Source organism: Micromonospora tarapacensis, from assembly GCF_019697375.1.
Lineage (GTDB): Bacteria > Actinomycetota > Actinomycetes > Mycobacteriales > Micromonosporaceae > Micromonospora > Micromonospora tarapacensis.
Window position 1 is genome coordinate 2,377,096 of sequence record NZ_JAHCDI010000004.1, and the last position, 922,746, is coordinate 3,299,841.

Consider the following 922,746-nt stretch of genomic DNA (forward strand, 5'->3'; position numbering starts at 1 on the left):
CAATTCAACCGCCGACCCGGAGCCAAGCCGACAATAGCAACGCCGCGCCTCCTCAGCACCGCACGACCACCGTATCGAGCCCCGACTCCGCCTGGCTAGACGTGTCGGATACCCGAAACATCCCTCCTGCCGGCGTGGCCGACCCGCGTACTGCCGCCCGTGCAGCGGTCTTCGACTGGATCGAGGGCGGGTACAACACCCTCCGCCGCGATTCCACCCTGGACTACATGAGTCCGGTCAAGTACGAAGCGACCGCCTATTCCCGCAGGCCAACCAGCAAGGTAGCGTGATCAACTTATCGACCCTGTCCGTACAAAGCGGGCCAACCCCCACACCCAGATCCTTCGCAACCCGGGTGACCGTACGTCACCCCGTCGGCGCCTGCGTCATAACCCCACCTGGCTGAACGTGACGGCCACGCTGTGCCCGGTCTACGCTGGTGACGCAAGGCGGGCGGAGGTCGGTGAATGTGTCGAGTGAGGCACGGCGTCTACCTAACGACCTGCTCCGTTCTGCACGCCTGAGCCGGCTCTCGTCCTCCGGATCGGGCCGCTGTATGTCCCGCCAGGAGCTCGCCGATCTCGCCAACACCTACTTGTTCGAGCAGTCCGCCCAAGGCGAGTCGGCCGGCTGAACGCGGTTCCGGTTCGGTGTCGCCCGTACCGGTGCGGCGGGCCTTGCCGTGCATCGATACGATCTACGTCGGCAAGTTGGAGCGAGGCGTCATACGGTGGCCGACTCCCATGGTGAGGACGGCCTTCCGCACTGTGCTGAGCGCAGCTACGGACGCTGAGCTGGGCTTTTACATCGTACGTGGCAACGCACGCTCGCAGGGCTTCGGCGTTGACCGGATCGATGCAGATAACACGGGCCATGTTAGTCAGGCGCCGGTTCTGATGGGCGACGTCGCCGTACCACGCCGGCTCGGCGAGGGCGAGATCACGGAGGAGACTGATACTGATGGCGTGGACCGTCGGGAACTGCTGCGCCTGCTGACGACGGCGGGCGCCTTCGTCGGTGCTCCGCTCAACGCCGGCCCGGTGGATTGGGAGCGGATCGCCGCCGCAGCGGATCGCTCACGGGCCGCTTGACGCCGAGATGCTGAGCCAGTACCGGACGGCTGAACGCCTCGCTGTGGCGGACATTCGGATCGTCTGAGTACAAGGCGACAGCCTCGCCGCTCGTGCACCGGTAGCTCGCGCTCATCACCGAGGCGTTGCGGCGCTCGCAAGGCCCGGACGTTCGTCGGCAGGTGTGCGCCGTCGCTGCCGACCTTCTCCAACTCGCCGGTGAGCTTGCCTTCGATGCTGACCGGTACGACGAGGGGGCCCAGTGCTACTCGCTGGCGGCTACGGCGAGCAGGGAGGCCAACGCATTCGACCTGTGGGCTGGCGCGATGACCCGCTACGCCTATGTCAGCCTGTATGACGGCGCGTTTTCAGCAGCAGAACCGATGCTCGACGCCGCAGCTCGGCTTGCGATCAATGGTGACACCTCGTTGTCTACCCGTCACTGGGTGCAGTCCGTTCGGGTGGCTTCGTGCGTGTGAACGGGGCCCAGATGTGCGCGACTTTGGGGCCCGGGTCGAGTGGTTTTCCTTGATCAATGTCGCTGACCTTGGGGCCCACTTCTGCGGTGGCTCAGGCATCGTCGGATGGGGCTTAGAAGGGTGGGTCGGCGTCCGGGCGGGTGAGAACGGCGGTGTCGGGGAGCGGCATTGCTGGGATGTCGTGGCTGGTGGGGTGGGTCCAGCCTCCGATCGGCCGGCGGATCGCGTGCGCGGTGTGGGCGGTGACGCCGGCGAGTCCGGGGATCTCGATGTCGCTGATCACGAAGGTGGTGCCGTTGTTGTCCTGCTTGACCACCAGGTAGGGATGCGATTCGGGCGGTGCGAGGACCGCGCCGACGGAGGGCAGGTGGCGCATCTCGCCGTCCCATTGGACGTGGTCAGCGACGTCGGCGAGGGCGAGCACGGCCTGCAAGGCCCAGTGGGTGCGCGCGACGGGGTCGGCGGTGATCCAGTCGGGTAGCGGGGTGAGCGCGTCGAAGTCGTCGACGGGTTCGGTGAGGGCGTAGACGACCATGACACCAGCTGGCGGGTGGTTCATTGGCCGGTGTTAGCAAGCTGGTTGCGGGTCTTGGCGAGCCGGTAGGAGTCGGTGCCGGTCTCGATGATGTTGCCGCCGAAGGTGAGCCGGTCGACGATCGCGGCGCAGAGCCGCGGGTCGGTGAACGTCTTCGTCCAGGCTGAGAAGGCTTCGTTGGAAGCTATGGCGACGGAGGCTTTCTCCTCGCGTTCGGTGAGAACTTGAAAGAGCAGCTCAGCGCCCCGCTTGTCCAGTTCCATATAGCCAAGTTCGTCGATGCAAAGCAGATCGACGCGGCCGTAGCGGGCGATCGTCTTCACGAGCATCTTGTCGTCGGCGGCTTCGACGAGCTCGTTGACGAGTTTGGTCGCAAGCACGTAGCGGACCCGGAAGCCGGCCATGGCGGCTTCGCTGCCCAGCGCGATGAGCAGGTGGCTCTTGCCGGTGCCGGAGTCCCCGATCAGGCAGAGCGGCAGGCCTTTGCGGACCCAGTCGCAGCTGGCGAGGGTGTGGACGACGGCGGGGTCGACGTTGGAGTTGGCGTCGAAGTCGAACGCGCGCAGGCTCTTGTCCCGCGGGAATGCGGCGGCCTTGATCCGCCGTTCGGACCGGCGCCGGGCTCGGTCGTCGCATTCAGCCATGAGCAGCTCGGCGAGGAACCCGCGGTAGGTCATCTGGTCGCGGGCGGCGGCCTCGGCGAGGTCGGGGAACTGGCCGCGGATGGTGGGCAGGCGCAGCAGCCGGCAGGCGGAGTCGATCGCCGCGTCGGCGGCCTGTTCGGTGAGTCCTCGATGACGGGTCATGGCTTGTTCCCTTCTGCGGTGCGACGGTGGCGGAGCAGCTGGTCATAGGCGGCGACCGACGGCGCCGGCCGGGTGTCGGCCGGTAGTTGGGCGAGGCGGCGCTCGGTCAACGACACGACGTTGCTGGCGGGCCGGGCCGGTTCGTCGAGGGTGCGCGGGTGGTCCTCGGTCTCGGCGAACTTGCGGGCCTGCAACGCGACCGCGTCCGCGGTCAACGCGCCGGCGCGCAGTGCGGCGGCCAGGCCGGCGACGACGTGTTCGTGCGGCATGTGCCGGTGCAGCAGCAGGACCTCGATCAGGGCGCGGGTGCCGGCGGCGTCGCCGTGAGTCTTGCGGACGGCTTCCCACCAGGCGTCGTGGACCGGGGTGAACTTGCCGGCGGCGCGCGCCTGCTCGAGAGCGGTAGAGCCGGGCAGCGCACCGGGTTTGCGTAGCAGGGCCTCCAGGTAGTGGTCCAGGTCTAAGCGGGTGCCGCTCTTGGCCATCAGCCGTTCGTGCCGGGCCACTTCGGTGCGGCCGTCGTAGATGACCAGGTGGGAGGCATGCAGGTGGACCCGGACCTGCCGGCCGACCAGCCGTGCTGGCACGGAGTAGCGGTTGGTCCGGACGGTGATCTGGCTGTAGCGGTCAACGCGGGGTCCCAGCCAGATGCCGGTCTCGAACAACTCGTCCGGCAGCGGCACCAGCAGCGGCTGCTCGATGGCGAACAGCTCCCCGACGGTGTGGGCTCGGCTCCCAATGCGCCGGGCGTCGTCGGCGGCGTCCCACGCGTCGACCATGGCGTTGAGCTGCTCGAACGACTCGACTTCGGGGACGGGGACGAGGTGGTTGCGGCGGAACCAACCGATTTGCCCCTCGACACCGCCCTTCTCGTGAGCGCCCTGCAAGCCTGGCTGGCAGTAGAAAGGATCGACGGCGAAGTGAGAACGGAACGCGGTCCATCGAGCGGTTTCGACGCGTTGCCGGGTGAACCCGAGGACTTGGGCGACCGCCGCCTTCAGGTTGTCGTAGCGGATCTTGCCGGTGGGGACACCGCCGAGCGTGGTGAAGGCGTGGACGTGGCCTTCCAGGAATGCTTCCGACCCACCTGACGCAAAAATCTTGTGGACGGCCTTGCCGGAGAAGGAAAGCCGGAACGCGAACAGCATGCAGGTCACCAGTTCGCCGCGCAGGTTGATGGCGACCTCACCGAAGTCGACCTCGGCCTCCGCGCCGGGCCGGTGGGTCTGTGGGAAGAACACGTTGACCGGTCCCCGGCCGGCCTCGACGCGGATCTTCGGCTTGCGGTCTGCGACGTAGGCGCGGACCACCGCGTAGGACACGTCGTGCATGTCGTGTTCGGCGATCAGCCGGTCGTAGATCCGCTTCACGGTGTGCCGCTGCTTGCGGGGTGCGTCCAGGTCCGCGCGCAGGATGTCGTCGATGACCGGCTTGAACGCGTCCAGCTTCGAGGCCCGCGGCGTCATCGGTTTGCGCGGTGCCGGCCACGCCGAGCTCAGCGCCGAGCGGACCGTGCGGCGGCTGACCTGATACTTGCGGGCCAGGCCGCGCACGGACAGGCCGGCGCGGGAGTCCCGTCGGATCGCCGCGAACAGGTCGACCTTCGACATCGGCGGCATAGGCGGGCTCCCGTCCAGACCCGCCGATGCTCCCACCGCGCCAAGTGGGCCCGGAAGTCGCGAACATCGAAACCACCCGATCGGGTGGGGCCCGAACTGGCGAACAAGATGCAGGTGAGGAGCGTGGTATCGGATCCGATGTCGACCAGCGCGACGCTGATGCCAGCTCAGCTGATGGCGGCGACCGCAGCGCGCAGCGCACCAGGAAGGTGAATACCGGCGTCCTCGCTCACCTTGTGGGTAGCGCAAACAGCCAGCGCAGTGCGTCCGGGAGAAGGACGCCGGCGTGGTTGGGGTTGTGGCCTCCGTCGCCGAGTACGAGCCGGAAGTCATAGCCGGCTTCGGCCAAGGCGGCTGCGACGTGCAGGTTGCTGGCGAGCCAGTTTCGTTCGGGCTCGTTCCAGTGCAGGTCTCGGTGGCCGGCCTGCATGAAGATCCGCAACGGCTTCCGAGCGACGCTGGGGATCAACTCCGGGTAGGGGTTTCCGGTGGGCATCCGCAGATGCCCCACCGGTCGGGGTTGTCAGTGATCGAGTAGCGCTGCGCGACCTGCGGGATGATCTCGGTCAACAGGAAGGTGACCAGGCGATCGTCGAAGGCGTCGTACTCGATGTTGCGGTTCTTCGGATTCTGCGCGTCCGCGAGGATGCCGGGGTCGACGAACAGGCCAATGGTGACCGGGATATCACCGCTGTGGATCAGATTGTCCAACACGATCGCGCCGCGAACCTCGCCCTCTGGATCGAGGTACCACTGTCCGTCCAGGAAAACGATCAGCGACGCGGGCTGTGACCGGTCGTACTGAGCCGGCACGTGAACCCAGAACTTCCGCGACGTACCCGGGTAAACGGCGCTGTCGTCCCAGCCGAACTCGACCGTCTGACCCATCGGCGCCTCAGCCCGCCGACGCGAGTCAGGCCCATGGGCGTAGCGAACGTCAGTCTGGTCAACGAAGAGCGGGCGGAACGGCACCTCAACGGTCACCCCGGGCACGCTATGTGCCGATCCTCGACCCGGCAACCAGATTCGCCTCAGCCGAGCCAGCCCCCTCCAGGGCGGGTCCACAACTCACGAACACAGAAATCGGCTACCGAGAGGTGGGCTCGATAGACCCCGACAAGTGGGACCCGAACTGGCCCACAGAACCATTCGGGCGCAGGCACTGGCCGGTCTGGGTCGGTTCGATGAGTGCGAACGGGCACTGGATGCCGCCGAGGAGGTACACCAACTGCGCGGCGAGGTGCACAACGGCGGGTGGCTGAGGTTCGACGGCACGCGCATGGCGGAGGAACGGGGCACCTGCTACGTGACCCTGCGCCGCCCGGACCGCGCGCAACTCGCCCTCCAGGAGGCGCTTGGCGCGCGTCTGTCGATCCGTCGCCGTGGTGCCGTTCTCACGGATCTAGCGGTCGTGGGAGCGCAGCGTAGGGACGTGCACCAGATCGTGTTGTATGGCGCTGCCGCGCTGGATGCCGAACGCCAGAGCCGATCAGGCATGCTGAAGCGGAAGCTACGCGGCTTGCAGCGCCAGATGGCGCCGTTCACCGATGACCGGCATGTTGGGCACCTCAACGACCAGATCACGGCAGCCATCGGCGCTTAGGTGGCGAGACAGGGAGCATGACAGTGGAAGTAGAGCCGGGCCGGGTCTTTCGGGAGGCATGGATCGCTGGAGTCCGGGCGCACTACCCTGGCACTCCGAAACCGGGCTACGTCGCGCCGTGGGAGGAGACCCCGGATTGGGAACGGGCCAGCGCAGCCGCCGTGTACGAGCAGGTATTCGCGTTCCTGAAGGCGACGGACGGTGCCGCTGCCAAGCTCACCCGGGACCAGAAGGGTCGGTTCGTCGCACTGTGCTGGACAGGCCAGATTTTCAGGCAGTTCCCCGATCCCAAGCCGTCCTACGTGGCTGACTGGCCAGACCTGCCCGCGTGGCAGCAGGAAACCGACGCCGACATCTTCGAGCGGATCGAACGCGACACCTGATCCTCGCCGTCGCCCTGCCTCGGCGATGGAACGGGGGCGGACTTTCATTCCGATCGCGGTCGAGTCGATGAGGATCGACCATCCGGTTAGCCGACGCTACGTTGCGGATACGGACTCCGTGGCGTCCGCGAGTTCCGGTGGGCGGTGGACGACGTCCCGGAGGTACGACAGCTTTGAATAGTAGCTCGCATCCGCTGTGATTCGGTGCTCGCTCAGGAGTTTGCTGCACCAGGCGGCGAGGGACTCCAACTCGTCAAGAATCAGCCTGATCGGACTGGGTGGGCGGACCAGCCAGCTCACCGGGTCGCCGATGACACCCGCATCGATCGGTACGACCGCCAGCTCCACCAGTCGCGGCGGCTGCTGGCCGTTGCCCTCCACATCGGCGGCCACGAGCCGCGCGCTCGTCCACGGTGCATCGTCATCCATGCCCGCACCAGCCAGTGAGGGTCTCGAACTCGTCTAGGTCAGCCTTTCGTCGGATGGAAGGATGCTGCGGGTGAGTACGGCTTCGATCTCGCATTGGAAGAGGGCCTCATCGGGCGCGGTGTGCAGGGAGCAGGGCTGTGTGCGGTTTGCGTTGTGGGCAGGTGCGCCCTTCTGCGTGTCGGTACTGGTGGCGCCGCTTCGACGGCATGGTCGTCGTTGCCTGTTGCCTAGGTCGGTATCACCGAGGATTTGGCCGGCTGGGTCGGGAGACGGCGCCTGTGATCTCGGGGTGGGTGATGGGATGCCGGGTGAGTGTTCAGGCCGAGTCGGACTCCGGTGCTGGCTAGGTCTGGCCTAGGCCCTGGCCAGGCGCTCCCGACAACAGCAGGTGCGTGAAGTGGAACCAGCCTCGGACCGCGTGGGCGCGCGTTGCGGGCTGGGAAGGGGCTTGATCACACGCCTGCATGTGGTGCTCTTGCGCCGGCGCGGCCGGCCACGGCGTCGCGGAGGTAGGACAGCTTGGAGTAGTGCGAGCGCGTCGTGGGCAGGTTGTGGTCATCGAGGATGGTCCCCACCCAGATCGCCACGCGCTCTATCTCGGAAAGGACTTCTGCCTCGTCGGGTGGGCGGGTGGTGCGGCTGTTGCAGTACTCGACTTCGCACTGGGACATGGCTTGTGTTGGCTGCTCGGTGAGGTGGCAGCGGTCGAAGAACACGCCGTAGTAGTGGCCGGTGGACAGCGACTCCACGTTGACGTCGTAACGGATGCGGCGGAAGGTGGGCAGCCGGCGTGCCTGCAATCGCAGGACGTCGTGGACGTAGTCGTCGAGGCTGCCGTCGATGGGTGGTAGGTCGGTGAGTTGTTCGCGGCGGGCGAAGCTGTCGGTGGTGAACCATTTGCGTTTCATTCGCCACCCGGGCGTGGTGATGGATGGGATGAATGAGACGTAGCCGCGTTCGGTGGCTGGTTCGTCGATGTCGAATAGGTGGTTGAGGTAGTCCCAGGTTTGCAGTTCGTCGTGGTACTTGAGCGTGAAGCCGGGCAGGTGGCCGGCGTGCACGCGATGGTGGGTATCGGCGGCGAGCGTCCAGATTGGGGCGTGGTCGGGCAGGGTGTACTTGTGTTCCAGTTCCTGGCCGGGGAATGCCTTGCGGAAGTAGCACTGGTAGCTGTTGAGCGTTGGGGCGAGCCCGGCGTGTGTCTGGAACGCGGCTCGTAGCCAGTCAAGGTTGTCGAGGCCGTCGGCCGGCGCCGGGACGGTCGCGGTGCGCAGGAAGCACACGTCGTCGGCGGTGATCTCGACCCTGCTGTAGAGGTGCAGGGCCTGTCCGGCGTGGATGGCATAGAGCAGCGGCGTTGCCGGCTGAATCGGCCCGTCCGCAGTGATCTGGCGTGTCAGGGCCGCCAGTGGGAACCCCGGCAGCAGCGATTCGAACAGCGCGTCTCCGGTGGCTACTTGCTGTGCCCGTCGAGAGCCGTCCACGGTGCGAGCCATCAGATCCACCACGCCGAGGTCGGCCCAGCGAACGATGATGGTGTTCGGCGGGTCCACCGCCCTCACGTCCGAAAGTCGCCCTATGGTGACCACGTCTTGGTCGAGCAGCGTCGGCCGTTCGGTAAGCAGGTCGGCGCGTGCCAGCACCAGGTACGTGGCGGCGTCACGGTCAGCCATGCCGATCACCAGATTCACCTCGGCGGATGGGGGCCGTGAACGGCTTCGGCCCGGTGAACTGGGCTGGCCCGCCGAGCGCTGGGATGCGGCAGGGGCGGCGGTTGCCGGTGTAGGGTCGGCGGTCGAATAGACCGGCCGCGTACGTGTGGAGTCGCGTGGTATCGAGTTCGTGTTTGATGGGGTGGGATCGGCGTTGAGCGGGTACGGCAAGGTCAGCTCGGCGGCGTTGGCGATTGTGCCGGGTCCGGATGGGTCGGTGACGTTTCTGCGGCAGGAACGTGGTCCGTACGCCGGGCATTGGCTGCTGCCTGGTGGCCGGATCGAGTTCGGTGAGAGCGTGGTCGACACCGCCCGGAGGGAGACTCTGGAGGAGTCCGGCTGCGAGGTCGGGAAGCTGACCTTGACCGGGGTGTATGAGCTGCGTGGCGCGTGGGCCGACGGCGGCTACCACATCATCATGTTCGCGTTCCTGTCCGACACACCGGCGGTGGTCCCGGCGGGGTTCGAAGGCGATCACGTCGGTGACGTCGTGCAGGTCGCCCCGCATCGGTTGCGACCGCATCCGACCGTGATGCGCATCCTCAACGATGCCGGTGTGGCCAGCTTTGCCGACGACGAAATCGAGGCGTGGCTGGCCCGCGACGGGATCACGATGGTGTCGTTGCGCACCGGCTCGCCGGTCGGGGTGTAGGCCGGTCACGAGCCCGGCTCCGATGCCTTTGCAGGTGCCGGATCCCAGGTGACTCCGGCCCCGAGGAGCCCGTCCTCGGTGACGGTGCACCGGGCCTGGCGGTGTCGCCCGTAGCGGCCGGTGAGCGCGTCGACCAGGCGGGCGGCGAGCCGCTCGCAACTTTGAGGCCCGAAGTCCAACGGGGTGTCCGCGTCGACCGGCGTGTCCGCGAAGCTCGCCAGGACGCCGGTCATCCATCGGGTTGCCGCGTTGATCTCGATTTCACGGTCGTGGGTGAAGACCTGAATCTGGGCGGTGACGACGAACAGGTGCCGGTGCGACGCACGGAGGTACTGCTCGGGATGTTCGGCGTTCGGCCAGTGGTGTAGGCCCTCCACCTGGGTGACGAGGTGGACGTAGCTGCTCATGCCCATTGTCGGCTCCTGCGAGCTGCGTCGGTGTCGGCGGGCAGGCCGAGGCCGGCGGCGCGGCGCAGCAGTGCGATGTGCTGATGGGCGGTGTCGAGTTGGCTGGCGGACAGCCGGCCGCCGGTGAGGTCGGGTTTGCCGGGTGCTTCCCGGGCGGCGCGGCCTGTGGTCTCGTCCACGGCAACGCCGGTGGCGGGGTACCAGTAGGCGAACGACGAGTCGTTGCTCGTGATCAGGTCGTGGCTGCGGCGGCGGTGTTCGGCCAGTTCCCAGGGCAGTGACCGGTCGCCGCCGAGCAGATGCAGCGGGACCGGCTCGTCGCGGCGGTGCAGGATGTCAGCGCAGTCGAGGCGGGCTTCGGCGACCGGGGCGGCGAAGCAGCGCGGCACCGACAGCTTGCTCAAGCCGATCAGGCCGACGCCCAGGTCGGTGAGCCTCTGGTAGCAGTCGAGCCATTCCGCCCGAGTGGTGCCCTGGGGGACGGCCATGAACTGGTACGGGTGATCAGCCGCGTCGGTGAGGAACTGGCGGGTGGTTGCGACAGTGGCCGGGCCGTCGTAGAGGACGTCGGTGCAGACCACCACGGCGGCGTTGATTCGGGCTGCGGCGTCGAGGACGGCCGCGGCGGGCATCCCCGCGCCGGTGGTGGCCTCCAGTTCGTAGGCGCTGTTGTCGAGCAGGATCCTCACCCCGGCGGCGGACCGGTCGCGGTAGTGGGCGGCGTAGTCGGGGTTGGCGAGTACGAGGTGGGTCAGCGCCATGTCGATCGACCCGTGGGCGGACAGGTCCGCCAGGTGCGCCGTGCTGCTGATGACCGCGAGATCGATCATGGCTGCTCCGATCCTGGAGGTGTGGTGGCGGCGTGCTGGCAGTGCTCGGCGAGGAAGCAGGCACCGCAGTTGGGTGCCGACGCGGTGCAGGTGCTGCGACCGACGAGCAGGAACAGGAAGTGGGCCGGGGCAAGGTCTGGTCCGTAGCGCAGCAGCGTGACGATGAGCTGGTCTCGGACAGTCTTGGTGTTACGGCCCGCGTGGCTGGCCAGGCCGAGGCGGTCGACCACGCGGAACAGGTGGGTGTCCACCGGCAGTGTGGTGCGGGTCGCGGCGGCGAACACGAGCACACACGCTGCGGTTTTGTGGGCGACGCCGGGCAGGGATTCCAAATAGACCAGCGCCTGCGGGCCGGGTTGACGAACGATGCGGTCGAACGCGTCGACGCCTATGGTGGCCACGATCTTCGCTGTTTCGGCCAGCCGCGATGCCTTGTACGGGCCGGCGGAGCGGATGAGAGCGGCGAGTTGGTCAACGCTGAGCGCGGCGAGCCGTTGCGGGGTGGCGCCGCCGGACGCTGCGGCCAGCGCGGGGTAGACCTGTCGGACGATCTCGCCGGTGCGGTTCTGCGACAGGATGGTCAACACGAGCGCTTCGAACGGGGCGGCGGTCATGACGATGACGCCGCGGTAGCGGTCGCGGATGGCTTTGAGGGTGGGATGCGTGTCGAGCGTCAGGTCGCCGACCATGGTGCCGAACGCGTCGGTGAGCCTCGTCCGGACGAGTGCCGCAGTGTCCGGCGGGGTGTCGAAGAAGAACCGGAGCGCGTGGTCGGCTTCGGTGACCTCCACCGGGATCGGGTCGCCGTCGAGGTGGTAGGTGCGCCTCCACCGGCCGTCGCCGACCGGCTGCCAGGCGAGTGCGGGGATCTGGATGTCCATGGTGGCGGCCAGGTCTGGCTGGTGCGCGAAGCGCAGGGTCATGCTGGGGCGCACGTGTTCACCTCGTTGCAACGGTGCGGGTCGCGGCGGCGCGGCCGGCGATGATGCCGGACAGCGCGGCGGCGGACAGGCTGGCGGTGTAGCCGGCCGCGTTTCCGACAACGAACAGGTCGGCGATGTCGTTGCTGGCCCAGGTGTCCGGGTCGATCGGTACCCGGTAGTTGTAGTACTTGATCTCCGGGGCATAGATCGTGGTGTCGCAGCCGAGGACCGGGGGCAGGATCTGTCCGAGGGCGCGTAGGTAGCTGGCGAACGCGGAGTACAGCGGTGGCGGAAGGACGTCGTTGAGCCGGCCGGGGCGGGTCTTGGGATTGCTGGGGTGCACGTCCTGCGCTGGTGCGGTGGTCAGGTCGGGTAGGAACTGCGACAGTGGTTGGGTGATTGGGTAGCCGCCGGCGGCGGCGTTGATCGCGGTGGCGAGGGTGCGCACGTATGCGCAGGGGTCGTCGGTGAACGTGGTGTCGATGGTGGCCAGGATGGCGAGGTTGGATTGGCCGCTGCCGCGGTCGAGGAAGCTGTGGCCGTTGACGCCGCGGATGCCGAGGCTGCGGTGGTATTCGTTGACGACGTAGCCGTTGCCGTTGACGCAGAAGCTGCGTAGCGCGATCCCGGCCGGGCTGGTGTGGCGGACTTTGAAGTCGTAGAACTGACCGATGAACGGCTCCAGCGCGGCGGCGGTGGTCTCCACCCTGATGCCGATGTCGGCGGGCCCGGTTGCCAGTTGCACCCCGGCAGCGGTCAGTTGTTCCTCCAGCCATGGGGTGCCCATCATTCCGCTGGCCACGATGACCGCGCCGGCCTCGATCCGCTGCGGTACGCGGCTGCGACGGTCGACCATGGTGGCGCCACGGGCGCGACCGTGGTGGATGGTCAGGGCGGTGGCCTGTACGCCGGTCAGCATGGTGATGCCGAGTTCGCGGAGGTGGGCGCTGTAGCGCTGTCCGAACAGCCGCACCCCGTCGGAGCCGATGTGCAGCAGCGGGTAGGACTCGAACGTCAGCCCGGCGTCGTCGTGGCCGTCCATGGCGGTCAAGGTCTTGGTGGGCGGGTAGTCCACCCCGTCAGGCACGAAGCGGCGCACCGTGGCGTCGACGATCCGCAGCAGCCGTTCCTGTTCGGGGGTGAACAGGGCCGCGCCGTGGGTACCACGGGTCGGCGAGAGGGTGATCTTCCCGTCGGAGAACGAGCCGGCGCCGCCTTCGCCTTCCAGTACGTCGCAGGTGCGGCAGTCACAGCCTGACCCGTCCGGACAGATCCGGGCGGTCATCGGCTGGCCCTTCTCCACGATCACGACATCGGTGACACCGGCCTGGTGGAGTTGGTCGGCGGCGAACAGGCCGGCTGGGCCGGATCCGATGATGAGCACGTCGCACCGGGAAGGGATGGCGGTAGCGGTCATGGTTGCGGTTTCCTTTCGGACGCGACGGCGGTGATGGCGTCGAGGGCCTCGAACAACACCTGCGGGGCTGGTTGGCTGGCGTCGATGTGGATCAGACGGGCGTGCTCGACGTCAACGAGCTGGTCGATCGCGGCGGTGTAGGCGGCGGGTAGCCGGGCGGTCAGGTCCGGGTGTTCCCACCGACCCTGCGGCGGTTCGCCGCGACCGGCGGCGACGGCCGGGGTGACGGCCAGGTACAGGTACAGGTCGGGGCGGCGGATGCCGCCGTTGAGGCTGCGGTAGGCGGCAGGTTCGATCCCGTCGGCGTGGTGGTAGGCCAGCCCGGACAGGTAGTAGCGGTCGGAGACGACCAGGTCGTGGGTGGCCAAATCGTGGGCGAGGGTTGGCTGCTGCTGATGGCGGTCGGCGGCGGACAGCAACGCCGCCGCGTACGCCGGCAGCGTCAGGTCCGCGCTGACCTGGCGGAAGAACACCCCGACCGGCCCGGTGCTGGGCTCGGCGCGGGCCGCCACCCGCCACCCCCGGCCGGCGAGTGCGGTCCGCAACGCCGCTACCAGGGTGGTCTTGCCGCTGCGGTCGATGCCCTCCACGGCCACGAACCCGGACTCCGGCACAGTCCTGGCTCTGAGATCAGGCATGGGTCGCCTCCTCGGGTAGTCGCTGCTGCCCGGCGAGCGCCGCCGCGCGGTGGCGGATCTCAGCGGGGTCGGCGAGGGCCAGCCGTCGTACCCCGAAGTCCTCCACGGTGATCGACGCGGTGGCGGCGCCCAGGCGCACTGCGGTGGGCAGGTCGATACCGGCCATCCGGGCGGCGGCCACCGCACCTGCGAAGCTCTCTCCGGCACCAGTCGGATCGACCGTGCGGGTCGCGAACGCCGGTATCGGGGTGGTCGCACCGTCACCGATGAGGTAGCCGCCGTGGTGGGCGTCGGTCACGCAGGTGGCCCGGTCGCCAGTGATCCGGCATGCGAGTCGCAGCGCCGCCGCGATGTCGCTGGTGTCGGTGAGCAGGCGCAGCTCGGCAACATCGCAGACGAACAGGTCGACCAGCCGCCACAGCGCTGCGGCGGTCTCGGGTTCGGCGAGGATCCGGTTGCGGAACGTCGTCGCCGACAGTAGGACCTGCCCGGCGTGCCCGGCCCGTAGTGCGGTGGCGAGGTTGAGCTGCACCTCGGGCGGACCGGTCGGACACAGGTGGACCGCCTGCGGCGACGGATGGTCGGACAGCAGGTGCGGGCCGACCGCGTCCTCGGCCTCAGCGCCGTCGAGGCGGTAGTGCGCCGTCCAGTCCCGGTCATAGGCGATGTCGAACCGCAGCCCTGGTCCGGCAACCGCCAGCAGCCCGCCGTGCTCGACCCGTGGAGTGATAATGCCGGCGGCGTCGGCGGCCACCCCGTGCCCGACCACTCCGGCCAGCGCCACCCGGCAAGCCACGCCGACGGCAGCGGCGCCCAGCGCGGCGTACAGACCGGCGCCACCGAGGACCTCGGTCGGTGGCCGATGTGCAGTGCTGATCCGGTCGGTGGACACACTGCCCACCACCAGCAAAACCCTGTCCTGCACGGGCGCTGCAACTGACGCCGGTCCGGCGGTCGCCTGGCCCGGGCCAGCGTTCAGGTCAGCGGCCACGGACGTCACCCCACAGCAGGACATGCAGTCGGCTGGTGAGGTGCCAGCCGTGGGCCAGCACCGGGTCGGCGACCTCGCGCATCACGGTGATGATCCGGTCCGGTGTGGTGCCTTCTGGCATGACCCACACTGGGTCGAGCCGGTACTCGTCGCACAGCCGGGCGATCTCGGCCAGATCGGCGCGGTCGGTGACGACGAACTTGAACGCCGCCCTGCCGCAGCCGGCTAGGACCCGCAACGCCTGCGGGTTGATGCGACGTGCCGCGTCTTCCGGGGCGGCGAAACTGTCCAGCTTCGGAGAGACGTTGAACGCGGCGACCGCCTCGACCAGGGCCGGACGAGGTTCCACCGTGCCATTGGTTTCCACCTCCACCCGCCGCCGCGCGGCGGTCAGCTCCTGTACGACGGGCAGCAGACGATTCTGTTGAAGAAGCGGTTCACCGCCGGTGAACACCACGAGGTCAGTGGGGTGTCGCAGAACCCATGCGACGAGTTGGTCGCCGGGCACCGGCCGGGACTCGGCCCGCAGGTCGAAGCGGGTGCGGTCCCAGGTGTAGGGGGTGTCGCAGGTCGGGCAGGACAGGTTGCACCGCGACAGCCGTACGAATATCGCCTGCTGCCCGCAGCTCGGCCCTTCGCCCTGGAAGGTCGGTCCGAACGTCTCGGCGACCAGCAGTGGCCGGGTGGCGGTACGGGCCGTCATGGCGCGCGCCGTTCACCAACAGGATGCGGCGCCCGCGACGCGTGCGCGGTGGCCAGCGGTTCGAGCACCATGTCGGCCAGGGCTGCGGCGACCTGGTCGACGGACAGCGTGGTGACGTCCAGCGTCAGCCAACCCGCAGCGTCGCCGAACTCATCCAGCACACCGGCCAGCCGCTGCTGATAGGCGACGAAACCCGCCGAGGTGAGCTCCACCGGCCCTTCGTGGTTGCCAGCCTCGCTCGCGGTGATGACCGGCTTGCGGGCCGCCGCCACAACCGGGTCGATGTCCAGCCGGATAACCAGATCGGGGCGCAACACGTCGGCGAAAATGGACCGGGCACGGTCGAAGTCGACGGTGGGACGCAGGGCGAGCTTGGCGAGGAACTTGTGCGTCCAGGTGTCGGTCAGCACGAGCGTGCCGGCGTCCAGCAGCGGCTCCACGACGCAGCGGCCCACCGCCAGGTACCAGGCGGCCTGAAGGTGAACCCAGTGCAGGTCACCCAGCTCCAGATACGGGTCGCCAGGTGGGTGGTCCCAGATCAACGCCCGCAGCCTGGCCAGGTGGCCTTCCACGTAGGCAGACGAGAAGTTGGCGGCGGTCCGGTCGACCGTCACCGCCGATACTCCGCGTTCGCGTAGCCGTCGTCCGAGCGCGGCGGCGGCGGTGGTCTTCCCGGCGCCGTCGATGCCTTCCAGACACACCAGCCAGCCCCGGCCCGTGGAGGCTGCGGTGCTCACGCCGCCTCCAACACGTACTCGGCCGCGCTGGTGGGTGTCTCCGACACCCGCACCGCGACGAGGCGGCCAGCCACCTGGGCCTGAAGATTTCCCAGGAACCAGTCGGCCACATGTCGGGCCAGGTTTTCGCTGGTGGGTGGCACGTCCAGCACCTCGTTGAGGTCGCGGTGGTCCAACGTGTCGTCGATGTAGCGGCCCAGTGGGGCCAGCTCACCGAAGTCGGTCACGAACCCCGGCCCGGTCAGCGCCGCCGCGGCGAGCACCACCTCAACGGCCCAGGTGTGCCCGTGCACCCGGGCGCACTTGTGCCCGTCCGGCAACCCGTCGAGATGATGGGCAGCATCGAACGTCCACCGCTTACTGATCCGATACATCGCGTGTCTCCTGACCCTGGCAGTCGTGTGCTCCGGCGACAGCGGCGCCCAGGTGCATCACCCACTCCTGACGCAGCAGCGGATCGTCGACAAGGGCGCCGCGTGTCGCGCTGGTGACCGTCACCGCTCCGCGTGCGCGAGCCCCCCGCAGGCTCATACACAAGTGCTCGGCCTGTACCCGAACGCCGGCAGCCCTCGGCTGTAACGTGTCGACGAGCCAGTCCGCGACGTGCCCCGTCAACTGCTCCTGAACTTGCAGCCGGCGGGCGTACAGGTGCACCGCCCACGCCAGCTTCGACAGGCCGATGATCTGCCCAGCCGGCTGGTAACCGACGTCGACCGTGCCGATGAACGGCAGCCCGTGATGGGCGCACAGGCTCGCGAAGGCGATGCCCCGGACCACCACCAGGCCCTCGTAGCTGTCGCTGCGGAACATGGTGGGGACGAATCGTGGGGGCGTCAGCAGTTCGGCAAACGCGGATGCCATTCGGCGGGGAGTGTCCCGGCAGTGCGGAGAGTCCAGCGGCACGCCCAACGCGGTCAGGAACGCCGTCGCGGCGCGCTCGGCGACGACGAGGTCGGGCGGATCCTGCACGTGCACAGCGGCGCCGTTCTCAGCTATTTCTACATCAGTCGACATTCGCCCTCCCATTCGGGTCGCGGCCGTGCCCCGTGCACACCGCGCGGATGGTTACTCCGACGTTCGGATCCCCGATCTCCTGTGCGAACAGGCCAATGTCGGCGGTCGACATGGCCGTAACGGTGGGGCCGGCGAGGATCGTTCTGCGTTGAGGGGTGAGTGTGAACACGCGGGTCCTTCCTCGTATGGGGTCGCGATTGATCGAGCTATGTCGGGCGCTGGGCGTCGCCTGCTATCCGCCGAAGCTCGTTCCTGGTTCCTGCGCGGGTATCGCTGTGCGGCCCTTCCTCCTCGATCACCGATAGCAGCGCCGTGACCGGCGCTTGGATTCGGTTGCGGCAGAAGGTGGTCTCGGTGGCTTCGAATGCGCCGTGCTCGAACCATCGCTTGGAGGCGGTGCATCCGCCTCCGCAGTACTCCCAGAACGAGCAGCGCCTCCTGCAATTGGCGAGCCCGGCGGCGAACCGTCGAACGTAGTCCACCTGCCTGATCTGCTCCATGATCGTAGGCAGCGGCGTGGCCAAGACGTTTCCCACGACGAAGTTACCGTGTTCGGGCGCGGGTGCGCCGGCGAGTTCGGGTCCCGTGACAACCACGTCGCCGTTGAAGGCAACGGTGGGCATGGCCTCCAGCGTGAGGGCCGGCTCCTGGTGCTTGAGGAAGCGTGCGAGGTCCGCGATCTCGCGGACCCGCAAACCGGGATTGGCGCGCAGGTACGCGATCACCTCCCTCCAGAATGTCACCGCTTGCTCGAAGGTGATCGTTGGCCGGCCCCGGTCGAGGTTCGCGTTGTCGCGCTCCTCGAAGATGAAGCCGACGGCGGCGGTCCCCAGTTCGCTCAGGAATCCGAGTACCTCTGACGCGCGGTCGACGGTCGCCGCGCTGACCACGGTGAGGACGGTGACCGGGATCTCATGAGTCTTCAGCAATGTGATGCCTCGCATCGCCCGGTCGAAGGTGTCGCGTCCCTCCCAGTCGCGGCGTGCCGAGTTCATGTTCCCTGGGCCATCGATCGAGACGCCGACCGCTATGCCGTATTCGGCGAACAGGTCGCACCACCGGTCGTTGATCAGGGTGGCGTTCGTCTGCACGGCGTGTGCGATCACACCCGACGCGCGCAGCGCCTCGAACGGTGCCAGGAGCCGTTTGAAGTGGTCGCGGCCGGTCGCGAGCGGCTCGCCTGCGTGCCACGCAACGGTAACCGGCTGCGCGCCTTGTGCCGCGATGCCGTCCGCGATCGCTTCAGCGACCTCGACCGACATTCGATCGCGCCGGTCTCGCCCCGGCAGATAGCAGTACGCACAGTCGATATTGCAGCGTGTGGTCGGCTGCGCCAGTAGGAGACCGAAACTATTCGATAGGGAGTCGAGAAGCCTCTGATCGCCCAGATCTATTCCCGGTGCGCTGTGGCGGACCGCGATGCCGCCGGCCCCGGCGGAGGGCAGCGCTGAACCCACCGTGCTGTCACGCGTAGGCGTATCCTCCATGACAGATCTCATTCCCCTCGTTGCACCTGGCCAGTCCATGCACGCATCCATTACGGGTTCAGAATGCTCTAGGTCGTAAACGTCCAGGCGCCGACCTTTCCCCATTGGACAAAAGGTGCATTCTTGCCCCACTGTGTGAAGCTGGGGTCGTTGCCCTCTGCCCTATTGGGACTTAGTGCCAGTTGCCGTTCGAGGAGTTCCGCAACCGTCGCATCGGGTTCCGGGTCGTGGCCGACCGCTATTGTCGTGGGGGTCATGTCGTTGTCTTTCCTTTCATCGATGGCGGAATTGTTTCTATACGGTGTGGCGTCGTTCCAGGCTGCTGGTCAGGTAGAGCACGGGGGTCGTGAAGGTGATGCCGGCCTGGTCGGTGGCCTGGTCCAGGGCGTGGTGCCAGGCGGTGGTGTACCGGGTGGCGGTGTCAGCGCCGAGATGTCCGGTGATCAGGTCGATCGGGCTGTGAGCGCCGGGGTGGGGTCGGCGGTGTAGGTAGGCGTCGACCTGGGTGTGGCTGGTGAGCCGGTCGATGATGGTGGTCTCGTGCACGGTGGGTGCGGTGAAACCGGCGTGGAGGGCGGCGGTGGTCAGCGGCGCGACGTCGAAGGCCATCATGGGTCCGGCGGCGGGGCTGCTGTGGCGGCGGAGCCCGTCGATTGCTTCGTTTTCGTTGGCGGTGAGGCCGTCGAGGTGGGCGTTGTGGTGACGGCGGGCGTTGATGGGCTCGAACGCGGAGAGTATTCCTGCTGGTCGCAGGACGCGGGCTATCTCGCCGAGCGCGGTGGGGAGGTCGGGCAGGTAGATCAGGACGCTGCGGGTGACGACGCGGTCGATGGTCGCGGTGGCGATGGGGAGGTGGGAGGCGTCGCCGACGACTGGCCGGATCTGTGTCGCCTGATCGGTTCTGATCTGCGCTAACGCGGTTGCGGAGAGGTCGAGTGCGATGATCGATCCGGTGGGGGCGACTGCCCGCGCGGCGGTGTGGGTGAGCAGGCCGGTGCCGGCACCGAGGTCGAGGACGTGGTGGCCGGGGTGCAGCCGGGCCGCGTCCAGGACCCGATCGCGGATGTCGGCGAGGAGTCCGGTGAGCGCGGCGCGGTCTGCGTTGTCGCGACCGGCGTCTCGGTCTCGGGTCAACCATTGCCCTGCCTGCTCGGCGGGTCGTGCTTGCTTGGCCTGCTCACCCACGAGAGTTCTCCGTTACGCCGTGACGGCCGTGAGTTGGAAACGCGGCGCGACCGCGTTGTTCAGCGATGGGAGAAGTTCGGCGAGTCGGGCGTCCTTCTCGGCGTGGTAGATCTGGTCGATGGTGGCGATCTGCTCGTCGCCGAGGAGTTCGTGTCCCCGCGCGCCGTAGGTGAAGAACAGGATTTCCTCGGCGTGGAACAGCTCGGCGTGGCGGTCGAGAAGGTCCTTGCGGTCGATGAGCGTCTGGGTGTCCAGCCGTCCCCGCTTGTGTTCGAGCTGTTCGGTGACCTGGGCGAACTGCACCCGGATGGCGATCAGCTCGGCCTGGTACTCGGCGTTGAGGTCGATCAGTCGGGTGATCTGCTCGGGGGTGAGTCCGATCTCGGTGTGGTGAGACAGCATCCTGGTGAACAGGACCTTCGCCGCGATGCTCTCGCAGGTGATGTCGATGAGGTATCCCGGTCGCGGGAACAGGTTGTGGTTAATGCCGCACATGTCGATGTTCCTCCAAAGCGTCTCGCTGAATCTGGGTGTTGTTGGGCTACTTCCGGTCGTTCGGCCGTGCGGCGGGGCCCGTGCGTCACCGGTGGTCCGCTGTCGGTGGTGTGTCGGCGGGGCTGCGGTCTTTGCCGGCACGGGGCCGATGGTGTGCCCGGCGCCGCTGTGGCGCGGCCCGGCGTTGATGGCCTCGGCTGTGGCGACTGTGGCCAGTTCGTGGTCGGGCAGTCCGCGAGGCAGGTCGGGGCGGCCGGTTGGGTAGATGACGCTGCGGGTGGTGTCGGCGCTGTCCATGACGGCTGCGAGGAGGTCGTCGAGGCGCCGGTGGACGTCGCTGCTGGTGCAGACGGCGACCGGTCGATCGCCGTGCTTGTGGTGGGAGTAGGCGTGGGTGACCGGAACGGCTTCGGGCGTCGGCGCGGTGGCGGTCATCAGGTGTGCCCTGAGGTGAGGTGCGGCCTGCGGGGTGTGGGGGTGAGGACTTCGTTGGTGAGGGTGGCGTAGTGGGCGGGTGCGGTGCCGGGGTGGTGGAGGGCGTGTCGGGCGAGCCGGACGCCGAGGGCGACGGCGAGGCGGAGTTGGGTGGGGTCGCGGGCGAGGACGGTGAGGAGCCCTGCGGCGAAGGCGGCGCCTGCGCCGGCCTCGCCCGCGGTGCTGGCGGGTAGCCGGACCTGGGAGCGGGTCTCGGTGAGCAGGGAGCCGTCGCGGTGTCGATAGATCCGGGTGCTGCTGGGGTTCCTGACGATGATCGCGGCCCCGTTGCCGGTCCGGCGCAGGAGGCGGGTGGCGATGGTGGCGTCGGTGGCGTCGGTGGCGCCGCCGAGCGCGCGTAGTTGGGGTCGGGTGAGTAGGAGGTGGGAGGCGAGGTCGCGGATCCCGACGACGGCGCGGTCGGTGCGGGTGCTCCATTCGGGTCCGGGGTCGACGCTGATCAGCAGGCCGGGGTTGCGGTGCCGGGCGGTCCGGAGGATGGCCAGGAGGTGTTGGGTTGATCGGGTGTCGAGGATCGGGGTGATGTGGACCAGTCGGGCGGCGGCGAGGTAGGCGGTCAGTGCCTCGTGGTGGCGGGTGAGGTGGTCACCGAGGTACTGGTTCGCGCCGGGGACGGCGAAGCGGGTCGTGGTCGCGTCGTGGTCGATGGTGACGCGCAGTCCGCAGGGTTGCCTGTTGGGGTCGGTGAACAGGAATTGGTGATCGATGCCGAGTGCGGTGAGTTGCTGCAGGTGAGTGGGTGGTGCGAACGTCCGCCCGGCGACTCCCACGTATCCGATCCGCAGTCCCCGCCGGCAGCAGGCGGCGGCGATTGCGGTGTTGAACGCTGCCCCGCCGAGTTTCGGGTGGTCAGTTCCCCGGTTGGCCATGTCCTTGACGGCGGTGTGGAGGGTGGCGAGGTCGATCCGGCCGGCGTTCACCGCGGTGATGAGCCGTGTGAGCTGGTCGGTGGGCGAGGCGGTTCCGTCGCCTCCCGGCGGTCTGATCATGTAGTCGGTCGTCAGCGATCCGATGGCGACGAGGTGCGGGGTGGTCTGGTCGTCGGTCGTCGCAGCCGCCCCGGGCGCGGGGGTGTCGGGTCGGGTCATGGTGGTCACCGGCCGGCGTGCGTGCGGGGGTCGAGGTCGGGGGTGCGGGTACGGGCGAGGTAGAGGACGTAGTCGGCGACGGTGGGTTCGGTGATGCCGAGTTGGCCGGGGTCGCGCAGCAGGGTCAGTTCGGAAGCGAGTAGGTCGCCGGTGCGCGGGTCGAGGATGATCAGGTCGCGGGTGGTGTTGTCGGGGCTGGTGGCGCTGACCGCTATGCCGGGGCGGCCGGCGCGGTCGGTGACGGTGCCGTGGTGGAGCAGGCCGTCGGTGTCGCGTAGGACGGCGATGGCGGCGGCGCGTACGGCCAGGTTGGGGGTGTGCCAGCCGTTGATGTCGGCGAGGGCCCGCAGGGCTGCCGGGGGGCCGATGGCGGTGATTGGGTGGATGTCGTTGATCTGTCCGGCGAGGAGGGCCGGGTCGGTGGCCAGTGGCCCGGTGACGGCGGCGGGGAGTCCACCGGCGGGGTGGGTTTGGTCGTGGGTCGGGTCGCCGGTGGCGGGGTGTCGGGTGCTGATGATGCGGCCGGAGCCGTCATCGGCGCGCCAACGCTGTTCGTCGTGCAGGATGGTGACGGTGCGCGTCCGGCCGCGGGTGCTGGCTGTATCGGCGGCCCATTGTCGGATGCGGATGTGGGCGTAGGAGCCGGTGGTGGCGTCGCAGCCGCTCGCGACGATGCTGGCGACCAGCGCGTGCAGCGGTTCGCGGGCGGGTGTTGATGCCGGCAGGGGCGTCGGCGGGGAGGCGGGTTCGCGGGCGAGGTCGCGCAGGTCCGCCGCAGACGTCGCCGCCGGTAGCCGGCACGGCTCGACCGGCGCGGCAGCCGGCTGGGTCGATGGGGCGGCGCTCGGCCGTGGTGCCGGCTGGGCTGCCAGGTGGGGAACCGCGACGACAGCGAGCACACCCACCGCGACGGCGAGGGTGACGACCGCCGTCGCGGTTCTGTAGCGGCGACGCGTGGGGTGCTGGTTGAAGGGGGTCACGATCGATACTCCCTGGTCATGTGGTGGGCAACGCCAGGACCATTGGTCCCGCTCGCCGGTGGGAATGGCGTGCGTCGGTGCGACGGTGGCGGTCGGCCCGTACCGGGCCTGGGCTCGTCAGGAGCACGGAAGGCCGAGCAGTTGAAGGGTCTCCGGCGCGGGAACGCTCTGGTTCACGCGCTGCGCCCAGGCGTGCTGGCTGCACGGGTGGGGTGTGAGGTGGGCGTAGGCGGTGCGGCATTGGGTGCACATGCCCTGCTCGTCGACGGTGTGCAGGGCCAGGATGGCGGCGGCCGACGCCGCGAGGCTGACGACCGACTCGGCGGCCGGTGTGGGCGGCGGGGTGTCGGGTCTGACGGCGAGGGTGGACACAGGCATTTCGTTCCTCTCGTGACGCGGTCGCGGGGTCTACTCGGGTGTCGTTGCGAGGTGGGTGAGAGCCCCGAGGAGGAGGAAAATGACCAGCGCGGTGGCGGCGATCCGGCTGATGCGGTAGCGGATGATCAGCCAGGTGGTTCGGCTGCTGGCGGCGAAGACGAGCGCGAGGACAAGCACGATGACGCCGATGGCGGCGCCGGGGGCGGTCATGATTGGCTCCGGTGGTAGCCGGGGATGGTGAGCTGGGCCTGGCCCCAGTGCGGCTGCGACAGCCTCGGCTGCTCGTGAACAAGGAGCCCGGCCGCGGCGTGGAAGCCCAGGAGCTGCGCAAGGCCGGCTCGGGTGGTGTGGACCTGCAGGATCAGGCGGTGCAGGGTGACGGCGTCCAGAGTGACCGCCGGTCTCGCTGGCAGGCCCGGCTGCGCGAGCGGGTACGCCGGTGGTGGGGGTGCGTGTTCGGTGAGCCAGCGGCCGAGGGCGGCGCGGCGACCGTTCGGGAAGTGGATCAAGGTTTGGGTGCGCCAGACGGCGAGGTAGGTGGCGTGGTCGGCGGTGTCGAGGGGGTGTTCGGGTGCGTCCGCCGGTAGGGCGGTGGCGATCTCGATGGTGTTGATGGGCCGGCGGGTATCGGCTGCCGGCGCGGAGATGACATTGCAGATCCAGCCGCCGTGGTAGGGGTGCAGGGGGGTGACGGTCCAGCCGCGGTGCAGGTAGAGCCGCTTCCCGCCGGCCTCCTCCGGCGGTCGCAGCCGGGGCTGTGACCGCAGGTAGTGCAACGCGGAGACCAGGGATGGATCCGGTCGGGGCACCGTCTGTGGGTTGGTCATGGTGAGGTCCTTGTCCGGCTCAGGCGGGTACGCGGAACACGGGCTTTGGGAGAGGGCGCCGCCGGTGACGCGGGCGGGCGGGCGGCGGTCAGGTCGGTGATGAACTCGTCGATCTGGTCCTGGGTGACGCCGGGCATGCAGACGATGTGGGCGGTGTGCCCGTCGCTGGCCAGGACCCACTTCGCCAACACCTGCGCTGGGGGTTGGTCGAGGGTGACGGTGAACGCGTGCGGGTTGAGCCCTGCCGGCCAGCCGATCCGCTGCAGTTCGCGGTAGGTATGGGTGGCCAGGTCGCGGGCGGCCTGTGCGCGGTGGCGGAGTCCGTCAACGCCGAGGGTGGTCAGCGACCACCACAGCAGCAGGGGGGTGTGGCCGGAGCGGGATCCGGTGATGGTCGTGTCGGCGCTGCCTGTGTAGGCGATTCGGCCACCGGCGGGAGTGCGGGGCGGTTCGGCGTAGACGAGGACCCCGCATGGCATCAGCGTGCTCAAATACTTGTGGCCGCTGATGACCATGCTGGTGGCGCCGGCGGTGAAGTCGAACCCGGGTCGGGTCTCAGCGGGAAGCAATGCCAGCGGGATCCCGGACAGGGCGGCGTCGACGTGGATACGGCGGCGGGTCACGGCCAGGTCGTCGCAGGCGGCGGCGATAGCCGCGACGTCATCGACGGCTTCGCGCATCGTGGTGCCCGCCGTGGCGACGATCATCGCCGGGCGGTGCCGGCGGCGGGCGATCTCCCCCGCCAGGTCGGCCACGTCGATCCGTCCGGTGTCGTCGGTACGGACCATCACCAGCGGCAGCTTCAAAAGGCGGCTGCTCTTGGCGACCGAGTAGTGCGCGGCGGCGGAGGTGTAGACGACCAGGTCTGAGTAGCGCTGCCACGCCTCATCCAGAGCGTGCAGTGTCCCCTCCGACGAGCCGCCGGTGACATACCCCCACGCCTGAGCTGGTGCGCGGAGCATGTCGGCGACAATGGCGACGACTTGCTGCTCGATGTGCTTGGTGTGGGCGCGGCCGTGACCGAGGTCCCACGGATCGCCGACGTTGTTGAGCAGCAGACCGGTCATGATGTCGGCCAGGGCGGGGAAGGTGACATCCCGCGCGCCGGGGAACCCGATGTCGTAGCGGCGGCTCTCCCGCGCTCTGGCGAGCAGGTCCGCTACGACGGTCTCGGGTTCGACGCGGCCATCGACGGCCGGTGCTATCACGGCTGCCTCCGCCGTGATCGTGGATCATGCCCCCGCCCGGCGGCGGGCCGGGTGACCTGGCCGGAGCGGGCGAGGTCGGACTGCCACAGATTGTGGTTGAGTTCCGCCATCCACCGCAGCACATTCGTGTGTTCCGGGTCGGTGGCGAGTTGATCGATACCGACGACGTTGTATGTGTACGGGGCGTCGATCATTGACGAGCTCAGCGCGTGCGTGGAGTGCACCGTCATGGTGTTGAACTCGGACAGGCCGCGCCGGTCGAGGGTGATCGTGGTCGTGTCGGTCATCACGATGCGGACCAGTCCCGGCACATCGCTGTACCCGTCGACCCTTTCCCGGGTCTGCTCCCAGGAGCCGGTGTGGGTGTCCAGGCTCGACACGGCCAGCCCGACGTACCAGGCGTCGGCGGCCATCTGCGGGTCCACCCGGTCGGCCAGATCCCGACGCGGGTCGAACGGTGTGCCACCACGCTGCGTGACCACCTCGTTCAACCGGAACAACAACCGCGGCAGATCCGCCGCCTCGGGCCCGGCCAACCACAACCGGGTGGCCGCGTGCACGGCCAGCCAACCCGGCCGGTCGGGCTGGGCGTAGAGGAACGCGAGCGCGTGGGCGGCGAGCGGGTCGTGGTAGCGACGTTCCCAGGCGTGCATCGCGTGCTGCACGTTCATTCTCCGCAGCCGCCCGATGGCCTGTATCCGCAGACTCGTGTCCCGTTTGAGGTCCTGCAGCCTGGCCTCATGATCATCCGCCGGACTCCGCGTCCCGGTTTCGTGCCGGGCGAACCCTGCCGTTTCCGCCGTCACGCCCTCACACCTCCAGCTCGGCCAGGCGCTGGTCCCGCACGGTCAGGGCGTTCGGAGTGCCGTGGCCGAGTTGCTGGTAGACGTCAGGATCGGCGTGGCGTAGCCACTCGCCCCGGGCCAGCCCGACCAGCCCGGCGCCCGCGACCAATGCCGGTATCAGCCAGGGCAGCGGCGAGCCCGGCGCGGTGCCCAGCAGTGATGCCAGGTTGCCGGCCATGAACACGAGGACCAGGAAGCCCACCACGGCCCCGACGGCGGGGAACACTTGCCGAACCCACATCGACTCGTTGGCGCCCCGCCCGGCGGCGAAGAATCCCAGCGCGGCCACCGACGCCACCGTCAACAGCAACATGATCGATACGGCGCCGATCGTCGAGCACCACACGAACAGGGTCATCGGATCGGCGCCGGCTGCCACGAAGGCTGTCACCACCACGGCTGCGGTCACGGACTGGACCGTCGAGCCGCCCAGCGGCGCCCCGCCGTGCGCGCCGCCGCTGACCGCCGCCATCGCCACCGGCAGGACCCGCTCCCGCGCCAGCGCGAACACATACCGGGCCGCAGCCGAGTGGAACGCCACCATCGCCGCCACGACACTGGTCACCAGCAACAGGGTCGCCAACGTGCCCACACCCGCGCCGAACACCCGCTCCAGCACCGCGAACGGCGACTGCGTCGGGTCCGCCGCCGCGAGCACCACCGAGCCCGGACCGACCGCCGTCGCGTACGCCCACGCCGAAAGGCAATAGAACAGCCCGAGGAACAGAATCCCCCCGAACGTCGCCCTGGCGACCGCCCGTGGTGTGCGGGACTCCTCCGCGAACGCCGGTGGTGTCTCCGCACCGGCGAACGCGGCCATCCCGAAAGCGAGGGCACCGGACACCCCGGCCGTCATCAGACCCGACGGCGCCAACGACTCCAGACTCACCCCACCGGCGGCCGGATTCGAGAACGCGGCGATGTCGAACAACACGATCGTGGCCAACTCCACCGCCAACAGGGCACCGAGCACCCTCGCGTTCGCGGCACCGCGAAGTCGGCCCAACACCGCCACGACCAGCCACACCAGCGCCGCCCACGCCCACCACACCCCGCCGGCCAGCCCCGCCAACGTGGCGCCGATCAGGCCGTACAACGAAATCTGGATCGCGTTGTAACCCAGCAGCGCCACTGCCGCGCCGGCCACCCCGAGTCTCGGGCTCAGCCCTCGCGCGAGCTGGGCGTAGAACGGGGCACTATGCGGAACGTGCCGGGCCATCGCCACATAACCCACCGCCAGCAACCCCAACGCCACCATGATCACCAGGAAGGACAACGGCACACCGACCACACCCGTCAGGGCGTACGTCGACACGATCCCCCCGACCAACACCGTCAGCGGGGAACTCGCGCCCACGCCGAACACCCACAGAGCGCCACCACCGAGCGTGCGCCGCGCCAACGTCACCTGACTCACGCCGCCTTCACCCCCGCCGCTGGGAGCTGCGCGCGAGGACAGTCAGGAGCCTTGCAGTCGCGGCGGTGCCGGCCGTGCACCGTGAAGTCATTCGCGCTGATGCACACCACCGACAGCTCGGGTCGCATCGGGCCGGGACGCCAGAACACCTGATCCCTTTCCAACTGGCCGTGTGCGTCCGCTTCGGTTTCACGAGCCCGGATGAACTCGTGTGTGCCGTCTGGCCAGTCTCGCCGCACCGCCCATCGGACCGTCGAGCTAGCCACGGAACGGGCACCTACGCCGTTGATTGGCGGGTTGGCGCGGCGGCGTCTGCCGAACCAACCGACTCCCATCTTGAGACCGTCCACGACGGCATTCCTCCCCAGAACTGTTTGGACGTCGCCGAGTAGCCGGCTTCATGGCGGTGGCGCTCTTGGCGTCGGCTTGTCGCGACCTCAGCGATGCGGCGCCAGTAGGCCGGGTCGTGTGCAATGGGTGCGACTACGCCGCCGCGCCCTGGTGGCGACGAGGGCGGACGCGATCTATTCGCGGGCGACGAACCTCACGTCGGCCACCGTTCCGCCAACCTCGATCCGCGAATAGAGCCGTGTGAGCACTTCGATCGGGTCGGCGGACCAGCGGCCAGCCAACGTCGGAGCTGCAAGGGCCGCCTCTGCGCGCACCCGGCGCTCGATGGCGTCGGCGTCGATGGGCCGTAGTCGGCAGCCGCACACGCTCAGGTACTCACGTGTGGAATCGGGTGATCCCCATTGGCAGAAGCGCTCGCCGCATGCGCAGAACAACCACCCGAGCAACGGATACGACGCCGTCGATGAGACTGGAAATACCAGATCGCTTTGCACCGTGGTTTCCTCCAACACCGCCAATGAGGCAAGGAGGTGCCGGGCTGGCCTGACCCCTTCCCAACGGTGCGGTTGGTCGCGCAGAGAGCTGCGCGACCAACCGCACGGCCGGGTCCGGCCACGACACTCGGGGGAAGGCCGTGACCGGACGCCTCGGTGGGCATGGATATGCGAGGACAGCCGGCGGCCGGCAGGGCCGAGGTACTGCTCGCGTCGCGACAAGAGAACGCGCCGATCGCGCACATCGGCGTCGGCCGGGTCGAGACCGGCCGCTGCGACGGGGGTTGTCGCACAAGGCAGCACAACGCCCACGGTCCACCTGCTACGACGTATGGTCGTCGCTGTGGTTGGCCCGATGGCGGTCATTGCGCCTCCTCAGCAACAGTCGGATCATGCTCGCCAGCCGTGCACTTCATGCCGGCTGATCTTCGATGCCGTGACCCATCGATGGGTCGCATGTCGTGTGTTCACGATCACTGACAGTCCGCTGCCTTGGAACCCCGAGTTACCAGGAGACTTACCAGGAGACTTAGCAGGAGACGTGCCTCTGACCTGCTGATTCTCGACATCGATCAGTGGTGGGCGGACTCCAACGGTTCAAAGTCGGGGTTAGGCTCTGGCCGCACCGGACAGCCGCCGATGGTCGGACAGTCGCGGTGCCTTTGCGTCTGTCTGCACCGGAGGGCCGTTCATGATCAGTCCGTATGTGCGACGCCGCCGGCTCGCAGCCGAGCTACTCAGGTTGCGGGAGGAACACGGCTACTCCACCCAACGGCTCGCCAAGGAGATCAACGTCCCACGCCAGCGCATCAGTCAACTCCAGAACGGGCACCTGCGGCCCGACTTGGACGAGATCATGCGCATCCTCAAGCTTTTCAACGTCGGCGAACGTCGCTGGCAGCAGATCATGACCATCGCCCGTGAAGCCCAGGAGCGTGGCTGGTGGGAAAAGTTCCGCGACGAGATGGGACCTCGCCAAGCGTTGTACGCCGACCTCGAAGCCGGCGCACGGTCCATCGTCGAGTACCAGATGACGCTATTGCCGGGCCTGCTCCAAATCCCCCGGTTCACCGAGGTTCGGGCGCGGGCCGACCGGGGCGCATACCCAGAGGACTTCGACCCAGCCCGCGCGCTGGAGGCAAGAGCGATACGACAGCGTGTACTCGAACGTGCCGGCGGGCCCAGCTACGAGGTGATCATTGACGAGTTGGCAGTCCGGCGCTTCGCCGCGCCGCCGGACGTTGTCCGTGCCCAGATGGACCACCTCGTGCACGTCGGCCGTAGCCGCAAGAGGATCACCATCCGCGTGCTGCCACTGATGGCGGCCATCGCCGGTCATGTCGTGCCCCGGTCGGCCTTCTTCACCTATCGTTATCCGGACCCCGGCGACCCGATCGTCGTGGCCGTCGACACCGTCACGTCCGACCTCGTACTTACCGAACCGGCCGAGATCACCTACTACCTTGACCTCTACCAGCGACTACAGCAGGCGACGCTCAGTCCCGCCGACAGCCTCGACCTCCTAGCCGCCGTGGCTGAAGACCTGCCCAACTACTCAGGGAGCCGACAATGAACCCGAGCAAATTCACCAACTGGCGCAAATCCCGCCGCAGCGGCGGCGGCGACAACTGCGTCGAGGTAGCCGTCGCCGCCGACGGCCCCGTAGGCGTCCGCGACTCCAAGAACCCCACCGGCCCGATCCTCGAGTTCAGCCCACCCGAGTGGCAGGCGTTCACGAGAGGCGTCCGCGACGGCGAGTTCGACGCATAGCCGGCGTACGGCGGCCACGAGGCGCCGCCCTGGTGGACGGCGCTGGTGCCGCTCGGCACACCGCCGTCCACCACCCGGAGTAGCTGCTAGAAGACAGGTATCCACGCTGTCATGCTGAGCGCACCGGACCCGTCCAGACGTACAGCCGCCCGCACGAGAATGATCACCGCACGGCGGCGGAGGTGCGAGGGGAAGGAGCACTGAGATGCCGCGACCACACGTGGCCGCAGCGCGGCGTCGAATTCGTGTCCTCTCGCGACGGTCCGATGCGCGTCGGGAGGTTGACTAAGGTGGGCGATCGCCGCAAGCCACCGCCGAACACGCTGCTGTCCCGAGCGCGACAACGGCTGCCTTCGCCAGCCGGTTCGGGACGAAAGATGTCCCGGCAGGAGCTTGCCGAATCTGTCAACGCCTACTTGTGGGACACGTATAAGACGAAGGAGGCGCTCGACGAAACGGACATCGGCAAACTGGAACGAGGCGAGAACCGCTGGCCACGCGAACGCCGACGTGAAGCCTTCCGCGTCGTCCTGCACGTAAGTTCGGACGCTGAACTTGGGTTCTATATCAACCGCAACGCCCAAACAGCAGAGCTCGATCAACCCTGGACACTGCCATCGCCCGACAGCAGCAGCCCAGGAACTCTGCAACAGATCAGCCAAGCGCAGCCCGACCCTTCGGCGGCTCTGTCGCTGCTGACCGGTGCAGGACTCGCGCTACATGGGATTGAATCGGCGCAGACAGAGGACCACACGCTCGCGGCGCCGGCTGGTCGCTTCTTCGATGGGCAATCCGTCGACACACGCGTCTACCCCGCTGTCGATGACGGCCGCGTCCTCACGGCAGTGCCCGCCGACTTCGCTAACAGCCAGTTTCTTCGCAGACCCCGCCGTGGGCTGGTCGTGGGGGTTGTCGAAGGTGACGAGCGGCCTCGCGGTTTCGGGCTCGACAGCCGGCAGGCGCGGCGGCGGCTGATCAAGGCTGGCCCAGCGGCACGGCTGCTCATACCTCCCGCCTATATCTTGGACGATGTAACGGCCGGAGTTCTATGGGCCGTGGTCAACTTGGACGAACCGCTGCTTCACGACGACGGTCTCCTGTTCGACCTCCAGCAGCAGTTGGCGCAGTACGAGGCACTTCCACATTCGTCGGCCGGGCGCGATCTCGCGTCGGATCTCACGAGGGTGTCACAGATGTGGTTGGGCAGCGACTTCTGTGCTCAACACATCCTTCGTCACCTTGCCGACCTTTCCAGCCCTCCCGAATTTTGGACCCGGGAACAGCGTGGCGAAGAGGCGAGCACATGGCTGCTGTTCCGGCATAAGTACGACTATCTACAGGCCGTCACTGACCGCTTCTCCGGTGGAGCACTGAGCCGCGCGTTTTGTATTCCGCCCGAGACAGTCGTCGCGTCACCATGCGCCGAGCGCATCCTCCTCATCCTCGCCGCAGCCCTGATGGAATCGTTTTCGATCCGCGTCGATGTATGCGCCGACCCGGAGTACGCGGCCGTCGAGGGCTTCGTGCTGGACCGTGGACGGCAAGCCATTGTGGCGAACTGGGTGGGTGCCGACGGAATCTGGCAGGTTGGTGTCACCACCACCCGCCCGGCGATATACGACTACGGCGAGACTGCGGCCTACACGAGCGCACATTCTGTCGTGCCAGGGCGTTCACCCGGGCAGCGTCTACGGGCAATGGCCGACTACCTGGAGCTGGACTGGCCATGGCTGGTCCAGCGTTGTGCCCAGTTGGGACAACACGGCTGCGCAGGACTCGCCGGGCCTCGCAGCCGACTACTCTCCGTCGCTGGATTGGATCGGGCATGCCGGTACCTCAGCGAGGTCGGGGCGGCGACAGACTAGGCTCGCGACACGCATCCGTCTCGTCGAGGTAAAGGACGCCACCCGTGCCCGTTGCTACACCCGGGGAGCGCCGGGTCTTGTTGATCAGCCTCGGCGGCACGATCGCGATGACTCCAAACGCAGGCGGCGGCGTCGCCCCGGCACTGTCCGCTGACGAACTTCTGGCCGCCGTCCCCGGCCCCGCGGATCTCGATGTCGTTGTGCAGACCACAGACTTTCGGCGACTTCCCGGCGCCTCACTGGGCTTTGATGATCTAGTCGCGGTGATGACGTTGATCCGGGAACAGCTCGCCGCCGATATCGACGGTGCCGTGGTAGTTCAGGGAACCGACACGATCGAGGAGACCTCCTACCTGCTCGACCTCTACCACGACGGGCCGCAGCCGGTCGTGGTCACCGGAGCGATGCGCAATCCGACGCTGGCTGGACCTGACGGGCCGGCGAACCTGCTCGCGGCGGTCCAGACCGCCGCGAGTCCAGCCGCACGCAATCTCGGCTGCCTGGTCGTCCTCGCCGATGAGATTCATGCGGCACGGCACGTCCGTAAGACCCACTCCACGGCGGGCTCCACATTCCAATCCCCTAACGGAGGCCCGTTCGGCTACCTCGTCGAGGGTCAGCCCCGGTTCGTCAATCGCACTACTCACAGAACCACAGTGCCCGCGCCAGCCGCCGGTCGCCACCCCCGCATCGCGCTACTCACCGTCAGTCTCGGCGACGACGGCGTGCTTCTAGACGGTATCGCGGGCCGCGTCGACGGAGCTGTCATCGGCGGCTTCGGCGTGGGCCACGTTCCACGCCAGCTCGTACCGGCGCTCAGCGATCTAGCGGACAAGATCCCAGTCATCCTCGCCAGCCGCACCGGCGCCGGCTCTGTTCTCACCAGCACTTACGGCTTTCCTGGTTCAGAACGCGACCTCCTCAGCCGGGGGCTGATCTCGGCCGGTTTCCTCGATCCGCTCAAAGCTCGCATCCTCCTGCGGAGCCTGCTGGCGGCTGACGCCGACCGCAAAACGATCAGTGCGGCATTCGCCATCGCCGGCGACTACGCCGACCCCGAGGACTGGCCGTGGGCGGAGAGCCTGAACGCAAAGACTGAAGGGGTAGCCCGTGCGTAGCCAAGAGGTGGTCCTCAGCCGCACGTTCGCCGTGGCGTTCGACCATGGCGAGGACTTCTTCGTGGCCCTGGAGGAGTTCTGCCGCACCAACGGGGTCCGCCAAGGTTTCGTGCCCGTCTTCATCGCTGGTTTCGCCGAGGTCGAGATTGTAGGCACCTGCGGCAAACTAGAAGACCCCCAGGCTCCGGTCTGGTCCGCCGTGCACCTGACCAACGTCGAGGCGCTCGGCGGCGGCACGATCGCCTACGACGAAACCGAGAACCGGATACAGCCACACATCCACGTCTCCGTCGGGCTCAAGGAACACAGCGCTACCGGCCACACAAGCCATCTGCTGTCGGCGAAGGTCCAGTTCCTCACGGAAATGCTGATCGTCGAGGCGTCTGCGCCGGCAATGAGCCGCGAGCGGAATCCGGCGCTCTACGACGTCCCCCTGCTCCGGTTCGACACCACGATCGGATGACACCGTCGCCTAGCCATGCGAACCTACATCGTCCGTGACCACGCAGCAGATCCGGCGGAGGTGCGCTCTCCGAGCGAGCTTGTACCTGTCGGCTTCCGCGTCCAGACGATGACCACGCAGCCGGGGGCGATCCGCGTCATCACCCAGCGAACCATTCCTGCGGTCGGAGGCGTGAACAGGTGAGTAGCCGCCGCATCAAGCCAGCACCGAACACCTTGCTGTCTCAGGCACGGCGGCGGGCGCCTTCCCCATCAGCCTCCCCTGTTCAGAGGGGGATTTGACTGATCGAGGTCAGTGAAAGAAAGGTGCACCTGACCTGCAAGGATGTGGGTGTCGAGTCCATGTCCACAGCAGAATCGGGTGCACCTTCCTGGTGAGTAAGGGTAGTGGGTGGGATCAGCGGCTGGTCGTCGGCTCGGGCGGGAAAGGGCTGGTCGGTCATGCGGGTGCGGTCCTGCTGCGGAAATGCGCTGATCGGACCGGTCTGACCAGCGGATTGAACAAGGTGCTGCCGCGCGGCAAGGGCCCTGGATGGTGGGATCGCGGCACGGTCCTGGTGTCGCTCGCGGTCGCGATCGTGCTCGGCGCCACGAGCATGTCCGACATCGCGCTGCTCGCCCATCAGGGCCTGGTCTTCGGTGATCCCCGTCGGAGTCGACCGTCCGGCGAGCGTTGGCCGGCCTCGACGAGACCGCGTTGAAGCGGATCGGCAATGCGCGGGCGAAGGTCCGCGCCCACGTGTGGGCGCTGCTCGCCCGCCGCCCGCAGGGATTCCCGTGGCTGACCGTCGCGGGCAAACTCCTGACCGGGTGGGTGGTCATCGATCTGGATGCCACGCTGATCACCGCCCACAGCGACAAGCAGGGCGCGGCGGCCACCTTCAAGAAAGGCTATGGCTTCCACCCGCTCGGCGCGTGGTGTGCCAACACCGCGGAATGCCTGGCCATGCTGCTGCGGCCCGGCAACGCCGGATCGAACACGGTTGCTGATCACATCCGGGTCCTCGGCGACGCGATCACGCAACTCCCGGTCGCCTACCGGCGCAAGCTGCTGATCCGCGTCGACGGTGCCGGCGCCACCCACGAGCTCCTGGAACATCTTCAGCAGATGAACCGGGCGTGGCGCAGCGTGAAGTTCACCGTCGGCTGGACGATCACCACCGCCGACGAGACCGCGATCAACCAGATCCCCGCCGACGCCTGGAGCGACAGCCTGCACCAGGACGGCACCGCCACCAGCGACGCGCACGTCGCGGAACTGACCGGCCTCAACCCGCGCCTGCACGCCTGGACCGGCACACTACGGCTGCTCGTACGCCGGGTGAAACCCTCGGCCCGGCACGCCAAGAACCTCACCGACCTGGAGAAACGCACCGGCTGGCGCTACCAGATCGTGGCCACCAACATCACCCGTATCGCCGGCGTGCCCGGCTCGCACCAGCCGCAATGGCTCGACGCCCTACACCGTTCTCACGCCGGCGTGGAAGATCACGTCCGCGGCGCAAAGGCGATGGGCCTGCGCAACCTGCCCTCGAAAACGTGGACGGTCAACCGCGGCTGGGTCCTGACCGCCAACCTCGCCGCCGACCTGGCCTCCTGGACCAGACTGCTCGGCCTGCACGACCAGCCGGATCTCGCCGACGCCGAACCCGACACCCTGCGCTACCGGCTGCTGCACCTGCCCGGCAAAATCGCCGTCCACGCCCGCCGCCGTGTCCTGTCGATCCCCGAGACCTGGCCCTGGGCCGACGCGTTCACCCTCTGCTGGCAACGCCTCACCCAGCTACCACTGACCACCTGACCCCGACTCCCGCACCTACCAGCAGAAAGGCTGCCCTCCGAGGGCCGGAGACCTCGCGCTTCCACAGCGACACGTGGCAGTCCCACCCCCACTCGGGCCGGACAAAACGGTCAGCCGAAACGGTCAGGCAGGGGAGCAAAACCCTCTGACGGATCGAGGTCAGGCTCTGGACGGTCGATGTCTCGACAGGAACTTGCCGAAGCCGTCAACGCATACCTGTGGGACACATACAAGGCCAGGGAGCGGCTCGACGAAAAGGACATCGGCAAACTTGAGCGGGGCGAGAACCGGTGGCCCCGCGAGTGCCGACGTGAGGCGTTCCGCGCTGTCCTGCGAGTCGATGAGGACCGACAGCTCGGGTTCTACGTGGTCCGCGGTACCAGCGGCGCGAGGTCGGCCAGAAGCGAGGCTCGACCGATCCCTGCGGTGGCCGTGGGTGGGGCTTCTTCGACCCGTTCACCGAATCGAGCCTTCGATGTCGGGCTGGTCCGCCTGACGGGAGCCGCCTGGTTTGGCATGCTGCCCGAGGATCTAGTCGAGCTACCCGGTCCGTGGACGACCGACATGGACACACCTACCAAGATCGAAGCTGCTCATGTGGAGGCCCTACGGCGCAGCATCGCCCTGTTCGAGCACTGGGACCACCAGTACGGCGGCGGACTGGCTCGGGCCGCGATGAGCGGCCAACTTCAGTGGGCATGCAGAGCTGCCCGCACTTCGGTCATGACGGAGACGACGAGGCAGGCTTGGCAGTCAGTCGCGGCCCGGCTCGGTGACCTCGCGGGCTGGGCGTGTTTCGACGCCGGAGAGAGACCTGAACTCGTACAGCACTACTTTCTGACCGCGATCCAACTCGCCGGGGAAGCCAACGACGTCCAGCAGCGCACCCACACAGCCACATCGATGAACCGCCACCTGACCTACCTTGGCCGAACCTCTGAAGCCCTCGACATTGTCGGCTTGGCCCGCCTGGGTTGGCGGGAGCTGCCGCATCTCGGTCGGGCCGTCATCGGCATTGCGGAGGCCCGTACCCACGGCAAGATCGGCGATAGGCAAGCCTGCGAGCAAGCTGTCCAACTATGTGATCACCACTTCGCGAACAGTTCCCCGGACGGAGTGGTTGACCCGACGTGGGGCTACTACGCCGACGCTGCCCAGATCCTCGGTGACGCCGGACATGCACTCTTCGACCTGGCTATGACCTCCGGCGACGAGGACCAGGCCGAAGCGACGATCAACAGGCTGGAAGCGGCGTATGTGAGCCACTCGCCGGAGTCTGTCCGGTCGAAGGCCCTGACCATGATCCGGATCGCGTGTCTGAAGGCACGCCACCGGGATCTCGGGGAAGCGCTGGACGCTGCCGATCTCGGCATAGCCGATGCTCGCGAGGTCCACTCACGTCGCATCGCAGACGATCTTCGTCTGCTGGACAGGGTTCTGGCGTCCGTCCCCACTACCCGGGGCAATCGCGACCGGCTCGCGAAGGTTCGCGCCAGTATCGTCACGCCTGTCAGTAGAGGCTAGAAGCCGGTCCATCCGGCTGGAGCTGTACCGTCCCGCAGCGTCGCGAGACGGTGTCGAAGCTGCGTCTCCCGCTCGAAAGAGTTCTCGGCCGACTGCGCGAGCCACGTCGTCATCCTCACCATGCGAATCCCCCGCAGCACCGGCCACGCGGCGCTGGTGCGCACGTCATAGCCGTAAGCGTCGACGAAATTGGCGTACTCGCTCGCCGAGAACCACCCGCACTCGTGGTAGAGCGCAGTCAGGGTCAAATCCCATTCTGGTGGCCCGATCGCCACGGTCTCCAAGTCCACAAACGCGGCCCGCCCGTCGCGTGTCTGGAGCAGGTTGTCCATGTGCGCGTCGCCGTGGATCACTGCCTCCCCCAGATCGAAGTTGGCCCGGCGCCATTGCTCAGCCAACCGGTCGCGCAGCTCAGTGAGGAAGACGCTGTCGGCGTCGTCCAACATCGTCGCGGCGGCCACGCGTTTCTCGAACCGAGCAAATGGGTCTAGCCGGGTCAGGAGGGAAGTCGGCGGCGTGGGGATGGCGTGAAGCCGCCGTAGGCAGCCGGCGAGGGTGACCAGATCCGCCGATCCGCCATTGGCGAGGAACTCCCAGAACGAAACTACGAAACCGCCAACGAGCACCGGCGCAGGAACCAAGGGCAGCACGACCGGCACATCATGGGAGAACAGCCACTTGGCCACGACCAGTTCGTGACGAACATGATCAAACTGGCTCTCATCCGGGATAACTCTGGCAAGCGCCCCGGCGGCGGGCAGCACCACCACGCCGTTTTCGCCCACCCGAAGTGCGCGAGCACCGTCGGCCACGAGACCAGCGCGAGCGGCAGCCTGCGCTGCTGCGCTGACGGCTTCATCCATCCGCACGCGATCATCCTGCCATCAGGAGATCGAACCCCCGCCGAGGAGGGCCTGGCCCGCGACGCCGCCGGAGCCGTCGACAAGCCGCGTGACGGCCTTCGGGCTGCTGGAGTAACCCGGGCAAGATATGGACCTATTACGCAAAAAAGGTCCGTCTGCGTGGCACAGGCCGGTGTGTAGGAGGGGTAACCGCCTACACACCGGCCCGGCGTGACTAGTCGTCGTTCGTCGGTGGCTGTTCGTGTTCGTCCGCCGCTCTGCGTACGCGCGTGCTGCCGAGGATCCGTACGGTGGTGCTGGCCCTGATCGGTGCGCCCTCCGGCCCCTTGAGGAACGGATCGATGTCCAACTTCTTGCGCAGGCTACGTCCAGGGCCGTACGCCTGGTTGCGCTCATGCGCGCCGACCCAGTACCGATGATCAGGTTTGGCCCTACCGGTCGAGGTGCGGACCTTCGTGGTCTCGGCTGATCGGGATTGCGCGCTCGGGGCTTTGATCCGGATGAGCCGAACCTCGGGCGGTTTCCGGCGAGCGCGTGCGTACGCCTTGCGGATGGACGAATCAACTGGGGTGGGCTCGCCCTGTGTGAGCTGCTGGGCGATGATCAGCCAGGTGGCGACGAGCCCAGCGAGGGGATCATCGCCGTTGACCACAGCCTCGCGTGAGAGGTGGGCGGCGTGGACGGGAACGAGCCAGCCGACCTCGCGCCGGACCGTCTCCATGGCGGTAGGTGGCAGGTCGAGACCCAAACTGCGGTAGCAGACCACGTGCCACCCGGTCGGTTGCGGAGTCCAGGAAGCGGCGGCAATGCGGTGGCGTCGGTCGATCGGGTTCGACCACGTGAGCAAGCCGCTACCCGCAGGTACGATCCGATCGGTGACGGCGGTGTTCGGCAGGTCGGCCAGCACCTCGGCGACCAGCGACGTGAACTCCGAGTCGATCCAGTAGAGGCGGGCTTGGTCGAGCCCGCCAGCCAGGAGCCCGCGCGTTTCGGTGTTGTCCAGCGGTGTGGGCAACTCTACGGGTCCGCGGAACAGCCCGGCGAGGCGATCCCGGACTTTCGGCAGGGTCGCCGCCTTCAGGTTCGTCGGTTCCCACTCACCGACGGTGAGTAGGACTCTGCCGGGCTCCCGGGTGCGGACGATGGTCCGGTGGATGCCGGCGAGGATCTGCGCTTCGAGGTCGGTCGGGCGCCACCCCATCGCGGCGCTGCTGCGCCGGGTGAGCGTGACGTCATCGTCCTGTTCGATGAGCTGGGCGCAGCGAGCGCAGGCATTCCATCGGGTGCTGTAGGTCTGCGTGACCGGGAAGTTGCCGCCGACGGACACCGCCTCGATTTCTGGCGTGCGGTACGTCCACAACGGCTCGTCGGTGCTGCACATGTGACACCGGCGGTAGAGGTCATCGTGCTGGTACGCCGGTATCGGTTGCGGGTCGTGGCTGTCCTTGCGCGGCGTGACGGGGTGCTCGAAGGTGATGAGGCCGTCGTGGTCGATGGCGTTGAGTGCGTAGCCGCAGACCGCGCACGCCATGTCGCGCTCGATCATGCGGTCACCTCGCCGCCGAGCTGCCCGCCGCTGGCAGGGTGCTCGTCGCGTCGGCGTGGGCCGTGGCGTCCGGCGTTGCGGGGCATGCGCATCTCGGGCCGGTAGGTGCGGTGCGTGCCTCGTTGTTGTTTGGCGTGGTACAGGGCGATGTCGGCGTGGTGAAGCATCGTGTCGAACGTGCCGAAGGTGCCGTCGTAGACGGCGATACCGGCGCTGGCCTGCGGGTGCACGGTGACCTCGCCGTCGTCGGTGGACAGTGTGGCCGGCTGGGCGAGCTGGTCGAGGATCGCCGCGACCGGCTTGGCGTGGTCGTCACCCGGGTCGGCGGGTAGCAGCAGGAGGAACTCGTCACCGGCGAGGCGGGCCGCGGTCGCGCCGGCCGCCTTCGCGGCGTGGGCGAGGCGTTCGGCGATGGTGCGCAGCAGGTCATCGCCGACGTCGTGGCCGTAGGTGTCGTTGGTGCGCTTGAACCGGTCCAGGTCGATCAGTGCGACGACGGTGGGCCGGCCGAGCGTCTCGCGGACCAGGAAGACCTTCGCGGCCGACGACCGGTTGGGCAGGCCGGTCAGCCGGTCATGACCAGCGATGTAGTTGGCGACGCGGAGCAGGCCGTCCAGCGTGTCGATCTGTTCGCGCAGGCCGGTGACCTCGGCGCGCAGGTTGCGGAGTCTGGGTCGGGTGCTGAGCCGGCCCGCGATGAAAGCGAGCGCCGCGCTGGCGGCGAGGGCAGCGAGAATGGACACTGGAGTCCTCTCTTCAACGAGAGAACCCGGGACGCCGACGTTTCGTAGGCGGTGGCGTCCCGGGTCCAACAATGACGAAGGCCCGCCGGTTGGCGGGCCGCTTTTTGCGTTTGTGCCGCGCCGGTGGGCGGCGCGCATGGCGTTCGGTTGTGCCGCGAGCCGCGCTACGTCGGCGGGTGGCGCAGCGGCTCGGGTCCGGTCTCGACCAGCCGTCCGTCGGCGTAGTCGAATCGGGTGGCCGACATCCACGCGGCAGGTAGGAACATCAGGGCCGGCGGTTCGCCGATGAGCGCCACGTCGTACGCCCAGGTGACGGCGAGGATGACCGGCTGGGCCTTCTCCATGTCGGCGAACCCGGGCGCGGCGGTCAACTCGGTCAGCCCGCGCCGTTGGTGCCGCTCCAGGCCCAGGTACGGGCACAGGTCCAGAGCTGCCCGAGCACACTCGACATGTCCCGGCGGATCGGTGAACATCCGTTGGTGGAACCCGCCCGGCCCGCCGACGAACGCGACGAGGAACTCCTGGCGTTGACCGCACAGCCCGCACAGCCGGTCGCGGACGCACTCCAGGACCCGGCCGCCGTTGATGAGCGCGAAGTTGACGCTGCCGTCGTCGTGCTCATTGACGTACGGGATGGGCAGCCCTCGGCGTGGGTCGACGGGCCGGGCCGCGAGCCGCGCCGGGATGTCCGGGCGCTGCGGGCGGGTCACGGGGTGTCTCCCGGCTGCGGGTCGACGAGCCGCCACCCGCTGTTCTCGCACGCCCACATCTGCCCGTGCACGGTGACCGTGTCCCCGACGGACAAGCTGCGCAGCGGACCGGTCGCCTGTTCGGCGAGGGCGAGCTGGATGGCCCTGGCCGGTCCGGTGGGCGCCTCGCCGGGGTGGTTCGACGCGACGAACGCCGCCTCCGCCCACTGCTCGGCGTCGTAGGGCGACCCGTCGCCTTCCAGCATGATGGTGACGAGCTGCTGCCGCGCCCCGTGCCGGTAGCCGTCGGAGAAGCTGACGTAGTCGGCGTCGCGGTCGGACTCGGTGAACCCCAGTGTGACGATCACCGGGCCACCTCGCCGGCTGGTGGAGTGCACCTATTCGGACGTGCTGTATTCATCGGAATGCCAGCGGCGTTCAATTCGCGGGCTGCCGCCAGGGCGTCAGCCTTCGTGCGTGTCGTGTGAACAGCGATGTCGCGGTCGGCCGTGTCGACAACCGTCCAGCGCGCGTAGTCACGGGTGGAGCCGTGTGGGCCCCGCACCTGGTATCTGGCCATTGCCCCTCCATGAGATAGGTATCCGTATCGGTCAGTCAGTTGGGGATCATGAACCACGGCCATAGGTAGAGGCCGAGGGCGTAGCGTCCGGCGGGGTCGGGGTGGACCCGGTCGACTTCGACCTCGCGGGTGGTGCGGCCGTCGTCGACCTCCCAGCAGATGACGGCGACGTCGTCGTGGAGCCGGATGAGCGGGTGTTCGCCGGGCATGTCGCCGATCCGCGCGCAGGCCAGGGCGTCGGCGATCTGTTCGACGGTGGCGCGGTCGAAGGTGGGCAGGACCCCGTCGAAGACGGTGTAGCCGTCCGCGATCAGGGCCGGCAACTCCATGTCCATCACTTCGCGGCAGGTGACCGTGGCCGGTGTCCAGGTCGCGTCCGCCGGTGTGATGTCGTCGCGGTGGTTGACGACCTGGTAGCCGTCGATGGTGTGCAGGGCGCTCGGGTCGAGGACGAACCAGTGACCACCGGCCCGTGCGCCACGGCGGAGAAGCTTGATGAGCGGCGTGCGGTCGGGGTCGCGGTAGCGGCGGTTCAGCCGCAGGAAACCGGACGCGCCGTCGAGTTGGCCGGGCGTGCCGAGTGTCCCGGTCTGACTGTGCCGCCAGGTGCGGGCCGGCACCCGGTGGGGTCTGCCGTCCTGCGCGTACCAGATGGGTACGCCGTTGGAGCCGAGCCAGTCGTTGTCGGGCTCGGATTCCCAGATCAGGGCCGGTTGGGTGGCCGAGCCGGCGAGGGCCTGCGCGCGGGTGATCCTGCGCTCAGGTGCGGCGAGCGCGTGCTCTGCCAGTGGTAGTACGTCGTCCAGGTGCCACCACAGACGGGTGGGACGTGTCATGCCGGAACTCCTTCAGTGGATCGTCGGGTTGTGCGGGGTTTGCCGGTTCTGCCGGCTTTCCGGGTGCGCGATCGGGCGCACGCGGAGGATCTGGTCGGGCAGCAGCAGTGCCGCTGGAAGGTGAGCGTGTGGGTCGGTGATGACCGTGTAGTCGCGTGCCCAGACGGCGTTCCACGGCTCGGCGGCCTGGCCGGCGCGGCGGCCGGCGGGGTCGCCGAGGACGATGCCGGTGCCGGCGAACACCTCGGCGTGGCCGCCGGCCCGGTAGTGGTCCATGCGACCGGCCAGCATCGGGCAGGCGGTGATCGAGTAGTGGAAGCATTCGGGGTGCATCGCGGCCTCGGGGGCGATGCTGCGGTCGAGGTCGCGGTCGCGCATGGCGAACACGAACCGGGTCTGAAGGCGCTGTCCGCAGATTTGGCACCAGCGGCGGTGTAGGGCTTGCGCGGCGCGGTCGGCGTCGACCGTGCCGAACCGGTAGCGGCCGTCCGGAGTGTGGGCGGTGATCCACGGCACGACCAGCCCGGCGATCAGCGGCCGGTGTCCCAACCTGAGCGGGATCGGTGGAACGCCGGATTGGGTCATGGCTGGACCCGTTCCCACACGAGGCTTCCGGCGCCGACGGCGTAGAGGCCGTCGTCGTCGGGTTCGTGCCGGGTCGGCCGGACCGCCGAGTGCTCGCCGCGTGACACGGTGAGTACGGCGCCGGTGAAGGTGAGCGTGATGCGTTGCCCGCGCTGGCCGGCGAGGTCGTCGCTGATGCGTTCGGCGGTCTTGCGGGTGAACCTCGGCGCCACGTCCGGCCGCTTCGTGTCGGCCAAGGCCGGGTACACCTTCGGGCCGATGTCGCGATCGTGGACACAGACCGGTGTCCAGTTGGTGTTGACTCCGGTGGGCAGGCTGGCGAAGCCGACCTTGTGCGCGTCGGCGGCGAACGCGGTGATGGCCTGCCAGGCGAGGTTGCGGGCGGCGGCCAGCAACCGCACCGACGTGTCGATCATTCCTTGGCCGTTGCTGGTGAGCTGCGCGGCGAGGGCGATGTTGGTGAGGTCCAGGGCGGTGGTGAAGCCGGCCGCGTGGGCGGCGGCCAGCATTCCGGTGGTGGAGACGTACATGTCGAAGTCGTATCGGTCGGTGTGCAGGGTGAGGCCGTACCAGTCCTGCACCCATCGTTCGATGGTGGTTGTCACGGTTGGTTGTTCCTTCCGGTCGTGTGTGGGGGATGTGCCGGTAGCCCGCCACCCGGATGGGTGGCGGGCCGGGTTCGGGATAGGGGTGCGTCAGGTGGTGGGGGTCAGCCGCGTTCGGCGCGGCGGCGTTGGTCGGCGGCGTACGCGTCGGCGGCGGCGGCCAGATCCGCGTGGGTGCGCCGCAGCGTGGACCACACCTCATCCAGCAGCCGGTAGGTCTTCGGGTTCGCCGGGGTCGGGCAGCGCTCGTCCATGTCTCGGCCGTGGGTGAACGGGCCGGCGTCCAGCCGCCATCTGCCGTGCAGCCATTCGGTTGGCACCTGCTCGCCGGTGGAGAGTGTGCGGGTGGCCGGGCGGTGGCAGTTCGGGTGGGGGCAGTCGTCCGGGATGGCCGGGACGCCGCAGGGCCGGTACGTCTGGTACCAGTGCGCGTCCGTTGTGGGCGAGCGCCGCCGGGGGCGCCCGGATGCGAGGCCGACGTCGATGGTGCCGCCGTCGGTCCACAGCGCCACCGGCTGCCGGCACCAGACGCAGCGCATGCCGTTCCACACGAACCGCACCTGCGTGATGGCGGCGGTGTGGCCGGTGATGGTCAGCACGGGCTCCGGGGCGGTGGCCACCCACGGGTTCAGGCCGCCGATCAGCCGTGGGTCGTCGGCGGTCACTGCGGCTCCCGGTCGTCGTCTCCGTTGTCGCCGGCCGCCTGCCGGGCGAGGTCGAGCAGCCGCTCCAGGCGCTTGCCGTAGTCCATGACGCGGGTGAGTTCGGCCCCGGCGAGGCGGGCGATGCCCCGGTACCCGCTCGGGGTCGGCTCGATGTTGACGAATCCGGGCGACGGCGGCACGTCCCGCTGTGGTTGCGCGGCGCTAGCGGTCGCCGTGTCGATGGCGTCCCACCAGCGTCGTTCCAGGTTGGTCAGACAGTGGCGGAGAAACTCGACGTCGTCGACGGTGAACCCGGCCATGATCCGGTCGTCGTGCGCGAGCCCGCGCACCGTGAGGTGCCAGGTGAGGTCGGCCAGCCGTTGCCCGAACTCCGCGATCAGGCTGGCCACCGGTTCAGCGGCAGCCAGTTCCTCGATCGTGGTGGGCAGGTGGTTGACGTCGACCTCGGCGCGGACGCCGAGGTCGACGGTGTGGCCGTGGATCTCACCGACGATCGTGATGGCCACGTAGTCGGGTCGCCCGAGGGCGGCGGCGAAGGCCAGCGCGGTCGCGGTCGTCTGTCGGGGAGCGACGTGCAGGTTGACCGACAGCGGGAACCTCGTCGTGGCGCCGGGCATGGGCACAACGCCAAGGTGTGTGGTGTGTTCCATAGGTTTCGTCCTCCAAGGACACGAAGGCCCGCCCGAGATCGGGCGGGCCGGGCGGTTTGATAGGGGTGGGTCAGTCGCGGTGGGTCAGTCGCGGTCGGGGTCGAGCCGGTGGTCGATGTACTCCCCGAGGTACACGGTGGTGAGCGGGACGCCTGCGATGTCCGGCACCTGCTCGGTCAGGACGCTGAGTTGGAGCCGTACGGCGTGTTCGGCCAGTCGGGGCGAGTGGGTGGCGCGTAGGCAGACCAGGTAGGTCTCGTGCCAGGTGACCCGGTAGCCGCCTGCGTCGGCCGCGGCGATGTCCGGGTCGCGGAATGTGGAGCTGACGGTGAGGGGCAGCCCGTATTGCGGGCAGGTGGCCGAGGCGTCGCGTCGGAGCCGGTAGGCGGCGAGCCGGGCGGTGGCCGGGGTGTCGGCGGTCACGGTGACCGGGATGGCGGTGGTGATCTCGTACAGGTGTGCGTGTGGCAGCCCCGGCAGGCCGAGGTCGCGTAGCAGGTCGTCGACCAGGCCGTACGGTGCGTGCCTGCCGGGCTGGTCGTCGATGTCCCCGGCGAGGAGCACCTCGATCAGCTCCGCCCGGATCTGCCGGACCAGGTACTGCCACGAATCGACCGCGAGCCGCCGCGCGGTGCGCGCCTCGATGATGCTGATGGGGCCGTAGCCCGGCGGCGGGGTGTACGGCTGGTGCGGGGCGTCGGTGTCCACGTTCAAGTCGACCGGCGTGTCCGGGTCGGGTTCGACGTGTACCCCTGTCGCGCTATCGAGGTCGGCCTTGGCGCCAGGCAGTTCGGCGAGCGCGGCGAGCAGCGTGTCGACCGCCTCCGTCCGGGCCAGGTAGCCGGCCTCGGCGCGCACGGTGGCGATGACCGCCGGCTGACCCCAGACGTCGTAGCTACGGTTGCCGGATTCGTCGCGTCCGCCGGTGGCGAGCGCCTGCGGCGGCTGTTGGAACGTGACGGCCGTGGCCGGGCCGAGCGCCTGGCGCACGGCCTGGTGCAGGTCGTCGCGGAACGCGGCGACCGCCCGGTCCAGGCTGGTGGAGGTGACCCGGCGGCGGAGGTTCACGGTGAGCTGCACGGTCCACATCTGCGGCAGCGGCGGTAGGTCGGCAGCTTTCAGGACGCGGCAGGCGACGTCGAGGCCGAACAGCCGGGCGCGTACGAGCGGGATCAGGCGGCGGCGCAGCTCGACGCCGAGGGCGTGGGTCACGTGCCGCCAGGCGGTGGCCTCGTCGCGCACGACGTCGGCCGCGGGGGGACTGGTGTGGGAGGTCATCTGTGGGTCTCCTGGTCTCCTGGTCTCCTGGTGGGAGGCGATGGGTGTGCGGACAGCGGGGCGAGCCGTGACGGCTCGCCCCGCTGTGTGGGCTCATAAGGTGTTGCGCCCCGGGTCAGTCGGCCTTGATCCGGAGGAGCTTGTCGGCGAGCCATTCCCGGGCGTTGGGTAGGGCGATGACGTAGGACGCGTTGATCCGGGCGGCGTGGCTGAAGGTTCGCGGGCCGGCGAAGTCGAGGGCGGCCACGACGACGAAGCCGCCGCAGTAGATCGGTTTGCGGACGCGGCCGACGAGGTCCGCGCCGAGGATGACGATCGGGCGGCGGCGGGTGTTGCGGCGGCCGTCCGGGATGGACGCGGTGAACTCGAATTCGCATCCGGCGTGCTGTTCCACCCGGTGCAGCTCCTGGCGGATCCAGTGGCTGGAGGTGATGACGACGGTAGCCTTCCACGCAGGTTTGGCAGCCATCGTCATGCCCGAGGTTCGATGTCGGACGGCGACTCGGAGCCGATGTCGGCGAGTGCCCGTTCGACATCCGCCGGGCTGATTCCCGCCTGCACCCCGTGCAGGATCAGACCGGCGAGTTCGCGCGACGGGTCGATGTGCAGGGCACGCTCGGTGGCCAGGGTGGCGATCATGCCGTCGCCGAGTTGCCACGCGGTGAGCGCGAGCAGGGTGGCCGGCGCCGGTACGAGGGGGTCCGGGGCTCGGCGGGTGACCTCGTTCCAGAACGCGAGGTGCCGTTCGTCCGGTTCGGCGTGGCCGGCGGCGAGGTCCCACACCGAAGGCCGGGCCAGTAGGACGAGGAGCCAGGCCACCTCGTCGTCGCCAAGCGCCGTGCCGGTGGCGTGCCGGATCAGGGCATCGGCGATGGCCGCGGCTGCGGCCTCGTCCACGGCGGCGTCATCGTGGATCAGCGGTTGCAGGCGAGCCGTCGCCCGGGTGACGGACTGCCGCATCGCTTCGCCGCAGGCGGTATCGGCCGGGCCGAGCAGCGCCGCCTTGGCCGCCCGGTTCGGCAGGGCCACCATGCCCGCGAACGTCGCCTCGGCCGCGACCGACGACGACATGGGATCAAAGGGCGTGCCGCCGGGTGAACAACCCGCGTGGTCGCAGTCCAGGTGGAAGACGCGGCTGTCGGTCACCCGCAACCGCTGTCGCACGGACAGCCCGCCGGTCGTTAACAGGTCGGCGACCGTGCGCAGCGCCGGGTCGACGTGACCGGCGGCGCCGTACCCGACGAGGACGACCTTGGCGTTCGGGTGGACTCGCCGCGTGACGTCGGCGAGGTGGCCACCCAGGTCGAGCAGGACGTCGCCACAGATGTCCGGGCCGGGCAGGTCCGTGCGGGCGGCGAACACGACGCGGTTGTCCGCGAAGGCGAGCACGACGATGCTGCCGTCGTCGGGCCGGAACCCGATCAGGTAGGGCACGACGGCGACGAGGTCGACGTCGGTGCGGATCCGCAGCTTGGGTACGGGAGAGGACATGAGGGATCTCCTTTTGAAAAGGGGGGATTTGAGAAAGGTGAGTGCCGGGCGGTCGACGGGCCGGGGCTGTGCTGCCGGGCGGGCCAGGCACCGCTGTGGTGGGCTTGGCGGTGGTGGGCTCGCCGGTGGCGGGCGCAGACGGTCGAACCTCTGCGCCCGCTACCGGTGTCGAGCGCGATCGGTCAGGCGGCCAGCACCAGGTCGAAGGCCCGCTTCTTGGTGGCGGTCACCGTGCCGTCGGCGAGGACCTTGTTGGCGCGGTGGTAGTCGCTGCGGGCGGGCTGCTTGTGGTCCAGCCACTCGGTGATGGCCTGGTAGCCGGCCCACGCGGTGCCGCGGATGTTGGCCTGGGTGGAGGCTTCCTCGAACAGGTAGCGCAGGTCCCGCTCGCGGCCCAGCTTGCGCAGGAACGCCGCTTCCTTGTCGTCCTCGTCCAGCGGCCACAGCTCGTCGGAGATGCGCTGGAGCTGGTCCCATTCGAGCTGCTTTTCGATCATCTTCTCGGCTTCGGCCTGGAACTGGTCCAGGTACACCGGCACCAGCTTCAGCGCGTCGCGGACCTCGGTCAGCTTGCCCTCGATGTCGCCGGAGTGGCTGAACGCGTACTCGCCGACGTTGTCCGCGAACGCCGCCGCCTGGGTGTTGGCGCACACGATGCGGACCGGGGTGACCAGCACCCGGGCCAGCCGGGAACCGTCGTGCGAGGTGCACATGGCCAGATACAGGTCCATGGCGTCGATGCCGGCCACCATCATCGAGTCGGGCAGCTTCATCGTCACGAACACTTCCCGGCCGCCGCGCAGGCTGCCGGCGGTCTCGAAGTGGGCGCCGGTCGCATCGACGATGAAGTTCAACAGCCCGGCGGCCTGCTCGTTCTGCACGACCTGATAGGACTTGCCGACCATGCCGAGCACCTCCCGCCGGCCGGTCTTGGGGTGGATGCGGGTGGTGGCCCACCGGTTCGGCACGGCCGCGCCGGACGGCACGGTCTGCAGGGCTTCCTTGCGGACGTCCCAGCCGCCGAGGTAGGCGACGTCCATCACCTGCTGGGCGGTGAGACAGTCGGTGGTGACGGTGCCGAGCCGGTGCCAGGCGTCGGTCCTGGCGGTGAAGAAGGCCGCGGATCCGTCGGTGAACTGTTCGATCTCGTGCGCCACGGCGGCGCTCCCTTCGGTAGTGGGGGAAACAGAGACAGGCGCCACCCGGGTCGGGTGGCGCCTGCGTGGTGCCAAGGGGTGATGGGTTGCCCGGCCGCCAGCGGCGGCCGATGGTCGTGGATTTCAGTCGGTGTCCGGGTCCAGTCGCTGGTCGATGCCGTAGCCCTCGACGGCGCAGGTGAGGACCGTGTGGTGCTCGACCCCGGCCAGTGCCCGGTCCAGTTCGCCCCGGATCAGGGCTTCGCCGGCCGTGGCGGCTGCGGCGCGGTCGGGTTGGTCGCGCAGCCACACGTCGTAGACGTGCCGCCAGGTGACCCGCCACGAGCCGTCGACCTCGCCGAGGTCGGCGGTGCCCCAGCCCTGCGCCGTCCATGGCCGCCGCCGCTCGTGCGGTCCGCCGGTGGACTCCATCAGGTCGCGCACGCGGCCGTACGCCTCGTAGGCGGTGGCCGCGCGAACCCGCACCGTCATGTCCGCGGTGACCGTGACGGAGTAGGCCCGCGGCAGCCGGTCGAACCCGAGGTCGAGCAGGAACCGCTCGACCCGCTCGGCGGTCTCCTCGTACTCCCCGCCGATCTCCTCGGTGGCCAGGGCGTGGACCGCCCGGTGGCGGATCTTGCGCCGCAGGTCGGCGAGCGCCCCGGTGGCCGCGTCGCGAGCTTCGATCGCGGCGGCGAGGTCGTCGCTGGCACCGGGCAGGCGGACGGTCGCCGGTTGCGCGTCGGTGCCGGCGGTGTGGATCAGGTCGTCGGGTCCGTCGTAGACGTGCCAGGTCAGCCCGGTCAGCGTGACGTCCGCGTCGGCCAGCTCGGGCAGCCGGGCGTTCACCATGGTTTGCGCGTCGGTGATCGCGGCGGCCTGCGAGGCGGCGGTGACCGAAGTCCGGAGGCGGACCTGGACCGTGATCCGGTACGGGTGCACCTCGGGGTAGTCGTCCTCACCGGGGATGAGGGCCACCTCGACCACCCGCGTGGGCCAGACGGTCACCTCGGGCAGCAGCCGGTACAACTCGTCCGGCACATGGTGCCACGCCTCCTCGCGGGCCTCGTCTTCGTCGGTGTGCATCCGCGTGTACGACATCTGCCCGTCGGCGGACATCGTCAACTCTCCGGGCGGCGGCTCCAGCCCCCAGCCGGTGAGGGCGTCCGCGCAGCCGTCCCGGCAGATCTCTCCCGCCTCCCACGCGGCGATGAGCGCGCGGCGGGCCTCGGCGGCGAGCAGGTCGCGCTGTTCGACAGCGGCGATCGTCTCGGCGCGCAGGTCCCTGATCCGCGTCTGCGCGTCGCCGGTGCCGGCGGTCATCGCCGCACGGCCGAACGGCTGGTACGGCCGGTGGCGAGGTGGGCTTCCTTGACCAGCCCGGCGGACTCCTCCAGCCGGCAACTGGCGGTGGCCAACGCGGTGGTCAGCTCGGCGCGGTCGGTTCGCGGCAGGGCGGACAGGTCGGCTCCGGTGCCGGTGTCGACCTGGTGAGCCAGTCGGCCGCTGAGCTGCGCCAGATAGGCGAGCAGCAGGTTCACGCCGTTGAGCAGCCGGGCGAGCTGGTCGCCGTCGGCCACCGTGTGCCGGCCGTGTGGGACGGCGTCGGACAGGTGCTCGGCCATGCGCAGCATGACCTCGACCGCCGTCGCGCAGTGTGCTGGGCTGACACCGGCCTCGGCGCCGAACAATGCGTCCAGCGTGAGCATCAGGTCAGGTGCCTGCGGCAGGCGCGGGGCGTCGGTCAGGCCGGTGAAGAAGTCGGCGTGGGTGATCAGGTACCAGGCGTTCTTGAGCATGCTGCTCTCCTTCGTTGGGCACGACGAGGAGGGCGGCCACCGGTGGTGGCCGCCCTCGCGGAAACAGGGATGTGACGGGTCGCCACGCGCGCCGGTCAGGCGTGCGAGGTCAACACCGTGTGGGCAACGTGTGCTGGGGCTGTCAGCCCGAACGTCGGACGACCGACCCCGAAGGGTGGGCTGATGCCGGCGTACGGCAGGGCTGTCAGGTCAGCGAAGGGGTGGTGCGAAAAGGGTGTGCGCCGAGGCTAACTCGACGACCTGTCAGCCCAGGCCAGCCGTCCCGTGAGCGGCGCTGACCGGACCTGTCAGCGCCGCGTATGTGACCTGACAGCCCAGGTCAGCGAGGGTGTGGGTAGGCTTCATCCGGCGGCGCCGGCCCGGGTTCGGTGGTGAACCGGAGCAGACCCGCGCCGCTTGCGGAGCACATACACATCCTCATGCGCGACGAGTGCGACGGGGATGCCGTCGGCCCGCGCCTTGCGTACGGCCATGAGCCCGAACATGTTGGCCCGGTGGACGAGTTGTCCGTCGCGGACGGCGGCGAGCATGGCGACGCACCGCTCCACCGGTTCGAGCCCCACGGACAGCGCCGCGGTGAACAGCTCGCCCGGCAGGTCGATCAGGTCGTCGGGAGTGCGCCGGACCGGGCGGCCGGTGAACACGAAGGTGCCGCCGGGGCGGAGCATCTCGACGCAGCCGGCCACGATCTGCCGCCACCCGTCCAGGAGCCGGTCCCAGCCCGCGTAGGCCAGGTTGCCGGCGCCCCGGTCGCCGTAGAGGTGGTCGCGTTTGTGGACCCGCTCGCCGGGTTTGGTGCGGACCAGCCCGTGCGTTTTCCGTCCGTACGGCGGTGAGGTGACCACGAGGGACACCTTGCCGTGGGAGCTGGCCGGCAGCAGCGCGGCCACGTTCCTGGCATCGCCGCGGGCGACCTGCCCCCACGAGGTGTGCCCGTGCTCGGCGGCCAGGGTGAGGTTCGCCTGGGCCAGGGTGGTGAACGTCGCTTCGATGTCCACGCCGATGCCGTCACGGCCGGACCGTACCGCCTCGACCAGCGTGGTGCCCGACCCGCACATCGGGTCCATGACGAGGTCGCCCGGGGCCGTGTACGCCTTGATGGCGTGCGCGGCCAGGTCGGGCAGCATCTTCGCCGGGTGCCGGGAGGTTTCCTCCACGTACCGGCCGCGCCGTTGGTCGCGGGCCGGTCGTTGGCAGGTCAGCCAGACCGAGGTGACGGGGAGTTGGTCAGCCATCGGCAGACCCCCGCAACGCGTCCTGCGAGCTTGAGAAGACAAGGACGTCGCTGTGCACGGAAAGGTGGGTGCCGCCGTCGCCGAGTTGCCCGCGCTGCCCGGTGAGGTCGTGCGCGGCCACGATGTGTTGGAGGTAGGTCAGCCCGGCCGCGCGGGCGGCGGCGATGAGGACCTGATTGACGGTGAGTTCGGCGGCGCCGAGCACCATCGCGACGCAGCCGCCGGCCATCACCCGTTGGGCGCAGTCGGCCAGGAACGGCACCGGCTCGGTGCGCTCCAGGGGCCAGCCGGCCACGACGAGGGAAGCCCGGCGGATGTCGCCGGACAGATCCTGCGGGGTGTGCCGCGCGTGGCGGCGCCGGGCCGCGCGGGCGGCCCGAGCAAGCTGTTCGCCGCTGGTGAGGTCGAGGACCAGCCGGCGGCCGTGGGTGAAGTTGCGCACGAGGCGGTCGGCGAGGGTGATGGACATGGTGTCGCCTGGGTGCGGGGCGGGCACGTGCCACACGGTGATCGGCACCGGCGGCTCGCCGGCAACGATGTCACCGACGGCATCCGGTGCGGGGATACGAATGGGTTCGGCCATGGGTGTGGTGGCCCCCGGACCAGGTTGGGCGTACTGACACTGCACAGACGCGACCTGTCAGGCGAGACGAACTCCCGGCCGACCGGTCAGGACCTGTCCGGGCGGGACCTGACAGCCTGCGAACCTGACGCGACCTAACCGGATCTGACAGAACCTGACAGCGGCCTGTGGTGACAGGTGCGGGTGTGCCAATGAGGGTCTTCGCCCCACACCCGGTGGGGCTGCTCTCCTTCAGGAGCCGCTATGCCCCGCACCGCCCTGACCGTCGCCGAGGACGCCTTCCGGCTGCTGGTCTGCGAACCAGCACCCCTGGCCTTCGACGGCCGCCCGATCGACGGCCTACCCGACCGGCACATCCCCCTAGACGAACTGCGTACCCTGCTGCGGAGCCGGACGATGAGCCCTGAGACGTCCGACGCCGTCTGGCGTCAACTCGCCCACCAGGCCCGAGACTGGGGGCCGGCGTGGACCGTCGGCGCGGTCGGTGTCGCCCTGCCCGGCCTGACCCACCTCGCCGCTCGTCTGTCGAAGGGCCACGCGAAACTGGCCGACGACATCGACTCCGAACTGCTCGCCGCGTTCCTGCAGACGCTGCGCACCGACGACCTTCAGGCACCGCGGATCTGGCTGCGGCTGTGCTGGGCGGCGTGGCGGGCCGGGCTCAAAGCCCGCCGCCACGACGACCTGCTCGAACTACCACCGGACGTGCCGGTCGGATCCCGCACCCCGTACCGGCCCTACGGCCACCCGGACCTCGTCCTCGGCCGCGCCGTCGCCGCCGGCATCATCACCGACGTACAAGCCGAACTGATCTCCTCCACCCGGCTCGGCGACGTCCTGATCGAGCAGATCGCCGCCGAATGCGGCCAGACCGGCGCGGTCGTGAGGATGAGGCGCAAGCGCGCCGAACGCAAGCTTGTGGCCGCTCTGAAGCAGGGTCAACTTGCCGTGCCCCGCCGGGTCGTGCCGGCCACCGCGTGACCTGCCGCGAAAGGGGTGCTCCGCACCCGGGCTGGTCACCGCCGGTCGTGTCTACTGGCGGTGACCAGCCGATCGACTACGGGCGGCGCGGCGTGGCGAAGCCGAGGTCGGCATCGCTCGCCGCGTGTAGCACGGCCCGCAACGCCTCCCGGTACCGCTGGTTCGGCCACCGGTGCTCCCCGCGCTCCAGCTTCGCGATGTAGGCCGCGTCCATCCGCGCTCCGCCGCCGCTACCCGCCACCAGCGTGTTGACGCTGTCGGCGAGTTCCTGTCTCGACATCGGCTGACCCGTCGCCGACGGCGACGCTTGGCGTAGCCGTGCCTGCCGGACCAGCGCGTTCGGGACTATCCCCGGTTCGGCCATCACCGCTACCGCCCTCCCGTGCAGGCTCGTGAGCGAATCCCACCAGCCGTACCGCACCGATCGAGATTGGCCGCCGGTGCCGCCGTGTCGGCAGCATAGGTGACGGGTGGTACCGGAGCTGTCACCGGTCGGTCCTGCGGGTCGGTGGTCGCCCGGGGCCGTCTTGGTGCGGGATCCGGTGGCGAAACGATCCCGGTCGTCGCCGTTGGTCTGGGGTCATGGTGGGCCGAGAACACTCGCCGCCTGTTCGGCGAAGGCGTCGACTGCCGCGTTCCCGTGGTGTGGCGCCAGCAAGCGTCGGACGACTCGGACACGTTCGACGCCTCGGGCGCTGGTGACCCCGGCGGACAGCGTCAGGCAGCGGGCGGCGATGTCGGCGGCCTCGTCGACGTTGCCGTCATAGACGTGTGCCTCGGCCAGCCAGGACAGGTACAGCGACAGCTCGCGGGCGTGCGCGTCGTCGTAGCTGTCCACTGCGGTGGCCAGCAAGCCGATGGCGTTCGTGGGGCGCTTGAGTTGGGTGAGGCACCGCCCGGCCATCACCGCGATCTCCTCACGGTTGAGCCAGTACACCCAGGCCGGATCCATGCGGGGATCGGTATCGGCGTACGCCTCATCGACCTCGCCCAAGGCGCGGAGGGTGGCCTGCGGGTCGCCGAACCGGGCGTTGGCCCACGCGACCCGCTCCAGCAGCAACGCCCGCGTGGTCGCGGTCGCGGCGGCTTTCGCGCCGTGGTAGGCGCTGGAGGCCAGTAGCACCGCGTCGCGGGGGTCGGCGACGTTGGCCTTCTGGTAGGCCAACGACGAGAGCAGGTTGGCCGCGAGCGGGTTGTCCTGCGCGGCGTGGGCGGCCGAGACGCCGCCGAGGTAGTACCGCTCGGCTTGCCCGTTCAGCCCGGCGTCGCTGGCGACCCAGCCGGCGAGCTGGCACAGCTCGCCGACCGCCGCCAGCAGTAACCTTCCGGTCGCTTCGCTGTACGAGGCGCCGCGCACCATGTCCACCGTGACGCGCAGCTCCCGGCGGACGAGGTCATGCATGTCGCCGCCGCCGAGGAAGTCGTCCATCCGGCGCAGCGCATCGGCGCGTTCGGTGACCATCGCCGCGAGGCGACGCCCGACCCGCCGTCCCGCTCGCATCTCGGCGACCTGCGGCGCATCGATCACCCGCCATTCGTGGGACAGCCGCAGCGCCTCGTCCGGATCGAGATCACGGTCATCGGCCAGGAACTCCGCCAACGCCTCCGCGCTCGCCGCACCCCAGGTGTCGCCGCCGAGCAGTCCGCTTGCGCCGACCGGCCGCGCTGAGGAGTCAACGACGAGCAGCGGGCTACCGCGCATGGTGTAGAACCCGAGGTCCGCGTCGGCCGCCGCACCCAGCACGGCGCGCAACGCTGCCCGGTACCGGCTGTTCGGCCAGCGGTGTTCGCCGCGCTCCAGCTTTCCGATGTAGGTCTCATCGAGGCGAAACTCGCGCCCGGTATCAGCGAACAGCCACGCGTTGACCGCCTCCGCGAGTTCCTGCCGCGACATCGCACGCCCCGACCCGGACGGCGAGGGCGTGCGTAGCCGCGCCGATCGCAGCAGCTCGTTCGGGGTTTCCGGGTGATCCGACACCGCCGCCGCGGCCTCCCTCCCGAGGTTGTCGCGTTCGTCGAGCCCGGCCCGCGACAGGTCGTCTCGCGCACCGAAACCGGTCATCAGTCAGCGTAGTTGACCGCTCACCAGAGGTGCGCGGCGCGGAGCCTAATGGCGTTCGCGGCGGTGCCCGGACCTGTCAACGGCGAACAAGTGGCAACCGGCTCGACCGCCGGCACTGGCGTCTACCTGCGGCGTCAGGTCTGGTCAGGTCGGGTCAGGTGGGCGGCGAGTTCGTACGGGCTGACAACTGAGGTCTGGGCGGTGCATGCCGCTGATGGCGTGCCCGCCTCGGTGGGCAACGACCTCGGGCGGCTGGCCGCGATCCGGTACGGCGTACTGACCCCCAACCCTTCGCAACGACGTAGGGAGGAGCGCCCCCACCGGCCAGCACCCGCGCGAGGTTCCCACCGAGGCGGTCCCACACATCCCTTGTGGAGACCGCCCATGCACGCGTACACCATCGTCTCCGCTGCCGGAGACCTGATCGCCGCAGCACCCGCCCTAGATGTCCTGGCGGCGAAGAGCATCCCCGAGGTCATTGCGGGCCTCGAACTGTGGATCATGGGGATCCTGGCGGCCGTGGCCACCTTGTTCCTCGTCATCGGGGGCCTGCGGTACATGACCGCTGGAGGTGACCCGGCCCAGGCAGAACAGGCCAAGGGAAACTTCAAGGCGGCCCTGGCCGGCTACGCCCTGGCCATCCTCGCACCGGTGATCCTGCAAGTCTTGCAGGGCATCCTCGGCGGCTGAAGCCGCCATGACCGACTGGCTGTACAACGGCCTGATCGAGTGGCTCGCCGAGCGTGTCCAGGGCATGCTCGGCGGGCTGGTCTCGCTCCTGACCGCCACCTTCTTCACCTCACCCGATGTCACGGTCTTCCCACAGGTCCAACTGCTGGCGGGCCGTTCCGTCGTGGTCGTCAACGCCGCTTTCGTGCTGGCGATCATCGTCGCCGGTGCCATCGCGATGACGCATGGCACCTTCCAGATCCGGTACCAGGCCAAAGACCTGCTGCCCCGACTGGTGTTCGGGTTCGTGGCGTCGAACTTCGGCGTCGAGTTGTGCCGGTTGCTGATCGAGACGGCCAACGCGTTGACGGTCGCGATGGTCGGTGAGACCGCGTCCGGTTCGCAGGTCATCGAGTTCGTCACGGCCCGCATCGTCGGCGCCTTGACCAGCCCGTCGTCAGCCGTCCTCGCGGTGGTGATCGGGCTGATCATCGTCGTGCTGTTCTACATGCTGCTCGTCGGCTGGTTCGCCAGGATCGCCACGCTGATCGTGCTCGCCGGGATCGCCCCGGTCGCACTGGCGTGTTACGCCCTGCCGCAAACCCAGGCCGCCGCCGGGCTGTGGTGGCGCTCGCTGCTGGGCTGTCTGGCCACGCCGCTGCTGCAAGCCATCTTCTTCACCACCGGCGTGGATCTGCTGCTCGACCCCGAGCACAACGTGCCGATCCTGCTGGGCCTTCCCGCCGGCGCGAGCACCGACATCTTCAACCTGTTCATCGCCGCCGTCCTGCTCATGGTGACCGTGCGCATCCCGAAACTGGTCGGCCGCTACGTCACCCGAGGCGGCCAGGTGTCCACCGCCGGAGTCGTGCTGCGCGCCGTGGTCATCCAGTCGATCACCCGCCGCATGCGCATCCCCGGACGCCGCTGACATCCCTCTTTCGCAAGGAGTTCTGCTATGGACGACGACATCCCCCGGGCCTCCGTGCCCGCAGACATCGGCGCCCCCGACAAGATCGCTTGGGGGCTGTCATTTCGGCAGCTCGCCATCATCGGCACCGTCGCCGGTGCCGGCTGGCTGCTGTACTCGAACTTCGGTCCGCTGCTGCCCCCGATGGCGTGGGTCATTGCCGCGATCCCGATCGCCGCGGTGACCATCGTCGTCGCGCTCGGCAAACGCGACGGCCTGCCGCTGGATGTGTGGCTACGCCACGGCCTCGCGCTGCGCCGCGTACCGAAGCTGCAAACCCCGGGCCGCACCCGCACCGGACAGCCGCTGGTTGACACGACCGCGCCGCCGATGGTGCCGGCGCCGCTGCGGATCGCCGCCACGACGATCGCCGCCGACGGCACTCTCACGGTGGACGGCGCGGCCCGCTGTGTGATCGCCTGCGGCACCACCAACGTGGCGTTGCGCACCGGGCAGGAACAGGCCGCGCTGCTGTCCGGGTTCGGGCAGTGGCTCAACGCATTGACCGGCCCGGCGCAGATCGTGGTCGCCGCACAGCGGCATGACCTGACCCCGTACGCGCAAGCGGTGCTGGACAACACGGCCCGGCTACCACATGAGGCGCTGCGGCGGGCGGCCGACGACTACGCCGCGTTCCTGCTCGAACTCGACACCACCCGCGATCCGCTGCGCCGCCAGGTGCTCGCCGTCATCGCGCAAGGCCCCACCCGGGAGGCGACCGTCCGCACGTTCGGCGCCCTCGGCGTCAGCGCGGAGCCGCTCGACGGCGGCGCGCTCACTGCCGCCCTCGCGAGTGCGGTCGACCCCTACCAGCCGCCGGTGCCCGGCCCGAGGGCCGTGCCCGGCGTCCCGATCACCACCAGGAGGAACCCATGAGCCTACTCACCCGCAACCGTTCCCGCACCGCCGCGAAGGCGCCGGCCGACCCGGTGCCGGCGCCGGCGGCGTTGGAGATCACCCCGACCCATGTGCGGGTCGGCGACGACTACGCGGCCACCTACGCCGTGTGCGGCTTCCCGGCCGAGGTCGGCCCGGCCTGGCTGGTCCCGTTGCTGTCCTACCCGGGCCGGGTCACCGTCGCCGTGCACACCGAGCCCGTGCCGGCGCCGATCGCCGCGCCGATGCTCACCAAACAACGCGCCCGCCTCGAATCGACGCGGCGGATCGACGCCGAACGCGGCAAGCTGTCCGATCCGACGGTGGAGGCCGCCGCCAGCGACGCCGCCGACCTGGCCGAGCGGGTCGCCCGGGGCGCCTCCAAGCTGCACCACGGCGCCGTCTACGTCACGGTGCACGGCCGCACCCTCGACGAGCTGCACGCCACGGCGGCCGGGGTGCGTTCAGCCGCCGCGTCGATGCTGCTGGACCTGCAACCGGCCACGTTCCGCCACCACCTCGGCTACACCACCACCCTGCCACTGGGGGTTGACAAGCTCGGGATGCGACGCATCTTCGACACCGAAAGCCTGGCCGCGGCGTTCCCGTTCGCCTCCGGCGACCTCGCCGCCCCCGCCCCCGGCCAGCACACCTCCGCCCAGGCGGTGATGTACGGGGTCAACACCACCTCCCACGGCATCGTGATGTGGAACCGGTGGGCGCAGGACAACCACAACAGCGTCGTGCTCGCCCGGTCCGGAGCGGGAAAGTCGTACTTCATCAAGCTGGAAGTGCTGCGCAGCTTGTACCAGGGTGTCGAAGTCGCCGTGATCGACCCGGAGGACGAATACACGCCCCTCGCGGAGCACGTCGGCGGCACCGTCATCCAACTCGGCGCGCCCGGCGTGTGCATCAACCCCCTCGATCTGCCGGTCGACACCGAACTGACCACGCTGCGCGACCAGCAGTTGGCCGTGCACACGACCATCAACGTGATGCTGGGCATGGTTCCGCCGCCCAGCGAAGGCCAAGCCCTAGACCGGGCGATTCCCGCCACCTATGAGGCGGCCGGGATCACCCACGACCCGGCGACGTGGGGAAGGCCGGCGCCGCTGCTGCGGGACCTGGCCGCCACGCTGACCGCCGATGCGGATCCGGCCGCGCAGCAGATGGCGGCCCGGCTCGCCCCATGGGTGTCGGGCACCTTCAAGGATCTGTTCAACGGACCGACCAGCACCCGCCCGGACGGTCACCTGGTGGTGTGGTCGCTGCGGAACCTGCCGGACGAACTGCGCACCATCGGCACGCTGCTCACCCTCAAGCACATCTGGGGCCGCATCGACCAAACAGCGACCAGCGCTCACCAGACGAAGCGGCTAGTGGTCGTCGATGAAGCGTGGCTGCTGATGCGCGACGGCGAGGGCGCGAGGTTCCTGTCCCTCATGGCGAGGGCGGGCCGCAAACGCAACGCGGGCCTGACCGTGGTGACGCAAGACGCGGCCGACGTGCTGAGCACCAACTTCGGACTCACGATCGTGTCCAACGCGGCGACGCAGGTACTGATGCGCCAGTCCACACAGGCCATCGACGTGGTCACCGAGGCGTTCGGCCTGACCGGTGGGGAGGCCCGGCTGCTGCTCTCGGCGGGCAGGGGCGAGGGGCTCTTGGTCGCTGGCCGGTCGAGGGTGCCGTTTCGTTCCCAAGCCTCCGGCAGCGAGCACCGGTTGGCGGTAACGGGGATCGGCGGTGAGCAGCGGTGACGGGCCAGTCGTGGGAGTCCTGGGTGTCGTGGGTGACGGATCGGCCGTGGCTGGCCGCGCTGGCGGCGCTGTGCCTGGTCGCCTATGTGTTCGGCCGCGATCAGCTTCTCGCGTGGCGGCATCGCCGGTTCGTCGAGGGTGCCCGCTGGGTGAGCATCGCCGCGCCGCCGGAGGTCACCCCGGAGTCGGCCGCCGCGTTGTGGTCCACCATGACCGGGGTGCTCACCCCGTCGGTATGGCGGCGCCGCCTGTACGGCACGCCGCACGTCGGGTGGGAGTACACCTGGACCGGCCGCACCCTCACAATCCGACTGTGGGTGCCCGGCACCGTCCCGCCCGGCTCCGTGGAGAGCGCGGTGCGGGCGGCCTGGCCCGCCTGCACCGTGGCGGTCGACGAGACGGCCGGACAGCCGATCCCGGCCGCCGTGGCGGAGCAGGCCGGTGGGGCGTTGTGGCCGCAGGAGACCGAAGGGCTGCCGCTGCGCACCGAACACGAGGCGGACCCGCTGCGGGCGCTGCTGTCGGCCGGTGCCGGCGTCCGCGACCGGGAACACGCGTGCGTGCAGATCCTGGCCCGGCCCGCCTCGGCCCGCCGGGTGCGCCGTGCCCGGCGGGCCGCGTCGAAGCCCGCCGGCACCCCGGCGGCGACGTCGCCAACCGGGCGGTCAACAGCATGGCCAGGCTCGCGATCGAGCCGATCCTCTGGCTCCTCGAAGTCTTCCTCCCCGGGCCAACCCGGCGAAGCGCAACCACGCGCGGAGGATCCCGCCCGGAGGGCGTCCGGGATCCGGTGGCCGACGCCAACCAGCACGCCGTGGTGGACAAGGCCGTGCGCGTGCCGCACTTCGAGATCGCCATCCGCTACGCCGTCGCCGTCGATGACGACCAGAGCGACAACGGCGCCAAGCGCCGCACGGCCGACAAGCGCACCAAGGACCAGCGGCGGCGCGACGACGAGCACCACCAGCAGATGCGGGCACGGCTGCACGGGCTGGCGCACACCTTCGCGTCGGCGGCGGCCACCTACACCCGCCCGAACCGGCTGCGGCGAATGAAGATGGCCCAACCGGTGGCGGTGCTTGCCTCGCGGCGACTGCTGCGCGGGTTCCTCGCCACCGTCGAAGAACTCGCGGTCCTCGCCGCCCTGCCACAGGACCTCGCCGTGCCCGGCCTGGACCGGGCCAGAGCGAGGGCGGTGCCGGCGCCAGCGGCGATCCCGTCCGGCGGGCGTGGAGTGAAGGTGCTCGGCCGCTCCCAGATCGGCGGGCACTCCGTCGGCCTGAACGTGGTCGACGCCCGCCAGCACGTGCACCTGATCGGCAAGACCGGCGTTGGCAAGTCCACCCTGCTGCTCAACATGATCCTGTCCGACGTACACGCCCGCCGGGGAACGGTGGTCATCGACCCACGCGGCGACCTCGTGTTGGACATCCTGGACCGGCTACCGGCCGACTACGCCGACCGGATCGCGATCATCGACCCCGAGCAGGACAACCCGGCGTGTTTCAATCCGCTCGACGACGGCGGAGACGCGCACCTGGCGGTGGACAACCTCGTCGGCGTCTTCTCCAAGATCTTCCAACGGCACTGGGGGCCGCGCATCGATGACACCCTGCGGGTGAGCTGTTTGACGTTGATGCGTCACGCCCATCCCACCCTGTCGCTGGTGCCGCCGCTGCTCAACGACCGAGGCTTCCGGGGCCGGTTCGTCTACGACCTGTCCGACCCCGAAGGGCTGGGCGGGTTCTGGGCCTGGTACGACTCGATGAACGAGGGCCAACGCGCCCAGGTCATCGGCCCCGTCCTCGCGCGCTTGAGGGCGTTCCTGCTGCGCGACTTCGTCAAGAACGTCATCGGCACCGCGCACACTTCGTTCCAGATGTCGAAGATCCTGGACGGCGGGCTGCTGCTGTGCCGGCTCCCCAAGGGTGTCCTCGGTGAGGAGACCGCCCGGATCCTCGGCTCGCTGATCGTCGCCCGCGTCTGGCAGGCCGCCATCGCCCGCGCCGGACAACCCGAGGACAAGCGAAAAGACGCCACCCTATATATTGATGAATGTCAGAATTTTCTGAATTTGCCGGGTTCGGTGGACGACATGCTCGCCGAGGCCCGGGGGTTCCGGTTGGGCCTCGTCTTGGCGCACCAGAATTTGGCGCAGTTGCCGAAGGAGACCGCTGACGCGGTTTCGGCGAACGCCCGGTCGAAGGTCTTCTTCAACGTCGACCCGAACGACGCCCGGGAACTGGCCAAGCACACCCGCCCCGAGCTGGAGGACCACGACCTGTCCCACCTGGACGTGTTCACGGCCTCCGCGCGGTTGCTGGTCGCCAACCGGGAGATGCCGGCGTTCACCTTCACCACCAACCCGCCGGTCGAGGCGGTCGGTGAGGCCCTCGCGATCCGGCAGAGGGTCGCCGCGGCGCACGCCCCGCCCACCGAGGAATCCGCCATGCAGCAGGTCGCCCGCAAGTCGCTTCACCGGCGCACCAACCGACAACAGCCCTGACCCGGAGCCGCACATCCGGCTGCTGGTCTCCGGACATCCCGGCTGGAGGCCCTCGTTTGGGTGCTCGGCGGGGTTCTCGGCTGGTCTCTCGTTCGGGGGCGTTTCGGAAACGAGGCCCCGAACGAGTCCCGATCGGGGCGGCTGTCAGGCCGCCCACCAGCGGACCTGTCAACCGGTCCGCAAGATCCATCCGTCCAGACTCCCGTACCGGGAGTATCTCTCTACCTCTGAGGGGTGACTGCCTATGCCCACATCCGCATCGGCCAACAATCCGCTGGCCCTCTACCACCGCCTGACCCCCCGTGACCGGAACCTGCTCGCCCTGCTGGACGAGCACCTGGTCCTGACCACCGATCAGGTCCACCGCCTGCACTACCGGGCGATGCGCACCTGTCAGATCCGGCTCCGCGAGCTGTACGCGCTGGGGCTGCTGGACCGGTTCCGGTTCGCCCGCCTCTACGGCGGGTCGGAGCCCTGGCACTGGGTCCTCGGGCTGCACGGCGCCCGGTTCATGGCTGGAGCCACCGGCCGTCCGGCACCGACCGTGCGAGCCCACCGCGATCAGGTCCACCGGTTGGCCGCCAGCCCGCGTCTGTCGCACCTACTGGCCACCAACGAGTTCTTCGTTCGGCTGGCGTTCACCGCCCGCATCAACCAGCGGGTCCGGCTGGACCGGTGGTGGTCCGAGCGCACCGCTACCACGAGGTTCATGCGCGTGCGCCCCGACGGGCACGGGCTGTGGACCGCACGCGGGCGCACGGTCGGCTGGTTCCTGGAGACCGACATGGGCACCGAGCCATTGACCCGCGTCACCGCAAAGTTGGAGGCGTATGAACGGCTCGCCGCCTCCGGCGGACCGACCTACCCGGTGCTGTTCTGGCTGCCCAACGCCGACCGGGAGTCGCACCTGCAACAGATGCTGCGGGGGATGCTGCCGGAGGTGCCGGTGGTCACCGCCACTCACGACACCGACCCGGCCGACGCGGTGTGGCTGCCGGTCGACGGGTGGCAGCGGATCTCGCTGGCCGAGCTGCACACGGACCACGGCATGAACACCGCGAGCAACCCGAACTGGGTCGCAGGTCAGCTCGACCTGTCCGGTCAGGCCGACCTCGCGGCCTGACCGGGCAGCACCCCCCGACGGGTCGGACCGGACCTGACGGGACCTGTCAGCCGCCGGCTCGGTTCCTAACACCGCAGGTCACCGCCCCGCCGGAGGTTTCCGGCGGGGCTTGTCCTGTCAGGTGGCGAAGCTACGGTGCGAGCACATCTATTTGTTCCTGCACCGTTCGTCGCCACCCAAGCCCGCTCGCGCCCCGCGCGAACACACCTTCAGCCCACCCTTCTCGGGTCGGCTGGTGTTCGCCTCGGCGTTGTCAACAGCGGTCGCATCTTCGGCGACGGCACTGGTGCGCCTCCACCTGCCCGCAAGACCCTTGCGAAGGGAGCACCCTGCCGTGTCCACCAACACCAGCACCGCTCGTACCGTCATCGTCTGCATGCCCGCCGACAAGCCCATCGACTGGTTCTCCGCCTCGGAGATCCTGGACTGGCACAAGCTGCCGGCTGGCACGCCCCGCACCATGTACCCGGTCCGTCGGCCACGCTTCATCGGCTGGTTCAGCCAGTGGTCGGCTCGCCACCTGGTGCAGGTGACCCGCCGCTTCGGCGCGGTCGTCTGGGCCGCCGGTGGCCGCAAGAGCCGCCTCGACCTGACCGCCGCGGTCACCCGAGCCAACACGGCCGCCGTCTACCGGTGGCGCACCTGGGCTCAGGTGGTCCGTACGACTCCGGCTGCGAAGCCCTGGGGTGATTTCCTCGCCCAGCACAAGGCCAACCCCACCAAGGTCACCTTGGAGGAGGCCCGCCGCCGGTTCGAGGAACAGCCCCGCGTGCTGGCGATGCTGTCCTACAACTCCCACCCGATGTCCAAGGTCGAACTCGACCCGTACGAACTGGACGCCTACCAGGCGGGAGAAGCGACCTACACGGTCGTGCACTGGCAGCAGGCCATCACCGGAGACGCGGTCGTCACCGACGACGGACGGCTCCTGGAGCCCGCCTCATCGTCGTTGGCGGACAAGCTGCGTTTCCTGGCCGAGGCCGGCTCGTATCTGCACAAGCTGCGTCGCAGCCACCAGATCCTCGCCGTCACGGTCGGAGCACAGCCCTAACCATCCGGTCCATCAACTCCTTGTCAGGACAGCCGGTCGCCTCCGCGACCGGCTGTTCGCCGTTCGAGCCCTCCACCGTGCCTTGACCAGGCGTGCGGATGGAGCGGCGATACGCCCCGGCCCATGCCGGGTGGCCCAATTTCGGCCGCCCGTCGGGGCGGCCCGAACACCCCGTGAGGAGACCCCAAACCGTGCCGTATGACCCCGCGCTGACCGCCATCGCGGTCGCCACCAACGACGCGCTAACCGAACACCTATGGCGCTACGACACCGGCGCCACCGACAGCGGCGACCCGATCGCGCACGTCGCGATCGAACTGGCCCGCAAGGCACACGACTTCAACACCACCACCGCACTTCTCGTCCGCGTGCTCGGCCACGTCGGCGAGACCTGCCGTCGGCACGCCAGCACCATCACCGATCTGGCCGGTGTCTACCCGCACTCGCTGGACGTCGACACCTTCCGGATCGTGCAGCAGCTCGAACGCTTCGACGCCCAACGCGAGGCGCTGCTGTCCCTGTACGGGATGTGGCGACGGCACCGGTCCGTCACCCGGGAGGCGCGGGTGCGGCACCTGTGGGTGCAGCCCTACGACCCGAGCAAGGGCATGGCCGCGCTCAGCACCAACGAGACCGGCGTGGCGTGGTTCGTGGTGCCGGACCACATCGCCGCCGAGGTGCACGGGCTGGCCAGCTACGGGGCGATCGTCGGCGAGATCTGGCACGGCAGCGAAGGCTGGCAAGCCACCGCGTACACGCATCCCGAGCACCGGAGCACCTGCCCGCACCTGGTCTACCCGCTGCCGCCGGCCGACGACGAGGCCGCCGCCTGCCGCGCGCTGCTGCGCTGGTGGGCGCTGCGCGACTCCGACCGCTGGCAAGGCCGTACCCCCGCCGAGCTGTCCACCGCCGAACGGGCGGCGCTGACCGCCTGACCCGCACCGGCTGAATTCCCCTTCGAAACGCACCCCGATGTCGACACATCGGTGACCACGGCCGTCGCCCGGCCGATTCGCGCCGCACGAGCGCACCCGGGCATGGCCGCACGGCCATGCCCGGGACTTCCCCGCACCACCGCACGGGAGGCAAACCCTGCCATGGCCCAGCCACTGCACCGGCCCACGGTGACCAACCGCCACCGCCGCGCCACCTTCGACGCCGACCTCGTCGACCGCGCCCGCGCAGGCGACCGCGCCGCGTTCGCGACGCTGTACGAGGTCACCCTGGACGCCGTCACCCGCTACGTCGCGGTACGCCTGCGCGGGCGCGACCGCGACGCCGTCGGCGACCTCGTCCACGACGCATACTGCTTCGCCCTGGCCGAGCCGACCCTCATCGGCGACGACCCGACCGGCTCCATGCTGCGGCTCGCCGCACGGGCCGTGACCCGCCACCGCTGGTCCCACCGGCGCTACCTGCGCGCGGCGCTCACCGTCGGCGAAGACCAGCACAGCGGCCCCACCCCGGACCCGCTCGGACCGGCCGCGCCCACGCTGGCGGAGACGGTGACGCGGATGACGTTCGTGCACGCCCTCGCCCGGCTCACCCCGGACCAGCGCCGAGCGATCCAACTGCGACACATCGACGGCTACCCCCGCGACGCCGCCGCCCGCGCGATGGGCCGAAGCGTCGACGCGGTCCGGCAGCTCGAACGCGCCGCCCTGCGCCGCCTGCAACACCAGTTCACCCCGGCCGCCCGACTGGTGACCGCGCAGGCCGCCGAACGGCTGACCGCGCAGGCCGGCGCCTCCGCCCCATAGCGGGCACCCCATAGACGAGCCCGACCCCCGCCCGGGGGTCGGGCTTTGCCCTATCCGCACCAACCACAGAAGGGAATCGTCCGCATGGACACCCAGAAACTCTCACCCAGCGCGAGGCTCACACTCGACGCACTGAAAGCCGGACCCGGCAACGTGCACGAGCTGAGCGACCGCACCGGCCGCAGCCGCTCGACCACCGACAAGGCCATCAACGACCTGGCCAAGACCGGCCTCATCGTCAAGGTCGACGACGGCGGTGACCCCGCCGACGGCGCCCCGACCCGCTGGCAGCTCGCCGAGGCCCCGGCCGACGCCGAGACCGGCCAGCCGGAACCGGACGGCGGCGACAACGCCACCGAGCCGGCCGCCGATACGCCCGCCACCGACACCACCGACACCACGGACGCCGACGCCACGACGCAGGCCGAAGCAGCCGACCCGACGGCGGACTCCCAGCCCGACACCGACCCGCCGACCACCGGCGACGGCGAGGGCACCGCCCCGGGCGGCGAGGCGACGGCCGACGGCGAGGCCACGCCCGACGGCGGTGGGCAGCCCGACACCGAGGCCAAGCCGGACGGCGAGGCCACCCAGGACGGCGACGAGAAGAAGGCCGAGGCCGAGGCCGAACCGCCGAAGCTGTGCCGCGGCTGCCAGACGCAGATGCCGAAGATCTGCCAGTGCTGCTGGCAGAAGACCCCGGCCTTCTGCGGTAAGTGCCGCAAGGACATGCCGCAGGTCCGACGCGGCGAGCCCGGCGAGCCGGTCATTCTGTCCAACGGCCTGCCGAAGCTGCGCCCCGGCGAGCTGGAGGCCATGGTCGAGAAGGTGATGCGGGAAAAGCCGCTGCCCGCCTTCGCCGGGGTGACCGGTTGGACCGGCGGTCGGGTCGCCATTCACCTGCCCGGCCGCAGCACCGGTGCGATCAACAACGCCATGGAAAAGCTGGAGCGGAACGGGATCGCTGAGCTGATCGGCGACAAGCCCATGCGCTACAAGCTCAAGGACGCTGAGCACCAGCAGCCCGACGGCGAGACCGACAGCAGCCAGGACACCAACCCCGGCACCGACGACCGCGCACCGGCGCAGGACAGCCAGGCCGACGGCGCACAGCCGCCGGCCGACGCCGAGGCGCCGCAGCCCGCCGCAGCCGAATAGCACGTCACCGCACCACGAGTTCACCTGAGGTCGGTGGGCCGCCCCGTGAGGGCGGCCCACCGGCCTTTCTCCGTTTCCGCCGAAAGGAGTGAGCTGCCATGCGAAAACTCATCAGCCTCATCGTCGCGGTCCTCGCCGCGATCATCGCCATCCCGCTGCTCGGCGGCGCCGCGATCTTCGGCGGTGGCGGCACGACCTGCCTTCCCGCCACCACGGGATCGGCCACCACCGCATCGGCCGTACCCGGCCCGATCGCCCCGGGCGGGCCGATCCCGGCCCTCGACGGCTGGGATGGCGAACAACTCTCCCACGTAGCGACGATCCTCACCGTCGGCAACACCAAAACCGTGCCGCCGTGGGGATGGGTGGTGGCCACCGCCACCGCCATGCAGGAGTCCAGCCTGCGGAACCTGGCCGGCGGTGCCGACGACTCGATCGGGCTGTTCCAGCAACGCCCATCGCAGGGGTGGGGCACCCCGGAACAACTCAGGGATCCGGCCTACCAGGCAGGCAAGTTCTTCGACAAACTGCTCACGGTCGAGGGCTGGCAACAGATGCCGCTCACCGAAGCAGCCCAGAAGGTGCAGCGGTCGGCGTACCCGGACGCATATGCGAAGCACACGGCCGAGGCGATCCGCCTGGTCAGCCACGTCGGTGCGGCGTTGGGCCTGTCCACGGTGGGGATCAACCCGTGCAGCGGTGTCTCCGCGCAGGGTTGGACCCAGCCGGTACGCGCGCTGGTCGTCTCCGGCTTCCGCACCAGTTCCCGGCCCGGCCACGACGGGGTCGACCTCGGCGCGACCCGGCACACCACGATCGTCGCCGCCGCCTCCGGAACCGTCGAGCGGGTGCGCTGCAACGCCATCGACAACCGCACCGGCGGCGAATGGGGCTGCGACCGCGACGGGAGCCCCGAATACACGACGGGCTGTGGCATGTACGTGGACCTCGCGCATCCTGGCGGGATCATCACCCGCTACTGCCACATGCAGACCCAGCCGTACGTGAACGTCGGCGACCCGGTGATCGCCGGGCAGCCGATCGGCGAGGTCGGTTCCACCGGCCACTCCAGCGGCCCACACCTGCACTACGAGGTGCACATCAACGGCGACTCCAGCAGCTCAGGCGCGGTTTCGCCGGAGGACTGGATGGCCGCACACGGGGCACCGCTCGGTCAACCCTGAGCTGACCTGACTACTCCCGACCGTGGCCGCGTCGCCGCCCTCGTCCACCGGCACACGTCCATGAGTGCCGGTACGGCGGTCCCTTCGCGGGCCTTGACGTCCGGGGCGGATGGAGCGGGGATAGCCAGTCGCCGCACCACACCGCGCGGCGGGAACCTGTCGCCTGTCAGGGGAGCGATCATGACCGTCACGCCCGGCCCCACCACACTGCCCGCCGTGGCCGACCGCGCCGACACCGTAGCCAGCGACCTACGCCGTCTGGCAACCGGCGATGGCCCACCGTCGGCCAGGGGTCTGGTCGACCTCGCCGCCGAGGTTGCCGCGCTCACCGTGACCCTGCTGGAGGCCGCGCTCCCGTCGGTTGACGACGACGAGCCGGGCACCGGTGAGGCGTTCGAGCGCGCCGCCGAGTTGGGCGACGACGCCCGCCGGCATCTGGTCACGGCCTTCCATCTGCTGGCCGGGGTGCACGGCATCGTCGCCGCCCGTCCGAAGACGACCTGACCGTCCGAGTCAGGTTTCCCGCTCGCCCGGTCGCTGTTCGGTGGCCGCGAGCGGGTTCTCCCTATCCCTGGTGTGCCTCGCCGCCGATGCGTGCGGCGAGGCACCTGTTCGTGAAGGAGAACTACCCATGTTCGTACCACGATCGCGACGCTTCCGGCCGTTGGCCGGCACGGAGTGTGCGTGATGGAGCAGGTAACGACGAACGCGGTTCGGCTGGTCGGGGTCACCGGCCGCCTCGAACTGGTGCACGGCGAACAGGTCAGCGGCCGGCGGGCGGGCATCGTCATCCTCGGTCCGGACGGCCGCAGCATGCCGGAGGCTCGGGACCGGTTGTACGCCGGTATCACCAATTCGCATTGGGATCTGTCCCGCACCCCTGTGAGGGTCAGCCTGCCGCCGTCGCACGAGCCGTCGCCCGGCTCCGGCACGGATCTGGCGTTCGCCGCAGCGGTCCTCACCCTCAACGGCGTGTTCCGCCCGACGGCGCTGGAGGGCGTCGTGCTGGTCGGTGAGCTGGGACTCGACGGCAGCATCCGCCCGGTACGCGGGGTCCTGCCGATGGTGGCCGCCGCCGCCCGCGCAGGCTTCGCCACTGTCGTGGTGCCGGCCGCCAACGCACACGAGGCCAGCCTCGTTCCCGGCGTCCAAATCATCGCGGTCAACTCGTTGCGACAGTTCGTCCGCTGGGCGAGCTTCGGCATTACACCCGAGGTTTCCGTGCCGGGCGCCGGTGCGGCACCGTACGCCGGTGGCGGGCCGATCGTCGACCTCGCCGACCTGCCTCCCGGCATGTCGCGGGCGCGGTGGGCGCTTGAGGTCGCCGCGGCCGGTGGACACCACCTCGGCATGCTGGGGCCGCTCGGGTCTGGCAAGGCGATGCTCGCGGAGCGGTTGCCGTCGCTGCTGCCGGACCTTGGCGACGACGACGCGGTGGAGGTCACCGCGTTGCGGTCGGCGGCGGGACTCCTGCAACCGTCAGACGGGCTGGTACGTCGCCCACCGTGGCAGGCACCGCACCACTCAGCCAGCCTGCCGATGCTGTTCGGTGGTGGTCCACGCGCGTCCCGGCCCGGCGCGGTTAGCCTCGCCCACCGGGGCGTGTTCTTCCTGGACCAGACGCCGGAGTTCGGACACCGGGCGTTGACGTCGCTATGCCAACCGATCGACGACGGTCAGGTCAGGCTCGGAGGCGGCGGCGCCACGGTGACCTATCCCGCGCAGGTCCATCTCGTCCTCGCCGCGCAGTCCTGTCCCTGTGGCCAGTCAACAGGCGGCGGCCCTCGCTGCGGGTGCACGTCGCGAGACCGCGCCCGGTACCTGAGCCGGATGTCTGTGCTGTGGGAGCGCACCGACATCCGGCTGCGGCTCGAAATCCCCGCCTCGCACGACGGTGACGCGGGCGAGTCGTCCGCCGTGGTCGCCGAGCGGGTGACCCGCGCGAGGGAACTGGCCACCGACCGGTGGGCGGCCCTCGGGTACCGGGTCAACGCGCAGGTGCCCGGCGAGGTGCTGCGCACGGGGGTGTGCACGCTGCCCACCTGCGACATCAACCCGCTGCTGGAGTTGCGTCACGTCGGCGCCGTTTCCGATGACGGGTACGACCGCATCCTGCGCGTCGCCTGGACCGTGGCCGACCTACGCAGAGCCGACCGGCCCGAGCTGGGCGACGTCAACGCCGCCATCGAGCTGCACCTCGACCAGCCGCAGCCGCCCGGGGCTCACCGGTAGCTGCCCTGTGATCTGCCCGCCCTCACCCGGGGCGGGCAGATCGCCGAATGGCACCGGCACTCCGGGCCGACGTCACCGACACGAAGCAGAAGGAGTAGCACATGTACGACGCAACGGAGATCAACGCCCGCTGGGGCAACCAGTGGCCGACGGATCTCAGCGATGCCAGCAACCACGACCACGAGCACAGCCCTGTCCTGATGGCGCCGGTGGCGAACCTCCTCGGCAAGCCCTGGTACCTGGAGGAGGGATCGCCCGGCGGCGACTTCGCGATCTGGCTGAGCATCGAACGCGGGGAGCACGTCGGCGGTCGGGTCGGCCTCTGCCCGTTCCCGGCCCTGGACGGGCTGATGCGCTGGACGATCGAGGTCACTGACCCTGCCGGCAATGGGGTGGTCAAAGAACACGAGTTGCTCATCACCGAACAGCCGGACACGGTGGCCGCTCGGGCTCGTCAGTTCCTAACCGACCACGGGATCGAAACACCGACTCAGGTGGCCATGGCCACCGGCTTCGACTACGACGGCTTCCAGTTCAGCGACGCCTTCCCGGTGCCGTCGGCGTACGTAGTGGCCTACGGGATGGCGCTCTTCCGGGGACCGGACGGCTACCTGTGGTTCGTCCCGGACAACGGCAAGACCGGCGGGTACTGGGGAGTCCCGCAGAACATCGCCGAGTTCGACCGGCGCAACTGCGACCCGGACAGGCCGTACAACGGTCCCGACTACCAGGCGGTGATGGCGGAGATCTGCCGCCTGGTCGACGCGGTGACCAACGCCGACAAGGCATATCGGGCGCTGCCGCCTCCCGATGGGAACCCGGCCAGTCCGTGCTGGAGCGGCACGCTCCAGCCACAAACCTCCACGCAGTCTCCGGGCTAATCGGTTCGCGCTCCGCCGTCCGGACGGACGGCCCATCACCGCAGATCTCCGGCGCCGCCCGTTCGGGCGGCGCCGACCTCACCCTTCTCGCGAGAGGACACCGGCCTTCCATGACCAGGCCATACCGCACCATCCCCGTTTGCCTCGCCTGCCGGCAAACACCCGAGCACGCCGGGCTGTGCCCGTCGACCGACGACGAAACCACCTACTACCTCCAACACCCATTGCCGGGCGGGCACCGCGACTGGACCCCCGCCGGGATCCGCTACACCGGCACCCCGGCCCGCCGCCACGCGGTCCGCGCGCTCATGGCCACCACCGTGTGGGCTCGGATGCACGACACACCGGAGCTGCCGATGTCACCCGGGCTGCTGATCAAACACATCCTCGCCGGGCTCGGCAGCACCTCCCGCCGGACCGCCCGAGTCGGCTACACCACCGACTACCTGAACACCCTGGACTGCCCCTGCGACCCGTGGCGCTGCATCCACGACCACCGCAGCCCGACCGGCGGCCCGTCCCCGGACTGGTTCACCGAACACGAGATCGACCCGGACATGCTGGTCAACGTGCCCCTGGTCGCCGTGGAGATCCGCTGGGCGCAGATGTGGCAGACCTACTGGTTCGCCGACGTGGGCGGCGCGGTGAGCCTGGCCATCGACTCCGTCCCGGAGATCAGCCCACCCGGGATCAGCGTGGCCTGCCACCGCCGCTGGTGTGACGTGTGTCCCGGCGACACGAAGCCCGGTCCACGCGACACGGCCCGCAAGCCGTGCCCGTGTTCCTGCCACTCGGGTCCACCGTCGTGACCGAGACACGGGCCATGCCCATCGCGACCGGCGAAACCAGGGAGATCACCACCTGGTTCGCTGACGGCTGGTTCAACTGTCCGTGGTGCGGGGCCGCGAACCCACCCGAGGCGCAACGGTCACAGCACTGTGACAACCCTGCGTGCTGGGCGTCGAAGTACGCCACCGCCGAGAATGTGCGCGCCGGCCAGGACCGCATCGCCCGCGAGGCGGCCGAACGCGAGCAGCGGCACCGAGCCGCCGCCGCGCAGGCCGCCGCCCAGGAGCGCTACCAGCGGCAGCGCGCGGAACTGTGGCAGCAGCGCGTCGCCACCGCCACCGAGCGCGGCGCCTGCCTGACCTGCCTGCGCGCATCCCGGTGGGAGACCGAGCCGCTCTATCGGCGGCACCGGCGCCCGGACTTCCACGCCGCGACCACGTAAGCCGTGGCGGCCGATCCAGGGCGGCTGCCCCATCCCGAACCCGCACACCAGACCGACGAAGATCCGGCAGTAACGAGGAGGCACTCCATGCGAACGATCCGGGTGGACGACGAGGTGTACGAACTCGTCACCCGATACGCCCGACTCTGGAACCAGACCCCCGGCCACACGACCGAAACCCTCGTCCGGTTGCACGACCAGCCGGAGCACACCGTTGTGGCACCGCCCCCGACGGCCATCGAAGCCGACAGCGCCAGCGCGGGCGAGGTGCCTGCGGTGACCGCCAACATCGCGCTGCCCAAGCCGATCGACCCGGACGAGCGGGTGATCCGGTTCGTCCAGGTCGAATGCCGCTGCGGCGAGAAGTCACCGGTTGCTCGCGACCCCATGCAGGACAGGCAATCCAACGAGGCGTACGACTGGCACGCCACCCACTTCGACACCACCGGACACCGCGACTACTACCGGTGGACACTCGAACGCGGCGCCGGTCGCGCCTTCCGATTCTGATTGGCAACGGCAGCCGGGGCACCCTTCTGGGTGCCCCGGCCGCCGACGACGCAGGCGGCCCTTCGGCCGCAGGCCCGGCCCTTTTTCCGTTTCCGGGTCGTGGTCATCGGACGCCTTGCGCCCGTAGGTATGTCCGGCTCGCTGGCCTCACGTGCGGGCAATTAGCGAATCGCCGACAACCTGCAATGATGTCGGCACAATACGTCTGGCTGACGCCTCGGCGTTGGCGTTCGCGGTAGCCTCGACGAAACCGTTCGCCGATATACACCACGGCCGCGACCACGGGGGTGGCGCCATGGCCTACCGAATAAACTACGTCGATTCCTTCCTGTCGCCGCAGCTCATAGCGGTGGCCGAGACGCTCGCGGACGCCGAAGGCGCCGCGCGCTACGTCGGCACGTCCGTGCCGGAGCTGGCGGACCGGCTTCAGGTCGCCGAGGATCCGCTGCTGGGTGTCGCCCTACGGGTCGTGCAGCCGCCGGACAGTCTGGACAGCCCCGGCGGGCTACCGGTGATCTACCTCGGCGGAACGGTCGCGGCGGACATCAACTGGCAGGCCGAGGCCATCGAAGCGCTCGCGACCCACCCGGTGGTCATCGCCAACCCGCGTCGGGAACAGCCCATCGCCACCGACGCCGACGTGGTCGTCCAGATGGCGTGGCGGCACCGCCACCTGTGGCGTTGCGACATCGCCGTGTTCTGGTTCGAGGGATCCGAGGCGGACCCGGCGGGGCTGGTGGAACTCGGCACTCAAATCGCCAACCCGGTCCCGCTGGCCGTTGGGATGACACCGGAGTACCCGCAGGCGCCTGCGGTGCGGGCGCTGGTCGGCCATTCCCTCGCCGAGCAGGTCGTCCAGAACAGCCTCACCGAAACGATCGGCTGTGCTGTTGATCTGATCCGCAAGGAAGCCAAACCAGTGGTCAGTCTGCCCTTCCACAACGGCGACCCGGCCATCAGCGCCTTCGCGCTAAGGGTCATGATCGCTGCCTTGCGGGAGGAAACGCCGGGCCTGACGATGGCGATGAATGAACTGGTCATCGAAGCTACCTGCGCGGCGGACAAGGGACTCGACCCGTGCCTGTTGGCACGCATCCACGCCGGCATCGACCGCTTGCGAGTCGATCAGGGCGACCCGCTCGGTTGGGCCGAACTGCTGGAAGTCTGCAACTCCCTCGACACCTACTGATCGGCCTACCTGCACGTTGTCGGGTGACACGGCCGCCCGGAAACCTCGCGGGCTTCGGAGTGGGATTGCCCGGCGCCAGTGCATGCGGCCTCTCGGCCGCAAGCGCCGGCCCTTTTGGCGTTTCTGCACGGTCCTCGTCGTGTACCCCGTCGGTGGTCGCCCCGCTACGCCCCTTCGGGAGCGTGAGCGGCATCATAGGCAGTGTCCGGACTGATACTGGCACCGGTCGAGGCTCGCCCGTGGCCACCTCGGCCGTGCGGGTACACATGGGTGGGAGAGGTGCTCCTGATGTCTCGGCGTCGAGATCAGTCGCCGAATGCCCTGCTGCGGCAGGCACGTCGTCGGCGTGCCTCACCGTCTGGGTCGGGGCTGCCGATGTCGCGTCAGGAGTTGGCCGACGAGGTCAACAAGTGGCTTGCCGCGAACCGCAAGAACCACCGGACCGTCATCGACGAGACCTACGTCGGCAAACTGGAGCGCGGCGAGCACCGCTGGCCGACCGAGGCGTATCGGTGCGCCTTCCAGGTGGTCCTCGGCGCGGCCAGCCCCGCCGACCTCGGGTTCTACCCTGGTCGGGAACCGGCTGACGACACCCTGGCAGCGGACCAGGCCCCGCAGCCGGAGACGAGCGGCGACCCGGCCGATGTGCTCCCGCCGGTCACGGAGATCGTCGTGCGGGGCGCGGTCACGGTGCCGTTGCACACTCGGATCATGAAACTGATCCCGCCGGTGAGCATGGACGTGCCCCGCCGGATCGGCGGGGCGGACGTGGCCCGGATCGAGGCGACCACGAGCGCGTTTCGCGATTGGGACAACCGGTGGGGCGGCGGCCTGTCCCGCGCGGCGGTCATCGCGCAGCTCCAATGGGTCGCCGCGACCGCGTCCCGGTCGGTGTGCTCCTCCGGGACGGTGAAGAACCGGCTGCTCACCGCGCTGGCGGACCTGGCTGGGGTCGCGGCGTTCCTGTCCTACGACGTGAACCAGCACCCGCAGGCGCGGTCGCTGTGGATGGTCGGCCTCGACGCCGCCAGCGAGGCCAGCAACGTCGACCTGGTGGGCACTACGTTGCGGCAGCTCGCCCACCAGTCCCTGCACCTGGGCCGCCCGGACGAGGCGCTGCGGCTGGTCCGGTTGTCCTACGCCACCACCGTCGACCCCGGCCACCACGTATCCGAGCTGGCCCTCGCCGAGATCGCCGCCTACGAGGGCTGGTCGTTCGCCGCCGCCGGCAGGCTCCAGCCCTGCCACCGCGCCTTGGGCCGGGCGCAGGAGCACTTCGCCAACGCCGACGGTGAGCCGGCGCCGCCCTGGCTTGCCCACCTCGACTCCGCCGAGCTGACCGCGCTGCGCGGCCACTCCTACCACGTGCTCGCGCACCGGGTACCCGAGGTCGTCGACGACGCGGAAACCTTGTTGCGGCAGGCGGTCGCCGGTCGTGACAGCGCCTACGCGCGCAGCCGTACCCTCAACCTGATCGCACTGTCGGGCACGTTCTTTCAACGCGGCGACGACCTGGAGGAAGGCGTGACCGTTGGGGATCAGGCGTTGGGTGGCGCCGGCACGCTCACCTCACCTCGCGCGTTGGACCGGCTCCGCGCCCTGAAAGCACTGACCGTCCCGCACACCGCCGTCGCGGAGGTGGCCCAGTTCCAGCACCGTATCGACACCGTCCTCGCCGATGACTGAACCGCTGCCCGCGCCGCTTGCCGCCGCCGCCCACACCGTGGCCCGCCGGCTCGGCCTCAATACTGATGAGGTTCGACCGCTGCGGGTGCATGACGCGGCCACGCTGCTGCTCCCGGCCGAGCACGTGGTGCTGCGGCTGGTCCCCGAATCCGACGAGGCGGTGGCACGAGCCCGCCGCGCGGTCCAGCTCACCGGGTGGCTGGCGACGCGGGACTTCCCGACGATCCGCCCCGCCGCAGACGAGCCGATCGAGACGGCCGGGTACGTGGTCACCGTCTGGCACGAGGTCCCCGCCCACCCGCACGGCACACCGGTCGCGGTCAACACCGCGCTCGGGCGGCTGCTACGCGAGCTGCACACCCTGCCGGTCCCGCCGGTCGAGCTGCCCACCGCGGACCCCTCGCGCGGCTGCGCGCCGCGCTGCGCCTGGACGCGTCCGGCACCGAACCGGTCTTGAGCCGCGACGACACCGCGTTCTTGCGCGGCCGGGTCGACGAGTTGGCGCAGCGGTACGCCGCGATGCGGTTCCCGCTCGGATCCGGGCTCATCCACAACGACGCCCACCCCGGCAACCTGGTGTCGGACCCGAGCAGCCGACACGGCTACCGGCTGGCCGACTGGGAAGGCGCCTGCCTCGGACCCCGAGAACTGGACGTTGTCCTGGTCGGTGCACCCGGCAGCCGCTTCGGCGACCCCGACCACGAACGGCTCGCCTTCACCGCCGCCTACGGCTACGACATCGCCGACTGGCCCGACTACCAGACCCTGCGCGACATCCGCGACCTGCACTCCCTCGCGGCGTACATCCGCACCAGCACCCACACACCCGCCGCGCTAGCTGAACTTCGCCGTAGAGTCGCCTCGCTGCGCGACGACGACCGCACGATCCAGTGGGTGGCGGTGTGATCTCCGACGCACGGGACGGTCAAAGCTGTTCTTGACTCGTGCGTTGCTTGTGAGCGGTGACGTTCAGAGCGCGTTTGACGGTTGTCGGTCGTGCCGGTCGCTGGTCTGCGGTCGCGTGAGCCGGTTGACCGTTCAGGGCATGGTCGTGCCCGGGGGGTCTGCGCCGCCATTCAGCTCCTCGCCCAATCTACAGCCGCAGAAGCGGCCAAGGGCCTCGGCGCGCAGCTCGCCCGCGAATTCGGCATCAGCGAGCGATCCGGGCTGCGCCTCATCGCCGCTGTCCGCTAAACATGTCCCACCAGAACGCTCCCGCCCTGCGCGAAGGCCGTCGGCCGGTCGTCTCAATCGATCCAGTGGCAGGCTATACCCACGCTGGGCGGCCATCCGTCTATGGCCGCTCGACCGTGGGCACCCGCTTGCCTATTCTGATCCGATGCGACAGTTCCACGTCCTACTGACGCGGTCAGACAACGGATGGACGGTCCGGGCGCCCGATGCCGGACAGGCCACGATCCCGGATCCCAGTTTGGCCGACTTTCAGGCACGGCAGCTCATCCAACACGGGCACAACCTGGACCTGGACACCGTCGATGAGCTGGATATTTTGCTTGTCAACGAAACGGGACAGCCGGTGTACGTGTTCGACCTCGTCTTCACATCGGACCTCACCGACGATGGGGCCGGACCTGCTAACACGCTCGCGTATGAAGCTCTGGAGGCTGACCCACCCGCCGGCTGCCAATTCGACAGACTCGGCCCGTACCCGGCGCTTCGCTGCGTGCGTCCCGGCAGTAGCCGGCTCGACGCGATCAGCACGCTCGCCGCCGAGGTCCGTTACCGTTACGGGATTGAGGCTAGCGACCTCGGCTTCGAGAAACTCTGGGAGTGGGCCGGCAGTCGAGAATGGCGCGAACGAATGATCGCCCACTTACTCCTCATGGCGGCGCACCGGGCACGGCTGACCGGCGTGTCCACCGAGGAGCTGACTCACTTCCTGCGAACCTCCATGGCAGAGCAACCCTCACCAGAAAATTCCGGAGGCGATCAAACGTAACGGCCAGTAGTTTGCCACCCGTCTCGGCTGACCCAGGGGCCAAAACGATCACTGACTCTGCCGAGGGCGATCAACAGCTCTTCCTCTGAGTACGAGCGTTACCAACCGGCCATGGACTCGGACGTGGCCGTGCCGGACCCGGACCCGGACCGGTTATTGCTTGCGTCCGACGGCACAGTATTGGTCGATCTCGTCGGGTAAGCTCACCGGGCCGCTGTCGGGGCGCCAGCGGGTCACCGACACCACGCCGGGCTCGACCAGTTCCAGGCCCTGGAAGAGACGGGCGATCCGTTCGGGACTGCGCAGGTGATACGTCGGGTTGGCGGAGAGGTTCCAGATCCGTACGGCCTCGGTGACCGCTTCGCTGGTGTCGCTGCCGTCGTACATCGCCAGGTAACTGCCCGAGGGCAGGCCGGCCATGATGCTGTCGATGATCGTGCTGGCCTCTTCGTCGTCTTCGATGTGCCCGAGGATGCCCATCAGGATGAGCGCGACCGGCTCGCTGAGATCCAACGTCTGTGCCGCCTCCCGCAGGATCGTCGCCGTGTCACGCAGGTCAGCGTCGACATAGGCGGTGACGCCCTCGGGGCTGCTGGTGAGAAGGGCACGGGCGTGCACGAGCACGAGCGGATCATTGTCGACGTAGACGATGCGCGACTCCGGGGCCGCCGCCTGGGCGACCTGGTGGGTGTTCTCGGCGGTGGGTAGACCGGTGCCGATGTCGAGGAACTGACGGATCCCGGCCTCGTCGGCCAGGTAGCGCACGGCCCGGACCAGGTACGCGCGGGAGAGCCTCGCGTTCTCGGCGAGTTGCGGCATCGACGTGATGATCTGGTCTCCGACCGCGCGGTCGGCGGCGAAGTTGTCCTTGCCACCGAGCAGGTGGTTCCAGATCCGAGCTGTCTGCGGCACGTTGGTGTCGAGCTTGTGCACGTCCGGCTGGTCATCGGTCGGGGTTGGGTTGTCTGTCATGTACGCATCCTCGCGCTCGGATGTGAAGCGACGCCGATTGACCGCGCCAGCATAGACCGCCCGACCACCCCGGTTCTCGGGTGACCTGGCGCACTGCCCCGCCCTCGACGGGGAGGAGAGCTTGGTCGGCCACGACGGCATCCTGCGCGCCTGGCGTGGGCGTCTCGGGCAGTGGTGTGGTAGCGACGTGCCGACCCGTTCCGCTCCATGTGGACAGGCGACTGGGCCATGCGGGCCGGCTCCCTTCCGCCTGCACGATCTGTGGTTACGACGGCACGAACGTTAGCGGACGGTGAGAGGTGGATGGTGGTGTTGGCCTGGTTGAACCATCCGCCGCCATGATCACGTCCGTGACAACCCGCCGCCGATGGTGCGTCGGCGTCGCGCCCAGGAACTCAGCGAATGGCGGCTGCGGTGACGACAACCGCGAACGACGCGGCGATCAGGTAGGTGCCCAGTGGCAGGGGCGCCCTCGGCGCGTTGGTGAGCCGGCGGATGACGATGGTGGCGGCGCCGAGGCTGTGCCCGAGCACCGCGACGGCGATGATCAGCCGCCAGTCGAGCCAGCCGACGCCGAAGCCGATCGGCACGGCCACGGCAACGTCTCCCAGGCCGAGGCCACTCCGGGAGGCGACATGGACGGCAAGGTAGTAGCCGGCCATGCACCCGGCGCCGATGAGTGCGCCCCGCCACGAGCCGGTGAGGCCGAGCGGCGCCAGCAGCACGACGGTGCCGGCGGTGATGGCGGCGGTGAGCCGGTGTGGCAGGCGCAACACCGTGGCGTCGATGAAGGCCAGCACGAGCAGGCCGAGGCTCCACCACGTGTAGGCGGCCAGTTCCCAGCCGCGTACGTCGGATGCGAGCAGCAGGCCGAACGCCGCAACCGTGAGGACTTCGACCAGATACGGTGGGGCGCCGATCCGCGTGTGGCAGGTGCGGCACTGGCCCGCAGGTGTGCACACGGCGGGCCAGATGGCGGCGGCGCAGGCTTCGCAGCGGGTTCGCCATGGCTGGTCTGCGGGTACCGCGTGGTGGGCGATCAGCCAGCGCAGCAGCGGTGTGACGGCGAGGGCGTATCCGAGGTGCCCGAGCCGGCGCGGCGTGCTCGTGGTGGTGGTCACTGCTGTTCCAGGCTGGTGCGGAGCTTGGCGGCCAGTTCGACGGTGGTCTCGGCGGGTTCGGCGTCGAGGTCGGCGAGGGCTTTGGTCAGGGCGCGTAGCAGGGTGCGGATGCCGTCGGCATCGTGCAGGGCGTGGCGGGTGTGCATGGCTTTGCGGTACAGCTCCTCGTTGTAGTGGTCCAGGTCGATGGCCTTGTCGAGGAGGTCAGACGCGGCTTGCGGGTCGGATTCGATCAGGTCGTCGGCGAGCAGGAGGTGGGCTTCGGTGCCCCACTGGCGGGCTTTCTCGCGGTGCGGTTCGACCCATTCGTAGTCGCAGCCGTCGGCGAGGGGGGCGGTGTAGAGGGCGCATGCGTCGCGCAGCAGCTCGGCGCGGGCGGGTGCGGAGGCGATCTGGGCGCGGCTGAGCAGGTCTCGTAGCTGCCACAGGTCGACCCGCACGGTGGTGGGGTCGAGCCGGTACCGGGCGGAGGCGCCGCGTTTGAGCACGTATCCGGCGGTGATGGGTCCGCCGGCGCGGCCGAGGACGTGGCGCAGGTTCGAGGCGTTGGTGTGGACCAGTTGTTTGGCTTGGCGGCGCCGGACGTCGGGCACCAGGTGCTCGGCGATGGTTTCGGTGTCGGCGCCGTCGGGGTGGCAGGCGAGGAAGACGGCCAACTCGGCGGCCCGGCCGCGTAGGTCCCGTCCGGGCAGGACGAGGTCTTCGACGATGGGTGCGCCCAGCACCCGGAGGGAAGCCTTGACGCGCGGCGTGCCGCCCACCGCAGGGGGCGGCGCGTCGAGGCTGTGGTCCGACGGCTCAGCGGCGTCGGCGTCGGCGCTCGTGGTGGGGTCGTGGGTGGTGGGGTCGCTCGTGGCAGGTGGCATCGGGGCTGGGTCGCTGGCTGGTGCCGGTGGCCGCGGTGCGGCGCGTGCCCGAAGGACCGGGTTCGGTGGTTCGCCGGTGTGGGCCTCGCGCAGGGTGGTCAGGATCGCCACGGCCTCGGCGGTGTCGAGCACGGCGACGCGTTCGCCGATCGCCTCCACCGCTGGCCCGTCGACGACGCTGGTGTGCCCGTCGGCGGTGACGGTGATGGTGGAGCCGTGTGGCCATTCGCCGAGCAGCAGCGCGGATACGTCCAGGCCGTTGCCGAGGCCGAAGCTGACCCGGGCGCGCATCCTCGCGCCGGCTAGCGGTGTTTCGCAGATGAGCAGTACCGGCGGCAGCGCTTCCTCGTCGGGGGCGCTTTCGCGTAGGGCGTCCAGGTCGGTGAGGCTATGCTCGTCCAGGACGCGGGCGCGGTGCAGCAGCCGGGAGTCCAGGATCGACAGGGCGTGGTCGATGTCGTCGGCCACATGCAGGCGGGGCCAGGGGCCGAGGGCGGCGGCGTCGGCGCCGATCAGGGTGGTCAGGGTGGTGCCGTCGATGACGACTTCGCCGCGCCGGTCTGGCTCGCGGGGTCCGCCGGAGGCGAGGCTGGAGATGAGTGCGGCGCGGGCGGCGGCGTGCGCGCCGTCACCGACGAGCCCGACCCCGCCGGGCGGCAGCAGGGGAGGGCGGGCACGGCGGCGGCGCGTTCGGCCAGGTCGCTGGGCGTGGGCAGGTCGGGGTTGCGGGTGACCTGGCGGTGCAACTCCGTCACGGGCGGGGGCAGCTCCGGCGAACCGTCGTCTTCGCCCAGCTCTCCGGGGATGAAGCGGCGGCGGCGTTGCAGCCACACCATGGCGGTGGCGGCGACGATCGCGGCGGCCAGGGTCCACGGGACGAAGCTGCCGCCGGGCAGGTGGACCCCGTCCTCGTTGGCGGCCGGACTGTCGCTGCCGTCGTCGTCCGCCGGATTCGCGGTGCTGGTCGGGCTCTGCGTTGTGGTGGGGCCGGTCGTGGTCGATGACGCGGTGGCGGACGGGCTCGGCGTGCCCGGCGCTGTGGACGTCGTGGCTGCTGGCAGGGCACCCGGCGCGGCGGTCGTGGCCGAAGCGGACGGCGTGGCCGACGGGGTTCGACCACGCCGTCCGGGTCCTCGGGTGGCGCCGTGCTGCTGGTTGACGGTGCGGGGGTCGGCTGCTCGGTCGGGCCGGCGTCTGGTTCCGGGTCGGCGGTTGGCGGGGGTGAGGTGGGTGCGGGGTCGCGTCGGCGGGGGGTTTCGCGTCGGCGGGTAGCCGCAGGTCCCAGCCGGGGTAGATGAGGTTGCAGTCGCGCATCGTGCCGCCGACCTTGAAGTGGCGGTGCCAGTTCAGTTCACAGATCTCTGGCCACCGGTTGGCGTCGCCGAGCCACTGCTTCGAGATTTTGGACAGGGTGTCGTGGCGTTCGACGACGTAGCGGTAGCTGTTGGCGCCGACGTGGATGGTGGCGGGGCCTTGCTGCGCCAGCACCGGTGGCGGGTTGGCCGTGACGACCTGGACGGCTGGTGGCCGGGCTTGCGCGGAGGCGGGACCGGCGGCAGCGGCGGCTCCACCGAACAGGGTGCCCAGGGTCAAAGCGGTGATCAGCGACGCTGCCGCCAGCCGCAGCGGGTTGGCGGTGCGACCGGTGGTGGCCGGGTCGGCAGGCCGCGCCAGGCGGCGCGGGCCTCGGCGGTGATGGCGTGCAGGAACGCCGCCCACAGCAGCCACGCGGCGACGGCGAGGGCGTTGAGGATGACGGTGTCGGTGACCGGTGTGGTGATCCATGCGGCGAGTTGGTCGTCGGTCGGGATCCGTGACGGCAGCGGCCAGCCGATGAACGCGACGAGGGCGGCGGGCAGTCCGGCGAGTACGGTCAGCAGCAGTAGCGCGGCCGTGGTGCGGACGGTGAGGCGGCGGAGGGTGCCGAACATCGGTACCGCCTTTCTACGGCTGCACGGCGGTGGCGGTCGCGTGGGCCGCGATCGGGATGGAGGTGATGCCGATCATTTGCAGCAGTTGGGTGTCCCGCGCGGTGCTGACGCTGACGGTGACGGTGTTCCCGGCCACGGTGACGGTGCCGGTCAGCCCGGAGGTGTTCACCCACTGCTGGGCGGTGTCCTGGGCTTTGATCGGGTCGAGGCGAATCACGCCGGTGGCGCGCAGGTAGGCCACGTCGAGTTCGCTGGCCCCGGCGCGGGCCGATGACTGCGCGATCGACACCGCGTCGACCTTCGTGGCGATGGCGAGGCCGGCGTCGAGGACGAGCCCGGCGAACGCCAGCCCGGCGAGGCTGGTGATGACGGTGTAGCCGGACACCGATCCAGCATCCCGGCCCCGGCCAATACCACTTTGTGGATGCTTCATGTGACCGCCCTGTACGTCGCGATCGGTTCGGTGGCCGAGCCGTGCACGGTCTTCGACGCGCCGACCGGCAGGCCGAGGTCGGACATCGGCACCACGCAGGTCACGCTCACGCTGACCTGTCCGCCGCGATAGTGCTGCGCGGTGTTCGTGGCGGCGGTGCAGGTCCACGCGCTGCCGGCGGTGGTTGCCGCGACCGCGCCCTGTGCGGCCGTGACAGCGGCGGTGGGGTGGCGGCGTCGGCCGCCGCGCGGGCCGCCGCTGCGGCTGCCGACTCGACGTCGATGACGGCGGAGGCGGCCCGGCCGCAGAAGATGAGGAACACCGCGACCAGAATCATGAACGGCACGGCGAGCACGACCACCTCGGACGAGACCGATCCCCGGTCCGACACCCTCATGCGTGCGGGCTCGTACGTCATGGCATGCCCGGAACAATCTCGCGCGGGGCGGTCACGCTCACCGTGATGGGCAGCGACAGGCCCGGCACCACGGCGGCGGCCTTGCCGGTCACCGTCACCGTCGAGGTGGTCGCGGTGTTGTTCACTGTCACGCTGCGGTTGGCGAGGATCGACCCGGCCGTCTGGTCGAGGATGGCGTTGGTGTCCTCGACGCCCGCGCCCTCGGTGGAGCCATACGCACGGGCGGTCTGCAGGCCCTGGTTCGCGGCGGCCTGCGCGACGTGGGTGGCGTGTGCCCAGAACGCGAACTGCACGATGAGTAGCAGCAGCAGACCGAGCAGCGGCATCGCCAGGGTCACCTCGACGGTGGCCGAGCCCTGGTCGCCGTGCTTGCCGGTCCTGGCCATGCTTCAGGACACCGGGGCCGGGGCATCGAGATTGATGTCGTTGGCCTTGTCTGTTACCGCTGTGGCGAGGATGGCCAGCACCGCGATGGCCAGCACGACCAGCAGTGAGGCCACCAGGATGGTCTCGGTGGAGTAGCCGTCGTCGCGGTAGCTGCGCACCAGACGGTGCCGCGCGGACCGCATGCCGGTGAACAGGTGAGTCAAGAGCAGGTACGTCATGGTGTGACGCCTCCTTCGAAAATCTGGATCTACAGGGCTTCCAGGACCGTGGCGAACGCCGGATATCCAATGAAGATGAGGAACCCGCCGAGCAGTCCGACGACCGGCAGCACCATGCGTTCGGTGGCGGATGTGGCGGCGGACTCGGCCTCGGCGAGCTGATGGGCGGACAGCGCGGCCGAGCGGGCGGACAGGGTCGCCTTGATGCGGGCGCCTTCGCTGCCTGCCAGCGACAGCGCGGCGGCCAGCTCGGACAGCGTCGACACACCGGTGCTGTCGCCGAGCGCGCCGATGGTCTCCCACGGGCGGCGGCGGGTCAGGTGCGCGGCTTCGACGGCCTGCCGCAGGGCGCGTTGCGCCCAGTCGGCGGGCTCGTCGGTCGCGTCGCGCAGGGCCTGGTCGACCCCGGCGCCGCCGGCCAGGGAGATGACGACCATGTCGAGCATGTTGGCGGTCGCGTCGCGCAGCTCCTTGCGCCGTTTGGCCGCCTCCGAAGCAAGGGCCAGGTCGGGGACGAACAGGCCGAGCACGGCGCCGACCAGGGCAGCCCACAGCGGGGTCTGCCAGCCGATCGTGATCCCACCGAGGTAGAGGATCCCCGCCAGCGCTGGTATGGCGAGGAAGCCGCAGAGCGCCATGGCGGCCTGTTCGGCGAGGTGGCGGGCGGGGTCGCGTCCGCAGATGGCCAGGTCGCCGATGGTCGCCGTGCGGGGCAGCCCGGCTCGGGCCAGCAGCGGGATCGCCGGCCTGCCGAGCCCGGCGATCCAGCCGCCCGGCTCGGGCGGCAGCAGCAGTGGCATCGGGGTGACGGTCGGGGCGGGTGGGTGCAGTGCGGCGAACGCCTGCGCCAGCGTCAGCCGTGCCGGCAGCAGCCAGCCGACCAGCAGCGCGAAGCCGGCTCCGAACCCGGCGCCGAGAATCAGCGGCCCGGTCATGACGGCCTCCTCGGGGTATCGACGCCCACGCGGGACAGCCGGGCGATCCCCACGAACCCGGCGGCGAAGATCAGCCCGACGATGATGAGGACAAACTGCCCGATCAGGTCGTCGTATGGGGCGAGGAACTGGCGGTTGAACAACGTCAGCCCGGCGGCCATGGCCAGGGTGAAGGTGACGATGATGCGGGCGTTCGTGCGGATCCGCGCATGACCGGGGGCGATGCGCAGCCGCAGATTGGCCCGCTCCCGCGCCCGGCGGGCCATCTCCGACAGCAACTCGGCCAACTGCCTCGACTGGCGTTGGCTGGCCTGCAACAGCGCCCGCACGACGAGGCGTCCGGTCGGGTCGTCCATCCGCTCCCGCAACTCGGCGAGGGCCACCGGCAGGCGGGTGCCCAACCGCAGCGCGGCGGCCAGGTCGGCGACCTCGTCGTAGATGGCCGGCGGGGCGAACGGGGCGGTGACGAGGATGGTCTGCTCAAGCCCCGCCGCGGCGGACAGGTTGTCGCGCAGCATCTCCGCCCACGCCGCGACCGCCTCCGTACGGGCGAGGGCTTCCTTCTGGTGCTTGTTCGAGCCCAGCGCGGCAGGCAGGGCGTAGGCGACGATGCCGGCCAGCAGCGCACCGACCGGCCAGCGGGTCCACAACCCGACGGCCGCGCCGATGAGCACCGCGATAGCGGCCCGGGTCAGGATCTCCCGGGTCAGCACCGGGCGGCGCAGCCCGCTGGGCTGCACGACCTGCTTGCGTAGACCGGCGATGACACCGAACACGCTGAGGGCGAACCCGGCGCCGAGCAGCGCGACCACAGCAACCATGAGCGCTACCAGCCGATCCGGTCGATGGTGGCCGGGCGCAACCCGGATGCCTCCAGCCGATCCAGGGTCTCGGCCCGCAGCGGCGTGTTCGGGACTGCCCGCCGGTCCGGTCCGGGACGCCACACCTCATTGGAGGCGACGTCGCGGCCGTCGAACCCGACCACCTCACGGATGCTGGACACGACCCGCTTCTTGTCCGGCGTCCAATCCAGATGCAGCACCAGGTGCACGGACTCGGCGATCAGCATCGCCGAGGCTTCGAACGTCAACCGCTCCGGCGCCTGGACCGCGTACATCATCAACCGGGAGAACGCCTGCCCCGACGACGAGGCGTGCACAGTGGCGAAGGACCCGTCGTTGCCCTGCGACATCGCCTTGAGCAGGTCGATCACCTCGTCGCCGCGCGCCTCACCCACGACCACCCGGTCCGGGCGCATCCGCAGCGCGGTGCGTACCAGCGCCGACATGCTGACCGCGCCGACGCCTTCCAGGTTGGCCCGCCGGGACTGGAACGCCAGCACGTTGGGGTGCACGTCGCGGTCGTACAGCTCCAGCTCGTACGCGTCCTCGATGGTGATCAGCCGCTCCGTTGACGGGATGGCGCGGGCGGCGGCGCGGGCGAAGGTCGTCTTGCCGGTGTTGGTGCCCCCGGCGAAGATCGTGTTGAGCCGGGCACGCATCGCCGCCTGGATCACCTCGGCCATGCCCGCCGAGAGCATGCCGCGGCCCACCAGGTCGTCGAGGTTCGCGTCGATCATGGTGGCTCGGCGGATCGACAGCGACGGCCGCGCCGACACCGACATCACCGCGCACAGCCGCGACCCGTCCCGCAGCCGCAGATCCAGCACCGGGTTGTTGCGGTCGAAGGTGCGCTCCTGACCGGTGCCCTTCTCGTCGTCACCGATCGCCGCCTCCGAGGCGAACGACCGGATCAGCTCGACCAACTCGTCGTCGGACTCGGCGATCGCAGCGACCCGCTCGTAGCTGCCGTCGGTGCGGTGCACGAACACGTCGTCGCAGCCGTTGGCCTCGATGTTCTCGATCTCTTTGTCGCCGAGCAGGCTCTCCAGGCCACCGGCACCGGCGAGGCGGTCCACGATGGCCCGGCTGATGCGGGCCTCGGCCTGCGCGGCCAGCGGCGCCTCACCCCGGCTGACCGCCTGCTGGGCATGGGCGTCAAGCACGTCGGCGGTGTACCGCTCGGCGAGCTGGCGCCGCTGTTCGATCGGTATCGGCCCGCCACCGGCGTGCGCTGCCATCTGCCCGCCGACCAGTCCACGCAGCTCGGCGACCAGTTCAGCCTCTGTGGCCATCACGCCTCACCCCTCACGCCCTCGATTGCTACGGATAACGGCCGGCGTGGGGACGGTGGGCGGCGTGGCCAGACTGCTGGCCAGGGCGCGGACGGCGGCGGGCAGCCCACGACGGGTCCACGCTTTACCCGGCTTGCGGCGACCGGCGACCACATCGGCGGCGCGGGCATCCCACGGCACCTCCGCCGCGACCGGCAGCCCAGTCCGGTCGGCAATCTCGAAGGGCGTGTACCGGCTCCCGTCGACCAGCACGAGCCGGGTCCGCCCGGCGGGCAGGTCCGCATCCGCCACCCGCAGCAGCGACCCCTCGTCGCCTCGCGCGAGCACCAGCACCACATCCGCCTGCTCCACCACGGCGGCACTCGGAGCGCCCGGCTCCAACCGGCCGACATCGACGATCGTGGGCCGCTCCTTCGTCCACAGCCCCAGGCTCGCCTCCATCAACAGCCCGACCGCGACCGTGGCCGGGTGCCGGCCCGCCGGGGCGAGAACCACATCGACGCCGCACGGCAACCGGGTCACATGCGCGTCGAGGGTGACACTGCCGGTCCGACTCTGTGTCGCGAGCGTGGCCACCCCGGGACTGTCGGGCAACCAATGCCAGGCGCCCAGATCACCCCCGGCACAGTCAGCTTCGACGACGTTGGGAAAATCACCGGGCCACACCGCCGCCAGCACCACAGCGAGCGTCGTTACCCCAGTTGAGCCCTTGGCGGACGTGACCGCGATCAGCATGGTCAGTCCTGCGCAACCGCGATCGACAACTCACCGGCGGTGCCGGCCACCCGAACCGCGTCCTGCCGTGACACCAGCAGCGACACCACCCAGGAGCCGGCGCCGTCGGTCGCCGCGACACCGACCACCGTCGCCGTCACCGGCTCCGGTGCAGCCGACCCTGACGGTGCCGGCTGCGGGTCGCCTTCAGCGGCCACCGGAATCACCATCACCCGCACCCCCGGAACCACCCCGGCGGCGAGACGGCCAGCCTTCACCGGAATCGCCACCACCGCCTGCCCCGACGGCGGCCAAGCCGCCGGGCCAAGCTGCGCCTCGGTCAGCAACGACCCCGGTGCCAGAGGCACCACCGCCGTCGCACCGATCACCTGCGACGCCCGGGAGGCCGCCACCAACGCGACGCCCGCATCCGGCACCACCCGCACCACCCGAAGGTCGGCCACGACGATTGTCTGCCCGGCCGCCACCGCACGGGTCACCGAAAGCACCTGAACCCGCGTATCGGCGCGCACGTAAAACAACGCGAACGCCCCCGCACACACCACCATCGACAACAGACTTATGATCAACAGCCAGACCCGTCGCTTCGGGCGAAGAGACGGAGTGACCGGACGTGTACCCGTCGGCTGGGCGCGCGGCGGCGCGACTCCTACGGTCATGGGCTTGCCACCCCCGTGAGTTCGATTCCTTCTCAGGCGTACAGGATCGCGGGAGGCCGGTCCACGGACATCAGCTCGCGTACACCGGAGTACGTCCACCGTGTAAGTACACGCGGGTCAGCGGCAGATCATGAAAAGTCGCCTATGTCCTCGATCAAACGGCCAGGCGTGTTAACGGCCGGACGGGCAGACTCCGAGGCGAGGGCCAGAAGCAGAGAGATATTTACCTTTCCGACATCGCCCGAACGTGGCACTGTCGGGTTTTGGACTTCGCGGTATCACTCGGGGGCAAACCTGTGATAGATGTCGATGTTTACCTAGAGTTGTCCGATCTCTTCCGCTTCCGCTACGACCCGGCCTTGCTCAGCCTCATCGCCGAGCGGCCGTCTCGCTTCCGTGACCTGGTCACCCGGCTGGAGGGCCAGGTCGAGGGTCACGTGGACGACAACGCTGTGGGTCGCAGCCTGAAGCGCCTCACCAACGACAGCCTTGTCCGCAAGGCCAAGATGCGAGACGGCAACAAGCTCGTGCCGGTCTACTCCATCACCGACGAGGGCCGGCTGTCCGTCAGCGTCTACCACGCCGTGATCGATGCCTATCGTCGTATCCAACGGAGCGGCGACGCCGCCTGACGCAACCCGAGACGGTCACTGACCGCGTGTACGTGCACACGTGACAGTAGCGGAGAACCGCCATTCCAAGGTACGAACGACAGCGGAGCCGGAGGGCACATGAACGGCACCATCCGCACCATCACCCTGACCGCCCTGCTCGCCGTCGCAGCATCGCTGACGGCCTGCACCGACCCCGAAGAACCCTCCATCACCCTACCCAGTGCCAGCAGCCCATCATCCACGGCGAGCCCAACAGCCAGCGCCACATCAACAACGACTCCACAACAGCAGATCCTCGATGCGTACCTCGGCATGCAGCGCGCGTTCCTCAAAGCCAGCGAGACCGCAAACCCAGAGGAACCCTCACTCGCCCAATACGCCGCTGGGCGAGCGCTCCAACAACTGACAGCCGGCCTTACCTCGATGCGCGACCAAGGGTTACGCGGCCGGGGAGACGCCGTGTTCGACCCAGAAGTTGAATCAATGGCCCCGGCGAATGCACCCACGAAGGCGCGGGTGCGCGATTGCATGGACACCAGCAAGACCAGTCGATACAAGGCAAACGGCGACCCCTACAACGACACCCCCGGTGGTCTCCGACTCGTCATCGCAGACTTGGAACGCGCTGACGGCGCCTGGAAGGTCACAGGATTGGGGGTGCACGAGGTGGGATCATGCGTGCTCGCAAACTCCTAACCGCTACTTTCGCAACGATCGCGATGGCCCTGGTTCCATCCACGGCCTACGCAGACGGCTACGGCGACGTCAACTGCCAACTCAACCCCGAGAACCCTCAATGCAACATCGTCGTGATCGACCCAGGCGCAGGCGGCGGCACCGGCGGCAGCGACGGCGGAGGGTCGCTGACCTGCAAACTCGGCGGCGAAGTCGTCCCCTGCTACAGCGAGGCATGGGGCTGGCTCGGCAGCGACGGCTGCTACTACGGCAAAGACGGCGGTGGGTTCCTGCCGGACGGCTGGTACATCAAGACCTGCTATGACCCGGCCACCGACGAACTGGCCTTCGGCGGCACCGTCTTTCTGACCAACCCGCCGACAACCCTGGACATCATGGTTCAACGAGCGTTGTCGCAGCTCACCTTCCCCAAACCGGTCATGGCCTCCAACCCCCGGCTGGACAAGCCACAGGTGGTGCACGTGCCCGTGTGGTGGTGGGTCCAGCCGGGCCTCTGGAAGACCCACACAGCCACGGCGTCGCTACCCGGCATCAGCATTACCGCGCGGGCCGAACCGACAAAGATCACCTGGTATGCCGGCGACGGCAGCTCCAAGGTATGCCACGGCCCTGGCACCCCATGGACCGGAGGCGCACCACCGCTGTCCGAATCGGACTGTAGCCACACCTACACGACCACATCACGCGAAGCCCCGGGCGGAAAGTTCACCCTACGCGCTGTCGTCACCTGGCACATCGCCTGGTCCGGTGGCGGCTTCAGTGGAACCGAGCCCCCGGCGACGACCGCTGACCAAGCCACCATCGAAGTAACCGACAACTGGCCCGTCATCACTGGCTGACAGCCATTCTGGCCGCAGGCCGACAATCTCTATCTCGACACAGCTCGCCGAGCGCGCATAGGCGCTCGGCGAGCTGTGTTTGCGCCCACACCTGTTGTGGGCTGCCGAGCCGTCTTCCCCGCCCGCCATGATGGCGAAGCGGTCGAGCCGATCCACCCCGATTCCGACAGAGGAGGTCCCTGACAGCCATGCCTCAAACCGTTTCAGGTCTGCACCATCCACCACGACAGCCAGGAGTCCTATGCCAGAAGTCAGCCCGCGGGTACCCGGCCCGCTCCACAACGTGCCGGGCTCGCGACGGGCCAGCAACCCACCACAGTGGAAAGGCATGGCCACAAGCCACGACGCGAACGCTTCACGCCGTCGCCCGTCTGTAGGCGACCGGTCGGCCACCGACGCGGCCACCCCGCCCGGCACCGACCCCACCCCCGACGCCATCCAGCACCACCCCGGCCATCAGGACGAGCGGGGAGAGCCACCGATGGCCCGCCCCTCCACCGATACCACCCCAGCCCGGCGACGCCGGGCCGCCGGTGACCGGCGGACAACCATCGACGCGCGCACCCAACAGGCGGCCGATGACTCAGGGACGTTGACCGTGATCGTCCAACCTCGGGATTTCAGGCTCCCTAACGTGCTCAGGCACATCGAGGCTGGAAAGATTGTGCTCGTCATTCCGCAACACAACGGCCCGACTAGTTTCGAGTGATGCTGGTTGCATTATCAGAGGGACCGTAGCCGCCGATCCTGCAACAAAAGAGGCTCACCCGGTGAAATGCCGGGTGAGCCTCTGCCGTTCCGCGTGCTAACGCCGGAAACACAAGCCGTTGCCAAGGTCGACAATCCCCATCGCGCCCGCCGGGCCGTTTTGGCCTACCGTCCCGACGGCGATTCCCCACCACCCATCATGCTCCGCGAGAACCATTCCCCAGGACGCCTTGACCGCGCGGACCATTCCGCGCTTGACAGTGTCATCACCGGCATTCCACATCTGCGCCACCGTCTGCCCCGTGGGTGCATAGTCGAACTGGTCGGGAACGATCACGAATCCCTCGATGCGCGCCTTGATCGCCTTACGCTCCGCCACCAACGTGTCCAGCTCGTCATCATCCTCGGTGGCGGAGAGTCGAGCCTGTATCTTGCGAAGCCCGGCGTGCAGCTCGTCCAACTCGTGCGCGTTTCCCGCCACTCGCTGAAACGCGAGAATGTCTGTCGTGTCGCTGGCGAACATACCGGCAACGACGTCGATGACGGGTTGCGCTTCGACCCCCTTGAAATCGCCGCAGGACAGGCGCCGTTTGGCATGACCACCACAGCGGAGCTTCGGCGTGCGTGGCTTCGGTACGCGTGGCTTGCCCGTGCGCGAGTTCTTTGCCGGCGTCAGACCCGCGTTAAGGAACAGCTTCCCCGCGCATTCAGGGCAGTCGAGAATGCCGGAAATCCAGTTGGCCGGGCTGGCGACCGGCCGACCGCCCTTGTTCGCGCGGCTCTCGCCCATGTTCGCGTCCAGAACCTTGTTCGCACGCCACCACAACGCGGAATCGACAACAGGCTCAACCTCGTGCGCCCACGTCTCGGTCTGACCCTCGTGCGTATAGGAACACTCGACAACGCCCGTGTGGTTCGCGGCGAAGCGGATGACGTTCTTGACCGAGTTCGGGTAAAGGTCGTAAGCACGCCCCACGCTGGAAAGGGACTCGGCGCTAGCGACCCGCTCGTAAATGTCCACAACAGCAGCAGGGTCCTGACACCGCGCCTGCTTGGCGTACCGAACACCCTCCGTCGCCCAGAACGCGGGCAACGCCCCATGATGCGCCTTATTGTCACGGATCATCATGATTCCACGATACGTCGTACGCTTGACCGTCTTCGACTTCTCGGCATTCGCGTGCTGCGCAACGAGCGTCACGATACGACCCGCAAAATCGGTCCGCCCGAACTGCGGCTCACTGACGGAGACGATGTCGCCACCAGCGGACCGGATAGCCAGCAGAATCTCAGCCTGAGCGTCCAAATCCTCCCGCCGGTCAAGCCGCGACGACTCAGTGACAATCAAGGTCGAGTAGTCGCCACGCGCAATGTCCGCGATCACCTCACGCAACGCCGGTTCCTGCGTCCCATGGCTCGCCGAATAGCCATGGAGCCTGAACCACTTCACGATCGTAATACCACGCTCAGCAGCATCAACCTCGACCACCTTGATCTGAGACGCCTCGTCCTGACTACCAGTGCTGACCCGTACGAACCCTGCGCCGAGTGCCACGCGTAGCTCCCTTCAGGAAAACCAGCTACGTGTGCATACTACCCGACAACCGTTGACCCGATGGTGCTCGTGCACGCCCGGGCCCTGTTGTCGAGCACGACCTCCGAGGGGGTCACCACCTACGTTCCCGCCGACTACCACGACCCGGAGACGATCCTCGCCGAGGCGGCGGAGACGCTGGACTTCGACCAGCCCGTCGCCGTGATGTTCATGGGCGTGATGGGGTACGAACCCGACCTGGCGGTGGTGCGCTCCATCGTGGCGCGGGTCATGGACGCCACCGCGTCCGGCAGCCACCTGGTGCTCTGGGACGGCACCGACACCAGCCCGGAGGTGGTTTCCGGGGCCGACCGGCTGGCCCAGAGCGGCGGCGTGCCGTACATCCTGCGCAGCCCCGAGCAGCTCGCCAGCTGCTTCGAGGGGTTGACCCTGGTGGAGCCCGGCCTGGTGCCGATCCCGCTGTGGCGTCCGGAGCCCGACGCCGAGGCGATCGACGCGTATGGTGCCGTGGCCCGCAAGCCATGACCGGCCGGCGGTCGTGACGGTGAATCCGCTGAACCAGCTGACGCTCGCCGAGCTTCGGTGCCGCACCAGCGTCAAGTGGCGCACGTACGACTCGGACGTGCTGCCCCTCTGGGTCGCCGAGATGGACGTCTCCCTGGCCGCACCGGTCGCCGGGGCGCTGCGCGACGCGATCGACCGCGGTGACACCGGCTACCCGTGCGGGACGGCGTACGCCGAGGCGCTCGGCGGCTTCGCCGCTCGCCGGTGGGCGTGGCCCGACCTGCGGGTCGACCACACCGCCGTGGTGCCGGACGTCATGCTCGGCATCGTCGAGGTGTTGCGGCTGCTGACCGACCCCGGCGACGCGGTCGTGGTCTGCGCCCCGGTCTACCCGCCCTTCTACGCCTTCGTCGGCCACGACGGCCGGCGGGTGATCGAGGCACCTCTCGCGCCGGACCTGCGGATGGACCTCGCGGCACTCGACGAGGCGTTCCGCCGGGCGCGCGCCGGCCGACGCCGGGCGGTGTTCCTGCTGTGCAACCCACACAACCCGACCGGTGTCGTCCACCGACGCGAGGAACTCGACGCGGTGGCCGACCTCGCCCGACGGCACGGGGTGCGGGTGGTGTCCGACGAGATCCATGCCCCGCTGGTGCTGCCCGGAGCGCACTTCACCCCCTACCTCACGCTGGCCGGCGCCGAGGACGCGTTCGCCGTACTCTCCGCCTCGAAGGCCTGGAACCTCGCCGGCCTCAAGTCGGCGCTGGTCGTCGCGGGCCGACAGGCCGTGGCCGACCTGCGCCGGCTGCCGGAGGAGGTCGGCCACGGGCCGAGTCACCTCGGCGTCATCGCGCACACCGCCGCCTTCCGCGACGGCGGAGGTTGGCTCGACCAGCTGCTCGACGGCCTCGACGCGAACCGTGACCTGCTGGGGACGCTGCTGGCGGAGCACTGCCCGACAATCGGGTACCACCGGCCCGAGGGCACTTACCTCGCCTGGCTGGACTGCACCGCGCTGGGCACCGACAGCGGGCCGGGCACCGGCGAGCCCGGCGTGGTCACCGACGTCGCCGGGCCGGCGAAGCTGTTCCTCGACCGCGCGAGGGTGGCTCTCAGCTCCGGGCACGTCTTCGGCACCGGAGGCACCGGCTTCGTCCGGCTCAACTTCGCCACCTCCCCCGCGATCCTGACCGAGGCGGTCAGCCGGATGGGCCACGCCGTCACCGAGCATGCGACGCCGGCACACTAGTCCCGAACCGGACGGCGAGGCCGCCGGCGAGCAGCGCCAGGCCGGCGACGTGCAGCAACCTCACGACGGTCGCGGCGAGGACGCTGGCACCGGGCAGCAGCGGCACCACGGCCAGCCCCACGACACCGATCACCGCGGTGACGCCCCAGAACAGCCCGGGTCGGCGAGCGAGGTCCGGTGCCGCCGCCGGGCTGCCGCGCCGGCCGAGGCGGGCGGTGAGTACGACGGCAGCCACGGCACCCACGGCCGTACTCGTCAGATCCGAGACGCTCCACCACGCGACATCGGTGACGGCGGACCAGCGGATGCCGAAGAGCGTTCGTAGCCAGTCGTCGGTGTGCGTGAGCCGGTCCCAGCCGAGGTGACTCGCCGCGCCGACGAGCGCCGAACTGACGGTGATCCACCAGCGGTGGGGCCACCGTGCCAGCGAGCCGTGGCGGCGCCAGCCGAACCGGCGGTCGCCGGGTAGGTGGGCCGCGATGCTGTCGGCACCGATCCGGAACGCCGCCGCGTACGCCAACGCCACCGGCAGGCACCACCAGAGCAGCGCGGGCCAGGCATGGGTGTCCGGGAAGCTGCTGCCGACCGGTCCGGACGTCAGGTAGGCGACGTCCGGGGCCACCGCACCGGTGCACAGCGCGACACCGTCGAACCACCGGGGACGCCACATCTTCAGCGCCAGCGCCGGGGCCAGGTGCGAGGGAAAGGTCAGCGGCACGGTGCGGAGCCTAGGCCAGGTGTCGCCGGTCGATCTGCGGCCGGGCGGCGGGGGAGCGTCGGTGTGCACGTTCGGCTGACGCGGGGGCCGGGGGTGGATCCCGGTCGAGGTCCACCCCCGGGCCCTGCTGCTCAGCCGATCGTGCAGGCCGCGCCATTGAGGGTGAACGAGCTTGGCCTGGCGGTGTCGCCGGTGTGGGTGGCCTGGAAGCCGATGCTGACCGACGCGTTCGGGGCGATGGTGGCGTTGTAGGAAAGGTTCCGGGCGGTCACCTGGCCCGACGTCGGCGAGTAGCTGGCGTTCCAGCCGCCGGTGATGTTCTGCCCGCCGGGCAGCGTGAAGACCAGCGACCAGCCGTTGATCGTGGAGTTGCCGGTGTTGGTGATGGTGATGTTCTCGGTCAGGCCGGTGTTCCAGGCGTTGACCGCGGCGGTGACCCGGCACGCGCCGCCGGGCGGCGGAGTGGTCGGGCTCGGCGGCGGGGTGGTCGGGCTCGGCGGCGGGGTGGTCGGTGACGGCGGCGGGGTGGTCGGGCTGGGCGGCGGGGTGGTGCCGCCGAACTGGGTGAAGAAGCGCCACGTCTCCCCCGGCAGCCAGGTCCGGGAGCCGCTGTCACCGGCGGCGCCGTCCTGCGGTGCGGCGATGTGTCCCTCGTCGAACGCCGCCCACACCACCGGGTAGCCGGCCGCGCAGCCGGAGTAGGTGGTGCTGATGTGCCGCAGGCTGCCCTGCGCCGGTTCCGGCGGGTTCTGGGCGGTGCAGCCGTTGTTCCTGACGAACCGGTCGCGCAGAGATCGTCCGTTGGAGATGTTGAGCACGCCGTCCCGGATGCCGTGTGCCCCGAAGTAGGCGACGCGCTGGGTCCCGCCGCTGCACCCGCTCAGTTGTGCACCGCCGTAGACCGCGACGGCCCGGAAGATGTCCGGTCGGGCGCACGCGAGCGCGTAGCTCATGGCGCCGCCGTAGCTGAAGCCGAGGGCGAATCGCTGTGTCGTCTCGACGCAGAGGTCCGCCTCGATCCGCCGGAGCATGTCGTCGACGAAGGTGACGTCCTCCCCGCCGGAGTTGGCCCAGCCGTTGTTGATGCCCTGCGGGGCGACGAAGATCGTGCTGTTGTTCGACAACGGCAGGAGGCCGTAGTAGGCCCAGGCGTCGCGTTGCACGGTCTGGCCGGTGGCGACGTCGGTGGCGGTGCCGCTGAGCCAGTGGAACCCGAACACCAGCCGGTACGGGTGGTTGTTGTCGTAGTTGTCGGGGACCCGCAGGATGAAGCTGCGGTTCTTCCCGTTGCTCTGGATGGTGTGCGTGCCGCTGCGCAGCGTCGGCGCCGTGCCGCAGCCGGCGGTCGCGGCGAGGGCTCCCGCCTGGGCGGTCGGGACGGTGTCGCCGAGCCTGCCGCTCAGCGCGGTGCCGGCGGCGGCCAGCACCATCAGGGTCGCGAGCGCGACGGGTCCGAGAATCGATCTACGCCTGGACATCGTGAACTCCGTTCCGCGTCTTGACGACGCGCGGGTGCGAAGCATCGCTGGTGGCGGATAGGCGGATACGGCCCGCTGCGGCGGCCCGACCGGAGCACCGAGGCCCGGTGGGAGGCCGCGCAGGATGGCGGTCTGGTCGGCGCACCCGGCTCCCGCGGTGAACGCCCCGGCCTGCGCCGGCACGTGACACGTCCCGGACGGGGCCCGCATGCCCGTCAGCCGGCGCTGCTCGTCCGGCCACACCTGGTCCTCGACCCGGTGGGGACGCCGGAGCGTGCCCTTCGCTCCTGCACCGGCAAGGTATCCCGTGAGCGATAACATCGCAAGATGTAGATGTATCGCTCTTGCGGCGAGTCGCCGCGAGATCGGTGAGAACCCGCCTGTAAGGGGTAACTCGGCCGGCGGCCAAGGCCACTGGAACCCTGGGCTTCCACCGGGCCGAGGTACCGTCGGCGGGCATCTGCTGCGCGGCGAGGTGTGGCCCACGCTGGAGGTGATCATCACCGAGGTTGGCGGGAAGCTCGCCAAGACGTTCGACCCGGAGACCGGGCTCGCCCTGCTCAACGGCAGCGGCCGGGGCTGACGACGGACGGCCGGGCCGAGGCACCGGCCCGGCGAGGCTCAGAACTCCTCGTACACCGCCGGATCCTGACCGGCGGTCCGCCCGTCCGGGCGGCCCAGGGCGGTGATGGCCTCGATCTCCGCCTCACTGAGCGCGATGCCGAAGACATCCAGGTTCTCCCGCTGGCGCTCGCTGCCGGCGGCCTTCGGCAGCGGGATCACCTGCCGGGCCACGTGCCAGGCCAAGACGGTCTGCGCCGGGCTGATCCCGTGCTCCCCCGCGATCGCCGTGATCGTCGGGTTCCCCAGCAGGTCGCTGCGGCGGCCCAGCGGGCTCCACGCCTGTACGAGGACACCGAGCGTGCGGTGGTGGTCGAGCGCCTCCCGCTGCGGGAAGTACGGGTGGATCTCGATCTGGTTGACCACCGGGACCACACCGGTCTCGGCCACCAGCCGGTCGATGTGTTCGGGCAGGAAGTTGGAGACGCCGATGTGCCGGACGAGGCCACGCTCGCGCGCCTCGATCAACGCGGTCCACGCCTCGACGTACCGGTCCACCTTCGGATTGGGCCAGTGGATCAGATAGAGGCCGATCCGGTCCAGGCCGGTGCGGTACACGCTCTCCTCGATGGTGGCCAGCGCCTCGGCGTACCGGTGCCGCCGACCGGGCAGCTTCGAGGTCACCACGAGTTCGTCCGGCACGCCGGTGGCGGAACTCGCGGCCCGCCCGACCGCGCCCTCGTTCTCGTAGTTCACCGCCGAGTCGAGCAGGCGGTATCCCGCCCGGATCGCCTGGGCGACCGACGCCACACCGGCCGACCCGGTCAGCTTGTAGGTGCCGAAGCCGATCGCCGGCAACACCGTGCCGTCACCGGCCGTCAGGCTGGGCACACCCATCACCTATCCCCCTTGAAGCTGCTCCGGACCACCACCGCACCCGACCGTACCCGCAGCCCTACCGGACCGCCGCGGGTGCCCGGGCAACCGGTGCAGCGCCGGCCCGCCCACCCGGACGCCGAGATCCGTCCAGGTCCGTTCCCGGTAGGGCGGGCGGGCCCGGCGCCGGCAGCCGCCTCACGACGGTCCGGACGTCCGCATGGCGACCTCGCCGGAGCCACGGTGGGGGCCGAGCCCGCTCTCGTAGCCGACGAGGACGACGACGAACGCGGTGAGCAGGCCGAGCGCGGCCAGGCCGGGCAGGAACCGGCCGGCGGGCAGGAGCGCCAGCGCCGCGGCGGGGGCGAGGAGCTGCACCAGGGTCACCGACCGCACGCTGAAGGCGAGAAACATCGCCCGGCCCGCGAGATACAGGGCGACGCCGCCGAACAACGCGGCCGCCGACGTCCACACCAGACGTACGCCGGCCGCGTCCCGGGGAGCGTCGTGCGCCAGGGTGTCGATCACCTCATGGACCCCCAGCGCCAGGTAGATCGTCCCGGCGATCAACGGGAAGTGCGCGAGGGTGTAGGCGTTGGCGGCGAGCCGGCCCTGCCTCGGGCGGGGCTCTCTCGTCAAGGCCGCGGCCGCGGCCGCCGAGTTCACCACGTACAGCCGGAACAGGCAGGTCGTGATGACCAGCGTCAGCAGCGCGGCCAGCAGGATCGGGCCCCGGATCATCTCGGTGCCGATCCCGGCGCCGACCGAGATCAGGGTCTCGCCGAGCGCGATGATCACCACCAGGCTGTGCCGTTCCGTGAAGTGTTCCGCGCTGCGCAACGGCCACCCGCTCAGCAGGGAGGCGACCAGTCCGCCGGAGAAGTCGACGGCGAGCGCCACCGCCCAGAGCAACAGCTGCACGGAGCCACCGAGCACGGCGCCGAGGACGAGCGGGATCCAGGACAGCCCGGTGGTCAGGGTGTAGATCCGGATCGTGCGGTGCAGTCGTCGATCGTCACCCGCCGCCCGGTGGTAGAGGATCAGATGGACCACCCGCACCACGACGTAGGCCAGCACCAGGATCATCCGCGGTCCCGGGGCGGAACCCCAGACGTCGGGGATGACCAGGGCGACCAGGAAGACGGCCGCCATCGCCACGGTGGTCCCGGCGCGGATCAGGCCGACGTCGGCGCGGGCCTGGTTACCGAGCCAGGAATAGACCACCCAGGAGATCCACAACAGCATGAGTACGACGAACCCCTGCATCAGGGACAGCGGCCCGGGGCTCGCACTCATGTACTCGGTGATCCTGATCAGCGCGAAGACGAACACCAGGTCGAAGAAGATCTCGTACGTCGTCGCCCGGTGTGCCGGCCCGGTGGCCACCACCCGCGCCCGGAAGATCCGCCCCATTGCCCCATCCTCGCCCCGGCACCCGCCGCGATCCTGGCGATTGCCCCCAAGCTAGACGGGAGAGGGAGGTTACGCCCGAAATCCGCCGGTAGAACGCCGTGCCTGCCGAAGGTATCGACCGAGGGTGGCCCGCCCGTCCGGTACGAAGGCCCAGGCCGGGTCCGCGAGACGGGTGACCAGGTCCGCCGTGCTCAGCCACCACCCCGCCGCCACCTCGCTCGGCTGGTGGACCACCGGGCCGCAGCGGTGTTCGTCGTAGCGAGCCTCGTACACGTACGCCAGATAGCTCGCGTGCTCGTCCGCGTACCAGTACCGCAGGCAGGGCCGCAGGTCGCAGTTGCGGACGCCCAGTTCCTCGGAGAGTTCCCGGGCCGCTGCCCCGGACGGATCCTCACCGGCCAGCACGACACCCCCGGCGAAGACGTCGTGCATGCCGGGATAGAGATCCTTCGTGTCGGTGCGCCGGTGGACGTAGAGGTGGTCCCGCTCGTCGCGCAACAGCACCGCGGTCGCGGCGTGCGGCAGGTTGCCGGCCCGGACGGCGCTGCGGGCGGCCACGCCGGTGACCCGTCCCGACAGGTCGCCCTCGGCGTACAGCGCCACGAGTTCGTCCACCCGGCCACCGTAGCCGGCCGGTGCCGTCCCGGCCCGAGCAGCCGGAACGCGATGAGGCCGGGTGACCGTTCCGAAGCCGGCCGCCCGGCGGGCGGTGCCGGCGGGACCGGGGACGCCCCGGCTCCGATCCCGCCGGCCGCGCGGACCGGGCGGTCAGCGGTTGGTCGTCAGGTCGGCGCAGTCGGTCTCGTCGGGCAGCAGCGGTCGGAGGCTGACCGTCCAGCGCTTGCCGTCCGAGGTCCACGGAGTCACCGCGGTGGCGCTCGCCGCGGCGGTCAGCAGTTGCCGCGCCTCGTCACCGGTGGCGGTGACACAGCCCAGCCCGAGGTTCTTGCCGAGTTCGGTGCCGGGCAGCGCCGGCCCCGGCCAGGCCACCTCGGGCTGCTCGCCAAGCTCGCTGTTGGCGACCCAGGGCTCGGCGACGGCCGCGACGGCGGCCGGCACGTACGGCTGCGACTGCGCCTGCGCCTGTGCCCCGGCGAGTGGACCCGACCCGGCGGTCAGCGAATCGGCGAACTGCCGCAACCTGTCCCGGGCCGCCTGCTGGTCGGCGGTCAGCCCGGTCCCTGCTCCGCCGGCCTCGGCGAGGGCGTACACCTCGAACTGTTCGACTCCGTCGTCACCCAGCACGGTGAACCGGGTCGAGGGCGCGTCGGCGACCGGCGGCGTGCCGAGGTCGGCCTCGCCGCCGACACCCGCCGCGCGGGCCGCCTTGATCAGATCCTCCACCTCGGTGGCGCTGATCGTGCCCACTTGAAGGTTGGGCAGGGCCGGACCCGGATAGATCATGGGCACCGGCCCCTGGGTGATCACCCGTCCGTCGCCGTAGACGCTGATGGCGGGAAGCCGGGTGGCCAGCATGGCCGGCGTGACGAACCCGCCGGTGTGGTCCATCCGGAACACCACCGCGTCGGCGGCGTAGGACCGCTCGGGAGAGTCGGAACCTTCCGGGCCGGCGTCGCCGGCCTGCTGGGCACAGGCCGCGGAGGTCAGCAACAGCAGGGGGACGACCGCCAGCCGCCCGCTTCGACGAATCCTCATTCCCATCGGACGTCGGCGGAGGCGAATCGGTTGCGTCCAACCGTCGCGGGTCTGCTCCGGCCCGCCGACGAGGCACGCTCGCCCGGCGCCCTCAGGCCAGGTTGATCGTGAACTCCGCGGTGTGCACCTTCCCGTCGACCTGGAAGTCGAGGAACGCCCGGTAGCGGCCCGTGCTGGGAGCGGTCAGCCAGAACTTGACCGCCCCGTCGACGATTTCCGGCTCCGGGTGGACGTGAACGTAGCCGAGGTCGCCCTCGCGCACCACGACCAGGTGCCCGTACGCGCCCAGGTAGCGCTCGGGGGCGACCGGCCCGGTGGCGCCGGCGCGGCTGATCGTGAAGTCCATCGGCACGGTCACTCCGACCGTGGGCGTGCCCGTCATGGACACCGTGTACGGCCCGGCCGTCGTCCCCGGTTGCGGTGGCGGCAGCCCGGCGGGGTCGTACCCGCCCGGCACGTGGTGGTCGACGCCGAGCACCAGCGGGACCTGCCGGCCCTCGGGCGTGCTGGCGGAAAAGTCGGCGTAGACGCGGTAGCTCCCGGCCCGGGACAGGGTCAGCGGCACGCTCCAGGTGCCGTCGTCCGCCATCGACGGGTGCAGATGCTGGAACCCGCTCAGATCTCGGCCCACCACGATCAGGTGCAACGGCTTCTCGTGGACGACCGCGAAGCGGGTCACCGCCTGCCCGTCCGGCCCGACGATGCGGAACCGGTAGTCCGCCGGTTCGTCGGCCGGCTGGGTCCGGAGCACCGGCCGCAACGTGTAGCCGGCGGCGCTGACCGTGGTTCCGGTGGCCTGCTGGCCCGTGTTGCCGTCTCCGGGATGGGTGTGTGCCCCGGTTCCCGGCGGGTGCTGGTGCCCGTCCGCCGCCGCCGCTCCCTCGGCCGGCGGCTCGCCGGCGGACGCGAAGGCCTGCGGTGCTCCGCTGGCGGGCCGCTGGTCTGCGGCGCCGAGCCGGCCGAGCCCGAACCCGGCCAGCAGCGCCACCACCAACCCGCCGACCAGCAACGCCAGGCGCGTGTTGCCCAGGCGGGGGCCGGGTGTCGGCGCGGGTTCGACGACCGGCGGCTCGGTCCGGACCGGGGTCGTCGTCCGGGCCGTTACCGCCGCCTCGCCCTGCCGGGCGGCCGGGACGGTCACCGGTCGCCGCTTGCCGCTGGAGCCGGGCGAGTCGCGGCGGTTGCCAGTGGCGGCACGCGGGGCGGTCCTCGGTCTGCCCCCGGAGCGGGAGCCGCCACCGGGTCGGCGAGCCGCCGACTGCCGGACCCGCTCGACGCCGGGCCGGCGGCACCGCCAGGCGACCAGGCCGGCGACCGCGGCGATGGCCGCTGCCACACCGGTCCAGGCCAGCGGGCCGGCGCCGGCCGTGTCGGCCGGGGACGGCGCAGCGACCGCCGCCGACGGGACCGGTGACACCGGCGGTGCCGCCGGGGCACCTGACGCCGGCTGCTGCCCGGAAGTCCCGTGCTGCTCGGCGGCGGCCAGCAGGGCCGGCTCCGGCTGACCGGTCGGGGCTGCCAGCCCGGCGGCGCCGCCGTCGCCTTCCCCGTGTAGCGGAAACTCACCGTGCCACGAACCGGGTCGCCGTCCAAGGCCACCGACAGGTAGCTCACCGAGTACTGGCCGGTGGCGGGCAGCTGCGCGAGCGTCACCAGCGCGGGAAAGCCGGTCGTGTACTCGCGCGGCTCGAAGACCCCGTCCACCAGGAAGTACTCCCGTACCGGCTGGTCCAGCGGCTTGGGCGTGCCGTGTGTCCAGCCGTTGTCGACGCGCCCGCCGCCGGGCGCGGTGACGGTGAAGTAGGCGTCGTCGCGGACCTTCTCGGTGAAGTACAGCTCGACCGTCGCCACCGGCTTCTCGACGGTGGCGCCTTCGGCCGGTGTGGACATCGCCAGGGTGCCGTGCGCCGCGGCGGGCGAGGGAGGCCAGAGGAGGGCGACGGCGGCGGTGAGGACCAGCGCGAGCAGACCCGAGGCCAGGCGGCCGGCAGGCCGAGGGGGACGACGCATCCGATCATCCTCGCGACGTTGTGGCTTTATTCAATGGCTCGCCATCTTTTTGTTCAGATGGCAAAAGTTCTGCCTTCCGCGGCCGAAAACCGGAGCGCTGGTCCGGCCACCTCGTCAGCCGCCGGTGACTGGCCGTACACGGTCTCCAGGACGATGCCCACCGGGGCGTCGTGGTCGTTGCGGGCCTGCACCGCCACTACACGGTGCCACCGACACACGGCGCCTGGACGCTGGCCGTGACGGGCGGTTCGGCGCCGGCACCGGCCTCGAAGGCCCAGGTGTCGAGCTCGAAGAGGTCGACACCGTCGGGCCCGGCGTAGGTGAAGTAGACGTCGTGCACGTCGGCGACGCCGTCGAGTTCGGCGGTCGACTCCGTCCAGTCGCCGTTGTCGATGTCACTCACCACCAGGTTCGGTGCCGAGCCGCCGAACTGCGCGGAGCCGCCGTCGATCTTTCTCGTCGCGATGCCCGTGCTCCAGCCGAAGGTCTCCGCCTCGAACACCCGGAACGGGTCGAAGTCGCGGACCTGTGCCACGCCGGCGTAGGTGCCGACCACCTGCTGGATCGTGCCGTCCGGGTTGAAGGCCAGTTCCTCGATGTGCGGGCTGCGGTACCCCTGGGTGTTGTCCCCGGTGATGCGCTTGTTCAGCGTCGGGGCGTGGTGGGTGAAGTAGTACCTGCCCTCGAACTCGAACACCGACTGGTGGTTGTTGCCGCCGGTGCCGGCGCCGAAGAACTGCGACTGGTTCGGGAACAGCACGCCCGCGTAGGTCTCCTTCGGCCACGTCATCGGGTCGTCGGAGACCATGTAGCCGATCTGGCCGCCGCCGGGGTAGCCGGGCAGCGGGGTCTGGTTGCCGCCGAAGTCGTTCCCGCCGAAGTGCGCGGAGTAGGAGAGGTAGTACCGACCCTCGCGCTTGAACACGTGGGCCGCCTCGAAGGCCACCGGGGCGTCCACGACGGCCGCCGTCCCCTCGGTCGACACCATGTCGTCGCCGAGCTCGATCGCCCGGATGTTCTTCGGGTTGTTGAAGCGCTCGGCCGCCGGCCTGCTCGTCGAGGCGGGACCGCCACCGAAGTAGAGGTACGGCTCGCCGTCGTCGTCCACGAACGGCGCGGGGTCGAACTTCCACGCGACCGCCTCGGCACCGGGAGTACGGTCGCCGATCAGCGTGCTGGTGCGCTCGCTGGTCCACGGACCGAGCGGCGACCCACCGGTGATGACGTTGCTCGATCCACCGCCGTTGGCGTAGTAGAGGAAGAACCTCTCCTCGCCGTCCACCACCTTGCGGGCCATGCCGGGCGCCCAGGAGTTGTTGGTGAACGGTGCCACGCCGTTCGGCCCGGCGACCTGGATCTCGCCGTGGTCCGTCCAGTTCACCAGGTCCTCGGAGGAGATCACCGTGATCTGGTTGATGTCGCCGTAGTTGATGCCCGGCGAGATGCCGGTGACCGGGTCGGGCGCGAAGCCCTGGGTGTCATTGGTCAGGTACATGTACACCCGGCCGTCGTGCGCGAAGCCGAAGCCGTCGGCACCGAACTTGTGCCCGATCAACGGGTTGTGCTCGCCGGGCAGCTTGCCGACCACCTCGATCGTCTTCGACGGCGCCGCCGACGGCACGGCACCGACCACCGACACGTCGTCGCGCTTGAAGTCCATCAGGTGCACCTCCGGGTCCTCCGACGGCGTCCGTCGTGGGCGACATCGTGGCGCTGTCGTGGCGCGGCGACCCGCTCGCCACGACGCTTCACCCGGCCCCTGACCGACCGGAGCCGGCGACTGCCGGCGCCGTGGCGGGTCACGGAAAGTCGTCGGGAGTGGTACCCGGCAGCGTCGCCAGCAGTTGCCCGGCCAGCCCTCGTACCGTCGCGTCGTCCTCCTGGCGGGCCAGCCGGACGAGAATCGGTCGGGTCCGCGAGTCGCCACCGTAGTGGCGGGCCAACGCGAGCAGCGCCGTCCGGCGGATCTCCCAGTCCTCGTCGTCCACCAGTCGCATCAGCAGCTCCCGTACCTCCGCCCGGCCGGCCAGGGTGGCCGCGAGCTGCTCCACGGCCCGACGCCGGACCTCCAGGTCCGGATCGTCGCGAACCAGCCCGACCAGCAGCACCCGCACCTCCGGGTCGCCGGCGAAGTGCTCGCCGAGCGCGGCGGCGATCCGGGCCCGGATCGCCGGGTCCTGATCGGCCAACCGGCGCATCAGCCGCAGTGTGACCGCCATGGACGTCGACGTCCGCCCGGTCAGACACCGCACCGCCGCGTCGAAGGCCGCCGGGTCGGTGTCCGACTCGATGCACTCCAACAGCACGTCCGTCACCACGTCGGGACTCCCGTACGCGCAGAGGGTCTGCACGGCGGCCAGCCGGATGCCGGCGTAGCTGTCCCGGCGGGCCCGGCGCGACAGCGTCTCCACCAGTGGGCCGGAGCCGCCGTCTCGGGCCAGCGCCTGCGCCGCCGCGCGCAGCACGTTCGGATCCGGATCGCGGCGGACCTGCTCGGCCAGGCACTCCCCCACCTGCACGTCCAGCGGGTCGGCGAGGCAGGCCAGACTGCGGGTGACCCGCAGCCGGACGATCGGGTCCCGCTCCCGGGATGCCCGGCTGATGAGCAGGTCGCGGGTGGCATGACCGAGCAGCGGTCGGCCGGTGAGCAGGTCGACCGCGGCGAGCCGGACACCGGCGGTCGGGTCCTGGCGGGCGCGCTCCAGCAGCAACTCGCCGGTGCGGTGATCCGGATACGCCTCGGCCAGCGCACGCACCGCGGCCAGCCGGACCGTGGCGTCCCCGTCGACGCGCGCCGCGCGCGCCGCCACCGCCCATCCGGCGTCGTCCATGCGGTACCGGTCGGTCAGCGCGGTCACCGCCGCGGCCCGCACCGAGGCGTCCTCGTCCTGCTCGACCCGGTCCACCAGCCGGTCCAGGCAACGCCCGTGCGAATCGCTCACCAGCGCCAGCCGCTGCACGGCGACCGCACGGACCAGTGCGGAGGTGTCCGAGCCGGCCAGTTTGAGCAGCAGTTCGGTGCCCTCCGCGAGCGGCTGCCCGGGGAGCAGCTCGGTCACCAGGCAGCGCCGTACCTCGTCGTTGGTGTCGCCGGTTATCCGCGAGAGCGCACGGCCACGGGCCGCCTCGGCGTGCTCGGGTAGCGCCAGGAGGCGGCCCAGCGCGCACTGCACCACCCCCGGGTCGCTGTCGGTGGCCAACAGCCGCTGCAGGCCCTCAGGGACACCCGACAGGTCGGCGCAGCGCTCGGCCAGCACCGCCACGGCCGCCCGCCGTACGCCGGTGTCCCGGTCCTCGGTGGCTCGCGTCAACAGCAGCCGGCGGACGTCCTCGGTCAGGTCGGCCCGCGCACCGAGGGACTGCACGGCGAGGGCGCGCACCGCCGGGTCGGGTGAGCCGGAAAGTTCGGGTAGCACGCCGATGAGGTCGGGGCCGGTGCCGTAGTTGGCGACCAGCGCACGTACCGCTGCCTGCCGCACCGCGGTCGAACCCTCCGCCCCCGCTTGGGCGAGCAACAGATCGTGGCAGTATCGGCGGCCGTGGCTGGTGGCGTCCAACCGGCCGGCCGCCTCGCCCAGGCCGGCGACCAGCGCGATCCGCGCCTGCCGCTCGCGGCCCTGCCCCAGTTCCCGGACCAGCAACTCCTCCACCTGCTCCTCGGCGGTGGACAGCACCGCGGCGGCCCGGGTGGCGAACGTGGAGCCGGTGCGCCAGCTGGTGCGTACCCCGCGGCGGCGGTACCAGTGCAGAAAGGCGGCCCGGCCGGGCCACTGCGATCCGAGCGCCCGGATCGAGGAGAACAACTCCTGCTCGGTGACCTCGACGAGGTTCGGGTCGTCGGTGGAGATGCCGTGCTCGATCAGCAGTACGACCTGGCGCAACACCGCCTCACCGGCATTCGTCAGCCCGGCCGGTTGGGGCGCCTCCGCGACGCACTGCGCGGCCAGTACGAGGCTCCACGGCGGGCTGGTCAGGCTCAGCGGCGGCCAGGGTTGGTTGACCTCGGTGGCGAGCAGGACGACCAGATCGTCGGCGGCGTCGGCGGGCAGTGCGCCGGCGACCAGCCGCAGCACCTCCCGCCAGGATGGGTCGGCCCAGTGCTCGCGGAACAGCGCACGCAACTGGTCGAGCCCCCAGGCGTCCGGATCATGCTCGAACCTGTCCACGATCTCCTCGGCGCAGAAGAATTCCAGGAAGGTGCGATGCACGAACCCGAACAGCCGCAGGCCGTACCGTTCCAGGAGAAAACTCCGTTGACGCAATCTGTCGATCATCGAGTAGGCCATGGCATGCGCCCGCTCGTTCTCGAAACCGTAGAACTCCACCAGGTGATCCCGGAAGATGCGCGACAGATCATCCGATTCAATGTAATTTCCGGCCGGGCCGGACTCCCGACACTGCATCCAGAACGCCAGGTGGCGCAGGAGCCGCAGTTTCGCCTGCGGATCCAGCGGCGGCACGTCGCCGTGGCTTTCCCGCAGCTGCTTGGTCACGTCCCATTCGGAGATCAGCACGTCGGTGACGTGCGCATAGAGCCGGCGCCGATTGCGTGGCAACGGGCGATCCCGGCCGACGATCGCCATGAGCATCAGCAGCAACGGGTTTCCGGCGATCTCGTGCATGGCACGGGAACTGCGCACCACGTCGAGGATCTGGCGCCGCTGCCGGTCCGCCTCGGCCGACGGGGTCGGCATCACGTAGCGGTACCAGTTGCCGAGAAACCGTTCGATCCGCTCGTCGTCGAGATCCTCCAGGGTGAAGTGGTCGAAGCCGGCGTTGGCGAAGGTGTGCCGCAGGTAGCCGGCCGCCCGCGAGGTGACCACCGTGCGCACCCCCGGGTACTCGTTGGCGAAGGTGGCGATCTGCGCGGCCATCTCCTCCCGCTGTGCCGGGTCGAACACCTCGTCCAGGCCGTCGAAGAGGAACAACGCCTGGCCGCCCTGGCGCAGGTACGCCTCCAGCACGTCCCGGTCGATCCCGGCGAGCCCCTGCTGGTGCCGGTGCCCGACGTAGTCCAGCAGCCCGTCGCACCGACCGTCACCGCGATGCGCGGCGTAGGAGCGAAGCTCGACCAGGACGGGAAGGTACCGGTCCAGTGCCGCCAGCCGCGGCTCGTCGCAGACCCCGGCCAACGTCAGCGCGAGGTATCGTGCGGTCGCCGACTTGCCGGAGCCGGGGTCGCCGAGCAGCACGATCGCCCGCCTGGCCGGGTCGCAGACCACGTCGAACAGCGCCGACGCCTCCTTGGCCGCGTACTCCTCCCACAGCCGCTCCACCTCGCGCGGGTCCACCACACCGGGCAGCCCGCCGGCGTCACCGTCCGGACTGGAACCCGCCCAGCGCCACCAGGCCAGCGGCATCTCGGGCCGGGCGTCCTCGTGGACCCGCGGTTCGACGAACACGTTGGACAGGCCGACCGTCAGGTACCCGATGGTGGGCCGTGGCGAGACCGCGTCCAACGGTACGGCCTGGTACCTCAGTCGCAGCTGCTTGTGGTACTGGCTGCGTACCGCCTCCGGCAGGTGGGTGCCCGGGTCGGCGGGCTCGCGCGCCGGGGACCGGCCGCTCCGCACGTCGGCCAGCGCCGCCGTGACCTTGGCCGCCAGGTCGTCCACGCTGGAGAAGAAGGCGCACAGGTGGCGCTCCTTCAGCTCCTGCCGCAACGCGACCACCTGCTGCCAGTCGCCGTTGCGGTCGACCATGTCCACCGGCCACGGCGTGTCGTCGGCGAGCAGGAAGATCAGACAGGGCTTACCGGCCGCCAGCGCCTCGCGGTACTCCAGCTCGGTGATGGAGGACTCCTGGCCGGGCGGCCGGTAGCCGTATCGCCAGGCGAAGACCCCCACATAGAGATCGCACCGGCGGACGTCCGCCAGGCAGCGTTCCAGGGGCGGGCGGACGTCGGCGCCGTAGGCCTCCATGGCGACGTCCTCGATCTCCAGGCGCCGCGCCGCGGCGTGCACGGCCGCGCGATATTCGAGCAGGTCCTTTTGGGTGGCCGAAATGTAGACCTTCATGGACGGCAAACTCCAGGGGTGGCTGGCGACCGCATTCTTCAAAATATCAGCCGCCTTCACATCCATCCGCCCTCGTGAACGTCCGATGTCCCGGAGCCGCATTTCTGCCCCCCGCACCCGGTGGGCCTATGATGGCCGCAGGACGACGTCGGGCCCCGTCACCGACCGCAGGCCCGTGCCTGCCGGGCGTCCCGGTGCTGCCGATGCGGAGGAACCATGCTCACGGTGGGCGAGGTGCACACCAGCCTGCTACAGCACAGCACGGCCCTGGCACAGGAACAGAGCTCCGAGGTGCTCAGCCTGGTGGAGGGCGAGGCCGTCCTCACCTCGCGACGCCCGTCGCTCTACGCGGTGTCGCCCGACGTCCGCACCGGGGTGGACTGCTGGCTGCCCAGCGCACGAAAGCGCCAACTGCGCGGAGTGGGCGCGGTGGTCACCCGGGGCGTCATCACGGGCGGCCGGATCGTCCAGGCGTCCTCGATCATCCAGGTCGTCGCCGGGGAGCGGCGCCGACCGTGGTCGCACTACCTGGCCAACTCCGGGATGCTGGAGACCGTCGGCAAGCTCGACGCCGAGGATCTGGCCACGGGTTTCCTCTACGGCAACGCCGCCGACGTACTCAACCTGGACGCGATCACCGGCCGGGTGCTCGACAGCGTGCAGATGTCCGACCTGCTGGACCGCCGCCCGCCGCTGCGCGCGGCGCGCACCCGGCTGCGGTGGACCGCGCAGGTCGACCAGACAGCGGACCACGCCGGCACCGCGGTGGTCGCCGTGGACTCCCCGACGCTGCGCACCGTCCGGCTCACGGTCGGCCCGCAGGACGTGCCGGCCGCGGTCGCCGGCCTCTGTGAGGATCTCGCCCTGCACGACTGGCTGCTCACCATGCTGTCCGCCCTGGTGGAGGCCGCGGTGACCCGGACCGGCTCGACCCAGGAGCACATCGAGCGGCTGCGCCCGGTGCTGGAGCACCTGTTGCACCTCTGGCTGCCCGGTGCACGGGTCGATCCGCGGCTGCGGCCGATCTGGGACCGGCTGGAGCAGGTGCCCGGTTTCAGCCGGCAGTGGCAGTCCTCGGTCAACTGGATCCGGGACCAGATCACCGTGGGCAACATGGCCCTGCTCCGCGACCTGGCCGGCCGGGTGGCGGCCGACCAGCCGTGCCTGCGCTGAGCGTCCTCACTCGCCGATGAACACGTAGCTCAGCCGGTCGACCAGTTCGTCGGGCAACTCCACGCCCTCGCTCCCGGCCCGCTTGGCGACCTGTCGCGCGACCGCCGGCGGCACCGCCACCTGGCCGAGGATGGTTCGCACGGCCAGCTCGACCGGGAGGTACCGGGTGTCCATCAGGGTCACCGTGCGGTACCCACAGAACGGCGCGGCGTCCGGATTCAGCTGGACGATCGCCGGCAACCGGTCCCAGTCGTCGGGCAGCGGCTCGTCGGGCGACAGCCGGTAGGGTTGGGCGACCGTCTGCCCCCGGTGTCGCAGCACCCCGAGCCGCGTCATCTGCCAGACCGAGGCGAGCAACGCGCAGGCCCACACCCGACGCTCCGGCTCGTCGGACCACAACTCGATGTCGACGAAGATGGAGTGCGGGGCGTCGCCGGACTGCAACGGCGGGGACCACGGCACCGGCAGGGTCATCGCCGGCGCGTCGGCATGACCCGGGGAGCGCTTGCCGTTGGACAACCAGCCCGACTCGCTCAGCGGCGGACGGCTCCCGTTGGTGTGCCGGGGCGGCTCCACGACCAACGTGTCGACCACCAGCCGGGCCAGCTCGACATCGTCGTGCCGGGCGAAGCTGGACTCCCGGGCCACGTAGTCCAACACCAGGCCCTGCTCCGTCGCGGCCTGCTGCACCTGCGGGATGATCTCGCGCGGAGTGGCGAACCGGTGGAAGTAGTCGTCCACCAGGAAGCAGGTGCTGATCCGGGGTTGCCGCTGCGGGCGCAACCCTCGACGGGCCAGCGCCGGTATCACCTGGGCCCAGTCCGCGATCCGCTCGAACTTGCGCCGCAGATCCCGGCACCCGTCGCCGAAATCCTCCGCGTACACGTGCCCCAACTCCACCGACAGGTGCGAGTACGCCACGCTCTCCGTTCGACGCACCGCGGCTGCCTCCTGGAACCTGACATCCACGCTCATCACACGGTCTCCCATGCCGTCTCGTCGAATATCTTGTCGGTCAGGTCCACGAAGGCGTCGACCGTCCTGGCGTTGGCGATCTTGGTCTGCACGTCGTGGTCCGAGATCAGCTGCTCGCGCCATTGCAGCATCGGGTCCAGCGGCACCGTGCCGAGCAGCGTGGTGCGCCCGGTGCCCTTCTTCCGGGCCAGCTCCGACAGATCCGCGTCACACTTGCGCAGGAATGCCTGCTGCGCCAGATCGAGGTGGCCGACCTCCGGGCCGCGTGAGTCGATCACCGCCGTCCGGACGAACCGGAGCGACTCCCGCAGCCGGTCCGGTTCGTGGCCGTATTCCTTCCCCATGGCCAGGATCCCACCGGCCTCGAAGGCCAGGTCCGCGGCCGCCGTCACGTGTTGCGGGGTCCACCGGTGGAAGACCAGCCAGCGAACGGTCACCTTACGCAGGGTCGGGGTGGCGGTGGCCGCCAGGGCGATCTGGCTGGCGTAGGAACGACCGGCGCTGAGGTCCACCAGGGTCAGGTCGAACTCCTCCTCCAGCCGGAGGAAGAGTTCCGCACAGCGCCGGCCGATGTCGTTGGTGAAGCCGAATTCGCTGCCGTTGCGCTGCCCGGGCAGCAGCACCAGCGAGCCGGACCGGGTGGGCCGCTGGCGCAGGCTGACCTGCTCCGAGGTGGCCCAGACGTCCAACTGTTCCGGCGACGGAATCTCACCGCGCAGGTATCGGTGCAGACCGCCACCGTTCGGCCCGGCGCCCTCGACGCCGTTGGTCGCCTGCGGGACGTGGAAGGTGATGCCGGCTGTCGGCGAACCGAAGTCGTAGTCCAGATAGCAGGTGGGGCGGCCGGCCAGCGCACTGCGGTAGGCCATGTTCGCCGCGGTCACCGACCGCCCGGTGCCGCCCTTGTGCGAGGTGACGAAGACCAGCATTCAGATCCCCTCGCTGGCCTTCTGCTGGCCGGTGGTGACGTCGTTGAGCAGCAGCAGCAGGGTGCCGGCCAGGGCGGCGGCCGTGCCCGGGCGGTCGTCCACCAGCGACTGTGCCTGGCGCAGGCTGGCGCGGATGCTACGCATGCTGCGCTGCATCGCCTCACCGGCGAACGTGCCGCGCATCAACTCCCGGTCGAAGAGGTACTCGGCTTCGTCGATGAGATCCTGCGCGTACGCGGCGAGTCTGCCGGCCCGGGGGAACGGGCGCTCCCAGAGCAGCTGACCGGCGGTGACCAGCGCGTGCACCACCCGCTCGGTGAGGTACCAGGAGGGCGCCACCGGCGGCGGCGCGAGCCCGGGGAAGGCGCCGCCGGCGTGATCCCACAGTCCTGCGTACCGGCTGTCCGGGATGCGACGGAGCAGCAGGTGCTCCCAGACCTCGTCGGCCAGCTCCAGCAGCTCGCTGCGCCGCCGGGCATTGTTCAGCAGGCCGGCGACGGTGGTGGCCCGCAGCAGCAGGACCGTGGAGAACTCGTTCACGTTCCACGTCATGATCGGCTTCGACGTGGCGTCGTTGAGCGTCACCTGCTTGCCCGGTGCGTGCACGACCAACGCCGACTCGTCGGGCGAGGCCCGCCGGGTGATCCGTGCCCGCTGCGCCAGCTCCACCAGGACGCTGGCGATCCGGCCGAGCTCCTCGTCGCCGCCCCGCCCGCCGGCGATCAGGCCCTTCACCGCCAGCGAGGTGGCCTGGAGGGTGTAGTAGTCGGTCCGGTCGCCGTCGGTGGTCCGCCAGGGAATGTCCTCGATGGGCCAGCGCCGCCGGTTGGCGAAGGTCGCCACCGTGGCCCAGTACGTCCGGGTCAGCTCCCAGCGCAGTTGCAGGGCCCGGGACAGCCGCTGCTGCTCCTCGTTGAGCAGACCGAGCAGGCGGGTGCGCTCGGAGTTCAGGTCGTCGATGGCGTCCATCGCGATGACCGTGAAGTAGAGGTAGGGCGCGTTCTCCGCCGAGCCCACACGCTGCGGGCCGATCGGCTCGGTGGTCGGGACCTCCTCGGCGTCGGCGATCGTCCCCCACGACCACCCGCACTCGAACAGCATCTCGCTGTTGTCCAGGTCCTCCGTCACCCGACCGGAGCCGATGACGACGCTGCGCAGGCTGGCCATCGTGTCCCGCAGCTGCTCGCGTAGTGCGGCCACCACCTCCCGGCGCGGCAGCTCGTCCTGGTTGACCATGTCGCAGAGTCGGACGCCGAACTCGTCGGTCGAGGCGAAGACGGAGGTGCTGAAGCTGCGCAGCAGGCCGACCATGGCCGCGGTGAGCCGCACGCTGGCCATCGTCTCCAGCACGTCGAGCTGGGACAGCAGGTCGCGCCGCTGGGTGGAGCCGCGGTAGATCTTGACGAAACCGATCGTCGCCAGGGTGAGTGTGACGGACACCGCGAACGAGTCGACGATGTCCAGGGAACGCTGCTCCTCGGTGAGATCCGGACCGCCGTCCACCGGGGTGAGATAGGTGCCACCGGCGAAGATCGGTGCACCGGCCTCGTCGGTGTACCGGGTGAAGTAGTCGGACATCAGGCCGACCAGGCGGCGCGGGATCTCGATCGCGCCACCCATGGCGCCGAGCGCCTCGATGACCTCCTCGTCGATGCCGTCCGGGTCGTCCAGCGACAGCATCGGAATCTTGGTCGCCGGGAGCAGCAGGGTCAACAGTTGCTCGGCGTCGCTGATGGAATTCGTCGCGCTCCGGCCGCCCCAGTGCCATTCGCCGTTCTGCCAGCAACTGCGCACCGTGGCCCGCCAGATGTCGAGGATCTCCTGGCGCGGCTGTATCCGCATGGTCCACCGCCGTCTACTGTCGTCGTCGAGCTGCTCAAGTCGTCGAAACGGAACTGCCGGTGTTGCCTGGCACACGATGATCCACGGTGACGTGCGCCCTCATCGTATCCCTGTCGGGGCTTCGCCTGAACGTCCGCGTGGACCTGTGTTGCCGGAGAACCGGGCACCGAGCGACGCGGCACCATTCCTGGTCGTGGCCCGGTGAACGGTTCCGGACAGCGCGTCAGCCCCGGCTGCGGCCGGTGACCAGCAGCATGCCCAGGTAACCGTCGCGCAGCGACGGAGTGGGCCGCACCTCGTGCAGGTCCACGTCGTACGCGCCGGCCGCGATGCTCGTCAACACCTCCGCCCGTTGCAGGGCCACGGCCGGGAACCAGTGCTGGCCGACGCGGTAACCGTGCGAGCCGAGCATGAACGCCGCGGCAAAGGGCGAGCTGGGCCGCAGCGCTCCGAGGAACCGGCCGATGGCGTGCTCGGACTCCGTTCGGTCACCCGAGATCGAGCACGCCACGAAGAACATCGTGCCCGCACCCCAGGCGTGCCTGGGCAGGTCGAAGACGCTGAGTTGCGACACGCGGCCCACCCGCGCCAGGCGATGCCGCGGATCGGCGAGCGTGGCGTAGGCCGGATGCTCGGCACACACCTGCCAGTACGCGTCCCAGCAGGCGTCGTAGCTCTCGATCTGGGTGCGCAGCCAGCCGACATTGGCCGTGGACCATTCGCACAGTTCCATACTTCGCGCGAATGGCAGAAGGGACAAAGCCGGGTAGAGGTTTGCGCCCGACCCCACGTCGACACAGTGCGCGCCGGAAACACTCGCACCACCGAAAAAGTCCCTGATCCGACAGAGAATTTCGCGATCGTCCTCACGCAGCACCGAGTAGTTGTGCTGGACGTATGCCCAGGGGTCGAAGCCGTCCCACTCGACCTCGGAATTGGCCGGCCTCTCGGCATCGACTCGTGACGGCGGGGTCGGTGGCCCGCTACAACCTGAGCCGGCCGCCGGAATCAATGTCATGGAGGTGCCTCCACTGAGGTCGGCAGGTCACTGAACCCTTTTCAACCTGAACCGCGCGGCACTTGCGCACCGTCCGACCCTGCGGTCCGTCGTACCGCGAGGGGAGGTTGAAAAGGGCTCACCATGGTCGTCCTCCGACGCGCTCAGTCCATTGCCCATTATGCATCGGTCGCGATGCCGACTCGCAAGTGGCGAGGTCGGCGTCAACTCCGGTCGGACCGCTGCCGATCACGGCACCCGGCAAGGCACGCGGACGGGTCGGGTGGCGGCGCGACGGTCACCCGCCGGAGCCCTCGGTCGATCCGTCCGGGGTGAGGGCACCCTCCACCTCGCCGGCATCGAGGTGCACGTGCCGATGGCCGTGCCCCGCATCGATGTTGATCTGGTCGAGCTGGGTCGCCGCCACCGACCAGGTGGTGACCGCGAGGGTCGCCTGCCGGGCCGCCAGTGCCAGCTGCTCGGGGCGGTCGGCGGCGGGTCCGGCCAGTGCCAGGGCGACGGAGTCCACCGCGACGGCCGCCTGTTCCACGGCGCTGCGCAGCCCGCCCCGGGCGACGTTGGTGGCGGTCATGCCCGACGGCGGGTCGGCGAACTGGGCGGTCAGCCGGCCCATGATCTGCTGCCACTGGCTGACCTGAGTCGCCTCGGGAGTGCGTCCGGCCTCGGCGTCCTGCTTGACGGCGCGGATGATCGGCGAAAGCTCCTCCCCGGTCCGCTGCGCCATCTCGGTGAGCTCGACGATCTGCTGCGCGTCGCGCTCGACGTCGGCCTGTTGCAGCGCCGCGATGCTCGCCTCGGTCGGGCCCGGCCGTCCCACGGCGTGCCCCACCAGCCCACCGGCCGGGGCCGCCACCAGCACCGCCGCGGCGGCGACCGCGAGCATCCAGGTCTTCGACCGTCCCTTGCCGGCCGACGGGGTCAGCAGGTAGGAGGGCCTGCCGGTTCGACGGGACATGGCACCCCTCACATCGACGGTTGCTTGGCTGGGAGATTAGCCGTTCCGCCACGCGGCGTCGATAGTTCTGCCCGCACGCGGGGAACTTTCCTCGGAAACACACGAAAGATGGGTGGTCGGCCCGGGCGGTGGGCGCCGGCCCTCGGGCCTCACTGCCCGGCGCCGCCCCGCCGGTCTCCGCCCCGGCGGAACGGGTCGCGATCGGCCTCGGTGTCGATGTCGCCGCCGGTGGCGACATCGCCGCAGGGCACGATCCGGAGGTCCGCCGCCCGCTCGTGCAGGTACCTGCGGGCACCCACGTCACCCGAGGCCGAGGCGACGACGCCGTCCCAGTGGACCCGACCGAGCAGCACCGGGTGGCCTCGCTCACCGCCGTAGCCCGCCATGGCCAACGCGTCCGGCGCGGCGAGCGCGACCAGCCGGCGTACCGCCTCGGGGGTGACGCCGGGCATGTCGACCAGCAGCACCACGACGGCGATCGAACGGGTCGCCCGCAGCGCGACGAGGCCGGCCCGCAACGACGAGGCCATGCCGGTGGCCCACTCGGGATTGTCGAGCACCATCACACCACCGAGGTCGACGCGATCCCGGACCGCCCCGGCCTGCGCACCGAGCACCGTCACCACCGGGTGACACCCGCCGGCCCGGGCGGTGACCACCGACCGTTCCACGAGCAGCCGGCCGTCGAGTTCCACCAGCGCCTTGGGACACCCGTACCGCCGGCCCGCGCCGGCCGCGAGCACCAGCCCGGCGACGGTTGTCCGCACCCCGCCCGCCCGCATCGCCGCACGTTAACATCGCCCGCATCCACCAGGACGGACGCTTCGCCGAACCGGCTCGACACCGGCCCGCCGAAGCGGCAGGGGCGGACGGCGGCCCGGCCCGAGAGCGCCCGCCCCGGACGGGGCGGGCGCATTGCCGATCGCCGGGTCGTCAGCCGACCCGGACGAGTTGCCACTGTTGGTTGGCGCCGTTCCAGACGCCCGGCCGACCCGATCACCCCTCGCCAGGTCGGCGCTGCCGGTCACCGACCGACCGTCGGACCACCGTCCTGGGCGAACCGGGCCGGGTCACCGGCGCCGACCCGGACGATCTCCGGCTCACCGTCGGAGAAGTCGACCACCGTGGTCGGTTCGATGCCGCAGTCACCCGCGTCGACCACCGCGTCGACGGCGTGGTCGAGACGCTCCTTGATCTCCCAGCCCTGGGTCATCGCCTCGTCCTCGCCGGGCAGCAGCAGCGTGCTCGACAGCAACGGCTCACCCAGCGCGTCGAGGAGCGCGCGGGTGACCGGATGGGCGGGGATGCGTACGCCGACGGTCTTCTTGCGTGGGTGCAGCAGCCGGCGCGGCACCTCCTTCGTCGCCGGCAGGATGAACGTGTAGCTGCCCGGGGTGGCCGCCTTTACCGCGCGGAACACCGCGTTGTCGAGCTGCACGAACTGGCCGAGCTGGGCGAAGTCACGGCACACCAGCGTGAAGTGGTGCCCGCTGTCGAGGTGGCGGATCTCCCGGATCCGGTCCATGCCGTCCTTGTTGCCCAGCCGGGCACCCAACGCGAAGCAGGAGTCCGTCGGGTAGGCGATCAGCCCGTCCGCGCGGACGATGTCGATCACCTGTCCGATGCTGCGTGGTTGCGGGTTGTCCGGGTGTACGTCGAAGTACCTCGCCATGGGCGGAAGATTACGCCGCACCCGATCCTGTCACCTTGCCGACAGTGCCCACCCATCCGGGAGTTCGACGCCCATCGTTGTCTGTATGGCCGTGCGCGCTGACCGAGGCGGCTACCGGGCCACGCCCCGGTCCCCCGCGACGCCCACCCAGGTCCGGGTCACCGTGCTCACCTTCGCGCTGCTGTCACTGCTGTTCGCCCTGGCGACGGTGCACCGCCTGCTGGCCGAGACGGGCTCGCTCGGCGCCGTCGCCTTCTTCGCCGTCATGGCCGCGGCGTGCGCCCTGGTGGCGGTCAGCCTGGCCGGCCGCCGGCCGTGGGCGCCCTACCCCGCGTACGCGCTGGCAGGTCTGCTGGCCGCCGCCTCGCTCGGTCTTTTCGGCGCGATCACGATCGTCGGCCTGGGCCTGCTGGCGTGGGTGGTCCTGGCCCTCAACGTCCGAGCCTCCCGGGACTGGTTCGGCGGGCGCGGCCGGCTGCGTTGACCTCCCGCCGGCGGACGCGGGCGGCCATCGCCGTACCGGTCGCCAACATCACGCCGGCCAGCAGCAGTGCCGCCGCCCCGCTGACCCGCGTGGTCAGGATCGCGGCGACGAGGGCGCCGGATCCCATCGCGACGAGCGCGCCGATCCGCCTGGGCCACCCCCTCGAGGTGCCGCCGGCGATCCGGCTGTCGGTGCAGAGGCTCACGAGCGTCGACGTCACGACCACCGTGGAGAGGCCCGGGACACCGATCCTCCTGGCCACCGCGGCCTGAGCGCCGAGCACCAGGGCCAGCAGCCCGGTCGTGCCGAGCATCGCCGGCCCGTGCGGTGCTCCGGCGGCCGTCCAGAGCCCGGCCAGGGCCCACGTCAGCGTGGTGCCGCCGGCCAGCACGGTCAGCCCGGAGCGGGACAACCTCGCCAGCCCGGATGCATCCCGGGTCACCCGGCCGGCCAACACCGCGCCGATCGCGAACGCGAGCAGCGCCACCGCGTTGTTGAGCGCCGGGATTCCGGGAACGCCGGCCAGCCCGAAGCCGAAGAGCAGGATGTTCCCGGTCATGTTGCCGGCGAAGACCTGGCCCAGGGCGAGGAAGCTGACCCCGTCGATCGCCCCCGTGCCCACCGTCAGCACCAGCAACGGCACGTCGTACGTCCTGGCCATGGCCCTTCCGAGGCTCGCCCACCGACGGCCGGCTCGCCGAGCGGCGAGCCGGTGGGATCGGGGTGAGCCGGGGCGGTCGTCCTGGCCGGAGTCTAGTGCGGCAGGTCCGGCAACGCGGGCGAATCGCCGGGCCCCGCGTCCGCCAGGGCCTGCCGGCGCGTCACCACCCCGGGCCGGGGCCGCCGGCAGGGCGATCAGCGGGCCGCCTGGAAGGCCCGCCCGACGGCGGTGGCCTGGCTGCCGGTGCGGAACAGGCCGGAGCGGTCCTGGTCGGAGGCGGGCAGACCGAACCAGGCGTAGCGCTGGACGTAGGGCAGGCCGGCGAGCATGGTGGTGGCGGCGGTGAGGAAGGCGGCCTGCTGGGTCTCGGTGGGAAACCGCGGCTCACCCCCGTCGAAGCGGATCAGGGCGAACTCGGTGAGCCAGATGGGCTTGCCGTAACGCCGGTGGACCGCCTGGATGTACTGCTTGAGCTGGTTGACCGCGTTGGTCGTGGTGAAGTCGCCGCCGTACCAGTGCAGCGTGATGAAGTCGACCCGGTGGCCGCGCTCCCGCGCCCCGGTCATGAAGCGGTCCAGCCAGCCGCCGGCGTCGGCACCACCCCAGGCGACGGCCGGGCTGCCCAGCGTGCTGCCCGTGGCCATCAGCCTCGGCCACAGCTCCAGCGCCCGTCCGACCGTCATGTTCGCCTGTTCCGGCAGGTCCGGCTCGTTGAACGCCAGCAGGTACGGCCCCGCCGCCTTCGCCCGGGCCAGCTCGTCGGCCGTCACGTTCTCCTCGGCGCGGATCATCGGCACGAACGTCGCACCGGGCGGGGTGGCGATGCCCGGGTGCCGGGTTCCCCAGGTGTGGTACCAGCCCGCGTTCGAGTTCGCCAACGCCTGGCTGGCGCCGGCGAAGTTCCACACCCCGACGCCCTTTCGGGCCGACGTCGACGCCGGCACCTGCGGCGCCGGCCGGGCGGCCGGCGGCCGGCTCGCCGAGGCGGTGGCCGACGGGGGTGGCGTACTCGGGGCGGGGGCCCGGCCGAAGCTGGGGCCGGCGGGGCGGGGTCGCGGCCGGCGGGGCGGCGAACGACGGCGGCGGCGGATCGTCCGGCCGGGTCACGACCACCGCGGTGACGCCCAGGACGAGGGCGGCGATGCCGGCGGTGACCGGCGCGAGCCTTCCCTCGGTCGGCCCAGCGCCGCCCGGGCGGCATCCGGCGGTGGGCCCGTCCCCGGGAACCGGAGGGCGAGCGTGGCCGGCAACGGCAGCAGCGGGAGGTTGGCCACCAGCCGGTCGATCGGCAGGAGCGGGCCACCCGGCTGCCCGCAGGACGGGCAGTCGCGGACGTGCCGGGCGAGGCGCTTGCGCCACCGGGGCGTCGGCAGCCCGTCCCAGTGGGCGGTCACCACCCGCAGGTCGGGACAGCCGGGATCGGCCCGCAGCGCACGCAGCACGACCCGGGCGCTCTGGATCTGCTCCTTCATCCGGTGCACCCGCACCGCGACGTGCCCGGTGGACAGGCCGAGCGCGCCGGCGACCTCGGACCGGTCCAGGTCGCCGGTCTCCTCCAGCCACCAGAGCGCGAGTAGTTCCTGGTCGCCCCGGTCCAGCCAGCGGGTCGCCTCGGCGACCTCGCGTCGTTGGTCGGTCAGCCCGAGCCGCAGGATGGTCACCGCCGCGAAGTCGGCACCCGGATCGGGAACGTCGTCGACCGCCTCCAGCCCGGCGAGGCGGTCCAGCGCCGCCCGGCGGTGCTGTTCCCAGTCGCGTACCTGCCGGATGGTGATCGCCACCAGCCAGGACCGGAACGCGGCCGGGTCGCGCAGGTCACGCAGGTGCCGGACCACCCGCACCAGGGTCTCCTGGACCACGTCGTCGACGTCGGCGTGGCCGCGCAGCGCCCGTCCCACGATGTTGTAGACCAGCGGCAGGGACCCCCGCACCACCTCGTCGAGCGCCTGCCGATCGCCGTGTCGGGCCGCGCTGACCCGCCCCGCCTCGGGCAGCCCCTGACCGGTTGACGACATGTCCTTGTCCCTCCTGAGCTCGACTACGCGTACGTCCCCCTGAAGGGGGACGGTCGGCGGCAGGTCGGATTACGTAATTCTCTCGACCCGGGCCGGGCGACCGCCGCCCGGGGCGGCGGCCGGAGCGGGTGACGGCGGACTTGACACCGGAGCATTTACACAGCGATTATTGAGTCAATGAACGTTGAGCCTTCTCCCCTGATCCGGCGGGCGCGGCTCCACGCCGCGCTCGGCGACCCGGCGCGGCTGGCGATCGTGGACGCGCTCATCCTGGGTGACGCCTCCCCGGGGGAGATCGCCCGCCGACTCGACCTGCCGACCAACCTGGTCGCCCATCACGTCAAGGTGCTCACCCACGCCGGGCTGGTGGCGAGGGTCCGCTCCGAGGGCGACCGGCGGCGCAGCTACCTCCAGCTGCGACCCGAAGCCCTCGCCACCCTCGTCCCGCCACGACTGGCCGGGGTCCACCGGGTGGTCTTCGTCTGCACCCACAACTCGGCCCGCTCGCAGCTGGCCGCCGCACTGTGGAGACATCGCACCCGCGGCGCCGCCGCCTCCGCCGGCACGAAACCGGCGGCCCGCGTCCATCCCCGGGCGATCGCCGTGGCCCACCACCACCAGCTGGATCTCGACCCCGCCCATCCCGTGAGCGACAAGCCCAGCGTCCTGTTCGTCTGCGTCCACAACGCCGGCCGCTCCCAGATGGCCGCCGGCTGGCTGCGCCACCTCGCCGGCGACACCGTCGAGGTCCGCTCCGCCGGCTCCGCGCCCGCCGAGACGGTCAACCCGGCCGCCGTGGAGGCCATGCGGGAGGTCGGCATCGACATCACCGACCAGAGCCCCAAGCTTCTCGAGTACGCCACCGCCGAGTCCTCCGACGTGATCATCACAATGGGCTGCGGCGACGCCTGCCCCGTCTTCCCGGGCAAGCGCTACGAGGACTGGAAGCTCGCCGACCCGGCCGGCAAGGGCGTCGACGCGGTCCGGCCGATCCGCGACGAGATCCGTACCCGGGTCGAGAAGCTGCTGACCGAGCTGCCCGCTGCGGCCTGACCCGGCGGGGGTCGTGGCACCGGGTGCTACGCGGCCAGTTGCACCGGGAGTGCAGAATTCCACTCCCGGTGCCATTGACGGCGCCACCGTCCGGACCGGAATACTGCTTCCAACCCGGAGATCGGAGAGCAGCGATGGCGGTAGACCCGAGCGACGACGTTCTCGCCGACTTCCTCGCCGACGAACCCGACGGCCCGGTGGTGATGCTCAACCTGCTCCGGTTCGCCGACGGCGGTCGCCCGCGGTACCAGCAGTACGCGAAGGCCTTCGGTGAGACCGTCGCCCCCCGCTACGGGGTGGAGGTCGTCTACGCCGGCGACGGCAGCGCGGCTCTCGTCGCCGAAGCGGGCCAGCAGTGGGACGCCGTCCTGCTGGTGCGGTATCCGACCCGCCACGCGTTCGGCCGGATGCTCGCCGACCCGGAATACCAGCAGATCGCCCACCTCCGGCGGAACGCGTTGAGCGAGGCCGTGCTCCAGCCGACCCGCCCGTGGGGCCGCCACCGGCCCGGGGCCGGCCGTTCGTGACCGGCACCCGGGACGGGTGATCGACGGGTCCGCGGGACGGGAGCGCGAGACAGGGACTTGCCCGAGTGCCGCCATCCTGGTTAGGTATGCCTAACCAAACTTTGGGGAGGGCTCGATGTCGTCGTCGGTTGCCGCCACCGAGGCGTCCGGCAGCCTCGACAGCAGCACGGTCGTCACCGACCAGGTCGACGTCGAGGCACTTGCCGAGGTCTACCGTCGCGTGCACGCGAACGACCTGCACCTGGTCGACCATCAGGTTCCGACGGCGCGGGAGCGTCTTCGGTGGACCGCCGAGGCAGCCGGCTTCGAGGCGGCGCTCGGGTACGTCGACGGCCGTCTGGTCGGAACGGTGATGGGTTGTCCGCTGCCGCCGGAGACCCTGTGGTGGCGTGACCTGACCGCGACGGACGACCCCGACCTCGCAGTCGAGTGGGCGGGGCGCACCTTCGCCGTGTGCGAGGCGTTCGTGCTGCCCGAGTTCCGTCGGCACCGCCTCGGCCTCCGGATGACGACCGACCTGCTGGCCCGCCGCCGCGAGGAGCGGGTCGCGCTCGCGGTCGCCGAGACGAACACCCGGGTGTGGCACGCGCTGCAACGGGTCGGATTCGACCACGTCGGCGACCTCGTCCCGTTTCCGGGCTGGCGCCCGCACCGGATGCTGGTACGGGCGCTGCCGCTGAACACCCGGTGAGCGGCGGGAAGACCAACGACGGCCGGCACCGCGGGCAGCCGCCGCCCAGCGACGACCGGCACCCGTCGTCGCCGATCGACAAGCTCTTCGTCACCCGAACGCAGCCATGGTGGAGGCACACGTGAAACGAAACTGGGAAGCTCTCGTCCTCAAGGCGTTCGGAGGCAGGAACTTCCAGCTGACCGTGCTCGACAGCGAGCCGATCGGCGACCACTACCGGCGACTTCTCGTCGACGGGGGCGATCTCCTGCGGGTCTGCGGCCTCCACCCCACCATGTGGATCCGATTGTGGTTCGACAACGACGGCCGGCCGCACCAGCGGGCGTACACCCTGGTCGATCCGGACCCGGACAGCGGTCGCTTCCACCTCGTGTTCGCGCTGCACGACGGCTGTGCCGCGCGGTGGGCCACGACGGCACGGCCCGGCGACACCATCGAGGCCACCGTGCAGGGCAGTTCCTTCACCCTGCCCGAGCCGGCACCGGCCCGCCTCTACCTGGTCGGAGACGCGGCGTCGCTGCCGGCGGTCAACAGCCTGCTCGACGCCGCCGGGCCGGTGTCGGCGACGATCTGGCTGGAGTACGCCCACGACGGCGAGCGGAGCCTGCCGCTGCGCACCCGCCCGCACGACGACCTGGTGTGGCTGCCGCGCCGCGACGAGGGCCAGCATCTGGTGGACACCGTCACCGCCGCGCTCGGCACCGCGCACGACGACGCGCTGTACTGGGTGGCCTGCGAGGCGGCCAGCACCCGGAGCATCGCCAAGCACCTGCGACGGGGGCTCGGCGTCGGCAAGGAGCAGGTGGCGGCGCTCGCCTACTGGCGCGCCGGGTGACGGTCCACCGCCCAGCCGGCTCGTGATGCTGTATCTGACCGCCCTCAACCCGACCGACGCCGTGCTCGACGGCCTGCTGCCGGCGGCCGACTCGCTCGGCGTGCCGGTCACCGTGCTGACCGACCGGCCCGCCGACTGGCCGCGGGCGGCACCGGTGCGGTCCTGCCCGGTGCGGGACGCGGACGCCGTCGCCGGGGCGGTCCGGGAGGGTCCCGCCGCGGCGGGTCTGCTCTCCAACAGCGACCACCTGCAGGAGGCGACCGCCCTCGCGGCCCGTCGCCTCGGCCTGCCCGGAAAGGATCCGAGGGCGGCGCGGCGCTGCAAGGACAAGGCCGCCACCCGGCGGGCCGTCGCGGACGCCGGCCTCGACCTCGTCCGCGCCCGGACGCTGGAACCGGGTCGGACGCCGGTGTTCGACGCCTTTCCCGCCGTCGTCAAGCCGCGTGACGGTGTCGCCAGCGAGGACGCCTACCTGGTGACCGACAGCGGCGACCTGGCCCGTCGGGTCGCCGAGATCCGTCGGCGACGCCCGGACGTGTCCCTCGTGGTGGAGGAGTACCTGCCCGGCGAGGTCCGGACCCACGACACCCTGGGCGACGCGCAGACGCTGAGCGTGCTCGGCGGTTGGCGCACCACACTCGGCCCACCGCCCACCTTCACCGAGCGGTGCCTGGAGTGGGCACCGGCCCCGCCGGCCGTCTCCGCGGGACTGCACGCCCAACTGGCCGCGCTCGGCGTACGGTTCGGCGCCTGCCACACCGAGTTCGTCGTGCAGGACGGGCGGCCCCGGCTCATCGAGGTCAACGACCGGCTGATCGGCGACCGGATGGATCTGGTCCTGGCCGAACTGCTCGGCGTGCCCCTGTTCGAGTACGTCATCCGGCTGCACCTCGGCGAGTCCGTGGCCGCCCTCGGTCTGCCCGACCCGGCCACGGTCGCCCGGTCGGCCCGGGTCGAGTACGTCTGCGCCGACCGCGGCGGCACCCTCGTCGCCGCTCCCGGCGCCGTCGACGCGCTCCGCGACGGCGTACGGCTCGGCTGCCGCCCGATGCGTCCGGTGGGGACCACCGCCGAGTGGACCGGCACCAACCGGGACTACCTGGCCGTCCTGCACGGCATCGGACCGGAACCGGTCGGCGTACGCGGCGCGCTGGCCGGTTTCCGGGCGGACCTCGACTGGATGATCGCCGAGTGACCGATCCCGTCGAGCGGGAGGTGTTCCGCCGCGTGCTGGACGCCCTGCTACGAGAGGACCATCTCGGCCTGAGCAGTGCCGGCGGTCCCGACGGCCCCGGCTGGTGGCAGGCACCCCACCGCGACGGCCGGCTACGCCTTCCGGTCCGTCCCGACGGCTTCCAGCACGCCGTGCGCCTCGCCCGCCCGGAGTTGCACGTCCATCCGCCCGGCCACCGGCCACGCCGGGTCGGCACGGTGGCGGAACTGCTGGATCTGCTCGGGCCCCGGGACGACGCCGACGCCGAGGAGGGCTGGCGCGCCTTCACCGTCGAATGCCACGGTGATCTGCTGGCCCGCCGGCTGGCCGCCGCGACCCGCTCCCGCACGTACGCCGGGGTCGCCACCGCGCGGGCCGCCGCGCCGACCGGTCCGGCCGCCGCGCTGCTCGACGACGTCCTCGCCGCCCATGGCGGCCACCCCGTCTACCCCACCGACCGGTGCCGCCACGGCCTCGACGGCGGTGACCTGCGCCGGTACGCACCCGAGCACGCCCCCACGTTCGCCCTGCGGTGGCTGCCCGTGCCGGCCCGGACGCTGCGACTGAACGGCTCGCTGCCCGACTGGTGGCCGGCTTCCCGACGCGACGGCGAGGTGCTGCTGCCGGTGCACCCGCTCACCGCCGAACGGGCCGCCCTTCCGGTCCTCGACCACCCGGCCGTCACCGTACGGCCCACGCTGTCGATGCGGACGGTCGCTCTCGACACCGACCCCGCGACGCATCTGAAGCTGCCGCTGCCGACCGCCAGCCTGGGCGCCCGCAACCGCCGCACGCTGGCACCCGACTCGTTGTCGGACGCGGCGGCGATGGCCCGGCTGCTGGACCGCATCGCCGCCGGCGAGCCGCGCTTCGCCGGCCGGATCATGCAGGCCGACGAGAGCACGTTCGGCCACTGTGACGACGAACTGCGGTCGTTCCTGCTGCGCCGCCTGCCGGCCGGACTGGACCAGGCGACGATGGTGCCGGTGGCGGCCCTCGCCGCGACGGATCCCACCGCCGGCACGGTGGCCCAACGGGTCGGCGGCAGCGACCCGTCCCACCTGCTCGGGTCCTATCTGGATCTTCTGCTCGACTGGCACGTGTTCCTCTGGTTACGGTACGGGGTGGCGTTGGAAGCACATCCGCAGAACATCCATCTGGTCGTGCCCGTCGACGGCCCGGTCCAGCTGCTCTACAAGGACAACGACGGGGCGCGCCTCGATCCGCGCCACGCGGGCCGGGTGCGGTTGCGCGACGAACGGATGTGGGTTCGGCACCCTCGGGAGTTGGCCGACATGTTCGTCACGATCACCGTCCACCTGGCCGCGGCGGCTCCCCTGCTCGGCCTCGCGGAGCAGGGGGTCGACGTGCCCTCCCCCGTCGAGGCGCTCCCGCCACGGCTGCGGGCCGCCCGCGACAGGTGGGGCGACCGGCCCGCCGCCCGGCACCTCGTCGACCAGGTCCTCACCGCCGACCGGCTGCCGGTCAAGGCGATGCTCACCGCCGGTACGCTGCTGCCCAAGCATCGGCTCGGCTGCACCGACGTCAACAAGTACTACCGTCACACCGGCCCCAACTACCTGCGGGGCGACTCGTGAGGGGTCGGATGGCCGAGGCCGCCACCCGAGCGGCCGACCAGCCGGTGGAGTGCGCGGCCGACCTGGCCGCCGCGCACCGGCTGCTCTCCTGCTATCTCCGGGAGGTCGCCGCTCCCGACGGGGACACCGGAACCTCCGGCGGAGTCGTCCGGATCCGGCTGCCTCGCCTCGGGCTGACGCTGTCCTGCCGGCTGGCGCGGGTCTCGCCCATTCTGGCGCACCGCTACGACGGCGTCGTCCGGTGCCGGCCGACCTCGGCGCACGCCCCGGGCACCCGCGCGCGGCGGGCGCCGGCGCGGGCACCGGACCACCCGACGCTCCGGTCGACGCCGGGCAGCTCGCCCGGCTGCTCGCCGCCGAGCTGACGGCCCGCACCGGTCTGGCCAACGACGAGTTCGTCGAGCAGGTGCTCGGCAGCCGCGACGCCCTCGCCACACTGCTGCACCACCGTCCGCCGGCCGACCCCACGCCGACCGGCGACCGGGTGCTGGACGGCTACGTCGACTCCGAACAGTCCCTGGTGCACGGTCATCCGCACCATCCCAGCCCGAAGTGGCGCAGCGGCGACCCGGCGAGTTGGCGCCGCTACGCCCCGGAGCTGCGGAGCACCTTCCAGCTGAGTTGGCTCGCCATACCCAGCGAGCTGCTGGCGGGCGACGGGCCGTTCGACGAGCTGATCGCGCCGCTGGAACCGCCGACCGCACCACCCGGGCACCACCCGTTGCCGGTGCACCCGTGGCAGTTGTCCCTCGTGCCGCCGACGGACGACCGGCTGCGCCGGCTCGGTCCGGCCGGCGTGCCGGTGCGCCCCACCGCGAGCGTCCGGACCCTCTACGCGCCGACCGCCGACCTGTTCCTCAAGACCAGCCTGCACGTACGCATCACCAACTGCCTGCGCAAGAACGCCCGCTACGAGTTGACCGGTGCGGTGGCGCTGACCCGGTTCCTGGCCACCGTGCCGCTCCCGGCACACATCGGCCTGCTCGCCGAGCCCGGATACCGCACCGTCGACCTGTCCGGGCCGGACGAGGCGTACGGCACGATCCTGCGTACCGGTGTGCGCGAGCACCTGCGACCCGGCGAGACGGTGGTGCTGGCCGCCGCGCTGGCCGCCGCGCCGCTGGCCGTGCCGGACCCGTTCGACTGGTGGCGGGCCTACGTCGACCTGCTGGTCCCGACGGTCCTGCGATTGTGGCTGCTGCACGGTGTCGTGCACGAGGCGCACCTGCAGAACGTGCTGGTGGTGCTGGATCCGGACGGCCGCCCGGTGCGGCTGCTGCTGCGTGACCTGGAGGGTCTCAAGCTCGACACCGGCCGGCTGTCCGGCTGGCCCGACCGGGTGCCCCGCCAGGTCGCCTACACCTCCGCCCAGGCCGCCCGGCGGGTCACCTACTGCCTGTTCGTCAACCATCTGGCCGGTCTGGCCGGTGCGCTGGCCGACGCTCACCCGGGCAGCGAGGCACGGCTGTGGCGCCGCGTACGCCGAGCCGTCGAAGCGACGTACGCGCAGTTGGGCGAGCCGGCCGAGCTGGCGCCGCTGCTCGACGGGGCACCGCTCGCGGCAAAGGCCAACCTGCTGGTCCGCTGGCGCCGGGCACCCGACCAGCAGGCGCCGTACGTCGCGGTGCCGAACCCGCTGGGCGGTGGCGGGTGACCCGGCCGACGTACGTCTACGACCTCGCCGCCCTGGCCGCCCACGCCGCCGCCGTCCGGGCGGCCCTGCCCGGCCGGGTCGAGCTGCTCTACGCCGTCAAGGCCAATCCGGACCCGGGCATCCTGCGGACCCTCGCCGCCACGGTGGACGGTTTCGAGGCCGCCAGCCGCGGCGAGCTGAACCACCTCGCCACCGTGCTGCCCGGCCGGCGGCCGGCGGCCTTCGCCGGCCCGGGCAAGACCGACGCGGATCTCGACGCGGCGCTGGCCGCCGAGGTGGGCCGGGTACACGTCGAGTCCGCCGCGGAGGTGGGCCGCCTCGCGGCGCTGGCCCGCGCCGCCGGGCGCACCGTCGACGCGCTGTTGCGGGTCAACCTGCCCGTCGCCACGCCGGGCGCGAGCCTGGTGATGGGCGGCCGGGCGAGCCCGTTCGGGATGGACCCGCAGGAGGCGCTCCGGCTCGCCGACGACCCGCCGGCCGGGATCCGGATCCGGGGCGTGCACGCCCACCTGGCCAGCGGGCTCGACGCGGTGGTCGCCGCCTCGGTGGCGCGCGTGTGACGCGGTGGGCGGTGCGGCACCTGCGCGCCGAGGAGGTGAACGTCGGCGGCGGCATGGCCGTCGACTACGCCCACCCGGATCGCCGCTTCGACTGGCCCACCTACGGCCGCCTGCTCGGCGACGTGCTCGCCGAGCATCCGACGGTCCGCCTGCGGATCGAACCCGGCCGGGCGGTGACGGTCTACTGCGGCTCGTACCTCACCGAGGTCGTCGACGTGAAGCGGTCCCACGGCCAGTGGTTCGTCATCGTCGCCGGCGGCACCCACCACCTGCGTACCCCGGCAGCCAAGGGCCATTCCCAGCCGTTCGTGGTGGTGCCCCGGCATGCCGGCGGGCCGCGCACCGACGGCGGCCCGGTCACCGTCGTCGGTCAACTCTGCACGCCCAAGGACGTCCTCGCGCGCACCACCGACGGCCCCGCGATCGCGGTCGGCGACGTGCTGGTGTTCGCGATGGCCGGTGCGTACGCGTGGAACATCAGCCACCGCGACTTCCTCCTGCACGAGCCGCCCGACTTCAGGACCGGAGATCCGCTGGCCCTCGCCGATCGCTGGGGCCGCTGATCTTCCTGACGAGAGGCCAGCGGCGCCGGAACCGCTGTCCGGCCCCACTTGCTTCGGTGACCGCCGTCCCGGACGCTGGGCACGGTGGATCGGCTGGCGGACGGCGGCGCAGGTCGCGGCGTCCGCACTACGGGACACCGCGACCCGCGTCCGTCGCCGCTCAGAAGTCGTCGTCGAACGAGACGCTGCCGCTGACGCCGACCTGGTACGCCGACACCCGCCGCTCGAAGAAGTTGGACAGCTCCTGCACGTCCTGCAACTCCATGAAGGCGAACGGGTTCTTCGAGCCGTACAGCGGTTCGATGTCCAGCTGCGCCAGCCGCCGGTCGGCCACGTGCTGGAGATATTCGCGCATGTCCGTCAGGGACAGACCCGAGACGCCCTGTTCGAGCAGGTCCTCGGCGAACTGCACCTCGCACTCGACGGCCTCGGCCAGCATGTCGCGCACCTGGCCGGCCATCTCGTCGTCGAACAGGTCGGGCTCCTCCCGGCGCACCGTGTCCACCACGTCGAAGGCGAAGGCCATGTGCATCGACTCGTCGCGGAAGACCCAGTTGGTGCCGGAGGCCAGACCGTGCAGCAGCCCCCGGGACCGCAGGAAGTAGACGTAGGCGAAGGCGCCGTAGAAGAACAGCCCCTCGATGCAGGCGGCGAAGCAGATCAGGTTCAGCAGAAACGCCCGCCGGTCCTCGCGGGTCCGCAACTCGCGCAGCTCGAAGATCGAGTCGATCCAGCGGAAGCAGAACTCGGCCTTGCGGCGGATCGACGGGATGTTCTCCACCGCGTCGAACGCCGCGAACCGTTCCTGCTCGTCGGGTACGTAGGTGTCCAGCAGGTTGAGGTAGAACTGGACGTGCACCGCCTCCTCGAACAGCTGCCGGGACAGGTAGAGCCGGCCCTCGGGGCTGTTGACATGCTGGTAGAGGTTCAGCACCAGGTTGTTGGCGACGATGGTGTCACCGGTGGCGAAGAACGCCACCAGCCGGCTGACCAGGTGTCGTTCCGCCGGCGACAACCGGGCCAGGTCGGCCAGGTCGGAGTGCAGGTCGACCTCCTCGACGGTCCAGGTGTTCTTGATCGCGTCGCGGAAGCGGTCGAAGAAGTGGGGATAGCGCATCGGCCGCAGGGTCAGGTCCATGCCCGGGTCGAGCAGCATCTGCTGCGCACGCGGGTCGGTGCTGCTGGTGCGGGTTTCCGGGACGGTGGTCATTGGCAGGCCTCGCAGCTTTCGGGGTTCTCCAGGGAGCAGGCCAGCGCCGCGTCGTCGCCGACCGCGACGATCGGCTTGACCGTCGGGGTGAGGGCGACGGTGGCCTGCTGGATGCGGGTCGCGGGACGCGAGCGCAGGTAGTAGGTGGTCTTCAGCCCGGACTTCCAGGCGTACAGGTACATCGAGGAGAGCTTGCCGATGGTCGGTGCGCTCATGAACAGGTTCAGCGACTGCGACTGGTCGATGAACGGCGCGCGGGCGGCGGCCAGGTCGACCAGGGCCCGCTGCGGCAGTTCCCACGCGGTACGGAACAGCTCCCGCACCTCCGTCGGCAGGTCGGTGATGCCCTGCACCGACCCCTCGGCCCGCTTGATCTGCTCGCGGACCGGCGCCGTCCACAGCCCGCGCGACTTCAGCTCACGCACCAGGTAGGTGTTGATCTGGAGGAACTCCCCGGACATCGTCTCCCGCTTGAACAGGTTGGACACCTGCGGCTCGATGCACTCGTAGCAGCCGGCGATGGAGGCGATCGTGGCGGTCGGGGCAATCGCCACCAGCAGCGAGTTCCGCAGGCCGTGGGCGGCGATCGTCTCGCGCAGCGCGGCCCACCGCTGCACCTGTGTGACCTCGGCACCCCAGAGGTCCGGATGCAGCCTGCCCTGCGCGGCCCGCGTCTGCGGGTACGCCGGATGCGGGCCGGACCGCTCGGCGAGCCCGGCCGAGGTCTCCAGCGCGGTCAGGAAGATCTCCTCCTGCACCCGGGTGGACAGCTCCCGGGCCGGCGCCGAGTCGAACGGAAGGCGCAGGGTGAACAGCGCGTCCTGCAGGCCCATCAGCCCGAGCCCGACCGGGCGCCAGCGCGGGTTCGACGCCGCCGCCTGTTCGGCCGGGTAGTAGTTGATGTCGATCACCCGGTCGAGGAACACCACCGCGGTGCGGACGGTGGCGCGCAGCCGGTCCCAGTCGACACCGGCCGCACTCACGTGCGCAGCCAGGTTGATCGACCCCAGGTTGCACACCGCGGTCTCGGTGTCGCTGTTGACCTCCAGGATCTCGGTGCACAGGTTGGACAGGTGGATCGTGTTGCCGGGCGCGCCGGTCTGGTTGGAGAGCCGGTTGGAGGCGTCCTTGAAGGTCATCCACCCGTTGCCGGTCTGCGCGAGGGTACGCATCATCCGCCCGTACAGCTCCCGGGCCTTGATCGTCCGGACGGCCTTCTTCTCCGCCGCCCGGTACGCCTCGTCGAAGGCGTCGCCGAACAGGTCGGGCAGCTCGGGCGCGTCGGAGGGGTCGATCAGCGACCAGTCGCCGTCCGCCTCGACGCGCCGCATGAACTCGTCCGGGATCCAGTTGGCCAGGTTGAGGTTGTGCGTACGCCGGGACTCCTCGCCGGTGTTGTCGCGCAGCTCCAGGAACTCCTCGATGTCCGGATGCCACGGCTCCAGGTAGACGCAGGCCGCGCCCTTGCGCCGGCCGCCCTGGTTGACCGCCGCCACGCCCGCGTCGAGCGTCCTGAGGAACGGCACGATGCCGTTCGACCTGCCGTTGGTTCCCCTGATCAGCGCACCGCGGCCCCGGACCCGCGCCCAGGAGATGCCGATACCGCCGGAGAACTTCGACAGCTTCGCCACCTGGTGGTAACGCTCGTAGATCGAGTCGAGTTCGTCGCGCGGCGAGTCGACCAGGAAACACGACGACATCTGGGTGTGCCGGGTTCCCGAGTTGAACAGCGTCGGCGAACTCGGCAAATACGCCAGGCTGGACATCAGCCGGTAGAACCCGATCGCCTCGGCCGGCGTCTGCGACAGCCCGCAGGCGACCCGCAACAGCCAGTACTGCGGGGTCTCCACCACCAGCCGGGTCTGCGGATGCCGCAGCAGGTACCGGTCCGCGACGGTGCGCAGGCCGAAGTACTCGAACCGGAGGTCGCCGTCCGGGTCGACCGCGTCGTCCAGCTTGCGCGCGTTACGGGCCACGAACTTCGCGGTGGCGTCTCCGATCAGTCCCAGACCGTGCGCGTAGCGGATCGACTGGCTGAAGCTCGCCACCTGCTGCCCGCGTACCTCCTTGTCCACGTACGCGGCCAGCAGCCGGGCGGCCAGCTTCGAGTACTGCGGTTCCTCGCCGATCAGTTCGGCGGCCGTCTGGATGGAGAGCTTGTCCAGCTCGGCGGTGGTGGCGCCGTCGTACAGGCCGCTGATGGTCTTGGTGGCCACCCGCAGCGGGTCCACCTCGTCGAGGTCGGTCACCCACCGCTCCACCGCCCGGACGATCTTGTTGACGTCCACCGGCTCGGCATCGCCGTTTCGCTTACGGACCTGCATCACGTGCCGGCGCTGCTCCGACACACCTGGGCCGGACGCGGACATCTCTTGTACGACCGTCACGTCTCTCTCCTCACACCATCTGGTGAAGGCCCTCGGACGCACAGGAGGACGCCACCGGATCCACGCCCGACGGCGCGTGCCCGGTTGGTGGCGTCGACCGTCCCGCGCGGCCTGCGGCCGCCGCCCGCGCTCGCGGGCGGCGTGCTGGCAGGTCTTCGGACTCGTGGGCGTGCTCGCGCATTCCTACTGGCCGTCGCTTCCCAGACCTGGCGGGTCCAGTGCTGTGTGACGGCGGTCGTTCCCACTCACCGCTGCGGGGCAGTTCCGGTTTCGCACCGGATTCCCTCTTGCCTCGGCCGCCCTGGATGGACGTCCGAACCAGCTACGAGTGACACCATATATGGGCCACCCGATACTGCAAGACACCAGATGGTGTGTCGGCGTGTCTCTGAGATCACATCGGGCTGCCCGGCCGGCGGGTGACCACAGTGGTCTCCTCGGCGGCGGGCGTCGCGACGGTGATCCAGAAGGTGGTCCTCAGGCAGAGGCCACCGTCGGCGGTGCGGGCACCGTCGAGCGCTCGCGCGGCGCCGGCCGTCGCGGCGTCGAGCCGGTCGGCCGGGACGCGCCCCAGCAGCGCCCGACCGGCGTGCGACCACATCCATTCCGTCCAGTGGTCGACGTCGCGGAACCGGCTCTCGATCCGATGCTTCCCGATCTCGGTCACGGTGAGCCCCGCCGCGGCCATCGTCGCGCCGATCCTCGTCTCGTCGGCGAAGGGGTCATCCGAGGGAGCCGGTCGCGGTTGGTCGGCCGGCAGGTGCGCCGCCAGTGCGGCCATGGCGGCGTCGAACGCCGGGTCCTGGGCCGCGAAGGTGCTGACCGCCAGGCGCCCGGAGGGCCGCAGCAGCCGGGCGTAGGACCGCAGCGCCCGCTGCGGCTCGGACAGCAGAAAGACCACCAGGCCCGCCAGGACGACGTCGAAGCTGCGGGGCGGGAAGCCGGGCTGCTGGGCGTCGTCCACCAGGACGTCGACCTGGGTCAGGCCCGCCCGCGCGGCGTCCTCGGCGGTGAGCGTGACCATGGCGGGGGCGAGGTCGGTGCCCGTGACCTGCCCGGTCGGTCCGGTGGCCTCGGCCGCCGGGAAGAGGACGGCACCCCGGCCGCAGCCGACGTCGAGGACCCGGTCGCCGGGCCGGATGCCGGCCCGCCGGACGAGTTCGGCACCGAGCGGGCCGAAGAAGGAGACCCCGGTGCGGTCGTAGGTCGGAGCCGCCCGCTCGAACACCTCGGCGGTCGAGCCCGGCTGGGTCGCGCTCGTCATCGATGATCCCCTCCTCGTCGTGGTCCGGCCGGAGCGGGTCGCGGTTCGGGTAACAGGTCGGCCGTCCGGCCGCAACCCCCCGGTGGATATGAAAACCCTAACCGAAAGGCCGACCTACCGCTCCCCGAAACGTGGACGGGCCGCCGGGGGCGGGCCGCCCACGTCGCGGACGACGAGCCGGAGGATCCGGCGAGGGGGTCGGTCAGCAGCTGTTCAGCATGGTGCCCAGCGCCGACTTCTCGGCGCTGTTGACGGACATCCCGTAGTACCACTTCACCTGGATCCAGGCCCGCGCGTAGGTGCAGTGGAACGCGGTGCGCGGGGGCTTCCACGCCGCCGGATCCCGGTCACCCTTGGACGAGTTGACGCTGCCGGTGACCGCCCACAGCTCGGGGCCGCCGAGGTCGTTGGCGTAGGTCCGGCGCCGCGAGGTGGACCAGGCCCACGCCCCGGACCGCCACGCCTCGGCGAGCGGCACCACGTGGTCGACTGAGATGTCGGCGGGATTGGTGCGGGTCACGCCGTCGTACGGGCTGTACCAGGACCCGGACGTCGGGTAGCAACTGGAGTTGACGACGACGTTGCTGCCGTCGCGCTTGAGGACCTGCTCGCGGGTGTTGCAGGCCCCGGTGATCGTGATCCAGTGCGGAAAAAGGTCGCGGCTGTAGCTGGACTGGTGGGACTCGGCCGCGACGCTGAGCGAGTTCAGCCGGCTCACCGCCGTGCTGTACGAGGGGATGTTGGGCGGGGTGGCGTGGGCCGGCGGCGGGGCCAGCACCACGGACAGGACGACGGCGGCCACCGTGGCGAGGGCGGCCTTGGGTACGCGAGCCACTTGGCGACTCCTGACTGTCCGCTGCCACGGCGGGTGGGGGATCCCGACTGGGGGCATGGCAGCGACGGCACGATTGTCGCAGCTACGGCGATCGATAGATTCCGTCCCGACGGAAGGCGCCGTGAACGCCGTGTAAAGACCACTACCCCGGGCGTCCGGGGCCCGGCCTGGCGCGCCCGCTCTCGTGCGCCCAGATGGCGATCTCGACCCGGTTACGGGCACCGAGTTTGGCCATCAGGCTGGCGATGTGGGTCTTGACGGTGCTGAGGCTGATGTACAACTCCTCGGCGATCTCGGTGTTGGTGCGTCCGCGCGCGACGGCGACGAGCACGTCCTCCTCCCGGTCCGTCAGCGCGTCGATCGGCTGTCTCGGTGGCGTGGCCGGTCCGGCGTCGGCGAAGGCCCTGAGCAGCCGCGTGGTGATGCTCGGCGCGATGAGCGCGTCCCCCTCGGCGGCGGCCCGCACGGCCTGGGTGAGCAGGGCGGTGCCGGCGTCCTTGAGCAGGAATCCGCGCGCTCCCGCGCGGAGCGCGGCGTAGACGTACTCGTCGAGGTCGAACGTGGTGATGACGACGACGGCGAGCGGGTCCGCGACGGCGGGGCCGGCCAGGTGGCGGGTGGCCTCGATGCCGTCCACGGCGGGCATCCGGATGTCGAACAGGCACACGTCCGGGCGCAGGCGCTTAGCGAGTTCGACGGCGCGCCGGCCGTCGGCGGCCTCACCCACGACCTCGATGTCGGGCTGGGCGTCGAGGATCATCGTCAGGCCGGTACGAACGATCTCCTGGTCGTCGGCGACGACCACGCGGATGGGCATACCGCGATTATGCGGCCGTCGGCGTGCGGGGCAGCGCCACGGCCACCGTCCAGCCCCGGCCGGCGTCGGGACCGGCCTCGCAGGTGCCGCCGAGCAGGCCGGCACGTTCCGTCATGCCGACGATGCCGAATCCGCCGGCCCCGGCGGGGCGGGTCGAGCCGGTGTCGCCGTCGTCGCTGACCCGCAGGCGCACCGACCCGGCGTCGGCGGCGACGCGGACCTCGATCCGGGTCGCGTGCCGGGCGTGCCGCCGGGCATTGGTCACCGACTCCTGGGCGAGCCGGTAGACCGCCGTGCCGACGGTCGCGGGGATGTCGTCGAGGTCGCCGAGCAGTTCCACGTCGACCACGGGGCCGGGCGGCGACCAGCCGGCCAGCCGGGCGATGTCCGGGATGCTCGGGTTGGGTGCCAGGTCCGCCGGTTCGGCCCGGCGCAGGACACGCACCATCGCCCGCATCTCGGCGAGTGCCCGCGCCGCCTCGGCCTCGATCACCCGCAGCGCGTCGACCGCGGCGTCCGGCCGTGCCTGCGCCACGGCGATCCCGGCCTGGGCCCGGATCGCCATCGCCGAGACGTGATGCGCCACGGTGTCGTGCAGGTCGCGGGCGAGCCGCTCGCGTTCCAGCAGCTTGGCCTGGTCGAGCCCGCGAGCCAGCAGCCGCGCCCGGTATCGGAAGGCGGTGGCCAGGGCGAACGCCGCGAACATCACCACGAGCCCGACGAGCGCGTCCGCCAGGCCGAGGTGACCGAAGGCCGCCGACAGACCGATCTTGGCGAGGATGAGCGCCGCACCGGCCGCCGCCTGCTGGCCGGACCCCCAGCGGAACAGCGCGTACGGCAGGATCAACACGTACACCATGGTGACCAGTTCCGGCTCGTGGCCGACGAACAGCGGCGCGACGCCGGTGACGGTGAAGACGATCGCGACCATCAGCAGCGGCCTGGTCCGGCGCCACAACAAGGTGGACACCAGCGCCAGGGTGATGACGGTCGAGTAGACCGGCGCCACGAGGTCGGGCCGCAGCAGCCCCTCGAGTATGGCGAGCGGCACGACGACGCCCACGAGCACCCAGTCCCGCCAGGACCGTACCGGCGGCGAGGGGGCCCGGGGCTCGGCCCACACGGAGTGGAGAAGCTCGCGCACGTACCCGATCGTACGCAGCCCGCAGATCCACCGGACCAGCCCAAAGTACGGCCGGCGCCACCGACCATCGGCCGAGGAGATTCGGGCCCGCGCGGCGATGAGTCCCACCCCGCCCGGCGCGAGGATCGGTGTCTGACAACCGCACAGGGAGAAGGGACGTCCCGGCCGTGAAGCCTTCCACCAGGTCGAACTGGCTCATCCCCACCGGCCTGCTCGTGCTCAGCGCCGTGCCGGTGCTCGCCGGCGGCCTCCGGCTGGCCGAGCTGGCCGGTGGCGCTCAGGCGCTGCCGGACGGCGATCGGATCGCGTCGGCACCCGCACCCGTGGTGCTGCACATCGTCAGCGTCACGGTGTTCAGCGTCCTCGGCGCCTTCCAGTTCGCGCCCGGCTTGCGCCGACGCCGTCGGGGCTGGCACCGGGCCGCGGGACGGCTGCTGGTCCCCTGCGGGCTGCTCACCGCGCTGAGCGGCCTGTGGCTGACGCTGTTCATGCCCCGCGCCGCACTCGACGGCGATGCGCTGGCGGCCGTCCGGGTGGTGGTCAGTGTGGTGATGGCCACGTCGATCGTGCTCGGCTTCGTCGCGGTCCGGCGCCGCGACTTCGCCCGGCACCGCGCCTGGATGATCCGCGGCTACGCGATCGGCATGGGTGCGGGTACGCAGTTCTTCACCCAGGTGGCCTGGATGGCCGCGGTCGGCCCGCTGACCATGTCGAGCAAGACCGGCACCATGGCCGCCGCCTGGCTGATCAACGTGGCGGTCGCGGAGTGGATCATCCGTCGCCGTCCGGCCCGCGCCGGACGCCCGATGCCGGTGGCGGTCGCCCCGGTCGGGTGATCCCCGTGCCGGCGGCGAGCGACGTGGCCGGCCCGGCGCGATCCGGGCCGGCCCCGCCGGCGGTGGTGGTGGTTCAGCTCGGGTAAGCCTCCAACTCCCAGAGCGAGTGGCCCCACGCCGTGCCCCGGGTGGTGCCGTAGATCCGCAGGTAGCGGCCGTTGGCGCCGAGCGCGGTGTGCTCGTCCACCCCACCGTCGGCCCCGGTCACCGTCTTCACGTCGACCCAGCTGGTGCCGTTGGTCGAGGTCTGGATGACGTACGAGCTGCTGTACGCCGCCTCCCAGGTCAGTTTGACCCGGCCGATCGCCGTCGGGCCGCCCAGGTCCACCCGGATCCACTGCGGGTCGGAGAACTCGCTCGACCAGCGGGTGGTGAGGCTGCCGTCCACCGCCTCGGCGCCGGACATGCCGGCCCCCTCGTCACTGGAGGTCAGGGTCGGCTTGTTCAACAGCAGGTTGGTGCCGGGCGGGCCGGTGGGATCGCCGGCGTCGCCGTACACCTCGAACTCGAACAGCGAGTAGCCCCAGGCCGTTCCCCGGGCGGTGCCGGTGAGCCGGACGTAGCGCCCGGAGCCGACCAGACCGGTCAGGTCGTCCACGCCACCGTCACCTCCGGTCACCGTGCGGATCGTGGTGAAGTCGACCCCGTCCGGCGAGGTCTGGATCTGGTACCCGCTGCCGTACGCCGCCTCCCAGGTCAGCTTGACCCGACTGATGTCGTACGTGGCGCCCAGGTCCACGTCGATCCACTGCGGGTCGCCGAACTCGCTGCTCCAGCGGGTGCCCGGTGCGCCGTCGAAGGCGTTGGCGGCGACGAAGGCCCCCTCGACGCTGGACGACCGGGCCGGTTTGCCCTGCGCCAGGTTGGCACCCGGGTCCGGGTCGGGGTCGGGGTCCGGGTCGCCGCCGGGGCCGGTGAGGAGGGTGAACTCGTCGAGGTCGTACATCGCGCCGCCACCGGAGAACACCAGGAACAGGGTGCGGGTGCCGGTCGGGGCGGTGACCCCGCCGGTGACCGTGGCGAACGTGGCGTACCCGCCGGTGGGTACGACCGTGGCCGAGCCGACCAGCGGCCCGGTCGGCGAGTCGACCCGCAGTTCCAGCGTGCCGCCGGCACCGGCCGGGGCACCGACCCGCGCGCTGAACGACTGGACGCCGGTCAGGTTGTACGGGTGGAACGAGATCCAGTCGTTGTTGTCGATGTATCCGATGGCCGCTCCGCCGTGCGCGCTGTCCGGCGTGGTGACCTGGATGCCGGACGAGTCGCCGAAGTGCTCGGCCTGGCGGGTCCGGGGCTGCAGCACCGCCTGGGTGTGCGTGGTCAGCGGTGGCTGGCCGCCGCCGCCGAGGTCGGTGTACTCGGCGTCGATGATGCCGAAGATGTTCGCCGCGGTGTCGTGCTCGCCGTCGGCCGAGGTCTGGATGACCCCCGTGCAGCCCTGCACGCTGCCGAGTTGGTGGCCGTGCGAGTCGTGACCGAGGACGTAGTTCACCGTCACCCGGGCACAGTCGATCGCGCCGTCCTGGGCGTCGCTGACGGTGACGCTGAACGGCACCGCGTCCCCGAAGTTGAAGGTCTGCCCGTTCAGCGGGGTGTTCACGGTGACCACCGGGGCGCCGTTGCCGACCGTGACGACGGTGCTCGCGGTGGCGGTCTTGCCGGTGCTGTCGCGGACGGTCAGCGTCGGGCTGCGGACCCCGTCGGTGGTGTAGGTGTGGCTGGGGTTCGCGGCCGTGGAGTCGGTGGTGCCGTTGTTGTCGAAGTCCCAGGCGTAGGTGATCGGATCACCGTCCGGGTCCAGCGTGCCGGCCGACGAGAACTGCACGGTCAGCGGTGCGACGCCGCTCGTCGGGTTGGCCGAGACCTGTGGCCGGGGTGCCCGGCCCTCACGGGCGTACTCGATCCGGTACAGCGCGGAGTTGGCGTCGCCGTTGAACCACCCGGTGCCGTAGTCGAGCACGTAGAGCGCGCCGTCCGGGCCGAACTCCATGTCCATGACCTGGGTGCCGGACCACGGGAACGGGTTGATCTTGAGTGGCTCACCGGCCGGGTCGAGCTTGACGTTCTTGATCCAGCGGCGGCCGAACTCGCCGGCGAAGTAGGTGCCGTCGAAGTACTCCGGGAACGCCACGTCCGAGGTGCTGTCCGGGTCGTACCGGTACACCGGTCCGCCCATCGGGGACAGCCCGCCGCCGGTGAACTCGGGCGGTGAGCCGGAGCCACCGTACGGCAGCCAGGCCGGGACGGCCGGCGGCAGCTGGGTGATGCCGGTGTTGTTGGGCGAGTCGTTCACCGGCCCGTTGGCGCAGTCGAACTTCGGCCCCGACGGGCCGGACGGGAACGTGTAGTCGTTGTAGGCGTCGTTGCGTGCGGTGCAGTACGGCCAGCCGTAGAAGCCCGGCCGGTCGATCCGGGCGAACTCCACGTTGCCCGCCGGTCCCCGGTTCGGGTCGGCCGTGCCCGCGTCCGGACCGTAGTCACCGAGGTAGACGACGCCGGTGGCCTTGTCCACGCTCATCCGGAACGGGTTGCGGAAGCCCATCGCATAGATCTCCGGGCGGGTCCGGGCCGTCCCCGGTGCGAACATGTTGCCGGCCGGGATGGTGTAGCCACCCGCCGCGCTCGGCCTGATCCGCAGCACCTTGCCGCGCAGGTCGTTGCTGTTGGCCGAGGTGCGCTGGGCGTCGAAGGCCGGGTTGCGACCGGGCCGCTCGTCGATCGGGGTGAACCCGGCCGAGTCGAACGGGTTGCTGTCGTCGCCGGTGGAGAGGTACAGGTTGCCGGCCGCGTCGAAGTCCATGTCACCGCCGACGTGGCAGCACATCCCCCGGCTGGTCGGCACGTCCAGGACCAGTGTCTCACTGGCCAGGTTGAGGGTGTGGTCCGCGTCGACGGTGAACCGGGACAGCCGGTTGACGCCGTCCCAGGGGGCGAAGTCGGCCGGGGTTCCGGTGGCCGGTGCGCCACCACCCGGGGTGTCCAGCGGCGGGGCGTAGAACACGTACACCCAGCGGTTGGTGGCGAAGTTCGGGTCGACCTTGATCCCCTGTAGGCCCTCCTCGTCCCCGGTGTACACCGGCAGACTCGCGGCGATCTTGGTGTTGCCGGCCGCGTCGGTGTACCGGATCACGCCGCTGCGCGAGGTGTGCAGCACACCTCGGTTCGGCAGCACGGTGAGGCTCATCGGCTCACCGGTCTCGGCCGCCCCCCTGGCCAGCTCCACCTGCTGGAAGTTGCTGTCCACGGTGGCACCGCACTCGGCCCCGGTCGCGCCGGCCGCGCCCATGATGCCGCCGAGCAGGTGCTGCCGGAAGTTCGGCTCGGCGTACGACTCGTCGGTGTGGCCGAGGCCGGTGTACCAGGCCCGGCCGCCGGAGTAGTTGTGGCACCAGGAGATCGGGTGGTCGTACCCCATGCTCCCGCCGCTGTAGGTGCTCTCGTCCAGGGTCGCCAGCACGTGCACGCTGCCCCGGGGATTGGTGCGGTAGTTGTACCACTCGTCCAGCCTGGTCCACCGCTGCGGCAGCGTCGCCGTGGACGGGTGCACCTGGTCGGCGACCTTGATGGTGGCGGTCTGGTTGGCCGGATGCGAGGCGAAGTACGCCCCGACGAGGCCGCCGTACCAGGGCCACTCGTACTCGGTGTCGGCGGCGGCGTGCACACCGACGTAACCGCCGCCGCCGGCGATGTAGCGCTCGAACGCGGCCTGCTGGGCGGCGTTGAGGACGTCGCCGGTGGTGGACAGCCAGATCACCGCGGCGAACCGGTCCAGGTTGGCGTCGGTGAACTGTGCCGAGTCCTCGGTGGTCTCGACGGTGAACCCGTTGGCGGCGCCGAGCTGCCCGATGGCGGTGATGCCCGGGCCGATGGAGCCGTGCCGGAATCCGGCGGTCTTGCTGAACACGAGCACGCTGAACGGTGCGGCGCTGGCTGCGGGTGGCAGGGCGGCGATGCCGCCCGCCACGAGGATCGCACTCAGCAGGGCGCCGAGGCACGATCTCAGGGATCTGCGCACGGTGGGGTCCTTCCACTCGGGTGGTGGGGCGTGCGCCGATCACGCCTGGTGGTGTGCGGGAGGTGGTGGTGGTGCCGTCGCGGTCGCGGCTCGCCCGACGCGCCGTCGCCGTCGCGAGCATGAGGCATGTAAGTACATCGTTACGGTTGGATCACCGGCCCGTCAAGCCTTCCGACGCAATCCGAGAGAGCGTTATCTCCGCACGTCAGAGCGACCCTGTAAGGTAAGATCGAATTACCGTTTCCGGTGCCCGCGATCGGCCTGGGCGCCCGGACCACGATGGGCATGCCGCCGCTGACCACCAGCGCCTTCGTCACGCTCTTCGCGGCCACCTCGTTCGCGGCGGTGGGAACCGGCACCGGCACGCTCGGGTTCGACTTCGCCGCCGACGCGTGGATACCCATCCTCGGCGTCACCGTCGTCTCCACCGTGGTGGCGATCGGCGCCTTCTTCGCGGGTATGAGCGTCATCGGTCCCACCCGGGCCTCGATCATGAGCATGGTGGAGCCGGTCGTCAGCATCCTCGCCGCCTGGCTGCTGCTCGGCGAGACGATGACGCCCAGGCAGGCGCTGGGCGGGGCGGTGGTGCTGGCGGGAGCCGTCTGGGGTGTCACCGGCACCGGCCGGGCCACCTCGACCGAGGCACCGGGCGACGGACGCCCGGGATCAACCGGGGCCGGCGGCACGCAGCGAGCAGCAGGCACCGCCCGCGAGGTCGGTCCGGCCCGGCAAGCCCTGCCGGGAGTCGATGCGGATCCCGTCCAGGACCACGCCGGCCGCCTGCTCGATCACGACGGGCGAACGCGGACGTAGTGGATCGCCGGACCCGGACGTGGTCACCGGCAGCGGCACCAGGGTGCAGTCCCGCACCACCACGTCCCGGTACTCCAGCACCCGGATCGAGTGGTCGATCTCGCTGCGGCCCCAGCCCGCAACCCGCACCGCGTACAACGGACCGTTCCAGGACACGCAGGCACCCGACACCCGGATCCGCTCGCCGACCAACTTGGCGCCGTCGGAGTGGAAGCGGTCCGTGTTGTCGCCGGGCAGCAGCCGGAAGCCGATCTCGACATCCGACAGGCAGACCCGCTCCACCTCGACGTCGTGCACCGAGCTGAGGTAGAACCCCTCGAAGGCGTCGGACACCCGCAGATCGGAGATGCCGAGGTGGTGCGGGTGGTACGACGGCCCGGCGATCGAGTCGACGCCCTCGCCGACCGCGCCCCAGTGCACGGCGATCCCGGTGCAGCCACCCACGATCGAGACGTCGGAGATGGCGATGTCCCGGACCGCACCGACCACCGCGATGCAGTTGGCGGCGCGGGCGTCACGGCGCTCGACCTGGACCCGCCGGACCTGGATACCCTCGATCCACTCGGCTTCCGCCGGGTAGAGGTACCGCCCGATGGTGATGGCGGTGCCCAGGTCGCCGCCGTGTTCGCCGGGTGAGGCGGGCGGCGGGAGGAAGCCGACGTCCTCGATCGTCACCCGTGAGCCCAGCACCTGGACGACGGGCTGACCGTCCGTCGCCGACGAGGTCAGCCAGGTCGTGACGGGCCCGTCGCCGTGCTCCGCGCCGGCGAGCGTCCAGCCGGGTCCCAGGACGATCCCCCGGTCGAGCGGAAAGGTGCCGGCCGGCAGGCGCATCGTCCCGCCCGGCCGGGACGCCAGGAGCCGGTCGACCGCCTCCTGGTTGGCCGCCGCGTCGTCGGTGAGCACCAGCTCGGAGGATCGGGAATCAGTCAACGGTCAGCACTCCAACTCGACGACCTGGCAGACAAGCTCGGAGACCCGCCGCCGCATCACGGTGGCCTCGGGGTCGGTCAGCCCGACCAGCACCGGTCCGGTGGTGGTGCGCCCGATCACCACGTCGAGCGTGTCCTGGGCCGGTGCCGTCGCGCTGACCGGGCACTCGGTGCCGTCGACCAGGCTCGCCGCGCGTACGACGAGGTGGTCCGGCTGCGGCGGCCGGGTGAACGGCGACGCCTCGAACAGCGCGTATCCCGCCCCGCGCTGGGCCACCCGGATCGCCTTCAGCACGTTCTGGCCCTGCTGGCGACGCAACCAGGCCTGGCTGGGTTGGCGTACCGCGGCCGGCGGCGCCGACGCGGTCGCGATCCGCAGTCGGCACCGGACCTCGGCGGCGCCGGCGTTGACCACGAGGAACCTGGACCGGGCCTGACCCTGGCCGCGGCCCCGCGCGCCCACCAGTCCCCGGCGCTGACCAGGCCGGCGAGCTGTGCGGCCGGGCCGGCGAGGCGCACCGGAACCTTCGCCTCGTCGCCGTCCTCGATCGCGGCGATCTCGACCCGGTTGATGCGTACGCCGACAGCCGCCAGCGAGCTGAGCGACGATGCCGCCCACTCCGGGAGCGCGGCGTCGGCCAGTTCGACGATCAGCAGGCCGTCCGGGCCCACCTCGTCGGCGCGCAGGTCGAATTCCACCCAGGCGTGGGCCTCCATCATCCGCAGCCGCCCCCGCTGGCGACTGATCACGGCGGCGGCCCGTTCCGTGCCCTGTGCCCTCAGCACCACCAGGCGCGGCAGCTCACGCATGCCGCGCGCCGGTGTGGCGACGCGGGACCAGGCCGCCTGCGAGGCACCGTCGACATGAAGATCGACGCGAACGCGGACCGGCCGACCGCCGGTGCGCAGCTTCAGCACGACCGCACCGGACGCGCCCTGCACCCGCCCCACGATCGCCACGCCCCGCGCCATCTGGTCGGCGACCAGCACTTCGGGTTCGCCGCCCGAGGCGAACACCGCGGGCAGTTCGCGCGACGGCACCGGATCGTCGAACTCGGTGCCGAACCAGGTGCCGATGGCCACTATCGGACCTCCCCGGGCAACTGGAGGTCCGTCCGGGTCAGCACCGGCTCACGGCGGGTCCACATGCGCTCGACGGCCTCGAAGAGCGGATCCGCGTCGCTCTCGATGTGCCGGAACGCCGTCCGCACCGCTCTGAGCAGGTAGTCGGCCGGCCAGACCTCCCAGTGCGGCACCTGCGGGGTGAACAGGTCCGTGGCGCTGCGGTAGAACCACAGCCACAGCCGGGCGCGCTCGACCTGCTCGGCCGAGATGATCTCTTCGCCGTTCAGCATGGCGCTGATCGCGCCGTCGAGGGCCTTCCAGTACGCCTCCGGGTCGTTCACCACGGTCGACAGGCCGCACTCGCTCCACTCGGACCAGCCCGCCTGGAGCACCGGGATCCCGTACGCGGGAAGCTCGTTGCTCACGCTGCCACGGACGGTCACGCCGAAGTCGACGAGGCTCCACAGGCCGTTCTTGCTGAGGTCCTTGCTGGGCTGGAACACCATGTGCCGGTGCCGGGCGTAGCGTCGGGCGACCGAGTCGAAGAAGTCGGTGCTGTCGTAGCGGAACTGGCTCGGATGGTCCTGGAACAACCACTGCACCTCGGTCGAGGTGCTGGCGAACTGCGCCGTCTCCTCGAACCAGTCGGCCAGGGTGGGAAAGGACTGATGATTCGTCCCGGGCGCGTCGGAGACGGCATGGTTGAAGACCGCCACCACCGGCCGCGACGGGTCGAAGCCCAGGCGCGCCGCGTAGTGGGTACGCAACCGGGCCCGTTCCTCGCTGTTGTTGATGTCGACGGAGGCACTGGCACCCCCCCGCCACCAGCTGGGCCGGCCCAGGTTGACCTTCGACCGCCAGGCGACAAGTTCCGCGTTGCGCCGCACCTCGTCGCGCCGCGGCAACACCCGCTGTTCGAAGAACGCGCCGATCTGGTGGGTCAGCTCGCCGCGGAAGGTGTGCTCACCGGTGTCGTTCTCGGGGAACAGCGCGTACGCCTTGAGGCAGCCCGTCTGCTGGGTGTGCACGACGGGTATGCCGGCCCGCCGGGCGGAGTCCACCGCCAGGCCCCAGTGATCGTAGTCGACGTGGCTGGTCACCAGCGCCACCACGGACCCACTGCCCAGCAGTGCGTCGTAGAACGACGAGATGGACCGGCCCAGCGCCTGTCGCCGCGCGTAACGCGGGTCGGCGGCGGGGTCCTCGGGCGCCCGGGGCCGCTTCGTCACCCGGCAGTAGGTGGCGCTGACGAACTCCTCCAGGGTCTCCGCACTGATGGACCGGCCGGGGGCGAGCGTCCGCCCGAACAGCTCCACCGGCACGGCACCCGGCGTGGCGGACCGGGCCGGACCCTCGATCAGGCGATAGAGGTCGATGACCTCGCTGGCGCCGTATGCCTCCGCGACCCGCTCGACCAACTTCACGTCGAACTCGGTCCACAGCGCCTCGTGCCACATCTCCTCGACGCCGGTGACGACCACGAGCTGCGCGGGCACCAGCCGGCGGATCGCGTTGGCGACCGCCAGGTTGCGCATGGCCACCCGGATGTCCTGGTGGAACACCTCGACGATGAGGTAGCGCTGGGACGGCGTGGACCCCAGGTTCTTGCGCCAGTAAACAGAAGCGGAGTCGAGGAATGCCTCGAACTCCTTCTTGTCAGCCCCGAGCCACACCCGAAGAACCGTCCCTCTCCCGTTGGAAGAGCAGTGTCGGGACGCTCACCCTGACGGGAGTCCGCACCGCGCGGCCACCCTGGCGGTGGCCAGCCGGTGAGGACCGTGCCGCCGGCCCCGACCACTGCATGCACATCTGAACGAACATGTCCGAATTCTGGTACCGCCCGCAACACTGGCCGGCGTGTCCAATACACGCCGCCCACACCGCACGAGGATCGCAACGTATCGGCACTGGGCGTAGTCTACGTTGACAGAACATGGACAGCAGGTTGCGACCCGGCACCGGCGGCGGTCGACCGAGGCCGCCGGCGCGGAGGGCGGGCGGCACGCCGGGCAGCGACCCGACACCCGGGTGGGGCCGCGCCGGCGCGGCCCCACCCGGCGCCCGGGGTCAGTTGCGCAGGCTCCACTGCTGGTTGGTGCCGCCGTGGCAGGCCCACAGGTGGATCTTGGTGCCGTTCGTGGTGCCGTAGCCGCTGGCGTCGAGGCACAGCCCGGACTGCACGCCGGTGATGGTGCCGTCGGGGTTGACGTTCCACTGCTGGTTGGTCTGGCCGTTGCAGTCCCAGATGATTGCCAGGGTGCCGTTGGCGGTGCCCTGGCCGGAGGCGTCCAGGCACTTGTTGCCGTACACCATCAGCTGCCGGCCGGTGGTGTGGGTCCACCGTTGGTTGGTGCCACCGTGGCAGTCCCAGAGCTGGGCCTGCGTGCCGTTGGTCGTGCTCGACCCACCGATCTCCAGACAGCGACCCGACTGCCCACCGACGATCTGCACGTTCTGCTGGCCGTTACCGTTCTGCGGTCCCGCCGCGGCCATTACGGCCTGGGCTCCCGAGGGCCAGTTGCCGTTGGTCACCGTGACGTTGCCGGAGACGACGTTGCCGCGGTCGCCGTTGGTCACGTTGGTGCTGCCGTTGGTCGACCAGTTGTTCGTGACGGTGAAGTTGCCCATGTTCTCGGCGAACCAGTAGTTGGCGGTGGCCCAGGTGCCGGTGGACGAGAAAACGTTGTTGCGGGCGGTGTAATAGCGGGAGCCCTCGTCGAAGTAGACGCCGAAGTAGCCGTTGGTCCGCAGGCAGTAGTTGTCGCTGATCAGCCCGCCCGGATTCGCCGAGAGCGTGTAGATGCAGCCGCCGTCGTTCATCTGCTGCATCACGTCGTGCACGTAGTTGCCGATCAACCGGTTGTTGGACGCGGTCGTGGCGGTGGTGTAGCGCGGCTGGTAGTTGTACAGGCCGCGGTCGGCGTAGTGGTTGCTGCCACCGGCGTCGTTGGCGCCCCAGCCGTACCCGATCGACATGCCGGTGTACGGCATGTTGTAGACCTCGTTGTACGAGATCGTGGCGTTGGTGACGTAGGTGGTCAGGACCGAGACGATGCCCCGATGCTCCAGGCCGAGGTCGTGCAGGCGGTTGTTGCTGATGGTGATGTCCCGGTTGACCATCCGCTGGTCACTCGGGTGGTGCGCGTCGGCGCGTACGCCACCGACGATGATGCCGCCGGCGGAGTTGCGGGCGACCTCGGACCGGGTGATCGTGATGTTGCTGGCGCCCAGGCCGACCCCGCTGGCGTGGGCGCTCGGGTCGTTGCCGATCCCCACCGCCGTCTGTCCCAGGTTGACGAACCGGGAGTCGGTGAAGGTGACGTTGCTGGCGGCGGAGACCTGCACGGCGGCGGGTGACTGGAGCCAGTTCGGGCGGGTGGCCTCGAACTGCGGGCAGCCGTTGTGGCAGGAGCTGAAGCTGGGCCAGTTCCAGTTGCCGTGGATGTAGGAACCGGTCTGCTGGTCCGCGTAACCCTGGTTGCTGCTCGGCCCGAGCCAGCTGGTGCCGGTGAAGGTGATCCCGCTGAAGGTCATGTGGTGCGCGGGCGCGTCATAGGTGCCGCCGACGTTGACCAGTGACTGGAGCGTCGGCAGTTCCACCTTGACGTTGTTCATGTTCTGGCCGGCAAGTGGGATGTAGGACAGCGCGCCGCTGCCCGGGTCGAGATACCACTCCCCCGGCGCGTCCAGGAACTCGTACGCGTTGCTCAGGTAGAGCGGACCGGCCCGGTGCGGGCTGGTGAAGGTGTCGTACCCGAAGTTGTTGTTGCTCCAGCCGGGCTGCTGCATCGTGATCAGGTTTCCACTGATGCTCTGCACCGAGACGTACCGGTCCGTGAACGAGTTGACGCTCTCCATCTGGATCCGGTTCTCGTTCGCCAGGTTGTTGAGGTAGCCCAACGCGCTGTTGGTGAACCTCATTCCGGTGCTGTCCGCGGTGAAGTCGGCCCGATTGACCTGGGTACGCGCCCGGGTGGCGATGGCACCGTCGACGTAGAGCTGCCGGGTGTCGGTCCCGGCGCCGACGTTGGCCCGCCAGATGTTGCGCCCGGCGTCGGCGAGCGTCCAGCCGGTGACCGGCCGGGCACCGCTGATCACCGGCTGGGCCGACGGTGCCGCCTGCCACACCACCCGGTAGCCGTTGGTGCCGGAGTCGGCCGAGGTCAGCCGGAGCGGGGTGGTGAGCCGGTACACCCCGTCGGCCAGTTGGACGACGATGTCGCCGGACATCGAGCCGGTACGCGACCGCACCGCGGTCTGCGCGCCGCTCAGTGCGCACGGTTGGGCGGCGGTGCACGCGGTGCCGCTGCCGGAGGGGGACGCGTAGAGGGTGGTGGTGTCGGCGAGGGCGGGTGCGGCCGAGGTGGCCACGGTGGTCGCGGTGGCCACGGCGGTCAACGCCGCCGCCGCGACCGCGGCCAGCAGCCGCCTTCGCGCTGCTGCGGGAGATGACGGTACGGACACGGGACGTCTCCTTACCTTCGGTGTGGTGGGTGTGGCAGCAGTTCATCATACGAATGATGTCTGGGCAAGGATCGATCGAACGGCCCCGAGTCGGCCGGCTCCGCGCCGCGGTCCACACCGGACCTGGTGGCCGGTGTCATCGAAGGAGCCCGCGCAGATATGTCAGGCCGTCCAGGGCGAGCCGGTCCTGCGAGGGAGCCAGCGGGCGCCAGATCGACGCGGCGGCGGCGATCGTCTCGTTCTCGACGGTGAACGACTCGATACACACCGCACCCCGGTAGCCCGTCGTGGCCAGGGCGGCGAGGAACCGGGGCCAGTCGAGGTGGTCCGCGCCGGGCGCACCCCGGTCGGTGCCACTGACCTGGACGTGCTTGATGTACGGGCCGGCGAGGACGAGGGCGGCGTACGGGTCGGCCTCCTCGATGTTCATGTGGTAGGTGTCGATCATGATGCCGACGTTCGGGGGCAGGCCGTCGATCAGCTCGACGACCTGCTCCATGGTGTTGACGACGCTCGTCTCGTATCGATTGAGCGCCTCCACACCGAGGGTCACCCCCCGCTCGCCGGCATGGTGGGCGACCGGCGTGAGCGACCGGCGGAACTCCGCGTAACAGGCGGAGCGCGCCGCCCCCGACATCCGCCAGGTCCGGCCGACGGAGGCGTAGACCGGACCCCCCACGCACGGCGCGCCGACGGCCGCCGCGCTGTCCACACACCCCTTCAGGTACGCCACCGTCGCCTCGACGACGGCCGGCGCGGCGGCCACCAGGTCACGCCCGGGCGGCGTGACCGCGCAGACGCCGGCCGCGGCCAGGCCGTGCGCCGCCAGCAGGTCGCGGGTGCGGTCCGGATCCCAGTCGCCGGGGTTCTCGATCGGCAGTTCGACCGCGTCGAAGCCCATCGCGGCGATCCGCGGCACCAGTTCCGCGAGAGCCCGATCGTCGACCGGTGAGGTCCAGACCCACGGGTTGACACCGATGTCGTACACCGACCCCTACTTCCAGCGTTGCGGGTAACCGGGCAGGTCGGTGCAACCGCACATCGCGTAGTGCAGTGGCGGCATGGTCGGGTCGAGATAGCTGTCCAGGTTCTCCTGGTCGATCGTCGGCTGCGGCAGCTTCCACGGGTCGGACACCTGCTGGCCGTCGAGGATCCGCAGCGCCGCGATGATCGGCGTACGCCACTGGTAGGTCGGGTAGGTGGGCGCGATCGCGGTGAGGTTCTTCTCCTTCCAGAGCTTCAGAAAGTCGAGCTGGTCCTCACCGTTGATCGGCGGCACCGGCTGGCCCGCGTCCTGGAACGCCTCGACCGCCGCGACGGCGACCGCACCGGCGTCCATCCACACGCCGTCGATCGTGCCGTACCGCTGGATGTAGTCGTCGACGATCTTCTTGGTCTTGGCCGGGTCGCCGTCGGTGAACTCGACCCCGACGACATCCACCTTCGCCTTGTCGAACGCCACCTTCGCCGCGGACCACCGGGTCTCCAGCACGTCGACGCCGGGCAGGATCCGCAGGGCGAGCACCTTGCCGCCGGGCTTCATCCGCTGGCTGACGAACTCGGCACCGACGTGACCGAAGCCGTAGCCGCCGATCGGGTTGATGAACGTCACCGGGCACGCCGTGTTGACGCCCCGGTCGAAGACGATGACCGGCAGGCCCGTCGCGCAGGCCGCTTCGACGGCCGGGGTGAGCGTGGCGGTGGTGTTGGGCGAGACGATGAGCGCGTCGCAGCCCCTGCCGAGCAGGTCGTTGATGTCCGCGATCTGCTTCTGGTCCCGGCCTTCGGCGTCGACGTGCACGAACTCCTTGATCTTGCTCTGCTGCGCCTCGACCTCGGCCTGCATGGTCTTGAATCCGACCTGCCGCCACGGGTTGTTCAACGCCGCGTTGGAGAAGCAGATCTTGTACGGCCCGGCCTTCCGGAACGTCGCGGTGTCCACCATCGCCGGTTCGAGCACCTGCTCCCACGGCCGGTCGGCGGGCCCCGTCGGGGTGGCGTCGAGCAGCGCCAGTTCGTTGTCGTAGTCGGCCTGGACGAAGAACTTCGACTGCTCGCCGGTGCCCGAGCCGGCCCCGGCGGAGGCGGTGCCGTCGGGGCCCGCGACCGGATCGTCGGTGGCGCAGCCAGCGAGCGACAACAGAGTCAGGGCGGCCAGCGCCGCCATGGAACGTCGCACTATCTTTCCCCTTGTCTTGACGATTGACGTGTTGCCGAGACCGCCACGGCGAGCAGGATGATCGCGCCCTGGACGGTCGATCTGAGGGCGCCGGAGACGCCGTAGAAGTTCATCAGCGCGAACAGGAGTTCCAGGGTCAGCGCACCGAGCATCGCGCCGACCACCGAACCCCGACCGCCGCCGAGGACGACGCCGCCGAGCACCACCGCCGTGATCGCGCCGAACTCCAGGCCGGCGCCGGCCTGGAACGAGACGCCGCTGTACCCCCCGAGCAGGATCGCCGCCACGGCCGCCGCGAGCCCGCTGAGGATGAAGGCGATGGTCCGGGTACGCCAGACGCGCACCCCGCTCAGCTCGGCGGTACGCGGGTTGTCCCCGACCGCGATCAGGGTCCGCCCGAAGTCGGCGCGCATCAGGACCACGGCCAGCGTCGCGAGGACCAGCAGGACGAGCAGCGCGTACGGTACCCGGCCGAGCACCGGCACGTCCTCGAACGCCCGCCGGCCGAACCGGCGGAAATCCTCGGAGAGGCCGCCCTTGGGTGCGCCGTCGGACCACAGGTAGACCGCACCGACGAGGATCAGGAACATGCCGAGGGTGGTGATGAACGACGGCACCCGCAGCCGCGTCGTGATCAGGCCGTTGACCAGCCCGACCACCGCCCCGAAGGCGAGCAGCAGCAACACCACCGGCCAGGTGCGCGACGGGTCGCTGTCGATGAGCCGGGCGGCGACGACCACCTGCGCGGTGACCAGGGATCCGATCGACAGGTCGAACTCGCCGGAAACGATCACGAAGTACTGACCGGCGGCGAGCAGGATGATCGGGGCCGAACGGCCGAGGAAGGACATCAGCGACGGCGGGGCGAGGAAGTCGGGCTGCCGGAGGGCGACGAGGACCAGCAGCACCGCGAGGATCGCGACGATCGGCAGCAGACCACCGGGACGCAGTCGCGGCAGCCGGGTCGGCAGCGGGCGGCGCGCGCCGATCTGCGTACTCACCCGGCCTCCCTTCGCATGGCCCGGCGGGCGTAGACGGCGACGGCCGCGATGATGATGGCGCCGCGGATCACCTGCTTGAAGAAGGCGTCGACCTCGATCTGGTTGAAGATGGCGTCGATGCTGGCGAGCAGCAGCACGCCGCCGACGGTGCCGATGACGCCGCCACGACCGCCGGCCAGGGCGGTGCCACCGAGGACCACCGCGGCGATCGACTCCAGGTCGTAGAGGCCCTCACTGCCGACCCGCGGGGCGCCCGCACCGAGGCGGCTCGCCAGGTAGATTCCGGCGAGTCCGGCGCACAGCGAACAGAGCACGTGCGCGGCGACCAGGACACGGTCGTTGCGTACGCCGGAGAGCCGGGCGACCTGCGGGTCACCGCCGACGGCGATGAGGTGGTGGCCGAAGCGGGTGCGCGAGAGCAGGAACCAGGCCGCCCCGGTGACGACCACCAGCAACAGGAACGACAGCGGCACGGGCCCGACGCGCTGGTAGCCGAGGGTCTGCACGAGGCTGGGCGCGGTCGTACCGGCCGGGCCGTCGTAGCCGTTGTCCAGGTATCCCTTGAGCAGCAGCCCCACGCCGAGGGTCGCGATGAACGCGTTGATCCGCAGCTTGGTGACGAGCAGTCCGTTGCACAGCCCGACGCCGGCACTGACGGCGAGCACCAGGCCGATCGCCGGCACCAGCGCGGCGTCACTGCCGTTCATCGTCTCGGCCGCGACGAGGGTGCTCAGGCTGACCACATACGCCACCGACAGGTCGAGTGAACCGCCGAGGATGACCAGCGTCTGACCGATGCCGACGAGGCCGAGACCGGCGGCGACGTGCAACAGGCTCACCGTCGTCGGTTGGTTGAGGAGCTGACCGCCGTCGATCATGACGACCAGCCAGCCGATCACCAGCGTGGCGGCCAGGGCGACGAACACACCCGGGATCGCCCGGCCGGCCCGCAGGGTCGGGGCCACGTTCATCCGGCCGCCTCCCGCACGGCACCGACCGCCAGCGCCATCACGTCTTCCTCGGCCGCACCGGCGGGCAGTTCGCCCGCGACCCGGCCGTCGCGCATCACGATGATCCGGTCGCTCATGCCGAGCAGTTCCGGCAGCTCGGACGAGATCAGCAAGACGGTCGCGCCTTCGCGGGCGAGACGGCGCACGAGGTCATGGATGGCCGACTTGGCGCCGACGTCGATGCCGCGGGTGGGCTCGTCGAAGAGCAGGATCCCGGGACGCAGCGCCAACCACCGGGCCAGTACGACCTTCTGCTGGTTGCCGCCGGACAGGAAGCGGATCTCCTGGTCGTCACCGGCGGCGCGCACCTCGACGGCGGTGAGCAGCTCGCGCACCCGCGCCGTCCGGGCGGCGCGACCGGACCGGAGCGCGAAGACGGCCCGACTCGCCAGCAACGCATTGTCCAGCACCGACTGCCGCGCGACGATGCCCTCGCCCTTGCGATCCTCGGTGACGTAGGCGATTCCGGCCCGCACCGCCGCACGGGGGGAACGCAGCCGGATCCGCTCGTCGTCGACCGTGACGGTGCCGGTCGTGAAGGGCGCCACGCCGAAGAGCGCGCGGGCCAGAGCCGATCTTCCGGAACCCTGGAGGCCACCGACCCCGAGCACCTCGCCGGCGCGCAGGTCCAGGTCGACGCCGCGCAGCTTCCGGTTCCCGCCGCCGCGGACGGTGAGCCGGACCGGGCCGAGGTCGTCGGGCACCGCCCGGTCGGGGTAGTAACCGGACAGCTCGCGGCCGACCATCAGCCGCACCACGTCGTCGGCCGTGGTGTCGGCGGTGTGCAGGGTGTCGACCCGCCGGCCGTCCTTGAGCACGGTGATCCGGCTGGACAGGTCGAAGACCTCGGCGAGCCGGTGTGAGACGTACAGCAGGCCGATGCCCTGTTCCTGGAGGCGACGGACCAGGCGGTAGAGCAACTCGACCTCATGGTCGGCCAACGCCGCGGTCGGTTCGTCCATGATGAGCAGCCGCGCGTCGAGGGCGAGCGCCTTGGCGATCTCGACGACCTGTTGCTGGGCGACGCCGAGGCGCCCGACCTGGACGTCGACCGGCAGCGAGGTCTCACCCACCGAGGCGAGCAGCTCCCGGGTGCGGGCGAGCATCGCCCGGCGGTCGACCAGCCCTCGGCGGACCGGTTCGTGTCCGAGGTGGACGTTCTCCGCGACGGTGCGCTCCGGAAGAAGATTGAACTCCTGGTGGATGATGCCGATGCCGGCCCGCTGCGCGTCGCGCGGGCCGCCGAAGGCGCGGGGTTGGCCGGAAAACTCGATGGCGCCCTCGTCCGGGACGTAGCCACCCGAGATGATCTTCATGAGGGTCGACTTCCCCGCGCCGTTCTCGCCGACGACGGCGTGCACCTCGCCCGCGGCGACGTCGAGGTCGACTCCACCCAGGACGCGCACCCCGAGGAAGGACTTCCCGACGCCCCGCAGGGCGAGCAGCGGAGCCGGCCGAGGCTCAGACATCGCAGCTGCCATTACAGATAGTAGCCATGCTCAAGGTCCACTCGTCGCACCGGGAGACCCTGCGACCAGCCGGCCCGCCACCCTTTTGTTTCCAGACCTCGCACTTCGTGTTGTCCTGAACAAACATTCGCTTGACACGACCGAAACATCACACGTATGAAGATAGATGCTTGGAAATGAGTTCGCAATCCTCGACGAGAAGCAACTTCCGGCCCCGTTGCCCGATCGGCAGCAAGGCCGGGTCGAGGGGTGGCCCGGCCTCCCACACCCAAGGAGCGGCCGGCAATGTGAGCGTGAACATCGATCAACTTAAGATCATTTATTTCCTGGCCCCCGTCGACCACGGGACGAGGACACGACCGAGGTGACGCTGTGTGATGTCGCGCGGTGCTGACACGTAGCCGGCCCGCGGTCGCAACCCGTTGCTCCACGCCCGAACTAGGAGACGCCATGCGTCGCAGAACATGGATCATCGCAGTGATCGCGGGCCTGTTACTCTCGCTCGCGCTCGTCCACCCGGCCTCGGCGGCCCCGGCCTTCCGTGCCCTGCTGTTCACCAAGACCACCGGCTACCGGCACGACTCCATCCCGGCCGGGGTCTCGATGTTCCAGCAGCAGGCGGCGGCGAACAACTTCGAGCTGGTGCACAGCGAGGACTCCAGCGTCTTCACCCCGGCCAACCTCGCCACCTTCGACGTCCTCATCATGTTCCAGACCTCGGGCATGGTCTGGACCTCGACGGCCCAGCGGCAGGCGGTGGAGGGATACCTCGCCAGCGGCAAGGGCATCGTCGCCATCCACAACGCCACCGACATGGGCATCGAGGCCGAGTACCCGTGGTGGGACCAGACCGTGAACGCCGGTGCCCACATGCCGGAGCACTCACCCGGTGTGCTGCCCGGCACCGCCATCGTCGCCGACAAGAAGCACCCGTCGACGGCCAGCCTGCCGGACCGCTGGAACCGCAGCGAGGAGTGGTACAACTTCGACAAGAACCCGCGCGGCGAGGTCCACGTCCTGGTCACCGCGGACGAGCGGACGTACAACCCCGGCTCCCGGGCGATGGGCCCGGACCACCCGATCTCCTGGTGCCGCAGCGTCGGCGGAGGTCGCGTCTGGACCACCGCGATGGGGCACGCCGCCGAGTCGTACAGCGAGACCCACTTCCGTGACCACGTCCTGGGCGGTGTCAAGTGGGCGGCCGGCAACGAGCCGGGCGACTGCGGCGGCACCGTCTGGGGCAACTTCGAGAAACGCACCCTCGACAACAACACCGCCGACCCGATGGCACTGGCCGTGCTGCCGGACGGTCGGGTGATGTACGTCCAGCGGGGCGGGCAGGTCAAGATCTTCAAGCCCAGCACGAACAGTACCGTCACCGCCGGAACGCTCAGTGTCTACACCGGTGGTGAGGACGGTCTCACCGGGCTGGCGTTGGACCCGAGCTTCGCCAGCAACGGGCACGTGTACCTGTACCACTCGCCGGCCGGCAGCACGACCGACGTCAACCGGGTGTCCCGCTACACGCTGACCGGCGACACGTTGAACACGTCCAGCGGGGTCACCATCATCGACATCCCGGCGTACCGCGACCGGACCTTCCCCGAACCCGGCCACACCGGCGGGTACATCGACTTCGGTCCGAACGGGAACCTCTACATCGGCACCGGCGACGACACGCCGCCCAACCTCGACCCCAACTGGCAGGGCTACGCCCCGCTGGACTGGCGCTCCGGCAAGGCCAACCTCGACGCGGCCCGGACCGCCGGCAACACCAACGACCTGCGCGGAAAGCTGCTGCGGATCCGGCCCTCGGCCGGCGGCGGCTACACCGTCCCGGCGGGCAACCTCTACCCGCAGGGCACGGCGCAGACCCGAGCGGAAATCTACGCGATGGGCTTCCGCAACCCCTTCCGCTTCTCCATCGACCCGGCCAACGGGTGGGTGTACCTGGCCGACTACGGACCCGACCGGAACCCGCCGACCACCAACCGCGGCCCCGAGGGTCTCGTCGAACTCAACGTGATCAAGACACCCGGCAACTACGGCTGGCCGTTCTGCCACGGCGACAACCAGCCCTACGCCCCGTACAACCCGGACACCGGGGTGGTCGGTGCCAAGTTCAACTGCGCGGCACCGGTCAACAACTCCCCCAACAACACCGGCCTGACCAGCCTGCGGCCGGTCGTCGCGCCCAACCTGTGGTACGGCTACGGCACCTCACCGACCTTCCAGGAGCTCGGCTCCGGCGGCTCGGCGCCGATGGGCGGCCCGGTCTACCGCTACGACCCGGAGAACCCGTCGGCGACGAAGTTCCCGCCGTACTACGACGGCGTCCACTTCTTCTACGAGTGGTCGCGCAACTACGTCAAGGAAGTGCACCTCGACTCCGCCACCGCGGTCACCCGCACCAACCCGTTCCTGCCCACCGCGAGTTTCAACAAGCCGATGGACATGGAGTTCGGCCCGGACGGCTCGCTCTACCTGTTGGAGTGGGGCACCAACTTCGGCGGCGGCAACAGCGACTCCGGCCTCTACCGGATCGACTACGTCCAGGGCGGGCGATCACCGATCGCCAAGGCCACCGGGACACCCACCAGCGGCAACGCGCCACTCAACGTCCAGTTCAGCAGCGCGGGGACGACCGACCCCGACCCCGGCAACACGGTCAGCCACCAGTGGACCTTCGGCGACGGCACCACCTCCACGGCAGCCAACCCGTCGCACGTCTACACCACCAACGGCAACTACACCGCACAGTTGAAGGTCACCGACAACACCGGCAAGAGCGGCTTCGCCAACGTCCAGATCACTGTCGGCAACACCGCGCCGGTGGTCACCATCACCACCCCGTCGCACGGCGGCATGCTCACCTTCGGTGACCGGGTGTCCTACCAGATCAGCGTCTCGGACCCGGGCGGCGCCCCGATCGACTGCGCCAATGTGATCCTCAATCCCGCGCTCGGTCACGACGACCACGCGCACGAGACGACCGACTACGCCGGCTGCTCGGGCACCATCTCCACCGACCTGCTGGGCGGGCATCCCGACGGGGCCAACCTGTTCTACGTGCTCAACGCCCGCTACACCGACGACGGCGGCGCGGGGGGCGCGGCCCCGCTCACCGGCCACGCACAGGTGATCCTCCAGCCCAAGCACAAGCAGGCCGAGTACCACAGCAGCCAGTCCGGCACCCGGATCATCGACCAGGCCGGCGCGGAGAGCGGCAAGCGCATCGGGGACATCTCCAACAACGACTGGGTGGCGTTCACCCCGATGAGCCTGTCGGGCGTCACTAACGTCAGCTACCGGCTGTCGTCGCCGTCCGGTGGCGGCTCGATCGAGCTACGCACCGGCTCACCCACCGGCACCCTGCTGGCCACCACACCGGTACCCAGCACCGGCGGCTGGGACAACTACCAGTCCACGCCGCCGGTGACCGTCGCCGCCAGCACCGGAACCCACACCCTCTACCTGGTGTTCAAGGGCAGTTCGAACAACTGGTTCGACCTCGATTCGCACACCTTCGGCGGCCCCGGCGTCGGCGTTCCCGACACCGCGGGCGTAGCGGGTCGGACCTGGACACTCACCGCGCAGCACAGCGGCAAGCTGATGGACGTCAGCGGTGTCTCCACCGCCGACGGTGCCCAGATCCACCAGTGGGCGGCCACCGGCGGCAACAACCAGAAGTGGCAGGCCGTCGACGCCGGCGGCGGTGCCGTGTACCTCAAGGCCGTGCACAGCGGCAAGTGCGCGGAGGTGATCGGCGGCTCCAGCACGCCGGGAGCCTTCCTCCAGCAGGCCACCTGCAACAACAGCAACCAGCAGAAGTTCACCGCCACGGCGACCGGGACGTCCGGGGTGTACACGGTGCGGAGCGTGCCCAGCGGGCTCTGCGTGGACGTCAACACCGCCGCCACCAGCGACGGCGCCCGGCTGTTGCAGTGGAACTGCCACGGCGGCACCAACCAGCAGTGGCGGTTCAGCCTGGCGTGACCAACCGCGCCTGCCGCGGCAGGCAACGCACGGAAAACCCGATTCGTCGATGTGCGCCGGCGGCGCGGTAAGCCCATCGACAAGTGGCCTCCGGCCGGAGGCCACCGCCAGCCGGGGCGGCGACCGGAAGGCACGCGGCAGTCCCCTCGCTACGGCATCCGGCGCATCGGTGCGCCTGCCCGGCACCAGCGGTCAGGAAGGAACGAATCCAACATGTCCACACCCGACAGTAGGTTTGGCCGGCGGCTCTCGTCGGCCGGCTCCGCGCTGCTCATGGTGGCTGCGGCCGGCGCGATCGCGATCGCCGGCAGCACTCCGCCCGCCGCGGCGGCCATCAGCGCCGCCGACTATCAGCAGGTCACCCTGGCCAAGGGCATCGCCGAGATGGGTGAGCCGATGAGCCTCGCGGTGTTGCCTGACCGCTCCGTGCTGCACACCGCCCGCAACGGCACGCTGCGACGTACCGACGCGGCCGGCAACACCGCCGTGATCGGCACCCTTGCCGTCTACTCGCACGACGAGGACGGCCTCCAGGGCGTCGGGGTCGACCCGAGCTTCGCCAGCAACCGGCACATCTACCTCTACTACGCGCCGCCGCTGAACACCCCCGGCGGGGACGCCCCGGGCACCGGCACCAACTGGTCCGCCTGGCAGGGCGTCAACCGGCTCTCCCGGTTCACCCTCGACTCCGACTGGACGCTCGACCGGGCCAGCGAGGTGACGATCCTGGACGTGGCGGCGGATCGCGGCCAGTGTTGCCACGCCGGTGGGGACATCGACTTCGACGCCGCCGGCAACCTCTACCTGTCCACCGGCGACGACACCAACCCGTTCGAGTCCGCCGGCTACTCGCCGCTGGACGAGCGGACCAACCGCAACCCGGCGTACGACGCGCAGCGCAGCGCCGCCAACACCAACGACCTGCGCGGCAAGATCCTGCGGGTCAAGATCAACGCCAACGGGTCGTACTCGATCCCGGCCGGCAACATGTTCGCCCCCGGCACGGCGAGGACCCGACCCGAGATCTACGCGATGGGCCTGCGCAACCCGTTCCGGATGAGCGTCGACAAGGCCACCGGCGTCGTCTATGTCGGCGACTACGGCCCGGATGCCGGTGTCACCAGCAACCGGGGCCCGAGCGGGCAGGTCGAGTTCAACCGGATCACCGGGCCGGGCTTCTACGGCTGGCCGTACTGCACCGGCACGAACACCAGCAACGAGACCTACGCGGAGTGGGACTTCAACAGCAACTCCGCCGGCGGAAGGTACAACTGCGCGGGCGGCCCGACGAACAACTCGTTCCGCAACACCGGCCTGTCGACCCTTCCGGCGGCAAAGCCGGCCTGGATCAGGTATGCGGGCGACTCCGGCAGCCCGTCCGAGTTCGGCGGCGGCTCCGAGTCGCCGATGGCCGGCCCGGTCTACCGGTACGACCCGAACAACCCCTCCACCACGAAGTTCCCGCAGTCCCTGGACGGGCAGTTCTTCGCCGGGGAGTTCGGCCGGGGCTGGATCAAGCCGATCCAGATCAACGCCGACGGCTCCCGGGGCGCCATCGACAACTTCCCCTGGGTCGGCAAGCAGGTCATGGACATGGCCTTCGGCCCGGACGGCGCGTTGTACGTCCTCGACTACGGCACCGGCTTCTACAACGGCGACGCCAACTCGGCGCTCTACCGCTTCGACTACGTCGGTCCCGCCGGTAACCGCGCGCCGACTGCCGTGGTCAGCGCCGACAAGACCTCCGGTCAGGCCCCGCTCACCGTGAGCTTCTCCTCGGCCGGCTCATCGGACCCGGAGGGTGGGACGCTGAGCTACTCGTGGAACCTCGGCGACGGCACCACCTCGACCGCGGCGAACCCCAGCAAGACGTACGCCGCCAACGGCACGTACCACGTCACGCTCACCGTCCGGGACCCGCAGGGGGCAACCGGCACCGCCAACGTGCAGGTCGGTGTCGGCAACACCGCCCCGACGGTGACCATCACCACCCCGGTCAACGGCACGCTCTTCTCCTATGGCGACACGGTGCCGTACACCATCACGGTGAGCGACCCGGAGGACGCGACGATCGACTGCGCCAGGGTCAAGCTGACCTACGTGCTCGGCCACGACCAGCACGGGCACGCGATCACCTCGAAGAACGGCTGCTCCGGCTCGATCACCATCCCGGTCGACGGTGAGCACGACAACGCGGCGAACATCTTCGGCATCTTCGACGCCGAATACACCGACAACGGCGGGCTGACCACCCACAAGCAGCACACCCTCCAGCCACGGCACCGGCAGGCGGAGCACTACAAGGCCTCCGCCGGCGTCGCGACCTTCGGCAAGGCCACCGCCGAGGGCGGCACCACGGTCGGCAACATCGAGAACGGCGACTGGATCGCGTTCGAACCGTACCGGCTCGACAACGCCAGCTCGTTCACCGCCCGCGTCTCCTCCGCCGGCTCGGGCGGCACCCTCCAGCTGCGGGCGGGCTCGGCCACCGGCACGGTGCTCGGCTCGGCGACCGTGCCGAACACCGGTGGCTGGGAAACCTTCACCAACGTCACCGGCACCATCTCCGGGGCGCCAGCGGGCACCACCACGCTCTACCTGACCTTCGCCGGCGGCACCGGGTTCCTCTACGACGTCGACGCGTTCACCGTCGACATTGGTAGCTCGTCGGTCCGGACCGGGCGGATCGTGGGGCTGGGCGGCAAGTGCCTGGAAGCGGCGGGCGGATCGTCCGCCAACGGCACCCAGATCCAGATCTGGTCCTGCAACGACGGCACCAACCAACAATGGACGGTCACCCCCAACAGCACGATCAACGCACTGAACAAGTGCCTGGACATCAACGCCGGCTCCGCCACCAACGGCACCAAGATCCAACTATGGACCTGCAACGGCGGACCCAACCAGAACTGGTCCACCCAGACCGACGGCTCACTACGCAACCCACAGACCGGCAAGTGCCTGGACGTATCCAACAACAGCTCCACCGACGGCCAGGCAGTCCACCTGTGGAGCTGCCACGGCGGCGCCAACCAGAAATGGACCCTGCCGTAACTTCGTCCCGTTCGATTGGAGAGCGTCATGCGAAGACTCCCCCGATCCACGCTCGGCGCGGCCACCGCCGTCCTCGCCGTCCTCGCCTCGACCATCCCCGCCACCGCGGCCAGTGCCGCCGACGCCCCGTACGACGTGCTGGTCTTCTCCAAGACCGCCGGCTTCCGGCACGACTCCATCGCGGTGGGCACCCAGGCCATCCGTGACCTGGGCGCGGCGAACAGCTTCACCGTCACCGCCACCGAGGACGCCACCGCCTTCACCACCGGCAACCTCGCCCAGTACGAGACGGTGATCTTCCTCAACACCACCGGCGACGTGCTCGACGCCGGCCAGCAGACCGCCTTCGAGTCGTACATCGGCTCCGGCGGTGGCTTCGTCGGTGTGCACTCCGCCGCCGACACCGAGTACGGCTGGTCCTTCTACGGCAACCTGGTCGGAGCGTACTTCCGCTCCCACCCGGCCATCCAGCAGGCCACCGTCCGGGTCGAGAACCGCGCCCACGCGGCCACCGCCCACCTGCCCCAGACCTGGACCCGCACCGACGAGTGGTACGACTACCAGGCCAGCGCCCGACCCGGCGCCCGGGTGCTGGCCAGTCTCGACGAGTCCTCGTACTCGGGCGGCGTGATGGGCGCCGACCACCCGATCGCCTGGTGCAAGACCTACGGCGGCGGACGGTCCTTCTACACCGGCGGCGGGCACACCCAGGCGTCCTACTCCGAACCGGCGTTCCGGGCACACCTGCTCGGCGGCATCCGGTACGCGGCCGGCCGCACCAGGGCCGACTGCCGTCCGGAGACCGGCTACACCACGCTCTACAACGGCTCGACCACCGGCTGGTCCCAGGCCGGGCCGGGCGGCTTCACCAACTCCGACGCCACCCTCACCGCGTTCGGTGGCATGGGCATGCTGTGGTACAGCAACAAGCAGTTCGCGCCCAGCTACTCGCTGAAGCTGGACTGGCAGGTCGTCGGCGACCACAACTCCGGCGTGATCGTCGGTTTCCCGGCGACGAACGACCCCAATGCCGCCCTCGCCACCGGCTACGAGGTGCAGATCGACGCCACCGACGCCGTGGACCGCACCACCGGCTCGATCTACGCCGTCAAGGCCCCCGACACCGCAGCCCGCGACGCCGCGCTCAACCCGCCGGGCGAGTGGAACACCTTCGAACTTCTGGTCGAGGGCGAGCGGCTCCAGGTCTTCCTCAACGGGGTCAGGATCAACGACTTCACCAACACCGACCCCAACCGGCAGCTCGATGGCTACATCGGCATCCAGAACCACGGTACGGGCGACGACGTCCGCTACCGCAACATCCGCATCAAGGAACTGGGGGGCACCCCGCCGCCGAGCGGTGACGTCACGGTGCAGGCGGAGTCGTACACCTCGGGCAGCGGGGTCAGCCGGTTCGCCAAGGCCGCCGCGATCGGCGGACAGGTCGTCGGCAACATCGAGAACGGCGACTGGACCGGCTACCAGGGCGCTGCCCTGACCGGCGTCACCTCGCTGCGGGCCCGGGTCGCCTCGGCCGGCTCCGGCGGCACCCTCCAGGTGCGCACCGGCTCGACCACCGGCCCGGTGCTCGGCCAGGTCGCGGTGCCGGTGACCGGTGGTTGGGAGACGTTCACCAACGTCACCACCAACCTCACCGGGGTCCCCTCCGGGACCCAGAGCCTCTACCTGACCTTCTCCGGTGGTGCCGGCTTCCTCTACGACGTGGACGAGTTCACCCTGGTCAGATCCGGCACGCCACCACCGCCGACCGGGACCGGGCGGATCGTGGGGCTGGGCGGCAAGTGCCTGGAAGCGGCGGGCGGATCGTCCGCCAACGGCACCCAGATCCAGATCTGGTCCTGCAACGACGGCACCAACCAACAATGGACGGTCACCCCCAACAGCACGATCAACGCACTGAACAAGTGCCTGGACATCAACGCCGGCTCCGCCACCAACGGCACCAAGATCCAACTATGGACCTGCAACGGCGGACCCAACCAGAACTGGTCCACCCAGACCGACGGCTCACTACGCAACCCACAGACCGGCAAGTGCCTGGACGTATCCAACAACAGCTCCACCGACGGCCAGGCAGTCCACCTGTGGAGCTGCCACGGCGGCGCCAACCAGAAATGGACCCTGCCGTAACCCGCTAGGCGTGCCCGGGTGGGCTCCTCGCCGTCCTCGACAGGACGGCGAGGAGCCACCCGCCCTACCCGGTCGGTGGTGCCGCGAGCAGCCCGGCCGCCGCCAACGCCGCCCAGAGATCGTCCGGCACGGCAGCCGCCGAGCGCCGTACGGACTCGGTGACCTGGGCCTCGGTGCGCATGCCGACCACCGTCGAGACAACCGCGGGATGCCGTCGTACGAAGGCGAGCGCCGCCTGCGGCAGGGTGACGCCGTACGTCTCGCAGACCGCCGCGATCCGCCGCGCCCGCTCGATCAGCTCCGCCGGGGCCGGCCGGTAGTCGTAGAGCGCGTCGGCCGGCGGGCGGTCCCGGGACAGCAGCCCCGAGTTGTAGACACCCGCGATCACCACGCCCACCCGACGGTTCAGGGCGGCCGGCAGCAGGTCGCCAAGCGCGCCCTGGTCGAGCAGGGTGTACCGCCCGGCGCACATCACCACGTCGACGTCGCTCTCCTCGACGAACCGGGCCAGCATCGCAGACTGGTTCATGCCGGCACCGATCGCGCCCACCACGCCCTGGTCGCGCAGCTCGACCAGGGCGGGCACGGCCTCCCGCACCGCCTGCTCCCAGTGGTCGTCGGGGTCGTGCAGGTAGACCAGGTCGATCCGGTCCAGGCCGGTGCGGTCGAGGCTCGACTCGAGCGAGCGGCGGACGCCGTCGCGGCTGAAGTCCCACACCCGCCGGTGGCTCGCGGCGACGTCGAACCCTTCCGGGTCCCGCCGGTGCGCGTCCTGCGGCGTGGGCACCAGGAGGCGCCCGACCTTCGTCGACACCACGTACTCCGCGCGTGGCCTGGATCGCAGGGCGGCGCCGAGCCTCCGCTCGGACAGCCCGAGCCCGTAGTGCGGCGCCGTGTCGTAGTACCGGATGCCCGCGTCCCACGCCGTGTCGACCGCGGCGGCGAACTCCTCGTCCGTGGTCGCCCGGTACAGGTTGCCGCCCTGCGCGGCACCGAAGCCCAGCGCGGTCAGGTGGATCGCCGGGTCGCCCGGCAGCCCGCCGGCCCTCACGACGCCCCCAGCCGGTAGACCCGCCGCGCCGTGTGGCGCCAGATCGACGCCCGCTCGGCCGCGCCGAGGTGACCCAGCAACTCCGACAGGGCCTCGACCCAGCGTTGGTACGCGGTGGCCAGCAGGCACACCGGCCAGTCCGAGCCGAACATCAGCCGATCCGGTCCGAACGCGTCGAGGGCGTGCGCCACCGCCGGGCGGAGGTCTTGCGGGGTCCAGGGCGACCCGTCGACCTCGGTCACCAGACCGGAGAGCTTCGCCGTGGTGTTGGGCGCCGCGGCGAGCGCCCGCAGGGAGCGTGCCCAGTCACCGGCTGCGGGATCCGCCGGTGCGGGCTTGCCCAGGTGGTCGAGGACGAACCGCACCTCGGGCAGGTCGTGTGCGAGACGCGCGGCCATCGGTAGCTGGTGCCGGCGGACCAGCAGATCGAAGACCAGGCCGGCGGCGCCCACCGCCGCGATCCCCCGGCGCACGTCCGGACGGTCGAGGTACGCCGGGTCGGTCTCGGCCTGGACGAGGTGGCGGATGCCGACCAGCAACTCCCCTCCCGGGCCCGCCCGGAGGCGGTCGACGCGCTCTGCCACGTCGCCGGCCGTCAGGTCCACCCAGCCGACGACCCCGCCGATGAGAGCGTCGTCGGCCGCCAGACCCAGCAGGTCCGCCGTTTCCGCCTCGACGGCGATGGACTGCACCACGACGGTCTGGGTGACGCCCGCGGCCCGGGCCAGCGGCACGAGGTCGGCCGGCTCGAAGTCGTCGTCGATCGCCGCCATCGTGGTCGGATCGATCCAGTGCTGCGGATGCCGGGCCCGCACCCAGAGGTGGTGGTGCGCGTCCACGATCCCGGGCGTCTCCGGCCCGCTCATCGGCCCAGCCAGCCGCCGTCGACGGGCAGCACCACGCCGTTGACGTAGTCCGACGCCGAGGACGACAGGAACACCGTGGCGCCGGCGAGGTCGTCGGCGCGGCCCCAGCGGCCCGCCGGTATCCGCGCGAGGATGGCCTCGTTGCGACCGGGGTCGTCGCGGAGCGCCTGCGTGTTGTCGGTGGCGATGTAGCCCGGCGCGATCGCGTTGACGTTCACGCCGAGCGCCGCCCACTCGTTGGCCAGCGCCTTGGTGAGCCCGGCCACGCCCGACTTCGACGCGGCGTAGCCCGGGACGGTGATGCCACCCTGGAAGCTCAGCAACGACGCGGTGAAGATGATTTTCCCCTGGCCACGGGCGACCATCTCCCGGCCGACCTCCCGGCTCAGCACGAACTGGCTGGTCAGGTTCACCTCCATGACGTGGTCCCACAGCTCGTCGGAGTGGTCGGCGGCCGGGGCACGGGCGATCGTGCCACCGTTGTTGACCAGGATGTCGATCGGACCGAGCGCGTTGAGTTCCCGGGCCAGCCGGTGCACGGCCGCGCGGTCGGCGAGGTCGGCCCGCAGGGCGGTGAACCGGCGGCCGGCGACGCGCACCCGGCGTTCCACCTCGCTTCCGCTCGGTTCGAGCCGGGCGGAGACCCCGACGATGTCGGCGCCGGCTCGGGCGAGCGCCTCGGCCATGGCCAGGCCGATGCCGCGCCGGGCACCGGTCACCACCGCGGTGCGACCGGACAGGTCGAACAGGGTCGTCACCGGCCCTCCTCCCGCCAGTCGATCAGCACCTTCATCACCCCGCCGCCCTCCAGGGCGGTGAACGCGGCGGTCACCGCCTCGACGGGCTCGATCCGGGAGATCAGCTGGCCCGCCGGAACAGCACCGGAGGCGACCAGCCGGATCGCCTCGGTCATGTCGTCACGCTGGTACAACCGCGCGCCGAGCAGTTCCAACTCGCGCCAGAAGAACCGGTGCAGGTCGACCGGCCGGGGCCGAGGGTGGATCGCCACCATGACCAACCGGCCACGGGTGGTCAGGACGTCGACCGCCGTGGCGACGCCAGCGGCGGCACCGGAGACCTCGAAGGCGACGTCGGCACCGGCCCCACCGGTGCGGTCGTTCACCAACGCCACGACATCGGTCGCCGCCGGGTCGACCGCCTCGATGCCGAGCCCGTCCGCGATCGTACGCCGCGATGCGTCCGGTTCGACGAGCACGACCCGCGCGCCACGCCCCTGGGCGACGGCGGCGATGAGCACGCCCACCGGCCCGCCGCCGACCACCACCACCTGGTGCCCGGCGGCCACGTTTCCCCGCCGGACGTCGTGCACGGCGACCGCCGTCGGCTCGACGAGCGCCGCGTGGTCGAGTGGCAGCCCGTCGGGCAGCGGCAGCACCAACTCCTGCGGGACGGTCCACGACGACTGCATCGCGCCGGGCGAGTCGATGCCGAGGAAGTTCATGGCGTGGCAGATGTGGGAATTGCCGCCCCAGCAGGCCGCGCAGCGTCCGCAGGGCCGGGTCGGCATCACGGTGACGGCCTGACCGACGGACCAGCCGGAGGCGTCCGCACCGATGGCGGCGACCCGTCCGGACATCTCGTGTCCGATGATCGCCGAGTCGCCGACCCGGGCGTCCATGTCCCCGTGGTAGATGTGCAGGTCGGTGCCGCAGATCCCGGTGTAGGCCACCGCTATCCGCAGCTCGCCGGGGCCCGGCGGCGCCGGGTCGCGTTCCTCGATACCGAGGTTGCGCGCCCCTCGGTAGACCACTGCCTTCATCGGTCCTCCGTCTCGACGGTCGGTACGCCGGTCGTCCCGGCGGGGCACGGCCGCGGGTGCACCGACGCAGGCGGCGCACCCCCACGACCACTTCTGGGTCGATTCCCGCTGACGCCACCGGTCCCGACCGGGCCTGCCACGCCGGCGACGGGCGAGGTCACCCCGGGATCCTCCGGTGGGAGGTCGGTGGCGGGGAATCAGCGGTGGGAGTTGGGCGACACCTCGCCGCGGGTCTGGATCGGCATGACGGCCGGGGGATCGACGCGAATCGGCCGGACGGTCGGGCTGCCGTCCGCTCCGGCCAACAGCCGTCGTCCGGCCCGCTCCGGTCGGATGTTGGGGCCGTCGGCCGTCCGGGCCTCCGGGCGCCGGCTCGCCGCCCGGATCGCCTCCTCGTCGATCCGCACGCCCAGCCCCGGCGAGTCGCCGAGGACGAAGACGCCGTCCTCGACGTGCAGGTCGATGGCGACGCCGACCGGTGGATGCAGGTCCTGCAACTCGCTGGTCAGGTGGTTCGGCACCGAGGTCGCGGCGTGCAGCAGCCCGACCGGGCTGTTGCCGATCGGGCTGACCGGCAGGTCGTGGGCGTGCGCGAGGGCGGACGCCCGCAGGAAGTGGGTGACCCCCCCGACGGCGGCCATCTGGACGATGTCGACCGCCCCGGCGGCGATCAGTGGACGGTACTGCTCCAGCCCGGTGAGGTTCTCCCCCGTGGCGACCGACGCGCGGATTCCCCGGCCGACGGCGGCCAACCCTTCGGCGTCCCACCGCCGGACGGGCTCCTCGATCCAGATGAGATCGAGCGTGCGTTCGATCTCGCAGACGTGCCGGACGGCCTGCTTGCGGTTCCATGCCTCGTTCACGTCGAGCATCAGTCCCGGTCGCAGTCCGTGCCCGGCCTCGGTCAGCACCTCCCTCACCAGGTAGAGACGATGCCGGTCGCGCTCGATGTCGAGACCACCCTTGATCTTGGCCGCCCGCAGGCCGTGCCGGGCGTACACCTCGTACGCCGAGACGAGTTCGTCGTCGGTCAGCCCGATGTCCAGACCGGAGGCGTAGGCGGTGACCCGCCGGTCACGTCCGCCCAGCAGCCGCCAGAGCGGCTCGCCGGCCGCCTGCGCCTTGATGTCCCACAGCGCGGTGTCGAGCGCGCCGATGGTGCCGAACACCGGGCCCGCGTGGCCCGCCTTGAAGGTGTGCCGGAGCATGCGATCGTAGAGGGTCGTCACGGCACGGGGATCCTCGCCTTCGATGGCCGCGAAGATCCGCTCGATTTCCACGTGCGGCCCGAGACCGACCCCGGTGATTCCTTCGTCGGTCTCGACGATGACGATCGACACCGGGACCACCCCGTCGGCGAAGACGCCGTTGGCGTCGCCGACGGGCCGTCCCCAGTCCTGGACCGTGGTGAGTGTCCGATATCCGGTGATCCGCATTTCAGCCCTTCGTGGAGCCGGCGGCGACGCCGTCGGCGATCTGGCGCTGGAGGAAGAGGTAGACCACCAGGACGGGAATCGCGGCGATCAGGACCCCCGAGGCGAAGGTGGGAATGTCGTTGGAATACTGCCCCCGCAACGAGGTCACCCCGACCATGAGGGTCCGGTGGTCGGCCGAGGGCATCATCACCAGCGACATGAGGACGTCGTTCCAGCAGAACAGGGCGTTGAGGATGCCGACCGACAGCAGCGCCGGGGTGCCCAGGGGCAGCATGATCCGGCGGTAGACGCCGTACACGCTGTTGCCGTCGATCCTGGCCGCGTCGACGATGTCCGGCGGAATGGTCTTGTAGTAGCTCGTCATCAGAAAGACGGTGAAGGGAAGGAACTGCGCCACGTAGACGAGGACGAGGCCGGGATAGGTGTCGATGAGGCCGCCGTCGGCCATGATCCGGGCGAGCGGCACCATGATCACCTGGAACGGCACGAACAGCCCGGCGAGGCAGCCCAGGAACAGCGCCGACGACCCCCGGAAGCGCAGTTGGCTCAGGGCGAAGCCGGCCATCGACCCGAACAGCAGCAACAGGACCACCGAGCAGGTCACCACGAGCACCGAATTGGCGAAGTAGCGGCCCATGCCGACGCTGGTCCACGCCGTGGTGATGTTCTCCCAGCGCAGGTCGCCGGCCAGGGAGAACCGGTCGAGAATGTACTCGCGTCGGGTCTTCATCGCGACGTTGACGGTGAACAGCAGGGGGTAGATCGTCGCCAGCGCGAGGAGCGACATCGGGACGGCGACCACCCACCGGCCCAACGGGATGCGAGACATCAGTCCTCCTTTCCGGCCCGCTTGAGCAGTTTGATCTGCAACAGCCCCACGACGAGCATGATCACGAAGAGGGCCGTCGACGCGGCCGACGCCAGGGCGGGACGGTTCATCTGTCCCTGCTGGATCCAGATGTAGTACTCCGGCAGGTACGTGGATCCCTCCGGGCCACCACTGGTCATGACGAAAAGTAGGCCGAACATGGAGGTCAACATGCCGATCATGGTGGTCACGAAGACGAACTGGATGGTGCGCGAGAGACTGGGGACGATCACGTGCCAGATGACCTGGGGCAGCGACGCGCCGTCGACCCGGGCGGCGTCCAGCAACGCCGAGTCCAGGGTGGCGAACCCGGCGAGGAACACCACCAGGGCCATCCCGAAGGTCGCCCACACGTGCACACCGACCACCATGAACATGGCGACGTCCGGGTCGCCCAGCCAGTCCACCGGAGCGAGGCCGACCGATCCGAGAATGGCGTTGAGCGGGCCGTCGAAGGCGAGCAGCAGGTTGAAGATCGCACCGACGATGACCGGCGACAGCACCGCGGGAAAGAAGTAGACGCTGCGGTAGAAGCGGTGCCCGGGCACCCGCAGGTAGATGAACGTCGCGAGCAACCCGGGAATCGCCACGGCCACCGGAAGCAGCAGGACCAGCAGTCCGACGTTGCCCAGCGCGGTCCGGAACAGCGGGTCCCGGAAAAGCTCCAGGTAGTTGTCGAGGCCGACCACCGTCCCGTTCCGCTCACCGTCTCCGGTCAAGGAGAAGTTGACCCCGAGGAGCAGCGGATAGAGCCGTAGTACCACGATGATCAGGACGGCCGGAGCCACCAGGACGTACGGGGCGAGACGCTCGGTGCCCCGGCCGCGGCGCCGGGAACGGGTGCCGCCACGGTGGGCAGGAGGCATGACGACCGTCCCGTCGGTCCGTCCGAGTTCACCCGGACGGACCGACGGCAACGAGTTTCCGATCGGCACGAGATCAACCCGCCTGGTCGGAGGCGGCCAGCTGCTTCACCACCTCGTCGACGGTGACCGAACCGCTGAGCAGCTGCTGGGAGAGCCGTCCCATCAGGTCCAGGGTCTTGGAGGACAGCGCGACGTGCGGGGCCGGCTTGCCGGTCTCGATCTCGGCGACGAGAGTGGCGACGGCCGGGCCGGCCTGCGACACGTCGATCGTGGTGTCGGCGGCGATCGCGCCCGCCTCGGCGTAGAACGCCGTCAGGGCGTCGGTCGAGGTCAGGGACCGCACCAGGTCGGCGGCCACCTTCGGATCCTTCGTCCATTTGGCGACCCCGTAGCCGATGCCGCCGTCGTAGGGCAGGCTCGGGGTGGTCCCGGCGGTGACGACCGGAGCGTCCATGACACCGAGCTTGTCGGCCGTCAGGAACTCGTTGAAGTCCTTCCAGTGCCCCACATCCGACATCAGCCCGATGATGTGGGCGGCCTTGGCCGACTGGAAGATCGCGAAGGAGTCGTTGAACATCGCGGTCGAGTTGGCGCCGTCGTTGTTGAGACCCGCCTCGCCGGCTTCCTGCCACAGCTGGAAGATCCGCTTGACGTTGGGCGAGTTCCAGTCCCGCTTACCGGCGATCCAGTCGTCGTACTCCTGGGCGGTGAGGACGCCCGACGCCAGGGCGGACAGCCAGAACTGGATGCCGGCGCCCTCCTTGTTACCGAGCGCGAAACACTTGGCGCCGGTGGCCTTGGTGATGGCGGCGCAGTCCGCGACGAACTCGCTCCACGTGGTAGCCGGGCTGGCCGGATCGAGCCCGGCCTGCTCGTAGAGTGCCTTGTTGTAGTAGATGGGGTGCCCCTGCAGCGTCACCGGAGCGGCGTAGATCTTGCCGTCCTTGGCGAAGGCCTCCCAACCGGCAAGCCGCTGCTCGTCCTCGGCGACGTACTCGTCCAGCGGCGCCAGCGCGTCCACCCGGTCGCGGATCTGACCGCCGCCGTTGAACAGGATGACGTCCGGCCCCTTGCCGGACTGGATCGCCGCACCGAGCAGCGTGTAGTACTGGTCGAACGGCTGGGCTACGAACTCGACCGTGACGTCCGGGTGCTTCTTCCCGAAGTCGGCCTTCGCCTTTTCGATGTAGGCTGCGGCGGAAGGCTCACCGGACTTCCAGTCCCACACCACCAGTTTGTCCGCCGAACCACTCGAGGACGACCCCGTCCCGGTGGCACTCCCACAGCCGGCCATGGCCAGTCCCACAACGAGGACGGCCGCCCACATTGCTCGCTGTTTCATCGCTTTCACCTTTGAAAGTGGTGGTGGCCGGTAGACCCGGCCCTGGTGTCATCATTGACGGAAACGTAACTCGTATGACGTGTGACGTCAATAGTCGGCCGTACACTGATCACGGGCGTCGTGCTACCGGCACGGCGAGCCATCCGGAGGGGGACATGACGCCATCGCAGGAGACGACCCTGAATGCTTCGGCGCCCCCGGCGTGGGCACGGCGACCGACGAACCTCGCCAGGGCGGTCACCGCCGAGCTGGTGGAACGCATCGTCCGCGGGGTGCACCCGTCGGGTACGCCGCTACCCCCCGAGCCGATCCTCTGCGAGACCTTCTCCGTGAGTCGGACGGTCGTCCGGGAAGCGGTCAAGATTCTCCAGGAGAAGGGGCTGGTGCAGGTCCGCCAGGGCGCCGGCACCACGGTGACCCCGCCGTCGATGTGGGACATGCTCGACGAACTCGTCCTCGCCGCCACGATCGCCGAGGACGACAGCCTCGCCATCCTCGACGATCTCGTGGTCACCCGGCGCGTGCTGGAGTCGGACATGGCCAACGTCGCCGCCCGCCTGGCCGACCAGGAGACCCTCGACCGGCTGCGCGCCCAGGTCGACCGGATGGACGAGCTCGTCGACGACCACGTCGCCTACCACGAGCACGACCGCGCCTTCCACGACACGATCATGCAGACGTCCGGGAACCGCATCGCCCGCGGTGTCGTGCGGGCGCTGGAGAGCCAGGTCGTCAACACCGCCCGCTACATGGGCCGGACCGAACGCTCCCTGTGCGTGGCGTCCAACCGCGGGCACCGGCGCATCTACGAACTCATCGCCGCGCACGACCCCGACGGCGCCGCCGAGGCGATGTTCACCCACATCACCGAGGCCTGGCTCGTCCGCCGCAGCGGATCCGGCAGGCCGATGCGTCTCCAGCGCTGACGACGAGGCGGGCTCCCGGTCGCAGCGGGTGCCGACCCACCGCCACCGGGAGCTCCGCCGGTCGGCTAGAACTGCGCGAAGAACCGCCAGATCTCACCCTTGGTCCAGGTGGTGATGCCGCTCTCGCCGTACGTCCCGTCCACCGGGCCGGGCATGTGGCCGTTGTCGAACGCGGCCCACTGCACCGGATACCCGGCCCGGCACCCCGAGTAGGCCGTGGTGACGTGGGTCCGGCTGCCCGCGGCCGGCTCGGGCGGGCTCTGTGGGGTGCAGCCGTTGTTCCGCACGAACGTGTCGCGCAGCGACCGTCCCTGCGAGATGTTCAGCACGTTGTCCGAGATGCCGTGCAACCCGAAGTACGCGACGGCCTGCGTGCCGCCGCTGCACCCGCTGATCTGTGCTCCGGCGATCACCGCGACGGCCCGGAAGGCATCCGGCCGCGCGCAGGCCAGCGCGTAGCTCATGCCGCCGCCCCAGCTGAACCCGAGCGCGAAACGCTGGCCCGGGTTGACACACAGGTCGCTCTCGATCCGCCTGATCATGTCATCGACGAAGGTGACGTCCTCGCCGCCGGCGTTCCCCCAGCCGTTGCCGATCCCCTGGGGCGCGACCAGGATCGCGCTGTTGTTCGACTGTTCCTGCTGACCGTAGTAGGACCAGGCGGTCCCGCTCGTGCCACCCGAGGAGATGTCCTGCATGGTGCCGCCCCGCCAGTGGAAGGCGAAGATCAACCGGTAGCGGTTGTTGTTGTTGTAGTTGGCGGGAACCCGCAGGATGAACGAGCGGCTCTTGCCGCTGCTCTGGATCGTGTGCGTGCCACTCGACAGCGTCGGGGCCTTTCCGCACCCGGTGCCCGTCGACGGCGGCGGTGTGGTGCCACCGTCGACGCGGACGAGCTGCCACTGCTGGTTCGCGCCGTTCCAGTCGAAGTACTGCACGATGTTCGCGCCGTCCGCGGTGGAGGCTCCCTGCACCTCCACCACCTTGCCGCTGTGCCGGCTCACCAGCCGGACGTGCCCGCCGTCCGAGTCGGCCAGCCGGAACTGCTGGTTCGTTCCGTTGTGGTCGGACCACTGCACGATCGCGCCGCCGTCGGCGGTCGACCATTCGTGCACGTCGAGGACCTTGCCGGAGTGCCGCGACTTCAGCCGGTAGTAGCCCCCGCCGGAGTCCACGAACTGCCACTGCTGGTTGGCCCCGTCGTGCCGCGTCCACTGGTTGATCCGCGCGCCGTCGTTGGTGGCCGAACCGACGACGTCCAACGCCTTGCCACTCTGCCGGTTCACCAGCACGTACCAGGCGCTGGTGTCCACGGTCGCCGCCGATGCGCCCGTCGCGTTCACCGCGACGAGTGTGCCGGCCGCGACGACGGCCGCCGCCACGACGGCCAACCCTGACCGCCAGCCGCGTCTCCGCGTGCCGGCGGTACGGGCAGCTCCGATGACCTTCATGATCCGCTCCTTCGATCGGGGCGGCGCGCGAACGGGACGGACGCGCGCGCCCTGCCGGTGTGCCGGCGTCCGGTGGTGGCGTCAGCACGTCGAGTTGGTTCACGGGGACGGGCGTGGGTTGCCGGCACACGGCCTCCGCCCTGCCACGGGCACGCCGATCGGAGGCAGGCCCGCGCAGAACTGCGGCGATGCGTCACCAGGCTCCCGGCAGCCACGTGACCCGCGTTGAAAAAGTTATCGTTCACGACGTCATACGTCAAACGACTGACATCGATCCTCCTCGGCTCGACTGGGGGCTCGTACGGTGCAAGTGGGGGTCGGTCGTGGCCGTCCTCGGTATGCCGCGGGCTGGCGCTCGACGATGGCTGGCGCGGCTCGTGTTATCGCTCACAGCGCGCGACCGCCGGCAGGCACGGCGAAGCGCCTCGTCCCGCGCGGCGGGTACGCCAGACGTGGCCGGAGCTGGCCAGCCTCGTTTCCAGGTCCCCGCCGGCCGACCGGCTCACCTCAGCGGCCGGCGCGGCGACGCATCCCTCGGCCAGCGGGGCCCGGTCGAGGTCGCCGGCGGCGATCCGACGGGCGATGGTGCGGCGCACGAGCGCGCCCGTGATCGACGGCAGGTGCCGGGCCAGGAACAGCTCGACCCGGCCGCGTCCGGTGGTGGCCACGTCGCGCGGGGGTCGGCGGGCGGTCGCCGCGCGCAGGATCGCGTCGACCACGCCCTCGGCGGGCTCGAAGCGGGAGACGCCCTGTAGGGACAGACCCGCCGCGGCGGAGGCCTGGTGGATCGGCGACGCGACCATGCTCGGGTAGACCACGCTGACCCCGATGTGGGTGCCCACCTCCAGGCGCAGCGCGTCGGCGTACGCGACCAGGGCACGCTTGCTGACCCCGTACGCGGCGGCCAGCGGGAGCGGGAGCAGGGCCATCCGGCTGGCGACGAAGACGACCCTGCCGTGGCTGCGTTCCAGGGCCGGAACGGCCGCGGCGGTGGTGTGCCAGGCCGCCATCAGGTTGACCTCCAACTGCCGGCGGACCGCGTCACCGGGTGGCAGCTCGGCCGGGGCGGGCCCGCCGACACCGGCGTTGTTGACCAGCAGGTCGAGGCCGCCGAGGGTCTCGATCGCCTGCCCGACCGCGCCGGGCACCGCGGCGCCGTCGGTGAGATCGCAGGCGATGACCGGGGTCCTGCCGACGCCGGGGGCCCGCAGGTCGAGACCGACGACAGCGGCACCGGCCAGCTCAAGCCGCGCGCACAGCAACCGGCCGAAGGTGCCGTCGGCGCCGGTGACGATGACGCGCTTGCCGGCGAGTTCGCTCATCGGGCACCACCGTCGTCGGTGCGGCGCCAGCTCACGCCCCGGCCGCGGCGGGCCCGGGTCGCCCCGTCGGACAGTTCCTTCGCGGCACGCGCCAGGTAGGCGTCGAAGTCGATGCGCATGGCGGGACGGCGCTCGCCCCAACGGGCGCGGGCGGCCCGCAGCTCGGCGGCGACGTCGGCGGCCTGTTCGGCCTTGCTGGGCAGCGCGTACGCCCCGGCCAGGTGCGCGGCGACGAGCCGGGCCTGCGCCTCGACCACGGGCAGCGCCGAGCCGGTGGACTGCATCAGCCCGACGAACATCAGGCCGGGCGCCTGCTGGTGGAACACGTGCCGGTACAGGGGCAGCCGGTCGGCGCCGTCGCCGAGCAGCGCCGGGTCGAGGAACGGCAGGTCGATGTCGTACCCGGTGCACCAGACGACCAGGTCGATCTCGTCGGTGGTGCCGTCGGTGAAGTGCACGCGGTCACCGTCGAAGCGTTCGATGGCGGGTCGTACGCCGATCTCGCCGTGGCTGATCCGCGACAGCAACGAGTCCGACAGGGTGGGGTGGTCCTGGAGGAGACCGTGCCGTGGCGTGGGCAGGCCGTGGCGCTCGGGACGGCCGACGGACAGGCGCAGCACGGTCTCGCTGACGCGTTGGCGCAGCCGCCACGGCAGCCGCGTGGCCAGCGCGCCGTTGAGGGTGTCCGACGGGCGGCCGAGCAGATGTTTGGGCACGATCCACACGCCGCGACGCAGCGACAGCAGGGTGCCCGGCGCGACGTGGGAGGCGTCGACGGCGATGTCCATGGCCGAGTTGCCACCGCCGACGACCAGCACCCGCCGCCCGGCGAGTTGCTCGGGGTCGCGGTAGTCGTGGCTGTGCAACTGGTCGGCGGTCATCTCGCCCGGGTAGGCGGGTGCGGGGAGCCGGGGCCGGCTGTTGTGGCCGTTGGCGACGACGACCGCCTCGACGTGTGCGGTGATCACGCCGCGCGGACCCGCGGCGGTGACGCGCCAGCCCGCGCCGTCACGGGCGACGCGGGTGACGGTGTGCCGCAGGCGTACCGCGTCCAGCAGGCCGAAGCGCTGGGCGTAGTCGTGCAGGTAGCCGGCGATGCGGGCGTGGTCGGGATAGTCCGGCCAGTCGGCGGGCATGGGCAGGTCCGCGAACTCGGTGCGGGTCCGCGAGGTGTTCAGGTGCAGGGTGCGGTACGCCGAGGAGTGCGGCGCGCCGTACACCCACAGCCCGCCGACCTGCGGTGCGGTGTCGAAGCCGACCGCGGGCACCGCCCGGTCGGCCAGCGCCTTGAGCGTGGCCAGCCCGGCCGGGCCGGCACCGATCACGGCGACCCGTGGCTCCATCCGCCCCTCCATGAAATCCAACGTCTGGTGGATATTGCGCCCGACCAGGTCCCACGTCAAGTGCCCGCGCCCGTCGGCGCACCACGGACCCGCGCCCACCGGGCCGGGCCGGCGGGCCGGCGGAGTCGCGGTCACGCCGGGATTCAGGGGAGGGCGTACATCCGGTCGAGCCAGCGGTGGGCGAAGGTGCGGAACTCCCGGCGTCGCCGGGCGCCGTCGGAGCCGGAGAGCAGGCCGACGACGTGGGCGTGCACGGACCAGACCAGGCTGCGTACGGCCAGGTGAGGCTGGGGCTCGCTGAGCACCCCGGCGGCGTCGGCCTCGGTCAGCACCTGCTCGACGGCCCGGTAGAGCGGTGCCGAGTAGCGCTCGTCGAGTTCGGCGTGCCGGTCGGGCTCCAGCCAGCGCCGCAGCCACAGGCCGGTGGTCTCGGGACGGTCCTCCAGGAAGTCGACGAACACGTCGACCAGCTCGTGCAGCGCGGCCATGGCCACCAGCGGCCCACCGGCCAGGCCTTCCCTGGCCGCGACCACGGCCCGGGCCAACGCCTCGCTCTCGGCCGCGAAGACCCGCGCGAAACAGCATTCGTACAGCGCCACCTTCGTGCCCACGTGGTGGTGCACGGTGGCGACGTCCACGGCGCAGGCCGCCGCGATCTCGCGCATGCCGACCGCGTCGAAACCCCGTCGCGCGAACAGCCCCGCCGCGGTCGCCACGATCACGTCGGCGGTGTCGCGCTGCTCGGCACGCCGGGGCCGACCCGGCCCCCGTCGGGGTGTGGTCATGCGTTCCATCGTGCCCTACTATCCAGCGCACGTTGGATAATGCTCCGGGCGGCGTGGCGAGGAGACGGCATGGACGAGTCGGCGCGGCTTCCCCGTGGCGGCATGCTGGCCTTCGCCGGCGGGTCGCTGGGCATGGGCACCTGGGTCACCGTACCCGGCCTGCTGTTGCTCTTCTTCCTCACCGACGTGCTGGCGGTGGCCCCGCTGGTCGCGGGGCTCGTGCTGCTGCTACCGAAGATCGCCGACGTGTTGCTGCACCCGTGGATCGGGCACCTGTCCGACGCCGACCTGGCCCGGCGTGGCCACCGCCGGCTGCTCATGTCGGCCGGCTGCGCCCTGCCACTGGCCTTCGCCGCGCTGTTCCTGGTGCCCGGCGGGCTCACCGGCGGCCCGGCCGCGGCCTGGGTCGCCGTCGCGTTCATCGCGGGCAACCTGCTCTTCGCGGCCTACCAGGTGCCCTACCTGTCCACCCCCGCCGACCTGTCCATCGGCTACCACGAGCGCACCCGGCTGATGGGCTTCCGGATGGTGCTGCTCACCGTCGGCATCCTGCTCAGCGGGGTGCTCGCACCGTTGCTGACCGGCCGGGAGGAACCCACCCGCGGCGGCTACGCCCTGATGGGCGTCGCGCTCGGCGCCTCCATGCTGGTCGCCATGCTGGTCGGCGTCGCGGGCACCCGGCACCTGACCACCGCCGCACCGACCCCGGTCACCAGTTCCGGGCACGGCCCGGCCGGCCTGCGTACCCTGCTCGTCGCGCTGCGCGATCCACAGTTCCGCTGGCTGGTCGGCTCCTACCTGGCCATGTCGACCACCACGCACCTGGTGCTGGCCGCGGTGCCCTACTTCGCCACCTACGAACTCGGCCGCCCCGGCCTGACCACCGTGCTGGTCGCCGCGTTCGTCGCCCCGGCGCTGGTCGCCACCCCCGGATGGGTCGTCGTCGCCCGCCGCATCGGCAAGCAGCCCGGCCTGCTCGTCGCGCAGGGCGCCTTCGTCCTCGGCTCGCTCGTGCTGGCGCTCGGCAACGACGCCGGCCTGCCCGTGCTGGTCGGCGCGGTCGCGCTGCTCGGCGTCGCGTTCGCCGCCATGCAGTTGCTGCCGTTCTCGATGGTCCCGGACGTCATCCGGGCCGGCGGCGCCGACGGCACCACCCGGGCCGGCACCTACACGGGCGTGTGGACCGCGGCCGAGGCCACCGGTGGCGCGCTCGGCCCGTACGTCTACTCCGCCTGCCTGGCCATCGGCGGCTTCCTCGCCAGCACCGCGGACTTCCAGGTCGTGCAGCCGGAGTCCGCGCACACGGCGATCCGGCTCGGGTTCGGCCTGGTCCCCGCGGCGCTGATGACCGTGGCGATGCTGCTGCAACACCGGTACACGCTGGACCGCACGGTGCGTCTGGCCGAGCCCTCCGGGCACCGGCCGTGAGCCGGTCCGGCCGATGACCGGACAGGCCGATCCGAGCGTTGCTCACCTTAGAGAGACCGGCAATAGGACTGGCGGGGCTGCGGCGCGCCCTGGCGCTTCGGCTGGCGGCGTTGTCGTCGTCGGCCATGCAACACCGGCATGGCCTCCTCCTCCGCCTTGCCATCCTCGGCCAGGACCCGCCTCGCCGCCACCGCCCTATTGCCGGTCTCTCTTAATATGAGTTAACTGATATAGATCCCTTTCTATCGTTTCCGGTTAGGTTGGCGGTGGCCCACCTGATCCGGCCGGCGCCCCGACCGAGGCGCCCAGCGGCTGCGGCACCGGCCAGGTCAGCGGGCATCGGCACCCGTGGCACCGTCGCCCAACCCCGAGGGCGGAGCGCCGCGGGAAGCCCCCCGTTCCGACTGCGGCGCACCCCCGATTTCCGCGCCGCCGCCGTTTCCACAGGAGGCAACAGATGAGACGAAGTCTCGCCCTCGCGGCAGCAGCGATCCTGCTGCCCGTCGGTGCCATCGCCGTGGCGGTAACCCCGCCGCCGCGGCCCCACCCCCGCCCCCGCCGCCACCGCGGCGGCCGCATCGCCGGATATGCTCGCCGCGATGCAGCGCGACCTCGGCCTGAACGCCACCCAGGCGCGCACCCGCATCGCCCGCGACGACAAGGGAACCCGGACGGACGCCAGCCTGCGCCGGTCGCTGGGCTCGGCGTACGCCGGCGGCTGGATGACCGCCGACGGCATGGTCGTCGCCGTCACCGGCAAGGCAGCTGCCAGCCGGGTCAAGGCAGCCGGCGCGCGGGCGACGATCGTCGACCGCAGCGGCGCCGAGCTGGACCGGATCAAGGCGACGCTGGACCGCCACGCCGCCAAGGCCCCGGCCGGCGCGGTCCCCGGCTGGTACGTCGACGTCACGACCAACACCGTGGTGGTGCTCGCCTCCGGCGACACCGCCGCCGCCTCGGCGTTCGTCCGCACGAGCCGGGTCGACGCCACCGCGGTCCGGGTGGTCACCACCACCGAGTCTCCCCAGCCGCTCTACGACGTCCGTGGCGGCGACGCCTACTACATGGGCGGCGGGCGCTGCTCGGTCGGCTTCTCGGTGACCGGCGGCTTCGTCACCGCCGGGCACTGCGGCAGCACCGGCACCTCCACCCAGGGCTACAACCAGGTGTCCCAGGGCACCTTCCGCGGCTCGTCGTTCCCCGGCAACGACTACGGCTGGGTCCAGACCAACTCGAACTGGACCCCGCAGCCATGGGTGAACAACTACTCCGGCGGCAACGTCACGGTGGCCGGCTCCACCGAGGCCGCCGTCGGCGCGGCGGTCTGCCGCTCCGGCTCGACCACCGGCTGGCGGTGCGGCACCATCCAGGCCAAGAACCAGACCGTCAACTACTCGCAGGGTTCGGTCAGCGGACTGACCCGCACCAACGCCTGCGCCGAGCCGGGCGACTCGGGCGGCTCGTGGCTCTCCGGCCAGCAGGCGCAGGGCGTGACCTCGGGCGGCTCGGGCAACTGCTCGTTCGGCGGTACCACCTACTTCCAGCCGGTCAACGAGATCCTCTCGGTGTACGGCCTGACGCTGCGCACCAGTGGTGGCGGGGGCGACCCGCCGCCGCCCACCGGTTGCAGCGGCTACGAGTCGACCTACACCGGTAGCATCTCCTCCGGCCAGAGCCGGTTCCAGCCGAACGGCAGCTACTACTACTCGTCCTCGTCGGGCACCCACCGCGGCTGCCTCGACGGGCCGACCGGGGTCGACTTCGACCTCTACCTACAAAAGTGGAGCGGCTCCGGCTGGGTCGACGTGGCCGGCTCGTACAGCCCCGGGCCGGACGAGTCGCTGACCTACAACGGCACGGCGGGTTACTACCGCTTCGAGGTGCACGCGTACAGCGGCTCCGGCAGCTACTCACTGGGCATCACCAACCCCTGATCCCTCGGCACGACGGCGGCGGGGTGCGGATTTCGATCCGCACCCCGCCGCTCACCGCGTCCGCCGCCGTACCCGCCTGGCGCATGGCCACCTTCCGCGCCATGCTCCACGCCCGACTCGGCATCGTCCGTCCCGGCGAACAAGCCCCGAACCGACGCCGACCGTCTCCGCCCCGCATACCACCTCGGGCGGGGGTCGACACCGAGGCCGGTTCCAGGTCAGCCGAGACGATCGGCGTTCGCCGATCATCCGGAATCATGGCCGGTCGCGTCCGGCCCGCCCGGGCCCGCGCGCGGAACCGGTCAACCGTCCAGGACCCGCAGGCGGTTGTTGACGTCGTGCACCTCGGGGGTGCCCCAGGCGACCGTGTGTGCCTGGGCGCTCACCTCGGCCGAACTGGCGACCCCGTCCAGGATCACCACACGGTTCTGCACCTCGATGCAGATGCGTTCGTGACGCAGCAGCGGGTCTCGCTGCATTCGCTCCAGAAGACCGCAGGCCAGCCGCGCGTCGGCGGAGGTGGGACCGATCTGGAACAGGGCGGACGTGTCGTCGGGAAAGAACCAGGGGTGGGTCACGGTGACTCCTCAGCGGGTGCGGGTGCCGACGGCCGTCGAGCGCGACCGCCGATCCTCCTGCGCTACCCGCCGGACGGTCCGACCAACACGACGAAACGATGACGATTCCCGCCCGCCGATGCCACCGGCCGCCGCGGTGGTTGCGCGACGGTCGTCGCGCGTGGGCCTTCGGCTCAGGCGTCAGGCGCGACCGCTTGAGCGTCGCCCCCGGCGGGACAGCGAGTCGAGGATGACCGCGCCGAGGAGCACGGCCGCGGTGATCATGAAACGGACCGAGGAGTCGAGCTGCAACAGGAACATGCCGGAGGTGATCGACCCGAGCACCAGGCTGCCGAGCAGGGCGCCGTAGGTCGAGCCGCGACCGCCGAAGAGGCTGACCCCGCCGATCACCGCGGCGGCGATGGCCACCAGCAGGGTGTCGGCGGCACCGGTCGACTGTCCGGCGGCGTACCCGCGCGATGCGGTCAGGATGCCGCCCAGGGCAGCCAGCATGGAGGTGAGCGCGAAGACCGAGATGCGGATCAGCGCGACGTTGATGCCGGCCCGCCGGGCCGCTTCGACGTTGCCGCCGACGGCGAAGATGCTCCGCCCGTACCGGGTGCGGCGCAGCACCAGATCCATCACCACCACCAGGGCGAGCAGGATGAGCAGCGCCGCCGGTACGCCCTGCCAGGCGTTGAGCACGGCGACGGTGACCGCCACCAGCACGGCCAGGCCGACCACCCGCAGTAACGACCCGGTGAGGCTGCGGGTGGGCAGCCCCGCAGCGGTCCGGCGGCGGCTGTCGACCAGCACCGCCGCCGCGTACGCCAGCACGGCGAGCACGCCGATCAGCCAGCCCGTGCCCCGGCCGAGGTTGACGTGGGTGATCTCGCCGATGAAGCCGGTGTAGGGCAGGTTGATGGTGCCTTCGGGCTTGAGCAGGTAGAGCTGGAGGCCCTGCCAGCCGATGTTGCCGGCGAGTGTCACCACGAAGGCGGGCACCCCGAGCCGGGCGAAGACGGTGCCCTGTACGGCGCCGATCGCCGCGCCGAGCAGCAGCGCCGCGACGATCGCCGCGACGTCCCCCACCCGTGGCGCACGGTCAGCACGGCCAGGGCGGCGGCGGCCACGCCGGCCACCGAGCCGACCGACAGGTCGATCTCACCGAGCAGCAGCACCAGCACCACGCCGACGCTGATGGTGCCGGTGGCGACGATCTGGAGGGTGAGGTTGGAGAGGTTCTGCGGACTGAGGAACCGGTCGTTGAGCGACTGGAAGACCACCCAGATCACGATCAGTCCGATGATGACCGGCCAGGCACCCAACTCGCCGGTGCGCAGCCGGCGCCGGATCGCGGTCAGCGGCGAGCGTCGACCCTCGCCGCCGGGACCGGTCTGGATGCTGTCCCCCGCCGGTGGTTCGGGGCTGGTCGTCGAGGTGCTCAACGGGAGACCCCCTCGGGCTGCTGATCGGCTGTGCCGGCATGGGCCGACCTCGGACGGCTACTCACAGTTGATCTCGCGGTGTCGCCTGGCGCGCCGCGCCACCATCGCCATCGTCCGGCGGCACGTCCCGGGCCCGCCGCCGACTGACGGCGTTGTCGAGCGCCCCGGTGATCGCCTGGACGATCTCCTCCTGGCTGGTCCGGTCCGGGTCGAACGTGCCGGCGGTACGCCCCAGCCGCAGCACCACCACCCGGTCCGCGACCGCCTTGACGTCGGCCAGGTTGTGGCTGATGAGCAGCACCCCGAGGCCGCGCTTGCGGAGTCGTTCGATCAGGTCGAGCACCTCGGCGGTCTGCGCGACACCGAGGGCGGCGGTGGGTTCGTCGAGCAGCACCAGCTTCGGTTCGCCGAGCAGCGAGCGGGCGATGGCCACCGACTGCCGCTGGCCACCGGAGAGCGCCGCCACCGCGACCCGCACCGAGGGGATCTTGACCGACAGGCTGGTGAGCAGTTCGCGGGCGCGCCGCTCCATGCCGATCTCGTCGAGCACGCCGGTCCGGGTCAGCTCCCGACCGAGGTAGAGGTTGGCGACCACGTCGAGGTTGTCGCAGAGCGCCAGGTCCTGGTAGACGGTGGCGATGCCGAGGTTGCTCGCGTCGGCGGGACGGCCGATCTGCACCCGGCGCCCCTGCCAGCGGATCTCGCCGGTGTCCGCGGGGTTGACCCCGGCGATCACCTTGATCAGGGTCGACTTGCCCGCCCCGTTGTCCCCGACCAGCGCCACCACCTCGCCGGAACGGACCTCCAGCGACACGTCGGAGAGCGCCTGGACCGCGCCGAACCGCTTCGAGATGCCCGACATCGCGAGCACCGGAGTGTCGTCAGCCACCGCACCGATCCGCTCAGGAAATGCCGGCCGCTGCGCACGGCTCGGCGAAGGCTCCGGAGCAGATCTGCGCAGGAGTGTAGAACCCGTCCTGGATGACCGTGTCCTCGATGTTGTCGCGGGTGACCGCGACCGGTTCGAGCAGCACCGAGGGGACGTCCGTGGTGCCGTTGCTGCGCTGTTCGGTCGGCCGGCCCGTGTACTGCTGACCGGTGGCCGCGGCGACCGCCATCGCGGCGGCGACCTCCGCCTCCGGCCTGATCGCCTTGTACACCGTCATGTACTGCTCACCGGCGACGATGCGCTGGATGCCGGCGAGTTCGGCGTCCTGACCGGTGACCGGTGGCAGCGGGCTCGGAAAGCCACTGCCCTTCATGGCGGCGATCGCGCCGCCGGCGGTGCCGTCGTTGGCGGCGTACACACCGATGATCCGCTCCCGGCCGAGCGCGGTGATGGCCTGTTCCATCTCCTGCTGGGCCTTGTCCGGCGACCAGTCCGGCGTGTCGTACTCCTGGCCGATGTTGACCTTGCCGTCGAGGACGGAGTGCGCCCCGGCCTTGAAGTCCGCCGCGTTCGGGTCCGTCGGCGACCCATTGATCATGACGATGTCGCCGCGCTTGGGGTCCTGCCCGCCCTGGCTCAGCGCGTCCAGCAACGCCTGGCCCTGCACCTCGCCCACCTTGCGGTTGTCGTACGACACGTAGTAGGAGATCGGCCCCTCGGCCAGCCGGTCGTACGAGACCACCGGGACGTTCTGCGACCGGGCGTTGTTGACGATCGCACCCGCGGCCCTGGCGTCCACCGGATCCAGGATCATCACCTTGACGCCCTGGGTCAGCATCGCCTCGGCCTGGGACTGCTGTTTGGCCGGATCCTGGTCGGCGTTCTGGTAGAGCACCTCACACTTGCCGCAGAGCTGCATGAGCTGCTCCTGAATGAGCGGCCGGTCGAACGCCTCGTACCGGGTGGTCTTCGACTCCGGCAGCAACAGACCGATCTTGAAACCGTTCGCGGTGCTCTCCGTGCCGCCCGGCTGCTGCTGCTCGTCGCCGCCGCCGTCGTCCTGCTGTCCACAGCCGGTCACCACCAGGCAGATCGCCAGCAGAACGCCGACTGCCGTCGCGGTTCCGGGATGCTTGGACATCATTTCGCCACCACCCTTCTGGATCGGGGAGACGGCCGCCGGCACGTCTCGCCGCCCCCCTGCGCGGCCAACCTCCCTGCCAGCTTCACCCAGTTGAAGGGCAAGTGCGGCAAATTCCCGAATTCTGCTCACCACCGCGCGGATGCCCCTGACCGCCGCTCGTCAACGGCCCGCCGGCGTCCCGGCCGCCACCCGCCGGGACCGCCGGGCGGCCTGCCCCCGCAGCCCAGGCTTGGATCCCGCCGGCTGGGGTAGACCCGGCCGATGTCGGCTGGATCAGCGCGGGCACGCGGGCCGGCGATGCCCGGTGACGTGGTGGAACTGCGGGTGCACGGGGTTTCCGCCCCCGGCGTCGGGCAGGTGTTGGACCCGCCGCTCGTGCAGGTCGCGGGAGACCGCAGTGCGGGCTTCTATCGACCTCGGCCCGGCTGCGCGCACACCGGCCGCCCGGACGGGTCGACCCTGGAGGCGTACCGGTGGAGCGACCTGCCCTCCGGCACCGTGATCCGGACCCTGTCGCTGGTGTTCCTGCTGCCGTTCATGCTGATCAACGTGGCGGTCTGGATGCGCCCGGGCAACCCGGCCCCCGACGTCGTGGTCAGATCCCTGTGCCGGGTGCTGGGCCTCACCCTGACCGCGCTGTACGTGCTCGCCGCCGTCGGGGTCGCGCTGGACCTGGTCGCCTGGCAGTGCATGTCGTCCTCCGCGTGTCTGTCCGGTCGTAGCTGGCTGTCCTGGCTGGGCGAACGCCCCGCCGGGCTGCGACTCGCGGTGCTCGCGCTCGTCCCGGCCGCCGCCGTCGGCCTCCTCTGGTGGGCCAGCACCCGCCCGGGGCGCCCCTTCAACGCGTTCCGTCCGCCCGAGAGCACGCAGTCCAGTCACCCACTGAGCACCGTCGGCCAGTGGGACGCCGAGCCGTTGATGGGGCGGTTGCGATCGATCCACATCGCTACCGCGTTCGTGACCCTCGACGGCAGCCTGCTCGCCGCCCGGGCCGCGCAGGGCGCCGCGCCGATCACCGTCGTGCTGGCGGTGGCCACGGGAGCGATCCTGGCCACCGGAGTGACGCTGCTCTGCACTCCCCCGCTGATCGAGCGGGCGCCGGCGAGCCGGCGGCTCGACAGTGCCGCCCGCATGCTGCGGACGGTCGCCATCGGTCTCACCATCGTGGTCTCCGCCCATCTGCTGGCCACCCCCACGCACTGGCACGAACGGGGTGGCCTGCCCGGCTACGGCTCGACCCTCACCGGCCTGTTCGTCGCCCACGCCGGACTGCTGGCCGCCCTGGCAGCCGTGTTGCTGTGGCGCCGGGGCCGACGGCCGGGCAGGTCGCCGCTGCGTGGGCTCGGCTCGCTGGCAACCGCGGCGGCGGGAGCAGCTCTCGCGGTGGCCTTCTCCGCAGGACTCGTCCATCGGGTGGCGGACTTCCTCGACCGCGACGCGGCGACCGCGACCCCCAACCCACCACCGGCGTACACCTGGGCGATCTACGGCTTCTTCCGCGCGATGCTGATCACGCTGGTCGTCGCCGGCCTGGTGACCCTGCTCTCCCGACGCCGCCGCTGCCGCGCGGCGGTCGCGATCGTCGAGCGCGACTTCCCGAACCCGCCGGCGGAGGCCGCACCCCGGCTGCGGCAGGTGCGACAGGCGATCGTCCGGGCCCGGTTCACCGAGTGGCTGCTGCCACTTGCCGTGCTCTACGCCGGCCTTGCCGGACTCGGCGCGGCAACCACCGCGATAGACCTGCTCGGGCTGTATCCCGGCGACGTCATCGAACGGTACGCGCGGGTGCCCGCCGGCCTGGTCGACTTCGGTATCAGCCTGGGCGGCTACCTGATCGCGGCAACCGTCCTGGCCCTGGTCATCGGGGGTGTCTTCGCCTACCGGACGGCCGGATTCCGGCGCCACGTCGGTGTCCTCTGGGACCTGGCCACCTTCTGGCCCCGCGCCGCCCACCCCTTCGCGCCGCCCTGCTACGCCGAACGGGCCGTGCCGGAACTGGCCCGCCGCATCACCTACCTGGTGGGCAGCGGCCACCCGGTCCTGATCGCCGGGTACAGCCAGGGCTCGGTGCTGGTCGCCGCCACCATCCTTCAGCTGCCGCCCCACGTGAGCGGCCGGGTCGCCCTCCTCACCTACAGCTCACCACTGCGCCGGTTGTACGCCCGACTCTTCCCCGCCTACCTCGACGACGACATGCTGCACGAGGTGGGTGACCGGGTCGGCTGGCGCTGGTTGAACCTGTGGCGCGACACCGACCCCATCGGTGGATGGATCTTCTCTGCCCACCGGTCGGACACACCACCGACCGTCACCGGCCCGCCGGCAACGGTGGACCGCCGCCGCCGCGATCCCAGCGGACTGCTCGCCCCGCCCGGCGACAGCGTCCCGCCACCGATCAGGGGACACTGGCCCGGCGAGTCCGACGAGCCGTACACCGAGGCGGTACGGGATCTGGTCGAGCGCCTCGGCAAGCCGGCGGGCCCAGCGGCTCATCCGGCCGGCCCGCCCGCCGGGGTGTGAACCGGATGCCGCGGCAGCGCCGCCGATCGGGGACCATACCCAGGTGAGTTCGTCCCAGCTTCTCGTCGTGCTGGTCCGCGACAGCCCGGTGCCGCTACAGCAGCAACTCTGCGAGCAGATCAGCGGGTCCGTGCGGTCCGGCCGGCTGCGCCCCGGCGACACGGTGCCACCCAGCCGGGAACTGGCGCACCAACTCGGGGTCTCCCGCACCGTGGTGACCCGGGCGTACGAGCTGCTGCGCGCCAACGGGGTACTGACCTCCCGGCGCGGATCCGGCACCCGGGTCAGCGGCCACCTGCCCGCCGAGATCCGTGGGGCCGCGCCGCCCCCACGCGCTCCCTCCGGCCGGAGCCGCCGCTGCCCACCGACGCGGGAAGTCCGCTGTGGCGGCCATGGGAGCCGGCACCGATGCACCGGCCGCACGCGGCGTACGACTTCCGGCACGGCACCCCGGCGTTGACCAGCTTCCCGGTGACCCGGTGGCGGCAGTCGCTGGCGGAGGCGGTGAGCCGCGCCGACGCCGCGACCCTGGGCTACGGGCCCGCCGAGGGCGCGCCGGCCCTGCGCGCCCAGATCAGCGCGCTGCTGCGGCGCAGCCGGGCGTTCGGTGCGGCGCCGGAACACATCGTGGTGACCAGCGGCGCCACCCAGGCGATGGACATCCTGGTCCGGCTGCTCGTCGGTCCGGACGAGGTGGTGGTGATCGAGGATCCCAGCCACACGGTGCTGCGGCAGATCTTCGGCTACTCCCGGGCGGCGGTGGTGCCGGTGCCGGTGGACGAGGAAGGAATCCGGGTCGACGAGATCAACGACCGGATCCGCGCGCACGGCCACCATCCGGCGCGGGTCCGCCTCGTCTACGTCACACCGTCGCATCAGTTCCCGACCGGGTTCATCATGTCCGAGCGGCGACGACGGGCGCTGCTGCGGTGGGCCTGCGCGCACGGCGCCACGGTGCTGGAGGACGACTACCACAACGAGTTCACCTTCGCTCCGGAGCGGCAGTCGGCGCTGGCCGCCGACCCGCAGGACGCGGACGTGGTCTACGTGGGCAGCTTCAGCAAGACCCTCTTTCCGTCGCTGCGCATCGGGTACGCGGTGCTGCCGTCGCACCTGGTCCGGCCGTTCCTCGGGGTCAAGTGGATCACCGACCGGCTCACCCCGACGGTGACCCAGGAGGCGCTGGCCGAGTTCATCGACTCGGGCGCCTACGGCCGGCACATCAGCCGGATGGACCGCCTGTACCGGCAGCGCCGGGCCCGGCTGCTGGAGGCGCTCTACGAACACTTCGGCGCGGGCGTCCGGATCTCCGGCGCGGCGGCCGGGCTGCACGTGCTGGTGACCCTGAGCGGCGTACCCGACACCGACGAGGCGGAGATCGTGCGGGCCGCGGCCGTCCGGGGCCTGCGGATCTACCCCGGCTCGGGTTACTTCACCATCCGGCCACCCGCGGAGCCGACGTTCCTGATCGGATACGCGGCACTGTCCACCGCCCGGATCACCGAGGGAGTCGCGCTGTTGGCCGCCGCGGTGCGGGACGTGGCGGCTCGGTGAACCGGGGCCGCCGGAAACGGGCACGCTGCGCGTACGGGACGGTGCAGTCGAAGACCGCCTTGGCGGTCCGCCCGTCGGCGGACAGGGCCCGGGAATACCCGGTGTGCTGGGTCGGGTCGAGGGGGAAGCCCTCCCGGTCGGGGAGCACGACCAGGTCCAGGTCGGCCTGGAACCGGGTGGCCATCGCCCACCACAGGTCCTGGTCGGACTCGATGTCGACGTCCTCGTCGACGCAGAGCACCAGCTTGGCCATCCGGAACTCCGTCAACACCGCCTCGGCGGCGGCACGCACCGTGGTGTCGTCGTCCGGCCCGCGTTTCGCCGGCCACCGGAGCACCACCATGAGCTGGCCGCCCCCGGCGGTGTGGCAGTGGGCGGCCTCGACCGGCGTGCCCCGCCGGCGCAGCAGATCCAGCACCGCGGCCTCCATGCCGAAGCCGAGCAGCACCGACTGTTCGTGCCCGGGGCCGGAGACGGCCTGCAGGATCGGGCTTTCCCGAGCGGTGATCGCGGTGACCCGGACCAGCGGCAGCGCCGGGTGTGCCCGGCCCTGGTAGCCGAGGAACTCCGGGGTGGCCACGCTGCCGTGCCGACTCTCCGGCGCCGTGTCGGCCAGCAGCTCACCCTCGATGACGTACTCGGCGTGCGCGATGAACTCGGCGTCCACCGTCCGGCACCGCAGCAGCTCGACCGGCTGACCGGCGAGCGCACCGGCCACGGCCAGCTCGTCGAGGCCGGGTGGTGCCAGCGAGGTCGGGCAGCAGGAGGAGAGCAGCACCGCCGGGCCGAGCCCGAGGTGGATCGCCACCGGCAGCGGACCGCCCCGGCGCAGGGCCGCCCGGTACGCGAGTTCGAGGTCGCGCCCGGGAACCATCCAGATGGTGAGTGTGTCCGGTCCCTGGACGCACATCCGGTGCACCGACAGGTTGCGTACCCCGGTCTCCGGGTCGGTGGCGAGCACCGCGCCGAGGGTGAGGTACGCCCCGGCGTCCTCGTCGGTGAGCACCGGCACCGGCAGAGCGGTGAGGTCGGGCGGCAGCGTCTCGCGCGGCCAGCCGGCCGGGTCGGCGGCGGGCACCGGCGGACGGGGCGACCGCACCGCGTCGAGCAGCCGGTGCGGCAGCTCGGCCGGGGTGCAGCCGAGCAGGCCGGCAGCTCGGCGACGGGTGCCGTAGAGCCCCATCAGCACGGCCCGGACGGGGCCGTGGTCCGGGCGTACCCGGTCGAAGAGCACCGCCGGCCCGGGGCCGGTCGGTGGGGCGGCGGGCGCCCCGGCCCAGCGGGCGTAGCGGGCCGCGACGCCGTACCTGGCGGGCAGCTCCTCGGTGACCCGGACCAGTTCGCCGGGCAGTGGGTCGAGGGAGGCGAGCGCGTGTCGCAGGTCGACGGGGGCGCCGCCGGCCATCACTGCTGCCCCGGCGTGGCCGTGGCGCCGCGGTCGGCCAGCATGTGCAGTTGCATCCGGGTCAGCTCGTCGATCAGCGCGCGGTAGGTGGCCACCGCAATCTCGGGGGGCATGCCGTGCCCCACCGCGAGGGCGTGCACCCGGTCCAGCACCTGGCGCACCCGGTCCGGGGACCGCACGGTCGGCTCGTCCGTCTTGTGCACGGTCAGCTCGCGAACCACCCGGGTACGCTCCGCGAGCAACCCGACGATCCGCTGGTCGAGCCCGTCGATGGTGGTCCGCAGTTCCGCGATCCGGGCCGGGCCCTCGGTGCCGCCGCCCGGCGTGCCGTTCCCCTGCTGCTGGCTCATGGTTGGGCGACCTCGTCGACGACGAAGACGACGGTGGGCTCGGCGTTGCTGCCCTGGGACCGGTGCTCCTCGTCGTCGGGAATGACGAAGCCCATGCCGGGTCGGCAGGGCACCGAGCGGTCGCGGAAGTGGATGGTGAACTCGCCCTGGAGGACGTAGCCGGTGTGCCCGCGCAGACACCAGTGGTGCTCGTCGAAGCCGGCGGGCAGTTCGAGCAGCCGCAGTCGCTGCCCCCCGACGTACGCGATCTTGACGCGCCCTTCGGCGCCCGGCTTCTCCCACTTCTCCCACTGCGTCGCGGGGAAGTCGATGCCGACCGGGACGGTGACCTGTTCAGTGGACATTCTCGATATCTCCTCTGCTTTGGGCGGCCCCGCCCGAGCGGGGCCGTGGGACGCGTTCGTTGTGGTCCAGCTGCGGCAGGACGCTGCCGCCGGTGACCCGCTGGTGTCGCTTGAGCAGGTGCACCATGTCGAGCATCCGGTTGACCATCCGTTCCAGCGCGTCCATGCCCTCGGTGTCGGCGAGGCCGGGCTTGCCGGTGGTGTTGCGCAGCAGCACGGGAAAGCCGCTGCCGACCAGGATCATCCGGTTGAGCAGTAGGTTGTTGACGATCTGGTTGTGCACGGAGGAGTCGCTGTACCGGCGGCCGGTGACGATGACGCCGCCGACCTTGTCGGCCAGCGGCCGGTTGAAGCGCAGGTATCCCACCCCCGCCCGTTCGATGAAGACCTGCATGAGATGGGCCAGGCCGAAGCCGTGCACCGGGGCGGCGTAGATCAGCCCGTCCGCGCGGGTCATCTGCTCCACCAGGGCGGGCACGTCGTCGTCGAGTTGGCAGGGCGTGGTCCGGCTGTTGCAGTCGCCGCACGGGCTGCACGGTGAGATCCGGTGATCGCGCAGCCGGATGGTGCGTAGCGCGGCACCGCGCGCGGCGAGCAGGCGGCCGGCGTAGTCGACCGCGAGGTCGGTGTTGCCGCCGGCCCGTTCGGAGCCGTTGATGGCCAGGATGGTGGCTGCTTCGCTGTGCACTCGGTCCCCCGAAGGCTCGCCGGGCAGGAGGCGCGCCGCGCACCTCCCGCCCGAGGTCAGTCCGTCAGCTTTCCGGCGAAGTAGTCGATGTAGGCCTGCATGTCGAAGTGGCCGTGCCCGGACAGCGAGAAGACGATCGCCTTCGACTCGCCGGTCTCCCGGCAGCGGATCGCCTCGTCCACCGCCACCCGGACGGCGTGCGTGGACTCCGGCGCGGGCACGATCCCCTCACTGCGGGCGAACAGCACGCCGGCCTCGAAGCAGGCCGTCTGCGTCACCGCCCGCGCCTCGATCAGGTCGATCTCCCGCAGGGCGCTGACGATCGGCGCCATGCCGTGATAGCGCAACCCCCCGGCGTGGATCGCGGGCGGCCGGAAGTCATGGCCCAGCGTGTGCATCTTGGTCAGCGGGGTCATGCCCGCGCTGTCGCCGAAGTCGTAGTCGTAGGTGCCCTTGGTCAGCGACGGGCAGGAGGACGGTTCCACGGCGATGAACCGGACGGTCGGCCCGCCCTCGAACTGCCGACGCAGCAGCGGCAGGGCCAGACCGGCGAAGTTGGAACCGCCACCGGCCGCCCCGATCACGACATCCGGGTAGTCGTCGGCCATCGCCAACTGGAGCAGCGCCTCCTGACCGATGATCGTCTGGTGCATCAGCACCAGGTTGAGCACCGAGCCGAGGGAGTACCGGGCCGCACCACCACTGTGCAGCGCCGCCTCCACCGCCTCGGAGATGGCCAGCCCGAGGCTTCCGGTGGAGTGCGGGTCGGCGGCGAGCGCCGCCCGGCCGGCCGCCGTGCGCTCGCTGGGGCTCGCGGTCACCGAGGCCCCGAACGTCTCCATCAGCCCGCGCCGGTACGGCTTCTGGTCGTAGCTGACCCGCACCATGAAGACCTCGCAGTCGAGGCCGAAGTACGCGCACGCCATCGACAGCGAGCTGCCCCACTGACCCGCACCGGTCTCGGTCGTCAGCCGGCGTACGCCGTCCTGCTTGCTGTAGTACGCCTGCGGGACGGCCGTGTTCGGCTTGTGACTGCCGGCCGGGCTCACCCCTTCGTACTTGAAGTAGATCCGGGCCGGGGTGCCCAGTTCGCGTTCGAGGCGGTGAGCCCGGATCAACGGGCTGGGCCGCCACTGGCGGTAGATGTCGAGCACCGGGCCGGGAATCTCCACCTCCCGCTCGGTGGAGAACTCCTGCTCGATGAGCCCGGCCGCGAAGAGCGGTGCGAGATCGGCCGGGGTGATCGGCTCGCGGGTGCCCGGGTGGAGCATCGGCGGCAGCCCCTTGGGCAGGTCAGGGACCACGTTGTACCAGGTCGTCGGGATGTCGCTTTCCGGCAGGACAAACTTCGTGACAGTCATCGCCGCTTCCGATTCGAGGGTGGTCAGGGACGGGTGGTGGCCAGTTCGGTGGGCGCGGGCCGGGTCGGGGCGGGCGGCCGTATCCGCAGCACCGCGAACAAGGCGACGCCGACCACCGGGGTCAGCAGCAGCAGGTAGAACACGGGCTGGTGCCCCTGGGCCTGCCAGACGAGGCCGAGGCCCAGCGGCACGACCAGGCGGGCCGCGCTGAGCACGAAGCCGTTGAGGGCCATGAAGCCACTCACCCGGCTCTGCTCGACGTGGTCGGCGATGTAGGTGGGCACCACCACCGAGGCGATGATCTCCCCCAGGGTCCACACCACCGTGGACAGCAGCACGGCCGGCAGCGAGAAGGCGAAGACCAGGATGGCCATCCCGGCGGACCAGAGCAGGCCGGCGACGATGAGCAGGGTCCGGGTCGGGTACGCCTTGATCCGCCGCTCGATCAGGATGCCGGCGGCCACCACGACCAGGCTGTTGATCGTGTAGACCGCCCCGACCACCGCCACCGACGACGCCAGCACGCCGGTCACCGCCAGGGGCAGGGTGTACTCCAGGCCGATCAGTGGCGCCACGAAGCAGAACGAGACCACCACGACCACGGCCACGTCGAGGTCCCGCCGTAGCCCGATCCGGCCGGTCGTGCCGTGGGTGGTCGCCGCCGGGCGGCGGGTGTCCGCCGGCACGCAGAGCCGGATGGTGACCGCCGCGACCACACCGAGCAGGATGTTCCCGGCGAACATCAGGTGGTACGAGTAGGCCGCCGCCAGCCCGCCGAGCAGCGGGCCGACCCCCATGCCGAGGTTGTTGGCGATGTAACTGACCGTGTACGCGAAGGGCCGCTGTTCCGGTTCGGTCAGGTCGGCGATGAGCGTGTTGGCCGCCGGGGCGAACATCCCCATCCCGACCAGCGCGACGAACAGCAGCACCGCGTACGTCCACGGCGGACCGTCGATCACGGCCAGGCCGAGGTAGCCGGCCGCGTTGAGCAGCAGGCTGGACACCAACGCCGCGCGGCGGCCGGCTCGGGCGCAGACGGGAGCGCTGAGCAGGCTGCCGGCCAGCAGCCCGGTGCTGCCCACGGAGATCAGCGCACCGGCCTGACCGACACTCAGCTGCCGGCTCTGCACCAGATAGACCGCGAGCAGGGGAAAGACGAACATCCCGGCCCGGTTGATGAAGGACGCGAGGAGCAGCATCCGCAGCGGGCGCGGCAGTGCCCGGAAGCGACTCAGCCACATGGCGTTTCCTCGACCGGCTCGGTGCGCACCTCGAACATGTCCCGGATGGCCTTGAACCGGGCGCGTACGTCGTCGAAGTCGCGGCCCGCACAGACGTACCAGCCGAGGACGTCGTTGGACGCGGTCGGTGGGGCGAGCACGTCCCCGGCGCTCTTCCACACGTCCGCGTCGAGCACCGAGTCGAACGTCCGCAGTTCGTCCGCGCCGGTGATCGCGGTGATCCGGCCGAACCGCTCGGAGCAGAGATATTCGGTGCCGATCTCCGGCCCGAGTGGAGCGGCCGGGACGTGCCGGGCGTCGAGTTCCAGGCGGCACCACTCACCCGCGAGGTTGATCCCCCGTCCGGCCTCGATGGCGGGAACGATCGAACCGCCACCGGCCCGCGCCGCCGCCTCGCCGAACACCACCGCACCGTCGTCGCGGAGGAAGAACTCCACGTGCGCGACGCCGGTGCGCATCCCGAAGCCGCGCAGCACGGCGGCGTTCGCCGCCAGGATCTGTCGCTCCGCCGAGGTGAGGTCGTGCTTGCGGGATATCGTGCCGCCCGGCTCGGCGCGGAACTCCAGGACCGAGTACGTGTAACGGGAGAGCTGGTCGAAGACCGTGACGCCGTCTCGCAGCAGCGAGTCGACGTGGTATTCGACGCCCCGGACGTACTCCTCGACCCGGTAGTCGTGCCGGCTGTCGGCGACCAGCGGCCAGACCCGCGCCAACTCGTCGGTCGAGTCGACCCGGTGGGTGTCGCCGCAGGCCCACCCGGAGTACGGCTTGACCACCACCGGCCAGCCCACCTCGGTGGCGAACTCCTCGACGGCGCCGCGGGTGTCGGGCCGGCAGGATCTGGCCACCGTCAGACCCAGCTCGGTGGCGCGCCGGTGCATGACGTTCTTGTCGCGGAAGGTCAGCGCCTGCTCCGGATCGAGACCCGGGATGCCGTGGTCCCGCCGGCAGAACGCGGCGGTCAGCACGTCACCCTCGAAGAGCGGGAAGATCCTTTCCACCGGATGCGCGGCGACGATCGCCGTGACGGCGGACCGGACGGCCTCCCGGTCGTCGAGGTCGGCGTGGTAGCAGCTCATGCCGGCTGCCTCGGCGGCCGGCTGCCCGACGGGCAGCAGCACCACGGGGGTCACCCCGAGGTCGGTGGCCGCCGCCACCACGCTGCGGAACTGGGCGGCGTAACGGCCGGCCGCGGGCCGGTAGACGACGAGGATCGCGCGACTCATCGACGGCTCCCCAGGTGGCTGCCGGCGGAGCCGGCCCGGCCTGCGCGCCGGCCGGGGCCGCGGCGGACAGCACCGTGCTCGTCGTGCCGGCGTCGAGCACCGCCGAGGACGCGACGTGCGGCCCGCCGGGCAGGTCGTCCAGCGCGGCACCGAGCAGCGACATCGCGGCCTCGACGTCCGCACGGCCGCCCGGATGGGCTGCCTCCACGGTGAGCAGCAGCCGGTGCCGGCCCAGGTCGGTCCGCACCAGGTGGCCCTGGCGCCAGTTCCAGCGCCGCGAGTGGGCCCGGCCGTCGGCGTCGGCGTAGATCACCTCGCCCGGCTCCGGCAGCTCCGGCGCGTCCGGGGCGCCGAGCGGCAGGTAGGTCTCGGTGCCGTCGGCGGGGCGGACGACGAGGCCGGCGAGGCCGGCGACCGAGCACGAGGCCACCGGCAGCGCCGCGTCCAGCGAGATCGCGTTGCAGAGGTCGACCAGGGAGTTGATCCGGGGCAGCCGGTCCCCCCGGACCACCCGGCGGGCGATCGACTCGGCGGCGCAGGGGAACCGGTTCGGGTTGACCCCGACCGCCTGGTACGCCGCCCGCCACGCGGCGATCTGTGGCACCTGGGCCACCCCGGCCTTGTCCAGGCCGGCCCCGTGCAGCGCGTCCTCCGCCGCGTTCAGCAGCGCCGCCGTGGCCGGATCCGCCGGCACGACCTGCACCGGCGGTACGGCGATCAGGCCGAGGACGTACACCGGCACGGCTGTCAGCACCCGGTCGTCGATGCCGACCTCGATGGTGTCCGCACCGTCTCTAAGCTGGGTCATCGTGATCCTCGTGGAGTTCGGTCATCGGAATCGGGTCGACTTTACGCAGCGGGCCGATCACGGGTTGTAGCCAATTCCGAGGGTTCCGGTCAGACCAATCCGGGCCGGCCTGCCCGCTGCCCACCGCCACCACCATCAGGTCGGCAGCACGGTGGGCACGCCGCGCAGAAAGTTGTCGAACAGCCGAAGTCCGTCCTCGGTCATCACGCTCTCCGGATGGAACTGCACCCCCTCGACGGGCAGGGTGCGGTGGCGCGCCGCCATCACGTAGCCGTCGTCGGTGGATCTCGCGGTGACCTCCAGCGCGGCCGGCACGGGATCGGCGACGATGAGCGAGTGGTAGCGGGTGACGGTCAGCGGTGCCGGCGCTCCGGCGAAGACGCCGCGCCCGTCGTGCTCGGTCACACTGGTCTTGCCGTGCATGAGGTGCCGGGCGACCGAGATGGTGCCGCCGTAGGCCAGGCCGATGGCCTGGTGGCCCAGGCAGACGCCGAGGAGCGGGATCCGGCCGGCGAAGGCGTGCACCAGCTGGACGTGACCGGATTCGGCGGGATGCCCCGGTCCGGGGCCCAGGACCACCGCGTCCGGTCGCAGGGCGGCGAGTTGGTCGCTGGTCCGGCTCCGGGAGCGGACCACCACGGTGTGCGCGCCGAGGGTGCGTAGGTACTGGTCGATGATGTGGGTGAAGCTGTCGTACGCGTCGACGAGCAGGATCCTCACGGCAGCAGCTCCGCACCGGTCAGGGCCCAGTAGGTGGCGCTCATCTTGGCCAGGGTCTCCCGCCACTCGGCGGTGGGCGTGGAGTCGGCGACCACCCCGGCGGATGCCTGCGTGCGGTAGCGGGGGCCGTCCTGCACGACGGTGCGGATGCAGAGCGCGAGGACCGCGAAGCCGCGTACGTCGACCAGGCCGGTGGACCCGGCGTAGACGCCACGGGGCTGGTCCTCCAGGCCATCGATGATCTCCATCGATCGTAGTTTGGGTGCTCCGGTCATGGTGCCGGCCGGGAAGGCCGCGCAGATCGCCGCCCAGACGTCCGTGCCGGCGGCGAGCCGCCCGGAGACGGTGGAGACCAGATGGTGCACGTACGCGAAGGCCTCCGGCTCAAGCATCGTGTCGACACTGAGGGTGCCCGGCACGCAGACCCGGCCGATGTCGTTGCGGCACAGGTCGACGAGCATGACGTGCTCCGCCCGCTCCTTCTCGCTGGCCAACAGGTCCGCCACCTGCTGCCGGTCGGCCGCCGGGTCCGCGGCCCGGGGGCGGTGCCGGCGATCGGGCGCATCGAGATCCGGCCACCGCCGATGCGGAGGAAGAGTTCCGGGCTGGCGCCAATGATGGTGCGACCGGCCCAGGGTGCCAGGTACATGTACGGCGACGGGCTGCGGTGCCGCAACCGCCGGTAGACCTCCAGCGGCGTGAGCTGGCTCTCGACCTCGATCCGGTGGCCGATCTGGATCTGGTAGCTGTCTCCGACCTCGATGTGCCGTAGGCACTGCTTGACCCGGGCGGCGAAGGTCTCCTCGTCCAGGCTGTCCCGGACCAGCGTCGGCGCCGGGGCGGACGGCACCTCGTCGTGGTCTCCACGAAGCCCGGCGACCAGTTCGGCGGCCGGCGGCACCGGCTCGTGCGGCAGGTGCGGGCCGGTGCTGCTGAGTTGGTGGACGGTGCCGGCGCGGAGGTCCCACCAGACGGTGTGCCGGTACAGCGCGAGCGTGCAGCGCGGGATGTCGTCGACCACCCGCTCGACGGTGAGCTCGTCCATGTCGCGGGCGGCTTCGTAGGCGAGGGTGGTGAGGAAGCCGAAGGCGAAGCTGTCGGCGTCCGCGGTGGTTTCCACCGCGAACGCCCGCTGCACGGCCCGCACCGCGGCCCACACCTCGGACGGGCCGGCGAGGGGCCACCGGCGTTGGTCGCCACCACGCTGGAGCGGCTCACCCAGGACGGCGTCGAGCACGGCGGCGAGGGCCTCGCCGAGCGCGCCGCCGGCGGTCAGTTCCAGCCGGTCGGCGATGACTCGCAGCTCGGCGAGGCGTCCCCAGCCCACCGCGGCGGCACGCCGGTCCCGGGCCGGCCCGTCCAGGCTTTCAAACAGATAAATGTCGTCCTGAACGCGATTCTTGGACAAAGCCGTGTAGAGCGCCAAGGGATCGATAGACGGCAGTGTGATAGTTGTCACATCAATCGGAATCGTGCCCGCCCGCGGCGTGCCGCCCTCCGCCAAGGAATGAGAATAGGCAGGACGTTCGCCCAACCCGGCCGACGACGCGACCACCATGAAGCCTCCCCTGAGCAGCTCGATTCGCGCACCCACCGACACCGACCCCAGCGCCCAAAACGGCAGGTCGAGCCCTCCCTCACAACGAATAACCACATCAACCGCGCCGACGCTCGTCGCCGCACAGCGCCCGCCCGCGTCCTCAATGGGCGGGCACGGAAAGATTGCCCGATTCGCTGACGGTCGAGCAGTTGCACGACCGGGAAACACTTTCGCCAGGCGCGGACCACTCTGTCCATACCACTTCGACGATCGCGGAGGGGACCACTTGGCATGGCATCTAAGTCTGTCAATTGATCGCGATTCCCAGGAAACCCTGGCGACGCAGCTCCGCAGCGCTGTACGGCGGCAGATCGAGGAGGGCGCGCTGCGCGCGGGCACCCGGGTACCGTCGAGCCGCCGGCTCGCCGTGGATCTGGGCGTGTCCCGCAGTGTGGTGGTCGAGGCGTACGAGCAGCTCTGCGCCGAGGGTTATCTGATCTCCCGGCGCGGTTCCGGCACCCTGGTCGCCGCGGCGGCCCGTGCCGAGGTCGGCTCCGCGCTCACCCCCGACGACCAGGCGCCCGCCGCCGAGGTCGTGGACCTGCGCACCGGCGGCTCCGACACGTCCGCCTTTCCACGCCAGGACTGGATCCGCTGCGTCAGCTCGGTGGTCGGCTCGGCCGGCCGGCGGGAGCTGGGCTACGGACCTCCGTCCGGACTACCACCGGTCCGGCACACCCTCGTCGGCTACCTCGGCCGGGTACGCGCCGTCCGCACCCGACCCGAGCACCTCATGATCACCTCCGGGTTCGCCCAGGGGCTGGCGATGCTCTGTCGCGTGCTGCGCGACACCGGCCACGACCGGGTGGGCGTGGAGGACCCGGGGCATCCCGGCGAGTGGACGTTCATCGCCGACGCCGGTCTGTGCCCGGTCGGCATCGCAGTGGACGGCGACGGCATCCGCGTCGACGAGCTGGCCGCCAGCGGTGTCCGAGCCGTGCTGACCACACCGGCCAGCCAGTTCCCGACCGGAGCCGTGCTCAGCGCCGAGCGTCGGGAGCAACTCGTCGGATGGGCCCGGACAGTGGACGGGTACATCATCGAGGACGACTTCAACGCCGGGTGCGTGGCACCGGCCCAGCGGATGCCGGCCCTGCAGAGCCTCGCCCCCGACCGCGTCGTCTACGCCAGCAGCGCCAGCAAGGTCCTCGCCCCGGCCCTGCGGCTCGGCTGGGTCGCCACCCCACCCGAGCTGACCGGACCGGTCGAACGGGTCCGCGCCGGCTGGGACATCGGCTGCTCCGGGCTCGAACAGCTCACCTTCGCCCGACTGGTCGACACCGGCGCGTTCGATCGGCATCTGCGCCGGCTGCGCGCCGAGTTCCAGCGGCGCCGGCAGGCCGTGCACCACTTCGTCACCCGGCGCCTGCCCGGCGTCACCGTGTCCGGCCGGGACAGCGGACCACAGACGTACCTGGTGCTCCCGCCGGATTGCGCCGAGGAGGCGCTGGTCCAGGCCGTCCGGCGCCGCTCGGTACTGGTGCGGGGTGGTCGCTTCTACGCCCTGCGGGACGACGACCGGCCGCCGGCGTTGGTGGTCGGCCATGCCGGGGTGCCCGCCGCGGAACTGGGCCGGGGTCTGGCCGCGATCGCGGCCGCCTACCGCGACGTCACCGAGCGCAGTGGCGCCTGACGTCCGCCGGTGGTGCCGGCGTTCGACTGCCGGCCGGACCGCCGCTCGACCCGGTCGGAAACCGCTGTCCCCTCGACCTTGGCCGCCACCTCACGACAGCGAATCGGCCGGTGTCGCCGGCACGGTGGGCGACGTCCGGGCCGGGGTGCCCGGTGGGGCCGACGGGCTGGGGCCCGCCGCCTCGGACGGGTCGGGCGTCGGCGGGTCGGTGGTCGGCTCCGCGGTGTCCGGCGGCGTCGTCGGGGTGGCCGGCGCGGACGGGCTCGACGTCACCGGCGGGCTCGACGTGACCGGCGCGGACGGGCTCGACGTCACCGGCGGGCTCGACGTGACCGGCGCGCTGGACGGTGCCGGCGGGCTCGACGTGGCCGGCGCCGATGTCGCTGGCCCACCCGACGGCGTCGGCGACGGTCCGTCGCCGGTGCGGGAGTCCGGTTGATCCGGCCCGCGGTCGCCCGCGGGGTGCGTTCCGCCGCCGGCGGGTCCGTCCGTCGCCCACGGCTCGGCTCCGTCTCCGCTGCCGCCTCGGCGGTCTCGGAGGGCAGGACGGACGTCCGGACGTGCGTATCGGCACGTTCGCAGGCGACACCGGCGAGGCTGAACCGGCCCGGTGCCTCGTGTCCGCCGGTCTCCACCCGGCCGTGCAGGGTTGCCGTCACGTCCGCTCCCGGCGTCGGTGGCTCGGCGAGACGGAGGGTCACCTGCCGTTCGTCGTGCGCCCAACCGGCACCTCGGACGTCGAGGAGTCGCTGGCTGGCCGGCAGGGTGAAGGTCAGTGCCCGGGCACCGGTCTCCGGGCGCCCGGCGTCCGTCACGCTGATCCGGGCGGTGAACCGACCGTCGGCCGCCTGCTGCGCCTGGTACCGGACCGTGCAGCCGGCCTCGGCCGGCGGCGGGTCGGCCGGGCCCTCGTCGGCGGCGACCAGGCCCGGCAGGACCGCGGCGAGCGCGGCAGCCGCCGCGGCGGGCGCGACGAGCAACAGACCGCGACGCCGGGCGGCGGCCGGACGGGCGGTGGCCTTCGGTGGGGCGACTCGGGCGGGCCGGGTGGGACCCGGGACGGTACGGGTGGGCCCGGTGGCCCGGCTGGTCCCGGACGGCTCGGTCACGGCGGCGGCCACGGTCTCCGCCGCCAGCGCGTCCGCCAGGTCGCCCGCACCGGGGCGCGCAGCCGGATCGGTCGCCAGACACCGCCGGATCAGCTCCGTGTGGGACGCGGGCAGTCCGGTGAGGACGGGCACGGGCACCGGTTCGTGCGGTGCCCGTTCCGGAACCCGACCGGTGAGGCACTCGGCGAGGACGACGCCGAGGGCGAACACGTCACCCGACGGTGCCGCCTCCACCCCGACGGCCTGCTCCGGCGGCAGATAGGCCGGAGTGCCCCAGACCAGCCCGTCCGGGTCCGCCGGGTCGTCGCCCGCCCGGGCCGCGATGCCGAAGTCGACCACCTTGACACCGTTCGGGGTGAGCATGATGTTGCCGGGCTTGACGTCACGATGAACGATGCCGTGCTGGTGCGCGGCGGCGAGGGCTGCGGCGACCTGGTGTCCGATCCGCAGCGTCTCGTCCGGTGGCAGCGGGCCGGCGGCACGGAGCCGAGCGCCCAGCGTCGACCCGGCGACGAACTCCATCACCAGAAACGGGGTCGGTGTGCGGGCCAGCTGCCGCTGCTCGCCGTAGTCGTAGACCCGGGCGACGCCGGGGTGGTCCAGCCGCGCGGCGGCCAGTGCCTCGCGACGGATGCGCTCCCGGGCCGCGAGATCGCCCAGCAGTGGAGCCGACAACAGCTTCACCGCGACGACCCGCTGCAACCGCAGGTCGTAGCCGCGCCAGACGGTCGCCATGCCACCCCGGCCGACCGGTTCGTCGAGCCGGTAACGCCGTCGCAGAATTCGCACGAGCCGACCCTCCCGATCCGGTCACGCCCCCAGGTCGAGGCACCTCGCCGGCGGATCGTGTCGCGCCCGCCGCCCCGGTCACTATCGCGCTACCCCCCGTCCGGGTGAAAAAAACCTGGTCGAGGAGTTGGTAGGGCCCGAGCCCGCGATGTCACGCGACCGTCACACATTCGCGCGGCGGCCGTCATTCCCCAGGGCATGTCTAACCGACAGAGACACCGCGCCGGGCGACGAGGAGGAGGCGATGAGCATGACGAGCCAGCGCGACATCCGGTGGGCGGCGGTCGCCACCGGGCTGGCGGCCGTTCTGGTCGCCACCGGTTGCACCCACGACCCGGCACCCGAACCGCCGCCCCGGCCGGCCAGCACGAGCCCGCCCAGCACGCTCGCCCGGGTCGAGGTCGGCGACCGGCTGACGGTGACCGCGACCGTCGAACGGATCGTCGGCGACGAAGCCCTCGTCGTGCGGGACGTCGACCTGACCGACGGCACCCTTCTCGTGCTGGCCCGGCAGGCCGTCGAGGCGTCCCCACCACAGCTGGTCACCGTCGAGGGCACCGTCGTCCGCTTCTCGTACGGCGACCTCGCGGCCCGCCATCGCCTGACCGACCGGGACGCGTACCACCCGTTCGAGGGGCAGAAGGCGCTCACCGCCAGCCAGGTGACCGTGTGGCGGTGACGGGAGATCATCCTTGTTGCGGGCTACCGCTCCTCGTCGAGCACGTCGGCCAGGCTGCTGCCGTCACCGAGCCGACTGCGGGTGATGACGCTGAGACTGCCATCGGTCTCCAGCACCACTGCCGCCAGACCGGTGAGATCGCCCGCGCCCCGGCTGCGGGCGGCCTGCCGGATCTCGCTCTCCGCGACACGGGTGCGCCGCATGGTCCCGCACCGGAGCCGGCCATCGCGCAGCAGCATCGTCGGCCGGGCCTTGAGCAGTCGCTGTGACGGCGGCCAACGCACGGCCAGCAGGGCCACCACGTACTGCAACGCCACCAGCAGGGCCAGCGCCAGGATCCCTTCCAGCAGCGACACGTCCCGCGACAGCAGGCTCGTCGCCAGGGTCGAGCCCAGCGCCACCGTGACCACGAAGTCGAACGCGTTGAGCTTGGACAGGGTCCGCTTTCCGGACACTCTCAGGATCAGCACCAACACCGGATAGACGAGCACCGCGACGACGAGCAGCCGGAGCAGGTCGGCCGGGTTGTTCAGCAGCATCCCCCGGACGTACCCGGGCACCCGGGCGGTGAACCGGCGTCCCAGTGGCCGATCCTGTTCACCGCCGGGACGCCGGCCGTGGCGTACCGCCCCGCCGCGACGGGCCTGAACCGGAAGCGCACCGCGCGACGGACGGCCTATCCGGCGGCCAGGAGGGGTTCGAGAGTCAGGCCGGGCTGGCGGTCGGCGATGGACCGCATCCGCCAACCGCTGGTGAACAGGGCGAGCCGCACGCCGTCGCGGACGCGGGTGAGCACTTCGGCGTCGGGAACGGCGCGTAGTCGTTCCTCGCCGGCGGGGTCGGTGCGGCGGGCCACCTGGTAGGGCAGGTGCTCCAACCGGGCGGTGACGCCGAACTCGGCCTGGAGGCGGGCGACCGCGACCTCGAACTGCATCGGCCCGACGGCGGCGAGGACGGGGGCCTGTTCGCCGCGACGGTCGGAGCGCAGGACCTGGACGACACCCTCGGCGTCGAGTTGCTCGACGCCCCGGCGGAAGCGCTTGAAGGTGGCGGTGTCTGCCGCGCTGAGCACGGCGAAGTGCTCGGGGACGAAGGACGGCAGCGGCGGGAACGTCACGGCCGGGCCCTCGTGCAGGGTGTCGCCGATACCGAGGGCGGTGGCGTTGACCAGCCCGATCACGTCACCGGGATATGCCTGGTCGATGGTCTCCCGGCTGGCGCCGAACATCTGCTGGGCGTACTTGGTGGCGAAGGGCCGGCCGGTGCCCGCGTGGGTGACGGTCATGCCCCGGGCGAACCGGCCCGAACAGATCCGGACGAAGGCGACCTGGTCACGGTGGGCCTTGTTCATGTTGGCCTGGATCTTGAAGACGAAACCGGCGAAAGGCGCGTCGACGGGTCGCGGTGTGCCGGTGACGTCCGGACGGGGACCCGCCGCGGGGGCATGGGCGGCGAGGACGTCGAGCAGGTGCCGCACGCCGAAGTTGGCGACCGCCGCGCCGAACAGGACGGGTGTGCTGGTGGCGGCGGCGAAGGCGGCCTGGTCGTGGTCGGCGCCGGTGAGGGCGAGCAGGTCGAGTTCCTCGACGGCGCGCTCCCAGTCCTGGCCGTGGCGTCGCGCCGCCTCCCGCGGGTCGAGGTGTTCCTCGATGGCGGCGGTGGCACCACCGGGGGTACGACGGAAGGCGGTCATCTGACCGGTACGACGGTCGACGACGCCGTGGAACTGCCCGGCGATACCCACCGGCCAGGTGACCGGAGTCGGCCGCAGCTTGATCCGTTGTTCGATCTCGTCGAGCAACCCGAGAGGCTCCCGGCCCGGACGGTCCCACTTGTTGATGAAGGTGATCACGGGAATCCGGCGGGCACGGCAGACCTCGAACAGTTTCAGCGTCTGCGGCTCCAGACCCTTCGCGGCGTCGAGGAGCATCACCGCACAGTCCACCGCGGTCAGCACCCGGTAGGTGTCCTCCGAGAAATCGGCGTGACCGGGGGTGTCGAGCAGGTTGACGACCAGGTCCCGGTAGGCGAACTGTAGGACCGCGGACGTGATCGAGATGCCGCGCTGCTGCTCCATGGCCATCCAGTCGGAGACCACACCCTTACGGCCCGCCTTGCCGTGCACCGCACCGGCCTCCCCGATCACCTGCGCGTGCAACGCCAGCGCCTCGGTGATCGTGGACTTCCCGGCATCGGGGTGGGAGATCACCGCGAACGTGCGCCGCCGAGCCGCCTCAGCGGCGACCACGGTCGCAGACTCCACCACCGGCACCCGTCCCACCTCTTTCTCGCTGGATCTTCCAGACTACCGTTGCGAGGGTTGCTCAGCTCGGACGGTGTGCAGGCGGAAGCCACCCTGGCTGCGGGTTTCGGCACCTCGCCGATCTGCATCAGTGCTCCGTCACCCATCGCGTCCGTCCCACCTCCCGAGCGCGCCCGCACTCCGGTGGGCGCGCGGCGGTCACCAGGTAACCGGCAGCGCGATGCGCTACCTGGCGGACACTCGGGCTTGTCTCCCGGATCTCGTCGAGCCGAGACGTGGCCCAGGCGGCGAACCGCCAACGCCGCCGGGCGCCGTCTGGGCCCGTCGCAGGCCGGCGAAGATCCGGGAGACACGCCCTAGCCCGGCCGGCCGCTCGAACTCCGGATCGTGTTCACTGTCACGCCCGTTGCACCGGTACGCCCTGCCGGGCAAAGCACCGCCTGCCGCGTCCCCCCCATGGGAAGATCGGGCCAGCAACTGGCGTCTTCCCGAAAAGACCAACTTTGTTCGGCAATCGTGGAGGTACAAGGTGGCGACCATCCTTATATCCGGCGCCAACAAGGGCCTGGGCTTCGAGACCGCCCGACAACTCGTGGCCGCCGGGCACACGGTGTACGCCGCCGCGCGCGACGCGGCGCGGGGGCGCCGGGCAGCCGACGAACTGGGCGCCCGGTTCATCCTGCTCGACGTCACCGACGATGCCTCGGTGAAGGCCGCGGCCAAGACGGTGGCGGCCGACGGCGGGCTGGACGTCCTGGTCAATAACGCCGGCATTGAACCGCGCCTGGACGACGGCGGCTTCATTCCGGTCTCCGAGGTCACCGCCGACCTGGCCCACCGGGTGTTCGACACCAACGTGTTCGGGCACATCCGGATGTTGCACTCGTTCCTCCCTCTGCTGGAGCGCTCCGCCGCTCCGGTCGTGGTGAACGTCGGCAGCGGCGCATCCCTGATGCGCGACCTGAGTAATCCGGACAACCCGGCGCACTTCTATCCCGACGTCACCTACCCGGCCTCCAAGGCGGCGATGAACATGCTGACCGTCCAGTACGCCAAGGCGTACCCCGGTATGCGAATCAACGCCGTCGACCCCGGCTTCACCGCCACCGACCTCAACTTCCACGCCGGCCACCAGACCGTCGAGGAGGGTGCCGAGATCATCGTGCGGATGGCCCAGATCGGACCGGACGGTCCCACTGGCGGCTTCTACGACGCCCGGGGCGTCATCCCCTGGTGACCGACAAAGGAGTCAGAGTCATGTCCGCTTTTCAGACGCATGAGGGTCGGGTTGCCGTCGTCACCGGCGCTGGTCGGGGCATCGGTCAGGCCATTGCCCGGAGCCTCGGCGAGCGCGGCGCGACGGTCGTCGCGATCGACCTGCGGGACCCGGTAGAGACGGTGAGCCAGCTCACCGACAGCGGCCGGACGGCGATCGCGCTGACCGCCGACGTGTCCGACCCCGAGCAGACCGCCGCGGCCGGCGCCGAGGTCGCCCGCCGGTTCGGGCGGGCCGACATCCTGGTCAACAACGCCGGCATCTTCCCGTTCTGGGACATCGACGAGCTGGACTACGAGAAGTGGCGGCGGGTACTCGCGGTCAACCTCGACTCGCAGTTCCTCATGGTCAAGGCCGTCCTGCCGGAGATGAAGCAGGGCGGTTGGGGCCGGATCGTGAACCTGACCTCGAACTCGATCGTCACCGCCGCCCCCGGCCTGTCGCACTACATGGCCAGCAAGATGGGCAACATCGGGTTCAGCCGGGGTCTCGCCAACGACCTCGCCCCGTTCGGCATCACCGTCAACGCGGTCGGCCCGACCCTGACCATCACCCCGGGCGTGCGGGAGGTCCACCCGCCGGAGGCCCTTGAGGCGGTCGCCCAGGCCCAGGCGATCAAGCGCAACGGCCAGCCGGACGACCTGGTCGGCACCATCGCCTTCCTGACCAGCGACGACGCCGCCTTCGTCACCGGCCAGACGATCATGGCCGACGGCGGATACGCCCGCTGAGCTCCGTCACCTCGGCATCGACGCCGGGTCAGGCCGGTAGCGGTCAGCGACCCCGGGTGAACAGGGCGGCGTAGCGGTCCAGGTACCGGGGCCACCCTTCGTCGTGGGCGACGCCGTCCCGCACGGAAGTCGCCGAACCGCTCGGTGAACACGGTGAAGGCCCGCTCGACCGGCGCCTCGATGACGATCTGCCGCTGGACCACGACGGCCGTTACCTCTGTCATGACTTCCCCTGCTCGGTGTGCCGTCCGTCATCGGTTGTCCGGCGATGTCCCGGTAGCCGCGCAGGGCGCGGTCCCAGAAGGTGTTCACCGACGGCCCGCGGCCGCTCGACCAGGGCGCCCGTGATGATCATCACGAAAAGGCGGACTCTACCCTCACCCGACGGTAGGTTCGGCGCAGGTCGTCGAGGTGCGGCTACGGCCCTTCGCGGTCTTCTCCCGGGCGACGATGCCCGGAAACGGTCCGGAAACGTCCGACCGGTACTGATGTGTACGTAATGCGCCGTATCCCCACGCGGGCACGGCATCACGTGCGCGCCCCGGCGCGCACACCCCGAGCGGAAACGGCTGTATGTCTTCTGTGCTGTCCGCGGTCAACCGGCCGCGCCTGTCCCGCCCGTCCTGGCTGTCGCCGAAGGTGTTCCGCACCGAGGTCCTCGCCGGCCTGGTCGTCGCCCTGGCACTGATCCCCGAGGCGATCAGCTTCTCCATCTTGGCCGGCGTGGATCCCCGGGTCGGGCTGTTCGCCTCGTTCACCATGGCCGTGGTCATCTCGGTCTGCGGCGGCCGACCAGCGATGATCAGCGCCGCGACCGGCGCGATCGCCCTGATCGTCGCGCCGCTGGTCAAGGAGCACGGGCTGGACTACCTGATCGCCGCGGTGATCCTCGGCGGCGTCATCCAGGTGCTGCTGGCCGTGCTCGGGGTGGCGAAGCTGATGCGGTTCATCCCGCGCAGCGTCATGGTCGGCTTCGTCAACGCCCTGGCCATCCTGATCTTCGCCGCCCAGGTGCCGTACCTGCTCGGGGTGCCGTGGCTGGTCTACCCCCTCGTCGCCCTCGCCCTGGCGATCATGGTCGGGCTGCCCCGACTCACCAAGGCCGTCCCGGCCCCACTGGTCGCGATCATCGTGCTCACCGTGATCACCGTGGTCGCCGCCGTGGCGGTGCCCACCGTCGGCGACCAGGGCGAACTGCCCGACAGCCTGCCGACCCTCGGCCTGCCGCAGATCCCCTGGACCGTGGACACCCTGACCCTGATCGGCCCGTACGCCCTCGGAGTGGCGCTGGTCGGGCTGATGGAGTCACTGATGACCGCCAAGCTCGTCGACGACATCACCGACACCCACTCCAACAAGACCCGCGAGTCCTGGGGCCAAGGCGTGGCCAACATCGTCACCGGCTTCTTCGGCGGCATGGGCGGCTGCGCCATGATCGGCCAAACGATGATCAACGTGAAGGCGTCCGGCGCCCGGACCCGCCTGTCGACCTTCCTGTCCGGCGTGTTCCTGCTCATCCTGGTGGTCAGCCTCGGCGACGTGGTCGCCACCATCCCGATGGCCGCCCTCGTCGCCGTGATGATCATCGTCGCCGTCGCCACGTTCGACTGGCACTCCGTCGCCCCCGCCACGCTCAAGCGGATGCCGCTGGGCGAGACCCTGGTCATGCTCACCACCGTCGGCGCGGTACTCGCGACCCACAACCTCGCCATCGGCGTCATCATCGGCGTCCTCACCGCCATGGTGATCTTCGCCCGGCGGGTCGCCCACCTCGTCGAGGTGACCAGCGTGCTGGACCCCGACGGCGGCACCCGCATCTACTCCGTACACGGCGAACTCTTCTTCGCCTCCAGCAACGACCTCGTCTACCAGTTCGACTACACCGGCGACCCACAGCACGTGGTCATCGACATGACCCACGCCCACGTGTGGGACGCCTCGTCGGTCGCCGCGCTGGACGCCGTCACCACCAAGTACGCCGCACGCAGCAAGACCGTCGAGATCATCGAACTGAACCAGCCCAGCGCCGCCATCCACAGCACCCTCGCCGGCACCCTGAGCGGGGGGCACTGATGCCGGGCGCGGTGCGAGGTGCCGCGCCCGGGCACCGCCGCGGCCCGGTCGCCCAGCGGCTCATGCAGATCGGCGAGGCCGCCGACCGCGTCGGGCTCAGCATCCGCACCATCCGCCACTACGAGGACGCCGGGCTGATCGTCCCGTCGGCGCGCAGCGAGGGCGGTTTCCGCCTCTACACCGACGCCGACCTCGACCGGCTCGCCGTGGTCAAGCGGATGAAACCGCTCGGGTTCACCCTCGACGAGATGCGGGACCTGCTCGTCGTCCTCGACGCCCTGCCCACCGCAGGCGAGGACGACCGGCGGGCGCTGCTCGACCGGCTCGGCATGTTCCACAGCGTCGCCACCGCCCGGGTGGACGCGCTCCGCGAACAGTTGGCCACCGCCGAGGGCTTCGCCGACACCCTGCGACACCAGCTCGACCAGCACTCGTCCCGGCGGCGCCCCCGCTGACCCGCTCCGCGCCGGAGGCGTTTTCCGAGATTCGGCCGTCGGTGGCTGCCTATGGTGGACACGACGCGACGGACCCGCATCGGGCGGTCGCCGCCGGGACGATGGGCGAGCAGCATGAAGCGGTTCCTGGAGGCTGTCTGGGACACCAGCAGCGTGGGTGGTCGCCTCGTGACCAGCATCGCGCTGATCGTGCTGGCCGTCGTCTTTGCGGTTCTCGCCGGTCGCCTGGCCACCGTCCGGGTGACGGACACCGGCAACCGCTACTACCTACGCAAGGCGGTGCACTACCTGACCGTCGTGGTGCTGCTGTTCGCGCTGGCCCTGCTGTGGCGGCCGTTCGCCGGCCGGATCGGCGTGGTCGTCGGCCTGCTCGCCGCCGGTCTCGCGCTGGCCCTGCAGGAGGTTCTCGGCGCGTTCGCCGGATGGATCAGCATCCTCAGCGGGCGGCAGTTCCGCGTCGGTGACCGGATACAGATGTGCGGGGTACGCGGCGACGTCCTGGACATCACCCCGCTGCGTACCCGCATCCTGGAGAGCGGCTCGTCCGCCGACCCGGAATCCTGGATCCGCGGCCGGCAGTACACCGGACGGGTGGTGTCCCTGTCGAACCGCTTCGTCTTCACCGCACCGGTCTACAACAGCAGCACCGTGCTGGACCACCTCTGGGAGGAGCTGACCCTGCCCGTCTCCTACGACGCGGACTGGCACCGGGCGGAACGGATCCTCTGCGAGGAGGCGCAGGCCATCTCCTCGACGGTCGAGGCGCGGCGCGCCATCGAGCAGATGCGCGACCGCTACCCGGTCGCCGAGGCGGAGGTCGACCCGCGCGTCTTCGTCCGCGCCACCCCGAACTGGGTCGAGCTGTCGGCCCGGTTCGTGGTGCCGGTGCGCGCCGCCCGTCAGGTCAAGGACCAGGTCACCCGGCGGGTGCTGGACCGCTTCGCCGAGAACGGCATCCGGGTGGCGTCGGTGACCCAGGACATCACCATCTACCCACCGCCGGCATCGGAAGGCGTCGCCGTCCCGGCCGACCGCCCGTGACCACTCACCGGCCGCGCGATTCCCGGGAGCCGGAGGACCGATCAGGACGACGCTCAGCTGGTCGAAGCTGAGGACCGCCGGGCGTACCAGCGGCGCCCCGGCGTTGCGCTGATGCCGTGCACCACCGTGCTCGCCACCACCACCAGGCTTCCGGCCACCCACAGCCGGGGATCCCGGACCCCCGCCTGCTGGCTGTGCGCGAGATAGAACAGCGCCGACACGCCGATCGGCCCGAACCAGCCCAGGAACGCCACACTCCGCCAGGACAGCCCCAGGACGGGCTTCAACGCGAGCACCACCGGCAGGCGACGCAGCACCAGCACCGCGACCACGAACGCCGCCAGCGGCCAGCCGAGAGCACGCCAGTCACGCCACGGCACCTCGACTCCCAGCAGGAAGAACAGCGGCAACACCAGATAGCGGGTCAGCGCGTCGTCGAGCCGCTGCTCCGACGCCCGCGACCGGTCCCCGATCACGGCGTTGTAGGCCAGGCCGGCGACGAACACCGCGAGGATCCCGTCCGTACGCGCCACCCGGGCGACTCCCAGCGCGGCGATGCCGAGCACGAGCGTGAAGATCAGCAGGGAGCTCTCGTCCACGTCCTCTCGCGTATCGGCCGCCACCACGGCCCGGCCGGCGGCGTATCCGACCGCCACGCCGACCACGACCGCCCCCACCACCGCCCACACCGCCGTTGCGAGGTGACCGCCGAAGGATCCGGACGTCGCGGTCGACAACGCGAGCACGACGAAGACGAACGCCAGCCCGTCGTTGGCGCCCGACTCGCCGCTGATCACCTGACGCAGCCGCGCCGGCAGTTGCCGCTCGGCCGGCCCACCCGACACGACGCTGGAGGCCAGCACCGGGTCGGTCGGCGTCACACAGGCCCCCAACAGCACCGCCAGGGCCACCGGCAGGCCGAGCACAAGCCAGGCCAGGCCGGCGCTGACCACCGCCATGCCGGCCATCGCGACGGTGAGGAGCACGCCGACCGGGCGGATCACCGACCGGTAGTCCGACAGTGGGAAACGCAGCGCCACCGCCATCAGCGAGATGGCCAACAGCACCCGGCTCGCCTCCAGCGTCACCACGGACACCTCGTGGCGGGGCAGGTCGACCAGCCCGAGAACCGGACCTGCCAGCACGCCCACCAGCAGCGCGAGCAGGGGCTCGCTGACCGGTACCCGGCGGATGGCGCTGGACCAGAAGGCCAGCAACACCCCCAGCACCCCCACCAGGGCGTAACTGAGGTGCAGCGGATCCATCCCCGGCCGCTACCCCCTCGTCCCCGCTTTCACACCCGTGCGGGCGAAACGCCGGCGGACCGCCCACTGCCGGATGCCGGCAGCACGACCACGCTGGCGACACCGGCAGCGACGGCGTGTGCCGGAGCACCGGCTTCGGTGCGGAACCGCGGTCGGCATCGACGGACCGGGCCGCGCACCGTCTCGGCGTGCGTCACGATGGGCACGTGACGTGGAAGATCTGGGCACCGTGAGCCGACCTCGCTCCCTGTCCAGACGGCTCGCCGAGATACGGGAGAGTTTCTGGCTCGTGCCGGCGACCTTCGCGCTGGGCGCGGTGATGGCAGCGTTCGGCCTGTCGGTGCTGGAGCTGCAACTGGACCTCCCTGTCGAAGGGATCCTGCCCAGCGGCCCCGCCGGGGCCCGCTCGCTGCTGTCATCGATCATCACGGCGATGATCTCCTTCACCGCGTTGGTCTTCTCCATCACGGTGGTGGCCCTGCAACTGGCCAGCAGCCAGTACTCCCCCCGGGTGCTCCGGACCTTCCTGCAGGATCGGATCATCCAGGCAACGCTCGGTACGTTCGTCGCCACCTTCCTGTTCGCCATGGTGGTGCTCGCCGCACTGCCGGCTCAGGACGCGGAAGGGCTCCCGGAGTTGTCGCTCGCGGTGTCCATATCGCTCGTCCTGGCCAGCACCGGCACCTTCATCTACTACCTGCACCACATCACCACCGTGATGCGGGTGTCGCACATCATCGCCGCGATCGGCGCGCAGACCCGGCGGTCGATCACCGGCCTTCCCCCGCCGGACGAGTCGAGGGCGGCGGTGCCCGGTGCGGTCACCCAGACCGTGCCAGCCCCGAAGGCCGGGATGATCAGCAATGTCGATCTCGCCCTGCTCGCTCTGCTGGCACGCGAGTACGACTGCGCCTTCACCCTCGCTCCCGCCCCGGGTGACTTCGTCGTCGAGGGAGCACCGTTGGTGCGCGTTCACCAGATCGCCGGCGGTAGGGCTCGTCGGGTGCCGGTCGAGCGGGTCAACCAGGGTGTGACGATCGGCGTGGAGCGCACCCCTGGGCAGGATGTCGGTTTCGGCTTCCGGCAGCTGGCCGACGTCGCCGAGCGCGCCCTGTCCCCGTCGGTCAACGACGTCACCACCGCGGTGCGGGCCGTGCAGGAGACCCACGACCTCCTCCGCCGGCTCGCGACCCGCCCCGACCCGGTGCACGTCGTCCGCGACGACGACGGCACGCCGCGCGTCCGGTTCAACGGGGTCCGGTACGACGTTCTGCTGGCCGTCGTCGTCGATGACATCCGACTCGTCTCCGCTCAGCAGCCGCGCGTCACGCGGCTGCTGGAGGCGGTGCTGCGCGACCTGGCGACGGTCGCGCTTCCCGCCCACCAGACCGCGATCAGGCGTCGGCTGTCGTCGCCGCCCGGCGACGGTCAGCCGGGGTGCCCACGCCGTAGGCGCCGCGCCGCCGGCTGCTCCACCGCAGGCCCGGGTAGGTCGTCCGCCGGCCACCCTGCGGGGGTGGTGTCGGCCGCCGCCGGCACACGGTGGACTGGCCGCTCTCAGGCCCCGGTGGCGGGCTCGGCGGCGCCCGCCCCGGTACGGCAGCCGGTGGGCGGTCGAGTCGGTCGAGCCGCGCGAGTTGGGCGGTGCCGCCCCGCACCACGGCCGCGGCCAGCGTGGTGGTCGCCGGGTGGATCCCGGAGCGGCTCGCCGCGGCGGCGATCCGGACCGACTGGGTCAGGTGCGCCCGCAGGTGACCGGCGACCAGCCGGTGAAATGTTTCTCCGGCGGCCGAACGCAGCGTGGCCAACTCCTCGTCGGTGACCATCCCCGGCATGTCGTGGCCGTCGTGCGGGTTGGTTGCCGGCGCGCCGGAGTCGCCCAGCAGCCGGCTGGACCGGACCAGGTCGGCGCGGTGGGTGGCCTCGACCCGGGCGGCCAGTCGCCGCCAGGCCGGGTCGGTGGTCCGGGTCGGCACCAGGTCGAGTACCGGCAGCAGCCGTTGCGCCATCGCCACCGTCAACTGGAGCCAGGCGATGTCGGTGGCGTTGAACGGTCCGGCCGTGACCGGGGTGGCGCCGCCATGGTCGGCGGCGCGGTCGGCGGAGCTGCCGTGGCCGGTGGTGGCGCGGTCGGCGGAGGTGGGTCGGCGGCGCGTGGTGGCGCGGCGGAACAGCCGGCGACGAGCAGCACCGCGAGCAGCACCGACGGTGCGACGGTGTCCCGCATCGGGCCTCCTTCGCGTCCCCCGACGGCGGGCCGGCGTGACCGGGCCCGCCGTCGGGTGCGAACGTGTCCGGCTCAGATCGGCCGTCCGTCGTGCCCGCACTTGATGACCGGGCGGATGCAGTCGCGGACCCGCCGCGACAGCTCCTCGACCGGCCAGGCGTTGAAGAAGTCGCCGTGCATCGTGTAGCCCGGCCCGGAGGCCAGCCGGAACTGCGACGGGTCACCGTTGACCGGGTACCGCAGCACCTGTCGCAGCTTCGGCACGTGGACCGGGTGGGTGGCCGGGCAGGCCTGGTTCACCGGGTAGGCCAGGTGGCTCTTGTGGTCCGGCGAGTCCAGGTCCCGGCCGTTCCAGCACTGCGGAAAGTCCAGGTACGACTCCAGCATCGTGCCGGCCGGGCAGTTGACGAAGTTCTTCGACGGCGGCACGTGCCCGGCGTGCAGGCAGGACCAGCGGGCGATGCTCTCGCCCGGCCCGGCGGCCTTCGCGTTGCCGGCGACGAGCCGCAAGCCCAGCGGGAACGGCTGGGTCTGCGCGACCACGTCGGCGCGGACGCCCTCGCCCAGGTAGTAGAACGTGGCGATGGCCGGCTCCACCGGCACGTTGTCGGCGTAAAGGGTCGGCACCCAGTACGACGAGACGTCTACCCGCGGGTTGCAGGTGGTGGGCGAGTTGACCAGGTCGCGGAGCGTGGTGTGGGCGTTGGTCACCGTGCTGCCGAAGAAGCTGTGCATGTGCGAGGCGCCGGGCAGCCCGGGAAGGACGATCGGGTCGTCCGGGAGCCGGTGACTGTACGTGCAGTCGGCGGGGAACTCGGCCACCCGGATGACGTTGATGCCCGGGGCGGCGTCGGCCCGGGCGGTGGTGGACGCGACGTACGTGCCGAGCAGCGCCAGCAGGACGCCGATCGCCGTGGCGAGGCGCAGTCGGCGGTGGACGGCGGAAGAGGGTGCGGCCCTGTCCATCTCGTGACTCCTGTCGGGGACAGGTCAGGGATGTCTCCGGTGCCGCCGCCGATGGCACCGGAGTTCCCTGGCCAGACTGGTGGTGGTCGGTTGGGCCCGATGCGAGAGAGCGCTCTCACATCCCAGCCTCACCCTCGCGTCGACGTTTGTCAATACGTGCGGGTCCTGCGGCCGACCCCGACCCGGTCCCGCGGCACGGAAGCCGCCTTCTCCCTCACCACCCGGCTGACCGGCACGGTCGGGCAGCCACTGCGCTTCCCGACCGTGCAGCGCTGCGCCAACGGCGAGTCGTACGAATGGACCGACCCGCAACCCGGCGACGAACATCCGGCACCCAGCCTGATCGCTACCGGGGCGGTACTCGCCCCGACGGCCACGCGGGCCGCCACCATTCCGGTATCAGGCACCGGCGGGGCCGCCAGCCTCCCGCAGGCGCTCGGCGCCCTCGTCCTGTTCGTCGTCGCCGCGACCGCCGCCGCCGTCCTCGCGACCCACCGCGCCCGACGTCCGGCACCGACTGTCCCGCCCGAGCGCGGCGCGTCCCGACAGCGGTGATCGCCGTCCCGGATCTTCGCCGGGCTGCGCCGCGAATCCGTTCTTCCGCTCAACGCCGAAATCTTGTCCGTACGCCGTTTGTCGGCAGGTAAAGCAAGTCTCACCTAACAAAGGTAAGGCTAATCTTTATTCGCCGTGATGTCGAAACAAGAAACGGCGGCGGGTCCGCCGTGTGGGGCGTCCCGCTGTTAGAGTGTCGTTGGAAAAAGAATGGCAGCAGGCTGGCGGGCGAGGGTTTAACTCCTACCGCCTGCGGCAAATACAGACCGAGGCATGAGCACACCAGCGGAATGCTTCTCCTCGCCCCCTGCCGGCTCCGACGTTATGGAGGCACCATGAAAACGCTGTTGCAGTCGCCCCCGGTGCGTGAATGTGCCGCCACGGCGTGCAGTTTCAACGACAACGGCTGTCACGCACCGGCGATCACCGTGGCTTCGACGGGTGACGCCGCTTCCTGCGCGACGTTCGTGGAATCCTCGGTGCAGGGCGGGATCGCTGAGGTGACCGGCTCGGTGGGCGCGTGCGCACGCTCCGAGTGCGTCTTCAACACCAACCTCGCCTGCACCGCCGAGTCGATCACCGTCGGTCCGGGCGCCACCGCGAGTGACTGCCTCACCTACCAGCCCGCCTGACCACCACCGGGCACCGGGCCGCCGCCGGATGACGACGCGCCGACCACCGGCGGGCACCGGCACCGCCTTGGCAAAGGTAAGGCTTACCTACTATCGTCGTGTCCCTAGGCCGAGCTCACCGTCACTCTTGGCCGAGGGGACTGACATGGCGTTTCACCCAGCCAGGCGGCCAGCGGAGCTGGCAGACGCGGCGCCCGCCACTGACAGCACCGCGAGAGCGGACACGTCAGGGGCGGGCTCGCACGCCGTGCTGACAGATCCGAACGCCGTCACGGTGCGCTCCGCCCTGGCCGCCAGCTCGTCCCTGCGGCTGCGCCTCGACGACGCCAGCGTCGACCTCATCGCCTCGCACACCGTCCTGCCGGACGGCACGGTGATCCTCGCGGTTGATCCGATGACCCGGACCGGCGGGCTTCTGGTCGCCGCACGCGGTCGACCGGATGGGGTACGGCTCGACGTGACCCAACTGGTCCCCGTCGCCGTACGGTCGCGGGTGCGGGCCAAGGTGAGGGTGCTGGGAACCGTGCGCCGGTTCGACCCGGCCAGCCTGGACTCGTGCGACATCGACGCCGTCATGTCCCTGCTCGACCTGCCTCCGGTCGCGCTGTGGGCGGTCGAACCGGTCGCGGTCGGCCTCACCCAGGGCAGCGTCGAGACCACGGTGGGCATCAGCGCCTACCGGGCCGCGCGCCCGGACCCGCTCGCCGCCGACGAGGCGGCACACCTTCAGCACCTCATCCGGCAGCACAGCGACGTACTCCACCGGCTCGCCACGCTGGTCGACGCGGCGTCGACGGCCCGGTCGGCGCGGGTCGTGCCGGTCGCTGTCGACGCCGGCGGCATCGTGCTCCGCGCCGAGGCACCGGACCGGCACCACGACGTCCGGCTGCCGTTCGCCCGTCGAGTCACCACCAGCGCCGGCCTGGCCGAGCAGCTGCGGGCGCTGCTCGCCGAGGCGGCACGGCACCCGTCCGGCCCTCCGCCCCACGGCACGCGCGGCGTGGACCGGCCCTCGGCGGCCACCTGAGATCCAGCCGGTGCCGGGTGTGACTGCCACGGTGGTGGACTTGTGCCGCCGGGGCGGCGAGCGAGTCACCCGGCGGCCCACCTCAGCGTCGTCGCCCCGTAGCCACCACCAAGCCCCGCGCCCGGCAGCGCCGGTGCCGGGCCCGCCCGGCGAATCCACGCCGCGCCGTAGGGTGCGGCCACCGCGACGACCTACCGGACGCTGCGATCCCGTCCCGCCGGACGGGACGGCGCCGGCTCGTCGACGGTGGCCGGCCGGATGCCGGACCCGGCCGGAGACCGGGGCCTCGGGCGTCGCCACCACCAGAGCACGCCGGCCACCGCGAGCAGCGCTACCAGCACAGCCGTGAGGGTGACCGCGCCGGTGCGGGACAGCACCTCGGCCAGCCACCGCTGCACCGTGGTCGCACCGTCCACGACCACGTCCCCGGACGCCGCGCCGCTCAACACCCGGATCTCGTACCACCCGTACCAGGCCACGTAGCCGCCGGCGACCACCAGCAGGACCCCACCGGCCCGCGACAGCAGCGGGGCCGCCCGCCGGACCCGGCGGATCAGGCCGTCCCGTGCCAGCCCGACGGCCACCGCCGCGACCGCCACGGTCAGCCCCATGCCCGCCGCGTACGCCAGGAACAACCCGGCGCCCGCAGCGACGGAGCCGGCCCGGAAACTGGTCACCACGATGGCCAGGAACGGTCCGACCGTGCACGACAGCGACGCCACCGCGTATGCCGCGCCGAAGGCGGCCATCGACGGCAGCGACCGGGTCACCGCCGGCCCCCGACCGACCGCCAGGCCCACCCCGGGCAGCGACCGGCCCGCCAGCAGCCATCCGCCCAGGCCGAGCAGCAGGAGGCCCATGACGATGGTCACCCACGGCAGGTGGCGCTGCACCGCAGCGCCGGCCGGTGCCACCAGCAGCCCGAACACACCGAACACGGCGACGAAACCGGCGGTCATCGCCGCGGTGGTGACCAGTGCACGAAGCACGGCGGCCCCCCGGCCGGCGCTGCCGTCACCGACGACCAGGAAGGACAGGTACGCCGGCAGCAACGCGAATCCGCATGGGTTGACCACCGCGAGCGTCCCGGCGGCCACCGCCAACGCGAAGGGCGTTTCGTTCACCGGTCAGCCCACCAGTCCGGCGTCGCGGACGTTCGCCGAATCGCCATCGCTGCTCCCGATCGTTCCATCCGGAACGGGCGAACCCGGCCGGCTTGGTGGTGCGGCGCCCCAGGGCGGCTGGTCGAGCGCGTCGAGGCTCTCCAGACAGTACGACATCGGCTGCTCCCCGCCGGGCGACGGCGTGGGGTCGAACGGTGCGACGCGCGCCGGGCCGGCGCGGACCGGACGATCGGGGCCCGTCACCGACAGGCCGTTCCCGGCTCGGTGGGCCGCGGCGGCCGGTCCGCGACAGGGCACGATCCGCCGCGCCGGTCAGGAGAAGTGGGTCCTCGGTCGGGCCAGCCGCTGCCCGTCGACGATGAGGTCGACCTTCTCGTTGTAGAAGGCGATCAGCCCGGCGATCGGCAGGAGTTGCCGGGTCGGGAAGCTGTACGACCAGGCCAGGTCGGGATGGATCGTGTCGTCGACTCGTACCGACCAGTAGTCGCTGGTGCGGCCCTTGTACGGGCAGGACGTGGTCGTCCCGGACGGCACCAGGTGCCGCATGTCCACGTCGGTCCGGTTCAGGTAGTAGCGGGTCGGCAGGCCGGTCTCGAAGACCAGTACGGGCGAGGCCGACTCGGCGAGGACGGCCCCGTCGAACTCCACCCGCACGCTGCGGGCGGAGCGCAGTGCGTCCACCCGGGCGTACGGGCTACGAGGGTGCACGAACACCTCCTCGTCCTCCTCGAACCAGCTGTCCATCGCCGCCCAGTCGAGCCGGACGGTGTCCGCCAACCCGGCCAGGGCGTCGTCGCCGTAGAGCCGCGCGCACGATCTGCGGTGGGTCGCGCCCAGCCGCAGTCCGTGCAGCCGGGCAGTTCCCCGCCGGGACGACTCCGTGCGCTGTTCGTCGACCAGGAGGGCGCGGTTCGTGTCGGCGATCGGGATGTAGTACTGGGGGTAGAAGGACCACTCCCACACGTACCGCGCCCGCGTGGTGTCCAGCACCAACTCGCCACCGAGAAAGGCGCGCAGTCGCCGGGGTACCGGCTCGACGTGGTTCACGGGAACGATCGACCGCGGATGATCCGGCACTTTGTCCTCCAATGCCACGGGCCCGGAGCACCGGCTTGACGGCCGAGAGGGGCTACCCCGCGTGCTCCCCCTGCCGCACGCCGCGACATCGTAACGCGGCGTGCGGCCTGATCGGGTGAAGGAGCGGGCATCTGCCAGCGGAGGTACGAGAGATTTCTGCCGGGTGGTTACGCGGGTTCGGGTACGGCTCGGGCGGTTGCCGGCGAGGCTCCTCGACCGGCGGCCCCAGGAAGCAGCAAGCTGGTGCCACCGTGCGGTGCCACCGCTCGGCGGTCACCGCGACCACCGCCCCCTTGACGATGCACGGCAGTTGCCACGCGCGTCCGCACGCCGCCCAGGCAGAGGCGGCGATCTCGAACGACGTTGCCTGGGGGAGCAGGCTCGCGCAGCGTGCCCGCAGTTCGTCGCGTCGCGTCGCGTCCAGCCGTGCTACATAGTCACGGTTCCATGAACCAGAAGGACCGAAGGCATACGGCAACCGCGGCGGGGGCGGTGACGCCGTCTACGGGCTCGGGCTGATCGGCGCCCTGGTGTACTACATCCAGCAGGCAGACGGGTTCTGGGAGGTCGTCCTGGGGATTCTCCAGGCGTTCGTGTGGCCGGTCTTCCTCATCTATCACCTCCTGGAACTCGTGGGAGCCTGGGGCGTGTCTCCCGGATCTTCGCCGGCCTGCGACGGGCCGTTCGCCGGCCGTCCCCGGCTCCCATCCGCCCTCGGCTCAGCGCCCGCTCACCACGATTCGATGAGGGGGGCGTCGTGCTCGCGCCGACGCCACTCCTTGCTGACGCGGCCGAGCCGGTCCGGGGCGGCGATGCCGCGTACGGCCGCGATCTTGTCGTCGCGGACGTCCAGGACGACGACGCCCACGACCCGGTCGTCGAACGCGGCGATCAGGGCGGGTGAGCCGTTGACCACGCCGGCGTACATCGACGGGGAGCCGCCGACCAGGTTCCGCTTCGCCGGGGTCGACTTGAAGGCGCCTCGCAGGGCGGCGGCGATCCGCTCGGGAGCCGACAACCGCAGCACCTTCCCGGCCAGGCCGGCGCCGTCGGAGATCGCGGTCGCGTCCTCGGTGAGCAGGGCCACCAGCCGTTCGGTACGGCCCGAGGAGGCGGCATCGACGAATGCCTCGACGACCCGGCGGGCGGCGGCGCGGTCGAGCTCACTGCCGACACGCCCGACGGCGATCCGGCGCCGGGCCCGGTGGGCGTGCTGCTGGCTCGCGGACTCGGTGATGTCGAGGATCCCGGCGATCTCGGCATGGCTGTAGGCGAACGCCTCGCGCAGGACGTAGACGGCCCGCTCGACCGGCGCGAGGCGTTCCATGAGCAGCAGCACCGCCAGGGTCACCGATTCGCGCTGCTCGACGGTGCCGGCCGGGCCCAGCATCGGGTCGCCGTCGAGCAGCGGTTCGGGCAACCAGTCGCCGACCGCTCGTTCGCGCCGCATCTTCGCGGACCGGAGCCGGTCGAGGGACAGGTTCGTCACCACCTTGGTCAGCCACGCCTCGGGGACCTCGATGCGTTCCCGGTCTGCGGCGTGCCAGCGCAGGAACGCGTCCTGCACCGCGTCCTCGGCTTCGGCGGCCGAACCGAGCAGCCGGTACGCGAGCGAGGCCAACCGGGACCGGTTGGCCTCGAAACGCTCCACGGTGGCGGCGTCCATGACTGCCACGCTAGTCGGCCACCGCCGTCTGAACAGAGCGGTGGGGCACGGTCGCCAGGCGGCGCCTGCGAGCCGGCAGTCCGTAGGTCGGGTTGCTCGTACCCCAGATGACGCCGCTGAGCACGAACGCCTTGAGGATGGCGGCCGGCCGGCCGCGCAGCGACCAGGACCTCGACCGCGCGTCGCCGTCGACCACCTGGAAGATCGCGTCCTTCGCGCCGAGGCTGATGCAGTTGCCGAGGTATGACAACGAGGACTTCGCGATCCTGTGACCGGTGAGATCCCCGATGATCGCGGCCGTCGCCTGCATCCTGGTGAAGCCCGCCGAGGCGCAGGACATCGGCAACGGCCGACCGTTGTCGCCGAGGATGTAGCCGCTGTCACCGGCGGCGTAGACCTCCGGGTGCGAGACGGACCGCATCATCCGGTCGACGGTGATCCGGCCGTCGTCCTCGACGGCGAGTCCGCTGGCGGCGGCGACGGGGTACGCGGCGAAGCCGGCCGCCCAGACGGTCGCGTCGCAGGCGAAGGTGGTGCCGTCGGCGGCGATGGCGCCGGTCCGTTCGACGCGTTCGATGGTGGTGTGCTCGTGGACGGCGACGCCGAGCCGGTCGAAGGCGCGCCACAGGTGACGGCGGGCCTTCGCGCCCAGCCAACCGCCCAGCTCGCCGCTGGTGGCGAGGGTGACCCGCAGCCCGGGCCGGGATTCGGCGATCTCGGTGGCGGCCTCGATCCCGGTGAGGTTGCCACCGACGACCAGGACCGTCCCGTCCTCGCCAAGTTCGTCCAGGCGCTGGCGCAGGCGCACCGCCGCCGGCCGTCCGGCGACGTGGAAGGCGTGCTCGTGCACGCCGGGAACGCCGTGGTCGCCGATGGTGCTGCCGAGCGTGTAGAGGAGGGTGTCGTACCCGATCCGGTCGGTGCTCCCGCCGTCGGTCACGGTGACGGTCCGCTGCCCGGCGTCGACGGCGGTGACGCGCGCCAGGCGTAGCCGGATACCCGTGCCGGCGAACATCTCCGCCAATCCGTGGCGGCGCAGCTCCTGACCGGCGGCGAGCTGGTGCAGGCGCATCCGCTCGGTGAAGTCGGGTCCGGCGTTGACGACGGTGATCTCGAAGTCGTCGGGGTGAAGGTGGCGGGCGAGGTATCCGGCCGCGGCGGCTCCGGCGTATCCGGCCCCGAGGACGGCGATGCGGTGTCGCATGTTCGTGCTCCCGTCTGTTCGCGTGCCCTCTGAACGAGACGGGACGGAGGTTCCTGACAGCGCTCGCCTATGGCGTGAATCACTACGAGGTCGCGCGCAACCGCCGGGTCGAGGCCGGATCGTGGCCCGTGCGGACCCCATGGAGCCGGCCAGGGGCCACGCCTCATATTGTGGTCCGATGGCGTCGGTCAAGCAGTTCCAGGTCACCTTCGACTGCGCGGAACCCGAGCGCGTGGCTCGTTTCTGGTGCGAGGTGTTGGGGTACGTCGTACCGCCGCCGCCGGAGGGGTTCGCCAGCTGGGCCGATTTCGATCGTGCGCTGCCGCCTGAGCGTCAGGGTTCGGCGTTCGCGTGCGTCGATCCCTCAGGTGTGGGCCCGCGACTGTTCTTCCAGCGCGTTTCCGAAGGGAAGATCGTCAAGAATCGACTGCATCTTGACGTGCCGGTCGGCACCGGGCTCGTGGGTGAAGAGCGCCTGGCCGCGCTTGAGGCCGAATGCGCACGACTGGTCGCGCTCGGCGCGGTCCGCGTGCGACTACTGCGTGCCGATGGCGTCAACGAGTCGTGCCTCGTGATGCAGGACGTCGAGGGAAACGAGTTCTGTCTCGACTGAGTGGCCGGGAACGTGGGCACCGTCGCTTCGGTCGCCGCTGTCCGTCAGGCCGGGCGGCGGGCCAGCCAGACCATGCGGGTGGTGCGGATCGTCAGGTCGCCACGGCCGCCGTCCAGGTCGGCGACCAGCCGGCCGAGCGCCGCCGTATCATCCGCGCTGATGCGTCCCTCCAGGCCGTGCCGCATGCGTTCCATCGACAGCTGGGCATAGCGGGTCGCGGCGGCCGGCAATGGCGGCCGCAGCTCGATGCGGAACTGCCGCGCCGCCTCGATTGCGAAGCCCGCCGCGGTGAGCCGCGCACCCCAGTCCTCGTGCATGTGCAGCCCGGCCTCGGCGCGGAGGGCGTCCAGCACGGCATGGCAGCGGTCCTCCAGGGCCGCGCCGGCCGGGTCGGCGAAGAAGTGTGGGAACGAGTCGAGCTCGGTGATCGCGAACAGGCCGCCCGGCCGCAGCGTCGCGAAAGCCTGCCGCACGGCGTCGGCCGGGTCGGCCATGTGGTGCATGGCGGCGGACGCCCACACCACGTCGGCCGGGCCGAGTTCGGGCCAGGGCTGGTCGAGGTCGACGCGGACGGCGCGGACCCGGTCGGCCAGGCCGAGTGCGGCGGCCCGCTCCCGCAGGTGATCGAGCATCGACTCGTCCAGGTCGACCGCGGTGATCTCCGCCGCCGGCAGCTGCCGGGCCAGCGCCGTGGTGCCGGTGCCGGTGCCGGCCCCGAGGTCGACGATGCGCGGCCGGTCCGTCACGAGCGAGCCGACCCAGGTGATGACTTCGCGGTGATACTCGTGCAGGACCTCAGCGTCAAGATCGAGCATCTCGGCCAGGTGCGACGGGGTTCCCCGCGAGTCGGCGCCGTGCGAGTGACCCGGGTGCGAGTCAGCGCCGGGCGAGTCGACCGAGTGCGGGTGAGTGTGCGAGTGAGCCATGCCTTGACGTTAACCCAATCTTGCGTAAATGGCATACCATCTTGCGTATGACGCAAGATGGTGAGCTGGACGCCCTGGTGCGGCAGCGGATCCGCGGGTTGCGCGTGGCCCGCGGCTGGTCCCTCGACGAGTTGGCCGCGCGCAGCCATCTCAGCCCGTCCACCCTGAGCCGGATCGAGACCGGCCACCGGCGAATCGCCCTCGACCAGCTGGCGCCGCTCGCCCGTGCCTTGGGCACCACACTCGACCAGCTGGTCGAGTCGGACTCCGACGCCGACGTGGTGATCCGCCCGCACTGCGACGACGCGCGCGGCATCACCACCTGGCTGCTCACCCGGGAACACGCCGCGCAGGGCATGACGGTCGCCAAGCTGCGAATCACCCGGGCAGTCCCGGCCGACCTGCGGGTGCACCCCGGCCGCGACTGGTTCACCGTGCTTTCCGGCACCGTGGTGCTGCGGCTCGGCGAACGCACGATCCTGGTCGGCGCCGGTGAGGCGGCCGAATTCTCGACCATGGTGCCGCACGCCTTCGGCGCCCGAGGCGGCCCGGCCGAGGTCCTCTGCATCCTCGACCACGACGGCGAGCGCACCCACCTCGGGGCCGAGCTTCCAGACCTAGCGCGTGGCCGGCGGGCCGCGACTGGGCGCGCGTGGTGAGGTCACGATGATGCAGGCTCGCGCGGTCCCGCCCGTTCGCCGGCCCGGGTCGCTCACAGCGGGCCCAGGACCTCCTCGGCTGGCGCATCCAGCGAGAGCGTCTCGAGCACACCGAGCAGCTGACGCTCCTCGTACCGGAAATGGCTCTCCATGATGGCGGCGACGCCCTCCAGGTGACGACCCAACTCGGCGACCGGTGCGGCCCGATCGACCGCGGCCTGCAAGCCGGCGAGCAGGTGCGTGATCATCGAATGGTCCTGGGTGAGGTGGCGAAGCACGGGCTCCAGCTCGGGGTGGACCGCCTTGATCGCCGGGAACAGGGTGTGGTCCTCGCCCCGGTGGTGCCCGTCAAGGGCAGCGCAGAACCCATGGCAGTACAGCAGCAGGTCACGGGTGGCCGCCTCGCCGGACCGGCCTTCGGCAACCGCACCCCGGGTGAGGTCGAGCGCCTCGCGCAGGCGCGCGTGCACCTGGCGAAGCTCACGGCTCCAGGCGATGAGCCTGGTCGTCTCGCGCTCAGTCACGCGAAGACGAAGGATGCGACGTCGACATCGTCGGTCTCCCTCGGTCGGGCGCCTCCATGCCTGGCACGGTCTGCCACCGGCACGCGACGCTAGCCGGAGCGTAGTCCTTCGAGATCAGCTGACGAAAGACCCCACGTACGCTGCGGTGGTGCAGATCGACTTGGTTGCCCTGATCGTCGACGAGTACGACCCTGCGATCGCGTTCTTCACCGACGTGCTCGGCTTCGACCTCGTCGAGGACTCGCCATCGCTGACAAGCGACGGTCGGCCCAAGCGGTGGGTCGTCGTCCGGCCGCCGGGCGCCCAGACCGCAATTCTGCTCGCGCGCGCCGACGGAGAGCACCAACGTGCCGCTATCGGCAACCAGGTGGCCGGCCGAGTCGGGTTCTTCCTCCGCGTCGATGACTTCGGCGCCGCTCATCGGCGGATGGTCGAGGCCGGTGTCGTCTTCGTCCGGGAACCGCGGACCGAGCCCTATGGCCGGGTCGCGGTCTTCCTCGATATCGCCGGAAACCGGTGGGACCTGCTCGGCGCCGCCTGACGTCGCCCGGTTGCCTGCCGAGCGCCCGCGGGTAGGGGAAGACCCAGCAGGGGTGACGGCGATCGAAGGGTACGGGTGATGCACGAGGCGTTGGCCAGTGATCGGGAAAGAGAGAGGGTGGTGCCGGAGCCGCCGACCGGACGCGCCAAACTCGGCTATATCGGGCCCGGCGTGCTCTGGGCGCTGGCCGCCCTGGCCACCGGCGAGCTGCTGTTCACGCCCCGAGTCGGCGCCCAGTACGGGTACGCGTTGATGTGGGCGTTGATCGCGGCCCTGGTGCTCAAGCTCTTCGTGACCCGGGAGATCGGGCGCTACAGCGTGGTCACCGGTCGGCGGTTGCTCAGCGGAATGGCCGAACTGCCCGGCCCGCGGGGATGGGCCCTGTGGATGATCCTGGTGCCGCAGCTGGTGGTCGGCGTCGCGGCCATCGCCGGTATCGCAAGCGCCGCGGGCAGCGCTTTCACCCTGGCCGTACCCGGTCCGATCGAGCTCTGGACGGGGGTGGTCATCGCGGCGGCGGCCAGCCTGGTGCTGCTCGGCCACTACACCGGGGTGGAGTGGGTGTCCCGGATCATCGGGCTCCTGCTGGCGGTCGGCGTCGTGGTGGCCGCCGTACTCGTCGGGCCCAGCCTCGGAGAGGCCGCATCCGGTGTGGTGCCCACGGTGCCGGAGGATCTCGTGGTCGCCGACATCCTGCCCTGGCTGGGCTTCCTGTCCAACGGCGCCGCCGGGCTGATGTGGTACTCGTACTGGGTCGTGGCGAAGGGGGTGGGCGTCGGCGCGCTGGACCATCAGGGCCACCTCGACCCGCGGAGCCTGGATGCCGGCCAGGTGGCCCGGGTGCGCCAGTGGCTGCGGACCATGACGCTCGACTCGACGTTCGCCGTGGTGGGCGTGGGGATCATCACGGTCGCGTTCCTCATCCTCGGTGCGGAACTGCTGCGTCCGGAGGGCATCGTGCCCGCGGAGTCCGATGTCGCCCGCGACCTGACCACACTTTTCAGTGAGGTGTTCGGCAGCGTCGGGTTCTGGCTGATGGTGGTGGGTCTCATCTCGGCCTTCTGGACGGCCACACTGACCAATATCGACGGCTGGAAGCGGCTGTACACCGACGGCATCCGCAAGGCACTGCCGTCCCACCTCGCGCAGGGGCGGTGGGCCAGCCCTGCGGTCATCGGTCGGGTTGCCGTCATCGGCTGGCTCGCGGTCCTGCCGTTCGCGGTGTTCGTCCTCTTCGGCGACCCGGTGGGACTGCTCACCGTGGCGGGGTCCATCGAGGCCGTGCACATCCCGCTGGTCGCGGCGCTGGTCCTCTGGCTCAACCGGCGTACGCTGCCGTCCGCCCTACGGGCGGGCTGGGCGGCCAGCACGCTCGTGGTGATCGCGATCGTGTTCTTCGCCGGCTTCGCGGCGTACTACACGTGGCAGCAGGTGTCCGGCTAGGTCGAGCCCGCAGCCGTGCCGGATACCAGCGGCAATCCGGTACAACTGGACAGGTGCTTATGCGTTTTGATCTTCTTGGTCCGCTGGTGGTCTGCCGCGGAGACCGACCGGTTTCGCTGGGCTCGGCGAAGCAGCGCCTGTTGCTGGCGGCGCTGCTGTTGCGACCGAACGAAGCAGTCGGCGCCGACGAGTTGACTGCGGTGTTGTGGACCGACGATCCACCCCCATCAGCGGCGGCGAACCTGCGCACCTACGTGCGGGGGTTGCGGCGATCGCTGGGTGACGGCGAGTCGTGGGAGGGCATATCCGCCTCGGCTGGCGGCTACCGGCTCCAGGTGGGGCCTGACGAGCGGGATCTGGACCGGTTCGACGCGGCCGCGGCCCGTGGCCGGGACGCTCTCGCCGCCGGAGACGCGGCCCGGGCCGAGGACGAGCTGGCAACCGCCGTCAACATGTGGCGTGGGACGGCCTTGGCCGATCTGCCGCTGGGCCCGCTGCTGGCCCGGCGGGTCGGGCAGTTGGAGGAGCGGCGGATGGCCACCGAGGAGGACTTCGCCGAGGCGATGCTGGCGCGCGGCTCGTCGGCCGAGGTGGTCCAGCGGCTACGTGTCCTCCTCGACCGGCATCCGCTACGGCAACGGGCCTGGGGCCAGCTGATGCTCGGTCTGTACCGGATGGGAGATGTGGCCGGCGCGCTGGACGCGTTCCGGCAGGCGCGGCAGGCGCTGGCCGAGCAGACCGGTCTGGATCCGGCACCACAGCTGACCCAGTTGCACAACGACATCCTGCACCACCGCCCGAGCCTGGCCGGATCGGCGGCCGGTCCGGCCGGCCCGGGCGGGCCGGTACGCGACGCCGCGCTGCCGGACCCGCTCAGTGGACGACCCGAGCAGCTGCCTCTCGCGGTGCCGGAATTCGTGGGCCGCAGCGCCGAGCTCGCCAGCCTCGACGCGTTCCTGGACGACGGGGCGCCGGGCCCGGCGACGGTGGCCATTGCCGCCGTGTCCGGGATGGCCGGGGTAGGCAAGACCACCCTGGCGCTGCACTGGGCACACCGGGTGGCCGGGCGCTTCCCCGACGGTCAGCTCTACGCGAACCTTCGCGGGTACGACGAAACCGACGCGGTTTCCCCGGCCGACGCCCTGCTCGGCTTCCTCGAGGCGCTCGGCGTGCCGCACGCCCGGATTCCGTCCAGCATGGCGGCTCGGACCGGGGTCTATCGCAGCCTGCTGGCCTCCCGTCGGATGCTCGTGGTGCTCGACAACGCGCGCGACTCCGCCCAGGTACGCCCGCTGCTGCCCGGCGCCGGCAACTGCGTGGTCGTGGTCACCAGCCGCGACCGGCTCAGCGGCCTGGTCGCTGCGGAGTGCGCCGCACCCCTGACGCTGGACGTGCTCACCGCTGACGAGTCGATGAGCCTGCTGGCCGGCAGGCTCGGCGCCAACCGACTCGGCGCAGAGCCGGCCGCGGCTGCCGATATCATCGCCGCCACCGGTCGACTTCCACTCGCCCTGTCGATGGTGGCGGCCCGCATCGCCACGCACCCCTCGTTCCCACTCGACGCCTTCGCCACCGAGTTGCACGCGGCCGACGCGAGACTGGACGCCCTGGCAAGCGGGGACGCGCGGCGCGTCTTCTCGTGGTCGTACCTGGCCCTGAGCCGGGACGCGGCACGACTGTTCAGACTGCTGGGGCTGCACCCGGGCCCCGACCTGACCGCCGACACCGCCGCCGCGCTCGCCGGAGTGTCCGTACCGGCCGTCGGACCGCCACTGCGTGAGCTGACCCGGCTGCACCTGTTGACCGAACACGTGCCGGGCCGGTACGCCTTCCATGATCTCCTCCGCGGCTACGCAGCCGAACTCGCGGACTCGTCGGAGCACGCCGACGAACGGCTGTCCAGCCGGCACCGGTTGTACGATCACTATCTACACAACGCCTATCCGGCCGCCTTGTTGCTCCAGCCACAGTGGGCGCCCATTGACCCGTTGCCCCCGCTGCCGATGCACGTGAGCCGACCGGCGACCGATCACGACACCGCGCTCGCCTGGTTCACGGCGGAGCAACACGTGCTGCTGCGCCTGGTTCTCCAGGCCGCCGAGACAGGATTCGAGGCGTACTCCTGGCAGATCGCCTGGACGCTGAACACGTTTCTCGCACCGCGCGGTCTCTGGCAGGAACAACTCGCCACCCAGCAGGTCGCGCTCGCGGCCGCGGAAAAGATCGACGACGTCGCCGGACAGGCCGCGACCAACCGGCTGCTGGCCCGCGCGTTCACCCGACTCGGCCAGCACGACACCGCCGAATACCGGCTGGGACGCGCACTCGAACTCCACGAACGCCTCGGCGATCCGACCGGCCAGGCGCAGACCCTGCACAACTACTGCGAACTCTGCTACCTGGGCGGTCGGCTGGACGAAGCGCTGACGCACGGCCGCGAAGCGCTGCGGCTCTACCGGCTGGCCGGCAACGGCGCCGGGGAAGCACGGACGCTGAACGCGATCGGCTGGTTGCACGCCAGCACGGGCGACTACGCCCAGGCCATCGCCAGCTGCACGGAGGCACTCGCCCAGCAACAACGCAGCGGCGACCGCAACGGTCAGGCGGCGACGCTGGACAGTCTCGGCTTCGCGTACGACCGCCTCGGCGAACACGGACGGGCGCTGAGCTGCTACGAACAGGCGATCCAACTCTTCCGCGACTCCGCGGACCGGTACCACGAGGCCGAAACCCTCATCCGGCTCGGTGAGACGCGAGAGGCGATGGCCGACCTGCCGGGTGCGGCTGCCGCGTGGGAGCGAGCGGCGCAGATCTACGACGAACTGGGCGATCAGGCCGCCGGAGACGCCCGCCGCCGTCTTCAACGCCTGGGCTGATCCTGTGGTCGCCGGAGGCGCCGTAGTGTGACCCCGAGCCGGGGTCACCACCCGAGATCAGCGATGGTGGCAGGGCGGGCATGAGTCATGCCCGCCCTGCGCACCCGGCCAACTGCTACCTCCGCGCCAGGAAGAAACCCCCGGCAATGAGATTCACACCCCGGCTTTGGAGCCGGCTACCGCACATCGCCCGAACTGCTCAGTACGGCGGAAGGTAGTTGGTCTTCGTGATCCCGGCGTGCTTGCTCGAACTCACGATGCGTTCCCCCTTCTTGCAGGAGGCGTTGGACGCGATGCTGCCCACGCCGCGCCAGAAGCCGTAGCGGTAGGTCGCCTTCTTCGTCGTCGTGTTGGTGCAGCGGGCCCAGGCACGGTAATACCCGCTGCCGGACTTGCACACCGCGGCGTTGCTCTGTGACCTGACTATCTGGCTACAGTTGGACGGCAGCGCCTGGGCCGGGGCCGCCGTGACGGTGATCGTGCCCACGGTCGTCGCGGCCGCACTATCAGTCCCTTTACCGGCCCCTTCGAAGGGCCTACTTGATCAACGATCGTCGCGTTGCGCAGCGTAGGAGACTCACCTCAGTCACACAAGTGAAGCCGGCGCAGGTGACGGCGCCCACGCCTCAGGGCGGAGTCCGCGCCGATCCGGCGGGCCACCGCCAGCGGGCCCCCGACCAGCACGCATTCGTCTGTCGCGACCATCGGCACGGAGAACTGCGGGTGATCGGTCCCCCGATTGGATGTTCGACTGGTTCCGGTCATCGGTTGAACGCGGCGCGGCCCGGGTGAGCCCGTCCGTGGCGGCGGCGGTCTCCGGCAGGGCCGCCGGTGGGCGGCACGGAGGCGTCCAGCGCCAGGAGACATCCGCACCGCATCAGGTGGCCGGCTCAGGTCGGCTTGTAGGCGGTGACCAGCTCCCAGGTGCCCGCAAGCACTGCCACGTGTTGGAAGCCGACCTCGGTGAGCAGTCTGGTGTAGAAGTCCACCTCGCGCAGGCGGCTGACGCTGCTGTCGACGCCGATCAGGAAGTAGCTCCAGAAGAACTGCATGGCCAGCCGGTCCGGAGTGCGGAACTCCTCGCAGATCAGCAGCAGTCCGCCCGGCGGCAACGCCGCGTACGCCTGCTCCACCAACTGCCGGGCCACTGCGTTGGGCCAGTCGTGCAGCACCCGGACGAACGAGAGCGCGTCGTACCCCCGCGGCAGCGGCTCGGCGAAGAAGTCGCCCCCGACGAAGCCCAACCGGTCCCGGTGACCACGGGTGGCCCCGGTGGTCGCCACCAGCGGCGCCACCGCCGGCAGGTTGTACACGTCGGCCCGCAGGGCCGGCGCCACGTCGAGGATGTGCGCGGCGAGCGTGCCGTCCCCGCCGCCCACGTCCAGCAGGCGGTGCCGATCCGACCAGAGGCGGCCCGCGTGCCGACGCACCGCCGCTATCGCCGGCCCCAGCCCGAGGGCCATGCTGCGCTCGAACTCGGCGGTCTGGGCGGCCGTCTTCGGTGGCCAGGCGAAATCGTCGTCGATACTGACCTCGCCGCGCAGGCCCTCGGCCAGTCGGCCGTGCAACTGCCGCCAGGGATAGCGATCCCGGTCCCGCTCGATGGCGCCCGGGCCGACGACGGCGTCGACCGCGTCGCGCAGCCCCGGCACGGCCCGGTAGCTGGTCGCGCCGATGTCGTCGGCGGGCTCGTCGCGGATCAGCAGACCGAGGCTCTCGATGCAGTCGAGGAACTTGTACAGCCGCAGCGGGAGCACCCCGAACTGGCTGGCCAGCGCGTCGAGACGGGCGGGTCCGGGCTCCAGCGCGTCGAGCAGTCCCAGGTCGAGCGCCGTTCGCAGCACGTCCATGGCCTTGGGCCCGTTGGCGAGCAGGCTCAGCAACGCCCGAGGCGAGAGGGTCACGCTCACCGGTGCAGCTCCTTCTCCAGCGCGTCCATGAACGACTCGATCTCGTCGAGGGTGTTGTAGACGTGCGGGCCGACCCGCAGGTAGCCGCGCCAGCTACAGATCACGCCGCGGGCGGCCAGCCGCTGCTTGACCCCCTCGCCATCGGGGACGTCCAGGCACACCACCCCGCCGCGGGTCGCGTCGGTGGGGCTGACCACCACGATGCCGGCAGTCCCGGCTCGGTCCAGCAGCCGTTGGGTGAGCGCCAGCGAGTGCCGCCGGATGGCGTCGACACCGACTCCGGCCAGCAGGTCCAGACCGACCTGTGAGACCAGGCTGGTGAGCGGGTACGGGGTGCCGCCGGCGAATCGGCGCACTCCGGCCGCCCACCCGGTGGACGGCCGGAAGGTCAGCGCCCGGTCACCGGCCTGCCAGCCGGTGGCCGCCGGGGTCAGCTGTGGCACCAGATCTGGCCGGACGTAGAGGAACGCGGTGCCGACGCCGCACAGCCACTTGTGGGCCCCGCCGATGACGATGTCGACGCCGAGCGCGGTGACGTCCAGCGGCACCACCCCGACGGTCTGGAAGGCGTCCACCACCACCAACGCGCCGACCTGGTGGGCGCGGGTCACCAGGCGGGCCAGATCGACGGTGGCGCCGGAGGTGAAGCTGGCGTGCGGCACGCACACCAGCAGCGTGCGCTCGTCCAGCCGCGCCTCCAGGGCGTGCTGGTCGAGTTGGGGGCCGCCGGTGCCGACCACGTCGAGCTCGGCGCCATGTCGGCCGTACGCCCGGAAGATGAACGGCACCGTCGGGTATTCCAGATCCGTCACGACCACCCGGTTGCGGGGCGGGCGGTAGTCGAAGCAGGATGCCACGCGGGCGAGGAAGGTGCTCAGGTTCGCGTCGGTGAGCACGCTGCCCGGCGGCGCGCCGAGGAGTGCGGCCACCGAGTCGGCGTACCGGTCGAGGCCGACGTGCCAGTCCTGCCACACGCCGTCGCGCCAGGTGCGCAGCGTCTCCCAGTAGTCGTGCAGCACCCGTTCGGCACCGCTGGGTACCGCGCCGGTGGAGTTGCTGTTCAGGTAGACGCAGGTCTGCAACAGCGGGAACTCGGCGCGTAGTGCGGCATGCGTGCCGGCGTCGAGACACCGGGGACGCTGCTCGGGCGGGCTCACGCGAGGCGCCCTTCGCTGCGGTCGGCCGCAGCCGGTTCGGTGGTCACCGTGGTGAAGACCGGCGCGGTGCTGACCTGCGCCAGGTATGGCGTGCCTTCGGTGTAACCGGTGCCGGAACGTGAACCGAGCATCCGGACGGCCACCCGGTGATGGGCGCGTCGCCACTGTGCCAGGGTGCCGGCGAACGCGGCCATCCGCCGCGCCACGAGGGAGTGGTCCGCACCGGTGAGCCGGCCGTCGGAGACAGCCGACGAGTACGCCTCGTCGACCGTCGGCTGGCCACCGCGTACCCGGGCCCGCACCTCCGGCACCGACCGGTAGGCCACCGAGTCCAGCCGGTCCGCTTCCGGGGTCCGACACAGCGACTCCACCAGTTTGTAGGAGCGGGACTGGATCGCGCTGGCCCCCTCGGTGTACTGCCGGAACGTGCGGAACGACACCGGCTGCATGGTGGCCAGCAAGGAGAAGAGCGGGGCTGCGGCGCGCAGCAGGTCAGCCGCGTACCCGAGCCGGTCGGCCGCAGCGCCGGGCGCGTCCCCGGCCAGTACGGCGACCGTCGAGCGAAGTTCGTCGGCGACCCCGGCGAAGAGGCACTCGTAGCCCTGGAGCACCCGCAGGAACAGGTACTCGTCGTGGGTGACGTAAACCGGCAGCATGCTCCACCGCAGCGGCGGATCCGCCGGGGAGGCGAGGTCACGGGCGACGGCGTGCAGGCCGGCGGCGGCAGTGGCCGGGGTGTCCCCGCCGACCGCCTCGGCCAGGCCGAGGCGGGCCAGCGCGGGAGCGGCGGCTCGGACACCCAGTCGGCAGCGCTTGGCGACCACCGCCGGCCCCGGTCGGTGCTGCGGCAGGAACCCGGTGGTGCGCGCGGCGGCGTCCAGTTCGAAGGCCAGCGTGTCGGCGATCAGGCGGACGAGGAGTCGGTCCCGGTCCCGGCGCCCGGCCGCGGCCTGCGCCGCCGGGGCCGGATCGTCCACTCCGCGGGGCAGTGGGAGCAGACGCAGGGCCAGGTAGCTGCGGTAGTCGTAGCGACCGTCCCACTTGTCGAGTGTGACGTCGAGGAAGTCGGTCAGCAGCCGTGTCGGCGCGTCGTCGCAGGCCGGTGCCCGGCTGGCCACCCTCGCCCGGGCCTCGTCGAGCAGGGCCAGGAAACTCTTTTCGACGAAGTGTTTACCAACCCGATGAAATTCGTGCAGGACCGCCGAGTAGGGAAAGCTGGTCGGTCCGGCCGTGCCGGACACCCAGTGAGCCAGAGCACGCACGTGCCACCCCTCGGAATTGACGAAACGGACCGCAGTCGGAGGTCCCGGCTTCGCTGCCGAGCGCATTTTCAGGCTTTGTCAATGCCGTTTTCTTCGGCGGTGGATTGCGTTCGCGCCTGCCACAGCTCAGGGAAGAATCGGTGTCCGGCGAGTTTGGCCAGCATCGTCGTCGGGCTACCCGACGCGTCGGCCGGAGGGTGCCCCCCGACCCGGAGAGCCACCTGGTAGTGGCGGGTCCGCCACAGCGACACCCGTTCGTCCCACTCCACCATCGCCTCGGCGAGCCGATGCAGCGGATCCGACAGGTCCGCCGGGCACAGGTCCGCCGCCGGGACACCCCGGTCCGCAAGCTGCCTGTCGAACGCGCGGCCGAGTTGCCGGCTGGCCGACTGGACGTGCCGCCAACCCGGCGACTCGGCGCCGGAACCGTTGCCGAAGGCCGGCTGCATCGCTTGGAAGTCCACTGGGGACAGATATCGGAACATCTCGAGCTGATCGGTGATCAGCCGGACCGCGAGCGTCGCCCGGACCAGCAGCGCCTCGGCGGGCGGCAGCTCACCGGCATCCAGCCGGGCGGTCGCCTCGGCCAGTTCCGCCGCCGCCAGCTTCAGCCACAACTCGGCGGACTGATGCACCACCTGGAAGAGCAACTCGTCGCGATGGATCACCTCGCCCGACGATCGTTGCAGACCCAGCAATGTATCCGTCCGCATATAACGCGCGTAGTCCGTGGCGCCGGGACCCGGCAGGACAGGCGAGTGGTTATGTTTCACGGATCGACCCTCCGGTCGGCGCGGGCACACCGGCATCAGCAATGCGTTGGCGGCAATCATCCAACGACAGACAGCAATGCGCTACCCCTTGGTCGCAGTAAGTTTCGAAACTTCCCGTGAGCCCGAGATTGCCATCACCGCACCTGCCCCGGCAGGCCCGCGAAACGGGATCGGGCACTCGCGCCGCTCAGGCGCTGCGCCGACTGGTCGCCCAGTTCCGGGTGGCCCATCGGGCGTCGTGCCCATTCGGCGACGACCCCGGCCATGGCCGGGGTCGTGGTCGTGGTGGCGGTCGGCAGGTCAGATGGTGATCACCACTTTCGCCCGCGCGTGTTCACCTTCGAGGTACCGGATCGCTTGCGGCACCTCGTGGAGCGGATAGGTCCGGTCGATGACCGGGACGAGGCGGCCGGCCTCGGCGTGGGCGCGGAGCGTGTCGAGGTGTTGCCGGCTGGGTGCCGTGGCGAGTGCGACGATGCGGTGCCCGACGACGGGTGCCAGCAGTCGCCCGCGTGCGATGAGCCAGATCGGGCCGACGAGACTGCCGCCGCGGTACACGCCGCCGCCGGAGAGCACCAGCGTCCCGGTTGGGGTCAGCGCCCGCCGGAGCGCGGTGAGTGAGCGGTTGCCGACCAGGTCGAACACGACGTCGTGGCGGCGGGCGTGGTGGGTGAAGTCGTCGCGGGTGTAGTCGACGACGTGGTCGGCGCCGAGGGAGCGGACCAGGTCGACGTTACGGGTGCTGCACACGCCGGTCACGGTCGCGCCGAGCGCCTTCGCCAACTGGACGGCCAGGGTGCCGACGCCGCCGGAGGCCCCGTTGACGAGGACGTGGTGGCCGGGCTCGACCTGCCCGACGTCGCACAGCCCCATGAGCGCGGTGACGCCGGCCAGCGGCAGGGCGGCCGCCTGTTGCGGCGTCAGGTTCGCCGGCTTCGGCGCGACCAGAGTCTCGGGCACGCACACGTACTCGGCGAACGCCCCGTTGGCATCGCCGAGGTCGCCGAAGACGGCGTCGCCCGGGCGTACCTGTCGAACGTGGCTGCCCACAGCCTCGACCCGGCCGGCGAAATCCCGGCCACGGACCCGCGCCCGGGGCCCTGACCGGCCCATCGCCAACCGTGCCAGCCATGGATCGCCACGCATGGCATGCCAGTCGTACGCGTTGAGCGCGGCGGCCTCGACCCGCACGAGCACCTCGTCGGCGGCCGGCACCGGCGCGTCGATCTCCGCGAGCGTGAGTGTTTCCGGCGGGCCGTACCGGTCCTGGACGATCGCCTTCATTTTCCCTCCCCTGGTGTACGCCGTACACCTCCTGGGAAACACCGTAGGTGTACGCCGTACACCTGTCAAGACGGTTATGGTTCTACCGCCGCCGGAAGACGAGGATCGAGATGGCTGAGCAGGCCGAGACGCTGCGCCGCGCGCCGCTGAGCAGGGACCGGATCCTGCACGCCGCCGTCGCGCTCGCCGACGAGGCCGGGATCGACTCCCTCAGCATGCGCAATCTCGCCCAGGATCTGGGCGTCGTGCCGATGGCCCTCTACAAGCACATAGCCAACAAGGACGAACTGCTCGACGGCATGATCGACGTGGTCGTCGGCGAGATCGACCCGCCCGTGCCCGACGCCGACTGGAAGCACGCGGTCCGTCGGCGCATCCTCTCGGCGCGACAGTTGCTGCAACGCCACCCCTGGGCACCGCTCGCGATCGAGTCGCGGAACATGGCGACGCCGGCCGTCCTCGCCTACCTCGACTCGATGATCGGGACGCTGCGGGCCGGCGGATTCTCCGCCGACCTCGCCCACCACGTGATGCACGCGATGGGAAGCCGGATCCTGGGCTTCAGCCAGGAACTGTTCGACGCCTCCCGCCGCGCCGGCCGGTCCGGCACGACCAAACCCACCCCGCCGGCGGCCCTACCACCGGAGATCGCCACCAGGTTCCCGCACCTCGCGGAGATCGCCGAAGCGGCGTCCCACGACGACGCGTCGGTCGTGGGACCGGGTTGCGACGACCAGTTCGAGTTCGAGTTCGCGCTGGACCTGCTGCTGGACGGCATCGAACGGCTGCAACAGCAAGGCTGGACCTCGGCACACCGCCGCTGAGCTCGCGGGCTACCGGTCCGCGCAGACCGTCCCGCTCTTCGGCGACCAGGTCTCGCCGATCTCGTCCAGCGCACGACGATCAACAGACTCACTCGTACGGGACGATGTGTGGCAGCGCGTCGGGTCGGCCCGCCGCCTCCACCATCAGCCGGGCCAGCCCGGCCCGGGTCGCCACCACCGTGATCTTCTCGCCGGGGCGCAGCCGCCGTCCGTCCGCGACGGTCGCTGGCAGCTGACTGCCGGACAGGTTGGTCAGCCGCAGCAGCCATGCCTCGCCCGGCCGGCGCAGGTCGCCGACGGTCATCCGGGCCAGCAGCGAACGCTCCCCGACCGTCGTCTCGGCGACCAGCAGGACCCGGCGGGCGACCGGGATCGCCTCCAGCTCGTGGCCGAGCATCCGCGCCGCGAACGACGGTACGGCGAGGTAGCTGACGCTGCGGGAGATGGTGAGGTCGAAGGCGCGCTGCACCTGGTCGGCGAAGTCGCCGTCGAAGAGCCGCAGCACCACCCGCAGGTCGGCCCGGACGGCCCGACCGACCAGCGCGGTCTCCAGGTTGGTCACGTCGTCCGAGGTGAGTACGACCAACGCCCGGCTGGTCGTGACCGAGGCGGCGAGCAGGGTCTCCCGTCGGCTGGCGTCCCCGATGAGCAGTGGAATCCGCAGGTCCCGGACGGCCGGCACGCCGCGCGCCTCCGCCGACCGGTCGATGGCGATCACGTCGACCCCGAGGGCGTGCAGGCCCTCGACCACGTGACTGCCAACCCCGCCCAACCCGACCACGATGACGTGCCCGCTGGCTCGCCTCGGCAGGGAGCCGTCCGCCACCTCCAGCCGCACCTTGATCACCGCGTCCACCACCGCGCCGGTGAGCAGCGGGATCAGGGCGATGCTGGCGATGGTGAGGGCAACCAGGGTCACCTTCTCCACCGGGGTGGCGCTCGGGTCGACGTCCGCACCGCCCAGGGTGGCGAGGACCGCTTCGAAGAACGCCTGCGACCAGGTGGTCTCCGGCCCGTTCAGGGCGAGTACGGCCGCGGCGGCGAGCAGCAGTCCGAAGAAGATCCCGAGAACCAGGCGGATCCGGCGCCAGACCCGGCCGGCGATCGTCCCGAGCGGATACCGGTGGGTCGCCGGGCGGCGACGCGGCACCTCCGGCCGCCAGGGTGCCACCACGGCCAGAACCAGGTCGGCGGCGTGCTGCCGGGTTGGCAGCACCTCGGGCTCGTCCCGGTCACGGGTGATCGCCAGACCGCAGACCACCTCGTGGTCGCGCACCTCGCCCCGGTCGGCGACGAACATGGTGCCGTCGCGCAGGCCGTGCCGGGGAGTCGCCTGGCCGACGGCGGCAGAGACGAAGGCCGGTGCGGCCAGCGCACCGTCGGAGAGGACCGTGCAGTACGGCAGTTGATCGAGCCCGCGACTCAGGCCGGTGTTGAACATCCGGACCACGATCCGCAGCGTCGGGTGCAGGTCATGGGCCTGCAGGGCGGCCTCGATGTTGGCGACGTCGTTGCGGTCGACCAGGGCCAGCGCGTCGGCCGCGCCCAGCTCGGCCGCCTGGTAGGCGTCGACGTCCGGCCGCTCCGCCACGATGCACCGTACGCCGGGCAGCCGGGCGATCCGTCGACCGTAGCGCGACGTCCGTGACCGCAGGATCACGGTCACCCCGCCCCCGTGCCGGTTGGCCAGTTCGTCGGCGAGCCGGTACGCCAGGCTGTCGTCACCGCAGATGACGAAGCGGCGGCGTCCCTGCGCCTGGACCGGCGACCCGGCCCCCGCGACCTCCACGCCGCCGAGCGTATCGAACCCCGCCACCCTCCAGCGTTGCACACATCACACGGATGCTCCCCCGACCCGTCGCTTGGCCCGACCGTGGTGAGCCAGCTGACGGCGGGCCGTCGCGACACAGACCCGCGCTGATCGTTGGCCGATTGCCGTCAGTCGGCGAAGGCGAGACCGTGCTCGGACAGCGCCGCGGCCAGGATGCCGACCGCCTTCGGCCCGACTCCGTGCAGGGCCAGTAGATCGCGGCGGCTGTGGCTGGCCACGTGCGCGAGCGTCGTGATGCCGGCTTCGAGCAGGGCGCTGTTGGCTGGCCTCCCGATCGGAGGCAGGTCACCGATCTGTGCAGGCACATGGCGAGTACTCACGCGATCACGATAGTCCGGCGTTGGCAGCGATGCAGGTCCAGGCAACGACCGCCGGTAGCTCCTGCATGCCGGTGCTCACCCCGAGTACCGACCCAGAACGTGGAGCGGAACCGGCGGGACCGGCGTGCCCGCCCACTCGGCGATCCGGGCGCGGAAAACGCCGGCCTCCGCGATCTCGGGCAGCGGGTTCGGTGCGTCGTCGGGAAGCTCCAGGCGCGTGGCCGAAGAGACGCGCCACTTTCTCGACCGCATCCACGCCAGCGTTCCCCTGGTCGTCAACGGGATGGTCGGCGCCGTGATCGCACCAGGCGGCCACCCACTGGCGACGATCCGGTTCGAGGTCCGCGCTGGCCTGATCACCCGGATCGAGGTCGTCAAGGCGACGCGGCTGGTCAGTTCACGCTCACCACGACCTTACCCAGGACGCGTCCCGCACCGACGTGGGCCAGTGCCTCGGGCACCTGGTCGAGGGTGAAGGTGCGGTCGATGTGGATGCCGAGGTCACCCGCTACGCAGAGATCCGCCACCGGTTCGAAGTGTGTCGGCCCTTCCCTGACGGCGAGCACGCCCAGCCGGCGGTGCGTGAGCCGACCGGCCACCGAGCCGATCGTCAGTACGCGTAGCAGCGCCGGGACCGACCCGCCGACGCACCGGTACCGGCCACCGGGGGCCAGCGCCCGGCGGTAGGCGAACACCGACCGGTGCGCGACCAGATCGAGGATGAGATCGTACGGGCCGCTGCGGGTGAAGTCCTCGCTGCGGTGGTCGATCACCCTGTCCGCGCCGACCGACCGCATGAAGTCGAGCTTGCCCGCGTTGTCGACGCCGGTCACCTCGGCGCCGAGCCGCTTGGCCAGCTGAATCGCGAACGAGCCCGAACCGCCCCCGGCACCGTTGATCAAGACCTGTTGCCCGGCTCCGGCGCCTTCGGTCCCCTGCCGGGCGATCACGCCCGCCTGCGGAATCGTCGACGCCTCGGCGAAGGTCAGTGCCGAGGGCTTCCGGGCCAGCGCCGATTCGGGGGCGACCGCGTACTCCGCGAAGCCGCCCTTGAGCATGAGGTTGTCGCCGTACACCTCGTCACCGGGCCGCAGCCCGCTGACGGCCGGGCCGACCGCTTCGACCCATCCGGCGATGTCGGAGCCGAGTGTCCGGCGTGCCGGAGAGCGCAACCCACCGATGCGCGAGTACAGCGGCGAGCCGCGCAGGGTCTCCCAATCACTCAGATTGACCGAGGTCGCCGCGATCTTGACGAGCACCTGCCGGGCAGCCGGAGACGGCTTGGGAAGATTCTCGATCCGCAACACGTCCGGAGACCCGTAACGGTCGTACACGACCGCTCTCATCGGCGTACCCCTCACCCTCTGGCGGAAGGAGGCCATTCGCGTTTCCGGGCGCCTCGCGTCTTGGTGTATCACGCCGAGCCAAACGGTCACCGACGAGAAGCACCGCCGACCCTCCCGGCCCGATCGGCGACGGCGCGCGGCGTACCCACGCCTCACCGCGGACGGCGGCCGTGCCCGAGCCGTCAGGGCGGCACGACCGGAAGCGCCCAGCCGTCACCATGGAGCGCGCCCAGCAGGCGCAGGCCGTCCTCGGTGGGGCTCCCGGGTGCCGCGGACAGCACCAGCAACTCCATGCCCGACTCATCCGGCAGTGCGAAGTTCTCCTGGTGCAGTTCCAGCAGTCCGACCAGCGGGTGCCGGTACGCCTTGCGTCCATGGGTGCGGGCACGCACGTCCGCGCGGGCCCAGAGGCGACGGAACCGCTCGCTGCCCATTGCCAGCTCGCCGATGAGCGAGGCCAGGCGCGGGTCGTCGGGGTATTTGCCGACGGCCAGGCGCAGGTGCCCGACCACGTCGAGGGTGCAGGTCTCCCAGTCCGCGTACAGCCCGCGCTCGGCCTCCTCGAGAAAGATGTGCCGGGCGGTGTTCAAGCCCGGCAGCTGGCGACAATAGAGGAGCCCGGCGAGGCGGTTCCCGGCGACCACGTCCAGGCGGTGGTCTATGATCACAGCGGGCGCGTCGGCGATCAGGTCGAGTACGCGCAGCACCTCCGGTCGCGGGCGACCGCTGGGCGACGGGGCGCGGCGGCGGCGCTGCCGGGCGAGCCGGTACAGGTGCCCGCGTTCGGTCTCGTCGAGGTCGAGGACCCGGGCGAGCGCGTCGAGGACCTGTTCGGAGGGCTGGGTGGCGCGGCCCTGCTCCAGGCGTACGTAGTAGTCGACGCTGACCCCGGACAGGTGCGCGACCTCTTCGCGGCGCAACCCTTCGACGCGGCGGCGGCTGTCGGTGGGGATGCCGGCCGAGGAAGGGTCGACCCGCGAGCGCCGGGTACGCAGGAAGCCCGCGAGGTCGTCCATGCCTCCAGTATCGCTCCGGCAAAGCAGGTGAAGGTGGTCCTGCCGTTACCAGGAAGTCCTGTCCAACGGAAGAGGCGTCCCTGAACGACGCGGCCTCGACGACCGAACATCCATGGCGACGCACTTCACCGAAGGGAGCAGCCATGAAGACGCTCATCGTCTACGCCCACCCCGAGCCGCGCTCGCTGAACGGCTCGCTGAAGGATCTCGCCGTGTCCACCCTCGAAACCGCCGGGCACGAGGTGCGGGTGAGCGACCTGTATGCGATGAACTGGAAGGCCGCGGTGGACGCGACGGACTTCGGCGGGTACGCCACGAGCCCGCTGCAGGTGGCGCGGAGTTCGGGCGGGGCGTACGACGCCGGCGCGCTCACCCGCGACGTGGCGGCCGAACAGGAGAAGTTGCTGTGGGCCGACACGGTGGTCTTCCAGTTCCCGATGTGGTGGTACACGATGCCGGCGATCCTCAAAGGCTGGGTGGACCGGGTGTTCTCATACCACTTCGCGTACGGCGTCGGCGTGCACGACGAGACCCACTACGGCGAGCGTTTCGGCGAGGGGACGCTACGGGGACGGCGGGCGATCCTGTCGGTGACCGTCGGAGGCCCGGAGTCCCACTACACCGATCGCGGGATCAACGGCCCGATCGAGGATCTACTGTTCCCGATCCACCACGGGATCCTGTACTACCCGGGCGTGGAGGTGCTGCCGCCGTTCGTGCTGTACGGCGCCGACAAGATCACCGACGATGGCTTCGAGAACGCCGCGAAGGTGTGGCAGGAGCGGCTGCTGTCGTTGGAGACGACCGAGCCGATCGCGTTCCGCCGCCAGAACTTCGGTGACTACGAGATCCCGTCACTGCGGTTGAAGGAGGGCCTGGAAATGCCGGGCCGCAAGGGTTTCGGCCTGCACGTGCGCGGTTAGCCGTCGACGAGGAACAGCATGAGGCGCGCCGGTGGCGGACCGCACGGACGAAGCGGTGGAGGTGGAGAGACGAGCGGTACCCGGCGGCCGGCCGGTTCCCGCCGCCGGCCGCCCGCTGGATGGCAGGGTGTTGTCCATGGACAGGAAGCAGGTCGACGATTGGATCGCTGCCTACGAGCAGGTTTGGCGGACGCCGGGCACGGAGGCGCTGGTCACGATCTTCACCGAGGATGCGGGCTATCAGCAGGGGCCGTACTGGACGCCCGTCGTCGGCCTGCCGGCCATCGCCCGGATGTGGGAACAGCAGCGCAAGGGCCCCGACGAGGTATTCCAGATGACCAGCGAGATCGTCGCGGTCGACGGCGACACCGCGGTGTCGCGCCAGGAGGTCCGCTACGGCGACCCGGTCGACCAGGAGTACCGCGACCTATGGATCATGCGATTCGCTGACGACGGACGTTGTCGGTCGTTCGAGGAGTGGCCGTTCTGGCCGGGACAGCAGCCGGCCAACCCGCCGGACGGGTCGTGACCGGGGAACTCGCCGTGGCTGTCGGCGCGGTGGCTTTCTGCCACCACCCCTGACTCGCTCTGGTGAGCCCGGCAGCGTCCGGATCTGGTCGATGTGCGGATGTGTGCTGGCCCGGGGGTCGCTTGAACCGAGACGTACGATCGTGAGGTGCGATCTGCCGGGCCGGTCCGCGTCGGTGTACCTGCCTGGGACATCGCGGTCCCGGTGCGGCCGGGTCGGCTGGCGGACCTCCTGTGCACAGCGGCAACTGGCGGCGATCCTGGCAGCCCACGCCAGCGCCTCTTCGGGTGAGGCCACGTCGACGACCACGAACCCGCCGATGACCTCCTTGGTCTCCGGGTAAGGGCCGTCGATGACCGTCCCGTCCGTGGCCACGACGCTCGCCCGCTGCCGTTGCAGTCCGGCGCCGAACACCCACACGCCGGCGTTCACGGCCTCCTGGACCACCGCGTGCGAGGCCTTGCCCACGTCGGGCCAATCCTCGTCGGGGATGTGGTCCATCGCGCCGTCGCTGAACGAGATCAATTACCGGGTCATCGCATGGCTCCCTTGTCCCGGCGACCTCCTCCGGCCGCCTGTCACCTGTTCTACGAACGACTCGCCCCGTATTCGACGCTATGCCGAAAGATCGTCCGGACGGGCGCGGAAACCGGTGCGCTACCGGATGAGGCAGAACGGGTGGCCGGCCGGGTCGGTGAAGACCCTGAAGCGTTCGGTGTCGGCGCTGCGGCGGCGGGCGCCCAACTCTACTGCCCGGGCCTCGCCCGCGTCGAGGTCGGCGACGAGGAGGTCGAGATGGGCTTGTTGTGGGTGCGCCGGATCCGGCCACCGGGGCGGGTTGTAGGCGCTGACCTGCTGGAACATCAGGCTCCTACCGCCCCCGGCGATGAGCGCGCCCTCGGGCCCGTCGTAGGTGATCTCCATAGCGGTGAGGTCGGCGTAGAAGCGGGCCAGGGCTGATGCGTCGGGGGCGTCGATGGTCACCGCAAACAGCCTCATCACCGGGCCGACGCCGTCCGCCTGGCAGAGATCGAATGGGTGACCGGCCGGGTCGGCCAGTGTGATCCAGGTAGGGCCGTCGGCCAGCCGGACGGCGCCGAGGGCGACTGCCCGCTCGGCCTGCGCCTGGGGATCGCCGGTCTGCAGGTCCAGGTGGAACTGCTGGGGGTGCTCCTGCCCGGGCCACCGCGGCCCGACATGGTCGGGTGCGCGCTGAAACTCGACCTCCTGACCGTCCGGGGTCCGGACGCCGAAGCGGTCAGGGTCCTGACGGACGACGTCCCAGCCGGTCAACTCGGCATAGAACGAGCCGACCCGGTCGATGTCCGCCGCGTCGAAGATGGCCAGGTCCAGACGAGCTGTCACGGTCATGGCCACATCCTGCCCCAGCCCACCGACACGAACCCCTCCGCCACCTCCAGGACACGGCGAGCGCACAGACATCCCAGGAGCTTGAGCAGCCGCGCCGGGTAGTCGACGGCGTGCGCAGGATGCCATCTTGCAGTGACTCGGCCGCCGGCCGCCCCGGCCGGCAGCCGGATCGGCGGGCATGCCGCGACGTCCCGACCGGCCTACCGCGGTACGGCACGGAACCACGCCTCCCGATCGCCCGGATCGGGTCCGCGCCGGGGCAACGTCGGCGGGTCCTCGCCGGTGACCGGCGCATAGTGGTCGAAGTTGCTGGTCAGAACGGCCTCGCCACCGGTGAGGTCGGGAAGGGCAGCGACGACCCGCGGCACCCGCGCCGACGGCAGGGTGCCGCCCACCTCGAGGTAACCACCGGCGACGGCGGTGTCGTGGACCACCGCTCCCAGCCGGCCGAACAACGCCATCACCGTCTCCACCGCATGCTGTGGAAGATTGACGTCGAACCGCTCGATCGGTTGACACACCCGGGTACCGGCCCGGCGCAACGCCGCCGCGACCACGACCGGGGCGAGATTGCGGAAGTCCCCCGCCACCGTCGAAACGGACTTGTCGAACTTCTGATGCGGCTTGCTCTGTCGCGGCCAGTACCGGGAAGCCGTCATGGTGACCGTGCAGTCGGTGACCGGCCAACCGTGCCGGCCCTGCCGGAGCGCGGCCCGCACACCCTCCTCCGTGGCGGCGACGAATGCCGGCAGCAGCCGGCCGGGCTCGACACCGGGGCGGAACTCGATGCCGTGCCCGACCGGGGCGGCCTCGACACGCAACCCCAACCCAGCGAGGTACGGGTTGCCGCGCTCGTGCGCCCGCTCCTCGGCGGCTCCGGTGCCGACGACCCGTTCGATGCAGGCCGTGAGCGTGCCGGAGAACCGCACCCGGACGCCGTACCGGTCCTCCATGAGGGCGGCAAGCACCTCTTTCTGGACCTCGCCGTGCAGGCGGATCACCGCCTCCGCCTGCTGCTCGTCGAGCCGCAGGTCCACCAGGGGGTCCTCGTCGGCCAGCTCGGCCAGGCCGGCGAACATCGCCAGGCGCTGGTCCGGTTCTACCGGCTCGACGACCGCCTGCCTGGTCGGTGGCGGGAACTGGTAGGCATGCCGCCGCGGCGGGTCTCCGATGTGCTGGCCGATCCGGGCCGACACGCCGCATACCGCAGCAATCTGCCCGGCGGACACCGCAGGGCGCACCTGGACGCCTGCTGGCTCGATGACGGCGATCTGGGTCACCGTCTCGGGGCGAGTTCCGGCAAGTAGCACCCGATCCCGTACGCGCAGCCGCCCGGACCACAAGCGCAGCCAGGTACGCCGGCCGTATCCGTCCCGGTCGACGGCGAAGACCGTGCCCGCCAGTGGACCGTCCCGATCCTCGGCGCGCGGCAGCAGGTCGGCCAGGAGACGGCCCAGCTGCCACACCCCGGCTCCGGTGATCGCCGAGCCGCACGCCACCGGGGTGAGTTCGGCGCGGCGCACCGCTTCCCGGATCGCACGCCGGACGTCGCGGACGCACAACGGCTCGTCGGTCAGCCACCGCGCCGCTACCGCGTCGTCGACCTCTGCCACCGCCTCCACCACCGGTCCGGCGTCGAGGCTCACGGCCCGCACCCGGGCGTCGCACCCGCCCTGGCCGACTACCGTGGAGAGCATGACGGCACGTGCCCCGAGCCGCTGACGTACCTCGGCCATCACCCGGTCGACATCGGCACCGCGGCGATCCACCTTGTTGAGGAAGAACACCGTCGGTACGCCGATGCGGCGCAGCGCCCGCCAGATGGCGACGGTCTGCGGCTGGACGCCCTCCACACCCGACACCACGAGCACGGCGGCATCCAACACGGCCAGCGAACGCTCGACCTCCGCGATGAAATCGGGATGGCCTGGGGTATCCACCAGGTTGATGCTCAGATCACCGATCATGATGGACGTGACCGCCGCCCGGATGGTGATCCCGCGCCGACGCTCCAGCTCCATCGAGTCGGTCCGCGTCGTACCGGCGTCAACACTGCCCAGCTGGGACACGGCGCCGGCCTCGTAGAGCAGGCGTTCGGTCAGGCTGGTCTTTCCGGCATCAACATGGGCGACGATTCCGAGGTTCAACAACGCCAAGGCAGAACTCCACGGTAGGACGGTCAAGGGTCCGGAGCGTGGAAGCTGCTCGCATTGTCACTCCTCGTCGTGGTCGTCGTGGCCGACACCCTCCACTCGGGTGCAGCGGTGCGGCGTCTTGAGGTTTGCACGCCCGCTGCGACCGCCGCCACCGAATTCGGTTCCGAGCGGCACCGCCGCGTTCGCTCCTGCCCGTCAGGCCGTGTCGACGGCGATGAGTTGTGACGCCGTGCGACGCGCGCGTCGCGGCAGATCCGCGCCTTGTTGGTCGTTGGCGGGCAGCCCGTCACTCAGCACCGCAGTTTTCGGTCAAGCGGTCGGCACCCAGAATCTCAACTTCCCGCCGCGTTGGTCCTCCAAGATGCCGCCGTTGGTCTCGATGACCTTGCGGGATGCGACGTTGTCCACGTCGCACATCACCAACGCGGACTCGATGCCCAGCCGGTACGTCACCGGCAACGCCGCATGTAGCATCGCGGTGGCATGGCCCCGACGCCGCGCCGATGGTCGTACGTCGTAGCCAATGTGACCGCCGACCTCGCGCAAGCGAGGGGTCAGGCGATGCCGGATCGCGAGGCGGCCGAGGTAGTCGTCATCCTGGGTCCACCACAGGGTGGTCGACGGCACGTAGCCTTCAGGTCGGGGCGATTCCGCCAGGGCCTGGGACCGCAACCAGTCGACGTACGCGGCAAAGCCCTCGGGTACCGCCCAGCGGCGCCCAAACTCGCGCAGCTCAGCCCCGATCACGGTGTCATCTCCCGAGCTACCGCGCCCCTCGGCGCGAAACTCGGTCATGGCGGCGACGAACGATCGATGCACCCGTACGATGGGCGGGCTCAGCTCGGGCATGGCGACATTGATACCAGGCAGGATGGCTGACCGCCGTCGAACAGGGGATCTACGGAGAAGGGGACGATAAGAGGCGCCGCTCGGCCCGTACTTCGTGGTGGAAGGCAGTTCTCGTGGAGGGCACACCAGTCACTCTCAGCCCGTACGATCCGCACTGGGCTGTGCTGTTCGAGCAGGAGCGGGTCGGCCTCGAAGCGGCTCTGGCGCGATGGCTGGTCGGGCCGGTCGAGCACATCGGCTCCACATCGGTTCCCGGCCTGGCCGCGAAGCCGATCATCGACATGATGGCGCCGGTGAGCAGTCTGGCAGCGGCAGGAGCCGCCATCGCGGTTGTCACGGCTCTCGGCTACCGCAACGGCGTCCACCGTCCGGAGGAAGCACACTACTTCTTCAAGCCGGAGACGGACAACTGGTGGGAGCGCACCTACCAGCTTCACCTCACCGAGCCGACCTCCCTGCTGTGGCGGCGACGGGTTGCCTTCCGCGATGCGCTGCGGCGCCGGGCGGACTACCGGTCCCGGTACGAGCAACTCAAGCGCGATCTCGCGCAAGCGCACGGCGCCGACCTCATGACCTACGCGCGCAACAAGGACGACTTCGTCAACGAGGTTCTCGGCGTACGTGACAAGACGCAAGCTCCGCCCGTCGGCGCTCCCTCCTGAGGCCGTGACGGTCTCCGCCGCCGGAGGGACACGGCCAAGGGGATCCTGACTCGGGCCGCTCGGTGAGCGCGACGGGGCCAACCCTGGATCCGCCCAGCTGGTGGACGTGCACCACCCAGTGCAACAGCACGTGCTCCGATGATTGATCGTGCGGAGAGCGGGGTGTGGGGTGCTGGATGTCGCAGTCCTGGAAGTGCCGCAATGGCAGGGGTCGGGCTCACGTGGCGCGTACCGGTTGCGGCAAGGCGCGTCCGCGCTGGCGCCGGGATCGGCCGGGACGAACAAAAGTCGACTGGGGAGCTGGTCGTCGGGCTCAGTGGTCAGCCGCGCGCCGTACGGCGCGTTCGCGGCGGTCGACTGCTCGGGCGTGAGCGATGGTGAGGAGCCGGTCGATCTCGGGCAGCATGTGCGGGCCGGGCATGACGATGCTGCCGAAGCCGTACCGCGCGTAGCCCGGGTGCGGTACGAGAGTGTCCAGCCGTGCGAAGTCGAACTCGTGCCGGTGGTCCTCGAAGGCCTTGGGTGGGAAGCCGAACAGCCTCTCGAACTCGGTTCGGCCCAGGTCCAGGTTGAGGCGGAAGACGCCGGGACGGTCGAGTTGGGAAGCCTCGTCGAAGCCGGGCACGTCGTGCTCGACGATGGTGGCGAACGGCTGGCGGCGGTCGGGGCCGACGTAGAAGAACCGGTCGCCCCGGGCACTCTCGGGTGATCCGTCCTCCTCGCTCGCCACGATCTGCTCGACACCGGGTAGCGCGAGAATCCGGTCGGCGAGCACCGCCGCGTCGACGCCGGTCGGGATGTGCAGCACCGCGTCGGCGTGTTCGATGGTGGCCCGATCCAGCGGGAAGTAGCGGTAATCGTGCGTTCTCTGCTCGGCCGCTGCTATCTCGGATGCCCGGACGTACCGCGGGAGGATGGTCTCTTGCTGGAGCCTGCCTTCGTAGGTCGACGGGGCAGGCGCCTCGATGCCGAGCGCGGGGCTTGCGCCGAGGCTACCGACGATCACCGCGTACCGGCCCTCCAGCAGCGATGCGATGATCGCGCCGGCGCCGGCCCACGACACGTCTGTTCCGGCCATGGTCATCGTGCTCGATTGGCGCTGAAGGTGCGTGTTGTGCGCGAAGACCAGCGTGGGCCCGCGGTGTGCCTCGGCCGAGCGGATCGCGAGCAGGTTCTCGGCCATCAGCGCGTCTCGGACCCCGGCCAGGCGGGCGAAGCGTTCTTCCCGCGTCAGTGGTGCGGCGGCCGCTGCGTGGTAGCGCAGCACCGCGATGGCGGACGTGGCATGTACGAACGCCGTCTGCCAGCCCTCGGCCAGTCGGGGTGCGTTCAGGTACAGCTCGGTCAGCAGGTCGTCGGCGATCACCCGCAGGCGCTGGGCGTCGGCCGAACGCCCGATCGACCTGCCGGGCTCCCAGATCGCTGCCATGTCGCTCCACCGAGCCTCGTCCCCGATCAGGCCGTCGATCTCCGCTGATCGGTCGAGGCCGAGGAGTTCACAAACCCGAGTGAGGTAGCGCCGGGGACTCGGGGCGCCCTCGATTTCCAGCGGGGCGTCGAAGCCGTGGAACGTCAGGCGTTCGGAGGCCGACCGCCCGGCGTTCCACTCGCGCATCCGCAGCAGCAGGTCGCGGTTGGCCGGGGCGGCGCCGAGCCCGTGGCTGAACCCTTCGGTGAGCGCACGGTCGAGTGTGACGGCGGTGGAGCCTTGAACGAACTCGTTCGCGATCAGTCCCGCCGCCCGGTCGCTCTCCAGCGCGATCGACCGGTAGCCCTGCTCGGCCAGCGACACGAAGGTCCCGTTGCGAACCTGAAGGAAGGCGGACTCACCGTGCGTCGGCTCGCCGAGCGCGAGCAGAGTCGGCGGTACGGCAAACAGGTCGAGAAGTGATGTCATTCCATCAACCGTATCGTTGAACTTCCGGTTGAGACTTGTGAGCGATGGAGCGCGGTGAGAGCCACGAAATCCTCCAACCCAGGGGTACGCCGACCAGTCGACCTCGCCCGCCGGCACGGCCTCTCCGCGCAGGCCGTGCGCAACTACGAACGAGATGGCGTCCTGCCGCGGGCCCAGCGCAGCCCGACCGGCTACCGCCGGTTCACCGAGCTGCACGCCAAGGCGCTGAGCGCCTACCTCGCGCTGATCGCGGGCCACGGCTACCCGGCCAGCGGCGACATCATGCGTGCCGTCAACCGGGGCGACATCGACGCCGCGTTGCGCACCATCGACCACAGCCACATCCTGCTGCAGCGCGACCGAGAAACCCTGGACGCGGTCGAGACGGCGGTCGCCACTCTCACCGGCTCGCAGCGGCAACCGCAGAGCCGGAAAGCCGTGCCGATCAGCGTGCTGGCCCACCGCCTCGGCGTACGACCCGCGACCCTGCGCAAGTGGGAGCGGGCCGGGATCCTGCAGCCGGCGCGCGATCCGGCGACCGGCTACCGCGCCTACTCACCGGACGATGTCCGCGACGCCGAACTCGCTCACCTGCTGCGCCGTGGCGGGTACCGGCTCGACCACATCGCCGGCGTGCTGCGTCGGGTGCGCGAAGCCGGTGGCACCGAACCGCTCGCCGCGTCGCTACGCCAGTGGCGGGAACAACTCACCACCCGCGGCCAAGCCATGCTCACCGGGGCCGCCCGGCTCGCCGAGTACCTCGACGCCGACCTACGGTGAACGCCGCCGTCGGCGCGTCGTCCTGAGCGTGGTCGGTAGCCCGAGAGGGCTACCGACCACGAAGCTGAGCAGGGCATGTCGGACATCAGCAGACAGGCCAGAGCTGCACGATTCCGGTGTCGGGATCGGTCAGTCGTTGCGGGGCTTGGTGAACTCACCGATCAGCACGGGATACTGCTCCCCACCGTGTCCGGCGGCGATCGAGCGGTCGGCCATCGCCTTGATCAGCTTCGGCAGTTCGGCATTGACACCCACCGTCTCGCTCTCCTCGATCAGGTGTGCCATCGCCCGCGCGTCGGTCTCCAGGGCCGACACCTCGGCCGGGAAGGAGCCGCTGTCGATCTGCTCGGCATATCCCGGCAGCCACCCGGCCACAGCGGCAGCGATCTGCTGGGCAAACGGCGCATACGTTGCAGCGTCAACACCGGCCGTCCTCAGCAGGGCGGTGCCCTGAAGCCAGGCGTTCAGGACGCTCCACATCATCGCCAGGCCGGCGACGTCGTACAGGGACGCCAGCCCATGGTCCGCACCCAGGTAGGCGACAGTGCCGAGCGCGCCGAGTGTCGACTCGTGCGCCTCGGAGTCCGACTGCGGCCCGCTGTGCAGAATCATCGCCTCGGCGGTCCCGATCGCCGGCGGGATGGCCATGATGGCGCCGTCCAGGTAATGAGCACCGCGCTGCTCGGCCCAATGAGCGGCTTCCCGGGCCTGGGCCGAACTGCCGGAGGTCAGATTGATCAACATCGTGCCGTCCAGCTCCATATCGCTCGTGCCGAGCAGCTCGTACATGGCCTGGTAGTCGGTGACGCAGACGATCGTCAGGGAGCCCGCCTTGAGCGCGTCGCCAACCGTTGGGGCCAGCCGCGCACCCCCGGCCACCAACTGGTCGGCCTTGGAGGTCGTACGGTTCCAGACGGTTGTGGGATGCCCGGCTTCCAGGAGGGCGCCGGCGAGTGCCTGGCCCATCAGTCCGAGGCCGATGACTGTCACGGGTGTATCGGGGCCGTTGTTCATGGCAGCATCGTCAACGTTGATACCGGTGCGAAGGTCAAGCGGGGTTTGGATGAGGATCGGGGACCTGGGTCGTCGGACGGGCGTCAACGCCCATCAGTTGCGCTACTACGAGGCCCAGGGCCTGCTGGAGGCGGACCGCGGCGCGAACGGCTACCGCGAGTACGACGAGAGTGCCGTGCTGCGGGTGAAGCAGATCCGGCACCTGCTCGGGGCCGGCTTGTCATCCGAGGACATCGCGTACCTGCTGCCCTGTGCGGTCGGAGAGGCCCCGGAACTGGTCGGGTGTCCCGAGTTGCTGGCCGCGATGCGGTCGCGGCTGCGGCGACTGGACGATCAAGTGGACAGGCTCGCTCGATCCCGCGACGCTCTTGCCACCTACATCGCTGCGGCCGAGCGAATGAGCAGCGAGAACTACCCACCCTTCGACGACGCCGACCTGGAGCCCGTCCCCGCCTGAGCAGCCGGGAGGCCAGCTGCGACCCCGGCCGTGCCAAGGAAATGACGGCAACGCCGTCCAGGGCCGCGGTTTCCAGCTACCCGATCCACGTGTTGTCGATGGGTGCGGTCCGTGCGCGCCGTCCAGGTGGTGTGGACGGCGCGCACGGTGCTGGGTTGGTGGTCAGGTCGTGCCGGCGCTGATGTCGGCGACGGTGACGCGGGAGACCTCGTAGGTTCCGGTGAAGGTGGTTCCGGTCTCGGGCGAGTTCACCGTGGAGCTGACGGGTGCTCCGTTGTGGGCGTTGATGGTCAGCACGTGTTGGGTGCCGTCCGTCCGCACTCCGGCGGTGATGGTCAGGGTGGGCTGCCCGCCGGTCGTCGAATCCTCGACGGTGACACCGGGGATTGTGGAGATCAGGCGAAGCACGCCGGCGACGCGGGGCCGATACACCGGCTCCATGACAGTTGCTCGGCAGCGGAAGTGGCGCGATGTCCAGCAGGCCTGGTACCACGCAGCCGCACGCGACAAACCCGGTGTCGCCGGTGCTCATCCCCGCGACAATGGTCGACGTGCAGGAGGTCGAGGTCGTCGTCGCCCACAACGAGCGGGCGACCCTGCGCGTCGGCGACGTGTTCCTGAAGATCGACGCTGATCAGACGCGCACCGACGTCGAGGTCGAGGCGATGGCTATGGCGCCGGTCCCGACTCCGGAGGTCCTCTGGCGGAGGCCGCCCGCGCTCGCGCTCGCCGCCTTGCCCGGCACGGCACTCGGTCACCTCGGCGAGCCGTCTACCGCGTCGTCGGCCGCGTGGGCCGCGGCGGGTGCCGCCGCCCGGACGCTGCACGACGCGCCGCTGCCGCCATGGCCCGGTCGGAGCCTCGACGAGCTCGCATCGAGCCTCGCGGGCGAGTGCGAGTGGCTCGTCGCCAACGACGTCCTTCCCGCTGACGTGGTCGCCCGCAACCGCCGCCTCGCCGAGACTGCGCTCCGGCCGTGGACACCGGTGTTCATTCACGGCGACCTGCAGGTCGACCACGTCTTTGTCGCCGGTGACGAGGTCACCGGCGTCGTCGACTGGTCCGAGGCATCCCAGGGCGACGCGCTCTTCGACCTCGCCACCCTCACACTCGGACACAAGGAGCACCTTGGCGACGTCGTCGCCGGCTACGGCACCGACGTCGACCGCGACCTCATCCACGCTTGGTGGTCGTTGCGATGCTTGACCAACGTCCGCTGGCTCGCCGAGCACGGCTACGGCTCGCCGGACGAGTTCCCCGAGGTCGCCGTGCTGAGATCCCGGCTGTGAGGTTGCCCGAGCCCGACGGCGACCTTCACGCCGAATACTCCGGCAATGAAAATTCGGTCCAGATCGCTGCGGATGCGGCAAGTTGCGAAGAGAACGACTCACTCACATTCGCCGTGACGCCCTCGTGCGCAGTCCACGTGTCCGCTTCTCGGCTACGCCCGGACGCCGACGGTCGGCGCCAGAGGTCATTTTCGGGCGACCAGCGCTCCGCGGCCATGAGCGCGTACTCGCGCCGGAGAGACGGGTGTGTCGCGGCCGGCCATGTCGCGACGGCCGACCGCGGGGAGTCGATCCGCAGCGGCAACAACGCTCGTATTAGAGACCGGCAATAGGGCGGTGGCGGCGAGGCGGGTCCTGGCCGAGGACGACAACGCCGCCAGCCGAAGCGCCAGGGCGCGCCGCAGCCCCGCCAGTCCTATTGCCGGTCTCTCTAAGGCCTGGGTTCCACAGATGTAGGGCGGTCTACGCACGTGAATTATGTGAAGATGCAGGTCGCGGCGTTGCTGGATAGCGGGAAAGCCGAAAACGCCTAGTGACACGATTTTGGGACTCGGTCTTGCTGGGCAGGGGTGTAATCCGTAACCTCTAGCCACGTGTATGTGCGGGTGTCGTCGCGGAAGAACAAGACCGGTCAGGTCGTGCGCTACCTGCAGTTGGCCCACAACGAGTGGGACGCGCAGGCCGGGATGTCACGCACGAAGGTGCTGTACTCGTTCGGTCGGGAAGACGAACTCGACCGCCCCGCGGTGCAGCGGCTGGTCACCGCGTTGAGTCGGCTGCTGGATCCGGCGGCCGCTGCCGCGTTGACCGCCCCGGCGGACATGACGTTGACCGACTCACGCCCGATGGGTGGCGCGTACGTGCTCGACGGCCTGTGGCGCCGGCTCGGTATCGACACCGTGATCCGTGACGCGCTGGCCGGCACCAGGGCCGATCCGGCCCGGATCGAGCGGATCCTGTTCGCGTTGACCGCGAACCGGGCGCTCAAGCCCTCGTCGAAGCTGGCCGCGACCGACTGGATCGCCCACGACGTGCACATCGAAGGCCTGGCCGACGTGGTTGACGAGGCCTGCTACCGGGCGATGGACGCCCTGCTCGGCGTCGAGGACCAGGTGGCCCGGCAGGTCTTCCACCAGGTCGCCGACTTGCTCAACCTCGAGGTGGACCTGCTGTTCTTCGACACCACCAGCACCTACTTCGAGACTGGCGAGGCCGACGCGCCGGTCGCCCGTGGCGAGCACGGCCGGGTGCGGCCGGGCGCCGAGCCGTCCGATGCGGTACGTGACAGCGGGTTTCGCAGCCACGGCAAGAGCAAGGACCACCGCGACGACCTGCCCCAGGTCGTGGTCGGGATGGCCGTCACCCGCACCGGGATCCCGGTGCGGGTGTGGTCATGGCCCGGCAACTACAGCGACTCGGCGCTGATCCGCCAGGTCAAGGACGACATGCGCGACTGGAGCCTGGCGCGCGTCATCTGGGTCGCCGACCGCGGCTTCAGCTCCGCCGCCAACCGCCGCTACCTGCAACGCGGCGGCGGGCACTACATCATCGGCGAGAAACTGCGCTCCGGCTCCGAGGAAGCCACAGCGGCGCTGTCCCGGCAGGGCCGCTACGCCCAGATCACGGCGAACCTCCAGGTCAAGGAGGTCAAGCTCGACGACACCGGCGACCGGTTCGTGATCTGCTTCAACCCCGATGAAGCCGAGCGGGACCAGCACGTCCGTGAGCACCTGGTCGCCCGCCTGACCGACAAGATCGCCGGATCGGACTCGCTGAGCGCCACCAAGCGCGCCGAACTGCGCGGGCAGATCTCCACCTCACCCGGCCTCAACAGGTTCCTGCGTGTCACCCCCGGCGGGCTGCTGCGCATCGACGCCGCAGCAGTCAAGGCCGAGGCCCGCCTCGACGGCAAGTACCTGCTGCGCTGCTCCGACCCGAAACTGTCGGCAGAGGACATCGCGCTGGGCTACAAGCAACTCCTCGAAGTCGAACGCGGCTGGCGCGACATGAAGTCGGTCCTGGACCTGCGCCCGGTCCACCACCGCCTGGAAGAACGCATCCGCGCCCACATCCTGCTCTGCTGGCTCGCCCTGCTGCTGGTCCGCATCGCCGAAACCACCACCAGCCGCACCTGGCCCACCATCCGCGCCGACCTCGACCGGCTGCACACGATCACGTTCACCGGACCCGCCGGCACCTTCCGGCAGACCACCGAGCTCACCAAGCCCCAACGCGACCTGCTCGCCGCGCTCAAGCTCGACCCACCCAAGAAGATCATCGAACTCACCACAACGCCCTGACCAGCACGAACTCGACCGCCTAGTGACACGCCCGCTAGGCGGCTGAAGCCGTGTTTCCACAGCTCAAGCCCAAGATTCGTGGACTAGTCGACCAACACATCTGTGGAACCCAGGTAAGGACCGCACAATCGGCTCGCAGAAGACGATGATCTCTCGTTAGTCTCCTACCGTGACCGCAGATCTACCCACGTTCGAGTTCGCCTTCCCTGGTCCGCTGCGCGACAAGCTGGTCGCTGCGGTGCTCGAGGGGACCAAGACCGCTACGACCGGCCTGCTCCAGGACTACGACATCGACGGCGAACCGCTACCGGTCGTGGGTACCCGCGCGGCGGTTGTCGATTCTGCTGGTCGCCGGGTCGCGGTGGTCGAACTGACCGAGGTACGTGTCAGCCGGCTCGGCGACGTGGACCTCGACCACGCCCGGGATGAGGGCGAGGGGCACGACTCGGTCGCCGCCTGGAGGGCTGGCCACGAGGAGTACTGGCACGGAACAGCCTACCGAGGATGGCTGGGCAATCCGGAGTTCACCGTGGACGACGACACGCCAGCCGTGCTGGAGCGGTTCCGGCTCGTCGCGACGCTGTGACCGCTCCACGACACGAGCAGCCACCACACCGTGGTCGACACCGGAGCGCGACGAAAACTCGCACCTTGTACGGCAGCCGCCATTTGCTAGCTGAGCAGGGCATAGTCGCGGTTGAGCCGTGCACGTTGGTGGAACCAGCGGGCGCGGCCCTGGCGACCCGCACAATGAGGCGTTGGTGATGGTTCTGTTCCAGCTGCGACACAACCTGCCCGAGGACGCCTGCGCCGAGCTGTTCGGTAACGCGACCGCCACCGTGTGGCGCTATCAGAACCAAATCGTCGGTAGAGCCGTTCGACTCAGGAACGACTTGAGCAGCAGCGGGCACCATTCTGAGCACGGCCGAGGTAGCGTCCTACCTGGTCGGGAACGGATTGAAAGCCTCACCAGTCAACGCTGGGGCAACTCTTCTCTCCTTGGCATGGCCTCGGCCGGCCCAGCCGTCCCGGTCGAGCGAGCGCCGGGTTGGGCGAGTGCCGCCACCGGCCGTCGACATTGCACTAAGCGCCCAGCCGGCCACCACTAGCAGCAGAACTATCGCGATGGCGAACGGAAGCCTGCGGTTGATGTCCACCGCGAGCCCGGTCAGCCAAACCAGTATTGTGGTGATCCCCGCGGCACCCACGCCCAGCAGTGAGTTCAACGAGCCGCGCAGATCTGCGTGGCTGTTGTTGAGCATCCAGCCTTGGTGGACGGGGATCAGCGAGGCGATGCCGAGCGTGAAGACCAACACGCCGGCGTACGCGGCCGGCATGCTGCCCAGGCACGCCACGCCGATCCCCAGCGCCGCGATGAGCGTACCGACGAACACGATCAGCGGCGCGCTAAAACGCCGCGCCAGCACGTCGCCCATGGCCCGCGCCGGGGCGTGGACAGCCCAGAGGGTGGCCAACAGCGCGGAGGCCGCGGCGAGGGATGCGCCGTAGCCGTACTGGGCCAGAAAGGTGATCCAGGAGACCACGATGGTTTCCGCCGCCATGATGGTGGCGAACACCGCGGCGCCCGGCAACCACGCACGGAACTGGCCGGCAGTCACGGACGGGGATCCGATCCCTCCGGTCCGCCGGGCAACCGCCCCGTCACCATCACCCCGCAGCAGGAGGCCAGCGACTGCGAGCCCGAGCAGGGCGCCGGCGTAGAGGCCGTAGACGCCGCCGTAGCCGGCCGGCACTTGGACCAGCCCGGCCACCAGCACCGGCGCGACAAAACTGGCGACACCGAATGTGGCCTGCGTCGCCGCGATGTACCGGTAGCGGGCCGGCAACTGGAAGAGGTAGGTCATGATCACCAGGCTGCCGAGGGCGAATGCCGCACCGTGCAGGAATGCCCCCGCCAACACGGCGGGGTAGCCCGGGAGTATGCCGTACACCGCACAGCCGACCATGCCGACGCCGATGGCGGCGAGTATCGCACGAGAGGCGCCCAGCCTGCGCAACAGCGCCGGCCCGGCGAGCATTGCCACAACGAGGCCGATGTCCTTGAGGTTGTGGACGTTGGCAACCTGCGCTCCGGTCAGATGAAAGGCCGCCCGGAACGACGTGGCGAGTGCCGGGACCAGCCCCATACCGAGTGCCAGCAGCCCGAATCCCGCGAGCAGATATGCCAGCACAAGCCTCGGCCGGCGGATGGTCGACGTCTCGTGTGCCGAAGTGGTGCCGGCCGCCGCATCGAGTCCGTCCAGGGTTCCCGATCCAGGTTCATCCTCGGGAAGGGGCAAGATGAACTTCTTCACCGTCATTGTGACACCAGCCCGCCGTGCACGGCCTGGCACTCCAGAGCAGTGGCACGGCGGCCGAAGGTGTCGGGATCCACGGAGTATGCCTCGCGCAGCTGTTCGACTCCGAGGGCGATGTTGCCGTCTCCGGCGACGGTCCGCCCGATCCGGATCAGGTACCGGCACAGCACCTCGCGACCCTGCCGGTGGTCGGTGGCTCCGCGAGAAAGTGCCTCCGCGATTGCCTCCTCCAGCCCGGCGCGCTCGTTGACGCAACGCTGCCGGTTGTAGAACTCCAGATCACCGGATAGTGCCCGGGCGGCGCTTCCCCCCTGCCGGGGCACCCGGTAGCGGACAGGGATCCCGGCTGCGTGATCGATCTTGGCGCCGCTGCCCAGGTATCGGAAGAGCGTCGCCACGTCCTCGCAGAAGCGCACGTCGGGGAACGGATACTTGAGAGCGAGACCGGCGTGAAGGTTCATCGCTGAGGGGATGGCCATGCAGTCTCGCTCGACGGCCTGCTCGATCCATCGTTCCCGGCCGCGGAGTTTGGGGAGTTGCTGCTCGCATTGGATCAGTTTCAGCGCGGGCAGGAGATCATGCACGTCCCACGGCAGATTGTCCTCGTCCACGAAGTCAACATCCGTGTAGACGAAATCGAGTTCGGGATCGGCGGTGAACATCTCCCGGACGGTCCGGACCCGCTCGGGATGGGCCTGGTCATCAGAGTCAAGGAAAGCGATCACGGGCAGACCGTCGCCGTGGGCCACCTGGACACCGAGATTGCGGGCCTGGCCCGGCCCGGCGTTGCGGACGGTTTGGAGTTGGTCAAGCCGACCCGGCAACATCTCTTTGCACTGACGTAAGAACGTGCCGACGGATCGCTCCGGCGAGCAGTCATCGACCAAGTAGACGTGCCACCGGTCGTCGGTCTGTCGCTCGATGCTGCCCAGCGTGCGCTGCAATGCGTTACGGCGCCAAGACTGTCCGTCGTCGAAGTAGGGGATGACGAACGCCACAGCCAGGTCACGGTTGGTCGAAGAGACCATGGGTCACCGCCTCGCGCCGGACGGGTATGAGACCGGGATCCCGGTGGGCCTTGTGTACCCGACCGCCTGGCCATCGATTTCCAGATGTACGAGTTGGTCATCGTGTCGCACCCGGATCTGGGCGAGAGTGTCGATGACGATGTCGGCGCGCAACTCGTTTCGGGCATGCGTGCTGGTGACCGCGATCGTGTGCATGCCCGCCGCCTTGGCGGCCACCAACCCCATGGGTGCGTCCTCGACCACGATGCAGGTCGCTGGGTCGACTCCCAGCCGGCGGGCCGCGAGCAGGTAGGGTTCGGGGTCGGGCTTGCCACATCGGACGTCGTCCGCGCAGACCAACTGTGGTATCCGCACCCCGAGCCGGGCAAGGCGCAGCTCCGCCACCTTCCGGCTGGCCGACGTCACCACCGCCCAGCGAGGTGCCGGCAGGTCGGCCAGCAAATTAAGAACGCCAGGAAGGACAACGCATTCGGTATCGGCCGCCTCCATTTCCTCGTAATGCAATGCCGCACGATGGACCAGCTCCCTGGGAAGAATGTCGGAGACAATCTCTCTGACTGGACGACCGAAGAAGTCAACCTTGTGGAAGCGATCCTGATCGACCCGGTACTCGGTCCGCCAGCGGTCCCAGCATCGGGTAATTGCTGAAGTGGAGTCGACCAGGGTGCCGTCGTTATCGAACAGCACCGCCATGCCCGACATGACGGTTCGAGTTGGTGTCGAAGCCTGCCGAACAGGACCGACGCTCTTCGAGGGACAGATCATCAGCAACCATCTCCTGCCGTGAGGTGGGACGCCAAGCTCGGATAAGCGGGGACGCGTTTCACGACGATTGAGACCTCGGATGGGTTCAACAAGTCACGAGATTCCACGGAATAGCCTGTCGACAGCCCGCGAAGAAGATCCCCACCAGAGCGTTCATTACAGATGGAAGGTTACCGCCACGTGTCCAATGAGCCTTTTCCGCGTAACGGGTCGTGGCATTGGGTGATCAGGTGATGCGGGTGGTCTTGAGTAGGGAGTTTCTGCGTTCACCGATGGCGCGGACGCCGTTGTGGGCCTTGTCGAACCGCTGCTGCACGTGGGCGCAGGTGCCGTTGGGGGGCTTCTTGAACCCGGTTGTGATCGTGTCGGCTTCACCTTCGTAGCCGAGGTCACCGAGTACCTGTCGCTGATTGGTCCAGGTGGTCAACAGGTGCAGGATGCCGTGTTCACGTACGGCGGTCGTGTCGTGCTCCCGGCCCGGCCGTACGGGTGAGGTCCACAGCGGCCACCCGTCCGGAGCAGCACGTTGCCGCCGTGGTTGTCGTGTTTGCCGGACCACCACAGGTCTACTCCCGGCGGCGGCCCGGGTGTGCGGCACCGGTCGGGTTCGATCAGGGTCCCATCGATGTTGACGTGGCCGTAACCGGGCCATCTTCGCCGCCAGCAGCACCGATTCCAGGCCGGGCGCCTGCGCGGCGAGGACCCGGAATGCCCTCGTGCAGGTAGGCGTCCCTGGTATGGAAAAACCTCCCTGGACGCGGGGCAGGATGCATCAACGACATGATCTTCCGGCCTCCTGATCGACTTGGGGCAGCCGAGGACACCATGAGCACGTCTGGCCTGCACCCCGAGCCTGTAGTAACCCCCTACGACGGTCGGTTCCCTCACCGTCTCGACTGTCCTGCCGTCTCGAGAGATGGGGCGAGACCACTACGCGACCAAACGGCCGCCGCTGCGCGGAAGGCTCTCCGGCAGCGGCGGCCGCACGGGTACGAACCAAGCTGCTACCACATGGTTCGACGTGCAGGGCGTCAGGGCCGCGCGATCCGGTAGGACCAGCCCAGCATGATCGCTGCCGCTCGCGGCGCGGCGGTGCTGAGGTGGATCGAGTGGCCGACCCCAGGCACCACGGCGAAGGTTACCCTGGCTCCGTCGCGGTACCAGAACTTCGCCTCGTGGGCGCGCACGCGCGCCGGGCTGGAGCAGTCGACACCGCCCGCGCCGCAGAAGGTGAAGTCATCGCCACCGAGCAGGAGCAGTACCGGCGCCTTGACCTGTCGGGTGATGGCGTCCGCCGGCGTTGCCGGTTGAAGGAACTCGAACGCCTCCGGGCCTTCATGCGTCGCATGGACGTCCTTGTTGGCCTCGTCCATCGCGACGATCTCCGCGTTCGAAGTCGCCGAGCTGTGAAAGGCACCCCGTACGCCCGGGACAGTGGTCTGGTAGCCGTCGAGATCCCGTCCGGCGAACTTCGGATCCTCGCTAGCAGCGTGGTGCGCACTGGCCCCGAAGGCGAAAGCGGCATCGGCCACGGCATGAACGACACCGGTGTGAATATGCCCGTCCACATCATCGTACCGAGCAGCCTCCGCCGCGCTCACCATCGAGCTGAACGAATGACCGACCGTGATGACATGCCTGAATGCGCGACCGCCAACCGCCCCCGCACGAAGGGCGGTGACGACGTCGTGCAACGCAACCGCCTCCCCCGCGATCGACAGTTCAGTAGCAGGCGGGAATGTGCTGTTCCCTGTGCCGATGCGATCGAAGGTGAAGGTGGCGTATCCGGCCAGGGTGGCGGCGACCTCGTAGGAGTAGATACCACCGCGGTAGGGGTTCTCCCAGTAAAGGTGGTTGTAAGTTCCGCCCGGTTGAAGCACCTGGACCGCCTTCGGCTTGGCGCCGGGCCGCTGGCACAGCTTGCCCCATAGCCGGTAGGCTGCGGGGCCTGGGTCGGCCAGCCGTACATTCAGGACGTGTACCGTGCAGACGGGGCGAAGGCCGACAGGCGATTGCGCGCCAGCCTGCACCCCGCCCGCCACGGCCATCAAGACGCCAACCAGGACACAGCTGGCAGCCTTGACCAGCCTCACAGCTCTCCGTGAAGAATTCATCGTACTCCCCTCTCAGACGTTAGCCGTTCCTGCGGGTAGCAATAATTGGCAGCCTTCGGCGCGACGAGGGTTGCGCTTACGGAACCAGCATCACGGTCGCCTAAGGAAGTGCTGCGAACGACACGATCCGCGGGCATGAAAGTCACTGAAATTTTGCCGAGGAGATCTGGTTATCCACGACGGTGTGCTCGAGGTTGATCCTGGAGTCCGGTCCAATTCTCACCCATGCGAAGCCGTCAAACCGAACGTCGGTGTACGCGAGGACAATCCATCCGGTGTTGTTGATGATGGACGTGGTGCGGTCGTTGGCGTTCGTTCCGTTGGTAAACACGCGACGAGAGAAGTCAGGAACTGATCCATAATTGTTGTACATCTCTTGCGGCGCAAAGACGGTGCCAGTGTAGTTGCGCCCGTCGTAGAAGCAGACCTTGTTGTCCGCACAAACGTAGGCGGCGGAGACGGGCTGCGGGGAAACCGTCACGGCACTGATGGTCGTGAGGGCGACCACGAGAGCGGTCAGCGCTTTGTTGCTACCCATACTGAACCCTTTCCGAGCTGCTGTTGATCGACGCCAGCGGATGGACCATCGTGGCTTGTACAGCACAACGCGCACGGCTCGTCCCGGTTCACTAACTGCCTCGGCGAAGCAGCCCAACCAAGTTGATGGGGGGGTGGCTCAGGGCCGTTGCGTTCTCGCTCGGCTAGCCGGTGAGCTGGGATGATGCTGGGTGATTGGCCTGTGTGGAGGCGGTTGAAGCGGGTGAAGCCCTCAAGGTGATCATGGAGTTTCTCTAGGACTGCACGACACCGAGGACTCCACCCGCAGATGTCATCATCCCTGATCTCCGTACTGACTGTGACAACCCCCAGCGGCGAGACGCCACCACCGCCGATCACCGAGGGTGAACGTCGTGGGCTCCTGGACGCTGTCAGCGTGATCCCGGACCCGCGTAACCCGCACGGGGTGCGGTATCCCCTGGCCGCGTTGCTGACCGTCGCGGTCTGCGCGGTCCTGGCCGGCGCCACGTCGTTCGCCGCGATCGCCGACTGGCTGTACGACCTGGACGAGGCGGACCAGCGGCGGCTCGGGTTCACCCGGGCGTGCCGGCCGGCACCACGGTGTGGCGGCTGCTGATCCGCCTGGACGCGACTGTGATCAGCAAGGTTCTGGCCGGCTGGCTGCACACCCGGACGCTGCGCCCCCACCCGCCGCCACCTTCAACTTCGCTGGGCCGGCAAATGTGGCCCGCCGGGCTGTGAGGTAGGTGCTGATCTCGATGACGACGAGGTGAGGGCGCTGCGGCAGCTCGGGCGATGTAGATCCTGCGGATACCGCAGTGAGATCCGGTCGCAGGTGTACTGAACCTCACAGCATCCGTGTCGGGTGTCGCGGTCTTGGTTCCGGCCGCACCTGCGTCGACACCACACCCGTCGACGAGGTTTCCCGCAGTTCCGCAGTCGGCATCACGGCCAGTCAAGCCAGCGAAGCAGCGCGCTGCCCAGCGTCAGGGCTATCTCCTCGCTACTCAGGCCGACCAGCGCCGCTTCGAAGAACCGCAGGTTGTCCGCGTAGGAGCACGGTAGCCGGGTCCAGTCGCTGCCCCAGAACACGCGGTGCGGTCCGAACGCGTCTATGACGCGCTGTAGCGGCTCGTGGACATCGGTGAAGGGATAGGGCTGTCGCGAGTGGCATGGCTGGGCGGATGCCTTGACTGCCACGTTCGGTAGCCGTGCCAGAGCGAGCAAGGAGGGCAACTCGGCGTACGCCTCGGCGCCGTTCTTATCCACCGGGGCGGCGAGGTGGTCGACAGCGATCCGCAGCCCCGGGTAGCGCGCAGCGACCCGGCCGATTTCCCGTACCAGCCCTGGCGGGTAGACCATGACCGGCAGACGGGCGTCGGCTGCCGCCGCCCAGAACCACTCCGTTGCGCCATCGAGAAACGCGCCCCGCAGCGGCTCACGATGCAGGGTCACGCGGAGTCCGAGCATGTTGGGGCTATCGCGCCAGCCCGGCAGGCGCTGCGCATTGTCCGGGTCGGTCAGCGGCACGCGGCCCATCACCGCCAGCCGCTCCGGGTGAGCGCGCGCCGCAGCGAGCGCCACGTCATTGCGGTCGCCCTCCCATGACGGCGGCACCAGGACGGCCCTGTCCACGCCCGCCGCATCAAGTACCGCCACAACCTCCGAGGTATCCGGTGGCCTGGCACGGTGCGCGATGTGGCGCACCTCTGTGGGCCAGGGCCGGGCCTCGGTGTGCGCGCCCCACACGTGCATCTGGGAGTCGACCAGCATCACCGCCCCTCCGGGACAAGCTCGGCGATGATCGCAGTGGTGACGACAGACGCCGACGACGCACGATGCGTACCAACAAGGTCGTAGGTGAGTGGCCGTCCCTTGGCGAGGACGGCGCCAACGGCCGAATGCACATTGACGGCCGCAGCGAGAAGCGCCTCGTCCTCGTGTCGCTTCCCAAGCCACGTCAGCATCTCGGCGGCGGCGAGGATCGTCGCCATGGGGTTAACCCGATCCTTGCCCACGTGCTTGGGCGCCGAGCCGTGAACTGGTTCGAACATGGCATGCCGGTCGCCGAGGTTACAGCTCACGGCCATGCCCATGCCGCCTTGGAGCACGGCTGCCAGCTCAGTAATGATGTCGCCGAACATGTTGGGTGCGACCACAACGTCGTAGTGCTCGGGCTGCCGCACGAGCCACTGCGTGAACGTGTCGACCAGCACAACCTCGCGCTCCACCATGGGGTAATCCGAGCCGACTTCGTGTAGCACGCGCACGAACAACCTGCATCCGTGCAGAATATTGTCCTTGACCACGCAGGTGACCCTCCGTACGCCGTCCGGCCGAGTCCGGTCGGGGCGTACGGCTGCTTCGAATGCACGCCGCACGATGCGTTCGGTGGCGGGTCGGGTGACGATCCGGGTATCGATGGCGACGTCGCTATCGCCACCAGCAAGCATTACTCCGCCGACGCCGGAGTACAGGCAGGGTTCAGGCAAGGTAGCCATACGCCCGTTTTTAGGTGATCCCGAGTAGTTGTAGGGGTCGGTGTGGGTTTCGGCTGTTGCGGCGTAGGGCTTTCGCGATGGTGGTGATGCCGGCCAGGCGGAGCAGGCTGATCGCGGTGTTGCGCAGGGTGGCCATGGCGCGGGGTGCGTTGCCGGTGCGCAGGCGGCTGGCGTCTTCGGCGTAAGTGGTGTCGCGGATATGGTGCAGGATCTCGATGGCCCAGTGTCCGCGCAGAGCGTCGGCCAGGTCTGCCGGGCTGGCCTGGCCGGCGGTCAGGTTGGTGATCGCGTAGACGGTGACGGTGGACCAGCGGCCGGTGGCCAGATTCAGTCGGCGACGTCGGATTCGTAGTGCTTGCACGGCGTGTGGGAAGTCGAGGGCGAGTGCTCCGGTGCAGGTGACTGCTTGCAGGCGGCGGATGTCGTAGCGGCCGTGTCCGCGACTGCTGGTCTCGTCCTGGACCGGGATCTTCGCCCAGAGCAGGGTTTTGAGCTGCCGATACAGACGCGGCGTGGAGTAAGCCGCGCGGCGCGGTGTCCCTTGTGGGGGTCCGTTTCCGCGCGACTCCTCCCCGAACCGGACGTGCGAGCTTTCCCCGCATCACGGCTCTCCAGTGTTGCTACTGCGTGTGCGGCTGTTGATGGATGTCGCCGTGGCAGCGGGCGCAGACGATCAGGGTCTTCCGTCGGCTGTCCCGCATGGCTTGCACCCAGGGTGGTGTGGCCGCAGGGCTGTATCTGTTGAGGTCGGCGAGTCGTGTGACGTGGTGGACGGTGATCCCGTCGTGGGCGTCGCAGAGTTCGCAGATCCCGGCGGTGAGCCGGGCGATGAGTTGGGTTCCCCGCCGGGTCGGCCACGCTCCGTCGATGAGGCGGGCGTGTTTGCGGCGGCGTAGCGGGATCCCGCCGAATCTGGCGGTGAATACCGTTCCGTTCGGGGTGCGCTGGGTCGCTTCGAAGCACCGGCGTTTCCCGTGGGGGGTGACGACGGTGGTTTGGTAGCGGTTTCGCATCACCCACGGTGGTCGGCGATATTTGGCTGCCAGGGTCGACATCATCGACCGTTCCATGACATAACGGAGCTTGTTGAGCCAGCTGATGTTTCCGGCCATCTGATAGTACTGGACATATCCTCGATATTCCGCGCCGTAGGAGGCGACGATGTTGTGGTCGCTGGTGCGGATCAGGTCGTTACGGATCAGGGGCTTGTTCTGTTTCCGCAGGTATTTTCGGCATCTGGCGTTGACGTTTTCCGGTGGGACACCGAGGGCGATGGAGCCGTTGAGTGATCGTTTGCCCTTGGTGTGCCAGGTGTCGGCCTGCCGTGTCCAGATGTCGTAGCCGAGGAACCGTGCCTTGTGGGTGCGGGCGTGGGTGATCAAGGTTTTCTCGGTAGAGAGAGCGAGCTTCAGATCCTTGCGCAGAAACGCGGTTAGCTCGTTCTTGATCTGTTCGGCTTCGGCCTTGGTGCCGGCGAATCCTAGGAGGTGATCGTCGGCGTAGCGGATATAGCGTAGCCGGCGGTAGTCCGGGTCGTGAACGTCGCGAGTGGGAATCGACTGCTGGATCTTGCGGTAGGTTTTGACCTTGTCGCGGTCGCCCTTCCTTTTCCAGTAGCCGACTCTTGACGTCGCGTTGTAGTACGCCCGGTTCGGCCGTCGGACTGTTCCGCGGGTCCAGGCCGGGACCATTTCCTGTTCCACGAATGTATCGAGACGGTCGAGATAGATGTTCGACAGGATCGGCGATATGACGCCGCCTTGTGGCGCACCGGAATGCGTGGCATGCCATTTCCAGTCTTCCAGATATCCCGCCCGCAGCATTCCTCCTACCAGGTTCAAGAACCGATTGTCGTGGATCTGCTCGGCGAGGATCGCGAGCATGACCTCGTGGTCGAGGCTCCCGAAGCAGTCGGCGATGTCGCCCTCGATGAACCAGGTCGTGCCCGTCCATGTCGAGGCGATCTCGTCGAGTGCGGTGTGGCAGCCCCGACCAGTGCGGAACCCGTGCGACCTGGTCGAGAACTGCGGTTCGTAGTACGCCTCCAACAGCAGGCGCACCACCTCACCGACCAGTTTGTCGGTCCAGGCCGGCAGCCCGAGGGGCCGTTGGGCTCCGTTCTTCTTCGGGATGTAAACCCGGCGGACCGGTGTGAACCGGTAGCGTTCGGCGCGAAGCCGACCGATGATGTCCCGGATGGCTTCCAGGCTCATCCCGTCGGGTGTTCTCCCATCGACTCCGGGCGTCATCGCGCCGTCGTTGGCGTAAATCCTCCCGTAGGCGATCAGAAACAACTGCTCGTTGAACAGTTGCCGATACAGCCGTTCCAGGGGCAGTTTTCGTCGTCCCCTGCCACGCAGGACTTTGAGTACCGTGTCAGCGCTCTGCATTACGCATACCTCCACTGTTTCTCACAGTCCGCATCACCTGCACCCCTTCGCCCTGTGAACGGCTTTCCCGTTCTCCTTGGCCGGGCGTTACTCCGGCGACTACTACGAGTGCTCCGACACCGCCAGCCGAACTGGGACGGTGATCCCACGTTCGTCTCTGACACACGAAATAGCGCGGCTGCAGGCGCCCCACTCATCTCCTTGAATACCCTCGCCGGGTATCGCTTCCGCCGCGAAGGTTGGCCAGGGCGAACCAGTACACCCCGACCACGACGGACACCGGTTTCAGATGCCTTTCCGGTCGCAGTAAATTGCTGCCGCTGGAGATTAGGGTTCAAACAATCAAGTCTTCGCCATACCGCACGGGTCTCCCGGCACGCCGTCTCGGGCATCTGAACCCGGCCGCCGATTTCCTGGCATGCTCTTGTCCCCTTCACCTTTCGGATCCAGGTAAGCCATCGGACCCAGCAGACCTCCCTTCGAGTCTGTCCCGCCTGAAACGGGGATGTGTCAGAGCGCCTCGTGGCGCACTGGTTACCCTTGGCCTGCAGTAGCAGATGTGCTCCACGGCCGGTGATCTGCTCGGCGTGGCCGGTCTGGGTGTGCATGGCGTCGGCGACGAACAGGATATCGGTCAGGCTGCCGAGCACGGCCTGCACGGCGTCGAGCAGTGGGGTGAAGGCGGGAATCTCGTTGCTCTTCGTGTCGACGGTGACCTGGGCCAGGACGATGCCGGTGCTGGTGTCCAGCGCCGACAGCAGATGCGTCTGCCGGCCGCCACGCTGGCGTGCGCCACGCAGGGTCTTGCCGTCCACGGCGATCACCGTCCGGTAGCGGCGCGGCCGAGCGGCCACCGGTGGCGTCCGGGTGTGCAGCCAGCCGGCCAGAACCTTGCTGATCACAGTCGCGTCCAGGCGGATCAGCAGCCGCCACACCGTGGTGCCGGCCGGCACGCCCCGGGTGAACCCGAGCCGCCGCTGGTCCGCCTCGTCCAGGTCGTACAGCCAGTCGGCGATCGCGGCGAACGACGTGGCGCCGGCCAGGACCGCGCAGACCGCGACGGTCAGCAACGCGGCCAGGGGATACCGCACCCCGTGCGGGTTGCGCGGGTCCGGGATCACGCTGACAGCGTCCAGGAGCCCACGACGTTCACCCTCGGTGATCGGCGGTGGTGGCGTCTCGCCGCTGGGGGTTGTCACAGTCAGTACGGAGATCAGGGATGATGACATCTGCGGGTGGAGTCCTCGGTGTCGTGCAGTCCTAGAGAAACTCCATGATCACCTTGAGGGCTTCACCCGCTTCAACCGCCTCCACACAGGCCAATCACCCAGCATCATCCCAGCTCACCGGCTAGCCGAGCGAGAACGCAACGGCCCTGCTTGTGAGCGTGTCCACTTCATCTGACAAGCAGCCGGCATCGGCCGGTGACGGGGTCGATCCGGCGCCGAAGCCGTCGCGTCGGGCGTTCAGCCCGGCGTACAAGCTCGCAATGGTCGCCGCGTACGAGAGCGCCCCGAACGGAGAAAAAGGCGCTCTGTTGCGCCGGGAAGGCTTGTATTCGTCGCACATCATCGAATGGACACGGGCTCGTGACGCGGGCCTACTCGGCAGACCAGGCCGGGAGACCGATTCCGGAACGGCGGGAACGGGACGGCCGAAGCGGAAGAACAGTGAACAGCTCGAGCTGGAGAAACTGCGCCGGCAGAATGAAAAGTTGCAGGCGGATCTGAAGAAGACCCGGATGGCGTTGGATATAATGGGAAAAGCGCACGCGCTCTTGGAAGAGCTGTCCGAGAGCGCGGACGATCAGACGCCGCCGAGAAAGTCCTGACCACCACGTTCGAACAATTACGTGCCGCTGAGGTCGCGGTGCAAAGAGCGTGCACGTTGACCGGGATCTCGAGGGCGACCTACTACCGCAAGGCGAAGCCGATCGGGCCGATGCACGGCCCGTGGCTGCCGCGGACCCCGCCACCACAGACGCTCAGCCTGGCCGAGCGGGAACAGGTCCTGGCGGTGCTGAACGCGCCCGGGTATGCGGATCTGGCGATCCCGCAGGTATGGGCACGGGAACTCGACGAGGGCCGGTACTGGTGCTCGATGTCCACGATGTACCGGATCGCGCGGGCGGCGGGGCAGAGCCGGGAACGACGCCGGCAGGCCACTCACCCGCCCCGGGTGCGCCCGGAACTGGTCGCGACCGGCCCGTCGCAGGTGTGGTCCTGGGACATCACCGCGTTGAAAGGGCCCGTCAAAGGCGTCTGGTTCAAATGCTACGTCATCATTGATATCTACTCCCGGTACGTGACCGGCTGGCTCGTCGCGGCCGCCGAGGACGCGATCGTGGCCCGCGATTTCCTGGCCGGCGCGGTCGCCGCCAACGGAATCGAGCCGCACACCATCCACGCCGACCGCGGCGGCGCCATGACCTCGAAACCGGTGTCGGAAATGCTCGTCGACCTCGGTGTCCTGCGCTCGCATTCCCGACCGCGAACGTCAAACGACAACCCGTACTCCGAAGCCCAGTTCAAAACGATGAAGTACATGCCCGACTTCCCCGACCGGTTCGGATCCCTCACCGACGCCCGCACGTTCTGCGACACATTCTTCACCGCCTACAACCACGAGCACCGCCACTCCGGGATCGGCTGGCACACGCCCGCGTCGGTGCACTACGGCACCGCCGACCAGATCCGCCGGCACCGCCAGACCACCCTGAACGCCGCCTACACGCAGCACCCCGACCGGTTCACCCGCCAGCCCCGCGCACCCCAGCTCCCCGAGAAAGCCTGGATCAACCAGCCAACAACCAAGGCACAAACCGTCTCAGTTTGACTTGACAAATTCCGTTCCGCTCGATTGCGGTCAGTCGATCGAGGTGGTGCGATGCCCAGGTCGAGACGGCGTGCAGCCGGGCGATGCCGGAGGGGTCGAGTGCGATGTCAGCCCAGCCGCCGAGTCGCGGATGCTCATGTGGGAGTTCGATCGGCGACGGCGTGGTCGCCTGAGCGAAGGCGACTGCCTGCGCGAGGACGCGCCGGATCTGCCGTGTGGTCCAGGGTTGTCCCGGCGCGACGCCGTCCACATGCTCGAAGACCAGAATCACCCACCGGCCGTCGTCGCGCACGTTCAGCAGCCGAGGCACGGGCAGGGCTACCGGTAGACGCCCGGCCACGCCGGCCTCGGCGCGGTAATGCGACGCCTCAACCGGCCAGAGATGTGCGTCCACCGCCTTGACGAAGACGCGGTGGCCATCCTGCAGGCTAAGCCGAGAGGCGAAGCCAGGCGAGAAGCCGCCGGCACAGTTCTCGGCGCACGCCACGGCACCACCCAGCAGGCCCTCGATACTCCCTCGAACCGCCGCCGGCAACTCGGCCCAGCGGGGTCGCTTCCTACTCACGGACATGGCGTACTCCTGAACTGTGAGCGGAGGATCTCATCGCCGGTCGAGACGAACCGCCGACCCGCGATCGGGTATACACCAACGCGCGATCAGGGCCGGCCACGTCAGGATCCGGGCAACCCCGGCGTCTGCCGAACGCGACGACGATCCGGCGGGTTAGTCCCAGCCGCTCCGCTATGCGAAGCGGCCCTAATCGGGAGGAGGTAGGTCTACTTCCGAGTTATGTAGTTCCCGCGCTGCCCGGCATGAACGCGCTCAGCGTGATGACCAGCCGCCGTCTGAGGCGATGGTTTGTCCGGTGACCCAGTCCGCCTCGTCGCTGAGGAGCCAGGTGACCAGGCGGGCGGTGTCGTCCGGGGTACTCCAGCGTCCGCCGGGATTGGTTGCCGCGATGGCGGCTCGCGTCTCGTCGTCGGCGTAGCCGGTGTCGTTAGGCCCCGGATTGATACAGTTGACGGTGATGCCACGGCCGATGAGGTGAACGGCGAGGCTGCGGGTCACCTCGTGCAACGCCGCCTTGGAGGCGATGTAGGCCAGTTCCTTCGGCATGGCGCCGTGGTACTGACCTGGGGTGAACAGCAGCACCCGCCCACCCCCGGCGAGCGTCGTCGTGCTGAGCGGCGAAGGCTTGGACGAGCAGCAAACTGGCCCGCGTGTTGACCGCGAAGGTCAAGTCCAATTCCGCCGCCGTGAGATCCTCCAGCCCCTGATCAACGCTGCGAGCGTGGTTGACCACCACCGCGTCGACGTGCCCGAAGGCCGCACGGGCGGCGTCGACCAGCGCCGCCGGCGCATCAGGTGCGCTCAGATCCATGGAGACGTGCTCGACTCGACCTCCTAGGCCGTGTTTAAGAAGTGGTGGTGGCTTGGTCAGGTCACAGGTGGCGTGTCGGTGATCGAAAGGTAGGGAGGTCTCCGGTAGATCGTTCATCGACGAAGAAGAACGCCTGCACGGAGACCTCGTGGACACCATACCGGTGGCGGGGCGGCATGACCTGACCGACGAGCAGTGGAACGTCCTGGAGCCGCTGTTGCCGGTAGGAAGCCAGGACGCCCGCCGAGATGGACGAAACGGCAGCTCATTGATGGGATCCGGTGGCGGGTCAGAACCGGGACGCCCTGGCGGGATGTGCCTGCCCGGTACGGCGGGTGGCAAAGTGTGTACGGGTTGTTTCGCCGGTGGCAGCGCGACGGGACCTGGGCGAGGATCCTGGCCGAGTTGCAGGCCCGTGCCGACGCCGTCGGGTTGATCACGTGGGACGTCAGTGTCGATTCCACGATCGCTCGGGCCCACCAGCACGCCGCGGGTGCCCGCCGTGATGGTGACCAGCAGGTCGAGCCGCCGGGCGGGATCCGGACCGAGCCGGCCGGTCATGCGTTGGGGCGTTCCCGGGGCGGGTTGACCACGAAGATCCATCTGGGCTGTGAGCAGGGGCAGAAGCCCTTGTCGGTGGTGCTGACCGCCGGGCAGCGCGGCGACAGTCCGCAGTTCACTACGGTGTTGGACGGTATCCGGGTGCGGCGCCTCGGTGGCGGCCCGGCGAGGACCCGTCCGGATCGGGTCCTGGCCGACAAGGCGTACACGTCGAAGGCGAACCGGGAGTACCTGCGCAGACGAGGAATCAAGGCCACCATCCCGATCAAGGCCGACCAGGCGGCGAACCGTCGTAAGAAGGGCTCCAGAGGCGGCCGGCCCCCGTCGTTCGACCAGCAGTTGTACAAGCAGCGCCACGCGGTCGAGTGCGGCATCAACAGACTCAAACGCCACCGGGCCGTGGCCACCCGCTACGACAAACTCGCCGTCCGGTACGAGGCCACCGTCCAGATCGCCGCGATCAACGAGTGGCTATGACACTTCTTAAACACCCCCTAGGCGTCGCAGTTCAGCAGCGAGCTTCTGCGGTCCCTGCTCACCTGCACCCCACGGCTGTTCGACGTCGTAGGGCACCCAGGAATGCAGCAGGACACCTGCCCCATCCGCAACAAGTCGCCGCGCGATGGCGGCACCGATGCCGATACCACGACTCGCGCCGGTCACGATCACCACGCGGCCAGCCAGAGAGACCATCGCCATTCGCCGATTGTGCTGAAGTCGACTCCTGCACGCACCCGGATAACTCGACATCCGCTCATCGGCAGATCAGTGCGTCAGTCCGTCGTATTTACCGGTGGCCCCGCGCGTCACGACCTTTGGCGAAGCCGCAGCGGGCGGCGCGGCTGCCTTCGATGGGGTGGACGTGCCGCCGGGCCGCGGAGCGTGCGGCAGGGTCGGCGACGAGCATCCGGGGAGGATGGCAGTCGGCCGGGCCGCACAGTGCGTGCCGGGGGTGAGCAGCGGGCGACCCGGCGGGCAGCCGGACCCGATCTCGCCAGCTCTGTGTGACGGGCAGAAGTCAGATGCCCGAACCCGGTACCGCCACGACTCGGCTGCCGTCGTACGACTGCTGCCATCCGAGCCCGACCCACTGGTCACGCCCGCACACCGCCCCGCAGTCACCCGGGACGAAGATCTACTGACTGACCATGGTGGACACCGCTTACCAGCCTCCAGGACGGTTCCCCCGACCATGATCCGGACCAGGCGACCGCAGAAGCACTGCTCAGCATGGGCTGACACGAACCCCTGCCCGATCAGCACGGTGACAACGGAGCACCGAGCCTCTGATCCATGGGTCAGGCGCACCCGGATCAGTCCGGCGATCAGTCCTCGATGACGGGACGGATGGGTGACAGGAACGGATCGAGACGTTCGGTGATCTCACCCCGCGCCATGACGTGCACCCGGAACGCGTTCGGACCGGGAGGGACGGGCATTTCCTCGTCTTTCTCGTAGAGGAGGCCGTAGGACCCTGGCAGCCGTCGGGCGACGAACTGGAGCACCTGGCGCATCCCCACCGCCTCGTCCCGTCGTCGGTTGGCCACCCCATGCAGGCCGAGTAGCCGGAGGGAGTCTCACCCTCCGGCCCTCACAGATCCGTACGTGACAGTCTCCCGTCATACGGCTCTTGTCGTTCTGATCGTCAGAAGGTGTTGACCCATGCCCAGTGGGCGAAAGCTTTCGGGTACTGGCTGGTGATGCGCTGCCAGCCCATCCTGGCCTTCTTAAACGATCGAACCCGCTTGAACTTGTGACGCAGGAACCGCACCAAGTAGGCGTTGATACGTTGCAGGAACGAATACAAGGCGGATCGGTTAAACCGTCCGTAGTATTGCATCCATCCGCGCACGATGGGGTTCATCCATTGTGCGAGGTCGGCAAGGGTCTGGCCTGTTCTGCGGTCCAGCCGCCAACGGCGAACTGTCCCACTGATCTTCTTCAGGGCTGCCTTACTGATTGCCGGCGCGAACGACGTGAACGTCACATGTTGACGTTCATTCCGCGCCCCGCGAGGACGGAACGTGTACCCCAGAAACGTAAACGGGGTGTGCTCATATGTTGCACGCCTGCTTGCATCCTTGCAGTGTCGGGTAGCCCGAGGGAATCTCACCCTCGGGCTCCCACAGAACGGAGCGTGACGGTCTCCCGTCACTCCGCTCTTACCACCCAGCCGGATGGAAACGGTGAGTCCACTCCCAGTGCGCGAAGAGGACGGGGTCACGTTGCGTAACCGCTTTCCACCACGCCTTGAGGCGCTTGAACCCACGCAACCGCCTGTACTTCTTGCGCGCCCACCGCATCAGGTAGGTGTTGATGCGTTTGAGAAGCGGGTCCATTTCGGTCCGGTAGAACCGGCCCCAGTAGGTCATCCAACCTCGCACGATCGGGTTGATCGCCTCCGCGAGGTCGTCCAGAGTGTCGTTTGGTCGCCGGTGCAGCCGCCAGCGGCGGACTTCCCGGCCCTTCTCGGTCAGCTTCTCCCGGCTCATCGCAGGCTGGAACGAGGTGAACCGCACCTGCCTCCGCGTGTTCCGCGCTCGCCGGGGTTGGAAGGTGTAGCCCAAGAACGTAAACGAGACGGCATCGTGCTCGTCCCGCCGGTTGCTGTCCTTGCAATAGACTATTCGGGTCTTGTCCGGGTGCAGTCGCAACCCGATCTCCACCATCCGCTGATCAATTGCGGCCCGCAGCATTTCCGCTTGCTGGCGGGTCGCGCAGTGCACCACCGCATCATCCACATATCTTTCGAACCGGACAGCCGGAAACGTGCGGGCCATCCACAGGTCGAATCCGTAGTGGAGGAAGAGGTTGGCCAGCACGGGCGAAACGGCCGAACCCTGCGGGGTTCCTCTGTCTCGCTCGTGCAGGGAACCGTCGGGATGCTGTATCGGCGCAACGAGCCACCTTTTCACATACAGCACCACCCACGGTTGGTCGGTGTTGGCCTCTACCGCCTTGACCATCAGCGAGTGATCGACACTGTCGAAGAACTTTTGGATGTCCAAATCGACCACCCAATCGTATTCCCAGCAGCGTTTCCGGCACGTGCCTACCGCGTCCAACGCGGAGCGCCGTGGCCGATAGCCGAACGAGTCCCGGTGGAACATCGGTTCCACCCGTTTCTCCAACTCGATGGCAACCACCGTTTGCGCAATCCGATCAGCCACAGTCGGCACGCCCAAAATTCTTACCCCGCCATGCGACTTCGGCATCTCCACCGCCTTCACCGGGGGTGGGAAGTAGCTACCCGAAGACATCCTATTCCAGATCCGGTACAGATTATTCTCCAGATCGGCTTCGAACTCTTCTATCGAGCACCCATCCACACCCGGCGCACCCTGGTTGGCCTTGACTCTCAGGTACGCTTCCCAGACGAGCCGCTTCGAGATGACAAACGGCTTTCCCGGCGACTTCAGCTCGCCCACTCGATCCCTCCCAGAATCTTCTGGTTGCCCGAACGAACTCACCCCGGATGGTCCGGCCCCTTCGCTCCCCCTCCATTACAGAGGGTTCCTCACTACTATGAGCCGGTCCGAATGCCAACCCCGCGACAGTACTCAACGCCTTACGGTTTCTGCCGCTTGGCGCACTCCCTCTCGCCGCCGCTCCCCAGCGGCGGCAGTGTCGGGGCTGGCCTTCCCACGTTCCACGTGAAAGCAGCAAACCGGGCTCGCGTCGCCTACATGCCGGGCACCGCCTGGCCAGTAACCGGGTATCCGCCAGACTCATCCTGGAACCTCGTGCACGCTCCAGTTCTGATGCCATCTAAAACTAATTTCGACACTTCAATAGCGATTCGCTTACGCTCGCCTTCCCGATTCCCACCTGACACCTCTCACGGCGCCTTTTCCTCATCGCTCACCACGCCGGTCTTCAGCCAACGCAGCATGAGGCGGTTTGACACCACCCCCCGAAGGGCGATGCCGAAGGGCCACAATCCTTCATCTTCCACGCAGCAGCACATCGATCGAGGTCTCCTACCTACATCCCAACCTCTCCCTCTGCGCGCGTGGCACACACACGATCTTCGTCTTGTCGGGATGCAACCGCAACCCGACATCCCCCATTCTGGTAGCGATAGCCTGGACCAGACGTTCCGCCTGACCCTGGTTCACGCAATGCACCACGGCATCATCTGCATAGCGCTCGAACGGAACTCCCGGATGCTCCCTGACCATCCACATATCGAACGCATAGTGCATGAACAGGTTCGCCAGCACAGGCGACACCGCAGATCCCTGCGGAGTCCCCCGATCCCGTGTTTGCACAGTGCCGTCGGTCAAGTGCAACGGCGCGACCAGCCACCGTTTGACATAGAGCACCACCCACGGAACATCAGCGTGACTTTCAACCGCCTTGAGCATGAGCACATGGTCGACGCTGTCAAAGAACTTCTGAATGTCCAGATCGATCACCCAGTTGAACTGCCAGCAGCGCTGCCGACATGCGCTCACCGCGTCCAGAGCCGATCGGTTCGGCCGGTACCCGTACGAGTCAGGGTGGAAGATCGGTTCGACCTTCGCCTCCAACCGCCGAGCCACGACTGTCTGCGCGACCCTGTCCGCGACCGTGGGAACACCCAACACCCGGGTGCCTCCACCATGTGCCTTCGCGATCTCCACCGCTTTCACCGGAGGCGGAAAGTACGAACCCGAGGACATCCGATTCCAGACTTTGTACAAATTGTTCTTCAGATCCGACTCGAAATCCTCGATCGTCATCCCGTCCACACCCGGGCCGCCCTTATTGGCCCTCACCTGCCGATAAGCTTCCCACACTTCCTGCTTGGAAATGTCAAACGGCTTACCTTCCGCTGACTTCTGCCTCTCCACATGACTCCTCCCGGGAACGCCGGTTGATCAGACGAAAAGACCACGAACGACCCGACCCCTTCGCTCGACCGCCATTACAGCGGCTTTCAGCACTACTACGAGTCGGTCCGCCAGCACGCCCGACATCGGTACTCGATCTCTCACGGTTTGAGCCGCTTGAGACACTCCCTCTCGCACCCCTCAACTACGGGGTTGCAGTAGCCGGGCGCACCTTCTCCTGTTCCATACGAGAGCCGCAGACCAGGCTCACGTCGCCATCCATGCCGGACACCGCCTGGCCAGAAAATCGGGAACCCGCCAGACTCATCCCGGGAACGCATTGGAAATCCCGGTTTCGATGTCACTTCTTAAATAACGACACCTCAACGACGATCGTCTTCCTGATCCCCACCTGACACATCTCGTGCGCCTTTTCCACATCGCTCACCACGACGGTCTTCAGCCAACGCAGCATGTGGTGGTTTGAAGCCTCCCCCGAGTGGGCGGCTCCGAAGGGCCAAACTTTCATCTCCCACACAGCACCAACTCCAGAGCTTCGCCTACAAATGCAACTCCTTCGCTGTTCAGGACACAACAATGCCGTTCAGATAGGGCTCTTGGGGCAGGCCAGGATGGGTGTGGGTGGTCCGGAGTGGCGGATGATCTTGTCGGTGGGTCGTTTGACGCGGTAGGAGTTGTGTCGGCCGCGTTTGATGGCTCGTTGGCAGGTGCGGTGCCGGCGTTCGGGTAGCGGGTGACGCAGGATCTCGGCGTGGGCGTCGGTGATGGCGGTCTTCAGGCGCTCAGGGGGAAATGGCCGCCTGGTCGGTGACCTGGCGGCGTACGAGACGGAGCCCGCGTATGAAGGACAGCCGGTCGGGGTCGTAGCCGGCTTCGTCGGCGGCGTCGACGAGCAGTGCCCGGATCGCGTAGTGCGCCAGAAGTAGACCCCATATCTGCTGTTCGACCAGGTCAGGGATCTTCGACTGGAGGACCCCACCTCGACCGCGGAGGTCACTTTTGATCTCGTTGAGGGCGGATTCCTCCTCCCAGCGATCATGGTAGGCGGTAGCCAGGTCCATCGCGGATACCTCGTATGGATCGAGGATGGTGGTGATCACGGTGATGAGTTCACCGTCGGGATTGCGGTCGGGCACGGTGTAGTCCACGACCTGCACGAGGCGGGCGGTGTCAGCGGGAACCTGACCTCCGTCGGTCACCGTCTGGGCCAGGTGGCGGCGCCGCTGCGCGGACAGCCCGGGTCGATAGATCAACGCCAGGTAGGAACCGTCGGACAACCACCGCACCAGTTGCACCGATACCGACGCTTTGACGCGCCAGGCGAGGTCCGCGCCGCCAGCGGCGAACCGGTTGAACAACTCGAAGGAGTAGAAGCCGCTGTCGGCCAGCAGCAGCATCCCCGGCTCCGTCACACCGGTCAACTCCCCGGCCTGGGTGCGTTCCCCGATGCTGCACGGGCCCAGGACAGCCCCGACCACGGCCCGGCTGCCGCACTCAATGACCGCAGTGACCTGCACCTTCGGATACGCCGACGCGTTCGCCCCGGAACCCATCCGCCCGAAACGCTCCACATTCGTCGACGTGTCAGCCACATCAAAACTGGTCCCGTCGATGGCCATCAGACGGCGGCCTGCCAGCCAGGAACCCTTGGTGCCCGAGCCCGCCACTGGCACCGCAGCCCGTGCGAACAACTCCTTCACCGGCGCCACACCCAAGCGCTGACGCGCCTGCATGATCGCCGAGGCGGTCGGGACCTGCCAATCATCCGACCAGGAGCCCATCGTGCGCAGGCCACCAACGAGCCGCCGCATCACCTCCTCAGCGGACTCCTGGCCGTACAGACCCATCGCGATCACATACCGGATCACCACGTGCGCCGGAAGCCGACGACTGCGCTTCTCCCGACACCCCGTCCGGTTGATCACTTCCTCGAGCAGATCGCGATGGAACCGGGCCGAGAGCACACCCAGACCAATATGGTCAGTCAACCGCCCCGAGGGCACCGCCTGCGACGTCACGACCAGCAACCGTACCGACCCTCGACATCATCCGTCAGCCCACCACGCCGACCTGCACCGATGCCCTATCTGAACGGCATCCACGCCGGTCGGACACGCACAACCACCCGGAACTGACCACTGGAGAGCCGTGTGTCAGGGAAACCGACCAGCACGGTTCGGGAAGAGGCCGACGGAAAAGGACCCACACCACGGGCACCTCGCCGGCGGCCCACTTCACTCGGCGAGCGGCCTGGAGAAACGGGCTGGTGGCAACACCAATACCGCGCTCCAGGCCGACTCAACCGGCACTCCTCGCTGGGCTTCCTCAGCCCAGCCGCCTACGAAGCCACCCACCACACCAGGCAACCGGTGAACCAGGCCGATTAGATAAGATCAACACATCGACCCTGTCCGTCGAAACGGGTCATGCCCAGTGTCGCCCACCAGCATGTCCACCACCCGCCGGGAGTCGCCGGTGCTGCGCACGTAGTCGTCCAGTACGAGTGGGTTCGACGCGCGCGCCCGCCTCTATCGCTTGCTGGCCGAGCGTGCCGAGCAGGTCGGGATCCGCGTGATGGGCCCGGAGAAACCACGCTTTGGCCTGCGCCGTACGGCCCTCCGCATCGTGCTGTTGGGCCATGTTGACCGCGGCGATGGGCAGTCCGCGCTCGGTGGCCTATTCGCCGACGCCCTGGTATGCGCCGGTGAGGACCGACCCAACGCCCGTCGTGGACGTGGCCAGCCCCGACGGCCGCCATGCGATTTCGGCCCAGGCAGCTACATCTCGGTGTGAGCTGATGCCAGCCACTGCACTTACGCTTTGACGTACTTCTGCGGATTTGTGCCCATCCGTTAGGGATACTAGTCGCCTGCCCGGTAAGTTTGGGTTTGAGCGGATGGGAGAGGGCATGAATCGAGACGACGGAGCCGAGGGCGAGGCTGCCCTCTCCTCACCGACTGGTGCCACCGAGGTTCGGCTGTCGCTGACCGTGAACGGAGGCCGACGCGAGTTGCGGCTCGACAGCCGGGTCACCCTGCTCGACGCGCTGCGCGATGAACTCGGCCTGGTGGGCACCAAGAAGGGGTGCGACCAGGGCGCCTGCGGGGCTTGCACGGTGCTGGTCGACGGCAAGCGGGTGCTCGCCTGCCTGACCCTCGCCGCGCAGTCTGAGGGGCGGGCGGTGACCACGATCGAAGGGCTGTCGGAGGACGGGCACCGGCACCCGTTCCAGGACGCCTTCCTGCGGCACGACGCGTTCCAGTGCGGCTACTGCACCCCGGGTCAGATCATGTCGGCGGTTGCCCTGCTGCGAGAGGGGCGGGCCGGGTCCGATGACGAGATACGGGAGTTCATGAGCGGCAACATTTGCCGCTGCGGCGCGTATCCGAACATCGTCGCCGCGATCCGCGAGGTCGCCGGCCAGGGAGCCGGATGATCATGCGTGCCTTTGAGTACCTACGGCCAGGCGACGTTGATACAGCCGTGACGCTGGTGCGCGCCGACCCCGCCGCCCAGTACCTCGCCGGCGGTACCACCCAAGTCGACCTGATGCTCAAGGACGGCATCCTCGACCCCGAGCGGGTGGTCGACATCACCCGACTGCCGCTGCGCGGCATAACCGCCGACGAGCGGACCCTTCGGGTCGGCGCGCTGACCACGATGGAGGAGCTTGCTGCCGACCCGACCGTGGCCCGGCGCCTCCCGCTGGTCCGCACCGCACTTCTGGCCGGAGCATCCACCCAGTTGCGCAACATGTCGACGATCGGCGGGAATTTGCTGCAGCGCACCCGCTGCCGATACTTCCGTGATCCGACCGTGCCCGACTGCAACAAACGGGCGCCGGGCTCCGGCTGCGCCGCGATCACCGGCGCGGGGGCACGGATGCACGCGATCCTCGGGGCGGGCGAGAACTGCATCGCGTTGCACGCCTCCGACCTCTGCGTACCGTTGGTGGCGCTCGACGCGGTGGTGCGGGTGCGCGGCGGCGACGGCGAGCGGGCGATCCCGCTGACCGAGTTCTACGTCCTCCCCGGCGACCGCCCGGACGTCGAGACGGTGCTGCGCCACGGCGACCTGATCACTGCGGTCGAGGTGCCGCTGCTGCCGGCCGCGGCCCGGTCGGTCTACCTGAAGATACGCGATCGCGCCTCGTATGAGTTCGCCCTCGTCTCGGTCGCTGCCGCCCTCACCATCGAGGACGGGGTCGTCACCGAGGCGCGGATGGGCCTCGGCGGTGTCGGGACGATTCCCTGGCGGGCACGCGCCGCCGAGCAGGTGTTGACCGGCGGCCCGGCGACCGTCGAGACCTACCGGGCAGCGGCGGTGACGGAGCTGCGCGACCCGTTCACGGTTCCCGGCACGGGTTTCAAACCGGAGCTGGCCCGGCGGACCATCGTGCGGGCACTGGAGACCGTTGCGGGAGGTCCGACATGACCATGACCGAACCCACGACCATTGTCGGGGCGGGTATCGACCGCGTCGACGGGCCGCTGAAGGTGAAGGGTGCCGCGCCATACTCCTCCGACGTCAGCTACCCGGGCATGGCGCACCTCGCGCTTGTCCGGAGCACCGTCGCCGCAGGGCGGGTCAGTGAGATCGACACCGCGCTGGCCGAGGCGGTGCCCGGCGTGCTGGCGATCATCACTCATCGCAACGCGGCCCGGCTGGCCGCGGGACCAATGACGTCCCTCGGGCCGACTCCGCCACCGCCCTTTCAGGACGACCGGATTTTGTTCCACGGGCAGTATGTGGCGGCTGTGGTTGCCGAGACCAGCTACCAGGCGGCAGCCGCCGCCCGGGCCGTCATCGTCGGGTACGAATCCGCCGAGGCCGTGGTGCACATCGACGACTCCCGGGGTGAAGTGGCGGTTAACCCGTTCGGCAGTGACGGCGAGCGCGGTGACGTCGCCGCAGCACTCGCATCCGCCGACGTCGTGCACAAGGCGACCTACACGACGGCGGAGAACACCAACAACCCGCTCGGGCTCTTCGCGACGGTCGCGGTCTGGAACGGCGACGAGGTGACGGTGCACGACGCTACGCAGTGGACCTCCAATACACGCACCACCATCGCCCAGATGTTCGGGATTCCCGAATCCACCGTGCGCGTATACGCCGAGTACGTCGGCGGTGCGTTCGGGTCGGGGCTGCGGGTGTGGCCGCACGTGATCCTCGCGGTGCTCGCCGCGCGTACGGTGGGGCGGCCCGTGAAGCTGGTGCTCTCCCGTCCAGAGATGTTCACCGGCGTAGGACACCGCCCGGGCACGGTGCAGACGATCGCGATCGGCGCACGGCGTGACGGCAAGTTGGTCGCGATCGACCACGAGTCTCTGCAGACCGTCGCCATGGAAGACGAGAACATGGAGCCGGTGGCGGCTTCGAGCGCCAACGCGTACGCCTGTGCGTACGTCGCGAACCGGGACCGGCAGCGGCGGCTCAACATCCCCTGTCCGGGATCGATGCGCGCCCCCGCCGAGGCCCAGGCCAATTTCGCGCTGGAGTCGGCGCTCGACGAACTCTCGTACCAGTTGGGCATCGACCCCTTGGACCTGCGGCTACGCAACTATGCCGAGGTCCAGCCGCAGTCTGGGCTCCCGTGGTCGAGCAAGGCACTGCGGGAGTGCTACACACTCGGGGCGGAGCGGTTCGGCTGGTCGCGCCGCGACCCGCGGGTCGGCTCGATGCGTGACGGCCGATGGCTGGTCGGTTACGGGATGGCCGGGGTTAGCTACCTATGGTGGCAGTCGCGCTGCGAGGCCCGGGCCACGATCGGCCGCGACGGGACCGGCTATGTCCGTAGCGCCGCCAACGACATCGGCACCGGCGCCTACACCGTCATGTGGCAGCTCTCCGCGGAACTGCTCGGGTTGCCGCTGGAACACGTCCGGTTCGACCTGGGCGACTCCGACATGCCCTGGGCGCCGCAAGCTGGCGGTTCGGGACTGACCGGCGCGCTGGGCAACGCCGTCTACGCCAGCTGCCGAGAGCTGATCCGGGTGTTCCTCAACACCGTTACGGACGACGCCGCCTCGCCGCTGCGCGGCTGCACGATCGACGACGTCGCGGTCAGCGGCGGGCGGATCCACCGCAAGGCCGACGCGAGAGTGGGCGAGAGCTACACCGCGATACTCGATCGGCACGGGCTGGACGGCCTGACCGCCGACGGCGCAAGCGCACCACCGGATCCCCGGGAAGTCGGGCTGGCACCCGCCGGCGCGTTCGCGGCGAAGTTCGTCGAGGTCCACGTCGACCCCGACCTCGGCCTGCTGCGGATCCCCCGGGTGGTGTCCGTGATCGACGGCGGGCGGATCCTCAACGACAAGCTGGCGCGCAGCCAAATCACGGGCGCCACGGTCGGCGGGATCGGCCAGGCGCTGCTGGAGGAGACCGTCACCGACGGGCGGACTGGACGCATCGCGAACGCCAGTTTCAGCGACTACCTGGTGCCGGTCAACGCGGACATCGGCGAGCTGGACGTCGTCTTCGTCGGCGAACCGGACCGGCTGACACCGGTCGGCACCAAGGGGGTCGGCGAGGTCGGACTACCCGGCGTGGCCGCCGCGATCGCGAATGCCGTGTACCACGCCACCGGCAAGCGAATCCGTTCCCTGCCCGTCACCCTCGATCAACTCCTCCCGGCCGGCGGTGAACCGTCCGAATAGTGGGTGTGACGTCGGGCCGCCGCGGGCCCGGCAAGCGCGGTTCCTGCGACGACGGACGGCGCCGGCAACACCGCCTGACACGGAGGCGGCTGAGGCGTGACGACTCCTGTTTGACGGCGTGCTCCTCCTGCCGCCCGCGCCTGCGGGGGCCGCGGCCATTCAGCCCGCATCGGGGCGCCGCCCGCCCGATGATGTCTTGACCGACGTCTCACGTTTGGGAGAGCGATCAAGAATGGTCGACCAGATACCAGGAACGGTCGTGCTCACCGGAGGGACCAGCGGGATCGGTGCGGCGGCAGCACGGCGCATCGCGAAATCAGCCCGACGCCTGCTTCTGCACGGGCCGGAGCCACACGCGGCGGTGCAGCCGCTGCTCGACGAGCTGCGCAGCGTCGGTCGAGCCGAGGTGATTTACGCGCAGGCCGACTTCGGCAGACTTGACGACGTCGTGGCCCTGGCCAGGACGGTGGCGAACGCCACCGAGCAGGTCAACGTGCTCATCAACAACGCCGGTCGCCCCGGTGCCGAGAGCCGCCGGTGCAGCACAGACAGCTACGAAGCGACGCTGCAGACGAACTACCTGGCGGCCGTCCTACTCACCGAACTACTCCTGCCGCTCATCCCCGCGACGGGCCGGGTGGTGCACGTGTCGTCCGCGACCCATCTCTCTGCCCGCCTCGACCTGGACGATCTGCAATTCCAGCACGGCTACCAGCCGGCCGCCGCGTACGCCCGGTCCAAGCTCGCGCTGGTCGCCCACGCCGTCCGGCAGTCCCGGTACTACCGCCCCGGGATCGTCAGCGTTCACCCGGGAGTCGTCAACACCCGACTGTTGCACGCGATGTTCGCGGTCCGAGGTGAGGATGCGGCCCACGGGGCGGCAAACGTCATCCACGCCGCCCGCGATCCGGGGGTGCCCAGCGGGGTTTACCTGGACGAGGGGCGGGTCGCCGAGCCGGCCGAACAGGTCCGCGTGGTGAGCTTTCAAGACGGCCTCCACCAGCGCACCATGACCCTGCTTACTCCATGGCTCGACGACTCATCGGCTGAATCCCCTGCCTAGCCGCTGCACCGCCTGCGGACCGGCCACGCCGGGCACGATGACGCTGGTCTCGATTCAGTCGTCGATGCGGAGGCGAAAGGATTCACCGTCGCGCAGCACGCGGCCGGCCGTGGGGCCGGCGAAGTGCGTCCCGATCAGCAGCGCCTGGTCGTAGGCCAGGGCCGAGAGGAGTTCCCGGCGGGTACGGACGGCCTGTTCGGCGTCGAGATCGTCGGCGGACGTCCATTCCGGATGGGCTAGCTGGCAGGGATGGTGAATGCTGTCCCCGGTGATGACCGCTCGCTCACCCGCCGAAGCGGTCTCGACGCTGACGTGCCCGGCGGTGTGCCCCGGCGTGGAGATCAGCCGGACCTCGTCGCTGATCGCGTGGTTGCTGCCGACCGTGTCGACGAGGCCCGCGTCGAGCACGGGCCGCACCGAGTCCGCGAAGGCCGCAGCGTAGGCAAGCCGCATGCCACCAGTCGCGGTTTCGGCGTATCGACGCCAGTGGTCGAGATCCCCGGCCACGATCAGATGACGGGAGTTGGTGAACGGCGCCACCCACACGCCGTCCACGAGATGGGTGTTCCAGCCCACATGGTCCATGTGGAGGTGGGTGAACAACACGGTGTCGATGGGCTCGGGCGGGAACCCGGACTCCGTCAATCGGTTCAGCAATGGGGGACGCAGGTTGTTCCATGCCTCGACGGGACGGCCCCGCTTGTGGGAACCCAGGGCGGTGTCCACGACGATGCGGCGCGCCGGAGTCTCGATGACGAACGAGTGGATGCTGGCTTTTAGCCTGCCGTCCTGTGTCGCGAAGTGAGATACCGCCTCGAACCCGCCGCCAGCCGAGGCGTCATAGGTGATGAGTCACCTTGGGTTCTCGGCTTCAATGCAGGGTGATCCTGCCAGCCCAGCAATTGTTTGGTATCGAATCACCCTAGATACCTCGCCCTTGCCGGCACATTCCAGTTTGTTGCAGGGGCCCGAACTCTTGGTTCCACCAGCAAAATCGTAGGGACAATCCGGTCTGCAATGCATAATCTGCCGAGGCTTCGCAGACCGACGCAAGCCTATCTCGCTGCCGCATCGAGCTAGGACTTGAACCCCCACGGTCCGCACTGGTGCGCAATATCCCGTACCTGTGTTCAAACCTCTTTGAACACCTCATCTACCGTCCAGCGTCACTGCGAGTGATAGCCGAGCAGGCGCGGGGGTGGTTACGGTGACCACCTCGTCCGTACCGCCGGTGATTCCCAAGCTGATTCCCGGAGGCGCCGGTGCCGGCCCAGGACCAGTGGGTCGGACCCGACGGCCGCTTCCCGTGCCAGCCTTGGATTCCCCGTCCTCACGAGTGACCGGCACCGTCTACGCGCTGAGCGCGGTGGACAAGAGCGGCCGGATCGCCGATCGCAGCATCGTCCGCACGCTTGGCTGGGCGCCGGGCACTCGGCTGGACATTCGCGCGCAGGCCGGACTCATCGCGGCCCGGCCAACAGCCGATGGCGTTCAGTCCATCGACGATCGCGGTCACCTGCATCTGCCGTTGGCGGTGCGCCGGTGGTGCCACCTCACAGCCGGGGACCGCGTTCTGCTCGCCGCCGATCCTGCCTCCGGCGTACTGGTGGCCCATCCCCTCGCAGCGCTCGACCAGTTGCTGGCCGACGCGCACGCCGCCGTCGCGGGGGGTGAGGCGGCATGAACCAGAACGCCGCAGGCCAGCCAGAGTTGGAGGCCGCCCGGTTGCTGCTGCAGCGGATGGGCATCTCCCCCGCTGACCTGCTGAACGTACGGCCGGCCCATCCACCAGCCCCAACCTTCGCCGAGTACGTGCCGGTCGTCGCCGCCGCGGTTTCGCCCGGGACCCGCCGGGCGTACGGCTCATACTGGAATCGAGTGGTGCAGGCATGGGGTGGCCGGCGTATCGACGAGCCACGCCCCTCTGAGATCGAGCAGTTGCGGGCCCAGGTACAGGCCAATGTGGTGACGCGACGCAACAACCGGGGAGGCCGTTCCGCTGCCGAACACCTGGTGTCCGCGCTGCGCTGCCTGTACCGGCGAGCGGTAGCGGACGGATACCTGGACGCGGCCGACAACCCGGCGTTGAAAGTGGACAAGCCACCCCGGCTACCCAGCACCCGGCGGGCGATCGGCGACGCACGCCTGGCGGCAATCAACGAGGTGGCGGCCAGCACCGGAGACGACCCGGGCCTAGACAGCTTGCTCATTCGGCTGCACACCGAGACTGCCTGCCGCCGCGGCGGGGCGCTGGCGCTGCGTCCAAGGGATCTGGACACCGACCAATGCCTGATCTTCCTGCGGGAAAAGGGCGGCACCTCCCGCTGGCAGCCCGTCTCCCCGACGCTGATGCGGTACCTGCTCGCGCATCACGCTGAGCGGGGTGACGGCGACCGGAACGCTGCGCTGCTGCGCTACCGCGATGGTCGGCCGCTGACCTACCGGCGCTACGACCATTTGTGGGTGAGGATCGGGCAGCATCTGCGGTGGGTGCACACCCAGCAAATCAGCACGCACTGGCTGCGGCACACCACCCTGACTTGGGTCGAGCGCACCTACGGTCATGCCGTGGCCCACGCCTACGCCGGCCACACTGACGGCGGTAGTGGGATCGGCGCGACAGCCACCTACGTACGGGCAAGTCTGCACGAGGTCGCGGCGGCCTTGGCCGGCATCACCGGCGAGGAGCATCCGCTCGCCGCGGAAGCATAGACGGTGATTGCCGTGTGGCCTCCCTCGACCGTGGCGAGGGAGGCCACACGGTGCTTGGTCGGGTTACGCGACACCGTAGGGATGCCCGTTTCGACGCAACCTGTCGCGTGCCCTCGTTTCGGCCCGTCGCACTCTTCGCCGAACGAGCTCGTCACCTAGAGTGACTCGCTGCGCAACAGTCCGCGCACTGTCGGCGGCAGTTCCGGTCGGCGAGCGGCAGTCGCCACCGTCACGCTACGTAACGCCCGACTCGAGGCGGAGCCTCTTTAGATGAGTACGCCTACAAGCTCTGGCTATCCCGCGCTGTCCGGAGGGCGGGCTTGGTCGGGTGAACGCCGCGCGGGCGGGGAGCACGGCCTCGACCAGTCCGACGGGCAGTTCAAGAAGGGACCGTCTCCGCGCGGGCGGGGAGCACAATGCCCGCGTGAGCTGATCCGGACGCATAAGGGAACCATCCCCGCGCGGGCGGGGAGCACGGCTGATCGCTGACGTAAGACGCGGGCCGCCTGGGACCATCCCCGCGCGGGCGGGGAGCACGGCCGGGACCTGCTGCCGGTCGACTACTAACAACTGGCGGGATGTCGGTGACATAGCGGAGTTCGCCTGCGACCACCGGGCGACATGATCCACCACACGAGCCAGCGGGTGGGGCTGGCCGGGCATAACCGACGGTGCGTTGGCCAAGTGCAGATCGGCTTTGATGTACAACGTGTGGGGGCACACCGAATCGCGACCTCGGCAGGCCCCTGGTCATCGCCACCATCAGCCGCTCGTACCTGCCGCCGCTTCGCGGTGGGGCAGCCCGCGTAGACGTCCGGGAACTACGTGCCAGGCAGCTTCTTCCGTCTATTCGCCTGCGGTGACCTGACCGCACAGTTGAGGCGTTCCGGACGGAACATCCGGACGGACGAAGCCAAGGGATCTGGTGATCAAAATGAAGAAGAATGCGCTGTTCGCAAGCACGCTGGCCGCCATGATCGTGATTCTCTTCCCGGCCGCCGCGAATGCCGACGCCCCGACGGACCCCGCCGCTCCCCCTGTCACTGTCGTGGACAGCAGCAACTCGACGGCCTGGGACTGAACGCAGCGATCAAGACTCGCCCTGCCGGCCTTGGCGGTCCGCAGTCGTGGGGATCGACCCGCCGAAGAACGCCAATGGAAGGCAGTTGACCGATGACTGAAGCAGTACCGGTCACCCCCATCGCAGGATTGATCGTCGTCGGACCACGTTCAGAACACCCACAACTGCACGATCTGCTGACCGAGCGCACCGCGCTCTGGCGGCGGGCGCGGATCCCGACCGGTTCGGTGAGCGGCAAGCCTTGGACCGCCGGATCGGTCGAGGCCGCGGTGCGCGACGCCGTCCTATCTGTGGACTGGGCCGACGACAGCACCGCGGCGGTCGTGGACCCGGAGCATCGGGTCACGACACTCCTCGTACTGCCCGGTGAGGGCCGGACCCGCTGGACCGGAATTCGGAGCTTGACGGATCTCGAATCGATGCCGATGGCTACCCACGTGCCAGGTGACGCCCTCGCGATATTGGCACCGTGGGCGGGACTGCTTGCTCCCGAACCGCTCGCGACACACGATTCGACGCGAATCTCAGCGGCTGCGGTGCGGACGTCCGCCCCCGCGCAGCAACACTGGGGGCTGGGCTGGGCGACTCGAACGGACCTGGCGCTGCGGCACGCGGTTCTGGACAGTCTGCGGTCGATGTCGTCGGACGCGGTCCCGACATCTGGCCGCGCGGTGGTCGGCGCCTCGGGCTCGACGGAATGGACGTGGCTCCTCGACGGCTCGCTCAACCTCCTGAACGCGTACAGCCGGGATACCCAGTGGCACTCCCTGCCGGACACCGGCTTCGACGTCATCACCCGCCATGTTCCGCAGTTCAGCGGGCCGCTGCGGCTCGCGGCGGTCGTACGTCGGTCGTCCAGTGCCGTCGTGGCTGCAGCCTGGGGCCGGCAGAGCGAGGAGGCGATCGACTACGCCCTCACTGCGGCCCGGACCCGAGACCTGCTGCTCCCCACTACTTCCCCAGCAGCCGTCCCGAGCCCGCCGGCGACCGCTCCCCTGATCAGCGCCCTGTCCCCGGGCGACGTCCAGCGCCTGCTACACGACATCCACGCCACCGTCTTCGGCACCTCCGGCCAGCGGGTTCTCGGGATCCGGGTCGCCGCCGACGCGCTACTCGGTCCGCAGGACCTGGCCTGGGGGCCGGTCTGGCTCGGCTGAGCCAGTCACCAGTGATGTCAGTGGAGTGACAGCGAGACGTAGGTCGATCGGCTATCGGCACCCGATGGAATGGTCTTAGTCACCACGGCGGGCCGAACCGGAGACGGGCAGCCCAGACATCGCTGAGGAGTAGCAATGAACATCGACGACAAGACCAACCTGGCCGACCTGGCGAACGAGATCCTCGAGCTCGAGTCGGAGACCTTCGAGATCTCGGACTACGCGGACGCGAGCGGCGTCCTGCTGGCCGTGGCCGCCTCGTGCAGCACGAGCTCCACCAGCACCTGCTCCAGCACCACCAGCACCACCTCCTGCTCCGCCTGATCGTCCCCCGATCAGCAGTTTCCTCCCGAACGGCCCGCTTGGACGAAGACGTCCAAGCGGGCCGTTCGGTTTGTCAGACACAGCGGTAACAAGACCGGTGACACGACACAGCGTGGCGCCCCGCCGGAAGGGGACCAGCGGGGCGCCACACGTCGTACGGCAGCTCAGGGGAACGGGTGCGGGACGGTCCGAATGTCCTGGTCGGCCAAGTCGCTTGTGCGCAGGCCGGCCCGCCGCGGCGCGGTGCGCAGCCGAGGCATCTGCAGGGCCCGTTGCCTGGTCCAGCCGAAGTCGATCGGCAGCAGGCCGGGGACGATCGTCGACACCGTGTGCAGGCCCATCCGGCGCTGTTCCGGGGTGGTCTGGTCGACCACGATCACGTCGTATCCGGCCCGTTCCAGCTCGTGCTGGCAGGCACGGAGGTCGAGCAGGAGGTCTCGGGAGTCCGGGTCGCCGGGGGGACGGATGTCCTGGATCGCGCAGTGGCCGGCCGGTTCGAGGTAGTTGCAAGCGTGTTCGGTCATCCGTGGCAGGCCGAACAGTTGGGGGTGGTCGCCCAGGTTGGCGCAGAGGGTGTAGTCGTCCGCCATGGCGTCGAGCTCGCCCCAGCGCTCGTTGACCTGCCGGGACAGGTGGGGAATGTAGGTGAGCACCTCCGATAGCGCACCCTCGACGGCCGTCTCCGGGTTGAGGCTGGCGCCGGCGGCGAAGGAGAGGGCGCCCGCGCCGCCGTCGCGGCGGACCGCGAGGCCGGTGACGACGGGTACGGCCAGGTCGACGCGGCTGTCGAAGGCGTGCACGTCGTACCCGCGGAAGGCCGCTCGGTCCACCATGGCGCGGACGGCGGGGCTGCGGCACGAGTCGAGGTCGATCTCGGTGAGCGCCAGGTTGCCGTACCAGCCGAGCAGGAAAGCGTCGCGTTCGATGAGTTCGAGCAGACCGAAGAGGATCGCCTCCTCCAGGCAGCTGCCGATCGCGCAGCCGTTGGAGGATTCGTAGACGAAGTTGTCGGCGGCCTGCCCGGAGGCGTAGTACGTGAGGCGGGCTGGCACGAGCACGGGCCGGTTGTCACGCAGGGAGTAACCCCACACCCACGGGATCGGTCGGTCCGGGGCGAACGGTTCGACCATCGGGTCGGTCCGGTACGTCTGCGCCGAGTACTCCCCGCAGCTACGCGGGTCGAGCGCGGTGTCCCCGAGGTCGGTGTACGCGGCGACGATCGGGTCGGCCCGGCGTCGCTGGTGGGTGCCGGCGTACCGTTCGAGCCCCTCCAGATACGCGAGGTCCTTGCTGGTGCGGAAGGAGCTGGCCTGCCCACTCCAGCTGAAGTTGACGAGCCCGGCGTACCCGCGGATGAAGACGCTGCCGGTGACCGGGGAGGTGGTGGGCGAGGTGACGTCGAGCCAGGTTCCGGCGCCCAGGCTGCCGCAGACCGGGTTGGCCATCGCCCCGGTGGCCAGCGGGTATGACGTTGTCGAGGTGAGCCGGTAGCTCTCCGGGTCCGGCTTGGGGCGGGACACCAGGTCGAGGGTGGCAAGTTGCGGGGTGGCCTCTTCCAGCGGCGCGCAGTTGGGGCAGAGCGGATCGGTGAGCAGCGGGAAGGTCAGCACGTGCAGCGTCTGGAGGTCGATCCGGGTGACCTGTGGCAAGCTGAGGTCGGCAGTGGCGTGCCAGCCGCCGGCGGCCCGCCGGCCGACGGCCCCGGATCGGCCGAGGACGGCCGCCTGGTACACCGACCAGACGGCGTCCACGACGTAGTCCGGGACGACCGGCCAGGTGCCGGCCGGGATGACGGTCCGGCCGTGTTCGAGGGCCTCTCGTTCCGATCTGGTCCGCAATCGCTGCCACCGCATCGCAAGGCACTGGCCGCAGGCCTGGGCGTCGGAGACGCCACCCCACGGGCCGATGAGTACGGCCTGGGCGCTGAGATGCACGTCCGCGACGCCGCGTACGGGTGCGAGGCGGGTGGCGGGCGCACCGAACACGTCGATCGCGCCGACGGTCTGCACCGCCGGGCCGGGGCCGTTTGAGGCGTCCCCGACGTCACGCCGGAACCGGTCGGTGAGCGCTTGCTGCAGGGTCAGCCGGGCGAACTCCAACGGGATGGGGCGAGTGTCGGCTCGCGTCGTCGTGCTCACGAGTTGTTGCTCCAGCGAAAGGTCCTCACCGCGAGGCAGCCGAAGACGACGGTGAACCCGGCCAGGGCCGCGCTGCTCAGGCCGATGGTCGCGAGGTCGCCGCTGCCGGTGAGGGCGGTCGAGATGCCGTCGTTCATGTAGCGCAGCGGCAGGGCTCGGGAGATGTTCTGCAGCCACGTGGGCATGAGATCGATCGGCAGGAACGAGCCCGACAGGAACGCCATCGGCACCATGATCGAGTTGGCGATGGCGGCGACGGCCTCGGGGGTGTTGGCGCGGGATCCGACGACGACGCCCATGGACAGGAACGCCGTGACACCGAGCAACAGCACGGGCAGGGCGAGCGGCCAACTGCCGGCGAGGCTGAGGCCGAACACCGGCAGCAGGGCCACGCCGACGAACAGCACGGCCTGCACCAGGCCGATCACCAGCGCGCCGGTGTATCGCGAGGCGAGCACCGTGGTCAGCGGTGTGGGCGTCATCCGGATCAGGCGCAGGATGTCGTCGTTGCGCCACTGCATGAGCGTGAACGCGATGCCGAAGAGGGCGGCGTTGCCGACGCCCCAGGAGAGCACGCCGGGTGCGATGTAGTCGATGTAGTTACGCCCGGAGCCCTCCACCTCCTGCCCCGCGAAGATCAGGCCGAAGACCACCAGGAAGAGCAGCGGGAAGGCGAAGGTGAAGAACACTGTGGTCTTGTCGCGTACGGATGCCTTGTAGTTGGCCGTGCCCAGCGCGGCGAATGCGATCATGAGCGCGTCTCCGATCCGGTGAGTTCCAGGTAGACGTCCTCGAGGGTGGCGGTGCGGGTCTGCACCTCGTCGAGGCCGATGAGGTCGCCGACGGCCGCCAGGGTGGCGCCGGCCGTGCTGGTCTCCAGCACCACGGAGCCCCCCTCGACGGTGACCCGGATGACGCCGGGAAGAGCCCCGGCCTGGTCGGTGGAGAGCTGGCCGACCGGCACCATGACGCGGGTGGGTACGTGCGCCGCGCCGACGAGCCGGTGCGGGGTGTCGAGCGCGATGACGGCGCCGGAGACGACGATGGCGACGCGATCGCAGAGCGCCTCGGCCTCGTCGAGGTGGTGGGTGGTGTAGACGATCGTGCGGCCCTGCGCCTTCAGCTCGCGCAGCACCTGCCACAGGTCGCGGCGAGCCTGCGTGTCGAGCGCCGCGGTGGGCTCGTCGAGGAAGACCAGCTCCGGCTCGTGGATGAGGGCGCCGGCGATGGCGAGCCGCTGCCGCTGACCGCCGGAGAGATCCCCGACCCGCTTGTCCGCCTCCCCCCTCAGCCCGACCAGCTTCAGGGCGGGGCCGGCCGCCGTGGCCGGCAGTCCGTACAGGGCTGCCACCGTCGCAAGGTGCTCGCGGGCCGTCAGCCGGGCGAAGAACGCGCTCTTCTGCGTCTGCAACCCGAGGCGGGGCAGCAGTGCCACGTTGCGGGGCCACGGGGGCATCCCGAGCACCTCGATGGTGCCGGCGTCCGCCTGGCGCAGGCCCTCCATGATCTCGATCAGGGTCGTCTTGCCGGCGCCGTTGGGGCCGAGGATGCCGAAGAACTCTCCCCGTCGGATGGTCAGCGAGATGCCGTCGACGGCCTGCACGTCGCCGTAGCGCTTCCGGACGCTGTCCAACACGACGGCCGACTCCGTGCCTGCCTCCACGATGGATTCCTCACTGCTCAGTGTCGACGATTCGAAGGCGTGCGTCGTGGTCATTTCTGGACCTCTCCTCTGCGGCCGTCGGCCGGCTTGCGGGTCCCCGTGAACGACGTGCGAGGCACCACGAAGACCATCCCGATCAGTACGGCCAGTCCGGCCGAGATGGCCCCGGCGACCGGCCCGAAGTGGGCGGTGGCAACACGTTGCGCGACCAACGCGACGATCGTCACGATGCTCACGACCAGAGCCGTCCCGCCCAGGGCGTACGCGCAATAGGCGATCCGGGCGGCCCGGGGGTATCCCGCCAGGCCCGGGCCGCGGCCGACCATGCCGGCCAGCGCCCGGCCGGCGAAGCGCCGGCTGCCACTGGCGTAACGCAGCATGCCCAGCGAGTGGGCGAGCATCTTGTAACCGTCCATCGGTGGCAGCGGCAGCAGGAACAGCGCGGCCTGGGCGAGCCCCAGCAGCAGGAACGCGCCGAGCAGCGCCCGGGCCGGTTCGCCCGCCGGCAGCAACAGCCAGGCCGGCAGCACCGGCAGCAGCAACAGCAGGTTCACCAGAATGCCGGCCGACGCGGTCGTCACCTGCTGCCGGCGGGTTCGCAGGAACAGGTAGTCGTCGACTCGGCAGTACATGACGACCATGGGCAGCTGCCAGCGGATCCCGATCTCGCCAACCGTGCCGCCGAAGTGGTGCGCCACCACGCCGTGCCCAAGCTCGTGCAGGCCCATGGTGACCCACAGCGCGGTGGCGACCGCCATCAGCGCGAACGGGTCGTCGAGCACCCGGGCGGTGTCGGCGACCAGAGCCGGCCCGTGCCACATCACAGCGGCCAGCATCAGCAGAATCGCCGCGCACGCGGGGACGAGGAATCCGCCCCGGAATGTGAACCCGAAGAAGCGGTGCAGGCTGGCCGTGGTGGCCGTGGCGTCACTGACCAGCCGCAGCGAGCCGCCGAGGAGTTTGCGCCGGGCCGCCGGCGGCGGATCGACCGCCGGCGCCGGGCACCCTCGATGAGGCCCCGGGCGGCCAGCAGCCCGAGCAGCTGCTGCCAGGCGGCCGACCCGAGCGAACGACCGAAGGTGCGGCCGTACGCCTCAGCGATCTCCTCACGCGACGTCACCCCGTCGAGCCGAACGAGGACGAAGTGCTCCTTCACCCCGATCTCGAACGTCTTGTCCGCAGCCGGATCCCGCACCAGGTGCACCGACGTAGCGTCACGCAGGTACCGCCCGCTGATCTGGATGTCGGCGCGCACCGCCGGCCCGGCGGCGACGGCGGTGGTCATGCCCGCTCGCCATGCTCGCGCAGCGCCCGGCCCAGCATGTACGACAGGTACGCCTCGTCGGTGATCGTGACGTGCAGCCGGTTGTTGGTCATGTGCATGTACGGCGACAGCAGCAGCGGCAGCGAGGTCTGCGGGTCGGTGGGGATCTCGTCGCGGGTGTCGTCCCAGGAACGGAACACGAGCTGCCCGCGCTCGGTCAGCTCGGCGGCCCGACGGCGCAGCTCAAGGCAGTGTTCGGCCCAGCCGCGCAGCAGCCCGGGTAGGTCTTGGCCCCCGGTGGTCCGCAGCGAATGCCGGATCTCGGCGAAACGCCGGCCGATCTCGGCGCCCGTCGCGGCGTACTGCTGCTGGTATTCGTCGTCGCCCGCGTAGTTGGTGTCCGGGAACGCGCTGCGCCAGAACTTGTGGTAACGGTTCAGATAGTCGACGAGGTCGTCGGTGTCCGGCAGGAAGCACGCCGACATCACCATCATCAGCTGCGCCGACGTGCCGAGCAGCACGGTGCGCAGGTGCAGATTCTTCGTGCGGATGGCGTCGACGACCATCTCGCTCGAGTGCGCGAAGTGCCACTCGGCGAGTTCGATCCCGGCTGCGCCGCCGTACTTGCCGTACTCCGGCTCGTACGCCTCGTAGCTGTAGGTGTTGTTCTCGCGCAGGTTCATCCGGCCGTCGCCACGCAGGTAGCTGGATTTCTCGTCGGCGGAGAACTCCATGTCGAACAGGGAGTTGTAGAAGTCCTCCAGGAACCCGGCGTCGACCTGGTACAGCGCCGGCCGGACCCGCAGGTACTCGGTAATGGCCGCCTCCGCTCGCCGCTTCACCTCGGCGGTGGCGGCCACGGTCACCGGCTTGAGCCGCAGCCGTACGTGCGGACCCTCCAGCCAGTAGTTGATGAAGAAGTGGCCGGCGATCAGCCCGTCGGCCTGGAGCCCGCCGATCAGCGGACGCACGCACTGCACGAGCAGCGGCTGCGGGTTGGCCGCGTAGTAGATGTGGATGGCCTGCCACTCGCCGGCTGCCACGTCCGTCACGGGGTCGATGAGGGTCTGCGTCATGGCTGCCCGTCCTGTCGCGTCGCGGGGGGAAGGATCGAAGGGGAACGGAGGGTCTCGACGGCCAGCTCGGCGACGTGTTCGCCGCGGCTGGACCGCACGTGCAGCGCGTCCTCGTCGGGCAGCATCTCCCGGAACACCACCCGCGCTCCCGGGCTCTGCAGCAGTCCGTCGAGGGCGTACAGGGAGAGGTAACTGGTGAAGTCCACGTACTGCGGCTTGCCGCTGCGCGATCGGCCGTCCCCGGCGGTCTCGGTGACCGTGGCGAACGTGCGGTCCGGCAGGCCGTGCGTCCGCCGCCAGCGCTGCCAGGCCAGGAACCAGTCCTCGTCGGCGACCTGCGGCGACAGCCGAGGCAGGTCCTGGCCGGCGACGGTCCAGGCCCGACGGCTCAACACCAGGTTGCGATGGCGCACCCGTGGCCGGTGCCGCACCCCGTCGCGCGGCTCCGCCTCGGGCACTCCGCCCCACAGGTTCACCGGGGCCAGCGCCGTCGGCGACAGCAGCAGCAGGGTCCGGGGGATCTCCGGAAGCGCCAGCGGCACCAGGTAGCCGAGGTAGACCGGGATGACCTCACGGCCCAGCCGGTGTGACCGCAGCACCAGGCGTTCCTCGGCCACGTCGTGCTCCAGGTAGAGATCGTCGAGGTGGAGTTGGTCCTCGGCCGGCACGGAGCTGGTCTCGCCCGGGCAGACGATCTGGTAGCGGGTCAGCCGACCGTGCAGGTTGAGGTTGGTGACCACCGCGCCACCGGTGATCTCCGCGAGGACCGCGCCGTCCGGTTCGATCTCCCCCGCCTGCCGCAGCAGCTGTTGCGCCAGCCCGTCCGGCTCCAGCTCGTCCGGCGGGGCGTCGAAGCAGTGCGTGAAACGGCTGAACGGGAAGGACAACCCGCCGTACGACTGGTTCAGGACCGCGACCGGGTCATCGGGCCGGTCCGCGAGCTGGACGAAGTGGCTCTGCGGGGCGAACCGGGTGGTCACCGGGGTCAGGTGCGCGGCGACGGCGTCGATCGTCGCCTCGTCGAGCCGCACCTCCCCGCGTCCGCGGCCCCGGCCCAGACCGCGCGCATCCGGACGACCAGCTCGCGGCGGGCGTCGTCGAGGGCCGTGATGCTGGGCAACCGCAGCCAGTTCACCTCCGGGACGTACTCGCCGTCCACGAACGACTTCGGGCGCCCGTTGAACGACAGGTACTGGTCGAAGAAGTCCTCGTGGAAGTCGTGCACCAACTTCAACAGGTCATCGCAGCGCCCGCCGCGGCCGTACCGGGCCAGGAAGTACCCGTTGAACGTGATGCGCTGGGGCAGGGTCACGTCGAAGGCCGGCAGGATCCGTTCCACCGACCGCAGCGAGTCCGCGAGCAGCCCGGACCACGCCTGCCGGTCGAGCACGAGGTCGTCGACGCCGGCTCGGACGTCCTCGAACAGCAGTGTCCGGGGCAGCGTCGCGGCCTCGTCACCGAGGCTGGTCTGCAGCTCGTGCAGACTGGCGCGCAGCCGCCCGAGCAGCTCCCGCCGCTCGGCGTGACCCGCGAGCGCGTACCTGTCGACGTACGAGATCGGCTCGGTCAGCCCGTCGGCCAGCTCGTCCGCCCAGGGGCGTTCGATCGCCCGCAGGGCCTCCTGGAAATCGCGCAGCGGGTCACGGCTGTGTACGTCCGTCAGCAGCAACGGGAACTGCAGCATGCCGAGTTGCAGGAGCGCGGCGAGGTACCTGTCGCACTCGTCGGCGCTCGCCCGCTCGGTGGCCCCGAGCCACTCGGTGAGCTGCCCGAACGACAGGCCCGGGGTGCTCTCCATCATCCGCAGCATGCGTTCGAGAACGCCCGTACGCTGCAGGAAGTAGAGCCGGTCGGAGGCCGCGTCGAAGGTCACCGCGGCGTTGTCGTCGCCCGTAGTGACCCAGCGGCGGACGAACCGCACGCGGTCTTCGTCGTTGCGCCATCCGGTGGCCGCCTGGACCGGCAGGTCGGCGCGACGCTGCGGGTCGGCCAGGACGAGTTCGGCGAGCCGACCCAGCACGACCACGTTCAGCCGGGGATGGCTGGACCAGTCGTCGGCCACGGCCACCCGGTGCCCGGCGTCGGCGGCCTCGGCGAGCTGACCCACCCCGACCGCGGTGAACGTGCTGAACGGGCTCGGCTTGCACGCGGTCCGGTACAGGTAGGACAGCACCGAGCGGGTGATCCGCCGCTCCTTCTTGCCGGGTCGGTCGGCGCGGCCGTCGATGAACGCGTCGAGCTGCGAATCCAGCGACGGCGAGGCGAGCAGCACACCTCGGCGCAGCCGGTCCTCGGCGGCCAGTTGGCGCAGCCGTCCGGTCGTGTCAGACACCTCCGTGCCGACGACTCGCCCACCTTCGGCGCGCAGGTCGTCGAACCTGCGCCGAGCCGCCAGCCAACTGGTGAGTTGCTCGGCGGTGGCGGGGTTCAGCCCGGCCAGCAGGGTGACGGCGGCAGCCGCGTCCTGGGGCAGCCGGTTGTTGAACACCTGTCGGCGCAGCCGCAGCAGCTGCCGGCGGACCAGGTCGTCGTCGTTGTCGTTGACCATGCCGTGGAGCAGGTCGCTGAGGTGGCTCGCCGACTCGGCCAGCGACTCCTCCTCCTGCAGCATCTCCTCGGCCCAGCGGCAGCTGTCCGGGCAGCGGAGGGTGCCGACGGTGGCCAGGGGGAGACCCGCGACCCGGGCCATCAGGCGGCTTTGCAGGGTCCAGCTGGTCTCCGTCGGTCTGCCGGCGAAAACTGCCGGTTGGAGGTCGGGTTCGGTGGTCAGGGTCATCACGGACTCCGTTCGACTCGATTGATCAGGCGATGTCATAGCGAAAGTCCGCAGGACGGGCCCGTTCGTGGCCGAGCAGCATGATCAGCAGGGGCGCCTCGCCGGTAGCGCCGAGGTCGAGCTCCTCGATGAAGGAGATGTTGTCGAAGCCGAGGGCCACGCCGCCGCCGACGTCCAGTGCCGACGCCGCGGTGTAGAAGTTCTGTGCGACGGCGCCGATCGTGGCGTTGACCAGGCGGTAGCCGCGATCCCCGACGGCATCGAGCACCGCTGTCGTACGCACGGTCGGCACGATCACCACGCCGGCCTGCTCCAGGTTGTAGTTGGACAGGAAGTAGTTGCGCTGCAGGAACGGCCCGGGCCGGCCCGCCTTGACCAGGTACAGGGCGTGTCCGTCCGGGTCGTACTCGTACGCCCCCGGGGGCACGCCGTCGACGTGGTTGACGAAGGCGTAGAGCTTCGCCAGTCGGGCTGCTCCGGCCCCGCTCGACGCATCGGTGAACGGCGTGCAAGCGCTCGCGGCCAGCCCGGTGCCGAGCTGCGCGGCGGTCAGTGGCACCTTCGCGTCGAAGCGGCCGAAGCTGCTGCGCCGACGGCGCAGCGCGGTGCGCACCGGAACATCGAGCGCGAGTGGGGGCGGCAGCTCGACCCGCGCGCGGCCCGGCTGCGGCGGATGGGCCGCCGCGGCCACCAGTTGCCCGGGTGCGGGTGCCACGGTCGCACCCTGCACCGTCCCGGCGTGAATCTTGGTCATCGTGTCGAAGGTCAGGACGGTCCGGGACCGCTCCTGGTCGCGGTGGCGCACCGACACCCGCGCCGGCGCGCTGCCGGGCCGTCGCGCCGAGTCCCAGGCCAGCGGTACGACGGCGAAGATGCCCTCTTCCTCGTTCGCCACGCCCAGCAGCTCGGCGATCCGCGGCTCGTCGAACCAGAGCTCCGGCTCCACCACGCGACCCCGGGCACCGGCCCACAGCCGCCAGGTCTGCACGATCGTGCCGATGTCCATGGTGACCGCGTGGAACGAGAAGCTGTTGTACTTGAAGGCGTTCTGCCAGTACTTGACGCCGAGTAGGAGGAACTGGTCGTCGTCCTGGCCCGCGCGGGCGCCGAGCGCCTCGCGGACGACAGGTGTCACGTCGCCGGTGAGCAGGCGCTGCATCGCATGGTGCTTCGTTGAATAGTGGTAGACGCCCGGCGGCATCGGGCCACTCGGCCCGCAGACCCAGTAGACGCTCACCGGGTAGAGGCCACCGCCCGACGCGGTGCCACGGTTCCAGTTCGCCGTGGTGTACGTCGGCAACGCACGCAGGTCGGTGTTGGCCTGGACGCCGAGGCGACGGCCGACCAACCCGTACGAATCGTGCAGCATCGCGCCGAGGAACGGCAGGTCGAAGGGGCGTGCCGCGTCCCGCTGCGCGCCGTCGAGCCCGTCCTGGACGGTGGCGTCCCCGGGTGGGCTCCCGTCGTGCAGGGGGAAGGTCTCGACGCCGGGGAAGTACTTCCCCTTGCGCGGCTGGTCGGGCCAGTTTGGGACGAATTCCTTCGGCTCCATCAGGACACGGCCGCGGTGCATGATGGCGGTCGCGTACTCATATGCGTAACCCATGTCGGTCCTTGTCTGTCGCGTGGTGGCTCGCGCACTCACGGGAACGGATGCGGGACGAGGTGCAGGTCCGCGACCTCGAGGTCGTGATCCCGCAGGCCGGCGGCGGCAGGTGCGGCGCGCATACGCGGCAGGTGCGGCGCGCGCTGCCGGTCCCAGCCGAAGTCGATCGGCAGGAGCCCGGGCGCCAGGACGCTCACCGTGTGCAGGCCCAGGTCCCGCTGCTCGGGCAGCGTCTGGTCGACCACCACCACGTCGAAACCCTGCGCGGCGACGTCGGCCACGCAGCGCCGCAGGTCCACGGCGAGGTCGTCGGAGAGCAATTCGGCGCGGTCGGCGGCCGGGTAGACCTCGGACACGGCCCGGGACTCCCGAGGGGCCACGAAGAACGCCGCGTGCTCGGCCATCTCGGGCAGGCCGTACACGAGCGGGTGGTCGTGCAGCGCCTGGACGTTGGCGAAGTCGGCGACCATCGTCCGATAGCGCGCCTCCTCCCGCTCGGTGCGGCTGCGCAGGTTGACCGAATCGGTGGCGATCTCGCAGAGGGCCGCCGCCATCGCCGTCTCCGGGTCGAGGCTCGCGCCGGCCCCGAAGCAGATGGCGCCCAGGCCGCCGCCGATGCGGGTCGCCACCCCGACGACGACCGGGATGCCGAAGGTGATCCGGGCGTCGAAGAACCGGGCCCGGTATCCGCACATCTCCAGTCGGTCGACCATCCACCGGGTCTCGGTGCGGGCACTCGTCCGTGGGTCGATCTCCGGCAGGGTCTTCCGGCCGTACCAGGAGAGCAGGAACGCGTCGCGCTCGACGACCTCCATCAGGCCGTGGTAGATCGCCTCCTCGGCGCTGCCGCCCGACGCACAGCCGTTCGAACTCTCCTGCACGAACCGGTTCTCCAGCCCCGGCGCGTGGTAGTAGGCCAGGATCTCCGGCACCAGCACCGGCCGGTCGTCGCGCAGCGAGTGACCCCAGACCCACGGGATCGGCCGATCCGGCGCGAACGGTGTCACCCGTGGGTTCGCCGCGTAGAACGCGTCCGAGTAGAGACCGCAGACCCGCGGGTCGACCGCCGCGTCGCCGAGTTCGTCGTACGACGCCGACACCACGGTCCGTTTGGCCTTGGCGCGCATGCCGGCGATCCGTTCGAGCCCTTCCAGGACGCCGATCCGGGCGCTGCGGGCATAGCTCTCGGCGTGCCCACCCCAGTAGGTCTCCCGCAGGTAGCTGCCCGAACGCAGCAGGAATCCGCCGCTGACCGCCGAGGTGGAGGGCGACACCGGGTCGTAGGCGACCAGGGGACCGACCGGCCCGCACAGCGGGTTCGCGAACGCCTCCACCGTGAACGGGTAGTCGTCGACCGACCGCAGCCGAAACGAGTCGGGCGCTGACTTACGGGTGCTCCCGATGGTCGGGCGAGCGGCCTCCGGGGTGTCCGGCACGCTGCGGCCGCAGGACGGGCACTCGGCGTCCGGCACCACCGGGTAGCGGCGTACCGCCAGCACGGTGAGGTCGACCACGTACACCGCGGCGTACGCGTCCCGGGCCGTCGTCGGGCCGGCCGCACGATCGAGATGCGCGTCGACGAGCGCCGCGATGGCGTCGCCGTTGAAGGCCAACCGGAATGGTGACGGCCCGGCCTGCCGGGTCGGGCCGCCCAACTCCAGGGCGTCACGCAGGGAGCGCTGCCGAACCGCCTGCCACCGCCGGGCCAGGCACCGGGGGCACGCCGGGTGTTCGGCGTTGCCCTCGAACGGCCCGACGAGGGCGTACTGGCCGTACAGGTGCACGGTCACCGACGCCGCTTCCGGGCCGTTCGACACGGCCAGTTCATCGCGTACGCCGAGCGGCGCGACCGAGACCGTCAGGTCCCCGCCGAGTCGCCTGCGCAGCCACTTTTCGAGCTCGGCGCAGTCGAGCGCCCAGTGCTCCGGGGAGGCGACGAGGTCAGGCCGCATGGACCGAACCGCCCGTCAACACGATCCGGGCCGTGTGGAGGCCACCGGCGAGCAGGTCCGGCGGGGTGGTGCGGATCAGCAGCACGTCGCCGCCCGCGTTGCGGACCCCGTCGAGCAGGTCGTCCCACGTGACGTCCGGTACGTCGGCCGGGGCGCCGGTCACCGCGAGCACGGCCGGGTCGAAATCGGCGACCAGGTCGTCTCCCGGGTCGACGTCGGCGTCGCGTTCCCGGCCCAGCTGCACCCGGCCGAGCAGGTCTCGCACGGCGGTCATCACGGCGGCGTTCCAGGTCAGCTCACTCCCGGCCGCCCACAGGACGCCCCCGGTCCGCGGGTCGGTGGCGTGGGCGATTGCCACGGGCGAGGTGCCGAACCGTCCGCCGCGCAGGTTCAGCACGGTGACATCCACCCCGGCGTTCGCCGCGGACCGGCGCAGGAAGACGATCTCCGGGTTGTCGATGTCGGAGAGCTGCGCCGGGGCCACCTCGGCGTGGCCACGGAGTGCGTCGATGATCCGGGTGTACGCGACGGCCGACAGCAAGCCCCGCGCGGCGGCTTCGGCTGGGGATGTCCCCGCCCCGGCACCCGCCGAGGTGGCGATGACCGGCCGGTGGGCGTTGTGCTCGCCGAACGGCCGGACCGCGGCGGCCGGCACTCCGATCTCCTCCTTCGTGAGCAGCGACGTCGCCGTCACGACCGGCCCGGTTGCGGGTGCCGTGCCGCTGGACGTGACGATCTCGGCGACCGGCACCGTCCGGTCCGGCGCGGCCTGTTCGGCGGGTAGGGGGACACCGTGGTCCACGTAGCTGACCGCGGCCGTGCGCAGGGCTGCGAGCCGGGCGCCGGCCAGGGTGTGCAGGTCGAACGTCGCCACCTCCCGGGTGCGCCCCGGGCCGGGCGAGAATCGCAGGGTGCTCACCTTCAGCGGGGTCTGGGTCCACTGCTCGTCGCTGAACTCGGCGAAGACGCCGACATGGGGGTGGATCAGCACCTCGCGGTTGGTCAACTCGGCCAGCAGCTCCGACGCCTCGACCTGCGCCTCGACGATCCGGGTCTGCCCGATGGCGAGGTCCGTCGTGACCGGCTCGTCGAGCACCGCGTCGCCGGAGCAGAACCCACAGGCCGGGTGCGGCAGCAGCGGCTCGGTGACCACGTCGAGCGACTCGAGGTCCTGGATGATGACGCTGCCGGCCGTCTCCGCCGGTAGGGCGCCGGTCAGGGTCCGGAACACCTCGTACCCGAGGAGGTTCCCGATCATCGCGGCGAGCGGCCGGCCCATCGCGGCGTCCCGGCGGGCCGTGGCGAGGGAGACGCCCTGCCACAGGTCGGCGGCGGCCGCCGGGTCGCCGTTGGCGGCGAGGCGCAGTGCGGCGCAGAGCCAGCAGCCGGTACTGCCGGCCGTCATGTGCGGGCCGATCACGGCACGCCGGCCGAACGTCCACGCGGTGAGCAGGTGACGCCCGGCCGGCACCCGCTCGCTCAGCAGGTCCAGCGTCTGTCGGGCGCCGGCGGACCCGCCGGTCACGACGACGACGTCGTACGCCGCGAGTTCGTCCCAGGTGTAGCGGGGGCCGGCTGCCGGGACGACCTCGATGTCGACCGGGCAGCCCTCGTCGGTGAGCGCCCGCACCTCGGCCCGCACCTCGGCGAGCCGGTTGTCGGGATGGTCCAGGCTCGGCATGATGCCGATGCCCGCCGACCCGTTGCGCACCAGACTTAGGACGCACCATCGTGCCACCAGGTCGTCGCCCAAGACCGCCACCCGGGCATCGCGGAACGTCATGAACCGGGCATCCGCGCCGTCGGCGTAGTGATCCACGTACGCGATCTGCGGCGCGAACCGCCCGGCGACCGCCACCTGTCCCACGCCGGTGGCCCGGGTTGCCAGCGGCACGTCGCGGGCGAAGCCACGCTCGTACAGCGTCCCGACCAGGTTGGCGACCATGGCCCGCTGCTCCGCGCCGAGCGCCGCGCCGAGGTCCGCCATCTGGTGGTCGCCGGTGAGGTACGGGACGATCAGGGTGGCCAGCCGGTACGCGCTCCGGCCGGTCAACTGGAAGCCGCCGAGGGAGTTGTGGAAGAGGACGCCGTCCGGCGTCTGGGTGTAGAGAACGTCCCGGCGGATGCGTGGCCGGGTCTGGGCGATGTCGTCGAAGGTCGCTGCGGCCATAGCGGAAGCACCTCTGTTTCTTGTGGATGACGGCAGACGCCGTCGGGACGGGGTGGACCGGCAGTCACGCCGCGAGAGCTGTGATCCGTTCGCCGTAGCCATCGACGGCGAAGGCCCGGACCAGTTCGTGCATGGTGTAGGTGCCGGAGCCGCCCTCAAGGGCGCCGGCGTCAGCCAGCAGGTCGAGGATCTGTCCGGTGGCGGCAACGGGCCGGTCGAGGACGCCGGCGAGGTCGGCGAGGGTCATAGATTCCGGGAACGAACATCGGGCGATCCGGACGAGCGCGTCGCTGAGCCGGGGATCGAGCTCGTCGAGCCAGGCCCCGAAGGTCCCGGTGATCGACATCCGCGGGTCGTCGATGAGGGACATCCGGGCAAAGCGGTCGCCCCGCAGCCAGGTGACACAGTCGGCGATCCGGGTTCGCGGGCGAACCTGCAATCGAGCCGCCATGATCCGCAGGGCTAGCGGGAAGTTCCCGCAGAGCGCCGCCAGCTGGTGCGCTGCGCCGGGTTCGGCTGCGGTCCGATCCGGTCCGAGTAGGACCGAGAGGAGTTCGAAAGCCTCGTCGTCGGTGAACGGGTCGAGCCGGTGCACCCGGCCACCGTGCGTCGCCACCAGGCCGGTGAGGCTCATCCGGCTGGTGATGAGCACCGAGTGTCCGCCGTCGAGCGACAACACCCCGCGGATCTGCTCGGCGTCGAGCACGTCGTCCAGGATGAGCAAGGCCGGGTCGGCCGCCCCGGCAACCTGGAGCCGCACCAGCTCGGCGGTCAGCTCCACGGGCGTCCGGGCCGTACCGTCGGGCCGGCGCATTCGGAGCGTGGCGTGGCCTGCCACGGACCTGGCCCGGAGTTGGTCCGCGACGTGTAGCGCCAGCGCGGTCTTGCCGATGCCCGGTGCGCCGGTCAGCACGACCGTGCGCGGGCCCGGCCGATCGTCGCCGAGCCACCCGGTCAGCAGTGCGACATCCGCCGCCCGCCCAGTGAAGTCGCTGGTCGCCATCGGCGGAGGTGGCTCCTCCGTCCTCGCCGCGCCACCGGTGGTGATCGGGGCATCGTTGGCCGCGCCGACGGGCGTCAACTCGTCACCGCGCAGAATCGCGGCCTCCAGCCGTTGCAGCGACGGGCCTGGGTCCAGGCCCAACTCGTCGAGGAGGTACCGCTTGACGTTGCGGTACTCGACCAACGCCTCGGTCTGCCGGCCGGTGCGGTACAGCGCCTCGATGAGCTGCTCCGCGAAGCGCTCGTGCCCCGGATGCGAGCGGGCGGCTCGCCACAGGTCGGGCAGCACCTCCCGGCAGCGGCCGAGCACCAACTTGAGGTCGTGCACCCGTTCGGACGCCCGCAGCCACTCCTCCGTCAGCCGCGGCGCCTCGTCCCGGCACAGCGCGTCGGACGGCACATTGGCCAGCAGCGCGCCGCGCCACAGCCCCAGGCCCTCCGTCAGGAGGTGCAGCTCGGACTCGGGATCCGTCTCGTTCTCGGCCCTGCCCACCAATTGGCGAAACCGCAGCAGGTCGAGCGTCTCGGCGTCCGCGACGATGCGGTAGCCGCCCGGAACTGACTCGATCACGTTGCCGGCGATGCCGTGCTTGGCGAAGAGTCGCCGCAGGCGAAGGACGCAGGTCTGGAGCGCGGCCTTGGCCGACGCCGGCTGTTGCTCGCCCCAGATCGCGCCGAGCAACGAGTTGATCGACACCACCGCGTTGGGGCGAAGCAGCAGGGCCGCCAACAGAGTGGTCGGCTTGGATGGCGGGAGCACGGCGACGTCACGCCCGTTGGTCAGGTTCAGCGTGCCTAGGATTTGAAAACTCATGCGCCGAAATTGGGCTACGCCCACAGTTTCAACATTCGCGAGACTCGTCATTGCGTCGTCCTGCTCAACAGATACACACCGTTTCTCCCCCCACTCGACACCGATGACCATTGCGGGATGATTTCGACCGCGCTCCCCTCTTGCAGGATTAGCGCTTTCGCTCTGCGGTGCTGTAACAAGTTTGTTGAGTTGGCAATAGGAGGGTCAAGGAACAACCGGCGGTAAGAAGCTGCATGGCAGCTTTCCCACGAATGGCAGGGCAGCCTCGTCGAAGGATCGCCGCTGGTAGCGGGCGGTCGGCCGAGCCGCCATCCGCGGTCACCGCCGCAGGTGGGCGAGCGCGGCGAGCGTCATCGCCGAGATGCCGGTCGGCAGGGCCAGCGCCACGTGCGGGGCGAACGCGGGAGAGTGGTTGGCGGGCACCGGGACCGTCGCGGCCGCCGACCATTGGCGAGGGCTGGTGACGCCCAGCAGCCAGTAGACCGTCGGTATGCCCGAATGGCCGTGCACATCGCTGCCCTCGTCGCCGAAGAGCGGGAAATCCTCGGTCGCCATCGCTCGTGGCCAGGACGCGATCCGCGAGGCGCCAAAGGCGGCCTCGTGCGCCGCGCGGACCACGGCGGTCGCCGTGGCATCCGGCAGGTTCACCGGCGAGGAGGAGACCGTACGGATCTCGGGATCGGAGTCCGCTCCGGAGGCCGCGCACTCGGCCCTGACAATCCGGGTGACCGCCGCGACCACCCGGTCCAGGGTGGCGGTGGCGAACGCGCGGATCGTCAACCCGATGACGGCCTCGGCGGGAATGACGTTGCCCGTCTCGCCGGCTCGCAGCGAGCCGACGGTGAGCACGACCGGCTCAGCCGGGTCCACCTCCCGGGACACGACCGTCTGCAGTCGGAGCACGACGGCCGCGGCGATGACCACGGGGTCGATGGTGAGGTGCGGCGTCGCCGCGTGACCGCCCCGACCGAGAATCGTGATCTCCAGGGAGACGCTGCCGGCCATCACCGGGCCGGCGCCGAACGCCAGCATCCCCGCCGGAAAGGGCGCGCTGTGCTGAGCGAGGACGACATCGGGTCGTCCGGTCAGGTCGTACAGGCCCGCCGCCAGCATGGCGCGGGCCCCCTCCAGGGTCTCCTCAGCGGGTTGCCCGACGATGGCGAGCGTCCCACTCCATTGCTCGCGATCGGCGGCCAGCACGGTGGCGGCCCCGGCAAGACAGGCGAGGTGCAGGTCATGCCCGCAGGCATGCATCACCGGCACCTCCCGGCCGGTGGGACCGGCGGCCACCTCCCCGCTCGCGTACGGCAGGCGGGTCTCCTCCTTGACCGGCAGCGCGTCGAGTTCGGCGCGGAGCAGGACTGTCGGGCCGACGCCGTTACGCAGGACGGCCACCACGCCGTGGCCCCCGACCTCGGTGGACACTCGATAGCCGTCACGGCGTAGCCGCTCGGCGAACTTGGCTGCCGTCCGCGCTTCCGCGCCAGACAGCTCGGGATGGGCATGCAGGTCGATGTAGAAGGCGGCGGCCTCCCGTGAGGCGACGCTCGGGCCAGACAGGGGCGCAGAGGCTGATTTCATCCAGAAGTCCTTTCAGTACCGGCGTTTTCCCGGGGAACGTCGCCGAAAGAAGGTGACCACTTCCTGCCCTGTACGGAAAGAATTCCCCAAACGAGTCGTGCCATCGGCGGATGAGCGGAATTGCAGTGGTCGAACGGATCTTGCATCACCGCATGGCGGCTGATATCTTGCGGGTATTTCCATATGTTGAGCTGTCGGGGTGGTGAGGTGACCCGGTGAAGGCTGAGGACCACCGACAGGGAAACCGGCCAGAGGGCACAACCACTGTTGAAGCGGCCAATCTCTACCAGTGGATTCTGCAGCGGGGCCAGGTATCCACTGGAGAGCTGGAGGACGCGACGACCGCCCTTGGGCAGTCCCCGGAGGAGTTGGCCGAGGCCCTGGCCTCGCTGCTGGCCCTGCGGCTGCTGCGGCATGCGCCCGACGAGCCCGACGTGCTGGTGGCGAACAGCCCGGATTCGGCCGTCGCGGAGCTCGTGGCCCCCCTGGAGTTCGAGGTACGTCAGCGCCAGCGCCGGATGGAGGAGCTGGAGGCGACCCTGCTGGCCTTCAACCCGATTTACTTCAACACCCGACAGGTCCGCAATCGGCGTGAAGCCATCGACATCATCGACGAGGTGGGCCGGGTACGCGCCACTCTCGCCGGGATCGCCCGACGGTGCTCGGTCGAGGTCTTCAGCGCCCATCCGGGGGTGCTATCGGACGGCGCCATCGAGGAATCCCTGCCGAAGGACCTCGAGATGCTGGCACGCGGGATTCGTATAAGAACAGTCCACCAACATCCGGTTCGTGTCCATCCGCGCATGCGCCCTTTCCTCAAAGAGCTCGTCGATGCGGGCTGCGACGTGCGCACCCGAGAAGAGATCACCGACCGGATAATCATCTTCGACCGTGAGATTGCGGTCATTCCGAACATGCTCGCGAGCGGTGCGGTCGTCCTACGGGAGCCGTCCGTGGTGGATTACCTGTACCGTTCGCTGGAGCAGGTCTGGGCCTCGGCCCTGCCCTTCGATGACGAGACCACGCCAAACGGCGGCTACGGAGTGGCCGGCGACGACCTCAAACGGGCACTGCTACACCTGCTGGCGGCCGGCCGGAAAGACGAATTCATCGCTCGCAAGTTGAGCATCTCGGTGCGCACCTGCCGCCGGCACATCGCCGAGATCATGCATGACCTGGGTGCGGAGAGCCGGTTCCAGGCCGGGGTGCTCGCACGGCAGCGCGGGCTACTGGACGATCTCACCGAGGCGGGGTGAGAGCGGCCGCGCCAGTCAGTCCCAGCCCGTGGAGTTCCCGCCGCTGAGGATCCGCATCTCACTCCCCCTTCCGATATCTTTGCCGGTTGGCTTACCTGGCATACCCAAATTCTGCGGGGGCCGAGCGACGGCGAACAGCCGCAGGAAGCTGCCTGACATGTTGTTCCGTGTCCGGCTGCCGGCACGCCCCGGCCGTTGCATCCGCGCCGCCCCAGCTCACTCCCCTCCGCAGACGGACGACCTAGCCTCCAGGGCTATTGCGTGAAAGACCGAGGCTAGTACGGCAGCCGCCATTAGCTGTCTGACCAGGGTGGATGCCCGCGGGTGGGGCGGGTGAGATGGGCGCAGCCGCCCTGATGATCATGTGTGTGTGAAGACAACAAGATCGAGGACGGCTGCGGCTGCCAGGATAGCGGCTCGGCGGGTGCAGCGGGTGCGGGCTGATCTGGTGGGGCGTCTGCGGTCGTGTTTCGTGCGGACGCAGACGTGGCAGCAGGCGACGAGGTACGTATCCGCGGTGGCCAGTGACCTGCCGAAACGCAACGGGTGGACGATCGCCGAGTATGTCGGGGACCGCACCCCGGACCGCATGCAGCGGTTGCTGAACCGGGCGGTGTTGGGACGGCGACGAGGCGATGAGCCTGGTGCGCCGGTTCGTGGTCGACGGGCTGGGCACGGCAGCCCGACGGCGGCGGGGACTGGTGGTCGGGGCGTTGGACGAGACCAGTCAGCGCAAGCGGGGCACCGCCACGTGTGGGGTGAAGCGGCAGTACATGGGCTGCGCGGGTCGGGTGGACAACGGCATCAACACGGTGCACCTGTCGTACCTGCGGGAGGGGGTCGGGCATGCGTTGATCGGTGCCCGGCAGTGGATCCCCGCCGAGCAGATCGACGACCCGGACACCGCCCAGGCGATGGGACTACCGGCTGACCTGCAGTTCCGCACCAAGGGACAGCTGGCAATCGACATCTGCACGCAGGCGTACGCCGACGGGGTGCGCTTCGACGTGATCTGCGGCGACGAGGTCTACGGGGGCTGCACCCAGCTACGGGAGTTCTTCGAACAACACCAGCAGGTGTACGTGCTGCGGGTGGCCTGCACCTTCATGATCGACCTGCCCTCGGAGACCCGGTTGACCTGCCAGCAGGCCGTGCAGCAACTGGTGGACGACCGCCAGTGGGAGGTGCGTTCCGCCGGGACAGGGTCGAAGGGGCAGCGCTGGTACGCGTGGACGCAGATCGCCACCGCCAGTTCTCGTCATCTGTTGCTGGTACGCCGGCACCTGCACACCGGTGACCTGGCCTTCCACTACTGCTACCTGGGGCCCGAGGGACAGCGGGCGAGCATGACCAGGCCGATCCGCGCCTCGGGACTACGGTGGCCCGTCGAAGAAGATTTCGAGTTCGGCAAGGACCAGTTCGGCCTCGACCAGTGCCAAGCCCGCCTACACACCGCGATCCGCCGGCACACCGTCCTGGCCATGGCCGCCCTCGCCGTCTGCGCCGTCGCCGCCGCCCAACTCCGCGCCCGCACCGACACCCAGGCCCCACCACCGGTCACCCCCGACCAGGCCCCACCACCCGAGCCCGGCCTGATCCCCCTGACCGTCCCCGAAACCCGACGACTCCTGACCAGACACGAACACCGCCAGACACCGCCCGACCACGCCGACCACTGGAGCACCTGGCGCCGCCGCCACCAAGCCCGCGCACGCTGGTTCCACCAACGCACCCGACTCAACCGCGAATACACCCTGGTCAACTAGCCAATGGCGGCTGCCGTACTACTACCATTAAGTCGCCAAGAGCGACTGATGAACGCCCTGGATCGCCCTGCCGAAGACGGCAAGCGTCGGGGCAGGATCGGGGTGGATTTTCGCTCGGTAAGCCTCTGCCATGTCGCCGCCGGCTTTACCGACCTCGCCCGTTCAGAGTGGAATTGATGCATCGAGGGTGATAAGGGAAAGGTGCGCCCGAGCTGTAAGGATGTGAGTGTCTACGTCATATCCATAGCAGAATCGGGTGCACCTCTCTGGTGAGCAAGGGTAGCGGGTGGGATCAGCGGCTGCAGGTAGCGGCGGGTGGGACGGGTCTGGTTGGGCATACGGGCGCGGTCTTGCTGCGCCGGTGCGGGGATCGGACCGGCCTGACTGGGGCGTTGAACGCGGTGCTGTCGCGGGGTGCGGGGCCGGGGTGGTGGGACCGGGGCACGGTCCTGGTCTGCCTGGCGACCGCGATCGTGATCGGCGCGACGAGCATGTCCGACATCGGGCTACTCGCCCATCAGGCGCTCGTGTTCGCTGATCCGCCGTCGGAAGCGACCGTCCGTCGGGCTCTGGCGGGGCTGGACGAGACCGCCCTGCGTCGGATCGCCAAGGCGAGGGCGAAGGTCCGCGCTCGGGTATGGGACCTGCTGGCCCGCCGGCCGCAAGGGTTTCCGTGGCTGTGCGTGGCCGGCAAGCTGCTGTCCGGGTGGGTGGTCATCGACATGGACGCCACGTTGATCACCGCTCACTCCGACAAGCAGGGCGCGGCGGCCACCTTCAAGAAGGGCTTCGGGTCCATTCGCTGGGGGCGTGGTGTGCCAACACCACGGAGAGCCTGGCCATGCTGCTGCGGCCGGGTAACGCCGGCTCGAACACGGTCACCGACCATATCCGCGTGTTGGGTGAGGCGATCGCCCAGCTGCCGGTGGCATACCGGCGGAAGATCCTCGTGCGGGTCGCCGGGGCCGGCGCCACCCACGACCTCGTGACACACCTCGAGCAGATGAACCGGCTGTGGCGCAGTGTGCGCTTCACCGTCGGCTGGACGATCACCGACGCCGACGAGACCGCGATCGCCGCTCTGCCCGCCGATGCCTGGACCAGCAGCCTGCAGTCCGACGGCACCGCCACCGACACCGCACAGGTCGCCGAGCTGACCGGCCTCAACCCACGCCTCGGCAACTGGCCGGCCGGGTTACGGCTGATCGTCCGACGCACCCGACCCGCCGCCCGGCATGCGACGAACCTCACCGACCTGGAGAAACGCACCGGTTGGCGGTACGCGATAGTCGTGACCAACATCCGCCGTATCCATGGCGTTCCCGGCTCCCACCAGCCGCAACGGCTCGACGTACTGCACCGCTGCCATGCAGGAGTGCAAGACCGGGTACGCACGAACAAGGCCATGGGCCTGCGGAACCTGCCCAGCAAAGCCTGGACCGTCAACCAAGGCTGGGTCCTCACGGCCAACATCGCCGCCGACCTGGCCGCCTGGACCCGGCTACTCGGCCTGCACGACCAACCCGACCTCGCTGACGCCGAACCCGACACCCTGCGCTACCGACTGCTGCACCTACCCGCGAAACTGGCCACCCACGCACGCCGACGCGTCCTGTCCATCCCCGACACCTGGCCCTGGGCCAACGCGTTCCAGCTCTGCTGGCAACGCCTCGGCCTGCTACCCCTGACCACCTGACCCATCCACCCCGGCCCTACCAGCGCAAAGACCACCCGGACCCGGAGAACCGGCGCCCACGCAGCGACACGCGCTGACCTCTACCCCACCACGAGGGACAAAACGGTCAAGCCGAAACGCGCGACCGAGGATCAAAACCCTCTGACGGATCGAGGCCGAGGGCGTGCTGGAATTCGCGAAGGGCTTCGCTATATGGGATCTAGCTCCGGGCCACCACATTCTGCACTCGGCAGGCGGCGCGGTCATCGATCTCGCAGGCGAGCCAATTACTCTTGACTACAATTTGCGGTCATTGTCTGACATTGAGCAAGCGATGAACCGCAGGCAGAAGTTCGTCGCCGCAGGCACCCTTGAGCTAGCGCAGGAGGTGCTGAGCCACCTGGACTTGACTGAATGAAGGCAGAGGCTGCCTGCAGTGCCCGCCACCGAGCGGGGTCGGGAGTTGCTACCGGGCGAACGAGCCGATGGCAGCCAGGTACACCGCGTCACGGAACGCGTGTGGAGGGATCAACTCGTGGTGCATCTGGCCCGGGGTGGTGCGGGAATCGAGGAACGCACCGCCGCAGCGTCCGCAAAACCATGCTGCGCTCCAGATCGCACCGATCGCGGGCATCGCCTTACGCCACTGCCGATCCGTTCGCAGCCGACGAACAAGCATCACCAGGACGACCGTGATCGCGATCAGACCAGGTGACATGCACAGGGCGACGCCGGCAACGACGCCCCACGGCGTCAGCTCGGACGAGTCCGATCCGTCGTGGATCGACCAGACACCCACGGCGATCCATCCGGCGCAGTATCCGGTGAGCACGGTGAGCCAGATCCACCAGGCAGTGCGAGACGGCGGCGCGGGCGGAGGAGAAAGCACCTGCGCCAGGCTCGTCACATGTGACCCATGATGGGCGCTCACCCCGACGGCCGGCCACAGCCCCCACCCGACCACGCCCACGTGGGCGCCGCGGACGCTCGACTGACTGTGCCCTTCCCACACCACGGCAGACACCCGGCGCACCATCACCGTCGTTGTGCACTGAGGGCAGGCGGGCACCGCACCGTTGTGATTCATGTACGACAGGTAGCACCTGGACCAAGCGCAAACAACCCGACCAGGGGCCAAACTCATCCACTGCCTCCCATGCGAGCCGTCAGCAGCACAACGCCCGATGGACCCGATCGATCAACCCCTTCGCTCCCCGGACGTCGCGTGTCAGCCGTACGCCGCCACGCTCTGTGACCGCACGCAGCCGGCTGCCACGCATGCCCTGCGGCATGAGCGTGCACTGGATCATGGCTGCTGCCGTGATGGGAGCCCCTCGTCGGTAGGTCGTTCATGGCTCGGCGAGCGCCCGGGCCACGAACATCGACCGGGCAGGGGCCTGGTGACCAAGCGCCGCGCCGGCCGGGAGGTGCTCTACTGGCACACCCGACGCGGCGCGGCGCTCTGCGCACAGGCCATGCACGGCGACGACCAGCCCGGTCAGGCGGTCGCGCCACCTCGGGTGGTCGACGCCCGGAGGGCGCCCTGGGCCAGCAGCCACGGCAGGTGGGCGGTGCGGGCGCGGGCGGGGCCGCGCAGGGCCACCAGCACTACCCGGTCGCCGACCCGGAACACGGCCCCCTCGCCGATCAGGTATGCTCCGCCGCCGATGCCGGGCAACTCCTGCCCTCGGGCGTTGACCCGCCAGATCCACTGCGCTGCCGTGCCGGCCACCGTCTGGACCGCCAGCACCGGCTGGCCGTCGCCGGCAGCATGGAACTCGACACCGGTCAACGAGGCCGGCAGGGCGACCCGCTCGGGGGCCCGCACCGGCAGGCCCAGCGCCTGCCCGACCTCCTCCGGGGTGAACACCGACTCCGCTGGTGTCGGCGGGCCGTCTGCCGACGCACCTCTACCGACCGGCTCCAGCAGGCTCCGCGAGCGGCCGTGGCCGACCACCGACAGGCTCATCACCCGGCGGCTCCAGGGGCGGCCCCGGATCGTGACGGTGTCGCCGTCGTGGCACCGGCCGGCCCACTCGCTCGGCAGCCCCCAGGCGGTCGTCCGGTCGGCGGTGCCGTCGTCCACCGCCAGGTAGTGCAGCCAGGGCAGAGAAGGCTGGTTCTCGCCCTGGGACCTCTTCCGCCACACCTGCACCCAGAGCACCTCGCCGGTGATGGTGCGCTCGGTGGCCAGGTCGACGAGGCCGCGCACCACCTTCCAGATGCCGGAGAACACCAACAGCAGCGCAATCACCGCGACGATGCTGGTGACCAGGGTGAAGGTCGCCGCGCGTGGGTAGGGCGAGGAGGGTGAGAGGTCGAACGACGGGCCGAAGAACCGCAGCAGAAAGGCACCCACCACGATGCTGATCCCCGAGGCGAACAACAGCTTCGGCAGGGTCATGCCGTAGCGCGTGGCGAAGCGCGGGTAGTGCACCCGCACCCGGCGCCAACTGCCGCCGTACGACGACCAGACCAGCGTCCGGTCGCCCATGCCCAGGTCGAGCACGGCGCTGGTCAGGTGGGTCGCGCCGACTGCGGCGCCGTAGCCGAGGTAGCGGTCCCAGATCGCCACCGAAGCCGGCGGCAGCTCGTGGAATTGCTCGTGCGCGCGCAGCCAGGACTGCACACCGAGCCACCTGGCGGCCACCTCGCGGCCGAGCGGCGTGTCGCGCTCCCCCGGCGACCGGCTGGAGATGGTCGACAGCACGACAAGGGTGAGCACGCCGACGAAGTAGCCGAAGTTGTGCCAACCCTGCCCCATCGAGCGCGCGGCGGCGTAACCGACGAGCACCGCGACGACCATCGCGGCGGCGGTCAGCGCGCTGGTCACCGTCGGCCCGAAGCGTCGCCGGGACAACCCGGCCGCGCGGGCGTCCGCGACGACCTCCGCAATCATTCGCTTATTCCACGTCCTGGCATGCGCCCGGTCTCGGAAGGTCAGCGCGGTCAGCGGCAGCACACCGTCGATCGCGAGGCTGCGGATCCGGCTGAGCACCCGATGCTCGTACGGTCGCAGCGTGCTGTCGTCCGGTCGCGTCGCCGGCAGGTGCACGGTCGTGTGCGTCGGGTCGTCGCCCGGCTGGCGCAGCTCGAAGAAGCCACGGGCGGCGAGGTCGAGCAGCGTCGACTCGACCGCGTCCTCGGTAACCGACCAGCGGTTGACCAGCAGGCTGACCACGGCGGGCCGTTCGTTGCCCAGCTCCATCGTGGCCGGTGCGGGAGCTGGCATGACCGGCCGGGTGGCCAGCCACACCACACCGTGGATGGCGAACCAGCCGAGCACCGCGACCGCGATCACGGCCAAGTCGAAGAGCAGACGTCCGTCCATCACTCGCTCACGTCGTCAGTAGCGCACCTGAACGGTGGCCCGCTCGCCGTCCAGGGCCTGGAAGAAGTCCGTCGTCCGGAACCCGCCGACGCTCGCGATCAGGTTGGTGGGGATGGACTGCACGGTGTTGTTGAACGTATGCACGGCGCTGTTGTAGAACTGCCGCGCGTACGCGATCTTGTCTTCGGTGCGAGTCAGCTCGGCCTGCAAGGCCGCGAAGTTCTGGTTGGCCTTGAGGTCCGGGTACGCCTCGGCCAACGCGAAGAGTCGACCCAGCACCTGGGTGAGCAGGTTCTCGGCCCCCTCCCGATCGACCACGCCCGGCGTGCCGGCGGCCGCGACCGCCCCGCCACGGGCGGCCATCACGGCCTCCAGCGTGCCGCGTTCGTGCCCGGCGTAGCCCTTGACCGTCTCCACCAGGTTGGGGATCAGGTCGTGCCGCCGCTTGAGCTGCACGTCGATCTGCGCCCAGGACGCCCGCACCTGGTTACGCTGCCCGACCAGCCGGTTGTAGGCGCGCAACACCCAACCGACCACGACCACCGTCAACAGGCAGAGCAGCCCACCGCCGAGGCCCAGCAACACGCCCGAGTCCATTTTCGACCCCCAGCCCTGAAACTTTGTCCGGATGATGCGCGTGGGCGTCACCGTACGCAGTCCGGTAAACGGCCGGCACCCCGGCATCGGTGGTGACCAGCCCTCGGCCTGCCCGAGCACCGGGCCGTGCAGACTCTGCCGAGACGAAATCCCTGCTCAGGGTCGCTTCGGGAAGGCGCATGTCGAAGAGTTACGAGGTGCCGCTGCTGGTGCTCACCGAGGTGCCGCCTGCCGCTTCGGGCGATACTGCGGTGCGTATGCCCCCATGCGCTGCAGCACCACTTCCAGTACCAGATGTGGGACATCGAGACCCCGCACGTGCTCGGCGCGCACGGCAGGTCGATGACCGGCCACGACCTCGACCCCGACCAAGCCGCCGACTTCGAACAGGTGAGGCGCACCTTCGCGCTCGCCGCTCGCACCGAGGACGACTGAGCGCCGGTACGGTGAACGCGGTGACCACCGAATCCCAGCCCTGGCATACCGCCAACCTGGTCGCCCTCGACCTGGAAGGCAGCGGCGCCCAGGAACGCGACCAGGAGCAGATCCTTGAGATCGCCGCGGTCCGGCTGCTCAACGGACACCCGGACATGGCCACCGCCTACTCCACCGGCATAGATCCCGGCCGGGCGATCCCCGCCCGGCCGTGGATCTCACCCGGGCTGGCCGGCATCGCCTTGCAGGGCCAGCCCACCCTCGACGACATCCGCCCTGCCTTGCACGCCCGCTTGAACGGTGCCTGGCTCGTCGGCCACAACATCGGCGTCGACTGGCGGCTGCTGCACCGGCACCTGCCCGACCTGACCGTCGCCGGCCTCATCGACACGATGCGTCTTGCGCGAGCCGCCACCATCCCCGGCAAACTCGGCCTCACCGACCTGCTGGCCCATCTCCAGCTGACCGCCGCCGTCACGGCCGCCGCGCCCGGCAGCCAACCTCACCGCGCGCTGTGGGACACCACCGGCACCGCGCTGCTTCTGCCCGCCCTGATCCGCCGCCACTTGCCGACCCATCCGACGCTGCAGCAACTGATCGCCGTCGCCGGGATCCCCACCACACCTCCACAGCCGGCCGCCGCGACGGCAGATCCGCAACCGACCCTGTTCGACTAAAAGGCCCTCGCCGACACCGGGGGCTTGTGCGAAAGGCACCCGATGATCAGCAGTACCGATACCCAGACTTTCGCCATCGGCGATGACGGCGCCTCGGCTACGGCACGATGCAGCTCACCGGCCCTGGCCACTGGAACCTGCCCGCCGACCCGGACACGGCTCGCCGCATCCTGCGCGCCGCCGTCCACGACCACGGCATCAACCACCTCGACACCGCCGACGCCTACGGCCCGCACACCGTCGAAACGCTGATCCGCGAAGCACTGCACCCGTACCCCGACGACCTGCTGATCGCGACCAAAGGCGGGCTGACACGTCCGGGACCGAACATCTGGCGGCCCTGCGGACGCCCGGAGTACCTGACCCAATGTGCCGAACTGAGCCTGCGGCGCCTCGGCGTTGACGTCCTCGACCTGTACTACCTGCACCGCATCGACCCACAGGTGCCGCTCGCCGACCAGCTCGGCGCCCTCGTCGACCTTCAACGAGCCGGGAAGATCCGGCATATCGGCCTGTCGAAAGTCACCGTCGACCAGCTCGAACAAGCCCGCACCATCACTGCCATCTCCGCCGTACAGAACCAACACACACCGACCCGCACCGACCCAGTCCTCGGATACTGCGAACGCAATGGCATGCCCTACGTCGCCTACAAACCGTTCGACGCCGGGGCCGACCTGCCGCGCAAGGAGTCAGGCGCGAGGGTTCATGGACCGGTCGAGATACTCCAAACGTTGCTGGACCGTTCCCCGGCGATGCTGGTCATTCCCGGTACGGCCTCGCTCGAGCACCTCCAAGCCAACTGCACCGCCGACGGTGCCGCGGCCTGAGGATTTGTCCGGAGGGAACCGCGTGGCTGCCACCGAAGCTGGAACCAATCTAACCACCGACAGCGCCGCTGACGGGCTGTTCTGGTTGCTCGTGGACACCGCCCGAACATTGGCAGCCCGCTACCCCCAAGACACGGGTGCCTTTGTCCGACTGGCGAAGCTCACCGAAGAGACCGGGGAGGTCGCCGCGCAAATCAACATCTGGGCCGGAACCGGCCTCAAACGCGAGGAACACGGCGAATTCGACCCCCGCGAACTCGCCGCAGAGCTTTCCGACGTCCTGCGGTCCGCCGTCAGCATCGCCCTCGCCCTCGACATCCTTGACTTGCTCATCGCCGAGATCCGCGGCAGGCACACCGAAATCGCAGCCGCCACCAGCCAGGCCTATGACACCGTCCGCCAGCGAGGTTCAGCTACTGCCGCCGCCCAGCAACCTGCGGACGAGCCCCAGCGGCTGCGAAGTCGCACAGGAAGCCGAGGCGGTAAGAACTTCCCATTCTTGCCAGCTGCGGCGCAGCGGCCCGCCGCGCCATACCGACACGCCCAGATAGCCCATTCGAACTAATGTGCTACCCGATGTGCGGACTTCGTCGGCTGGCCGACACCGCATCGGCTCTGCGGTCCGGTATCCGTATGACGTGACCGCCGACCAGCAACTCTCGCCAGGACCCACGCCCCTCAAGCGGATCGACCGGCAGGAGGAAAACGCGCAGGTGAGCACCACAACGAACAGCCGCAACGGCAGCGGATCCATCCCGTCCCAGAGCTCGCCGAGCGACCCACAGGAGGCGCTCCCGGAGTTCCGCCAGAGCTGGTGGGAGACCGGGCTCCGGGCCCGGGCGAACGCCAGCGAGTTCGGCGTCTTCGCCGAACTGCCGGGCCTGACCCGGCGGGCTGTGCCAGTGGCGTGGCGGGCTGACCGGCTGCGGACATCGCTGCTCGACGAGCAGGACGGCACCGACCGTCTGGAACTGACGTGCCGGATCATGAAGATCGCTGAAGAGGCGGGCGAGGCCACGCAGGCGTGGTTCGGGGTGCTGGGCCAGAATCCGCGCAAGGGGGTCACGCACGCGGTCGATGACGGTGTCGGTGAACTCACCGATGTGGTGTTCACCAGCCTGGTAGCGATCGCCAGCCTGGGTGCCGACCCGCAGGAGGCGGTCGCCGCGGTGGCAGCGAAGGCCGCGACCTACCGGTCGGGACTCGCCACGACGACGGCCGGGTCACCACCGACCGGATCCGGAACCGCCGCATGACAGCCGGACCGGAGACGCCGCCGCACGCCAGCGGCGGGCCGTTGCCGGACACGTTCGCGGCGCTCGTGGCGACGGTGCATGCGCTGACCCGCCGGTTCCCTGACCACAACGGCCCGTTCGAGAGGGTGTCACGGCTGGCTGAGGAGTCCGGTGAGCTCGCCGCGGCGGCGGTCAACCACGCCGAAGCGACAGGCATCAAGATCGCCAAGCATGGCCCGTTCGATCCGGCGCGCCTGGTCAAAGAAGTGATGGACGTGCTGCGGGCGGCGGTCGGGATCGCCGCGCACTACGACGTGGTCGACGAACTGTGTACGGCGATCGCCGACCACTACCTGCGGCATGTTCAGCTTGGCTTGATCGACGTACCGCAGCCGGAGACGGGCGGAGAGCAGCATGATGACCGCTGACCGCCGCCCGGACACCAGGCCCGAACCGATGCCGACGTTGCGCGGCAGTGGCCCGCGGGTGCGGCGGGCGTGGGCGGCGTACGCGATCTCGCAGGCCGGCAGCGGCATCGGCACCGGAGCGTTGCCGCTGGTGGCGATTCTGCTGCTGGACGCCTCGGACTGGCAGATCTCACTGCTGGCCGCGGTCGCGGGGATCGCCGGCGCCGTGGCGGTGGTGCCGCTGGGGCCGTGGGTCGAGTTCCACCGCAAACGCCCGGTCATGGTCGGCGCGGACCTGCTGCGCGGTGTCACCCTGCTCAGCGTCCCGGTCGCCGCCTGGGCCGGCGGGCTGACGTATGGCCAGTTGTGTCTGGTGGCCGCCGCACAGACGATCGGGACGATTCTGTCTTCGGCGGCCAGCACCGCGTTCCTGAAGTCGCTGGTGCCCGGCGACCAGCTGGTGCTGGTCAACGCCAGGTGGGAGAGCACCACGTGGACGGCCACCACGTTCGGGCCTCCGGCGGGCGGGATACTGGTCTCCTGGGTCGGCGCGCCCGCCACGCTCCTGGTCAACGCGGCCAGTTTCCTGCTGTCGGCGGTCACGCTGGGCCGGATCCGGCACCGTGAACCCGCACCCACTGGCCCCGAGCGCGGCCGGCACTCGATGGCGCAAATGACTGCCGGGTGGCGGCACATCGCTGCCCACCCGGTTCTTCTCCGGCTGTTCGGGCACGCACTGGTCTTCGGTGGCTGCATTGTCGCGTCCACGCCGCTGATCGCCGTGCTCATGCTCCGCGATCTCGGGTTCAGCCCGGCGCAGTACGGCCTCGCGCTCGGGGTGCCGTGCGCGGCCGGGGTCCTCGGGTCGGTGCTGGCGCCACGGATAATCCGCCGGGCCGGGTTGATGCCGACGCTGCTGGTCGCCGGGGCGGCCCGCTGCCTGTGGATGGCCGTCGTCCCGTTCGCGCCGGGCACGACCGCCGGACTGGTGCAGATCATCGCCGCGGACACGATGCTGTTGCTGTGCGCCGGGATTTTCAATCCCGCCTTCTCGACCTATCGGATGCGGGCGGTCGCCGACGGCTACCTGGCCCGGGTGACCGCGGCGTGGGCGGTCAGCAGCAAGGTCGCCCAGCCCATCGTCATCGCGGCTGCCGGCGTGGCCGCCGCGGCGGTCGGCGCCCGTCCCGCACTGCTCGGTCTGGCCGGTGTGCTGCTGGCCAGCGTGGTCGTGCTGCCCTGGCGTAGCTGGACCAGGCGAGACCTTCCTGTGGGCCGAGGCCGAGACGTCCCTGTGGGCATCGGGCAAAGCCAGACGACGGGAGTACAGCCGTGAGCAACCCGATGCAGCATGGCCGGTTCGCGCGCCTCGCCGGCACGGCGACACCAACGAACGCCCGGTCAGTCCCGCCGCGGGAAACCGCGACCAACTACTCGGTGATCGTCGACATCCGATGACCGGGGTGACAATGCAGAAAATCGCGATCGTCGGTAACAGCGGCGCCGGCAAGACCGTGCTCGCGCACCGGCTCGGTGCCCTGCTGCACCTGCCGGTGACCCACCTGGACGCGCTGCGTTACGACACCGACTGGAACCTGGTGCCCGAGGCCGAGTTCGCCGACCAGCAACGCGCAGCCGTCACCGCCGACACATGGATCATCGATGGGAACTCTCTGGCCACGCTGTCCATCCGGGCAGCCGCCGCGGACACCGTCATCATGGTGGACCCGCCACCGTGGGTCTGTCTGTGGGGCATCCTGCAACGCCGGTGGCGCTACCGCGGCGGCCAGCACCCCGACGGTGTCTTCGACCGCATCACCGTCGATTCCCTGCGTTATACGGCCACGTACCGGCGCAGCCATGGTCCTCGCACGCTGGCCTGCATCGCTGTAGCCGGTCTCCCAGCTCGCCATCAGCTCGCGACGGCTCTCGTCGACCGCGTACCACGTCATCCGCCGCCCCCTCTTCGAAAGCTCGCCGCAGCCTACCGGTGACGGCGCGGTCACACACGGCCCCGCGTGGGTGACCGCGCCAGCCGACACCCGCCTATACGCGCTCGCCGATACCCAGTCGCGCCTGCGTCTCCTGTGCCCGCTCGGCGGCGGCGCTGGCGCCGTAGTGGCGAGGCATGTCCCCTGAGGTCCATCCGAGCAGCAGCATCAGGTCACCGGAGTCGCCGCCGGCACGCTTCCACTCGTGGGCGAAGCTGTGCCGCCACCGGTGCGCGTGCACGTCCGCCACGCCGGCCGCGGCTCCCAACCGTTTGAGCAGGATCTTGATGCCGTTCGGAGTCAACGCTGCGGTGCCTCGTTCGGCCAGCCACAGGTTCGGCAGGGCGGCGCCCTTGTGCTTGTCCCGGGCCCGCAGATAGCGCGACAGCGCCCGGGCCGTCTTGGGCCCGAACCGCACTCGCCGATCCTTGGCGCCCTTGCCGTGGAAACGCACCGACTCCGTGTTCAGGTCCACGTCGTCGACCAGAAGGTTGCCGACCTCCGACAGGCGTGCGCCGGTGTTGCAGTACACCCGGATCAACGCCTCGTCGCGCAGGTTCGCGAAGCCTTTGCCCTTGCAGGCGTCGAGAAGCTTGCTGGTGTCCTCGTCGCGCATGACCGGGATCAGCTTGCGGGGTGTCTTCGGCTGCCGCACCCGCTGCATCGGCGACCGGTCGATGGCCTCCTCGTCGAGGAGCAGCCACTTGAAGAACTGCTGCAGTCCCTTGTGCTTGTTCACCGCCGTCGACGCGGACCTGGTCTCGATCATCCAACCCTGGAACGCCTCCACATGCGCCCGCGTCACCGCACACGGATCCTCGGCCGCGTCCCCGGCGTCCGGATCCGGCGACTGCTCTGCCAGATAGCGGCCAAGCTGCGCGGCGGCGAGGAGGTAGTTGTAGCGGGTGGTCTCCGGATAGTTCCCGGCCCGCAGGCACCGGTCCCAGTCGCGGAGGAACCCGGCCCAGGTCCGGGAGAGCCCGACGGTGAGTTTCTGAAGATCCAGTAGTGGCATGACAACCTGCCCGAGTCAAGGAGTCCAACAGCGGCGTGCCAGACCAGGCATCCATGCCGAGCAATGAAAAGAGGGCTCCCGCAAGTCTCTGACCTGCGGAAACCCTCTCGCTGTCGGGACGGCCGGATTCGAACCGACGACCCCTTGACCCCCAGTCAAGTGCGCTACCAAGCTGCGCCACGTCCCGATGCCCTCGCGTGATCTCCCGCGCGACAGCCGGTACAGCTTAGCGCAGGAACCCCCGTCCGTCGCACAGGCCCCTGTCCGGCTGGTGACCGCCCACACCACCGGTAAAGCGTCCTAGGAGGGTGGGATCCTGGGGGTGGTGGTCGGGGAGGCGGGCGGTGTGGGTCAGCCGTGTGCCTTGCCCCGGCCGCCGGGGCCGAGCTTCTTGCGGGGGCGTACCGAGATCTCGATCGGGCTGCCCTCGAAGCCGAACTCCTCGCGCAGCTTGCGCTCGACGAAACGCTGGTAGCCGGCGTCCAACGGCCCGGTGGTGAACAGCACGAAGCGCGGCGGGGCCACACCCGCCTGGGTGGCGAACAGGATCCGCGGCGCCCGGCCGCCCCGTACCGGGTGCGGGGTGGCCTGGACCAGGGCGGTGAGCCAGGCGTTGAGCTGTGCGGTGGGGATCCGCGTCTCCCAGCTGGCCAGCGCCCGATGCAGGGCGGCGGCCAGCTTGTCCACCGCCCGCCCGGTCTTCGCCGACAGGTTCAGCCGGATCGCCCACGGGATCCGGCGCAACTCCCGGTCGATCTCCTTGTCCAGGTAGTACCGGCGATCGGCGTCGACCAGGTCCCACTTGTTGAAGGCGATCACCAGTGCCCGGCCGGACTCGGTGACCATGGACAGGATCCGCTGGTCCTGCTCGCTGATCGGCTCGCTGGAGTCGAGCAGCACCACCGCCACCTCGGCCGCCTCGATCGCCGAGGCGGTCCGCAGACTGGCGTAGTACTCGGTGCCGCTGGCCCTGGCGACCCGCTTGCGCAGGCCGGCCGTGTCCACCAGGTGCCAGGTCTCGCCACCGATGTCAACCAGGCTGTCCACCGGGTCGACGGTGGTGCCGGCGACCGCGTCGACGACCGCCCGCTCCTCACCGGAGAAGCGGTTCAGCAGACTGGACTTGCCGACGTTCGGCCGGCCCACCAGGGCTACCCGGCGCGGGCCACGCGGGCGGTTCTCCGCCACCTTCGGCGCCTCGGGCAACGCCGCCAGGATGGCGTCGAGCAGGTCGCCGGAGCCGCGGCCGTGCAGCGCCGACACCGCGTACGGCTCGCCCAGGCCGAGCGACCACAGCGAGGTGGCCTCCAGCTCGACGTTGGTGTTGTCGGCCTTGTTGGCCACCAGGATTACCGGTTTGGCGCTGCGGCGCAGCATCTTCACCGCCGCCTCGTCGACGTCGGTGGCGCCCACCGTCGCGTCGACCACGAACAGCACCACGTCGGCGGTGGCCACAGCCGCCTCGGCCTGGGCGGCGATCGCCGCCGCCCGGTCCTTCGCGTCCGGCTCCCAGCCGCCCGTGTCCACCACGGTGAACGCCCGGCCGGACCACTGTGCGTCGTACGGGATCCGATCCCGGGTCACTCCGGGCACGTCCTCCACGACGGCCTGGCGGCGGCCGATGATCCGGTTGACCAGCGTGGACTTGCCGACGTTGGGACGGCCGACCACGGCCACCACCGGCTGCGGTCCGGTCGGCTCCTCGGTGTCGAGGTCCGGCTCCCGCAACTCCACCCAACCGTCGTCACTCACGCCGCTGACCGCTCGGCCAGCAGTGCGCGCAGCCGTGCCACGACCTCGTCGATGCCCAGCTCGGTGGTGTCCAGCACGACCGCGTCGGGTGCCTGGGCGAGCGGGTCGGCCTTGCGGGTCGAGTCCAGTTGGTCACGCCGGGCCAGGTCGGCGGCGGTGACCGCGACGTCGGAGGCGTTCTCGGCGCTGCGCCGGGCGGCACGCGCCGCCGCCGAGGCGGTGAGGTAGACCTTCAGGTCGGCGTCCGGGGCCACCACGGAACCGATGTCGCGGCCCTCGACGACGATCCGGCCCGCATTGATGATCATGTCCTGCTGGCGGGCCACCAGCAGCGCGCGGACCGCCGGCACGGCGGCCACGGCGGAGACCGCGGCGGTCACCTCGGGCCCACGGATCTCGGCGTCGACGTCCACGCCGTCGGCGGTCACGCCGTACCCGGCGGGGTCGGTGCCGATGCGCAGGTCGACCTCGCCGGCAACCTTGGCCACCGCCTGGGCGTCGGTCAGTTCGACGCCGGAACGCAGCACCGCCCAGGTGATCGCCCGGTACATCGCACCCGTGTCGAGGTACCGGGCGCCCAGGCCGGTGGCGAGCCGCCGGGAGACGGTGGACTTACCCGAACCGGACGGCCCGTCCACAGCGACCACGCAGCGCCCGGCCGGTACGTTTTCCTCCACCGTTGTCCTCCTCAGCCCGTACCTCACGTTCCGCCTCGACGGTGCACGCGAGCGGTTGACCACACGTCCTCAATCATGCCCGGCGGCGCCGCGTACGGCCTGCCGACGTCACCGGGCCGTCAGGAGCCTACCCTCAGCCGTACCCGCGACCGCGCGGTCAGTCACCCACGGCCTTGAACAGGGCGGCGACCTCCGCGTTGGTCAGCCGTCGGGTGCGCCCGGCGCGCAGGTCGCCGAGCCGGATCGGCCCGATGGAGGTACGCACCAGGCGGCTCACCGGGTGGCCGACCTCGGCGAGCAGCCGCCGTACGATGTGTTTGCGGCCTTCGTGCAGGGTCAGCTCGACCTGGGCGGTACGTCCCAGACTGTCCACCACCCGGAACGCGTCGACCGTCACCGGTCCGTCGTCCAGCTCGATCCCGGCCGCCAGCCGCCTGCCGAGGTTGCGCGGGATCGGCCCGGCGACCTCGCACAGGTACGTCTTCGGCACCCCGTACGAGGGGTGCATCAGGCGGTGCGCCAGGGTGCCGTCGTTGGTGAGCAGCAGCAGGCCCTCGCTGTCCGCATCGAGCCGCCCGACGTGGTAGACCCGCTGTTCGACGCGGTTGCCGATGAAGTCGGCCAGGGCGGTGCGCCCCTTCTCGTCGGCCATTGTGGAAACCACTCCGCGCGGCTTGTTCAACGCCAGGTAGACCAGCCGGGTGTCGGCCACCAACCGCTCGCCGTCGACGTGGATGACCGCGGTGGCCGGGTCGACCTTGTCGCCGAGCTGGGCCACCCGCCCGTCGACCGTCACCCGCCGGCGGAAGATCAGGTCTTCGCAGGCACGCCGGGAGCCCACACCGGCGGCGGCAAGCACCTTCTGCAGGCGCTCGGGGCCGGTGTAGACGGGCGCGTCCGGGGACGGGGTGCGGTTATCGCGTGGCATCGGCAAGCTCTTCTACGTCGTCGGGGAGGAACGGGGCCAGCGGTGGCAGGTCGTCGAGGCTGTCGAGGCCGAGCTTCTCCAGGAACATCGTGGTCGTCCGGTACAGGTACGCCCCGCTGTCCGTCTCGGTGCCGCACTCCTCGATCAGGCCCCGGGAGACCAGGGTACGGATCACCCCGTCGCAGTTGACGCCGCGGATGGCCGAGATGCGCGACCGGGTGACCGGCTGCTTGTACGCCACCACGGCCAGGGTCTCCAGCGCGGCCTGGGTCAGCCGGACCGACTGCCCGTCCAGGACGAACCGTTCGACGTAGGTGGCGTATTCCGGCCGGGTGTAGAGACGCCATCCGCCGGCCGCCCGGCGCAGCTCGAATCCGTGGCCGGCGGCGGTGTAGCCGGCGGCGATCTCGTCCAGCATCGGGCCGATCCGTTCGGCGGGCTGCTCGAGCACCTGGGCCAGGATCAGCTCGCTGACGGGTTCGTCCACCACGAGCAGGATCGCCTCCAGCGCGCCACGCAGTTCGGCGTCGTCGAGCACCGGCGGCGGCTCCGGCACCACCCGGGCCCGTGCCGGCGGACGCTTCCGCCCCGCTGCCGCGCCGTCCTGCATCGCCGAACCCGGGTCGCCGGTCGCGGACCCGGCCGTCTCCCCGCCCGCCCCCGCACCGTGCGCCGAGGTTTCGGTGTCGGAGTGCCCCTGGCGGGGCAGCTGCGTACCGGAGTGCCCCCGGCGGGGCAACTGGGTACCAGGATCTGTCACGTCGTCGGGCTCGCGTGGGGCGGGGAGGTCTTCGGGAGCGGGGTCGCGGGGCGGGGTGGTGCGCTGCCAGGGTGGGATCCAGGCGGCGGCCTGGTCGGCCAGGGAATCGGGGCGTTCCTCGTTGCTCATCCGGCTCGCTCCTCCGTCGTTGCCGTCCCGGCCGCGCCGGATGCCGGCTCGGCGCCAGGTGCCGGCTCGGTGTCCGCCGCCGGCCCGGCGGGCGTTCCGGCGTACTCGTCGATCGTCAGAGTCTCGCCGCCGTCGGCGGGGCCGGTCCAGCGGACAGTCAGCTCCTCCAGGGCCTGCTCCTGGACGAAGGCCACCACGCCCTGCCGGTACAGCTCCAGCAGGGCGAGGAACCGGGCGACCACCTCCAGGGTGGCCTCGCAGTCGGCACAGAGCAACGAGAACGTGGCGGTTCCGGCGCGACGCAGCCGCTCGGCGATGACCGCGGCGTGCTCCCGCACGCTGACCCGGACCATGTGCACGTGCGCGATGGAGACCTCGGGCACCGGCTTCGGGCTCATCGCCTTGACGGCCAGCCGGAGCAGCCGCTGCGGGCCGACGCCGAGCACCAGGTCGGGCAGCGCCTCGGCGAAGCGGGCCTCCAGGGTGACGGCGCGGGGGTAGCGGCGTCCGCCGACCTCCTCCAGGACGGCGATGTGCGCCGCCGCCTCCTTGTAGGCCTTGTACTGCAACAGCCGGGCGAAGAGCAGGTCCCGCGCCTCCAGCAGCGCGAGGTCCTCCGGGTCCTCCACCTCGGCGGCGGGCAGCAGCCGGGCCGCCTTCAGGTCGAGCAGGGTCGCGGCGATCAGCAGGAATTCGCTCGCCTCGTCCAGGTCCCAGGCGTCGCCCATCGCCCGGATGTAGGCGATGAACTCGTCGGTGACCCGGTGCAGGGCGACCTCGGTGACGTCGAGCTTGTGCTTGCCGATCAGTTGCAGCAGCAGGTCGAAGGGGCCGGTGAAGTTCGCCAGCCGGACGGTGAACCGGCCGCCGTCCGCCGACGCCACGTCGGCGACGGAAAGTGGCACGCCAGGGTCGGCCGCCAGGGTCGGAGTCTGGGCCGCGGCGGTCGGGTCGATGGGCGGCGCACTCACGCCGACGACCGTAGTCCACGGTCTGGACACCTGGAAATTGCCGGCCTACCGGTCCGCCTGCGCGGCGATCACCTCACGGGCCAGCTGACGGTAGTTGCGGGCGCCCGAGGACGCCGGGTCGAGCGTGGTGATCGGTGAGCCGGCGACGGTGGACTCGGGAAACTTCACCGTCTTGGTGATCACCGTCTGGTAGACCTTGTCGCCGAACGCCTCCACCACCCGCTGGAGCACCTGCCGGCAGTGCGTGGTGCGGCTGTCGTACATGGTGGCGAGGATGCCCTCGAGCTCCAGGTCGAAGTTGAGCCGCTCGCGCACCTTGTCGATGGTGTCCAGCAGCAGGGCCACCCCGCGCAGGCTGAAGAACTCGCACTCCAGCGGGACGAGCACGCCGTGCGAGACGGTCAACGCGTTGATCGCCAGCAGGCCGAGCGACGGCTGGCAGTCGATCAGGATGTAGTCGTACTCCTTGCGGACGCTCTTGAGCACCCGCGCCAGGGCCATCTCGCGGGCGACCTCGTTGACGAGCTGGATCTCGGCCGCGGAGAGGTCGATGTTGGCCGGCAGCAGGTGCAGCCCGGCCACGTCGGTCTTGATGAGCACGTCGTCGGCGGTCACGTCGTCCTGCATCAACAGGTTGTAGACCGACAGGTCCAGGTTGTGGGGGTTCACCCCCAGCCCGACGGAGAGAGCGCCCTGCGGGTCGAAGTCGACAAGCAGGACCTTGCGACCGTACTCGGCGAGCGCGGCACCGAGGTTGATGGTCGTGGTGGTCTTGCCGACGCCGCCCTTCTGGTTGGCCATGGCGATGATGCGGGCCGGGCCGTGCCGGTCGGTGGGCATGGGCTCGGGGATCGGCTTGCGCATCGTGTAGGCGGCCGGGTCCGCCGGGCCGAGGTCCGAGCCGAGGGCGTTCTGCTGTTCGCGGAGCTCGGTCGTCCAGGTCTCGGCACGGTCACCGTTGCCAGCCATGTTCTCGTTGCCCCCTCCCGACGACCATCCGGCGTCGGAGCCGCCCGACGTCCTTCGCAGCGCCGCTGCGCACCCCGGTCCACTCGCCGCGAGGGCCGCGCCGATGCCGACTGTACGCCACCGGCCAGCAGGGGTTCGGCACCCGCTCGGCGTGTCGGCCGACGGCGTCCGGCAGCGTCGGTCGGCCCCGCGCCCGCGGCCGGCGGCACCCGGCCCTCCGCCGCGAGGCCGGCCGGTGGCGGTCAGCCCCGGGCGCGCGGGTGCGCGGTGGCGTAGACCTCCCGCAGCCGTTCGACGGTGACCAGGGTGTAGACCTGCGTGGTGGTGACCGAGGCGTGGCCGAGCAGTTCCTGCACCACCCGCACGTCCGCGCCGCCGTCGAGCAGATGGGTGGCGTACGAGTGGCGCAGCGTGTGCGGCGAGACGGCGTGCGGCCCCTCGACGGTCAGGCCGGCCCGCACGGCGGCGCGGCGCAGGATGGTCCAGGCGCCCTGGCGGGTCAGCGGGCCACCCCGGGCGTTGAGGAAGACCGCCGGGGTGCCCCGACCGGCGGCGGCCAGCCCGGGCCGGGCCCGCACCAGGTATGCGCCCAGCGCCCGCGACGCGTACCCGCCGATCGGCACCAGGCGGGTACGCCCGCCCTTGCCGCGGAGCACCGCCACCGCGTCGTCGAGGTCCACATCGTCCACCGCGGCGCCGACCGCCTCGGAGATGCGGGCCCCGGTGCCGTACAGGAACTCCAGCAGCGCCCGGTCGCGCAGCGCCAACGGCCCGGCGTCGCCGGCCGCGTCCACCGGCCCGGCGGTCTCCAGCAGCCGGATCACGTCGTCGACCGGCAGCGCCCGGGGCAGCCGGCGGGGCGGGACGGGCGGACGGACGTCGCGGCTCGGGTCGGCGCCGGCCAGGCCCTCGCGCACCGCGAACCGGTGCAGGCCGCGCACCGCGCTGGCGGCACGGGCGGCCGACGAGACGGCCAACGGTGGATGCCCGTCGGCGCCGGCGCGCAGCCGGGCGAGGTGACGTTCGATCTCGCCGGCCGAGACGGCGGACAGGTCGGTCACTCCGGCGGCGGTCAGCGAGCCGAGGTAACGGTCCAGGTCCCGGCGGTACGACGCGAGGGTGTTCGCGGCCAGTCCACGTTCGACGGTGAGGTGGTCCAGGTAACCGCGGAGGGCACGACGCAGGGCCGGCGCGGGCGCCTCGCCCGCGTCGGCCCGGTCCGCCTCGGCGGTGCGCCGGTCGCCGGTCAGGCCAGCACCTCGGCCAGCGGCAGGGTGGGCAGGCCGTGCGCGTCGGCGACCGGGCCGTAGACGACCTGCCCGGAGTGGGTGTTCAGGCCCAGCGCCAGCGCCGGGTCGCGGCGCGCGGCCTCGCGCCAGCCGTGGTTGGCCAGCTCCAGCGCGTACGGGAGGGTGACGTTCGTCAGCGCGTAGGTGCTGGTGTTCGGCACCGCGCCGGGCATGTTCGCGACGCAGTAGAAGATCGACTCGTGCACCCGGTAGACGGGATCGGCGTGCGTGGTGGGCCGCGAGTCCTCGAAGCAGCCGCCCTGGTCGATGGCGATGTCGACAAGCACGCTGCCGGACTTCATCCGGGAGACCAGCTCGTTGGAGATCAGCTTCGGCGCCTTCGCGCCCGGCACCAGCACCGCGCCGATGACCAGGTCCGCATCCAGCACGGCCCGTTCGATCTCGTACGCATTGGAGGCCACCGTCTGCAGGTGGCCCCGGTAGATGGCGTCGGCCTGCCGCAACCGGCCGACGTTCTTGTCCAGCAGCAGCACCTCGGACTGCAGGCCCAGGGCGATCGCGGCGGCGTTCATGCCGGAGACGCCGGCGCCGATGACCACGGTCTTGGCCGCGTACACGCCGGAGACGCCACCGGGCAGCACCCCCCGGCCGCCACCGGTGCGCATCAGGTGGAAGGCACCGACCTGCGGGGCGAGCCGTCCGGCCACCTCGGACATCGGCGCGAGCAGCGGCAACGACCGGTCCGGCAGCTCGACGGTCTCGTAGGCGATGCCGGTGACCCCGTGGTCGAGCAGCGCCTGGGTGCAGTCCCGGGACGCGGCCAGGTGCAGGTAGGTGAAGAGGACCTGCCCCTCGCGCATCCGGTGGTGCTCCTCGGCGACCGGTTCCTTGACCTTGAGGACCAGTTCCGCGGCGTCCCACACCTCGTCGGCGGACTCCAGGATCTTGGCGCCGGCCGCGGTGAACTCCTCGTCGGTGATGCTCGACCCGATCCCGGCGCCGGCCTCGACGAAGACCTGGTGGCCGGCGCGGCTGAACTCGTTGACGCCCGCGGGCGTGATCGCCACCCGGTACTCGTGGTTCTTTACCTCGCGTGGGATGCCGACCTTCACGATGCAGACACCTCTCTTCGGGGAGATCCTCCCCGAGTGCGCGGTGCCGTGGCCGGCCCCTTTGCCGCCACGGTCATCCGGTCCCGCCGGCGGCAGTCTAGGCGTGTCCGCAGCTCACCGGAGCCTGCACTGTGACACCCGGTCGCCGTTGCCGTTGACGAAGTGTCAGGTGTGGAACCCCGGCCCGGGTGGACGTCACCTCAGCCGTCAGGACGGTGTTCGACCCTCATCGTCCCACCTGGTGCGCACCGGTGCGGACAGCGACTGAGTCGATCACTATCGTGTCGCCTCATGACCACTCCTCCCATCCAGCCCGGGCATCCCCAGGGCGTTTCTGACAAGAGCAAGGTCGTCGCAGGCGTCCTCGGCATCCTGCTCGGCTTCTTCGGCGCCGGCCGGTTCTACATCGGTGACACCAAGACCGGCGTCCTACAGCTCGTCGTGAGTGTCTGCACCTTCGGCGTCGGCAGCCTCTGGGGCCTCGTCGACGGCATCCTGATCCTGGTCAACGGTGGCGTCGACGCGCAGGGTCGACCGTTGCGCGACTGAATCGACGCGACCACGCGGGGGCCGGGCGGAGAACCGCCCGGCCCCGCGGCGCGTACCGGCGGTCAGCCGGGCAGCGGGTGTCCGCCCGGCGCAGCACCGACCAGCCGGCGTCCCGGGCACGGGCGGCGGCGAGCAGCCCGGCCACGCACGACGCGTTGGTGATCTCACCCGCCAGCACCATGCCGACCGCCTCGTCCAGGTCGATCCGGACGATCTGCAGGTCGGCCTCCTCGTCGTGGCGGTCGTGCCGCTGCGGCGCCGGGACGTCGTCGAGGTCCCGGGCCAGGAAGACCCGGACCAGTTCGTTGGTGAACCCGGGTGAGCTGTGCAGGTCGACCAGGACGTCGAGCCGGCCGGCGGTGAGGTCGACCTCCTCGGCCAACTCGCGGGCCGCCGTCGCCGAGGGATCCTCCCCGGCCACGTCGGTCAGCCCGGCCGGCAGTTCCCACAGCCGCCGGCCGACCGGCTGGCGGTACTGCCGGATCAGCACCACCTGGCCGGCCTCGTCCACCGCGACCACCGCCACCGCGCCGACGTGTCGGACGAGGTCGCGGGCGGCCGTGCCGCCGCCGGGCATGGTCACCTCCTCGGTGACCACGTCGAAGATCCGGCCGCGGTAGCGCACCTCGCGGGAGCGCACCTCGTAGCGGTGCTCCACGGCGCTCACGACGCCGAGGTCGCCTTCGTGGCGATCCCGTTGCGGCTCGCCCGCTCGGCGGTGGTGCTGCTGCCGTCCAGTTCGACCGGAAGCTGGTCGGCCTGCGAGTACCTCACCGCGGCCTGGACGAAGGCGGCGAACAGCGGGTGCGGCCGGGTCGGACGGCTCTTGAGTTCCGGGTGCGCCTGGGTGGCCACGAAGAACGGGTGCAGGTCCCGGTCCAGCTCGACGAACTCGACCAGCCGGCCGTCCGGCGAGGTGCCCGAGATGTGCAGCCCCGCCTTGGTGAGCTGGTCACGGTAGGCGTTGTTCACCTCGTAGCGGTGCCGGTGCCGCTCGCTGACCTGCGTGCTGCCGTAGGCCTGCGCGACGAGCGAGCCCTCGGCGAGGGCCGCCGGGTACGCGCCGAGCCGCATCGTGCCGCCGAGGTCGCCCCGGCCGGCCACGATGTCCTCCTGGTCGGCCATGGTGGCGATGACCGGGTGCACCGCCTCGGCGTCGAACTCCAGCGAGTTGGCGCCGTCCAGGCTGGCCAGGTGCCGGGCCACCTCGATGGTCATGCACTGCAGGCCGAGGCAGAGGCCGAGCAGCGGGATGCCGTTCTCCCGCGCGTACCGGGCGGTGCCGATCTTGCCCTCGATGCCGCGGACACCGAACCCGCCGGGGATGACGATGCCGTCGACACCCGCCAGGGCCGCCGCCGCTCCCGTCGGGGTGACGCAGTCGTCGCTGGGCACCCAGCGCAGCTGCACCCGGGCCCGGTGGCCGAAACCGGCCGCCCGGATCGCCTCGCTGACCGACAGGTACGCGTCGGGCAGGTCGACGTACTTGCCGACGAGGGCGACGGTGATGGTGTGCCGGGGCTGGTGCACCCGCTCCAGCAGGTCGTCCCAGCCGTCCCAGTCCACGTCGCGGAACGAGAGCCCGAGCCGACGCACCACGTACGCGTCGAGTCCCTCCCGGTGCAGCACCTTGGGGATGTCGTAGATGCTGGGCGCGTCCGGCGCGGCGATGACCGCCTCGGCGTCGACGTCGCAGTAGAGGGACAGCTTGTGCTTGAGCTTGTCCGGGATGTCCCGGTCGGAGCGGCAGACGATCGCGTCGGGCTGGATACCTATGCTGCGCAGCTGCGCCACCGAGTGCTGGGTCGGCTTGGTCTTCAGCTCGCCGGAGGGGGCCAGATAGGGCACCAGCGAGACGTGCAGGTAGAAGCAGTTGTCCCGGCCCAGGTCGTGGCGGACCTGGCGGATCGCCTCCAGGAACGGCAGCGACTCGATGTCACCGACCGTGCCGCCGACCTCGGTGATCACCACGTCCGGGATGCGGGCGTCGTCGTCCGGGTCGGCCATCGCCATGATCCGCGACTTGATCTCGTTGGTGATGTGCGGGATCACCTGGACGGTGTCGCCCAGATACTCACCGCGCCGCTCCTTGGCGATCACGTCGGAGTAGATCTGGCCGGTGGTGACGTTCGCCTTGCCGGAGAGCGCCCGGTCCAGGAATCGCTCGTAGTGGCCGACGTCGAGATCCGTCTCGGCGCCGTCCTCGGTGACGAAGACCTCGCCGTGCTGGAACGGGTTCATCGTGCCGGGGTCGACGTTGAGGTACGGGTCGAGCTTCTGCATCGCCACGCGAAGCCCGCGGGCGGTCAGCAGATTGCCGAGGCTGGAGGCGGTCAACCCCTTACCCAGCGAGGAGGCGACGCCCCCGGTGACGAAAATGTGCCTGGTCGTCCGTGCTGATGGGGCCAAGGCCTGCTCCCGTGTCGTCCGTCGCGGTCATGCAGACCGCCGAGCCGATCAGCGAAGTGATCACGCGATCCACGGGATTCCACGCTAACACCTCCCCGGCGGCGCACCAGGGCCGCACCCGGGTACGCGGCACCGGGTCACCCGGTCGCGACCTCGGCCGACGACCGCAGGGCCCGGCCGCGCGCGCGTCCGGGCTCCGATCCGGCGGCGCCGCCGGGTCCCGCGTCGTCGTCCGGCGCCGCGCCACCGGCGCCGACCGGCGTCCCGGCACCGTCCCGCGCCGGTCCGCCGGCACCCGCACCGCCGTCGCCGTCCGCGGTGACCGGGCCCCGTCGGCCGGACGGTCCGCGCCGGGCCGGGTCCGGTCCGCGGAGTGGTCGAGGACCCGCAGCGCGGACAGCGCCGCCATCGGCACCACGACCGCGGCGGCCGCGCCGGCCACGTCCAGCGCCGCGGCACCCAGCACACCGCCGATCCCGGCCGCCACCGCGGTGCCCGCCATCGCCGCCCGGACCGCCGGGTAGATGCCGAACAACCGCAGCAGCCCGCCCCACGGCTGCAGCAGCGCGAACCAGACCAGCAGGGCGCCGACCAAGGCCAGCACGGTCAGCGGGCTGTTGACCAGGGTCTCGTAGCTGGACGCACTGGAGCGCTGCACGGTCAGCCCGGCGGTGCCGTCGCCGAGCGCGGCCAGGAACCGGCCCAGGCTGCCCCGTTCGGCCGGCGAACGACCCAGGTCCACCACCGCGAACCCGACCGTCACCGCCACACCGGCCACGGCCGCCCAGGCGAGCCGGGTCAGGGTCAACCAGCCGCCGGCGCTGATCGCCGCGGCGACGCTCACCCCGGCGGTCAGGGCGATCGCGCCGATCGAGTCGGCACCCAGGTAGGGACTGCCCACCACCACCACGGCGGCGCCACCCACGATCACCATCACGGTCGGCCGCCAGCCGCGGCGCACCCGCTGGGCCAGCCAGCCCGCGCTCAGCAACGCCCCGGCGACGAACACCCCGAGCCCGACGGTGCCGAGCCCGGCGTAGCGGCCCCCCTCCAGCGCGGAGTAGCCGACCACGCCGTTGAGCTGCAACCGGGCGCCGGTGACGACGTCCAGGCCGATGGCCAGCGCGGTCAGCCCCGCCACCGCGCCGAGCGGGCCGAGGGTGGTGTGGTAGCCGGGGGTCAGCCGCACCAGCAGCGTCGTGGCGGCCAGCAGCACCGCGGTCAGCCCGGCGAACGAGGCGGCCGGATGGGCGTAGCGCCACCACGGTGCGGCCTCGGCGAGCAGCGCCGCCGGAACCGCGAGCGCGGCGGCCACGAGCAGCACCTCCACGGTCGCCACCACCCGCCGGGACACCGGCTTCGGCCCGTACGGCCCGGCGTGCCGGCGGGCCCGGCGCAGCAGCGGCAGCACCGCCACGGCGAGCACGACCTGGGCGGCGGCGAGCAGGACGAAGAACCCGCCGCCCACCTCCCGCTGGGCGGCGGCCTCCCGGTCCGCGTCGGCCGGCTCGGCGATCGCGGCGGACAGGTCCGCCGGCCGGCCGCCGACCGACTCGGCGGGCCGGCCGAGGAACGGCCGGTCGGGCATCGGACGGCCCAACGCGGCCAGCGCGGTCGGCGCGAGATCGACCAGTTGGAGGTAGCCCCGGCGGTCGGTGCTGGGCGAGGTCAACCAACCCTCTTCCCAGCCGGGCCCGTCGGCGATCGCCACGTGCAGCCGCGACGGCCGTCCCGTGTCGGCGACGCCGGCGACGATCACCAGGGACTGCGGTGGCCGGCCGGCGAGCACCCGGGCGAGTCGCGCGTCGACGGCGCGGGCGGCCGACGCCCGCACCACCGGATCCTCGCCCTCGACGGTGCCGAGGTCGACGATGCTGAGCACGCACGAGCCGAGCAGCTCGGCCGGATCCTCGGGCAGGTTCGGCTCGTACCGGTCGACCCGGCCGAACGGCCGGGCCGCCGCCACCGCCGCTCCCGGCCCGACCGCCACCGAACAGCGCACCGACTCCGCCAGCGCACCGGGGACCGTGCCCCAGGGCAGCCGGTCCTGGTTGTGCAGGACCACGCTCTCCTGATCCGGCAGGTTCGCACCGATGCCGTCCGGCTGCTCCACCGTCACGTCGACCGGCGGGCACCGCTCGTCGGGGCGGCTGCCGGTCCAGGCGGCGAAGCCGCCGGCGCCGAGGGTCAGCCAGCCGTCCACCGGGCAGGTGGGCCGGTGGGCGGAACGCACCGACAGCGACCCGATCGAGCCGTCGCGGGCCAGCCGCCACAGCGTCGGAGTCCGCTGCGGATCCACGTCGTCCCAGCGCAGGCCGGCCACCCCGACCAGGACGACATAGTCGGCGGACGGTCGCGGCGGCGGCGGCGGCTGCGGGCGGGCCGCCAGCGCGGTGACACCGAGCGCCACGACGACCACGGTGAGCAGGAACGGTGCGATTCGCCGCAACATCACCGGCGTCCCGTCGACGGTGCGTCGGCGCCCGGCGTGGCCGGCCCGGCGTGGCCGGGCGCCAGCTCGGCGTAGAGGGCGACCAGCTGGCCGACCGTCTCCGCCTCGGTCGGCCAGGTCGCCGCCCGCGCCGCGCCCCGCCGGCCCAGCTCGACCCGGCCGGCCGGGTCGTCGAGCAGCACGCGCACCGCGGTGTCGACCGCGTCGACATCGCCCGGCGACACCAGCACCGCGCCGTCACCGACCAGCTCCGGCAGGCCACCCACCGCGGTCGCGACCAGCGGTACGCCGGCGCGCAACGCCTCCTGCGCGAACAGCTGCCGGGCCTCCCAGTCGCTGGTCACCACGGCCAGGTCCGCGCCGGTGAGCAGGTCGGCCACATCGGTACGGTGCCCCAGCAGGGTGACCGGTGCCCGGGCGGCACTGACCCGGGCGGCCAGCGGCAGATAGGCGGGACCACTGCCGGCGATCACCACGACCGGCGGCGGGACGCGCTCCCGCCACCGGGCGGCGGCGTCCACCAGCACGTCGTACCGCTTCTGCGGATGCAAACGGCCCACCGACAGGATCAGCGGCTGGTCGGCGGCGACGGCGAACTCCGCCCGTACGGCGGCGCGACGCCGACGCGGCGCGGGCAGTTCCGGAGCGGCGACCGGGGCCAGCCGGACGTCCGCCGCGCCCAGCGCGCCGGCGCGCTCGACCAGATCGGCGGAGGCGCCCAGGGTCACCCGGGCACCCCGGGCCACGATCCGCTCGGCCAGCCGGGACAGCCCGCCGCGCAACCCGCCGGCGAGCACCGCGTTGTGCCAGGTGACCACGACCGGGGCGGCCGGCCGGGCGAGCACCGCGACCAGCCCGGCGCGCAGCCCGTGCGCATGCACCACGGCGGCCCGCTCCGCGGCGAGCACCCGGCGTAGCGCGGCGACCGCGCGGACGTCGGCCGGGGTGGGGCTGGCCGGGATCTCCACCGGCCGGAACCGCGCGCCGGTGGCGGCGAAGTCGAACTGGTCCTGGGTCGCGGCCGGCCCGCAGACCAGCACCGGCTCGCCCGCGGCGGTCAGCCCTCGGGCCAGCGCTCGGACATGCTGCCCCACGCCGCCGGTGCTCGAGGCGAGCAGCAGCACCACCGTGCCGCGCCGGTGGTCAGCGGCCGCCGGTCCACTCCTCGCGCTCACCGCACCGGCCCTCCGTTCGCGACTGCGGGGCTCGCAAGCTCACTCCTCGCGCTCACCGGGACACTTCCTCCTTCCTACCCCGCGCCCGGGCCTGGCGCAGGCGTCGGCCCAGGCCGGCCAGCAGCGGTCGCAGGTCCTGCCGGTCGACCAACCAGACCACGCCGAGGAACACGACACCGACCAAGACTCCGGACAGCATGCCCTGCACGAGTGCCGTCCACCGCGCCGGGGTGCCGTCCCCGGCGCCCAGCAACCGCAGCAGCGCCACCCCGGCGAGGGCGGCCGTCGTGCCGGCCAGCAGGCCGGCACCGCCGGCCCGTCCGGCACCGGCCAGAGCCGCCCGGCCACCCGCCCGCCCCACGGCGACCAGCAGCAACACGCCGAGCAGCAGCATCCCCACGGAGTTGGCCAGTGCCACGGCGAGCACCCGGTCAGCCACCGGGAGCAGGCCGGAGAGCGGCAGCAGCACCAGCGGAACCGCCAGCCAGCCGGCGGTGATGGCGACGGTGGCCGCCCGGGTCGCGCCACGCGCGTACAGCGCCCGCGACAGCACCGCGAACAGGCCGTAGCCGAGCAGCCCGGGGGCGTAGCCGGCGATCGCCGCGGCGGTGGCGGCGTCGTCGAGCGGGAAGAACCGCCCGATCGGCCCCGCCGCGCCGACCAGCACCGCCGCGCCGAGGCAACTGCACAGCAGCACCGCACGCACGGTTGCGGACAGCACGTCCCGGTAGGTCCGCTCGTCCGCGCCGGCCGTCGCGGCCAGGGTGGGGTAGGCGGCGGTGGCCAGCGGCACCGCCAGCACCGCCCAGGGCAGCAGGTAGAAGGTCTGCGCCAGGTTGAACACCTGGAACGCCTGGGTCGGTCCGCTGGAGAGCCGGTAGAGGATCATCGCCAGCGCCACCTGCTGGGCGGTGACCGTCACCACGCCGGCCACGGCCAGCCCGCGCACCGGGCCCGCGCGTCGCGCGGGAAGGCGTACCCGGCGCGCAGCGGCAGCCGCAAGCGGCGCAACGGGATCAGCAGCGACAGCGACAGCACCACCACGCCGAGGGTGGTGCCGACCGACAGGATCAGCTCCGCGCCCCGGCCGGCCTGCGCCACGCTCGCCCCGGTACCGGCCACGTCGGCGAAGACGAGATAGGCGACGATGACCGTCAGGCTGGACAGCAACGGGGCGATCACCGGCCAGGCGAAACGGCGGTGTGCCTGGAGCACCCCGGTGAGCACGATCCCGATGCCGTAGAGCGGCAGTTGCGGCGCGAACACCCGCAGCATCCGGGTGGCTGCCGCCAGTTCCTCCGGCGACCGGCCGTCGCCGAGCAGCGAGACGACCGGGCCGGCCGCCAGCGCCACCAGCACCGCCAGCGGCACCAGCAGCGTCACGGTCCAGGTGAGCAGGGCGCCGGTGATCGTCGCCACGGTCCGCCGGTCCCCCGCCGCGGCGGCTCCGGCGAGCAGCGGTACGACCAGGCTGGCCAGCGCCCCACCCGCGACGATCTCGAAGATGATGTTGGGGATGGTGTTCGCGAGGACGTACATCGCGCCCAGGTCGCTGTCCTGCACCACCCAGGTGAAGACGGCGGTACGCCCGAACCCGGCCAGCCGGCTGACGACGGTGAGTACGGCGATGAGCGCGGCTGCTCCGGCCACCCGGCCGGCGCCGGCGAGGGGGCCGGTCTGGTCACCTCAGTCGGCGCGCCGGCCCAGCGCGTCGAGTTCACGCAGCCCCGGGGTGTCGGCGATGACAGCCGTGAAACTCACCTTCTCGCTGGCCGCGGTCAGCCCGGCGAGGACGGCGAGCAGCCCGGCCCGACCCGCCGGGCCGGTCCGGGCGGCCAGCGCCACGCCGAGCAGGGCACCCAGCGCGTTCGCGCCGCTGTCGCCGAGCATCACATCCTCGCCGAGATCGGCGGGCAGCAGCCCGACGGCGGCGCCGACCGCGCCGGCGGCGATCCCGCCGTGCCCGCCGACCGTCAGTGGCGCCCCGAGCAGCAGGCCCGACTTCAGCGCCCGCCCGGGGCGCAGGTCGAGCAGGTTGACCAGGTTCGCCGTGCCCGCCACCACCCCCGCGCCGAGCAGCACGTCGACGCCCCGGCCCAGCGCGCCCTGCCGCTGCCGGCGGCGGTGCCCGGCCACCCGAGGGTCGGCGCAGAGCAGGGTCGCGGCGGCCAGGCCGGCCGCGCCCACCCCGGCGATCTTGACCAGGCCGGCGGTGACCCGGCCCTGTCGCAGCGCGGCCAGGTGGCCGGCGAAGCCCTTGGCGGCCTTCTGCTCGGGCCGGGCACCGACCACGTCGTCGTAGAGCCCCACGGCGCCGGCGCCGAGCCCGGCCACCAGGGTCGCTGCCCCGGCCGGCACGCTCGCCGCGCCGGCCGCCGCCGCACCGGAGGCGGCGACTGCGAGCGCCGGGCCGCCGGCCAGGGTGACCGTGCGTCCGCGGAAGTTCGTCCGCTCCAGCGCCGGCCCGGCCGGGGAAATGCGGATCTCACGCAACGCGTACCGGGCGGTGGCCGCCCCGATGCCCGCCACCAGCAGTCGACCGAGCACGCTCAGGTCCCCCCTCCCGCCGGCCGGCGGAGATCGTCGGAATCGGGCACCGGATGCCTCCCGGCTCACTGGGGCAGTCTAGGCACCAGGGAAGCGGCGTTGTCGCCGACACCGTACTGGCCGGCCTTGCGCTCGTTGAGCTGCTGCACCAGTGCCAGCGTGGTGACCAGTTGACCCTGCACCGTGTTGGCGTTGTCGACGGTCGAGATGGTCTGGGTGAGCACGGCGTCGCCCCTGACGAAGGCCACCAGGTTGCCGCCGGCGGAGCCGTTGCCGGCCACCACGATCGCCCCGGTCCGGTCGAACTGCTCGGCGATCTTCACGACCGACTCGTCCTTCTTGGCGGAGTCCTTGTCCACGTACGGCTGCCCGCTGACCACCACGACCGCCTCCGCGGGTGCCGTGACCCGGTCGGAGGTGGTCAGGTAGTTGGCGTTGCCGTACGCGGCCAGCACTGCCCGCCGGTCGGCCTCGGTGACCGGCGCCGAGCCGGCGGGCTGATCCAGCAGCACGGCGGCCAGCAGGGCACTCGAGGTCTCGACACCGTGGCCGTTGCCGGGCAGGCCGGCGGTCGGCGCGTTGGTCGGTCGGGCGGCGGTGACCGCCAGCTCCAGGAGGTTGTTGTTGTTCTCCGGGTTGATGAACTTGTCCTGCAGGTCGATCCGCCCGGTGATGTCGGCGCCCGCCAGCTGAAGCATCTTGAGCACACCTTCGGTGTGGTCGCGGCCGGTGGGCAGGCTGAGCACCAGCACCCGCTTGCCGCTCAGCGTGCCCGGCAGCATGACCTGTGCCATCTCGGCCGCGAAGTCCTCCTCCAGCTCCAGCTCCCGCTCCATGTTCTGGACCGCCTGGCGCATCTGCTGGTTGTCCTTACGCAGCGCGTTGACGTTCTCCTTGAGCGAGTCCGCGACCGGACCGTTGAGGGCCGCTGTGCCGACGACCAGGCCGATCGCCAGGGCGAGGAAGACCGCGGTCAGGGACACCACGTGGTACCGGAAGTTGATCACGCTTGAAGCCTCTTGATCGGTCGGGAGCTAGAAGAGCTGGCCGAGTTGGAACACGAAATTGTCCCACCATTCGGAGACCACGCCCAGGTACGCCTTGCCAACGGTGGAGACGGCCACCGCCGAGGCCATCGCGGCGAGCGCCGAGAGGACCAGCAGCAACAGGGATGAACCCGAGATGCTCTGCCGGTAGAGCCGGCTGACGCCCTTGGCGTCGACCAGCTTGCCGCCGACCTTGAGCCGGGTGAGGAACGTCGACGCCATGCCGCCGCGCCCCTTGTCGAGGAACTCGACGAGCGTGGCGTGGGTGCCCACGGCGACGATCAGCGAGGCACCCTTCTCGTCCGCCAGCAGCATGGCGAGGTCCTCACTTGTCGCGGCGGCGGGGAAGGTCACCGCCGGCACCCCCAGGCCGTTGACCCGGGGCAAGCCCGGTGCCCGCCCGTCGGGGTACGCGTGCACGATCACCTCGGCGCCGCAGCGCAGCACGTCGTCGGTGACCGAGTCCATGTCGCCGATGATCATATCCGGGGTGTAGCCCGCCTCGACCAGGGCGTCCGCGCCACCGTCGACGCCGATCAGCACCGGCTTGAACTCCCGGATGTACGGGCGCAGCACGTCCAGGTCGGCCTTGTAGTCGTAACCCCGGACCACGATCAGACAGTGCCGCCCCTGCACCTCGGTGGCGATCTCGGGCACGCCGACACCATCGAGCAGCAGGTCACGCTCCTGCCGGAGGTAGTCCATCGTGTTGGCGGCGAACGCCTCCAACTGCACCGACAGGCCCTCCCGGGCGTCGGTCATCGCCTTGGCCACGGTCTCCGGGTCCTGCCGGCTGCCGTGCGCCACCGGGTCGTCGCCCAGGAAGACCGTGTTGCCGTCGATCCGCACCGTGTCGCCCTCGCGGATCCGCTCGAAGACCCCCTCACCGAGGTCGTCCACCAGCGGGATGCCCGCCGAGATCAGCACCTCCGGCCCGAGGTTGGGATAGCGGCCGGAGACCGACGGCTTGGCGTTGAGCACGGCACCGACGCCGACCGCGACCAGCGAGTCGGCGGCGACCCGGTCCAGGTCGACGTGGTCGATCACCGCGATCTCGCCGGGGCGGAGCCGGCCGACCAGCCGCTTCGTACGGCGATCAAGGCGTGCGGTGCCGAGGACCTGTCCCGGTTCCGCATTCCGGGCCCGGCGCAACGTGGGTAGACGCATCGTGACCATCCTGGCATGTGGGGCAGCTGAATCTGTCGCGACATGCCTGAGCAGGGCCGCCTACCCAGGGAAGCACACATGGGCGAAGGCCGTCGTGCCTCCGCTCACAATCAGCGGCGTCAGGGCCGCCGTTCCCTGGCCGCCACGGCCAGCAGTTCCTCCGCGTGAGCGATACCCAGATCCGAATCCGGCAAACCCGCCAGCATCCGGGCGAGTTCGCGGGCGCGTTCGGTGTCCTCCACCACCCGCACCCCGCTGGTGGTCACCGCACCGCCGGTGTCCTTCGCCACCACCAGGTGCCGGTCGGCGAAGGCGGCGACCTGGGGCAGGTGCGTCACCACCAGAACCTGGTGACTACGGGCCAGCCGGGCCAGCCGCCGGCCGATCTCCACCGCCGCCTGACCACCGACGCCCGCGTCGACCTCGTCGAAGACCAGCGTCGGCGGCCCACCGGAACCGGCGAAGACCACCTCGATGGCGAGCATCACCCGGGACAGCTCGCCACCGGAGGCACCCCGCTGCAACGGCAGCGACGGCGCACCCGGGTGCGCCAACAGCCGCAGCTCGACCTCGTCGCCGCCGTCCGGCCCGACGCCGACCTCGACGCCGTTGACCGGCAACGTGGGCTCGGCCCGGCCGGCCGGTCGGGGCAGCACCGCGACCTCGATCCGGGCGTGCGGCATCGCCAGGCCGGCCAACTCGACGGTGACCTGCTCGGCGAAGCGCACCGCCGCCTCCTGCCGGGACACCGACACCCGGCCGGCCAGCTCGGCGACCTCGCCGGCCAGCCGGGACGCCTCCCGCTCCAACTCGTCGAGCAGTTCGTCGGAGGTGTCCACGTCGGACAGGCGGGTCCGGGCCCGCTCCGCCCAGGCGATGACGCCGTCGACGTCGTCCGCGTACTTGCGGGTCAGCGCACGCAGGGCGGCCCGACGCTCGTAGAGGGCCTGCAGTCGGGCCGGGTCGGCGTCCAGGCCGGCGAGGTACGTCGACAGCTCCACCGAGACGTCGGCGACCAGGGTGGCCGCCTCCTCCAGCCGGGCGGACAGCTCACCCAGCGCCGGATCGGTGCCGGCCTGCGCCTCCAGTGTCCGCCGGGCCGTGCCGAGCAGCGTCGATGCGTCGGGCGTGTCGTCGGTTGCCTCCAGCCCGCCGGCCACGCACTGGTGGGCCAGCTGCGCCGCGGTACGCAGGCCCTCCGCGTGCTCCAGCCGCTGCGCCTCCGTCTTCAACTCGGCGTCCTCGCCCGGCTGCGGATCGACCCGGGTGATCTCGTCGAGGCCGAGCCGCAGCAGATCCGCCTCCTGGTGGCGTTCCCGCGCGTTGCGCCGCCGGTCCGCCAGGTCGTCGACCATCCGCCGCCACCGGGTGTACGTCTCGCGTGTGGCGTCGAGCAGCTTCTCGTGCTCCGGGCCGGCGAACCGGTCCAGCGCGGCCCGCTGCTCGGCCGGGCGCAGCAGGCGCAGCTGGTCGGACTGGCCGTGCACGGCCACCACCTGCTCACCCACTTCGCCGAGCATCGACACCGGCATGCCGCGCCCGCCCAGGTGCGCCCGGGACCGACCCTCCACGGTGACCGTACGGCTCAGCAGCACGGACCCGTCCTCGTCGGGCTCACCCCCGGCGTCGGTGATCCGGGCGTGCACCGCCTCCGCCACCCGGCCGGCGAGGCGCAGCCGCCCTCGACGACGGCCCGGCCCGGCTCGGCCCGCACCCGCCCGGCGTCGGCGCGGCCACCGAAGAGCAGGCCGAGACCGGTCACCACCATCGTCTTGCCGGCACCGGTCTCGCCGGTGATGACGTTCATGCCGCCGGCCAGCGGCAGCGTCGTGTCCTCGATGACGCCCAGTCCGGTGATGCGCAGCTCCTCCAGCACAGCACCCGACAGTAGACGCGAGGCCCGACACTTGACCAGCCGGCACGGGCCCGCGGTTCGGCGGCGCCGCCGAACCGCGGCGGCGGCGGTCAGCGGCGGTTGCCCCGCCAGCCGTGCACCGGCAGGTCGAACTTTGCCACCAGACGGGCGGTGAACGAACGGTCCCGCAGCCGCACGACCCGCACCGGCAGGGCGCCCCGCCGGACGGTGACCCGGGCCCCCGGCGGCAGGTCGTAGACCCGCCGCCCGTCGCAGCACAGCACCGCGAGCGTGGTGAACGGGTCGACGGTGATCGAGAACGTCGAGGTGGGCGCCGTCACCAGCGGCCGGCTGAACAACGCGTGCGCGCTGATCGGCACCAGCAGCAACGCCTCCACCTCCGGCCAGACCACCGGTCCGCCGCCCGAGAAGGCATACGCCGTGGAGCCGGTCGGCGTGGCACAGACCACCCCGTCACAGCCGTACCTTGACAGGGGGCGACCGTCGACGTCGACGAGCAACTCCAGCATCTGGGCCCGCTCGCCCTTCTCGACGCTGATCTCGTTGAGTGCCCACGACTCGATCGTCGGCCCGCCGTCGAACTCGGCGGTGACATCGAGGGTGAGCCGCTCGTCGACGCTGTAGTGGCGCCCCACCACGTCACGGACCGCGACGTCGAGATCGTCGATCTCCGCCTCGGCGAGGAAGCCGACCTTGCCGAGGTTGATGCCGAGCAGCGGCACCTTCGCCGGCCGGGCCAGCTCCGCGGCGCGCAAGAACGTGCCGTCCCCGCCGAGCGCGAAGACGATCTCGGCGCCCTCGGCCGCCTCGGGCCCCGTCACCGGCACCACACCCGGCAGGTCGAGGTCCTCGGCCTCCTCGGCGACCACCCGGACCTCGAAACCGGCGGCGATCAGGTCGGCGGCGACCGTACGGGCATGCTCGGTGCTCCGCCGACGGCCGGTGTGCGTCACCAGCAGCGCCGTGCGGCTCACCGCGACACCCGCCCGGCCCGGGTCGCCCGGCACCTCGAACCGTGCTGGTTCACTCGCTGACCGTCCGACCGCTCACGCTCGCTCACCCGGCCACCTCCTCCGTCGCCCCGTCCGGCCCGTCGCCGAACATCGCCGGGCCTGGCGGCCCGGCCGCCACCACGGCCCGCACCCGCTCCGGGTCGGCCGGTGACGCGTCCCGGCGTAACCATACGAAGAACTCGACGTTGCCGCTCGGCCCGGGCAGCGGGCTGGCGGCCAGGTCCACCAACCCCAGTCCCAACGTCGCGGCTGCCGCCGCGACATCGAGCACCGCCTCGGCCCGCACGCCCGGATCGCGGACCACCCCGCCGGTGCCGACCCGCTCCCGGCCCACTTCGAACTGCGGCTTGACCATCAGCGCCAGGTCGCCGTCGGCCCGGGTGCAGGCGACCAGCGCGGGCAGCACCAGCCGCAACGAGATGAACGACAGGTCGGCGACGGTCAGACCGACCGGGCCGCCGATCACCTCGGGGGGCAGCGCCCGGACGTTGGTGCGCTCGAAGACACGCACCCGCGGGTCGTTCCGCAGCGACCAGGCCAGCTGGCCGTAGCCGACGTCGACGGCGACCACCTCCACCGCGCCGGCGCGCAGCAGGACGTCGGTGAAGCCACCGGTGGACGCGCCGGCGTCGAGGCAGCGCCGGCCGGTCACGACCAGCCCGGCGGGGACGAACGCGGCAAGCGCGCCGGCCAGTTTGTGCCCGCCCCGGGAGACGTACTCGGAGATGGGATCGGCGCCGGTGACCAGCAGCGGGTCGGCGGGGTCGACCATCGCCGCCGCCTTGCGGGCCGGCACCCCCGCAGCCGGACCCGGCCCGCCTCCACCAGCGCGACCGCCTGCTCCCGGGAGCGGGCCAGGCCGCGGCGGACGAGTTCGGCGTCCAACCGGTTACGACGTGCCATGGGGTGGGCGGCCCTCCTCAGTCCTGGTCGATGGTGGCCAGTGTTTCCCGCAACGTCTGGTACGCGGCCTCGTACTGGGGAATCTGATCGGCCGGAGCGAGAGCCGCGGCATTGACGATCGCCTGCACCGCGGCGTCGACCGCCGGGTGACCGGCGTCGTCGCCCCGTCGGCGGCCCACGGCTGCGGCGGGGTGACCGGACGTGGTCCGGGCCGTGGCGCGCTCACGCCGCCACTCCGCGCCGCCCGGTCGGACCGGCGCCGTGCCCCGCACGCCCATGACGCAGCACCGCGCCGCACCGGCGCCCGCTCACGCGGCACTGTCCGGTCGCGACCCGCGCGCCGGTGCGGCCTTCGCCGGCCGGACGGCCGGGTCGCCGTCGGCGGTACGCGCGACAGTCCCGGGCGTCTTCTTCGCGACCGTCTTCTTGGCCACGGCCTTCTTCGCGACCGCCTTCTTGGCGACCGCCTTCTTCGCGACCGCCTTCTTGGCGACCGCCTTGGTGGCCAGGGCCTTCTTCGCGACCGCCTTGGTGGGCGGGGCGGCAGCCGCGGTCGCCGGGGTGCCGACGGAGGGTGCTTCGGCCGAGGCACCGGCCGGCGTCGCAGCCGGTGCGGCGCGGACACCGGACACGCCGGGCGCTCCACGAAGCTGACGCTCCAGCTCGCGTACCCGGCGGTCGAGTTCGGCGACCTCCTCGGACGTGGCCAGCCCCACCGCGCCGAGCGCCCGCTCGACCTCGAACCGCACCAGCTTGGTCAGCGCCTCGCGGTTCGCCGCGCCGGTCGAGCGCAGCTCCTCGGCGAGCGTCTGGAGCTGTGCGGCGGTCGCTCCGGTCGAGCCCATCGCCCGGCGTACCGCATCCTGCGCCTTCTTCCGGGGCGCCTCCGTCAGGCCCATGGCCAGTTCGAGGTAGGCGCGCCACGCGTCCTGCATGCCTGAGTCCTTTCGCCCGGCGGATCTGCAGGTGTCACGCTACCGGGCCGCCGGGACCACGCCGTGCGGTACCGTGCCCGGGAGACGACGGTGGTGTGGCGAGGAGGCGAGGGTGGCCAGCGTGGACGAGTGTCGGCAGGCGTTGCAGGATCTGGCCGCCCGCCTCGAACGCAACGCGGAGACCGTCCGGGAGCGTGTCGACCTGGACCGCACCCTGGCCTGCCGGATCACCGATCTGGAAACCGCATTCCATGGCCGGATCACCGACGGGCGTCTGGTCGGGCTCACCGACGGCGACGACCCGAAGGCCAAGATCGCCATGAGCACCACCAGTGACGACCTGCTCGCCCTGGTACGCGGTGACCTCGACGTCACCCGCGCGGTGGCCAACCGCCGTGTGTCGATCAAGGCGAACCCGTTCGACCTGATGAAGCTGCGCAAGCTCCTCTGAGTCGACCGGGCCCGGTCAGGACGCCAGGCCGAGGTCCTCCAGAGCCTCCGCGGCCTCGGGGGACGCCGACCGGGGCAGGCCGGCCGGATGCCGCGACCAGGCCGCCGCGCAGAGCGCCGCGAGCGCGTCCAGCGGACGCCCCGAGCCGGACAGCTCCCACCCGTCCGCGCCGGACAGCACGTGCCAGCCGCCGGTGGCCCCATCCGGCGCCGGCACCCGCACCACCTCGGTCGGGTCGAAGAGCCCGGTCAGGTCCCGGGAGACGAACGTCGGTCGGTGCGGCGGCGCGGCGGCGAACAGTTCGGCCACGTCACTGACCCCGGTGAGGACCAGCAGGCTGTCCAGCCCGGCCCGGTTGGCGCCCTCGATGTCGGTGTCCAGCCGGTCACCGACGACCAGCGTCCGGCCCCCGGCGACCCGCCTGGCGGCGGTGGCGAACAACTCCGGCGCCGGCTTGCCGACGATCTCGTCCGGGTCCCGGCCGAGCGCGGTGGCCAGGGCGGCGACCAGCGCGCCGTTGCCCGGCAACGGTCCCCGCCCGCTGGGCAGGGTCCGGTCGGTGTTGGTGGCGATCCACGCCGCGCCGCCGCGTACGGCCACCGCCGCCTCGGCCAGGTCGGCCCAGCCCACCTGCGGGCCGTACCCCTGGATCACCGCGACCGGCGAATCGTCCGCGGTGGTGACCGGGGTCAGACCCACCTCGCTGATCTCGGCCCGAAGTGCCTCGGCACCCACCACGAGCACCGGCGCGCCGGCGGGCAGCCGCTCACTCAACAGTTGGGCGGCAGCGGCGGCGCTGGTGAGCACCTCCTCCGGTCGTGCCTGCACGCCCATCCCGATGAGCAGGTCGGCGACATCGCCGGGCCGCCGCGAGGCGTTGTTCGTCGCGTAGGCCACGGCCCGGCCCTCACCGTGCAGCCGGGCGACCGCCTCGACCGCGCCGGGGATCGGCTGGTCGATGAGGTAGATCACCCCGTCCAGGTCGAAAACGACCAGGGCGTAATCGTCGACCAGCCGCTGCCCGGTGCCGCTCATCGCCGCTGCGCCTCCGGCTCCTCGGACCCGTCGTCCTCCCGGCGATCCCCGGCTTCCGACGACGCGACCACCGGGTCCGATTCCTCGCTTCCGGCCACCTCACCGCCGGCCGGATCGGTACCGCCCGGGTCGTTGACCGTCAGGTCCGCACCCGTCGGGCCGTCGACCGTCGGGGAATTGGCCGCGACGTCGCCGTCGGCGGGGTCCTCCCCGATCGGCTCGACGAACGCTGCGGCCGTCTCCCCGGACAGGTCGACGTCCGGCTGGGCGGGCACGGCGCCGGGAGCGCCGGGATCGGCGGCCAGTTCCTCGGCCACCTCATCGTCGTCGCCCTCGATGACCACACCATCGAGTTCGAGCAGCCGTTCGGCCGCGTCGGTCTCCGCCTCGGTGTCCACCTCGGCCGCGCGGGAGAACCACTCCCGCGCCTCGGCACGCCGTCCGACGGCCAGCAGCGCGTCGGCGTAGGCGTACCGCAGCCGGGCCGTCCACGGCTGTACGGCGTCGTTGGTCAGGTCGGGCACCTGGAGCATCGCCACGGCAGCGTCCCGCTGGCCGAGGTCGCCCCGCGCACCGGCGGCCACGATCAACAGTTCGATCGCCATCGCCGGTTCCAGCTTCTCCTGGTCCGCGCCGCGGAACAGGTCCACGGCGCGTTCCGGCCGGCCCAGCGCCCGCTCGCAGTCGGCAATCACCGCGAGGTGGCTCTGCACCCCGGTCATCCGGTGGTACGTCCGCAGCTCGGCGATCGCCGACTGCCACTCTCCCGCATGGTACGAGGCCAGACCGACCGCCTCCCGGACCGCGGCGATACGCGACGCGAGCCGACGCGCGGCCAGCGCGTGGGCAAGCGCCTCGGCCGGGTCCTCGTCGATCAGTTGCCCGGTCGCGACAAGATGACGCGCAACGGTCTCCGCGACCGGCTTCGCCAGCGACAGCAGCTCGGCACGGACATCCTTGTCCAGGTCGGTCGCGACGATCTCGTCGGGCAGCACGGGAGCCTGCGCATCCCTGTCGTCGGCCCGCTCGGACCGGTCCCGGTCGTCACGCCACGCCGGGCGACGCTCACCACCACGCTCGTCCCGGAAGCCACGATCCCGCCGCTCACCGCCACGCTCGTCGGCCCCGCGACGGAAACCGCCGTCGCGACGCTCACCTGAGCCACCGGTGCCACCCGGCGCGCGGTCCCGGTCCCGGAACCCACCGTCACGACGCTCACCGCCACGGAAACCCGACGCGCCACCATCGTGAGAACCACCGTCACGACGGTCACCGCCACGGAAACCCGAGGAACCACCGTCACGGCCACGGAAGCCCGAACTGCCGCCGTCGCGGGAACCGCCGTCACGACGGTCACCGCCGCGGAAGCCCGAACTGCCGCCGTCGCGGGAACCGCCGTCACGACGGTCACCGCCGCGGAAGCCGCCCTCACGGCGGTCCGCCCCGAAGCCACCCTCACGACGCTCACCACGGAAGCCCGAACTGCCGCCCTCACGGCCACGGAAACCCGAACTCCCACCGTCGCGGGAACCACCCTCGCGACGGTCACCGCCACGGAAACCCGAGGAACCACCGTCACGGCCACGGAAGCCCGAACTGCCGCCGTCGCGGGAACCGCCCTCGCGACGGTCACCGCCACGGAAACCCGAACTGCCGCCGTCGCGGGAACCGCCGTCACGACGGTCACCGCCGCGGAAGCCGCCCTCACGGCGGTCCGCCCCGAAGCCACCCTCACGACGCTCACCACGGAAGCCCGAACTGCCGCCCTCACGGCCACGGAAACCCGAACTCCCACCGTCGCGGGAACCACCCTCGCGACGGTCACCGCCACGGAAACCCGAACTGCCGCCGTCGCGGGAACCACCCTCGCGACGGTCACCGCCACGGAAACCCGAACTGCCGCCGTCGCGGGAACCGCCGTCACGACGGTCACCACCGCGGAAGCCGCCCTCACGGCGGTCCGCCCCGAAGCCACCCTCACGACGCTCACCACGGAAGCCCGAACTGCCGCCCTCACGGAAACCACCCTCGCGACGGTCACCGCCACGGAAACCCGAGGAACCACCGTCACGGCCACGGAAACCCGAACTGCCGCCGTCGCGGGAACCACCGTCACGACGGTCACCACCGCGGAAACCCGAGGAACCACCGTCACGGCCACGGAAACCCGAACTGCCGCCGTCGCGGGAGCCGCCCTCGCGACGGTCACCGCTGCGGAAGCCGCCCTCACGACGGTCCGCCCCGAAGCCACCCTCACGACGGTCAGCACCACGGAAACCCGAGGACCCGCCGTCACGACGGTCACCGCCACGGAAGCCGGCGGTGCCGCCGCCGGATAGCCGGTCATCGTTCCGGAAGCCGCCGGAGCGTTCCCCGCTGTCGCGCCGGAAGCCGCCCGGGCGGTCGTCGCTGTTGCGGCGTTCGCCACGGAAGCCACTGGATCGGTCTCTGTCGCCGTAGCCGCCCTCACGACGGTCACCATCCCGGCGGAAGCCGCCGGACCGGGAACGGTCCCCACCGTCTCCGCCGGCACCGCGTCCACCCTCGCGGGAGCTACGCTCTCCGCCCCGGTCATCGCGGTACGACGGGCGATCGCCACGACGGGAGGCGCCGCCGCGGTCTCCGGGGCGACCCTCGTAGCCCCGGGAACGGTCTCCGCCCTGAGGTCCTGAACTCACTGGTACATCCTTCCTAAGTGCGCACATGGCGCAACGCAGTCGAGGGCCGACCCGATTCCGGGCGGCCCTCGACTGTGACGTGTGTCCGGCGGTGTCCTACTCTCCCACACCCTCCCGGGTGCAGTACCATCGGCGCTGGAGGGCTTAGCTTCCGGGTTCGGAATGTGACCGGGCGTTTCCCCTCCGCCATGACCGCCGTAACCTTATCAACATGTCAAACAACACCACACCAACCAAACTACCGGCGGGTTTGTTTGTTTGTTGTGAGTTACACAGTGGACGCGAGCAGAATCTTCGTGAGCAAGTCCTCGGCCTATTAGTACCGGTCAACTGAACCCGTTACCGGGCTTACATTTCCGGCCTATCAACCCAGTCGTCTAGCTGGGGGCCTTACCCCACCAAAGGTGGGTGGGATACCTCATCTTGAAGCAGGCTTCCCGCTTAGATGCTTTCAGCGGTTATCCCTTCCGAACGTAGCTAACCAGCCGTGCCCCTGGCGGGACAACTGGCACACCAGAGGTTCGTCCGTCCCGGTCCTCTCGTACTAGGGACAGCCCTTCTCAAGTATCCTACGCGCACGGCGGATAGGGACCGAACTGTCTCACGACGTTCTAAACCCAGCTCGCGTACCGCTTTAATGGGCGAACAGCCCAACCCTTGGGACCTGCTACAGCCCCAGGATGCGACGAGCCGACATCGAGGTGCCAAACCATCCCGTCGATATGGACTCTTGGGGAAGATCAGCCTGTTATCCCCGGGGTACCTTTTATCCGTTGAGCGACACCGCTTCCACACGCAAGTGCCGGATCACTAGTCCCGACTTTCGTCCCTGCTCGACCCGTCAGTCTCACAGTCAAGCTCCCTTGTGTACTTGCACTCAACACCTGATTGCCAACCAGGCTGAGGGAACCTTTGGGCGCCTCCGTTACCTTTTAGGAGGCAACCGCCCCAGTTAAACTACCCACCAGACACTGTCCCTGAACCGGATAACGGTCCGAAGTTAGAAACCCGAATCAACCAGAGTGGTATTTCAAGATTGCCTCCACACATACTGGCGTATGCACTTCACCGGCTCCCACCTATCCTACACAAGCTAACTCAGATACCAATGTCAAGCTATAGTAAAGGTCCCGGGGTCTTTCCGTCCTGCCGCGCGTAACGAGCATCTTTACTCGTACTGCAATTTCGCCGGGCCTGTGGTTGAGACAGTGGGGAAGTCGTTACGCCATTCGTGCAGGTCGGAACTTACCCGACAAGGAATTTCGCTACCTTAGGATGGTTATAGTTACCACCGCCGTTTACTGGCGCTTAAGTTCTCCGCTTCGCCCCCGAAAGAACTAACAGGTCCCCTTAACGTTCCAGCACCGGGCAGGCGTCAGTCCATATACATCGAATTACTTCTTCGCATGGACCTGTGTTTTTAGTAAACAGTCGCTTCCCCCTGCTCTCTGCGGCCATACAACGCTCCACCCGCACGGGGCTTCACGTCTCCGGCCCCCCTTCTCCCTAAGTTACGGGGGCAATTTGCCGAGTTCCTTAACCACAGTTCGCCCGATCGCCTCGGTATTCTCTACCTGACCACCTGTGTCGGTTTGGGGTACGGGCCGCTCAGAACTCGCTAGAGGCTTTTCTCGGCAGCATAGGATCACTGACTTCACCTGAATCGGCTCGGCATCACGTCTCAGCCTTCATGCACCACGGATTTGCCTATGATGCGGCCTACACGCTTACCCCGGCACAACCACCGGCCGGGCTCAGCTACCTTCCTGCGTCACCCCATCGCTTGACTACTACCCGCCAGGTTCCCACGCTCCCCACCCTCAACCCGAAGGCCTTGGACAGTTCGGATGGTTAGCACAACGAAGTTCATCACGGGCGCTCCTTCGCGGGTACGGGAATATCAACCCGTTGTCCATCGACTACGCCTCTCGGCCTCGCCTTAGGTCCCGACTCACCCAGGGCGGATTAACCTGGCCCTGGAACCCTTGGTCATCCGGCGGAAGGGTTTCTCACCCTTCTTTCGCTACTCATGCCTGCATTCTCACTCGTGCCGCGTCCACAACTGGGTCACCCCGCTGCTTCACCCCCGGCACGACGCTCCCCTACCCACCCACACACCTGGATGCGCCCCCAAAGAGACACACCAAGTCACATGTGAATGCCACAGCTTCGGCGGTGTGCTTGAGCCCCGCTACATTGTCGGCGCGGAACCACTTGACCAGTGAGCTATTACGCACTCTTTAAAGGATGGCTGCTTCTAAGCCAACCTCCTGGTTGTCTATGCGACCCCACATCCTTTTCCACTTAGCACACGCTTAGGGGCCTTAGCTGGTGATCTGGGCTGTTTCCCTCTCGACTACGAAGCTTATCCCCCGCAGTCTCACTGCCGCGCTCTCACTTACCGGCATTCGGAGTTTGGCTGATTTCGGTAAGCTTGTAGGCCCCCTAGACCATCCAGTGCTCTACCTCCGGCAAGAAACACACGACGCTGCACCTAAATGCATTTCGGGGAGAACCAGCTATCACGGAGTTTGATTGGCCTTTCACCCCTAACCACAGGTCATCCCCCAACTTTTCAACGTTGGTGGGTTCGGCCCTCCACACGGTCTTACCCGCGCTTCAGCCTGCCCATGGCTAGATCACTCCGCTTCGGGTCTAGAACATGCGACTCAAACGCCCTCTTCAGACTCGCTTTCGCTACGGCTCCCCCACACGGGTTAACCTCGCCACATGCCACTAACTCGCAGGCTCATTCTTCAAAAGGCACGCCGTCACCCCGCAAGGCTCCGACGGATTGTAGGCGAACGGTTTCAGGTACTATTTCACTCCCCCTCCCGGGGTACTTTTCACCATTCCCTCACGGTACTCGTCCGCTATCGGTCACCAGGAAGTATTTAGGCTTACCAGGTGGTCCTGGCAGATTCACGGCAGATTTCAGGAGTCCGCCGCTACTCGGGAACACCCACAGAAGACCAGCTGCTTTAACCTACCGGACTATCACCGTCTACGGTCAGCCATTCCAGACCATTCAGCTAACAACTGGCTTTATCACTCCTCACACGAGTGTCAGCCCGTGTCGCAGGGTCCCACAACCCCGACCACGCAACCCCTGACAGGTATCACACGCAACCGGTTTAGCCTCAATCCGCTTTCGCTCGCCACTACTCACGGAATCACTATTTGTTTTCTCTTCCTACGGGTACTGAGATGTTTCACTTCCCCGCGTTCCCTCCACACACCCTATGAGTTCAGGTGCAGGTGACACCACATGACTGATGCCGGGTTACCCCATTCGGACACCCTGGGATCACAGCTCGGTTGACAGCTCCCCCAGGCCTATCGCGGCCTCCCACGTCCTTCATCGGCTCCTGGTGCCAAGGCATCCACCGTTCGCCCTTGACAACTTGACCACAAAGATGCTCGCGTCCACTGTGCAATTCTCAACAAACAACCAACCCACAACCCACCACCCCACACCAGCCCGACAACCGCCGGCGGTATGCGAGACAAGGCCATGCCTGGCAACCACACCAAAACCACAAAAAGGGCCTCAGCATCGGTTCCGAAGAAACCAACCCCACAGGATTGTTCCTTCAGGACCCAACAGGGTGCTCTCCGCCATCCCCAGCCGCACCAAACCCCCCGTTCCACACCAACCCCGAAAGATCAGCAGTACTAGAAGAACCCGGCCGTTGCCGAAGAAAAACTCACCAGTGTCTCCGCCATCCGAGCACCCCGACCCAACATCCGCAGGCCGCGGGCCCCATACCAGCTTTCGCCGGATGGTGCTCCTTAGAAAGGAGGTGATCCAGCCGCACCTTCCGGTACGGCTACCTTGTTACGACTTCGTCCCAATCGCCAGCCCCACCTTCGACGGCTCCCTCCCACAAGGGGTTGGGCCACCGGCTTCGGGTGTTGCCGACTTTCGTGACGTGACGGGCGGTGTGTACAAGGCCCGGGAACGTATTCACCGCAGCGTTGCTGATCTGCGATTACTAGCGACTCCGACTTCACGGGGTCGAGTTGCAGACCCCGATCCGAACTGAGACCGGCTTTTTGGGATTCGCTCCACCTCACGGTATCGCAGCCCATTGTACCGGCCATTGTAGCATGCGTGAAGCCCTGGACATAAGGGGCATGATGACTTGACGTCATCCCCACCTTCCTCCGAGTTGACCCCGGCAGTCTTCGATGAGTCCCCGCCATAACGCGCTGGCAACATCGAACGAGGGTTGCGCTCGTTGCGGGACTTAACCCAACATCTCACGACACGAGCTGACGACAGCCATGCACCACCTGTCACCGGCCCCGAAGGACCCCACATCTCTGCAGGATTTCCGGCGATGTCAAACCCAGGTAAGGTTCTTCGCGTTGCATCGAATTAATCCGCATGCTCCGCCGCTTGTGCGGGCCCCCGTCAATTCCTTTGAGTTTTAGCCTTGCGGCCGTACTCCCCAGGCGGGGCGCTTAATGCGTTAGCTGCGGCACAGAGAACCGGAGAGGCCCCCCACACCTAGCGCCCAACGTTTACAGCGTGGACTACCAGGGTATCTAATCCTGTTCGCTCCCCACGCTTTCGCTCCTCAGCGTCAGTATCGGCCCAGAGACCCGCCTTCGCCACCGGTGTTCCTCCTGATATCTGCGCATTTCACCGCTACACCAGGAATTCCAGTCTCCCCTACCGAACTCTAGCCTGCCCGTATCGACTGCAAGCCCGCAGTTGAGCCACGGGTTTTCACAGTCGACGCGACAAGCCGCCTACGAGCTCTTTACGCCCAATAAATCCGGACAACGCTCGCGCCCTACGTCTTACCGCGGCTGCTGGCACGTAGTTGGCCGGCGCTTCTTCTGCAGGTACCGTCACTCACGCTTCGTCCCTGCTGAAAGAGGTTTACAACCCGAAGGCCGTCATCCCTCACGCGGCGTCGCTGCATCAGGCTTCCGCCCATTGTGCAATATTCCCCACTGCTGCCTCCCGTAGGAGTCTGGGCCGTGTCTCAGTCCCAGTGTGGCCGGTCGCCCTCTCAGGCCGGCTACCCGTCGTCGCCTTGGTAGGCCATCACCCCACCAACAAGCTGATAGGCCGCGAGCCCATCCCAAGCCGAAAAACTTTCCACCACCAACCATGCGGCCAACAGTGAATATTCGGTATTAGCCCCGGTTTCCCGGGGTTATCCCAAAGCCTAGGGCAGGTTGCTCACGTGTTACTCACCCGTTCGCCGCTCGAGTACCCCGAAAGGCCTTTCCGCTCGACTTGCATGTGTTAAGCACGCCGCCAGCGTTCGTCCTGAGCCAGGATCAAACTCTCCAACAAAAACCTGTCGAAACAGCCATCCCAGCAACAAACAAAAACATCTGCTGCCAAAAGAAAACCCGAACCAAACAGACCACAACAGCCCATCCAGCCCAAGCCACAAAACAATTGGCACTGGCATATCAAGCACCCTGTTGAGTTCTCAAAGAACAACCACACACCATCAGAACACCCACCAACAGCAGGCACCCCTCCGGGGCCACACCACACCCACCTCACAGCGGGCACTTTTACCACGTTACCCGATGGTATCTGCCGCGTCAAACCGGCTGCTGCCGCTTTGTCGGGCTTCAATCCATTTCTCCGGGCACCACCAGGCGGACCGACTTTCGTCGTTTGCCTGGTGGTTTCGGCAGGCCGGCCGCTGCGGTTTCCCGCCAGCTCGCCCGGTGCCCTGCCAACGGCCAACCATACCCGGTTGGTTCCGCCTCACCAAATCCGCCTCGCGGCGATCCTGGGGCACCACCCGGTCTCGGTCTCGGTGGGCGTACCCATCCGAGCCGAGAAGGTCGACCTGCGCTCCGGCCTGAGGTCTTTCGACGCTTTCGTCCGTTCCGCGCTGGCAGAGAGAAAGTTACGCGCCCGCCGGATCGATCGTCAAATCCGCCGGGCGCGTCCCGCGTCACATCGTCGACCGGCGGCTATCCGTCCAGCTCCACCCCGGCAAAGGAGCGCTTGCCGCGGCGCAGGACGAGGTAGCGCCCGTGCAGGAGGTCGTCGGGAGCCATCACCGCATCGGCCTCGGTCACCCGGTTGTTGTTGACATAGGCGCCGCCCTCGGCGATCACCCGCCGGGCCTCCTTCATGCTCGGGACCAGGCCGGACTCCTTGAACAGGGCAGCCACCTCGGGGAACTCGCCGAGGCGTACCAGGCCGGCCTCGGTGAGCGCGGCGCGCAGGGTCACCGGGGACAGGTCCTCCAGGGAACCCCGCCCGAACAGCGCCTGGCTGGCGGCGACCACCTGCGCCATCTCGCGCTCGCCGTGCACCAGCGTGGTCAACTCCTCGGCGAGGGCGCGCTGGGCGGCCCGGGAGGCCGGCCTCTCGGCGGTCTCCTTCTCCAGCGCCTCCAGCTCTGCGCGGGAACGGAAGCTGAAGTAGCGCAGGTAGCGACCCACGTCCCGGTCGTCGACGTTGATCCAGAACTGGTAGAAGGCGTACGGGCTGGTCATCTCCGGATCGAGCCAGATCGCGCCGCCCTCGGTCTTGCCGAACTTCGAGCCGTCCGACTTGGTCACCAGCGGCGTGGTGAACGCCTGCACCGGCCCCAGGCCGCGACGCCGGACGTAGTCGACGCCGGCGGTGATGTTGCCCCACTGGTCGGAGCCGCCGAACTGGAGCTGGCAGCCGTACCGGCGGTGCAGCTCGAAGAAGTCGTGGGCCTGCAGCAGCTGGTAGCTGAACTCGGTGAAGCTGATGCCGCTCTCCAGCCGGGCCCGGACCACCTCCCGGGCCAACATCCGGTTGACCGGGAAGTGCTTGCCGACGTCGCGCAGGAACTCGACCACCGACATCTCGGCGGTCCACTCCAGGTTGTTGACCAACCGGGCGGCGGCCTCACCGGTGTACGACACGAAGGGCGCGAGCTGATCACGGATCCGCCGCACCCAACCCGCCACGACCTCCGGCGGATTCAGGGTCCGCTCCGCGCTCTCCTTGGGGTCGCCGATCTGCCCGGTCGCGCCGCCGACCAGCAGCAGCGGCCGATGTCCGGCGAGTTGGAGGCGCCGGGCGGTGGTGACCTGCATCAGATGGCCGACGTGCAGGCTCGGCGCGGTCGGGTCGAAGCCCACGTAGAAGGCGGTGGCTCCGGGACCGTCGAGCAGCGCGCGCAGCTCGTCGGGGTCGGTGGAGTCCTGGATCAGGCCACGCCACCGCAGGTCGTCGGTCAGGGAGTCCCGCCCGGCCGGCGGGAGGTTGCTGTCGGTCACGGTCACCGATTGTCCCCCATGAACCCGATCCAGCCCTACCCGGTTCTGCCACCCCACCCCCGGTTAGGCTGGTCGGCGCCAAGATCGAGGAGGCGACCGTGGAGATGCCGGAGATGTCGGGTGGTTTCTTCGCCCTGCTCGGGCTCAAGTTCGACGAGGCCAGCGGCGACCGGGTGACGATCCGCTGGCCGGTGCGTCCCGAACTGCTCCAGCCGTTCGGCATCCAGCACGGCGGGGTCTACTGCTCGGTGGTGGAGACGGCGGCCAGCGTGGGTGGCGGGCTGTGGCTGGGTGATCGCGGACGGGTGGTGGGCGTGTCCAACCAGACCGACTTCCTGCGCGCGGTCCGCGAGGGTGAACTCACCGCGCTGGGCACGCCGGTGCACCGTGGGCGCAGCCAGCAGCTGTGGCAGGTGGAGATCACCGACGCGGGCTCCCGGCTGATCGCCCGTGGTCAGGTCCGTCTCCAGAACCTCTACCCGGACGCCGCCTGAACCGGCCGGCGGTCAGCCGGCCGACGGACGGTCAGCCGGCCGAGGTCGACTCCGTCAGGCGTCCCCCGGCCTCGTGGTACTCCGTCCCGGTACGCGGGCACACGAACCGGCCGTCGTCCTTGGCGACCAGCGGCTCGCCCGCCCTGCCGACCCAGCCCACCCGTCGGGCGGGAACGCCGACCACGAGCGCGAAGTCCGCAACGTCGCGGGTGACCACGGCACCCGCCGCGACCAGCGCCCAACGGCCGATGGTGACCGGCGCCACGCAGACGGCACGGGCCCCGATCGCCGCGCCCTCGCCGACGACTACGCCCACCGCCGTCCAGTCCTCCGCGCTCTTGAGCCGCCCCTCGGGGGTCACCGAGCGTGGGTACTCGTCGTTGGTGAGCACCGCGGCCGGCCCGACGAAGACGCCGTCGGCCAGTTCCGCCGGTTCGTAGACGAGGGCGTGGTTCTGCAGCTTGACGTTGTCGCCGAGACGGACGCCGGGTCCCACGTACGCGCCGCGGCCGATGACGCAGTTCCGGCCGACCGAGGCGCCCTCGCGGACCTGGGCCAGGTGCCATACCCGGGTGCCGGCGCGAATGGTGGCGCCATCGTCGACATCGGCGGTCACCGCGATCTGCACCGTACCTCCCGGCGGCCCCTGGTCGTCCGTCATCCGTGGCTCCTTCCCCCGTGCGGCGATCCCGTTCGGCTGGAGCAGCGTAGTCGCCGGCCGACAAGGCCGATGTAAGCAAGCCGACGCAGTGCGCGGAATGGGCCACCCGGGGGCGACGGGCAGCCGAATGGCTTCCTCTCCCCGGCGGCATTGTTGGAATTCCGTCACTGCACTGGCGTCGCCGACGGCGGTCTCGATAGCTTCCCGGGCGGACTGTCCTGACCCACCCCTCAGCGAGCGCGACCTGTCCTGCCTAGCGAACGGATGTCCGTGAACTCATCGCACGATGCCGCCGACGAACCGATCGGCGTGGCCGTCGTCGGCGCCGGCTACTGGGGTCCGAATCTCGTCCGTAACTTCCAGGCCTCCGCCGACTTCCGGCTGCGCTGGCTCTGCGACCTCGACGTGGGCCGCGCCGAACGGGTGCTCGGCGGCTATTCGACGGTCCAGGCCACCAACGATCTGGCCGCGGTGCTGGCCGACGAGACGGTGCGGGCGGTCGCCGTCGCCACCCTCGCGGCCAGCCACCTGGAGGTGGCGATGTCGGCGCTGCGGGCCGGCAAGCACGTGCTGGTGGAGAAGCCCCTCGCGGCCAGTTCGACGCAGGGGCGGGCACTGGTCGCCGAGGCGCAGCGCCGGGGTCTGTCGTTGATGTGCGACCACACCTACTGCTACACGCCGGCGGTGCTGCGCATCCGCGACCTGCTGCACGACGGTGAGCTGGGCGAGCTGCAGTACCTCGACTCCGTACGGATCAATCTGGGGCTGGTGCAGCGCGACATCGACGTGATGTGGGACCTGGCCCCGCACGACCTGTCGATCCTCGACTTCGTCCTTCCGCCCGGTGTGGCGCCGGTCGCCGTGGCCGCCCACGGCGCGGACCGCATCGGCGCCGGCCGGGCCTGCGTCGCCTACCTGACGCTGCGGCTGAACACCGGTGCGATCGCGCACATCCATGTCAACTGGCTCTCGCCGGTCAAGATCCGCACCACCATCATCGGCGGTTCCAAGCGGACCCTGGTCTGGGACGATCTCAATCCCAGTCAGCGGCTTTCCATCTTCGACCGCGGGGTGGACGTGGCCTCGACGGAGGAACTCGGCGCCGAACAGCGCCGGGACATGCTGGTGTCGTACCGCTCGGGAGATATGGTCGCGCCGGCGCTGACGGAGCGGGAGGCGCTACGGACCATGGTCGAGGAGTACGCCCGGTCCATCCGCAGCGGCACCCCGGCACTCACCGACGGCCGGTCCGGTCTGCGGGTGATCACGATCCTGGAGGCCGCCTCCCGCAGCTTGTCCGACGGAGGGCGCCTGGTCGACCTGGATGAATGGGCGGCGGCGTGACCGGTCGCGGCGGGGAACTCGGTGTGCTGGAGCCGCAGTGCGGCATGGATTGGAGCGGATCGCTGTCATGAGCGCGGTGGAGATCGCCGGGGCGCGTACCCTGGTCACGGGCGGGGCGGGCACCATCGGCTCCCATGTCGTGGACGAACTGGTGGCCGGCGGCGCGGCCGAGGTTGTCGTCCTCGACAACTTCGTTCGCGGCCGGCGGGAGAATCTGGCCCGCGCCCTGCCGCACGGCACCGTGCGGCTGGTCGAGGGCGACATCCGGGACGTCGGGCTCGTGCATGAGCTCACCCGCGGCAAGGATCTGGTCTTCCACCTCGCGGCCATCCGGATCACGCAGTGCGCCGAGGAGCCCCGGCTCGCCAACGAGGTGCTGGTCGACGGCACGTTCAACGTGCTGGAGGCGGCAGCCGCGGCCGGGGTACGCAAGGTGGTCCTGTCGTCGTCGGCCTCGGTGTACGGCCTCGCCGACGACTTCCCGACCGGCGAGCTGCACCACCCGTACCACAACGACACGTTCTACGGCGCGGCCAAGGCGTTCAACGAGGGCATGCTGCGCAGCTTCCACAGCATGTACGGGCTGGACTACGTCGCCCTGCGCTACTTCAACGTGTACGGCCCCCGGATGGACATCCACGGGCTCTACACGGAGGTCCTGATCCGCTGGATGGAACGGATCGAATCCGGCCGGGCGCCGTTGATCCTCGGCGACGGCCTGCAGACGATGGACTTCGTGCACGTGGCCGACATCGCCCGGGCCAATGTCCTGGCCGCCCGGGCCGGCGTCACCGACGAGGTGTTCAACGTCGCCAGCGGCACCGAGACCAGCCTGCGCGAGCTGGCCCAGGCGCTCAGTGAGGTGATGAAGTCCGAGTTGGCTCCGGAGCACGGGCCGGCCCGGGCGGTCAACGGCGTGACTCGCCGCCTGGCGGACACCAGTGCCGCCGCCCGGAAGCTCGGCTTCCGGGCCGAGATCGGCCTGCACGAGGGGCTGCGGGGCCTGGTCGACTGGTGGCGGGCCGAAAAGTGAGTGAACGCCGGATTCCGGTCATGATCCCGCGGCTCGGCGAGGAAGAGGCGCAGGCCGCCGCCGACGCGGTCCGGTCGGGCTGGGTGGCCCAGGGACCACGGGTGGCCCGCTTCGAGCAGGAGTTCGCCGGCCTGGTCGGCGCCGGTCACGGGGTGGCCGTCAGTTCCTGCACCACCGCACTGCACCTCGCGCTGGTGGTGCTGGACGTCGGGCCGGGCGACGAGGTGGTCGTGCCGTCGTTCTCCTTCATCGCCACCGCCAACGCGGTGCGGTACGTCGGCGCGACTCCGGTCTTCGCCGATGTCGACCTCGACACCGGCAACCTGACGGTGGCGGGCGTCGACGCAGTGCGCACCCCCCGGACCCGGGCGGTCATCGCCGTGCACCAGGGCGGGGTGCCGTTCGACGTCGCCGCGCTGCGCGAGGCCGCCGGCCGGTGGGGGTGGCGTTGGTGGAGGACGCGGCCTGCGCCGCCGGCTCGACGGCCTACGGGCGGCCGGTCGGCGCCGGCGCCACGATCGCCACCTGGTCGTTCCACCCCCGCAAGCTGCTCACCACCGGTGAGGGCGGGATGGTCACCACCGACGACGCGAGGTGGGCCGCCCGGCTGCGCCGGCTGCGGGAGCACGGCATGAACGTCTCCGCGGCCGAGCGGCACGCCAGCGCCCAGCCGGTGCTGGAGTCGTACCTGGAGACCGCCTTCAACTACCGGATGACCGACATCCAGGCGGCGGTCGGGCTGGTGCAGCTCGGCCGGCTGGCGGAGCTGGTGGCCCAGCGGCGGGCCCTGGCGGCGCGCTACCACGACCTGCTCGCCACGATCGAGGGCCTGGCGCCGGTCCGCGACCCGGAGTACGGCCAGACCAACTTCCAGTCGTTCTGGGTGCTGATCACCCCGGAGTACGCGGGCAGCCGCGACGAGGTGCTCGCGGAGTTGGCCGCGGCCGGTGTGTCGGCCCGGCGCGGCATCATGGCCGCCCACCTGGAGCCGGCGTACGCGGACCTGACACCCGGGCCGCTGCCGGTGACCGAGCGGCTGACCCGCGACTCGCTGATCCTGCCTTTGCACCACGCGCTGACCACGGACGACCAGGACCACATCGTCGGCGTGTTGCGCAAGCTGGCCGGCTGATGCGTGACCTGGTCATCGTCGGCGCGGGCGGGTTCGCGCGGGAGACCGCGGCCGTGGTACGGGCGGTCAACGACGTCCGGCCGACGTGGCGGCTGCGCGGCTTCCTCGACGACGACCCGGCGCTGCACGGCACCGAACGGGCCGGCCTGCCGATCCTCGGCGCGATCGATCGGCTGGCCGACCTGTCCGACCCGGCCGTGGTGGTCTGTGTCGGCAATCCGCGTGACTACGCGGCCCGGCAGCGGATCGTGCACCGGCTGGCGCTGCCCGCCGAGCGGTACCCGGCGATCGTCCATCCGGCGGCCCAGGTCGGCACGGGAAGTTCGGTCGGTCCCGGCACGGTGCTGCTGGCCGGTGTGGTGCTGACCGCGGACGTCACGGTGGGGGCGCACGTGGCGGTGATGCCGCAGGTGGTCCTCACCCACGACGACCGGGTCGCCGATCACGTCACCCTCGCCTCCGGGGTCCGGCTCGGCGGCGGCGTGGTGCTGCGTACCGGGGCGTATCTCGGCGCGGCGGCGCTGATCCGCGAGTCCGTGACGGTCGGCGAGTGGTCCCTGGTGGGGATGGGTTCGGTGGTGCTGCGCGACGTCCCTCCGGGCGAGGTCTGGCTGGGAAACCCGGCGCGCCGGCTGCGACCCGCTCGGCCGGGCCAGCTGGCGTCGCACCCCGAGCCGGCCGGGTCGGCCGGGTCGGCAGAATTGATCGTGTCGAGGGTTGTGGGGAACTGACATGCCGAAGATTCCGCTGGTCGATCTCGCCGCCGCGCACCTGGAGGTGGCGGAGGAGGTGGAGGCCGGGTTCAAGCGGATCGTCGCCGAGACCGCGTTCATCGGCGGGGCGGAGGTCGCCGCGTTCGAGCGGGAGTACGCCGCCTTCACCCGCGTACCGCACTGCGTCGGCGTCGCCAACGGCACCGACGCGCTCGAACTCGCCCTGCGCGCCGTCGGGGTCGGGTCCGGCGCCGAGGTGGTCCTGCCGGCGAACACGTTCATCGCCACGGCCGAGGCGGTCGCCCGGGCCGGCGGACGGCCGGTCCTGGTCGACTGCGACCCGGAGTCCTACCTGATCGACGTCGACGCGGCGCTGGCCGCCGTCACCCCGGCGACCCGGGCCGTGGTCCCGGTGCACCTCTACGGGCAGCTCGCCGACGTCGAGCGGCTGCGCGCCGGGTTGGCCGGGCGGGGCGTGGCGGTCGTCGAGGACGCGGCCCAGTGCCAGGGCGCGACCCGGCACGGCCGCCAGGCCGGCGCCGCCGGCATCGCCGCCACCAGCTTCTATCCGGGCAAGAACCTCGGCGCCTACGGCGACGCCGGCGCGGTGGTGACCGCCGACGCCGACCTCGCCACCACGGTACGCACCCTGGGCAGCCACGGCGGCCTGACCAAGTACGCGCACGACGTCGTCGGGATGAACAGCCGGCTCGACGGTCTGCAGGCGGTCGTGCTGCGGGCCAAGCTCGCCCGGCTGGCGGGCTGGAACGCGCGGCGCCGCGCCGCCGCCGCCCGGTACCACGAGTTGCTCGCGTCGCTGGACGTGGTCCGTCCGGTCACGCTCGACGGCAACGAGCACGTGTGGCACGTCTACTGCGTCCGGGTTCCGGGGGACGGCACCCCGGCGCGTCGCGACGCGGTGCTGGCCCGGCTGAACGCGGCGGGAGTGGGCGCGGGTGTCCACTATCCGGTCCCGGTGCACCGCACCGGCGCCTTCGCCGACCTCGGCCACCCGGCCGGCGCGTTCCCGCACGCCGAAAGCGCCGCGACCGAGCTGCTCTCGCTGCCGATCTACCCGCAGATCACCCCCGCGCAGCAGGCCCGCGTCGCCGAGGCGCTGGCCACCGCGCTGTCCGGCTGAGCGCCGAGGCCGGACGGCGATCGTGTACGTGTCAGTGCGGGACCGACCCCACTCGGACGGAACCGGCAACCGGGACGGAGTTCGCCGGGTCTCCACCACGGTGCTCCTGCTGGGCCTCGTCAGCCTGCTGACCGACGTCTCCTCCGAGATGGTGGCGTCGGTCCTGCCGCTCTACCTCACCGCGGTGGTCGGGCTCAGCCCGATCGCGTACGGCTTTCTGGACGGGATCTACCAGGGGGTCAGCGCCTTCGTCCGGCTCGCCGGCGGCTATGCCGGCGACCGGGGCGGACAGCCGAAGTGGGTGGCGGTGCTCGGCTACGGAGCCTCGGCGCTGAGCCGGATCGCGATGCTGCCCGCCGCCGGCTTCGCCGCGATCACCGCGGTGATCACCGCGGACCGGCTCGGCAAGGGGCTGCGCACCGCACCCCGGGACGCGCTGATCGCCGGGTCCTCCGAGCCGAGCATGCTCGGCCGCTCGTTCGGGGTGCACCGGGCGCTCGACACGGTCGGTGCGGCGCTCGGACCGCTGGTCGCCTTCGCCCTGCTGGCCGCCGTGCCGGGCAGCTACGACTCGGTCTTCGTGGTCTCGTTCGCCGTCGCCGTGGTGGGCGTCGCGGTGCTGGTCCTCTTCGTGCCCAACCTGCGCACGGCGGGCCGGGGTGCCCGGGTGGGCCTGCGCCGGGTGGCGGCCGAGATCGGTGGCCGGCGGCTGCGCCGCCCGCTGTTCGCGGCGGGGCTGCTCGGCCTGGTCACCGTCGGCGACGGCTTTCTCTACCTGGCGCTGCAGGACCGTGACGACTTCGCGGCCACCTGGTTCCCGCTGCTGTACGTCGGCACCAGCCTCGCCTACCTCGGGCTGGCCGTGCCGCTGGGCCGGCTCGCCGACCGCTTCGGCCGGGCCCGGGTGCTGGTCGCCGGGCACGGCGCGTTGCTCGTCTGCTACCTGCTGGCGGCGCTGCCGGCCGGTGGCCTCACCCTCACCGTCGCCGTGCTGCTCTGCCTCGGCGTCTACTACGCGGCCACCGACGGGGTGCTGCCAGCGCTGGTCAGCCGCCTGGTCTCGGCCCAGACCCGGGGCAGCGGCATCGCCGCGGCGCAGACCGTGGTGGTGCTCGCCCGGTTCGGCTCCTCGGTGCTGTTCGGCCTGCTGTGGAGCCTGCGGGGGCCGCAGTGGTCGCTGCTGCTGTTCGCGCTGCTGCTCGCCGCCGCGGTGCCGGTGGCCGCCTGGTTGCTGCGCGGCGCCGAGCGGGACGAGGTCGGGGTATGAGCGAGCGGCGGTCAGCGGAGCGAGACGGCGGCCCGAGCCTGCGGGTCCGACTGGCGGTGCTCGGCACCGTCGCGCTGCTGGCGGTCGTCGGGGCGGGCGGCTACGTGTGGCGGGTGCGGCACGCCCAGGTCAGCCTGGAGGCGGCGGCACCGCCGGTGGCCACCGGTGGCGCGCTCGAACCGGTGCGCGGTCAACCGCACCTGGTGTTCCGCAGCACCGCCCTCGGCGCGCAGTACGGCCGCGTCGCCGTGGTGCCGCTGAGCGCGCCCGACGGGCCCCGTACCTTCGCCCCGGTCTCCTGCGAGCGGGTGCACGCCACCACCGACCGGGCGGTCTGCCTCTCCGCCGAACGCGGCATCGTCACGACGTACTCGGCCCGGCTGCTCGACGCCGGCTGGCAGCCGATCCAGGACCTGCCGCTGACCGGGGTACCGAGCCGCACCCGGCTCTCCGCCGACGGCTCACTGGTCGCCACCACCAGCTTCGTCGCCGGCGACTCGTACGCCAACCCGGGCCAGTTCTCCACCCGCACCGTCGTGACCCGTGCCGGTGGCGAGGTGGTGGGTGACATCGAACAGTTCAAGCTGTTCGTCGACGGCCGGTCGGTCACCGCGATCGACCGGAACATGTGGGGGGTCACCTTCGCCGACGGCGACCGCTTCTACGCCACCGCCGCCTCGGGCGGACGGACCTGGCTGGTCGAGGGGAGCCTGGCCCGCCGGACGGTCACCGCGCTGCACGAGGACGCGGAGTGCCCCTCCCTGTCCCCGGACGGCACCCGGGTGGCGGTCAAGAAGCGCGGTGATCTCCCGCCGGGCCGCTGGCGGTTGGCGGTGTACGACCTGAGGGACGGGAGACAGACCCTGCTCAGCGAGACCCGCAGCGTCGACGACCAGGTCGAGTGGCTCGACGACGACACGGTGCTCTACGGGCTGCCGCGAGCCGACGCGGCCTCGGCCACCAGCGACGTCTGGGCGGTGCCGGCCGACGGCGGCGGCCAGCCACGTGTGCTGGTCGCCGACGCCTGGTCGCCCGCGGTCGTGCGCTGAACCGGCCCGGTGCCGGCGATCAGTCCGGCGGCAGGGCCTTGCCGTCGCTCCACACGTTGTCCCGCCAGACGTTCCCCGGCGCGGAGCGGGCCCAGGACGTCGCCGGCCCGTGCCCACCGCACTTGCCGTTCCTGCCGCGCTGGAAGACGTTGCCGGTGACCACGATCCCGCTGACCTGCGTGCCGTACTCCTTGTGTTCGTCGAAGCCGCCGTAGAAGCAGTACGACATCTCCGCGGAGGCGACGAAGAAGTTGTCCTGGATGGTGTAGTTCCTGTTGGGCCCGAAGTCGCCGAAGATGGATGCGTTGGCCGTGCAGCCGCCGCCGGCGGCGTTGTTGGGCCGGTCGCAGGACAGGGTGTTGTGCACCAGCCGGATGTCGCTGCCGCCGTTGGACAGGAAGGCGTTCAGGTGCCAGTCCCCGCCGTCGGGCAGGTGCTGGCTGTGCAGCCAGGAGTCCTGCACGTGGCAGTTGCGGTAGCAGTTGACGCTGGCCTGGCCGCCCCGGATCTCGGAACGCAGCACGGTGACGTTCTCGTAGCCGACGGCGGGTGCCTGCGCCTGCCCGCCGTCGATCTCGGCATCCTCGATACGCACCGAGTAGCCGCCGCCCTCCAACTGGACGCTGCCGTCGACCCGACTGGATCTGATCACCACGTTCTTCGCCTTGATGAGCAGCGAGCAGCGGACGTGCCGCTTGTCGATCACGGTGCCGGCCTTGGTGATCGTGCAGGACCCCGAATACCTGCCGAGCTGCACGCCGGCGGGCACTCCGGTGTTGCCGGCCCCCGGGAAGCCCGTCAGGGCGGTGGCGGTCGACGGTGCGGCGGCCGATCCGGTGGCGCTGGCCGTGGCGCTGGCCGACGGGGTGGGCCGGGTACCCAGTCCGGCGCTGGCGCCGGGGCGGGTGACGACGGCGCCGGCAGCGACGCACTCGGCACCGCCGGGTCGGTTCCACCGTTCGCCGCGGCCGGATCGGCGTCCGGTGCGGTCGCCCGGGACGCCGCGACCGCGCCGCCGACGGCGACCGCGACCAGCACGGTGAGGGCCGCCCCGAGCACCACCGGCGCGCGCCGACGGCGACGCGGGGCGGAATGGGGGCGGACGTGACTCGGTTCCGTTGGTTGCCGCACGTCGTGACGCGGCCGCTACGGGCGGCGGTCGGCGACGAAGGCGGCCAGACTGCCGAGCGTCTCGAAGAGCTCGGCGGTCATCTCACCGTCGTCGACGGTGAAGCCGAACCGCTCCTCCAGCGCCGCGACCAGTTCGAGGACGGCCATCGAGTCCAGTTCCGGCAGGCTGTCCAGCAGCGGCGTCGAGGCGTCCAGCGTGGCCGCCCGGTCCTCGATGCCGAGCACCGAGACCACGACTCCCCGGACCTCGTCGAGGGTTTCCGCGTGCGTGACGTTCACAGGTTCTCCTTGGCTCGGGGGGATCAGACCAGCACCTCGGCCGGAGCCGGGTGACTGAGAAAGGCGGTCGGGCTGGCGGTGAGGCCGTACGCGCCGGCCTGGAACAGGACGATCAGATCGCCGACGTCCGCCCGGGGCAGCGTGACGGCGTCGCCGAGCAGGTCCAGCGGGGTGCAGAGGCAACCGACGACGGTCACCGTCTCGGCCGGCTCGACGTCGATCCGCTCCGCCACCGCGATCGGGTAGTTGCGGCGGATCGCCTGGCCGAAGTTGCCGGAGGCGGCGAGCTGGTGGTGCAGCCCGCCGTCCACGACCAGGTAGGTGCGACCCCGGGAGACCTTGCGGTCGACCACCCGGGTCACGTAGACGCCGCACTCGCCGACGAGGTAGCGGCCGAGTTCGATCACGATTCGGGCCTCGGGCAGGCCCTGCCGGATCGGCCCCTGGACCAGGTCGGCGAGGTTCGCCCCGATGGCGTCGAGGTCCAACGGCTCGTCCCGATCGGTGTACGGGATGCCGAAGCCCCCGCCCAGGTTGAGATAGCGCACCGGCAGCGGGGATTCCTCGGCCAACCGGATCGACAGCTCGACGGTGCGGCGCTGCGCCTCGCAGAGGCTGTCGGCGCGCAGGTTCTGGGAACCGGCGAAGACGTGGAAGCCGAGGAACTCGACGTCGGCGCTCGCCAGTTCCTTCAGCAGCGCGGGCACCCGCTCCGAGTCCACTCCGAACTGTTGCGGGCCGCCACCGAGACGCATGCCCGAGCCCTTGACCGCGAAGTCCGGGTTGATCCGCACCGCGACGCGCGGGCGGAGCCCGAGCAGGCGGCCCAGGACGGCCACCCGGTCGGCCTCGTTCTCGGACTCCATCTCGATGGTGACCCCCGCCGCGATGGCCTGGCGCAACTCCGCGTCGGTCTTGCCCGGCCCGGCGAAGCTGACCCGGTTCGCCGGCATCGGCGTGTCGAGGGCGGTCCGCATCTCCAGGGCGGAGGCGACGTCGAAGGAGTCCACCAGCCGGGCGAGGTGCTGCACCACGGCGGGCATCGGGTTCGCCTTCACCGCGTAGCTGAGCTGCACCTCGCGGGGCAGCACGGCGCGCAGGAGTTCCACCCGCCCGGTGAGCAGCCGCCGGTCGTACGCGAAGAAGGGTGTGCCGCCGACACGGTCGGCGAGCCGGTCGACCGGGACGCCGCCCACGGCGAGGCGGCCGGCGTCGCGGGCGAAGGCCGCGGCGGAATAATTGGTCACGGGGTCAGCTCCTGGCGTAGCTGGTTGCGGTCGAACTTGCCGTTGGGGGATCGGGGCAGCGCGGGTCGCACCGCGATCTCCCGGGGCAGCAGGTACGGCGGCAGCTCCCGCTTCAGGGCGGCGAGCAGCGTGGCCGGATCGAGTTCGGTACCGTCGGACGGGCTCACCACCAGCACCACCCGCTGGCCGAGCGACGGGTCGGGCAGGCCGAGGGCCACCGCGTCACCGACCAGACCGCTGTCGTAGGCGACCTCTTCGATCTCGGTGGGGCTGACCCGGTATCCGGACGTCTTGATCATCTCGTCGGTTCGGCCGACGAAGTAGAGAAACCCCTCCTCGTCGCGGACGACGGTGTCGCCGGACCAGGCCGCCGGCTCCGGCAGCAGCTGACCGGGCCGGCCGGGCGCCGGCCGGAACCGCTGCGCCGTCCGCGCCGGATCGTTCCAGTAGCCGAGCGCCACCAGCGGGCCCCGGTGCACCAGCTCACCCTCCTCCCCCGGCTCGCACAGCGTGCCGTCGGGACGGACCACCAGGATCTCCGCGTTGGGGATCGCCCGGCCGATCGAGTCGGGCCTGCGGTCGACCTCGGCCGGGTCGAGGTAGGTGGAGCGGAACGCCTCGGTCAGGCCGTACATCAGGTACGGCAGGGCCGTGGGGAAGATCGCGCGCAGCTTGTCGAGCGTGGCCCTGGGCATCCGTCCACCGGTGTTGGCGAAGTATCTCAGGCCGCTGGTGGCCTCCGCCGGCCAGCGCTGGGCGGCCAACTGCAACCAGAGGGGAGGTACGCAGGTCAGCCCGGTGACCCGGTGCCGGGCGCAGAGCCGCACCACCTCCGCCGGAAGGAGGTAGTTCATCAGCACCACGTGGGCACCGGCGGTGAAGGCCGTGGTGAGTTGGCTGAACCCGGCGTCGAAGCTGAGCGGCAGCGCGGCCAGGATCACGTCGTCGGCGGAGTTCGCCAGGTAGTCACTGACACTCGACGCACCGGCGATCAGGTTGCGATGCGAGAGCACCACGCCCTTCGGTCTGCCGGTGCTGCCGGAGGTGTAGAGGATGGCCGCCGGGTCGACGTCGACGCCGGCCCGCTCCGGTGGCAGCGGCTCGCCGTCGCGCACCACCGTCCAGGCGGTCACCGTCTGCCGGCCGGTCCCCGGGTCCCCACCGCCGACCAGCACCACGTGCTCGACCGACTTGGCCTGCTCCAGTTCGTCGCGCAGCAGCGCGTACCGCTCCGGGGTGGTCACCAGCACCCGCACCGCGCAGTCGGTCAGGATGTGACCGACCTGCCGGGGGCGCAGCAACGGATTGACCGGCACGAAGACGGCTCCGGCGGCGGCGGCGCCGAAGATCGCCTCGACCGCCTCGATCCGCTTCTCCGTCCAGACCGCCACCCGGTCGCCGCGCGCGACGCCGAGCCGGCGCAGGCCCGTGCCGACCGCGGTCACACCCTGCCAGAGCTGGGCATAGCTGACCGTGTCGCCCTTGTAGGTCAGCGCCGGTGCGTCGCCCTGCCGGGCGGCGGCGTCGGCGACGAGCTCGTGCAGTGAAATAGGCATTTCGGGGGTTCGTCCCTCTCGTCGGGGCATCCGGTCACCAGCTGAGGCAGACCAGCTCGCTGTAGAGGTAGTCGACGTCGTCGGGGTCGAGGCTGTCGCTGCGGAACATCTTCCGCCGGGTGTCGGGCAGCAGCACCGACAGCGGTGGGCGGCCACCGACCACGCGCAGTTCCGCCAGGGTGGCGAGGACCCCGTGCCGCACCAGCAGGTGGCGGAGCAGCATCCGGTGCATCCGGCGGAACACCGCCGGGTTGCTGACGTGCAGGATCGACGCGAACACCGGCAGCCGCTTGCGCCGATCCCGGCGGAAGACCAGGTAGCACCACTCGTCGCCGTCGACGAGCACGACGTGCCGGGCGGCCGGGGCCCGGGCGTGGTCGAGGTAGTACGCCAGCTCGGGCCCGGTCAGGGTCCGCCGGATGACCTCCGGGTCGGCGCTGACCCGGCGGCGGCCGGGCAGCGAGGGCCAGGGCAGGTTCGGCGTCAGCGCGGTGGTGGTTTCCAGGAAGCGGAAACCGAGCCGGGCGTTGATCGGTACCACGTTGCCGCTCGGTGAAAGGTCGGTGAAGTGGTAGCCGGGCTGGGCCAGCAGCGCCCTGAGCAGCTTGAGGCTGTGGAAGCGGAACTCCGGCAGCACGCACCAGGCACCGAGATTGCAGAACCGCGCCGGCTGCCCGGCCACGGTGCGTTCGGAGTAGTAGGCGAGCAGCACTCCGACCACCTGCCCGTCGTCGGTGCGCAGCAGCATGCCGTGGTTCGGGGCATCGACCTGCCACGGCACGTCGGCCGCGCGGACCCACGCCTGCACGGCGACCCGGCCGTTGAGGTGGGCATGGAGGAACTGTCCTGCCGTCCTCAACCGTGCCTCGGTGATGGGCTCAACCCGGACTCCCATTCAGGTCGTCCGGCCCGGAGCAGGATTCCGGTCCACCACCGCAGACTCCCTCGAACGTCCGACATGCACGGCCCCGCCCTGACATGGCTGGCTCCGGCTGGACGGCCGGCTCGACGGGGGCTGCGCAGAAGATACCTCGCGTTCGGGTGACCGGACCGCCGCTGCGCCGGATATCCGTCAGTTGTCGCCCGTAACCGGACCGGCCGGCCGGCCGTTGACCGACGGACGCGGGATCAATCCGTCCCAACCGGGTCATCTTCTCGACCGTCCCGTCCTTGCCCGCAACCCCCCGCCCGGCCCCGCCGGGACGACACACCGGTCCGGACCGCGCCGTCCTCCGCGCGGAGCCCGAGCCGCAAGGAGCCCACCATGAAGCCCAGACGTGGGAATCGCCGCAACCGCAGGCTCACCGTCGTCGGCGCCCTCGCGGTGCTGCTCGCGACGTCCGGGGTTCTCGCGGTCAACACGTCGGCCGCGAGCCGCCCGCAACCGACGGAGGCCCGCTCCCGCGAGGCAATCGGGAACCCCGGGCCGGACGGCCACCGCGGCAGGTACGACTGGTGGCGCCGGCGGCCCCCGGCCGAGCCCGTCCACGTCGGCGCCGACGCCCACCCCGTCACCCCGTCCCACCGCGTCACCGGGCCCCACCGCGCCACCGAGCCCCACCGCGCCACCGAACCCCAGCGCGCCACCGGACGCCAGCCGTGGCTGCGCGTTGCCGGGCTACCCCACCGCCGCCTGCACGGGCGTGCCGGCGGGCTGGACACCCCGGGTGCGGCACCAGGGCGACCTGGTCATCACCCGGTCCGGCACCGTGCTGGAGGATCACCTGGTCACCGGCAGCATCCTGGTGAAGGCGGAGAACGTCGTCATCCGCCGCACGCGGTTGCACGGCACCGTCGACAACTTCGTCGGTGACCGCATCTACGGCCGGCTGCTCATCGAGGACTCCGAGGTGGTGAATCCGCCCGGGCAGCAGTTCTCCACCAACCAGATCTACGCGTTCGGGGTGGCGAACTACACCTGCCGCCGGTGCAAGGTGGTCGACCGGATGGAGGGCTGGCGGGTCGGGGCGAAGGAATTCCCCGGCGCCGGACCGGTGACGATCGAGGACTCGTACGCCCGCCTGGCCGTGCCGCCCGGCATGTGCCGGAGTGTGGATCCGCACGGTGACGGCGTGCAGGGATACCACGGCCCGACCGTGGTGCTGCGGCACAACACCATCGACCAGCGCCTCGACGACTGTCCCACCGCGCCGATCTTCATCCCGGACCAGCACAACGACGGCGGGACGATCCGCGACAATCTGCTGGCCGGCGGTAGTTACGCGCTGCGCGCCAGCGGCGGCTGGTTCCCGGCGATCACCGGCAACAAGATCGTGCACGACTCGTACGCCTTCGGCCCGATCGACATCGACTGCCGGAAGGTCGGCAGCTGGAGCGGGAACGCCACGGTTCGGTACGACTGGACCGCCGGCCGCGTGCTCAGCGAGGTCACACCCCTCGTTCGTTGCGGCTGACCTTCGGCGGGCGTGCGGGCACTCCTCCAGCCGGGCGGCGGCGGCAGCACGACCGGGTGGGCGACCCACCACAGCGGTGGGTGCTGAACGGTCAGCCGTGGCGGTAATCTCCCCGCCATGCCCCGACTGCGAAATCTTCTCGTGGACACGGATCAATCCTGGGGCGGACGGCGACGCGCCCGCCGCGCCCGCTGGCTGGCCGACACGTTCCCCGACCTCGCCGACATGACCGTCATCGATCTCGGCGGCAGGGTCGACACCTGGCAGCACACCCCGGTGCGCCCCGCCCACGTGCACGTCGTCAACCTGGAAGCGGCGCCCGCCGACCTACCCGACTGGGCTGAGGTCGACCACGGCGACGCCTGCCAGCTGCCCGAGCGGATCGCCGCCCGCCGCTACGACCTCGTGTTCAGCAACTCCGTCCTCGAACACGTGGGCGGGCACGAGCGACGCGAAAGGTTCGCCGCGGCGGTGCACCAACTCGCCGACCGGCACTGGATCCAGACCCCGTACCGGCACTTTCCGATCGAGCCGCACTGGATCGCCCCCGGCATGCAGTACCTGCCGGTGTCGGCCCGCGCTCGACTGGCCCGGCGGTGGCCGCTCGCGCACACCCGCCCCACGACGCGGGACGAGGCGGTACGGGAGGTGCTGTGGACGGATCTGGTGGACTACACGCAGATGCGGCTGCTGTTCCCCCGTTCGCGGATTCTGACCGAACGGCTGGCGGGGTTGCCGAAGTCGCTGATCGCCATTGCCGGCGACGCTCAGGGGCCGGGCACTAGCCCACCGTCCTGAGTTCCCGTACCACGTGCCGCTGCCGGTAGCCGAGGACCCCGATGGCGGCGAGCGCGGTGGCCCCGGAGACCGCGAGCACCACCAGGTCGACCGCGCCGGTCCGCGCCACCAGCAGGGCCACCGCGGCGACCGCCGCGGCACCCAGCAGCGGCGCGCCCAGCCGCGCCACCACCGGCCGCGGCGCGATGCCGGTCCGGCGCAGCGAGGCGAGGTAGAGCGGGAGGATGACCAGCAGCGCGACGACGAGCTGCACCGCCGAGGCACTCCACAGCCCGCCGGACACGCAGGCCGCGTAGAGCGCGGGCAGCAGCACGACGAACCACACCGCCTGGACGGTGAGCACCACCTGGGTGTCGGCGATCACCACGAAGTAGTCGTAGAAGAGTTCGAAGAGAATGCGCAGCGCCGCCAGCGGCCCCAACCACAGCAGCACCACCGACGCCGGCTGCCAGACCTCGCCGTAGAGGAGACGGATCAGCGGGCCCGACGTCGCGGCGAGCAGCAGGCACGCGGGGAGGGTGATCGATCCGAGCAGGCCGAGGGCGGAGAGGAACGATCGACGCATCGCCGGCGGGTCGTGGTGCAGCCGGGCCAGCGCGGCCGGCACCACCGCCCGGACCGGCTGGGAGAAGACGGTGACCGGCCACTGGGCGAGTTGCAGCGCCAACACGTAGTAGCCGAGCGCGGTCGGACCGAGGGTCGCGCCCACCACCACCCGGTCGAGGTTGGTGGTGGCGAAGACGACGATGCTGGAGCCGGCGAGCGGCAGGCCGAAGCGGAGCAGGGCGCGGGCCTTGGCCGGGTCGAAGCCGAACCGCAGGCCCTGTGGCGCGAAGGCGAAGAAGAGCACGGCACCGGCGAGCGAGCCGACGAGCTGCCCGACGGCCAGACTCATCGCCCCGTTGCCGGCCAGTGCCAGGCCGATCGAGACCAGCGCACTGGTCCAGTTCGTCACCAGGTCGGCCACCGTCTTGCGGCCCTGACGGAACGCGCGTTGCAGCAGTGCCACCGGCGTCGCCACGAGCCCGCTGACGATGACGCTCAGCCCGAGGATCCGGATGACCGTGGTCGCCTCGGGGTCGCCGAGCGCGCGGGCCAGCACGGGCGCGCCGAGGTAGAGCGCGCCGTAGACGACGGTGCTGGTGAGCACCGAGAGCGTGGCCACAGTCGGGGCGATCTCCCGGGGTTCGCCGGGCCAGCGGACGATCGCCAGGCTCACCCCCAGCTCGTTGAAGCTGAGCACCGCCAGCAGGACCACCAGGGCCACCGCGAAGGTGCCGAAGGCGTCGGGGCCGAGGATCCGGGCCAACGCGATGCCGATCGCCAGGGTGCTGAACCGGCTGATGACGGTGCTCGCCATGCTCCAGCCCAGGGCCCGGGACGCCCTGGTGAAAAGCGTGGGTTCGCCGGCGGGGGCGGGCGGACGTTCCTCGACGCTCACCCGAGCAGCCGCCGGATCCGTTGGCGGGCGGTGTCGGGCAGCAGATCGGCGGCGGCCTTGTGCCCGGCCACCCGCAGCCCTTCCCGCAGCCGGGTGGCCGGCGCGGGCTGGTGCCGCAGCGCCTCGGCGTAGACCTCGTGCAGGGTCTGGGTCGCCGCCTTCAGGCTGAATCGGCTCAGCACGAGTCGTCGTCCCCAGTCGCCACGTTCGGCGCGCAGGCGCCGGTCGTCGACCAGTTCGGCGATCTGCGCCGCGAGCGGGGCCGGGTCCAGGTCGCCGTCGCCGATGCCGTAGAAGCCCCAGCGGAGGAAGTGGTCGACCGTCTCCGGTGCACAGCTCCGGGAGAAGCCCCTGATGCCGAGCACCACCAGCGGACGGCCGAAGGCCATCGCCCGCAACGCCGAACCTCCCATGCCAAGGGCGATGTCCGCGGCGGCGTACGCCTCGCGCGGATCGTCCATCGGGCCGGTCAGCACCACCGCCGGCCGGCCGAGCAGTTGGTTCGCCCGCGCCGCCTCGGCCGCCACGTCGGGTTCCGACGGGCCGCCGCCGGTCACCACGAACCGGAGCCGGTCGTCGTCGAGCAGCGGCAGCGCGCGGATCGTCCGCAGCACGCCCTCCGCCTTCATGTCCGGTTCGAGCCGGGACACCACCCCGATCACGATCTCGTCGGGGGCGATGCCGTGACGCTGGCGGAACGAGTGGCCGTCGACCACCGCCGGATCGTCGACGTCGGTGTTGACCGGAGGCTCTATCAGCGCCGGTCGGGGCCGGAACGCGGCGGTCTCCGCCACCAGTTGCGCGGTGCCGACGACGAGCCCGCCGTAGCGGGGCAGCCAGCGGGGCACCCGCATGCCGTAGACGGTGGTGACCACCGGGGTGCCCAGGCGCAGATGCGGGCCGAAGAAGGCGTCGAGGGCCACCGAGTACTCGTACGCGTGCACGAGGTCGGCCTGGAAATCGTGGACGGCCCGGGTGAGCGCCCGGGACAGCCCGGGCCGGACCGGTAGCGTGGGGCCCAGTCGCTCGGCCCGGTGCCGTACCGCGATCACCGGTAGTCCCGCCTGCCGCGCCAGGACGGCCACCGGCCCGGGCTGGCCCCGGTAGTTGCCGAAGACCGCGACCTCATGGCCCTGGTCCCGGACGCTGACCGCGAGATCCAGGGCGTTGAGCTGACTGCCCCCGAGCTCCAGATGGTGCAGGCCGACGAGCAGTCGCACCTTGTCCCCCACTTCGAGCGGTCCGGCGGGCGGGCCGCCGGCTGGTGGATCGACGCCACGGGCGGGAGCGTCGCGATCCGCGACGCTCCCGCCCGCCGTCGGTCAGTTCGGGGCGAACACCAGGTCGACCCAGTAGTTCGCACTCGACGACGAAGACGGGAATCCGTCTCCGGAACCGTAACGGTAGGTCGCACCGGCGGCCGGCACGGTCAGCTGGCCGACAGTACGGGCGTCGGCCAGCCCGCCGCCGGTCACCGAGTACTGGCCGACCGTGGTGTGGTACGAGACGACGTACTGCAAACCGGCGCTGACCGGCACGACCTCCGGGAAGTACGCGGTCTGCCATCCCGATGTCGTCTCGTCGGTGAAGGTCACCGTGCCCAACCGGCTGCCGCCGGGCGACCAGAGCGACCCGGTGTGGGTGCCGGTGTTGGTCGGCCCCTTGTAGAACCGCACGCCATAGACCTCACCGTTGACGGACGGGGTGAACCGCATCCCCACCTCGACCGCGGCGTTGTCGTCCCAGTTCGCGACCGACGGCTCGTCGGTCGGGGCGAAGACACCGTGGGCGCCGGGTGGTGGCGAACCCGGCTGCCCCTCCGGTGGGATCTCCTCGTCGGTCAGGAAGAGCGGGTCCACCCAGTAGTTCGTCGACTCGTATGACTGGCTGGGGAAGCCGCTGGAGCCGTAGCGGAACACGCCGTTGTTGCCGCCGGGGGCGACCAGCGGCCCGACCGTCTGGGTGCTGGCGAAGTATCCGTTGTCACCCGGGTAGAAGCCGTTGGGTGCGAAGTAGGAGGCCACGTAGCTCGTGCCGGCCTCCACCTCGACCGGGGTGGCGAAGAAGGCGGTCCGCCACCCCACCGTGGTCGTGCTCGGCAGGGTGCTGACGCGCAACGGGGTACCGGCGGCCGACCAGAGCGTCACCGGGTGGCTGCCGGTGTTGCCCGCCCCCTGGTAGAAGCGGACGCCCACCACCCTGCCGTCGACCCGGGGCCGGAACGTCACACCCAACTCGACCGCCTCGGGATCGCTGTGCGCCGCGGTCTCCGGGACGTCCTCGGTGGCGAAGAGGGTGTGCAGGTCACCGTCGATGCTGGTGAAGAACGACCAGGTGGCGTTCCCGGACCGGCCTTCGGTGTCCTCGGCCACGACGGTGGCGGTGTAGCTCGTCGCGGGGTCCAGCGGCGCCGACGGGCTGAAGGTCACCTTCTTCAGGCTGCCGTTGTAGGCGGTGGCCCCGCCGACCGCGGCACCGCCGCTGCTCAGGGTGAAGGAGATGGTGTCGGGGTCGAGTGCCTTGGAGAAGACGGCGGAGGGGTTGGCGTCGACGTCGACGTCGCCGGCGCTGTCGGCCGGAGTGGTGGTGGTGACGGCCGGGGGCAGATCCTCGCTGACCGCGAAGGTCACGTCGACGTAGTAGTTCGCCGCGCCGAACGACTCGTTCGGGAAGCCGCCGGTGGAGCCGTACCGGAACAGGCCGTTGCCGGCGGTGGCGGCCGAGCGAGGCGCGAGGAGCGGGCCGCTGGTCCAGTCGCGGGTGAAGACCCAGTTGTCGGCGGCGTAGTTGCCCGTGGGCGTGAAGTACGACGCGACGTAGGTCTGCCCCTCGGCCACCGGCACGGGATCGGCGAAGGTGAGCGTCTGCCAGCCGGTGGCCGTCTCGTCGGTGAAGGCTCCGTCGGCGAGGAGTTGGCCGGAGTTGGTCCAGAGCCGGCCGCGATGGGTGCCGGTGTTGCCGGTGCCCTTGTAGAACCGCACCCCGGTGACGTAGCCGTCGGTCTGCGGCGTGAGCCGGACGCCCAACTCGACGGCGCCGGTGTCGTCCACCGCGGGTTGCTCGGGCACTCGCTGGCCGAACAGGGTGTTGGGCCCGGTGAGCTGGAACTCCCGGGTCGCCGGGCTGCCGGTGTTCACGCTGTCGTCGATCGCCCGGACCCGTACCACCTGGGTGCTCACGCCTGCGGCGTGGAAGCTGTACGACCAGGCGGTGGTGCCCGTCGCCGGGTGCCAGCTCTCCCCGTCGTCGGTGGAGACCTCAATGGCGGCGACCCGTCCGCCGACGTCGCTGGCGGTGCCGGTGATCGTCACCTCGGCGCCCCGGGCCACGGTCGCCCCGGCGGCGGGTGTGGAGATCGTCGCGGTCGGCGCCGTGGTGTCCGTCGACGCCGTGGCCGCCGCCAGCGTGCTCATCCGGGTGGCCGGCTGCACGCCCATGTCGGCGAAGAGGTTGAGCACCGCCTGCTGCATCCGGCTGTCCGTCGGGGTGGACTGCCCGTCGTGCATTTCGTCCAGACCCCAGGTGTACTGGATGGTGCCGGCACCGAAGACCAACGCGCCACTGGCCGCGCGGTACAGGGTCAGGTGGTGGGTGGTGACGCCCGGTTCGACCTTGTTGCCGAAGTCCTGGAGCAACTGCGGCACCTCGCCGGTGGTGGTGGAGAGCCGGATCAGACCCGGCGGCCGGAAGCCGTTGTCCAGGTCCTCGTCGGACTCGTAGCCCACCGTGTGCGGCGCGAGGGTGGCGGACGTCCCGGCGGCCAGCGAGGTGAGGTCCGTGTTGCGCCAGAGTCGGTACGTGCCCTCCTCGGCCCGCACGGTCAGCGCGAGGTCGCCATCGTTGACCATGAACATGGTGCCCATCAGCTCGTTCTCCGGCCGGCCGCCGTTCGACGGCGGGCTGAACCGCGGGTCCCGCCAGGTGCCGGTCCACTCGTCCGACGGGTCGATCTTCGCGTTGGCCCAGGTCTCCTTGTAGGTGACCAGGGTGCGGTAGGCGGTGTCGGTGCCGTCCTGGCTGGTCTCGTACCGGGTCTTCCAGTAGACCGAGTTGCCGCTGAAGAAGGCGAGATGGGTGCCGGCGTCACGGGCCGCCTCGACGTTCTCCCGCTGGGCGCCGGACCAGTACTCGTCGTGGCCGACGGAGAGGAACACCTTGTGGTTCTGGATCAGCTCACCGCGCCGGTCGCTGTCGACGTTCGTGGTGTAGCTGACGTCGTACCCGTTGCGCTCCAGGAACCGGATCATCGGATACTCGGCGCCGAAGAGGAAGTCCCGCCGCTCGACGCTGTTGCGGGTGGCGAAGGGCCGGTTGTAGCTGACCTTGTACGCGCGGCCGACCGAGCCGCCGCCGGAGTAGAAGTCCGAGCCCCCGTACTTGTTGTAGGCGTGCCAGGTCGCGTCGGAGGTCTGGAAGAAGAGGTCCGAGGTGCTGCTGTCCTGCCGGACGACGAAGGTGATGTGGCTGTCCCCGCCGGTGTCGGTGCGCCGCAGCCGGGCGATGTGGACGCCGGAGACCGCGGTCGACGGCACGGTCCAGGACGCGGAGACGGCCCAGTTGCCGCAGTCGAACAGCGCGGTGACCACGTCGGTGACGCAGTCGGGCTGGTTCTGGGGCAACGACGCCGAGGGGCTGACGTCGGCGACCTTGCGGGCGCCGTCGCCGCCGTACCAGCCAAGCCGGTAGATCTCGACGGTGTACGCCGCGGCGTCAGTCTTGATCTTGAAATCGATCTGCTGGCCCACGTTGACGCTGATGTCGGTCGCGAAGCCCTGGATCGACGGGTCACCGCTTCCGTCGATGTCCCACACCGAGGCGGGGGTTCCCGGCTTGCTGTTCTCACAGACGACCGGATTGACCATCGGATTGCAGGGATCGGCGGAGGCGGCACCGGGTAGCACGAAGGCACCCACCGTGGCCGCCACGACCAGCGCCACCGCCCCTGCCAACCGGCGCCTGTCCACTGTGGACGACAACGACGCGAAACGGTCGGTCCACCGCCCCTGCTCTGCACTCACGACGTTGCCCCCTCGGACGTATCCCCACACCACCTGTACGCAACGCCGTCAGGCTGCTACCGTCGGCACTGATCGATCGACTGACCTCGACGGCGATGACGGCGGCGGCGGCACTGCTGGTGTGAAACAGTTTCGGCGGAGCCTAACGCCACGCGGCCGACCGGCACCCTGCGGCATCGGCCAGTTCTGCCCTACGACCGGTCAGGCTTTTTCACCGGTGGCTCGGCTTGTTCGGTCATGGCCCCAGGCGACCTGGCCGGCGCGCCGTGCTCGACGGGCACCCCGGGCAGCCAGGAGGGTGATCGCGACGTAGCAGACGGCGGCCGGTGCCAACCACGGGGCACGGAACACCACATCGGTCAGCCACGCGCGCCTGTTCGAACGGCGGACCCCGGGCAGCGCGTCGCGCAGGTCGGCATTGCCGGCGCGGACCCGCACCAGGCGCCGGATCAGGTCGTCGGCGCGCAGCGGCGCCGCCACCCGGACTGCCGTCGAGGTCACGACGAGCCGTTCCTGCTCGGTGAAGAGGGAATCGAGGAAGAGATCGTCCGCGGTCTCCGCGGGGAACTGCCCGAATCTCTCCCGCCCCGATCGGGACAGCGCGATCACCCCCCGACCGTACAGACCGCCGACGACGGCGGGCAGCCGGGAGTGAACGGCGTAGTAGGCGCGCACCGCCGGTGAGCGCCCGGACAGTTCCATCCGCCGGGCCGGCACGGCCGCCAGCGCGCCGGAGCGGTCCAGTTCCCGGGCGAGCACGTCGAGAGCGCCCTCGTCGAGGAGCACGTCGGCGTCGAGGTAGACCCGGGGGAAGCCGGTGGCCACGGCGTCACCGGCGTTCAGGGCGGCCGCCTTCCCGGGCTCGGCCAGCTCGACGACGGTGACGCCGCGGCGGCGGGCCACCGCCGCGGTCTCGTCCGAGCAACCGTTCGGTACGACGATCACCTGCGCCGGATCCGCGACGGCGGCACTGCGCAGCACGCGGTCGAGGCAACGGTCGAGGATCGTGGCCTCGTTGTGTGCGGCGATGACGATGCTTGTCAATCGAATCCCCGTACGGTCGAGGTGCGGATGATGCGGGCAGGGTGGGTCAGCCGCCAGACCGCGCCGCTGAGTCCCACGAAGAGGGCCAGGCTGATGGCGAAGGTCGTGTAGTAGAGCGAGTCGAAGGTCCCCCCGACCACCACCGCGACCAGTTGGGCCGAGATCAGGGCCGTGCAGAGGTGGCGGTCCTCCTCCCGGGTCGCGCGACGAAACGCGATCACCGCGAGCGCGATGCTGACCACGTGCACGGCGAGCAGGGCGAACACGCCGATGACGCCGCCGGTCACCAGGGTGTAGAGCCACTGGTTGTCCAGAATGGTGTCGCGCACCGGGTCGGCCAGCAACGTCCGTGGCCCTCGACCCAACCACGGGCGCTGGTCGAAGAAGTGCCCCACCAACTCGTAGTCGTTCGTCCGGCCCTCGATGCTCGGGTCGACCCCCACGTTCAGGAACATCGACTTGAGCGTGCCCAGCACCCCCGGCTTGAGGAGCATGATCGCCATCACCGCGCCGGCGCCCAGGAACAGGAACGTGTACCGCAGCCGCCACGACCAGACGGGCACCATGACGAGCAGGGCGAGCGCGAGCGCCACGATGCCGGTGCGGGAGATGGACATCGGATTGGCCACGGCCGCGAGCATCGCGCACACCGCCGCCAGCCGCCGGTGGCCCCGTCGGGGAGCGAACCGGGCCACGTGGATGCCGAAGGGCACCATCATCGCCATGACCGCGCCGTACTCGATGTAGTGGACCGTGGTGCCGGCCACCCGGAACTGGCCCTCGTCCCCGCGCTGCCCGAAGCCGGCCAGACCGCCCTTGACCTCCAGGCCCGGGATCACCAGATGCGTCGAGATGTCGTACTTGAAGACCGCCTGGATGATGCCGACGATCGCCATGAACCCGGTGCACCAGACGGCCACCTGGAGCACCCGGTTGAGCCGGTCCCAGTTGCGGATCCCGTCGGCGGCGATGAGCGCCACGCCCAGGAATTCGAGCAGTTGCAGTGTCGCGAAGTCCTGCGCGTTCGCCTCCTGGGTGGGCAGGCCACGCAGCAGGCCGGCCAGGTACGACATCAGGTGCGCGACCAGGTAGATGCCGAGCACCCAGCGGATGGGCTGCGGCCCGACGAGCAGCAGCCTCGGATTGAGCCGGACCAGACACCACCATGCGAAGAGCAGCAGCGCCAGCAGCAGCGCCGGGCGACCAGCGTAGGTCAGGTTGGGCACGATCAGGGTGCCCGGCAGCACGTAGAGCAGGACGATGGTGAGGCCGAGCAGTACGGAGACGTCCAACCGGGACCGGGCACGGCGGATGCCGTACGTGCCGTGCGACAGGAGCATCGGCTCGAGGTCGACGGGGTGGTACGCAGTTGCCGTCACTGCCGGTCGGCGCCGCTTCTACGCGGCCAGTTGGCGGAGTGGGAGACCGGCAGCACGACCGTCGCGTCGACGTCGGCCGGTGCCGGTGCCGGTGCCGGTGCCGGTGCCGGGCGACGCTGCTCGGCGTCACCGTGCTGGGTTACGTGTTCACCGGCGGAGTGCTCCCGTCGGACCGGCTGGGTCGCCGCCCCGCCGCCCGCCGGCTGACTCGCGCCCGGTCCCGGCTGCGACCGGGCCTGCCGCGGTGCAGCCGCGGTCGCGGCCGGACCGGAAACCCGGCCCGCCCCGATCACCTGGGTGGCCTCACCCTCGAAGGAGGCGGCCGACGGACGCCTCGCGGGCGGGATCCGGCCTCGCCGGGCGTCGCCGACCCGCCTGCGGCGCCGGCCCGTCGACGGACCCGTCGGCGCAGCAGCGCGTCCGCGGCGACCGTCACCCCCGCGGCGATCAGCAGCCCGCCGCCGAGCGTCACGACCAGCACCCGCATGACCTTCGAATTCTGCACCTCGACCTCGGTGCCGTCGTCGAGCGCAAGGGTGGTGATCAGATCACTCTCCCCCACCTGCAACGAACTCTGCCGTTCGGCGACCGCGTCTGCGATCAGACTGAGCATCCGCTTGGCGGTGGCGGTGGCCTGCTCCGGGGAACTGCCCACCGCCTCGATCTCGAACAGCGGCACCCGATCCATGACGACGGTCACGTTGTCGGAAAGGCCGTCCGCCACCATCTGCTTGAGCACGGCCTGCCGCGTCACGTCGATCATCGCGGCGTTACCCAACGCGATGTAGCCGAGGTCGAACCAGGGATTCTTGATCGGCTTCTGCCGACCGTCCGCTCCGGTGACGACCGGTGGCGGGATCAGCTGGATGTGCGCCCTCGCGCTGTAGTCCGGCTTCACCACCTGGCTCGCCACACCGCCCAGCAGCAGGACCACCAGCATGAGGGGCAGGGAGATATACCAACGCCGGAAGAGCAGCTTGGTCATGTCCCACAGGTCCACTAGATCCCCTTGCTGAATTCCAGGTGAAGACGAGGAGCGTGCCGCAGCACGGAACGCGGGACCAGCCGCGGACTCGATGCTACGGGGCCCAGGCAAGTGTCGCCGCGCCAGCGATGCCTTGGCAAGAAAGAGAGAACACTCGGACGAAACTTAGATCTGGGGCGAGGACCGCAATGCCGACTTATTGACCAGTCAGTCGGCGGGTTGACACACGGCACAGTACCAACGGGGGATGTCCCGGAGCCCCGATTCCACCATCGTGGCGAGGCGACCGCGGTCCTCGCCGCCGGCCCGACGGCGGCACGACCGGTCCTCACCACGGACGGTGACCAGCCGGTCGCCGGAGGGGGCAGCAATGACAGCAGGACAGGCGCGCGCGGGAACCACCAGCCAGCCAGCGCGCCGGCCACACGTCGCCATCGCCGTCGTCAACCTGCCGGCCGAACGGGACCGGCGAGTCATCCGGGAATGCCTCGCGCTGGAAAGCGCGGGCTACCGCGTCACGGTCATCTGCCCGCGCGGCCGGGACGGGCTCCGGCACCTGCCCGGCAGCCAGGACACCACGATCCGCCCGTTCCGCCAGCCCTTCGCCGGCACCGGCGTGCTCTCCTTCGCCGCGGAGTTCGCCTGGGCGTTCCTCTGCGTCGCCTGGCACCTCGCCGTGCTGGTCGTCCGGCAGCGGGTGGTGGCCGCACAGGTCTGCAACCCGCCGGACGTCTTCTGGCCGTTGGCGCTGATGATGCGGGCCACCGGCCGGGGCTGGATCTTCGACCACCACGACCTCAGCCCCGAGTTGTACGCCTGCAAGACCACCGCCCCGCGGCCCGCCGTCACCAGGATCCTCATCTGGTTCGAGCGACTCTCGATGCGGTTCGCCAGCGAGGTGGTCGCCACCAACGAGTCCTACCGGCAGATCGCGCTGACCCGGGGCGGATGCCCTCCCGAGCGGGTGACGATCGTCCGCAACGGGCCGGCCGCCAGCGAGATCACCGCACCGACCACCGCCGGCCCCACCGCCGGGAAGAAGCGGATCGTCTACGTTGGAGTGATCAACGAGCAGGATCACGTGGACCGGGCGGTCCTGGCGGCCGAGCGGCTCGCCGCCCTACGGGGCCGAGACGGCTGGGAGATGGTCATCGCCGGAGACGGCGAGTGTCTGCCCGCCCTACGGGCCATGGTCGACGAGCGGGACCTCGGCGACGTGGTCCGTTTCACCGGCTGGCTCCAGGCTCCGGAGGTCGACGCGCTGCTGCGCGACGCCACCCTCGGCATCCAGCCGGACGTCTTCAGCGACATGACGAATCTGTCCACGATGGCCAAGACGGTGGAGTACATGGCCCGTGGTCTGCCGGTGGTCGCGGTCGACCTGCTGGAGACCCAGCGCACGGCCGGCGCGGCCGGACGGTACGTCGCCACCGGCAGCGGGGACGAGTTCGGCAAGGTGCTGGACGAGTTGCTCGACGACGAGACGCAGCTGGCGGAGATGGCCACGATCGCCCGGGAACGGTTCACCTCGGTGCTGGCCTGGGAGCATCAGGCCGCCGCCTACCTCGGTGTCTGGCGGCGGGTGGCGCCGTCATGATCGGTGCCACCAGGCGTGCCGGGCGAGACTGGCTCGGACGGCTCGGTCACGCCCGCGAACTGCGGCGACGCACCCCCGCCGCTGCGGTACGACGCCGGCCACGCCGGGCCGGGCGTCGTCTACTACCTCAGCCCCGACGACAACAAGCCCAGCGGCGGCATCCGCAACCTCTACCGCCACGTGGACCTGCTCAACGAGTCGGGCACCGCCGCCGCCGTGCTGCACTCCCAGCCGGGCTTCCGCGCCGACTGGTTCGCCAACGCCACCAGGGTGGCCGACGCCGGGGAGGTCACGCTCGGTCCGTCCGATCTCCTGGTGGTGCCCGAGTACTACGGCCCGGCCCTGCACCGGTTGCCCGCGCCCACCCGAAAGCTGATCTTCAACCAGAACGCCTACCAGACCTTCGCCGAGGTGCCGTTCGCCGGCACGGCGGCCGGTGCCCCGTACCAGGACTGCCCGGGCGTCGAGGCGCTGCTCACGGTCTCCCGGGACAACGCCGCGCTGCTTCGCCACACCTTCGCGGACCTGGACGTACGCCTGGCCCGGGTGGTGGTCGACCAGCGGGTCTTCCACCCGCCCGCCCGTCGGGCCGCCCGGCGGATCGGCCACATGCCCCGCCGCCGCGCCGCCGAGCAGGAGCAACTGCTGCACATCCTGCGTGCCCGGGGCGTGCTCAGCGGCTGGGAACTCGTGCCGATCGACGGGCTGACCGAAGCGGAGACCGCCGAGGCGCTGCGCGGCTGCGCGATCTTTCTCAGCTTCAGCGAGCGGGAGGGGTTCGGTCTCCCGCCGGCAGAGGCGATGGCGAGCGGCGCGTACGTGGTCGGGTTCACCGGCCTCGGCGGTCGGGACTTCTTCGATCCCCGGTACTGCGCACCGGTCGCCGAGGGTGACCTGCTCGGCTACGCGGTCGCCGTCGAACAGGCGCTGCGCCGCTACGACGAGAACCCGGCCGCCCTGGTGTCGGCCGGACACGCCGCCGCCGAACGGATCCGTACCGAGTACCATCCGGACGGCCTGCGCGCCGATCTCGCCGACGTCTACCGGACCTACCGCCACCCCGCGGTGCCCGCCTGATCCCGCCGACCCGCACGAGGAGCGCAGCCGCGTGAGTACCGCCCCGGCAACCGGATCCGGCGAGGTCGTCGCCGTCATCGTCGTCACCTACAACAGCGCCGCCGTCGTGCCGGGGCTGCTGGACTCCCTGGGCCCCGGGCTCGCGGGCCTGCGCTGGCACCTCACGGTCGCCGACAACGCCTCGGCGGACGGCACCGCCGGCACCGTCCGCCGGCTCATGCCCTCGGCCCGCGTGGTGGAGACCGGCCGCAACGGCGGCTACGCGGCCGGCATCAACGCGGCCGCGGCAGCCGCGGCCCCCTTCACCTCGGTGCTCATCCTCAACCCGGACGTCCGGCTCGCGCCGGGAAGCGGCCGGCTCCTGCTCGACCTGCAACGCCGGTGCGGCGACGGCATCGCGGTGCCCCTGGTCACCATGGCCGACGGCAGCCCCGAGCACACCCTGCGCCGGGAACCCACCGTGCTCCGCGCGCTCGGTGACGCGCTGCTCGGCGCCGAACGGGCCGGCCGCTTCCCGGTCCTCGGCGAGGTGGTCACCGACCCGGCCCGCTACGAACACGAGTCGACGTCGGACTGGGCCGTCGGCTCCGCCATGCTCGTCGGTGGAGGCTGCTGGTCGGCGTGCGCGCCGTGGGACGAAACGTTCTTCCTCTACTCGGAGGAGACGGATTTCGCGCTGCGGGCACGCGACGCCGGTTTCCCGACCCGGTTGGCCCCCGCCGCCCGGGCCACCCACATCGGTGGTGACTCGCGGGCGGCACCCTGGTTGTGGCGGTTGCTGACCCTCAACAAGGTGCGTCTCTACCGGCGCCGGCACGGCCGGTCGGCCACGGCCGCGTACTGGGCGGCGCTCCTGCTGCGCGAACTCAGCCGGGCCGCGCTCGGCAGTTCGACCAGCCGGGCGGCAGCGGCGGCCCTGCTGCGCCCGGCGACGCTGCGGAGGTGCCGGGCCCGCCGGCCGGGCAGCCGGCCACCATCGGCACCGGGGCTAACGCCAGCGCTTGACCAACCCGACCACGCCGGACCGGGCGCGGCCGAGCATCCCCTGCCCGAAGACGATGTCGCGCAGGCTCTCGGCGGTGTCCTCGGCGCGGACGCTGTAGCGCGGCTGCAGCCAGGCGCCGGGCCGGGCCGGACGCCGGTCGCTGGTGAACACCCGCCGGTAGCCGGCCGCTCTCAACCGGGCCAGGACGGCCCGGTCGTACCGGCCGAGCGGGCAGGCGGCCTGGTCGACCGGCTCCCCGGTGAGTTCGGCGATCCGGTCCCGGGCGGTGTGGAACTCCTCGGTCGCCTGCTCGGCGGTGAGCCGGCGCCACGGGCGGTGCCACATGCCGTGGCTACCCACCGGCATCGCGTGCCGTCGTAGTTCCCGGACGCCGTCGGCGTCCACGCTGCCGGGCTCGCCCAGCCGCCCGGCGATGACGAAGAAGGTTGCGGTCACCTGCCGGTCGAGCAACGCGGGCAGCCCCACCTCGAGGTCCGAGGCGTTGCCGTCGTCGAAGCTGAGGCGGGCCTGCGGCCAGCTCACCACCTCGTCGAGAAGTTCGTGGAACCGGTCGACGCCGACCCAGTAGCGTTCCTCGCCGGGCTCCAACTCCCGGCGGGGCGTACCGATACCGTGGAACAAGATGTTGATCACGCGGTGGTCGGTCATGACTCTCCTGGGCAGGGGACGGCGGGCATCGAAGATCGTTCAACCGGTCGCGGTGACCCGCTCGGCGATGTAGGGACCGATCGCGAGGGCCGAGGTGGCGGCGGGCGACGGCGCGTTGCGGACCGCGACGACCGGGCCGATCCGGTGGATCCGGAAATCGTCGACCATCGTGCCGTCCACGTCGACCGCCTGGGCACGGACGCCGACCGAGGCCCGCTCGACATCCGCCGGAGTCAGCCCCCGGACATAGGTCGCCGCCGAGGCGACGAAGGCCCGTCGGGACAGGCTGCTGTGCAGTTCCCGCATCCCGGCCCGCCAGTGCCGTCGGGCCAGCCGGCGAAAGCCGCGCCAGCGGATCGTCTCCCACAGGTCGCGCAGGTCGACGGTACGCCCGTCGTAGTCCTCCCGGGCCAGCGCCAACACCGCGTTCGGGCCCACCTCGACATCGCCGCCGACCGTCCGGGTCAGATGGACGCCGAGGAACGGGTAGCGCGGGTCCGGGACCGGATAGATCATGCCCCGCACCAGGTGCGTCCGGTCGGCCCGCAGCCGGTGGTACTCCCCCCGGAACGGCACGATGACCGGCCCGACCTCGTCGCCGGCCAGGCGGCTCATCCGGTCGGTCTGCAGGCCGGCGCAGACGACCAGGCGGTCCAGGCGGAGCTCGCTGCCCTGCGCCGAGCGCAGGAGCACGGCCGGTGACCCGCCGGAGCCGCCGGTCCGGATCGCGGTCACCTCGAATCCGAGCCGGATCTCACCGCCGGCCGTGCGGACGTCGGCGGCGAGCGCCCGGGCCACGGCCGGAAAATCGACGATGGCGGTCCTCGGCGAGTGCAGAGCCGCCAGCCCGTGCGCGTGCGGCTCCACGGACGCGATCTCCGGCCCGTCGACCCACCGCAGGTCGGGCACCTGGTTCGCCTGCGCGCGGCGCTCGATCTCGCGTAGCCCGGGGAGTTCCCGCTCGTCGCGGGCGATCAGCAACTTGCCGCACTCGATGTAGGGCAGCTCGCGCTCGCGGCAGTAGGCGGACAGCGCCTCGCGTCCGCGCCGGCACAGCTCCGCCTTCAGCGAGCCGGGCGGGTAGTAGAGGCCGGCGTGGGCGACGCCGCTGTTGTGCCCGGTCTGGTGCCGGGCGACGTCGCCTTCCTTGTCCACCACGATCACGTCGGCGGAGCGGGCCAGTTCCCGGGCGACCGCCAAACCGACGATCCCGGCACCGATCACACCCACACGTTCCGCCACGATCAGTACGCTCCAGAGCTTCGGACCACCGCGCCCACCGTCCGCAGCAGGATAGTCAGGTCCATCGCCAACGACCAGTTCTCCACGTACGACAGATCCAGGCGGATGGACTCCTCCCACGACAGGTCGGACCGGCCGGAGACCTGCCACAGCCCGGTCAGCCCCGGCTTGACCACCAGCCGCCGGCGCATGTCCGGCGGATAGTTGGCGACCTCCCGAGCCAGCGGGGGCCGGGGGCCGACCAGCGACATGTCGCCCTTGACCACGTTGACCAGTTGCGGAAGCTCGTCGAGCGAGAAGCGACGTAGCCGGTGCCCGACCCGGGTGACCCGCGGGTCGTCGCGGATCTTGAACAGCTCACCGTCGTGCTCGTTGCGGTGCCGCAGCTCCGCGAGCCGCTCCTCGGCGTCGGTGTACATGGTGCGGAACTTGTAGATGACGAACAGCCGGCCGTTGCGGCCCACCCGCTCCTGCCGGAAGATCGTCGGACCGCCGGCGCCCGGCTCCAGCCGAACCAGCAGGGCGATCACCACCAGCAGCGGAGTGGCGAGGAGGAGCAGCAGCAGCGCCGACACCCGGTCGAAGACCGCCTTCACGAAGCGCCGACCGCCCTTGAGCCGGGGGTGTTCGACGTGCAGCATCGGCAGCCCGTCCACCGGGCGGATGGTGGTGCGGTCACCGGCGACGTCGACGAGCGTGCTGGCGACGATCAGGTCGACGTCGTCGCGTTCCAACTGCCAGCCCAGCCGGCGCAGGGCCGCCCCGGCGATCTCGGGACAGGAGAGCACGACGACCGTGTCCGCGGCCACCCGGCCGACCGCTGTCGCCACGTCCTCGAACGTACCGAGAACCGGCGGCAGCGACGCCCCGGCGGGCCGCCCGCCGGAGGTGACCTGGTCGTACGGCAGGCAGGCGCCGACCACCCCGAGCCCGTGGTAGCGCTCGCGGCGCAGCCGCCGGGCCATCTCGCCGACGGCGTGCTGGTGGCCGACCAGGATGACCCGGTGCAGCCGGTCGCCCCGGGCCCACGAACGGTGCAGTCGCTGGCGGACGAGGTAGCGCACCGCCACGCCGGCGACGACCATCAGCGGCATCGCGATGATCACGTAACCCCGGGCGAGGGGGAAGTCGAACGCCAGCGCCGCCACCGCCAGCGTGGTGGTGAGGGCGAGACCCGATCGGACCACGCGGGCGTACTCGTCGTTACCTACGAAGAGATAACGCGTCTCGTACGCACGGTTGAGGGTGAGTGCGGCGAGCCAGGCGAACGGCAGCGAAATGGTGAGCCAGAGGTGACCGCGATTGTACGAATCGGTCGCCTGTAGTCCGAATCGGAGGCCGAGGGCCACGGAAGCCGATATCAGGCCGACCGTCAGGTCGAGGGCACACACCGTGCCGACGTATCGCGGCCGCCAGGCTTTCCGTTGCGGCCGGGGAGTGCCCACGGAATGCGCCGTCGCGCCCGTCTCCAAGGCTGTGGTTTCGATTGGTGGGGCGAGCTCCACCGAATTCACCCAACCTCCATCGCTCGTCCATCGGCTTCTCGCCGTACGGTGGATCATCCGGCGCGAGCTGGTGTGGTAGGCACGAACCACTGCGCCTCCAGGAGGTGGTTCACCCAAAGGCGCGGGCGATACGGCCAAGCGTGGTGGTGCTCGGTTCCGGTGCGCGTCGCGAGAACAGTCTCGCCTTTCCTGGCGCAGAGTCAACCTGCCAAAACCGCCTCGAACGCAGCCGGTCCGGTGCCGCGTGGTGATCGCCCGGCTCGCGAATCTCACCCGTTCAGCGGGGACCGGTACGACTTCCGGATCACCTGAAACAGAAACCGGCACGTGCCGGACGACGGCGGCGGCGGCGTTGAGGTGACGCGGGAAACCGCCAGGCAATTCGAATGGGCCGGCGCGGCGAATGCGCGCCGGTCGGGGCGGCGCGACGGCCCACCGCCGCGGCATCACCCGTGCGCCACGCCAGCCGCGCCGGGCCCCGGTGCCCATCCGGCGACCTGACCGCTAGTGCGGTGTTTACTGTAGATGGCGGCTTTGGTGGCGATATTGTCGCGTCGATGACCGAGCCCGTACCGCCGACGTGAAGAAGCTCCTCGCCGCCACGCTCGGCATCCTGTCCGCCGTCGGTGGTTTCGTCGACATCGGCGACCTCGTCGCCGCCAGCCAGGCCGGCGCCCGGTTCGGCATGGCGCACACCTGGGTCCTGCTGCTCGGGGTGGTCGCCATCTGCGCGTACGCCGACATGGCCGGACGGATCGCGGCGGTGACCGGCCGGGCGGTGTTCGACCTGATCCGGGAACGGCTCGGGGCACGGATGGCGCTGATCAACCTGGTCGCGTCGTACCTGGTCACGGTGATCACGCTGGCGGCCGAACTGGGCGGGGTGGCGCTGGCCCTGCGGCTGGCCAGCGGCGTGCCCTACCTGCTCTGGGTGCCCGTCGCCGGTGCGGCGGTCTGGCTGGTGCTGTGGCGGATGCGGTTCCCGCTGATGGAACGGGTCTTCGGGCTGGCCGGGCTGGCCCTGGTGACATTCGCCGTCGCACTGTTCTGGCTACCGACCGACTGGGCGGCGCTCGGTCGCAGCGCGGTCGCGCCGGGGGACGGCGGACAGGGCTGGGGAGCGTACTGGTTCGTCGCGGTGGCGCTGTTCGCCTCCACGGTGAGTCCGTACGAGGTCTTCTTCTTCTCCTCCGGCGGTGTCGAGGAGCGCTGGAGCGGGGCCGACCTGGCCGATGCCCGGTTCAGCGTGCTGGTCGGGTTCCCGATCGGCGGGTTCCTCGCGCTGTCGCTGATCGCCACCGCGGCCGTCGTGCTGCGCCCCGCCGGCCTGTCGGTGGACAGCCTCGACCAGGTCGCGCACCCGGTGGTGCTCGCCTTCGGGGCGGCCGGTCTGGCGGTGGCGGCCCTGGCGTTCTTCGCGGTCACCTTCGGTGCCGCGCTGGAGACCGGCCTGTCCGCCGCATACGCCGCCGCACAGTACTTCGGCTGGCAGTGGGGTAAACGGGTCAGCCCCCGCGAGGCGGCCCGGTTCCACACGGTGCTGCTGGTCAGCGTGCTGCTCGGGGTGCGCCTGCTGCTCACCACGGTCGACCCGGTCGCGCTCACCGAGTACATGCTGATCATCAGCGCGGTGGCGTTGCCGCTGACGTACCTGCCGATCCTGGTCGTCGCCAACGACCGTACCTACCTCGGCGACCGGGTCAACGGCCGGGCGCTCAACCTGCTGGGTGCGGTGTTGCTGCTGATCATCCTGGCTGCCTCGATCGCCGCCGTACCGCTGGCCATCGGCACGAGAATGGGGCAGTGAGGATCCAGATCAGCCGGCAGCTGCTCGACCGCCAACTCGTCGACGTCGACGGACGGTTGGTCGGCAAGGTCGACGACGTCGATTTCGCCCTCGGCCCGGACGGCGTGCCCTACCTGCGGACGCTGCTCAGCGGGCCGGGCGCGCTCGGGCTGCGGGTCGGCGGCCGGCTCGGGCGGATGATGGTGCTGACCGCCGAGCGGTTCGTCACGCACCGGCCGGTGGCGCCGCTGCACATCCCGTACGCGCTGGTCGACCGGGTCGACAGCGCGGTGCGGCTGCGGATCCGGGCCGAGGACCTGGCCGCCTCTCCGGTGGAGGAGTGGCTGCGTCGTAACCTGATCGACCGGATCCCGGGGGCCGACCGTGCGAGCGGGTGAGCTGCTCGGCCGGACCGCGTACGACGAGCGTGGCCGGCGGCTGGGCCGGGTGGTGGACCTGGTGGTGCGGGGCGGACCCGCCGGCCCGCTGCGGCTGACCGACCTGGTGGTCAGCCGGCACTGGTACGGCCGGTTGAGTGGACGACTGATCGGCCCGGAGCGGCACCCGTCAGCCCCGTGGGCGATCCGGGCGACGGCCCGGCTGCTCAACCGCAGCACCGTTCAGGTGCCGCTGCACCGGGTCCGGCTCGACCCGCCGTTGCCGGATCCGCCCGGACACGGTCAGCCGCACGGCCAGTCGCACGGCACCTGAGAGACCGGCGGTGGGCGGTCTCGCGCGGTCAGGACCGGGTGCCGTCCAGCACCGCCGCGGCGTCGCTCGGGGTGGCCGGCGACTCGTCCTGCCGCGCCTGGTGCCCGTCAGGGTGCGCCGGTGCCCCGGCGGCGCGGCGCAGCCGGACGCCGGAGACGGCCCGGTCGTCGGCGAGGGTGACCTCCAGCCACCAACCGTCGACGGTGAGGTGCTCACCGGGCGCGGGAATCCGACCGAGGCCGGTCAACACCAGGCCCGCGACGGTGGTGTAGTCGCCCTCCGGGCGCCCCGGCAGGTCCACCCCGATGCCGGGCAGGTCGTGCAGCGGGAAGGTGCCGGGCACCAGCAGCGCACCGTCGGCCTCGGTCAGCACCCCGCTGACGTCCCGGTCGGTCTCGTCGTAGATCTCCCCGACGATCTCCTCCAGGATGTCCTCCAGGGTGACGATGCCGTCGACGGCACCGCGCTCGTCCACCACCAGGGCCATGTGCTGCCGTTCGGCCTTGAACTGCCGCAACGCGTCGACCACCGGCACCGAGTCGGGCAGCAGCAGCGGCGGGCGGCCGTACTCGTCGACCGGCCGGTCTCCCGGCACACCGACCAGGTCCCGCAGGTGGATGACACCGACCGTCTCGTCCAGGCCGCCGTGCTGCACCACGGGGGCACGGGAGTGCCCGGAGGCGGCCAGCACGAGCCGGGCGGCCTCGGCGGTGGTGCCGCTGTCCAGGCAGAAGACCTGCAGCCGCGGCACCAGCACGGCCCGCAGCTTCCGCTCGGCGATCTCCACGGCGCCGGCGATGATGGTCTGCTGCTCCTTGGTGAAGCCGTGGTGGCCGGCGACGATGTCCCGCAACTCGTCCGGGCTGATCTCGTCCCGTTCGGGCTTCGGGTCCAGGCCGAACAGTCGCACCACCAGGTCGCTGGTGGCACCGAGCACCCAGACCACCGGACGGGTCAGGACGGCGAGCACGTCCAGCGGGCGGGCGACGAGCAGCGCCCACCGCTCCGGGACCTGCATCGCGATCCGCTTCGGCGCCAGCTCGCCGAAGACCAGCGTGACGAAGGTCAGCACCAGCGTGACCAGCACGATGGCCATCGGCTCGGCGGCCCGACCGAGCACGCCGTCCAGCAGCGGCACCAGCGGCCGGGCCAGGGACACCGCGGCAGCCGCCGAGGCGAGGAAGCCGGCCAGGGTGATGCCGATCTGGATGGTGGCCAGGAAACGGTTGGGATCCCGGGCCAGCCGGGCCAGCACCCGGCCCGCCCGACCGGTGCGCTCCAGCCGTTGGACCTGGCTGTCGCGCAGCGACACCAACGCCAGCTCGCTGCCCGCGAAGATCGCGTTGACGACGATCAGGACTCCGACCAGGGCCAGCTGGCTCCAGTAGCTCTGCACGCCTGGTTCTCCCTCGTCGCACCGCGCCCCGTGGCGCCGCCGGCGGAGGTCCCGCCGGCGTAGCGGTGCCTATGCCCACTCGTTCCGGCGGCGAACCATCGCCCGCCCGACGGCGCGGGGGCGGTGCGGCAGGGCTACGGGTGGGGGATCGACGGCGCGGGCAGGTCGAGCACGAACGAGTTCCCCGCCCGCCGGAAGCCGAGCCGGTGGTAGTAGGGGGCGACCATGCCCGGTGGGCTGACCACCTGACGGAACCCGCGGTCGGTGAACAGGCTGCTGCGCCGGTAGACGAACTCGCCGGGGGTGAAGTCACGAAACGGTGGGGTGACGTAGTCGAGGTCGACCTGGGCCACCCCGTCACCGGCATCGCGGACCAGGACCACCCCGACGACCTCGTCGGCGCGGACGACGAGGAAGGCCGCGCGGCCGGTGACCTGCCCCGGGTGGAAGCCGGGATTGAACCGGGCGATGTCGGCGGCGTGCACCCGCAGCGTGTGGGCCAGGAACGCGTCGTCGGCGCCCACCTCGACCACCTGGTAGGTCCGCTCGTCGTGGCGGGTGGTGAGCAGTCGACGCAGGTACCAGACGTTGATCACGGACAGCACCACGTTCAACCCCACCATGGGCCACACCTGCACGGCGGCGTTGTAGCCGATCAGGACGAGGCAGCCGACCAGGTTGACCGCGCGCAGCCGCAGGATGCGTGTCTGCAGCAGCGACCACACCAGGACCGCCGAGCCGGCCCAGCCGACCAGTTCCAGCCAGTTCACCCCGCGAGAGTAGTCGCCGCCCTGGTCAGCGCCGATGCCAGGGCCGACTCAGCCGGGCAGTTCCAGGACGTACTCCTCGACCTCGTGGCCGCGGCCCGGAGCGTACCCCCGGTCGGTGCCCCGCACGACGAAGCCGCAGCGGCGCAGCACGGCCAGCGAGGCGGCGTTGTCGGTCGCCGCCCGCGCGTGGAGCGGCCGGCGCGCAACCTCGCGCAGCAGCGCGGCCAGCGCGCGGGTCGCGTACCCGCGACCCCACCGTGCCCGGTCGATCCAGTAGCTCACCTCGGTGCGGTCGCCGACCGGGAAGGCCAGCACGTGACCGACCACGGTGCCGTCGACGGTCACCGTGCGGGCCAGGTTCTCCGGATCGGTCAGGATGCGCACCCAGTGCGCGGCGAACGCCCGCCGGTCGGTCGGGTCCGCGGCGCCGAAGGCGGCCATCCGGTTGGCCTCGGGGTCGAGTTGGTGGGCGAAGAACTCCACCAGGTCGTCCTCGCCCACCGGGCGCAGCCGCAGGTCGTCGGTCACCGGACGACCATACGCGCCCGGGTTGGGGACCTGCGGCCCGTCCCAGGTCGGCTTTCGGCCCTGCCCCGGGGAGCACCGGCACTGTTACCAACAGGTCAGAGGCATCGACGACGAGGTGGAGGCCGATCATGACCAGTTACGTGTACGACTCCATCGAGGGTCACCGAGGGATGGCCGACCTGCTCGGCGGCAAGGGTGCCAACCTCGCCGAGATGACCCGGCTCGGGTTGCCGGTGCCGCCCGGCTTCAGCGTCAGCACCGACGCCTGCCGTGCGTATCTTGCCGACGGATCGGTGCCGCCGATGCCACCGCGATCGGCCCCGGCGGCGGCGTCGCGGCCGGCGGTCGTCCAACGCTGAGCCGCGACGCCGTGCGTGCGACACGGCGAGCACTTTCGGGGATGTTGCTGCCTCGGAACGGGCTGAGGCAGCAACAACACGGATGTTGCTCGGATCATGACCACCTCGGCCCGGAGCGTCGGTCCCGACGGTCGCGGGGCGGGCGGAGACGGCGCTTGCAAGGGGGCGGCAGGGCCGTTGGTCCCGGGCCGCGCGGGCGGATCGCCGCTGCCGGACGGCATCGGTCGCGGCGAGGCTGGTGGCGGCAGGGCATGCCGCACGGGCGGGCCTGGTGGACAGGGCGGAGCGGACGGTGACCGTCCGCCGGCCGTGGCGCCGCCGGATGGGCCAGGCTGGTAGTGGATCTGAGGAGGAGATGTGATGGCCAGCAAGACCGGTGCCCCCGTCGTGGTGGGCGTGGACGGTTCGGAGATCTCGCTGCACGCCGTCCGGACCGCCGCCCGGGAGGCGGCGTACCGGCACCGCCCGCTGCGGGTCGTGCACGCCTTCATCTGGCCGATGATGAAGGTGCCGCTTGGTCCGGCGCCGGGAGCGCCTACCGAGGGTGGGCTGCGCAACCAGGCCGAACGGTGCGTGGCCGAGGCCGTCACGGAGGCCGGCAAGGTCGCCCCGGAGGTGCCGGTCACCGGCGCGGTGGTCGACGGAGCGGCCACCGTCGTGCTGCTCGCCGAGGCCCGCGACGCCGCGCTGATCGTGCTCGGCAACCGCGGCCTTGGCGGCTTCGCCGGCCTGTTGCTCGGCTCGGTGGCCGTGCAGGTCAGCGCCCACGCCGACAGCCCGGTGCTGGTGGTCCGGGACGAGTCGCGTGCGGACGGGCCGGTCGTGGTCGGCGTCGACGGCTCGGAGTTGTCCCGGGAGGCTGTCGGGTTCGCCTTCGAGGAGGCGGCCTGGCGCGGCAGTGAACTGGTCGCGGTGCACGCCTGGCTCTACCCGACGCCGGTCGGTCCCGGCGACATCCTGCCCCTGGTCTACGACCTGGACGCGTTTCGTGACGAGGAGGAACGCACGCTCGCCGAGGCGGTGGCCGGTTGGTCCGAGCGCTATCCGGAGGTGACGGTGCGGCAGCGGCTGGTCCGCGGCTCCCCCGCGCGGGCGCTGGTGGAGGAGTCCCGCACCGCCCAGCTCCTGGTAGTCGGTGCGCGGGGTCGTGGGGCGCTGGGCGGGCTGCTGCTCGGCTCGGTCGGCCACGCGGTGCTGCACCACGCCCACTCCCCGCTGGCAATCGTCCGGAAGGTGGGTACGGTCACCAGGAGCTGACCGACACTTGGAGGCGTGATGGACCGACCTGTCGTGGTGGGAGTGGACGGATCACCGCCGAGCCTGGTCGCCGCGGAGCACGCGGCCCAGGCGGCGGTGTGGCGGTCCCGCCCGCTGCACCTGGTGCACGGCTACCTGCATCCGCTCGGCTACGGCGTGCCGATCAACCCGTACGAGGTGGGCCTGCCGGCGGCGTCGGAGGACGGCCGGAAGATGCTCGAACAGACCGCCGCCGAGCTGGTCGAACGGTGGCCGGGGCTGACGGTCGAGGTGCGTCAGGTGGCCGGTGGGCCCGGTGCGACGCTGGTCGAGGAGTCCCGCCGGACGGAGCTTGTCGTGGTGGGCAGCCGGGGCCTGGGCGGCTTCGCCGGCCTGCTGCTCGGCTCGGTCGGCACCCAGGTCGCCGCGCACGCCCACTGCCCGGTGCTGGTGGTCCGCCCGCCGGATCGCCCGATCCCGACCGAGGGGCCGGTGCTGGTCGGCGTGGACGGCTCGGAGCCGGCCGAACTCGCCGTCGGCTGCGGCGCCGAGGAGGCCACCCGCCGTGGTGGCACGCTGCTGCTGGTGCACGTCGCCGACGAGCGGGAGGCCGGCGAGGGCGGGGAGGCCGCGGCGCTGCTCGCCACGGCCGGCGCGGCGGCGCGGGGCAGCCATCCCGGGCTGACCGTCGAGGAACGGGTGATCGCCGCGCCAAAGCCCGACCAGGCACTGATCGAGGCGACCGGGGAGGCCGCGCTCGTGGTGGCCGGATCGCGGGGCCGGGGCGGCTTCGCCGGCCTGCTGCTCGGCTCGGTCAGCCAGGCCCTGGTGCAGCATGCCCGCTGCCCGGTGCTCATCGCCCACCCGTACGAGCCGGAGCAGTGAGCGGCGGCGACCCGGCGCCTCCCGCCGTCGGGTGCGCCGGTCGCCGACGGGGTCGGGTCAGGTGTCCGGGCCGCGCCGCAGCAGCTGCTCGAAGCTGGTGGTGAGCGCGAACGGGTCGGCCGGCCCGGTCGACGGCGCGGTGCGGTGGACCTGCTCGGCAAGTTCCCGGCCGGCCCGGCCGATCCGGGCGCGCAGCGCACCGTCCGCGGTGCCGGCGGACCAGTCCTCGGGCGCGGCGAAGACCGCCGTCGGCACCGTCACCGCCCGGAGGTAGGCGAACATCGGCCGGACCGCGTGTTCCAGGGCCAGGGAGTGCCGCGCCGTGCCCCCGGTCGCCCCGATCAGCACCGGCCTACCGCCCAGCGCCTCGGCGTCGACCAGGTCGAAGAAGGACTTGAACAGCCCGTTGTAGGAGGCGTTGAAGACCGGGGTGACGGCGATCAACCCGTCCGCGCCGGTGACCTGCGCCAGCACCTGCCGCAGCGGCTCCGAGGGGAAGCCGGTGAGCAGGTGGTTGACGATGTCGTGGGCGTGCGCGCGCAGCTCGACCGGGCGCAGCTCGACCTGCTCGCCGCGCCCGACCAGCTCGTCGCGGGTGGCGGTGGCGAGCTGGTCGGCGAGCAGCCGGGTCGACGACGGCTGGCTGAGACCGGCCGACACCACCGCGAGAGTACGGGAGGTCATCAGGCGGCCAGGAGGGAGGCGTGGGTCGGCGCCGGCGGCACGTGCGCCGGGCGCAGCGAGTCGAACTCCTTGCGCAGCACCGGCACGACCTCCTCGCCGAGGAGATCGAGCTGCTCCAGGACGGTCTTCAGCGGTAGTCCGGCGTGGTCGAGCAGGAACAGCTGCCGCTGGTAGTCGCCCACGTAGTCGCGGAAGCCGAGCGTACGGTCGATGACCTGCTGCGGGCTGCCCACGGTCAGCGGGGTCTGCGCGGTGAACTCCTCCAGCGACGGGCCGTGCCCGTAGACCGGCGCGTTGTCGAAGTACGGCCGGAACTCGCGCACCGCGTCCTGGGAGTTGCGCCGCATGAACACCTGACCGCCGAGTCCGACGATGGCCTGGTCGGCGGCGCCGTGGCCGTAGTGCTCGAAGCGCTGCCGGTACAGGCCGACCATCCGCCGGGTGTGCTCGGCGGGCCAGAAGATGTGGTTGGCGAAGAAACCGTCGCCGTAGTACGCGGCCTGCTCGGCGATCTCCGGGCTGCGGATCGAGCCGTGCCAGACGAACGGGGGCACGCCGTCGAGCGGGCGTGGGGTCGAGGTGAACGACTGCAGCGGGGTGCGGAACTTGCCCTGCCAGTCGACCACGTCCTCGCGCCAGAGCCGGCGCAGCAGGTCGTAGTTCTCGATCGCCAGGGGAATGCCGTTGCGGATGTCCTGACCGAACCAGGGGTAGACCGGCCCGGTGTTGCCGCGCCCCATCATCAGGTCGACCCGGCCGTCGGCCAGGTGCTGCAACATCGCGTAGTCCTCGGCGATCTTCACCGGGTCGTTGGTGGTGATCAGCGTGGTCGCGGTGGACAGCAGCAGCCGTTCGGTGCGGGCGGCGATGTAGCCCAGCATGGTGGTGGGCGACGAGGGCACGAACGGCGGGTTGTGGTGCTCGCCGGTGGCGAAGACGTCGAGGCCGACCTCCTCGGCCTTGAGCGCGATGGCCACCATCGCCTTGATCCGCTCGGCCTCGGTCGGCTCGCGACCGTTGGTCGGGTCGACCGTGACGTCGCCGACGGTGAAGACTCCGAACTGCATCACAGCTCCTCGTGTCGTCCGACCGGGGCGGGATGGCCCCGACGCCACCGACAACATATTTGACGAGTCAACCATTCCGCGAGCCCGCCTCCCGCCAGTGTCCCCCGTCACGCCCTTCCCATCCCCGGACGAGCAATCGGCCGGTCGCTCACGCTCGTCGCGGGGCGGCACTCAGGTCCGTCGTCGTGGCGCGTGCCGGCGGTACGGGCTGACGGTCGGGTCGCCGGTGATCCAGAAGCGCCACGGGACGTCGTGGGCGGCGGCCACGCCGACGCGCGGGCCGGCGGAAACGGCCGACGGCGCGACCGGGCGGGTCGGCGGCGTCAGCAGCAGCGGGCCGGTCCCGTCGAGCATCGAGGTGGCGTTCGCCGTCGCGTCGATGTCCAGGGCCACCACCAGCCGGGCCGGCCCACGGGCGAGATCGCGGTCGGGTACCTCACCGCGTCGCCTGCTGGCCAGGTCCAGGCCGTCGACCACCTCGCCGGCGCGCAGCAGGACCGCCGCCGCCTCCCCTTCGCCACCGCAGACGACGTTGAGGCACCAGTGCATCCCGAAGACGAAGTACGTGTACGCGTGGCCGGCCGGCCCGAACATGATCTTCGTCCGGGGCGTGGGCCCGCGATGGGCGTGCGATGCGGGATCCACACCGGTCCCCGCGTACGCCTCGACCTCGGTCAGCCTGATCCGGACCCCGTTGGCCGTCACCTCCCACCCGAGCAGGTTCCGCGCGGTCTGCGCGACATCGGCGGCGGGGGCGGTCAGCCAGGGGTGGTCCACCCGTCCAGGTAACCCGGCCCGGAGCCCGACCGGCAACCCGCTGATCCGATCGACCTCGGTCGGCGGCGGCCGAGGTCGATCGGATGGTGATGGGGGTCGGATCTCAGCAGTTGCGGATAGACCAGACCGCGTCCCAGTTTCGGACGAACGCGCCCGTGCTGGTGCTGGACCTCAGAACGTTGCCGTTCTGGGCATAGAAGGTGAAGCGGACACCACCGGTCTGCGCGTTGTAATAGCCGCCATCGCCGAGCCAGTTGGACAGATAGTACCTGTTGCAGTAGTAGAGATCGAAAACCTTCCACCTCGAAATCGTCGGATCCCATACGGCGGCGCACAGGTTTCCGCTGGGACACGTCGCCTTCTCGTTCTTCGTGAAATGCCGTACCCGCGAGGCCGCGGGCGAGATCGACGGGGAGGCAGCGGCCGCGGCGACCGCCGCCTCGGCACCACGAGGTGCGGTCGGCAAGCTCCAGACACGGTCTCCGTCTCGCGAGCCGATCTGCTGGGCGGAGGCCGGGGCCACCAGGACGAGCACGCTGCCGAGGAGCGCGGCGCTGATCGCGGCGAGCCCACGGGCGAGACTCCTGGTCAGAAAACGCGTTTTGATCTCGTGCGATGATCGCATAAGCACATGGCCTTCCCTTCAGGGCAATCAATTCCCGGTCTACCGCCAACCGGCCGTTGTCGCTAATGAACAAGTCCCACCCATACGCGTCCTGTTGCGGATGGATAGTGACTGTTCAGCCGCGACATCACATCACCGAGGGTAAGTCCGCCGCCACGCGCGGATCAGGGCCAGATCGATGCCGGTCGTGCTGGGCCAGTAACCGCCAGATGACGGCCGGCAGCCGCCGGCCAATCGGCGCGCCCGGTAGCATCGACTGATGTGGACGTCCACATCAGTCTTCGCAACCGGCGCGGACTGGCCGGGCAGATCCACCGGCAGGTCCGCGCCGCGATCCTCGACGGACGGCTCCGCTCCGGCGAGGCCGTACCCTCCACCCGGGAACTGGCGGCGCGGCTGATGGTCTCCCGCAACACCGTGACCACGGCGTACGACCGGCTGACGGCCGAGGGCCTGCTGGCAGCGCGACCGGGCGGACGCACCTACGTCGTCGGGCGCCCGAAGCCAGAGCGGCGGGTAGGCCCACTCGCCGAGCGGCCGATCCGACCACGCCCGATCTGGGCACAGCAGCCCGAGCCGGTGGACATGTCCGCCACGAACCCCACCTACGACTTCCGGCCGGGGCTTCCCGATGCGGGCCGCTTCCCGTTCGCCACCTGGCGGACCCTGCTCGCCGACACGTTCCGCAGTATCCCGGGCCGTTCCGAGGCCTACCACGACCCGGCCGGCGATCCGAGGCTACGGGCCGCGGTCGCCCAACACATCGGCGTCTCCCGATCAGTCCACGCCACTGCGGACGACATTCTGATCACCAGCGGCAGTCAACAGGCCGTGGATCTGATCGGCCGGGTGCTGATCGAGCCCGGCGAGGTGGCGGTGGTGGAGAATCCGGGCTGGCTTCCGCCGCGGACGCTCTGGAGGACGTCCGGCGCCCGGGTGGTCTCCGCCGAGGTGGACCGGGAAGGTGTGGTCGTCGAGGCCCTGCCGGACCAGGCGCGGGTCCTGTTCGTCAGCCCGTCGCACCAGTTTCCCCTCGGGGTGCCGATGTCCGACCGGCGGCGGCGGGCGCTGCTGGACTGGGCACGGCACAGCGGCGCGGTGATCGTGGAGGACGACTACGACAGCGAGTTCCGGTACGGTGGTCGGCCGGTGGACCCGCTGCACAGCCTGGATCCCGCAGGTCGGGTAATCTATATCGGATCGTTCTCCAAGACGCTGCTGCCCACCTTCCGGCTGGGTTTCTGCGTAGCGCCCGCCTCGCTGCAGCCGGCCCTACGCCGCGCGAAGTACGCCATGGACTGGCACACCGCCCTGCCCCTGCAGGCAGCCCTCGCCCGCTATCTCGACCAGGGCCTGTTCGCCCGGCACATCCGTCGGATGCGCCGCGTCTATCAGGCCCGCCGGGACCGCATCGGCCTGCTCCTGGACCGCGACCTCGCCCACCTGCTGGAACCGCTGCCGTCCGTGGCCGGACTACACATGACCGCATGGCTACGAACTCCGATGGGTCCGGCGGACGGCGGCGACAGAGCGGCCGACCAGGTGGTGGCGGCGCGCTGCCGCCGCGCCGGCCTCGGCCTGTATCCCGTCTCCGACTTCGGATCGTCCGGCACGGTCCAGCCGGGCCTGGTCCTCGGCTACGGCGCCATCGACCTGAACCGGATCGACAAGGGTCTCGACCTGCTCCGCCGGTGCCTGGAGGCGACGCGGCGGTGACGCGTGGTGCGGCGGTGACGCGTGGTGCGTCAGTGCCGTAACCGGCGCGGTCACGCTGCCGATACCCCACGTTCGGCGGCGAACTGGATGATCGCCGCCGAAGCGTCCGGGCTGCGGCCAGGCGTTTCATTCTCACCTGACGGGTATGCGGGCGTACCCGCGCCGCCGGCGGGTGAACAGCGTCCCGGAGTGAGGGAGTACGTGTCATGTCCGATCAGCAGCCCACCATCATCCTGGTCCACGGCGCGTTCGCCGAGTCAGCGAGCTGGAACGGTGTGATCGAGCGGCTGGGTGCGTACAAGGTGGTGGCCGCCGCCAATCCGCTGCGCAGCCTCCCCGGCGACGCCGCGTACCTGGGGGACGTGATCCGGGGGGTCGGTGGCCCCGTCGTCCTCGTCGGCCACTCCTACGGCGGCATGGTGATCACGCAGGCTGCGGTCGACAACCCGTCGGTGCGGGCCCTCGTGTACGTCAACGCCCTCTGCCCGGACACCGGCGAGACCGCGCTGTCGCTGTCCGGACAGTTCCCCGGCAGCACCCTCGCCGACACGCTGGTGCAGTACCCGGTGTCGACCGGTGGCAACGAGGTGGCGATCGGCCAGGACGCCTTCCACAAACAGTTCGCCGCCGACGTCTCCGCCGACCTCGCCGCGCTCATGGCCCGGACCCAGCGGCCGATCACGGAGCAGGCTCTCAACGACGGTCTCGTCGGCGACGCCCCCTGGCGGTCGGTGCCCAGTTGGTTCGTGTTCGGGGATGCCGACATGAACATCCCGGTCGCCGCGCACCGGTTCATGGCCGAACGGGCCGACCCGCGAGGTTCGCGCGAGCTTTCCGGTGGCTCGCACGCGATGGCCGTGGCCCGCCCCGGCGAGGTCGCCGAGACCATCATCGAGGCGGTCAGGGCCGTCGGCGACTGACCGCCCGCACCGACCCCCGGAACTCCCTCAGCAAACCGATCATCACAAACCTCATGATCGACGGATGGGGGTGGGTCACAGGCGCAGGGTCGAGACGGCGTCGCCGAGCGTGGCCGCCTGGGCGAGGGGCCGGAGGGCTCCCTCCTCGGCCAGCCAGAGGCGGCAGCCGATCCGGTTGAACGACGCGGCGACCGGCTGCCCGGCGTAGTGATGGCCGACCCGGCGGATCAGCGCGGTCGGGTCCGGCACCGGCGGGGACGGTACGGCCTGTGGGGCGGGCACTGGCTGGTCCGGCTGCCGAGGCACGGTGGCGATCAGGTCGTTGTCCAGGTGGCTCACCTGCCAACGATCGGTCACGGTCACCACCACCGCGGCCGGGATCCGCCCGCTGTCCCGGCAGGTGGAGCAGCAGCGCCCGGAGGGGCCAGGCCGGCGCCGGAGCAGTCCGGGCACGCCGGGGCGGGACCGGAGCGGCCGAGCCGGCAGTCGCAGCGGCGCAGCCGGCTGCCGGGCCGACAGTCCGGGCAGGGCCGGCATGGGATCGGCTCGCCCCACCAGGCCGGGTCGGGTGGCTCGCTGGCCCGCCGCAGCGACTCCGCGACGTGTCGGACGATCTGCCCGGTCTCCCGCTCGTGCAGCGTCTCGACGCTGCCGACCGGATGCAGCGCGGTGTGCCACCAGCGCCCGTCCCGCCAGACCGCCTGGGCGCCGGGCGCGTCGCCGGCCAGCTCCGACGATACGTTCCAAGATAGACGCACCGGATGCCGCAGGGAACCTCGTGGTCGTCGGCCTGCTCGCAGGTGTGGCAGTACACCGGATCGCAACCGTATTTAAGAAGAACATTCCAAGAATCAGGAGGCGTGGTCGTGACTAAGCTGGGTGACTTGATCCAGTCCATGGCCCGCGGCGACTGGGAGAAGACTGACTCCCTTATAGCGGATCTTGAGCGTGACAGGTGGGCTGGAGGCCTCCAGGTGATCGGGGCCGCCTTCGCCATCGCCGTCAATCGTCGCTTCGGGCCGGGCACCACGCCCGCGGATGTCGCTCAGTTCGTGGCCACGGCTCAAGCCAGCTATGAGGAGGGAGACAGTCTTCCCACGCTGGAGACGGAAGGTCTTGTCCGTGCCGCCCTCGGCGAAGCCGAGCTTGCCGACAACATCTCGCCGGACGTGGCGCTCGGCGCGGAGCTTTTTGTCCTCACAAAGATCCTGCATGACGCCAATATGACGCAGGATCAACTTGACGCCTTCGTCGCCGAGGCGGAGCAAACCGCTGCCGAGTACATGTAGACGGGCGCGTGCCGTACAACCAGGGAAGTGATCAAAGGGTCCTCAGTAGTACGTTGACTCGTCTCGCTTGTGGATAATGGCTCCCATGGCGTTGGGTAACGTGTCACTACTCGATGGCAGTCCCCGCGATCTTCATGCCCTGTTCACGTGGCTCCAGCGCGCTGACGAGCTACGCGGAAGGGTGAGGACGTTGCCTCGCCAACCCGGCCCCACGACATGGGCGGCGCCGTGGAGATCCTCTCCGTAGCACTCGGCAGCGGTAGCGCGGGGGCCGTTCTGGCCAGCGCCCTGGGAACGTGGTTACAGACCCGCCGCGCCCGGATCTGCGTGGAGTTCACCGAGAACGAGGCGGGTGAAACTCTCCGGAAGGTGAAGGTCGATGCCCGTGACGCGGCTTCAGTCAAAGAGTTGTACGGCTTGCTGGCCCCAGACCGGAAGACGCCATGAGCGCGAGGCTGCCAGATCCACCAACGTCGCGGGCGCTGCTCATCGGGGCGTCACGGTTCACCAGCGCGGATCTGCATGATCTGCCTGCGGTGGTCAACAACGTGCAGGCTCTGACCGACGTGCTCACCGATCCGGTGCACGGTGGCCTCGATCGGTCGAGTTGCCAGGTGTTGACTGATCCGGCAACCCAGCAGCAGGTCGGGGATGCGCCTGCCGCTGCCGTCGACGAAGCCCTGGACACGCTCGTGTTGTACTACGCGGGCCACCGGGTGCTCAATCAGCGCGGCCACCTGTTTCTGGCCGTCGAGACCACGAACCCTGATCCGCGTCGGGTCCACTACTGTGGCGTGCCGATGGAATGGCTCCGGTCCGCGCTGGCGGACAGCCCTGCGCGTAACCGAATCCTGATCCTGGACTGCTGCTTCTCAGGGCACGCCGCCGAGGCGATGTCAGACACCGCTACAGCGGTCAACGGGAAAGTCAACATCCATGGCACCTACACGCTGGCGTCCGCGCCCGCCCACGAAACCGCGGTCGCACCGGTCGGTGCGCAGTTCACCGCGTTCACCGGTGAGTTGTTGAACGCGTTGCGGCAGGGCGTTCCGGGTGGCGGACCGCTGCTGACGCTCAATGACATCTACCCCGCGCTGAGCCAGGCGCTGTTGGCGAGGGGCATGCCTCACCCGCAGCGGCTTGGGACGGGCTTGGCCGACCACATCGCACTGACCCACAACCGCGCATACCGGCACCCCACTCGATCCTCCGCCACCCCCCGTCCCGTGCGCGAACAGCGTCGGAGCCCGAGCGTGCCGCCCCGAGCCTCGGAGGGACATGATCCTCAGGTCGCCGCTGAGTTCCATACCGCCATGTTGGACGGCTACCGCAGGGCCAAGCGGGAGCTGAACTACAACGCCGGCTACTTCCTCCAGATGGTGCAGGAAGTCGGCGGGGTGGAAGCGGCTCGACCTCGTCGTGGAGGCGGTCGTGCTTCAGGACCGGTTCGCCGGGCTGTTCACCGAGGAGGAATGCGACATCGCCCACAACCGGTTGGCCGAGTACGGGTGCTCACCGGCTCAGACCTCGGAGACCTTGACCACCTCGTCGCCGTAGTGGTTGACCACCTTCACGGCGATCTTCCCTGAATCCGGCCGAGGGAACGGGCGCGAGCGGTGGCCGTAGAGGCTGGACCACGCCGACTCGACCGCCTCGCGCTGGCAGAAGAGGATCTTGTTGTCCCGCTCCGGATCGCTCCAGTACTCCAGCAGGCGGCGGGTAACCGGCGTGACGTTGGGCCAGTCCGCCTCCCGCCACGCGTCGACGCGTTCGCGGACGTCGTTGACCTGCTTGTTGAGCTTGATGTCGTCTTCGGTGAAAACCTGCAACTCCAGTTGCTGTCCGCGCTTGCGCGGTCGCGGCACTGGAATGAAGAAGCTCGACGGTCTCCGCTGTTCCTCGATCCGGTCGGTGATGCCGTCGCGGTCGAAGGCGAAGTGGCGGGTTGGACGCCCGTACGGTGAGTTGATAATCGGGTTGTCGATGACCCGGTCACTCACCGCTAGACCTCCCGCTTGGAGCCCGACGTTGCAGATTCGAGCGACAGCCTATACCGGGTGTGAGCACGTCTGGTCACGGCGCCCTGACAGGCGCAACTTCGGGGAAACTGCTGCCTCCGAGCTCGCTGAGGCAGCAGTTTCGCCGAAGTTGCGCCGGAATCCGGGCGGGGGCGCGAACCCCTCAGCGGGGGACGACGGTTTCGGCGGACCAGTCGCGCCAGGTGGCTAGCTGGTCGGTGGCAGCCGCCAACTGGTCGGTTACCGGGCCGGGGCCCGTCGAGCCGGGGGTGGTCCGGGCAGCGAGGGCTGAGCGGACCGAGAGCACGTCGCGTACGGTCGGGTCGAGGTGCTCACTGACCGTGGCCAGGTCGGCGTCGGAGACCTCGTCGAGGGCGCAGTCCCGGGCGGCGCAGAGCGCCACCAGTTTGCCGGTGATCTCGTGCGCGTCGCGGAACGGCACACCCTTGCGGACCAGCCAGTCCGCCACCTCGGTGGCCAACGAGAAGCCCACCGGCGCGGCGGCGACCAGGCGGTCGACGCGTACCGTCATCGTGGAGATCATCCCGGCGAGGGCCGGCAGCAGCAGTCCCAGGGTGTCGACCGCGTCGAAGGCCGGCTCCTTGTCCTCCTGCATGTCCCGGTCGTACGTCATCGGCAGGCCCTTGAGCATGGTCAGCACGGCGACCAGCCCGCCGACGAGCCGGCCGGACTTGCCCCGGGCCAGCTCGGCGATGTCCGCGTTCTTCTTCTGCGGCATGATCGACGATCCGGTGGCGAAGGCGTCGTCCAGCTCGACCCAGCCGAACTCCTGCGACGTCCAGAGCACCACCTCCTCGCCGAGGCGGGACAGGTGCACGCCGATCAGCGCGGTGGTGAAGAGGAACTCGGCGACGAAGTCCCGGTCGGCGACCGCGTCCATCGAGTTGGCGAAGGACGTCCGGAAACCCAGCTCCTTCGACACCGCCACCGGGTCCAGCGGCAGCCCGGAACCGGCCAGCGCTCCCGCGCCGAGCGGGCTGACCGCGGCCCGGTGGTCCCAGTCCCGCAGTCGCTCCAGGTCCCGCAGCAGCGGTTGCACATGCGCGAGCAGCCAGTGGCCGAAGGCGACCGGCTGGGCGTGCTGCAGGTGGGTCATGCCGGGCGCGGCCGTGTCGACGTGCCGCTCCGCCTGCTCGACCAGCGCCTCCGCCAGCTCCACCAGCCGGGCGGCCACGCCCCGGGCGTGATCACGCAGGTAGAGCCGCAGATCGGTGGCGACCTGGTCGTTGCGGGACCGGCCGGCACGCAGCTTGCCGCCGAGGCTGCCGAGCCGCTCCAGCAGCCCGCGTTCCAGTGCGGTGTGCACGTCCTCGTCGTCGACGGTGGGGCGGAACGCCCCGGAGGCGCAGGCGGCCTCCAGGTCGTCGAGGGCGGCGAGGATCCGGCCCAGTTCCTCCGGGTCGAGCAGGCCGGCGCCGGCCAGCACCCGGGCGTGCGCGCGGGAGCCGGCGATGTCGTACGGGGCCAGCCGCCAGTCGAACTGCACGCTCACCGACAGCCGGGCCAGCGCCTCCGAGGGGCCACCGGCGAACCGGCCTCCCCACAGGCTGGTCCGGTTGGCGGTCGCGCTGCTCTCGGTCAGGCTCTTGTCGTCCACCCCGCCCATTCTGACGGTCACGGTCGCCGCCCTGTCCACCGGGCGTCCCGGGCGGCGGCCATCTCGATCCGCAGGCTCATGGTGCGGGGTTCCCTTCGACGTTGTCCTCGCGGCGCGCCCAGCCGGCGAGCCGATCGCCGAGCGCCGCCCCGCCGTCGGCGTCGCGGGCCACCACCAGGATGGTGTCGTCGCCGGCGATGGTGCCGACGACCTCCGACAGGCCCGCCCGGTCCACCGCGCTGGCCAGGTAGTGGGCCGCGCCGGGCGGGGTGCGCAGGACCGCGATGTTGCCGCTGGAGTCGACCTCGTTGAGCAGCTCGCGCAGCAGACGCACCAGGCGGGCCGGTGCCGCCTCGGCGTCGCGCAGCGGGCGGTGGCCGTCCTCCGGGATGACGTAGATGGCCCGGCCGTCACCACCCCGGGCGGTGACCGCGCCGAGTTCCTTCAGATCCCGCGAGAGGGTGGCCTGGGTGACCTGGACGCCCTCGTCGCCGAGCAGTTCGGCCAGTTCGGTCTGCGACCGGACCGCCTTGTCGCGGATCAACTCGACAATGCGGGCATGCCGGGCCGCCCGGGTCAGCGGTGCACTCACGGAGCCAGCCTTTCGTTCGCGACTGCGGGGCTCGCAAGCTCACTCCTCGCGCTCACGGGTTCTCCGCGAGCAGGAAGGTCAGCAACGCCTTCTGGGCGTGCAGCCGATTCTCCGCCTGGTCGAAGACGGCGCTGCGCGGGCCGTCGAGCACCTCGTCGGTGATCTCCTCGCCGCGGTGTGCGGGCAGGCAGTGCAGCACGATCGCCTCCGGCGCGGCATGCCCGAGCAGCACCTTGTTCACCTGGTACGGCAGGAACGGGGTGGCCCGGTCCAGGCCGTCGCCCTCCTGCCCCATCGAGGTCCAGGTGTCGGTGGCCACCACGTCGGCGTCCCGGACCGCAGCGACCGGATCGGTGAGCACCCGGACCGACCCGCCGGTGCCGGCGGCGATCGCCTCGGCGCACGCCACCACGTCGGCGTCGGGTGCGAAGCCGGGCGGACCGGCCACCCGCACGTGCATCCCGGCGGTGGCGCCGGCCAGCAGGTACGAGTGGGCCATGTTGTTTCCCGCGTCACCGACGTACGCCAGGGTCCGGCTTGCGGTGCCACCGCACCGTTCGCGAACGGTGAGCAGGTCGGCCAGGAGCTGGCAGGGGTGGAACCCGTCGGTCAGCGCGTTGACCACCGGCACGGTGGCCCCGCCGGCCACCTCGGCGATCCGGTCGTCGCCGTGGGTACGCAGCACGATGGCGGCCACGTAGCGGGACAGCACCCGCCCGGCGTCGCCGAGGGTCTCACCCCGACCAAAGTGGGTGACCTGGGTGTCCACCACGAGCGGGTGACCGCCGAGTTCGGCGATGCCGGCGTCGAAGGAGATCCGGGTCCGCAAGCTCTGCTTGTCGAAGAGCACCGCCACCGAACGCGGCCCGGCCAGCGGCGTGTAGCCGAACCGGTCGGCTTTCATCCGAGTGGCCAGGTCGAGCACGGCGGCCTGGTCGGCGGGCGACAGGTCGTCGTCACGCAGAAAGTGCCGGATCATCCGGGGATCTCCGTCGTCGTAGGGCCGCTCGCCGCCGCGTCGGCCGAGATGGCGGTGCCGGACGGCCCTGCGGTGGGCTCGGCCGCGGCACCATCCGTGCGGGCGGGGAGGGCGGCGGATAGGGCGGCGAGGAAGGCGTCGGCCTGCTCGACGGTGAGGATCAGCGGCGGGGCCAGCCGGAGCACGTCCGGCTGGACCGGGTTGACCAGGAAACCGGCCGCCCGCAGCGCCTCGGCGGTGGTGGACGCCACCGGCGCGGTCAGGGTCACGCCGAGCAGCAGCCCGGCGCCCCGCACACCGCCGACGAGCGGGTGCCCGAGCCCCTCGATGCCGCGCCACAGCCGTTCGCCAACCCGCTTGACGTGGTCAAGCAGCCCCTGGTGGGCGATGGTCGAGACGACGGCGAGCGCCGCAGCACAGCTGATCGGGTTGCCGCCGAAGGTGCTGCCGTGCGAGCCGGGGCTCAGCAGGTCGGCGGCCGGGCCGAAGGCGAGGGTGGCACCGATCGGCAACCCACCGCCGAGCCCTTTCGCCAGCGTCACCACGTCCGGCTCGACGCCGTCGGCCTGGTGGGCGAACCAGTGCCCGGTACGACCGATCCCGGTCTGCACCTCGTCGAGCACCAGCAACGCGCCGTGCCGGGCGGTGATCCGCCGAGCGGCGGCGAGGTAGCCGGCCGGAGGGACGACCACGCCGTTCTCGCCCTGGATCGGCTCCAAGATCACCATGGCCGTGGCCTCGCTGACCGCCGCGTCCAGGGCGGCGACGTCGCCGTACGGCACGTGGGTGACCTCGCCCGGCAGCGGCCGGAACGGATCGGCCTTGGCCGGTTGGCCCGTCAACGCGAGCGCCCCCATGGTCCGGCCGTGGAAACCGCCGACGGTGGCGACCACCTGGGTGCGCCCGGTACGCCGGGACAGCTTGAACGCCGCCTCGTTGGCCTCGGCGCCCGAGTTGGCGAAGAAGACCCGCCCGGGCCGGCCGGCAAGGGCCAGCAGCAGCTCGGCCAGGGCCACCGGTGGCTCGGCGATGAACAGGTTGGACACGTGTCCGAGGGTGGCAACCTGCTTCGACACGGCGGCCACCACGGCCGGGTGGGCGTGACCGAGCGAGTTGACAGCGATCCCGCCGAGCAGGTCGACGTACTCCCGGCCCGCCTCGTCGACCACGACGGCGCCCGAACCGGAGACGAGAGCCAGCGGCGGGGTGCCGTAGTTGTCCATCATCGACTGCCGCCACCGCTGCACGAGGGCGCTCGTACCCGGCTGACTCACGACGGGATCACCATGGTTCCGAAGCCTTCCGACGTGAACACTTCCAACAGGGTGGAGTGGGCGACCCGACCGTCGACGACGTGCGCGGCGGGCACTCCGCCGCTGACGGCCCGCAGGCAGGCCTCCATCTTGGGCACCATGCCCGACTCCAGCGACGGCAGCAGCTTGGCCAGGTCGTCGGCGGTGATCTCGCTGACCAGGCTGGAGACGTCGGGCCAGTTCGCGTAGAGACCGGCCACGTCGGTGAGCACCACCAGCTTGCGGGCCCGCAGGGCGACGGCGAGCGCGGCGGCGGCGGTGTCGGCGTTCAGGTTGTGCAGCACCCCGTCGGCGTCCGGCGCCACGCTGGAGATCACCGGGATCCGGCCCGCGCCGATCAGGTCGTCCACGGCCGAGGTGTCCACCGACTCGACGTCGCCGACCTGGCCGATGTCGACCGGTTGCCCGTCCACGTATCCGGGCCGCCGCACGGCGGTGAACAACCCGGCGTCCTCGCCGGAGAGGCCGACCGCGAACGGGCCGTGCGCGTTGATCAGCCCGACCAGTTCCCGACCGACCTGCCCGAACAGCACCATCCGGACGACGTCCATCGCCTCCGGGGTGGTCACCCGCAGACCGCCCCGGAACTCGCTGTCGATGCCCAGCCGGCCGAGCATGGCCGAGATCTGCGGTCCTCCGCCGTGCACCACGACCGGCTTGAGGCCCACGTAGCGCAGGAACACCATGTCGGCGGCGAAGGCCCGCTGCAACTCCGGGTCGATCATGGCGTTACCGCCGTACTTGACCACGACCGTGGAGCCGGAGAACCGGGCCAGCCAGGGCAGTGTCTCGATCAGCGTGGCGGCCTTGGCCTGGGCGAGGGCGAGATCGGAGGTCAGGTTCGCGCTCATGTCGAGTAGGCCGAGTTCTCGTGCACGTAGGCGTGCGAAAGGTCGTTGGTCCACACCGTCGCCGCGGCGGTGCCGGCATGCAGGTCGATCCGGATGGTGACGTCCCGGCCGGTGAGGTCGACCTTCGACCGGTCCTCGGCCGCCGCACCCGACCGGCAGACCCAGATGCCGTTGACGGCGACGTCGAGCGCGTCCGGGTCGAACGCGGCGGCGGTGGTGCCGACGGCGGCGAGGATCCGTCCCCAGTTCGGGTCGTTGCCGAACAGTGCGGTCTTCACCAGGTTGTTGCGGGCCACCGCCCGACCCACCTCGACCGCCTCGTCCTCGGTGGCGGCACCGACGACGTCGATGGTGATCTGCTTGGTGGCCCCTTCGGCGTCGGCGAGTAGTTGCTGGGCGAGGTCGTGGCAGGCGGCGGTGACCGCGTCGGTCAGCTCTGCCTCGCTCGGCGCGATGCCGGACGCCCCGCTGGCCAGCAGCAACACCGTGTCGTTGGTCGACAGGCAGCCGTCGGAGTCGACCCGGTCGAGGGTGACCCGGGTGGCGGCCCGCAGCGCGGCGTCGAGCGACTCGGGGCCGGCCACCGCGTCGGTGGTGAGCACGCAGAGCATGGTGGCCATGGCCGGGGCCAGCATGCCGGCGCCCTTGGCCATGCCGCCGACCGTCCAGCCCTCACCGTTCACCACGGTGGTCTTCGGCCGGGTGTCCGTAGTCATGATCGCCTCGGCGGCGGCGGGCCCACCGGCGGGCGAGAGCCCGCGCACGGCGGCGCGCACGCCGTGCAGCAGTGCGGGCATCGGCAGCCGCTCGCCGATCAGGCCGGTGGAGCAGACCGCCACCTCGCCCGCGCCGAGCATCCGGCGCGGACTGCTGGAGGTGAGCGTGGCGGCGGTGTGCTCGGCGGTGGCGTGGGTGTCCTGGAAGCCGGCCGGCCCGGTGCAGGCGTTGGCGCCACCGGAGTTGAGCACCACCGCCCGGACCACGCCGCCGCGGACGACCTGCTGGGTCCAGAGCACCGGCGCGGCCTTGACCCGGTTGTTGGTGAAGACCCCGGCGACGCCGGCGTCGGGACCGTCGTTGACCACCAGCGCCACGTCGGGGGCACCACTGCTCTTGAGCCCGGCGGCCACCCCGGCCGCCCGGAACCCGCGGGGCACGGTGACGCTCATCGAACCCACCCTTCGGGCGCGACCGCGCTGCTGCGTCGCGTTGCGCTGTTGGCACTCACGGCGTGACCCCCCAAACCGAAAGGCCCGTGGTCTCGGGCAGGGCGAACATCAGGTTGGCGTTCTGCACCGCCTGACCCGCGGCGCCCTTGCCGAGGTTGTCCAGGGCGGCGACCACGATCAGCCGGCCGGAGTCGACGTCGACGCCCGCCTGTAGGTGGCACGAGTTGCTGCCCAGCGTCGCGGCGGTGTGCGGCCAGCGCCCCTCGGGCAGCAGATGCACGAACGGGGCGTCCGCGTACGCCTCGGCGAGCACCGCACGGGGGTCGGCCGCGCCGGTCGGCAGCGCGGTCACCGTGGCCAGGATGCCGCGGGGCATCGGCGCGAGCACCGGGGTGAAGGACAGCCCGGTCGCGCCGGTGGCCTGCTTGATCTCGGGCACGTGCTGGTGCGCGCCGACCTTGTAGGGCGACAGGTCCCCCATCACCTCGCTGGCCAGCAGGTGCGGCTTGGCGGCCCGGCCGGCGCCGGAGGCGCCGGAGGCGGCGACGACCACCACGTCGGCCGGCCGGGCGGCACCGGCGGCGATCAGCGGGGCCAGCGCCAGGCTGATCGTCGCGGCGTAGCAGCCGGTGCTGGCCACCCGGGCCGCGCCGGCGATCAGTTCACGCTGGCCGGGCAGCTCAGGCAGGCCGTAGGTCCACGCGCCGGCGTGCGGGCCGCCGTAGTAGCGGGTCCACGCGTCGCTGTCGACGAGCCGGTGATCCGCACCGAGGTCGACGACCCGGACACCGTCGGGCAGGTGCGCCGCGATGGCGGCGGACTCGCCGTGCGGCAGGGCGAGGAAGACCAGGTCGGCCTCGGCCAGCACGTCGGGTGTGGTCGCGGCGAGAGTCAGGTCCAGCCCGGTGAGCTGGGGATGCACCGCGTCGAGCCGCTGCCCGGCCTGGCTGTGCGCGGTCGCGGCGACCAGGTCGAACTCGGGATGCCCGGCGAGCAGGCGCAGCAGTTCACCGCCGGCGTAGCCACTCGCCCCGGCGACCGCGACCCGAATCCCCATACCTACCTCCGCATGACTATGCAATGAAGGGTAGCGCCGCCCGGCGGCGCTTGCAAGTTCATACGGCTTTACGCATGACGATGTAAAGCCGATGGCGGGAACATCCCCTCGACGACCACGAGAGAGTCCTGGCCGTCCGCCCGAGGCCGCACGGAGAGCCCCTCCCCACGCGGGGTGGGCCGGGAAGGGGCTCTTCCGCACATCTCAGGCGCCGCGGAGGGTGGCGCCGAAACGCTCGGCGGCGCGGGCCACCGCCGCGTCGCGGGCGGCGACCGCCTCCTCGACGGTCAACGTCCGGTCCGGCGCGCGGAAGGCGAGCTTGTACGCCAGCGACTTGCGCCCGGCGCCGAGCTGCTCCGAGGCGTACACGTCGAACAGGCGGACCGACTCCAGCAGCTCGCCGGCGCCCTCGGCGAGCGCCTGCCGCACCGCCTCGGCCGGGACCTGGTCGGACACCACCAGCGCCACGTCGATCAGCGCCGGCGGAAAACCCGAGACCATGGGCGCGGGTGCGACCGGGGGGGCCGGCAGGGCGTCCAGGTCCAGCTCCATGGCGCAGGTACGCCGCGGCAGCTCCAGGGTGGCGACGACCGCCGGATGCAGCTCACCGGCGTGCCCGATGACCGTCCCATCGACCAGCAGCGCGGCACAGCGGCCGGGATGCCAGGGGGCGTACTCGGTGGCCCGCACCTCGACCCGCCGGTCGGGCACCCCGGCGGCGGCGAGGACCGCGCGGCCCGCCTCGACCGCGTCGGCCCAGGTGGCCGCCCGACCGCCGCCCCACCAGCCGGCCGGCTCGACGTCGCCGGTCAGCACGACGGCGACGTGCCGGGGCTGGTGCGGCACGAACGCGTCGGCGGCGGTGAACTCCGCGTCGGTGGGACGCCGGTCGACGCCCATCGCCGGCGGGCTGCCGGCGCCCGGCCTCGGGTGGAAGACCGTGCCGATCTCGTAGAGGGCCAGGTCACGCAGACCACGCCCGAGGTTGCGCCGGACGATGCCGAACAGCGGGCCGAGCAGCGTGGTGCGCAGCAACGGCTCCTCCTCCGACAGCGGGTTGGCCAGCCGCACCGCCGGGCGGCGCGGGTCGTCGGCGGGCAGGCCGAGCTGATCGGCGAGATTCCGGGAGACGAAGGGGTGCGCGAGCACCTCGACGTGGCCCCGCTCGGCCAGCGAACGGGCCACGGCCCGGTTACGGCGCTGCTGCCAGGTCAGCCCCCGACCGGGCGGCGCGGTCGGCAGCAGCGACGGCACGTTGGCGTACCCGTCGAGGCGGACCACCTCCTCCACCAGGTCGGCCGGGTCGGTCAGGTCGGGCCGCCAGGTCGGCGGAGTGACGCTGAGCGCCTCCCCGCCCACGGCGGAGACCCCCACCTCCCCGGCTCCTCGGCCAGCCGGTCGGCGCCCCGGGCCACCGTGCAGCCGATCTGTTCCAGCAGGGCGACCACCCGGGCCGGCGGGTACTCCACACCGACCCGCCGGCTGGGCAGGTCGACCGGCAGCACGATCGGGGTACGCGGCCGGACATGGTCGAGGTCCAGCACCTCGGCGCCGGCGGTGCCGCCGGCGTGCCCGGTGAGCAGCGCCACCGCCCGGTCCAGGGCGACCAACGGCAGGGCCGGGTCCACCCCCCGCTCCCAGCGCTTCGCCGCCTCGCTGAACAGCTTGTGCCGGCGGGCGGTGCGCCCGACCATGACCGGATCCCAGTGCGCGGCCTCGAAGAGCACGTTCACCGTGCCCGGCAGGACCTCGCTGGTCTCGCCGCCCATCACGGCCGCCAGCGAGATCGGGACGCCGGAGCCCTCGCCCGCGAGCGGATTCGGCACCCCGGCGTCGCAGATGACCATGTCCTCCGGCGCCAGCGCGCGGGTCACCCCGTCGAGCGTGGTCAGCTTCTCGCCCGGCTCGGCGCGCCGGACCACCAGCGGGCCGTTGATCCGGTCGGCGTCGAAGGCGTGCATCGGCTGGCCGAGTTCGAGCATCACGTAGTTGGTGATGTCCACCGGCAACGAGATGCTGCGGATGCCGGCGACGGTGAGCCGCTGCTGCATCCAGACCGGCGTCTGCGCCGCCGGGTCGACACCGCGCACCATCCGGGCCGCGAACCGGTCGCAGCCGACCGGGTCGCGCACCTCGACCGGGTACGCCGGCTCGGCCGTGCCGGGCGTCGCGGGCATCCGGCCCCGGTCCGAGTAGTCCAGGCCGAGGGCGTGCGCCAGTTCGCGGGCGAGCCCGCGCAGCGACATCTGGTAGCCCCGGTCAGGGGTGATCTCCACCTCGACGATGATGTCGTTGAGGCCGACCACCGGACGGGCGTCGTCGCCGGGCTCGGCCACCACGTGCTCGGGCAACACCAGGATGCCGGAGTGGTCGTCACCCAGGCCCAGTTCCCTGGCCGAGCAGATCATGCCGTTGGAGTTGCGCCCATACGTCCGGCGGGCGCCGATGGCGAAGCCGCCGGGCAGCACGCCACCGGGCAGGATCACCACGACCCGGTCCCCCGGGGCGAAGTTGCGCGCCCCACAGACGATCTCCTGCGGCTCGCCGGTGCCGTTGGCGGCGCCCACGTCCACCCGACAGAACCGGATCGGCTTCTTGAAGCCGGTCAGCTCCTCGATCTCCAGGACCTCGCCGACCACCAGCTGGCCGGTGACCGTGCCGGACAGGTCCACGATGGACTCGACCTCGATGCCGAGGTCGACCAGGGCCCGCTCCAGGTCACCGACGGGCAGGGCGGCCGGAAGATCGACGTACTCCCGCAGCCAACTGACAGAAACTCGCATGACTCGTTACCACCGTCTCCGTGACTCGTACCCGTCGCCCTAGACCCCGGCACCGAACGCGCGGGTGAACCGCACGTCGCCCTCGGCCATGTCCCGCATGTCGCTGACCCCGTGCCGGAACATCACCGTCCGGTCGACACCCATACCGAACGCGAAGCCGGAGTAGACCTCCGGGTCGATGCCGCAGGCGCGCAGCACCCGCGGGTTGACAATGCCGCAGCCGCCCCACTCCACCCACTGCGGGCCGTTGCGGTGCTCGGGGAACCAGATGTCGAACTCGGCCGACGGCTCGGTGAACGGGAAGTAGTGCGGCCGGAAGCGGGTCCTCGCGTCCGGACCGAACATCGCCCGGGCGAAGTGGTCCAGCGTGCCGCGCAGGTGGGCCATCGTGATGCCGCGATCCACCACCAGGCCCTCGACCTGGTGGAAGACCGGCGCGTGGGTGGCATCCAGTTCGTCGGTGCGGTAGACCCGCCCCGGGGCGATCACGTAGATCGGCGGCGTGCGGCTGAGCATCGTCCGCGCCTGCACCGGCGAGGTGTGGGTGCGCAGCACCAGACCGGACGCCTCGGTGGGTGCGATGTGGAAGGTGTCCATCAGCCCGCGGGCCGGGTGGTCGGCGGGGATGTTCAGCGCGTCGAAGTTGGTCCACTCCAGCTCGACCTCGGGCCCCTCGGCCACCTCGTAGCCCATGCCGACGAAGAGGTCGCTGATCTGCTCCATCAGCACGGTGATCGGATGCCGGGAGCCGCGCGGCCGGCGGTCGTACGGCAGCGTCACGTCGACGCCCTCGGAAACCAGGACCCGCTCGGCCTGCTCCCGTTCCAGCACCTCGGCACGGGCGGCGTACGCCTGCTCGACCGCACGGCGGGCCTCGTTGACGCGCTTGCCGGCGTCGGCCTTCGCGGCCGGCGGCAGCGCGCCGATCTCCCGACGGGCCAGCGAGACGGGGGCCCGGTCACCGAGATGCGCCGGGCGCACGACCGCCAGCGCGTCGGGATCGCCGGCGGCCTCGAACGCCTTCTCGGCCTCGGCCACGGCCTCGGCCAGGGCGGCCGGGTCGAGCAGGGCGACCTGCTTCGGGTCGTACGGATCGTTGCGGTAACTCATGGCGTACGGGCACTCCCTCACGACGGCGCCGGCCCTCACGGGCGGCGAAGCGAGTCTACGGACGCGCGGCTGTGCCGCAGCCCGCCGGTGGGAGTCGAGTGGAGAACAGGTCAGACCCGCCGCCCGCCGACACCGGCGGGCTGGCTAAACGAACGCCTTGGCGCGTTCGGCATGGGGCCGCATCTCCTTGTCGTGCGCGCGTGACCCGGGGTCAGCGCAGAGCTCTCGCCGAAGCGTACAGGCAGACGGCCGCGGCCGCAGCGAGGTTGAGGCTCTCGGCCCGCCCGTGCAGCGGTACCCGCACCCGGGCGTCGGCGGCATCGGCCAGCTCACCGGGCAAACCGTGTGCCTCGGTGCCGAACAGCCAGGCGGTCGGTGCGGCGAGCCGGCCGGCGTCGGCCAGCTCGTCCAGATCGTCCTCGCCGTGGCCGGTGGCGGCCAGCACGGTCAGCCCCGCGGCCCGCACCGCGGCGACCACGCTCGCCGGTTCCCGCTCCCGCACCACGTCGACGTGGAACAGGCTGCCGGCGGAGGCGCGCACGCACTTGCCGTTGTACGGGTCGACCGCGTCCCCGGCGAAGACCACCGCCGCGGCGCCCGCGGCGTCGGCGGTGCGCAGCACCGTACCGGCGTTGCCCGGGTCACGGATCCCGGCGAGCACGGCGACCAGCCGTGGGCTGCTCGCCAGGGCGGCGTCCAGGGGCCCGTCGACGTGCCGGCAGACGGCCACCAGGCCCTGCGGGGCGACGGTCTCGGCGAGGGCCGCGAGGGCGTCGTCGGTCACCTCGGTGACGGGTACGTCGGCACCGGCGGCGGCCACGAGGTCGGCGTACCGGTCGAGGCTGGCGGGAGTGCCGAACAGTTCGACGACGGTGCGCGGGCGGATCAGGGCCTCGCGGACCGCCTGCGGTCCCTCGGCCAGGAACCGGCCGGTGGCCTCGCGCTCCCGGCGGCGCTGGAGCCGGCGGGCGGCGACCACCCGGGGCGTACGCGGTGTGAAGGGCATGGTGTCTCACCACACACGCGCGAGGCGCCCCTCGTCGCCGAGGAACGCCTCGCTGCGCGCTGCGGGGATCAGGCGGCCTGGGCCGCCGCGCCGCCGGTGCCCTCGGCCGCGACCGCGGCGCGGGCCAACTCGACGATCGCCGCGAACGCGGCGGCGTCGTTGACGGCCAGATCGGCCAGGATCTTGCGGTCGACCTCGATGCCGGCCAGCCGCAGGCCCTGGATCAGGCGGTTGTAGGTCATCCCGTTGGCGCGGGCGCCCGCGTTGATCCGCTGGATCCACAGCTGCCGGAAGTCGCCCTTGCGGTCACGACGGTCCCGGTAGGCGTACTGCATCGAGTGCAGCACCTGCTCCTTGGCCTTGCGGTACAGCCGGGAGCGCTGACCGCGGTAGCCGCTCGCGGTCTCCAGCAGGGTTCGGCGCTTCTTCTGGGCGTTCACAGCCCGCTTGACGCGTGCCATCTCAACTCCTTCTTGGGCTCAGGTGGCGCGCGTCAGCGGCCGAGCAGCTTCTTGATGCGCTTGACATCGGCCTTGGCCACCTCGACCACGCCCGTCAGTCGGCGGGTCCGGGTGGAGGGCTTCTTCTCCAGGAGGTGGCGCTTGTTGGCCTGCTCCTTCATGAGCTTGCCCTTACCGGTCACGCGGACCCGCTTGCCCGTCCCCGTGTGGCTCTTCATCTTCGGCATGTGGAACGTCTTCTCCCCTGTTACTCGCCGCTGTTGTCGGCGACGGTGCCGGTGTCACCGGCCGCTGCGGTCTCGCCGGCCTCCGGGCCGGCGGAGCCCTCCGCGGCCCGATCCCGGGCCCGCCCCGGGAGGCCGTAGCGGCGACCGCGGCGGCCTTGGTGGCGCGGTGTGGCGCGAGCACCATGATCATGTTTCGACCGTCCTGCTTCGGAGCGGCCTCGACGTACCCCAGCTCCGAGATCTCGCTCTCGAGCCGACGCAGGAGCCGATAACCCAGCTCCGGACGGCTCTGCTCGCGACCCCGGAACATGATCGTCACCTTGACCTTGTCGCCGGCCTTGAGGAACCGCACCACGTGACCCTTCTTGGTCTCGTAGTCGTGCGGGTCGATCTTCGGCCGGAGCTTCATCTCCTTGATGACGGTCTGCTGCTGGTTACGCCGCGCTTCGCGCGCCTTCAGTGCGCTCTCGTACTTGAACTTGCCGAAGTCCATGAGCTTGCACACCGGCGGGCGCGCCATCGGCGCAACCTCGACCAGGTCCAGATCGACGTCCGCGGCCAGCTGAAGGGCTCGCTCCAGCGGGACGATGCCCACCTGCTCACCCTCGGGGCCGACCAGTCGGACCTCACGTGCCCGGATCTGCTCGTTCACGCGTGGTTCGACGCTGATGGGGCCTCCTCGAGTCGGTTCTTCATGCGTGGCCGACCCCTGCGGCTCCCGGTGGGAACCAACCCGGAAAGCAGAAGGCCCCGGCAGATGCCAGGGCCTGCTCGACCGGTCGGCACGATCACAGGATCGCGCATGCGGGACCGGGACATGCCCGGAACCGGAGACCGGACCCGGCCACCACAGGCGGCGACTCGGGTGGGAGCAGGCGCTCCACTTTCGTGGCCGCCCGCACGGAGCGGACAGCCTGGTCGACTTGACTACACTACACCCCCGGCCGGCGACCTCTCAAATCGGGCAGCCGTGGCCGGCCCACAGCGACGATCCTCCCGGCGACCAGGTGCTCAGGTGCCCCCGCGGCCGGCGGCCCGCTCGGCGAACGCGGCCAGGTGGTCCTGGTGCAACCGGCGCAGAGCGCGCACCCCGTCGACGGCGAGCTGCTTGTCGGCGGCCTGGAGCGCGACCACCGGCAGCAGGTCGTCGTCGTGCAGTTCCAGGGCGGCCCACGGAGCACCCCGGTCGAACCGGATGCCCCGGACCACCTCCCAGGGCAACTCGTACGAGCCGATCACGTTGCGGACCCGCACGCCCCGCGCGTCCGCCTCCACCCGGGGACGGGTGAAGAGCAGGGCGCCCAGGGCGAACAGGACGCCGAGCCCGATCATGGCGATCTGGTCGCCACGCTGGAAGGTGCCGTAGCCGTTGCCGGTCGGACCGGCCAGCGTGGTGCCGATCGCCGCGAACAGGACCACCAGCACGACCGCCGAGACCCAGCAGACCACCCGGATGCGCCGGGGCCGCAGGCGGATCAGCTCGCGCTCGCTCATGCCACCAGTCTGCCATCCGTCCCGCGGCGCCCCTGGAGCCGCCACGCGGTCACCCGCCGGCTCACCTCACAGCCGACAGGCGTGGATGTTGGTGACCAGGATCGCCCGGGCGCCCAGCTCGTAGAGCTCGTCCATGATCCGGTGCACGTCCTCGCGGAGCACCATGGCCTGCACCGCCACCCAACCCTCGCGGTGCAGCGGTGAGACGGTGGGCGACTCGATGCCCGGGGTCAGCGAGCTGGCCCGGTCCAGCAGCCCGGCCGGCACGTCGTAGGCGAGCATCACGTAGCGGCGGGCGACCAGCACCCCGTGCAGCCGGCGCAGCAGCTGCTCGGCCTGCGGGTGGGGTGCCGCTCCGGTGCGCCCCACCAGCACCGCCGAGGAGTGCAGCAGCGGCTCGCCGAAGACCACCAGACCGGCCTGACGCAGGGTGGCGCCGGTCTCCACCACGTCGGCCACCACGTCGGCGACGCCCAGGCGGATGGCGTTCTCCACCGCGCCGTCGAGGCGGATCACCTCGGCCTTGACGCCCAACTCGGCGAGGTGCCGCTCGACCAGCCCCGGGTACGCGGTGGCGATCCGGTGCCCGCCGAGCTCCCGGACGTCGTCCACGTCGTCGGGCCGGGCCGCGAAGCGGAAGGTGGCCCGGCCGAAGTTCAGATCGAGGACCTCCTCCGCCGGCGCACCGGAGTCGATCAACAGGTCGCGGCCGGTGACACCCGCGTCCAGGTCACCGGAGCCGACGTAGGTGGCGATGTCCTTCGGCCGCAGGTAGAAGAACTCGAGATCGTTCGCCTGGTCCCGGCAGACCAGGTCCTTGGGGTCGGTGCGCTGGCGGTAGCCCGCCTCGCGCAGCATCTCGGCGGCCGAGGAGGCCAGGGCGCCCTTGTTGGGTACGGCGACACGCAGCATGACGGAGTGCTCCTTCGATCGGGACCGGGTCGACGGCGGGGCACTCACAGATGTCGGTAGACGTCCTTCAGTTCGAGACCGCTGGCCAGCATCAGCACCTGGACCTGGTAGAGCAGTTGGGAGATCTCCTCGGCGGTGCGCTCCGGCCCCTCGTGCTCGGCGGCCATCCACGACTCGGCCGCCTCCTCGACGACCTTCTTCCCGACGAAGTGCACGCCCTTCTCCAACGCGGCGACCGTGCCCGAGCCGGGGGTGCCGGCCGCGGCCTTGGCCTGCAACTCCGCGAACAACTCCTCGAACGTCTTCACGGAGACGGATTCTCGCAGTCGCCCTCGGTCGCCGGAAGCACCGGGTCGGTGGTGACCGCTGGCCGGGACCGGCATTCCCTACCAGGATGATGGGACAAGCCTTCGATCCCCGCCTATGTTGGTCGTACGCTGTCCGCCATGGTCAGCACCCCACGCACCCCCACGCTCGCCACCGCCGGCATCGTCCTGCTCGCGGTCACCGCCTGCACGCCCCAGGCCCAGCCCGCGCCTATGCCGACCGTGTCGATGGCGTGCACCAAGGACAGCCTGTCCACCCAGACTCCGGGCAGGCTCACCATCGCCACCGACGAGCCGGCCGACCCGCCGTGGTTCGTCGACGACAAGCCCGACAACGGCGAGGGCTTCGAGTCCGCGGTGGCCTACGCGGTGGCGGAGCAGCTCGGCTACGCCCGCGACGACGTCACCTGGATCCGGGTGCGGTTCGACGCCGCCGTCGCGCCCGGGCCGAAGAACTTCGACTTCGACATCAACCAGTTCGCCGTCACCGAGGAGCGCAAGCAGGCGGTGGACTTCTCCGCCCCGTACTACCTGGTGCGGCAGACGGTGATCGCGCTGGAATCCTCCAAGATCGCTGGCATGACCGCACTGGCCGACCTGCGCGGCGCCAAGCTCGGCGCACGGGTCGGCACGACCAGCTACCAGGCGATCACCGACGTGGTGCGGCCGACGGCCGAACCCCAGGTCTACAACAGCAACGACGACGCGAAGAAGGCACTACAGAACGGGCAGATCGACGGCCTGGTGGTGGACCTGCCCACCGCGTTCCACATCACCGGCGCGGAGATCGACGACGCGGTGATCGTCGGGCAGCTGCCCCAGGTGGGCACGCCGGAGGCGTTCGGGTTGCTGTTGGACAAGGACTCCCCGCTCACCGGCTGCGTCAGCGCGGCGGTCGGGCAGCTCAGCAGCGAGGGCATACTCAAGCAGCTGGAGCAGCAGTGGCTGGCTCAGGTCGCGGGAGCGCCAGAACTCACGTGAGCACCGCTCAGCACCACCCCTCGCCCGATGATCGAGGCTGCCGGCGGAGGTCGCGGTTCCGGGCGCGGTGCTGGGGCGTCGGTCAGGCCGCACCGGTGTGCGCGGCCCCGCCCGCGACGCTCACGTTCATCGCCGGGTACGTCATTACGAGGCTCGCCTCGGCTGGCCCGTGCACCACCTCGTACCGATGCGGCACATCGGCCGAGAACACCAGGAAATCGCCGGCGCCCGCCTCGTGTAGCGCATCGACCGGTCCGGCCCGCAACACTCCGCGGCTGACGAGCAGGTATTCCACCGTTCCGGCCGCGTGCGCCGGACTCTCCACGAAATTCCCGGGTTGTTGGATGCGTACCCGCCAGATCTCGGTGAGGACGCCGGGGCCGATGCGCTGCAACATCTCTTGTCGGCTGTAGTCCGGGGCCGGGGTGCCCCGCTGCAGGCTCGGTGCGCTCGGCACCGAGGTCGGTATGAGGTCGCCGAGCGGCAACCGCAGGGCAACGGCGATCGCCGCGATGGTCTCGATGGTCGGGTTGCCGAGGCCGGCCTCGAGTCGGGAGAGTGTCCCCTTGCTCACATCCGCCCGCCGAGCAAGCTCGGAGACCGACATCCGGCGGGCCTCCCGGAAGCGACGGACTTCCCTACCGACCGCGGCTCCCATCCCGGCCGCGGTGGTCCCGAAGCTCTCAGCGGCTGTCGTCACGGGGTCCATTCTCGGGTATTGGTCGGCGAACGTGCCCAGACACGCTACCGTCTGGTGCCACGCCGGCCGCAGGCTGGCGCCCGGAACTCTCGACAGCCCGCCCGACGAGCGCCGACCCGACCAGCAGCAAGCCACCGAGCGCCTGGACGAGGCCGAGCGACTCGCCAGCCGCGACGATCGCGAAGATCGTCGCGAAGATCGGCTCGGTACACAACACCAGCCCGACCCGGGTGGAGCTGGAGAGCCTTGCCGAACGCAGCTGCACGAAGAAGGCGAAGGCGGTGCCGAGTACACCGAGATAGGCGATGAGCAGCCACGATCGGCCGTCGACATCCCCGGCCACCGACCACACCGGGTCCCCCGTGAGCACCGAGGTGGATCCCGCCAGCACGATCACCACCACGAACTGGACCGCGGTGAGGTTCTGAATCGACTGGCCCCGTACGTGCCGGCCGAAGAGCGTGATCTGAACAGCTCGGATCATCGCGGCAGCCAGGATGATCAAGTCACCGGACCGCAGCTGAATGCCGTCGTGCAGCAACAGCAAAGCGCAACCGAGAAGGGCCGCGACCGTGGCGATGTATACCACCGGGGATTGCGTCCTCCGGCTGACGAATCGCTCCAACACGGGCACCAGCACCACCGAAACGGTGATGAGAAAGCCGGCGTTGGCCGCGGATGTGTACCGCACACCCACCGTCTCCAGCATGAGGATGCCGTAGAGCATCGTGCCGAAGGCCGCGCCTGTGATCAGCTCCATCCGGTTCAACCGACGCAGCGACCGAGCGGCCAGCAGGAGCACCACCGGAAGCGCGGTGAGGAAGCGCAACGCCAGGAACGCCGCAGCCGGCACGTGTTCCCCGACGGTCTGCATCACGACGTAGCTGGAGCCCCAGATGATCGCCACGAGCAGGATCGACAGATCCGACCACAGCAGGGCGCCCTTGGTCGCGGGGCGGACAGGCCCGGCAGGAGGTGGGATGCTGGCTGCCGGCTCGGGCGGCGCCGACGTGGTGCCCCTAGGTGCTTGCATGATCAGCTTATCCCCTCGAGATTCACCCAGTCAGGACTACAATGTCGGAATTGCCCGATCGTCCGTACATTATAGTGATCACTTTCTAGTACTATACTGAACACGACGGTAGCCGACGCATCACATTCCGCGCTGACCGCGGTGGTGAAGTACGAGGGGATGACGCATGGAGCACGAGGAGACCTACGATCGCCTGATCGCCCTACTCGACGAGAACGGTGCCACCTACCGGCTGATCGACCACCCCGAGGAGGGCCGCACCGAGATCGTCAGCGGATATCGCGGCCACCAGGTCGCGGCTGCGGCCAAGTGCATGATCGTGATGGTCAAGCTCGGCAAGAAGGTCACGAAGTACGTCCTGGCAGTCGTCCCCGGGGATGCCCGGGTCGACCTGCAGGCGATCAAGAAGTTGTTCGGCGGCACATACATCTCCTTCGCGACGCCGGAAATCGCCGAACGGCTGTCCGGCTGTGTCGCCGGCACGATCCTGCCATTTCCCTTCAGCGATGAACTGGAACTCATCGCCGACCCGGGGATCAAGGCGTTTCCCGAGCTGTTCTTCAACGCCGCCCGGTTGGACCGGTCACTCGCACTGACCACCGACGACTACCTGCGAATCACCTCGCCGCGGTTCGAATCCATCGCGGCAGGCACCGCGATGACGGTCTGAGAGCGAGCGTCACGCCGGGCGCACGCGCGTCACCGGGCGGGCTCCAGTGGTGGCACGCCCCAGCCACACCGTCCGCCGCTCCGTCACGATCGCTGTGATGAGTTCGGCGGGCGTCACGTCGAAAGCGGGGTTGCGCGCCTTTGTGCCGGGCGGGGCAATGCGGTGCGAACCGAAACCGAGCACCTCGGCCTCATCCCGCTGCTCGATCGGAATGTCCGCGCTCGTCGCCGTGCCCGGGGAGAACGTCGCCTCGGGCGCCGCCACCACGAACGGAATGCCAGCGTGAGCCGCCGCCAACGCATGCGCCACCGTACCGACCTTGTTGGCGCTGTCGCCGTTGGCCGCGATGCGGTCGGCGCCGACCACGACCGCATCCACCTCACCGGCCAGGATCAGCCCGGCCGCCGCGCCGTCCACCACGAGGCAGTGCGGGATTCCCGCGCGTCCGAGTTCCCACGTGGTCAACCGAGCGCCCTGAAGCAGGGGACGGGTTTCCGTGGCGTACGCCGTGAGCAGCGGTTCTCGGCGGTGCAACTCAACGATCACCCCCAGAGCCGTACCGATCTCCACGGCGGCGAGAGCGCCGGCGTTACAGTGCGTCAGGATTCGCCTGGCCCCCTGCAACAGATCCGCGCCGCGGTTGCCGATGGCCCGGTTCGCCTCGACGTCTTCGTCCCGGATCTCCAGTGCGACGGCAACCACCGCTGCCGCACCCGCGTGCGCGGCGGCCAGCGCCCGGTTAGCTCCCCACGCCAGATTCGTCGCCGTCGGCCGCGCCGTCGCCAGCAACTCTGCCGCCTCACCTGCTCTGGTAAGGACATCCTGTCCCCGCTCTTTCGCCCGCACCGCGCCGAGTGCCACTCCCATCGCGCCGGCCACACCGAGCGCCATAGCGCCGCGTACCGCGAGTCGCTTGATCTCCGCCACGAGCTGAAGTGGCTCGCGGAGCACGAGGAAGGTCGTCCGGTCCGGAAGGCGCGTCTGATCGACGATGACGACAGCGCCGTCATCCCGCCAATCGATTGCACGCATCACGATGAACCCCCGGTCTGATGCCACGGACACCCCACGGTGGCCCATGCCGCTCCTCGGGGCATCGGACGGAAGTCACAGCGCCGGATACGTCAATGGTGCACTCTTGATTCTTCGCTCAGGCACCCACCTGTGCTCGCCGATCCCCTCTCGTAGATTCCAGACAACATCAGCGGAACGCGGGAGAGGAACATGTCGGTGCCGCAGGAGCCCATGACACTCGGTCTGATCGAGCGACTGATCCAGCAGGAGGAACTCGAGTCGGCCGCGGTCCTCCACCTGACCGCCAACGAGACGCTACTCTCCCCTGCGGCGCAACGGGTCCTGTCGACCCCGCTGTCCAACCGCTACCTCCTCGAGCACCTGGAGATGCGGGAGGACTCCCCGTCCCGTCTGAACAACTTCCTGTATCGCGGCATGAATCGGATCAACGAGATCGAAGCGTCCGCCACAGAGGTGTGCCGGCAACTCTTCGGCGCCGAGTACGCCGAATTCCGATGTCTCTCCGGTATCCATGCGATGCAGACCACCTTCGCCGCACTCTCCCAGCCGGGCGACAAGATCATGCGTATCTCGACGAAGGACGGCGGCCACTTCCTGACCGAACTGATCTGCCGCACTTTCGGCCGGAGCAGTTGCACATACGCGTACCGGGACATCTCAGAGATCGACCTTGACCGCACCCGCGAGGTGTTCGAGCGGGAACGTCCCACACTGCTGTTCCTCGACGCGATGAACTACCTGTTCCCGTTCCCGGTGCGGGAACTGAAGGAGATGTGTGGACCGGTGCCGCTGGTCTACGACGCGTCGCACACGCTGGGCCTCATCGCCGGTGACCAGTTCCAGGATCCGCTCGGCGAGGGCGCCGACATCCTCCAGGCGAACACCCACAAGACGATGTTCGGGCCGCAGAAGGGCATCATCCTCGGCCGGAGCCGTGGTCTGATGGAACGCATCAGCTACACCCTGTCCAATGGCCTGGTCAGCAGCCAGCACACCGCGTCCGCGCTGGCGCTGTACATCGCGCTGCACGAGATGTACACCCACGGTCGCGAGTACGCGAGCCGGGTCATCGAGAGTGCCCGGTGTCTCGCCACCGCCCTGCACGACCGGGGTGTACCGATCCTGCAGGCTGACCGAGGGTTCACCCGCAACCACATGTTCTTCATCGACAGCAGGCCCCTCGGCGCCGGACCGGCCCTGCTGGAACGGCTGTTGCGCGCCGGAATCGCGGTGAACCGATCCGTCGCCTTCGAGCAGACCGACACGTTGCGGTTGGGCGTCCAGGAAGTGGTCCGACGCGGGTTCACCAACGCCGACCTCAACCTCGTCGCCGACTGGTTCGCGCAGGTGCTGCTGCATGACGCGGACCCGGAACCCATCGCCCTCGCCGTGGCCGAGTTGCTCGGTCAGCGCGGCTCGATCAAGTACTGTGAGCCCGCCCCGGAGGCCACCGCGCCGTCGCCCTCCGGACCGCTCCCACGGCCCGCAACCCGGCGTTGGGCGGACATCGACCTCCGCCGAGAGTCCCTTGAGATCGAGCGTTCCGCCTTCGACGGCGCACACGCGCTGGGCCGGCTCGCCGGGATCTTCGAACACCAGACCGACTCCGCCGGAAACATCAGTTTCCACCGCGCGGGCGGTACCTTCGTCACCGCCACCGGCGCCTACATCCGGGATCTGAGGCCCACCGACTTCGTCGAACTGCGGGGCCGCACAGGTACCACGTTGCACTGTCGCGGTCCCGGTACGCCGTCCGCGGAGTCGTACATGCACTACCTCATGCGCAGCACGGTCCCCGCCGCCTTCGTCGTGCACAACCACTACATTCCCGACGACGAGGAACTCGACCGCGTGGACGTACTCGTCATCCCACCCAAGGAGTACGGCAGCGTCCAACTCGCCGAGGCCGTCGCCGAAGCGGCCCAGAAGAGTCAGGTGATCTACGTCCGCCGACACGGCCTGGTGCTGTGGGGCGAATCCCTGGAGGAAAGCCGTGAGCTTCTCGACCGGCTGGCCTTCGCAGTGCAGGCGGCAAAGGGCGCAGACCCGGCGTGGTTGAGGTAAGCGGGTTCGGTCAGGTGGCGAAGCCGAGTCGCTGGTTGGCGGACGCCGCGACCTGGCGGAGGGCCAGGGCGGCGTCGAGGGCGGCCACCGTCGAGGACCAGCCCTTGTCCTCGGCGGAGCCGGGCAGGCCGGCCCGGTCGCGGGCCTGCTCGATGGTGTCCACGGTGAGCACCCCGTGGGCCACCGGCTTGCCCTCGTCCAGCGCGATCCGGGTCAGCCCGTCGGTGACCGAGCGGCAGACGTAGTCGAAGTGCGCCGTGGCGCCGCGTACCACCACGCCGAGGGCGACCACCACATCGCAGCGCCGGGCCATGGCCTGGGCCACCACCGGCAGTTCCACCGAGCCGGCCACCCGGGCCACCACCACCCGCGCGCCACACGCCCGCGCGGCGGCCACCGCCCGGTCCAGCATGTTATCGGTCAGCTCACCGTGCCACCGCGCGGCCACCACACCGACGGTCATCCCGCTCGCGTCGACCGGGGTGGACCCCGGCTCGCCGAAACCCGCCATCGTTCCTACGCTCCGATCTCTTTGCCGGCGACCGTACGGCCCATCGGGGCCTCGGCCACCTCGTCCAGGTCGAGCAGATGTCCCATCCGGTCCCGCTTGGTCCGCAGGTAGCGCACGTTCTCTGGGTGCGGGCGCACCGGCAGGCCCTCCCGGCCGGTGACGGTGAGCCCGTACCCCTCCAGTCCCGCCCGCTTGGCCGGGTTGTTGGTCAGCAGTCGCATCGACCGCACCCCGAGGTCGTAGAGGATCTGCGCGCCGGTGCCGTAGTCACGCGCGTCAGCCGGCAGGCCCAGGTCGAGGTTCGCGTCGACCGTGTCGCGGCCCTGGTCCTGGAGCTGGTACGCCTGCAACTTGTGCAGCAGCCCGATGCCCCGCCCCTCGTGGCCCCGCACGTAGAGCACCACGCCCCGGCCCTCCCGCGCCACCCGGTCCAGCGCGGCGTCGAGCTGCGGACCGCAGTCGCAGCGCACCGAGGAGAAGACGTCGCCGGTCAGGCACTCGGAGTGCACCCGCACCAGCACGTCGCGGCCGTCGCCGAGGTCACCCATCACCAGGGCCACGTGCTCGGCCGAGTCGTACTCGCTGCGGTAGCCCAGCGCCCGGAACACCCCGTGCTCGGTGGGCATCCGGGCATCGGCGACCAGTTCCACCTGCTTCTCGGTGCGGCGCCGGTACGCGATCAGGTCCGCGATGGTGACCAGGGTCAGCGCATGCTCGGCGCAGAACTTCTCCAGATCCGGCAGCCGCATCATGGTGCCGTCGTCGTTGACCAGTTCGCAGAGCACCCCCGCCGGGCGCAGGCCGGCCAGCCGGGTCAGGTCGACGGTCGCCTCGGTGTGCCCGGGGCGCCGCAGCACACCACCGGCGCGAGCCCGCAACGGCACCACGTGCCCCGGCCGGGCGAGGTCGGTCGGGCCGGTTCCCGGGTCGGCGAGCAGCCGGATCGTGTACGCCCGGTCGGCGGCCGAGATGCCGGTGGTCACCCCCTCCCGGGCGTCGACGGTGACGGTGTACGCGGTCTGCCGGCGGTCCTGGTTGGTGTGGTGCATCGGCGGCAGGTCGAGCCGGTCACACTCGCTCTCGCTGAGCGGGACGCAGATGAACCCCGAGGTGTGCCGCACCATGAAGGCCAGCAGTTCCGGGGTGGCCAGTTCGGCGGCGAAGATCAGGTCGCCCTCGTTCTCCCGGTCGGCGTCGTCCACCACGACCACCGGCCGGCCGGCGGCGAGGTCCGCCAGCGCCCGCTCGATGTCGGCGAAGACGGTCGGCCCGCGCTGCTCACTGTGCTCGGTCATGCGACGGCCTCCGAGTAGGTCGACGGGATCGGGGCGGATGCCGGGCGGATGGCCCGCGAGGTGCGCCACCAACTGGCGAGGCCCCAGACGCAGAGCCCGCCGTAGACGAGGTACATGGCCGCCGACGGATAGAACCCGCCGCGCAGCAGCAGCGGCACGCCCACGGCGTCGACCGCGATCCAGACCAGCCAGAAGTCCACCCAGCCGCGGGCCATCCCGTAGGTGGCCAGCAGGCTGCCGACGAGGATCCAGGCGTCGGGCAACGGCCCCCAGGAGCCGAGCGCCGCCAGCACCGGGTAGGCCAGCGCGGTGCCCACCACGGCGGCGGCGAGCAGACCGAGCCGCTCGGCGCCGGTGGCCCAGCGGGGCGCGACCGCCGACCCGTCGCCGGTGACGCCGAGGCGGCGGTTACGCGTCCAGCGCCACCAGCCGTAGACGCTCAGGCCGAAGAAGAAGACCTGCCGGCCGGCCTGCCCGTACAGGTCGTGCGCCTGCGGGGTGGCGAACGCCCCGCCGAGGAAGACGGTGAACAGCAACGCGTTGCCGATCATGCCGACCGGCCAGGCCCAGACCACCCGGCGCAGGCCGAGCAGCGCCGAGCCGAGCCCGAAGACGTTGCCGACGACCTCCCGCACCAGCACCGGCGACCCGGCCACGTGGAACTCGGCGCCGAGCAGCCAGCCGAGTGCCCCGGTCATGACAGCACCGGCCCGGGTGTGGCGACGCCGGGCAGGTCGACCGGCGGTCCGGCGCCGCCGGCGGTCCGGGCGCCGAGCAGCCGCTCGACGTACTTGGCCAGCACGTCCGTCTCCAGGTTCACCGGGTCGCCCACGGACCGGGCACCGAGCGTGGTCGACGAGAGCGTGGTGGGGATCAGGCCGACGGCGAACCAGTCGGTGCCGACCTCGGCGACGGTCAGCGAGACGCCGTCGACGGTGATCGAGCCCTTCTCCACCACGTACCGGGACAAGGCGGCGGGCAGCCGGAACCGTACGGTCTCCCACCGCTGTGCCGGGTCGCGGGAGAGCACCTCACCCACGCCGTCGACGTGCCCCTGCACCAGGTGCCCGCCGAGCCGGCTGCCCAGCGTGGCGGCGCGTTCCAGGTTGACCCGGTCGCCGGCGCGCAGCGCGCCCAGTGCCGAACGGCGCAGCGTCTCGCCCATGATGTCGGCGGTGAAGACCCCGCCGTCGAGGTCGACGACGGTCAGGCAGACCCCGTTGACCGCGATCGAGTCGCCGTGCCGCGCGTCGGAGGCGACCAGCGGGCCACGGACGGTGACCAGGGCGGAGTCCTGCGCCGTGCGGGTCACCCCGACGACCTCGCCCAGTTCCTCGACGATGCCGGTGAACATGCCTAGCCCTCCCTCTTCCGGGGCAGCGCGGTGATCCGCAGATCGGGACCGACCTGCGTAACGTCGGTGAGTTCCAGATCGATGGCCTCGGTGATGGTGCGCACGCCCGCGTCGACCAGGGCGGCGGGTCCGGCGCCGAGCAGCCGGGGAGCGACATAGCCGACGACCCGGTCGACCAGGCCGGCCGAGAGGAACGCCCCGGCGAGCCGCGGGCCGCCCTCCAGCAGCACCGCCCGGACCCCCGACCGTGCAGGGCCGCCAGCAGCGCGGGCAGGTCGACGCCGCCGTTCGGGGCGGCGCCCACCTCGGCAGCGGTGGCGACCCAGGTACGGGCGGCGCCGTCGCGGACCCGCGCGCCGGCCGGGGTACGGCCCGCCGAGTCGAGAACCACCCGCAGCGGCTGCCGGATGGCCAGGCTGCCGTCGCGCAGGTTGCGCACGGTGAGCCGGGGATCGTCGGCGAGTACCGTGCCGATGCCGACGACCACCGCGTCGACGGTCGCCCGCAGCGCGTGCACGTCCATCCGGGCCGCCTCGGACGTGATCCACATGCTGGTGCCGTCGGCCGCCGCGGAGCGGCCGTCCAGGGTCGCCGCGTACTTCCAGATCACGTACGGCCAGCCCCGGCGCATGGCGGTGAGCCACGCCACGTTGCCGCTCTCCGCCTCGGTTCCGCGTACGCCCAGGTCCACCTGGACGCCGGCGGCCCGCAGCGTGGCGGCGCCGCCGGTGGCGACCGGGTTCGGGTCCGGTACCGCGATGACCACCCGGGCGACTCCGGCCTGGACCAGCGCAGTGCTGCAGGGGCCGGTGCGGCCGGTGTGGTCACAGGGTTCCAGGGTGACGACCGCGGTCCCGCCCTTCGCCCGCCGGCCGGCCTGTGCCAGCGCGACGATCTCGGCGTGCGGTCCGCCGGCGTACGCGTGGAAACCCTCGCCGACCACCTCACCATCGGCGTCGAGCAGCACGCAGCCGACTATCGGGTTGGGACTGGTCGTGCCGAGCCCGCGCGCCGCGAGCTCGATCGCGCGACGCATCGCCTCGTCCACGGAGACGCTCGCCATCGCCTGCCCTGCCCTCTCGCTCTTGCGCGCAGGCGGGGAGATCGGCCGGGTGGCCGCGGGCAGGCAGCGGAAGTCGGGGTACGGCACAGCCGCCCCGGCGGGGCCCGTGCGCGCCGGAGCCCGGCGAGCCACCCGGCCCCTTCCGTCCCGCGCGCTGTCTCCCATCCGGACTGTCTGGGCGCGGACGAACCGCCCCCAACCGTCGGCCCCGGATTCTCACCAGGTCCACCGGGCGGACGAACCGCTCCCGGGTCGCGGGCTTACCACGGTCGGACCGTGGATCACCGCCGGTTCGGAATTTCACCGAGTCCCGCCAGCGCGTGGTGGGTACTGAAGGAAGTCTTACACGCCCGGCGGGCTGTCGGGCCACCCGGGCGAGCTACTTCACATGGCGGTAACCGTGGTCACCGACGCCGCGCCGCCGGTCCACCGCCACGTACGAGCCGGGTTGGCTCTTGGCGACGGTCTTCATCTCGGAGGCGACCGTCATCGCCTCCAGCGGGTTGGTGATCCGCTTGTCCGTGTCGGAGATCGCGACCCCGATGGAGAGGGTGACCAGCGCGGCCCGGCGGATGTTGCCCCGCCGGTCCTTCAGCTCCACGTAGCCGCGTTCCCGGTCGGTGGGATCGTAGAGCGCGTCCGCGGCCTTCTCGAAGTCCGCGGACACCCGGGAGGTGAGCGGCAGGACCTGCTCCGGCGTGCACACGAAGACGAAGTCGTCGCCGCCGACGTGCCCGAGGAAGGCCGGCGGCAGCGCGACCGAGACCACGGCCCGGTGCAGGCTGCGGGCCAGCGCCGAGATGAAGCCGTCGCCGCGGACGAACCCGTACCGGTCGTTGACACTCTTGAACCGGTCGATGTCGATGTAGCCGACGGCGTAGTCGGCACCGCCCCGGACCCGGTCGGCGATCTCCCGGCGGATGCGGCTGTTGCCCGGCAGGCCGGTCAGCGGGGAGACCTCGCGGAACTCCTTGTTGCGCCGCAGGGTCGAGCTGACCCGGGCCACCAGTTCCGCCGTGTCGAAGGGTTTCACCAGGTAGTCGTCCGCGCCCGCGCTGAGCCCGTGGACCTTGTCCACGGTCATCCCCTTGGCCGTCAGCATGATCACGGGCAGGGCCGCGGTCATCGGATCGGCGCGCAGCCGCCGGGTCAGTTCCAGCCCGTCCACCCGCGGCATCATCAGGTCGACCACGGCCAGGTCGGGCCGTTCCCGCTCGATCAGTTCGAGCGCCTCCTGACCGTCGGCGGCGAGGACCACGTCGAAGCCCTGCAACCGCAGGTTGAACTCGACGAATCGGGCGATGTCCTCGTCGTCGTCGACGACGAGGATCACGTCCCTGCGATCGTCGGAAGGCTCCACCTCAGGCCCCGGCCGCCGCACGCTCCGCCAGGTCGCGGAGCCGGCGCACCGCCTCGGCCGGATCGTCGGCACCGTAGACGGCGGTGCCGGCGACGAAGGCGTCGGCGCCCGCCGCGGCAGCCTGTTCGATGGTGTCGGCGGCGATGCCGCCGTCCACCTCGATGCGCAGTTCCAGGTGACCGGCGTCGACGTGGCGGCGCGCGGTGCGCACCTTGTCCAGCAGCTGCGGGACGAACCGCTGGCCACCGAACCCCGCCTTGATGGTCATGATCAGCAGCGTGTCGAAGCTTGGCAGCAGGTCGAGGTACGGCTCGACCGGCGTGTCCCGGTCGATCGCCAGCCCCGCCTTGGCGCCGGCCGCCCGCAGGTCCCTGGCCAGCGCCACCGGGTCGTCGCAGGCCTCGGCGTGGAAGGTGACGTTGTACGCCCCCGCGTCCGCGTAGCCGGGTGCCCAGCGGCGCGGATCGGTGATCATCAGGTGCACGTCGAAGGGCAGCTTCGTGGCGGCCCGCAGGCTCTGCACCACGGGCAGCCCGATGGTCAGGTTGGGCACGAAGTGGTTGTCCATCACGTCGACGTGCAACCAGTCCGCGGCGTCCTCGACGGCACGGACCTCTTCGGCGAGACGGGAGAAATCGGCGGCCAGGATACTCGGCGCGACGATCGGCGGCGGTACGGTCACAGGGCCAGTGTACGAACGCGGTCACCAGCCGCGGCAGCATGCCACCAACCGGAACACCCCGTGACCCGGAGGTGACCAGTGGTGCAGAATGGCTCCCCTCGGACCGGTGCGACGGTACGAAGCGGGGCTTCGACTGGCCAGCCGGCCGAATCACGGCAACACTCCATCGGGGACGGTGACGGTAGCGTGCAGGCCGTTGGGCGCGGGGGCCGGCAGCCGGGCGACAGCTCCCGGGAGGGGCGGACGATGCGACGGTGGCTCGCGGCGCTGGCGCTGGCCGGCGCGGCTGCGATGGTGCTGAGCGGCTGTGTGCGGCCGGGTGGAACGGACGGTGATCTCACAAATGACTGGCCCGCGATGCGCCCGGCGACGATGTTCGTGCCGGCCACCGACGCCTGCCTGCCCCGGGTCACCGCCGTCGTCCAGGCGAGCACCTACGAGACCGTCGACTGCGCCCGCAACCACCTCGCCGAGGCGGTCCACGTCGGCACGTTCACCGGGCCCGCGGCCGGCAGGCAACGGCCGGAACCGGGATCGGCGGCGCTGCGCACCGCGCGGGCGGAGTGCGACCAGCGGGTCCGGCTGGTGCTCGGCGGCGACTGGCACACCGCCCGCCTGACGCTCAACATCGCCCTGCCGTCGGCGTCGGCCTGGGACGGCGGCGCCCGGTGGTTCCGGTGCGACCTGAGCGAGACCGACAGCATCGACAACACCCGGCCGGTCAACCGCACCGGCAGCCTGCGCGGCGCACTGATCGGCGACTCACCACTGGTGCACCGGTGCTTCGATCCGAAGCTCATCGGCGACAGCCTGAACTACATGGCCCCGGTGCTCTGCACGGAGCCGCACGGGGCCGAGTTCGTCGGTGTGTACGTCGAGCAGGACATGACCTGGGAGCAGTTCGTGGGTTCCGCCGGGCAGGCCCATCAGCGCTGTATGGGACTGATCGCCGCGTTCGCCGACGTACCCAACAACTCCGACCTGCCCTACCGCGCCGGCTCCATCTTCTACCCGCCGTCGCAGCGGGAGTGGGAGGAGGGCGACCGGGGGGTGCGCTGCATCCTGTGGAGCGACGATCGCAAGCTGACCGGCTCGATGCGCGGGGTCGGCCCCCGGGGGCTACCCGTGACCTGAGCCCGGTGCCGTATGCTGCCGCTCCGTGGCGTGCCGCGACCCGCGCAACGCGGTGCGGTCGGGGGCTTCGACGGCCGGGTTGGTCCCGCGCCTCGCTCCACTCGCCGGCGGCACGAGCAGGAGGTCGACGGGAATGCGACGGTGGCTGACCGGAGTCGCGTTGGGCGCCGTGGTGACGACGGCTCTGCTCGGCTGCACGAGACCGGCCGGAGTCGACGGTGACCTTGTCGACGACTGGGCACCGGTGGCCGCCCCGACGGTGTTCACGCCCGCCTCCCGAACGTGCCACCCCCAACCCCAGGACGTCGGCTATCTCAGCGCGTACGCGCCGGTGGACTGCGCGCAGCCGCATCGGGCCGAGACGTTGCACGTCGGAACGCTCACCGACGTGGACGGGGCGAGGCCACCGGCCACCGGCAACGCCGGGATGCGCACCGCGTTCGACGAGTGCGACCGGCAGGCCCGTACGGCGCTGGGCGGCGACTGGCGTGGCGCTCGGATCGGGCTCATCGTCGTCTTCCCGTCGCCGCGGGCGTGGACCGGTGGGGCGCGCTGGTTCCGCTGCGACGTCCACGAGTTGCGGGGGCTCGACACCCCGATCCCGGTACGGCGCACGAGCAGCCTCACCGGTTCGCTGGACGGATCGTCGCCGCTGCGGCACGGCTGCTTCAACGCGGAGACCGAGGGCGACGACGTGACCGAGATGGTCGCGGTCGCGTGCACCGCACGGCATCGGGTCGAGTTCGTCGGGGTCTGGGAGGCCCCGGCGGCCAGCTATTCGGCGTTCCTGAAGGAGGCCGGACGCGCCCACCGGGGTTGCCGCAGCAGGATCGCCCGCTTCGCCGAGGTGCCGGACGACGGCAACCTTCAGTACCGCGTCGGCACCATCTTCTACCATCCGTCCGAACGAGAATGGCGCAGCGGCAACCGCGGCGTGCAGTGCTTCCTGTGGAGCAGCGACCGCACCCTGACCCGGTCGCTGAAGGGCGCCGGCACCCGGGCACTGCCGATCACCTGAGCCGTCCCGCGAGGAATCGCCGCAGGCGCGGCGCGCTCAGGTGATCGGGTCGGGCTCCGGCGCTCAGGTGCGGCGCAGCAGGGCGAGGAACATGGCGTCGGTGCCGTGCCGGTGCGGCCACAGCTGCACCGTCGGCCCGTCGCCGAGCCCCGGCATGCCGGCCGGCAGCAGCGGCCGGGCGTCGACGAAGTCCACCGGCACACCGCTGCGCCGCGCCGACTCGGTCACCGTCACGTGGGTCTCCACGATGTGGGGTGAACAGGTCACGTAGGCGACCACCCCGCCGGGGCGGACCGCCCGCAGCCCGGCGGCGAGCAGCTCGCGCTGCAACCGGGTCAGGGCGGACAGGTCCGACGGCTGGCGCCGCCAGCGCGACTCCGGCCGGCGGCGCAGCGACCCCAGCCCGGTGCACGGCGCGTCGACCAGCACCCGGTCGAAGTGCTCCGCCGGCAGCTTCGCCTCGGCGCCCACCAGCCGACCGTCGAGGTTCAGCACGGTCACCGGCAGCCCCCGGGTGGCCTGGGCGACCAGCCGGCCCGGTGCTCGGCGACCTCCACCGCGGTCAGCCGCGCGTCGCGTTGTGCCGCGAGGGCCCCGAGCAGCCCCGACTTGCCGCCCGGTCCGGCGCAGAGGTCGAGCCAGCGGCCGTCCGGTCCGTCCACCGGTGCGGTGGCCAGCGCATTCGCCACCAGCTGCGAACCCTCGTCCTGGACGTGGGCGCGACCGTCGATCACCGCCGCCAGCTCGCCCGGCGCGCCGCCGCCGAGATAGACCGCGTACGGCGAGAAGGCGCCCGGTGCGCCACCGGACTCGTCGGCGAGCTCGACCGGGTCGGCCAGGCCGGGCCGGGCACACAGGTGCACCGGCGGACGCTCATTGTCCTCCATCAGCAGGCGGGTGGTCTCGCCGACATCGCCGTCGAGCGCCTCGCTGAACGCCCGGATTATCCACTGTGGATGGCTGTGGGCCACGGCGAGGTGACCGACCGGGTCGGTCTCCATCGGCGGCGCCAGTCGGGCCACCCAGTCGTCGAGATCGCGGCCGGCCACCTCGCGCAGCACCGCGTTGGCGAAACCGGTGGCACCCTGGCCGACCACGCGGACCAGGTCGACGGTCGAGGAGACCGCCGCGTGGGCCGGCACCCGGGTGTGCAGCAACTGGTACGCGCCGATCCGCAACGCGTCGCGTACCGGCGGGTCGATCCGTTGCACGTCCCGGCCCGCCGCGGCGGTGAGGATCGCGTCGAGCGTGCCGAGATGGCGCAGGGTGCCGTAGGTCAGCTCGGTGGCGAAGGCGGCGTCCCGGCCGGTCAGGCCCGCGTCGCGCAGGATCGCCGGCAGCACCAGATTGGCGTACGCGTCGTCGCGGTGCACCGCCGCGACCGCCTCGTACGCGGCGTACCGCGACCGGTCCACCACCGGCCGCCCAGGGCGCGGCTCGCGCCGCTGGCTGCCCCGGCTGGGTGCGGTGTCCCTCACGCGAACTCCTCCCCGGCACCGACCCGGACACCGCGTGCCCAGTCGGTCGCCGGCATCGGCCGTTTGCCCGCCGCGCGCACCTCGCCCAGACGCACCGGGGCGGTGGCCGTGCCGGCCAGCACCTCGGTCTTGGCGACCAGCAGCTCGCCGGGCTTGAGGGCGGGCGCGTCGGGGCCGGGGCGACCGGGCCGAGCTTGACCCGCTCGCCCCGGAAGGTCGTCCACGGGCCGGGCGCGGGGTGCAGGCCCGGATCCGCCGGTCCACCGCGAAGGCGGGGTCGGGCCAGCGCACCCGCGCGTCCTCGACGGTCAGTTTGGGTGCCAGGGTGACCCCGTCGGCGGGCTGCGGCTGCGCCCGGGCGGTGCCGTCGGCGAGCGCGTCCAGCACCGCCACCAGCAGCCGGGCGCCGCTGTGCGCCAGCCGCTCCAGCAGGTCACCGGAGGTGTCGGTGGAGCGGATCTCGTCGGTGAGCGTGCCGTAGACCGGGCCCGTGTCCAGCCCTTCCTCCAACTGGAACACACTGGCCCCGGCCAGCTCGTCGCCGTGCAGCACGGCGTGCTGCACGGGTGCGGCGCCCCGCCACGCCGGCAGCAGCGAGAAGTGCAGATTCACCCAGCCGTGCCGGGGGATCTCCAGCGCCGCCGGCGGCACCAGCGCACCGTAGGCCACCACCGGCACGCAGTCGGGCGCCAGCTCACGCAGGCGGGCCAGGAACTCCGGCTCGCGCGGGCGCGCCGGGGTCAACACCTCGACGCCACGCTCGTCGGCCCAGGCGCCGACCGGCGAACGGACCAGACCACGGCCGCGCCCGGCGGGCGCGTCCGGTCGGGTGACCACGGCGACCAGCTCGTGCCGCGAGTCGGCCACGGCGGCCAGGGCGGGGACGGCGACGGCCGGCGTACCGGCGAAGATCACACGCATCGGACTCACCGCCCCAGGCCGAAGGGGCTGCCGGCCGCGTGCGGGCTCAGTTTGACCGTCGGCGGGGCGGCCATGTCGTACCACGGCGCCTGACGGATCGCCTTCATCGCCTCCTTGCGACCGGCCGGGTCCAGCCGGTCGACGAACAGCACCCCGTCGAGGTGGTCGGTCTCGTGCTGCACGCAGCGCGCCATCAGCCCGGTGCCGACCATCTGCACCGGGTCGCCGTAGCCGTTGAAGCCCCTGGCGATCACGTTCTGCCGGCGCCTGGTGTCGAAGTAGAGCCCGGGAATGGACAGGCAGCCCTCCGGGCCGTCCTGCTCCTCGGCGTCGGGGAACTCCAGCACCGGGTTGACCAGGTGGCCGAGCACGTCGTCGACGTCGAAGGCAAACACCCGCAGGCCCACGCCGAGCTGCGGCGCGGCGAGACCGGCGCCGTTCTGCTCACGCATTGTGTCGGTCAGGTCGGCGACGAGCTTGCGCAACTCGACGTCGAAGTCGACCACCGGATCGGCCGGCGTGCGCAGCACCGGATCCCCGAACAGACGGATGGGCTGGACGGTCACGCGGGTTGGCTCCTTAGCGGCGGGACGGGAGTGCCGTACCAGTCTACGGAGTGCCCGGAGCAGATTCGGCCGGCGCACCATGGTCGGCGGCCGGGACCGGCTCACCCACCGTGACCGGCGGCTGGTCGTGCCCCGGCAGGAGGGTCGACCGGTGTCGGCGGCTCAGCCGGCGACGCCGGACTCCCGGCCAGCACGGCGTCGCCGCCGAGCAGGGCGTGCTCCGGCAACGGCAGGCGGATGTCGTGGGCCGCCTCCCAGTCGTGGATCAGGCTGGGGCGGACCTGCGCGGCGAAGTAGTCGATCGCGCTCACGCCGCCCACCACCGGCTCCTCGACCTCGGCGACCAGCCGGCCGGGCACCAGCCGGAACCCGTTCCGCAGCGCGGCGCTGAGCCGGCGGTGCCCGTCGACCACGAAGAAGTACTCGCCGGTGTAGCCGATCTCGATCGGCTCCAGGCCGGTCTCGCCGCGGGCGGCGACCTCGCCGACGAACGTCGAGTCCCAGGCGTCGCGCAGGCCGGTGGCGTCCTCGGTCGGGTAGACCCGGCCCGGATCGAGCAGCAGCAGCGGCGGCGTGCCGCGCAGCACGTCAGGGGCGAGCCGCCCCTCGTACGCGTCGACGATGCACTCGATCACCTCGTGGGCGCCGGCCCGGGTGGTGTCGCAGATCAGGTCGTAGTTGCGCAGCCGGGCCTTGTCCACGCCGTACCGGACCAGGAACCGGCCGCGCTCGCTCTCGCTGCGCTCCAGGAGCTTGGCCGTGGCCTCCTCCAGCGAGGCATAGCTCTCCGCCGGCCCGGACGGACGCAGCAGCACCCGCCGGGCCGCCTCACCCGGCTCGGTGATCATGTGCACCTTCAGCGCGTCGGTGAAGAAGTGCCAGGCCAGCCGGGAGTCCATGACGAGGCTCTCACCGGAGGCGGCGATGTCGCGCTGGAGCTGGTCGACGTAACCGTCGACGGCCTGGTCCAGCTCGGCGTGCAGATTCAGCTGGAGCGCGGTCATCTGCCGCTCCTGGGCCATCTTCCGGTAAAGGTCACCGACGCTCACCCGGCGCAGGCCGAGACGCTTGGCGATCTCGACCGAGACGGTGCTCTTGCCGCTGCCGAGGTCACCGTTGAAGACGATCGACTGACGAACGGTCACGACTGGTCCACCCCTGATCACCGGCTGCTCAAGATCATCAATATCGCGCCGGACCGACGCGGTTCCGCCGTCGTCGCGCCGGCCTGCGACAACTCCAGCTTGGCCCGGTTGACGCCGCGCCGCGACCTGGAGCCGCCGTGCGTCCCGGCATGACGGGCGATGCTACCACCCCGAACGAGGCGGTCCCCCGGGACGCGGCCGTGAGCAGGCCCGTCGGTACCGGGTGCCACGATCGGGTCACCCAGTGCGAACCCGGCCGGCCCCGCCGATCGGGGCCCTCAGAACAGCGCCAGCGGGTCGACCTGGATGCGCACCGGGTCGGCCGCCTTGCGCGCACTGCGCACCGCGGCCGCCGCGTGCAGCGCCTCGGCCAGGGCCGCGGCCCGCGCCCGGGGCACCCGCACCAGCATCCGCTCCCGGTCGCCGTCGGCCGGCACCGGGCCGAGCAGTTCCGCCCCGTCGGGCAGCCGCGCCTGCGCCAACAGGTCGGCCACCCCGGCGGGCAGGCCGGTCACGCTGGCCATCCGCATGGCCGGCGGGAAACCCAGTTCCCGCCGCTCGGCCAGTTCCCGGGCGGCGAACCAGCCGGCGTCCCAGCGCAGCAACGCCTGCACCGGCGCGAGAGCGCCGTCGGCGACCACCACGACCCGCCCGCCCGCAGCCGCCGGCCGGGCCAACGCGGCCGCCGCCGACCAGCGGCGCAGCGCCTCCTCCCCGGCGCGCAGGTCCGCCCGGGTCAGCAACGCCCAGCTGTCCAGCAGCAGTACCGCGCCGTAACCGCCGGCTGCGACCGGCTCGGCGCCCGGAGTCGCGATCACCAGGCCGGCACCGCCGAGGACGTCGGCCAGCACCTCCTCCCGGCCGGAGGTCCGCACCGGCACCCCGGGGAAGGCCCGGCCCAGTTCCTCGGCGGTCCGCCGGGCACCGGTGACCGAGGCACGCAGCCGCCGCCCGCCGCAGTGCGCGCAGGCGTAGGCGGCGGACACCCGGCCGCACCAGCGGCAGGCCGGCATCCCGCCGGCCGACGGCAACCCGAGCGGCCCGGCGCAGTGCGGACAGCGGGCCGGGGTCCGGCAGTCGGCGCAGGCCACCGAGGGCAGGTAGCCGCGGCGGGGCACCTGGACCAGGACCGGCAGCTCCGCCCGCAGCGCCTCCCGGGCGGCGGTCCAGGCCAGGCTCGGCAGCCGCGCGGTCGCCGCGCCCGGATCGCGGGCCAGCTGCGGGTCGTCGCCGGTCGGCACGATCGCGGGGCGCGCGCCCGCAGCACCGCCCGGTCGGCGACGACCTCGCGGGCCCAGCCGGTCTCCACCAGCAGTTGCGCCTCCGCGGTCCGCGCGAAGCCGCCGACCAGCACCCCGGCCTCCGCCAGCTGGGCCCGGATGAGCAGCACCTCACGGGCGTGCGGGTAGGGGGCGCGGGGCTCGGCGTGCAGGTCGTCGCCGTCGTCCCAGATCGCCACGAATCCCAGCCGGTCGACCGGGGCGAACATGGCCGCCCGGGTTCCGATCACCACCGGCGCGTCGCCCCGGTGGGCGGCGAGGAAGGCCCGGTAGCGCCGCGCGGGACCGAGCGCGGCGGACAGGCAGACGTGACGGCCCGTCCCGAGGTGTGCGGTCAGCGCGGCGTCGAGCCGGTCCAGATCCCGTCCGTCGGCCACCACCACCAGGGCACCCCGGCCGGCCGTCACCGTGGCGGCGACCGCGGTGGCGTAGCGCGCCGCCCAGTCCTCCCCGGCAGCGCCGACCACACGGCCCGGGCGCGCGCCCGTCGGCCAGTGCCCGCAGCAGCGCCGGTCCGGCCGGGTACTCCCGCCATCCGCCGGGCTCCGGCGACCCGGCACCGCCACCCGCCACGCCGCCGGTCACCTCGCCGCCGGTCACTTCCCCGTTCGGCCCGGCCGGCGCGGCGGGTCCGCCGGCCGGCGCGGCCACGGGCGCAGCGGGCGCAGCTTGGGCGAGGGCCTCCTTCTCCACCCGGGCGTGCCGGGGCGGGACCGCGAGGCGCAGCACGTCGACGAGGCTGCCGGCGTAACGGTCGGCGACGACCCGGGCCAGCCGGGCCACCTCGGGGTCGAGCACCGGCAGCGGCGACACCACCCGCTCCAGGAAGGCCAGCCGGGGATGGTCGGACCGCTCGGCCCGCTCCAGCAGCCATCCGTCGACGAGCTGGCCGGCGAAGCGCACCTTCACCCGGACGCCGGGCACCGCGTCGGCGGCCAGTTCCTGCGGCACCAGGTAGTCGAAGGGGCGGTCCAGGTGGGCCAAGGGCACGTCGACGCAGACACGGGCGACCGGCGACCCGTCAGCGGGCCGCCGGTCGTCACGCCTGGTGGCTGTCAGGCTCCCGCGGCCGACTTGAGGTCGGCGGCCCGGTCGGTGCTCTCCCAGGTCAGGTCCGTCAGCTCCCGGCCGAAGTGGCCGTAGGCGGCGGTCTGCGCGTAGATCGGGCGCAACAGGTGCAGGTCCCGGATGATGGCGGCCGGGCGCAGGTCGAAGATCTCGGTGACCGCCTTCTCGATCGAGGCGACCGGCACGGTCTCGGTGCCGAACGTCTCGACGAACAGGCTCACCGGGTGGGCCTTGCCGATCGCGTACGCGACCTGCACCTCGCAGCGCTCGGCCAGGCCGGCGGCCACCACGTTCTTGGCCACCCACCGCATGGCGTACGCCGCCGAGCGGTCGACCTTCGACGGGTCCTTGCCGGAGAAGGCGCCACCGCCGTGCCGGGCGTAGCCGCCGTAGGTGTCGACGATGATCTTCCGCCCGGTGAGGCCGGCGTCGCCCATCGGGCCACCGATCTCGAACCGGCCGGTCGGGTTGACCAGCAGCCGGTAACCCTCGGTGTCGAGCCCGAGGCTCTCCAGCTCGGGGGCGATGACGTGGTCGCGCACGTCGGGGGTGAGCAGCGAGTCCAGCGAGATGTCCGCGGCGTGCTGGCTGGACACCACGACCGTGTTGAGCCGGACCGGGCGCAGCCCGTCGTACTCGATGGTGACCTGGGTCTTGCCGTCCGGGCGCAGGTACGGGACGGTGCCGTCCTTGCGGACCGCGGAGAGCCGCCGGGCCAGCCGGTGCGCGAGCGCGATCGGCAGCGGCATCAGCTCCGGCGTCTCCGAGCAGGCGAAGCCGAACATCATCCCCTGGTCGCCGGCGCCCTGCGCGTCCAGCGCGCTCTCGGACGCACCGGTACGCAGCTCGAAGGCGTTGTCGACGCCCTGGGCGATGTCCGGCGACTGGGAGCCGATGGAGACGCTGACGCCGCATGACGCGCCGTCGAAGCCCTTCTTGGACGAGTCGTAGCCGATGTCGAGGATGGTCTCCCGGACGATTGTCGGGATGTCGGCGTACGCCTTGGTGGTCACCTCGCCGGCAACGTGGACCTGGCCGGTGGTGATGAGGGTCTCCACCGCGACCCGGCTGTGCGGGTCCTGGGTGAGCAGGGCGTCGAGGATGCCGTCGCTGATCTGGTCGGCGATCTTGTCCGGGTGGCCTTCCGTGACCGATTCGGACGTGAAGAGGCGGCGTGTCACGGCACTCCTAAGTTCTTGGACGTCGTTCCGCGGCAGTGTAGTCACCAACCGCCTCCGAGTCCGTCTACGGTCGTGTTGTTGTCCAGCCGTCAGGAGGAGTCACCGGCCGAACCGGGCGACCACGAGGTCCCACACGCCGTCGGCGAGATCCTCCTTGGACTGTTCGGGCATCCGGATGACCGAACCGTCCGCGCCGATGACGGTGGCCGCGTTGGTCTCGGCGCCGAAGACCTTGTCCGGCCCGACCTCGTTGACGACGATGAGGTCGGCCCGTTTACGGGCCAGCTTGGCCCGTCCGTTGGCCTCGGCGTCGCCGGTCTCGGCGGCGAACACCACGAGCACCTGCTCCGGTCGGCGGCGCTGGCCCAGCTCGGCGGCGATGTCCGGGTTGGTGACGAGTTCGATGGTGGGTGCCGCGCCGTCGTCCGACTTCTTGATTTTGCCAGGCGCGTAGGTCGCCGGTCGGAAATCGGCCGGAGCCGCCGCCATCACGACCGCGTCGGCGCCGGCCGCCGCCTTCAGCGTCGCCTCCCGCAGCTCGCCGGTGGTGCCGACGCGGACCAGATCCGCACCGGCCGGGTCGGGCAGCGCGACGTTCGCCGCGACCAGCGTGACCCGGGCGCCGCGGGCGAGGGCGCAGCGGGCGAACGCGTAGCCCTGCTTGCCGGAGGAACGGTTGCCGAGGAAGCGCACCGGGTCCAGGGGTTCCCGGGTGCCGCCGGCGGTGACCACCACGTGCCGGCCGGTCAGGTCGGCCGGAGCGTCGACGCCGCGGGCCAGGACGCGGCGGGACACCGCGAAGATCTCCACCGGGTCGGGCAGGCGGCCCTTGCCGGTGTCGGCGCCGGTGAGCCGCCCGACGGCCGGCTCGATGACGCGGACGCCCCGGGCGCGCAGCGTCGCGACGTTGGCGGCGGTGGCCGGATGTTCCCACATCTCGGTGTGCATGGCCGGCGCCAGCAGCACCGGGCAGCGGGCCGTGAGCAGGGTGTTGGTGAGCAGGTCGTCGGCGAGGCCGTGGGCGGCCCGGGCCAGCAGGTCCGCGGTGGTGGGCGCGACCACCACCAGGTCGGCCTGCTGCCCGAGGCGTACGTGTGGCACCTCGTGCACGTCGGCCCAGACGTCCTCGGCGACCGGCTGCCCGGAGAGCGCCGCCCAGGTCGGCGCGCCGACGAAGCGCAACGCGGCGGCGGTCGGCACGACCCGGACCCGGTGACCGGACTCGGTGAACAGGCGCAGCAACTCGCACGCCTTGTAGGCGGCGATCCCACCGCCCACGCCGAGGATGATCCGGGCGCTCATCGCCGCGCGGAGATTACGGCTGGTCGGTCGGCTCGGCCGTGAGCAGGCCAGCGTTGATCTCCCGCATGGCGATGGAGAGCGGCTTCTCCTGGGGCGTGGTCTCGACCAGTGGGCCGACGTACTCCAGCAGGCCCTCGCCGAGCTGGCTGTAGTAGGCGTTGACCTGGCGGGCGCGCTTGGCCGCGAAGATGACCAGCGCGTACTTGGAGGTGGTCTTCTCCAGGAGCTCGTCGATCGGCGGGTTGGTGATGCCTTCGGGGTTGGCGATGGATCCCACGGATGAACCTCTGCTGTCTGTCGCACGGACCGCGCGAGCGCGGTGCCGGCGCTCAACCGCGCGGACGCGGCCGGGCCGGAGCCAGGAAGGAAGAACCGATGAATCCTACCAGCTCGTCCACGACCCGCTCGATGCGGTCGTGCGAGACGCTGTGGTCGAAGGCCGACACCGCGGCTGGACCCGGCATCCGGCCGGGTGGATGCAGCAGCACGAGTCGTGCCCGGGGCCAGGTGGCCCGGACCAGCAGCGCCCCGTCGAGGTCGAGCGGAAGCAGCACCGGCTGCCCGGCGGCGAGCCGGCCGCGCAGCGGGCCGGTCTCCGTGCCGCGCCGGTACGCGCCGAGCCGGCTCCACTCCAGCAACTCACCGGCGGCAAGCCGGCGGTCGAACTCCTCCGGCGTGAGGAAGTGCCGGTGGACGCCCTCCAGCTCGCACTCCCGGCGGGGCCGGGTGGTGACCGAGACGGGCGTCCACACTGACGGAGAACGCGCCCGGACCAGTTCGACGACACTCGCCCTGCCGGCGCCGGATGGGCCGGCCAGGACAGTGAGCCGAGCCGCCGGGCGCGCCTCGTCATCCAAGCTCACTGCTTGTTTCTACACGCAGTCGCGCTCAGTTGGCGGCGAACTCCCCAAGCAGGGCCTTACGCTGCTGCTCGCCGAGGCCACGCAGGCGACGGCTATCGGCGATCTTGAGCTTCTCCATGATCTGGGTGGCCCGGATCTTACCGATGCCCGGCATGGCCTGCAGCACGGCCGACACCTTGAGCTTGCCGACGACATCGTCGGACTCGGCCCGCTCAAGAACGGCACCGAGGGTGGTCTTGCCCTGCTTGAGCTGCTCCTTCAGCTCGGCACGGGCTTTGCGGATCTCCGCAGCCTTCTCCAGCGCGGCTGCGCGCTGCTCGGGGGTCAGTGACGGGAGCGGCACCAGTTCTCCTCAGGTCCCTATCGCGACGGGCGGGACGCACCGCCGCATCTGTGAAACGTGGTGTCGCTGTGAACCAAGGGGTTCCCAGCGCGGGGAAAACTAGCGGTCAACGGAGCTTTCGGCAACGTGGGCGCGCGGCGATCACCCCAAAGTGACCGAGCAGTCAGTCAGTCAGGACGACGTCAGGACCGCCCGGCAGTCGTCCACCGCCCGGTCCGCCGCGGCCCGCAGCGCCTCCGGGTCGGGGCCGGCGCCCAGCACCTCCCGCGAGTACGAGGGCAACACGGTGGGCAGCGCGGAACCGAAGACGATCCGCAGATCCGCCGCCGTGGCGCCCTGCGCGCCGAGTCCCGGCGCCAGCAGTGGACCGTTCACCGCGGACAGGTCGCAGCCGGTCTCGCCGACCGTCGCACCGACCACCAGACCAAAGCTTCCGAGTGGCTCCGCACCGGCGTTGAGCTGGGAAATCTCGTCGATCACCGTCTGCGCGACGGTGCGCCCGTCGGCGCCGCGGGCCCGCTGCACGGCGGCTCCCTCGGGGTTCGAGGTGAGCGCCAGGACGAAGACGCCGCCGCCGTGTTCGGCGGCCAACTCGAACATCGGGGCGAGTGCGCCGACCCCCAGGAAAGGGCTTGCGGTGACCGCGTCGACATATACCGGGCTGGATGGATCGAGGTAGGCCGAGGCGTAGGCGCGGACCGTCGAACCGATGTCACCGCGCTTGACGTCGAGCAGAACGAGCGAACCCGATTCTCGTAACTGTCGGATAGTTGACTCAAGTACCGCCACCCCTTGAGACCCGAATCGCTCGAAGAACGCCGACTGGGGCTTGACCACCGCAACCCGGTCACCGAGCGCTTCCACGACGATCCGTGCGAACCGGCTGAGACCCTGCACATCGTCGGCAAGGCCCCAGCGGGCCAGCAATGCCGGATGTGGATCGATTCCCACACAGAGCGGGCCTCGCTCGCCGACCGCCCGGTGCAACCGGGCACCGAAGCTCTCCATACCGCCAGTGCCTCCTCTCGTCAGACGCCAGCCCAGCCACGCTTTCTGGCGTTCAGGTCTACTCAACCCGTCCCGATCATCGAAAACCGGCTACTCAACCCGCGGTACCCGGCGACTCAACTTCCCGTCGCTCGGGCTCCCGCGCCTACTCAACCCGCCCGCACCGCCGCCGCGACACCGGCCCCGATCAGCGCCAGGTCGGCGTCGGTGGTGACGTACGGCGGCATCGTGTAGATCAGGTCCCGGAACGGGCGCAGCCACACCCCCTGCGCCACCGCGGCGGCCGTGGCGGCGGCGAGATCCACCTCGTGGTCCAGCTGCACCACGCCGATCCCGCCGAGCACCCGCACGTCCGTCACGCCCGGCGCGCTGCGCAGCGGATCGAGGCCGGCCCGCAGGCCGCGCTGGAGCCGCGACACCTGCCCGGCCCAGTCGCCGGCCCGCAGCAGACCGAGGGAGGCGTTGGCGACCGCGCAGGCGAGCGGGTTGCCCATGAACGTCGGGCCGTGCGCCAGGACGCCGCCGGCACTGATGCCCCGCGCCACCTCGGCGGTGCACAGTGCGGCCGCCAGGGTGAGGTAGCCGCCGGTGAGGGCCTTGCCCACGCACATCACGTCCGGGGCGACGCCGGCGTGCTCGGCGGCGAACATGGTGCCGGTGCGACCGAAGCCGGTGGCGATCTCGTCGAAGATCAGCAGGATCCCGTGCGCTCGGGTCACCTCCCGCAGCACCCGCAGGTAGTGCGGGTGGTGGAAGCGCATCCCGCCGGCGCCCTGCACCACCGGCTCGACGATCACCGCGGCCAGTTCGTGGGCGTGCCGCTCGACCGCGTCGACCAGCGCCGCCTCGTACGCCGGGTCGGGGGCGGTCTCGAAGCCGGCGGGCGGTGCCGGGGCGAAGACCTGCCGGGGCAGCACGTCGCCCCAGAGGTGGTGCATGCCGCCCTCCGGATCGCAGACGCTCATCGGGTGGAAGGTGTCCCCGTGGTATCCGCCCCGCCAGGTGCCCAGCCGACGCCGCTGCGGCCGGCCGCCGGCCCGCTGGTACTGCAGGCACATCTTCACCGCGACCTCGACACCGACCGAGCCGGAGTCGGCGAGGAACACGTGCGCCAACCCGTCGGGTGCCAACTCGACCAGGGTGCGGGCCAGCTCCACGGCCGGGGCGTGGGTGAGCCCGCCGAACATGACGTGACTCATCCGCCCCAACTGGTCGGTCACCGCCGCGTCCAGCACCGGGTGCCGGTAGCCGTGGATCGCCGCCCACCAGGACGACATGCCGTCGACCAGCTCACGGCCGTCGACCAGCTTCAGCCGCACCCCCGCGGCGCCGTCCACCAGGTACGGCGGCGCGGCCGGCGGGAGGGCGGCGTACGGATGCCAGACGTGTGCGGCGTCGGCGGCGAGGATCTCCTCCGGCGTCATCCGCGCTCCCGTCCGGTGCCGGCCCCGCCCCGGGCGGCCCGCTCCGCCGCCGCACCCGGTCACGCTCCCGTCGCGCTGGGCGCCGGTGCCACCGCCGCGGCGCGGGCGACCGCGCGGGGCAGCGCCGGGCCGTGGTAGATGAAGCCGCTGTAGAGCTGCACCAGGCTGGCGCCGGCGTCGAACATCCGGGTGGCGTCGTCGGGGTCGACGATGCCGCCCACGCCCATGATCGGCAGCCGTCCGCCCGTCTCGGCGTGGACGAAGGCGACCACCTGCCGGGCCCGGTCCGCCAGCGGCCGGCCGGACAGGCCACCGGCCTCGCCGGAGCGTGCCCGGTCGGCCGGGGCCAGCCCGTCCCGGCCCAGCGTGGTGTTCGTGGCGATCACCCCGGCGGCACCCCGGGCCAGGCACACCTCCAGCAGCTCCGCGATGGCCGGTTCGCCCAGGTCGGGGGCGATCTTCACCAGCACCGGCCGCTCACCCACCAGCGCCGCCAGCAACGCGTCCAGGTGGGCGCGGTCCTGCAACGCCCGCAGCCCCGGCGTGTTCGGCGAGGAGACGTTGACGGCGAAGTAGTCGCCGTGCCCGCGCAACGCGCGGTACGACGTCCGGTAGTCCTCCACCGCGTCGTCCAGCGCGGTCACCTTGGACTTACCCAGCGAGATGCCCAGCGGTACGCCGATCGGGCGGGGCAGCGCCGCGAGCCGGGCCGCGAGTGCCTCCGCCCCGGCGTTGTTGAAGCCCATCCGGTTGATCACGGCCTCGCTGTCGGGCAGCCGGAACAGCCGTGGCCGGGGGTTGCCCGGCTGCGGGTGCGCCGTCACCGTGCCGACCTCGACGAAACCGAACCCCAACGCCGGCCACGCCGGCAGCGCCACGCCGTCCTTGTCCATCCCGGCGGCCAGACCGACCGGGTTGGGGAACCGCACCCCGAACACCGTGCGGGGCGCCGGCACCGCGTACCGGGCGCGCAGCGCCGCCAGCGCGACCGGCATCCGGGCCAGCGCGGCCAGCCGCCGCAGGGTGGACTCGTGCGCCGCCTCCGCGTCGCCGCCGCCGATCCGGAACAGCCCGCGCCGCACGGTCCGCTCGAAGATCACCGTTGCGCCCGCAGGGTGGCGTGCAGATCCTGGAGCGGGCGCACCTGCATGTCACCCCGGATGCGGGCCTCGATGCCCATGACCGCGGCGGCGGCCCCCGGCACCGTGGTGATGCACGGGATGTCCGCGGTGACCGCGGCGCTGCGGATCTCGTAGCCGTCGGAGCGGGCACCGGCGCCGGAACCCTGCGGCGTATTGATCACCAGGGCGACCCGGCCACCGAGGATCAACGACACCGCGTCGTCGTCGGAGCCCGCCTCGTAGTGCTTGGGGGCCTGCTCGCAGGCGATGCCGTGCCGGCGCAGCACCTCGGCGGTGCCGCTGGTCGCGACGATCTCGAAGCCCAGGTCGGCCAGCCGCTTGATCGGGAAGATCATTCCGCGCTTGTCCCGGTTGGCCACCGAGACGAAGATCCTGCCCTCGGTCGGCAGCGACCCGTACGCCGCCGACTGCGATTTGGCGAAGGCGTGCCCGAAGGAGGTGTCGATCCCCATCACCTCACCGGTCGACTTCATCTCCGGGCCGAGCAGCGAGTCCACGCCCTTGCCGGCGGGCGTGCGGAACCGCTTGAACGGCAGCACCGCCTCCTTGACCGCGATCGGGGCGTCCGGCGGCAGCGCGCCACCGTCTCCGGTCGCCGGCAGCAGGCCCTCGGCGCGCAGTTCCGCGATGCTCGCGCCGAGCGCGATCCGGGCCGCAGCCTTGGCCAACGGCACCGCCGTGGCCTTCGAGACGAACGGCACCGTACGCGAGGCACGCGGGTTGGCCTCCAGTACGTACAGCGCGTCGTCCTTCAACGCGTACTGCACGTTCAGCAGGCCGCGTACGCCGATGCCCCGCGCGATCGCCTCGGTGTACCGGCGGACCTGGGTGACGTGCGAGCTGGCGAGAGTGATCGGCGGCAGGGCGCAGGACGAGTCGCCGGAGTGGATGCCCGCCTCCTCGATGTGCTCCATCACCCCGCCGAGGTAGACCTCGCCGTCGGCGTCGCAGAGCGCGTCCACGTCGATCTCGATGGCGTCGTCGAGGAACCGGTCCACCAGCACCGGATGATCCGGGGAGATGTCGGTGGCCCGGCCGATGTAGTCACGCAGCGTGGCATCGTCGTAGACGATCTCCATCCCCCGCCCACCCAACACGTACGACGGGCGGACCAGCACCGGGTAGCCGATCTCGTCGGCGATCTCCTTCGCCTCCTGGTAGGAGGTGGCGGTGCCGTGCGCCGGGGCGCGCAGACCGGCCCGGGCCAGCAGCGACCCGAAGGCGCCCCGCTCCTCGGCCAGGTGGATCGACTCCGGGGAGGTGCCGACCACCGGCACGCCCGCGTCCTTGAGCCGCTGGGCCAGCCCGAGCGGGGTCTGCCCGCCGAGCTGCACGATCACCCCGACCACACCCGGCCCGCCGGCCGCCCGGCCGGAGGAGTCCTCGGCGTGCCAGACCTCGATCACGTCCTCGAAGGTCAGCGGCTCGAAGTAGAGCCGGTCGGCGGTGTCGTAGTCGGTGGAGACGGTCTCCGGGTTGCAGTTGACCATGACCGTCTCGAAGCCGCCCTCCGGCGCGCTCCGCAGCGCCTGCACCGCGTGCACGCAGGAGTAGTCGAACTCGATGCCCTGCCCGATCCGGTTCGGCCCGGAGCCGAGGATCAGCACCTTCGGCCGCACCGACCCGACCACCTCGGTCTCCGCGTCGTACGAGGAGTAGTGGTACGGGGTGGTGGCCTCGAACTCGGCGGCGCAGGTGTCCACCGTCTTGTAGATCGGCCGGATGTCGAGCCGGTGCCGCAGCGTACGCACGCCGTCCTCGGCGGCCAGTTCCGGGCGCAACGCGGCCAGTTGCCGGTCGGACAGGCCGGCCCGCTTCGCCCGGCGCAGCAGTGCCGCGTCCAGCACCGGCGCGGCCACGATCTCGGCGCGCAGTTCGACGAGCCCGGCGATCTGGTCCAGGAACCACGGGTCGATCCCGCCGGACGCCGTCGCCACCTCGCCGATCGAGGCACCCAGCCGCAGCGCTCGCTCGACGGTGTAGAGCCGCCCGTCGTGCGGCGTACCCAGCGCGGCGAGAGTGTTCTCCTTCGTCGCCCCCGACGGATCCGGCACGGTCCAGAAGCCGGCTGATCTGGTTTCCATCGAGCGCATCGCCTTGTTCAACGCCTCGGTGAAGTTGCGCCCGAGGCTCATCGCCTCGCCGACGGACTTCATCGTGGTGGTCAGCTCCGGGTCCGCGCCGGGGAACTTCTCGAAGGCGAACCGGGGGATCTTGACCACCACGTAGTCCAGCGTCGGCTCGAACGCGGCCGGCGTCTTGCGGGTGATGTCGTTGGGAATCTCGTCGAGGGTGTAGCCGATGGCCAGCTTCGCGGCGATCTTCGCGATCGGGAAGCCGGTCGCCTTCGACGCCAGCGCCGAGGAGCGGGAGACCCGCGGGTTCATCTCGATGACGACGATGCGGCCGTCGGCCGGGTTCACCGCGAACTGGATGTTGCAGCCGCCGGTGTCCACCCCCACCTCGCGCAACACCGCGATGCCCAGATCACGCAGGCGCTGGTACTCCCGGTCGGTCAACGTCATGGCCGGCGCCACGGTCACGCTGTCGCCGGTGTGCACGCCCATCGGGTCGAGGTTCTCGATCGAGCAGACCACCACCACGTTGTCGTGGTGGTCCCGCATCAGTTCGAGCTCGTACTCCTTCCAACCGAGCACGCTCTCCTCGATCAGCACCTCGTGCACCGGGCTCGCGGCCAGGCCGGCCCCGGCGATGCGCTCCAGGTCGGCGTCGCTGTGCGCCATCCCCGAACCGAGGCCACCCATGGTGAACGACGGCCGGATCACCACCGGCAGGCCCAGCTCGGTGACCGTCTCGCGGACCTCGTCCATGGAGTGGCAGACCCGGGAGCGTGGCACCAGCCCCGACGGGTTCGCCACGCCGATCCGGACGCCCGCCTTCGCCACGATCTCCTTGAACAGCTGCCGGTCCTCGCCGCGACGGATCGCGTCGATGTCCGCGCCGATCATCTCCACGCCGTACTTCTCCAGCACCCCGGCCTCGTGTAGCGCGACGGCGGTGTTCAGGGCCGTCTGACCGCCGAGGGTGGGCAGCACCGCGTCGGGCCGTTCCCTGGCGATGACCAGCTCGACGAACTCCGGGGTGATCGGCTCGACGTAGGTGGCGTCGGCGAACTCCGGGTCGGTCATGATGGTCGCCGGGTTGGAGTTGACCAGGCTGACCCGGATCCCCTCGCTGCGCAGCACCCGGCACGCCTGGGTGCCGGAGTAGTCGAACTCGCAGGCCTGCCCGATGACGATCGGCCCCGAGCCGATCACCAGGATGTGCTTCAGATCGGTCCGTCTAGGCATTCGTGCGCCCCTCGCTGTGGGTCCGGCCCTCGATCAGCTCGGCGAAGCGGTCGAAGAGGTAGTCCGCGTCGTGCGGCCCGGCCGCCGCCTCCGGGTGGTACTGGACGGTGAAGGCGGGCACGTCGCGCGCCCGCAGCCCCTCGACCACGTTGTCGTTGAGGCAGACGTGCGAGACCTGGACGCCACCGAACTCGGTCTCGATCACCCGGTCGGGCACGACCAGGCCGGGCCCATCGGCCGCGCCGGGCTCCTGTTCGCCGCCCGGCCAGGCGACGGCGAAGCCGTGGTTGTGGCTGGTCACCTCCACCTTGCCGGTGGCCCGGTCGAGGACCGGCTGGTTGATGCCCCGGTGGCCGTAGCCGAGCTTGTACGTGCCGAAGCCGAGCGCCCGGCCGAGAATCTGGCTGCCGAAGCAGATGCCGAACAGCGGCACCTGGCGGCGCAGCACCTCCCGGGCCAGCGCGACCGGGGCGGCGGCGGTGGCCGGGTCGCCCGGCCCCGGCGAGAAGAACACCGCGTCGGCGCCGGTGGCCAGCAGCTGCTCGATGGTCGAGTCGGCCGGCAGCACGTGGGTGGTCACGCCGCGGGCGGCGAGTCGGCGCGGCACGTTGCGCTTGATCCCCAGATCCAGCGCGGCGACCGTGAACCGGCGCTCGCCCTCGGCGGGGACCACGTACGGCTCCGCGGTGGTCACCTCGGCGGAGAGGTCCGCGCCCAGCATCTGCGGCGCCTGGCGGACCCGGGCCAGCAGCGCCCGCTGGTCGTCGTCGACGCTGGAGATGCCGACCCGCATCGCGCCGCGTTCACGCAGGTGGCGGGTCAACGCCCGGGTGTCCACCCCGCTGATGCCGACCACGCCCTCGGTGGCGAGCCGGTCCTCCAGCCCGCCGGTGGCCCGCCAGTTCGAGCTGACCCGGGCCGGGTCGCGCACCACGTAGCCGGCCACCCAGATCCGCCGCGACTCGTCGTCGGCGGTGTTCACGCCGGTGTTGCCGATGTGCGGGGCGGTCTGCACCACCACCTGGCGGTGGTACGACGGGTCGGTCAGCGTCTCCTGGTAACCGGTCATGCCGGTGTTGAAGACCGCCTCGCCGAAGGTCTCCCCGACGCTGCCGTACGCCTCGCCGTGGAACGTGCGCCCGTCCTCCAGGACCAGGATCGCCCCTGCGCGCCTCGTCATTATTTGACAGCCTTTCCGTCCAGGACCGTCGCCGCGCCACGCAGGAAGGTCGCCACGATGCGACCCGGCAGCGTCATCCGGGCGTACGGGGTGTTGCGGCTGCGGCTGGCCAACTCCGCCGGCTCGATCGTGCGGCGGGCCGCCGGGTCGACCAGGGTGAGGTTGGCCGGTGCCCCGGCAGCCGGATCGTGGCCGTGTTCGGTCAGCCCGGCGATCCGGGCCGGGGTGCGCGACATCCGCTCGGCGATCAGATCCCACTCGGGGCCGAGCACGTCCAGCGCGATCGACAGCGCCGTCTCCAACCCGAGCATGCCCGGCCGGGCGTACGCCCACTCGCACTCCTTGTCCTCCACCGCGTGCGGGGCGTGATCGGTGGCAATGACGTCGATCACCCCGTCGACCAGCGCGGTGCGCAGGGCGGCGAGATCGGTGGCGGTGCGCAGCGGCGGGTTGACCTTGTACACCGGGTCGTAGGTCTCGGCGCGGGCGTCGGTGAGCAGCAGATGGTGCGGGGTCACCTCGGCGGTGACGCGCACGCCCCGGGCCTTGGCCTGGCGCAGCACCTCGACGCTGCCGGCGGTGGAGACGTGGCAGACGTGCAGCCGGCTGCCCACGTGCTCGGCCAGCAGCACGTCCCGGGCGATGATCGCCTCCTCGGCCACCGCCGGCCAGCCGGTCAGGCCCAGCCGGGTGGAGACCTCGCCCTCGTGCATCTGCGCGCCCTCGGTGAGTCGGGGCTCCTCGGCGTGCTGGGCGATGATCCCGCCGAACGCCTTCACGTACTCCAGCGCCCGGCGCATCAGCCGTGGGTCGGCGACGCAGTGCCCGTCGTCGGAGAAGATCCGCACCCGGGCCGCGGAGTCGGCCATCGCGCCCAACTCGGCGAGGTGCTCGCCGGCCAGGGCGACGGTGACCGCGCCGATCGGCTGCACGTCGACCAGCCCGGCCTCCCGGCCGAGCCGCCAGACCTGCTCGACCACGCCGGCGGTGTCGGCCACCGGCGAGGTGTTCGCCATCGCGCAGACCGCGGTGTAGCCGCCCAGCGCCGCCGCCCGGGAACCGGTCTCGACGGTCTCGGCGTCCTCCCGGCCGGGCTCGCGCAGGTGGGTGTGCAGGTCGACCAGGCCGGGCAGGGCTACCAGGCCGTCGGCGTCGACCACGCTCGCGTCCGGCGCGGTTAGCCCCGGGCCGGTCTCGGCGACGACGCCGTCGCGGATCAGCAGGTCGGTCGGCGCGGCGCCGAGCACGCTGACGTTCCTGATCAGGTACGAGTTCACCGGTTGTTCCCCCCGAGCAGCAGGTAGAGGACGGCCATCCGGACGGATACCCCGTTGGTGACCTGTTCGACGATGGTGGAGCGGGGCGAGTCGGCGACCTCCGGCGTGATCTCCATGCCCCGGTTCATCGGGCCGGGGTGCATGACGATCGCGTGCTCCGGAAGCCGGCGCATCCGCGGGCCGTCGAGCCCGTAGCGGCGGGCGTACTCGCGGGCCGACGGGAAGTACGAGTCGTTCATCCGCTCCCGCTGCACCCGCAGCATCATCACCACGTCCGAGGACGGCAGCACCGTGTCGAGGTCGTAGCAGACGCCGGTGTCCGGCGCGAGGGCGGCGGCGATGTCGACGGGAATGAGGGTGGGCGGCCCGACCAGGGTGACCTTGGCACCGAGGGTGGACAGCAGCAGCACGTTGGAACGGGCCACCCGGGAGTGCAGCACGTCGCCGACCACCGTCACCGACAGGCCGGCCAGCCGGCCCAGCCGGGAACGCATGGTGTACGCGTCGAGCAGCGCCTGGGTGGGGTGCTCGTGGGTGCCGTCGCCGGCGTTGACCACCGACCCGTCGACCCAGTCGGCGAGCCGGTGCGGTGCGCCGGAGGCGGGGTGCCGCACGACCACCGCGTCGGCCCCCATCGCCTGCAGGGTCAGCGCGGTGTCCTTCAGGCTCTCACCCTTGGTGACGCTGGATCCCTTCGCCGAAAAGTTGATCACATCGGCACTGAGCCGCTTGGCCGCCGCCTCGAACGAGATCCGGGTGCGGGTGGAGTCCTCGTAGAACAGGTTGACCACGGTCCGGCCCCGCAACGCGGGCAGCTTCTTGACCTCGCGGCCGGCCACCGCGGCCATCTCGGCGGCGGTGTCCAGGATCTGGATGGCGGTGTCGGCGTCGAGGTCGGCGCCGGAGAGCAGGTGTCTGATCACGCGGGATCCTCCCCGTAGAGCCGGACCTCGTCCGCGCCGTCGGTCTCGGCCAGCGTCACCTTCACGCTCTCGGCGAGCGCGGTCGGGATGTTCTTGCCGACGTAGTCGGCGCGGATCGGCAACTGCCGGTGGCCGCGGTCGACCAGCACGGCGAGTTGCACCGACGCCGGTCGCCCGAGGTCGCCGAGCGCGTCGAGGGCCGCCCGGACCGTACGGCCGGAGAAGAGCACGTCGTCGACGAGGATCACCCGCATGCCGTCGATGCCGTCGGCGGGCAGCTGGGTGGGCCCGACCGCCCGGGTGGCGTTGCGACGCAGGTCGTCGCGGTAGAGGGTGATGTCGAGCACGCCGACCGGCACGGAGATTCCCTCGAAGGCGGTGATCCGGGTGGCGAGCCGGCGGGCCAGGGGCGCGCCACGGGTGGGGATGCCGAGCAGCACGGTGTCCGCCGCGCCCTGGGTCTTCTCGAGGATCTGATGGGCGATCCGGTCGACGACGCGTTGCAGGTCGGCGCTGGTCAGGATCACCTTCACCGAGGGTTGTCGCGGGGGCGACGACCGGGCAGCCGGTGGGTAGGCCACGGCGGACCTCCTTCCCCGCCTCACGGGACGGGTCGTTAAAGGATGTCGGATCCTCCGGGCCGGCGCAGCCGTCCGGCGGAGGGGCTGCGGCCACGTTACCAGTGGTCGAGGCGCCGACAGCGCTCGGGCACAGGTGTCCCGGGCCACGCCGGGCCGTCATCACCGCGGATCGGTTCAGCCGACGAAAGGGGACAACTCACCCGGGGTGCCCAACGGGAGGGTAACGGCCACTTGACCAGGTTTACGAATCCCCGTACCGTCACGCTCCGTAGCGATCGCTGGGAGAACCCCGAGCAGCACTGGGAGTGTCCGAATGCCCTCTGAATACGCCAAGTCTCTGGGCGCCCGTCTGCGCTCCATCCGCCAGCAGCAGGGCCTGTCCCTGCAGGGGGTGGAGGAGAAGTCGAACGGGCGCTGGAAGGCGGTGGTGGTCGGCTCGTACGAGCGCGGCGACCGGGCCGTCACGGTGTCCCGCCTGGCCGAGTTGGCCGAGTTCTACCGCGTTCCGGTCTCGGAACTGCTGCCCGACGGCAGCGGGGTGCGGCACGAACCCACCAGCAAGATCGTTCTGGATCTGGAGCGGCTCTACGACGAGGCCAGCGAGGACCTCGCCTACGTCGCCCGGTATGCGCGCGCCATCCAGCAGCAGCGCGGTGACTACAACGGCCGGGTGCTGTCGATCCGCGCCGACGACCTGCGCGCCCTCGCCATCGTCTACGACGCCTCGCCGTCCGGCCTGATCGAGCGACTGACCGAGCACGGCGTGCTGGTCGCCGACCCCCGGGCGTTCTTCGCCTCCTGAGTGCCGATCACGAAAAGGGGCCCGTGCCGGACGGCACGGGCCCCTTTTCGTCGTGCCGGTCGCCGCAGCCGAGCGGTGGGACCCGCCGGGTGTGCGGGTGCCGGCGCGGCTCAGCGGGTGGCGTACTCGGCGATCCGGCCGAGCAGACCGTTGAGGAAGCGGGGCGAGTCGTCGGTCGACATCTGCCGGGCCAGCTCGACGGCCTCGCTGATCGCCACCGCGTCGTCGATCTCGTCGACGTACAGCAACTCGTAGACCGCGATCCGGGCCAGGTTGCGGTCGACCACCGGCATCCGGTCCAGCGTCCAGCCCTCGGCGTAGCTGGAGATCAGCTCGTCGATCCGGTCCAGGTGCCCGGCCACGCCCTCGACCAGACCGATCGCGTACCCCAGGTGGTCGGGGCGCGGCTTCTCGATCCGCTCGACGTAGCCGGCGAGCACCTCGACCGGCGGACGATCACGCAGGTCGGCCTCGAAGAGCACGTCCAACGCCCGCTTGCGCGCCTTGCGACGCGCCGGCATCTGCTGCTTCGGACCCTCGGCCATCAGGCGCGGCCGAGGTAACGGCCGTCGCGGGTGTCGACCTTGATCTTCTCGCCGGTGGTGATGAAGAGCGGGACCTGCACGGTAGCGCCGGTCTCGACGGTCGCCGGCTTGTTGCCACCGGTGGAGCGGTCGCCCTGCAGGCCCGGCTCGGTGTAGGTGATCTCCAACACGACGGAGGTCGGCAACTCGACGTAGAGCGGCACCCCCTCGTGGGTGGCCACGGTCGCCTCGGCCTCGGGCAACAGGTAGTTGGCCGCCTCACCGACCGTCCCACCCGGCACCATGATCTGGTCGAACGTCTCCATGTCCATGAAGACGTAGTCCTCGCCGTCGGCGTAGAGGTACTGCATGGTGCGCTTGTCCACGGTGGCGGTCTCGACCTTGGTGCCCGCGTTGAAGGTCTTGTCGACCACCTTGCCGGAGAGCACGTTCTTCAGCGTGGTGCGCACGAACGCACCACCCTTACCGGGCTTGACGTGCTGGAACTCGACGACGGACCAGAGCTCCCCGTCTAGGTTGAGTACCAGGCCGTTCTTCAGGTCGTTGGTGGTGGCCATTTCCTGCCTTGATCATCAATTGGCGGACAGACCTGGCAAGTCTACTCGTCGCCGCGCAACCCGCCGCCGGCCGTCGACCGAAGGCCGGAACAACCCGAATCGTCACGGTCGGTGCCGCCCGGCCTGTCGCCCACCTCACCCCCCGGCTCCTTTGCTCTGCTTCAACCTACGCAACGGTCACCGTCCGTGCCGGCCGCGCCCGCAGGTCCGGGCGGACGGCAGCACTGCGACGCAGCTCAGCAGCTATTGCGTGGAGTGAAGCAGAGCAAAGGACGCGCAGGGGGGTGGGTGACAGCGACGGCAGCGCGTCACGGACGGTGGCCGTCGCGAAGGGTAATCCCGGGGCAGGCTCGGGGCTCGAAGGTCCGGCCGGGAGCGGGCGGGCTCAGCCGGTCTCGCCCCGGCGGGCGGCCAGGTGGTGCAGGGCGAGGCGGTAGCCGTCGACGCCGAGCCCGCAGATCACCCCGGTGGCCACCGCCGACACGACCGAGTGGTGCCGGAACTCCTCCCGGGCGTGGATATTGGAGATGTGCACCTCCACCAACGGCCCGCGCAGCAGGGCGCAGGCGTCCCGGACGGCGATCGAGTAGTGCGACCACGCGGCCGGGTTGAGCACCACGGCGGCACCCTCGTCCGCCGCGGCGTGCAGCCAGCCGAGCAACTCGTGCTCGGCGTCGGTCTGCCGGACGGTCACGCTCAGACCGAGGTCACGCCCGGTCGACTCGCAGAGTTCGACCAGGTCGGCGTAGCTGGTCACGCCGTACACGTCGACCTGGCGGGTGCCCAGCCTGCCCAGATTCGGCCCATTGAGCACGTAGACCCTCACGAGGACACCGCGCCGTACGCGGCGTGCAGCAGGTCGTCGTCGGGGCCGTCCAGGATCGCCGGCCGGGCCAGCCCGTCGAGCACCACGAAACGCAGCCGGCTGCCCCGGGCCTTCTTGTCGACCCGCATCGTCGCCAGCAGTCGCGGCCACTCCTCGGCCCGGTAGCCGGTGGGCAGCCCGAGCGCGCTCACCACGTCGCGGTGCCGGCGCGCGGTGGCCGCGTCCAGGCGGCCGGCGAGGCGGGCCAGTTCGGCGGCGTACACCAGACCGACGGAGACCGCATGACCGTGCCGCCAGCGATATCCCTCGGCCTTCTCGATCGCGTGGGCCAGGGTGTGCCCGTAGTTCAGCACCTCCCGAACGCCCGATTCGCGCAGGTCACCGGCGACCACGTCGGCCTTGACCCGGATGGCCCGCTCGATCAGTTCCCGGGCCACCGGCCCGGCCGGGTCGGTCGCGGCGGCCGGATCCCGCTCGACCAGGTCGAGGATGGCCGGATCGGCGATGAAGCCGCACTTGACGACCTCGGCCAGGCCGGCGGCCAGGTCGGCGGTGGGCAGGCTGTCCAGCGTGGTGAGGTCGGCCAGCACCCCGACCGGCGGGTGGAAGGCACCGACGAGATTCTTGCCGGCCGCCGTGTTGATCCCGGTCTTGCCGCCCACCGCCGCGTCGACCATGCCGAGCAGCGACGTGGCCACCGGGACCCAGCGCACCCCGCGCAGCCAGCAGGCCGCCACGAAGCCGGCCAGGTCGGTGACCGCCCCGCCGCCCAACCCGATCACCGCGTCGGTCCGGGTGAACCCCGCGTCGCCGAGCCGGTCCCAGCACTGCGCCGCGACCTCGACGTGCTTGCCGGCCTCCGCGTCGGGCACCTCGATCGGCAGCGGCGCCACGCCGGCCGCGGCCAGCCCGGCGCCGATCACCTCGGCCAGGTCCTTCAGCGGGGCGTGCAGCACCGCCACCCGGGTGGCGTCGGGCAGCAGCCCGGGCAGCGCACCGAGCAGGCCGCGCCCGACCAGCACGTCGTACGGCCGCTCGCCGCCGACCGGAATCCGGGTCACCTCGTCCATCGCCCGGCAGCCTAGCCCACCGGCGGGCACCGGGGGTCCCCGCTCAGCGCTTGAGCAGGGCGACGATCTCGGCGACGATCTCCTCCGGCGGACGCCCGTCGGTGGACACCGTCGCGGTGGCCACCTCGGCGTAGAGCGGGCGACGCTGGTCCATCAGATGTTTGAGGGTGGCCCGGGGATTGATCGCCAGCAGCGGACGGCCGGCGCCGAGTCCGACCCGCTTGATGGCGTCGGGCAGTTCCACCGAGAGGTGCACCACCCGGTGACCGATCAGCGCGGCCCGGTTCTCCTCGGCCAGGATCGCGCCGCCACCGAGGGCGAGCACCCCGGAGCAGGAAGCCAGCGCCGCGGCCAGCGCCGCCCGTTCGAGGGTACGGAAGTGGTCCTCCCCCTCGTCGACGAAGATCTCCGGGATCGGCTTGCCGGCGAGGCGCTCGATGTCGGCGTCGGTGTCGCGGAACTCCACGCCGAGCGCGGCGGCCAGCGCCTGCCCGACCGTGGTCTTGCCCGAGCCGGGCGCGCCGACCAGCACGCAGGCCGGACGGGTCGCACCGGTCACCGGATCACCAGCGCGTCGAGGTAGCCGGTCAGGTTGCGGCGCATCTCGGCGACCGAGTCGCCGCCGAACTTCTCCACCGCCGCCTCGGCGAGCACCAGCGCGACCATCGCCTCGGCGACCACGGCGGCGGCGGGCACCGCGCAGACGTCGGAACGCTGGTTGATCGCGGTGGCCGGTTCGCCGGTGGTGACATCGACCGTGGCCAGGGCGCGGTTGAGCGAGGAGATCGGCTTCATCGCGGCCTTCACCCGCAGCGGTTCGCCGGTGGTGATGCCGCCTTCCAGGCCGCCGGCCCGGTCGGTGACCCGACGTACGCCGGTGGCGGTGGGAATGATCTCGTCGTGCGCCTCGGAACCCCGGGACCGGGCCTGCTGCCAACCGTCGCCGATCTCCACGCCCTTGATCGCCTGGATCGACATCAGCGCGGTCGCCAGCCGGGCGTCGAGCTTGCGATCCCACTGCACGTGGCTGCCCAGGCCGGGCGGAACGCCGTAGGCCAGCACCTCGACCACGCCGCCGAGGGTGTCGGCGGCCCTCTTCGCGGCGTCCACCTCGGCGACCATCCGGGCGCTGGCCTCGGGGTCGAGGCAGCGCAGCGGGTCGGCGTCGATGCGTTCGGCGTCCTCCGGGCGGGGCCGCAGCCCCGGCTTGACGGCGACCGGACCCAGCTCGACCACGTGCGAGACGATCTCGAGGTCGAGTGCCTGCCGCAGCAGCGCCTTGGCCACCGTGCCGACCGCGACCCGGGCCGCGGTCTCCCGGGCGCTGGCCCGCTCCAGGATCGGCCGGGCGTCGGTGTGGCCGTACTTCTGCATGCCGGCCAGGTCGGCGTGGCCGGGGCGGGGTCGGGTGAGCGGGGCGTTGCGCGCCTGACTGGCCAACTCGTCGGCGTCGACCGGGTCGGCGGCCATCACGGTGCGCCACTTCGGCCACTCGGAGTTGCCCACCCGGACGGCGAACGGGCTGCCCAGCGTCACGCCGTGCCGCAGGCCGCCGATGACCTCGATCTCGTCCCGCTCGAAGGCCATCCGCGCCCCCCGGCCGTAGCCGAGCCGGCGGCGGGCGAGTTCGTCGCCGATCTGGGTGGGGGTCACCTCGACACCGGCCGGCACCCCCTCCAGCAATGCGACGAGGGCGGGCCCGTGCGATTCCCCTGCGGTCAACCAGCGCAACACAGCGGTCAGTCTGTCACGCCGGGTGCCCGGCTCTCAGATGCCCCTCCCCCGCCGGTGCAGGGTGCGCAGCACCGTGTCGGCGCGGACCATCCGCCCGGCCACCGCCAGCGCCAGGTACGCCCGGGGCTCGCGCGGGTTACCGCGGATGGTCCGCCGGGCCCAGCGCAGCGCACCCCGGGAATCGCCCGAGGCGGCGTGGGCGAAGGCGATCTGCCCGGTGACCCGCGCCTGCCCCGCCGGCTGGCTGGCGAACTCGGGATAGCGGTCCAGCAGCCACTGCAACGCGGTGGCGATGGTGTCCCACCGCTGGGCGAAGTACGAGCGCCGGTGCCAGCGCACCAGCACGTACGGGGCGGGCAGGTTGACCAGCGGCGCGCTGCGGGCGGCCCGGAGCAGGAACTCGTAGTCCTCGGCGTAGCTGCCCGGGATCTCCTCGTCGACGAGCCCGAACCCGTCGCGCAGTGCCGACGCCCGGATGAGGAAGGTCGACGGGTGCAGCTCGGTCATCCGGTCGCGCAGCAGGTCGGCCAGGCTGATCGAGTCGAGGGCCAGCACCCGCTCCACGGTGTGCCCGTCGTAGCTGACCCGGATGCCGCAACTGACGAACTGGGCGCCGGGCGTGGCGGCCAGCGCGTCGGCCTGGGCCCGCAGCTTGCCGGGCAGCCACTCGTCGTCGTCGTCGCAGAAGGCGACCAGTTCGCCGGTGGCGGCCAGGATGCCCGAGTTGCGCGCGCCGGCCAGGCCGGGAGTGCGGGTGTTGGTCACCACCCGCACCGGCCGGCCCGGTCCGGACAACTCGGTCAGCGACGGCTCCGGCGCTGACTGGTCGTACACCACGACCACCTCCACCGGGCCGGGATGGTCCTGGCCGACGATGGCCCGTACCGCGGCCCGCAGCAGCTCGGGGCGGTTCCGGGTGGGCACGACGGCGCTCACGCTCGGGTATCGGGTCACCGGTTCCGCCTTCCGTCCGGGCCGGGTCCGCGCCACGGCCGCCACCAGGGTTGGTGGGGCCGCTGCGCGGCGGCGGCCACCAGGTCCTCGACGATCACTCCCACCCGCCGCACCGCGGCCCGCCGCCCGTCGGCCGCGTCGGCGTCCACGGTCACGGTGAAGCGCGAGCGGTCGCACAGCCCGGCGGCGAGCGCGTCGAGCAACTCCCGCCGGGATTCGCAGAGCGCGACCAGGCCGGCCGCGCCGAGCCTGCGGGCGAACAGCAGTTGGTGGTCGTCCACGTGCTCGCCGCGGGCCGGGTCACGGGGCACCACGATCGGCAGGTGCCCGTGCCGGCGAGCCTCCAGGATGGTGGCCGGCCCGCCGTGGCAGACCACCAGGTCGGCGGCGGCCATGGCCGCCTGCAACTCGGCGTGGCCGAGGAACGGCGCCGCATCGGGCAGGCCGGCGGCGCGGGTGTGTCCGTGCTGCACGGTCAGCACGACCGCGTCGGCGACCTCGCCGTGCCACTCCCGCAGCCAGTCGACCAGCCGGTCGAAGGGATGCTTGTCCGTGCCGACGGCGACCAGCAGCCGGATCCGCCCGGGGTCGGGCGACACGTCGCCGCTCACAACAGCGTCCCCACGACGGTGGCCTCAGGGTACTGGCGGCGCTGCTCCTCCCACTGCACGAGCATCGCCGACAGGAACGGGCGGCACAGCCGGGCGGTCAGCGTCGGTGTGTCGATCCGGTCGTAGACCTCGATGTAGACGGTCGGGACACGCCGCAGCCGGGCGAACACGACGAACGGCACCGCCACGCCCGCGCCGGTGGTGACCACCGCGGCGACCCGCCGCCGCCGTAGCACCCGGGCGGCCAGGACCGTGTTGCGCAGCAGGTTGCCCAGATGGCGGGTGGTCGGGTGGTGCGCCGGAACCACGTCCTCACCGGCGAGCAGCGACAGGGCCTCGGGCGTGTCGAAGGTGACCCAGCACCGTCGCCAGGTCTCGTACCAGGGTTGCAGGGCCAGCAACTGGGCCAGGTGCCCGCCGCTGGACCCGACCAGCAGCAACAGCGGCCGGTCTTCCATCGTGGTGTCCACGCGACTCCCCACAAGTCCGCTTGGAGTTTCGCTCAGCGCCACGCAACAGCAGACCCCCGGCGTTCGAGCCGGTGCAGGATCCTCACCAGCTGATGGCTCGATCCGCCCTGTGATGGCATGAGCACGTCGAACGGCCGCCGTCCAGTTATGGCCGTCTTCCTACGGGATTCCTTCCTAACCGGTCAGTGTCGACGGTGGACCGGGGCAAACCGGTCAACCCCCAGCTCGTTTCTCGATCGTGTCCAGCAGCGCCGGATGCAGCGCCGCGTTCCAGCCGGCGCCGGCGCCGGCCAGGCGCCAGGTTCGCAGCCACATCTCCAGCAGATAGGCATCGGCCACCAGCCGTCGACGGCGGGCGTCCAGCCCCAACCGGTCGCCGTGCCGGTCCAGCCACCGGCCGGCCTCGTCGGCCGCCGACCCGGCCGGCGCCCCCGCAGCACGAGAGCGCGCTGGAAGGCGTCGTGGGCGAGGTCGAACCCGACGGGCACGTCCGGGCCGCTGTGCTCCCAGTCCCAGGCGACGATCTCACCGGCGTGCCGGCCCAGGTTCCACGGCACCCAGTCGCCGTGCCAGTAGCCGAACTCGACGGTGACCTCGCCGTGCCGGCGGGCCAGCGCGGCGACGGCCGCCACGGCCCGAGCGCCGGCCGGGTCCGCGGCGGCGGCCAGCTGTGCCTGCGCCGCCAGCCGGGCCAGGAACGGCGAGCCGGCCAGTGGCCGGGGCCCGGCCGGCGGGCGACCCCGGCGGGCCACCGCGAGCAGCGTCGGGAGGTCGGGCGCACCGGTGGCCGGCGCGCCGCGGACCCGCGCCGGCAGCGGTTGCACGACCGCGACCGCCTGGCCCGCCCAGGTGAGTTCGGCGAGCAGCCGGGGCGTGACGGGATGCCCCGCCCGTCCGGCCAGCTCGGCCAGCTCGCGCAGCGCCGCCGCCTCGGCGGTGACCAGCGCCCGCGTCGCGTCGTTCCAGCCCACCTTCGCGTACGCCCGGGGCGTGCCGGTGTGGTCGAACAGTTGCAGCGTGGGCTTGTGGTTCGGGTCCGGCGGGCGCACCCCGAAGGCCGCCTGCAATGGCGCGCCGAGCAGGCCGGCGACCCGGTCGGCGAGCAGCACCTGCGCCGGGTCCAGCCCGGCGGGCACGGCCACCGCCAACACCGGAAACGGTGCCCGGTCGACCACGCCGGCCCGGGCCGCCACGCCCAGTAGCGCCCGCACGGCCCGCACCCTCGCCGGACGCAGCGCGTTGTACGCCAGCAGCGCCGCCGCCGCGACCCGGGGAGCGCCCAGCGGCAACAGGAACCGCGCCCGGGTGACCGACGGCACGACCGCGTAGCGGGCCACGACGGTGTGCCCGGCCGGCGGGCCGACGTCCACGGTCAGCGCGACCCGCTCGTCGGGGAAGACCGCCCGGGTGACCCACCCCAACCCGTCGCCGCGGCGGCGAGGGTCGGCCGCCGCCGCGGTCGCCGCGGTCACGCGACCCGGTCCGGCCAGTCGAGCCGCAAGCCCAGCCGCTGCCGCAACGCCTCGTTGTGCGGGCGGTAGTACTCGGTCAGCTCGGCACGCAGCGCCGGCTCCAGCGGCGCCGAACGCCGGTCGTTGTAAATCTTGAAGTCCGGCGGGTCGACGGGGGGCAGGCCGAGGAAGTCCAGGGTGCGCCGGTAGGTCGCCCGCGCGTCACGGTAGAGCTCCTCGCTGGGCAGGAAGAGGATCCGCTCCCGGTCGAAGCGCTCCAGCCACGGTTGCAGGTGCTCCAGGTACCGGCCCCGGGCCCGGTAGGTGTACCAGTCGTAGCGCTCGCTGAAGTGGTCCGCTCCGGCGATCAACCGCTCCCGTTCGCCCGCCGTCCGCTGCGGCTCGGCGGCCAGCGCGGCGGGGAAGTCCAGCGGCTCCACGCCGTTGGTCCGCCGCTCCTTCCAGTGCGAGTACGCCCGCTCCACCGGATCGCGCAGCAGCACGATCAGCCGCACCGCGGGCATCAGCGCGGCGACCCGCCCGGCGGCCAGCGGATGGAACATGTACAGCGGGGCGGCCTCACCGACCCGGACCGGGCCGCCGTGGCGGCGCTCCAGCGCCTCCCGCTGCCGCACGGTGGGGAAGTGCGAGCGGTACCACGCCTCCCCGCGACCCCAGTGCTCCTCGAAGTAGTGCGAGGACTTCGTGTTCCAGGCCGGGAAGAGTCGGGGTACCAGCGGGTGCCGGATGAGATAGTTCCACAGCGAGGTGGTGCCGCCCCGTTTCGTGCCGATGATGAGGAAGTCCGGCAGCGGCCGGCGGTGACTGGTGCGTACCCCGTAGTCGACGAGGCTCTCCCGCACCCGGTTCGTCACCTGGGGCGGCACCAGTTGCTTCATCCGGTCCCGGATGGACGACAAGACGATCTCACCTGCCCTTCGACGGCCGTGGTGCTTCGCCGACCGGCGACCCGCCACGGATCTGCGCCACGGTCACCCGGATGCCATGCCGTACCCGGGACAACGTCGACAGACCGACGCAGATGGCGGCCAGCGAGACCACCGCCAGCGCCAGCCCGGAAGTGCCGCGTCCGGCCACCGCCAGACCGGCCACCGCGGCCAGGCCGACCCCACCCACGGTGACCGCGGCGGCGACCAGCAGCCGGGCGTCGACCAGGGGCTCACCGACCACCAGCCGGGCGCAGGTGACCGCCGTGAGGTTCTCGGTGACGATGCCGGCGGCCCAGGCCACCGCCGCGCCGGTCGCGCCGTGCCCGGGGACCAGCACCAGCCCGAGGCCGACGGTGACCAGCAGCCCGGCCAGCGCCGCGACCAGGTGCAGGCCGCTGCGCCCGCCCATCAACAGCAGGCTCTGCACGTTGCCGACGCCGGTGTTGACCAGCATGGCCAGCGCCAGCACGGTCAGCGCGGCGGCGCCGGTGGTGAAGTCCGGGCCGAACAACGCCAGGAAGGCCGGCGCGAAGACGGCGAGCAGCAGGTACACCGGCCAGGAGAGCACCAGTCCCCAGGTGGTCAGCTGCCGGTGCACGGCCGCGGCGGCTGCCCGCTCACCGCGGCCCAGCAGCCGCGACAGCTGCGGGGAGACCGCCACCCGCAGCCCCTGCATCGCCAGTTGACCGGCGAGGACGTAGCGGCCCACCGCGGCGAGGATGCCGGCCTCGGCCGGGCCGGCCAGTGCCGAGGTCAGCAGCACGCCGATCCACACGCTGCCGGCGTCGATCGCCGCGGACGCGGCGCGGGGCAACGCGAAACGCCAGAACGTGGACCAGTCCGCGGGCTCCGGCCGCAGCGCGGCGCCGGCACCCACGCCCAGCGGCCCGGCGACCAGGACCAGACACACCAGCAGGGCCACCGCGGCGGGCACCAGCCAGCCGGTCATGCCGGCCAGCAGTCCGCCGCCGGTGAGCACGGCCGCACCGACCAGCAGCGGCCGGGCCACCGGCAGCAGGAGGAACTGCACCGCGACGTAGGCGCGCACCGGGCGTACGCAGCGCACGACGGCCAGCAGCAGGTTCATCGCGACCACCACCGGCACCGCCACGAAGGTCACGACCAGCAGCGGGCCACCCGCCGGACCCAGCAGGCGGCCGGCGGCTGGCCCGGCGACCAGTGCCCCGCCGGCCGCCACCAGCGTGGCGACCAGCAGCGGCGGGACCAGGGCGACCGCCAGCACCCGGACGGCGCCACCGGTCGCGCCCGCCCGGCGCCGGGGCAGCGCCCACATCAGCCCGGTCTCCGCGCCGAGGGTGCAGACCGCGGCGGCGACGGTCACCACGCCGATCGCGGCGAAGAACGCGCCGGATCCGGTGGTGCCGTGGCCGCGGGTGATGACGACCGCGAGCACGAAGCCGAACAGTCCGCTGATCGCCGCGCCGAGCAGCCCGGCGGCGCCGCCGCGGGCGCTGCGCCGGGCCTCGGCCGCGCCGTCCACCGTGACGGGGCCGGCCGCCGCCGCGCCGCCGGCACTCGGTGCCGCACCGGGACGGTCCCCGCCGACGGGTTGGTGGTCGCCGTCATACCGGCCCCACCGCCGCCGGTGGCCGCCGGCCGGGCGAGGCGCGTCGCTCCCGCTCGGCGAGCGCCATCGCGAAGGCGACCGCGAAGAAGGCGACCGCGAGATTCTGGTTGGCCATCCCGTAGAAGGGCACCTGTACCAGGCAGATCACCGGGACGACGGAGAGCCACTGCCCGGCGGCCGAGGTGGCTCGGGCGCAACTCAGCGCGGCGGCGACGAACCAGGCCAGGAAGCACAGCAGCGCCGGCACACCGTGGCTGAACAGCACCATCCAGAGCTGCCCCTGGGTGCCGATCGGCGCGTCGGCGGAGACGGTGTCCACGTCCACCGGCGCCCCGTAGCCGAGCCACGGCGAGTCCCCCACCCGGCGCAGCACCTCGACATAGAGGGAGAGGCGATCGGAGTTGGTGTCGCTGGACTGGACCCGGTTGCCGATCAGCTCGGCGACCGGGATGACCAGCGTGGCGGCACCGACCAGCACCACCACCCCGACGATGGAGGCGGCCACCCGGGTGTTGCCGCGCAGCGCCGCCCGTACCCCGAGCACGGCCAGGCCGACGCCGAGGCTGAGGAACATCGCCCGGTTGAGCGTGAGGAACGCCGGAACCAGCGACGGCGGCAGCGACACCAGCAGCGCCCACCGCACCGGGCCGCGGCGACGCAGCATCGTGTACGCGACCACACACGGCAGCGTCAGCGCGTACGCGCTGCCGTAGGTGTTGGTGTACGCGTAGGGCGCCGCCGGCCGGTAGATCGGGTCGAGCGACCGGACGCTGTACTCCGCGGTGCCGAGGTGGACCATGTCGTTGATGAACGGGACGCGGGCCACGCCACCGGGCAGCAGCATCTCGACCGGGGTGGTCAACTCGAAGCGTGGCGTCAGCACACCCAGCCAACCAAGGACGACCAGCCCGCACCAGAACGCGCAGAGCGGCACCAGGACGGCGGCCTGGTCGGGGCGTTCCCGGGCGGCGGTGTAGACGTAGACCGCGACGACCAACGCGGTGAGGTAGAAGGCCAACCGCAACGCGAAGGTCAGCAGCGAGACCGGTGACTGGAGCCGGGTCGCGCTGGCCAGCACGATGGCCAGGAACAGCAACCAGATCCCCACCGCGGGCGGCAGCGGCAGCCGGCCCCGGGTCGCCAGCAACGTGAACAGCAGGGCACCCAGCAGCGGCCAGCCGAGGTAGAAGCCGCCCGCCAGCCACCACAGCGGCACCAGGCCGAACATCGCCGCCAGCGGCCACAGCGGCAGGCGCGGTGGAGCGGGCGGCACGGGTCGCGCGGCGGGGGCCGACGGCCGGGACGGCTCGGTGGTCGCCGGGGCACGGGTGATCGGCACGGCGCTCAGCCCCGCCCGCTGCGACACAGCACGAACCCCAGCGGGTTCACCCCGGCCGCCCGCAGCCGCCCGACGAGCCGGCGCAGGTCGGCCTGGCGGGTGCGGTCGCGTTCCACCACGACCACGGCGGTGCCCTGCCGGGCCACCGCCACCCCCCGCTCGTCGGCCTCGGTCGGCGGCGCGTTGTACAGCACGAGCCGATGGTCGGCACCCTGTCGCCAGGTGCCGAACCGGACGCTGCCGGCGCCCACCACCACCTGCCCGTCGGCGGTCAGCCGGCCGTTCTCGGCGGCTCCGGCGGAGCGGGCGACCCGGGGCAGCGTGAGGGTGGCCTCGGGGTCGGTCGAGGCGCGGGCGCCGACCGGGTGCGGGGAGGGCGCCGGCTGAGCACCTCGGTGGGGCCGTCGTCGGTGTCGGTCACCGTCGGGGCCGCCCGGGGCTTCGGCACGGTGGGTCGGGTCGGGTCGATGCCCGCCGGGAGCCGTTCCCGGTCGGCGAGCACCGCGGCCCGCAACCGGTCGCCCCGACCGCTGTCGTCGGCCACGAAGACCTCCCGCCCGGCCACGGCGAGCGCGACCGCGAGCCCGGCGGTGATCGCGGTGGCATCCTCCCGCGCGGTCACCACGGCGACCCGGGCGGGTTGGCGCACCCGCTCGGCGACAGCCATCGCGACGTAGCGCACGTCGGCGTCGACCACCCGCCCCCGCAGCCCCTACGCCGGACGGTGCCCAGCAGCGGCACGCCGCTGCTGTCCCGGGCGTCCGCCACGGTCCGGATCCGCCGGTCCACGGACTCCCACGCGAAGGCCAGCACCAGCCCGATCAGGATGCCGCCGAGCAACCCCGCCGCCAGCAGCAGCGGTGGGTTGCCGGCCGCCGACGTCAGGGCCGGCTCGGCACTACGGGTGACCCACCCCGGGCTGACGTCGACCGCGGCGATCTCCGTCCGCGCGGCGTTGAGCTGGGTGAGCTGGTTGTTGATCCCGCCGAGTTCGGCGACTGCCGCATTGGCGGCGGCCGGGTCGCGGGCGTTGTTGATCCGCCGCTGCACCGCGCCCTGCTGCTCGACGACCTTGCCGATGCTGTCGTCGTAGGAGCGCAGCATCTCCTCGCGCTGCTTCTCGTACATCGTCCGGCGGACGTCCAGGTAGCTGCGCGCGGCGAGGTTGGCGCCCGCCACCGCCCGGGTCGCGCTGCCCGCCCGGAAGACGAAGCGCAGGATCTGCCCACCCGCGGGCACCTCCACCTCGAGCGCGTCGCGTACCGCCCGCTGGTCCGAGCCGAACGTCTCGGCCAGCTTTCCGACCACCTCGGTCCCGGTGGCGATCCCGCTCTCCACGTTCATGTTCACCGCCCGGTCGGCGGCGGCGCCGCTGGGCGTGAAGGCGTCGGTGACCACGGGCCGGACGGCCACCACCGCGCTCGCCGTCATCGCGCGCGGCGAGAGCAGCAGGTAGCCGGTCGCGGCGAGCAGCCCGAGTGCGGCCACCGCCGCGACCAGCCGGATCCGGTGCAGTGGTACGCGTACCACGTCGGTGATCGTGACGGTGCGGGGCGACCCGCCGGCGGTGGCGCCGTCGGCGGTCCAGGCACTGGGCGTGGCATCAGTCATGGAACTTCTTCGCTATCTGTTGTGGATTGCCGGTGACCACCACCCCGGGCGGTACGTCCGCCCGGACCACCGTCGCCGCACCCACCACGCTGTCCCGGCCGATCCGGACGCCCTTCATGACCAGCGCGTGCGCCCCGATCCACACGTTGTCCCCGATCGCGATCGGAGCACGGGTGGCCGCCGCCGGCGGGTCGTGCCGTCGGGCCGGTGCGAGGTTGTGGAAGTCGTTGTCCAACAGTTCGCAATCCGACAGCAGGCAGCGGTCTCCGACGGTCACGGAGGTCCAGACGCCGATCCAGGTCGCGTTGAGCAGGCAGTCGGCGCCGATCCGCACCTCACCGGGCCCGGCGAAGCGGACCAGCTTGTTCAGCCGGGTGTGGTCGCCGATGGTCACCCGTACCCCGCGACGCAGCCGGATCCGGCCCCGGATCTCCACCCCCGCGCCGAGCCGCAGGCGCGGGTAGCGCAGCCGGTACCAGCCGCGCTTGACCGCGAAGACGCCGCGCAACGCGAGCCCACGGCGGATGCTGGTCAACGAGCCTCCCACGTTCGGTGGACCCGCGACGGTACGTCCGATGCCGGCCATCGTGAACAAACTAGCGAGGGACAATTACAAACAGTGAACGCTACGGCACTGAAAAGAACATCGACGGACTTGACCAGGTCAGCTGCGACACGGCAGTCCCGACCACCGTCGTCTCCGCACCGTCGACCACCGCGGCCGGGGCGGCGGTCGGGTCGAACGGCACGCTGCGCAGCAGTCCGTCGGTGGCACCGTGCACGATCCGACCGTCCACCCAGGCCATGCCGCGCACCGCCGACCAGGTGACACCCGTGGTCGGCAACAGGAACTCGGTGGCGCCGAGGTAGTTGCCGTCGATCTCGAAGTAGCGGTAGCAGAGGCCGCTGGCGCCGCTACGCGTGTAGTAGAGCCGACCATCGAGGAAGAAGGCCCCGGTCAGCAGCGCGGGGTCGAACCAGTCGTTGTAGCCCGACGCCTCCCAGGGCGCGCCGATCGTCGACCCGTTGAACAGTGAGATGTCGATGCGGCTGCCGGTCGGGGTGCCGGAGACCGGGCGCGACCAGTAGATCCGGTCGTCGACCCGCCAGGTCGCGCCGGCGCCGGTGTAGTTCGGCTGGTCGACGGTGGTGGGTGCGCCGAGGGAGGTGCCGTCGAACGGCACTCTTGCCAGCCGGCCACCACCGCTGCCGAGGTAGAGGTGGCCGACACCCGCCGTGGGCGGGTTCTTCGGTGTGATGCCGCGCCCGCCATCGATCGGGAACATGCCGAGACGGCCGTGGTACTCGTTGCCCATCCCGTCGGAGTTGTGCCCGAAGTAGAGCCCGTCGGTGCCGCGCCAGAGCACCGGCATCGACGAACCCCAGGAGGTGGCGCCGGGGGGCAACGCGGAACCACCGCTGCGGCGCGGATTCCAGTTCACCGGCATGCCGGTGGCCGGGGTGACCGCACCGATGCCGAGTCGGTCGACAGCGCCGTTGCCGGCCACGTCGATGGCGTGCGGATTGTTGAGCCAGCGGAAGTGCCCACCGAGGTAGATGACATTGTCGGCGACCTCGACCGAGGTGATGGTGTCGTTGCCGGTGTAGTTGACCCAGGTGGCAAGCTGGTTGGCGCCCCGGGCGGCGGTCTCGAAGCGGACCAGCGCGTCGCAGTACGCGGCCGGCCAGCCCAGGCCGCCGTTGGTGCCGACCACGAACCAGGTGCCGTCGCCACCGAAGCGCACGTCCTGCACGTAGTGCACGAACGTCGCCGGGGCGGCGCACGGTGGCCCGAACTTCTCGGTACTCCAGTCGATCACGCTCGGCGTGGCGGTGAGGTCGACAAGCGCCAGCTGGTCGCGCGGCAGGTGGTTGACGTAGCGGAAGTTGCCGCCGACGACGAGGGTGTTGCCGTCCGGAGAGACGTCGATGGTCCAGGCATACATGCTGCTGCCGTGCCGGCCCACGGTGGTGTTGATGTCGAAGGCGGGGTCGACGGCACCGGTCGTCGCGTCCAGCCGGCCGAGCCCGGCGTGGGCGGTGCCGTTGAGCCAGTTGAACGCCCCGGCCACATAGAGCCAGTCGCCGTGCAGCACCAGGTCGCGGACGGTGCCGCCGTCGGAACGGCCGACCCAGCTGTCGATGATCATGCCGGTGTTGGGATCGAGTGCCACCAGGTTCCGGCGGGCCACCCCGTTGACGTTCTTGAACGCCCCGCCGACGATCAGCGTCCCCCCGGGACCCGCGACGAGCGAGTTGACCGCCCCGTCGAGCACCGGCAGAAACCTGGTGGAGATGGTGCCGGTGCTGCGGTCGTACGCGAACAGGTAGCGTTTGCCGGCCCACGGCGCGCTGGTCGCCTGACGGACCTGGGTGAAGCTGCCCCCCACGAACACCATGGCGCCCACCTGCGCGAAGGCGCGGACCTCACCGTCGCGGGCGTGCGGGGTGTGGCCGGCGGGATTCGCCGTCACCAGCGTCGCCGACTCGGGCACCGGCACCACCGCGGCGATGGCCGGACCGGGCACCGCCGGTACGGCCACGACGACGACCAACGCGACGACGCCGACCCGGAGACGATGTCGCCAGGTGGGACGCCACGAAAGGGACGATCTGCGCACGCTGCGCCTCCAGGATGGACGAGGATGCACGTAGCGTGCCCGCTCCAACCCGGAGGGCGACATCAGCCGATTGGCCGTTCGGTGAATCCGGAAACGGACAAATTAGCCGCCGGTCGGATGGCCGACAACCGTCGCGGCGACCCCGGCCAGGGCGGTTCTCCTCAGCTCAACGACGCCCTCCCGTCGGCTGGCGCAGGTAGCCGTCCTGCCCCGCGGCGGCGAACCCGGCCACCGCCGCCGGGTCGTGGTTCATCGTCATGTTGCAACCGCCGGTCGTCCGCGTCATGCCCGGCGAGTTGAAGTAGTTGGCCGCCTTGATCTTCGGGTGGGCCTTCAGCGCCGCCGGAACCTCCTCGAACCAGCGCCGCTTGGCCGACGGATCGGAGGCGTCGAAGTTCGTGCCGAACTCCGCCAGCATCCGCGGCTTGCCCGCTCCGATGCCCTGCTCGTCGAGCCAGCGGTAGAAGGAGCCGATCGTCGTGGCCGGCCCCTTCCAGAGCGTGCTGCCGTTGCAGACGTGGAAGTTGTACGGATCCCAGGCCACCCAGTCCACATAGCGGTCACCGGGATAGAGTCCGGCGTACCGGTCGTAGTGGCCGGACCAGCCCATCATCGTCCACACCCAGACGGCGTTGCCGACCCCGGCCGCCGCGAACCGGTCGTGGACGTACCGCCAGGCCCGGACGAAGTCGGCGTCGCCGCCCTTGGCCGGCTCGTCCTCCGGCTCGTGGTCGAAACCCATAAAGACCGGCTGTCCGATCGCCCCGATCCGGGCGGCGACCGCGTCGATGGTCGCGTCGTAACGCCCGCTGGAGACGTCCGACCAGGTCAGCACCGTGCCCGAGGAGAAGATCCGACTCTCCCAGGCGAAGAACATCAGGCGCCCCTCGCGCATCTGCCGCTGCTGGTACGCGTCCGGAAAGGCACCGTTGCTGCCGGTGTTGGAGAAGTCGTGGTAGCGGTGCACGATGTCGAAGGTCCGCCCGACCTGCTGCTCCACGTCGGTGATCGCCCTGCCGTGGTCCCACCCCGTGGACGCGCTCGACGGCGAGTACAACCCCCACCAGGCCCCGCACGACGGGACCAGCTTGTCCGAGACCACGCCGCACCCGGACGGATCCGCCGCCGGCGGCGTCGGCGGCGTCGGCGTCGGCGGCGTCGGCGGCGTCGACGCGGGGCTCGGGCGCGGCAGGGTCGGACCGACGCTGGGCGGAGGAGGCGACGGGACCGGCCTCCCGACGCTGTTGTCGCCGTCCTGCGGCACCGTCGTGGCGGTGGTGTCGGCCACCACCAGAATCGGCCGGTCGCCGGCGGCGAGCAGCGGCACCATGGTCGCGCCGAGCCCGAGCACCACGGCGCTGCCGACGGCACCCAGGACGACGGCCCTGCGCCGACGAACCCGGGGCCGCGGGAGGCGGTGCCGTCCGCGCCTGACCACGAATACTCCCTGCGTCGTGATGGTGACGTTGAGCAGCGTATCGACGTCCGCGGCCGGGCAGGTGGACGACGGTGGGACCTAAGCGCGTCTTAACCATCGCCTAAGAGAGACCGGCAATAGGGCGGTGGCGGCGAGGCGGGTCCTGGCCGAGGATGGCAAGGCGGAGGAGGCCATGCCGGTGTTGCATGGCCGACGACGACAACGCCGCCAGCCGCAGCGCCAGGGCGCGCCGCAGCCCCGCCAGTCCTACTGCCGGTCTCTCTAAGGCGGCGGGCGGCGCCTGTTCCGGCGTACGCGCTCGGCCGGCAGGCACGAAGACGGGAACCTACCCGGGCTGTCGATCTACCTCGCCGGCCTGGTGTACGAGGCCACACGGGATCCCTACCGCCGCAACCCACACGACGCCCCCGAGCCCGCCGCGCTGTTCGCCCGGTTCGTGGCCTGATCCCGCCGCCGGCCTCAACCGGGCCAAGATCTCACCACGTCGCCGGACGACCCACCCACCATTGCCACGCCGGCTCGGCACCCCGAAAAGGCCAGAGATCTTGGACATTTCCCGTCGACAACTAACGGGAAATGTCCAAGATCTCGTCGTTCTGGCGCGGACGAGCGTTGCGCAGCGAGGGAGCCGGGTGGTCCGTTGCCGGCGGGCCGGCGTCGGATGGTCCCGTTGCCGGCGGGCCAGCGGGCCAGCGGGCTGGCGGGCCGGGCGGGCCAGCGGGCCAGCGGGGTGTGCGAAGGACAAGGCGGGGCCAGGCCGGCAAGCACCGGCAGACAGGCCAAGCCGGCGGACAGCCCAAGCCGGCAGACAGGCCAAGCCGGCAGACAGGCCCAAGCCGGCGGACACCGGCAGACAGGTCCAGCCGGCGAACGCCGACAGGCGGGCACGGGCCGGCGGAGGGTCAGGCGGCGCGGGCGGCGGCGAGGGCGGCGGCGAGGGCGGCGGCCATCGCCGACCGGGGCGCGGGAACGCCGGTGAACTGCTCGAACTGGCCGATCGCCTGAGCCAGCAGCAGGTCCAGACCGGAGACGACGCGGCAGCCGGCCGCACCGGCCGAGGTCGCCAGCGGGGTCGGCCAGGGGTCGTAGATCGCGTCGAAGAGCACCGTGCCCGGTCGCCAGCGCACCGCGCCGGCCAACTCGTCGGCGGCGCCCTTCGGCACGGTCGAGATCAGCACGTCGACGCCGGACAACGGCGACGCCTCCGGCCACGACGCCTCCGGCCACGGCGCGGCGGTCATCGCCACCCCGAGCGCCGTCGCGACCGGCGCCAACTCCGCGATCGCCGCCGGGCGGCGGGCCACCACGGTCACCCCGGCCGCGTGCAGCCGGGCCGCCGCGGCCAGCGCGGCCCGCGCGGTACCGCCCGCACCGAGCACCGTGACGGTGGCACCGGTGCGTACGCCCGCCCCGGTCAGCACCTCGACCATGCCCGTGACGTCGGTGTTGTCGGCACGCCAGGAGCCGTCGGAGCGGCGTACCAGCGTGTTGGCCGCGCCCACGGCCGCGGCGACCGGCGAGACGTCGGCGGCCACCGCGAGGGCCGCCTCCTTGCCCGGCATGGTCACCGACAGCCCCGCCCACTCGGGGCCGAGGCCGGCGACCAGATCGGCCAGCTCCGCCGCCGCGCACTCGATCCGGGTGTACGACCACCCGGCCAGCCCGGCAGCGGCGTAACCGGCGTTGTGGATCACCGGCGAGAGCGAATGGGTGATCGGCTTACCCAGCACCGCCGCCCTGTGCACCGACGCCCCGTCTGCCGACCCAGCCAACGTCGCTCCTCCTCAACAGCAGGAAAACCTGTCGCCTAACATTCAACAATGTCCGACAGCAGCCTGCGGCACCGCAAGGGCGAGATCACCCTCACCGTCCGTGGCCCCGACCGGCAGCCGCTCGCCGAGCAGGACGTGACGGTCGCCCAGCAGCGGCACGCCTTCGCCTTCGGGAACATCGGCTTCGACTTCGTCGACCTGGTCGGCGGCCCCGGCCCCGAGGGTTCCACCGACGTCGAGAGCTTCGGCGGGACGGACCACCTGGATCTGGACCGGCTGGGTTCCCGGTGGCTCAACCTGTTCAACACCGCGACCCTGCCGTTCTACTGGGGACGCTACGAGCCGCGGCGCGGCGCGACCGACACCGAGCGCCTCACCGCGGCGGCGCGCTGGTTGGCCGAACGTGGCGTCACGGTCAAGGGCCACCCGCTGGTCTGGCACACCGTGCAGCCGCCGTGGCTGCTCGACCTCGATCTGGACGAGGTCGAGCGGCTGCTGCGGGCCCGGATCCGGGACGTGGTCGGCGGGTTCGCCGGCCTCATCGACACCTGGGACGCGATCAACGAGGCGGTCATCATGCCCGTGTTCGCCAACGGGGAGAACGCGATCACCGATCTGGCCCGCGCCCGGGGCCGCATCCATCTGGTGCGGTTGGCGTTCGAGGAGGCCCGCGCCGCCAACCCGGCGGCCACCCTGGTGCTCAACGACTTCGACCTCAGCTCGGCCTACGAATGCCTCATCGAGGGACTGCTCGAAGCCGGCGTCCGGGTCGACGCGATCGGCTTGCAGACCCACATGCACCAGGGGTACCGGGGCGAGGAGTACATGCAGCAGATGCTCGACCGGTTCGCCCGCTACGGGCTGCCGCTGCACCTGACCGAGACCACGCTGGTCTCCGGTCACCTCATGCCGGCCGAGATCGAGGACCTCAACGACTACCAGATCCCGCACTGGCCGAGCACCCCCGAAGGCGAGGCCCGACAGGCCGACGAGATCGTCCGGCACTACCGGTTGCTGCTCGCCCACCCGGCGGTCCAGTCGATCAACTATTGGGGGCTCACCGACCGGGGTGCGTGGCTCGGTGCGCCCGCCGGCCTGGTCCGCGCCGACGGCAGCCCGAAGCCGTCGTACGACGCCCTTGGAGCGCTCGTCAAGGGCGAGTGGTGGCTGCCGCCGACGGTCGTGCGCACCGACGCGGACGGCACCGTCACCGTCGACGGTTTCCTCGGCGACTACACGCTCACCGTCGACGGGCGGGCCGGACACTTCACCATCGACGCCGCCGACACCACCGCGACGATCGACCTGCCCTGACGGTCGCGGGCCGCAGCAGGCCGAATCGTCACAGGACGCCGGCCTCCCTGGCCTTGTCGATGTTCCTCAGGTGCTCGTCGTAGTCGGCGGTGAACGCGGAGTTGCCCTGCTTGTCGATGGCCACGAAGAAGAGCCAGTCCCCGGTCGGCGGGTCCATCGCGCCTTCGAGCGCGTCCTTGCCCGGATTGTTGATCGGGGTGGGGATCATCCCCCGCAGCTTGCGGTTGTACGGGTTCTTCGGGTTGTCGAGATCGCTCGCCGTCATCTGGCCGGAGGTCTTGGCGTCCTGCCCGGTCAACTCGAAGTAGTAGTTGACCGTGACGTCCATCTCCAGGCAGCCACAGGGGAAGTTGCCCGAGTAGGCCCGGTTGTAGGCGACCCGGGCGACCTTGCCGAGGTCCTTCTTCGTGCCGGCCTCGGCCTGGGCGAGCGACGCCACGATCAGGGCTTCGTACGGGCTGATCCCGCCCCGCTCCTTCTGCACCCGGTCGGCGAACTCCATCTCGCCGGTGACGGTGAGGAAATGGTCGACCATCTGCCCGAGGACGGCCTCGGCGGTGGCGTCCGGCGGGATCTCGTAGGTGTCCGGGTAGAGAAAGCCCTCGATCGACTTCTTGGGCTTCTTGCCGTCCTCCCGGGTGAACCACCAGTCCGGCACGCCGAGCTTCTCCGGGTCCTTCGCGGCGGCCTCGAACTCCTTGACCGGGATGTCGGTGTGCTCGCTGAGCAGCTTGTAGATGTTCTTCGCGGTCCGCCCCTCGGGGATGGTGACCCCGTTGACCACCCGGTTGCCCGGATCCAGCATCGCGGTGAGCGCGTTCTCGGCGCTCATCTGCTTGCGCAGCTTGTACGTGCCGGGCTGGATGTTGCGGCTGCGGGAGTTCTCCTCCGCCGCCTCAAGGAACGCCTTGGTGCTCTTGATCACGTCCGCGTCGCGCAGCACCACCGCCATGTCGGCCAGGAACGCGCCCTGCGGGATCTGGACCGTCACGTCCTCGGTGCCTGCGCCGTCGTAGTCGGGGGTGACCAGATAGTTCTGGATCCGGTCGAAGCCGTAGAAGGCACTGCCGCCGATGCCGCCGAGCAGCAGCACCGCCAGCAGCAGGGCGAGCACGGTCTTGCCCCGCCCGCCGCCGGAACGGCCGCCCTTGCGGCGGCCCCGGCGGTGCTTGCCCTTGTCCCCCCGCTCCTGCTCGTCGAACCCGAGATCCAGATCGTCCATCATTGCGCCCGCCTCCGCTGCGCATCCAGCCAGCTTTGCAGAATCTCCACCGCGGCGGCCTGGTCGACCACCGCCCGTTGCTTCTTCCCCCGGACACCGCGTTCGGCAAGCCTACGGCTCGCCACGACCGTGGACATCCTCTCGTCGGTGAGCGTCACCGGAACAGGCTTTATCACATCGGCCAGTTGTCGAGCGTACGCCTTCGCGTGCTCCGCCGCCGGGCCGTGCCGGCCGGCGAGGTTGACCGGAAGGCCCACCACCACCTCGACGGCCTCGTGCTCGGCGACCAGTGCGGCGAGCTCGGCGATGTCCGACGGCACCGCGTCCGGCCTGGGCTTTTGTTCCCGGGCGACGGTGACCAGCGGGGTGGCGAGAACCCCGTGCGGGTCCGACCGCGACACCCCGATCCGCACCTGTCCGACGTCCACACCGAGCCGTACGCCCCGAAACACCTCGGTCACCGTGCGTCACCCGCCCCGACAGACACGTCAGGGCGGACCGATCCGGCCCGCCCTGACCCGCCACCCTGCTGACTCACGTCGCCGTCTCGCTCCGCTCCGCGGCCAGGCGCCGGGCTGCGGTGCCGAATGGCTCGCTCGCTCCGCTCGCTCACGCCCCGGCGACCGCCTTCTCGACCGTGAGCAGCAGCTTCGGCACCTCCGACTCGGGCAGCCCGCCGCCCTGAGCGAGATCGGGGCTGCCGCCGCCGCGCCCGGAGAACGCGGCCTTGACGAGATCGTTCGCGGCGAGGCCCCGGCTGCGGGCGGCGCCGTTCACCGCCACCACCAGGGACGCCTTCCCGTTGGCGCGGGCCGCCACCGCGACCACGCCGGGCCGGGCCGGGTCGATCCGGCCGCGGATCTCCTGGGCGAGCGTGCGAACGTCGTTGCCGGCCGCACCCTCGGGCGCCTCGATGCCCGCGTAGGCGACCCCGCGCACGTCCTTGGCCTGGGCGGCGAACGCCGCCGCACCGCCGAGCACCAACTGGGCGCGCAGCTTCTCCAGCTCCTTCTCCGCGTCGCGCAGCTGGGTCACGGTCTGCTGGACCCGGTCGGCGACCTGCTCGGAGGGGACCCGGTACAACTCCGCGAGGCGGGCGACCAGGAGGTGCTCGCGGGCCAGGAAGTTGAACGCGTCCATGCCGACGAGCGCCTCGACCCGGCGTACGCCGGACCCGATGGACGACTCGGAGAGGATCTTGACCAGCCCGAGCTGGCCGGACCGGGCCACGTGCGTGCCGCCACACAGTTCGCGGGCGTAGTCGCCGACCTCGACCACCCGGACCTGCTCGCCGTACTTCTCACCGAACAGCGCCATCGCACCGATCCGGCGCGCCTCGTCCAGCGACGTGATGAAGGCGTGCACCTCCAGGTCGGCCAACAGCACCTCGTTGACCTGCTGCTCCACGTCACGCAGCACGCTCGGCGCCACGCCGGTGGCGGTGTTGAAGTCGAACCGCAGCCGGCCCGGGGCGTTCAGCGAACCGGCCTGGGTGGCGGACTCCCCGAGGAAGTTGCGCATGGTCTGGTGCACCAGGTGGGTGGCGGTGTGCGACCGGGAGATGGCCCGCCGCCGGCTGGCGTCGATCTCGGCGTAGCCGGTCTCGCCCGCGCGGACCTCACCGCGCAGCACCCGGGCCCGGTGCACGATCAGGCCCGGCACGGGCTGTTGCACGTCGAGGACCTCGACCTGGCCGCCGCCCACGGTGATCATCCCGAGGTCGGGCTGCTGGCCGCCGCCCTCGGCATAGAACGGGGTGGTGTCGAGCACCAGCTCGACCAGGTCGCCCTCGACCGCCGCCGCCCGCGGACCCCCGGTGCCGAGCACCGCGCGGACCGTCGACTCGCGGGCCACCTCGGAGTAACCGGTGAAGGTCACCGGGCCGCCCGTGTCGAGCACCGAGCGGTACGCGGACAGGTCGGTGTGGCCGGTCTTGCGGGCCTGCGCGTCGGCCTTGGCCCGGGCCCGCTGGTCGGCCATCAGCCGGCGGAAGCCCTCCTGGTCCACGTCGAGGCCCTGCTCGGCGGCGATCTCCAGGGTCAGATCGATCGGAAAGCCGTACGTGTCGTGCAGTTGGAACGCCTGATCCCCCGACAACGCCTTCCCACCAGCCGTACGGGTCTGCGTGATCGCGGTGTCCAGGATCGTCGTCCCGGCCCGCAAGGTGGCCAGGAACGCGTCCTCCTCCGCGTACGCGTACGCGGAGATCCGCTCGAAGTCAGCCGCCAACTCCGGGTACGACGGGGCCATGCAGTCCCGCGCCACCGGCAGCAACTCCGGCAACGCCCGATCCTGCCAACCCAACAGGCGCACCGACCGGATCGCCCGGCGCATGATCCGCCGCAGCACGTAGCCCCGGCCCTCGTTGCCCGGCGTCACCCCGTCACCGATCAGCATCAGGGCGGTCCGCACGTGATCCGCGATCACCCGCAGCCGCACATCGTCCGGATGCGACTGGTTCGCCGCGTGACCCGAGTGCGCACCGTACTGCTTGCCGGTCAGCTCGGCCGCCCGGTCCAGGATCGGCCGCACCTCGTCGATCTCGTACAGGTTGTCGACGCCCTGCAGGATCGACGCCATCCGCTCCAGGCCCATGCCGGTGTCGATGTTCTTCGCCGGCAACTCGCCCAGGATCGGGAAGTTCTCCTTGTCGGTGCCCGGCCCCCGCTCGAACTGCATGAAGACCAGGTTCCAGAACTCCAGATAACGGTCCTCGTCGACCTCCGGACCGCCTTCCGCACCGTAGGCCGCACCCCGGTCGTAGTACAACTCCGAACACGGGCCACACGGGCCCGGGATGCCCATCGACCAGAAGTTGTCCTTCTTGCCCCGGCGCACGATCCGCGCCTCCGGTACCCCGGCCCGCCGCCAGATCTCGTACGCCTCGTCGTCGTCCAGGTAGACCGTCGCCCAGATCCGCTCCGGGTCCAGCCCGAACCCACCCCGGTCGACCGACTTCGTCGCCAGGTCCCACGCGAACGGGATCGCCCCGTCCTTGAAGTAGTCACCGAACGAGAAGTTCCCATTCATCTGGAAGAACGTCCCGTGCCGACTCGTCTTGCCGACCTCGTCGATGTCCGGGGTCCGGATGCACTTCTGCACACTGACCGCCCGGGAGAACGGCGGCGCCTGCTGACCCAGGAAGTACGGGACGAACTGCACCATGCCGGCGTTGACGAACAACAGGTTCGGATCGCTGATGGCGGGCAGCGGAGCGGACGGCACCACCGGGTGCCCGTTCGCCGCGAAATGGGCGAGAAACCTCCGCTTGATCTCCGCCGTCTTCATCGCTGGTGGTCCTCCGGAAAGATCTCTCTGTCGCCGAGCCGCGGATCGTCGCGCAACTCGGCGAACTGGTCGTCGAACGCCTCGCCCCGGGCGAATGCCTCGTGGATCTCGTGCTCCCGGTCAGCCATCCCGGTACGCACGTCCGCCACGAAGCTACGCAGTTCCTCGACCAGGCCGCCAGCGGATTGTGACAGGTTGTCGGCGATGCCGGCCGGGGTGTACGCATGGGCGGCGCGGGTCACCCTGCGGACCACCACCACGCCGACGGCCACCCCGATACCCAGCCAGAACAGACGCCTCATGCTCGTACCTCCCGGTCCCGGCCGGTCAGCGGTTCCCGCGCCGGGCGGCGCGCCGCTGGGTCTTGATGGTGTCCCGGACCTCACGTTCGGTCTCCGCGTGCCGGCGGGCGCTGGCGGCCTTTCGCACCCCGTAGCCGAACGCGGCCACCTTCACCAGCGGGTTGGCGGCGGCGGCGGAGACGACGGTGACCAGGTTGGCGACGTTGGCGCTGATGTTCTGCGCGTGGCTGGTCATGGTGTCGACCTTGGCCAGTTGGAGGTTGACCCCGTCGAGCGAGGTCTGCACCTGCTCCAGCGTGACGTTGACATTGCGAACCGTGGTGTTGACGTCACCGAGCAGCGGTGCGGTCCGGTCGTTGAGGTCGTTGATCATCCGGGTGGTGGCGTCGACGGTGTGCCGCAACCGCAGAATCGGCAGCGTCAGGATCAGCACCAGCATCGCGAACGCGATCGCCGCGATCAACGCCGCGACCTCCAAAAAGCCCACGCCTGTCCTCCTCAAACTGTGCCCCGGAGCGCGAGGCCCCCGAGACGCACGACCGTCTCCGCCCACACCAACGCCGGGTGACCCGCCGGCGGCCGGCGGCCACCAGAACCAGACCCTACCGTCAGTGATGAGGATCGGCTCAGGACGGTGGTGACGGCGTCAGGTCACTCAACGGGTCGTCGGTCAGTGTCGGGTAGGGATCCTCGCCGGTCAGTGACGGGTCGGTGCTCGGCTGTGGCCGGGTCCGCTCGTCGTCGATCGCGTTTCGTACCTTCACCGAGACCAACGATCCGGGGCACTCCTGCGCCGCGGTGGCCGGGTCGGCCGACGGCACGACCGCGGGCTCACCGTCCACCGGCGGCGGTACGCAGGTCCGTTCCCGGACCCAGAGGTCCAGGGTCAGCTCGTCGCGCCGCCAGCAGGTGTAGCGGCCCTGCTCCTCCTGTTCGGGGCAGTATTCCGGCCGCCACGGCTGCCAGCCGTCCCCGGTCAGCGCGGCCTCGTACGCCTGCGCCGTCTCCTCCGGCGCGCGCTCCGAGTTGACGGTGCGCTCCCGCAGCCGGCAGTCGAGCAGGCACCAGCGACTGCCACTGACCTCGTCGTCCGGGTCGACCATCGCCCAGGCCGGTACGTCCAGTTCGTCCAGCGAGGTGAAGACCGGATCCCGGTCCAGCGTCTGCAGACCGAAGTACGCCGGGACGCCGCCGAGCAGGATCACGCTGACCAGCACCAGAATGGCGGCACGCAACCGCTGGGAACCGTGGGTCGGCCGGCGTGGCTCGCCGCGGCCGTCGGACCGATCGTCCTCGGGCCGGCCGGAGTCGACGGTGCCCGGCTCCCTGTGAAGCCGGACCGGCGGTTCCATCCCGGGTCGGGATCCGATCGGCGCGACCGCCGCCGCAGCCTGGGCCACCGCCGGTCCCTCGCCGGCACGCGACGGGGGCACCGGTGGCACACCGGACGGCTCGGGACGGACCGGGTTCCGGTGTGGTGGGGTCGCCCGAGCGGCCAGCCGGTCGTCCGGTCGCGCCACGGCGGCGGCCCGAGCAGCAGCCGGCGATCCGGCCGGATCGGAGCGTTCCCCGGCAGGGCGGGCAGGGCCGCCCGGTACGGGTCCGCCGGGCGGTCCGGCGTCCGGCCGGTGCGGTCCGGCGTCCGGCCGAGCCGCACCGCGGGCGGGGCCGGGCGGCGGGCCGCCTGGACGGCCCGGGTCGCCGGTCAAACCGTCCGGTCGGACGGCGCCACGCGGCGGACCGACGGACCCGCCGTCGGGGCGGGCGGTCCCGCGCGGCGGACCGGAGGGCACGCGGTCGGGGTGGCCGACGCCCTCGGCGCGGCCGGTGGTGCCGCGTCGGGGCGGGCGGCACCGCGCGGCGGCCCCGCCGGGGCGCCGTTCGGGCGCCCGGGCAGCCGACCGCCACCGGCCGGCGGTTCCGAACCGGGCCGGCCGGCCGGCGGTTCGTTCGCACCCGGTCCTGGGGCGGGCGGGCCGGCGGGGGTGCCGGATGCCCGCGTCGGGGGCGGCCCGTCGGCGGGCGGCGGGCCGGGCCGCTTGTTGATGGTCGGCAACGCCGGATCGGTGTGGTGGGCACGACCGGCCTGGCGGAGCCAGTCGGCCGGCCGCTCCGGGCGCCCGGCCGGTGGCGGTTCCACCGTGCCACCGCTCACCACGCCGTGCCGACCGGACGGCTCCTCGCCGGCCCCGCGCCGGCCCCGGGCCGGCGCGTCCTCCGGCCCGGTCGCGCGGCGGCCCCGCACCGGAGCGTCCGTCCCGGCGGTCGACCGGCGGTCGGCCGGCGACCTCTCCGCCTCGGGGCCGCCCGTCGGCCGTGGGCCGGGGTGGCCACGTCCGGGGCCGCACGGTGTGCCCGGGTGGCACCTTCGCCGCGATCGGGCGCGACCGGGTCACCGGACGGCACACCGGGAATCGCCGGCGCGTTGCCGGACAGCGGCACCACCGCCTGGTCTCCCTCGGTCTCGGCTGCTCGCCGACGACCCACCCGCCGGCCGCCGGCCGGCGCACCGACCGGCCCGCCGGCGCCGCCGCCCCGACCCTCGGAGATCCGGCCCGGACCCTCGGAAATCCGGCCGGGGCCGGTGCGATCCGGCGGAGGTGAACCGGCGGGCGTCTCCGGCGGAACCGGAGCCCGACCGGGTTCGGCGATCCGGGGGATCCGGCGCGGACCGGCAGGAGCGCCGTTCGGCCGGCCACCCGGCATCCGACGCTGCTCGGGCGGGCCGGACACCGGCCCCGGCGGCGCGCCCGACACCGGTCCCGCCGGAACGCCGGACACCGGTCCCGCCGGAGCACCGGACACCGGACCGAGCGGCGAGGTGGGTGCAGGACCGGACGGCACACCGGGAACCGGGTCTCCGGGGCGCTGCCTGCGGCCGGGCGGGCCGGCGGCGTCGGGCTGCGCGGCCCAACCGGCCGGCGGGGTGTTCGGTGCGCCGGGTTCACGGCGACCGGTGGGCGGCGGGGCGGCCGGTGGCCGTTCCCGGGGTCCCGCAGGTGGCGGACCGGCCGCCGGCCTCGGGGACGGACTACCGGGCCAGGGACCGTCGACCGGTCGCGACCGCGGTGGTTCCGCCGCTCCCCGGCGCAGTGGGGCGCGGCCGGCGGACCGGCGGCCGGATCCGGCGGCACGGGACGACCCGGCGGCACCTGTCCCCGGCCGCCGGCCAGGGCGGGACGGGGCCGCCCGGCGCCGCGCGGCCGGCCGGACCGGGCCGGGCCGGAGTCGCCGGGCCGGAGTGGGGTGGGCCGGAGTGGGGTGGGCCGGAGTGGGGTGCGGCGGAGTGGGGTGCGGCGGAGTGGGTGCGGCGGACGCGTCCGCCGCCGGCCCGGCACCTTCGGGGCCCAGCTCACCACGCTGCTGCTTGGCCGAGCGCAGGTCGTCGATCCAGTCGAAGTCCTCGCCGCCGCCCGGATCCTCCGGGGCAGCCTCGGATTTGCCACGTCCCCAGCGGCGGCCCTTGCCGCGCCGCTCGTCCGGGCCGTCCTCCGGTCGGTCCGACGATCTCACTGTTGACCCCTCCCGTCGGCGCTGGCGCCGATGTCATCCACCGCGTCGGCGTGTGTGGCCGTCAGGCGGTTGCCGTCGACCCCGGACGGCGTGGGCGTCTCCGCCCGGCCGCCCACCGTCGGCGCATCCGTCCGGGCGGGGGTGGGCAGCCCGCGGACGATGCGGCGGAGCAACGGCAACCGGGTGGCCACCGATCGTTCCGCGCCGTGCTCGCTCGGCCGGTAGTAGTCCGTGCCGACCAGGTCGTCCGGCGCGTACTGCTGACTCACCACGCCCCGCTGGTCGTCGTGCGGATAGCGGTAGCCGATGCCGTGCCCGAGCCCCCGCGCGCCGGCGTAGTGCGCGTCCCGCAGACCGCGGGGCACCGCACCACCCCGGCCGGCCCGCACGTCGGCGATCGCCGAGCCGATCGCGGTGGTGGCCGAGTTCGACTTGGGTGCGGTAGCCAGATGGATCACCGCCTGGGCGAGGTTGAGCTGCGCCTCGGGCAGGCCGACGAACTCCACCGCACCGGCCGCGGCGGTGGCCACGCCGAGGGCACCCGGATCCGCCATGCCGACGTCCTCGCTGGCGAAGATGACCAGCCGCCGCGCGATGAACCTCGCGTCCTCCCCGGCGACCAGCATCCGGGCCAGCCAGTGCAGCGCGGCGTCCACGTCGGAACCCCGCATGCTCTTGATGAAGGCGCTGGTCACGTCGTAGTGCGCGTCACCTGCCCGGTCGTAACGGACAGCCGCGGTGTCCACCGCCCGCTCGGCGGTGGACAGTTCGATCCGTGCGCCGCCCGACGCGATCGCCGCGGCAGCCGCCGCCTCCAGCGCCGTGAGCGCCTTGCGCACGTCACCGCCGGCCAGCCGGACCAGGTGGTCCTCGGCCTCGGTCGCGAGGGTGAGTGCGCCGGCCAGACCACGCTCGTCGGCCACCGCCCGGTGCAGCAGCCGGCGGACGGCCGCGTCGTCGAGAGGTTGCAGGGTGAGCAGGACGCAGCGGGACAGCAGCGGGGAGATGACCGAGAAGTACGGGTTCTCCGTGGTGGCCGCCAGCAACGTGACGGTCCGGTCCTCGACCGCGGCGAGCAGCGAATCCTGCTGGGTCTTGCTGAACCGGTGCACCTCGTCGATGAAGAGCACCGTCGGCGGGCCGCCCGAGCGCCGCTGCCGCCGCGCCGTGTCGATCACCGCCCGGACGTCCTTCACCCCGGCCGAGAGCGCCGACATGGCGACGAAGCGCCGGTCGGTGGCCCCGGCCACCAGGTGGGCGATGGTGGTCTTGCCGCTGCCCGGCGGGCCCCACAGGATCACCGACATCGGCGCGCTGCCGGCGACGAGTTGGCGCAGGGGCGCACCGGGGGTGAGCAGGTGATCCTGACCGACCAGCTCGTCCAGGTTGGCCGGGCGCATCCGGACGGGCAGCGGCGCGTCCGGGCCCACCGTGCCGAAACCGCCGACGCCACCGGAACCCGCGTACGCACCGGGCGCTGCTGCGGGCTCACCGAGGGTGAACAGGGCGTCGGACTCCATCACGAGAACAGTACCGGGCTCGGCCGACAACGCCGGAATCGCGCCGCCGACCGAGCCACCGATGATCGCTTCCGGTCAGCCACGCCCCGGGCGACGCCCCCGGTACCAGCGGCCACCGCCGCCGCCGGAACCCCGGCCGACGCCGGCCAGGTAGAGCGCGAGCAGCAGCAGACCGATCAGCACGAGGGTGTTCCAGTTGAACAGGTCCGGCGCACCGAGATCGGTGTCCAGCAGGTCGAGCAGCAGCGTGAAGCCGAAAACCGCGGCTGCGGCGATAGCGAGCATGGCGTTCCTCCGGTGGGGGTTCCAGTAGGTCGGCGCGGGATGTACCCGATCGGTCGGCTCGCCAATCTCCACGGTGGATCAGGCCGGGTGGCGGCGGCCCCGAGGCTCGGCTACCCCGGCACCTTCCCGCTCACCTCGGTGCGCTTCCTCACCTCGGTGCGCTTCGGCCGACCACCGGCCGGTCGGCCGGCCCGCCAGGCCGGCAGGTACAGCGGCGCGGCGACCGCCAGCACCACCGCGCCGACGAGCATCGCCGCGCTCACCCCGGCTCGGTCGCCGATGACGCCGAGCAGCACGCCGCCCAGCGCGGCGGCCGGCATGGCCATCATCGAGTTCACCGAGATCACGCTGGTCCGGTACGGTCCGTCGACCTGCCGGTGCAGCAGCCCCATGTGCAGCGGGTTCGCGGCGCCGTGCACGGCGTAGCAGGCGACGAAGGCGATCAGCACCCCGACCGGGCCGGCGAGCAGAGCCATGCCGACCACGGTGGCCCCCTGCACGATCCGCAACAGGGCGGCGCCGGGCGCGGCACCGAGCCAGCGGATGAGCAGCGGCGTGAGCGCCGCACCGCCGGCCGAGGCGAGCCAGGCCACCGTGCTGGCCGGGCCGAGCAGGGCGCCGGCCCGGTCGGCGTCGCCGACCACCTCGGCCAGCCGCACCGGCAGCAGGTTCTCGAAGGTGACCATCCCGAAGCCCCAGAACACCTCGACCGCGACCAGGGCGAGCAGCACCCGGGAGCGGCGCAGCAGGCCCAGTGCCTCGCCGACCATCCGCGGGGCGGCGCGGAACGACGCCCGCAGCGCGCCCGGCCCGGTCGCCGGCCGCCGCTCCACCAGCAGCACCAACAGCGCCACCAGGGCGACCGCCTGGAGCCCGACCGCGGCCACGATCGGTGTGCCGAGCGCGCTGACCGGACCGACCGGGCCGGCGGCCACCAGGCCGCCACTGAGCAGGGCACCGGCCGCGATGCTCAGGCCGAGCACGGTGCCGCCCTGACCAAGGCCCTTCTCGTACGCGGCGTCCGGGTCGGCGGCGATGGTGCTGTCGACGTACCAGGACTCCAGGGGGCCGCTGTCCAGCGCCCGGAACACCCCCTGCAACGCCCACACGACGGCCAGCAGCGCGAACGAGTCCGCCACCACCAGCAGGCCCACCGAGACGAGGCTCACCACGTTCGCCGCGACCAGCACCGGCTTGCGGCCCAGGGCGTCGGCGAAGCCGCCGGTGGGCAACTCCAGGGCGAGCACCACCACCCCCTGGGCGGCGGCGGCCAGGCCGATCTGGGTAAGGGTCAGGCCCCGCTCCTGCATCAGCAGGATGATCACTGGAATCAGCAGGCCGGTCGGCAGCCAGCGCAGGCCGTGCAGGACCAGGTAACGACGCCGGATCTGGCGTACGGAAAGCTCGCTCATCGCTTCCCCCGCAGCAGCAGCGGGAGGGAGGCGAGGAAGATCTGCACCTGCTCGGCACCGGGCTCGTCCGGATCGGCCTCGGCGCGGTAGCGCTCAAGGGTGCGCCACAGCTCCGCCTTCAGCGCCTCCAACCGGGTCACCGGGATGGTCATGAAGATGTCGCCCATGCCGAAGGCGTCGCGCCAGGCCGGCGGCCACTGATCGCGTACGGCGGCCCACCGCTCGGTGTGCTCGACGAGGTGGCGCACCTGCTCGGCCTGGATCCACTCGATCGCGGCCCGGGCATCCGGATCGTCGTCGAAGTCGGTGTTCTCCCAGCTGGTGACGTCGTGCGCGGCCCGCCACCAGCGCTGCCGGGTGGTGCCCCGGTCGGCCTCCTCGACGACCAGCCCGACCTCGGCCAGCTGTCGCAGGTGGTAGCTGGTCGCGCCGGTGTTGGTGTCGAGCAGTTCGGCGAGGGTGGTGGCCGTCGCCGGCCCGTTGACCCGCAGCGCGCCGAGCAACCGGGCCCGCAGCGGATGTGCCAACGTGCGGACCTGCCGGTGATCGATGCGGACCCGTCGCGGAGCGGATCGCCTCTCCTCATCTCCCATGGGTGCACAGTATCTCTGCACAATCCCTATGCACAATAGTTGTGCATCAAGCGCACGACTGCGCCGAACCGGACGGGCTGGCCGGGCTAGCCGGCGAACAGTTCGGTCACGCCGCGCAGCCGGGTGCGGAGCAGGCCGGCCGCACGAGTGGAGTCCAGGCGCACCTCGGTGGGGCGGACCACGCCGGCCGCGGCGCCCGTGGTGGTCTTCATGCCCGCCGGATCGGCGCCCTCCCGGCGGGCCACCAGCAGGCCCAGCTCCGCCCGACTGACCGCGTCCGGGCCGGCCACGTTGAGCGGCCCCGCGCAGCCGGAGGGCAGCAGTTCCAGCACCGCGGCGGCGAGGTCGGCGACGTCGATCGGGCAGCGCAGCTCGTCGGTGAACAGGGCGGCCCGCCCGGCCAGGGCGTCCCGGCACAGCTGGAGCTGCTTGCTCCCCTCCCCCACGATCAGCGAGGTACGCACCAGCACGGCGGCCGGGTCGATCGCCCGCACCGCCGTCTCCGCAGCCGCCTTCGCCGCACCGTACGGGAAGATCGGGGTGGGCGGGTCGTCGTCGGCGTACGCCTCGGGCCGCCCGGCGTGCAGCGCGTCGCTGGAGATGTGCACCAACCGCGCGCCCACCCGCCCGGCGGCGGACGCGACGTGCGCCGCCCCGTCGGCGGTGACCGCCCAGTCGCCGTACCGGTAGGGGTGCCGACCACGGCGTCGGGGCGTACCCGCGCGAGCAGCTCGCGCACCGCGGCCCGATCGGTCACGTCGAGCCGGCGCACCTCGACGCCCGGCACACCGACCTCACCCGAGTGACACGTCCCCACCACGGACCACCCGGCGTCGACCGCCTGCCGGCACACCTCCCGGCCGAGAAACCCGCTACCGCCCACCACCAGCACCCGCATCCCGACCCCTTCCGCCCGACCGCGTCGATCATGAGGTTAGCCGGGCGACCGGCCGAGGAGCAGGGCCGGCAGCCTCACGATCGACAGTGGCGGACCGGGTCAGGTCGGGTCGGCCACGGGGGCGGCGGGACCGGCGGTGCCGGCGTGCGGAGCCTGCTGCGGCTTGGGCTTGGCGTCGATGCCGGCCTCGGCCCGCTGCTGCCCGGTGATCGGGGTGGGTGCGCCGGTCAGCGGGTCGAAGCCGCCCCGGGTCTTCGGGAAGGCGATCACCTCGCGGATCGAGTCGGCGCCGGCGAGCAGCATGCAGACGCGGTCCCAACCGAACGCGATGCCGCCGTGCGGGGGTGGGCCGTAGCTGAACGCCTCCAGCAGGAAGCCGAACTTGTCCTGCGCCTCCTCGGGCGTGATGCCGAGCAGTTCGAAGACCCGCTGCTGCACGTCGCGCCGGTGGATACGGATCGAACCGCCGCCGATCTCGTTGCCGTTGCAGACGATGTCGTACGCGTACGCGAGGGCGCGGTCGGGCGCCTCCTCGAACCGGTCGACCCAATCGGCGTTCGGCGAGGTGAACGGGTGGTGCACGGCCGTCCAGCCACCCTCCCCACCGGTCTCGTCCGAGGTTCGTTCGAACATCGGCGCGTCGACCACCCAGCAGAACGCCCAGGCACTCTCGTCGACCAGGCCGGATCGCCGGGCGATCTCGATGCGGGCGGCGCCGAGCAGTTCCTGCGCCTCCCGGCGCTCGCCGGCGGCGGCGAAGAAGATCGCGTCGCCCGGCTTGGCGCCGACCGCGTCGGCCAGCCCGGCCAGGTGCCCGGCCGACAGGTTCTTCGCCACCGGCCCACGCGCCTCGCCGGTCTCGGCGTCGAGCACCACGTACGCAAGGCCCTTGGCGCCGCGTGCCTTGGCCCAGTCCTGCCAGCCGTCCAGTTCCTTGCGGGACTGCGCGGTGCCGCCGGGCATCACCACCGCACCGACGTAACCACCCGCGTCGATCGCCGCGGCGAAGACCCGGAACTCGGTGCCGCGCAGGTAGTCGGTCAGCTCGGTCAGCTCGACGCCGTAGCGCAGGTCGGGCTTGTCCGAGCCGTACCGCGCCATGGCGTCGTGCCAGGTGATGCGCGGGATGGGCCGGGGGATCCGGTGGTCGGCCAGGTCGGACCAGAGCGCCGCGACGATCGCCTCGCCGAGGTCGATGACGTCGTCCTCGGTGACGAAGGACATCTCGATGTCGAGCTGGGTGAACTCCGGCTGCCGGTCGGCGCGGAAGTCCTCGTCGCGGTAGCAGCGGGCGATCTGGTAGTACCGCTCCATGCCGCCGACCATCAGCAGCTGCTTGAACAGCTGCGGCGACTGCGGCAGCGCGTACCAACTGCCGGGCTGCAACCGCACCGGGACCAGGAAGTCGCGGGCGCCCTCCGGCGTGGACCGGGTCAGCGTCGGCGTCTCGATCTCCAGGAAGTCCCGCTCGTGCAGCACCGACCGGGCCAGCTGGTTGGCCCGCGAGCGCAGCCGCATCGCCCGCGCCGGGCCGCTGCGACGCAGGTCGAGGTAGCGGTACCTGAGCCGGATGTCGTCGCCGGCCACCACCTGGTCGTCCACCGGCAGCGGCAACGGCGCGGCCTCGGCGAGCACCTCCAGCTCGCTCGCCGTCACCTCGATCTCGCCGGTGGGCAGTTCCGGGTTCTCGTTGCCCTCGGGCCGGCGGGTGACCTCGCCGACGACCTTGACGCAGTACTCGTTGCGCAGGGCGTGCGCGTCCTCCTCGCGGAGGACCACCTGAACCACGCCGGAGCCGTCTCGCAGGTCGACGAAGATGACGCCGCCGTGGTCGCGCCGGCGGGCCACCCAGCCGGCGAGCGTCACCGTGCTGCCGGCGTCCGTCGCGCGCAGGCTGCCGGCGTCATGGGTACGGATCACGACGTGCGTCTCCCTCGTCTACAACTGTCCTTCTGCTCCCCGGCATTCTGTCAGCAGGCATCGGCCCACGTGCCACGGGTGCGCCGATGCGACCCCGGACACGCGGGCGGGCCGCCGGAGGAGGAATCCGGCGGCCCACTTGCGGGGAAGGTCAGAAGACGCTGACGCCGTAGCGGCTCAGTGCCTCGGTGACCGGCTGGAAGTAGGTGGTGCCGCCGGTGGAGCAGTTGCCACTGCCGCCGGAGGTCAGGCCGAGCGCGGTGCTGCCGCTGAACAGCGAGCCGCCGCTGTCGCCGGGCTGGGCGCAGACGTTGGTGCGGATCAGGCCGCGAACCTGCCCCTCGGCGTAGTTGACGGTGGCGTTGAGCCCGGTGACCGAGCCGCTGCGCAGGCCGGTGGTGCTGCCGGAGCGCTGCACCGACTGGCCGACGTACGCGTTGCCGGCGCCGGTGATGTCCCGGTAGCTACCGTTGTAGAGGTAGACGTTGCCGGCCGCGTTGCCCGAGTTGCTGTGCCGGACGATGCCGTAGTCGTTGCCCGGGAAGCTGGTGCCCGCGCGGGTGCCCAGCAGCGAGGTCTGGCCCGAGTTGCTGTACCACCTCGACGAGATGTTGGTGCAGTGCCCGGCGGTCAGGAAGTAGTACGTGCTGCCGCTGCGCACGTTGAAGCCGAGCGAGCAACGCCCGCCGCCGCCGGCGTAGATCGCCTGACCGCCGGAGATGAAGGTGCTCAGCGGAGCGGCCTCGGCCTCGATGCGCACCGTGCCGTTGGTGCGCGCGGCGGCGGCCTTGACCTGCTCCAGCTTCGCGCCGGTAACGGTGCTGTCGACGGAGATGACGACCTGGTTCGTGGCCGGGTCGGTCCACCATGCGGTGCCCGGGATCCTGGCGGAGCGCTCCAGCTCGGCGGTGGCCCGGTTCAGCACCTCGGCGCCGCGCTTCACGACCTTCGGGGTGGCGCCGGCAGCCGCCACCTGGCGGGCCGCGACGACGTCGGTGACGGCGACGACCATCTTGCCGGTGGCGGCGTCGGCGTAGGTGCCGGCGGCGCGGTCGCCGAGCCGCTCGGCGAGGGCGGACGCGGCGTCGGGTGAGGCGGACGCGGGTGCCGCCTGGGCCGGCGCGCCGAGCAGAGTGCCGGCGACCAGGGTTCCGGCGGCGGCGATGGTGACGGCGCGGCGCAGCATTGACCTTGTGGGTCGCATGTAACAGCCTCCCGGATGGGGGTTGGGGGTCCTGTCATGGCGACAGGAGTGGGGGAAACTCGGCCACCTGGGGAAATGGCCGAGCGAGGGAAAGTATTCACATATTTAAGATCCTAATCAAGACCCCACTTTGCCCGAATTCACCAACCGGCCATACGTAACCCCTCCGCAACATTACGGACACAGACGGTCATCGATATGCTCGGGCGAGCCGGGGCCAGGGCCGGGCAATAGTTCTCCGAGGCGCCGAGAGCCGGGCGCTCAGCTGACCAGTGGCTTGAGGTCCACCCGAGGAGGCGTCCACTCCCCCGCCGCCGCGACGACCTGCTCGCCGGAGCGGATGTCCTTCACCTCGTCGTCGACACCGTCCGCGCCGGGGAACCAGACGTACGGGATGCCCCGGCGCTCGGCGTACCGGATCTGCTTGCCGAACTTCGCCGCGCTCGGCGACACCTCGGTGGGGATGCCGCGCGAGCGCAGCGCCTCGGCGACGGCGTTGCTGGCCCCGCGCAGCTCCTCGTTGGTCACCGCGACCAGCACGCAGGTCGGCACGTCGCGGGACACCGACAGCGCGCCGGCGCCGAACAACAGCCCGAGCAGTCGGGTCACCCCGACCGAGATGCCCACCCCGGGGAAGCGGGCGGCTCCGGCGGTGGCCAGGTTGTCGTACCGGCCGCCGGAGCAGATCGAGCCGAACCGCTCGTACCCGGTCAGCTGCGTCTCGTAGACGGTGCCGGTGTAGTAGTCCAGGCCGCGGGCGATGCGCAGGTCCGCCACGCAGAGCCCCGGCGAGTGTGCGGCGGCGGTCTCCACCACCCGGACCAACTCCTCGACTCCCTCGTCGAGCAGCGGGTCGTCGACCCCGAGCGCGCGCACGGCCTCGGCGAACGAGGCGTCCGGGGTGGAGATCTCGGCCAGCGCCAGGACTGCCTTGGCCTGCGCCTCGCTCGCCCCGGCCGTGTCGGCCAGCAACTGCGCCACACCGACCGGGCCGATCCGGTCGAGTCTGTCCACCGCGCGCAGCGCCGCCTCCGGGTCGGTCAGCCCGATGCCCCGGTAGAAGCCCTCACAGATCTTGCGGTTGTTCACCTGGATGCGTACCGGCGGGATCGGCAGCGAGCGCAGCGCGTCGCCGATCACCAGCGGCATCTCCGCCTCGTGGTGCGGCGCGAGGGTGTCCCGGTCGACGATGTCGATGTCGGCCTGGAGGAACTCCCGGTACCGCCCCTCCTGCGGGCGCTCGCCACGCCACACCTTCTGGATCTGGTAGCGGCGGAACGGGAACTGGAGCTTGCCGGCGTTCTCCAGCACGTACCGGGCGAACGGCACGGTCAGGTCGAAGTGCAGGCCGAGGGCGTCGTCGCCGGCCGGCCCGTCCGGGTCGCCGTGCAGGCGCCGGATCACGTAGACCTCCTTCGAGGTCTCCCCCTTGCGCAGCAGTTGGTCCAGCGGCTCGACGGCCCGCGTCTCCAGCGGCGCGAAGCCGTACAGCTCGAAGGTGGACCGGATCCGGTCGAGGACGAACTGCTCGATCATCCGCTGGGCGGGCGTCCACTCCGGGAAGCCGGAGATGGGCGTGGGCTTGCTCATCACGTACTCCTTGATCCCGCGCGGCCGCGCGGTGAAGTCTCGACGCGGCCGTTACAGGCCGCGGGTGGGGGCCGCCGGTCGCGCGCCACCCATCCCCGCCACCTCGGCGAGGTACGGGTTGGCGGCGCGCTCGCGGCCGATGGTGGTCGCGGGGCCGTGGCCGGGCAGCACGACGGTGTCGTCGGCCAGCGGAAGGATCTTGTCCCGCAGGCTGGTGAGCATCGTCGGCATGCTGCCGCCCGGCAGGTCGGTGCGGCCGATCGAGCCGGCGAAGAGCACGTCACCGGAGAGGCAGAGCTGTTCCGCCTCCCAGGGCGAGCCGGCGCCGGGCAGCCGGAACAGCACCGACCCGCCGGTATGGCCGGGGGCGTGGTCGACGGTGATCTCCAACCCGGCGAGGGTGAGCGTCGTACCGTCGGCCAGTTCGGCCACGTCCTCCGGCTCGGCGTAGGGCAGCCGGCCGCCGAAGAGCTGGGTGAGGTCCATCGACAGCGCCTTCGCCGGGTCGGCCAGCATCTCCCGGTCGTCCGGGTGCACGTACGCGGTGATCCCGCGTGCGCCGCAGACGGGGGCCACGGAGAAGGTGTGGTCGAGGTGCCCGTGGGTCAACAGCACCGCGGCCGGGTGCAGGCGATGCTCGGCGAGCAGCGCGTCCAGCCGGTCGATCACCCCGATGCCGGGGTCGACCACCACGCACTGTTCTCCCGGCCCGGCGGCGACCACGTAGCAGTTGGTGCCGAAGGCGTCCGCGGGAAAGCCGGCCACGAGCACGTCCGCTCCCCTTTCCGTCGAGCCGTCCGCTGCGGGAAGCCTAACCGGCCGCCCCGGCCCGCCCTCATCCATCCGCTCGACCGGCACCGACGCATCCCGATGGACGCGGGCACCGACCTCGTACACCACTTTCCCAGCCGGTACCCGTACACTCTGGCGGGCGTGTGGCGTGGCGCACCTGACGCCCGACAGGTACGCGAACCATCGGGTGACGACCAGGGTAGAGGAAAGGGGAGCGCGGGTGGCTTCCAGCAGGGACCGGCAGCGCAAACTGGCGCGGGCCAAGCTCGACCGGCAACTGGCCCGCCGGGCGACCGCCGCACGGCGGCGCCGGCGGATCCGGGCCGGCGTCGGCAGCGCCCTGATCCTCCTGCTGGTGGTGGCCGGCTCGGCGTGGGCGCTCGGCGCCTTCGACCGGGAGCCGGCCGAGGACACCGCCGCCGACGAGGTCTGCCTCTGGACCCCGCAGAACACCGGCGGCAACAGCAACCTCACCGATGTCGGCGAGCCCGCCGCCACCGGACTGCCGGTCACCGGCACCCGACCGATGACGATCGTCACCAACCAGGGTGGGCCGATCGCCGTCGAGCTGGACCTCGCGAGCGCACCGTGCGCCGCCGCGAGCATCGCCCACCTGGCCAGCCAGTCGTTCTACGACAACACCAAGTGCCACGAGATCACCGCCGACGGCGCGGTGCGCTGTGGCGACCCCAGCGGCACCGGCCTGGGCGGCCCGGCCTACTCGTTCTACGACGAGAACGTCCCCGACGCCCCGGAGGCGTCGCCGGAGCCGAGCCCCGCCCCGGACCAGCCGCCGACGTATCCGAAGGGCACGGTCGCGATGATCGCGAACCCGCCCGGCGCCAACGGCAGCCAGTTCCTGATCTTCTTCAAGGACTTCACCACCGCCGAGCCGAAGTTCCCGATCATCGGCCGGGTCACCGGTGGCCTCGACGTCGTGGAGAAGATCGGCGCCCTGCCGACGGTGGACAACGGGGCCGGGGAGAAGGTCAAGCCGGAGAACGACGACGTGGTCATCCAGAGTCTGACCGTCGGCGAGCCCGTCCTGGATCCCGCGTCGCCCGCCGATCCCGCACCCACGGCCACGCCCAGCCCGGAGTCCTCGGGGCGCCCGCGGCCAGCGCGAGCGCCGGCTGACCGGCGCCGGGAACCCACCACCGCAGCGGCATCCACACACAGTCCAGGAGGATCGAGGCGTGACGTCCACCAGAGAGCGGCAGCGCGCGGCGGCGCGCGCCCGGCTCGAGAAGGAGATGGCCGAGCGGGCCGCGCGGGCCCGCAAGCGCCGCCAGACCCAGGCGGTCGTCGGAGCCGGCGTGGTCCTGCTGCTGGTGGTCGCCGGCACGGCCTGGCTGGCCAGCAACCTGATCGGCGACGACAGCGGCACCGACGACACCGCCCAGGACGGGAGCCAGGTGCAGTGCGACTGGGTCGACATCCCGGCCGGTGAGCGCAGCCCGACGACCAAGGACGTCGGGCTGCCGGACACCCGGCAGAGCCAGGTGGGCACCCAGACCATGACGATCACCACGAACCTCGGCCCGATCACCGCCCGGATCGACCGGGCGGCGGTGCCGTGCACCGCGGCCAGCTTCACCCACCTGGCCGAGCAGAACTTCTTCGACAACACGAAGTGCCACCGACTGGTGACCGAGGGCATCAAGGTGCTCCAGTGCGGCGACCCCAGCGCCACCGGCGACGGCTGGCGGGAGAGCGACGGCACCGGCGGGCCGAGCTACCGCATGGCGGAGGAGAACCTGCCCACCGACAAGCGGCCACCGTACCCCGCGGGTGTCATCGCGATGGCCAACTCCGGTCAGCCGGCCAGCACCGGCAGCCAGTTCTTCATCGTCTACGGCGACTCGCCGCTGGACCCGAACTACACGGTGCTCGGCACCATCACCGGTGGGATGGAGATCGTCGAGGATGTCGCGGCCGCCGGTGACGACGGAGCGTTCGCCCAGCAGGCCGGCGGCGGCCATCCCAAGAAGGAGGTCGTCATCACCGACCTCACCATGACCGACGCCTGATCTCGACCAGCTGAGGCGCCCGCCGGCACAGTAGCCGGCGGGCGCTTTCGTGCGTGGGGTCAGGCGCCGGAGGTTACCCGGTAGGCGTCGAAGACGCCGTCGACCTTGCGGACGGCGGCGAGCAGGTGGCCGAGATGCTTCGGGTCGGCCATCTCGAAGCTGAACCGGCTCACCGCCACCCGGTCGCGGGTGGTGGTGACGGTGGCGGAGAGGATGTTGACCCGCTCCTCGGAGAGCACCCGGGTCACGTCGGCCAGCAGCTTGTGCCGGTCGAGGGCTTCCACCTGGATGGCGACCAGGAACGTGGAGGCGGAGGTGAGTTTCCAGTTCACCTCGACCACCCGCTCGCCCTGGGCACGCAGGTCCTCGGCGTTGGCGCAGTCGTCGCGGTGCACGCTCACCCCGCCGGAGCGGGTCACGAAGCCGAAGACCGAGTCCGGCGGGACCGGGGTGCAGCAGCGGGCCAGCTTGATCCAGACGTCGCTGACGCCGCGGACCACCACGCCCGGGTCGTGACTGGAGGCGCGGCTGCGCGGCGGCCGGGTCGCCACGGCGGTCTCGGCGATGTCCTCGGCCGCTCCCTCCTCACCACCGTAGGAGGCCATCAGCCGCTGCACCACCGACTGCGCCGAGACCTGGCTGTCGCCGACGGCCGCGTACAGCGAGGCCACGTCGGCAAGGTGCAGGTCCCGGGCGATCGCCATCAGGTTGTCGGAGGTGAGCATCCGCTGCAACGGCATGCCCTGCTTACGCATCGCCTTGACGATCGCGTCCTTGCCCTCCTCGATCGCCTCCTCGCGGCGTTCCTTGTTGAAGTACTGCCGGATCTTCGTCCGCGCCCGGGGGCTCTTGACGAAGCCCAGCCAGTCCTGCGTGGGGCCGGCGGTGTCGGACTTCGAGGTGAAGATCTCGATCACGTCACCGTTGGACAGCGTCGACTCCAACGGCACCAGCTTGCCGTTGACCCGCGCCCCGATGCACTTGTGCCCCACCTCGGTGTGCACCGCGTACGCGAAGTCCACCGGCGTCGACCCCGTCGGCAACGGGATCACGTCGCCCTTCGGGGTGAAGACGTACACCTCCTGGCTGGACAGGTCGAACCGCAGCGCGTCCAGGAACTCGCTCGGGTCCGCCGCCTCCCGCTGCCAGTCCAGCAACTGCCGCAGCCAGGTCATCTCGTCGATGTGCGCCGGTGGGCCGACGATCTGGGTGCCCTTGTGCTCCTTGTACTTCCAGTGCGCGGCGATGCCGAACTCCGCCGTGCGGTGCATCGCGTACGTCCGGATCTGCATCTCCACCGGCTTGCCGGTCGGCCCGATCACCGTCGTGTGCAACGACTGGTACATGTTGAACTTGGGCATGGCGATGTAGTCCTTGAACCGGCCCGGCACCGGCTGCCAGTTCGCGTGGATCACCCCCAGCGCCGCGTAGCAGTCCCGCACCGTGTCGACCAGGATCCGCACACCGACCAGGTCGTAGATGTCGTTGAAGTCCCGCCCCCGCACGATCATCTTCTGGTAGATCGAGTACAGGTGCTTCGGCCGACCCGTGGTCTCCGCCTTGATCTTGGCGGCCTTCAGATCGGTCTGCACCTTCTGCGTCACCTGGCGCAGCAGCGCCTCCCGCTGCGGCTGGTGCTCCCCGATCAGCCGGTTGATCTCCTCGAACCGCTTCGGGAACAGCGTCCCGAAGGCCAGGTCCTCCAGCTCCCACTTGATCGTGTTCATCCCGAGCCGGTGGGCGAGCGGGGCGAGGATCTCCAGCGTCTCCTTCGCCTTCTGCTCCTGCTTGGGGCGGGGCAGGAAGGTCAACGTACGCATGTTGTGCAGCCGGTCGGCCAGCTTGATCACCAGGACGCGCGGATCCTTGGCCATCGCGACGACCATCTTGCGGATCGTCTCGGCCTTGGCCGCGTCGCCGAGCTTGACCTTGTCGAGCTTGGTGACCCCGTCGACCAGCAGGGCGACCTCGCCGCCGAAGTCCGCGCGCATCTGGTCGAGGGAATACTCCGTGTCCTCGATGGTGTCGTGCAGCAGCGCGGCGACCAGCGTGGTGGTGTCCATGCCGAGGTTGGCGAGGATGGTGGCCACCGCGAGCGGGTGGGTGATGTACGGATCGCCGGACTTGCGGTATTGACCGGAATGCCAGCGTGCCGCGGTGTCGAAGGCCCGCTGCAACAGCCGGGCGTCGGCCTTGGGGTGATTCTCCCGGTGCGACGAGATCAGTGGCTCCAACACCTCACTGACCTGCGACGACTGCCACGGTGCGTTGAACCGTGCCAGCCGCGCCCGGACCCGGCGGCCGGTGGGCGCGTGGGAGAACGCGAAGCCGCTGCTCGGCGACGGGTCGCCGGCGATCTCGGTCGCCGCGACGTCGGCGCCGCCGGCCGGCCGGTCCGCCTCGCCGGTGGGCGCCGCCACGGCGGGCCCGTCCCCGACGCCGGTACGCCGGGGCCGCCCGCCGGCACGTCGCCGTTGCGGTCAGTCAGCGAGCCGTCCGCGTCACCTGTCGGGTGCACCGTGCCCTCCGCCGGAGGGACGACCTCGTGGGACACCGGCCTCCTCACCGCTCGCCGGGGAAACACCGACCGTGCGCCGGCCGGTCTGGTCTAGCGCCGCTCAGACGGGTCACCGTCCGGTCAGCAATGGGCAATGCTACCCGCCCCGGGAGTGCCCTGCCGCTCCGCCGGACGGACCGTGCCACGTCCCGCCGGGGGCGGTGGCGCCTCAAACGGTCAACAGGGCATGCACGGGGCGCGGCGCCAGCCGGTCCCGGCCGCCGAGGAACGAGAGCTCCAGCAGCACGGTGAAGCCCGCCACGGTGCCGCCGGCCCGCTCCACCAGGTCCAGCGTCGCCGCGGCGGTGCCCCCCGTGGCGAGCACGTCGTCGACCACCAGCACCCGGTGGCCGGCGGTGAAGGCGTCCTGGTGCACCTCCAGCGTGGCCTCGCCGTACTCCAGCTGATAGGAGGCGGCGTAGGCGGGCCGGGGCAGCTTGCCGGCCTTGCGCACCGGCACCACGCCGACGCCAGTCGCGTACGCGATGGCCGCGGCGACCACGAAGCCCCGCGCCTCGATGCCGACGACGGTGTCGAAGGACTCCCGTCCGTGGTGGGCGACGATCCCGTCGATCACCTCCCGGAAGGCGTCACCGTCGGCGAACAGCGGCATCAGGTCCTTGAACATGACGCCGGGCTTGGGGAAGTCGGGCACGTCGAGCACCCGGCTGGCCACCAGGTGGGCCGCCGCCGGGCCGCTGTCTCCGCGTACCGCGGTGCTGTGGGTCTCCGTCACGGCAGTTCCGCTTCCCTTCCACACGACGACGATGGCGTCCTGCTCGCTGCTCGCACAGCATTCAGGACGCCATCGGTTCCGTTTCTACCGGGTGGTCCCCGGTGCCCTCAACGCCGCTTTCCGCCGCCCGGACGGCTGCCACCGCCGGGACGCCCGCCCCGGCCTCCGGCGGCGCGCTTGCCCGCCGGCCGGGCGCCCACCTTCGGTGCCGCCGCCGCGGCCAGGGCGCCTGCCTCCGCGGCCACCGGCTCCTCCGCCCGTTCGGCCGGGCGGGGCGCGCCCGGCCGGGCCGGGGTCTCGCCCCGGGTGACCGTGGCCCTGCGGGTCTGCACCCGCTTGTTGTGCGCCTGGATCCGCGGGTCGCGGTTCTTCAGCACGGCCAGCAGCGGGGTGGCCAACGTGATCGAGGTGAGGAAGGCCATCGCCATACCGACGAACAGCACCAGGCCGAGGTCCTTCAGGGTGCCGGCGCCGAGCAGCCCGGCACCGATGAACAGGATGCCGCCGACCGGCAGCAGGGCGACCACCGAGGTGTTGATCGACCGCATCAGGCTCTGGTTGACGGCCAGGTTGGCCGCCTCGCCGTACGTCTGGTTGTTGTTCGCGGTGATCCCCCTGGTGTTCTCCTGGACCTTGTCGAAGACCACCACCACGTCGTAGAGGGCGAAGCCCAGGATGGTGAGCAGGCCGATGATCGTCGACGGGGTCACCTCGAACCCGACGATCGAGTAGATGCCGGAGGTGAGGACCAGGTTCATCACCAGGGCGAAGATGGCCGCGGCGGCCATCTGCCACTCGAACCGCAGGACCAGGTAGACCGTCACCAGCGCGAGGAAGATCACCAGACCGAGCAGGGCCCGGTTGGTCACCTGGCTGCCCCACGCCTCGCTGACCCGGTTGCTGGCGATCTCCGCCGGGTCGACGTTGAAGATCCGGCCCATCTCGACCCGGACGGCTTCGGCCTGTTCGGCGTCGAGCTGCGTGGTGCGCAGCTCGTAGAACTCGCCGCCGCCACCGCCGCCGACCTGCTGGGCGGTGACCACCCGCGCCCCGTCGCCCGCGCTGGTCAGCGCCTCGGCCGCACCGGTTTCCGCCCGCTCCATGGTGCCGACACTGGTCGGCACCTGGAACGAGTTGCCGCCGGCGAACTCGATGCCCAGGCTGAAGCCGCGGAAGATGACACTGCCGAGCGCGATCAGCACCAGCAGGGCGGCGACCGTGAACCACACCTTGCGCCGGCCGACGATGTTGAGGCCCGCCTCGCCTCGGTAGAGGCGGGCTGCCAGACCAGTCTCAGCCATCTCAGGCCTCCTTGACACGCTGGTTGCGGGGCGGGGCCTGCTCCGACCGGGCCGGTAGCGCCCGGCCGAGACCGCTGACCCGCGGGGACAGGAACGCCCTGGTTCGGGCGAACATCGTCATGATCGGATGCCGGAACAGGAAGACCACGAGCAGGTCGAGCACCGTGGCCAGACCGAGGGCGAAGGCGAAGCCCTTGACCGTGCCGACCGAGACGATGTAGAGCACCACGGCCGACATGATCGTGATGGCGTTCGCCGAGATGATCGTCCGGCGCGCCCGGACCCAGGCCCGGGGCACCGCACTACGCGGCGTGCGCCCCTCCCGGATCTCGTCCTTGAGTCGTTCGAAGTAGATGACGAACGAGTCCGCCGCCACACCGAGCGAGACGATGATGCCGGCGATGCCGGCGAGGGTGAGCGTGAAGCCGATCTGGCGGCCGAGCACCACCATGGCGCCGAAGAGCAGCAGGGCCGACAGGATCAGACTCAGGAAGATCACCGAGCCGAGCAGGCGGTAGTAGAAGAACGAGTAGATGATGACCAGCAGCATGCCGATGCCGGCCGCGAGCAGGCCGGCCCGCAGGTGGCTGGCGCCCAGGGTGGCGGTGACGTTCTGCTGCTCCTGCGCCTCGAAGGTGACCGGCAGGGCGCCGTAGCTGAGATATCCGGCCAGCTCGCTGGCCTCGGCGTTGGTGAAGTTGCCGGTGATCTGGGAGTTGCCGGTGAGTACGCCCTGGATCTGCGGCGACGAGATGATCTCGTTGTCCAGCACCACGGCGACCCGGCACTTGCCCTCGTCGCCGAGCGCCGAGGCGTCGCACGCCTGACCCTCGTTGTTGAACGCCTCGCGGGTCAGCCCGGTCCACTTCTCCTGGCCGGAACCGGTGAAGTTCAGGCTGACCACCCACTGGCTGGTCTGGTCGCGCACCGCGTTGGCGTCGGAGACGTCGGTGCCGAGCACCTTGGCCACGTCCAGCAGGTTCTTCGCGTAGCCGCCCTCACAGGCGACGACCTGCTGCTCCGGGTCGGAGATGGACGCCGGCGGCCGGTCGTCCAGCTGGGCGCAACCGATCGTCGGCACGTTGAACTGCATCTGCGCCGGCAGCACCGCCACCTCGCGCCCGCTGAGCTCGGCGAACGGCTTGAGCTTGTCGGCCAGCGACGGGTCGGCGCTCAGGTCGGCCGGAGCCTGCAACGCGCTCGCGGCGGCCCACGCCTCCGCGCCGACCTTCTGCTCGACGGCCCGGCGCTGCTCCTCCACGCTCTGCGGGACCGGCTCCTCGCTCGCGGCCGGCGGCGGGGTGGCGGCGGGAGTCTCGGACGGGGTGGGCGTCGGCGCCCCGCCACCCTGGCCACCCGCCGACGGCGACGCGCTGGCCTCGGCGTCGGGCGTGGGGCTCGCGGAGCCGGACGGGCTCGGGGTGCCGGACGGGGTCGCCTCGGCGCTCTCGGTGGGCGCCGGCGCCGGGATCGCCCCGCTGCCGTCGGCGATCTTCAGCACCTTGCGGAAGCGCAACTCGGCGGCGCTGCCGACCTCGTTGAGGTCGCGGTTCTCGCCGGGCAGGGAGATGACGATGTTGCGGTCGCCCTCGGTGACCACCTCGGCCTCGGCGACGCCGTACGCGTTGACCCGGCTCTCGATGATCTGGCGGGCGCGCTCGAGATTCTCCGCCGTCGGGGCCCGGCCGTCGAGGGTGTTGGTCGCCTCCAGTGTGAGCCGTGTGCCGCCGACCAGGTCGAGACCGAGGCGAGGTTCGAGCCGGTCCTTCCAGCCACCGCTGGCACCGCCCGAGAAGAACACCAAAAGATAGAGGACGACGAAGATGCCGCCGAGTACGGCCAACTGCCGTCCCGGGCGCATCTGTCCCTGAGGTGGTGCCACGGCTGTCCTGTCTCCCTGTGGTCACGCCGCCGCGGACGCGGCGGCGGTCGGCCGGTTCCCCGGCCGACGATCTGCCTTCCGACGGCGCCCGGGCTGGCGCCGCCGCCTCGGGTGGCCGACGCGGGCGCGTGGACCGGGCTGACCGGCGCACCGACGCCCGGCGTCGGCCTGCTATCCAGTTTTCTCACTCCGCGTCGAGGGCGGGCTACCTGCTCGGGGACGCGTGCGGGTAGCTCGGCGTCCGGGCGGCCGGTGGGGGCCGGCTGACCGGGTGGGCGGGGTGCTCAGTCCTTGACGGCGTCGGTCTCCTCGGCCGTGGCCTCGGAGGGAAGCTCCGCCCTGGTCACCACCCGGGCGATCGCCGGACGGGCGTAGCGGGTCTGCACTCCGGGAGCGACCTCGAGCAGGACGCTGTCGTCCTCGACGCCGGTGACCGTGCCGTAGAGCCCGCCGATGGTGACCACCTCGTCGCCCGGGGAGAGGGCGGACTGCATCGCCTCGGCCTCGCGGCGGCGCTTCTGCTGCGGACGGATCATCATGAAGTACATGACGCCGAAGAGCAGGGCGATCATGAGGATCGGCGTGAAGCCGCCCGCTCCGACGCCTTCTGCTGCGTAGTGCACGGTTGTCGACCTTCCCATTGGCCGCCGACCCGGCGCGTGGGCACCGGAGCGGAGGCGGATTTTCACATCCTGTACAGACCGCGGCGAGTCTAGTCGCTCTGCCTGGGAACGCCGAACGCGGCACAGATCACGAACAGATCACGGCTCGCCGGTGTCCGCCGAGAACAGATCGGGCGCCGAGGGGACTCCGGCCGCAAATGTACCATTCGGGGCCGTACGCCCCAGGTGGTGCCAAGCCGCCTCGGTGGCCACCCGCCCCCTGGGCGTACGAGCCAGCAGGCCGGCCCGCACCAGGAACGGCTCGCAGACCTCCTCCACCGTGTCCGGCTGCTCCCCCACCGCCACCGCCAGGGTGGACAGGCCGACCGGGCCGCCCCGGAACGAGTCGACCAGGGCGGTCAGCACCGCCCGGTCGAGCCGATCCAGCCCGAGCGCGTCCACGTCGTAGACGGTCAGGGCCGCGCGGGCGGTCTCGACGGTGACCACACCGTCGACGCGCACCTCGGCGAAGTCCCGGACCCGGCGCAGCAGCCGGTTGGCGATCCGCGGCGTGCCCCGGGAGCGACCGGCGATCTCCGTCGCCCCGTCGTCGGTGATCGGCACCCCGAGGATGCGCGCCGAGCGGTGCAGCAGCGTCTCCAGGTCACCCGGCGCGTAGAAGTCGAGGTGGGCCACGAAACCGAACCGGTCCCGCATCGGCCCGGTGAGCAGGCCGGCCCGGGTGGTCGCGCCGACCAGCGTGAATGGTTCGACGTCCAGCGGGATGGCGGTGGCGCCCGGCCCCTTGCCGACCACCACGTCGACCCGGAAGTCCTCCATCGCGCTGTAGAGCAGCTCCTCCGCCGGCCTGGCGATCCGGTGGATCTCGTCGATGAAGAGCACGTCGCCCTCGGCGAGGCTGGTCAGGATCGCCGCCAGGTCGCCGGAGCGTTCGATGGCCGGCCCACTGGTCACCCGGATACCGGTGCCCAGCTCCGCGGCGACGATGTTGGCCAGGGTGGTCTTGCCCAGGCCGGGCGGCCCCGACAGCAGGATGTGGTCGGGCGGGGAGCCGCGCCGCATCGCGCCCTGCAACAGCAGGTCGAGCTGGTCCCGGACGCGGTGCTGGGCGATGAACTCACCCAGCCGCTTCGGCCGGACGCTGACCTCCGCGTCCAGTTCCGCCTCGCTGACGTACGCGGAGACCAGTCCGCCGTCGGACTCGGTCACGAGCTGTCCTTCACTCGCGACTGCGGGGCTCGCAAACCCGGCTCACTCCTCGCGCTCATCGGGTGCGGCCCAGCAGCCGGATGGCCTGCTTCAACAGCACCGGCACCGGCGGGGTGGGACCGTCGACGCTCTCGGCGACCGCGGCGACCGCCTGATCGGCCTGGCCCGCCGTCCAGCCGAGCCCGACCAGCGCCTGACGGACCTGTTCGGGCCAGCCGCCACCGGTCACGCCGGCCGCGCCGTCGACGCCGACCGCGACCGGCCCGATCCGGTCGCGCAGCTCCAGCACCAGGCGTTCGGCACCCTTCTTGCCGATGCCGGGGACCCGGGTCAGCGCCGCCGTGTCGGCGTTGGCGATCGCCTTGCGGACCGTGTCCGGAGTGTGCACCGCGAGCACCGCCTGGGCCAGTCGCGGGCCGACCCCGCTGGCGGTCTGTAGCAGCTCGAACAGCGCCTTGGCGTCGTCGTCGGCGAAGCCGTAGAGGGTGAGTGAGTCCTCCCGGACGACCAGGCTGGTGGCCAGCCGGGCCGGCCGGCCGACCCGCAGGTCGGCGATCGTGCCAGGAGCGCACTGCACCGCCAGGCCGACCCCGCCGACCTCGATCACCGCGTGGTCCGGCCCGACGGCCGTCACCACGCCGCGGACACTGGCGATCATCTCGCTCCTCCTCGTCTGACCCGGTCCGCGGCGGCGGCCAGCTTCGACCGCGTGCCGCCGCGCCACACGTGACAGATGGCCAGCGCGAGGGCATCGGCCGCGTCGGCCGGCCGGGGTGGCTCGGGCAGCCGCAGCAGCCGGGTGACCATCGCCGTCATCTGTGCCTTGTCCGCCTGACCGGAACCGGTCACCGCCGCCTTGACCTCGCTCGGGGTGTACGTCTGCACCGGCAGCCCGGCGCGCGCCCCGGCCAGCACCGCGATCCCGCTGGCCTGGGCGGTGCCCATCACCGTACGCACGTTGTGCTGGCTGAACACCCGCTCGACGGCGACGCTGTCCGGCCGGTGCTCGGTGACCAGCTCGGCGAGCGACCGGTCCAGGTGCAGCAGGCGGGTGGGCAGCTCGTCGGCCGGGTCGGTGTGGACGACGTAGTAGGCGACCAGCGCGCAGGGCCGCCCGGGCACCCCTTCGACCACGCCGACCCCGCACCGGGTCAGTCCAGGGTCGACGCCGAGCACCCGCACGCCGCCTCCTCCCAGCCGCTGGGCAGTACGTGTGTTCGACACCCTACCGAGGCCGTCGCCACGCCGCGCTCCGGGACACGCCCGCCGGGGCGGGCCTGCTCCCACCCGATCACGTCGAACGGACCTTGGTGTCGCCGGTGCCCACCCACGGCGGTGTGAGTATGTGCCGCGACGCCATGTGCGCCCGGCCACACAGCTCGTAACTTCATGCGCCATGACGGCAGAACCAGTGGCGGTCCCCCACGTCGTGAACGTCGACCTCACCGGTCGTACCGCCCTCGTGACGGGCGGGGGCGGCGGCATCGGCCGGGCCTGCGCCCGGCGGCTGGCCGCGGCCGGCGCGAGCGTGCTGGTGGTCGACCGCAACGTGGAGGCGGCCAAGCTGGTGGCCGCCGAGACCGGCGGCCGGGCCGAGGGGTGGACCTGGCCGACCCGGCGGCGGTGGACCGGCTCGACGCGGACGTGGACATCGTGGTCAACAACGCCGGCCTGCAGCACGTCGCCCCGATCCAGGACTTTCCCGTCGAACGCTTCGAGTACATCCAGCGGGTCATGGTGGAGGCGCCGTTCCTGGTCGTCCGACGGGCCCTGCCGCACATGTACGCGCGGGGCTGGGGCCGGATCGTCAACATCTCCTCGGTGCACGGGCTGCGCGCCTCGCCGTACAAGGCGGCGTACGTCTCGGCCAAGCACGCCCTGGAGGGGCTGTCCAAGGTGGTGGCGATGGAGGGCGCGGCGCACGGGGTCACCGCCAACTGCATCAACCCGGCGTACGTGCGCACCGCCCTGGTGGAGGGCCAGATCGCCGACCAGGCGGCCAGCCACGGCATCCCGGAGACCGAGGTGATCGAGAAGATCATGCTGGCCCGGGCGGCGATCAAGCGCCTGATCGAGCCCGAGGAGGTGGCGGAGTTGCTGGCCTACCTCTGCTCCGCACCGGCGGCGTTCATCACCGGCGCCTCCATCGCAATCGACGGGGGCTGGACGGCGAACTAGTGGCCACCCGCACAATGTCGGTCATGTCGTCACCGGTGGAGTTCCTGGAACTGCTCGCCCGGGAGGCGGCCGCGGTCGAGTTCGAGGGACCGTTGGTCGCCGCCCGGTCGGCCGGGCTGCCCGCCGACCGGATCGCCGAACTGGAGCAGGCGAAGACGGTGGCGCTGCGGGTCCGGGCGCTGCTGGAGCGCCGTCGGCGCCGGGAGAGCGAACTCTCCGGCCTGTACGACACGGTGAGCGACCTGGCGGGGCTGCGCGACCTGGACGACGTGCTGCGGGCGATCGTGCACCGGGCCCGCCACCTGCTCGGCGCCGACGTCGCCTACATGACGCTCGACGACGCCGAGCGCGGCGACACCTACATGCGGGTGACCGACGGCTCGGTCTCCGCCCGGTTCCAGCGGCTGCGGCTGCCGATGGGCGCCGGGCTCGGCGGTCTGGTGGCCCAGTCGGGCGCACCGTACGTCACCGCGAACTATCCGCAGGACGAGCGCTTCCACCACACCCGGGAGATCGACGCCGGGGTGGGCGAGGAGGGCCTGGTGGCCATCCTCGGGGTGCCGCTGCGGCTCGGCTCCACCAGCATCGGCGTGCTCTACGCCGCGAACCGGTCGGCCCGGCCGTTCGCCCGGGAGGAGGTGGCGCTGCTGCTCTCGCTGGCCGCGCACGCCGCGGTGGCGATCGACACCGCGCGGCTGCTGACCGAGACCCGCTCGGCGCTGGAGGAACTGTCGTCGGCCAACACCACCATCCGTGCGCACAGCAGCTCGGTGGAGCGCGCCGCGGCGGCGCACGACCGGATGACCGCGCTGGTGCTGCGCGGCGGCGGGGTGGAGGACGTGGCGTCGGCGGTCACCGAGGTGCTCGGTGGCGCACTGCTGGCGCTGGACGCCGAGGGGCGGCTGCTGGCCCGGGTCGGCGAGATCGACGAACCGGACCGGGCGGACATCGTCGAGGCGGTGGCCGCGTCCCGGACCGAGGGTCGCAGCGTACGCCGGGGCGCCATGTGGTACGCCGCCGTGGTCGCCGGCGCGGAGAACCTGGGCGCGCTGGTGTTGCGCCCGGAGGAGGAACTCGCCGACGCCGACCAGCGGATCCTGGAGCGGGCCGCGCTGGTCACCGCGTTGCTGCTGCTGTTCCGGCGTACCGTCGCCGAGGCGGAGAGCCGGGTCCGGGGCGAGTTGCTCGACGACCTGATCGCCCGGCCGCTGCGGGACACCGATGCGCTGCGCAGCCGGGCCCGCCGCCTCGGCGTGGACCTGGACGCGCCGCACGTGCTGGTGGCCGTCGGCGACGACGCCATCGCGGCGACCGGGTCGGCCCGCCAGCGGGTGCTCTCCTGGGCCACCACGTATGCCTCGACCCGGGGCGGACTGGCCGCGGCGCGCGACGGCCGGGTGGTGCTGATGCTGCCCGGGCAGGACGGCGGGGGCAGTGCCCGCGTGGTGGCCCGGGACCTGTCACGGATCACCGGCCGGCCGGTGACCGCCGGCGCGAGCGGCCCGTCCGCCGGCCCGGCGTCGCTGGCCGCCGCCTTCCGGGAGGCGGACCGCTGCCTGACCGCGCTCGGCGCGTTGGGCCGGGCCGGCGAGGGGGCGAGCACCGCCGAGCTGGGCTTCGTCGGGCTGTTGCTGGGCGCCGTCGATGACGGTGGTGACGCCGACGTCAGCCGGTTCCTGACCGCCACCGTCGGTCCCGTGATCGACTACGACGCCCGCCGGGGCACCGCGCTGGTGCGGACCCTGGAGGCGTATTTCGGGGTGGGCGGCAGCCTGGCCCGCGCCGCCGAGCAGCTGCACGTGCACGTCAACACGGTCACCCAACGTCTGGAGCGGGTCGGGCAGTTGCTCGGTGCCGACTGGCAGCGCCCCGATCGGGCCCTGGAGGTGCAGTTGGCACTGCGCCTGCACCGCCTGCGCACCTCCGGCTGAACCGCCCGAGCGGCGGCGGGACGCGCGGCGGCGGTCAGCCGGCGCGGATGCCGTCCAGGACGCCGTCGACGATCTTCTCGGGGAGCGTGGTCACGTCGAGGTCGGGGTGCCAGCGCAACACCCGCTGGATGAGCATCGGGCCGGTGAGCATCGCCATGGTCACGTCGATGTCGAGGTCGGCGCGGAGTTCACCGTCCCGGACGCCGCGTTGCAGGACCTCCCGCATCATCGCCCGACGCGGCTCGATGATGTTCTGGTAGAGCACGTAGTGCTCGGGGCTCCGGTTCGCCTCGGGCACCAGGCAGGGCATGATCCGTTCCGCCCGGGGGTCGATGGCGCGCCCGACCGCGCCGACCAGCGTGATCAGGTCGTCGCGGACGGACCGGCCGGCCGGCTGCGGCACTTTGCCCTTGAGGGTACGCAGCGCGTCGCGCAGCAGCGCGTCCTTGCCCGACCAGCGGCGGTAGATCGTGGCCTTGCCGACGCCGGCGCGGGCGGCGATCGCCTCGATCGAGATCGCCTCGATCGTGCTGCCCTCCGCGAGAAGATCCAGCGTGGCCTCGACGATCGCCTCGTCCGCGCGGACACTCCGCGGCCGCCCGGGCGGTCGCGGAGTGTCTGCCATGGTAGTCATGTCCCCATCGTCCCTGACGCTACGCGGCGCCGGCCAGCTCGGGCTCGCCGATCGGCTTCGGCACCCCGGTGCCGGACCGGCCCGGCATCCAGCGCAGGGCCACCACGATGCCGGCGGCGGCGACCAGCGCGGCCAACGTCGCCGACACGTGCATGGCCGAGACGAAGGAGTCGTTGGCCGCCGCGACCAGCTGCGGACCCGCCGGACCGAGCTGGCCCGCCGTGGCGTACGCGCCCGAGATGGACTCGCCCGCCGCCTCCCGCGCCCCCGGCGGCAGGTCGGCCAGCGCCGGGTCGATCCCGCCCCGGTAGCCGGCGGCCAGCACCGAACCGATCACCGCCACGCCGAGCGCGGCGGCCACCTGGCGGATGGTGTTGCTGACCGCGGAGCCGACACCGGCCTTCTCCCGGGGCAACGCCGACATGATCGATTCGGTTGCCGGCGGCATGATGTTGGCCATTCCCGCGCCCTGCAGGAAGAAGACGACCAGCACCACCCAGATGGGCGTCGCGGCGTCCACGAAGGCGAAGGCGCTCAGCGCCGCCGCGGTCAGCACCAGCCCCACCGCCGAGACCGACCGGGCGCCGTACCTGCGGACCATCGCCGCGCTACGCGGGGCGAAGGCGAGCTGGGCGACCGCGAAGGGCAGGAAGAGCAGGCCGGTCTGCAACGGGCTGTAACCACGCACCAGTTGCAGGTAGAACGAGCTGAAGAACATCACCCCCATGGCGGCGAAGAAGACCAGCCCGATCATCGCCACCGGGGCGGCGAAGCGCGGCACCCGGAACAGGCGTACGTCCAGCGACGGGTGGCTGCTGCGACGCTCGTGCTCGATGAACCAGGCGAGCACCGCGACACCGCCGAGGATGGCGGCCCAGACCAGCGGTCGGCCGAAGCCGTGCTCGCCGCCGTCGATGATGCCGTAGGTCAGGGTCACCAGGCCGACCACCGAGAGCAGTACGCCGAACACGTCGACGCGGCCCGGGTCCGGATCCCGTGATTCGGGCACCAGCAGCGCCACCAGGACCACGCCGAGCGCGACGACCGGCACGTTGATCAGGAAGACCGAGCCCCACCAGTAGTGCTCCAGCAGCAGCCCGCCGAGGACCGGCCCGATCGCCACCGCCAGCCCGACCGCACCGGCCCAGATCCCGATGGCCCGGCCTCGCTCGCGCGGGTCGAAGACGTTGGAGATGATCGACAGGGTGGCCGGCATGATGGCCGCACCGCCGACTCCCATCAGTGCGCGGGCCGCGATCAGCTGGACGGGGCTCTGCGCGTACGCCGAGAGCAGCGACGCCAGCCCGAACATCACCAGACCGATCAGCAACATCCGCCGGCGCCCGGCGCGGTCACCGAGGATGCCGAAGGTGAAAAGCAGCCCGGCGAACACCAGCGTGTACGAGTTGATCGACCACTCCAGCTCACCCTGGCTGGCCCCGAGACCGTGCACCGGGTCGGCGAGGGTACGCAGCGCCACGTTGAGGATGGTGTTGTCGAGGACGACCACGAGCAGGCTGATCACCAGCACCCCGAGGATCGCCCACCTCCTCGGATGTCCGGTGTCTCCGTGTGGCGACATCTGGTCGCTCTCCCCTCGCTCGCCACCGCAGTCTTTCGATACGGCACGGACTCGTATTCGAAGTTAGCCTAGGCCATCTGAATACAATACGGAACCGATCCGTATTGTATTCCACACAGTGCTCGTCACCCCGATCGGTTTCCGCTGCTCAACCCGCATGTACGTGCACCGATTAGCCGGGCACGCCGTTCAAGGGGGTAGGACAATCGGGACTAGAGGTGCTTTTACCCAAGGAGTGATCATGGCACGCAGGAGAACACCGGACAGGCGGCCGGCCCTGGTTCTGGCTTTCGCGGTGGGCACGCTGGCCGGAGCGGCGGGCACGCTGACGCTGCGGCGTCGCGGTCGGCGCCGTGACGGCTTCCCGGGCGAAACCACCGGGTTCGACGAGGACACCAACCCGGCCGCCCTCGACGAGCGCTTCGGCAATCCCGCACCGGCCCCGGTCGGCGTGCCAGCAACAGTCGACCGAGGCTGAGCGGTGGGCCCGGGAGCCTCGTCGCCGGTCAAGTCACCGGCGGTGTCCCGGGTCCTGTCCCCATCCGAGAACAGATAGGAACGGCCATGGCCGACGGAACGAGTGGCGGCCCGGGTGCCGCCACCCCCGACACGCCGGTCGCTGAGTTGGTGCAGCGTGCCGGCGAACAGATCACCCGCCTAGTGCGCGATGAGCTGACACTGGCCCGCGCGGAGATGGCGGCGAAGGGCAGACGTGCCGGGTCCGGTGCCGGGTTGCTCGGCGGCGGCGCCATGCTGGGCCTCTATGCCGGCGGCGCGCTCGTCATCGCCGCGGTGCTGGTCCTGGGTGCGTTCATGCCAGATGCCCTCGCCGCGCTCATCGTCGGGGCCGTCCTGCTCGTTGCCGCCGCGGTTGCGGCTCGGCGCGGCAAGAAGCAGGTGACAGAGGCCATGCCGGCCACCCCGACGGCCACCCGGGACAGCGTGCGCGCCGACGCCGAGACGATCCGCAACGCGGCGAACCGGGGGCGGTCATGAGTGTGGCGAACGGCAACGGCGAGCCGGAGCGGGTTCGTCAGGACATCCAGCAGACGCGTGCGAATCTCGGGGAGACCGTCGCCGCGCTGGCCGCCAAGTCCGACGTCAAGGGTCGCCTCCGCACGAAAGCCGACGGCGTCACCGACGGGCTACGGCAGCAGGTCACCGAGGCTGGGGCGACGGCGAGGACCACCGCGACCCAGATGAGCCGCGAGATGAGCCAGAAGGCGTCCCAACGGGCCACGGCCGTGACCCGGACGGCTCGCCGCGCGGCGAGTACGGCCGGCTCGGCCGTACTCGGAGACCGGAAAGCCGTCATCGCGTCGGCGCGTGGCGCGACGGCCCGCATCGGCGCCTCGGTCCGCACCACGCCTGCGCCGATCCTCACCGCCGCGGGTGCCGCCGCAGCGGCCCTCGGCCTCATGGCATACCTGCGCCGTCGGGCGAGGTGACCGGTGAGCCTTCGCTCGGAGTGCCACTGTGCCTGAGCACGGTCTTCGTGATCCCGCTGCGTCGGGGACGATTGCGCCTCTTCGCCCATCGGACAAACCGCCGGCTGACGAGTACATCGGAACCGTGAGGGTAAGCGCTCCGGTGCTCGTCGCCGGCGGGCCCGAAGAGGGAGATCGAATGACAACGGTTGGGGGAAGCGGCTCCCCGCCTGACAGGTCGGGCGGTGACGGAGTCGGCCAGGTCCGGCAGGAGGCCACAAAGGTCGGCCGGGAAACGGCGCAGGCGGGTGGGCAGCTCGCCCACGAGGCGGTCGAGCAGGGCAGGCAGGTGGCCGCGGAGATTCGCCACCAGGCGCGGAACCTGGTCAGGGAGGTTTCCACGCAGGCGCGGACCCAGGCTCAGGAGCAGCAGAACCGCGCTGCTGAAAGCCTACGCACCCTCGGGGAGCAGCTTCGAACCATGGCTGACGGCAGTGACCAGAGCGGCATGGCGACCGAGGTCGCCCGGCGGGGTGCCGACGCCGTCCAGCAGGCGGCTGGCTGGCTGGACGAGCGGGAACCCGGCGACCTGGTGCGGGAGGTACGCGACTACGCCCGGCGACATCCCGGCGCGTTCCTCGCCGGCGCCGCGATCGCCGGGTTGCTCGCCGGAAGGCTCGGCCGCGCCCTCACCGGCGGGCAGGAGGACCACGGCCAGCAGCAGGGCGCACAACAGGGTACCGCCGAGCACACCCGTCCGAGCACGGGTACCGCGCCGCAAGGACCGCAAACGCCACCCGCACCGCAGGTGCCACCCGCCGGTCGGCCCGCGCCCGTGCGTCACGGTCCAACCGGCCACGAGGTGGGGCCGTGAGTACGCCCGCGGGCGGTGGTGCCGACCGGGCGCAGGCATCCATCGGTGAACTGCTGACCGACGTCAGCCGCAACTTCTCCGCCCTGTTGCGCAAAGAGGTCGATCTGGCCAAGGCCGAGCTGCGCCAGGAGGCCCTCAGCTTCGGCAGCGCGGCGGGGATGTTCGCCGCAGCCGCGATCGCCGGCCTGCTCACCCTGCTGTTCCTGTCGCATGCCCTCTGGTGGGGCCTGTCCAACGTGATGGACCAGGGCTGGGCCGCGCTCATCGTCGCCGTGATCTGGGCCGTCATCGGCGCCATGCTCACATCCCGGGCCCGCAAGCAGCTACGCACCATAAATCCCCTTCCGCGCACCAGACAGACGGCGCAGGAGATACCCGACGCGGTGAGGGGCCGCTGAGCCGAAGGGAGCCAACATGTCCAGCGATCCGGAACAGATCCGGCACGACATCGAGCACACCCGAGCCGAGCTGAGCCACGACGTTGACGCGCTGACCGACAAGGTGAACCCGCGCCGAATCGCCAGCGTCCCGGTGAACCGCGCCCGCGGCCGGCTCAGCCGCGTCGTCGACAGGGTGATGGGGACCGCGAGGGACACCCGGGACGCTGCGGTGTACCAGGCCCACGACGTCGGCAACCGCGTCTCGGACACCGTGCATCAGGGAACCGACGCCGTGACGAACGCGGCTCACCAGACCTCGAACGCCGTGACCGATGCGGCGCACCAGACCTCGGACGCCGTGTCGGCGGCCGGGCACCGTGGGCAGTCGCTCACCCACGCCTCGCGGGAACGGGCCGAAGGCAACCCGCTCGCCGCCGGGGTCATCGCCTTCGGGGTGGGCATGCTCGCCTCCGGCCTCCTGCCACCGAGCAGGAAGGAGCAGCACCTCGCCGAGCGCGCCAAGCACGAGGCCATGGAGCACGCCGACCAGGTGAACCAGAAGGCCGGTGACATGATGCACCAGGTCCAGGACAACCTACGCGAACCTGTGCAGCAGGCGTCGGAGGCGGTCAAGTCCACCGCCTCGCGCGGTGCCGCCGTGGTGCGCGACACGGGCACCGAGCAGGCCCAGCACGTACGCGACGACGCGCGTCAGGCGACCCAACGGTCGTAGGACCGGCGTCGCACGGCGCCCATCGCCGGAAGGTCCTCGTGCACGAGGCGCAGAGACCGCCTGGACGCAATTTCGGAGCACCTCGTCCGCCCCGGGTCAGCTGACCCGGGGCGGACGAGGTTGTGGTCGCATCGCCGGCGTCGGCGTGGGCTTGCCATGCTCGGCTAGCTTGATCCACACCGCGTCATTTGGAAAGGTGTCGAGCACATGCCCCTCGGTTTCACCCTCGCGATCATCGCCGCGATCATCGCGGCGGTCGCCGCCGCCATCGCCCGCTTCGGATCGGCGCGGACCATACGCCACCCCAGCGCGTTGGTGTCGGTCAGCGCCCTGCTCGTCGCGGTGGGTCTGCTCGCCGTGTCGAGCGCCCACTCCGTCCCGATCCGCTCGGTCGGCATCGTCACCAGCTTCGGCAAGCCGACCGGCGAGGTCACCGGCTCCGGCCTGAAATGGGTCACTCCGTGGCAGCGGGTCGGCGAGTGGGACGCCGGGCGGCAGAAGTACGACCACATCGGCAGCGACCACTGCGTGCGGGTGCGTACCGGCACCCTGGCCGACGCGTGCGTGGAGGTGCTCGTCGAGTGGCAGGTCCAGCCCGAGAACGCCCCGAAGCAGTTCATGGACTACAAGGGCGACTTCGAGAGCTTCCGGGGGCAGCGGGTCGGGGTCCAGCTCGACAGCGCGGTGAACGACGCCTTCGCCACCTACAACCCCCTGGAGCGCATCGACTCGAAGACCGGCAACCTGAACGTCGACCTCAAGCCCTTCGCGGCGAGCATCAAGTCCAACGCCGAGGGCCGGCTGGCCGACGACGTCGAGATCCTGTCGGTCACCATCACCCGGGTCAACCACGACGACAAGACCGAGGGCAACATCAAGGCGTTCCAGGACAAGCTCGCCCAGACCCGCAACCTCGAACAGGACCGCCTCAACGCCGAGATCCAGAAGCAGATCACCGAGACCAACGCCACGGTGGACAAGGTGACCCGCTGCCTGGAGATCGCCGACAAACACGGCAACACCCCGGGCCTGTGCATCAACCCGGGCATCGTCACCGGCAAGTAGCCCCCTCCCCCGTCGATCTATGGAAAGAGCTGTCCGTCGATCTCCAACGACGACGATCACCCCTAGATCGACGGTCATGGGAGCGCCGCCCGGCCGCACCGGCGAGCCGTCCCCGGTGCGGCCGGGCGGCGCGGTCAGGAGGTCAGGGCGTCGAGGGCCAGGTCGACGTCCTCGGTGGTGGAATAGAGATGGAAGGAAGCCCGTACCCGGCCGGCCCGCACCGCCGCGCGGATCCCGGCCCGTTCGAGCTTCTCCTGCGCGTCGGGCACCTCGACGGTGACGATCGCGCTGTGTCCGGGCGGCTGCCCCAGCCCGGTGAGGAATCGGTTGGCCAACGCCACGTCGTACGCGCGTACCGCGGGCACGCCGATCTCCAGCAGCAGTTCCAGCGCCGGGGCGGCACCCACCCAGCTGAACCAGGCCGGTGAGATGTCGAACCTGCGGGCGTCCTCGGCGAGCCGCAGCGGCGGGCCGTAGTAGGAGGCGTGCGGGTCGTGGCCCGCGTACCACCCGGCGGCGTCCGGCCGCAGCCGGTCCCGCAGCGTGGGGGCGAGGTAGGCGAACGCGGTGCCCCGAGGGCCCATCAGCCACTTGTACCCGCCGGCCACCACCACGTCGGCGCGGCCCGCGTCGAACGGCAGCCAGCCGCACGCCTGGGTGGCGTCGACCGCGACGAGCGCGCCGTGGGTCCGGGCCGCCGCGACGATGTCGTCGTACGCGGCCACCGTGCCGTCGGCGGACTGCACCAGGCTGAACGCCACCAGGTCGGTGTCGGCGTCGACCGAGGCGGCCAGTTCGGCCAGCGGCACGGTACGTACCTGGACTCCCCGGGCCTCCTGCACCAGCCAGGGGAAGAGGTTGGAGGTGAACTCGACCTCGGGCACGACCATCCGGGCGCCGGCGGGCAGCGCGGCGGCCACCGGCGCCAGCAGTTGCGAGACTGTGCCGCCGACCGCGACGTCGACCACCGGCACCCCGACGAGCCGGGCGAAGGCGGCCCGGCACCGGTCGGTGGCCCCACCCCAGGTCTCCCACGACCCCTGTCCCGCCCGCCAGTCGGCCAGCGCCTCCTGCAGCGCGTCCCAGCCCGGGTCGGGCGGCAACCCGTAGCTGGCGGTGTTCAGCCACCCCGGCTGCGGTTGCCACAGCTTCTGCGCCTGTTCCAGTTCCACGACCCGACGCTAGCCGTCCCAACGGCGCCCCCTAAGCGCCAATCCCACCACTCTGGCCCCCACCCACCCCCCTCCGCCCCCTCCGCCCCCTCCGCCCCGTCGATCATGCAGTTGTGGCACCTAACGAAGCGGACTTACCTGGGCGTAACAACAACCACAACTGCATGATCGGCGCGCGGGTGGGGGTGGGGGTGGGGGTGGGGTGGCGCGCGGGTCAGGTGACGTTGGCGGGGCCGAGGACGCTCTTCAGGTCGGCCATCAGGGCGGTGGTGGCGGCCACCCGGACCGGGGGCAGCCGCCAGGTGGTGGTCCGGCCGCCGTTGAGCAGCTTGACGTGCACCTCGGCGTCGCCCGGGTGCAGCACCAGGGTCTCCTTGAGCCGGGCCACCAGCGGCGGGGTGCAGCGGGTCACCGGGATGGTGAGGGTGACCGGCTTGTTCGCCGCGCTGGTGCTGATGTCCGGCAGGGACATGTCCATCGCCATGATCCGCGGGGTGTCGTCCCGCCGGTCGACCCGACCCTTGACCACCACGATCGCGTCCTCGGCGATGTACTGCCCGATCACCTCGTAGGTGTTCGGGAAGAACAGCGTCTCCACCCCGCCGGCGAGGTCCTCCAGGGTCGCCGAGGCCCACGCCCGGCCCTGCTTGGTGACCCGGCGCTGCACCCCGGAGAGGATGCCGGCGAGGGTGACCACGGCACCGTCGGGCACGGTGCCCTCCTCCGCCAGCGCCGCGATGGTGGTGTCGGCCGCCGCGCCGAGGATGTGTTCCAGGCCGAACAGCGGATGGTCGGAGACGTACAGGCCGAGCATCTCCCGTTCGAAGGCCAGCTTGTCGCGCTTGTCCCACTCCCCCTCGGCGATGGTCGGCATCACCGTGGTGCTGGTCGCGGTCTCGGCGTCACCGAAGCCGGCGCCGAACAGGTCGTACTGCCCGACGGCCTCCTTGCGCTTGACGTCGGCGTACGCGTCGATGGCGTCGGCGTGCACCGCGAGCAGGGCCTTGCGGGGGTGTTTGAGCGAGTCGAACGCACCCGCCTTGATCAGCGATTCGATGGTCTTCTTGTTGCAGACCACCGCATCCACCTTGGCCAGGAAGTCGTAGAAGTCGGCGTACCCGCCCTTCTCCTCGCGGCAGCGCATGATCGAGGCGACCACGTTCGCGCCGACGTTGCGGATCGCGCCGAGGCCGAAGCGGATCTCCCTGCCGACCGGGGTGAACGGCCCGGCCGAGGTGTTCACGTCGGGCGGCAGCACCTGGATGCCCATCCGGCGGCACTCCGACAGGTACATGGCCATCTTGTCCTTGTCGTCGCCGACGGAGGTGAGCAGCGCCGCCATGTACTCGGCCGGGTAGTTGGCCTTCAGGTAGCCGGTCCAGTAGGACACCAGGCCGTAGCCGGCGGTGTGCGCCTTGTTGAAGGCGTAGTCGGCGAACGGGACGAGGATGTCCCACAGCGTCTTGATGGCCTCGTCGGAGTAGCCGTTGCTCCTCATCCCGTCCCGGAAGGGGATGAACTCCTTGTCGAGGACCTCCTTCTTCTTCTTGCCCATCGCCCGGCGCAGCAGGTCGGCCTGGCCCAGGCTGTAGCCGGCCAGCTTCTGCGCGGCGCGCTGCACCTGCTCCTGGTAGACGATCAGGCCATGGGTGGGGCCGAGGATCTCCTCCAGGGGCTCGGCCAGTTCCGGGTGGATCGGGGTGATCTCCTGGAGGCCGTTCTTGCGCAGCGCGTAGTTGGTGTGCGAGTTGGCCCCCATCGGGCCGGGCCGGTACAACGCCAGGACGGCGGAGATGTCCTCGAAGTTGTCCGGCTTCATCAGCCGCAGCAGCGAGCGCATCGGCCCGCCGTCGAGCTGGAACACGCCGAGGGTGTCGCCCCGGGCCAGCAGCTCGTACGTCGGCTTGTCGTCCAGCGGCAGCTTGAGCAGGTCAACCTTGCGGCCGTGGTTGAGCTCGATGTTCTTCAGCGCGTCGTCGATGATGGTCAGGTTGCGCAGGCCGAGGAAGTCCATCTTCAACAGCCCGAGCGACTCGCACGTCGGGTAGTCGAACTGGGTGATGATCGCCCCGTCGGCGTCCCGGCGCATCAGCGGGATGTGTTCGATGATCGGCTCGGCCGACATGATGACGCCGGCCGCGTGCACGCCGGTCTGCCGGATCAGCCCCTCGATGCCGCGCGCGGTGTCGATGACCTTCTTGACGTCCGGGTCGGACTCGTACAGGCCACGGATCTCACCGGCCTCGGCGTACCGCGGGTGCTTCGCGTCGAAGATGCCGGTCAGCGGGATGTCCTTGCCCATCACGGCCGGCGGCATGGCCTTGGTGATCCGGTCGCCGACCGCGTACGGGAAGCCGAGTACCCGGGCCGAGTCCTTGATCGCGGCCTTCGCCTTGATCGTGCCGAAGGTGGCGATTTGCGCGACCTTGTCCTCGCCCCACTTGTCGGTGACGTACTTGATCACCTCACCGCGCCGGCGCTCGTCGAAGTCGATGTCGACGTCCGGCATGGAGACCCGCTCGGGGTTGAGGAACCGCTCGAAGATCAGCCCGTGCGGGATCGGGTCCAGGTCGGTGATCCCCAGGGCGTACGCGACCAGGGATCCGGCCGCGGAGCCACGGCCCGGACCCACGGCGATGCCCTGCGCCTTGGCCCACCCGATGAAGTCGGCCACCACGAGGAAGTACGACGGGAAGCCCATCTGGATGATGACACCCAGTTCGTACTCGGCCTGCACGACGTGCCCCTCGGGGACGCCCTCCGGGTAGCGGCGCGCCAGCCCGGCGAAGGTCTCCTTACGGAACCAGGACTCCTCGGTCTCCCCCGCCGGCACCGGGAACCGCGGCATCAGGTTGTGGAACTCGAACATCCCGGTCGGGTCGACCCGCTCGGCGACCAGCAGGGTGTTGCGGCACCCCTCCAGCCAGGCGTCGGAGCCGTCCACGCCGCGCATCTCGTCGGCCGACTTGATGTAGTAGCCGCTGCCGCCGAACTTGAACCGGTTCGGGTCGGCGACGTTGCTGCCGGTCTGCACGCACAGCAGCACGTCGTGCGCCTCGGACTGCGCCTCGTGGGTGTAGTGCGAGTCGTTGGTGACGACCGGCGGGATGCCGAGCTTGCGGCCGATCTCCAGTAGCCCGTCGCGGACCCGCTTCTCGATGTCCAGGCCGTGGTCCATCAACTCCAGGAAGTAGTTCTCCTTGCCGAAGATGTCCTGGTACTTCGCCGCGGCTTCGAGGGCCTGCGCGTCGTGGCCGAGCCGCAGCCGGGTCTGCACCTCGCCGGAGGGGCAGCCGGTGGTGGCCATCAGGCCGTCGGCGTGCGCGGCGAGCAGCTCGGCGTCCATCCGTGGCCACTTCACGAAGTAGCCCTCGGTGTACGCCTTCGTGGTGAGCGTGAAGAGGTTGTGCAGGCCGGTCTTGTTACGCGCCCAGATCGTCTTGTGGGTGTAGCCACCGCTGCCGGAGACGTCGTCGCTCTTCTGCTCCGGGCGGCCCCACCGCACCCGCTGCTTGTGGAACCGCGACTCCGGCGCCACGTACGCCTCGATGCCCAGGATCGGGGTGACCCCGGCGGCCATCGCCTGCTTGTGGAAGTCGTTCGCGCCGTGCATGTTGCCGTGGTCGGTCATCGCCACGGCCGGCATCCCCTGCCGCTTGACCTCGGCGAACAGATCCTTGAGCCGGGCCGCCCCGTCGAGCATCGAGTACTCCGTGTGCACGTGCAGATGCGCGAACGAGTCGCCCATACGGAGGCCCCCGGGTCAGTTGATCGAGTCGGTCGGGCTAACCCTATCCCCGCCGCCGGGCGGGCTCCAGCGCGCCGCGCCCCCGGCCGGACCGTCGCAACAGCAGGCAGGAGCAGGGTGTGGGCCGACGAACGTACGATGATCGGCGACAGGACCGACGCGCACCGAGGGAGCGACCGTGGAACTGATCATCGGATTGGCATGTCTCGCGTTGATCGTCGTGGCGGTGCTCGGCTTCGGCGTCTCGATCTACAACGGGCTGGTCCGGGCCCGCAACGCGTACCGCAACGCCTTCGCCCAGATCGACGTGCAACTCGTCCGGCGACATGACCTCATCCCCAACCTGGTGGAGACCGCCAAGGGCTACCTCAAACACGAGCGGGAGACGCTGGAGGCGGTGATCGCCGCCCGGACCGCCGCCGTCAACGCCCAGGCCGCCGCCGCGGCGGCCCCGGCGACCCGGCCGCCATGCAGCAGCTCGGCGGCGCGGAGAACATGCTCACCGCCACCCTGGGCCGGCTGTTCGCCCTCTCCGAGGCGTACCCGGACCTCAAGGCCAACCAGAACATGATGCAGCTGTCCGAGGAGCTGACCTCGACCGAGAACCGGGTCGCCTTCGCCCGGCAGGCGTACAACGACGCGGTGATGGCCTACAACAACAAGCGCGAGGCGTTCCCGTCCAGCGTGGTGGCGGGGATGTTCTCCTTCGGGCCGGCGGCACTGTTCGAGCCGGACGACCCGCAGCAGCGCCAGGCACCGCAGGTCTCGTTCTGATCGGGCCCCGATGAACTTCTTCGAACGGCAGCGCCAGGTACGCCGGCTGTCGACCCGGCTGGTACTGCTGTTCGTGCTGGCCGTGATCGGCATCGTGGTGGTGGTGAACCTCGCGGCGGTGTTCGCGTTCAACGCCACCTCCGCCGATCCCGGACAGCTCGCCGGGTTCGTCGCGATGGTCACCGTGGCCACGGTCCTGGCGATCGGGCTGGCCGCCCTGGTCCGTACGGTCGCGTTGCGCGGCGGGGGTGGGAAGGTGGCCCGCGAGCTGGGCGGGGTGCCGGTGCCGGCGGACACCACCGACCCGGAGCTGCGCCGACTGCGCAACGTCGTCGAGGAGATGGCGCTGGCCTCCGGCGTGCCCGTCCCGGAGGTCTACGTCCTGCCGGAGGAGTCCGCGATCAACGCCTTCGCCGCCGGCTGGACGCCGTCCGACGCCGCCGTGGCGGTCACCCGGGGCGCGTTGCGGCGACTCAACCGCGACGAGCTCCAGGGGGTCATCGCCCACGAGTTCAGCCACGTCGTCAACGGCGACATGCGGCTCAACATCCGGCTGATGGGCCTGCTGTTCGGCATCCTCTTCCTGACCGTGATCGGCCGTGGGCTGGCCCGCGCCGGTGTCATCGGCGGCGGCCGGTCACGCGGCAACAACAGCGGTGGCAGCGCCGCCCCGCTGGCGCTGGTGGGCCTGGCGCTGCTGGTGGCCGGCTACGTGGGTGTCCTCGCCGGGCGGCTCATCCAGGCGTCGGTGTCCCGCCAGCGGGAGTACCTCGCCGACGCCTCGGCGGTGCAGTACACCCGCCAGACCCGCGGCATCGCCGGGGCGCTGAAGAAGATCGGGGGCCTCACCGACGGGTCCGAGCTGAAGTCGTCGAAGCGCGACGAGGTGGGGCACATGCTCTTCGGCGAGGCGGCCCGGACGTCCTGGTTCGCCACCCACCCGCCGCTGGCCGACCGGATCAAGGCATTGGAGCCGTCGTTCGACCCGGCCGAGCTGCAACGGCTGTCGCGCCAGTGGGCGGCGGCACCGCCGTCGGGTCGGCAGGAGGACATCGCCCTCGGCCTGGCCCCGACGACGCCGGCGGACCGTCCGGACGCGGCAGGCCACCCGGGCGGGGCGGGGCGGGACGAGCGGGTACGCATCGCACCGGAGGATGTGTTGGGCCGGGTGGCAGCGCCGACCGACAGCGCCTACGCCCACGCCGCAACGATCCTCGACCGGATCCCGGATCCGCTGCTCGACCGGGCCCGCGATCGGCAGGCGGCCGTACCGCTGCTGCTCGGCCTGCTGCTCAGCGCCGAGCCGGAGGTCCGGCAGCACCAGTACGCCGCGGTGGCCCAGCGGCACGGCCAGGAACTGGCCGACGATGGCCTGCGCGCGGCGGACGACCTGGTCGGGTTCCCCGCCGAGCTACGGTTGCCGCTGGCCGAGCTGGCCTTCCCGGCGTTACACGATCGACCCGGCCCCGAGTTGGAGTCACTGCTGGCGGCCGTGTTCACGTTGATCCGGGCAGACGGCGCGATCAACGTGACCGAGTACTGCCTGTCCCGGCTGCTGCTGGCCGAGTTGGAGGAGTCGCTGCGGCCGGACTCCCGGTGGCGTACCGACCGGCGCAAACTCACCGATGCGCGCTCAGCGGCGGCCGTCCTGCTGGCCATCCTCGCGCAGGTCGGGCACCCGCACCCAGGCGAGGCGGAACTCGCCTTCCAGACCGGAGTCGGCACGCTGCTGCCGGGCACCAACCTGCCGTACGCGCCGCCGGAGAATGGCGTGCTCGCTCTGGAGACCGTGTGGCCGGTGCTCGACGGGTTGCGGCCTGGCGACAAGGAACGGCTGGTGGCGGCCACCGTCGCGGTGATCAGCCACGACGGGATGATGACCGTGCCCGAGATCGAGTTGCTGCGGACGATCTGTGGTCTGCTGCACTGTCCGCTGCCGCCGATGGCCGGCCACGTCACCGACTGACCATCGCCTGCTCGCCGCTCCCCGCTTCCCGACTCCCAGCAGCGGCCCCGGCCGGCCGACACCCTCCCGGCCGGGCACGGCCGGTCCACGGCGGCGCTGGCCCGGCGGCGCGCTGCCCCCCGCGGGCCTACCGAAACGCCACCACAGAGAGTTGTTGTCACTTCGCGTCACGTCAGCGGGGCCCACCTCCACCCCACTACGCACCTTTGCTCTGCTTCAACCCGCGCACTGGCGCCTGAGCAGGCATGCTGCGCCAGCCGTCGGCCACACGTGCCGCACCCACTGATACGTTCCGTGAGCGTTGCGCCGGTTGAAGCAGAGCAAAGGAGGCGCAGGATGGTGGTGGAGGGAGGACGGGCAGCACTGTCCGTGAGGACCGGCGAGCGGACCGAGCACCTGATCGCACCGACGCGACGGGCGGGCGGCGCGGGGATGGCATGCTGCCCGGGGTGAGCACCGAGACCACCGACGAGTGGCGGCGGGCCGGAACCAGTGCCGAGTGGCGGCGACCGGGCCCGACGCCGGAGCAGCGACGACTCGACCTGTACGCCGGTCTCGCCGCGACGGTCCTCGCCCTGCTCAGCCTGACGTTGGCCCGTAGCACCGGAGCGTTCATGCTGGGACCACCGCCGTCCGGTGTCGAACAGCTCTTCTGGACAGTCGCGGTGCCGCTGCCGCTGATCTGGCGACGTCGCTTTCCCGTCGCCGCCACGCTTGCCGTGTCGGCCGCGTTCATCGGTTCGCAGGTGCGCGCCGTCCCCGAGTGGCAGCTCTCCTCCTGGGCGCTGTTCATCGCCATCTACACGCTCGGCGCCTGGGGTCGGGACCGTCGGGTGTCCCGCCGGCTGCGGATCGGCGTGATCGTCGCGATGTTCACCTGGATGGGCATCTCCTTGTCGATCAACTACGGCACGCTCAGCGCGGAGGCCTTCGCCGACGCGGTCGGCCCGGTGCCGCCGGTGCTCGCCGCGATCGTCACCGGGATCCTGGTAAATGCGCTGTACTTCGGGTTCGCGTACTTCTTCGGCGAGACCGCCTGGGTGGCCGCCCGTCGTCAGCATCAGGTGGCCGAGCAGGCGGAGCGGCTGCGCCGGTCACAGGCCGAGGTACGCGAGCACGCGGTGGTCGGCGAGCGGGTCCGGATCGCCCGTGAGCTGCACGACGTGGTCGCCCACCACGTGTCCGTGATGGGCGTACAGGCGGCGGCCTGTCGCCGCGTCTTGGAAAAGGATCCGGCCAAGGCCCGTGCCGCGCTCGCCTCCGTCGAGGAGACCGCCCGCCAGGCGATCGACGAGTTGCGCCGGATGCTCGGTGTGCTGCGGGCCCACGACGGCGACCCGGAGAACACCCGACAGCCGGCCGGGGTCGATCGGATAGCCGCCCTGGTGGACCGGGCCGGCGAGGCCGGCCTACGCGCCACCGTGGGGGTGTACGGCGACCCGCAGCCGCTGCCCGAGTCGGTCTCCCAGGCCGCGTACCGGGTGGTGCAGGAGGCCGTGACGAACGTGCTGAAGCACGCCGCCGGGGCGAGTCTGCTCGACGTCCGAATCCGGTATCTGGCGCAGGAGATGGAGGTCGAGGTGAGCGACGACGGCCGGGCCACCCGCTCGGCGAACGCCGACGGGCTGGGACTGGTCGGGATGCGGGAACGGGTCGCCACCCACGGCGGTGAGTTGGAGGTGGGTCCGCGTACCGGCGGTGGCTGGCGGGTGCGGGCCCGCTTCCCGCTGCCGGCGGGGAGTCCGGTGTGAACCCGATCCGGGTGCTCCTCGCCGACGACCATCACCTCGTGCGTACCGGCTTTCGGGTCATTCTGGAGATCGAGGACGACATCGAGGTGGTCGGCGAGGCCGCCGACGGGGAGCGGGCCGTCGGCATGACCCGGGCGCTGCGTCCGGACGTGGTGCTGATGGACGTGGAGATGCCCGGGGTGGACGGGTTGGAAGCCACCCGGCGGATCGGCGCCGACGCCGACGAGCCCGGCGGGCCGGCCGTGCTGATGCTTACCACCTTCGACCGCGACGACTACCTGTTCGCCGCGCTGCGCGCCGGGGCGAGCGGCTTCCTGCTCAAGAACGGCACGCCGGAGGCACTTGTCGACGCGATCCGGGTGGTGGCCCGTGGCGACGGCCTGCTCGCGCCGGAACTCACCCGGCGGGTGATCGCCACCTTCGCCCGCCCGGGCAGCCAACCCGGTGACGACGTGGCGTCGGAGGCGGCGCTGGAGACCCTGACACCCCGCGAACGCGAGGTCCTGGTGCTCGTCGCCGGGGGCGCCAGCAACGCCGAGATCGCCGCCAACCTGCACCTGGGCGAGGCGACGGTCAAGTCGCATGTCAGCCGGGTGCTGGCCAAGCTGGGCCTGCGTGACCGGGTGCAGGCAGTGGTCTTCGCGTACGAACACGGGGTGGTCCGGCCCGGAGGGTGAGCGGCCTCCACCGCGAGAAGGAGCCGTGATCTCCGTCGGCGGGCGGACGGCAGCCCGCCATCCACGACCTAGCGTTGCCCCATGACCAGCGTGCTCCGTCTCGACGGCGTCGACCGCAGCTTCGGCGACCGTCAGGTACTCAAGGACGTCTCGTTCGACGTCGTCGCCGGCCGGATGACCGGCTTCGTCGGCGGCAACGGTGCCGGCAAGACCACCACCATGCGCATCATCCTCGGCGTGCTCGCCGCCGATGCCGGCCAGGTGACGTGGCGGGGCGAACCGCTGAGCCGGGACGCGCGGCGGCGCTTCGGCTACATGCCCGAGGAGCGTGGCCTGTACCCGAAGATGAGCGTCCGCGAGCAGGTCACCTACCTGGGTCAGCTGCACGGGTTGACCGTCCACGCCGCTCGCCGCGCCACCGACGGGTTGCTGGAGCGGGTGGGACTCGCCGAACGCGGCAACGACCTGCTGGAGACGCTGTCCCTGGGCAACCAGCAGCGGGCACAGATCGCCGCCGCGCTGGTGCACGACCCGGAGGTGCTGGTGCTGGACGAGCCCTTCTCCGGCCTCGACCCGCTGGCCGTCGACACGGTCGTCGGCGTCCTGCGGGAGCGGGCCACCGCCGGTGCCCCGGTCCTCTTCTCCAGTCACCAGCTCGACGTCGTCGAGCGGCTCTGCGACGACCTGGTGATCATCGCGGACGGCGCGATCCGCGCCGCCGGCAGCCGGGAGCAGCTGCGCTCGGCGTACACCATGCCCCGGTTCGAGCTGGTCGTGGAGACCGACGCCGGCTGGCTGCGGGACCAGCCCGGGGTGAGCCTGGTGGACCTCGACGGCGCCCGCGCCGTCTTCGACCTCGCCCCGGCGCCGACGAACAGCCCGTGCTGCGCGCGGCCCTGGCGCGCGGCCCGGTCCGCGCGTTCCGGCCGGTCAGCCCCTCCCTCGCCGAGATCTTCCGAGAGGTCGCCAAGTGAACGTCATGCAGGCCACCCGCCTGGTCGCCGCCCGGGAGATCCGGGTCAAGCTGCGCGACCGTACCTTCCTGATCAGCACCGTCGTCTTCCTGCTGATCGCGGCGGCGGCGACGATCCTGCCGCCGCTGTTGTCCGGCGGGCCGTCCACCGTGGCCGTGACCGAGGCGGCGGCCGGTCCGCTGCGGGCGGCGGGGCTGGAGGTGCTCGCCGTACCCGACGACGCCGCCGCCGAGCAGGCGGTCCGCGACGGGGACGCGGACGCCGCGGTCGTCGCCGGCCCGGCGGTGCTCGCCATGGACGACGCACCCGGTGACGTGGTATCCGCGTTGAGCAGCGAACCCCCGGTCCGGCTGCTGAATCCCGACGCGGTGGACCCGGTGGTGGCCTTCCTGGTGCCCTTCGCCTTCGCCTTCATCTTCTTCCTCACCTCGCAGACCTTCGGCGTGCAGATCGCGCAGAGCATCATCGAGGAGAAGCAGACCCGGATCGTGGAGATCCTGGTCGCCGCGGTGCCGGTCCGCGCGTTGCTGGCCGGCAAGATGCTCGCCGGCACCATCCTCGCGCTCGGGCAGATCGCACTGGTCGCCCTGGTCGCGGTGGCCGGCATGGCGTTCGGTGACAGCGGCGGGCTGCTGTCGTTGCTCGGCCCGGCGATCGGCTGGTTCCTGCCGTTCTTCCTGCTCGGCTTCGTGCTTATCGCGTCGATGTGGGCGGCGGCCGGTGCGCTTGTCAACCGGTTGGAGGACATCGGCGGTGTGTCGATGCCGGTGCAGCTCGCGGTGATGCTGCCGTTCTTCGCGGTGATCTTCCTCAACGACAACGTCACCGCCATGCGGGTGCTGTCCTACCTGCCGTTCTCCGCGCCGACGGCGATGCCGCTGCGGCTGTTCACCGGAGACGCCGCCGCGTGGGAGCTGGTCGTCTCGCTGGCCCTGCTCCTGGTCGCGGCGCTGGGCTTCCTGCTCGCCGGAGCCCGGGTGTACGAGGGCTCCCTGCTGCGCACCAACGGCCGCACCTCCATCCGCACCGCCTGGCGCGAACGCGAGACCCTGGGCTAAGCCGCCCAGTTGGTGGGGAGACGGGGGTGGGCCAGGTGGGGTCGGGTTGCCAGGTCGACCAGGACTCGTCCCACCGGTGCTCGCCGACGTCGAGCAGGGCGGCGATCCGGTCGCCCTCGGCACGGATCGCCTCGCCCATGCCCGGGTAGCGCCCCTCCACCAGCCGCTGCGCGAAGATCTCCACATCCTTGAAGACGTACCAGCCGGCGAAGGCACGCTCCGGGCCCGACCAGAACACGTCGACCGAGTGCGCCTCGCCGGGCCGTTGCAGCATCAGCCTGCCGTGACCCGTCCAGGCGGTGTGCCCGGCGACCTGCCACGGATGCCGGCCGCACGGAAACTCGCCCGACTCGGGGAAGCCGAACTCGCGCCGGGCGGCAGGTAGAGCGCGAGCAGGTCGGGCGAGTCCTCGACGCAGATCGTCGGGCAGCCGAACCACACCTCACCGCGCAGGATCTCCCGCCGCACCACCGCCTGGCCCGGGGCGAAGCGCCCGGCCACCGGCTCCAGCCTCGGGCTCACTCCCCTGCCAACTCCGGCCGATGCTTCCGGATCCACGCCTGCACATCCACCTTCCGCCACACCTTGCCCTGCATCAGGTCCGCTACCGGCTCAGGGAAGTTCCGATGGCTGGTGATCACATAGACACGCTGTTTGCTGATGCCACCGAGCATGATCCGGATCTCATGCGCACACCACCAGCTCCATGAGGCGGACCGTAGACAGTTGCCGTGGCTCCTCGACTTAACCCTATGGGTCACCGTATGGGGTATGCCCCAACTCCCTCTCACGCGCCGCTACCAGCCGCTGAGTCGGCGGCGCCAGGTCGGCCAGGACGAGAGGTTCGGTCACGACTCGCCTCCGCTCGCCGTCTCGTGCGGAGGTACGGCGCCGCGCGGTAGCGCCATCTGGACGAACGTCACCGGTCGGGATCCGGGCGGGCGTTTCGCCGGGTCGGCGATCCGTTCGTCGTACCGGGCCAGCAACGCGTCGATCTGCCCCGTGACCTCGCGCAGCTCTGCGGCGAGCAGTTCGGCACGTTGTCGTCGAGCCGAGCCGCCGCCTGCGTCGCGGTCGTCGGCCCTTCGCCGTGCAGCAGCCCGATCAGCCGCATCCGCAGCGGATGGGCGTACGCCCGCAGGGCACGCGGGTCGGTGACGTTGAGCGCACGCCCAGGTATCTCGTCAGCCATATAGTAGAGGACGCTTTGGAAAGACATCTCTAGCAACTACCAGCCGCCAAGCCCTCGAAGGCCACGGACGCACCTTCGAGTCCTCGATGCGGGCGATCTTGGACAGTTTCCGTTAGCGAGGAACGGAAACTGTCCAAGATTCACTTACCGGCTGACCAGTGGGGTCAGCGCCTTCGACTCGAACGCCGGGTCAGCCGACGGCGGCCATGATCTCGTCGCTGACGTCGAAGTTGGCGTAGACGTTCTGCACGTCGTCGCTGTCCTCCAGGACGTCGATCAGCTTGAAGATCTTGCGGGCGCCCTCCTCGTCCAGCGGCACGGAGACGCTGGGGATCAGCGAGGACTCGGCCGACTCGTACTCGATGCCGGCGTCCTGAAGGGCGGTCCGCACGGCGAGCAGGTCGGTCGGCTCGGAGACCACCTCGAACGCCTCGTCCAGGTCGTTGACCTCCTCGGCACCCGCGTCGAGGACCGCCAGCATCACGTCGTCCTCGGTGGTGCCCGCCTTCGGCACGATCACCACGCCCTTGCGGGAGAACATGTACGACACGGAGCCGGCGTCGGCGAAGGACCCACCGTTGCGGGTCAGCGCGGTGCGCACCTCGGTGGCGGCACGGTTGCGGTTGTCGGTCAGGCACTCGATCAGCAGCGCGACGCCGTTCGGCCCGTACCCCTCATACATGATCGTCTGGTAGTCGGCGCCGCCGGCCTCCAGGCCGGAGCCGCGCTTGACCGCGCGATCGATGTTGTCGTTGGGGACCGAGTTCTTCTTGGCCTTCTGGATGGCGTCGTAGAGGGTCGGGTTGCCGGCCGGGTCGCCACCGCCGGTACGGGCCGCGACCTCCACGTTCTTGATCAGCTTGGCGAACATCTTGCCGCGCTTGGCGTCGATGACCGCCTTCTTGTGCTTGGTCGTCGCCCACTTTGAGTGGCCGGACATCTGTTACCTCCGTTGCTACCCGCCGTCTGCATCGACCGCACCGCGCACGCCCCGCACCGGCGCACACGGTGGTGCCGGTCGGCTCTGGTGGAAGCCGTGGCGGCCAGATGACCCTGCCGAATCTCGACAATCCTACCGACGTGCGGCGGGTGGTCGTCACCCGCCGCACGCCGGCAGCCAGCCCGATCTCCCCCGATCGCTACAAAGCGGGCAAAACCCTTACCCCATCCCGTACGATCCCAGCACCGTGAACGCGACGGTGTCCCGCTGCTCGCACCGCTCCTCCAGCCCGGCCCGAAAGCGACGGAACGACTCCAGCAACGGCAGCGGTCCCGGCAGCTCGGGGCCCATGGCGATGTCGACGAAGCTGAGCCCGTCGGCGAGCCGCAGGGTCAGATAGCGCAGCCCGGGCGGTCGGGTCCGGGCCAGTTCCTCGTGGACCGCACCGAGCAGGGTCAGATGTTCGTCGAGACGCTCGGCCTGGACCCGGTAGCTGATCAGGAGGGTGTCCATGCTCACCGCACCGGCACCGGGACGGCGCCGCGGGCGGCGTCCACCAGGCCGGTCACCATGACCGCCACCTCTGCCGCACGTTCTGGCGCGGGTGCGATCCGCGCGTTGGCGGTCGGGGAGACGCCCTCGGCGGGCCACTGGAAGTCCGTGAAGAGCTGCAACTCGACGTGGCCTGGTACCACCGCCATGCCCACCTCGCCCAGGATCGCCCGCAGGTGCTCGACGGCCTGCCCGCCACCGCGCGCGCCGTAGCTGAGCACCCCAGCCGGCTTGCCGCGCCACTCGGCGTCCAGGTAGTCGATGGCGTTCTTGAGCACCGCCGGGACCGAACGGTTGTACTCCGGGGTGACGAAAACGAAGGCGTCGCAGGCCGCCACCACCTTCGACCAGCGACGAGTGTGCTCGTGACGGTAGTCGCCGAACCTCGCCGGCACCGGTTCGTCGAGCATCGGTAGCCGGTGCACGGCGAGATCGATCAGTTCGACGGTCATCTCCCCCGCTCGCGCCGCTGGATGCCGACCCGCCGTCTCGGCCACCCATCCCGCCACCGCCGGGCCGCGTCGCCCCTGGCGACTGCTGCCCAGGACCAGGCCCACCGTGATCGGTCCGTTCTGCTGCGTACTGTTCATGACCCGATCCCACCCCTGTCGAGAGCTCTTCGGGAGACCGGCGGGAGAGTAGCCCTGGCAGGGACATGCTCGCGGGCTGCGGCCACGGCACACTTGATGCGTGATGGACGGCGAGTTGGGCGCGTTCCTCCGCATCCGCCGGGAGGCGCTGCGACCCGAACAGGTGGGGTTGCCCACCAACGGCCGGCGACGTACCCCGGGCCTGCGCCGTGCGGAGTTGGCCACGCTGGCCCAGGTCAGCGTGGAGTACCTGACCCGGCTCGAACAGGGACGCGACACCCGCCCGTCGCCCGGCATCCTCGCCGCGCTGGCCGAGGCGCTGCGGCTCGACGACGCCGACCGGCGGCACCTTCAGCAACTCGCGTCGGTCGACCACCGTCGGCACCTGTGCGCGGGTGGGCGACCGTTCGTGTCGCGTACCGTCCGCCCGCAGATCCGGACGCTGCTGGAGGCGCTGCGGGACCGGCCGGCGTACCTGCTCAACCGGCTCGGCGACGTGTTGGCCTGGAACGAGCCGTTCGACCGGTTGGCTCGCCCGCTGGGGCTGTTCGATGACGAGCAGCCCAACCTCGTGTGGTTCATCCTCGCCGACGAACGCGCACCGGAACACTTTCCCGACTGGGCCGAGCTCGCCGACCAGCAGGTCGCTGACCTGCACCGGTTGCGCGGGGGTGACCCGGCCACCGACGAGTTCGCCGAACGGCTCGACCGTGCCGTCGGTGCGCCGTTCCGGTCCCGGTGGCAGCGCCGTCCGGTCGCCGTCCAGTCCAGCGGCGTGCGCTGGCTGCGGCATCCGGAGGTGGGGCCGCTGCGGCTGTCGTACGAGACGCTGGAACTCGCCGACGACCAGCAGCGGCTGGTCGTGCAGCAGCCGGCCGACGCGGGCAGCGCCGCAACGCTGGACCGTCTGCTGGGTCGCCGCCCCGGCAGCCTCCGCTCGGTGCCCGGCTGACGCCCCCGCCAACGGTCGTAAGATCCGCGCACTTTCGGGGAAACTGCTGTCTCAAAGCGTTTGGAGGCAGCAACATCCCCGAAGTTGCTGCTGCCATGCGGCGGTCCGGCGCATGGGGGTGGGGGGTCAGGTTGTGGCGCGGGTCAGGTCCACGAAGTAGGCGTGCAGCCGCAGGTCACCGGTGAGCTCCGGGTGGAACGAGGTGGCCAGCAGGTTGTCCCGCCGCACCGCCACGATCCGGCCGGCGGCCGGGCCGTCGGTCACCGTGCCCAGCACCTCGACGCCGTCGCCGACCCGTTCGACCCAGGGTGCCCGGATGAAGACCGCGTGCAGCGGGCCACCGGTGACGCCGGTGATCTCCACCGGAGCCTCGAACGAGTCGACCTGCCGGCCGAACGCGTTGCGCCGGACTGTCATCTCGATGCCGTCGAAACCGCGCTGGTCCGGCCGGCCGTCGAGAACCTCGGTGGCCAGCATGATCATGCCGGCGCAGGAGCCGTAGACCGGCATGCCGGCGGCGATCCGCTTGTCGATCGGATCGCGCAGCTCGAAGATGTCGACCAGCTTGCTGATCGTGGTGGACTCCCCGCCCGGGATGACCAGGCCGTCGACCGCGTCCAGTTCCGCCGGCCGGCGTACCGGGCGGGCCTGGGCACCCGCGCCGGTCAGGGCCGTGACGTGTTCGCGGACGTCGCCCTGCAGGGCGAGCACACCGATGACGGGTGCGGTCGCCTTCACGTCACCAGCCGCGCTCGGCGAGGCGGTGCGGCTGCGGGATGTCGTCGACGTTGATGCCGACCATCGCCTCACCGAGGCCCCGGGAGACCTTGGCCAGCACGTCCGGGTCGTCGTGGAAGGTGGTCGCCTTGACGATCGCCGCGGCCCGCTGGGCGGGGTTGCCGGACTTGAAGATGCCGGAGCCGACGAAGACGCCCTCGGCACCGAGCTGCATCATCATCGCCGCGTCGGCCGGGGTGGCGATGCCACCGGCGGTGAACAGCACCACCGGCAGCTTGCCGGTCTCGGCGATCTCCCTGACCAGCTCGTACGGTGCCTGCAACTCCTTCGCCGCGACGAACAGCTCGTCGGTCGGCAGGGTCTGGAGGCGGCGGATCTCCTGGCGGATCCTCCGCATGTGGGTGGTGGCGTTGGAGACGTCGCCGGTGCCGGCCTCGCCCTTGGAGCGGATCATGGCGGCGCCCTCGGTGATCCGGCGCAGCGCCTCGCCCAGGTTGGTCGCGCCGCAGACGAACGGCACCGTGAAGGCCCACTTGTCGATGTGGTTGGCGTAGTCGGCCGGGGTCAGCACCTCGGACTCGTCGACGTAGTCGACGCCGAGGGACTGCAGGATCTGCGCCTCGACGAAGTGGCCGATGCGGGCCTTGGCCATCACCGGGATGGAGACCGCCTCGATGATGCCGTCGATCATGTCGGGGTCGCTCATCCGGGACACCCCGCCCTGGGCGCGGATGTCGGCGGGCACGCGCTCCAGCGCCATCACCGCGACCGCACCGGCGTCCTCAGCGATCTTGGCCTGCTCCGGGGTGACCACGTCCATGATCACACCGCCCTTGAGCATCTCGGCCATGCCGCGCTTCACGCGCGCGGTGCCGACGACCGGGGTGGCGCCGGCGTTCGGGGAAGTCGTCTCGGGCACGGATCATCGCTCCTCAGGCGTCCTCGGGAGGTGGCAGCGGGAATGCTACGCCCGGGTCAACGCCGCTCCGACAGCCAATCAGACCCGTGGTGGCCTGTTCTGTGGCCGCCGTCACCACCCACCCGACTCAGCCGGTGGGCACGTCGGCGGGGATCGCGAGCGTCGGATCGTCGATGTCGAAGTAGCGCGGCCAGGTGTGCCGGTGTCCCATCCGTAGCAGGCGCACCAGCGGCCGGCCGCGCGCCGCACGGGCGTCCCGGACCAGATCGGTGTGCACCTGCCGGGCCAGGGCGAGCCGCCGACTGGCGGCGACGACCGCCTCGCAGTCCGGGTCGGTGAGGTCGAGCTGGACCGTTCGCAGCTGCCGGGTCAGGTCGTTCTCGGCCGCCTCCCGCTCGTCCGGCCCGGCGTCGAGCGCGATGCGCGCCGCCGCGTACAACTCGACGCCGTAGCTCCGCTCGGCCAGCACCGCCGCCGCGGCGGCCCGGCGCAGCAGGTGGGCGTCCAGGGCGCGGGCCGCGAGCTGGGCGCGGGCCTGCAGCCGCTCGACCCGGCCGGCGGTCCAGATCAGGTACGCCGAGACCAGGGCGACGACCACCGTCGCGCCCACCACCCACCACATGCCCGGCATCGTAGTGCTGCTCCCGTTCCTGCCGATCAGGTCAACCCCACCCACTCCTGGTCGATCACCCGCCCGTCGGTCGCCTCGATCGCCGCTGCGTATACCTCCAGAACCCGACGGGCAACCACGGGCCAGTCGAAACTCGCCACCACCTGGTCGCCGCAGGCGGTCAGTTCCGCCCGCTGGGCCGGGTCGTCGAGCAACGTCCCGAGGGTGCGGCGCAGCGTCACCGGGTCACCGGTGGGGAACATCCGCCCGGCCCGGCCGCCGTCGAGCACCCGGCGGAAGGCGTCGAGGTCGCTGGCGACGACCGTGGTCCCGGCGGCCAGCGCCTCGGTGAGGATCATGCCGAACGACTCGCCGCCGGTGTTCGGCGCCACGTAGAGGTGCACGCTGCGCAGCATCCGTGCCTTCTCCTCCTCGGAGACCAGGCCGAGGAAGGTGACCCGGTCCCGAAGGTCGGCCGGAAAGCGGTCGAACAGGTCGTCCCGGTCACCGGGGCCGGCGACCAGCAGGCGCAGACCCGGACGCTGCCGGGCCAGCTCGACGAAGGCGTCACGCAGGATCGGGAACCCCTTCCGGGGCTCGGTGAAGCGGCCCAGGAAGCCGAGCGAGCCGCCGGTGCCCGGCCCGCACTCCCCCGGCCAGCCGGGCAGCGGTTCGACCCCGGCGAACTTGGCCACCGCGACCCCGTTGGGGATCTCCACCGCCCCGCCGTCGAGGTGCTCCACCTGCACCTTGCGGGCCAGTGCGCTGACCGCGATCCGGGCGGTGATCCGCTCCAGCACGATCTGGAGCGCGCCCTGGGCGGCGGCGAGCACCCGGGAGCGGGTCATCGCGGTGTGGAAGGTCGCCACCACCGGCCCCCGGGCGGAGAGCACGGCGAGCATGGACAGGCTCAGGGTCAGCGGCTCGTGCACGTGCAGCACGTCGAAGTCGCCGCGGGTGATCCACCGTCGTACCCGGGCGGTGGAGACCGGTCCGAAGGCGATCCGGGCCACCGAGCCGTTGTACGGCAGCGGCACCGCCCGGCCGGCCGACACCACGTACGCCGGCAACGCCGATTCCTCGTCCGCCGGCGCGAGGACGCTCACCTCGTGCCCGAGTCCGATCAGCGCCTCGGCGAGGTCCATGACGTGGTTCTGCACCCCGCCGGGTACGTCGAAGGAGTACGGGCAGACGATGCCGATCCGCATTACGCCTGTCCCCTCAGCCCAGCCACATCCGCTGCAACATGTGCCAGTCTTCCGGATGCCGGGCGATGCCCGCCGCCAGACCGTCGGCGATCAGCTGGGTCAGCGCTCGGACTCGCGCCTCCAGCGTGCCCGCCTCGGGCCCCGGCACCGGCAGCGGGCCGGCCAGCGAGGCGCACGCCGCATCCGCTTCGTACCACATCGACGCGACGTACAGGGGTGCGCCGGTGCGCAGCGTGAGCAGTGCCGGACCGGCCGGCATCCGGGTCCGGCCGCCGAAGAAGTCGACCTCCACGCCGCGGGCGGACAGGTCCCGGTCGGCGAGCAGCGGCACCACCGCCCCGGCGGCCAGCCGGTCGGTCAGCACGTCGATCGCGGCCCGTTCGCCGCCGGTGGTGGGCAGGATCTCCATCCCCAGGCGCTGCCGGAAGGCGACGAACCGCTCGAAGACGCCCTCCGGCTTGAGCCGCTCGGCGACCGTGGACAGCGGCCAACCGTTGGCCACCACCCAGGCCCCGGCCGCGTCCCAGTTGCCGGCGTGCGGCAGGGCCACCACCGCGCCGCGCCCGGCCGCCACGTCCGCGGCGAGCAGCTCGGCGCGGTCCAGCCGGAAATTGCTGAGGATCTGCTCACGGCTCAGCGCGGGCAGCCGGAACGCCTCCATCCAGTAGCGGGCGTACGAGCGCAGCCCCCGGCGCACCAGCTCGTCCAGCTCCGCCTCGGGCAGCTCCGGCCCGACCACGCGCCGCAGATTGGCCCGCAGCCGGCTGGCGCCGACGCCCCGGCGACGGTGCGCCCGGTCCGCCGCGGCGGTGAACGCCGCGGCGGTGAACGGCCGGGGCAGTACCCGGACCAGCCGCCAGCCGGCGACGAAACCGAGTTCGGTGAGGTTCACCGGCGGTACCGCCGCGGTGTGCCGCTCACCCCTGGCCGCCCGGCGCGTCGACCTGCTGGGCCTGCCGGTAGACGTGCCGCATCCGCTGACCCACGGTGAACAGCGACACCGCGGCGAGCAGCCACAGCGCGATCGGCAGCGCCGGATCGACGCCCAGGCCGGTGAGCAGACCACCGACGCCGACGATCAGCAGGCGCTCGGTCCGCTCGGCGATGCCGACGTTGCCGCTCATCCCGAGCCCTTCGGCGCGGGCCTTCACGTACGACACGAGCCCCCCGGCGGCCAGGCAGATCAGCGCGGCGGCCAGGCCGGCACGGTCCCCCTCGCGGGCCAGGTAGAAGGCCACCGCGCCGAACACCGCGCTGTCGGCGACCCGATCCATGCTCGAGTCGAGGAACGCACCGAACCGGGTGGACCCGCCACTCATCCGGGCCATCGTCCCGTCGAGCAGGTCGGTCAACGCGAAGACCGTCACGATCAGCGCACCGGCGACCAGATGGCCGCGGGCGCCGAAGCCGAGTGCGCCGACGAGCACCCCGAGGGTGCCCGCGACGGTGACCGCGTTGGGGGACACGCCCGCGCGCAGCAGGCTACGGGCGATCGGCTCGACGACGCGGGTCATCCCCGCGCGGGCCGACACTTGGAAGATCTTCGCCATGGCGGTCCCACGATAACGGTCGGCCGTCGACCGGCGACACCGCAGGTGGAGACCGGGGAGGGTTGTGCCGGCCCGGCATCGGGTGTGAGATCGACCCAGGGGGTGACCCAGCTCACCCCATCACCTGTTGACTGCTTGGTTCCCCGCGAACCACCGGAGGATATCGCCGCAGCACCCGCCCGGGCCGCGTCCCCGTCGCACGCGGCGGTCGCCACCACCACCACCGGCTGAGGGAGGTGCGCCCGATGGCGCAGAGGAGTCAGGACAAGGGGGCCACCGGCGGCGTACCGGCGGTGACCGACCCCGCGAGGATCCGCAACGTGGTGCTCGTCGGTCATTCCGGAGCGGGCAAGACGACCCTGGTGGAGGCATTGCTCGCGGCGAGCGGCACGATCACCCGGGCCGGCTCGGTCACCGACGGCAACACCGTCTGCGACCACGACCCGGCGGCCGTGCGCCAGCAGCGTTCGGTGGCGCTGGCCTGCGCGCCGCTGCTGCACCACGGGATCAAGGTCAACCTGCTCGACACGCCCGGCTACGCCGACTTCGTCGGCGAGCTGCGCGCCGGCCTACGCGCCGCCGACGCCGCGCTGTTCGTGGTCTCCGCGGTCGACGGGATGGACGCCGCCACCGCGGCGCTCTGGGAGGAGTGCGCCGCGGTGGACCTGCCGCGCGCGGTCGCCGTGGCCCGGCTGGACCACCCCCGCGCCGACTTCGACGAGGCGGTGGCGTTGTGCCAGCGGGTGTTCGGCGACAACGTCGTCCCGCTCTACCTGCCGATGCTCGGCGACGACGGTGAGTCCACCGCCGGCCTGCTGGGGTTGATCACCCGGCGGGTCTTCGACTACACCGGCGGCCTGCCGCCGCAGGTCCGCGAGCCCGACCCGGAGCACCTGCCGGCCATCGCCGAGTCCCGCAACGAGTTGATCGAGGGGATCATCGCCGAGAGCGAGGACGAGACCCTGATGGACCGGTACGTCGACGGCGAGGAGATCGACACCGATCTGCTGATCAAGGACCTGGAGAAGGCCGTCGCCCGGGGCCACTTCTATCCGGTGGTGCCGGTCTGCGCGGCGACCGGGGTCGGGTTGGACGCGCTGCTGGAGGTGCTCACCGCCGGCTTCCCGTCGCCGCTGGAGCACGACCTGCCCGCGGTCAGCGGGGTGGACGGCTCACCCCGCCCGCCGCTGACCTGCGACCCGGACGGGCCGCTGGTCGCCGAGGTGGTCAGGACCACAATCGATCGGCACGTCGGGCGGGTCTGCCTGGTCCGGGTCTTCTCCGGCACGCTGCGCCCCGACCAGACGGCGCACATCTGCGGGCACGGCCTGACCGAACGCGGCCACCCCGACCACGACGCCGACGAGCGCATCGCCCATCTCTACAGCCCGCTCGGCGCCGCCCTGCGGGAGGTCGGCGTGGCCGTGGCCGGCGACATCTGCGCGATCACCAAGTCCGGTAGCGCGGAGACCGGTGACACCGTCTCCGCCAGGGAGGACCCACTGCTGATCGCCCCGTGGGAGATGCCCGAGCCGCTGCTGCCCATCGCGATCGTGGCCAGGTCGCGCTCGGACGAGGACGCCCTGGCCCGCAACCTGGCCCGGCTGGTGACCGGCGACCCGACGATGCGGCTGGAACGCAACCCGGAAACCCACCAGCTGGTGCTGTGGTGCATGGGCGAGGCACACGCCGACGTGGTCCTCGACCGGCTGCGCGCCGGCGGGGTCGAGCTGGACACCGAGCCGGTGCGGGTGGCGCTGCGGGAGACGCTGACCGCGCCGGCCCGCGGGCACGGCCGGCACGTCAAGCAGTCCGGCGGGCACGGCCAGTACGCCGTCTGCGACATCGAGGTGGAGCCGCTGCCGCGCGGTGCCGGCGTCGAGTTCGTGGAGCGGGTGGTCGGCGGAGCGGTGCCGCACAACTACATCCCCTCGGTGGAGAAGGGCGTGCGCGCCCAACTGGAGCGCGGCCTGGTCGCCGGCCACCCGGTGGTGGACGTGCGGGTGACCCTGGTCGACGGCAAGGCGCACAGCGTGGATTCCTCCGACGCGGCGTTCCAGACCGCCGGGGCGCTGGCGCTGCGCGACGCCGCCGCCAGGGCGGAGCCGGCGCTGCTGGAGCCGGTCGACGAGGTGACCGTGCGGGTGCCCGACGCCAGCGTGGGGGCGGTGATGGGCGACCTGTCGGGCCGGCGTGGCCGGGTGCTCGGCACCGAGCCCGATCCGGACGCCGAGGGGCGGACCCTGGTCCGCGCCGAGGTCCCCGCCACCGAACTGCTGCGTTACGCCGTGGAGCTACGCGCGATGACCGCCGGCACCGGCACCTTCCGCCGCACCTTCGTCCGCCACGACCCGATGCCCCCGCACCTCGCCGACCAGCTCCGCAAGGAACACGCCTGACCGGGCCCACCCGGCTCAGGGGCGGGCGGTGGGCAGCATCGGACTGGGCCAGTGGGGACGGTCGGCCTCCCGGAGTGCCGCCGTGCGCAACGCCGCCAGCTGGCGCTCCACCTCGCCGAAGTGGTCGGCGGTGAGCGGGCCGAGGGCCAGCACGGCGGCGTTCTCCTCGACCTGGGCGACGGTGCGGCAGCCCGGGATCGGGATCGTGCGGTCGCTGCGGGCCCAGATCCAACCCAGTGCCCCCTGGGCCAGGGTGCGCCCGTCGGCGGTCAGCGCCGCCCGGACGGCGTGCACCCGGCGCAACCACTCCGGGGCGGGGCGACCGCCGCGGAACCACTCCAGCCAGCCCGAGGTCATTCCCCGGACGTCGTCGCGGGGCAGGATCGACGCGGGATGGTACTTGCCGGTGAGCAGTCCCATGCCCAGCGGGCCACAGTTGACGCTGGCCAGGTCGTACTTGTCGCACACGGCGAGCAGTTCGGGGGCGTCGCGCAGCACCGAGAGGCTGTGCTGCACGGCGGCGGCGTGCGGGGCGTGGTGCCCCAGGGCGGCGGCCCGGCCGGCCCGGTCGGTGCGCCAGCCGTACGCCCGGACCAGGCCGTCGGCCACCAGGTCCTCCAGCGTGCCGATCAGCTCCTGGGCCCGCGCCACGGGCAGGTCGGCCAGGTGCAACTGGTAGAGGTCGATCCGGTCGGTGTCGAGACGACGCAGCGAGTCCCGCACGGCCCGGCGCAGGTAGGCCGGTGAGGCGTCCGGCCCGGTCGCCTGCCGGGTCCGTTCGTCGAACGTGTAGCCCCACTTGGTGGCGATGACCGCCGCGTCGCGCCGGCCGTCCAAGGCCCGCCCGAGGATGCGCTCACCGTGCCCGGCCCCGTACGTGTCGGCGGTGTCGAAGAGCGTCACGCCCAGTTCGAGTGCCCGGCGGATCGCCCGGACCGACTCCTCGTCGTCGACGGCGCCGCAGCCCAGCGGGGTGTGTCCCTCGGCCCACGGTCCGCCGATCGCCCAGCAGCCCATGCCCAGCGCACCGACCTCGATGCCGCTGCGGCCCAGTGTCCGCGTCGACTCCCGCATCGGCGCATCGTGCCATCTTCCGGACGGGGTGTGAACGACGTTGACCACGATCATCCGTACGGGCACCGGTACCCGTACGGATCACCCGGCTCGCCACGGATCCGGTGTGGATCCCCACCCGGCCGCGACGCGACCGAACCGCGGCCCGTGCCGGGCGTCACCCGGCCGCCAGCGGCTGCGGGTCAGGACGGCCAGGCGCGCACGAGCAGGTCGCGGGTGTCGCCCAGCAGCTGCGGCAGGACCTTGGTGCGCCCGATCACCGGCATGAAGTTGGCGTCCCCGCCCCACCGGGGCACCACGTGCTGGTGCAGGTGGGCGGCGATGCCGGCGCCGGCCACCCCGCCCTGGTTCATGCCCAGGTTGAAGCCGTGCGCGTTGCTGACCTTGCGGATCACCCGCATCGCGGTCTGGGTGAACGATGCCAACTCGGCCGTCTCCGGCCCGTCCAGGTCGGTGTAGTCGGCCACGTGCCGGTACGGGCAGACCAGCAGATGCCCCGGGTTGTACGGGTACAGGTTGAGCACCACGAACACGTGCCCGCCGCGCGCCACCACCAGGCTCTCCTCCGGCGGCCGGGCCGGGGCCAGGCAGAACGGGCACCCGGTGGGCTTCTCGTAGCCGCCCTCGGGCCGGTCCTCGCCGGAGATGTACGTCATCCGGTGGGGCGTCCAGAGCCGGTCCAGCCCGTCGGCCATGCCTTCGTCGGTGTGCTGCTGCGCCCCAGTCACACCGGCGATCCTACGACCCCGCCCCACCGGCGCCGAGCCGCAGCCCGACGCCCGGCAGGGGCGGTGTCACATCTGCGCGGACGGGCCGGTGTTGGTGCGGGAGGAGACGACGTCGAGAACGTGGGCGACCGCCTCGGTCAGCGGCACCCCGTTGCGCTGGGAGCCGTCCCGGTACCGGAACGAGACCGTGCCGGCGGCCACGTCGTCGTCACCGGCGATCACCATGAACGGGATCTTCTGCTGCTGTGCGGTGCGGATCTTCTTCTGCATCCGGTCGTCACCGGCGTCGACCTGGGCACGGATGCCCTCGGCGCGCAGCGCCGCGACGAAGCCGTGCAGGTAGTCGCCGTGCTCCTCGCGGATCGGGATGCCGACCACCTGCACCGGGGCCAGCCAGGCCGGGAACGCCCCGGCGTAGTGCTCGGTGAGCACGCCGAAGAACCGCTCGATCGAGCCGAACAGCGCCCGGTGGATCATGACGGGTCGCTGCCGGGTTCCGTCGGCCGCCTGGTACTCCAGGCCGAACCGCTCGGGCTGGTTGAAGTCGACCTGGATGGTGGACATCTGCCAGGTCCGGCCGATGGCGTCCGTGGCCTGCACCGAGATCTTCGGGCCGTAGAAGGCCGCGCCGCCCGGGTCGGGCACCAGTTCCAGGCCCGAGGTCTCGGCGGCGGTGCGCAGCGCCTCGGTGGCCTCCGCCCAGTCGGCCTCCGACCCGATGAACTTCGGCGAGTCGTCGCGGGTGGACAGCTCCAGATAGAAGTCGTCCAGGCCGTAGTCGCGCAGCAGGTCCAGCACGAACGACAGCAGCGTGGTCAGCTCGCCGGGCATCTGCTCCCGGGTGCAGTAGATGTGCGAGTCGTCCTGGGTCAGCCCGCGCACCCGGGTCAGCCCGTGCACCACGCCCGACTTCTCGTACCGGTAGACGGTGCCGAACTCGAACAGCCGCAGCGGCAGCTCACGGTAGGACCGCCCGCGCGAGCGGAAGATCAGGTTGTGCATGGGGCAGTTCATCGCCTTGAGGTAGTACTCCGCCCCCTCCAGCTGCATGGGCGGGAACATCGTGTCGGCGTAGTAGGGCAGGTGCCCCGAGGTCTGGAAGAGCTGCGCCTTGGTGATGTGCGGGCTGTTGACGAACTCGTACCCCGCCGCCTCGTGCCGGCGGCGCGAGTAGTCCTCCAGCTCGCGGCGGATGATGCCGCCCTTGGGGTGGAAGACGGCGAGGCCGGAGCCGATCTCGTCGGGGAAGCTGAACAGGTCGAGCTCCGCGCCGAGCTTGCGGTGGTCGCGCCGGGCGGCCTCCTCCAGGAGTTTCAGGTACGCCTTCAACCCGTCCCGGGTCGGCCAGGCGGTGCCGTACACCCGCTGCAACTGCGGGTTCTTCTCCGATCCGCGCCAGTACGCGGCGGCCGAGCGCATCAGCTTGAACGCACCGATCAGCCGGGTGCTGGGCAGGTGCGGGCCGCGGCACAGGTCCGACCAGCAGACCTTGTCCTCGTCGGCGGCGAGGTTGTCGTAGATGGTCAGCTCGCCCCCGCCGACCTCCATCACCTCGGAGGAGTCCAGCCCTTCGCCCTTGACATCGATGAGTTCCAGCTTGAACGGCTCCGCGGTCAGCTCGGCCCTGGCCTCGTCGAGACTGCCGAAGCGACGGCGGCGGAACCGCTGCCCGGACCTGACGATCTCCTGCATCCGCTTTTCGAGCTTGGCCAGGTCGTCGGGCTGGAACGGCTTGTCCACCGCGAAGTCGTAGTAGAAGCCGTTGTCGATCGGCGGGCCGATGCCGAGTTTCGCCTCCGGGAAGATGTGCTGCACGGCCTGGGCGAGCACGTGCGCCGTCGAGTGGCGCAGCACGTTCAACCCGTCGGGGGAGTCGAGGGCGACCGGCTCGACCACGGTCTCCTCGGCCGGGCGCCAGTCCAGGTCGCGCAGTACGCCACGCGGATCGCGGACCACCACGATCGCCTTCGGGCCGTTGGCGGGCAACCCGGCCGCGGTCACCGCGTCGGCCGCCGTCGTCCCGGCGGCCACGACGACGGGGTCGGCCACGGCGGGGGTACGGGGTGCGGACACGGGTGACTCCTCTGGGCAGATGTGACGGTAGGTGCCGATGCCGGCTCACCGCGATGCTATCTGTCGCCTCGACGGCACCGCCGCCGACACCGGCGGCACCCGACCGACCCGACGTTGAACCATTCCGGCCCCGGATCCGAACTACCAGGTGTGGCCGGAGCCGGTTCCGGTCGTGACGACACGGATGGGAACCCAGAATGGCGATGACGCGCGGCGGGAGCCGTCGACGCCGGGGCGGGCCGGTGGCCGCGCTGGCCACGGCCATGGTGCTGCTCTGGCCCGCTACGGCGTGGGCCGACGGTGTGACCTTCACCCCGACCGAGGCTCAGCAGGGCAACTCGGTCAAGATCGAGTTCGTGGTGCCGGACGAGCGGCCCGGCGTCCGTACCGAACGGATCGAGATCCGGATCCCGGCGGAGCCACCGATCGCCGAGGTGTACCCGCTGTCGGTGCCGGGGTGGGCGCCGGCGATCACCGCCCGCAAGCTGGACGCGCCGGTCGCCGGCATGCACGGCCCCGCCACCGACGTCGTGACCGGCGCGCTGACCTGGTCCCGGGCGCCGGGCGAGGCCGGCACGGGCCCGGCCCGGCTGGTGTTCTCGATGGCCCCGTTGCCGCAGACCGACCGGCTGGCCTTCGAGCTGATCCAGACCTACGCCGACGGCTTGCAGGTGCACTGGGGGACCGGATCCGGTCAGCGGCCGCTGCCCGCGCTGACGCTCGTGCCGGGTGACCCGGCGTACCCGGGTGCCGCCCACGGTGCGCACGGCCCGGCCGGCGGCGGCGGGCAACCGGCCGACGGCGGGCCGACCACCGCCGACGCCGACGGCGGGCCGAACGCCAACAGCCTGCTCGCCGCCGGCCTGGTCGCCGGCCTCGGCGGGGGCGCGGTGATCGGCTGGCTGATCAGCCGACGGCGCCGCAGCACCGTCGAGGAGGTCGACCGTTCGGTGCTCGACGAGGCGCCGGGCGACGGGCGGCCGGCTCAGCCGACCCAGTCGGGAAGCGGCTCCCGGGCCGCCAGCCAGTCGGCGGGCACCCCGCCCGGGGTGCCCAGTCCGGCGTACGCGGTGACCACCCCGCCGACGATGGCGGCGGTGGTGTCCACGTCTCCGCCCGCCTCGACGCAGGCGCGGACCGCGGCCGGATAGTCGTCCAGATGCCGGGCGGCGACCCAGCAGGTGAACGCGACGGTGTCCTGCGCGGTGACCCGGGAGCCGTTGCCGACCGCCGCCACCACCTCGGGCAGCGGGCGGTCGAGCAGTCCCGCCACCCGGCGTACGCCCCGGTGCACCTCGGTCGTCGGGTCCAGTGCGGCGGCCACCCCGGCGAGCAGCCGGCCCGGATCGGGCCGGTCACCGTCGAGGCGCGCCCGGGCGGCCAGGGCCGCCGCCACCGCGACCGCGACCGCCCCGGCGATCCTCCGGGTGCGCGTGGGTCACCTCGGCCGATGCCCGGGCCTGCGCGGCCGCCCGGCTGGTCGAGTCGGCGAAGTACGCCCCCAGCGGCGCGACCCGCATCGCGGCGCCGTTGCCGCAGGAGCCCTGCCCGTCGAAGGCGGCGGCCGCCGCGACCGGCCACGGCGTGCCGGTGCGGATCAGGTGCAGGATGCGCACCGCACCGGGCCCGTAGCCCCGGTACGGCTCGCAGCGTTCGGCGAAGGCGAGCGCGAGGGTGTCCCGGTCGATGCGGCCCGCGTCGGCCAGCAGCGTCAGCACCGAGCAGGCCATCTCGGTGTCGTCGGTCCACTGCCACGGCGGTGGGGGGAGCCGGTCGGCGGCCAGGTCGGCGGGGTGCCGGCCGGGGACGAAGAACTGCGACCCGAGGGCGTCCCCGACGGACAGGCCGGCGAGACTGTCCCGGGCCAGCGCCAGGCGGGCGTCCGGATAGAGGGTGAACGTCATGGTCGCACCAGCTTGGCGGGTTCCGGGGTGGGCCGCAACGGCGACCCACTTGCCGCTCCGAGTACCGTGCTTGGGTGGCCACCGTCCTCCTGGTCGAAGACGATCACGTCGTCCGCGGCGCGATGCTTCGTTCCCTCACCGACCGGGGCCACGCCGTCCACGCGGTGGGCACCGCGCTGGACGCGTTGCGCAGGGTGGCCGCGGAAACCCCGGACCTGGTCGTGCTCGACCTCGGCCTGCCGGATCTGGACGGCTCGGACGCGCTGCGGATGTTGCGGGGCATCACCGACGTGCCGATCATCATCGCGACGGCCCGCGACGACGAGCAGTCGGTGGTCAAGCTGCTGCGGGCCGGCGCCGACGACTACATGGTCAAACCGTTCACCGGTGCGCACCTGGACGCCCGGATCACCACCGTGCTGCGCCGGGTGGGCCGGGCCAGCCGCGTCGTGCAGCCCGCCGTGCACACCGTGGGCGGGCTGCGCGTCGACGTCGGTGAGCGCAGCGCCCTCCTCGACGGCGAGGCGCTGGCGCTGACCCGCAAGGAATTCGACCTGCTGGCGTACCTCGCCGCCCGCCCCGGCCGGGTAGTGTCCCGGCGGGAGCTCTTGGAGGAGGTATGGCGGCAGCCATCGGTCGGCGAGGATCAGACCATCGACGTTCACCTGTACTGGCTACGGCGCAAAATGGGCGAGTCCGCGGCGAAGCCGCGCTACCTGCGCACCGTGCGGGGGGTGGGCTTCCGGCTGGTGGCGCCGGACTGAGAAGGTCGCTGGCCCGGTTGACGGCCGGCACCGGCGCCCTGCTGGCGCTGGCCTTCCTGACCCCGCTCGGGCTGACCCTCGGCGGGCAGGCCGGCGAGGAGGCGATCGCCGACGCGGCCCGCCGAAGCGCCTTGGTCACCGGGGCACTCGCGGTGAGCGGCGAGCCGGCGGTGGTCGCCCGCGCGATCGAGGCCAGTGGCGACGATCCGGCCACCCGGCCGGTCGTGCACGGTCTCGACGACGTGGACGCCTCGGCCGGGCGGTCCGACGCGGGGCAGCTCGACCGGGCCCGGTCCGAAGGGCGTTCGCTCGTGGTCGACGTCGACGGCGGGGTGCTGCGGCTGGATCCGGTGGTGCTCGGCGAGCGGACCGCCGTGGTCGAGGTCTTCGTACCGGACGCCGCGCTCGGTGCCGGCGCCGGCAGCCGGTGGCTGCTGCTGGCCGGGGTGGCGGTCGCCCTGGTGGGCGCCGCGGTGCTGGTGGTGGACCGGGTCGCCGCCCGGGCCGTCGACGCCACCCGGGGCCTGGTCAGGGCGGCACTCGCGGTGGGCGACGGCGACCTGGGCGTACGGGTCGAGCCGACCGGCCCGCGCGAGCTGGCCGAGGCCGGCCACGCGTTCAACCGGATGGCGGAACGGTTCGTGGCCGCCCGCACCGAGGAGCGGGAACTGGTGGCGGACCTGTCCCACCGGCTGCGTACCCCGCTGACGGTGCTGCGGCTGGACGCCGAGGCGCTGGAGTCCGACGACACCAGCGTGGGCTCGTTCAGCCAGGCCGAGTTGGACCATCGGCGCGGCATCCGGCGGATCCGGCAGGCGATCGTCACCCTGGAGGGTGAGATCGACGTGCTGATCAAGACCACCCGCAAGGCGGTCGCCACCGAGGCCGCGCCGGCGATGTGCGACGTGAGCGAGGTGGTCCGGGACCGGATGGTGTTCTGGGCGGCGCTCGCCGGCGACCAGAACCGCCCGCACCGGGTCTCCGGTGCGCAGCTGCGCATCCCCGCGCCGGTGCCGCGCGCCGAGCTGGCGGCCGCCCTGGACGCGGTGATCGGCAACGTGTTCCGTTACACGCCGCAGGGCACCGCGTTCGAGGTGGCGGTGTCCCGCCGCGACGGGTACGTGGCGATCCGGATCGACGACGCCGGGCCGGGCATCGCCAACCCGGATCGGGCACTGCGTCGCGGCACCAGCGACCAGGGCTCCACCGGTCTCGGGCTGGACATCGCCAAGCGGGTGGCGTTGCAGGCCAATGGTTCGGTCAGCATCGACCGGGCCCGGCTGGGTGGGGCCAGCGTGGTGATGCTGCTGGCCGACCCCGAGGCGACGCCGCGCCAGGTCAGCCGGTTCGGCCTGGTGGGCCGGATGGCGCGGGAGGGCGCGAGCAGAAGCCCCGTGGGCGCCGTTGGCCACGGCAGCGCCCCGTCGACGGTTGAGCGCTCCGTGCGGCTTCCGGCGCCCACGGTGGGCAGCGGGCTGTGGGACGGCACAAGTCTTCCTTAGATCCGGATTAACCCCGTCCCGGCCGGCCGGTCCGGCTGACAGGATCAGCACCGGAACCAGCAGTTCCACCGGCCCAACGCTCCCAGCGCACACCGGCCGGTGGAGCCGTGCGCGCGGCGGGAGACACGGTCCCCCCACACCTCACTCCCGCCGCGCGCCACGTCTCGTCGAGCCGGCCGGCCCGCACCGTTTCCCGCAGGGTCAGGTAGGCGTCATCGCGGTCGCTGCGTCGGGTTCGCCGATCCGCGCGGCCGTGCGGTCAGCGGAGTGTCCGGGACAGGTGAGCGTCGATCTCCGCAATGATCCGCTGCTTGCCGGCGTCGTCGAGGAAGGCCGCGGTCACCGCGTTGCGGGCCAGGTCGGCCACCTGCGCCGGATCGGCGTCGAGCAGCCGGGCGGCCACCGCGTACTCGTCGTCCAGGGTGGTGCCGAACATCGGCGGGTCGTCGGAGTTGATGGTGACCAGCACCCCGGCCTCGACCAGTCGGGGCAGCGGGTGCTCGTCGAGGCGCGGCACGGCCCGGGTCCGGATGTTGGAGGTCGGGCACACCTCCAGCGGGATCTGCCGCTCGGCGAGGTAGGCGAGCAGTTGCGGATCCTGGGCGGCGGAGATGCCGTGGCCGATGCGTTCGGCGCCGAGCTCGTGCAGCGCGTCCCAGATCGTCTGCGGGCCGGTGGTCTCACCGGCGTGTGGCACCGAGTGCAGCCCCGCCGCCCGCGCCCGCTCGAAGTAGGGTCGGAACTGCGCCCTCGGCACCCCGATCTCGGGGCCGCCCAGACCGAAGCTGACCAGCCCGTCGGGGCGTTCCTCCAGGGAGATCCGCAGCGTCTCCTCGGCCGCCGGCAGCCCCGCCTCGCCGGGGATGTCGAAGCACCAGCGCAGCTCGACGCCGAAGTCGGCGGCGGCCCGCTTGCGGGCGTCCTCGATCGCCTCGCAGAACGCCGGTGCCGGGATGCCGCGCCGCACGTGCGAGTAGGGCGTCACGGTCAGCTCGGCGTAGCGGACCTGCTGACGGGCCAGTTCCCGGGCCACCTCGTGGGTGAGGATCCAGACGTCCTCCTGGTCGCGGATGAGGTCCACGACGCTGAGGTACAGCTCGATGAAGTGGGCGAAGTCGCGGAAGACGAAGTAGTCGGCCAGCAGTTGCGGGTCGGCCGGAACGGGGGTGTTCCCCTCGTGCCGGGCGGCCAGCTCGGTCACGATCCGGGGCGAGGCGGAGCCGACGTGGTGCACGTGCAGCTCCACCTTGGGCAGACCGGCGATGAAGGTGGGCAGATCGGTCACGAACTCTCCTGGGCGCGGGCGCCGGTGCGGGCGACGGCGAAGATCCGTCGGAACGGGAAGTACACCTGGCCGTGCCGCACCGGGTACGCCTCGGCGAGGCGTACCGCCAGCGCGGCCCGGAAGGCGGACCAGCCGGCGTCGTCCAGCGCGGCCCGGACGGGGCGCAGCGCGGTGCCCTCCATCCAGGTCAGCACGGGATGGTCCGCGTCGGGACGGGCCGCCAGCAGGTGCACGTAGGTAGTCTCCCAGGCGTCGACGACGCAGCCGGCGGCGGCCAGCGACCCGGCATAGTCGACCGGGTCGGCGACCGGGGCCTCCCGCTGCAGTGGGGCCAGCTCCGCCTGCCAGGGCGGGCGCCCGGCCACCTCCCGCAGCGCACGGTGCGACGGTGCGTCGAAGTTGCCGGGCACCTGCATCGCCAGCCAGGCGCCGGCGGGCAGCTCGGCGGCCCAGCGGGTGAGCAGTTCCCGGTGGCCGGGCACCCACTGGAGCACGGCGTTGCTGATCACCACGTCGGTGTCCGGCCGGGGGTGCCAGTCCCGCACGTCGGCGACGCCGAAGCCGACCCGGGTGTCGAGCGAGTTCGCCCGCGCGATCATCTGCGGCGAGGAGTCCAGCCCGACGATCCGGCTGTCGGGCCACCGGGCGGCGAGGCCGGCGGTCAGGGTGCCGGGGCCGCAGCCGAGGTCGACCACCGTCCGCGGCCGGTCGGCGGCCACCCGGGCGAGCAGGTCGTGGAACGGCCGGGAGCGTTCGTCGCCGTGGCGCAGGTACACCGCCGGATCCCACATGTCGCCTCCGTGGCCACCTCATAAACCGTACGTCCGTCTTTTAACCGTACGGCCCGGCATCCGCTCGGGCAACGACGGTCACTAGGCTCAGTGCCATGGAGCAACGTACCTTCCCCCGGATGGGCCGGCAGGTCGGAGTGGTCGGGCTCGGCGCCTGGCAACTCGGCGCCGACTGGGGCACCGTCACCGAGGACGACGCGATGGCGGTGCTGAGCGCCGCGGTCGACGCCGGCGTCACCTTCCTGGACACCGCCGACGTCTACGGCGACGGGCGCAGCGAACAGCTGATCGGCCGGTTCCTGGCCGCCCACCCGCAGGCCGGGCTCACCGTGGCCACCAAGATGGGCCGCCGGGTGGCCCAGACCCCGGCGGCGTACACCGTGGACAGCTTTCGTCAGTGGACCGACCGGTCCCGGGCGAACCTCGGCGTGGACACGCTGGACCTGGTGCAGTTGCACTGCCCGCCCACGGCCGTCTTCGCCGACGGCACGGTCTTCGACGCCCTCGACACGCTGGTGACCGAGAAGCGGATCGCCGCGTACGGCGTCAGTGTGGAGACCTGCGACGAGGCGCTCACCGCGATCGCCCGGCCCGGGCTGGCCAGCGTCCAGATCATCCTCAACGCGCTGCGCCACAAGCCGCTCGAACGCGTGCTGCCGGCCGCGTCGGCCGCCGGCGTCGGCATCATCGCCCGCGTCCCGCTGGCCAGTGGCCTGCTCTCCGGTCGATACGACGAGCGGACGACCTTCGCCGCCGACGACCACCGCAGCTACAACCGGCACGGGGAGGCGTTCGACGTCGGCGAGACCTTCTCCGGAGTCGACTTCTCGACCGGCCTGGCGGCCGTCCGGCGGCTGGCCCCACTCGTCGGCGACGACCGCACGATGGCCCAGTTCGCCTTGCGCTGGGTGCTCGACCAGCCGGGGGTGACCGTGGTCATCCCCGGCGCCCGCGACGCCGCACAGGCCCGCGGCAACGCCGCCGTGGCCGGCCAGTCACCCCTCTCGGCGGGGGAACTGGCCGAGGTGACGGCGGTCTACGACGAGCTGATCCGCCCGCAGGTGCACCACCGCTGGTGAACGGCGCGCCCGCCGGTGGCCCGACCACCGGCGGGCGCCGACAGAGGGAGACCGCGATGAGCGGCTGGTTCCGGCTCACACTCGGCCTGCTGGCCGTGGTCGTGGGTGCCGTCTGGACGGTGCAGGGTCTCGGCTATGTCGAGGGCAGCGTGATGACCGGCCAACGGATCTGGGCGATCCTCGGCCCGGCGCTGGTGCTGGTCGGGCTGGCCCTGCTCTGGCTGGGGATTCGTGCCCGCAGTCAGCGCTGAGAGTCGGTGCGGATGCGGAAAGCCCCGCGTCCGTCGGAACGCGGGGCTTCGCACTGATTCGGGGACTGCCTCGCCACTGGCCGGCCGTCGCCGACCGGTGCCTCAGAGGGGGCGGACCTGCTCGGCCTGCGGACCCTTCTGGCCCTGGGCGATCTCGAACTCCACCCGCTGATTCTCCTCCAGCGTGCGGTAGCCGCTGGACTGGATGGCCGAGAAGTGGACGAACACGTCAGCACCCCCGCCGTCGACGGTGATGAAGCCGAAGCCCTTGTCAGCGTTGAACCACTTCACGGTTCCCTGCGCCATGTGTATCTCCTTCTAAAACTGGCGGCCGAGCACGCCGTGCGGCCGATTGGCCGTTTTCGAGCAGCGGTGCCTGAGGCGGCCCCCGGTTAAGGAGACTTCTCTCAACCCACGCCGTCTCACAACAGCGTGGAACAGCAAACCACGTACGCAAAAACTTCGCATAGCCCAGACGACGAAATTCTCCGACATGTGACCTGACGGATGCGTACGATCCGCTGGGCGGCGGCGCGGGACAAGGCGAAAGGCCCCCTCGCCGACGACCGGCGGGAGGGCCCCGAACGCACACGCCCTAGTCGGGCCACCGGCCGGTGAGGCGGCGTACGCCGACCGCGCCGCCCCGGTCCACGGCGGCCCGGACGGCGGAGAAGATGGCACCCTGCAACGCGGCCGCCGCGAGGATCTCGCCCCAGCGGCGGTCCTCGTCGGTCGGGTTGGGGGCCTCACCGTCACCGGCGGTCATCTTCCACACCTGACGGAAGACCGCCCCCGCGATCGCACCGGCGGCGAAGCCCATGAGCACGCCGACCGGCTTGTAGGCGGCCTTGCCGATTCCCCTGCTCACCCGCGCCTCCCTCGAATGATCATCAGCACCACCGCGGCGGCGACCGCACCGACCGCGAGCGCGACGAACGGCGTGGGCCCCTGCCGGCCCCGCCCCTGCGGGTGGGTGAGGCCGGACTGTGCACGGACCCGGGCGACGGTCAGCGCCGCCTGCGCCCGCACCCGCTCCCGCGCCTGGTCCGCCGAGGACTTCAGTCGCTTCTTGACGTCGGCCTTCGCGGCCAACGCCTCCATCGTCTCGCCCAGTTCCACCCGGGTGCGCCGGATGTCCGCCCGCAGCGCCTCGGTGTCACCGGTGCCGTTGCGTGTCATACCCGTCCCCTGTCCTTGACCGCGGCGCTGACCACGTCGACGTCGGCCCGCAGGCTGCGCACGGTCGCCTGGGGGACAGGCGGGACCGCCCGGCTGACCTGCCGCTTGCCGATCAGCGCAAGCACACCGGCGATCAGGAACACGGCAGCCGCCACGATCAGGGCAGCCGCCCAGGCCGGCACCACCAGGGCCAGCAGCAGGATCGTGGCGGTGACCAGCGCGCCGAGGCCGAAGAAGGCGAGCGCCCCGCCGCCGGCGAGCAGGCCGAGGCCGATACCGGCGTGCTTGCCCTTCTGCGTCAACTCCGCGCGGGCGAGCGTCAGCTCGTCGCGGACCAGGCGCGACACCTGCTCCGCCGCCCGCTGGACCAGTTCGGCGGTGGACGGCTCACTCCCGTTGTGGGACGTACGGGCGTTCGCCACGTCAGCCATGCTGTCCCCCTCTCGTCATCACCGCGCTGTATGCCCGGAGTCGCCGCTCGCCAATCCTGTCTGTGCGGTTTTCGGTCCGGAACGGTCCACCGCGCCCGTCGTGCCGGCGACGGCGCGACGGTGCAGGAGCAGAAGCGTCGCGCAGCAGGTCCCCAGGAAACGCCCCGCCAAACGTCCCACCCCGCCGGCCGCGCCACCGCTCCCCTCCCCCAACGCCCCCACCCCCGTCCAGGTCACGACCCACCGACCACCACCAGCGCCGACCCGGGTCAGCGGCGGGAGTCGGCGGATTCGTCGGGGCCGACGAAGGCCTCGTTGCGGGCCTGGCCGTCGTCGCTGCCGCCGAAGATCCGGGAGTCGTCGGGCATCTCGGCCTCGCCGTTGCGGCGCGACGACTGCCGGGGCTGCACCCACTGCCAGGGCAGGTTGCCCGCGCCGTCGCCGACCTCGGTGCGCAACCGGGGCATCGCGGTGGGCCGGTGATCGCGTACCCAGGCCACCAGGTGCTCCCGGACCAGGCAGCGCAGGTCCCACAGGGCGCCCGCGTTGCCGGCGCTCACCAGGGCACGGACCTTGATCATGCCGCCGGTCGCGTCGGTGACCTGAAGCACGCAGACCCGGCCGTCCCACAACTCGGTGGCCTGCGCCAGGCGGCGCAGTTCCTCCCGCATGGTCTGGACCGGGATCGACCAGTCCACCTCGAACTCGGCGGTGCCCAGGACCGCCGCCTCGGTGCGGGTCCAGTTCTGGAACGGGGTGTTCGTGAAGTAGGAGGTGGGCAGGATCAGCCGCCGGTCGTCCCAGATCTGGACCACCACGTAGCTGAGCGTCAACTCCTCGATCCGGCCCCACTCACCCTCGACCACCACCACGTCGTCGAGGCGAACCGCGTCGCTGAAGGCCAGTTGCAGGCCGGCGAAGAGGTTGCCCAGCAGACTCTGCGCGGCCAGCGCGGCGACGACACCGACCACACCGGCGCTGGTCAGCACGCCGGCTCCGATGCCCCGGACGGAGGGGAAGGTCATCAGCATCACGCCGACGGTCAGCACGACGATCACCACGACGGTCACCCGGCGCAGCATCACCACCTGGGTGCGCACCCGCCGGGCGTGCCGGTTGTCCGGCACGTCCACCCGGAACCGGGCCAACGCGGTGTCCTCGACCACCACCAGCAGGGAGGCGACCAGCCAGGCGGTGGCGGCGATGACGGCGAGCACCAGCAGGTGCAGCAGCGCCTGGCGCCACGGGGTGCCGATGCCGTACCCGGTGCTGAAACGGACGGCGAACTGCACGGCGAGCACCGTGACAGCGACCTGGAACGAGCGGTGCGCGTGCTCCGTCAACTCGGTCAGCAGCGTCGACCGGCGGCCCCACCTCCGGGTGAGGCGGTGCACCACCTCGACCACGACAAGGGCGATCGCCGCCGCGGCGAGCGCGGCGACGACCGTCATGAGGTAGCTGTCCACGTGTTACTTCTCCTTCCGGCCGACGGCAAGATCCGGCACAGTGGCGATCAAGATCCGGCAAAGGGGCAATGGTGCCCTGGATCGCCGTCGTCGGCCACCGCGGGGCCTGCGGAGGAGAGGGTCAGACCTTGCGGTAGCGGGACTGTAGGAAGCAGTATGCGCCGAAGGCGGCGATACCCAGCGCAACGAGGGTGAGCAAAATCGCGCCGTACGACTGGTCCCGCAGCGTCCGCAGCGCGGCGTCCAGGCCCCGGGCCTGCTCCGGGTCGTAGTTCACCGCGGCCAGCACGACCAGCCCGCCGGTCACGGCGAACGCCGTGCCCCGGGCGGCGTAACCGGCCACGCCGAGCCGGCGGGCGAGCTTCGTGGTCCGGGCGTTCATCTGGCCGGCCTTCAGGCGCTTCATGAACTTCTTCTGGATCCCGTAGACCGCCATGCCGACACCGATCCCGGCGAGGACCAGGCCGGCGAGACCGACGAGCCACCGGCCACCGGTGGACTCCATCAGCCGGGCGCTGAGTTCTTCCTGCTGCGACGCGCTGTCGGAGTTGGCGTTGGAGAAGACCTTCCAGGCGGTCCAGGCCAGCCAGAGGTAGATGATCGTGCGGGCGGCAGAGACGACCCGCTCCTTGAGCCGGTCGTCGCCCCGCTCCGCGCGGTGCCCGACGGCAGCCTCGAGGGCCTGCCAGATCGCCATGGCGAGCATGCCGACGGCGATGGCGATGACGACGAACGTGCCCGTCGGCTGCGCGGCGAGGGTCCGCAACGCACCGGACTGGTCGCCGTCGTCCGATGAGTTGCCGAAGGCGATCTGCAACGCCAGCCAGCCGAACAGCAGGTGCACGATCCCGTAGCCGATGAAACCGGCCCGGGCGAGAAGTTCCAGCCACCGGCTGTCGGCCGTACGGGCAGCGGTGGTTTCGGCGTTCCGGGTGAGAGACATGGCGCCTCAATCTCCGGCGGCGAAGATTTCCAAACGTGGCCGGCCACCACCGGGGGCGGAGGCCGGCCGGACCACCGGGGCTGCCGCGCTCAGCCGGCGTTTCGCTCGATGCGGACCTTCACCTCGGAGTCGGTGACGCTGTCCAGGGTGACCGCGAGGCCACCCACGTCGGCGGCCTGCTGCCCGACGGTCAGCGACAGTTGCTCACCGGCGACCTCGATGGTGACCACGTCGTCCTGCGCCTCGATGAGCTGGGCCTCGACGCCGAGGATGCTGGCCCGGGCGTCCACCCCCCGATCGAAGGTCACCGTGCAGGCGTCCAGCCCGCAGTCGGTGCTGGCCCCCTCGGAGCTACAGCCGGCCAGCAGGGCGGCACCGAGGGCGAGGCCGGCCAGCAGGCCGAAGGTCTTCCGGTTGGCGAGGAGGCGAAGGTTCTTACCAGCGGGGGATCGGTTCGTCACACCGCCAGCGTACGAGACGTCGGCGAAGTGCTCCGGGGCCGGCGTTGACCTGTGGACAATGGGCGGGTGAGCATGCTGGTCGAGGACGATCCCGCCAAACACCGCTACGAGATCCTGGTCGACGACGCGCTGGCCGGCTTCACCGCGTACCTGCTCCGCGGCGAGGTGCTGGTCTTCACCCACACCGAGGTCGATCCGGGCTACCAGAACATGGGCGTCGGCTCGGCGCTGATGCGCGGCACGCTGGACCAGGTCCGCGCGCAGGGCGGGCGCGTGGTGCCCCAGTGCCCGTTCATGGCCGCCTTCATCGAACGTCACCCGGAGTACGCCGACCTGGTCACCAGCCCGGTGTGACGACGGCACCGCCGAGCAACTCGGCGGTGGCCCGGCCCGCGGCCCGGGTGGCGCCGTGGGTGGCGATGTGCACCCCGCCGGTGATCAGCGCCGGCACCCCCAGCTCGACCACCACCGCATCGGGCCGGGCGGCCAGCGCCCGGCCGACCGCGTCCCGCATCCAGCCGTGCCGGTGCAGGTCGCGCACGACCAGGACCAGCGGCCGGCCCGCGGCACCGGCGGCCGGGTCGACGGGCACGGTGGTCTCGGCGTACCGGACGCCCGTGGTGCCCGGCACGAGCGCGGTCAGCGGCGCGGCCACCCCCCACGGGGTCTCCGACCCGATCGCGATGTTGTGCGGCGGCTGGAACTCCACCACGTGCGGCGGGCCGGTCAGCGGCAGCGCGGTGGCCTCCCCGCCGCTGGTGGTGACCCGGATCGCCCGACGTGCCGCGGTCAACCCGACCGCCGAGCCGACGCCGGCCGCCGTCCCGGCACCGACCGTGGGAGCGCCGGTGCCGGGACGGGCGGTGCGGGCCGCCACCGTCCAGGCCGCGAGTTGGCCGACCCGCTTGGCCGCCTCCGCCAGTCGCTCCTCCGGCAGGTCGCCGGCGAGAACCGCGTCGACGATGGCGTCGCGCAGGTAACGGGCCGTCTCCTCGTCGGCGTGCTCGCCGCCCACACAGACCGCGTCCGCACCGGCCGCCAGCGCCCGCACCGCCGCGCCGGCGAACCCGTACCGGCCGGCGACCGCGCGCATCTCCACCGCATCGGTCACCACGACACCGTCGAAGCCCATCTCCTCACGCAGCAGTCCGCCCAGGATCCGGCCGCTCAGGGTGGCCGGCAGCTCGGGATCCAGCGCCGGCACCAGCAGGTGCCCGGTCATCACCGCCTGGACGCCCGCGGCGACGGCGGCCCGGAAGGGCGCCAGCTCGACGGCGTGCAGTCGGGCCCGGTCGGCGGCGATCCGGGGTAGGTCGTGGTGCGAGTCGACCCGGGTGTCGCCGTGGCCGGGGAAGTGCTTGGCGCAGGCGGCGACCCCGCCGGACTGCAGACCGCGCACCCAGGCGGTGGTGTGCCGGGCGACCAGCGACGGTTCGGCGCCGAACGAGCGGACACCGATCACCGGGTTGTCCGGATTGGAGTTGACGTCGGCGTCCGGCGCGTAGTTCAGGGTGATCCCGGCGGCGGCGAGTTCGACGCCGAGGTCCCGGGCGACCTCCTCGGTGAGCGCCGGGTCGTCCACGGCGCCGAGGGCTAAGTTGCCCGGGCGGGAACTTCCCCGGCCGGACTCGATGCGGGTGACGTCCCCCGCCTCCTCGTCGATGGCGACGATCACGTCGGGACGCTCCGCGCGCAGCGCGGCGGTGAGCGCGGTGACCTGCGGGGAGTCCACGACGTTGCGGCTGAACAGCACCACCGAGCCGAGCCCCTCGCCGAGCCAGCGACAGATCCACGCGGGCGGGACGGTGCCGACGAAACCGGGCTGCAGGACCGCGGCCGCCAGGGCCGCCAGATGTCTGTCTCGCTCGCTCCGCTCACTCATACGGTCGCCGTACCCCCGCCTTTTTCCGCCGTGGACTCCCCCGCCAGCCGGCGGTGCAGACATGGTCACACCCACGCCACCGAATAGTCAATAAACCTTACAGTTGCCGCCACGCCCGGCTGCCGCCACAGTGCGGGGATGGACCCGATGCTGCTGGCCGACGCGACGAGCCCGGCCGACATCCCCGGCGTACGCCTGCTCGGTCTGGTGGTCGGCGGCCTGCTGCTGCTCCTCGCCATCCGGGCGATGTTCCGGCGCTGAGCCGACCCGGGCGCGACCCGGGCCGCCCGGAGTACCGCCTGCCCGACTGGCCGGGACTCCTCGACCTCCACCGGCGCGACGTGCCGCCCCGGCCGAGTTGAGCCGGCTCCGGCCGCGGCCCGTCGCCCGCGGTCGATGCCGGACCGGCACCAGCGGGTTTCCGCGCCGACCCACCCGGGTACCTGCGGTCCTCGATGAAGCTGACCACGCACTCGATGTCGTTGCGCCGTGCCGCGCGCAGCCTGTTCGGCTGGACCGCCCTGCGCCCCAACCAGCTGGCCGCGATGCGCGCCGTGATGCGGCGACGCGACGCACTGGTGGTGCTGCCCACCGGCGCCGGAAAATCGGCGATCTACCAGATCCCGGCAAGCCTGATCCCGGGGCCGACCGTGGTCATCTCGCCGCTGCTCGCACTGCAACAGGACCAGATCGCCGCGCTCAACGAGCGACAGCGACCGGAACTGCGGGCGGTCCGGATCAGCTCGGACGAGTCACCGGCCCAGCAGGCCGAGGCGATCGCCGAGATCCGCGACGGCCGCGCCGAGTTCCTCTTCATCACCCCCGAGCAGCTGGCCAACCCGGACCGGCTGGCCGAGGTCGGTGCCCTCGGGCCGGCACTGGTGGCGATCGACGAGGCGCACTGCATCTCCGCCTGGGGCCACGACTTCCGCCCGGACTACCTCGCCCTCGGCCAGCTCATCGAGGGCATCGGCCGGCCCCCGGTGGTCGCGTTGACCGCCACCGCCTCCCCGCCGGTACGCGACGACATCGTCGCCCGGCTGCGGCTGCACCGGCCCGAGATCGTGGTCTCCGGGCTGGACCGTCCCAACCTCTTCTTCGAGGTGGCGCACTGCCCCACCGAGGACTACCGGTGGCGACGGCTGATCACGTTGCTGCGCGACGACGGGCGGCCGGGCATCATCTACGTCCCCACCCGACGCGCCGCCGAGGAACTGGCCGCCCGGCTGACCGAGGCGGGCTTCCCCGCGCAGTGCTACCACGGTGGGATGCCGGCCAGCGCCCGTGCCCGGCTGCACGAGGCGTTCCTCGCCGACCAGGTGCCGATCATGGTGGCGACCTCGGCGTTCGGCATGGGCATCGACAAGCCGAACATCGCCTGGGTGGCGCACATGGCGCTGCCCGACTCACCGGACAGCTACTTCCAGGAGATCGGCCGGGCCGGGCGCGACGGCCAGCCGGCCCGCGTACTGCTGCTGTGGCAGGCCGAGGACGTGGGGTTGCAGCGTTACTTCAGCGGCGGCCTGCCGGACACCACCGAACTGCGGGACCTGGCCGCGCTGCTGCGCCGCCAACCGACCACCCGCAAGGAACTGCGGGCCGTCACCGGGTTGGGCCCGCGCAAGCTCGGGCAGTACCTCGCCCTGCTGGAGCAGGTCGGTGCGGCGCAGCCCCGGGCGGGCCAGCGGGTCGGCGCGCCCCGCTACGCCCCGACTCCGGTCGACGCGGCCGCCGCCGCCGTGGCCGAGGCGGAACGGCAGCAGAGCCTGACCCGGTCGCGTACCGACATGATGCGCGCCTTCGCCGAGACCAGCGGCTGCCGGGGGCAGACGCTGCTGGCCTACTTCGGCGAGCAGATGACCGAGATCTGCGGGCACTGCGACAACTGCCACGCCGGCACCAGCGTCGCCGACGACGGCGCGTCCGGGCCGTTCCCGGTACACAGCCAGGTCCGGCACCCGGACTGGGGCACCGGCCTGGTGCTCAGCTACGAGGAGGGCCGGATGACGGTCCTGTTCGACGAGGTCGGGTACAAGACGCTTTCGGTGAGCGTGGTGTCCGAACAGGGACTGCTGACGCTGGCATAACCTGGGCCGGCCGCGGACGGCGGCGCGTCCGGGCGAGAACGTGGACGACGAGTGGGAGGGGCAGGTCGTGATCGAAGAGCCGGCGTACACCGGTTTCGGTTTTTCCGACGAGGAGTGGGGGCTGCTGGTCGGCCTGCCACAGTCGGTGCTCACCGCGGCGAGCGCCGCCGAGTCCGACGGCACGAAGGCGACGATGACCGAGAGCGCCGCCGGCCTGGAGACCATCTCCGCCGGACGGGAGTCGGCCAGCCCGCTGGTGGCGGCCGTGGCCGGCGAGATCGTGATCCGGGTGGGCGACCCGGAGGCCGGCGAGGAACTGCCGGCCATCGAACCCGACGATCCGCGCGCCTACGCCGAGGACGTGCTGGGCCGCGCCAAGGCGGCGTCGGCGTTGCTGGCGGCGCGGCTGGACGAGGGCGAGGCGGGCGCCTACCGGCACTGGCTGGTGGAGATCGCCGAGCAGGTCGTCGGTGCCGCCACCAGCGGCGGTCTCCTCGGTCTGGGCGGGAGCGTGGTCAGCTCGTCGGAGCGGCGCTTCCGCGACCGGCTGGCCCAGGTCCTCAACGACTGATCCCCACCCACACAGATCGTCGATCATGAGGTTGGCGGCAGTCTCGATCTCGAAGACCGCCGCCAACCTCATGACCGATCGGGGGTGGGGCCGCGTCGGTCAGGCGACCCGGCGCCGGAACAGCAACCCGGAGAGCACCACCGCGACGGCCAGCAGGCCCAGACACCAGGCCGCCGCGCGGGCCGGCGCCGAGCCGACCGGGGTGTCCAGCAGCAGCCCCCGCAGGGACTCGATGACCGGCGTGACGGGTTGGTTCTCCGCGAAGCCGCGCAGCCAGCCGGGCATGGTCTCGACCGGCACGAAGGCGCTGCTCGGGTAGGGCAGGAACATCACCAGGAAGGTGTAGCCGCTGGCCGCCTCCGGGGTGCGGGCCAGCAGGCCGAACGCCGCCGACAGCCACGACACCGCCAGCAGGAACAGCAGCAGTACGCCGGCGGCGGCCAGCCAGCGCAGCGGCTCGACGGCCGGCCGGAACCCGATGGCGACGGCGACGCCCAGCACCAGCGCGGTGGACACCGTGTTGCGCGCCACGCTGGCCACCACGTGCCCGGTGAGAATCGAGGTGGCGCCGACGTCCATCGTGCGCAGCCGCTCGATCATGCCGTTGGTCAGGTCGGTGGTGACGCTGACCGCCGTCCCCGCCGCACCGAAGCCGGCACAGAGCAGCAGCACGCCGGGCACCACATAGGTCACGTACGCGGAGCCGGTCTCGATCGCCCCGCCGAAGAGGTAGACGAAGAGCAGCATCAGGATCACCGGCAGCAGCAACGAGGTGAGCAGCGCGTCGATGTTGCGCCGGGACAGCCGGACGCATCGGGCGATCATCACCGCGGCCTGCGCCGGCCGGCCGGTCAGCTCAGACATGGGCCACCTCCCGCTCCGGGTCGGCCGGACGGCCGGTCAGGGTGAGGAACACGTCGTCGAGGGTGGCCTCCCGGACGGTGAACCGGACCACCCCGTGCCGGTCCGGGTCGACCTCGTCGAGCAGGCCGCGTACCTGTGGCGCGCTGCCGTCGGTGGCCACCGACAGCGTTAGCCGGGCCGGCTCACGATGGGTGGTCCGCTCGCCCAACCGGCGCGCCGCCTCGGCGAAGCTGGCCTCGTCGCGCCAGGTCAGCTCCAGTCGCTGGGCACCGAAACGGCCCTTGAGTTCGGCCGCCGTCCCGTCTGCGACGAGCCCGCCGTGGTGCAGCACCATGATCCGGTCGGCGAGGCGGTCGGCCTCCTCCAGGTACTGCGTGGTGAGCAGCACGGTCACCCCGGCCCCGGCCAGCTCGCCGATCACCTCCCACAGCCCCTGCCGACTGCGCGGATCCAGGCCGGTGGTGGGCTCGTCGAGGAAGATCACCGGCGGCGTACCGACCAGGCTCGCCGCCAGGTCGAGGCGCCGCCGCATCCCACCGGAGTAGGTCAGGACCCGCCGGCCGGCGGCGTCGGCCAGGTCGAAGCGGTCCAGCAACGCGGCGGCGCGGTCGCGGGCCGCCGCGCCACCGAGCCCGACCAGCCGGGCCAGCATGGTCAGGTTCTCCACGCCGGTCTGCCCGTCGTCGAGCGCCGCGTGCTGGCCGGCGAGGCTGATCGCCCGGCGCACCCGGCGCCGCTCGCGCACCACGTCGTGACCGGCGACCCGGGCACTGCCCGAATCCGGCCGGGTCAGCGTGGCCAGGATCCGCACCGTGGTGGTCTTGCCGGCGCCGTTCTGGCCGAGCAGGGCGTGTACGCCTCCGGTGGGCACCCGCATGGTCAGGCCATCGAGGACGACGACGTCACCGAAGGACTTGCGCAGGTCGACCAGCTCGACCGCCGGCGGTCCGTTCGCCATAATCACCCTCCGTAATCTGCGTATGACATACGCTCTAATGCGTGGACCATACGCAGAGGATAGGGTGAGGGTCAAGACCGGTCCTGGAGGTGGAGTGGACGACGCCCACGTCGAACTGCCCGAGAACATCGCGCTCGCCTGGGGGTTGCGCGAGCGCCCCAGCCGTGGCCCGAAGCGCAGCCTGAGCCTTGATCAGGTGATCGCCGCCGGGATCCAGGTAGCCCAGGCCGAAGGGCTCCCGGCGGTGTCGATGAGCCGGGTCGCCGCCGAGCTGGGCGTGGCCACCATGTCGCTCTACCGGTACGTGCCGACCAAGCAGGACCTGCTCGACCTCATGGTCGACATCGCCTTCGGTCCACCGCCCCGCCCGCGCGGCCCGGACGAGGGCTGGCGACCGGCGCTGGCCCGGTGGGGCGAGGGAAATCTCGTCGCGCTGCGCCGGCAGCCCTGGATGCGACACGTGCCGATCAGCGGTCCGCCGATCAATCCCAACCAGGTGCGCTGGATGGAGTACGGGCTCGCCGCGTTGCGCGGCACCGGCCTGCGGGCCGCCGAACGGATCTCCACCATCATGCTGGTCAGCGGGTACGCCCGCAGCTGGGCCACGCTCACCGCCGATCTCGCCGAGGCCGCCGCCCGCACCGGGCGGACGCCCGAGGAGGTGGGCCTGCGCTACTGGCAACAGCTGGCCGTGGTGACCGCTCCCGGCCCGTACCCGGCCATCCACGAATTGCTGTCCGAGGACGACGAGGACGACGGGGACATCGACGCGGAGTGGCGGTTCGGACTGGACCGGGTGCTCGACGGCGTGGCGATGCTGATCGAGGCCCGCGCCGCCGGCCCGGCCCGCGACGGCGGCGTGGGCCCGTCCGGCGCCGGTGGTTGAGCCCGCCGGTCAGGCCCGCTCCAGCAGGGTCAGCACCGCCTGCTCGGCCTGCTCGCGAGGAGTCTCCGCGCCCACCGGCACCACCACACCGTCGTGGAACAGGTCCACCACCCGCGGGTCCACGTAGGACGCCCGAGCCACCGTCGGTGTGTTGCCGAGCAGCTCCGCCACCTGCCGCATCACCGACACCACCGCCCGCCGCCGGGCCGTCGGAGACCGGGGCGAGCCGAGCGCGGCCAGTTCGGTCGCCGCCCGCACCGTCGCGTGCCAGGTACGGAAGTCCTTCGCGGTCATCTCGCCGCCGCTGGCCTCGCGCAGGTACTCGTTGACCTCGTCGGCGCGCACGTCCCGCCAGTGCCGCCCGTCCCAGTAGCCGAACAGCCGGTCCGCCGCCCGCCGACGACGGCGCAGGTTGGCCAGCACCCGGCACAGCTGCGGATCGGAGACCCGCCGCACCTGCTCGACGCCGCCCTTGGCCGGGAACTCGAAGACCACGCAACCCCCGCGGAACCGGGCGTGCTCGGGGCGCAGCGTGGCCACCCCGAACGTCGGGTCGTCACCCGCCGCGTACTGGTCGCTGCCGACCCGGAACGTGCCCATGTCGAGCAGCCGGGTCACCGTCGCCAGCACCCGCTCGCGGCACAGCCCCCGCCCGGCCAGGTCGTCGCCGACCCGCTCGCGCAGCACCGGCAACCGGCGGGCCACCTCCCGCACGTGGTCGAACTTCGCCTCGTCCTGCCGCTGCCGCCAGAGCGGGTGGTAGAGGTACTGCCTGCGACCGGCGACGTCGACGCCGGTGGCCTGGATGTGCCCGTTCGGGTGGGGCGAGATCCAGACCTCACGCCAGGCGGGCGGGATGACCAGGGCGCGCAGCCGGGCCAGCTCGTCGGGGTCGCGTACCGGCCCGCCGCCCGGGTCCAGGAACGACCAGCCCTGCCCCCGCCGGCGGCGCCCGTACCCCGGACGGCCCGGGTCGCTACGCCGCAACCGCACGGTCCGCACGCACCGCCCGTTCCACCTCGCCGACCGCGGCCAGCACCTCGTCGACGCCGATGGCGGCCACCGACGGACGGCGGCCCGTCCCCGCCGCACCGGGCGGGTCTCCCGGGCCGGCCCAGAGCACCCGGTGCCGCCGACGTCCCGGGGGCGGACCCCACCGGCTGGGCGGGACCGGGCCGAACAACACCACCGAGGCGGTGCGGTAACCGGTGGCCAGGTGCGCCACCCCGGTGTCGCCGCTGACCACCAGCCGGGCGTGCGCGACCAGGGCGGCCAGCTGGGCCAGGTCGGTCCGGCCGGCCAGGACCGCGGCGGCGGGCAGTCCGGCGGCCTGCGCGATCCGGGCGGCGCCGGCCCGCTCCGGCGCGCTGCCGGTCACCACGACCCGGTGCCCGCGGGCGGTCAGCTCCCGGGCCAGCGCGGCGTACCGCCCGGCCGGCCAGCGCTTGGCCGGGACCTTCGAGCCGGGATGCAGCACCGTGACCCCGGTGTGCCCGGCCATCCGGTGCGGCCGGCGCAGGTCCAGCTCCGTCGGATCGGCCGGGACACCGTAACCGCGCAGCAGCCGGCACCAGCGTGGCACCTCGTGCTCGTCGTCGTCCCAGTCCGGGCCGTCGGCGTGCCCGGCGTCGGCGTTGGCGAAGGCGAGCAGCCGCTCGGGGCGGAGGGCCGTGAGCAGCCGGTGCGAGTCCGGACCTCGGCCGTGCAGGTTGACCGCGATCTCGACGGTCCCGGTCGGCCGGTCCAACCGGTCCAGCCCGTCGGTGGGCAGCAGCCGGTCGACGCCGCCGACCAGCTCGACCAGCGGCCCGAGCCAGCCCGGCGCAGCGAGCACCAGCTCCCGATCGGGGTACGCCGCCCGCAGCGCCCGCAGCGCCGGGACCGCGGTGGCCAGGTCACCGACGCCGAGGGCACGCAGCGCCAGGATCACGGGTAGGAGGTCTCCTGCTCGGCGCAGACCACCATCTCGCGCACCGCGCAGCCGGCGGGCTGGGACAGCGCGAACATGACGGCGGCGGCGGTGTCCCCGGGGTCGTTGAGGATCGCCTCCGGGCCCGGACGGTACTGCGGATCGCGGTCGTCGAAGAAGGCCGTCCGCATCCCGCCCGGCACCAGCAGCGTGACACCCACCGTCCCGGCCAGTTCGGCGGCGAGCGCCCGGGTGAACCCGACCACCCCGAACTTCGCCGCGCAGTACGCCGTCGCGTCGCTGACCGCCTTGACCCCGAGGGTGGAGGCCACCGTGACGACGGTGCCGCGGGACGCCGCCAGGAACGGCAACGCGGCCCGGATCACCGCGGCGGTGGCCAGCAGGTCGACGGTGACGATCCGCTCCCACGTCGCACCGGGCACGTCGGCCAGCCGGCCGGGCACGTCGATGCCGGCGGCGGTGACCACGGCGTCCAGCCCGCCCACGCGTTCGGCCAGCTCCCGGGTGGCCGCCTCCGCGGCCCGGGTGTCGGCCAGGTCGCACTCGACCCACGGCACCCCGTCACCCGGCGCCTGCCGGTCCAGCACCAGCGGCCGGCCGCCGGAGGCGGCCACCGCCGCCACGACCGCCGCGCCCAACCCGCTGGACCCGCCGCTGACCAGTACCGTCCGGCCGGTGACCGGAGCGTTCATCGGACGACCTCCGTGCTCTCCGGGGCGACCGCCGGGCTCGTCGAGATCGACGTCCCGGTGTCGGGACGTCCGGACGAGCGGCCGGCGGCGGCGATCATCTCCGTGGTGGAGCGGCCGTCCAGGTACGGCACCACCACGGCGTGGCCTCCCCAGCGGCGCAGGATCTCCGCCTCGGGGAGGCTGTCGCCGTCGCCGCCACCGGTGGTGTAGTCACCGCCCTTGACCCAGATGTCCGGGCGCAACCAGGACAGCGCCGCCACCGGCGTCGGCTCGTCGAAGATCATCACCGCGTCGACACAGCTCAGCGCGGCCAGCAGGCGGCTGCGGTCGGCCTGGCGCATGACCGGCCGGTCCGGCCCCTTCAACCCGCTGACGCTGGCGTCCGAGTTGAGGCACACCACCAGGCAGTCACCGAGCTGGCGGGCGGCCTGCAGGGTCGCCACGTGACCGGCGTGCAGCAGGTCGAAGCAGCCGCCGGTGGCGACGACCGTCCCACCGTCGGCCCGGACCCGGGCCACCGCGGCGGCCGCGGCGGCCACCCCGACCCGGTCCCCGGCCATCGCGGCGTGCACCGCCTGCGGGGCCCGGCGCACCGGCGGCGGCAGAGCCGTCGCCACCCCGCCGTGCGCCACGTACGCCGACGCCTCGACCACCGCCTCCTGCACCGCCTCCGAGACCAGCGCCCCACGGGCCAGGGCCAGGCTCGCGGCGACGGCGAAGCGGTCCCCGCGCCGCATGTGTCCCCTCGGCCGCCACCGGGGCGGGCACCACCAGCGGGATCGATCCGGCGTGGCTGAGCAACGCGCCGTCGGCGCCCAACGTCACCGCGACCGCACCCGCCCGCCACCGCTGCCGCAGGCGCTGCGCGCCCTGGGACGCGGTGGCCAGCCGGGTGACCCCCGCGGGCGCCTCCATCAGCTCACGCACCTCCGCCTCGTTCGGCGTGACCAGGTGCGCACCGGGCACCGCCGCCGGCCCGCGCGGATGCGGATCCCACACCACCGGAGCCGAGATCGACGCCAGCGCCGCCCGCAGCGCGCTCTGCCGCGCCAGCCCCGGCCGTAGTCGCTGACCAGCACCACCGACGCCCGGTCGAGCACGCGCAGCACCGCCTCGGCCGGCTCGCCCGACTCGCCGGCGCCGCCACCCCGGTCGTGGCGCAGCAGCACCCGGCCACCGGCCCGCAAGCGGATCTTCTCCGGCGTCGCCCCGGCCAGCCGCAGCGGGTACACCTGCACCCCGGCGGCGGCCAGCAACACGCTCAACCGGGCCCCGCCGGCGTCGTCGGCCAGCGCGGTGACCAGCACCACCTCGGCACCCTGCGCGGCGGCGAAGACGGCGGAGAGGCCGGCGCCGCCCGGCCGGTCGACGTGCGCGGCCTCGTCGAGCACCGGCACCGGCGAGTCCGGACAGAGCCGGTTGACCACCCCCTCGACGTCCCGGTCGAGCAGGGTGTCACCGAGCACAACCACGGGTCCCGTCACGCTCTCCTCCTCACGCCTGCACCGACCGGTCGGTGCCGCCCTCCAGCACCACCTCGACGCCGGCACGCACCGGACCGGCGGCCGGCGCGGCGGGCACCTCCTGTGCCACGTACGCCTCCATCGCCTGCTCGACGTACTCGCAGAGCAGGTGGCTGGAGACCAGGTGCAGTTCCTGGACGACCTGGGTGTCCGGCGAGTCCACCGCGAGCACCTCGTGGCAGGTCCCGGCGAGCGGGTTCGGGGCCGGACCGGTGAACGCCCAGCAGCGCAGACCCGCCTCCCGGCCGGCCCGCGCGGCGGCGAGCAGGTTGCCGCTGCCCCCGCTGGTGGACAGCAGCAACAGGACGTCGTCGGGCCGGCCGTGGGCGCGGACCTGCCGGGCGAAGACCTCCTCGTAGCCGTAGTCGTTGCCGATCGCGGTCAGCGCCGAGGTCTCGGCGTGCAGGGCGATGGCGGACAGCGGCTGGCGGTCGTCACGCAGCTTGCCGACCAGCTCCGCGGTCAGGTGCTGCGCCTCGGCGGCACTGCCGCCGTTGCCGGCGACGAGCAGCCGGCCGCCGGCGGTGAGCCGCTGTGCCAGGGCCGCACCCCAGCGGGCGAGCAGCGGCTCGCAGTGCCGGTACGGCGGCAGCGCCGCGGCCAGGTGCGCCAGGTGCGTGTCGAGCAGGGTCACCGGGCCACCACCCGGCTCGCGCGGTGCACGGCGGCCACCTCGGCGTAGACCTCGGCGAGGCGCTGGGCGGTGACCGCCCACGAGTAGTGCCGCCGGACGCGGTCGCGCGCCGCGCCCGCGTACGCGAACCGGCGGATCCGGTCGGCGAGCAGCCCGCGCAGCGCCTCCCCAACGCCCGCGGGTCCCGCGCCGGCACCAGGTCTCCGGTCACCCCGTCGACGACCGTGTCGCGCAGGCCACCGACGGCGGTCGCCACCACCGGTATCCCGCACGCCATCGCCTCCAGCGGGGTCAGGCCGAACGGCTCGTACCAGGGCGCGGCGACCAGGATGTCGGCCGAGCGGTACCAGCGGCCCATCTCCTCACGGGGCACCGCGCCGACCAGCCGAACCCGGTCGGCGACGCCGCAACTGCCGGCGAGGGCCCGCAACCGCCGGGCGTACGGGTCGGTCTCCAGCAGGCCGGCCGGCGGGCCACCCACCACCACGCACTCGGCGTCGGGCACGTGTGCCATCGCGCGCACCACCGTCTGGAAACCCTTGCGTTCCACCAGCCGGCCCACGGTGAGGATCCGGGCCCGCCCGGGTTCCCGCTCGGCGGCCGGACCCAGCGGGGCGAAGGTGCCCAGGTTCACCCCGGACGGGATGACGGTCATCCGCGACCGGGGCACCCCCATCCGGACCAGCTCGCCCACCTCGTCGCGGCACTGGGCGACCACCCGGTCCACCGAGCGGCCGAGCTGGAGTTCGTAGCCGACCCGCCGCGCCGGGCTGGTGTCCTGCACGCCCTGGTGGCGGCGCTTGACGGTGCCGAGCGCGTGGTACGTCTGCACCACCGGCACCCCGGTCTGCCGGCTCGCCTCCAGCGCCGCCAGGCCACTCATCCAGAAGTGCGCGTGGATCACGTCGGGAACCCAGTCCCCGCCGCGCCACCGGTCGACCAGCCAGGCGCTGAACGGCCGCATGTGCGGCAGCAGCGCGTCCTTGGTCACCGGCTCGGCCGGTCCGGCGGGCACGTGTACCACGTCGTAGCCGTCCGGGTTGCGTACGGTCACCGGCAGGTCCACCGCGTCGCGGCGCGTGTAGACCCGCACGTCGTGCCCGGCGGCGGCGAGCGCGGCGGAGAGTTCCGCGACGTGCGTGTTCTGGCCGCCGGCGTCCTCGCCACCCAGGATGGCGAGCGGGCTGGCATGCTCCGAGATCATCGCTATCCGCATACTTCCTCCTCCAGCAGCCGGTCCCAGTCGGCGAGGAAACGGTCGAGGCCGTAGCGTTCGCGGGCGGCGGCGCGGGCCTCGGCGCCCGCCCGGCGCGCCCGCTCCGGCTCCGCGACGAACCGGCCGGCGGCCTCCAGCAGGCTGTCCACCCGGGTGGAGAGCGCGCCGGCACCGGGCGGCACCGCCGCCACCGCCTCGGTGGTGGCCAGCGCCACCACCGGCATGCCGATCGTCATGGCCTCGATCAGGCTCAGCCCGAGCGAGGTCCACCGGCACAGGTGCAGGTATGCCCGCCGGCGCGCCAGCTCGGCGTGCATCCGGTGCTGCGGCACGTCGTCATGGCTGGTCAGCCGCTCGGCGGGCAGACCGAGGTGAGCGCCCAGCCCGGCCACACCCATGCCGAAGACGTCCAGCGGGGCGATCTCGGCGAACCGGGGCAGCAGATCGGTGCCGGTGACCCGCCACCGGCGTACCGGCTCGTTGATCACGACGGCCAGCCGGTCCAGCTCGCCGGTGTACTCCACCGCCGGCGCCACGACGCCGTGGTCGACGACGGTGGTACGGGTCGAACCGGTGTCCCAGAAGAGTTCGTTGAACGCGGTCACGTGGGCGATGAGCAGGTCGTCCCGGTCGGCCATCGGGTGGCGGCTGTGCGGGACGTTCCCGTCCTTCGGGGTGTTGTGCTCCACGTAGATCGCCGGCAGGTCGCGGCCCGGCCGGCGGCCGAGCCATTCGGCGGCCAGGTCGATCTCCTCGGGACGTTGCAGGATGACCACGTCGACCTCGGCGGTCCGCAGCTGCTGCGGGCTCACCTCCGCCGCGCTCTCCGGCCAGGTGTACGTGCGGGCCCGGCCCAGCCCGTACGGACCGCGGTCCCCGGTGGCCGGGACCAGGTAGCGGTGCTTGCCGTGCACGAACGAGGTGGTCCAGGACCCGTGCACGTGCCAGAGCAGGATGTTCATCGGCCGCTCCCGCCACTGGTGGCCCCCGCCGGTGCCGCCCGCGACATCGCCGCGCCCACTGCCGCCGTGGTCGGCGCCCGGTCCGGCGGCACGCCGAGCAGCCGTAGGGCGTCGAGGACGGCGCCCGGATCGAGGTTGGTGAGGCAGGGGTGGCCGGGCACCGGGCAGCGCGCGGCCCGGGTGTCGCGGCACGCCGCGGTGGCGTCACCGAGCCGCACCGTCGGCACCCGCCAGGGCCCCCACTGGCCGAAGGGGACGGTGGGGGCGAAGAGGCTGACCACCGGCACCCCGTACGCGGCGGCCAGGTGCGCCGGGCCGGTGTTGCCGACCACCACCGCCCCGGCGGCGGCGACGACACCGGCCAGCGCCGTCAGCCCGGTACGGCCGCCGAGATCCCGGCAGTGCCGGCCGGCCACCCGGGCGGTCAGGTCACGCTCCTGCGGGCCGCCGGTGACCACCACCCGGTGACCGGCGGCGGTCAGCTCCCGGCGATCCGCCCGGCCAGCTCGGGCGGGCAGCCCCGGGCCTGCGCCGCCGAGCCGGGATGGAGCACCACGTATCCCGGCTCGCCGACCTCGGGTGGGGGCGGTGGCACCGGGCGCAGCCGCAGTACCGGCTCGTCGCCCTCGGCCAGCGCGTAGCCGGCGGCGGCGGCCAGCGACAGGGCCCGTTCGGCCTCCGGGACGCCGACCGGCACCCGGTGGCGTACGTCGAGCAGGCTGCCGGGGTAGTCGTCGCTGATCGCGGAGATCCGCCCGACGCCGGCCATCCGCAGCAGCAGGGCCAGTGGCAGCGGCGACTGGTGGAAGGAGGTGAAGACGACCGCCTCGTCGGCCGCGACGGCGGCCAGCCTGGCGACCAGACCGGCCATCTCGGCGGGATCCACCGACTCCGGGACCGGGTCGATCCAGGGCAGCCGGTGCTCGACGATGTCGTCGACGCCGGGCAGCAGTTCCGCGGCGGCCCGACCGCGCGGGCCGCAGAGCAGCACCACCCGCTCGGCCCCGGCGGCGACCGCCCGGATGCCCGGCCCGGTCACCAGCACGTCCCCGCCGAGTCGGAGCGCACCACCAGGACCGTCCGGCCCCGGCCGGCAGGTCCGGCACGGGCTCCGCGGCGGGTGGCGGCGGTGTGATCCCGCGCCGCGCCGGGCGGCAGCGACTCCGCCGGACGCCGTGCCCCCGCCGGACGCGACGGTTCCGCCGGACGCGACGGTTCCGCCGGGCGCAACGATTCCGCCGGGCGCAACGATTCCTGCCGGCGCAACAGCTCCGCGACGGCCGACGGCAGGTCGGCGGCCACCCAGGGGCCGCCGCGACCTCCTCGGGCCGGGTCACCGGCGTGGGCACCAGCAGCCCCGCCGCACCGGCCGCCAGCGCCGCGGTGACGTCCCGGCCGATGTCGCCGATCACGGCGCACCGGGCGGGGACGGTGCCCAGCGCCCGGGCGGCGGCGTGCACCAGGCCCGGCGCCGGTTTGCGGCACGCGCAGGCGTCCCCGTCGTCGTGCGGGCACACCTGCCAGGAGTCGAAGGAACCCAGCAGCGCCTCGATCCGCCGGTGCACCCGGTGCAGCTGCGCCTCGGTGAACAGGCCCCGGGCGAGCCCGGACTGGTTGGTCACCACGGCGAGCTTCAGCCCGGCCGCCCGCAACCGGTCCAGCGCCGCGCGGGCACCCGGCATCGGACGCACCTTGTCCGGATCTCCGTTGTACGGCACGTCCTCGATCAGGGTGCCGTCCCGGTCCAACAGGACCGCGTCGAACAGGACGGGCCTCGACGAGACCTGGTCGACACCGGCCAGCAACCCGGCTGGCCTGCGCTGATCCGGCTCCCCACGGTCCTGTCGCACGGGCGGCGGGTTCCCGGCGCCCCGGGGAGTAAACGTCGACCGCGGCGGTCGGCGGTACCGCGCCGACGGCACCCGCACGCCGCCCGGGGTGGCCTTACCCACGGCCCCCGAGAAGCTAACCCGGCAGCCCTGTCGGCCGCGGCGACGGGCGGGTACGGCCGGGCTGACCGACGGCACCACCGCCCCCGCGCGACCGCCCCGGGCACGGGGAGCCATTTCACCCCGGAAGGGACAAGTAGTTACGCTCTCGGGGAGCCCTGTCCGCAGACCGAGGATGTTCCCATGATCGAACCCGTCCAGTTGCCCTCGCCGTGGCGGGACGTGCGCCTGACCGTCGTGGTCCCGACCTACAACGAGGCGGGCAACCTGCCGGCGCTGGTCGAACGCCTCCTCGCGCTGCCCCTTCCCCGCCTGAGGGTGCTGGTCGCCGACGACAACTCCCCCGACGGCACCGGCGAGGTCGCGGACAAGCTCGCGATCGAGCATCCCGAGCGGATCGAGGTCGTGCACCGGCCCGGCAAGGAGGGCCTCGGTCGGGCGTACGTGGACGGGATCAGCCGGGCCCTCGACGGCGGAGCCGAGTACGTGGCCCAGATGGACGCGGACCTGTCCCACCCGCCGGAGGCGTTGCCGGGGATGCTCGGCGCCCTGCTGTCCACCCAGGCCGGTGTGGTGATCGGGTCACGATACGTGCCGGGCGGCGAGCTGGACGAGAACTGGCCGCTGTACCGCCGGGCGCTCAGCGGCTGGGCGAACCTCTACGTGCACACGCTGCTGCGGGTGCGGATCCGGGATCTGACCGCCGGCTTCAAGATCTGGCGGGCCGACGCGCTGCGGAACATCGGGCTGGAGCGGGTCCAGTCCAACGGCTACAGCTTCCAGGTCGAGATGCACTATCTCGCCACCAAGCTGGGGCACACCATCCTCGAGGTGCCGATCCGGTTCGAGGAGCGGCGCGACGGCGCCTCGAAGATGACCACCGCTACCAAGATCGAGAGCGCGCTGATGCCGTTCAGGCTCCGCACCCGACACCGCAACATCGAGCGCTGACCCACCCGCGGGGCGGCCGGTCAGCGGTAGACGGCCCGGTGCCCGGCGGCCACCGCCCGGTGGTACGCCCCGCCGGTGAGCGGCCGGTCGCGGGCCAGGGCGGCCCGGGCGGCGTTCGCGCCGGGGCACCGTGCACCCGCCGCCGGGATGCGCCGACGCGCTCGCCAGGAAGAGCCGGTCCACCGGTGTGTCGGCCCGACCCAGACCGGGAATCGGCCGCAGGAACAGCTGCTGGTAGGGCGCGGCGGTGCCGCCACCGAGAGCCCCGCCCACCAGGCTCGGGTTGGCCTGCTCCAGCTCGGCCGGGCCGGCCACGTGCCGGCCGACGACCAGTCCGCGGAACCCGGGCGCGGCGGACTCCAGCACCGCCTCCATCCGCTCGACGTGGGCGACGATGTCCTCCGCTCGCCAGTGCCGGCGAAACGGCAGGTGGGTGTACGACCAGAGGGACTCGGTGCCCGGCGGCGAGTGACTCGGGTCCGCCACCGACATCTGCCCCACCAGCAGGAACGGGTCGGTTGGCAGCTCGTCACGGGCCAAGGCGGCGGCGTAGCCGGTCAGCCCGCCGAGATCCGCGCCCAGGTGCACCGTGCCGGCACCGGCCAGCCGGCGGTTGGTCCAGGGCACCGGGGCGGCCAGTGCCCAGTCCACCTTCAGCGTCGAGCCGTCCCAGCGGAAGTGCTCCAGGTCCGCCACCATCCGGGGCGGCAACGCGTCCGCGCCGACCAGGTCCAGGTAGAGCGCGGGCGCGGGCACGTCGGCGAGCACGGCGCGGCGGGCCCGCCACAGGCCACCGCCGACGGTGCGTACGCCCATCGCCCGGCCCCGGGCCACCAGGATCCGCTCCACCGGGGCGCCGTAACGGATCCGGCCACCCCGCTCGGAGAGCCGGGCCACCAGCGCATCGGTGATCTTCTGGGCCCCGCCCGCCGGCACCGGCCAGCCGACCTGCTGACCGAGCATGGCCAGCAGCCAGCCGTATCCGCCGGAGCCGGCCTCCTCGGTGGACAGGTCGGTGTGCAGGGCGCAACCGGCCAGCAGCGCCGGCCCACCGGCGCCGGTGAACAGCTCCTCGCCGAGCCGGCGTACCGGCAGCACCAGGCGCCGGGCCAGCCGCAGCGTGCCCGCGACGCGCAGCCGGCGCAGCAGGTCCAGCCCACCGCGCACCGGCGGGAACGGTGTGGTGATCAGCTCCAGCATCGGATCGGCGACCTGCCGCCACTGTTCGTACGCGACCAGCCACCGGTCGCCGTCGCCGGGTGCGAACGTCTCCAGCGAGGCCGCGGTCGTCTCGGGGTTCCGGTTGAGCACGGCGGCCCGGTCGTCGGGGAACCGGTGGGCCAGCACGTCCGGGGCGTGCCGCCAGGCCAGGCCGTACCGCGGCAGGTCGAGCCCGCGCAGCACCGGCGAGGCGTAGCCGAGCGGGTAGAAGGAGCTGTAGAGGTCGCTGAGATAACCCGGTGCGGTCACCTCGGCGGAGCGCACCGCCCCGCCGGGGGCGCCGGTCGCCTCCAGCACCACCACGTCCCAGCCCGCGTCGGCCAGCAGGTTCGCGGCGACCAGGCCGTTGTGTCCCGCTCCGACGACCACGGCGTCGGCCCGCTCGGCACCAGCGGAGCCCGTCGAGGTCATCCGACGACGCTACCCGGGGGGCAACCGGGCAAAACGTTTGCCCGGCGCGGGTCGGGGCATCCTGCCCGCCATGTACACGGTTGCGCAGCTCATCGGTGGGGTCTGGGGCGCCGGCGGGGAGGCCGGCGAGCTGGTGGTGCACGATCCGGCCGACGGCAGGCGGGTGGCCGGCGCGCCGGTCGCCACGGCCGACGAGGTCGGCAAGGCGGTGGCGGCGGCGCGGGGGTGGCGGCCGACTGGGCGGCGACCGCCCCGGCGGAGCGGGCCGCCGCGCTGCACCGGGCCGCCGACGCGGTGGCCGAGGCCGCCGACGACCTGGCGCACGCGACCACCGCCGAGATGGGCAAGCCCTCGCCGACGCCCGTGGCGGCGTCGAGGCCGGTGTCGCCACCCTGCGGCAGTACGCCGAACTCGCGCCCGCCCGGGGCGGCCGTACCCTGCACGGCGACCCCGCCGCGATCGACTTCATGACACCGCAGCCACGCGGCGTGATCGCCGCCATCACCCCGTGGAACGACCCGGTCGCCGTGTCCTGCGGGCTGCTCGGCGCCGCCCTGGTCACCGGGAACGTGGTGCTGCACAAACCCAGTGAACGCACCCCGGCGACCGGCTGGTTGCTGGCCCGCGCGCTCGACACCGCCCTTCCGGCGGGGGTGCTGTCGCTGCTCACCGGCGGTCCCGCGACCGGTGCCGCCCTCGCCGCCGCCGAGGTGGACATGGTGGCGCACGTCGGGTCCACCGCCACCGGCCGGGCGATCGCCGCGGCCGCGGCCGGCACCGGCGCGAAGGTGTTGCTGGAGAACGGCGGCAGCGACCCGTTGATCGTCGACGCCGACGTCGACCCGGTCTGGGCCGCGACCCAGGCCGCCCTGGGTGCCTTCGCCAACGCCGGGCAGATCTGCGTCGCGGTGGAGCGGATCTACGCTCATCGCGACCTCGCGGAGGACTTCGTGGCAGCGCTGGTCGAGCGGGCCGCCGCGCTGCGCGTCGGCCCGGGACGCGAGCCGGACACCGAGCTCGGTCCGCTGGTCGACCGGCGACACCGCGACCAGGTTCACGGGCAGGTCACCGCGGCGGTGGCCGACGGGGCACGGATCCGTACCGGCGGGACGCTGCCCGACGGACCGGGCGCCTTCTACCCGGCCACCGTGCTGGAGGCCTGCCGGCACGACATGACGCTGGTCCGCGAGGAGACGTTCGGTCCGGTCGCCCCGGTGGTGGTGGTCGACTCGTTCTCCGAGGCACTGCGGTGTGCGGCCGACTCGCCGTACGGGTTGGCCGCCACGGTGCTGACCGGGTCGATGAGCCACGCCCAGCGGGCCTGGCGTGAACTGCCGGTCGGCACCGTCAAGGTGAACGCGGCCTTCGGCGGCGCGCCGGCCGGTGCGGCCCAGCCACGCCGGGCCAGCGGTCAGGGCTTCGGCTACGGTCCGGAACTGCTCGACGAGTTCACCGCCACCAAGGCGGTACACATCGAGGCGCCCGGCGGCGGGCACTGGTGAGTGCCCGAGCCCCGGTCCCCGCGTACACCGGGGACCGGGGCTCGTTGGGCGGCGCCGGCTCAGTCAGTCACCGCGGGCCCGGCGGGTCTGCCGGTCGTTGGTCTTCTGGATGGCCTCGACCAGTTCGGGCTTGGTCATGCTCGACCGTCCCGGCACATCCAGCTTCCGGGCGACCCCCATGAGGTGCTCCTTGGAGGCGTTCGCGTCCACCCCGCCGGCGGTGGGCGCCCGCCGCTGCGGACCGCCACCGGCGGCCTGCCGGTCGCTGGGGCCCTTACGGCCCTTCGACTCCCAGTGGTCGCCCACCTTCTCGAACCCGTGTTTCACGGCGGCGAACGCGGTGCGGTGCGCCCGCTCGCCCTCGCCGTAGGTCTCGACCGCCGAATCGTGTGTCTTCTCCCACGTTCGCTGGGCCTTCTCCGGGGAGCGCCGCAGCGTGCTGGGCAGTACCTCGCGCCCGGGCATGGTGATCCTCCTCCGTGTGCGAGCGATTCCCCTTGGCGTTCCCGCCCGGACCCGCGGCAAACGCCACCCGGTTTGCCGATGGCCCGGGCGGGGTACCGCCCGGGCCATTCGACGAGCCGTATGCGCCGGCCGCGCACCAGGGAGCGGTGATGAGGACGACGGACCCGCAAGCCCCACCCGCCGACCCGACGGTGCCGCCGCTGCCGGGCCTGCGCCAGCTGCGCTGGCCGACCTGGCGCGGCGTGCTGGTCCGGGCCGGCCGCAACTACCTGCGGGACAACTGCACGGACTTGGCCGCCGCGCTCACCTACTACGGGGTGCTGGCACTCTTTCCCGCCACCGTCGTGGTGGTCGCCCTGGTGGGCCTGGTCTCCGACGGGGAACGCACCGTCGACACGGTGCTCGACCTGGCCCGCGACGTCGGCGCCGGCTCGGTGGTGGCCGACGAGAGCTTCGTCGGCGTGGTCCGGGCGGTGGTGGACCAGAACAGCTCCGCCGGGGTGCTGCTCAGCTTCGGCCTGCTCGGTGCCCTCTGGTCGGCCTCGAACTTCATCGCGTCGTTCACCCGGGCCTCGAACGCGATCTACGGAGTGGCCGAGGGACGGCCGGTGTGGCGGCTGCGCCCGATGCAGCTCGGGCTCGCGGCACTGTCGCTGGTGCTGCTCGCCACGGTCGCCGCCGGCCTGATCGTCAGCGGGCCGGTCGCCGACGCGGTCGGCGACCTGCTCGGAGCCGGCGACGCCGCCCGGACCACCTGGTCGGTGGCCAAGTGGCCGGCGCTGGCGTTGATCGCGATGCTGCTGATGTCCCTGCTGTTCTGGGTCGCGCCGAACGTGCGCCAGCCACGGTTCCGCTGGCTCACCCCCGGCGGGACGGTGGCCCTGGTCACCTGGACGCTCGGCTCGTTCGGCTTCGGGCTGTACGTGGCCAACTTCGGCTCGTACGACGCGACCTACGGCAGCCTGGGGGCGGTGATCGCCTTCCTGGTCTGGCTCTACCTGTCCAATTCCGCGCTGATGCTCGGTGTCCAGATCAACGCCGAACTCCAGCGCGGCCGGGCGCTCCAGTCGGGCGCGCCGGACACCGGCGAACCCGTCCTGCGGCCCCGGTCGCCGGCCGGTTCGTGACTGCTTGCCGGGTTTACCACCAGCCCCTTCGGGTAGCGCAGAAGGCATGGATCGCGGCAGCAGCAAGCACGCACCGAGGGTCGACGAGCAGATGAGTCAGGAGGTCAACGGCGTCGTACAGGGGCCGGGCGCCGGCGGCTCACGGGTCGACGAGTTCCGGGTTCCGGAGCCCGCGGGAGAGGACCAGCCGGAGCCGACCACCGCCCCGGCCGGCGACACGCGTGGCGGCACACCTCAGGGCATGAGTTCGGAGGACGTCGAGGCACGCAGCCGGCTCGGACGGTTCATCACGCTGAGCGCCCTACCCGGCGACCGGGCCGCGCTGCTCGCCAACGCGCGGGGGAACGAGGCCCCCGACGACGTGCTGGCCGAGCTGGAGCGCCTGCCCGAGGGCATCCGGTACCAGACGGTGTCCGAGGTGTGGGCGGCGCTCGGCCACACCAACGAGACAACGCGCTGGTGAGGCGGACCAGACCGGTCCACCGCCCTCACGGGTGCAGGAAAGGATTCTGATGAGTGGTGTTACGGAGCATGTCGACGTTGCCGTCCCGGTACGGACGGCGTACGACCAGTGGACTCAGTTCGAGGAGTTTCCCCACTTCATGGAGGGCGTGGAGGAGGTCCGCCAGCTCTCCGACACGTTGACCCACTGGACCGTCGAGGTCGCCGGCGTGAAGCGCGAGTTCGACGCCGAGATCACCGAGCAGCTGCCCGACGAGCGGGTGGCCTGGCGGTCGACCGGCGGCACCCAGCACGCCGGGGTGGTCACCTTCCACCGGCTGGACGAGAACAGCAGCCGGGTCAGCCTCCAGTTGGAGTTCGACCCGCACGGCGTCATCGAGAAGGCCGGCGAGAAGCTCGGCGTGGTCGACCGCCGGGCAAAGGGCGATCTCCAACGGTTCAAGACGTTCATCGAGCGGCGTGGTCAGGAGACCGGCGCCTGGCGCGGCAAGGTCGACCGCCCGCAGCCCTGATCGAACGGAAGTCTGTCGACGGCCGCCGGTCCGCCCGGCGGCCGTCGCCGTGCCCGCGGGCGGGCCGCGCGTCGTTTGCGGCGAACCGGCCCGGGTACCGCGATGACATGACCGACGACAGGGTGTGGCGCGACGAGGAACGGCTCCCGCTCGAAGAACTGGATCGGGCCGTCGCCCGCTCCACGCTCGACGGGCAGGCCGACGACGTGACCGGCAACGACGCCGGGGAGGAGGCCGCCTTCGGGCACGGCCCCGAGGCGGCCGACCGGGGTGGCGAGGCCACCGACACCGGTCGTGAGCCGACCGACCGTGACCGGGCGTACCGCCCCTCCACCACCGGCCGCACCGGCCCCGACACCTTCTGACACCACTGCGGGTACGCTCTGGTCACCGGAACGACCAGACGCGTACCCGAAGTGCGTTTTGCCGCCGGACGGGCCCGGCCAAATGGTCAGTGAATCAGGACGACACAGCCAGAATCGGCCGTTCGGCTGACGGCAACGCCGGTGCCACGCGCAAGACTTTCGGAATGCATCAGGGCTCCGGCTTCCTCACCACGCGTCAGCGCCGCCTCGCCTGGCTCGGTTTCCTCCTCGCCGCCGTCCAGGCGCCGGTCTCCGCCAAACTGGTCGAGGACAGCTCCTGGCTGTTCAGCCTCTGCGTCGCGCTGATGGTGGCGACCGTGATCATCGCCGACGACGCCGCCCGGCGCCGCCCCGCGGACGCCCGTTCCTCGGACTGACCTCGGGGGTCACGGGCGGGCCTCGTGTCCGGGCCGGCCCCGGCTGCGGCGACGCTCCTTCATCTCCGCCTCGTGGAGGTGCCGCCGGCCGCCGACCAGTTGCTCGCGTGCCGAGCGGTCCACGTCGCTGAACAGCGCGTGGTAGCCGTCGTCGAAGTCCTCGACGATCTGGAAGGTCCACCGGCCGGCGATGACGTTGCGGCCCACCAGTTCGTCGGCGATCCGGTCGGCGATCGCGGGATGACCCGCAGCGCGGAACATCCGTACCGCGTCGTCGAGCATCAGGTCGGCGTGGCCGATGAGCTGGTGCAGCGAGTACAGGTGACCGCGGGCGCGTTCCACGCACTCCAGGGCCTCGCTGAGCCGGCCGAGGGCGGCCACCGTGTCGTCGGTCACCCCGGCGGGCCGCCGGTGCCGCTCGTCGGGTCCGTCGGTGGTGTCCATCCGTTCCTCCCTGGTGGCGGTCGTGCCCGGGTGCGTGGTTTCCCACCCCGACCGGACGCCCGGTTCGGTCCCCCCGGCCACCGGCCGGTGCACCGGTGGAGGATGCCCTGGCCGGCCGAGCGGCCGAGGTCGCGTCCGGTTGGAGTTGGCTAGATTCGTTCCCTATGCGCGTGCCGTCGAACCGGGTTTCCGCCCCCACCGCCGTCGAGTCGACGCGGTCGAGCCTCGTCGCGCTCGCCAACGCGGTGGGTCTCGACGGCCTCGCCGCCGCCACCGCCCTGCCGGGTCTGCTCGCCGCCGTCGACCAGCACGCCGCCGCCGTGCGGGACAGCCTGCACGGCGACCGGCGGCCACTGTCCGCGGCCGCCCTCGCCGGCTACGCCGAGGGGTGCGCTCCGCGGCCGGTGAGCACGGCTGGCGTACGCCCACCGGCCCGGTCGAGTGGGCGGAGGCGGACTGGGTACTGCTGCGCCTGCTCGCCGTCTGCGCGCTGACCGCCGTGCTGGGTGTGCCGGCCGCGCAACCGCCCCCGCTGTGACGCGGGACGGGTGCCCGCCAACCGGCGGACACCCGTCTTCCTCGCGGCGACGCGATCGACCGTTACGGCCGGAACTGCTGGGTCTCGTCGCCGGTGTTCCCGGACTGGTAGGTGCCGCGTCCCCCGGCCATCGAGGACTCCTGTCCCGACGACGCCTGGGTACGCTCGGCGCCCGTGCGGTCGGCCATCTGCCGCTGCGTGTCGCCGCGACCCGCCTCGGCCCCCTGCCGCTGGTCGCGGATGTACCGTGACTCCTCGGCCACCCGGTTGAGCCAGCCCTCCCAGCGGCTCTGCATCGGCCGCACCAGGCCACCGCCGACACCGACGATCAGGATGCCGGCCACCGTGGCGAGGACCGCGATCAGCACGGGCTGGGTGACGGTGGTGGCGATACCCACCTGGTTCAGCGCCGCGATGATCCCCAGTGCGATCACGAAGATCGCCGACAGGTCGGCCAGCACCCGCCCGTACGACATGCCACCGAGCGCTCCGGTGACGAGATCCCGGACCGCGTTGGCGATGGCGAACGCGACCACCACGATCACGATCGCTACGAAGGCGCGTGGCAGCCACGCCACCACGCCCGCGATCAGGTCGCTGATCGCGTTGGGGCCCCACACCCCGAAGGCGAACTGCAGCGTGAACAGCAGCACGGCGTAGTACGCCAGTTTCGCCAGGATGTCACTGGCGTCGTACTTCGTCCGCTCCAGGGCACGCTTGATACCGCCCCGTTCGACCGCTCGGTCGAACCCCACCCGTTCCAGTGCCGCGTCGACGATTTTGAGCACGGCTCTGGCGATGAGCCATCCGACCACCAGGATCGCGATGAACGCGATGGCCCGCGGCACGAACAGCAGCACCGACCTCCACATGTCGGCCACGGCGTCACCGATGTTGACCTGCCTGACCGCGAGGGTTTCCGGCATGATGTCCCTCCTGTCGCATGGACTGCCCGGCGCGCTTACCCCTTTCACCCGGGTAGCACGCCGCGCCGATCCGATCCTTTTTCCCGACAGATCCCGCCAGAGCGGCTCTGACCTGCCGTGATGTCCCGAGCCGGCGCGCCCGAACCATGATCGGGAACACCGGTCGAGCGGGCGGACTAGGCTGCGGTCATGCCAGGAACGGTCGGGCGAGTCCCCACGCCAGCAGGCCCCGTCCCGGACGCGGCGGCGGGGGCCGCGCACATCGTCGGCCACCACCGCTGGAGTGCCACCGCGCTCGGTCCGTACGAGACCTGGGATGCCGACCTCCGGGCGGCCGTCGAGGTCGTGCTCGCCTCGCCCGCGCCGATGGCGCTGCACCTCGGCGACCAGTTGCTGCTCCTCTACAACGAGGCGTACGCCGCACTGATCCGCGACCGACATCCGCAGGCGGTGGGGCGGCCCACCGCCGACGTCTTCGCGGAGGTCTGGCAGCGCCCGGGCATCGGCGACGTGGTCGAGCACACCTACCGCACCGGTGAGCCCTTCCTGGAGAAGGAGATCCCCCTTCCGTTGCACCGGCCCCCCGACGGGCTGGAACACGCGGTCTACACCAGGGCCTGCTCTCCCGTTCGGGACAGCCGCGGCCGGGTCGCCGGCGTGCTGTCCGTGGTCGCCGAGACCAGTCCGGCGACGCGGCACCTCCAGGGGCTCAGCGACTTCGCCGCGGCGCTGTCCGGCACCCTCACGCTGGACGACGTGGCACGGGTGGCGCTGCGCCACGCGATCACCTCGTTCGACGCCGACCGCGTCTCCTTCGCGATCGACGACACCGGCGGCGGCAGCGGGTGGCGGATGGTCCGGCGGGTCCGGGGCGAACTGGTGGACGAGGCGGACGAACGGCTGCCCCCGTTGTGGCGGCGCGGCCCGGCGGACTGGCCGGTTCCGGCGGTGGTCGGCGCGCGCAGCGGGCAGGCCAGCTTCATCGACGACGGCCAGCCGCTGCACGAGATCGCGGTCGATCGACACGACCAGAAGGTCCGCGCCCTGGCGGTGATGCCGCTGCGGGCGTCCGTGGTCCGGGGCGCGCTGAGCGTCGGCTACCGGTCCCCGCACGCCTGGTCCACGGCGGAACGGGCGCTGCTCACCGCGTCGGCCGAACTGGTCGGGCAGGCCACCGACCGGGCCCGTCGCTTCGAGACCCAGCACGGCACCGCCCAGCTGTTGCAGCGCAGCATGCTGCCGGAGAATCTGCCGGTCCTGCCGCGCCTGCGGATCGCGGCGCGCTACGACCCCGGCGTCGACGGCAACGCCGCGGGCGGGGACTTCTACGACGCGTTCGTGCTGCCCAACGGTGACCTGGGGGTGGTGCTGGGCGACGTCGCCGGCCATGACGTGCAGGCGGCCGCCCGGATGGGCCAGGTCCGCGCGGCGCTGCGGGCGTTGGCGCTCAACGACCACCGGCCCGACCAGGTGCTCAGCGGGCTGGACCGCCTGGTCAGCAGCCTCGGCGCCGAGGCCGGCACGCACGAGTTGTTCGTCACCGTGGCCTTCGGCGTCATCGACGTCGAGCGTGGCAGGCTCACGCTGGCCAGTGCCGGCCATCCGGCGCCGCTGGTGCGGCGCTGCACACCGGCCGGCGACTCGCGGGCCGAGTACCTCGACGTGCCGTCCGGCGCCCCGCTGGGCATCGGCTACCGGCCCGCGACGCGTACCGCCGACTTCTCGCCCGGCGACACGCTGCTGCTGTTCAGCGACGGCGTGGTGGAACGCCGCCGGCAGGGGCTGTCGCACGGGCTGGCCCGGCTGGCGGAGTCGGTGGCCGCGGCGCCCAGCGGTGATCCGCGGTCGCTGTGCGCCGTGGCCTCCGCGGCGGTGCCGGGCACCACCGAGGACGACGTGGCCGTGCTCGCCGTCGAGTACGCGCTGCGACCGAGCCGGTCCGCGCGGATGGAGGTGCCCGCCGAGCCGACGGCGCCGAGCCGGGTGCGGCACTGGATGACCGCCCAGCTCGCGCAGTGGCGGGTGGCCGAGTCCGTGATCGGCGCGGCGGTCCTCTGCACCAGCGAGCTGACCACGAACGCGCTGCTGCACGCCGGCACGGCGGCCCGGGTGGAGGTCGACCTCAGCCCCGAACGCCTGCTCGTGTCGGTGGCCGACCAGGGCTCCCGCGGCACGGTCACCCGAGCCCGGACGGAGACGTTGAGCAGCCGGGGGCGCGGTCTGGGCCTGATCGAGGAGTTGAGTGACGCCTGGGGCACCGATCCCACCGTGCGGGGCTCGACGGTCTGGTTCGAGATCCTCCTCCCGCAGTAGCGGTAGCTGACTCGTGCGTCCGGCCGGGGCGTCGGGGTCCTGGCCGGCTCGGCCGGTCAGGCCAGCCGGCGGGCCAGGGCTCGCCCGAGGTCGCGGCCGGAGCGCCACGCGGTCTGCACCCGAGGTTCGCCGAACACGTCGCCGGCCAGGCCGATCCCGTCGTCGTCCAGGTGGAAGCCGGCGTCGGAGCCGGCGGTGGGCCTGGCGTACGTCCAGCGGTGCACGTGCACGTGCTCCGCCGGGTCGGGCAGCGCGAGCAGGTCGCGGACGGCCGCTTCGACAGCCGGTGCGGCACCGGTGGGTTGGGCGAGGTGCCCGGCGGCGAACTCCGGCGTGGTGTGGGCGACCAGGACGGGCGCCCCGTCGCCGCGCCGGTCGCCGTCGTCGCAGACCAGGCTGAGCAGCGGATGGTCGTTGACGAAGGCGCCCCGGAAGTCGCTCCACCGTCGGGTCCGGAATCGCAGCACCGCGGCCAGCGTGGGAGACCACCGCTGCCGCCGCACCGCCTCCGTGGCGGCGGCCAGGGCCGGGTCGAGCAGCAGGGCGGCCTGCGGCCCCGGCATCGCCAGCACCGCCGCCGCGCATGGCGCGCCGTCCACCGCCGGCCCCGGTTCGACGCCGAGTACCAGCCGGTCGACCACCACGGGCAGGGCGCGGGCCAGCTGTTCCACAAGCGAGCGCAGCCCGAGCGGGGCCGCCCAGCGCATCGGGCCACGGACCTCACGCCGGCCTCTGCCGCCGTACGCGACGAAGGTGTCCGTCCATTCGCGGGCCAGCCCGGCGGCCTGCCAACCGCGGACCACCTCCGCGAAGTCCGGATCGCTCACCGTCAGGTAGGCGGCGCCGAGGTCGGCGGGGCGCCCGTCGAAGCGCCTGCTGGCCATCCGACCGCCGGTCGCCCTCGCCCGTTCCCGGATCTGGACCGGTACGCCGGCGCGCAGCAGTTCCCCGGCGCACGCCACCCCGGCGATGCCGGCACCGACCACCACGACACCCGACCGGCCAGGGTCCATCCGCTGATCGTATGGCGATTCGATCCGCTGGTGCGGTGGCTGCCCCGGCCCGCGGCCACCGGATACTTCCGGAAGGTCTTCACAAGCCGGCAACAGCCCCGTACCTTGTCGGACATGTGGGAGCGCTTCCACGCATTGTCTTCGATGGGTACGAGGAGCAGACCATGAGAACTCGAGCCACGTTCGCCGTGGTCGGTGCCGCGGCCACGGCGTTGACCGTGGTCGCCACCGTCGGCGTGGGCGCACTGCGTCCCACGCCCGCCGCGGCCGCCGAATCCGCCTTCTACGTCGACCCGCAGACCAGCTCGGCCCGCTGGGTGGCGGCCAACCCGAACGACCCACGGACCGCCGTGATCCGGGACCGGATCGCCAGCGTCCCGCAGGGCCGCTGGTTCACCACCACCAACACCTCGTCGGTACGCGCCGAGGTGAACTCCTTCGTCGGCGCCGCGGCCGGCGCCGGCAAGATCCCGATTCTCGTCGTCTACAACATCCCCAACCGCGACTGCAGCAACCACAGCGGGGGCGGCGCGCCCGACCACGCCAGCTACCGGCAGTGGGTGGACCAGGTCGCCGCGGGCCTGGCGGGGCGACCGGCCACCATCGTCCTGGAGCCCGACGTGCTCCCCATCATGACCAACTGCATGAACGCCAGCCAGCAGGCCGAGGTGCGGGCCTCGATGGCGTACGCCGGCAAGGCGCTCAAGGCCGGATCGGCGGCGGCCAAGGTCTACTTCGACATCGGCCACGGCGGATGGCTTTCCCCCGGCGAGGCCGCCGCTCGGTTGACCGCGTCGGACATCGCCAACAGCGCCGACGGCATCTCGGTGAACGTGTCGAACTACCGGCGCACCGCCGACGAGGTCGGCTACGCCAAGTCGATCATCGCGGCCACCGGCATCTCCCGGCTGAAGGCGGTCGTGGACACCAGCCGCAACGGCAACGGTCCCGCCGGCGCCGAGTGGTGCGATCCGCCGGGGCGGGCGATCGGCACGCCGAGCACCACGGCGACCGGCGACTCCGCGATCGACGCCTTCCTCTGGGTGAAGCTGCCGGGCGAGGCGGACGGGTGCATCGCCGGTGCGGGCCAGTTCGTGCCGCAGCGGGCGTACGACCTGGCCATCGCGGCGGGTCCGGTGCCGACCACCACCCCGCCGACCACCACGCCACCCACCACCACGCCACCGACCACCACCCCGCCCACCACCACCCCGCCGACCACGACGCCACCGACCACCCCGCCCAGCGGGGGCTGCACGGTGACGTACACCCCGAACGCGTGGCCCGGTGGCTTCACGGCCGAGATCCGGGTGACCAACCGTGGCGCGGCCATCAACGGCTGGACGCTCGCCTTCACGGCCGGCTCCGGGGTTCGAGTGACCAACGGGTGGAGCGGCGAGTGGAGCCAGTCCGGCGACCGGATCGAGGTGCGCAACGCCGCCTGGAACGGCAGCCTGCCCTCCGGTGGCACGCTCAGCGTCGGCTTCCAGGGCACCTTCACCGGCAGCAGCCTGCCGCCGTTCGGCGGCTTCACCCTGAACGGCACCAACTGCGCCTGATCGACCGATCGGCCCGCCGGCCCCCTGCGTCCCGCCCGAGGGCGGGACGCAGGAGGCCGGTTCGTCGGCACTGACCGCCCATTGCGGGGGCACTCCCGAACGGCTCGACGGCCCGATGCCGCGCCGGCGTTACCGCCGCCGCGACCCGGGAAGGCGACTGCCGACGAAGGAGGAGACCCATGACCACACAGTCGAATCCCCCGGCCTGGCAGCCGGGGGTGACGGGCGGCGGCACCCTCCCGTCCGGTCCTGGCGGTCGTACCGCCGCACCCGGTGGCGACGGGCAGGGCCCACCGGCCGGTCCGCCGACCGTGACGATCGGCGCCTATCCGGACTATCCGTCCGCCCAACGGGTGGTGGACCACCTGGCCGACAACCGGTTCCCGGTGGAACGGACCGCCATCGTCGGCACCAACCTGGCCCTGGTGGAGACCGTGCTCGGCCGGCTGACCACCGCCCGCGCGGCGCTGGTCGGCGCCGGCACGGGTGCCTGGTTCGGTCTGTTCATCGGGCTGCTGTTCGGCATCTTCACCGTCGGGAACTGGGTGGCGGTGATCCTGGTCGGCCTGGTCATCGGTGCCGTCTGGGGTGCCGTGTTCGGTGGTGTCGCGCACGCGATGACGGGTGGACGGCGGGACTTCACGTCCGCCAGTTCGCTGCGCGCCGGTCAGTACGCGGTCACGGTGGAGGCGGACGTCGCCGACCAGGCCCGCCAACTGCTGGGCCGGCTGCACCTGGGCGGTCGCACACCGCAGACGGCGGGCTGAGCCCGTCGCGACCTCCGGGCGGTCCCCCCGTGGGCCGCCCGGTCCGATGCGCCCGCTCAGTCGGTGACCAGGCGGGCGTGCAGGTGCTCGTCGTAGCGGCGACCGTCGCCGTAGCGGTGCGACTGCCGCAGGGTGCCCTCGGCCAGGTAGCCGGCCCGCTCGGCGACGCGGCAGGAGGCCGGGTTGGCCACCGCGTGGCACAGCTCGATCCGTTCCAGGCCGAGGTCCTCGAAGGCCCACCCGGTGAGCCGGGCGACCGCCGCCGAGGCGAGCCCGCGACCTCGGGCGGCGGCGACGGTCCAGTAGCCGATCGAGGCGTCGCCGCCCTGGATCCGGTGCAGCGACACCGACCCGAGCATGGTGTCCGGGTCCGTCGGGTCGGCCACGGCCAGCGAGACGTGGCCGCCACCGGACCAGTCGGCCCGCCACCGCACCCACCGGCGCGCGGTCGCGAGGTCGAGCGCGTCGCCCTGTGGGTTCCACTGCGCGATCGCCGGATCGTGCCACGCGTCGAGCACAGCCGGCGCGTCCGCGTCCTGCCAGGGCCGCAGCAGCAGGCCAGGGCCGTTCAGTTCCACGACGGCAGAGTCTGGCACACCCGGCCCGGTCGCCGCACCGGGTAGCTCAGGACCGGCACCACCCCGTGCACGGTGCCCGCGCCGCAGTCGAACCGGCGGACTTGTTCAAATTTTAAGAAGATGCTATCGTGGCGCCATGACCGAGAGCCCGCCCAGCGACCGCCTGGCCGCCTGGCGGGCGTACATCGAGGCCAGCCAGCGGTTGTTCACCCGGATCGAGGACGACCTGCGCAGCGCCAGCGAGCTCAGCTTCGCCGACTACCACGTGCTGGTGCTGCTCTCCGAGGCTCCCGGGCAACGGCTGCGGATGGGCGAGCTGGCCGGCCGCCTGGTCTTCTCGCCCAGCCGGCTGACGTACCAGATCTCCGCCATGCAGCGGCGCGGCCTGGTCGCGAGGCAACCCTGTCCCCAGGACGGGCGGGGCAGCGAGGCGGTGCTCACGGCCGCCGGGCTGCTGGCCCTGCGGACGGCCGCGCCGCACCACCTGCACTCCGTGCGCACCCACCTGATGGACGACCTCGACGACGCCGAGGTCGCCTGCCTGACCAGGATCTTCACCCGGCTCGGCCGGCGACTGCAGGGCAGTGACTGCACCGCCGCCGCCGGCGACAGTTGAAGGAGCCCACCATGCCCGCCATCACCGTCGACAACGTGCTCGTCCTGCCCCGGCTGCCCCGACTCGACGAGTCCGCCACGTTCCGGCCGGTTCGCCGGCTGAGCACCGCCCCCAGCGGTTTCGAGGGCGAGGGTTTCCCCGTGCGCCGGGCCTTCGCCGGGGTCCCGACGAGCGAGCTGGACCCGTTCATCCACCTCGACCAGATGGGTGAGGTCGACTACGCCCCCGGCGAGCCGCGGGGCACCTCCTGGCACCCACACCGGGGATTCGAGACCGTCACCTACATCATCGACGGGATCTTCGACCACGAGGACAGCCACGGCGGCGGCGGCACGATCACCAACGGCGACACCCAGTGGATGACCGCCGGCAGCGGCCTGTTGCACATCGAGGCACCGCCGGAGCACCTGGTGGTCAGCGGCGGGCTTTTCCACGGCACGCAACTGTGGGTGAACCTGCCGAAGGCGGCCAAGATGAGCGCCCCGAAATACCAGGACATCCGGGGCAACCAGACGGCGCTGCTCACCACCCCGGACGGTGGCGCACTGGTCCGGGTGATCGCCGGGGAGATCGCCGGCCACCACGGACCGGGGGCCACGCACACCCCGATCACCGTCGCCCACCTGACGGTCGAACCCGGCGCGCAGGTCGACCTGCCCTGGCGGGCCGACTTCAACGCGCTGGTCTACGTGCTGGGCGGCCGTGGCACGGTCGGTACCGACCGGCGCCCGGTGCACACCGGTCAGCTGGCCGTGCACGGGCCGGGCGACGCACTGCGCTTCGCCGCGGACGCCCGGCAGGACGGCAACACCCCGACGCTCGACCTCTACGTCATGGGCGGGCAGCCGATCCGGGAGCCGGTGGCGCACTACGGCCCGTTCGTGATGAACACCCGGGACGAGCTGATCCAGGCGTTCGAGGACTTCCAGGCCGGTCGACTCGGGGTGATCCCGGCGAAGCGGCTACCGCACACCGGGGGCCAGGGCGAGCGACCCTGATCGGCGCGAGGGCGCCCGGCACCACCGCGCCGGGCGCCCCGGCCGTCAGGAGACGGCGAAGATGCCGGCCAGGCCGAGCAGGACCATCACCAGTACCGTCAACAGCGCACCCCGCTCGCCCTCCACCGCCTGGTCGCGGTGCTCGGTCGCGGAGTTCGTCGTCTCGCCGGTCATGGTGTGGCTCCTCGCTACTCGGATCGGGTGCGTACCGGGTCGGCACGGGCTCACCGACGTGCGAGCCCGACCAGGGGTTCGTATCGTGAGGGCGTCGTCGACCTCAGCGAAGGGCGGGAACGTGGCGCTGCTGGACTGGTTTCTCAGCGGGCCGAAACGTGCCAACCCGGTCTCTGGGTTACCCGTCTGGACCAGCGGAAACCTCGCCGAGCCGCTGATTCACGGCGCGGCGTACTTCGACCGGGAGCACCTGGACCGCGATCCGGCGGGCGGCGACGACGCCGATCTGGTCGACCCGGACGACGCGATCACGGCGATCACCGGCGCTGCCCAGGCGTTGCAGCGCTGGCATGACGGCGGACAGGTCGGCCCTCGGCCGCCCGGCCGGCTGCGATCGCACCGGTCCCGGCGACTGCCCTGGTGGATCCGGGCCTGGGCGCTACCGGCGTACCGGCTGGTCTACGACCCCGACGGCCGGCCGCTGCGCGCCCGCCGGGCCGGCACCTGGTGACCCCGGCGCCAGCTCGCCGAGCACGCTCAGGCCACCCGGGTACGCGAAGGACGAGCGCGGCGAGTAGTAACCCCACGCGATGGTGAGCGGATTCTCGGGGCGCAACGCGTAGAGCGGGTGGTCCGGGGCGAGGAACTCCACCGACTCGATCTCGAACGAGTTGGACGGCTCGGCGACGACCGGGTAGACGCTGCTGACCAGCTGGCCGTGCAGCGCCGTGAGATAACGGTGATGCCCGTTGTGCATCCTGTGCCCGGTGTCACCGACGCGTACCCGGGCCCGGATCATCGGCACGCCGTCGATGTCGGTCTCCGTCACCTGGGTGTCGCCGTCGTGTGTGGTGATCGTGGTGTGGCCGGCCAGGGCCGGCGCGCCACGGGCCAGGGCATAGTCGCGCACCCGCTCGCTGGAGGTCACGTAGTGCGTCCACCAGCCCCCCGGGGTCACCCCGTCCGGTGCGTCCACCCCGGCCAGGGTCACCCCGAGATAGGTCAACGAGTACGCGCCGAAGCCGGAGGTCTGGCTGTCGTCGTCCACCACGTACTGGTTCATGAAGACCTGCCGGTCCGGATGCGGTCGCAGCCCGGCCGGGACCAGCGCCGCCACCGCCTCCGGGTCCGCCGGCAGCCAGCTGATGTACAGCGTCCGGCTGTTCACGACGAGTTGAGGAACGGCAGGGTCGAGCACAGCGCCTCCGATTAGGGATGTACTCGCGACGCTAACGCCAGTCCCGTCGACGGGACAAGGACGGAAACGCGACAGTCCGTCAGCGGACCGTGCCGCACCTCGTCCGGTCGGCGGCACGGCACCCCCGTCCGGCTGCCCCAGCCGGGTCGCGCGGACACGCCCGGCCCGGCCGAACCGGCCGTTGGTTCGCCCGGAGTCCGAACCTGTGCAGCCGGGGACGGCCACATGCGTGTCCCTTTTGCGGCATACGTGATGTTAAGTAACCTAAGTACATCGTCCGTTCGGCTAGATTTCTGGGAGACGATCAGGTTAAGGTGACTCCCGAACGTACTAGCAAGGACTACACCAAAGCGTCACGTCTTTTTCCGCGGACGAGGTGCAGGGAGGACCACCATGACCGCGTCAACGATCACCGAATCGGCGACCGCCCCGGCGACCACCACCCCGAAGCTCGACCCGCGGGCACTCACCGACAGCGCCGCCGAGGTGCTGAACGCGATGGCCGCACTGCCGGCGGGCCACCCGTCCCGGGCCGCGCTGCGGGACCGGGCGATCGAGTCCTGGCTGCCACTGGCAAACCATCTCGCCCACCGCTACAGCGGTCGCGGTGAGCCCACCGACGACCTCGCCCAGACCGCCGCCGTCGGCCTGATCAAGGCGATCGACAAGTTCGACCCCACCCGCGGCGTCGACTTCGCCGGCTACGCCATCCCCACCATCATCGGCGAGCTGAAGCGACACTTCCGCGACCGGACCTGGGACATTCGCGTCCCCCGCCGCCTGCAGGAGCTGCGGCTGGCCATCTCCGACGCCAACAGCACGCTGCTGCAGAGCCTGGGCCGCTCGCCGACGGTGGCCGACATCGCCGGACACCTCAAGATCACTGAAGAGGAGGTCCTGGAGGGCCTGGAGGGTGCCCGCGCGTACAACGCGGTGTCGCTGTCCACGCCGACCGGCGACGGTGACCGGGCGACCGAGCTGGGCGACATGCTCGGCGGTGAGGACAGCGAGTTCGAGCTGGCCGAGCTGCGGGTGGCCCTCGGCCCGGCGCTGGCCACGCTGGACGAGCGCGAGCAGAAGATCCTGACGCTGCGGTTCTACGGCAACCTCACCCAGTCGCAGATCGCCGAGCAGATCGGCGTGTCGCAGATGCACGTGTCCCGGCTGCTGGCCCGGGCGCTGACGAAGCTGCGGGGGCAGCTCGACGGCGCGTACTAGGGGGGTGCCGACGGTGGCCGGGTCCGCAGGACCCGGCCACCGTCGTGTCCACGCCGGCTCAGCCGGCCGCCGGTTCCCGCCACATCGGCCAGAACGGCGTGCCGTCGGGCAGCCGGAACGGCTCGGCGACCCGGTAGCCGTGCCGTGCGTACAGATCCCGGCCCATCTCGCTGCTCGCCTCCAGATACGCCGGCACGCCGTTGGCGTCCAGCCAGGCGTGATGGTGGCGCAGCAACGCCGTACCGATGCCCTGGCCCTGGCGGTCCGGCCGCACGGCCAGCAGGGCCAGGTGGTGGTGGTCGGGGTGCGGATGGTTCGCGGCGAACAACTCGTCGAGGTGGACGAAGCGGGGCGTCCACTCACCGCAGGCGGCGGACAGCCGGGCGTCGTAGTCCGCCGGCGGCGGCAGCGGCTCACCGACCGACGGCAACCAGACCGCCACGCCGGCCCGGTCCTCGGTGCCGAACACCAGCCCGTGCCGCACGGCGTGCTCGACGATGATCTCGAAGCTTCCGGCCAGCACCGCCTCCCGCTTGGCCTCGTCGGGCACCAGCCACCGGGGGGCGTCCAGGACCAGGAACGACTCGGCGATCCGTGCGGCGACCCACCGGGCGTCGGCCTGGCCGAGCCGCCCGATGGTCGGCCGGGTCACCGGCGCGCCTCCGTGGTCGCCGGCTCGGTGAACGACGAGGGCGGGACGACGACCGTCGCCGCGCTCTCCGCACCCAGCCCGATCCGGGCGTACGTGTCGGGACGCCGGCGCCGCAGCGACAGGCCCCACAGCGCGCCGAGCAGCGCCGCCACGGGGTACGCCGCGGGGATCGCCCAGCGCAGCGGCGAATCGGGCGCCACGCCGAGCAGGTCGGCGAAGTTCTGCACCGCCAGCACGATGATCGCGACGAGCGCGACCGCGGCGACACCCGGGGCGATCAACCGCCGCCACAGCGTCTCCTGCTCGCCGCTCCGGGCGAAGTACGCGATGACCGCCACCGAGGTGGTGGCGATCAGCAGCAGCACGCCGAAGCCGCCGCTGGTGCCCAGCCAGAAGAACAGTTGCAGGACCGGGTCCCAGCCGTTGACCGCGTACAGCACGATCACGAACAGGCCGAGCGCGCTCTGCGCCAGCGAGGCGGCCTGCGGCGCGCCGGTGGTCGGCGAGGTCCGCCCGAACACCGCCGGCAGCACCCGCTCCCGGCCCAGCGCGAAGGTGTACCGCGCGGTCGTGTTGTGGAACGAGATCATGGCGGCCAGCACCGACGTCACGAAGAGCGCCTGCCCGATGGCGAGGACGGTGTCGCCCAGGTGCGCGCCGGCCAGGTTGAAGATCAGTTCGATGCTCTGGGTGCCGGCCTCCTCGACGATGCGGTCCGGCCCGACCGCCACCGTCATGCTCCACGAGGAGAGCGCGTAGACCACCGCGATGATCGCCACGGACAGGTAGGTCGCCATCGGCACGGTCCGCTTCGGGTCCTTGCTCTCCTCGCTGAAGACCACCGAGGCCTCGAAGCCGACGAAGCCGAGGATCGCCAGCACGAGCACCGCGCCGAGGCCCGGCACGAAGAAGTTGTCCGGCGCGAACGCGGCGAAGCTGACGCTGCCACCGGCCGGGTTGCCCAGTTGTCCGAGGTCGAACACCACGATGATGGCGATCTCGGCGCAGAGCAGCGCGGCCAGCACCATCCCGTTGATGTCGACCCGGAGCAGGCCGAGCAGGCCGACCAGCGCCCAGGCCACCAACGCCACGATCCACCACTGTGGCGCGATCCCGAACAGCCGGTCAAGCACCGGCGTGGCGGCCGCGCCGATGGTGCCGTAGAGCCCGACCTGAAGGGCGTTGTAGGCGATCAGCGCCACCCAGGCCGTGCCCACCCCGGCCGGTCGCCCCAGGCCACGGGAGACGTACGCGTAGAAGGCTCCGGCGTTGGCCATCCGGCGGGCCATCGCCACGTAGCCGGCGGAGAACAGGGCCAGCACCGCGGCCACGGCGAGGAACGCGAGCGGGATGCCGAGCACCCCGATGACCCCGTAGCCGGTGGTGACCACACCGGCCACCACGGTCAGCGGTGTCGCCGCGGAGAGGACGAAGAAGACCACCGAGGGCACGCCGAGCCGACCACGGGCCAGCGCCTCGGAGACGTTGCTCGGTCGTTCGGTTGTCGAGGTCGAGGACATGAAGCTGCTCCGGTCTTGGGAGGGGAAGGGGGTGTACCGGGTCAGGGGATGCCGCGCAGCACGGCCGCACCGACGGCGGCCTCGGTGTGCGCGACGAGCTCCTTCAGCGGAGCCGGCAGGGCCGGGATGATCAGGTTGAGCCGGTGGTGGGCGCGGGGGCCGGTGCTCCAGAGCACCTCGCGGGTCAGGCCGGCGGCGGCGACCAGCCCGAGCAGCAGCGCGTCGGGCACGCTCGGTGGCTCCGCCCGCTCCAGCAGCGCGCGCAGCCGGGTGGCCGGCCACGCCGCGACGTTGAGGTCGATCGGCTGGTAGGTGACGGTGGTTCGCAGCAGTCGCCGGCTCTCCTGCCGCCGCAGCACGCCGGCCCGCGCCAGCCGCTCCCCCACCGAGTTCACCGAGGTCTGGGCGAGGAAGCTGAGCCAGGTCCGCACCGCCTGGTGCTGGGCCTCCCCGATCAGCTGGTCCAGCACGGTGTGCGCCAACGCGTCGGCCGGTGGGCGGCGGTCGATCACGGTGACCTGGCCCGAGGCGATCATGATGTGTCCGTAGAGGACCAGCTCACCGAGGAGACCGCCGGCCAGCCCGAGACCGGTCGCCGCCGGGTGCAGCTTCGCCTTGCCCCGGGTGTCGTTGTGCGCGATCAGGAAGAACTCGTCGGCGATGAGCAAACGTCCTCCCAGGCCGGCCGTCCATTGTGATCGCTAACCCGGGAAAGGATGCACCGAGCGCAACTGCAACGCAACTCCCGTTTTCGACAGTTGCACTCCGTGGCGATGCGACCTGGGCCTTCTGTCGTGCCAGACTCGAAGGGTGACCGCGAGCCCCACCGTCCGCCGCCGCCGCATCGCCCGGGAACTACGCCAGTTGCGCGAACGCGCCGGGATGACCCTGGATGTCGCCGCCCGGCAGTTGGACATGTCCAAGAGCAACCTGTCCCGCATCGAGAACGCCCAGATCGGCATCAAGCCGCGCGACGTCCGGGCCGCACTGGCGCTGTACCAGGTCACCGGGAGCGACGCCGAGGCACTCATCGAGATCGCCCGGGGTGCCCAGCAGCGTGGTTGGTGGCAGCACTACAGCGACGTGCTGCCGGAGTGGTTCGAGTTCTACGTCGGGCTGGAGGCCGAGGCCGCCACCCTGCGCACGTACGAGGCGGAGGCGGTGCCCGGACTGCTGCAGACCGAGGCGTACGCCCGGGAGATCTACCGGCTCACCGCCGGCGAGGAGGATCTGGATCGCAAGGTCGCCGCCCGGTTGCGCCGGCAGGACGTGCTGCGCAGCGACGACCCGGCCGAGCTGTCGGTGGTGCTGAACGAGGCGGCCCTGCTACGCCCCGTCAGCGGCCGGGGGGTGATGGCGGGGCAGATGGTCCACCTGGAAGCCGTCGCTCAGTTACAGAATGTCACAATCCAGGTACTTCCCTTCGATGCCGGCGGGCATCCCGCGATGAACTCACCGTACGTGATCCTCACGTTCGCGGACGCGGCCGACGCCGCCGTGGTCTACCTGGAAAATCTCTCGACAGGCCTGGCACTGGAGGAGGTCGCGCAGGTGCGCTCGTATAGCCTTGTGCACGAGAGGCTGCGCCGCCTGGCGCTCGATCCGGCAGCGTCCCTGGTCCGCCTGAAAGAAGCTTCTCGCTACTTTACGTGACTGCCGTACCGCGGTCACTGTCGGTATCGACGAAGGGATCGCGATGACGGCGCTCGACCTGTCCCGGGCCAACTGGCGCACCAGCACGCGCAGCGTGGGCAATGGCAACTGCGTCGAGGTCGCCACCGTGGACGGTACAGTCGCGGTGCGGGACAGCAAGGAGCGCCACGGACCGGTCCTGAGCTTCGGGCCGTCGGCCTGGGCCGCCTTCGTCTCCAGCGTCCACACTCGCTGATCGCCCGCCCGGCCGGAGCAGATCCCCCGTCACCGCCCGTCATCCCGGCACCCGCCCCTGGCGGGTCGCTGTCCGTGATCGCGCGCCTCCCCGCCGATGCCACATGTCCGCCCCTTTGCTCTGCTTCAACCCACGCAGTGGGGCCTCACCTGCGGCGACGCCGCCAATCAGCCGAGGCCGCAGCTTGCCGGGCCGATGCGGAGCGTGATCGTTGCGTGGGTTGAAGCAGAGCAAAGGAAGTGCGAGTAGGAAGCGGTGGCCGAGGGCGCAACCACGCTATGTGACGGTCGCCGCTTGAGCCCCGACCGGCCGGGTCGGGGCGACGGGACACCGCACGAGACCCTGCCAGCCCGGCGGGCCGGGTGGGCGCGGTGCGAGACTGGGCCGTGCTCTCCGACGTGACTCTCGACCTGCCGGTCCGGCCGGTGCTGCCGGCGCTGGTGACGGCGCTGCGCGCGGCGGGTACGGCGGTCCTGGTCGCTCCGCCGGGCACCGGCAAGACCACCCTCGCCCCGCTCGCCGTGGCCGACGCGGTGGACGGGCGGGTGATCGTCGCCCAGCCCCGGCGGGTGGCTGCCCGGGCCGCCGCCCGGCGGATGGCGGCCCTGCTCGGCGAGCAGGTCGGCGGCCGGGTCGGATACGCCGTGCGGGGCGAGCGGCGGGTCGGCCCGGGCACCCGGGTCGAGGTGGTCACCACCGGGCTGCTGGTCCGCCGGTTGCACCACGATCCCGAGCTGACCGGCGTCGGCGCGGTCCTGCTCGACGAGATCCACGAACGGCAGCTCGACGCCGACCTGGCGCTGGCCTTCACGGTGGAGTCCCGAGCCGCCCTCCGGCCGGACCTGTGGCTGCTGGCCATGTCCGCGACTCCGGAGGCGAACCGGTTCGCCGCCCTGCTCGGCGGTGCGGTGCCCGCGCCGGTGGTGCGGGCGTCGTCGGCGCTGCACCCGGTGACCCGGGTCTGGGTGCCACCGCACCGACCCGTGCCGCCGCCCGGCGCGGGCCCGGTGGACCGGTCCCTGCTCGACCACGTCGCGGCGACCGTGCGCCGCGCCCTGCGCGAGCAGGAGGGGGACCTGCTGGTCTTCCTGCCCGGTGCGGGCGAGATCGCCGCGGTCGCCGCCCGGCTGGCCGAGTTGCGCGACAGCGTCGACGTGCTGCGGTTGCACGGCCGTCAGGCCGCCGCCGAGCAGGACGCGGCGCTACGGGCGGGGCGACGGCGGCGGGTGGTGCTGGCCACGGCGGTGGCGGAGAGCAGCCTCACCGTGCCGGGGGTGCGGACGGTGGTGGACGCCGGGTTGTCCCGGGTGGCCCGGCAGGACCTGGCCCGAGGACTGGGCGCGCTGGTGACCGTGCCGGTCTCCCGGGCCGCGGCCAGCCAGCGGGCCGGCCGGGCCGGCCGGGAGGCCCCGGCCACGTCTACCGCTGCTGGTCGCAGGCGACGCACGAGCGACTGCCGGCGCAGCCGGAGCCGGAGATCGCCACCGCCGACCTGACCGGCTTCGCCCTGGAGCTGGCCGCCTGGGGCACTCCCGCCGGCACCGGGCTCGCGCTGCCCGACGCGCCTGCGGCGGCGGCGATGACGGTGGCCACGGAGACCCTGAAAGCCCTCGGTGCGCTCGGCCCGGACGGCCGGATCACCGAACGGGGCCGGGCCATCGCCGCCGCCGGAGCCCATCCCCGGCTGGCCCGAGCCCTGCTCGACGGGGCGGCCCGGGTGGGGGCGAGCGTGCGGCGGAGGTGGTGGCGCTGCTCGCCGAGCAGAGCGTCGCCGGACCCGGCGACGACCTCGCCGCCGTCTGGCGCCGGCTGCGCACCGACGCCGACCCGGCCGCCAGCACCCGCTGGCGCGCCGAGGCACGCCGGCTGCGCGCCGCCCTGCCGGCCGCCGCCACGGACAGGCCGTCGGGCCTGGGCGCGGTGCCGGCCGGCGGCCGACCGGCGTGGTTGCCCGATGATCTCGCCGCCGGGTTGCTGGTCGGGCTGGCGTACCCCGAACGGCTGGCCCGGGTGCGGCGGCCGGGCGGTCCGGTGTACCTGATGACCGGCGGGACCGCGGCGGAACTGCGGCCGGGCTCGGCGCTGGCGGGCGTCGACTGGCTGGCCGTCGCGGTGGCCGACCGCTCGCCCGGCGCGCCGACCGCCCGGGTCCGGCTCGCCGCCGTCCTGGACGAGAGCACCGCCCGCGAGGCGGGCGCCTCGCTGCTGCGCACCGAGCGGGAGATCGCTTGGTCGGGTACCGACGTGGTGGCCCGGGAGGTGGTCAGATTGGGCGCGATCGAGCTGGTCGAGCGCCCGCTGCCGCGACCCGACCGGGACGAGGTCGGCGCGGCCCTGCTGACCGGGCTGCGCAGCAGCGGGCTCGACCTGCTGACCTGGACACCGGGCGCCCGGGCGCTGCGCGAGCGGCTGGCGTTCTGCCGGCACGCGCTGGGCGCCGACTGGCCGGACGTGTCCGACGAGGCGCTGCTGGCGAGCGCGGAGCACTGGCTCGGGCCCGAGCTGGCCGGCGCCCGCCGCCGGGCCGACCTGGCCCGCGTCGACGTGGCCGCGGCGCTACGCCGGCTGGTGCCCTGGCCGCTGGCCGGGCGGCTGGACGAGCTGGCTCCGGAGCGGGTCACCGTGCCCAGCGGCTCCCGGATCCGGGTGGACTACGCCGATCCGGCGACACCCGTGCTCGCGGTCCGGCTGCAGGAGACGTTCGGCTGGCCGGACGCGCCCCGCGTGGCCGGTGGCCGGGTGCCGGTGCTGCTGCACCTGCTCTCCCCCGCCGGCCGGCCGGTGGCGGTCACCGCGGATCTGGCGTCGTTCTGGCGGTCGGGCTACCGGCAGGTCCGGGCCGAGCTGCGCGGACGGTATCCGCGCCATCCCTGGCCGGAGGACCCGACCACGGCCACACCGACCCGGCGGGTCCGGCCCCGGAGCTGACCGTCACGGCTCCTCGACCACGTCCGCGACGACCACCGTGACGTTGTCCGGGCCGCCGGCACGCAGCGCCAGGTCGATCAGGGCACCCGCGCAGCCCTCCCGGTCCGGCTGGCCGGTCAGCACCTCGGCCAGGGTGTCGGCGCGGACGACGTTGGACAGCCCGTCGCTGCACAGCAGCCAGCGGTCGCCGGCCCGGGGCAGCATCGTCGCGTACGTCGGGGAGATCTCGTCGCCCTGCAACGCCTGGGTGACCACGGCCCGGCGGGGGTGGCTGCCGGCCTGGTCGGCAGTGATCAGCCCCTGGTCGACGAGCATCTGCACGAAGGTGTCGTCCCGGGTGATCTGCTTGAGCACGCCGTCGCGGAACAGGTAGGCCCGGGAGTCGCCCACGTGGGCCAGGGCCAGGCAGCTGCCGGTACGCGCGAACAGCAGCGCGGTCAGTGTGGTGCCCATCCCCTGCCGTTGCGGATCCTCGGCGACCGCCTGCCGGATCCGGTCGGTGGCCAGCTGGATGCCGCTCTGCAGCGCGGCGACCAGCGCGTCCTCGGGCGTGGCCAGATCCAGTGGCGCCACCGCCTCGATGGCGATGGCGCTGGCCAGGTCGCCCGCGGCCATACCGCCCATGCCGTCGGCCACGGCGACGAGCCAGGTGCCGGCGTGCAAGGCGTCCTGGTTACCGCTGCGGATCAGCCCACGGTCGCTCGCCCCGGCGGAACGCAGCTTGAGGGTCATGGCACGCAGCCTGCCAGGAGAAGGGCTCGGTTGTCTCTAGGAGATCAGGAGCACCCGGCGTGGCGCGGCGAATCTCACTACCCGCCGGTCCGGGAGCCCATCGGGTGGGATCGATTGACATGGCCTGTTCACCCTGGAAACATGCCCGATATCTGGGAGCGCTCCCAGCCTCAACACCCCCACCTCGCATGTTCCGTCCCGCTCGTCGGAAGGAATTTCCCGTGACGCCATCCCGACGTCGTCTCGCGGTGCTCGCCGCAGCGACCGCCGTGGCGCTGGTCGGCGTTAGTGCCGGCACCGCTTTCGCCGATCCACCCGCCGACGCACCCGAACAGATCCGCAACGGTGACTTCAGCGACGGCTCGTCGCCCTGGTTCTCCTATGGCACCAACACGCTCGGCGTGGTCGACGGCCAGCTCTGCGCCACCGTGGCCGCTGGCCTGGCCAACCCCTGGGACGCCGGCATCGGCCACGACGCGGTGCCGCTGATCGCCGGTGCCGAGTACACCCTCGGCTTCGACGTCACCTCCACCCCCGGTGGCCCGGTGGCCGCCGTGCTGCAACTCGGCAGCGAGCCCTACACCGGTTACTACTCGGTCACCGCCGCCGCGACCCCGACCCAGCAGCGCGTCGAGCGCACCTTCGTCGCCCCGACCGACGACAGCCGCGCCCAGCTGATCTTCCAGATCGGCGGCAGCGCCGAGGCGCGGACCGTCTGCCTGGACAACGTCTCGCTGCGCGGCGGCAACCCGCCCGAGCCGTACGTGCCGGACACCGGCCCCCGGGTCCGGGTGAACCAGGTCGGTTACCTGCCCGGCGGGCCGAAGCACGCCACGGTGGTCACCGAGGCCACCGAGGCGCTGCCCTGGGAGCTGCACTCCGCCTCCGGAGCCGTGCTGGCCAGCGGCACCACCACGCCGCGCGGGGTCGACGAGGCGTCGGCGCAGAACGTGCACTCGGTGAACTTCTCGTCGTACCGCACCCCGGGGCAGGGGCTGACGCTGGCCGTGGACGGCGAGGTCAGTCACCCGTTCGACATCTCCGGCACGCTCTACGACCAGCTCCGGTCCGACGCCCTGCAGTTCTTCTACATCCAGCGCAGCGGTATCGAGATCGACGGTGATCTGGTCGGCGAGGAGTACGCCCGCCCCGCCGGTCACCTGGGCGTCGCCCCGAACCAGGGCGACACCGACGTGCCCTGTGCCGCCGGGGCCTGCGACTACCGGCTGGACGTGCGCGGCGGCTGGTACGACGCGGGCGACCACGGCAAGTACGTGGTCAACGGCGGTATCGCCACCTACCAGCTGTTGAGCACCTTCGAGCGGACCAAGAACGCCGCCACGGCCGGCTTCGGTGCCGACCTCGGCGACGGGACGCTGCGGCTGCCCGAGCGGGACAACGGGGTGCCGGACATCCTCGACGAGGCCCGCTGGGAGCTGGAGTTCCTGCTGCGGATGCAGGTGCCGGCCGGCGAGCCGCTGGCCGGGATGGCCCACCACAAGATCCACGACCGGAACTGGACCGGCCTGCCGATGCAGCCCGAGGACGACCCGGAGCCGCGTGAGCTGCACCCGCCGTCCACCGCCGCCACTTTGAACCTGGCCGCCGTCGCCGCCCAGTGCGCCCGGCTGTTCGCTCCGTACGACACGGAGTTCGCGCAGCGCTGCGGCAGTGCGGCGAAGACCGCGTACGCGGCGGCCAAGGCGAACCCGGCCCGGTACGCCCCCGCCACCGGCAACGGCGGTGGCCCGTACGACGACACAAACGTCACCGACGAGTTCTACTGGGCGGCCGCCGAGCTGTACCTGACCACCGGCGAGGGCACCTACCTGACCGATCTGACCGCCTCGCCGCACCACACCGGTGACGTCTTCGACCCCCGTGGCTTCGGCTGGCAGAGCGTGGCCACGCTGGGCCGCCTCGACCTGGCCACCGTGCCGAACGGGCTGCCGGCCGCCGAGCGGACCCGGATCCGCGAGTCGGTCATCACCGCCGCCGACAGGTACCTCGCCGAGATCGGCCGGCAGGCGTACGGGCTGCCCATGCCCGGCGACCCGAACAGCTACTTCTGGGGCGGCAACGGCGCCATCATCAACAACGCCGTCGTGCTGGCCACCGCGTTCGACCTGACCGGAGCGGCGAAGTACCGCGACGGCGCGGTGCAGACGATGGACTACATCCTCGGCCGAAACGCGCTGAACATCTCGTACGTCACCGGGTGGGGCGAGCACGCGGCGGAGAACCAGCACAGCCGGATCTTCGGCTTCCAGCTCGACCCGAGCATGCCGAAGCCGCCCGCCGGCTCGATCGCCGGCGGACCGAACGCCGCCCTCCAGGACCCGTTCGTGGAGCAGCTGCTCGACGGCTGCGCGCCGATGTTCTGCTTCGTCGACGACATCGCCTCGTACTCGACAAACGAGGTAGCGATCAACTGGAACTCGGCACTGGCCTGGATCGCCTCGTTCCTGGCCGACCAGGGCGATGCCGGCGCGGTGCCGGCGCCCACCTGCACGGTGTCGTACACCAACTACGGCTCGTGGCAGGGCGGCACCGGCTTCACCGCCCAGGTGGACATCCGCAACACCGGCACCGCGCCGGTGAACGGCTGGACCGCCCGGTTCGCCTTCACCGGTGACGCCAAGGTGCGCGAGGCGTGGATGGCGAACGTGACGCAGTCCGGGGCCACGGTGACCGCGAAGAACGAGTCGTACAACTCGCGGATCAACCCGGGTGGCTCGGTGATGTTCGGTTTCAACGCCACCACCAGCGGCGGCGCCACTCCGTCGCCTCACCTGATCACGGTCAACGGCGGCGCCTGCACCGCCTCGTGATCCCCGGGTGGGGCGCCGTCGGCGACCGGCGCCCCACCCGGCCTCCACGTCCGCACCCGACGGCGAGCGACGCCGCCGGCCCGCTGCCGTGCGGTCAAGGGCCGGGTGATCCGTAGATCGATCAGTTGTGGCTCCGCGGTGGCGTCAATGTGCCGGATGCGCGTAGCGCGGCGATGCGGTCGCGGAGCTGGCTGCCGCTCATGCGCTTGGCCGCTGCGGCTTGCGGTGTCTCGCTCGCGGCTCCGTACTGCCACCAGGCTTGACCGGTGGTGCGGTCGGTGACGACGAAACGCTCCTTGGCGGCGGGGCCACGCACGATCAGGGTGACGGTTTCGCCGTGCGCGGTCACCGAGTGGATCATGCTGTGGTGCAGTGTGTAGGTGTCGCCGGGCTCCTCGGTGCGGATCATGCGGGGGGTCAGCGCCGATACGTCGATCTGGTCGGTGAAGTCGTGGTCGGTGCCGTAGAGGGTGTGGGTGTAGGAGCCGGTCAGGATGCGGCTGGTGTAGGTCCAGCGGTGGTTGTGGGGCCGATCGTAGTAGCCGTTGAGGAAGACGTGCAGGCGCAGCCGCCATCCGGTGGGGTCGTCGTGGAGGACGAGCTTGTCGAGGATGTCGTAGTGCTCGCACAGGTTGGCTAGGCGGGCGTCGTCTGGGATCCGTTGCGTGAGGTCGGCCAGGATCGCCCGATCGGCCGCCAACCGGTCGAGGAGCTGTGTGGCGGCAACGTTGACAGAGAGAAGATCGTCCCAGTCCAGCGCGGACAGTGGGCTGAACATCTCGGTGTAGGTGCTCGGGGCAGCGGTGGTCACGGCAGGTGCTCCTTGATGGGGTCGGTGCGTTGATGGGGCATGTGCCGGACGGCGGCATGGTCACGGGGAGGATTCGCGTGTCCGAGGACGACCGCCGCTGCCAGGACTGCGGCACACCGCTGAGCCGCTACAACACCGCACCGCAATGCGCTCCGTGCACCTCAAGCCGCCGTGAAGTGCCCGCGCTGACGATGCAGGTGCCTCCGCAGGTGTGGTTCACCGCGGACATGCGTCGGGCGTTGAGCCAGTGGAACTGGCAGACCGTGCTGACCGCCGTGGCCAACGAGACCGGCGCGTCACAGACGCAGTTCGCCGAGCTGACCGGCCTGTCCCAGGCGCACATCTCCCGGCTGATGAGCGGCACGAGTAGATGCTTCGACATCCGCACCATCAGCCAGATCGTGGACGGTCTCGGCGCGCCGCGCCTGCTCGCCGGGCTCGCTCCCGTCCCGGCTTGGTCTGGGGATAACCTGGGCACGCAGGGAGACGAGGAGGCCGAGCCGATGAAGCGCCGCACGCTGGTCAGCGCCTCGCTGGCCGCGCCGTTCGCGGCCGTACTCGGCGAGGTCCAGACCTACGTCGCCGCCGACGGGGCACGCCAGATCCGACTCATGGTGCCCGAGCTGTACACCCTCGACGATCAGATCGGCGGCGAGGCCGTCTGCCAGGCCGCCCAGTGGTGCCTGAGCAAGGTCGACAGCCTGCTCAACCAGGCCGACTACAACGAGCCGACCGGCCGCGAACTCCAATCCGCGTACGGCGAGATGGCTGAGATGGCCGGCTGGCTCCACTTCGACGCCGGCCGCTACGAAGAAGCCAGGTTCTACTACGGCGAAGCGCTTCGCGCCGCTCAACTCGCCGACGACCTCAACCTGGAAGTCCTCACCCTCGCGAGCATGAACACGCTGTCGCGCTACCAGGGACGCCCCCGCGAGGCCATCCAGCTCATCCAGCTCGCGCAACGCCGAGCCGCCGGCTGGGCACCGCCGCGCCTGGCCGCCCTGCTTGCGGCGCGCGAGGCCGTCTGCTGGGCACAACTCGGCGACGCCGCCGCCTCACGCAACGCGATGCACCGCGCCTACCACGTCTTCCACCCCGACATCGGCGAGGAAGACCCGCACTGGCTCGCCTTCTTCGACACCGCGGAACTCGCCGCCCGCCGCGCCACCGCCAGCGGCTACCTCGGCCGACCCGAACAGGCCGCCACCGCCATGCAGGCGGCCGTCGACGGCCTGGGAGCCAAGTTCCAGCGCAACCGCGCCTACTACAGCGTCCGCCTCGGCCTGTCGCTGCTGGCTGAAGGGGACCAGACCCGCGCCTGTCACATCGTGGCCCCAGTGCTCCCACTGTTCAAAGACGTCCGCTCCGGCCGGGCAAACGCCCGGCTGCGCGAGTTCTGCCACCAGCTCCAAACATCCACCGCGCCAGCCGCCCGTGATCTTCTTGGACAGGTCCACACCCTCCAGATCACCGGGCAGCCTGCGTGACCAGCCAACCTCACATCCGCCGCCTCGACGCGACCGACCTGCCACGCCATCGGCCGCACTTCATAGACCTCTACCGGGAGGTCTACGCCGAACCGCCGTACCTGGAAACCGACGAACACGTCACCGCATACGTGCAACGGTTCGCCGAGGAGTCGTCCCAGCCCGGCTTCGCCCTCGTCACCGCGGAGACCGACACCGAAGTGATCGGTTACGCCTACGGACACGCCTTCTCCGCCGACGAATGGTGGCCAGACACCGACCACGAACCCGTCGAGACCAGGGGACGCACCAAGTTCGCCGTCATCGAACTCGCCGTACGCAAGCCACATCGTGGCCGGGGAATCGGCGCACAGCTCATGGCGGCCCTGCTCGACCGACGGCCAGAACACCTGGCAACACTGTGCTCAAACCCCGCCGCGCCAGCTCGCCACATCTACCAACACTGGGGCTGGCAACCCGTCGCCACCGCCTATCCAACCGGCTTCCCACCGATGGACGTACTCGTCCTTCAGCTTCAAGAAGCAGCAAACCCGGCCTGACGGACCTGGACCGCTGGCCTCCGTGCACCGGCGGTCGACGGTCAGCCGGCGCGGCGCAGTTTCGGCAGGACCCGGTCGCCGAAGGCGTCAAGGAACGCCCGCTGCTCCTGCCCGACGTGGTGCAGGGCGATCTGGTCGAAGCCGAGATCGACGTACTCCTCCAGCCAACCCACGTGCCGGCCCAGGTCGGCGGAGATGTTGACCACCTCGGCGAGCCGGGTCATCGGCACCTCGGCGGAGACCGCGTCGAAGTGCTCGGGCGTGGTCAGGTCCCAGCAGACCGGCGGCGCGAAGACGTTGCTGCGCCACTGGTCGTACGCGATCGCCTCGGCCTCGGCCTGCGCCGGCGCCCAGCTGAGGTGCACCTGCAGGTGCACCGGCCCGCGCCCGCCGGCTTCCCGATAGGCGTCGATCATGCGGCGTAGGTGTTCCATCGGCGCGTTGACCGTGATCAGCCCGTCCGCCCACTCGGCGCACCAGCGGGCCGTGGCGACGCTGACCGCCGCACCGACCAGCGCCGGCGGCTGCTCCGGGCGGCTCCAGAGCCTGGCCCGGTCGACCCGGACCAGGCCGTCGTGGCTGACCTCCTCGCCGGCCAACAGGGCGCGGATGATCTGGACACACTCGCGCAGCCGGGCGTTGCGGACGTCCTTGTTCGGCCAGGCCTCGCCGGTGATGTGCTCGTTGGCGGCCTCGCCGGAGCCCAGCGCCGCCCAGAAGCGGCCCGGGTACATCGCGCCCAGGGTGCCGATGGCCTGCGCGATGATCGCCGGGTGGTAGCGCTGCCCGGGCGCGTTGACCACGCCGAACGACAGCCCGGTGGCCTCCAGCGCCGACCCGAGCCAGGACCAGGCGAACCCGGAGTGGCCCTGACGCTCGCTCCACGGCGCGAAGTGGTCCGAGCACATGGCGGCGTCGAAGCCGACGCTCTCGGCGTGGATCACCGCCGCCAGCAGCTCACGCGGGTGGATCTGCTCGTGGGAAGCGTGGAAACCGATCGCCGTCATGCCCCGGTTCCCTACCCACTCCGGCGTCGCCCCAAGCGGCGGGCTACTCGGCGTGCGCGCCCGCGCCGGCCGTGGCCGCGCCCGCGCCCACCCAGACGGTCTTGACGTTGCAGAACTCGTGCATGCCCTGGGCCGACAGCTCACGCCCGTAGCCGGACTTCTTCACCCCACCGAAGGGCAGCTCGGGATAGGACGTGGTCATGCCGTTGATGAAGACGGACCCCGCCTCCAGGTCGCGGGCGAATCGTTCCTGCTCCTGCGGATCCCGGGTCCACGCGTTCGAGCCGAGCCCGAAGGCGGTGCCGTTGGCCAACTCGATCGCCTCGTCGTACGACGACACCCGGTACAGGCCGGCGACCGGCCCGAACACCTCCTCGGCCCACATCCGCATTCCCGGGTCCAGGTCCGTCACCACGGTCGGCGGGTAGAACCAGCCTTCGCCGGCGGGTTTCTCGCCGCCACAGAGCACGGTGGCTCCCTTGTCGATCGCGTCGCGGACCTGCCCGTCGACCTCGTCGCGGCCCCGCTCGCTGGCCAGCGGGCCGACGTCGGTGTCGTCGTCCATCGGGTCACCCACCCGCAGCGCCGACATCCGATGCGCGAACGCCTCGGCGAAGGCGTCGAAGACGTCGGTGTGCACGATGAAGCGCTTGGCCGCGATGCAGGACTGGCCGTTGTTCTGGCAGCGGGCGGTGGTGGCCACCTCGGCGGCCAGATCCACGTCGGCCGAGGGCATCACCACGAACGGATCGCTGCCGCCCAGTTCCAGCACGGTCCTCTTGAGTTCCCGGCCGGCGATCTGGGCGATCGACCGACCGGCGACCTCGCTGCCGGTCAGGGTGGCGGCCCGCACCCGGGGGTCGCGCAGGATCCGGTCCACCGCGTCGGAGCCGACCAGCAGGGTGGTGAAGGCCCCCTCGGGGAAACCGGCGCGGCGGAACACGTCCTCCAGCAGCAGCGCGGTCTGCGGCACGTTGGAGGCGTGCTTGAGCAGCCCGGTGTTGCCCGCCATCAGTGCCGGCGCCGCGAACCGCATGACCTGCCAGAGCGGGAAGTTCCACGGCATCACCGCCAGCACCGGCCCGATCGGTTGGTAACGCACGAATGCCCGGGTGGCGGAGACCGCCTCGGCGTCGGCGGGTTCGTCGGCGAGAAACTCGGCGGCGTGCCCGGCGTAGAAGCGGCAGGCGGCGGCGCACTTGGTGACCTCGGCCTTCGACGCGGCGAAGGTCTTGCCCATCTCGGTGGTCATCAGCCGGGCGATCTCGTCCCGCTCCGCCTCCAGCAGGTCGGCCGCCGCGCGCAGCCATCGCCCACGCTGCTCGATCGTGGTGCCGCGCAGCTGCCGGTAGGCCAGTTCGGTGCGTTCGATCGCCCCGTCGATCTGCTCGTCGGACATCGCCTCGTACGTCTTGAGCACCTGACCGGTCACGGGGTTGGTGGTGGCGATGGTCATCAGGACTACTCCCGTCACTCGAAGAGCGAGTGCCGCGCGCCGGGTTCCTCCCGGCGGCGAGCGGCACGGCGACGTTGGATGACGACCAGGTCGACGACGGCGACCACCGCGAAGACGGCACAGACGCCGCCCAACCAGGCCAGGTCGGCGCGGAACGCCAGCACCGCAAAAACGATCATCGTCACCAGCCCGAAGCTCGCCAGCACGAGCCGCAGGTTCAGCGCGCTGTAGGCGTGACCGACCGTGCCGCGGGCACGCCGGGGCTGTGATCTCGTCATCACCCCCACCTACCCGGCACCGCCACAGCTAACCGTCGTGGGCGCCCCCCACCTGTGCCCGGCACCGGTGGTGGGTTGCGTTACACCGACCGGCCGTGCGGCTGCCCATCGGCCGACCGGCGGGGAACATGGCAGGCATGACCGTCAGCCCTGCCGCCCCGGTGACCGTCGCCGTGGCCCGACGCACCGATCCCGCCCGCACCGACGAGATGGTGGCGTGGATGCGGGCCGGCACCGCGCTGGCCGAGGCGTTTCCGGGCTTCCTCGGCGCGGGGTGGGTGCGCAGCGCGCCGGGGTCCGGCGAGTGGCACATGCTCTACCGTTTCGCCGATCAGGACATGCTGCGCCGGTGGGAGGAGTCGCCGCAGCGGCGCTGGTGGCTGACCTCGGCGCAGGGCATCGTCGAGCACACCCGGGTCGAGCGCCGGACCGGCGTGGAGGGCTGGTTCGACCCGCCGCGTGCGGAGGTCGTCGAGCGGCTCGACGCGGCGCCGACCGTGCCGCCGTCGCCCCCGCGCTGGAAACAGGCGGTGACGATCTGGCTGGCGTTCTTTCCGCTCAGCCTCACCGCCACCGTGCTGACCGGTCAGCTCCTGCCGGGCCTGCCGACCGCGGCGCGGGTGCTGGTCATGACGCTCACCCTGACCCCGTTGATGACGTACCTGGTGCTGCCCCGGATCACCCGGGCACTGCACTGGTGGCTGCACGGGCAGCGGGCACCCTGGCGCACACCACGCCGGTCAGCGTAGAGTCACCGTGCTGTCGCTCTGCGCTGTGAGGCTGGGGAATTCATGCCTGGACGCTGGACCACCGCGGTCGTCAGCCTGCTCGCCCTCGTCGCGTTGGCCTGCGACGCCGGCGGGGAGGCGGCGCCCCGACCCTCGGGGCGACCCCACCGCCCGGCTCGCCGAAGGTCGTCGCGGCCCTCGGCGACTCGATCACCAGCGGGTTCGGGTCCTGCCTGGTCCTGACCTCCTGCGAGCGCAATTCCTGGTCGACGGGGGGCGGGCTGCGGGTCGACAGCCACTACCGCCGGCTGCTCGACCGCAACCCGGGGCTGCGCGGCAAGGCACACAACCATGCCCGCCCGGGGGCCCGTGCCGCGGCCCTCGCCGGCCAGGCGGAGGCGGCGGTACGCGACCGCGCCGACTACGTGACCGTCCTGATCGGGGCCAACGACGCCTGTCGGGGCACCGTCGACGCGATGACGCCGGTGGCGGAGTTCCGGGCCGAGGTGGATCGCGGCCTGCGGGTGCTGCGCAAGGGCCGCCCGAAGGCCCGGGTCCTGGTCGTCAGCATCCCGAACCTCTACCGGCTCTGGGAGGTCGGCCACAAGGAACCGCGGGCGGTGCGGGCCTGGCGACATGGCATCTGCCCGGCTCTGCTGGCCGAGGCGACCTCGACAGCGCCGGCCGACCGGGCCCGCCGGGCGGCGTTCCGGGAACGGATCGTCGCCTACAACAGCCAACTGGCGGCGGCCTGCCGGGCGTACGGCTCCCGGTGCCGCTACGACGGCGGCGCGACCCACCGGATCCGGTTCGACCTGGATCTGGTCAACCAGCTGGACCACTTCCACCCCAACACGGCCGGCCAGTCCCGCCTCGCCGACGCGACCTGGCGGTCGTCCGGCTACGCCGACTGACCGCCCGGCTCCTCGGGGCGGCAAACGCCGTACCGCACCGGCCGACGGCGGGCCGGGCGATCCGGCACGGCAGGAATGCAGCAGGATGGCGGGTACGTTCTGGCGATCGGGGCGTCGTCAACCCGACGACCCGTTACGCACCTGCAGGGAGGCCGCACCGGTGCTCGACCCACACGAGCTCTACGAACTCACCGACGATCTGTCCGACCTCGGTCAACCGGTCCTGATCCAGGCGCTCACCGGTTTCGTCGATGCCGGCAATGCCGGCCGGCTGGCCCGCGAACAACTGCTCACATCGCTGGAGTCCCGCCCGATCGCCCGATTCGACCTGGATCAGATCTTCGACTACCGCTCCCGCCGCCCGGTGATGACCTTCGTCGAGGACCACTGGGAGAGCTACGACGCGCCGGAGCTGGAGCTGCACCTGCTCCACGACGACGACGAGACCCCCTTCCTGCTGCTCACCGGGCCGGAACCCGATCTGCAGTGGCAGCGGTTCACGGCCGCCGTCGCCGGGCTCGCGGCCCGGTTGGACGTGCGGCTCACCGTCGGGCTCAACGCGATCCCGATGGCGGTGCCGCACACCCGCCCGACCGGGGTGACCGCGCACGCCACCCGGCGTGAGCTGATCGCCGGTTACGAGCCGTGGCTGCAACGGGTCCAGGTCCCCGGCAGCGTGGGCCACCTGCTGGAGTTCCGCCTCGGGGAGCAGGGCCGGGACGCGCTCGGCTTCGCCGCGCACGTGCCGCACTACGTGGCGCAGGCCGAGTATCCGGCCGCCGCCGAGGTGCTGCTGGCCTCCGTGTCCCGCAGCACCGGCCTGCTGCTGCCCCGCGACGGGCTGCGCTCGGCCGCCGAGGTGGTCCGGGTGGAGATCGACCGGCAGGTCGCCCAGAGCGACGAGGCCACCGCCCTGGTCCAGGCCCTGGAGGAGCAGTACGACGCGTACGCCCGCGGGCGCGGCGAGAAGAACCTGCTCGCCGCGGAGAGCGGCCCGCTGCCCACCGCGGAGGAACTCGGCGCCGAGCTCGAACGATTCCTGGCCGAACAGACCCGACCGAACGACAGTCAGCCGTAGGGAAGGCCGCTTGCCGGTGCCGGGGGCAGGTGCCCGGTGGCACCTGCCACGCGAGCCGGCCGCGCGGGTTGGCCGGGGATGCGGCAGGCTGGCACCATGCGCCTGGCGACCTGGAACGTGAACTCGGTGAAGGCCCGCCTGCCCCGGCTGCTCCAGTGGCTGGCGGGCACCGGGCCGGACGTGGTCTGCCTGCAGGAGACCAAGTGTCCGGACGGCGCCTTCCCGGTCGCCGAGGTGGGCGAATTGGGTTACACGGTGGCCAGTCACAGCGACGGCCGGTGGAACGGGGTCGCCGTGCTGTCCCGGGTCGGCCTGGCCGACGTGACGGTCGGGTTTCCCGGCGAGCCCGGGTTCCCGGAGCCGGAGGCCCGGGCGATCGCGGCCACCTGCGGTGGGCTGCGGGTCTGGTCGGTGTACGTACCGAACGGCCGGACGCCCGACGACCCGCACTACGCCTACAAGTTGGCCTGGCTGGCGGCGCTGCGGGACGCGCTGGACGCCGAGCTGACCGCCCGCCCGGCACTCGCGGTCTGCGGCGACTTCAACGTGGCACCCACCGACGACGACGTGTGGGATCCGGCGCTGTTCGTGACCTCCACCCACGTGACCCCGGCCGAGCGGGCCGCCCTGGCGGCGCTGCGCGACCTCGGCCTCGCCGACGTCGTGCCCACCCCGATGAAGGGGCCGCATCCGTACACCTACTGGGACTACCGGGCCGGGATGTTCCACCAGAACAAGGGCATGCGCATCGACCTGGTGTACGCGTCGGCGCCGGTGACCCGCGCGGTCCGCTCGGCGTACGTGGATCGGGAGGCCCGCAAGGGCAAGGGCCCGTCGGACCACGCCCCGATCGTGGTCGACGTCGACCTGGTCCCCACCGTCGAACCCCTCTGACTGCCAGCACCGCCTAGGGTGAGGCCATGGCAGTCGTCCAGCAGGTCCCCTGACCTCTTCCCGGTGCGTCAGGGAACGCGGGTGGTGGTGAGGGTGGCGAAGGCGATCACGTTGTCGGCGTAGCCGGTCCCGCCGCCGACCCACTGGCCGCCGCAGGTGATCAGCCGCAGGCTGGCCGGCCCGTCGTGGCCGTACACCCGCTCCGCCGGCAGCTGGTCCTTCGGGAAATGCTCCACCGAGTTCACCGTGAAGACGACCACCGAACCGTCCTCGCGGGTCACCTCGACGGTGTCGCCGACACGCAGTCTGCCCAGGTCGTAGAAGACCGAGGGGCCGCTCTTGGTGTCCACGTGCCCGACGATGACGGCCGGACCGGGCTCGCCGGGGACAGGGCCGCGGTCGTACCAGCCGGTCTCCTCGTGCCGGCTCAGCGGCGGCACGGCGATCGAGCCGTCCGGTGCGTCGCCGACCGGCTTCACCGGGGCGGAGACGTCGATCGACGGCACGGACAGGCTCACCGGCCGGGCGACCGTGGCGGCGGCGGGCACCCCGGCGACGGTTGCCCGCCACCGACGGCCGCCCACTCCAGCGGGCCGCCGGCGGTGCGGCCCAGCCCTGCCCCGGTGGCGAAGACACCGGCCAGCACCAACACCGCGGCGACCGGAAGCGACCAGGGGCTGCGACCGGACCGGGCCGGGCGGGCCCCGGCGCCGCCGGGTCGGGGTGCGCGTGCGGCGGTCATGGCGGCGTCACCGGCGGGTGCCGCGGCGGCGGGACGCCGCGACCCAGAGGACCATGCCGGTGACGGTCAGTGCCAGCCCGCCGGGGAGCAGCAGGCTGGTGACACCGCCACCGCCGCCGAATCCGGTCGCCGGCCCCCGGCTGGGATTCGGCGGCTGATGGCTGGGCTTCAGCTGGCGTACCACCTGGACCATGGTGGATGCCGTCTCGCCGCCCCGGCACTCCAGCTTGACCCGGTAGTTGCCGGGCAGCACCCGCTCCTTCACCATGGCCGTCCCGGTCAGCAACCCGCGCTGCGGCTGCACGGCGACCCGACCGAACGCGTCCGAGACGACGGTGGCACCTACCGAGTTGTCCGGACAACTCGCCCTGAGCCCGACCAGATGTCCCGGTTCCACCATGCTCGGCGAGACCTCCACGAACACGCTCGGGCCCGGCTGCGGCGCGGACCGCGACAGCGGTGCCGCCACCGCCGGCGCGGCCGGTAGCAGCGGAGTGGCCAGCGCGACGGCGAGCAGCGGGGCGACGGCGAGCAGCGGCGCGGCGAACGAGGCGGCCGACGGCGCCGGACGTGTACGGGTCACTGACACGATGCCCCCTCCCGGCGCGCCGGAGCAGTCGCCGGGCGCCGCCGGACACCCGGACCTGTCCACACCGATGATGGTCTCACCACCGGTCGTACCTCACATCCGAGCCGGCGCGGTGCTCGCGTAGGCTCGATTCGCCGTGACCTCCACCGACCCGATCCCCGCCGTCGCCGCGCCACAGCCGGCGCGGGCGATCCGTACCTTCCACCCGCGGCGCGGCCGGATGAGCGGCCGGCAGGTGGCGGCGTTGGAGCGACTGTGGCCGGTGTACGGCCTGCGCGTCGCCGACGCCGCCCCGTTCGATCCCGCCGGCCTGTTCGGCCGCCGGGCTCCGCTGGTGGTCGAGATCGGATCCGGTATGGGTGACGCGACCGTCGAGATGGCCGCCGCCGACCCGGATCGAGACTATCTGGCGGTCGAGGTGCACACTCCCGGAATCGCGAACCTGTTGGACCTGCTCCACCGGCGTGACCTGGCCAATGTCCGGATCGCCGAAGGCGACGCGTTGGATCTGATCGATCTGCTGCCGGCCGACTCACTGGACGCCGTACACGCCTTCTTTCCGGACCCGTGGCCGAAGTCGCGGCACCACAAGCGGCGGCTGATCCAACCGGCCCACGTCGCCCGGCTGCGCTCCCGGCTGGCCGTCGGCGGCACGCTGCACTGCGCCACCGACTGGGCGGAGTACGCCGCGTCGATGCGGGCGACCCTGGACGCCGACCCAGGCCTGACCAACCCGTACGACGGCTACGCGCCCCGGCCCGCCCACCGGCCGGTGACCCGGTTCGAACGGCGGGCGCTGGCCGCGGGACGCCCGATCGCCGACCTGATCTACCGCCGCCGGTAGCGGCGGGCGCGGGCCCGGTTGGCGCCGGGGGACGGAAGCCAGGCACCATGGACCGGCCATGACACTCACCGCCGCGCTGCCGAAGACCGCCGACCCCGACACCCTCTACGACGCCTTCGCCGGCTGGGCCTCCGAGCGCGGCCTCGACCTCTACCCCCACCAGGAGGAGGCGGTCATCGAGATCGTCTCCGGGGCGAACGTGATCATGAACACGCCGACCGGATCCGGCAAGAGCCTGGTCGCGGTCGCCGCGCACTTCGCCGCCCTGGCCGACGACCGGACGACCTTCTACACCGCGCCCATCAAGGCCCTGGTGTCGGAGAAGTTCTTCGCCCTCTGCGAGGTCTTCGGCGCCGAGAACGTCGGCATGCTGACCGGCGACGCGAGTGTCAACGCCGACGCCCCGATCGTCTGCTGCACCGCGGAGATTCTGGCCAACCTGGCGCTGCGCGAGGGCTCCCGCGCCGACGTCGGCCAGGTGGTCATGGACGAGTTCCACTTCTATGCCGAGCCCGACCGCGGCTGGGCCTGGCAGGTGCCACTCATCGAGCTGCCCCAGGCCCAGTTCGTCCTGATGTCGGCCACGCTCGGGGACACCACCCGCTTCGTCGATGACCTGGCCCGGCGCACCGGGCGGGCGACCGCCGTCGTCAGCTCGGCCGAGCGGCCCGTCCCGCTGCTCTTCTCGTACGCGGTGACGCCGCTGCACGAGACGCTGGAGGAACTGCTGCAGACGAAGCAGGCCCCCGTGTACGTCGTGCACTTCACCCAGGCCGCCGCGCTGGAACGCGCCCAGGCGCTGATGAGCGTCAACGTCTGCACCCGGGCCGAGAAGGACATGATCGCGCAGGCGATCGGCGGGTTCCGGTTCACCTCCGGCTTCGGCAAGACGCTGTCCCGGCTGGTCCGGCACGGCATCGGCGTGCACCACGCCGGCATGCTGCCCAAGTACCGCCGGCTGGTGGAGACCCTCGCCCAGGCGGGGCTACTCAAGGTCATCTGCGGCACCGACACCCTCGGCGTCGGCATCAACGTGCCGATCCGCACGGTGCTGTTCACCGGGCTGTCCAAGTACGACGGGGTGCGCACCCGGCTGCTCAAGGCCCGCGAGTTCCACCAGATCGCCGGCCGGGCCGGGCGGGCCGGCTTCGACACCCTCGGCCGCGTGGTCGTGCAGGCCCCCGAGCACGTCATCGACAACGAGAAGGCCCTCGCCAAGGCGGGCGACGACCCGAAGAAGCGACGCAAGGTGGTGAAGAAGAAGCCACCGGAGGGGTCCGTCGGGTGGGGCCAGCCCACCTTCGACCGCCTGGTGTCGGCCGAACCGGAACCGTTGACCTCCAGCTTCCAGGTGAGCCACTCGATGCTGCTCAACGTCATCGGCCGGCCAGGAGACGCCTTCGCCGCCATGCGGCACCTGCTCACCGACAACCACGAGGACCGGGCCGCCCAGCGCCGGCACATCCGGCGGGCCATCGCCATCTACCGGGCCCTGCGGGCCGGCGGCGTGGTCGAGGAGCTGCCGCAGCCGGACGAGACCGGGCGGCGGGTCCGGCTCACCGTCGACCTCCAGCTCGACTTCGCCCTCAACCAGCCGCTGTCGCCCCTCGCGCTGGCCACCATCGAGCTGCTGGACAGCGAGTCCCCGTCGTACGCCCTCGACGTGCTGTCGGTGATCGAGTCGATCCTCGACGACCCGCGCCAGGTGCTGTCCGCGCAGCAGTTCAAGGCCCGCGGCGAGGCGGTCGCCGCGATGAAGGCCGACGGCATCGAGTACGAGGCCCGCCTCGAACTGCTCGACGCGGTGACCTGGCCGAAGCCCCTGGCCGAGCTGCTGGAGGACGCGTACGAGATGTACCGGCGGGGGCATCCGTGGGTGGCCGACCACCAGCTGTCCCCCAAGTCCGTCGTCCGGGACATGTACGAGCGGGCGATGACCTTCACCGAGTACGTGCAGTTCTACGGGCTGTCCCGTTCCGAGGGCCTGGTGCTGCGCTACCTCGCCGACGCGTTCAAGACACTGCGGCAGACGGTGCCCGAGGAGGCCAAGACCGAGGAACTGATCGACCTGATCGAGTGGCTCGGCGAGCTGGTCCGGCAGGTCGACTCCAGCCTCATCGACGAGTGGGAGCGGCTGCGCAACCCGACGGACCTGCCGGAGGTCGCCGCCGCCCTGGACGACCGCCCGGCGGCGGTCACCCGCAACCCTCGGGCGTTCCGGGTGCTGGTGCGCAACGCCCTGTTCCGCCGGGTGGAACTGGCCGCGCTGCGGCACTGGGACGCCCTCGGCGAACTGGACGCGGGCTCCGGCTGGCACGCCGACGCCTGGGCGGACGCGCTGGAGCCGTACTACGAGGCGTACGACGGGATCGGGACCGGGCCGGACGCCCGTGGACCGGCGCTGTTGATGATCGAGCAGGGTCGGGAGCGCTGGACGGTGCGGCAGATCCTGGACGACCCGGAGGGCCACCACGACTGGGGCATCAGCGCCGAGGTGGACCTGGCCGCCTCCGACGAGGCCGGGGCCGCGGTCGTGCGGATCACCGACGTCGGCCAGCTCTGACCGGTCCTCGTGGCAACCGCCCCGCTGGCCGCGGTGGTGCCGACGGCCGCAGCGGTCGCCGCCGCGTTCGGCTCGGCGAGAAGGCCCGTGGCTATCGGCCCGGGAAGGTCGTCCGACACTTCGGGGGTGGAACCGAAACTGGTTCCACCCCCGAAAGCGTCGACGGGTGCGGTCAGTCGCGCGGGGTCTGGAACGCCACGCGGCGACGCCGGAACAGGACGAACAGCACGCCGCCGAGCGCGAGCACGGCGGCACCGACACCGGCGAGAGCGGCGGCCGGCGCACCGGTCACCGGCAGGCCCCCACCGGCGCCACCGTCGTCACCGTCGTCACCACCGGAACCGCCGTCGCCGGTGTCGATGACGATGCGGGCGGTGTTGTTCTCCGGCTTGGACTCGGTGATTGACCTGCCACCGTCGACCACGATCGTGCCGTCGGTACCCGGCGTCGACTTGATCTTGATTCGGACGGTGGCCGTAATCCGGCCGTAGCCGGACGCGACGCTCGGGAACTCGCTCTCGAAGTTGCAGCGCAGCTTCTCCGACTCGGGCAGCGTCCCGCCCTGACCGCCGTCGGTGTAGCACCACTCGGCGGGCAGCAGCACCGTGCCGCTCGGCGCGGTGATCGACACACCGGGGCCGCCGCCGTCCGACGGGCCGTTGTTGACGACCTCGTAGGTGAGGTCGATCGTCTGGCCAACGGCGCCCTTGACGGCAGGAGCGGTGACGGCCACGTCGAGGTGGTTCTTCTTGCTCCAGAGCCGGAAATCCGCGTAGTTGTCCGACTCATCGAGTTCGCGTTCCACGACGGCCTGCCGGGCGAGACCGGCACGGGTGGCCTTGTCGTGCAGGGCGCGGACGGCATCGGCGAAGGACGGGCCGCCGCCCTTGCTGCTGGCGACCTTCTTCGCCGCCCGCGCCTCCCCGGCCAGGGCGACGCTGAACGCGCCGTAGTGCTCGGAGGGCCCGGGCAGGTTGCGACCGAAGGTCAGGTTGAACAGTGATTCTCCGGTCTCGTCGTCGAACAGCAGCAGGCCCTCACCCGGCTCCAGGGTCAGCGGCAGGACGCAGGTGACCGAGCTCGGCCCGTACACGTACGGCAATCCGATGTCGTTCGGGTAGTAGTCCGTGTAGGTGCAGTCGCGGTAGCGCTCGACGAACGTGGCGCCGGAGGGCAGGCTGATATCGACCGTGAAGTCGGTGGCGGCGCTGTCACCCTCGTTGAGCACACCGCTGTACAGCGGGGCGGTGTCCCCGGCGCCGAGCCGACTCGACTTGTCGTTGACGTCCTGGGCGGCGGCCACCAGATCGGGCCCGGAGGCGATGATCGTCACCGGGAACGTCGTGGTGTTGTCGCCGGGATTGGCGTCGTCCTCCGCGCCCGCGATCGTCACGGTGACCGAGCCGGCGTCGCCGGGCTTGGCGCCCTGACGGCTGGCCAGCGAGAGCGGGCGGATGGTGGTGACCTGACCGGCCGTGAGCGCGCCGATGGTGCAGGTGACGTTGTCGCCAGTGAGTTCGCAGGTATCCAGCCAGTCCGGCACGGTCGCGACAACCCCATCGGAGAGGTTGCTCAGATCGAAGGTGACGGTCACTGCTGTCGCGTCGGCCGCACCGTGGTTGTAGACGTACATGCCGACGGTGGTGCCGAGATTGTCGATCTCTGCGACCGGCTCACGGGTGAACGAGACGAAGAGGTCGGGCTGGGCGTCCGCGGCGTGTGCGGTGGTGGCGGGGGCGAAGAGTGCGGTCGTCGCCAGCACCGCCGCGCCGACCGCGAGGCGGGGCCAACGGGCCGTGAGGGATGCCATGTGTGCTCCGGAGAAGGAAGACCGATGGAGCCCCGGACTCTAGTTGAAGATCAGCTCGCGCGTTGTCCCTTGTCTAGGAGGGTTGGCGAGGTACCGGGCCGGGCTTCACCGCAGCCCGGAAAATCCGGTGGCCGATCCACCCGGTTGGCCCCTTATCTGCCCTGGGAGATGTCAGGGTCGTCGATTAGAATGTATGTACTAATCGAGTTCCTGACCTGGGAGGATGCTCGTGACCGCGCCCATCTCCACCCCCCTCACGCCGTACGCCACCCTCCTCGGTTTCACCCGGTACGTCGACCGCACCGGGCCGACCAAGGCCAGCTTCGTCGGCGGCCTGCGTCGACAGCGGGCGAGCCGCTCCGGGTTCAACCCGCACGGCCAGTTCGTCAAGGCACTCAAGGCCGACATCGCCTTCCACACCGGCGGCACCCATCTGGCTCAGGTGGTCGACGTGGTCAAGCCCCGGTGGCGTCCGCTCTACCAGGCGCTCGTGCCCGGCGCGACGGCGTGGCTGCACTCCCTCGGCGAGCCCGCCGGTGTCGACCTGGCCCAGACCCGGGACGCCCTGGCCATGCTCGGCGACCTCCCTATCAAGATCAACCCACACTTCGGCATCCGGTACGCCGACGGCCGCGCCGAGGCGGTGCGGCTGCACTTCGACGAGGCTCCGCCCAGCGAGGAGGCGATGCTGGCCGCGCTGCACCTGACGGCCCGGCACATGGACGCCGTCCTGCCACACGCCGAGCCGGTCCTGGTCGACGTCCGCCGGGGCACGACCCACCGGATGCCCGAGGGCACCAAGCCCGACGAGATCGAGCGCTGGCTCGCCGGCGAGGCCGCCGCCTTCCGCGCCATCTGGTCCGCCGCCTGACCTGAGCCGTCCCATCTGCCCACGTTTCACCGGCTCGCCCGAACAAGCCGCAGCTCAGCAACTTCGGGGACGATGTTGCCTCGGCGTGCCCGGAGGCAACATCGTCCCCGAAGTTCCATCGACTCCTGCTGCACAAGGGGCAGGAGGGGAGCGGCGGCGGTTGTCCACAGGGGTGTCGGGAGAGGCTTCCGGTCGTTCAGGGTGGACGGCATGGCCACCTCCGCTCGGCGTCCGCCGCAACTGCGCGGGCGCGTCTTCCGTGGTTCTTGTGCCGTGGCCCGAGGGCTGCTGACCCGGGGCGAGTTGCGCAGCAGAGCGTGGCGGCCGATCTTCCGGGACGTGTACGCCGACGCCCAGCTCACGATCTCGCACCGCACCCGGTGCCAGGCTGCGGCGCGGTGGGTTCTTCCGCCCGGTTCGGCGATCGCCGGGCGGAGCGCCGCGGCCCTGTTCGGTGCCGGGTTCATCGGAGACGCCGAACCGCTCGACGTTCTGGTGCCCGCCGGGCAACGCTTCGGGCCGGTCGCCGGTCTCGCGGTGCATACCGGCGAGGTCGCCGAGGTCGACGTGCTGTCACACGCCGGGATGCCGGTCACCACGCCGCTGCGGACCTGCTGGGATCTGGCCCAGTGGCTCAGTGTGGAAGAGGCCGTGGTTGTGGTGGACCGGCTGCTCGGCCTGCGGCTGCTGCAATCGGATCAGCTGCGGGAGCTGGCCCACCGTCGTCACGGCGCCCGGGGCTGGAAACGCATGCTTCGCGTGGCACAGCTTGCCGACCCCGGCGCGGAGTCGGCTCAGGAGTCACGGCTGCGGGTGCGGATCGTGCTGGCCGGTGTTCCGCAGCCGGTGACCCAGTTCGTGTTGCAGCGGGATGGCAGGTTCATCGCCCGGGTCGATCTCGCCTGGCCGGAGCTGAGAATCGCGGTCGAGTACGACGGCCTCTGGCACGATGATCCGGAGCAGTTCCACCGTGACCGACGGCGCCTCAACCGCCTGCTCGGCGAGGACTGGATCGTGTTGCACGTGACGGCACAACGACTCCGCCAGGACTTCAACGGCTTCCTCGCCGAACTCCGCCAAGCAATCCGCACCCGCACCAGCTGACCCCTTCTTGCCCAGCAACTTCGGGGAAGATGCTGCCTCCGCATGCGCCGAGGCGACACTTTCCCCGAAGTTGCACAGGTCCTGGGTCACGTGTGGTTGGTGGGAGTGGTTGGGGTGAGGTGGGCGACCGGAACGACCCGGGGATCGTCGATCGGGCCGACGATCACTCGCAGGGCCGGGAAGCGGTCCACCAGGAGCCGGCGGCACGAGTCGCAGGGGGTGACCACGCTCCGGCCCCGATCGCCGACCGTGACGATGGTCTCCAACTCGCTGACACCCTGGGTGGCGGCGGCGCCGATCGCGATCAGCTCGGGGCAGGCGCCGCCGGTGGGGTGCACCACGTTCACGCCAGAGACCACCCGACCGTCGGCGGTGCGGGCCGCCGTGGCAAGGGTGTGGGCGGCGCTGCGGCAGCGCAGCTTCGCCACCGCGCTGGCGGCCTGCACCAGCGCCCGATCGGTGTCACGCATCGTCATCCCGCGTCCCCGTGTTCCGCTTCCGCCCCGGCGGTCGACTCCCGGCCCGACAGTCGACTCCCGGCCTGACAGTCGACTCCCGGCCCGGCGGTCAACGATAGACCGCCGCCCCTCTGGCGTGCGTCGCCCGTGCCCTGCCCCACCACGGCCCCTTTGCTCTGCTTCAACCCACGCACTTGCTCTGCTTCAACCCATGCACCGGTCATGACCAGAACCGTTGCGCCGGGTGAAGCAGAGCAGACGTTGCCGTGCGATGCCGGGCGCGGCCGGCATCCCAGGGCGCGGGGCGGGTGCGGGGCGGGTGGGTAACCAGGAGGCGGGTCGGCGGCGGGCTGCCTATCCTTGGCCACGACATGCAGAATCCAGCCTCAGCCGCCGCGACCGATCCCGTCCGCGAATTGCAGCGCCGCCTCTCCCCGTTGATGTTCCGCGACCAGCGCCAGCTGCGCCGCCGGCTCGACGGGTTGCGGAAGCTACGAGACCCACAGCGGCGGGAATCGGTGCTTGCGGAGATCGTCGCCGAGACGGCGGAGGCGGAGACCCGCCTGGAGCGGCGGCGGGCGGCGGTGCCGGCGGTCACCTACCCGGCCGTGCTGCCGGTGAGCGAACGCAGGGACGACATCGCCGCGGCGATCCGCGACCACCAGGTGGTGATCGTGGCCGGCGAGACCGGCTCGGGCAAGACCACCCAGTTGCCGAAGATCTGCCTGGAGCTGGGGCGAGGCGTCACCGGACTGATCGGTCACACCCAGCCCCGGCGGCTGGCCGCGCGGACGGTCGCCGACCGGATCGCCGAGGAACTGGGCACGGAACTCGGCGACGTGGTCGGCTACAAGGTGCGCTTCACCGACCAGGTCGGCGAGAACAGCCTGGTCAAGCTGATGACCGACGGTATCCTCCTGGCCGAGTTGCAGACCGACCGGATGCTCCGCCAGTACGACACCCTGATCATCGACGAGGCGCACGAGCGCAGCCTCAACATCGACTTCATTCTCGGCTACCTCCGGCAGCTGCTCCCCCGCCGCCCCGACCTGAAGGTCGTGATCACCTCGGCGACCATCGAGACCGACCGGTTCGCCCGGCACTTCGCCGGCCCGCCGACCGCCGAGCACCCCGACGGTGAGCCGGCGCCGGTGGTGGAGGTCTCCGGCCGGACCTATCCGGTCGAGGTGCGCTACCGACCATTGGTCGAGGTCAACGAGGACGCGGCGACCGACGACGGTGACGAGGAGAACGTCCGCGACCAGATCCAGGCGATCGGCGACGCGGTCGAGGAGTTGGCCGTCGAGGGGCCCGGCGACATCCTGGTCTTTCTCAGCGGCGAACGGGAGATCCGGGACACCGCCGAGGCGCTCGGCAAGCTGGTACAGCACCGCCGTTCGCTGCGAAACACCGAGATCCTGCCGCTGTACGCCCGGCTGAGCGTCGCCGAACAGCACCGGGTCTTCGCCCCGCACGGCGGGCGCCGGGTGGTGCTGGCCACCAACGTCGCGGAGACCTCGCTGACCGTCCCGGGCATCAAGTACGTGGTGGATCCCGGCACCGCCCGGATATCCCGCTACTCGCAGCGGTTGAAGGTGCAACGGCTGCCCATCGAGCCGGTGTCCCAGGCGTCGGCCAACCAGCGCAAGGGGCGCTGTGGACGGACCTCCGACGGCATCTGCATCCGGCTCTACGACGAGCAGGACTTCGGCACCCGGCCCGAGTTCACCGACCCGGAGATCCTGCGCACGAATCTCGCCTCGGTCATCCTGCAGATGACCGCCATCGGTCTCGGCGACATCGCCGCCTTCCCGTTCATCGACCCGCCGGATCGGCGCAACATCACCGACGGCGTCAACCTGCTGCACGAACTGGGCGCGTTCGATCCCGCCGAGGCCGACCCGGCCCGTCGGCTCACCCCGCTGGGCCGCCGGCTGGCCCAGCTTCCGGTCGACCCTCGCCTGGCCCGGATGGTGCTGGAGGGTGAACGCAACGGCTGCGCCACCGAGGTGATGGTGATCGCCGCCGCGCTGTCGATCCAGGATCCGCGCGAGCGGCCCGCGGAGAGGCAGGCTCAGGCCGACCAGGCCCACGCGCGGTTCGCCGACGCCGAGTCGGACTTCGTGGCGTACCTCAACCTGTGGCGTTACCTGCGCGAGCAGCAGCGGGCGCTCTCCTCCAGCGCCTTCCGGCGGATGTGCAAGGCGGAATACCTGAACTACCTACGGGTCCGCGAGTGGCAGGACATCGTCAGCCAGTTGCGGCAGGTGCTGCGTACCGCCGAGGGGGACGGCCGGGGACGCGGCCGGCGGGGCCCGGCGCAGGGCGCGCCCGACGGTGGTGGGCGACGCCAGGCCGGCGCGGACCTGCCGGAGGAGATCGACACCCCGAAGGTGCACCAGTCGCTGCTGCCCGGCCTGCTGTCGCACGTCGGCCTGAAGGACGCCCAGAAGCACGAGTACCTGGGCGCGCGGGGGGCGAAGTTCGCGCTGTTCCCCGGGTCGGCGCTGTTCCGTAAGCCGCCGCGCTGGGTGATGGCCGCGGAGCTGGTGGAGACCTCCCGGCTCTGGGGCCGGGTGAACGGGCGGATCGAGCCGGAGTGGGTCGAGCCGCTCGCCCAGCACCTGGTCAAGCGCAGCTACAGCGAGCCGCACTGGGAGAAGAAGCAGGCGGCGGTGATGGCGTACGAGAAGGTCACCCTCTTCGGCGTACCGCTGGTCAGCTCCCGCAAGGTGAACTTCGGCCGGATCGACCCGACGTCGAGCCGGGAACTGTTCATCCGGCACGCGCTGGTCGAGGGCGACTGGTCCACCCACCACCAGTTCTGGCGGGACAACCAGCACCTGCTGACCGAGGTGGAGGAGCTGGAGAGCCGGGCCCGGCGGCGGGACATCCTGGTCGACGACGAGACGATCTTCCAGTTCTACGACGAGCGGATCCCGGCCGAGGTGGTCTCCGGCCGGCACTTCGACACCTGGTGGAAGGTGACCCGGCGGGAGCGGCCCGAGCTGCTCACCTTCACCCGCGAACTGCTGGTCAACGCGGGTCGGGGCGGGGTGGACGGGGCCGACTACCCCGACGAGTGGCGGGCCGACGGGGTGGCCCTGCCGCTGACCTACACGTTCGAGCCGGGCACCCCGGCCGACGGGGTCACGGTGGACATCCCGTTGCCACTGCTCAACCAGGTGCCCGCGGAGAGCTTCGACTGGCAGGTGCCCGGGCTGCGTGAGGACCTGGTCATCGCGCTGATCCGGTCGCTGCCGAAACCGGTGCGGCGCAACTTCGTACCGGTGCCCGACTTCGCCCGCGCCGCCCTGGCCGCGGTCACCCCCGGCGAGGAGCCGCTGCTGGACGCGCTGACCCGGCAGCTGCGGCGGATGACGGGGGTGACCGTGCCCCGCGACGCCTGGGACGTGGGCAAGCTGCCGCCGCACCTGCGGGTCACCTTCCGGGTGCTCGGCGAGGACGACAGGCCGGTCGCCGAGGGCAAGGACCTGCCGGCGCTGCAACGCCAACTCAAGGCGGAGGTACGCCAGGTGGTGGCCGCCGCCGCGCCGGACCTGGCCCGCTCCGGGCTGACCGGCTGGGAGATCGGTGTCCTGCCGCGCACCATCGAGCAGGTGCGCGCCGGGTACGCGGTGACCGCCTATCCGGCGCTGGTGGACGAGGGCAGCACGGTCGGGGTGCGGGTGTTCGACTCGCCGGCCGAGCAGGAGGCCGCACACTGGGCGGGGACCCGGCGGCTGCTGCGGCTGACCGTGCCGTCGCCGGCGAAATTCCTGCAGGGGCGGCTGACCAACGAGGCGAAGCTGGCGTTGTCCCGCAACCCGCACGGCGGCGTGCAGGCGCTGATCGAGGACGCGGCCGGCGCGGCGATCGACAAGCTGGTCGCCGACGCCGGTGGGCCGGTCTGGGACGCCGAGGGCTTCGCCGCGTTGCGGGAGAAGGTCCGGGCCGGGCTGGTGGACACGGTGGTGGCGGTGATGGACCGGGTCCGCGCGGTGCTCACCGCGGCGTACGCGGTGCAGCAGCGGCTCGGCGCGACGAAGAACCTGGCGGTGGTGGCCGCCCTGGCCGACATCCGTGCCCAGCTCGACGGCCTCGTCCACGCCGGGTTCGTCACCGAGGCCGGGTACGCCCGTCTGCCGGACCTGCTGCGCTACCTGACCGCGATGCAGCGGCGGCTGGACCGGCTGCCCGGCAACCCGGCGCGGGACAAGCAGCAGCAGGACCGCATCGCGGTGGTCCAACGGGAGTACGACGAGATGCTCAGGGCGCTGCCCCCGGCCCGGCGCTCGTCCGCGCCGGTGCGGCAGATCCGCTGGATGGTCGAGGAGTTGCGGGTGAACGTCTTCGCCCAGGCGCTGGGCACCCCGTACCCGGTCTCCGAGCAGCGCATCTACCGCGCGATGGACGACGCCGAGGCCCGCTGAACGGCCGCCGACGCCGTCAGAGGGGTGCCACGCCGGGCGGGAGTTCGCCGGTGGCGGTGGTGGTGTGGACGTAGTCGAGCAGGATGCGGCGTAGCTCGCGGCCGGCGTGGGTGGGTACCACGTCGCGGCGGCGGGCCACGGCGATGGTGCGCCGCACCCCGGGGAGCCAGCCGGGTGACCCGGATGCCGGGCCGGCGGGCCACCACGATGCCGGGGACCAGGGCGATGCCGAGCCCGGCCTCGACGAAGCTGAGCACGGCGTCCATCTCACCGCCGTCGACGGACAGGGTCGGCTCGAAGCCGGCGTCCCGGCACGCCTGGAGGGTGGCGTCGCGCAGGTCGTAGCCCTCGCGGAACATGACCAGCGGCTGGTCGCGCAGGTCGGTGATGCGCAGGTCCCCGCCGGCCGAGGTGGTGGGCACCGGATCGACCGAGGCGACCACCAGGCTCTCGGTCAGGATCGGGTCGGCCCGCAGCCCGGGGTCGGCGCCCTGGGCGGGCATGATGATCAGCGCCAGGTCCAGGTCGCCGCGGAGCAGGTCCCGGACGAGGTCCTGGGAGCCGCCCTCCTCCACCCGCAGGTCGACGGTGGGGTGCGCGTCGCGGAACCGGCGCAGCACCGGCGGGGCGAGCGAGGTGGCCAGGCTGGGGGTGGCGCCGAGGCGTACCCGGCCGCGCCGCAGCCCGACCAACTCCTGCACCTCGCGGCTGGCGGTGTCGACGTCGGCCAGGATCCGCTTGGCCAGTGGCAGCAGCACCTCCCCCGCCGCGGTGAGCGTGATGTTGCCCCTTACCCGCTCGAAGAGGGGGGCGCCGAGGGTGTCCTCCAGCGCGTGAATTTGCTTACTCAACGATGGCTGGGTGATGCCGACGATGTCGGCCGCCTGGGTGAAATGTCGGACTTCTGCCACCGCGACGAAGTACCTCAGCTGATGGAGCTGCATCTTCATAGCTTATGGCTATCAAGACTGCGGTGTCGATGCATTGGACGACTGATCAAAGTGCTCCTAGCGTCGGTCGAGTGGTAGTCACGACGAGAACGCGGTCGCCCATCCGATCCAATGTCGGCCTCAAGGCCGTCATGGCGGTGACGGGCATCGTCCTGGTGCTGTTCCTCATCGCCCACATGCTGGGCAACCTGAAGATCTTCGCGGGCGCCGTCTCGTTCAACCACTACGCGGAATGGCTGCGGGAACTGGGTGCCCCGGCGCTGCCCGGCGTCTGGGGCCTGTGGTTCCTGCGGATCGGGCTGGTGGTGGCCGTCGTCGCCCACATCTGGGCCGCCACCGTCCTGGCGGTGCGGGCCCGCGCCGCCCGCCCGGTGCGCTACGCCCACCGCAAGAAGGTCCGCGGCAGCTACGCGGCCCGCACCATGCGCTGGGGCGGCGTGATCATCCTGCTCTTCGTGATCTACCACATCCTGGACCTGACCACCGGCACCCTGAACCCGGTCGGCGACCCGGCCCGGCCGTACGCCAACGTGGTCGCCGACTTCGCCCCGGAGCGCTGGTACGTCACGCTCTTCTACACCCTCGCGATCGTCGCCATCGGCTTCCACCTGCGGCACGGAGTGTTCAGCGCGCTGCGCAGCCTCGGCCAGCAGACCCCGCGCGGCGAACAGTGGGCCCGGGTGGTGGCGCTGGTCTTCGCCGTCGCGCTCTGCGCCGGCTACCTCGTGGTCCCGTTCGCCGTACTCACCGGATTGGTGTCCTGACCATGGATCTGTTCACCGAGGGCGACCCGATCGCCGACACCCGGGCTCCCGACGGCCCGATCGAGACCCGCTGGGAACGTCGCCGCTTCGCCGCCAAGCTGGTCAACCCGGCCAACCGGCGAAAGATGACCGTGATCGTGGTCGGCACCGGGCTGGCCGGCGGTTCCGCCGCGGCCACGCTCGCCGAGCAGGGCTACCGGGTCAAGTCGTACTGCTACCAGGACAGCCCCCGCCGGGCCCACTCGATCGCCGCGCAGGGTGGCATCAACGCGGCAAAGAACTACCGCAACGACGGCGACTCGGTGCACAGGCTCTTCTACGACACCGTCAAGGGCGGCGACTTCCGCTCCCGCGAGTCGAACGTGCACCGGCTGGCCGAGGTCTCGGTCAACATCATCGACCAGTGTGTCGCCCAGGGCGTGCCGTTCGCCCGCGAGTACGGCGGTCTGCTGGACACCCGCTCGTTCGGCGGCGCGCAGGTGCAGCGGACCTTCTACGCCCGGGGTCAGACGGGCCAGCAACTGCTGCTCGGCGCGTACCAGGCGGTGGAGCGGCAGATCGGCCTGGGCAACGTGGAGATGAACGCCCGGCACGAGATGCTGGAGCTGATCGTCGTCGACGGCAAGGCCCGGGGCATCGTGGTCCGGGACATGGTCACCGGCGAGATCTCGTGCGAGTTCGCCGACGCGGTGGTGCTCGCCTCCGGCGGCTACGGCAACGTCTTCTACCTCTCCACCAACGCCAAGGGCTGCAACGTCACCGCCACCTGGCGGGCGCACCGCAAGGGCGCGTACTTCGCCAATCCCTGCTACACCCAGATCCACCCGACCTGCATCCCGGTCTCCGGCGACCACCAGTCGAAGCTGACCCTGATGAGTGAGTCGCTGCGCAACGACGGCCGGGTGTGGGTGCCGAAGGCCACCGGCGACGACCGTGCGCCCCGGGACATTCCCGAGGACGAGCGGGACTACTACCTGGAGCGGATCTACCCGTCCTTCGGCAACCTGGTGCCCCGGGACATCGCCTCCCGGGCCGCGAAGAACGTCTGCGATGAGGGGCGGGGGGTGGGCCCGACCAAGCTCGGCGTCTACCTCGACTTCGCCGACGCCATCGACCGGCTGGGCCGCAAGGCCATCGAGGGCAAGTACGGCAACCTGTTCGAGATGTACGAGCGGATCACCGGCGAGGATCCGTACGAGGTGCCGATGCGGATCTACCCCGCCGTGCACTACACGATGGGCGGCCTCTGGGTCGACTACGACCTCCAGTCGACCATCCCCGGCCTGTTCGTCATCGGCGAGGCGAACTTCTCCGACCACGGCGCGAACCGGCTCGGCGCCTCGGCGCTGATGCAGGGCCTCGCCGACGGCTACTTCGTGCTGCCCAACACGGTGGCCAACTACCTCTCCGCCGGCCCGTTCGAGAAGATCGACGGCAGCCACCCGGCAGCGGTCGAGGCCCGCCGGGACGTGGAGGACCGCATCCAGCGGCTGCTCGCCATCGACGGCGACCGGACCGTGGACTCGTTCCACCGCGAGCTTGGCCAGATCATGTGGGAACACTGCGGGATGGAACGCTCCGAGGCCGGGCTGCGCAAGGCGATCGACGAGATCCGCGCCCTGCGGGACCAGTTCTGGCAGCGGGTGCGCGTGCCCGGCGACGGCGAGGGGCTCAACCAGTCGCTGGAGAAGGCCGGCCGGGTGGCCGACTTCTTCGAGCTGGCGGAGCTGATGTGCATCGACGCCCTGCACCGGGAGGAGTCCTGCGGCGGCCACTTCCGGGCCGAGCACCAGAGCCCCGAGGGCGAGGCACAGCGCGACGACGAGCGCTTCGCGTACGTCGCGGCCTGGGAGTTCACCGCCACCGGCGAGCCCTCGGTGCTGCACAAGGAAGACCTGAACTTCGAATACGTCCACCCCACGCAGCGGAGCTACAAGTGAACCTGACCCTGCGCATCTGGCGCCAGTCCGGCCCCCAGGACAAGGGTCGGATGGTGACGTACCAGGTCGCCGACGTCTCCCCGGACATGTCGTTCCTGGAGATGCTCGACGTGCTCAACGAGCGGCTCATCCTCGCCGGAGACGAGCCGGTCGCCTTCGACCACGACTGCCGCGAGGGCATCTGCGGCATGTGCGGCCTGATGATCAACGGGGACGCGCACGGCCCGCAGCGCGGCACCACCGCCTGCCAGCTGCACATGCGGCAGTTCTCCGACGGTGACACCATCGACATCGAGCCGTGGCGGGCCCGAGCCTTCCCGGTCATCAAGGATCTGGTGGTCGACCGCGGCGCCTTCGACAAGATCATCGCGGCCGGCGGGTACATCACCGCACCCACCGGCAGCGCGCCGGAGGCGCACTCCGTACCGGTGGCCAAGGCCAACGCGGACGCCGCCTTCTCCTCGGCCGCCTGCATCGGCTGCGGCGCCTGCGTGGCGGCCTGCCCGAACGGCTCCGGCATGCTGTTCACCGCCGCGAAGGTCACCCAGCTCTCGCTGCTGCCGCAGGGCCAGCCGGAGCGCCACACCCGGGTGATCGGCATGGTCGACGCGCACGACGAGGCCGGCTTCGGTGGCTGCACCAACGCCGGCGAGTGCACCGCGGTCTGCCCGAAGGGCATCCCGCTCACCACCATCGGCCGACTCAACCGCGACTACCTGGCCGCCACCACCAAGCGCGGCGACACCCCGGGCACCTGAGCGCCCGAACCCCAACCCACAGACCGCCGATCACCGCATCCGGTTCAAACGGTCGGAGACGGGTAGCAGTCCAGCTACCTGGCATCGGAGGAGGGGTTGGCATGCGGGCACCGACCGTGGCGACGGCCGGCGACCGGGCCCACGTCGCGTCGCGGATCGCGGCGGTCCACCGCCGGCTGAGCGGTCAGGCGGGTGGCAACTGGCAGGCGTACGTCAGCCTCGCCGGCCAGGACGGCGCCGATCCCCTGGTCGCGGTGTGCGAGTCGGCGGACCAGCGGATCGAGGCGTACAGCGTCAACAAGATCGCGGTGGCCGCCGCGGTGCTGGACAGGGTCGACCGGGGCCTGCTCACCCTCGACCAGCAGGTGGAGGTGACCGCCGCGATCGTGGTGCCCGGCGGCGACGGGATCTTCAGCCTGGACGGCGCCTACCCCAGCCTGGTCACCCTCGGCCATGCCCTGGCGAACCTGCTCACCGTCTCCGACGACACCGCGGTCCGGCTGTGCGGGCTGGTCTGCCCGGCCGCCGAGATCAACCAGATCCTGGTGGCGAAGGGCTTCCCCAACACGCAGGTGCAGCCGGTGGCCAACCCGAACCGCTTCTTCCTGGGCACCAGCACCCCGCGGGAGACCCACGACCTGTTGCGCGCCCTGGTCGGCGGCTCGCTGATCTCCGCCGCCTCCACCGAGTTCGTGCTGCGGCTGCTGCGCTCGCCGGTGGCCTTCACCGACGGCGTACGGCGGGAGATGTCCTCCGCCGAGCGGGCCCGGATCGCCACCAAGGCCGGCTGGTTCGCCGACGCCCGGCACGAGGCCGGAGTGATCTTCGACACTGCCGGCGCGCCCCTGGTGACGTACGCCCTCTTCGCCGACGGCCAGTCCGGCGCGGGCGACTTCGGCGCCACCCACCCCGCCGTGCAGGCGCGGGCCCGGTTCGGCCGCCGCGTTCTCGATCTCACCGACGGTCTCGGCGGCAGCGGCACCGTCCACCGCGGGCAGCCGTACCGCCCGAGCAACGGCGGCTGAACCCGGCAGCGGAGGCTAGCGTGGACCCCGGGGATCAGGTAGAGGGGGGACCATGCGGGCATCGAAGCAGCCGGCCGGCCCGGCAGGCGGCCGGCGGATCAGCCGATCGGCGGCCGGTCTGGCCGCGTTGGCCGGGCTGGCCGGTGTCGCCTGGGCCGCGCGGAACATCCCGGCCGCGCTCGGCGGTCAGCTGGCCGGCGCGCGAGCCGAACGGGCCGCCCGGTCGCCCCAGTTCCGCGACGGCACGTTCCACAACCGTGCGGGCACTCGGACGACGGTTCCCGCGCCCGACCGCAACCTGCTCCGGGAGCTGATCTTCGGCAAGCAACAGCGGCGGCCGACCGCACCGGTGCCGCTGGTCCGGCCCGCCGCCGAGACCGGCATCGAGTCGACCCGCGAGCTGAACGTCGTCTGGTACGGCCACGCGTCCGCCCTGATCGAGATCGAGGGCCGGCGGGTGCTGCTCGACCCGGTGTGGAGCGACCGGTGCTCCCCGTCGGCGGCGGTCGGCCCGCGCCGGCTGCACGAGCCACCGGTACGCCTCGACGAACTGCCCCGCATCGACGCGATCCTGATCTCGCACGACCACTACGACCACCTCGACATGGCCACCGTGCGGGAGCTGACCGCCCGGCAGTCAGCGCCGTTCCTGGTGCCGCTCGGGGTGGGCGCCCACCTCGACCGCTGGGGTGTGCCGGCCGATCGGATCATCGAGCTGGACTGGTCGCAGACCCACCGGGTGGCCGACCTGGAGATCACCTGCACCGCCGCCCAACACTTCTCCGGCCGGGGCCTGCGCCGCAACGGCACCCTGTGGAGCTCCTGGGTGGTGGCCGGACGCCAGCGGAAGGTCTACTACACCGGAGACTCCGGCTACTTCGACGGGTACGCCGAGATCGGCACGGCACACGGGCCGTTCGACGTGACGCTGATGCAGATCGGCGCGTACGACCGGGCGTGGCCGAGCATCCACATGTTTCCCGAGGAGGCCGTCAGCGCTCACCTGGAGCTGCGTGGCGGGCTGTTCGTGCCGGTGCACTGGGCGACGTTCAACCTCGCCCTGCACGACTGGTCGGAGCCGGTGGACCGGCTGTGGGCCGAGACCAAGGCACGCGACGTCCGGTTGGCGGTGCCGCGCCCCGGCGAGCGGGTGGTGGTGGACGATCCGCCGCCGGTCGACGGCTGGTGGCAGGCCGTCGCCTGACTCTCAGAGCACGAAGGCGTCGGTCCAGAGGGCGCCGCCGCGGCCGGACAGCGAGTCCAGCATGGCCACGGCCTGCCCGTCGGTCAGCTGAGCCACGAAGTCCACGATGGCCCGGCCGCGGGCCTTGCCGAGCCGGTCCGGGGTGCGCGGGTGCAGCTCCGCCTCGGCCAGCTCCACCAGGTCGTGCAGCCGCCGCGGCAGCCGGGACTCCTCCTCCGGGTCGAGCAGCCACTCCAGCAACGCCTCGACGAGGGTGCTCAGCAGCCGGGCCTGACCGCGCTGGTGCAGCGCCAGGTCGGGACGGGCCAGCACGAACCGGTGGTGGACGAACTTGAGCACCTGCACCTCGTGCCACTGTGCCGGGGCCAGCAGCACGTGCCCGGAGCGCACCGCCGGCTGCTCGACAACGGTGATCGAGTCGACGAAGCGGGTGGTCCACCGGGCGGAGAAGCGCGCCACGTACTGCTCCGCCTCGATCGAGCCGTCGAACGGCACGGCGAGCAGGCCCTCGACCAACTCCTCCCGGACGTGCTCGACCGCGGCGGCGAACGCGTCGTCGGTGGCGACCCAGCCGTCCTTGTGGTGCAGCTGGCGGCGCAGCCGCTCGATGGACGAGCCGGGCCGGCGGGCCGAGGTGTTCAGGGCCGCGTCGGTGATGGCCCGCAGGTGAGTCCCCTCGCGCTGCCACGCCATCAGCTCGGCCGCCACCGCGCCCTGCTGGAGCACACCGACCCGGTAGAAGTCCTCGACGTCGTGGATGGCGTAGGCGATGTCGTCGGCGGTGTCCATCACCGACGCCTCGACGGTCTGCTGCCAGTCGGCGATCCGGCCGGCGAACGGCGCCCGGGCCTGCCGCAGGTCGTCCAGCTCGGTGCGGTACGCCCCGAACTTCGCCGAGCCGCTGTCCGGGTCGTCCGGCGGCGGGGTCGCCCCGCGCGGCGGCGGATCCATCAGGCGCGGATGCGGGTCGGGGTGATCGAGCCGGGTCCACGGATACTTCAGCATCGCCGCCCGCACCGCCGCGGTCAGGTCCAGGCCGGTGGTCGCCGCGCCGCGGATCTCGGTCGAGGTGACGATGCGGTACGACTGCGCGTTGCCCTCGAACCCGTCGGCCAGGCCGAGCCGGTGGCGGGCCAACCGGTCCAGCACCCGCTCCCCCAGGTGACCGAAGGGCGGGTGGCCGAGGTCGTGGGCGAGCGCGGCGGCCTCCACCACGTCCGGGTCGCAGCCGCCCAGCTTCTCCACCAGGTCGCGCTGCCACCCGTCGGCGGTGAGCCGCTCCGCGATCGCCCGGGCCACCTGAGCCACCTTCAGGCTGTGGGTCAGCCGGTTGTGCACCAGCAGCCCGGACCCGCCCGGGCTGACCACCTGGGTGACGCCGCCGAGCCGGGCGAAGAACGGCGAGGAGACGATGCGGTCCCGGTCGGCCCGGAACGGGCTGGTCGCCAGGTCGCCGAGGGCCCGCGCGCTGCCGCCGAAGAGACGGCGCGCCCGGGGGTCCACAGGTGGTTCCATGATCGCCACGGTAGCCGGGCACAATGCCCTACGGAACCCACACCCGAACGCGGAGCGACATCGTGACCCTCTCTGTTCATCAGCGCATCGCCGAGGAACTCGGCGTCGCCGAGCGCCAGGTACACGCGGCCGTGGAGCTGCTCGACGGCGGCGCCACCGTGCCGTTCATCGCGCGCTACCGCAAGGAGGCCACCGGGCTGCTCGACGACACCCAGCTGCGCGCCCTGGAGGAGCGGCTGCGCTACCTGCGCGAGCTGGACGAGCGGCGGGCCGCGGTGCTGGAGTCGATCCGCTCCCAGGGCAAGCTGGACGAGGCCCTGGAGGCGCAGATCCTGGCGGCGGACTCCAAGTCCCGCCTGGAGGACATCTACCTGCCGTACAAGCCGAAGCGGCGGACCCGCGCCCAGATCGCCCGCGAGGCCGGCCTGGCACCCCTCGCCGACGCGCTGCTCAGCGATCCGGCGCAGGATCCGAAGGCGACGGCGGCCTCTTTCGTCGACGCCGACAGGGGCGTGGCCGACGCCGCCGCCGCGCTGGACGGCGCGCGGGCCATCCTCATCGAGCGGTTCGCCGAGGACGCCGACCTGATCGGCACGCTGCGCGAGCAGATGTGGTCGCGGGGCCGGCTCGTGTCCCGGGTACGCGAGGGACAGGAGAGCGCCGGGGCGAAGTTCTCCGACTACTTCGACTTCGCCGAGCCGTACCCGAGGCTGCCCTCGCACCGCATCCTGGCGATGTTCCGCGGCGAGAAGGAGGGCGTGCTCGACCTGACCATGGACCCGGAGGCCGAGGGCGACTCCGATGCCCCGGTCACCGGCCCCACCCGCTACGAGGCCGTGATCGCCGGCCGCTTCGGGGTCAGCGACGCCGGCCGGCCCGGCGACCGCTGGCTCGCCGACACGGTGCGCTGGGCGTGGCGTACCCGCATCCTCATCCACCTCGGGGCGGACCTGCGGATGCGGCTGTGGCAGGCCGCCGAGGAGGAGGCCGTCCGGGTCTTCGCCACCAACCTGCGTGACCTGCTGCTCGCCGCGCCGGCCGGCGCCCGGCCCACCATGGGGCTGGACCCGGGACTGCGTACCGGGGTGAAGGTGGCCGTGGTGGACGCCACCGGCAAGGTCGTCGCCACCGACACCATCTACCCGCACGAGCCACGCCGGCAGTGGGACGCCTCGATCGAGACCCTCGCCCGACTCGCCGCCGCGCACCGGGTGGAGCTGGTGGCGATCGGCAACGGGACGGCCAGCCGGGAGACCGACAAGCTCGCCGGTGACCTGATCAAGCGCTTCCCGCAGCTGGAACTGACCAAGGTGATGGTCTCCGAGGCCGGCGCCTCGGTCTACTCCGCCTCGGCGTACGCGGCGCAGGAACTGCCCGGCATGGACGTGTCGCTGCGGGGCGCGGTCTCCATCGCCCGCCGCCTCCAGGACCCGCTCGCCGAGCTGGTGAAGATCGAGCCGCGCTCCATCGGCGTCGGGCAGTACCAGCACGACCTCTCCGAGGTGAAACTCTCCCGGTCGCTGGACGCGGTCGTGGAGGACTGCGTCAACGGCGTCGGGGTGGACGTCAACACCGCGTCGGCCCCGCTGCTGACCCGGGTCTCCGGCATCGGCGCCGGCCTGGCGGAGAACATCGTGCTGCACCGGGACGCCAACGGGCCGTTCCGCACCCGGGCCGACCTGCGCAAGGTGCCCCGGCTCGGCCCGAAGGCGTTCGAGCAGTGCGCGGGCTTCCTGCGCATCCCCGACGGCAACGACCCGCTGGACTCCTCCAGCGTGCACCCGGAGGCGTACCCGGTGGTGCGCCGGATCCTCACCAGCACCGGCCAGGACCTGCGGTCGCTGATCGGACGCAGCACGATCCTGCGTGGTCTGCGCGCGACCGACTTCGTCGACGACACGTTCGGCCTGCCCACCGTCACCGACATCCTCGCCGAGCTGGAGAAGCCGGGCCGCGACCCGCGCCCGGAGTTCCGGACGGCGACCTTCGTCGAGGGCGTCGAGAAGATCGGCGACCTCACCCCCGGCATGGTCCTGGAGGGTGTGGTCACGAACGTCGCCGCGTTCGGCGCGTTCGTGGACGTCGGGGTGCACCAGGATGGCCTGGTGCACGTGTCGGCGATGTCGCGCACCTTCGTCAAGGACCCCCGCGAGGTGGTGAAGTCCGGCGACGTGGTGAAGGTCAAGGTGCTGGACGTGGACGTGCCGCGCAAGCGGATCTCGCTGACCCTGCGCCTGGACGACGAGGCGGAGCCGGGCACCGGGCGGGGCAGCCGGGGCGGCGCCGAGCGGGGCGGCACCGGGCGGCAAGGTCGCGGGCCGGGCGGGCAGGGCCGGGGCGGCGCCGAGCCGCAGGGCCGGGGCGGGCTGGCGGGGCAGGGCCGGGGCGGGAAGGGCGGAGGCGGGCAGGGCAGGGGCGCCGGGCAGGGGCGGGGCGGTGGTTCCGCTCCCGCGGACGGCGCGATGGCCGACGCGCTGCGCCGGGCCGGGCTGCTCTGAGCGGGCACCTCGCCCGTCCCCACCCGTGGCAGGGCCGGCGGCGAGGGCCGGTCCGGTCAGCGGCGGGCCAGCCAAATCGGTGACGCGCCGGCCCCGGTCGGTGGCACGCCAGCCCCCGGTCGGTGGCACGCCGGCCCCGGTAGCGGAGCGGGTCGAGTCACAGTGGTCGACCCGCTGTCGAGCTGAGGGCACAAACGGATCGCCGCCGGGTGAGAGCGCAGACGGTTCAGCTCGACAGGCACTGGAGGACGCGACTGGTCGTGCGGCGCCACCGGCGCGCCCGCGCGCCCGCGCGCTCTGCGCGGCGCGTACCGTCGGGTGGTGCGTGACGACGGTCCGGACTGGCGGGAGGTGCGGCGGCACGCGGTGCTGGCGCACGCGGCGGCGGCCGAGCAGCGACGCCTCGATGAGCAGGCCGAGGCGGCGGCGCTGGTCAGCGCGTTCGTCGCGGAGGCGCAGCGCCGCGGTCTGGCCACCACCCGGCTGGTCGCGCGATCCCACGACGGCCGGGCCCGTTACCGGACCCGGCTGCACGGTTGGTACATCGACCGGGCGCGGACCCGGGCCGTCGACGTGGATGGTCGATTCCACCTGTTGACCGTGCCGCGGGCGCTGCGGGCCCGGTTCCTCGGGGCCGATCCCCAGCCCGGCCCGGCCCCGCTGGTGATCGGCGCGGGCGGCCGGGACGGAGAGTCGGTACCGCTGCGGATCATGCTGCAGCGGCGGCTCGACGCCGGCGACACCCGCCTCTGACCAGCGTAGACGACACTCCCGATCGGACACGGCACGCCGCGGTGCCGTGTCCTTTGTGCGTCCCTGCGGGTTGACGTGTCGGGATCCGTGTCGACTGTCGCTATTTTCCAACGACGAGAGCGAACAGTCTGATACAACCCGTTTGTCTGCTATGACCGGTTGGCCATGACCGGTTGACTTACGGAGGTCAGAACGGTGCCCGTATCCTCGGTGACCGCACCCGCACGCCCGTCCCGGCCGGCGCGGCCGAGCGATCCGGTCAAGCGGGTGTTCGACGTGGTCCTCGCGACGGCACTGCTGCTGCTGACCGCACCGCTCATGGCGATGGTCGCGGCGGCGGTCGCCGTGGGCCTGGGCCGGCCGGTGCTGTTCCGGCAGCACCGCGCCGGGCAGGATGGCCGCCTGTTCGAGCTGGTCAAGTTCCGCACCATGCGGGCGCCGCACGGCGAGCTGACCAGCGACGCCGACCGACTCACGCCGCTCGGTCGCTGGCTGCGCGCCACCAGCCTGGACGAACTGCCGACGCTCTGGTGCGTGTTGCGCGGCGACATGAGCCTCGTCGGGCCCCGGCCGCTGCTGCCGGAGTACCTTGGCCGCTACTCGCCCACGCAGGCCCGACGGCACGAGGTCCGCCCGGGCATCACCGGGCTGGCCCAGGTGCGCGGGCGCAACGGCCTCGACTGGGACGACAAGCTCGCGCTCGACGTGGAGTACGTGACGCGGCGCAGCTTCCGCCTGGACCTGTCGATCCTGGCGGCCACGATCCGGACGGTCCTGCGTCGAGAGGGGATCGCCGCCGCCGGCAACGCGACCGCGCCGGAGTTCCTCGGGAGCCGGCGATGACCGGCACGATCCACCTGTCCCCGCCGGACGTCGGCCCGCTGGAGGAGTCGTACCTGATCGCGGCACTGCGTTCCGGGTGGGTCGCGCCGGTCGGGCCGGATCTCGACGCCTTCGAGCGGGAGGTCGCCACCCGGGTCGGCACCCACGGCGCGGTGGCCGTCAGCTCGGGCACCGCCGCGCTGCACCTGGCCCTGCTGGGGTTGGGCGTCGGCCCGGGACACGTGGTGCTGGTGCCGACCCTGACCTTCGTCGCCACGGCCAACGCGGTCCGCTACACCGGCGCCCGGCCGGTCTTCGTCGACTGCGACCCGCAGACGGGCAACGTGGACATCGCCCTCGTCGCCGAACTGCTGCACCGGCTCCGCTCGCGCGGCGAGCGGGTCGGGGCGGTGATCCCGGTGGACATGTTCGGCAGCTGCGCCGACTACGCCGCGCTGCTGCCGATCTGTGCCGCTGCGGACGTCCCGGTGGTCGAGGACGCCGCAGAGGCGCTCGGCGCGACCCACCTCGGCCGGGCCGCCGGCTCCTTCGGCCGGATCGGCGTCCTCTCCTTCAACGGCAACAAGATCATGACCACTTCCGGGGGCGGGATGCTGGTCGGCGACGACGTGGCGCTGCTCGACCGGGCGCGGTACCTGTCCACCCAGGCGCGCGAGCCGGTGCCACACTACGAACACCGCGAGACCGGCTACAACTACCGGCTGAGCAACCTGCTCGCCGCACTCGGCCGGGCCCAACTCGTCCGGCTGGACGGCATGATCGACCGCCGCCGGCGACTGCGCGACCGGTACGCCAAGCTGTTCGCTCCGGTGCCGGGGGTGCGGCTGATCGGCGCCGAGGACACCGGCTCGAACTGCTGGCTCACCAGCATCCGGGTGGACCGGCAACGCTCCGGCTGGGCCGCCGCCGACCTCGCCGCCCACCTGGCCGCCCGGCACATCGAGACCCGCCCGGTGTGGAAGCCGATGCATCTGCAGCCGGCGTACGCCGACGCCGAGAGCCGGCTCACCGGGGCCGCCGAGCGTCTCTTCGCCGAAGGGCTGACCCTGCCCAGTGGCAGCGCTCTCAACGAACGGCAGGTCACCACCGTGTTCTCGGCGATCGACGAGTTCCTGACGGCGCGTACCGGAGCACCGGCGGCGTGACCGTACCTCTGGTGGTCGTCGGTTGCGGCGGACACGGCCGGGAGGTCCTGACCGTCGCGCGGGCCATGAACGCCACCGTCGGACGACCCCGCTGGCAGTTGCTCGGCTTCGTCGACGACCGACCCTCGGAGGTCAATCTCAAGCGGGTGCAGCGGCTCGACGTGCCGTACCTGGGCGGGGTGACCTGGTTGTCCGAGGCACCGCCGGACACCCACCACGTGATCGGGATCGGCGATCCACGGATCCGGCGCTCGGTCGCACACCGGGTCGACCGGTACGGGGTGCCGGCGGCCAGTCTGGTGCACCCCGACGCGACGCTCGGCCCGGACCTGCGGCACGGGCCCGGTCTGGTCGCGTTCGCCGGGGCGCGGGTCACCACCAACGTGACCCTCGGGCGGCACGTGCACCTCAACCAGAACTGCACCGTCGGGCACGACTGCGTGCTGGCCGACCACGTGTCGGTGAACCCGCTGGCCGCCATCTCCGGCGGGTGCCGGTTGGACGAAGGGGTGCTCGTCGGCACGAACGCCGCCGTCCTGCAGGGACTACGGGTGGGGCGGGACAGCACGGTCGGCGCGGGCGCCTGTGTGGTCCGCGACGTGGCCGAGGGCGTGGTTGTCAAGGGCGTACCGGCGCACTGAGTGCCAGCCCGTCAGCGGGATGCGACCTCACGCCAGAAATTCGCAAAACGCCCAAAATATCTGATTCTGCATGTAGCAAGGACAAGAGCATAACTTCTCCTTTCGCTCGGCACGGGCGGAAGCGGTCGACAGGAAACAGGGAGCCGCTCATGCGGGACACACAGAGCACCCGGCCCACGGACCCGAGGCCACGCCGGACCAGGGCCCGCTACCGCACCCTCGTGTTCATGGCCACCGACACCACAGCCTGGGTCGGTGGCTTCGTCGCGGCAGCCTGGACCCGCTACGAGTTCGCCCTGACCACCACCCAACTGACCCGGGCCGCCGGCTGCGGGCTGCTCGCCGCCGGGCTGCACGTGGCCGTGGCGGGCGCGCGCCGGATGCGCTCGGGCCGGCACCCGCTCGGCAGCCTTCAGGAGGTCCAGGGGTTGGCTGGAACCGCGCTCACCACCGCCGCGGTGATCCTGCTCGGCGTACTCCCGGTCCCCGAACGGCCGGTGCCGGCGAGCACCCCGCTGGTCGGCGGCGCGCTCGCCCTGCTGCTCATGCTGGCCGTCCGGTTCACCTACCGGCACCAACGCGACCTCGCGCTGCGCCCCGACGTCCGCTCGTCGGCCCCGGTGCTGCTGTTCGGGATGGGCGACGCCGGCCAGGGGCTGCTCCGCGCACTGCTCACCGACCCGCGCAGCCGCTACCGGCCGGTCGGCGCCCTCGACGACGACCCGGAAAAGCGCAACCTCTCCGTCGACGGCGTTCGGGTGCTCGGCGGGCGCGACGATGTCGCCGCGGCGGTGGGCCGCACCGGCGCCACCACCGTGATCTTCTCGGTCGCCAACGCCGACGCCGCCCTCATCCGGCAGATCCGGGAGTCCACCCTGAACACCGGGGCGGCGTTCAAGGTGCTGCCGCCGGTGCGCGACCTGGTCGACCACCGGATCACGGTGACCGACGTACGGGACGTACAGATCAGTGATCTGCTCGGCCGCCGGCAGGTGGTCGCCGACATGGCGGTCCGGACCAACGGCCTCACCGGCCGGCGCATCCTGGTCACCGGCGCCGGCGGCTCGATCGGGTCCGAGCTGTGCCGCCAGGTGATGAAGGCGGACCCGGGCGAACTGATGATGCTCGACCGCGACGAGTCGGCGCTGCACGCGCTGCAGATGTCGCTCGACGGCCGGGCGATGCTGGACGGTCCCGAGCTGATCCTGGCCGACCTGCGCGACGACGAGGTCATCCGGCGCATCATCCGGGAACGCCGACCCGAGATCATCTTCCACGCCGCCGCGCTGAAGCACCTCACGCTGCTCGAACGGCACCCGGGCGAGGCCGTGAAGACGAACGTGTGGGGCACCCTGTCGGTGCTGGACGCCTGCCGCGACGTGGCCAAGTTCGTGAACATCTCCACCGACAAGGCCGCCGACCCGACAAGCGTCCTCGGCTACTCCAAGCGGATCACCGAGCGGCTCACCGCGCACGCCGCCTCACGCTTCCCGGGCACCTTCCTGAGCGTCCGCTTCGGCAACGTGCTGAGCAGCCGGGGCTCCGTGGTCACCGCATTCCAGCGGCAGATCGAGACGGGCAACCCACTCACCGTCACCCATCCCGAGGTGACCAGGTACCTGATGACCGTGCAGGAGGCCGTGCACCTGGTGCTCCAGGCCGCCGAGATCGGTCGCGACGGCGAGGCGCTGGTACTGGACATGGGCGAGCCGGTACGCATCATCGACCTGGCCCGGCAGATGGCCGAACAGGCCGCCAGCGACGTGCCGATCGTCTTCACCGGGCTGCGTCCCGGCGAGAAGCTGCACGAGGATCTGCTCGGCGCCGGGGAGACCGACACCCGGCCGTTCCATCCGCTGGTGTCGCACGTCGCGGTGCCACCGCTCGACCCGCTGGAGGTCAGCGGCCTCGACCCGTTCGACGACCCGGCGAAGGTCGTGGCCGAACTGACCCGGCTCTGCGCCCAGCCGGCCGCCGGCTCTGTCGTGGACGGTGCTGTCGGGCTCCCCACGCCCCGCTGATCGGCGGGACGCTGACGACAAGACAACGGGCCGGCGACCACTCGGGTCGCCGGCCCCGCCGGTCCGAGCGGCTCAGCGGCGGATACCCGCCCATTCATGGTGCCGCCGCACTGTGGACAGGATGAAGTCCACCACCCGGCGCGAGGTGTCCGGCACTCGATAATCGGACGGGCAGGGCACCCCGTCGGCGGCGACCTGCGACACGGTGACTTCCACCGCCTCCACCACGCCGCCTGGATCCAGGCCGGTCATGATGATGCCGCCGGCATCGAGCGCCTCGGGACGTTCGATCGACTCCCGCAGGGTGACCGCCGGAAAGCCGAGGATCGCCGACTCCTCGCTGATGGTCCCGCTGTCCGACAGGGTGCAGAACGCGCGGGTCTGCAGGTGAACATAGTCGATCAGGCCGAACGGCTCGTGGAACGCGATGCCGTCGAGCACGGTCGCGTCGGGGGCCAGGGCCTCGATCCGCTTACGGGTACGCGGGTGGGTGGAGACCAGCACCGGATGGCCCCAGCGGTCCCGAACGGCGGCCAGGCAGTCGAGCAGCCGCCGCAGCCGGGCCGGCTGGTCGACATTCTCCTCTCGGTGGGCACTGACCAGGACGTACCGGCCCGGGGTCAGGTCGAGTTGGCTGAGGATCCGAGAGCTCTCGATCTCCGGCTTGTAGTGCTCCAGCACCTCACGCATCGGCGAGCCGGTGTGCAGGATGCGCCGTGGATGCAGACCCTCGGCGAGCAGGTTCCGTCGGGCGTGCTCGGTGTAGACGAGGTTGAAGTCGGCGACGTGGTCGACCAGCCGGCGGTTCGTCTCCTCCGGCACGTTCAGGTCGAAACAGCGGTTGCCGGCCTCCATGTGGTAGACCGGTACCCGCATCCGGCGCGCCATCAGCGCGGCGATGCAACTGTTGGTGTCCCCGAGCACCAGCAGGGCATCCGGCCGCAGCTCGGCGATTGCCGCCTCCACCCCGACCAGCACACCACCCAGCACCCGCCCCAGAGAGGACGTGTCCACCCGCAGGAAGCGGTCCGGCGGCCGCAGTCGCAGCTCGGTGAAGAAGACGTCCGAGAGCGTACTGTCCCAGTTCTGCCCGGTGTGTACCAGCACATGGTCGACGGTACGATCCAGTCTGGCCAGCACCCTAGACAGCCGGATGATCTCCGGCCGGGTACCGACGACGGTCATCACCCTGGTCATCGACCACTCCGTCCCGCGACCGGCCCGACCATCGTGTCGCCGGTCATGCCAGCGCCTCCGCCGGTTCCCGCCGCTCGCTCTCGACCGGCTCGGCGTACGTGTCGGGCCGCTCCGGATCGAACAACTCGTTCACCCAGAAGAGGGTCAGCAGCTCGCCGCGGCCGGTGTTGACGATCTTGTGAATCCACATCGTCGGCATGTCCACCACCACCGGGGAGTCGCCGTCGACCGGAAATCGGACAACCTCGTCGTGGCCGACCCGGCGCAGGCTGATCTCGGCGCTGCCGCGGAGGACAGCGAAGCGCTCCACCTTGGCCAGGTGGAAGTGCTCCCCTCGGGTCACCTCGGGGTGGGAGGTGGAGCAGAACGTCTGCCCCTGCCCACCGTGGGACTTCACCACCTCGGTCAACTCGCCCCGCGGGTCCGCATGGCGGGGCAACGGAAGCGGGTAGTGCGCGGGGAAGCAGTGCGACCGGTAGGTGTTGAACAGCCGCACCGCGTGCCGATCGGGCAGCGGCGGTATCTCGCCGCGACGGTAGAGCGCAGCGTAACCGGCGAGCCGGTCAGCCACCTCACGGACGCCGACGCGAAGCGGGGGCATCGCGGCGTCCCAACTGCCCGCGGTGGGCACCCCGAGCAGATGGGCGGCGGCGTCGATGACGTGCACCAGCTGCAACTCGCGGTCCTCGTGCACCTCCGGGCGGCGGCCGTCGGCGAGCAGCCGGCAGAACGTCGCCACCACCGAGTTGTAGAAGGGCCGTCCGTGCTCGCCGTAGAGGTTCGCCAGCCGGACGTCGGCGAAGTCGAGGCCGGTGCCGGCAAGGGTCTCCGCCGCGACTGCCTTGGCGTCGCCGTAGGGCGTGCCGTTGCCGGCCTGCACCGAATTCGCGAAGACGACGGTCCGAGGAGGCGCCGGGCACTGGCGCAAGCCCCGGGCGAGCGCGGCAGCCAGTTCCACGTTACCGGCGGCCACCTCGACCGGGTCACCGCGGTTCACGCCGGCCAGATGCAGCACCCGGTCGGCCCCGGCGACCTTGGCCGCCAGCACCGCCGGGTCGGCCAGGTCGGCCCGGGTGAGAGAGACAGGTTCCGGCCAGCCGAGCGCTCGGGCCAGCACCCGGGTGTGCCAGCCGAGGAAGCCGTCGCCGCCCGTGATCGCGAGCCTCAGCACGCGAGCACCGGGTCTCGTTGGGCCAGTTCCGCTCGCACTTCGGGCAAGGTGAGCAGCAGGTCGATGATCTGAGGTACGGCGAGTTGCGGGGCGTTGGCCGAGTTGAAGTCGTCGTCGGGCGTGCTGCCGAGCTCACCTTCGGTGACGTAGAGGGCGTAGTTGAGATCCCGGTCGTCGACGGGCACACGGAAGAACTCGCCGAAATCCTCGGCTCGGGCGAGTTCCTCACGGCTGGCCAGGGTCTCGTGCAGCTTCTCGCCGTGCCGGACTCCGATCGGGTCCAGCTTGGCCGGCACGTCGAAGAGTTGGCAGAGCGCGGCGGCCAGATCCCCGATGGTGCACGCGCTGGCCTTGCGAATGAAGACGTCGCCGGGTCTGGCGTGCTGAAAGGCGTGCTCCACCAGGTCGACGGAGTCCGGCAGCGACATCAGGAACCGGGTCATCGCCGCGTTGGTGACCGTCGGCGCCCGTCCGGCCTTGATCTGCTCGATGAACAGCGGGATGACCGAGCCTCGCGAGAACATCACGTTGCCGTACCGGACACTGGAGATCGTGGTTGGGCCGCCCGGATTGTTCCGCGAGTGGGCCTGGGCCACCTTCTCCATCAGAGCCTTGGTCATGCCCATCGCGTTCACCGGATAGACGGCCTTGTCGGTGCCGAGCATGACCACGGAACTCACCCCGTTGCGCTCGGCCGCCTCGACCACGTTCGCACTGCCCAACACGTTGGTACGTACCGCCTCCAACGGGAAGAACTCACACGACGGCACCTGCTTGAGCGCCGCGGCGTGGAACACGAAGTCGATACCTCGGGTCGCGCGCAGCACGGTGTCGTAATCCCGCACGTCACCGACGTAGTAGCGGACCCGGTCGTCGCCGAGCACCCGCCGCATCGCGTCCTGTTTGGCCTCGTCACGACTTAGTACCCGGATCTCACCCACGTCGCGATCAAGCAACCGGCGAACCATCGTCTGACCGAAGGACCCGGTGCCACCGGTGATCAACACCCGGCGGCCGGAAGGCGAAAATTTCACGGTCGCTCCTCTTCGTCACGTTTGGGTGGCGACGGCGTTCACTTGATGGGCTCGCCGACCGGCCACGTCACGGGCAACGAGGCCGCCAGCATCCGAGAAACGCCCGAATAATGCTCATACACCCCAATATGATACAGTAAGGAACATTAGCGATGAATCCCGACGTACGGTGCGGAAACCTGGGAGCAGGGACGAATCATCTGATACAACGATTCAGGCCAACACCGGCGCGGACCCACCCTGCCCAGCCGGCCACATGGCGGCACACCTGAGGCGCCCACCGCACATCGATAGGACCGAAGATGCGGGCCTCCGATAGCAAGTTCGAGCGGCACCAGCAGGTTGACGCGGCGTCGCTCGGTTCCGCGCAGGCCGTTGGGACCGTTGCCCAAACCGTGCCGCCGGCCCCCGCCGGCCCTCGCCGCGGTCGTCAACTGCTGTCCTGGATAACCACCGCCGCGTTGAGCCGGGCGGTCAGCGCACTCGTACCGCTCGCCCTCATCCCCGTGACATTGTCGTACCTCGGCGCCGAACTGTACGGGTTGTGGACCGCGGTCATCGCGGTGACCGCCATGATGGCGTTCGCTGACCTGGGCATCGGCCTGGGGCTGATGACCAGGCTCGCGCCACTCAGGGTCAACGACGACGTGGATGCCGCCCGGCGGTACATCTCCAGCGCCTACGCGGTCGTCTCAGCCGCAGCGCTCTTCCTGTGCGGGCTGCTCTGGCTCCTCGCGGGCGCCATCCCGTGGGCGCTGGTGTTCAACGTCCCCGAGCCGACAGCACGGGATGGGCAGATGGTCGCGTTGGTCTGCCTGACCGCCGCCCTGCTGAACATTCCGCTGTACCTGGTCTACCGCATCCAGTACGCACACCACCAGGTGGTCGCCAGTAACGTCTGGCAGGCCGTCGCGAGCGTAGCCTCGCTGCTACTCGCACTCGGCGCGGTGCTCGCCGGCCTGCCACCCATCGCCGTCATCGCCGCCGTCGCCGTCTGTCCGCCCCTGGTGAACGTGGTCAACACGGTGTGGACATTCGGCTGGCGGCTGCCACAGCTGACGCCCCGACTGCGATATGTCGAGCAGCGGAGAGTACGCGATCTGCTTCACCTCGGTGGCATGTTCTTCCTCACGACGCTGGTAATGACTCTGGCAGACAACGCCGACCCGTTGATCATCGCACAGGTGCTTGGCTTGGCCAGCGTGACCGCGTACGCGGTGCCGGCGAAGCTGCTCACTCAACTCGGCCCGTTGGTGATGCTGGTGAATCAGCCACTTTGGCCGATGTACGGCGAAGCGCTGGCGCGCGGAGACGTTACCTGGATACGCAGAACTGTGCGGCGCATGACGGTCATCTCCGTGCTTATCGCCCTGCTGCCGGCGACGTTCTTGGTGCTGTTGGGGGACCGCCTCTTCGCGGCCTGGCTACCGGTCCCGGTGGGTAGCCGCGCGCTGCTGCTGGGGCTGGCCTGCTGGTGGATCACGATAGCGGCGATCTCTCCACGGTTCATCGTGCAGAACGCCGCCGGAGTCCTCCGTCCACAACTCTTGGGCTATTCGCTGTATCTCCCGCTCTCCGTGCTGGGCAAGCTGTACGCCGTGCATCGGTTCGGGATATCCGCGACGCCCTACGTTGGCGTGATCACCTACGCGGCGACCGTAGCTCCTGCGGCAGTTTACGGCTATCGGCGGGTGCTGGCAGCGCAGGCGGTCGCGGCCGGTGGCGGCGGCCTTGGCCGTCCGCGGCTCCGGGACTCTCACGTCCGGTAGCGGACGAAGGCCGGCGGCGTCGGTTGCGCTGCCGGGCGGCGCCTACCGAAAAGGTGCGACGCCGCGTACAGCACAAGAAGCGTGAGAATCCCCGCGGTGGCGTCCGGAGAAAGCCCGAGTTGATTGTTCGCCGGCACGTAGGCGATAAGAAGGCAGAGCTGCGAAAAGATCAACGTAGGCAGCACTCGCCGAGTTGACACGGCATCGGACCAGGCACCGGCAAAGAGCCAGCCGACAAGCCCCATGAACAGCGCCGCCCCGGGGAATGTGAGATCTGAGGCGAGCCAGGGATAGATGGTGGCCCAGTACGTCAGCGCCGGCCACCCGGTCTGCCCCTCGGTGCGGTACGGGTAGGCGGGATGAGCCATCGGGTCCACTCCCATCGCCTGTTCGCCGAGATTCGCTACCGAAAACGAACTGCCAAGACCGTAGGACCACTCAAATGGCGTTTGCAGGTTGTAGGAAAGCCCAAGATATCCGTGTGTCGGATAGAAAAGAGTGCTGGAGATGCCCTCCGCCGCGCGTTCTCCCAGCATTTGCGAGATCGCGGGGCTCGGACGTATCAACTCACCGACACCGAACTCGGCCGATCGTGACGCGTGGATATACGTCATATAAAGGAGAAAAAGTGCGAACGCCCCGGCCATCAGCATCAGCGCCACGCGACGCCGAGAGCGGGCTCTGCGCCGACGTCCCAGCGTCGCCCGAGCTACGAGCAGCCCGCCCAACAGCATGAGAACAAGGTCGCCGAGACCTTTCATGGTGCCGATGAAAAGGAAGAACGCAATGTGTAGGGCCATCCCCGCCATGCCCGCCAGGCGCACACCCACGGACAGGCTCCGCCAATGGAGCACCAGCAGCGGCATCAAGGCGGTACCTAGCACGCCGAGCAGAGCCAGTAGCAAAATCAGTGGGCTCGGATCGCCGACGTTCTGCGCAATGATGTCGAACTTGTTCGAGTACCCGGTCGCGGGGTTCTGGATGCTTGTCCAGATGCTCTGAGGGCCGGTCGCACCGAACTCCGAGAGCCGTGCCAGACTGCGCACGGCATAGTAGGCCGCGCTGGCGAGAACCAGGTAGCGCACGAGCCGGAGGCGGTTGCCCGAGTAAGACCGGGAGACCCGGGGGGCAGGCGGACGGCGGGCAATCCGCGCCGCGTATCCTGCGGCGAAGAGGGCAGTCGCGCCGAGGACAAATATGCAGAGCTGGTCCGGGTTCTCGACATAGCGGGCCAACCCCGTCAGCCAAAATGCGCCGAAGGTGCCGAGCAACCAGGCCAGGGCCACCCACAACGGAAGCCATGCCACCTTTCGACTGCCCGGCAGCCCAAGATCCGCTACCCGTGTCGGGCGTCCACCGCGATCGGGACCTGACGCAACGGCCGCGGGATCTGTGGCCGCCCCGACCGGCGACCCCTGCCGCGTTCCGATGAAGCCCTCGGTGGCGGTCACTGAGGTCCACCACCGGCTGACTGCCCTGCCCAGCGGACCGCTACCGACCGTCGCAACTCGACACCGACCGGATCGACTGAGTCCACCCGCGACACCTCCGCACTGCTCAATGCCCAACAACCTGTGCAAGATTTGTATCAGCTGGAGCCCTGATTCAGCCAGGAATACGGAAATCAGCGTCGACACGGGGCACAGCAAGAACGGCCTGGAAGTGCTCACGACACGGCCGACATGGTGACGCCCAGATAACGAACCAGCAACCGGTGACGTTCCGCCGCCCCGGGCGCAACTGCTGACAACGGCCGGACAGAACCGGTTTCGCATTCACCTTTCTGCCGTCGACACCGCTACGCCTGACCGCTTCGCGGCGTCCCGCACCCAAATCCCCGATCGGCAGTTATGTCGGGAGAGACCTCACCACGAACCAGGCCGCGGTGCTCGCGCCGCCGGCCGTGCGGGTCCGGCGTTCGTCGTTGATGGATAGGACCAAGACTTGCGGGCCCCCGACAGCCAGTTCGAGCAGGACGCGGCGCCTCACTCGCCCGGGCAGACCGTCCAGACGGTGGAGCGACCCGAGCCGTCCACTCCTACCACCTCAGGCCCCAGCCGCGGCCGTCGCCTGCTCTCCTGGATCGCCACCGCCGCGTTGAGTCGGGCGGTCAGCGCCCTGGTACCTCTCGTCCTCCTCCCGGTGACGCTGGCGTACTTCGGTGCCGATCTCTACGGCCTCTGGACCGCGGTCCTCGCCGTCACCGGGATGGTCGCGTTCGCCGACCTCGGGATCGGCCTCGGGCTGATGACCCGGCTCGCTCCGTGCAGAACGAACGGAGATGTGGAAGCCGCGCGCCGCTACATCTCCAGCGCCTACCTCTCGGTGTCGACCGTGGCGCTTGCCGCGTGCTGCCTGCTCTGGCTGCTCGCCGGCGTCATTCCGTGGCCGCTGCTCTTCAATGCCGGCGGCGCGGCGGCGGACGATGCCCAGCTCGTCGCCCTGGTCTGCCTGACCGCGTTTCTCCTGAACGTCCCACTGTCCCTGGTCGCCCGAGTCCAGTACGCGTACCAGCAGGTGGCGGCGAGTAACGTCTGGCAGGCCACCGGTGCCGCAGCCTCGCTGCCACTCGCGCTCGGTGCGGTCTGGGGCGGTCTTCCGCCGATCGCGGTCATCGCCAGCATCGCCGCCGGCCCACTGCTGGTCAACATCGCCAACACCGTCTGGACCTTCGGCCGCCGCCTACCCGGCCTGGCACCTCATCCGCGACTCGCCAGCAGACGCGGCATACGCGACCTGCTCGGCCTCGGCGGACTGTTCCTCCTGGTGACGCTTTTGATCGCGTTGGCGGACAACGCCGACCCCTTGATCATCGCGCACCTGCTGGGTCTGGCCAGCGTCACCGCCTACGCGGTGCCAGCGAGACTGTTCGCCCAGTTGGGCGCGTTGGTGATGCTGATGAACCAGCCGGTATGGCCGATGCACGGCGAAGCTCTCGCCCGCGGGGACATCGTCTGGATACGTCGTACGGTCCGGCGGATGACTGTCGCTTCCGTGTTGGTCGTCCTGCTGCCAGCGACCCTGCTGGTGCTCTTCGGTGACCGGCTCTTCGCCGCGTGGCTTCCGGTTCCCGTGGGAAACAGGTCGCTGATGCTGGGCCTCGCCTTCTGGTGGATCACACTGGCCGCGGTCTCGCCGCGTTTCATGGTGCAGAACGCGGCCGGAGTCGTACGCCCACAGCTGTGTGGCTATCTGATGTATCTACCCCTCTCGACACTCGGAAAGCTATACGGTGTGCAGTTGTTCGGCCTTGCCGCGGCACCGTACGCCGCGGTCATGGCCTACCTGCTAACGGTTGTTCCGACAGCCATCTACGGTTATCGGAGGGCACTGGCAGCCCAGACCACAGGAGAGAGGCGCCCACTTTGACGTTGTTTAGCGAAACTCCGCGAGTGCTGGTGGTCGGTCACACCCCCTTCCACTACGGCACCGGAACCGCACTGACCATGTCGAACCTCTTCTCCGGCTGGCCCAAGGATCGCCTCGCGCAGATATACACCGCCAACATCACGCCCTCCAGGGACGTATGCGAACTCTATTTCCATCTCCCACCACGCGACCGCTACCTGCCTGTCCAGTACCACTCCATGCGATTGTTGGGGTGGAACGGCAACACCTCTCCGCAGCAATCCCGGGCCGTCAGCGCCATATGTGCCGGGGCGGAGCGCCGTCCCACACTCGCCAGGATGTACGCGAACATGAAGGCGATCGACGACGTGAGTCCCGTACGGATCACGCAAGCGCTGACCCGGTGGGCCCGTGCGTTCGACCCGGAACTGGTCTACTCCGTGTCCGGCAGCGCCAGGCACATGAGGATCGCCGCCGCCACTGCCCGCGCCTGCGGTGTCCCTCTCGTGCCGCACTTCACGGACGACTGGCCGGCGACCCTGTACACCAACGGCGAACTCCTCGGTCTGGCCAGGCGGGTCGTCCGGCAGGAGACCCATCGACTCATCCGGCTCGCTCCGCTCGGCATGGTCATCAGCAGGCCGATGGCACAGGAGTACTCCCGGCGCTACGGCATCCCGTTCAGCGTCTTCACGAACTGCGTCGACGAGTCCTTCTTCGCCTCACCTCGGTACGGCGCCGACCCACCGGACGGTTCGCTGGAATTGGTCTACGTCGGTGCCCTGCACCTCAACCGCTGGAAGTCACTGCGTGACATCGGCGAGGCACTGGGGGTCATGGCCGAAGGAGGCCTACCCGCTCGGCTCACCGTCCACTCCCCGGCCTCGGACCTCGCCCGATACGGGAAATATCTCACCGACCTCAAGTGGATTCGGCTCGGTGCCCCGCTGGCCAGCCATGAGGTGCCCGCCGCGTTGCGATCCGCGACCGTCCTCGTCCATGTGGAATCCTTCGACGAGGAAGTCCGCCGCTACACCCGCTATTCCGTGTCGACCAAGATCCCACAGTACCTGGCCACCGGTCGTCCGATCCTCGGCTACGGACCGACCGAGGTCGCGTCGATGAACCACATTCGGGAAGCGGACGCCGGCGTTGTGGTGGGAAAGAACAACGCCAGGGCCCTTGTCGACGCGCTGACGGATCTCTGTCGCGACGCCGCCCTCCGGTGGCGGCTCGCGCACAACGGGCTCGCGTTCGCCCGACGGGAACACACCAGGGAGAACGTGGCGGCCCGGTTCGCCGCCACCCTGCGCTCGGCCGTGACAGCTGGCGTCGCCACCTCCGACGTCGCCTCCTCGCCCACCGCCAACTACCCGGTCAACAAGTGAAGGCCATGGCATGAAGCGCCCGTCAAGCTGGATCGCCTGCGTGGGCCCGTTTCTCTTCCCGTGGGGCGAGGCGGGCTCTCGACGGGTCTACGGCCTGGTGGCCTCACTGGCCGCCGCCGGTCGCACCGTGGTCGTCGCCGGTGGTGGTCCCGAGCCACGCACGGAGACTCCGCTGCCCGGCATCGACGGTCCGGGTTCGGTCTCCTATCTTGGCCTGGCGGAGAGGCCGGCGCCCGAGGCCGGGCCCGTCCGCAGCTCGGTGCAGACCCTGCTGCGGTGGGGCTGGCGTACCGCGCAGTGGCTGGACGCCCAACCGACCAGGCCCAGCCACGTTCTGGTACACGGCGGCCAGGCCCAGTACATGTTCCACCTCCGGCGATGGTGTGAACGCAACGGCGTACCGCTGATCGTCGATGTGGTGGACTGGTTCAACGGGCACCATGTGCGTGGCGGCTACCTCGGCCCCCTGCACCTGAGCATGAAGCTGGCCCTGCACCACTATTATCCGCGCTGTGACGGCATCATCGCGATCAGCTCCTACCTGGAGGCGCACTACCGCTCCGCCGGCCGGCCGCTCCTGCGGGTGCCGCCCACCCTTGACGTAAAGAACCTCACCCTGGACGCCAGGAATTCCATAGCGGACTCGTCCCCCCTGACCCTCGTCTACGCCGGCAACCCGCACGGCAACAAGAAGGATCTCCTGGGCACCGTCATCGAGGCGGTAGGACGGGTCGAACGCGAGGGCGCTCAGATCGAGCTACGCATCTACGGGCCGACCCAGGATGAGGTACGTCGGATAGTCGACGGCCGGCCGCTGCCCGGCGGGGTGCGGTGCCTGAGCCGGCTGCCGCAGTCGGACGTGGCGGCCGCACTTCAGGAGGCGGACTTCACCGTTCTCGTCCGCCGGCCGGATCGGGCCACCGAAGCAGGCTTTTCGACGAAGTTCTGTGAGAGTCTGGCCAGTGGTACCCCGGTGATCGCCAACCTGACCAGCGACATGGGCAGGTACCTGCGGCACAACATCGAGGGTTTGGTCTGCCGTGATCACACCCTCGACGAGGTCGTCACGGCGCTCCGCACCGCGGCACGCCTGGACGGTGCGCAACGGAGCATCATGCGCCAGGCCGCGCGAAGCCGGGCGCTCGAATCTTTCGACTACCGAGCCTGGGCGGAGCCGGTCGGCAACTTCTTCCGGCAGTGGGGCTGATCAGACCCGCGCCTACCGGGACCGGGGCCGAAGGTCAGCGACGATGGGTTTCAACGCGGCCGTCAGCCTGGGTGCCAGAGTCGCCGAGTACGTGGCGGTCAGGTGATGGCCGTCGCGGAACACGAGGATGCCGCCGATGACGGGAGCACAGCGGTTTGCCGGGCAGATCCAGTCGTTCAGGTCGATCAGACGGACGCCGGTCGAATCCCGGACCGCCTCTTCCTGAACGGGACCGCCGCCGCGGCCTTCGGCTTCATCGCGCGGCGTGGCGCACCTGGTCAGCCGATTCATGTTCTCGGACACGCACTCGGCCATGTCTTCCAGGTGCAGTGGCGTGTCCCGCAGGACGACCACCGGAACGCCCCCGGCGATCATCTCTGCCCATGTCTCGCGCAACTCGCGAGCCCTGGCCGACCGTCGGTCCGCAGCCGGCTCACCGACCAACGGGTACTCGGAGTGGGTGGTGATCAGAAGGTCCGGACGGTTCGGTCCGAGCAGCTCCGCCCGGAGGGCCTTGTTCCACTCGGTGCAGGCCGTGTATGGCCGGTCGTTCAGGGAGATCGCGGCTGCGAGGAAGGGGCAGCCGGACTTCGAGTGGGCGGTGAGCCGCCAGCCGTTCTTCTCCACCATCCCGCGCATCGCGGGAACCCAGTGGTCCGCGTGCGAGTCACCGGCCAGCACCAGGTTGATCTCCGCGTCCGCCTTCCCGTAGACGCATCCGTTCAGAGCTGACGAGGTGAGCTGCACGTGACAGCTGCCTTGCAGCAACGGCGCGTCCCGCTTCGCCGACACGGGATCGGGAGTGATCGACTCGACCTTGTCGACCGGAGTGCCGGCCCGACTGTCGCGGGGCGAGGAACCGAGGGCCGCAGCACCCGGGGGCCCAGCCGGGGTCGCCGGCCCGGTGGCACCGGGCACCTGGCCCATGATGGCCGTTGGTGCTGGCCCTGTCGCCGACGGAATGATGAGATGGAATGCCAGCCCGGCGAGGACTGCGATGCCGGTGCAGAAGGCGCCGACTCGAAGCGCCTTGAACGGCCACTCGGCGAGACTGCGCGATCGACGGACCGGATTCTCGATGAGGTGGTAGGTGAGCCCAGCAGGAATCGCCGAGACGGCAACAACCATGAGCGCCCCACCGACACCGAGGTCACCAAAGTGAGCCTGTGCCGCGACCAGCAGCGGCCAGTGCCACAGATACAACGAGTAGGAGATGGCTCCGATGTAGCGCAGCGGTTGCCGGCCCAGCAGGATCCCGGGCCCGGCGCGGCCGGCTGCCGTCCCGAAGGCGATAACCGCGGCTGTCCCGAGGGTGGGGCCGAGCGCGGAATAGCCCGGAAAGCCAGCTACGGAGTCGATCAGCACGGCAGAGAGACCGACGGCGATCAGTCCGGCCCAGGCCAGGATGGCTGCCGCCGGGCGTGGGGTTCGGCTCAACCAGCCCGCGGCGATGGCGATCGCGCCGCCGACAGCCAGCTCCCACATGCGCGTCGTGGTCGCGTAGTATGCGGAAGGCTCAGTCGGAGTGGTGTGCAGCGCCCACCCGAACGAGGGGACCGCGATCAACGCCAGCCCGGCCAGGTAGAGGCTGCGGCTCCCCCGTCGTCCCCGCCGGCGGGCGAACAGTCCGAGCACGATCAGCAGCAACGGCCAGACCAGGTAGAACTGCTCCTCCACGGCGAGTGACCAGAAGTGCTGGAGGATGCTCGGCGCCGAGTTGGCGGCAACGTAGTCGACGGACTGTGCGGCCATGCGCCAGTTCATCGCGTAGCACGCGCTGGCGATGACGTCCCAGGCGGTCGTGGACCAGCGACCACGAGGCAGGAAGAAGTAGGTCAGCAGCAGCGTCGCGACGAGGACCGTCGCGGCGGCGGGCAGCAGACGTTTCGCCCGCCGGGCATAGAACTCTGCGAGTGAGATCCGTCCGTCGCGGTCGAGTTGTTGAAGCAGCAGACCCGTGATGAGGAACCCTGAGATCACGAAGAACACGTCCACTCCGGCGAATCCGCCGGGCAGGAGTGGCAGCCCGGCGTGGCCGAAGAGGACGAGTAGCACGGCAACGGCCCGCATGCCCTCGATGTCGCCGCGGAAGGAGCGGTCGACGTGCGGCTTGGACGGCGTCTGCGCTCGAGGTGGACCGGTCGTGGAGGCGGTCGGTGCGGTGGACCGCGCTTGTGTCCACATCTCTGATGGGATCGCCACATTTGCCATGTTGAATGACTTCCGTTTGTTTTCGCCTATATCAGATGACGCCTCGACAGCACTCGAAAGCCCGAGATGGCCCTGGGTCGGGTAACCGACCACGTCGGCAGTGCCTTCGGCCACCGCCGAGCCCACCACGCCTTCGACCGTCGGATTCACCTGCACGAGGGCGTTTGTCGTACCGAGCCCGGCCGTCCTCGTCCCGTGACTGTGGATCATGTAAGTGATGAAGAGGGCGACCGCCCCGGCGCCACCAGGCATCCGCGACCGGGTCGAGCGCGGTCACCAAGGCCCACGCCTCCACCCGTCGACCGGGGCGGGACCGATTGAGTCCACTCGCGATACCTCCGCACTGTTCGGCACAGACAGACCTCAGAGAGACCGGCAATAGGACTGGCGGGGCTGCGGCGCGCCCTGGCACCTCGGCTGGCGGCGTTGTCGTCGTCGGCCAGGACCCGCCTCGCCGCCACCACCCTATTGCCGGTCTCTCTTATGCAGATTCGTATCAGATGGAAGCCGAACTCAGACCCTAAAACCAACTATCGAGCAATAAGTGTGGACGCAATTATCTGAAACAAATTCGCCGCCGGGCCTCGCCGCCGCACTGGTTCGACGCGCGTCGGCTATCTTTCAACGAGCCGACAGCGGGCGAGGTCACGGCGGCGACCTGGTCGATTGCCGCAACGGCGCTGAAGGACGAGTGGTGGCGGCATAGCGCAGCGCCGATCTATTCGTAACTGTTGGGCGGGCAGCGGCGTTCACACAATGACGCAACCGGTCCGTCCAACCGAAGGGCTACACCACCGAATGATACGCAACCTGGCCATGTGTTCGATGCGGTCGCCAAGCAGCAAAGGCAGCTGACGTGAAGACCGCGCTACGCGCGATCGCCGAGGACATACGTGCCCTGGGGACGTCGGCGCCACTGCGCGTGGCGTACGAGGCATCCAAGCGCAGTGGATTCCACGCCGTCCTGTTCCGTGGCAAGACTGGCCGGCACCGCCCGGCCACTCCGGTGCCACTGACCAACCTGCGGCCCACTGGTGACGAGGCGGCGTGGCGGTGCCTGGGCGACGCCAGGAGGGTGCTGGGCGAGGGGCCGCGCGTCTTCGGGCAGCGGGTGCCGACGGGTTTGTCGGGGCCGTGGTCCACCGATCCGCTGACTGGGCGGCAATGGCCGACGGATGATCCGTGGTGGCGGATCGACATCCGGTCCGAGGCGCGCCTGTCGGACGTGAAGTACGTCTGGGAGGCCGCGCGCCATCGAGACCTGGTCGTCCTGGCGCGCGCGGCCCGCCTCGAACCGGCCGGACCGTGGTTGGACGGACTCACCGGTCTGCTGCGGTCCTGGTGCGAACAGTCCCCGCCCGAGCAGGGCGTGAACTGGTATTCCAGCCTCGAACTCGCGCTGCGCGCCATCGGCTGGAGCCAGATCCTGACGCTGGCCGGCGAGCGGCTTCCCGGCGACGTGGTGACCGCGATGGAGCGGATGCTGCTGGCCAGCGCCCGGCATCTGATGGTCGAACTGCCCTACACGTTGAGCAGCATGCGCAACAACCACATGCTCGGCGATGCCCTCGGGCTGATCCTGCTGTCGCGCATGTTTCCCGCCGCCCCGGGTGCCCGGTGGTGGGCTCGTACCGGCGATCGGATGTTCACGACCCAACAGCGCCGGCACATCGCGCCCGACGGCCGGATGATCGAGGATTCGCTCTCGTACCACCGGTTCGTCCTCGAGATGCTCATCGTGCGGGTGCTGCTCGGTGGGGCTCCGTCCGCGGTGCACCGTGACCTGCGCACGGCCAGCTCGCACCTGGCTCGGCTCGGCGTGTTCGACGGCGACGTGCCACAGTACGGCGACTGGGACGAAGGGCGGGTGCTTGCCTCCTCGGGCGACGCGCTCGACGTGGCCGGCTCGACCGCGCTCGGTCTGGCGCTGTGCGGCGCACGGCTACCGACGCAGTGGTATGCCCGCTTCGACGAACTGGCCTGGTACGCCTCCCCGCCTCCGCCACAATCCGCGCCGGGCGGCCTGGAGCCCGTCACCTACACCCGATCCGCCCCGGCGACGACCTCGGGAGGCATCGCGCTGGTCGAGCGGGGGCCGTGGCGGGTGTGGTTCAAGGTCGACGGCGGTCCGTCGCACGGTCATGCTGACCTGACCTCGGTCTGGATCAAACACGGCGGCCAGTGGCTGGTCGCCGACCCGGGCACCGGTACCTACAACGGTCCGCTGGAGGTACGCAACGGGCTACGCACCTCCGCCGCTCACTCCGTGCGCCGGCCAGACGGGCGGGACCAGCTCGTTCCACACCGCGCCTTCCGCTGGCGTAACACCGCCCACGGGTACCTCGGGGCACCGCTCGTCCTACCGGACCACACCATCGTCTTCGGCTGGCACGATGCGTACACCGGCGGCGAGCGCCCGGTGCGGGTGGGCCGCGCCGTCGTGGTGGCCGACCGGTACGTGGCGGTCGTCGAGTTCGCCGACCGGCCGGCAGCTGCCGACTCCTGGTCACTGACGATCCCGCTGCACCCGGACACCATGGTGGAGGCGGACACGCTCGTCAACGGCGAGTGCAAGCTCGGCCTCTTCGGACTGGACGGCTACACCGCGACGCGCGGGCGGGCAGCGCCCTTCGCGGGCTGGCACAGCCGCACGTACGGACGCTGGGAGCCGACGACGTGGATCACGGTCGAGAGCCGGGCCGACACCGCTGTCTGGGGCCTCGGCACGGTGCCCGGACCACCGCCGGGGCCGGACGCACTCGACGGTCTCCGGTTCGAGGTGGCCTGGACCCGGGCCGGCGCCGAGCTTGCCGTCACCGACCTCGCTTCGACCGAGGTCCACCGCGTGCGAGCGTCACGATGACAACACGCAGAGTGCTCGTCCTCAACCACTTCGCCGTGCCGCCGGGCTATCCGGGTGGCACCCGGCACGTCGAGTTGTTCAGTCGGCTACCCGGCATGTCCTACGTGATCATCGCGGGCCGTCGCAATCTTGTCACCGGGCTGCCGCAACGGGCGGAGCCCGGTTTCCATCCGGTCGCCGTGACCCCGTATCGGGGCAATGGTCTGGGCCGGGCGCTCAATTGGGCCAGCTACGCGGTGACGGCCACGGCAGCCGGTCTGCGACAGCCTCGGCCCGATGTGGTCTACGCGTCATCGCCGCATCTGCTTGCCGGACTCTCCGGCTGGGTCGTATCGAGACTGCGGCGCACGCCGTTCGTCCTGGAGATCCGGGATCTGTGGCCGCGAGTACTCGTCGAGATGGGAGCACTCTCGGAAACGTCCGTGGCATACCGGGCACTGGAGCGGTTGGAGCGCTTCCTCTACCGACATGCCGACCGTATTGTGATCATGGCTCCCGGTGTGCGGGCGGCGATCGAGGGCAAGGGCGTGCCGTCCGAGAGGATCGCTTTCATCCCCAACGCGGCCGACCCGGACGACTTCCTGCCCAGCGCCGACCGCGACGGCCTGCGGCGGCGGTACGGATTCACCCGTCGCACCGCCGTCTACGCGGGCGCGCATGGCCCCGCCAACGGGCTCCACCTGCTGCTGGAAGCCGCCCGCGCGGTGCCGGAGATCGACGTCGTGCTGGTGGGGTCGGGTGTCGAGAAGCCACGTCTGAGGGCGGCGGCCGACGGCATCCGCAACATCCGGTTCCTCGACCCGGTACCGAAGACCGAGATTCCCGACCTTCTCCACGCCGCGGACATCGGGGTGCACGTGCTCGCAGACGTCGAGCTGTTCCGCGGCGGGGTCAGCCCCAACAAGGTGTTCGACTACCTCGCCGCCGGGCTGCCAATCCTCACCAACAGCCCGGGCACCGTCGGCGATCTCGTCATCGGTGCCGACGCGGGGTACGTGACCCCGCCGAACCAACTCGCCCACGGCCTCGGTCAGCTGGTGCGGGCCAGCCCGGACGACCTGGCGAAGATGGGCGCGGCCGGCCGGCGCTGGATCCGCGAGAACCAGTCGCGCGGCGCCATGTCCCGTGCGCTCGGGCAACTGCTCGCCCCGCTGGTCGACACACCCCCGTCAGCCCGGATGCCGGATGCCGGTAGCCGGTAGCCGGTAGCCACCTTCACGAGCTGAATTCGGCGCTCAGGCTGGTCGCCGCGTCGACCTGGGTCGGCAGGTGCGACGGGTTCGTCCGGACGCCGGCCAGTGCGGCGACCACGGACAGCGCGGCCCTTGTCGTACCGAACGACGCTTCGAGTTCCGGTTCGTCGGGCCCGTTCCCCGCGATCGCCGCGCGCACGTGGGCGAGCTGTTCGTGGTGTCCCTTGCCGGCGGGTACCCGCCGGATCACCCGGCCGTCGACCTGCAGGCTCCGAAAGTCATCGATCACGACGGTGTGCCCGCGGCCGAGGATCTCCAGGCGCTCCTTGGGAGTGCGCTGGTTTCCGCGGGTGCAGTAGGTGATGGTCGCCGTCGACCCGTCCGGGTATCCGAGCAGGACGCTCACGTCCTCCTCCAGCCCCGGCTCACCGCGGCCGCTCCCGTGGGCGTGGACGACACCGGGCTGTGCGCTCACGAGCCAGGAGACGAGGTCGATGAAGTGGCACACCTCGCCGCGGATGCGGCCGCCCTGAAGGCGATCGTGGTACCAGTGCGAGTCGGGCAGCGGCCCGGCGTTGACTCGGTAGGAGATGGTCACCGGCCCGGATCCGGCCGCCAGGAGGTTCCTCGACTGCACGACCATCGGCGCGTGCCTACGGTTGAAGCCGACGAACAGATGGCCCGAGTTGCGGTGGTAGGCGGCGGTGACCTCGTCGAGTTCGTCCTGCGTCAGCGCGAGCGGCTTCTCCACGAACACGTGCTTGCCGGCGTCCAGCGCCTGCACGACCAGGCGGGCGTGAGAGTCGTGGCGGCTGAGGATGAACACCACGTCGATGTCGGCGCGGGCCAGCAGGTCCTCGGCCGTCGGTACCACGAGAGCGATGCCGTTGCGCTCGGCGGCGTGCCGCGCCGAGAGGCCCTTGGCAGTGGTGATGGCGGCAAGGTCGTCTTCCCAGCCCGCCGCCTTGAGCGCAGGCAGGAACGTGGCCTTGGCGTAGTTTCCGGCGCCGATCAACCCCGCACGCGGTCGCGACGAGCCGCGGCGCGGCCGGATCGTGATCGTGCCTCGGCACGGTTCCGCCGGGGCCGCGTAACTGAGCTGCACCGCGAGCGAGCGCGGTTCGGAGGCCAGCACGTCGTACGCCGCCGTTGCATCCTCCACCGCGAAGACGTGCGTGACCAGGTCGTCGACCGCGACCCGGCCACTGGCCACGAGGTCGAGATAGGCCTCGATGTTGCGCCGCGCCGTCCAGCGCACGTGGCCGATCGGATAGTCGATGCCCCATTCCTCGTAGGCCCGGTCGTAGCGGCCGGGCCCGTAGCTGCGGGCGAACCGCAGGTCCAGCTCCCGCTCGTAGAACTTCCTGCGGTCAAGCTCCAGGCCGACATCACCGACCACGACCAGCCGGGCACGGTCGCGAGCGATCTCGGTGCCGCGCGCGACCGGCGCCGAGGACGGTGTCGCCGCCGTGACCAGGATCGCGTCGACGCCGCGGCCACGGGTCAACTCCATGACGCGTTCGGTGGTCGCCGCACCGCTCTCGACCAGACCGACCGCGCCGGCGCCTCCGGCCAGCTCGGCCGTCCACTCGCGCAGGTCGATGCCGATGACGTTCAGGCCAGAGGCGTGCGCCAGGCGGACCGTCAACTGACCGACAAGTCCGAGGCCGATCACCGCGACCGAGCCGCCCAGACCCACCTCGGCCTGCCGCAGTCCCTGCAACGCGATCGCCGCGACGGCGCCGAAGGCGGCCGCCTGGTCCGATACGGGCTCCGGAACGGGCACCGCGAGGAGCCCCGGCACCGCCTGGTATTCGGCGTGCCCGACCGACGCGGTGGCGACCCGCATTCCTGGCCGGATGCCATCGGTCGCCGCGCCGGCGGTGACAACGACACCCGCCGCGCTGTACCCGAGCGGCATGTCCTCGTCCAACCGGCTGCGCACGGCAGCGAGCGTCGAGCGCACTCCCGTGGTGCGTGCCTTGTTCACCACCTGGCGGACCAGGTCCGGTCGCGCCCGGGCCTTGCGCAGCAGACCAGCCGAAGCAAGCTCCCGCACGGCGCGTTCGGTCCCGGCCGAGAGAAGGGATCTGCGCGCGGCGACGAGTACCTCGGTAGCACCCGGCTCGGGCTGGGGGACCTCGACGATCCGCACCTCGCCGCCGGATACGGACTGGACGATCTGCTTCACGGAGCTTGCCTGCCTTAGGGAGTAATAGAGCCTCACGTACGCGGCAGGCGGCACCTCGGGCTGCGCATACCGCGACGCATCCGTCAATGAGGATCGTATCCAGGTCAGACCGTTTAAACTGGATAACTTGTACTATTGGCGCGTCTTCGCCGATTGGCTCCGAATTCAGTAAGGAGACTCATGTCAGCCGCTGCCGTCCTGCATGTCACCGGTGCGCGCCCCAACTTCCCGAAAGCGGCGCCGGTGATCCGGGCACTCGACCGGCGCGGCGTCCGGCAGTCCCTTGTCCACACGGGACAGCACTATGACGAGCGGATGTCCGAGGTCTTCTTCCGCCAGCTCGGCCTGCCCGAGCCGGACATCAACCTCGGCGTGGGCTCGGGCAGCCACGCCAGCCAGACCGCGGGCGTCATGACCGGCCTGGAAGAGCTGATGACGACCGCCCGTCCGGCGATCGCCGTCGTCTACGGCGACGTCAACTCCGCGCTCGCCGCGGCCCTCGTCGCGGCGAAGCTGGGCATCCCGGTCGCTCATGTGGAAGCGGGCCTGCGCAGCTTCGACCGGTCCATGCCCGAGGAGATCAACCGTATTGTCGTCGACCACGTGTCCGACCTGTTGTTCGCCACGAGTCCCGACGCCGTGGCGCATCTCGGCAACGAGGGAATCGCCGCGGAAAAGATCCACCTGGTCGGCAATCCGATGATCGACACGCTGCTGGCCAACCTGGACCGTCTCGACGTCGCCCGGATCCGCACCGCCCTCGCACTACCCGAGAGCTACCTCGTGGCGACGCTGCACCGGCCCGGGAACGTCGACGACGAGGCGGACGTGATCGGCCTGGTGAAGGCGATGCACGCCATCGCCGACCAACTCCCGGTCATCCTGCCGCTGCACCCCCGCGGCCGGCGTCACCTCGAGGACGCGGGACTGCTCTCGCACCGTGCGCTACGCGTCGTCGAGCCGCTGGGCTACCTCGAGTTTCTCAGCCTGGTGCGCGGCGCCACCGCCGTCGTCACCGACTCCGGCGGCGTACAGGAGGAGACGACCATGCTCGGAGTTCCCTGCCTGACGCTGCGACCCAACACCGAACGGCCGGTGACCATCACCCACGGGACCAACCGCCTGGTCACCCGGGCCGCTCTGGCCGACGCGGTGGCGAGGGCGATCGCGGCCGGTCCACCCGACACCCGGCGCACGCCACCGTTGTGGGACGGCGCCGCCGGCGAACGGATCGCGGACGTCCTCGGGATCGTCGTGCATTGACATCGGTATGCGCCGACAGCAGGCTCTCGCTCACAGATCCTTGACAAGAGGGGGCAGGATGAGGCGCACACCGCTGGCGATCGCCGGCGTGTTCACCCTGGTCGGCGCGCTCGCGCTGACCACACCGGCGAGCGCACGGCCACCGTCCGACCCGGGCGGCCGTGACGGTCTCGAGGTGTACGTCGGCACGGTCGGCCCCGCTCAGCTGCATCAGCTGCGCGAGGCCGGGGTCGACATCGGGCACGGTTCGACGCCCGACCAGTCCGGCAAGACGGAGATCGAGACGGTGCTCAGCCGCGACCAGGCCGACCGGCTGAACCGCAAGGGCATCGATCTCAAGGTCAAGAAGGTGCGCGGCAAGGATGCCTCCCAGTTGCTGCGGGAGCAGACCGCGACGGGCTGGACGGCGTTCCGCTCCTACAGCGAGCCGGGCGGCATCCGCGACGAGATCACCGCGACGGCGGCGCGGCATCCGAAGCTGGCCAAGGTGCAGTCCATCGGCCGCTCGGCGCAGGGCAAGCCGATCCTGGCCATCAAGGTCACCAAGAACGCGCGGAGCACGAGGGACGGTAAGCGGCCGGCGGTGCTCTACGGGGGCACCCAGCACGCGCGGGAGTGGATCACGCCGGAGATGACCCGCCGGCTGATGCACCACGTGCTGGACAGCTACGGCTCCGACCGGGAGATCACCCGGCTGGTCGACACCACCGAGCTGTGGTTCGTCCCGGTGCTCAACCCGGACGGCTACGACCACACCTTCACCACCGGCAACCGGCTGTGGCGCAAGAACCTGCGCGACAACGACGGCGACGGCCAGATCACCCGGGCCGACGGCGTCGACCTGAACCGCAACTTCGGCTACAAGTGGGGCTACGACAACGAGGGTTCCTCGCCGGATCCGACAAGTGACACCTACCGGGGCCCCGGCCCCAACTCGGAGCCGGAGACGAGGGCGCTGGACGGCCTGTTCAAGCGGATGAGATTCGAGTTCTTCGTCAACTACCACTCGGCGGCGGAGCTGCTGCTCTACGGCGTCGGCTGGCAGGTGGCCACGCCGACCCCCGACGACGTGATCTACGAGGCGCTGGCCGGCGACGACGCCAACCCGGCGGTGCCCGGCTACGACCCGGACATCTCCGCCGAGCTGTACACCACCAACGGTGACACGGACAGCCACGCGACGGTGCGCTACGGCACGCTGGGCTTCACCCCTGAAATGTCCACCTGCCAGGCAGCGGCCGAGTCGGACCCCGACGACCAGTGGCTCCCTGAGGACTGCGTCAGCAGCTTCATCTTCCCCGACGACGAGGAGTTGATCGCGGCCGAGGTGGCCAAGAACATCCCGTTCGCGCTGTCGGTGGCGAAGTCGGCGAAGCAACCGGACGACCCGGTCTCGGTGGTGGGCCGCAGCACCCCGGATTTCGTGGTCGACGCCTTCGACGTCTCGTACGGCCGGGATCAACAGGTCGCCGCGATCAGCCGGCGGTCGCTGAAGAACGTCAGGCTGAACTACACGGTCAACGGGGGCCGGGTGAAGTCCACAAAGGTCCGCGAGTGGCGCGGCGGTGAGCGCTACGGCGACACGCACGACGACTACTACGCCGAGTTGCGCGGGAAGGTCACCGGCGCCCGCCCGGGCGACCGGGTGCGGGTGTGGTTCACCGCCACCCGGCCCGGCCGGGGCAAGGGCAAGGTCAGCAGCGAGCGCTTCACCTACCGCGTGCACCACGACATCGGCGGGGACGTGCTGGTCCTCGCGGTCGAGGACGTCACGGGCCTGACCCCGACCCAGGACACCACCACCGCGAAGTACGCCGACGAGGTCGCCGCGTCGCTGCGCGCCGCCGGGCGCAGCAGCGACGTGTACGACTTCGACGCGATGGGCCGCACCGCCCCGCACCATCTGGGCGTGCTGTCGCACTACCGGGCGGTGGTCTGGGAGACCGGCGACGACATCATCCTGCGCTCCGCCGGCCAGGTGCCCGGCACCGCGGCGAAGGCGGCGGCGGACATCGAGCTGTCCGTCCGGGACTACCTCAACGAGGGCGGCAAGCTGCTGGTCAGCGGCAAGTACGCGCTCTACGCCCAGGCGGGCAACGGGCTGTACGGCTACCAGCCGGACGCCCCACCGGAGTGCACCGACGCCGCCGACCCGACCTGCCTGCCGCTGCTCAACGACTTCCAGCAGTACTGGCTGGGGGCGTACAACTACGTCAGCGACGGCGGCACCTCGCCCGACGGGGAGCCGTACCCGGTCCTCGGCGACGACGGCCGGTTCGCCGGTTTCGCCGGGACGCTCAACGCCGAGGGTTCCGCGGGCAACCAGGACCACACCGCGTCGTTCCTGACCACGTCGAGCTTCCTGCCGGTCGGGCAGTTCCCGCAGTTCGCCAGCTCCGCGCCGGTCGGCTGGGGACGGCCGGGCGGGGCGCCGTTCGATCCGCGTACGGGCGAGTGGTACCTGTTCAGCGGTCAGTCCGACGAGTCGTACAAGCGGCTGACCCGGACCGTTGACCTGACCGGGGCCAGCAGCGGTGAACTGCGCTTCTTCATCTCGTTCGACATCGAGACGAACTGGGACTTCATGATCGTCGAAGCGCGCGAGGTGGGCACCGACGACTGGACCACGCTGCCCGACTCCGGCGGCTCGACCTCGCAGGAGACCGGGGACAGCTGCACCTCCGGCTGGGTGCCGCAGCTGCACCCGTTCCTCGCCCACTACCAGGGCGAGGACTGCTCGCCGACCGGCACCACCGGCGAGTGGCACGCGGCCACCGGCACCTCCAACGGCTGGAAGGAGTTCACCGCCGACCTGTCGGCGTACGCGGGCCGGCAGGTGGAGGTCTCCATCTCCTACGCCACCGACTGGGCCACCCAGGGCCTCGGGGTGTTCCTGGACGACGCGCGGGTCGTCGTCGACGGGGCCACCGTCGCCGAGACGTCGTTCGAGACGGACCTCGGCGGCTGGACGGTGGCCGGTCCCCCGGTGGGCTCCAGCCCGGCCGCCAACGACTGGTCCCGCAGCCAGCAGGCGTTCGAGGAGGGCTCGGCGGTGGTCACCGAGGACACCGTCTACCTGGGTTTCGGGCTTGAAGGGCTGGCTCCGGCGGCCCGGGACGAGTTGATCGCCCGGTCGCTGACCCAGCTGACCGGCCGGCCGCGCCGGTAGCGGCGGTCGCGGGGCGCGCCGACGGTCGGGACACTGCCGGCGCGCCTTGCCGCGTACCGCAGGACGGCCGGCCCGGACTGTGGTGAGCTGGAGATGTGGAACGGATCCGGCTCGGGCTGGTGCTGCACCCCACCCGGGACGTGTCCCCGGTGGTGGACACCATCGCGGCGTGGGCCGCCCGGCACGACGCCGCCCTGGCGGTCCGCGCCGAGGACCGGCACCGGGTGCCCGAGCCGGTCCGGCCGGTGCCGGAGGAGGAACTTGTTGCCCGGTCGGACGTGCTTGTCACCATCGGCGGGGACGGCACGATGCTGGGCGCGCTGCGGATGGCCGTCGGCGACCCGAAGCCGGTGCTCGGCGTGCACCTGGGCAAGTTGGGTTTCCTGGTGGAGGTGGAGCCGCCGGAGCTGCCGGCGGCGCTGGACCGGCTGCTGACCAGGCAGTACACCGTCGAGGCGCACAGCTGCCTGGTCTGCGACGTGTGCGGCGACGACGTGGTCGCGTTCAACGACATCGCGCTGGTCCGCCAGCCGGGACAGGGCTTCGTCAGCGCCACCCTGGCGGTGGACGGGCAGCAGTACGGCTACTACCGCTGTGACTCGCTGGTGGTGTGCACCCCGACCGGGTCCACCGCGTACAGCTACGCCGCCGGTGGGCCGCTGATCTCCCCCGCGACGCGCGCGGTCGTGGTGACCCCGAGCGCACCGATGTCCGGCATCTCCCGGTCGGTGGTGTTCTCGCCGGAGGAGACGGTGCGGCTGGAGCTGCGCCCCGGGTCCGGGCCGGTCGCCGTGGAGGTGGACGGGCTGGTCATCCGGAACCAGTCGACGTCGGGCGCGGTGGACATCCGCTACCGCCAGGACGCCGGTCTGGTGGTCCGCCTCGATCCGCTCCGCTACCAGGAACGCAGCCAGCTCAAGCTGAGCCTGCTGGATCTGCCGCTGCTGCCGGAGCAGTTGCGCGAGCTGCTTCCCGAGAGCCTGCGCCGCCAACTCGGTCGCCGCGAGCTGCCACCCCCGCGCTGATCCGGCTGACTTTCCACCCATACATCGATACACTTCACTTCAATCGCAGCCCGGCGCCGACCGCCGTCCCAGTCAGGTGCCGACGGCCGCGACCGTCCCGCCCAACCCACCACCGCACCCGATCAGCTTGGAAGGAAGCAGATGACCCGCACGTTCCTGCGGGCGGCGACCGTCCTCGCCGCCGCGCTCCTCGCCACCACCGTCATGGCCAGCAGCGCAGCCGCCAGCCCGATCTCCCAGCGCTTCTCCGTCCCCTCCGGAGACAACTGCACCTACGGCTACACCGAAGGCGTGCTCGAATGGCGCTCCACCGCACCTACCAGTGCGGTACGGCTGACCGGAGTCGTCGTCGACCGGCCCAGCGCCAACGAGCCGATCGCCTGCCGCGACGACCGTCGCTACACCACCGCCACCTACGTCGCGTACGCGGGCGAACGCCCCATCGACCAGGCAGCTCGGCGGGTCGACAACGGCGTGGTGAGGTTCGACTTCGTGCTCGGCTCCAATGCCTCCGTGCTGGGCATCGACCGGGTGACCATCCAGGTCTGCCGGACGTCGCTCGACGGGGCCAGCATCAGGCCGGACTACTGCGGTCGCGAATACACCTTCCGCCCCACGTCGATCGGCCCCAACGGATCGTGACAGCGGCGCCCGGGTGTGGTCACTCGCGGTCACCGCACCCGGGCGCCCGTCCCACCGGGGCGTCAGGCGTTGCCGAGGACCTCGGTGACCAGTTCCTGCGCCTCCTGCTGGATCCGGATGAGGTGGTCGGTGCCCTGGAAAGACTCGGCGTAGATCTTGTAGACGTCCTCGGTGCCGGAGGGGCGGGCGGCGAACCAACCCGACTCGGTGGTCACCTTGAGGCCGCCGATCGGCGCACCGTTGCCGGGGGCGGTGGTGAGCGTGGCGGTGATCGGTTCGCCGGCCAGCTCGGTGGCCCGGATCTGCTCCGGGGAGAGCTTGCCGAGCACGGCCTTCTGCTCGCGGGTGGCCGGAGCGTCGATGCGGGCGTACGCGGGCGCGCCGAAGCGGGCGGCCAGCTCGGCCCAGTGCTCGCTCGGGGCCCGGCCGGTCACCCCGATGATCTCGGCGGCGAGCAGGCAGAGCAGGATGCCGTCCTTGTCGGTGGTCCAGGTGCCGCCGTCGCGGCGCAGGAAGGAGGCGCCGGCGCTCTCCTCGCCACCGAAGCCGACCGCGCCGTCGAGCAGCCCGGGCACGAACCACTTGAAGCCCACCGGCACCTCCAGCAGCGGGCGCCCGAGGTCGGCGGCAACCCGGTCGATCATGGAGGAGGAGACGAGGGTCTTGCCGACCGCGGCGTCCGGCCCCCACTCGGTGCGGGTGCGGAACAGGTGGGCGATCGCCACCGCGAGGTAGTGGTTCGGGTTCATCAGCCCGGCGTCGGGGGTGACGATGCCGTGCCGGTCGGCGTCGGCGTCGTTCCCGGTGGCGACCTGGTAGTCGGCGCGCATGGCGATCAGCGAGGCCATCGCGTTGGGCGAGGAGCAGTCCATCCGGATCTTGCCGTCGCCGTCGAGGGTCATGAACCGCCAGGTCGGGTCGACGGTCGGGTTGACCACGGTCAGGTCGAGCCGGTGCCGCTGGGCGATCTCGCCCCAGTAGTCGACGCTGGCGCCGCCGAGCGGGTCGGCGCCGATGCGGACCCCGGCGGCACGGATCGCGTCGAGGTCGATCGCGGCCGGCAGGTCGTCGACGTAGTGGCCGAGGAAGTCGTACGTGCCGGTGGTGTCGGCGGCGCGGGCCCGGGCGTACGGCACGCGACGCACCTCCTTGAGCCCGGCGGTGAGGATCGCGTTCGCGCGGTCCTGGATCCGCTTCGTGACGTCGGAGTCGGCCGGCCCGCCGTGGGTGGGGTTGTACTTGAACCCGCCGTCGTCCGGTGGGTTGTGCGACGGGGTGATCACGATGCCGTCGGCGAGCCCGGCGGTGCGGCCCCGGTTGCGGGTGAGGATGGCGTGCGAGACCGCCGGGGTGGGGGTGTAGCCGTCGCGGCTGTCCAGCAGCACGGTGACGTCGTTCGCGGCGAGCACCTCCAGGGCGTCCACGGTCGCCGGCACGGAGAGCGCGTGGGTGTCCCGGCCGAGGAAGAGCGGCCCGTCGACGCCCTGTTCCCGGCGGTAGTCGCAGAGCGCCTGGGTGACGGCGAGGATGTGGTCGGAGTTGAAGGCGTTGCGCAGGCTCGACCCGCGATGCCCGGAGGTGCCGAAGGAGACCTGCTGCGCCGGGTCGGCCGGATCGGGGTGCTCGGCGTAGTAGGCGGTCACCAGCCGGGGCACGTCGACCAGGTCGGCGGGCTCGGCCGGCTGGCCGGCGCGGGGATGACTGCTCATGGTTCCACCTTCTGTCCCTTGCCGATGACCACGATGCCGTTGTCGGAGACGGTGTAGCGCTGCCGGTCCCGTTCCAGGTCCACGCCGATCTCGGCGCCCTCGGGCACGTGGACGTTCTTGTCCAGGATGGCCCGGCGGACCACGGCGTGCCGGCCGATGTCGACACCTTCCATGAGTACGCACCCGTCCACGTGTGCCCAGGAGTGGACCTTCACCTTGGGCGAGACGATCGAGTTCTCCACCAGTGAACCGGATATCACCGCGCCGGGCGAGACCATCGAGGCGACCGCCCGGCCGACCCGTTCGCCCCACTGGTGCACGAACTTGGCCGGCGGGAACGGTGGCTGCTCGGTGTAGATCGGCCACTCGAAGTTGTAGAGGTTGAACACCGGGTGGACGTTGATCAGATCCATGTGCGCGTCGTAGAAGGAGTCGAGGGTCCCCACGTCCCGCCAGTAGCCGCGGTCCCGGTCGGTGCTGCCCGGCACCTCGTTGTCGCGGAAGTCGTAGACGTTCGCCTCGCCCTGGGCGACCAGCGCCGGGATGATGCTGCCGCCCATGTCGTGCTTGCTGGTCTTGTCGTCCGCGTCGTGCTCGACCGCCTCGATCAGCGCCCGGGTGGTAAAGACGTAGTTGCCCATCGAGGCGTAGATCTCGTCGGGTGCGTCGGGCAGCCCGACGGCGTCGGTGGGCTTCTCGCGGAAGGCCCGGATCCGCCGGCCGTCCTCGCCGACCTCGATGACGCCGAACTGGTCGGCGGTGGCCAGCGGCTGCCGGATGCCCGCGACGGTGACCGCGGCGCCGGAGGCGATGTGGTCCTCCACCATCTGGCGGGGATCCATCCGGTAGATGTGGTCGGCGCCGAAGACGATCACGTAGTCGGGCTGCTCGTCGTAGATCAGGTTGAAACTCTGGTAGATCGCGTCGGCCGAGCCGGCGAACCACCAGGGGCCCCGACGCTGCTGGGCGGGCACCGGGGTGACGTAGTTGCCCAGCAGCGTCGACATCCGCCAGGTCTTGGTGATGTGCCGGTCGAGGGAGTGCGACTTGTACTGGGTCAACACGACGATCTTCAGATAGCCGGCGTTGGCCAGGTTGGAGAGGACGAAGTCGACCATGCGGTACATCCCGCCGAACGGGACGGCCGGCTTGGCCCGGTCTGTGGTCAGCGGCATCAGGCGCTTGCCCTCTCCGCCGGCCAGGACGATCGCGAGCACCTTGGCAGCCATGACCAGACGCTATCCATACCCGTGCCACTTCACCACTCGGACGGGCACAGTTCCGCAGCCGGTGCGGCGTTGGATTCTGCACTAGGGTGCCGGACATGACCGACTCCGCCCCGCTGCGCGTCGACCTGCTCACCCGGGAGTACCCGCCGGAGGTCTACGGCGGCGCCGGGGTGCACGTGGAATACCTCGCGCGGGAGCTGCGCCGGATCACCGACGTACGGGTGCACTGCTTCGGCGCGCCGCGCAGCGAGCCGGGCGTGCGCGCGTACGCCGAACCGGCGGCCCTGGCCGGCGCGAACGCCGCGCTGCGGACGATGGGGGTGGACCTGGAGATGGCCGCCGGGTGCGCCGGTGCGGACGTGGTGCACAGCCACACCTGGTACGCCAACCTGGCCGGGCACACCGCGAAGCTGTTGTACGGGGTGCCGCACGTGATGACCGCGCACAGCCTGGAGCCGCTGCGGCCGTGGAAGGCCGAGCAGCTCGGCGGCGGCTACGCGCTCTCCTCCTGGTGTGAGCGTACGGCGGTGGAGGCGGCCGACATGGTGATCGCGGTGAGCGAGGGGATGCGCCGCGACGTGCTGACCGCGTACCCGGCAGTGAACCCGCACCGGGTCAAGGTCATCTACAACGGCATCGACACCGCACAGTACGCACCGGACCCCGACACCGACGTGCTGGCGCGCCTCGGCATCGACCCGGCCCTGCCCAGCGTGGTCTACGTCGGGCGGATCACCCGCCAGAAGGGCCTGCCGCACCTGCTGCGCGCCGCCCGCGACCTGCCGCCGGAGGCCCAGCTGGTGCTGCTGGCCGGCGCGCCGGACACCCCGGAGATCGCCGCCGAGGTGGAGGGCCTGGTCGCCGAGCTACGCGCGACCCGTTCCGGGGTCGTCTGGGTGGCCGAGATGCTGCCCAAGTCCGAGGTGATCCAGGTGCTCACCCACGCCACCATCTTCGTCTGCCCGTCCGTCTACGAGCCGATGGGCATCGTCAACCTGGAGGCGATGGCCTGCGAGACGGCCGTGGTGGCGACCGCCACCGGCGGCATCCCCGAGGTGGTCGCCGACGGCAAGACCGGCCTGCTGGTCCCGATCGAACAGGCCGCCGACGGCACACCGGTGGATCCGGCGCGCTTCGAGGCCGCTCTGGCGGCACGGCTGAACGAGTTGCTGGCTTCTCCCGAACGTGCCGCCACGCTCGGCCGGGCCGGGCGGCGGCGCGCGGTCGAGCACTTCTCCTGGGACGCGATCGCCGCCCGCACCCTCGACCTCTACCGCTCCCTGTAGCTGTGCGGATGGGCACCCTGCCAACGTCTCGTGCATAGCAGGGCCCCCGACTAACCAGCTCTCACCGGATCGTCGCCACGCAGCAACTCCATCAGGGCGTCAGTGGACAGGTACTCGGCTTGCGTCCCGCCGCCACGGCAACGCATGCCGCACCAGGCGCTGTCCTCCGACTCTCGACGCGGCCAGAATCGCCACCCTCGACTTTGCCGCCGTCCTTGACCACGTGTCCCTCCCGATCATCCCGACGCCTCGTGAATCTTGGACAGTTTCCGTTCGAGAGGAACGGAAACTGTCCAAGATCTACGCAGCAGAAGGTGGGTGTGAAGATCAGGTGGGGTGCAGGGTGGTGGGCAGGCGGGAGCGGTGGCGGCGGGAGCGGTGGCGGCGGGAGCGGTGGCGGCGGAGCGGCCGCCGCCACCCCGACGTCCCCGAGGTCGGCCGCGATCACCACCCGCGCCGCCTCCAGCGCCGTACCGTAGCCGTCCGGCAGCTCGGGCACGATTGCCGCAGCCTGGTCGATCAACTCCCGCGCGCTGCGACCGTCGCCCCGACCACCGGCGGCCAGACCCGCCTGGACCAGTAACGTCGTGCGACCTCCACCGCGTCGCCGGCCCGATGTGCGAGCCGCTGCGCGGCCACGACCGTCGCATCCATCGCGGACCGTCGCCGCCCGACCGCCCGCGCCGCCCGACCGCCCGCGCCGCCCGACCGCCCGCGGCGCCTGACTCAGCGGTACGGTCGCGACGGCGGCCAGCAGCGCGTTCGCGGTACCCAGGGCGACGGCCATCCCCGGTCCGCCGCCAGCCACGCCGACTCCCACTGATCCACCTTCACCAAGACCAGGGCGACCAGCCCGTACGCGGCGACCAGCAGGTCGTCACCGACCGGATCGGGCCGGTCGACCCGCGCCTGCCGGACCGTGTCGAGCAGGTCGGGTAGCAGCCTGAGCAACATATCTCCTGCCACAACTCCTTGATCGGCGCCGGAAGGGGTGGTCGATCCGTGCCTCCTTGCGGGTGGCGGCCGAGATCTTGGTACGGGAGCGCCCCTCAGGGGGCACCTTCGTACCAAGATTGCCTCTGGTGGCAGGCAACCGCGGTCAGCCGAGCGCGAGGGGATCTCGGGCAGTAGGTTGGGGCGGTGAGCGGACGGTTCCCGATCGAAGACGTCTCCCCCGTCGTCTCCTGCGGTCGCTACCCGGCACGTTCGGTCGTCGGCGAGTTGGTGCCGGTGTCGGCGCTGGCATACCGCGAGGGGCACGACGCGCTCGGCTGCAACGTGGTCTGGCTCGGCCCCGACGGCCGGGCCCGCCCGTTCACCCGGATGCGGCCGGGTGAGCCTGGGCTGGACCGCTGGCACGCCACCATCGTCCCGGACCTGGTCGGCGAGTGGATGTTCACCGTGGAGGCGTTCAGCGACCCGTACCTGACCTGGCACAACGCGGTCACCAAGAAGATCGCCGCCGGCCAGGGGCCGGCCGAGCTGGCCAACGACCTGGCCGACGGCGTCCGCGTGCTGGACGCCGCCGCCGAGCTGGTGCCGAAAGCCGAGCGGGCCCGTCTCAAGAAGGCCGCGAAAGCTCTGGGTGACGCCGACCGGCCGCTGCCGCAGCGGGTGAGCCCGGCGCTGGAGCTGGCCGACCTGCTCTGGGCGCACCCGGTGCGGGAGTCGGTCACCACCGGCGAGCGGTACCGCATCTGGGTGGACCGCGAGCGGGCCCTCTTTTCCGCCTGGTACGAATTCTTTCCCCGCTCCGAGGGGTCGGTCCCGGCCACCGTCGACGCGCCGGCCCGCTCGGGCACCTTCGCCACCGCCACCGAACGGCTGCCCGGCGTCGCCGCGATGGGTTTCGACGTGCTCTACCTGCCGCCGATCCACCCGATCGGCCGGGTCAACCGCAAGGGCCCCAACAACAGCCTGGTCGCCGGGCCGGACGACGTGGGTTCGCCGTGGGCGATCGGCGCCGACGAGGGCGGGCACGACGCCATCCACCCCGACCTGGGCACGCCGGCGGACTTCCGGGACTTCGTCGCCGCCGCGGCCGAGGCGGGCCTGGAGGTGGCGATGGACCTGGCGTTGCAGTGCGCGCCGGACCACCCGTGGGTGACCGAGCACCCGGAGTGGTTCACCACCCGGGCCGACGGGAGCATCGCGTACGCGGAGAACCCGCCGAAGAAGTACCAGGACATCTACCCGCTGAACTTCGACAACGACCCCGACGGCATCCGCGCCGAGATGCTGCGGGTGGTGCTGCACTGGGTCGGCGAGGGCGTGAAGATCTTCCGGGTGGACAACCCCCACACCAAGCCGGTCGACTTCTGGCACTGGCTGATCTGGGAGGTCAAGCAGGTCGACCCGGACGTGATCTTCCTCGCCGAGGCGTTCACCCGGCCGGCGATGATGCACGGGCTGGCCAAGATCGGTTTCACCCAGTCGTACACGTACTTCACCTGGCGGACCTCGGCGGCGCAAATGCGGGAGTACTGCGCGGAACTGGTGGCGGCGGCCGACTACATGCGGCCGAACTTCTGGCCCAACACCCCCGACATCCTGCACTCCGCGCTACAGCACGGCGGCCCGCCGATGTTCAAGATCCGGGCGGTGCTGGCCGCGCTGCTCTCCCCCTCCTGGGGCGTGTACGCCGGCTACGAGCTGTTCGAGCACGTCGCCCGCCCCGGCGCCGAGGAGTACCTGGACAACGAGAAGTACGAGTTGCGGCCCCGGGACTGGGCCGGCGCGCTGGCACACGGGCGCTCGCTGGCGCCGTTCATCACCATCCTCAACCGGGTCCGCCGCGACAATCCGGCCCTGCACCGGCTGCGCAACCTGGTCTTCCACGACATCGACAACCCCGCGCTGCTGTGCTGGTCCAAACGCGACCCGACCACCGGCAACACGGTGCTGGTGATCTGCTCGTTCGACTCGCACACCGTGCAGTGGGGCAACACCACCCTCGACATGCCGGCGCTGGGCCTGGACTGGCACGACCGGTTCACCGTGCACGACGAGCTGACCGGCGCCAGCTATGACTGGGGGCAGCGCAACGCGGTCCGGCTCGACCCGTACCTGCAACCCGCACACGTGCTCACCCTGCCCGCCACCACTGTCGCCGACCCCCGGGGCGGCTCCGCATCCGCGACGAAGGACGACACCCGATGGACCAGCTGATCTCCGGGGAGACCCACGACCCGCACGCCGTGCTCGGCGCACACCCCGCCGACGGGCGGACGCTGATCCGCACCCTGCGCCGGGGCGCGGGCGACGTGAGCGTGCTGGTCGGCGACGAGCGGCACCCGATGAAGCGGGTGCACGACGTCGGGGTCTTCGAGGCGGCGGTCCCCGGCGAGGTGTTCGACTACCGGCTCGACGTCGACGGCCGGCTGGTCGACGACCCGTACCGGCACCCGCCGACCCTCGGCGAGTTGGATCTGCACCTGATCGGCGAGGGTCGGCACGAGCGGCTGTGGGAGGCACTCGGCGCGCGCGTGCGGGGCGACGGGGTGGCGTTCACGGTGTGGGCGCCGAACGCCCGGGGCGTGCGGGTGATCGGCGACGTCACCGGCTGGGCGCCCGACGACGGCTGGCCGATGCGCTCGCTCGGCTCGACCGGGGTGTGGGAGGTCTTCGTGCCGGGGGCCGCGGCCGGCAGCCGGTACAAGTACCGGATCCTCGGTGCCGACGGGTACTGGCGGGACAAGGCCGACCCCCTCGCGGCGTACGCGGAGGTGGCGCCGGCCACCGCCTCGGTGGTGCACCGGTCGACGTACGAGTGGTCCGACGCGGACTGGCTCGCGCGCCGGGAGCAGCGGCAGCCGCACCAGGAACCGATGAGCGTGTACGAGGTGCACCTCGGCTCGTGGCGGCCCGGCCTGGGCTACCGGGAACTGGCCGAGCAGTTGACCGGGTACGTGGTCGAGCTGGGCTTCACCCATGTGGAGTTCCTGCCGGTGATGGAGCACCCGTTCGGCGGTTCCTGGGGTTACCAGGTCACCGGCTACTACGCGCCGACGGCCCGGTTCGGCAACCCGGACGACTTCCGTTACCTCGTGGACCGGCTGCACGCCGCCGGCATCGGGGTGATCCTGGACTGGGTGCCGGCGCACTTCCCGAAGGACGAGTGGGCGCTCGCCCGCTTCGACGGCACCCCGCTCTACGAGCATCCCGACCCGCGCCGCGGCGAGCACCCCGACTGGGGCACCTACGTCTTCGACTTCGGCCGTCGGGAGGTGCGCAACTTCCTGGTCGCCAACGCGCTCTACTGGTGCGACGAGTTCCACGTCGACGGGCTGCGGGTGGACGCGGTCGCCTCGATGCTCTACCTGGACTACTCGCGGCAGGACGGGCAGTGGGCGCCGAACCGGTACGGCGGCCGGGAGAATCTTGAGGCCATCGGGTTCATGCAGGAGGTCAATGCGACGGTCTACAAGCGGCACGCCGGGGTGGTGATGATCGCGGAGGAGTCGACCGCCTGGCCGGGGGTGACCCGGTCGACCGGCGACGGCGGGCTGGGTTTCGGGTTCAAGTGGAACATGGGCTGGATGCACGACACCCTGCTCTACACCTCGAAGGACCCGATCTACCGGCAGCACCACCACCATCAGCTCACCTTCTCGCTGGCGTACGCCTGGAGCGAGAACTACGTGCTGCCGATCAGCCACGACGAGGTGGTGCACGGCAAGGGTTCGTTGGTCGGCAAGATGCCCGGCGACCTGTGGCAACGGCTGGCCAACGTACGGGTGCTGCTGGCGTACATGTGGGCGCACCCGGGCAAGCAACTGTTGTTCATGGGCTCCGAGCTGGCCGACGACCGGGAGTGGAGCGAGGAGCGCGGCCTCGACTGGTATCTGCTGCACGACCCGGCGCGGGCCGGGGTGCACCGCCTCGTCGGCGACCTGAACCGGGTCTACCGGGACACGCCCGCCCTGTGGGCGCAGGACACCAGCCCGGCCGGCTTCCGCTGGCTCGCCGGTGACGACGTCGCCAACAACACCGTCTCGTTCGTCCGGATCGCACCCGACGGGGCGACCCTGGTCTGCGTGGCCAACTTCTCCGCGCTGCCGCTGGAGGGCTACCGGGTGGGCCTGCCCGCCGCCGGTGCCTGGGCGGAGGTGCTGAACACCGATGCCCACCACTACGGCGGCTCCGGCGTCGGCAACCTCGGCACCGTCCACGCCGAGGGCATGCCGTGGCACGGCCTGCCCGCCTCGGTCGCGCTGCGGGTCCCCCGCTGGGCGCCCTCTGGCTCCGCCCCGCCTGAGCCGGCACCCGTCGCAGCGGCCGGACCGGCGGGTCCGAGCTGACCCCGGACGGCTGGCGGCTCAGACCAGGCCGGCGTCGCGCAGCAGCGTCCAGAGGCCGGCACCGTCGGGTGCGGAGAGCCACTTCTGCCCCACCGGGCCGGTCGACGTCTGGCCGGCCGGGGCCGGCAGGCTACCGGCGAGCACCGCCTGGGCGGGCGAGAGCCGGCGGATCGCCACCCCGGCCACGTTGTTCGGGTGGGCCGCGGCGAACTCCCGGTAGATCTCCTGGTCGTGCTGGCCGTCGTCGCCCACGAGCAGCCAGCGCACGTCGGGGAACTCCGTGGCCAGCCGGGCCAGGGTGGCCCGCTTGTGCTCCCGCCCGCTGCGGAACCAGCGGTCGTGGGTGGGACCCCAGTCGGTGAGCAGCAGCGGCCCGGCCGGGTAGAGGTGCCGGGACAGGAACCGGGTCAGCGTCGGTGCGACGTTCCACGCACCGGTGGACAGGTAGAACACCGGAGCGCCGGGGTGGGCGGTGACCAGCCGCTCGAAGAGCACCGCCATGCCGGGCACGGCCGCGCGGGCATGCTCGTCGAGGACGAAGGTGTTCCACGCGGCGAGCAGTGGCCTCGGCAGCGCGGTCACCATCACCGTGTCGTCGATGTCGGAGACGACGCCGAAACGGACCTCCGGGTCGAGGATGCGCACCGGGGCCTCGACCGCCTCGGCGTCCGGCGTGCTGAGCCGCACCGAGCCCCAGCCGGGCGGCAGTTCCGTCTCGACCACGGTGTCGACGAAGCCGCTGCGGTCCGCCTGCGCCTCGTGGCGCACCCCGCCGGTCTCGATGGAGACGGTGACGTGCTTGGCCGGCAGGGTGGTGAAGCTGCGCCAGCCCCGGACCTTCTCCAGCCGGCCCCGCTGCCGGGTGTCGGGGCGCCCCAGCAGCACCCGGCACATCACCCGCACCCAGCCAGGTGCGCCGTATCCGGTGTAGGCGATGATGTTGATCCGCCAGCCGGTCCGCCGCAGCCGGCGTTCCACCAGGTGATGTACGGCGTCCTCGATCCGCGCGGCCCGGTGCAGGTTCGTCACGGCCAACTGGCCGGCGGGAGTGGGTGGCACGCGTGCAACCCTGCCACACGGCGGCGGCGTCGGCCACGCGAGCCGCGGTGACGTCCCCGCCGCCCGGGCCGACCGTGGCCGGGCTGCGCCGAATCGGCCCGGACGGGCGGCCGGCCGTGAAACACTCCGCTCGGGACGGCGACGGGGGCGATTGGTCGTGCCACGAGCAGCGGCGGAACCAGGACGGCAGCGCGGACGGTGGCGGCCACGACTCGACCGGCCGGCGCTCGTCGCGTTGCTGTTCGGGTTGGTCGGGGTCGGCTACCGGCTGTTCCTCGTGTTGGACACCGTGCCGGTGTCCAACAGCGACGAGGCGACGTTCGGGCTGGCCGCGCTGCACATCGCGCAGGGCCGCGAGCACCCGGTCTTCCTCTACGGCCAGCGCTACATGGGCATGCTGGAGTCCTACCTGGCCGCGCCGCTGATCGCGGTGACCGGCCCGAACTGGCCGGCGCTGCGGCTGCCGGTGCTGGCGCTCTACGCGCTGTTCCTCTGGCTGATCCACCGGCTGACCCGGCGGATCGGCTCGCCCTGGTTCGCCACCGTGATCGTCGGGCTGCTGGCGCTCGGTTCGGAGCGGGTCATCCGGGATCAGGTGACCACGGTCGGCGGGCGGCCGGAGGTGAAGGTCGCGGTGCTGGTGATGTTGTTGATCGTGGTGGGGCTGGCCCGCGGCGCGGCACGGCACCGCCGGCTGGCCGTCGGCGCCTTCGGGCTGCTCGCCGGGTCGGCCCTCTGGTCGGACTGGCTGATCCTGCCCTATCTGGGCGTGGCCGGCCTGGCGCTGGCGTGGGCGCTGCGCCGGGAACTGCTCGGCTGGGCCGGGTTGCTGCTGGTCGCCGGGTTCGCCGTCGGTGTCGCCCCGATGATCCGGGACAACCTGGTGGCCCCGCCGGGGCAGGACTCCCTCTCGGTGCTGCGTGGCATCAGCGGCGGGACCGGGGCGGCGCCACCGTGGGCCCAGCGGCTCGGTGGCGGGCTGCTGGAGGGGTGCCGCTGGCCGCCGGGCTCTGCCCGGTCGACGGCTGCGCGGGCTGGCAGGAGTGGTTCGGCCTGCTCTACCCGGTGCTGTTGGTCGTCGCGGCGGTGCTCGCCGGGGTCGCGTACCGCCGGGTGGCCGGGCGGCGCGACCGGGTCGCGCCGGTGGTGCACCTGGCGCTGCTCGCCGGTGCGGCGCTGACCCTGCTGGCGTACGTGCGCAGCTCGCTCGCCGCCGCGGACCCGCTGGGCAACGCGCGCTACCTGTCGGTGCTGCAACTGTCGCTGCCGGCGGTGCTGTGGCCGCTCTGGGTGGCGGCGGTGGCCGCCTGGCGCGGGACGGTCGGCGTGGCGGGCCGGCTGGTGGGTGGCCTGGCCACCGCCGTGCTGGCCGCGCTGGCGGCGACCTCGCTGGTGGTCACCGTGCTGTTCGCCACCGACGGCGCCGGCGTGGGGCGGACGGAGGAGCGGCAGGCCCGGGAGTTGGCCGCCGCGGTCCGCGCGGCCGGGCTCCGCGAGGTGTACGGGGAGTACTGGACGTGCAACCGGCTGGTGTTCAACACCGCCGAAGAGGTGGTCTGCGGGGTGCTCGACGGCAACCTGCGCCCGGGGCAGAACCGCTACCCGGCGTACTGGTGGCGGTTGGCTCGGGCACCGCGGCCCGGGTACGTGCTGGCTTCCGGCGCACCGGCCGACCGGCGGTTGCGGGAGCTGCTCGGCGACCGGGCCGAGGCCGCGCTGCTCGCCGAGGTCGGCGGCTATCGCGTGTACCACCCGCCGGAGCCGCTGCGGCCGTGGCGGTAGCGGCGGGTCGTACCCTGACCGGGCCCGGCGTGTGGTGCGTACCGGGAACCGAGGAGTGCCCGTGCTGATCCTGTTGCCGCCCTCCGAGGGCAAGGCCGACGCCGGCACCGGCCGCCGGCTGGACCTGGCCCGGCTGCCGCTGCCGGAGCTGAACCCGGTCCGGGAGGAGGTGCTGGGCGCACTGGACGTGCTCGACGCCGGACCGCCGGAGGCGGCGCTGGACGCGCTCGGGCTCGGTGCCGGCCAGCACGGCGAGCTGCGGCGCAACGCCCGGCTGCGGCAGGCCGCCACCGCGCCCGCCGGCCGGATCTACACCGGCGTGCTCTACGAGGCGCTCGACCTGGCCACCCTCCCCCCGTCGGCGCAACGCGCGGCGGGGCGGCAGGTGCTGGTCAGCTCCGGACTCTGGGGGGCGGTACGGCTGACCGACCGGATCCCGCCGTACCGCTGCCCGATCGGCGCCCGGCTGCCCGGCATCGGCACCCTGCCGGCGCGGTGGCGCCGCGCGCTGGGTCCCGCGCTGACCGCCGCGGCCGGCACCGGCCCGGTGCTGGACCTGCGTTCCGGCGCGTACGCCGCCGCCTGGACCCCGCGCGGCGAGCTGGCCGAGCGCACCGTGACCGTACGGGTGCTGCACGAACGGGAGGTCGACGGTGTGCCGGTGCGCTCGGTGGTCAGCCACTTCAACAAGGCCACCAAGGGGCGGCTGGTTCGTGACCTGCTCCTCGCCGGTGCCCGGCCGCGTACCGCCGACGCGCTGGTGACCGCCCTGCGGGACCTGAAGTACCCGGTGGGCGAGCAGGCCACCGCGCCCGGCCGCCCGCGCCAGGTCGACCTGGTGGTTTCGGAGCTGTAACCAGGCGCAAGATTTCCTCAAGGCTGGACCGGATCGGTACCACCGGTCGGTGTCCCGGGTCACCGTAGACAGACCCGACGCCACGAGGAGGCCCTCCGGTGGTTGCCGAACCGATCCTGCTCGACCAGCACCGTCCGTCATCGACCCCGCCGCCGTCGACCCCGCCGCCGTCGGCGTTGCCGCCGCTGGACTGGACGACCCTGGCCGACGCGTTCGAGGCGGCCTGCCTGCTGCGCTGCATGCCGCCGCCGGCGGCACCCGGTCAACGGCACCCGGGGCGGCAACCCGTCCGGCCGGCGACCGTCGAGTTCAACCGGGAGGAGGCGGCGCGGCGGACGCGGCAGCTGCTCGCCCGCCTCGACATCCCGGTCCGGCACGAGCTGGCCGTCGGCGGGCTGCGCCGCCGCTACGAACTGCACCGGCTGCACGTGTCGCGCGAGCACCGGCCGGCGTACGCGGCGATTGTGGAGAACGGCTGGCGTCGTGGCCGGCGGGAGCTGCTCGGCGGCCCGGTCCCCGGCGCCTCCACGGCGCGGCGGATGTGGCGCACCCGGTTGGCCGCCGCCGCCTGGCGGGCGGCCCTGCTGGCCGGTGGCCGGCACGTCCGCCGGCACATCCTCGGAGTGCGGATCACCGACCGGGAACTCGCCGCCGTGCTGGTCCGTGGCGCCGCCCTGCTCGACGTGCCGGCGTTGCTGCGCCCGGGCACCGGCTGCTTCCTGGTCAGCGTGGCGCACGGCCCGGACCGGGACCGGATCCTGCGGTACGCGGCCGAGGAGGCGGTGCACCGCCCGGTGGCCTGACCCGTGCACCGCCGCCCCGGGCTTGCGCCGCGGGGTCCGGCGGCGCACAGTGCTGCCCGTGAGCCGTACCCGGTACCTCGCCCGAGCCCGGCGGCGCGGCGTCCGCGTGGCGTCGACGCTGATCGTGCTGCTGGCCCTGCCCGGACTCGGCGCCTGCCGCGACGACCCCGACGAGACGGTACGCATCCGCATCGCCACCGGCAGCCCCACCGCGGTCTACCACGCCTTCGGTGCGTCGCTGGCCGCCATTCTCAACCGGGAACTGCCCCACGTGCGGGCCGAGGTGATGGTGACCGCCGCCTCCGCGGAGAACGTCCAGCTGCTCAACGCCGGGGAGGCCGAACTCGGCTTCACCCAGGCCGACGTGCTGCCGGCCGATCCGGGTCCGGACCCGCCGGTGGTGGCGGTCGCCCGGGTCTACGACGACCTGCTGCACCTGGTCACCACCGCCGACAGCCCGGTGCGGACCCTGACCGACCTGCGCGGGCGGCGGGTCTCGGTCGGCGCGGCCGGCTCCGGGACCAAGATCACGGTGGACCGGCTGCTGGCCGCCGCCGGGCTGGCGGGCGCCCAGGTGCGGCAGGAGCAGCTCGGCCTGGACGACTCGGTGGCCGCGCTGCAAGCGGGCCGGATCGACGCCTTCTTCTTCTCCGGCGGGCTACCCGTACGCGCCGTCGCCCAGTTCGCCCAGCACACCCCCGCCCGCATCGTCGACCTGGGCGCGTGGACCGTCCCGCTGCGCCGGAACAATTCGGAGGTGTACGTGCCGCGGGACATCCCCCGCTCGGTGTACGGCATCGACCTGGTCACCACGGTGGCCAACCCGAACTACCTGGTGGTCCGGGCCGACCTGCCGGAGGCGCTGGTCCGCGAGGTGACCCGGCTGCTGATGGAACGGCGCTCCGAGCTGGCCGCCGCGCACCCGGCGGCCGGGCGGATGAGCCCCGCTCGGCCATCGCCACCTCGCCGCTGCCGCTGCACCCGGGCGCCGTCGACTACTACCGGGCCAGCAAACCCTGAGCGGGCACCTCAGGCGGACCGCGCCGCCGTGGTGGTGTCGCCGAGCCGGGGGAACGGTTCGGCGGCGAAGACCACCTCCACCGGCACCTCGAAGTGCCGGGCGATCCGCAGCGCGAGGTGCAGGCTGGGGCTGAACTCGCCCCGTTCCAGGTAACCGATCGTCTGGTAGTGGACGCCCAACGCCTCGGCGAGCTGTCGGCGGGAGATGCCGCGTTCCGCCCGCAGCATGGCGATCCGGTTGTAGACGACCTCACTCACGCCGCAACCACCACACCACGTCGATGATCCGCTCGCCGCCGGCCCATCAGCAGATCACCGTTGCAGGGCCTTCTCGCGGCGGGCCGCCACTCTCGATCCGGACTCGCGGCGGGCCATCCGGCGCAGCACCACCGGCGCCAGGACCAGCCCGGCGACCGCCCAGCCACCGAGCACCACCAAGGTCTCCAGGTGCCGCCACGACTCGCCGATCTCGACGGCGGCCATCGCCTCGGGCAGCAACGCCGACCGCATGCCGAGGCCGAGCCAGTAGATCGGGAAGACCTGCGAGATTCCCTGCACCCAGCCGGGCAGCGAGGTGATCGGGTAGAAGATGCCGGAGGTCGCGATGAGCGCCATGATCGGAAGCATGATCAGCCCCATGTTGCGCGGGTTCGACAGCAGCGACCCGAACACCGCCCCGACCGGCATCGTCGCCACCATCCCGATCAGCATCACCCAGACCAGGGTCGCCCAGGCCGCCGGGGCGTCCAGCGTGAGCCCGTCGAAGAGGACAAGACCCGGGACGAGCAGGAGGGCGACGCTGACCAGCGTCATCCCGGCAACAAGGATGATCTTGCTGATGAGGTAGCCGAGCATCCCGTTCGGGGTGGCCTTGGCCCGCAACAGGGTGCCGTCCTCCCGCTCGACGGTGAGGATCGACGCCACGTTTACCAACCCGCCGAACGCCACCGTCATGCCCAGGGTGCTGGGCAGGGTCTGCGCACCGAGCGAGAACTCCGTGCCCGGCACCTGCGTACCGCGCAGGAAGAACATCACCACCAGCAGGATCAGGGTCGGGAAGAGGTAGCCCCACAGGGTCTCGGAGTTGGTGAAGCTCTGCCGCAGCTCGATCCGGCCCCGGGACAGACCCGCCCGGGCCGCCACGGACAGTGGACGGACCGCCGGGTTCATCCGGCCACCTCCTCGAACGCGCGGATCGCGCCGTCGGCACGACCCGACTCGTGGTCGCGTACCAACGTCATGTAGGTCTCCTCCAGGCTGGCCCGCCGCACCTCGAGGTCGGCGATCTGGGCACCGTGCTCGGCGAACAACTGCCGGACGAACCCGGTCGCGTCGCTGGTGGAGTGCACGAACCGGGCGCCGCCCCGGCTCCACCGCACCTCGGCCTCGGCGGAGATCCGCCGGGACAGCTCGTCGGCCGAACCGCTGGCGATGATCCGGCCACCGGCCAGGATCAGGATCCGGTCGGCCAGCTTCTCCGCCTCGTCCATGTCGTGGGTGGTGAGCAGGATCGTGGTGTCGTCGATGTCGGCGAGCCGGTGCACCAGGTCGTGGAACTCGCGCCGGGCCGCCGGATCGAAGCCGGCGGTCGGCTCGTCGAGGAAGAGCAGCTCCGGCCGGCCGACGATGCCGATCGCCACGTCGACCCGGCGGCGCTGGCCGCCGGAGAGTTGCCCGACCTTCTTGTCGGCGTGCTCGGTGAGACCGACCACGTCGATCAGCTCGTCGACGTCCCACGGCCGGCGGATCCGATCCGTCGAGTAGGGCGCGTAGAAGGAGCCGAGGTGGAGCAGCAGCTCCCGCACCCGCCACCGGCCGTGATCCCGCCAGGACTGGAGCACCACGCCGAGTCGGGCGCGCCACCGCTCGTCGCCGCGCGCGGGGTCCACCCCCAGCACGTCGACCCGGCCGCCGGAACGCATCCGGAAGCCCTCCAGGATCTCGATGGTCGTGGTCTTGCCGGCACCGTTCGGGCCGAGCAGGACCAGCACCTCGCCGCGCCGCGCGGTGAACGACACCCCGGTGAGCACGTCGGTGGAGCCGTACCGCATTCGCAGGTCGTGCACGTCCAGACTGACCCCGGAGTCGGTCGGCGACCCGGTGTCTATCGGGATCTCCGCGCCGGCGCTGACCGCCATGACACACCCCTCCCCGTATTATTTCTGCGCTGGAAGATAGCACTCATGCTATGCATGGTCGCAAGTCTCCCTCGGCGAGTCCCCTCTCCTGGCTTGTCTCAGCCCACCACGGGCACGGCGGGTGCCGGCTCGACGCGGGTGGCCGGGTCGACGGGCGGGGCCGGGTCGACGGGCGCGGGAAACCACAGCGCGGCGACCAGGCCACGCGGCGAGTTCAGGTGCATCGTGAGCCGGCCGTCGGAGGCGTCGACCAGCACCGCGGCGATCGTCAGGCCCAGCCCGGCGCCGTCGACGTTCTGCACCTCCGGTGCCCGCCAGAACCGTTCGGTGGCCCGGCCGAGCTGGCTGCGGGTCATCCCCGGGCCGGTGTCGCGCACCTCCAGCACGGTCCCGTCGTCGCGGGCCGCGACGGTCACCGTCACCTCGCCGCCCGCCCCGCTGAACTTCACCGCGTTGTCGATCAGCGCGTCGAGCGCCTGGTCGATGGCGGTCGGCACGGTCCGGGCGTACACCGGGCCCGGGTCGGCCGACAGGCGCAGCGTGACCGACCGGTGGCGGGCCAGGGGTTCCCAGGCCGCCACCCGGGACGCCGCCGCGGCCGTCGCGTCGACGGTGATCCGCTGGTTCTCCCGACGTTCGGCGCGGGCCAGGGTGAGCAGCGCGTCGAGGAGCAGCGCCAGCCGGTCGGTCTCCTCCAGCGCCAGCCGGTGCTCGGCGCGGCCCTGCTCGTCGAGCACGCTCGGGCCCAGTTCCTCCACCCGCAGCCGCAACGCGGTCAACGGGTTGCGCAGTTGGTGGCTGGCGTGCGCGACGAAGGCGCGCTGCCGGTCCATCACGTCGGAGACGACGTCGGCCATGTGGTTGAAGCTCGCCGCGAGGCGGCGCAGCTCCGGCGGACCCAGCCGGTGCTGCACCCGCGCGCCGCGGTCGCCCTCGGCGATCTCGTGGGTGACCGCGTCCAGCTCGGTGACCGGGCGCAGCACCCAGCCGGCCAGCCCGAACGCGGTGAGCACGCAGGCCAGCACGGCGAGCAGACCCAGCGCGACGACCAGCAACCACCACGTCGCGACGGTACGACGCACCCCGCCGGCCGGGCTGGCGGTGATCACCGCACCGAGCACCTCCCCGCCGTCGTTGATCGGCACCGCCACCACGATCGGACCGTCCACCCACGGCCAGACCGAGTCGGGCCCGCTGGTCTGCTGGCCGGACAGCGCGATCTCCAGCGCCTCGCGGGTGCCCGGTGCCGGCCGCCAGCCCGGCGACGGCACCACCACCCGCCCGTCCCGGTCGACCACCGCCGCCGCGATCCCGTACAGCTGGTGGTAGCTGTCCAGTTCGTTGGTGAGCGGGCCGGTCGTCCCGCCGCGCAACGCCGGCCCGGCCAGCGACGCGAACCGGGTGGCGTCGGCGAGCCGGTCGGCCCGCACCCGCTCGGTCTCCCGGGTGGTCAGCGTCACCGCGAGCGGTGTGCCCAGGGCCACCACCACCAGCACCATCAGCAGCAGGTAGCTGACCACCAGACGCCGTCGCACCGCCGGCCCCTCACTCGCCCCGGAGCCGGTACCCGACGCCCCGCACGGTCTCCACCAGTCGCGGGTCGCCGAGCTTGCCGCGCAGCGAGCCGACGTGCACCTCCACGGTGTGCCGGTCGGTGAAGGTGGTGCCCCAGGCGTCGAGCAGGATCCGGTCGCGGGGCACCGCGACCCCGGGTTGCCGGGCCAACGACAGCAGGACGTCGAACTCCTTGCGGGTCAGCGAGACCGGCCGGCCGGCCACGCTCACGGTGCGGGCAGCCACGTCGATGTGCACCGGTCCGGCCTCGATCAGGCTACGCTCCGGCGCCGTGTGCGAGGCCCGCCGGAGCACCGCCTCGATGCGCGCCTGGAGCTCCACCATCGAGAAGGGCTTGACCACGTAGTCGTCGGCGCCGAGCCGGAGGCCGAGCACCCGGTCGCGCTCCTCGCCACGGGCGGTCACCGCGATGATGCCGAGCTGGTTGCTGCGCCGGCGCAGCTGCCGGCACAGGTCGGTGCCGTCGCCGTCGGGCAGGGTCAGGTCGAGCAGTACCAGGTCGCAGGGGGCGGCGGAGAGGGCCGCGGCGACGGTCGCGGCGTGTTCCACCTCGTACCCTCGCCGGTTCAGGGCGGACGACAGCGCGGCGGCCACCCGACGGTCGTCCTCGACCAGCAGGATGCGCACCCGGCCTCCCCGTTCGGTCTGCTCCGCTGAGGCTAGATGGTGGCAGACAACCGGCCGGGGTGACAGGCCCGGGAGCCGCCGGGCCGGCTCAGAGCCCGAAGGTCTCGTCGGAGGTGCTGTCCCGTACCCCGTCCACGAACCCCTTGAAGGCCGGGTCGTCGTGGCTGGCCGGCACCGTGGCGACGACCTCGCCGGTGGCCTCGGTGACCGCGTCGACAAGTGGCGGGAAGTCGATCTCGGCGTCGGCCAGGGTGTCGTCGTCGGCCTCCGCCAGGTTGATCACGTGCTGCACGTCCTCGGACGGGGTGTCGGGGTCGTCGGCCCAGTCCGCACCGGCGCGGTGGCACTCGTCGTAGAGCGCGCGCTGGCTGTCGGTCCAGTCCTCGTGATAGCTGTCCATGCCCATCCCCCTGTCCGGCGGCCTGCCTTTCGAGCATGCCCGGCGGGGCCGCGGACCGGGGCCGGTACCGGACAAAAACGCCGCCGGCGCCGGGGCGGACCGGACGGCGCCGCGCCCGGGTCGACAACGTCGACCCGGGCGCGGCGAGCACCGGTGTCAGCGGCGGCAGAGCCGGGCGACCTCCTCGGCGAACCGGTCCATCGGGTCGGCCTGCGCCGGGCCGAGCAGGTAGGACTTCAGCTCCCGGCGGGCCTCGGTCATCGGGTCGTCGCCCGCCCGGGTCACCGCGACGATCTTCTCCAGCTCCCCGCAGTCGGCGGCGAGCAGGTAGCCGGCCCGCGAGGTCGGGAAGGCGCGCCGGAACTCGTCGTCGGGCAGCCCGGCCGGGTTGGCCACCACATACGGCCGCTGGCTCTGCACGAAGTCGGACACCACGCTGGACACGTCGCCGACCAGCAGGTCGGTCTGGTTGAAACAGTCGACCAGCGTGGGCACCGACCCGGTCACCACCCGGTGCGTGGTCCCGTGCAGGGTGGTCGCCTCGACGTCGCCCCCGGCGCGGCGGATCCGCTGCACGATCCGCTCGTGCGCCGCCCGCACCCGGCTGGACCGGCTGCCGGTCAGCGGATGCGGTTTGTAGATCAGCCGGACCTCCGGCCGCGTGGCCAGCAGCCCGGCCACGATCCGCTCACCCATCAGCGCGACGGAGGTGTGGAAAGGGTCGCCGGCGAGCCACCCCTCCCAGGTGGGCGCGTAGAGCACGGTGAAGGGGCGATTGCCGGGCTCCGCGCCGCCGCCGCGTACGCCGGCCAGTTGCGGCCGGCCGATCTCCACCACGTCGCAGTCGCGTACGCCCACCCCGGCCCGGGCGTGCCGTTCCCGGCCGGCCGGGCCGGCCACCCAGACCTCGTCGTAGACCCGGCAGAACGGGTTGACGCTGGCCGCCTTGTCGCTGTCGCCGTGGCCGAGGAACACGTGTTTCATGCCCGGCTCGCGCAGCAGGTGGATGTTCTCACCGGCATTGGCCGGGTACAGCGCCGCCCGGATGCCGCTCTTGTCGAGGTTCATGAAGTCGGCCCCCGGCGGCACGCAGACCACCGGCAGCCGGGTGTCGGCGAGAGCCGGCAACACGTCCCTGTTCCGCAGGAACACCACCGCCCGGCGGTCCAGTGCCTCGGTCGGGCCGAGCCACATGTTCGCCTGGTATGCGTCCTTGGCCGGGCCGGCGAAGTACAGCGCGACCTCCGGGCGGTAGCCGTCGAGCCAGCGCTGCACGGCCGACAGCTGGGCGCCGTGCCCGGTGCCCCTGCCGCGCAGCCAGGTCAACCCGACGGTTCCGCCGACCACCGCGGCCAACCCGACGGCGAGCGCGCCGGCCAGGTGCACCGGTCCCACCGTGCCGGCGACCGCCGCGACCACCGACGCCGGGACGAGCAGCACGTTCACCCAGGGCAACCGGTCGCCGGTGAGGGCGGCGGCCCAGCGTGGCAGGCCCGGCGCCGCGCCGAGCCGACCCAGGTCGATGTTGCGCACCATCGACCCACCGGGGTTCCGCCGGTCGATGATCCGGCGGAACGCTCCGGCGAAGACGGCGATCACCCACACCGTGGCGGGCAGCAGGAGCAGCAGCGTCAACTCGCCGCCGACCAACTGCACCTGGGCGACGACCAGAAGGACGACCGACCCGTCGCGGGCCAACTGCCGGTAGCCGAGTCCGAGGCCGGCCTTTTCCATCAGGGCCGTGGTGGCCGGCGACCACCGCTCGACGGCGAACTCGCCGGCCACCGCCGCCAGGGCCGCGACCGCGAACCCGGCGACCCAGCCGAGCGCGCCGGTGGCGAGCAGGATCAGGTACGCCCCCACCAGCAGGGCCCCGCGCGCGGCCGTGCCGACGCGCACAGTCAACGTGCCGAACAAGGGGTAGCTCCCTAGCGAGATCGATGGCCGGCGGGTGACGCCCCGGCGCCAGCGCAGCTGCGACCTTAACGCGAGACATCGACGCGACGACGCCCGGGTGTCGCCCCGGGCATCGGCCTACCCGCGACGCAGGCAGGTGACGGCGTTCGGGTGGACGGGAGGATCGGCCGACCGCTTGGCGAACTCGGTGTAGCCCAACTGCGCGCCGGTCCGGCGGGCGAAGCGGTTCCGGCTGTACACGCAGATCGTGCCCACGTCCAGCCGCTCCAGCGCGGCGGCCACCTCGTCTTCGGCGGGCCGCTGGGCGGCCGGGCCGCCGTTGGCGAACCGGGTCAGCAGCAGCCGGTCCCGCGAGAACTGCGAGTTCAGGTCGTACTCGATCAGGAAGAAGTCACGTGGCAGGACCACCCGCGCCCGGGTGGTCAGCACCGGGATGGTCCGCATGATGCTCGCCGGCGCGAGCACGAGCCCGTCCGGGCGGTCGAGGCCCACGATGAACTGCGCGATGGCCTGCCGCTCCGGCCGGATCTTCCAGGTGCGCTCGTCGTGCACCAACACCCCGCTGCGCTCGTCCCACATCGGGACGGCGTAGACCGCGAACGAGGCCACCATCGCTCCGGCCAGCACCAGAGAGACCAGCGCCCGTAGGCTACGCAGTCGGGTTGGCAGCCAGACGGTGCACAGCAGGCCGATGAGTGCCGGCAGGGCGAGCAGCCACGGCACCCGCCACAGCACCACCGAGATGCCGGTGAGCGCGCTGAGCCACTCCAGCACTCCGGGCACCAACAGCACGCTCAGCGTGACCGCGCCGCCGGCTGCCAGCAGCGCCGGGGTGCGGCGGCGGGCCAGCAACGGGCCGCACCACAGGGCAAGGCCGCCGATCACGCCGACGATGCCGATCTCGAAGGTTCGCCGGTAGGTGTGCGCGGCGTCGTAGAAGTTGACGTCTGTCGCGGCGGCGGTCGCCGATCCGAGGACCAACTGGGTGATGATCACCGCCCCGAGCGGGTACGTCAGCGTGGCCACCCCGACGATGAGCGCCGACTTCCAGCGTCCCACCAGCAGCATCATCAGGGCCGCCCCGCCCACCAGCAGCGGCAGGATGATGGCGGCCGTGGTGGTGAGCCCGGTCGCGGTGATCGACAGCGCGACGATCAGCAGCAGCCCGCGCCGGGAGCGGTCGTCGAACCAGCGGGTCAGGTAGAGCCACATCAACGGCACGACCGCGGAGACGAACATGCCCTTGCCCTGGTAGAGCCGGGGCAGATGGAAGGTGCCCAGGGCGGCGTCCGGGCCACAGACCAGCGCGAGGAAGGCGACGGCCACGGTGAAGGCGAGCACCGGGCGCCGCGGCGCCCAACGCTGCACCAGTCGCCAGAGCGCCAGCACGGCCAGTACGGCCATGACCGGCAGCAGCACGTACCACGTCGCCGAGACGGCGGGGATGCCGAGGAGCCGGGCGAGTGCACCGGCGAGGACCTCGATGCTGGCGATCGGGGGCTGCGAAGCCATCGCCGGCAGCACGTTCTCGCTGAACAGGAAGTCGTTGAGCGGCACGTTGTCCCGCTCGGCGACCCACACCGACCGGCCGACGTAGTAGATGTCGTCCGGGGTGCTGCGGGCGAGGAAGAGCGAGGCCACGGCGGCTGCGCCGCCGATCACCAGCGCGTACCCCGACTGCCAGGCGGTGGGCGCCGGTGCCGGCGACCGGGTGGCCGGCGTGAGCCGCCAGCTTCGCCAGGTCAGCAGCACCGCACCGACGGCCGCCACGATCCCGGCGGAGGCCGGCACCCACCAGGAGATGCCGGCCCCGGCCGGGGTACCCGCCACGCCGGCGGTGATCGCCGCGCCGGTGCCGGCCAACAGCACCAGCGCCGTCCACCAGCGCCCGGCGACCGGCATCCGGTCGCGGTGGCCCGCCGTCCCGCGCGTCGCGGCAGGCCCGGAGTCAGCTCCGCCGGCGGGCTCGGCAGCGGCACCGGCGGCGGGCCCGGAGTCAGCGCCGGAGGTCGTCGGCACCGCGCGGCGACGCCGGGCCAGGGCGAGCCGGACCAGCAGGGCGAGCAGGGCCAGCGCCGGGCTCGCCACCAGCCAGACCCGCAGCGTCAGTGAGGGGGCGAGGCCCAGCGGCAGGGCGGCGTGGTAGAGCAGCGTCCACAGCGCGAACGCCAGCACCGCACCGTCGGTCAGCACGGCGGGCACCGCGGCGAGCCCCGCCCGGACGCTGCCCCACACCGCCCGGGTCCGGCGCGGACCGGCGGGCGCGGCGGCGGGGCCGACGGTCTCGTCGGCCGTCGCCGGGGTTGGTGCGGCGACGGCAACGGTCTCGTCGGTCATCGACACGGGCGTCCTCTTCGTGGCACGGGCGGGTACGCGCCGAACGGCGGGCCGCCGCGCGATCTCCGCCGAGGGTAGTAGCCGGCCTCGGCGCGCCGCACCGGGGCCGACCTGCGGGTGGGCTGGACCAGCGGTGGTCAGCGCGGCCGGCACTCAGCCGGTGGTCGGCGCCGCCCGCTGTCGGGGCAGCGCGTCCGGGGCGCCGAGCCCGAGCGCCACCGACTCGACCAGGGTCTCCAGATAGCTGTCCGTGACCGGCGTCCGCGCGATGGCGAGCCGCCAGTACAGCGGCCCGACGATCAGGTCGACCGCGGCGTCCGGGTCGGTGGCGGCGGGCAGTTCGCCGCGCCGGATCGCCCTGGCGATCAGTTGACCGGCGATCTCCTGCTGCCGGGTCCGCAGCACCCGCCGGAGGGTCTCGTCGATTGTCGGGTTGCGGGCCGCCTCGGCCAGCAGGTCGGGGATGATCTGCGAGGCCAGCGGGTGCCGCAGCGCGTGCGCCACCACCTGGAACAGCAGCGCCAGGTCGCCGCGCAGGCTGCCGGTGTCCAGCGCGGGCAGCCGACCGCCCGCGGCGGCGGCGACCACCTCCAGCACGAGATCGAGCTTCGAGTTCCACCGGCGGTAGATCGCGGTCTTGCTGACCCCGGCCCGGCGGGCCACCGCCTCGATGGAGAGCCGGCCGTAGCCGACCGCGGCGAGTTCCTGCATGAGGGCACGACGGATGGCCGTGGTGATCTCACCACGGAGCACCGCCGCGCCAGCGGGTGCGCGCCTCTTTCCGGTCGTCACCTGGGGCTCTTCTCGACTGTCACGAGGAACAATGTACCGCAAGGACGCTACGGTTGCGTCCCGACGTGTTTCGGACTACTGTCCACGCAGCGGCGGAGCGGCGCTCCACGCACTGGCCACGCCATTTTCATCGTCGCGAACAACCCGCCCGGCACGACAGATCGGAGCGCCCAACCCCATGGCCAACCTGCTGGCCGACCCCGACTCCGGCCTCACCCCAGCCCAACTGGCCGCCCGACACGGGCTGCGGGTGGCCGGCCAGCGGCCCTCGCTGGGCCGCTACAGCGGCCAACTGTGGCGCTACCGGCACTTCATCTCCGCGTACTCCCATGCGAAGCTGACCGCCTCGTTCAGCAATGCCCGGCTCGGGCAGCTGTGGCAGGTGCTCACCCCGCTGACCAACGCGGCGGTCTACTACCTGATCTTCGGTCTGGTGCTCGAACAGAACCGGGGGATGGACAACTTCATCGCCTACCTCACCACCGGTCTGTTCATCTTCAACTTCACCCAGACCAGCCTGATGCAGGGCACCCAGGCGATCAGCGGCAACCTCGGGCTGATCCGCGCCCTGCACTTCCCCCGGGCCTCGCTGCCCCTGGCCATCACCGCCACCCAGCTCCAGCAGCTGCTCGGCTCGATGGTGGTGCTGCTCGGCATCGTGGTGGCCACCGGAGAGCCGATCACCCTGATGTGGCTGATGCTGGTGCCGACGGTGCTGCTCCAGACGGTCTTCACCGCCGGGCTGGCCATGGCGATGGCCCGGCTGGGCGCCAAGGCGACCGACCTGAGGCAGGTCATGCCCTTCATCCTGCGAGCGTGGATGTACGGCTCCGGCGTGCTCTACAGCGTCGACCTGTTCGCCGAGAACCTGCCGGGCTGGGCCACCACCGTGGTGCAGTTCAACCCGATGCTGGTCTACATCGAGCTGGCCCGGATGTCCCTGCTGGAGAACTCCCACCTGCTCAACGACTCGCTGCCGATGACCTGGCTGATCGCGCTCGGTTGGGCGGTCGTCGCCGGCTTCGGTGGGTTTTTCTACTTCTGGCGCGGCGAACAGGAGTACGGCCGTGGTTGATCACCTTGAGATGTCCAATGATGTGACGGTGACCCTGCCCCGGATCCAGGAGCGGATCCCGACCGTGGTGGTGGACGAGGCGCACGTCGTCTACCGGGTGCACCAGGGAGCCACCGGCAATCCCAACCCGGTGGCCGCGCTCAAGCGAATGGTCACCCGCTCCTCGGCGCCGAACGTGCGCGAGGTGCACGCGGTTCGCGGGGTCAGCTTCACCGCGTACCGCGGGGAGGCGATCGGGCTGATCGGCAGCAACGGCTCCGGCAAGTCGACGCTGCTGCGGGCCATCGCCGGGCTGCTGCCGGTGGAGCGTGGCACGGTCTACATCCAGGGGCAGCCGTCGCTGCTCGGGGTGAACGCCGCCCTGCTCAACGACCTGCCCGGCGAGCGCAACGTCACGCTCGGCTGCCTGGCCATGGGCATGTCCCCGGCGGAGGCGCAGCGCAGGCTTCCCGAGATCATCGAATTCTCCGGGATCAACCAGCGCGGCGACTTCGCCTCGTTGCCGATGCGCACCTACTCCTCCGGCATGGCGGCCCGGCTGCGCTTCGCCATCGCCGCGGCGAAACAGCACGACGTGCTGCTGATCGACGAGGCGCTGGCGACCGGCGACAAGGCGTTCCGCAAGCGTAGTGAGCAGCGGGTCCGAGAGCTGCGGGAAAGCGCCGGCACGGTGTTCCTGGTCAGCCACCAGCTCTCCTCCGTGCGGGACACGTGTGAACGCACCATCTGGCTCGAATCGGGCGAAATCCGGATGGACGGCCCGACTCTCGATGTGCTGACGGCCTACGAGGCATTTACGAACGGCAAGTAGAGTTTGGGTGAACGCGCGACACCGCGCGGGCCGCGCCGCCTCGTTACGGGGCGGCGCGGCCCGCGTTATGGTTCATCCCGTCGCCGTGTTGGCAGCACCTTCCGTTCATGTGCCCCACCGATGCCATTCATCCCCGAGAGCGAGGACCGGCAATGACGCAGGACCAGACCACCGACCCGGGCACCATGCCGGAAAGTCCGGCCCCGTGGCGCCCCTCACGGACGGTGGCCGTGGTGCTGGCCGGCGGCACCGGGACCCGGCTGGGCCTCGGCATCCCCAAACAACTGCTGAAGATCGCCGGTAAGCCGATCATCGAGCACACGCTGGCCGTCTTCGAGGCCGCGCCCGAGATCGACGAGATCATCGTGCTGATGGCCACCGGTCACGTCGCACAGGCACAGCAGATCGTCGACAAGGCCGGCTTCCGCAAGGTCACCAAGGTGATCGAGGGCGGCGACACCCGCAACGCCACCACCCGCGTCGCGCTGGACGCGGTGGGCGACGCGGACTGCAACATCCTCTTCCACGACGCGGTGCGGCCCCTGCTCAGCGGCCGGATCGTCCGGGCGTGCGTGAACGCGCTGTGGACCTACTCGGCGGTCGACGTGGCCATCCCGTCGGCCGACACGATCATCCAGGTCGATGAGCACGAGTGCATCACCGACATCCCCGTCCGGGCCACGCTGCGCCGGGGCCAGACCCCGCAGGCGTTCCGCTCCGGCACCATCCGGGAGGCGTACCGCCGGGCCGAGGGCGACCCCAACTTCGCCGCCACCGACGACTGCGGCGTGGTGCTGCGCTACCTGCCCGAGGTGCCGATCAAGGTCATCGACGGCTCGGACGAGAACATCAAGGTCACCCACCCCGTCGACGTGCACCTGGCCGACAAGTTGTTCCAGCTGGCCGCCGCCCAGGTGCCCCGGCTGACCGACCGTCGCGCCTACAGCGACGAGGTCTCCGGCCGCACGATCGTCGTCTTCGGCGGCAGCTACGGCATCGGCCACGACCTGACCGAGCTGGCCCGCCGCCACGGCGCGCAGGTCTTCCCGTTCAGCCGCTCCAGCACCGGCACCCACGTGGAGCGCCCCGAGGACGTCGCGGCGGCACTGAAGACCGCCTTCGACGCCACCGGCCGCATCGACCACGTCGTGGTCACCGCCGGGGTCCTGGAGAAGGGCGCGCTGGCGGAGATGGACCAGGCGACCATCGACCGGGTGCTACAGGTCAACTTCGTCGGCCCGGTGACCATCGCCCGGCAGGCCCTGCCCTACCTCCAGCACACCAAGGGCCAGCTGCTGCTCTACACGTCCAGCTCCTACACCCGTGGGCGGGCGGACTACGCGCTCTACTCGGCCACCAAGGCCGCCCTGGTCAACCTCACCCAGGCGCTGTCGGACGAGTGGGCGGAGTTCGGCGTACGGGTCAACGTCATCAACCCGGAACGCACCGCCACCCCGATGCGGACCAAGGCCTTCGGCGCGGAACCGGAGCACACTCTGCTCGCCGCCGAGACCGTCGCACAGGCGTCGCTGGACGTGCTGATCTCGGATCTCACCGGCCAGGTGATCGACGTACGCCGACCGCCGGGGGAGGCGCCGGCCGCCGCCGCGGTCCCCACCCAGACCGATCGATCGGCCAGCACCGCTACCGTCGGCTGACCGACCCTCAAAGCGCGAAGGCGACACCGAGATGCGTGGTGAGCTGGTCCGGAAGTTGACCGCACGGGCTTTGGCCACCGGCGGGGCGGTCGTGGCGTTCCTGGTGGTCGCGCTGACCGGCGCGACCACCTGGGGGCTCTGTCTGGCGGTGGCCGCGCTCGCCGCCACTGCCTGGGAGCGCCGGGTCCGCCCCGGCGCCGACAACGTCGCGGAGACGGCGCTGATCGCGGCCGGGATCCTGGTCGGCTACGCCCGGCGGCTCGACGCCGGGTTCGACCCGGCCCTGGCCGCCACCGCCCTGGTGCTGCTCGGTCTGGTGCTGGCCGCCGGCCCGCTGCGCCAGGCCGGCAACCTGGAGATCCGCGCCGCCAACCTGCCGGTACGCACCTGGGTGCCGCAGGTCGCCGCGCGTGGCGGCGACATCGTGGCGGGGTGCTCGCCATGCTGGCCGTCGCCGCCCTCGCCGGCCTGCCCGCCGCCGTCGTACTGGTGGCGAGCCTGCTGGCGGGTGCCGCCGTCGGCACCGCCGCCCTCGACCTGGCCCGGCGGCGGTTCCGGCCGCCCGCCGGCGGCTCGGCGGTCGCTCGGGCACTGCGCCGGCACCAGCCCGAGTTCGTCCTGCACTTCTCCGCCCCGCCCGGCTCGGAGTACCAGGTCACCATGTGGCTGCCCTACCTGGAACGGATCGGCCGGCCCTTCGTGGTGATGCTGCGGGAGCCGGAGTCCCTGCCGGCCATCGCGGCGGCCACCACCGCGCCCGTCGTCTACTGCCCCACCCTGCGCACCATGGACGACGCGCTGGTGCCGAGCCTGCGGGTGGCGTTCTATGTCAACCACGGTGCGAAGAACAGCCACTGCATCCGGTTCACCCAGCTCACCCACGTGCAACTGCACCACGGCGACAGCGACAAGGCCCCCAGCGCCAACCCGGTCTCGGCGATCTTCGACCGGATCTTCGTAGCCGGTGAGGCGGCGATCGACCGGTACGCCCGGGCCGGGATCGACATCCCGGCCGAGAAGTTCGTGGTGGTCGGTCGCCCGCAGGTCGAGGCGATCGAGGTGCGCCCGCAGCCGGCGGGCGGGCCGGCCAACCCGACGGTGCTCTACACCCCCACCTGGACCGGGCACCACGCCGACGCCGACTACTGCTCGCTACCGGTCGCCGAGCCGCTGCTGCGGCGGCTGCTGGACCGGGGTGCCACGGTCATCCTGCGGGCCCACCCCTACACCGCGCAGAACCCGGCCTCGGCCCGGCAGTTGGGGCGGCTGCACGACCTGCTCGCCGCCGACCAGTCCCGCAGTGGACGGCAGCACCTCTACGGCGCCGCAGCGAGCCGGCTCACCCTGGCCGAGTCGATCAACCGGGCCGACGCGCTGGTCTCCGACATCTCCGGCGTCGTCTCCGACTGGCTCTACTCGGGCAAGCCGTACGCGATCACCGACATGGGCGCCGACGGCGACCGGTTCGTCGAGCGGTTTCCGCTGGCCACCACCGGCTACGTGCTCCGCCGGGACATGGCCGACGTGGACGACGTACTGACCCGGCTCCTCGACACCGACCCGCTCGCCGAGGCCCGCTGGGCGGCCCGGCGGCGCTACCTGGGCGACTTCCCCGCCGACTCGTACGCCGAGGTGTTCCTGGCCGCCGCCCGGCGCGAGCTGGACCCGGCCGCCTGGACCGCACCCGCGCCACGCGCCGCGACCGGTGCGCCCCTCTCCCCCGCCACCTGAGGTCGTCCTGTCGACACCGCTCTGCTGATCCTCGTACCCGGCAGCCGGGGATCAGCTGATCCGGCCGGCGATCTGGAGCGTGTTCAGGTAGTGCTTGCGTACCGTCGCCGACGGGCGGGCGTCGATCATGTCGCGGATGCCGGTGAACAACGTCTTCCGCTGCCAGGGTGTCGCGGCGATGCGGCCGGAGTAGGTGGAGAGCAGGGTCAGGTACGTCGTAGATCCGTTCGACCTGGTGGAAGAAGTCGTCGCCGCCCGGTGGTGACACGTGCTCGGTGGCGACGATCGCCAGGTGGCCGCCGGGGCGCAGCAGCTCGGCGGCCCGGCGGTAGGCGACCTGCGGATCCAGCCAGTGCCACGACATGGCGGCGAAGACGAGGTCGAACGGCTTCTGGTCGCCGGCCTCCCACCGCTCGAAGGACGACACCACGACGCGCACGTCCCCACGGCCGGCGAGCACGCGACGGGCCACCGCCGCCAGTTCCCGCCCCGGTTCCAGGGTGACCACCTGCCAGCCGCGCGCCAGCAGGTCACGGGTGGCCTGGCCGGTGCCCGTACCGATCTCCAACGCCCTGGCCGGCCCGGCCAGCAGGCCCGTGCTCGCGGCCATCGCCCAGCTTGATACGGCGCGAGAAGCACGAGATCTTGGACAGTTTCCGTTCTTCGCGAACGGAAACTGTCCAAGATCTCGGCGGACCTGCCGGCAGCGGGGCGACCGGTGGGTGGCTGGGGCGACGGGTGGCGGTCGGCGCGGTGGCGGGGACGCCATGCGCGGTGGCGGGGACGCCATGCGCGGTGGCGGGGACGCCATGCGCGGTGGCGGGGACGCCATGCGCGGTGGCGGGGACGCCATGCGCGGTGGCGGGGTCGCTATGCGGGGCGGCGGGTCCAGGCCACGAAGCGGGTGAACAGGGTGGCGGGTTCCGGGCCGTCGTGCGGGTTGAGGCGGTAGAGGTCGCGCATCGCCTCGTACATCAGGCCGGCGAGGTAGATGGACAGGCCGGGCAGGTTCCCGTCGTACTCGACGCGCAGTAGCAGCCGGGCCTGCCCGCAGGGCCAGGGTTGCCCGTCGGCCCGGCAGCACCACATCGGCCGCAACGGGGTGTGCGGCACCTCGCCACCACGGGCGTGCGGACGCTGCGGACGTGGGCCCCGCTCGGGAGCGAAGAGTCGGGTGGTGATCGGACCCGAGCCGCCAGCGGTCACCACCGACCCCCGTTGGCCCGCCACTGCTGCCCCGGCGTCAGCCAACCGGGACGCCCCGGACGCGGCATCGGCAGCGGCCGGGTCGGCTCACGCATCCACTCCGGCAGGTGCGTGCCACGCCGACGCTGCGGCAACCCCGTGTCCCCCTGCTGACCCCACGGCAGCTGCGGGCCCCACGACACCTGCTGACCCCACGGCAGCTGCGGGCCCCACGGCAGCTGCGGGCCCCACGGCAGCTGCGGGCCCCACGACATTTGCGGGCCCCGCTGAAGCGACCGCGGGTCTCGCAGCGGCGGCGGTAGGCGGGTGCCGCGCTGCTCGTGCCGCTCCGGCGAGTACACCGGCAGCAGCGTCGTCGGGCACTGATACCAGGCAACCCGGGTACGCACATCGACCTCCCAGTCAGCGATCGGAAGGGCCGCCCGGACGCGGGGGAAGGCGCCCGGGCGGCCCCGGGACAGAACCGCCCCGTCCCCTCTGGATGGGAGCGGCCCCGCTGCGTGACAGTCTGGTGAGGACGGCACTACGGTCGGAAGGCATCGACGCCGGCCAGGGCGGGGTCCGGGTGCCCCGATCCGGCCCTGGGTGGCCCCTTGGCGATCTTGACAGGCCCGGTGGAGGAGACATGGAACGTGAGCAGCCTTCCGACCTGCACGAGCTGATCCGCGCGCAGCTTCGCCGGCTGCGCACTGCGGCGGGCATGAACCAGGAGGAGTTCGGCCGGCGGACGAACTATTCGGCGTCCCTGGTGTCCGCTGTGGAGGTGGGCACCCGAGCCCTCGACCGGCCGTACGCGAAACGGGCGGACGAGGTCCTGGAGACCGGGGGCATGTTCGAGGAGTTGCTGCGCACGGCGGAGGTGCTGCGCCAGCCCTCGTGGTTCCTGCCCTACCTGGAGGCCGAGCGCAACGCCCGGCAGCTCCGCTGCTACCAGCCGACGCTGGTGCCGGGGCTGCTCCAGACCGAGCGCTACGCCCGCGCGGTGATCCGGACCGACGCCGCGCTGACCGAAGAGGAGGTGGAGCGGCGGCTCACCAACCGGATGGCCCGGCAGGCGGTGCTGGAGCAGGACGACCCGCCCCAGCTCGTCGCGGTGATCGACGAGGTGGTGCTGCGGCGGGTCGACGAGGACCTACAGGAGGTGCTGGTCGAGCAGGTGCACCACCTGATCCACCTCGCCGCACGGCCCAGCATCAGCGTGCACCTGGTGCCCGCCGGCGTCGGCATGCATGCCGGGCTGACCGGCCCCTTCATCCTGGCGAGGGGCGCGGACGGCGGCTGGGTGGGTAGTCTGGACACCCAACTCGGCGGCGTCCTGGTCGACAAGGACGACGACCTGAGTGCCCTGCTGTCCCGGTGGGAGGCGGTGCGCAACGAGGCACTGTCCGGCCGCCAGTCGATCGAGCTGATGAAGGATATTGTGAAGCCATGGATCTGAACGGCGCGACCTGGCGCAAGTCCACCCGCAGCGGCTCCAGCGGCAACGACTGTGTGGAGGTCGCCGACAACCTGACTGACGTCGTGCTGGTGCGCGACACCAAGGACCGCGACGGCGGCACGCTGGCCTTCGCCCCCGCCGCCTGGGCGAGTTTCGTCGGGCTGGCGAAGCAGCACGGCCCGCGCGCCTGACGTCTCATCGCGAAAGCCCTCGGCCAGTTGGCCGAGGGCTTTCGCGTGCTCGCGGAGCGGATGCGGGCAGGGCCGGGCGTCGCCCGGCCGGGATCAGGCCGAGTAGCCGCGGGTGGCGGCCCAGTTGGCGAGGTCGATGGTGGTCACCCAGTACGACGGGTAGCCGGCGTTGGCCGAGTCGGCGATCTGCACCAGCCGGCCGGAGTCCTGGTAACCCACCACGGCGATGTAGTGGCCGCCGGGGAAGGAGTGCCAGCCGCCGTCGGTGTCGGTGACGCTGCCGGCGACGTTCACCACGACGCCCCGCCCGTCGGTGATCGCGGCGACGATGTCGGCCTGAAGCGTGTCCATCTGGGCCGGGGTCGCCGCGCCTCCCCGGATCATCGTGGTCTCGTAGGGGCTGCCCTCGACCACGGCGTTCAGCACCCGGGTGGTGTCCTCGGCCGAGTTGGTGCCGGCGAACGTGGTGCCGAGTTGGGCGGCCAGGGCGTCCTGGCTGCGCTCGACACCGGCGGCGCTGAGCGCGTTGCGCACGGCCGCCGGGCCGCAGTAGTACCCGTTCGTCTGGGCCTGGTAGGCGTACTCCAGGACCTTCGACGCGGGCGGCTTCGGGGCCGCCTTCTTGCTGGTCAGCTCGGGTTCCGGCGAGGCCGGGGTGGCCTCCGGCGACGGCGCCGCGGTGGGGCTGGCCGGCGCGGCGCCGCTCGGCGCGGCGCCGCTCGGCGCGGCGCTGCTCGGCGCGGCGGTCGACGTGGTGGCCTCGGTCCGGGCCTGGTTGCGGGACGCCGCGGTGTCACCGCGCAGTTCGGCGACGGCGGTGGTGTGCGCGGTGGTCGGGGTGTCCTCGGTGCCGGCGAGCGCGGCACCGGTCCCGGTCGCCAGCACCAGCGCGACGGCGGATGCGGCGGCGACCTGGTAAGGGCGGTTGGTGGCCAGCCGGCGCAGCTGACGCTTGAGGGGGTGGTTCACGGAATCCTCCACGGGAGACAGGGGCGAGCGGCGCACCGGCTCCGCGACGGTCGGATCGGCACACAGGGTGCCGACGGACCGCCCGGGTAGCGGGATGGGCCGTTCGAGGGGTGCGCCCGGGGACACCGGGCGACGACGGTGACCGGGGTCAGCTCGCGGCGGCCGGGCCGGCGAGTGCGGGCACCGCGGTGCCGTGGAGGCGGGGGAGCAACGGGGGGATCACCACGAACTGCACGAGGTTGGAACTCCTTCCGACACCGCCGACCGGGTTAGCTGACGGATTCGGGCGGGAAGATCGCCCTACCGCGGGCCGAGGCTCGCGGATTCACCCCAGTGGTGCAGTGGGTCCCCGGTTCGTGAGACCACGATTGAGCGGGTCGGTGCGGCGTCGCTTCCTGCGATCGGTTACCGCACCGGACGCGCCGACACTACTGACCAGTCACCTCGAAGCCAACCCCAGATGAGCTGCCTAAACATGATCCGGCTCAGCAATTTTCGGATATCCGGGAACTGCCGTCGCCCAATGGGATTCACGGCGTTCCGGGCGCCTCCGGGTGGCAACCGGATGGCCGGCGGACAATGCCGACGGAAATTACGGCAGTAATCGCCACGACCACGCCGAGTGACCGATTCTTCGGTAGGTGTGACCCGGGTCACGGAATTTCAGCCCAGTCGGACGGGCCGCCAGCGCAGGATCCCCGCCGGACGACCGGCAGCCGCCCGGCGCGGGGCGGGGCGAAGGTCCGGCCGGAGCCGCTCCGCGGCGGCGTACGCCTCGGCGGAGAGCGTACGGGCCGCCTCGGTGGCAACCTCCGCCGCCCGCCACCGGTCGCGCTCCCGCTCGGCGGCAGCCCGGTAGACGGCCCGGCGGCTGTCGCGGACCACCCGGGCGAGGACGGCCTCCTGCTCGGCCGGGTGGCGGCGGGGATCCCAGCCCGCCCGGCCCGCCAGCACGTCGCTGAGCTGCCGGGCGGTCAGGTCTCCCCGCCAGTGTGCCGCCATCGCGGCACGGCGCAGCCAGCGCTCCCTGGCGGCGTACTCGGTCGGGGTGCGGGGCGTCCGCGGCGTGGGCAGCCGCCCGGCGGCGACCAGCCGCCGGGCCGCTGACTCCGCCGCGTCGTAGCCGGCCCAGGCCCGGTCCAGGTCCGTCTGGGCGGCCCGCCACTGCGCACTCCGTCGGCGGGCGTTGTGCGCGGCCCCGATCGCCGCCACGGCCACCTCGCCGGCGTAGCGACGCAGGTCGGCTGCCTCCGTCGCGGCCGGATCCTCGACCGCACCGGCGGGTTCGTCGGCGGGTTGGACCGGCTCGGGGCGGGCGACCAGCGCGGTGAGCATGCCCAGCGCGAGCACGAGCAGGACCGACCAGATGGCGGCGGCCCGCGGCACCCCGATCAGGAACTGGTAGACGACGGTCTTCTCCATGGCGGCACCTCGGGGGGATCGGTACGGCAACGGCGGCCGTACCGGCAGCGGATCGTCGTGGCGTGACCACGACGCGCGGACCAACTGTGGCGTGACCACGGCGCGCGGACCACGCTGAGGCGTGACCACGAGGCGCGGACCACGCTGAGGCGTGACCACGAGGCGCGGACCACGCTGGGTCGGGAGCCGGGCCGACGGGTGGCGGGGCCACCACGTGGGCGGGCCGGCGGCGGTGCAGCGCGACGGTGACGCGGGCGTCGGACCGCGACGGAACGGTCCGCTGAGTCAGGGTGCGGCGGGCCGCGGGTCGGGTGGGCGACCGTGACGACCGCCGCCGGGGCCGGGGCGACCGCGGCGGCGATCGTCGCGAGCACCGGCGGCCGAGGCCGGTCAGCCACCGCAGGCGGCATCGCGGGCGCGCCCGCCAGGTCGTCGTCGACGCCGCCGCGGCGGGTCGACGCCGCGGGGCCAGCCGGCTCGTGCCGCACGGCGCGGTCCCACCCGGCGGAAGCCGACGGCACGCCGGCCGCGGCCGGCGGCCGGGCACAGCCCGTCGGGGCGAGCGGCTCGACGGGTGCGGCGTGGGCCGGCGTCGCCCAGGCACCGAGAGTGAAGGCGGTGGCGACCGCGAACCTGGTCAGCAGCCGCGCGGCCCAGCGCGCGAGCCACCACAGAGGACGGGCGGGCGCGGCGGGAGGCACCTCGTCACGCTACCGTCGGGACGGCCGGAACACACCGCCACCGGGCGTGTCGCGCGTCGTCGGCGCGTCGCCACCGGCGTCGATATCCGCAGGTCAGCACAGTTCCGACTCACCGTCCCCGATGGATGGTCGGCCGCCGCCCGGCGCCCGCCGGGCGGGCGTCGTCGCGGGTCCGCTGTCGTGGTGCCCCGGGTCGCGCGGATCCACCGGGTGCCGCTCGGCTCGGTGCCAGCCGGCGCATCATCGGCTGTTCCACGTAGCGGTGCAGCAGCGCGGCCAGCGCCAGCGTGAACAGCAGGAAGCCGATCACGGCGATCGGCCCCCACCAGCCCGGCAGGCCCGTTCCCCAGTCGCCGGTGAGCCGCAGAATCGTCATGATCACGAACACGTGCACGAGGTAGAAGGCGAAGGAGACCTCGCCGAGCCAGACCATCGGGCGCGAGCGCAGCGGCGAGCGCCGCCCGTGCACGTCGGCGTCCGCCGCCGCGGCGATGAGCAGGACGTACGCCACCGAGAGCAGCGCCGCCCAGAGTTCGGCCCGGATCCACTGAGCGGCCATCACCCAGGTGGCGACGAAGATCAGGCCGGCGACCGGCAGCCGAGGCCCCCGCCAGCGCCCCCGCAGCATGAGCTCGGCGGCGGCCACGCCCATCCAGAACTCCAGTGACCGGACCAGCGGGAAAACCTGCGTGAACCACCAGCGGCTCTGCTCCGGCACCAGCGCCTGGCCGGGCCAGAGCGCCAGGATCAGCAGGGGCACCGCGATCACCACGGCCCACAACAGCCACGGCCGGGCCCGCCGCACCGCCGGCAGGGCCAGCGGCAGGCACAGGTAGAAGAACAGTTCACAGGAGAGCGACCAGCTCACGTTGTTGACACTGTAGAAGTGGCCGGGCCGGGGGTCCCACGCCTGTAGCAGGAGGAGATTCTCCAGCGCGGCCACCGGGTTGATCGGGTCGGCGAACCAGAGCGCCGCCAGCATGGCCAGCGCCCACAGCACCAGGTGGTTCGGATAGACCTTGGCGAACCGGCGCCGCCAGAACCGGCGCCGGGAGGCACCGGGCCGGGCCGACCAGACCAGCACGAAGCCGCTGAGGACGAAGAAGAACTGCACCCCGGACAGGCCCAGGGTGAATATCTCGCCGACCACCGCCTGGGGACCGGGCTCGGCGATGATCCGCATGGTGCCGGCATGGAAGCCGAAGACCAGCAGCGCGGCTATCCACCGCAGGCCGGTCAGCGAGGGGAGCCGGTCGGCGTCCGTCCGTCCGGGACTGGCGGTCGTGGGGGCGGCGAGAACACTGCTCGTCATGCCCCGCTCGCGGTTGTCCGCAACGGCCTGTCCACGTCCATCTTCTCCCGCCCGCCGGCTTCTCCCGCCCGCCGGCTTCTCCCGCCCGCCGGCTTCTCCCGCCCGCCGGCTTCTCCCGCCCGCCGGTCGGCAGCCGGGCGCCGGCCGCCCGGCCGTACCGGGGTCGGTGCCGCCCGTCGGGCACCCTACCCGCCCGGCCGGCCCCCAACCGCCCCGATCGACGGCACCCGGCGTCACGCTCGTCCGTCGCCCGCCGAACTCCCTTCTGCTACCTACTGGGGAAACAGGGTCATCCGCCGTTAACCTGTAGCGCATATGCTGTTCAAACAATCCACCACCCCTGGTCACTTCGGGTTCCCGGCCCGTCCACCCGGGCAGTCGAAGGTGGCGGACGTGGTCCTTCAGCCGTCGCCAACGCCGCTGCTGAGCGTCGTCGTGCCGGTGTACGGCGTCGAGGCGTACCTGGAACAGTGCCTCGACTCCATCCACGCCGACATTCCGGCCGGCCAGCCGGCGGCGGTGGAAGTGATCGCCGTGGACGACGCCTCGCCGGACCGGTGTGGGCAACTGCTGCGCGAGTACGCCGCCGAGCACCCCGGGCTGCGCGTCCTGCACCTGGACAGCAACGTCGGTCTGGGACCGGCCCGTAACGCGGGCCTGGACGTGGCCACCGGCCGGTACGTCTGGTTCGTCGACAGCGACGACTGGCTGCCCACGGGGACGATCCCGGCGGTGCTGGAGCGGCTGCGCGCGGACCGCCCCGACGTGATGATGATCGACCACCTGCGGGTGCACGAATCCGGCCGGCAGGAGGTGGACTCCAGCAGTCGGCTGCTGCACGACATCTCCGGCGTGGCCCGGCTGACCGACCGGCCGCAACTGCTGCGGGTGCAGCACACCGCCTGGAACAAGGTGGTACGCCGGGAGTTCATGGCCGAGTCGGGGCTGCGCTTCCACCCCGGATGGTACGAGGACATCCCGTTCAGCCATCCGCTGCTGATCGGCGCGGAACGGATCTCCGTGCTGGACCGGGTCTGTTATCTCTATCGTCAGGGTCGTCAGGGCGCCATCACCTCCACCCGCAGCGGCCGGCACTTCGACTCCTTCGAGCAGTACGATCGCCTCTTCGCCTGGCTGCGACAGCGGCATCCCGACGGGCGCTGGCACGCCGAGCTGTTCGACCTGATGGTGAACCACTTCCTGGTGGTGGTGGGCAACGACGACCGGCTGCACCCGCACCTGCGCCGGGACTTCTTCCGGCGGGTCGCCGCGCACTACCGCCGGTACCTACCCAGCGGCGGCTATCCCCGCCCGGGCGGGGTGTCCGGGCTCAAGCACCGACTGGTCGGCCGCGACAGCTACCTGGCCTACTCGGCGCTGCGCCGGGCTCACCGGTTGGCCGGGCGGCTGCGCCAACCCGCGTCCCGCGCCGCACCGAGCGACGCGGCCGGCCCGGCCCCGGACGGCACGACGAACGACCGAACGCTGGTACAGACGCACGGAAACGGATCACAATGACGACGCTCAAGATCGGGCCACACCTGGTCAGCACCGGGGAACGCCCCTTCGTGGTGGCCGAGATGTCCGGAAACCACAACGGCGACCTGGCGCGCGCACTGGCCATCGTGGACGCGGTGGCGGCCAGCGGCGCGCACGCCTTGAAGCTCCAGACCTACCGGCCGGACACGATCACCATCGACGTCGACACCCCGGCCTTCCGCATCTCCGGCGGGCACGAGCTGTGGGGTGGCCAGAACCTGTACCAGCTCTACGAGCGGGCCCACACCCCGTACGAGTGGCACCGGCCGATCTTCGAGCGGGCCCGCGAGCGGGGGCTGACGGTCTTCTCCTCCCCGTTCGACGCCTCCGCCGTGGAGCTGCTGGAGGAGCTGGACGCCCCGGCGTACAAGATCGCGTCGTCGGAGCTGGTCGACCTGCCGCTCATCCGGCTGGTCGCCGCCACCGGCAAGCCGATGGTCATCTCCACCGGGATGGCCACGATGGCCGAGATCGACGCCGCCGTGCGCACCGCCCGCGACGGCGGCGCTGGCGGGATCGTGCTGCTCGCCTGCACCGCCTCCTACCCCGCGCCACCCGCCGACAGCAACCTGCGCCGCATTCCGGTGCTGTCCGACGCGTTCGGCGTGCCGGTCGGCCTCTCCGACCACACCCCGGGCATCGGCGTGCCGGTCGCCTCGGTGGCGCTCGGGGCCTGCTTCATCGAGAAGCACGTCACCCTGGATCGCGCCGACGGCGGCGTGGACTCCGACTTCTCCCTGAACCCGGCCGAGCTGTCGGCCCTGGTGACCGAGTCGGAGCGGGCGTACGCGGCGCTCGGCGGCACGGCCGTCGGACCGACCCCGGCCGAGCGGGAGGGCCTGCGTTTCCGGCGCTCGCTGTTCGTGGTGGCGGACGTGCGGGCCGGCGACGAGGTCACCGTGCACAACGTCCGCTCGATCCGACCGGCCGGTGGGCTGCTCCCGGTCGAGATCGACCGGGTGCTGGGCCGGCGGTTCACCGTCGACGTGGCCCGCGGCACGCCGTTGAGCTGGGACCTGATCTGACGGTGCCGCCGCCGGACCACAGCGCGCTGCCCTCACCTCTGGTTGATACACCTACCGACAACGCAATTTGTCTTATCAACTCGGCGTCTTTGATACGTCGCGGGCGAGGGCAATTCAACTTATCAACCAGAAGCGCCTGCGTTCCGGCGACGGGGCGCGGCGCGGCGGCTCCGACGGACGCGGTATACCTCTGCGTATGACCTTGTTGGCGGTGGTGGCGGGAGTGGCGTTGATCGTCGCCGTGGCGGTCGATGTCTGGCTCACCCTGCTGCACCCGGACGCGGAGGGACCGATCGCCCGTACGGTCCGGCGCCTGGTCTGGCGGGCGTCGTCGCTGACCGCCGGCCGGCGCCGCACGCCTCGCCGGACGCCGCTGGTCTGGGCGGGCCCGATCCTGGTCACCGGCACGTTCCTCGCCTGGCTCGGGCCGCTGGTGCTCGGCGTCGCGCTGGTCGTCTGGCCGCACCTGGACGGCTACCACCGGATCGCCGGGTTTGGTCCGGCCGGGTTCCTCGACGCCGTCTACTACGCCACCGGCCTGCTGACCGTGCTCGGCTTCGGCGACATCACCCCGGACACCGGGGCGCAGAAGCTGTTCGCCGTGACCGTCGCCGCCCTCGGTTTCGCCTTCTTCGCCGCGCTGGCCACCTATCTCATCGAGCTGATCACCGGGCTGACGGTCCGCAACCGGTTCGCGTTGACCATTCACGACCAGGTTCGCGGCACCGACGGGGTGGGCCTGATCGCCCGGAGCCTGACCGACGAGGGGGTCGACGTGACCCGGCAGCGGTGCGCGGCCTGGGCGGAGAGCCTGCGGGAGGTCGACGACACCGTTCGTCGTTATCCACTGGTCGCCCTCACCTACCGACCCCGCCGCCGGGACTACGACATCGAGCCCGCCCTGGAGCAGATGGCCGTGGCGACGATCGCGGCGCTGCTGGCCGCCCGCTGCGACGCCTGGCGGGGCCTCGGGCCGCGGGCGGAGGAGTTGGCGTACGCCCTGCTGCGGCTCCAGGACACCATCGCCAGCCGCTACCTGGGCCGGCACCTGCTGCCGGCGAGCAGCGAGCCGGCGGCAGGTGCCGGCGACACCACCGCCGATGAGGTCCTGCGGCGGCTGCGCGACCGGCTGACCGAGGACCTGGGGACCGCGTTCGACCGGCCGCCGGGCGGTGACGGGCTGGCCGGCGAGGTGCTGTCCCGGTCCCTGCCGTTCCTCGCGGCGCTGCGCGGCTGGTCGGTGCTCGGGGTCACCCACGACGGCCGGCCGATCGGGATCGCGCGCCCCGACGAGCCGCGGTAGTGCCCGAGGTCGTCAGCGGCGCGGCGGGGCGGTGGCGAAGGCGACGGTGACGACCAGGTCGGCCACGGTCAGGGTGCGCCACAGCCACGGGGTGCCGGGCGGCACCTCCAGGCCGTGCCGGTGCCACCAGGCCGCCACCGGGACGTCGGCGAGTTTGGACAGGCACTCGGCGCGGGTCCACCGGGCCCAGAAGTCGGTCGCGCCGAACCGGTGGACCAGCGCGCTGGGCAGCGGTGCGTCGGCACGCTCGGCATCGATGGCGACCCGCCAGCCCGGCACCGGCGGGGCGTACCAGCCGACGCAGCGCCCGTCGTCGAGATGGCTGCGCGTCACCGCGCCGCCCGACTCGGCGGCCGGCGCCACCTGCAGGTGTCGCCGCGCGGCGGCGAGCAGGGCGGGCACCGGTGGTCCCGCGCCGTCGTCGACGCGGGACCACCGGTCAGTGGCCTCAGATCGAGGCGGCACCGTCGACCACGATGACCTGGCCGTTGATGTTCGTCTGGTCGCGCAGCAGCATCCGCACCACCGGCACCACCTCCTCCGGCTCGGTCAGGTGACCGGTCGGGGTACGTCGCACGATCTGGTCCAGTTGGGTCGGGCCGAGCACCGCCGACATCTCCGAGGCGAAGAAGCCGGGCGCGACGGCGTTGACCAGCACCCGCCCGCCCAGTTCCCGGGCCAGCGAGCGGGTCGCGGCGTCCATCCCGCCCTTGGTGGCGGAGTACGCGACCAGGCCGGGGAAGCCACGCTGCGCACAGATCGAGGTGATGTTGACGATCCGGCCACGCAGACCCTTACCCAGCATCCGGCGTACGGTCAGCCGGGTGAGCTGCAACGGCGCGGTCAGGTTGGTCTCGATGATCCGCGCGATGTCACCGGTGGCGGTGTGTACGTGCAGCGAGTCCTGCCCGATCGCCGCGTTGTTCACCAACCCGTCGATCGGGCCGAGCCGCTCCTCCGCCGCCCGGACGAACGCCTGCGCGGCGGCGAGGTCGGTGACGTCGACCGAGCCGACATGGCACCGCTCCGGCTGGGCCTCGGCGAGCTTGCGCAGCTCGGGGGTGACGGTACGGGCGAAGGCGGCCACCTTCACGCCCGATTCGAGCAGGTCGGTGACGATGGCCAGGCCCAGGCCGCGGGATCCGCCGGAGACGAGCACCACGGAGGACGGCGGGACGGACGCGGCGGGGGCGGTGGGGTCAGACATCGCTCTTCAGGGTCTCCTTGACGGGAATCTCGGTCAGCACGCGGATCCGGCGTGGCACCGCGTACTCGGGCAGCCGACCGGCGCACCAGCGCACCAGCTCCGCCTCGTCCGGCTCCGGCCGCGGGTCGCTCGGCGTCGCCGCCGATCCGGCGTCCGGCGTGGGCACCACCTCGGCCACGACCATGTTGCCGAGCAGCGGGGCACGGCGGCCGGCGACCCGCGCCCAGGCCACCCGCGGATGGGCGGTCAGCACGTCGCGGACCACGCCCGCGGAGGCCTTGCTGCCGCCCACGTTGATCTCGTCGGAGTCCAGCCGACCGGTGATCAGCACCCGGTCGCCGACCAGTTGGGCCCGGTCGCCGGTGTGCACCGGGCCGTCCAGCCCGGCGCCGTGGTACGGCGAGGTGATCACCAACTCGCCGTCGCGTACTCCGATGGTGGGGCGGCCGGGCGCCGCACGATCAAGCCACTCGGCCGGGAATCCGGCCTTGCCGTCGTGCACCACGATGGCCGCTCCCACCTCGGAGGAGGCGTAGATCCAGGAGATCCGGGCCGCCGGGAACACCTCCCGCAGCCGGTCCAGGATCGCCTGGTCGACCGGCTCGCCGCCGAGGGTCAGCTGGCGCAGTGGCACCCGGGCGAGCCCGGCCGGATCGCGGTGCAGTGCCCGCCGCCAGAAGGTCGGCGTGCCGGAGGCGGCGTCCACGCCGTGCTCGGCGGCCAGGGCCGGCCAGTCGTCGAGCTGTGCCGGCTCGACGACCACCAACTGCTGCCCCGGCTGGGTCAACGACAGCGTCACCACCTGCCACCAGGCGTACGTGCCGGCGGCGTACGGGCAGAGCCAGGTCCGTGCGGGCTGCTGCCCGCGGACCGTGGTCAGCGATTCGAGGGTGTGCCCGACCCGCTTGGGGCGGCCGGTGGAGCCGGAGGTGAGCAGCCACAGCCGGCCGGGTTCGGCCGGACGAGGCCGGGCCGGCGCCGTCTCGTCGGTGGTGCCGGCGCCGACCTCGGTCACCGTGAAGCCGGCCGCGCCCAGCTCGTCCCGCATCGCCGCGTCGACCCGGCTGGCCGTGCCGAGCAGCAACTCGGTGCCGTGCACCGCGTGGTGGCGGGCGGCGGCGAGCGCGTACCGGACCGAGTGGGCGAGCACCGCGGCGGGGCCGGGCAGGCTCAGCTCCGGCAGGTCACGCCAGGTCAGCGGCGTGCCGTCGACGACGATCCGGTTGTCGATGCCCGCCGGCTGGGTGGCGGAGGGCCGGGGTGTCTCGACCCTCACTGCCGCTGCAACTCGACGAGGAAGTCCAGCACGTCACCGACGGTGGCGATCCGCCGCAGCCCGGGAGCGTCGAAGTTCAGCTCCTCCCCCGTCTCGTCCTCCACCCGCAGCGCCAGCTCGGAGAAGTCCAGCGACCGGAAGCCGACCTCCCGCAGGTCCGCGGCGTCGTCGGCCGGCAGCACCTTGCCCTGGTTCTTGAGAACCTGGGCCATGAGGTCGCGAATCTGCACACGACTCAATTCGTTCATGCGGCGGAGTGTACAGCCAGGTGAATCGTGATTAGGGTGCCCGGTGACCACGGCAACGGACAGGAAAGCGAGTGGTACGTGCTGCGTGACGCCACCGAGGACGACGTCAACCTGATGTTGTCCTGGCGTAATCAGGAAGTCAACCGACAGGTCAGCAAGACCAGTCACGTCATCACCGCCGAGGAGCACGGCCGCTGGTGGTCGGCGGTGCGCGTCGACCCCACCCGTCGGGTGCTGACCTACCTGCGCGACGGGGTGCGCAGCGGTGCGGTCACCTTCTTCGACCTGGCGTTGGACGGGCCGCGTTCCGGCTCGTGGGGGTTCTACCTGGACGGCGACGGCCTGGCCGAGCGGGGCGAGACGCTGCCCGCCTGGCTGGAGGTCATGCGAGAGGCGGTCGACTACGCCTTCGACGTGCTGGCGCTGGACCGGCTCGACGGCGAGGTGCTCGCCCACAACACCGTGGTGCGTCAGATGAACCGCCGGTTCCGCTTCGTCGAGGGGCCCGGCCGACGGGAGCTCCACGACGACCGGGAAATCACCGTCATCCCCATTTCTCTGGACCGCGCCAACCGTCGCGTTCGCTGACCATTCCAATTCGGTCCACGCATTGTTCACGTGATGTTTCCGTGGCGGGACCCCGGGCGGTGCGGGTCACCCGCGGCGCCACGCGGCCCATTTCAGCGCCGGATCGCCGCCGAGGCGGACGAAGCCGTGCCGGGTGCCGTCCCAGTCACCGTCCTCGCCGGGCGCCCACCGCGCGAAGACCACATCCGCCGTGGCCGGCGGCTGGTCGGTGAACCACGGCACCTCCGTCCAGGTGACCTGGTGACCGAGGTTGAACCGGATCTGGTACGGCACACCGGTGGCGACGGCGACCTGCTGCGGCGGCCGGATCCCGAGGTCGGCGACGCTGGGCGCGGGGTGCCGGCGGCGGCCATCGGGCGGATCAGTCGCTGCGCGATCACCTGCATGGTCGCGACGTTGACCACGACGAGGGCGGCGACAACGGCCATCCGGGTGCGCCGGCCCCGGGCCGCGAGCACCAGCAACAGGCAGCCGGCAACGCCCACCGCGGCACCGACCAACGGGCGCATCCGCTGCCAACCGTCGGTCAGCGCCGCCAGGTCCGGTGCGCTGAAGTCGCCGTAGCGCAGCTCCACGCCGCCGGCCGCCGCCTGGGCCAGCCGGGTGTGGATCAACGCGCCACCGGCGGCGAGCAGCAGCACCGTGACGGCGGCCCGGCGCAGCAACGTCCGGTACGCCGTGCCGAACAGCAGCCCGATGCCGACCAGCAGCCAGAACGGGGCGAGCATCTGCACGTACCGGGCGTAGATGGCGTCCGGCACCCGGTCCGGGACGCCCGCGAGGACGACCTCCGCTCCGACGGCGATCCCGACGGTGGTCACCAGCGCCACCCCGAACGTCCAGCGGGCGGGTGCGTCGCCCCGGCGGAACAGCCGCGTCAGGGCGTCGACGCCGGCCAGCCCGGCCAGCCCGAACGTGACGACCATGAGATACCACAACTGCGTGCCGGCGGACGCCAGCACCTGCGCCAACCCCGAGCCGGAGGTGACGGCCCGCAGGGCGTTCCCGTCGGCCGGACTGCCGAGCAGGTGGACCGCGTCGCCGAGCAGCCGCACCCCGACCTCGTTGCCCACGGCGGCGGCCAGCACCGGCAGCGTCGCCGCGAGCATCCCGGCCGGGCCGAGCCGGCGACGGGCGACCAGCGCCAGCACCAGTCCGGCGTACCCGGCGACGAGCACCACCCCACGCGAGTGCACCAGGTGACCGGCGCCGGCGAGCACACCGCCCAGCGCCGCGGCGGCCGGGCCGGGGCGCTCGACCAGTCGGTGCACCGCCAGCAGCCAGGCCAGCAGCAGGGGGGCGAGCACCGCGTCGGTCATGGCCGTGGTGGAGTGGAACACCGCCGCCGGCACCGCCGCCGCCCCGGCAGCCGCCGCCAGCGCGGCGGGCGCCGCAGGCCCAGCAACCGGCGGCCGAGCAGATATCCCAGCGGCAGGAGCGTCGCGTTCAACGCCGCGTTGATCAGCCGTACGAGCAGGTAGGTGTCGACGAACTCCCGGTCGAGCAGGAAGGCCGGCGCGATCAGCAGCGGGTAGCCTATCCGGCGCAGCGTCTCGTTCTCGCTGCTGAACCCACCGGGACCGCCGGCCAGTGCGCGGGCGGTGTTCAGGTAGCCGTCCTCGTCGGTGTGCGCGAACGGCATGCTGGCGTTGCGCGCCAGCCAGACCCGCCACGCCACGCCGAGCAGCCAGCCGAGCACCAGCAGCAGCGGCACCAGTGGCAGCACCGGGCGGCGGCGCGGCGGCGCCGCGGCGGCGGCGACCCGGATCGCCTCGGCGTCGACGGTCATCGTTCCTCCCTGACGGGACCGGGGCGGGCGCCGTCCCTTGGGTTGTCATGCTGCCCCGCCCGGTCCGGGTCGACACCCTAGCGGCCTGGTCAGAGCCGCCTGGTAGGCACGCCGGAGAGGGGTGAGGTGTTCGCCGTCCAGGTGCCGGCCATTCACCGTTCGACAGACCCTGGTTAACCATATTGAATAGGTCTGTTAACCCGCCGGGTCTAGCGTTCCCACCCGGCCTGCCGGCCGAGCCTCGCCGGATCACCGACGAACACGGGAGCACCACATTGAGCGAGCTGAACGGATCGTCCATCCTCATCACCGGGGGAACGGGTTCCTTCGGCAGGACCTTCCTGCGGCACCTCCTCGCCGAGACCGATCCGGCCCGGGTGGTGGTCTTCTCCCGTGACGAGCTCAAGCAGTACGAGTTGCGCCAGCAGCTCGGCGACGACCCCCGGCTGCGCTGGTTCATCGGCGACGTCCGGGACCGGCACCGGCTGACCCGGGCCATGCACGGGGTCGACCACGTCGTGCACGCCGCCGCCCTCAAGCAGGTCGACACCGCCGAGTACAACCCCTCGGAGTTCATCGCCACCAACATCACCGGTTCGCAGCACGTGGTCGACGCGGCGATCGAGGCCGGGGTGAAGAAGGTCGTCGCCCTCTCCACCGACAAGGCGTCCAGCCCGATCAACCTGTACGGCGCCACGAAGCTGGTCGGCGACAAGCTGTTCATCTCGGCGAACCACTACGCCGCGCAGCACCCGACCCGGTTCGCCGTGGTGCGTTACGGCAACGTGGTCGGCAGCCGTGGTTCGGTGGTGCCGCTGTTCCGCCGGCTCGCCAGCGAGGGCAAGAGCCTGCCGATCACGGACAAGCGGATGACCCGCTTCTGGATCACCCTCGACCAGGCCGTGCAGTTCGTCATCGACTCGTTCGACCAGATGCAGGGCGGCGAGCTGTTCGTGCCGCGGATCCCCAGCATGCGCATCCTCGACCTGGTCGAGGCGGTCGCCCCGGCCGCCACCACCCACGAGATCGGGATCCGGCCGGGCGAGAAGCTGCACGAGGAGATGATCGCCCCGGACGACAGCCGGCGGACGCTGATCGCCAAGGACCGGTTCATCGTGCAGCCGACCATCGCCACCTGGGGCTACCAGCCGCCGGTCGGCTGCGAGCCGGTGCCGGACGGCTTCGCGTACCAGTCGGACACCAACGACGAGTGGCTCACCGTGCCGCAGTTGCGCGAGATGCTCGGCATCACGGCATGACGTCGTTCCTTCCGTACGGCCGGCAGTCGGTGACCGACGACGACGTTGCCGCCGTGGTCGCCGCCCTGCGCAGCGACTGGCTCACCACCGGCCCGGAGGTCGCCGCCTTCGAGGCGGACATCTCGGCCTGGGCTGGCGGCGCCGGGGTGGCCACGGTCTCCAACGGCACGGCGGCGCTGCACGTGGCCTATGCGGCGGCCGGCATCGGCCCCGGCGACGAGGTCATCGTGCCGCCGATGACGTTCGTCGCCACCGCGAGCAGTGCGGTGGCGCTCGGCGCGCGGGTCGTCTTCGCCGACGTGGCGGAGGAGACCTTCACCCTCGACCCGGCCGCGGTGGCCGCGGCGACCACCGAGCGGACGAAGGTCGTCGCCGCGGTGGACTATGCCGGTCACCCGGCCGACTACGACGCGCTGCGCACCGCGCTCGACGGCAGCGGTGCGCTGCTGCTCGCCGACGCCGCCCACTCGATCGGAGGCGGCTACCGGGGCCGGCCGGTCGGCACGCTGGCCGACCTGACCACGTTCTCCTTCTTCCCCACCAAGAACCTGACCACCGCCGAGGGCGGCGCGGTCGCCACGACGGACCCTGAGCTGCTCAAGCGGGCCCGCCGGTTCCGCAACATCGGGTTGGTCCGGGAGCGCGACGAGATGCGCTGGCCGGACGAGGGCGGCTGGCACCAGGAGGTCCACGAGTTCGGGCTGAACTACCGGCTACCCGACGTGCTCTGCGCGCTCGGCCGCAGCCAGCTGCGCCGTCTCGGCGACTTCCTCGCCCGCCGGGCCGAGCTGGTGGCCCGCTACGACGCGGCCCTCGCCGAGCTTCCTGGCGTGCTCACCCCGGGCCGGCGGGACTGGGCCACCCCGGCCTGGCACCTGTACCCGATCCGGGTGCTCGACGGCCGTCGCCGCGAGATCTACGACCGGATGCGTGCCGCCGGCATCGGCGTCCAGGTCAACTACGTCCCCGCACACTGGCATCCGGCCTTCGCCGACCTCGGCTACCGGCGCGGCAGCTGCCCCGTGTCGGAGGCCTTCTACGCCCAGCAGCTGTCGCTGCCGCTCTACCCTGGGCTGCGCGACGCCGACCAGGACCGCGTCATCGACGCGCTGGCCGCGGCCCTGCGCGGCGCCTCGGTACGCTCCGCCGCCTGAGGGGACGCCGGTGCACCACGCGAACCACTTCTACGGCCACGCCCACGTGCTGGCCCGCTACGCCGGGCTGGGCGACGGGCACCCGCCCCGGATCAACGGGTACGTCCAGCACGGCTGGAACATCGGCGACGGTCTCGCCCCCGGGCATCCGTACGCCGAGCGCACGCCGAGTCTGCTGTGGTCGGAGCAGACCCGACGGCGGGCCTGGTCGGTCGGGCGGCGCAACGTGACGGTGATCGGGGCGCCCTTCGTCTACCTGCTGGCCATGGCCGGGCAGCCGCGACCGGAGGAGCCCGAGCGGACGGGCACCATCTGGTACCCGTTCCACGGTTGGGAGGGTCAGCACGTCCGGGGCGACCACAAGGAGCTGATCGCCCGGATCCGGGACACCGAACCCGGCCCGGTCACCGTCTGCCTCTACTGGCACGAGCACCGGATGCGCCGGGTGCGCCGGCTCTACGAGAACGCCGGCTTCCGGGTCGTCTGCCACGGTTACCGCGGCCACTGGTGGACCGACACCGATCCGGCGTTCCTGGATCGCCAGCTCGCCGAGCTGCGCCGGCACGCCCGGGTCGCCTCGAACCGGCTGACCAGTGCCATCTTCTACGGCATCGCCGCCGGCTGCGAGCCGGCCGTGTACGGCGACCCGATGGTGCTGGCCGACGAGGATCCGACCTTCGGCGGCACCGCCCGGATCCGCCGGCAGTGGCCGGAACTGCACGGCGAGCAGGTGCATCTGCCGACCGCCGTCGAGATCGCCCGCGCCGAGCTGGGCACGGACCAGCGCCACCCGCCGGCCGCGCTGCGGGAGTTGCTAGGTTGGGCGCACCCGCAGGAGGAGACGACGTGACAACGGAGACGGCACCGGCGGTGGTGCTGCCCGGCGGTGAGATGCTGGCCTGGTCCGACCAGCGGGACGGGGCCGGCAACGAGCCGCTCGCGGCGCTGGCGGCGCGGCTGGTGCCGGCCGGCGCCCGGGTGCTGCTGGCCGGGCCGCACGACCCGGCGCTGCTCGACGCGCTGGCCCACGCCCGGCTCACCTGCCTGCTCCGCGGCTACCCGGACGCCGCGGCCCTCGCCGGCCAGGTGGACCGGGTGCTGGTGGCCGGCCCGCACGGCCTGCCGGCCGGCGAGGAGTACGACGTGGTGATCGCCGGTGCGGGGCTGGACGCCGTCGAGTCGGTCGAGGGCGAGCGGCTGGGCTGGGACGGGCTGCTGGCCCGCCTGGTGGCGGCCGTGCGGCCCGGCGGCGACCTGCTGCTGCGCCTGGACAACCCGCTCGGCGTGCACCGGCTGGTCGCCGCGTCCGGCTGGTACGCCGGTCGGGACGACGCCGAGTGGACGATCGGCGGGGTGCTCGACACCGCCCGCCCGGCGAACCTGGACCAGCTGCGCCGCCGGCTGACCGCCGCCGGGATGCCACCCGGCACCTGCTACGCCGCATACCCGCGCCCCGACCTGACCACCGCGTTGCTCTCGGTCGACCCGTTGTCCCGGCGGACCACCGCCGGGCTGTTCGACGCGGTGCTGCACGACGCCTGCGTCCAGGGGTACACCGGCCGGTTCGTGCTCGCCGACCCGGCCCGGCTGGCCGTGGACGCGCTGCACGCCGGCCGCGCGGCCGAACTGGCCCCGTCCTGGCTGGTGCACGCCCGCCGGGCGAGCGGCGATCCGGACAGCGCGTTTCCCGGCTTCGACGAGCCGGACGGCCCGCCGGTGGGCGGGCCGGAGGGCTGCCGGTGGCGCTGGTGCACCGCGGCGCGTCGGGCGGCGGCGTGGTCGAGGTGTTGGACGGGCCGCAGGGCTGGTCCTGGCGCCGGACCGACCGGGTTGGTCCGGGCGGGGCGGAGCCGACGCCGTACGCCGGCGGGGAGGCCGTCCACCGCGACCCGGAGGCGCCCGACGGGCCGGTGCCCGACGGGCGTCTGCTGCGCAGTGTGCTGCTCGACGGTTGTCTGCGCCGCGACACCGCCCAGCTGCGCCGCCTGCTGCGCGGGTACGCCGACTGGCTCTCCGGCCAGGCCGAGCAGGGCCGGCTCGCCGGCACGGTGGCGCTGGCCGGGGCGGACAACCTGGTCGTCACCGGCGACCGCTACGCGGTGCTCGACCCGAGCTGGCGGTCCGACGCACCGTTGCCGGTCGACGTGGTGCTGGCCCGGACCCTGTGGCGCTTCTCCACCGAGCTGCTCACCGGCGGGTACGCCCACCCGTGGACCTCCACCCTGGACGTGGCGGGGCTGACCGTGGTGCTCGGCGGCGTCGCCGGCCGGGACTTCGACCGGACCGTCGTCGACGCGGCGGTGGAGACGGAGGCGGCGGTCCGCGCCGCGATGCGCGGGCTGGACGCCGAAGGGCAGGTCGACCTGGCCGCCGAGCTGCGTGCGGTCACCCCCACCGACCCGCCGCCCGGCCCGCGCAGCTACCAGCAACTGCGCGAGGCGTGGCTGCGCCAACAGGAGGAGCACACCCGGCTGGCCGCACTGCTGAAGTGGACCGAGGACCTGCTCACCTCGCGCGAACGCGCGCTGCGCCGGGCCGAGGCGAAGATCAGCCTGCTCAGCGGTTCACTGACCTACAAGGTCGGCCGGCTGGCCATCATCCCGGCACGGATGGCCCGGCGGGGTGCCCGGGCCGCCAAGCGCCGGGCCCGCGCGGCCATCACCCAGCAGCAGGAGCAGACGAGGCGGGAGCAGAAGTGACCGAACGGATTGTCGGCATCGTGCAGGCCCGGATGGGTTCGTCCCGGCTGCCCGGCAAGGTGCTGCGGCCACTGGCCGGACGCAGCGTACTCGGCCGGGTGGTCCGGGCCGCCGAGGACAGCGGGGTGCTCGCCGACCTGGTGGTGGCGACCAGCACCGACCCCGACGACGACGCGGTCGTCGCCGAGTGCGACCGGCTCGGCGTCGCCTGGCACCGCGGCCCGGTCGACGATGTGCTGACCCGCTTCGTCGGCGCTCTCGACACCCACCCGGGGGACGCGGTCATGCGGTTCACGGCCGACTGCCCGCTGCTGGACCCGGAGATCGTCACGCTGGTCGCCTCGGTGTACCGCGGCGTACCCGGGCTGGACTACGCCAGCACCTCGATCGCCCGTACGCTGCCGCGCGGGCTGGACGTCGAGATCATCCGTGCCGACGCGCTGCGCACCGTCGACCGGCTCGCCACCGACCACCACCGGGTGCACGTCACCTCGTACGCGTACGCCCATCCGGAGCTGTTCCGGGTGCTCGGCGTGACGCTGACGCCGGACCGCTCGCAGCTGCGGCTCACCCTGGACACCGCCCGGGACTGGGACCTGGTCCGCACGGTCGCCGACCACTTCGGCGACGTCAGCGTGCCCCTGGCCAAGCTCGCCGACTGGCTCGACGGGCAGCCGGAGCTGCGTTCGCTCAACGCCGAGGTGCGGCAGAAGCAGTTGGAGGAGTGCTGAGCACCGTCCGCGTCGGACTGCGCTGCGACGCCGGGCCGCTACGCGGCGTCGGGCACCTGGTCCGCTGTCTCGCCCTCGGCGAGGAGTTCCAGGCCCGGGGTGCCAGCGTCGAGGTGTTCGGCAGCGTCGACGGCGTCGACTGGGCGACCGGCCAACTCGCCGCCCGGGGCATCCCGCTGCACCCGGGCCCGGACACCCCCGGTGGGCTGGTCGAGGCGGCCCGCCGGCACCGCCTGGACGTGCTGGTCCTCGACTCGTACGAGCTGGACGCCGCCGGGGCGGGCGCGCTGCGGGCCGCCGGCGTGGTGACCCTGGCGATCGTCGACGGCGACACCCGCGGCCAGGACGCCGACCTGTACCTCGACCAGAACTTTGGCACCGACCTGGCCGTGCCGACGGGGCGGCTGCTCGCCGGCAGCGGGTACGCCCTGCTGCGCGACACGGTGCTCGCCGCCCGGCCGGCGACCGCCCGCCCCGCGGTGGAGCTGGACCGGCCCTCGGTGCTGGCCTTCTTCGGCGGCACCGACGCGGCCGGCGCGGCGCCGGTGCTGACCGAGGTGCTGCTGTCGACCGGCCGGCCGATGGAACTCACCGTCGTCGTCGGCCGGCCCGAGGTGGCCGCGCGGCTGGCCCGGCTGACGCCGGGGCCGGGGCAGTCGCTGCGCCCGGTGCCGCCGACCGGCGCGCTGCCCGCCCTGATCTCCGCGGCCGACCTGGTGGTCAGCGCGGCCGGCACCTCGACCTGGGAACTGTGCTGCCTGGGCGCACCGTCGGCGCTGGTCTGCGTGGTGGACAACCAACGCGAGTCGTACCAGCGGGTGGTGGCGGCGGGACTGGCCGCCGGGCTCGGCGAACTGCCGGCGCTGGCCGCCGACCCTCCGGCGGGTGCGACCGCCCGGAGCGCCGCCGCCCGAACCCTCGACGGGCTGCTGGCCAGCGGGGTCAGCAGGCGGCGCTGTCCGCGCAGGCTCGGGCGGCGCTGTCCGCGCGGGCGTGGGCGGCGGTCGACGGACGCGGACGGGAGCGGGTGGTCGACGCGGTGCTCGACGCGCTCACCCGCCCACGTCGAACGGTTCCGAGTCCGATCTAGTGCGGTGTCCAGGAACGTCGGCGGTGGCGCGGCGAGGTCCAGGCGGCGATCCGGCAGGGCGGGATCGGTCCAGGCCAGCGGGTCATACAGGTGTGCTAATCGCCTGCTAGGGTGACCTCATGTCGCAGGCCGCGTACCAGCCGTCGATGCTGGAGGTCACCGACGCCGCACCCGCCCTCGGGTCGCTGTCCGGTGCGCTGCGCCGTCACCCGCTGAGCCGGGGCGCCTGGGTCGACCACCTGCCCGGCTGGGTGCACGGCTCCGACCAGGTGCTCGACGTGCTGCTGCGGGAGGTGCCCTGGCACGCCGAACGACGCACCATGTACGACGCCGAGGTCGACGTGCCCCGGCTGCTCTGTTGGTACGGTGCCGGCCGGCCACTGCCGCACCCGGTGCTGCTGGCCGCCCGGGAGACCCTGACCCGGCACTACGCCGGCGAGTTGGGCGAGCCGTTCGTCACCGCCGGCATGTGCCTCTACCGCGACGGCCGGGACAGCGTCGCCTGGCACGGCGACACCCAGGGCCGCTCGGCGCACACCGACACGATGGTCGCCATCGTCTCCTTCGGCTCGCCCCGCCACCTGCTACTGCGCCCGCGCGGCGGCGGCGCCAGCCTGCGCTTCCCGCTGGGCCACGGCGACCTGGTGGTGATGGGCGGCTCCTGCCAGCGCACCTGGGAGCATGCCGTGCCCAAGACCACCCGCCCCGTCGCCCCCCGAGTCAGCGTCCAGTTCCGCCCCCCCGGCGTCGCCTGAACCCGAACCGACTCCCCAGCTGAGTGATCTTGAAGTTGGCGGGCACTTCGATCTCTGAAACCCCCGCCAACTTCATGATCAACGGGTGGGTCGCCGGGGGTCAGTTGCGGTCGATCTGGTGGCCTACGACGGTGGGGCCGAGCATGACGGCGAAGCCCGAGCCGTCGCGGCGCGGGTCGGCCGCCGGCAGCTCCACCGGCTCACCGTTGACGGTGGACCCCACCGGGCGGGGACCGACCCAGGCGACGACCACGTCGGTCTCCCCCCTGAGGAACCGCTGCGCACGCACCCCGCCGGTCGCCCTCCCCTTCACCGGGTACGCCGCCAGCGGCGTCACCTTCACCGTCGCGCCCGTCGAGGTGACCACCATCGGCTCGCCGTGCTCCGGGTCGTCGGTGCGGACCGCACCGAAGAACACCACCTGCGCACCGGCCGGCAGGGCGACCCCGGCCATCCCGCCACCCTTGAGCCCCTGCGGACGGATCGTCCCGGCGGGGAAGCGCAACAGCGCCGCGGCGCTGGTCAGGAAGGCCAGCGTCTCGCTGCCGTCGGTCAGCCAGGTCGCACCGACCACCTCGTCACCGTCACGCAGCCCGATCACCTCGAACTCGTCGGAGCGCACCGGCCAGTCGGGGGCGGACACCTTCACCACACCCTGCCGGGTGCCCAGCGCAAGACCGGGTGAGCCCTCGGCGGACGAGTCGAGCGGGGCAAGGCCCACCACCGTCTCCCCCGGCTCCAGCGGCACCAGCTCCGCCGCGGACATCCCGCCGCGCAGCGACACCGTGCCGGCCTGCTCGGGCAGCACCGGCAGCGGCAGCACGTCCACCTTGAACGCCCGGCCGGCACTGGTCACCAGCAGCACCCGGCCCCGGGCGGTGGAGTGCACCACGGCGCGTACCGCGTCGTGCTTGACCCGACCGTGCCGGCGACGCCCCTCGGCCGCCTCCTCCGACTCGGCCGCGGTGCGGGCCACCAGCCCGGTGGCCGACAGGATCACCTGGCAGGGGTCGTCGGCCACCTCCAGCGGCCCGGCCGGCGCGGACGCGGCCAGCACCTCCTTGAGGTCGCCGTCGACCAGGGTGGTCCGCCGGGGCGCGGCGAACTGCTTGACCACGGCGGCCAGCTCGTCGGAGACGACCTTCTTCAGCACGTTCTCGTCGTCGAGGATGGTCGACAACTCGGCGATCTCGGCACGCAGCTTCTGTTGCTCGGCCTCCAGCTCCAGCCGGTCGAACTTCGTCAACCGGCGCAGTGGCGTGTCCAGGATGTAGTTCGCCTGGATCTCGGAGAGCTTGAACTGGCGCACCAGGCCACTCCTGGCCGCCTGGGCGTCCTCGCTGGCCCGGATCAGCCTGACCACCTTGTCGATGTCGAGCAGGGCGATCAGCAGGCCGTCGACCAGGTGCAGCCGCTCCTCCCGCTTGCGCTTGCGGTACGCGCTGCGCCGGGTCACCACCTCGTAGCGGTGGGCCAGGAACACCTCCAGCAGCTCCTTGAGCCCAAGGGTGCGCGGCTGCCCCTCGACCAGCACCAGGTTGTTGACACCGAAGGACTGCTCCAGGGGCGTGAGGCGGTACAGGTCGGCGAGCAGCGCCTGCGGATTCACCCCGACCTTGCACTCGATGACCAGCCGGGTGCCGCTCTCCCGGTCGGTGAGGTCCTTGACGTCGGCGATCCCGGTCAGCCGCTTGGTCTTGGTGACCTCGTTGGTGATGGCCGCGATGACCTTTTCCGCGCCGACGCCGTACGGCAGCTCGACCACGGTGATGGCCTGCCGGCCGCGGCTGCCCTCCAGCGGGCCGATCTCCACCTTGCCGCGCATCCGCACCACGCCACGGCCGGTCTCGTAGGCCCGGCGCACCTCGTCGAGACCGAGCAGCAGACCGCCGGTGGGCAGGTCGGGGCCGGGCACGAACTCCATCAGCTTGTCGAGGGTCGCGGTCGGGTGCCGGATCAGCCAGCGCGCCGCCGAGACGACCTCGCCCAGGTTGTGCGGAATCATGTTGGTGGCCATCCCGACCGCGATCCCGGAGGTGCCGTTGACCAGCAGGTTCGGGAAGGCCGCCGGCAGCACGGTGGGCTGGGTCAGTGAGCCGTCGTAGTTGGGCTCGACGTCGACGGTGTCCTCGCCCAGCTCGCCGACGAGCAGCATCGCCTCCCGCGACATCCGAGCCTCGGTGTTGTGGTTGACGAAACCACCTGCGAGGAAGGAATGGTCCTCGGTGTCGACCCTGATCGAGTAGACCTCGGCAGGCTCGCACGTAGTAACCTCTGCAATCCGCTCGAAGCGGTATCCCGAGTCCATCACCGGCAGGATCGTCGCAAGGACCTCGAGGTCCTTGATCCGGTCGATGATGCGGAGCCGCTCCGTTTCCCACCGCTCCACGCGGTCAAAGTTGTGCCGAGTCAGCCACTTCCAGCCCGAGCCCCGCTTGTCGAAGGCGAGCGCGCTGCGAACATACTCGGCCACGAACGGAACGCGGTCTTGACTGAGTCGATGGGGACGCAATGGAGAGCGCCTCAGCACCCTGTGCAGTACCGCCTGTTTCGTGCGGAGAAATCCGACCCGGTTCGCGAACGCGCTGATGTTGCGCATCCCCGAGATGACCAGCCGGTGCTCCACCGAGCCACTGGGGCGCGTGTACTGCCGCCAGCAGGCGACAACACCGAACTCCGCCAACAACTCCTGAACGTCCCGAGTAAGGCGTTCGCTGTAGCTCGTGTACTGGATGGTGAAGCTGTCGTTTGCCACCCGGACGCCGCCGTCGCCCTCGAACAGTGCCATCAGGAAGGCACGCTTCACACCCCAGCCGCCGGTCCAGACAAACTGTGGGACGGACTTGTCCCGGGCCTGGTGACCGATGAGTTCCGCTAGCGGGCTGGCACGGAACGCGGCCATACCTCCGGCGTACTCCTGGACATCCAATTCTTGAATGCGCTTGCGATCGCGCCGGGTCTGCCGCTCACTGACGTAACGCCGCCCGCCTACCACCTGGTCATAGGCATGCAGAACCTCGCCGAAGAAGTGTTCGTCCGTATTGTTGAAGCCCGCTCGCGACTCACTTGCAAACCCCTCGGAGACCCAGGCACCTCCGAGAACGCCCAGCATGTACTCCCTGGCCGTAGGGGTTGCCTGGTACCAGGCGTTCCGCGCGACGCAAACCACCGTGCCAGGCGCAACCTCATCGAGACGTCGCCACTGGAACACCGGCACGCCGAGCGGGGCGTCCAGGCACAGGACCAGATGATTCTCGCTACCCCGGAGCGAAAACCCGGCCTCCGTACGGATCTGGATGGTGGGGTGGACGCCCGAATTGAAGACCTTGCTCGCACGGACGGCCTTTCCGTCCTTGTCGAGCACATCAATATCGACATCAGCCTCGCTGTCAGGGGCGAGAACGACCAGTTCCTGGATTTGCGGACTCGAACCGTCGGCCAGGCGAATCCGGGTATCGCCCGTCACGCAGTAGCGCGCCGCCGCCGGCCCATCGTCCGGGCTCCCGAAGTTTCCATGCCCGTCGACAAGAGGCGCGTTGAGTGAGAAGTCCTGCGCCATCCGGACCATCGCGTCGTAGATCGCGCCGTCGCCGTGCGGATGGTACTTGCCCATCGCGTCCCCGACGATGCGGGCGGACTTGACGTGTGCCCGGTCCGGGCGGTGGCCCTGCTCGTACATCGACCAGAGGATGCGCCGGTGCACCGGCTTGAGGCCGTCGCGGGCGTCGGGCAGGGCGCGGGAGTGGATGACCGAGAAGGCGTACTCCAGGTAGGAGTCGGAGACCTCGGTGGTCAGCGGATTGTCGATGATCCGCGCGCCGGCCCGGTCGAACGCCGAGTGGTCTACCTTCGTTTCCTTGCGCCGTGCCATGGCTCAGCTTTCCTTCCGAAAGACCCGGTGGTCAGGCGTCGATGGCGTCACGGTCGACGCGGTCGGCGGAGTCGATCAGCCAGTTGCGACGTGGCTCGACCTTCTCTCCCATCAGCAGTTCGAGGATCCGCTCGGCGGCCTCGACGTCGTCCAGCGTGATCCGGCGTACCGCCCGGGTGGCAGGGTTCATCGTGGTCTCCCACAGCTCGTCGGCATCCATCTCGCCCAGCCCCTTGAACCGCGGGATGGGCGTGACGATCTGTTTGCCGGCCTTCTCCAGCCTGCGCACCGTCGCCCCCATCTCCGCCTGGGTGTAGGTGTAGACGGTCTCCGGGTTGCGGCCCCTCGTGGTGATCTTGTGCAGGGGCGGCATGGCCGCGTAGAGCCGGCCCGCCTCGATGAGCGGTCGCATGTAGCGGGCGAAGAGGGTGATCAGCAGGGTCCGGATGTGGGCGCCGTCGACGTCGGCGTCGGCCATGATGAGCACCCGGCCGTACCGCATCGCGGACAGGTCGAAGGTGCGCCCGGACCCGGCACCGAGCACCTGCACGATCGCCGCGCACTCGGCGTTGTCGAGCACCTGCTGGAGGTTGGCCTTCTGCACGTTCAGGATCTTGCCGCGAATCGGAAGAAGCGCCTGATATTCGGCGGAACGGGCGAGTCGCCCTGTCCCCAGGGCGCTGTCGCCCTCCACGATGAACAATTCACTTCTATCGATGCCAGAGGCGCGGCAGTCGACCAGCTTGGGCGGCATCGACGCGCCCTCCAGGGCGGTCTTGCGGCGGGCGGCGTCCTTCTGCTGCTTCTGGGTGAGCCGCACCCGGGCCGCGTCGACGATCTTCTGTAGGACCGTGCGGGCCTCGGTCTTCGTCTTCCGGTCGTCCAACCAGGACTTGAGGTGCTGCTCGACCAGCCCCTGCACCACCTTGGTCACGCCGGCGGTGGAGAGCTCGTCCTTGGTCTGCGAGGTGAACTGCGGCTCGGGCACCCGGACGTGCACCACCGCCGTCATGCCCTCCAGGACGTCGTCCAGGGTGGGGGCGTCCTCCTTGGCCTTGAGCAGGCCGCGGGTGTTGCGCACCGCGTCGGCGAGGGTGCGCGCCAACGCGCGCTCGAAACCCTTGCGGTGGGTGCCGCCGTGCGCGTTGCGGATGGTGTTGGTGAAGCACTCGACGGTGCGCTCGTATCCGGTGCCCCAGCGGAACGCCACCTCGACCTCGGCGCGCCGCTGCACGTTGGACTGCATGACGCCGTTGGCGTCGGCGGCGTTCTCCCGGTAGGTGCCCTCGCCGGTGACCAGCAGGATGCCCGAGACCGGCCGGTCGCCGGTCGGGGCGAGGAACTCCACCATGTCGGTGAGCCCGTTCGGGTAGTGGAAGCTCTCCTCGGTCGACTCGTCGGCCGTGTGCACGCGCAGGGTGTAGCTGACGCCCGGCACCAGGAAGGCGGTGTGGCGCAGCTTCGCCCGCACGGTGTCGTGGTCCAGCGTCGCGCCGGTCTCGAAGTAGCGGGGGTCGTACCAGTAACGGATCGAGGTGCCGGTGCGTTGGCCGCGCTTCACCGCGCCGACGACCTGGAGCCCGGGGCCGGGGGTGAACGGCGCCTCGGGGCCGTCGCCGTCGAAGACGCCCGGTACGCCGTGCCGGAACGACATGGCGTGGACCTTGCCGCCCCGGCGGACGGTGACGTCGAACCGGCGGGACAGCGCGTTGACCGCCGAGGCGCCCACCCCGTGCAGGCCGCCGGAGGTCTTGTAGCCGGAGCCGCCGAACTTGCCGCCCGCGTGCAGGCGGGTGAGCACCAGCTCGACGCCGGAGATGCCGGAACGGGCGTGCACGTCGGTGGGGATGCCCCGGCCGTCGTCGTCGACCTGCACCGAGCCGTCGGCGTGCAGGATGACCTCGATCTTCTTGGCGTGCCCGGCGACGCCCTCGTCGGTGGAGTTGTCGAGGATCTCGTTGACGAGGTGGCCCACGCCACGACTGTCGGTGGAGCCGATGTACATGCCGGGCCGCTTGCGGACGGCGTCCAGCCCCTCAAGGTGCGTGAGGTCGTCGGCCCCATACAGGGTCTCAGGCTCTGCGGTCAACTGGTCGAACTCCCCGGTCTCGGCGATGTGCTGCCCCGCACCGTCGGCGGTCGGCCCGGCGCGGGCACGCCGCAGCGAGCGTAGCCGCACGCTCCGACAACCGTGCGGACACCCGCACGGCACGCCGTGGTCCGCTGCGGGCGGACCTGCCGCGGTCAACGCCGCGGCGCCCGGCCTTATGCCCGACGCCCGAGGCCGGACGGCGTCCGGCGGGTGCCCGCGGATCTCGCCGGGTCCGGCCACCCCCAGGAGTCACAGATGTTTCCCACTGTTGACGTTCGTCACACCTGCGTGATCTCATCACCGCACCGGAGAATCTTTCATATTTCCATGAACGGATGGGATGCCCATGTCCGCGTTGCGCCGTACCGCCGCCACGATGGCCCTGGCCATCGCCACGGCGACCCTCTCCACCGCCGTCGCGGCACCCGTCCCCGCATCGGCGGCGCTGCCCACCGCGGCCATCGCCCTGGGCGACAGCTTCATCAGCGGTGAGGGCGCCGGCGCCTACCAGCCGGTGGTCGACTCGACCGGCGTCGCGCGGGGCTTCCCGGGATGGACCGCCCCGAACAGCAACGCCTACTTCTGTCACCGTTCGGCCAACGCCTCGCTGCACAAGGCGTCGCTGCCCGGCATCCAGGACCGCTTCAACCTGGCCTGCTCCGGCGGCCAGCCGCACGACATCGCCGCCGCCTCGTCGGACCGGGCCAGCGGCCGGCAGGTCGCCGCCCAACTCGACCAGTTGCGCGCGGTCGCGCAGACCCACGACATCGACGTGGTGCTGATCGGGCTCGGCTCCAACAACAGCTCCTTCACCTTCGGCGGCGTCGCCGAGAAGTGCGCCAACCGGTTCATCGCCGACGCCTGGACCGGCTGGTGGGAGTTCTGGGCGTACCTGAACGGGCCGGTGGAGCAGAAGCCGTGCACGGACGCCGACCTGGCCACCGCCGCCCAGCTCACCGCCGCGACCACCGAGACCACCGCGGCGGTACGCCAGATCCTGAACACGCTGCGCGAGGTGGACGGCGACGGACAGCACCGGGTGGTGTTCCAGGACTACACCAACCCGCTGCCGATCGACCTGAATCCGACCTACCACACCGAGGACAACCGCAGCGACACCCGGGACAAGTTCCGGGCCCTCGGTGCCGAGCGGTACGCGGCCGGCTGCCCCATCCACCGGGCCAGCCTCGCTCCCGGGCACCGCTTCTCGCAGGGCCTCGGCAGCATCGTCAGCTCCGCCCGCACCACCCTCGCCGCCGAGTTCCCCGGGGCCGACCTGGTCTACCTCAACGTGCAGCGGGCCTTCGACGGCGCGCGGCTCTGCGAGCAGACGAACAGCCCCACCGGCACCCTGGCCACGCCGATCCGGCTGATGGACAACCCGCCCAACGGCACCTTCGTGACCAGCCTCTCCGGCAAGGACAAGATCGCCATCCAGCGGATCGCCAACACCTGCGTGAGCTACTTCCAGACGTGCCAGGAGTCGTGGCACCCGAACGCCGCCGGGCACCAGGTGCTGGGCCAGTGCCTCTCCGGCGCGGCCAGCACCACCGCCCACTCGGTCGCCTGCGTACGCGCGTCAAACGGCACGGTCACCGTCTCCTGACCAACACCGTCGACGCGGGGCCGTCCCGGTACGCCGGGGCGGCCCCGCACCCGCTGGCTACTCACCGGTAGCCTGAGGCGGTGACCCCGACGGTGGAATACCAGCAGGAGTTCGTCCAGGTCGACGCCGCCCGCCTCGGCGTACAGGTCCATCCGGAACCGACCGGCGTCACCGACGCCCCGGTGGTGCTGATCGCGCCGGCGATGGGCGTCCGCGCCCGCTACTACCAGCCGTTCGCCACCGCCCTGCGCGCCGCCGGGCTCGCCGTGGTCGTGGCCGACCTGCGCGGCACCGGAGAGAGCACCCCCCGACCGAGCCGGACCTGCCGCTACGGCTACGCGGAGCTGGCCGCCGACGTCGGGGCGGTGCGGGCCGCCCTCAAGCCGCGACTCGACGGTCGGCGCACCCTGCTGCTGGGGCACTCCCTCGGCGGGCAGGCCGCGGTACTGCACCTGGCGCTGCACGGCGACGACGACGTCGACGGGCTGGCACTGGTGGCCGTCGGCATCCCGTACTGGCGCGACTTCGCCGCCCCCCGGCGGTACGGCGTGCTGCCGTACACCCAGGGCATCGCCGCCACCGCCCGGCTGCTCGGCGTCTGGCCGGGGTGGGGTTTCGGTGGTCGGCAGGCGCGCGGGGTGATCCGCGACTGGGCGCACACCGCCCGCACCGGACGCTTCCCGCACCTCGACGGGGTGGACGCCGAGGCGGCGGTGGGCCGGATCCGCACCCCCGTGCTGGCCGTCAGCGTCGACGACGACCAGTACACCCCGCACCCCACGCTGGACCGGCTCTGCGCCAAGCTCACCGCGGCCCGCATCGAGCGCGAGCGCCTCGCCTCGCCGCGCGGCGCCACCCTGGACCACTTCACCTGGGTACGCGCCGCCGACCCGCTGGCCGCGCGGGTGGCCGGCTTCGCCGCCGGCCTGCCGGCGCGCTGACGCGGACCGCCGGCTTGAGCTTTACTGTGAAATCACCGGGGCAGTCGACCGCCGCCACCGGGCGACCAACCAGTTGCCCCGCCCCGCAGGGGATTGACATTAATAGGACCGTCGGGGATATTCCTAGCGGCATGTTGGCGTACGGGACGGAGAAGGCGAAGCCTGGAGGTTTCCCGCCGACACAACCTACGCGAACAGGCACCGGATTACCTTCGTCTTGCAGGCACGGATAAGGTTTGAACGATGATCAATCGGACCGTTGAGTTCGCCAAGCAGCACGCACCCAATTCCATGCGTGTCGTGGTGCGGCGAGCACAGCTCGAAGCCCACAACGCCAGAATGCGGCTCACAGTCCCGGTGGTCGCTCGGTGCGAGTATGACAACATCTATCACTGCACCGTGCACAAGACCGGCAGCCAGTGGGTGAAGGCCCTGTTCAGCGATCCTGTCGTCTATCGCCATTCCGGGCTGCTGCCCTATGACCCGCGCTTCTACAAGGGGCGCCTGAACGACATCCCGCCCGGCCGGGCCGCGTTGGCCGTTTTCCGCGCCCACAAGCGCTTCCAGGCCATTGCGAAATCCGACAACCATCGTGCGTTCTTCGTGATTCGGGATCCGCGGGACATCGTCGTTTCGAGCTACTTCTCCCTCCGCAACTCGCACGCGCCGATGGGCGACATCCCGCAGGCCCGGAAGATTCTGCAGGAGAAGTCGATGAAGGAGGGGATGCTGTACGCCATCACCCGCCTCTCCGAAAGAAACCTCTTCAAGAGTCTCCGGTCGTGGGCGGTTGCCAAACCATCAGAAAAGTTCCGCCTGTTCCGGTACGAGGCGTTGACCGGCGAGCAACAGCTGGACGAGGTGGATCGGCTCATGCGGCACTGCGGGATCGCCGTGCCGCTGCCCGAACTGGCGGACCTCCTCGACCGCTACAGCTTTTCCAAGATGCGGAAGGACCAAGAGACCTCAGGGCGGATCTCCCACTACCGGAAGGGCAAGGCCGGCGATTGGCGCAATCATTTCGACGACGAGATCTACGAGGCTTTCACCGCCGCCACGGGTAATCTCGTCGAGATCCTCGGCTACCCCGCACGTGACCAGGCTTCCGACGCCTGAGGTTTGCCGGTAGCCGGACGACCTCGGCCCCCGTCCCGCCACGGCTCGCGGGCCGCCGGTCCACCCGCTGATCCGATCGCCTCAGCGAGGGCGCCGAGTGCCGGTGACCTCGCCACCGTTCGCATCGAAGCAGAGCGTGAAAAGCTGCGAACTCATCTGACGCCGCATCTCCGATCAACTGACTGACCGCCGCGGACAGGCACGTCCCTGCCGTGCGGAAACGACGCTAGCACCCCGTACCCCGCACCCCCGGACGCTCCAGCCGGGCCGGTCGCAGCGCGCGACCCTCGCGATTACTCGCCCAGGACCTGGGTAAGCGGCTGCGCCCGACACGGCGGAAGGGGACCAGATGTCTGACAGTCACACGGCACTACGCTCGATGCACGACCTGGGTCTGGCGGCCTGGTTCGGTGGATCCTTGATGGGAGCGTTCGGCGTCAACGGCGCCGCGGCCCGGATGGGTGACTCGACCCAGCGACTCTCGATGGCCTCGACCGGCTGGTCCCGTTGGACGCCGGTGAACGCGGCGGCGATCGGTGCGCACCTCGCCGGCGCGGTCGGTGAACTGGTGACGGAGAGCCCGAGGATGGCCGCACAGGCCGGCGTCGGCCGGGCGAGCACCGTGAAGACCGCGCTGACCGTCAGCGCTCTGGCGGTGACCGGCTACAGCCGGCTGCTCGGCATGCGGCTGGCCAAGGCGGGTCGACCGTCGGTCGAGGGCGTGACCGAACCGAATCAGCAGACACCGGCCAACGTGGCGGCCTGCCAGCGCCAGTTGAAGATGATGCAGTGGGCGATCCCGGCGCTGACCGGGGCACTGATCGTGGTCACGGCGTACATGGGTGAGCAGCAGAAGCCAGGGCAGGTCCTACGCGGCATGCTCGGCCGGGCGGGCGGCGTGATGCACGCGTCGAAGGGGATCGGCAAGGGCGCCGGCGGGATGGCGGCGGTGAAGGCGGTCCGGCGACAGATGGCGATGTCCGGCCACTGAGGGGCCAGGCAACCGACGGCAGGGCAGCCGAACGGCAGGGCAGCCGAACGGCAGGGCAAGCTGACGGCAGGACGGCGACGGCCGGTCCGCGACCGGCACCGGCGCACCGACCAGCGAGGTGGCCATGACCGACAAGGACAGGCAGGATCGGGGACCGGAGCGCACCGCGCCCTGGGGGACCACGGACGGTTTCGACGCGGACCCGCCGTGGGGCGCCGGTGCGGACTCGCCGCTGGACGAGGGCAGCGAGGAGACCGCCGTGCCCGAGGGCCGGCGGGGCGAGCGGCGGGCGGACGGCGCGGCGGAGGGCGGCGCGGTGAGCCGGCCCGACGGCCGGCACGGCTTCGGTTCCGTGGAGCCGACCCGTACACCGGTGGCCGGGCCGGGCGCCCCGCCGGACCCGGCGCCCTCGCGGCGCAGCTTCCCGGACGACGAGGCCGGCGGTGACCTGCCGGACAACGCGCTGGAGGAGGCGACCGGCATGCACCCGGAAGGCTCCTGGCACGGTTGAGCCGATTGCTGGCGGGAGCGCGGGCACCGGTGACGGTGACCGCGATTCCGCGCCCGGCGATCAGGACGGTACGGTCCGCCCGACACCGAGCAGGGCGGCCAGCCGTTCCGCGTCGCGCTGGGCCTGGCCGGCGCTGGAGGGTCGCGCCGTCGTCGTGCCGTGACCGGCGGCCTAGAATGATCATGTGGTCGCCGCACTGGAGTTGTACCTGGACACCGTCGCCACCCGGCGCATCCGGGTGCTCTGGGACGCCCTGGAGGCCGAGGGGGTGCAGAGCATGCGCTCCCTGCTGGAGCAGCGGCACCGGCCACACGTCTCGCTGGCGGTCGCGCCGCGCTTCGACCCGGAACAGGTCGCGGCGGCGCTGGCCGGCGACCCGGTGGCGCCGCCGCTGCGGCTGTCGTTCCAGCACACCGGCCAGTTCGTCGGCCGGGTGCTCTGGCTGGGTCCGGTTCCCACGACGGAGCTGCTGGGACACCACCGGCGGGTGTACGACCGGCTCACCGCGGGCGGCGTCGGGCTGGTCGAGCACTACCGGCCGGGCCGGTGGGTGCCGCACTGCACGTTGTCCATGCGGGTGCCGAACGCGTTGATGGCCGTCGCCGTACGCCGGTGCCTGGAGGTGCTGCCGCTGGAGGCGACGGTCGTCGCCGCCGCCCTCACCGACCACGCCCGCGACATCTCCCACCCCCTCCCCTGACCCTGCCCACCCGTTACCTTTTTGATCGTCCCCAGCCGGGGACTGCTCGGTCGCTCGGTCCGGTATGACTTACTGCCCCTGTCGCATGCATGATCCGGGGGGTGTTGTCGCCGGGCCGGGTGGCGTCGGCGGACCGCTGATAGGGACCCGACCACCCTTCGTGGGTAGGTCTCTCCGTAACGTGGCTGCCGGCAGTCCGACGCTCTGACCAGCGGCCGAGCCCATGTTGGACATCGTGGGAGACGAGACGTGACCAACGAGTACGGCGTGTTCCTCGGCCTGGACGTCGGCAAGAGCGACCATCACGCGGTCGCGTTGAATTCGGCGGGTAAGCGGCTGCACGACGCCGCGTTGCCGAACACCGAGGCCGGACTGCGGAAACTGTTCGACAAACTCGGCAGGCACGGCCGGATTCTGGCGGTGGTGGACCAGCCCGCCTCGATCGGGGCCCTGCCCGTCGCGGTCGCCCGGGCCTGCGGACACCAGATCGCCTACCTGCCCGGCCTGGTCATGCGCCGGCTCGCCGACCTGCACCCCGGCACCGCGAAGACCGACGCGCGCGACGCCTACGTGATCGCCGACGCCGCCCGGACGCTGCCGCACACACTGCGTCGCGTCGACGCCGGCGACGACACCCTCGCCGAGCTGGAGATGCTGGTCGGCTACGACGACGACCTCGCCGGTGAGGTCACCCGCGTCGCCAACCGCATCCACGGCCTGCTCACCCAGATCCACCCGCCTCTCGAACGCGTGCTGGGCCCAAAGTCCAGCACCAAGCCGTCCTGGAGCTGCTGTCGCGGTGCGGCGGCCCGACCGGGCTACGCAAGGCCGGCCGGTCGAAACTCGCCGAGATCGTCACGCCGCGTGCGCCACGGATGGGCACCCGCCTCGTCGAGCAGATCTTCACCGCCCTGGACGCCCAAACCGTCGTCGTCCCGGGCACCACCGCCGCCGAAACGATCCTGCCCAGACTCGCCGACAGCCTCCGTGACCTGATGAAACAGCGTGACCAGATCGCCGTCCAGGTCGAGGAGATGCTCGATGCACACCCTCTTGCCGAGGTCCTGATCTCGATGCCCGGCGTCGGGATCAGGACCGCAGCCCGGATCCTGCTCGAAGTCGGCGACGTCACCTCGTTCCCCACCTCCGGTCACCTGGCCGCCTACGCCGGACTCGCGCCGGTCACCCGCCGCTCCGGCACCAGCATCCGCGGCGAGCACCCACCCAAGGGCGGCAACAAGCACCTGAAACGCGCGTTCTTCCTGTCCGCGTTCGCCGCGCTTTCCGACCCGCTGAGCCGGGCCTACTACGACCGGAAGCGCGCCGAGGGCAAGAGACACAACGCCGCGCTCATCTGCCTCGCCCGCCGCCGCGTCGACGTCCTACACGCCATGCTCCGCACCCGCACCCCCTATCAACACAAACCGGCAGAAAAACTCGCCCTCATCGCTTGACAAAGACCATAGGGACACCCCCCGGTTGGTGGGGTGGGTCAGGACTGGTCGGGGCGGCCGTGGCGCCAGTAGCCCATGAAGGCGACCGCCCGGCGGTCCAGGCCGCGCTCGGTGACCAGGTGCCGGCGGAGGGTGCGGATGACACCTGCCTCTCCCGCGAGCCAGGCGTAGAGCGGGGCCGTCGGGGGTGCGTCGGGCACCTCCCAGAGGATGTCGCGGTCCACGTCCACCTCGTCGACCAGCTGCGCAACCGGGGTGCTCCCGCTGGCCGGCACGCTGGCCAGCAGCTCGCCGGCGGCTGCGGTGACGGCGGCGACGAGGCGGCTGCCGTACCCACCGACGCCCCGGGGCAGCCAGGCCACCTCGACACCGGGCGGCGCGATCAGCGGCAGTGCGTCACCGGTCTCGGGGACCTCCAGCAGCACCCGGCCGCGCGCGTCCAGCGGCAGCCGTTCGCAGATCGCACTGATCGCCGGCACGGCCGTCTCGTCCCCGGCCAGCAGCAGGCACCCGGTCGACGGGGGCCGGAACTCGACTCCGCCGTGGTCACCGCCGTATCCGGAGTCCGGGCCGACGATGGCGATCTCGTCGCCGGCCCGGACCCGCCGGGCCCACCGGGTCGCCGGGCCACCGTCGCCGTGCAGCACCAGGTCGACGTCCACCTCGCTGCGGTGCGGGCGGACCGCGCGGACGGTGTAGGTCCGGATCGGGTTGCGCTCGTGGTCCGGCAGGGCCCGCCACTGCGCATACCAGTCCGGCCCCTGCGGCAGCCGCACCCCGGTCCGGCCGGGCAGCGGCAGCGCCAACTTGATCCGCTGGTCGTAGCCGTTGTCGGCGAACCGGTCCAGGTCCGGGCCGGTGAAGGTGACCCGGACGAAGGACGGGCTGAGCCGGCGTACGGCGCGGACCTCGGCGACGAACAGTCGCCAGGGTGCGACGGGCAGGGTGTCGGTCATGATTCCTCTCCGGGTGCGGGTCGGTGCGCTTACCGGGTCTGGGCGGCCGCGGCGCGTGAGCGCCACAGCAGCCAGACGAAGTACGGGGTGCCGATCATGGCCGTCACCAGGCCGGCGGGGATCTGGGCCGGCGCGATCACGCTGCGACCGAGGGTGTCGGCGAGGCTGACCAGGGCCGCGCCGAGCAGGGCGGCGACCGGTAGCACCCGGGCGTGCCGGCCGCCGACGAGGGCCCGGGCGGCGTGCGGGGCGACCAGGCCGACGAAGCCGATCACGCCGACGGCGGAGACCGCGGTCGAGGTGAGCAACGCCGCCGCGCCGAGGGCGACCAGCCGGGTGCGCTCCAGCCGGACGCCGAGCACCCGCGGGGTGTCGTCGTCGAGCGCCATCAGGTCCAGCTCACGGCGGGCGGCGACCACCACGGGGGTGAGCACCAACAGGGCGATCGCCACCGGCAGCACCTGGGTCGCGGTCCGGCCGTAGGTGGAGCCGGAGAGCCAGGTGAGGGCCTTGCCGGTGTTCCACGGGTCGAACGCGACGATCAGGAAGGTGATCATGGCAATGCCGCCCTGCCACGCGCCGAACCCGATCAGGACCAGCCGGTCGGAGCTGAGCCCGCCCCGCCAGGCCACGCCGTAGACGAGGGCGAACGCCACCATCGCGCCGAGCCCGGCCACGCCGGAGACGGCCCAGACGCCGGCCAGCGGCACGAAGGTGAGCAGCGAGACGGCACCGAGGCCGGCACCGGCGGTGATACCGAGGATGCCCGGCTCGGCGAGCGGGTTGCGGCAGACCGCCTGCACGGTGGTCCCGGCGACCGCGAGGGCCGCGCCGGCCAGCATCGCCGCCGCGACCCGCGGCCACCGCTGGTCCAGCACGAAGGTGTACGCCGGCCCGGTGCTCCCGTTGATCCAGTTCATGATGTCGCCGAGCAGCAGCCAGGTGTCCCCGGCCAGCAGGCCGAGCAGCACCGCCGCGACGGTGACCGTGGCGGCGACGGCGACGACGGTGCGGTGGAAGGCCGCTGAGCGGACCGCCGCGTGCCCGCCCGGCGGCCGGCGGGTGGGGCCGGCGTCGCGGTGCCGGCGCGCCAGCCAGATCAGGATCGCCGCGCCGAACAGGGTGGTCACCACGCCGGTGGGGATGTCGACGCCGGCCTGGCCACCCATCAGGGCCCGCAGCAGCACGTCGGAGCCGAGGACGATGACGATCCCGGCGATGCCGGACAGCGGCAGCAGGATCCGGTGCCGGTGCACGCCGGGCACCAGCGGGCCGAGCAGCCGGACGATGACGGGTGCGCAGAGGCCGACGAAGCCGACCGGCCCGGTGAGGGTGACCGCCGCGGCGGACAGCAGCACGGCCAGCACGGTGACGAGCAGGCGGGTACGCCGTACGTCGATGCCGAGCACGGTGGCGGTGTCGTCGCCGAGGGCGAGGATGTCGAGGCGGTGGCCGAGCAGCAGCAGCGCCACGATGGCCGCCCCGATCACCGGGGCGAGTTGGGTGAGGGCGTTGAGGTCGCTCTGCACCAGCGAGCCGTTGCCCCAGGCGAACAGGCCGATGGTGGCCTGTTCGAAGAGCAGGAGCAGCAGGGTCGTCACCGAACCGAGCGCCAGTGCCGTGGCCGAGCCGGCGAGGATCAGCCGGGTGGTGCCGGCCTGCCCGCCGGCCGACATCGCCATCACCAGGCCGGCGGCGGCGAGCCCACCACCGAAGGCGAGGCCACCGGCGGGCAGCGCGGGCAGCGCGATGCCGAAGGCGGCGACCGCGACGATGGCCAGGTGGGCCCCGGCGTTGACGGCGAGGGTGTCCGGTGAGGCGAGCGGGTTGCGGACGATCGACTGCAACGCGGCACCGGCGAAGCCGAGGGCGACGCCGATGGCCAGCCCGGCGAGCAGGCGGGGCAACCGGGAGGCGACCAGCACCCGGGCGGTCTCGTCGTCGCCACCGGTCAGCAGCCGGAGCAGGTCGAGCGCGCCGACGGAGGAGGTGCCCTGGGTGAGGTGCACCGTCATGACCACCGCCAGCAGCGCGGTGGCGACGACGAACGCCCCGACGACCCGGGGGGCCGAGAGGCGCCGGCCGGAGCCGGCTGGAGAGCCGGCTCCGGGCGCGGGGGCGCGGTCAGCACGGTCACACCGCGTAGGTGTTGACGAGCTGGTCGATGTACTGCTTGCCCGAGAGCGGCCCGCCGAAGGTCCAGATGCCGTCCGGCATCCGGTGCAGGTTGCCCTGCTTGACGAAGGGCAGGGACTTCCAGATGGCGTTGTCGGCCAGGCCGTCGGCGAAGACGTCGGCGCCGTCGGAGGCGTTGTAGAAGAAGTGCAGGTCCGGGTTGGAGAGTGCGGTCATGCCCTCGACGTCGGTCTGGCCCAGGCCCCACGCCTCGTCGGTCTTGCCGGTCCAGGCGTTGGTGAGGCCGAGCTGGATGCCGATCTGGGAGACCAGCGCACCCTCGCCGAACATCCGGATGCTGACCGTGCTGCCTTCCTTCCAGCCGTCGGCTATGGCGAACGGCTTGCCGGCCGCGCCGGCGTCGGCGAGCTTCTTCTTGCCGTCGGCGATGGCCGCGTCGAAGTCGGCGAGCAGCTTCTCCGCCTCGGCCGTCCTGCCGACCGCCGCGGCGATCATGTTCAGGTCGGTGCGCATCCGGCCGAGGTTGTCCGAGGCGTCGCTGCCCTTGGTGACGATGACCGGGACGTACTTCTCCAACTGGCTGATCACGTTGGCGCCGCGGTCGTCCTCCATCACCACGAGGTCGGGCTGGAGGGCGACGATCGAGTCGATGCTCGGCTCGCCCCGCGTGCCGACGTCGGCGACGCCCGGGTCGAGCTTGGCGGCGCTCACCCAGGTGGCGTAGCCCTTGGGGTCGGCGACGCCGACCGGCATGACGCCGAGGCTGACCAGCATCTCGACCTCGCCCCACTCCAGTCCGACGACCTTGGTGGCGGGAGCGTCGAGCTTGATCTCCTTGCCCCGGCTGTCGGTGACGGCGACCGGCCCCCCGGTGGGGGAGGCGGAGGCGGCGGTTTCGGTGGGGTTCTCGGTGGTGCCGCAGGCGGCCAGGAGCACCGCGGTGGCGGCGGCCACCAGGGCGGTTACACGGGTACGAGACATGATGTTCTTTCTCGGGTGGGTTTCGTGACTGGTCTGGTTCAGACCGGGATCCGGGTCAGGTGCCGGCCGACGGGGCGGGTGGTCACCAGGCCGCTCAGCGGGTCGCTGGTGACCTCGATCCGGATCCCGTAGGTCTCGGTGAGGTCCTGCTCGGTGAAAACCTCGGCGGGGGTGCCGGTGGCGCGGACCCGGCCGCCGTGCAGCAGGACCACCTCGTCGGCCACCGCGGCGGCCTGGTTGAGGTCGTGCAGCACGACGCCGACCGCGGCGCCGTGGTGGTCGGCGAGATCACGCACCAGGTCGAGGATCTCGACCTGGTAGCGCAGATCGAGGAAGGTGGTGGGTTCGTCGAGCAACAGCACCGGGGTGTCCTGGGCCAGGCAGGTGGCCAGCCAGACCCGCTGTAGTTCGCCACCGGACAGTTCGTCCACCGGCCGGTCGGCCATCGTGGTGACCCCGGTGACCTCCATGGCGCGGGCCACGGCGCCCGGCCCGTCGGGGTCGTCGGCCCGCCAGCGGCCCCGGTAGGGGTGACGGCCGTAGCCGACCACGTCGCGGACGGTGACCCCGCTGGGGACCGGCCGGCTCTGGGCGAGCAGGGTGACCCGGCGGGCGTACTCCTTGGCCGGCAGACCCGCCGCGGCGCTGCCGTCGGCGAAGTGGACCGTGCCACCGTCGATCCGGTGCAGCCGGGCCAGTGCCCTTAGCAGGGTGGACTTACCGCTGCCGTTCGGGCCGACGAGGGCGGTCACCGCGCCGGGGCGCAGGGTGATCGCCGCGCCGTGCACCACGGTCGTGCCGTGATAGCCCAGGCTGAGGTCCACTCCCCGCAGGCTCTGCTCGGCGATCTTCGACGCCAGTCCGCTCGACATGCGGTTAGGTTAACCTAACCTAAGTACCTGTCAAGACGCGGGCTCCGATCACGTTCGAACGCCTTGACGACGACATCGGCGCTGGTGAACGCGGTTCGATCCGGCGTCCGGCAACCACGCGATCCGGTCCCGCCGGACACCGGTGAGGACCCGCCCGCCACTGTCGACGCGAACGTCCGGCCGGCGTCGCCGGTCGGGCGGCGCGAAACGGTACCGGGGTGGGACGACAGACCGACCCGAGCAGCGGTAGCGTTGCGCGTCATCGCCACCGGCCCGCCGGTGTGGTGTTCCCGATCGTACGGAGGATGGGGCATGTCCATCGGCGAGGAGCCGTTCGCAGCCCGCGACGACCTGGCCTCGCGGCCGAACTTCGAGGTCACGTTGCGCGGGTACGAAAAACGGCAGGTCGAACGCTACGTCGAGCAGATGGACGGCCGGCTCAGCATGGTCTCCGCGGAGCGGGACCGGATCGCGGCACGGGTACGCGAGCTGACCGGAAAGCTTCAGGCGTTCCAGGTCGAGGTGACCGAGTTGCGGCAGCGACCGGCGCACATGGACAAGGCGACCTTCCGCGACCTGGGCCCGATGGTCGACCAGATCCTGGACCTGGCCGAGAAGCAGGCGGCGGCGATCGTCGAGACACACACCCAGCGGGCCACCAAGCTCCAGGCGGAGGCGGAGAAGACCCTCACCAACGCGCGGGAGCGCACCGTCAAGGCGCTGGCCGACCTCGACGAGGAACTGGCCGGCCGGCGGGCCGAGCACGAGAAGACGTACGAGGAACTGCGCGCGGCGGCCGACGCGGAGCTGACCGAGACCCGCGAGCGGGCCGAGAAGCTGCGCGCCGAGGGCGAGGCCGCACACGAGCGCGCCCAGCAGGAGGCGCAACGGATCGGCGAGCAGTGCCGCCAGCAGGTCGATCAGGCCCGGTCGGCGGCCGAGGCGCTGACCACCTCGGCGCGTACCCAGATCCACCAGGAGATCCAGGCGGCCCGGTCGAAGAGCCAGCAGGAGCTCGGCCAGTGGCGCGCCACGGTCGAGGAGGAACTGGCGGAGCGGCGGGCCACCGCCGAGGAGGACCTGGCCGAGCAGCGAGCGGCGGTCGAACGCGAGTTGGCCGCCCAGCGGGCCGCCGCGGAGCAGCGGGTCAGTTCGATGATCGCGGACGCCCAGCAGTACTCCGCGGAGATCCGCAAGCGCTCCGACGAGCAGGCGGCCGAGGTCCGCCGGCTCAGCGACGAGCAGGCCGCGACCGCCGAGGAGCAGCTCCACGCCGTGCAGCTGGAGGTGGGCGAGCAGCGGGAGTCCCTGGCTCAGCTGCACGAGGAACTGGACGAGGCCCGGCAGCAGCTCGACGAGGCCCGCCACACCAGGGACACCACGGCCACCGAGCTGACCCGGTTGCGGCAGCAGCTGGAGGAGACCAGCCGCGAACTGGTGGCGGAGGGCCGACGCCTGGACGAGGTGCGCCGGGCCGTCGAGGCCGCCGAGCGGCATGCCAAGGAGATCCGGGCGCGGGTGCAGCGCGAGGCCAAGCGGGTCGCCGACCTGGCGGCCGCAGCCGTCATGGCCGCCGCGGCCGGTGGCGGCGAGACCGCCGAATATCCGGTGGTGGCGGCCCGGACGGGGCCGCACGCGGCGGCGGGGAACCGGCCACGGCGGCCGGCGGTGCAGTGCCGGAGGCGCCCGCCGGACAGGTCGACGCCGGACAGGTCGACGCCGCCCAGGTCGACGCCGGACAGGACGAGCAGACCTCCGGGACCGGGGCGGACCCGGACCGCCCGGCGGCGGAGAGCGCGGACGGCACCGAACCGGCCCGGGAGCGCAACGGAGCCGTGGCCGGCCGGCCGGGCCAGCCCGAGGCCGCGGCCGGCTCGCTGCCGGACCCGGTGGCCGCGCGGCGGCGGCGGTGGCGGCGAGCGGGCCAGGCGGTATCAACTGGTTCGCCGGCCAGGCGGCGACGGCACCGGGCGACGAGGCCGAGGGCCGGCGGCCACCTCGACCGAGGGTGACCGGGCACCGGAGCCCGCAGCCAACTGACCTCCCGTCGCGCCCGCGCGGGCGCGACGCCAGCCAGGCCTCGATCCGCGTCTTGGTGTCGCGCCCGCGCGGGCCGGCCACGCCCCGGCCAGGCTGGGCGCACCCAATCCGGGCTGCCCGCGGCTGCCGCGCCGTCAGAACGGACGGCGTGGCAGCCAACCGAGGAACCGGTTGCGGGCCCGCGCCAGCGGTAGTCCCGGCAGGTCCCGGGCGGCGGCCAGCAGGCACGATCCCAGGTAGACCGCGAGCGCGGCGCGGGCGCCGCCGAATTCCGCGAGCAGCTGGCTCTGCTTGACGGCACACGGCCATTCCTGCCCGCAGCCGGTGCAGGTCCAGGCCGGCGGCGAGGGCAGGTGCTCGGGCGGCTTCGTCGAGCGGTAGCGGGTGGCGGCGCTGTTGCGAATGCCGGCACGGGCGGGTAGCCGCAGCGGGTCGCCGGGCGCCGACTGCCGGGGCGTGAACAGTTCCCGGCGCGCCAACCCGAGGGTGCCGCCCACCCGGACCAGCGCGTCCGGCCCCGGACGGTAGCCGACGAGGGCGCCCAACACGTGGTGTCCCAGCAGGTCGAAGGCGTCGGGCTGCAGGCCGATGTCCCGGCACAGCGCGATCAGCCGAGTCGGCGCCACCACCCGCTGCGCCACGAGGGCGCAGCGCAGCACATCCCGCAGCCCGACCCGGAGGCTGGACAACCGGGTTCCCGCGACAGTGGTCAGGAGTGCCTCTCCGGCGATGCGCCGGAGGGCTTCGGCCGTCGCCAGGCGGACGATGTCGATCGGATCCTTGGTTTCCAACACCCCACCCCTTCATCCGTTCAGGTCGATCAGCTACCTCTCGTTTCGACACTCTTCGCATGATCACGGCCACGGTCGGTCGTCGGCTAGGCCGGTGCGCGCACGGCGACCGCACCCGGTTAGCCCGAAAACGAACACTTCCTGACGTCGGCAACGAGCGAGCCCCCGCCGGCGCGACGGCGGCGCCACGAAAACTTCATGGGATTCCTTCCTTTGTGGATACCATTGATGGGAATTCTGGTTTCGCGCGACCTCCAGCTCATCAGATCCACCACCCGTCCCGCCGGGCTCCGTCCGGCGGGCGGCAGCGCCCTCCGTCCACGCTGATGGAGACGTATTGAAGACGAAGGTTCCGACCGCCCACCGGTTCGACAGCCGCGACCCGGACACCATCCACGACTTCCTGGCGAACGCCTACGGGACCGAGCTGACGATCCGGGCGGCGACCGGCGTCCGCTACCGGCTCCGTCATCACCGGGTGGACGCGGGCCCGTTCTGGTTGGACACGTTGGACCAGTCCAGCTGGCTGGAAATCGATATCGGACCGCCCGCCGCCCTGGTGATCTGCCAGGTCGTCAGTGGCCGCGTCGACCGCTCCTGCGCCGGGGTGGACGGCCGGTTCGGGCCGGGCGACGTCTTCCTGGCCAGCGCTCCCGGGCTGCCCTACTCGGTGCGCTGGTCGCCCGGCCGGCTCACGATGACCCTGCTCGGCCTCTCCGTGCTGGCCAGGGTGACCGGCGGCGCGTCGGCCGATCAGGCGGAAATCGTCCGGTTCACCGGGCTGACCCCCATCTCGCCCGCCCTCACCCGACTGTGGCGGCACACCACCAGCTACCTCAACCACCTCGTGCTGGACAACCCGCACGCGTACCGCCAACCATTGGTGATCGCCAATGCCGCCCGGATGCTGGCCGCCTCGGCACTCGCCGTCTTCCCGAACACCACCACGGGCTGGCCGAACGCGACGGACTCGAGCGCCGCGACCACCGCGGTGTTGCGCCGGGCGACGGCGTTCATCGACGAGCACGCCGACCGCGACATCGGGGCGGCCGACATCGCCGCCGCGGCCCAGGTCTCGCTGCGGGCCCTACAACTGGCGTTCCGTCGCCACCTCGACACCACCCCGATGGCGCACCTGCGTCGGGTCCGGCTCGACCGCGCCCACCGCGACCTGCTGGTGGCCGACCCACGACTGGACACGGTGTCGGCGATCGCCTCACGCTGGGGGTTTCTCAGCCACAGCCGGTTCACCGCCCGCTACCACGCCACCTACGGGATGCCGCCGAGCCGGACGCTGCACGCCTGAGAATCAGCCGCTGCCGGCGGGTCACCGGTCGCCCGATCCGGGTGCTGCCGCAGATGTCGGTATGGCGGGTCAGGAGCGGTCCGGCTCGGCGGAGTGTTCCCCACTGTCGCCACGCGCTCGCCCGAAGCGCTCCCGGATCACGCTCACCGCCTCGTCGTCGTGGCAGCCGAGGCTGCGCAGCAGGTCGGTGGCGACGGTACGGACCTGGGCCACCACCACGCTGCCGGAGAAGCCGACCCCCTCGTCGTACGCCTCGGCGGCCCGGTCCACCGCCTTCAGGATCAGCTGCTCGGCTCGCTGGGTGCGGTGCCCGCTCTCGGCCTCGACCTGGAGCAGCGCGAGAGCGTCGCCGAAGTAGTGCACCGCGGCCGCCAGGCCGGGTGGCACTGGTTCGCCGTCGTGCACGGCGGTGGCCGCCCGGCGCAGCATCTGCTGGCCGCCCCGGATGGCCAGGTCGAGATAGCGCGTGCCGCGCCGGTAGTGCTCGAAGGCGGCCCGGCGGTGCCAGCGGGCCGGCGAGACGGCCACCGCCTCCTGCGCCCCGGAGACCGCGTCATTGAGCAGCCCGAGTTGGGGAGTCAGGTCGTTCAATCCGTCCCGGGCCTCGGCCACCATCTCGCCGTCACCGGTGGACATCCCGTCCGCGGCGTTGTGCAGGTGCTCGATCAGGGACGCGAAGAGCGGCCGGGCGGCCCGCTGGATGATCCGCACCGGGTTGACCGGAAGCACGGCCACCACCACCACGGCGGCGATCCCGCCGATGACCGCGTCGATGATCCGGGGCAGCTCCTGCCCGCGCTGCACCGGCGCGAGCGTGACGATCAGCACCGCCGTACCGCCAGCCTGGCTGACGACCGCTCCGCCCCTACTCATGGTCAGCGCGAGCAGGATGGCCAGGGTGACCACGGCGGCGATCTGCCAGGGACCGGTGCCGATGACCGCGACCAGGGCGTCACCGACCAGCAGGCCGGCCAGCACGCCGAGCAGCAGCTCGATGGTGCGACGGGTGCGGCGGCCGATCGCGGCGGCGATGGTGCCGACGGCGGCGGTGGGGGCGAAGACCGGCGACGGGTGGTTCAGCACCTCGTGCGCCACCGTCCAGGCGAGCGCGGCAGCCACCCCGGCCTGCACGGCGAGGATGGCGTACAGCTCCAGGGTGCGGCGTCGCTCCTGCCAACCGACCCGCCGGCTGAACGCGGCGACCGTGCCCGCGACCCCGGACTCCACCCGGCCGGCGGCACCACGAACCCCATCCTTGTCCCGCTCGTCCGCCGCCGCCACGGCGCCGACTACCCGGCCGGGCCGCGCTCATTCGCCGCCCGGCGGTACCGGTGCCGCCGGCAGCCGACGGCGGGCCGGGCCGCTCGGCGCCGATTGCCTGCCGGCCGGATCCCTGCGGTATGCCGAGCCGTCCGCCGCACCCGTGGCCACCAGCACCGAAGCCGTTCATATCGCGCGGCATCGATTGACAAAGTTCATGATCCCAACTTATGGTGCGAGCCGGCCGGCTGTTCCCGGTGGCCCGGCGGCGCCCGGCCAGAGCCACCCGTCGACACCATCACCACACGAGGAGCGTCATGGCCGGGTTGAGGGGCACACTGCACAGGACACGATGGCGATTCGGCCTGGTGGCCGGCGGCATCGCCGTACTGCTGGCCGGGGTCGGCCTGATAGACGCCGGCGCGGCGCACGCCGCGGCCGGCTGCCGGGTGGCGTACTCGGCCCCCAGCCAGTGGCCGGGTGGGTTCACCGCCAACGTCGCCGTGACCAACCTCGGCGACCCGCTCAACGGCTGGCGACTGACCTGGACCTTCCCCTCCGGGCAGCGGGTGACCCAGGCGTGGAACACCACCATCACCTCGTCCGGCGACGATGTCACCGCCGCCAACGTGAGCTACAACGCCGCCCTGGGCACCAACCAGACGGCTTCGTTCGGCTTCAACGGGTCGTGGTCCGGCAGCAACGCGGCCCCCACCACGTTCGCCCTCAACGGGGTCACCTGCACCGGCAGCGTCGGCACCACCCCGCCGCCGAGCAGCCCGCCACCGACCACCCCGCCGCCCACGAGTCCCCCGCCGGCCGGCGACCCGATGGCCTACGTGGCCGCCATGCAGCCCGGCTGGAACCTCGGGAACACCTTCGACGCCGTCGGCGCCGACGAGACCGCGTGGGGCAACCCGCGCGTCACCCAGGCGCAGTTGGACGCCGTCCGGGCACAGGGCTTCAAGAGCATCCGGATCCCGGTGACCTGGAGCAACCACCACGGGCCGGCACCGTCGTACACCATCGACGCGGCCTGGCTGAACCGCGTCAAGGAGGTCGTCGGCTGGGCCCTGGACGACGGCTTCTACGTGATGATCAACATTCACCACGACTCGTGGCAGTGGATCCACGAGATGCCGACGAACCGCACCACCGTCCTCAACCGCTACCACGCGCTCTGGACCCAGATCGCCGCCGCGTTCCGGGACGCCTCGCCGAAGCTGCACTTCGAGAGCGTCAACGAGCCCCAGTTCGCCAACAGCTCCGGCGACGCCCAGAACGCGCAGCTGCTGAACGAGCTCAACACCTCGTTCCACCGGATCGTGCGCGCCTCCGGCGGCAACAACGCCACCCGGATGCTGGTCCTGCCGACCCTGCACACCTCCTCCGAGCAGGCCCGCATCGACGAGTTGGCCGCCACCCTCGGCCAGTTGGGCGACCGCAACCTGATCGCCACCGTGCACTTCTACGGCTACTGGCCGTTCAGCGTCAACGTCGCCGGCGGCACCCGCTTCGACCCGGTCACCCAGCAGGACCTGACCGACGCGTTCGACCGGGTCCACAACGCCTTCGTCGCCCGGGGCATCCCGGTCGTCATCGGCGAGTACGGGCTGCTCGGCTTCGACCGGCACACCGGCACCATCCAGCAGGGCGAGAAGCTGAAGTTCTTCGAGTTCCTCGGCCACTACGCCCGCACCAAGCGGATCACCACCCAGCTCTGGGACAACGGCCAGCACTTCGACCGGACCACCTTCGGATGGCGGGACGCGGAGCTGTTCGCCCAGATCAGGTCGAGCTGGACGACGCGGTCCGGCACCGCCTCCGCCGACCAGGTGTACGTGCCGCGTTCCGGCTCGGTCACCGCGAAGTCGCTCACCCTGAACCTGAACGGCACCACCTTCGCCGGACTCCGCCAGGGCGACACCGACCTGTCGCAGGGCACCGACTACACCGTCTCCGGCAGCCAGCTCACCATCACCGCGAGCGCGCTGACCCGGCTGGTCGGCAGCCGGGCCTACGGCGTCGACGCCACCCTGCACGCCCGGTTCTCCGCCGGTGTCCCGTGGCGGATCGACGTGATCACCTACGACACCCCGGTGCTGTCCAGCGCCACCGGATCGACCGGTTCGTTCGCCATCCCGGCCCAGTTCCGGGGCGACCAGCTCGCCACCATGGAGGCGAGGTACGCCGACGGCAGCAACGCCGGCCCGCACGACTGGACGTCGTACAAGGAGTTCGACGTCGCGTTCTCCCCCGACTACGCCGGCAACCGCATCGCGCTGACCGACACCTTCTTCGGTGAGGTACGCGACGGCTCCCCGGTCACCCTCACCTTCCACTTCTGGAGCGGCGCACAGGTGACCTACCGCGTTACGAAGTCCGGCAGCAACGTCACCGGCGTCACCGGCTGACCCGCCCGCCTGCCACCGGCCGCCTTCGGGCGGCCGGTGGCGCACGGTGGTCATGATGGATTCATGATCCGATTCGTGCTGAACGTGCTCTGGCTCATCTTCGGCGGCGGGCTGGTGCTGGCGATCGGCTACGGCATCGCCGCCCTGATCTGCTTCGTGCTGGTCGTCACCATCCCGTTCGGCGTCGCGTCGTTGCGCCTGGCGTCCTACTCGCTGTGGCCCTTCGGCCGGACCCTGGTGCCCAAGCCGGGCGTCGGGGTGGCCTCGGGCATCGCCAACGTCATCTGGGTGGTCCTGGCCGGTTGGTGGCTGGCCCTGTCCCACATCGTCGCGGGCGTCGGCCTCTGCCTCACCATCATCGGGATCCCGTTCGGCGTGGCCAACTTCAAGCTCGTCCCGGCGGCGGTCTGGCCGTTGGGCCAGGAGGTCGTCCCCGCGCCGTGACGATCCGCCCCGGCACCGACGCCCCGCGTTTGCGCGCCGTGTACGGGGTACCGGAGACCGCGTGCGCAGTGATCGCGAGCGGGCCGGACGCCCGGCCCGCGCCGCGCCGCCGCGCCGCCGGCGGGCGGTGCTGGTGCCCCCGGGCGGCGGGGTGCCGACGCCGCCGCGGCGGGTCCGCTGGGCCGGCGCGGTGGCGGCGCTGGGCTGCCCACCGTTCCGGGCCTTCTGGGCGGGGGCGATCTGCGCCAGCACCGCCACCTGGATGCTCAACCTGACCGTGCCACTGCTGCTCTACCGGGCGACGGGACAAGCGCTCTGGGCGGGTCTCGGCGCGTTCGCGCAGTTCGTGCCCGCGATGCTCGGTTCTCCGGTCGGCGGGCTGCTGGCCGACCGCTACCCACGCCGGGCGGTGCTGGCCGTCACCCAGCTGATCGCGCTGGCCGTCGCCCTGCTGCTGGCGCTGCTCAGCCGGGCCGGGACGGCGGCACCACTGGCCCTGCTGGCCCTGGTCGCCGCCGCCGGCGCGGCCAACGGGGTGCAGACCCCCGCCTGGCAGAGCCTCATCCCGCAACTGGTGCCACCCCGGCACCTGCTCAACGCGATCGCGCTCAACGCGATGCAGGCCAACTTCGCTCGCGCGCTGGGACCGGTGCTGGCCACGGCGGTGCTGGTCCGTGCCGGCAGCACCGCCGCGTTCCTGGTGGCGGCGGGCGCCAACGTGACGATGCTGCTCGCCCTCACGACGATCCGGCCTCGTACACCGGCGGAGCCGGCACCGCCGGAGCCGGTGCTCGCCCGGCTGCGCGGCGGCGTGCGATACACCCGTCGCGTACCCGGGCTGCTGGTCGCGGTGCTGCTGGCCGGATGCGTGTCCTTCGTCGGCACCCCCATCGTGCAGCTCGCCGCCGTCTTCGCCACCGACGTCTACGACGCCGGCACCGGCGGCGCCGGCCTGCTCGCCTCGGGGCTGGGCATCGGCGCCGTGCTGGGCGCGGTCCTGCTCAGCGTGTACGGCAGCGGCCGAAAGCGTTCCGCGGTGGCCGGCGTCGCGCTGGGCGTGCACGGTCTCGCGACGTTCGCCCTGGCCGCCGCCCCGTCGCTCTGGCTCGGCTTCGCCGCGGTGGTCGTGCTCGGGACGAGCTACCTGGCGGTGCTCTCCACCGCCAACGTGACGGTGCAGGTGCTCGCCCCCGATGCCCTGCGCGGACGGGTGGCCTCGTTGTACTGGATGGCCTTCGCCGGTGCCTACCCGCTCGGAGCCCTGACGCAGGGCTGGCTCGCCGATCTGATCGGGGTGCGGTGGGCGGTGGCGCTCACCGGGCTGGCGCTCGGTGCCGTGGTGGTGTCGCTGCGGCGTCGCCGGCTGCTCGACGCCCTGGACGGTGCCGCCCACGACGTCACCAGTGCACGCCCCCGCAGACGCCCTCGGCGTCCCGCGGCTCGACCTGCAACGTGGCGTGCTCGATCTTGAAGCGATCGTGCAGGATCCGCCGGGAGGTGGCCAAGACCCCGGCGAGGTCCGCCCCGGTGTCCAGGGTCAGGTGGGCCGAGGCCACCTCCATGCCCGAGGTCAGGGTCCACACGTGCAGGTCGTGCACGTCGGCGACGCCGTCGACGGCGCGCAGCCCGGCACGCACCTCGGCGACGTCCAGGTGCGGCGGCGCGGCCTGCACGAGAACCCGCAGGGCGGCGCGGCCGAGCCGGTAGGTGCGGGGCAGGATGAACAGGCCCACCGCCACGGCAACGATCGGGTCCGCGTACCACCAGCCGGTCGCCGCGATCACCCCCGCCGCGCCGATCACCCCGACCGAGGCGAGCAGGTCACCGAGAACCTCCAGGTACGCGCCGCGCACGTTCAGGCTCTCCTGCGCACCGGAGCGCAGCAACAGGAACGCCGCCACGTTGGCGACCAGCCCGGCACCGGCCACCGCCAGCATCGGACCGGCCAGCACCTCCGGCGGATCGTCGAGCCGCCGGATCGCCTCCACCAGCACGTAGACGGCCACCCCGGAGAGCAACACCGCGTTGGCCAGCGCCGCCAGGACCTCCATCCGGTACAGGCCGAAGGTGCGCTGCCCGTCCCGGGAGGCGCGGCTCGCCGCGGTGATCGCCGCGAGCGCCATCCCGATGCCGAGCACGTCGGTGAACATGTGCCCGGCGTCCGACAGCAGGGCCAGCGAGCCGGTCACCCCGGCACCGACCGCCTCCACCAGCATGAACACCGTCAGCAGGGCGAAGGCCGCCCACAACCGCCCGCGGTGCCGCTCCCCCGCCCGTGCGACCTGCCGCCCGTGATCGTGCCCGGCACCCACCCCGCGCCTCCTTCCGTGCAGTCACCGTCCCCCGGAATATATGCTTGCATTGCAATGGATGCAACTATAAGACGGGAGTCTGGCGAGCCCACTCAGTGGACGCCGTCGAGGTTGAGGAGCACGACTCCGGCGATGACGATGCCGACACCGAGGACCTTGGTGACGGTCAGCGGCTCACCGAGGAAGGCGGCCCCGATCGCGACGATCGCGGCGGTGCCGAGGCCCGACCACATGGCGTACGCGATGCCGACCTGGATGCCCTTGACCGCCTGGGCCAGCAACGCGAAGGCGACCAGGTAGGCCACGACCAGCCCGAGCGTCGGCCAGAGTCGGGTGAACCCCTGCGTCGCCTTGAGCAGGCTCGTGCCGGTGACCTCGGCCGCGATGGCGAGCAGGAGGAAGACGTACGCCACGGTTGACCTCTTTCACTACGCCGGTAGGCGCCACGCTCTCACCTGGCGGAGCGGCGGGCGCGCCGGTTCGCCCGCAGGGCACCCAGGATCACCCGCGGACTGACCAGCGACTGCGGGTGCTCCCGCATGGAGACCACCTCGTTGAACCGGCGGGCGGTGGCCACGTCCGTGACGGTCGCCGTGACGATCTGCCGGCTCAGCCAACTGGACAGCCGATAGCCGCGCGGGTAGGGCCCCTCGACGTGCGGCAACGCGAGGTCGGCGGAGGTCGACATCGACCAGGCGGCGTCGACCACGACCTTCTGCAGGGCGAAGAACTGGCGGGCGGGTACGCCCAGATCCGGGCCGGGCCGCAGGTAGCTCGACAGGCAGGCCGCGTGCAGGGCCGCCGCGGTGATGCCCTGGCCGTACACCGGGTTGAACGAGGCGACCGCGTCACCGACGCTGACCAGCCCGGCCGGCAGCCGGGTCAGCGCGTGGAAGTCCCGCCGCCGGCTGTCGGCGTGCCGGTACGTCTGCACGTCACCGAGCAACTCGCGGTCGGCGAGCGCCGCGAACTCCGGGGGGAACTGCTCCCGCAGCCGGCGGACGAAATCCTCGGCGGTGCCGCCGGGACGGCTGTCCGCGTACCCGGCCATCATGGCCATCCACCGGCCGTCCTCGATCGCGAAGAACGCGGCCCCGGCCACGTCCGACGACCCGCGCGGGCTGTTCAGTGCCAGCACCACCGGGTGCTCCGGGTGCTCCTCGTGGCGGCGGAACAGGGCGGTGGCGTAGTTGAGGTGCACCGTCATCCGCCGCAGGGCGGGCCGTTCCCAGCCGGACTCCGCCAGCCAGTCGGACAGCCGGCTCGACCTGCCCATGGCGTCCACCACCAGGTCGGCGCTCTCGATGCCGGCCGCACCGCCGACGTCGCAGCGGACCCCGGTGGTGACGGCGCCGTCGAAGACCAGGCCGGTGGCGCGGGCGGTGATCGTCTTGACGTTGGGCAGCCGGAGCACCTGCTCGCGGATCAGCGACTCCAGCAGCGGCCGGCTGCCCGCCAGGCTGTCGGCGTCGTCCGGTACGACCACCTTCAACCGGCCGTCGAGGTAGTTGCGCCGGACCGCGGGCGGGGCCTCGACGGCCCCCCGGGCCAGGGCCCGCTCCCGGAATCCCGGGAACAGCTGTTCGAGCTGGAGGAAGCCGCCGGGCAGCAGGGCGTGCAGTTGGGTCCCCTGCGGCACGCCCGGCCGCCCGCCGGGCTGGTGCAGGTCGTCGCGGTCGATCACGACCACGCTCTCCGCGTGGTCGGACAACACCCGGGCGGCCAGCATCCCGGCCACGCTGCCACCGACCACGACGGCCTTGCCGATGACCGGAGACGCCTCGTCGGGCGGTCGCACCGCGTTCAGCGCCGCGAAGACCCGGGCCGGGGAAGGGGACATCGTTGCTCTCCAGGGGGTACGAAGCGATGGCGTCTGCCCGTTGACCTGCGCTCGGGTGCGTGGGCAGGCCCTCGGGAGAGTCTCGCGGTGCGTGCTGCTGATCAGCAGCGGCCGATCGGGCGGGTGAGGTGTCGACTAATTGACTCGCTTCTACCCTAGTACGCCCGGTTCGGCGTTCCGGGCGGCGCCGGACCGGTTGCCGGCCCGGTTCACCAGGTAGCCGAAGGCCGCCGCGGTGAAGAACATGACGATGCCGTAGACGGCACCGGGGATCGCCATCTGGGTGCTGCCGAGCAGCGCCGGGCTGAGCGCGATCGTGATGGCCAGCGTGCTGTTGTGGATGCCGATCTCGAACCCGGCCGCCTTCGCGGCACTGGCTTCGACCCCGGCCAGCCGGGGCACCCCGTACCCGATGCCGAGGCTCAGCAGGTTGAACGCCAGCACGGCCAGGCCGACCGAGACGAAGTAGTCGGCGAGGTTCTCCCGCTCGCCGAGCACGGCGCCGGCGATCACCGCGACGAGCACGACGACGGACATGATCCGGACCGGACGGTTCAGGCGTTCGGCGACGCGGGCCGCCCGGGCGCGGATCAGCATGCCGACGGCGACCGGGACGAGCACGATGGCGAAGACCTGCACGACCTTGTCGAACTGTAGGCCGAGGCCGCTCGCGCCGCCCAGGAAGTGGGCCGCGGACAGGTTGACCACGATCGGCAGGGTGAACACGGCCAGCACGGAGTTGATGGCGGTCAGGGTGATGTTCAGGGCCACGTGACCGCCGAACAGGTGGCTGTAGAGGTTGGCCGTGGTGCCGCCGGGGGAAGCGGCCAGCAGCATCATCCCGACGGCCAGTTCCGGCGGCAGGTCGAAGGCGAGCACCAGGCCGAAGCAGAGCACCGGCAGCAGCAACACCTGGCACACCAGCGCGATCACGGCGGCCTTCGGGTGTCGGGCCACCCGGCGGAAATCGTCGACGGTGAGTCCGAGCCCAAGACCGAGCATGATGATGCCGAGGGCGACGGGCAGTCCGATCAGGGTCAGGGCGGAGTCCATGACACGACATCGTTACCACCCGGTAACGGACTCACAATCCTCCATGTGGCCGGGGTCTACGTGACCCCAGCGCTCACAACTGGACGACGTGCCCCCGACGAGGCGGCGTACGCCCCGCGAGAACCTCGTGCCAGGCGGTTCGCAGGGCTGCCGGCCCGGCACCGACCTCGACGTCGAGCCAGCCGTCCACCACCTCGGCGAAGCGCCGCCAGGCCTCGGCGAACCGCTTGTCGAGGCCGTCACGGCCCCAGTCCAGGCGGCGCTTGCGCAGCTGCACCGGGGCGAAGAACACCTCCTCGGCGGCATCGGCGTTGGGAATCTGGTTGGTCAGTCCGACCGCGATGTCGCGCACCAGCCGGTCGCCGAGCCGCCGCCGCAGGGCGGCCCGGGTCGCGGGCGCGCCGGACAGGTCGAGGTAGGCGGTCGGCACCTGTTCGAGGGCGCCGATCTCGTCGTACGGGAGCACCTCGTCGTAGCAACCGAGCGCGCGGGTGAACCCGAGGTTGCCGGGCGAGGTGAGCCCGACCAGCCGGGGGCCCCGGCCGTGCAGTTCGAACGCGGCGGCGTACGCGGTCTTGCTGGACGCCGACGACACCACCAGCGACGCGGCGCCGTAACAGTCGTTGTCGAGCACCTGGTCGGCCAGCATGAACGAGGTGAGGAACAGCGGCCGGAACAGGACCAGCAGGTCCTCCTGATCGGCCCGGTAGGCCGGGTCTGCGGTGGTCGACCGGTACCCGTTGTACGGCGAGGCCAGCCCGGCGCGGTGCGCACTCGCGTCGCGGAAACCGGACGCGTCGACCCGATCCGGCCGCAGCACCAGGTGCCCGGCCGGCGGCAGGTAGCCGTAGACCCGCTGCCCGGCCTCGACCTGCGGGACCGTCGACGCGACCACCTCGGCGAAGCCCCACAGCGGCGGAAGCCCCCACTGTGGCCCGAGCCCGCGCGGCTCGGGCGGGAAGAACTGCCAGTACCGCATCGACTCACCGAGAACGGCATAGGTGACGTTGTTGGCGGTGAGGCCGACGCGGTCCACCCGCAGCAGCGCCTCGCCGTCGGACAACTCCGGTGTGCCGCCCGCCACGAGCGTGGTGCGGCTCAGCTCGTCACGGGCCACGGCGAAGGTCCAGGAAGCAGGCATGCTGTGACGCTAGGCGTGCCCGGGGCGCCGAAACAAGATGCACTGCAAGTGCAAAATCACACTCTTTACCAACGCCACACAACCTTTCTTCCCGGTCCGAGGTCTTCCTGTCGTGAACGATGCCCCGACCGGGCTGGAGGGTGCAGGTGACCGATGACGGCTTCCGCGAGTTCGTCGAGATCCGGTACGCGGACCTGATCCGGACCGCGTACCTGCTGACCGGCTCCCGGCACGCGGCCGAGGACCTGGTGCAGATCGCGCTGATGCGGGCGATGCGCCGGTGGCGGCAGGTGGACCAACCGATGGCGTACGTCCGCCAGATCATGGTCAACGAACGGACCAAGCTCTGGCGCCGGTTCGGGTCCCGGGAGTTCCTCGCCGGCTTCACCGGTTCCTGGCGAACCCAGGCCGAGCCCGACCGGAGCCGGGACCTGGCCGACGACGTCGTCACCCGCGACGAGGTCCTCGGCGCCCTGCACCACCTGCCGCCCCGGATGCGGGCAGTGCTGGTGCTGCGCTACTGGGAGGACCTCACCGAGGCCCAGATCGCCGAGCTGCTCGGCTGCTCGGTGGGAACTGTCAAGAGCCAGGCATCGCGGGCACTCGCCCGGCTGCGGGCCGCGCTACTGGCGACGCCACCGCCGGCGGCGCCGGAAGGAGCAGCACGGCACGGCGAGGTCGGTGGAGGTTCGCTGACTGTGGTGCCGGCGACGACGAAACTGGAGGAACCCAGCGATGGCCGATGAGATCAGACAAGCCCTGGCCCGGCTCGCCGAACCGGTGGTGCCGCGACCCGACCCGTACCAGCGGTTGCTCCGGCGCGTACGGCGGCGCAGGCGACGCCGGATGGCGGCGGCGAGCGTGATCGGACTGGCGATGGCGGCGGCGACACTGCCGTCGCTCGGCGCGGCGGACCGCCAGCCGACGACTGGCGAGACGACGCACCCGGCGTACCAGCCAGCGAGCCTGGTGGAGGAACCGATGGTGCTACGGCTGCTCGACTCACCCACCCGGGGCAATCTGGCCGCCGACACGGCGCTGATCGCGGCGATCGAGCGGGGGTACCGGGCGGCCCGCACCCAACTGCTGGTCGACCCGGCGCTGGACGAGGTGAGGGTGCTGCTCGCCCACGACGCGCCCGGTGCCCGCACGGTGGTGGTGGCGTTCCTGGGCGACTCGCACGCGCTGCTCCGTCAGGGCAGCGGCCGAGCGGGTGCCTCGGTGCCGGAGCTGCTCGACCGGACCGGGACGCCGGACGAGCCGCTGCCGCTGGAACCGTACCTCTTCTCCGGGCGACACTCCCTCGTGGACGGCGTCCACGTCGCCGACCTCGCCGTCGGCCTGGCACCGGCCGGGTGCCGCGTCGAGACCTCCGTCGACGGACGGATCCAGCCGGACGGATCCGTCCGGCGGACCTGGCAGCAGCTGAGCACCGACGGCTTCGTGGTACGCGGGGCCGGCGAGACGACGGAACGGTGGCAGTTCACCTGTGACGGAGTCGTACGCTACGCCGGCCCGTCCGCCGGTGGAGGAGTCGTACGCTACGCCGGCCCGTCCGCCGGTGGATCGGGCACGATCGGCCCGGCCCAACCGATCTCGCCGGGCTCCACCACCGATGTACCGGCCGCGCTCACCGCCTCCGCCGTGCGCGAACTGGAGGGCATGCTCGGCGGCAACGGCCTCACCGGGGCGACGCCCCAGGTGGTCTGGACCGGCCGGTTGCCCGCCTGGGTTCCCGGCGCGCCGACCGCCGCCCTGGTCAGCTCCTGCTCGACCGACGGCGGCTGCGCCGGGCTACTCAAGGCCGAGACCGTGGGGCGAGCGGGACCGGAGTCGCCGCACGTGGCGGCCGACCACCGGATCGGCACCGGTACGCCCGACGTGATCGCCGTGCCGGTGCCGGGCGAGGTCGCTGGCGTGCTGGTCGCCGGGCCGGAGTCGGCGGTGCGGGCCGAGTTGCTCGACAGGTCGGGAAAGACGGTCGCGAGCGGCCCCCTGACCGGCGGCGTCACCGCCTTCCGCGTCGACCATCGGCAGGTCTCCAGGGTGAGGGTCTTCGACACCGACGATCGCCTCCTGCACGACGTGGCCACCCCGCGCCTCGCCGCCGACTCCGGCGAACTCGCCGAGCCGACGGTCTGGGCCTGGTGAGACGCCGACGCGGTCACCGGGCCGCCATCCGGCGGGTCAGTTCGGCCGCCCGGTCCGCCGCGACCCGCCGGGCCTGCGACGCCACGAAGCGCCGCAGCGGCACCGGCGCGTCGGCGGTGACCCGCTCCCGCACCCGGGTGCCGTCGGCCACGGCGGTCAGGTCCACCACCGCCCGCAGCGACACCCACCCCGGGCTACGGACATCGCTGACCAGTTGGACACCGGGCTGGGTAGCGACCAGCCGGACCCGGATGCGGTTGTCCCACCGCAGCGGCCCGACCAGCCGGAACCGTTCCACGGCGACATAGTCCGTGACCAGCAGCCCCTCGGCGTCGTGACCGGTCCGCACGCCGTCGACCGCCACGACCAACGGCGACAGACCGATGTAGCTGCGCGGATCGGTCAGATGCTGGTACACCGCCTCCGGTGGGGCCGCGACCGTGCAGCTCGTCTCGAAGGTGATCGGCGGGTTCCGGTCCTCGGGCACGGCTCATCGTGGCACACCGCCGGCGGGACCGCGTCCCGCCGGCGGCGCGACACCACTCAGGACGGTGACGCCACCCGCTCAAGGCCACGCTCGACGGCGGCGACGAGCTGTGGACGCAGTTCCTGCGGCCGGATGATGGCATCCACCGAGCCGACCTGGACCGCGCGCTGGATGCTGTGCACGCCGTCGAACTCGGTGGCCACCTCGCCCAGCTTCTCCGCCCGGACCGCGGCCCGGACGTCCATCAGCTGGGTGACAAGCGCCGCCCGCTCCCCGTCGGTCGCCGCGGCGACCCGCGCCTCAAGCTCGACCACGCGCGGATCCTTCGCGGTACGCGCGCCGACGTCGCCGGCGAAGACCACCGCCGCCGCGGGCGCCCCGCCGATGACGGACGCGAACGAGCCCTCCACGGCGAGGACCGTCATGTTCGGGTTGAGTGCCTTGGAGAAGACCACGAACGCGCCGCCGTGATACCGCGAGATCACGCAGAACACGATCGGTCCCGCGAAGTTCACGATCGCCCGGCCGATCTCGGCGCCGTACTCCAGCTGCAACTGGCGCATCGACTCGGGCGAGCCGTCGAAGCCGGACAGGTTCGCCAGCACCACCAGCGGCCGGTTCCCGCTGGCCGCGTTGATCGCCCGCGCCGCCTTCTTCGACGAGCGCGGGAACAGGGTGCCCGCGGTGTAGGTGTCCGGGCCGTCGGTGGGCGGGAAGCCGCGCCGGGGCACCGACCGGGACTCGATGCCGAGCAGGCACACCGGGATACCCCCGAGGTGTACGTCCTGCACCACGGCGGTCTCGGCGTCGGCCATGCCCGCCCAGCGTTCCAGGACGGCGTGGTCCTGGTCGGCCAGGGCGCGCATCAGCGTACGGATGTCGAACGCCTTCTTGCGGTCCGGGTTGCGCTCGCGGGAGAAGATCTCGCCGACGGTGCTGAAGTCGCTGTCCGGCACCGCGTGCGGGTAGTCGGAGATGTCGCGGTCGACCGGGTCGGTGGTGACCGCCCGGCGGGCCCGGGTCTCGCCGGGCGCGATGTAGGTGTGGCCGTGGTGCGCCATCAGCACGTGGTGGGCGGCCCGCAGGTCGGGCGCCCAGTACTGGGCCTGGCCGTTGGGACCCATCACCCGGTCGTAGCCGCCGATGCCGAAGTTGTCCTCGGCCGACACCCCGCCGGAGAAGTCGAGGGACTGCTTGCCGGTCAGCACCATCGCCGACTCCGGCGTCATCACCAGGATCCCCTTGGTGTGCATGAGCATCGTGGCCTCGGCGTTCCAGTACGGCTGGGCGCCCACGGTGATCCCGGCGACCACGATGTTGATCTCACCACCGGACTGGGTGAACTCGACGATCCGCTTGAGCGCGGCGGCCACCCAGTCCATGTTCTCGGTGCCCGAACTCATCGAGATCCGCGCCCCGGCCGACAACGCGAACCAGTCGACCGGTACGCGCATCCGCTCGGCCAGGTCGAGCGCCGCGATCACCCGCGCGCACTCCGGCTCGGCCAGCGCGCCCAGTGCCCTGGTCGGGTCGCCGAGCAGCACCACCCGGGTGATCCCTTCGGGATAGCGCTCGGTCGGCGTGCTCGCCACACCGACCACGATGCCCGCCCGGTTGCGCCCCCTCGGGCGCTGCACCGCCGTCAGCTCGCCGGTGTCGTCCAGGTCGTACTCGGTGAAGCTGCCGCCCCTGCCGGCCAGCATCCCGGTCAGCTCGTACGGGTACGTCGTGCCGCGCCGCCGCGCCGCGAGCACCTTCTGCCGGTAGTCGTCCAGCGGCTGGATCAGCTCGGCCGTCGGCTCGGTCACCGACACCCGCATGCCCTCGTCGTAGGAGATCTGCACCGCTATGTCGGTCAGCTCGCCGGTGGCCTCGTCGCGCTGGCGGCCGAGGAACAGGACCTGCTCCAGGCCCGCGCCGGCCGTGATCGGCAGGACGCGCTGGGCGACGGTGTTCAGCTCCTCGATGCTCAGCTCGTTGGGCGGCCAGACGAAGATGGTGATCCGGTTGGTGTCGAACCGCTTCTTCGCCGGCCGCCGCGCCTGGACCTTGCGGATCGCGTCGAGGCAGGCGTCCAGCGCACCCTCGACCGCGGGCAGCGCGAGGATCCGGCCGTCGGCGTCGCGCAGCGGAGTGAGGTCGCGGACCTGGGCCATCGCCGCCAGCCGCTCGTCCGCCGGGTTGTCCGGAGCGACGCAGTGGAAGAGGTAGACCTCCTCGTCGGCCGACGGCAGCCGGGTCAGGTCGAAGCTGCGCAGCCGCGGCAGTTGCAGGCGCTGGGCGATCAGCGGGTGCAGGCCGCGGATGACCCGGTCCTCGCCCGACTCCGGTCGGAACGTGAAGTGGTGGTGCATCTCGGCGCCGTTGCGTCCGGCCACCGAGATGGTCACCCGCTGGAGCACGGTCAGCAGCCCGGCGTGGTCGAGGATCTCCCGCAGGGTCGCGGCCATCGCGTCCACGTCGGGCTGGTCGGTCCAGGTCAGGTACACGTCGGCGACGGATTCCGGGTTGGCCAGCCCGGCCACCCGCGCCAGGGTGGCGGGCAGCTCGGCGACGTCCGTGGCCGCCGCGAGCAGGCGGAAGTGCTCGCCGTCGCGGTCGTACTCGGCGGTGAAGAACGACTGCCCGGCCACCTCGACGGCGCGGGCGTCACTCGCGCCACGGTTGCCGTAGTAGCGGCGGCTGAGCACCTCGAGCATCGGGCCGTGGTCGGCGCCCGGCCGGCCGATGCGCTGCGCGAGCAGCCGGACCAGGGGCTCGGGTGAGGCGACCATCTTCGCGATCCGCTCGGCCCGGTCGGCCACGCCGGGATTGCGGTCGAGATGGCGGAGACTGCTGCGAACCTCCGCGTACACCTCGGCGCGCTTACGGCGCAGCATCGGCTGGGCGGCCCACCGGAACACGACGCTGCGGGCCAGGTCACCGACGACCGGGAAGCGGAGCTGGGTGGCGAAGATGAGGTGTTCCAGCGCCTGGCCGACCAGCTCGCGCAGCCCCTCGCCGGGCGGCGGCTCGGTCAGCCACCGCTGTAGGAACGTCACGATCACCGTGACGTCGGCCGAGGCCCGCTGCTGCGCGAGGAAGATCCGGAACACGGCGTCTTCCAGTTCGGGCGTGCGCTCGAAGTCGTCGACGCCGTAGTGGGCGAGCACCCGGGCGAGCCGCTGGCGGAAGGTGTCCGGCAGCGCGGCCCGCTCGACGTCGAGGCACTGTAGGTAGGTGTGGAAGTACTCGCGCGGGCTGTGCACCCGGGTGTCGGCCCTGCTCTCCTCACCGGCCGGCCGGTTGCGGCTCAGCTCGGACAGGTCGGCGAAGACCTGCAGCAGCTCCACCTCCTCCGCCAGCGGGCGGTGGTGCAGTTCGGCCCGGGCGGTCAGGTAGCCGGCCAGGGTCCGGCGCTCGTCACGGGGGTCGAGGTCGTAGCCGAGCAGCAGGCTGCGCAGGTCGGCGATGCCGCGCGCGACCCGGGCCGCGGCGGACAGGCCGGTCGGTTCGGACGGCAGTTCCAGGTCGACGGCCTCGGATTCGGTGGCCACCGCCGCGACGTCGTCGCCGATCGGTTCCAGGCGCAGCAGCGGCGCACCGGTCTCCACCTGGCTGCCGACGGAGACCAGGCATTCGCGCAGCTTCGCCTTGAAGGGCGCCCGCAGCACGGTCTCCATCTTCATGCTTTCCAGTACGAGCACCGGCGCGCCCGCCTCGACCTCGTCCCCCACCCCGGCCGGAGTGGCGACGACCAGCGCGGGCGACAGGGAGCGGAGGACGCCACCCTCGTCACGGCTGATGCGGTGCGTGACGCCGTCCACCTCGACCAGGTGGATGGGCCCGTGCGTGTCGGTCAACAGGCGAAATCGCCGGCCGTTGACCAGGATCCGGCCGGTGTGCTCGTCGAACCGCTCCAGTTCGGCGTCGACGGTGGTGGTCTCGCCGATGCCGACGCGGAACCGGTGCGGCCCGGTCTGCGCGACGGCCACCCGGTAGGTCGCGCCGCGCAGCTTGAGGTCGATCGGCCGGCCGCTGGAGTGCTGGACCTGCGGGCGACCGCCGTGCGCGGTGGACAGCAGTCGCTGCCGCTCGACGTGCGCCTCGTCCTGGTAAGCCTCGATCGCGGCAGCGGCCAGGGCGATGCCGGAGTGCCGGGTGGAGATCAGGCGGCCCTGCGCGCGGACCCGGTCGATCCAGCCGGTGTCGGCGCTGGCGTCGATCACCTCGGGCTGGTCGAGCAGGTCGAGCAGGAAGCTCTTGTTGCTGGCACCGCCCTCGATGATCACCGTGGTCTCGGCGACCGCGCGGCGCAGCCGGCCGAGCGCCTCGTCGCGGCTGCGGCCGTACGCGATGATCTTGGCGATCATCGAGTCGAAATCGGCCGGGATCACGTCGCCCTCGCTGACTCCGGTGTCCACCCGGACGCCGGGGCCGCTGGGCAGCACCAACCGGACGATCCGCCCGGGCGACGGCGCGAAGTCACGGTCGGGGTCCTCGGCGTTGAGCCGGGCCTCGACCGCGTGCCCGGCCTCGACCGGGATCCGCTCGCCGAGCCGGCCACCGGCGGCCACCTGGATCTGCGCCTTGACCAGGTCGAAATCGGTGGTGGCCTCGGTGATCGGGTGCTCGACCTGGAGCCGGGTGTTGACCTCCAGGAAGGCGAACAGCCGCTCACCGGGGTGGTAGAGGAACTCGACGGTGGCCGCGCCGCGGTAGTCCACGGCCAGCGCGAGCCGCTCGGCCGCCGTCTTCAGCTCGCGGTTCTGCTCCGCGCTGAGCACGGGTGAGGCGGACTCCTCGATGACCTTCTGGTTGCGTCGCTGCACCGAGCAGTCCCGGACGCCCAGGGCCCACGCGGTGCCCTGGCCGTCGGCGATCACCTGCACCTCGACGTGCCGGGCGCCGGTGACCAGACGTTCCAGGAAGACGACCCCGCTGCCGAAGGCGCGTTGGGCCTCCAGGCTCGTGCGCTCGTACGCCTCGACGAGTTCGGTGTCGCTGCGGACGACCCGGATGCCCCGGCCGCCGCCGCCCGCGGTCGCCTTGAGCATCAGCGGGTAGCCGATCTCGGCCGCCGCGTGCCGGGCCCCGTCCAGGCTCTCCACCGCGCCGCGACTCCACGGCGCCACCGGGACGCCGACCTCCTCGGCGATCAGTTTCGCGCCGATCTTGTCGCCGAGCTTGCGCATCGCCTCGGCGCTCGGGCCGATGAAGGTGACGCCGTTCTTCTCACAGAGCTCGGCGAAGGACGGATCCTCGGCGACGAAGCCCCAGCCCACCCACGCCGCGTCCGCGCCGGTCTCGACCAGCGCGCGTTCGAGGAGACGGTGGTCCAGGTACGGCCGCGCGGACGCGGGACCGAGGCAGTAGCCGTGGTCCGCCTCCCGGACGAAGGTGGCCCCGCGCTCCGCCTCGGTGTAGAGGGCGACGGTCTCGATCGGCGGGGCACCGGTCTCGGCGTTGAGCTCGCGAACAGCGTGGATCAGCCGCATGGCGGCCTCACCCCGGTTGACGATGGCGATGCGGCTGAACACCGAGCAGGCCCCCCACAGGTTCGTTCCCAGGCAAACAGGGACGCCCTCGGGCGGGGTCCCGCTCACACAACCTTCGCGGCTACCGGCCGGTAGGGAAGACGTGGGAACTGCCACCTCCGGACAACGAAAATTGTGGGAACCCGCCAACCCGAGCGTGCGGCAGGTCCGTAATGACCCAGGTCATGGCCGATCGGGCCGGTTCCGGCCGGCCTGAGCCCACCGGACTCCCACCGAACCCGAACGTAACGGTCAGGATGCGAATTCCATACGCGATAGCCGGCAATACCAAGATCACCAACGTTTCGCTCTCGGACCTGGTGCTATACGGTCGGAGGGTGAGAATCGAGCGTCACTGGTGGAACGGCGACCACACCGTGCGAGGGCGTCGCGACGTCTACATCCGTACCGACGGCGAGACGTGGGAGGTCGAGGCCCGCACCGGCGGCGGCGCCGGCCGCTCGCAGATCTATCCGTGCCCGGGCCGGAAGTCGGCGGAGATCCTGGCCGGGGCGTGGATGGGCGGGCAGAGCCGGTGGCGGGTCGTGGCACCGTCCTGACCGGCACCACCCGCCGCACCGCTCACCGCCCGTCGACAGGCAGCGGGCTCAGGTAGACTGGCCCTGCGGCCCCCGTGACGGTGGGCCGGGTTCGATGCCCCAAGACCACGCGCCGCGGCCAGACGGTCAGCGCCGGGCGGGGCGTCCCTTCGACGTTCGGAGCCTTCATGGCGGCACGCCGCCCGCAACAGAGCACCTCACCCAGTTCCCTGACCTTCACCGACCTCGGCGTGCCGGACGCACTCACCCGCGTACTGGCCGCGACCGGGGTGGACCGGCCGTTCCCGATCCAGGCCGCGACCCTGCCCGACGCGCTCGCCGGGCGGGACGTGCTCGGCCGGGGTCGCACCGGTTCCGGCAAGACATACGCCTTCGCCCTGGCGGTGCTGACCCGCCTGGCCGCCACCGGCAACGCGCGTCGGGCCGGGCGCCCCGGGCGCTGATCCTCGCGCCGACCCGGGAACTGGCCACCCAGATCGACAGCGTGATGGCGCCGCTGGCGCAGGCACTCTCGCTGCGCACGATGACTATCTTCGGCGGCGTCGCCGCCCGCCCCCAGATCACCGGGCTCCGCGCCGGGGTCGACGTCCTGGTGGCCTGCCCTGGTCGGCTCGCCGACCACGTCGACGCCGGGCACGCCAACCTGGACGCCGTCGAGGTCACCGTGCTCGACGAGGCCGACCACATGGCCGATCTCGGCTTCCTGCCGACCGTACGGCGACTGCTGGAGCAGACCCCGCGCGGCGGGCAGCGACTGCTCTTCTCCGCCACCCTGGACTCCGGGGTCGACGTTCTGGTGCGGCGGTTCCTCACCGATCCGGCCGTGCACAGCGTCGACTCGACACTGTCGCCGGTGTCCGCGATGACGCACCACGTGCTGCACGTCCGCGCCGACGACCGGTTCGCCGTGCTGGTCGACCTGACCGCCGCGCCCGGCCGGACCGTGGTGTTCACCCGGACCAAGCGGGGGGCGAAGACGCTCACCCGCCGGCTGGTCGCGGCCGGGGTGACCGCCGTGGAACTGCACGGCAACCTGGCGCAGACCGCGCGCGCCCGGAACCTGAGGGCGTTCTCCGACGGTGAGGTGCAGACGCTCGTCGCCACCGACATCGCCGCCCGGGGCATCCACATCGACGACGTGGCCCTCGTCGTGCACGCCGATCCACCGGTGGAGCACAAGGCGTACCTGCACCGCTCGGGCCGTACCGCCCGGGCCGGTGCGGCCGGAACGGTCGTCACGCTGATGACCGACACACAGGCACCGGAAGTGCGGGAACTGACCCGCAAGGCGGGCATCGCGGCGACCACCACCCGGCTGCGTCCGGGCGACGCGCTGCTGCGCGAACTCGCCCCCGGGGAACGCACCCTGGTCCCGCAGCCCGTGCCACAGCCCGCCGGTGTGCGGCACGAGACGCCGGCCGCTCATTCCGGCCGGGGAAGGCGCGGTGGCAAGCCCTCGCCGACCGCGTCGACGCGGTCGGTGCCGGCGCGATCCGCGGCGTCCTTCTCCAGCCGGGCCCGGCCGGGCGCTCGCGGCGCAGGCCGCTGATCCCGCCTTCGCCGGGCGGCGCGCCACCTGCGGGATGACCCTCGCTTGCCACCACCAATACCTAGAACTACTATGCCTCATAGTTCTAGGTATTGGTGGTGGGAGGGTCTCATGAAGGTGACAAAGGATCTGGTGGCCGCCTCGGCCACACCGATGGTGTTGGGCATCCTGGCCGACGGCGAGAGCTACGGCTACGCCATCCTCAGACGGATCAACGAGCTGTCCGGCGGCGAACTGGACTGGACCGAGGGCCTGCTCTATCCGCTGCTGCACCGGCTCGAACGCCTCGGGCACGTGGAGTCGAGCTGGCAGTCGGTCCCCGGGGAGAGACGCCGCAAGTACTACCGGATCACCACCAGCGGCCTGGCGGAACTCGCCGAGCAGCGCCGCCAGTGGGACACGGTGGTGAACGCACTCAAGGAGATCTGGGTCGGCCCCGACGGCGGTCGGCGGTCGGCGGCGTTTCCGCTGGCGGGTCCGGCATGACCGCCATGGACGGCCAGGACGGCCTGGAGGCCCAGTTCACCCAGTGGCGTCACTACGTGCAACGGCGCCCGGAGCTACAGCCGTCCGACGCCGAGGAACTCGAGGACCATCTGCGGGGTTCGGTCGACCAACTCGTCGCCGCCGGCCTGCGCGCCGACGAGGCGTTCCTGGTCGCCGTCAAGCGGCTCGGCGGCCTGGACGACCTGTCCCGCGAGTTCGCCAGGGAGCATTCGGATCGGCTGTGGAAGCAGTTGGTGCTGACCGGCGGGACCACCGACCCGGCGACCGACACCCGGTCGCGGCGGGACCTGGTCGCGATGGTCAGCTGCGCGGCCGGCGCGGCCGTGTCGATCAAGGTGCCCGAGCTGTTCGGGATGAGCCTGGAACAGGACGCCGGGTTCTACGCGGCCAACTTCGCCCTGTTCGCACTCCCCTGGCTGGCGGCCTTCCTGGCCTGGCGTCGTCGGGCCCGGCCGGCGCTGATCGGCGTGCTGCTGGCGCTCTTCGCGCTCGGCGCGGTGGCCGCCAACGCCTATCCACTCGCGGACGACTCCCAGTCGCTGGTGCTGACCAGCATCCATCTCCCCATCGCCCTGTGGTTCGTGGTCGGTCTGGCCTACGTCGCCGGCGACCTGCGCTCCTCCCGCAGACGGATGGACTTCATCCGCTTCACCGGCGAGTGTTTCGTGTATTTCGTCCTCATCGCCCTCGGTGGCGGTGTGCTGATGGCGTTCATGTTCGGCACCTTCGAGGCCATCGGGATCGAGCCGGAGGGCTTCATCTCGCAGTGGCTCGTCCCGTCCGGCGTGGTGGCCGCGGTGGTGGTGGCCGGCTGGCTCGTGGAGGCCAAGCAGAGCGTGGTGGAGAACATCGCCCCGGTGCTCACACGGCTGTTCACCCCGCTGTTCACCGCCGTGCTGCTGGCCTTCCTCGTCGCCCTCGGCTGGACCAGCGCCGGCATCGACGTCGAGCGGGAGGCGCTGATCCTCTTCGACCTGCTGCTGGTGGTGGTGCTGGGGCTGCTGCTCTACTCGATCTCGGCCCGCGATCCGCTGGCTCCACCCGGCCTGTTCGACAAGTTGCAGCTCGCCCTCGTGCTCAGCGCGCTCGTCATCGACGTGCTGGTGCTGGGCGAGATCACCCAGCGCATCACCGAGTACGGCACCACCCCGAACAAGGCGGCGGCGCTCGGGGAGAACGTGATCCTGCTGGCCAACCTCGCCTGGTCGGCGTGGCTGATGCTGGGCTTCGCCCGTCGCCGTACGCCGTTCGCCGCCCTCGAACGCTGGCAGACCGGTTACCTGCCGGTGTACGCCGGCTGGGCCTGGATCGTCGTCCTGGTCCTTCCCCCGCTGTTCGACTACCTCTGACCCGGACCGGCTCGGTGTCCACCCCGTTCGCCGGTCAAGGCGCCGGGTGACGACAGCTCGCCCGGTTCCCGCCCGCCCGCTTCGCCGCATACATGGCACGGTCGGCCTGCGTAAGGGTCTCGCCGAGTCGGCAGGCCGGACCGCTGGCCACCCCGACGCTGACCTTCGCCCGCCAGGCCGTCATCCCGGCCACCGCGGCCACGGTCCGCCGGGCGATCTGCTCGGCGGCGCCGGAATCGGCGCCCGGCAGGATGGCGACGAACTCGTCCCCGCCCAACCGGGCCACGAAGTCGCCCCTGCGGACGCTGGCCGTGAGCACCTGCGCGACGGCCCGCAGCACGTCGTCGCCGGTGGCGTGCCCCAGCGAGTCGTTGATGTGCTTGAACCGGTCCAGGTCGACGACCAGCACCGCCACCGGCTCGTCGGTGGCGGCGGGGGTGGCCAGGTTCTGCAGGAAGTTGTCGAGACCGCGCCGGTTCGCCACCCCGGTGAGCGCGTCGAGTTGCGCCGCGCGCTCGGCCTGCTCGTGCTGCCACCGCAGGACGTCGTACGACTGCATGCTCACCGCCGCGTGCAGCCACCGGTGCCGTTGCCGCCACAGCAGTTCGGCCAGCGCGTCGCCGTAGGTGAGACCCGGCACGGCGTCGCGCGACCCGTTCCTGGACAGCAGCACCGCGTGCGTGCGGTGCAGCGCCGCACAGATCAGCCAGTCGCTGTCGGGCGACAGGGCGGCGATCGCCTCCTCGATGACGCGCAGCGCCTCGTCCGGCCGCCCCGAGCGGCTGAGCGCGACCGCGTGGAAGGGCTGGCACAGCAGCATTTCCTGCTGCCGCGGATCCACCCCGTGGGCCCGTAGCCGGGCAATGTACCGCGGAATGTCCGCCGCCGCCCCGGCCGGGTCCTGCCGGTCGGCGCGCGCGCACGCCGCGTACAGCAACGCCGACAGTCGCCACACCTGCGCCTTGGGCCCGGAGGCCTCCGTCGCCGCGCGCACCGCGTACTCCTCGGCCGCGGTGGTGTGCTTCTCCGCCTCGGCGACCTGACCGACCTGGTACAGCTCCAGCGTCCACATCAGGTTGAGCTCGGCCAGGTTGCACAGCCACATCGCCCGGTTGCCGTTGTCCGGGTACGACGCCCGGCAGGTCGCCTCGTACGCCGCCTGGAACTGGGGCGCGGCCAACTCGTAGAGGCGTAGTTGGGCGTACCCGATCGCGATCCCGGTATGGGCGTTACCCGCGATCACCGGGTCGGGTTCGGCCGGCAGCAGGGCGCTCTCGGCGCTGACGAGATCCCGCAGCACCGCCGCGACGTCGTAGTCGGCGATGTCCTGGTCGCCGAGGCGCAGTCGTCTGGTGGCCCGCAGCGACAGCGCGCAGGAGCGCCACCCGGCACCGCCCTCGCGTTCCGCGGCGGCCAGCATCAGGTCGGCGGCGACGATCGCGGCGCGCAGGTCACCCAGCCGGGTCAACGCCACGACGCGGGCGAAATGCATCGCGGCCGGCCCGTCGCGGATCTCTCCGGTGGGTTCGCGCAGCGCCGACTCGGCGGCTGCCAACACCTGGGCCGCGCCGCCGGCCTGGGCCTCCTCGAGCAGGTGCAGGGCTCGGAGGGTCACATCGTCCACGCGGTCTCCTCCGCACCGCCCAGGGAAGAACAGCCCGATGTCACGGTAACGCCCCACTTCGCCGAGTCGCTGTCGCCGGCACCGATTCCGTGCTCCGCGCCATCGGCATCGTAGACGTCGGACAGCTTTGTCAGCCGCCGGCCGGAGCTGTCCGGTATTCACCGAAGGGCGGCGCCGGCCAATGCCGGGCGCAGCGAGAAGGTCTTGCTGCTGAGCCAGGTGTTCTCGTACAACGTCACCCGCGAGCCGACCCAGCGTTCACGGGGTGGCAGCCCGCCGTACTCGCCGCGCGGCTCCTCACGGTAGCCGTCGTCGAACTTGCCGAACGCGTGATGCGCCGACAACCAGCCCCTGCGCGCCGGCACCCGGAGCAGCGTCGGCAGGTCCGGATCGGCGGCCTCCTGCCCATGATGCAGGCGGTGCCACTGCAACGTCAGGTATGCCCCGACGCTCGGGCTCAGCCGGCGGGCCAGTTCCGCGGGATCCGTGTGGTGTGCGTCGAAGCCGGGCATCGTCACGGCCTCGGCCAGGGCCCGGCCGAGCCTGGCGCTGCCGAACGTCAGACCCGGGTACGGCGGTTGCCCGCCGCCCCCGACCACCCACAGCTGCCACGGGGCGGCGACTGTCTCGCGCTCCACGCGCAGTGCCGCGCGGTGGCGCTGGTGGGGGTTGAGTCCCTTGAAGTCGCGCAGCACCGGCGAGGCGTAGGCGCCGAACAGTTTCCACCAGGTGGCCATCTCCAGCTGCGGCACCAGCAGGATGAGCGGCTGCCAGGCGTACTGCCACATGAACTCCACCGTGGCCCGCAGGCGAGGCACCGCCGCGTCCACCGCCGCCCGGTCGGGCAGCGGCGGCAGCACGGCGGGCAGCTTGCGGTGCATCGATTCGGCGGCGGCGAGCACGTCGTACGCGCCGGGCGGCTCCTCCTCCACCCGGAACACGCCGGGCGCGATGTCGAGCCCGAACCGCTCGGCGACGACCGTCATCGGCACCGCGTACAGCACGTTCGCGGCCAGCGGCCGGGCGTCGCCGGCCGCGGTGGCCCGTTCGGGTTGTTGTTCGATCAGAATCCCCGCGACCCGGCCGCCGCGATCCGGCAGCGTCACACCACTGCCGGAGTACGCCTGGTAGTCCTTGACCTCCTCCTGCACCCGCAACTGCATCGCCTGCACCTCGTGGCCGAGGCTGTTGCGGTAGCCGCGACTGGTCACCGTCACGGTTCCGCTGAGATGCGGATCGTCGAGCGCCACCGGCACCGGCACCCGCCACCGCTCCCCCGCCGAGGCCCGAGCGACCCCGGTCACGTAGGGGACGTCCGCCGCCAGCGTCAGCACCGCGACGTCGAGTTCCTCGTCGCGCCGCACCTGCGTCACGTCCACCGAGAACCCGCCGTCCAACGTCCCGAAGCTCACCTCGCCGGTGAAGCCCGCGGGAATGACGTGGGCCGCCGTGACCGCCAGCCGCCGGCTCACCGCCACCGCGCCGCCGTTGTCCAGCCGGCGGTTCCGGTCGTCGAGGAGAACCCGGCCCAGCATCAGCCGCCGGCCGAGTTCTCAACCGGCTCGACGCGCCGGAACACCACCGAAACCTCCAGAGTCGCCGCCGCGCTCGCCTTCGACAGCAGCACACCCGCCTCCGCCTCCAGGGTCAGCGCGAAGCTGACGCTCACCTCGTCGGCGGCCCAGCGCGAGTCGCGGGGTAGGCCACGGATGCCTTCCAGGACCGTGCCGACGCCCGCCTGGATCCCTTTACGAATGTCGTCGGCACGGTCGGCGAGCCGCTCCGGCAGCCGTGCTCCGGAGATCCGCCTACCACTGTCGAGGTCGTACACGAGGACCATCACGTCCGTGTCTTGCGCGCCTGCCATCCCCCGAGCGTAGTAACGCGCGAAAGCCTCTCCGATTTCTGTCGGCTACCCAACTCCCGCCGACGGCGCTCCACCTCGGCCGTGCTGACGTCGCCTCATACAGTGTGGCGGTGGAGCCCGTCAGCAAGCGGAGGTTCGTCGACGAGGTGGTGGCCGCCACCCGGGAGCGGGGCGCCACCACTCATCTCTACCTGATGCTCCGCGAGGGCGGCGGCGTCGGTGTGCAGTGGGAACAGCCCGGCGTCGACCAGTTGCGCGAGTACCGCCTCGCCGAGCCGGACGGGTCCGGCTGCCCGCACTGCGCGATCCTCGACGCGGTGCTGGCGCTGTCTCCGGTGCTGCCGCTCGACACGTTGCGCACGGCGCGTTCGCGGGTGCAGTACGAGACGATCCTGCGCGCCGGCATGCTGCCGTCGCCGGCCTTCGCCCGGCAGGCCGCGAGCCGGGACGTCACCTGGCTGGCCGACTGCCACGGGGCGCCCGGCAACCCGCACACCGAGGCGGACTGCGCCGAACACGCCGCGCTCGGCCCCCCGGTGGCCACCGATCCACTCGACGTCGGCCCCACCGCCGTGCTGCCCCGGGCGCTGCTGGAGATCGCCGACGCGACCGACGTCCGGGAGCGGCTGCGGCTCGCCCGCGACTGGCGCGAGACCGCCGCCGAGGTTGCCCGACGCAGCCGGACGGCGGAGACGACCTGGGGTTTCCTGCGCAACTCGGGCAGGCTGGGGGTGCCCGCACCCGGCGTGCCGGGCATGGTCTACGCGCTCGAACCCGGCGCGGCGGCCGATGACCGTCGCATTGCCGAGCTGTCCGCGGCGGCGGTGCGGTCGCTGTCCGGCCAGCAGTCCCCGACGTACGACGCGGAGCGGGTCTGCCTCGTCCCCGACCCGGTCCCGGGCGGCGTGCGGATGCCCTCCTACGCCGGTGCGGTCGAGGTGGCCGCCGGCCGGCCGGTACGCACCCTCCGGCTGCCGTCGAGCCGCCGGCCGCTGAGCCGGCTGGGCCGCGGGGTCCTGCTGCTGTTCGAGGCGCGGTACGCGATGCTGGTGCGCCACGTCCAGCGGCCCCGGGACTGGGAGTCGGAGGCGGCGCTGCACATGTTCGAGTTCGGCATGCTGGAGGAGCTCGGCGGCGACGGATACGTCTCGGCCGTCGCCGCCCACCTCGCCGCCCTGCGCAAGGAGGGTGACCTGCTCGCTCGACCGGACAAGATCCTCGGCCGTCGCCAACGCAAGGCCCTCGCCGGAGTGTTCGGCAAGATCGACGACGAGGAACTCCACCTGTGGGGGTCGGTCGCCTACCGCAACGCGATCATGCTGGGTCTCGGCGGTCAGGCCGCCTTCGCCGAGCACCTTCGGCGGCAGGCGTCCTGATCCGGCACCGGTGGCTTCCTGATCCGGCAGCGGTGGCTCATGGTCGCGGCGACCCGCTCGCCGGCCGCCGGGTCGGGTGGTGCGCCGCAGCGCGGCGTGGCACCATCGCCCGGGTGACCGGCAAACCCGCTCCGGAGCAGCGCCTGCGCGATCTGGCGCTGCTGCGTTGTGTCCGCGACCGGATGGACCGGGAGTACGCGCAGCCGCTGGACGTCGAGGCGCTCGCCCGCGGGGTGAACCTGTCGGCCGGGCACCTGAGCCGTCAGTTCCGGCTCGCGTACGGCGAATCGCCGTACGCCTACCTGATGACGCGGCGCATCGAGCGGGCGATGGCGCTGCTGCGCCGCGGCGACCTCAGCGTCACCGAGGTCTGTTTCGCGGTCGGCTGCACGTCGCTGGGCACCTTCAGCACCCGCTTCACCGAGTTGGTCGGCGTGCCGCCCAGCACCTACCGGCAGCAGGCGACGCAGGCCACCGCAGGGATACCGTCCTGCCTGGCGAAACAGGTGACCAGACCGATCAGGAACCGGGAAGCACAGGTCACCCGGCCACACCTGGGGCGTCATCGCCCGGCGGTCGGCTGAGCCGGCTGGTCGCCACCGGATGAGCACGACGGTCGACGATGCCCTGTGGTCGGCGATCGGCGATCCCATCCGGCGCACGATGATCGACCTTCTGCTGTCCGGTGGACCGGGCACAGCGACGTCACTGAGCGAGCGGCTGCCGGTCACCCGGCAGGCCGTCGCGAAGCACCTGGCCGTCCTCGACCGGGTCGGTCTGATCCACGCCACACCGGCGGGCCGCGAACGTCACTACCGCGTCGACGAGGCGCAGCTCGCCCGAGCTGTCGCCCAACTGTCGGCCGTCGGTGCCACCTGGGACGCCCGACTGCGCCGCATCAAGCGGATCGCCGAGGCGATCGAACGCAACCGCAACGACAACCGAGGAGATTGAGATGGTCGGGACGGTCGTGACCGGCGACCGGCACGACCAGCGGTTCACCCTCGAAGACAGGCCTCTTCCGCCGCGCGTGGCCCGCCATCGGGCTCAGGTGGTGGTGCCCCACTGCCCCCGGTGGATGACCGCGCTGGCGTCGCGACGCCGGGCACCGACGGCGGGACTCTGCGGTGGCAGGTCGTCGGCGCGGTAGCCGACACAGATCCCGCCGATCGGTGCGTACTCGTCGGGGATGCCGAACTCGGCCTTGACGGCGGCCGTGTGCGCGGGAACGTCGACCTCGGGCTCGAAGTCCTCGCCCGCCTGCGGCGTGATGCCGAAGAAGCAGGCGTCCAGACCCTCGTCGACGGCGGTGAGCAGCATCATCAGCGCGGCCATGCCCGTGTCGATGTACCAGTAGGGCGCCGGCCAGCGAGCCTCGGACCGGTCGGTCCAGCCCTTGTCGGCCTCCGCGTACCGGGCGAGGTAGGCAGCCTTGTGCGCGAGCGGCACGACCACGAGTGGCGCGTTCTGCATGGTGGGAGTCTGCGCGACACGGGTCGGGACGAACCGCCAGAACCTGGCACGATCCTCCGGTGCGGTCAGGGCGAGAAAGGCCCAGCCCTGGGAGAAGCCGGCCGACGGCGCTCGTAGCGCACTGGCCAGGATCTTCTCGGTGACCTCGGCACTGATCGGCCGGTCGGCGTAGTGCCGAACCATCCGACGACGGCGGCGAACCTCTGCGAACTGCATGCCACGGATCCTGCCACCCGACGAGCGACGGCCACAGCGCAGGACCTCCGGTCCGCGGCCGTCGGCAGCGGAGGTGGCCGGCTCGCCTCGGCGAACCGGCCACCCCGCCCGATCGGTCAGAACAGCCAGGTCGGCAGCTCCGACTCACCACGCAACGGGACCAGCGGCTGCGCGGCGGGCCCGGCATCCGGGCTCGACGCCCGGCCACGGGCGCCGGCGGACGCCGTCCCCGGCGGCGGGGCCGCGGCGCACCGCGCACCCTCCGCCGGCACGACGAGGTCGATCAGGTACGCCTCGATCGCCTCGTCTGCGCAGGCCACCCGGCCGTACACGATGTGCCCCCAACCCTCGTAGGTCAGCAGTTCGGCATGATCGCCGAACTGCTCGGCGGCGCCGAGCGCCCAGTTGTAGCCGGTCGCCGGGTCATGCAGCGAGTTGGCGAACAGGAGCTTCGCCTCATTGGTCGGGGTGACCGGCCGCTGCGGGTTGGCCGCCGGGGTCGGCCAGCCCAGGCAGATCGCCCCGACCGTCGCCCGTGGCGGGTCCGGTAGGTCCGGCGCGACGAGTTGGGCCGCGGCGGTGATGGAACGCCACTGCCGGAAGTCCCGTGCGGCCAGGTTCCAGTCCTGGCAGAGGACCGCCTGGTACGCGAAGGGCACGACCCTCGGTTCCTCCTCGGCCGACTCGCTCGCCGCCGCCGACGCCCCCGATGGCCGTCCCGAGTCGACCCGCTCCAGCTCGGCGGCGATGTCGAGCCAGTACGGCTGGTAGTTCACGTTGCGCAGCACGAAGTTCACCAGGTCCGGCTGGGTGATCTTGTAGCTGTGGTCGTCCGGGTCCGGCAGCTCACCCCGGGCGGCGCGGTCGAGCAGCCGCTGCCAGAACTGGCGGATGTCGCGCCCGTACAGGGCGCACTGCGGCAGTCGGGCGCAGCCGGCCACGAACTCGTCGAACGAGTCCTGCCCGGTGGCCGCCTGGGTGACGGCGAAGCCGCGGGCGTCCTGACTGTGATCCATCGTGCTGTCGGCGACGATGGCGCGTACCCGGTTCGGATACATTTCCGCGTACTGCTGGGCCATCAGCGTGCCGTACGACATACCGAAGAAATTCAGCTCGGCGTCACCGACCGCCGCCCGAATAGCGTCGATATCCCGGATCACCTGGAGCGTGTCCACATGGTCGAACACCGGCCCGGTGTTGGCGCGACAGTCGTCGGCCAGTGCCCGGCTCGCGGCAACCATCGCCGCGAATGCGCCGGACGTCTTGATCGGGCCGCCCGGCAAATCGAGAATCTTGTCCAGCGTGCACATGATCGGCGAACTGCGGGCCACCCCGCGTGGGTCGAATCCGACGATGTCGAAATGACGACGCAGTTCGTCGCCGTAACTGGCCCACAGCACCGAGTCGACGCCGGAACCACCCGGGCCGCCCGGATTCACGATCAGCGAACCGCGGCGCACCGCCGGCTCGGTGGCCGGCCGTTTGGCCAGCGCCAACTCGATGGTCGGACCGTCCGGATCGGACCAGTCGACCGGTACCTCCAGGGTGCCGCACAGGGCGCTGGTGTCCTGCTCGCAGGGCGCCCACTGCACGTCCCCGGCCAGGGACGCGGACGCGGACGACGGGGCGAGCGGCACCAGCACCAGCACCAGCACCAGCACCACCGTGACCCCGGCGAACAATCGCCGGATCAGTTTTCTGCGCATGCTTCCTCTCCCCGATCTTCCCGGCCCCCTGCCGGGCGCTGCCGAACGTAACGAATCCACGACGGTCCGGGGTTACCGGGAAATGTCGTCGGGAATACTGTTCGGAACGCAAGAGGATTAGCCGGAGCAAGATCTGCCGGGGCCGCGTTCGACTCCTTACCAGGCACCGCCGTAAATGGTGAGGTCACCGCACACGGGGAGATGTCCGGGCCGGCATTTCGACACGCGAAACGAGATCGCGGAGACAATTGTCAAGATGACAGAGGTCACAATCCACGTCAATGTTGGTTTTTGCCTTCGTGGCGCTTTCCCGCAACGTTCACCAAAACGGCGTGATGAATCGGAAACGTGCGATGACCCGGGGCATCCCAGGGCATCCCGGCCGGCTTGGCGGTCACCTGGTCGGCGGGCACCGCGATGAACTCGGCCGCCGCGTTCATGAAGCCGAAGCCCAACACCTCGTCACCGACGACGATCCCGGCGATCCCGGCACCAACCTGATCGACCACCCCGGCGAACTCGTTACCCGGCACGCCCGGCAATCTCGACTCCAACCAGGCGGGCGTCAACCCGGCCCGCACCGCGCAGTCGATGGGCTGCACGCCGGCCGCCCCGCACTCGCACCCGGACCTCGCCGGGCCCCGCGTCCGGGGTCGCAATCTGTCCCCACTCCGGCACCTCCGGCCCACCGACCTGCCGGAAAACCACGGCCCGCATCCGTACGCCTCCCGCAGTCCCTCGTCGCCGGAGCCAGTCTCAAACCTCAACCGCGCATGGAGCTCAACCGCACATGAGGTCAAGGCCTCGCCCGATCATTCACCATCGGCGGCGTCGTGACTGATCGTCGCCGTGGTGCCGATTGGCTATCCGATCGGGAAGACGGATTCGCGACTGCGCGGACACTGCCAGCAGGCAACGCCGTCGACGAGGGCCGCGGTGGGGGGATGAGAGTGCCCGGGCAGGCACCCGGGCCAGGAGGTATCGCCCTCATCGAACTCCTTCTCCTGCCGCACGTCGGCCACCTCCACGACCGCCAGCTCCAGTCGGCCGCAGACTGCCCAGGACGCCCGCCCGCGCCTGACCCCGCCTGCCAAAGCACACGGGTAAGGCGTCGAGGGTGTCCAGGTGCACGCCCACCGGCTGAATGACGGCACCCCGCCGGGCGAAGTCCTGCGCCACCCGGTGCACCGCGCGCTCGTAACACTCCATCGCGCCGAGCACCAGCTCGTCGTCCTCGTCGCCGTTCGGCACGGGGTGAGGCTAGTACACCGCCTGGTCAGAGACTCTCGGCGAGCCGGCCGGATCGGGTGTCGTACGAGGCATCCGGGCTACCGCCCGGCGATCGGTGCGCTACCGCCGGGCGGCAGCGGTCCGCTGGCGTGCCGATTCGTACAGCACGACGGTGGCGGCGGTAGCCGCGTTCAGGGAGCTGGCGGATCCGAACATCGGGATCCGGACGAGTTGGTCGCAGGCCCCACGCCAGCCGGAGCTGAGGCCGGTGGTCTCGTTGCCGATCAACGTCAGCGTGGGCTGTGTGAAGTCGTACTCGGCCGCGTCCAGTGCGCCGCGCTCATCGGTTCCTACGATGTTCATGCCGATACCGTCAGCGCGGATGTCAGCGACCCAGGACAGAACGGCTTGGGGTGCGGGCACCCGGACCACGGGCAGGGCGAACAGCGAGCCGGTGCTCGCCCGGACCGCCTTCGGGTCGTACACGTCGGCGGCGTGGCCGGTGATGATGACGCCGTCGGCGCCGAAGGCGTCCGCCGACCGGACAAGGGTCCCGATGTTGCCGGGGCTGGTGGGCCGATCGAAGGCGACGGCGAGCATGGTCGGAGCGATCGGGATACGGCGCAGGTCGTCCTCCGGCAGCGCGACCACCGCCAGCAGCTCTGGGACCGTGTCTGCCTTACCGCCGAGTTCGTACATCAGCTCACGGGAGACGGCGATCTTCTCGGCCCGGACCGTGTCCATGGCTTTCCGTGCCCAGCCGGACAGTTGAGCGTCGGCGTCGTAGAGCAGCTCTCGGATCTGCCAGCCGTGTTCGACGGCCATGGTGATCGGGCGCACGCCCTGCACGAGGAACTCGCCGCGACGCTGCCGCTTGGTCCGATTGGTGAGGAGAGCTTCCCACTGCTGGAACCGCGCATTGCGGCCACTCACCCGCAGACCCACCGCCAACCCCGCCTCCGTCGCACGCCAACCGCCCATGCCCTGCCTGCCGTGCCGGATGCGACGGAGCTTCCCGCTCCGGCTACCGCGCCGGAATGGGGAGGGGTCACAACCTACCGCGCGCCGCGGTGGTTCGCTGACGGGCCACACTTCACCGACCTCGCGCCGACCGTCGGGGGCGATCGACGGTCAGGTCATACTTCACATCATCACCCCAACCAGTCTCCGGTGACGCAACAGATGACGGTTCCATCCGAACATCGGTTTCAGCATGGGCGGTAGGCACCGCACAGTGAGATGGACGTCATCGTGCGGAGGGAGCGCCTGTCGTGAATGGCCGGTGGGCGAGTTGGCTCAGGCTGCGTGCTACCGGGGCTGCTGGGGTGGGCCTGCTACTGACCGCCGGGGTGACCGCGGCATTGGCGAACTTCGTCGCCTGGTACGTAGCGGCCGGCCTGGGTGTGGCGTCCGGCGGTGCAGGCATCTACGGGGGAATGTTGTGGCAGCGTCGTGGCGATCAGCTGGTCCGGGAGAACGCCTGGCGGGCGGTGACCACCACCGCACCGGGCAGCCCGCAGTGGCCTGAGGATGACGACGCCAGTCTCCTGACGATGCTGCTGCCAGGCCGGCGGGCCGTACCGTTCAGCGTGCTGCATGACCGGCTGGCCCGCCGGGTGGTGCAGTGGGCCCTCGCCGACTCTCCGGCACGGGCGTCGGTGCTCTACGTCAATGGCGCACCCGGCGTGGGCAAGAGTCGGCTACTGGTCGAGGTGGCCGAGCGGCTCGCGATCCCCTGTGCCTGGGCGGTGCCCGGTCGCGGCGCGGCGGCGGTGGCTGCTGCGGCAGCGTTGCAGCGGCGAGTGATGCTGGTGGTCGACGATGCGGACACCTGCGACGACCTTCAGGCGACCCTGATTGCCTGGGCAGAGACCGCCGGCAGCGAGGTTCGGTTGGTCGTGATCAGCCGGGTGAACGACCCGTGGTGGGCTGCCGTCCGCAGCCGTCAGCCCGCGCGGGTGCTGGCTGGGTTGCCGTACCGGCCGCAGCTGACAGTGCCGGCGGTGGTGAAGGATGCCAAGAGCCAGCAGCAGATGTTCGCTCGGGCACTCCGATGCTTCGTGGCAGAGTCGGCGCCGGTTCCACAGGTGACCCTGAAGCCGAAAGACCCACCGCCGTCGATTGCACTGTTGCACGCCGCCGCCGCGCTCGCCGCGCGCACCGACGTGGGTGGCACAGTCGACCTCGCCAACGTGGCGGCTGACCTGTTCGTCGCCGAGCGGCACCGCTGGCAGGCGTCCGTCTCACAGGCAGAACTTCAGAACCTGCCTGGCGTTGTCCTTGAGCAGGCGCTCCTACTTGCGGCGCTGGTCGGGGCCGCCGACGAGGAGGCCGCCCGGCGCCTGCTCACCCACCTACGGTCCCCGGCAGGTGTGGTCGGGAATGACCGGGCAGGTCAGCTTGCCGACTGGCTGAGAGGGCTCTACCCACACCAGCTGCCGGACTGGCTGTCTCCTCGGCTGCCTGCGGTATTGCTGGAGCACTATGCCGTGCATACCGTCGCCCGCAGTCCGGCACTCGCTCGCTTGTTGGTCGACGCCACCCGAGAGGACGACATCCGCACCGAACGCATGCTGAGCACCCTCGGCAGAGCCGCCGCGCACAGTCCGGATGCCATTGCGGCGACCAGTGCCGTGCTCGACTGTGACCCGCTCCGGACGATCGCTGCTGCAATACGTGTCGCTTCCGCCGGAGAGCTACCTTTCGACGAGGCGATCGAGTCGTGTATCGGCCGACACGCCGATCGGTTCGGTCTGCCCCAGCTGCGGCAGCTGTACGAATCCGTTCCGCGGGAAGCTCAGACGCACCGGTTGGCCCGGTGCTGCGTCGCGCTCCTTCGAGCCTGCGTTGCACACCCCGCCGCGGACCCAGAGGACCTGGACACCCACGTCATCCGGCAGCGGCTCGCGGTCGTGATCTTCGAGCAGGGACGGTTCGGGGCGGCGGAGGAGGAGTTCCGGGAGGTACTCGCCGCGCGCACGCGATTACTCGGTGCCGAACACCCGGACACTCTGGAGACCAATACCCGCTTGGCGGTCCTGCTGGACAAGACCGAGCGGAGCGATGCGGAGAAGCAGTTCCGCGAAGTGCTCGCCGCACGGGTGCAGGAGCTTGGCACCGATCACCCCGACACCCTGAACACCCGAGCAAGTCTCGCCCTCGTGTTGAACAGGCAGGGGCGGTATGACGCGGCGGAGGAGGAGTTCCGCAAGGTGCTCGCCACGCAGACACGGCTGTTGGGCGTCGTGCACCACGATACCTTGACCACCCGCAACAACGTCGCCGTCGTGCTACGCGAGCAGGGGCGGCTCGGCGAGGCGGAGACCGGATTCCGTGACCTGCTGGCGGACCGAACCCGATTCTTCGGCGCCGAACATGCCGAGACTCTTGTCGTTCGCGGCAACCTCGCCGTAGTGCTGGAGATGCAGGGGCGCTATGACGCGGCGGAGGAGGAGTTCCGCGAGCTGCTCGCCGCGCGGACCCGGCTGCTCGGCCCCGAGCACCCGGACACCGTGAACGCCCGCAACAGCCTCGCAGTAGTGCTCAGCCGCAAGGGACAGCACAGCGAGGCGGAGGCGGAACTGCGCCAGGTGCTCACCATGCACACCCGGTCGCTCGGTGCCGAGCACAGCGACACGCTGACCGCCCGCAGCAACCTCGCCGTCATGTTGGATGAGCAGGGGTGGCACGGCGAGGCGGAGACCGAATTCCGTGAGTTGCTGGCCCTTCGAACGCGTTCATTGGGCGCCGGGCACCGCCACACGTTGAGCACCCGCAACAGCATCGCGATTGTGCTCGTCAAGCAGCAAAGACTCGGCGAGGCCGAGGCGGAGCTCCGTGACCTGCTGGCCACCCGGACACGCCTGCTCGGCGCAGATCATCCCGACACGTTGAACACCCGCAGCACCCTCGCCGCGGTGCTGTCCGAGCAGGAACGGTACGCGGAGGCGCAGGCGGAGTTCCGCCACCTGCTCAACGAGTTCACGCGGCTGCTCGGTCCCGAGCACCCCAGGACCCTGGCCGTGCTCACCTGGCTACGAGCGCAGTCCCGCGCGCCGGCGGCACCCAGCGGACCCGACGGCAATTGAGCGTGTTGCCGGGCGATGTGCTGGGCCGAATGCTCCTGCACCGCGGAACCAAGACCCTGGCGTCCGACGTCAGCCTCCCCTGCCCGACACTCGCCGATCCCGTCACCCGCGCCGGAGCCGTACGCCACGCACTCCTGACCACGGAACTGGCCACGCGGCTGGCCGGTGACCCCGATCACCAGGTCCGCCGCCAGGTCGCCGAGCACCCGCAACTGCCCCCACCAGCACGGGACCTGCTCGCCAAGGATTCCAGCGCCAACGTGCGCGTGGGTGTCTTCAGCCGCTCGGACACGCCCGAGCCGGTACGCCACCGCGTCTACACGGAAATCCAGCAGGGCGACCGTCCGTCGTCGGCCTGCCCGCCGGGTCGGGGGCTTACGTATGGGAAGGCGACGGCTTGCGAGCGCTGTAGTCCGGCATGCTTCTGTAGCTGGCAACATCGCGCCCAAGGGCCTTCTCAGTTTGGCGGCTGGGCGGTATCAAGGACGGCATGAGAATCGGCTTTCGTCGTTGGGTCGCCGGAGCGATAGTGGCTGTCATCGGGCTGACGGGGTGCAGTGAGGAACCTGAGCCTTCGGTGGACGTACGGACAATGACTGATCCGTGTGACTTTTTCACCACAAAGGAGTTGGAGACGCTGCGGCTCAACAAGGGTCACCTCATCGGAGCCGGTAATCGCGACGTCGGCTCCAGCGCAAGCGCCGGCTCCAGCACCACCTGCGTCTACTTCTCGACGATTTCGAACTCACGCGAGTACTACCTCAGCAACGTGCAGGTCACCATTGAGAAGTACGACGATCTGGACAGATTCATCACGGTGCGGGAGCGCGTATCCCAGCGGGAGTTCACCCGGGTGCCCGAGCGGGGCTACTACCAGTCCCAGGAGAGCAGGCCCGGCGACATCGGCAGCCACTGCCGCATCGTGTTCGTGACCAACGCCTCGACTGCCGTGGACCTGGACGTCGGCGTGCTGCCGAGCACGTCGAGGGAGCCCTCGAAGCGGACGTGCGAGGTCGTCGCCGAGTTGGCCCCGTTCATCGAGCGCCGAATACCGCCCCAGCCAGGGGCGTGACGATGCAGGTAGCGACCTCACCACGATTCGTAACCAACCCGACCGATCCTCACAGGTGGGGCAGTCGACGCGACCGCCGAAGGGCAGCCGCCTTGATCACCCGTCATCAGATGACGGCCCTCTACCCGCCCAACCAACCTCCAGGTACGCGCGGCCGTCCGGCGGGCAGCCCTCGCTCCGATCTCTCGGACTTCCCCGCGCTCGGTAACGACCGCGGAGACGCGATGCGAAGGTTCCCCTCTGCTGCCGGCGTGGGTGCCCCGCCTGATCTGGATCTTGGGATGCGATGCCGACGATCCCCAGCAGATCGCCGCCTTCTGGGCACGTGCCCCGGGGTACATCAAGGAGCCCGGCTTCGACGAACCCGACAGCGCGTCCATCGTCGATCCGGACGGCAGGGGCCCGTCATCGGCTTCCTGAAGGTGCCCGAGGGGAAACGCGACGGACCAAGAACCGACGTCGTGGCCCAGCTGTTGGCCACCGCCTACGCCGGGCTATGGCCGTCGAGCTCCGGCAGGAGCCTGGCGAGACGATCTCGGCCGCCGTTGTCAGCGCATCGGCCGCGTTCGCTGTGATCACCTCGATGCCGGCCAGCTCGTGGGCCGCGAGCAGTGTCAGCACGACCAGCATCAGGACAAGACCCACTGCGCCCAGCCACATCACGGCGAAGATCGACGCGACACAGGCTGTCAGCGCTCACGGAATTACGTGAGCGCCGACGCACAGGCACTGCCCGCGATCAGCCACACGACGCGGCCGGGAGACCACGCAGCGACCGAAACGTCCCGGCGCGCCGCCCCAGTCCAGCCTCCACCGCCGCGATCCGCGGTCCGGACAGGCAATCTCGGGAGCCTGGCGGCTTCTCCCATCTCGGGAGTCTATCGATACAAATCGCATCGATGCTGCGCTACCACCAGGCTGATACAGGTGATCGTGAGGAGGCGTCCGGTGGGACGGATAGACGGGCGACTCTGGTGAGACTCGAGGGTCTCGGGCGACTGGTCGGGGATAGGCGCCGCGGCACCGCCGTGTGGCCAGGTGACCGGAAGGGTGCCCGGCCTGCTGTCGGGTGTGGAATCCGCGGCCCTCTGTACTCGTGCCCGTTCGCGTGGACCCGATAGATTTACGCCATGGCTGATGGGATGGCCCGGGTGGTGGTCGGCCGTTACAGGCTGACGGGGCCGCTGGGGCGAGGCGGGATGGGCGCGGTTTGGCGCGCGCATGACACCCTGCTCGGCCGGGATGTCGCGATCAAGGAGATCTGGCTGCCCAGCACCGGCGAGGGCCCGGTCGATCCGGCGGATACGTTCGTGCGGCGGGCGCTGCGGGAGGCCCAGGCAGCCGCCCGGCTGCGGCACCCGGGCATCGTGACCGTGTACGACGTGGTCACCGACCAGAGCCGGCCGTGGATCGTCATGGAGCTGATCAACGGGCGTTCCCTGGCGGAGACGATCCAGGCGCACGGCCTGCTGACCGAGCAGCGGACCGCCGAGATCGGGTTGCAGGTCCTGGACGCGCTGCGGGCCGCCCATCGGGAGGGCATCGCGCACCGCGACGTCAAACCGGCCAACATCCTGCTGGACACCGACCGCGTGGTGCTGACCGACTTCGGCATCGCGGCCATCGAGGACGCCACCGCGCTCACCGCCACCGGACAGCTGGTGGGTTCGCCGGCATACCTGTCGCCGGAGCGGATCAACGGGCAGCCCGTGACCGCCGCCGCCGACCTCTGGGCGCTGGGCGTCACGCTGTACACCGCGGTGACCGGTCGGTCCCCGTTCCAGCGGGAGGACACCCAAGCCACGCTGGCCGCGATCCTGCACAGCCAGCCGGCCACGCCGGCGCACGCCGGGCGGCTCTGGCCTGTCATCAAGGGACTGCTGATCAAGGATCCGGTGAGCCGTCTCGGCACCGAGCCGGCCCGGCAACTGCTGACCAACGTGGCCCGGCCGGCCGGCCGCCCGCACCGGCCCCGGCACGGCGCCGGCCCCGATGGTGGCCAACCAAGGCCACGCACCACAGTGCCACCCACGACAGTGGCCTGCCGGACACGCTCGCGGCGCCGCCGCCCACGCAGGCCGCGCCCACTGCATTCCAGGAACCCGAAGCAGGTCGAGGGCCAGCGGCGGCCATTCCGGAACCGAGGCCGGCCAGCCCGCCGGCTACGGCTACGGCTACGGCTACGGCTACGGCCGACAGCGCCGGCGCGGGTTCTGCTGTCACGGAGGCCGGTGTCACGGAGGCCGGTGCCACGCAGCCCGCCGTCACCGATGCTGTGACTGCGAAGGCGGCCGTCGCGAAGACCATGGGTCTGGCGGTCGTGCCGCCGGCCAAAAGTTCCACACCGCCGGACGCGCAAGCCGTGCCGCTGGCGGCGTACCCCGAGACGGAAAGCCAACCACGCGCCGTCCGGGCCAGGACGGTGTGGCTCGCTGCCGTCGCTGTTGCCGCATTGCTCCTGGCAGGTGGACTTCTGAGCCAACCCTGGCGTGGATCCGGCAACGAAGGCGATAGCGCCTCCGCCGCACTCTCCGCCGGCAGTCGAGCCAGCGCCAGTGGCCCCTCGGCCAAACCATCGGTATCGCCGTCTGTTTCGGTCAACCCAGCGCTCGACGGCTGCGTGGTGGGCACCTGGGAAATGACATCGATGCAGATCATCAACCACTTCGAGAACAGAGACGCGCTGTTCACCTCGTCCGGTGGGCTGATCTCGCGGATCTGGCCGGATGGCACAGGCGTCGAGGACTACAGCAAGCTTGCGCCGCTGACTGCGACCATCAACGGCCACAAGTACGTCGAGGTGCTTCGCGGTGTCCGGACCTCGCACAGCACAACGAAGGGAGGACGCCTGCGCACCAGCGGATTCTCCGGCGGTCCGACATACAAGGTGACCCGTGACGGGAGAAAGCAATCCATCGAAGTGTATCCTTCCGCGGCGTACAACCTCCCGTACACCTGCACCGAGGACCTGCTCGCGACCTACGGCAACGACAAAGTCTCCACGCAGAGCTTCAAGCGGATCAGCCACGATCCGTGTGCCGTCGTGAAGGGCCGATCGTATGTACCCCCACAATGCGCGGTACAGCCCGCTGCCGGGTAATGCCGTGACTCACCTGACTGGCCACCAACGCCATCGCGTGCACGGATCTGCCGCGATAGTGATGTGCGCGAGGAGGTCAGAACCGGCCTTCCGCGGACGTCCGTCGGCGCGACGTTGCTCGTTGACCCAGATCACTCGGTCGTCGGTTCTTGGTTCGCCGACTTTGCCCTGAACAACCTCGGGCTAGATGTCCGCTTCTTCCTATATGACCCTGAGGGCAAGACCGCCTAGAACCGGATGCACATTAATGTACGGGTGGCCGGCCCAGACCCCCGGGACATGACCGAACGCGCACGACTGATCCGGCAGAAGGTGCCCGAGCTGGTGTCCGCCGGCGCGAGTGGCGGGGGCCGTCGCCGTACCACTTCCTGACGATCCCGTCCGAATGCGTCGACATGGTGCGCCAGCTGGCCTCGGCGGTCACCTACGGCTGGGGCATGATTCCGGTGGAGGTTCGGTCGGGCGAAGCCGCTGGCGGACCTCGTTGTCCCCGAAGGACGGGGGCGACGTCCTCCCGCTGCGGGACTCGGTGCGCAACAAGGAGGACATCGCCCTCGACGACGTCGTGCACATCCGCCTGGTCGTCCGGGCGGGGTAGCACACGCTGTCGGCCGCCACACCTGGCCGCAAGTGGCCCGCGAGCACCAACACCCGCGACCTTCTACCGACCGGGGGAGGTCGCGAAGATGCTGCGCTGCTCGCAGGGGGTCTAGCCGATGAGCGGGGGTCATTTGCGAACACGGCCACCGCCCGAGCGTCGCTCACTCCGACGCGATCGGAGTCGTCTGGGCCAGGCCGATGTCCCAGTCGTCGGAGGTCCGCACCATCACGTAGGTGAGGGCCCCGGTCGCGGGCGGAGTTGTCTCGACACCGGGGCGTTGGTCGTGCACCGTCTTGACGCAGCTGACCAGAACGGCATCGGCGGCGAGCGCCCGGATGTCGACGATCTCGACGCTGGTGCGGACATCCCCGAGGCCGCTGCCGAGGGCCGCGCTCATCGCCGCCTCGAAGGCGTCACGCCCGAACAGGCGGCGGCCGTAGAAGTTCACGATCACAGTCGCGTCGGTGTGCAGGCCCGGGAGTACGGCGGGGTCGACCTGGGACCGGTCAGCCAGCGCCACCAGATCACGAATGGCGTGCTCATCCTCGGCTGACAGCGTCGCCTCTTCGTTGGTGACGAGAGTCTGAGGGGTGTTGATCGAAGTCATGCAACACACCATTCAACCTCAAGCCCACTTAAGGTCAACCCGGACGCGGGCACAGGTGGTCACTCAGCTCGTCGCTCACCTTGACGGCCGCGGCGACGCTCGATCAGCCAGAGCGCGAAACCTGGTGGGACCGTCAAGATCGCCAGCAGCAGGGCGCCGACCGCCAGATCGTCCCGCCAGAGCAGCTCGGAAGAGAAGAGGATCAGGCTGACCGGTGTCGCGAGCATGATGACAGCCAACAGCTCCACGACCTGCTCCCACCGCTTGCGGTCGCGCCGCCGGTGTCCCTACTGCGGGGCGGCGTTCTCGGCCTCCTTGAGCACCGCCAGACTCAGCCATGAGGTGAACTGCTGGTCGATGATCTGGCGTACGCGCAACGCGTTCAGCACTGCCTGCGGCTGGGTGACCTGCCACACCCTGACGTCGAAGGAAGGCAGCCCGTCGTCGTTGAGGTTCTGTTGCGGCAGGAACGGCAGCGCCCGCCAGGCGATGCCAGCGTTGCGCAGCTGGTCGACCTCCATGAAGGTGCCCAGATTGGCCAGCAGGGTGGACAACGGCACCGCCCGGCCACCGCCGTAGGTGGTGCGCAGGTTCTGCATTGTGCTCAGCTCGTTGCCACCGAGAGTGACCTCGGCCTGGTCGAGCTCGGCCCACCACAGCGCATCGTACGCGCCGATGTATCCCTGGAACAGGGCAGTCGTACCATCGGTGGCCCGCTCCAGGACGAACTCGTGGATGGCGTCGTTCACCACGTTGATCAGTACCAGGCCCGGGTAGTCGGCCTGGACCAGTTGGGCCAGCGCGGCAGCGCCGTTCTTGCCATACAGCCTGCTCTCCTCGGCTACCAGCTCCACCTGGCCCCCCAGGTCCTGGATGCGGCCGATGAGGTATTTGGCGGTGGGGCCGCAGGCGCCGAAGAAGTTGCGGAACTGAGACCGGCCGAACGTCATGTTCACCGGGTCGTACCAGGTCAGCACGCTCTCCGGACGCCGGACCACGCGGTAGGCCAGCAACTGCTGCGGGTAGGGGGTGCCCGGAACCCAGCCCTGCAACGCGGCGTCCACCTCGCTCCAGCTGGCGAAGCGCCAACGTTCGGCCACGGTGTCCGCGGCCAGCGCGGCGAACCCGGGGCTGCCCAGCCACGCCGCGCCCTGGACCAGTGCCTGATACACCTCGGTCTGCTGCAGGTCGAGCAGGGTGGCGTATTCGATGACCGCCAGGCCGCGGCCGACGCGCACCGTGCCGGCCCTTTCCGCGCCGGACGGAGCAACGTAGTTCGGCCCGACTGCGCTCGGCGCCGCAGCCGATCCTCCGGCCCAGTTCGCTTGCTGCAGCACTGCCAGCGCCTTGACCACCGCATCGGCGTCGACGAACTTCCACAGCTTCGTCGAGCTGCCGAACAGCATGGCCGGTATCCCGGCTGGCACCGCCCCCACCGCAGCCGCATGCTGGGGCAGGTTCCTTGCCCGGTAGACGAGTGATCCGACCTGTACCGTCACGGTGTCCTCCTCCGTCAGCCCTCACAAGGGCTGCCGGGAACACGATGGGCCACCACACCGGGCTGACGCAGTCACCAGGGCGACACGCTACGCAATCAGCAGCTTCCCGTCAGCTCCCGCTCGTCAGGGAGACCAGCCCGGCGGCCACCGGGGGGCAACCGCTGGTCAACGCCCGCTACTGGGCGGGCGTGGTGATGAGCTCGTCGGTGACCCACTGGGCGACGTTGGCGGGGTAGGGCGCGGGCAGTCCGAGGACGATGTGCTGGAAGCCGGCGTCGATCGCTTTGCCGACTGCGTCCTGGGTGATGCCGGGCTGGTCGTAGGCGACCTGCAGGACGATGGATCGGGTGATCGAGGCGGGGTCGCGGCCGATCTCGGTGCAGTAGCGGTCCAGCAGTGCGCCGCGGCGGACGGCGTCGTCGATGTCGCCGCTTGGGATGTTCCATAGGTCGGCGTGCTCGGCGGCCACGCGCAGCACGGGGGCCGAGCGTCCGCCGACGAGGATCGGCGGGTGGGGGCGCTGGATGGGTTTGGGGTTGCAGAATGCTCCGGTGAGACGGTGGTAGGTCCCGTGGAAGTCGAACGGGTCGGCCTCGGTCCACAAACGCCGGATGACGGTGCACGCCTCGGCGAGGCTTCCCACGGCGTGTGCCGTGTCGTGGAACGGCAGGCCGTGTGCTTCGTACTCGCGCCGGGCCAGGGGGTGGCTGGGTCGTGAACCCGCGCCGATACCGAAGTCGAGTCGTCCGCCGGAGACGATGTCGACGGTCGCGGCGATCTTGGCCAGCATCGCGGGCGGGCGGATGCGGTTGCTGGTCACGAGCAGGCCGAGGCGCAGTCGTCGGGTCTGTGCGGCGAGGGCCGAGAGCAGGGTCCAGCCTTCGTAGGTCGGCCCGCTCGGGTCGCCGCCGATCGGCATGAGGTGATCGAACAGCCACGCGTGCTCGATCTCCAGGATGGTGTCTGCCTCGCGCCAGACCCGCAGGACGTCGTGGTAGTCGACCTGTGATGGGGCGGTCATGATCCCGAAACGAGGCCGGGGTGTTTGCGGCATGGATCCGTTCGTCCCTTCTTGAGGGCTTGCTCCTGTGACGCGTCAGGCGGCAGGGGTGCGCAAGCAACTCGGCCTGCCGACTCGTGACTGACGTGACGAGCGATCAGCGACGTCGCCGCGCTGCGTCAAGCAGGGCGGGCGGCGTGTCGTTCTTCTCGTGTGCCGCGAGGTCGACGCCGGGATCGACGATCGCGTCGATCGCGTCGAGCACGTCGGCGGAGAGCACGGTGTCTGCGGCGGCGAGATGAGAGTGCAGGTGGTCCATGGTGCGGGGGCCGATGATCGCGCTGGTGACGGCGGGGTGCGCGGTGACGAATCCGAGCGCGAGCTGGATCATGGTCAGGCCGGCCTCGTCGGCGACCTTGGCCAGCTGCTCGGTTGCGTCGAGCTTGGCGCGGTTGGCGGGGACAGAGATGTCGAAGCGCTGCTGCATGAAGCCCGAGCGGCTGGTGGTGATTTCCTGACCAGCACGGATCGCGCCAGACAGCCATCCCGACGCCAACGGGCTCCAGGCGAGCACGCCCATGCCGTATTCCTTGGTCACGGGCAGCACGTGGGTCTCGATCCCACGCTGCAGGATCGAGTAGTTGGGCTGCTCGGTGACATACCGGCTCAGATGGTTCTCCCGGGCGGCCCACTGCGCCTGCACGATGCGGTAGGCGGGAAAGGTCGACGAGCCGAAGTACCGAATCTTTCCCGCCCGCTGCAGGTCCGTCAGCGCTGACAGCGTCTCCTCGTCGCTGGTGCTCGGGTCCCACCGGTGGATCTGGTAAAGATCCACGTGGTCGGCACCGAGACGGCGCAGGCTGTTGTCCAGCGCGGTGACCAACCAGCGGCGCGAACCGCCTCGATGGTTGCGCTCGTCGCCCATCGGCAAGCTCGCCTTCGTGGCCAGCACGATGTCGTCGCGGCGGCCGGCGATGGCCTTGCCGATCATCTCCTCGGACTGGCCGCCGCTGTACACGTCAGCGGTGTCGATGAGGTTGATCCCAGCATCGAGGGCCGCATCGACGATGGCGGTGGCCTCCTCCTGGCTGGTGTTGCCGATCTTCCCGAAGTTCATCCCGCCGAGCACGAGGGTGCTGACCTGCACACCGGTGCGACCCAAAGTGCGGTACTGCATGACGTGTTCCCCCTTGAAAGGTGAAGCGAGTTTGCGAAGCGTGACTTGGTCGTGGCCCTGCCTGTTCAGTATGCTAAACAAGCGGAACCTTGCTCCGTTAACCAACATACGGAACATGGTTCCGCATGGCAAGTCACGTGACGGAGGTAACGCGCAGTGGTCGACACCGACAGCGGATCAGGGTCGTCAGCCAAGCGGAAGCGGGCGGACGCCCGGCGTAACGAGGAGACACTGCTGGACGTGGCCGCCGCGGCCTTCGTCACTTCCGGCGTCGATGTGCCCGTGCGTGACATCGCCGCCAGGGCCGGCGTCGGCGTCGGCACGATCTACCGCCACTTCCCGACGCGAGCCGATCTCATCGTCGCGGTCTACCAACACCAGGTCGAGGCATGCGCTGAGGCTGGTCCGACACTGCTGGCGAACAGCAGCACACCGCACACCGCACTGGTGCGTTGGATCAACCTCTTCGTCGACTTCCTGGTCACCAAGCACGGCCTTGCCGAGGCGCTGCAGTCCGACGACGCCGCCTTCGAGACTCTGCACGCCTATTTCATCGACCGCCTCGTCCCCGTGTGCGCCCAACTGCTCGACGCTGCTGCCACAGCGGGTGAGATTCGCCCCGACATGGATGCCTACGAACTGATGCGCGGCGTCGGCAATCTCTGTATCGGCGCTGGCCGCGACCCGCGCTACGACGCGCGTCGCATGGTCGGACTCCTCACCGCAGGACTGCGCATCCACTAGGCAGAGTCAGCCGCGAGTTCCACACGTGGCGACGTGCCGGCTGCGGGCGGGTGCCCAGACTCGCACCACCGAACTCGTTCGATGCCTCGGGTGCATTGACCACATTGACTACCGCCCAACGAGAATTCGAAGTAGTACCAGACCCCCGGCCCCGACGTGAGTCGGTTTCGGTTGACGAGCCACCACCGATCCCATTCGACCTGGGCCGCTGCGGGACTCACCCTGGCACAGCTAAGGGCGCTGACCCTTCAGGATCCGCAACGGCAAGCCGTCGAGCAAGCGACCAACCGGCTGGACGAGCCCATCTACCAGGTTCTGTCAGCATCCGAAAGAGACGAGCTACTCGCTGGTCTGAGAGCACTTCCCGGGTGAGTGGCAGACGGCGGACGCGACTGGCTCTACCAGCCGGCAACTGAACAAGGCATGCGGATCTGCCGCGAGCCGCGCGCTACGCAGCGTCCCGCCGAGCCGGCCTGGGTTCCGTCCAGACGTGCCGAGACGCGGATACTCGATCACGGCAACAACGCGCATTAGTGAGAAGCGGTCCTGCCGGCCCCGTCGGTGGCGATCGTCGTGGAGATCGATGGGCTGACCGTGCGATGATCGGGTCATGCGGGTGGCGATGGCGACCGATGCGGGGCACCCCGGGCGTACCAATGAGGACTTCGCCGGCGCCGTTCCGGCCGGCATGGTCCTGGTCGACGGCGCGGGTGGCCTCGCCGGCGTCGAGGAGGTCTGCCGGCACGGCGTGACGTGGTACGCCACCCATCTCGGCGGCGCCCTCCTGGGCGCACTGTCCCAGGACCGGAGCCTGCGCGACGTGCTGGCCGAGAGCATCGAGCGGATTACCGACGAGCACCGCGACACCTGCGACGTCACCCACTCGATCAGCCCGCACGCAGCCGTGGCGATGCTCCGATTCTCCGGCGGGCTCGTCGAGCACCTGGTCCTCGGTGACGCCGTGGTGGTCGTCGGTCGGGCGGGGGCCGAGCCGTTCGTCGCCCACGATCCACGCGAGGTGGTGATCGCCCAGTCCTTCGAGGCCCGGCTGAATGGCATTCCCGAGGGCAGCGACGAGTACCGGTCGCTGCTGCTGGAGTTGCGGGCTCACCGGAACAGCCCGGGCGGTTTCTGGGTGGCGAAGGACGATCCGCGGGTAGTGGACGAGGCGATCACCGGCAGGTGCCCGGCGGACGAGGTGAACGCGACGGCTCTGCTCAGCAACGGCGCGAGCCGGCTCGTGGACACCTTCGGACTCACCGGCTGGGCGGGACTGCTGCACCTGCTGGCCACTGACGGACCCGGCGAGATCATCCGCCGGGTCCGGGAGGCCGAGGCCCGCGACGGCGTCGCCACCGACGATGCGACGATCGTCTGCCGCAGTTGAGGAAGAAGCCTCGGCGACGGTTGATGACAGTGCGGGAGAGGTCGTAACCCGGTCTGATCTTGGGGGGCGTCGCGGCGTGCAAGACCTCATGGTGCACATGATCGGATGTCCGCATCTGCCGCGATCCGCGTGCTTTACCGGGATCATCGTGCGTCGAGCCTGCCCGGGCGTACGGAGCCGGACAGGAGGACGAAGTTCAGCCGATGATGGCGGCGAGAGTTGGGTTCGCAGCTCGCGTCGTAGTCGACGGCTGCGGCGAGCAGTCTGGCGGTTGCTGAAAAGCTGGGACTGCAGTTTCACCTGCCAGTTCGTCGGGAGCCGGGTCGCCGACCGCTACCTGCAGACCTAGCACTGCGGGGTCGGGTCGGCTGATCAGCCGGTCCGTCGACGGCACCGGGGCTGGAGAACGACACCGAAGGCGCTGCAGGACGGGAAGACTTCGGTGGCGGCCATTGCGACGCCGCGATCTGGGCCCCGGTGACCGGCAGGGTGGGCGAGATTTGGTCGAGCAAGCGCTGCGCCAGGGTGGCGCGGATCTCGACGTCTGCGCTGATGCGAACATCGGCCGCGGTCGCCAGGTCCACGACGTCGTCGCTGGTGAACGCATCAGCTCCGAGAGTACTCAGCCGTCGCGCGAACTCCTGGACATTGATCATTTGCAGCCTCATCGTCGGATTGTTAGTTATCCACCGTAACCCCCGCTTCGGTCGGCGGATCCTGCGCCCGCCGTGCGGGCTACTGGGGCCGACAGTCGGCGCCGACAACTGCGACCGCTGCGCGGAAGTCCGCAACTCTTCGGTGAGCTAATCGCGCGACTGCGGGGCCGTCACGCTCTGTGTTACCCATGCCTTCCCGCGACGCCCGGAAATGCCGCTGACCGAGCGGCCGGGGAGCGGGCGCTCACGTTGGCGGTTGGTGACCACCGTGGTCTGTTGCTCCGGGACGCCGTTCGGCCGGCCAGGTGTTGCACCACAGGCATGACCAGCACAGGTTCGCAATGTTGTTGGAGCCGCCGTTGAAGCGGGCGAGGCGGTGGCCGAGGGAGCCGATACGTCTGCCGACGGGCGCCCACGGTGCCGGTCGGCCGTCGTGGCCAGACGGCCGTTGTTCGAGGGCGAGGGAGCCACAGTGTTCGCAGCGTCCTTCGGCGGCTTCGAGAACTGCCCAGACGTCAGCGGCGACGATCTTGCAGTCCGCTGGCCCGGACATGAGCCTCGCCCGATTCGCTGTGCGCGCCTTTGCCCGGCACCATCGCTGGCGTTCTTCCACAGTCGTCTGCGCGAGATACTGGGCCCATGACCTGTAGACGAGGGCGGGTTGTTCTGCCTCAGCGTCGTCCTCGGGTGCCAGCGGTGCCGGATGTGCCCCGTCGAGCAGTCTCTTGGCCCGCGAGGGCGGGAGCTGCGCAGCGAACCGGAGCAACTCATCAATGGTCGGCGTCTCGCGCATGGGCTCCATGACGGCGATTCTGCGCCGTCATGTCTGACTGCCACTACGCGGTCCCAGCATCCGCTCATGCCGCCGACCGGGCGCTTAGCGGAAGGCGAACTCCTCGAAGTGAATCGCGCGGGCGGGCACGCCGTGGTGGCGAAACCCACGCTCGAGGGCGGCGATCATCGGCTGCGGCCCGCATAGGTAGATCTCCGCGTCGGTGACCGGGCCGGTGCTCTGCATGATCTGATCGACCGTGAGTGTGCCCGCCTCGGAGGAGACGTGCAAATGCGCGTTGAGCCCGATGTGGTTGGTCCGCGCGGCGAGTACGTCTTCCCAGCAGATTGCCTCGGCGCTATGACGTACGGCGTAAAAGAACTGGATGTCGCGTGGCTCAGGGTGCGGCAAGTCGCGAAGCCAACTCAGAAAGGGAGTGACGCCGATGCCCCCGGCAACCCATATCTGCCGCGCTCGGCCGACGCGGTAGTCCAACATCCCGTAGCCACCCTCAACGATCGCCGTTCGTCCAGGCTGCAGTTCGGTTCCGAGTCGGCGGGTGTAGTCCCCGATTTCCTTGATCGTCAGGCGTAGGGTCGGCTCGCCGGGCGCGCTTGAGATGGTGAACGGATGCGGTTCACGCAGGCCGCGCTGCCGGTAGCGGGTAAATGCGAACTGCCCGGATCGAAAGGTGATGGGTTTGCGTCGTGGACACAGGGTTACCTCGACTGCGGTCTCGCTCAACCGTCGGACTGCCTCGACGACATACCGGCGGCGGGGCCGAACGAACCGTGCCAGCAGCAGGCAATACGCGTACGCGAGCACACCGATCACGTACGCCGCCAACAGGAATGCGAGCGGCACCGGCGCCGAGCGTACGACGCCATCGACGAGCAACGCGTGAGCCAGGCTGAAGATGAAGAAGAAGCCGATGAACCGGTGCGACCATCGCCAGCGGTGGTAGCTTATGGCAACCAGGAGCCGCAGCCCTGGCATACGAGGTCCGACGCTCAGCACCACCAACGCGGTGAACCCGACGAATGCGATGAGGCCCGATGGTGTCCCGCCCGGCGACTCCAGCCGCCACGGTACTACGGCGACATGGGCGAGCAGCAGGACATAGCCTGCCACAGCGACCTCGCGGTGACTGCGATACATGCGGTCCAAGCCGCCGAACCACGGCTCAAGAAAGCGCCACCGCGTTGCCAGGACCAGGGCTGCCGCGAACAGGATCGCCGTGGTGGAGGCGAGGAATTCGGCCACCGCCTGCCATATGAACCGGTCCCGACCGTCATCGACCGGCCCGAACGTCAGCCAGGACACGGTATTCGCCGCGACCAGAACCCATATCGCCCACCGGCCCGCTCTCACACTCACCGGGCTCACGCTAGACTAGCGGTCCCGCCCAGCGCCCAGCCCAGGTGGCCGCGTTCAGGCCGAGCGGGACGGGCGTCCGTCTGGCTCGACGAGAGATCACCGACATCGACCGGCGTTGGGTCACCGCGCACCACCCACAACCAGCGCTGCTGCACCGCGTCGATCCATACCTGGGACCGACCAGCGCAGACCCTTTCGCAATGCGCCAGTGGCTCAGACAGCAAGACGAAGCCGGTTGATCGGCTGCGCACGCACCGGGCGCACCGTCGCCGAGGCGCCGGCGCCAGCCGGCTGCGTGCTCGGCTGCCGCGAGTCGGGCTACGCAGCGTCCCGCCGAGCCGGCCCGGGTTCCGTCCGGACGTGCCGATGTGAGTACGCGGCAACGCGGACCCAGAAGTGCGCGATAGCATATGGATAGAATTGTCCGAAAAGTATTCGATGTTCTTTCATGCACGCTTGGCACGATGAGTCCCGCACGTCAGCAATGACGCTCGTAGAAAAATTCAGCAGAATACGGACATGAGCAATGATCCGTCTCCGATTCCTCCAGCTCGGCCGAGTTGGAAGCTTGCGCTTGCCGCGCTACTCGGAGCTACAGGCAATATGGGCTACAACCTACTTAGTAACGACCTCGGATACCGAGGCGTCGCTATTCTATTCGCTCTTGGGGCAGTTGTGGTCGCTGCCCTCTGGCTGCGATCTCGACCGGATCTGCCCGGGCCTGCTCTGCTCAAACGCGTGACTACGCGTGTCGTTCTTTCGATCTCCGCTTTGGCCGCGCTAACGACGACGTTTGTGCCGGCCCCATGGAATGGCTATGTCACGCTCGCCGTCGTTGGCTTGGTGGCCTCAGCGATTGTTATTTCCAACATCTCCACTGGACTTCGCGTTTTACTCGGGGGCGGGTTCATGGGCCTCGGTCTCGCAATCGTCATCGCAGGAGTACAGACCGCTTCGGAGCAACTGCTGGTCGGAGTCCTATTCGGTGCATTCGGCGTCCTGGTGATTGGGGCCGGCGTTATATTTTCGATTGGCCATACCGGGTTAACGAACGACAGGCACTATGCTCGCGAATCAAATTTTGACAAGGTGTCACCAGTCGATGATCGGGAGGTTCACCTGAACGTGAGGCAGCCTCCATGGCTCAGCATTCCCATGTTCGGAGCTGGCCTATTGTTGATCACTGCTGGAGTCCTGAGCCCAAGAAAGTCTTCCGATTCAGCGCTGATCTACGTTGGCCTCCTCTTCCTCGGTATTGGGGTGGAGGGTTTCACGAAACGAGGTATTGTAAGGACCTTGGCGATCATGTTTATCGGATTTTCAATCTTCGCCTCAGGCGTGGCCTATGTCGTTATCCGTTCATTCTTACCTGGAGCGGCTCAGATTGCCATCGGCCTCGCGTTCATTGGAGTAGCGAACTTGTGGTTCATAAAAGGCGGTCAATGGAAAAGACTGAGACGGCGATGGTCGTATCTGGCCGGCACTTCGCCTTACCCCGGCGATGACCAACACTGATCCTGATAGTAGGCCGGGTGGAGGAGCTACCAGATCCGCATTTGGATATGTAATCACCTTTTACTCGCGCGCTCTCATGCCGCTGGTCGCGCGGCCGGCCCGGATGGGGCGGTAGCCGGGACATCTGGGCTCAGGCATAGCCGGGCGGGCACAATGCGACGGTGTCAGATCTCTGTGCCCCTCCGCTACCGGCTTATTACCGGACCCGATGATGCCGACTTCTGCGCCCGCATCAGCGGCCTTCTCGACCAGGGCTATCGGCTGTACGGCTCCCCGGCGCTGACCTTCAACGGTGAACGGGTCATTGCCGCTCAAGCTTTGGTGCTGCCGAACTCGGCCGGCCCCGAGGCGTCCGAGGGCAGCGCCAGATAGAGACGTACGCTCATGCCGCGGACCGGGTGCGCTGGCGCCGGAGGGCCTTCACGGCCGGGTCGCTTCGAGACCGATCTTGGCGACGAAGGAGGAGAACGTCGGAGCGACTACCCGCCAGATGCAGCCTTGAGGGTCGGTCCAGAAATCACTTGCGACGACGCGAGGATCGAGATCGCCTGTCCGGTAGTCGAGAGCAACCGCCGTGTCATCGCCGGCATACTTGGCCACGGCGATCAGGAAGGCGTGGTCGACGTCCAGCCAGGGCAACTCGACGGGGCCTGTCGCCTACCCATACCCGGGCAAGCCGTGTCAAGGCACGCCTTCTCCTGTTCCACATGGAAGCCGCAGACCGGACTCGCGTCGTCTACATGCCGGACACCGCCTGGCCAATAAGCGGAACACCCGCCAGACTCATCCCGGAACTGATCTCACGCCCCGGTTCTGATGTCACCTGTTGAGATTTCGACACGTCAGCAACGATTCGCTCGCGCTCGCCTCTCCGATCCCCACCTGACGCCTCAACGACGCCTTTTCCTCATCGCTCACCACGACGGTCATCAACCAACGCAGCATGAGGCGGTTTGAAGCCTCCCTCCGCAGGGCAACTCCGAAGGGCCAAACCTTCATCTCCCACACAGCACCGCATCAAAAACCCGTCCTACACCGGCTCCTCCTTGCGTTCAGGACACACGAGATCAGCTCACTAAGCTGCGCTGCTGCCCCCGACGCGCCACCGCGATCGTCAAGGCCATCCTTGCTCTACATCACGGCCCGAACAGCCAAAACCCACGATGAAAAGCGCTCAATGCTTACCGCCAGGGCAGAACGACGGCGGTGACCAGGAGCCCGTCGGTTGCCGCCCACCGTCCAGGGAAGGTCGTCAGCCGGTTGTGGCCGTCAACGACGGGACCTTCGACCAGCAACTCAGCCGAGAACGTGCCGTCGAGCTCAAAACCGACGCGCGCTTTGTCGAATTCGAGCCCGCAGCGCGCGAGGGGGAACCATGCCTTGTAGACCGACTCCTTCGCACTGAACAGCAACCGATCCCAGCTGACGACCGGAAGCCGCCGCGTCAGATCCGGGAGACAACGACGCTCGACCTCCGACGACACCGCGTCGAGCACACCCGCCGGCAGGGTCCTGTTCGGCTCGGCGTCGATTCCGACCGTGACGATCGCCTCCGACCGGGCTGCCACGGCAGCCCGATATCCCGAGCAATGCGTGATGGAACCGACCGCTCCAAGCGGCCACCCGGGCGCCCCGCGCTGGAGCGGCGGGATCGCTACCGGGCGGAACCCGACGTCCTCCAGTGCGCGCCGCGCACACCAACGACCGGTGGTGAACTCCCGGCGCCGTTTCTCCACGGCGCCAGCCATCACCCCCTGCTCCTCGGGAAAGAGATCTCCGGTAACGGCGTCGTCGAAGCGTTCAGCCCATCCCACAGTTGTGGGTAACACGGCTTCGATCATGTCGCCTCGGCCTGAGGCCTAGGCGCCGGGTGCGGGAGACGGCGCGACGGCCGGCTCCGCCAACCGGGCGGACGACCCGGTTGTCGGAACGCGGGACGTGCGGGTCTTCGACCACGAAGCTGATTCCGGTACCCGTCGTCCACGGGCCGCTCGTACGGGGCGGTCGACCGTGAGCGGCACACTTCGGATTCCCCGGCTACTCCGCGACCTTCGTACGCATGGTCCAGCGGTACACCGGCATGGCGGCGTCCGTTCCGGCCTCGCGCTCGAAGTGTTCGTATCCATCGAGATGCCGAAGTTTGATCTTGCTGGCCATGTCGGCCCGGCTGATCCTCACCCTGGCCGGAGCGCCGGAGGGTCCGCCGACGAGTAGAGCGTCGACATGCGCTGAACCATCCATCGGATACACCTTCCTCATGTTGACTTTGCGCAATGCTGGTGCACCAGCGGCCGCCCTCGGCACCCGTATCCGGCCCCCTACTGCCCCAGCCGGCCCCGGACGAGAGTCGCCACCCCGTTGATCTCGTCTGCCAGGTAGAAGTGTCTGCCGGGGAAGGTGTGCAGATCGAAGGTGGCCGTTGTGTGCCCCGCCCAATCGCTGACCTCACCCACGGTGGCGCGGGGGTCCTCCTCGCCCACCAGTGCGCTGATCGGACAGCTCACCACGACACCGGGGGTGTAGCGGTAGCGCTCGATCGCCCGGTAGTCACCCCGGATCGCTGGCAGGATCATCTGGAGCAGCTCGCCGTCGTCCAGTAGAGCGCTGTCGGTGCCGCTGAGTGCGCGAAGCTCCGCGATGAGGGCCTGGTCGCCGCTGCGATGCAGGTCGTCATCCCTGTAGCGCGACGGCGCACGCCGGCCGGAGACGAACAATCGCCGCAGAATTGTCCCGGTGTCGCGTTCCAGGCGGGCCGCCACCTCGAACGCCAGCACCGCCCCCATGCTGTGGCCGAAGAAGGCCAGCGGCCGGTGGATACATCCGCCCAGCGCGTCGGCGACGGCGTCGGCGAGCGCGGGGAGATCGTCGATGCACGGCTCATGCCTACGGTCCTGCCGGCCCGGTAGTTGGATGCCGACGACATCGGCCACCCCCGCCGTAGCGCGCGCGAGCGGATGGTAGAAACTCGCCGCTCCGCCCGCGTGCGGAAAGCAGACCAGCGTCGTGTCCGCCGCGCTCTGCCCAAGACGAACAAGCCAGAGGGAATCGGCGTTCGAGTCAGTCACAGTCACCGACGGTACGAGCCACTACAGACCGTCAGACCCCCTGACCCGCCCCCTACGCACCCCTACCCTGTGGCCTACGTTTACCTCGACGGAACACCGGACGGATAGCCGTAGAACCACACCGCCAAGACCGTCCACTGTGCTGAGCTGGCGGCACCCTGCTCAGGCGGTCCGACAGGACCACAGAACCGGCATCCGACCCGTTGTCGAGGTCCGATTCACGAGCGGCGATGTCCGATCGACGTCGTTGCAATCGCGCCGTCCCCGGTGGCAGACTCCCCCCAATCGCATTCCTGAGATGAGTCCGTATGCACGGTGGTACTGGTTACGGGGACCAGTGGCACACCGCGGAATCGTCTTGTCTGCATCTTCCCGGGTTGGGAGGCCCGCGGTTTATGATGTTGGTCGAGCGGGATGACGACCTCACATCGTTGCAAGATCTACTTATCGAGGGCGGCGCCGGCCGGGGCGGCACCGCGATCATCGCGGGACCACCCGGCAGCGGAAAGACCGCGTTGGTACACGGCTTCGCCGAGCGCGCCGCAGCACACCGGTTCACCGTCCTCACCGCCACAGGCTCCAAGGCCGAGAGCAACCTTCCTCTCGGAGCACTGAGTCAACTGTTCCACAGTGCCCCTCCGGGACAATCTGACGCAGGACACATCGCGTCCCTCATCGCGGACATCGTCGACGACGGTCCGGAACTGAGAGTGCAGACCCTGCACCGGCTGTTCCTGGCCGTCAACGACCTGGCGCAGCGCAGTCCGGTCGCGCTCTGCATCGACGACCTGCAACACATCGATCGGGCGTCACTGCAATGGCTGCTGTACCTTGCCCGGCGCATCCGAGCTGCCCGGGTAGTCGTCGTGGGCGCGGAGTGCGACCTGCTGTGGCCGACCGATCCGGTGCTGCGCACGGAGCTGCTGAGCCAGCCTCACACCCGCCGGATCAGACTCAACCTACTCAGCCCGGACGGCGTGGCACGGGTGCTGGGTGGACCTGCACGTCCGGTGACCGGCCGGACGGCTAACCTCTACCACCATCTCACCGGTGGTAACCCCTTGCTGCTCCACGGTCTCGCTGCGGACCAACAGGATCCGCACGCGTTGCCGATGCAGGTCGCGAACGGTTTCACCCGTGCGGTCGAAAGCTGCCTGTACAACTTCGAGGCACCGGTGTTGCAGGTGGCCCGCAGCATCGCGGTGCTCGGTGAGCAGGTTTCCACGATGATGCTCAGCCAGCTCACCGGGCTACAGGTGCAGAGCGTCGCTCGGGCCGTCGATCTGCTAACCCGCACCGGTTTACTCGACGACAGCAGCCGGCTGCGACACGTGAGCGCGGTCGAAGCGGTGCTTGACGGCATGTCGTCCGAGGAGCGCTCCGACCTGCATCGGCGGACCGCTCGGCTGTTAAACCAGAGCGGCGTCGCCGCACCCGTCGTTGCCGCGCACCTAGTGGCCTCGGCGCCTCCGGAGGACACGTGGGCGGTGCCGGTGCTTCGCGAGGCCGCCGACCGCAGCGTGGACGACGGCATGTTCGCGCAGGCGCTGGAGTACCTCAACCTCGCCCACCGCATCACCCCGGACAAGAGTCAACGTGCTTCCATAAAGACTGCGCTGGCTCGCGTCGAGTGGCGAATCAGCCCGGCCAGTGCACTACTGCACTTGACCGACGTCATCCCCGTCGAAACAAACCACGTGCCCCCCCATGACGCGATCATGTTGCTGCGATACCTCGCCTGGTACGGCCGGACCGCCGAGGCCAGCCGAGTGCTGGACTGGCTCGATGACCACCGCACCAAGCTCAGCCAGAGGGCTGCCAGCGAGCTCTTCCTCAGCAAGATGATAATTGCCTGTCTTTACCCCAACTCGATCCAGGCGCTTCAGATCGGGAAGGTCGCCGAGGACGGCCCGCGCCGGCCGGACACACTGCCCGTCGACGCGAGCTTCGGCATCCGCGCCGGCGACGTTCTGATCGCGGCGCTGAGCGGAGATTCGGCCGATTCCGTGGTCGCCCACGCCGAGCAGATCCTTCAGCAGATCCATGTCGACGGCTCCAGCGCCGCTGCGATGAGCGGGGCAGTGGCCGCGTTGCTGTACACCGAAGGTGTCGACCGGGCCGTGCCATGGTCGACGTCGCTGGCCGCACACCCGTCCGGCGACCGGTCACCGACGTGGCGCGCCCTGTGCACCGCGCTGCGTGCGGAGATCTCGCTGCGTACCGGCGATCTGCCTGCCGCTGAACGCCTCGCCGCCGGGGCGCTGCGGGAGCTGCCGCAGCATGACTGGGGCCTGGCGATCGGCGTGCCGTTGTCCTGCCTCCTGTCGGCGAAGACCTCGATGGGCAAGTACCGCGAGTGCGAACGGTATCTGCGCATCCCGTTGCCACGGCAAATCTTCGACACCCTCTTCGGGTTGCACTTCCTCGAGGCGCGGGGCCGTTACCATCTAGCCGCCGGTCGTGCGCACGCCGCGCTGAGCGACTTCCTGACCTGCGGGAACCTGATGCGCGGCTGGAACGTCGATCGCCCTGGCGTCGTGGCGTGGCGGCTGCGCGCAGCGGACGCCTACCTGCACATGCGGCGTACCTCGGAGGCGCGCACGCTGGTGGAGGAGCAGCTCGGCCTGCTGGCGGCGAACGAGACCCGGACCCGCGGCCACGCACTCACTCTGCTCGCCGCGACCACCGACCTACGCGGGCGACCGGCGCGGCTGCGAGAGGCAGTGGAACTGCTGCGGGCACGAGGCGACCGGCTCGGCACCGCACACGCGCTCGCCGCACTCAGCCGCGCCTATCACGCCCTCGGCGACTCGGCGAAGGCTCGCAACACAGTGCGCCGGGCCCAGCAACTGGCGAAGGAGTGCGGCGCCATCCCGCTCAGTGGAGAGCTGCTGCCCGAACTCTCGCACAGTTACGTGGGCGCCGAGCGTGCTACCACGATCTGCGGGGAACGGGTGGCCACGCTCAGCGATGCCGAGCGACGCGTCGCCTCCCTCGCTGCTTACGGGCACACCAACCGGGAGATCTCGAGCAAGCTCTTCATCACCGTCAGCACCGTGGAGCAGCACCTGACCCGGATCTATCGCAAGCTCAACGTCAACAGCCGCGCGGAACTCTCAGACGGGCTGATGAGCGCGAACGATGTGCTGTGCGACGAGAGCACGATGGGCGCGTAGCCGGATGGGGTCATTGGCGCAGCAGCGTCAACACCGCGAGCACCCGGCGGTTGTCGTCCTCCGCCGCCGACAGGCCGAGACGATTGAAGATGCTCCGCACGTGGGCCTCGACGGTCTTCTGGCTCAGCCGCAGGCGGCGACCGATCGCGACGTTCGACCGCCCCTCGGCCATCAGGCCCAGCACTTGGCGTTCCCGAGGGGTCAGCTGGGCCAGTCGGTCGACCTCGGCACGACGGCGACCGACCAGCCGGGCCACCACGGACGGGTCGAGGACCACGCGACCCCGCCCCACCCGGCGCACCGAGTCGGCGAACTCCTCCAGGTCGGCGACCCGGTCCTTGAGCATGTATCCGGCACCACCGCCACCCGCGGCCGACCTGCTCCCACCCGGCCCCACCGAGTCGATGACCCGCATGGCGAAGGCGGTATCAATGTGGTGGGACAGGATCAGCACACCGACATCGGGATGCGAAACCCGTAGCGCCCGCGCCGCCTCCAGCCCTTCGTCGGTGTAGGTGGGCGGCATCCGGATGTCGACGACCGCGACGTCGGGCGGATCGACGCGCACCATGGCGAGCAACTCGTCGGCGTTGCCGGCCAGGCCGACCAACTCCAGCCCGCTCTCGCCCAGCAGCCGGGCCAGACCCTCCCGGAACAGCAGCGAGTCGTCCGCCAGCATCACACGCATGTCACCCGCATTCTACGATAGGAGACCACGCTCACTCACCCGGCGCGACAGCCGGCCCACCACCACACCCACCCACACTCAACATCGACCTACAACGATGAAACCAGGCGGGTCGCGCGAACCCGTCAGCCCCACGAATGATCGAGGTTAGAGGTTAACCCTATCTGTCACCGCTGGATCACCCTGATGACGGTTCGAAGCTGCGGCAGTACGTTCACAGCGCGAACACCGCCGACAGACCCGACGCGTGTTCCCTGTTACGTCGTGCGGTCGACGGTCGGTCCCCGTCCACCTCGGCCGCACGACCCACAACTCCTGCACGACTTTGATCCCAGCCACCGTAAGGAAGGCACACCCGCGGTCCGGCCAGTATTCGCAGCGGCCAGGTGTAACCGACCCCTGAACGGCGCTGACGTAACCCCTGAACCGCCCCTATCCACTCCTATTTGTCGCCGACTCGTGACACCAGTTTCCGAGATGTGTGGTGCGCGCTAATCCCGTACCGTGGGTACGGCAATGATCAGATCGGTTAATTCCCGTGTCTCGGATTGGATCGCGCTGTGACAGTTCATCTGCAACCGGCGACTGCCGCCCCGCACGGAACAGCGACCATTTCGGAATTCGATCGAAGGAGTCCCCGAATCCTAGGATTCGGCACCGCGGTTCCCTCCACGTCGTACACCCAGACCCAACTCCTACACCTGTTCGGCATCGCCGACCCGCGCGTGCGATCCGTCTTCGCCAACAGCGCGATCGACCGGCGTTTCCTCACCCTGCCACCGGCGGGTCCCGACGGCGCCCGGCAGCTGGAGACGCAGGGACAACTCCTGCACAAGCACCGCGAACAGACCGTCGACATGGGTGCCCGAGCGTTGGAAAGCTGCCTGAAGCACATCAACGCCCAGCTCACCGACGTACGGTACCTGTGCTGCGTGACCTCAACCGGCTTTCTCACCCCGGGGGTCAGTGCCCTGCTGATCCGGGAACTGGGCCTGGAGGCCGACTGTGCCCGGCTCGACGTAGTGGGCATGGGCTGCAACGCGGGACTCAACGGACTCACCGCAACCGCGGCGTGGGCGGCTGCGAAACCCGGCGAGCTTGCGATCCTGCTGTGCGTCGAGGCATGCTCGGCGGCCTATGTGATGGACGGCACCATGCGCACGTCGGTGGTGAACAGCCTCTTCGGCGACGGGGCCGCTGCCATCGCCGTGCGATCCGACGACAGTGGCGAGCGCAGCGGACCCCAATTGTTGCGCTTCACCAGCCTCATAATTCCCGAGGCGGTCGGTGCGATGCGCTACGACTGGGACGATACCGCCGGGAAGTTCAGTTTCTACCTCGACCGCGACATTCCGTATGTCGTCGGCGCGCACGCCGAACGGGCGATCGACGCTCTTCTGGCCGGCACCGGGGTGCGGCGCGGCGACATCGCCCACTGGGTCATTCACCCGGGCGGTAAGAAGGTCATCGACTCGGTGATGGTGAACCTGGGTCTGACCCGGCACGACGTTCGACACACCGCTGGTGTCCTGCGCGAGTACGGCAACGTTTCCAGCGCCTCGTTCCTGTTCGCGTACGCGCGGCTGGCCGAAGAGGAGATCATCGCGCCGGGCGAGTACGGCGTCCTGATGACAATGGGGCCCGGTACCACCATCGAGACCGCCCTGGTGCGCTGGTGATGGCGGCCACTGGGGGAATCGGGGCAACCGTCGTGGAAGGTTCCGCCGACACGTACGTGTCGATCTCGGCCGCATCGCTGCCCGCGCTTGTGCACGAGCTGGCCGCGGGCTGCGACCGGGCGGACGCCGCCGGGCCGGACTCCGTGCTGCTGGTGCACCTCCACGGCGGCGCCACGGGCGACGGGACGGGCTGGCCCGGCGACGTCGGCATCCACGAGGTCACCCGTTGGGAACGCACACTGCGACGCCTGGAACGGCTGGCGGGACCGAGTGTCGCAGTGGCCGAGGGCGACTGCGTCGGGCCGGCGATGGAGGTGCTGCTGTCCACCGACTACCGCATCGCCACGGGGGACCTGCGACTACGCCCGTCGGCGCCGAGAGGCACACCGTGGCCGGGCATGGCGATACACCGCTTGGTGCACCAGATCGGGGTGGCCCGCGCTCGGCGCCTGGTGCTGTTCGGCGAGGAGATCGACGCCGCCACGGCCGCGGAACTCGGGCTGGTCGACGACATTACCGACGACATCGCGCAGAGCGTCCGCACCGTGGCCGATGCACTACGCACCCGCGGTGGTACCGATCTGCCGATACGGCGCCGGCTGCTGCTGGACGCGGCGGCCACGACCTTCGAGGACGCGCTCGGGGCTCACCTTGCCGCCTGTGACCGACACCTGCGTACCGCACGGACCGAGGTCATGCCATGAGCAGCGTCCTGACGGACGTACCTGCGTTCACCGGGGAGCTTGCCCGTGACAGCCGGCTGTTGGCCGAACACGCCGAGGCCGGCGAGGCGGCCCTGCGGAGGCTGCCACCAACGCCCGCACGCGACGCTGCGCAGGCACATACCGCAGCCGATGTCCACCGGCACTGCCGCTCGGCGCGCCGCCGATTCCTGGAGATGCACGTGGCCGCGGTCTACGACGCGGTCACCGGCGACGACGAAGATCACCGGCCACTGACCGTCCTGGCACTGGAGGTCGCGGACCGCTTCCCCGGCCTGGTACCGGATGCCACCCGGCTGGCCGAGGAACGTGGGCGGCGGCAGGCTGACAAGGAGGGCCGCGAGATCGACCAGGGCCTCCTGTTCCAGGCGTTGCTGGCGCACGACCGGACGGGCACGCACCTCATGCGTACGCTCCTGCGGCCGACCGCCGCCGCGCGGAGACTGCTCGACGACCTCCAGCGCACGGCACGCACCGTCCTGCCCACGGTGACGCTGGAGCGCCGCGACGGAGTGGCTCACCTGACCGTCCATAACCTCGATTGCCTCAATGCCGAGGACGATCAGCTCGCCGAGGACATGGAGACCGCCATCGACCTGGCGTTGCTCGATCCGACCGTCCGGGTGGGCGTGCTTCGCGGCGCGCCGATGACCCATCCGGCCTATCATGGCCGCCGGGTGTTCAGTGCCGGGCTCAACCTGCGGCACCTGCAAGCCGGGCGGATCTCCTTCGCAGGTTTCCTGATGCGCCGTGAGCTCGGCTACGTCAACAAGCTCATCCGCGGCCTGCACACCGGCGACGCCACGCCGCGGGAGATCCCCTGGATCGCCGCGGTCGACACATTCGCCATCGGCGGTGGCACCCAGTTGCTGCTGGCGGTGGATTGGGTCGTGATCGCGGCGGATGCCTACCTCAGCCTGCCCGCCGCTCAGGAGGGCATCGTGCCCGGAGTGGCGGGTCTGCGGCTGGGCCGCAGGGTCGGCGGTGGAGTGGCCCGACAGATCCTGCTCACCGGCCGCAAGTTGTGGGCCGGCGAGCCTGACTGCGCGCTGCTGTGCGACGAGGTGGCGGACCCACGCGACATGGACCGCGCGGTTGCCGCTGCGGCCGACCGCCTCGACAATCCCGCCGTCGTCGCCAACCGCGCGATGCTCAACCTCGCCGAGGAGCCCCCGGACGTGTTCCGCCGCTTCGTCGCCGAGTTCGCGTGGCGCCAGGTTCTGCGCCTGTACAGCGCGGACGTACTCGCCAAGGCCGACGGGGCGTGGTCACGATCGGCAAGGACGGCGGCGTGAGCGCGGAGATGAGCCTGTCGCCGATCAACGCGCTGCTGCACGTGCTCAGCGACGAGGGCGTCGACCGGGTGTTCGGCAACCCCGGCACGACCGAACTGCCGATCATCCACGCGCTCCGAGGTACCGCCGACATCCACTACGTGCTGGCGTTGCAGGAGGCGTCCGCGGTCGCGATGGCCGACGGGTACGCACGCGCCACCCAGCGCCCCGCGTTCGTCAACCTGCACGTCGCGGCCGGGCTGGCCAACGGCATGGTCGGCTTGCTCAACGCCAGCCGGTCCCGTACCCCGCTCGTGGTGACCGCCGGCCAGCAGGACCGACGCCACCTGGCTCAGGATCCGATGCTCTCCGGCGACCTGGTGGCGATGGCCCGACCGGTCGTCAAGCACGCCTTCGACGTCCAGCACGCGGCGGACCTGCCGCTCCTGCTGCGCCGGGCCTTCGCCACCGCGGTCCGTCCACCGGCCGGACCGGTGTTCCTCTCGTTGCCGATGGATCTGCTCGCCGAGACCGAGCCCGTGCAGGTGCCGAAGCGATCTCTCATGGCACCGGCTGCTGCGGCGGGCAGCCTGAACGAGGCGGCCCGCCTGCTGGCCGCGGCCCGTGCGCCGGCGGTCGTGGCCGGTGACGGGGTGGGCCGGGACGACGCCGTGGCCGACCTCGTCGCCGTGGCCGAGGCACTCGGTGCGGTCACCTACCACCAGCCCATGTACGACGGGATCAACTTCCCGGGAACACATCCGCTGTACGCCGGTATGCTCCCGGCGCGCCACGCCGACATCCGGCGGCTGCTGGCAGACCACGACGTCGTGCTGATCGTGGGCTGTCGCGCCTTCACCCCGCACCACTACACGCCTGGCCCACCGATCCCAACCGGAACCGTCGTCGTGCAACTCGACAGCGACCCGGCCGAGCCCGGCCGAAACTTCCCTGTTGCGCTCGGGTTGGTCGGCGGCATCCGGCGCAGCCTCCGCGAACTCGCCCAGCACGTGAACGCACAGCGACCCGGGTGCGATCCGCCGGACACCACCGCCGTGCGCAGCCGCATCGCCGAGGCGCGAGCCACCACCGACCGCCGAGCCCGTGACAGCTACGGCAAGGCGCCACTGGATCCACTGGCCGCCGCGCACGCGCTGGCCAACGGACTGCCTGCCGAAACCGTGGTGGTGGAGGAGGCGATCACCACCGGGCTGCGGCTGCGCAGCGTCCTCCGCCAGGATCGACCTCGTTCCTACGTGCACACGGTCGGCGGTGGCCTCGGAAGTGGAATCGGCATGGCGATCGGCAGCCGGCTGGGTGACCCGACCCGACCGGTCGTCGCGGTACTCGGCGACGGCTGCGCGATGTTCGGGCTTCAGGGTCTGTGGAGCGCGGCCCGCTACGGCGTGCCGGTCACGTTCGTGGTGATGAACAACGGTGAGTACCGAACGTTGAAGGAGACCCACGACGCCATGTACGGGCCGGCACCGGATCGCATCCCCTATGTCGGACTGGACATCGGCCCACCGGCGCTGGACTTTCGCCGGGCGGCGGACTTCTTCGGCATCGACACACTCCGCGCCCACAGCACCGATGAACTCGCCGCCGTAGTCGCCGAGGCTGACGAGCGCGACCGTCCCCTACTGGTGGACGTCCCCTTACGCGCCCATGGTGAGGACGTTCCCGACCCCGCCGCAGAAGGAGCCGACCGATGAACGGGACAGACCTCGCCGCGCGCGCCCGCCGCACGATGGCCGGCGGCACCGTCGATGTGGTGGAACCGGCCACCGGCGCCGTACTGACCACTGTCGGATTGGCCGACGAGACGGACGTCGACCGGGCGGTCAGGACGGCACAGGAGGCCCAGCCGGCCTGGTCGGCCACCCCGCCGAACAAGCGGGCCGCGGTGCTGCGCCGCGCCGCCCGCCTGTTGGAGCGGGACCGGGCGGAGATCGCCGAGTGGCTCGTACGCGAGGGCGGCGCCGTCCGCGGCAAGGCCGCGGTTGAGATCGACTCGGTCCTTGACGAGCTGTGGGTGGCCGCAGCGCTACCGACGCAACCGCACGGGCAGCTCATGCCGTCGGAGGACGACCGGCAGAGCATCGCCCGACGGGTGCCCCTCGGCGTCGTCGGTGTCATCGCGCCGTGGAACTTTCCGCTCCTACTGGCCACTCGCGCGGTCGCTCCCGCACTCGCCCTCGGAAATGCGGTAGTGCTGAAACCCGACCAGCAGACGCCGATCAGTGGCGGGTTCGCGCTGGCACACCTGTTCGCCGAGGCGGGCCTCCCCGAAGGTCTCCTGCACGTACTGCCCGGCGACGCCGGCCCCGGCGCGGCCCTGGTTGCGCACCCCGACGTCCCCATGATCGCATTCACCGGGTCGACGGCGGTTGGTCGGCTCGTCGGCGAGACCGCCGGGCGACTACTGAAACGTGCCTCTCTCGAGCTTGGAGGAAACAACGCGTTCGTGGTGCTTGCCGATGCGGATCTCGACCTGGCCGCCTCCGCCGGCGCCTGGGGCTCTTTCAACCACCAGGGCCAGATCTGCATGGCTGCCGGCCGCCACGTCGTGGTGGCTGATGTCGTGGAGGGGTACACCGAACGACTCGCCCGTCGCGCGGACAAGCTCGCCGTCGGCGACCCGTGGCGGTTGGATCCGGATCTCGGACCGATCGTGAACCACGCCCAGTTGAACCGGGTGGCCGAGATAGTCGCGGAGTCCGTACGGCAGGGGGCGCGGATCCGTGCCGGCGGAACGCACGACGGTCTGTTCTACCGGCCGACCGTGCTGGACAACGTCACCCCGGACATGCCCGTCTTCACCGAGGAGATCTTCGGACCGGTCGCACCGGTGATCGTGGCCGACGACGAGGACGACGCGGTACGGCTCGCCAACGCCACTCCCTACGGGCTCGTCGCGGCGGTGCAGACCCGCGGCCCGGCACGCGGTCTGGCCGTAGCAGGCCGGCTGAAGACCGGGATTGTACACGTCAACGACCAGACTGTCGCAGACAATGCGTTCGTTCCCTTCGGCGGTCGCGGCGCGTCGGGAAACGGCACCCGCTACGGCGCCGGGCACAGTTGGGACGAGTTCACCCAGTGGCAGTGGTTGACTGTATGCGAGACCACCCGGCCCGGGCCGTTCTGACGGACACGCCGATGGAACGCATCAGGTACGACAAGCGAGACCACGTCGCCTACGTGACGATCAACCGCCCGGCCGTGCTCAACGCGCTGGACCTGCTCGCTCACGAGGAGCTGGGACAGGTCTGGGACGACGTCGAAGGCGACGACGACGTCTGGGTAGTGGTGCTGACCGGTAGCGGTGACCGCGCGTTCTGCGTAGGTCAGGACCTGAAGGAGTTGGCGGAACGCACGGGTCGTGGCGCGCCACCGAAGTCGTTCGGCAGTGAAGGGCTTGCCGGCCATCCGCGGCTGACCGAGCGCTTCACGTTCAGCAAGCCGGTTGTCGCGCGGGTCAACGGCTACGCGCTCGGCGGCGGCTTCGAACTCGCCCTCGCCTGCGACATCGTCGTGGCCGCCGCACATGCCACGTTCGGGCTTCCGGAGGTACGGCTCGGGCAGATCGCCGGCGCCGGCGGCGTGTTCCGGCTTACCCGGCAGGCACCGTTCAAGGTGGCGATGGGTCATCTGCTGACCGGTCGGGAGCTGTCCGCCGCCCGCGCCTACGAACTCGGGCTCGTCAACGAGGTCGTTCCGGCCGAGCGGCTGGACGCTTGCGTCGACGGGTGGGTCGCCGACCTGCTGCGCTGCGCCCCCTTGTCGGTACGAGCGACGAAGCAGGCCGCCAGTGCCTCTGCTCATCTGTCCCTGAACGAGGCGTTCGCAGCCCGCTACCCGTGGGAGGAGCGGCGGCTGCGTAGCGTCGACACCGTTGAGGGCCCACGCGCGTTCACGGAGAAGCGACCACCCCGCTGGACCGGTGAGTAGGCGCGGCTTCAGTCGGCCGGGAGGCGCGCCTGGACCCGGGTACCTTCGCCGAACCTGCTGTACACGCTGAACCGGCCGCCGACCGCCTCCACCCGGTCGGACAGTCCGCGTAACCCCGAGCCCTCGGGGTCAGCGCCGCCCACGCCGTCATCGTCGACGGTCAGCAGTACCTCGCCGTCGCTCGTCTCCACCCGCACCTGGATCTGCTGGGCCTGGGCATGCTTGGCCGCGTTGGTGATGGCCTCGCACGCCACGTAGTACAGGGTCTCTTCGATCGGCTGAGGCAGTCGGCGGTCCGACATGCTGACCACCTTCACCGGTACCGGCGCGGTCTCGCTCAGCGACTCGAGCGCGGCGGCCAGCCCGGCGCTGGTGAGCACGGCCGGGTGGATGCCGCGAGCGATGTCGCGCAGCTCGTCCAGCGCCCGCGTGACCTCGGTGACGGCCTCCCTCACGGTGCTGCCCACGACAGTGGCGGGCTCACCCCTGGCCAACTGCGTCTGAGCCAGCGCCAGCACCGTCACGAGGTTCACCAGCCGCTGCTGGGCGCCGTCGTGCAGGTCGCGCTCGATCTGTCGACGACCGGCGGCAGCCGCTTCCACGATCCGCGCCCGGGACCGCACCACTTCGCGCAGCTGCGTCTGGAGGTCGGCATGCAGCCGTTCGTTCTCGATCGACAGCCGGGCGGTGGCCAGCGCGGCCCGCACGAGCGCCGGCTCCGCGCGGAGCCACGGGTCATGCACGACAACTGCGATCGGGCCGTCCTCGGACTCGAGTACGGTCGCCCGCCCACTGTCGCTCCAACCCATCGGTGACACGTCTCGCCCGTCGACATCTACGTAGGCCTGCCGGTCGGGCAGCCAGTAGTACAGCCGCAGACCGGGCTCGCGCAGCGCTGTGGTGAGAGCCCGCTGCACCCCGCCGGTCGTGACCGGGCCGGCGAGGGCAACCGCAAGATCAGCGATCGCGGCTCGGTCCCAACGTGTCCGTGCCATCCCGAACAGCAGGCCCAGCGGCCAACAGCCCAGCCCGACGATCACGATGGACACGGCGACCGTCCCGCGCCGATCCCCGCCGGAGCGGTCGACAAGGGCGTCCAGGTTCGCCACACCGAACATGATCGGCGCGAAGACTGCCCCGACGAACGCCGGCGCGACCGCCCGTCGGCGCCACGGCGGGCCCTGGCGCCACTGCACGATGACGGTGGCGACGATGAGGGCGATGACGGGCACCGTCAAGGCGGTGAGCAAGGAGTGCGCCAGCGATCGGCCCGGGAAGTCCGCAGTGACCAGCAGGAGGCTCGGCGGGCAGTCGCATCCGGCGTCGGCAGGGCTGACCAGCATCTCCGTACCGACGATGACGACGGGCACGGCGACGGTCGAGACCGTCGCCGTCAGCCGCTGCAGTCGCCCGGTGACCGATCCGTCGGGAAAGCTCACCAACAGTCGCACGTACGTCAACAGGAAGAGCGCCGGTGCCAGGTTGCCCAGTGTGTAGATCAGCGGCTGATCGATGCCGCTGAGTCCCAGCAGCGGCCAGGAGAGCCCGCATCCGACGGCGAGCCTTCCGATCGGATTGCCGGGGTCGCGAGTGGCCACGGCGAGCCCGGCGGCGACGAAGGCCCAGCCCGTGGTCAGCAGCGCGAGGACCGCCACCAACCGCGACAGGTGGGTTCCTGCGGCGTTACTCCAGACCGGTTCCCGGACCAGCCGGTCGCTGGCCAGCGCCCAGGCGTAGAAAGCCGTCTCGACGCCCGCCGCGGCGAGCACGACCTGTCGAACACGGCTCACCCGTCGTACCTCCGCAGCTCCGCACCGTCATCACCACATGGTCGCAGGTGTAATGGTCACACCGAAGCTCTCCCCGTTGAGCCGGCGCGGGTCGCTGATCTGCCGGGCACCGGTCGGCGAGATCGGCCGTCGCCGAGCGAGATCGCGGCACCAGCAGGGTTAACCCTAGGTCCGAACGGGGGTTCGCCCTGGAGACACCGACCGCGCGGGACCCTAAGGTCCAGTTGTGGAGTGTGATGCAGCATGACCAGAGAGGGCCATGTCTACCGTCGGCCTTTCCGACACGCCGTCGCCAGCTGATCGAAGACGGCGCTCGGCTTCGGCACGCTGGGCCAGACGTCTCCGCAGAGCCGACCCGTTCGGCAGTACCGGCCCCGCCCTGACCCCGCACCCGCGGGCGCTTTCGGCCTGTGGCTACCACCCGCCGTGACATCCTCCCGGCCGCCCACCCTCGGGCGGTCGGTGACCGTGCCTGAGCCGATCTCCATGGTTCGCCAGTCGGGCGGGAACGGGCGAAAGCGCTCGCACAACAGCTGTCCGGATCACAGACCAGAGAGGGCCAAGGGCCGCATGGGTCTCATCGCCAACCTCGTCCTGCGGTACAAGACGCTTGTCATCCTCGTCTGGGTGGCAATCGCGGCCAGCGGTGTCTACTCGAGCACCGCGCTCGCGGACCGGATGACCGACGGGCTCCCGCTACCGGGTAGCGAAGCCTATGAGGCCAACGTCGCCATCGCCGAATGGTTCGGCACCGGAGGGCCTCAGACGACTCCGCTGGTGCCGGTCGTTCGACTGCCGGCCGACTCGACCGTGGACGATCCGGCAACCGCCACGGCGCTCACGACCGCCTTCGACACGCTCACCCCGGAGGCGCTGGTCGCCGCCGTGGCCGACGAGGGACCGTCGCCCGAGGAGCCGGTCGTGCGGGCGGCGTCCTTCTTCAACACCGGCGACCGTGGCTTCGTCTCCGCGGACGGTCGCACCACGTTCGGCATTATCTATCCCCCGGCCAGTGGAGTCACCGCGCCGGGCGCCGGGCCAGACTACGCTCAAGCCGTCACCTCGCTGATGATCCCCGCGCTACCGGCCGGTGCCACGCTGGAGGTGACCGGGCTCAACGCGTTGCAGCGCGAGCAGGAGGCCGGTGGCGGCGACCATGCCCAGAGCGACAACCGGGCACTGCAGGAGGCCCTGTTCGCGGCGACCGGCGCGCTGATCGTGCTGCTGTTCGTGTTCGCGTCCCTGCTGGCTCTCGTGCCGCTCTTCGTGGCCGCCGTGTCGATCCTTGCCACGTACCTGGCCGTGCTGGGCCTGACCTACGTGACCGACATCGACAACAACATCGAGGCGATCGTGGTGCTGATCGGGCTCGGCGTCGCCATCGACTACTCGCTGCTGCTGGTCACCCGTTGGCGGGAGGAGATCGGCGACGGCCACACCGGCGACGAGGCGGTTCGCCGAGCGCTGACGACGGCCGGCCGGGCCGTGGTGGTCAGCGGCGGCACGGTCGCGCTCGGCCTGGCCTCCCTCGCCCTGCTGCCGGTACCGATCCTGCGCAGCGTCGGGTACGCGGGCCTGCTGATTCCGATCGCCAGCGTAGCCGTGACGATCACACTTCTCCCGGTGATACTCGCGACGATCGGCCGGCGGGTCGACTGGCCGCGTATTCGCCGTCGGACCCGCGCTTCCCGTGGTTGGACCGGGTGGGCCCGGGGCGTCCTGCGCGTCCGCTGGGCCGCGTTCATCGCCGGCCTCGCGATCCTCGGCACGCTGTGCTTCTTCGCCCTCGACCTGCGAGTCGGCGAGCCCAGTGCGTCGGCGTACAGTACCGGCGGACCCGCCGAGAGTGGCCTGAAGGCGTTGACCGACGCAGGGCTGCCGACCGGCCCGCTGACCCCGATCGACATCCTGGTCCCGGCCGGCACCTCACCCGAGACGGTCACCGAACGCCTCGCCTCGGTGCCGGGCCTTCAAGCGGTCGCAGCCCCCGGTGGTTCGGGCTGGGTCGCCGGCGACGGCGCGACGATGGTCACCGCCCTGCCCGTTCACGAGGCGAGCAGCGGAGAGGCCCGGGACATCACCGAGGCGGTGCGCGAGGCTCTCCAGGGTCTGGCCCGGGTCGGCGGCGTCGGCGCGCAGGACCTGGATTTCATCGACACCATCTACGGCAACATGCCGCTGATGCTCACGGTGCTCCTGCTCGTGACGTTCGTGCTCCTGGCCAGGTCGTTCCGGTCCCTGGCGCTGGCGTTGAAGGCGGTCGTGCTCAACGTCGTATCGATCGGCGCCGCCTACGGCGTGGTGGTGCTGATCTGGCAGGACGGGTACGGCTCACGGCTGCTGTTCGACGCCCCGGCGACCGGCTCGATCGATCTGTTGACCCCGCTGATCGTGTTCGCTTTCCTCTACGGCTTGTCGATGGACTACGAGGTGTTCATCCTCTCCCGCATTCGCGAGGAGTACGACAAGACGGGCTCCACCTACCAGGCCGTTGTCAACGGCCTCGGTCACACGGGCATGCTGGTCACCTCGGCGGCGCTCATCCTGTTCTTCGCGTTCGCCGGGCTCGGCCGTATCCCGATCACTCTCGTTCAGGTGCTGGCCACCGGCCTCGGTGTCGGTATCCTGCTCGACGCCACCGTGGTACGCGCACTGCTGGTTCCCGCGACGGTCTCGCTCTTCGGTCGCTGGAACTGGTGGCTGCCGGCCTGGGCCGCCAAGGCGCTGTTCGTGGCGCCGTCGCCAGCGGTTCGGGAGCCCAGCGGCAGACACCAGGCCCAGCGCGTAGCGGAGCCGGCGGCGACCGGTGCCGGGGCGGCGGCAGAGCCGGTCGCGCCGGCCGACCGTGACGTCACCAGGGATCCCCGGGCGGCGCCGTGACGGCGGTTCAGCCGTAGGAGTGGAATCCGAGTCCATTCTTGCGACCGAGCCGGCCGCCGGCGACCAGTTCACCGAGCATTGTCGCGGCGTCGAGCGCCTGGCCCGGGTAGGCGAGATGCAACGTCTGCTGAATGGCGAGGGACACGTCGAGTCCGACCACGTCCAGCAGCGCGAACGGCCCCATCGGGAAGCCGTACCGGTGGGTGACGGCGTCATCGATGTCCTTGGCGGTGGTGCCGCCACCTTCCAGAAGCCGAATCGCGCTGTTGAGGTAGGGAAACAGCAGGTAGTTCACGATGAAGCCGGGCCGGTCGTCGCAGACGACCGGCGTCTTGCCCAGTTGTCCGCACACGGCGGCGGCCGTTGCCAGAACGCCCGGCGGCGTCTTCGCCGTGCGGATCAGCTCAACGAGTCGCATCATCGGCGCCGGGTTGAAGAAGTGCATTCCCACGACCTCCTCGGGCCGGTCGGTCGCGGCTGCGCAGGCCGCGACCGACAGGCTGGACGTGGTGGTGGCGAGGACGGCGCCGGGGCGACAGATCCAGTCCAGTTCGCGGAAGACCTTGTCCTTGACAGCAGGGTCCTCCGCGACCGCCTCGACCACCAGGTCGCAGGGGGCGAGAGCGGTCCGGTCGGCGCCTGTGACGAGACGGCCCATGGTATCGGCGGCGGCAGCGGCGGTGAGCCGGCAGCGACCGACGGCCTTGTCGAGCCGTCGCGCAATTCGGGCCGATGCGGCTCTGGCCCGCTCGGGGTCGCGGGAGACGAGTACGGTGGCGTACCCGGCTCTGGCGGCCACTTCGGCGATGCCCGTCGCCATGGTGCCGGATCCGAGCACGCCGATGCGGTGAACGGTACGCGCACCTGCGGCGTCCAGGGGTGGCGGTGGCGCGAGGGCTTCCGATGAGACGCCGAGCATCTCGAAGGGGCCCGCCGGGAGGCCACAACCGAGGCGCATCGCCAGGTCGATGTCCGCCCTGCTCGCATAGCCGACGGCGTGCAACGCCATCGCCCGGTCGAGGTACTCCTGGATCAGGGCGTCGACGCCGGTCACGCCGACCGCGCCCGGAAGTAGCCGAGCTGCGGCAGCAGCCGCTCCCGCAGCTCGGTGTCGGTGACGCCCAGGCCCTCCTGGGGGGCGAGGCAGAGCACGCCGACCTTGCCGCTGTGCTCGTTGCGGTGCACGTCCCGCGCCGCCTGCCCGGTCTCGGTCAACGGATAGACGACCGAGAGAGTGGGGTGGATGACGCCACGCGTGATCAGCCGGTTGGCCTCCCACGCCTCGCGATAGTTGGCGAAGTGGCTGCCCACGATGCGCTTCAGGTGCATCCAGAGGTACCGGTTGTCGTAGTGATGGTCGTAGCCGGTCGAGGATGCGCAGGTCACCACGGTGCCACCACGGCGGGCCACGAAAACGCTCACCCCGAACGTGTCGCGGCCCGGATGCTCGAAGACGATGTCTGGATCGTCGCCGCCGGTCAGGTCGCGCACCCGTTTACCGAACCGCTTCCACTCCCCCGCATCGGGCCTGTCCCCGTCCCAGAACCGGAAGTCCTCGGCGCGCCGGTCGATGACCGCCTCCGCGCCGCATGCGAGAGCCAGCTCGGCCTTGTCCGTACTGGAGACCACTGCCACAACCCGGCCACCGCCGTTACGCACCAGCTGCGTCGCGTACGAACCGAGACCGCCGGCCCCGCCCCAGACCAGCACCACGTCACCCTGCTTCATCCGCGCTCCGTTGGGCGACACCAACTGTCGGTACGCGGTGGAGTTGACGAGGCTGGAACAGGCCGCTTCCTCCCACGTCAGATGCCCCGCCTTCGGCATCAGCTGGTTCGCCCTCACCAGGGCCAGCTCGGCGAGGCCACCGAAGTTCGTCTCATATCCCCAGATGCGCTGTCCGGGATCGAGCATGGTGTCGTCGTGCCCGTCCGGGGACTCCAGGTCCACCGACAGGCAGTGGGCGACGACGTGGTCGCCGGGCTTCCAGCGGTTCACCCCGGCTCCCACGCGCAGCACCACGCCCGAGGCGTCTGATCCGAGTACGTGATACGGCAGATCGTGGCGGGCGCCGGAGGGTCCTGACCGGCCGTACCTCTTGAGGAAGCTGAACGTCGGCAACGGTTCGAAGATCGCGCTCCATACGGTGTTGTAGTTGATCGCGCTGGCCATCACCGCGAGCAGCACCTCGCCCGGGCCCGGCTCCGGCGTGGGCACCTCCCGCACGTGCAGGGACTTCGAAGGATCCTTGTCCGCGCCGGCCAAGCCCTCGAACATCATGGATTCCTCGGCCAGTACGACCACGCCTCGGTAGCTCTCGGGCAGCGGCAGCGCCGTGATATCGGCGGGAGTGGCCACCTCGGACAGCACAGCTTCGATGAGGTCTCGCATCACAGCTCCTCGGGGATGGGGCCGCCGACCAGCCGCAGGCGGCGGGTCGGCGGCCGTGCCCGTAGGCCGGCAATCAGGGGATGATGACCATCCGGCGGCCTGGGGTGTCGGAATGCCAGGACTTCTCGATGTCGGCCAACGGCACTCGGTCGACGTCCACCCGCAGCTCACCCGCGGCAGTGCGCTGCATGAGCTGCTTCTGGAAGTCGTTCATCGATTCGACGGTCTCGGCCACTGTGCCCATCGCAGACGCGTTGAGGATCGACACGCCGCCGCGGCGCAGGGTGTCGGCGTGCAGGCCGGACACCTGCTCCCCGGCGCTACTGCCGAGTTGGACGTATCGGATGCTGCCGCGTGGGATGAACGTTCGTGGAATGGACCCGAGCAAGACCTCCGCCGGATGTCCCCAGAGAAAGTCGAGGATCACGTCGTAGCCGTCGCCCATCTGCTCCAGGAACGACGCGCTGAGCTTGTCGTCGGGTTGGTCGAGCTGGATGGTGGCGTCGGCGCCGAGTTCCGGCAGGCTCTCCAGGATCTCCGGATTGCGCCCGGCGGCCACGACGCGTCCGGCGCCGAACATCTTCTTCGCGGCCTGGATGGCCAGCTTCCCGGCGAAGCCGGTGGCGCCGAGGATGAGCACCGACTCGCCCTCGACCAGCTTGCCGACCCACGACAGCGAGAAGCAGGTGGTGACGCCGGGATTGAGTAACGCCGCGGCGGTCGCGTCGTCGAGCTCGCCCGGCACCGGGACGCACCTCTCACGCCGGGTCACCGACAGCTGCGCGAGGGTGCCGTAGGGCTCGCGCGGGTAGTAGAAGACGACCCGGGATCCGTCGTCGAGGTAGCCGAGGCCCTCCAGCCCGCAGACGTAGGGAACGGATCGACCACCGCCGTACAACGGGTTGTCCACGGCGATGCGGAGGTGCCGTGGAAGAGCCGCCGCGGCGACCTTCACCAGCAGTTCGTCATCCTGCGGCTCGGGATCGGGGAACTGCTGGAACCGGGGAGGTTGTCCCTGGGTGTGCATGACAGCGGCGTCCATCGCCACTCCTTTCGTTGGGGTGTCAGGCTTGGTACAGACGTCAGGCCCGGCGCGTGAGCACACCGTGGATGTACGGCAACGGACCCAACCGGTACAGCAACCGCCAGCCGTCGACGGTCAGCCCCGCCTGCGTCATCACCGGTTCGAGTTCGCTCGGACGGAGCACCCGGTCGCGGCTACGCAGCAAGGTGAAGGTGGGACGCAGCCAGCCGATCGCGAAGTGGTCGGCGAGGCCGAACCTCGCGCCCGGACGCAGCACCCGGCTCACCTCGGACAGGCCTTCGGTACGGCTGCGCCAGTGGTGGAAGCAGAGCGTGCTCACCACGAGATCGAAATGGCCATCGTCGTAGGGAAGTTCCTCGGCAGTGCCCTGGACGTAGGTGATTCCAAAGTCCTCGGCGGTGCGCCGGCGAGCTTCGGCCACCATGCCGGGTGCCGGGTCGACGCCGAACAACTCCGCGCTCGGGAAAAGCCAGGCGATCCGGCGCAGCATCGCGCCGGTGCCGCAGCCCACGTCGAGAATCCGCTTCGGCGGCTCAGCGTTGGACCCGGCGATCCAGTCCAGCAGACCCAGGTGCACGGTGCTGCGGACGCTCTGGATCCGCATGTCCTCGTACCCACCGGCCAATCGGTCGTAGATGCCGACGTCACGGCCGTATCGATGATCGCTCCGCATTAACCGCTCCTTCGCATCGTCATGGGCAGATCGCGGCTGAGGAAGTTGCTGCTGGCGCCGATGGCGAGCTGCCGAGGACCGGCGAAGGTCAGACCGCGCTTGGCGAACCAGACCGCTGTCTTGATCAGGGTGCGGCTCTGCAGGCGTTCCATCTTCAGCGCGCGGTTGACGAGCCGCTCCACGTACGGGCGGCGCGCGTTCTCGTACGCCAGCAGCTGCCGCGCCGGCGGACCGGAATCGACCAGGACCCGGCTGAGTACCCAAGCGTCCTCAAGCGCCTGGTTGACTCCCATCGCCGCGCGGGGCGGGATGGCGTGCACCGCGTCGCCCGCGAGCGTGACGCGTTCGGTTCCCCACCTGGGCAGGACCTCGTGCAGGATGTGTGGGAACAGTGAGATGTCGTCGTCGTGGATGGAGTCGAGCAGTTCCGGCACCGGCGAGGCCCAGCGGCCGAAACGTGACCGTAGGGCGTCGGCGATGGAGGACGTGCTGTCCGTCCGGCCGTCGAGGTGGCGCGGCACGGTCTCGCCGTCGGCCCACGGTGTCTCGAACACCCAGTGCACACGGCCGTCACCCACCGGGTGCAGCCCGCACACCCCGCCGCCGGAGAAGAACGACTGGACGTGGTTGCGCCCGGCCAGCTCGATCGGCGGCGAGGTGATGCCGTGCCAGCTGGCCCATCCGGTATACGACGCGGCCCGGTCGCCGAAGAGGTGCCGGCGAACCACCGATCGGTGGCCGTCCGCGCCGATCAGCACGTCGCAGGTGACCTCGCTCCCGTCGGCGAACTCGACGGTGACCTGGTCGCGGGCCTCGGTGATGCCGACACACAGTTTGCCGAAGTGCAGGCGCTCCTCGGGCAGCCGGTCGGCCATCCGCCTCAACAGGTCTCCGCGTGCGGCCAGGATGGTGGGCGAGCCGTACCGGACGGTGACGCCCGCCAGCTTGATCCGTGCCAGGGAGTATCCGTCGTCGGTCCGCGAGTCGATCATGTCCATCGGGATGCCGAGCCCGTCGAGGTCGATGCCGAACTCGCGCAGGATCCCGGTCCCGTTGGGCCAGAGGATGACGCCGTTGCCGGCCGCCCGCAGCTCGCCGGCCTGTTCGTAGACCTCGACCTCGTGTCCGGCACCCAGCAGGCCGAGCGCGGCACCTACACCCGCGACACCGGCACCGATGATCGCCACCTTCATTTCGCCGCTCCTTCGATCCGGGCCGTAAGATCCGCCAGCCAGCCGTGCACGGCGTCGGCGGTTGTCGTGGAATGCTGTTCCAGGACCGTGAAGTGGTCACCGGGTACGTCGACAGCGGTGTGTGGCAGGCTCCACGACGCCAGCCAGTCGACCTCCTCCTCGTCGAGCAGGTCGCGCAGGTCGTGGGAGAACGGCTCGGTGGCGCGCACCAGCAGGGTCGGTGCGGCGATCGCCGTCGGTTCCCACAGGCCGAGCAGGCGGTAGTAGGTGCCCATCGCGGTCAGCCGGGTCTCGCTCTGCAACGCGAAACGGCTCTCCCGTTCCAGCATGTGCTTGCGCATCAGTGGGCCCAGCCGATCGCGGAGAAACTCCTCGTTGGCGTAGCTGTCCACCAGGATGACGGCGGCCGGTCGCACGCCGTCGCGTTCGAGGTGTTCAGCGACGGCGTGGGCGAACCAGCCCGACAGCGAGCGGCCGACGATGGCGAACGGTTTGCCGCCGGCGCAGGTGACCACTCGCTCCGCCTGCATCGCTACGACGGCCTCCAGGGTTGCGGGGACCTGCTCCCCGTCGACGAACCCGGGATGCGGGACGACCAGGACGTCCCGCCGGTCGGCGAACTGGGCACCGAACCGGGCGTACTCGTGCGGTCCGGCAACCGCGCTGAACGCCGGGAAGCAGATCAGTCGTGGCTCGTCCGTCCCGGAGGCGTGGCGCACGATCTCGGGCGCGGTCACCTGGCCGGCGTCGGTGAACGCGGGCCGGATCCGGGAGGCGACGCCGAGCAGTTCGGTCGCCTCGTCGTAGAGTCCGCGTTCGCATGCCTGCCAGTAGAGGGTCGCGACCGGGCCGAGATCCTCGGTGTCGGAGGCGAGGAAGTCCGGTCCCTCACCCGCCGTCGGCACCGTCTCGACGGCCCGGGCCTTGCCGTCGGCCCCGGCCACAGCCAGCTCGCCCCGCAGGAACCGGGACAGGGCCGCCGCGTGCGGGTAGTCGAAGATGAGCGTCGCCGGCAGCCGAAGCCCGGTCGCCACGTGCAACCGGTTACGCAGGTCCACCGCGGTGAGGGAGTCGAACCCGAGGTCGGTGAATGCCCGCTGAGGCGCCACTGTCGACGGGTCGTTGTGACCGAGCACCGCGGCGACGTGGCCGCGCAGCCAGTCAACGAGGACCTGCTCCTGATCCTGTGCTCCTCGTCCGGCGAGCCGTCGCAGCAATGCCGCCCGTTCGCCGGTCGGATCTGCGTTCGGGCGGGCGGCGACCCTGACGAGCCCGCGCAGGAGGCCCGGCAGCATCCCGGCCCGGGCCATACCGCGCAGCGCCGGCAGGTTGAAGCGGACCGGTACGGCGACCGGCTCAGCGGCGGCGAGGGCCGCGTCGAACAGTTCGAGTGCCTCGGCGGAGCCGAGCGGAGCGATACCGCGGCGCGACATCCGCTCGATGTGGGCCTCGTCGAGGTGCTCGGCCATGCCGCTACGTTCGGCCCACAGACCCCAGGCCATCGACGTGCCGGCCAGGCCGTGGTGGCGGCGGTGCTGGGCCAGGGCGTCCAGGAACGCGTTCGCGGCAGCGTAGTTGGCCTGTCCGGCCGCGCCGAGGGTGGTGGCGGCGGAGGAGAACATCACGAACGCCGTAAGGTCCAGACCAGCGGTCAGCTCATGCAGATTGACCGCGGCGTCGACCTTCGGCCGCAGGACCGTGGCGAGCCGTTCGGGATCGAGGGACTCGACGACGCCGTCGTCGAGCACACCGGCGGCGTGCACGACGCCGGTCAGCGGCATATCCTCCGGTACCCGGTTCAGGACCGCCGCGAGAGCGGTCCGATCGGCGATGTCGCAGGCTTCGAAGGTGCTGGTGCACCCGAGGCCGGCCAGTTCGGCGGCGAGTTGGGCCGCGCCGGGTGCCCGGTCGCCGCGCCGGGAAACCAGCACGAGGTGACGGGTACCGGCGGCGGCGAGGTGCCGGGCGACCAGGCCGCCCAGGGTGCCGCTGGCACCGGTCAGCAGCACCGAACCGGCGTCTAGGGCGGGCTGCGGCATTCCGGTGGCGCGCACGCGGGCGAGGCGGGGCACCAGGGCGGCACCGCTACGTAGGGCCACCTGGGGTTCGCCTCCCGCAGCGGCGGCGTCGAGGGCGGCCCAGGATGCGGCCGATCCGTCGACGTCGGCCAGCACGAATCGTTGGGGGTGCTCGGACTGCACCGAGCGCAACAGGCCCCAGACGGCGGCGGCGACCATGTCGACGTCCGCTTCCGGATCGCCGGTCGGAACCGCACCCCGGGTGACGACGACGAGACGCCGGTCGTCCTGGCGGCGGTCCGCGAGCCACTCCTGCAGGGTGCCCAGGACGCGGGCCAGGGTGGCGTGCACCTCCTCGGCCAGCCCGGCCGCAGCCGCCGGTCCCCCCTGAACCGGAAGGTACACCGTCCCGGTCTCGTCCAGCACCGCGTCGAGGGTGGGTACCCGCGGCCCCGGAAAGTCCGGAAGCGCAGTACCGAGCACCGTGCTTGGCTGCTGCGGACCGGGCGTGGGCCGGGTGACCGCCGTCCACTCCTGACGGTAGAGGTCGGACAGGGCTCCGCTGATGGTGCGGTCGCTGATCGGAACCGCCCGGAACTCCAGGCGTTCGACGGTGAGCACCGGCCGGCCGAGGTCGTCGGCGGACTCCAGCGCGTGCCCGCCCTCCGGGGTCGGCGTCAACGCCGCGTGCAGGGTCGTCGCTCCGGCGGTCCACAGCCGTACGCCGTACCACGTCATCGGCATGACCACGGCGTCGCGGTCCTGAGCCAGCGGCGCGGCCACGCGGACGGCCGGCTCCAGCAACGCCGGATGCAGCCCGAACCGGCCGCCGTCCCCGCGGTACTCCTCGGGCAGGGCAAGCGCGACCGCGACCGCGTCTCCGTCCCGGACCACCGTCAGCGGTGCATCGAACGCACCGCTGAGCTCGACACCGGTGTCACGGTCCTCGGCTGCGCCGCCGGCGGAGAGGTCCGGTCCGGTCGGCGCGGACCCGGCCGCGGCGGGTGCGAGTGTTCCGACGGCGTGGCAGACCCAGCCGCTGTCACCGGCGGCCGAGATGGTCAGGTCCCGGCGGTCGTCCGGCCGGGGTGGGCCGGCAGTGACCTGAATGCGTACGCCGCCCTGCTCGGGAAGGATGAGGGGCCGCCGGATCTCCAACTGTTCGATCAGACCGCAGCCGATCTCGTCCCCGGCGCGGAAAGCCCACTCCAGAAACACCGCCGCGGGAACGACCGTGTTGTCGAGCACCCGGTGGCCATCGAGCCACGGGTGCGCGTGCCGGGACAGGCGTCCGGTCAGTACCGTCGCCCCACCGTCTGCCAGGGCGAGCGCCCCGCCGAGCAGCGGATGCTCGACGGCGTCCAGCCCGATCCCGGCCGGGTCGCCGGCCGTGGCGGAGCCATGCAGCCAGAACCGGCGCCGCTGGAAGGGATAGGTCGGCAGGTCGGGCAGGACCGGGCCCGGGGACTCCCCGGCGACGAAGTCCACCGCGGCACCGGCGACGTAGGCCTCCGCGAGCGAGCGTCGGAACCTGGTCGAGGTGTCCTCGTCGCGGCGTAGCGATCCGACCGCCACCACGGCGGTATCGCTCTCCTCGACGGTCTCCTGGATCGCCGACTGGAGCACCGGGTGCGGGCTGACCTCGACCAGTACGTCACTGCCCGCGCCGACCAGGGCGCGCAGGGCGGGCTCGAACAACACCGGCTCCCGCATGTTGCGGTACCAGTACTCGGCGTCCATGTCCGCGGTGTCCAGCAGATCCCCGGTGACCGTCGAGTACAGCGGCACTGTGGAGGATCTGGGGCGCACCGGGCCGAGTTCGCGCAGCAGCCGCTCCCGCAACTGATCGACCTGTGCCGAATGACCGGCGGTGTCGACACCGGGGACACGCCGGGCACGGATGCCCTCGGCGGTCAGCTGTGCCATCAGCTCGTCAAGGGCGACGGGATCACCGGAGACCGTGGCGGCACGCGGACTGTTGACGGCGGCGATGGCGAGCCGGTCGCCCCACGGCGCGAGGCGGGGTTCGAGCACCGCGGCGGGCAGCGAGACCGACAGCATGCCCCCTTGCCCGGCCAACGTGAGCCACGCCTGGCTGCGCAGGCCGACGATGCGGGCGGCGTCGGGCAGCGACAGTCCTCCGGCGACGCAGGCCGCAGCGATCTCGCCCTGGGAATGGCCGATGACCGCCTCCGGGTGCACGCCGACGGCACGCCAGAGTTCGGCGAGGGAGACCATCACGGTGAACAGGGTCGGCTGGACCACGTCGATCCGGCTGAGCGGCGCGGCACCAGGCCGGGCGGCGAGGACGTCGGCCAGGGACCAGTCGAGGAAGGGTTGCAGCGCCGCCACACACTCGGCCGCGCGCGCGGCGAACACCGGTGCGGTGTGCAGCAGGCCGGCGGCCATCTCCGGCCACTGCGAGCCCTGGCCGGGGAAGACGAACGCGCACCGTCCGCGCCCAGCGGCCAGGCCGGACACGACGTGCGGGGCCGGATCGCCCTCGGCGAGCGCACGCAGGCCGGCGGCGATGTGGTCGGGCCGGTCGGCGAGCACGACGGCCCGGTGCTCGAACCGGGTTCGCCCGGTCATCAGCGCGGCGGCGGCGTGCGCCGTGGGGACGTCGGGGCGCGTGGCCAGCCACCGGTGCAGCCCGTCGGCATAGGAGCGCAGTGCCTCGCCGCTACGGGCCGACACCACCCACGGGCGGTCCGGCGCCGCCACGGCGGAGACGGTCGCAGGTCCGACCGATGGTGCCTCTTCAAGGATGAGGTGAGCGTTCGTGCCGGAGATGCCGAACGAGGAAACGCCGGCTCGGCGGGGTCGCCCGTTGGCCTTCCACGCCACCGGTTCGGTCAGCAGCCGCACGTCTCCGGAGTCCCAATCCACGTGCGGGGCGGGTTCGTCCACGTACAGCGTGCGCGGCAGCAGGTCGTGGGTCAGCGCCTGGACCATCTTGAGGACTCCGGCCACCCCGGCCGCAGCCTGGGTGTGGCCGATGTTCGACTTCACCGACCCGAGCCACAGCGGGCGGCCGTCGGGCCGCCCCTGGCCGTACGTCGCCAGCAACGCCTGCGCCTCGATCGGGTCACCGAGCGCGGTTCCGGTGCCGTGTGCCTCGACGACGTCCACATCAGACGTACCGAGCCCGGCAGCGGCGAGAGCTTGTCGGATGACGCGTTCCTGGGACGGTCCGTTCGGAGCGGTGAGTCCGTTCGACGCACCGTCCTGGTTGACCGCGCTGCCGGCGACCACAGCGGCGATGTGTCGGCCGTTCCGTATCGCGTCCGAGAGCCGCTCCAGCAGCAGCACGCCGGCACCCTCGGCGAGGCTGGTGCCGTCGGCCGCGGCCGCGAACGCCTTGCACCGCCCGTCAGCTGTCAAGCCTCGCTGTCGGCTGAATCCGATGAACGCAGCCGGGGTGGACAGTACGGTGACGCCACCGGCGAGGGCGAGTCGGCATTCACCCCGGCGCAGCGCCTGCGCAGCGAGGTGCACGGCGACCAGTGACGACGAGCAGGCGGTGTCGACGGTGACGGCCGGGCCCTCCAGCCCGAGGGAGTAGGCGACCCGGCCGGAGAGCACGCTCGCCGAAGTCCCGGTGGTCAGGTAGCCCTCGACCTCGTCCGGCAGGTTGGCGATGGTGGCCGCGTAGTCCTGTCCTGCGGTGCCGGTGAAAACCCCGACCGGGGCGCCGCGAAGCGCCGTCGGATCGATGCCGGCACGTTCCACCGCCTCCCAGGACGTCTCCAGCAGAAGCCGCTGCTGCGGGTCCATGGCGAGGGCCTCGCGCGGATTGATGCCGAAGAACGCCGCGTCGAACCAGGACGCGTCCCGCAGGAACCCGCCCTCGCGGACATAACTGGTACCGGCCCGGTCCGGGTCGGGGTCGTAGAGCGCGTCGAGGTCCCACCCCCGGTCGTCCGGGAACGGCACAATCGCGTCGCGGCCCTCGGCGACCAGATCCCACAGCTGCTCCGGTGTGCCGACCCCGCCCGGGAAGCGGCAGGCCATGCCGACGATCGCGATGGGTTCGCGGTCGCGGTCCTCCAGTTCCGCCACCCGCCGCCGCGCGGTGTGGGTGTCGGCGATCGCGCGGCGAAGGTACTCGCGGAGTCTGTCCTCATTGGCCATGTCTCGAACTCCCGTTGGTGTCGACGAGGGCGAACAGTTCTTCGTCGGAGGCGGTGCCGAGGCCCAGGTCCGCAGCCGTCCGGTCGCGCCCCTGCTGCCTCGACAGGAGGGCGTGCACGCGGTCGAGGATCCGGACCGTGTCCGCGTCGTTCTGGCCGGCGAGCCCGGCCTCGAGCCGGTCGAGGTCGGCGAGGACGGCCTCGACGCCGATGGGCTTCTCCTGCGGGCACAGCCGGTCGCGGAGCAGGTCTGCGACAGCGAGCGGGCTGGGGTGGTCGAACACCAACGTCGCCGGCAGCCGCAGGCCCGTGGCGAGGTTGAGCCGGTTGCGCAACTCGACCGCGGTCAGGGAGTCGAACCCGGCTTCGATGAACGGTCGGGCAGGTTCCACCGCAGCGGGAGAGGCGTGGCCGAGGACGGCGGCGGTGTGACCGCGTACGACGGTCAGCAGGTGCTCGTGCCGTTGCGTCGGGTTGAGCCGGGCGAGAATGCCGGCGAGCTCGTTGGGGTCGGTGGTGGCCGTCGATGCGCGTCGCCGGCTCCGCCGATCCAGCTTCACCGGCACCACCACCGGATGCCCGGCGCCGACTGCGGCGTCGAACAGGGCAAGGCCCTCGGCGGTACGCAACGGTGTCATGCCGGCGGCGGCCCGTCGCCCGTCGAGCTTCGCTGTCATCGTGGACGCATCGGCCCACTGTCCCCAGGCGAGGGATGTCGCCGGCAGCCCGAGTCGGTGCCGGTGGGCGACAAGCGCGTCCAGGGCGGCGTTCGCGGCGGCGTAGTTGGCCTGGCCAGGGTTACAGAGGGTGCCCGCGGCCGAGGAATACACGACGAACGCGTTCAGCGGTAGGTGCCGGGTCAGTTCGTGCAGGTGCCGGGCGGCGTCGAGTTTGGGCCGGAGAACGGTCGCCAGCCGCTGCGGCGTCAGCGCGGACACCACCCCGTCGTCGAGCACCCCGGCCGCGTGGACGACGGCCGTCAGTTCCGGGCGTACGTCCCGCAGGACTGCCTCGAGTGCGACGCGGTCGGCGGCGTCGCAGGCGACGAAGGTGGCCTGGCAACCGGCGTCCGCCAGGTCGGCCGCGAGCGCCGGGGCGCTCGATGCGGACCCGCCCTGCCGGGACAGCAGCAGCAGGTGTCTCGCCCCGCCGTTGCGCGCCAGGTGCCGGGCGACCGCGCCCCCCAGCGTCCCGGACGCTCCGGTGACCAGAACCGTGCCGTCGCGCCAGGTCGGCGGCATCGTCAGCACCAGCTTGCCGGTGTGCTTCGCATCGCGCAGGATCCGCAATGCCTCGCGGGCCCGGCGTACGTCCCACGCCCGTACCGGCAACGGTTGCAGCACGCCCGCGGCGAGTAGGTCACGGATCTCGACAAGCATCTCCTGCAGCCGGTCGAGCCCGGCCTCCATCAGGTCGAACGCCCGGTATCGGGCGCCGCCGTACGCCCGCGCCACCTCGGCCGGATCGCGCATGTCGGTCTTGCCCATCTCGATGAACCGCCCGCCGGGGCGCAGCAGGCCGAGAGATGCGTCGACGAACGGCCCGGCCAGGGAGTTCAGCACCACGTCGACGCCGCCCGCGGCGCGGAACCGCTCGGCGAACCCGGTGTCGCGGGAGTTGGCGATCCAGTCGGCCGGGATGCGACCCTCCACCACCGGCCACTTCGACTCGCTGGCGGTGGCGTAGACCTCCGCGCCGAGCCACTGTGCGATCTGCGTGGCCGCCATGCCCACTCCGCCCGCGGCGGCGTGTATCAGGACCCGCTCGCCGGAGCGCAGCCCGGCCAGTTCGCGTAGCCCGTACCACGCCGTCAGGAACACGATCGGCACCGAGGCACCGACCTGGAACGACCAGCCGGGCGGCATGGTGGTCAGCATCCGCCGGTCGGCGACGGCAAGTGGCCCGAAGGCGCCGGACAGCAGGCCCATCACCCGGTCACCGGGACGCAGGTCCTCGACGTCCGGGGCAGTCTCCACGACGATGCCGGCACCTTCGGAGCCGAGGGAGATCTCCCCCGGGTACATGCCGAGGGTCATCAGCACGTCACGGAAGTTGAGGCCGGCGGCCCGGACCGCGATCCGCACCTGGCCGGGGTGCAGGGGCGCCTCCGCCTCCGGTGTCGGCAGCAGCCGTACACCGTCGATCGACTGTTCGTTCCCGTCCGGCAGGTGCAACCGCCACGTGGTGCCGGTGGGCGGGACCAGGAGATCGCTTCCGGCGAGCCGCGGCGCGAGAATGCTGTTTTTCGTGACCGCCAGCTGCGGCTCGTCGGTCGCGACGGCGGCGGCAACGGTCGGCCAGTCCGGCACGGCGTCCGCGAGGTCGACGATCCGGCACCGCCCCGGCGCCTCCGCCTGCACCGACCGCAACAGGCCCCAGACCGCCGCCCCGGCGATGTTCACGTCCGTGTCGCCGACCGGGGTGGCGCGGTGCGTGACGATGACGAGGACGGAGTCTGCGAAGCGTTCGTCGGAGAGCCAACGCTGCACGGCGGTCAGGACTTCGGTGAGGGCGCCGTAGGGGTCCGTGCCGTCGACGGGAAGCATCACCACCGGGGGCACCTCGGTCAACTGGTCGAGGTTTCCCGCGTCGTAGGCGATGGAGCCCAATCCCGCGGTGAGGGTGTCGGCGGGTGCGGTGTCGGTGATGACGGCGTAGCTGCCGGGCGCCACCGAGGTGTCGACCTCGACAGGTGCCCACTCCGGCAGCAGGAGCGCCTCGGCGAGGCTGTCCGGTACAGGGGTGTCAGTGGCGGCGGCCACCCTGCTCGTGGTGAGCGGGCGCAGCGTGAGGGAACCGATCCGTACGACGGGCCGGCCGTCGGGGTCGGCGGCTTCGAGGCGAACCGCACCCCCCTCCCCGGCCTCCGCGCCGTTGACGGGACTCACCCTCACCCGCAGTGTGGTGGCGCCGATCGCGGACAACCGGACGTCGGTGAAGCTGAACGGGAGCAGGATGCTGGCCGTGCCATTCCCCCCGACCACGGCGTCCGCCGCCAGGACGTGCAGGGCGGCGTCGAGGAGAGCGGGGTGTACGGCGAAGTCACCGGCCACGTCCGGGTTGGGGATGGACACTTCGGCGTAGAGATCAGCCCCGGAGCGCCACGCGGAGCGCAGCCCCTGGAACAGCGGGCCGTAGTCCAGACCTGCCTCCCCGAGGCGGGCGTAGGCGCCGTCGAGCGCGAGAGGCTCCGCGTCCGGGGGAGGCCAGGCGCTGTCGACGTGGCTGTCGTCCGGCTCGGCGACCGGGGCGAGGAGACCTTCGGCGTGCAGGGTCCACGGGCCGGTGGAGCCGGCCGTGCAGCTGTGGATACGGATGGTTCGCCGGTTGCCGTCGACGGCGCTCACCACCTGGAGGTCCAGGGTGACTTCGTCGGCGACGGTCAGCGGCGCCGAGAGGGTGAGTTCGGCGACCTCGGGGTGGTCGAGAAGGTCGCCGACGTGCAGGGCGAGTTCGACGAGCGCGGTACCGGGCACGAGTGCGGTGCCCTGGACGCGGTGCTCGCCGAGCCACCCGTGGGTGGAGAGGGAGATTCGGCCGGTCAGTACGGTGCGGCCGTCGTCGGCGAGGGGGACGAGGGCGGTGACCAGGGGATGGTTCGCGGGCTGGAGGCCGGCGCCGGAGAGGTCACCGCCGCCGGTGCCCGCGAGCCAGTACCGCTCGCGTTGGAACGGGTAGGTGGGCAGCTGCGCAGGTGGGACCGCCGGGACGAGAGCCGCCCAGTCCACCGGTACGCCTGCCGTGTACGCCTCCGCCGCGGAGATCAGGAAGCGTCGCGGGGTGTCGTCGTCGCGGCGCAGTGTGCCGAGGACGGTGGTCACCCGGTCCTGCACGCCTGGGGTGAGGACCGGATGCGGGCTGACCTCGATGGTCCGGCTGACACCGAGAGCCACGAGGGCGTCGACGCCGTCGGCGAAGCGGACCTGGCTACGCAGGTTGCGCCACCAGTAGTCGGCGTCAAGTTCCGGCCCGTCCACCCACCGCCCCTCCACCGTGGACCACATCGGTACGGCGGCGGGCCCGGGAGCGATCCCGGCGAGGACCCCACGGACGTCGGATTCGATCGGATCGACGTGGGCGGAGTGCGACCCGTAGTCGACGGCGATGCGATGGATCCGCAGTCCGTCGCGTTCGCAGCCGGCGATGAATTCGGCGAGTGCGACACCGGTACCGGAGACGACGGTGGCGGTGGGCCCGTTGACAGCGGCAACGGCGAGCTGCACGCCCCACGGCGCGATGCGTTCGGTGACGATCTCGACCGGCACGCCGGAGACCGCGACCATCCCCCCGGTGCCGCCGATCCGGGCGATCGCCCGGGAGCGGAGCACGGCGACCCGCACCGCGTCGTCGAGGGAGAGGATTCCGGCGACGTGCGCGGCGGCGATCTCACCCTGCGAATGCCCGAGCACCGCGTCGGGACGCACGCCGGCGGCGGTCCACAGCCGGGCGAGGGAGACCGCGACGGCGAACGAGGCGGGCTGGACGACGTCGACGCGAGCCATCGCGGCCGAGTCGCCGAGGACGTCCCGCAACCGCCAGCCGGCCAGTTCGGCGATGCCTTCCTCGCACTCGTTCATCGATCGGGCGAAGACCGACGAGGCTTCCCAGAGGCGCAGGCCCATGCCGGTCCACTGGGCGCCCTGACCGGCAAGGAGCCAGGCGGTGAGACCGCTGCCGGCGTCGCCCACGACGACGCCGGCAGCGGTGGTCTGCCCGCCGGCGAGGGCACGCAGCCCGGCAGCCAGTTCCTCGGCGGTGTCACCCACGACGACGGCGCGCTGCGGCAGGGCGGCGCGGGCGGCGAGCGCGACGGACAGGGGTACGGGATCCGCTTCGACGACGAGCCGGGCGGCCTGGGCGCGTAGGCCGGTCATGCCGCGGGCGCTGACCACGAATGGCACGGAGCCGGTGAGCGCCGGTCCTTGATCCGTTTTGGCAGGCGCGGAGGGTTCGTCGGTGCTCTCGCCGATGATGATGTGCGCGTTGGTGCCGGAGATACCGAACGACGACACCCCCGCCCGACGCCGACGACCCCCACCCGGCCACGACCGAGCCTCGGTCAACAACCGCACATCTCCACCAGACCAATCCACATGCGGCGTCGGCTCATCAACATGCAACGTCGCCGGCAACACCCCATACCGCAACCCCAAAACCACCTTGATAACCCCCGCCACACCCGCCGCAGCCTGGGTATGACCGATATTCGACTTCACCGACCCCAACCACAACGGACGATCCCGACCCCGCCCGAAAACACCCAACAACGCCTGCGCCTCGATCGGATCACCCAACGCAGTACCAGTCCCATGCGCCTCCACCACATCCACATCCCCGGGCCCCACCCCCGCATTAGCCAACGCCTGCCGAATCACCCGCTCCTGCGACGGACCATTCGGCGCAGTCAATCCATTCGACGCACCGTCCTGATTCACCGCCGAACCGAGTACCAGAGCCAGCACCTTGTGACCGCGTTCGCGCGCGACGGAGAGCCGCTCGAGAACCACCAGCCCGAGGCCCTCGGAGAACCCGGCGCCGTCGGCGGCGACCGCGAAGGACTTCGAACGGCCGTCGCGGGCCAGCCCTCCCTGCCGCGCGAACTCGGCAAACAGCGCCGGAGAGGACATGACCGTGACGCCACCGGCGAGAGCCAGGCCGCATTCCCCCGACCGCACCGCCTGCGCGGCGAGATGAATCGCGACCAACGACGACGAGCAGGCGGTGTCCACCGTCACCGCCGGCCCTTCGAAGCCGAACGTGTAGGAGACCCGGCCCGATACGACACTGCCCGAGGTGCCGGTGCCGATGTAGCCCTCGACACCGTCGGGCACCCGGCTGATCGACGAGGCGTAGTCGTGGTACATCAGACCGACGAAGACCCCGGTGTCGCTGCCCCGCAACGACAGCGCGTCGATCCCGGCGTCCTCGAACGCCTCCCAGGACGCTTCGAGCAGCAGTCGCTGCTGCGGGTCCATGGCCAGCGCCTCACGCGGACTGATCCCGAAGAACCCCGCGTCGAAGCCGGCGGCGTCGTGCAGGAAGCCGCCGCCGGCGCAGAGCCCGGCGAGCTGGGCGACGTCCCAACCCCGGTCGGTGGGAAAGCCGGTGATCCCTTCGCCACCGGATTCGAGGAGCTGCCAGAAGTCGTCCGGAGTCGATGCCCCGGGCAGGCGACACGCCATGCCGACGATGGCGATGGGGTCGTCGTCGACGGCGGCGACGGCCGCCACCGGCGTGTGCGCGGACTCACCGGAGAGCTGAGCATCGAGGTGGACAGCGAGTGCCTGCGGTGTGGGATGGTCGAAGACGAGGGTGGCGGGCAGCCGCAGCCCGGTCGCCTGGCTGAGCTGGTTCCGCATCTGCACCGCGGTGAGGGAGTCGAAACCGAGGTCCTTGAACGTCCGCGCCGGGTCCACGGCGGAAGGGTCCGGGTGGCCGAGCACCGCCCCGACGCGACTGCGGACGAGGGCGGCGAGGGCGGCGGCCCGGTCGGTCGCGGACAGCGTGGTCAGGCTCCCGCTGACGGTGGCCGGGGCGGCAGCCCACCGTGTGCCGGCCGGCACGAGGCCGCTCAGCAACGGCGGCAGAGCGCCCTCCCGCGCCAGCCCGCGGAGTGCCGCCCGGTCGAACCGGACCGCGAGCGGTGCTGGTTCACCGGCGCTGAGCGCCGCGTCGAACAACGCCAGGCCGGTCGCCGTGGACAGCGGTTCGACACCGCCGGTGGAGAGCCTCTGCAGGTCGCGGCCGCCGAGGTGGCCCGTCAACCCGCTGCGTTCGGCCCAGAACCCCCACGCCACCGAGGTGCCGGGGAGGCCGCGGGAGCGGCGGTGCTCAGCGAGGCCGTCGAGGAAGGCGTTCGCGGCGGCGTAGCCGGCCTGACCGGGCGCGCCGAGCCGGGATGCGGCAGAGGAGAACAGGACGAGTGCCGAGAGTTCGAGGTTTTCGGTCAGCTCGTGCAGGTGCAGTGCGGCAGTGACCTTCGGCGTGAGGACGGTTGCGAGGCGGTCGCCGTCGAGCGAGGCGAGGACACCGTCGTCGAGCGCCCCGGCCGCGTGTACGACGGCGGTCAGCGGTGCCTCGGGTGGGATCCGGGTCAGGACGGCGGCGACGGCGTCCCGGTCCGCGGCGTCGCATGCCTCGGTGATGACGGTGCAACCGGCCGCGGTCAGCTCGGCGGCGAGTTCGGCGGCTCCCGGTGCGGCCGACCCACGGCGGGAGAGCAGGATGAGGCGGCGAACGCCGTACGCCGTCACCAGGTGGCGTGCCACCACCGTGCCGAGCATGCCGCTGGCGCCGGTGACCAGGACGGTGCCGGTCCACTCGGTGGCGGGCCCGGCGGGTGCGGCGACCGGTTCGAGGCGCGGTACGGTGACGGTGCCGCTGCGGACGGTGATCTCGGGTTCGCCGCCCGGTCCCGCGGCGTATCGGACGACGGCGGCCCACGATGCTGGGTCGTCGTCGACGTCGGCGAGCAGGACGTTGTCCGGATGCTCCGCCTGGGCCGAGCGGACCAACCCGTGCACGGACGCGCCGAGCGGGTCCACCGTCTTCTGCTCGCCGGTGAGCACGGCATGCCGCGTCACGACGACGAAGCGGGCTACCGGCTGGCGCTCGTCGGCGACCCGGGCCTGTATGAGGCGCAGGACCGCGGTGAGTGCGGTCCGTACGCCGTCCGGCGTGACCGGGTCGTCGCCGCCGACTGGGAGCACGACGACGTCCGCTGTCGTGTCGTCGCCGGGATGCCGGACGTCGAGACCCGCGGCGCGCAGCGCGGCCTCGGCAGTTCCGGTCAGGCCGCCGGTCGGGTCAGTGAGCAGGACGCAGGTGGCGGGTGCCGTACCTGTCCGGGCGGTGGAGGGATGCCAGGCCACGCGGTACACCTGCTGCCCGGACCGGCCGGTGGTGACGTCCCCCGGTTCGAAGGGGCGCAGGGCCAGCCCGCTCATGGCGATCACCGCGCGACCGGCCGGGTCGGTGGCGTCGAGCCGGATGCTGCCGTCGTCGCTGAGGCGCAGGCGTACGCGTAGCGCGGTGGCACTGTCGGCGAACCGGCGGACGCCGGTGAAGTTGAACGGCAGCAGGACTGGACCCTCGACGGCTGCGGGAGCGAGGGCGACGGCGTGCAGGGCCGCGTCGAGCAACGCGGGCTGGATACCGAACCCGTCGACAGCGGTCTCGGCGATGGCCACCTCGGCGTAGAGTTCGTCGCCGTTGCGCCAGGCTCGCTGCAGGCCTCGAAACAGCGGCCCGTAGGCCAGTCCGGCACCGGCGAGCCGGTCGTAGAACCCGTCGAGCGGTAGCTCGACGGCGCCAGCCGGCGGCCAGACCCGATCGGTCGCGTCCGGCCCGGGACGGCTTTCGGGCAGGAGACCACCGGTGGCGTGACAAGCCCACACGCCGGGTGTCAGGTCAGCGTCGCTCGATGGCCTGCTGTGTACGGATACGACGCGCCGCCCGTCGCCGTCCGGCGCGCCGACGATGACCTGGACATCGACGGCACCCTGGTCGGGCAGCACCAGCGGTGCGTGCAGGGTGAGTTCGTCGACGGTCTGGCACTCGACGGTGTCCCCCGCGTGCATGGCCATCTCCAGCAACGCGGTTCCGGGCACCACGGTCCGGCCACCGACCCGGTGGTCAGCGAGCCACGCCTCCCCTGCGCGCGAGAGCCGCCCGGTGAGCACGACCGATCCACCCTCGGCGAGCCCGAGGGTGGCACCGAGCAACGGGTGTCCGAGCTGCGAGCCGCTCGCGTGGGTGCCGTGCCCACCGGCGCCGCGCAGCCAGAACCGTTCCCGCTGGAACGGATAGGTCGGCAGGGTCAGCGGCTGCACCGGCTCGTCACCGGGCTGGACGAGCGAGCGCCAGTCGACAGGCACGCCGCGGACGTACGCCTCGGCGACAGCGGTGACGAACCGCAGCGGACTGTCGTCGTCGCGGCGCAGCGTGCCGGTGACGGTGTCGACGGTCTCCTGGATCGCCGGTACGAGCACTGGATGTGGGCTGACCTCGATGATGCAGCCCGGTAGCGCCGGCACCGCGGCGGCGAATCCGACCGGAAGACGCAGATTGCGCCACCAGTAGTCCGCGTCCAACTCCGGTCCCTCGACCCACCGGCCGTACGTGGTGGACCACATCGGTACGGTCGCCGGGCGGGCCCGGATCCCGGCAAGCGCCGACCGGACGGCGCTCGCGATCGGTTCCACGTGCGCGGAGTGCGAGCCGTAGCCGACGGGGATCCGCCGGACCCGGAGGCCGTCCCGCTCCGCGGCGGCGACGAACGCGTCGAGGGCGGCTGCCTCGCCGGAGACGACCGTGGAGGTGGGGCCGTTGACGGCGGCAAGAGCGAGTCGGCCACTCGCATCGACCCGCGCGTCGACGGCTTCCGGGGTCGCGCCGGCAACCGCGACCATGCCTCCGGTGCCGTCCAGGCCGGCGAGCGCCCGGCTGCGGCCCACCACGACGGTCAGGGCGTCCTCCAGGGTGAGGACACCGGCGACGTACGCGGCGGCGATCTCGCCCTGGGAGTGCCCCGCGACGGCGTCCGGTGTGACGCCGACGGCGGCCCAGAGCGCGGCGAGAGAGACGGCGACGGCGAAGGAAGCGGGTTGGACGACGTCGACCCGGCTCAACTCCTCGGGATCGGCGAGCACCTGACGCAGCCGCCAACCCGTGACCGGTTCGAGGAGCTCCGCGCATTCATCCATCGCTTGGCCGAAGGCGGGAACCGTGTCCCACAGGCGCAAGCCCATTCCGGGCCACTGGGCACCCTGGCCCGGGAAGACCATCGAGACGCCGTCGCGCCCCGCAGCGCCGGTGACGACCCGTGGGTGGGCCTCGCCGGCGGCGAGATGCCGCAGCCCGGCCAGCAGTTCCTCGTGGCTCTCGCCGAGGATCACCGCACGGTCGGGAAGAGCCGCACGCTCGGTCGCCAGTCGGAAGGCGATGTCACCTCCGTCCATGATGTCCGCGACGTGGCCGGCGTGAGCGCGCAGGGCGGGTTCGCCACGCGAGCTCAGCAGGAGCGGGATCACGCCGGGGACGACGCTCTTCGCCGGGCCGGCAACCGGTTGGGGTACGGGTGCCTCCTCGACGATGAGGTGAGCGTTGGTGCCGGAGACACCGAACGACGAGACGCCCGCCCGGCGCGGCCGCCCACTCGGCGTCCATGGCACCGGCTCCGTCAGCAGTTGGACGTTCCCGCCGGTCCAGTCGACGTGCGAAGTGGGTGAGTCGACGTGGAGCGTCTGCGGGAGCACTCCGTGGCGCAGGGCGAGGACCATCTTGATTACCCCGGCGACACCGGCGGCGGCCTGGGTGTGTGCGATGTTCGACTTCACTGACCCGAGCCACAGCGGGCGGCCGTCACGGCGGTCCTTTCCGTACGTGGCGAGGAGCGCTTGTGCTTCTATTGGATCGCCGAGGGAGGTGCCCGTGCCGTGCGCCTCGACCGCGTCCACCTCCGAGGCGGTCAGGCCGGCGTTCACCAGCGCCTGCCGGATCACCCGTTCTTGTGCGGGGCCGTTGGGGGCGGTGAGGCCGTTCGAAGCGCCGTCCTGGTTGACGGCCGAACCGCGAATGACCGCCAGGATCCGGTGGCCGTCGCGGGTCGCGTCGGAGAGCCGTTCCAGGAGGAGCAGGCCGGCACCTTCACCCCAGCCGGTGCCGTCCGCGGCCGCCGCGAACGGCTTGCAGCGACCGTCGGCGGCGAGGCCGCGCTGCCGGGAGAAGCCGATGAAGGCGGCCGGGCTGGACAACACGGTCGCGCCGCCGGCCAACGCCAGGTTGCTCTCCCCCTGCCGCAGTGACTGGCACGCCAGGTGCAGCGCGACCAGCGACGACGAGCAGGCGGTGTCGACGGTGACGGCCGGCCCCTCGAACCCGAACGTGTACGCCAGCCGACCGGAGAGCACGCTGGCCGACGTACCGGTCACGAGGTATCCCTCGACGCCGTTGGGGGCGGACAGCAGCTTCGCGGCGTAGTCCTGTCCGGCCGTGCCGGCGAACACGCCGACCTTGCCGCCACGGGCGGACAGCGGGTCGATGCCGGCGTCCTCAAACGCCTCCCACGCCGTCTCCAGCAGCAGCCGCTGCTGCGGGTCCATGGCGAGTGCCTCGCGCGGGCTGATGCCGAAGAAGCCCGGATCGAAATCGGCCGCGCGCTGCAGAAATCCGCCCTCGCGGACGTAGCTCGTACCGGCCCGGTCGGGATCAGGATGGAACAGCGTGGCCAGGTCCCAGCCCCGATCGTCAGGGAAAGCGGTGACGGCGTCGCGGCCGTCGGCCAGCAGCCGCCAGTACTGCTGCGGGCTGCTGACACCGCCGGGGAACCGGCATGCCATTCCGACGATCGCGACGGGCTCGGCCGCGGTGAGCTGGTCGGTAAGCCGGCGCAGGCGTTGGTTCTCGAGCAGGGACGTGCGCAGCGCTTCGACGATCTGGCTCTCGTCACTCACAGGGTGCTTCCCTCCGTGTCGTGATCACGGTCCGGGGTGCCGAGGGCCATCCGCACCAGGTCATCGACGTCCATCGCCCGGATGTCGCCGTCGGATCCGCCGGCCGGCGCCGGTGCCGGAGCGTCCGGCTGGTCGATCAGCCGCTGCAGCGCGTCGAGCAGCCCCGCTGCGCGCAGTCGGGCAACCGGAATGGCCGCCAGGGCCTGCCGCAGTGCGGCATCGTCCGGTTCGGTTTCGGTAACGGCAGCTTCGTCCGGGACCAGGTGCTGGTACAGGTGCTCGGTGACGGCCGCCGGGCTGGGGTGGTCGAAGATGAGCGTGGCGGGCAGGTGCAGTCCGGTGACCGGGCCGATCCGGTTGCGCAGTTCGACCGCGGACAGGGAGTCGAAACCCAGCTCCGTGAACGGCCGGCCGGGGTCCACCGCGGACGGGTCGGTGTGGCCGAGCACCGCGGCGGTGTGGCCGAGCACGAGCGTGGCCAGGTGCTGCCGCCGCTGCTTCGGATTCAGGCGGGCCAGGGTCTGCGCCAGCTGCTCCGGGCCCGCGGTCGTCCCGGCCGCGCGACGGCGTGCCTTGCCGGGTAGTCGGGCCGGGACGAGGAGTGGGGTGCCGGTGCCCACCGCGGCGTCGAACAGCGCCAGGGCTTCGGGTGTGGTCAACGCGGCCGTGCCGGGGCGGGTGCCGTCGCGCGCGGCGAGTCCGGCTGTCATCGTCGACGTCTCTGCCCACTGACCCCAGGCAAGTGACGTGCCGGTCAGCCCGAGCCGATGCCGTTGCGCCACGAGGGCGTCCAGGGCGGCGTTCGCGGCGGCGTAGCCGGCTTGGCCGGCATTCCCGAGGACTCCGGCGACGGACGAGAACACGACGAATGCCGCGAGTTCCGTGCCGAGGGTCAGCTCGTGCAGATGCACCGCGGCGTCCACCTTGGGCCGCAGCACGGTAGCCAACCGGTCCGGGTTCTGCGTGGTGAGCACACCGTCGTCGAGGACGCCGGCCGCGTGCACGACCGCCGTGATGGGCGGTCGCACGTTGTCGAGGGCCTGGGCGAGCGCCGTCCGATCGGCGACGTCGCAGGCGACGAACGTCGACGCACAGCCCAAGGCCGCGAGGTCTTCGGCGAGCGCGGCGGCGGTTGGTGCGCTGCCGCCCTGCCGGGACAGTAGCAGCAGGTGCCGCGCGCCGCCGGCGTCCGCGAGGTGCCGGGAGACCAGGCCACCGAGCGTCCCGGAAGCGCCGGTCACCACGACCGTTCCGCTCGCCCACCGCGGCGGCATGGTCAGGACCACCTTGCCGACGTGCCGTGCCTCGCGCATGAACCGCATCGCTTCGCGGGCCCGTCGTACGTCCCAGCTACGCACCGGGAGGGGCCGTAGGACTCCCTTCGCGAACATCGCCATGATCTCGCCCAACATCTCCTGGATACGGTCCAGGCCCGCCTCCATCAGGTCGAACGCCTGATACGTCACTCCCGGGTAGGTGCGCGCGACGGCTTCGGCATCGCGCACGTCGGTCTTGCCCATCTCGATGAACCTGCCGCCGCGTGGCAGCAGCGACAGCGACGCGTCGATGTACTCGCCGGCGAGGGCGTTGAGGACGACGTCGACACCAGCGCCGCCGGTCGCGTCGAGGAACCGCGCCGCGAAGCCGGTGTCGCGCGACGACGCGATCCGGTCGGCCGGAATCGCCTCGGCGACGGCGGGCCACTTGTGTTCGCTGGCCGTGCCGTAGACGTCGGCGCCGAGCCGACCGGCGAGCTGAGTGGCGGCCATGCCGACCCCGCCGGCGGCGGCGTGTACGAGCACGGACTCCTCGGCACGGAGCCCGGCGAGGTCGGTCAGGCCGTAGTAGGCCGTCAGGAACGCCACCGGCACAGATGCGGCGGTCTCGAACGACCAGTCGTCGGGCATCGGGGCGAGCATCCGGTGGTCGACGACGGTCAGGGGGGAGAATCCGTTGACGAGCAGGCCGAGTACTCGGTCGCCGGGTCGGAACCGGTCGACGTCCGGGGCGACCTCGACGACGACGCCAGCGCCTTCCGCACCGAGGGAGATCGTTCCCGGGTACATGCTGAGGACCATGAGGACGTCCCGGAAGTTGACCCCGGCAGCGTGGACCGCGACGCGGACCTCACCACACCGCAGCGGCCGATCGCCGTTGCCGGCGGCGGCACCGAGCCTCTCGATGGACCCGCCCGTACCGCCGACGGCCAGGCGCCACGTGCCGGCCGGTCGCGGCACGATGAGGTCGGCGGGTGCGAGACCCGGGTTGTGCGGGGTACCGCCGGCGATCGCGAACTGTGCGTCGTGCAGCATCTGCGGGGCGGCCCCGAGCAACCTGGCCAGGACCGGCCAGGCGGTCTCGAGGTCGTCGACGTCCACCAGGGTGAACCGTCCCGGGGCCTCCGCCATCGCGGTCCGCAACAGCCCCCACACGGCGGCGCCGGCCGGCTCCGTCTCCGCGTTCCGGGTGACCACGACCAGGCGGGCGGCGGCGAGCCTGGGTTCGGTGAGCCAGGTCTGTACGACGCCGAGCAGGTCAGCAGCCGTTCGGTGAACCTCGCGGGGGTCGAGCACGTCGCTGGCGGCTTCGACGGGCATCACCACGAGCGGAGGTACGGGCTCGGTGGCCACCAGCGCGGCAGGGTCCGGGTACGTGTCGACGGTGACCCCGGCTCCCCGCAGGCCGGCGACGACCGGGGACGACGACGCGGCAATGACCGCGCAGCCGGTGGCGAGACGAACACCGTCCAGTCCGACGGGATTCCATGTCGGGCGGCGCAGTGCGTCGGCCGGGTCCGCAGCGGTACGGTCGGCGGTCGCGGTGAGCGCGCGGACATCCACCGGGCGGGTGGTGAGCGCCCCGACACTGATGACGAGTTGGCCCTCCGGATCGGTGGCGTCCAGGCGGAGGCCGGACTCGCCGTGTTGGCTCAGGCGGACCCGCAGGGTGGTCGCGCCGACCGCACCGAGCCGGACGCCGGCGAAGCTGAACGGCAGTAGCAGGTCACCGGCCGGCTCGGCGTCGGTCAGCATGAGCGCGTGCAGCGCGGCGTCGAGGAGGGCCGGGTGGATGCCGTACCCGTCCGGGTTTCCGCCGGTGGGGAGGGTGACCTCGGCGTACAGGTCCCGGCCGGCGCGCCAGGCCGCGCTGAGGCCTTGGAACAGGGGACCATAGGTGACCTCCGTGCGCCGGTCGTAGAAGCCCTCGACCGGTACGGGGACCGCGTCGGCCGGGCGCTCCACGACCGGCTCGGGTTCCGGGCCGTCGGCGGGCGCCAGGGTGCCAATGGCGTGGCAGGTCCAGGCGCGGCCGGGCACCCGGGAGTGGATGGTTAACGTCCGTCGGTCGTCCTCGGCGTTCGTGGGCGCCACGACGAGTTGCAGGTCGACCGGTGCGTTCCCGGTGAGGGTCAGCGGGGCCTGCAGGACCAGTTCCTCGACGGCTGGCTTGCCGACCACCTCTCCGGCGTGCAGGGCGGCCTCGAGCAGAGCGGTAGCGGGGACCACGACCGTCTCTCCGATGCGGTGGTCGGCGAGCCACGGTTGGCTGGTGATGGCGAGTCTTCCGGTGAGCAGGATGTCGTCGCGCCCGGCGACGCCGATTGACGCCGCGAGGATCGGGTGGCCGGACTCGGTGAGCCCGAGGCCGGCGGGGTCGGCGGACGCGCCGGTGTCGTGGAGCCAGTAGCGGGTGTGTTGGAAGGGGTAGGTGGGTAGGGGTGTGGGGGTGTGGGGGGATGATGGTGGTCCAGTCGACCGGTGTGCCGGTGGTGAAGGCGTGGGCGAGGCCGGTGAGGATGGACCGGGTTTCGTTCTGGTCGGGGTGTAGTAGTGCGATGGCGTGAATGTTGTTGTGGTGAATGTTGTTGTGGTGGGTGTCGTTGTGGTGGTGGATGAGGCTGGTGAGGGTGGTTCCGGGGCCGATTTCGATGATGGTGCTGACGCCTCGTTCACGCATGGTGTTCACGGCGTCGGTGAATCGGACTGGTTGGCGTATCTGGTTGACCCAGTATTCGGGTGAGGTCATGTCCGCGTCGGGGTGCAGGGTGGAGATCAGTCGTGGGTTCGGTTGGTGGAACCGTATGTTTCCGATCGCGGTGGCGAACGGTTCGAGCATCGGTGCCATCAACCGGGAATGGAATGCGTGACTGACCCGTAGTCTCTTGGTCCGCCAGCGTGTCGCGGCGGCCTCGACCGCGTCCGTGGTGCCCGAGACGACCAGTGACCGGGGACCGTTGACCGCGGCGATGTCGATGTCCAGACCGGCGGCGAGGACCTCGTCCTCGCTCGCCTCGACAGCCGCCATCGCCCCGCCCGCCGGCAGGTCCTGCATCAACGTCGCCCGCGCCGCTACCAGACGACAAGCATCGTCCAGGGAGAACACCCCCGCCACATGCGCCGCGGCGATCTCACCGACGGAGTGCCCGAGCATCACCTCGGCCCGCACATTCCACGACGACAACAAACGATGCAACGCGACCTGCAACGCGAACAGGCCCGGCTGCGCGACACCGGTAGCGGTCACCGCATCCGCATCATCACCCCACAACACCTCACGCAACCCCGGGAACCGCTCACAGACCTCATCGAACGCGGTCCGGAACACCGGGAACGACTCGGCCAGCCCACGCCCCATACCCCGCCACTGCGAACCCTGACCGGAGAACACGAAACCCACCCCGGGCCTACCGTCAGCACGCCCAGCGAGCACCGAGAACGATCGCAGAGCGGTAACCAGATCAGCACGACAGACACCCACAGCCACCGCCCGTTCAGGCAACACCGGCCGATGCCGCACCAGAGTGGACGCCACCGCAGCGAGATCCGCACCACCCTCCAGGACCGCAGCCACCTGCCCCGCCCGAGCACGCAGACCATCCCCACCCCGCGCCGACACCACCACCACAACCGGCAACCCGTCACCCGACGGCTCCACCACGACCGGAGCAACCGCCGGCGCTTCCTCGATGACGACATGAGCATTGGTGCCGGAGATACCGAACGACGACACCCCGGCCCGACGCCGACGACCGTCACCTACCCACGGCCGGGCCTCGGTCAACAACCGCACATCACCGCCCGACCAGTCCACCTGCGACGTCGGCTCATCGACATGCAACGTCCGCGGCAACACACCATGCCGCAACGCCAAAACCATCTTGATAACCCCCGCCACACCCGCCGCAGCCTGGGTATGACCGACATTCGACTTCACCGACCCCAACCACAACGGACGATCCCGACCCTGCCCATACGCCGCCAACAACGCCTGCGCCTCGATCGGATCACCCAACGCGGTACCCGTGCCATGCGCCTCCACCACATCCACATCCGCCGGCCCCACACCAGCATTGGCCAACGCCTGCCGAATCACCCGCTCCTGCGACGGACCATTCGGCGCAGTCAAACCATTAGAAGCACCGTCCTGATTCACCGCCGAACCAAGCACCACCGCCAACACCTTGTGCCCGCGACGGCGCGCAACGGAAAGCCGCTCGAGAACCACCAGCCCGACACCCTCACCAAACCCCGCACCATCAGCCGCACCCGCGAACGCCTTACACCGCCCATCACCCGCCAAACCACCCTGCCGAGCGAACTCCACAAACACCGCAGGCGTCGACATCACCGTCACCCCACCCGCCAACGCCAACCCACACTCCCCCGACCGCAACGACTGCACCGCAAGATGAACCGCCACCAACGACGACGAACACGCCGTATCCACCGTCACCGCCGGCCCCTCGAACCCGAACACATAAGACACCCGACCAGACGCCACGCTGCCCGAGGTCCCGGTGCCGATATAGCCCTGGACGTCGTCGGGGAGACGACCCGCGGTAGCCGCGTAGTCGTGGTACATGAGTCCCGCGAAAACCCCGGTGTCGCTGCCCCGCAAGGACAACGCATCGATCCCGGCGTCCTCAAGAGCCTCCCAACCGGCTTCGAGCAGCAGCCGCTGCTGCGGGTCCATGGCCAAAGCCTCACGCGGACTGATCCCGAAGAACCCCGCGTCGAAGCCCGCGGCGTCATCGACGAAACCACCGCCGACGTTCGCGGCGAGTTCATCGAGTTGGTGCAAACTCCAGCCGCGGTCGTCGGGGAAACCGGTCAACGCGTCACGACCCTCGGCCAGCAACCGCCACAACGCCTCCGGCGAATCCGCACCACCCGGCAACCGACAAGCCATCCCCACAATGACCACCGGATCATCCGACTCAACGGCATGCGCGGTGACGGTGGGGATGCTCGTGGGCGGGGTCCCGGTGAGCTCCGTGTCGAGGAACGCCGCGAGGGCGGACGGGTTGGGGTGGTCGAAGACGAGCGTCGCGGGCAGCCGCATACCGGTGGCTTTCGCGAGCCGGTTGCGCAACTGCACGGCGGTGAGGGAATCGAAGCCGAGGTCCCTGAACGACCGCGGCGGATCGACCGAAGTGGGATCGGGGTGGCCGAGGACCGCGGCCACCTCGGTGTGGACGAGGTTTGCGAGGGCGGCGGCCCGCTCCCCGGCGGGCAGGGCGGCGAGGGATTCGGCCGTGTCCCCGCGGCCCTGGCGCGTCGGGGCGTGGCCGGTACCAGCCGCCGCAGCATCGGGGGCAACTCACCGGCGCGACCGCGGTTCCGCAGGGCGCTGCGGTCGAAACGCACTGGGACACTCGTCGCGGGAGCATCCGGGGCGGTGGCGATGTCAAACAGCCGCAGCGCGGCTTCGGTGTCCAGGGGTGCGATGCCGTTGCGGCTGAGCCGGTCGCGGTCGGTGGCGGCGAGGTGGCCGGTCATGCCGCTGCCCTCGGCCCACAACCCCCACGCCAGGGAGTGCGCCGGAAGCCCGAGGGAACGCCGTCGCCGGGCGAGGCCGTCGAGAAAGGCGTTCGCGGCGGCATAGTTGGCCTGCCCAGCACCGCCGATGGTGCCGGCCGCCGACGAGAAGAGGACGAACGAGGTGAGGTCGAGGTGACGGGTCAACTCGTCCAGGTGCCGGGCGCCGTCGGCCTTCGGACGCAGGACGGCAGCGAGCCGGTCGGAGGTCATGGACTCCACGACACCGTCGTCAAGGACCCCGGCGGTGTGCACGACGGCGGTCGGCGGATGTTCGGTGATCACCTGGGCGAGCGCTTCGCGGTCGGCGACGTCGCAAGCGGTGAAGACCGCCGCACAGCCCACCGCGGCCAGGTCGTCGGCGAGCTCAGCCGCATTCGCGGCGTCGGCTCCCTGCCGGGACAGGAGGATCAGCCGTCGGGCACCGTGGGTACGGGCCAGATGCCGGGCGACGAGCCCACCGAGGGTACCGCTGGTACCGGTGACCAGGACCGTGCCGCCGGACGGCCAGACCACCGGTTCCGTGCTGAACGCCCGGTCCAGGACGGGTACGAGGGCGGCTCCGGAGCGGAGGGCGAGCTGTGGTTCGGCCGCCGTGACGGCAGCGGGCAGGGCGGCCCAGGACGCCGGGCTGCCGTCGAGGTCGACGAGGAAGATCCGGTGGGGGTGCTCGGCCTGCACCGCCCGGACCAGACCCCACGCGGCTGCCGCCAGCACATCGTCGCGGTGCGCGTACCGGGTCAGCACGACGAGCCGAGCGTTCTCCCGGGCCCGGTCGGTGAGCCACCTCTGCAGATAGTCGAGCAGTCGGGGCAGGGTGTCGGCGTCGGAGTCACCGGCGACCGGCAGGACCACCACGGTGCCGTCCGCCGCAGCGGGCAGGTGTACGGCCGTCTCCCGGGCCAGGTCTCCGCCGAGCACCGGATCCACGGCGTACGCCGCCGGCAGGTGATCGATCTCGACGGGGGTCCAGACGACCTCGTACAGATCGGGGGCCGGTCCGGTGTCCGGCCCGGCGGGGTCGAGGGGCCGTAGCGCGAGAGCGCCGACGGTCAGCACGGGTTGCCCGGCCGGGTCGGTAGCGGTCAGCCGCACGGTGCCGTCAGGAGAGGTCTGCACGTGGACCCGCAGCGTGGTGGCGCCGACCGCGGACAACTGGACGTCGGAGAAGCTGAACGGCAGGCGTACACCGCTGCCCGGACCGGTGTTCGGGCCGAGGGCGAGGAGGTGCAGCGCGGCGTCGAAGAGTGCGGGCGAGAGCCCGAACCCCTCCGTCGCCGGCAGACTGACCTCGGCGTACCGGTCCTCACCGGCGATCCAGGCGCGGCGCAGGCCCTGGAACGCCGGACCGTACCCGAGTCCGGAGTCGGCCAAGCGCGGGTAGAGGTCGGTGACGTCGACGGGCGCCGCGTCCGGTGGCCATGGCAGCGTGGTGGGCTCGGCTGGGACCGCTCGGGTCAGCGTGCCGGTGGCGTGGCAGCGCCACGGGCCGCCGTCGTCGTGCGTTCGGGAGTGAACGGTCACCTCACGGCGGGGGTCGTCATGAGCACCGCCGACGACGACCTGGATATCGATGGATCCGTGTTCAGGGAGCACGAGGGGGGTCTGGAGGGTCAGTTCGGCCAGCGCCGTCCGGTCGACGCGGGCACCGGCGTCTAGGGCCAGCTCGACGAGGGCGGCGCCGGGTACGAACGCGGCACCGAGGACGCGATGATCGCCGAGCCATGGCTGCATCGCGAGGGACAGCCTGCCGGTGAGGACGAGCTGACTGGAACCGGCGACAGTGACGGCCGCCGCGGCCAGGGGGTGGCCGGTGGTGTCCTGCCCGACGGCCGCCGGGTTCTGACCGACCGGGGTGAGCCAGTACTGGTCGCGCTGGAAGGCGTAGGTCGGCAGGTCGACGTGATGGGTGGAACGCGGTGGCAGGAGTGCGTCCCAGGCGACAGGCACGCCGGCCACGTACGCCTCGGCGACCGCGGTGAGGAATCGCTCAGGTGTGTCGTCGCCCCGGTGGAGGCTGCCGATGACGGCGCCGGCGCGACCGGCGGCGTCGAGTGTCTCCTGCACGGCAGTGGTGAGCACGGGATGGGAGCTCGCCTCGATGACGCAGCCGATGCCGCGATCTGCGAGGGCCCGAACGCCGTCACCGAAACGTACCGTGTTACGCAGATTGTGCCACCAGTACGCTCCGTCGAGCTCGCTGCCGTCGACCCATCGACTCACGGCGGTGGACCAGATGGGAAGACGGGCGGTGTGCGGCTGGATCTCTCTCAGCGCCGCCAGGACCCGGTCGCGGATCGGGTCCATCTGCGCGGAGTGTGAGGCGTAGTCGACGGGAATCCGCCGTGCCCAGATGCCGCGTTGCGAGCAGTCGGCAAGGAACTGCTCAAGCGGCGCGACCGGGCCGGAGAGCACCACGGACGTCGGGCCGTTCACCGCCGCCAGCGCGAGGCCGTCCCCCATGAGGTCCCGCACCTCGGCCTCGGAGAGGCCGGACACCGCCACCATCCCGCCGGTCGCCGCCAGGGCACCGAGCGCCTGCGCGCGTAGGACGACGACCCGTACGGCGTCGTCGAGGTCGAGGACACCCGCGACATGGGCCGCCGCGATCTCCCCCTGGGAGTGGCCGATGACCACCGTCGGCCGGACGCCGGACGCCGTCCACAGCGCGGCCAGCGAGACCGCCACCGCGAACGACGCGGGCTGCACCACGTCGACCCGGGCGAGGGCCGACTCGTCAGCGAGCACGTCACGCAACCGCCATCCGGTGAGGGGCGACATCGCCGCCTCACAGGCGACCATCGACGCACCGAACACCGGCGACCTGTCCCACATCTGGAGGCCCATGCCCGCCCACTGCGCCCCTTGGCCGGCGAAGGCGAACGCGGTCGCCGGGGCCTCGATGGCGGTGCCTTTCACCACGTGCGGGACCGGTTCCCCTGCTGCCAGGGCGGCGAGCCCGCCAGCGAGGTCGCCGACGATGACGGCACGCTCGGGAAGGGCCGCCCGCGTCCGCGCGAGCGCGACGGCGAGGTCGGTGGGATCGCACTCCGAAGCCGGTTCCACCAGGCGAGCCGCCTGGGCACGCAGGCCCGCCGCACCGTGCCCGGACAGCACCCACGCGACCGCACCGTCGAGGACCGGTGACCCGGGCACGGGCGCGACTTCGCGTGCGGGAGGCTCCTCGATGAGGACGTGGGCGTTGGTGCCGGAGATGCCGAACGACGAGACCGCGGCCCGCCGGGAACGTCCGTTCTGTTTCCACCCGACGGGCTCGGTCAACAGCCGCACGTTCCCCGCGGCCCAATCGACGTGTGGCGTGGGCTCGTCGACGTGCAGCGTCTTGGGAAGCAGGTTGTTCCGCAGCGCCAGGACGATTTTCATGACCCCGGCGACGCCGGCGGCAGCCTGGGTGTGGCCCAGGTTCGACTTCACCGATCCGAGCCACAGCGGACGGTCTTCGGGGCGGTCCTGGCCGTAGGCGGCGATGAGAGCCCGGGCTTCGATCGGGTCACCGAGAGGCGTACCGGTGCCGTGCGCCTCGACCGCGTCCACGTCGGTGGGTTCCAGCCCGGCGTTGGCGAGGGCCTGCCGGATCACCCGCTCCTGCGAGCGACCGCTGGGCGCGGTCAGCCCGTTCGAGGTGCCGTCCTGATTGACTGCCGAGCCGCGTACCACCGCGAGGATCCTGTGGTTCCTGCTGACCGCGTCGGATAGTCGTTCGAGCAGGAGCAGGCCTGCGCCTTCGCCCCAGCCGGTGCCGTCCGCAGCCGCCGCGAACGGCTTGCACCGCCCGTCGGCGGCGAGACCACGCTGGCGGGAGAACTCGACGAACGATGCCGGGGTGGCCATGACGGTCACGCCCCCGGCGAGCGCGAGACCGCACTCGCCCGCCCGCAGTGCCTGCGTGGCGAAATGGATCGCCACGAGGGACGACGAACAGGCGGTGTCGACCGTGACCGCGGGCCCTTCGAAGCCGAACGTGTAGGCCACCCGGCCGGTGGCGACGCTGCCCGCGGTGCCGGTGCTGAGGTAGCCGTGCACGCTCTCCGGCAGATCGCCCGGGCTCATCGCGTAGTCGTGGTACATCAGACCGGCGAAGACCCCGGTGTCGCTGCCCCGCAACGTGTTCGCGTCGATCCCGGCGTCCTCGATGGCCTCCCACGCGGTTTCGAGCAGCAGCCGCTGCTGCGGGTCCATGGCGAGCGCCTCACGCGGACTGATGCCGAAGAAGCCCGGGTCGAAGCCGGCCGCGCCGCGTAGGAAGCCGCCCTCCCGGGTGTAGCTGGTGCCGGGCCGCTCGCCGGTCGGGTCGAACAGGTCGTCGACGTCCCAGCCACGATCGTCAGGGAACGGCCCGACGCCGTCGCCGCCGTCGGCGAGCAGCCGCCACAGCCCGGCCGGGGTGTCCACAGCACCGGAGAAACGGCAGGACATTCCGACGATCGCGATGGGTTCGCGGCCACGCGCTCGCTCCTGCGCCAGCCTGAGGTCGGTGTCGTGCAGCTGGACGGTGACGCGCCGCAGGTACTCCCGGAGCCGTTGTTCGTTGTCGGTCACGAAGCTCCTCACTGACCGAAGCGTTCGTCGATGAACGCGAATATGTCGTCGTCGCTCGCCTCCGCGAGCCGGTCACCCGCCTGTTCCGCCGGACTGTTTCGCTCTTGCGTGGCCGGGGTGGCGTCCTGCGGCGCTTCCGCTGACCGCAGCCGCCACAGCATCGCCTCGATCCGGGCGAAGACGGCGTCGCGAGCGTCGCCGCTGGTACCGACCGCTGTGGTGACGGCCGCCTCGATCCGGTCGAGGTCGGCGAGGATGTGCTGGGTGGCGTCGGTGCTGACGCGCTCGGCAAGGTGCTCGGCGAGCACGGCCGGTGTCGGATGGTCGAAGACCAGCGTCGCGGGCAGCGCCAGGCCGGTCGCCAGGGTGAGCTGATTTCGCAGCTGCACCGCGGCGAGGGAGTCGAAGCCGAGTTCCTTGAACGCCTTGCCCGGCGGCACGTCCGCGGCTCCGCCGTGTCCGAGCACCGATGCCGCCGTGCTGCGAACCAGGTCCAGGACGACCAAGGTACGGTCCGTGCCGGACAGGCCGGCAAGCCGGGTGGCCAAATTGAACTGCTGGGTACGGCGAGCCCTGTCACGACGGCGGCTGGTCGGCAGCAGGCCGGCCAGGACCGGTGGGGCGTCGACCGCGTCGCCGCGACTGGCCGACGCCGCATCGAGCCGGATGGCCACCACGGCGGCGCTGTCCAGCCCTGGTGCGGCGTCCAGGACCGCGAGGGCCTCGGTAACCGGCAGGGGCGCGACGCCATGGCGGGTCATCCGCAGCCGATCGGCGTCGGTGAGGTGTGCGGTCATCCCGTCGTCGGCGTCCCACATGCCCCAGGCGATGGACACGGCGGGCAGGCCGAGGCCGCGCCGGTGCGCCGCGAGCGCGTCGAGGAACGCGTTGGCCGCCGCGTAGTTGGCCTGCCCCGGGGTGCCGAACACCCCCGCCGCAGAGGAGAAGAGAACGAATGCGGAGAGGTCGAGGTGGCGGGTGAGCTCGTGCAGGTGGACCGCGGCGTCGACCTTGGGCCGTAGGACCCGGCTGAGCCGTTCGACGGTCAGCGACTCCGCGACGCCGTCGTCGAGCACCCCTGCCGCGTGCACGACGGCGGTCAGCGGGTGTGCGGCCGGGATCCGGTCCAGCACCTCCTGGAGTGCCTGCCGGTCGGCCACGTCGCACGCTTCGTACGCGACTTCACACCCGCCGGCGGTCAACTCGGCGACCAGGTCCGCCGCATGCGGTGAATCGGCCCCCCGCCGGGAGAGCAACAGCAAACGGGGTACGCGGTGCCGGAGGGCGAGGTGCCGAGCGACGATCCGACCGAGTGCTCCACCCGCTCCGGTGACCAGTACGGTGCCGTGCGCGGGCCAGACGGCCGATGCCGGGGTGCCGGGTACCGGCACGAGTCGGGGCACGACGACGCGGCCGTGCCGGAGTGCGAACTGCTGCTCGCTCGGACCCGCCGGCGCCGCCCCCGCGCCGTCCAGGTGGGCGAGAACGATCCGGCCGGGGTGCTCGTTCTGCACGGAGGAGAGCAGGCCCCAGGCGGCGGCACCCAGCGGATCGGCGGGGTCGGCGTCGACGACGAGCCGGGAACCGGATCGCGCCGGGTCGGCCAGCCACCGTTGCACCGTGCCGAGCAGTTCGGCCAGGACCTCGCGGACCCGTTCCGGCCTCGGCAGCCCGGCCTCCGCCGGCACGCGTACCACGACCGCCTCTGACGCGGGTTCACCCGAGGGCTCCACGGTCACCCAGTCGAGGCGGTACGTCCTGACGGGCCGGGCAGCGTCGACTGGACGCAGGGCCAGTCCGTCGATGCCGACAACGGGATTCCCGGCCTGGTCGGTGGCGGTGATGCGGAAACCGTCGGAGGTCGGGCTGAGATGAACTCGCAGCGCGGTGGCACCGTGGCTGGACCACTGCACCCCGGTGAACGAGAACGGCAGACTGACCTCGGGTTCGTCGTCGACAAGACCGAGCGTGTGCAGCATCGAGTCCAGCAGAGCCGGATGGATGCCGAAGTCGCCGACCGTCTCGGGCGGCAGTTCGACCTCGGCGTACCGGTCGGCGCCCAGCCGCCAGGCGCGCCGGAGCCCGTCGAACGGAGTCGCGTAGACGAGGCCGCGTGCCGCGAAACTGTCATAGATGTCGTCGATCGGGAGCGGCTCCGCACCGGGCGGCGGCCAGGCACCGGCGGCGAAGACCGGCAGGTCGCCAGTTTCGGCCGTGAGTGTTCCGGTGGCGTGGCAGGTCCACGATTCGCCACCGGACGGCCGGGAGTGAACGGCGACGGAGCGTCGATCGTTGTCGTCCTGGGCGGACACGCGCAGTTGCAGGTCGACGGCGGCGGTCGCGGGCACGACGAGCGGGACGTGCAGGGTCAGCTCGGTGAGTTCGGCCGCACCGTTCTGTGCTCCGGCGTACAGGGCCATTTCCATCAGCGCGGCCCCGGGCATCAGCACCTGGCCCATCACGTCGTGGCCACGCAACCACCCGTGGCTAACGACGGAGAGCCTTCCGGTGTAGATGACCTGCTGTCCGTCGGCCTGGTCGAGCCGCGCGGTGAGGATCGGGTGGCCGGACTCGGTGAGCCCGAGGCCGGCGGGGTCGGCGGACGCGCCGGTGTCGTGGAGCCAGTAGCGGGTGTGTTGGAAGGGGTAGGTGGGTAGGGGTGTGGGGGTGTGGGGGGATGATGGTGGTCCAGTCGACCGGTGTGCCGGTGGTGAAGGCGTGGGCGAGGCCGGTGAGGATGGACCGGGTTTCGTTCTGGTCGGGGTGTAGTAGTGCGATGGCGTGAATGTTGTTGTGGTGAATGTTGTTGTGGTGGGTGTCGTTGTGGTGGTGGATGAGGCTGGTGAGGGTGGTTCCGGGGCCGATTTCGATGATGGTGCTGACGCCTCGTTCACGCATGGTGTTCACGGCGTCGGTGAATCGGACTGGTTGGCGTATCTGGTTGACCCAGTATTCGGGTGAGGTCATGTCCGCGTCGGGGTGCAGGGTGGAGATCAGTCGTGGGTTCGGTTGGTGGAACCGTATGTTTCCGATCGCGGTGGCGAACGGTTCGAGCATCGGTGCCATCAACCGGGAATGGAATGCGTGACTGACCCGTAGTCTCTTGGTCCGCCAGCGTGTCGCGGCGGCCTCGACCGCGTCCGTGGTGCCCGAGACGACCAGTGACCGGGGACCGTTGACCGCGGCGATGTCGATGTCCAGACCGGCGGCGAGGACCTCGTCCTCGCTCGCCTCGACAGCCGCCATCGCCCCGCCCGCCGGCAGGTCCTGCATCAACGTCGCCCGCGCCGCTACCAGACGACAAGCATCGTCCAGGGAGAACACCCCCGCCACATGCGCCGCGGCGATCTCACCGACGGAGTGCCCGAGCATCACCTCGGCCCGCACATTCCACGACGACAACAAACGATGCAACGCGACCTGCAACGCGAACAGGCCCGGCTGCGCGACACCGGTAGCGGTCACCGCATCCGCATCATCACCCCACAACACCTCACGCAACCCCGGGAACCGCTCACAGACCTCATCGAACGCGGTCCGGAACACCGGGAACGACTCGGCCAGCCCACGCCCCATACCCCGCCACTGCGAACCCTGACCGGAGAACACGAAACCCACCCCGGGCCTACCGTCAGCACGCCCAGCGAGCACCGAGAACGATCGCAGAGCGGTAACCAGATCAGCACGACAGACACCCACAGCCACCGCCCGTTCAGGCAACACCGGCCGATGCCGCACCAGAGTGGACGCCACCGCAGCGAGATCCGCACCACCCTCCAGGACCGCAGCCACCTGCCCCGCCCGAGCACGCAGACCATCCCCACCCCGCGCCGACACCACCACCACAACCGGCAACCCGTCACCCGACGGCTCCACCACGACCGGAGCAACCGCCGGCGCTTCCTCGATGACGACATGAGCATTGGTGCCGGAGATACCGAACGACGACACCCCGGCCCGACGCCGACGACCGTCACCTACCCACGGCCGGGCCTCGGTCAACAACCGCACATCACCGCCCGACCAGTCCACCTGCGACGTCGGCTCATCGACATGCAACGTCCGCGGCAACACACCATGCCGCAACGCCAAAACCATCTTGATAACCCCCGCCACACCCGCCGCAGCCTGGGTATGACCGACATTCGACTTCACCGACCCCAACCACAACGGACGATCCCGACCCTGCCCATACGCCGCCAACAACGCCTGCGCCTCGATCGGATCACCCAACGCGGTACCCGTGCCATGCGCCTCCACCACATCCACATCCGCCGGCCCCACACCAGCATTGGCCAACGCCTGCCGAATCACCCGCTCCTGCGACGGACCATTCGGCGCAGTCAAACCATTAGAAGCACCGTCCTGATTCACCGCCGAACCAAGCACCACCGCCAACACCTTGTGCCCGCGACGGCGCGCAACGGAAAGCCGCTCGAGAACCACCAGCCCGACACCCTCACCAAACCCCGCACCATCAGCCGCACCCGCGAACGCCTTACACCGCCCATCACCCGCCAAACCACCCTGCCGAGCGAACTCCACAAACACCGCAGGCGTCGACATCACCGTCACCCCACCCGCCAACGCCAACCCACACTCCCCCGACCGCAACGACTGCACCGCAAGATGAACCGCCACCAACGACGACGAACACGCCGTATCCACCGTCACCGCCGGCCCCTCGAACCCGAACACATAAGACACCCGACCAGACGCCACGCTGCCCGAGGTCCCGGTGCCGATATAGCCCTGGACGTCGTCGGGGAGACGACCCGCGGTAGCCGCGTAGTCGTGGTACATGAGTCCCGCGAAAACCCCGGTGTCGCTGCCCCGCAAGGACAACGCATCGATCCCGGCGTCCTCAAGAGCCTCCCAACCGGCTTCGAGCAGCAGCCGCTGCTGCGGGTCCATGGCCAAAGCCTCACGCGGACTGATCCCGAAGAACCCCGCGTCGAAGCCCGCGGCGTCATCGACGAAACCACCGCCGACGTTCGCGGCGAGTTCATCGAGTTGGTGCAAACTCCAGCCGCGGTCGTCGGGGAAACCGGTCAACGCGTCACGACCCTCGGCCAGCAACCGCCACAACGCCTCCGGCGAATCCGCACCACCCGGCAACCGACAAGCCATCCCCACAATGACCACCGGATCATCCGACTCAACGGCATGCGCGGCCGGCGCCGCTGCCACCGTCGGGGAGGCGAACAGCGTGCTCTCCAGGTGGGCGGCGAGGAGTTCCGGGGTGGGGTGGTCGAAGACGAGCGTCGCGGGTAAACGGGTACCGACCGCCTGGGCGAGCTGGTTACGCAGCTGCACGGCGGTGAGGGAATCGAAGCCGAGGTCACGGAAGGCACCGCGGGCGTCGACGGCGTCCGCACCCGCGTACCCGAGCACGCTGGCGGCTCGGGTACGGACCAGGTCGAGCAGGGCCGCGATCCGCTCGGCCGGCAGCAGAGCCGCGAGGCCGTCGGCGTCACCGCTGGCCACGGTCCGCCGAACACCGGCCGGGACAAGGCCCCTCAGCAGGGCGGGCAGGGCGCCGTCGCGGGCGTGAGCGCGCAGCGTCGGCAGGTCGAAGCGGACCGGTACGGGCACCGGTGCGGTATCGGCGAGCGCGGCGTCGAACAGATCGAGGGCAGCGTCGGTCGGCAGCGGATGCAGGCCGTTGCGGGCCATGCGGGCCCGGTCGGCGTCGGCCAGGTGGCCGGTCATGCCGCTGCCCTCGGCCCACAACCCCCACGCCAGGGAGTGCGCCGGAAGCCCGAGGGAACGCCGTCGCCGGGCGAGGCCGTCGAGAAAGGCGTTCGCGGCAGCGTAGTTGGCCTGACCCGCATTGCCGAGAACACCGCTGGCGGAGGAGAACAGCACGAACGTCTGCACCGGCAGGTCGCGGGTGAGCGTGTCCAGGTGGAAGGCGGCATCCACCTTCGGTCGCAGGACGCGGCTGAGCCGTTCGGCGGTGAGCGACTCCACCATGCCGTCGTCGAGCACCCCGGCGGCGTGAATCACGGCGGTGAGTGGGGCGCTGGTGGGGATACGAGCCAGGACGTCGGCGAGGGCGTCACGGTCGGCGACGTCGCAGGATTCGAAGACGGCTTCGCAGCCGGCAGCGGCGAGGTCGTCATGCAGGGCGGCAGCGCCGGCAGCGGTGTCGCCTCGCCGGGACAGCAGAACGAGGCGGCGGGCGCCGTGGGCGGTGGCCAGGTGACGGGCGACGAGCCCGCCGAGGGTTCCGGCTGCGCCGGTCACCAGGACGGTCCCGGTCGGGTCGAAGGACATCCGACCACCGGCCGCCGAGGACGACTGCCTGATCAGGCGTGGTTCCAGAACCTTACCGGCGCGGACGGCGATCTGCGCGGCCCCGAGCGCGATACCCGCCCCGGCGATGGCCGTCCACGACGCAGGGTCGTCGTCAAGATCGGTCAGGATGACACGATCGGGGTGTTCCTGCTGCACGGACCGGACGAGTCCCCAGACAGCGGCGGCCACGATGTCCGCCGGCTCGCCGCCGACGGCTCCGGTGGCGTATCTGGTGAGCACCACGAGCCGAGCGTGTTCCCTCGGCGGGTCGGCGAACCATCGCTGCACGAATTGCAGCACCTCGGCGAGGGCCTCGTGGACGGCCTCGGGCGTCTGCGCATGCCCGATGACGGGCAGCACCACGATGTCCGCCGGACCGGGCTGATCCGAGCAGGGCAGGGAGAGCCGCTCGCCGATCTCGGCATCACCGACGACCACGACCGTCCGGTGCGCCTCGTCGGACGGCGGGTCTGCCGGGACCCACTCGATGACATGCAGCGGATCGGCGACCCTGGTAGGAGCCGGCAGCTGCGTGGCGTCGAAGGGGTGCAGGGCCAACGTACCGATGTCGACGACGGGAGCGCCCGCCAGGTCGACGGCCGCCACCTGGACACCACCGGCCACCGGACGGACACGCACCCGCAGCGTGGTGGCTCCGGTGGCGTGCAGCCGCACGTTGGTGAAGCTGAAGGGCAGCCGGATCGGATCGCCGGCTCGGCCGGTCACGGCAAGGGTGTGCAGGGCAGCGTCCAGCAGCGCCGGGTGGATGCCGAACCGACTGGGGTCTTCCCCCTCGGCCAGGACGATCTCGGCGTAGACGTCGTCGCCGTGACGCCACGCCCTGCGTAGTCCCTGGAACCGCGGCCCGTACTGCAGTCCCTGGTCGGCGAGCGACGGATACAGGTCGTCGAGCGTGACCGGCTGCGCCTCGCGCGGCGGCCATTCCACCACCGAGCGGGCCGGAGCAGCGGCTGCCGCGAGCGCGCCGGTGGCATGGCAGGTCCACGTGTCGGCGCCGCGGCGTCGGGAGTGCACCGACACCTCCCGCGCGCCGACGATGACCTGCAGGTCGACGACGCCTTGCTCGGGCAGCACCAGTGGGGTGGTCACGGTCAGTTCGTCGACGCCGTCGAGTCCGACGGTGTCGGCGGCGCGGAGCAGCAGGTCGAGCAGGAGAGCTGCCGGGACGACCGGCACGCCGTGGACCCGGTGGTCTGTCAGCAACGGATGGGTGGCCAGCGAGAGCCGCCCGGTGAGGACCGTGCTGTCCCCGTCGGCGAGCACGACGGCCGCACCGAGCACGGCGTGCGCGACACTGTCCTGCCCGACCGCGGTGACGTTGCGGCTACCGCCGCTGTTGAGCCAGTAACGGTCACGTTGGAAGGGGTACGTGGGGAGAGCGGTCGGGACGGTGCCGTGGGGGGTGAGCGTGGTCCAGTCGACGACGACGCCGGCGGTGAACGCTTCTGCGACGGCGCCGACGAACCGGCGGGCGGTATCCTCGCCGCGCCGCAGGGTGCCGACCGCGGTCCCGCGCTGTCCGGTGGCGTCGAGGGTTTCCTGTACGGCGGGACCGAGCACCGGATGAGGGCTGACCTCGATGACGCAGTGGATGTTCTTGCCGGCCAGCGCCTGCACCCCGTCGGCGAACCGCACCGGGTTGCGCAGGTTGAGCCACCAGTACGATGCGTCGAACCCGCTCCCGTCGACCCAGCGGCCCTCCAGGCACGACCACACGGGAACGTCGGCGGCGCGTGGCCGCACGGTGCCCAGAGTGTCGAGGATCCGCTCACGGATCGGGTCGACCTGGGCCGAGTGCGAGGCGTAGTCCACGGGTATCCTCCGAGCCCGGACCCCGCTGCTGGCGCAGTCCGCGAGGAACGACTCCAGCGGCTCGACCGGTCCGGAGACGACGACGGACGTCGGGCCGTTCACCGCCGCCACCGTGAGGTTCTCGCCGAGGAGCGTCCGCACCTCGCTCTCGCTGAGACCGGACACGGCCGCCATCCCGCCAGTCGTCGTCAGCGCGGCGAGCGCCTGCGAACGCAGGACGACCACGCGCACCGCGTCGTCCAGTTCCAGAACCCCCGCGACGTGGGCGGCCGCTATCTCGCCCTGGGAGTGGCCGATGACGGCCGCCGGTCGGACCCCGGCTGCCTGCCACATCGCCGCCAGGGAAACCGCCACCGCGAACGACGCGGGCTGCACCACGTCGACCCGCGCCAGAGCGTCCTCGTCGGCCAGGACGTCCCGTAGCCGCCATCCGGTGAGCGCCGACATCGCCTGCTCGCAGGCGGTCATGGCGGACGCGAACACCGGTGAGGCCGCCCACAGCCCCAGGCCCATCCCGACCCACTGGGCACCCTGCCCGGCGAATGCGAACGCCGCCCGCGTACCAGCAGCGGTACCAGTGACGACGTTCTCCGGCATCTCCCCGGCGGCGAGGGCGGACAGCCCACCGTGCAGATCCCCCACGACGACGGCGCGGTGGGGCAGCATCGCCCGGTCGCGCACGAGCGCTGCCGAGACCGATCCGGGTTCGGCCCCGGCGGCGAGCAGCCGGTCGAGGTTCGTGGCCTGGCGACGCAGGGCGGGGACGTCGCGTGCCGTGAACACGAGTGGTGTCACCCCTGTGACGACCGGTGCGGCGGGGTCGCCGCTTGCCTGCGACGCGGCTGCCTCCTCGAGGATGACGTGGGCGTTCGTGCCGGAGATGCCGAACGACGACACGCCGGCGCGGCGGACACGCCCGTCGGCCTTCCACGCCACCGGCTCGGTCAGTAGCCGTACGTCCCCGGCCGTCCAGTCCACGTGCGGCGTCGGCTCGTCGACGTGCAGGGTCGGCGGAAGCACCTCGTTCTGCAGCGCGAGAACCATCTTGATGACGCCGGCGACTCCGGCGGCGGCCTGAGTGTGACCGATGTTGGACTTTGCCGATCCCAGCCATAACGGGCGGTCACGGTCCCGTCCGTAGGTCGCCAGGATCGCCTGGGCCTCGATCGGGTCTCCGAGGGATGTTCCGGTGCCGTGTGCCTCGACCGCGTCCACGTCCGACGGAGTCAGGCCGGCGTTGGCGACGGCTCGCCGGATGACGCGCTCCTGCGATGGTCCGTTCGGGGCAGTCAGACCGTTGGAGGCGCCGTCCTGGTTGACCGCGCTTCCTTTGATCACTGCCAGGATCCGCCGGCCGCTACGGACCGCGTCGGTGAGCCGTTCCATGGCGATGAGGCCGACACCCTCGCCCCAGCCGGTACCGTCGGCCGAGGCGGCGAAGGACTTGCAGCGACCGTCGGCGGCGAGGCCGCGCTGACGGGAGAACTCGACGAACGCCGCGGGCGTCGTCATCACGGTCACGCCCCCGGCGAGGGCGAGGTCGCACTCCCCCGCGCGCAACGCCTGCGCGGCCAGGTGAATGGCGACGAGCGACGACGAGCAGGCGGTGTCCACCGTGACCGCGGGCCCTTCGAATCCGAACGTGTACGCGACCCGACCGGAGACGACGCTGCCCGAGGTCCCAGTACCGAGGTAGCCCTGGAGACCGTCGCCATCGGCCGCGACGCTGATGGCGTAGTCGCTGTACATGAGTCCGGTGAAGACCCCTGTGCGGCTTCCCTTCAGCCCGATCGGGTCGATGCCCCCGTATTCCAATGCCTCCCAGGACGTTTCGAGGAGCAGCCGCTGCTGCGGGTCCATGGCGAGGGCCTCCCGCGGGCTGACACCGAAGAATCCGGCGTCGAACTCCGCTACGCCGTCCATGAAGCCGCCGGCAGAGACGTAGGAGGTACCCGCCCGGTCGGGGTCACGGTCGAACAGTTGGTCGAGATCCCAGCCCCGGTCGGCCGGGAACGGGGTGATGCCGTCGCGGCCGGCGGCGACCAGACGCCAGAAGTCGTCCGGGTTGCGTACTCCACCGGGCAGCCTGCAGGCCATTCCGACGATCGCGATCGGTCCGCTGGTGGTGTCAGTCAGCTCGCGATTGCGGCGGCGCAGCCGTTCGTTGTCCTTGACGGACGAGCGCAGCGCCCGTACCAGCTCGTCGGTGGGTATGGTCACGGCCGGTCCCCCTGGTCCTCGTCGCTGTCCTGCAGGGCCTTCGCGATGAGCACCGCCACATCGAGATCGTCGACGTCCACCTCGTCCTCCGTCTCCGGTACGGCTTCCCTCGGCGCGGTCACGGCGGTTTCCTCGTCGGGGACGAGCCGGTTGTGGACGAACACCGCGATCGCCGCCGCTGTCGGGTGGTCGAAGACCAGCGTGGCGGGCAGCCGCAGGCCGGTCGCGGCGGCGAGTTGGTTGCGCAGCTGCACAGCGGTGAGAGAGTCGAAGCCGAGGTCCCGGAACGTCGTCGCGGACTCGATCGCGTCCGGGCCACCGGTGTGACCGAGCACCGCAGCGACGTGGCCTCGCACGAGATCCAACAGGAAAGGGGCCCGCTCATCGCGCGGCAGGGCCGCCAGCCGGTCGGCGAGCGTCTCGTCCGGCTCCCTGGCGACGCGGGTATCGGCACCGACGAGTGCCCGCAGCACGTGCGGCAGCTCGCCGCGGGCGGCCTGCGCGCGAAGTACCGTGCGGTCGAGCGGCACCAGCACCGGGTCGGGCAGGCCCGCGCCGAGGGCCCGATCGAGAAGGTCGAGGCCGCGCTCCGACGTCAGCGGGACGATGCCGTTCTGGGCTATCCGCCGTAGGTCCACGTCATCGAGATGCGCAGTCATTCCGCTGCTCCCGGCCCACAGCCCCCAGGCGAGCGAGTGCGCCGGCAGTCCATGCCGGTGGCGCTCCCGGGCGAGCCCGTCCTGGAACCCGTTCGCCGCCGCGTAGTTGGCCTGGCCGGGTCCACCGATGACGGCCGACGCCGAGGAGAAGAGTACGAAGGCGGTGAGACCCAGGTCCCGAGTCAGTTCGTGCAGATTGGTGGCGCCGTCGACCTTGGGCCGCAGGACAGCGGCCAGCCGCTCCGGCGTCATCGACCCGATTACCCCGTCGTCGAGGACCCCGGCGGCGTGCACGACCGCCGTCGGCGGGTAATCCGCTATCACCCGGGCGAGCGCCTCGCGGTCGGCGACATCGCACGCGGCGAACCTCGCCTCGCAGCCCACTGCCGCCAGGTCGTCGGCGAGTTCGCGGGCGTTGCCCGCCTCGGCACCCTGGCGGGACAGCAGGACCAGGCGGGACGCGCGTCGCGTACGGGCCAGGTGCCGGGCGACGAGCGCGCCGAGTGTGCCGCTGGCACCGGTTACCAGGACGGTGCCGTCGGCGGGCCAGGCGTCGGTGGTCTCCTCCGCCGGCGGAGCTGGCAGCAGGCGGGGCACCAGGATCTCGCGGCCGCGGACGATGACCTGGGGTTCGCTGTGCAGGGCTGCGAGGACAGCCGGCGTCAAGTGGTCTCCGTGGAGGTCGGCCAGGACTACACGCCCGGGCTGTTCGGCCTGCACCGACCGGACCAGGCCCCAGACGGCGGAGCCGGCCGGGTCGTCGTGCGGCGCGACGACGACGAGGCGGGCGGTCTCCCAGCGGGGCTCGGCGAGCCAGTGCTGAACGACCGTGAGCACGTCCGCGACGGCACGGTGCGTCCGCGCGGCCAGCTCGCCGTCGCCCGGCTCGACCCGCAGCATCACGAAGGCGGGAACGGCGGGTCGGCTCCTGAGCCCGTCCAAGTCGGGCATGTCGACGGTGCCCAGCCACGTCACGTCGGGCTGCGCGGTGGCGGAGGTCACCTCGGTGAGGGGCTGCCAGTCCAAGCGGTAGAGCGGACCGGCCGGGTGCCGTCCGAGCGATTCCGTGTCGACCGGGCGGGACACCAGTGAGGCGATGGTGATGACCGGAACTCCGTCGTGGTCGGTAGCGTCGAGGCGGATCCCGTCGCCTTCGCCGCCACGGACGTGGACCCGCAATGCGGTGGCACTGTTGCCGGTGCGACGTACGCCGGTGAACAGGAACGGCAGCCGTGCCGGGGAGTCACCGATCTCGGCGAGTGTCGCGGTGTGCAGCGCGGCGTCCAGCAGCGCGGGATGCAGCGTGAAGCCGGAGGTGGCAGCCGGATCGGGGAGCACCACCTCGGCGAACAGGTCGTCGGCGTGACGCCATGCGCGGCGCAGTCCCTGGAACAGCGGGCCGTACTCCAGACCCCGGTCGGCGAGTCGCTCGTACAGGTCACCGATGGGCAGGGGTTCGGCACCGGCCGGCGGCCAGGCATCGGTGCGAACGGTTTCTGCCACCACGGACGGGTCGGCGTCATCGGCGAGCATTCCGGTGGCGTGGCAGGTCCACGAGCCGTCACCGGTACGGGCATGGACGGTGACGCGGCTGCGATCGTCGCCGTCCGGGCCCGCGATCACCTGCAGATCGACGCTACCGGTATCCGGTATGACGAGTGGCCGGTGCAGGGTGAGCTCCTCGACGAGCGGGCGGCCCGCGGCATCTGCGGCCGACAGGGCCAGTTCGACCAGCCCGGTACCGGGAACGACGCTCCGGCCGGTAATCCGGTGATCGGCGAGCCACGGCTGTGCGGCAAGGGAGAGCCGGCCGGTGAGCAGGACCTGGTCGGTGGCGGCCAGGTGGACGGCGGGGTCGAGCAACTGGTGACGATCGGGCTCGGTCTCGTCCAGCCAGTAGCGGGTGCGCTGGAACGGATACGCAGGTAGCACGGTCGGCGGCCGGGCCGGCGCCAGAGCGCTCCAGTCGACGTGTGCGCCGGCGGTGAAAGCCTCCGCCACCCCCGTCAGCACCGAGGCGACCTCGTCACGATCCTTGCGCAGCAGCGAGACCGCTCGTACGCCGTCCTGCTGCACCAGGGCGGACAGCCCTGTTCCGGGCCCGACCTCGATGACCGTGGTGACCTCCCGCTCCAGCATCGCGGCGAGGGCGTCCGCGTACCGGACCGGCCTGCGTACCTGCCCGACCCAGTAGGGAGTCGAGGTCATGTCCGCGTCGACGTCCGCCGTGGACAGCAGACGCAGGGTCGGCTCGTGGTACGACACCCCGGCGATGGCAGCCGCGAACGGCTCGAGCATCGGCTCCATCATCCGCGAATGGAATGCGTGACTGACCCGGAGCTTCTTGGACCGCCACGCCGCCGCTGCCGCATCGACCGCGTCCGCCGCGCCGGAGATGACCACTGACCGGGGTCCGTTCACGGCGGCGACGTCGACGTCGAAGCCGGCTGCGAGCACCTCCTCCTCGGTCGCGTCGACGACCGCCATCGCCCCGCCGGAGGGCAGCTCCTGCATCAACCCGGCACGCGCGGAGACGAGACGGCACGCGTCGTCGAGGGAGAAGATGCCGGCCACGTGGGCGGCCGCGATCTCGCCGACCGAATGGCCGAGCAGTACGTCCGCGCGGACACCCCACGACTCCAGCAACCGGTGAAGCGCTACCTCCACGGCGAACAGGGCGGGTTGCGCGAAGCCGGTCGCGGTCAGGGCGGCGGCATCGGAACCCCAGACCACCTCGCGGAGACCCGCGAAGCGGTCACACACGTCGTCGAAGACGGCCCGGAACACCGGGAAGGACTCCGCCAGGCCGCGGCCCATGCCGGGCCACTGCGAACCCTGCCCGGAGAAGACGAGACCCACTGCGCCGGCCGGAGCGGCGCGACCGGTGACCAGGCCGCCGACGACCTCACCGGCGGCGAGGGCCCGCAGCCCGGCGATGAGGTCCCGCCGGGTGGCGCCGAGGACCACGGCCCGGTCCGGCAGCACGGAGCGGCGCCGCACAAGGGTCGAGGCGACGGCCGCCAGGTCCGCGTCGCCCTGGTCCAGAGCGGCGGCGATCCCGGCGGACCGAGCACGCAGTGCAGGTACCCCGCGGGCGGAGAGCACCAGCGGGGTCACCGCGACGGGGGCCGGGTCGGCGTCGGTCGTCGCTTCGACCTCCGGTGCCTCGCCGATGACGACGTGCGCGTTGGTGCCGGAGATGCCGAAGGACGAGACACCGGCGCGGCGGGACCTACCGTTGGCCTTCCACGCCACGGGCTCCGACAGCAGGCGTACGTTCCCGGCGGCCCAGTCGACGTGCGGGTTTGGCTCGTCGACGTGCAGGGTGGGCGGGAGCAGGTCGTTGCGGAGCGCGAGGACCATCTTCATGACGCCCGCGATGCCCGCGGCCGCCTGGGTGTGGCCGATGTTCGACTTCACCGATCCGAGCCACAGCGGGCGGTCCCGATCTTCGCCGTACGTGGCGAGCAACGCCTGCGCCTCGATCGGATCGCCCAGCGCCGTACCCGTACCGTGTGCTTCCACGGCGTCGACGTCGCCGGGTGCCAGACCGGCATTGGCAAGGGCCTGCCGGATCACCCGCTCCTGCGACGGGCCGTTCGGGGCGGTCAGACCGTGCGAGGCGCCGTCCTGGTTGACTGCCGAACCCAGCACCAGGGCGAGAACCCGATGGTTGTTGCGGCGAGCGTCGGAGAGCCGTTCCAGCACGACCACCCCGACTCCCTCGCCCCAGCCGGTGCCGTCAGCGGCGGCGGCGAAGGACTTGCAGCGACCGTCGGCGGCGAGGCCGCGCTGGCGGGAGAACTCGACGAAGGCCGCCGGGGTCGACATCACCGTGACCCCACCTACCAGCGCCAGGTCGCACTCCCCGACGCGCAGTGACTGCCCGGCCAGGTGCAGGGCGACCAGTGAGGATGAGCACGCGGTGTCGACCGTGACGGCCGGCCCTTCGAAGCCGAAGGTGTACGCGACCCGGCCCGACACCACACTGGCCGAGTTGCCGGTGCCGACATAGCCCTCGACCTGATCGGGGATGTGCTTCAGGCGGGCCACGTAGTCGTGCGCGTTGGTGCCCATGAAGACCCCGGTGGGTCGACCGCGCAGCGCGGCGACGTCGAGACCGGCGTCCTCGATCGCCTCCCACGAGGTCTCGAGGACCAGCCGCTGCTGTGGATCCATAGCGAGGGCCTCGCGCGGGCTGATGCCGAAGAACGCTGCGTCGAATTCGGTGGCGTCGCGGACGAAACCACCCGCGCGGACGTAGGTGGAGCCGGGACGTTCGCCGGTGGGGTCGAAGATGGCCGCGACGTCCCACCCCCGGTCGGCGGGGAAGGGACCGAACCCCTCGCGGCCGCCGGCGAGCAGATCCCACAGCGCGTCCGGGGTGTCCGCGTCGCCGGGGAACCGGCATGCCATGCCGACGATGGCGATCGGCTCGCCGCTCGGCGTGGCGACGGCCGAGGGCATCGGGGCTGTCGCACCGGGCTCGTGGTAGAGCATCGCTTCCAGGTGGCTGACCAGCCGCTCGGTGTCGGGATAGTCGAAGACGAGGGTGGCGGGCAGCTTCCGGTCGATCGCCTCGCTGAGCTGGTTGCGCAGTCGTACGGCGGTGAGCGAGTCGAAGCCGAGTTGCTTGAAGGAGCGCGACGGCGCGATCTCCTCGACGGAATCGTGGTTGAGGACGTCGGCGACGGCGGCTCGGACAAGCGTGGTGAGCGCGTGCTTGCGGTCACTGGACGGCAGGTCGGCGAGTCCACCGGCAGGGTTCTCGGCAGCGGGCCGGGCCGGTGCGGCCTCGGGGATCTCGTCGAAAAGACGGCTGCGGCGGATGCCGGTCAGCGCCGGGCCGAACACCGGCCAGTCGATCTCGGCGACCAGCCCGCCGGTGCCTGCGGCGAGCACCCTGTCCAGAGCGGTGAGAGCGAGATCGGGTGTCATCGGCGCGGTGCCCGCGCGGCGTAGCCGGTCGGCCGTCGCCGGATCGGCCGCCATGCCGACTTCGGCCCAGGCGCCCCAGGCGACCGCGACGGCCGGGCGGCCGGTGGCGCGGCGGGCGTCGGCGATCGCATCGAGGCAGGCGTTGGCGGCCGCGTAGTTGCCCTGCCCTGCGCTACCCACCATGCCAGCGAGGGAGCTGAAGAGGACGAAGGCGGTGAGGTCGAGGTCGCGGGTCAGTTCGTCGAGGATCCGGGCTCCGTCGACCTTCGGGCGCAGGACGGTGGCCAGACACTCCGGGCTGAGCGTCGGGATGGTGCCGTCGTCGAGGACGCCGGCGGCGTGCACGACGCCGGTCAGCGGCCGCCCTTGGCGGCCGATGTCGTCGAGCAGCACGGCGACGGCCGCCCGGTCGGAGATGTCGCAGGCGGCGACGGTGACGTCGACGCCCGACTCGGTCAGTTCGACAGCGAGCTGGGCGGCACCGGGTGCATCCGGTCCGCGACGGCTGGTCAGTACGAGCCGTCGCACGCCCTGTGCGGCGAGTCGGCGGGCGACCTCGGCGCCGATGCCGCCGGTGCCACCGGTGACCAGGACAGTGTCCGACGGGCCGAAGCGAGCCGGCGGAGTGACACCGGAGACCGATTCCCGGACCAGGCGTCGGGCGAGCACGGTCCCCGAGCGGACGGCGAACTGGTCGTCGCCGTCGGGCGCGGCCAGGATCGCGGCGAGAAGGCGAGCGTCGCGTTCGTCCCGAGTGGGTGACAGGTCCACGAGACCACCCCAGCGCCGCGGCTGTTCCAGGGCGGCGACACGACCGAGCCCCCAGACCTGGGCCTCGTCGGTGCTCGTAGGGGGGTCGTCAGGGCCGGTGCCCACGGCACCTCGGGTGACACTCCAGAGTGGGCCGTCGAGATCCGTCTGCAGGAGAGCGAGCGTCAGCGCGAGGCCGTGCGACTCGTCGAGGGCCAGCAACGACAGGACACCGCCCGGAGCGGAGGCCAGGTCGGCGAGGTCGGCGGCACCGCCGATCCGGGCGGTGCGGAGCTCGATGCCAACGGCGCCGAGACCGTCCAGCAGGCTGGTCACCCACGGGTCGGCGGCGGCGCTGCGCGGCACCAGGACCAGGAGGGACCCGGCGAGAGTAGTGGTAGCGGTGGAGGGCGCCGGTCGCCACGCGATCCGGTAGTGCCACGAGGTGGTCGGATCGGCGGTCTGCCGGGTGCTGCCGACGGCCGCGCTGTCGAGCCAGAACCGCCTGCGCTGCAGGGGATAGAGCGGCAGGTCGGCGCCACGACCGCCGGTATCGCCGAGCAGTCCGTGCCAGTCCAGCCGCACCCCGCCGGCGTACAGCCGTCCACACGCGGTGGCCAGGGCGAGCGCCTCGGGGCGCTGTCTGCTCAGCAGGGACACACAGAGAGCGGAGGGGTGCGAGTCGGTCAACGCGGTGAGCACGTCGTCCGGTCCGAGCTCCACGATCGTGTCGACGCCGTGGCCGTACAGCCAGGCGACACCGTCGCCGAAGCGCACCGTCTGACGGATGTGCCGGACCCAGTAATCGGGGGTGCGGAACTCGGCGGAATCGACCGGTGCACCGGTCAGGTTGGACACCACCGGGATGACCGGCTCGTGGTAGTCCAACTCCTCGGCGACCGCCCGGAACTCGGCGAGCATCGGCTCCATCAGTGGCGAGTGGAAGGCGTGGCTGACCGGCAGCCGTCGGGTCCGGCGGCCACGAGCCCGCCACAGCCCGGCGACCTCCTCGACGGCCTGCTCGTCACCCGAGACCACCGTGGCGTCCGGGCCGTTGGCGGCGGCGATGCCGATGGACCGCTCCCGGTGTACGAGGGTGGGGGCGACCTCGTTGACGGAGGCCTGGATGGCGGCCATCGCTCCACCGGTCGGAAGCGCCTGCATCAGCCGGCCCCGTGCGGCGACCAGACCGCTGGCATCGGCGAGCGACAGCGTGCCGGTGACGTGGGCGGCGACGAGTTCGCCGATGGAGTGGCCGAGCAGGTAGTCCGGCCGCAGCCCCCAGCTCTCGACGAGGCGGTACAGCGCGACCTCGAGCGCGAAGATCGCGGGCTGGGTGTAGCCGGTCTGGTCGAGGAGCAGCGCATCGGGGGTACCGGGCGCGGCGAACATCAGTTCCTTGACCGGCCGGTCGAGGTGCCGGTCGAGTTCGGCGCAGACGGTGTCGAGGGCGGTGGCGAAGACGGGGTGGCGCCGGTAGAGCTCAGCACCCATCTCGGCACGCTGGCTGCCCTGCCCGGTGAACAGGAACGCCGTCGTGGCCCGCTCGGTGGCCGCGCCGATGACCAGGTTCGGGGCGCGTTGACCGGCGGCCAGGGCGGCCAGACCGCGGCGGGCGTCGACGGCGTCGCCCGCGACGACGGCCGCTCGGTGCTCCAGCGCCGCCCTCGTGGTGGCGAGGGACATCGCCAGGTCGGCGAGCGGCAGGTCGGCGGCCAGCAGTGCCGCGGCCCGGGCGCGCAGTGCCACCGGGGTACGGGCGGAGATCACCAGCGGCAGCGGCCGGTCGGGTTCGGCCGGTACCGGCCGCGGCGCGGGCTCCGGGGCCTGTTCGAGGATGACGTGAGCGTTGGTGCCGCTGACTCCGAACGAGGAGACGCCGGCGCGGCGAGGGTGCTCGGTGGCGGGCCAGGGCACGGCTTCAGTCGCCAGGCGTACGTTCCCGCTCGTCCAGTCGACGTGCGGGGTCGGCTCGTCCACGTGCAGCGTGCGCGGGACGACGCCGTGTCGCAGCGCCAGGACGGTCTTGATGACGCCGGCGACGCCGGCGGCGGCCTGGGTGTGGCCCAGGTTGGACTTCACCGACCCGAGCCGTAGCGGACGATCGGTGTCGTGCGCGACGCCGTAGGTGGCGAGCAGTGCCTGCGCCTCGATCGGGTCGCCGAGGACCGTACCGGTGCCGTGGGCCTCGACGACGTCGACCTGCTCCGCGGTGAGCCCCGCATCGGCGAGCGCGGCACGGATCAACCGCTGCTGCGACGGACCGCTGGGAGCGGAGAGACCGTTGGTGGCGCCATCCTGGTTGACGGCGCTGCCCCGAACCACGGCAAGAACCGGGTGGCCGAGCCGGCGGGCCTGCGAGAGCCGCTCGACGACGAGGACGCCCACGCCTTCGGCCCAGCCGGTGCCGTCGGCCGCGGCGGCGAACGGCTTGCAGCGCCCGTCCGGAGCGAGGCCGCGTTGCCGGCTGAACGCCACGAAGCCCGTCGGAGTGGACATCACGGTGACCCCGCCGACCAGCGCGAGCGTGCACTCCCCCTCGTACAACGCCCGCGCGGCCAGGTGCAACGCGACCAGGGACGACGAGCACGCGGTATCGACGCTGATCGCGGGGCCTTCGAGACCGAGCGTGTACGCGACGCGGCCGGAGAGAACGCTGGCCGAGCCGCCGGTGATCAGGTAGTCGCCGCCCTCCGGCGTGGCCGCGAGCAGCGTCGTGTAGTCGCTGCCGTTCGTTCCGGCGAAGACTCCGGTCGCCGTCCCGCGCAGCGACGACGGGTCGATCCGCGCGGATTCCAGAGCATGCCAGGAGGCTTCCAGCAGCAGCCGCTGCTGCGGATCCATCGCCCTGGCCTCACGTGGGCTGATGTCGAAGAACTCGGCGTCGAAGTCGCCGGCGTCGTGGAGGAACCCACCGGATCGCACGTAGCTGGTGCCGGCCCGGTCGGGATCCGGGTCGAACAGGGCGCCGAGGTCCCAGCCCCGGTCGGTCGGGAAACCGGCGATCGCGTCGCGTTCGTCGAGCAGCAGCTGCCACAGGTCCGCGGGCTCACGGACGCCGCCGGGGAACCGGCAGCTCATACCGACGATGACCACCGGATCGGCGGCCCGGTCGGCGGTGGTGGACGCAGCGGCTGCCGCTCCGGTCTCCCGGTCGGTGCCCGGACCACCGAGCAACACCGCTCGCAGGTGCTCCACCAGGGCCGCGGGGGTCGGGTGGTCGTAGGCGACGGTGGTCGGCAACCTGAGGCCGGTGGTCCGGTTGAGCCGGTTGCGCAGTTCCACCGCGGTCAAGGAATCGAAGCCGAGATCCTTGAAGGGCCGGTCGAGCGGAAACTCGTCGAGGTGACCGTAGCCGAGTGTGCCGCCGGCGTGGGTACGCACCAGATCACGCAGCACCGCCGTCCGCTCGGCCTCGGAGAGGGCGGCGAGACCGGCCGCGAACGAGGTTTCGGCGGTGAACTGCGTCGCGTCGCGTTGCCGGGCGGTGTCCGCGCGCGGCCGGACCGGGGCCGCGCGCAGCAGAGACGGAGTGGCGCCGAGCCGCGTGCGCAGGGTCGCCATGTCGAGCCGGGCCGGGACGAGAACCGGGTGGCCGCTGCGCAGGCCCTCGTCGAAGAGGGCCAGCCCGTCCTCGGCTGACAGTCCGACGACGCCCGACCGGCCGAGCCGGTCCAGGGCGGCCTCGTCGAGATGCCTCGTCATACCGCTGGGATCGGCCCACAATCCCCAGGCGAGCGCGGTGGCGGGCAGGCCGAGCGCCTGGCGATGTTGGGCGAGTCCGTCGAGATAGGCGTTGGCGGCGGCATAGTTGGCCTGGCCGGCAGTGCCGAGCGTGCCGGCGATCGAGGAGAACAGGACGAAGGCGGCGAGCGGGGTGTCTCGGGTCAGCTCGTGCAGGTGCCGCGCAGCGTCCGCCTTGGGCCGCAGAACCGAGGTCAGCCGCGCGACGTCGAGGGCTTCGATGGTAGCGTCGTCGAGGGCGGCAGCCGCGTGCACGACGGCGGTCAACGGGTGAGATGTCGGAACCGACGCCAGCAGGCCGCGTACCTGCTCGCGGTCGGCGACGTCGCAGGCCACGAGCGTGACGGTCGCGCCGAGTTCGGTCAGTTCCGCCTGCAGGGCGGCCGCGCTGTCTGCGGCGGGTCCGCGGCGGCTGGCCAGCAGCAGGTTCCGGACCCCGTATGCCCGGACGAGGTGGCGGGCGAGGAGCCGCCCGATGGTGCCGGTGGCGCCGGTCAGCAGGACGGTGCCCGCGGGGTCGAGCGCCGGCGGCCACGCGTCTGCGTCCGGCCGCACCCGGCGCAGTCGTGGCGCCAGCACGGCACCGTTGCGAACGGCCAGCTGAGGTTCTCCGGTACGGGCGGCGGGCACCGGGTCGGCCGCTGGATCGTCGAGGTCGACGAGGACGATCCGGTCGGGGTGTTCGGTCTGCGCCACCCGTACCAGGCCCCACACCGCCGCGGCCTCCGGGTCCACCAGGGCCTCGCCGGGCTGCCCGGTGGCGACGGCCGTGGTGGTGACGACGGCGAGTCGGGCGGCGACGAAGGTCGGTTCGGCCAGCCATGCCTGCACCGCCGCCAGCACGTCGGGCAGCGCGCCGGCACGGGTGACGACGAGGTCCGGGACGGATTCCCCGGCGAGAGCTGCCAGAGCGGCCAGGTCGTCGACGAAGGCAGCCCTCCCCCGCGAGGACGGCGCCGGCAGTGCGGTCCAGGTGAGTCGGCGCAGGTCGCCGGAGACCACTGTCGCGCCGGAGGGTCGGACGCGTTCCGTGCGTTCGACAGTTACCACCTGGATGCCGTCCACGTCGACCGCCGACAGCGAACCGTCGGCGCCCGCCGTGCAGCGCAGGTGGCTGGCGCCGGAGGTGTGCAGGGTGACGCCGTGCCAGGTGACGATCGAGGGGCCGCCCGGCGGGACGTGCGCCGCTGCGTCCAGGAGGGTGGGGTCGAGGGCGAAGCCCTCCCGATCCTCACCCGCGACGTGCGCCGTCTCGATGTGCCATGCCGAGGGGCTCTGCGCGACCGAGCGCAGGGTACGGAAGGACGGTCCGTGGTCGAGACCGGCCTCGGCAAGCCGGTCGTGGATCTCTTCGACGTCACGGGACCGGGCATCGGATGGTGGCCACGGCGCGTCCTCGACGGCCGGTGCCGCTCCTGCCAGCGCGAGGGTGCCGGAGGCGTGACAGGTCCAGTCGGCGGCGGGATCGTCGGCCGGGCAGGCATGGACGGACACCGGGCGCCGGCCGGTCTCGTCGGCGGCGCCGACGGCCACCTGGAGCCGGCTGCCCTCGGCGGTCAGCGGCAGCGGTGCATCGATCCGCAGGATGTCGAGGCGGTGCAGGTTCGCAGCCTCGCCGGCCCGAAGCGCAAGGTCGAGGAAGGCCGCCGGAGCGAGCTGCGGCACGCCGTCGACCCGGTGCTCGGCCAGCCATGGATGGCTGCGGGTGGACAACTGCCCGGTGAAAACGTGGCCGCCGTCGCCGGGCAACACGATCGCGGCGCCGAGCAGTGGGTGTCCGGGCCGGTCCAGCCCAGCGGTGGAGACGTCGGCCGCGGCCGGGCTGCCGGTGAGCCAGAAACGTCGCCGCTGGAAGGGATACGTGGGAAGCCCGGCCGGGTTGCCCCGAGAACCGACGAACCAGCGGGACCAGTCCAGTGCCACGCCGTGCAGATGGGCTTCGGCGAGCGCCTGCGCGATCCTGTCTCGGCCGCCCTCCTCGCGACGCAGCGTACTCACCACCGAGGCGTCGGCCGACGTGTCCTCGATCGCGCCGCGCAGCAGCGGATGCGGGCTGACTTCGAGAAAGACCGGGTGGCCCGCCTCGACCAGCGCGGAGATCGCGTCCTGGAAGCGCACGACCTCACGGATGTTGCGGTACCAGTAGGTGGCGTCCAGCCCCTCTGTGTCGAACAGGCCGCCGGTGACGGTGGAATAGAACGGCACTGCGGACTTCCGCGGCGCGACCGGTGCCAGGGCGTCCAGCAGTCGGATACGCAGCTGGTCGACCTGGGCGGAGTGCCCGGCGGTGTCGACGCCAGGGATGCGGCGGGCCTGCACGCCCTCGCCGTCGAGGCTGGCCGCGAGGTCGTCGAGAGCGGCCGGTTCACCCGAGACGGTGACCGAGCGCGGCGAGTTGACAGCTGCGATGGAAAGCCGGTCACCCCAGCGCGTCAGGCGGGCGGCGATGTCCTCGACGGGCGCGTTTACCGCGAGCATGCCGCCACGACCGGCCAGGCTGAGCCAGGCCCGGCTGCGCAGTGCGACGATCCGAGCCCCGTCCTGCAACGAGAGCCCACCAGCGACGCAGGCGGCGGCGATCTCGCCCTGGGAGTGACCGACGACCGCGCTCGGCTCTACGCCGTAGGAGCGCCAGAGCGCCGCGAGTGCGACCATCGTGGTGAACAGCGCTGGCTGGACCACGTCGACCCGTTCCAACGGCGGCGCGTCCGGCGCTCCCCGGATAACGTCCAGCACATTCCAGTCGAGGAACTCGGCGAGCGCGTCGGCGCACTCCCGGGCTCGTGCGGCGAAGACCTCGGAACTGGCGAGCAGCTCGGCGCCCATCCCACGCCACTGGCCGCCCTGCCCCGGGAAGACAAAAGGCGCCCGGATCCCGGCTCCGTCGTCGGACACCCGGCGGATCTCGGCGGCGCCGCTCGCGAGCGCGGTGAGTCCGGCGAGGAGTTCGTCCGGGGAAGACGCCAGCACGGCGGCGCGGTGGGTCAGGTTGGCCCTCGTCGTCTGGGCGGCGGCGACGTCGGCGACAGGAGCGTCAGGTCGGGTGGCCAGGTAGCGGAGCAGTCCGGCGGCGTGCGCCCGTAGCGCCTGCTCCCCACGTCCGGACAACAGTACGGGAACGGTGCCCGGCGGCGGATGTACGGCGACGGCAGGTTCGGGTTGCGCGGTGGGTTCCTCGATGATCACATGGGCGTTGGTGCCGCTGACACCGAACGAGGAGACCCCGGCCCGGCGTGGGCGGGTGCCGATCTCCCACAGTCGGGACTCGGTGAGCAGCCGGACGGCGCCGGCGGTCCACTCGACGAGAGTGGATGGCTGCTCGGCGTGCAGGGTGCGGGGCAGTTCAGCCCACCGCATCGCAAGCACCATCTTGATGAGACCCGCAACCCCGGCAGCGGCCTGGGTGTGGCCGATGTTCGACTTCAGCGAGCCCAGCCAGAGCGGCCGGTCCGGGTCGCGGTCGCGACCGTAGACGGCGAGCAGTGCGCCCGCCTCGATCGGGTCGCCGAGGGCGGTGCCGGTGCCGTGTGCTTCGACGGCGTCCACGTCCGACGGCGTCAGCCCGGCGTTTGCGAGCGCCTGCTCGATGAGCCGCTGCTGCGCGAGTCCGCTGGGTGCCGTGAGCCCGTTACTGGCGCCGTCCTGGTTGACCGCGCTGCCGCGGATGACGGCCAGGACCGGGTGACCGTTGCGCCGGGCGTCAGAGAGGGTCTCGAGCAACACGATGCCGGCACCCTCGGCGAAAACGGTGCCGTCGGCGTCGGCGGAGAACGGCTTGCACCGCCCGTCCGGGGCAAGCGCCCGCTGTCGGCTGAACTCCACGAACGGCCCAGGGGTCGCCATCACGGTGACTCCGCCGGCCACGGCGAGAGTGCACTCCCCGCGCCGTAGCGCCTGCGCCGCGAGATGAACGGCGACGAGCGAGGACGAGCAGGCGGTGTCGACGGTGATGGCGGGTCCTTCGAATCCGAACGTGTAGGCGAGGCGACCGGAGGCCACGCTGCCGGCGCCACCGGTGCTGAGGTAGCCCTCCACCTCCTCCGGCAGACCGGTCAGACCGGTGCCGTAGTCGTGGAACATGACGCCTGCGTAGACGCCGACTCGTGCTCCGCGCACGGTGTGCGGAGCTATCCCGGCCCGTTCGAGGGCCTCCCATGTGGTTTCCAGCAGCAGTCGTTGCTGCGGATCCATCGCCGTGGCCTCGCGAGGACTGATACCGAAGAAATCCGCGTCGAATTCGGCGGCACCCCGGAGGAATCCTCCCCTGTCGACGTAGGTGGTTCCTGGTCGCTGCCCGTCGGGGTCGTGCAGCCGCTCCAACAGCCAACCGCGGTCGACCGGGAACGTACTGATGGCCTCGCCACCGTCGGCGAGCAGGCGCCACAACTCTTCCGGGTCGTCGACCCCGCCGGGCAATCGGCAGCTCATGGCCACGATCGCGATTGGCTCCTCGACGGGTACGCGCACCGCGGGCCGGCTCTGCACGACCGGGCGTACGCCGGTGAGGGACGCGTGGATCGACGCGGCCAGATCGGCCGGCGTGGGATGGTCGAAGATCACGGTGGCCGGCAGCGGCAGACCGGCGCGGGCGGCAATCCGGTCGCGCAGCCGCACCGCGGAGACAGAGTCGAAGCCGAGATCCCGGAAGGACCGGTCGGCCGGCAGGGTGGCGGCATCGACGCCCAGCACCGCCGCCGTTTCCTCCTGAACCAGGCGCCGCAGCAGGCCGGCGTCGAGAACCTGCGGCGCGCATTCGACCTGCGCTTCGGGAGAAGGCCCGGCGGTGACGACGACGGTGCTGCCGATGCCACGCGCCACATCGAACACAGTGGCGGCCTCGGCGCTGTCCGGATCCCACTCTCCCCAGCCGATCGACACGGCAGCCAGGCCGAAGGCGGCCCGGTGGCGGGCGAGTGCGTCGGCATGCGCGGCGGCTGCGGCCAGCTCAGGCCGGTCGGGGTCGCCGAGTGTGCCGGCTGCGCTGGAGAAGATGACGAACGCGGCGATATCGAGGTCCCGGGTCTGCTCATGCAGCTCGACCAGGTCGTGGACGGCCTCGACGTCGGTGTGCACAACGGCAGTCAGGGGCCGGTCGGCGGGTATCGTCGCAAGCGCGTCCCGCACGGTTGCGTGCGTCGAGACGGTGGCGTCGGCGAAGGCTTCGACCGGCCCGTCGTGCACGACGCTCACGTGCCGTACGCCGTGCGCCTGTACCAGGCGCCGCGCGGCGAAGCTGACGGCTTCGGTGGAGGTTCCGGTCACCAGGGCGGATCCGCCGGGGTGCAGCGCCGGGATGGCCGCGTCGGTTCCCACGGGGGCCGGGACGAGCCGTGGCACGAGCACCGCACCCGCCCGGATGGCGAGGTAAGGCTCGCCGAGGGTGAGCGCGGCGGTGAGTGTGTGCGCCGAGGCCAGGTGCTCGTCCAGGTCAACCGCGACGACCCGGTTTCGCTGTTCCTCCGGCAGCGAACGGATGGTGCCCCAGATCCCGGCGTGAGCCAGGTCCGGCACGTCCTCACTATCCGCCGTTGACACCGCACCACGAGTGACGACGATGAGCCGGGTGGAGCGGGCGTGCGGTGAGTCGAGCCAGTCCCGGATCGCCCGCCCGTCCTCGTCGGCGGTCGCGACGACGACGGGTGGCGGTTGGGCGCCGACCGATGTGGCGCGCAGGTCGGCGGCGGTCCGTTCGATGCCGGCGGCAGCAGCGGTGGCCGGGTCGAGGCCGACAGCGATCCAGTCGGTCGGTGGCGGTGCGCCCTGTGGCACCGCGGTCGGTGTCCATTCGAGTCGTCGCAGCGGGTCGCGGTCACCGATCCGGACGGCGAGGATCCGGGTGGGCCGGTCGCCGAGCAGGTGCCGGCGGATCTTCCCGGAGCTGGTGCGCGGGATGTCGGTGACCTCGTGCAGTTCCTGGGGGATCTTGAAGTACGACAACTGCTCCCGGCATGCCGCCAGCACGTCGTGCGAACGGATCGACCCCGGCGCGGCCGCAATCAGGTAGGCGACCGGGACCTCGCCGAGGACCTCGTGCGCCCGGCCGGCGACCGCGACGTCGGCGATGCCGGGCACGGCTCGCACCACGTCCTCGATCTCAGCGGGGTGAATGTTCTCCCCGCCCCGGATGATGAGCTCCTTGCTGCGGCCGGTGATGGTGAGGTATCCGGCGGCGTCGACGTACGCCAGGTCCCCGGTGCGGTACCAGCCGTGGCGCAGTGCCTGCTCGGTCGCGGCGGGCTGGTCGTGGTAGCCGAGCATGATGTTCGGCCCGCGGACCCAGACCTCCCCCTCGTCGCCCGGCGGCAGGTCACGGCCCGTCTCGCGATGGACGACACGGACGGTCAGGCCGGGCACCGGGAGGCCACACGAACCCGGTACCCGGGTTCCGGTCGGCCAGTTGACGGTGATGGCGCCGCAGGTTTCGGTGGAGCCGTAGGTATCCAGCAGCGGCACGCCGAAGGCTGACTCGAACGCATCCCGTAGCGCTGCGCTCGCCACCGATCCGGTCACCAGGCAGCGACGCAGACCGTGCACCTCGAGCCGGTCGCCCCCGACCGCCTGCAGGAGGTAGTGGAACATCGTCGGTACGCCGGGCAGGAACGTCACTGGCTCCCGCTGAAGCCAGTTCAGGACGTCCTCGGCGGCGAACCCCGACATGATCCGCACGCTCGAACCCACGGCGACGGTGCCCTGCACGCACAGCACATGGGCGAGGCTGTGAAACATCGGCAGCGGCCACAGCATGCGGTCGTCCGGCGAGAGGCCCAGAATCGGGACGTAGCAGGCGGCGACCGACCACAGGCAGGTGCGCTGGGTCGACAACACGCCCTTGGGGCGGCCGGTGGTGCCGGACGTGTAGAGCATCCACGCGGGGGCGTCCAGATCGAGGTCGTCGCGGGCGGGCTCGGCCGGGTCGGTGGTGGCAAGTCGCTCGTATCCGAGCACCTGGCCGTCGGCCGGTACGCCGTCACCGGTAACCAGCAGGGTCGTGCGCCGACCCGCGGTGACCCGGGCGACCTCGGCTTGGTGCCGCTGGTCGGTGATGATCGCGATGGCGCCGCTGTCATCGAGCAGGTAGGCCAGCTCGGCGTCGCTGGAGGCCGGGTTGAGCGGCACGGCGATCGCGGCGGCCCGGAGCACGGCGAGGTAGCTCTCCGCCACCTCGACACTGTTGGCGAGGAAGACGGCCACCCGGTCGCCACGCCCGACACCCTCGGCGGCGAGGTGACCCGCGAGGCGAGCGGTGCGTCGCTCCAGTTGCGCGTACGTCAGGGCGCGACGGTCATCGGCGAACGCGACCTTGTCGCCGGTCGTCGCGGCGTGCTCGTGCAGCAGCTCGGACAACGGCCTGATCAGGTCAGTTCGAAGCATCGGCGCCCCCGCAATCACGCTCGTCGGTGCGGCCTCAGCCTCGCCGGCACGCCGATCCGGACGACACCCCTTGCGCTCCCCTAGGCCCCCCTAAGGTCACCACCGCGCGGACCCTCCGAAAACACGAACCCCTGGCCGTCGGCGAGGGGTTCGGTCGCGCAGACCGGGTCACCAGCGCAGGAGGCAGGCTCCCACCGACATGCCACCGCCGAATCCCGCCAGCAGCACCAGATCGCCCCGACCGATGTGGCCCTCGCGGCTGGCCTCGTCGAGGGTGACCGGGACCGACGCGCCGCCGGTGTTGCCGTACCGCTCGACCGTGCGATGGACCTCAGCGCCGGTCAGCCCCGCCGTCTTCGCCAGGTCGTCGAGCATGACGCCGTTGGCCTGGTGCGGAATGAAGTGGTCAACCTCGCAGGTCGCGGTCCCGTGCGCCCGCAGCAGCTCCGACAGCACCGGCGGAACGTGCTCGGTGACGAACCGGCGCACCTCACGGCCGCGCATTCGGAAGAAGTTGTCACCGGCGTCCAGGGTGTCGGCGGTCGTGGGCCGGCGGGTGCCGCCGGCCGGCACACTGATCAGGTCGTGCTCGGAGCCGATGCTTCGCAGCTCGGTACCGAGAATGCCTCCACCCGGCTGGCATGACCCGAGCACGACCGCGCCGGCGCCGTCGCCGAAGAGGACCACGGTGCCGCGGTCCGCCGGGTCGAGGATGCGGGAGTAGACGTCCGCCGCCACCACCAGCGCGTGGCCGCCCGGCCGCGTGGCGAGCAGACCACGGGCCACCGCCAAGCCGTAGACGAAGCCGCTGCAGACCACGTTGATGTCCAGGCACACGGCCCGGGTGGCACCGAGCGCGTGCTGGACGAGGTACGAGGTCGGTGGCTGGGGATGGTCCGGCGTCGAGGTGGCCAACACGAGATAGTCCACCTGGCGCGCGGTGATGCCGGCGGCGGCCAACGCCCGTGCGGCCGCCCGCGTCGCCAGGTCCGACGTCGCCTCTTCCGCAGCCGCGTACCGCCGGCATCGTATGTGCGTCCGGGCGGCGATCCACTCGGGCGTGACCCCGGCCGGGCCCGCGATCTCCGCATTCGGCACGACACGCTCGGGAACGTAGGAACCGGTGCCGAGCACCCCGACAGCTTGTCCCACTGACCACTCCAAACCTAGCGGTCGGCACTCATCCGGGGAACCGTACGGTCGGCCAACCCCCTAGCCTCAACCCCTACCGCCCCACGAAACAGCACCGGCCGGGCGGCCGTGGTGCTCCGGACACCCGGTGCTCGCGGTCGGGCCCGGACCGCTCCTGGTGCCGGTGCTGCCAATCCGGGACGCCGCGACGCTCCGACGCGGGCCGCCCAGCATCAGCCCACCCAGCAGGACGAGTGCGAAGACCGGCAACCAACCGAGGCGGGCGAGGACCCACCCACGGCGTCTCAGGTGCGGTGTGCAGTCCGCCGCGGCCCCACCGAACAGTTGCCCGACCGCCGGCAGCCGGGCACCTCGGGCGCAGGCAACCCCGAGGCAGAAGGGCACGAGCCAACCACTACCTGCCCGCCGCACGCGACGTGCAACTGCCGGGCCTGCCAGTGAGGCGAACGGTGCACCACGTCACCGTGCCCACGGTCGAAGTTCTCAGGTGTGGTGTCCACGCCAGGCACGAATACGACGATGCGGTCGGCGGCACGCAGATCACCCACGGTCCGCACCACCGGCGGACCGGTCGGCACCGCACTCGGGGCCGGGCACACCGCGGTCAGCAGCGCCGCGGTGGCCGGCCGCAACCACCGGCATACGGATGTCCATCAGTACGACGTCAGGGTCGTACCGGCGCGCGGCGGCGACCGCCTGCTCACCGTCAGCGGCGTCTGCGAGGACCACCATGTCCTCCTGGGCGGAGAGCAGCGCCCCGAAACCCTCCCGGACCATTGCCTGGTCGTCGACGAGCAGCACCTTGATCACGTCTGGCCGTTGGCGACCTTACCGAGGGCTCCGGAGTACTGCCGGGCCACACACGCCGACGCCTTACCGTCCTTCGGAAACCCGGTGTCGTCCACCACCCACACCTGCGGGCCGACCACGTCGACAGCAGCCCTGGCCGACCGCCGCCGCACATCCGTGACGTCCCAGGTCGACGACGTCAGGAACTGCCGCAACTGCTGGTGATCCACCCCAAGGCGCTGCGCCATCGGCTGCATCGACTTACGCCGACCATCCAACATCACCCCCCGCAGATACCGCAGACCAGTCGCCCGCTGATCCGACCGCGGCAACCCCGCGAACACCCCAGCAGCGAAGTCCTCCAGCCGCGACCGCACCCGTGTGAGTCCTCGCTCGTCCACCAGAGGGGCCATACACATCCCCAAAAAGCCCTACAAGCGACACACCGGAACAACCTAACAAAGCACTACTAGTCATGCGCCCACCGTTTTCCACTTAGGTCGGTCAGCCCCCGGGCGGTCGGCCGCGGAACAGGAGCCTCGTGAACCGAGGTCACGGCCCCGACGCAGCCGGGACGAGTGCGATGGTGACCAGGCCGATCGGGGTGGCCAGGGGCTCGCACGTCCCCTCGCCAGGTCTGCCCGGGGCCTGCCCGACGTTGGCAGGTGCGGATGACCCCGGCGCACGCCGCGCCGTCGGGGTCGGCATCGGCGCCACCTGCTTCCGCGCGCGGGGGTGACAGGGGTGGTGCCGCCGGTAGGGGTGGCCTGCTCCGGCACGCCCAACTACCGTCGGAACGGCCGGGCACCGCGCCGGCGTCACCGCGCGACTCCGGACGACCCAGCCGTCGCGGGGCGGTGGCGCGCGCCGCCGGGTACGACGGGAAGGGCTGGTTGCGCAGTGGGGCTGCTGAGTGGGCTGTCCGGGTCGACCGACGAGCGCCGGGATGCGATCCGGATCGCCGACCGGACGGTGTCCTGGGTGGAGTTGCGGCGGCTCGCCGCCGCGGTGGCCGACGATCTGGCTGGCGTGGACCGTGTGGCTGTGGACGCGACGGCCAGCCTCGGTACGGTGGTCGGTGTCGTCGGCGCGCTGCTGGCCGGGGCGGCGGTCGTACCTGTGCCGCCCGACGCCGGGCCCACGGAACGTGAGCACATACTGCGCGACTCGGGCGCCGGGGCGTTGCTCGTGCCGGCGGACGGTGAGTGCCGGGATGCCAGCCCGGGGCCACCCGTTGTTCCGATCGACCTGAAACGGCGCTCGGACACCAATCATCCGGAGCCGGACCAGGCCGGCAGCGCACTGATCCTCTACACCAGCGGAACCACCGGCGCGCCCAAGGGCGTGGCGCTTTCCCGCCGCGCCGTCGCCGCCTGCCTGGACGGGCTCGCCGCGGCGTGGGAGTGGACGCCGGACGACCTGCTCGTGCACGGCCTGCCGCTGTTCCACGTGCACGGCCTGGTGCTCGGCACGCTCGGCCCGCTACGGGTGGGCAGTCGGCTGCACCACGTAGGTCGGCCCCGACCCGATCGGTACGCGGCCGCCGGCGGCTCACTCTTCTTCGGCGTCCCCACAATCTGGTCCCGGATCGCCGCCGACGCGACCTCGGCCCGGGCACTGCGCTCGGCGCGGCTGCTCGTGTCGGGCAGCGCCGCCCTCCCCGCGACGGTCTTCGCCGACATCGCCACGCTCACCGGCCATCAGATCGTCGAGCGGTACGGGATGACCGAGACGTTGATCACTGTGAGCGCCAGTGCCGCCGGACCTCGCCGCCCGGGTGCCGTCGGGCTGTCGTTGCCGGGGGTGAGGACCCGCCTGGTGGACGAGCGGGGGCAGCCGGTGCCCACCGACGGGATGGCGACCGGCGAGCTCGAGGTGTGCGGCCCGACCCTCTTCGACGGGTACCTCAACCGGCCGGACGCCGACGCGGCCACCCGCACCGACGACGGCTGGTTCCGCACCGGGGACACGGCGGCGATCGGTCCGGACGGCTGGCATCGCATCGTCGGCCGCACATCTACCGACCTGATCAAAAGCGGTGGCTACCGGATCGGCGCCGGCGAGGTGGAGGACGCGCTGTTGGCACATCCGGGTGTCCGGGAAGCCGCGGTCGTGGGCACCCCGCACCCCGACCTCGGTCAGCAGGTGACGGCGTACGTGGTGGGCGACGGCGTCCAGGAGCTGGACCTGATCGACTTCGTGGCCCGGCACCTGTCGGCACACAAGCGCCCTCGGCAGGTGCGGCTGGTTGACGCCCTGCCCCGCAACGCCCTCGGTAAGGTGCAGAAGAACCGGCTCCAGGCGGATTGATCGTGCCTCGGCGCTTACGCCCCTAAGCTCAGACCGTTCGAGCGCCCCGCAGGCAGGTCACCAGGACGACCGTAACCAGCCTGCGTACCGCTAGGGCACCGATCAGCGGTGGGCTCTGCGGCAGGGTGTCGGCGAGTAGATCGATGCGGTCCGGCCGTGGACAGCGCCACCGGCGACACCCCGTTGACCGCGGCCTCCGCGTCAGCGTCGGGAGGGTTCGGGGCAGCGGCGCGTTCCGGGCGCGCCGACTGGGCGAAGATCCGGCGGCCCGGCGGCCGTGCCCAGGCGTCATCCGTACCTGTGATGTCGGCCCTGAGATGTGAGCACCCGGGCCCGAGGTCACGGCATCCGGAAGAACAGCATGGGATCGTCGCGGCCGTCGTGGATGGGCTTCAGCAGGCCGAGGCGCTGCTTCAATTCCTTGAGCTCTCGGTTGACCTGCGCGGCGGCGAGGCGGGACGGGGTGAAGTATCCGGCGCCGTTGTTCGCGAGCCAGGACAACACCACCCGGCCCTCGCTGACGGGCCAGGGCCGGCGCCTGTGGAAGACGTCGTGGACGCTCACCGTGGTCCCGGCCCGGACCGTCGGGAAGAGATCGCCGACGAACCAGCGGGCGAAGGGCGCGGTATGCGCGGCGTCGATGAAGAGGTGGTCGATGCTGTGCCGGTGACCGCGCAGCGTCTTCCGGGCGTTGCCCGGCACGAACGTCCAGCGCCCCTCGGCGAGTTCGGCGGGCACATTGTGCCGGGCGTTGTCGATCAGGTCGTGGGTGACGAGCGCGCCGGCTCGGTTGTCGCGCAGCGCCCGCAGGATCCACGTGGTGGACCACCCGTGCAGCGATCCGATCTCCACAACGGTCGCGGGCCGCTCCTCCCGCAGCAACAGATAAGTGATCTCTGCCTCGAGGTCGTCGACCTGGGTCTTCATCTTCGGATACGAGGTCCGAAACTCCTGCTGCTCCTTCCGTACCGTTCGGAGGTCTTCCTGGTATTTGTGGTACAGATAGGAAACGTGCTGCAGGGTGATCGCAGCACGCGACGATTGCGCAACACCGGATGAATTGTTCACGCTTCCTCCTCTTCCGAATGGCTCGTGACGAATCTAGACAGCGACGGATCTACTGTCGTCACTCTCTAGTACGATCTCTCATCCGGCGCGTATCGCCTGTTCAGAGCGGATCGTTGGGCCCGGCGAGCGGCCCCCTAGCTCTGAAGTACTACAGGTTCGGACTCTCCGCGGATGGACGACACCGGTCCTTCCGCGCCTACCTTCGCCCTGCGTGAGAAGGGCCGAAGAAGTGGATTATCAGGTCGAGCCACGGCTGTGCACCGGCTTCGTGGGCAGGTGCTTCGCCAACACAACTGCCGGCGCCGAGCCTGTTCTCGCTGCCGATCACCACTACCGAGTAGCGGGACCGCCTTCGGTGCTCCCACTGATCGAACGTGAGCACGACAACACGACAAGGTGATCGCCGCAGTGGCGAAGACGGCCCTGGGTCGGCCATGCCTTCGCCGTAAGGGATACGGCGCCTCACCGAGCGCGGGGAGCATGGCGATGAGCCTTCAGCACGAGTGGACCCTGTCGATTCGGCTGCGTCTGGATCCCGTCTGGATCCGCCCGAGTCCGCCCTGCAGCGGCAGCCTCAGCCCGGTCCGTCGCCATGCCGACCATGGTCGCCGGTCGCCGGCGGTCACCGTCCCGAGGCGGCCTCGACCTCATGCCTCGACGGCTCGCTGCGCCACCGGTGCGACCTCGATCAGGCCCACGGTGTCGACGCCGCAGCGCACCGGCGTACGGGCCAACGCCTCCAGCCCGACCCCATCGTGGCCGAGCGCCCGCAGGCCGTACGCCACCAACGCCGGAAGCGCCCGTTGTGCACCGTCCTTGGCCATGGCGCCCGGCAGCGCGTCGGCGAGCCGGGCCGGCAGCCGCCCGAGGTGGGTGCTCTCGACCACGCCGTTGCGGGTGACCAGCACCTTGAGAGTCGCGGTCACACCGGCGTGCCGCTCTGAGCCGGCTCCCCGACGGCCGCGTCGCGCCCACCGGAGCGTGGCTTCGGCACGGCCGCCGCGGGGGAGCCGACGGCGAGCCGGGCGTTCTCCTTGGTCAGGGTGAGGACCCCCCGCAGCAGCTCGACCGAGCCGCCGCCGCTGCCGGTGGTGAAGCGGTCGGTCTCCACCTCGTACACCCGCTGCGCGATGCCCAGGTGTCGCCCCCGGAAGGTGACCAGGGTCCGCATGGCGCGCAGCAGGGCGACCGCGCTCTCCCTGACCTCACCGGTCGACTCCCGGCCGGCGACCACATCCGCGCTGAGGATCTCGGTCAGCCGGCCGCCCAGGCAGCGCCGCTCGGCCCACATCTCGTGGGTCTCCCGCCACCGGGCCGGGCTGTAGGGCACCAGGGCCCGCCAGAACGCGCCGTACTCCTCGTCCGGACGCTCGGTCGACCACAGCAGCTCGTCGAGCAGCCAGATCGGGAGTTGCGCCGCCGCCGGGCCGAACCAGGCTTCGCCGTCGACGACCACCGACTCCAGGTACGGGCGGAGCCCGTGGGCGAAGAACTCCGGGTGACCTTGCGGATCACCAGATCCATCGAGTCGACCAGGATCCCGAGGTGATCGGCGAAGGCGTGCAGCCGGTCGGCGAAGCCGTCCTCGGTCGGCGGCCGGTCCAGCAGGTCCCGCGAGATCTCCAACGCGGCGTACAGGTCGGCGAAGACCATCCGGACGGACTCCTGGAGGTAGCCCTCCTGCGGGTCGTCGGTGTAGGCCCGGCACCGCTCGTCCGGCGGGTTCCACGTGCCGTAGTGCAGCACGGTGTCCCTCGGCACCATCCGGGTGCGCTCGCCGAGCAGCCGCAGAACCGGCACCACCTGCGGCACCAGGGTGACCGGCTCGGTGTCGTGCCGGCGGATGGATCCGAGCAGGAAACCGAGGTCGCGCATCGCGGCCATGGCCTCGGCCACGTCGAGGCCATCCGCCACCGCCGGGCTGGGCAGCAGGTCGCGCAGCATCGCGGCGAGGCCGGCGACGTCCCCGGCGGCGTTCCGGCGCGCCAGGTCCCGGAGCACCACGTCCGCCGCCAGGGGGTCCAGCGAACGGATCCGCTCGACCTGCTCGGGACGCTGTTCAGGGATGTCGGTCCCGGTCACCGGGCCGCTCCTTCCGTGTCGTGCGGCAGCGGTAATCAGACGTTGAGGGCGAACGAGAGGCCCACGACGACCAGGGCCGCGCCGGTGACGCCGTTGACGATCTTGCGTGCGGTCGGCTTCTGGAACACCCACCGGAACAACGACACCAGCAGGGCCACCGCGCCGGACCAGGCCAGCACCATCACCACGCTGACCGTGCCGAGGATGACCCGCTCGGCCATGGTCGGGTCCTCCGGCAGGAACTGCGGCATCAGGGTGACCAGGAAGACGACCACCTTCGGGTTGAGGAAGTTGGTCAGGAACCCGCGTCGGAAGGCCGTCCAGCCGAACACCCGCTCGTTGCCGGCGTCCTCGTCGCCGCCGAGCCCACCGGATTCGCTGCGAATCGCGAGCAGCGCCCGTATCCCCAGGTAGAGCAGATGGGCCGCGCCGACGAGTCGGACGGCGGTGTAGAGCTTCGGGGATGCCGCGACGATCGCGCCGATGCCGGCGATCGCGGCGATGGTGTTCACCGCCATGGCCGAGGCCACGCCGGCCGCCGCCGCGAGGCCCGGCCCGCGTCCGCCGAGCGCGGAGTGCCGCGTCACCACGGCGAAGTCGGGACCGGGCGACATCGCACCCAGCGTCACCACAGCGGCGTACGGCAGGATCTCCACTCGCCGGCGGCCAGGGCGTCCAGGGCGTCCCGCATGACGGTGACGCACTCGTGCGTGGGCAGCAGCTTCCGGATCTCGTCGTTGCTGAGTACGAGGATCGGCATGATTGTCTCCGCGTCGACGACAGGGCACGCACCGGCAGCGAGGAGTTCTAGAACTCCTCGTTCGTAACGTAGATGACGAATCGGACCGGGTCAAGGCGGCGCGGCGGTCGCGACCTTGACATCCGGCACCAAGGACCCCATCGTGTGGACACGTCGTTCTAGAACTTTGGCGGGACAACGGGGTGGTCGATGGTGGCTGGTCCTCGCCGGCGGCGGCAGCCGCTCGACGACCTGGCGGCAGGTGATCGCGGACGTGCTCGGCCGGCCGGTGCTACCGGTGCCGCGCGACGCGGCGGCCCACGCCGCGGCGTACGGCGCGGCGCGCTGCGGCGCTCGGCTTCTCGGTCTCGACCTGCCGCCCCCGGCCCTGGACCCGGCGCTCCTCGTCCACCCGGGGCCGGACGCCGCCGGCTACCCGGCGCTTCGCCCGGTGTGGCACACCCTGCCCGGCAACCGGGTGGACGGGATCTGGGCGGCCTGGGACGAACCGGCGCTCGGCGCCGCCCAGGCGGTGCAGCAGGCCGGCGGCAGGCAGGTCGTGGTCGGTGTCGACGGTCAGGACTTCGCCCTCGCCGAGATCAAGAAGGGCGGCCCGTTCCGGGCGACGGTGAAGCAGGACTGGGCCGCCATCGCGCGGCGCACCACCGATCTGATCGCCGGTCAGTTCGACGGGCAGCAGTCGACCGAACGCGAGTACGCCCTGCCGGGCACGCTGGTCACCGGCTGACCCGGGTCGACGGCGCGGCCGCCGTCAGTGCACCAGGTTCCAGGACAGCGACATCGCGGTGGTGACCCGGTCCGCGCGGATCTGCAGCCGGTCACCGAGCATCACCGCGCGGTCGAGCACCACCGCCTCCTGGTTGACGCCGTAGGTCAACCGGTCGCTGAGGAAGACGGGAGTGCCCGCCGCCCGCCGCAGCAGCGGGGCCAGCGTGGCGGGGAGCAGGCCGGGCTTGATGGTCTCCGTGGCCGCCGCGACGGCCACGCCGCAGATCTCCGCGAGTGCCACGTACAGCGGTGTGGTGCGGAAGTCGGCGCGCTGCACCGCGCGGGCGTACGGCGGCGCGACCCACGAGACCTGGTGCACCAGGGGCGTGCCGTCGACCACCCGGAGCCGGTGCAGACGCAGCAACCGGACGTCGTCGGCGAGACCGAGCTGCGCGGCGACGTACCGGGGGGCGCTGCGCAGCTCGGTGCGCAGCACCTCGGTGGTGACGTCGATGCCCTGGGTGTGCAGCTCGTCGGTGAGGCTGCGCAGCGTGGTCAGGCGATAGGAGGCCGGCGGCGGGGCCACGAACGTGCCTCGGCCGGCCTGCTGGACGATCAGCCCTTCCTCGCTCAACGCCTGCAGGGCCTGGCGCAGCGTCATCAGGGTAACCCCGAAGTCGCGGCACAGCTCGCGCTGCGGCGGCAGTACCTGCCCGGGCCGGTAGGTGCCGTCCTTGATCCGAGCGGCGATCTCGTCCTGGATGACCCGGTACTTGGGACGCCCACCCCGGCGGGTGCCGTTCGCCGCGACGGCCGAGGGCCAGCGGCCACCGGCGGACGGGGTGCCGGAGGACGGCGGCGCGGGGACCGGTCCGCTCACGTGGCCGACCCGGCGTCCAGGCCCGCGCGCAGGGCCGCGACACTCGCGCCGACCTCGGCGGGGCCACGTCCAGAGAGAACCTCACGCATGAGGCTGGACGCTACCACCACGCCGTCGGCGCACCCGGAAGCCTGCGCCGCCTGCCCCGGGGTGCTGATACCGAAGCCGAGCAGCACCGGCCGGGTCGAGTGACGGCGCAGCGCGGTGGCGACCGCGCGGGCGGAGTCGGCCAGCTCGGCGCGTTCTCCGGTGGTGCCCATGACGGTCACGCCGTAGACGAAGCCGCGGCTGCGCTCGGCGATGGTACGCAGTCGCGACGGCGCGGTCGACGGCGCGGCCAGCAGCACCAGCTCGATGCCCGCGTCCGCGGCGACCGTGGACAGCTCGTCGACCTCGTCGCAGGGCACGTCCGGCACGATCAGGCCGGAGACACCCGCGTCGGCCAGTTGGTCGCAGAACACGGTGGCGCCGTGCCGGAAGACGATGTTGGCGTAGGTCATGACGGCCAGCGGGATCCCGGCCCGGGCCCGGGCCAGTCGGGTCAGCGCATCGATCGTGGTGGCACCCAGCGAGAGCGCCCGGTGGGAGGCCTCCTGGATCGTCGGGCCGTCGAGCATCGGGTCGGAGAACGGCAGGCCCACCTCGACCGCGTCGGCACCCGCGTCGGCGTAGGCGTGCAGGTAGTCGGTCCAGTCGGCGGTGACGCCGGCCGTCACGTACGGGACGAGCAGCGACCGGCCGGCGTCCCGCCGGTCGCGCAGGTGTGTTTCCAGGCGGCCGTACCGCTCGTGAGCGCTCACAGCAGTTCCACCAGTTGAGCGGCGTCCTTGTCCCCGCGCCCGGAGAGCGTGACCAGCACGGTGGAGTCGGTGGGCAGCTGCGGCGTCCCGGCCTCACGCAGCACCCAGGCCAGGGCGTGCGCGGACTCCAGGGCCGAGACGATCCCCTCGGTACGGGCCAGCCGGAGCACCGCGGCGACGACCTCCTCGTCGGTGACGGACGGGTATTCGGCCCGCCCGATGTCGGCAAGGTGGGCGTGTTCCGGGCCGATGCCGGGGTAGTCGAGGCCCGCGGAGATGGAGTGCGCCTCGAGGATCTGGCCGTTCTCGTCCTGCAGCACGCGGGACCGGTATCCGTGCAGCACGCCCGGAGCGCCGCTGCTGATCGCCGCCCCGCCGGCCGCTTCCACGCCTACCAGCCGCGCGTTGGTGTCGACGAAGCCGGCGAAGGTGCCGGCGGCGTTGGAGCCGCCGCCGATACAGGCGACGACGACGTCCGGCTGCCCCTGCGGCAGCAGCGCGGCGCACTGTTCCCGCGCCTCCTCACCGACGACGCGCTGGAACTCGCGCACCATCCACGGGTAGGGGTGCGGGCCCATCACCGAGCCGGCGCAGTAGTGCGTCTCGTCCACCTGGGACACCCAGTTGCGCAGCGCCTCGTTGCAGGCGTCCTTGAGGGTGCGGCTGCCGCTGTGCACCGGGACCACGGTCGCGCCGAGCAGTTGCATGCGGAAGACGTTGAGTTCCTGGCGCTCGATGTCGCGCTGGCCCATGAAGACGACGCACTCCAGGCCGAGCAGGGCCGCGGCGGTGGCGCTGGCGACGCCGTGCTGACCGGCGCCGGTCTCGGCGAGCAGCCGGACCTTGCCCATGCGTTTGGCGAGCAGGGCCTGGCCCAACACGTTATTGATCTTGTGGGAGCCGGTGTGGGCCAGGTCCTCGCGCTTGAGCAGCAACGTGACGCCGAGTTCGGCGGAGAGGCGCAGCGTCGGCGTGACGGGGGTGGGTCGACCGGCGTAGAGCGACAGGGTGCGGGCCAGACCCGAGCGGAAGGCCGGGTCGGCCCACGCCTCCCGGAAGCCCGCCTCCAACTGCTCGCATGCCGGGACCAGCGACTCGGGCACGTATCGGCCGCCGAACTGACCGAACCGGCCGGCGCTGCCCGGGTCGGCCATCAACGACCGGCTCCGGCCGGCGACCGCGTCGACGCCGGGCGTCGAAATATCGATACTCATTGCCACTTCCATTCTAGAACTATCGTCAGTATGCCGCAGAGCGCGGAGCAAACACAAACAATCGGGCATGTCCGGAACGCACATCCGTACCGGTTCCCGCCCGTGGTCAGGCGACGGACCGGCGCAGGTGCACCAGTCGCAGCACCGGCGAGACGGTCTCCTCGCGGTCGACCCGGTAACCGGCCGCGCGGTACAGACCGAGGAACTCCTCGCTGCGGTGGCCGGTGAACGCCTCGTACGTCGTCACGCCCGGGATGGCCTCCTCGATCGCCGCGAGCAGCCGCGGGGCCAGGCCCTGCCGACGGACGCGGGGGTGCACCACCACCCGCCCGACGTGGCACACCCCGCCGTCGACGTGCCCGCGCACCGACCCGACCACCTCGTCACCGAGCCGGACGACCAGGAACACCTGGCCGACCGGGTCGTCACGGATCTCGGCGAGCGTCTGGGTGAGCGCCGGCAGCTGCCAGGCGTCGTACCGCTCACCCTCGATCTGGTAGCAGAGGTACTGGAGCTTCAGCGCCCACTCCAGGTCCTCCTCCCCGGCGGGCACCACCGGTAGCTGCGCGGTGTCGGGCACGGGGGCCGGCGCGGATACGGTCATCTCTTCTCCTCTGGCAGTCGGGATCGATGCGGGACCGGGCCGCCCGGGCACGGTTGCGGACGCGGCGTCGACGGGATCAGTCGGCGAGCGCCGGCACACCCGGGGTCGTGGGGTCCAACCGCAGTAGGTCCCCGCCGGACGCCGTCGGCGCGCACGGTCGACTCGTGCGCCGAGGCCAGGTCGGTGACGCCCTCGTCGAGCAGGACCGGAACCCCCGGGAGGTCGGCGCGGACCTCCGGCAGCAGGCGCGGATCGGCGACCGGGTCCTCCAGCGCGGTCGGGCGGACGGCGGCCACCCGGTCCCGCAGCCGGCGCCAGTCGGCGGCGTCCCAGCCCCGGTTGACGTCGACCACCACGGCCCGGTCCGGCCGTGCGGTGGCGGCCAGCAGTTCGAGCGTCGCGGCGTCCTGCGGGCCGCCGAGCTTCACCTTGAGCCGGTCGCCGGGGATCGGACCGGCGACGGCGCCCCGGGAGACCGTGCGCCACAGCCGCAGCGGGACGGGCGGGCGCAGCCCGAGAAGCAGCCACAGCGGCTGCCCGGCGACGACGCCGGCCAGATCCAGCAGCGCCATCTCGGCCAGCATCCGCGCGGTCGGCAGGCCCGCGCGCAGCGGGCCGACCTCGGTGGCTGCGGCGACCTCGGCGACGGTGGGCGCCGCCGGCGCGCCGCGGGCCGGCTCCTCGGCGGCGCCGGCGAGCATCGCGGCGGCCATCCCGGCCGCGCACTCGCCCACCACGGACGCATCCTCGTCGGTCCACGGGCCGACGGCGACCTGCCCCTCCCCCACCCGCCCGTTCACCGAGACCCGCAGGGTGACCAGCGCGACCTCGGCGACCACCGTGTGCGACACCACGAGTGGGTCGGCCAGCCGCTGTCGGACGATCTCGAAGCCGACCACCATGCCCTCCTAGAACTCGGCGATCAGGCCGGCCAACTCGCCGTACCCGTCCGGGGTCGGCGCCACCACGGGGCGACCGAGCCGCATGGCCAGTCGCCGCCGCTCCGCGCTCGCCGCAGCCGGGTCGAACTCCCGGGACATCGCCACCACGCCTAGCACCGTCGCCTTGCGCCGGTGCCCGGCGAGCTGCTCCAGCAGGTCGATCTCCTCGGCGACGTCGGCGACCGCGTCGTCGAAGTAGGCCAGTCGGGAGCGGTCGAGGTCATGGCAGAACACCAGCAGATCGGGCGCGGCGCCGTGCAGCAACGCCAGGCTGACCCCGGAGTACGCCGGATGGAGCAGCGACCCCTGCCCCTCGACCAAGACGTAGCGGTGGCGCTCGGCGGCGTCGAGGACCAGCTGCTCGACGGCGCCGGCGGCGAAGTCGGCGCGGACCGCGTCGATCGCCACCCCGTCACCGGCGATGTACATCCCGGTCTGCCCGGTCGCCACGAACTGCGCCGCCAGCGAGCGGTCGACCAGCCGGTGCCACAGCTCGATCGCCGTGGTCATCTTCCCGGACGCGCAGTCGGAGCCGACGGTCAACAGCACCGTGGCGTCGAGCCGGGCGGCCGCCCCGGAGGCCACCCGCTCGGGCACCGCCCGGTGCCGCAGCTCGACGATCCGGTCCGTCACGTCGGCCAGCTCCCGACTCGGGGTGTAGTAAGCCTGGGCGACACCGGAGTTGGCCTTGTGGCTGCCGATCGGTGAGGAGCCCTCGTACTTGTAGAAGATCCGGCACCGGGTGCCCAGGGCGCGTTCCAGCGCCACCGCGCGCACCACCGGCGTCGGTCGCCAGCGGGCGTACATGTCCAGGACCTCGTCGGGGATGGGCACGAGCCGGCGGCTCTGCTCCAGCTCCTGCTCAACCAGGTCGGGTGCGAACAGCTCGCCGAGGCTGTCGTCACCGACCGGCCGGCCACTGACCGGGTCGAGGTAGGGCTCACCCAGCTCCGGCAGGTCGGCGGTGACGTTGTACCAGTGGCGGGGGATCAACGGGGAACTCATGCGGCGTTTCGGGCCAGCCCGAGGGCGTCGGCGGTGGACCGGTACGGACTGGCGATCACGTTGACGCTGATCACCTCGCCGTGCCGGGTGGCCGCCTCCGCGCCGGCGTCGATCGCCGCCTTGACCGAGGCGACGTCACCGCGCAGCAGCACGGTCACGTACGCCGACCCGATCTGCTCGACCCTGACGATCTCCACCTCGGCGGCCTTGACCATGGCGTCCATGCCGGCGATGGCAGCGGTGAAACCGCGCGTCTCCAGCGTGCCGAGCGCATTGTCCATCTGGTCAGCTCCCTTGTTCGAGAATTCCTACGACGACCGCGTCCGTCGGCACGCCGGGCTGGCCGATCGCGGCGGGACCGTCGCCCAACGCCAGCAGGACCCGGTCTCCCGCGCCGGCGCCGACCACGTCGACCACGAGGATCGTGCCGTGCCGATCCGCCTCGTCGACCGCGACCCGTAGCAGCTTGCGCCCGACCAGACCGGGGCGCCCGGTGGCCACCACGACGGAGCCGGTCACCGTGCCGATGAACACGCCGTCCTCCTTACGCGGGCACCGCCCGGCCCACCGGCCGCAATGGCGCAGAGCCACTGGCCACGACCGTGACGATAGCAGAAATTCGATGCAGAGTTATAGAACTCTGGTCAGTCGGCGCGGATCCCGCCGGCCCGCAGGGCCAGCGCCGACCGGGCCTGCCAGAGGTGCGGGAAGAACCGGGTGTCCAACCGCCCGCGCAGGTAGGCGTCGGTGGTGCGGCCGGTGCCCATCACCTGGCCGCCGAGCATCCGGCCCACCAGCGCGAGATGCTCGGCGCGCCATCGCTGCCAGGACCGGTCGTAGTCCAGCAGCGCCTCACTGAACAGATAGACCATCGGATCGTGACCCCGGTTGTCGTACAGCTCGTCCCAGTCGACGATGCCCTCCTGCGCGCCGGCCGCCCGGTGTGCGTCGGCGAGACTCGACTCGGACAGGTCGCGGGCCACCTCGACCGGCAACCGCCCGGCGTGCGTCTCCCGCAGCCGGTCCAGGTAGGCCGGATCCCGCAGGCCGGAGAGCACTTCGATCCGACGGAACTGGACCGACTCCAGCCCGCTGGCCGTGCCGAGGAACGGCCGGAACTGATGGAACGCCGGCGGCGGCAGCTCCATCAGCGTGAGCATCTGCGCGGTCGTCACGTCGGTGACCACCCCGGCCCGGCGCATCACCGCGAGGGCGTCGCCCCAACGGCGCTCCACGAGGGCGTCCCGGGCCCGCCGGACGTCGTCGACCACCAGCCGGAACCACAGCTCGATCGCCTGGTGGGTGACGATGAAGTGCAGTTCGTCCGGGTGGGGCGGGACGCTGCGGGGCCGTTGACAGGTCAGTAACCGGTCCAGCTCCAGGTAGGACCTGTAGGTCAGGCCGCCCGGGTTCGTCTCGTCGCTCATTCGTCCCCTGCTCCGTACGGAAGTGCCGGCGCCGCGAGTCGTCCCCGTCGAGGACCCGCCCGCCGGCCGGTGGTTCAGGTGGGCGGCAGCCACCGCGGCGCCGGGGTGCGGAACAGCCGCTCCGGCTCGCGGGCCGGCATGTTGAGCCGGCCCAGCAGGGCGGCCACCGACGCGCCCGGGTCTCGGATGTCCATCAGGTGAGTCGCCATCCCGACGGCCGCGGCGCCGTCCAGGTTGGCCTGCTCGGTCTCGGTGAGCGAGGCGGCGTCGCGCTGCGCCTGGGGCACGTCCGCCCAGCGGGTGCCACCGGTCGGGCCGGGGTCGCGCTCCATCCGCCGCGGCTTGTCCGACAGGACCCGGCGGCGGACCTCGCCGGTGACCTTGTCCATCGTGAACCGGTCCGGGGTGACCAGGCCGCCGACCAGCGGCTCGCCCAGGCCCCAGGTGCTCTCCACCAGTAGCACCGAGCGGTCCCCGTTGACCGGGTTGAGCGTCATCATCACCCCGGCGGCGCGCGCGTCGACCATGTGCTGCACCACCACGGCCATCGCGTCCGACCCCAGCCCGGCCCGCCGACGGTACGCCACCGCCCGGTCGGTGTAGAGGCTCGCCCAGCAGCGGCGGACGTGCGCGACGACCTCGTCCGGCCCGTGCACCCACAGGATGCTGTCGTGCTCGCCGGCGAAACTGGTCTCGGCCGAATCCTCGGCCAGCGAGCTGGAGCGCACCGCCACGTGCGGTCCGTGCCGCTCGGCGAAGTCGCGGTAGGCCGCCGCGACCGCTGCACCGACGCCAGCCGGGTCCGGGGTGTCCCGCACCAGGGCACGCACCCGCGCGCAGGCGGCGGCGAAGCCGGGTTCGTCGGTCCCGACGTCGGCCAGCTCGGCCTCGATCCGCGCCGCCACCGGCTCCACCACGGCGCGCCAGGCCGCCGCGGTGACCACCAGCGCCGGCGGCACGGGCATCCCGGCCGCGACCAGACGCGCCAGCCCGTCACCCTTCCCGCCGAGCCCCTCGACCCGGCCACCGCCCGTCGTCGTCAACCACTCGTCCGACATGGATCGTCCCTCCCCTTTGTCGCGGGTACGTCCGGCCCCGACGGGGCGGGAGTCCCGGAGGCGGGGCCACCCGGCCCGGACCATCGCCCGAGCGCGCCGGTGAGCAGCTCGGCGACCGCCGGCTCCGGTCGCGGGTAGACCTGGGTCGCGCGCAACTGCCCGTAGCGTTCGGCGGCCGCCGCACCCGCCTGCACGGCGAGGCTCACCGACGCGAGGTCACCGCGCACGGCGGTCACCAGCACCCCACCGCTGACCTTCTCGACCAGCACGCAGGTGACGTCGGCGGTCTTGCACATGGCCTCCACGGCCGCCATGGCCGCCACCATCCCCCGACACTCCACGAGCCCGATCGCCGTCTCGTCCACGGTCAACCGACCAGGTCGGTGCGCCGTGCCACCGCGGCGACCCACGGGCACGGGTTGGCGAAGACGACCGAGCGGACCTCGACGTCGTGCCGGGCCCGGACCGTCTCCTCACCGACCTCGACCGCCTCCAGCAGGTGGGCCAGCTCGCCCGAGACCGCGACGACTACCAGGCCCCCACCGAGCTTGACGAGACCGCCGAGGTGGACCCGAGCCGCCTTCGTCATCGCCTCCGCCGCGTCGACGACGGCGATGTAGCCGGCCGCCTCGAGAAAGGCCACCGCGTGGGCGCCCGGACGCGACGACTCCTGCGGCACCGTGCCCACCGATGCCTGACTGCCCCTAGTGTCCAGAACGTCCCCCGCTATCCGACACTCGTCCGACACCGACGAGCACCCCATAAATTCTAGAACTCTCTTATGGTGTTCATCGACGGACCGCGTGTTGGCAAGGGCGCAGCACGAGATCGACGAGAACCGGCCAGACGAACCGGTCGCCGTGCGCCGACACCATTCCAGGGGGGACAGATCCGTGAGGTTCGACATCTTCTGCAGCCTCACGCCCGCAACCGCGGGCGGCCGACGGCCGACCGAGGCCGAGGTCCTCAGCAACCTCCTCGACCAGTGCCGGGCCGCCGACCAGCTCGGCTACGGCACGGTGTGGGTGGCGGAGAGCCACAACAGCAACGAGACCCAGAAGCGTCATCCCCGCCCGGTGCTGCCGCACTGGGACGGCGAGGTCGGCCTCAACACCGACGTCTGCCTCCTCGCCCCGCAGGTCTTCGCCCGCACTCGGCGGTTGGACGTCGGCTCGGCGATCACCAACATCGTCGCCAACGGCGGCCCGGTGCCCGCCGCCGAACGGGTGACCAGCACGCTGGCCTGGCACGGCCTCGACCCGATGGAGCGGCGCCGGCTCCGGATCGGCTTCAGCTCCGGTCGCTTCGACTTCGTCAACGAGCTGACCGGCGTCCGGCCGCGCAACGCGTGGGAGCACCTCGCCTGGCGGCAGGTGCGCCGGGCGGTGCTGTGGGAGGCCGCCGAGATCTTCGTCCGGTTGGTGAGTGGCGCGGAGATCAGCTCGGCGGACATCGAGCCCGTCGCGCTGACCCGGGCCGACTTCCCCGACGAGCAGCAGTGGCACCAGGTGCTCAGCGCCGCCGGGCAGCGGGGCGACCGCCTTCCGGTGCCGCCGCAGTGGTCCTTCCTGCCCACCCGGATCGTGCCGCTGCACCCCCGCCGGGAACTGCTGCGCCTCTATCTCGGCTCGGCCGACCCGGCGCTCCAGACCCACCTCAACCGGTTCGCGCCGGTGCGGGTGTTCAACCTCAGCATCACGCCCGACGCGGTGATCGAGCAGATGCAGGCCCGGATGGCCGCCACCTACCACCCGTCGGGCGGGGACTGGCGACAGGAGCACATGCCCCGCACCACCTTCGTCTTCCTCGACGCCCGGCCCGGGCTCGGCCGGGCCGGGCGCCGGGCCGCGGCGCGGGACCAGGCGCGGGCCACGCTGGGCGCCTACTGGCGCGCGATGCAGGGGACCATCGATGCGAAGCGGGTCGCCGAGGCGGCGGACAACGCGCTGGTCGGCGACCCCGAGGAGATCGCCGACCAGATCGTGCGCCGGTTCCACCCGGAGGACCGGCTGATGCTCTGGTTCGACTTCGTGAACCACGACAACGCGCGGGTGATCGAGGACATGGCGGCCGTGATGCGCGAGGTGGTCCCGCTGTTGCAGGAGCGGGGCCTGCCGGTGCGACTGCCGGCGGACGAGGTGGCCCGGTCATGAACCCGCCGGTGCGTACGTCGGACTTCCGCAAGGTGCTGGGGCACCTCGCCACCGGGCTCAGCGTGCTCACCGCACCCGGCCCGGTCGGCATGACGATCCAGGCGATGATGAGCCTCTCGCTGAATCCGCCCCTGGTCGCGCTCGGCATCCGGCGCGCCTCCCGCGAGTGGCCGGATGTGCGCCGGGCTCCGCTGTTCCGGCTGAACCTGCTTGACAGGGGGACTGCTCGACGATGCTCCCCCTCTTCGGTAAGCGGAAATCACGATCAGATTGCGGCCGGAGCGCGCCGCACGGCCGGTGGAGGCTGGACGTCGGGGCCAAACTCCGCGAGGTGATCAAACCGGCTGTGCCAGACGTGTGGCAGATCGGCTGCACATGCGCTCGGTGCGGCATGAGCGGACGTAGTGGCGCGTCGGTTCATGATCCATTCTGGCTACAGCAGCCACGGTTTCCACTGGCCCATCGGTCTTGCCACTCGCCTGGAGCGGCCGTCGGCCATAGGCTCGCCGTGGTGAACCATCCCGATGTCGACGCATGGGAGGCCTGGCATCCGAGCCGGCTTGCCGAACGCCTCCGCGACCTGCGAGTTCCCTGGTATGTCGCGGCCGGCTGGTCGGTAGATCTGTTCCGCGGCGAGCAGACCCGCGCCCACGAGGACCTGGAGATCGCGGTGCCGGCAGCGCATTTCGCCCTGCTGCCGCCGCTGTTCCCCGAGCTTGACTTCTGGGTGCCGGCGGGCGAGGGCGTACTGGTGCCGCTGACGCCCGAGACATTGGCCGGCGACTCTCACCAGACCTGGGCCTGGGACCGGGCGGCGGGCAGGTGGCGCTTCGACGTCTTCCGCGAGCCGCACGACGGGGACGTCTGGATCTGCCGCCGCGACGAGCAGCGGATTCGCCGACCGTACCGCGAGATCATCCGACGTACAGACGAGGGGATCCCGTACCTGGCTATCGAGGCTGTGCTGCTGTTCAAGGCGAAGCACACGCGGGACAAGGACGAGGCTGATTTTATCGGTGTGCTTCCGCTGCTGTCCCCGGCGGAACGCGGCTGGCTGGACGCGACGCTCGGTCTGGTCCATCCGGACCATCCGTGGCGTGCCCAGCTGCGGCCGTGTTGAACCACGAGGGACTTTGCCGGCTGTTCGCCTACCAGGTGCCGTGCCGGATCGGATATCGCTCCACGCGCGGCAGGCCGCCGGCTGCGCCGGAAACCCAGGGAAGGGGAACCCATGATCAACAACCTCGTCGACGCCCTGCAGCGTCGCTGGGAAACTACCCAACCCGAAGGCCCTGACACGGTCGTCCGCCGGCTACGCCCTCTCGCCTGACAGGTCAAGCCGGGTGAAGGCGGGGCTGTCAGGCCCGCCCTCGCCGTCTTCTGCCCGCAGTGCAGCCCACGACCGAGTTCATTTGCCACGACGCGCTCGCCATGCACACCGGGAGAGGGACTGCGGACAGAGCGGGACCGGGCTGTTGACATCGGCGGGTGAGGGCCTCAAGTGTCGTGAAGCATAGAGGCCGCTGGCGAGGAGGTGTCCGCAGGACGCTGGGTCTCTTCCGGAGACCCCCAGCCCGAACGACGCATGCGACTCTCACCGCAGCCGCTGCCCACACCCGTTGGAGCAATGCTTGAAACCTGTGGATGGGCCTTGGGAGGCGTACCTTCCCAAGGAATCCGATCAAGGGATCAAGCAAGGCCCGCGCGCCAACGCGGGTCGGGAAGGTCGGGCGTGGACTACGTGTACGTATGGGCCGACGGTATCCACGTCAACATTCGCCTGGACGAGGAGAAGCTGTGCGTGCTCGTCATGATCGGTGTCCGGGTTGACGGCACGAAGGAACTCATCGCCCTGACCGACGGCTACCGGGAGTCGACCGGGTCGTGGGCGGACCTGCTGCGTGACTGTGCCCGCCGCGGGATGCGCGCCCCGGTCCTGGCCGCCGGTGACGGCGCGCTGGGGTTCTGGACGGCGTTGCGGGAGGTGTTCCCCACCACCCGGGAGCAGCGCTGCTGGTTCCACAAGATCGGTAACGTGTTGTCGGCGCTGCCGAAGTCCGCCCACCCGGGCGCGAAGAAGGCCCTGGCCGAGATCTGGAACGCTGAGGACCGCGACCACGCCCGCCGTGCCGTGGCGGCGTTCAAGCTGGCCTACGGCGCCAAGTTCGTCAAGGCCGTCGCGAAGGTCACCGACGACCTCGACGAGCTGCTCGCGTTCTACGACTTCCCCGCCGAACACTGGGTGCATCTGCGCACCACCAACCCGATCGAGTCGACCTTCGCCACCGTCCGGCACCGGACCAAGGTCACCAAAGGCCCTGGCTCGAAGGCCGCAGGCCTGGCCATGGCGTTCAAACTGATCGAGGCCGCCCAGGCCCGCTGGCGCGCGGTCAACGCCCCCACCTCGTCGCCCTGGTCCGCTCCGGGGCCAAATTCGACTACGGCTTCTTGGTCGAGCGCGACGAGACCGTCGCAGCCTGATCACACGTCACCGAACGACACCGATTGACAATTGCTCCCGCCGCTCGCCTACCTGACTCCCGGCTCCTCCAAAGCGGGACATTGTCGCCGGCTTGGTATCGGCCACGCTCGCATTCAGCGGCTTCAACCAGACCCAGCGCCTGGCCGTCGCCGATGGCGGCCACCTGGTGATTCACCCCGCAATTGGCTAGGTTGCCCTCACCTTGGCCGATTCTCACAGGGGGAGTGGCAGCCGTGCGGCACGAGCACAAGACCTTCCAGGCGATCGAGGTCGGCGACGGCGGCGACGGGCGGTGGGCCGCCTACGCCCGGACCCTGTGGCAGGAGATGGAGGGCCTGCTGACCGAGGAGGGCCGGACTCCGCAGGGCGCGGACCGTGTTCGGGCGCTGTTCCGTACGCACATGCCGGAACTGGTCCCGGTTCTGGACCGCCTGGCCGGCCAACTCGACCGGCCCGAGGCGGAAGCCTTCCTCACCCACGCGGCACTGCGGCCGTTCACCCAGTCCTGCACCCAGATCGGCCAGAACGGCACTCTGCTGCGCAACTATGACCTACGGCCCGATCAGTGCGAAGGGACCATCGTCTCCTCCTGCTTCCTGCGCCCCGTGATCGGGATGCAGGACATGCTGTGGGGCTTGCTGGACGGGATGAACGACGCCAGTCTCGCGGTCGCGCTCACCTGGGGCGGACGTTCCGCCTACGGACGCGGCTTCGCCATTCTCATCCTCGTGCGCTACCTGCTGGAGACGTGCGACACCGTCGATGAGGCCGTCGACAGGCTGCGGTCCCTACCGGTCGCCGTCCCCCAGAACCTCACCCTCGTCGATCCCACCAAGGCGGTGACGGTGTTCGTGGGGCCGGATATGTCACCAACGGTGGCACCGGATGCCTGCGCCGCCAACCACCAGCACCTGCCGGTGACCGACGAGCAGGAACGGACCATGCGGACGCAGGAGCGGCTACGCGCCATCCGCGCCGCGGGCGCGGACGTGGCGGCGATGCTGAAGCCACCGCTATACCAATCCGTCGACGAGCACGGGTCAAGAACGCTCTACACAGCCCACTACCGGCCCGTCGAAGGCCGTGTGACGTACTACTGGCCCGGCGAGTCCTGGCAACAGTCCTTCGACAACTTCACACCTGGATCCCGCACCGTGACCTTGGGCCGGACCAGCTGAGAGGCTTCCCGGACCCCTGCTCACCCTGCATGAAAATCCTGCAAGAAACCTGATGTCACCCACCGCCGACAGGCCCTCCCTCGGCAGGGCGGTTGCGTAGTCGGTTGAGGGGTCTGTGAGCTGGGGTTTGGGTGGCTCTGCGGGTGGGGCCGGGTCCATGTAGGACGGGTGCGGCCCGTTGGTGATCATGGTGTTTGCGAAGACAACCGTGATCGAGAACAGGACGCACCCGCTGATGTCATCATCACTGACCGAGATCGTGCTGCCGCAGCGACCCCCGGGAATGCCGTGTCCGACTGACGTCACCGATGGTGATCGCCGGAGCCTGTTCGTCGCGTTGGCTTCGGTGGACGACCCGCGGGATCCGCGGGGCCGCAGGTATCCGCTGGTCAGCATCCTGGCGGCAGCGGTGTGCGCGGTGATCGCCGGAGCGTGCACGTTCGCCGCGGTCTGCGACTGGGTGCATCGCCGTCGACGGCAAGGTCGCCCGCGGTGCCCGGCTCGCCGACGGCAGGCAGGTCCATCTGCTGTCGGCGTACGACACCAGCACCGGCATCGTGCTCGCCCAGGTCCAGATCGCGGTGAAGTCGAATGAGATTCCCGCGTTCACGCCGCTGCTGCGCCAGGTCAAGACCGTGCTGGGCTCGCTGGAGGGCGTCCTGATCGTGGCGGACGCCCTGCACGCTCAGCCAGGTACTTCTTCACCGTCCGCCAGTTCAGGCCCGTCTCACGAGCAATCTCCGAAACACTCGCACCAGCCTCGTGCAACGCCCGGAACCGACGCACATCCAGCCAACGCCGCTCATCCAACGCCCCCACCGCCAGCCGCCCACGCCGGTCCGATCACGACCCGAGCAGCCTCACCCTCAGTCACCCACTGGCAACGGACAAACAGTGCGCACCTCTGCAAGATCAGCGTACCTAGCTCTGCACTCCAGGCCGTACCCCGACACGAGTCCGCCAGCGGCCCCGCATCGGTACTCTGCTCCTCGCGGTTTCCGCCGCTTGGAGTCCTCCCTCTCGCCGCCGGTCACCCGACGGACGGTGTCGGGGTCCGCCTTCACACGTTCCATACGAGAGCCTGGACCGGGCTCATGCTGCCTATATGCCGGACACCACCTGGGCAGTAAGCGGATATCCCCCAGGCTCATCCCGAGACTCACCTCCGGCCTCGGTTTCGATGTCATCTGACTGAGTTTCGACACGTCAACGGCAGAGGACTCAACGTTCATCGCTCATCTTCCCGGTCCATACCTGACGCGATCACGCCGCGCCTTTTCCAACGACGCTCAGGACGACGGTCTTCAGCCAACGCCCCTCGTGGTGGTTTGAAGCCTGCTTCCGCAAGCCGGCTCCGGAGGGCCAAACAACCTCCATCTCCCATACAGCACCGCAGTCCACGAGGCCGCCATCCATGTTTGCCTCGCATTTCCGCGTTCGTGTTCGCAAGAGGTGATCTCAACAAGGGTGGGAACGCTGATCGGGATGACACGGGCATCGCGTCCATATCATGGTATGGATTCGGCTATTGGTGGTCCTGTACCGTGCAGGTGAAGATGGATGACGGGAGGATGCTCGAAATCGAGACCGAGGGATCTATTATCCGCCCCGGCGACCACAATGCTCCGATTGTGGAGTCCTGCCAGAAAAACCGGCCGGCGAAGTGTGTATACACGCAGCCTGGAAACTTTGCCCTAGCCTTCGGTGTGCGGCTGCTGGGAATGGTAAGGGCGGCGGTGGTGGTGGTTATCGGTACTGCGGCAGCGATTGCCGTCGCGATATTCGCTCTTATCGGAGGGCGTCGAGGGGATGCTAAGACTGGAGAAGGCCACGGTTGGGATATTGTGCTAGAGATGGCGTAAGACGTTTGGGGCCACCGGGAGGCTAGATGCAGGTAAATATCAGCAAGGTGATTGAGGGGAGGCTGATTGCCGACGGTTGTGAGGTGGTCAAGGAAGAGCTTTGCGGTGACACCGTAACGTTTGGCTATACGCCTGAGTATAGATGGCTGTCTCGGATACACGTCCTTGCTGCTGTGGTGAACAGGCAGGCGGTGGCTGAGGTGGATGTCCGGAACTTCACCCTTGAGGTATTGGGGGTGGCCGATGGTATGGGCTGGAGGAACGGTCTCCAGTCGGGCGTACTGGTGATGCCGCTGATGGTGGCGTCTGTTATCGGGGACGAAATACCCGCCATGATGTCTCGACCGTTTCGCCTCGGGATTGCTGGTTTCGCGGCTCTGGCTCAACCTGCTGTCATAGATGCAAAGACTGGTCAGGTCTACACGTATCGCGGACGTCGCGTTATGGGCTACATTTTTTCGAAATTGATTAGTGATAAAGTCCAGCTCTATTTGGCTGAACTGATCGAGGACCCGAAGCTCTGAGCCTCGATCCACCGACGCGGTTTGTCTTGAGCAGGGTTGAATAGTTTCGGTATTGGGCGGTTTCGGAGCAGGTCGAGATCGCCGATGACGTGGTCGGCTTGCTCCGGATGCGGTTGTTCGGGGTGAGGCGGGGTTCGTGGCCTGTGGTCGGGCCGCTTGATGTCAGGTGGGTCTACCGTGGTCAGCCGGGTGCGGTGTGGGCTGCGGTGAACAGGTTCTCGAACGCGGTCTGCCAGGGCCAGTGCTGCGGTAGGTGCAGGTGGGTGGTGCGGGCGCGGTGCGCAAGGCGGGCGGCGAGGTTGATGATCCGGGTTCGGATGGTGGCGGGACGGGCGGTGGCGTAGGGGCCGGCGGCGAGGTGCCCGCTGGCGCGGGTGAGGTTGTGAGCGATGGCGGCGCAGGTCAGCCAGGCGTCGTTGGCGTTGAACCGGCCGGACGGCAGGTGCGCGAGTGGCCCGCCGATCAGATCCGCGTTGACCTGCTCGATGATTGCGTGGGCCCGGTGTTCGAGCAGGTCATGGGTGGCGCCGGCGCCGTCGACCCGGATCAGGATCTTACGTCGGTAGGCTACGGGCAGTTGCGCGATCGCCTCGCCCAGCACGCGGATGTGGTCGGTGACGGTGTTCGAGCCGGCGTTGCCCGGGCGCAGCAGCATGGCCAGGCTTTCGGTGGTGTTCGCGCACCACGCGCCGAGCGGGTGGAACCCGAAACCGCGTTTGAACATAGCCGCCGCGTTCTCCTTGTCACTGTGGGCGGTGATCAGGGTCGCGTCCAGATCGATGACCACCCACCCGGTCAGCACCTTCCCCGCGACCGCCAACCACGGGAAACCCTGCGGCCGGCGGGCGAGCAGGGCCCAGACCCGTGCCCTCACCTTCGCCCGCGCTTTGGCGATCTGACCGAGGGTGGTTTCGTCGAGGCCGGTCAGGGTGCGGCGCACGGTCGCCTCCGACGGCGGGTCGGCGAACACCAACACCTGGCGGGCGAGCAGCCGGATGTCGGACATGCTGGTAGCGCCGAGCACGATCGAGGTCGCCAGGCAGATCAGGACGGTGCCCCGGTCCCACCACCCCGGGCCCTTGCCGCGGGGCAGGACCTTGTTCAACCCGCTGGTCAGGCCGGTGCGGTCCGCGCACCGCCGCAGCAGGATCGCGCCTGCGTGCCCGACCAAACCCTTGCCGCCCGGGGCGACCTGCAACCGCTGATCCCAACCGCTATTCTTACTCACCTGAAGGGTGCACCCGATTCTGCTGTGGACTTGATCTAGACACTCAAATCCTTGCAGGTCAGGCGCACCCTTCTCTCGTCACCCTCGATGCATCAATTCCGCTCTGAACGGGCGAGGCCGGGGGCGTGTCGTCAGGACGTCGCCGACCCGGTCGCCAACTGCCTGGTCTGCTGTGCCGCCCATTGGGCGGCTGCCGCGGCGACCGGGATCGTCGGGTCCACCAACCACGCGGCCTCGAGGCCGTAGCAGAAAGCGATGATCTCCATTGCCTTGAGCTGCGGGTCGATGTCCTCCCGCATCTCGCCGCGCTCTTGTGCGGACCGCAGGGTCGCTGTCACGCGGTCGATCGTTGTTCGGTAGCCATCGACCAGCCGCGGGTGGAGGTCGGTGTCGGGGCTGACGTTTTCGCCGAGGACGACGGTGTTCATGCCGAGCAGGCTGGCCACCTTGCCGTCGTGCTGGCTGGGCCAGGTGGCCATGTGCCTGGCGATGATGTTGACGATCTTGATGCCGGGGTCGGGTCCGTCGCCCCACAGCCACTCCTCGGAGAAGGCCAGGTGGCGATCCATGACGGCGTTGAGCAGGGCCTCCTTGCTGCGGAAGTGATAGAGCAGCCCGGTCTGTGACACGCCGGCCTCGGCCGCGATGTCGGCGAGGCTGGTGCCGCGCGCTCCGTTGCGGGCGATGAATCGTACGGCGACGTCGACGATGCGGTCCCGTGTCTCCAGGCCCTTCGCCGAGGTCCTGGGCTTCTGGGCAGGGGACACGGTTGATCTCCTCGCGATGGTCGGGACGGTCATCGCCAAGCATAGACAAACCGACTGAGTACTCGGTAGCTTTTACGAAACAGACTGAGTACTCAGTCTGAAACAGTGGCGAGAGGCACGATCGAATGAGTGCAGCTTTCCGGCGAGGAACCCCGGCCGTCCGCGAGGAAGACACTCCGCTGCGGCCGCACGAGCAGGTGCAGGCCTTCCTGGACAGCTCCGGATCATCACCCGACCCGTGGGCCGCCGACATCGCGGCCGTGCGGGCGGACGCACGCGCGAAGGTCCTGGCCGTGACTGGCGAGCCGGCGCCGGTGGCCTCTGTCGAGTCGGTTGACGCGGACGGCGTACCGGCTCGGCTCTATCTGCCCACGGGCGCGGAACAGGAGGTGCTGGTCTGGGCGCACGGCGGCGGCTGGATTCACGGAGACCTCGACACCGCCGAGGGGATCGCCCGGGCACTCGCGAACCGGGCCGCGTGCGGGGTCCTGTCCATCGACTACCGGCTCGCGCCCGAGCACCCGTTTCCCGCCGGCTTTGACGACACTTGGACGGCCGTCACCTGGGCACGCCACAACTTCGGCAGCGTGGCTGTCGGTGGGGACAGTTCGGGCGGCAATCTCGCCGCGGCGGCCGCGCTCAAAGCACGTGATGAAGGCGTTCGGTTAGCCGCCCAACTCCTCGTCTACCCGGTACTCGACAGCGTCGAGAACACCGACTACAAGGTCGCGTTCCGGCGCCGGTACGAGACCTTCGCGGGCCAGTCGGGTTTCGGCTCCAACAGCTACCGTCGGCTCCAGTACATCTGGGCGACGTACGTTCCCGACCCAGCACAACGCAAGGCGTCGTATGTATCCCCGCTGCACGCTGAACCTGTGCGCGGTGTCGCGCCTGCGACGATCATCACGGCCGAACACGATTTCCTCCGCCGCGAGGCCGAGGACTACGCCCGGCGTCTGGAGGCGGCCGGCGTGCCGGTCGAGCTGACCGAGTACGCGGGGCAGATTCATGGCTTCTTCGAGATGTTCGCCGTGATGACCGACGCGCATCACGCCGTTGGCAAGGCTGGCGACGCCGTACGCCGCGCGTTCCAGTCAACCCACACCATCGAGCTTAAGGACTTCTCGTGCGATCGCTGACCCATTACTGCGGAACCCTCCGGGCGGCCGGCGTCGCCGCGGCGGCTGCCCTGCTGCTGGCCGCCTGTGCACCCGGCGGCAACTCCGAAGCCGGCCCGGTGCCGTCCAAGCCGGTCTCCACCGGTATCGGCAGTGAACCGGTCACCCTGAAGCTGCTCGTCACCAGCGGTGTAGACGTCCCGTTCTACACCGCTCTCGGCAAGCTGTTTCGCGCCAAGTACAGCAACGTGACTGTCAAGGTGGAGAACCAGGACTACGCCACCTTGACCACGACCATCGCGCGTACTCTCGCCGGGAACAACGTGCCCGACCTCGTCCGCGTGCCGCAGCTCGGCAACCTGACCAAGGACCACCTGCTGATCAACCTCGACCCGTATGCGGAGGCGTATGGGTGGCACGAGTGGCCGCAGTCGCAGTTCGCCTCCACCCGTGTCGGCCCGGACGGCAGACAGCGGGGGACGGGCTCGTTGTACGCTGCGGGCGCTGGTTTTGGCCTGACCGGGGTGTATTACAACAAGGCGCTTGCGCAGCGGATTGGTATGACGCGGCCACCGGCGACTGTCGCCGAGTTCGAGCAGTTGCTCGCCAAGGCGAAGGACGCCGGGCTGCAACCGATCATGATCAACGGCAAGGACGGCGGCAGCGTCTATCCGCTGCAGAACCTGGTGATGTCGTACGCCGGTGACGCACAAGCCGTCCAGGACTGGAACTACACCAAGCCCGGCGCGAGTATCGACACCGCGGCGACGGTCAGGGCCGGCACCACATTGCAACGCTGGGGACAGGCAGGATACCTGCCGGCCGACGTGAACGACATCGACCAGACCCGGGCACCGGCCGAGTTCATCAAGGGCAACGGCGTGTTCTTCCCGAGCGGCAACTGGCAGGCTCCGGGACTCGACAAGACCGGACCCGGTCAGTTCGGGTTTTTCCTGTTCCCGCCCGGCGTTGCCGGTGGGCCGTCGTACACGATGACCGCCGCCGCCAACCTAGGGATCCCGGCGAAGTCACCCAACGCAGACGTGGCGGCCGCGTTCCTGGACTTCGCGCAGACGGACCAGCAGGCGCGGCAGGAGACGGTCACCCTCGGCGGGCTGGCGCCGGCGGGACCGTCGGACGCGCCAGCTCCGACCACGCCCGAGGGGTCGGCGGTCGCCGCCACCGTCAGCGCGTTCCAGGAGTTGCTGAAGAGCAACGGGCTGGTCGGCTTCATGGCTGATGCGACGGCTTCGATCCACGTCAACAGCCTCATCCCGCAAACGCAGCTGCTGCTGGCCGGCAAGACGACGCCCGAGGCGTTCGCGGCCAAGGTGCAGTCCGACTACGAGCGCGATCTCGGGCGATGATCGCGGCGAGCCGACCCAGGGGTGATGCGGTGCCGTCCGTCCCGACCCCGGAGGCGATGCGGCAGGCATCGGCTATGACCGACCCGTCGAGCGTTCCTGCGGCACGACAACCCGCCGTCCGGCGCCCATCCGCACGCCGGCGGCGGAGTTGGAGCGCGCTCCTCTGGGTTGCGCCAGCGTTCGGTATGTACGGCGTTTTCGTGCTGTTCCCGATGCTCCAGTCCGTGCAGTACTCGTTCTACGACTGGGACGGCATCGGGCCAGCGACGCCAGCCGGACTGGACAACTGGAAAGCGATCTTCACCCAGCCGGAGCTGCTGCAATCCGTGGTGAACGCGTTCGTCCTCGTCGTGTTCTACACGGTCTTGCCGGTCGGGCTCGGTCTAGTCGCCGCGTCGTTCATCCGCGAACTGAAGCCCGGCGCGTTCAGCACCACCGCCCGGGTCGTACTGTTCGTCCCGCAGGTGCTTCCGCTGGTCGCGGCCGGTATCGCGTGGACGTGGATGTACTCCTCGGACGGCCTGGTCAATCAGGTCCTGCGCGCGGTCGGCCTCGATCAGTACACGCGTGCCTGGCTCGGTGACTTCACTTTCGCTCTGCCCGCGGTCGGTGTGATCGGGGTCTGGGTCATGCTCGGCTTCTGCACGGTGCTGCTGCTCGCGGGCATCGGCAAGATCGACCCGGCGCTGTACGAGGCGGCCCGGCTGGACGGGGCCGGGCCGGTCAGTGAGTTCTTCGCCGTGACGCTGCCCGGGTTGCGGCGCGAACTCGTCGTGTGCACGACGTTCACGATCATCGCCGCGCTGGCGAGCTTCGACGTCGTCCAGATCGCGACGCAAGGCGGTCCCGGCTACCAGACGATGGTGCCCGGCGTGCAGATCTACCGGATGACGTTCCTGCAGCAGCACGTCGGCCAGGCCTCGGCGCTCGCGGTGTTCCTGGCCGTCGTCGTGCTGTTGGTCATCTGGCCGATCCAGCGTCTCGGGAGACAGAAATGACCACATCGGGCCTCGCCCATCGAGTAACGCGCACTGGGATCCTGCTCGCGCTGATGCTGTTCGCCGTGGTGCCGCTGCTGAGTATGTTCACCACGGCACTGGCGGCGCCGGGCAGCACGCCGCAAGGCCTCAGTTGGCCGAGCGACCCACACTGGCACAACTTCGTCGACGCGTGGAGCGCGGCGAACTTCGTCGCGCTGTTCCGCTCGAGCACCCTCATCGTGCTTGGCGTCGTACCGGCCACGGTCGCGATGGCCACCGCCGCGGGCTACGCCCTCGCTCAGCTGAACGTGCCCTTCGGTAAGGCGATCTACGGTCTTCTCCTCGTCGGACTCACCCTGCCGTTCGAGGCGCTGATCACCCCGTTGTACTACGACCTGCGCAGCATGGGACTGCTCGGGACGCGGCTGGCGATCGTCCTGCCGCTCATCGGACTGCTCATGCCGTTCGGCGTCTTCTGGATGCGCGCACACTTTCTCGGCGCCGAGCCCGCGCTCACCGAAGCCGCGAAAGTCGACGGCGCGAACACCTGGCAGACGTTCCGCCGCATCCACCTGCCGCTCGCCACCTCGGCGTGGTCCGCACTATCTGTGCTCTTCTTCCTCGCCAGCTGGAACCAGTACCTGCTGCCCCTCGTCCTCGTCGACGACCCGACGAAGCGGACCGTGGCCGGCGGGCTGGGCGCCTTCCAGGGCCAGTACGGCACCGACATCGTGCTGCTCTGCGCCGGATCCCTGCTGATCATCCTGCCCTCGCTGGTGATCTTCCTGATCTTCCAGCGCAACTTCGTCAAGGCGCTGATGCAAGGAGCCGTCAAGTGACTGCCCGAGTCTCGCACCTGGAGGTTCCATCGCATCTGGCCGACCGACTGCGTCAACGACCCGGCAGGCCAACGCATTGCAGACGAGTACGGACACCTGCGCAGACGACTTCGAACATCGACATCATCCTGGCTGGCTGATCCCCATACCTGCTGCGGTGCGCTCCCGACATGCAGACGCGAGCGTCGGTTGATCACTCAGATCGCCGTAGCTGAGGTTCTGTGGCCTCGCATCGGCGCTTGGCCGTCAATTCGATGGCTGAGGTCCTCGGCGAACGCGTCGAGCCGAGACCGCAACTCGGCGTAGTGGCCGTGGCCGGATGCTAGAAACGGCCAGCGGACGTGGACGTAAACGGACAAGGCGCCGCCCGGTTTCGCCTGGCGTGGATCGGGGCGCAGTAACGGCGAGGAGTGATGCTCAGCTTGCGTGATCTGGGTCCAGACCGATCCCCGTGCTCAGAGACGGACAAGGGCCGGACCTCGAAGGCCCAGCCCTTGATCAAATACAAACCGCTGACGCGGTTCGCGCACTGCTACCTATGGTGGGCGATACTGGGATCGAACCAGTGACCTCTTCGGTGTGAACTCACGGCAAGCCGGTCGGATCGGGCTCGATACGAGGTCATCCGGCCTGGTGACGCCCGTTCCGGCCTGGTTCGGCCGGCACGGTTGCTGTACTTCGCTGCTGTACTTCCGGCGGCTGCCTGGTCCAGCCGATGAAACGGCGGTGCAGCGCACCGGCCGGTGCCCAGGGCATGTCCTCGGCGGCCTGGACAAGGTAGGCACCGAGGTACAGCGCCAGCGATACCGGCGCGTCCGCGTACTCCGCCCGCAGCTCCCGCCGCCGCGTCGGACACGGCCACGGCAGGTCACAGCCACCACAGCTCCAGATCGGCAACACCGGGCCATGGGTGGTCATCGCACACCACCCAGAAACCGGGCCACGCTCGCGCGGGCCTGCCTGCTGGTCGCCCAATCCACCTGCCAGCAGGGGTACGGGGCCAGCCGTGACCACCACGCCCGGCAACCGGCACACATGCCGTCTAGCCCTCGTACGTGCACGGCGAGGATGACTCGCTCCGGGCCGCCGGTCACTGCTCGCTCTCCTGCGGCCAGTGGCCCCGGTTGATGGGGATACGGTGCCGAGCACGGCACGGCAGGTCGGCTCCGCACCGGCAGACACGCCGCCACAGTTGCCACGACCACACGGGCCGATGCCGTCGGGCAAACGTCAACGCGGTGGCCGACAGGTACTCGTCGTACGAGACGCGCCGCACGTACCCTCCCTCGTCGCTCACGAGGGCAGCCTCTTCGCCCTCTGATTGAAAGGGACGCGGCGACCGGGCGTGACTCGCACCGCCCGCCGCATCCCGTGAGCGAGAAGCTACGGTCGGTTGCGCGTTGGAATGGGTAAGGTTCCTACCTCTGGATCATGAGACGAGTCCGACTCGGACCGCGAGGTCACGGGCGTCATCTCGGGTGGCACGCGGTCCGTCGAGCAGGTCCAAGGTGATCTGGCGGGCGTACCCGTTGAAGCGGATCGTCTCCGGGGCCGACTCATACGCCTGCCGCAGCGTCGCCACTGTCGCTTCCTGGTCGTCCTTGCCGTAGTGCGCACGCGCGACCTCGATCAGATGGCGTGCCCGACGCGGCCTCGACGGGATCGCCGCCGCATCGTGGCGGCGGGCCTGCCGCACCGCCTCGCCGGACTTCTGCAACTCCACCGCCACGGTCACCGCGTGAGCGCCCATGACGACCCGGGAAAACGACGTCTGCGGCTGGTAGAAGCCCTCCGGCAGACGCTGCGCCACCCGGTCCGCGCGATCCCAGTACCGCCAGGCCCGCCCCTCCTCACCGGCACGAGCAGCCGTGTAGGCGGCCTCGAAGTTCAGCGCGCCCCACAGCGCCAACAGATTGACGCTCCCGTCGGCGGCCTGCGGCTCCAGGGCCGACAGCACGTCCAGCGTCACCGCCATCGCGGTGTCCCAATCCCCGGCGTCCCGATGCACCTGGCACAGGAACCACCCCGCACAAGCGACCGCCTCCGGAACACCGGACTCCTGCGCCGCCACCATCGCCCGATCCGCCACCCGCCACAACAACTCGGCCGCCGGCTGGTACGCGATGAACATCTGCGCCAACCCGAGCGTCTCCGCCACCAGCGCCTGCGCCTGCCGCCGCTCATCACCCTCGTACACCAGCGCGGCACGCTGCGTGTCCCGCAGCAACCCCGGCAACAACCCGCCCAGCACCGTCCGGTGATCCGACGCCTGATGACGTGCCCGCCACGCCACCGCAAGCCGCTCCCTCAGCCTGGACAACGACTCCGGCTTGGCGTCGTCGGCGAACACGACACGGTTCACCGCATCCCGCACCGATGCCAACGCCGGATGCTCCGGCCCATTGACCACCGCAGACCGGTCACCCAGCTCCACGGCCAAGGCAGACACGTCGACCTTCAGAGCACGCGCGATCCGATCCAGCATGTGAATACGCGGCGGCAGGATCCGGTCCGTCTCCACCGCCTTGACCCACTCGGCGCTACGACCCACCAACCCACCGAGCACCGCCCGAGTCTTCCCGGACCGCTCCCGGTAGATCTTCAACCGCTGCCCGAACGTCAACTCCGGCAAGGAATCCACCCGGAACCTCCTCGCGTAGCGCCGGACGCACCACCGACCCATCGGGCCGCAATCACGCTCAACGCTACCGATCCGCAGGCTGCCTCATAACCCTCACGCGCCAGCCACCCCTGCATCCTGGGCGGGCACCCCGACCTCTCGCTTGTAAGTTCTGGGCGCTCTGTCCGGCTGGGTCTGTCCGCGTACGCAACGCAGGGCGATGATCCGTGCCCGGTCGCTGGCGGCTGGCCTCGTCCGGGCTGGTTGCTGTCACCGTTGCTGTCGATCGCCGCCCGTCGCCGCGAGCCGGGCACGCCGCTCCATTCGCCACCCGACGAGCCCGTAGGCCAGGAGAGGAAACGCGATCAGGAGGAAGCCGCAGCCCGCAACGAAAAGCCACGGCAGGATCCGGTCCCACTCCGCCCGGTCGGCGACCGGGTCCCTCCACGGTGGTTGGGGCTCCAGCAACGCGGGAGCACAGCACCCGACCACAACAGCTGCGACAAGCATCAGGGTGCCGGCGATGAGGGCTAGACGGGACCGAGACATGATCCGCACGCACCCCTCACCTAGGCCGGCTGTCCGGCAGCAATCCGCGTCAGCCTATGACAGCTGGCCGATCCAACATCAGCTTGGGAGTCGGGTTGATCTAAACCCACGGTGACTGTCTAACCGACCAGTGACTACGCCCTGTCGGATGAGAGCCCCGGCGGCATGTCGAGTCGGACCCCTGTTGACCCCTGCAACGGGCACGGGTCGGGCACGGGCTTGCCTCAAGCGTAGGGTCAGGCCGTGGACTACGGGGACTTCGGCTTCTTCGGTGGCGTCGCTGCACTGCTCTGCGGTGGGATTGGATGCATAGTCTTCGTAGGGGCCGTGGGAATGCTTGCGGTGAGATCGACCGGCAGGAGGCCGCCTGATGCCCGGACGCGCCCGCGCCAACGGGGAAGGGTCGATCTTCCCGTACCGCAACGGCTTCGCCGCGTACGTCTGGGTCACCAAGCCGGACGGGAAACGCACCCGCAAGTACGTCTACGGCAAGACCCGCGACGCCGTGCACGACAAGTGGATCAAACTGCACCAGCAGGCCAAGGCCGGACCGGTGGCAACCAGCGTGCCGACCGTCGGCAGCTTCCTCACCTACTGGCTGACCGAGATCATCGAGCCGCACCGGGCACCGCTGACCTACGCCACCTACGAGACGTTCGTCCGCCGCTACCTCTCCCCCGGCCTCGGGGCCAAGCGGCTCGACCGGCTCCAGTCGCGCGACGTGCAGACCTGGATCAACCAGGTCGCCCGCACCTGCCAGTGCTGCGCCCAGGGCAAGGACGCCGCCCGCCGCAAGGAGAAGCGGCGCTGCTGCGCTGTCGACCGCTGCTGCCAGGCCGTCCCGTCGACGCGAACGGTCAGCGACATCCGGGCCGCGCTGCGGGCCGCCCTCACCCACGCCCAGGCCGAAGACCTCATCACCAAGAACCCGGCCGTACCGGTCACCCTCGCCACCGTCCGCCGTCGACGCGGCAAGTCCTGGTCCAGCGACGAGGCCCGGCGGTTCCTCGAATCGGCTCGCGCCGATGCCGACCCGCTCTACGCCACGTACGCCCTGGTCCTCGTCACCGGCCTACGCAAAGGCGAAGCCCTCGGCCTCACCTGGGCCGATGTCGACCTCGACGCCGGAGAGCTGACCATCGGCCGACAACTGCAACGCGTACGCGGAAGGCTCCTGCACCGCGATACCAAGACCCAGGCGTCCGACGCCACCCTGCCCCTGCCCAGCATCTGCTTGGCCGCGCTCAAGCTGATAAACGAGCAACGCGACGAGGCACGGGCAGCCGCCGGTAAGGCGTGGCACGAGAATGGCCTCGCATTCACCACCCGCTATGGCGCACCAATCGAACCGCGCAACTTCCAGCGATCCTGGCAGACGAGATGCGACAGAGCAGGGGTCCGCCCGATCACCGTCCACGACGCGCGGCGGACCTGCGCCACCCTCCTGGCCGACCTCGACGTCCACCCGCGAACCGCCATGCAGATCCTCCGGCACGCCCGCTTCTCCGTGACGATGGAGATCTACACGCAGGTCTCGTCGCAGGCGACCAGGGACGCACTCAAGCGCCCCGGCGATTCACTCGCGCAATGAGCGGACTGCTGTACTTCGCTGCTGTACGGGCAGCAGAAAGGCCACCTTCATCGATGGAAGGTGGCCTTTGACATGCGTGGGCGATACTGGGATCGAACCAGTGACCTCTTCGGTGTGAACGAAGCGCTCTCCCGCTGAGCTAATCGCCCTCAGCGCGCACGACTCTACCCGATCCAACGATCGGACCGCGAACCCGGGGTCAGTTCGTGGCGAGGTAGTGCAGCACCTGGGCGATCACGTCGATGCCGAGGCTGTACTTGATCGAGAGCAGGGCCACGGTGCCGACGAAGAGGAGGCCGACCGAGCCGATCACCAGGCGTACGGCGAGTGTCTGCTTCTTCACCCAGTCCGTCCAGCCGTAGACGTGGCGGCGGGTGAAGGCGAGCAGTCGCTTGGCCCAGTGGAACTCCACGGCCCAGATGCCCAGCCCGGCGATCACGAGCAGCCAACCGGGGCCGGGTAGCGGGATGAGGGCGACGCCGATGGTGACCACGAGGGCGCCGAGCACCCCTATCATGATCTTGAGTGCGACCCGGCCGGTGGGGTTGGCGCGGATCAGTGCGAGGGTGGTGGATATTCGTTGCCGCCAGGGCGGCGGGTCGCGCCGCTCGGACACGACGACACCCCCCTCTGCCTCCGCGACCCCGTTCACCTCGCCGGGGTCGCCCCGCCCTGCCGGTTTGCCCCGCCCGGTGGAGCCATTCCTCCCGGCGTAGCCGCGCCCGTTACGGCCGGCCCGCCCGACGGTCGCCGGCCCTCGCTCGGCCGTCGACCCCCGATCACCTGCCTGGCCGCGATCGGCGACCGGCCCGCGATCACCCGCCGAGCCACGGTCACCCGCCGGGCCACGATCGGCGGCCCGCCCGCGATCAGCCACCGGGCTGCGCTCGGGCGTCGAGCCGTGATCACCCGCCCGGCCGCGATCGGCGACCGACCGACCGGCCCGTTCGCTCTGTTCCTTCGGCACCCCGTACCCCCGCTGTTCGGCTGCGCGGACCGCGACGTTCGACGGACCCCGCGCGGCCACCGGATCCACTGAGGATCGCTTCTTGACCATTTCACCCCCCAGTGTTGCGCGGGCCCGTCACTGCAACGGCCGACTGGACGTTACCGGAGTAAGTCGACGGCTGAACAAACCCGACGCCGGGCAGGATGAACCCACTGGGCAGAACGGGAAATTCTACATGAATTCTCACATTCACGTGGTCTTTCCGACCCCCTTCCCACCACTGGGTGAAGTCAGCGCATGGCGGAGCGTAGCCAGGAGTAGCGGCTGAGTATGGGAAAAGCGGGACACGCGCGTTCCGCAGCGGTGCCGGGGGGAGAACGTTCATGAGTGTCATTCGACCGACGACCGTAGAGGTCGAGACGTCGCTAAGGCTCGTCGCACCTGACGCCACCGCCTTGCCGGTGCGCGCCAGTCTGCGCTACGACCCTGCTGACCCGTATGCGGTCCATGTCCTGTTCCATGCCGAATCGGCCGGGGGTGAGGCGGTGAGCTGGTCCTTTGCCCGCGAGCTGCTGGTCACCGGGCTGGACGAGCCGGCGGGCATCGGGGACGTGCGGGTCTGGCCCTGGGCCACCCCGCGCGGCGACTTCGTCGCGTTGGCGCTGTCATCGCCGGACGGCAACGCGCTGTTCGAGGTGCCGCGCAGCGTGCTGGTGCGGTTCCTGCGACGGACCTACGTCGTCGTCCCGCGCGGCCGGGAGGCCGAGCACCTGGACGTCGACACGGCGGTGAACCGGCTGCTCGCTGGTCGCTGACCACGACGAGGCCGGGGCCGCGCGGATCTGCCGAGTCCGCGCGGCTCCGGCCTGTCCGGGGTACGCGGACAGCCTCGACCATCCCCGCCACGGCCCGGCCCCGCGGCCGGGCCGCACACGGCCATGGTCGAGCGGTCGTTCAGCCGTGCGTGGTGATGCCCCCGTCGACCGGGATCACCGCGCCGGTGAGGTAGGCGCCGGCCCGCGACGACAGGTAGATCGCGGCGCCGGCCATGTCCTCCGGCCGGCCGACCCGGCCGAGTGGCACCTGGGCCTCGATGGCGGCCCTGGCACCGGGGTCGTCCAGCGCGAAAGCCATCATCTTGCTCTCGAACGGGCCTGGCGCGATCGCGTTGACGGTGATCTGCTCGCCGGCCAGTTGGTGGGCCAGGCTGCGGGTCAGCATGTGCACCGCCGCCTTGGTCGCCGAGTAGGCGTACACCTCCATCGACGGCACCCGGATGCCGTCGATCGAGCCGATGTTGATCACGCGGGCCGGGTCGTCGGGGCCGGCGGCGGCGCGCAGGGCGGGCAGCAGCGCGGTGGTCAGCCGGAAGACGGCCTTCACGTTGACCGCCCACAGCTTGTCGAACGCGCTCTCCGGGTAGTTTTCCAGCGGTGCGCCCCAGGTGGCGCCGGCGTTGTTGACCAGCACGTCGAGCCGGTCGACGCGCTCCCGGACGGCCGCGGCGAGGTCCGCCGCGCCCTCGTCACGGCCGAGGTCGGCGGGGATCGCCTCGCAGCGGCCGTGCGCGGACAGGTCCTTGGCGACCGCCTCGCAGACGTCCGCCTTACGCGAAGAGATGATCACGTGGGCGCCGGCGTGCACGAAGCCTCGGGCGATCATCAACCCGATCCCCCGCGAGCCGCCGGTGACCAGGACGGTCTTGCCGTCGACCGAGAACAGATCGTTCATGCCCATCCCCCTCGCGAACCGGCCGGACCGCCGGATGTCGGGGCCGCCGTCTCGTGCCGATCGGGCGCCACGACGACCAGATCACTACCGCTGGGTAACCTAGCCGCCAGCCCCGCCCCGGAACAACCCCGCCCGCGGAAAGCCGACCCGCGGGCGACCGCCCGCCGCGGGCCGCGGGGCCGTCCGGCGACCGCAAGGGTGCGCACGGCCCGGCGGGCGGCTAACGTCGCAGGTGATGGTCCCTTCCGGTCACCACGCCACGGCCCTGCCCGGTGCCGCCGCCGACCCGGTGGGGATCAGCACGATCACACTGTGTGCTCTGGCCCCCGACCCTGGGTGGCGGCGTCCCGTCCTGGTGGACCGAGAGTTGAT

General features: G+C 71.1%; 745 protein-coding genes, 2 tRNA genes, 3 rRNA genes, 77 pseudogenes and 3 riboswitches (1 of these 830 only partly in view). Of the genes and pseudogenes, 316 read left to right on the forward strand and 511 right to left on the reverse strand.

The window, feature by feature from the left end; all coding sequences use genetic code 11:
* Positions 1-134: 134 nt before the first annotated feature.
* The 3 genes from KIF24_RS16720 (at position 135) to KIF24_RS16730 (ending at position 1,549) form a co-directional block, all read left to right on the forward strand.
* Positions 135-290: an IS3 family transposase gene (locus KIF24_RS16720; RefSeq protein WP_221084836.1), complete on the forward strand. Its 156-nt coding sequence runs from the start codon at positions 135-137 to the stop codon at positions 288-290.
* A gap of 453 nt (positions 291-743) precedes the next feature.
* Complete coding sequence (locus KIF24_RS16725; protein ID WP_221084837.1) at positions 744-1,091, forward strand: hypothetical protein; 348 nt, start codon at positions 744-746, stop codon at positions 1,089-1,091.
* 161 nt (positions 1,092-1,252) lie between these two features.
* Positions 1,253-1,549 (forward strand): hypothetical protein, encoded by a 297-nt coding sequence (locus KIF24_RS16730; protein WP_221084838.1) that lies wholly within the window; start codon positions 1,253-1,255, stop codon positions 1,547-1,549.
* 112 nt (positions 1,550-1,661) lie between these two features.
* On the opposite strand, the gene KIF24_RS16735 is transcribed toward KIF24_RS16730, so the two are convergent.
* The 4 genes and pseudogenes from KIF24_RS16735 to KIF24_RS32995 form a co-directional block, all read right to left on the reverse strand.
* Positions 1,662-2,084, reverse strand: a complete 423-nt coding sequence (locus KIF24_RS16735) for a hypothetical protein (RefSeq protein WP_221084839.1) — start codon at positions 2,082-2,084, stop codon at positions 1,662-1,664.
* 20 nt (positions 2,085-2,104) lie between these two features.
* The gene (istB, locus tag KIF24_RS16740; RefSeq protein WP_221084840.1) at positions 2,105-2,890 is read right to left on the reverse strand and encodes an IS21-like element helper ATPase IstB; all 786 of its coding nucleotides are present in this window, start codon (positions 2,888-2,890) and stop codon (positions 2,105-2,107) included.
* Positions 2,887-4,500, reverse strand: coding sequence for an IS21 family transposase (gene istA, locus KIF24_RS16745; protein WP_221087399.1), 1,614 nt, complete (start codon positions 4,498-4,500; stop codon positions 2,887-2,889). The genes istB and istA overlap by 4 nt, the downstream gene beginning before the upstream one ends.
* Positions 4,501-4,738: 238 nt before the next feature.
* Positions 4,739-5,493 (reverse strand): annotated as a pseudogene (locus KIF24_RS32995) (alpha/beta hydrolase).
* Positions 5,494-5,629: 136 nt separating this feature from the next.
* Here KIF24_RS32995 and KIF24_RS33000 point away from each other — a divergent pair.
* Both KIF24_RS33000 and KIF24_RS16760 read left to right on the forward strand, forming a co-directional pair.
* Complete coding sequence (locus KIF24_RS33000; protein ID WP_230415683.1) at positions 5,630-6,112, forward strand: hypothetical protein; 483 nt, start codon at positions 5,630-5,632, stop codon at positions 6,110-6,112.
* A 17-nt stretch (positions 6,113-6,129) separates the two neighbouring features.
* Complete coding sequence (locus KIF24_RS16760; protein WP_221084841.1) at positions 6,130-6,495, forward strand: hypothetical protein; 366 nt, start codon at positions 6,130-6,132, stop codon at positions 6,493-6,495.
* 96 nt (positions 6,496-6,591) lie between these two features.
* Here the strand turns inward: KIF24_RS16760 and KIF24_RS16765 are convergent, their stop codons facing one another.
* Positions 6,592-6,924 carry a 3'-5' exonuclease family protein gene (locus KIF24_RS16765; protein WP_221084842.1) on the reverse strand — a complete coding sequence of 111 codons (333 nt, stop codon included), beginning with the start codon at positions 6,922-6,924 and terminating at the stop codon, positions 6,592-6,594.
* Positions 6,925-7,376: 452 nt separating this feature from the next.
* Entirely contained in the window at positions 7,377-8,615 is a 1,239-nt protein-coding gene (locus KIF24_RS16770; protein ID WP_221084843.1) for a hypothetical protein, read from the reverse strand.
* Between the two features lie 163 nt (positions 8,616-8,778).
* Between KIF24_RS16770 and KIF24_RS16775 the strand changes: the two genes are divergently transcribed.
* Complete coding sequence (locus KIF24_RS16775; protein WP_331461372.1) at positions 8,779-9,288, forward strand: NUDIX hydrolase; 510 nt, start codon at positions 8,779-8,781, stop codon at positions 9,286-9,288.
* A 5-nt stretch (positions 9,289-9,293) separates the two neighbouring features.
* Here the strand turns inward: KIF24_RS16775 and KIF24_RS16780 are convergent, their stop codons facing one another.
* The 22 genes from KIF24_RS16780 to KIF24_RS16885 all read right to left on the reverse strand — a co-directional run bounded on the left by KIF24_RS16780 (position 9,294) and on the right by KIF24_RS16885 (position 28,198).
* Positions 9,294-9,695: a hypothetical protein gene (locus KIF24_RS16780; protein WP_230415685.1), complete on the reverse strand. Its 402-nt coding sequence runs from the start codon at positions 9,693-9,695 to the stop codon at positions 9,294-9,296.
* Positions 9,692-10,525 carry a hypothetical protein gene (locus KIF24_RS16785; protein ID WP_221084845.1) on the reverse strand — a complete coding sequence of 278 codons (834 nt, stop codon included), beginning with the start codon at positions 10,523-10,525 and terminating at the stop codon, positions 9,692-9,694. The genes KIF24_RS16780 and KIF24_RS16785 overlap by 4 nt, the downstream gene beginning before the upstream one ends.
* A complete protein-coding gene (locus tag KIF24_RS16790) occupies positions 10,522-11,460 on the reverse strand; it encodes an endonuclease III domain-containing protein (protein ID WP_221084846.1) in 939 nt (312 codons plus the stop codon). The genes KIF24_RS16785 and KIF24_RS16790 overlap by 4 nt, the downstream gene beginning before the upstream one ends.
* Positions 11,461-11,464: 4 nt before the next feature.
* Positions 11,465-12,865 carry an NAD(P)/FAD-dependent oxidoreductase gene (locus KIF24_RS16795; protein ID WP_221084847.1) on the reverse strand — a complete coding sequence of 467 codons (1,401 nt, stop codon included), beginning with the start codon at positions 12,863-12,865 and terminating at the stop codon, positions 11,465-11,467.
* Positions 12,862-13,503 (reverse strand): dTMP kinase, encoded by a 642-nt coding sequence (tmk, locus tag KIF24_RS16800; RefSeq protein ID WP_221084848.1) that lies wholly within the window; start codon positions 13,501-13,503, stop codon positions 12,862-12,864. Before tmk ends, KIF24_RS16795 begins: the two co-directional genes overlap by 4 nt.
* Positions 13,496-14,407, reverse strand: a complete 912-nt coding sequence (locus tag KIF24_RS16805) for a carbohydrate kinase family protein (protein ID WP_221084849.1) — start codon at positions 14,405-14,407, stop codon at positions 13,496-13,498. Before KIF24_RS16805 ends, tmk begins: the two co-directional genes overlap by 8 nt.
* A 76-nt stretch (positions 14,408-14,483) precedes the next feature.
* On the reverse strand, positions 14,484-15,197 hold the full coding sequence (locus KIF24_RS16810) for a 7-carboxy-7-deazaguanine synthase QueE (protein ID WP_221084850.1): 714 nt from the start codon (positions 15,195-15,197) through the stop codon (positions 14,484-14,486).
* Positions 15,194-15,934: a hypothetical protein gene (locus KIF24_RS16815; RefSeq protein WP_221084851.1), complete on the reverse strand. Its 741-nt coding sequence runs from the start codon at positions 15,932-15,934 to the stop codon at positions 15,194-15,196. Before KIF24_RS16815 ends, KIF24_RS16810 begins: the two co-directional genes overlap by 4 nt.
* On the reverse strand, positions 15,931-16,308 hold the full coding sequence (locus KIF24_RS16820; RefSeq protein ID WP_221084852.1) for a 6-pyruvoyl trahydropterin synthase family protein: 378 nt from the start codon (positions 16,306-16,308) through the stop codon (positions 15,931-15,933). The genes KIF24_RS16815 and KIF24_RS16820 overlap by 4 nt, the downstream gene beginning before the upstream one ends.
* The gene (folE, locus tag KIF24_RS16825; protein WP_221084853.1) at positions 16,292-16,948 is read right to left on the reverse strand and encodes a GTP cyclohydrolase I; all 657 of its coding nucleotides are present in this window, start codon (positions 16,946-16,948) and stop codon (positions 16,292-16,294) included. The genes KIF24_RS16820 and folE overlap by 17 nt, the downstream gene beginning before the upstream one ends.
* 206 nt (positions 16,949-17,154) lie before the next feature.
* A complete protein-coding gene (amcB, locus tag KIF24_RS16830) occupies positions 17,155-18,540 on the reverse strand; it encodes a cyclophane-forming radical SAM peptide maturase AmcB (RefSeq protein ID WP_331461164.1) in 1,386 nt (461 codons plus the stop codon).
* Between the two features lie 189 nt (positions 18,541-18,729).
* Positions 18,730-19,569 carry a class I SAM-dependent methyltransferase gene (locus KIF24_RS16835; RefSeq protein WP_221084855.1) on the reverse strand — a complete coding sequence of 280 codons (840 nt, stop codon included), beginning with the start codon at positions 19,567-19,569 and terminating at the stop codon, positions 18,730-18,732.
* 63 nt (positions 19,570-19,632) lie between these two features.
* Positions 19,633-20,550, reverse strand: a complete 918-nt coding sequence (locus KIF24_RS16840) for a hypothetical protein (protein WP_221084856.1) — start codon at positions 20,548-20,550, stop codon at positions 19,633-19,635.
* The gene (locus tag KIF24_RS16845) at positions 20,550-21,698 is read right to left on the reverse strand and encodes a PfkB family carbohydrate kinase (protein ID WP_221084857.1); all 1,149 of its coding nucleotides are present in this window, start codon (positions 21,696-21,698) and stop codon (positions 20,550-20,552) included. The genes KIF24_RS16840 and KIF24_RS16845 overlap by 1 nt, the downstream gene beginning before the upstream one ends.
* Positions 21,699-21,703: 5 nt before the next feature.
* A complete protein-coding gene (locus KIF24_RS16850; RefSeq protein WP_221084858.1) occupies positions 21,704-22,678 on the reverse strand; it encodes a hypothetical protein in 975 nt (324 codons plus the stop codon).
* Positions 22,679-22,795: 117 nt separating this feature from the next.
* A complete protein-coding gene (locus tag KIF24_RS16855; RefSeq protein ID WP_221087672.1) occupies positions 22,796-23,056 on the reverse strand; it encodes a hypothetical protein in 261 nt (86 codons plus the stop codon).
* Positions 23,057-23,086: 30 nt separating this feature from the next.
* Positions 23,087-23,266 (reverse strand): hypothetical protein, encoded by a 180-nt coding sequence (locus KIF24_RS16860; protein ID WP_221084859.1) that lies wholly within the window; start codon positions 23,264-23,266, stop codon positions 23,087-23,089.
* Positions 23,263-23,883, reverse strand: coding sequence for a hypothetical protein (locus tag KIF24_RS16865; RefSeq protein WP_221084860.1), 621 nt, complete (start codon positions 23,881-23,883; stop codon positions 23,263-23,265). The genes KIF24_RS16860 and KIF24_RS16865 overlap by 4 nt, the downstream gene beginning before the upstream one ends.
* Entirely contained in the window at positions 23,880-25,091 is a 1,212-nt protein-coding gene (locus KIF24_RS16870; RefSeq protein ID WP_221084861.1) for a pyridoxal-dependent decarboxylase, read from the reverse strand. The genes KIF24_RS16865 and KIF24_RS16870 overlap by 4 nt, the downstream gene beginning before the upstream one ends.
* A complete protein-coding gene (locus KIF24_RS16875) occupies positions 25,088-25,762 on the reverse strand; it encodes a hypothetical protein (protein WP_221084862.1) in 675 nt (224 codons plus the stop codon). Before KIF24_RS16875 ends, KIF24_RS16870 begins: the two co-directional genes overlap by 4 nt.
* A gap of 139 nt (positions 25,763-25,901) precedes the next feature.
* On the reverse strand, positions 25,902-27,353 hold the full coding sequence (locus tag KIF24_RS16880) for an APC family permease (RefSeq protein WP_221084863.1): 1,452 nt from the start codon (positions 27,351-27,353) through the stop codon (positions 25,902-25,904).
* Positions 27,354-27,877: 524 nt separating this feature from the next.
* On the reverse strand, positions 27,878-28,198 hold the full coding sequence (locus KIF24_RS16885; protein WP_221084864.1) for a hypothetical protein: 321 nt from the start codon (positions 28,196-28,198) through the stop codon (positions 27,878-27,880).
* A 691-nt stretch (positions 28,199-28,889) separates the two neighbouring features.
* On the opposite strand from KIF24_RS16885, the gene KIF24_RS16890 reads away from it, so the two are divergent.
* The 8 genes from KIF24_RS16890 to KIF24_RS16920 all read left to right on the forward strand — a co-directional run bounded on the left by KIF24_RS16890 (position 28,890) and on the right by KIF24_RS16920 (position 36,738).
* A complete protein-coding gene (locus KIF24_RS16890) occupies positions 28,890-29,771 on the forward strand; it encodes a helix-turn-helix domain-containing protein (RefSeq protein ID WP_221084865.1) in 882 nt (293 codons plus the stop codon).
* A complete protein-coding gene (locus tag KIF24_RS16895) occupies positions 29,768-29,968 on the forward strand; it encodes a DUF397 domain-containing protein (protein WP_221084866.1) in 201 nt (66 codons plus the stop codon). Before KIF24_RS16890 ends, KIF24_RS16895 begins: the two co-directional genes overlap by 4 nt.
* Positions 29,969-30,345: 377 nt before the next feature.
* Positions 30,346-31,833, forward strand: a complete 1,488-nt coding sequence (locus KIF24_RS16900; RefSeq protein WP_221084867.1) for an XRE family transcriptional regulator — start codon at positions 30,346-30,348, stop codon at positions 31,831-31,833.
* Between the two features lie 77 nt (positions 31,834-31,910).
* On the forward strand, positions 31,911-32,951 hold the full coding sequence (locus KIF24_RS16905) for an asparaginase (protein ID WP_269440620.1): 1,041 nt from the start codon (positions 31,911-31,913) through the stop codon (positions 32,949-32,951).
* Positions 32,944-33,414 (forward strand): PPC domain-containing DNA-binding protein, encoded by a 471-nt coding sequence (locus KIF24_RS16910; RefSeq protein WP_221084868.1) that lies wholly within the window; start codon positions 32,944-32,946, stop codon positions 33,412-33,414. Before KIF24_RS16905 ends, KIF24_RS16910 begins: the two co-directional genes overlap by 8 nt.
* 373 nt (positions 33,415-33,787) lie before the next feature.
* Entirely contained in the window at positions 33,788-34,114 is a 327-nt protein-coding gene (locus KIF24_RS33005) for a hypothetical protein (RefSeq protein WP_230415559.1), read from the forward strand.
* A complete protein-coding gene (locus tag KIF24_RS16915; protein WP_230415557.1) occupies positions 34,087-35,214 on the forward strand; it encodes an IS1380 family transposase in 1,128 nt (375 codons plus the stop codon). The genes KIF24_RS33005 and KIF24_RS16915 overlap by 28 nt, the downstream gene beginning before the upstream one ends.
* Before the next feature lie 177 nt (positions 35,215-35,391).
* On the forward strand, positions 35,392-36,738 hold the full coding sequence (locus KIF24_RS16920) for a hypothetical protein (protein ID WP_221084869.1): 1,347 nt from the start codon (positions 35,392-35,394) through the stop codon (positions 36,736-36,738).
* On the opposite strand, the gene KIF24_RS16925 is transcribed toward KIF24_RS16920, so the two are convergent.
* The 18 genes from KIF24_RS16925 to KIF24_RS17010 form a co-directional block, all read right to left on the reverse strand.
* Positions 36,735-37,601, reverse strand: a complete 867-nt coding sequence (locus KIF24_RS16925) for a phosphotransferase family protein (protein WP_230416531.1) — start codon at positions 37,599-37,601, stop codon at positions 36,735-36,737. The two genes, KIF24_RS16920 and KIF24_RS16925, sit on opposite strands and share 4 nt — an antisense overlap.
* 214 nt (positions 37,602-37,815) lie before the next feature.
* Positions 37,816-39,147 carry a hypothetical protein gene (locus KIF24_RS16930; RefSeq protein ID WP_221084871.1) on the reverse strand — a complete coding sequence of 444 codons (1,332 nt, stop codon included), beginning with the start codon at positions 39,145-39,147 and terminating at the stop codon, positions 37,816-37,818.
* The gene (locus KIF24_RS16935; RefSeq protein ID WP_221084872.1) at positions 39,144-39,890 is read right to left on the reverse strand and encodes a diguanylate cyclase domain-containing protein; all 747 of its coding nucleotides are present in this window, start codon (positions 39,888-39,890) and stop codon (positions 39,144-39,146) included. The genes KIF24_RS16930 and KIF24_RS16935 overlap by 4 nt, the downstream gene beginning before the upstream one ends.
* Before the next feature lie 164 nt (positions 39,891-40,054).
* The gene (locus KIF24_RS16940; protein ID WP_221084873.1) at positions 40,055-40,600 is read right to left on the reverse strand and encodes a hypothetical protein; all 546 of its coding nucleotides are present in this window, start codon (positions 40,598-40,600) and stop codon (positions 40,055-40,057) included.
* Positions 40,597-40,947, reverse strand: coding sequence for a hypothetical protein (locus KIF24_RS16945; RefSeq protein ID WP_221084874.1), 351 nt, complete (start codon positions 40,945-40,947; stop codon positions 40,597-40,599). The genes KIF24_RS16940 and KIF24_RS16945 overlap by 4 nt, the downstream gene beginning before the upstream one ends.
* Positions 40,948-41,194: 247 nt before the next feature.
* On the reverse strand, positions 41,195-41,995 hold the full coding sequence (locus tag KIF24_RS16950) for a hypothetical protein (RefSeq protein WP_221084875.1): 801 nt from the start codon (positions 41,993-41,995) through the stop codon (positions 41,195-41,197).
* A 12-nt stretch (positions 41,996-42,007) separates the two neighbouring features.
* A complete protein-coding gene (locus KIF24_RS16955) occupies positions 42,008-42,580 on the reverse strand; it encodes a hypothetical protein (protein ID WP_221084876.1) in 573 nt (190 codons plus the stop codon).
* Entirely contained in the window at positions 42,577-43,185 is a 609-nt protein-coding gene (locus KIF24_RS16960; protein ID WP_221084877.1) for a hypothetical protein, read from the reverse strand. The genes KIF24_RS16955 and KIF24_RS16960 overlap by 4 nt, the downstream gene beginning before the upstream one ends.
* Before the next feature lie 104 nt (positions 43,186-43,289).
* Positions 43,290-43,850, reverse strand: coding sequence for a hypothetical protein (locus KIF24_RS16965; RefSeq protein WP_221084878.1), 561 nt, complete (start codon positions 43,848-43,850; stop codon positions 43,290-43,292).
* Entirely contained in the window at positions 43,847-44,467 is a 621-nt protein-coding gene (locus KIF24_RS16970; protein ID WP_221084879.1) for a hypothetical protein, read from the reverse strand. Before KIF24_RS16970 ends, KIF24_RS16965 begins: the two co-directional genes overlap by 4 nt.
* A 117-nt stretch (positions 44,468-44,584) precedes the next feature.
* Complete coding sequence (locus tag KIF24_RS16975; RefSeq protein WP_221084880.1) at positions 44,585-45,778, reverse strand: hypothetical protein; 1,194 nt, start codon at positions 45,776-45,778, stop codon at positions 44,585-44,587.
* A 115-nt stretch (positions 45,779-45,893) separates the two neighbouring features.
* On the reverse strand, positions 45,894-46,247 hold the full coding sequence (locus KIF24_RS16980) for a hypothetical protein (RefSeq protein ID WP_221084881.1): 354 nt from the start codon (positions 46,245-46,247) through the stop codon (positions 45,894-45,896).
* Positions 46,248-46,249: 2 nt separating this feature from the next.
* Positions 46,250-47,269, reverse strand: coding sequence for a DUF4192 domain-containing protein (locus KIF24_RS16985; protein WP_221084882.1), 1,020 nt, complete (start codon positions 47,267-47,269; stop codon positions 46,250-46,252).
* A gap of 182 nt (positions 47,270-47,451) precedes the next feature.
* Positions 47,452-48,426, reverse strand: a complete 975-nt coding sequence (locus tag KIF24_RS16990) for a DUF932 domain-containing protein (protein ID WP_221084883.1) — start codon at positions 48,424-48,426, stop codon at positions 47,452-47,454.
* 123 nt (positions 48,427-48,549) lie between these two features.
* The gene (locus tag KIF24_RS16995; protein WP_221084884.1) at positions 48,550-49,728 is read right to left on the reverse strand and encodes a hypothetical protein; all 1,179 of its coding nucleotides are present in this window, start codon (positions 49,726-49,728) and stop codon (positions 48,550-48,552) included.
* Positions 49,725-50,204 carry a hypothetical protein gene (locus KIF24_RS17000; protein WP_221084885.1) on the reverse strand — a complete coding sequence of 160 codons (480 nt, stop codon included), beginning with the start codon at positions 50,202-50,204 and terminating at the stop codon, positions 49,725-49,727. Before KIF24_RS17000 ends, KIF24_RS16995 begins: the two co-directional genes overlap by 4 nt.
* Before the next feature lie 362 nt (positions 50,205-50,566).
* On the reverse strand, positions 50,567-51,460 hold the full coding sequence (locus tag KIF24_RS17005; RefSeq protein WP_221084886.1) for a TRM11 family SAM-dependent methyltransferase: 894 nt from the start codon (positions 51,458-51,460) through the stop codon (positions 50,567-50,569).
* The gene (locus KIF24_RS17010; RefSeq protein WP_221084887.1) at positions 51,453-52,043 is read right to left on the reverse strand and encodes a hypothetical protein; all 591 of its coding nucleotides are present in this window, start codon (positions 52,041-52,043) and stop codon (positions 51,453-51,455) included. Before KIF24_RS17010 ends, KIF24_RS17005 begins: the two co-directional genes overlap by 8 nt.
* A gap of 243 nt (positions 52,044-52,286) precedes the next feature.
* Between KIF24_RS17010 and KIF24_RS17015 the strand changes: the two genes are divergently transcribed.
* Positions 52,287-53,024: a hypothetical protein gene (locus tag KIF24_RS17015; protein WP_221084888.1), complete on the forward strand. Its 738-nt coding sequence runs from the start codon at positions 52,287-52,289 to the stop codon at positions 53,022-53,024.
* A gap of 76 nt (positions 53,025-53,100) precedes the next feature.
* Here KIF24_RS17015 and KIF24_RS35100 read toward each other — a convergent pair whose 3' ends face one another.
* Together KIF24_RS35100 and KIF24_RS17025 are read right to left on the reverse strand one after the other, a co-directional pair.
* Positions 53,101-53,445: a hypothetical protein gene (locus KIF24_RS35100; RefSeq protein WP_221084889.1), complete on the reverse strand. Its 345-nt coding sequence runs from the start codon at positions 53,443-53,445 to the stop codon at positions 53,101-53,103.
* A gap of 159 nt (positions 53,446-53,604) precedes the next feature.
* A complete protein-coding gene (locus tag KIF24_RS17025) occupies positions 53,605-55,086 on the reverse strand; it encodes a helix-turn-helix domain-containing protein (RefSeq protein ID WP_221084890.1) in 1,482 nt (493 codons plus the stop codon).
* Between the two features lie 384 nt (positions 55,087-55,470).
* Between KIF24_RS17025 and KIF24_RS17030 the strand changes: the two genes are divergently transcribed.
* The 4 genes from KIF24_RS17030 to KIF24_RS17045 are packed head-to-tail and all read left to right on the forward strand — an operon-like array spanning position 55,471 to position 59,361.
* On the forward strand, positions 55,471-55,776 hold the full coding sequence (locus tag KIF24_RS17030) for a pilin (RefSeq protein ID WP_221084891.1): 306 nt from the start codon (positions 55,471-55,473) through the stop codon (positions 55,774-55,776).
* 7 nt (positions 55,777-55,783) lie between these two features.
* On the forward strand, positions 55,784-56,686 hold the full coding sequence (locus KIF24_RS17035) for a conjugal transfer protein TrbL family protein (protein ID WP_221084892.1): 903 nt from the start codon (positions 55,784-55,786) through the stop codon (positions 56,684-56,686).
* A 27-nt stretch (positions 56,687-56,713) separates the two neighbouring features.
* On the forward strand, positions 56,714-57,601 hold the full coding sequence (locus KIF24_RS17040) for a PrgI family protein (protein WP_230415691.1): 888 nt from the start codon (positions 56,714-56,716) through the stop codon (positions 57,599-57,601).
* Positions 57,598-59,361 (forward strand): VirB4 family type IV secretion system protein, encoded by a 1,764-nt coding sequence (locus tag KIF24_RS17045; protein WP_221084893.1) that lies wholly within the window; start codon positions 57,598-57,600, stop codon positions 59,359-59,361. The genes KIF24_RS17040 and KIF24_RS17045 overlap by 4 nt, the downstream gene beginning before the upstream one ends.
* 100 nt (positions 59,362-59,461) lie before the next feature.
* Here the strand turns inward: KIF24_RS17045 and KIF24_RS34005 are convergent, their stop codons facing one another.
* The gene (locus KIF24_RS34005; RefSeq protein WP_269440621.1) at positions 59,462-59,587 is read right to left on the reverse strand and encodes a hypothetical protein; all 126 of its coding nucleotides are present in this window, start codon (positions 59,585-59,587) and stop codon (positions 59,462-59,464) included.
* A gap of 330 nt (positions 59,588-59,917) precedes the next feature.
* Here KIF24_RS34005 and KIF24_RS33010 point away from each other — a divergent pair, with 330 nt between their 5' ends.
* From KIF24_RS33010 to KIF24_RS17130, 17 genes are all read left to right on the forward strand, one after another.
* Positions 59,918-61,867: a type IV secretory system conjugative DNA transfer family protein gene (locus KIF24_RS33010; RefSeq protein WP_331461165.1), complete on the forward strand. Its 1,950-nt coding sequence runs from the start codon at positions 59,918-59,920 to the stop codon at positions 61,865-61,867.
* A 244-nt stretch (positions 61,868-62,111) separates the two neighbouring features.
* Positions 62,112-62,990 carry a replication-relaxation family protein gene (locus tag KIF24_RS17055; protein WP_221084894.1) on the forward strand — a complete coding sequence of 293 codons (879 nt, stop codon included), beginning with the start codon at positions 62,112-62,114 and terminating at the stop codon, positions 62,988-62,990.
* A 334-nt stretch (positions 62,991-63,324) separates the two neighbouring features.
* Complete coding sequence (locus KIF24_RS17060) at positions 63,325-64,041, forward strand: hypothetical protein (protein WP_331461166.1); 717 nt, start codon at positions 63,325-63,327, stop codon at positions 64,039-64,041.
* 191 nt (positions 64,042-64,232) lie between these two features.
* Positions 64,233-64,976: a hypothetical protein gene (locus tag KIF24_RS17065; protein WP_221084895.1), complete on the forward strand. Its 744-nt coding sequence runs from the start codon at positions 64,233-64,235 to the stop codon at positions 64,974-64,976.
* A gap of 162 nt (positions 64,977-65,138) precedes the next feature.
* Positions 65,139-65,801 (forward strand): RNA polymerase sigma factor, encoded by a 663-nt coding sequence (locus tag KIF24_RS17070; protein ID WP_221084896.1) that lies wholly within the window; start codon positions 65,139-65,141, stop codon positions 65,799-65,801.
* Positions 65,802-65,885: 84 nt separating this feature from the next.
* Positions 65,886-66,959 carry a MarR family transcriptional regulator gene (locus tag KIF24_RS17075; protein WP_221084897.1) on the forward strand — a complete coding sequence of 358 codons (1,074 nt, stop codon included), beginning with the start codon at positions 65,886-65,888 and terminating at the stop codon, positions 66,957-66,959.
* Positions 66,960-67,057: 98 nt separating this feature from the next.
* Positions 67,058-68,143 carry a M23 family metallopeptidase gene (locus KIF24_RS17080; protein WP_221084898.1) on the forward strand — a complete coding sequence of 362 codons (1,086 nt, stop codon included), beginning with the start codon at positions 67,058-67,060 and terminating at the stop codon, positions 68,141-68,143.
* 180 nt (positions 68,144-68,323) lie between these two features.
* Positions 68,324-68,647, forward strand: a complete 324-nt coding sequence (locus KIF24_RS17085) for a hypothetical protein (protein WP_221084899.1) — start codon at positions 68,324-68,326, stop codon at positions 68,645-68,647.
* Between the two features lie 183 nt (positions 68,648-68,830).
* Complete coding sequence (locus KIF24_RS17090) at positions 68,831-70,375, forward strand: YifB family Mg chelatase-like AAA ATPase (RefSeq protein WP_221087404.1); 1,545 nt, start codon at positions 68,831-68,833, stop codon at positions 70,373-70,375.
* A gap of 101 nt (positions 70,376-70,476) precedes the next feature.
* Positions 70,477-71,256 carry a hypothetical protein gene (locus KIF24_RS17095; RefSeq protein WP_221084900.1) on the forward strand — a complete coding sequence of 260 codons (780 nt, stop codon included), beginning with the start codon at positions 70,477-70,479 and terminating at the stop codon, positions 71,254-71,256.
* 110 nt (positions 71,257-71,366) lie between these two features.
* Entirely contained in the window at positions 71,367-72,065 is a 699-nt protein-coding gene (locus KIF24_RS17100) for a hypothetical protein (RefSeq protein ID WP_221084901.1), read from the forward strand.
* The gene (locus tag KIF24_RS17105; RefSeq protein WP_221084902.1) at positions 72,062-72,487 is read left to right on the forward strand and encodes a hypothetical protein; all 426 of its coding nucleotides are present in this window, start codon (positions 72,062-72,064) and stop codon (positions 72,485-72,487) included. The genes KIF24_RS17100 and KIF24_RS17105 overlap by 4 nt, the downstream gene beginning before the upstream one ends.
* An 87-nt stretch (positions 72,488-72,574) precedes the next feature.
* Positions 72,575-72,997 carry a hypothetical protein gene (locus tag KIF24_RS17110; RefSeq protein WP_221084903.1) on the forward strand — a complete coding sequence of 141 codons (423 nt, stop codon included), beginning with the start codon at positions 72,575-72,577 and terminating at the stop codon, positions 72,995-72,997.
* Positions 72,998-73,292: 295 nt separating this feature from the next.
* Entirely contained in the window at positions 73,293-74,186 is an 894-nt protein-coding gene (locus KIF24_RS17115) for a nucleoside 2-deoxyribosyltransferase domain-containing protein (RefSeq protein ID WP_221084904.1), read from the forward strand.
* 375 nt (positions 74,187-74,561) lie between these two features.
* The gene (locus tag KIF24_RS17120) at positions 74,562-75,872 is read left to right on the forward strand and encodes a hypothetical protein (protein WP_221084905.1); all 1,311 of its coding nucleotides are present in this window, start codon (positions 74,562-74,564) and stop codon (positions 75,870-75,872) included.
* Between the two features lie 195 nt (positions 75,873-76,067).
* Positions 76,068-76,778 carry a phosphotransferase family protein gene (locus tag KIF24_RS17125; protein WP_221084906.1) on the forward strand — a complete coding sequence of 237 codons (711 nt, stop codon included), beginning with the start codon at positions 76,068-76,070 and terminating at the stop codon, positions 76,776-76,778.
* A gap of 433 nt (positions 76,779-77,211) precedes the next feature.
* Entirely contained in the window at positions 77,212-77,832 is a 621-nt protein-coding gene (locus KIF24_RS17130) for a hypothetical protein (RefSeq protein ID WP_221084907.1), read from the forward strand.
* 153 nt (positions 77,833-77,985) lie between these two features.
* Here KIF24_RS17130 and KIF24_RS17135 read toward each other — a convergent pair whose 3' ends face one another.
* The 13 genes from KIF24_RS17135 to KIF24_RS17195 form a co-directional block, all read right to left on the reverse strand.
* Complete coding sequence (locus KIF24_RS17135; protein WP_221084908.1) at positions 77,986-78,804, reverse strand: SAM-dependent methyltransferase; 819 nt, start codon at positions 78,802-78,804, stop codon at positions 77,986-77,988.
* Between the two features lie 395 nt (positions 78,805-79,199).
* Positions 79,200-79,925 carry a prepilin peptidase gene (locus tag KIF24_RS34565; protein ID WP_221084909.1) on the reverse strand — a complete coding sequence of 242 codons (726 nt, stop codon included), beginning with the start codon at positions 79,923-79,925 and terminating at the stop codon, positions 79,200-79,202.
* The gene (locus KIF24_RS17145; RefSeq protein WP_221084910.1) at positions 79,922-82,384 is read right to left on the reverse strand and encodes a LysM peptidoglycan-binding domain-containing protein; all 2,463 of its coding nucleotides are present in this window, start codon (positions 82,382-82,384) and stop codon (positions 79,922-79,924) included. The genes KIF24_RS34565 and KIF24_RS17145 overlap by 4 nt, the downstream gene beginning before the upstream one ends.
* 8 nt (positions 82,385-82,392) lie before the next feature.
* Positions 82,393-82,722, reverse strand: a complete 330-nt coding sequence (locus KIF24_RS17150) for a hypothetical protein (protein ID WP_221084911.1) — start codon at positions 82,720-82,722, stop codon at positions 82,393-82,395.
* A 13-nt stretch (positions 82,723-82,735) separates the two neighbouring features.
* On the reverse strand, positions 82,736-83,107 hold the full coding sequence (locus KIF24_RS17155) for a pilus assembly protein TadG-related protein (RefSeq protein ID WP_221084912.1): 372 nt from the start codon (positions 83,105-83,107) through the stop codon (positions 82,736-82,738).
* Between the two features lie 154 nt (positions 83,108-83,261).
* Positions 83,262-83,552, reverse strand: coding sequence for a hypothetical protein (locus KIF24_RS17160; protein WP_221084913.1), 291 nt, complete (start codon positions 83,550-83,552; stop codon positions 83,262-83,264).
* Positions 83,553-83,569: 17 nt separating this feature from the next.
* Positions 83,570-83,959, reverse strand: a complete 390-nt coding sequence (locus tag KIF24_RS17165; protein ID WP_221084914.1) for a TadE family protein — start codon at positions 83,957-83,959, stop codon at positions 83,570-83,572.
* Positions 83,960-83,962: 3 nt separating this feature from the next.
* The gene (locus KIF24_RS17170; protein WP_221084915.1) at positions 83,963-84,178 is read right to left on the reverse strand and encodes a hypothetical protein; all 216 of its coding nucleotides are present in this window, start codon (positions 84,176-84,178) and stop codon (positions 83,963-83,965) included.
* Positions 84,179-84,207: 29 nt separating this feature from the next.
* Positions 84,208-85,113: a type II secretion system F family protein gene (locus KIF24_RS17175; protein ID WP_221084916.1), complete on the reverse strand. Its 906-nt coding sequence runs from the start codon at positions 85,111-85,113 to the stop codon at positions 84,208-84,210.
* Positions 85,110-85,934 (reverse strand): type II secretion system F family protein, encoded by an 825-nt coding sequence (locus tag KIF24_RS17180; RefSeq protein WP_221084917.1) that lies wholly within the window; start codon positions 85,932-85,934, stop codon positions 85,110-85,112. The genes KIF24_RS17175 and KIF24_RS17180 overlap by 4 nt, the downstream gene beginning before the upstream one ends.
* A 5-nt stretch (positions 85,935-85,939) precedes the next feature.
* The gene (locus tag KIF24_RS17185; RefSeq protein WP_221084918.1) at positions 85,940-87,247 is read right to left on the reverse strand and encodes a CpaF family protein; all 1,308 of its coding nucleotides are present in this window, start codon (positions 87,245-87,247) and stop codon (positions 85,940-85,942) included.
* Positions 87,248-87,253: 6 nt separating this feature from the next.
* Complete coding sequence (locus KIF24_RS17190; RefSeq protein WP_221084919.1) at positions 87,254-87,982, reverse strand: P-loop NTPase family protein; 729 nt, start codon at positions 87,980-87,982, stop codon at positions 87,254-87,256.
* A gap of 2 nt (positions 87,983-87,984) precedes the next feature.
* The gene (locus tag KIF24_RS17195; RefSeq protein ID WP_230416535.1) at positions 87,985-88,530 is read right to left on the reverse strand and encodes an SAF domain-containing protein; all 546 of its coding nucleotides are present in this window, start codon (positions 88,528-88,530) and stop codon (positions 87,985-87,987) included.
* A 374-nt stretch (positions 88,531-88,904) separates the two neighbouring features.
* Between KIF24_RS17195 and KIF24_RS17200 the strand changes: the two genes are divergently transcribed.
* From KIF24_RS17200 to KIF24_RS33020, 3 genes are all read left to right on the forward strand, one after another.
* Positions 88,905-89,273: a hypothetical protein gene (locus tag KIF24_RS17200; protein ID WP_221084921.1), complete on the forward strand. Its 369-nt coding sequence runs from the start codon at positions 88,905-88,907 to the stop codon at positions 89,271-89,273.
* A 99-nt stretch (positions 89,274-89,372) separates the two neighbouring features.
* Positions 89,373-89,951, forward strand: a complete 579-nt coding sequence (locus tag KIF24_RS17205) for a hypothetical protein (RefSeq protein WP_221087673.1) — start codon at positions 89,373-89,375, stop codon at positions 89,949-89,951.
* On the forward strand, positions 89,930-90,790 hold the full coding sequence (locus KIF24_RS33020) for a hypothetical protein (protein WP_230415693.1): 861 nt from the start codon (positions 89,930-89,932) through the stop codon (positions 90,788-90,790). Before KIF24_RS17205 ends, KIF24_RS33020 begins: the two co-directional genes overlap by 22 nt.
* 805 nt (positions 90,791-91,595) lie before the next feature.
* On the opposite strand, the gene KIF24_RS17215 is transcribed toward KIF24_RS33020, so the two are convergent.
* The gene (locus tag KIF24_RS17215; protein ID WP_221084922.1) at positions 91,596-93,053 is read right to left on the reverse strand and encodes a recombinase family protein; all 1,458 of its coding nucleotides are present in this window, start codon (positions 93,051-93,053) and stop codon (positions 91,596-91,598) included.
* Between the two features lie 60 nt (positions 93,054-93,113).
* On the opposite strand from KIF24_RS17215, the gene KIF24_RS17220 reads away from it, so the two are divergent.
* Both KIF24_RS17220 and KIF24_RS17225 read left to right on the forward strand, forming a co-directional pair.
* On the forward strand, positions 93,114-93,578 hold the full coding sequence (locus KIF24_RS17220; protein WP_230415695.1) for an SAM-dependent methyltransferase: 465 nt from the start codon (positions 93,114-93,116) through the stop codon (positions 93,576-93,578).
* Positions 93,553-94,806 (forward strand): MalY/PatB family protein, encoded by a 1,254-nt coding sequence (locus tag KIF24_RS17225; protein WP_221084923.1) that lies wholly within the window; start codon positions 93,553-93,555, stop codon positions 94,804-94,806. Before KIF24_RS17220 ends, KIF24_RS17225 begins: the two co-directional genes overlap by 26 nt.
* Here KIF24_RS17225 and KIF24_RS17230 read toward each other — a convergent pair.
* The 10 genes from KIF24_RS17230 to KIF24_RS17270 form a co-directional block, all read right to left on the reverse strand.
* A complete protein-coding gene (locus KIF24_RS17230; RefSeq protein WP_221084924.1) occupies positions 94,778-95,524 on the reverse strand; it encodes a DUF4184 family protein in 747 nt (248 codons plus the stop codon). The genes KIF24_RS17225 and KIF24_RS17230 overlap by 29 nt on opposite strands.
* 131 nt (positions 95,525-95,655) lie before the next feature.
* Complete coding sequence (locus KIF24_RS17235; protein WP_221084925.1) at positions 95,656-97,002, reverse strand: cellulose binding domain-containing protein; 1,347 nt, start codon at positions 97,000-97,002, stop codon at positions 95,656-95,658.
* A gap of 621 nt (positions 97,003-97,623) precedes the next feature.
* Positions 97,624-98,460 (reverse strand): aldo/keto reductase, encoded by an 837-nt coding sequence (locus KIF24_RS17240; RefSeq protein WP_221084926.1) that lies wholly within the window; start codon positions 98,458-98,460, stop codon positions 97,624-97,626.
* A 177-nt stretch (positions 98,461-98,637) separates the two neighbouring features.
* Positions 98,638-99,852, reverse strand: a complete 1,215-nt coding sequence (locus KIF24_RS17245) for a low temperature requirement protein A (protein WP_221084927.1) — start codon at positions 99,850-99,852, stop codon at positions 98,638-98,640.
* Positions 99,853-99,921: 69 nt separating this feature from the next.
* A complete protein-coding gene (locus KIF24_RS17250; protein ID WP_221084928.1) occupies positions 99,922-100,467 on the reverse strand; it encodes an NUDIX hydrolase in 546 nt (181 codons plus the stop codon).
* A 153-nt stretch (positions 100,468-100,620) separates the two neighbouring features.
* Positions 100,621-101,508: a hypothetical protein gene (locus tag KIF24_RS17255; protein ID WP_221084929.1), complete on the reverse strand. Its 888-nt coding sequence runs from the start codon at positions 101,506-101,508 to the stop codon at positions 100,621-100,623.
* A 91-nt stretch (positions 101,509-101,599) separates the two neighbouring features.
* Positions 101,600-102,649, reverse strand: coding sequence for a hypothetical protein (locus KIF24_RS33025; protein WP_331461167.1), 1,050 nt, complete (start codon positions 102,647-102,649; stop codon positions 101,600-101,602).
* Positions 102,646-103,518: a copper resistance CopC family protein gene (locus KIF24_RS33030; RefSeq protein ID WP_230415697.1), complete on the reverse strand. Its 873-nt coding sequence runs from the start codon at positions 103,516-103,518 to the stop codon at positions 102,646-102,648. Before KIF24_RS33030 ends, KIF24_RS33025 begins: the two co-directional genes overlap by 4 nt.
* Before the next feature lie 196 nt (positions 103,519-103,714).
* The gene (locus KIF24_RS17265) at positions 103,715-105,178 is read right to left on the reverse strand and encodes a family 43 glycosylhydrolase (RefSeq protein ID WP_230415699.1); all 1,464 of its coding nucleotides are present in this window, start codon (positions 105,176-105,178) and stop codon (positions 103,715-103,717) included.
* Between the two features lie 139 nt (positions 105,179-105,317).
* Positions 105,318-109,535: a HEAT repeat domain-containing protein gene (locus tag KIF24_RS17270; protein WP_221084930.1), complete on the reverse strand. Its 4,218-nt coding sequence runs from the start codon at positions 109,533-109,535 to the stop codon at positions 105,318-105,320.
* Between the two features lie 216 nt (positions 109,536-109,751).
* On the opposite strand from KIF24_RS17270, the gene KIF24_RS17275 reads away from it, so the two are divergent.
* Positions 109,752-110,708 (forward strand): SCO2521 family protein, encoded by a 957-nt coding sequence (locus KIF24_RS17275; RefSeq protein WP_221084931.1) that lies wholly within the window; start codon positions 109,752-109,754, stop codon positions 110,706-110,708.
* A gap of 6 nt (positions 110,709-110,714) precedes the next feature.
* Here KIF24_RS17275 and KIF24_RS17280 read toward each other — a convergent pair whose 3' ends face one another.
* The 7 genes from KIF24_RS17280 to KIF24_RS17310 form a co-directional block, all read right to left on the reverse strand.
* Complete coding sequence (locus tag KIF24_RS17280) at positions 110,715-111,683, reverse strand: SCO2522 family protein (protein ID WP_230415700.1); 969 nt, start codon at positions 111,681-111,683, stop codon at positions 110,715-110,717.
* Positions 111,683-112,612 carry an SCO2523 family variant P-loop protein gene (locus tag KIF24_RS17285; RefSeq protein ID WP_221084932.1) on the reverse strand — a complete coding sequence of 310 codons (930 nt, stop codon included), beginning with the start codon at positions 112,610-112,612 and terminating at the stop codon, positions 111,683-111,685. Before KIF24_RS17285 ends, KIF24_RS17280 begins: the two co-directional genes overlap by 1 nt.
* Complete coding sequence (locus tag KIF24_RS17290; RefSeq protein ID WP_221084933.1) at positions 112,613-114,454, reverse strand: SCO2524 family protein; 1,842 nt, start codon at positions 114,452-114,454, stop codon at positions 112,613-112,615.
* A gap of 223 nt (positions 114,455-114,677) precedes the next feature.
* Positions 114,678-115,472 carry an SCO2525 family SAM-dependent methyltransferase gene (locus KIF24_RS17295; protein WP_221084934.1) on the reverse strand — a complete coding sequence of 265 codons (795 nt, stop codon included), beginning with the start codon at positions 115,470-115,472 and terminating at the stop codon, positions 114,678-114,680.
* Between the two features lie 277 nt (positions 115,473-115,749).
* Positions 115,750-116,427, reverse strand: coding sequence for a hypothetical protein (locus tag KIF24_RS17300; RefSeq protein ID WP_221084935.1), 678 nt, complete (start codon positions 116,425-116,427; stop codon positions 115,750-115,752).
* Between the two features lie 149 nt (positions 116,428-116,576).
* Positions 116,577-117,209, reverse strand: a complete 633-nt coding sequence (locus KIF24_RS17305; RefSeq protein ID WP_221084936.1) for a nucleotidyltransferase family protein — start codon at positions 117,207-117,209, stop codon at positions 116,577-116,579.
* A gap of 242 nt (positions 117,210-117,451) precedes the next feature.
* A complete protein-coding gene (locus KIF24_RS17310; RefSeq protein WP_221084937.1) occupies positions 117,452-118,099 on the reverse strand; it encodes an L-threonylcarbamoyladenylate synthase in 648 nt (215 codons plus the stop codon).
* 85 nt (positions 118,100-118,184) lie between these two features.
* Between KIF24_RS17310 and KIF24_RS17315 the strand changes: the two genes are divergently transcribed.
* A complete protein-coding gene (locus tag KIF24_RS17315; RefSeq protein ID WP_221084938.1) occupies positions 118,185-118,583 on the forward strand; it encodes a hypothetical protein in 399 nt (132 codons plus the stop codon).
* On the opposite strand, the gene KIF24_RS17320 is transcribed toward KIF24_RS17315, so the two are convergent.
* The 3 genes from KIF24_RS17320 to KIF24_RS33040 all read right to left on the reverse strand — a co-directional run bounded on the left by KIF24_RS17320 (position 118,531) and on the right by KIF24_RS33040 (position 121,259).
* Positions 118,531-119,244 carry a YoaK family protein gene (locus KIF24_RS17320; protein WP_221084939.1) on the reverse strand — a complete coding sequence of 238 codons (714 nt, stop codon included), beginning with the start codon at positions 119,242-119,244 and terminating at the stop codon, positions 118,531-118,533. The genes KIF24_RS17315 and KIF24_RS17320 overlap by 53 nt on opposite strands.
* 194 nt (positions 119,245-119,438) lie before the next feature.
* Positions 119,439-120,188, reverse strand: coding sequence for a glycoside hydrolase family protein (locus tag KIF24_RS33035; protein ID WP_331461168.1), 750 nt, complete (start codon positions 120,186-120,188; stop codon positions 119,439-119,441).
* A 159-nt stretch (positions 120,189-120,347) separates the two neighbouring features.
* Positions 120,348-121,259, reverse strand: a complete 912-nt coding sequence (locus KIF24_RS33040; protein WP_230415702.1) for an RNA polymerase sigma factor — start codon at positions 121,257-121,259, stop codon at positions 120,348-120,350.
* 177 nt (positions 121,260-121,436) lie between these two features.
* On the opposite strand from KIF24_RS33040, the pseudogene KIF24_RS35105 reads away from it, so the two are divergent.
* From KIF24_RS35105 to KIF24_RS33065, 11 genes and pseudogenes are all read left to right on the forward strand, one after another.
* A pseudogene (locus tag KIF24_RS35105) lies at positions 121,437-121,838 on the forward strand (helix-turn-helix domain-containing protein); the annotation flags it as partial.
* A gap of 66 nt (positions 121,839-121,904) precedes the next feature.
* The gene (locus tag KIF24_RS33050; protein ID WP_407940000.1) at positions 121,905-122,312 is read left to right on the forward strand and encodes an arsenate reductase ArsC; all 408 of its coding nucleotides are present in this window, start codon (positions 121,905-121,907) and stop codon (positions 122,310-122,312) included.
* Between the two features lie 134 nt (positions 122,313-122,446).
* Positions 122,447-122,839 carry a DUF1330 domain-containing protein gene (locus tag KIF24_RS17335; RefSeq protein ID WP_221084941.1) on the forward strand — a complete coding sequence of 131 codons (393 nt, stop codon included), beginning with the start codon at positions 122,447-122,449 and terminating at the stop codon, positions 122,837-122,839.
* Positions 122,840-122,954: 115 nt separating this feature from the next.
* Positions 122,955-123,530: a GNAT family N-acetyltransferase gene (locus KIF24_RS17340; protein ID WP_221084942.1), complete on the forward strand. Its 576-nt coding sequence runs from the start codon at positions 122,955-122,957 to the stop codon at positions 123,528-123,530.
* A gap of 121 nt (positions 123,531-123,651) precedes the next feature.
* Positions 123,652-124,365, forward strand: a complete 714-nt coding sequence (locus KIF24_RS17345; protein ID WP_221084943.1) for a siderophore-interacting protein — start codon at positions 123,652-123,654, stop codon at positions 124,363-124,365.
* Between the two features lie 25 nt (positions 124,366-124,390).
* On the forward strand, positions 124,391-125,560 hold the full coding sequence (locus tag KIF24_RS17350; protein ID WP_230415704.1) for an ATP-grasp domain-containing protein: 1,170 nt from the start codon (positions 124,391-124,393) through the stop codon (positions 125,558-125,560).
* Positions 125,557-127,176, forward strand: coding sequence for an IucA/IucC family siderophore biosynthesis protein (locus KIF24_RS17355; RefSeq protein WP_221084945.1), 1,620 nt, complete (start codon positions 125,557-125,559; stop codon positions 127,174-127,176). Before KIF24_RS17350 ends, KIF24_RS17355 begins: the two co-directional genes overlap by 4 nt.
* An 8-nt stretch (positions 127,177-127,184) precedes the next feature.
* Positions 127,185-127,541, forward strand: a complete 357-nt coding sequence (locus KIF24_RS33055; protein ID WP_230415705.1) for a hypothetical protein — start codon at positions 127,185-127,187, stop codon at positions 127,539-127,541.
* Between the two features lie 155 nt (positions 127,542-127,696).
* Positions 127,697-128,830, forward strand: a complete 1,134-nt coding sequence (locus tag KIF24_RS17360) for an IucA/IucC family protein (protein WP_331461374.1) — start codon at positions 127,697-127,699, stop codon at positions 128,828-128,830.
* A complete protein-coding gene (locus tag KIF24_RS33060; protein WP_331461169.1) occupies positions 128,827-129,390 on the forward strand; it encodes an alanine racemase in 564 nt (187 codons plus the stop codon). Before KIF24_RS17360 ends, KIF24_RS33060 begins: the two co-directional genes overlap by 4 nt.
* Positions 129,387-129,953 carry a type III PLP-dependent enzyme domain-containing protein gene (locus KIF24_RS33065; RefSeq protein ID WP_331461170.1) on the forward strand — a complete coding sequence of 189 codons (567 nt, stop codon included), beginning with the start codon at positions 129,387-129,389 and terminating at the stop codon, positions 129,951-129,953. Before KIF24_RS33060 ends, KIF24_RS33065 begins: the two co-directional genes overlap by 4 nt.
* A 160-nt stretch (positions 129,954-130,113) precedes the next feature.
* On the opposite strand, the gene KIF24_RS17370 is transcribed toward KIF24_RS33065, so the two are convergent.
* The 6 genes from KIF24_RS17370 to KIF24_RS34575 form a co-directional block, all read right to left on the reverse strand.
* Positions 130,114-131,163, reverse strand: a complete 1,050-nt coding sequence (locus KIF24_RS17370) for a ribonucleotide-diphosphate reductase subunit beta (RefSeq protein ID WP_221084946.1) — start codon at positions 131,161-131,163, stop codon at positions 130,114-130,116.
* The gene (locus KIF24_RS17375; protein ID WP_230416546.1) at positions 131,160-133,532 is read right to left on the reverse strand and encodes a ribonucleoside-diphosphate reductase subunit alpha; all 2,373 of its coding nucleotides are present in this window, start codon (positions 133,530-133,532) and stop codon (positions 131,160-131,162) included. Before KIF24_RS17375 ends, KIF24_RS17370 begins: the two co-directional genes overlap by 4 nt.
* 147 nt (positions 133,533-133,679) lie before the next feature.
* A riboswitch (cobalamin riboswitch) is annotated at positions 133,680-133,888 on the reverse strand.
* Positions 133,889-133,944: 56 nt separating this feature from the next.
* The gene (locus KIF24_RS17380) at positions 133,945-134,814 is read right to left on the reverse strand and encodes a class I SAM-dependent methyltransferase (RefSeq protein ID WP_221084948.1); all 870 of its coding nucleotides are present in this window, start codon (positions 134,812-134,814) and stop codon (positions 133,945-133,947) included.
* Positions 134,815-135,016: 202 nt separating this feature from the next.
* Positions 135,017-135,649, reverse strand: a complete 633-nt coding sequence (locus tag KIF24_RS17385; protein ID WP_331461171.1) for an HNH endonuclease family protein — start codon at positions 135,647-135,649, stop codon at positions 135,017-135,019.
* 142 nt (positions 135,650-135,791) lie between these two features.
* The gene (locus KIF24_RS17390) at positions 135,792-136,466 is read right to left on the reverse strand and encodes a response regulator (RefSeq protein WP_221084950.1); all 675 of its coding nucleotides are present in this window, start codon (positions 136,464-136,466) and stop codon (positions 135,792-135,794) included.
* Between the two features lie 7 nt (positions 136,467-136,473).
* Positions 136,474-137,610 (reverse strand): sensor histidine kinase, encoded by a 1,137-nt coding sequence (locus KIF24_RS34575; RefSeq protein ID WP_221084951.1) that lies wholly within the window; start codon positions 137,608-137,610, stop codon positions 136,474-136,476.
* A 167-nt stretch (positions 137,611-137,777) separates the two neighbouring features.
* Between KIF24_RS34575 and KIF24_RS17400 the strand changes: the two genes are divergently transcribed.
* The gene (locus KIF24_RS17400; RefSeq protein WP_221084952.1) at positions 137,778-138,446 is read left to right on the forward strand and encodes a DUF2306 domain-containing protein; all 669 of its coding nucleotides are present in this window, start codon (positions 137,778-137,780) and stop codon (positions 138,444-138,446) included.
* Between the two features lie 73 nt (positions 138,447-138,519).
* Here KIF24_RS17400 and KIF24_RS17405 read toward each other — a convergent pair whose 3' ends face one another.
* Entirely contained in the window at positions 138,520-142,461 is a 3,942-nt protein-coding gene (locus tag KIF24_RS17405; RefSeq protein ID WP_221084953.1) for a ThuA domain-containing protein, read from the reverse strand.
* A 285-nt stretch (positions 142,462-142,746) separates the two neighbouring features.
* Between KIF24_RS17405 and KIF24_RS33075 the strand changes: the two are divergent.
* A pseudogene (locus KIF24_RS33075) lies at positions 142,747-143,052 on the forward strand (EamA family transporter); the annotation flags it as partial.
* Between the two features lie 75 nt (positions 143,053-143,127).
* Here KIF24_RS33075 and KIF24_RS17410 read toward each other — a convergent pair.
* The 10 genes from KIF24_RS17410 to KIF24_RS17450 form a co-directional block, all read right to left on the reverse strand.
* Positions 143,128-144,207, reverse strand: coding sequence for a right-handed parallel beta-helix repeat-containing protein (locus tag KIF24_RS17410; RefSeq protein WP_221084954.1), 1,080 nt, complete (start codon positions 144,205-144,207; stop codon positions 143,128-143,130).
* A 3-nt stretch (positions 144,208-144,210) separates the two neighbouring features.
* The gene (locus KIF24_RS33080; RefSeq protein WP_230415707.1) at positions 144,211-144,525 is read right to left on the reverse strand and encodes a hypothetical protein; all 315 of its coding nucleotides are present in this window, start codon (positions 144,523-144,525) and stop codon (positions 144,211-144,213) included.
* Positions 144,495-145,289 carry a hypothetical protein gene (locus tag KIF24_RS17415; RefSeq protein WP_230415709.1) on the reverse strand — a complete coding sequence of 265 codons (795 nt, stop codon included), beginning with the start codon at positions 145,287-145,289 and terminating at the stop codon, positions 144,495-144,497. Before KIF24_RS17415 ends, KIF24_RS33080 begins: the two co-directional genes overlap by 31 nt.
* Entirely contained in the window at positions 145,289-146,944 is a 1,656-nt protein-coding gene (locus KIF24_RS17420) for a hypothetical protein (RefSeq protein WP_221084955.1), read from the reverse strand. The genes KIF24_RS17415 and KIF24_RS17420 overlap by 1 nt, the downstream gene beginning before the upstream one ends.
* A 394-nt stretch (positions 146,945-147,338) precedes the next feature.
* Positions 147,339-149,735 carry an RICIN domain-containing protein gene (locus KIF24_RS17425; RefSeq protein ID WP_221084956.1) on the reverse strand — a complete coding sequence of 799 codons (2,397 nt, stop codon included), beginning with the start codon at positions 149,733-149,735 and terminating at the stop codon, positions 147,339-147,341.
* Between the two features lie 136 nt (positions 149,736-149,871).
* Positions 149,872-150,723 carry a sugar phosphate isomerase/epimerase family protein gene (locus KIF24_RS17430; RefSeq protein WP_221084957.1) on the reverse strand — a complete coding sequence of 284 codons (852 nt, stop codon included), beginning with the start codon at positions 150,721-150,723 and terminating at the stop codon, positions 149,872-149,874.
* A 6-nt stretch (positions 150,724-150,729) separates the two neighbouring features.
* Positions 150,730-151,914 (reverse strand): substrate-binding domain-containing protein, encoded by a 1,185-nt coding sequence (locus KIF24_RS17435; protein ID WP_331461172.1) that lies wholly within the window; start codon positions 151,912-151,914, stop codon positions 150,730-150,732.
* A complete protein-coding gene (locus KIF24_RS17440; protein ID WP_331461173.1) occupies positions 151,914-152,915 on the reverse strand; it encodes an ABC transporter permease in 1,002 nt (333 codons plus the stop codon). Before KIF24_RS17440 ends, KIF24_RS17435 begins: the two co-directional genes overlap by 1 nt.
* Entirely contained in the window at positions 152,912-153,886 is a 975-nt protein-coding gene (locus KIF24_RS17445) for an ABC transporter permease (protein WP_221084958.1), read from the reverse strand. Before KIF24_RS17445 ends, KIF24_RS17440 begins: the two co-directional genes overlap by 4 nt.
* Positions 153,883-155,394, reverse strand: coding sequence for a sugar ABC transporter ATP-binding protein (locus KIF24_RS17450; protein WP_221084959.1), 1,512 nt, complete (start codon positions 155,392-155,394; stop codon positions 153,883-153,885). Before KIF24_RS17450 ends, KIF24_RS17445 begins: the two co-directional genes overlap by 4 nt.
* Positions 155,395-155,844: 450 nt before the next feature.
* Here KIF24_RS17450 and KIF24_RS17455 point away from each other — a divergent pair, with 450 nt between their 5' ends.
* The 3 genes from KIF24_RS17455 (at position 155,845) to KIF24_RS17465 (ending at position 164,595) form a co-directional block, all read left to right on the forward strand.
* A complete protein-coding gene (locus tag KIF24_RS17455; RefSeq protein WP_221084960.1) occupies positions 155,845-159,390 on the forward strand; it encodes a ThuA domain-containing protein in 3,546 nt (1,181 codons plus the stop codon).
* A gap of 213 nt (positions 159,391-159,603) precedes the next feature.
* Positions 159,604-162,444 (forward strand): PQQ-dependent sugar dehydrogenase, encoded by a 2,841-nt coding sequence (locus KIF24_RS17460; protein ID WP_221084961.1) that lies wholly within the window; start codon positions 159,604-159,606, stop codon positions 162,442-162,444.
* Between the two features lie 27 nt (positions 162,445-162,471).
* Positions 162,472-164,595 carry a ThuA domain-containing protein gene (locus KIF24_RS17465; RefSeq protein ID WP_221084962.1) on the forward strand — a complete coding sequence of 708 codons (2,124 nt, stop codon included), beginning with the start codon at positions 162,472-162,474 and terminating at the stop codon, positions 164,593-164,595.
* Between the two features lie 64 nt (positions 164,596-164,659).
* Here KIF24_RS17465 and KIF24_RS17470 read toward each other — a convergent pair whose 3' ends face one another.
* From KIF24_RS17470 to KIF24_RS17505, 8 genes are all read right to left on the reverse strand, one after another.
* Positions 164,660-165,646 carry an aldo/keto reductase gene (locus KIF24_RS17470; RefSeq protein WP_221084963.1) on the reverse strand — a complete coding sequence of 329 codons (987 nt, stop codon included), beginning with the start codon at positions 165,644-165,646 and terminating at the stop codon, positions 164,660-164,662.
* Complete coding sequence (locus tag KIF24_RS17475; RefSeq protein WP_221084964.1) at positions 165,643-166,512, reverse strand: amidohydrolase family protein; 870 nt, start codon at positions 166,510-166,512, stop codon at positions 165,643-165,645. Before KIF24_RS17475 ends, KIF24_RS17470 begins: the two co-directional genes overlap by 4 nt.
* Complete coding sequence (gene kduD / locus KIF24_RS17480; RefSeq protein WP_221084965.1) at positions 166,509-167,270, reverse strand: 2-dehydro-3-deoxy-D-gluconate 5-dehydrogenase KduD; 762 nt, start codon at positions 167,268-167,270, stop codon at positions 166,509-166,511. The genes KIF24_RS17475 and kduD overlap by 4 nt, the downstream gene beginning before the upstream one ends.
* Positions 167,267-168,292 carry a zinc-dependent alcohol dehydrogenase gene (locus KIF24_RS17485; RefSeq protein ID WP_221084966.1) on the reverse strand — a complete coding sequence of 342 codons (1,026 nt, stop codon included), beginning with the start codon at positions 168,290-168,292 and terminating at the stop codon, positions 167,267-167,269. Before KIF24_RS17485 ends, kduD begins: the two co-directional genes overlap by 4 nt.
* Positions 168,293-168,489: 197 nt before the next feature.
* The gene (locus KIF24_RS17490; RefSeq protein ID WP_221084967.1) at positions 168,490-169,728 is read right to left on the reverse strand and encodes a mandelate racemase/muconate lactonizing enzyme family protein; all 1,239 of its coding nucleotides are present in this window, start codon (positions 169,726-169,728) and stop codon (positions 168,490-168,492) included.
* 1 nt (position 169,729) lies between these two features.
* A complete protein-coding gene (locus tag KIF24_RS17495) occupies positions 169,730-170,557 on the reverse strand; it encodes a carbohydrate ABC transporter permease (protein ID WP_221084968.1) in 828 nt (275 codons plus the stop codon).
* Positions 170,557-171,462: a carbohydrate ABC transporter permease gene (locus KIF24_RS17500; RefSeq protein ID WP_230415710.1), complete on the reverse strand. Its 906-nt coding sequence runs from the start codon at positions 171,460-171,462 to the stop codon at positions 170,557-170,559. Before KIF24_RS17500 ends, KIF24_RS17495 begins: the two co-directional genes overlap by 1 nt.
* Before the next feature lie 73 nt (positions 171,463-171,535).
* Complete coding sequence (locus KIF24_RS17505) at positions 171,536-172,804, reverse strand: ABC transporter substrate-binding protein (RefSeq protein WP_221084970.1); 1,269 nt, start codon at positions 172,802-172,804, stop codon at positions 171,536-171,538.
* A gap of 155 nt (positions 172,805-172,959) precedes the next feature.
* On the opposite strand from KIF24_RS17505, the gene KIF24_RS17510 reads away from it, so the two are divergent.
* Complete coding sequence (locus KIF24_RS17510; RefSeq protein WP_221084971.1) at positions 172,960-173,730, forward strand: FadR/GntR family transcriptional regulator; 771 nt, start codon at positions 172,960-172,962, stop codon at positions 173,728-173,730.
* 65 nt (positions 173,731-173,795) lie between these two features.
* Here KIF24_RS17510 and KIF24_RS17515 read toward each other — a convergent pair whose 3' ends face one another.
* From KIF24_RS17515 to KIF24_RS17530, 4 genes are all read right to left on the reverse strand, one after another.
* Complete coding sequence (locus KIF24_RS17515; RefSeq protein WP_221084972.1) at positions 173,796-175,181, reverse strand: RICIN domain-containing protein; 1,386 nt, start codon at positions 175,179-175,181, stop codon at positions 173,796-173,798.
* A gap of 380 nt (positions 175,182-175,561) precedes the next feature.
* A complete protein-coding gene (locus KIF24_RS17520; protein ID WP_221084973.1) occupies positions 175,562-176,503 on the reverse strand; it encodes an SDR family NAD(P)-dependent oxidoreductase in 942 nt (313 codons plus the stop codon).
* Complete coding sequence (locus KIF24_RS17525) at positions 176,500-177,981, reverse strand: flavin-containing monooxygenase (RefSeq protein ID WP_331461174.1); 1,482 nt, start codon at positions 177,979-177,981, stop codon at positions 176,500-176,502. Before KIF24_RS17525 ends, KIF24_RS17520 begins: the two co-directional genes overlap by 4 nt.
* An 8-nt stretch (positions 177,982-177,989) precedes the next feature.
* The gene (locus tag KIF24_RS17530) at positions 177,990-178,631 is read right to left on the reverse strand and encodes a TetR/AcrR family transcriptional regulator (protein ID WP_221084974.1); all 642 of its coding nucleotides are present in this window, start codon (positions 178,629-178,631) and stop codon (positions 177,990-177,992) included.
* A gap of 69 nt (positions 178,632-178,700) precedes the next feature.
* On the opposite strand from KIF24_RS17530, the gene KIF24_RS17535 reads away from it, so the two are divergent.
* Together KIF24_RS17535 and KIF24_RS17540 are read left to right on the forward strand one after the other, a co-directional pair.
* Positions 178,701-180,059: an MFS transporter gene (locus tag KIF24_RS17535; protein ID WP_230415712.1), complete on the forward strand. Its 1,359-nt coding sequence runs from the start codon at positions 178,701-178,703 to the stop codon at positions 180,057-180,059.
* 599 nt (positions 180,060-180,658) lie between these two features.
* Positions 180,659-181,993: a S1 family peptidase gene (locus KIF24_RS17540; protein WP_230415714.1), complete on the forward strand. Its 1,335-nt coding sequence runs from the start codon at positions 180,659-180,661 to the stop codon at positions 181,991-181,993.
* A 302-nt stretch (positions 181,994-182,295) separates the two neighbouring features.
* Here the strand turns inward: KIF24_RS17540 and KIF24_RS33085 are convergent, their stop codons facing one another.
* The 5 genes from KIF24_RS33085 to KIF24_RS17565 form a co-directional block, all read right to left on the reverse strand.
* Entirely contained in the window at positions 182,296-182,571 is a 276-nt protein-coding gene (locus KIF24_RS33085; protein ID WP_221084977.1) for a BON domain-containing protein, read from the reverse strand.
* Between the two features lie 180 nt (positions 182,572-182,751).
* Positions 182,752-183,642 (reverse strand): ABC transporter permease subunit, encoded by an 891-nt coding sequence (locus KIF24_RS17550; RefSeq protein WP_221084978.1) that lies wholly within the window; start codon positions 183,640-183,642, stop codon positions 182,752-182,754.
* Positions 183,537-183,998, reverse strand: a complete 462-nt coding sequence (locus KIF24_RS17555) for a hypothetical protein (RefSeq protein ID WP_221084979.1) — start codon at positions 183,996-183,998, stop codon at positions 183,537-183,539. The genes KIF24_RS17550 and KIF24_RS17555 overlap by 106 nt, the downstream gene beginning before the upstream one ends.
* A 61-nt stretch (positions 183,999-184,059) precedes the next feature.
* Positions 184,060-184,887, reverse strand: coding sequence for an ATP-binding cassette domain-containing protein (locus KIF24_RS17560; RefSeq protein ID WP_331461175.1), 828 nt, complete (start codon positions 184,885-184,887; stop codon positions 184,060-184,062).
* 13 nt (positions 184,888-184,900) lie between these two features.
* A complete protein-coding gene (locus KIF24_RS17565) occupies positions 184,901-186,028 on the reverse strand; it encodes a sugar ABC transporter substrate-binding protein (RefSeq protein ID WP_221084980.1) in 1,128 nt (375 codons plus the stop codon).
* 264 nt (positions 186,029-186,292) lie between these two features.
* Between KIF24_RS17565 and KIF24_RS17570 the strand changes: the two genes are divergently transcribed.
* The 3 genes from KIF24_RS17570 to pdxR (KIF24_RS17575) are packed head-to-tail and all read left to right on the forward strand — an operon-like array spanning position 186,293 to position 190,105.
* Positions 186,293-188,551, forward strand: coding sequence for a hypothetical protein (locus tag KIF24_RS17570; protein WP_221084981.1), 2,259 nt, complete (start codon positions 186,293-186,295; stop codon positions 188,549-188,551).
* Between the two features lie 43 nt (positions 188,552-188,594).
* On the forward strand, positions 188,595-189,011 hold the full coding sequence (locus tag KIF24_RS33090) for a winged helix-turn-helix domain-containing protein (protein WP_331461176.1): 417 nt from the start codon (positions 188,595-188,597) through the stop codon (positions 189,009-189,011).
* Positions 188,960-190,105: a MocR-like pyridoxine biosynthesis transcription factor PdxR gene (gene pdxR, locus KIF24_RS17575; protein WP_230415716.1), complete on the forward strand. Its 1,146-nt coding sequence runs from the start codon at positions 188,960-188,962 to the stop codon at positions 190,103-190,105. The genes KIF24_RS33090 and pdxR (KIF24_RS17575) overlap by 52 nt, the downstream gene beginning before the upstream one ends.
* Here the strand turns inward: pdxR (KIF24_RS17575) and KIF24_RS17580 are convergent.
* From KIF24_RS17580 to KIF24_RS35110, 10 genes and pseudogenes are all read right to left on the reverse strand, one after another.
* Entirely contained in the window at positions 190,050-191,510 is a 1,461-nt protein-coding gene (locus KIF24_RS17580) for a UbiD family decarboxylase (RefSeq protein WP_221084982.1), read from the reverse strand. The two genes, pdxR (KIF24_RS17575) and KIF24_RS17580, sit on opposite strands and share 56 nt — an antisense overlap.
* Positions 191,510-191,860 (reverse strand): chorismate mutase, encoded by a 351-nt coding sequence (locus tag KIF24_RS17585; protein WP_221084983.1) that lies wholly within the window; start codon positions 191,858-191,860, stop codon positions 191,510-191,512. Before KIF24_RS17585 ends, KIF24_RS17580 begins: the two co-directional genes overlap by 1 nt.
* A complete protein-coding gene (locus KIF24_RS17590) occupies positions 191,857-192,204 on the reverse strand; it encodes an AraC family ligand binding domain-containing protein (protein WP_221084984.1) in 348 nt (115 codons plus the stop codon). Before KIF24_RS17590 ends, KIF24_RS17585 begins: the two co-directional genes overlap by 4 nt.
* Positions 192,194-192,892 (reverse strand): flavodoxin family protein, encoded by a 699-nt coding sequence (locus KIF24_RS17595; protein ID WP_331461177.1) that lies wholly within the window; start codon positions 192,890-192,892, stop codon positions 192,194-192,196. Before KIF24_RS17595 ends, KIF24_RS17590 begins: the two co-directional genes overlap by 11 nt.
* A 56-nt stretch (positions 192,893-192,948) precedes the next feature.
* Positions 192,949-194,253, reverse strand: coding sequence for a TrpB-like pyridoxal phosphate-dependent enzyme (locus KIF24_RS17600; RefSeq protein ID WP_221084985.1), 1,305 nt, complete (start codon positions 194,251-194,253; stop codon positions 192,949-192,951).
* 23 nt (positions 194,254-194,276) lie between these two features.
* Positions 194,277-195,494, reverse strand: coding sequence for an MFS transporter (locus tag KIF24_RS17605; RefSeq protein ID WP_221084986.1), 1,218 nt, complete (start codon positions 195,492-195,494; stop codon positions 194,277-194,279).
* Positions 195,485-196,720, reverse strand: a complete 1,236-nt coding sequence (locus KIF24_RS17610) for an ATP-grasp domain-containing protein (protein ID WP_221084987.1) — start codon at positions 196,718-196,720, stop codon at positions 195,485-195,487. Before KIF24_RS17610 ends, KIF24_RS17605 begins: the two co-directional genes overlap by 10 nt.
* Positions 196,721-196,922: 202 nt before the next feature.
* Positions 196,923-197,528: pseudogene (locus KIF24_RS17615) on the reverse strand (B3/B4 domain-containing protein); the annotation flags it as partial.
* A gap of 135 nt (positions 197,529-197,663) precedes the next feature.
* A complete protein-coding gene (locus KIF24_RS17620) occupies positions 197,664-198,248 on the reverse strand; it encodes an anthranilate synthase component II (protein ID WP_221084988.1) in 585 nt (194 codons plus the stop codon).
* Positions 198,245-199,806 (reverse strand): annotated as a pseudogene (locus KIF24_RS35110) (anthranilate synthase component I family protein). The gene KIF24_RS17620 and the pseudogene KIF24_RS35110 overlap by 4 nt, the downstream one beginning before the upstream one ends.
* Positions 199,807-200,074: 268 nt before the next feature.
* Here KIF24_RS35110 and pdxR (KIF24_RS17630) point away from each other — a divergent pair.
* Positions 200,075-201,481, forward strand: a complete 1,407-nt coding sequence (pdxR, locus tag KIF24_RS17630; RefSeq protein ID WP_221084989.1) for a MocR-like pyridoxine biosynthesis transcription factor PdxR — start codon at positions 200,075-200,077, stop codon at positions 201,479-201,481.
* A gap of 311 nt (positions 201,482-201,792) precedes the next feature.
* Here pdxR (KIF24_RS17630) and KIF24_RS17635 read toward each other — a convergent pair whose 3' ends face one another.
* Entirely contained in the window at positions 201,793-203,379 is a 1,587-nt protein-coding gene (locus tag KIF24_RS17635; protein ID WP_221084990.1) for a serine/threonine-protein kinase, read from the reverse strand.
* A gap of 244 nt (positions 203,380-203,623) precedes the next feature.
* Here KIF24_RS17635 and KIF24_RS17640 point away from each other — a divergent pair, with 244 nt between their 5' ends.
* Entirely contained in the window at positions 203,624-204,058 is a 435-nt protein-coding gene (locus tag KIF24_RS17640; protein ID WP_221084991.1) for a hypothetical protein, read from the forward strand.
* A gap of 23 nt (positions 204,059-204,081) precedes the next feature.
* Here KIF24_RS17640 and KIF24_RS17645 read toward each other — a convergent pair whose 3' ends face one another.
* Both KIF24_RS17645 and KIF24_RS17650 read right to left on the reverse strand, forming a co-directional pair.
* Complete coding sequence (locus KIF24_RS17645; protein WP_221084992.1) at positions 204,082-204,597, reverse strand: DUF421 domain-containing protein; 516 nt, start codon at positions 204,595-204,597, stop codon at positions 204,082-204,084.
* 137 nt (positions 204,598-204,734) lie between these two features.
* Complete coding sequence (locus KIF24_RS17650; RefSeq protein ID WP_331461179.1) at positions 204,735-206,321, reverse strand: peptide chain release factor 3; 1,587 nt, start codon at positions 206,319-206,321, stop codon at positions 204,735-204,737.
* A gap of 529 nt (positions 206,322-206,850) precedes the next feature.
* On the opposite strand from KIF24_RS17650, the gene KIF24_RS17655 reads away from it, so the two are divergent.
* The 5 genes from KIF24_RS17655 (at position 206,851) to KIF24_RS17675 (ending at position 211,897) form a co-directional block, all read left to right on the forward strand.
* Entirely contained in the window at positions 206,851-207,558 is a 708-nt protein-coding gene (locus KIF24_RS17655; RefSeq protein ID WP_331461180.1) for an SDR family NAD(P)-dependent oxidoreductase, read from the forward strand.
* Between the two features lie 20 nt (positions 207,559-207,578).
* The gene (locus tag KIF24_RS17660) at positions 207,579-208,328 is read left to right on the forward strand and encodes an SDR family NAD(P)-dependent oxidoreductase (protein WP_221084995.1); all 750 of its coding nucleotides are present in this window, start codon (positions 207,579-207,581) and stop codon (positions 208,326-208,328) included.
* 573 nt (positions 208,329-208,901) lie between these two features.
* Positions 208,902-210,401, forward strand: coding sequence for a SulP family inorganic anion transporter (locus KIF24_RS17665; RefSeq protein WP_221084996.1), 1,500 nt, complete (start codon positions 208,902-208,904; stop codon positions 210,399-210,401).
* Positions 210,401-210,856, forward strand: a complete 456-nt coding sequence (locus KIF24_RS17670; RefSeq protein ID WP_221084997.1) for a MerR family transcriptional regulator — start codon at positions 210,401-210,403, stop codon at positions 210,854-210,856. The genes KIF24_RS17665 and KIF24_RS17670 overlap by 1 nt, the downstream gene beginning before the upstream one ends.
* A 114-nt stretch (positions 210,857-210,970) precedes the next feature.
* The gene (locus KIF24_RS17675) at positions 210,971-211,897 is read left to right on the forward strand and encodes a mechanosensitive ion channel domain-containing protein (RefSeq protein WP_221084998.1); all 927 of its coding nucleotides are present in this window, start codon (positions 210,971-210,973) and stop codon (positions 211,895-211,897) included.
* A gap of 53 nt (positions 211,898-211,950) precedes the next feature.
* Here KIF24_RS17675 and KIF24_RS17680 read toward each other — a convergent pair whose 3' ends face one another.
* Positions 211,951-213,162, reverse strand: coding sequence for a cation:proton antiporter domain-containing protein (locus tag KIF24_RS17680; protein WP_221084999.1), 1,212 nt, complete (start codon positions 213,160-213,162; stop codon positions 211,951-211,953).
* Between the two features lie 73 nt (positions 213,163-213,235).
* Between KIF24_RS17680 and KIF24_RS17685 the strand changes: the two are divergent.
* Positions 213,236-214,504 (forward strand): annotated as a pseudogene (locus KIF24_RS17685) (DUF2254 domain-containing protein); the annotation flags it as partial.
* A gap of 52 nt (positions 214,505-214,556) precedes the next feature.
* On the opposite strand, the gene KIF24_RS35115 reads toward KIF24_RS17685, so the two are convergent.
* From KIF24_RS35115 to KIF24_RS17695, 3 genes are all read right to left on the reverse strand, one after another.
* Entirely contained in the window at positions 214,557-215,171 is a 615-nt protein-coding gene (locus KIF24_RS35115; RefSeq protein WP_407940001.1) for a DUF305 domain-containing protein, read from the reverse strand.
* Positions 215,172-215,179: 8 nt separating this feature from the next.
* Positions 215,180-215,389, reverse strand: a complete 210-nt coding sequence (locus KIF24_RS34010) for a hypothetical protein (RefSeq protein ID WP_221087674.1) — start codon at positions 215,387-215,389, stop codon at positions 215,180-215,182.
* Positions 215,390-215,461: 72 nt separating this feature from the next.
* On the reverse strand, positions 215,462-216,355 hold the full coding sequence (locus tag KIF24_RS17695) for a DUF1996 domain-containing protein (protein WP_221085001.1): 894 nt from the start codon (positions 216,353-216,355) through the stop codon (positions 215,462-215,464).
* 156 nt (positions 216,356-216,511) lie between these two features.
* Between KIF24_RS17695 and KIF24_RS17700 the strand changes: the two genes are divergently transcribed.
* From KIF24_RS17700 to KIF24_RS17710, 3 genes are all read left to right on the forward strand, one after another.
* On the forward strand, positions 216,512-216,910 hold the full coding sequence (locus tag KIF24_RS17700; RefSeq protein WP_221085002.1) for a DUF1775 domain-containing protein: 399 nt from the start codon (positions 216,512-216,514) through the stop codon (positions 216,908-216,910).
* A gap of 335 nt (positions 216,911-217,245) precedes the next feature.
* Entirely contained in the window at positions 217,246-217,542 is a 297-nt protein-coding gene (locus KIF24_RS17705) for a DUF1540 domain-containing protein (RefSeq protein ID WP_221085003.1), read from the forward strand.
* 145 nt (positions 217,543-217,687) lie between these two features.
* Positions 217,688-218,569, forward strand: coding sequence for a DUF2470 domain-containing protein (locus KIF24_RS17710; RefSeq protein WP_221085004.1), 882 nt, complete (start codon positions 217,688-217,690; stop codon positions 218,567-218,569).
* 191 nt (positions 218,570-218,760) lie between these two features.
* Here KIF24_RS17710 and KIF24_RS17715 read toward each other — a convergent pair whose 3' ends face one another.
* From KIF24_RS17715 to KIF24_RS17730, 4 genes are all read right to left on the reverse strand, one after another.
* Positions 218,761-219,693, reverse strand: coding sequence for a cytochrome c biogenesis CcdA family protein (locus KIF24_RS17715; protein ID WP_221085005.1), 933 nt, complete (start codon positions 219,691-219,693; stop codon positions 218,761-218,763).
* A gap of 312 nt (positions 219,694-220,005) precedes the next feature.
* On the reverse strand, positions 220,006-220,740 hold the full coding sequence (locus KIF24_RS17720; protein WP_221085006.1) for a DUF427 domain-containing protein: 735 nt from the start codon (positions 220,738-220,740) through the stop codon (positions 220,006-220,008).
* Between the two features lie 760 nt (positions 220,741-221,500).
* Positions 221,501-222,436, reverse strand: a complete 936-nt coding sequence (locus tag KIF24_RS17725) for a sigma-70 family RNA polymerase sigma factor (protein WP_221085007.1) — start codon at positions 222,434-222,436, stop codon at positions 221,501-221,503.
* A 10-nt stretch (positions 222,437-222,446) separates the two neighbouring features.
* Complete coding sequence (locus KIF24_RS17730; RefSeq protein WP_221085008.1) at positions 222,447-223,640, reverse strand: NAD(P)/FAD-dependent oxidoreductase; 1,194 nt, start codon at positions 223,638-223,640, stop codon at positions 222,447-222,449.
* Positions 223,641-223,818: 178 nt separating this feature from the next.
* On the opposite strand from KIF24_RS17730, the gene KIF24_RS17735 reads away from it, so the two are divergent.
* Positions 223,819-224,253 (forward strand): VOC family protein, encoded by a 435-nt coding sequence (locus KIF24_RS17735; protein ID WP_221085009.1) that lies wholly within the window; start codon positions 223,819-223,821, stop codon positions 224,251-224,253.
* A gap of 44 nt (positions 224,254-224,297) precedes the next feature.
* On the opposite strand, the gene KIF24_RS17740 is transcribed toward KIF24_RS17735, so the two are convergent.
* Positions 224,298-225,179, reverse strand: a complete 882-nt coding sequence (locus tag KIF24_RS17740) for a class I SAM-dependent methyltransferase (protein ID WP_221085010.1) — start codon at positions 225,177-225,179, stop codon at positions 224,298-224,300.
* A 47-nt stretch (positions 225,180-225,226) separates the two neighbouring features.
* Here KIF24_RS17740 and KIF24_RS17745 point away from each other — a divergent pair, with 47 nt between their 5' ends.
* Positions 225,227-225,838: a helix-turn-helix domain-containing protein gene (locus KIF24_RS17745; protein WP_221085011.1), complete on the forward strand. Its 612-nt coding sequence runs from the start codon at positions 225,227-225,229 to the stop codon at positions 225,836-225,838.
* A gap of 53 nt (positions 225,839-225,891) precedes the next feature.
* Here KIF24_RS17745 and KIF24_RS17750 read toward each other — a convergent pair whose 3' ends face one another.
* Entirely contained in the window at positions 225,892-226,362 is a 471-nt protein-coding gene (locus KIF24_RS17750; protein ID WP_221085012.1) for a hemerythrin domain-containing protein, read from the reverse strand.
* A gap of 145 nt (positions 226,363-226,507) precedes the next feature.
* Between KIF24_RS17750 and KIF24_RS17755 the strand changes: the two genes are divergently transcribed.
* The 3 genes from KIF24_RS17755 (at position 226,508) to KIF24_RS17765 (ending at position 231,222) form a co-directional block, all read left to right on the forward strand.
* The gene (locus KIF24_RS17755; protein WP_407939929.1) at positions 226,508-226,903 is read left to right on the forward strand and encodes a VOC family protein; all 396 of its coding nucleotides are present in this window, start codon (positions 226,508-226,510) and stop codon (positions 226,901-226,903) included.
* 78 nt (positions 226,904-226,981) lie between these two features.
* Positions 226,982-228,346, forward strand: coding sequence for an Nramp family divalent metal transporter (locus KIF24_RS17760; RefSeq protein ID WP_221085014.1), 1,365 nt, complete (start codon positions 226,982-226,984; stop codon positions 228,344-228,346).
* Between the two features lie 59 nt (positions 228,347-228,405).
* Entirely contained in the window at positions 228,406-231,222 is a 2,817-nt protein-coding gene (locus KIF24_RS17765; RefSeq protein ID WP_230416568.1) for an AfsR/SARP family transcriptional regulator, read from the forward strand.
* Between the two features lie 199 nt (positions 231,223-231,421).
* Here KIF24_RS17765 and KIF24_RS17770 read toward each other — a convergent pair whose 3' ends face one another.
* The 6 genes from KIF24_RS17770 to KIF24_RS17795 all read right to left on the reverse strand — a co-directional run bounded on the left by KIF24_RS17770 (position 231,422) and on the right by KIF24_RS17795 (position 237,608).
* Positions 231,422-231,622, reverse strand: coding sequence for a hypothetical protein (locus KIF24_RS17770; RefSeq protein WP_221085016.1), 201 nt, complete (start codon positions 231,620-231,622; stop codon positions 231,422-231,424).
* Positions 231,623-232,112: 490 nt separating this feature from the next.
* Positions 232,113-233,132 carry a methyltransferase gene (locus KIF24_RS17775; RefSeq protein ID WP_221085017.1) on the reverse strand — a complete coding sequence of 340 codons (1,020 nt, stop codon included), beginning with the start codon at positions 233,130-233,132 and terminating at the stop codon, positions 232,113-232,115.
* Positions 233,129-234,289, reverse strand: a complete 1,161-nt coding sequence (locus KIF24_RS17780; protein WP_221085018.1) for an aminotransferase class V-fold PLP-dependent enzyme — start codon at positions 234,287-234,289, stop codon at positions 233,129-233,131. The genes KIF24_RS17775 and KIF24_RS17780 overlap by 4 nt, the downstream gene beginning before the upstream one ends.
* On the reverse strand, positions 234,286-235,551 hold the full coding sequence (locus tag KIF24_RS17785; RefSeq protein WP_221085019.1) for a tryptophan 2,3-dioxygenase family protein: 1,266 nt from the start codon (positions 235,549-235,551) through the stop codon (positions 234,286-234,288). Before KIF24_RS17785 ends, KIF24_RS17780 begins: the two co-directional genes overlap by 4 nt.
* Before the next feature lie 68 nt (positions 235,552-235,619).
* The gene (locus tag KIF24_RS17790) at positions 235,620-236,324 is read right to left on the reverse strand and encodes a tryptophan 2,3-dioxygenase family protein (protein ID WP_221085020.1); all 705 of its coding nucleotides are present in this window, start codon (positions 236,322-236,324) and stop codon (positions 235,620-235,622) included.
* 300 nt (positions 236,325-236,624) lie between these two features.
* Complete coding sequence (locus tag KIF24_RS17795) at positions 236,625-237,608, reverse strand: NAD(P)-dependent alcohol dehydrogenase (RefSeq protein ID WP_221085021.1); 984 nt, start codon at positions 237,606-237,608, stop codon at positions 236,625-236,627.
* 110 nt (positions 237,609-237,718) lie between these two features.
* Between KIF24_RS17795 and KIF24_RS17800 the strand changes: the two genes are divergently transcribed.
* Complete coding sequence (locus KIF24_RS17800) at positions 237,719-238,432, forward strand: TetR/AcrR family transcriptional regulator (RefSeq protein WP_221085022.1); 714 nt, start codon at positions 237,719-237,721, stop codon at positions 238,430-238,432.
* Positions 238,433-238,520: 88 nt separating this feature from the next.
* On the opposite strand, the gene KIF24_RS17805 is transcribed toward KIF24_RS17800, so the two are convergent.
* From KIF24_RS17805 to KIF24_RS17820, 4 genes are all read right to left on the reverse strand, one after another.
* On the reverse strand, positions 238,521-240,221 hold the full coding sequence (locus KIF24_RS17805; protein WP_221085023.1) for an NAD-binding protein: 1,701 nt from the start codon (positions 240,219-240,221) through the stop codon (positions 238,521-238,523).
* Positions 240,222-240,370: 149 nt separating this feature from the next.
* The gene (locus KIF24_RS17810; RefSeq protein ID WP_331461181.1) at positions 240,371-240,583 is read right to left on the reverse strand and encodes a helix-hairpin-helix domain-containing protein; all 213 of its coding nucleotides are present in this window, start codon (positions 240,581-240,583) and stop codon (positions 240,371-240,373) included.
* Between the two features lie 392 nt (positions 240,584-240,975).
* A complete protein-coding gene (locus KIF24_RS17815) occupies positions 240,976-241,929 on the reverse strand; it encodes an NAD(P)-dependent alcohol dehydrogenase (protein ID WP_221085024.1) in 954 nt (317 codons plus the stop codon).
* Positions 241,930-242,111: 182 nt separating this feature from the next.
* Positions 242,112-242,945 (reverse strand): helix-turn-helix transcriptional regulator, encoded by an 834-nt coding sequence (locus tag KIF24_RS17820; RefSeq protein ID WP_221085025.1) that lies wholly within the window; start codon positions 242,943-242,945, stop codon positions 242,112-242,114.
* A gap of 143 nt (positions 242,946-243,088) precedes the next feature.
* Between KIF24_RS17820 and KIF24_RS17825 the strand changes: the two genes are divergently transcribed.
* On the forward strand, positions 243,089-243,868 hold the full coding sequence (locus KIF24_RS17825; RefSeq protein ID WP_221085026.1) for an NAD(P)H-dependent oxidoreductase: 780 nt from the start codon (positions 243,089-243,091) through the stop codon (positions 243,866-243,868).
* Between the two features lie 136 nt (positions 243,869-244,004).
* Complete coding sequence (locus KIF24_RS17830; RefSeq protein ID WP_221085027.1) at positions 244,005-244,397, forward strand: YybH family protein; 393 nt, start codon at positions 244,005-244,007, stop codon at positions 244,395-244,397.
* Here the strand turns inward: KIF24_RS17830 and KIF24_RS17835 are convergent.
* The 4 genes from KIF24_RS17835 to KIF24_RS17850 form a co-directional block, all read right to left on the reverse strand.
* Positions 244,296-244,898: a YciI family protein gene (locus KIF24_RS17835; protein WP_230416575.1), complete on the reverse strand. Its 603-nt coding sequence runs from the start codon at positions 244,896-244,898 to the stop codon at positions 244,296-244,298. The genes KIF24_RS17830 and KIF24_RS17835 overlap by 102 nt on opposite strands.
* A 156-nt stretch (positions 244,899-245,054) precedes the next feature.
* Positions 245,055-245,768 carry a VOC family protein gene (locus KIF24_RS17840; protein WP_221085028.1) on the reverse strand — a complete coding sequence of 238 codons (714 nt, stop codon included), beginning with the start codon at positions 245,766-245,768 and terminating at the stop codon, positions 245,055-245,057.
* A 200-nt stretch (positions 245,769-245,968) separates the two neighbouring features.
* Positions 245,969-247,924 carry an elongation factor G gene (locus KIF24_RS17845; RefSeq protein WP_221085029.1) on the reverse strand — a complete coding sequence of 652 codons (1,956 nt, stop codon included), beginning with the start codon at positions 247,922-247,924 and terminating at the stop codon, positions 245,969-245,971.
* Between the two features lie 309 nt (positions 247,925-248,233).
* A complete protein-coding gene (locus KIF24_RS17850) occupies positions 248,234-248,773 on the reverse strand; it encodes a GNAT family N-acetyltransferase (RefSeq protein WP_221085030.1) in 540 nt (179 codons plus the stop codon).
* Positions 248,774-248,886: 113 nt separating this feature from the next.
* Here KIF24_RS17850 and KIF24_RS17855 point away from each other — a divergent pair, with 113 nt between their 5' ends.
* Positions 248,887-249,435 (forward strand): GrpB family protein, encoded by a 549-nt coding sequence (locus tag KIF24_RS17855; protein ID WP_331461182.1) that lies wholly within the window; start codon positions 248,887-248,889, stop codon positions 249,433-249,435.
* Positions 249,436-249,748: 313 nt separating this feature from the next.
* Here KIF24_RS17855 and KIF24_RS17860 read toward each other — a convergent pair whose 3' ends face one another.
* Positions 249,749-251,332: a DUF6194 family protein gene (locus KIF24_RS17860; RefSeq protein ID WP_221085032.1), complete on the reverse strand. Its 1,584-nt coding sequence runs from the start codon at positions 251,330-251,332 to the stop codon at positions 249,749-249,751.
* Positions 251,333-251,386: 54 nt separating this feature from the next.
* Between KIF24_RS17860 and KIF24_RS17865 the strand changes: the two genes are divergently transcribed.
* Entirely contained in the window at positions 251,387-252,112 is a 726-nt protein-coding gene (locus KIF24_RS17865) for a TioE family transcriptional regulator (RefSeq protein WP_221085033.1), read from the forward strand.
* Positions 252,113-252,241: 129 nt separating this feature from the next.
* Here the strand turns inward: KIF24_RS17865 and KIF24_RS17870 are convergent, their stop codons facing one another.
* Positions 252,242-253,126 (reverse strand): NAD(P)-dependent oxidoreductase, encoded by an 885-nt coding sequence (locus KIF24_RS17870; protein WP_221085034.1) that lies wholly within the window; start codon positions 253,124-253,126, stop codon positions 252,242-252,244.
* Positions 253,127-253,175: 49 nt separating this feature from the next.
* Here KIF24_RS17870 and KIF24_RS17875 point away from each other — a divergent pair, with 49 nt between their 5' ends.
* Positions 253,176-253,583 carry a MerR family transcriptional regulator gene (locus tag KIF24_RS17875; RefSeq protein WP_221085035.1) on the forward strand — a complete coding sequence of 136 codons (408 nt, stop codon included), beginning with the start codon at positions 253,176-253,178 and terminating at the stop codon, positions 253,581-253,583.
* 162 nt (positions 253,584-253,745) lie between these two features.
* Here the strand turns inward: KIF24_RS17875 and KIF24_RS17880 are convergent, their stop codons facing one another.
* A complete protein-coding gene (locus tag KIF24_RS17880) occupies positions 253,746-254,024 on the reverse strand; it encodes a hypothetical protein (protein WP_221085036.1) in 279 nt (92 codons plus the stop codon).
* Positions 254,025-254,053: 29 nt separating this feature from the next.
* Between KIF24_RS17880 and KIF24_RS17885 the strand changes: the two genes are divergently transcribed.
* The 3 genes from KIF24_RS17885 to KIF24_RS17895 all read left to right on the forward strand — a co-directional run bounded on the left by KIF24_RS17885 (position 254,054) and on the right by KIF24_RS17895 (position 257,758).
* Entirely contained in the window at positions 254,054-254,872 is an 819-nt protein-coding gene (locus tag KIF24_RS17885) for an aminoglycoside phosphotransferase family protein (RefSeq protein WP_230415720.1), read from the forward strand.
* 593 nt (positions 254,873-255,465) lie between these two features.
* Positions 255,466-257,172 carry an IS1634 family transposase gene (locus tag KIF24_RS17890; RefSeq protein WP_221085037.1) on the forward strand — a complete coding sequence of 569 codons (1,707 nt, stop codon included), beginning with the start codon at positions 255,466-255,468 and terminating at the stop codon, positions 257,170-257,172.
* A gap of 169 nt (positions 257,173-257,341) precedes the next feature.
* Complete coding sequence (locus KIF24_RS17895) at positions 257,342-257,758, forward strand: ASCH domain-containing protein (protein ID WP_221085038.1); 417 nt, start codon at positions 257,342-257,344, stop codon at positions 257,756-257,758.
* Positions 257,759-258,110: 352 nt separating this feature from the next.
* On the opposite strand, the gene KIF24_RS17900 is transcribed toward KIF24_RS17895, so the two are convergent.
* From KIF24_RS17900 to KIF24_RS17925, 6 genes and pseudogenes are all read right to left on the reverse strand, one after another.
* Positions 258,111-259,493 (reverse strand): MFS transporter, encoded by a 1,383-nt coding sequence (locus tag KIF24_RS17900; RefSeq protein WP_221085039.1) that lies wholly within the window; start codon positions 259,491-259,493, stop codon positions 258,111-258,113.
* Complete coding sequence (locus tag KIF24_RS17905; RefSeq protein WP_221085040.1) at positions 259,490-260,518, reverse strand: glycosyltransferase family 2 protein; 1,029 nt, start codon at positions 260,516-260,518, stop codon at positions 259,490-259,492. The genes KIF24_RS17900 and KIF24_RS17905 overlap by 4 nt, the downstream gene beginning before the upstream one ends.
* 3 nt (positions 260,519-260,521) lie before the next feature.
* Positions 260,522-261,211 (reverse strand): HAD-IA family hydrolase, encoded by a 690-nt coding sequence (locus KIF24_RS17910; RefSeq protein WP_221085041.1) that lies wholly within the window; start codon positions 261,209-261,211, stop codon positions 260,522-260,524.
* A 310-nt stretch (positions 261,212-261,521) separates the two neighbouring features.
* Positions 261,522-262,008, reverse strand: a pseudogene (locus tag KIF24_RS17915) (transposase family protein); the annotation flags it as partial.
* A gap of 306 nt (positions 262,009-262,314) precedes the next feature.
* The gene (locus KIF24_RS17920; RefSeq protein WP_221085043.1) at positions 262,315-263,376 is read right to left on the reverse strand and encodes an alpha/beta hydrolase; all 1,062 of its coding nucleotides are present in this window, start codon (positions 263,374-263,376) and stop codon (positions 262,315-262,317) included.
* A 163-nt stretch (positions 263,377-263,539) separates the two neighbouring features.
* A complete protein-coding gene (locus KIF24_RS17925; RefSeq protein WP_221085044.1) occupies positions 263,540-263,935 on the reverse strand; it encodes a peptidase inhibitor family I36 protein in 396 nt (131 codons plus the stop codon).
* A 288-nt stretch (positions 263,936-264,223) separates the two neighbouring features.
* On the opposite strand from KIF24_RS17925, the gene KIF24_RS17930 reads away from it, so the two are divergent.
* Positions 264,224-264,532 carry a transposase family protein gene (locus KIF24_RS17930; protein ID WP_230415722.1) on the forward strand — a complete coding sequence of 103 codons (309 nt, stop codon included), beginning with the start codon at positions 264,224-264,226 and terminating at the stop codon, positions 264,530-264,532.
* A gap of 329 nt (positions 264,533-264,861) precedes the next feature.
* Here KIF24_RS17930 and KIF24_RS17935 read toward each other — a convergent pair whose 3' ends face one another.
* The 5 genes and pseudogenes from KIF24_RS17935 to KIF24_RS33115 all read right to left on the reverse strand — a co-directional run bounded on the left by KIF24_RS17935 (position 264,862) and on the right by KIF24_RS33115 (position 270,036).
* On the reverse strand, positions 264,862-265,689 hold the full coding sequence (locus KIF24_RS17935; protein ID WP_230416579.1) for an amidohydrolase family protein: 828 nt from the start codon (positions 265,687-265,689) through the stop codon (positions 264,862-264,864).
* Complete coding sequence (locus KIF24_RS17940; protein ID WP_221085046.1) at positions 265,689-266,417, reverse strand: isocitrate/isopropylmalate family dehydrogenase; 729 nt, start codon at positions 266,415-266,417, stop codon at positions 265,689-265,691. The genes KIF24_RS17935 and KIF24_RS17940 overlap by 1 nt, the downstream gene beginning before the upstream one ends.
* Positions 266,418-266,427: 10 nt before the next feature.
* Positions 266,428-266,925: pseudogene (locus KIF24_RS34580) on the reverse strand (transposase); the annotation flags it as partial.
* A 112-nt stretch (positions 266,926-267,037) separates the two neighbouring features.
* Entirely contained in the window at positions 267,038-268,807 is a 1,770-nt protein-coding gene (locus KIF24_RS17950) for a reverse transcriptase/maturase family protein (RefSeq protein ID WP_221083523.1), read from the reverse strand.
* A complete protein-coding gene (locus tag KIF24_RS33115) occupies positions 268,807-270,036 on the reverse strand; it encodes an ISAs1 family transposase (protein ID WP_230415386.1) in 1,230 nt (409 codons plus the stop codon). Before KIF24_RS33115 ends, KIF24_RS17950 begins: the two co-directional genes overlap by 1 nt.
* A 158-nt stretch (positions 270,037-270,194) precedes the next feature.
* On the opposite strand from KIF24_RS33115, the gene KIF24_RS17960 reads away from it, so the two are divergent.
* Both KIF24_RS17960 and KIF24_RS17965 read left to right on the forward strand, forming a co-directional pair.
* Positions 270,195-270,638, forward strand: a complete 444-nt coding sequence (locus KIF24_RS17960) for a hypothetical protein (protein WP_221085047.1) — start codon at positions 270,195-270,197, stop codon at positions 270,636-270,638.
* Positions 270,635-271,642, forward strand: a complete 1,008-nt coding sequence (locus tag KIF24_RS17965; RefSeq protein WP_221087414.1) for an IS3 family transposase — start codon at positions 270,635-270,637, stop codon at positions 271,640-271,642. Before KIF24_RS17960 ends, KIF24_RS17965 begins: the two co-directional genes overlap by 4 nt.
* Here the strand turns inward: KIF24_RS17965 and KIF24_RS17970 are convergent.
* The 3 genes and pseudogenes from KIF24_RS17970 to KIF24_RS35120 form a co-directional block, all read right to left on the reverse strand.
* Positions 271,602-272,213, reverse strand: a complete 612-nt coding sequence (locus KIF24_RS17970) for a hypothetical protein (protein WP_221085048.1) — start codon at positions 272,211-272,213, stop codon at positions 271,602-271,604. The genes KIF24_RS17965 and KIF24_RS17970 overlap by 41 nt on opposite strands.
* A gap of 252 nt (positions 272,214-272,465) precedes the next feature.
* On the reverse strand, positions 272,466-272,795 hold the full coding sequence (locus KIF24_RS34020) for an SDR family oxidoreductase (protein WP_331461183.1): 330 nt from the start codon (positions 272,793-272,795) through the stop codon (positions 272,466-272,468).
* A gap of 67 nt (positions 272,796-272,862) precedes the next feature.
* Positions 272,863-273,183, reverse strand: a pseudogene (locus tag KIF24_RS35120) (hypothetical protein); the annotation flags it as partial.
* On the opposite strand from KIF24_RS35120, the gene KIF24_RS17980 reads away from it, so the two are divergent.
* A protein-coding gene (locus KIF24_RS17980; protein WP_331461184.1) for an IS5 family transposase occupies positions 273,173-274,062 on the forward strand; the annotation gives its coding sequence in 2 pieces (ribosomal slippage) (positions 273,173-273,239 and positions 273,239-274,062; 891 coding nt in all). The pseudogene KIF24_RS35120 and the gene KIF24_RS17980 overlap by 11 nt on opposite strands.
* A gap of 6 nt (positions 274,063-274,068) precedes the next feature.
* On the opposite strand, the gene KIF24_RS34030 is transcribed toward KIF24_RS17980, so the two are convergent.
* From KIF24_RS34030 to KIF24_RS18015, 7 genes and pseudogenes are all read right to left on the reverse strand, one after another.
* Positions 274,069-274,284 (reverse strand): hypothetical protein, encoded by a 216-nt coding sequence (locus tag KIF24_RS34030; RefSeq protein WP_269440624.1) that lies wholly within the window; start codon positions 274,282-274,284, stop codon positions 274,069-274,071.
* Positions 274,285-274,910: 626 nt separating this feature from the next.
* The gene (locus KIF24_RS17990) at positions 274,911-275,141 is read right to left on the reverse strand and encodes an Imm7 family immunity protein (protein ID WP_269440746.1); all 231 of its coding nucleotides are present in this window, start codon (positions 275,139-275,141) and stop codon (positions 274,911-274,913) included.
* An 89-nt stretch (positions 275,142-275,230) separates the two neighbouring features.
* On the reverse strand, positions 275,231-275,572 hold the full coding sequence (locus KIF24_RS17995) for a group II intron maturase-specific domain-containing protein (protein WP_221085049.1): 342 nt from the start codon (positions 275,570-275,572) through the stop codon (positions 275,231-275,233).
* Positions 275,573-275,747: 175 nt separating this feature from the next.
* Positions 275,748-277,013, reverse strand: a complete 1,266-nt coding sequence (gene ltrA / locus KIF24_RS18000; protein WP_221083758.1) for a group II intron reverse transcriptase/maturase — start codon at positions 277,011-277,013, stop codon at positions 275,748-275,750.
* Positions 277,014-277,565: 552 nt separating this feature from the next.
* The gene (gene ltrA / locus KIF24_RS18005; protein ID WP_221085050.1) at positions 277,566-278,420 is read right to left on the reverse strand and encodes a group II intron reverse transcriptase/maturase; all 855 of its coding nucleotides are present in this window, start codon (positions 278,418-278,420) and stop codon (positions 277,566-277,568) included.
* Between the two features lie 782 nt (positions 278,421-279,202).
* Entirely contained in the window at positions 279,203-280,438 is a 1,236-nt protein-coding gene (locus tag KIF24_RS18010) for an IS4 family transposase (RefSeq protein WP_331461185.1), read from the reverse strand.
* Between the two features lie 414 nt (positions 280,439-280,852).
* Positions 280,853-280,936 (reverse strand): annotated as a pseudogene (locus tag KIF24_RS18015) (YdcF family protein); the annotation flags it as partial.
* Between the two features lie 461 nt (positions 280,937-281,397).
* Between KIF24_RS18015 and KIF24_RS18020 the strand changes: the two are divergent.
* The 4 genes from KIF24_RS18020 (at position 281,398) to KIF24_RS18035 (ending at position 286,145) form a co-directional block, all read left to right on the forward strand.
* Positions 281,398-281,856, forward strand: coding sequence for a (2Fe-2S)-binding protein (locus KIF24_RS18020; RefSeq protein WP_456238349.1), 459 nt, complete (start codon positions 281,398-281,400; stop codon positions 281,854-281,856).
* A 2-nt stretch (positions 281,857-281,858) separates the two neighbouring features.
* Positions 281,859-282,854, forward strand: coding sequence for an FAD binding domain-containing protein (locus KIF24_RS18025; RefSeq protein WP_221085053.1), 996 nt, complete (start codon positions 281,859-281,861; stop codon positions 282,852-282,854).
* On the forward strand, positions 282,851-285,082 hold the full coding sequence (locus KIF24_RS18030) for a xanthine dehydrogenase family protein molybdopterin-binding subunit (RefSeq protein WP_221085054.1): 2,232 nt from the start codon (positions 282,851-282,853) through the stop codon (positions 285,080-285,082). Before KIF24_RS18025 ends, KIF24_RS18030 begins: the two co-directional genes overlap by 4 nt.
* A gap of 259 nt (positions 285,083-285,341) precedes the next feature.
* Complete coding sequence (locus KIF24_RS18035; RefSeq protein WP_221085055.1) at positions 285,342-286,145, forward strand: SDR family NAD(P)-dependent oxidoreductase; 804 nt, start codon at positions 285,342-285,344, stop codon at positions 286,143-286,145.
* A 54-nt stretch (positions 286,146-286,199) separates the two neighbouring features.
* Here the strand turns inward: KIF24_RS18035 and KIF24_RS18040 are convergent, their stop codons facing one another.
* Positions 286,200-286,994, reverse strand: a complete 795-nt coding sequence (locus tag KIF24_RS18040) for an MBL fold metallo-hydrolase (protein ID WP_221087415.1) — start codon at positions 286,992-286,994, stop codon at positions 286,200-286,202.
* A gap of 487 nt (positions 286,995-287,481) precedes the next feature.
* Here KIF24_RS18040 and KIF24_RS18045 point away from each other — a divergent pair, with 487 nt between their 5' ends.
* From KIF24_RS18045 to KIF24_RS18065, 5 genes are all read left to right on the forward strand, one after another.
* Entirely contained in the window at positions 287,482-287,829 is a 348-nt protein-coding gene (locus tag KIF24_RS18045) for an AbrB/MazE/SpoVT family DNA-binding domain-containing protein (RefSeq protein WP_221085056.1), read from the forward strand.
* Between the two features lie 41 nt (positions 287,830-287,870).
* Complete coding sequence (locus tag KIF24_RS18050; RefSeq protein WP_230415726.1) at positions 287,871-288,857, forward strand: tyrosine-type recombinase/integrase; 987 nt, start codon at positions 287,871-287,873, stop codon at positions 288,855-288,857.
* A gap of 925 nt (positions 288,858-289,782) precedes the next feature.
* Positions 289,783-289,938 (forward strand): hypothetical protein, encoded by a 156-nt coding sequence (locus tag KIF24_RS18055; protein WP_221085057.1) that lies wholly within the window; start codon positions 289,783-289,785, stop codon positions 289,936-289,938.
* Between the two features lie 92 nt (positions 289,939-290,030).
* Positions 290,031-291,095: a hypothetical protein gene (locus KIF24_RS18060; protein ID WP_221085058.1), complete on the forward strand. Its 1,065-nt coding sequence runs from the start codon at positions 290,031-290,033 to the stop codon at positions 291,093-291,095.
* A gap of 135 nt (positions 291,096-291,230) precedes the next feature.
* Positions 291,231-291,419, forward strand: coding sequence for a thiazolylpeptide-type bacteriocin (locus tag KIF24_RS18065; protein WP_030487016.1), 189 nt, complete (start codon positions 291,231-291,233; stop codon positions 291,417-291,419).
* A gap of 164 nt (positions 291,420-291,583) precedes the next feature.
* On the opposite strand, the gene KIF24_RS18070 is transcribed toward KIF24_RS18065, so the two are convergent.
* From KIF24_RS18070 to KIF24_RS18130, 13 genes are all read right to left on the reverse strand, one after another.
* Complete coding sequence (locus KIF24_RS18070; protein WP_221085059.1) at positions 291,584-293,557, reverse strand: TOMM precursor leader peptide-binding protein; 1,974 nt, start codon at positions 293,555-293,557, stop codon at positions 291,584-291,586.
* Entirely contained in the window at positions 293,554-294,309 is a 756-nt protein-coding gene (locus KIF24_RS18075; RefSeq protein ID WP_221085060.1) for an ABC transporter permease, read from the reverse strand. Before KIF24_RS18075 ends, KIF24_RS18070 begins: the two co-directional genes overlap by 4 nt.
* Positions 294,306-295,274 (reverse strand): ABC transporter ATP-binding protein, encoded by a 969-nt coding sequence (locus KIF24_RS18080; RefSeq protein ID WP_221085061.1) that lies wholly within the window; start codon positions 295,272-295,274, stop codon positions 294,306-294,308. Before KIF24_RS18080 ends, KIF24_RS18075 begins: the two co-directional genes overlap by 4 nt.
* Positions 295,271-296,056 (reverse strand): hypothetical protein, encoded by a 786-nt coding sequence (locus tag KIF24_RS18085; protein ID WP_221085062.1) that lies wholly within the window; start codon positions 296,054-296,056, stop codon positions 295,271-295,273. The genes KIF24_RS18080 and KIF24_RS18085 overlap by 4 nt, the downstream gene beginning before the upstream one ends.
* Positions 296,056-296,505 carry a hypothetical protein gene (locus KIF24_RS18090; RefSeq protein ID WP_221085063.1) on the reverse strand — a complete coding sequence of 150 codons (450 nt, stop codon included), beginning with the start codon at positions 296,503-296,505 and terminating at the stop codon, positions 296,056-296,058. The genes KIF24_RS18085 and KIF24_RS18090 overlap by 1 nt, the downstream gene beginning before the upstream one ends.
* Positions 296,502-297,560 carry a thiopeptide-type bacteriocin biosynthesis protein gene (locus tag KIF24_RS18095; protein ID WP_221085064.1) on the reverse strand — a complete coding sequence of 353 codons (1,059 nt, stop codon included), beginning with the start codon at positions 297,558-297,560 and terminating at the stop codon, positions 296,502-296,504. The genes KIF24_RS18090 and KIF24_RS18095 overlap by 4 nt, the downstream gene beginning before the upstream one ends.
* Positions 297,557-298,591, reverse strand: a complete 1,035-nt coding sequence (locus KIF24_RS18100; protein WP_221085065.1) for a lantibiotic dehydratase — start codon at positions 298,589-298,591, stop codon at positions 297,557-297,559. The genes KIF24_RS18095 and KIF24_RS18100 overlap by 4 nt, the downstream gene beginning before the upstream one ends.
* On the reverse strand, positions 298,546-300,336 hold the full coding sequence (locus tag KIF24_RS18105; protein WP_221085066.1) for a lantibiotic dehydratase: 1,791 nt from the start codon (positions 300,334-300,336) through the stop codon (positions 298,546-298,548). Before KIF24_RS18105 ends, KIF24_RS18100 begins: the two co-directional genes overlap by 46 nt.
* Positions 300,337-300,361: 25 nt before the next feature.
* Positions 300,362-301,942 (reverse strand): SagB family peptide dehydrogenase, encoded by a 1,581-nt coding sequence (locus KIF24_RS18110; protein ID WP_221085067.1) that lies wholly within the window; start codon positions 301,940-301,942, stop codon positions 300,362-300,364.
* Between the two features lie 35 nt (positions 301,943-301,977).
* The gene (locus KIF24_RS18115; protein WP_221085068.1) at positions 301,978-303,894 is read right to left on the reverse strand and encodes a TOMM precursor leader peptide-binding protein; all 1,917 of its coding nucleotides are present in this window, start codon (positions 303,892-303,894) and stop codon (positions 301,978-301,980) included.
* Positions 303,884-306,064 (reverse strand): TOMM precursor leader peptide-binding protein, encoded by a 2,181-nt coding sequence (locus tag KIF24_RS18120; protein ID WP_221085069.1) that lies wholly within the window; start codon positions 306,062-306,064, stop codon positions 303,884-303,886. The genes KIF24_RS18115 and KIF24_RS18120 overlap by 11 nt, the downstream gene beginning before the upstream one ends.
* A gap of 64 nt (positions 306,065-306,128) precedes the next feature.
* Positions 306,129-307,880, reverse strand: coding sequence for an AfsR/SARP family transcriptional regulator (locus tag KIF24_RS18125; RefSeq protein ID WP_221085070.1), 1,752 nt, complete (start codon positions 307,878-307,880; stop codon positions 306,129-306,131).
* Between the two features lie 318 nt (positions 307,881-308,198).
* Positions 308,199-309,461 (reverse strand): amidohydrolase, encoded by a 1,263-nt coding sequence (locus KIF24_RS18130; protein WP_221085071.1) that lies wholly within the window; start codon positions 309,459-309,461, stop codon positions 308,199-308,201.
* 215 nt (positions 309,462-309,676) lie between these two features.
* Here KIF24_RS18130 and KIF24_RS34585 point away from each other — a divergent pair, with 215 nt between their 5' ends.
* The 6 genes and pseudogenes from KIF24_RS34585 to KIF24_RS18150 all read left to right on the forward strand — a co-directional run bounded on the left by KIF24_RS34585 (position 309,677) and on the right by KIF24_RS18150 (position 314,576).
* A complete protein-coding gene (locus tag KIF24_RS34585; protein WP_221085072.1) occupies positions 309,677-310,717 on the forward strand; it encodes a helix-turn-helix transcriptional regulator in 1,041 nt (346 codons plus the stop codon).
* Between the two features lie 424 nt (positions 310,718-311,141).
* Positions 311,142-312,483 (forward strand): annotated as a pseudogene (locus tag KIF24_RS18140) (IS701 family transposase).
* Positions 312,484-312,531: 48 nt separating this feature from the next.
* Positions 312,532-312,660 (forward strand): hypothetical protein, encoded by a 129-nt coding sequence (locus KIF24_RS34035; RefSeq protein WP_269440625.1) that lies wholly within the window; start codon positions 312,532-312,534, stop codon positions 312,658-312,660.
* Between the two features lie 92 nt (positions 312,661-312,752).
* Positions 312,753-313,211 (forward strand): annotated as a pseudogene (locus tag KIF24_RS34040) (IS1380 family transposase); the annotation flags it as partial.
* Between the two features lie 113 nt (positions 313,212-313,324).
* A complete protein-coding gene (locus KIF24_RS34045; RefSeq protein ID WP_269440626.1) occupies positions 313,325-314,179 on the forward strand; it encodes a transposase in 855 nt (284 codons plus the stop codon).
* A gap of 163 nt (positions 314,180-314,342) precedes the next feature.
* The gene (locus KIF24_RS18150) at positions 314,343-314,576 is read left to right on the forward strand and encodes an inositol monophosphatase family protein (protein WP_221085074.1); all 234 of its coding nucleotides are present in this window, start codon (positions 314,343-314,345) and stop codon (positions 314,574-314,576) included.
* 48 nt (positions 314,577-314,624) lie between these two features.
* Here the strand turns inward: KIF24_RS18150 and KIF24_RS18155 are convergent, their stop codons facing one another.
* The 3 genes from KIF24_RS18155 to KIF24_RS18165 all read right to left on the reverse strand — a co-directional run bounded on the left by KIF24_RS18155 (position 314,625) and on the right by KIF24_RS18165 (position 318,074).
* Entirely contained in the window at positions 314,625-315,047 is a 423-nt protein-coding gene (locus KIF24_RS18155) for a hypothetical protein (RefSeq protein WP_221085075.1), read from the reverse strand.
* Positions 315,048-315,656: 609 nt separating this feature from the next.
* Positions 315,657-317,489: a DUF2207 family protein gene (locus tag KIF24_RS18160; protein ID WP_230416590.1), complete on the reverse strand. Its 1,833-nt coding sequence runs from the start codon at positions 317,487-317,489 to the stop codon at positions 315,657-315,659.
* A 15-nt stretch (positions 317,490-317,504) separates the two neighbouring features.
* Positions 317,505-318,074, reverse strand: a complete 570-nt coding sequence (locus KIF24_RS18165) for a LemA family protein (RefSeq protein WP_331461186.1) — start codon at positions 318,072-318,074, stop codon at positions 317,505-317,507.
* Between the two features lie 306 nt (positions 318,075-318,380).
* Between KIF24_RS18165 and KIF24_RS33130 the strand changes: the two genes are divergently transcribed.
* The 8 genes and pseudogenes from KIF24_RS33130 to KIF24_RS18200 all read left to right on the forward strand — a co-directional run bounded on the left by KIF24_RS33130 (position 318,381) and on the right by KIF24_RS18200 (position 323,664).
* Positions 318,381-318,521 carry a hypothetical protein gene (locus KIF24_RS33130; protein WP_230415727.1) on the forward strand — a complete coding sequence of 47 codons (141 nt, stop codon included), beginning with the start codon at positions 318,381-318,383 and terminating at the stop codon, positions 318,519-318,521.
* A gap of 20 nt (positions 318,522-318,541) precedes the next feature.
* Complete coding sequence (locus KIF24_RS18170) at positions 318,542-319,198, forward strand: 3'-5' exonuclease (RefSeq protein ID WP_331461187.1); 657 nt, start codon at positions 318,542-318,544, stop codon at positions 319,196-319,198.
* 101 nt (positions 319,199-319,299) lie between these two features.
* A pseudogene (locus KIF24_RS18175) lies at positions 319,300-320,028 on the forward strand (aldo/keto reductase); the annotation flags it as partial.
* A 22-nt stretch (positions 320,029-320,050) separates the two neighbouring features.
* Positions 320,051-320,593, forward strand: coding sequence for a nucleoside triphosphate pyrophosphohydrolase family protein (locus tag KIF24_RS18180; RefSeq protein WP_221085078.1), 543 nt, complete (start codon positions 320,051-320,053; stop codon positions 320,591-320,593).
* Positions 320,594-320,666: 73 nt separating this feature from the next.
* On the forward strand, positions 320,667-321,284 hold the full coding sequence (locus KIF24_RS35125; protein ID WP_230417266.1) for a MazG-like family protein: 618 nt from the start codon (positions 320,667-320,669) through the stop codon (positions 321,282-321,284).
* Complete coding sequence (locus KIF24_RS18190) at positions 321,281-321,691, forward strand: nucleoside triphosphate pyrophosphohydrolase family protein (RefSeq protein WP_221085079.1); 411 nt, start codon at positions 321,281-321,283, stop codon at positions 321,689-321,691. Before KIF24_RS35125 ends, KIF24_RS18190 begins: the two co-directional genes overlap by 4 nt.
* On the forward strand, positions 321,678-323,006 hold the full coding sequence (locus KIF24_RS18195) for an MFS transporter (RefSeq protein WP_230415729.1): 1,329 nt from the start codon (positions 321,678-321,680) through the stop codon (positions 323,004-323,006). Before KIF24_RS18190 ends, KIF24_RS18195 begins: the two co-directional genes overlap by 14 nt.
* 127 nt (positions 323,007-323,133) lie before the next feature.
* Entirely contained in the window at positions 323,134-323,664 is a 531-nt protein-coding gene (locus KIF24_RS18200) for a P-loop NTPase family protein (RefSeq protein ID WP_221085080.1), read from the forward strand.
* A gap of 52 nt (positions 323,665-323,716) precedes the next feature.
* Here the strand turns inward: KIF24_RS18200 and KIF24_RS18205 are convergent, their stop codons facing one another.
* The 10 genes and pseudogenes from KIF24_RS18205 to ald form a co-directional block, all read right to left on the reverse strand.
* Positions 323,717-324,676 carry a tyrosine-type recombinase/integrase gene (locus KIF24_RS18205; RefSeq protein WP_221085081.1) on the reverse strand — a complete coding sequence of 320 codons (960 nt, stop codon included), beginning with the start codon at positions 324,674-324,676 and terminating at the stop codon, positions 323,717-323,719.
* Positions 324,677-324,789: 113 nt separating this feature from the next.
* A tRNA-Pro gene (locus KIF24_RS18210) sits at positions 324,790-324,863 on the reverse strand.
* 164 nt (positions 324,864-325,027) lie between these two features.
* A complete protein-coding gene (gene der, locus KIF24_RS18215) occupies positions 325,028-326,428 on the reverse strand; it encodes a ribosome biogenesis GTPase Der (RefSeq protein ID WP_221085082.1) in 1,401 nt (466 codons plus the stop codon).
* Positions 326,425-327,105, reverse strand: coding sequence for a (d)CMP kinase (gene cmk, locus KIF24_RS18220; RefSeq protein WP_221085083.1), 681 nt, complete (start codon positions 327,103-327,105; stop codon positions 326,425-326,427). The genes der and cmk overlap by 4 nt, the downstream gene beginning before the upstream one ends.
* Positions 327,106-327,262: 157 nt before the next feature.
* Positions 327,263-328,033 (reverse strand): pseudouridine synthase, encoded by a 771-nt coding sequence (locus KIF24_RS18225; protein WP_221085084.1) that lies wholly within the window; start codon positions 328,031-328,033, stop codon positions 327,263-327,265.
* Positions 328,020-328,922, reverse strand: coding sequence for an SMC-Scp complex subunit ScpB (gene scpB / locus KIF24_RS18230; protein ID WP_221085085.1), 903 nt, complete (start codon positions 328,920-328,922; stop codon positions 328,020-328,022). The genes KIF24_RS18225 and scpB overlap by 14 nt, the downstream gene beginning before the upstream one ends.
* A pseudogene (locus KIF24_RS18235) lies at positions 328,919-329,912 on the reverse strand (segregation and condensation protein A). Before KIF24_RS18235 ends, scpB begins: the two are co-directional and overlap by 4 nt.
* Positions 329,913-329,938: 26 nt before the next feature.
* On the reverse strand, positions 329,939-330,862 hold the full coding sequence (locus KIF24_RS18240) for a ParA family protein (RefSeq protein ID WP_221085087.1): 924 nt from the start codon (positions 330,860-330,862) through the stop codon (positions 329,939-329,941).
* Between the two features lie 242 nt (positions 330,863-331,104).
* Entirely contained in the window at positions 331,105-332,112 is a 1,008-nt protein-coding gene (locus tag KIF24_RS18245) for a tyrosine recombinase (RefSeq protein WP_230416594.1), read from the reverse strand.
* Positions 332,109-333,224 carry an alanine dehydrogenase gene (ald, locus tag KIF24_RS18250; protein ID WP_221085088.1) on the reverse strand — a complete coding sequence of 372 codons (1,116 nt, stop codon included), beginning with the start codon at positions 333,222-333,224 and terminating at the stop codon, positions 332,109-332,111. Before ald ends, KIF24_RS18245 begins: the two co-directional genes overlap by 4 nt.
* 291 nt (positions 333,225-333,515) lie before the next feature.
* On the opposite strand from ald, the gene KIF24_RS18255 reads away from it, so the two are divergent.
* Positions 333,516-333,773 (forward strand): TM2 domain-containing protein, encoded by a 258-nt coding sequence (locus tag KIF24_RS18255; RefSeq protein WP_221085089.1) that lies wholly within the window; start codon positions 333,516-333,518, stop codon positions 333,771-333,773.
* Between the two features lie 67 nt (positions 333,774-333,840).
* Here the strand turns inward: KIF24_RS18255 and KIF24_RS18260 are convergent.
* The 13 genes and pseudogenes from KIF24_RS18260 to KIF24_RS18320 form a co-directional block, all read right to left on the reverse strand.
* A pseudogene (locus tag KIF24_RS18260) lies at positions 333,841-334,440 on the reverse strand (NUDIX domain-containing protein); the annotation flags it as partial.
* Positions 334,437-336,182, reverse strand: a complete 1,746-nt coding sequence (locus tag KIF24_RS18265; protein WP_221085090.1) for a CTP synthase — start codon at positions 336,180-336,182, stop codon at positions 334,437-334,439. The pseudogene KIF24_RS18260 and the gene KIF24_RS18265, both read right to left, overlap by 4 nt.
* 137 nt (positions 336,183-336,319) lie before the next feature.
* Positions 336,320-338,634 (reverse strand): annotated as a pseudogene (locus tag KIF24_RS18270) (hypothetical protein).
* Positions 338,634-339,809, reverse strand: coding sequence for a glycosyltransferase family 4 protein (locus KIF24_RS18275; RefSeq protein ID WP_221085091.1), 1,176 nt, complete (start codon positions 339,807-339,809; stop codon positions 338,634-338,636). Before KIF24_RS18275 ends, KIF24_RS18270 begins: the two are co-directional and overlap by 1 nt.
* A gap of 52 nt (positions 339,810-339,861) precedes the next feature.
* Positions 339,862-341,494: pseudogene (murJ, locus tag KIF24_RS18280) on the reverse strand (murein biosynthesis integral membrane protein MurJ).
* 1 nt (position 341,495) lies between these two features.
* Positions 341,496-342,362, reverse strand: a complete 867-nt coding sequence (locus tag KIF24_RS18285; protein ID WP_221087421.1) for a hypothetical protein — start codon at positions 342,360-342,362, stop codon at positions 341,496-341,498.
* Between the two features lie 59 nt (positions 342,363-342,421).
* Positions 342,422-343,363: a copper transporter gene (locus KIF24_RS18290; RefSeq protein ID WP_221085092.1), complete on the reverse strand. Its 942-nt coding sequence runs from the start codon at positions 343,361-343,363 to the stop codon at positions 342,422-342,424.
* A 27-nt stretch (positions 343,364-343,390) separates the two neighbouring features.
* Positions 343,391-344,569, reverse strand: a complete 1,179-nt coding sequence (gene steA, locus KIF24_RS18295) for a putative cytokinetic ring protein SteA (RefSeq protein WP_221085093.1) — start codon at positions 344,567-344,569, stop codon at positions 343,391-343,393.
* A gap of 119 nt (positions 344,570-344,688) precedes the next feature.
* Positions 344,689-346,445 (reverse strand): annotated as a pseudogene (gene recN / locus KIF24_RS18300) (DNA repair protein RecN).
* An 89-nt stretch (positions 346,446-346,534) separates the two neighbouring features.
* On the reverse strand, positions 346,535-347,419 hold the full coding sequence (locus KIF24_RS18305; RefSeq protein WP_221085094.1) for an NAD kinase: 885 nt from the start codon (positions 347,417-347,419) through the stop codon (positions 346,535-346,537).
* Positions 347,420-347,501: 82 nt separating this feature from the next.
* Positions 347,502-348,361 (reverse strand): annotated as a pseudogene (locus KIF24_RS18310) (TlyA family RNA methyltransferase).
* 17 nt (positions 348,362-348,378) lie between these two features.
* Positions 348,379-348,639 carry a hypothetical protein gene (locus KIF24_RS18315; protein WP_221087675.1) on the reverse strand — a complete coding sequence of 87 codons (261 nt, stop codon included), beginning with the start codon at positions 348,637-348,639 and terminating at the stop codon, positions 348,379-348,381.
* A gap of 30 nt (positions 348,640-348,669) precedes the next feature.
* Positions 348,670-349,296 carry a phasin family protein gene (locus tag KIF24_RS18320; RefSeq protein WP_221085095.1) on the reverse strand — a complete coding sequence of 209 codons (627 nt, stop codon included), beginning with the start codon at positions 349,294-349,296 and terminating at the stop codon, positions 348,670-348,672.
* Positions 349,297-349,408: 112 nt separating this feature from the next.
* Here KIF24_RS18320 and KIF24_RS18325 point away from each other — a divergent pair, with 112 nt between their 5' ends.
* Complete coding sequence (locus KIF24_RS18325) at positions 349,409-349,747, forward strand: SCP2 sterol-binding domain-containing protein (protein ID WP_221085096.1); 339 nt, start codon at positions 349,409-349,411, stop codon at positions 349,745-349,747.
* Positions 349,748-349,762: 15 nt separating this feature from the next.
* Here the strand turns inward: KIF24_RS18325 and KIF24_RS18330 are convergent, their stop codons facing one another.
* Positions 349,763-350,782, reverse strand: a complete 1,020-nt coding sequence (locus KIF24_RS18330; RefSeq protein WP_221085097.1) for an HAD-IIA family hydrolase — start codon at positions 350,780-350,782, stop codon at positions 349,763-349,765.
* Complete coding sequence (locus KIF24_RS18335; protein ID WP_221087422.1) at positions 350,779-351,720, reverse strand: tetratricopeptide repeat protein; 942 nt, start codon at positions 351,718-351,720, stop codon at positions 350,779-350,781. The genes KIF24_RS18330 and KIF24_RS18335 overlap by 4 nt, the downstream gene beginning before the upstream one ends.
* 309 nt (positions 351,721-352,029) lie before the next feature.
* Here KIF24_RS18335 and KIF24_RS18340 point away from each other — a divergent pair, with 309 nt between their 5' ends.
* Positions 352,030-353,121 (forward strand): hypothetical protein, encoded by a 1,092-nt coding sequence (locus tag KIF24_RS18340; protein ID WP_221085098.1) that lies wholly within the window; start codon positions 352,030-352,032, stop codon positions 353,119-353,121.
* A 422-nt stretch (positions 353,122-353,543) separates the two neighbouring features.
* Here KIF24_RS18340 and rrf read toward each other — a convergent pair.
* The 4 genes from rrf to tyrS all read right to left on the reverse strand — a co-directional run bounded on the left by rrf (position 353,544) and on the right by tyrS (position 360,705).
* Positions 353,544-353,660: ribosomal RNA gene (gene rrf / locus KIF24_RS18345) — 5S ribosomal RNA — on the reverse strand.
* A 96-nt stretch (positions 353,661-353,756) separates the two neighbouring features.
* Positions 353,757-356,870, reverse strand: a 23S ribosomal RNA gene (locus tag KIF24_RS18350).
* A 386-nt stretch (positions 356,871-357,256) separates the two neighbouring features.
* A 16S ribosomal RNA gene (locus tag KIF24_RS18355) occupies positions 357,257-358,774 on the reverse strand.
* Together the 16S, 23S and 5S rRNA genes form the textbook arrangement of a ribosomal RNA operon.
* Before the next feature lie 641 nt (positions 358,775-359,415).
* The gene (gene tyrS, locus KIF24_RS18360; RefSeq protein ID WP_221087423.1) at positions 359,416-360,705 is read right to left on the reverse strand and encodes a tyrosine--tRNA ligase; all 1,290 of its coding nucleotides are present in this window, start codon (positions 360,703-360,705) and stop codon (positions 359,416-359,418) included.
* 104 nt (positions 360,706-360,809) lie between these two features.
* Between tyrS and KIF24_RS18365 the strand changes: the two genes are divergently transcribed.
* A complete protein-coding gene (locus KIF24_RS18365) occupies positions 360,810-361,199 on the forward strand; it encodes a PaaI family thioesterase (protein ID WP_221087424.1) in 390 nt (129 codons plus the stop codon).
* Positions 361,200-361,230: 31 nt separating this feature from the next.
* On the opposite strand, the gene KIF24_RS18370 is transcribed toward KIF24_RS18365, so the two are convergent.
* Complete coding sequence (locus tag KIF24_RS18370) at positions 361,231-361,860, reverse strand: acyltransferase (protein ID WP_221085099.1); 630 nt, start codon at positions 361,858-361,860, stop codon at positions 361,231-361,233.
* A gap of 270 nt (positions 361,861-362,130) precedes the next feature.
* Between KIF24_RS18370 and KIF24_RS18375 the strand changes: the two genes are divergently transcribed.
* From KIF24_RS18375 to KIF24_RS18405, 7 genes and pseudogenes are all read left to right on the forward strand, one after another.
* Positions 362,131-363,204, forward strand: a complete 1,074-nt coding sequence (locus KIF24_RS18375; RefSeq protein WP_331461188.1) for a Gfo/Idh/MocA family protein — start codon at positions 362,131-362,133, stop codon at positions 363,202-363,204.
* 67 nt (positions 363,205-363,271) lie between these two features.
* Complete coding sequence (locus KIF24_RS18380; protein WP_221085101.1) at positions 363,272-364,237, forward strand: NAD-dependent epimerase/dehydratase family protein; 966 nt, start codon at positions 363,272-363,274, stop codon at positions 364,235-364,237.
* Between the two features lie 20 nt (positions 364,238-364,257).
* A pseudogene (locus tag KIF24_RS18385) lies at positions 364,258-365,369 on the forward strand (DegT/DnrJ/EryC1/StrS family aminotransferase).
* Positions 365,369-366,100 (forward strand): acetyltransferase, encoded by a 732-nt coding sequence (locus KIF24_RS18390; RefSeq protein ID WP_221085102.1) that lies wholly within the window; start codon positions 365,369-365,371, stop codon positions 366,098-366,100. Before KIF24_RS18385 ends, KIF24_RS18390 begins: the two are co-directional and overlap by 1 nt.
* Position 366,101: 1 nt before the next feature.
* Positions 366,102-367,223 (forward strand): DegT/DnrJ/EryC1/StrS family aminotransferase, encoded by a 1,122-nt coding sequence (locus tag KIF24_RS18395; protein WP_221085103.1) that lies wholly within the window; start codon positions 366,102-366,104, stop codon positions 367,221-367,223.
* A gap of 34 nt (positions 367,224-367,257) precedes the next feature.
* Positions 367,258-368,490 carry an MFS transporter gene (locus tag KIF24_RS18400; RefSeq protein ID WP_331461189.1) on the forward strand — a complete coding sequence of 411 codons (1,233 nt, stop codon included), beginning with the start codon at positions 367,258-367,260 and terminating at the stop codon, positions 368,488-368,490.
* A complete protein-coding gene (locus KIF24_RS18405; RefSeq protein ID WP_221085104.1) occupies positions 368,487-369,539 on the forward strand; it encodes a TolB family protein in 1,053 nt (350 codons plus the stop codon). Before KIF24_RS18400 ends, KIF24_RS18405 begins: the two co-directional genes overlap by 4 nt.
* A gap of 19 nt (positions 369,540-369,558) precedes the next feature.
* Here KIF24_RS18405 and KIF24_RS18410 read toward each other — a convergent pair whose 3' ends face one another.
* The 5 genes from KIF24_RS18410 to KIF24_RS18430 all read right to left on the reverse strand — a co-directional run bounded on the left by KIF24_RS18410 (position 369,559) and on the right by KIF24_RS18430 (position 374,611).
* Positions 369,559-370,296 carry a hypothetical protein gene (locus tag KIF24_RS18410; protein ID WP_221085105.1) on the reverse strand — a complete coding sequence of 246 codons (738 nt, stop codon included), beginning with the start codon at positions 370,294-370,296 and terminating at the stop codon, positions 369,559-369,561.
* 389 nt (positions 370,297-370,685) lie between these two features.
* Positions 370,686-370,949, reverse strand: a complete 264-nt coding sequence (locus KIF24_RS18415; RefSeq protein WP_221085106.1) for an acyl carrier protein — start codon at positions 370,947-370,949, stop codon at positions 370,686-370,688.
* 23 nt (positions 370,950-370,972) lie between these two features.
* On the reverse strand, positions 370,973-372,196 hold the full coding sequence (locus KIF24_RS18420) for a pyridoxal-dependent decarboxylase, exosortase A system-associated (protein WP_221085107.1): 1,224 nt from the start codon (positions 372,194-372,196) through the stop codon (positions 370,973-370,975).
* Entirely contained in the window at positions 372,193-373,752 is a 1,560-nt protein-coding gene (locus KIF24_RS18425) for an acyl-CoA ligase (AMP-forming), exosortase A system-associated (RefSeq protein ID WP_221085108.1), read from the reverse strand. The genes KIF24_RS18420 and KIF24_RS18425 overlap by 4 nt, the downstream gene beginning before the upstream one ends.
* Positions 373,753-373,786: 34 nt before the next feature.
* Positions 373,787-374,611: a GNAT family N-acetyltransferase gene (locus KIF24_RS18430; RefSeq protein ID WP_221085109.1), complete on the reverse strand. Its 825-nt coding sequence runs from the start codon at positions 374,609-374,611 to the stop codon at positions 373,787-373,789.
* Between the two features lie 751 nt (positions 374,612-375,362).
* On the opposite strand from KIF24_RS18430, the gene KIF24_RS18435 reads away from it, so the two are divergent.
* Positions 375,363-376,166 (forward strand): hypothetical protein, encoded by an 804-nt coding sequence (locus KIF24_RS18435; RefSeq protein ID WP_221085110.1) that lies wholly within the window; start codon positions 375,363-375,365, stop codon positions 376,164-376,166.
* A 117-nt stretch (positions 376,167-376,283) separates the two neighbouring features.
* Complete coding sequence (locus KIF24_RS18440) at positions 376,284-376,964, forward strand: class I SAM-dependent methyltransferase (RefSeq protein WP_221085111.1); 681 nt, start codon at positions 376,284-376,286, stop codon at positions 376,962-376,964.
* Here KIF24_RS18440 and KIF24_RS18445 read toward each other — a convergent pair.
* From KIF24_RS18445 to KIF24_RS18475, 7 genes are all read right to left on the reverse strand, one after another.
* Positions 376,948-378,405, reverse strand: coding sequence for a lipopolysaccharide biosynthesis protein (locus KIF24_RS18445; protein WP_221085112.1), 1,458 nt, complete (start codon positions 378,403-378,405; stop codon positions 376,948-376,950). The two genes, KIF24_RS18440 and KIF24_RS18445, sit on opposite strands and share 17 nt — an antisense overlap.
* Positions 378,402-379,637 carry a glycosyltransferase family 4 protein gene (locus KIF24_RS18450; RefSeq protein ID WP_221085113.1) on the reverse strand — a complete coding sequence of 412 codons (1,236 nt, stop codon included), beginning with the start codon at positions 379,635-379,637 and terminating at the stop codon, positions 378,402-378,404. The genes KIF24_RS18445 and KIF24_RS18450 overlap by 4 nt, the downstream gene beginning before the upstream one ends.
* A 90-nt stretch (positions 379,638-379,727) precedes the next feature.
* A complete protein-coding gene (locus KIF24_RS18455; RefSeq protein WP_221085114.1) occupies positions 379,728-383,354 on the reverse strand; it encodes a DUF4082 domain-containing protein in 3,627 nt (1,208 codons plus the stop codon).
* A 270-nt stretch (positions 383,355-383,624) separates the two neighbouring features.
* Complete coding sequence (locus KIF24_RS18460; RefSeq protein WP_221085115.1) at positions 383,625-384,467, reverse strand: glycosyltransferase; 843 nt, start codon at positions 384,465-384,467, stop codon at positions 383,625-383,627.
* Positions 384,464-385,807, reverse strand: a complete 1,344-nt coding sequence (locus KIF24_RS18465) for an O-antigen ligase family protein (RefSeq protein ID WP_221085116.1) — start codon at positions 385,805-385,807, stop codon at positions 384,464-384,466. Before KIF24_RS18465 ends, KIF24_RS18460 begins: the two co-directional genes overlap by 4 nt.
* 35 nt (positions 385,808-385,842) lie before the next feature.
* A complete protein-coding gene (locus KIF24_RS18470) occupies positions 385,843-386,139 on the reverse strand; it encodes a hypothetical protein (RefSeq protein ID WP_221085117.1) in 297 nt (98 codons plus the stop codon).
* The gene (locus KIF24_RS18475) at positions 386,136-386,831 is read right to left on the reverse strand and encodes a hypothetical protein (RefSeq protein WP_221085118.1); all 696 of its coding nucleotides are present in this window, start codon (positions 386,829-386,831) and stop codon (positions 386,136-386,138) included. The genes KIF24_RS18470 and KIF24_RS18475 overlap by 4 nt, the downstream gene beginning before the upstream one ends.
* A gap of 370 nt (positions 386,832-387,201) precedes the next feature.
* Between KIF24_RS18475 and KIF24_RS18480 the strand changes: the two genes are divergently transcribed.
* The 3 genes and pseudogenes from KIF24_RS18480 to KIF24_RS33140 form a co-directional block, all read left to right on the forward strand.
* The gene (locus KIF24_RS18480) at positions 387,202-388,428 is read left to right on the forward strand and encodes a glycosyltransferase family 4 protein (RefSeq protein WP_221085119.1); all 1,227 of its coding nucleotides are present in this window, start codon (positions 387,202-387,204) and stop codon (positions 388,426-388,428) included.
* Between the two features lie 15 nt (positions 388,429-388,443).
* Entirely contained in the window at positions 388,444-389,505 is a 1,062-nt protein-coding gene (locus KIF24_RS18485; protein WP_221085120.1) for a glycosyltransferase, read from the forward strand.
* A 31-nt stretch (positions 389,506-389,536) separates the two neighbouring features.
* Positions 389,537-389,944, forward strand: a pseudogene (locus KIF24_RS33140) (glycosyltransferase); the annotation flags it as partial.
* A 549-nt stretch (positions 389,945-390,493) separates the two neighbouring features.
* Here KIF24_RS33140 and KIF24_RS18495 read toward each other — a convergent pair.
* Positions 390,494-390,976, reverse strand: a complete 483-nt coding sequence (locus KIF24_RS18495) for a polysaccharide deacetylase family protein (protein WP_331461378.1) — start codon at positions 390,974-390,976, stop codon at positions 390,494-390,496.
* Between KIF24_RS18495 and KIF24_RS33145 the strand changes: the two genes are divergently transcribed.
* Complete coding sequence (locus KIF24_RS33145; protein ID WP_230417267.1) at positions 390,924-391,079, forward strand: hypothetical protein; 156 nt, start codon at positions 390,924-390,926, stop codon at positions 391,077-391,079. The two genes, KIF24_RS18495 and KIF24_RS33145, sit on opposite strands and share 53 nt — an antisense overlap.
* Before the next feature lie 119 nt (positions 391,080-391,198).
* Here KIF24_RS33145 and lhgO read toward each other — a convergent pair whose 3' ends face one another.
* Both lhgO and KIF24_RS18505 read right to left on the reverse strand, forming a co-directional pair.
* Positions 391,199-392,401, reverse strand: a complete 1,203-nt coding sequence (gene lhgO / locus KIF24_RS18500; RefSeq protein ID WP_331461190.1) for an L-2-hydroxyglutarate oxidase — start codon at positions 392,399-392,401, stop codon at positions 391,199-391,201.
* A gap of 2 nt (positions 392,402-392,403) precedes the next feature.
* A complete protein-coding gene (locus KIF24_RS18505; protein ID WP_331461191.1) occupies positions 392,404-393,846 on the reverse strand; it encodes a sugar transferase in 1,443 nt (480 codons plus the stop codon).
* 640 nt (positions 393,847-394,486) lie between these two features.
* On the opposite strand from KIF24_RS18505, the gene KIF24_RS18510 reads away from it, so the two are divergent.
* Genes KIF24_RS18510 through KIF24_RS18520 form a run of 3 tightly spaced genes read left to right on the forward strand, consistent with a single transcriptional unit; the run spans position 394,487 to position 396,403 of the window.
* On the forward strand, positions 394,487-395,713 hold the full coding sequence (locus KIF24_RS18510; RefSeq protein ID WP_221085122.1) for an NRAMP family divalent metal transporter: 1,227 nt from the start codon (positions 394,487-394,489) through the stop codon (positions 395,711-395,713).
* A complete protein-coding gene (locus KIF24_RS18515) occupies positions 395,710-396,090 on the forward strand; it encodes a hypothetical protein (RefSeq protein ID WP_221085123.1) in 381 nt (126 codons plus the stop codon). Before KIF24_RS18510 ends, KIF24_RS18515 begins: the two co-directional genes overlap by 4 nt.
* Positions 396,077-396,403 carry a PRC-barrel domain-containing protein gene (locus tag KIF24_RS18520; protein ID WP_221085124.1) on the forward strand — a complete coding sequence of 109 codons (327 nt, stop codon included), beginning with the start codon at positions 396,077-396,079 and terminating at the stop codon, positions 396,401-396,403. The genes KIF24_RS18515 and KIF24_RS18520 overlap by 14 nt, the downstream gene beginning before the upstream one ends.
* A gap of 28 nt (positions 396,404-396,431) precedes the next feature.
* Here KIF24_RS18520 and KIF24_RS18525 read toward each other — a convergent pair whose 3' ends face one another.
* The 3 genes from KIF24_RS18525 to KIF24_RS18535 form a co-directional block, all read right to left on the reverse strand.
* Positions 396,432-397,799 carry a hemolysin family protein gene (locus KIF24_RS18525; protein WP_221085125.1) on the reverse strand — a complete coding sequence of 456 codons (1,368 nt, stop codon included), beginning with the start codon at positions 397,797-397,799 and terminating at the stop codon, positions 396,432-396,434.
* 134 nt (positions 397,800-397,933) lie between these two features.
* A complete protein-coding gene (locus KIF24_RS18530; protein ID WP_221085126.1) occupies positions 397,934-398,569 on the reverse strand; it encodes a YgjV family protein in 636 nt (211 codons plus the stop codon).
* A gap of 48 nt (positions 398,570-398,617) precedes the next feature.
* Positions 398,618-399,097, reverse strand: a complete 480-nt coding sequence (locus KIF24_RS18535; RefSeq protein ID WP_221085127.1) for a GNAT family N-acetyltransferase — start codon at positions 399,095-399,097, stop codon at positions 398,618-398,620.
* A 128-nt stretch (positions 399,098-399,225) separates the two neighbouring features.
* On the opposite strand from KIF24_RS18535, the pseudogene KIF24_RS18540 reads away from it, so the two are divergent.
* The 3 genes and pseudogenes from KIF24_RS18540 to KIF24_RS18550 all read left to right on the forward strand — a co-directional run.
* Positions 399,226-399,396 (forward strand): annotated as a pseudogene (locus tag KIF24_RS18540) (PEP/pyruvate-binding domain-containing protein); the annotation flags it as partial.
* 420 nt (positions 399,397-399,816) lie between these two features.
* On the forward strand, positions 399,817-400,713 hold the full coding sequence (locus KIF24_RS18545) for a universal stress protein (RefSeq protein WP_221085129.1): 897 nt from the start codon (positions 399,817-399,819) through the stop codon (positions 400,711-400,713).
* An 18-nt stretch (positions 400,714-400,731) separates the two neighbouring features.
* A complete protein-coding gene (locus KIF24_RS18550; RefSeq protein WP_221085130.1) occupies positions 400,732-401,577 on the forward strand; it encodes a universal stress protein in 846 nt (281 codons plus the stop codon).
* A 57-nt stretch (positions 401,578-401,634) separates the two neighbouring features.
* Here KIF24_RS18550 and KIF24_RS18555 read toward each other — a convergent pair whose 3' ends face one another.
* From KIF24_RS18555 to KIF24_RS18570, 4 genes are all read right to left on the reverse strand, one after another.
* Complete coding sequence (locus KIF24_RS18555; RefSeq protein ID WP_221085131.1) at positions 401,635-402,261, reverse strand: FMN reductase; 627 nt, start codon at positions 402,259-402,261, stop codon at positions 401,635-401,637.
* Complete coding sequence (locus KIF24_RS18560) at positions 402,261-403,328, reverse strand: LLM class flavin-dependent oxidoreductase (RefSeq protein ID WP_221085132.1); 1,068 nt, start codon at positions 403,326-403,328, stop codon at positions 402,261-402,263. The genes KIF24_RS18555 and KIF24_RS18560 overlap by 1 nt, the downstream gene beginning before the upstream one ends.
* Before the next feature lie 171 nt (positions 403,329-403,499).
* Positions 403,500-404,105: a DNA-3-methyladenine glycosylase gene (locus KIF24_RS18565; protein WP_221085133.1), complete on the reverse strand. Its 606-nt coding sequence runs from the start codon at positions 404,103-404,105 to the stop codon at positions 403,500-403,502.
* Positions 404,106-404,208: 103 nt separating this feature from the next.
* A complete protein-coding gene (locus KIF24_RS18570) occupies positions 404,209-404,730 on the reverse strand; it encodes a hypothetical protein (RefSeq protein WP_221085134.1) in 522 nt (173 codons plus the stop codon).
* 261 nt (positions 404,731-404,991) lie between these two features.
* On the opposite strand from KIF24_RS18570, the gene pdxR (KIF24_RS18575) reads away from it, so the two are divergent.
* Positions 404,992-406,446, forward strand: a complete 1,455-nt coding sequence (gene pdxR, locus KIF24_RS18575) for a MocR-like pyridoxine biosynthesis transcription factor PdxR (RefSeq protein ID WP_221085135.1) — start codon at positions 404,992-404,994, stop codon at positions 406,444-406,446.
* 206 nt (positions 406,447-406,652) lie between these two features.
* The gene (locus tag KIF24_RS18580; protein WP_221085136.1) at positions 406,653-407,366 is read left to right on the forward strand and encodes an alpha/beta fold hydrolase; all 714 of its coding nucleotides are present in this window, start codon (positions 406,653-406,655) and stop codon (positions 407,364-407,366) included.
* Between the two features lie 75 nt (positions 407,367-407,441).
* Here KIF24_RS18580 and KIF24_RS18585 read toward each other — a convergent pair.
* Positions 407,442-408,121: pseudogene (locus KIF24_RS18585) on the reverse strand (hypothetical protein); the annotation flags it as partial.
* 111 nt (positions 408,122-408,232) lie between these two features.
* On the opposite strand from KIF24_RS18585, the gene KIF24_RS18590 reads away from it, so the two are divergent.
* The 3 genes and pseudogenes from KIF24_RS18590 (at position 408,233) to KIF24_RS18605 (ending at position 410,244) form a co-directional block, all read left to right on the forward strand.
* The gene (locus tag KIF24_RS18590) at positions 408,233-408,655 is read left to right on the forward strand and encodes a hypothetical protein (protein ID WP_221085137.1); all 423 of its coding nucleotides are present in this window, start codon (positions 408,233-408,235) and stop codon (positions 408,653-408,655) included.
* Between the two features lie 85 nt (positions 408,656-408,740).
* Positions 408,741-409,102, forward strand: a pseudogene (locus KIF24_RS35130) (effector-associated constant component EACC1).
* Positions 409,099-410,244 carry a caspase family protein gene (locus KIF24_RS18605; RefSeq protein ID WP_221085140.1) on the forward strand — a complete coding sequence of 382 codons (1,146 nt, stop codon included), beginning with the start codon at positions 409,099-409,101 and terminating at the stop codon, positions 410,242-410,244. Before KIF24_RS35130 ends, KIF24_RS18605 begins: the two are co-directional and overlap by 4 nt.
* Here the strand turns inward: KIF24_RS18605 and KIF24_RS18610 are convergent.
* The 17 genes and pseudogenes from KIF24_RS18610 to KIF24_RS18690 all read right to left on the reverse strand — a co-directional run bounded on the left by KIF24_RS18610 (position 410,176) and on the right by KIF24_RS18690 (position 426,553).
* Entirely contained in the window at positions 410,176-410,655 is a 480-nt protein-coding gene (locus KIF24_RS18610; protein ID WP_221085141.1) for a hypothetical protein, read from the reverse strand. The two genes, KIF24_RS18605 and KIF24_RS18610, sit on opposite strands and share 69 nt — an antisense overlap.
* Before the next feature lie 181 nt (positions 410,656-410,836).
* Positions 410,837-412,300, reverse strand: a complete 1,464-nt coding sequence (argH, locus tag KIF24_RS18615) for an argininosuccinate lyase (RefSeq protein ID WP_221087428.1) — start codon at positions 412,298-412,300, stop codon at positions 410,837-410,839.
* A gap of 67 nt (positions 412,301-412,367) precedes the next feature.
* A complete protein-coding gene (locus KIF24_RS18620; protein WP_221085142.1) occupies positions 412,368-412,883 on the reverse strand; it encodes an arginine repressor in 516 nt (171 codons plus the stop codon).
* 52 nt (positions 412,884-412,935) lie between these two features.
* Positions 412,936-413,862, reverse strand: a complete 927-nt coding sequence (argF, locus tag KIF24_RS18625; protein WP_221085143.1) for an ornithine carbamoyltransferase — start codon at positions 413,860-413,862, stop codon at positions 412,936-412,938.
* Complete coding sequence (locus KIF24_RS18630; RefSeq protein WP_221087429.1) at positions 413,859-415,088, reverse strand: acetylornithine transaminase; 1,230 nt, start codon at positions 415,086-415,088, stop codon at positions 413,859-413,861. Before KIF24_RS18630 ends, argF begins: the two co-directional genes overlap by 4 nt.
* A gap of 44 nt (positions 415,089-415,132) precedes the next feature.
* Positions 415,133-416,026 carry an acetylglutamate kinase gene (argB, locus tag KIF24_RS18635; protein WP_221085144.1) on the reverse strand — a complete coding sequence of 298 codons (894 nt, stop codon included), beginning with the start codon at positions 416,024-416,026 and terminating at the stop codon, positions 415,133-415,135.
* Positions 416,023-417,195 (reverse strand): bifunctional glutamate N-acetyltransferase/amino-acid acetyltransferase ArgJ, encoded by a 1,173-nt coding sequence (gene argJ / locus KIF24_RS18640; protein WP_221085145.1) that lies wholly within the window; start codon positions 417,193-417,195, stop codon positions 416,023-416,025. Before argJ ends, argB begins: the two co-directional genes overlap by 4 nt.
* 55 nt (positions 417,196-417,250) lie before the next feature.
* On the reverse strand, positions 417,251-418,252 hold the full coding sequence (gene argC, locus KIF24_RS18645) for an N-acetyl-gamma-glutamyl-phosphate reductase (protein ID WP_221085146.1): 1,002 nt from the start codon (positions 418,250-418,252) through the stop codon (positions 417,251-417,253).
* A gap of 204 nt (positions 418,253-418,456) precedes the next feature.
* Positions 418,457-421,035 (reverse strand): annotated as a pseudogene (gene pheT, locus KIF24_RS18650) (phenylalanine--tRNA ligase subunit beta).
* A 39-nt stretch (positions 421,036-421,074) separates the two neighbouring features.
* Positions 421,075-422,145: a phenylalanine--tRNA ligase subunit alpha gene (gene pheS / locus KIF24_RS18655; RefSeq protein ID WP_221085147.1), complete on the reverse strand. Its 1,071-nt coding sequence runs from the start codon at positions 422,143-422,145 to the stop codon at positions 421,075-421,077.
* A 211-nt stretch (positions 422,146-422,356) separates the two neighbouring features.
* Positions 422,357-423,151: a TrmH family RNA methyltransferase gene (locus KIF24_RS18660; RefSeq protein ID WP_221085148.1), complete on the reverse strand. Its 795-nt coding sequence runs from the start codon at positions 423,149-423,151 to the stop codon at positions 422,357-422,359.
* 68 nt (positions 423,152-423,219) lie between these two features.
* Positions 423,220-423,612 carry a 50S ribosomal protein L20 gene (rplT, locus tag KIF24_RS18665; protein WP_030335718.1) on the reverse strand — a complete coding sequence of 131 codons (393 nt, stop codon included), beginning with the start codon at positions 423,610-423,612 and terminating at the stop codon, positions 423,220-423,222.
* 32 nt (positions 423,613-423,644) lie between these two features.
* Entirely contained in the window at positions 423,645-423,839 is a 195-nt protein-coding gene (gene rpmI / locus KIF24_RS18670; protein ID WP_221085149.1) for a 50S ribosomal protein L35, read from the reverse strand.
* Positions 423,840-423,859: 20 nt separating this feature from the next.
* Positions 423,860-424,491, reverse strand: a pseudogene (gene infC / locus KIF24_RS18675) (translation initiation factor IF-3).
* A gap of 359 nt (positions 424,492-424,850) precedes the next feature.
* Positions 424,851-425,333 (reverse strand): PH domain-containing protein, encoded by a 483-nt coding sequence (locus KIF24_RS18680; RefSeq protein WP_221085150.1) that lies wholly within the window; start codon positions 425,331-425,333, stop codon positions 424,851-424,853.
* Positions 425,334-425,399: 66 nt separating this feature from the next.
* Positions 425,400-426,245 (reverse strand): ATP phosphoribosyltransferase, encoded by an 846-nt coding sequence (gene hisG / locus KIF24_RS18685; RefSeq protein WP_221085151.1) that lies wholly within the window; start codon positions 426,243-426,245, stop codon positions 425,400-425,402.
* Positions 426,246-426,289: 44 nt separating this feature from the next.
* Complete coding sequence (locus KIF24_RS18690; RefSeq protein WP_088973679.1) at positions 426,290-426,553, reverse strand: phosphoribosyl-ATP diphosphatase; 264 nt, start codon at positions 426,551-426,553, stop codon at positions 426,290-426,292.
* Positions 426,554-426,691: 138 nt separating this feature from the next.
* On the opposite strand from KIF24_RS18690, the gene KIF24_RS18695 reads away from it, so the two are divergent.
* Entirely contained in the window at positions 426,692-427,552 is an 861-nt protein-coding gene (locus KIF24_RS18695; RefSeq protein ID WP_221085152.1) for an ABC transporter substrate-binding protein, read from the forward strand.
* 82 nt (positions 427,553-427,634) lie between these two features.
* Here KIF24_RS18695 and KIF24_RS18700 read toward each other — a convergent pair whose 3' ends face one another.
* The gene (locus KIF24_RS18700; protein ID WP_331461193.1) at positions 427,635-428,252 is read right to left on the reverse strand and encodes a helix-turn-helix domain-containing protein; all 618 of its coding nucleotides are present in this window, start codon (positions 428,250-428,252) and stop codon (positions 427,635-427,637) included.
* Positions 428,236-429,285, reverse strand: a complete 1,050-nt coding sequence (locus KIF24_RS18705; RefSeq protein ID WP_221085153.1) for a DMT family transporter — start codon at positions 429,283-429,285, stop codon at positions 428,236-428,238. Before KIF24_RS18705 ends, KIF24_RS18700 begins: the two co-directional genes overlap by 17 nt.
* 166 nt (positions 429,286-429,451) lie before the next feature.
* Between KIF24_RS18705 and KIF24_RS18710 the strand changes: the two genes are divergently transcribed.
* Positions 429,452-429,955 carry a YbaK/EbsC family protein gene (locus KIF24_RS18710; protein ID WP_230415733.1) on the forward strand — a complete coding sequence of 168 codons (504 nt, stop codon included), beginning with the start codon at positions 429,452-429,454 and terminating at the stop codon, positions 429,953-429,955.
* 9 nt (positions 429,956-429,964) lie between these two features.
* Here the strand turns inward: KIF24_RS18710 and mtnA are convergent, their stop codons facing one another.
* Positions 429,965-430,987: an S-methyl-5-thioribose-1-phosphate isomerase gene (gene mtnA / locus KIF24_RS18715; protein WP_221085154.1), complete on the reverse strand. Its 1,023-nt coding sequence runs from the start codon at positions 430,985-430,987 to the stop codon at positions 429,965-429,967.
* A gap of 213 nt (positions 430,988-431,200) precedes the next feature.
* On the opposite strand from mtnA, the gene KIF24_RS18720 reads away from it, so the two are divergent.
* Complete coding sequence (locus KIF24_RS18720) at positions 431,201-433,054, forward strand: fluorothreonine transaldolase (protein ID WP_230415734.1); 1,854 nt, start codon at positions 431,201-431,203, stop codon at positions 433,052-433,054.
* A 10-nt stretch (positions 433,055-433,064) separates the two neighbouring features.
* Here the strand turns inward: KIF24_RS18720 and ribH are convergent, their stop codons facing one another.
* From ribH to rpe, 7 genes and pseudogenes are all read right to left on the reverse strand, one after another.
* Positions 433,065-433,565, reverse strand: coding sequence for a 6,7-dimethyl-8-ribityllumazine synthase (gene ribH / locus KIF24_RS18725; RefSeq protein ID WP_221085156.1), 501 nt, complete (start codon positions 433,563-433,565; stop codon positions 433,065-433,067).
* A 5-nt stretch (positions 433,566-433,570) separates the two neighbouring features.
* Positions 433,571-434,860: a bifunctional 3,4-dihydroxy-2-butanone-4-phosphate synthase/GTP cyclohydrolase II gene (locus tag KIF24_RS18730; protein ID WP_221085157.1), complete on the reverse strand. Its 1,290-nt coding sequence runs from the start codon at positions 434,858-434,860 to the stop codon at positions 433,571-433,573.
* The gene (gene pnuC / locus KIF24_RS18735) at positions 434,857-435,558 is read right to left on the reverse strand and encodes a nicotinamide riboside transporter PnuC (protein ID WP_221085158.1); all 702 of its coding nucleotides are present in this window, start codon (positions 435,556-435,558) and stop codon (positions 434,857-434,859) included. The genes KIF24_RS18730 and pnuC overlap by 4 nt, the downstream gene beginning before the upstream one ends.
* Positions 435,555-436,214: a riboflavin synthase gene (locus KIF24_RS18740; protein WP_221085159.1), complete on the reverse strand. Its 660-nt coding sequence runs from the start codon at positions 436,212-436,214 to the stop codon at positions 435,555-435,557. The genes pnuC and KIF24_RS18740 overlap by 4 nt, the downstream gene beginning before the upstream one ends.
* 2 nt (positions 436,215-436,216) lie before the next feature.
* Positions 436,217-437,277 (reverse strand): annotated as a pseudogene (gene ribD / locus KIF24_RS18745) (bifunctional diaminohydroxyphosphoribosylaminopyrimidine deaminase/5-amino-6-(5-phosphoribosylamino)uracil reductase RibD).
* A gap of 149 nt (positions 437,278-437,426) precedes the next feature.
* Positions 437,427-437,599, reverse strand: a riboswitch (FMN riboswitch).
* Between the two features lie 57 nt (positions 437,600-437,656).
* Positions 437,657-438,637 carry a response regulator gene (locus tag KIF24_RS18750; RefSeq protein ID WP_221085160.1) on the reverse strand — a complete coding sequence of 327 codons (981 nt, stop codon included), beginning with the start codon at positions 438,635-438,637 and terminating at the stop codon, positions 437,657-437,659.
* Position 438,638: 1 nt separating this feature from the next.
* Positions 438,639-439,319: a ribulose-phosphate 3-epimerase gene (gene rpe, locus KIF24_RS18755; RefSeq protein ID WP_221085161.1), complete on the reverse strand. Its 681-nt coding sequence runs from the start codon at positions 439,317-439,319 to the stop codon at positions 438,639-438,641.
* 246 nt (positions 439,320-439,565) lie between these two features.
* On the opposite strand from rpe, the gene KIF24_RS18760 reads away from it, so the two are divergent.
* Both KIF24_RS18760 and KIF24_RS18765 read left to right on the forward strand, forming a co-directional pair.
* Positions 439,566-440,453: a septum formation family protein gene (locus KIF24_RS18760; protein ID WP_221085162.1), complete on the forward strand. Its 888-nt coding sequence runs from the start codon at positions 439,566-439,568 to the stop codon at positions 440,451-440,453.
* Between the two features lie 133 nt (positions 440,454-440,586).
* On the forward strand, positions 440,587-441,471 hold the full coding sequence (locus KIF24_RS18765; protein WP_221085163.1) for a septum formation family protein: 885 nt from the start codon (positions 440,587-440,589) through the stop codon (positions 441,469-441,471).
* A 63-nt stretch (positions 441,472-441,534) separates the two neighbouring features.
* Here KIF24_RS18765 and KIF24_RS18770 read toward each other — a convergent pair.
* From KIF24_RS18770 to pyrR, 18 genes and pseudogenes are all read right to left on the reverse strand, one after another.
* Positions 441,535-442,886 (reverse strand): annotated as a pseudogene (locus KIF24_RS18770) (RsmB/NOP family class I SAM-dependent RNA methyltransferase).
* Between the two features lie 59 nt (positions 442,887-442,945).
* A pseudogene (gene fmt / locus KIF24_RS18775) lies at positions 442,946-443,870 on the reverse strand (methionyl-tRNA formyltransferase).
* Positions 443,871-443,875: 5 nt separating this feature from the next.
* Positions 443,876-444,436 (reverse strand): peptide deformylase, encoded by a 561-nt coding sequence (gene def, locus KIF24_RS18780; RefSeq protein WP_221085164.1) that lies wholly within the window; start codon positions 444,434-444,436, stop codon positions 443,876-443,878.
* Between the two features lie 164 nt (positions 444,437-444,600).
* A pseudogene (locus KIF24_RS18785) lies at positions 444,601-445,581 on the reverse strand (AAA family ATPase); the annotation flags it as partial.
* A gap of 278 nt (positions 445,582-445,859) precedes the next feature.
* Positions 445,860-447,851, reverse strand: a pseudogene (locus KIF24_RS18790) (primosomal protein N').
* 65 nt (positions 447,852-447,916) lie between these two features.
* Positions 447,917-449,110: a methionine adenosyltransferase gene (metK, locus tag KIF24_RS18795; RefSeq protein ID WP_221085165.1), complete on the reverse strand. Its 1,194-nt coding sequence runs from the start codon at positions 449,108-449,110 to the stop codon at positions 447,917-447,919.
* A gap of 99 nt (positions 449,111-449,209) precedes the next feature.
* The gene (gene coaBC / locus KIF24_RS18800; RefSeq protein WP_221085166.1) at positions 449,210-450,412 is read right to left on the reverse strand and encodes a bifunctional phosphopantothenoylcysteine decarboxylase/phosphopantothenate--cysteine ligase CoaBC; all 1,203 of its coding nucleotides are present in this window, start codon (positions 450,410-450,412) and stop codon (positions 449,210-449,212) included.
* Positions 450,413-450,425: 13 nt separating this feature from the next.
* Positions 450,426-450,689: a DNA-directed RNA polymerase subunit omega gene (rpoZ, locus tag KIF24_RS18805; protein WP_007075826.1), complete on the reverse strand. Its 264-nt coding sequence runs from the start codon at positions 450,687-450,689 to the stop codon at positions 450,426-450,428.
* A gap of 52 nt (positions 450,690-450,741) precedes the next feature.
* Positions 450,742-451,275 carry a nucleoside/nucleotide kinase family protein gene (locus tag KIF24_RS18810; RefSeq protein ID WP_221085167.1) on the reverse strand — a complete coding sequence of 178 codons (534 nt, stop codon included), beginning with the start codon at positions 451,273-451,275 and terminating at the stop codon, positions 450,742-450,744.
* A 25-nt stretch (positions 451,276-451,300) separates the two neighbouring features.
* Positions 451,301-451,618: an integration host factor, actinobacterial type gene (mihF, locus tag KIF24_RS18815; RefSeq protein WP_007458370.1), complete on the reverse strand. Its 318-nt coding sequence runs from the start codon at positions 451,616-451,618 to the stop codon at positions 451,301-451,303.
* Positions 451,619-451,789: 171 nt separating this feature from the next.
* The gene (pyrF, locus tag KIF24_RS18820) at positions 451,790-452,626 is read right to left on the reverse strand and encodes an orotidine-5'-phosphate decarboxylase (protein WP_221085168.1); all 837 of its coding nucleotides are present in this window, start codon (positions 452,624-452,626) and stop codon (positions 451,790-451,792) included.
* A 149-nt stretch (positions 452,627-452,775) separates the two neighbouring features.
* Positions 452,776-454,050, reverse strand: a complete 1,275-nt coding sequence (locus KIF24_RS18825; protein WP_221085169.1) for an adenosylmethionine--8-amino-7-oxononanoate transaminase — start codon at positions 454,048-454,050, stop codon at positions 452,776-452,778.
* 59 nt (positions 454,051-454,109) lie between these two features.
* Entirely contained in the window at positions 454,110-455,150 is a 1,041-nt protein-coding gene (locus KIF24_RS18830) for a quinone-dependent dihydroorotate dehydrogenase (RefSeq protein WP_221085170.1), read from the reverse strand.
* Positions 455,147-458,503, reverse strand: a complete 3,357-nt coding sequence (carB, locus tag KIF24_RS18835) for a carbamoyl-phosphate synthase large subunit (protein ID WP_221085171.1) — start codon at positions 458,501-458,503, stop codon at positions 455,147-455,149. Before carB ends, KIF24_RS18830 begins: the two co-directional genes overlap by 4 nt.
* A complete protein-coding gene (gene carA, locus KIF24_RS18840) occupies positions 458,496-459,683 on the reverse strand; it encodes a glutamine-hydrolyzing carbamoyl-phosphate synthase small subunit (RefSeq protein WP_221085172.1) in 1,188 nt (395 codons plus the stop codon). The genes carB and carA overlap by 8 nt, the downstream gene beginning before the upstream one ends.
* A complete protein-coding gene (locus KIF24_RS18845) occupies positions 459,683-460,960 on the reverse strand; it encodes a dihydroorotase (RefSeq protein WP_221085173.1) in 1,278 nt (425 codons plus the stop codon). The genes carA and KIF24_RS18845 overlap by 1 nt, the downstream gene beginning before the upstream one ends.
* Positions 460,957-461,883 (reverse strand): aspartate carbamoyltransferase catalytic subunit, encoded by a 927-nt coding sequence (locus tag KIF24_RS18850; RefSeq protein ID WP_221085174.1) that lies wholly within the window; start codon positions 461,881-461,883, stop codon positions 460,957-460,959. The genes KIF24_RS18845 and KIF24_RS18850 overlap by 4 nt, the downstream gene beginning before the upstream one ends.
* Positions 461,880-462,464, reverse strand: a complete 585-nt coding sequence (gene pyrR / locus KIF24_RS18855) for a bifunctional pyr operon transcriptional regulator/uracil phosphoribosyltransferase PyrR (RefSeq protein WP_221085175.1) — start codon at positions 462,462-462,464, stop codon at positions 461,880-461,882. The genes KIF24_RS18850 and pyrR overlap by 4 nt, the downstream gene beginning before the upstream one ends.
* Positions 462,465-462,777: 313 nt before the next feature.
* Between pyrR and bldD the strand changes: the two genes are divergently transcribed.
* Entirely contained in the window at positions 462,778-463,266 is a 489-nt protein-coding gene (gene bldD, locus KIF24_RS18860) for a transcriptional regulator BldD (RefSeq protein ID WP_007458348.1), read from the forward strand.
* A 110-nt stretch (positions 463,267-463,376) separates the two neighbouring features.
* Here the strand turns inward: bldD and nusB are convergent, their stop codons facing one another.
* The 20 genes and pseudogenes from nusB to KIF24_RS18950 all read right to left on the reverse strand — a co-directional run bounded on the left by nusB (position 463,377) and on the right by KIF24_RS18950 (position 482,761).
* Entirely contained in the window at positions 463,377-463,787 is a 411-nt protein-coding gene (gene nusB / locus KIF24_RS18865; protein ID WP_221087433.1) for a transcription antitermination factor NusB, read from the reverse strand.
* Positions 463,788-463,810: 23 nt separating this feature from the next.
* Positions 463,811-464,368 carry an elongation factor P gene (efp, locus tag KIF24_RS18870; RefSeq protein WP_221085176.1) on the reverse strand — a complete coding sequence of 186 codons (558 nt, stop codon included), beginning with the start codon at positions 464,366-464,368 and terminating at the stop codon, positions 463,811-463,813.
* A gap of 385 nt (positions 464,369-464,753) precedes the next feature.
* Positions 464,754-465,194 (reverse strand): type II 3-dehydroquinate dehydratase, encoded by a 441-nt coding sequence (gene aroQ / locus KIF24_RS18875; protein WP_221085177.1) that lies wholly within the window; start codon positions 465,192-465,194, stop codon positions 464,754-464,756.
* Complete coding sequence (aroB, locus tag KIF24_RS18880) at positions 465,191-466,264, reverse strand: 3-dehydroquinate synthase (protein ID WP_221085178.1); 1,074 nt, start codon at positions 466,262-466,264, stop codon at positions 465,191-465,193. Before aroB ends, aroQ begins: the two co-directional genes overlap by 4 nt.
* Positions 466,265-466,307: 43 nt before the next feature.
* Entirely contained in the window at positions 466,308-466,823 is a 516-nt protein-coding gene (locus KIF24_RS18885) for a shikimate kinase (protein WP_221085179.1), read from the reverse strand.
* Entirely contained in the window at positions 466,820-467,998 is a 1,179-nt protein-coding gene (gene aroC, locus KIF24_RS18890) for a chorismate synthase (protein WP_221085180.1), read from the reverse strand. Before aroC ends, KIF24_RS18885 begins: the two co-directional genes overlap by 4 nt.
* Before the next feature lie 33 nt (positions 467,999-468,031).
* A complete protein-coding gene (locus tag KIF24_RS18895) occupies positions 468,032-469,000 on the reverse strand; it encodes a glycosyltransferase family 2 protein (RefSeq protein ID WP_269440751.1) in 969 nt (322 codons plus the stop codon).
* Positions 468,949-469,563, reverse strand: a complete 615-nt coding sequence (locus KIF24_RS18900; protein WP_331461194.1) for a glycosyltransferase — start codon at positions 469,561-469,563, stop codon at positions 468,949-468,951. Before KIF24_RS18900 ends, KIF24_RS18895 begins: the two co-directional genes overlap by 52 nt.
* Positions 469,560-470,021, reverse strand: a complete 462-nt coding sequence (locus KIF24_RS18905) for a glycosyltransferase family protein (RefSeq protein ID WP_221087435.1) — start codon at positions 470,019-470,021, stop codon at positions 469,560-469,562. The genes KIF24_RS18900 and KIF24_RS18905 overlap by 4 nt, the downstream gene beginning before the upstream one ends.
* Before the next feature lie 225 nt (positions 470,022-470,246).
* A pseudogene (locus tag KIF24_RS18910) lies at positions 470,247-471,505 on the reverse strand (hypothetical protein).
* Positions 471,502-472,404, reverse strand: a complete 903-nt coding sequence (locus KIF24_RS18915; protein ID WP_221085182.1) for a sulfotransferase domain-containing protein — start codon at positions 472,402-472,404, stop codon at positions 471,502-471,504. The pseudogene KIF24_RS18910 and the gene KIF24_RS18915 overlap by 4 nt, the downstream one beginning before the upstream one ends.
* Positions 472,405-472,411: 7 nt before the next feature.
* The gene (locus KIF24_RS18920; protein ID WP_221085183.1) at positions 472,412-473,935 is read right to left on the reverse strand and encodes a lipopolysaccharide biosynthesis protein; all 1,524 of its coding nucleotides are present in this window, start codon (positions 473,933-473,935) and stop codon (positions 472,412-472,414) included.
* Between the two features lie 82 nt (positions 473,936-474,017).
* Positions 474,018-475,250, reverse strand: a complete 1,233-nt coding sequence (locus KIF24_RS18925) for an O-antigen ligase family protein (protein WP_230416630.1) — start codon at positions 475,248-475,250, stop codon at positions 474,018-474,020.
* 116 nt (positions 475,251-475,366) lie between these two features.
* The gene (locus KIF24_RS33150; protein ID WP_230415738.1) at positions 475,367-475,612 is read right to left on the reverse strand and encodes a P-loop NTPase family protein; all 246 of its coding nucleotides are present in this window, start codon (positions 475,610-475,612) and stop codon (positions 475,367-475,369) included.
* A gap of 20 nt (positions 475,613-475,632) precedes the next feature.
* Complete coding sequence (locus KIF24_RS33155; protein ID WP_230415740.1) at positions 475,633-476,028, reverse strand: hypothetical protein; 396 nt, start codon at positions 476,026-476,028, stop codon at positions 475,633-475,635.
* Positions 475,980-476,972: a GumC domain-containing protein gene (locus tag KIF24_RS33160; protein ID WP_230415741.1), complete on the reverse strand. Its 993-nt coding sequence runs from the start codon at positions 476,970-476,972 to the stop codon at positions 475,980-475,982. The genes KIF24_RS33155 and KIF24_RS33160 overlap by 49 nt, the downstream gene beginning before the upstream one ends.
* On the reverse strand, positions 476,965-477,507 hold the full coding sequence (locus KIF24_RS18935) for an acyltransferase (protein ID WP_230415742.1): 543 nt from the start codon (positions 477,505-477,507) through the stop codon (positions 476,965-476,967). The genes KIF24_RS33160 and KIF24_RS18935 overlap by 8 nt, the downstream gene beginning before the upstream one ends.
* A gap of 91 nt (positions 477,508-477,598) precedes the next feature.
* Positions 477,599-479,527 carry a hypothetical protein gene (locus KIF24_RS18940; RefSeq protein WP_221087437.1) on the reverse strand — a complete coding sequence of 643 codons (1,929 nt, stop codon included), beginning with the start codon at positions 479,525-479,527 and terminating at the stop codon, positions 477,599-477,601.
* 232 nt (positions 479,528-479,759) lie between these two features.
* Positions 479,760-481,031 carry a glycoside hydrolase family 26 protein gene (locus KIF24_RS18945; RefSeq protein WP_221085185.1) on the reverse strand — a complete coding sequence of 424 codons (1,272 nt, stop codon included), beginning with the start codon at positions 481,029-481,031 and terminating at the stop codon, positions 479,760-479,762.
* Positions 481,032-481,933: 902 nt separating this feature from the next.
* Positions 481,934-482,761 (reverse strand): shikimate dehydrogenase, encoded by an 828-nt coding sequence (locus KIF24_RS18950; protein ID WP_407940003.1) that lies wholly within the window; start codon positions 482,759-482,761, stop codon positions 481,934-481,936.
* A 90-nt stretch (positions 482,762-482,851) separates the two neighbouring features.
* On the opposite strand from KIF24_RS18950, the gene KIF24_RS18955 reads away from it, so the two are divergent.
* The gene (locus KIF24_RS18955) at positions 482,852-484,117 is read left to right on the forward strand and encodes an endo-1,4-beta-xylanase (RefSeq protein ID WP_221085186.1); all 1,266 of its coding nucleotides are present in this window, start codon (positions 482,852-482,854) and stop codon (positions 484,115-484,117) included.
* 28 nt (positions 484,118-484,145) lie between these two features.
* Here KIF24_RS18955 and mltG read toward each other — a convergent pair whose 3' ends face one another.
* The 15 genes and pseudogenes from mltG to KIF24_RS19030 all read right to left on the reverse strand — a co-directional run bounded on the left by mltG (position 484,146) and on the right by KIF24_RS19030 (position 502,635).
* The gene (gene mltG, locus KIF24_RS18960; RefSeq protein ID WP_221085187.1) at positions 484,146-485,342 is read right to left on the reverse strand and encodes an endolytic transglycosylase MltG; all 1,197 of its coding nucleotides are present in this window, start codon (positions 485,340-485,342) and stop codon (positions 484,146-484,148) included.
* Positions 485,339-485,800, reverse strand: a complete 462-nt coding sequence (gene ruvX / locus KIF24_RS18965) for a Holliday junction resolvase RuvX (RefSeq protein WP_221085188.1) — start codon at positions 485,798-485,800, stop codon at positions 485,339-485,341. The genes mltG and ruvX overlap by 4 nt, the downstream gene beginning before the upstream one ends.
* A gap of 148 nt (positions 485,801-485,948) precedes the next feature.
* Entirely contained in the window at positions 485,949-488,627 is a 2,679-nt protein-coding gene (gene alaS, locus KIF24_RS18970; protein WP_221085189.1) for an alanine--tRNA ligase, read from the reverse strand.
* Positions 488,624-488,929: a hypothetical protein gene (locus tag KIF24_RS18975; protein ID WP_221085190.1), complete on the reverse strand. Its 306-nt coding sequence runs from the start codon at positions 488,927-488,929 to the stop codon at positions 488,624-488,626. Before KIF24_RS18975 ends, alaS begins: the two co-directional genes overlap by 4 nt.
* 25 nt (positions 488,930-488,954) lie before the next feature.
* Complete coding sequence (locus tag KIF24_RS18980) at positions 488,955-489,416, reverse strand: DUF948 domain-containing protein (RefSeq protein ID WP_221085191.1); 462 nt, start codon at positions 489,414-489,416, stop codon at positions 488,955-488,957.
* Between the two features lie 139 nt (positions 489,417-489,555).
* Positions 489,556-490,281, reverse strand: a complete 726-nt coding sequence (locus KIF24_RS18985) for a hypothetical protein (protein WP_230416632.1) — start codon at positions 490,279-490,281, stop codon at positions 489,556-489,558.
* Positions 490,282-492,438: 2,157 nt separating this feature from the next.
* Entirely contained in the window at positions 492,439-493,962 is a 1,524-nt protein-coding gene (locus KIF24_RS18990; protein WP_221085193.1) for a replication-associated recombination protein A, read from the reverse strand.
* A 75-nt stretch (positions 493,963-494,037) separates the two neighbouring features.
* Positions 494,038-494,247: a hypothetical protein gene (locus KIF24_RS18995; RefSeq protein WP_221085194.1), complete on the reverse strand. Its 210-nt coding sequence runs from the start codon at positions 494,245-494,247 to the stop codon at positions 494,038-494,040.
* A 110-nt stretch (positions 494,248-494,357) separates the two neighbouring features.
* A complete protein-coding gene (locus KIF24_RS19000; protein WP_221085195.1) occupies positions 494,358-495,659 on the reverse strand; it encodes an MFS transporter in 1,302 nt (433 codons plus the stop codon).
* Complete coding sequence (locus KIF24_RS19005; protein ID WP_221085196.1) at positions 495,656-496,252, reverse strand: winged helix-turn-helix domain-containing protein; 597 nt, start codon at positions 496,250-496,252, stop codon at positions 495,656-495,658. The genes KIF24_RS19000 and KIF24_RS19005 overlap by 4 nt, the downstream gene beginning before the upstream one ends.
* Positions 496,253-496,338: 86 nt before the next feature.
* Positions 496,339-497,150 (reverse strand): annotated as a pseudogene (locus tag KIF24_RS19010) (SDR family oxidoreductase).
* A gap of 99 nt (positions 497,151-497,249) precedes the next feature.
* Positions 497,250-499,070 carry an aspartate--tRNA ligase gene (gene aspS / locus KIF24_RS19015; RefSeq protein WP_221085197.1) on the reverse strand — a complete coding sequence of 607 codons (1,821 nt, stop codon included), beginning with the start codon at positions 499,068-499,070 and terminating at the stop codon, positions 497,250-497,252.
* A 151-nt stretch (positions 499,071-499,221) separates the two neighbouring features.
* Positions 499,222-500,274, reverse strand: coding sequence for a S1 family peptidase (locus KIF24_RS19020; protein WP_221085198.1), 1,053 nt, complete (start codon positions 500,272-500,274; stop codon positions 499,222-499,224).
* 261 nt (positions 500,275-500,535) lie between these two features.
* Entirely contained in the window at positions 500,536-501,864 is a 1,329-nt protein-coding gene (hisS, locus tag KIF24_RS19025) for a histidine--tRNA ligase (protein ID WP_221085199.1), read from the reverse strand.
* 51 nt (positions 501,865-501,915) lie between these two features.
* Complete coding sequence (locus tag KIF24_RS19030) at positions 501,916-502,635, reverse strand: MBL fold metallo-hydrolase (RefSeq protein WP_221085200.1); 720 nt, start codon at positions 502,633-502,635, stop codon at positions 501,916-501,918.
* A gap of 241 nt (positions 502,636-502,876) precedes the next feature.
* On the opposite strand from KIF24_RS19030, the pseudogene KIF24_RS19035 reads away from it, so the two are divergent.
* Positions 502,877-503,793, forward strand: a pseudogene (locus KIF24_RS19035) (peptidylprolyl isomerase).
* A 59-nt stretch (positions 503,794-503,852) separates the two neighbouring features.
* The gene (locus KIF24_RS19040) at positions 503,853-504,686 is read left to right on the forward strand and encodes a peptidylprolyl isomerase (RefSeq protein WP_221085201.1); all 834 of its coding nucleotides are present in this window, start codon (positions 503,853-503,855) and stop codon (positions 504,684-504,686) included.
* A 59-nt stretch (positions 504,687-504,745) separates the two neighbouring features.
* Here the strand turns inward: KIF24_RS19040 and KIF24_RS19045 are convergent.
* The 8 genes and pseudogenes from KIF24_RS19045 to ruvC all read right to left on the reverse strand — a co-directional run.
* Positions 504,746-507,025 (reverse strand): annotated as a pseudogene (locus KIF24_RS19045) (RelA/SpoT family protein); the annotation flags it as partial.
* A gap of 387 nt (positions 507,026-507,412) precedes the next feature.
* A complete protein-coding gene (locus KIF24_RS19050; protein ID WP_221085202.1) occupies positions 507,413-507,979 on the reverse strand; it encodes an adenine phosphoribosyltransferase in 567 nt (188 codons plus the stop codon).
* A 107-nt stretch (positions 507,980-508,086) separates the two neighbouring features.
* A complete protein-coding gene (gene secF / locus KIF24_RS19055; RefSeq protein WP_221085203.1) occupies positions 508,087-509,280 on the reverse strand; it encodes a protein translocase subunit SecF in 1,194 nt (397 codons plus the stop codon).
* 1 nt (position 509,281) lies between these two features.
* A complete protein-coding gene (gene secD, locus KIF24_RS19060; protein WP_221085204.1) occupies positions 509,282-511,162 on the reverse strand; it encodes a protein translocase subunit SecD in 1,881 nt (626 codons plus the stop codon).
* A gap of 284 nt (positions 511,163-511,446) precedes the next feature.
* The gene (yajC, locus tag KIF24_RS19065) at positions 511,447-511,785 is read right to left on the reverse strand and encodes a preprotein translocase subunit YajC (protein WP_221085205.1); all 339 of its coding nucleotides are present in this window, start codon (positions 511,783-511,785) and stop codon (positions 511,447-511,449) included.
* A 138-nt stretch (positions 511,786-511,923) separates the two neighbouring features.
* Positions 511,924-512,994 carry a Holliday junction branch migration DNA helicase RuvB gene (ruvB, locus tag KIF24_RS19070; protein WP_221085206.1) on the reverse strand — a complete coding sequence of 357 codons (1,071 nt, stop codon included), beginning with the start codon at positions 512,992-512,994 and terminating at the stop codon, positions 511,924-511,926.
* A 55-nt stretch (positions 512,995-513,049) separates the two neighbouring features.
* Positions 513,050-513,652 (reverse strand): Holliday junction branch migration protein RuvA, encoded by a 603-nt coding sequence (gene ruvA / locus KIF24_RS19075; RefSeq protein WP_221085207.1) that lies wholly within the window; start codon positions 513,650-513,652, stop codon positions 513,050-513,052.
* Positions 513,649-514,176 (reverse strand): crossover junction endodeoxyribonuclease RuvC, encoded by a 528-nt coding sequence (gene ruvC, locus KIF24_RS19080; RefSeq protein ID WP_221085208.1) that lies wholly within the window; start codon positions 514,174-514,176, stop codon positions 513,649-513,651. The genes ruvA and ruvC overlap by 4 nt, the downstream gene beginning before the upstream one ends.
* 214 nt (positions 514,177-514,390) lie before the next feature.
* On the opposite strand from ruvC, the pseudogene KIF24_RS19085 reads away from it, so the two are divergent.
* Positions 514,391-515,172, forward strand: a pseudogene (locus KIF24_RS19085) (3-hydroxybutyrate dehydrogenase).
* Between the two features lie 14 nt (positions 515,173-515,186).
* Positions 515,187-517,103, forward strand: a complete 1,917-nt coding sequence (locus KIF24_RS19090) for a helix-turn-helix domain-containing protein (RefSeq protein ID WP_221087439.1) — start codon at positions 515,187-515,189, stop codon at positions 517,101-517,103.
* Between the two features lie 34 nt (positions 517,104-517,137).
* Here the strand turns inward: KIF24_RS19090 and KIF24_RS19095 are convergent, their stop codons facing one another.
* The gene (locus tag KIF24_RS19095) at positions 517,138-517,737 is read right to left on the reverse strand and encodes a TetR/AcrR family transcriptional regulator (protein ID WP_221085209.1); all 600 of its coding nucleotides are present in this window, start codon (positions 517,735-517,737) and stop codon (positions 517,138-517,140) included.
* 19 nt (positions 517,738-517,756) lie between these two features.
* Positions 517,757-519,319 (reverse strand): MFS transporter, encoded by a 1,563-nt coding sequence (locus KIF24_RS19100; RefSeq protein ID WP_221085210.1) that lies wholly within the window; start codon positions 519,317-519,319, stop codon positions 517,757-517,759.
* A 241-nt stretch (positions 519,320-519,560) separates the two neighbouring features.
* On the opposite strand from KIF24_RS19100, the gene KIF24_RS19105 reads away from it, so the two are divergent.
* From KIF24_RS19105 to KIF24_RS19135, 7 genes are all read left to right on the forward strand, one after another.
* Complete coding sequence (locus KIF24_RS19105; RefSeq protein ID WP_221085211.1) at positions 519,561-519,797, forward strand: hypothetical protein; 237 nt, start codon at positions 519,561-519,563, stop codon at positions 519,795-519,797.
* Between the two features lie 86 nt (positions 519,798-519,883).
* A complete protein-coding gene (locus tag KIF24_RS19110; protein WP_221085212.1) occupies positions 519,884-520,315 on the forward strand; it encodes a phage holin family protein in 432 nt (143 codons plus the stop codon).
* Positions 520,312-520,767, forward strand: coding sequence for a DUF3618 domain-containing protein (locus tag KIF24_RS19115; RefSeq protein ID WP_221085213.1), 456 nt, complete (start codon positions 520,312-520,314; stop codon positions 520,765-520,767). Before KIF24_RS19110 ends, KIF24_RS19115 begins: the two co-directional genes overlap by 4 nt.
* A gap of 178 nt (positions 520,768-520,945) precedes the next feature.
* Complete coding sequence (locus KIF24_RS19120) at positions 520,946-521,620, forward strand: hypothetical protein (protein ID WP_221085214.1); 675 nt, start codon at positions 520,946-520,948, stop codon at positions 521,618-521,620.
* Positions 521,617-522,018, forward strand: a complete 402-nt coding sequence (locus tag KIF24_RS19125) for a phage holin family protein (RefSeq protein ID WP_221085215.1) — start codon at positions 521,617-521,619, stop codon at positions 522,016-522,018. Before KIF24_RS19120 ends, KIF24_RS19125 begins: the two co-directional genes overlap by 4 nt.
* A gap of 16 nt (positions 522,019-522,034) precedes the next feature.
* On the forward strand, positions 522,035-522,733 hold the full coding sequence (locus tag KIF24_RS19130; RefSeq protein WP_221085216.1) for a DUF3618 domain-containing protein: 699 nt from the start codon (positions 522,035-522,037) through the stop codon (positions 522,731-522,733).
* A 207-nt stretch (positions 522,734-522,940) separates the two neighbouring features.
* Positions 522,941-523,798: an SPFH domain-containing protein gene (locus KIF24_RS19135; protein WP_221085217.1), complete on the forward strand. Its 858-nt coding sequence runs from the start codon at positions 522,941-522,943 to the stop codon at positions 523,796-523,798.
* 134 nt (positions 523,799-523,932) lie between these two features.
* Here KIF24_RS19135 and KIF24_RS19140 read toward each other — a convergent pair whose 3' ends face one another.
* Both KIF24_RS19140 and dnaE read right to left on the reverse strand, forming a co-directional pair.
* Positions 523,933-524,970 (reverse strand): aminotransferase class V-fold PLP-dependent enzyme, encoded by a 1,038-nt coding sequence (locus tag KIF24_RS19140; protein ID WP_221085218.1) that lies wholly within the window; start codon positions 524,968-524,970, stop codon positions 523,933-523,935.
* A 214-nt stretch (positions 524,971-525,184) separates the two neighbouring features.
* Positions 525,185-528,718, reverse strand: coding sequence for a DNA polymerase III subunit alpha (dnaE, locus tag KIF24_RS19145; RefSeq protein ID WP_221085219.1), 3,534 nt, complete (start codon positions 528,716-528,718; stop codon positions 525,185-525,187).
* A 178-nt stretch (positions 528,719-528,896) separates the two neighbouring features.
* On the opposite strand from dnaE, the gene KIF24_RS34050 reads away from it, so the two are divergent.
* The 7 genes and pseudogenes from KIF24_RS34050 (at position 528,897) to KIF24_RS19175 (ending at position 535,918) form a co-directional block, all read left to right on the forward strand.
* Positions 528,897-529,289, forward strand: coding sequence for a LemA family protein (locus KIF24_RS34050; protein ID WP_331461195.1), 393 nt, complete (start codon positions 528,897-528,899; stop codon positions 529,287-529,289).
* Positions 529,214-529,492: a LemA family protein gene (locus KIF24_RS34055; RefSeq protein WP_269440627.1), complete on the forward strand. Its 279-nt coding sequence runs from the start codon at positions 529,214-529,216 to the stop codon at positions 529,490-529,492. The genes KIF24_RS34050 and KIF24_RS34055 overlap by 76 nt, the downstream gene beginning before the upstream one ends.
* Positions 529,493-529,502: 10 nt before the next feature.
* The gene (locus tag KIF24_RS19155; RefSeq protein WP_221085220.1) at positions 529,503-531,458 is read left to right on the forward strand and encodes a M48 family metallopeptidase; all 1,956 of its coding nucleotides are present in this window, start codon (positions 529,503-529,505) and stop codon (positions 531,456-531,458) included.
* A 449-nt stretch (positions 531,459-531,907) separates the two neighbouring features.
* A complete protein-coding gene (locus tag KIF24_RS19160; RefSeq protein WP_331461196.1) occupies positions 531,908-533,209 on the forward strand; it encodes a sensor histidine kinase in 1,302 nt (433 codons plus the stop codon).
* The gene (locus tag KIF24_RS19165) at positions 533,206-533,886 is read left to right on the forward strand and encodes a response regulator (RefSeq protein ID WP_221085222.1); all 681 of its coding nucleotides are present in this window, start codon (positions 533,206-533,208) and stop codon (positions 533,884-533,886) included. The genes KIF24_RS19160 and KIF24_RS19165 overlap by 4 nt, the downstream gene beginning before the upstream one ends.
* An 81-nt stretch (positions 533,887-533,967) precedes the next feature.
* A pseudogene (locus tag KIF24_RS19170) lies at positions 533,968-534,860 on the forward strand (ABC transporter ATP-binding protein).
* Complete coding sequence (locus KIF24_RS19175) at positions 534,857-535,918, forward strand: ABC transporter permease (RefSeq protein ID WP_221085223.1); 1,062 nt, start codon at positions 534,857-534,859, stop codon at positions 535,916-535,918. Before KIF24_RS19170 ends, KIF24_RS19175 begins: the two are co-directional and overlap by 4 nt.
* A 273-nt stretch (positions 535,919-536,191) precedes the next feature.
* Here the strand turns inward: KIF24_RS19175 and KIF24_RS33165 are convergent, their stop codons facing one another.
* The 6 genes from KIF24_RS33165 to KIF24_RS19205 all read right to left on the reverse strand — a co-directional run bounded on the left by KIF24_RS33165 (position 536,192) and on the right by KIF24_RS19205 (position 539,192).
* Positions 536,192-536,440 (reverse strand): hypothetical protein, encoded by a 249-nt coding sequence (locus tag KIF24_RS33165; RefSeq protein ID WP_230415750.1) that lies wholly within the window; start codon positions 536,438-536,440, stop codon positions 536,192-536,194.
* Positions 536,437-536,592 carry a hypothetical protein gene (locus tag KIF24_RS19185; RefSeq protein ID WP_221085224.1) on the reverse strand — a complete coding sequence of 52 codons (156 nt, stop codon included), beginning with the start codon at positions 536,590-536,592 and terminating at the stop codon, positions 536,437-536,439. The genes KIF24_RS33165 and KIF24_RS19185 overlap by 4 nt, the downstream gene beginning before the upstream one ends.
* Positions 536,593-536,837: 245 nt before the next feature.
* Positions 536,838-537,110, reverse strand: coding sequence for a winged helix-turn-helix domain-containing protein (locus tag KIF24_RS19190; RefSeq protein WP_230415752.1), 273 nt, complete (start codon positions 537,108-537,110; stop codon positions 536,838-536,840).
* A 190-nt stretch (positions 537,111-537,300) separates the two neighbouring features.
* Positions 537,301-538,050 (reverse strand): YebC/PmpR family DNA-binding transcriptional regulator, encoded by a 750-nt coding sequence (locus KIF24_RS19195; protein WP_221085225.1) that lies wholly within the window; start codon positions 538,048-538,050, stop codon positions 537,301-537,303.
* A gap of 219 nt (positions 538,051-538,269) precedes the next feature.
* Positions 538,270-538,563 carry a hypothetical protein gene (locus KIF24_RS19200; RefSeq protein WP_221085226.1) on the reverse strand — a complete coding sequence of 98 codons (294 nt, stop codon included), beginning with the start codon at positions 538,561-538,563 and terminating at the stop codon, positions 538,270-538,272.
* A gap of 2 nt (positions 538,564-538,565) precedes the next feature.
* Entirely contained in the window at positions 538,566-539,192 is a 627-nt protein-coding gene (locus KIF24_RS19205; protein ID WP_221085227.1) for an NADPH-dependent FMN reductase, read from the reverse strand.
* Positions 539,193-539,295: 103 nt separating this feature from the next.
* Between KIF24_RS19205 and KIF24_RS19210 the strand changes: the two genes are divergently transcribed.
* Entirely contained in the window at positions 539,296-540,144 is an 849-nt protein-coding gene (locus KIF24_RS19210) for a helix-turn-helix transcriptional regulator (RefSeq protein ID WP_230416643.1), read from the forward strand.
* Positions 540,145-540,270: 126 nt separating this feature from the next.
* Here the strand turns inward: KIF24_RS19210 and pdxT are convergent, their stop codons facing one another.
* The 6 genes from pdxT to pgsA form a co-directional block, all read right to left on the reverse strand.
* Positions 540,271-540,882, reverse strand: a complete 612-nt coding sequence (gene pdxT, locus KIF24_RS19215; RefSeq protein ID WP_221085229.1) for a pyridoxal 5'-phosphate synthase glutaminase subunit PdxT — start codon at positions 540,880-540,882, stop codon at positions 540,271-540,273.
* A gap of 1 nt (position 540,883) precedes the next feature.
* Positions 540,884-541,801 (reverse strand): pyridoxal 5'-phosphate synthase lyase subunit PdxS, encoded by a 918-nt coding sequence (gene pdxS / locus KIF24_RS19220; RefSeq protein ID WP_221085230.1) that lies wholly within the window; start codon positions 541,799-541,801, stop codon positions 540,884-540,886.
* A gap of 127 nt (positions 541,802-541,928) precedes the next feature.
* Positions 541,929-542,423 (reverse strand): hypothetical protein, encoded by a 495-nt coding sequence (locus tag KIF24_RS19225; protein ID WP_221085231.1) that lies wholly within the window; start codon positions 542,421-542,423, stop codon positions 541,929-541,931.
* 35 nt (positions 542,424-542,458) lie between these two features.
* Positions 542,459-543,619 carry a glycosyltransferase family 4 protein gene (locus tag KIF24_RS19230; RefSeq protein ID WP_221085232.1) on the reverse strand — a complete coding sequence of 387 codons (1,161 nt, stop codon included), beginning with the start codon at positions 543,617-543,619 and terminating at the stop codon, positions 542,459-542,461.
* A 13-nt stretch (positions 543,620-543,632) separates the two neighbouring features.
* A complete protein-coding gene (locus KIF24_RS19235) occupies positions 543,633-544,511 on the reverse strand; it encodes a phosphatidylinositol mannoside acyltransferase (RefSeq protein ID WP_221085233.1) in 879 nt (292 codons plus the stop codon).
* 25 nt (positions 544,512-544,536) lie between these two features.
* On the reverse strand, positions 544,537-545,169 hold the full coding sequence (pgsA, locus tag KIF24_RS19240; RefSeq protein ID WP_221085234.1) for a phosphatidylinositol phosphate synthase: 633 nt from the start codon (positions 545,167-545,169) through the stop codon (positions 544,537-544,539).
* Positions 545,170-545,414: 245 nt separating this feature from the next.
* On the opposite strand from pgsA, the gene KIF24_RS19245 reads away from it, so the two are divergent.
* On the forward strand, positions 545,415-547,568 hold the full coding sequence (locus tag KIF24_RS19245) for an elongation factor G-like protein EF-G2 (protein WP_221085235.1): 2,154 nt from the start codon (positions 545,415-545,417) through the stop codon (positions 547,566-547,568).
* 15 nt (positions 547,569-547,583) lie between these two features.
* Here KIF24_RS19245 and KIF24_RS19250 read toward each other — a convergent pair whose 3' ends face one another.
* From KIF24_RS19250 to thrS, 3 genes are all read right to left on the reverse strand, one after another.
* Positions 547,584-548,642, reverse strand: coding sequence for an aldo/keto reductase (locus KIF24_RS19250; protein ID WP_221085236.1), 1,059 nt, complete (start codon positions 548,640-548,642; stop codon positions 547,584-547,586).
* Between the two features lie 182 nt (positions 548,643-548,824).
* A complete protein-coding gene (locus KIF24_RS19255) occupies positions 548,825-549,337 on the reverse strand; it encodes an HIT family protein (protein ID WP_221087440.1) in 513 nt (170 codons plus the stop codon).
* Positions 549,338-549,436: 99 nt separating this feature from the next.
* Entirely contained in the window at positions 549,437-551,443 is a 2,007-nt protein-coding gene (thrS, locus tag KIF24_RS19260) for a threonine--tRNA ligase (protein WP_221085237.1), read from the reverse strand.
* Between the two features lie 263 nt (positions 551,444-551,706).
* Here thrS and KIF24_RS33170 point away from each other — a divergent pair.
* Positions 551,707-552,117 (forward strand): annotated as a pseudogene (locus KIF24_RS33170) (DUF1775 domain-containing protein); the annotation flags it as partial.
* 311 nt (positions 552,118-552,428) lie between these two features.
* Here KIF24_RS33170 and KIF24_RS19265 read toward each other — a convergent pair.
* Positions 552,429-553,347: pseudogene (locus KIF24_RS19265) on the reverse strand (ADP-ribosylglycohydrolase family protein).
* A 74-nt stretch (positions 553,348-553,421) separates the two neighbouring features.
* Here KIF24_RS19265 and KIF24_RS19270 point away from each other — a divergent pair.
* Both KIF24_RS19270 and KIF24_RS19275 read left to right on the forward strand, forming a co-directional pair.
* Entirely contained in the window at positions 553,422-554,111 is a 690-nt protein-coding gene (locus KIF24_RS19270) for a response regulator transcription factor (protein WP_221085238.1), read from the forward strand.
* Between the two features lie 17 nt (positions 554,112-554,128).
* A pseudogene (locus KIF24_RS19275) lies at positions 554,129-555,546 on the forward strand (HAMP domain-containing sensor histidine kinase).
* 326 nt (positions 555,547-555,872) lie between these two features.
* Here KIF24_RS19275 and KIF24_RS19280 read toward each other — a convergent pair.
* Together KIF24_RS19280 and KIF24_RS19285 are read right to left on the reverse strand one after the other, a co-directional pair.
* Entirely contained in the window at positions 555,873-556,898 is a 1,026-nt protein-coding gene (locus KIF24_RS19280) for an adenosine deaminase (RefSeq protein ID WP_221085239.1), read from the reverse strand.
* Entirely contained in the window at positions 556,895-557,689 is a 795-nt protein-coding gene (locus KIF24_RS19285; RefSeq protein ID WP_221085240.1) for a trans-aconitate 2-methyltransferase, read from the reverse strand. The genes KIF24_RS19280 and KIF24_RS19285 overlap by 4 nt, the downstream gene beginning before the upstream one ends.
* A 95-nt stretch (positions 557,690-557,784) precedes the next feature.
* On the opposite strand from KIF24_RS19285, the gene KIF24_RS19290 reads away from it, so the two are divergent.
* Both KIF24_RS19290 and KIF24_RS19295 read left to right on the forward strand, forming a co-directional pair.
* Positions 557,785-558,768, forward strand: coding sequence for an aldo/keto reductase (locus KIF24_RS19290; protein WP_221085241.1), 984 nt, complete (start codon positions 557,785-557,787; stop codon positions 558,766-558,768).
* On the forward strand, positions 558,762-559,019 hold the full coding sequence (locus KIF24_RS19295; RefSeq protein WP_407940004.1) for a hypothetical protein: 258 nt from the start codon (positions 558,762-558,764) through the stop codon (positions 559,017-559,019). The genes KIF24_RS19290 and KIF24_RS19295 overlap by 7 nt, the downstream gene beginning before the upstream one ends.
* Before the next feature lie 102 nt (positions 559,020-559,121).
* On the opposite strand, the gene KIF24_RS19300 is transcribed toward KIF24_RS19295, so the two are convergent.
* The 7 genes from KIF24_RS19300 to KIF24_RS19330 all read right to left on the reverse strand — a co-directional run bounded on the left by KIF24_RS19300 (position 559,122) and on the right by KIF24_RS19330 (position 563,499).
* On the reverse strand, positions 559,122-559,325 hold the full coding sequence (locus tag KIF24_RS19300) for a cold-shock protein (protein WP_013732668.1): 204 nt from the start codon (positions 559,323-559,325) through the stop codon (positions 559,122-559,124).
* A 289-nt stretch (positions 559,326-559,614) separates the two neighbouring features.
* Positions 559,615-559,887 carry a DUF4235 domain-containing protein gene (locus tag KIF24_RS19305; RefSeq protein ID WP_221085243.1) on the reverse strand — a complete coding sequence of 91 codons (273 nt, stop codon included), beginning with the start codon at positions 559,885-559,887 and terminating at the stop codon, positions 559,615-559,617.
* Positions 559,884-560,198, reverse strand: coding sequence for a DUF3618 domain-containing protein (locus KIF24_RS19310; protein WP_221085244.1), 315 nt, complete (start codon positions 560,196-560,198; stop codon positions 559,884-559,886). The genes KIF24_RS19305 and KIF24_RS19310 overlap by 4 nt, the downstream gene beginning before the upstream one ends.
* Positions 560,195-560,629, reverse strand: a complete 435-nt coding sequence (locus KIF24_RS19315) for a phage holin family protein (RefSeq protein ID WP_221085245.1) — start codon at positions 560,627-560,629, stop codon at positions 560,195-560,197. Before KIF24_RS19315 ends, KIF24_RS19310 begins: the two co-directional genes overlap by 4 nt.
* Positions 560,630-560,898: 269 nt before the next feature.
* Positions 560,899-562,095 carry a mechanosensitive ion channel family protein gene (locus KIF24_RS19320; protein ID WP_221085246.1) on the reverse strand — a complete coding sequence of 399 codons (1,197 nt, stop codon included), beginning with the start codon at positions 562,093-562,095 and terminating at the stop codon, positions 560,899-560,901.
* A 121-nt stretch (positions 562,096-562,216) separates the two neighbouring features.
* The gene (locus tag KIF24_RS19325; RefSeq protein ID WP_221085247.1) at positions 562,217-563,038 is read right to left on the reverse strand and encodes a DUF1206 domain-containing protein; all 822 of its coding nucleotides are present in this window, start codon (positions 563,036-563,038) and stop codon (positions 562,217-562,219) included.
* A gap of 89 nt (positions 563,039-563,127) precedes the next feature.
* Entirely contained in the window at positions 563,128-563,499 is a 372-nt protein-coding gene (locus KIF24_RS19330) for a hypothetical protein (protein WP_221085248.1), read from the reverse strand.
* Positions 563,500-563,571: 72 nt separating this feature from the next.
* Between KIF24_RS19330 and KIF24_RS19335 the strand changes: the two genes are divergently transcribed.
* Entirely contained in the window at positions 563,572-563,853 is a 282-nt protein-coding gene (locus KIF24_RS19335; RefSeq protein WP_230416652.1) for a GNAT family N-acetyltransferase, read from the forward strand.
* Here the strand turns inward: KIF24_RS19335 and KIF24_RS19340 are convergent.
* Positions 563,837-565,381 (reverse strand): glycoside hydrolase family 3 protein, encoded by a 1,545-nt coding sequence (locus KIF24_RS19340; RefSeq protein ID WP_221085250.1) that lies wholly within the window; start codon positions 565,379-565,381, stop codon positions 563,837-563,839. The genes KIF24_RS19335 and KIF24_RS19340 overlap by 17 nt on opposite strands.
* Positions 565,382-565,519: 138 nt before the next feature.
* Between KIF24_RS19340 and KIF24_RS34060 the strand changes: the two genes are divergently transcribed.
* From KIF24_RS34060 to KIF24_RS19350, 3 genes are all read left to right on the forward strand, one after another.
* Positions 565,520-565,642, forward strand: a complete 123-nt coding sequence (locus tag KIF24_RS34060) for a hypothetical protein (RefSeq protein ID WP_269440628.1) — start codon at positions 565,520-565,522, stop codon at positions 565,640-565,642.
* A 194-nt stretch (positions 565,643-565,836) separates the two neighbouring features.
* Positions 565,837-567,468: a RecQ family ATP-dependent DNA helicase gene (locus KIF24_RS19345; protein WP_221085251.1), complete on the forward strand. Its 1,632-nt coding sequence runs from the start codon at positions 565,837-565,839 to the stop codon at positions 567,466-567,468.
* Between the two features lie 67 nt (positions 567,469-567,535).
* Entirely contained in the window at positions 567,536-568,039 is a 504-nt protein-coding gene (locus tag KIF24_RS19350) for a hypothetical protein (protein WP_221087442.1), read from the forward strand.
* 99 nt (positions 568,040-568,138) lie between these two features.
* Here KIF24_RS19350 and KIF24_RS19355 read toward each other — a convergent pair whose 3' ends face one another.
* Entirely contained in the window at positions 568,139-568,903 is a 765-nt protein-coding gene (locus tag KIF24_RS19355) for an ABC transporter permease (RefSeq protein ID WP_221085252.1), read from the reverse strand.
* The gene (locus tag KIF24_RS19360; RefSeq protein ID WP_221085253.1) at positions 568,896-569,861 is read right to left on the reverse strand and encodes an ATP-binding cassette domain-containing protein; all 966 of its coding nucleotides are present in this window, start codon (positions 569,859-569,861) and stop codon (positions 568,896-568,898) included. Before KIF24_RS19360 ends, KIF24_RS19355 begins: the two co-directional genes overlap by 8 nt.
* A gap of 94 nt (positions 569,862-569,955) precedes the next feature.
* Between KIF24_RS19360 and KIF24_RS19365 the strand changes: the two genes are divergently transcribed.
* A complete protein-coding gene (locus KIF24_RS19365) occupies positions 569,956-570,747 on the forward strand; it encodes a TetR/AcrR family transcriptional regulator (RefSeq protein ID WP_331461197.1) in 792 nt (263 codons plus the stop codon).
* Between the two features lie 9 nt (positions 570,748-570,756).
* Here the strand turns inward: KIF24_RS19365 and KIF24_RS19370 are convergent, their stop codons facing one another.
* The 8 genes and pseudogenes from KIF24_RS19370 to KIF24_RS19405 all read right to left on the reverse strand — a co-directional run bounded on the left by KIF24_RS19370 (position 570,757) and on the right by KIF24_RS19405 (position 579,509).
* Positions 570,757-571,740: a DNA topoisomerase IB gene (locus KIF24_RS19370; RefSeq protein WP_221085255.1), complete on the reverse strand. Its 984-nt coding sequence runs from the start codon at positions 571,738-571,740 to the stop codon at positions 570,757-570,759.
* Positions 571,724-572,677, reverse strand: a complete 954-nt coding sequence (locus KIF24_RS19375; RefSeq protein ID WP_221085256.1) for a glycosyltransferase family 9 protein — start codon at positions 572,675-572,677, stop codon at positions 571,724-571,726. Before KIF24_RS19375 ends, KIF24_RS19370 begins: the two co-directional genes overlap by 17 nt.
* Complete coding sequence (locus KIF24_RS19380) at positions 572,674-573,369, reverse strand: SDR family oxidoreductase (protein ID WP_221085257.1); 696 nt, start codon at positions 573,367-573,369, stop codon at positions 572,674-572,676. The genes KIF24_RS19375 and KIF24_RS19380 overlap by 4 nt, the downstream gene beginning before the upstream one ends.
* Positions 573,366-574,853, reverse strand: a pseudogene (locus KIF24_RS19385) (PfkB family carbohydrate kinase). The gene KIF24_RS19380 and the pseudogene KIF24_RS19385 overlap by 4 nt, the downstream one beginning before the upstream one ends.
* Positions 574,854-574,863: 10 nt before the next feature.
* Positions 574,864-575,526, reverse strand: coding sequence for a D-sedoheptulose-7-phosphate isomerase (locus tag KIF24_RS19390; RefSeq protein WP_221085258.1), 663 nt, complete (start codon positions 575,524-575,526; stop codon positions 574,864-574,866).
* Positions 575,523-576,742 (reverse strand): annotated as a pseudogene (locus KIF24_RS19395) (glycosyltransferase). Before KIF24_RS19395 ends, KIF24_RS19390 begins: the two are co-directional and overlap by 4 nt.
* Positions 576,733-577,704, reverse strand: a complete 972-nt coding sequence (locus KIF24_RS19400; protein ID WP_221085259.1) for a glycosyltransferase family protein — start codon at positions 577,702-577,704, stop codon at positions 576,733-576,735. Before KIF24_RS19400 ends, KIF24_RS19395 begins: the two are co-directional and overlap by 10 nt.
* Positions 577,701-579,509: pseudogene (locus KIF24_RS19405) on the reverse strand (HAD-IIIA family hydrolase). The gene KIF24_RS19400 and the pseudogene KIF24_RS19405 overlap by 4 nt, the downstream one beginning before the upstream one ends.
* A 327-nt stretch (positions 579,510-579,836) precedes the next feature.
* Between KIF24_RS19405 and KIF24_RS19410 the strand changes: the two are divergent.
* The gene (locus tag KIF24_RS19410) at positions 579,837-580,604 is read left to right on the forward strand and encodes a polyprenol monophosphomannose synthase (protein ID WP_221085260.1); all 768 of its coding nucleotides are present in this window, start codon (positions 579,837-579,839) and stop codon (positions 580,602-580,604) included.
* A gap of 20 nt (positions 580,605-580,624) precedes the next feature.
* Here KIF24_RS19410 and KIF24_RS19415 read toward each other — a convergent pair.
* Positions 580,625-582,236: pseudogene (locus tag KIF24_RS19415) on the reverse strand (phytoene desaturase family protein).
* A 70-nt stretch (positions 582,237-582,306) separates the two neighbouring features.
* Between KIF24_RS19415 and KIF24_RS19420 the strand changes: the two are divergent.
* Positions 582,307-583,738 (forward strand): annotated as a pseudogene (locus tag KIF24_RS19420) (aldehyde dehydrogenase family protein).
* Positions 583,739-583,801: 63 nt separating this feature from the next.
* On the opposite strand, the gene KIF24_RS19425 reads toward KIF24_RS19420, so the two are convergent.
* Complete coding sequence (locus tag KIF24_RS19425) at positions 583,802-584,203, reverse strand: ChaB family protein (RefSeq protein ID WP_221085261.1); 402 nt, start codon at positions 584,201-584,203, stop codon at positions 583,802-583,804.
* 149 nt (positions 584,204-584,352) lie between these two features.
* Here KIF24_RS19425 and KIF24_RS19430 point away from each other — a divergent pair, with 149 nt between their 5' ends.
* The 5 genes from KIF24_RS19430 to KIF24_RS19450 all read left to right on the forward strand — a co-directional run bounded on the left by KIF24_RS19430 (position 584,353) and on the right by KIF24_RS19450 (position 587,046).
* Positions 584,353-585,330, forward strand: a complete 978-nt coding sequence (locus KIF24_RS19430; RefSeq protein ID WP_221085262.1) for a YihY/virulence factor BrkB family protein — start codon at positions 584,353-584,355, stop codon at positions 585,328-585,330.
* Between the two features lie 46 nt (positions 585,331-585,376).
* A complete protein-coding gene (locus tag KIF24_RS19435) occupies positions 585,377-585,793 on the forward strand; it encodes a DUF2795 domain-containing protein (RefSeq protein ID WP_221085263.1) in 417 nt (138 codons plus the stop codon).
* A 49-nt stretch (positions 585,794-585,842) separates the two neighbouring features.
* Positions 585,843-586,304, forward strand: coding sequence for an SRPBCC family protein (locus tag KIF24_RS19440; protein ID WP_221085264.1), 462 nt, complete (start codon positions 585,843-585,845; stop codon positions 586,302-586,304).
* Between the two features lie 107 nt (positions 586,305-586,411).
* A complete protein-coding gene (locus KIF24_RS19445) occupies positions 586,412-586,669 on the forward strand; it encodes a hypothetical protein (RefSeq protein WP_221085265.1) in 258 nt (85 codons plus the stop codon).
* Between the two features lie 164 nt (positions 586,670-586,833).
* The gene (locus KIF24_RS19450) at positions 586,834-587,046 is read left to right on the forward strand and encodes a hypothetical protein (protein WP_221085266.1); all 213 of its coding nucleotides are present in this window, start codon (positions 586,834-586,836) and stop codon (positions 587,044-587,046) included.
* Between the two features lie 9 nt (positions 587,047-587,055).
* On the opposite strand, the gene KIF24_RS19455 is transcribed toward KIF24_RS19450, so the two are convergent.
* On the reverse strand, positions 587,056-587,490 hold the full coding sequence (locus KIF24_RS19455) for a hypothetical protein (RefSeq protein WP_221085267.1): 435 nt from the start codon (positions 587,488-587,490) through the stop codon (positions 587,056-587,058).
* Positions 587,491-587,654: 164 nt separating this feature from the next.
* Here KIF24_RS19455 and KIF24_RS19460 point away from each other — a divergent pair.
* Positions 587,655-588,028, forward strand: a pseudogene (locus KIF24_RS19460) (DUF6401 family natural product biosynthesis protein).
* Between the two features lie 62 nt (positions 588,029-588,090).
* Here KIF24_RS19460 and KIF24_RS19465 read toward each other — a convergent pair.
* Positions 588,091-588,954 (reverse strand): mechanosensitive ion channel family protein, encoded by an 864-nt coding sequence (locus tag KIF24_RS19465; protein ID WP_221085268.1) that lies wholly within the window; start codon positions 588,952-588,954, stop codon positions 588,091-588,093.
* A 189-nt stretch (positions 588,955-589,143) separates the two neighbouring features.
* Here KIF24_RS19465 and KIF24_RS19470 point away from each other — a divergent pair, with 189 nt between their 5' ends.
* Complete coding sequence (locus tag KIF24_RS19470; RefSeq protein WP_221085269.1) at positions 589,144-591,267, forward strand: ATP-binding SpoIIE family protein phosphatase; 2,124 nt, start codon at positions 589,144-589,146, stop codon at positions 591,265-591,267.
* A gap of 56 nt (positions 591,268-591,323) precedes the next feature.
* Here KIF24_RS19470 and KIF24_RS19475 read toward each other — a convergent pair whose 3' ends face one another.
* Complete coding sequence (locus tag KIF24_RS19475; RefSeq protein WP_221085270.1) at positions 591,324-592,280, reverse strand: NAD(P)/FAD-dependent oxidoreductase; 957 nt, start codon at positions 592,278-592,280, stop codon at positions 591,324-591,326.
* 164 nt (positions 592,281-592,444) lie between these two features.
* On the opposite strand from KIF24_RS19475, the gene KIF24_RS19480 reads away from it, so the two are divergent.
* Complete coding sequence (locus tag KIF24_RS19480; protein ID WP_221085271.1) at positions 592,445-593,839, forward strand: glycoside hydrolase family 6 protein; 1,395 nt, start codon at positions 592,445-592,447, stop codon at positions 593,837-593,839.
* Between the two features lie 179 nt (positions 593,840-594,018).
* On the forward strand, positions 594,019-594,606 hold the full coding sequence (locus KIF24_RS19485; protein ID WP_221085272.1) for a general stress protein: 588 nt from the start codon (positions 594,019-594,021) through the stop codon (positions 594,604-594,606).
* Positions 594,607-594,662: 56 nt separating this feature from the next.
* On the opposite strand, the gene KIF24_RS19490 is transcribed toward KIF24_RS19485, so the two are convergent.
* Positions 594,663-595,184, reverse strand: a complete 522-nt coding sequence (locus KIF24_RS19490; RefSeq protein WP_331461198.1) for a GNAT family N-acetyltransferase — start codon at positions 595,182-595,184, stop codon at positions 594,663-594,665.
* 136 nt (positions 595,185-595,320) lie between these two features.
* Here KIF24_RS19490 and KIF24_RS19495 point away from each other — a divergent pair, with 136 nt between their 5' ends.
* The gene (locus KIF24_RS19495) at positions 595,321-595,800 is read left to right on the forward strand and encodes a MarR family winged helix-turn-helix transcriptional regulator (protein WP_221085274.1); all 480 of its coding nucleotides are present in this window, start codon (positions 595,321-595,323) and stop codon (positions 595,798-595,800) included.
* A gap of 11 nt (positions 595,801-595,811) precedes the next feature.
* Complete coding sequence (locus KIF24_RS19500) at positions 595,812-596,798, forward strand: pirin family protein (protein ID WP_221085275.1); 987 nt, start codon at positions 595,812-595,814, stop codon at positions 596,796-596,798.
* Between the two features lie 45 nt (positions 596,799-596,843).
* Here KIF24_RS19500 and KIF24_RS34065 read toward each other — a convergent pair whose 3' ends face one another.
* Positions 596,844-596,972: a hypothetical protein gene (locus tag KIF24_RS34065; RefSeq protein ID WP_269440629.1), complete on the reverse strand. Its 129-nt coding sequence runs from the start codon at positions 596,970-596,972 to the stop codon at positions 596,844-596,846.
* Positions 596,973-597,057: 85 nt separating this feature from the next.
* Between KIF24_RS34065 and KIF24_RS33175 the strand changes: the two genes are divergently transcribed.
* On the forward strand, positions 597,058-597,483 hold the full coding sequence (locus tag KIF24_RS33175) for a hypothetical protein (protein ID WP_230415756.1): 426 nt from the start codon (positions 597,058-597,060) through the stop codon (positions 597,481-597,483).
* Here KIF24_RS33175 and KIF24_RS19510 read toward each other — a convergent pair.
* Positions 597,412-598,170: an acetoacetate decarboxylase family protein gene (locus KIF24_RS19510; protein WP_221085276.1), complete on the reverse strand. Its 759-nt coding sequence runs from the start codon at positions 598,168-598,170 to the stop codon at positions 597,412-597,414. The genes KIF24_RS33175 and KIF24_RS19510 overlap by 72 nt on opposite strands.
* 393 nt (positions 598,171-598,563) lie before the next feature.
* Here KIF24_RS19510 and KIF24_RS19515 point away from each other — a divergent pair, with 393 nt between their 5' ends.
* Positions 598,564-599,388: a SigB/SigF/SigG family RNA polymerase sigma factor gene (locus KIF24_RS19515; protein ID WP_221085277.1), complete on the forward strand. Its 825-nt coding sequence runs from the start codon at positions 598,564-598,566 to the stop codon at positions 599,386-599,388.
* A gap of 58 nt (positions 599,389-599,446) precedes the next feature.
* Here the strand turns inward: KIF24_RS19515 and KIF24_RS19520 are convergent, their stop codons facing one another.
* From KIF24_RS19520 to KIF24_RS19530, 3 genes are read right to left on the reverse strand one after another with little or no spacing between them, the layout of a single operon-like run.
* Positions 599,447-600,040, reverse strand: coding sequence for a GNAT family N-acetyltransferase (locus KIF24_RS19520; RefSeq protein ID WP_221085278.1), 594 nt, complete (start codon positions 600,038-600,040; stop codon positions 599,447-599,449).
* Positions 600,037-601,560: an APC family permease gene (locus KIF24_RS19525; protein WP_221085279.1), complete on the reverse strand. Its 1,524-nt coding sequence runs from the start codon at positions 601,558-601,560 to the stop codon at positions 600,037-600,039. Before KIF24_RS19525 ends, KIF24_RS19520 begins: the two co-directional genes overlap by 4 nt.
* Before the next feature lie 41 nt (positions 601,561-601,601).
* A complete protein-coding gene (locus tag KIF24_RS19530) occupies positions 601,602-602,228 on the reverse strand; it encodes a GOLPH3/VPS74 family protein (protein WP_221085280.1) in 627 nt (208 codons plus the stop codon).
* Positions 602,229-602,370: 142 nt separating this feature from the next.
* On the opposite strand from KIF24_RS19530, the gene KIF24_RS19535 reads away from it, so the two are divergent.
* From KIF24_RS19535 to hrpB, 3 genes and pseudogenes are all read left to right on the forward strand, one after another.
* A complete protein-coding gene (locus KIF24_RS19535; protein WP_221085281.1) occupies positions 602,371-603,213 on the forward strand; it encodes a helix-turn-helix domain-containing protein in 843 nt (280 codons plus the stop codon).
* Between the two features lie 43 nt (positions 603,214-603,256).
* Entirely contained in the window at positions 603,257-603,448 is a 192-nt protein-coding gene (locus tag KIF24_RS19540) for a DUF397 domain-containing protein (protein WP_221085282.1), read from the forward strand.
* 386 nt (positions 603,449-603,834) lie between these two features.
* A pseudogene (hrpB, locus tag KIF24_RS19545) lies at positions 603,835-606,376 on the forward strand (ATP-dependent helicase HrpB).
* Between the two features lie 3 nt (positions 606,377-606,379).
* Here the strand turns inward: hrpB and KIF24_RS19550 are convergent.
* Positions 606,380-607,108, reverse strand: a complete 729-nt coding sequence (locus KIF24_RS19550; RefSeq protein WP_221085283.1) for a PP2C family protein-serine/threonine phosphatase — start codon at positions 607,106-607,108, stop codon at positions 606,380-606,382.
* Positions 607,109-607,329: 221 nt separating this feature from the next.
* Between KIF24_RS19550 and KIF24_RS19555 the strand changes: the two genes are divergently transcribed.
* The gene (locus KIF24_RS19555) at positions 607,330-609,939 is read left to right on the forward strand and encodes a glycoside hydrolase family 9 protein (protein ID WP_221085284.1); all 2,610 of its coding nucleotides are present in this window, start codon (positions 607,330-607,332) and stop codon (positions 609,937-609,939) included.
* A gap of 121 nt (positions 609,940-610,060) precedes the next feature.
* On the opposite strand, the gene KIF24_RS19560 is transcribed toward KIF24_RS19555, so the two are convergent.
* On the reverse strand, positions 610,061-610,750 hold the full coding sequence (locus KIF24_RS19560) for a hypothetical protein (protein ID WP_221085285.1): 690 nt from the start codon (positions 610,748-610,750) through the stop codon (positions 610,061-610,063).
* Between the two features lie 77 nt (positions 610,751-610,827).
* Here KIF24_RS19560 and KIF24_RS19565 point away from each other — a divergent pair, with 77 nt between their 5' ends.
* Together KIF24_RS19565 and KIF24_RS19570 are read left to right on the forward strand one after the other, a co-directional pair.
* Positions 610,828-612,237, forward strand: a complete 1,410-nt coding sequence (locus tag KIF24_RS19565; RefSeq protein WP_221085286.1) for a helix-turn-helix domain-containing protein — start codon at positions 610,828-610,830, stop codon at positions 612,235-612,237.
* Positions 612,234-612,776: a GNAT family N-acetyltransferase gene (locus KIF24_RS19570; protein WP_221085287.1), complete on the forward strand. Its 543-nt coding sequence runs from the start codon at positions 612,234-612,236 to the stop codon at positions 612,774-612,776. Before KIF24_RS19565 ends, KIF24_RS19570 begins: the two co-directional genes overlap by 4 nt.
* Positions 612,777-612,817: 41 nt before the next feature.
* Here KIF24_RS19570 and KIF24_RS19575 read toward each other — a convergent pair whose 3' ends face one another.
* Genes KIF24_RS19575 through KIF24_RS19585 form a run of 3 tightly spaced genes read right to left on the reverse strand, consistent with a single transcriptional unit; the run spans position 612,818 to position 615,517 of the window.
* The gene (locus tag KIF24_RS19575) at positions 612,818-613,783 is read right to left on the reverse strand and encodes a TIGR03885 family FMN-dependent LLM class oxidoreductase (protein WP_221085288.1); all 966 of its coding nucleotides are present in this window, start codon (positions 613,781-613,783) and stop codon (positions 612,818-612,820) included.
* 43 nt (positions 613,784-613,826) lie between these two features.
* Positions 613,827-615,239 carry an NADP-dependent succinic semialdehyde dehydrogenase gene (locus tag KIF24_RS19580; RefSeq protein WP_221085289.1) on the reverse strand — a complete coding sequence of 471 codons (1,413 nt, stop codon included), beginning with the start codon at positions 615,237-615,239 and terminating at the stop codon, positions 613,827-613,829.
* Between the two features lie 14 nt (positions 615,240-615,253).
* On the reverse strand, positions 615,254-615,517 hold the full coding sequence (locus KIF24_RS19585; RefSeq protein WP_221085290.1) for a DUF6343 family protein: 264 nt from the start codon (positions 615,515-615,517) through the stop codon (positions 615,254-615,256).
* A 137-nt stretch (positions 615,518-615,654) separates the two neighbouring features.
* Here KIF24_RS19585 and KIF24_RS19590 point away from each other — a divergent pair, with 137 nt between their 5' ends.
* From KIF24_RS19590 to KIF24_RS19605, 4 genes and pseudogenes are all read left to right on the forward strand, one after another.
* Complete coding sequence (locus KIF24_RS19590; protein ID WP_221085291.1) at positions 615,655-616,266, forward strand: antibiotic biosynthesis monooxygenase; 612 nt, start codon at positions 615,655-615,657, stop codon at positions 616,264-616,266.
* 42 nt (positions 616,267-616,308) lie between these two features.
* Positions 616,309-617,159 (forward strand): annotated as a pseudogene (locus tag KIF24_RS19595) (GDSL-type esterase/lipase family protein).
* A 160-nt stretch (positions 617,160-617,319) separates the two neighbouring features.
* Positions 617,320-618,237 carry a proteasome assembly chaperone family protein gene (locus KIF24_RS19600; protein ID WP_221085292.1) on the forward strand — a complete coding sequence of 306 codons (918 nt, stop codon included), beginning with the start codon at positions 617,320-617,322 and terminating at the stop codon, positions 618,235-618,237.
* A gap of 96 nt (positions 618,238-618,333) precedes the next feature.
* On the forward strand, positions 618,334-619,131 hold the full coding sequence (locus KIF24_RS19605; RefSeq protein ID WP_221085293.1) for an exodeoxyribonuclease III: 798 nt from the start codon (positions 618,334-618,336) through the stop codon (positions 619,129-619,131).
* A 68-nt stretch (positions 619,132-619,199) separates the two neighbouring features.
* Here the strand turns inward: KIF24_RS19605 and KIF24_RS19610 are convergent.
* Both KIF24_RS19610 and KIF24_RS19615 read right to left on the reverse strand, forming a co-directional pair.
* Positions 619,200-619,873 (reverse strand): annotated as a pseudogene (locus KIF24_RS19610) (class F sortase).
* A 7-nt stretch (positions 619,874-619,880) separates the two neighbouring features.
* Positions 619,881-620,456 (reverse strand): hypothetical protein, encoded by a 576-nt coding sequence (locus tag KIF24_RS19615; RefSeq protein ID WP_221085294.1) that lies wholly within the window; start codon positions 620,454-620,456, stop codon positions 619,881-619,883.
* 142 nt (positions 620,457-620,598) lie between these two features.
* On the opposite strand from KIF24_RS19615, the gene trmB reads away from it, so the two are divergent.
* Complete coding sequence (trmB, locus tag KIF24_RS19620) at positions 620,599-621,306, forward strand: tRNA (guanosine(46)-N7)-methyltransferase TrmB (protein WP_407939935.1); 708 nt, start codon at positions 620,599-620,601, stop codon at positions 621,304-621,306.
* Positions 621,307-621,364: 58 nt separating this feature from the next.
* Positions 621,365-623,869: a DEAD/DEAH box helicase gene (locus tag KIF24_RS19625; RefSeq protein ID WP_221085295.1), complete on the forward strand. Its 2,505-nt coding sequence runs from the start codon at positions 621,365-621,367 to the stop codon at positions 623,867-623,869.
* Between the two features lie 172 nt (positions 623,870-624,041).
* Here KIF24_RS19625 and KIF24_RS19630 read toward each other — a convergent pair whose 3' ends face one another.
* A complete protein-coding gene (locus KIF24_RS19630; protein ID WP_221085296.1) occupies positions 624,042-625,679 on the reverse strand; it encodes an LPXTG cell wall anchor domain-containing protein in 1,638 nt (545 codons plus the stop codon).
* Between the two features lie 229 nt (positions 625,680-625,908).
* Here KIF24_RS19630 and KIF24_RS19635 point away from each other — a divergent pair, with 229 nt between their 5' ends.
* Both KIF24_RS19635 and KIF24_RS19640 read left to right on the forward strand, forming a co-directional pair.
* Positions 625,909-626,550, forward strand: coding sequence for a hypothetical protein (locus KIF24_RS19635; protein ID WP_221085297.1), 642 nt, complete (start codon positions 625,909-625,911; stop codon positions 626,548-626,550).
* A 210-nt stretch (positions 626,551-626,760) separates the two neighbouring features.
* Positions 626,761-627,654 carry a hypothetical protein gene (locus tag KIF24_RS19640; RefSeq protein WP_221085298.1) on the forward strand — a complete coding sequence of 298 codons (894 nt, stop codon included), beginning with the start codon at positions 626,761-626,763 and terminating at the stop codon, positions 627,652-627,654.
* Between the two features lie 86 nt (positions 627,655-627,740).
* Here KIF24_RS19640 and KIF24_RS19645 read toward each other — a convergent pair whose 3' ends face one another.
* Positions 627,741-628,130: a cytidine/deoxycytidylate deaminase family protein gene (locus KIF24_RS19645; RefSeq protein WP_221085299.1), complete on the reverse strand. Its 390-nt coding sequence runs from the start codon at positions 628,128-628,130 to the stop codon at positions 627,741-627,743.
* Between the two features lie 353 nt (positions 628,131-628,483).
* Between KIF24_RS19645 and hrpA the strand changes: the two genes are divergently transcribed.
* Positions 628,484-632,545: an ATP-dependent RNA helicase HrpA gene (hrpA, locus tag KIF24_RS19650; RefSeq protein WP_221085300.1), complete on the forward strand. Its 4,062-nt coding sequence runs from the start codon at positions 628,484-628,486 to the stop codon at positions 632,543-632,545.
* 16 nt (positions 632,546-632,561) lie between these two features.
* Here the strand turns inward: hrpA and KIF24_RS19655 are convergent.
* A pseudogene (locus KIF24_RS19655) lies at positions 632,562-633,495 on the reverse strand (LysR family transcriptional regulator).
* A 71-nt stretch (positions 633,496-633,566) separates the two neighbouring features.
* Between KIF24_RS19655 and KIF24_RS19660 the strand changes: the two are divergent.
* From KIF24_RS19660 to KIF24_RS19680, 5 genes are all read left to right on the forward strand, one after another.
* Positions 633,567-634,259: a succinate dehydrogenase cytochrome b subunit gene (locus KIF24_RS19660; RefSeq protein WP_331461199.1), complete on the forward strand. Its 693-nt coding sequence runs from the start codon at positions 633,567-633,569 to the stop codon at positions 634,257-634,259.
* 2 nt (positions 634,260-634,261) lie between these two features.
* A complete protein-coding gene (locus tag KIF24_RS19665; protein WP_221085301.1) occupies positions 634,262-636,199 on the forward strand; it encodes a fumarate reductase/succinate dehydrogenase flavoprotein subunit in 1,938 nt (645 codons plus the stop codon).
* Complete coding sequence (locus KIF24_RS19670; protein ID WP_221085302.1) at positions 636,196-636,957, forward strand: succinate dehydrogenase/fumarate reductase iron-sulfur subunit; 762 nt, start codon at positions 636,196-636,198, stop codon at positions 636,955-636,957. The genes KIF24_RS19665 and KIF24_RS19670 overlap by 4 nt, the downstream gene beginning before the upstream one ends.
* A gap of 101 nt (positions 636,958-637,058) precedes the next feature.
* Complete coding sequence (locus KIF24_RS19675) at positions 637,059-637,982, forward strand: serine hydrolase (protein ID WP_221085303.1); 924 nt, start codon at positions 637,059-637,061, stop codon at positions 637,980-637,982.
* A 52-nt stretch (positions 637,983-638,034) separates the two neighbouring features.
* Positions 638,035-639,186: an MBL fold metallo-hydrolase gene (locus KIF24_RS19680; RefSeq protein WP_221085304.1), complete on the forward strand. Its 1,152-nt coding sequence runs from the start codon at positions 638,035-638,037 to the stop codon at positions 639,184-639,186.
* Between the two features lie 3 nt (positions 639,187-639,189).
* Here KIF24_RS19680 and KIF24_RS19685 read toward each other — a convergent pair whose 3' ends face one another.
* Positions 639,190-640,701, reverse strand: coding sequence for a deoxyguanosinetriphosphate triphosphohydrolase family protein (locus KIF24_RS19685; protein ID WP_221085305.1), 1,512 nt, complete (start codon positions 640,699-640,701; stop codon positions 639,190-639,192).
* Between the two features lie 62 nt (positions 640,702-640,763).
* Between KIF24_RS19685 and KIF24_RS19690 the strand changes: the two genes are divergently transcribed.
* The 6 genes from KIF24_RS19690 to KIF24_RS19715 all read left to right on the forward strand — a co-directional run bounded on the left by KIF24_RS19690 (position 640,764) and on the right by KIF24_RS19715 (position 648,602).
* Positions 640,764-643,199, forward strand: coding sequence for a Tex family protein (locus KIF24_RS19690; protein ID WP_331461200.1), 2,436 nt, complete (start codon positions 640,764-640,766; stop codon positions 643,197-643,199).
* Positions 643,200-643,517: 318 nt separating this feature from the next.
* Positions 643,518-643,952 (forward strand): hypothetical protein, encoded by a 435-nt coding sequence (locus KIF24_RS19695; RefSeq protein WP_221085307.1) that lies wholly within the window; start codon positions 643,518-643,520, stop codon positions 643,950-643,952.
* 195 nt (positions 643,953-644,147) lie between these two features.
* Positions 644,148-644,795: a sugar transferase gene (locus tag KIF24_RS19700; protein WP_331461201.1), complete on the forward strand. Its 648-nt coding sequence runs from the start codon at positions 644,148-644,150 to the stop codon at positions 644,793-644,795.
* Complete coding sequence (locus KIF24_RS19705; RefSeq protein ID WP_221085308.1) at positions 644,792-645,940, forward strand: aminotransferase class I/II-fold pyridoxal phosphate-dependent enzyme; 1,149 nt, start codon at positions 644,792-644,794, stop codon at positions 645,938-645,940. The genes KIF24_RS19700 and KIF24_RS19705 overlap by 4 nt, the downstream gene beginning before the upstream one ends.
* Positions 645,937-646,581: an acetyltransferase gene (locus KIF24_RS19710; RefSeq protein ID WP_221085309.1), complete on the forward strand. Its 645-nt coding sequence runs from the start codon at positions 645,937-645,939 to the stop codon at positions 646,579-646,581. Before KIF24_RS19705 ends, KIF24_RS19710 begins: the two co-directional genes overlap by 4 nt.
* Positions 646,582-646,730: 149 nt before the next feature.
* Positions 646,731-648,602 carry a polysaccharide biosynthesis protein gene (locus KIF24_RS19715; protein WP_221085310.1) on the forward strand — a complete coding sequence of 624 codons (1,872 nt, stop codon included), beginning with the start codon at positions 646,731-646,733 and terminating at the stop codon, positions 648,600-648,602.
* Between the two features lie 72 nt (positions 648,603-648,674).
* On the opposite strand, the gene wecB (KIF24_RS19720) is transcribed toward KIF24_RS19715, so the two are convergent.
* Genes wecB (KIF24_RS19720) through KIF24_RS19730 form a run of 3 tightly spaced genes read right to left on the reverse strand, consistent with a single transcriptional unit; the run spans position 648,675 to position 652,004 of the window.
* Entirely contained in the window at positions 648,675-649,799 is a 1,125-nt protein-coding gene (gene wecB / locus KIF24_RS19720; protein ID WP_221085311.1) for a non-hydrolyzing UDP-N-acetylglucosamine 2-epimerase, read from the reverse strand.
* A 43-nt stretch (positions 649,800-649,842) separates the two neighbouring features.
* Positions 649,843-650,970 (reverse strand): polysaccharide biosynthesis C-terminal domain-containing protein, encoded by a 1,128-nt coding sequence (locus tag KIF24_RS19725; protein WP_221085312.1) that lies wholly within the window; start codon positions 650,968-650,970, stop codon positions 649,843-649,845.
* Positions 650,964-652,004 carry a polysaccharide biosynthesis protein gene (locus KIF24_RS19730; protein ID WP_221085313.1) on the reverse strand — a complete coding sequence of 347 codons (1,041 nt, stop codon included), beginning with the start codon at positions 652,002-652,004 and terminating at the stop codon, positions 650,964-650,966. Before KIF24_RS19730 ends, KIF24_RS19725 begins: the two co-directional genes overlap by 7 nt.
* Positions 652,005-652,306: 302 nt before the next feature.
* Here KIF24_RS19730 and KIF24_RS19735 point away from each other — a divergent pair, with 302 nt between their 5' ends.
* Positions 652,307-653,773 (forward strand): lipopolysaccharide biosynthesis protein, encoded by a 1,467-nt coding sequence (locus KIF24_RS19735; RefSeq protein WP_221085314.1) that lies wholly within the window; start codon positions 652,307-652,309, stop codon positions 653,771-653,773.
* On the opposite strand, the gene KIF24_RS19740 is transcribed toward KIF24_RS19735, so the two are convergent.
* The gene (locus KIF24_RS19740; RefSeq protein WP_331461379.1) at positions 653,761-655,059 is read right to left on the reverse strand and encodes a hypothetical protein; all 1,299 of its coding nucleotides are present in this window, start codon (positions 655,057-655,059) and stop codon (positions 653,761-653,763) included. The genes KIF24_RS19735 and KIF24_RS19740 overlap by 13 nt on opposite strands.
* Positions 655,060-655,717: 658 nt before the next feature.
* On the opposite strand from KIF24_RS19740, the gene KIF24_RS19745 reads away from it, so the two are divergent.
* The 3 genes from KIF24_RS19745 to KIF24_RS19755 are packed head-to-tail and all read left to right on the forward strand — an operon-like array spanning position 655,718 to position 659,716.
* A complete protein-coding gene (locus KIF24_RS19745) occupies positions 655,718-657,142 on the forward strand; it encodes a lipopolysaccharide biosynthesis protein (RefSeq protein WP_221085316.1) in 1,425 nt (474 codons plus the stop codon).
* Between the two features lie 23 nt (positions 657,143-657,165).
* Positions 657,166-658,509, forward strand: coding sequence for a glycosyltransferase family protein (locus KIF24_RS19750; protein WP_331461202.1), 1,344 nt, complete (start codon positions 657,166-657,168; stop codon positions 658,507-658,509).
* Between the two features lie 10 nt (positions 658,510-658,519).
* On the forward strand, positions 658,520-659,716 hold the full coding sequence (locus KIF24_RS19755) for a glycosyltransferase family 4 protein (RefSeq protein ID WP_221085317.1): 1,197 nt from the start codon (positions 658,520-658,522) through the stop codon (positions 659,714-659,716).
* 12 nt (positions 659,717-659,728) lie between these two features.
* On the opposite strand, the gene KIF24_RS19760 is transcribed toward KIF24_RS19755, so the two are convergent.
* Positions 659,729-661,918: an acyltransferase family protein gene (locus KIF24_RS19760; protein ID WP_331461203.1), complete on the reverse strand. Its 2,190-nt coding sequence runs from the start codon at positions 661,916-661,918 to the stop codon at positions 659,729-659,731.
* 865 nt (positions 661,919-662,783) lie between these two features.
* Here KIF24_RS19760 and KIF24_RS34595 point away from each other — a divergent pair.
* On the forward strand, positions 662,784-664,790 hold the full coding sequence (locus KIF24_RS34595; RefSeq protein WP_221085318.1) for a heparinase II/III domain-containing protein: 2,007 nt from the start codon (positions 662,784-662,786) through the stop codon (positions 664,788-664,790).
* Entirely contained in the window at positions 664,787-665,992 is a 1,206-nt protein-coding gene (locus KIF24_RS19770) for a glycosyltransferase family 4 protein (RefSeq protein WP_221085319.1), read from the forward strand. Before KIF24_RS34595 ends, KIF24_RS19770 begins: the two co-directional genes overlap by 4 nt.
* Before the next feature lie 13 nt (positions 665,993-666,005).
* Here KIF24_RS19770 and KIF24_RS19775 read toward each other — a convergent pair whose 3' ends face one another.
* Positions 666,006-668,174, reverse strand: coding sequence for a bi-domain-containing oxidoreductase (locus tag KIF24_RS19775; RefSeq protein WP_221085320.1), 2,169 nt, complete (start codon positions 668,172-668,174; stop codon positions 666,006-666,008).
* Between the two features lie 180 nt (positions 668,175-668,354).
* Between KIF24_RS19775 and wecB (KIF24_RS19780) the strand changes: the two genes are divergently transcribed.
* The 4 genes from wecB (KIF24_RS19780) to KIF24_RS19795 all read left to right on the forward strand — a co-directional run bounded on the left by wecB (KIF24_RS19780) (position 668,355) and on the right by KIF24_RS19795 (position 674,273).
* A complete protein-coding gene (gene wecB, locus KIF24_RS19780) occupies positions 668,355-669,437 on the forward strand; it encodes a non-hydrolyzing UDP-N-acetylglucosamine 2-epimerase (protein WP_221085321.1) in 1,083 nt (360 codons plus the stop codon).
* A gap of 58 nt (positions 669,438-669,495) precedes the next feature.
* Positions 669,496-672,606 (forward strand): M14 family metallopeptidase, encoded by a 3,111-nt coding sequence (locus KIF24_RS19785; RefSeq protein ID WP_221085322.1) that lies wholly within the window; start codon positions 669,496-669,498, stop codon positions 672,604-672,606.
* A gap of 95 nt (positions 672,607-672,701) precedes the next feature.
* Positions 672,702-673,631 carry an NAD(+)/NADH kinase gene (locus tag KIF24_RS19790; protein WP_221085323.1) on the forward strand — a complete coding sequence of 310 codons (930 nt, stop codon included), beginning with the start codon at positions 672,702-672,704 and terminating at the stop codon, positions 673,629-673,631.
* Positions 673,632-673,772: 141 nt separating this feature from the next.
* A complete protein-coding gene (locus KIF24_RS19795) occupies positions 673,773-674,273 on the forward strand; it encodes a hypothetical protein (RefSeq protein WP_221085324.1) in 501 nt (166 codons plus the stop codon).
* A gap of 62 nt (positions 674,274-674,335) precedes the next feature.
* On the opposite strand, the gene pgm is transcribed toward KIF24_RS19795, so the two are convergent.
* Entirely contained in the window at positions 674,336-675,982 is a 1,647-nt protein-coding gene (gene pgm / locus KIF24_RS19800; protein WP_221085325.1) for a phosphoglucomutase (alpha-D-glucose-1,6-bisphosphate-dependent), read from the reverse strand.
* Positions 675,979-677,211 carry a glucose-1-phosphate adenylyltransferase gene (gene glgC / locus KIF24_RS19805; protein WP_221085326.1) on the reverse strand — a complete coding sequence of 411 codons (1,233 nt, stop codon included), beginning with the start codon at positions 677,209-677,211 and terminating at the stop codon, positions 675,979-675,981. The genes pgm and glgC overlap by 4 nt, the downstream gene beginning before the upstream one ends.
* A 95-nt stretch (positions 677,212-677,306) precedes the next feature.
* Here glgC and glgA point away from each other — a divergent pair, with 95 nt between their 5' ends.
* Positions 677,307-678,497, forward strand: coding sequence for a glycogen synthase (gene glgA / locus KIF24_RS19810; RefSeq protein ID WP_230415767.1), 1,191 nt, complete (start codon positions 677,307-677,309; stop codon positions 678,495-678,497).
* 726 nt (positions 678,498-679,223) lie between these two features.
* Here glgA and KIF24_RS19815 read toward each other — a convergent pair.
* The gene (locus KIF24_RS19815) at positions 679,224-679,451 is read right to left on the reverse strand and encodes a hypothetical protein (protein WP_221085327.1); all 228 of its coding nucleotides are present in this window, start codon (positions 679,449-679,451) and stop codon (positions 679,224-679,226) included.
* A gap of 186 nt (positions 679,452-679,637) precedes the next feature.
* Here KIF24_RS19815 and KIF24_RS19820 point away from each other — a divergent pair, with 186 nt between their 5' ends.
* Together KIF24_RS19820 and glgB are read left to right on the forward strand one after the other, a co-directional pair.
* The gene (locus KIF24_RS19820; protein WP_221085328.1) at positions 679,638-681,665 is read left to right on the forward strand and encodes an alpha-1,4-glucan--maltose-1-phosphate maltosyltransferase; all 2,028 of its coding nucleotides are present in this window, start codon (positions 679,638-679,640) and stop codon (positions 681,663-681,665) included.
* Positions 681,653-683,754, forward strand: a pseudogene (glgB, locus tag KIF24_RS19825) (1,4-alpha-glucan branching protein GlgB). Before KIF24_RS19820 ends, glgB begins: the two are co-directional and overlap by 13 nt.
* A gap of 61 nt (positions 683,755-683,815) precedes the next feature.
* On the opposite strand, the gene KIF24_RS19830 reads toward glgB, so the two are convergent.
* Positions 683,816-684,856, reverse strand: a complete 1,041-nt coding sequence (locus KIF24_RS19830) for an App1 family protein (RefSeq protein ID WP_221085329.1) — start codon at positions 684,854-684,856, stop codon at positions 683,816-683,818.
* Positions 684,857-685,013: 157 nt separating this feature from the next.
* Between KIF24_RS19830 and KIF24_RS19835 the strand changes: the two are divergent.
* The 4 genes and pseudogenes from KIF24_RS19835 (at position 685,014) to KIF24_RS19850 (ending at position 689,317) form a co-directional block, all read left to right on the forward strand.
* Positions 685,014-686,638, forward strand: a pseudogene (locus KIF24_RS19835) (ArnT family glycosyltransferase).
* 61 nt (positions 686,639-686,699) lie between these two features.
* Positions 686,700-687,494, forward strand: coding sequence for a peroxide stress protein YaaA (gene yaaA, locus KIF24_RS19840; protein WP_407939937.1), 795 nt, complete (start codon positions 686,700-686,702; stop codon positions 687,492-687,494).
* 98 nt (positions 687,495-687,592) lie between these two features.
* Positions 687,593-688,297, forward strand: coding sequence for a hypothetical protein (locus tag KIF24_RS19845; RefSeq protein WP_221085331.1), 705 nt, complete (start codon positions 687,593-687,595; stop codon positions 688,295-688,297).
* A gap of 49 nt (positions 688,298-688,346) precedes the next feature.
* Positions 688,347-689,317, forward strand: a pseudogene (locus KIF24_RS19850) (TAXI family TRAP transporter solute-binding subunit).
* A 9-nt stretch (positions 689,318-689,326) separates the two neighbouring features.
* Here the strand turns inward: KIF24_RS19850 and KIF24_RS19855 are convergent.
* The 9 genes from KIF24_RS19855 to KIF24_RS19895 all read right to left on the reverse strand — a co-directional run bounded on the left by KIF24_RS19855 (position 689,327) and on the right by KIF24_RS19895 (position 699,064).
* Positions 689,327-689,575: a helix-turn-helix transcriptional regulator gene (locus KIF24_RS19855; RefSeq protein WP_221085332.1), complete on the reverse strand. Its 249-nt coding sequence runs from the start codon at positions 689,573-689,575 to the stop codon at positions 689,327-689,329.
* 54 nt (positions 689,576-689,629) lie between these two features.
* Positions 689,630-690,487, reverse strand: coding sequence for an ABC transporter permease (locus KIF24_RS19860; RefSeq protein WP_221085333.1), 858 nt, complete (start codon positions 690,485-690,487; stop codon positions 689,630-689,632).
* The gene (locus KIF24_RS19865; protein WP_230415769.1) at positions 690,484-691,455 is read right to left on the reverse strand and encodes an ABC transporter ATP-binding protein; all 972 of its coding nucleotides are present in this window, start codon (positions 691,453-691,455) and stop codon (positions 690,484-690,486) included. Before KIF24_RS19865 ends, KIF24_RS19860 begins: the two co-directional genes overlap by 4 nt.
* Positions 691,456-691,553: 98 nt before the next feature.
* The gene (locus tag KIF24_RS19870) at positions 691,554-692,990 is read right to left on the reverse strand and encodes a sensor histidine kinase (RefSeq protein WP_221085334.1); all 1,437 of its coding nucleotides are present in this window, start codon (positions 692,988-692,990) and stop codon (positions 691,554-691,556) included.
* 10 nt (positions 692,991-693,000) lie between these two features.
* Positions 693,001-693,657, reverse strand: coding sequence for a response regulator transcription factor (locus KIF24_RS19875; protein WP_221085335.1), 657 nt, complete (start codon positions 693,655-693,657; stop codon positions 693,001-693,003).
* Positions 693,658-693,745: 88 nt separating this feature from the next.
* On the reverse strand, positions 693,746-694,057 hold the full coding sequence (locus KIF24_RS19880; RefSeq protein ID WP_221085336.1) for a hypothetical protein: 312 nt from the start codon (positions 694,055-694,057) through the stop codon (positions 693,746-693,748).
* A 156-nt stretch (positions 694,058-694,213) separates the two neighbouring features.
* Positions 694,214-695,974, reverse strand: coding sequence for a CDP-glycerol glycerophosphotransferase family protein (locus KIF24_RS19885; protein ID WP_221085337.1), 1,761 nt, complete (start codon positions 695,972-695,974; stop codon positions 694,214-694,216).
* Positions 695,975-696,091: 117 nt separating this feature from the next.
* Positions 696,092-698,311 carry a DUF6077 domain-containing protein gene (locus KIF24_RS19890; protein ID WP_230415771.1) on the reverse strand — a complete coding sequence of 740 codons (2,220 nt, stop codon included), beginning with the start codon at positions 698,309-698,311 and terminating at the stop codon, positions 696,092-696,094.
* A 153-nt stretch (positions 698,312-698,464) separates the two neighbouring features.
* Positions 698,465-699,064 (reverse strand): TetR/AcrR family transcriptional regulator, encoded by a 600-nt coding sequence (locus tag KIF24_RS19895; RefSeq protein WP_221087450.1) that lies wholly within the window; start codon positions 699,062-699,064, stop codon positions 698,465-698,467.
* Between the two features lie 217 nt (positions 699,065-699,281).
* Here KIF24_RS19895 and KIF24_RS19900 point away from each other — a divergent pair, with 217 nt between their 5' ends.
* The 4 genes and pseudogenes from KIF24_RS19900 to KIF24_RS19915 all read left to right on the forward strand — a co-directional run bounded on the left by KIF24_RS19900 (position 699,282) and on the right by KIF24_RS19915 (position 704,378).
* The gene (locus KIF24_RS19900; protein ID WP_221085339.1) at positions 699,282-700,178 is read left to right on the forward strand and encodes an ABC transporter permease; all 897 of its coding nucleotides are present in this window, start codon (positions 699,282-699,284) and stop codon (positions 700,176-700,178) included.
* A 10-nt stretch (positions 700,179-700,188) separates the two neighbouring features.
* Positions 700,189-700,989: an ABC transporter ATP-binding protein gene (locus tag KIF24_RS19905; protein WP_221087451.1), complete on the forward strand. Its 801-nt coding sequence runs from the start codon at positions 700,189-700,191 to the stop codon at positions 700,987-700,989.
* Positions 700,990-701,141: 152 nt separating this feature from the next.
* Positions 701,142-702,647: a bifunctional cytidylyltransferase/SDR family oxidoreductase gene (locus tag KIF24_RS19910; RefSeq protein WP_221085340.1), complete on the forward strand. Its 1,506-nt coding sequence runs from the start codon at positions 701,142-701,144 to the stop codon at positions 702,645-702,647.
* Between the two features lie 31 nt (positions 702,648-702,678).
* Positions 702,679-704,378 (forward strand): annotated as a pseudogene (locus KIF24_RS19915) (CDP-glycerol glycerophosphotransferase family protein).
* Between the two features lie 295 nt (positions 704,379-704,673).
* On the opposite strand, the pseudogene KIF24_RS35135 reads toward KIF24_RS19915, so the two are convergent.
* The 3 genes and pseudogenes from KIF24_RS35135 to KIF24_RS19925 all read right to left on the reverse strand — a co-directional run.
* A pseudogene (locus KIF24_RS35135) lies at positions 704,674-705,231 on the reverse strand (class I SAM-dependent methyltransferase); the annotation flags it as partial.
* Positions 705,232-705,248: 17 nt separating this feature from the next.
* A complete protein-coding gene (locus tag KIF24_RS19920) occupies positions 705,249-705,584 on the reverse strand; it encodes a hypothetical protein (protein WP_331461204.1) in 336 nt (111 codons plus the stop codon).
* Positions 705,581-705,973, reverse strand: a complete 393-nt coding sequence (locus KIF24_RS19925) for a hypothetical protein (protein WP_221087676.1) — start codon at positions 705,971-705,973, stop codon at positions 705,581-705,583. The genes KIF24_RS19920 and KIF24_RS19925 overlap by 4 nt, the downstream gene beginning before the upstream one ends.
* Positions 705,974-706,209: 236 nt before the next feature.
* Between KIF24_RS19925 and KIF24_RS19930 the strand changes: the two genes are divergently transcribed.
* Positions 706,210-707,022, forward strand: coding sequence for a helix-turn-helix domain-containing protein (locus KIF24_RS19930; protein WP_221085341.1), 813 nt, complete (start codon positions 706,210-706,212; stop codon positions 707,020-707,022).
* Positions 707,013-707,213, forward strand: a complete 201-nt coding sequence (locus KIF24_RS19935) for a DUF397 domain-containing protein (protein WP_221085342.1) — start codon at positions 707,013-707,015, stop codon at positions 707,211-707,213. The genes KIF24_RS19930 and KIF24_RS19935 overlap by 10 nt, the downstream gene beginning before the upstream one ends.
* Before the next feature lie 93 nt (positions 707,214-707,306).
* Here KIF24_RS19935 and KIF24_RS19940 read toward each other — a convergent pair whose 3' ends face one another.
* The 3 genes from KIF24_RS19940 to KIF24_RS19950 all read right to left on the reverse strand — a co-directional run bounded on the left by KIF24_RS19940 (position 707,307) and on the right by KIF24_RS19950 (position 711,617).
* On the reverse strand, positions 707,307-708,194 hold the full coding sequence (locus tag KIF24_RS19940; RefSeq protein ID WP_221085343.1) for a C39 family peptidase: 888 nt from the start codon (positions 708,192-708,194) through the stop codon (positions 707,307-707,309).
* Between the two features lie 231 nt (positions 708,195-708,425).
* A riboswitch (cyclic di-AMP (ydaO/yuaA leader) is annotated at positions 708,426-708,567 on the reverse strand.
* 278 nt (positions 708,568-708,845) lie between these two features.
* Positions 708,846-709,604 (reverse strand): hypothetical protein, encoded by a 759-nt coding sequence (locus KIF24_RS19945; RefSeq protein WP_221085344.1) that lies wholly within the window; start codon positions 709,602-709,604, stop codon positions 708,846-708,848.
* Between the two features lie 810 nt (positions 709,605-710,414).
* Positions 710,415-711,617 (reverse strand): acyltransferase family protein, encoded by a 1,203-nt coding sequence (locus KIF24_RS19950; protein ID WP_230415774.1) that lies wholly within the window; start codon positions 711,615-711,617, stop codon positions 710,415-710,417.
* 393 nt (positions 711,618-712,010) lie between these two features.
* On the opposite strand from KIF24_RS19950, the gene KIF24_RS19955 reads away from it, so the two are divergent.
* From KIF24_RS19955 to KIF24_RS19965, 3 genes are all read left to right on the forward strand, one after another.
* Positions 712,011-713,135, forward strand: a complete 1,125-nt coding sequence (locus tag KIF24_RS19955) for a glycosyltransferase family 2 protein (protein ID WP_331461380.1) — start codon at positions 712,011-712,013, stop codon at positions 713,133-713,135.
* The gene (gene pseI / locus KIF24_RS19960) at positions 713,132-714,181 is read left to right on the forward strand and encodes a pseudaminic acid synthase (protein WP_221085346.1); all 1,050 of its coding nucleotides are present in this window, start codon (positions 713,132-713,134) and stop codon (positions 714,179-714,181) included. Before KIF24_RS19955 ends, pseI begins: the two co-directional genes overlap by 4 nt.
* Positions 714,182-714,377: 196 nt before the next feature.
* Complete coding sequence (locus KIF24_RS19965; protein ID WP_221085347.1) at positions 714,378-715,484, forward strand: potassium channel family protein; 1,107 nt, start codon at positions 714,378-714,380, stop codon at positions 715,482-715,484.
* A gap of 12 nt (positions 715,485-715,496) precedes the next feature.
* On the opposite strand, the gene KIF24_RS19970 is transcribed toward KIF24_RS19965, so the two are convergent.
* The 4 genes from KIF24_RS19970 to KIF24_RS19985 are packed head-to-tail and all read right to left on the reverse strand — an operon-like array spanning position 715,497 to position 718,215.
* A complete protein-coding gene (locus KIF24_RS19970; protein ID WP_331461205.1) occupies positions 715,497-715,949 on the reverse strand; it encodes a hypothetical protein in 453 nt (150 codons plus the stop codon).
* Complete coding sequence (locus tag KIF24_RS19975) at positions 715,933-716,691, reverse strand: SDR family NAD(P)-dependent oxidoreductase (RefSeq protein ID WP_221085348.1); 759 nt, start codon at positions 716,689-716,691, stop codon at positions 715,933-715,935. Before KIF24_RS19975 ends, KIF24_RS19970 begins: the two co-directional genes overlap by 17 nt.
* Complete coding sequence (locus KIF24_RS19980) at positions 716,684-717,967, reverse strand: AMP-binding protein (RefSeq protein ID WP_221085349.1); 1,284 nt, start codon at positions 717,965-717,967, stop codon at positions 716,684-716,686. Before KIF24_RS19980 ends, KIF24_RS19975 begins: the two co-directional genes overlap by 8 nt.
* A complete protein-coding gene (locus KIF24_RS19985) occupies positions 717,964-718,215 on the reverse strand; it encodes an acyl carrier protein (RefSeq protein WP_230415776.1) in 252 nt (83 codons plus the stop codon). The genes KIF24_RS19980 and KIF24_RS19985 overlap by 4 nt, the downstream gene beginning before the upstream one ends.
* A gap of 27 nt (positions 718,216-718,242) precedes the next feature.
* On the opposite strand from KIF24_RS19985, the gene KIF24_RS19990 reads away from it, so the two are divergent.
* Positions 718,243-718,803, forward strand: coding sequence for a GNAT family N-acetyltransferase (locus KIF24_RS19990; protein ID WP_331461206.1), 561 nt, complete (start codon positions 718,243-718,245; stop codon positions 718,801-718,803).
* Between the two features lie 92 nt (positions 718,804-718,895).
* Here the strand turns inward: KIF24_RS19990 and KIF24_RS19995 are convergent, their stop codons facing one another.
* Together KIF24_RS19995 and KIF24_RS20000 are read right to left on the reverse strand one after the other, a co-directional pair.
* Complete coding sequence (locus KIF24_RS19995; RefSeq protein WP_221085350.1) at positions 718,896-720,155, reverse strand: hypothetical protein; 1,260 nt, start codon at positions 720,153-720,155, stop codon at positions 718,896-718,898.
* On the reverse strand, positions 720,119-720,592 hold the full coding sequence (locus KIF24_RS20000; protein ID WP_221085351.1) for a hypothetical protein: 474 nt from the start codon (positions 720,590-720,592) through the stop codon (positions 720,119-720,121). The genes KIF24_RS19995 and KIF24_RS20000 overlap by 37 nt, the downstream gene beginning before the upstream one ends.
* A gap of 275 nt (positions 720,593-720,867) precedes the next feature.
* On the opposite strand from KIF24_RS20000, the gene pseB reads away from it, so the two are divergent.
* The 7 genes and pseudogenes from pseB to KIF24_RS20035 all read left to right on the forward strand — a co-directional run bounded on the left by pseB (position 720,868) and on the right by KIF24_RS20035 (position 728,280).
* Positions 720,868-721,851: a UDP-N-acetylglucosamine 4,6-dehydratase (inverting) gene (pseB, locus tag KIF24_RS20005; RefSeq protein ID WP_221085352.1), complete on the forward strand. Its 984-nt coding sequence runs from the start codon at positions 720,868-720,870 to the stop codon at positions 721,849-721,851.
* Positions 721,848-723,005: a DegT/DnrJ/EryC1/StrS family aminotransferase gene (locus KIF24_RS20010; RefSeq protein WP_221085353.1), complete on the forward strand. Its 1,158-nt coding sequence runs from the start codon at positions 721,848-721,850 to the stop codon at positions 723,003-723,005. The genes pseB and KIF24_RS20010 overlap by 4 nt, the downstream gene beginning before the upstream one ends.
* A gap of 10 nt (positions 723,006-723,015) precedes the next feature.
* Positions 723,016-723,855 (forward strand): hypothetical protein, encoded by an 840-nt coding sequence (locus KIF24_RS20015; RefSeq protein ID WP_221085354.1) that lies wholly within the window; start codon positions 723,016-723,018, stop codon positions 723,853-723,855.
* Positions 723,852-725,704, forward strand: a pseudogene (locus KIF24_RS20020) (class I SAM-dependent methyltransferase). The gene KIF24_RS20015 and the pseudogene KIF24_RS20020 overlap by 4 nt, the downstream one beginning before the upstream one ends.
* Positions 725,701-726,435, forward strand: coding sequence for a cytidylyltransferase domain-containing protein (locus tag KIF24_RS20025; protein ID WP_221085355.1), 735 nt, complete (start codon positions 725,701-725,703; stop codon positions 726,433-726,435). The pseudogene KIF24_RS20020 and the gene KIF24_RS20025 overlap by 4 nt, the downstream one beginning before the upstream one ends.
* Positions 726,432-727,525: pseudogene (locus KIF24_RS20030) on the forward strand (PseG/SpsG family protein). The gene KIF24_RS20025 and the pseudogene KIF24_RS20030 overlap by 4 nt, the downstream one beginning before the upstream one ends.
* A gap of 119 nt (positions 727,526-727,644) precedes the next feature.
* On the forward strand, positions 727,645-728,280 hold the full coding sequence (locus KIF24_RS20035; RefSeq protein WP_221085356.1) for an alpha-ketoglutarate-dependent dioxygenase AlkB: 636 nt from the start codon (positions 727,645-727,647) through the stop codon (positions 728,278-728,280).
* A gap of 100 nt (positions 728,281-728,380) precedes the next feature.
* On the opposite strand, the pseudogene KIF24_RS35140 reads toward KIF24_RS20035, so the two are convergent.
* Positions 728,381-732,076 (reverse strand): annotated as a pseudogene (locus KIF24_RS35140) (DNA gyrase subunit A); the annotation flags it as partial.
* A gap of 106 nt (positions 732,077-732,182) precedes the next feature.
* A complete protein-coding gene (locus tag KIF24_RS20045) occupies positions 732,183-734,240 on the reverse strand; it encodes a DNA gyrase/topoisomerase IV subunit B (RefSeq protein ID WP_230416690.1) in 2,058 nt (685 codons plus the stop codon).
* 349 nt (positions 734,241-734,589) lie between these two features.
* On the opposite strand from KIF24_RS20045, the gene KIF24_RS20050 reads away from it, so the two are divergent.
* The 7 genes and pseudogenes from KIF24_RS20050 (at position 734,590) to KIF24_RS20080 (ending at position 741,562) form a co-directional block, all read left to right on the forward strand.
* Entirely contained in the window at positions 734,590-735,849 is a 1,260-nt protein-coding gene (locus KIF24_RS20050) for an SGNH/GDSL hydrolase family protein (protein ID WP_221085358.1), read from the forward strand.
* A gap of 92 nt (positions 735,850-735,941) precedes the next feature.
* A complete protein-coding gene (locus tag KIF24_RS20055) occupies positions 735,942-736,790 on the forward strand; it encodes an alpha/beta hydrolase family protein (protein WP_221087456.1) in 849 nt (282 codons plus the stop codon).
* A 243-nt stretch (positions 736,791-737,033) separates the two neighbouring features.
* On the forward strand, positions 737,034-737,906 hold the full coding sequence (locus tag KIF24_RS20060; RefSeq protein WP_221085359.1) for a sulfotransferase domain-containing protein: 873 nt from the start codon (positions 737,034-737,036) through the stop codon (positions 737,904-737,906).
* A 349-nt stretch (positions 737,907-738,255) separates the two neighbouring features.
* Positions 738,256-738,897 (forward strand): hypothetical protein, encoded by a 642-nt coding sequence (locus tag KIF24_RS20065; RefSeq protein ID WP_221085360.1) that lies wholly within the window; start codon positions 738,256-738,258, stop codon positions 738,895-738,897.
* A gap of 124 nt (positions 738,898-739,021) precedes the next feature.
* Complete coding sequence (locus tag KIF24_RS20070; protein ID WP_221085361.1) at positions 739,022-739,408, forward strand: hypothetical protein; 387 nt, start codon at positions 739,022-739,024, stop codon at positions 739,406-739,408.
* Positions 739,409-739,592: 184 nt separating this feature from the next.
* Positions 739,593-740,108 (forward strand): 2'-5' RNA ligase family protein, encoded by a 516-nt coding sequence (locus tag KIF24_RS20075; protein WP_221085362.1) that lies wholly within the window; start codon positions 739,593-739,595, stop codon positions 740,106-740,108.
* A gap of 249 nt (positions 740,109-740,357) precedes the next feature.
* A pseudogene (locus tag KIF24_RS20080) lies at positions 740,358-741,562 on the forward strand (IS110 family RNA-guided transposase).
* A gap of 38 nt (positions 741,563-741,600) precedes the next feature.
* Here KIF24_RS20080 and KIF24_RS20085 read toward each other — a convergent pair.
* The 4 genes and pseudogenes from KIF24_RS20085 to KIF24_RS20100 all read right to left on the reverse strand — a co-directional run bounded on the left by KIF24_RS20085 (position 741,601) and on the right by KIF24_RS20100 (position 746,507).
* Positions 741,601-742,518: a siderophore-interacting protein gene (locus KIF24_RS20085; RefSeq protein WP_221085363.1), complete on the reverse strand. Its 918-nt coding sequence runs from the start codon at positions 742,516-742,518 to the stop codon at positions 741,601-741,603.
* A gap of 29 nt (positions 742,519-742,547) precedes the next feature.
* Positions 742,548-744,563: pseudogene (locus KIF24_RS20090) on the reverse strand (iron ABC transporter permease); the annotation flags it as partial.
* 88 nt (positions 744,564-744,651) lie between these two features.
* Positions 744,652-745,635: an ABC transporter substrate-binding protein gene (locus tag KIF24_RS20095; RefSeq protein WP_221085364.1), complete on the reverse strand. Its 984-nt coding sequence runs from the start codon at positions 745,633-745,635 to the stop codon at positions 744,652-744,654.
* A 38-nt stretch (positions 745,636-745,673) separates the two neighbouring features.
* Positions 745,674-746,507, reverse strand: coding sequence for an ABC transporter ATP-binding protein (locus KIF24_RS20100; RefSeq protein WP_221085365.1), 834 nt, complete (start codon positions 746,505-746,507; stop codon positions 745,674-745,676).
* Between the two features lie 312 nt (positions 746,508-746,819).
* On the opposite strand from KIF24_RS20100, the gene KIF24_RS20105 reads away from it, so the two are divergent.
* Positions 746,820-748,547: a coiled-coil domain-containing protein gene (locus tag KIF24_RS20105; protein ID WP_221085366.1), complete on the forward strand. Its 1,728-nt coding sequence runs from the start codon at positions 746,820-746,822 to the stop codon at positions 748,545-748,547.
* 134 nt (positions 748,548-748,681) lie between these two features.
* Here the strand turns inward: KIF24_RS20105 and KIF24_RS33190 are convergent, their stop codons facing one another.
* Positions 748,682-749,338: a hypothetical protein gene (locus tag KIF24_RS33190; protein WP_230415778.1), complete on the reverse strand. Its 657-nt coding sequence runs from the start codon at positions 749,336-749,338 to the stop codon at positions 748,682-748,684.
* A 337-nt stretch (positions 749,339-749,675) separates the two neighbouring features.
* Between KIF24_RS33190 and KIF24_RS20115 the strand changes: the two genes are divergently transcribed.
* The gene (locus tag KIF24_RS20115) at positions 749,676-750,644 is read left to right on the forward strand and encodes an AraC family transcriptional regulator (RefSeq protein WP_221085367.1); all 969 of its coding nucleotides are present in this window, start codon (positions 749,676-749,678) and stop codon (positions 750,642-750,644) included.
* 69 nt (positions 750,645-750,713) lie between these two features.
* Here KIF24_RS20115 and KIF24_RS20120 read toward each other — a convergent pair whose 3' ends face one another.
* Positions 750,714-751,925, reverse strand: coding sequence for an FUSC family protein (locus KIF24_RS20120; protein ID WP_221085368.1), 1,212 nt, complete (start codon positions 751,923-751,925; stop codon positions 750,714-750,716).
* A gap of 296 nt (positions 751,926-752,221) precedes the next feature.
* Here KIF24_RS20120 and KIF24_RS20125 point away from each other — a divergent pair, with 296 nt between their 5' ends.
* From KIF24_RS20125 to KIF24_RS20135, 3 genes are all read left to right on the forward strand, one after another.
* Complete coding sequence (locus KIF24_RS20125) at positions 752,222-754,318, forward strand: cellulase family glycosylhydrolase (RefSeq protein ID WP_221085369.1); 2,097 nt, start codon at positions 752,222-752,224, stop codon at positions 754,316-754,318.
* A gap of 63 nt (positions 754,319-754,381) precedes the next feature.
* Positions 754,382-754,762 carry a YccF domain-containing protein gene (locus KIF24_RS20130; RefSeq protein WP_221085370.1) on the forward strand — a complete coding sequence of 127 codons (381 nt, stop codon included), beginning with the start codon at positions 754,382-754,384 and terminating at the stop codon, positions 754,760-754,762.
* A 61-nt stretch (positions 754,763-754,823) separates the two neighbouring features.
* Entirely contained in the window at positions 754,824-756,233 is a 1,410-nt protein-coding gene (locus tag KIF24_RS20135) for an MFS transporter (RefSeq protein ID WP_221085371.1), read from the forward strand.
* Here the strand turns inward: KIF24_RS20135 and KIF24_RS20140 are convergent.
* The 5 genes from KIF24_RS20140 to KIF24_RS20160 form a co-directional block, all read right to left on the reverse strand.
* The gene (locus KIF24_RS20140; RefSeq protein WP_221085372.1) at positions 756,160-757,074 is read right to left on the reverse strand and encodes a cation diffusion facilitator family transporter; all 915 of its coding nucleotides are present in this window, start codon (positions 757,072-757,074) and stop codon (positions 756,160-756,162) included. The genes KIF24_RS20135 and KIF24_RS20140 overlap by 74 nt on opposite strands.
* 92 nt (positions 757,075-757,166) lie before the next feature.
* Positions 757,167-757,487, reverse strand: a complete 321-nt coding sequence (locus KIF24_RS20145) for a DMT family transporter (protein WP_221085373.1) — start codon at positions 757,485-757,487, stop codon at positions 757,167-757,169.
* Positions 757,488-757,525: 38 nt separating this feature from the next.
* Entirely contained in the window at positions 757,526-758,914 is a 1,389-nt protein-coding gene (locus tag KIF24_RS20150; protein ID WP_221085374.1) for an FAD-dependent oxidoreductase, read from the reverse strand.
* Between the two features lie 150 nt (positions 758,915-759,064).
* Positions 759,065-759,967: a bile acid:sodium symporter family protein gene (locus KIF24_RS20155; RefSeq protein ID WP_221085375.1), complete on the reverse strand. Its 903-nt coding sequence runs from the start codon at positions 759,965-759,967 to the stop codon at positions 759,065-759,067.
* Between the two features lie 73 nt (positions 759,968-760,040).
* On the reverse strand, positions 760,041-761,108 hold the full coding sequence (locus tag KIF24_RS20160; RefSeq protein ID WP_221085376.1) for a DUF2855 family protein: 1,068 nt from the start codon (positions 761,106-761,108) through the stop codon (positions 760,041-760,043).
* A gap of 146 nt (positions 761,109-761,254) precedes the next feature.
* Between KIF24_RS20160 and KIF24_RS20165 the strand changes: the two genes are divergently transcribed.
* Complete coding sequence (locus KIF24_RS20165) at positions 761,255-761,854, forward strand: SigE family RNA polymerase sigma factor (protein ID WP_331461207.1); 600 nt, start codon at positions 761,255-761,257, stop codon at positions 761,852-761,854.
* Positions 761,844-763,259 carry a hypothetical protein gene (locus tag KIF24_RS20170; RefSeq protein ID WP_221085378.1) on the forward strand — a complete coding sequence of 472 codons (1,416 nt, stop codon included), beginning with the start codon at positions 761,844-761,846 and terminating at the stop codon, positions 763,257-763,259. Before KIF24_RS20165 ends, KIF24_RS20170 begins: the two co-directional genes overlap by 11 nt.
* Before the next feature lie 13 nt (positions 763,260-763,272).
* On the opposite strand, the gene KIF24_RS20175 is transcribed toward KIF24_RS20170, so the two are convergent.
* Positions 763,273-763,746, reverse strand: a complete 474-nt coding sequence (locus KIF24_RS20175) for an SRPBCC family protein (RefSeq protein ID WP_221085379.1) — start codon at positions 763,744-763,746, stop codon at positions 763,273-763,275.
* A gap of 56 nt (positions 763,747-763,802) precedes the next feature.
* Positions 763,803-769,265: an ATP-binding protein gene (locus KIF24_RS20180; RefSeq protein WP_221085380.1), complete on the reverse strand. Its 5,463-nt coding sequence runs from the start codon at positions 769,263-769,265 to the stop codon at positions 763,803-763,805.
* Positions 769,266-769,600: 335 nt separating this feature from the next.
* Here KIF24_RS20180 and KIF24_RS20185 point away from each other — a divergent pair, with 335 nt between their 5' ends.
* From KIF24_RS20185 to KIF24_RS20200, 4 genes and pseudogenes are all read left to right on the forward strand, one after another.
* Complete coding sequence (locus tag KIF24_RS20185) at positions 769,601-769,822, forward strand: hypothetical protein (RefSeq protein ID WP_221085381.1); 222 nt, start codon at positions 769,601-769,603, stop codon at positions 769,820-769,822.
* 167 nt (positions 769,823-769,989) lie between these two features.
* Positions 769,990-771,371 (forward strand): annotated as a pseudogene (locus KIF24_RS20190) (DEAD/DEAH box helicase).
* Between the two features lie 111 nt (positions 771,372-771,482).
* On the forward strand, positions 771,483-771,857 hold the full coding sequence (locus KIF24_RS20195; protein WP_221085382.1) for a PadR family transcriptional regulator: 375 nt from the start codon (positions 771,483-771,485) through the stop codon (positions 771,855-771,857).
* On the forward strand, positions 771,854-773,227 hold the full coding sequence (locus KIF24_RS20200; protein WP_221085383.1) for a permease prefix domain 1-containing protein: 1,374 nt from the start codon (positions 771,854-771,856) through the stop codon (positions 773,225-773,227). The genes KIF24_RS20195 and KIF24_RS20200 overlap by 4 nt, the downstream gene beginning before the upstream one ends.
* Positions 773,228-773,261: 34 nt before the next feature.
* On the opposite strand, the gene KIF24_RS20205 is transcribed toward KIF24_RS20200, so the two are convergent.
* From KIF24_RS20205 to KIF24_RS20215, 3 genes are all read right to left on the reverse strand, one after another.
* On the reverse strand, positions 773,262-774,851 hold the full coding sequence (locus tag KIF24_RS20205) for a GGDEF domain-containing protein (RefSeq protein WP_221085384.1): 1,590 nt from the start codon (positions 774,849-774,851) through the stop codon (positions 773,262-773,264).
* Between the two features lie 158 nt (positions 774,852-775,009).
* A complete protein-coding gene (locus KIF24_RS20210; protein ID WP_221085385.1) occupies positions 775,010-776,386 on the reverse strand; it encodes a serine protease in 1,377 nt (458 codons plus the stop codon).
* A complete protein-coding gene (locus KIF24_RS20215; RefSeq protein WP_221085386.1) occupies positions 776,386-776,718 on the reverse strand; it encodes a CU044_2847 family protein in 333 nt (110 codons plus the stop codon). The genes KIF24_RS20210 and KIF24_RS20215 overlap by 1 nt, the downstream gene beginning before the upstream one ends.
* A gap of 110 nt (positions 776,719-776,828) precedes the next feature.
* On the opposite strand from KIF24_RS20215, the gene KIF24_RS20220 reads away from it, so the two are divergent.
* The 3 genes from KIF24_RS20220 (at position 776,829) to KIF24_RS20230 (ending at position 779,048) form a co-directional block, all read left to right on the forward strand.
* On the forward strand, positions 776,829-778,094 hold the full coding sequence (locus KIF24_RS20220; protein WP_221085387.1) for a hypothetical protein: 1,266 nt from the start codon (positions 776,829-776,831) through the stop codon (positions 778,092-778,094).
* A 113-nt stretch (positions 778,095-778,207) separates the two neighbouring features.
* Positions 778,208-778,678, forward strand: coding sequence for a helix-turn-helix transcriptional regulator (locus KIF24_RS20225; protein ID WP_331461208.1), 471 nt, complete (start codon positions 778,208-778,210; stop codon positions 778,676-778,678).
* A 19-nt stretch (positions 778,679-778,697) separates the two neighbouring features.
* Positions 778,698-779,048, forward strand: a complete 351-nt coding sequence (locus KIF24_RS20230; protein WP_221085388.1) for an ArsR/SmtB family transcription factor — start codon at positions 778,698-778,700, stop codon at positions 779,046-779,048.
* Positions 779,049-779,141: 93 nt separating this feature from the next.
* On the opposite strand, the gene KIF24_RS20235 is transcribed toward KIF24_RS20230, so the two are convergent.
* The 5 genes from KIF24_RS20235 to KIF24_RS20255 form a co-directional block, all read right to left on the reverse strand.
* Positions 779,142-779,783, reverse strand: coding sequence for a nitroreductase family protein (locus KIF24_RS20235; RefSeq protein ID WP_221085389.1), 642 nt, complete (start codon positions 779,781-779,783; stop codon positions 779,142-779,144).
* A gap of 116 nt (positions 779,784-779,899) precedes the next feature.
* Positions 779,900-781,489, reverse strand: a complete 1,590-nt coding sequence (locus KIF24_RS20240) for an alpha/beta hydrolase (RefSeq protein WP_221085390.1) — start codon at positions 781,487-781,489, stop codon at positions 779,900-779,902.
* 278 nt (positions 781,490-781,767) lie between these two features.
* Positions 781,768-782,091 (reverse strand): alcohol dehydrogenase catalytic domain-containing protein, encoded by a 324-nt coding sequence (locus KIF24_RS33195; RefSeq protein WP_331461209.1) that lies wholly within the window; start codon positions 782,089-782,091, stop codon positions 781,768-781,770.
* A gap of 385 nt (positions 782,092-782,476) precedes the next feature.
* Positions 782,477-782,740: a hypothetical protein gene (locus tag KIF24_RS20250; protein ID WP_221085391.1), complete on the reverse strand. Its 264-nt coding sequence runs from the start codon at positions 782,738-782,740 to the stop codon at positions 782,477-782,479.
* A gap of 99 nt (positions 782,741-782,839) precedes the next feature.
* On the reverse strand, positions 782,840-783,670 hold the full coding sequence (locus KIF24_RS20255; protein ID WP_221085392.1) for a TrmH family RNA methyltransferase: 831 nt from the start codon (positions 783,668-783,670) through the stop codon (positions 782,840-782,842).
* Between the two features lie 374 nt (positions 783,671-784,044).
* On the opposite strand from KIF24_RS20255, the gene KIF24_RS20260 reads away from it, so the two are divergent.
* The 7 genes from KIF24_RS20260 to KIF24_RS33205 all read left to right on the forward strand — a co-directional run bounded on the left by KIF24_RS20260 (position 784,045) and on the right by KIF24_RS33205 (position 791,577).
* Complete coding sequence (locus KIF24_RS20260) at positions 784,045-786,807, forward strand: tetratricopeptide repeat protein (protein WP_221085393.1); 2,763 nt, start codon at positions 784,045-784,047, stop codon at positions 786,805-786,807.
* 29 nt (positions 786,808-786,836) lie between these two features.
* Positions 786,837-787,301 carry a hypothetical protein gene (locus tag KIF24_RS33200; protein WP_230415780.1) on the forward strand — a complete coding sequence of 155 codons (465 nt, stop codon included), beginning with the start codon at positions 786,837-786,839 and terminating at the stop codon, positions 787,299-787,301.
* A gap of 98 nt (positions 787,302-787,399) precedes the next feature.
* Positions 787,400-787,879 carry a hypothetical protein gene (locus KIF24_RS20270; RefSeq protein WP_221085394.1) on the forward strand — a complete coding sequence of 160 codons (480 nt, stop codon included), beginning with the start codon at positions 787,400-787,402 and terminating at the stop codon, positions 787,877-787,879.
* 255 nt (positions 787,880-788,134) lie between these two features.
* Positions 788,135-788,299, forward strand: coding sequence for a hypothetical protein (locus tag KIF24_RS20275; RefSeq protein WP_221085395.1), 165 nt, complete (start codon positions 788,135-788,137; stop codon positions 788,297-788,299).
* Between the two features lie 710 nt (positions 788,300-789,009).
* Positions 789,010-790,158, forward strand: a complete 1,149-nt coding sequence (locus KIF24_RS20280; RefSeq protein WP_221085396.1) for a serine/threonine-protein kinase — start codon at positions 789,010-789,012, stop codon at positions 790,156-790,158.
* Entirely contained in the window at positions 790,155-790,979 is an 825-nt protein-coding gene (locus KIF24_RS20285) for a hypothetical protein (RefSeq protein ID WP_221085397.1), read from the forward strand. Before KIF24_RS20280 ends, KIF24_RS20285 begins: the two co-directional genes overlap by 4 nt.
* A gap of 484 nt (positions 790,980-791,463) precedes the next feature.
* Complete coding sequence (locus KIF24_RS33205) at positions 791,464-791,577, forward strand: DUF1905 domain-containing protein (protein WP_230415781.1); 114 nt, start codon at positions 791,464-791,466, stop codon at positions 791,575-791,577.
* A 163-nt stretch (positions 791,578-791,740) separates the two neighbouring features.
* Here the strand turns inward: KIF24_RS33205 and KIF24_RS20295 are convergent, their stop codons facing one another.
* The 5 genes from KIF24_RS20295 to KIF24_RS20315 form a co-directional block, all read right to left on the reverse strand.
* Positions 791,741-792,187 carry an SgcJ/EcaC family oxidoreductase gene (locus KIF24_RS20295; RefSeq protein ID WP_221085398.1) on the reverse strand — a complete coding sequence of 149 codons (447 nt, stop codon included), beginning with the start codon at positions 792,185-792,187 and terminating at the stop codon, positions 791,741-791,743.
* A 59-nt stretch (positions 792,188-792,246) separates the two neighbouring features.
* Positions 792,247-792,435 (reverse strand): hypothetical protein, encoded by a 189-nt coding sequence (locus KIF24_RS20300; RefSeq protein ID WP_221085399.1) that lies wholly within the window; start codon positions 792,433-792,435, stop codon positions 792,247-792,249.
* Between the two features lie 39 nt (positions 792,436-792,474).
* A complete protein-coding gene (locus KIF24_RS20305) occupies positions 792,475-793,686 on the reverse strand; it encodes a hypothetical protein (protein WP_221085400.1) in 1,212 nt (403 codons plus the stop codon).
* A gap of 175 nt (positions 793,687-793,861) precedes the next feature.
* Positions 793,862-794,707, reverse strand: a complete 846-nt coding sequence (locus tag KIF24_RS20310) for an LLM class flavin-dependent oxidoreductase (RefSeq protein WP_230415783.1) — start codon at positions 794,705-794,707, stop codon at positions 793,862-793,864.
* Between the two features lie 136 nt (positions 794,708-794,843).
* Positions 794,844-795,863: an aldo/keto reductase gene (locus tag KIF24_RS20315; RefSeq protein ID WP_221087459.1), complete on the reverse strand. Its 1,020-nt coding sequence runs from the start codon at positions 795,861-795,863 to the stop codon at positions 794,844-794,846.
* 156 nt (positions 795,864-796,019) lie between these two features.
* On the opposite strand from KIF24_RS20315, the gene KIF24_RS20320 reads away from it, so the two are divergent.
* Positions 796,020-796,607, forward strand: a complete 588-nt coding sequence (locus KIF24_RS20320; protein ID WP_221085402.1) for a TetR/AcrR family transcriptional regulator — start codon at positions 796,020-796,022, stop codon at positions 796,605-796,607.
* Positions 796,608-797,217: 610 nt separating this feature from the next.
* Positions 797,218-797,994, forward strand: a complete 777-nt coding sequence (locus KIF24_RS20325) for a hypothetical protein (RefSeq protein ID WP_230415785.1) — start codon at positions 797,218-797,220, stop codon at positions 797,992-797,994.
* A 1,533-nt stretch (positions 797,995-799,527) separates the two neighbouring features.
* Here the strand turns inward: KIF24_RS20325 and KIF24_RS20330 are convergent.
* Positions 799,528-800,799, reverse strand: a complete 1,272-nt coding sequence (locus KIF24_RS20330; RefSeq protein ID WP_221085403.1) for a ferredoxin reductase family protein — start codon at positions 800,797-800,799, stop codon at positions 799,528-799,530.
* A gap of 738 nt (positions 800,800-801,537) precedes the next feature.
* Here KIF24_RS20330 and KIF24_RS20335 point away from each other — a divergent pair.
* Together KIF24_RS20335 and KIF24_RS20340 are read left to right on the forward strand one after the other, a co-directional pair.
* Positions 801,538-802,314 carry a hypothetical protein gene (locus KIF24_RS20335; RefSeq protein WP_221085404.1) on the forward strand — a complete coding sequence of 259 codons (777 nt, stop codon included), beginning with the start codon at positions 801,538-801,540 and terminating at the stop codon, positions 802,312-802,314.
* Between the two features lie 174 nt (positions 802,315-802,488).
* Positions 802,489-802,686, forward strand: a complete 198-nt coding sequence (locus tag KIF24_RS20340; protein ID WP_331461210.1) for a DUF1737 domain-containing protein — start codon at positions 802,489-802,491, stop codon at positions 802,684-802,686.
* A 48-nt stretch (positions 802,687-802,734) separates the two neighbouring features.
* Here KIF24_RS20340 and KIF24_RS20345 read toward each other — a convergent pair whose 3' ends face one another.
* The 4 genes from KIF24_RS20345 to KIF24_RS20360 all read right to left on the reverse strand — a co-directional run bounded on the left by KIF24_RS20345 (position 802,735) and on the right by KIF24_RS20360 (position 805,379).
* Entirely contained in the window at positions 802,735-802,953 is a 219-nt protein-coding gene (locus tag KIF24_RS20345; RefSeq protein ID WP_230415786.1) for a hypothetical protein, read from the reverse strand.
* Positions 802,954-803,495: 542 nt separating this feature from the next.
* Complete coding sequence (locus tag KIF24_RS20350) at positions 803,496-804,155, reverse strand: 4'-phosphopantetheinyl transferase family protein (protein WP_221085406.1); 660 nt, start codon at positions 804,153-804,155, stop codon at positions 803,496-803,498.
* A 196-nt stretch (positions 804,156-804,351) separates the two neighbouring features.
* The gene (locus tag KIF24_RS20355) at positions 804,352-804,555 is read right to left on the reverse strand and encodes a DUF5988 family protein (RefSeq protein WP_230415788.1); all 204 of its coding nucleotides are present in this window, start codon (positions 804,553-804,555) and stop codon (positions 804,352-804,354) included.
* Between the two features lie 77 nt (positions 804,556-804,632).
* Positions 804,633-805,379: a thioesterase II family protein gene (locus tag KIF24_RS20360; RefSeq protein ID WP_221085408.1), complete on the reverse strand. Its 747-nt coding sequence runs from the start codon at positions 805,377-805,379 to the stop codon at positions 804,633-804,635.
* A gap of 398 nt (positions 805,380-805,777) precedes the next feature.
* Here KIF24_RS20360 and KIF24_RS35145 point away from each other — a divergent pair.
* Positions 805,778-806,245 (forward strand): annotated as a pseudogene (locus KIF24_RS35145) (ATP-binding protein); the annotation flags it as partial.
* 39 nt (positions 806,246-806,284) lie between these two features.
* A complete protein-coding gene (locus tag KIF24_RS20365; RefSeq protein ID WP_331461211.1) occupies positions 806,285-808,555 on the forward strand; it encodes a helix-turn-helix transcriptional regulator in 2,271 nt (756 codons plus the stop codon).
* A 10-nt stretch (positions 808,556-808,565) separates the two neighbouring features.
* Here the strand turns inward: KIF24_RS20365 and KIF24_RS20370 are convergent, their stop codons facing one another.
* Entirely contained in the window at positions 808,566-809,243 is a 678-nt protein-coding gene (locus tag KIF24_RS20370; protein WP_221085410.1) for a response regulator transcription factor, read from the reverse strand.
* Positions 809,244-809,803: 560 nt separating this feature from the next.
* Between KIF24_RS20370 and dpgA the strand changes: the two genes are divergently transcribed.
* Genes dpgA through dpgD form a run of 6 tightly spaced genes read left to right on the forward strand, consistent with a single transcriptional unit; the run spans position 809,804 to position 816,869 of the window.
* On the forward strand, positions 809,804-810,922 hold the full coding sequence (dpgA, locus tag KIF24_RS20375) for a 3,5-dihydroxyphenylacetyl-CoA synthase DpgA (RefSeq protein WP_331461212.1): 1,119 nt from the start codon (positions 809,804-809,806) through the stop codon (positions 810,920-810,922).
* A 32-nt stretch (positions 810,923-810,954) separates the two neighbouring features.
* Positions 810,955-811,626: an enoyl-CoA-hydratase DpgB gene (gene dpgB / locus KIF24_RS20380; RefSeq protein ID WP_221085412.1), complete on the forward strand. Its 672-nt coding sequence runs from the start codon at positions 810,955-810,957 to the stop codon at positions 811,624-811,626.
* A complete protein-coding gene (gene dpgC / locus KIF24_RS20385) occupies positions 811,623-812,939 on the forward strand; it encodes a (3,5-dihydroxyphenyl)acetyl-CoA 1,2-dioxygenase DpgC (RefSeq protein WP_221085413.1) in 1,317 nt (438 codons plus the stop codon). The genes dpgB and dpgC overlap by 4 nt, the downstream gene beginning before the upstream one ends.
* Complete coding sequence (locus KIF24_RS20390) at positions 812,936-814,633, forward strand: thiamine pyrophosphate-binding protein (protein WP_221085414.1); 1,698 nt, start codon at positions 812,936-812,938, stop codon at positions 814,631-814,633. The genes dpgC and KIF24_RS20390 overlap by 4 nt, the downstream gene beginning before the upstream one ends.
* Complete coding sequence (locus KIF24_RS20395; RefSeq protein WP_221085415.1) at positions 814,630-816,066, forward strand: benzaldehyde dehydrogenase; 1,437 nt, start codon at positions 814,630-814,632, stop codon at positions 816,064-816,066. Before KIF24_RS20390 ends, KIF24_RS20395 begins: the two co-directional genes overlap by 4 nt.
* 11 nt (positions 816,067-816,077) lie before the next feature.
* Positions 816,078-816,869, forward strand: a complete 792-nt coding sequence (gene dpgD, locus KIF24_RS20400; protein WP_221085416.1) for an enoyl-CoA-hydratase DpgD — start codon at positions 816,078-816,080, stop codon at positions 816,867-816,869.
* A gap of 8 nt (positions 816,870-816,877) precedes the next feature.
* On the opposite strand, the gene KIF24_RS34615 is transcribed toward dpgD, so the two are convergent.
* Entirely contained in the window at positions 816,878-818,659 is a 1,782-nt protein-coding gene (locus KIF24_RS34615; RefSeq protein ID WP_221085417.1) for a sensor histidine kinase, read from the reverse strand.
* A 570-nt stretch (positions 818,660-819,229) separates the two neighbouring features.
* Between KIF24_RS34615 and KIF24_RS20410 the strand changes: the two genes are divergently transcribed.
* Complete coding sequence (locus tag KIF24_RS20410; protein WP_221085418.1) at positions 819,230-821,539, forward strand: MMPL family transporter; 2,310 nt, start codon at positions 819,230-819,232, stop codon at positions 821,537-821,539.
* 7 nt (positions 821,540-821,546) lie between these two features.
* Here the strand turns inward: KIF24_RS20410 and KIF24_RS20415 are convergent, their stop codons facing one another.
* The 19 genes and pseudogenes from KIF24_RS20415 to KIF24_RS20540 form a co-directional block, all read right to left on the reverse strand.
* Positions 821,547-822,593: a 3-hydroxyacyl-CoA dehydrogenase family protein gene (locus KIF24_RS20415; protein WP_221085419.1), complete on the reverse strand. Its 1,047-nt coding sequence runs from the start codon at positions 822,591-822,593 to the stop codon at positions 821,547-821,549.
* Positions 822,590-823,930: a crotonyl-CoA carboxylase/reductase gene (gene ccrA / locus KIF24_RS20420; RefSeq protein ID WP_221085420.1), complete on the reverse strand. Its 1,341-nt coding sequence runs from the start codon at positions 823,928-823,930 to the stop codon at positions 822,590-822,592. Before ccrA ends, KIF24_RS20415 begins: the two co-directional genes overlap by 4 nt.
* Positions 823,931-824,003: 73 nt before the next feature.
* Complete coding sequence (locus KIF24_RS20425; protein WP_221085421.1) at positions 824,004-824,972, reverse strand: quinone oxidoreductase family protein; 969 nt, start codon at positions 824,970-824,972, stop codon at positions 824,004-824,006.
* A 40-nt stretch (positions 824,973-825,012) separates the two neighbouring features.
* Entirely contained in the window at positions 825,013-825,648 is a 636-nt protein-coding gene (locus tag KIF24_RS20430) for a class I SAM-dependent methyltransferase (RefSeq protein ID WP_221085422.1), read from the reverse strand.
* Positions 825,648-826,841 carry an FAD-dependent oxidoreductase gene (locus KIF24_RS20435; RefSeq protein ID WP_221085423.1) on the reverse strand — a complete coding sequence of 398 codons (1,194 nt, stop codon included), beginning with the start codon at positions 826,839-826,841 and terminating at the stop codon, positions 825,648-825,650. Before KIF24_RS20435 ends, KIF24_RS20430 begins: the two co-directional genes overlap by 1 nt.
* A 50-nt stretch (positions 826,842-826,891) precedes the next feature.
* Positions 826,892-832,975, reverse strand: a pseudogene (locus KIF24_RS20440) (type I polyketide synthase); the annotation flags it as partial.
* Between the two features lie 7 nt (positions 832,976-832,982).
* On the reverse strand, positions 832,983-844,445 hold the full coding sequence (locus KIF24_RS20445; RefSeq protein WP_221085425.1) for a type I polyketide synthase: 11,463 nt from the start codon (positions 844,443-844,445) through the stop codon (positions 832,983-832,985).
* Positions 844,442-848,062: an SDR family NAD(P)-dependent oxidoreductase gene (locus tag KIF24_RS34620; RefSeq protein WP_331461381.1), complete on the reverse strand. Its 3,621-nt coding sequence runs from the start codon at positions 848,060-848,062 to the stop codon at positions 844,442-844,444. Before KIF24_RS34620 ends, KIF24_RS20445 begins: the two co-directional genes overlap by 4 nt.
* A gap of 202 nt (positions 848,063-848,264) precedes the next feature.
* Positions 848,265-850,787, reverse strand: a pseudogene (locus KIF24_RS35150) (type I polyketide synthase); the annotation flags it as partial.
* Positions 850,785-850,910: pseudogene (locus KIF24_RS35330) on the reverse strand (acyl carrier protein); the annotation flags it as partial. The pseudogenes KIF24_RS35150 and KIF24_RS35330, both read right to left, overlap by 3 nt.
* A 383-nt stretch (positions 850,911-851,293) precedes the next feature.
* Positions 851,294-855,835, reverse strand: a pseudogene (locus KIF24_RS33220) (SDR family NAD(P)-dependent oxidoreductase); the annotation flags it as partial.
* Positions 855,832-858,381: an SDR family NAD(P)-dependent oxidoreductase gene (locus tag KIF24_RS34625; protein WP_331461382.1), complete on the reverse strand. Its 2,550-nt coding sequence runs from the start codon at positions 858,379-858,381 to the stop codon at positions 855,832-855,834. The pseudogene KIF24_RS33220 and the gene KIF24_RS34625, both read right to left, overlap by 4 nt.
* Complete coding sequence (locus tag KIF24_RS35155) at positions 858,311-862,561, reverse strand: type I polyketide synthase (protein ID WP_456238350.1); 4,251 nt, start codon at positions 862,559-862,561, stop codon at positions 858,311-858,313. The genes KIF24_RS34625 and KIF24_RS35155 overlap by 71 nt, the downstream gene beginning before the upstream one ends.
* A 102-nt stretch (positions 862,562-862,663) precedes the next feature.
* Positions 862,664-863,425 (reverse strand): annotated as a pseudogene (locus tag KIF24_RS35335) (polyketide synthase dehydratase domain-containing protein); the annotation flags it as partial.
* A gap of 204 nt (positions 863,426-863,629) precedes the next feature.
* A pseudogene (locus KIF24_RS35165) lies at positions 863,630-866,223 on the reverse strand (type I polyketide synthase); the annotation flags it as partial.
* Positions 866,224-866,328: 105 nt separating this feature from the next.
* Positions 866,329-883,584: pseudogene (locus KIF24_RS20525) on the reverse strand (SDR family NAD(P)-dependent oxidoreductase); the annotation flags it as partial.
* Positions 883,585-883,806: 222 nt separating this feature from the next.
* Positions 883,807-884,790, reverse strand: a complete 984-nt coding sequence (locus KIF24_RS20530; protein WP_331461215.1) for a 3-oxoacyl-ACP synthase III family protein — start codon at positions 884,788-884,790, stop codon at positions 883,807-883,809.
* Between the two features lie 630 nt (positions 884,791-885,420).
* A pseudogene (locus tag KIF24_RS20535) lies at positions 885,421-885,600 on the reverse strand (response regulator transcription factor); the annotation flags it as partial.
* 2 nt (positions 885,601-885,602) lie between these two features.
* Positions 885,603-885,980 (reverse strand): annotated as a pseudogene (locus KIF24_RS20540) (transposase); the annotation flags it as partial.
* A 499-nt stretch (positions 885,981-886,479) separates the two neighbouring features.
* Here KIF24_RS20540 and KIF24_RS20545 point away from each other — a divergent pair.
* The gene (locus KIF24_RS20545) at positions 886,480-887,889 is read left to right on the forward strand and encodes an acyl-CoA synthetase (protein ID WP_221085429.1); all 1,410 of its coding nucleotides are present in this window, start codon (positions 886,480-886,482) and stop codon (positions 887,887-887,889) included.
* Between the two features lie 339 nt (positions 887,890-888,228).
* Here KIF24_RS20545 and KIF24_RS20550 read toward each other — a convergent pair whose 3' ends face one another.
* The 6 genes from KIF24_RS20550 to KIF24_RS34095 form a co-directional block, all read right to left on the reverse strand.
* Positions 888,229-888,957, reverse strand: coding sequence for a class I SAM-dependent methyltransferase (locus KIF24_RS20550; protein WP_331461216.1), 729 nt, complete (start codon positions 888,955-888,957; stop codon positions 888,229-888,231).
* 647 nt (positions 888,958-889,604) lie between these two features.
* Positions 889,605-889,883, reverse strand: coding sequence for a hypothetical protein (locus tag KIF24_RS20555; protein ID WP_221085430.1), 279 nt, complete (start codon positions 889,881-889,883; stop codon positions 889,605-889,607).
* Positions 889,880-890,248 (reverse strand): hypothetical protein, encoded by a 369-nt coding sequence (locus tag KIF24_RS34085; protein WP_221087677.1) that lies wholly within the window; start codon positions 890,246-890,248, stop codon positions 889,880-889,882. The genes KIF24_RS20555 and KIF24_RS34085 overlap by 4 nt, the downstream gene beginning before the upstream one ends.
* Positions 890,212-891,039, reverse strand: a complete 828-nt coding sequence (locus tag KIF24_RS34635) for a monodechloroaminopyrrolnitrin synthase PrnB family protein (protein WP_331461217.1) — start codon at positions 891,037-891,039, stop codon at positions 890,212-890,214. Before KIF24_RS34635 ends, KIF24_RS34085 begins: the two co-directional genes overlap by 37 nt.
* A gap of 35 nt (positions 891,040-891,074) precedes the next feature.
* Positions 891,075-891,653: a LysE family translocator gene (locus KIF24_RS20570; protein ID WP_221085432.1), complete on the reverse strand. Its 579-nt coding sequence runs from the start codon at positions 891,651-891,653 to the stop codon at positions 891,075-891,077.
* A gap of 11 nt (positions 891,654-891,664) precedes the next feature.
* A complete protein-coding gene (locus KIF24_RS34095) occupies positions 891,665-891,799 on the reverse strand; it encodes a hypothetical protein (protein ID WP_269440630.1) in 135 nt (44 codons plus the stop codon).
* Positions 891,800-891,965: 166 nt separating this feature from the next.
* On the opposite strand from KIF24_RS34095, the gene KIF24_RS20575 reads away from it, so the two are divergent.
* Complete coding sequence (locus KIF24_RS20575; protein ID WP_221085433.1) at positions 891,966-892,526, forward strand: substrate-binding domain-containing protein; 561 nt, start codon at positions 891,966-891,968, stop codon at positions 892,524-892,526.
* Positions 892,527-892,550: 24 nt separating this feature from the next.
* On the opposite strand, the gene KIF24_RS20580 is transcribed toward KIF24_RS20575, so the two are convergent.
* The 12 genes from KIF24_RS20580 to KIF24_RS34105 form a co-directional block, all read right to left on the reverse strand.
* Positions 892,551-893,387 (reverse strand): GntR family transcriptional regulator, encoded by an 837-nt coding sequence (locus KIF24_RS20580; protein ID WP_221085434.1) that lies wholly within the window; start codon positions 893,385-893,387, stop codon positions 892,551-892,553.
* Complete coding sequence (gene trpA, locus KIF24_RS20585; protein ID WP_331461218.1) at positions 893,384-894,187, reverse strand: tryptophan synthase subunit alpha; 804 nt, start codon at positions 894,185-894,187, stop codon at positions 893,384-893,386. Before trpA ends, KIF24_RS20580 begins: the two co-directional genes overlap by 4 nt.
* Entirely contained in the window at positions 894,184-895,401 is a 1,218-nt protein-coding gene (gene trpB / locus KIF24_RS20590) for a tryptophan synthase subunit beta (protein ID WP_407939939.1), read from the reverse strand. Before trpB ends, trpA begins: the two co-directional genes overlap by 4 nt.
* A gap of 106 nt (positions 895,402-895,507) precedes the next feature.
* Positions 895,508-896,005 (reverse strand): GNAT family N-acetyltransferase, encoded by a 498-nt coding sequence (locus KIF24_RS20595; protein ID WP_221085436.1) that lies wholly within the window; start codon positions 896,003-896,005, stop codon positions 895,508-895,510.
* Positions 896,002-896,907 (reverse strand): enolase C-terminal domain-like protein, encoded by a 906-nt coding sequence (locus tag KIF24_RS20600; protein ID WP_221085437.1) that lies wholly within the window; start codon positions 896,905-896,907, stop codon positions 896,002-896,004. The genes KIF24_RS20595 and KIF24_RS20600 overlap by 4 nt, the downstream gene beginning before the upstream one ends.
* 6 nt (positions 896,908-896,913) lie before the next feature.
* Positions 896,914-897,951: a DUF1611 domain-containing protein gene (locus KIF24_RS20605; RefSeq protein WP_221085438.1), complete on the reverse strand. Its 1,038-nt coding sequence runs from the start codon at positions 897,949-897,951 to the stop codon at positions 896,914-896,916.
* Positions 897,948-898,232 (reverse strand): BMC domain-containing protein, encoded by a 285-nt coding sequence (locus KIF24_RS20610; protein ID WP_221085439.1) that lies wholly within the window; start codon positions 898,230-898,232, stop codon positions 897,948-897,950. Before KIF24_RS20610 ends, KIF24_RS20605 begins: the two co-directional genes overlap by 4 nt.
* Before the next feature lie 4 nt (positions 898,233-898,236).
* Positions 898,237-898,485 carry a EutN/CcmL family microcompartment protein gene (locus KIF24_RS20615; RefSeq protein ID WP_221085440.1) on the reverse strand — a complete coding sequence of 83 codons (249 nt, stop codon included), beginning with the start codon at positions 898,483-898,485 and terminating at the stop codon, positions 898,237-898,239.
* Between the two features lie 110 nt (positions 898,486-898,595).
* Complete coding sequence (locus tag KIF24_RS20620) at positions 898,596-899,378, reverse strand: tryptophan 2,3-dioxygenase family protein (protein ID WP_221085441.1); 783 nt, start codon at positions 899,376-899,378, stop codon at positions 898,596-898,598.
* Positions 899,379-899,452: 74 nt separating this feature from the next.
* On the reverse strand, positions 899,453-900,436 hold the full coding sequence (locus KIF24_RS20625) for a PEP/pyruvate-binding domain-containing protein (RefSeq protein ID WP_221085442.1): 984 nt from the start codon (positions 900,434-900,436) through the stop codon (positions 899,453-899,455).
* On the reverse strand, positions 900,418-900,852 hold the full coding sequence (locus KIF24_RS20630) for a BMC domain-containing protein (RefSeq protein ID WP_331461219.1): 435 nt from the start codon (positions 900,850-900,852) through the stop codon (positions 900,418-900,420). Before KIF24_RS20630 ends, KIF24_RS20625 begins: the two co-directional genes overlap by 19 nt.
* On the reverse strand, positions 900,804-901,124 hold the full coding sequence (locus KIF24_RS34105) for a BMC domain-containing protein (protein ID WP_331461220.1): 321 nt from the start codon (positions 901,122-901,124) through the stop codon (positions 900,804-900,806). Before KIF24_RS34105 ends, KIF24_RS20630 begins: the two co-directional genes overlap by 49 nt.
* A 205-nt stretch (positions 901,125-901,329) precedes the next feature.
* On the opposite strand from KIF24_RS34105, the gene KIF24_RS20640 reads away from it, so the two are divergent.
* The 7 genes and pseudogenes from KIF24_RS20640 to KIF24_RS34645 form a co-directional block, all read left to right on the forward strand.
* The gene (locus tag KIF24_RS20640; protein WP_221085444.1) at positions 901,330-902,589 is read left to right on the forward strand and encodes an LLM class flavin-dependent oxidoreductase; all 1,260 of its coding nucleotides are present in this window, start codon (positions 901,330-901,332) and stop codon (positions 902,587-902,589) included.
* Positions 902,586-902,924 (forward strand): flavin reductase family protein, encoded by a 339-nt coding sequence (locus KIF24_RS20645; protein WP_221085445.1) that lies wholly within the window; start codon positions 902,586-902,588, stop codon positions 902,922-902,924. Before KIF24_RS20640 ends, KIF24_RS20645 begins: the two co-directional genes overlap by 4 nt.
* 176 nt (positions 902,925-903,100) lie before the next feature.
* On the forward strand, positions 903,101-903,709 hold the full coding sequence (locus tag KIF24_RS20650; protein ID WP_221085446.1) for a nucleotidyltransferase domain-containing protein: 609 nt from the start codon (positions 903,101-903,103) through the stop codon (positions 903,707-903,709).
* Between the two features lie 606 nt (positions 903,710-904,315).
* Positions 904,316-905,070: pseudogene (locus tag KIF24_RS20655) on the forward strand (IS256 family transposase); the annotation flags it as partial.
* A gap of 234 nt (positions 905,071-905,304) precedes the next feature.
* Positions 905,305-906,249 carry a C45 family autoproteolytic acyltransferase/hydolase gene (locus KIF24_RS20660; protein ID WP_221085447.1) on the forward strand — a complete coding sequence of 315 codons (945 nt, stop codon included), beginning with the start codon at positions 905,305-905,307 and terminating at the stop codon, positions 906,247-906,249.
* 283 nt (positions 906,250-906,532) lie between these two features.
* Positions 906,533-906,694 (forward strand): annotated as a pseudogene (locus KIF24_RS34640) (transposase family protein); the annotation flags it as partial.
* Between the two features lie 19 nt (positions 906,695-906,713).
* A pseudogene (locus KIF24_RS34645) lies at positions 906,714-906,881 on the forward strand (ISAs1 family transposase); the annotation flags it as partial.
* On the opposite strand, the gene KIF24_RS34650 reads toward KIF24_RS34645, so the two are convergent.
* On the reverse strand, positions 906,877-907,068 hold the full coding sequence (locus tag KIF24_RS34650; protein ID WP_331461221.1) for a helix-turn-helix domain-containing protein: 192 nt from the start codon (positions 907,066-907,068) through the stop codon (positions 906,877-906,879). The pseudogene KIF24_RS34645 and the gene KIF24_RS34650 sit on opposite strands and share 5 nt — an antisense overlap.
* A 620-nt stretch (positions 907,069-907,688) precedes the next feature.
* On the opposite strand from KIF24_RS34650, the gene KIF24_RS20675 reads away from it, so the two are divergent.
* Together KIF24_RS20675 and KIF24_RS20680 are read left to right on the forward strand one after the other, a co-directional pair.
* Positions 907,689-908,111: a DUF6346 domain-containing protein gene (locus KIF24_RS20675; protein WP_331461222.1), complete on the forward strand. Its 423-nt coding sequence runs from the start codon at positions 907,689-907,691 to the stop codon at positions 908,109-908,111.
* A 26-nt stretch (positions 908,112-908,137) separates the two neighbouring features.
* Positions 908,138-908,635, forward strand: coding sequence for a hypothetical protein (locus KIF24_RS20680; protein ID WP_221085449.1), 498 nt, complete (start codon positions 908,138-908,140; stop codon positions 908,633-908,635).
* Between the two features lie 181 nt (positions 908,636-908,816).
* Here the strand turns inward: KIF24_RS20680 and KIF24_RS35340 are convergent.
* The 3 genes and pseudogenes from KIF24_RS35340 to KIF24_RS20690 form a co-directional block, all read right to left on the reverse strand.
* A pseudogene (locus KIF24_RS35340) lies at positions 908,817-909,146 on the reverse strand (transposase); the annotation flags it as partial.
* Positions 909,147-909,149: 3 nt separating this feature from the next.
* A pseudogene (locus KIF24_RS34110) lies at positions 909,150-909,863 on the reverse strand (transposase); the annotation flags it as partial.
* A 131-nt stretch (positions 909,864-909,994) separates the two neighbouring features.
* Positions 909,995-910,663, reverse strand: coding sequence for a TetR/AcrR family transcriptional regulator (locus tag KIF24_RS20690; RefSeq protein WP_221085451.1), 669 nt, complete (start codon positions 910,661-910,663; stop codon positions 909,995-909,997).
* Positions 910,664-910,755: 92 nt separating this feature from the next.
* Here KIF24_RS20690 and KIF24_RS20695 point away from each other — a divergent pair, with 92 nt between their 5' ends.
* The 4 genes from KIF24_RS20695 to KIF24_RS20710 all read left to right on the forward strand — a co-directional run bounded on the left by KIF24_RS20695 (position 910,756) and on the right by KIF24_RS20710 (position 914,934).
* On the forward strand, positions 910,756-911,769 hold the full coding sequence (locus KIF24_RS20695) for an alpha/beta hydrolase (RefSeq protein ID WP_221085452.1): 1,014 nt from the start codon (positions 910,756-910,758) through the stop codon (positions 911,767-911,769).
* A complete protein-coding gene (locus KIF24_RS20700) occupies positions 911,757-913,115 on the forward strand; it encodes an ABC transporter substrate-binding protein (protein WP_221085453.1) in 1,359 nt (452 codons plus the stop codon). The genes KIF24_RS20695 and KIF24_RS20700 overlap by 13 nt, the downstream gene beginning before the upstream one ends.
* 224 nt (positions 913,116-913,339) lie before the next feature.
* A complete protein-coding gene (locus tag KIF24_RS20705; RefSeq protein ID WP_331461223.1) occupies positions 913,340-914,113 on the forward strand; it encodes a carbohydrate ABC transporter permease in 774 nt (257 codons plus the stop codon).
* Positions 914,110-914,934 carry a carbohydrate ABC transporter permease gene (locus tag KIF24_RS20710; protein WP_221085455.1) on the forward strand — a complete coding sequence of 275 codons (825 nt, stop codon included), beginning with the start codon at positions 914,110-914,112 and terminating at the stop codon, positions 914,932-914,934. The genes KIF24_RS20705 and KIF24_RS20710 overlap by 4 nt, the downstream gene beginning before the upstream one ends.
* 621 nt (positions 914,935-915,555) lie before the next feature.
* Here the strand turns inward: KIF24_RS20710 and KIF24_RS20715 are convergent.
* The 3 genes from KIF24_RS20715 to KIF24_RS20720 all read right to left on the reverse strand — a co-directional run bounded on the left by KIF24_RS20715 (position 915,556) and on the right by KIF24_RS20720 (position 917,575).
* Positions 915,556-915,852: a hypothetical protein gene (locus tag KIF24_RS20715; protein ID WP_221085456.1), complete on the reverse strand. Its 297-nt coding sequence runs from the start codon at positions 915,850-915,852 to the stop codon at positions 915,556-915,558.
* Positions 915,849-916,256, reverse strand: coding sequence for a hypothetical protein (locus KIF24_RS34655; RefSeq protein WP_331461383.1), 408 nt, complete (start codon positions 916,254-916,256; stop codon positions 915,849-915,851). Before KIF24_RS34655 ends, KIF24_RS20715 begins: the two co-directional genes overlap by 4 nt.
* A gap of 107 nt (positions 916,257-916,363) precedes the next feature.
* Positions 916,364-917,575 carry a helix-turn-helix domain-containing protein gene (locus KIF24_RS20720; RefSeq protein ID WP_221085457.1) on the reverse strand — a complete coding sequence of 404 codons (1,212 nt, stop codon included), beginning with the start codon at positions 917,573-917,575 and terminating at the stop codon, positions 916,364-916,366.
* Positions 917,576-918,473: 898 nt separating this feature from the next.
* On the opposite strand from KIF24_RS20720, the gene KIF24_RS20725 reads away from it, so the two are divergent.
* Positions 918,474-919,694 (forward strand): tyrosine-type recombinase/integrase, encoded by a 1,221-nt coding sequence (locus tag KIF24_RS20725; RefSeq protein WP_221085458.1) that lies wholly within the window; start codon positions 918,474-918,476, stop codon positions 919,692-919,694.
* Between the two features lie 77 nt (positions 919,695-919,771).
* On the opposite strand, the gene KIF24_RS20730 is transcribed toward KIF24_RS20725, so the two are convergent.
* Together KIF24_RS20730 and KIF24_RS20735 are read right to left on the reverse strand one after the other, a co-directional pair.
* Positions 919,772-919,843: transfer RNA gene (locus KIF24_RS20730), tRNA-Val, on the reverse strand.
* 50 nt (positions 919,844-919,893) lie between these two features.
* A complete protein-coding gene (locus tag KIF24_RS20735) occupies positions 919,894-920,310 on the reverse strand; it encodes a TIGR02611 family protein (protein ID WP_221085459.1) in 417 nt (138 codons plus the stop codon).
* A 716-nt stretch (positions 920,311-921,026) separates the two neighbouring features.
* On the opposite strand from KIF24_RS20735, the gene KIF24_RS20740 reads away from it, so the two are divergent.
* A complete protein-coding gene (locus KIF24_RS20740; RefSeq protein WP_007457244.1) occupies positions 921,027-921,458 on the forward strand; it encodes an SsgA family sporulation/cell division regulator in 432 nt (143 codons plus the stop codon).
* A 139-nt stretch (positions 921,459-921,597) separates the two neighbouring features.
* On the opposite strand, the gene KIF24_RS20745 is transcribed toward KIF24_RS20740, so the two are convergent.
* Positions 921,598-922,374, reverse strand: coding sequence for a glucose 1-dehydrogenase (locus KIF24_RS20745; RefSeq protein WP_221085460.1), 777 nt, complete (start codon positions 922,372-922,374; stop codon positions 921,598-921,600).
* A 235-nt stretch (positions 922,375-922,609) separates the two neighbouring features.
* Here KIF24_RS20745 and KIF24_RS20750 point away from each other — a divergent pair.
* A pseudogene (locus KIF24_RS20750) lies at positions 922,610-922,746 on the forward strand (helix-turn-helix domain-containing protein); it runs 762 nt beyond the window's last position.

Excerpts from the sequence above, each read along its gene's own strand:
- KIF24_RS16725 (WP_221084837.1), top strand. The coding sequence starts at position 744 with ATGGTGAGGACGGCCTTCCGCACTGTGCTGAGCGCAGCTACGGACGCT.
- KIF24_RS16735 (WP_221084839.1), bottom strand. The coding sequence starts at position 2,084 with ATGGTCGTCTACGCCCTCACCGAACCCGTCGACGACTTCGACGCGCTC.
- istB (WP_221084840.1), bottom strand. The coding sequence starts at position 2,890 with ATGACCCGTCATCGAGGACTCACCGAACAGGCCGCCGACGCGGCGATC.
- istA (WP_221087399.1), bottom strand. The coding sequence starts at position 4,500 with ATGTCGAAGGTCGACCTGTTCGCGGCGATCCGACGGGACTCCCGCGCC.
- KIF24_RS16760 (WP_221084841.1), top strand. The coding sequence starts at position 6,130 with ATGACAGTGGAAGTAGAGCCGGGCCGGGTCTTTCGGGAGGCATGGATC.
- KIF24_RS16765 (WP_221084842.1), bottom strand. The coding sequence starts at position 6,924 with ATGGATGACGATGCACCGTGGACGAGCGCGCGGCTCGTGGCCGCCGAT.
- KIF24_RS16780 (WP_230415685.1), bottom strand. The coding sequence starts at position 9,695 with ATGAGCAGCTACGTCCACCTCGTCACCCAGGTGGAGGGCCTACACCAC.
- KIF24_RS16785 (WP_221084845.1), bottom strand. The coding sequence starts at position 10,525 with ATGATCGATCTCGCGGTCATCAGCAGCACGGCGCACCTGGCGGACCTG.
- KIF24_RS16795 (WP_221084847.1), bottom strand. The coding sequence starts at position 12,865 with ATGACCGCTACCGCCATCCCTTCCCGGTGCGACGTGCTCATCATCGGA.
- tmk (WP_221084848.1), bottom strand. The coding sequence starts at position 13,503 with ATGCCTGATCTCAGAGCCAGGACTGTGCCGGAGTCCGGGTTCGTGGCC.
- KIF24_RS16810 (WP_221084850.1), bottom strand. The coding sequence starts at position 15,197 with ATGACGGCCCGTACCGCCACCCGGCCACTGCTGGTCGCCGAGACGTTC.
- KIF24_RS16820 (WP_221084852.1), bottom strand. The coding sequence starts at position 16,308 with ATGTATCGGATCAGTAAGCGGTGGACGTTCGATGCTGCCCATCATCTC.
- folE (WP_221084853.1), bottom strand. The coding sequence starts at position 16,948 with ATGTCGACTGATGTAGAAATAGCTGAGAACGGCGCCGCTGTGCACGTG.
- amcB (WP_331461164.1), bottom strand. The coding sequence starts at position 18,540 with ATGGGGAAAGGTCGGCGCCTGGACGTTTACGACCTAGAGCATTCTGAA.
- KIF24_RS16840 (WP_221084856.1), bottom strand. The coding sequence starts at position 20,550 with ATGACCGCCACCGCGCCGACGCCCGAAGCCGTTCCGGTCACCCACGCC.
- KIF24_RS16845 (WP_221084857.1), bottom strand. The coding sequence starts at position 21,698 with ATGACCCGACCCGACACCCCCGCGCCCGGGGCGGCTGCGACGACCGAC.
- KIF24_RS16855 (WP_221087672.1), bottom strand. The coding sequence starts at position 23,056 with ATGCCTGTGTCCACCCTCGCCGTCAGACCCGACACCCCGCCGCCCACA.
- KIF24_RS16860 (WP_221084859.1), bottom strand. The coding sequence starts at position 23,266 with ATGACCGCCCCCGGCGCCGCCATCGGCGTCATCGTGCTTGTCCTCGCG.
- KIF24_RS16865 (WP_221084860.1), bottom strand. The coding sequence starts at position 23,883 with ATGACCAACCCACAGACGGTGCCCCGACCGGATCCATCCCTGGTCTCC.
- KIF24_RS16875 (WP_221084862.1), bottom strand. The coding sequence starts at position 25,762 with ATGAACGTGCAGCACGCGATGCACGCCTGGGAACGTCGCTACCACGAC.
- KIF24_RS16890 (WP_221084865.1), top strand. The coding sequence starts at position 28,890 with ATGATCAGTCCGTATGTGCGACGCCGCCGGCTCGCAGCCGAGCTACTC.
- KIF24_RS16895 (WP_221084866.1), top strand. The coding sequence starts at position 29,768 with ATGAACCCGAGCAAATTCACCAACTGGCGCAAATCCCGCCGCAGCGGC.
- KIF24_RS16900 (WP_221084867.1), top strand. The coding sequence starts at position 30,346 with ATGTCCCGGCAGGAGCTTGCCGAATCTGTCAACGCCTACTTGTGGGAC.
- KIF24_RS16920 (WP_221084869.1), top strand. The coding sequence starts at position 35,392 with ATGTCTCGACAGGAACTTGCCGAAGCCGTCAACGCATACCTGTGGGAC.
- KIF24_RS16925 (WP_230416531.1), bottom strand. The coding sequence starts at position 37,601 with ATGGATGAAGCCGTCAGCGCAGCAGCGCAGGCTGCCGCTCGCGCTGGT.
- KIF24_RS16930 (WP_221084871.1), bottom strand. The coding sequence starts at position 39,147 with ATGATCGAGCGCGACATGGCGTGCGCGGTCTGCGGCTACGCACTCAAC.
- KIF24_RS16950 (WP_221084875.1), bottom strand. The coding sequence starts at position 41,995 with ATGACACGTCCCACCCGTCTGTGGTGGCACCTGGACGACGTACTACCA.
- KIF24_RS16955 (WP_221084876.1), bottom strand. The coding sequence starts at position 42,580 with ATGACCCAATCCGGCGTTCCACCGATCCCGCTCAGGTTGGGACACCGG.
- KIF24_RS16970 (WP_221084879.1), bottom strand. The coding sequence starts at position 44,467 with ATGCCCGGCGCCACGACGAGGTTCCCGCTGTCGGTCAACCTGCACGTC.
- KIF24_RS16975 (WP_221084880.1), bottom strand. The coding sequence starts at position 45,778 with ATGACCTCCCACACCAGTCCCCCCGCGGCCGACGTCGTGCGCGACGAG.
- KIF24_RS16980 (WP_221084881.1), bottom strand. The coding sequence starts at position 46,247 with ATGGCTGCCAAACCTGCGTGGAAGGCTACCGTCGTCATCACCTCCAGC.
- KIF24_RS16985 (WP_221084882.1), bottom strand. The coding sequence starts at position 47,269 with ATGTCCTCTCCCGTACCCAAGCTGCGGATCCGCACCGACGTCGACCTC.
- KIF24_RS16995 (WP_221084884.1), bottom strand. The coding sequence starts at position 49,728 with ATGACCGCCGGCACCGGCGACGCGCAGACGCGGATCAGGGACCTGCGC.
- KIF24_RS17000 (WP_221084885.1), bottom strand. The coding sequence starts at position 50,204 with ATGCTCAAGAACGCCTGGTACCTGATCACCCACGCCGACTTCTTCACC.
- KIF24_RS17005 (WP_221084886.1), bottom strand. The coding sequence starts at position 51,460 with ATGGCTGACCAACTCCCCGTCACCTCGGTCTGGCTGACCTGCCAACGA.
- KIF24_RS17010 (WP_221084887.1), bottom strand. The coding sequence starts at position 52,043 with ATGGCCGAACCCATTCGTATCCCCGCACCGGATGCCGTCGGTGACATC.
- KIF24_RS17015 (WP_221084888.1), top strand. The coding sequence starts at position 52,287 with ATGCCCCGCACCGCCCTGACCGTCGCCGAGGACGCCTTCCGGCTGCTG.
- KIF24_RS17025 (WP_221084890.1), bottom strand. The coding sequence starts at position 55,086 with ATGACCGGTTTCGGTGCGCGAGACGACCTGTCGCGGGCCGGGCTCGAC.
- KIF24_RS17030 (WP_221084891.1), top strand. The coding sequence starts at position 55,471 with ATGCACGCGTACACCATCGTCTCCGCTGCCGGAGACCTGATCGCCGCA.
- KIF24_RS17035 (WP_221084892.1), top strand. The coding sequence starts at position 55,784 with ATGACCGACTGGCTGTACAACGGCCTGATCGAGTGGCTCGCCGAGCGT.
- KIF24_RS17040 (WP_230415691.1), top strand. The coding sequence starts at position 56,714 with ATGGACGACGACATCCCCCGGGCCTCCGTGCCCGCAGACATCGGCGCC.
- KIF24_RS17045 (WP_221084893.1), top strand. The coding sequence starts at position 57,598 with ATGAGCCTACTCACCCGCAACCGTTCCCGCACCGCCGCGAAGGCGCCG.
- KIF24_RS17055 (WP_221084894.1), top strand. The coding sequence starts at position 62,112 with ATGCCCACATCCGCATCGGCCAACAATCCGCTGGCCCTCTACCACCGC.
- KIF24_RS17070 (WP_221084896.1), top strand. The coding sequence starts at position 65,139 with ATGGCCCAGCCACTGCACCGGCCCACGGTGACCAACCGCCACCGCCGC.
- KIF24_RS17075 (WP_221084897.1), top strand. The coding sequence starts at position 65,886 with ATGGACACCCAGAAACTCTCACCCAGCGCGAGGCTCACACTCGACGCA.
- KIF24_RS17080 (WP_221084898.1), top strand. The coding sequence starts at position 67,058 with ATGCGAAAACTCATCAGCCTCATCGTCGCGGTCCTCGCCGCGATCATC.
- KIF24_RS17085 (WP_221084899.1), top strand. The coding sequence starts at position 68,324 with ATGACCGTCACGCCCGGCCCCACCACACTGCCCGCCGTGGCCGACCGC.
- KIF24_RS17090 (WP_221087404.1), top strand. The coding sequence starts at position 68,831 with ATGGAGCAGGTAACGACGAACGCGGTTCGGCTGGTCGGGGTCACCGGC.
- KIF24_RS17095 (WP_221084900.1), top strand. The coding sequence starts at position 70,477 with ATGTACGACGCAACGGAGATCAACGCCCGCTGGGGCAACCAGTGGCCG.
- KIF24_RS17100 (WP_221084901.1), top strand. The coding sequence starts at position 71,367 with ATGACCAGGCCATACCGCACCATCCCCGTTTGCCTCGCCTGCCGGCAA.
- KIF24_RS17110 (WP_221084903.1), top strand. The coding sequence starts at position 72,575 with ATGCGAACGATCCGGGTGGACGACGAGGTGTACGAACTCGTCACCCGA.
- KIF24_RS17115 (WP_221084904.1), top strand. The coding sequence starts at position 73,293 with ATGGCCTACCGAATAAACTACGTCGATTCCTTCCTGTCGCCGCAGCTC.
- KIF24_RS17120 (WP_221084905.1), top strand. The coding sequence starts at position 74,562 with ATGTCGCGTCAGGAGTTGGCCGACGAGGTCAACAAGTGGCTTGCCGCG.
- KIF24_RS17130 (WP_221084907.1), top strand. The coding sequence starts at position 77,212 with ATGCGACAGTTCCACGTCCTACTGACGCGGTCAGACAACGGATGGACG.
- KIF24_RS17135 (WP_221084908.1), bottom strand. The coding sequence starts at position 78,804 with ATGACAGACAACCCAACCCCGACCGATGACCAGCCGGACGTGCACAAG.
- KIF24_RS17150 (WP_221084911.1), bottom strand. The coding sequence starts at position 82,722 with ATGTTCGGCACCCTCCGCCGCCTCACCGTCCGCACCACGGCCGCGCTA.
- KIF24_RS17160 (WP_221084913.1), bottom strand. The coding sequence starts at position 83,552 with ATGAGGGTGTCGGACCGGGGATCGGTCTCGTCCGAGGTGGTCGTGCTC.
- KIF24_RS17165 (WP_221084914.1), bottom strand. The coding sequence starts at position 83,959 with ATGGCCAGGACCGGCAAGCACGGCGACCAGGGCTCGGCCACCGTCGAG.
- KIF24_RS17170 (WP_221084915.1), bottom strand. The coding sequence starts at position 84,178 with ATGACGTACCTGCTCTTGACTCACCTGTTCACCGGCATGCGGTCCGCG.
- KIF24_RS17175 (WP_221084916.1), bottom strand. The coding sequence starts at position 85,113 with ATGACCGGGCCGCTGATTCTCGGCGCCGGGTTCGGAGCCGGCTTCGCG.
- KIF24_RS17180 (WP_221084917.1), bottom strand. The coding sequence starts at position 85,934 with ATGGTTGCTGTGGTCGCGCTGCTCGGCGCCGGGTTCGCCCTCAGCGTG.
- KIF24_RS17185 (WP_221084918.1), bottom strand. The coding sequence starts at position 87,247 with ATGGCCACAGAGGCTGAACTGGTCGCCGAGCTGCGTGGACTGGTCGGC.
- KIF24_RS17190 (WP_221084919.1), bottom strand. The coding sequence starts at position 87,982 with ATGCTGATCGCGGTCACGTCCGCCAAGGGCTCAACTGGGGTAACGACG.
- KIF24_RS17195 (WP_230416535.1), bottom strand. The coding sequence starts at position 88,530 with ATGGTGGTGTGTGCGGGGGCGTTCGCGTTGTTTTACGTGCGCGCCGAT.
- KIF24_RS17205 (WP_221087673.1), top strand. The coding sequence starts at position 89,373 with ATGAACGGCACCATCCGCACCATCACCCTGACCGCCCTGCTCGCCGTC.
- KIF24_RS33020 (WP_230415693.1), top strand. The coding sequence starts at position 89,930 with ATGCGTGCTCGCAAACTCCTAACCGCTACTTTCGCAACGATCGCGATG.
- KIF24_RS17220 (WP_230415695.1), top strand. The coding sequence starts at position 93,114 with ATGGTGCTCGTGCACGCCCGGGCCCTGTTGTCGAGCACGACCTCCGAG.
- KIF24_RS17225 (WP_221084923.1), top strand. The coding sequence starts at position 93,553 with ATGGTGCCGTGGCCCGCAAGCCATGACCGGCCGGCGGTCGTGACGGTG.
- KIF24_RS17235 (WP_221084925.1), bottom strand. The coding sequence starts at position 97,002 with ATGTCCAGGCGTAGATCGATTCTCGGACCCGTCGCGCTCGCGACCCTG.
- KIF24_RS17240 (WP_221084926.1), bottom strand. The coding sequence starts at position 98,460 with ATGGGTGTGCCCAGCCTGACGGCCGGTGACGGCACGGTGTTGCCGGCG.
- KIF24_RS17245 (WP_221084927.1), bottom strand. The coding sequence starts at position 99,852 with ATGGGGCGGATCTTCCGGGCGCGGGTGGTGGCCACCGGGCCGGCACAC.
- KIF24_RS17255 (WP_221084929.1), bottom strand. The coding sequence starts at position 101,508 with ATGAGGATTCGTCGAAGCGGGCGGCTGGCGGTCGTCCCCCTGCTGTTG.
- KIF24_RS33030 (WP_230415697.1), bottom strand. The coding sequence starts at position 103,518 with ATGCGTCGTCCCCCTCGGCCTGCCGGCCGCCTGGCCTCGGGTCTGCTC.
- KIF24_RS17265 (WP_230415699.1), bottom strand. The coding sequence starts at position 105,178 with ATGGACTTCAAGCGCGACGACGTGTCGGTGGTCGGTGCCGTGCCGTCG.
- KIF24_RS17270 (WP_221084930.1), bottom strand. The coding sequence starts at position 109,535 with ATGAAGGTCTACATTTCGGCCACCCAAAAGGACCTGCTCGAATATCGC.
- KIF24_RS17275 (WP_221084931.1), top strand. The coding sequence starts at position 109,752 with ATGCTCACGGTGGGCGAGGTGCACACCAGCCTGCTACAGCACAGCACG.
- KIF24_RS17280 (WP_230415700.1), bottom strand. The coding sequence starts at position 111,683 with ATGAGCGTGGATGTCAGGTTCCAGGAGGCAGCCGCGGTGCGTCGAACG.
- KIF24_RS17285 (WP_221084932.1), bottom strand. The coding sequence starts at position 112,612 with ATGCTGGTCTTCGTCACCTCGCACAAGGGCGGCACCGGGCGGTCGGTG.
- KIF24_RS17290 (WP_221084933.1), bottom strand. The coding sequence starts at position 114,454 with ATGCGGATACAGCCGCGCCAGGAGATCCTCGACATCTGGCGGGCCACG.
- KIF24_RS17295 (WP_221084934.1), bottom strand. The coding sequence starts at position 115,472 with ATGACATTGATTCCGGCGGCCGGCTCAGGTTGTAGCGGGCCACCGACC.
- KIF24_RS17300 (WP_221084935.1), bottom strand. The coding sequence starts at position 116,427 with ATGTCCCGTCGAACCGGCAGGCCCTCCTACCTGCTGACCCCGTCGGCC.
- KIF24_RS17305 (WP_221084936.1), bottom strand. The coding sequence starts at position 117,209 with ATGCGGGCGGGCGGGGTGCGGACAACCGTCGCCGGGCTGGTGCTCGCG.
- KIF24_RS17310 (WP_221084937.1), bottom strand. The coding sequence starts at position 118,099 with ATGGCGAGGTACTTCGACGTACACCCGGACAACCCGCAACCACGCAGC.
- KIF24_RS17315 (WP_221084938.1), top strand. The coding sequence starts at position 118,185 with ATGGCCGTGCGCGCTGACCGAGGCGGCTACCGGGCCACGCCCCGGTCC.
- KIF24_RS17320 (WP_221084939.1), bottom strand. The coding sequence starts at position 119,244 with ATGGCCAGGACGTACGACGTGCCGTTGCTGGTGCTGACGGTGGGCACG.
- KIF24_RS33040 (WP_230415702.1), bottom strand. The coding sequence starts at position 121,259 with ATGTCGTCAACCGGTCAGGGGCTGCCCGAGGCGGGGCGGGTCAGCGCG.
- KIF24_RS17335 (WP_221084941.1), top strand. The coding sequence starts at position 122,447 with ATGGCGGTAGACCCGAGCGACGACGTTCTCGCCGACTTCCTCGCCGAC.
- KIF24_RS17340 (WP_221084942.1), top strand. The coding sequence starts at position 122,955 with ATGTCGTCGTCGGTTGCCGCCACCGAGGCGTCCGGCAGCCTCGACAGC.
- KIF24_RS17350 (WP_230415704.1), top strand. The coding sequence starts at position 124,391 with ATGCTGTATCTGACCGCCCTCAACCCGACCGACGCCGTGCTCGACGGC.
- KIF24_RS33055 (WP_230415705.1), top strand. The coding sequence starts at position 127,185 with ATGGCCGAGGCCGCCACCCGAGCGGCCGACCAGCCGGTGGAGTGCGCG.
- KIF24_RS17370 (WP_221084946.1), bottom strand. The coding sequence starts at position 131,163 with ATGACCACCGTCCCGGAAACCCGCACCAGCAGCACCGACCCGCGTGCG.
- KIF24_RS17375 (WP_230416546.1), bottom strand. The coding sequence starts at position 133,532 with ATGTCCGCGTCCGGCCCAGGTGTGTCGGAGCAGCGCCGGCACGTGATG.
- KIF24_RS17380 (WP_221084948.1), bottom strand. The coding sequence starts at position 134,814 with ATGACGAGCGCGACCCAGCCGGGCTCGACCGCCGAGGTGTTCGAGCGG.
- KIF24_RS17390 (WP_221084950.1), bottom strand. The coding sequence starts at position 136,466 with ATGCCCATCCGCGTGGTCGTCGCCGACGACCAGGAGATCGTTCGTACC.
- KIF24_RS17445 (WP_221084958.1), bottom strand. The coding sequence starts at position 153,886 with ATGAACGTGGCCCCGACCCTGCGGGCCGGCCGGGCGATCCCGGGTGTG.
- KIF24_RS17450 (WP_221084959.1), bottom strand. The coding sequence starts at position 155,394 with ATGTCTGAGCCTCGGCCGGCTCCGCTGCTCGCCCTGCGGGGCGTCGGG.
- KIF24_RS17455 (WP_221084960.1), top strand. The coding sequence starts at position 155,845 with ATGCGTCGCAGAACATGGATCATCGCAGTGATCGCGGGCCTGTTACTC.
- KIF24_RS17460 (WP_221084961.1), top strand. The coding sequence starts at position 159,604 with ATGTCCACACCCGACAGTAGGTTTGGCCGGCGGCTCTCGTCGGCCGGC.
- KIF24_RS17465 (WP_221084962.1), top strand. The coding sequence starts at position 162,472 with ATGCGAAGACTCCCCCGATCCACGCTCGGCGCGGCCACCGCCGTCCTC.
- KIF24_RS17475 (WP_221084964.1), bottom strand. The coding sequence starts at position 166,512 with ATGAGCGGGCCGGAGACGCCCGGGATCGTGGACGCGCACCACCACCTC.
- KIF24_RS17485 (WP_221084966.1), bottom strand. The coding sequence starts at position 168,292 with ATGAAGGCAGTGGTCTACCGAGGGGCGCGCAACCTCGGTATCGAGGAA.
- KIF24_RS17490 (WP_221084967.1), bottom strand. The coding sequence starts at position 169,728 with ATGCGGATCACCGGATATCGGACACTCACCACGGTCCAGGACTGGGGA.
- KIF24_RS17495 (WP_221084968.1), bottom strand. The coding sequence starts at position 170,557 with ATGTCTCGCATCCCGTTGGGCCGGTGGGTGGTCGCCGTCCCGATGTCG.
- KIF24_RS17500 (WP_230415710.1), bottom strand. The coding sequence starts at position 171,462 with ATGCCTCCTGCCCACCGTGGCGGCACCCGTTCCCGGCGCCGCGGCCGG.
- KIF24_RS17505 (WP_221084970.1), bottom strand. The coding sequence starts at position 172,804 with ATGAAACAGCGAGCAATGTGGGCGGCCGTCCTCGTTGTGGGACTGGCC.
- KIF24_RS17510 (WP_221084971.1), top strand. The coding sequence starts at position 172,960 with ATGACGCCATCGCAGGAGACGACCCTGAATGCTTCGGCGCCCCCGGCG.
- KIF24_RS17515 (WP_221084972.1), bottom strand. The coding sequence starts at position 175,181 with ATGAAGGTCATCGGAGCTGCCCGTACCGCCGGCACGCGGAGACGCGGC.
- KIF24_RS17520 (WP_221084973.1), bottom strand. The coding sequence starts at position 176,503 with ATGAGCGAACTCGCCGGCAAGCGCGTCATCGTCACCGGCGCCGACGGC.
- KIF24_RS17530 (WP_221084974.1), bottom strand. The coding sequence starts at position 178,631 with ATGACCACACCCCGACGGGGGCCGGGTCGGCCCCGGCGTGCCGAGCAG.
- KIF24_RS17535 (WP_230415712.1), top strand. The coding sequence starts at position 178,701 with ATGGACGAGTCGGCGCGGCTTCCCCGTGGCGGCATGCTGGCCTTCGCC.
- KIF24_RS17540 (WP_230415714.1), top strand. The coding sequence starts at position 180,659 with ATGCAGCGCGACCTCGGCCTGAACGCCACCCAGGCGCGCACCCGCATC.
- KIF24_RS17565 (WP_221084980.1), bottom strand. The coding sequence starts at position 186,028 with ATGTCCAAGCATCCCGGAACCGCGACGGCAGTCGGCGTTCTGCTGGCG.
- KIF24_RS17570 (WP_221084981.1), top strand. The coding sequence starts at position 186,293 with ATGTCGGCTGGATCAGCGCGGGCACGCGGGCCGGCGATGCCCGGTGAC.
- pdxR (WP_230415716.1), top strand. The coding sequence starts at position 188,960 with ATGCACCGGCCGCACGCGGCGTACGACTTCCGGCACGGCACCCCGGCG.
- KIF24_RS17580 (WP_221084982.1), bottom strand. The coding sequence starts at position 191,510 with ATGGCCGGCGGCGCCCCCGTCGACCTGCGACACGCGCTCGCCTCCCTC.
- KIF24_RS17585 (WP_221084983.1), bottom strand. The coding sequence starts at position 191,860 with ATGAGCCAGCAGCAGGGGAACGGCACGCCGGGCGGCGGCACCGAGGGC.
- KIF24_RS17590 (WP_221084984.1), bottom strand. The coding sequence starts at position 192,204 with ATGTCCACTGAACAGGTCACCGTCCCGGTCGGCATCGACTTCCCCGCG.
- KIF24_RS17600 (WP_221084985.1), bottom strand. The coding sequence starts at position 194,253 with ATGACTGTCACGAAGTTTGTCCTGCCGGAAAGCGACATCCCGACGACC.
- KIF24_RS17605 (WP_221084986.1), bottom strand. The coding sequence starts at position 195,494 with ATGTGGCTGAGTCGCTTCCGGGCACTGCCGCGCCCGCTGCGGATGCTG.
- KIF24_RS17610 (WP_221084987.1), bottom strand. The coding sequence starts at position 196,720 with ATGAGTCGCGCGATCCTCGTCGTCTACCGGCCCGCGGCCGGCCGTTAC.
- KIF24_RS17640 (WP_221084991.1), top strand. The coding sequence starts at position 203,624 with ATGAGCATGACGAGCCAGCGCGACATCCGGTGGGCGGCGGTCGCCACC.
- KIF24_RS17645 (WP_221084992.1), bottom strand. The coding sequence starts at position 204,597 with ATGCTGCTGAACAACCCGGCCGACCTGCTCCGGCTGCTCGTCGTCGCG.
- KIF24_RS17660 (WP_221084995.1), top strand. The coding sequence starts at position 207,579 with ATGTCCGCTTTTCAGACGCATGAGGGTCGGGTTGCCGTCGTCACCGGC.
- KIF24_RS17665 (WP_221084996.1), top strand. The coding sequence starts at position 208,902 with ATGTCTTCTGTGCTGTCCGCGGTCAACCGGCCGCGCCTGTCCCGCCCG.
- KIF24_RS17670 (WP_221084997.1), top strand. The coding sequence starts at position 210,401 with ATGCCGGGCGCGGTGCGAGGTGCCGCGCCCGGGCACCGCCGCGGCCCG.
- KIF24_RS17675 (WP_221084998.1), top strand. The coding sequence starts at position 210,971 with ATGAAGCGGTTCCTGGAGGCTGTCTGGGACACCAGCAGCGTGGGTGGT.
- KIF24_RS17680 (WP_221084999.1), bottom strand. The coding sequence starts at position 213,162 with ATGGATCCGCTGCACCTCAGTTACGCCCTGGTGGGGGTGCTGGGGGTG.
- KIF24_RS35115 (WP_407940001.1), bottom strand. The coding sequence starts at position 215,171 with ATGGCGCAACGGCTGCTGCCGGTACTCGACCTGGTGCCGACCCGGACC.
- KIF24_RS34010 (WP_221087674.1), bottom strand. The coding sequence starts at position 215,389 with ATGCGGGACACCGTCGCACCGTCGGTGCTGCTCGCGGTGCTGCTCGTC.
- KIF24_RS17695 (WP_221085001.1), bottom strand. The coding sequence starts at position 216,355 with ATGGACAGGGCCGCACCCTCTTCCGCCGTCCACCGCCGACTGCGCCTC.
- KIF24_RS17705 (WP_221085003.1), top strand. The coding sequence starts at position 217,246 with ATGAAAACGCTGTTGCAGTCGCCCCCGGTGCGTGAATGTGCCGCCACG.
- KIF24_RS17710 (WP_221085004.1), top strand. The coding sequence starts at position 217,688 with ATGGCGTTTCACCCAGCCAGGCGGCCAGCGGAGCTGGCAGACGCGGCG.
- KIF24_RS17725 (WP_221085007.1), bottom strand. The coding sequence starts at position 222,436 with ATGGACGCCGCCACCGTGGAGCGTTTCGAGGCCAACCGGTCCCGGTTG.
- KIF24_RS17730 (WP_221085008.1), bottom strand. The coding sequence starts at position 223,640 with ATGCGACACCGCATCGCCGTCCTCGGGGCCGGATACGCCGGAGCCGCC.
- KIF24_RS17735 (WP_221085009.1), top strand. The coding sequence starts at position 223,819 with ATGGCGTCGGTCAAGCAGTTCCAGGTCACCTTCGACTGCGCGGAACCC.
- KIF24_RS17740 (WP_221085010.1), bottom strand. The coding sequence starts at position 225,179 with ATGGCTCACTCGCACACTCACCCGCACTCGGTCGACTCGCCCGGCGCT.
- KIF24_RS17745 (WP_221085011.1), top strand. The coding sequence starts at position 225,227 with ATGACGCAAGATGGTGAGCTGGACGCCCTGGTGCGGCAGCGGATCCGC.
- KIF24_RS17760 (WP_221085014.1), top strand. The coding sequence starts at position 226,982 with ATGCACGAGGCGTTGGCCAGTGATCGGGAAAGAGAGAGGGTGGTGCCG.
- KIF24_RS17765 (WP_230416568.1), top strand. The coding sequence starts at position 228,406 with ATGCGTTTTGATCTTCTTGGTCCGCTGGTGGTCTGCCGCGGAGACCGA.
- KIF24_RS17795 (WP_221085021.1), bottom strand. The coding sequence starts at position 237,608 with ATGAAGGCGATCGTCCAGGACCGGTACGGCCCGCCGGAAACACTCACG.
- KIF24_RS17800 (WP_221085022.1), top strand. The coding sequence starts at position 237,719 with ATGGCTGAGCAGGCCGAGACGCTGCGCCGCGCGCCGCTGAGCAGGGAC.
- KIF24_RS17815 (WP_221085024.1), bottom strand. The coding sequence starts at position 241,929 with ATGAGAGCGGTCGTGTACGACCGTTACGGGTCTCCGGACGTGTTGCGG.
- KIF24_RS17820 (WP_221085025.1), bottom strand. The coding sequence starts at position 242,945 with ATGGACGACCTCGCGGGCTTCCTGCGTACCCGGCGCTCGCGGGTCGAC.
- KIF24_RS17825 (WP_221085026.1), top strand. The coding sequence starts at position 243,089 with ATGAAGACGCTCATCGTCTACGCCCACCCCGAGCCGCGCTCGCTGAAC.
- KIF24_RS17830 (WP_221085027.1), top strand. The coding sequence starts at position 244,005 with ATGGACAGGAAGCAGGTCGACGATTGGATCGCTGCCTACGAGCAGGTT.
- KIF24_RS17835 (WP_230416575.1), bottom strand. The coding sequence starts at position 244,898 with ATGGACCACATCCCCGACGAGGATTGGCCCGACGTGGGCAAGGCCTCG.
- KIF24_RS17840 (WP_221085028.1), bottom strand. The coding sequence starts at position 245,768 with ATGACCGTGACAGCTCGTCTGGACCTGGCCATCTTCGACGCGGCGGAC.
- KIF24_RS17850 (WP_221085030.1), bottom strand. The coding sequence starts at position 248,773 with ATGCCCGAGCTGAGCCCGCCCATCGTACGGGTGCATCGATCGTTCGTC.
- KIF24_RS17860 (WP_221085032.1), bottom strand. The coding sequence starts at position 251,332 with ATGACATCACTTCTCGACCTGTTTGCCGTACCGCCGACTCTGCTCGCG.
- KIF24_RS17870 (WP_221085034.1), bottom strand. The coding sequence starts at position 253,126 with ATGAACAACGGCCCCGATACACCCGTGACAGTCATCGGCCTCGGACTG.
- KIF24_RS17875 (WP_221085035.1), top strand. The coding sequence starts at position 253,176 with ATGAGGATCGGGGACCTGGGTCGTCGGACGGGCGTCAACGCCCATCAG.
- KIF24_RS17880 (WP_221085036.1), bottom strand. The coding sequence starts at position 254,024 with ATGGAGCCGGTGTATCGGCCCCGCGTCGCCGGCGTGCTTCGCCTGATC.
- KIF24_RS17885 (WP_230415720.1), top strand. The coding sequence starts at position 254,054 with ATGTCCAGCAGGCCTGGTACCACGCAGCCGCACGCGACAAACCCGGTG.
- KIF24_RS17900 (WP_221085039.1), bottom strand. The coding sequence starts at position 259,493 with ATGACGGTGAAGAAGTTCATCTTGCCCCTTCCCGAGGATGAACCTGGA.
- KIF24_RS17905 (WP_221085040.1), bottom strand. The coding sequence starts at position 260,518 with ATGGTCTCTTCGACCAACCGTGACCTGGCTGTGGCGTTCGTCATCCCC.
- KIF24_RS17910 (WP_221085041.1), bottom strand. The coding sequence starts at position 261,211 with ATGGCGGTGCTGTTCGATAACGACGGCACCCTGGTCGACTCCACTTCA.
- KIF24_RS17925 (WP_221085044.1), bottom strand. The coding sequence starts at position 263,935 with ATGGGTAGCAACAAAGCGCTGACCGCTCTCGTGGTCGCCCTCACGACC.
- KIF24_RS17930 (WP_230415722.1), top strand. The coding sequence starts at position 264,224 with ATGTCATCATCCCTGATCTCCGTACTGACTGTGACAACCCCCAGCGGC.
- KIF24_RS17935 (WP_230416579.1), bottom strand. The coding sequence starts at position 265,689 with ATGCTGGTCGACTCCCAGATGCACGTGTGGGGCGCGCACACCGAGGCC.
- KIF24_RS17940 (WP_221085046.1), bottom strand. The coding sequence starts at position 266,417 with ATGGCTACCTTGCCTGAACCCTGCCTGTACTCCGGCGTCGGCGGAGTA.
- KIF24_RS17950 (WP_221083523.1), bottom strand. The coding sequence starts at position 268,807 with ATGCAGAGCGCTGACACGGTACTCAAAGTCCTGCGTGGCAGGGGACGA.
- KIF24_RS33115 (WP_230415386.1), bottom strand. The coding sequence starts at position 270,036 with ATGTCATCATCCCTGATCTCCGTACTGACTGTGACAACCCCCAGCGGC.
- KIF24_RS17970 (WP_221085048.1), bottom strand. The coding sequence starts at position 272,213 with ATGTCCGTGAGTAGGAAGCGACCCCGCTGGGCCGAGTTGCCGGCGGCG.
- KIF24_RS34030 (WP_269440624.1), bottom strand. The coding sequence starts at position 274,284 with ATGGCGATGGTCTCTCTGGCTGGCCGCGTGGTGATCGTGACCGGCGCG.
- KIF24_RS18025 (WP_221085053.1), top strand. The coding sequence starts at position 281,859 with ATGCGTGCCTTTGAGTACCTACGGCCAGGCGACGTTGATACAGCCGTG.
- KIF24_RS18030 (WP_221085054.1), top strand. The coding sequence starts at position 282,851 with ATGACCATGACCGAACCCACGACCATTGTCGGGGCGGGTATCGACCGC.
- KIF24_RS18060 (WP_221085058.1), top strand. The coding sequence starts at position 290,031 with ATGACTGAAGCAGTACCGGTCACCCCCATCGCAGGATTGATCGTCGTC.
- KIF24_RS18065 (WP_030487016.1), top strand. The coding sequence starts at position 291,231 with ATGAACATCGACGACAAGACCAACCTGGCCGACCTGGCGAACGAGATC.
- KIF24_RS18075 (WP_221085060.1), bottom strand. The coding sequence starts at position 294,309 with ATGATCGCATTCGCCGCGCTGGGCACGGCCAACTACAAGGCATCCGTA.
- KIF24_RS18080 (WP_221085061.1), bottom strand. The coding sequence starts at position 295,274 with ATGACCACGACGCACGCCTTCGAATCGTCGACACTGAGCAGTGAGGAA.
- KIF24_RS18085 (WP_221085062.1), bottom strand. The coding sequence starts at position 296,056 with ATGCTGGCCGCTGTGATGTGGCACGGGCCGGCTCTGGTCGCCGACACC.
- KIF24_RS18090 (WP_221085063.1), bottom strand. The coding sequence starts at position 296,505 with ATGACCACCGCCGTCGCCGCCGGGCCGGCGGTGCGCGCCGACATCCAG.
- KIF24_RS18095 (WP_221085064.1), bottom strand. The coding sequence starts at position 297,560 with ATGACGCAGACCCTCATCGACCCCGTGACGGACGTGGCAGCCGGCGAG.
- KIF24_RS18105 (WP_221085066.1), bottom strand. The coding sequence starts at position 300,336 with ATGACCCTGACCACCGAACCCGACCTCCAACCGGCAGTTTTCGCCGGC.
- KIF24_RS18110 (WP_221085067.1), bottom strand. The coding sequence starts at position 301,942 with ATGGGTTACGCATATGAGTACGCGACCGCCATCATGCACCGCGGCCGT.
- KIF24_RS18115 (WP_221085068.1), bottom strand. The coding sequence starts at position 303,894 with ATGCGGCCTGACCTCGTCGCCTCCCCGGAGCACTGGGCGCTCGACTGC.
- KIF24_RS18120 (WP_221085069.1), bottom strand. The coding sequence starts at position 306,064 with ATGGCCGCAGCGACCTTCGACGACATCGCCCAGACCCGGCCACGCATC.
- KIF24_RS18125 (WP_221085070.1), bottom strand. The coding sequence starts at position 307,880 with ATGAGTTTTCAAATCCTAGGCACGCTGAACCTGACCAACGGGCGTGAC.
- KIF24_RS18130 (WP_221085071.1), bottom strand. The coding sequence starts at position 309,461 with ATGAAATCAGCCTCTGCGCCCCTGTCTGGCCCGAGCGTCGCCTCACGG.
- KIF24_RS34035 (WP_269440625.1), top strand. The coding sequence starts at position 312,532 with ATGAACGCCCTGGATCGCCCTGCCGAAGACGGCAAGCGTCGGGGCAGG.
- KIF24_RS34045 (WP_269440626.1), top strand. The coding sequence starts at position 313,325 with ATGCTGCTGCGGCCGGGTAACGCCGGCTCGAACACGGTCACCGACCAT.
- KIF24_RS18160 (WP_230416590.1), bottom strand. The coding sequence starts at position 317,489 with ATGGACGGACGTCTGCTCTTCGACTTGGCCGTGATCGCGGTCGCGGTG.
- KIF24_RS33130 (WP_230415727.1), top strand. The coding sequence starts at position 318,381 with ATGTGGGACATCGAGACCCCGCACGTGCTCGGCGCGCACGGCAGGTCG.
- KIF24_RS18190 (WP_221085079.1), top strand. The coding sequence starts at position 321,281 with ATGACAGCCGGACCGGAGACGCCGCCGCACGCCAGCGGCGGGCCGTTG.
- KIF24_RS18195 (WP_230415729.1), top strand. The coding sequence starts at position 321,678 with ATGATGACCGCTGACCGCCGCCCGGACACCAGGCCCGAACCGATGCCG.
- KIF24_RS18205 (WP_221085081.1), bottom strand. The coding sequence starts at position 324,676 with ATGCCACTACTGGATCTTCAGAAACTCACCGTCGGGCTCTCCCGGACC.
- KIF24_RS18225 (WP_221085084.1), bottom strand. The coding sequence starts at position 328,033 with ATGCCACGCGATAACCGCACCCCGTCCCCGGACGCGCCCGTCTACACC.
- scpB (WP_221085085.1), bottom strand. The coding sequence starts at position 328,922 with ATGAGCAACGAGGAACGCCCCGATTCCCTGGCCGACCAGGCCGCCGCC.
- KIF24_RS18240 (WP_221085087.1), bottom strand. The coding sequence starts at position 330,862 with ATGGCTGGCAACGGTGACCGTGCCGAGACCTGGACGACCGAGCTCCGC.
- KIF24_RS18255 (WP_221085089.1), top strand. The coding sequence starts at position 333,516 with ATGACCACTCCTCCCATCCAGCCCGGGCATCCCCAGGGCGTTTCTGAC.
- steA (WP_221085093.1), bottom strand. The coding sequence starts at position 344,569 with ATGCGTCTACCCACGTTGCGCCGGGCCCGGAATGCGGAACCGGGACAG.
- KIF24_RS18315 (WP_221087675.1), bottom strand. The coding sequence starts at position 348,639 with ATGGGCGTGCGGGGCACGGCGCCGGTCCGACCGGGCGGCGCGGAGTGG.
- KIF24_RS18320 (WP_221085095.1), bottom strand. The coding sequence starts at position 349,296 with ATGCAGGACGCGTGGCGCGCCTACCTCGAACTGGCCATGGGCCTGACG.
- KIF24_RS18330 (WP_221085097.1), bottom strand. The coding sequence starts at position 350,782 with ATGAGCGGCACCGGGCAGCGGCTGGTCGACGATTACGCCCTGGTCGTT.
- KIF24_RS18365 (WP_221087424.1), top strand. The coding sequence starts at position 360,810 with ATGCCGGAGATGTCGGGTGGTTTCTTCGCCCTGCTCGGGCTCAAGTTC.
- KIF24_RS18370 (WP_221085099.1), bottom strand. The coding sequence starts at position 361,860 with ATGACGGACGACCAGGGGCCGCCGGGAGGTACGGTGCAGATCGCGGTG.
- KIF24_RS18380 (WP_221085101.1), top strand. The coding sequence starts at position 363,272 with ATGAGCGCGGTGGAGATCGCCGGGGCGCGTACCCTGGTCACGGGCGGG.
- KIF24_RS18390 (WP_221085102.1), top strand. The coding sequence starts at position 365,369 with ATGCGTGACCTGGTCATCGTCGGCGCGGGCGGGTTCGCGCGGGAGACC.
- KIF24_RS18395 (WP_221085103.1), top strand. The coding sequence starts at position 366,102 with ATGCCGAAGATTCCGCTGGTCGATCTCGCCGCCGCGCACCTGGAGGTG.
- KIF24_RS18405 (WP_221085104.1), top strand. The coding sequence starts at position 368,487 with ATGAGCGAGCGGCGGTCAGCGGAGCGAGACGGCGGCCCGAGCCTGCGG.
- KIF24_RS18425 (WP_221085108.1), bottom strand. The coding sequence starts at position 373,752 with ATGCCTATTTCACTGCACGAGCTCGTCGCCGACGCCGCCGCCCGGCAG.
- KIF24_RS18440 (WP_221085111.1), top strand. The coding sequence starts at position 376,284 with ATGCCCCGACTGCGAAATCTTCTCGTGGACACGGATCAATCCTGGGGC.
- KIF24_RS18465 (WP_221085116.1), bottom strand. The coding sequence starts at position 385,807 with ATGCTCCTGTCGCACGGCACGTACGGCATCCGCCGTGCCCGGTCCCGG.
- KIF24_RS18475 (WP_221085118.1), bottom strand. The coding sequence starts at position 386,831 with ATGACCAAGCTGCTCTTCCGGCGTTGGTATATCTCCCTGCCCCTCATG.
- KIF24_RS18480 (WP_221085119.1), top strand. The coding sequence starts at position 387,202 with ATGACAGCAGGACAGGCGCGCGCGGGAACCACCAGCCAGCCAGCGCGC.
- KIF24_RS33145 (WP_230417267.1), top strand. The coding sequence starts at position 390,924 with ATGACGAAGAAGGTTGCGGTCACCTGCCGGTCGAGCAACGCGGGCAGC.
- KIF24_RS18545 (WP_221085129.1), top strand. The coding sequence starts at position 399,817 with ATGGCCAGCAAGACCGGTGCCCCCGTCGTGGTGGGCGTGGACGGTTCG.
- KIF24_RS18550 (WP_221085130.1), top strand. The coding sequence starts at position 400,732 with ATGGACCGACCTGTCGTGGTGGGAGTGGACGGATCACCGCCGAGCCTG.
- KIF24_RS18555 (WP_221085131.1), bottom strand. The coding sequence starts at position 402,261 with ATGACCTCCCGTACTCTCGCGGTGGTGTCGGCCGGTCTCAGCCAGCCG.
- KIF24_RS18560 (WP_221085132.1), bottom strand. The coding sequence starts at position 403,328 with ATGCAGTTCGGAGTCTTCACCGTCGGCGACGTCACGGTCGACCCGACC.
- KIF24_RS18570 (WP_221085134.1), bottom strand. The coding sequence starts at position 404,730 with ATGCGATCATCGCACGAGATCAAAACGCGTTTTCTGACCAGGAGTCTC.
- KIF24_RS18580 (WP_221085136.1), top strand. The coding sequence starts at position 406,653 with ATGTCCGATCAGCAGCCCACCATCATCCTGGTCCACGGCGCGTTCGCC.
- KIF24_RS18605 (WP_221085140.1), top strand. The coding sequence starts at position 409,099 with ATGAGCGCGAGGCTGCCAGATCCACCAACGTCGCGGGCGCTGCTCATC.
- argH (WP_221087428.1), bottom strand. The coding sequence starts at position 412,300 with ATGGGCGGGGTGGACGACAAGAGCCTGACCGAGAGCAGCGCGACCGCC.
- argF (WP_221085143.1), bottom strand. The coding sequence starts at position 413,862 with ATGATCCGGCACTTTCTGCGTGACGACGACCTGTCGCCCGCCGACCAG.
- KIF24_RS18630 (WP_221087429.1), bottom strand. The coding sequence starts at position 415,088 with ATGATGGACAACTACGGCACCCCGCCGCTGGCTCTCGTCTCCGGTTCG.
- argB (WP_221085144.1), bottom strand. The coding sequence starts at position 416,026 with ATGAGCGCGAACCTGACCTCCGATCTCGCCCTCGCCCAGGCCAAGGCC.
- argJ (WP_221085145.1), bottom strand. The coding sequence starts at position 417,195 with ATGAGCGTCACCGTGCCCCGCGGGTTCCGGGCGGCCGGGGTGGCCGCC.
- argC (WP_221085146.1), bottom strand. The coding sequence starts at position 418,252 with ATGGGGATTCGGGTCGCGGTCGCCGGGGCGAGTGGCTACGCCGGCGGT.
- pheS (WP_221085147.1), bottom strand. The coding sequence starts at position 422,145 with ATGAGTTACCGCAACGATCCGTACGACCCGAAGCAGGTCGCCCTGCTC.
- KIF24_RS18660 (WP_221085148.1), bottom strand. The coding sequence starts at position 423,151 with ATGCCCTTCACACCGCGTACGCCCCGGGTGGTCGCCGCCCGCCGGCTC.
- rplT (WP_030335718.1), bottom strand. The coding sequence starts at position 423,612 with ATGGCACGCGTCAAGCGGGCTGTGAACGCCCAGAAGAAGCGCCGAACC.
- rpmI (WP_221085149.1), bottom strand. The coding sequence starts at position 423,839 with ATGCCGAAGATGAAGAGCCACACGGGGACGGGCAAGCGGGTCCGCGTG.
- KIF24_RS18680 (WP_221085150.1), bottom strand. The coding sequence starts at position 425,333 with ATGAGCGAGCGCGAGCTGATCCGCCTGCGGCCCCGGCGCATCCGGGTG.
- hisG (WP_221085151.1), bottom strand. The coding sequence starts at position 426,245 with ATGCTGCGTGTCGCCGTACCCAACAAGGGCGCCCTGGCCTCCTCGGCC.
- KIF24_RS18695 (WP_221085152.1), top strand. The coding sequence starts at position 426,692 with ATGGTCAGCACCCCACGCACCCCCACGCTCGCCACCGCCGGCATCGTC.
- KIF24_RS18705 (WP_221085153.1), bottom strand. The coding sequence starts at position 429,285 with ATGCAAGCACCTAGGGGCACCACGTCGGCGCCGCCCGAGCCGGCAGCC.
- KIF24_RS18710 (WP_230415733.1), top strand. The coding sequence starts at position 429,452 with ATGGAGCACGAGGAGACCTACGATCGCCTGATCGCCCTACTCGACGAG.
- mtnA (WP_221085154.1), bottom strand. The coding sequence starts at position 430,987 with ATGCGTGCAATCGATTGGCGGGATGACGGCGCTGTCGTCATCGTCGAT.
- KIF24_RS18720 (WP_230415734.1), top strand. The coding sequence starts at position 431,201 with ATGACACTCGGTCTGATCGAGCGACTGATCCAGCAGGAGGAACTCGAG.
- ribH (WP_221085156.1), bottom strand. The coding sequence starts at position 433,565 with ATGGCGGGTTTCGGCGAGCCGGGGTCCACCCCGGTCGACGCGAGCGGG.
- KIF24_RS18730 (WP_221085157.1), bottom strand. The coding sequence starts at position 434,860 with ATGACCGAGCACAGTGAGCAGCGCGGGCCGACCGTCTTCGCCGACATC.
- pnuC (WP_221085158.1), bottom strand. The coding sequence starts at position 435,558 with ATGACCGGGGCACTCGGCTGGCTGCTCGGCGCCGAGTTCCACGTGGCC.
- KIF24_RS18740 (WP_221085159.1), bottom strand. The coding sequence starts at position 436,214 with ATGTTCACCGGCATCGTCGAGGAACTGGGCGAGGTCGTCGGGGTGACC.
- KIF24_RS18760 (WP_221085162.1), top strand. The coding sequence starts at position 439,566 with ATGCGACGGTGGCTCGCGGCGCTGGCGCTGGCCGGCGCGGCTGCGATG.
- KIF24_RS18765 (WP_221085163.1), top strand. The coding sequence starts at position 440,587 with ATGCGACGGTGGCTGACCGGAGTCGCGTTGGGCGCCGTGGTGACGACG.
- coaBC (WP_221085166.1), bottom strand. The coding sequence starts at position 450,412 with ATGAGCGCCCGGATCATCCTCGGCGTGGGCGGTGGGATCGCCGCCTAC.
- pyrF (WP_221085168.1), bottom strand. The coding sequence starts at position 452,626 with ATGGAGAGCTTCGGTGCCCGGTTGCACCGGGCGGTCGGCGAGCGAGGC.
- KIF24_RS18825 (WP_221085169.1), bottom strand. The coding sequence starts at position 454,050 with ATGACGCCGGAGGAGATCCTCGCCGCCGACGCCGCACACGTCTGGCAT.
- carB (WP_221085171.1), bottom strand. The coding sequence starts at position 458,503 with ATGCCTAGACGGACCGATCTGAAGCACATCCTGGTGATCGGCTCGGGG.
- carA (WP_221085172.1), bottom strand. The coding sequence starts at position 459,683 with ATGACGAGGCGCGCAGGGGCGATCCTGGTCCTGGAGGACGGGCGCACG.
- bldD (WP_007458348.1), top strand. The coding sequence starts at position 462,778 with ATGCCCTCTGAATACGCCAAGTCTCTGGGCGCCCGTCTGCGCTCCATC.
- nusB (WP_221087433.1), bottom strand. The coding sequence starts at position 463,787 with ATGCCGGCGCGTCGCAAGGCGCGCAAGCGGGCGTTGGACGTGCTCTTC.
- efp (WP_221085176.1), bottom strand. The coding sequence starts at position 464,368 with ATGGCCACCACCAACGACCTGAAGAACGGCCTGGTACTCAACCTAGAC.
- aroB (WP_221085178.1), bottom strand. The coding sequence starts at position 466,264 with ATGGACGAGGTGACCCGGATTCCGGTCGGCGGCGAGCGGCCGTACGAC.
- KIF24_RS18905 (WP_221087435.1), bottom strand. The coding sequence starts at position 470,021 with ATGGAAGACCGGCCGCTGTTGCTGCTGGTCGGGTCCAGCGGCGGGCAC.
- KIF24_RS18925 (WP_230416630.1), bottom strand. The coding sequence starts at position 475,250 with ATGTTCGGCCTGGTGCCGCTGTGGTGGCTGGCGGGCGGCTTCTACCTC.
- KIF24_RS33155 (WP_230415740.1), bottom strand. The coding sequence starts at position 476,028 with ATGGCTGTCGCCGAGCGGGTGCGCCAACCCGCCCGGGTCGCCGTGGTG.
- KIF24_RS33160 (WP_230415741.1), bottom strand. The coding sequence starts at position 476,972 with ATGACTGATGCCACGCCCAGTGCCTGGACCGCCGACGGCGCCACCGCC.
- KIF24_RS18955 (WP_221085186.1), top strand. The coding sequence starts at position 482,852 with ATGTCCGACAGCAGCCTGCGGCACCGCAAGGGCGAGATCACCCTCACC.
- mltG (WP_221085187.1), bottom strand. The coding sequence starts at position 485,342 with ATGATGGACGATCTGGATCTCGGGTTCGACGAGCAGGAGCGGGGGGAC.
- alaS (WP_221085189.1), bottom strand. The coding sequence starts at position 488,627 with ATGAAGACGGCGGAGATCAAGCGGAGGTTTCTCGCCCATTTCGCGGCG.
- KIF24_RS18975 (WP_221085190.1), bottom strand. The coding sequence starts at position 488,929 with ATGAGGCGTCTGTTCTGGCTGGGTATCGGGGTGGCCGTCGGCGTGGTG.
- KIF24_RS18985 (WP_230416632.1), bottom strand. The coding sequence starts at position 490,281 with ATGGAACCGCCGGTCCGGCTTCACAGGGAGCCGGGCACCGTCGACTCC.
- KIF24_RS18990 (WP_221085193.1), bottom strand. The coding sequence starts at position 493,962 with ATGGAGTCCGACGCCCTGTTCACCCTCGGTGAGCCCGCAGCAGCGCCC.
- KIF24_RS18995 (WP_221085194.1), bottom strand. The coding sequence starts at position 494,247 with ATGCTCGCTATCGCCGCAGCCGCGGTTTTCGGCTTCACGCTGCTGCTC.
- KIF24_RS19000 (WP_221085195.1), bottom strand. The coding sequence starts at position 495,659 with ATGAGCGAGCTTTCCGTACGCCAGATCCGGCGTCGTTACCTGGTCCTG.
- KIF24_RS19005 (WP_221085196.1), bottom strand. The coding sequence starts at position 496,252 with ATGGGAGATGAGGAGAGGCGATCCGCTCCGCGACGGGTCCGCATCGAT.
- KIF24_RS19020 (WP_221085198.1), bottom strand. The coding sequence starts at position 500,274 with ATGCGACCCACAAGGTCAATGCTGCGCCGCGCCGTCACCATCGCCGCC.
- hisS (WP_221085199.1), bottom strand. The coding sequence starts at position 501,864 with ATGAGCAAGCCCACGCCCATCTCCGGCTTCCCGGAGTGGACGCCCGCC.
- secF (WP_221085203.1), bottom strand. The coding sequence starts at position 509,280 with ATGGCTGAGACTGGTCTGGCAGCCCGCCTCTACCGAGGCGAGGCGGGC.
- ruvA (WP_221085207.1), bottom strand. The coding sequence starts at position 513,652 with ATGATCGCCAGTGTCCGCGGCGTGGTGACGGCCGTCGGGCCGGACCAC.
- KIF24_RS19090 (WP_221087439.1), top strand. The coding sequence starts at position 515,187 with ATGTCGGTCATGTCGTCACCGGTGGAGTTCCTGGAACTGCTCGCCCGG.
- KIF24_RS19095 (WP_221085209.1), bottom strand. The coding sequence starts at position 517,737 with ATGACTACCATGGCAGACACTCCGCGACCGCCCGGGCGGCCGCGGAGT.
- KIF24_RS19100 (WP_221085210.1), bottom strand. The coding sequence starts at position 519,319 with ATGTCGCCACACGGAGACACCGGACATCCGAGGAGGTGGGCGATCCTC.
- KIF24_RS19105 (WP_221085211.1), top strand. The coding sequence starts at position 519,561 with ATGGCACGCAGGAGAACACCGGACAGGCGGCCGGCCCTGGTTCTGGCT.
- KIF24_RS19110 (WP_221085212.1), top strand. The coding sequence starts at position 519,884 with ATGGCCGACGGAACGAGTGGCGGCCCGGGTGCCGCCACCCCCGACACG.
- KIF24_RS19115 (WP_221085213.1), top strand. The coding sequence starts at position 520,312 with ATGAGTGTGGCGAACGGCAACGGCGAGCCGGAGCGGGTTCGTCAGGAC.
- KIF24_RS19120 (WP_221085214.1), top strand. The coding sequence starts at position 520,946 with ATGACAACGGTTGGGGGAAGCGGCTCCCCGCCTGACAGGTCGGGCGGT.
- KIF24_RS19130 (WP_221085216.1), top strand. The coding sequence starts at position 522,035 with ATGTCCAGCGATCCGGAACAGATCCGGCACGACATCGAGCACACCCGA.
- KIF24_RS19135 (WP_221085217.1), top strand. The coding sequence starts at position 522,941 with ATGCCCCTCGGTTTCACCCTCGCGATCATCGCCGCGATCATCGCGGCG.
- dnaE (WP_221085219.1), bottom strand. The coding sequence starts at position 528,718 with ATGGGCGACTCGTTCGCGCATCTGCACGTGCACACGGAGTACTCGATG.
- KIF24_RS34055 (WP_269440627.1), top strand. The coding sequence starts at position 529,214 with ATGCTCACCGCCACCCTGGGCCGGCTGTTCGCCCTCTCCGAGGCGTAC.
- KIF24_RS19155 (WP_221085220.1), top strand. The coding sequence starts at position 529,503 with ATGAACTTCTTCGAACGGCAGCGCCAGGTACGCCGGCTGTCGACCCGG.
- KIF24_RS19185 (WP_221085224.1), bottom strand. The coding sequence starts at position 536,592 with ATGCTCGGTGGCATCAGCAAACAGCGTGTCTATGTGATCACCAGCCAT.
- KIF24_RS19190 (WP_230415752.1), bottom strand. The coding sequence starts at position 537,110 with ATGGCTGACGAGATACCTGGGCGTGCGCTCAACGTCACCGACCCGCGT.
- KIF24_RS19195 (WP_221085225.1), bottom strand. The coding sequence starts at position 538,050 with ATGTCCGGCCACTCAAAGTGGGCGACGACCAAGCACAAGAAGGCGGTC.
- KIF24_RS19200 (WP_221085226.1), bottom strand. The coding sequence starts at position 538,563 with ATGGACACCCTCCTGATCAGCTACCGGGTCCAGGCCGAGCGTCTCGAC.
- KIF24_RS19205 (WP_221085227.1), bottom strand. The coding sequence starts at position 539,192 with ATGAACAGTACGCAGCAGAACGGACCGATCACGGTGGGCCTGGTCCTG.
- KIF24_RS19210 (WP_230416643.1), top strand. The coding sequence starts at position 539,296 with ATGGACGGCGAGTTGGGCGCGTTCCTCCGCATCCGCCGGGAGGCGCTG.
- KIF24_RS19225 (WP_221085231.1), bottom strand. The coding sequence starts at position 542,423 with ATGTGGTGGGTGGTGGGCGCGACGGTGGTCGTCGCCCTGGTCTCGGCG.
- KIF24_RS19230 (WP_221085232.1), bottom strand. The coding sequence starts at position 543,619 with ATGCGGATCGGCATCGTCTGCCCGTACTCCTTCGACGTACCCGGCGGG.
- pgsA (WP_221085234.1), bottom strand. The coding sequence starts at position 545,169 with ATGGCGAAGATCTTCCAAGTGTCGGCCCGCGCGGGGATGACCCGCGTC.
- KIF24_RS19245 (WP_221085235.1), top strand. The coding sequence starts at position 545,415 with ATGGCGCAGAGGAGTCAGGACAAGGGGGCCACCGGCGGCGTACCGGCG.
- KIF24_RS19250 (WP_221085236.1), bottom strand. The coding sequence starts at position 548,642 with ATGCGGGAGTCGACGCGGACACTGGGCCGCAGCGGCATCGAGGTCGGT.
- KIF24_RS19255 (WP_221087440.1), bottom strand. The coding sequence starts at position 549,337 with ATGGCCGACGGGCTGGACCGGCTCTGGACGCCCCACCGGATGACGTAC.
- KIF24_RS19285 (WP_221085240.1), bottom strand. The coding sequence starts at position 557,689 with ATGTGGGATCCGGCGGTGTACCTGCGCCACGGCGACGAACGCTCCCGG.
- KIF24_RS19290 (WP_221085241.1), top strand. The coding sequence starts at position 557,785 with ATGGAGCAACGTACCTTCCCCCGGATGGGCCGGCAGGTCGGAGTGGTC.
- KIF24_RS19300 (WP_013732668.1), bottom strand. The coding sequence starts at position 559,325 with ATGGCGCAGGGAACCGTGAAGTGGTTCAACGCTGACAAGGGCTTCGGC.
- KIF24_RS19310 (WP_221085244.1), bottom strand. The coding sequence starts at position 560,198 with ATGACACGCAACGGCACCGGTGACACCGAGGCGCTGCGGGCGGACATC.
- KIF24_RS19315 (WP_221085245.1), bottom strand. The coding sequence starts at position 560,629 with ATGGCTGACGTGGCGAACGCCCGTACGTCCCACAACGGGAGTGAGCCG.
- KIF24_RS19325 (WP_221085247.1), bottom strand. The coding sequence starts at position 563,038 with ATGTCTCTCACCCGGAACGCCGAAACCACCGCTGCCCGTACGGCCGAC.
- KIF24_RS19335 (WP_230416652.1), top strand. The coding sequence starts at position 563,572 with ATGCTGGTCGAGGACGATCCCGCCAAACACCGCTACGAGATCCTGGTC.
- KIF24_RS19340 (WP_221085250.1), bottom strand. The coding sequence starts at position 565,381 with ATGAGTGAGCGGAGCGAGCGAGACAGACATCTGGCGGCCCTGGCGGCC.
- KIF24_RS34060 (WP_269440628.1), top strand. The coding sequence starts at position 565,520 with ATGGACCCGATGCTGCTGGCCGACGCGACGAGCCCGGCCGACATCCCC.
- KIF24_RS19345 (WP_221085251.1), top strand. The coding sequence starts at position 565,837 with ATGAAGCTGACCACGCACTCGATGTCGTTGCGCCGTGCCGCGCGCAGC.
- KIF24_RS19355 (WP_221085252.1), bottom strand. The coding sequence starts at position 568,903 with ATGTCTGAGCTGACCGGCCGGCCGGCGCAGGCCGCGGTGATGATCGCC.
- KIF24_RS19360 (WP_221085253.1), bottom strand. The coding sequence starts at position 569,861 with ATGGCGAACGGACCGCCGGCGGTCGAGCTGGTCGACCTGCGCAAGTCC.
- KIF24_RS19380 (WP_221085257.1), bottom strand. The coding sequence starts at position 573,369 with ATGAACGCTCCGGTCACCGGCCGGACGGTACTGGTCAGCGGCGGGTCC.
- KIF24_RS19400 (WP_221085259.1), bottom strand. The coding sequence starts at position 577,704 with ATGAACATCCTGCTCTGGCACGTGCACGGGTCCTGGACCACCTCGTTC.
- KIF24_RS19410 (WP_221085260.1), top strand. The coding sequence starts at position 579,837 with ATGATCGAACCCGTCCAGTTGCCCTCGCCGTGGCGGGACGTGCGCCTG.
- KIF24_RS19425 (WP_221085261.1), bottom strand. The coding sequence starts at position 584,203 with ATGCCCGGGCGCGAGGTACTGCCCAGCACGCTGCGGCGCTCCCCGGAG.
- KIF24_RS19430 (WP_221085262.1), top strand. The coding sequence starts at position 584,353 with ATGAGGACGACGGACCCGCAAGCCCCACCCGCCGACCCGACGGTGCCG.
- KIF24_RS19435 (WP_221085263.1), top strand. The coding sequence starts at position 585,377 with ATGGATCGCGGCAGCAGCAAGCACGCACCGAGGGTCGACGAGCAGATG.
- KIF24_RS19440 (WP_221085264.1), top strand. The coding sequence starts at position 585,843 with ATGAGTGGTGTTACGGAGCATGTCGACGTTGCCGTCCCGGTACGGACG.
- KIF24_RS19445 (WP_221085265.1), top strand. The coding sequence starts at position 586,412 with ATGACCGACGACAGGGTGTGGCGCGACGAGGAACGGCTCCCGCTCGAA.
- KIF24_RS19450 (WP_221085266.1), top strand. The coding sequence starts at position 586,834 with ATGCATCAGGGCTCCGGCTTCCTCACCACGCGTCAGCGCCGCCTCGCC.
- KIF24_RS19455 (WP_221085267.1), bottom strand. The coding sequence starts at position 587,490 with ATGGACACCACCGACGGACCCGACGAGCGGCACCGGCGGCCCGCCGGG.
- KIF24_RS19465 (WP_221085268.1), bottom strand. The coding sequence starts at position 588,954 with ATGCCGGAAACCCTCGCGGTCAGGCAGGTCAACATCGGTGACGCCGTG.
- KIF24_RS19470 (WP_221085269.1), top strand. The coding sequence starts at position 589,144 with ATGCCAGGAACGGTCGGGCGAGTCCCCACGCCAGCAGGCCCCGTCCCG.
- KIF24_RS19475 (WP_221085270.1), bottom strand. The coding sequence starts at position 592,280 with ATGGACCCTGGCCGGTCGGGTGTCGTGGTGGTCGGTGCCGGCATCGCC.
- KIF24_RS19480 (WP_221085271.1), top strand. The coding sequence starts at position 592,445 with ATGAGAACTCGAGCCACGTTCGCCGTGGTCGGTGCCGCGGCCACGGCG.
- KIF24_RS19485 (WP_221085272.1), top strand. The coding sequence starts at position 594,019 with ATGACCACACAGTCGAATCCCCCGGCCTGGCAGCCGGGGGTGACGGGC.
- KIF24_RS19495 (WP_221085274.1), top strand. The coding sequence starts at position 595,321 with ATGACCGAGAGCCCGCCCAGCGACCGCCTGGCCGCCTGGCGGGCGTAC.
- KIF24_RS19500 (WP_221085275.1), top strand. The coding sequence starts at position 595,812 with ATGCCCGCCATCACCGTCGACAACGTGCTCGTCCTGCCCCGGCTGCCC.
- KIF24_RS34065 (WP_269440629.1), bottom strand. The coding sequence starts at position 596,972 with ATGACCGGCGAGACGACGAACTCCGCGACCGAGCACCGCGACCAGGCG.
- KIF24_RS19515 (WP_221085277.1), top strand. The coding sequence starts at position 598,564 with ATGACCGCGTCAACGATCACCGAATCGGCGACCGCCCCGGCGACCACC.
- KIF24_RS19525 (WP_221085279.1), bottom strand. The coding sequence starts at position 601,560 with ATGTCCTCGACCTCGACAACCGAACGACCGAGCAACGTCTCCGAGGCG.
- KIF24_RS19540 (WP_221085282.1), top strand. The coding sequence starts at position 603,257 with ATGACGGCGCTCGACCTGTCCCGGGCCAACTGGCGCACCAGCACGCGC.
- KIF24_RS19550 (WP_221085283.1), bottom strand. The coding sequence starts at position 607,108 with ATGACCCTCAAGCTGCGTTCCGCCGGGGCGAGCGACCGTGGGCTGATC.
- KIF24_RS19575 (WP_221085288.1), bottom strand. The coding sequence starts at position 613,783 with ATGACGGCGATCGGTTTCCACGCTTCCCACGAGCAGATCCACCCGCGT.
- KIF24_RS19580 (WP_221085289.1), bottom strand. The coding sequence starts at position 615,239 with ATGACCATCGCCACCACCAACCCCGTGACCGGTCAGGTGCTCAAGACG.
- KIF24_RS19585 (WP_221085290.1), bottom strand. The coding sequence starts at position 615,517 with ATGACGAGATCACAGCCCCGGCGTGCCCGCGGCACGGTCGGTCACGCC.
- KIF24_RS19590 (WP_221085291.1), top strand. The coding sequence starts at position 615,655 with ATGACCGTCAGCCCTGCCGCCCCGGTGACCGTCGCCGTGGCCCGACGC.
- KIF24_RS19605 (WP_221085293.1), top strand. The coding sequence starts at position 618,334 with ATGCGCCTGGCGACCTGGAACGTGAACTCGGTGAAGGCCCGCCTGCCC.
- KIF24_RS19625 (WP_221085295.1), top strand. The coding sequence starts at position 621,365 with ATGACACTCACCGCCGCGCTGCCGAAGACCGCCGACCCCGACACCCTC.
- KIF24_RS19630 (WP_221085296.1), bottom strand. The coding sequence starts at position 625,679 with ATGGCATCCCTCACGGCCCGTTGGCCCCGCCTCGCGGTCGGCGCGGCG.
- KIF24_RS19640 (WP_221085298.1), top strand. The coding sequence starts at position 626,761 with ATGGCCACCTCCGCTCGGCGTCCGCCGCAACTGCGCGGGCGCGTCTTC.
- KIF24_RS19645 (WP_221085299.1), bottom strand. The coding sequence starts at position 628,130 with ATGACGATGCGTGACACCGATCGGGCGCTGGTGCAGGCCGCCAGCGCG.
- hrpA (WP_221085300.1), top strand. The coding sequence starts at position 628,484 with ATGCAGAATCCAGCCTCAGCCGCCGCGACCGATCCCGTCCGCGAATTG.
- KIF24_RS19665 (WP_221085301.1), top strand. The coding sequence starts at position 634,262 with ATGGATCTGTTCACCGAGGGCGACCCGATCGCCGACACCCGGGCTCCC.
- KIF24_RS19675 (WP_221085303.1), top strand. The coding sequence starts at position 637,059 with ATGCGGGCACCGACCGTGGCGACGGCCGGCGACCGGGCCCACGTCGCG.
- KIF24_RS19680 (WP_221085304.1), top strand. The coding sequence starts at position 638,035 with ATGCGGGCATCGAAGCAGCCGGCCGGCCCGGCAGGCGGCCGGCGGATC.
- KIF24_RS19685 (WP_221085305.1), bottom strand. The coding sequence starts at position 640,701 with ATGGAACCACCTGTGGACCCCCGGGCGCGCCGTCTCTTCGGCGGCAGC.
- KIF24_RS19705 (WP_221085308.1), top strand. The coding sequence starts at position 644,792 with ATGACCGGCACGATCCACCTGTCCCCGCCGGACGTCGGCCCGCTGGAG.
- KIF24_RS19715 (WP_221085310.1), top strand. The coding sequence starts at position 646,731 with ATGCGGGACACACAGAGCACCCGGCCCACGGACCCGAGGCCACGCCGG.
- wecB (WP_221085311.1), bottom strand. The coding sequence starts at position 649,799 with ATGACCAGGGTGATGACCGTCGTCGGTACCCGGCCGGAGATCATCCGG.
- KIF24_RS19735 (WP_221085314.1), top strand. The coding sequence starts at position 652,307 with ATGCGGGCCTCCGATAGCAAGTTCGAGCGGCACCAGCAGGTTGACGCG.
- KIF24_RS19755 (WP_221085317.1), top strand. The coding sequence starts at position 658,520 with ATGAAGCGCCCGTCAAGCTGGATCGCCTGCGTGGGCCCGTTTCTCTTC.
- KIF24_RS19770 (WP_221085319.1), top strand. The coding sequence starts at position 664,787 with ATGACAACACGCAGAGTGCTCGTCCTCAACCACTTCGCCGTGCCGCCG.
- wecB (WP_221085321.1), top strand. The coding sequence starts at position 668,355 with ATGTCAGCCGCTGCCGTCCTGCATGTCACCGGTGCGCGCCCCAACTTC.
- KIF24_RS19785 (WP_221085322.1), top strand. The coding sequence starts at position 669,496 with ATGAGGCGCACACCGCTGGCGATCGCCGGCGTGTTCACCCTGGTCGGC.
- KIF24_RS19795 (WP_221085324.1), top strand. The coding sequence starts at position 673,773 with ATGACCCGCACGTTCCTGCGGGCGGCGACCGTCCTCGCCGCCGCGCTC.
- pgm (WP_221085325.1), bottom strand. The coding sequence starts at position 675,982 with ATGAGCAGTCATCCCCGCGCCGGCCAGCCGGCCGAGCCCGCCGACCTG.
- glgC (WP_221085326.1), bottom strand. The coding sequence starts at position 677,211 with ATGGCTGCCAAGGTGCTCGCGATCGTCCTGGCCGGCGGAGAGGGCAAG.
- glgA (WP_230415767.1), top strand. The coding sequence starts at position 677,307 with ATGACCGACTCCGCCCCGCTGCGCGTCGACCTGCTCACCCGGGAGTAC.
- KIF24_RS19815 (WP_221085327.1), bottom strand. The coding sequence starts at position 679,451 with ATGTTGCTCAGGCTGCTACCCGACCTGCTCGACACGGTCCGGCAGGCG.
- KIF24_RS19860 (WP_221085333.1), bottom strand. The coding sequence starts at position 690,487 with ATGAACCCGGCGGTCCGTCCACTGTCCGTGGCGGCCCGGGCGGGTCTG.
- KIF24_RS19865 (WP_230415769.1), bottom strand. The coding sequence starts at position 691,455 with ATGGCGGTCAGCGCCGGCGCGGAGATCCCGATAGACACCGGGTCGCCG.
- KIF24_RS19880 (WP_221085336.1), bottom strand. The coding sequence starts at position 694,057 with ATGGACAGCTATCACGAGGACTGGACCGACAGCCAGCGCGCGCTCTAC.
- KIF24_RS19890 (WP_230415771.1), bottom strand. The coding sequence starts at position 698,311 with ATGACCGACGAGACCGTTGCCGTCGCCGCACCAACCCCGGCGACGGCC.
- KIF24_RS19900 (WP_221085339.1), top strand. The coding sequence starts at position 699,282 with ATGGCCAACCTGCTGGCCGACCCCGACTCCGGCCTCACCCCAGCCCAA.
- KIF24_RS19905 (WP_221087451.1), top strand. The coding sequence starts at position 700,189 with ATGTCCAATGATGTGACGGTGACCCTGCCCCGGATCCAGGAGCGGATC.
- KIF24_RS19910 (WP_221085340.1), top strand. The coding sequence starts at position 701,142 with ATGACGCAGGACCAGACCACCGACCCGGGCACCATGCCGGAAAGTCCG.
- KIF24_RS19930 (WP_221085341.1), top strand. The coding sequence starts at position 706,210 with ATGGAACGTGAGCAGCCTTCCGACCTGCACGAGCTGATCCGCGCGCAG.
- KIF24_RS19935 (WP_221085342.1), top strand. The coding sequence starts at position 707,013 with ATGGATCTGAACGGCGCGACCTGGCGCAAGTCCACCCGCAGCGGCTCC.
- KIF24_RS19945 (WP_221085344.1), bottom strand. The coding sequence starts at position 709,604 with ATGGAGAAGACCGTCGTCTACCAGTTCCTGATCGGGGTGCCGCGGGCC.
- KIF24_RS19950 (WP_230415774.1), bottom strand. The coding sequence starts at position 711,617 with ATGACGAGCAGTGTTCTCGCCGCCCCCACGACCGCCAGTCCCGGACGG.
- pseI (WP_221085346.1), top strand. The coding sequence starts at position 713,132 with ATGACGACGCTCAAGATCGGGCCACACCTGGTCAGCACCGGGGAACGC.
- KIF24_RS19965 (WP_221085347.1), top strand. The coding sequence starts at position 714,378 with ATGACCTTGTTGGCGGTGGTGGCGGGAGTGGCGTTGATCGTCGCCGTG.
- KIF24_RS19975 (WP_221085348.1), bottom strand. The coding sequence starts at position 716,691 with ATGTCTGACCCCACCGCCCCCGCCGCGTCCGTCCCGCCGTCCTCCGTG.
- KIF24_RS19985 (WP_230415776.1), bottom strand. The coding sequence starts at position 718,215 with ATGAACGAATTGAGTCGTGTGCAGATTCGCGACCTCATGGCCCAGGTT.
- KIF24_RS20000 (WP_221085351.1), bottom strand. The coding sequence starts at position 720,592 with ATGACCGTCGACGCCGAGGCGATCCGGGTCGCCGCCGCCGCGGCGCCG.
- KIF24_RS20010 (WP_221085353.1), top strand. The coding sequence starts at position 721,848 with ATGACGTCGTTCCTTCCGTACGGCCGGCAGTCGGTGACCGACGACGAC.
- KIF24_RS20035 (WP_221085356.1), top strand. The coding sequence starts at position 727,645 with ATGTCGCAGGCCGCGTACCAGCCGTCGATGCTGGAGGTCACCGACGCC.
- KIF24_RS20050 (WP_221085358.1), top strand. The coding sequence starts at position 734,590 with ATGTCCGCGTTGCGCCGTACCGCCGCCACGATGGCCCTGGCCATCGCC.
- KIF24_RS20060 (WP_221085359.1), top strand. The coding sequence starts at position 737,034 with ATGATCAATCGGACCGTTGAGTTCGCCAAGCAGCACGCACCCAATTCC.
- KIF24_RS20065 (WP_221085360.1), top strand. The coding sequence starts at position 738,256 with ATGTCTGACAGTCACACGGCACTACGCTCGATGCACGACCTGGGTCTG.
- KIF24_RS20070 (WP_221085361.1), top strand. The coding sequence starts at position 739,022 with ATGACCGACAAGGACAGGCAGGATCGGGGACCGGAGCGCACCGCGCCC.
- KIF24_RS20085 (WP_221085363.1), bottom strand. The coding sequence starts at position 742,518 with ATGACCGACACCCTGCCCGTCGCACCCTGGCGACTGTTCGTCGCCGAG.
- KIF24_RS20095 (WP_221085364.1), bottom strand. The coding sequence starts at position 745,635 with ATGTCTCGTACCCGTGTAACCGCCCTGGTGGCCGCCGCCACCGCGGTG.
- KIF24_RS20100 (WP_221085365.1), bottom strand. The coding sequence starts at position 746,507 with ATGTCGAGCGGACTGGCGTCGAAGATCGCCGAGCAGAGCCTGCGGGGA.
- KIF24_RS20105 (WP_221085366.1), top strand. The coding sequence starts at position 746,820 with ATGTCCATCGGCGAGGAGCCGTTCGCAGCCCGCGACGACCTGGCCTCG.
- KIF24_RS20125 (WP_221085369.1), top strand. The coding sequence starts at position 752,222 with ATGGCCGGGTTGAGGGGCACACTGCACAGGACACGATGGCGATTCGGC.
- KIF24_RS20130 (WP_221085370.1), top strand. The coding sequence starts at position 754,382 with ATGATCCGATTCGTGCTGAACGTGCTCTGGCTCATCTTCGGCGGCGGG.
- KIF24_RS20150 (WP_221085374.1), bottom strand. The coding sequence starts at position 758,914 with ATGTCCCCTTCCCCGGCCCGGGTCTTCGCGGCGCTGAACGCGGTGCGA.
- KIF24_RS20155 (WP_221085375.1), bottom strand. The coding sequence starts at position 759,967 with ATGGACTCCGCCCTGACCCTGATCGGACTGCCCGTCGCCCTCGGCATC.
- KIF24_RS20160 (WP_221085376.1), bottom strand. The coding sequence starts at position 761,108 with ATGCCTGCTTCCTGGACCTTCGCCGTGGCCCGTGACGAGCTGAGCCGC.
- KIF24_RS20170 (WP_221085378.1), top strand. The coding sequence starts at position 761,844 with ATGGCCGATGAGATCAGACAAGCCCTGGCCCGGCTCGCCGAACCGGTG.
- KIF24_RS20195 (WP_221085382.1), top strand. The coding sequence starts at position 771,483 with ATGAAGGTGACAAAGGATCTGGTGGCCGCCTCGGCCACACCGATGGTG.
- KIF24_RS20200 (WP_221085383.1), top strand. The coding sequence starts at position 771,854 with ATGACCGCCATGGACGGCCAGGACGGCCTGGAGGCCCAGTTCACCCAG.
- KIF24_RS20210 (WP_221085385.1), bottom strand. The coding sequence starts at position 776,386 with ATGCTGGGCCGGGTTCTCCTCGACGACCGGAACCGCCGGCTGGACAAC.
- KIF24_RS20215 (WP_221085386.1), bottom strand. The coding sequence starts at position 776,718 with ATGGCAGGCGCGCAAGACACGGACGTGATGGTCCTCGTGTACGACCTC.
- KIF24_RS20230 (WP_221085388.1), top strand. The coding sequence starts at position 778,698 with ATGAGCACGACGGTCGACGATGCCCTGTGGTCGGCGATCGGCGATCCC.
- KIF24_RS20235 (WP_221085389.1), bottom strand. The coding sequence starts at position 779,783 with ATGCAGTTCGCAGAGGTTCGCCGCCGTCGTCGGATGGTTCGGCACTAC.
- KIF24_RS20240 (WP_221085390.1), bottom strand. The coding sequence starts at position 781,489 with ATGCGCAGAAAACTGATCCGGCGATTGTTCGCCGGGGTCACGGTGGTG.
- KIF24_RS33200 (WP_230415780.1), top strand. The coding sequence starts at position 786,837 with ATGCTCCTGCACCGCGGAACCAAGACCCTGGCGTCCGACGTCAGCCTC.
- KIF24_RS20270 (WP_221085394.1), top strand. The coding sequence starts at position 787,400 with ATGACTGATCCGTGTGACTTTTTCACCACAAAGGAGTTGGAGACGCTG.
- KIF24_RS20280 (WP_221085396.1), top strand. The coding sequence starts at position 789,010 with ATGGCTGATGGGATGGCCCGGGTGGTGGTCGGCCGTTACAGGCTGACG.
- KIF24_RS20295 (WP_221085398.1), bottom strand. The coding sequence starts at position 792,187 with ATGACTTCGATCAACACCCCTCAGACTCTCGTCACCAACGAAGAGGCG.
- KIF24_RS20310 (WP_230415783.1), bottom strand. The coding sequence starts at position 794,707 with ATGACCGCCCCATCACAGGTCGACTACCACGACGTCCTGCGGGTCTGG.
- KIF24_RS20315 (WP_221087459.1), bottom strand. The coding sequence starts at position 795,863 with ATGCAGTACCGCACTTTGGGTCGCACCGGTGTGCAGGTCAGCACCCTC.
- KIF24_RS20325 (WP_230415785.1), top strand. The coding sequence starts at position 797,218 with ATGCGGGTGGCGATGGCGACCGATGCGGGGCACCCCGGGCGTACCAAT.
- KIF24_RS20350 (WP_221085406.1), bottom strand. The coding sequence starts at position 804,155 with ATGATCGAAGCCGTGTTACCCACAACTGTGGGATGGGCTGAACGCTTC.
- KIF24_RS20355 (WP_230415788.1), bottom strand. The coding sequence starts at position 804,555 with ATGGATGGTTCAGCGCATGTCGACGCTCTACTCGTCGGCGGACCCTCC.
- KIF24_RS20370 (WP_221085410.1), bottom strand. The coding sequence starts at position 809,243 with ATGCGTGTGATGCTGGCGGACGACTCGCTGCTGTTCCGGGAGGGTCTG.
- dpgC (WP_221085413.1), top strand. The coding sequence starts at position 811,623 with ATGAGCAGCGTCCTGACGGACGTACCTGCGTTCACCGGGGAGCTTGCC.
- KIF24_RS20395 (WP_221085415.1), top strand. The coding sequence starts at position 814,630 with ATGAACGGGACAGACCTCGCCGCGCGCGCCCGCCGCACGATGGCCGGC.
- dpgD (WP_221085416.1), top strand. The coding sequence starts at position 816,078 with ATGGAACGCATCAGGTACGACAAGCGAGACCACGTCGCCTACGTGACG.
- KIF24_RS20410 (WP_221085418.1), top strand. The coding sequence starts at position 819,230 with ATGGGTCTCATCGCCAACCTCGTCCTGCGGTACAAGACGCTTGTCATC.
- ccrA (WP_221085420.1), bottom strand. The coding sequence starts at position 823,930 with ATGCGAGACCTCATCGAAGCTGTGCTGTCCGAGGTGGCCACTCCCGCC.
- KIF24_RS20425 (WP_221085421.1), bottom strand. The coding sequence starts at position 824,972 with ATGGACGCCGCTGTCATGCACACCCAGGGACAACCTCCCCGGTTCCAG.
- KIF24_RS20430 (WP_221085422.1), bottom strand. The coding sequence starts at position 825,648 with ATGCGGAGCGATCATCGATACGGCCGTGACGTCGGCATCTACGACCGA.
- KIF24_RS20435 (WP_221085423.1), bottom strand. The coding sequence starts at position 826,841 with ATGAAGGTGGCGATCATCGGTGCCGGTGTCGCGGGTGTAGGTGCCGCG.
- KIF24_RS34085 (WP_221087677.1), bottom strand. The coding sequence starts at position 890,248 with ATGTGGGCCGAGCGGCGCTGCCTGGGCGGCCGGCTGACCGAGATCCTC.
- KIF24_RS20570 (WP_221085432.1), bottom strand. The coding sequence starts at position 891,653 with ATGTCGCCCGGTCCCGACTTCGCCGTGGTGACGCGGCACTCCGCGCTC.
- KIF24_RS34095 (WP_269440630.1), bottom strand. The coding sequence starts at position 891,799 with ATGCCGATCCTCGTACTCAGCAACGACGAGATCCGGAAGCTGCTGCCC.
- trpB (WP_407939939.1), bottom strand. The coding sequence starts at position 895,401 with ATGAGTATCGATATTTCGACGCCCGGCGTCGACGCGGTCGCCGGCCGG.
- KIF24_RS20595 (WP_221085436.1), bottom strand. The coding sequence starts at position 896,005 with ATGACCGTATCCGCGCCGGCCCCCGTGCCCGACACCGCGCAGCTACCG.
- KIF24_RS20600 (WP_221085437.1), bottom strand. The coding sequence starts at position 896,907 with ATGGTGGTCGGCTTCGAGATCGTCCGACAGCGGCTGGCCGACCCACTC.
- KIF24_RS20605 (WP_221085438.1), bottom strand. The coding sequence starts at position 897,951 with ATGAGTTCCCCGTTGATCCCCCGCCACTGGTACAACGTCACCGCCGAC.
- KIF24_RS20610 (WP_221085439.1), bottom strand. The coding sequence starts at position 898,232 with ATGGACAATGCGCTCGGCACGCTGGAGACGCGCGGTTTCACCGCTGCC.
- KIF24_RS20620 (WP_221085441.1), bottom strand. The coding sequence starts at position 899,378 with ATGAGCGACGAGACGAACCCGGGCGGCCTGACCTACAGGTCCTACCTG.
- KIF24_RS20625 (WP_221085442.1), bottom strand. The coding sequence starts at position 900,436 with ATGTCGGACGAGTGGTTGACGACGACGGGCGGTGGCCGGGTCGAGGGG.
- KIF24_RS20645 (WP_221085445.1), top strand. The coding sequence starts at position 902,586 with ATGAACCCGCCGGTGCGTACGTCGGACTTCCGCAAGGTGCTGGGGCAC.
- KIF24_RS20680 (WP_221085449.1), top strand. The coding sequence starts at position 908,138 with ATGCAGGTAAATATCAGCAAGGTGATTGAGGGGAGGCTGATTGCCGAC.
- KIF24_RS20690 (WP_221085451.1), bottom strand. The coding sequence starts at position 910,663 with ATGACCGTCCCGACCATCGCGAGGAGATCAACCGTGTCCCCTGCCCAG.
- KIF24_RS20695 (WP_221085452.1), top strand. The coding sequence starts at position 910,756 with ATGAGTGCAGCTTTCCGGCGAGGAACCCCGGCCGTCCGCGAGGAAGAC.
- KIF24_RS20710 (WP_221085455.1), top strand. The coding sequence starts at position 914,110 with ATGACCACATCGGGCCTCGCCCATCGAGTAACGCGCACTGGGATCCTG.
- KIF24_RS20715 (WP_221085456.1), bottom strand. The coding sequence starts at position 915,852 with ATGACCACCCATGGCCCGGTGTTGCCGATCTGGAGCTGTGGTGGCTGT.
- KIF24_RS20725 (WP_221085458.1), top strand. The coding sequence starts at position 918,474 with ATGCCCGGACGCGCCCGCGCCAACGGGGAAGGGTCGATCTTCCCGTAC.
- KIF24_RS20740 (WP_007457244.1), top strand. The coding sequence starts at position 921,027 with ATGAGTGTCATTCGACCGACGACCGTAGAGGTCGAGACGTCGCTAAGG.
- KIF24_RS20745 (WP_221085460.1), bottom strand. The coding sequence starts at position 922,374 with ATGAACGATCTGTTCTCGGTCGACGGCAAGACCGTCCTGGTCACCGGC.